General features: G+C 26.2%; 856 protein-coding genes, 6 tRNA genes, 9 pseudogenes, 1 CRISPR repeat array, 5 riboswitches and 3 other annotated features (1 of these 880 cut by a window edge). Of the genes and pseudogenes, 505 read left to right on the forward strand and 366 right to left on the reverse strand.

Going from position 1 to position 922,746, the window contains the following annotated elements:
- The 5 genes from CRIB_RS02725 to CRIB_RS02745 all read left to right on the forward strand — a co-directional run.
- A protein-coding gene (locus CRIB_RS02725) for a murein hydrolase activator EnvC family protein (protein WP_207204146.1) crosses the window boundary here: on the forward strand, positions 1 to 923 show its 3' portion. The gene continues 130 nt to the left of window position 1, outside the view; the window shows 923 of its 1,053 coding nt (coding positions 131-1,053); its start codon lies beyond the left edge, outside the window; the stop codon is at positions 921 to 923.
- A gap of 256 nt (positions 924 to 1,179) precedes the next feature.
- Positions 1,180 to 1,686, forward strand: coding sequence for a 3'-5' exonuclease (locus CRIB_RS02730; RefSeq protein ID WP_180703022.1), 507 nt, complete (start codon positions 1,180 to 1,182; stop codon positions 1,684 to 1,686).
- Positions 1,687 to 1,936: 250 nt separating this feature from the next.
- Positions 1,937 to 2,227 carry a hypothetical protein gene (locus CRIB_RS02735; protein ID WP_180703023.1) on the forward strand — a complete coding sequence of 97 codons (291 nt, stop codon included), beginning with the start codon at positions 1,937 to 1,939 and terminating at the stop codon, positions 2,225 to 2,227.
- On the forward strand, positions 2,218 to 3,243 hold the full coding sequence (locus CRIB_RS02740; RefSeq protein WP_180703024.1) for a serine/threonine-protein kinase: 1,026 nt from the start codon (positions 2,218 to 2,220) through the stop codon (positions 3,241 to 3,243). The genes CRIB_RS02735 and CRIB_RS02740 overlap by 10 nt, the downstream gene beginning before the upstream one ends.
- Positions 3,244 to 3,514: 271 nt before the next feature.
- Entirely contained in the window at positions 3,515 to 3,997 is a 483-nt protein-coding gene (locus tag CRIB_RS02745; RefSeq protein WP_180703025.1) for a DUF4352 domain-containing protein, read from the forward strand.
- Positions 3,998 to 4,027: 30 nt separating this feature from the next.
- Here the strand turns inward: CRIB_RS02745 and CRIB_RS02750 are convergent, their stop codons facing one another.
- Positions 4,028 to 4,198 (reverse strand): 4Fe-4S binding protein, encoded by a 171-nt coding sequence (locus CRIB_RS02750; RefSeq protein ID WP_180703026.1) that lies wholly within the window; start codon positions 4,196 to 4,198, stop codon positions 4,028 to 4,030.
- Between the two features lie 153 nt (positions 4,199 to 4,351).
- Here CRIB_RS02750 and CRIB_RS02755 point away from each other — a divergent pair, with 153 nt between their 5' ends.
- Positions 4,352 to 5,272 carry a transglycosylase domain-containing protein gene (locus CRIB_RS02755; protein ID WP_180703027.1) on the forward strand — a complete coding sequence of 307 codons (921 nt, stop codon included), beginning with the start codon at positions 4,352 to 4,354 and terminating at the stop codon, positions 5,270 to 5,272.
- Between the two features lie 17 nt (positions 5,273 to 5,289).
- Positions 5,290 to 5,709, forward strand: a complete 420-nt coding sequence (locus tag CRIB_RS02760) for a DUF3785 domain-containing protein (RefSeq protein WP_180703028.1) — start codon at positions 5,290 to 5,292, stop codon at positions 5,707 to 5,709.
- A gap of 81 nt (positions 5,710 to 5,790) precedes the next feature.
- Here CRIB_RS02760 and CRIB_RS02765 read toward each other — a convergent pair whose 3' ends face one another.
- Entirely contained in the window at positions 5,791 to 6,444 is a 654-nt protein-coding gene (locus CRIB_RS02765) for an SIMPL domain-containing protein (RefSeq protein WP_180703029.1), read from the reverse strand.
- Between the two features lie 515 nt (positions 6,445 to 6,959).
- On the opposite strand from CRIB_RS02765, the gene CRIB_RS02770 reads away from it, so the two are divergent.
- The 4 genes from CRIB_RS02770 to buk all read left to right on the forward strand — a co-directional run bounded on the left by CRIB_RS02770 (position 6,960) and on the right by buk (position 11,929).
- A complete protein-coding gene (locus tag CRIB_RS02770; protein ID WP_180703030.1) occupies positions 6,960 to 8,225 on the forward strand; it encodes a pyridoxal phosphate-dependent aminotransferase in 1,266 nt (421 codons plus the stop codon).
- Positions 8,226 to 8,256: 31 nt separating this feature from the next.
- Entirely contained in the window at positions 8,257 to 10,041 is a 1,785-nt protein-coding gene (gene iorA / locus CRIB_RS02775; protein ID WP_180703031.1) for an indolepyruvate ferredoxin oxidoreductase subunit alpha, read from the forward strand.
- A gap of 1 nt (position 10,042) precedes the next feature.
- Positions 10,043 to 10,639 carry an indolepyruvate oxidoreductase subunit beta gene (locus tag CRIB_RS02780; RefSeq protein ID WP_180703032.1) on the forward strand — a complete coding sequence of 199 codons (597 nt, stop codon included), beginning with the start codon at positions 10,043 to 10,045 and terminating at the stop codon, positions 10,637 to 10,639.
- Positions 10,640 to 10,843: 204 nt separating this feature from the next.
- Entirely contained in the window at positions 10,844 to 11,929 is a 1,086-nt protein-coding gene (gene buk, locus CRIB_RS02785) for a butyrate kinase (RefSeq protein ID WP_180703033.1), read from the forward strand.
- Positions 11,930 to 12,270: 341 nt separating this feature from the next.
- On the opposite strand, the gene CRIB_RS02790 is transcribed toward buk, so the two are convergent.
- Together CRIB_RS02790 and CRIB_RS02795 are read right to left on the reverse strand one after the other, a co-directional pair.
- Positions 12,271 to 12,564: a DUF1540 domain-containing protein gene (locus CRIB_RS02790; RefSeq protein ID WP_180703034.1), complete on the reverse strand. Its 294-nt coding sequence runs from the start codon at positions 12,562 to 12,564 to the stop codon at positions 12,271 to 12,273.
- A 281-nt stretch (positions 12,565 to 12,845) separates the two neighbouring features.
- The gene (locus CRIB_RS02795; protein ID WP_180703035.1) at positions 12,846 to 13,277 is read right to left on the reverse strand and encodes a hypothetical protein; all 432 of its coding nucleotides are present in this window, start codon (positions 13,275 to 13,277) and stop codon (positions 12,846 to 12,848) included.
- Between the two features lie 151 nt (positions 13,278 to 13,428).
- Here CRIB_RS02795 and CRIB_RS02800 point away from each other — a divergent pair, with 151 nt between their 5' ends.
- Both CRIB_RS02800 and CRIB_RS02805 read left to right on the forward strand, forming a co-directional pair.
- Entirely contained in the window at positions 13,429 to 14,631 is a 1,203-nt protein-coding gene (locus CRIB_RS02800; RefSeq protein WP_180703036.1) for an ion channel, read from the forward strand.
- A 252-nt stretch (positions 14,632 to 14,883) separates the two neighbouring features.
- Positions 14,884 to 16,545, forward strand: a complete 1,662-nt coding sequence (locus CRIB_RS02805; protein ID WP_180703037.1) for a M28 family peptidase — start codon at positions 14,884 to 14,886, stop codon at positions 16,543 to 16,545.
- Between the two features lie 379 nt (positions 16,546 to 16,924).
- On the opposite strand, the gene CRIB_RS02810 is transcribed toward CRIB_RS02805, so the two are convergent.
- The 3 genes from CRIB_RS02810 to CRIB_RS02820 all read right to left on the reverse strand — a co-directional run bounded on the left by CRIB_RS02810 (position 16,925) and on the right by CRIB_RS02820 (position 18,901).
- Positions 16,925 to 17,245, reverse strand: a complete 321-nt coding sequence (locus CRIB_RS02810; RefSeq protein ID WP_180703038.1) for a hypothetical protein — start codon at positions 17,243 to 17,245, stop codon at positions 16,925 to 16,927.
- A 102-nt stretch (positions 17,246 to 17,347) separates the two neighbouring features.
- Positions 17,348 to 18,160, reverse strand: a complete 813-nt coding sequence (gene yidA / locus CRIB_RS02815) for a sugar-phosphatase (RefSeq protein WP_180703039.1) — start codon at positions 18,158 to 18,160, stop codon at positions 17,348 to 17,350.
- A 576-nt stretch (positions 18,161 to 18,736) separates the two neighbouring features.
- Positions 18,737 to 18,901 carry a hypothetical protein gene (locus CRIB_RS02820; RefSeq protein ID WP_180701508.1) on the reverse strand — a complete coding sequence of 55 codons (165 nt, stop codon included), beginning with the start codon at positions 18,899 to 18,901 and terminating at the stop codon, positions 18,737 to 18,739.
- Between the two features lie 290 nt (positions 18,902 to 19,191).
- On the opposite strand from CRIB_RS02820, the gene CRIB_RS02825 reads away from it, so the two are divergent.
- Both CRIB_RS02825 and fsa read left to right on the forward strand, forming a co-directional pair.
- Positions 19,192 to 20,886 (forward strand): M3 family oligoendopeptidase, encoded by a 1,695-nt coding sequence (locus CRIB_RS02825; protein ID WP_180703040.1) that lies wholly within the window; start codon positions 19,192 to 19,194, stop codon positions 20,884 to 20,886.
- A 123-nt stretch (positions 20,887 to 21,009) separates the two neighbouring features.
- Positions 21,010 to 21,660 (forward strand): fructose-6-phosphate aldolase, encoded by a 651-nt coding sequence (gene fsa / locus CRIB_RS02830; protein ID WP_180703041.1) that lies wholly within the window; start codon positions 21,010 to 21,012, stop codon positions 21,658 to 21,660.
- 53 nt (positions 21,661 to 21,713) lie between these two features.
- Here fsa and CRIB_RS02835 read toward each other — a convergent pair whose 3' ends face one another.
- Positions 21,714 to 21,926 (reverse strand): hypothetical protein, encoded by a 213-nt coding sequence (locus CRIB_RS02835; RefSeq protein ID WP_180703042.1) that lies wholly within the window; start codon positions 21,924 to 21,926, stop codon positions 21,714 to 21,716.
- Between the two features lie 592 nt (positions 21,927 to 22,518).
- On the opposite strand from CRIB_RS02835, the gene CRIB_RS02840 reads away from it, so the two are divergent.
- From CRIB_RS02840 to CRIB_RS12755, 3 genes are all read left to right on the forward strand, one after another.
- The gene (locus tag CRIB_RS02840) at positions 22,519 to 22,881 is read left to right on the forward strand and encodes a hypothetical protein (protein WP_180703043.1); all 363 of its coding nucleotides are present in this window, start codon (positions 22,519 to 22,521) and stop codon (positions 22,879 to 22,881) included.
- A gap of 289 nt (positions 22,882 to 23,170) precedes the next feature.
- The gene (locus CRIB_RS12750) at positions 23,171 to 23,470 is read left to right on the forward strand and encodes a manganese efflux pump MntP (protein ID WP_330404927.1); all 300 of its coding nucleotides are present in this window, start codon (positions 23,171 to 23,173) and stop codon (positions 23,468 to 23,470) included.
- 50 nt (positions 23,471 to 23,520) lie between these two features.
- Positions 23,521 to 23,787, forward strand: coding sequence for a manganese efflux pump (locus CRIB_RS12755; protein ID WP_334293960.1), 267 nt, complete (start codon positions 23,521 to 23,523; stop codon positions 23,785 to 23,787).
- 53 nt (positions 23,788 to 23,840) lie between these two features.
- Here CRIB_RS12755 and CRIB_RS02850 read toward each other — a convergent pair whose 3' ends face one another.
- Positions 23,841 to 24,242 carry a GtrA family protein gene (locus CRIB_RS02850; RefSeq protein ID WP_180703044.1) on the reverse strand — a complete coding sequence of 134 codons (402 nt, stop codon included), beginning with the start codon at positions 24,240 to 24,242 and terminating at the stop codon, positions 23,841 to 23,843.
- Positions 24,243 to 24,654: 412 nt separating this feature from the next.
- Between CRIB_RS02850 and CRIB_RS02855 the strand changes: the two genes are divergently transcribed.
- The 3 genes from CRIB_RS02855 (at position 24,655) to CRIB_RS02870 (ending at position 32,172) form a co-directional block, all read left to right on the forward strand.
- Entirely contained in the window at positions 24,655 to 26,652 is a 1,998-nt protein-coding gene (locus CRIB_RS02855) for a sensor histidine kinase (protein ID WP_180703045.1), read from the forward strand.
- Between the two features lie 313 nt (positions 26,653 to 26,965).
- Positions 26,966 to 29,584, forward strand: coding sequence for a cation-translocating P-type ATPase (locus CRIB_RS02860; RefSeq protein WP_180703046.1), 2,619 nt, complete (start codon positions 26,966 to 26,968; stop codon positions 29,582 to 29,584).
- Positions 29,585 to 30,969: 1,385 nt separating this feature from the next.
- Positions 30,970 to 32,172: a peptidylprolyl isomerase gene (locus CRIB_RS02870; RefSeq protein WP_180703048.1), complete on the forward strand. Its 1,203-nt coding sequence runs from the start codon at positions 30,970 to 30,972 to the stop codon at positions 32,170 to 32,172.
- A gap of 113 nt (positions 32,173 to 32,285) precedes the next feature.
- Here CRIB_RS02870 and CRIB_RS02875 read toward each other — a convergent pair whose 3' ends face one another.
- Positions 32,286 to 33,833 (reverse strand): nitrite/sulfite reductase, encoded by a 1,548-nt coding sequence (locus tag CRIB_RS02875; protein ID WP_180703049.1) that lies wholly within the window; start codon positions 33,831 to 33,833, stop codon positions 32,286 to 32,288.
- A 360-nt stretch (positions 33,834 to 34,193) separates the two neighbouring features.
- Between CRIB_RS02875 and CRIB_RS02880 the strand changes: the two genes are divergently transcribed.
- From CRIB_RS02880 to CRIB_RS02890, 3 genes are all read left to right on the forward strand, one after another.
- Entirely contained in the window at positions 34,194 to 35,729 is a 1,536-nt protein-coding gene (locus CRIB_RS02880; RefSeq protein WP_180703050.1) for a hypothetical protein, read from the forward strand.
- 138 nt (positions 35,730 to 35,867) lie between these two features.
- Positions 35,868 to 36,947, forward strand: coding sequence for a sensor histidine kinase (locus CRIB_RS02885; protein WP_180703051.1), 1,080 nt, complete (start codon positions 35,868 to 35,870; stop codon positions 36,945 to 36,947).
- A 69-nt stretch (positions 36,948 to 37,016) separates the two neighbouring features.
- Complete coding sequence (locus CRIB_RS02890; RefSeq protein WP_180703052.1) at positions 37,017 to 37,223, forward strand: hypothetical protein; 207 nt, start codon at positions 37,017 to 37,019, stop codon at positions 37,221 to 37,223.
- A 96-nt stretch (positions 37,224 to 37,319) separates the two neighbouring features.
- Here CRIB_RS02890 and CRIB_RS02895 read toward each other — a convergent pair whose 3' ends face one another.
- Positions 37,320 to 37,655: a hypothetical protein gene (locus tag CRIB_RS02895; RefSeq protein WP_180703053.1), complete on the reverse strand. Its 336-nt coding sequence runs from the start codon at positions 37,653 to 37,655 to the stop codon at positions 37,320 to 37,322.
- Between the two features lie 178 nt (positions 37,656 to 37,833).
- On the reverse strand, positions 37,834 to 38,922 hold the full coding sequence (locus tag CRIB_RS02900; RefSeq protein ID WP_180703054.1) for an AI-2E family transporter: 1,089 nt from the start codon (positions 38,920 to 38,922) through the stop codon (positions 37,834 to 37,836).
- Positions 38,923 to 39,044: 122 nt separating this feature from the next.
- Here CRIB_RS02900 and cspBA point away from each other — a divergent pair, with 122 nt between their 5' ends.
- From cspBA to CRIB_RS02925, 5 genes are all read left to right on the forward strand, one after another.
- Positions 39,045 to 42,350, forward strand: coding sequence for a bifunctional germination protease/germinant receptor pseudoprotease CspBA (gene cspBA / locus CRIB_RS02905; RefSeq protein WP_243633559.1), 3,306 nt, complete (start codon positions 39,045 to 39,047; stop codon positions 42,348 to 42,350).
- A 16-nt stretch (positions 42,351 to 42,366) separates the two neighbouring features.
- Positions 42,367 to 44,052, forward strand: a complete 1,686-nt coding sequence (cspC, locus tag CRIB_RS02910; protein WP_180703056.1) for a bile acid germinant receptor pseudoprotease CspC — start codon at positions 42,367 to 42,369, stop codon at positions 44,050 to 44,052.
- Positions 44,053 to 44,104: 52 nt separating this feature from the next.
- Complete coding sequence (locus CRIB_RS02915) at positions 44,105 to 44,308, forward strand: DUF3787 domain-containing protein (RefSeq protein ID WP_334293961.1); 204 nt, start codon at positions 44,105 to 44,107, stop codon at positions 44,306 to 44,308.
- 432 nt (positions 44,309 to 44,740) lie between these two features.
- The gene (locus CRIB_RS02920) at positions 44,741 to 46,249 is read left to right on the forward strand and encodes a helix-turn-helix domain-containing protein (RefSeq protein WP_180703058.1); all 1,509 of its coding nucleotides are present in this window, start codon (positions 44,741 to 44,743) and stop codon (positions 46,247 to 46,249) included.
- A 691-nt stretch (positions 46,250 to 46,940) separates the two neighbouring features.
- A complete protein-coding gene (locus CRIB_RS02925) occupies positions 46,941 to 48,572 on the forward strand; it encodes an amidohydrolase (protein ID WP_180703059.1) in 1,632 nt (543 codons plus the stop codon).
- A gap of 85 nt (positions 48,573 to 48,657) precedes the next feature.
- Here CRIB_RS02925 and CRIB_RS02930 read toward each other — a convergent pair whose 3' ends face one another.
- Positions 48,658 to 49,056 carry a hypothetical protein gene (locus tag CRIB_RS02930; RefSeq protein ID WP_180703060.1) on the reverse strand — a complete coding sequence of 133 codons (399 nt, stop codon included), beginning with the start codon at positions 49,054 to 49,056 and terminating at the stop codon, positions 48,658 to 48,660.
- 110 nt (positions 49,057 to 49,166) lie between these two features.
- Positions 49,167 to 49,401, forward strand: a binding site (T-box leader).
- A gap of 156 nt (positions 49,402 to 49,557) precedes the next feature.
- Between CRIB_RS02930 and asnS the strand changes: the two genes are divergently transcribed.
- The 13 genes from asnS to CRIB_RS02995 all read left to right on the forward strand — a co-directional run bounded on the left by asnS (position 49,558) and on the right by CRIB_RS02995 (position 63,554).
- Positions 49,558 to 50,958: an asparagine--tRNA ligase gene (gene asnS, locus CRIB_RS02935; protein WP_180703061.1), complete on the forward strand. Its 1,401-nt coding sequence runs from the start codon at positions 49,558 to 49,560 to the stop codon at positions 50,956 to 50,958.
- Between the two features lie 480 nt (positions 50,959 to 51,438).
- On the forward strand, positions 51,439 to 52,167 hold the full coding sequence (locus CRIB_RS02940; protein ID WP_180703062.1) for a class I SAM-dependent methyltransferase: 729 nt from the start codon (positions 51,439 to 51,441) through the stop codon (positions 52,165 to 52,167).
- Between the two features lie 174 nt (positions 52,168 to 52,341).
- The gene (gene nikA / locus CRIB_RS02945) at positions 52,342 to 53,955 is read left to right on the forward strand and encodes a nickel ABC transporter substrate-binding protein (protein ID WP_243633560.1); all 1,614 of its coding nucleotides are present in this window, start codon (positions 52,342 to 52,344) and stop codon (positions 53,953 to 53,955) included.
- A gap of 142 nt (positions 53,956 to 54,097) precedes the next feature.
- Entirely contained in the window at positions 54,098 to 55,027 is a 930-nt protein-coding gene (opp1B, locus tag CRIB_RS02950; protein ID WP_180703063.1) for a nickel/cobalt ABC transporter permease, read from the forward strand.
- A 1-nt stretch (position 55,028) separates the two neighbouring features.
- Positions 55,029 to 55,859, forward strand: coding sequence for a nickel/cobalt ABC transporter permease (opp1C, locus tag CRIB_RS02955; protein WP_180703064.1), 831 nt, complete (start codon positions 55,029 to 55,031; stop codon positions 55,857 to 55,859).
- Between the two features lie 15 nt (positions 55,860 to 55,874).
- Positions 55,875 to 56,693: an ABC transporter ATP-binding protein gene (locus CRIB_RS02960; protein WP_180703065.1), complete on the forward strand. Its 819-nt coding sequence runs from the start codon at positions 55,875 to 55,877 to the stop codon at positions 56,691 to 56,693.
- Positions 56,693 to 57,442, forward strand: coding sequence for an ABC transporter ATP-binding protein (locus CRIB_RS02965; protein WP_180703066.1), 750 nt, complete (start codon positions 56,693 to 56,695; stop codon positions 57,440 to 57,442). The genes CRIB_RS02960 and CRIB_RS02965 overlap by 1 nt, the downstream gene beginning before the upstream one ends.
- A gap of 185 nt (positions 57,443 to 57,627) precedes the next feature.
- Entirely contained in the window at positions 57,628 to 58,533 is a 906-nt protein-coding gene (locus CRIB_RS02970; protein ID WP_243633561.1) for an ABC transporter substrate-binding protein, read from the forward strand.
- Positions 58,523 to 59,539: a FecCD family ABC transporter permease gene (locus CRIB_RS02975; protein WP_180703067.1), complete on the forward strand. Its 1,017-nt coding sequence runs from the start codon at positions 58,523 to 58,525 to the stop codon at positions 59,537 to 59,539. Before CRIB_RS02970 ends, CRIB_RS02975 begins: the two co-directional genes overlap by 11 nt.
- 4 nt (positions 59,540 to 59,543) lie before the next feature.
- A complete protein-coding gene (locus CRIB_RS02980; protein WP_180703068.1) occupies positions 59,544 to 60,299 on the forward strand; it encodes an ABC transporter ATP-binding protein in 756 nt (251 codons plus the stop codon).
- A gap of 308 nt (positions 60,300 to 60,607) precedes the next feature.
- On the forward strand, positions 60,608 to 61,918 hold the full coding sequence (locus CRIB_RS02985; RefSeq protein ID WP_180703069.1) for a hypothetical protein: 1,311 nt from the start codon (positions 60,608 to 60,610) through the stop codon (positions 61,916 to 61,918).
- 23 nt (positions 61,919 to 61,941) lie between these two features.
- Positions 61,942 to 62,364, forward strand: coding sequence for a zinc ribbon domain-containing protein (locus CRIB_RS02990; protein WP_180703070.1), 423 nt, complete (start codon positions 61,942 to 61,944; stop codon positions 62,362 to 62,364).
- 326 nt (positions 62,365 to 62,690) lie between these two features.
- Positions 62,691 to 63,554, forward strand: coding sequence for an alpha/beta hydrolase (locus CRIB_RS02995; protein ID WP_180703071.1), 864 nt, complete (start codon positions 62,691 to 62,693; stop codon positions 63,552 to 63,554).
- A gap of 160 nt (positions 63,555 to 63,714) precedes the next feature.
- Here the strand turns inward: CRIB_RS02995 and CRIB_RS03000 are convergent, their stop codons facing one another.
- Complete coding sequence (locus CRIB_RS03000; protein WP_243633562.1) at positions 63,715 to 65,286, reverse strand: oligosaccharide flippase family protein; 1,572 nt, start codon at positions 65,284 to 65,286, stop codon at positions 63,715 to 63,717.
- Between the two features lie 169 nt (positions 65,287 to 65,455).
- Between CRIB_RS03000 and uvsE the strand changes: the two genes are divergently transcribed.
- The 16 genes from uvsE (at position 65,456) to CRIB_RS03080 (ending at position 85,536) form a co-directional block, all read left to right on the forward strand.
- Positions 65,456 to 66,412, forward strand: coding sequence for a UV DNA damage repair endonuclease UvsE (gene uvsE, locus CRIB_RS03005; protein WP_180703072.1), 957 nt, complete (start codon positions 65,456 to 65,458; stop codon positions 66,410 to 66,412).
- Positions 66,413 to 66,516: 104 nt separating this feature from the next.
- Positions 66,517 to 67,836, forward strand: coding sequence for an ABC transporter substrate-binding protein (locus CRIB_RS03010; RefSeq protein WP_180703073.1), 1,320 nt, complete (start codon positions 66,517 to 66,519; stop codon positions 67,834 to 67,836).
- Positions 67,837 to 67,904: 68 nt separating this feature from the next.
- Positions 67,905 to 68,840: a carbohydrate ABC transporter permease gene (locus CRIB_RS03015; protein WP_180703074.1), complete on the forward strand. Its 936-nt coding sequence runs from the start codon at positions 67,905 to 67,907 to the stop codon at positions 68,838 to 68,840.
- Positions 68,840 to 69,658 (forward strand): carbohydrate ABC transporter permease, encoded by an 819-nt coding sequence (locus CRIB_RS03020; protein ID WP_180703075.1) that lies wholly within the window; start codon positions 68,840 to 68,842, stop codon positions 69,656 to 69,658. Before CRIB_RS03015 ends, CRIB_RS03020 begins: the two co-directional genes overlap by 1 nt.
- A 130-nt stretch (positions 69,659 to 69,788) precedes the next feature.
- A complete protein-coding gene (locus tag CRIB_RS03025; RefSeq protein WP_071121056.1) occupies positions 69,789 to 70,790 on the forward strand; it encodes a LacI family DNA-binding transcriptional regulator in 1,002 nt (333 codons plus the stop codon).
- A 47-nt stretch (positions 70,791 to 70,837) separates the two neighbouring features.
- A complete protein-coding gene (gene pgmB, locus CRIB_RS03030) occupies positions 70,838 to 71,497 on the forward strand; it encodes a beta-phosphoglucomutase (RefSeq protein ID WP_180703076.1) in 660 nt (219 codons plus the stop codon).
- 21 nt (positions 71,498 to 71,518) lie between these two features.
- Positions 71,519 to 73,822, forward strand: coding sequence for a glycoside hydrolase family 65 protein (locus tag CRIB_RS03035; RefSeq protein WP_279386150.1), 2,304 nt, complete (start codon positions 71,519 to 71,521; stop codon positions 73,820 to 73,822).
- A 226-nt stretch (positions 73,823 to 74,048) separates the two neighbouring features.
- Positions 74,049 to 75,371, forward strand: a complete 1,323-nt coding sequence (locus CRIB_RS03040) for a C40 family peptidase (RefSeq protein WP_180703077.1) — start codon at positions 74,049 to 74,051, stop codon at positions 75,369 to 75,371.
- A gap of 146 nt (positions 75,372 to 75,517) precedes the next feature.
- Entirely contained in the window at positions 75,518 to 76,378 is an 861-nt protein-coding gene (locus CRIB_RS03045) for a RelA/SpoT domain-containing protein (RefSeq protein ID WP_180703078.1), read from the forward strand.
- 60 nt (positions 76,379 to 76,438) lie between these two features.
- Positions 76,439 to 77,077: a hypothetical protein gene (locus CRIB_RS03050; protein ID WP_180703079.1), complete on the forward strand. Its 639-nt coding sequence runs from the start codon at positions 76,439 to 76,441 to the stop codon at positions 77,075 to 77,077.
- A 57-nt stretch (positions 77,078 to 77,134) separates the two neighbouring features.
- On the forward strand, positions 77,135 to 80,062 hold the full coding sequence (locus CRIB_RS03055) for an insulinase family protein (RefSeq protein WP_180703080.1): 2,928 nt from the start codon (positions 77,135 to 77,137) through the stop codon (positions 80,060 to 80,062).
- A 491-nt stretch (positions 80,063 to 80,553) separates the two neighbouring features.
- Positions 80,554 to 81,114, forward strand: coding sequence for a sigma-70 family RNA polymerase sigma factor (locus tag CRIB_RS03060; protein ID WP_180703081.1), 561 nt, complete (start codon positions 80,554 to 80,556; stop codon positions 81,112 to 81,114).
- A 1-nt stretch (position 81,115) separates the two neighbouring features.
- Positions 81,116 to 82,522, forward strand: coding sequence for a hypothetical protein (locus CRIB_RS03065; RefSeq protein ID WP_180703082.1), 1,407 nt, complete (start codon positions 81,116 to 81,118; stop codon positions 82,520 to 82,522).
- Between the two features lie 83 nt (positions 82,523 to 82,605).
- Positions 82,606 to 82,800: a hypothetical protein gene (locus CRIB_RS03070; RefSeq protein ID WP_180703083.1), complete on the forward strand. Its 195-nt coding sequence runs from the start codon at positions 82,606 to 82,608 to the stop codon at positions 82,798 to 82,800.
- Between the two features lie 418 nt (positions 82,801 to 83,218).
- Entirely contained in the window at positions 83,219 to 84,640 is a 1,422-nt protein-coding gene (locus CRIB_RS03075) for an NAD(P)/FAD-dependent oxidoreductase (protein ID WP_180703084.1), read from the forward strand.
- A gap of 2 nt (positions 84,641 to 84,642) precedes the next feature.
- The gene (locus CRIB_RS03080) at positions 84,643 to 85,536 is read left to right on the forward strand and encodes an FAD-dependent oxidoreductase (RefSeq protein ID WP_180703085.1); all 894 of its coding nucleotides are present in this window, start codon (positions 84,643 to 84,645) and stop codon (positions 85,534 to 85,536) included.
- A gap of 79 nt (positions 85,537 to 85,615) precedes the next feature.
- Here the strand turns inward: CRIB_RS03080 and cax are convergent, their stop codons facing one another.
- From cax to CRIB_RS03095, 3 genes are all read right to left on the reverse strand, one after another.
- Positions 85,616 to 86,659, reverse strand: coding sequence for a calcium/proton exchanger (gene cax / locus CRIB_RS03085; RefSeq protein ID WP_180703086.1), 1,044 nt, complete (start codon positions 86,657 to 86,659; stop codon positions 85,616 to 85,618).
- Between the two features lie 211 nt (positions 86,660 to 86,870).
- Entirely contained in the window at positions 86,871 to 87,356 is a 486-nt protein-coding gene (gene tpx / locus CRIB_RS03090) for a thiol peroxidase (protein WP_180703087.1), read from the reverse strand.
- A 144-nt stretch (positions 87,357 to 87,500) separates the two neighbouring features.
- Positions 87,501 to 87,929, reverse strand: coding sequence for a DUF2871 domain-containing protein (locus tag CRIB_RS03095; protein ID WP_071121040.1), 429 nt, complete (start codon positions 87,927 to 87,929; stop codon positions 87,501 to 87,503).
- Between the two features lie 192 nt (positions 87,930 to 88,121).
- On the opposite strand from CRIB_RS03095, the gene CRIB_RS12595 reads away from it, so the two are divergent.
- Genes CRIB_RS12595 through CRIB_RS03105 form a run of 3 tightly spaced genes read left to right on the forward strand, consistent with a single transcriptional unit; the run spans position 88,122 to position 89,826 of the window.
- Positions 88,122 to 88,511 carry an ATP-binding cassette domain-containing protein gene (locus tag CRIB_RS12595; RefSeq protein WP_243633563.1) on the forward strand — a complete coding sequence of 130 codons (390 nt, stop codon included), beginning with the start codon at positions 88,122 to 88,124 and terminating at the stop codon, positions 88,509 to 88,511.
- Positions 88,499 to 89,011 carry an AAA family ATPase gene (locus tag CRIB_RS12600; protein WP_243633564.1) on the forward strand — a complete coding sequence of 171 codons (513 nt, stop codon included), beginning with the start codon at positions 88,499 to 88,501 and terminating at the stop codon, positions 89,009 to 89,011. The genes CRIB_RS12595 and CRIB_RS12600 overlap by 13 nt, the downstream gene beginning before the upstream one ends.
- A complete protein-coding gene (locus CRIB_RS03105; protein WP_180703088.1) occupies positions 89,011 to 89,826 on the forward strand; it encodes an ABC transporter permease subunit in 816 nt (271 codons plus the stop codon). Before CRIB_RS12600 ends, CRIB_RS03105 begins: the two co-directional genes overlap by 1 nt.
- Before the next feature lie 163 nt (positions 89,827 to 89,989).
- Here the strand turns inward: CRIB_RS03105 and CRIB_RS03110 are convergent, their stop codons facing one another.
- A complete protein-coding gene (locus CRIB_RS03110; RefSeq protein WP_180703089.1) occupies positions 89,990 to 91,318 on the reverse strand; it encodes an FAD-dependent oxidoreductase in 1,329 nt (442 codons plus the stop codon).
- Positions 91,319 to 91,686: 368 nt separating this feature from the next.
- Here CRIB_RS03110 and CRIB_RS03115 point away from each other — a divergent pair, with 368 nt between their 5' ends.
- From CRIB_RS03115 to CRIB_RS03145, 7 genes are all read left to right on the forward strand, one after another.
- Positions 91,687 to 92,355 (forward strand): N-acetylmannosamine-6-phosphate 2-epimerase, encoded by a 669-nt coding sequence (locus CRIB_RS03115; protein WP_180703090.1) that lies wholly within the window; start codon positions 91,687 to 91,689, stop codon positions 92,353 to 92,355.
- Positions 92,356 to 92,394: 39 nt separating this feature from the next.
- Positions 92,395 to 93,288: an N-acetylneuraminate lyase gene (locus CRIB_RS03120; RefSeq protein WP_180703091.1), complete on the forward strand. Its 894-nt coding sequence runs from the start codon at positions 92,395 to 92,397 to the stop codon at positions 93,286 to 93,288.
- A 115-nt stretch (positions 93,289 to 93,403) separates the two neighbouring features.
- Positions 93,404 to 94,909, forward strand: coding sequence for a sodium:solute symporter (locus CRIB_RS03125; RefSeq protein ID WP_180703643.1), 1,506 nt, complete (start codon positions 93,404 to 93,406; stop codon positions 94,907 to 94,909).
- A 15-nt stretch (positions 94,910 to 94,924) separates the two neighbouring features.
- Positions 94,925 to 95,377, forward strand: coding sequence for a YhcH/YjgK/YiaL family protein (locus CRIB_RS03130; RefSeq protein WP_180703092.1), 453 nt, complete (start codon positions 94,925 to 94,927; stop codon positions 95,375 to 95,377).
- Between the two features lie 74 nt (positions 95,378 to 95,451).
- Positions 95,452 to 96,255 carry a sialate O-acetylesterase gene (locus tag CRIB_RS03135; RefSeq protein ID WP_180703093.1) on the forward strand — a complete coding sequence of 268 codons (804 nt, stop codon included), beginning with the start codon at positions 95,452 to 95,454 and terminating at the stop codon, positions 96,253 to 96,255.
- 19 nt (positions 96,256 to 96,274) lie between these two features.
- Entirely contained in the window at positions 96,275 to 97,162 is an 888-nt protein-coding gene (locus CRIB_RS03140) for an ROK family protein (RefSeq protein WP_180703094.1), read from the forward strand.
- A gap of 20 nt (positions 97,163 to 97,182) precedes the next feature.
- A complete protein-coding gene (locus CRIB_RS03145) occupies positions 97,183 to 98,040 on the forward strand; it encodes a MurR/RpiR family transcriptional regulator (RefSeq protein WP_180703095.1) in 858 nt (285 codons plus the stop codon).
- A 406-nt stretch (positions 98,041 to 98,446) separates the two neighbouring features.
- Here the strand turns inward: CRIB_RS03145 and CRIB_RS03150 are convergent, their stop codons facing one another.
- Positions 98,447 to 99,385, reverse strand: a complete 939-nt coding sequence (locus CRIB_RS03150) for an AEC family transporter (RefSeq protein WP_180703096.1) — start codon at positions 99,383 to 99,385, stop codon at positions 98,447 to 98,449.
- Positions 99,386 to 99,656: 271 nt separating this feature from the next.
- On the opposite strand from CRIB_RS03150, the gene CRIB_RS03155 reads away from it, so the two are divergent.
- Both CRIB_RS03155 and CRIB_RS03160 read left to right on the forward strand, forming a co-directional pair.
- Entirely contained in the window at positions 99,657 to 100,184 is a 528-nt protein-coding gene (locus CRIB_RS03155; protein WP_180703097.1) for a GNAT family N-acetyltransferase, read from the forward strand.
- A 444-nt stretch (positions 100,185 to 100,628) separates the two neighbouring features.
- Positions 100,629 to 101,765, forward strand: coding sequence for an MFS transporter (locus tag CRIB_RS03160; RefSeq protein WP_180703098.1), 1,137 nt, complete (start codon positions 100,629 to 100,631; stop codon positions 101,763 to 101,765).
- Between the two features lie 323 nt (positions 101,766 to 102,088).
- On the opposite strand, the gene CRIB_RS03165 is transcribed toward CRIB_RS03160, so the two are convergent.
- Positions 102,089 to 102,304: a heavy-metal-associated domain-containing protein gene (locus CRIB_RS03165; protein ID WP_180703099.1), complete on the reverse strand. Its 216-nt coding sequence runs from the start codon at positions 102,302 to 102,304 to the stop codon at positions 102,089 to 102,091.
- A gap of 168 nt (positions 102,305 to 102,472) precedes the next feature.
- Here CRIB_RS03165 and CRIB_RS03170 point away from each other — a divergent pair, with 168 nt between their 5' ends.
- The 3 genes from CRIB_RS03170 to CRIB_RS12705 are packed head-to-tail and all read left to right on the forward strand — an operon-like array spanning position 102,473 to position 103,331.
- Positions 102,473 to 103,087: a DUF4397 domain-containing protein gene (locus tag CRIB_RS03170; RefSeq protein WP_180703100.1), complete on the forward strand. Its 615-nt coding sequence runs from the start codon at positions 102,473 to 102,475 to the stop codon at positions 103,085 to 103,087.
- Positions 103,075 to 103,230, forward strand: coding sequence for a hypothetical protein (locus tag CRIB_RS12700; protein WP_180703101.1), 156 nt, complete (start codon positions 103,075 to 103,077; stop codon positions 103,228 to 103,230). The genes CRIB_RS03170 and CRIB_RS12700 overlap by 13 nt, the downstream gene beginning before the upstream one ends.
- Positions 103,230 to 103,331 (forward strand): HAMP domain-containing histidine kinase, encoded by a 102-nt coding sequence (locus tag CRIB_RS12705; RefSeq protein ID WP_180703102.1) that lies wholly within the window; start codon positions 103,230 to 103,232, stop codon positions 103,329 to 103,331. Before CRIB_RS12700 ends, CRIB_RS12705 begins: the two co-directional genes overlap by 1 nt.
- Before the next feature lie 72 nt (positions 103,332 to 103,403).
- On the opposite strand, the gene CRIB_RS03185 is transcribed toward CRIB_RS12705, so the two are convergent.
- Entirely contained in the window at positions 103,404 to 104,396 is a 993-nt protein-coding gene (locus CRIB_RS03185) for a calcium/sodium antiporter (RefSeq protein WP_180703103.1), read from the reverse strand.
- A gap of 792 nt (positions 104,397 to 105,188) precedes the next feature.
- Between CRIB_RS03185 and CRIB_RS03190 the strand changes: the two genes are divergently transcribed.
- On the forward strand, positions 105,189 to 108,182 hold the full coding sequence (locus tag CRIB_RS03190) for a leucine-rich repeat domain-containing protein (RefSeq protein ID WP_180703104.1): 2,994 nt from the start codon (positions 105,189 to 105,191) through the stop codon (positions 108,180 to 108,182).
- A gap of 120 nt (positions 108,183 to 108,302) precedes the next feature.
- Here the strand turns inward: CRIB_RS03190 and CRIB_RS03195 are convergent, their stop codons facing one another.
- From CRIB_RS03195 to CRIB_RS03205, 3 genes are all read right to left on the reverse strand, one after another.
- The gene (locus CRIB_RS03195) at positions 108,303 to 109,124 is read right to left on the reverse strand and encodes a nitroreductase family protein (RefSeq protein ID WP_180703105.1); all 822 of its coding nucleotides are present in this window, start codon (positions 109,122 to 109,124) and stop codon (positions 108,303 to 108,305) included.
- An 834-nt stretch (positions 109,125 to 109,958) separates the two neighbouring features.
- Positions 109,959 to 111,272: a PTS sugar transporter subunit IIC gene (locus tag CRIB_RS03200; protein WP_180703106.1), complete on the reverse strand. Its 1,314-nt coding sequence runs from the start codon at positions 111,270 to 111,272 to the stop codon at positions 109,959 to 109,961.
- A gap of 34 nt (positions 111,273 to 111,306) precedes the next feature.
- Positions 111,307 to 111,921 carry a hypothetical protein gene (locus CRIB_RS03205; protein WP_207204147.1) on the reverse strand — a complete coding sequence of 205 codons (615 nt, stop codon included), beginning with the start codon at positions 111,919 to 111,921 and terminating at the stop codon, positions 111,307 to 111,309.
- 71 nt (positions 111,922 to 111,992) lie between these two features.
- On the opposite strand from CRIB_RS03205, the gene CRIB_RS03210 reads away from it, so the two are divergent.
- The 3 genes from CRIB_RS03210 (at position 111,993) to CRIB_RS03220 (ending at position 113,578) form a co-directional block, all read left to right on the forward strand.
- Positions 111,993 to 112,700 carry a MurR/RpiR family transcriptional regulator gene (locus CRIB_RS03210; RefSeq protein ID WP_180703107.1) on the forward strand — a complete coding sequence of 236 codons (708 nt, stop codon included), beginning with the start codon at positions 111,993 to 111,995 and terminating at the stop codon, positions 112,698 to 112,700.
- A 225-nt stretch (positions 112,701 to 112,925) separates the two neighbouring features.
- Positions 112,926 to 113,231, forward strand: coding sequence for a PTS sugar transporter subunit IIB (locus CRIB_RS03215; protein WP_276699954.1), 306 nt, complete (start codon positions 112,926 to 112,928; stop codon positions 113,229 to 113,231).
- 20 nt (positions 113,232 to 113,251) lie between these two features.
- On the forward strand, positions 113,252 to 113,578 hold the full coding sequence (locus tag CRIB_RS03220; protein WP_180703108.1) for a PTS lactose/cellobiose transporter subunit IIA: 327 nt from the start codon (positions 113,252 to 113,254) through the stop codon (positions 113,576 to 113,578).
- Positions 113,579 to 113,814: 236 nt separating this feature from the next.
- On the opposite strand, the gene CRIB_RS03225 is transcribed toward CRIB_RS03220, so the two are convergent.
- Positions 113,815 to 114,477, reverse strand: coding sequence for a YczE/YyaS/YitT family protein (locus CRIB_RS03225; protein ID WP_180703109.1), 663 nt, complete (start codon positions 114,475 to 114,477; stop codon positions 113,815 to 113,817).
- Positions 114,478 to 114,875: 398 nt separating this feature from the next.
- On the opposite strand from CRIB_RS03225, the gene CRIB_RS03230 reads away from it, so the two are divergent.
- The 8 genes from CRIB_RS03230 (at position 114,876) to CRIB_RS03265 (ending at position 122,430) form a co-directional block, all read left to right on the forward strand.
- Positions 114,876 to 115,391, forward strand: coding sequence for a hypothetical protein (locus tag CRIB_RS03230; RefSeq protein WP_180703110.1), 516 nt, complete (start codon positions 114,876 to 114,878; stop codon positions 115,389 to 115,391).
- Positions 115,392 to 115,608: 217 nt separating this feature from the next.
- Positions 115,609 to 116,352 (forward strand): Sir2 family NAD-dependent protein deacetylase, encoded by a 744-nt coding sequence (locus CRIB_RS03235; RefSeq protein ID WP_180703111.1) that lies wholly within the window; start codon positions 115,609 to 115,611, stop codon positions 116,350 to 116,352.
- Positions 116,353 to 116,628: 276 nt separating this feature from the next.
- Positions 116,629 to 117,429, forward strand: a complete 801-nt coding sequence (locus CRIB_RS03240; protein ID WP_180703112.1) for an ABC transporter ATP-binding protein — start codon at positions 116,629 to 116,631, stop codon at positions 117,427 to 117,429.
- Complete coding sequence (locus CRIB_RS03245; RefSeq protein WP_180703113.1) at positions 117,419 to 119,461, forward strand: ABC transporter permease subunit/CPBP intramembrane protease; 2,043 nt, start codon at positions 117,419 to 117,421, stop codon at positions 119,459 to 119,461. Before CRIB_RS03240 ends, CRIB_RS03245 begins: the two co-directional genes overlap by 11 nt.
- A gap of 158 nt (positions 119,462 to 119,619) precedes the next feature.
- Positions 119,620 to 119,946 carry a Fe-S cluster assembly protein HesB gene (locus CRIB_RS03250; RefSeq protein ID WP_180703114.1) on the forward strand — a complete coding sequence of 109 codons (327 nt, stop codon included), beginning with the start codon at positions 119,620 to 119,622 and terminating at the stop codon, positions 119,944 to 119,946.
- Positions 119,947 to 120,511: 565 nt separating this feature from the next.
- Complete coding sequence (locus tag CRIB_RS12710; protein ID WP_276699938.1) at positions 120,512 to 120,646, forward strand: hypothetical protein; 135 nt, start codon at positions 120,512 to 120,514, stop codon at positions 120,644 to 120,646.
- Positions 120,647 to 121,142: 496 nt separating this feature from the next.
- Positions 121,143 to 121,772 (forward strand): DUF305 domain-containing protein, encoded by a 630-nt coding sequence (locus tag CRIB_RS03260; protein WP_180703116.1) that lies wholly within the window; start codon positions 121,143 to 121,145, stop codon positions 121,770 to 121,772.
- 217 nt (positions 121,773 to 121,989) lie between these two features.
- Complete coding sequence (locus CRIB_RS03265) at positions 121,990 to 122,430, forward strand: L,D-transpeptidase (RefSeq protein ID WP_180703117.1); 441 nt, start codon at positions 121,990 to 121,992, stop codon at positions 122,428 to 122,430.
- A 566-nt stretch (positions 122,431 to 122,996) separates the two neighbouring features.
- Here CRIB_RS03265 and CRIB_RS03270 read toward each other — a convergent pair.
- Positions 122,997 to 126,167, reverse strand: coding sequence for a DEAD/DEAH box helicase (locus CRIB_RS03270; protein ID WP_243633565.1), 3,171 nt, complete (start codon positions 126,165 to 126,167; stop codon positions 122,997 to 122,999).
- 308 nt (positions 126,168 to 126,475) lie between these two features.
- Here CRIB_RS03270 and CRIB_RS03275 point away from each other — a divergent pair, with 308 nt between their 5' ends.
- The gene (locus tag CRIB_RS03275; RefSeq protein ID WP_180703118.1) at positions 126,476 to 127,375 is read left to right on the forward strand and encodes a DNA-processing protein DprA; all 900 of its coding nucleotides are present in this window, start codon (positions 126,476 to 126,478) and stop codon (positions 127,373 to 127,375) included.
- A 53-nt stretch (positions 127,376 to 127,428) separates the two neighbouring features.
- Here CRIB_RS03275 and CRIB_RS03280 read toward each other — a convergent pair whose 3' ends face one another.
- Complete coding sequence (locus CRIB_RS03280) at positions 127,429 to 127,875, reverse strand: C1q-like domain-containing protein (RefSeq protein ID WP_180703119.1); 447 nt, start codon at positions 127,873 to 127,875, stop codon at positions 127,429 to 127,431.
- Between the two features lie 315 nt (positions 127,876 to 128,190).
- On the opposite strand from CRIB_RS03280, the gene CRIB_RS03285 reads away from it, so the two are divergent.
- The 13 genes from CRIB_RS03285 (at position 128,191) to CRIB_RS03345 (ending at position 144,100) form a co-directional block, all read left to right on the forward strand.
- A complete protein-coding gene (locus CRIB_RS03285; RefSeq protein WP_180703120.1) occupies positions 128,191 to 128,718 on the forward strand; it encodes a hypothetical protein in 528 nt (175 codons plus the stop codon).
- Positions 128,719 to 129,275: 557 nt separating this feature from the next.
- Positions 129,276 to 129,977, forward strand: coding sequence for a GntR family transcriptional regulator (locus CRIB_RS03290; protein ID WP_180703121.1), 702 nt, complete (start codon positions 129,276 to 129,278; stop codon positions 129,975 to 129,977).
- A 922-nt stretch (positions 129,978 to 130,899) separates the two neighbouring features.
- Complete coding sequence (locus tag CRIB_RS03295) at positions 130,900 to 131,277, forward strand: carbohydrate kinase family protein (RefSeq protein WP_180703122.1); 378 nt, start codon at positions 130,900 to 130,902, stop codon at positions 131,275 to 131,277.
- On the forward strand, positions 131,256 to 131,393 hold the full coding sequence (locus tag CRIB_RS03300; protein ID WP_180703123.1) for a hypothetical protein: 138 nt from the start codon (positions 131,256 to 131,258) through the stop codon (positions 131,391 to 131,393). Before CRIB_RS03295 ends, CRIB_RS03300 begins: the two co-directional genes overlap by 22 nt.
- Positions 131,394 to 131,408: 15 nt before the next feature.
- Positions 131,409 to 132,902, forward strand: a complete 1,494-nt coding sequence (locus CRIB_RS03305) for a tagaturonate reductase (protein WP_180703124.1) — start codon at positions 131,409 to 131,411, stop codon at positions 132,900 to 132,902.
- On the forward strand, positions 132,887 to 134,374 hold the full coding sequence (locus CRIB_RS03310; RefSeq protein ID WP_180703125.1) for a UxaA family hydrolase: 1,488 nt from the start codon (positions 132,887 to 132,889) through the stop codon (positions 134,372 to 134,374). Before CRIB_RS03305 ends, CRIB_RS03310 begins: the two co-directional genes overlap by 16 nt.
- Positions 134,375 to 134,388: 14 nt before the next feature.
- Positions 134,389 to 135,792, forward strand: a complete 1,404-nt coding sequence (uxaC, locus tag CRIB_RS03315) for a glucuronate isomerase (protein ID WP_180703126.1) — start codon at positions 134,389 to 134,391, stop codon at positions 135,790 to 135,792.
- Between the two features lie 288 nt (positions 135,793 to 136,080).
- Positions 136,081 to 137,151 carry a TRAP transporter substrate-binding protein gene (locus CRIB_RS03320; protein WP_243633566.1) on the forward strand — a complete coding sequence of 357 codons (1,071 nt, stop codon included), beginning with the start codon at positions 136,081 to 136,083 and terminating at the stop codon, positions 137,149 to 137,151.
- Positions 137,152 to 137,189: 38 nt separating this feature from the next.
- Complete coding sequence (locus CRIB_RS03325) at positions 137,190 to 137,696, forward strand: TRAP transporter small permease (protein ID WP_180703127.1); 507 nt, start codon at positions 137,190 to 137,192, stop codon at positions 137,694 to 137,696.
- Between the two features lie 46 nt (positions 137,697 to 137,742).
- The gene (locus CRIB_RS03330; protein ID WP_180703128.1) at positions 137,743 to 139,053 is read left to right on the forward strand and encodes a TRAP transporter large permease; all 1,311 of its coding nucleotides are present in this window, start codon (positions 137,743 to 137,745) and stop codon (positions 139,051 to 139,053) included.
- 534 nt (positions 139,054 to 139,587) lie between these two features.
- Positions 139,588 to 140,799 carry a Na+/H+ antiporter NhaA gene (gene nhaA, locus CRIB_RS03335; protein ID WP_180703129.1) on the forward strand — a complete coding sequence of 404 codons (1,212 nt, stop codon included), beginning with the start codon at positions 139,588 to 139,590 and terminating at the stop codon, positions 140,797 to 140,799.
- Positions 140,800 to 141,359: 560 nt separating this feature from the next.
- Positions 141,360 to 142,532, forward strand: a complete 1,173-nt coding sequence (locus CRIB_RS03340) for a M20 metallopeptidase family protein (RefSeq protein ID WP_207204148.1) — start codon at positions 141,360 to 141,362, stop codon at positions 142,530 to 142,532.
- Positions 142,533 to 142,555: 23 nt separating this feature from the next.
- Positions 142,556 to 144,100 carry an AbgT family transporter gene (locus CRIB_RS03345; RefSeq protein WP_180703130.1) on the forward strand — a complete coding sequence of 515 codons (1,545 nt, stop codon included), beginning with the start codon at positions 142,556 to 142,558 and terminating at the stop codon, positions 144,098 to 144,100.
- Between the two features lie 107 nt (positions 144,101 to 144,207).
- Here the strand turns inward: CRIB_RS03345 and CRIB_RS03350 are convergent, their stop codons facing one another.
- Positions 144,208 to 144,816: an acetate uptake transporter gene (locus CRIB_RS03350; RefSeq protein WP_207204149.1), complete on the reverse strand. Its 609-nt coding sequence runs from the start codon at positions 144,814 to 144,816 to the stop codon at positions 144,208 to 144,210.
- Between the two features lie 185 nt (positions 144,817 to 145,001).
- Between CRIB_RS03350 and CRIB_RS03355 the strand changes: the two genes are divergently transcribed.
- Positions 145,002 to 145,199 carry a DUF1450 domain-containing protein gene (locus CRIB_RS03355; RefSeq protein ID WP_071120990.1) on the forward strand — a complete coding sequence of 66 codons (198 nt, stop codon included), beginning with the start codon at positions 145,002 to 145,004 and terminating at the stop codon, positions 145,197 to 145,199.
- 109 nt (positions 145,200 to 145,308) lie between these two features.
- On the opposite strand, the gene CRIB_RS03360 is transcribed toward CRIB_RS03355, so the two are convergent.
- The gene (locus tag CRIB_RS03360) at positions 145,309 to 145,836 is read right to left on the reverse strand and encodes a 2'-5' RNA ligase family protein (RefSeq protein WP_180703131.1); all 528 of its coding nucleotides are present in this window, start codon (positions 145,834 to 145,836) and stop codon (positions 145,309 to 145,311) included.
- A 246-nt stretch (positions 145,837 to 146,082) separates the two neighbouring features.
- Between CRIB_RS03360 and CRIB_RS03365 the strand changes: the two genes are divergently transcribed.
- The 3 genes from CRIB_RS03365 to CRIB_RS03375 all read left to right on the forward strand — a co-directional run bounded on the left by CRIB_RS03365 (position 146,083) and on the right by CRIB_RS03375 (position 148,065).
- A complete protein-coding gene (locus tag CRIB_RS03365; RefSeq protein WP_180703132.1) occupies positions 146,083 to 146,754 on the forward strand; it encodes a PspA/IM30 family protein in 672 nt (223 codons plus the stop codon).
- Between the two features lie 80 nt (positions 146,755 to 146,834).
- Positions 146,835 to 147,509, forward strand: a complete 675-nt coding sequence (locus CRIB_RS03370) for a hypothetical protein (protein ID WP_180703133.1) — start codon at positions 146,835 to 146,837, stop codon at positions 147,507 to 147,509.
- 1 nt (position 147,510) lies between these two features.
- Positions 147,511 to 148,065 carry a hypothetical protein gene (locus tag CRIB_RS03375; RefSeq protein WP_180703134.1) on the forward strand — a complete coding sequence of 185 codons (555 nt, stop codon included), beginning with the start codon at positions 147,511 to 147,513 and terminating at the stop codon, positions 148,063 to 148,065.
- An 81-nt stretch (positions 148,066 to 148,146) separates the two neighbouring features.
- On the opposite strand, the gene CRIB_RS03380 is transcribed toward CRIB_RS03375, so the two are convergent.
- Positions 148,147 to 148,947 (reverse strand): N-acetylmuramoyl-L-alanine amidase, encoded by an 801-nt coding sequence (locus CRIB_RS03380; protein WP_180703135.1) that lies wholly within the window; start codon positions 148,945 to 148,947, stop codon positions 148,147 to 148,149.
- A 237-nt stretch (positions 148,948 to 149,184) separates the two neighbouring features.
- On the opposite strand from CRIB_RS03380, the gene CRIB_RS03385 reads away from it, so the two are divergent.
- The 4 genes from CRIB_RS03385 (at position 149,185) to CRIB_RS03400 (ending at position 155,153) form a co-directional block, all read left to right on the forward strand.
- Entirely contained in the window at positions 149,185 to 151,671 is a 2,487-nt protein-coding gene (locus CRIB_RS03385) for a heavy metal translocating P-type ATPase (RefSeq protein WP_180703136.1), read from the forward strand.
- A gap of 356 nt (positions 151,672 to 152,027) precedes the next feature.
- On the forward strand, positions 152,028 to 152,969 hold the full coding sequence (locus tag CRIB_RS03390) for an IS982 family transposase (RefSeq protein ID WP_180701595.1): 942 nt from the start codon (positions 152,028 to 152,030) through the stop codon (positions 152,967 to 152,969).
- A gap of 254 nt (positions 152,970 to 153,223) precedes the next feature.
- Complete coding sequence (locus CRIB_RS03395; protein WP_180703137.1) at positions 153,224 to 153,892, forward strand: response regulator transcription factor; 669 nt, start codon at positions 153,224 to 153,226, stop codon at positions 153,890 to 153,892.
- Entirely contained in the window at positions 153,876 to 155,153 is a 1,278-nt protein-coding gene (locus tag CRIB_RS03400) for a sensor histidine kinase (protein WP_180703138.1), read from the forward strand. The genes CRIB_RS03395 and CRIB_RS03400 overlap by 17 nt, the downstream gene beginning before the upstream one ends.
- A 162-nt stretch (positions 155,154 to 155,315) precedes the next feature.
- On the opposite strand, the gene CRIB_RS03405 is transcribed toward CRIB_RS03400, so the two are convergent.
- Both CRIB_RS03405 and CRIB_RS03410 read right to left on the reverse strand, forming a co-directional pair.
- Positions 155,316 to 155,831: a permease gene (locus CRIB_RS03405; protein ID WP_180703139.1), complete on the reverse strand. Its 516-nt coding sequence runs from the start codon at positions 155,829 to 155,831 to the stop codon at positions 155,316 to 155,318.
- On the reverse strand, positions 155,828 to 156,304 hold the full coding sequence (locus CRIB_RS03410; RefSeq protein WP_180703140.1) for a permease: 477 nt from the start codon (positions 156,302 to 156,304) through the stop codon (positions 155,828 to 155,830). Before CRIB_RS03410 ends, CRIB_RS03405 begins: the two co-directional genes overlap by 4 nt.
- Before the next feature lie 122 nt (positions 156,305 to 156,426).
- Between CRIB_RS03410 and CRIB_RS03415 the strand changes: the two genes are divergently transcribed.
- Both CRIB_RS03415 and CRIB_RS03420 read left to right on the forward strand, forming a co-directional pair.
- Complete coding sequence (locus tag CRIB_RS03415) at positions 156,427 to 156,645, forward strand: hypothetical protein (RefSeq protein ID WP_180703141.1); 219 nt, start codon at positions 156,427 to 156,429, stop codon at positions 156,643 to 156,645.
- A 169-nt stretch (positions 156,646 to 156,814) separates the two neighbouring features.
- Positions 156,815 to 156,994, forward strand: a complete 180-nt coding sequence (locus CRIB_RS03420; RefSeq protein ID WP_180703142.1) for a hypothetical protein — start codon at positions 156,815 to 156,817, stop codon at positions 156,992 to 156,994.
- A 119-nt stretch (positions 156,995 to 157,113) separates the two neighbouring features.
- Here CRIB_RS03420 and CRIB_RS03425 read toward each other — a convergent pair whose 3' ends face one another.
- On the reverse strand, positions 157,114 to 158,346 hold the full coding sequence (locus CRIB_RS03425) for an LL-diaminopimelate aminotransferase (RefSeq protein ID WP_180703143.1): 1,233 nt from the start codon (positions 158,344 to 158,346) through the stop codon (positions 157,114 to 157,116).
- Between the two features lie 191 nt (positions 158,347 to 158,537).
- Between CRIB_RS03425 and CRIB_RS03430 the strand changes: the two genes are divergently transcribed.
- From CRIB_RS03430 to CRIB_RS03460, 7 genes are all read left to right on the forward strand, one after another.
- A complete protein-coding gene (locus CRIB_RS03430; protein WP_180703144.1) occupies positions 158,538 to 158,708 on the forward strand; it encodes a hypothetical protein in 171 nt (56 codons plus the stop codon).
- Between the two features lie 96 nt (positions 158,709 to 158,804).
- Entirely contained in the window at positions 158,805 to 160,127 is a 1,323-nt protein-coding gene (locus CRIB_RS03435; protein ID WP_243633567.1) for an aminotransferase class V-fold PLP-dependent enzyme, read from the forward strand.
- Positions 160,128 to 160,348: 221 nt separating this feature from the next.
- A complete protein-coding gene (locus tag CRIB_RS03440) occupies positions 160,349 to 161,512 on the forward strand; it encodes a galactokinase (protein WP_330404933.1) in 1,164 nt (387 codons plus the stop codon).
- A gap of 26 nt (positions 161,513 to 161,538) precedes the next feature.
- Entirely contained in the window at positions 161,539 to 162,528 is a 990-nt protein-coding gene (gene galE, locus CRIB_RS03445) for a UDP-glucose 4-epimerase GalE (RefSeq protein WP_180703145.1), read from the forward strand.
- Positions 162,529 to 162,537: 9 nt separating this feature from the next.
- A complete protein-coding gene (gene galT / locus CRIB_RS03450; RefSeq protein ID WP_180703146.1) occupies positions 162,538 to 164,034 on the forward strand; it encodes a UDP-glucose--hexose-1-phosphate uridylyltransferase in 1,497 nt (498 codons plus the stop codon).
- A 13-nt stretch (positions 164,035 to 164,047) separates the two neighbouring features.
- A complete protein-coding gene (locus CRIB_RS03455; protein WP_180703147.1) occupies positions 164,048 to 165,052 on the forward strand; it encodes a LacI family DNA-binding transcriptional regulator in 1,005 nt (334 codons plus the stop codon).
- Between the two features lie 270 nt (positions 165,053 to 165,322).
- On the forward strand, positions 165,323 to 165,694 hold the full coding sequence (locus CRIB_RS03460) for a hypothetical protein (RefSeq protein WP_180703148.1): 372 nt from the start codon (positions 165,323 to 165,325) through the stop codon (positions 165,692 to 165,694).
- Between the two features lie 72 nt (positions 165,695 to 165,766).
- Here the strand turns inward: CRIB_RS03460 and CRIB_RS03465 are convergent, their stop codons facing one another.
- On the reverse strand, positions 165,767 to 166,999 hold the full coding sequence (locus CRIB_RS03465) for a DEAD/DEAH box helicase (protein ID WP_180703149.1): 1,233 nt from the start codon (positions 166,997 to 166,999) through the stop codon (positions 165,767 to 165,769).
- 447 nt (positions 167,000 to 167,446) lie between these two features.
- Between CRIB_RS03465 and CRIB_RS03470 the strand changes: the two genes are divergently transcribed.
- Both CRIB_RS03470 and CRIB_RS03475 read left to right on the forward strand, forming a co-directional pair.
- Complete coding sequence (locus CRIB_RS03470) at positions 167,447 to 168,391, forward strand: L-lactate dehydrogenase (protein ID WP_180703150.1); 945 nt, start codon at positions 167,447 to 167,449, stop codon at positions 168,389 to 168,391.
- 222 nt (positions 168,392 to 168,613) lie between these two features.
- Positions 168,614 to 168,832, forward strand: coding sequence for a hypothetical protein (locus tag CRIB_RS03475; protein ID WP_180703151.1), 219 nt, complete (start codon positions 168,614 to 168,616; stop codon positions 168,830 to 168,832).
- Between the two features lie 77 nt (positions 168,833 to 168,909).
- Here CRIB_RS03475 and CRIB_RS03480 read toward each other — a convergent pair whose 3' ends face one another.
- Positions 168,910 to 169,467, reverse strand: coding sequence for a hypothetical protein (locus CRIB_RS03480; protein WP_180703152.1), 558 nt, complete (start codon positions 169,465 to 169,467; stop codon positions 168,910 to 168,912).
- Positions 169,468 to 169,658: 191 nt separating this feature from the next.
- Between CRIB_RS03480 and CRIB_RS03485 the strand changes: the two genes are divergently transcribed.
- A complete protein-coding gene (locus CRIB_RS03485) occupies positions 169,659 to 170,066 on the forward strand; it encodes a hypothetical protein (RefSeq protein ID WP_180703153.1) in 408 nt (135 codons plus the stop codon).
- 306 nt (positions 170,067 to 170,372) lie between these two features.
- Here the strand turns inward: CRIB_RS03485 and CRIB_RS03490 are convergent, their stop codons facing one another.
- Complete coding sequence (locus CRIB_RS03490; RefSeq protein ID WP_180703154.1) at positions 170,373 to 171,179, reverse strand: ZIP family metal transporter; 807 nt, start codon at positions 171,177 to 171,179, stop codon at positions 170,373 to 170,375.
- Between the two features lie 179 nt (positions 171,180 to 171,358).
- Here CRIB_RS03490 and CRIB_RS03495 point away from each other — a divergent pair.
- Together CRIB_RS03495 and CRIB_RS03500 are read left to right on the forward strand one after the other, a co-directional pair.
- Positions 171,359 to 171,442: transfer RNA gene (locus CRIB_RS03495), tRNA-Leu, on the forward strand.
- A gap of 107 nt (positions 171,443 to 171,549) precedes the next feature.
- A riboswitch (Fluoride riboswitch) is annotated at positions 171,550 to 171,608 on the forward strand.
- 44 nt (positions 171,609 to 171,652) lie between these two features.
- Positions 171,653 to 172,852, forward strand: a complete 1,200-nt coding sequence (locus CRIB_RS03500; RefSeq protein ID WP_180703155.1) for a cation:proton antiporter — start codon at positions 171,653 to 171,655, stop codon at positions 172,850 to 172,852.
- Positions 172,853 to 172,934: 82 nt separating this feature from the next.
- Here the strand turns inward: CRIB_RS03500 and CRIB_RS03505 are convergent, their stop codons facing one another.
- Entirely contained in the window at positions 172,935 to 173,273 is a 339-nt protein-coding gene (locus tag CRIB_RS03505; RefSeq protein WP_180703156.1) for a phage holin family protein, read from the reverse strand.
- A 364-nt stretch (positions 173,274 to 173,637) separates the two neighbouring features.
- Between CRIB_RS03505 and CRIB_RS03510 the strand changes: the two genes are divergently transcribed.
- From CRIB_RS03510 to glpK, 4 genes are all read left to right on the forward strand, one after another.
- Positions 173,638 to 174,693, forward strand: a complete 1,056-nt coding sequence (locus CRIB_RS03510; protein ID WP_180703157.1) for a lysylphosphatidylglycerol synthase transmembrane domain-containing protein — start codon at positions 173,638 to 173,640, stop codon at positions 174,691 to 174,693.
- 266 nt (positions 174,694 to 174,959) lie between these two features.
- A complete protein-coding gene (locus tag CRIB_RS03515) occupies positions 174,960 to 175,124 on the forward strand; it encodes a hypothetical protein (RefSeq protein WP_180703158.1) in 165 nt (54 codons plus the stop codon).
- A 27-nt stretch (positions 175,125 to 175,151) separates the two neighbouring features.
- Entirely contained in the window at positions 175,152 to 175,307 is a 156-nt protein-coding gene (locus tag CRIB_RS03520) for a hypothetical protein (RefSeq protein WP_180703159.1), read from the forward strand.
- 357 nt (positions 175,308 to 175,664) lie between these two features.
- On the forward strand, positions 175,665 to 177,203 hold the full coding sequence (gene glpK / locus CRIB_RS03525) for a glycerol kinase GlpK (RefSeq protein ID WP_180703160.1): 1,539 nt from the start codon (positions 175,665 to 175,667) through the stop codon (positions 177,201 to 177,203).
- 47 nt (positions 177,204 to 177,250) lie between these two features.
- On the opposite strand, the gene CRIB_RS03530 is transcribed toward glpK, so the two are convergent.
- Complete coding sequence (locus tag CRIB_RS03530) at positions 177,251 to 178,345, reverse strand: DUF5808 domain-containing protein (RefSeq protein ID WP_180703161.1); 1,095 nt, start codon at positions 178,343 to 178,345, stop codon at positions 177,251 to 177,253.
- Positions 178,338 to 178,727 (reverse strand): GntR family transcriptional regulator, encoded by a 390-nt coding sequence (locus CRIB_RS03535; protein ID WP_180703162.1) that lies wholly within the window; start codon positions 178,725 to 178,727, stop codon positions 178,338 to 178,340. The genes CRIB_RS03530 and CRIB_RS03535 overlap by 8 nt, the downstream gene beginning before the upstream one ends.
- A gap of 526 nt (positions 178,728 to 179,253) precedes the next feature.
- On the opposite strand from CRIB_RS03535, the gene codB reads away from it, so the two are divergent.
- From codB to CRIB_RS03550, 3 genes are all read left to right on the forward strand, one after another.
- A complete protein-coding gene (gene codB, locus CRIB_RS03540; protein WP_180703163.1) occupies positions 179,254 to 180,522 on the forward strand; it encodes a cytosine permease in 1,269 nt (422 codons plus the stop codon).
- A gap of 59 nt (positions 180,523 to 180,581) precedes the next feature.
- Positions 180,582 to 181,844 (forward strand): cytosine deaminase, encoded by a 1,263-nt coding sequence (locus CRIB_RS03545; RefSeq protein WP_180703164.1) that lies wholly within the window; start codon positions 180,582 to 180,584, stop codon positions 181,842 to 181,844.
- 282 nt (positions 181,845 to 182,126) lie between these two features.
- Positions 182,127 to 182,840, forward strand: coding sequence for a polymer-forming cytoskeletal protein (locus tag CRIB_RS03550; protein WP_180703165.1), 714 nt, complete (start codon positions 182,127 to 182,129; stop codon positions 182,838 to 182,840).
- 151 nt (positions 182,841 to 182,991) lie between these two features.
- Here CRIB_RS03550 and CRIB_RS03555 read toward each other — a convergent pair whose 3' ends face one another.
- Positions 182,992 to 183,510, reverse strand: a complete 519-nt coding sequence (locus CRIB_RS03555; protein WP_180703166.1) for an ECF transporter S component — start codon at positions 183,508 to 183,510, stop codon at positions 182,992 to 182,994.
- Positions 183,511 to 183,761: 251 nt separating this feature from the next.
- Here CRIB_RS03555 and CRIB_RS03560 point away from each other — a divergent pair, with 251 nt between their 5' ends.
- A complete protein-coding gene (locus tag CRIB_RS03560) occupies positions 183,762 to 184,574 on the forward strand; it encodes an Mrp/NBP35 family ATP-binding protein (protein WP_180703167.1) in 813 nt (270 codons plus the stop codon).
- Between the two features lie 187 nt (positions 184,575 to 184,761).
- Here CRIB_RS03560 and CRIB_RS03565 read toward each other — a convergent pair whose 3' ends face one another.
- Positions 184,762 to 184,983 carry a hypothetical protein gene (locus CRIB_RS03565; RefSeq protein WP_180703168.1) on the reverse strand — a complete coding sequence of 74 codons (222 nt, stop codon included), beginning with the start codon at positions 184,981 to 184,983 and terminating at the stop codon, positions 184,762 to 184,764.
- Between the two features lie 460 nt (positions 184,984 to 185,443).
- Between CRIB_RS03565 and CRIB_RS03570 the strand changes: the two genes are divergently transcribed.
- From CRIB_RS03570 to CRIB_RS03585, 4 genes are all read left to right on the forward strand, one after another.
- Entirely contained in the window at positions 185,444 to 186,160 is a 717-nt protein-coding gene (locus CRIB_RS03570) for a glucosaminidase domain-containing protein (RefSeq protein ID WP_180703169.1), read from the forward strand.
- A gap of 227 nt (positions 186,161 to 186,387) precedes the next feature.
- Entirely contained in the window at positions 186,388 to 186,918 is a 531-nt protein-coding gene (locus tag CRIB_RS03575) for a VanZ family protein (protein WP_180703170.1), read from the forward strand.
- 68 nt (positions 186,919 to 186,986) lie between these two features.
- Positions 186,987 to 188,012, forward strand: a complete 1,026-nt coding sequence (locus CRIB_RS03580) for an AAA family ATPase (protein ID WP_180703171.1) — start codon at positions 186,987 to 186,989, stop codon at positions 188,010 to 188,012.
- Positions 188,012 to 188,785 (forward strand): DUF3226 domain-containing protein, encoded by a 774-nt coding sequence (locus tag CRIB_RS03585; protein ID WP_180703172.1) that lies wholly within the window; start codon positions 188,012 to 188,014, stop codon positions 188,783 to 188,785. The genes CRIB_RS03580 and CRIB_RS03585 overlap by 1 nt, the downstream gene beginning before the upstream one ends.
- Positions 188,786 to 188,916: 131 nt before the next feature.
- Here the strand turns inward: CRIB_RS03585 and CRIB_RS03590 are convergent, their stop codons facing one another.
- Positions 188,917 to 190,122 (reverse strand): MalY/PatB family protein, encoded by a 1,206-nt coding sequence (locus CRIB_RS03590; RefSeq protein WP_180703173.1) that lies wholly within the window; start codon positions 190,120 to 190,122, stop codon positions 188,917 to 188,919.
- A gap of 442 nt (positions 190,123 to 190,564) precedes the next feature.
- On the opposite strand from CRIB_RS03590, the gene CRIB_RS03595 reads away from it, so the two are divergent.
- The 11 genes from CRIB_RS03595 to CRIB_RS03645 all read left to right on the forward strand — a co-directional run bounded on the left by CRIB_RS03595 (position 190,565) and on the right by CRIB_RS03645 (position 197,226).
- Positions 190,565 to 191,038 (forward strand): hypothetical protein, encoded by a 474-nt coding sequence (locus CRIB_RS03595; protein ID WP_180703174.1) that lies wholly within the window; start codon positions 190,565 to 190,567, stop codon positions 191,036 to 191,038.
- A gap of 9 nt (positions 191,039 to 191,047) precedes the next feature.
- A complete protein-coding gene (locus CRIB_RS03600) occupies positions 191,048 to 191,296 on the forward strand; it encodes a DUF1294 domain-containing protein (RefSeq protein ID WP_180703175.1) in 249 nt (82 codons plus the stop codon).
- A gap of 255 nt (positions 191,297 to 191,551) precedes the next feature.
- The gene (locus tag CRIB_RS03605; protein WP_180703176.1) at positions 191,552 to 192,415 is read left to right on the forward strand and encodes a YitT family protein; all 864 of its coding nucleotides are present in this window, start codon (positions 191,552 to 191,554) and stop codon (positions 192,413 to 192,415) included.
- Positions 192,416 to 192,668: 253 nt separating this feature from the next.
- The gene (locus CRIB_RS03610) at positions 192,669 to 193,019 is read left to right on the forward strand and encodes a hypothetical protein (RefSeq protein WP_180703177.1); all 351 of its coding nucleotides are present in this window, start codon (positions 192,669 to 192,671) and stop codon (positions 193,017 to 193,019) included.
- Positions 193,020 to 193,185: 166 nt separating this feature from the next.
- Positions 193,186 to 193,563, forward strand: a complete 378-nt coding sequence (locus CRIB_RS03615) for a putative periplasmic lipoprotein (protein WP_180703178.1) — start codon at positions 193,186 to 193,188, stop codon at positions 193,561 to 193,563.
- A gap of 286 nt (positions 193,564 to 193,849) precedes the next feature.
- Complete coding sequence (locus CRIB_RS03620) at positions 193,850 to 194,452, forward strand: DUF975 family protein (RefSeq protein WP_180703179.1); 603 nt, start codon at positions 193,850 to 193,852, stop codon at positions 194,450 to 194,452.
- A 186-nt stretch (positions 194,453 to 194,638) separates the two neighbouring features.
- Positions 194,639 to 194,938: a YjgN family protein gene (locus tag CRIB_RS03625; protein WP_180703180.1), complete on the forward strand. Its 300-nt coding sequence runs from the start codon at positions 194,639 to 194,641 to the stop codon at positions 194,936 to 194,938.
- 118 nt (positions 194,939 to 195,056) lie between these two features.
- The gene (locus tag CRIB_RS03630) at positions 195,057 to 195,299 is read left to right on the forward strand and encodes an RNA polymerase sigma factor (protein ID WP_180703181.1); all 243 of its coding nucleotides are present in this window, start codon (positions 195,057 to 195,059) and stop codon (positions 195,297 to 195,299) included.
- 88 nt (positions 195,300 to 195,387) lie between these two features.
- A complete protein-coding gene (locus tag CRIB_RS03635; RefSeq protein ID WP_180703182.1) occupies positions 195,388 to 195,888 on the forward strand; it encodes a hypothetical protein in 501 nt (166 codons plus the stop codon).
- 313 nt (positions 195,889 to 196,201) lie between these two features.
- On the forward strand, positions 196,202 to 196,678 hold the full coding sequence (locus CRIB_RS03640) for a flavodoxin family protein (RefSeq protein ID WP_180703183.1): 477 nt from the start codon (positions 196,202 to 196,204) through the stop codon (positions 196,676 to 196,678).
- A gap of 176 nt (positions 196,679 to 196,854) precedes the next feature.
- Positions 196,855 to 197,226 carry a NifB/NifX family molybdenum-iron cluster-binding protein gene (locus tag CRIB_RS03645; RefSeq protein WP_180703184.1) on the forward strand — a complete coding sequence of 124 codons (372 nt, stop codon included), beginning with the start codon at positions 196,855 to 196,857 and terminating at the stop codon, positions 197,224 to 197,226.
- 450 nt (positions 197,227 to 197,676) lie between these two features.
- Here the strand turns inward: CRIB_RS03645 and CRIB_RS03650 are convergent, their stop codons facing one another.
- The 3 genes from CRIB_RS03650 to CRIB_RS03660 form a co-directional block, all read right to left on the reverse strand.
- Positions 197,677 to 197,856: a hypothetical protein gene (locus CRIB_RS03650; RefSeq protein ID WP_180703185.1), complete on the reverse strand. Its 180-nt coding sequence runs from the start codon at positions 197,854 to 197,856 to the stop codon at positions 197,677 to 197,679.
- A gap of 170 nt (positions 197,857 to 198,026) precedes the next feature.
- On the reverse strand, positions 198,027 to 198,533 hold the full coding sequence (locus tag CRIB_RS03655; protein WP_180703652.1) for an IS630 family transposase: 507 nt from the start codon (positions 198,531 to 198,533) through the stop codon (positions 198,027 to 198,029).
- Complete coding sequence (locus CRIB_RS03660) at positions 198,530 to 198,913, reverse strand: IS630 transposase-related protein (protein WP_207204143.1); 384 nt, start codon at positions 198,911 to 198,913, stop codon at positions 198,530 to 198,532. Before CRIB_RS03660 ends, CRIB_RS03655 begins: the two co-directional genes overlap by 4 nt.
- Positions 198,914 to 199,059: 146 nt before the next feature.
- Here CRIB_RS03660 and CRIB_RS03665 point away from each other — a divergent pair.
- Positions 199,060 to 200,390, forward strand: a protein-coding gene (locus tag CRIB_RS03665; RefSeq protein WP_180703186.1) for an IS3 family transposase whose coding sequence is annotated in 2 segments (ribosomal slippage) — positions 199,060 to 199,432 and positions 199,432 to 200,390 — 1,332 coding nt in all. Because the reading frame shifts where the segments join, the coding sequence is not laid out codon by codon here.
- Between the two features lie 234 nt (positions 200,391 to 200,624).
- On the opposite strand, the gene CRIB_RS03670 is transcribed toward CRIB_RS03665, so the two are convergent.
- Positions 200,625 to 201,152 (reverse strand): hypothetical protein, encoded by a 528-nt coding sequence (locus CRIB_RS03670; protein WP_180703187.1) that lies wholly within the window; start codon positions 201,150 to 201,152, stop codon positions 200,625 to 200,627.
- Positions 201,153 to 201,481: 329 nt separating this feature from the next.
- Between CRIB_RS03670 and CRIB_RS03675 the strand changes: the two genes are divergently transcribed.
- Positions 201,482 to 202,423, forward strand: coding sequence for an IS982 family transposase (locus CRIB_RS03675; RefSeq protein ID WP_180701595.1), 942 nt, complete (start codon positions 201,482 to 201,484; stop codon positions 202,421 to 202,423).
- Positions 202,424 to 202,586: 163 nt separating this feature from the next.
- On the opposite strand, the gene CRIB_RS03680 is transcribed toward CRIB_RS03675, so the two are convergent.
- Positions 202,587 to 202,988, reverse strand: coding sequence for a hypothetical protein (locus CRIB_RS03680; protein WP_180703188.1), 402 nt, complete (start codon positions 202,986 to 202,988; stop codon positions 202,587 to 202,589).
- A 337-nt stretch (positions 202,989 to 203,325) separates the two neighbouring features.
- On the opposite strand from CRIB_RS03680, the gene CRIB_RS03685 reads away from it, so the two are divergent.
- From CRIB_RS03685 to hydF, 14 genes are all read left to right on the forward strand, one after another.
- Positions 203,326 to 203,718 (forward strand): hypothetical protein, encoded by a 393-nt coding sequence (locus CRIB_RS03685; protein ID WP_180703189.1) that lies wholly within the window; start codon positions 203,326 to 203,328, stop codon positions 203,716 to 203,718.
- A 479-nt stretch (positions 203,719 to 204,197) separates the two neighbouring features.
- A complete protein-coding gene (locus CRIB_RS03690) occupies positions 204,198 to 206,315 on the forward strand; it encodes a DNA topoisomerase III (RefSeq protein WP_180703190.1) in 2,118 nt (705 codons plus the stop codon).
- 143 nt (positions 206,316 to 206,458) lie between these two features.
- A complete protein-coding gene (locus tag CRIB_RS03695; RefSeq protein ID WP_180703191.1) occupies positions 206,459 to 207,001 on the forward strand; it encodes a hypothetical protein in 543 nt (180 codons plus the stop codon).
- Positions 207,002 to 207,522: 521 nt separating this feature from the next.
- The gene (gene arr / locus CRIB_RS03700; protein ID WP_243633568.1) at positions 207,523 to 208,212 is read left to right on the forward strand and encodes an NAD(+)--rifampin ADP-ribosyltransferase; all 690 of its coding nucleotides are present in this window, start codon (positions 207,523 to 207,525) and stop codon (positions 208,210 to 208,212) included.
- A gap of 164 nt (positions 208,213 to 208,376) precedes the next feature.
- Positions 208,377 to 208,778, forward strand: coding sequence for a hypothetical protein (locus CRIB_RS03705; protein WP_180703193.1), 402 nt, complete (start codon positions 208,377 to 208,379; stop codon positions 208,776 to 208,778).
- A 383-nt stretch (positions 208,779 to 209,161) separates the two neighbouring features.
- The gene (locus tag CRIB_RS03710; protein ID WP_180703194.1) at positions 209,162 to 209,419 is read left to right on the forward strand and encodes a hypothetical protein; all 258 of its coding nucleotides are present in this window, start codon (positions 209,162 to 209,164) and stop codon (positions 209,417 to 209,419) included.
- 499 nt (positions 209,420 to 209,918) lie between these two features.
- Positions 209,919 to 210,674 carry a 5'/3'-nucleotidase SurE gene (gene surE / locus CRIB_RS03715; protein WP_180703195.1) on the forward strand — a complete coding sequence of 252 codons (756 nt, stop codon included), beginning with the start codon at positions 209,919 to 209,921 and terminating at the stop codon, positions 210,672 to 210,674.
- A gap of 397 nt (positions 210,675 to 211,071) precedes the next feature.
- Positions 211,072 to 211,497, forward strand: coding sequence for a hypothetical protein (locus CRIB_RS03720; protein WP_180703196.1), 426 nt, complete (start codon positions 211,072 to 211,074; stop codon positions 211,495 to 211,497).
- 223 nt (positions 211,498 to 211,720) lie between these two features.
- The gene (locus CRIB_RS03725) at positions 211,721 to 212,041 is read left to right on the forward strand and encodes a heavy metal-binding domain-containing protein (protein ID WP_180703197.1); all 321 of its coding nucleotides are present in this window, start codon (positions 211,721 to 211,723) and stop codon (positions 212,039 to 212,041) included.
- A complete protein-coding gene (locus CRIB_RS03730; RefSeq protein ID WP_180703198.1) occupies positions 212,034 to 212,189 on the forward strand; it encodes a hypothetical protein in 156 nt (51 codons plus the stop codon). Before CRIB_RS03725 ends, CRIB_RS03730 begins: the two co-directional genes overlap by 8 nt.
- 130 nt (positions 212,190 to 212,319) lie before the next feature.
- Positions 212,320 to 213,438 carry a geranylgeranyl reductase family protein gene (locus tag CRIB_RS03735; RefSeq protein ID WP_180703199.1) on the forward strand — a complete coding sequence of 373 codons (1,119 nt, stop codon included), beginning with the start codon at positions 212,320 to 212,322 and terminating at the stop codon, positions 213,436 to 213,438.
- Between the two features lie 508 nt (positions 213,439 to 213,946).
- Positions 213,947 to 214,993, forward strand: coding sequence for a [FeFe] hydrogenase H-cluster radical SAM maturase HydE (hydE, locus tag CRIB_RS03740; protein ID WP_180703200.1), 1,047 nt, complete (start codon positions 213,947 to 213,949; stop codon positions 214,991 to 214,993).
- 26 nt (positions 214,994 to 215,019) lie between these two features.
- A complete protein-coding gene (gene hydG, locus CRIB_RS03745; RefSeq protein ID WP_180703201.1) occupies positions 215,020 to 216,396 on the forward strand; it encodes a [FeFe] hydrogenase H-cluster radical SAM maturase HydG in 1,377 nt (458 codons plus the stop codon).
- A gap of 9 nt (positions 216,397 to 216,405) precedes the next feature.
- On the forward strand, positions 216,406 to 217,593 hold the full coding sequence (gene hydF / locus CRIB_RS03750) for a [FeFe] hydrogenase H-cluster maturation GTPase HydF (protein WP_180703202.1): 1,188 nt from the start codon (positions 216,406 to 216,408) through the stop codon (positions 217,591 to 217,593).
- Between the two features lie 69 nt (positions 217,594 to 217,662).
- Here hydF and CRIB_RS03755 read toward each other — a convergent pair whose 3' ends face one another.
- On the reverse strand, positions 217,663 to 217,815 hold the full coding sequence (locus CRIB_RS03755) for a hypothetical protein (RefSeq protein WP_180703203.1): 153 nt from the start codon (positions 217,813 to 217,815) through the stop codon (positions 217,663 to 217,665).
- Positions 217,816 to 218,310: 495 nt separating this feature from the next.
- Between CRIB_RS03755 and CRIB_RS03760 the strand changes: the two genes are divergently transcribed.
- From CRIB_RS03760 to CRIB_RS03770, 3 genes are all read left to right on the forward strand, one after another.
- Complete coding sequence (locus tag CRIB_RS03760; RefSeq protein WP_180703204.1) at positions 218,311 to 219,216, forward strand: ROK family protein; 906 nt, start codon at positions 218,311 to 218,313, stop codon at positions 219,214 to 219,216.
- Between the two features lie 100 nt (positions 219,217 to 219,316).
- Positions 219,317 to 219,405 (forward strand) — tRNA-Ser (locus CRIB_RS03765).
- 3 nt (positions 219,406 to 219,408) lie between these two features.
- Positions 219,409 to 219,484, forward strand: a tRNA-Phe gene (locus tag CRIB_RS03770).
- A gap of 35 nt (positions 219,485 to 219,519) precedes the next feature.
- Here CRIB_RS03770 and CRIB_RS03775 read toward each other — a convergent pair.
- Both CRIB_RS03775 and CRIB_RS03780 read right to left on the reverse strand, forming a co-directional pair.
- Positions 219,520 to 219,906 carry a hypothetical protein gene (locus tag CRIB_RS03775; protein ID WP_180703205.1) on the reverse strand — a complete coding sequence of 129 codons (387 nt, stop codon included), beginning with the start codon at positions 219,904 to 219,906 and terminating at the stop codon, positions 219,520 to 219,522.
- Between the two features lie 17 nt (positions 219,907 to 219,923).
- The gene (locus tag CRIB_RS03780) at positions 219,924 to 220,715 is read right to left on the reverse strand and encodes a hypothetical protein (protein WP_180703206.1); all 792 of its coding nucleotides are present in this window, start codon (positions 220,713 to 220,715) and stop codon (positions 219,924 to 219,926) included.
- Positions 220,716 to 221,052: 337 nt separating this feature from the next.
- Here CRIB_RS03780 and trxA point away from each other — a divergent pair, with 337 nt between their 5' ends.
- Both trxA and CRIB_RS03790 read left to right on the forward strand, forming a co-directional pair.
- Positions 221,053 to 221,448 (forward strand): thioredoxin, encoded by a 396-nt coding sequence (trxA, locus tag CRIB_RS03785; RefSeq protein ID WP_330404934.1) that lies wholly within the window; start codon positions 221,053 to 221,055, stop codon positions 221,446 to 221,448.
- A 223-nt stretch (positions 221,449 to 221,671) separates the two neighbouring features.
- Positions 221,672 to 221,917, forward strand: a complete 246-nt coding sequence (locus CRIB_RS03790; protein WP_180703208.1) for a hypothetical protein — start codon at positions 221,672 to 221,674, stop codon at positions 221,915 to 221,917.
- 110 nt (positions 221,918 to 222,027) lie between these two features.
- Here the strand turns inward: CRIB_RS03790 and CRIB_RS03795 are convergent, their stop codons facing one another.
- The 3 genes and pseudogenes from CRIB_RS03795 to CRIB_RS12865 form a co-directional block, all read right to left on the reverse strand.
- On the reverse strand, positions 222,028 to 222,876 hold the full coding sequence (locus tag CRIB_RS03795; protein WP_180703209.1) for a TraX family protein: 849 nt from the start codon (positions 222,874 to 222,876) through the stop codon (positions 222,028 to 222,030).
- 155 nt (positions 222,877 to 223,031) lie between these two features.
- The gene (locus CRIB_RS03800) at positions 223,032 to 223,520 is read right to left on the reverse strand and encodes a hypothetical protein (protein ID WP_180703210.1); all 489 of its coding nucleotides are present in this window, start codon (positions 223,518 to 223,520) and stop codon (positions 223,032 to 223,034) included.
- A 254-nt stretch (positions 223,521 to 223,774) separates the two neighbouring features.
- A pseudogene (locus CRIB_RS12865) lies at positions 223,775 to 223,983 on the reverse strand (transposase); the annotation flags it as partial.
- A 413-nt stretch (positions 223,984 to 224,396) separates the two neighbouring features.
- Between CRIB_RS12865 and CRIB_RS03805 the strand changes: the two are divergent.
- From CRIB_RS03805 to CRIB_RS03835, 7 genes are all read left to right on the forward strand, one after another.
- Complete coding sequence (locus tag CRIB_RS03805) at positions 224,397 to 225,194, forward strand: coiled-coil domain-containing protein (RefSeq protein WP_180703211.1); 798 nt, start codon at positions 224,397 to 224,399, stop codon at positions 225,192 to 225,194.
- Positions 225,195 to 225,330: 136 nt separating this feature from the next.
- On the forward strand, positions 225,331 to 225,975 hold the full coding sequence (locus CRIB_RS03810; RefSeq protein WP_180703212.1) for a hypothetical protein: 645 nt from the start codon (positions 225,331 to 225,333) through the stop codon (positions 225,973 to 225,975).
- Between the two features lie 5 nt (positions 225,976 to 225,980).
- Positions 225,981 to 226,658, forward strand: a complete 678-nt coding sequence (locus tag CRIB_RS03815) for a nitrite/sulfite reductase domain-containing protein (RefSeq protein WP_180703213.1) — start codon at positions 225,981 to 225,983, stop codon at positions 226,656 to 226,658.
- 1 nt (position 226,659) lies between these two features.
- Positions 226,660 to 226,845, forward strand: a complete 186-nt coding sequence (locus CRIB_RS03820) for a DUF1858 domain-containing protein (protein WP_180703214.1) — start codon at positions 226,660 to 226,662, stop codon at positions 226,843 to 226,845.
- Positions 226,846 to 227,307: 462 nt separating this feature from the next.
- The gene (locus CRIB_RS03825; protein WP_180703215.1) at positions 227,308 to 228,504 is read left to right on the forward strand and encodes an exonuclease SbcCD subunit D; all 1,197 of its coding nucleotides are present in this window, start codon (positions 227,308 to 227,310) and stop codon (positions 228,502 to 228,504) included.
- Between the two features lie 3 nt (positions 228,505 to 228,507).
- Positions 228,508 to 231,633: an SbcC/MukB-like Walker B domain-containing protein gene (locus CRIB_RS03830; protein ID WP_180703216.1), complete on the forward strand. Its 3,126-nt coding sequence runs from the start codon at positions 228,508 to 228,510 to the stop codon at positions 231,631 to 231,633.
- Between the two features lie 187 nt (positions 231,634 to 231,820).
- Positions 231,821 to 232,237 (forward strand): hypothetical protein, encoded by a 417-nt coding sequence (locus tag CRIB_RS03835; protein WP_180703217.1) that lies wholly within the window; start codon positions 231,821 to 231,823, stop codon positions 232,235 to 232,237.
- A gap of 88 nt (positions 232,238 to 232,325) precedes the next feature.
- Here the strand turns inward: CRIB_RS03835 and CRIB_RS03840 are convergent, their stop codons facing one another.
- On the reverse strand, positions 232,326 to 232,859 hold the full coding sequence (locus CRIB_RS03840; RefSeq protein ID WP_180703218.1) for a hypothetical protein: 534 nt from the start codon (positions 232,857 to 232,859) through the stop codon (positions 232,326 to 232,328).
- Positions 232,860 to 233,110: 251 nt separating this feature from the next.
- On the opposite strand from CRIB_RS03840, the gene CRIB_RS03845 reads away from it, so the two are divergent.
- The 14 genes from CRIB_RS03845 to CRIB_RS03910 all read left to right on the forward strand — a co-directional run bounded on the left by CRIB_RS03845 (position 233,111) and on the right by CRIB_RS03910 (position 248,570).
- A complete protein-coding gene (locus tag CRIB_RS03845; RefSeq protein WP_180703219.1) occupies positions 233,111 to 233,281 on the forward strand; it encodes a hypothetical protein in 171 nt (56 codons plus the stop codon).
- A 56-nt stretch (positions 233,282 to 233,337) separates the two neighbouring features.
- Complete coding sequence (locus tag CRIB_RS03850; protein WP_180703220.1) at positions 233,338 to 233,976, forward strand: endonuclease/exonuclease/phosphatase family protein; 639 nt, start codon at positions 233,338 to 233,340, stop codon at positions 233,974 to 233,976.
- Between the two features lie 97 nt (positions 233,977 to 234,073).
- A complete protein-coding gene (locus CRIB_RS03855) occupies positions 234,074 to 235,369 on the forward strand; it encodes a VanW family protein (protein WP_180703221.1) in 1,296 nt (431 codons plus the stop codon).
- A 130-nt stretch (positions 235,370 to 235,499) separates the two neighbouring features.
- The gene (locus tag CRIB_RS03860) at positions 235,500 to 236,453 is read left to right on the forward strand and encodes a protein kinase domain-containing protein (RefSeq protein ID WP_180703222.1); all 954 of its coding nucleotides are present in this window, start codon (positions 235,500 to 235,502) and stop codon (positions 236,451 to 236,453) included.
- Positions 236,454 to 236,911: 458 nt separating this feature from the next.
- A complete protein-coding gene (locus CRIB_RS03865; RefSeq protein WP_180703223.1) occupies positions 236,912 to 237,712 on the forward strand; it encodes an NAD(+)/NADH kinase in 801 nt (266 codons plus the stop codon).
- 290 nt (positions 237,713 to 238,002) lie between these two features.
- The gene (locus CRIB_RS03870) at positions 238,003 to 238,704 is read left to right on the forward strand and encodes a response regulator transcription factor (protein WP_180703224.1); all 702 of its coding nucleotides are present in this window, start codon (positions 238,003 to 238,005) and stop codon (positions 238,702 to 238,704) included.
- Positions 238,676 to 239,932: a sensor histidine kinase gene (locus CRIB_RS03875; protein ID WP_243633569.1), complete on the forward strand. Its 1,257-nt coding sequence runs from the start codon at positions 238,676 to 238,678 to the stop codon at positions 239,930 to 239,932. The genes CRIB_RS03870 and CRIB_RS03875 overlap by 29 nt, the downstream gene beginning before the upstream one ends.
- Positions 239,933 to 240,018: 86 nt before the next feature.
- Positions 240,019 to 240,696, forward strand: coding sequence for an ABC transporter ATP-binding protein (locus CRIB_RS03880; protein ID WP_180703225.1), 678 nt, complete (start codon positions 240,019 to 240,021; stop codon positions 240,694 to 240,696).
- A complete protein-coding gene (locus CRIB_RS03885) occupies positions 240,697 to 243,303 on the forward strand; it encodes an ABC transporter permease (RefSeq protein ID WP_180703226.1) in 2,607 nt (868 codons plus the stop codon).
- Positions 243,304 to 243,660: 357 nt separating this feature from the next.
- Positions 243,661 to 244,839, forward strand: coding sequence for an SAM-dependent methyltransferase (locus CRIB_RS03890; RefSeq protein ID WP_180703227.1), 1,179 nt, complete (start codon positions 243,661 to 243,663; stop codon positions 244,837 to 244,839).
- A gap of 307 nt (positions 244,840 to 245,146) precedes the next feature.
- Positions 245,147 to 245,689: a biotin transporter BioY gene (locus CRIB_RS03895; protein ID WP_180703228.1), complete on the forward strand. Its 543-nt coding sequence runs from the start codon at positions 245,147 to 245,149 to the stop codon at positions 245,687 to 245,689.
- A gap of 361 nt (positions 245,690 to 246,050) precedes the next feature.
- Entirely contained in the window at positions 246,051 to 247,874 is a 1,824-nt protein-coding gene (locus CRIB_RS03900) for a glycoside hydrolase family 13 protein (RefSeq protein ID WP_180703229.1), read from the forward strand.
- A gap of 121 nt (positions 247,875 to 247,995) precedes the next feature.
- A complete protein-coding gene (locus tag CRIB_RS03905; protein ID WP_243633570.1) occupies positions 247,996 to 248,196 on the forward strand; it encodes a hypothetical protein in 201 nt (66 codons plus the stop codon).
- Between the two features lie 47 nt (positions 248,197 to 248,243).
- The gene (locus CRIB_RS03910) at positions 248,244 to 248,570 is read left to right on the forward strand and encodes a hypothetical protein (protein WP_180703230.1); all 327 of its coding nucleotides are present in this window, start codon (positions 248,244 to 248,246) and stop codon (positions 248,568 to 248,570) included.
- Positions 248,571 to 248,691: 121 nt separating this feature from the next.
- On the opposite strand, the gene CRIB_RS03915 is transcribed toward CRIB_RS03910, so the two are convergent.
- The 3 genes from CRIB_RS03915 to CRIB_RS03925 all read right to left on the reverse strand — a co-directional run bounded on the left by CRIB_RS03915 (position 248,692) and on the right by CRIB_RS03925 (position 250,931).
- Positions 248,692 to 249,513, reverse strand: a complete 822-nt coding sequence (locus CRIB_RS03915) for an FYVE zinc finger domain-containing protein (protein ID WP_180703231.1) — start codon at positions 249,511 to 249,513, stop codon at positions 248,692 to 248,694.
- A gap of 211 nt (positions 249,514 to 249,724) precedes the next feature.
- Positions 249,725 to 250,408: a YjjG family noncanonical pyrimidine nucleotidase gene (locus CRIB_RS03920; RefSeq protein WP_180703232.1), complete on the reverse strand. Its 684-nt coding sequence runs from the start codon at positions 250,406 to 250,408 to the stop codon at positions 249,725 to 249,727.
- Positions 250,409 to 250,646: 238 nt separating this feature from the next.
- A complete protein-coding gene (locus CRIB_RS03925) occupies positions 250,647 to 250,931 on the reverse strand; it encodes a hypothetical protein (protein WP_180703233.1) in 285 nt (94 codons plus the stop codon).
- A 146-nt stretch (positions 250,932 to 251,077) separates the two neighbouring features.
- Between CRIB_RS03925 and CRIB_RS03930 the strand changes: the two genes are divergently transcribed.
- Positions 251,078 to 251,470, forward strand: coding sequence for a lecithin retinol acyltransferase family protein (locus tag CRIB_RS03930; RefSeq protein ID WP_180703234.1), 393 nt, complete (start codon positions 251,078 to 251,080; stop codon positions 251,468 to 251,470).
- A gap of 352 nt (positions 251,471 to 251,822) precedes the next feature.
- Positions 251,823 to 253,175: a dicarboxylate/amino acid:cation symporter gene (locus CRIB_RS03935; protein ID WP_180703235.1), complete on the forward strand. Its 1,353-nt coding sequence runs from the start codon at positions 251,823 to 251,825 to the stop codon at positions 253,173 to 253,175.
- Positions 253,176 to 253,616: 441 nt separating this feature from the next.
- Here the strand turns inward: CRIB_RS03935 and CRIB_RS03940 are convergent, their stop codons facing one another.
- The 4 genes from CRIB_RS03940 to CRIB_RS03955 all read right to left on the reverse strand — a co-directional run bounded on the left by CRIB_RS03940 (position 253,617) and on the right by CRIB_RS03955 (position 256,257).
- Positions 253,617 to 253,922 (reverse strand): DUF1540 domain-containing protein, encoded by a 306-nt coding sequence (locus CRIB_RS03940; protein WP_180703236.1) that lies wholly within the window; start codon positions 253,920 to 253,922, stop codon positions 253,617 to 253,619.
- 81 nt (positions 253,923 to 254,003) lie between these two features.
- Positions 254,004 to 255,200 carry a sodium/glutamate symporter gene (gene gltS / locus CRIB_RS03945; protein WP_180703237.1) on the reverse strand — a complete coding sequence of 399 codons (1,197 nt, stop codon included), beginning with the start codon at positions 255,198 to 255,200 and terminating at the stop codon, positions 254,004 to 254,006.
- 255 nt (positions 255,201 to 255,455) lie between these two features.
- The gene (locus CRIB_RS03950; protein ID WP_180703238.1) at positions 255,456 to 255,677 is read right to left on the reverse strand and encodes a hypothetical protein; all 222 of its coding nucleotides are present in this window, start codon (positions 255,675 to 255,677) and stop codon (positions 255,456 to 255,458) included.
- Between the two features lie 79 nt (positions 255,678 to 255,756).
- Positions 255,757 to 256,257: a thioredoxin family protein gene (locus tag CRIB_RS03955; protein ID WP_180703239.1), complete on the reverse strand. Its 501-nt coding sequence runs from the start codon at positions 256,255 to 256,257 to the stop codon at positions 255,757 to 255,759.
- A 232-nt stretch (positions 256,258 to 256,489) separates the two neighbouring features.
- Here CRIB_RS03955 and CRIB_RS12715 point away from each other — a divergent pair, with 232 nt between their 5' ends.
- Genes CRIB_RS12715 through CRIB_RS03965 form a run of 3 tightly spaced genes read left to right on the forward strand, consistent with a single transcriptional unit; the run spans position 256,490 to position 257,135 of the window.
- Positions 256,490 to 256,624, forward strand: coding sequence for a hypothetical protein (locus CRIB_RS12715; RefSeq protein WP_279386151.1), 135 nt, complete (start codon positions 256,490 to 256,492; stop codon positions 256,622 to 256,624).
- Positions 256,611 to 256,874 carry a hypothetical protein gene (locus CRIB_RS03960; protein ID WP_180703240.1) on the forward strand — a complete coding sequence of 88 codons (264 nt, stop codon included), beginning with the start codon at positions 256,611 to 256,613 and terminating at the stop codon, positions 256,872 to 256,874. The genes CRIB_RS12715 and CRIB_RS03960 overlap by 14 nt, the downstream gene beginning before the upstream one ends.
- Positions 256,875 to 256,898: 24 nt before the next feature.
- Complete coding sequence (locus CRIB_RS03965; RefSeq protein ID WP_071120876.1) at positions 256,899 to 257,135, forward strand: hypothetical protein; 237 nt, start codon at positions 256,899 to 256,901, stop codon at positions 257,133 to 257,135.
- Between the two features lie 257 nt (positions 257,136 to 257,392).
- On the opposite strand, the gene CRIB_RS03970 is transcribed toward CRIB_RS03965, so the two are convergent.
- Positions 257,393 to 258,454, reverse strand: coding sequence for a hypothetical protein (locus CRIB_RS03970; protein ID WP_180703241.1), 1,062 nt, complete (start codon positions 258,452 to 258,454; stop codon positions 257,393 to 257,395).
- Positions 258,455 to 258,773: 319 nt separating this feature from the next.
- Between CRIB_RS03970 and CRIB_RS03975 the strand changes: the two genes are divergently transcribed.
- From CRIB_RS03975 to CRIB_RS03990, 4 genes are all read left to right on the forward strand, one after another.
- Positions 258,774 to 259,622, forward strand: a complete 849-nt coding sequence (locus tag CRIB_RS03975) for a hypothetical protein (protein WP_180703242.1) — start codon at positions 258,774 to 258,776, stop codon at positions 259,620 to 259,622.
- Positions 259,623 to 259,722: 100 nt separating this feature from the next.
- Entirely contained in the window at positions 259,723 to 260,217 is a 495-nt protein-coding gene (locus CRIB_RS03980; protein WP_180703243.1) for a hypothetical protein, read from the forward strand.
- Positions 260,218 to 261,293: 1,076 nt separating this feature from the next.
- Entirely contained in the window at positions 261,294 to 262,472 is a 1,179-nt protein-coding gene (locus CRIB_RS03985; RefSeq protein ID WP_180703244.1) for a cation diffusion facilitator family transporter, read from the forward strand.
- A 194-nt stretch (positions 262,473 to 262,666) separates the two neighbouring features.
- On the forward strand, positions 262,667 to 263,686 hold the full coding sequence (locus tag CRIB_RS03990; protein ID WP_180703245.1) for a M28 family metallopeptidase: 1,020 nt from the start codon (positions 262,667 to 262,669) through the stop codon (positions 263,684 to 263,686).
- Positions 263,687 to 264,001: 315 nt separating this feature from the next.
- Here the strand turns inward: CRIB_RS03990 and CRIB_RS03995 are convergent, their stop codons facing one another.
- Entirely contained in the window at positions 264,002 to 265,030 is a 1,029-nt protein-coding gene (locus CRIB_RS03995; RefSeq protein WP_180703246.1) for a DUF4179 domain-containing protein, read from the reverse strand.
- Position 265,031: 1 nt separating this feature from the next.
- A complete protein-coding gene (locus tag CRIB_RS04000; protein WP_180703247.1) occupies positions 265,032 to 265,565 on the reverse strand; it encodes a sigma-70 family RNA polymerase sigma factor in 534 nt (177 codons plus the stop codon).
- A 223-nt stretch (positions 265,566 to 265,788) separates the two neighbouring features.
- Here CRIB_RS04000 and CRIB_RS04005 point away from each other — a divergent pair, with 223 nt between their 5' ends.
- Positions 265,789 to 266,256, forward strand: a complete 468-nt coding sequence (locus CRIB_RS04005) for a hypothetical protein (RefSeq protein ID WP_180703248.1) — start codon at positions 265,789 to 265,791, stop codon at positions 266,254 to 266,256.
- A gap of 238 nt (positions 266,257 to 266,494) precedes the next feature.
- Here CRIB_RS04005 and CRIB_RS04010 read toward each other — a convergent pair whose 3' ends face one another.
- Positions 266,495 to 266,665: a hypothetical protein gene (locus CRIB_RS04010; RefSeq protein ID WP_180703249.1), complete on the reverse strand. Its 171-nt coding sequence runs from the start codon at positions 266,663 to 266,665 to the stop codon at positions 266,495 to 266,497.
- A 160-nt stretch (positions 266,666 to 266,825) separates the two neighbouring features.
- Positions 266,826 to 267,191 carry a hypothetical protein gene (locus CRIB_RS04015; RefSeq protein ID WP_180703250.1) on the reverse strand — a complete coding sequence of 122 codons (366 nt, stop codon included), beginning with the start codon at positions 267,189 to 267,191 and terminating at the stop codon, positions 266,826 to 266,828.
- 278 nt (positions 267,192 to 267,469) lie between these two features.
- Between CRIB_RS04015 and CRIB_RS04020 the strand changes: the two genes are divergently transcribed.
- The 3 genes from CRIB_RS04020 to CRIB_RS04030 are packed head-to-tail and all read left to right on the forward strand — an operon-like array spanning position 267,470 to position 269,833.
- The gene (locus tag CRIB_RS04020; RefSeq protein ID WP_243633571.1) at positions 267,470 to 268,231 is read left to right on the forward strand and encodes a conserved phage C-terminal domain-containing protein; all 762 of its coding nucleotides are present in this window, start codon (positions 267,470 to 267,472) and stop codon (positions 268,229 to 268,231) included.
- 30 nt (positions 268,232 to 268,261) lie between these two features.
- Complete coding sequence (locus tag CRIB_RS04025; protein ID WP_180703251.1) at positions 268,262 to 269,563, forward strand: replicative DNA helicase; 1,302 nt, start codon at positions 268,262 to 268,264, stop codon at positions 269,561 to 269,563.
- Positions 269,564 to 269,572: 9 nt separating this feature from the next.
- The gene (locus CRIB_RS04030) at positions 269,573 to 269,833 is read left to right on the forward strand and encodes a Mor transcription activator family protein (protein WP_180703252.1); all 261 of its coding nucleotides are present in this window, start codon (positions 269,573 to 269,575) and stop codon (positions 269,831 to 269,833) included.
- Between the two features lie 110 nt (positions 269,834 to 269,943).
- Here CRIB_RS04030 and CRIB_RS12795 read toward each other — a convergent pair whose 3' ends face one another.
- From CRIB_RS12795 to CRIB_RS04045, 3 genes are all read right to left on the reverse strand, one after another.
- Positions 269,944 to 270,096 (reverse strand): YvrJ family protein, encoded by a 153-nt coding sequence (locus CRIB_RS12795; protein WP_180703253.1) that lies wholly within the window; start codon positions 270,094 to 270,096, stop codon positions 269,944 to 269,946.
- 8 nt (positions 270,097 to 270,104) lie between these two features.
- Entirely contained in the window at positions 270,105 to 270,332 is a 228-nt protein-coding gene (locus tag CRIB_RS04040; RefSeq protein WP_180703254.1) for a DUF2922 domain-containing protein, read from the reverse strand.
- Positions 270,333 to 270,463: 131 nt separating this feature from the next.
- Positions 270,464 to 270,685 carry a DUF1659 domain-containing protein gene (locus CRIB_RS04045; protein WP_180703255.1) on the reverse strand — a complete coding sequence of 74 codons (222 nt, stop codon included), beginning with the start codon at positions 270,683 to 270,685 and terminating at the stop codon, positions 270,464 to 270,466.
- Between the two features lie 240 nt (positions 270,686 to 270,925).
- Between CRIB_RS04045 and CRIB_RS04050 the strand changes: the two genes are divergently transcribed.
- Positions 270,926 to 271,177 (forward strand): Mor transcription activator family protein, encoded by a 252-nt coding sequence (locus CRIB_RS04050; protein WP_180703256.1) that lies wholly within the window; start codon positions 270,926 to 270,928, stop codon positions 271,175 to 271,177.
- Positions 271,178 to 271,311: 134 nt separating this feature from the next.
- Here the strand turns inward: CRIB_RS04050 and CRIB_RS04055 are convergent, their stop codons facing one another.
- Positions 271,312 to 272,493: a M56 family metallopeptidase gene (locus tag CRIB_RS04055; protein WP_180703257.1), complete on the reverse strand. Its 1,182-nt coding sequence runs from the start codon at positions 272,491 to 272,493 to the stop codon at positions 271,312 to 271,314.
- Positions 272,494 to 272,496: 3 nt separating this feature from the next.
- Entirely contained in the window at positions 272,497 to 272,865 is a 369-nt protein-coding gene (locus CRIB_RS04060; RefSeq protein ID WP_180703258.1) for a BlaI/MecI/CopY family transcriptional regulator, read from the reverse strand.
- A gap of 642 nt (positions 272,866 to 273,507) precedes the next feature.
- Between CRIB_RS04060 and CRIB_RS04065 the strand changes: the two genes are divergently transcribed.
- The 14 genes from CRIB_RS04065 to CRIB_RS04130 all read left to right on the forward strand — a co-directional run bounded on the left by CRIB_RS04065 (position 273,508) and on the right by CRIB_RS04130 (position 286,034).
- Positions 273,508 to 274,440 (forward strand): LCP family protein, encoded by a 933-nt coding sequence (locus CRIB_RS04065; protein WP_180703259.1) that lies wholly within the window; start codon positions 273,508 to 273,510, stop codon positions 274,438 to 274,440.
- Positions 274,441 to 274,646: 206 nt separating this feature from the next.
- A complete protein-coding gene (locus tag CRIB_RS04070) occupies positions 274,647 to 275,198 on the forward strand; it encodes a chromate transporter (protein WP_180703260.1) in 552 nt (183 codons plus the stop codon).
- On the forward strand, positions 275,195 to 275,761 hold the full coding sequence (locus CRIB_RS04075; protein WP_180703261.1) for a chromate transporter: 567 nt from the start codon (positions 275,195 to 275,197) through the stop codon (positions 275,759 to 275,761). The genes CRIB_RS04070 and CRIB_RS04075 overlap by 4 nt, the downstream gene beginning before the upstream one ends.
- A 233-nt stretch (positions 275,762 to 275,994) precedes the next feature.
- Positions 275,995 to 277,896, forward strand: a complete 1,902-nt coding sequence (locus CRIB_RS04080; protein ID WP_180703262.1) for a BglG family transcription antiterminator — start codon at positions 275,995 to 275,997, stop codon at positions 277,894 to 277,896.
- Between the two features lie 110 nt (positions 277,897 to 278,006).
- The gene (locus CRIB_RS04085) at positions 278,007 to 279,311 is read left to right on the forward strand and encodes a 6-phospho-beta-glucosidase (protein ID WP_180703263.1); all 1,305 of its coding nucleotides are present in this window, start codon (positions 278,007 to 278,009) and stop codon (positions 279,309 to 279,311) included.
- 11 nt (positions 279,312 to 279,322) lie between these two features.
- Positions 279,323 to 280,066, forward strand: a complete 744-nt coding sequence (gene chbG, locus CRIB_RS04090) for a chitin disaccharide deacetylase (protein ID WP_243633572.1) — start codon at positions 279,323 to 279,325, stop codon at positions 280,064 to 280,066.
- A gap of 20 nt (positions 280,067 to 280,086) precedes the next feature.
- Positions 280,087 to 280,395: a PTS lactose/cellobiose transporter subunit IIA gene (locus CRIB_RS04095; protein WP_180703265.1), complete on the forward strand. Its 309-nt coding sequence runs from the start codon at positions 280,087 to 280,089 to the stop codon at positions 280,393 to 280,395.
- 33 nt (positions 280,396 to 280,428) lie between these two features.
- On the forward strand, positions 280,429 to 280,764 hold the full coding sequence (locus tag CRIB_RS04100) for a PTS sugar transporter subunit IIB (protein ID WP_180703266.1): 336 nt from the start codon (positions 280,429 to 280,431) through the stop codon (positions 280,762 to 280,764).
- A gap of 35 nt (positions 280,765 to 280,799) precedes the next feature.
- On the forward strand, positions 280,800 to 282,149 hold the full coding sequence (gene celB / locus CRIB_RS04105) for a PTS cellobiose transporter subunit IIC (RefSeq protein WP_180703267.1): 1,350 nt from the start codon (positions 280,800 to 280,802) through the stop codon (positions 282,147 to 282,149).
- A gap of 10 nt (positions 282,150 to 282,159) precedes the next feature.
- A complete protein-coding gene (locus CRIB_RS04110; protein WP_180703268.1) occupies positions 282,160 to 282,678 on the forward strand; it encodes a GrdB-related putative oxidoreductase in 519 nt (172 codons plus the stop codon).
- A 59-nt stretch (positions 282,679 to 282,737) separates the two neighbouring features.
- Entirely contained in the window at positions 282,738 to 283,694 is a 957-nt protein-coding gene (locus tag CRIB_RS04115) for a N(4)-(beta-N-acetylglucosaminyl)-L-asparaginase (RefSeq protein WP_180703269.1), read from the forward strand.
- A gap of 17 nt (positions 283,695 to 283,711) precedes the next feature.
- Positions 283,712 to 284,767: a Sapep family Mn(2+)-dependent dipeptidase gene (locus tag CRIB_RS04120; RefSeq protein ID WP_180703270.1), complete on the forward strand. Its 1,056-nt coding sequence runs from the start codon at positions 283,712 to 283,714 to the stop codon at positions 284,765 to 284,767.
- Positions 284,768 to 285,439 carry a copper homeostasis protein CutC gene (locus CRIB_RS04125; protein ID WP_180703271.1) on the forward strand — a complete coding sequence of 224 codons (672 nt, stop codon included), beginning with the start codon at positions 284,768 to 284,770 and terminating at the stop codon, positions 285,437 to 285,439. It begins immediately after the preceding gene.
- Positions 285,440 to 285,734: 295 nt separating this feature from the next.
- Complete coding sequence (locus CRIB_RS04130) at positions 285,735 to 286,034, forward strand: DUF3892 domain-containing protein (RefSeq protein ID WP_180703272.1); 300 nt, start codon at positions 285,735 to 285,737, stop codon at positions 286,032 to 286,034.
- A gap of 235 nt (positions 286,035 to 286,269) precedes the next feature.
- Here CRIB_RS04130 and CRIB_RS04135 read toward each other — a convergent pair whose 3' ends face one another.
- The gene (locus CRIB_RS04135) at positions 286,270 to 286,872 is read right to left on the reverse strand and encodes a hypothetical protein (RefSeq protein ID WP_180703273.1); all 603 of its coding nucleotides are present in this window, start codon (positions 286,870 to 286,872) and stop codon (positions 286,270 to 286,272) included.
- Positions 286,873 to 287,036: 164 nt separating this feature from the next.
- Between CRIB_RS04135 and CRIB_RS04140 the strand changes: the two genes are divergently transcribed.
- From CRIB_RS04140 to CRIB_RS04165, 6 genes are all read left to right on the forward strand, one after another.
- Positions 287,037 to 287,618, forward strand: coding sequence for a hypothetical protein (locus tag CRIB_RS04140; protein ID WP_207204150.1), 582 nt, complete (start codon positions 287,037 to 287,039; stop codon positions 287,616 to 287,618).
- A 519-nt stretch (positions 287,619 to 288,137) separates the two neighbouring features.
- A complete protein-coding gene (locus CRIB_RS04145; protein ID WP_180703274.1) occupies positions 288,138 to 288,815 on the forward strand; it encodes an ABC transporter ATP-binding protein in 678 nt (225 codons plus the stop codon).
- Positions 288,815 to 291,334: an ABC transporter permease gene (locus CRIB_RS04150; RefSeq protein WP_180703275.1), complete on the forward strand. Its 2,520-nt coding sequence runs from the start codon at positions 288,815 to 288,817 to the stop codon at positions 291,332 to 291,334. The genes CRIB_RS04145 and CRIB_RS04150 overlap by 1 nt, the downstream gene beginning before the upstream one ends.
- 104 nt (positions 291,335 to 291,438) lie before the next feature.
- A complete protein-coding gene (locus CRIB_RS04155) occupies positions 291,439 to 292,110 on the forward strand; it encodes a response regulator transcription factor (RefSeq protein ID WP_180703276.1) in 672 nt (223 codons plus the stop codon).
- Positions 292,111 to 292,113: 3 nt separating this feature from the next.
- Positions 292,114 to 293,142 carry a sensor histidine kinase gene (locus CRIB_RS04160; RefSeq protein ID WP_180703277.1) on the forward strand — a complete coding sequence of 343 codons (1,029 nt, stop codon included), beginning with the start codon at positions 292,114 to 292,116 and terminating at the stop codon, positions 293,140 to 293,142.
- Positions 293,143 to 293,272: 130 nt separating this feature from the next.
- On the forward strand, positions 293,273 to 294,100 hold the full coding sequence (locus CRIB_RS04165) for an NAD(P)H-dependent oxidoreductase (protein ID WP_180703278.1): 828 nt from the start codon (positions 293,273 to 293,275) through the stop codon (positions 294,098 to 294,100).
- A 196-nt stretch (positions 294,101 to 294,296) separates the two neighbouring features.
- On the opposite strand, the gene CRIB_RS04170 is transcribed toward CRIB_RS04165, so the two are convergent.
- Entirely contained in the window at positions 294,297 to 294,812 is a 516-nt protein-coding gene (locus tag CRIB_RS04170) for a PadR family transcriptional regulator (protein ID WP_334293962.1), read from the reverse strand.
- Positions 294,813 to 294,863: 51 nt separating this feature from the next.
- Positions 294,864 to 295,712, reverse strand: a complete 849-nt coding sequence (locus CRIB_RS04175) for a sialate O-acetylesterase (RefSeq protein ID WP_180703280.1) — start codon at positions 295,710 to 295,712, stop codon at positions 294,864 to 294,866.
- A 650-nt stretch (positions 295,713 to 296,362) separates the two neighbouring features.
- On the opposite strand from CRIB_RS04175, the gene CRIB_RS04180 reads away from it, so the two are divergent.
- The 11 genes from CRIB_RS04180 (at position 296,363) to CRIB_RS04230 (ending at position 310,031) form a co-directional block, all read left to right on the forward strand.
- A complete protein-coding gene (locus tag CRIB_RS04180) occupies positions 296,363 to 298,516 on the forward strand; it encodes an adenosylcobalamin-dependent ribonucleoside-diphosphate reductase (RefSeq protein WP_330404937.1) in 2,154 nt (717 codons plus the stop codon).
- Positions 298,517 to 298,754: 238 nt separating this feature from the next.
- Complete coding sequence (locus CRIB_RS04185; protein WP_180703281.1) at positions 298,755 to 299,411, forward strand: hypothetical protein; 657 nt, start codon at positions 298,755 to 298,757, stop codon at positions 299,409 to 299,411.
- Between the two features lie 427 nt (positions 299,412 to 299,838).
- Entirely contained in the window at positions 299,839 to 301,233 is a 1,395-nt protein-coding gene (locus CRIB_RS04190) for an oxaloacetate decarboxylase subunit alpha (protein WP_180703282.1), read from the forward strand.
- Positions 301,234 to 301,248: 15 nt separating this feature from the next.
- Positions 301,249 to 301,569 (forward strand): OadG family protein, encoded by a 321-nt coding sequence (locus CRIB_RS04195; protein WP_180703283.1) that lies wholly within the window; start codon positions 301,249 to 301,251, stop codon positions 301,567 to 301,569.
- 84 nt (positions 301,570 to 301,653) lie between these two features.
- Positions 301,654 to 302,019 carry a biotin/lipoyl-containing protein gene (locus CRIB_RS04200; RefSeq protein ID WP_180703284.1) on the forward strand — a complete coding sequence of 122 codons (366 nt, stop codon included), beginning with the start codon at positions 301,654 to 301,656 and terminating at the stop codon, positions 302,017 to 302,019.
- 25 nt (positions 302,020 to 302,044) lie between these two features.
- The gene (locus CRIB_RS04205; RefSeq protein WP_180703285.1) at positions 302,045 to 303,175 is read left to right on the forward strand and encodes a sodium ion-translocating decarboxylase subunit beta; all 1,131 of its coding nucleotides are present in this window, start codon (positions 302,045 to 302,047) and stop codon (positions 303,173 to 303,175) included.
- 198 nt (positions 303,176 to 303,373) lie between these two features.
- Positions 303,374 to 306,511 carry a sensor histidine kinase gene (locus tag CRIB_RS04210; protein WP_180703286.1) on the forward strand — a complete coding sequence of 1,046 codons (3,138 nt, stop codon included), beginning with the start codon at positions 303,374 to 303,376 and terminating at the stop codon, positions 306,509 to 306,511.
- Positions 306,512 to 306,594: 83 nt separating this feature from the next.
- Entirely contained in the window at positions 306,595 to 307,227 is a 633-nt protein-coding gene (locus CRIB_RS04215; RefSeq protein ID WP_243633573.1) for a DNA-3-methyladenine glycosylase, read from the forward strand.
- Positions 307,228 to 307,665: 438 nt separating this feature from the next.
- Positions 307,666 to 308,613 (forward strand): aldo/keto reductase, encoded by a 948-nt coding sequence (locus CRIB_RS04220; protein WP_180703288.1) that lies wholly within the window; start codon positions 307,666 to 307,668, stop codon positions 308,611 to 308,613.
- A 109-nt stretch (positions 308,614 to 308,722) separates the two neighbouring features.
- Positions 308,723 to 309,247: a hypothetical protein gene (locus CRIB_RS04225; protein ID WP_180703289.1), complete on the forward strand. Its 525-nt coding sequence runs from the start codon at positions 308,723 to 308,725 to the stop codon at positions 309,245 to 309,247.
- 211 nt (positions 309,248 to 309,458) lie between these two features.
- A complete protein-coding gene (locus tag CRIB_RS04230) occupies positions 309,459 to 310,031 on the forward strand; it encodes a hypothetical protein (protein WP_180703290.1) in 573 nt (190 codons plus the stop codon).
- A gap of 302 nt (positions 310,032 to 310,333) precedes the next feature.
- On the opposite strand, the gene CRIB_RS04235 is transcribed toward CRIB_RS04230, so the two are convergent.
- Complete coding sequence (locus CRIB_RS04235; protein WP_334293964.1) at positions 310,334 to 310,753, reverse strand: cytidine deaminase; 420 nt, start codon at positions 310,751 to 310,753, stop codon at positions 310,334 to 310,336.
- Between the two features lie 583 nt (positions 310,754 to 311,336).
- Between CRIB_RS04235 and CRIB_RS04240 the strand changes: the two genes are divergently transcribed.
- From CRIB_RS04240 to CRIB_RS04250, 3 genes are all read left to right on the forward strand, one after another.
- The gene (locus tag CRIB_RS04240; protein WP_180703292.1) at positions 311,337 to 312,191 is read left to right on the forward strand and encodes a DUF4438 domain-containing protein; all 855 of its coding nucleotides are present in this window, start codon (positions 311,337 to 311,339) and stop codon (positions 312,189 to 312,191) included.
- Between the two features lie 115 nt (positions 312,192 to 312,306).
- Positions 312,307 to 312,660 carry a hypothetical protein gene (locus tag CRIB_RS04245; RefSeq protein WP_180703293.1) on the forward strand — a complete coding sequence of 118 codons (354 nt, stop codon included), beginning with the start codon at positions 312,307 to 312,309 and terminating at the stop codon, positions 312,658 to 312,660.
- Between the two features lie 584 nt (positions 312,661 to 313,244).
- Positions 313,245 to 313,631 (forward strand): coiled-coil domain-containing protein, encoded by a 387-nt coding sequence (locus tag CRIB_RS04250; RefSeq protein WP_243633574.1) that lies wholly within the window; start codon positions 313,245 to 313,247, stop codon positions 313,629 to 313,631.
- Positions 313,632 to 313,829: 198 nt separating this feature from the next.
- On the opposite strand, the gene CRIB_RS04255 is transcribed toward CRIB_RS04250, so the two are convergent.
- Positions 313,830 to 315,005 (reverse strand): M20 metallopeptidase family protein, encoded by a 1,176-nt coding sequence (locus CRIB_RS04255; protein ID WP_180703294.1) that lies wholly within the window; start codon positions 315,003 to 315,005, stop codon positions 313,830 to 313,832.
- Positions 315,006 to 315,211: 206 nt separating this feature from the next.
- Between CRIB_RS04255 and alr the strand changes: the two genes are divergently transcribed.
- From alr to CRIB_RS04275, 4 genes are read left to right on the forward strand one after another with little or no spacing between them, the layout of a single operon-like run.
- Positions 315,212 to 316,339 carry an alanine racemase gene (alr, locus tag CRIB_RS04260; protein WP_180703295.1) on the forward strand — a complete coding sequence of 376 codons (1,128 nt, stop codon included), beginning with the start codon at positions 315,212 to 315,214 and terminating at the stop codon, positions 316,337 to 316,339.
- A gap of 28 nt (positions 316,340 to 316,367) precedes the next feature.
- Positions 316,368 to 317,000, forward strand: coding sequence for a nucleoside recognition domain-containing protein (locus CRIB_RS04265; protein WP_180703296.1), 633 nt, complete (start codon positions 316,368 to 316,370; stop codon positions 316,998 to 317,000).
- 2 nt (positions 317,001 to 317,002) lie between these two features.
- The gene (locus CRIB_RS04270) at positions 317,003 to 317,536 is read left to right on the forward strand and encodes a spore maturation protein (protein ID WP_180703297.1); all 534 of its coding nucleotides are present in this window, start codon (positions 317,003 to 317,005) and stop codon (positions 317,534 to 317,536) included.
- A gap of 16 nt (positions 317,537 to 317,552) precedes the next feature.
- Complete coding sequence (locus CRIB_RS04275; RefSeq protein WP_180703298.1) at positions 317,553 to 318,458, forward strand: S66 peptidase family protein; 906 nt, start codon at positions 317,553 to 317,555, stop codon at positions 318,456 to 318,458.
- A gap of 27 nt (positions 318,459 to 318,485) precedes the next feature.
- Here CRIB_RS04275 and CRIB_RS04280 read toward each other — a convergent pair whose 3' ends face one another.
- Positions 318,486 to 318,662, reverse strand: a complete 177-nt coding sequence (locus CRIB_RS04280) for a LexA family protein (RefSeq protein WP_180703299.1) — start codon at positions 318,660 to 318,662, stop codon at positions 318,486 to 318,488.
- 365 nt (positions 318,663 to 319,027) lie between these two features.
- Here CRIB_RS04280 and CRIB_RS04285 point away from each other — a divergent pair, with 365 nt between their 5' ends.
- From CRIB_RS04285 to CRIB_RS04310, 6 genes are all read left to right on the forward strand, one after another.
- Positions 319,028 to 322,174: a DEAD/DEAH box helicase gene (locus tag CRIB_RS04285; protein ID WP_180703300.1), complete on the forward strand. Its 3,147-nt coding sequence runs from the start codon at positions 319,028 to 319,030 to the stop codon at positions 322,172 to 322,174.
- Positions 322,175 to 322,265: 91 nt separating this feature from the next.
- Complete coding sequence (locus CRIB_RS04290) at positions 322,266 to 322,973, forward strand: beta/alpha barrel domain-containing protein (RefSeq protein WP_180703301.1); 708 nt, start codon at positions 322,266 to 322,268, stop codon at positions 322,971 to 322,973.
- 304 nt (positions 322,974 to 323,277) lie between these two features.
- Positions 323,278 to 323,625 (forward strand): hypothetical protein, encoded by a 348-nt coding sequence (locus CRIB_RS04295; protein WP_180703302.1) that lies wholly within the window; start codon positions 323,278 to 323,280, stop codon positions 323,623 to 323,625.
- A 20-nt stretch (positions 323,626 to 323,645) separates the two neighbouring features.
- A complete protein-coding gene (locus CRIB_RS04300; RefSeq protein WP_243633575.1) occupies positions 323,646 to 323,978 on the forward strand; it encodes a hypothetical protein in 333 nt (110 codons plus the stop codon).
- Between the two features lie 47 nt (positions 323,979 to 324,025).
- Positions 324,026 to 326,263, forward strand: a complete 2,238-nt coding sequence (locus tag CRIB_RS04305) for an McrB family protein (protein ID WP_180703303.1) — start codon at positions 324,026 to 324,028, stop codon at positions 326,261 to 326,263.
- Positions 326,235 to 328,580: a DUF2357 domain-containing protein gene (locus tag CRIB_RS04310; protein ID WP_180703304.1), complete on the forward strand. Its 2,346-nt coding sequence runs from the start codon at positions 326,235 to 326,237 to the stop codon at positions 328,578 to 328,580. Before CRIB_RS04305 ends, CRIB_RS04310 begins: the two co-directional genes overlap by 29 nt.
- Positions 328,581 to 328,784: 204 nt before the next feature.
- Here the strand turns inward: CRIB_RS04310 and CRIB_RS12720 are convergent, their stop codons facing one another.
- From CRIB_RS12720 to CRIB_RS04320, 3 genes are all read right to left on the reverse strand, one after another.
- A complete protein-coding gene (locus CRIB_RS12720) occupies positions 328,785 to 328,907 on the reverse strand; it encodes a hypothetical protein (RefSeq protein WP_279386152.1) in 123 nt (40 codons plus the stop codon).
- Positions 328,908 to 328,977: 70 nt separating this feature from the next.
- Positions 328,978 to 329,220 (reverse strand): sigma factor, encoded by a 243-nt coding sequence (locus tag CRIB_RS04315; RefSeq protein WP_180703305.1) that lies wholly within the window; start codon positions 329,218 to 329,220, stop codon positions 328,978 to 328,980.
- A 153-nt stretch (positions 329,221 to 329,373) separates the two neighbouring features.
- Complete coding sequence (locus CRIB_RS04320) at positions 329,374 to 330,987, reverse strand: amidohydrolase (protein WP_180703306.1); 1,614 nt, start codon at positions 330,985 to 330,987, stop codon at positions 329,374 to 329,376.
- A 193-nt stretch (positions 330,988 to 331,180) separates the two neighbouring features.
- Here CRIB_RS04320 and CRIB_RS04325 point away from each other — a divergent pair, with 193 nt between their 5' ends.
- Together CRIB_RS04325 and bsh are read left to right on the forward strand one after the other, a co-directional pair.
- Entirely contained in the window at positions 331,181 to 333,094 is a 1,914-nt protein-coding gene (locus CRIB_RS04325) for a glycosyltransferase (RefSeq protein WP_180703307.1), read from the forward strand.
- Positions 333,095 to 333,377: 283 nt separating this feature from the next.
- Entirely contained in the window at positions 333,378 to 334,367 is a 990-nt protein-coding gene (bsh, locus tag CRIB_RS04330; RefSeq protein WP_180703308.1) for a choloylglycine hydrolase, read from the forward strand.
- A 258-nt stretch (positions 334,368 to 334,625) separates the two neighbouring features.
- Here the strand turns inward: bsh and CRIB_RS04335 are convergent, their stop codons facing one another.
- Positions 334,626 to 335,045 (reverse strand): cytidine deaminase, encoded by a 420-nt coding sequence (locus CRIB_RS04335; protein WP_334293965.1) that lies wholly within the window; start codon positions 335,043 to 335,045, stop codon positions 334,626 to 334,628.
- 14 nt (positions 335,046 to 335,059) lie between these two features.
- Positions 335,060 to 335,728: a Crp/Fnr family transcriptional regulator gene (locus CRIB_RS04340; protein ID WP_180703310.1), complete on the reverse strand. Its 669-nt coding sequence runs from the start codon at positions 335,726 to 335,728 to the stop codon at positions 335,060 to 335,062.
- A 904-nt stretch (positions 335,729 to 336,632) separates the two neighbouring features.
- Between CRIB_RS04340 and CRIB_RS04345 the strand changes: the two genes are divergently transcribed.
- From CRIB_RS04345 to CRIB_RS04365, 5 genes are all read left to right on the forward strand, one after another.
- A complete protein-coding gene (locus CRIB_RS04345) occupies positions 336,633 to 339,881 on the forward strand; it encodes a sensor histidine kinase (protein ID WP_180703311.1) in 3,249 nt (1,082 codons plus the stop codon).
- A 524-nt stretch (positions 339,882 to 340,405) separates the two neighbouring features.
- The gene (locus tag CRIB_RS04350; protein ID WP_180703312.1) at positions 340,406 to 341,662 is read left to right on the forward strand and encodes a conjugated bile salt MFS transporter; all 1,257 of its coding nucleotides are present in this window, start codon (positions 340,406 to 340,408) and stop codon (positions 341,660 to 341,662) included.
- Between the two features lie 606 nt (positions 341,663 to 342,268).
- A complete protein-coding gene (locus CRIB_RS04355) occupies positions 342,269 to 343,453 on the forward strand; it encodes a M20 metallopeptidase family protein (RefSeq protein ID WP_180703313.1) in 1,185 nt (394 codons plus the stop codon).
- A 45-nt stretch (positions 343,454 to 343,498) separates the two neighbouring features.
- Complete coding sequence (locus CRIB_RS04360; RefSeq protein ID WP_180703314.1) at positions 343,499 to 344,149, forward strand: helix-turn-helix transcriptional regulator; 651 nt, start codon at positions 343,499 to 343,501, stop codon at positions 344,147 to 344,149.
- 439 nt (positions 344,150 to 344,588) lie between these two features.
- On the forward strand, positions 344,589 to 346,988 hold the full coding sequence (locus CRIB_RS04365; RefSeq protein WP_180703315.1) for a PAS domain S-box protein: 2,400 nt from the start codon (positions 344,589 to 344,591) through the stop codon (positions 346,986 to 346,988).
- Positions 346,989 to 347,072: 84 nt separating this feature from the next.
- Here CRIB_RS04365 and CRIB_RS04370 read toward each other — a convergent pair whose 3' ends face one another.
- Positions 347,073 to 347,282 (reverse strand): zinc ribbon domain-containing protein, encoded by a 210-nt coding sequence (locus tag CRIB_RS04370; protein WP_180703316.1) that lies wholly within the window; start codon positions 347,280 to 347,282, stop codon positions 347,073 to 347,075.
- A 344-nt stretch (positions 347,283 to 347,626) separates the two neighbouring features.
- On the opposite strand from CRIB_RS04370, the gene CRIB_RS04375 reads away from it, so the two are divergent.
- Positions 347,627 to 348,874 carry an NAD(P)-dependent oxidoreductase gene (locus tag CRIB_RS04375; RefSeq protein WP_180703317.1) on the forward strand — a complete coding sequence of 416 codons (1,248 nt, stop codon included), beginning with the start codon at positions 347,627 to 347,629 and terminating at the stop codon, positions 348,872 to 348,874.
- A gap of 87 nt (positions 348,875 to 348,961) precedes the next feature.
- On the opposite strand, the gene CRIB_RS04380 is transcribed toward CRIB_RS04375, so the two are convergent.
- Positions 348,962 to 349,123: a hypothetical protein gene (locus CRIB_RS04380; RefSeq protein ID WP_180703318.1), complete on the reverse strand. Its 162-nt coding sequence runs from the start codon at positions 349,121 to 349,123 to the stop codon at positions 348,962 to 348,964.
- Positions 349,124 to 349,485: 362 nt separating this feature from the next.
- On the opposite strand from CRIB_RS04380, the gene CRIB_RS04385 reads away from it, so the two are divergent.
- The gene (locus CRIB_RS04385) at positions 349,486 to 350,436 is read left to right on the forward strand and encodes a leucine-rich repeat domain-containing protein (protein ID WP_180703319.1); all 951 of its coding nucleotides are present in this window, start codon (positions 349,486 to 349,488) and stop codon (positions 350,434 to 350,436) included.
- A 145-nt stretch (positions 350,437 to 350,581) separates the two neighbouring features.
- Complete coding sequence (locus CRIB_RS04390; RefSeq protein ID WP_180703320.1) at positions 350,582 to 350,782, forward strand: cold-shock protein; 201 nt, start codon at positions 350,582 to 350,584, stop codon at positions 350,780 to 350,782.
- A 280-nt stretch (positions 350,783 to 351,062) separates the two neighbouring features.
- Here the strand turns inward: CRIB_RS04390 and CRIB_RS04395 are convergent, their stop codons facing one another.
- Positions 351,063 to 355,283: a 2-hydroxyacyl-CoA dehydratase gene (locus CRIB_RS04395; protein WP_180703321.1), complete on the reverse strand. Its 4,221-nt coding sequence runs from the start codon at positions 355,281 to 355,283 to the stop codon at positions 351,063 to 351,065.
- A 169-nt stretch (positions 355,284 to 355,452) separates the two neighbouring features.
- Here CRIB_RS04395 and CRIB_RS04400 point away from each other — a divergent pair, with 169 nt between their 5' ends.
- The gene (locus CRIB_RS04400; RefSeq protein ID WP_180703322.1) at positions 355,453 to 355,887 is read left to right on the forward strand and encodes a hypothetical protein; all 435 of its coding nucleotides are present in this window, start codon (positions 355,453 to 355,455) and stop codon (positions 355,885 to 355,887) included.
- A gap of 58 nt (positions 355,888 to 355,945) precedes the next feature.
- Here the strand turns inward: CRIB_RS04400 and CRIB_RS04405 are convergent, their stop codons facing one another.
- Positions 355,946 to 356,953: a LacI family DNA-binding transcriptional regulator gene (locus tag CRIB_RS04405; RefSeq protein WP_180703323.1), complete on the reverse strand. Its 1,008-nt coding sequence runs from the start codon at positions 356,951 to 356,953 to the stop codon at positions 355,946 to 355,948.
- A 260-nt stretch (positions 356,954 to 357,213) separates the two neighbouring features.
- Here CRIB_RS04405 and deoC point away from each other — a divergent pair, with 260 nt between their 5' ends.
- On the forward strand, positions 357,214 to 357,891 hold the full coding sequence (gene deoC, locus CRIB_RS04410) for a deoxyribose-phosphate aldolase (protein WP_180703324.1): 678 nt from the start codon (positions 357,214 to 357,216) through the stop codon (positions 357,889 to 357,891).
- A 220-nt stretch (positions 357,892 to 358,111) separates the two neighbouring features.
- On the forward strand, positions 358,112 to 358,609 hold the full coding sequence (locus CRIB_RS04415; RefSeq protein WP_180703325.1) for a CarD family transcriptional regulator: 498 nt from the start codon (positions 358,112 to 358,114) through the stop codon (positions 358,607 to 358,609).
- A gap of 141 nt (positions 358,610 to 358,750) precedes the next feature.
- On the opposite strand, the gene CRIB_RS04420 is transcribed toward CRIB_RS04415, so the two are convergent.
- Together CRIB_RS04420 and CRIB_RS04425 are read right to left on the reverse strand one after the other, a co-directional pair.
- On the reverse strand, positions 358,751 to 360,118 hold the full coding sequence (locus CRIB_RS04420; RefSeq protein WP_180703326.1) for an MATE family efflux transporter: 1,368 nt from the start codon (positions 360,116 to 360,118) through the stop codon (positions 358,751 to 358,753).
- Positions 360,119 to 360,594: 476 nt separating this feature from the next.
- Positions 360,595 to 361,569, reverse strand: coding sequence for an aromatic acid exporter family protein (locus CRIB_RS04425; protein ID WP_243633576.1), 975 nt, complete (start codon positions 361,567 to 361,569; stop codon positions 360,595 to 360,597).
- 227 nt (positions 361,570 to 361,796) lie between these two features.
- Positions 361,797 to 361,879: riboswitch (cyclic di-GMP riboswitch) on the forward strand.
- 169 nt (positions 361,880 to 362,048) lie between these two features.
- Between CRIB_RS04425 and CRIB_RS04430 the strand changes: the two genes are divergently transcribed.
- Positions 362,049 to 367,823: an NPCBM/NEW2 domain-containing protein gene (locus CRIB_RS04430; RefSeq protein ID WP_180703328.1), complete on the forward strand. Its 5,775-nt coding sequence runs from the start codon at positions 362,049 to 362,051 to the stop codon at positions 367,821 to 367,823.
- Positions 367,824 to 367,916: 93 nt separating this feature from the next.
- On the opposite strand, the gene CRIB_RS04435 is transcribed toward CRIB_RS04430, so the two are convergent.
- Positions 367,917 to 368,543, reverse strand: coding sequence for a hypothetical protein (locus CRIB_RS04435; protein ID WP_180703329.1), 627 nt, complete (start codon positions 368,541 to 368,543; stop codon positions 367,917 to 367,919).
- Between the two features lie 306 nt (positions 368,544 to 368,849).
- Between CRIB_RS04435 and CRIB_RS04440 the strand changes: the two genes are divergently transcribed.
- The 5 genes from CRIB_RS04440 (at position 368,850) to CRIB_RS04460 (ending at position 373,163) form a co-directional block, all read left to right on the forward strand.
- Positions 368,850 to 369,353, forward strand: a complete 504-nt coding sequence (locus tag CRIB_RS04440) for an RNA polymerase sigma factor (RefSeq protein WP_180703330.1) — start codon at positions 368,850 to 368,852, stop codon at positions 369,351 to 369,353.
- Positions 369,350 to 370,219 (forward strand): DUF3298 and DUF4163 domain-containing protein, encoded by an 870-nt coding sequence (locus tag CRIB_RS04445; RefSeq protein WP_408638558.1) that lies wholly within the window; start codon positions 369,350 to 369,352, stop codon positions 370,217 to 370,219. The genes CRIB_RS04440 and CRIB_RS04445 overlap by 4 nt, the downstream gene beginning before the upstream one ends.
- Positions 370,220 to 370,248: 29 nt before the next feature.
- Entirely contained in the window at positions 370,249 to 371,124 is an 876-nt protein-coding gene (locus CRIB_RS04450) for a DUF4300 family protein (protein WP_180703331.1), read from the forward strand.
- Positions 371,125 to 371,222: 98 nt separating this feature from the next.
- Positions 371,223 to 372,119 (forward strand): polysaccharide deacetylase family protein, encoded by an 897-nt coding sequence (locus tag CRIB_RS04455; RefSeq protein ID WP_180703332.1) that lies wholly within the window; start codon positions 371,223 to 371,225, stop codon positions 372,117 to 372,119.
- Between the two features lie 183 nt (positions 372,120 to 372,302).
- On the forward strand, positions 372,303 to 373,163 hold the full coding sequence (locus CRIB_RS04460; RefSeq protein WP_180703333.1) for an EamA family transporter: 861 nt from the start codon (positions 372,303 to 372,305) through the stop codon (positions 373,161 to 373,163).
- A gap of 205 nt (positions 373,164 to 373,368) precedes the next feature.
- Here the strand turns inward: CRIB_RS04460 and CRIB_RS04465 are convergent, their stop codons facing one another.
- Positions 373,369 to 374,217, reverse strand: coding sequence for a patatin-like phospholipase family protein (locus CRIB_RS04465; RefSeq protein WP_180703334.1), 849 nt, complete (start codon positions 374,215 to 374,217; stop codon positions 373,369 to 373,371).
- Between the two features lie 304 nt (positions 374,218 to 374,521).
- Here CRIB_RS04465 and CRIB_RS04470 point away from each other — a divergent pair, with 304 nt between their 5' ends.
- Positions 374,522 to 375,631: a DUF362 domain-containing protein gene (locus CRIB_RS04470; RefSeq protein ID WP_180703335.1), complete on the forward strand. Its 1,110-nt coding sequence runs from the start codon at positions 374,522 to 374,524 to the stop codon at positions 375,629 to 375,631.
- A gap of 195 nt (positions 375,632 to 375,826) precedes the next feature.
- On the opposite strand, the gene CRIB_RS04475 is transcribed toward CRIB_RS04470, so the two are convergent.
- On the reverse strand, positions 375,827 to 376,456 hold the full coding sequence (locus CRIB_RS04475) for a peptidylprolyl isomerase (RefSeq protein WP_180703336.1): 630 nt from the start codon (positions 376,454 to 376,456) through the stop codon (positions 375,827 to 375,829).
- A gap of 266 nt (positions 376,457 to 376,722) precedes the next feature.
- Between CRIB_RS04475 and msrA the strand changes: the two genes are divergently transcribed.
- Positions 376,723 to 377,679, forward strand: coding sequence for a peptide-methionine (S)-S-oxide reductase MsrA (msrA, locus tag CRIB_RS04480; protein WP_180703337.1), 957 nt, complete (start codon positions 376,723 to 376,725; stop codon positions 377,677 to 377,679).
- Positions 377,680 to 377,792: 113 nt separating this feature from the next.
- Positions 377,793 to 377,966: a hypothetical protein gene (locus CRIB_RS04485; protein ID WP_180703338.1), complete on the forward strand. Its 174-nt coding sequence runs from the start codon at positions 377,793 to 377,795 to the stop codon at positions 377,964 to 377,966.
- 26 nt (positions 377,967 to 377,992) lie between these two features.
- Here the strand turns inward: CRIB_RS04485 and CRIB_RS04490 are convergent, their stop codons facing one another.
- Complete coding sequence (locus tag CRIB_RS04490) at positions 377,993 to 378,586, reverse strand: DUF3793 family protein (protein WP_180703339.1); 594 nt, start codon at positions 378,584 to 378,586, stop codon at positions 377,993 to 377,995.
- A gap of 199 nt (positions 378,587 to 378,785) precedes the next feature.
- On the opposite strand from CRIB_RS04490, the gene CRIB_RS04495 reads away from it, so the two are divergent.
- The 6 genes from CRIB_RS04495 to CRIB_RS04520 all read left to right on the forward strand — a co-directional run bounded on the left by CRIB_RS04495 (position 378,786) and on the right by CRIB_RS04520 (position 383,665).
- Positions 378,786 to 379,109 (forward strand): DUF2325 domain-containing protein, encoded by a 324-nt coding sequence (locus CRIB_RS04495; protein WP_180703340.1) that lies wholly within the window; start codon positions 378,786 to 378,788, stop codon positions 379,107 to 379,109.
- Between the two features lie 147 nt (positions 379,110 to 379,256).
- Entirely contained in the window at positions 379,257 to 380,216 is a 960-nt protein-coding gene (locus tag CRIB_RS04500) for an ABC transporter permease (RefSeq protein ID WP_180703341.1), read from the forward strand.
- The gene (locus CRIB_RS04505) at positions 380,200 to 381,222 is read left to right on the forward strand and encodes an iron chelate uptake ABC transporter family permease subunit (RefSeq protein ID WP_180703342.1); all 1,023 of its coding nucleotides are present in this window, start codon (positions 380,200 to 380,202) and stop codon (positions 381,220 to 381,222) included. Before CRIB_RS04500 ends, CRIB_RS04505 begins: the two co-directional genes overlap by 17 nt.
- On the forward strand, positions 381,219 to 381,974 hold the full coding sequence (locus CRIB_RS04510; protein WP_180703343.1) for an iron ABC transporter ATP-binding protein: 756 nt from the start codon (positions 381,219 to 381,221) through the stop codon (positions 381,972 to 381,974). Before CRIB_RS04505 ends, CRIB_RS04510 begins: the two co-directional genes overlap by 4 nt.
- 64 nt (positions 381,975 to 382,038) lie before the next feature.
- Positions 382,039 to 382,983 carry a siderophore ABC transporter substrate-binding protein gene (locus tag CRIB_RS04515; RefSeq protein ID WP_180703344.1) on the forward strand — a complete coding sequence of 315 codons (945 nt, stop codon included), beginning with the start codon at positions 382,039 to 382,041 and terminating at the stop codon, positions 382,981 to 382,983.
- Positions 382,984 to 383,332: 349 nt separating this feature from the next.
- Entirely contained in the window at positions 383,333 to 383,665 is a 333-nt protein-coding gene (locus CRIB_RS04520) for a hypothetical protein (protein WP_180703345.1), read from the forward strand.
- A 47-nt stretch (positions 383,666 to 383,712) separates the two neighbouring features.
- Here the strand turns inward: CRIB_RS04520 and CRIB_RS04525 are convergent, their stop codons facing one another.
- Both CRIB_RS04525 and CRIB_RS04530 read right to left on the reverse strand, forming a co-directional pair.
- Positions 383,713 to 384,147 (reverse strand): hypothetical protein, encoded by a 435-nt coding sequence (locus CRIB_RS04525; RefSeq protein ID WP_180703346.1) that lies wholly within the window; start codon positions 384,145 to 384,147, stop codon positions 383,713 to 383,715.
- Between the two features lie 80 nt (positions 384,148 to 384,227).
- The gene (locus CRIB_RS04530) at positions 384,228 to 384,947 is read right to left on the reverse strand and encodes a helix-turn-helix transcriptional regulator (protein WP_180703347.1); all 720 of its coding nucleotides are present in this window, start codon (positions 384,945 to 384,947) and stop codon (positions 384,228 to 384,230) included.
- Positions 384,948 to 385,174: 227 nt separating this feature from the next.
- On the opposite strand from CRIB_RS04530, the gene CRIB_RS04535 reads away from it, so the two are divergent.
- The 17 genes from CRIB_RS04535 to CRIB_RS04615 all read left to right on the forward strand — a co-directional run bounded on the left by CRIB_RS04535 (position 385,175) and on the right by CRIB_RS04615 (position 400,960).
- A complete protein-coding gene (locus tag CRIB_RS04535) occupies positions 385,175 to 385,816 on the forward strand; it encodes an NEAT domain-containing protein (protein WP_180703348.1) in 642 nt (213 codons plus the stop codon).
- A 3-nt stretch (positions 385,817 to 385,819) separates the two neighbouring features.
- Entirely contained in the window at positions 385,820 to 386,404 is a 585-nt protein-coding gene (locus CRIB_RS04540; RefSeq protein WP_180703349.1) for a class D sortase, read from the forward strand.
- Between the two features lie 10 nt (positions 386,405 to 386,414).
- On the forward strand, positions 386,415 to 387,296 hold the full coding sequence (gene isdE, locus CRIB_RS04545) for a heme ABC transporter substrate-binding protein IsdE (protein ID WP_180703350.1): 882 nt from the start codon (positions 386,415 to 386,417) through the stop codon (positions 387,294 to 387,296).
- Positions 387,286 to 388,287 carry a FecCD family ABC transporter permease gene (locus CRIB_RS04550; RefSeq protein WP_180703351.1) on the forward strand — a complete coding sequence of 334 codons (1,002 nt, stop codon included), beginning with the start codon at positions 387,286 to 387,288 and terminating at the stop codon, positions 388,285 to 388,287. The genes isdE and CRIB_RS04550 overlap by 11 nt, the downstream gene beginning before the upstream one ends.
- Positions 388,287 to 389,048: an ABC transporter ATP-binding protein gene (locus CRIB_RS04555; RefSeq protein ID WP_180703352.1), complete on the forward strand. Its 762-nt coding sequence runs from the start codon at positions 388,287 to 388,289 to the stop codon at positions 389,046 to 389,048. The genes CRIB_RS04550 and CRIB_RS04555 overlap by 1 nt, the downstream gene beginning before the upstream one ends.
- A 12-nt stretch (positions 389,049 to 389,060) precedes the next feature.
- Positions 389,061 to 389,462 (forward strand): YbaN family protein, encoded by a 402-nt coding sequence (locus CRIB_RS04560; protein ID WP_180703353.1) that lies wholly within the window; start codon positions 389,061 to 389,063, stop codon positions 389,460 to 389,462.
- Positions 389,452 to 391,224: an ABC transporter ATP-binding protein/permease gene (locus tag CRIB_RS04565; protein ID WP_180703354.1), complete on the forward strand. Its 1,773-nt coding sequence runs from the start codon at positions 389,452 to 389,454 to the stop codon at positions 391,222 to 391,224. The genes CRIB_RS04560 and CRIB_RS04565 overlap by 11 nt, the downstream gene beginning before the upstream one ends.
- Positions 391,217 to 392,890, forward strand: coding sequence for a thiol reductant ABC exporter subunit CydC (gene cydC / locus CRIB_RS04570; RefSeq protein WP_330404945.1), 1,674 nt, complete (start codon positions 391,217 to 391,219; stop codon positions 392,888 to 392,890). Before CRIB_RS04565 ends, cydC begins: the two co-directional genes overlap by 8 nt.
- A gap of 10 nt (positions 392,891 to 392,900) precedes the next feature.
- Complete coding sequence (locus CRIB_RS04575; protein WP_180703355.1) at positions 392,901 to 393,194, forward strand: nitrous oxide-stimulated promoter family protein; 294 nt, start codon at positions 392,901 to 392,903, stop codon at positions 393,192 to 393,194.
- A gap of 350 nt (positions 393,195 to 393,544) precedes the next feature.
- A complete protein-coding gene (locus tag CRIB_RS04580) occupies positions 393,545 to 394,756 on the forward strand; it encodes a cation:proton antiporter (RefSeq protein ID WP_180703356.1) in 1,212 nt (403 codons plus the stop codon).
- 333 nt (positions 394,757 to 395,089) lie between these two features.
- Complete coding sequence (locus CRIB_RS12800) at positions 395,090 to 395,191, forward strand: hypothetical protein (protein WP_243633578.1); 102 nt, start codon at positions 395,090 to 395,092, stop codon at positions 395,189 to 395,191.
- 76 nt (positions 395,192 to 395,267) lie between these two features.
- Positions 395,268 to 396,725, forward strand: a complete 1,458-nt coding sequence (gene pdxR, locus CRIB_RS04590; RefSeq protein ID WP_180703357.1) for a MocR-like pyridoxine biosynthesis transcription factor PdxR — start codon at positions 395,268 to 395,270, stop codon at positions 396,723 to 396,725.
- Between the two features lie 235 nt (positions 396,726 to 396,960).
- Positions 396,961 to 397,413, forward strand: a complete 453-nt coding sequence (locus CRIB_RS04595) for a MarR family winged helix-turn-helix transcriptional regulator (protein WP_180703358.1) — start codon at positions 396,961 to 396,963, stop codon at positions 397,411 to 397,413.
- A 297-nt stretch (positions 397,414 to 397,710) separates the two neighbouring features.
- Positions 397,711 to 398,832, forward strand: coding sequence for a DUF1648 domain-containing protein (locus CRIB_RS04600; RefSeq protein WP_180703359.1), 1,122 nt, complete (start codon positions 397,711 to 397,713; stop codon positions 398,830 to 398,832).
- 236 nt (positions 398,833 to 399,068) lie between these two features.
- Positions 399,069 to 399,443, forward strand: coding sequence for a GntR family transcriptional regulator (locus CRIB_RS04605; protein ID WP_180703360.1), 375 nt, complete (start codon positions 399,069 to 399,071; stop codon positions 399,441 to 399,443).
- Positions 399,444 to 399,454: 11 nt separating this feature from the next.
- Positions 399,455 to 400,306 (forward strand): ABC transporter ATP-binding protein, encoded by an 852-nt coding sequence (locus CRIB_RS04610; protein WP_180703361.1) that lies wholly within the window; start codon positions 399,455 to 399,457, stop codon positions 400,304 to 400,306.
- Positions 400,307 to 400,309: 3 nt separating this feature from the next.
- Positions 400,310 to 400,960, forward strand: coding sequence for an ABC-2 transporter permease (locus CRIB_RS04615; protein ID WP_180703362.1), 651 nt, complete (start codon positions 400,310 to 400,312; stop codon positions 400,958 to 400,960).
- A gap of 80 nt (positions 400,961 to 401,040) precedes the next feature.
- On the opposite strand, the gene CRIB_RS04620 is transcribed toward CRIB_RS04615, so the two are convergent.
- Positions 401,041 to 401,268 carry a hypothetical protein gene (locus CRIB_RS04620; protein ID WP_180703363.1) on the reverse strand — a complete coding sequence of 76 codons (228 nt, stop codon included), beginning with the start codon at positions 401,266 to 401,268 and terminating at the stop codon, positions 401,041 to 401,043.
- A gap of 138 nt (positions 401,269 to 401,406) precedes the next feature.
- Between CRIB_RS04620 and larE the strand changes: the two genes are divergently transcribed.
- The 8 genes from larE to truA all read left to right on the forward strand — a co-directional run bounded on the left by larE (position 401,407) and on the right by truA (position 409,366).
- Positions 401,407 to 402,204: an ATP-dependent sacrificial sulfur transferase LarE gene (gene larE / locus CRIB_RS04625; RefSeq protein WP_180703364.1), complete on the forward strand. Its 798-nt coding sequence runs from the start codon at positions 401,407 to 401,409 to the stop codon at positions 402,202 to 402,204.
- An 18-nt stretch (positions 402,205 to 402,222) separates the two neighbouring features.
- Positions 402,223 to 403,368: a THUMP domain-containing class I SAM-dependent RNA methyltransferase gene (locus CRIB_RS04630; RefSeq protein ID WP_180703365.1), complete on the forward strand. Its 1,146-nt coding sequence runs from the start codon at positions 402,223 to 402,225 to the stop codon at positions 403,366 to 403,368.
- Positions 403,369 to 403,430: 62 nt separating this feature from the next.
- Positions 403,431 to 404,366, forward strand: a complete 936-nt coding sequence (locus CRIB_RS04635) for a hypothetical protein (RefSeq protein ID WP_180703366.1) — start codon at positions 403,431 to 403,433, stop codon at positions 404,364 to 404,366.
- A gap of 83 nt (positions 404,367 to 404,449) precedes the next feature.
- Positions 404,450 to 405,061 carry an HD domain-containing protein gene (locus CRIB_RS04640; protein WP_180703367.1) on the forward strand — a complete coding sequence of 204 codons (612 nt, stop codon included), beginning with the start codon at positions 404,450 to 404,452 and terminating at the stop codon, positions 405,059 to 405,061.
- Between the two features lie 19 nt (positions 405,062 to 405,080).
- Positions 405,081 to 406,448 (forward strand): hypothetical protein, encoded by a 1,368-nt coding sequence (locus CRIB_RS04645; RefSeq protein WP_180703368.1) that lies wholly within the window; start codon positions 405,081 to 405,083, stop codon positions 406,446 to 406,448.
- Positions 406,449 to 406,469: 21 nt separating this feature from the next.
- Entirely contained in the window at positions 406,470 to 407,168 is a 699-nt protein-coding gene (gene walR, locus CRIB_RS04650) for a cell wall metabolism DNA-binding response regulator WalR (RefSeq protein ID WP_180703369.1), read from the forward strand.
- Positions 407,168 to 408,604 (forward strand): sensor histidine kinase, encoded by a 1,437-nt coding sequence (locus tag CRIB_RS04655; protein WP_180703370.1) that lies wholly within the window; start codon positions 407,168 to 407,170, stop codon positions 408,602 to 408,604. Before walR ends, CRIB_RS04655 begins: the two co-directional genes overlap by 1 nt.
- Positions 408,605 to 408,628: 24 nt before the next feature.
- Positions 408,629 to 409,366: a tRNA pseudouridine(38-40) synthase TruA gene (gene truA / locus CRIB_RS04660; protein ID WP_180703371.1), complete on the forward strand. Its 738-nt coding sequence runs from the start codon at positions 408,629 to 408,631 to the stop codon at positions 409,364 to 409,366.
- Between the two features lie 28 nt (positions 409,367 to 409,394).
- Here truA and CRIB_RS04665 read toward each other — a convergent pair whose 3' ends face one another.
- Entirely contained in the window at positions 409,395 to 409,775 is a 381-nt protein-coding gene (locus CRIB_RS04665; RefSeq protein WP_180703372.1) for a DUF4363 family protein, read from the reverse strand.
- A 16-nt stretch (positions 409,776 to 409,791) separates the two neighbouring features.
- Positions 409,792 to 410,448, reverse strand: a complete 657-nt coding sequence (locus CRIB_RS04670) for a DUF421 domain-containing protein (protein WP_180703373.1) — start codon at positions 410,446 to 410,448, stop codon at positions 409,792 to 409,794.
- Between the two features lie 139 nt (positions 410,449 to 410,587).
- Between CRIB_RS04670 and miaB the strand changes: the two genes are divergently transcribed.
- Positions 410,588 to 412,021, forward strand: a complete 1,434-nt coding sequence (miaB, locus tag CRIB_RS04675; protein ID WP_180703374.1) for a tRNA (N6-isopentenyl adenosine(37)-C2)-methylthiotransferase MiaB — start codon at positions 410,588 to 410,590, stop codon at positions 412,019 to 412,021.
- A gap of 148 nt (positions 412,022 to 412,169) precedes the next feature.
- Here miaB and CRIB_RS04680 read toward each other — a convergent pair whose 3' ends face one another.
- Positions 412,170 to 412,781, reverse strand: a complete 612-nt coding sequence (locus CRIB_RS04680; protein WP_180703375.1) for an NUDIX hydrolase — start codon at positions 412,779 to 412,781, stop codon at positions 412,170 to 412,172.
- Between the two features lie 144 nt (positions 412,782 to 412,925).
- On the opposite strand from CRIB_RS04680, the gene CRIB_RS04685 reads away from it, so the two are divergent.
- From CRIB_RS04685 to CRIB_RS04730, 10 genes are all read left to right on the forward strand, one after another.
- Positions 412,926 to 413,957: a hypothetical protein gene (locus CRIB_RS04685; protein WP_180703376.1), complete on the forward strand. Its 1,032-nt coding sequence runs from the start codon at positions 412,926 to 412,928 to the stop codon at positions 413,955 to 413,957.
- A gap of 211 nt (positions 413,958 to 414,168) precedes the next feature.
- A complete protein-coding gene (locus CRIB_RS04690) occupies positions 414,169 to 414,672 on the forward strand; it encodes a GNAT family N-acetyltransferase (RefSeq protein ID WP_180703377.1) in 504 nt (167 codons plus the stop codon).
- Positions 414,673 to 414,817: 145 nt separating this feature from the next.
- Entirely contained in the window at positions 414,818 to 417,673 is a 2,856-nt protein-coding gene (gene mutS, locus CRIB_RS04695) for a DNA mismatch repair protein MutS (RefSeq protein ID WP_180703378.1), read from the forward strand.
- 77 nt (positions 417,674 to 417,750) lie between these two features.
- Positions 417,751 to 419,862, forward strand: a complete 2,112-nt coding sequence (gene mutL / locus CRIB_RS04700) for a DNA mismatch repair endonuclease MutL (protein ID WP_180703379.1) — start codon at positions 417,751 to 417,753, stop codon at positions 419,860 to 419,862.
- 16 nt (positions 419,863 to 419,878) lie between these two features.
- Positions 419,879 to 420,811: a tRNA (adenosine(37)-N6)-dimethylallyltransferase MiaA gene (miaA, locus tag CRIB_RS04705; RefSeq protein ID WP_180703380.1), complete on the forward strand. Its 933-nt coding sequence runs from the start codon at positions 419,879 to 419,881 to the stop codon at positions 420,809 to 420,811.
- Between the two features lie 72 nt (positions 420,812 to 420,883).
- A complete protein-coding gene (gene hfq, locus CRIB_RS04710; RefSeq protein ID WP_180703381.1) occupies positions 420,884 to 421,144 on the forward strand; it encodes an RNA chaperone Hfq in 261 nt (86 codons plus the stop codon).
- 528 nt (positions 421,145 to 421,672) lie between these two features.
- Positions 421,673 to 422,389 (forward strand): rhodanese-like domain-containing protein, encoded by a 717-nt coding sequence (locus CRIB_RS04715; protein WP_180703382.1) that lies wholly within the window; start codon positions 421,673 to 421,675, stop codon positions 422,387 to 422,389.
- Positions 422,390 to 422,577: 188 nt separating this feature from the next.
- Positions 422,578 to 423,171 carry a TVP38/TMEM64 family protein gene (locus CRIB_RS04720; protein WP_180703383.1) on the forward strand — a complete coding sequence of 198 codons (594 nt, stop codon included), beginning with the start codon at positions 422,578 to 422,580 and terminating at the stop codon, positions 423,169 to 423,171.
- A gap of 282 nt (positions 423,172 to 423,453) precedes the next feature.
- Positions 423,454 to 424,287 carry an AIM24 family protein gene (locus tag CRIB_RS04725; protein WP_180703384.1) on the forward strand — a complete coding sequence of 278 codons (834 nt, stop codon included), beginning with the start codon at positions 423,454 to 423,456 and terminating at the stop codon, positions 424,285 to 424,287.
- Between the two features lie 135 nt (positions 424,288 to 424,422).
- Positions 424,423 to 424,638, forward strand: coding sequence for an ABC transporter substrate-binding protein (locus CRIB_RS04730; RefSeq protein ID WP_243633594.1), 216 nt, complete (start codon positions 424,423 to 424,425; stop codon positions 424,636 to 424,638).
- Between the two features lie 208 nt (positions 424,639 to 424,846).
- Here the strand turns inward: CRIB_RS04730 and CRIB_RS04735 are convergent, their stop codons facing one another.
- Positions 424,847 to 425,152: a DUF1540 domain-containing protein gene (locus CRIB_RS04735; protein ID WP_180703385.1), complete on the reverse strand. Its 306-nt coding sequence runs from the start codon at positions 425,150 to 425,152 to the stop codon at positions 424,847 to 424,849.
- Between the two features lie 294 nt (positions 425,153 to 425,446).
- On the opposite strand from CRIB_RS04735, the gene CRIB_RS04740 reads away from it, so the two are divergent.
- From CRIB_RS04740 to CRIB_RS04800, 13 genes are all read left to right on the forward strand, one after another.
- On the forward strand, positions 425,447 to 426,388 hold the full coding sequence (locus tag CRIB_RS04740) for an IS982 family transposase (RefSeq protein ID WP_180701595.1): 942 nt from the start codon (positions 425,447 to 425,449) through the stop codon (positions 426,386 to 426,388).
- Positions 426,389 to 426,551: 163 nt separating this feature from the next.
- The gene (locus tag CRIB_RS04745; protein WP_180703386.1) at positions 426,552 to 427,454 is read left to right on the forward strand and encodes a CPBP family intramembrane glutamic endopeptidase; all 903 of its coding nucleotides are present in this window, start codon (positions 426,552 to 426,554) and stop codon (positions 427,452 to 427,454) included.
- Positions 427,455 to 427,627: 173 nt separating this feature from the next.
- The gene (locus CRIB_RS04750; RefSeq protein ID WP_180703387.1) at positions 427,628 to 428,383 is read left to right on the forward strand and encodes an acyl-[acyl-carrier-protein] thioesterase; all 756 of its coding nucleotides are present in this window, start codon (positions 427,628 to 427,630) and stop codon (positions 428,381 to 428,383) included.
- A gap of 188 nt (positions 428,384 to 428,571) precedes the next feature.
- Positions 428,572 to 429,111: a hypothetical protein gene (locus CRIB_RS04755; RefSeq protein ID WP_180703388.1), complete on the forward strand. Its 540-nt coding sequence runs from the start codon at positions 428,572 to 428,574 to the stop codon at positions 429,109 to 429,111.
- Between the two features lie 313 nt (positions 429,112 to 429,424).
- Positions 429,425 to 430,552 (forward strand): (Fe-S)-binding protein, encoded by a 1,128-nt coding sequence (locus tag CRIB_RS04760; RefSeq protein WP_180703389.1) that lies wholly within the window; start codon positions 429,425 to 429,427, stop codon positions 430,550 to 430,552.
- A gap of 59 nt (positions 430,553 to 430,611) precedes the next feature.
- Positions 430,612 to 431,277 (forward strand): TVP38/TMEM64 family protein, encoded by a 666-nt coding sequence (locus CRIB_RS04765; protein WP_243633579.1) that lies wholly within the window; start codon positions 430,612 to 430,614, stop codon positions 431,275 to 431,277.
- 15 nt (positions 431,278 to 431,292) lie between these two features.
- Positions 431,293 to 431,877 (forward strand): CDP-alcohol phosphatidyltransferase family protein, encoded by a 585-nt coding sequence (locus CRIB_RS04770; RefSeq protein ID WP_180703390.1) that lies wholly within the window; start codon positions 431,293 to 431,295, stop codon positions 431,875 to 431,877.
- Positions 431,878 to 431,899: 22 nt separating this feature from the next.
- A complete protein-coding gene (locus CRIB_RS04775) occupies positions 431,900 to 433,123 on the forward strand; it encodes an ABC transporter substrate-binding protein (RefSeq protein ID WP_180703391.1) in 1,224 nt (407 codons plus the stop codon).
- Positions 433,113 to 433,973, forward strand: a complete 861-nt coding sequence (locus CRIB_RS04780; protein WP_180703392.1) for an ABC transporter permease — start codon at positions 433,113 to 433,115, stop codon at positions 433,971 to 433,973. The genes CRIB_RS04775 and CRIB_RS04780 overlap by 11 nt, the downstream gene beginning before the upstream one ends.
- 14 nt (positions 433,974 to 433,987) lie before the next feature.
- A complete protein-coding gene (locus CRIB_RS04785) occupies positions 433,988 to 434,779 on the forward strand; it encodes an ABC transporter permease (protein ID WP_180703393.1) in 792 nt (263 codons plus the stop codon).
- Positions 434,780 to 434,799: 20 nt separating this feature from the next.
- Positions 434,800 to 435,825: an ABC transporter ATP-binding protein gene (locus CRIB_RS04790; protein WP_180703394.1), complete on the forward strand. Its 1,026-nt coding sequence runs from the start codon at positions 434,800 to 434,802 to the stop codon at positions 435,823 to 435,825.
- A 523-nt stretch (positions 435,826 to 436,348) separates the two neighbouring features.
- Entirely contained in the window at positions 436,349 to 436,822 is a 474-nt protein-coding gene (gene tnpA, locus CRIB_RS04795; protein WP_180701971.1) for an IS200/IS605 family transposase, read from the forward strand.
- A gap of 686 nt (positions 436,823 to 437,508) precedes the next feature.
- Positions 437,509 to 438,903 carry a YfcC family protein gene (locus CRIB_RS04800; RefSeq protein ID WP_180703395.1) on the forward strand — a complete coding sequence of 465 codons (1,395 nt, stop codon included), beginning with the start codon at positions 437,509 to 437,511 and terminating at the stop codon, positions 438,901 to 438,903.
- A gap of 70 nt (positions 438,904 to 438,973) precedes the next feature.
- Here the strand turns inward: CRIB_RS04800 and CRIB_RS04805 are convergent, their stop codons facing one another.
- The 5 genes from CRIB_RS04805 to CRIB_RS04825 all read right to left on the reverse strand — a co-directional run bounded on the left by CRIB_RS04805 (position 438,974) and on the right by CRIB_RS04825 (position 443,362).
- The gene (locus CRIB_RS04805; RefSeq protein ID WP_180703396.1) at positions 438,974 to 439,156 is read right to left on the reverse strand and encodes a hypothetical protein; all 183 of its coding nucleotides are present in this window, start codon (positions 439,154 to 439,156) and stop codon (positions 438,974 to 438,976) included.
- A gap of 95 nt (positions 439,157 to 439,251) precedes the next feature.
- Positions 439,252 to 439,596 carry a hypothetical protein gene (locus tag CRIB_RS04810; RefSeq protein ID WP_180703397.1) on the reverse strand — a complete coding sequence of 115 codons (345 nt, stop codon included), beginning with the start codon at positions 439,594 to 439,596 and terminating at the stop codon, positions 439,252 to 439,254.
- Between the two features lies 1 nt (position 439,597).
- Entirely contained in the window at positions 439,598 to 439,948 is a 351-nt protein-coding gene (locus CRIB_RS04815) for a PqqD family protein (protein ID WP_180703398.1), read from the reverse strand.
- A 70-nt stretch (positions 439,949 to 440,018) separates the two neighbouring features.
- Positions 440,019 to 441,935: an OPT family oligopeptide transporter gene (locus CRIB_RS04820; protein WP_180703399.1), complete on the reverse strand. Its 1,917-nt coding sequence runs from the start codon at positions 441,933 to 441,935 to the stop codon at positions 440,019 to 440,021.
- 674 nt (positions 441,936 to 442,609) lie between these two features.
- Positions 442,610 to 443,362: a DUF6873 family GME fold protein gene (locus CRIB_RS04825; RefSeq protein WP_180703400.1), complete on the reverse strand. Its 753-nt coding sequence runs from the start codon at positions 443,360 to 443,362 to the stop codon at positions 442,610 to 442,612.
- Positions 443,363 to 444,022: 660 nt separating this feature from the next.
- Here CRIB_RS04825 and CRIB_RS04830 point away from each other — a divergent pair.
- From CRIB_RS04830 to CRIB_RS04840, 3 genes are all read left to right on the forward strand, one after another.
- Positions 444,023 to 444,871 (forward strand): DegV family protein, encoded by an 849-nt coding sequence (locus CRIB_RS04830; protein ID WP_180703401.1) that lies wholly within the window; start codon positions 444,023 to 444,025, stop codon positions 444,869 to 444,871.
- A 425-nt stretch (positions 444,872 to 445,296) separates the two neighbouring features.
- Positions 445,297 to 445,662, forward strand: coding sequence for an ArsR/SmtB family transcription factor (locus CRIB_RS04835; RefSeq protein ID WP_180703402.1), 366 nt, complete (start codon positions 445,297 to 445,299; stop codon positions 445,660 to 445,662).
- A gap of 11 nt (positions 445,663 to 445,673) precedes the next feature.
- Positions 445,674 to 448,052, forward strand: a complete 2,379-nt coding sequence (locus CRIB_RS04840) for a heavy metal translocating P-type ATPase (protein ID WP_180703403.1) — start codon at positions 445,674 to 445,676, stop codon at positions 448,050 to 448,052.
- Positions 448,053 to 448,127: 75 nt separating this feature from the next.
- On the opposite strand, the gene CRIB_RS04845 is transcribed toward CRIB_RS04840, so the two are convergent.
- On the reverse strand, positions 448,128 to 449,192 hold the full coding sequence (locus CRIB_RS04845; protein ID WP_330404948.1) for an NAD(P)H-dependent flavin oxidoreductase: 1,065 nt from the start codon (positions 449,190 to 449,192) through the stop codon (positions 448,128 to 448,130).
- Between the two features lie 440 nt (positions 449,193 to 449,632).
- Between CRIB_RS04845 and CRIB_RS04850 the strand changes: the two genes are divergently transcribed.
- The 15 genes from CRIB_RS04850 to CRIB_RS04920 all read left to right on the forward strand — a co-directional run bounded on the left by CRIB_RS04850 (position 449,633) and on the right by CRIB_RS04920 (position 462,670).
- Positions 449,633 to 450,610 (forward strand): beta-ketoacyl-ACP synthase III, encoded by a 978-nt coding sequence (locus tag CRIB_RS04850; RefSeq protein WP_180703404.1) that lies wholly within the window; start codon positions 449,633 to 449,635, stop codon positions 450,608 to 450,610.
- Between the two features lie 117 nt (positions 450,611 to 450,727).
- Positions 450,728 to 450,958, forward strand: a complete 231-nt coding sequence (locus CRIB_RS04855; RefSeq protein ID WP_180703405.1) for an acyl carrier protein — start codon at positions 450,728 to 450,730, stop codon at positions 450,956 to 450,958.
- Positions 450,959 to 450,973: 15 nt separating this feature from the next.
- Positions 450,974 to 451,915, forward strand: coding sequence for an enoyl-[acyl-carrier-protein] reductase FabK (gene fabK, locus CRIB_RS04860; protein ID WP_180703406.1), 942 nt, complete (start codon positions 450,974 to 450,976; stop codon positions 451,913 to 451,915).
- The gene (gene fabD, locus CRIB_RS04865; protein ID WP_180703407.1) at positions 451,908 to 452,858 is read left to right on the forward strand and encodes an ACP S-malonyltransferase; all 951 of its coding nucleotides are present in this window, start codon (positions 451,908 to 451,910) and stop codon (positions 452,856 to 452,858) included. The genes fabK and fabD overlap by 8 nt, the downstream gene beginning before the upstream one ends.
- Positions 452,859 to 452,875: 17 nt before the next feature.
- On the forward strand, positions 452,876 to 453,622 hold the full coding sequence (gene fabG, locus CRIB_RS04870) for a 3-oxoacyl-[acyl-carrier-protein] reductase (RefSeq protein ID WP_180703408.1): 747 nt from the start codon (positions 452,876 to 452,878) through the stop codon (positions 453,620 to 453,622).
- Positions 453,623 to 453,634: 12 nt separating this feature from the next.
- Entirely contained in the window at positions 453,635 to 454,876 is a 1,242-nt protein-coding gene (fabF, locus tag CRIB_RS04875; protein WP_180703409.1) for a beta-ketoacyl-ACP synthase II, read from the forward strand.
- 5 nt (positions 454,877 to 454,881) lie between these two features.
- Complete coding sequence (gene accB / locus CRIB_RS04880) at positions 454,882 to 455,364, forward strand: acetyl-CoA carboxylase biotin carboxyl carrier protein (RefSeq protein ID WP_243633580.1); 483 nt, start codon at positions 454,882 to 454,884, stop codon at positions 455,362 to 455,364.
- Between the two features lies 1 nt (position 455,365).
- The gene (fabZ, locus tag CRIB_RS04885) at positions 455,366 to 455,788 is read left to right on the forward strand and encodes a 3-hydroxyacyl-ACP dehydratase FabZ (protein WP_180703410.1); all 423 of its coding nucleotides are present in this window, start codon (positions 455,366 to 455,368) and stop codon (positions 455,786 to 455,788) included.
- A gap of 8 nt (positions 455,789 to 455,796) precedes the next feature.
- Positions 455,797 to 457,122, forward strand: a complete 1,326-nt coding sequence (locus CRIB_RS04890; protein ID WP_180703411.1) for an acetyl-CoA carboxylase biotin carboxylase subunit — start codon at positions 455,797 to 455,799, stop codon at positions 457,120 to 457,122.
- Between the two features lie 159 nt (positions 457,123 to 457,281).
- Positions 457,282 to 458,154: an acetyl-CoA carboxylase, carboxyltransferase subunit beta gene (accD, locus tag CRIB_RS04895; RefSeq protein ID WP_180703412.1), complete on the forward strand. Its 873-nt coding sequence runs from the start codon at positions 457,282 to 457,284 to the stop codon at positions 458,152 to 458,154.
- On the forward strand, positions 458,147 to 458,962 hold the full coding sequence (locus tag CRIB_RS04900) for an acetyl-CoA carboxylase carboxyltransferase subunit alpha (protein ID WP_180703413.1): 816 nt from the start codon (positions 458,147 to 458,149) through the stop codon (positions 458,960 to 458,962). The genes accD and CRIB_RS04900 overlap by 8 nt, the downstream gene beginning before the upstream one ends.
- Positions 458,963 to 459,060: 98 nt before the next feature.
- Positions 459,061 to 459,513, forward strand: a complete 453-nt coding sequence (locus CRIB_RS04905) for a MarR family winged helix-turn-helix transcriptional regulator (RefSeq protein ID WP_180703414.1) — start codon at positions 459,061 to 459,063, stop codon at positions 459,511 to 459,513.
- Between the two features lie 256 nt (positions 459,514 to 459,769).
- Entirely contained in the window at positions 459,770 to 460,225 is a 456-nt protein-coding gene (locus CRIB_RS04910; protein ID WP_180703415.1) for a VanZ family protein, read from the forward strand.
- A 490-nt stretch (positions 460,226 to 460,715) separates the two neighbouring features.
- On the forward strand, positions 460,716 to 461,756 hold the full coding sequence (locus CRIB_RS04915; RefSeq protein WP_180703416.1) for an aldose epimerase family protein: 1,041 nt from the start codon (positions 460,716 to 460,718) through the stop codon (positions 461,754 to 461,756).
- 173 nt (positions 461,757 to 461,929) lie between these two features.
- Positions 461,930 to 462,670 (forward strand): uracil-DNA glycosylase family protein, encoded by a 741-nt coding sequence (locus tag CRIB_RS04920; RefSeq protein ID WP_180703417.1) that lies wholly within the window; start codon positions 461,930 to 461,932, stop codon positions 462,668 to 462,670.
- Between the two features lie 64 nt (positions 462,671 to 462,734).
- Here CRIB_RS04920 and CRIB_RS04925 read toward each other — a convergent pair.
- Together CRIB_RS04925 and CRIB_RS04930 are read right to left on the reverse strand one after the other, a co-directional pair.
- A pseudogene (locus tag CRIB_RS04925) lies at positions 462,735 to 464,065 on the reverse strand (IS3 family transposase).
- 137 nt (positions 464,066 to 464,202) lie between these two features.
- Positions 464,203 to 464,403, reverse strand: a complete 201-nt coding sequence (locus CRIB_RS04930; RefSeq protein WP_180703418.1) for a nucleic acid-binding protein — start codon at positions 464,401 to 464,403, stop codon at positions 464,203 to 464,205.
- A 327-nt stretch (positions 464,404 to 464,730) separates the two neighbouring features.
- Between CRIB_RS04930 and CRIB_RS04935 the strand changes: the two genes are divergently transcribed.
- The 4 genes from CRIB_RS04935 (at position 464,731) to CRIB_RS04950 (ending at position 470,770) form a co-directional block, all read left to right on the forward strand.
- Entirely contained in the window at positions 464,731 to 465,651 is a 921-nt protein-coding gene (locus tag CRIB_RS04935; protein ID WP_180703419.1) for a SpoIVB peptidase S55 domain-containing protein, read from the forward strand.
- 112 nt (positions 465,652 to 465,763) lie between these two features.
- A complete protein-coding gene (locus CRIB_RS04940) occupies positions 465,764 to 466,468 on the forward strand; it encodes a hypothetical protein (RefSeq protein ID WP_180703420.1) in 705 nt (234 codons plus the stop codon).
- Positions 466,469 to 466,622: 154 nt separating this feature from the next.
- Complete coding sequence (locus CRIB_RS04945; protein WP_180703421.1) at positions 466,623 to 469,259, forward strand: calcium-translocating P-type ATPase, PMCA-type; 2,637 nt, start codon at positions 466,623 to 466,625, stop codon at positions 469,257 to 469,259.
- Between the two features lie 236 nt (positions 469,260 to 469,495).
- A complete protein-coding gene (locus tag CRIB_RS04950) occupies positions 469,496 to 470,770 on the forward strand; it encodes a dihydroorotase (RefSeq protein WP_180703422.1) in 1,275 nt (424 codons plus the stop codon).
- A gap of 58 nt (positions 470,771 to 470,828) precedes the next feature.
- Here the strand turns inward: CRIB_RS04950 and CRIB_RS04955 are convergent, their stop codons facing one another.
- From CRIB_RS04955 to CRIB_RS04975, 5 genes are all read right to left on the reverse strand, one after another.
- Positions 470,829 to 472,061 carry an ABC transporter permease gene (locus tag CRIB_RS04955; protein ID WP_180703423.1) on the reverse strand — a complete coding sequence of 411 codons (1,233 nt, stop codon included), beginning with the start codon at positions 472,059 to 472,061 and terminating at the stop codon, positions 470,829 to 470,831.
- Entirely contained in the window at positions 472,048 to 472,743 is a 696-nt protein-coding gene (locus CRIB_RS04960) for an ABC transporter ATP-binding protein (protein ID WP_180703424.1), read from the reverse strand. Before CRIB_RS04960 ends, CRIB_RS04955 begins: the two co-directional genes overlap by 14 nt.
- Positions 472,736 to 473,785: an efflux RND transporter periplasmic adaptor subunit gene (locus CRIB_RS04965; protein WP_180703425.1), complete on the reverse strand. Its 1,050-nt coding sequence runs from the start codon at positions 473,783 to 473,785 to the stop codon at positions 472,736 to 472,738. Before CRIB_RS04965 ends, CRIB_RS04960 begins: the two co-directional genes overlap by 8 nt.
- A gap of 242 nt (positions 473,786 to 474,027) precedes the next feature.
- A complete protein-coding gene (locus CRIB_RS04970; RefSeq protein WP_180703426.1) occupies positions 474,028 to 474,621 on the reverse strand; it encodes a GNAT family N-acetyltransferase in 594 nt (197 codons plus the stop codon).
- 722 nt (positions 474,622 to 475,343) lie between these two features.
- On the reverse strand, positions 475,344 to 475,547 hold the full coding sequence (locus CRIB_RS04975; protein ID WP_180703427.1) for a hypothetical protein: 204 nt from the start codon (positions 475,545 to 475,547) through the stop codon (positions 475,344 to 475,346).
- Between the two features lie 156 nt (positions 475,548 to 475,703).
- Here CRIB_RS04975 and CRIB_RS04980 point away from each other — a divergent pair, with 156 nt between their 5' ends.
- From CRIB_RS04980 to CRIB_RS05025, 10 genes are all read left to right on the forward strand, one after another.
- Positions 475,704 to 476,939 (forward strand): VanW family protein, encoded by a 1,236-nt coding sequence (locus tag CRIB_RS04980; protein ID WP_243633581.1) that lies wholly within the window; start codon positions 475,704 to 475,706, stop codon positions 476,937 to 476,939.
- Positions 476,940 to 477,059: 120 nt separating this feature from the next.
- On the forward strand, positions 477,060 to 478,715 hold the full coding sequence (locus CRIB_RS04985) for a glycoside hydrolase family 13 protein (RefSeq protein WP_180703428.1): 1,656 nt from the start codon (positions 477,060 to 477,062) through the stop codon (positions 478,713 to 478,715).
- A 351-nt stretch (positions 478,716 to 479,066) separates the two neighbouring features.
- The gene (locus tag CRIB_RS04990; protein ID WP_180703429.1) at positions 479,067 to 479,825 is read left to right on the forward strand and encodes a polysaccharide deacetylase family protein; all 759 of its coding nucleotides are present in this window, start codon (positions 479,067 to 479,069) and stop codon (positions 479,823 to 479,825) included.
- Between the two features lie 249 nt (positions 479,826 to 480,074).
- Positions 480,075 to 480,524: a MarR family winged helix-turn-helix transcriptional regulator gene (locus CRIB_RS04995; protein ID WP_180703430.1), complete on the forward strand. Its 450-nt coding sequence runs from the start codon at positions 480,075 to 480,077 to the stop codon at positions 480,522 to 480,524.
- The gene (locus CRIB_RS05000; protein WP_180703431.1) at positions 480,524 to 481,606 is read left to right on the forward strand and encodes an FUSC family protein; all 1,083 of its coding nucleotides are present in this window, start codon (positions 480,524 to 480,526) and stop codon (positions 481,604 to 481,606) included. The genes CRIB_RS04995 and CRIB_RS05000 overlap by 1 nt, the downstream gene beginning before the upstream one ends.
- Before the next feature lie 229 nt (positions 481,607 to 481,835).
- The gene (locus CRIB_RS05005; protein WP_180703432.1) at positions 481,836 to 482,768 is read left to right on the forward strand and encodes a M14 family zinc carboxypeptidase; all 933 of its coding nucleotides are present in this window, start codon (positions 481,836 to 481,838) and stop codon (positions 482,766 to 482,768) included.
- A 436-nt stretch (positions 482,769 to 483,204) separates the two neighbouring features.
- On the forward strand, positions 483,205 to 484,878 hold the full coding sequence (hcp, locus tag CRIB_RS05010) for a hydroxylamine reductase (RefSeq protein WP_180703433.1): 1,674 nt from the start codon (positions 483,205 to 483,207) through the stop codon (positions 484,876 to 484,878).
- A gap of 261 nt (positions 484,879 to 485,139) precedes the next feature.
- Positions 485,140 to 486,657 carry a hypothetical protein gene (locus CRIB_RS05015; protein ID WP_180703434.1) on the forward strand — a complete coding sequence of 506 codons (1,518 nt, stop codon included), beginning with the start codon at positions 485,140 to 485,142 and terminating at the stop codon, positions 486,655 to 486,657.
- Positions 486,658 to 486,660: 3 nt separating this feature from the next.
- Positions 486,661 to 487,392, forward strand: a complete 732-nt coding sequence (locus tag CRIB_RS05020) for an OmpA/MotB family protein (RefSeq protein WP_180703435.1) — start codon at positions 486,661 to 486,663, stop codon at positions 487,390 to 487,392.
- Positions 487,393 to 487,644: 252 nt separating this feature from the next.
- Positions 487,645 to 487,935 (forward strand): DUF2700 domain-containing protein, encoded by a 291-nt coding sequence (locus CRIB_RS05025; RefSeq protein ID WP_180703436.1) that lies wholly within the window; start codon positions 487,645 to 487,647, stop codon positions 487,933 to 487,935.
- Positions 487,936 to 488,080: 145 nt separating this feature from the next.
- Here CRIB_RS05025 and CRIB_RS05030 read toward each other — a convergent pair whose 3' ends face one another.
- A complete protein-coding gene (locus CRIB_RS05030) occupies positions 488,081 to 488,764 on the reverse strand; it encodes an MBL fold metallo-hydrolase (protein WP_180703437.1) in 684 nt (227 codons plus the stop codon).
- Positions 488,765 to 489,301: 537 nt separating this feature from the next.
- Between CRIB_RS05030 and CRIB_RS05035 the strand changes: the two genes are divergently transcribed.
- Positions 489,302 to 489,667 (forward strand): hypothetical protein, encoded by a 366-nt coding sequence (locus tag CRIB_RS05035; protein ID WP_180703438.1) that lies wholly within the window; start codon positions 489,302 to 489,304, stop codon positions 489,665 to 489,667.
- A gap of 132 nt (positions 489,668 to 489,799) precedes the next feature.
- Here the strand turns inward: CRIB_RS05035 and CRIB_RS05040 are convergent, their stop codons facing one another.
- Positions 489,800 to 490,804 (reverse strand): permease, encoded by a 1,005-nt coding sequence (locus CRIB_RS05040; RefSeq protein ID WP_243633582.1) that lies wholly within the window; start codon positions 490,802 to 490,804, stop codon positions 489,800 to 489,802.
- Between the two features lie 145 nt (positions 490,805 to 490,949).
- Complete coding sequence (locus CRIB_RS05045) at positions 490,950 to 491,222, reverse strand: ArsR/SmtB family transcription factor (protein ID WP_180703440.1); 273 nt, start codon at positions 491,220 to 491,222, stop codon at positions 490,950 to 490,952.
- 270 nt (positions 491,223 to 491,492) lie between these two features.
- Between CRIB_RS05045 and CRIB_RS05050 the strand changes: the two genes are divergently transcribed.
- The 6 genes from CRIB_RS05050 (at position 491,493) to CRIB_RS05075 (ending at position 499,767) form a co-directional block, all read left to right on the forward strand.
- Positions 491,493 to 492,212 (forward strand): metallophosphoesterase family protein, encoded by a 720-nt coding sequence (locus tag CRIB_RS05050; RefSeq protein ID WP_180703441.1) that lies wholly within the window; start codon positions 491,493 to 491,495, stop codon positions 492,210 to 492,212.
- Positions 492,213 to 492,281: 69 nt separating this feature from the next.
- Positions 492,282 to 493,148 carry a methionyl aminopeptidase gene (locus CRIB_RS05055; RefSeq protein ID WP_180703442.1) on the forward strand — a complete coding sequence of 289 codons (867 nt, stop codon included), beginning with the start codon at positions 492,282 to 492,284 and terminating at the stop codon, positions 493,146 to 493,148.
- Positions 493,149 to 493,369: 221 nt separating this feature from the next.
- Complete coding sequence (locus CRIB_RS05060) at positions 493,370 to 493,816, forward strand: MarR family winged helix-turn-helix transcriptional regulator (protein WP_180703443.1); 447 nt, start codon at positions 493,370 to 493,372, stop codon at positions 493,814 to 493,816.
- Positions 493,817 to 493,903: 87 nt separating this feature from the next.
- The gene (locus tag CRIB_RS05065; protein WP_180703444.1) at positions 493,904 to 495,649 is read left to right on the forward strand and encodes an ABC transporter ATP-binding protein; all 1,746 of its coding nucleotides are present in this window, start codon (positions 493,904 to 493,906) and stop codon (positions 495,647 to 495,649) included.
- Positions 495,633 to 497,543, forward strand: a complete 1,911-nt coding sequence (locus tag CRIB_RS05070; protein WP_180703445.1) for an ABC transporter ATP-binding protein — start codon at positions 495,633 to 495,635, stop codon at positions 497,541 to 497,543. Before CRIB_RS05065 ends, CRIB_RS05070 begins: the two co-directional genes overlap by 17 nt.
- A 334-nt stretch (positions 497,544 to 497,877) precedes the next feature.
- Positions 497,878 to 499,767, forward strand: a complete 1,890-nt coding sequence (locus CRIB_RS05075) for a sensor histidine kinase (protein ID WP_180703446.1) — start codon at positions 497,878 to 497,880, stop codon at positions 499,765 to 499,767.
- Positions 499,768 to 499,839: 72 nt separating this feature from the next.
- Here CRIB_RS05075 and CRIB_RS05080 read toward each other — a convergent pair whose 3' ends face one another.
- From CRIB_RS05080 to CRIB_RS05095, 4 genes are all read right to left on the reverse strand, one after another.
- Positions 499,840 to 500,715: a thermonuclease family protein gene (locus CRIB_RS05080; protein WP_180703447.1), complete on the reverse strand. Its 876-nt coding sequence runs from the start codon at positions 500,713 to 500,715 to the stop codon at positions 499,840 to 499,842.
- Between the two features lie 323 nt (positions 500,716 to 501,038).
- The gene (locus tag CRIB_RS05085) at positions 501,039 to 501,611 is read right to left on the reverse strand and encodes a hypothetical protein (protein ID WP_180703448.1); all 573 of its coding nucleotides are present in this window, start codon (positions 501,609 to 501,611) and stop codon (positions 501,039 to 501,041) included.
- A 393-nt stretch (positions 501,612 to 502,004) separates the two neighbouring features.
- On the reverse strand, positions 502,005 to 502,508 hold the full coding sequence (locus tag CRIB_RS05090; protein WP_180703449.1) for an ImmA/IrrE family metallo-endopeptidase: 504 nt from the start codon (positions 502,506 to 502,508) through the stop codon (positions 502,005 to 502,007).
- A 12-nt stretch (positions 502,509 to 502,520) separates the two neighbouring features.
- Complete coding sequence (locus tag CRIB_RS05095; RefSeq protein WP_180703450.1) at positions 502,521 to 502,943, reverse strand: helix-turn-helix domain-containing protein; 423 nt, start codon at positions 502,941 to 502,943, stop codon at positions 502,521 to 502,523.
- A 431-nt stretch (positions 502,944 to 503,374) separates the two neighbouring features.
- On the opposite strand from CRIB_RS05095, the gene CRIB_RS05100 reads away from it, so the two are divergent.
- The 6 genes from CRIB_RS05100 (at position 503,375) to CRIB_RS05125 (ending at position 507,945) form a co-directional block, all read left to right on the forward strand.
- Positions 503,375 to 503,587, forward strand: coding sequence for a helix-turn-helix transcriptional regulator (locus tag CRIB_RS05100; RefSeq protein ID WP_180703451.1), 213 nt, complete (start codon positions 503,375 to 503,377; stop codon positions 503,585 to 503,587).
- A 61-nt stretch (positions 503,588 to 503,648) separates the two neighbouring features.
- Positions 503,649 to 504,461 (forward strand): phage antirepressor KilAC domain-containing protein, encoded by an 813-nt coding sequence (locus CRIB_RS05105; protein ID WP_180703452.1) that lies wholly within the window; start codon positions 503,649 to 503,651, stop codon positions 504,459 to 504,461.
- 73 nt (positions 504,462 to 504,534) lie between these two features.
- Complete coding sequence (locus CRIB_RS05110) at positions 504,535 to 504,957, forward strand: hypothetical protein (protein WP_180703453.1); 423 nt, start codon at positions 504,535 to 504,537, stop codon at positions 504,955 to 504,957.
- A gap of 9 nt (positions 504,958 to 504,966) precedes the next feature.
- Positions 504,967 to 505,500: a hypothetical protein gene (locus CRIB_RS05115; RefSeq protein ID WP_180703454.1), complete on the forward strand. Its 534-nt coding sequence runs from the start codon at positions 504,967 to 504,969 to the stop codon at positions 505,498 to 505,500.
- On the forward strand, positions 505,466 to 506,176 hold the full coding sequence (locus tag CRIB_RS05120) for an ATP-binding protein (RefSeq protein WP_243633595.1): 711 nt from the start codon (positions 505,466 to 505,468) through the stop codon (positions 506,174 to 506,176). Before CRIB_RS05115 ends, CRIB_RS05120 begins: the two co-directional genes overlap by 35 nt.
- Positions 506,177 to 506,547: 371 nt before the next feature.
- Positions 506,548 to 507,945: a GH25 family lysozyme gene (locus CRIB_RS05125; protein WP_180703455.1), complete on the forward strand. Its 1,398-nt coding sequence runs from the start codon at positions 506,548 to 506,550 to the stop codon at positions 507,943 to 507,945.
- A 174-nt stretch (positions 507,946 to 508,119) separates the two neighbouring features.
- Here CRIB_RS05125 and CRIB_RS12805 read toward each other — a convergent pair whose 3' ends face one another.
- The 4 genes from CRIB_RS12805 to CRIB_RS05145 all read right to left on the reverse strand — a co-directional run bounded on the left by CRIB_RS12805 (position 508,120) and on the right by CRIB_RS05145 (position 509,457).
- Positions 508,120 to 508,278: a YvrJ family protein gene (locus tag CRIB_RS12805; protein WP_408638562.1), complete on the reverse strand. Its 159-nt coding sequence runs from the start codon at positions 508,276 to 508,278 to the stop codon at positions 508,120 to 508,122.
- A gap of 63 nt (positions 508,279 to 508,341) precedes the next feature.
- The gene (locus CRIB_RS05135; protein WP_180703456.1) at positions 508,342 to 508,569 is read right to left on the reverse strand and encodes a DUF2922 domain-containing protein; all 228 of its coding nucleotides are present in this window, start codon (positions 508,567 to 508,569) and stop codon (positions 508,342 to 508,344) included.
- 33 nt (positions 508,570 to 508,602) lie between these two features.
- Positions 508,603 to 508,818 carry a DUF1659 domain-containing protein gene (locus tag CRIB_RS05140; RefSeq protein ID WP_180703457.1) on the reverse strand — a complete coding sequence of 72 codons (216 nt, stop codon included), beginning with the start codon at positions 508,816 to 508,818 and terminating at the stop codon, positions 508,603 to 508,605.
- A 99-nt stretch (positions 508,819 to 508,917) separates the two neighbouring features.
- Complete coding sequence (locus CRIB_RS05145) at positions 508,918 to 509,457, reverse strand: N-acetylmuramoyl-L-alanine amidase family protein (protein ID WP_180703458.1); 540 nt, start codon at positions 509,455 to 509,457, stop codon at positions 508,918 to 508,920.
- A gap of 154 nt (positions 509,458 to 509,611) precedes the next feature.
- Between CRIB_RS05145 and CRIB_RS05150 the strand changes: the two genes are divergently transcribed.
- The gene (locus CRIB_RS05150; protein ID WP_180703459.1) at positions 509,612 to 509,866 is read left to right on the forward strand and encodes a Mor transcription activator family protein; all 255 of its coding nucleotides are present in this window, start codon (positions 509,612 to 509,614) and stop codon (positions 509,864 to 509,866) included.
- 404 nt (positions 509,867 to 510,270) lie between these two features.
- Here the strand turns inward: CRIB_RS05150 and CRIB_RS05155 are convergent, their stop codons facing one another.
- Entirely contained in the window at positions 510,271 to 510,927 is a 657-nt protein-coding gene (locus tag CRIB_RS05155) for an HD domain-containing protein (protein WP_180703460.1), read from the reverse strand.
- Between the two features lie 250 nt (positions 510,928 to 511,177).
- Between CRIB_RS05155 and CRIB_RS05160 the strand changes: the two genes are divergently transcribed.
- The 7 genes from CRIB_RS05160 (at position 511,178) to CRIB_RS05190 (ending at position 522,040) form a co-directional block, all read left to right on the forward strand.
- Positions 511,178 to 512,671 carry a class I SAM-dependent DNA methyltransferase gene (locus CRIB_RS05160; protein ID WP_180703461.1) on the forward strand — a complete coding sequence of 498 codons (1,494 nt, stop codon included), beginning with the start codon at positions 511,178 to 511,180 and terminating at the stop codon, positions 512,669 to 512,671.
- A complete protein-coding gene (locus CRIB_RS05165) occupies positions 512,661 to 513,947 on the forward strand; it encodes a restriction endonuclease subunit S (RefSeq protein ID WP_180703462.1) in 1,287 nt (428 codons plus the stop codon). Before CRIB_RS05160 ends, CRIB_RS05165 begins: the two co-directional genes overlap by 11 nt.
- A 341-nt stretch (positions 513,948 to 514,288) precedes the next feature.
- Positions 514,289 to 514,531: a hypothetical protein gene (locus CRIB_RS05170; RefSeq protein WP_330404951.1), complete on the forward strand. Its 243-nt coding sequence runs from the start codon at positions 514,289 to 514,291 to the stop codon at positions 514,529 to 514,531.
- A gap of 11 nt (positions 514,532 to 514,542) precedes the next feature.
- Positions 514,543 to 515,565 carry a type II TA system antitoxin MqsA family protein gene (locus CRIB_RS05175; RefSeq protein ID WP_180703463.1) on the forward strand — a complete coding sequence of 341 codons (1,023 nt, stop codon included), beginning with the start codon at positions 514,543 to 514,545 and terminating at the stop codon, positions 515,563 to 515,565.
- Between the two features lie 80 nt (positions 515,566 to 515,645).
- Positions 515,646 to 516,590 (forward strand): Panacea domain-containing protein, encoded by a 945-nt coding sequence (locus CRIB_RS05180; protein ID WP_180703464.1) that lies wholly within the window; start codon positions 515,646 to 515,648, stop codon positions 516,588 to 516,590.
- A 956-nt stretch (positions 516,591 to 517,546) separates the two neighbouring features.
- The gene (locus tag CRIB_RS05185) at positions 517,547 to 518,929 is read left to right on the forward strand and encodes a Fic family protein (RefSeq protein ID WP_180703465.1); all 1,383 of its coding nucleotides are present in this window, start codon (positions 517,547 to 517,549) and stop codon (positions 518,927 to 518,929) included.
- An 81-nt stretch (positions 518,930 to 519,010) separates the two neighbouring features.
- On the forward strand, positions 519,011 to 522,040 hold the full coding sequence (locus CRIB_RS05190) for a type I restriction endonuclease subunit R (protein WP_180703466.1): 3,030 nt from the start codon (positions 519,011 to 519,013) through the stop codon (positions 522,038 to 522,040).
- 160 nt (positions 522,041 to 522,200) lie between these two features.
- On the opposite strand, the gene CRIB_RS05195 is transcribed toward CRIB_RS05190, so the two are convergent.
- Both CRIB_RS05195 and CRIB_RS05200 read right to left on the reverse strand, forming a co-directional pair.
- A complete protein-coding gene (locus CRIB_RS05195; protein WP_180703467.1) occupies positions 522,201 to 523,157 on the reverse strand; it encodes a SpoIVB peptidase S55 domain-containing protein in 957 nt (318 codons plus the stop codon).
- Positions 523,158 to 523,277: 120 nt separating this feature from the next.
- Positions 523,278 to 523,577 carry a hypothetical protein gene (locus CRIB_RS05200; RefSeq protein WP_180703468.1) on the reverse strand — a complete coding sequence of 100 codons (300 nt, stop codon included), beginning with the start codon at positions 523,575 to 523,577 and terminating at the stop codon, positions 523,278 to 523,280.
- 215 nt (positions 523,578 to 523,792) lie between these two features.
- On the opposite strand from CRIB_RS05200, the gene CRIB_RS05205 reads away from it, so the two are divergent.
- The 15 genes from CRIB_RS05205 (at position 523,793) to CRIB_RS05280 (ending at position 536,373) form a co-directional block, all read left to right on the forward strand.
- A complete protein-coding gene (locus tag CRIB_RS05205; RefSeq protein WP_180703469.1) occupies positions 523,793 to 524,629 on the forward strand; it encodes an aldo/keto reductase in 837 nt (278 codons plus the stop codon).
- Positions 524,630 to 525,084: 455 nt separating this feature from the next.
- Entirely contained in the window at positions 525,085 to 525,471 is a 387-nt protein-coding gene (locus tag CRIB_RS05215) for a hypothetical protein (RefSeq protein WP_180703470.1), read from the forward strand.
- Positions 525,472 to 525,737: 266 nt separating this feature from the next.
- Positions 525,738 to 525,989 (forward strand): hypothetical protein, encoded by a 252-nt coding sequence (locus CRIB_RS05220; RefSeq protein ID WP_180703471.1) that lies wholly within the window; start codon positions 525,738 to 525,740, stop codon positions 525,987 to 525,989.
- Between the two features lie 123 nt (positions 525,990 to 526,112).
- The gene (locus CRIB_RS05225) at positions 526,113 to 526,337 is read left to right on the forward strand and encodes a hypothetical protein (protein WP_180703472.1); all 225 of its coding nucleotides are present in this window, start codon (positions 526,113 to 526,115) and stop codon (positions 526,335 to 526,337) included.
- A 91-nt stretch (positions 526,338 to 526,428) separates the two neighbouring features.
- Positions 526,429 to 526,722 carry a nucleotidyltransferase domain-containing protein gene (locus tag CRIB_RS05230; protein ID WP_071120636.1) on the forward strand — a complete coding sequence of 98 codons (294 nt, stop codon included), beginning with the start codon at positions 526,429 to 526,431 and terminating at the stop codon, positions 526,720 to 526,722.
- Positions 526,715 to 527,104: a nucleotidyltransferase substrate binding protein gene (locus CRIB_RS05235; protein WP_180703473.1), complete on the forward strand. Its 390-nt coding sequence runs from the start codon at positions 526,715 to 526,717 to the stop codon at positions 527,102 to 527,104. Before CRIB_RS05230 ends, CRIB_RS05235 begins: the two co-directional genes overlap by 8 nt.
- A 210-nt stretch (positions 527,105 to 527,314) precedes the next feature.
- Positions 527,315 to 527,461, forward strand: coding sequence for an aldo/keto reductase (locus tag CRIB_RS12825; protein WP_408638566.1), 147 nt, complete (start codon positions 527,315 to 527,317; stop codon positions 527,459 to 527,461).
- Between the two features lie 180 nt (positions 527,462 to 527,641).
- Positions 527,642 to 527,932 (forward strand): hypothetical protein, encoded by a 291-nt coding sequence (locus CRIB_RS05245; RefSeq protein WP_180703474.1) that lies wholly within the window; start codon positions 527,642 to 527,644, stop codon positions 527,930 to 527,932.
- Positions 527,933 to 528,174: 242 nt separating this feature from the next.
- A complete protein-coding gene (locus tag CRIB_RS05250) occupies positions 528,175 to 528,705 on the forward strand; it encodes a sigma-70 family RNA polymerase sigma factor (protein WP_180703475.1) in 531 nt (176 codons plus the stop codon).
- 3 nt (positions 528,706 to 528,708) lie between these two features.
- Positions 528,709 to 529,884, forward strand: a complete 1,176-nt coding sequence (locus CRIB_RS05255) for a DUF4179 domain-containing protein (protein WP_180703476.1) — start codon at positions 528,709 to 528,711, stop codon at positions 529,882 to 529,884.
- Positions 529,885 to 530,132: 248 nt separating this feature from the next.
- Positions 530,133 to 531,509 (forward strand): 5'-3' exonuclease, encoded by a 1,377-nt coding sequence (locus CRIB_RS05260; RefSeq protein ID WP_180703477.1) that lies wholly within the window; start codon positions 530,133 to 530,135, stop codon positions 531,507 to 531,509.
- Between the two features lie 29 nt (positions 531,510 to 531,538).
- Positions 531,539 to 531,997, forward strand: a complete 459-nt coding sequence (locus tag CRIB_RS05265) for a YdeI/OmpD-associated family protein (RefSeq protein ID WP_180703478.1) — start codon at positions 531,539 to 531,541, stop codon at positions 531,995 to 531,997.
- A 333-nt stretch (positions 531,998 to 532,330) separates the two neighbouring features.
- Positions 532,331 to 533,347: a BMP family lipoprotein gene (locus CRIB_RS05270; protein ID WP_180703479.1), complete on the forward strand. Its 1,017-nt coding sequence runs from the start codon at positions 532,331 to 532,333 to the stop codon at positions 533,345 to 533,347.
- A 296-nt stretch (positions 533,348 to 533,643) separates the two neighbouring features.
- Positions 533,644 to 534,078, forward strand: coding sequence for a flavodoxin (locus tag CRIB_RS05275; protein ID WP_180703480.1), 435 nt, complete (start codon positions 533,644 to 533,646; stop codon positions 534,076 to 534,078).
- A 201-nt stretch (positions 534,079 to 534,279) separates the two neighbouring features.
- The gene (locus CRIB_RS05280) at positions 534,280 to 536,373 is read left to right on the forward strand and encodes a DEAD/DEAH box helicase (protein ID WP_180703481.1); all 2,094 of its coding nucleotides are present in this window, start codon (positions 534,280 to 534,282) and stop codon (positions 536,371 to 536,373) included.
- Positions 536,374 to 536,443: 70 nt separating this feature from the next.
- On the opposite strand, the gene CRIB_RS05285 is transcribed toward CRIB_RS05280, so the two are convergent.
- The 3 genes from CRIB_RS05285 to CRIB_RS05295 are packed head-to-tail and all read right to left on the reverse strand — an operon-like array spanning position 536,444 to position 538,310.
- Positions 536,444 to 537,250 carry an ABC transporter permease gene (locus CRIB_RS05285; RefSeq protein WP_180703482.1) on the reverse strand — a complete coding sequence of 269 codons (807 nt, stop codon included), beginning with the start codon at positions 537,248 to 537,250 and terminating at the stop codon, positions 536,444 to 536,446.
- Entirely contained in the window at positions 537,244 to 537,942 is a 699-nt protein-coding gene (locus tag CRIB_RS05290) for an ABC transporter ATP-binding protein (RefSeq protein ID WP_180703483.1), read from the reverse strand. Before CRIB_RS05290 ends, CRIB_RS05285 begins: the two co-directional genes overlap by 7 nt.
- Positions 537,942 to 538,310: a GntR family transcriptional regulator gene (locus tag CRIB_RS05295; RefSeq protein ID WP_180703484.1), complete on the reverse strand. Its 369-nt coding sequence runs from the start codon at positions 538,308 to 538,310 to the stop codon at positions 537,942 to 537,944. Before CRIB_RS05295 ends, CRIB_RS05290 begins: the two co-directional genes overlap by 1 nt.
- Before the next feature lie 323 nt (positions 538,311 to 538,633).
- Here CRIB_RS05295 and CRIB_RS05300 point away from each other — a divergent pair, with 323 nt between their 5' ends.
- Positions 538,634 to 539,077, forward strand: coding sequence for a GNAT family N-acetyltransferase (locus CRIB_RS05300; RefSeq protein ID WP_180703485.1), 444 nt, complete (start codon positions 538,634 to 538,636; stop codon positions 539,075 to 539,077).
- A 244-nt stretch (positions 539,078 to 539,321) separates the two neighbouring features.
- On the opposite strand, the gene CRIB_RS05305 is transcribed toward CRIB_RS05300, so the two are convergent.
- Positions 539,322 to 539,600: a hypothetical protein gene (locus CRIB_RS05305; RefSeq protein ID WP_180703486.1), complete on the reverse strand. Its 279-nt coding sequence runs from the start codon at positions 539,598 to 539,600 to the stop codon at positions 539,322 to 539,324.
- Positions 539,601 to 539,783: 183 nt separating this feature from the next.
- Between CRIB_RS05305 and CRIB_RS05310 the strand changes: the two genes are divergently transcribed.
- From CRIB_RS05310 to CRIB_RS05340, 7 genes are all read left to right on the forward strand, one after another.
- Positions 539,784 to 540,305 carry a cob(I)yrinic acid a,c-diamide adenosyltransferase gene (locus CRIB_RS05310; RefSeq protein ID WP_180703487.1) on the forward strand — a complete coding sequence of 174 codons (522 nt, stop codon included), beginning with the start codon at positions 539,784 to 539,786 and terminating at the stop codon, positions 540,303 to 540,305.
- Between the two features lie 105 nt (positions 540,306 to 540,410).
- Positions 540,411 to 541,025: a DUF4397 domain-containing protein gene (locus CRIB_RS05315; protein ID WP_180703488.1), complete on the forward strand. Its 615-nt coding sequence runs from the start codon at positions 540,411 to 540,413 to the stop codon at positions 541,023 to 541,025.
- Between the two features lie 224 nt (positions 541,026 to 541,249).
- Positions 541,250 to 543,205 (forward strand): [FeFe] hydrogenase, group A, encoded by a 1,956-nt coding sequence (locus CRIB_RS05320; protein WP_180703489.1) that lies wholly within the window; start codon positions 541,250 to 541,252, stop codon positions 543,203 to 543,205.
- 330 nt (positions 543,206 to 543,535) lie between these two features.
- Complete coding sequence (locus CRIB_RS05325) at positions 543,536 to 544,933, forward strand: MATE family efflux transporter (RefSeq protein WP_180703490.1); 1,398 nt, start codon at positions 543,536 to 543,538, stop codon at positions 544,931 to 544,933.
- A 93-nt stretch (positions 544,934 to 545,026) separates the two neighbouring features.
- Positions 545,027 to 545,326, forward strand: coding sequence for a hypothetical protein (locus CRIB_RS05330; RefSeq protein WP_071120371.1), 300 nt, complete (start codon positions 545,027 to 545,029; stop codon positions 545,324 to 545,326).
- A gap of 210 nt (positions 545,327 to 545,536) precedes the next feature.
- Entirely contained in the window at positions 545,537 to 546,778 is a 1,242-nt protein-coding gene (locus tag CRIB_RS05335) for a peptidase U32 family protein (RefSeq protein ID WP_180703491.1), read from the forward strand.
- Positions 546,779 to 546,946: 168 nt separating this feature from the next.
- The gene (locus CRIB_RS05340; RefSeq protein ID WP_180703492.1) at positions 546,947 to 548,218 is read left to right on the forward strand and encodes a sensor histidine kinase; all 1,272 of its coding nucleotides are present in this window, start codon (positions 546,947 to 546,949) and stop codon (positions 548,216 to 548,218) included.
- Between the two features lie 60 nt (positions 548,219 to 548,278).
- On the opposite strand, the gene ymfI is transcribed toward CRIB_RS05340, so the two are convergent.
- The 3 genes from ymfI to rluF form a co-directional block, all read right to left on the reverse strand.
- Positions 548,279 to 549,016, reverse strand: a complete 738-nt coding sequence (gene ymfI / locus CRIB_RS05345) for an elongation factor P 5-aminopentanone reductase (protein WP_180703493.1) — start codon at positions 549,014 to 549,016, stop codon at positions 548,279 to 548,281.
- 147 nt (positions 549,017 to 549,163) lie between these two features.
- Positions 549,164 to 550,120, reverse strand: a complete 957-nt coding sequence (locus CRIB_RS05350) for a calcium/sodium antiporter (RefSeq protein ID WP_180703494.1) — start codon at positions 550,118 to 550,120, stop codon at positions 549,164 to 549,166.
- Between the two features lie 85 nt (positions 550,121 to 550,205).
- Positions 550,206 to 550,904 carry a 23S rRNA pseudouridine(2604) synthase RluF gene (rluF, locus tag CRIB_RS05355; protein ID WP_180703495.1) on the reverse strand — a complete coding sequence of 233 codons (699 nt, stop codon included), beginning with the start codon at positions 550,902 to 550,904 and terminating at the stop codon, positions 550,206 to 550,208.
- Between the two features lie 497 nt (positions 550,905 to 551,401).
- On the opposite strand from rluF, the gene CRIB_RS05360 reads away from it, so the two are divergent.
- From CRIB_RS05360 to CRIB_RS05420, 14 genes and pseudogenes are all read left to right on the forward strand, one after another.
- Complete coding sequence (locus CRIB_RS05360; RefSeq protein WP_243633583.1) at positions 551,402 to 552,352, forward strand: helix-turn-helix transcriptional regulator; 951 nt, start codon at positions 551,402 to 551,404, stop codon at positions 552,350 to 552,352.
- Between the two features lie 69 nt (positions 552,353 to 552,421).
- On the forward strand, positions 552,422 to 553,153 hold the full coding sequence (gene cas6 / locus CRIB_RS05365; protein ID WP_180703496.1) for a CRISPR-associated endoribonuclease Cas6: 732 nt from the start codon (positions 552,422 to 552,424) through the stop codon (positions 553,151 to 553,153).
- Positions 553,154 to 553,165: 12 nt separating this feature from the next.
- On the forward strand, positions 553,166 to 554,995 hold the full coding sequence (gene cas8a1 / locus CRIB_RS05370) for a type I-B CRISPR-associated protein Cas8b1/Cst1 (protein WP_180703497.1): 1,830 nt from the start codon (positions 553,166 to 553,168) through the stop codon (positions 554,993 to 554,995).
- Positions 554,996 to 555,008: 13 nt separating this feature from the next.
- A complete protein-coding gene (gene cas7i / locus CRIB_RS05375; RefSeq protein WP_180703498.1) occupies positions 555,009 to 555,920 on the forward strand; it encodes a type I-B CRISPR-associated protein Cas7/Cst2/DevR in 912 nt (303 codons plus the stop codon).
- Position 555,921: 1 nt separating this feature from the next.
- Positions 555,922 to 556,626 carry a type I-B CRISPR-associated protein Cas5b gene (gene cas5b, locus CRIB_RS05380; protein WP_180703499.1) on the forward strand — a complete coding sequence of 235 codons (705 nt, stop codon included), beginning with the start codon at positions 555,922 to 555,924 and terminating at the stop codon, positions 556,624 to 556,626.
- Between the two features lie 21 nt (positions 556,627 to 556,647).
- Positions 556,648 to 558,960 (forward strand): CRISPR-associated helicase Cas3', encoded by a 2,313-nt coding sequence (cas3, locus tag CRIB_RS05385; protein ID WP_180703500.1) that lies wholly within the window; start codon positions 556,648 to 556,650, stop codon positions 558,958 to 558,960.
- Between the two features lie 68 nt (positions 558,961 to 559,028).
- Positions 559,029 to 559,550, forward strand: coding sequence for a CRISPR-associated protein Cas4 (gene cas4 / locus CRIB_RS05390; protein ID WP_180703501.1), 522 nt, complete (start codon positions 559,029 to 559,031; stop codon positions 559,548 to 559,550).
- Complete coding sequence (gene cas1b, locus CRIB_RS05395) at positions 559,550 to 560,527, forward strand: type I-B CRISPR-associated endonuclease Cas1b (protein ID WP_330404954.1); 978 nt, start codon at positions 559,550 to 559,552, stop codon at positions 560,525 to 560,527. The genes cas4 and cas1b overlap by 1 nt, the downstream gene beginning before the upstream one ends.
- 1 nt (position 560,528) lies before the next feature.
- Positions 560,529 to 560,795, forward strand: a complete 267-nt coding sequence (cas2, locus tag CRIB_RS05400; protein WP_180703502.1) for a CRISPR-associated endonuclease Cas2 — start codon at positions 560,529 to 560,531, stop codon at positions 560,793 to 560,795.
- Positions 560,796 to 560,977: 182 nt separating this feature from the next.
- Positions 560,978 to 565,569: direct repeats of the CRISPR family, unit length 29 nt; unit sequence GTTTTATATTAACTATGTGGTATGTAAAT.
- A gap of 378 nt (positions 565,570 to 565,947) precedes the next feature.
- A pseudogene (locus CRIB_RS12870) lies at positions 565,948 to 566,206 on the forward strand (IS982 family transposase); the annotation flags it as partial.
- A gap of 162 nt (positions 566,207 to 566,368) precedes the next feature.
- Positions 566,369 to 566,791 carry a DUF3783 domain-containing protein gene (locus CRIB_RS05405; protein ID WP_180703503.1) on the forward strand — a complete coding sequence of 141 codons (423 nt, stop codon included), beginning with the start codon at positions 566,369 to 566,371 and terminating at the stop codon, positions 566,789 to 566,791.
- Positions 566,792 to 566,856: 65 nt separating this feature from the next.
- Positions 566,857 to 567,204 carry a DUF134 domain-containing protein gene (locus CRIB_RS05410; protein ID WP_180703504.1) on the forward strand — a complete coding sequence of 116 codons (348 nt, stop codon included), beginning with the start codon at positions 566,857 to 566,859 and terminating at the stop codon, positions 567,202 to 567,204.
- Between the two features lie 424 nt (positions 567,205 to 567,628).
- A complete protein-coding gene (locus tag CRIB_RS05415) occupies positions 567,629 to 567,940 on the forward strand; it encodes a PLAT/LH2 domain-containing protein (RefSeq protein ID WP_180703505.1) in 312 nt (103 codons plus the stop codon).
- A 1-nt stretch (position 567,941) separates the two neighbouring features.
- Positions 567,942 to 568,373: a hypothetical protein gene (locus CRIB_RS05420; RefSeq protein WP_180703506.1), complete on the forward strand. Its 432-nt coding sequence runs from the start codon at positions 567,942 to 567,944 to the stop codon at positions 568,371 to 568,373.
- Between the two features lie 231 nt (positions 568,374 to 568,604).
- Here the strand turns inward: CRIB_RS05420 and CRIB_RS05425 are convergent, their stop codons facing one another.
- On the reverse strand, positions 568,605 to 568,814 hold the full coding sequence (locus CRIB_RS05425) for a cold-shock protein (RefSeq protein ID WP_180703507.1): 210 nt from the start codon (positions 568,812 to 568,814) through the stop codon (positions 568,605 to 568,607).
- Between the two features lie 135 nt (positions 568,815 to 568,949).
- Here CRIB_RS05425 and CRIB_RS05430 point away from each other — a divergent pair, with 135 nt between their 5' ends.
- On the forward strand, positions 568,950 to 569,252 hold the full coding sequence (locus tag CRIB_RS05430) for a rhodanese-like domain-containing protein (RefSeq protein WP_180703508.1): 303 nt from the start codon (positions 568,950 to 568,952) through the stop codon (positions 569,250 to 569,252).
- A gap of 184 nt (positions 569,253 to 569,436) precedes the next feature.
- Here the strand turns inward: CRIB_RS05430 and ytaF are convergent, their stop codons facing one another.
- Positions 569,437 to 570,060, reverse strand: a complete 624-nt coding sequence (gene ytaF, locus CRIB_RS05435; protein ID WP_180703509.1) for a sporulation membrane protein YtaF — start codon at positions 570,058 to 570,060, stop codon at positions 569,437 to 569,439.
- 191 nt (positions 570,061 to 570,251) lie between these two features.
- Here ytaF and hypB point away from each other — a divergent pair, with 191 nt between their 5' ends.
- Positions 570,252 to 570,920 carry a hydrogenase nickel incorporation protein HypB gene (gene hypB / locus CRIB_RS05440; RefSeq protein WP_180703510.1) on the forward strand — a complete coding sequence of 223 codons (669 nt, stop codon included), beginning with the start codon at positions 570,252 to 570,254 and terminating at the stop codon, positions 570,918 to 570,920.
- A 184-nt stretch (positions 570,921 to 571,104) separates the two neighbouring features.
- Positions 571,105 to 572,286 (forward strand): CD0519/CD1768 family membrane protein, encoded by a 1,182-nt coding sequence (locus CRIB_RS05445; protein WP_180703511.1) that lies wholly within the window; start codon positions 571,105 to 571,107, stop codon positions 572,284 to 572,286.
- 52 nt (positions 572,287 to 572,338) lie between these two features.
- Here CRIB_RS05445 and CRIB_RS05450 read toward each other — a convergent pair whose 3' ends face one another.
- Positions 572,339 to 572,515 (reverse strand): hypothetical protein, encoded by a 177-nt coding sequence (locus tag CRIB_RS05450; RefSeq protein ID WP_180703512.1) that lies wholly within the window; start codon positions 572,513 to 572,515, stop codon positions 572,339 to 572,341.
- Between the two features lie 329 nt (positions 572,516 to 572,844).
- Here CRIB_RS05450 and clpB point away from each other — a divergent pair, with 329 nt between their 5' ends.
- The 11 genes from clpB to CRIB_RS05505 all read left to right on the forward strand — a co-directional run bounded on the left by clpB (position 572,845) and on the right by CRIB_RS05505 (position 584,599).
- A complete protein-coding gene (gene clpB, locus CRIB_RS05455) occupies positions 572,845 to 575,439 on the forward strand; it encodes an ATP-dependent chaperone ClpB (RefSeq protein ID WP_180703513.1) in 2,595 nt (864 codons plus the stop codon).
- 350 nt (positions 575,440 to 575,789) lie between these two features.
- Positions 575,790 to 576,431 carry a histidine phosphatase family protein gene (locus CRIB_RS05460; RefSeq protein WP_180703514.1) on the forward strand — a complete coding sequence of 214 codons (642 nt, stop codon included), beginning with the start codon at positions 575,790 to 575,792 and terminating at the stop codon, positions 576,429 to 576,431.
- 10 nt (positions 576,432 to 576,441) lie between these two features.
- The gene (locus CRIB_RS05465; RefSeq protein WP_180703515.1) at positions 576,442 to 577,656 is read left to right on the forward strand and encodes a BaiN/RdsA family NAD(P)/FAD-dependent oxidoreductase; all 1,215 of its coding nucleotides are present in this window, start codon (positions 576,442 to 576,444) and stop codon (positions 577,654 to 577,656) included.
- A gap of 9 nt (positions 577,657 to 577,665) precedes the next feature.
- Entirely contained in the window at positions 577,666 to 578,034 is a 369-nt protein-coding gene (gene aroH / locus CRIB_RS05470) for a chorismate mutase (protein WP_180703516.1), read from the forward strand.
- A 13-nt stretch (positions 578,035 to 578,047) separates the two neighbouring features.
- Positions 578,048 to 578,698, forward strand: a complete 651-nt coding sequence (cmk, locus tag CRIB_RS05475; protein WP_180703517.1) for a (d)CMP kinase — start codon at positions 578,048 to 578,050, stop codon at positions 578,696 to 578,698.
- Positions 578,699 to 578,761: 63 nt separating this feature from the next.
- Positions 578,762 to 579,358 carry a lysophospholipid acyltransferase family protein gene (locus CRIB_RS05480; protein ID WP_180703518.1) on the forward strand — a complete coding sequence of 199 codons (597 nt, stop codon included), beginning with the start codon at positions 578,762 to 578,764 and terminating at the stop codon, positions 579,356 to 579,358.
- A 30-nt stretch (positions 579,359 to 579,388) separates the two neighbouring features.
- Positions 579,389 to 580,225 carry a 4-hydroxy-3-methylbut-2-enyl diphosphate reductase gene (locus CRIB_RS05485; RefSeq protein ID WP_180703519.1) on the forward strand — a complete coding sequence of 279 codons (837 nt, stop codon included), beginning with the start codon at positions 579,389 to 579,391 and terminating at the stop codon, positions 580,223 to 580,225.
- A gap of 111 nt (positions 580,226 to 580,336) precedes the next feature.
- On the forward strand, positions 580,337 to 581,134 hold the full coding sequence (locus CRIB_RS05490; RefSeq protein ID WP_180703520.1) for an alpha/beta hydrolase: 798 nt from the start codon (positions 580,337 to 580,339) through the stop codon (positions 581,132 to 581,134).
- A 14-nt stretch (positions 581,135 to 581,148) separates the two neighbouring features.
- On the forward strand, positions 581,149 to 582,123 hold the full coding sequence (locus tag CRIB_RS05495; RefSeq protein ID WP_180703521.1) for an acyltransferase family protein: 975 nt from the start codon (positions 581,149 to 581,151) through the stop codon (positions 582,121 to 582,123).
- Between the two features lie 84 nt (positions 582,124 to 582,207).
- Complete coding sequence (locus tag CRIB_RS05500; protein ID WP_180703522.1) at positions 582,208 to 583,167, forward strand: magnesium transporter CorA family protein; 960 nt, start codon at positions 582,208 to 582,210, stop codon at positions 583,165 to 583,167.
- Between the two features lie 232 nt (positions 583,168 to 583,399).
- Positions 583,400 to 584,599 (forward strand): alanyl-tRNA editing protein, encoded by a 1,200-nt coding sequence (locus tag CRIB_RS05505; protein WP_180703523.1) that lies wholly within the window; start codon positions 583,400 to 583,402, stop codon positions 584,597 to 584,599.
- An 888-nt stretch (positions 584,600 to 585,487) separates the two neighbouring features.
- Here the strand turns inward: CRIB_RS05505 and CRIB_RS05510 are convergent.
- A complete protein-coding gene (locus CRIB_RS05510; RefSeq protein WP_180703524.1) occupies positions 585,488 to 586,603 on the reverse strand; it encodes a tyrosine-type recombinase/integrase in 1,116 nt (371 codons plus the stop codon).
- Positions 586,604 to 587,090: 487 nt separating this feature from the next.
- Between CRIB_RS05510 and trmB the strand changes: the two genes are divergently transcribed.
- A complete protein-coding gene (gene trmB / locus CRIB_RS05515; RefSeq protein ID WP_180703525.1) occupies positions 587,091 to 587,729 on the forward strand; it encodes a tRNA (guanosine(46)-N7)-methyltransferase TrmB in 639 nt (212 codons plus the stop codon).
- Positions 587,730 to 587,765: 36 nt separating this feature from the next.
- On the opposite strand, the gene CRIB_RS05520 is transcribed toward trmB, so the two are convergent.
- The gene (locus tag CRIB_RS05520; protein ID WP_180703526.1) at positions 587,766 to 588,044 is read right to left on the reverse strand and encodes a hypothetical protein; all 279 of its coding nucleotides are present in this window, start codon (positions 588,042 to 588,044) and stop codon (positions 587,766 to 587,768) included.
- 258 nt (positions 588,045 to 588,302) lie between these two features.
- On the opposite strand from CRIB_RS05520, the gene CRIB_RS05525 reads away from it, so the two are divergent.
- The 8 genes from CRIB_RS05525 (at position 588,303) to lexA (ending at position 602,014) form a co-directional block, all read left to right on the forward strand.
- Positions 588,303 to 588,974, forward strand: a complete 672-nt coding sequence (locus CRIB_RS05525) for a hypothetical protein (protein WP_180703527.1) — start codon at positions 588,303 to 588,305, stop codon at positions 588,972 to 588,974.
- 351 nt (positions 588,975 to 589,325) lie between these two features.
- On the forward strand, positions 589,326 to 592,415 hold the full coding sequence (locus tag CRIB_RS05530; protein ID WP_180703528.1) for a DUF499 domain-containing protein: 3,090 nt from the start codon (positions 589,326 to 589,328) through the stop codon (positions 592,413 to 592,415).
- Positions 592,415 to 592,978, forward strand: a complete 564-nt coding sequence (locus tag CRIB_RS05535) for a DUF3780 domain-containing protein (protein WP_180703529.1) — start codon at positions 592,415 to 592,417, stop codon at positions 592,976 to 592,978. The genes CRIB_RS05530 and CRIB_RS05535 overlap by 1 nt, the downstream gene beginning before the upstream one ends.
- 21 nt (positions 592,979 to 592,999) lie before the next feature.
- Positions 593,000 to 595,900 (forward strand): anti-phage-associated DUF1156 domain-containing protein, encoded by a 2,901-nt coding sequence (locus CRIB_RS05540; RefSeq protein ID WP_180703530.1) that lies wholly within the window; start codon positions 593,000 to 593,002, stop codon positions 595,898 to 595,900.
- Between the two features lie 17 nt (positions 595,901 to 595,917).
- A complete protein-coding gene (locus CRIB_RS05545) occupies positions 595,918 to 598,620 on the forward strand; it encodes a phospholipase D-like domain-containing anti-phage protein (RefSeq protein ID WP_180703531.1) in 2,703 nt (900 codons plus the stop codon).
- Positions 598,621 to 598,687: 67 nt separating this feature from the next.
- A complete protein-coding gene (locus CRIB_RS05550) occupies positions 598,688 to 599,107 on the forward strand; it encodes a restriction endonuclease (RefSeq protein WP_180703532.1) in 420 nt (139 codons plus the stop codon).
- 1,023 nt (positions 599,108 to 600,130) lie between these two features.
- Positions 600,131 to 601,285 (forward strand): tyrosine-type recombinase/integrase, encoded by a 1,155-nt coding sequence (locus tag CRIB_RS05555; protein ID WP_180703533.1) that lies wholly within the window; start codon positions 600,131 to 600,133, stop codon positions 601,283 to 601,285.
- Between the two features lie 102 nt (positions 601,286 to 601,387).
- Complete coding sequence (gene lexA / locus CRIB_RS05560) at positions 601,388 to 602,014, forward strand: transcriptional repressor LexA (protein ID WP_180703534.1); 627 nt, start codon at positions 601,388 to 601,390, stop codon at positions 602,012 to 602,014.
- 79 nt (positions 602,015 to 602,093) lie between these two features.
- Here lexA and deoD read toward each other — a convergent pair whose 3' ends face one another.
- Positions 602,094 to 602,804: a purine-nucleoside phosphorylase gene (gene deoD / locus CRIB_RS05565; RefSeq protein ID WP_180703535.1), complete on the reverse strand. Its 711-nt coding sequence runs from the start codon at positions 602,802 to 602,804 to the stop codon at positions 602,094 to 602,096.
- A 198-nt stretch (positions 602,805 to 603,002) separates the two neighbouring features.
- On the opposite strand from deoD, the gene CRIB_RS05570 reads away from it, so the two are divergent.
- Together CRIB_RS05570 and nhaA (CRIB_RS05575) are read left to right on the forward strand one after the other, a co-directional pair.
- Complete coding sequence (locus CRIB_RS05570) at positions 603,003 to 603,407, forward strand: DUF4829 domain-containing protein (protein WP_180703536.1); 405 nt, start codon at positions 603,003 to 603,005, stop codon at positions 603,405 to 603,407.
- Between the two features lie 135 nt (positions 603,408 to 603,542).
- Positions 603,543 to 604,742: a Na+/H+ antiporter NhaA gene (gene nhaA, locus CRIB_RS05575; protein WP_180703537.1), complete on the forward strand. Its 1,200-nt coding sequence runs from the start codon at positions 603,543 to 603,545 to the stop codon at positions 604,740 to 604,742.
- Between the two features lie 201 nt (positions 604,743 to 604,943).
- Here the strand turns inward: nhaA (CRIB_RS05575) and CRIB_RS05580 are convergent.
- Positions 604,944 to 605,255, reverse strand: a pseudogene (locus CRIB_RS05580) (Spx/MgsR family RNA polymerase-binding regulatory protein); the annotation flags it as partial.
- Between the two features lie 90 nt (positions 605,256 to 605,345).
- A complete protein-coding gene (locus CRIB_RS05585) occupies positions 605,346 to 606,656 on the reverse strand; it encodes a hypothetical protein (protein WP_180703539.1) in 1,311 nt (436 codons plus the stop codon).
- Between the two features lie 129 nt (positions 606,657 to 606,785).
- Between CRIB_RS05585 and yaaA the strand changes: the two genes are divergently transcribed.
- Positions 606,786 to 607,565 carry a peroxide stress protein YaaA gene (gene yaaA, locus CRIB_RS05590; RefSeq protein WP_180703540.1) on the forward strand — a complete coding sequence of 260 codons (780 nt, stop codon included), beginning with the start codon at positions 606,786 to 606,788 and terminating at the stop codon, positions 607,563 to 607,565.
- A 34-nt stretch (positions 607,566 to 607,599) separates the two neighbouring features.
- On the opposite strand, the gene CRIB_RS05595 is transcribed toward yaaA, so the two are convergent.
- The 9 genes from CRIB_RS05595 to CRIB_RS05635 form a co-directional block, all read right to left on the reverse strand.
- Positions 607,600 to 608,442: a YihY/virulence factor BrkB family protein gene (locus CRIB_RS05595; protein ID WP_180703541.1), complete on the reverse strand. Its 843-nt coding sequence runs from the start codon at positions 608,440 to 608,442 to the stop codon at positions 607,600 to 607,602.
- Between the two features lie 176 nt (positions 608,443 to 608,618).
- On the reverse strand, positions 608,619 to 610,355 hold the full coding sequence (locus CRIB_RS05600; RefSeq protein ID WP_180703542.1) for a phospho-sugar mutase: 1,737 nt from the start codon (positions 610,353 to 610,355) through the stop codon (positions 608,619 to 608,621).
- A gap of 117 nt (positions 610,356 to 610,472) precedes the next feature.
- Positions 610,473 to 611,264, reverse strand: a complete 792-nt coding sequence (locus CRIB_RS05605; protein WP_180703543.1) for a 3D domain-containing protein — start codon at positions 611,262 to 611,264, stop codon at positions 610,473 to 610,475.
- 197 nt (positions 611,265 to 611,461) lie between these two features.
- Complete coding sequence (locus CRIB_RS05610) at positions 611,462 to 612,862, reverse strand: cation:dicarboxylate symporter family transporter (protein ID WP_243633584.1); 1,401 nt, start codon at positions 612,860 to 612,862, stop codon at positions 611,462 to 611,464.
- Between the two features lie 145 nt (positions 612,863 to 613,007).
- Positions 613,008 to 613,436: a hypothetical protein gene (locus tag CRIB_RS05615; RefSeq protein WP_180703544.1), complete on the reverse strand. Its 429-nt coding sequence runs from the start codon at positions 613,434 to 613,436 to the stop codon at positions 613,008 to 613,010.
- Between the two features lie 101 nt (positions 613,437 to 613,537).
- Entirely contained in the window at positions 613,538 to 614,956 is a 1,419-nt protein-coding gene (locus CRIB_RS05620; RefSeq protein ID WP_180703545.1) for a potassium/proton antiporter, read from the reverse strand.
- 324 nt (positions 614,957 to 615,280) lie between these two features.
- On the reverse strand, positions 615,281 to 616,249 hold the full coding sequence (locus tag CRIB_RS05625) for a TIM barrel protein (RefSeq protein WP_180703546.1): 969 nt from the start codon (positions 616,247 to 616,249) through the stop codon (positions 615,281 to 615,283).
- Between the two features lie 219 nt (positions 616,250 to 616,468).
- Positions 616,469 to 616,924, reverse strand: coding sequence for a thioredoxin-dependent thiol peroxidase (gene bcp, locus CRIB_RS05630; RefSeq protein WP_180703547.1), 456 nt, complete (start codon positions 616,922 to 616,924; stop codon positions 616,469 to 616,471).
- A gap of 135 nt (positions 616,925 to 617,059) precedes the next feature.
- A complete protein-coding gene (locus tag CRIB_RS05635; RefSeq protein ID WP_180703548.1) occupies positions 617,060 to 620,236 on the reverse strand; it encodes a ligand-binding sensor domain-containing protein in 3,177 nt (1,058 codons plus the stop codon).
- A gap of 430 nt (positions 620,237 to 620,666) precedes the next feature.
- Here CRIB_RS05635 and CRIB_RS05640 point away from each other — a divergent pair, with 430 nt between their 5' ends.
- The gene (locus tag CRIB_RS05640; protein WP_180703549.1) at positions 620,667 to 621,443 is read left to right on the forward strand and encodes a sulfite exporter TauE/SafE family protein; all 777 of its coding nucleotides are present in this window, start codon (positions 620,667 to 620,669) and stop codon (positions 621,441 to 621,443) included.
- A 74-nt stretch (positions 621,444 to 621,517) separates the two neighbouring features.
- Here CRIB_RS05640 and CRIB_RS05645 read toward each other — a convergent pair whose 3' ends face one another.
- The 4 genes from CRIB_RS05645 to CRIB_RS05660 all read right to left on the reverse strand — a co-directional run bounded on the left by CRIB_RS05645 (position 621,518) and on the right by CRIB_RS05660 (position 627,769).
- Positions 621,518 to 622,810, reverse strand: coding sequence for a sensor histidine kinase (locus CRIB_RS05645; protein ID WP_180703550.1), 1,293 nt, complete (start codon positions 622,808 to 622,810; stop codon positions 621,518 to 621,520).
- Positions 622,807 to 623,496, reverse strand: coding sequence for a response regulator transcription factor (locus CRIB_RS05650; protein WP_180703551.1), 690 nt, complete (start codon positions 623,494 to 623,496; stop codon positions 622,807 to 622,809). Before CRIB_RS05650 ends, CRIB_RS05645 begins: the two co-directional genes overlap by 4 nt.
- A gap of 123 nt (positions 623,497 to 623,619) precedes the next feature.
- Entirely contained in the window at positions 623,620 to 625,698 is a 2,079-nt protein-coding gene (locus tag CRIB_RS05655) for an autotransporter outer membrane beta-barrel domain-containing protein (protein WP_180703552.1), read from the reverse strand.
- Positions 625,676 to 627,769 carry an efflux RND transporter permease subunit gene (locus CRIB_RS05660; protein ID WP_180703553.1) on the reverse strand — a complete coding sequence of 698 codons (2,094 nt, stop codon included), beginning with the start codon at positions 627,767 to 627,769 and terminating at the stop codon, positions 625,676 to 625,678. Before CRIB_RS05660 ends, CRIB_RS05655 begins: the two co-directional genes overlap by 23 nt.
- A 230-nt stretch (positions 627,770 to 627,999) precedes the next feature.
- On the opposite strand from CRIB_RS05660, the gene CRIB_RS05665 reads away from it, so the two are divergent.
- Positions 628,000 to 628,593, forward strand: a complete 594-nt coding sequence (locus CRIB_RS05665; protein WP_180703554.1) for a DUF1638 domain-containing protein — start codon at positions 628,000 to 628,002, stop codon at positions 628,591 to 628,593.
- Positions 628,594 to 628,728: 135 nt separating this feature from the next.
- Here CRIB_RS05665 and CRIB_RS05670 read toward each other — a convergent pair whose 3' ends face one another.
- The 16 genes from CRIB_RS05670 to CRIB_RS05745 form a co-directional block, all read right to left on the reverse strand.
- Positions 628,729 to 630,081, reverse strand: a complete 1,353-nt coding sequence (locus tag CRIB_RS05670) for an MATE family efflux transporter (RefSeq protein ID WP_180703555.1) — start codon at positions 630,079 to 630,081, stop codon at positions 628,729 to 628,731.
- A 157-nt stretch (positions 630,082 to 630,238) separates the two neighbouring features.
- Complete coding sequence (locus CRIB_RS05675) at positions 630,239 to 631,570, reverse strand: MATE family efflux transporter (protein WP_180703556.1); 1,332 nt, start codon at positions 631,568 to 631,570, stop codon at positions 630,239 to 630,241.
- Between the two features lie 73 nt (positions 631,571 to 631,643).
- Positions 631,644 to 632,453 carry a MerR family transcriptional regulator gene (locus CRIB_RS05680; RefSeq protein ID WP_180703557.1) on the reverse strand — a complete coding sequence of 270 codons (810 nt, stop codon included), beginning with the start codon at positions 632,451 to 632,453 and terminating at the stop codon, positions 631,644 to 631,646.
- Entirely contained in the window at positions 632,419 to 632,727 is a 309-nt protein-coding gene (locus tag CRIB_RS05685) for a 5'-nucleotidase C-terminal domain-containing protein (RefSeq protein WP_207204151.1), read from the reverse strand. Before CRIB_RS05685 ends, CRIB_RS05680 begins: the two co-directional genes overlap by 35 nt.
- A gap of 525 nt (positions 632,728 to 633,252) precedes the next feature.
- Positions 633,253 to 633,849 (reverse strand): hypothetical protein, encoded by a 597-nt coding sequence (locus CRIB_RS05690; RefSeq protein WP_180703558.1) that lies wholly within the window; start codon positions 633,847 to 633,849, stop codon positions 633,253 to 633,255.
- Between the two features lie 209 nt (positions 633,850 to 634,058).
- Positions 634,059 to 634,199, reverse strand: a complete 141-nt coding sequence (locus CRIB_RS12760) for a hypothetical protein (RefSeq protein ID WP_180703559.1) — start codon at positions 634,197 to 634,199, stop codon at positions 634,059 to 634,061.
- 850 nt (positions 634,200 to 635,049) lie between these two features.
- Entirely contained in the window at positions 635,050 to 636,792 is a 1,743-nt protein-coding gene (locus tag CRIB_RS05700; RefSeq protein ID WP_180703560.1) for an ABC-F family ATP-binding cassette domain-containing protein, read from the reverse strand.
- Between the two features lie 236 nt (positions 636,793 to 637,028).
- Positions 637,029 to 638,390, reverse strand: a complete 1,362-nt coding sequence (locus CRIB_RS05705; RefSeq protein WP_180703561.1) for a hypothetical protein — start codon at positions 638,388 to 638,390, stop codon at positions 637,029 to 637,031.
- 1 nt (position 638,391) lies between these two features.
- Complete coding sequence (locus CRIB_RS05710; RefSeq protein ID WP_243633585.1) at positions 638,392 to 638,907, reverse strand: sigma-70 family RNA polymerase sigma factor; 516 nt, start codon at positions 638,905 to 638,907, stop codon at positions 638,392 to 638,394.
- Positions 638,908 to 639,086: 179 nt separating this feature from the next.
- Positions 639,087 to 639,983: an Rpn family recombination-promoting nuclease/putative transposase gene (locus tag CRIB_RS05715; RefSeq protein ID WP_180703563.1), complete on the reverse strand. Its 897-nt coding sequence runs from the start codon at positions 639,981 to 639,983 to the stop codon at positions 639,087 to 639,089.
- A gap of 177 nt (positions 639,984 to 640,160) precedes the next feature.
- Positions 640,161 to 640,910 carry a glucosamine-6-phosphate deaminase gene (gene nagB / locus CRIB_RS05720; protein WP_180703564.1) on the reverse strand — a complete coding sequence of 250 codons (750 nt, stop codon included), beginning with the start codon at positions 640,908 to 640,910 and terminating at the stop codon, positions 640,161 to 640,163.
- 15 nt (positions 640,911 to 640,925) lie between these two features.
- Entirely contained in the window at positions 640,926 to 642,062 is a 1,137-nt protein-coding gene (gene nagA / locus CRIB_RS05725; protein WP_180703565.1) for an N-acetylglucosamine-6-phosphate deacetylase, read from the reverse strand.
- Positions 642,063 to 642,075: 13 nt separating this feature from the next.
- Complete coding sequence (locus tag CRIB_RS05730; protein WP_180703566.1) at positions 642,076 to 642,810, reverse strand: GntR family transcriptional regulator; 735 nt, start codon at positions 642,808 to 642,810, stop codon at positions 642,076 to 642,078.
- A 214-nt stretch (positions 642,811 to 643,024) separates the two neighbouring features.
- Complete coding sequence (locus CRIB_RS05735; RefSeq protein WP_180703567.1) at positions 643,025 to 644,356, reverse strand: MATE family efflux transporter; 1,332 nt, start codon at positions 644,354 to 644,356, stop codon at positions 643,025 to 643,027.
- A 519-nt stretch (positions 644,357 to 644,875) separates the two neighbouring features.
- Complete coding sequence (locus CRIB_RS05740) at positions 644,876 to 646,189, reverse strand: Na+/H+ antiporter NhaC family protein (protein WP_180703568.1); 1,314 nt, start codon at positions 646,187 to 646,189, stop codon at positions 644,876 to 644,878.
- 248 nt (positions 646,190 to 646,437) lie between these two features.
- Positions 646,438 to 646,689: a binding site (T-box leader), on the reverse strand.
- A gap of 120 nt (positions 646,690 to 646,809) precedes the next feature.
- Positions 646,810 to 647,601, reverse strand: coding sequence for a PIG-L family deacetylase (locus CRIB_RS05745; RefSeq protein ID WP_243633586.1), 792 nt, complete (start codon positions 647,599 to 647,601; stop codon positions 646,810 to 646,812).
- Positions 647,602 to 648,033: 432 nt separating this feature from the next.
- On the opposite strand from CRIB_RS05745, the gene CRIB_RS05750 reads away from it, so the two are divergent.
- Entirely contained in the window at positions 648,034 to 648,804 is a 771-nt protein-coding gene (locus CRIB_RS05750) for an EcsC family protein (RefSeq protein WP_180703569.1), read from the forward strand.
- Between the two features lie 97 nt (positions 648,805 to 648,901).
- Here the strand turns inward: CRIB_RS05750 and CRIB_RS05755 are convergent, their stop codons facing one another.
- The 9 genes from CRIB_RS05755 to CRIB_RS05795 form a co-directional block, all read right to left on the reverse strand.
- Complete coding sequence (locus CRIB_RS05755) at positions 648,902 to 649,705, reverse strand: formate/nitrite transporter family protein (RefSeq protein ID WP_180703570.1); 804 nt, start codon at positions 649,703 to 649,705, stop codon at positions 648,902 to 648,904.
- 20 nt (positions 649,706 to 649,725) lie between these two features.
- The gene (asrC, locus tag CRIB_RS05760; protein WP_180703571.1) at positions 649,726 to 650,694 is read right to left on the reverse strand and encodes a sulfite reductase subunit C; all 969 of its coding nucleotides are present in this window, start codon (positions 650,692 to 650,694) and stop codon (positions 649,726 to 649,728) included.
- 13 nt (positions 650,695 to 650,707) lie between these two features.
- A complete protein-coding gene (asrB, locus tag CRIB_RS05765; protein WP_071121594.1) occupies positions 650,708 to 651,499 on the reverse strand; it encodes an anaerobic sulfite reductase subunit AsrB in 792 nt (263 codons plus the stop codon).
- Positions 651,500 to 652,510, reverse strand: coding sequence for an anaerobic sulfite reductase subunit AsrA (gene asrA / locus CRIB_RS05770; protein WP_071121596.1), 1,011 nt, complete (start codon positions 652,508 to 652,510; stop codon positions 651,500 to 651,502).
- A 144-nt stretch (positions 652,511 to 652,654) separates the two neighbouring features.
- Entirely contained in the window at positions 652,655 to 653,320 is a 666-nt protein-coding gene (locus CRIB_RS05775; protein WP_180703572.1) for a Crp/Fnr family transcriptional regulator, read from the reverse strand.
- 10 nt (positions 653,321 to 653,330) lie between these two features.
- Positions 653,331 to 653,840, reverse strand: a complete 510-nt coding sequence (locus tag CRIB_RS05780; RefSeq protein ID WP_071121599.1) for a nitroreductase family protein — start codon at positions 653,838 to 653,840, stop codon at positions 653,331 to 653,333.
- Between the two features lie 204 nt (positions 653,841 to 654,044).
- Positions 654,045 to 654,120 (reverse strand) — tRNA-Met (locus tag CRIB_RS05785).
- A gap of 319 nt (positions 654,121 to 654,439) precedes the next feature.
- Positions 654,440 to 655,969, reverse strand: coding sequence for a phosphoenolpyruvate carboxykinase (ATP) (locus tag CRIB_RS05790; protein ID WP_180703573.1), 1,530 nt, complete (start codon positions 655,967 to 655,969; stop codon positions 654,440 to 654,442).
- 444 nt (positions 655,970 to 656,413) lie between these two features.
- Positions 656,414 to 657,127, reverse strand: coding sequence for an acyl-[acyl-carrier-protein] thioesterase (locus CRIB_RS05795; RefSeq protein WP_180703574.1), 714 nt, complete (start codon positions 657,125 to 657,127; stop codon positions 656,414 to 656,416).
- A 269-nt stretch (positions 657,128 to 657,396) separates the two neighbouring features.
- On the opposite strand from CRIB_RS05795, the gene CRIB_RS05800 reads away from it, so the two are divergent.
- Positions 657,397 to 658,605 carry an MFS transporter gene (locus tag CRIB_RS05800; RefSeq protein WP_180703575.1) on the forward strand — a complete coding sequence of 403 codons (1,209 nt, stop codon included), beginning with the start codon at positions 657,397 to 657,399 and terminating at the stop codon, positions 658,603 to 658,605.
- 573 nt (positions 658,606 to 659,178) lie between these two features.
- Here the strand turns inward: CRIB_RS05800 and CRIB_RS05805 are convergent.
- The 7 genes from CRIB_RS05805 to CRIB_RS05835 all read right to left on the reverse strand — a co-directional run bounded on the left by CRIB_RS05805 (position 659,179) and on the right by CRIB_RS05835 (position 668,669).
- Positions 659,179 to 661,515, reverse strand: coding sequence for an ATP-dependent DNA helicase (locus CRIB_RS05805; RefSeq protein ID WP_180703576.1), 2,337 nt, complete (start codon positions 661,513 to 661,515; stop codon positions 659,179 to 659,181).
- A 241-nt stretch (positions 661,516 to 661,756) separates the two neighbouring features.
- Complete coding sequence (locus CRIB_RS05810) at positions 661,757 to 662,662, reverse strand: DUF2156 domain-containing protein (RefSeq protein WP_312258159.1); 906 nt, start codon at positions 662,660 to 662,662, stop codon at positions 661,757 to 661,759.
- A 159-nt stretch (positions 662,663 to 662,821) separates the two neighbouring features.
- Positions 662,822 to 664,156, reverse strand: coding sequence for an L-fucose:H+ symporter permease (fucP, locus tag CRIB_RS05815; protein ID WP_071121585.1), 1,335 nt, complete (start codon positions 664,154 to 664,156; stop codon positions 662,822 to 662,824).
- 35 nt (positions 664,157 to 664,191) lie between these two features.
- Positions 664,192 to 664,890, reverse strand: coding sequence for a class II aldolase/adducin family protein (locus tag CRIB_RS05820; protein WP_071121584.1), 699 nt, complete (start codon positions 664,888 to 664,890; stop codon positions 664,192 to 664,194).
- 26 nt (positions 664,891 to 664,916) lie between these two features.
- Positions 664,917 to 665,357: an RbsD/FucU family protein gene (locus CRIB_RS05825; protein WP_180703577.1), complete on the reverse strand. Its 441-nt coding sequence runs from the start codon at positions 665,355 to 665,357 to the stop codon at positions 664,917 to 664,919.
- On the reverse strand, positions 665,351 to 666,853 hold the full coding sequence (locus CRIB_RS05830) for a rhamnulokinase (RefSeq protein ID WP_180703578.1): 1,503 nt from the start codon (positions 666,851 to 666,853) through the stop codon (positions 665,351 to 665,353). The genes CRIB_RS05825 and CRIB_RS05830 overlap by 7 nt, the downstream gene beginning before the upstream one ends.
- 22 nt (positions 666,854 to 666,875) lie before the next feature.
- Entirely contained in the window at positions 666,876 to 668,669 is a 1,794-nt protein-coding gene (locus tag CRIB_RS05835) for an L-fucose isomerase (RefSeq protein ID WP_180703579.1), read from the reverse strand.
- Positions 668,670 to 668,855: 186 nt separating this feature from the next.
- On the opposite strand from CRIB_RS05835, the gene CRIB_RS05840 reads away from it, so the two are divergent.
- The gene (locus tag CRIB_RS05840) at positions 668,856 to 669,722 is read left to right on the forward strand and encodes an AraC family transcriptional regulator (RefSeq protein ID WP_071120541.1); all 867 of its coding nucleotides are present in this window, start codon (positions 668,856 to 668,858) and stop codon (positions 669,720 to 669,722) included.
- A gap of 56 nt (positions 669,723 to 669,778) precedes the next feature.
- Here the strand turns inward: CRIB_RS05840 and fucO are convergent, their stop codons facing one another.
- The 3 genes from fucO to CRIB_RS05855 all read right to left on the reverse strand — a co-directional run bounded on the left by fucO (position 669,779) and on the right by CRIB_RS05855 (position 673,188).
- The gene (gene fucO, locus CRIB_RS05845; protein ID WP_180703580.1) at positions 669,779 to 670,927 is read right to left on the reverse strand and encodes a lactaldehyde reductase; all 1,149 of its coding nucleotides are present in this window, start codon (positions 670,925 to 670,927) and stop codon (positions 669,779 to 669,781) included.
- 200 nt (positions 670,928 to 671,127) lie between these two features.
- A complete protein-coding gene (locus CRIB_RS05850) occupies positions 671,128 to 672,750 on the reverse strand; it encodes a Na/Pi cotransporter family protein (protein ID WP_180703581.1) in 1,623 nt (540 codons plus the stop codon).
- Positions 672,751 to 672,957: 207 nt separating this feature from the next.
- Positions 672,958 to 673,188: a hypothetical protein gene (locus tag CRIB_RS05855; protein WP_243633587.1), complete on the reverse strand. Its 231-nt coding sequence runs from the start codon at positions 673,186 to 673,188 to the stop codon at positions 672,958 to 672,960.
- A gap of 130 nt (positions 673,189 to 673,318) precedes the next feature.
- Between CRIB_RS05855 and CRIB_RS05860 the strand changes: the two genes are divergently transcribed.
- Entirely contained in the window at positions 673,319 to 674,458 is a 1,140-nt protein-coding gene (locus CRIB_RS05860) for an SLC13 family permease (protein ID WP_180703582.1), read from the forward strand.
- Between the two features lie 184 nt (positions 674,459 to 674,642).
- On the opposite strand, the gene CRIB_RS05865 is transcribed toward CRIB_RS05860, so the two are convergent.
- The 3 genes from CRIB_RS05865 to CRIB_RS05875 form a co-directional block, all read right to left on the reverse strand.
- Positions 674,643 to 675,524: an FUSC family protein gene (locus tag CRIB_RS05865; RefSeq protein WP_180703583.1), complete on the reverse strand. Its 882-nt coding sequence runs from the start codon at positions 675,522 to 675,524 to the stop codon at positions 674,643 to 674,645.
- Positions 675,525 to 675,723: 199 nt separating this feature from the next.
- Positions 675,724 to 676,392, reverse strand: a complete 669-nt coding sequence (locus tag CRIB_RS05870; RefSeq protein WP_180703584.1) for a metal-dependent hydrolase — start codon at positions 676,390 to 676,392, stop codon at positions 675,724 to 675,726.
- 160 nt (positions 676,393 to 676,552) lie between these two features.
- Positions 676,553 to 677,653, reverse strand: coding sequence for a glycoside hydrolase family 10 protein (locus CRIB_RS05875; protein ID WP_180703585.1), 1,101 nt, complete (start codon positions 677,651 to 677,653; stop codon positions 676,553 to 676,555).
- Positions 677,654 to 677,946: 293 nt separating this feature from the next.
- Here CRIB_RS05875 and CRIB_RS12725 point away from each other — a divergent pair, with 293 nt between their 5' ends.
- On the forward strand, positions 677,947 to 678,075 hold the full coding sequence (locus CRIB_RS12725; RefSeq protein WP_276700480.1) for a hypothetical protein: 129 nt from the start codon (positions 677,947 to 677,949) through the stop codon (positions 678,073 to 678,075).
- 347 nt (positions 678,076 to 678,422) lie between these two features.
- On the opposite strand, the gene CRIB_RS05885 is transcribed toward CRIB_RS12725, so the two are convergent.
- The 5 genes from CRIB_RS05885 to CRIB_RS05905 form a co-directional block, all read right to left on the reverse strand.
- Entirely contained in the window at positions 678,423 to 679,091 is a 669-nt protein-coding gene (locus tag CRIB_RS05885) for a YkgJ family cysteine cluster protein (protein WP_180703586.1), read from the reverse strand.
- A 90-nt stretch (positions 679,092 to 679,181) separates the two neighbouring features.
- Positions 679,182 to 680,642 (reverse strand): restriction endonuclease, encoded by a 1,461-nt coding sequence (locus CRIB_RS05890; protein ID WP_180703587.1) that lies wholly within the window; start codon positions 680,640 to 680,642, stop codon positions 679,182 to 679,184.
- A 130-nt stretch (positions 680,643 to 680,772) separates the two neighbouring features.
- Positions 680,773 to 681,579: a YjjW family glycine radical enzyme activase gene (locus CRIB_RS05895; protein WP_180703588.1), complete on the reverse strand. Its 807-nt coding sequence runs from the start codon at positions 681,577 to 681,579 to the stop codon at positions 680,773 to 680,775.
- 2 nt (positions 681,580 to 681,581) lie between these two features.
- Complete coding sequence (locus CRIB_RS05900) at positions 681,582 to 683,075, reverse strand: YjjI family glycine radical enzyme (protein WP_180703589.1); 1,494 nt, start codon at positions 683,073 to 683,075, stop codon at positions 681,582 to 681,584.
- A gap of 18 nt (positions 683,076 to 683,093) precedes the next feature.
- On the reverse strand, positions 683,094 to 683,783 hold the full coding sequence (locus CRIB_RS05905) for a Crp/Fnr family transcriptional regulator (RefSeq protein ID WP_180703590.1): 690 nt from the start codon (positions 683,781 to 683,783) through the stop codon (positions 683,094 to 683,096).
- A gap of 414 nt (positions 683,784 to 684,197) precedes the next feature.
- Between CRIB_RS05905 and CRIB_RS05910 the strand changes: the two genes are divergently transcribed.
- The 3 genes from CRIB_RS05910 to CRIB_RS05920 all read left to right on the forward strand — a co-directional run bounded on the left by CRIB_RS05910 (position 684,198) and on the right by CRIB_RS05920 (position 686,084).
- The gene (locus tag CRIB_RS05910; protein WP_180703591.1) at positions 684,198 to 685,610 is read left to right on the forward strand and encodes an MFS transporter; all 1,413 of its coding nucleotides are present in this window, start codon (positions 684,198 to 684,200) and stop codon (positions 685,608 to 685,610) included.
- A gap of 93 nt (positions 685,611 to 685,703) precedes the next feature.
- On the forward strand, positions 685,704 to 685,904 hold the full coding sequence (locus CRIB_RS05915; RefSeq protein ID WP_180703592.1) for a hypothetical protein: 201 nt from the start codon (positions 685,704 to 685,706) through the stop codon (positions 685,902 to 685,904).
- Entirely contained in the window at positions 685,905 to 686,084 is a 180-nt protein-coding gene (locus CRIB_RS05920; RefSeq protein WP_180703593.1) for a hypothetical protein, read from the forward strand. It abuts the gene before it with no gap.
- 93 nt (positions 686,085 to 686,177) lie between these two features.
- On the opposite strand, the gene CRIB_RS05925 is transcribed toward CRIB_RS05920, so the two are convergent.
- Positions 686,178 to 688,454 carry a glycoside hydrolase family 2 protein gene (locus CRIB_RS05925; protein WP_180703594.1) on the reverse strand — a complete coding sequence of 759 codons (2,277 nt, stop codon included), beginning with the start codon at positions 688,452 to 688,454 and terminating at the stop codon, positions 686,178 to 686,180.
- 208 nt (positions 688,455 to 688,662) lie between these two features.
- Between CRIB_RS05925 and CRIB_RS05930 the strand changes: the two genes are divergently transcribed.
- The gene (locus CRIB_RS05930) at positions 688,663 to 689,886 is read left to right on the forward strand and encodes a helix-turn-helix transcriptional regulator (protein WP_180703595.1); all 1,224 of its coding nucleotides are present in this window, start codon (positions 688,663 to 688,665) and stop codon (positions 689,884 to 689,886) included.
- Between the two features lie 88 nt (positions 689,887 to 689,974).
- Here the strand turns inward: CRIB_RS05930 and CRIB_RS05935 are convergent, their stop codons facing one another.
- On the reverse strand, positions 689,975 to 690,340 hold the full coding sequence (locus tag CRIB_RS05935) for a hypothetical protein (RefSeq protein WP_180703596.1): 366 nt from the start codon (positions 690,338 to 690,340) through the stop codon (positions 689,975 to 689,977).
- Positions 690,341 to 691,360: 1,020 nt separating this feature from the next.
- On the opposite strand from CRIB_RS05935, the gene CRIB_RS05940 reads away from it, so the two are divergent.
- Positions 691,361 to 691,951 (forward strand): SPOCS domain-containing protein, encoded by a 591-nt coding sequence (locus tag CRIB_RS05940; protein WP_180703597.1) that lies wholly within the window; start codon positions 691,361 to 691,363, stop codon positions 691,949 to 691,951.
- A gap of 164 nt (positions 691,952 to 692,115) precedes the next feature.
- On the opposite strand, the gene CRIB_RS05945 is transcribed toward CRIB_RS05940, so the two are convergent.
- The 24 genes from CRIB_RS05945 to CRIB_RS06060 form a co-directional block, all read right to left on the reverse strand.
- A complete protein-coding gene (locus CRIB_RS05945; RefSeq protein WP_180703598.1) occupies positions 692,116 to 693,363 on the reverse strand; it encodes a DUF3794 domain-containing protein in 1,248 nt (415 codons plus the stop codon).
- A 20-nt stretch (positions 693,364 to 693,383) separates the two neighbouring features.
- Entirely contained in the window at positions 693,384 to 693,980 is a 597-nt protein-coding gene (locus tag CRIB_RS05950) for a DUF3794 domain-containing protein (RefSeq protein ID WP_180703599.1), read from the reverse strand.
- A gap of 19 nt (positions 693,981 to 693,999) precedes the next feature.
- Complete coding sequence (locus CRIB_RS05955) at positions 694,000 to 694,560, reverse strand: DUF3794 domain-containing protein (protein WP_180703600.1); 561 nt, start codon at positions 694,558 to 694,560, stop codon at positions 694,000 to 694,002.
- A gap of 324 nt (positions 694,561 to 694,884) precedes the next feature.
- On the reverse strand, positions 694,885 to 696,807 hold the full coding sequence (locus CRIB_RS05960) for a sensor histidine kinase (protein WP_180703601.1): 1,923 nt from the start codon (positions 696,805 to 696,807) through the stop codon (positions 694,885 to 694,887).
- A complete protein-coding gene (locus CRIB_RS05965) occupies positions 696,782 to 697,480 on the reverse strand; it encodes a response regulator transcription factor (protein WP_180703602.1) in 699 nt (232 codons plus the stop codon). The genes CRIB_RS05960 and CRIB_RS05965 overlap by 26 nt, the downstream gene beginning before the upstream one ends.
- A 413-nt stretch (positions 697,481 to 697,893) precedes the next feature.
- A complete protein-coding gene (locus CRIB_RS05970) occupies positions 697,894 to 698,250 on the reverse strand; it encodes a hypothetical protein (protein ID WP_180703603.1) in 357 nt (118 codons plus the stop codon).
- Between the two features lie 340 nt (positions 698,251 to 698,590).
- Entirely contained in the window at positions 698,591 to 699,787 is a 1,197-nt protein-coding gene (locus CRIB_RS05975) for a DUF4179 domain-containing protein (RefSeq protein ID WP_180703604.1), read from the reverse strand.
- Positions 699,788 to 699,799: 12 nt separating this feature from the next.
- Entirely contained in the window at positions 699,800 to 700,321 is a 522-nt protein-coding gene (locus CRIB_RS05980) for a sigma-70 family RNA polymerase sigma factor (RefSeq protein ID WP_180703605.1), read from the reverse strand.
- Between the two features lie 398 nt (positions 700,322 to 700,719).
- Positions 700,720 to 701,589, reverse strand: coding sequence for an Rpn family recombination-promoting nuclease/putative transposase (locus tag CRIB_RS05985; protein ID WP_180703606.1), 870 nt, complete (start codon positions 701,587 to 701,589; stop codon positions 700,720 to 700,722).
- 410 nt (positions 701,590 to 701,999) lie between these two features.
- The gene (locus CRIB_RS05990; protein WP_180703607.1) at positions 702,000 to 704,447 is read right to left on the reverse strand and encodes a virulence-associated E family protein; all 2,448 of its coding nucleotides are present in this window, start codon (positions 704,445 to 704,447) and stop codon (positions 702,000 to 702,002) included.
- Positions 704,448 to 704,466: 19 nt separating this feature from the next.
- Positions 704,467 to 706,476: a DNA polymerase gene (locus CRIB_RS05995; RefSeq protein ID WP_180703608.1), complete on the reverse strand. Its 2,010-nt coding sequence runs from the start codon at positions 706,474 to 706,476 to the stop codon at positions 704,467 to 704,469.
- Positions 706,476 to 707,006: a DUF2815 family protein gene (locus CRIB_RS06000; protein ID WP_180703609.1), complete on the reverse strand. Its 531-nt coding sequence runs from the start codon at positions 707,004 to 707,006 to the stop codon at positions 706,476 to 706,478. The genes CRIB_RS05995 and CRIB_RS06000 overlap by 1 nt, the downstream gene beginning before the upstream one ends.
- Positions 707,007 to 707,025: 19 nt before the next feature.
- A complete protein-coding gene (locus CRIB_RS06005; RefSeq protein ID WP_180703610.1) occupies positions 707,026 to 707,217 on the reverse strand; it encodes a helix-turn-helix transcriptional regulator in 192 nt (63 codons plus the stop codon).
- A 314-nt stretch (positions 707,218 to 707,531) separates the two neighbouring features.
- Complete coding sequence (locus CRIB_RS06010) at positions 707,532 to 708,074, reverse strand: DUF6512 family protein (RefSeq protein ID WP_180703611.1); 543 nt, start codon at positions 708,072 to 708,074, stop codon at positions 707,532 to 707,534.
- A gap of 118 nt (positions 708,075 to 708,192) precedes the next feature.
- Positions 708,193 to 709,386, reverse strand: a complete 1,194-nt coding sequence (locus CRIB_RS06015) for a PDDEXK-like family protein (RefSeq protein WP_180703612.1) — start codon at positions 709,384 to 709,386, stop codon at positions 708,193 to 708,195.
- A gap of 66 nt (positions 709,387 to 709,452) precedes the next feature.
- Positions 709,453 to 710,634: a restriction endonuclease subunit S gene (locus tag CRIB_RS06020; protein ID WP_180703613.1), complete on the reverse strand. Its 1,182-nt coding sequence runs from the start codon at positions 710,632 to 710,634 to the stop codon at positions 709,453 to 709,455.
- A gap of 15 nt (positions 710,635 to 710,649) precedes the next feature.
- Positions 710,650 to 712,191 carry a type I restriction-modification system subunit M gene (locus CRIB_RS06025; protein WP_180703614.1) on the reverse strand — a complete coding sequence of 514 codons (1,542 nt, stop codon included), beginning with the start codon at positions 712,189 to 712,191 and terminating at the stop codon, positions 710,650 to 710,652.
- 50 nt (positions 712,192 to 712,241) lie between these two features.
- A complete protein-coding gene (locus CRIB_RS06030) occupies positions 712,242 to 712,832 on the reverse strand; it encodes a retron system putative HNH endonuclease (protein ID WP_180703615.1) in 591 nt (196 codons plus the stop codon).
- Positions 712,816 to 714,039, reverse strand: coding sequence for an AAA family ATPase (locus tag CRIB_RS06035; protein WP_180703616.1), 1,224 nt, complete (start codon positions 714,037 to 714,039; stop codon positions 712,816 to 712,818). Before CRIB_RS06035 ends, CRIB_RS06030 begins: the two co-directional genes overlap by 17 nt.
- A gap of 94 nt (positions 714,040 to 714,133) precedes the next feature.
- Positions 714,134 to 716,896 carry a type I restriction endonuclease subunit R gene (locus CRIB_RS06040; protein ID WP_180703617.1) on the reverse strand — a complete coding sequence of 921 codons (2,763 nt, stop codon included), beginning with the start codon at positions 716,894 to 716,896 and terminating at the stop codon, positions 714,134 to 714,136.
- A 398-nt stretch (positions 716,897 to 717,294) separates the two neighbouring features.
- On the reverse strand, positions 717,295 to 718,221 hold the full coding sequence (locus tag CRIB_RS06045; RefSeq protein ID WP_180701509.1) for an Abi family protein: 927 nt from the start codon (positions 718,219 to 718,221) through the stop codon (positions 717,295 to 717,297).
- A gap of 138 nt (positions 718,222 to 718,359) precedes the next feature.
- Positions 718,360 to 718,524 carry a hypothetical protein gene (locus CRIB_RS06050; protein ID WP_180701510.1) on the reverse strand — a complete coding sequence of 55 codons (165 nt, stop codon included), beginning with the start codon at positions 718,522 to 718,524 and terminating at the stop codon, positions 718,360 to 718,362.
- A complete protein-coding gene (locus tag CRIB_RS06055; RefSeq protein ID WP_180701511.1) occupies positions 718,457 to 718,606 on the reverse strand; it encodes an HNH endonuclease in 150 nt (49 codons plus the stop codon). Before CRIB_RS06055 ends, CRIB_RS06050 begins: the two co-directional genes overlap by 68 nt.
- 115 nt (positions 718,607 to 718,721) lie before the next feature.
- Positions 718,722 to 718,976 carry a Mor transcription activator family protein gene (locus CRIB_RS06060; protein ID WP_180701512.1) on the reverse strand — a complete coding sequence of 85 codons (255 nt, stop codon included), beginning with the start codon at positions 718,974 to 718,976 and terminating at the stop codon, positions 718,722 to 718,724.
- Positions 718,977 to 719,122: 146 nt separating this feature from the next.
- Between CRIB_RS06060 and CRIB_RS06065 the strand changes: the two genes are divergently transcribed.
- The 3 genes from CRIB_RS06065 (at position 719,123) to CRIB_RS06075 (ending at position 719,793) form a co-directional block, all read left to right on the forward strand.
- Positions 719,123 to 719,251 carry an N-acetylmuramoyl-L-alanine amidase gene (locus CRIB_RS06065; RefSeq protein ID WP_180701513.1) on the forward strand — a complete coding sequence of 43 codons (129 nt, stop codon included), beginning with the start codon at positions 719,123 to 719,125 and terminating at the stop codon, positions 719,249 to 719,251.
- A gap of 77 nt (positions 719,252 to 719,328) precedes the next feature.
- On the forward strand, positions 719,329 to 719,541 hold the full coding sequence (locus tag CRIB_RS06070; RefSeq protein ID WP_180701514.1) for a DUF1659 domain-containing protein: 213 nt from the start codon (positions 719,329 to 719,331) through the stop codon (positions 719,539 to 719,541).
- Between the two features lie 24 nt (positions 719,542 to 719,565).
- Entirely contained in the window at positions 719,566 to 719,793 is a 228-nt protein-coding gene (locus CRIB_RS06075; protein ID WP_180701515.1) for a DUF2922 domain-containing protein, read from the forward strand.
- 127 nt (positions 719,794 to 719,920) lie between these two features.
- Here the strand turns inward: CRIB_RS06075 and CRIB_RS06080 are convergent, their stop codons facing one another.
- The 4 genes from CRIB_RS06080 to CRIB_RS06095 form a co-directional block, all read right to left on the reverse strand.
- Positions 719,921 to 720,697, reverse strand: a complete 777-nt coding sequence (locus tag CRIB_RS06080; protein ID WP_330404807.1) for a sensor histidine kinase — start codon at positions 720,695 to 720,697, stop codon at positions 719,921 to 719,923.
- Positions 720,698 to 720,927: 230 nt separating this feature from the next.
- On the reverse strand, positions 720,928 to 721,599 hold the full coding sequence (locus tag CRIB_RS06085; protein WP_180701517.1) for a response regulator transcription factor: 672 nt from the start codon (positions 721,597 to 721,599) through the stop codon (positions 720,928 to 720,930).
- A 317-nt stretch (positions 721,600 to 721,916) separates the two neighbouring features.
- The gene (locus CRIB_RS06090; protein WP_180701518.1) at positions 721,917 to 723,917 is read right to left on the reverse strand and encodes an FtsX-like permease family protein; all 2,001 of its coding nucleotides are present in this window, start codon (positions 723,915 to 723,917) and stop codon (positions 721,917 to 721,919) included.
- Positions 723,907 to 724,674, reverse strand: coding sequence for an ABC transporter ATP-binding protein (locus CRIB_RS06095; RefSeq protein WP_180701519.1), 768 nt, complete (start codon positions 724,672 to 724,674; stop codon positions 723,907 to 723,909). Before CRIB_RS06095 ends, CRIB_RS06090 begins: the two co-directional genes overlap by 11 nt.
- A 296-nt stretch (positions 724,675 to 724,970) precedes the next feature.
- Between CRIB_RS06095 and CRIB_RS06100 the strand changes: the two genes are divergently transcribed.
- A complete protein-coding gene (locus CRIB_RS06100) occupies positions 724,971 to 725,117 on the forward strand; it encodes a YvrJ family protein (protein ID WP_180701520.1) in 147 nt (48 codons plus the stop codon).
- 10 nt (positions 725,118 to 725,127) lie between these two features.
- Here CRIB_RS06100 and CRIB_RS06105 read toward each other — a convergent pair whose 3' ends face one another.
- From CRIB_RS06105 to CRIB_RS06120, 4 genes are all read right to left on the reverse strand, one after another.
- Positions 725,128 to 725,478: a hypothetical protein gene (locus CRIB_RS06105; protein ID WP_180701521.1), complete on the reverse strand. Its 351-nt coding sequence runs from the start codon at positions 725,476 to 725,478 to the stop codon at positions 725,128 to 725,130.
- Between the two features lie 311 nt (positions 725,479 to 725,789).
- Positions 725,790 to 726,479, reverse strand: coding sequence for a radical SAM protein (locus CRIB_RS06110; protein ID WP_180701522.1), 690 nt, complete (start codon positions 726,477 to 726,479; stop codon positions 725,790 to 725,792).
- A gap of 9 nt (positions 726,480 to 726,488) precedes the next feature.
- Positions 726,489 to 727,052 carry an ECF transporter S component gene (locus CRIB_RS06115; protein ID WP_180701523.1) on the reverse strand — a complete coding sequence of 188 codons (564 nt, stop codon included), beginning with the start codon at positions 727,050 to 727,052 and terminating at the stop codon, positions 726,489 to 726,491.
- A gap of 2 nt (positions 727,053 to 727,054) precedes the next feature.
- Entirely contained in the window at positions 727,055 to 728,020 is a 966-nt protein-coding gene (locus CRIB_RS06120) for a nucleoside hydrolase (RefSeq protein ID WP_180701524.1), read from the reverse strand.
- A gap of 97 nt (positions 728,021 to 728,117) precedes the next feature.
- A riboswitch (PreQ1 riboswitch) is annotated at positions 728,118 to 728,162 on the reverse strand.
- A gap of 642 nt (positions 728,163 to 728,804) precedes the next feature.
- Here CRIB_RS06120 and CRIB_RS06125 point away from each other — a divergent pair.
- On the forward strand, positions 728,805 to 730,403 hold the full coding sequence (locus CRIB_RS06125; RefSeq protein ID WP_180701525.1) for a peptide chain release factor 3: 1,599 nt from the start codon (positions 728,805 to 728,807) through the stop codon (positions 730,401 to 730,403).
- Between the two features lie 277 nt (positions 730,404 to 730,680).
- Positions 730,681 to 731,310 (forward strand): hypothetical protein, encoded by a 630-nt coding sequence (locus tag CRIB_RS06130; protein WP_180701526.1) that lies wholly within the window; start codon positions 730,681 to 730,683, stop codon positions 731,308 to 731,310.
- Positions 731,311 to 731,570: 260 nt separating this feature from the next.
- Here the strand turns inward: CRIB_RS06130 and CRIB_RS06135 are convergent, their stop codons facing one another.
- The 10 genes from CRIB_RS06135 to CRIB_RS06180 all read right to left on the reverse strand — a co-directional run bounded on the left by CRIB_RS06135 (position 731,571) and on the right by CRIB_RS06180 (position 743,760).
- Positions 731,571 to 732,818, reverse strand: coding sequence for an SH3 domain-containing protein (locus CRIB_RS06135; protein ID WP_180701527.1), 1,248 nt, complete (start codon positions 732,816 to 732,818; stop codon positions 731,571 to 731,573).
- Positions 732,819 to 733,295: 477 nt separating this feature from the next.
- A complete protein-coding gene (locus CRIB_RS06140) occupies positions 733,296 to 734,195 on the reverse strand; it encodes an MYG1 family protein (RefSeq protein WP_180701528.1) in 900 nt (299 codons plus the stop codon).
- Positions 734,196 to 734,823: 628 nt separating this feature from the next.
- Positions 734,824 to 735,027 carry a hypothetical protein gene (locus CRIB_RS06145; protein ID WP_180701529.1) on the reverse strand — a complete coding sequence of 68 codons (204 nt, stop codon included), beginning with the start codon at positions 735,025 to 735,027 and terminating at the stop codon, positions 734,824 to 734,826.
- A 157-nt stretch (positions 735,028 to 735,184) separates the two neighbouring features.
- Positions 735,185 to 736,204, reverse strand: coding sequence for a bacteriochlorophyll 4-vinyl reductase (locus CRIB_RS06150; RefSeq protein WP_180701530.1), 1,020 nt, complete (start codon positions 736,202 to 736,204; stop codon positions 735,185 to 735,187).
- 314 nt (positions 736,205 to 736,518) lie between these two features.
- Positions 736,519 to 740,166: an efflux RND transporter permease subunit gene (locus tag CRIB_RS06155; protein ID WP_180701531.1), complete on the reverse strand. Its 3,648-nt coding sequence runs from the start codon at positions 740,164 to 740,166 to the stop codon at positions 736,519 to 736,521.
- A 249-nt stretch (positions 740,167 to 740,415) separates the two neighbouring features.
- Positions 740,416 to 740,799: a VOC family protein gene (locus CRIB_RS06160; RefSeq protein ID WP_180701532.1), complete on the reverse strand. Its 384-nt coding sequence runs from the start codon at positions 740,797 to 740,799 to the stop codon at positions 740,416 to 740,418.
- Positions 740,800 to 740,895: 96 nt separating this feature from the next.
- On the reverse strand, positions 740,896 to 741,123 hold the full coding sequence (locus CRIB_RS06165; RefSeq protein WP_180701533.1) for an alpha/beta-type small acid-soluble spore protein: 228 nt from the start codon (positions 741,121 to 741,123) through the stop codon (positions 740,896 to 740,898).
- Between the two features lie 248 nt (positions 741,124 to 741,371).
- Complete coding sequence (locus CRIB_RS06170; protein ID WP_180701534.1) at positions 741,372 to 741,839, reverse strand: globin domain-containing protein; 468 nt, start codon at positions 741,837 to 741,839, stop codon at positions 741,372 to 741,374.
- Between the two features lie 132 nt (positions 741,840 to 741,971).
- Entirely contained in the window at positions 741,972 to 743,081 is a 1,110-nt protein-coding gene (locus CRIB_RS06175) for a sensor histidine kinase (RefSeq protein ID WP_180701535.1), read from the reverse strand.
- The gene (locus CRIB_RS06180; RefSeq protein WP_180701536.1) at positions 743,071 to 743,760 is read right to left on the reverse strand and encodes a response regulator transcription factor; all 690 of its coding nucleotides are present in this window, start codon (positions 743,758 to 743,760) and stop codon (positions 743,071 to 743,073) included. Before CRIB_RS06180 ends, CRIB_RS06175 begins: the two co-directional genes overlap by 11 nt.
- Before the next feature lie 302 nt (positions 743,761 to 744,062).
- Between CRIB_RS06180 and CRIB_RS06185 the strand changes: the two genes are divergently transcribed.
- Positions 744,063 to 744,905 carry a C39 family peptidase gene (locus CRIB_RS06185; RefSeq protein WP_180701537.1) on the forward strand — a complete coding sequence of 281 codons (843 nt, stop codon included), beginning with the start codon at positions 744,063 to 744,065 and terminating at the stop codon, positions 744,903 to 744,905.
- Between the two features lie 351 nt (positions 744,906 to 745,256).
- Here the strand turns inward: CRIB_RS06185 and CRIB_RS06190 are convergent, their stop codons facing one another.
- The gene (locus CRIB_RS06190; protein WP_180701538.1) at positions 745,257 to 745,424 is read right to left on the reverse strand and encodes a hypothetical protein; all 168 of its coding nucleotides are present in this window, start codon (positions 745,422 to 745,424) and stop codon (positions 745,257 to 745,259) included.
- 854 nt (positions 745,425 to 746,278) lie between these two features.
- Entirely contained in the window at positions 746,279 to 746,869 is a 591-nt protein-coding gene (locus tag CRIB_RS06195) for a sugar O-acetyltransferase (protein ID WP_180701539.1), read from the reverse strand.
- Positions 746,870 to 747,188: 319 nt separating this feature from the next.
- Between CRIB_RS06195 and CRIB_RS06200 the strand changes: the two genes are divergently transcribed.
- Together CRIB_RS06200 and CRIB_RS06205 are read left to right on the forward strand one after the other, a co-directional pair.
- Positions 747,189 to 747,277, forward strand: a tRNA-Ser gene (locus CRIB_RS06200).
- 5 nt (positions 747,278 to 747,282) lie between these two features.
- Positions 747,283 to 747,358, forward strand: a tRNA-Asn gene (locus CRIB_RS06205).
- 198 nt (positions 747,359 to 747,556) lie between these two features.
- On the opposite strand, the gene CRIB_RS06210 is transcribed toward CRIB_RS06205, so the two are convergent.
- From CRIB_RS06210 to CRIB_RS06235, 6 genes are all read right to left on the reverse strand, one after another.
- Positions 747,557 to 748,372: an HAD family hydrolase gene (locus tag CRIB_RS06210; protein WP_180701540.1), complete on the reverse strand. Its 816-nt coding sequence runs from the start codon at positions 748,370 to 748,372 to the stop codon at positions 747,557 to 747,559.
- 64 nt (positions 748,373 to 748,436) lie between these two features.
- Positions 748,437 to 750,497, reverse strand: coding sequence for an ATP-dependent DNA helicase (locus CRIB_RS06215; RefSeq protein ID WP_180701541.1), 2,061 nt, complete (start codon positions 750,495 to 750,497; stop codon positions 748,437 to 748,439).
- Positions 750,498 to 750,985: 488 nt separating this feature from the next.
- A complete protein-coding gene (epsC, locus tag CRIB_RS06220) occupies positions 750,986 to 751,507 on the reverse strand; it encodes a serine O-acetyltransferase EpsC (protein WP_180701542.1) in 522 nt (173 codons plus the stop codon).
- A 58-nt stretch (positions 751,508 to 751,565) separates the two neighbouring features.
- Positions 751,566 to 752,462: a cysteine synthase A gene (cysK, locus tag CRIB_RS06225; RefSeq protein ID WP_180701543.1), complete on the reverse strand. Its 897-nt coding sequence runs from the start codon at positions 752,460 to 752,462 to the stop codon at positions 751,566 to 751,568.
- 541 nt (positions 752,463 to 753,003) lie between these two features.
- Complete coding sequence (locus tag CRIB_RS06230; RefSeq protein WP_180701544.1) at positions 753,004 to 753,717, reverse strand: CPBP family intramembrane glutamic endopeptidase; 714 nt, start codon at positions 753,715 to 753,717, stop codon at positions 753,004 to 753,006.
- A 196-nt stretch (positions 753,718 to 753,913) separates the two neighbouring features.
- Positions 753,914 to 755,107, reverse strand: coding sequence for a DUF819 family protein (locus CRIB_RS06235; protein ID WP_180701545.1), 1,194 nt, complete (start codon positions 755,105 to 755,107; stop codon positions 753,914 to 753,916).
- A gap of 333 nt (positions 755,108 to 755,440) precedes the next feature.
- Between CRIB_RS06235 and CRIB_RS06240 the strand changes: the two genes are divergently transcribed.
- On the forward strand, positions 755,441 to 755,992 hold the full coding sequence (locus CRIB_RS06240; RefSeq protein ID WP_180701546.1) for a hypothetical protein: 552 nt from the start codon (positions 755,441 to 755,443) through the stop codon (positions 755,990 to 755,992).
- Between the two features lie 184 nt (positions 755,993 to 756,176).
- Positions 756,177 to 757,004 carry a DegV family protein gene (locus CRIB_RS06245; protein WP_180701547.1) on the forward strand — a complete coding sequence of 276 codons (828 nt, stop codon included), beginning with the start codon at positions 756,177 to 756,179 and terminating at the stop codon, positions 757,002 to 757,004.
- 148 nt (positions 757,005 to 757,152) lie between these two features.
- Here the strand turns inward: CRIB_RS06245 and CRIB_RS06250 are convergent, their stop codons facing one another.
- The 10 genes from CRIB_RS06250 to ureA form a co-directional block, all read right to left on the reverse strand.
- The gene (locus CRIB_RS06250) at positions 757,153 to 757,773 is read right to left on the reverse strand and encodes a 3D domain-containing protein (RefSeq protein WP_243633469.1); all 621 of its coding nucleotides are present in this window, start codon (positions 757,771 to 757,773) and stop codon (positions 757,153 to 757,155) included.
- Between the two features lie 472 nt (positions 757,774 to 758,245).
- Complete coding sequence (locus CRIB_RS06260) at positions 758,246 to 758,878, reverse strand: PglD-related sugar-binding protein (RefSeq protein ID WP_180701548.1); 633 nt, start codon at positions 758,876 to 758,878, stop codon at positions 758,246 to 758,248.
- 301 nt (positions 758,879 to 759,179) lie between these two features.
- Entirely contained in the window at positions 759,180 to 759,980 is an 801-nt protein-coding gene (locus CRIB_RS06265; protein ID WP_180701549.1) for an urease accessory protein UreD, read from the reverse strand.
- On the reverse strand, positions 759,973 to 760,599 hold the full coding sequence (gene ureG, locus CRIB_RS06270) for an urease accessory protein UreG (protein ID WP_330404968.1): 627 nt from the start codon (positions 760,597 to 760,599) through the stop codon (positions 759,973 to 759,975). The genes CRIB_RS06265 and ureG overlap by 8 nt, the downstream gene beginning before the upstream one ends.
- Before the next feature lie 12 nt (positions 760,600 to 760,611).
- Positions 760,612 to 761,313 carry an urease accessory protein UreF gene (locus CRIB_RS06275; RefSeq protein WP_180701550.1) on the reverse strand — a complete coding sequence of 234 codons (702 nt, stop codon included), beginning with the start codon at positions 761,311 to 761,313 and terminating at the stop codon, positions 760,612 to 760,614.
- 23 nt (positions 761,314 to 761,336) lie between these two features.
- Positions 761,337 to 761,807, reverse strand: a complete 471-nt coding sequence (locus tag CRIB_RS06280) for an urease accessory protein UreE (protein WP_180701551.1) — start codon at positions 761,805 to 761,807, stop codon at positions 761,337 to 761,339.
- 16 nt (positions 761,808 to 761,823) lie between these two features.
- On the reverse strand, positions 761,824 to 762,333 hold the full coding sequence (locus CRIB_RS06285; RefSeq protein WP_180701552.1) for an AmiS/UreI family transporter: 510 nt from the start codon (positions 762,331 to 762,333) through the stop codon (positions 761,824 to 761,826).
- Between the two features lie 18 nt (positions 762,334 to 762,351).
- The gene (gene ureC, locus CRIB_RS06290; protein WP_180701553.1) at positions 762,352 to 764,070 is read right to left on the reverse strand and encodes an urease subunit alpha; all 1,719 of its coding nucleotides are present in this window, start codon (positions 764,068 to 764,070) and stop codon (positions 762,352 to 762,354) included.
- Between the two features lie 17 nt (positions 764,071 to 764,087).
- The gene (gene ureB / locus CRIB_RS12625; protein ID WP_243633470.1) at positions 764,088 to 764,450 is read right to left on the reverse strand and encodes an urease subunit beta; all 363 of its coding nucleotides are present in this window, start codon (positions 764,448 to 764,450) and stop codon (positions 764,088 to 764,090) included.
- A 15-nt stretch (positions 764,451 to 764,465) separates the two neighbouring features.
- Positions 764,466 to 764,768 (reverse strand): urease subunit gamma, encoded by a 303-nt coding sequence (gene ureA / locus CRIB_RS12630; protein ID WP_243633471.1) that lies wholly within the window; start codon positions 764,766 to 764,768, stop codon positions 764,466 to 764,468.
- 486 nt (positions 764,769 to 765,254) lie between these two features.
- Here ureA and CRIB_RS12635 point away from each other — a divergent pair, with 486 nt between their 5' ends.
- Positions 765,255 to 765,656, forward strand: coding sequence for an ammonium transporter (locus tag CRIB_RS12635; protein ID WP_180701554.1), 402 nt, complete (start codon positions 765,255 to 765,257; stop codon positions 765,654 to 765,656).
- 144 nt (positions 765,657 to 765,800) lie between these two features.
- Here CRIB_RS12635 and CRIB_RS06305 read toward each other — a convergent pair whose 3' ends face one another.
- From CRIB_RS06305 to CRIB_RS06335, 7 genes are all read right to left on the reverse strand, one after another.
- On the reverse strand, positions 765,801 to 766,346 hold the full coding sequence (locus tag CRIB_RS06305; RefSeq protein WP_180701555.1) for an NADH peroxidase: 546 nt from the start codon (positions 766,344 to 766,346) through the stop codon (positions 765,801 to 765,803).
- Positions 766,347 to 766,576: 230 nt separating this feature from the next.
- Positions 766,577 to 767,149, reverse strand: a complete 573-nt coding sequence (locus tag CRIB_RS06310) for a phosphohydrolase (RefSeq protein ID WP_180701556.1) — start codon at positions 767,147 to 767,149, stop codon at positions 766,577 to 766,579.
- Positions 767,150 to 767,391: 242 nt separating this feature from the next.
- Positions 767,392 to 767,488, reverse strand: a riboswitch (purine riboswitch).
- A 23-nt stretch (positions 767,489 to 767,511) separates the two neighbouring features.
- Positions 767,512 to 768,069 carry a DUF624 domain-containing protein gene (locus CRIB_RS06315; RefSeq protein WP_180701557.1) on the reverse strand — a complete coding sequence of 186 codons (558 nt, stop codon included), beginning with the start codon at positions 768,067 to 768,069 and terminating at the stop codon, positions 767,512 to 767,514.
- Positions 768,070 to 768,077: 8 nt separating this feature from the next.
- Entirely contained in the window at positions 768,078 to 768,893 is an 816-nt protein-coding gene (locus CRIB_RS06320; protein WP_243633472.1) for a carbohydrate ABC transporter permease, read from the reverse strand.
- A 1-nt stretch (position 768,894) separates the two neighbouring features.
- The gene (locus CRIB_RS06325; protein WP_180701558.1) at positions 768,895 to 769,833 is read right to left on the reverse strand and encodes a carbohydrate ABC transporter permease; all 939 of its coding nucleotides are present in this window, start codon (positions 769,831 to 769,833) and stop codon (positions 768,895 to 768,897) included.
- A 27-nt stretch (positions 769,834 to 769,860) separates the two neighbouring features.
- A complete protein-coding gene (locus tag CRIB_RS06330; protein ID WP_180701559.1) occupies positions 769,861 to 771,129 on the reverse strand; it encodes an ABC transporter substrate-binding protein in 1,269 nt (422 codons plus the stop codon).
- A gap of 21 nt (positions 771,130 to 771,150) precedes the next feature.
- Positions 771,151 to 773,340 carry an alpha-galactosidase gene (locus tag CRIB_RS06335; RefSeq protein WP_180701560.1) on the reverse strand — a complete coding sequence of 730 codons (2,190 nt, stop codon included), beginning with the start codon at positions 773,338 to 773,340 and terminating at the stop codon, positions 771,151 to 771,153.
- 142 nt (positions 773,341 to 773,482) lie between these two features.
- Between CRIB_RS06335 and CRIB_RS06340 the strand changes: the two genes are divergently transcribed.
- Positions 773,483 to 774,346, forward strand: coding sequence for an AraC family transcriptional regulator (locus tag CRIB_RS06340; RefSeq protein WP_180701561.1), 864 nt, complete (start codon positions 773,483 to 773,485; stop codon positions 774,344 to 774,346).
- Positions 774,347 to 774,446: 100 nt separating this feature from the next.
- Here the strand turns inward: CRIB_RS06340 and melB are convergent, their stop codons facing one another.
- The gene (melB, locus tag CRIB_RS06345) at positions 774,447 to 775,820 is read right to left on the reverse strand and encodes a melibiose:sodium transporter MelB (protein WP_180701562.1); all 1,374 of its coding nucleotides are present in this window, start codon (positions 775,818 to 775,820) and stop codon (positions 774,447 to 774,449) included.
- A 389-nt stretch (positions 775,821 to 776,209) separates the two neighbouring features.
- Here melB and CRIB_RS06350 point away from each other — a divergent pair, with 389 nt between their 5' ends.
- From CRIB_RS06350 to CRIB_RS06370, 5 genes and pseudogenes are all read left to right on the forward strand, one after another.
- The gene (locus tag CRIB_RS06350) at positions 776,210 to 777,166 is read left to right on the forward strand and encodes a carbohydrate kinase family protein (protein WP_180701563.1); all 957 of its coding nucleotides are present in this window, start codon (positions 776,210 to 776,212) and stop codon (positions 777,164 to 777,166) included.
- Positions 777,167 to 777,184: 18 nt separating this feature from the next.
- The gene (gtfA, locus tag CRIB_RS06355; RefSeq protein ID WP_180701564.1) at positions 777,185 to 778,654 is read left to right on the forward strand and encodes a sucrose phosphorylase; all 1,470 of its coding nucleotides are present in this window, start codon (positions 777,185 to 777,187) and stop codon (positions 778,652 to 778,654) included.
- Positions 778,655 to 778,944: 290 nt separating this feature from the next.
- Positions 778,945 to 779,190 carry a LacI family DNA-binding transcriptional regulator gene (locus CRIB_RS06360; protein ID WP_180701565.1) on the forward strand — a complete coding sequence of 82 codons (246 nt, stop codon included), beginning with the start codon at positions 778,945 to 778,947 and terminating at the stop codon, positions 779,188 to 779,190.
- Positions 779,191 to 779,214: 24 nt separating this feature from the next.
- Positions 779,215 to 779,919: pseudogene (locus CRIB_RS06365) on the forward strand (substrate-binding domain-containing protein); the annotation flags it as partial.
- 116 nt (positions 779,920 to 780,035) lie between these two features.
- Positions 780,036 to 780,302, forward strand: a complete 267-nt coding sequence (locus CRIB_RS06370; RefSeq protein ID WP_180701567.1) for a hypothetical protein — start codon at positions 780,036 to 780,038, stop codon at positions 780,300 to 780,302.
- 97 nt (positions 780,303 to 780,399) lie between these two features.
- Here CRIB_RS06370 and CRIB_RS06375 read toward each other — a convergent pair whose 3' ends face one another.
- From CRIB_RS06375 to CRIB_RS06400, 6 genes are all read right to left on the reverse strand, one after another.
- Positions 780,400 to 780,945, reverse strand: a complete 546-nt coding sequence (locus tag CRIB_RS06375) for an NADH peroxidase (RefSeq protein ID WP_180701568.1) — start codon at positions 780,943 to 780,945, stop codon at positions 780,400 to 780,402.
- A gap of 213 nt (positions 780,946 to 781,158) precedes the next feature.
- Positions 781,159 to 782,979 carry an ABC transporter ATP-binding protein gene (locus CRIB_RS06380; protein WP_243633474.1) on the reverse strand — a complete coding sequence of 607 codons (1,821 nt, stop codon included), beginning with the start codon at positions 782,977 to 782,979 and terminating at the stop codon, positions 781,159 to 781,161.
- Positions 782,969 to 784,702 carry an ABC transporter ATP-binding protein gene (locus CRIB_RS06385; protein WP_180701569.1) on the reverse strand — a complete coding sequence of 578 codons (1,734 nt, stop codon included), beginning with the start codon at positions 784,700 to 784,702 and terminating at the stop codon, positions 782,969 to 782,971. Before CRIB_RS06385 ends, CRIB_RS06380 begins: the two co-directional genes overlap by 11 nt.
- Before the next feature lie 24 nt (positions 784,703 to 784,726).
- Positions 784,727 to 785,179, reverse strand: coding sequence for a MarR family winged helix-turn-helix transcriptional regulator (locus CRIB_RS06390; RefSeq protein ID WP_180701570.1), 453 nt, complete (start codon positions 785,177 to 785,179; stop codon positions 784,727 to 784,729).
- Positions 785,180 to 785,430: 251 nt separating this feature from the next.
- Positions 785,431 to 786,369, reverse strand: coding sequence for a hemolysin family protein (locus tag CRIB_RS06395; RefSeq protein WP_180701571.1), 939 nt, complete (start codon positions 786,367 to 786,369; stop codon positions 785,431 to 785,433).
- Between the two features lie 328 nt (positions 786,370 to 786,697).
- Entirely contained in the window at positions 786,698 to 787,537 is an 840-nt protein-coding gene (locus CRIB_RS06400) for a DegV family protein (protein ID WP_180701572.1), read from the reverse strand.
- Positions 787,538 to 787,748: 211 nt separating this feature from the next.
- Between CRIB_RS06400 and CRIB_RS06405 the strand changes: the two genes are divergently transcribed.
- Positions 787,749 to 788,303 (forward strand): TetR/AcrR family transcriptional regulator, encoded by a 555-nt coding sequence (locus CRIB_RS06405; protein WP_180701573.1) that lies wholly within the window; start codon positions 787,749 to 787,751, stop codon positions 788,301 to 788,303.
- Positions 788,304 to 788,608: 305 nt separating this feature from the next.
- Here CRIB_RS06405 and CRIB_RS06410 read toward each other — a convergent pair whose 3' ends face one another.
- Both CRIB_RS06410 and CRIB_RS06415 read right to left on the reverse strand, forming a co-directional pair.
- Positions 788,609 to 789,163, reverse strand: coding sequence for a sugar O-acetyltransferase (locus CRIB_RS06410; RefSeq protein ID WP_180701574.1), 555 nt, complete (start codon positions 789,161 to 789,163; stop codon positions 788,609 to 788,611).
- Between the two features lie 22 nt (positions 789,164 to 789,185).
- Entirely contained in the window at positions 789,186 to 790,826 is a 1,641-nt protein-coding gene (locus CRIB_RS06415; RefSeq protein WP_180701575.1) for a glycoside hydrolase family 13 protein, read from the reverse strand.
- A gap of 125 nt (positions 790,827 to 790,951) precedes the next feature.
- Here CRIB_RS06415 and CRIB_RS06420 point away from each other — a divergent pair, with 125 nt between their 5' ends.
- Complete coding sequence (locus tag CRIB_RS06420) at positions 790,952 to 791,842, forward strand: AraC family transcriptional regulator (RefSeq protein WP_180701576.1); 891 nt, start codon at positions 790,952 to 790,954, stop codon at positions 791,840 to 791,842.
- 107 nt (positions 791,843 to 791,949) lie between these two features.
- Here CRIB_RS06420 and tyrS read toward each other — a convergent pair whose 3' ends face one another.
- The 3 genes from tyrS to CRIB_RS06435 form a co-directional block, all read right to left on the reverse strand.
- A complete protein-coding gene (tyrS, locus tag CRIB_RS06425) occupies positions 791,950 to 793,173 on the reverse strand; it encodes a tyrosine--tRNA ligase (RefSeq protein WP_180703681.1) in 1,224 nt (407 codons plus the stop codon).
- Positions 793,174 to 793,232: 59 nt separating this feature from the next.
- Positions 793,233 to 793,489, reverse strand: a binding site (T-box leader).
- A 64-nt stretch (positions 793,490 to 793,553) separates the two neighbouring features.
- Entirely contained in the window at positions 793,554 to 794,387 is an 834-nt protein-coding gene (locus CRIB_RS06430) for a glycerophosphodiester phosphodiesterase family protein (RefSeq protein ID WP_180701577.1), read from the reverse strand.
- A gap of 20 nt (positions 794,388 to 794,407) precedes the next feature.
- Positions 794,408 to 795,370: a DUF2232 domain-containing protein gene (locus CRIB_RS06435; protein WP_243633476.1), complete on the reverse strand. Its 963-nt coding sequence runs from the start codon at positions 795,368 to 795,370 to the stop codon at positions 794,408 to 794,410.
- A 425-nt stretch (positions 795,371 to 795,795) separates the two neighbouring features.
- Here CRIB_RS06435 and CRIB_RS06440 point away from each other — a divergent pair, with 425 nt between their 5' ends.
- Positions 795,796 to 796,236 (forward strand): GNAT family N-acetyltransferase, encoded by a 441-nt coding sequence (locus tag CRIB_RS06440; protein ID WP_180701579.1) that lies wholly within the window; start codon positions 795,796 to 795,798, stop codon positions 796,234 to 796,236.
- Between the two features lie 171 nt (positions 796,237 to 796,407).
- On the opposite strand, the gene CRIB_RS06445 is transcribed toward CRIB_RS06440, so the two are convergent.
- From CRIB_RS06445 to CRIB_RS06475, 7 genes are all read right to left on the reverse strand, one after another.
- Positions 796,408 to 797,586, reverse strand: coding sequence for an MFS transporter (locus CRIB_RS06445; protein WP_180701580.1), 1,179 nt, complete (start codon positions 797,584 to 797,586; stop codon positions 796,408 to 796,410).
- Positions 797,587 to 797,769: 183 nt separating this feature from the next.
- Positions 797,770 to 798,360 carry an ATP-dependent Clp protease proteolytic subunit gene (locus CRIB_RS06450; RefSeq protein WP_180701581.1) on the reverse strand — a complete coding sequence of 197 codons (591 nt, stop codon included), beginning with the start codon at positions 798,358 to 798,360 and terminating at the stop codon, positions 797,770 to 797,772.
- 147 nt (positions 798,361 to 798,507) lie between these two features.
- Positions 798,508 to 798,795, reverse strand: coding sequence for a hypothetical protein (locus tag CRIB_RS06455; RefSeq protein ID WP_180701582.1), 288 nt, complete (start codon positions 798,793 to 798,795; stop codon positions 798,508 to 798,510).
- Between the two features lie 53 nt (positions 798,796 to 798,848).
- Complete coding sequence (locus tag CRIB_RS06460; RefSeq protein WP_180701583.1) at positions 798,849 to 799,925, reverse strand: M24 family metallopeptidase; 1,077 nt, start codon at positions 799,923 to 799,925, stop codon at positions 798,849 to 798,851.
- A gap of 251 nt (positions 799,926 to 800,176) precedes the next feature.
- Positions 800,177 to 801,070 carry a cation diffusion facilitator family transporter gene (locus CRIB_RS06465; RefSeq protein ID WP_180701584.1) on the reverse strand — a complete coding sequence of 298 codons (894 nt, stop codon included), beginning with the start codon at positions 801,068 to 801,070 and terminating at the stop codon, positions 800,177 to 800,179.
- Between the two features lie 191 nt (positions 801,071 to 801,261).
- Positions 801,262 to 802,302 (reverse strand): ABC transporter substrate-binding protein, encoded by a 1,041-nt coding sequence (locus CRIB_RS06470; RefSeq protein WP_180701585.1) that lies wholly within the window; start codon positions 802,300 to 802,302, stop codon positions 801,262 to 801,264.
- Positions 802,303 to 802,472: 170 nt separating this feature from the next.
- A complete protein-coding gene (locus CRIB_RS06475; RefSeq protein WP_180701586.1) occupies positions 802,473 to 803,897 on the reverse strand; it encodes an amino acid permease in 1,425 nt (474 codons plus the stop codon).
- A 229-nt stretch (positions 803,898 to 804,126) separates the two neighbouring features.
- Between CRIB_RS06475 and CRIB_RS12830 the strand changes: the two are divergent.
- A pseudogene (locus CRIB_RS12830) lies at positions 804,127 to 804,380 on the forward strand (ATP-binding cassette domain-containing protein); the annotation flags it as partial.
- A 164-nt stretch (positions 804,381 to 804,544) separates the two neighbouring features.
- Here CRIB_RS12830 and CRIB_RS06485 read toward each other — a convergent pair.
- The 4 genes from CRIB_RS06485 to CRIB_RS06500 all read right to left on the reverse strand — a co-directional run bounded on the left by CRIB_RS06485 (position 804,545) and on the right by CRIB_RS06500 (position 806,243).
- Complete coding sequence (locus tag CRIB_RS06485; RefSeq protein WP_180701587.1) at positions 804,545 to 805,075, reverse strand: DUF5986 family protein; 531 nt, start codon at positions 805,073 to 805,075, stop codon at positions 804,545 to 804,547.
- Between the two features lie 138 nt (positions 805,076 to 805,213).
- Positions 805,214 to 805,435 (reverse strand): restriction endonuclease, encoded by a 222-nt coding sequence (locus CRIB_RS06490; protein ID WP_180703682.1) that lies wholly within the window; start codon positions 805,433 to 805,435, stop codon positions 805,214 to 805,216.
- A gap of 3 nt (positions 805,436 to 805,438) precedes the next feature.
- The gene (locus CRIB_RS06495) at positions 805,439 to 805,873 is read right to left on the reverse strand and encodes a hypothetical protein (protein ID WP_180701588.1); all 435 of its coding nucleotides are present in this window, start codon (positions 805,871 to 805,873) and stop codon (positions 805,439 to 805,441) included.
- A complete protein-coding gene (locus CRIB_RS06500) occupies positions 805,863 to 806,243 on the reverse strand; it encodes a nucleotidyltransferase domain-containing protein (protein WP_180701589.1) in 381 nt (126 codons plus the stop codon). Before CRIB_RS06500 ends, CRIB_RS06495 begins: the two co-directional genes overlap by 11 nt.
- 317 nt (positions 806,244 to 806,560) lie before the next feature.
- Here CRIB_RS06500 and CRIB_RS06505 point away from each other — a divergent pair.
- From CRIB_RS06505 to CRIB_RS06515, 3 genes and pseudogenes are all read left to right on the forward strand, one after another.
- Positions 806,561 to 807,126 (forward strand): annotated as a pseudogene (locus CRIB_RS06505) (hypothetical protein).
- Between the two features lie 520 nt (positions 807,127 to 807,646).
- Positions 807,647 to 808,258: an ABC transporter ATP-binding protein gene (locus tag CRIB_RS06510; RefSeq protein WP_180701590.1), complete on the forward strand. Its 612-nt coding sequence runs from the start codon at positions 807,647 to 807,649 to the stop codon at positions 808,256 to 808,258.
- Positions 808,222 to 808,728: a helix-turn-helix transcriptional regulator gene (locus tag CRIB_RS06515; protein ID WP_180701591.1), complete on the forward strand. Its 507-nt coding sequence runs from the start codon at positions 808,222 to 808,224 to the stop codon at positions 808,726 to 808,728. Before CRIB_RS06510 ends, CRIB_RS06515 begins: the two co-directional genes overlap by 37 nt.
- Positions 808,729 to 809,315: 587 nt before the next feature.
- Here CRIB_RS06515 and CRIB_RS06520 read toward each other — a convergent pair.
- The 3 genes from CRIB_RS06520 to CRIB_RS06530 form a co-directional block, all read right to left on the reverse strand.
- Positions 809,316 to 809,519, reverse strand: a complete 204-nt coding sequence (locus CRIB_RS06520) for a hypothetical protein (protein ID WP_180701592.1) — start codon at positions 809,517 to 809,519, stop codon at positions 809,316 to 809,318.
- Between the two features lie 69 nt (positions 809,520 to 809,588).
- Positions 809,589 to 811,295 carry a LeoA/HP0731 family dynamin-like GTPase gene (locus tag CRIB_RS06525; protein ID WP_180701593.1) on the reverse strand — a complete coding sequence of 569 codons (1,707 nt, stop codon included), beginning with the start codon at positions 811,293 to 811,295 and terminating at the stop codon, positions 809,589 to 809,591.
- Entirely contained in the window at positions 811,285 to 812,997 is a 1,713-nt protein-coding gene (locus tag CRIB_RS06530; RefSeq protein WP_180701594.1) for a GTPase, read from the reverse strand. Before CRIB_RS06530 ends, CRIB_RS06525 begins: the two co-directional genes overlap by 11 nt.
- 404 nt (positions 812,998 to 813,401) lie before the next feature.
- On the opposite strand from CRIB_RS06530, the gene CRIB_RS06535 reads away from it, so the two are divergent.
- A complete protein-coding gene (locus CRIB_RS06535; protein ID WP_180701595.1) occupies positions 813,402 to 814,343 on the forward strand; it encodes an IS982 family transposase in 942 nt (313 codons plus the stop codon).
- 72 nt (positions 814,344 to 814,415) lie between these two features.
- Here the strand turns inward: CRIB_RS06535 and CRIB_RS06540 are convergent, their stop codons facing one another.
- From CRIB_RS06540 to CRIB_RS06550, 3 genes are all read right to left on the reverse strand, one after another.
- Positions 814,416 to 814,901 (reverse strand): TerB family tellurite resistance protein, encoded by a 486-nt coding sequence (locus CRIB_RS06540; RefSeq protein ID WP_180701596.1) that lies wholly within the window; start codon positions 814,899 to 814,901, stop codon positions 814,416 to 814,418.
- A gap of 350 nt (positions 814,902 to 815,251) precedes the next feature.
- Positions 815,252 to 816,829, reverse strand: coding sequence for a B12-binding domain-containing radical SAM protein (locus CRIB_RS06545; protein WP_180701597.1), 1,578 nt, complete (start codon positions 816,827 to 816,829; stop codon positions 815,252 to 815,254).
- On the reverse strand, positions 816,822 to 818,021 hold the full coding sequence (locus tag CRIB_RS06550) for a radical SAM/SPASM domain-containing protein (RefSeq protein WP_180701598.1): 1,200 nt from the start codon (positions 818,019 to 818,021) through the stop codon (positions 816,822 to 816,824). Before CRIB_RS06550 ends, CRIB_RS06545 begins: the two co-directional genes overlap by 8 nt.
- A 483-nt stretch (positions 818,022 to 818,504) precedes the next feature.
- On the opposite strand from CRIB_RS06550, the gene CRIB_RS06555 reads away from it, so the two are divergent.
- Together CRIB_RS06555 and CRIB_RS06560 are read left to right on the forward strand one after the other, a co-directional pair.
- Positions 818,505 to 819,575, forward strand: coding sequence for a hypothetical protein (locus tag CRIB_RS06555; RefSeq protein WP_243633477.1), 1,071 nt, complete (start codon positions 818,505 to 818,507; stop codon positions 819,573 to 819,575).
- 5 nt (positions 819,576 to 819,580) lie between these two features.
- Positions 819,581 to 820,792 carry an amidohydrolase family protein gene (locus CRIB_RS06560; RefSeq protein ID WP_180701600.1) on the forward strand — a complete coding sequence of 404 codons (1,212 nt, stop codon included), beginning with the start codon at positions 819,581 to 819,583 and terminating at the stop codon, positions 820,790 to 820,792.
- 463 nt (positions 820,793 to 821,255) lie between these two features.
- On the opposite strand, the gene CRIB_RS06565 is transcribed toward CRIB_RS06560, so the two are convergent.
- The 5 genes from CRIB_RS06565 to CRIB_RS06585 form a co-directional block, all read right to left on the reverse strand.
- The gene (locus CRIB_RS06565; RefSeq protein WP_180701601.1) at positions 821,256 to 823,358 is read right to left on the reverse strand and encodes an LAGLIDADG family homing endonuclease; all 2,103 of its coding nucleotides are present in this window, start codon (positions 823,356 to 823,358) and stop codon (positions 821,256 to 821,258) included.
- Between the two features lie 83 nt (positions 823,359 to 823,441).
- The gene (locus CRIB_RS06570) at positions 823,442 to 824,014 is read right to left on the reverse strand and encodes a tyrosine-type recombinase/integrase (RefSeq protein WP_153971769.1); all 573 of its coding nucleotides are present in this window, start codon (positions 824,012 to 824,014) and stop codon (positions 823,442 to 823,444) included.
- Positions 824,015 to 824,228: 214 nt separating this feature from the next.
- The gene (locus CRIB_RS06575) at positions 824,229 to 826,163 is read right to left on the reverse strand and encodes a hypothetical protein (protein WP_180701602.1); all 1,935 of its coding nucleotides are present in this window, start codon (positions 826,161 to 826,163) and stop codon (positions 824,229 to 824,231) included.
- A gap of 6 nt (positions 826,164 to 826,169) precedes the next feature.
- Complete coding sequence (locus CRIB_RS06580) at positions 826,170 to 828,095, reverse strand: AAA family ATPase (RefSeq protein ID WP_180701603.1); 1,926 nt, start codon at positions 828,093 to 828,095, stop codon at positions 826,170 to 826,172.
- A 244-nt stretch (positions 828,096 to 828,339) separates the two neighbouring features.
- Entirely contained in the window at positions 828,340 to 828,924 is a 585-nt protein-coding gene (locus CRIB_RS06585) for a 3'-5' exonuclease (RefSeq protein ID WP_180701604.1), read from the reverse strand.
- A 254-nt stretch (positions 828,925 to 829,178) separates the two neighbouring features.
- On the opposite strand from CRIB_RS06585, the gene CRIB_RS06590 reads away from it, so the two are divergent.
- A complete protein-coding gene (locus CRIB_RS06590; protein WP_180701605.1) occupies positions 829,179 to 829,934 on the forward strand; it encodes an ABC transporter ATP-binding protein in 756 nt (251 codons plus the stop codon).
- A complete protein-coding gene (locus CRIB_RS06595; RefSeq protein WP_180701606.1) occupies positions 829,918 to 830,724 on the forward strand; it encodes an ABC transporter permease in 807 nt (268 codons plus the stop codon). Before CRIB_RS06590 ends, CRIB_RS06595 begins: the two co-directional genes overlap by 17 nt.
- 52 nt (positions 830,725 to 830,776) lie before the next feature.
- On the opposite strand, the gene CRIB_RS06600 is transcribed toward CRIB_RS06595, so the two are convergent.
- Positions 830,777 to 831,124, reverse strand: a complete 348-nt coding sequence (locus CRIB_RS06600; protein WP_180701607.1) for a hypothetical protein — start codon at positions 831,122 to 831,124, stop codon at positions 830,777 to 830,779.
- 227 nt (positions 831,125 to 831,351) lie between these two features.
- Here CRIB_RS06600 and CRIB_RS06605 point away from each other — a divergent pair, with 227 nt between their 5' ends.
- A complete protein-coding gene (locus CRIB_RS06605; protein WP_180701608.1) occupies positions 831,352 to 831,573 on the forward strand; it encodes a hypothetical protein in 222 nt (73 codons plus the stop codon).
- 61 nt (positions 831,574 to 831,634) lie between these two features.
- On the opposite strand, the gene CRIB_RS06610 is transcribed toward CRIB_RS06605, so the two are convergent.
- From CRIB_RS06610 to CRIB_RS06640, 7 genes are all read right to left on the reverse strand, one after another.
- The gene (locus CRIB_RS06610) at positions 831,635 to 832,501 is read right to left on the reverse strand and encodes a kinase (protein WP_180701609.1); all 867 of its coding nucleotides are present in this window, start codon (positions 832,499 to 832,501) and stop codon (positions 831,635 to 831,637) included.
- A 140-nt stretch (positions 832,502 to 832,641) separates the two neighbouring features.
- Positions 832,642 to 833,724 (reverse strand): SIR2 family protein, encoded by a 1,083-nt coding sequence (locus tag CRIB_RS06615; RefSeq protein ID WP_180701610.1) that lies wholly within the window; start codon positions 833,722 to 833,724, stop codon positions 832,642 to 832,644.
- Positions 833,725 to 833,891: 167 nt separating this feature from the next.
- Positions 833,892 to 834,032: a DUF4177 domain-containing protein gene (locus CRIB_RS06620; protein ID WP_180701611.1), complete on the reverse strand. Its 141-nt coding sequence runs from the start codon at positions 834,030 to 834,032 to the stop codon at positions 833,892 to 833,894.
- Between the two features lie 233 nt (positions 834,033 to 834,265).
- On the reverse strand, positions 834,266 to 836,164 hold the full coding sequence (locus CRIB_RS06625) for a glutamine synthetase (protein ID WP_334293966.1): 1,899 nt from the start codon (positions 836,162 to 836,164) through the stop codon (positions 834,266 to 834,268).
- A 13-nt stretch (positions 836,165 to 836,177) separates the two neighbouring features.
- A complete protein-coding gene (gene asnB, locus CRIB_RS06630; protein WP_180701613.1) occupies positions 836,178 to 838,019 on the reverse strand; it encodes an asparagine synthase (glutamine-hydrolyzing) in 1,842 nt (613 codons plus the stop codon).
- A gap of 164 nt (positions 838,020 to 838,183) precedes the next feature.
- Entirely contained in the window at positions 838,184 to 838,531 is a 348-nt protein-coding gene (locus tag CRIB_RS06635) for a DUF4870 domain-containing protein (protein WP_180701614.1), read from the reverse strand.
- Positions 838,532 to 839,086: 555 nt separating this feature from the next.
- The gene (locus CRIB_RS06640; RefSeq protein ID WP_180701615.1) at positions 839,087 to 840,448 is read right to left on the reverse strand and encodes an alanine:cation symporter family protein; all 1,362 of its coding nucleotides are present in this window, start codon (positions 840,446 to 840,448) and stop codon (positions 839,087 to 839,089) included.
- Between the two features lie 309 nt (positions 840,449 to 840,757).
- Here CRIB_RS06640 and CRIB_RS12835 point away from each other — a divergent pair, with 309 nt between their 5' ends.
- Positions 840,758 to 841,027, forward strand: coding sequence for an IS630 transposase-related protein (locus tag CRIB_RS12835; RefSeq protein ID WP_180703683.1), 270 nt, complete (start codon positions 840,758 to 840,760; stop codon positions 841,025 to 841,027).
- Positions 841,028 to 841,134: 107 nt separating this feature from the next.
- Here the strand turns inward: CRIB_RS12835 and CRIB_RS06650 are convergent, their stop codons facing one another.
- The 10 genes from CRIB_RS06650 to CRIB_RS06695 all read right to left on the reverse strand — a co-directional run bounded on the left by CRIB_RS06650 (position 841,135) and on the right by CRIB_RS06695 (position 853,317).
- Positions 841,135 to 842,106 (reverse strand): carbohydrate kinase family protein, encoded by a 972-nt coding sequence (locus CRIB_RS06650; protein WP_180701616.1) that lies wholly within the window; start codon positions 842,104 to 842,106, stop codon positions 841,135 to 841,137.
- A 45-nt stretch (positions 842,107 to 842,151) separates the two neighbouring features.
- Positions 842,152 to 842,547, reverse strand: coding sequence for an RDD family protein (locus CRIB_RS06655; protein WP_180701617.1), 396 nt, complete (start codon positions 842,545 to 842,547; stop codon positions 842,152 to 842,154).
- Positions 842,537 to 843,985: a glycoside hydrolase family 32 protein gene (locus CRIB_RS06660; RefSeq protein ID WP_180701618.1), complete on the reverse strand. Its 1,449-nt coding sequence runs from the start codon at positions 843,983 to 843,985 to the stop codon at positions 842,537 to 842,539. The genes CRIB_RS06655 and CRIB_RS06660 overlap by 11 nt, the downstream gene beginning before the upstream one ends.
- A 78-nt stretch (positions 843,986 to 844,063) precedes the next feature.
- Positions 844,064 to 845,473 (reverse strand): PTS transporter subunit EIIC, encoded by a 1,410-nt coding sequence (locus CRIB_RS06665; protein ID WP_180701619.1) that lies wholly within the window; start codon positions 845,471 to 845,473, stop codon positions 844,064 to 844,066.
- A gap of 132 nt (positions 845,474 to 845,605) precedes the next feature.
- Positions 845,606 to 846,589, reverse strand: a complete 984-nt coding sequence (locus CRIB_RS06670; protein WP_180701620.1) for a LacI family DNA-binding transcriptional regulator — start codon at positions 846,587 to 846,589, stop codon at positions 845,606 to 845,608.
- Positions 846,590 to 846,656: 67 nt separating this feature from the next.
- Complete coding sequence (locus CRIB_RS06675; RefSeq protein WP_180701621.1) at positions 846,657 to 847,214, reverse strand: NUDIX hydrolase; 558 nt, start codon at positions 847,212 to 847,214, stop codon at positions 846,657 to 846,659.
- Positions 847,215 to 847,499: 285 nt separating this feature from the next.
- Positions 847,500 to 848,777, reverse strand: a complete 1,278-nt coding sequence (locus CRIB_RS06680) for a methionine gamma-lyase family protein (protein ID WP_180701622.1) — start codon at positions 848,775 to 848,777, stop codon at positions 847,500 to 847,502.
- An 89-nt stretch (positions 848,778 to 848,866) separates the two neighbouring features.
- Positions 848,867 to 849,532, reverse strand: a complete 666-nt coding sequence (locus CRIB_RS06685) for a B3/B4 domain-containing protein (protein ID WP_180701623.1) — start codon at positions 849,530 to 849,532, stop codon at positions 848,867 to 848,869.
- Between the two features lie 244 nt (positions 849,533 to 849,776).
- Complete coding sequence (locus CRIB_RS06690) at positions 849,777 to 851,555, reverse strand: ABC transporter ATP-binding protein (RefSeq protein ID WP_330404818.1); 1,779 nt, start codon at positions 851,553 to 851,555, stop codon at positions 849,777 to 849,779.
- Entirely contained in the window at positions 851,548 to 853,317 is a 1,770-nt protein-coding gene (locus CRIB_RS06695) for an ABC transporter ATP-binding protein (protein WP_180701624.1), read from the reverse strand. The genes CRIB_RS06690 and CRIB_RS06695 overlap by 8 nt, the downstream gene beginning before the upstream one ends.
- Before the next feature lie 171 nt (positions 853,318 to 853,488).
- On the opposite strand from CRIB_RS06695, the gene CRIB_RS06700 reads away from it, so the two are divergent.
- Both CRIB_RS06700 and CRIB_RS06705 read left to right on the forward strand, forming a co-directional pair.
- Positions 853,489 to 854,166 (forward strand): response regulator transcription factor, encoded by a 678-nt coding sequence (locus tag CRIB_RS06700; RefSeq protein WP_180701625.1) that lies wholly within the window; start codon positions 853,489 to 853,491, stop codon positions 854,164 to 854,166.
- On the forward strand, positions 854,156 to 855,223 hold the full coding sequence (locus CRIB_RS06705; protein WP_243633479.1) for a HAMP domain-containing sensor histidine kinase: 1,068 nt from the start codon (positions 854,156 to 854,158) through the stop codon (positions 855,221 to 855,223). Before CRIB_RS06700 ends, CRIB_RS06705 begins: the two co-directional genes overlap by 11 nt.
- Positions 855,224 to 855,251: 28 nt before the next feature.
- Here the strand turns inward: CRIB_RS06705 and CRIB_RS06710 are convergent, their stop codons facing one another.
- The 3 genes from CRIB_RS06710 to CRIB_RS06720 all read right to left on the reverse strand — a co-directional run bounded on the left by CRIB_RS06710 (position 855,252) and on the right by CRIB_RS06720 (position 858,422).
- Positions 855,252 to 855,434, reverse strand: coding sequence for a hypothetical protein (locus tag CRIB_RS06710; protein WP_180701626.1), 183 nt, complete (start codon positions 855,432 to 855,434; stop codon positions 855,252 to 855,254).
- Between the two features lie 562 nt (positions 855,435 to 855,996).
- Complete coding sequence (locus CRIB_RS06715) at positions 855,997 to 856,359, reverse strand: C-GCAxxG-C-C family (seleno)protein (RefSeq protein ID WP_180701627.1); 363 nt, start codon at positions 856,357 to 856,359, stop codon at positions 855,997 to 855,999.
- Positions 856,360 to 856,520: 161 nt separating this feature from the next.
- Positions 856,521 to 858,422, reverse strand: a complete 1,902-nt coding sequence (locus tag CRIB_RS06720; RefSeq protein ID WP_180701628.1) for an endonuclease MutS2 — start codon at positions 858,420 to 858,422, stop codon at positions 856,521 to 856,523.
- Positions 858,423 to 858,831: 409 nt separating this feature from the next.
- Here CRIB_RS06720 and CRIB_RS06725 point away from each other — a divergent pair, with 409 nt between their 5' ends.
- The 4 genes from CRIB_RS06725 (at position 858,832) to CRIB_RS06740 (ending at position 862,554) form a co-directional block, all read left to right on the forward strand.
- Positions 858,832 to 859,584 (forward strand): polyphosphate polymerase domain-containing protein, encoded by a 753-nt coding sequence (locus CRIB_RS06725; protein ID WP_180701629.1) that lies wholly within the window; start codon positions 858,832 to 858,834, stop codon positions 859,582 to 859,584.
- On the forward strand, positions 859,578 to 860,267 hold the full coding sequence (locus CRIB_RS06730; RefSeq protein WP_180701630.1) for a DUF4956 domain-containing protein: 690 nt from the start codon (positions 859,578 to 859,580) through the stop codon (positions 860,265 to 860,267). Before CRIB_RS06725 ends, CRIB_RS06730 begins: the two co-directional genes overlap by 7 nt.
- A 401-nt stretch (positions 860,268 to 860,668) precedes the next feature.
- A complete protein-coding gene (locus tag CRIB_RS06735) occupies positions 860,669 to 861,337 on the forward strand; it encodes a response regulator transcription factor (protein ID WP_180701631.1) in 669 nt (222 codons plus the stop codon).
- A gap of 5 nt (positions 861,338 to 861,342) precedes the next feature.
- The gene (locus tag CRIB_RS06740) at positions 861,343 to 862,554 is read left to right on the forward strand and encodes a sensor histidine kinase (protein WP_180701632.1); all 1,212 of its coding nucleotides are present in this window, start codon (positions 861,343 to 861,345) and stop codon (positions 862,552 to 862,554) included.
- A gap of 49 nt (positions 862,555 to 862,603) precedes the next feature.
- Here CRIB_RS06740 and ilvA read toward each other — a convergent pair whose 3' ends face one another.
- From ilvA to hisJ, 10 genes are all read right to left on the reverse strand, one after another.
- Positions 862,604 to 863,815, reverse strand: a complete 1,212-nt coding sequence (ilvA, locus tag CRIB_RS06745; RefSeq protein ID WP_180701633.1) for a threonine ammonia-lyase — start codon at positions 863,813 to 863,815, stop codon at positions 862,604 to 862,606.
- 412 nt (positions 863,816 to 864,227) lie between these two features.
- The gene (locus tag CRIB_RS06750) at positions 864,228 to 866,264 is read right to left on the reverse strand and encodes a carbohydrate-binding domain-containing protein (RefSeq protein WP_180701634.1); all 2,037 of its coding nucleotides are present in this window, start codon (positions 866,262 to 866,264) and stop codon (positions 864,228 to 864,230) included.
- A gap of 148 nt (positions 866,265 to 866,412) precedes the next feature.
- Positions 866,413 to 867,141: an alpha/beta fold hydrolase gene (locus CRIB_RS06755; protein ID WP_180701635.1), complete on the reverse strand. Its 729-nt coding sequence runs from the start codon at positions 867,139 to 867,141 to the stop codon at positions 866,413 to 866,415.
- Between the two features lie 100 nt (positions 867,142 to 867,241).
- Positions 867,242 to 868,210 carry a hypothetical protein gene (locus CRIB_RS06760; RefSeq protein ID WP_180701636.1) on the reverse strand — a complete coding sequence of 323 codons (969 nt, stop codon included), beginning with the start codon at positions 868,208 to 868,210 and terminating at the stop codon, positions 867,242 to 867,244.
- A gap of 486 nt (positions 868,211 to 868,696) precedes the next feature.
- Positions 868,697 to 869,428 (reverse strand): ABC transporter ATP-binding protein, encoded by a 732-nt coding sequence (locus CRIB_RS06765; RefSeq protein ID WP_243633598.1) that lies wholly within the window; start codon positions 869,426 to 869,428, stop codon positions 868,697 to 868,699.
- A complete protein-coding gene (locus CRIB_RS06770; protein WP_180701637.1) occupies positions 869,397 to 870,398 on the reverse strand; it encodes an ABC transporter substrate-binding protein in 1,002 nt (333 codons plus the stop codon). The genes CRIB_RS06765 and CRIB_RS06770 overlap by 32 nt, the downstream gene beginning before the upstream one ends.
- Before the next feature lie 10 nt (positions 870,399 to 870,408).
- Complete coding sequence (locus CRIB_RS06775; RefSeq protein WP_180701638.1) at positions 870,409 to 871,170, reverse strand: ABC transporter permease; 762 nt, start codon at positions 871,168 to 871,170, stop codon at positions 870,409 to 870,411.
- Positions 871,139 to 871,435: an MTH1187 family thiamine-binding protein gene (locus CRIB_RS06780; RefSeq protein WP_180701639.1), complete on the reverse strand. Its 297-nt coding sequence runs from the start codon at positions 871,433 to 871,435 to the stop codon at positions 871,139 to 871,141. The genes CRIB_RS06775 and CRIB_RS06780 overlap by 32 nt, the downstream gene beginning before the upstream one ends.
- A gap of 171 nt (positions 871,436 to 871,606) precedes the next feature.
- Positions 871,607 to 871,708: riboswitch (TPP riboswitch) on the reverse strand.
- 56 nt (positions 871,709 to 871,764) lie between these two features.
- A complete protein-coding gene (locus CRIB_RS06785) occupies positions 871,765 to 872,508 on the reverse strand; it encodes a TatD family hydrolase (protein ID WP_180701640.1) in 744 nt (247 codons plus the stop codon).
- A gap of 413 nt (positions 872,509 to 872,921) precedes the next feature.
- On the reverse strand, positions 872,922 to 873,731 hold the full coding sequence (gene hisJ / locus CRIB_RS06790) for a histidinol-phosphatase HisJ (protein ID WP_180701641.1): 810 nt from the start codon (positions 873,729 to 873,731) through the stop codon (positions 872,922 to 872,924).
- Positions 873,732 to 874,186: 455 nt separating this feature from the next.
- On the opposite strand from hisJ, the gene CRIB_RS06795 reads away from it, so the two are divergent.
- Positions 874,187 to 874,426 (forward strand): hypothetical protein, encoded by a 240-nt coding sequence (locus CRIB_RS06795; protein WP_180701642.1) that lies wholly within the window; start codon positions 874,187 to 874,189, stop codon positions 874,424 to 874,426.
- 59 nt (positions 874,427 to 874,485) lie between these two features.
- On the opposite strand, the pseudogene CRIB_RS12840 reads toward CRIB_RS06795, so the two are convergent.
- Together CRIB_RS12840 and CRIB_RS06800 are read right to left on the reverse strand one after the other, a co-directional pair.
- Positions 874,486 to 874,563 (reverse strand): annotated as a pseudogene (locus tag CRIB_RS12840) (hypothetical protein); the annotation flags it as partial.
- A gap of 29 nt (positions 874,564 to 874,592) precedes the next feature.
- A complete protein-coding gene (locus tag CRIB_RS06800) occupies positions 874,593 to 874,817 on the reverse strand; it encodes a (Fe-S)-binding protein (RefSeq protein ID WP_180701643.1) in 225 nt (74 codons plus the stop codon).
- Positions 874,818 to 875,264: 447 nt separating this feature from the next.
- Between CRIB_RS06800 and CRIB_RS06805 the strand changes: the two genes are divergently transcribed.
- Positions 875,265 to 876,656, forward strand: coding sequence for an MATE family efflux transporter (locus tag CRIB_RS06805; protein ID WP_180701644.1), 1,392 nt, complete (start codon positions 875,265 to 875,267; stop codon positions 876,654 to 876,656).
- Positions 876,657 to 876,762: 106 nt separating this feature from the next.
- On the opposite strand, the gene CRIB_RS06810 is transcribed toward CRIB_RS06805, so the two are convergent.
- From CRIB_RS06810 to CRIB_RS06835, 6 genes are all read right to left on the reverse strand, one after another.
- Positions 876,763 to 877,809 carry a glycosyltransferase family 2 protein gene (locus CRIB_RS06810; protein WP_330404826.1) on the reverse strand — a complete coding sequence of 349 codons (1,047 nt, stop codon included), beginning with the start codon at positions 877,807 to 877,809 and terminating at the stop codon, positions 876,763 to 876,765.
- Between the two features lie 142 nt (positions 877,810 to 877,951).
- The gene (locus CRIB_RS06815) at positions 877,952 to 878,488 is read right to left on the reverse strand and encodes a (Fe-S)-binding protein (RefSeq protein ID WP_180701645.1); all 537 of its coding nucleotides are present in this window, start codon (positions 878,486 to 878,488) and stop codon (positions 877,952 to 877,954) included.
- A 12-nt stretch (positions 878,489 to 878,500) separates the two neighbouring features.
- Positions 878,501 to 879,646 carry an aminotransferase class V-fold PLP-dependent enzyme gene (locus CRIB_RS06820; protein ID WP_180701646.1) on the reverse strand — a complete coding sequence of 382 codons (1,146 nt, stop codon included), beginning with the start codon at positions 879,644 to 879,646 and terminating at the stop codon, positions 878,501 to 878,503.
- A gap of 166 nt (positions 879,647 to 879,812) precedes the next feature.
- A complete protein-coding gene (locus CRIB_RS06825) occupies positions 879,813 to 880,187 on the reverse strand; it encodes a hypothetical protein (protein WP_180701647.1) in 375 nt (124 codons plus the stop codon).
- 399 nt (positions 880,188 to 880,586) lie between these two features.
- The gene (locus CRIB_RS06830; RefSeq protein WP_180701648.1) at positions 880,587 to 881,231 is read right to left on the reverse strand and encodes a pentapeptide repeat-containing protein; all 645 of its coding nucleotides are present in this window, start codon (positions 881,229 to 881,231) and stop codon (positions 880,587 to 880,589) included.
- A 249-nt stretch (positions 881,232 to 881,480) separates the two neighbouring features.
- Positions 881,481 to 881,900 (reverse strand): hypothetical protein, encoded by a 420-nt coding sequence (locus CRIB_RS06835; RefSeq protein WP_180701649.1) that lies wholly within the window; start codon positions 881,898 to 881,900, stop codon positions 881,481 to 881,483.
- A gap of 151 nt (positions 881,901 to 882,051) precedes the next feature.
- Between CRIB_RS06835 and CRIB_RS06840 the strand changes: the two genes are divergently transcribed.
- Positions 882,052 to 882,936 carry a CPBP family intramembrane glutamic endopeptidase gene (locus CRIB_RS06840; RefSeq protein WP_180701650.1) on the forward strand — a complete coding sequence of 295 codons (885 nt, stop codon included), beginning with the start codon at positions 882,052 to 882,054 and terminating at the stop codon, positions 882,934 to 882,936.
- Between the two features lie 123 nt (positions 882,937 to 883,059).
- Positions 883,060 to 883,788 (forward strand): M48 family metallopeptidase, encoded by a 729-nt coding sequence (locus CRIB_RS06845; RefSeq protein WP_180701651.1) that lies wholly within the window; start codon positions 883,060 to 883,062, stop codon positions 883,786 to 883,788.
- Between the two features lie 258 nt (positions 883,789 to 884,046).
- On the opposite strand, the gene CRIB_RS06850 is transcribed toward CRIB_RS06845, so the two are convergent.
- Both CRIB_RS06850 and CRIB_RS06855 read right to left on the reverse strand, forming a co-directional pair.
- The gene (locus CRIB_RS06850) at positions 884,047 to 884,853 is read right to left on the reverse strand and encodes an HAD family hydrolase (protein ID WP_180701652.1); all 807 of its coding nucleotides are present in this window, start codon (positions 884,851 to 884,853) and stop codon (positions 884,047 to 884,049) included.
- A gap of 48 nt (positions 884,854 to 884,901) precedes the next feature.
- Complete coding sequence (locus CRIB_RS06855) at positions 884,902 to 885,588, reverse strand: DUF3298 and DUF4163 domain-containing protein (RefSeq protein WP_180701653.1); 687 nt, start codon at positions 885,586 to 885,588, stop codon at positions 884,902 to 884,904.
- 427 nt (positions 885,589 to 886,015) lie between these two features.
- On the opposite strand from CRIB_RS06855, the gene CRIB_RS12735 reads away from it, so the two are divergent.
- The gene (locus CRIB_RS12735; protein ID WP_279386146.1) at positions 886,016 to 886,879 is read left to right on the forward strand and encodes a hypothetical protein; all 864 of its coding nucleotides are present in this window, start codon (positions 886,016 to 886,018) and stop codon (positions 886,877 to 886,879) included.
- Between the two features lie 122 nt (positions 886,880 to 887,001).
- Here the strand turns inward: CRIB_RS12735 and CRIB_RS06865 are convergent.
- Positions 887,002 to 887,124 (reverse strand): annotated as a pseudogene (locus tag CRIB_RS06865) (IS982 family transposase); the annotation flags it as partial.
- A gap of 87 nt (positions 887,125 to 887,211) precedes the next feature.
- Between CRIB_RS06865 and CRIB_RS12845 the strand changes: the two are divergent.
- The gene (locus CRIB_RS12845; RefSeq protein WP_180703689.1) at positions 887,212 to 887,283 is read left to right on the forward strand and encodes an IS3 family transposase; all 72 of its coding nucleotides are present in this window, start codon (positions 887,212 to 887,214) and stop codon (positions 887,281 to 887,283) included.
- Between the two features lie 76 nt (positions 887,284 to 887,359).
- Here the strand turns inward: CRIB_RS12845 and CRIB_RS06875 are convergent, their stop codons facing one another.
- Positions 887,360 to 888,844, reverse strand: a complete 1,485-nt coding sequence (locus tag CRIB_RS06875) for an aldehyde dehydrogenase family protein (RefSeq protein WP_330404828.1) — start codon at positions 888,842 to 888,844, stop codon at positions 887,360 to 887,362.
- A 529-nt stretch (positions 888,845 to 889,373) separates the two neighbouring features.
- On the opposite strand from CRIB_RS06875, the gene CRIB_RS06880 reads away from it, so the two are divergent.
- Positions 889,374 to 889,622: a hypothetical protein gene (locus tag CRIB_RS06880; protein ID WP_180701655.1), complete on the forward strand. Its 249-nt coding sequence runs from the start codon at positions 889,374 to 889,376 to the stop codon at positions 889,620 to 889,622.
- 1 nt (position 889,623) lies between these two features.
- Here CRIB_RS06880 and CRIB_RS06885 read toward each other — a convergent pair whose 3' ends face one another.
- From CRIB_RS06885 to CRIB_RS06920, 9 genes are all read right to left on the reverse strand, one after another.
- Positions 889,624 to 890,703: a glycosyltransferase gene (locus tag CRIB_RS06885; protein WP_180701656.1), complete on the reverse strand. Its 1,080-nt coding sequence runs from the start codon at positions 890,701 to 890,703 to the stop codon at positions 889,624 to 889,626.
- Positions 890,704 to 890,729: 26 nt separating this feature from the next.
- The gene (locus tag CRIB_RS06890; protein WP_180701657.1) at positions 890,730 to 892,433 is read right to left on the reverse strand and encodes a GTP-binding protein; all 1,704 of its coding nucleotides are present in this window, start codon (positions 892,431 to 892,433) and stop codon (positions 890,730 to 890,732) included.
- A gap of 4 nt (positions 892,434 to 892,437) precedes the next feature.
- The gene (locus CRIB_RS06895; RefSeq protein WP_180701658.1) at positions 892,438 to 894,111 is read right to left on the reverse strand and encodes a dynamin family protein; all 1,674 of its coding nucleotides are present in this window, start codon (positions 894,109 to 894,111) and stop codon (positions 892,438 to 892,440) included.
- Positions 894,112 to 894,294: 183 nt separating this feature from the next.
- Positions 894,295 to 895,125, reverse strand: a complete 831-nt coding sequence (locus CRIB_RS06900; RefSeq protein ID WP_180701659.1) for a hypothetical protein — start codon at positions 895,123 to 895,125, stop codon at positions 894,295 to 894,297.
- A complete protein-coding gene (locus tag CRIB_RS06905; RefSeq protein ID WP_180701660.1) occupies positions 895,122 to 896,000 on the reverse strand; it encodes an ATP-binding cassette domain-containing protein in 879 nt (292 codons plus the stop codon). The genes CRIB_RS06900 and CRIB_RS06905 overlap by 4 nt, the downstream gene beginning before the upstream one ends.
- Positions 896,001 to 896,372: a GntR family transcriptional regulator gene (locus CRIB_RS06910; protein WP_180701661.1), complete on the reverse strand. Its 372-nt coding sequence runs from the start codon at positions 896,370 to 896,372 to the stop codon at positions 896,001 to 896,003.
- 558 nt (positions 896,373 to 896,930) lie between these two features.
- Positions 896,931 to 897,086: a sigma factor-like helix-turn-helix DNA-binding protein gene (locus CRIB_RS12650; RefSeq protein WP_408638521.1), complete on the reverse strand. Its 156-nt coding sequence runs from the start codon at positions 897,084 to 897,086 to the stop codon at positions 896,931 to 896,933.
- A gap of 59 nt (positions 897,087 to 897,145) precedes the next feature.
- A complete protein-coding gene (locus CRIB_RS06915) occupies positions 897,146 to 897,820 on the reverse strand; it encodes a sigma-70 family RNA polymerase sigma factor (protein ID WP_243633480.1) in 675 nt (224 codons plus the stop codon).
- Between the two features lie 406 nt (positions 897,821 to 898,226).
- Positions 898,227 to 898,790, reverse strand: coding sequence for a type I restriction enzyme HsdR N-terminal domain-containing protein (locus CRIB_RS06920; RefSeq protein WP_180701662.1), 564 nt, complete (start codon positions 898,788 to 898,790; stop codon positions 898,227 to 898,229).
- Positions 898,791 to 899,272: 482 nt separating this feature from the next.
- Between CRIB_RS06920 and CRIB_RS06925 the strand changes: the two genes are divergently transcribed.
- The 4 genes from CRIB_RS06925 to CRIB_RS06940 all read left to right on the forward strand — a co-directional run bounded on the left by CRIB_RS06925 (position 899,273) and on the right by CRIB_RS06940 (position 903,914).
- Positions 899,273 to 900,046: a CAP domain-containing protein gene (locus tag CRIB_RS06925; protein ID WP_180701663.1), complete on the forward strand. Its 774-nt coding sequence runs from the start codon at positions 899,273 to 899,275 to the stop codon at positions 900,044 to 900,046.
- Positions 900,047 to 900,489: 443 nt separating this feature from the next.
- Positions 900,490 to 901,761 (forward strand): DUF1002 domain-containing protein, encoded by a 1,272-nt coding sequence (locus tag CRIB_RS06930; protein WP_180701664.1) that lies wholly within the window; start codon positions 900,490 to 900,492, stop codon positions 901,759 to 901,761.
- A gap of 255 nt (positions 901,762 to 902,016) precedes the next feature.
- The gene (locus CRIB_RS06935) at positions 902,017 to 902,460 is read left to right on the forward strand and encodes a MarR family winged helix-turn-helix transcriptional regulator (protein WP_243633482.1); all 444 of its coding nucleotides are present in this window, start codon (positions 902,017 to 902,019) and stop codon (positions 902,458 to 902,460) included.
- A 74-nt stretch (positions 902,461 to 902,534) separates the two neighbouring features.
- Positions 902,535 to 903,914, forward strand: coding sequence for an MATE family efflux transporter (locus CRIB_RS06940; protein ID WP_180701665.1), 1,380 nt, complete (start codon positions 902,535 to 902,537; stop codon positions 903,912 to 903,914).
- A 371-nt stretch (positions 903,915 to 904,285) separates the two neighbouring features.
- Here CRIB_RS06940 and CRIB_RS06945 read toward each other — a convergent pair whose 3' ends face one another.
- Complete coding sequence (locus tag CRIB_RS06945; protein WP_180701666.1) at positions 904,286 to 905,824, reverse strand: ClC family H(+)/Cl(-) exchange transporter; 1,539 nt, start codon at positions 905,822 to 905,824, stop codon at positions 904,286 to 904,288.
- Positions 905,825 to 906,010: 186 nt separating this feature from the next.
- Here CRIB_RS06945 and CRIB_RS06950 point away from each other — a divergent pair, with 186 nt between their 5' ends.
- On the forward strand, positions 906,011 to 906,685 hold the full coding sequence (locus CRIB_RS06950; RefSeq protein ID WP_180701667.1) for an HAD family hydrolase: 675 nt from the start codon (positions 906,011 to 906,013) through the stop codon (positions 906,683 to 906,685).
- A gap of 389 nt (positions 906,686 to 907,074) precedes the next feature.
- Here CRIB_RS06950 and CRIB_RS06955 read toward each other — a convergent pair whose 3' ends face one another.
- The 3 genes from CRIB_RS06955 to CRIB_RS06965 all read right to left on the reverse strand — a co-directional run bounded on the left by CRIB_RS06955 (position 907,075) and on the right by CRIB_RS06965 (position 910,743).
- A complete protein-coding gene (locus tag CRIB_RS06955) occupies positions 907,075 to 907,998 on the reverse strand; it encodes an alpha/beta fold hydrolase (protein ID WP_180701668.1) in 924 nt (307 codons plus the stop codon).
- Between the two features lie 352 nt (positions 907,999 to 908,350).
- A complete protein-coding gene (locus CRIB_RS06960) occupies positions 908,351 to 910,336 on the reverse strand; it encodes a sensor histidine kinase (protein ID WP_180701669.1) in 1,986 nt (661 codons plus the stop codon).
- A gap of 149 nt (positions 910,337 to 910,485) precedes the next feature.
- Complete coding sequence (locus CRIB_RS06965; RefSeq protein WP_180701670.1) at positions 910,486 to 910,743, reverse strand: Mor transcription activator family protein; 258 nt, start codon at positions 910,741 to 910,743, stop codon at positions 910,486 to 910,488.
- A 158-nt stretch (positions 910,744 to 910,901) separates the two neighbouring features.
- Between CRIB_RS06965 and CRIB_RS06970 the strand changes: the two genes are divergently transcribed.
- The 4 genes from CRIB_RS06970 to CRIB_RS06985 are packed head-to-tail and all read left to right on the forward strand — an operon-like array spanning position 910,902 to position 912,106.
- On the forward strand, positions 910,902 to 911,117 hold the full coding sequence (locus CRIB_RS06970; RefSeq protein WP_180701671.1) for a DUF1659 domain-containing protein: 216 nt from the start codon (positions 910,902 to 910,904) through the stop codon (positions 911,115 to 911,117).
- A gap of 20 nt (positions 911,118 to 911,137) precedes the next feature.
- A complete protein-coding gene (locus CRIB_RS06975; RefSeq protein ID WP_180701672.1) occupies positions 911,138 to 911,371 on the forward strand; it encodes a DUF2922 domain-containing protein in 234 nt (77 codons plus the stop codon).
- A 54-nt stretch (positions 911,372 to 911,425) separates the two neighbouring features.
- Entirely contained in the window at positions 911,426 to 911,572 is a 147-nt protein-coding gene (locus tag CRIB_RS06980) for a YvrJ family protein (RefSeq protein ID WP_180701673.1), read from the forward strand.
- 6 nt (positions 911,573 to 911,578) lie between these two features.
- Complete coding sequence (locus tag CRIB_RS06985) at positions 911,579 to 912,106, forward strand: N-acetylmuramoyl-L-alanine amidase family protein (protein WP_180701674.1); 528 nt, start codon at positions 911,579 to 911,581, stop codon at positions 912,104 to 912,106.
- 199 nt (positions 912,107 to 912,305) lie between these two features.
- Here CRIB_RS06985 and CRIB_RS06990 read toward each other — a convergent pair whose 3' ends face one another.
- The 6 genes from CRIB_RS06990 to CRIB_RS07015 all read right to left on the reverse strand — a co-directional run bounded on the left by CRIB_RS06990 (position 912,306) and on the right by CRIB_RS07015 (position 917,105).
- A complete protein-coding gene (locus tag CRIB_RS06990) occupies positions 912,306 to 912,470 on the reverse strand; it encodes a hypothetical protein (protein ID WP_180701675.1) in 165 nt (54 codons plus the stop codon).
- A gap of 249 nt (positions 912,471 to 912,719) precedes the next feature.
- The gene (locus CRIB_RS06995; protein ID WP_243633483.1) at positions 912,720 to 913,559 is read right to left on the reverse strand and encodes an ATP-binding protein; all 840 of its coding nucleotides are present in this window, start codon (positions 913,557 to 913,559) and stop codon (positions 912,720 to 912,722) included.
- Positions 913,447 to 914,400: a DnaD domain protein gene (locus tag CRIB_RS07000; RefSeq protein WP_180701676.1), complete on the reverse strand. Its 954-nt coding sequence runs from the start codon at positions 914,398 to 914,400 to the stop codon at positions 913,447 to 913,449. The genes CRIB_RS06995 and CRIB_RS07000 overlap by 113 nt, the downstream gene beginning before the upstream one ends.
- A 44-nt stretch (positions 914,401 to 914,444) precedes the next feature.
- The gene (locus CRIB_RS07005; protein WP_180701677.1) at positions 914,445 to 915,380 is read right to left on the reverse strand and encodes a YqaJ viral recombinase family nuclease; all 936 of its coding nucleotides are present in this window, start codon (positions 915,378 to 915,380) and stop codon (positions 914,445 to 914,447) included.
- A gap of 578 nt (positions 915,381 to 915,958) precedes the next feature.
- Entirely contained in the window at positions 915,959 to 916,756 is a 798-nt protein-coding gene (locus tag CRIB_RS07010; protein WP_180701678.1) for a phage antirepressor KilAC domain-containing protein, read from the reverse strand.
- A gap of 163 nt (positions 916,757 to 916,919) precedes the next feature.
- Positions 916,920 to 917,105, reverse strand: a complete 186-nt coding sequence (locus CRIB_RS07015; RefSeq protein ID WP_180701679.1) for a helix-turn-helix transcriptional regulator — start codon at positions 917,103 to 917,105, stop codon at positions 916,920 to 916,922.
- A 375-nt stretch (positions 917,106 to 917,480) separates the two neighbouring features.
- On the opposite strand from CRIB_RS07015, the gene CRIB_RS07020 reads away from it, so the two are divergent.
- Together CRIB_RS07020 and CRIB_RS07025 are read left to right on the forward strand one after the other, a co-directional pair.
- The gene (locus tag CRIB_RS07020; RefSeq protein WP_180701680.1) at positions 917,481 to 917,882 is read left to right on the forward strand and encodes a helix-turn-helix domain-containing protein; all 402 of its coding nucleotides are present in this window, start codon (positions 917,481 to 917,483) and stop codon (positions 917,880 to 917,882) included.
- A 29-nt stretch (positions 917,883 to 917,911) separates the two neighbouring features.
- Positions 917,912 to 918,352 (forward strand): ImmA/IrrE family metallo-endopeptidase, encoded by a 441-nt coding sequence (locus CRIB_RS07025; RefSeq protein WP_180701681.1) that lies wholly within the window; start codon positions 917,912 to 917,914, stop codon positions 918,350 to 918,352.
- 225 nt (positions 918,353 to 918,577) lie between these two features.
- Here CRIB_RS07025 and CRIB_RS07030 read toward each other — a convergent pair whose 3' ends face one another.
- The 4 genes from CRIB_RS07030 to CRIB_RS07045 all read right to left on the reverse strand — a co-directional run bounded on the left by CRIB_RS07030 (position 918,578) and on the right by CRIB_RS07045 (position 922,491).
- Positions 918,578 to 919,399, reverse strand: a complete 822-nt coding sequence (locus CRIB_RS07030; protein WP_180701682.1) for a delta-lactam-biosynthetic de-N-acetylase — start codon at positions 919,397 to 919,399, stop codon at positions 918,578 to 918,580.
- A gap of 253 nt (positions 919,400 to 919,652) precedes the next feature.
- Entirely contained in the window at positions 919,653 to 920,399 is a 747-nt protein-coding gene (locus CRIB_RS07035) for an FAD-binding oxidoreductase (RefSeq protein ID WP_180701683.1), read from the reverse strand.
- A 243-nt stretch (positions 920,400 to 920,642) separates the two neighbouring features.
- Positions 920,643 to 922,049 carry an MATE family efflux transporter gene (locus CRIB_RS07040; RefSeq protein ID WP_180701684.1) on the reverse strand — a complete coding sequence of 469 codons (1,407 nt, stop codon included), beginning with the start codon at positions 922,047 to 922,049 and terminating at the stop codon, positions 920,643 to 920,645.
- Between the two features lie 10 nt (positions 922,050 to 922,059).
- Positions 922,060 to 922,491, reverse strand: a complete 432-nt coding sequence (locus CRIB_RS07045; RefSeq protein ID WP_180701685.1) for a MarR family winged helix-turn-helix transcriptional regulator — start codon at positions 922,489 to 922,491, stop codon at positions 922,060 to 922,062.
- Positions 922,492 to 922,746: the final 255 nt, after the last annotated feature.

Below are 922,746 nucleotides of genomic sequence, written 5' to 3' on the forward strand. Positions count from 1 at the left end.
ATGAACAAATAATAGAATTAAATTCTAAGATAAAAGAAGTTGAAGAAAAAATAGCATCTACTAATGAAGAAATAAATGAACTTGATTTACAGATAAATGATATAAAATCTGAAATAAATGATTTAGAAAATAATATAAAAAATAATAAAGATCAATTATCTAAAAGAATCAAAGTAATAAATAGTAATTACTCTATGAGTTATATAAAAATTCTATTAAATAGTTCATCTATATCTGATTTTTTTAATAATATGTATATAGTAAAGAAAATTGTAAAGCAAGATAAGGAAATTTTAACAGAACTTGATGAAAATAAACAAAAGATAGAAGATAAAAAGAATCAAATAGAAAAGAAAAAAGTTGAGCAAGAAGATTTAAAGTTATTATTAGAAAAAGATAATGAATCTTTAAATAATGATAAAATAGAAGTAGAAAAATTAAAAGATGAATTAGAAAAAGAAGAAAATGCATTGGAGTTAGAGATAGAAAAAATATCATCACAAAGTGTAGTTAGTGAAGATTCACAAGTTATATCTAGTGGTTCTTGGCCAGTACCAGGGTATTCTAGAATAAGCTCTCCTTATGGGTACAGAATACATCCAATTTTTAACACTAAGAAGATGCATACTGGAATAGATATACCGGCTCCAACAGGAACTCCTGCAGTATCTATAGATCAAGGAAAAGTTATATTCTCAGGAACTAAAGGTGGATATGGTAAAACTATTATGATACAACATGATGATGGAAAGGTAACTCTTTATGCACATAATAGTGAATTAATAGTATCAGTAGGGCAAAGGGTACAAAAAGGTCAGGTAGTATCTAAAATAGGATCAACAGGTAATTCTACTGGTCCTCACCTTCATTTTGAAGTAAGAATAAATGGAAAACATGTAAATCCAGTTCCATATATAAAATAAGTATTAAAAAATAAGCACCTAATATATAATATATAGGTGCTTGTTTTTACATATAAGATAATTATAGAATGAAAAGCTTTGTGGATAATCCATGAATATAAGTAATATTAATAACTTTATAAATGTAAAAAAATGATATTTTTGAAAAATAGATTTATCCGTAAAGGGATTAAAGATATATCATTGGTAAAATGAAGTATTTCAATGATATGTCGCTTTATGGAAGTGAAATTTTAATCATAAAAGGAGATTAACTATGAAAGAGTATGTAGTTGTGGATTTAGAAACAACAGGCCTTGATCCATATAAAGGCTGTGAAATAATAGAGATTGGTATAACAGAGATAAATCAAGATAAAATAGGAAGAAATTATTCAAGATTAATAAAACCTAAAAATCATATACCTTATTTTATAACAGAGATAACTAATATAAGTGATGATATGGTGGAAAATGAAGAAGGTATAGAAAAAGTTTTACCTAGATTTAGACAATACTTAGGAGATAAAACAATGATAGCTCATAATGCAAAGTTTGATTTGAAATTTTTAAATTACTATTTAGAATCTTTAAACTTAGAACCTATAACAAACTATATTTGTACATTAGAGATGTTAAAACAAGTAAAATCATATAAGGGTAAGAATAAAAAGTTAGAAACTGCTTGTAGTTATTATAATATAGAAAACAAAAATGCACATAGAGCTGATAGTGATACATTAGCTACAGCAAAATTATTTTTAACAATAAAAGATGAAGTATAAAAAGAAGCTAATAAGCTTCTTTTTTACGCTTAAGGACATTATAATACTTAAAAAAATGTGTATAAATTCTGAATGTAAGTAATATCAATAAATTGGTTTTGAGCGTAAAAAAGATTTTGAAATACTTCGCCCACACATCGCTCAAGCGAAGCGAATTTTTTATATTTATTGAAATTTTTATAAATAGTGTTTAATCTCAAATTAAATTCATAGTATATAAAGACGAATTTGTTTTATAGGGGGTAATATTATGAATTTAATATCTATAAATATATATATAGATAGAATTCAATTTGAAGTATTTTCTATAGATAATGGTAAGAGAAATAATGTCCTCCAAAATGAAATAAAAATACCGATATCATTTAGTATGGGAGATAAGTTAGAATATATAAGAAAATTTATGAGTATGATAATAAATCGAAATAAAGTAAAAAAGGCATACTTAAATATAAATGATAAGTTAGAAGTATATACTATAAAAATTGAGGGAATTATCGAGGAAGTACTATCAAGTTATGGGGTGGAGATATGCAATTAAGTACTCAGTTTGACTTTGAAATAATAAATAATGTAAAGTCAGAAGGTGTTAATTCATCTTTATATATGGTAAAAGACCTACAAGTAGGATCTAAATTTATACTAAAACAAATAGATAAAAAAGGTTTAAGGGAACCTGAAAGATATTTTGAAGAATCAAAAAAAATATATAAATTAAAACATCCAAATATAATGGAGATACACTCAGCATCTTATGATGATGAGTATATATATATCACAATGCCTTATTTAAAAAAGGGTTCACTTCAGCATCTAATAGAAAATCAAAACCTTACACTAAGACAAATAATAAAATATTCATTAGATTTTCTTTCAGCTATATATTATGTTCATGAAAATAATATTGTACATTGTGATATAAAACCTAATAACATATTAATAAGTAATGAAGGAAATGCAATACTTACAGATTTCGGTTCTGCTTTATATTTAAATAAACTAGGTAATGCAAGATTAAAAAATGTATATTATAAGCATATAGCGCCAGAGCAATGTACAAATTCAATCATAAATAAAAAAATAGATATATATCAGATAGGAACTACACTATACAGATTATGTAATGGTAATGAAGAGTATAATAAACAAGCAAGACGATATAAGGATTTAAATAGCCTAAAGATAGCCTGTGCAAAAGGAAAATTTCCAATTAGAAAAAAATATTTACCACATATACCAAAAGATATGATAAATATAATTGAAAAATGTATTAATATTAATACTTATGATAGATATGATAATGTTTTACAAATTATGAATGATATATCGTCTATAAATACACATCTAGATTGGTATTATAATAAAGAGAATGAAGAAAAATTTACATGGACTTTAAATACAGATGATAACTATATAAATATAATGCTACTTAAAGTTGGAACGGTGTGGGAAATTATAGATGACCATAGAGAAAGTTTATATGTTGAAACGAAAGCAAAAGGCTATAGAGCTATAAGAGAGATAATAAAAAAATATGAAAAAATAGCCTTACTTTAATCCGATCAAGTAAGGCTATAAAAGGGGTAAAATATATTATAAAAAGGGGTTTATTAGGGAATATATTTTATTTGGGGAGTAAAATAATCGGTTATTAGGGGAATAACCTTGAATTAATAATAACAAACTTCGACAAAAAAAGCAAGAGAAATGTCGAAAAAAGTTTTAAAAATAATAAAAAAATTTATATCTAAAATTTATTTAAATTTAACTAATGATGAATGAAAATTTTTCCTATGCACATAATAATAAAAATTATTAGGAGGAAAATATGAAGACTAAATTTTTAAAAAGTATAGCTACTGTATTTTTTTTGCTATGCTCATCTACAGTGGCGATTTGTTTGGAAAAAGAATCTATAACTGAGGAACAAATATGGATAAGCAATATGGATAATAAAGCTTTACATATAAAGGTAACAGATATTGCTGTAAATAATGCATCTATAGAATTAGATGAAGTTTATAATGCATCTGCAATAATAACTATGAACGTAAAAAATAAGGGTTTAAATGATATAGAGCTAGCCAATTTAGATGTATATCCATATCAAGGGACTTTAGCTACTAAGTATTTTGTAAGTACATATAAAGATGAAATAAATGGATTTATAGGAAACTTAAAAAGTGGAGAAAGTAAAACTTTAAAAATGGGGGTAACGCTACATAATACTAAAGATCCTATAACATTAGAATTTTCTGATATAGAGGATATTGGAAATAATGCGATAGTAAAAACTATAAATATAAAATAAAAAAGAAAAGCAAATGCTTTTCTTTTTTTATTACTCTGGTTGAGGAGCATCAACTGGACATACACTATTGCATGTACCACATTCTATGCATACATTTTCATCTATTATGTATTTGTCATCTCCTGCAGATATGCAGTTAACTGGACACTCTGGCTCGCAAGCTCCACAGCTTATGCAAGCATCTGTTATAAAATAAGCCATTTATAACTACCTCCTTAAATAAATAATACAAATATTATAATTCCCCAAATTTATAATTTTAATCACTAATATTATAAATATCTTACAAATTTGTACTTTGATTTATTTTATATAACAAGGTATAATTAAATTTATAATATTTAGGAGGAACGTATGAATTATAATGATGATGATAATAGAATAAGAAGAAGAAAAGTAAGCTCAAATGATTACAATTATAAATCTAAACAACATCAAAGATATTATGAAGAAAAAGTAAGACTAGAAAATGCAAGTTATGAAAGAAAAATAGACAATAATAGAATAAAAAAATATAATACAACTAAGAATACTAGAACTAATAAAAGAAAGAAGGCTAATAAAAAAATTAGACTTAAACTAGCAAAGGTATTTTTAATAATTGCATTGGTTATATCTGTTGGAGTAGCAGCAGTGGGATCAGTATTTGCAATATCGTCTTTAAAAGATACTAAAGTTATAAATAAAGAGATATTGAAGGAAAGTTATATAAGTAGTGAGGTAGTTCCTGATAATGAAATACCAAAATATTTAAAAGATGCATTAGTTTCTATAGAAGATGAAAGATTTTATGAACACAAAGGTATAGATATTATATCTTTAACAAGGTCATTACTTCATAATATATTTTCAGATACTACTCAAGGTGGAAGTACTATAGAAATGCAAATATCTAAAAATCTTTTAACCAGTGATGATAGGAATATGAAAAGAAAGATAAAAGATATATATTATGCGACTCAAATGGACAAATTTATGACTAAAGATGAGATACTATGCACTTATTTAAATAATGTTTACTTTGGGAAATCAGCTTATGGAGTAGGAAAAGCTTCAAAAGTATACTTTGGAAAAAATGTACAAGATTTAACCCTAGCTCAAAGTGCTATGTTAGTAGGAATAACTAATAGTCCAGCTAAATATAAAGAGCATAGAGAAGCTAAAAAAAGGCAAGAAGTTATATTATATAAGATGAAAGAACTTGGTTATATAGATGAAGAGGAATATTCACAGGCAATAAGTGAAAATGTTCCATTTAAATCAGAAATAGAATAAAGTAAAGAGGTGTTAATATGAGTGAATATAAGTTTAATTATGAAGATACAGAGTATGTATTAAGTGCAAATAATTGTAGCGAATTAATTAATGATGAAGAAAAACCAGTTAAAGGTATAACAGTTGATAGTATATTAAATATGTTAAATGAAGCAGATGATGTTGATTTTGATATAGAATATTATCAAGAGGCATGTCCTGAGTGTTTAGCAGGTGTAAAAGAAAAACAAAAGTTTTTTGGATTTTTAGAGTATCATTTTTATATACTTACTAAAAATGGAGAGTATGTAATAAGTGATATAAGTAAAGAGTATAAAGGATTATCATTTAATAAATTATCTAGACAAGGTAAAGTTGATGATAGTTATATAGTAAGTATAATAATTTGTGAGAAATGCCAAGATTATATAATTCAAATAGAAAATTGTGTAATATAAAAAGTCTACTTTAATGTAGATTCAGATTGTAGACAAAATAGCCATTTTTAATTTATGTAAAATGGCTATTTTATTTTTTATTTAGCATAAAATAGTAGTAAATATTGCTTCAATTTCTGCAGTAATTTTAACTATGCCAGATGATAGGTCTTGCTGAGAAGCTCCAAATGATTTAGAAGAGGAATAAGCAATAGAGTATAAAGAAGAACTTTTCTCAATTATTTTAAATGGAGCTGGGTTGAATCTAACATTAAAACTACTAGCTAGTAAGGATGCTTTATTAAGTGCGTCTTTACTAGCTTTTTTTAGTGCTTTACTGTAATAATAACCTGGATTAGATAGTAAGAAGTCTACACTTATATTATCGTTAGCGCCGTTTTCTATAGCTAATGAATAAATATCTCTTAAATTTGATATATTATGTATCATAACAGTAACTAAGTTAGTTACAACAAAAGATAAATTTTGATTATCACATCCTATATAATTTCTATTAACTAATATGTCTTTAGTATTTATATCTTTTTCAGGAATTCCATAGTCAACCAGACTAGTAGTTAAGCGTTCTAATATTTTTAAATTTGTATCTTTAGCTTTTTCAGCGCTATCACTATTACTTGTTATTCCTAGATTTAATCTAATTAAATCAGATTCTACCTCTAAATAACCTACTCCATTTACAGATAAAGAACCTTTATCAGTTGGAATATACATTTTACCATTTCTAAACTGCATAAAAATAGTACCTCCATACCATAAATTATATCTATTAATAAATATATGAATGGTATAGATATATATACTAAATTTAAAAAGAGTATATCTAATTATTTAGCTTTGTTTAAGTTTATATATATACATATTAATTTTTTTCAAATATTGAATATAGTACTATGGATGCTAATTCTAATTGATATATATAGATTTATAAAAAACAAAATAAATAAAGCCTTAATAAACAGTAAAATTAATAATCTAGAGAAAAGAGTTAATGACTTAGAGAGTAGATAATTTATAATTTTAATATATTTAGAATTTTTATTTTTAACTTACTATATATCACAAAATTGTATAACAGAGACAAATGTAATTACATTAATAAGTATTTCATTTACTTCGAAAATCGATATAATATGATACTTTAACAGGCCTATTTATTATATAAAATAGTTTTAAAAATAAAAAGTATAGAATAAAATATACAACAGTATTATATTTTATTAATTATAAATATAAAAGGGGGATTTTTTATGCCAGAAACAATGGTTGCAAAACATGCACAGTGGCCAAGGGTTGCTGACCCAATTTTTAATATATCAGAAAAAGCTCAAGCAGCTATAAAAAGTTTAGGTAAAGAAAATGTAATAAATGCTACTATTGGAGCATTAACAGATGATGATGGAAATATCATAACTTTAAACACTGTATTTGATGAATATAAGTCATTACCAAACTCTGAAATAGCAGCATATGCATCAATTGCAGGACAAAAGGATTATTTAGAAGCAGTAAAAAAAGCTTGTTTTAAAGATTCTATGCCAGATGCACATATAAGAGCAGTTGCAACTCCAGGTGGAAGTGGAGCTATAAAACTTGCAGTATGGAATTACACTAATGAAGGTGATGAAATATTAACATCAGATTGGTTTTGGAGTCCATATGTAAGTATAAGTGAAGAAGTAGGAAGAAAAGTAACAACATATCAACTATTTAATGAATATAATAATTTTAATTTTAATTCTTTTAGAGAAAGATTTTTAAATATAGCATCTAAACAAGAAAGAATATTTACTATATTAAACACACCAGCTCATAATCCAACAGGGTATAGCGTTCCAGATAATGATTGGGATAAAATATTAAACTTATCAAAAGAAGTAGCCCAAAATCCAGAGAAAAAAATAATACTATTTGTAGACGTTGCATACATCGACTTTGTAAAAGATGATGATGGATGCAGAAAATTCTTTGAAAAATTTACAAACCTTCCAGAAAATATATTAGTTATAGTTGGATTTAGTATGTCAAAAGGATTTACTGCTTATGGAATGAGGATGGGAGCAGCTATTTGTATATCATCTAGCGAGGATGTAGCAGAGCAATTCTATTATTCTTGTGTTCATTCTTGTAGAGCTAACTGGTCAAATTGTAATAGAGGTCCTATGAAGGTTCTTACTAATATAATTAATAACCCTGAAAAATATAAAGAATATATGGATGAAAAGAAAATATATAAAGAGATGTTAAGTAAAAGAGCGGAAGTATTTGTTGAGGAAGCTAAAAAGTGTGAGCTTGATATTCTTCCATATATAGATGGATTCTTTATAAGTATACCATGTGAAGATCCAAAAGCTGTTAGTGAAGAACTAACAAAAGATAATGTATTTGTAGTACCACTTAAAAGAGGACTTAGATTTGCAGTATGTGCAGTATCAGAAGAAAAATGTGCTATTGCACCAAGCATTATAAAAAATGCACTAGAACGTGTTAGGGGTCAAATGTTAGCTAGGGATTAAAAATATAAATATTTGTGGGGGAAACCATGTTATGAAATTATTAATGACTGGTAATGAAGCTATTGCACGTGGAGCATATGAAGCAGGTGTAAAGTTTGCATCTGCATACCCGGGAACGCCAAGTACGGAGATTCTTGAAAATGTAGCTATATATAAAGAAAATATAGTAGCAGAATGGGCAACAAATGAAAAAGTAGCATTAGAAGCGGCTATAGGAGGATCAATTGCAGGAGCTAGAACTATGGCATCTATGAAGCATGTTGGAGTTAATGTTGCAGCTGATCCATTATTTACATTTTCATATATTGGAGTTAATGGAGGAATGGTTTTAATAACGGCAGATGAACCTGGAATGCACTCTTCACAAAATGAACAAGACAATAGAAACTATGCTAAGTTTGCTAAAATAGCTATGTTTGAACCAGCAACAAGTCAAGAGGCTAAAGACATGTTTAAAGAAGCATTTGAAATAAGTGAAAAGTATGATACACCTGTTTTATTTAGAGTAACAACAAGGCTTTGTCATTCTAAAGGAATAGTTGAGTGTAGTGATAGAGTAGAAGTTCCTATAAAAGAGTACATTAAGAATCCTCAAAAGAACTTAACAGTACCAGCTCATGCTAGAGTAAGAAGAGTTGATATTGAAGAAAGAATGAAAAAATTATTAGATTATTCTAATAATACACATTTAAATAATTATGAAATGAATGATACTAAAATAGGTATAGTTGCATCGGGTATATGTTATACATATGCCAAAGAAGTATTTAAAGATGATGCATCATATATGAAACTAGGATTTACAAATCCTATGCCTATAGATAAAATAAAAGAATTTGCTTCTAAAGTAGATGAAATTTATGTAATAGAAGAAAATGACCCATTTATAGAAGAACAATTAAAAGCTAATAATATAAAATGTCATGGTAAAGATATCTTTCCTTCATATGGAGAAATGACTCCAGATGTAATAAGAAAAGCATTATTTGGGAAAACAAATGATACTATAGAATACAACAAAGAACTAGTAGTTAATAGACCACCAGGATTATGTGCAGGATGTCCTCATAGAGGTTTCTTCTATGAACTAGGAAAAAGAAAAAATGTTATGGTTACAGGTGATATAGGATGCTATACTTTAGGATTTGCACCTCCATATAATGCTATGGATACTACTATTTGTATGGGTGCAAGTTTAAGTAGTGCTCATGGGGCTCAAAAAGTATTTAATATGAAAAAAAATAACAAGATGAGAGTTGTTGGAGTTTTAGGAGACTCAACATTTTTCCATACAGGAATAAATTCATTATTAGATGTTGTTTATAACAAAGGAAATTCTATATCAGTAATATTAGATAATAGAATAACTGGAATGACAGGGCATCAACAAAATCCAGGTACTGGATATACATTACAAGGTGATGTAACTAGTGAAGTGAATATAGAAGAATTAGTTAAGGCTTGTGGAGTTAAGCACATAAGAACTATAAACCCAAATAATTTATCTCAAGTAAAAGAAACACTAGATTGGGCATTTAATTTAGAAGAACCATCAGTAATAATAACTAGATGGCCATGTGTTCTTAAAAAGTTCTCAAAACAAGATATAGAAGAGTTTAATAATCCATTTACTTCTAAATGCAGTGTTGATACTGATAAATGCATAGGGTGTAAGCTATGTATGAAAACAGGATGCCCTGCTATATCATTTAAATCAGAGGAAAAATTAGTATGTATAGATAAAAATCAATGTGTAGGTTGTGAGGTATGTAGTCAAGTATGTCCAAAAGATGCTATATCTAAGGAGGGAAAATAATATGACAAAAAGTATTATTTTAGTAGGCGTAGGAGGTCAAGGGACTATACTTTCAAGTAAATTATTAACTACAGGTCTTATGAATGCTGGATATGATGTAAAAATGAGTGAAATACATGGAATGAGCCAAAGAGGAGGTTCGGTATCTTCGCAAGTTAGATATGGAGAAAAAGTTTATTCACCAGTTATTGAAATAGGTGGTGCAGATATATTAGTATCATTTGAAAAAATGGAAGCTTTAAGATGGCTAGAATATTTAAAGCCAGAGGGAAAAATAGTAGTAAATAATTATAGAATAGATTCTATGCCAATTCTAAATGGTAAGGCTACTTATTATGAAAAAGAAATAGAAGATGAGCTTAATAGATTAAATGCTACTATAATAAATGCAGAGAATAAAGCTAAAGAAATGGGCAATACAAAAGTAATGAATATAATACTTTTAGGTGCCTTAGTAAAATCTATGAAACTTGAATATATAGATTGGGAAAGTATAATAAGAGAAAATATTAAAGAAAAATTTATTGATATAAATTTACAAGCATTTAAAAAAGGAATGGAAATGGTTTCAGAAGCATTAGATTTAGAATCTAATTAATATATTGATGCTATCTCAAAATATAAGAATTTTATAGGGAACTAATAAATTCTATTTTGAGGTAGCAATTTTTATATACTAAAATATATTAAGATGTATATGTATAATTTATGATTTTAATTTAAAATTATATGTTTAAAAGAGATAGTTCATATGTTATTTAAATAAATAATAAATCTTAATTATATTTTAAGGGGGAAATATATGATTTATAGAATATTAGCTATTAACCCAGGCTCTACTTCCACTAAAATAGCTGTATATGATAATGAAAAACAGCTATTAGTAAAATCTATAGAACATAAAGTAAAAGAGCTAGAAAAGTACGATACAGTGCAGGAACAATTTGAAATGCGAAAAGAAGGAGTATTAAAAGTACTAAAGGAAAATGATATAGAGTTAGACTCTTTAAGTGCTATAGTTGGAAGAGGTGGGTTATTACCTCCAGTTAAATCAGGAGCATACTTAGTGAATGATGAAATGATAGAGAGGCTAATAAATAGACCTGTTTTAGAACATGCATCAAATTTAGGTGCAATAATATCGTATGAAATATCTAAAAATTTAGGGATTAATGCATACATATATGACTCTGTATCAGTTGATGAACTAACTGATGTAGCGAGGTTATCTGGAGTTAATGGAATGGATAGAGAATGTTTAAGTCATGCATTAAATTCTAGAGCTATGGCTATAAAGTATGCTAAAGATAATAATAAAAGATATGATGAGTTAAATTTAATAGTAGCTCATTTAGGTGGAGGAATAACCCTAAGTATACATGAAAATGGTAAAATGGTAGATATAGTATCTGATGATGAGGGGCCTTTTTCTCCAGACAGATCGGGAAAAGTTCCTTGTAAAAAGTTAATTGATAGGTGTTTTTCAGGAAACTATACACACAAAGAGATGCTAAAAATTATTAGGGGAAATGGAGGAATTTATTCATACTTAGGTACTGTTGATGTAAGAGAAGTTGAAAAAATGATAAATGAAGGAAATAAAAATGCAAAATTAGTTCATGAAGCTATGACTTATCAAATAGCAAAAGGTATAGGAGAATTAGCAACAGTAGTATTAGGAAAAGTAGATGCAATAATATTAACTGGAGGGATAGCTTATTCTAGTCTTATTACTGAAAATATAAGAAAAAGAGTAGAATTTATAAGTGATGTTTGTGTTATGCCAGGGGAAAATGAATTAGAAGCTTTATCTAAAGGTATACTTAGAGTATTAAATAAAGAAGAAGAGGCAAGCGTATATAGAGAAAGTATATTAACAAAATCATAAAATAAAGGGATATGTTAGTTTTTTACGCTTAAAGATATTATAATGTTTTAAAAAATGTGGATAAATTCTGAATGTAAGTAATATCAATAAATTGTTTTTGAGCGTAAAAAAGATTTTGAAATACTTCGCCCACGCAGTGGCTCAAGCAACGGATAAAGTCGTTGGCGGCATGAAGTGATTCGCCGACACGTCGCTCAAGCGAAGCGAATTTTTTATGATTAAATTGTATTTTCTAATAAATTTTAAATATCTAATATTATTAAAATTGATAGATTGTCAAAATAAGTATAACACAAATATAAAGTGTTATACTTATTTTGACAATCTATCACATACAGGTTCTAATTATTTATAAAAGTATCACAACATGCATTAGATGCATTTATACTCACACTACTTGCAGTACATGTATATCCCGCATTATAACTACAATGTGTTGCTTTACAAGTTATATCGTTAGATGTAGTAAAGTCATTGCTAGTTAGATTAGATAAACTTCCGTTACTTTCTGAAAAAGTAGAACAATGTGTTTTTACTGAACTAGATGCATTTGCTCCAGTTATAGTTATGTTGCCAGCATAACAAGCACCATTTTTATTATAAGCACAGTTATAAGCAAAACAATTTAAAGTCATATGTATATACCTCCATAATATAATATATAAAGTATTATTTACAGGGATATTATTTTTATAACTAGTAATTAAATTATTTATACATAGTAAATTATATAAATAATAAATCATATATATGTTTTAATTAAAATACTACATTATATGAAAATATTATTTTGAATTTTTCAAAGCTATAATAAATAATAAAAGTATTTATAATGTAGAATGATTCTTAAAACATATATATATTAAATTAGTCATGATAAAAAATAAATATAGCTATAGAGATTAATGTAAATTTTTTATAAGCCATAAGTACAATTAAAGCACATAACAGCTACATCATTTAATGTTTCTCTTCCTAAATTTTTATTTATATGAACCACATCTAGGTTTTCTTTATTACCGCACTTACAACATTTATTATCTAGGTTATTTAAAGCATAATCTTTAAATAATTTCCAATGTATAGATTTTTTATATTCATAATAAGGTGCCCTTAAGCAAGAATCTAAAAATTTAATATATAAATCATCTAAGTCATGAGTATTTATTCCACTATATTCTGATTCAAAGTATTCACAATTATCCTTACATTTAGGTAGAGTATCAAATATAATACATTTAACATTGTATTTAAAGTTTTCATCAGGACCATCTAAAGAAAGATGTGTGCAAAAAGAGCAATTTTCTTTAGGTAAGTTTTTCTTAAGTTCATTAATTTTATTATCCATTGTATCCCCCTTTAAATTTTATAAATAAATTTCTATATTATAGTTATATTAATTAAGTTAGACAAGTATTCTATAAAGTGGAAAAATTTATTACTTTTATAGAATATAAATTTTTATAGATTACATTACCTAAATAAAAGGGGGGAAGAAAATGCAATTTAGAAATAGTGAGAAACTAAAGAAAAATATAAATATAGAATTAGAAAATAGAATTAATAATCATAAAAAAAATTACTATTTACAGTTAAATGCATATAACCGTAAATTTTTAAAATATGAAAATCATATAAAAGGAAAATCAACTTTAGATAAAGAAGATAATTATAATATATGTGATAAAGGGACGCTATTATTTAACCATATAGAAGATAAGAGTATAAAAGGAAATATAAGTAAAGATTTAAATATAATCTCTTATGTAAAATTAGAATATAATGATTTTAAGAGATGCAAATTCAAAGATGTAATATTTAAAGATTGTATATTTAATGGAAATATATTTTCAAAATGTATATTTGAAAATGTGCTATTTGAAAATTGTGGATTTTATAAATTAGATAATATCAATATATTTTCAGATGATTGTATATTCATAAAAACTATATTTAAAAATTGTAATTTGGAAAATAGCGTATTTAAAGAGTGTAGAATTAATGATTTAAAATTTATAGAATCTAATTTAGAAAATACTATTTTTAGTAATATGATTATAAATAATAATCAAATAAGTGATTGTGATTGTAGAGGTATAAAAATCATAAACTCATCTATTGAAAAATTAAAATTTGAAGATAAAAATATAACTAGACTAGATGAATATGTTTTTATAGATAACATTAGAATAGATAAGAAATACAAAAAGTCTTATGAAGAGGTTGCAAAAGTATATAAGAACATAGCTAAAAAATTAGAGGAGAATAATTTAATAAATTGTGCTTCAGAGTATTATTACCTATCTAAGTGTATTGAAAATAGATCCCTTACAGGAATAGATAAAATAAAATCAACTATATATTGGTTATTATGTGGATATGGAGAAAGGCCTACGTATGCACTTATAACATCATTAGAAATAATATTTGTATTTGCTGTTATATATATGTTTACAGGTCTTAGTATAAATGGAGCTACTGTAAATTATATGGAGGCTTTTTCATATGGATTAGCAGAAAGAAATGTGATAACAGATTTTATGAGTTCTTTATACTTTAGTATGGTTACATTTACAACTGTAGGATATGGAGATATAACACCTCTAAATTTGAGTATATTTTTATCTGGTGTTGAAATGTTTTTGGGATTGACTATGATGGGTATATGGACGGCGACACTTGCAAGAAAGATAATAAGATAAATATGGACTGTAAGTAGGTTTGTGTAAATATAGACTTATTTACAGTCTTTTTATTAATTAACTAGCACAACGAGTTACTTTAAGTATTTATTTAATTTGGAATGTAAAATATTATATTTCTAAAATATTTTGATTTACAAAATAAAAATATTTTGATACTCTAAATATATATTAATAATTAGTTATAGTTTTAAATATTAATATTTATTTAAAACAAAGTCTAATAATTAAACATATAAGTGGAGGGAAAACATGAGTTTAAAGAAAAAAATAACGTCCTTGGCATTAATAGCTTTGATTGGAATTTCTGGTGTAATTGGATATAATTCTATAAATCCATCTAAACCTAATTACACTGATGATAGCAAAACAAATGTTAATTATCAAATGGAGCATATAAAAAATATATCTAAAGCTCCTCATACAATATTTGATGAAGATAAAAAAGCGAAAAGTGAAGTTAGAGAATATTTACTTTCTGAGCTTGAAAAATTAGGAGTAGAAACTAAAACATACAAATATGATGATGTTCATTTAAAAAATTATGCTGCATATGGAGATAATGCTCATGAAAACGTAGATTTAGAAAATATCTATGGAGAAATAAAGGGCAAATCTGATTCATATATACTTTTAGCTACTCATTATGATAGTGCAAAAGCTAAAGAAGGACGATATTCACAACAAGAAGGTTCTTTAGGTTCAGCAGATGCTGGGTATGCATTATCAACAATACTAGAAACTCTTAGAGTAATAAAAGAATCTAATACTGAACTTGAAAATGGAATAAAAATACTTTTTACTGATGGTGAAGAATGTGGACTTTTAGGAGCTAAAGAAGCAGTTAAAGAAAAAGAAATATTAGAAGGTGTTAATTATGTTATAAATATAGAGGCAAGAGGTACATCAGGACCTGCTATAATGTTTGAAACTAGTCAAGACAATAATGCAGTAATGGACTTATATGAAGCTAGTGAAAAACCATTTTCTTATTCTATAACTCCAGAAATATATAGATTATTACCTAATGGAACTGACTTTACAGTATTTTTAGAAAATGGATTAAATGGAATTAATATAAGTGTTCTTGATGAACTAGAAAACTATCATACTCCTAATGATAATCCTGAAAACCTTAGTGATGAATCTATGCAGCATTATGGAGATCAGGTATTACCTATTGTTAAAGAATTTGTTTCTAACGAAAAATATTCGAACCCAGATGCTTTAAAAGGAACGGATGATTCAATATTTTTTAATTTAGGAAGCGCATTTATAAGATATTCAAAGACAGTTAATATATTCTTGCTAGCAGTAATACTAATTGGACTAATAGTAATAATTAAAAAGTTAAATGTAAATAAACCAAAGAAAGTAATTAAATATGTGATTGCTAATTTAATATTTACAATTGCTTCTATTGGGATTGGTTATGGAATAAGTAGATTATTAGCAGTATTAAATGGTAGAAAATTTGAACTTACTTATTTACCATTAGTAAAGTTTGAAGATATAATTTTTATTTTTGTTATGATAACTTTATTTGTAGGATATTTCTTTACATCTAAAAGGATTACTAATAATTTTGAAGATAAAAATGAATTTACGATAGGTTCTATGATACTATTATTAATTCTTTCATTAATATTTACAATAGCATTACCTGGGGCTAGTTATTTAACAGTGTTCCCATTAGTATTGTTAGTAGTATCAATGTTAATAAAACTATTTTTACAAAATGTTAGATTTATTTCATACATATTATTAATACCAATAGCTTTAACAGTTATGTTATATGTTCCTACAATATATTTATTTAACTGTGCTTTAACAATAGGTGCACTTTGTGTATGTGTATTCTTTGCTATGATAGCTTATATTTCAGTATTAAATGGGATAATAAATTTAGATTAATAAAAAGGGCTACTAAAAAGATTTTGAGCAACGGACGAAGTCGTTGGCGATATGAGCGAAGCGAATTTTTTACATTAAAATTATTTAAAAGGAATTTTATGAATCCAAACTACACTCAAAAAAGTAAGAGGAGATATTAATTATATCAAAATTAAATAACAATAATTATTTATTTTGAAAGGCTATAATTATAAAGTTATAGCCTTTTTAAATTTTTATTTTAATATTATATTTCGTATAAGCTTATTTAAAATTTAATTTTTGTGTAACTAAAAAAATGTGCATCTTCATTGAGATAATATAATTTAACTATCGTACTTTTTTGAAGAATACACACTTTATTTTACATACCTTGTAATATATTAGATTTGTTAATAGATTATCTTTTCGATATCATACAATACTTATATCCACTAATAAATAAATTTATAAGATATGAAGTGAAAACTAAAACTGTTACAAGTACCATAAATAAACCAAATGTATTATAAAATAATACTCCAACTATACTAGCAATTAATAACTGTTTTCCATATTTTAAGTTGATTTTTGCTAATAATTCTGATTCCATATAACGCATAAGTTTATCTATAAATTCTAAATTATTAGATTCATTAATAGTTTTATTTCTTCTAAGTGCTAATTTACCTAAAAATATTAATGATATGCCTGTAATGCCTAGATTTATAAAAAAATCCATATACACCTTCCCCTAATGTTTTAAATTTACATTTATATATTTTGTAGTATATAACAATTATTAGTTTATTTTTACAAAAACTAATTTACGTTGTAATTAACATTAGTTATTTAATATAAACTTATCTATAACTTTAGCCACACCATGCTCATTATTACTACAAGTCACATAATTAGCTATTTCCTTAATACTATCCCTAGCATTACCCATAGCAATACCAAGACCAGCCATTTTTATCATATGTTGGTCATTTTCCTCATCTCCAACAGCGATTGACTTACTTATAGGTATATTTATAGTGTTACACAGTGCTTGAAGTGCAGTTCCTTTATTAGCATTCTTATTTAAAAACTCTAAGAAAAATGGAGCAGACCTAACTATAGTATACTTATCAAATAAATCTTTAGGTATATTTTCTAAAACTTCTTCTAACTTTTCAGGTTCATCTATAATCATTATCTTACAGAATGTTATATCATCATTTATATCTTCTTCATTCATAGAAACAATATCGATATTATTAAGAGTAGCTTCATGTATTGTATACTTGCTTGGAGTTTCTTCTGGTATTATAAGGTTAGTTGGTGTATTTATATGTACATGAGTATTGTTTTCTTTAGCTAAATTATTTATTAAAACAAAGTCATCATGACACATTTCAATATTAGATAAAACTTTTTTACTTTTAACCTCTTGAACTACAGCACCATTAAAGCATATAACATAATCCCCATCATCAGTTAAATTTAATTCATCAAGTAAAGGTGTAACCCCGGGTAATGGTCTACCAGTAGATAAAACTACTTTAGCACCAGCTTTTTTTGCCTCTTGAATAGAATTAAAAACTTCACTTGTTATCTTTTTTTCACTATTTAATAGTGTACCATCAATATCTAAAGCTATTAATTTATACATATTTCCCTCCCGAGTATATATTTAAAACTTAAAATAATTATATCAATGTTTATTAATTTTATAAATAATAAATCAGAATAAACAGTGCTTAAAGTAAATATATATCAAATTTTAAGTGGCTAAGAATATTTGAAACTGATATAGAGAATATTTTAAATAATAATATGTGTAGTATATTTAATTCAATACGAAAAGAATTAGATAAATTAACTAATAAAACTAGATACATTTTGAATTTTTCGGGTTTTCTTTTAATGATATTTATAACGTTTTTTTGAAGATAGTGTTAGATATTAGTTCTTTTGAATCAGGATTAGTTTTAGTTTTTTTACTATTGGTAAAAGATACTTGTTTTAACTCTAATATAGTATAAAATAAGTAAGTAAAAAATACTATATTGGGAGTTAATTGAAATTTGTATATTAAATTTGATGAACAAATTTAATATAATGTGAGTATAATAGTATATTTAAATTTTTTGTTTATTTTTTTGTGTAATGTAGTATAATATGAATATAGATTAAATAAAAAAGAAACTACAATCTAGTTGGATAGAGTAGTGGTTTCTAGCATAAATTACTTTTTAGTAAATTTGAATTTAAGTTTAAATTCAAATTCTAAACCACTTTTTCTACGGCCAATAGATAAGTGGTTTTTTATTTTATCATATATGTAACTAGATATTAATCCAGTACAAATAGAACTTATAGTTCCTATAATAAAATTTATCATTAGTTCCATATAGAATACACCTCCTTCCTACTTACTGTAGGAACTAGGACTATATGAAACCACCACTCATAGATTGAAGTTTCTCATATTGTATTATATCATACACCGGTTAATAGATGTAATAAATATTAAAGTTGATTCTAATATCAACACTATATTAAAACATAGCTCTATAGTTAAAATTTTACATAGCAATTTCAATATATTTACTAAAATAACTAACACAATAGAGTGATTAAACTAATTATATATAAAAAAATACCTAAATTAGGATATAATTAATATGAAGGAGTGATATTATGAAATTTTCAGATTATAAATATGAAAGACCAATATATGAAGAAGTTAAAAAAGAATTTATAAGTATAATTGATAATATAAATAATTCTTGTACATATGAAGAACAAAAAGAAAATATAAAAAATCTTAATATACTTAGAAATAATGTAGAAACTATGTCTACATTATCATCTATAAGACATAGCATAAATACTTTAGATGAATTTTATGAAAAAGAAAGAGAGTATTGGGATGAGTACTCTCCATTATATGAGGAATTAAATTCATTGTTTTATAAGTCAGTTATAAATTCTAAATTCAAAGAGAATATAGCACAAGATTTTGGCAAGCAATTTATAGATATAGCAGATTATTCTTTAAAATCTTTTTCATCAGAGATAATAAAGGATTTACAAGAAGAAAATAAATTATGTTCTAAATACACTAAACTATTAGCAACTGCAAAAATAGATTTTGAAGGAGAAGAAAGAAACCTATCTGGTATGGGAAAATTCATGTCATCAACAGATAGAGATGTTAGAATAAAAGCATCAAACGCATATTATAACTTTTTTGAAGAAAATGAAGATAAATTTGATGATATTTTTGATCAATTAGTAAAGATAAGAACTACAATAGCTAAGAAATTAAATTTTGATAGCTTCGTTGAATTAGGATATATAAGAATGATGAGAACTGATTACAATGCCAAAATGGTTAAAAATTTCAGATCTCAAGTTTTAAAATATATAGTACCTGTTGCTAGTAAGCTTTATAAAAGACAAGAAGAAAGATTAGGCTTAGACAAACTTACATATGTAGATGAAGGATTTGAATTTTTAAGTGGAAATGCAACTCCAAAGGGAAGCTCTGAATATATAATGGAAAGTGGTAAAAAAATGTATTCAGAACTGTCAAAGGAAACTAAAGAGTTTTTTGATTTTATGATGGAAAATGAGCTTATGGACTTAGTAACTAAAAAAGGAAAAGCAGCAGGAGGGTATTGTACATATATACCAAACTACAAGGCACCATTTATATTTTCAAACTTTAATCAAACTTCAGATGACATAGATGTATTAACTCATGAAGCAGGTCATGCATTTCAATTATATATGTCAACTTGGATTGATATGCCAGAAATAAATTTCCCAACATTTGAAAGTTGCGAAATACACTCTATGAGTATGGAATTTATAACATGGCCTTGGATGGATTTATTCTTTAAAGAAGACACTGAAAAATATAAGTTTATACACTTAGGTTCAGCTATTAAATTTATACCTTATGGAATAGTTGTAGATGAATTCCAACACTATATATATGAAAATCCAAATATGACGAAAGAAGAACGAAAAAATATTTGGAGAGAATTAGAAAAAAAATACTTGCCTCATAAAAATTATGAAGGATGTGATTTTTTAGAAAAAGGAACATGGTGGTTTAAGCAAGGTCATATATTTAAAAATCCATTTTATTATATAGACTACACATTAGCTCAAATATGTTCATTACAATTTTGGAAGAAAATAAGAGAAGATAAAGAGAATGGATGGAAAGATTATTTAGATATATGTAAGGTTGGAGGAACTAAATCATTCTTAGAAATTGTTAAAATAGGTAACTTAATATCTCCATTTGAAGATGGATGTGTTGAAAGTGTAATAGGAACTATAGAAAATTGGTTAGATAATGTTGATGATAAGTCTCTTTAAAAAGTTAAATAATAAACTAACATGAAAAAAGTAATTAACTATGATATATTAATAGTCTATTAGTCAATAATAGATAGTATATAAATCTAAAGATAGTTAATATAAAACTTATGGAGGTTTTTAATGAGATTTTTTATAGATACAGCAAACATAGAAGAAATAAAAGAAGCTAATGAGTTAGGTGTTATATGTGGAGTTACTACAAATCCATCTCTTATAGCTAAAGAAGGAAGAGACTTTATAGAAGTAGTAAAAGAAATAAGTACTATAGTAGATGGTCCTATAAGTGCAGAAGTAATAAGCTTAGACCATAAAGGTATGGTTGAAGAAGCAGATAAATTATCTAAAATACATAAGAATATAGTTATAAAATTACCTATGACATTAGAAGGTTTAAAGGCAACTAAAATATTATCTCAAAAGGGAATAAAAACAAATGTAACATTAATATTCTCAGCAACTCAAGCATTATTAGCTGCTAGAGCTGGAGCAACTTATGTAAGTCCATTTGTAGGAAGACTTGATGATATAGGTCAAGATGGACTTTCATTAATAGAAGAAATAGTTGATATATTTAATGTTAATGCTATAGAAACAGAAATAATAGTTGCAAGTGTTAGAAATTCAATACACGTAGCACAAGCTGCTAGAATGGGAGCAGATATAGCTACAGTTCCATACAAAGTTATAACTCAAATGACTAAACATCCTTTAACAGATAAAGGAATAGAGAACTTCCTTAAAGACTGGGAAGGGGCATCATTAAAATTATAATAGAAAATACCTTGATTTTTATCAAGGTATTTTTTTACGTTTAAGTAAAACTATCATGAAATCATAGATTGAATCTTTGGAGTTATACCAAATATTCGCTGCCAATCATAAGTTAAGACAGAATTTTCTACTAAAACATCTTTTTTACCTTGGAAGATAAAGATGATTTCCTTTTCATAATATTGCTTCATTTGTTCTTGTGATTTTATAATACCTTCATCAGGCAATATTGTATTAATTAGATTATATATTTCTTTGATTTTCATATAGGTTTTCCTTTTTATTATAGTAGTATTATATCTTAAAATAGTCTTTAAAGATCTAAGATATTATAAATATATTATGTACTGCTGGAAGAGGATATTATCAATAATGGGGAAAAGAAACTATAAAGATTAACCCAGGAGATGCAATTCATATACTTCTAGGTGTTAAACATTGGCATAATGCTGCAAAAGATAGCTGGTTCTAACATTTAGCAATAGAGGTACCAGGAGTAGATACTAAGAATGAATGGTGTGAAGAAGTAAGTGATAAATAGTATAGTAAGTTAAAATAAATTTCATAGAACTTTAAGATAGCACATAATATTACGAATAGTTTATATAAAATTATAAAATAACCATATATTATAATTCAAATTATAAAGTATGGTTATTTTTATTATAGTATTATAACAAAATCGCTAAAATATATACTTTTTCTACAATAAATAGTTACACCACTGTAAATAAGTTTACGAAGTTGTAATCTAAAGTAACAAGTGTGTAACTGTTATTTAACAATATTTAGTGATATTATTAAATCATAAAAGAAATAATAAATTACGTAAATAATACATAAGAGGAAGTGATTTATATGAAAAAAGCAATTATAACATTATCATTAATATGTACAGGGTTATTAGCAACGAGTAATATAGGAGATATAGTTTTTGCACAAGACTCACAGGAAGATATAAATAAAAACAACAATGTAGAAGTACAGATTATAAATAAATTAAATAAAGATGAAGCTGAAGAATTATTATCAATGTATAATCCTAATGTTAAATACATATACCAAGGAACTGAAAATGATTTTACAGCGTTAAAAGAAAAAGGTTTAAAAGGATATGTATTTTTAATGGATGCAGATGGAGATTTAGGAATGTTTGTAAATAAAGATGATGCTAAAATATACTACTTCCATCCAAGTGGATATCTTGAATTAGCTCAATAAAAAATGATATAGAATAAAAAGAGAGATTTTAATGTATCTCTCTTTTTTACATAATAGAAACTTAATTTAAAAATTAATGATTGTAATTATTTAAAATTAGCATTATACTATTTAAATATATAATATTTTATAGTTTTGCTGAGGGAGTAGTTTGCACTACTAGTGTTACTAGGTCAACATAATGACTTTAAGTCTGGTCTAGTATTAAAAAACGAGACTCATGCATGTTTATTTAGCATGCATAAGTCTCGTTTTTTGCGTTTATAAAATAAATTTTAGGAGGAGAAGTATGAGTTTTATAGCACTTATATTTACAGCATTTGCATTATCTATGGATGCATTTGCGGTGTCAATTACAAAGGGTATGACAATTAAAAATTTAAAAAAGAACACATCATTAAAGATGGCTTTAGCATTTGGAATATTTCAAGGAGCGATGCCGTTACTTGGATGGGCTTTAGGTATAAGTTTTGAAAGCTACATAAAATCTATAGATCATTGGGTATCATTTATGGTACTTGGATTTATAGGATTTAACATGATAAAAGGATTTTTTAATAATAGAAAAAAGAGGATGAATCTGAGTTAGAATTTAGTGCTACAGTAGATGAAGATGACTTATCTAATAAGGAAATAATAATGCTTGCAGTAGCTACTAGTATAGATGCTTTAGCAGTAGGAATAAGTTTTGCATTTTTAAATGTTAGTATAATACCCGCAGCTTCAATAATATGTATTATAACATTCTTAGTATGTGTTGTTGGAGTATTTGTAGGAAATAAAGCAGGTGATATATTCAACGGATATGCAGAATTAGCGGGTGGAATTATACTTATATTAATAGGATTTAATATATTTAATGAGCATACTCATGTATTAAACAATATATTAAATTTATTATTTTAAATATAAAAACCTATGAATATAGAAATCTATTCTAAATTCATAGGTTTTATTTATTATTTATTTTTTATAATAGTTCTCATTAAGAAGAATACAGGTAAAGTAGAGAATACAGGTGCAATTAAAGGTGATATTATTTCATTTATACCAAGTATATTAACTAAAAAAATTATAATTCCCATATTTAGAATATATTCAAAAATATAAACTAAAACTGATAAGGAAAATTTTTTAGTCGAATAATTGTCACTTTTAAAAGTAAATTTGGAATTCAAAAAATAAGAAGCTAAAATGCTAAGTATGCTAGTTATTGTGTAAGCTATAATATAATTTAATTTAAATATCTTAAAAAGTGTAATATAAAAAACTTGAGATATTGTAAAATTACTAATACCTATAATATTAAACTTTATATATTCTTTAACTTTTCCTTCTAAAAATTTTAATTTATTTATCATAACAAAAATCTCCTAATTATAGATTTAGATATATTGTATATTATTTGGACAATGTATAATAATATTTAATAATATTTTACAAAATAGTATGAATTTATATATTATATTAAAAGTATCTTATTAATTTGAAAGTATTTATAAAAATTATGATGATAGTTGAGAAAAGTTGAAAAAATATAGAAAAAAATGTATAATAAAATTTTGTAAGATAAAATATATAAGTTTTAATTTTAAATTTTAGTTAGGGGAATATTAATTTAAATACTTCATTAAGTAAAATTATTATTTTGAGTTTTTTTAAAATACCATAAATAATAGAAGTATTTTATTAATGTAAAATTATTATTAGAACATATATAATCTAAATAAAAAGGATTAAGTGAAATAAAGATAGGGGAGATACTGTATATAAATGTATAATATAAAAAGTGTAAAACAAGGATCTGCAAAAGTACAAAACAATTTATTTACATGGATCATAATATCATTAACTTTAATAATCGGTATATTATATATAGAAAGATTATTTAATATATTAAAAATAAAAGAATTACAGAAACTAAATGTAATAGATTTTATACAAATATTTAATTCAATTTTAGCTGCACTTGCAATTGGTAGTAGTTTAGTGTGTTATATTAGTTCAAAAAAAGAAGAGCTTTTCATTATATCTCTTATGTATATTATATTTTTTATAGATATAATTTTTGGAAATTTAGACAATATAAATTTACAAAGCCAAACTAAATATATGGATGGATATATCACGATAGGGACATCATTAATTAGAATAATTATATTATTGATAAGTATTTTACCGTGTAAAAAGATAAAAGATATAATAATATCTAATAAGGGTATCTCTATATTAATAGTAACTATAATGAGTATTTTTATAGGAACATTAGAATCTAAATATTTGAATTTTAGAAATAAAGAAAATTACATTATCCTATATAATATATTTTTAATAATAGTATACTTAGTGGTAGCTATAACTTACTTAGTAAAGAGTATAAGGCAAAAAGAATATATATACTCTGTCATAAGTTCAAGTATATTTTTATTTGGGGTAAAAGCTTTTTATGCTACAGTAGCAACTAGAATCCCTATACTTGCTATACGATTAACATGTATATCAATAACATATATGGGATTTATTATATTTATAGGTGGATTATTTTTAGAACTCATATTAAATATAAAAAGAAATAAAGAATTAGAAAATGAACTTAGTGTTTTTTATCACTTAGTAGATGAAAATAAATATAGTTGTGTAGTCATATATAATGAAAATGGAAAAGTAGAATTTGCGAATAAAACAGTTAAAAAATTTATATTTGAAAATCCATGTGTAAAAAATGAAAAAGTTGAATCTGTTATAGTTAATATAATGAAAGAATTAGATGAAAATATAATTTTAGAAATTAAGGATTTTACAAGAAAGTATAAAGCATGGGATGGTAATATATATATACCATCATTAGATATGACTTTAGAGTGTAATATTCAAAATACATATACTAAATTTGGAGAAAATAAATATACACTTATATTTAAAGATATATCATCGAGAGTAAGGACAGAAAAATATTTGATAGAATATGAAAAAATGAAAAAGCATGAAGAAGTTAAAAATGAATTTTTTGCTAATATATCACATGAATTAAGAACACCATTAAATATTTTTTATTCAACACTTCAGCTTTTAGATCTTAAAAATAATGATATGTCAATTTGCTTTAGAGAAGTGTATGGAAATCATAAACAGTGTTTAGAAATAAATTGTAAACGTATGTTAAGGCTTATAAATAATATAGTTGATATAACAAAAATAGATGTAGGATTTACGCAAGCTAAATTTGTAAATTGTGATATAGTTAGAGCTATTGAAGATATAACCCTTTCTGTAATAAATTATGCAGAAAATAAAAATATAAATATAGTATTTGATACTGAAATTGAAGAACATATAATAAAATGTGATTTATCTATGATAGAACGAGCGATGCTTAATTTATTATCAAATGCTATAAAGTTTACAAAAGAAAATGGTAATATAGCCGTTAATTTATATAAAGATGAACAGTGGGTACATATACTTGTAAAAGATGATGGCATAGGTATACCGATAGATATACAAGATATGATATTTGAAAGATTTGTTCAAGGAGATAAATCATTAACTAGATTAAATGAAGGTAGCGGAATAGGTCTTAGTATAGTTAAATCTATTGTTGAATTGAATAAGGGTGAAATATACTTAGATAGTGATGGAGAAAATGGAACTGAATTTGAAATACTGTTACCAAATGAAAAATTAGAAGATTATGAGTATGACAATAACTATAAAGTAAACCTAGACAAAATAGAATTAGAATTTTCTGATATATATGAATTATATAATTAAAAATAAAATATAGAATTTTATTTTTAATATCAAAGGATAAATTTACAAGAGTTTTAAATTTAGATAAATTAAATAGAAGTTTTTATTTTTAAAAATAGTTGCAATTTTAAAACAATGTGAATATAATAAAATTATAAATGAATAAGTTCCCGATAAAGGGGAGTAGCTTTCACATTAGTGATAATCAATCGTCACTTCGGATAATATCCCGGTTGATTAGCGAGTATATACTTGTTAGCAAGACCTTTAACGTATATTAAATATACGCTAAGGGTCTTTTTTATTTTCCAAAAATTTAAGGAGGAAGAAATATATGTTTTACAAGAAAAATACTCAAGAAGTAATAAAATTATTAAATAGTAGTTTAAATGGACTATCTAAAGAAGAGGCAGAAGAAAGAATTAAAAAGTACGGATATAATGAGCTAAAGGAAAAAGAAAAAAGTAGCGTTATAAAACTTTTTTTAGAAACATTTAAAGACCCTTTAGTAATAATTCTTTTGATAGCAGCATTAGTTCAAGTATTTTTAGGAGAAGTAATAGAATCAGGTATAATACTTGCAGTTGTTACTTTAAATGCAATACTTAGTGTTGTTCAGAGTAAAAAAGCAGAGGGATCACTTGATAGTTTAAAGAAATTATCAATTCCATATACGAAAGTAATAAGAGATAATGAAAAAATAACAATTTCATCTAGAGAATTGGTAGTAGGTGATATTGTACTTTTAGAGGCAGGAGATTATGTACCTGCAGATGGTAGAGTTATAGAATCTCAAAGTTTAAAGATAGTAGAAGGGATGATTACTGGAGAATCAGAACCAATCTTAAAAACTGAGGAAGAAATACCTTTAGATAGCCCTCTAGGCGATCAAAAGAATATGGTATTTAGTGGTTCTATGGTAGTTTACGGTAGAGGTATATTTATTGTAACGAATACGGGAATGAATACTGAAGTTGGTAAAATTGCAGATTTGCTTGATAATGCAGAAGGAAAGCAAACACCACTTCAACAAAAGTTAGATGAATTTAGTAAAAAATTAGGAATAGGTATATGCCTACTATCTGCTATGATATTTGCGGTTCAGGTAATAAGAGGTGGAGACTTAGCAAGTTCATTTATGTTTGCAATAGCTATAGCAGTTGCAGCTATTCCTGAAGCATTATCTTCAATAGTAACAATAGTTTTAGCTGTAGGAACAAATACAATGGCTAAGAAACAAGCAATAGTAAGAAAATTACCAGCAGTTGAAACTTTAGGATCAACTAGTGTAATATGTACAGATAAAACTGGTACATTAACACAAAATAAGATGACAGTTGTTGAAGTATATACTTACGAAAATAAAAATATTAGTTTAGCAGATAATGTAGAGGGGAATGAAGTGGCAGCAACAAAGAATTCTATACAAGATAGATGTCTTAATTTAGCATCGATTTTATGTAACGATTCTGATGTAAATAATGAAGGTATAGAAATTGGAGATCCAACTGAAATTGCATTAATAAATTATGCAGCATTAAATAAAATAGATTATAAAATATTAAGAGATAAATATATTAGAATAGGTGAAATACCTTTTGATAGTGATAGAAAATTAATGTCTACAGTAAATAAAGTAGATGATGAAACTATAATGTTTACTAAAGGTGCTCCAGATGTTATTTTTAGTAGATGTAAATATGCTTTAAGTAATGGAGAAGTAGTAGAATTTGATGATGAAATATTAAGGGAATATAAACAAATTAATGAAGATTTTTCTAACCAAGCATTAAGGGTATTAGCATTTGCTACTAAAAAGGTAGAGGATGATTTTATACCTTCTATAGAAGATGAAAATGAATTAACATTAATAGGTCTTATGGCTATGATTGACCCTCCAAGAGAGGAAGTATATGATGCAGTTAAAAATGCTAAAAACTCTGGTATAAAAACTATAATGATAACAGGGGACCATAAAACAACGGCAATGGCAATAGCCAAGGATATAGGAATAATGGAAAGTGATGACTTAGCTCTTACAGGAGCAGAATTAGATGAATTAAGTGATTCTAAATTAGATAAAATATTAGAAAAAGTATCTGTATATGCAAGGGTATCACCTGAAAATAAAATAAGAATAGTAAGAGCATGGCAAAGAAAAGACAAAGTATGTGCCATGACTGGAGATGGAGTAAATGATGCACCTGCACTAAAACAAGCAGATATCGGTATAGGAATGGGAAGTGGAACTGAAGTAGCTAAAGATTCATCTGATATGGTTTTAATGGATGATAACTTTGCTACTATAGTTAAAGCTGTTGAATCAGGAAGAACAATTTACGATAATATAAAAAAATCAATAACTTATTTATTCTCAGGTAACTTAGGTGGAATAATTGCTATAGTATTTGCTTTATTTGCTAACTTACCAAATCCATTTACAACTATACAATTATTATTTATAAATTTAGTAACAGATTCACTACCAGCTATAGCACTTGGGCTAGAAAAGCCAGAAAAAGGTGTAATGAATATGCCAGTAAGAGATTCTAAAGAATCAATATTAGATAAAGAAACATTAAAAACTATAGGAATAAGAGGTAGTATAATAGGTATAGTAACTATAATAGCTCAGTATATAGGTATGAAAAGTTCGCCAGAATTAGGTTGTGCAATGGCATTTTTAACACTTACTTTATCTAGAATACTACAAACATTCCCATCAAGATCTAATACACAAACTGCGCTTAAATTAGGATTTAACACTAATAAATACGCACTAGGTGCAGTAGGAGTTTGTTTAGTAATGTTATTTACAACACTTTTACCTTTTATGAGAGGAATATTTGCAATTCCAGTATCATTTGGCTTAGATAGTTTTGTAATTTGTGCTGTTTTAGCTTTAATATCAAGTTTAATGATGGAAGTTGTTAAGCTTATAAAAATAAAATAGAGTAGTTATATAAAAAAGATGTATATATAATTAATAATATATACATCTTTTTTTGAGCAATAAATGTATTTGCAGTAATCGAAATTATATATCGTCAGTAAAATGAAATGTTTTGCTGATATATATCTAAAGTGAAGTAAATTTTTATTTTAAATAAAATTACATAATACTTTGGTTTACTAACAACACATATTTTAGTAATATATAATATGACATTATAAATAAGTAATAACTAGTTTTGGGAGGAATAATAAGTTGTTAAAAAAGTTTTTTAACCGTTTTAAGAAAAAATCAGAGGAGAGTAAAGTTTTAGAAAGTCAAGAAGAAGCAATAAATAAAGCGGAAGAAATAGTAGATATTTCAGATGAACTTGAAATAGAAAAAGAAGATGAATCAGAGATTGAGGATGAAGAAAAAGAAATAAATATTACTGAAAATGTTGACAATATAGAGCAAATAATCAACAATGCCCCAGAAGCAGAAGCAGAAGCAGAAGCAGAAGCAGAAGCAGAAGCAGAAGCAGAAGCAGAAGCAGAAGCAGAAGCAGAAGCAGAAGCAGAAGCAGAAGCAGAAGCAGAAGCAGAAGCAGAAGCAGAAGCAGTTATATTAGTTCNTAAATATAAAAATATATTAGAAGCAGAAGCAGAAGCAGAAGCAGAAGAGAATCTTGATGAGGAAGACAAACTATACATAATAGATGCAAAGATAAGAAGAGGAAAATCTATAAAGGCAATTGATGTATATACAAATGAAGAGCAAGTATTTGATACTCATAAGCAATGTAGTAAAGCTTTAAAAGTACCTGTAGAATATATAGCAGAAAACCTAAGACATGGTCATACCGACTATCTAGGAGAAGCGATAAAATACTTAAGTAAAGAATTAAGATTAAGTGAATCTAATAATGACTACATACATAATAATAAAAGCCCATTAGAAATATATAATGATTTAAATAATAAAATATTTACATTAAATATATCTGACTCTAAAAGAGATGATATATTATCAAACAATAAGATAGATCCAATAAAAATGCATTATAAATTTGAGTGTTTAGATGATGAGTATGATAAATATTATAAAAAATATAAATCAATAATTAAAAGGGGAGGAAAGAAGAAAGTAGAATTATTAAATAATAAAGGGGAGGTAATAGAAGTATTTAAGTCTTTAGATGATTGTTCTAAGTACTTAAATAAAAGCAAATCTGAAATAACTAATATGTTAAAGTACAAAGAAAATAAAGTTGGTAGATACAAAATAAGATATAGCTTAAGAAATATTTAACTTCATCTTAAATTCATAATACATTCAAGCTTTTTTCACACATATTAAATTAATATAGTGTAATATAAAATTATATTAACGTTTAGGAGGCAAAGATGTCTGAGGATAAAAAAATAATAAATGACAATGAAGAAATAAAAGCAGAAGATACTATAAATGAAGAAATAAATAATAAGGGTGTATTAGATGTATCAACTGAAGAAGCAGTAGAAGATAACGAGGGCGAAAGTGAATTAGTAGAGGAAAATAAAAGCGAAAATGAAGAAATAGTAAAAAATGAAGTTGTAGAAGAAAAGACTGCTAAAACAAAATTAAAAAAGATTAAAAATACTAAATCTATAATAGCAATGGCTATCGTAGGATGTATTTGTTTAGGAGCAGGATTTACATATGGAAAATCTGTAGGTAGAACTTTACCTGCAACATCAAGAAAATATAGCTCTAGTAAAATTGTAGCAACTGTTGGAGATACTAAATTTACAGGGGAACAACTTAGACAAAAAATGGATCCATTATTTTACATAAATGGAAAAACTAAATTAAGTGACGAAGAAATAGATGCATATGAATCAAGTTTTATAGATTATATGACTACAACAGAGGTATTATATTTAGAAGGTAAAGCAGAAGGTATAACAGTTGAAAAAGAAGATGTAGAAAATGAATATTCTACATTAATATCAAGTCTACAACAAACTTATAATTTAACAGAAGATGATTTAATAAATAAATTAAATATATCTAAAGAAGATATAGAAAAAGAATTAGAAAAAGAATTAATCGCTGTTGAGTATATAGGGAAAGCATCAGAAGTAACTGAAGAAGAAGCTGAAAAGTATTACAATAACAATAAGGATGAGTTTTTAAAAGTTAGAGCATCTCATATATTAATTAGTAATACAGATGATGAAGGAAATACTGTAAGTGATGAACAAAAAGCAAAGAATAAAGAAGAAGCAGAGAAAATATTAAAACAAGCTCAACAAGGAGTAGATTTTGCTCAATTAGCTAAAGAATATTCATCAGATAGTAGTAGTGAAAATGGTGGAGACTTAGATTTCTTTAGTAAGGGTCAAATGGTAGAGCCTTTTGAAAATGCTGCATTTTCATTAAAAAATGGGGAGATATATCCGGAAGTAGTAGAAACTGACTATGGATATCACATAATTAAAAAGACAGATGAAAAGTATGATGAATTTAGCACAGTTAAGGAAGATTTAGTGTATTATTTAGGATATGAAAAACAAAGTAATATATTAGATAATCTACTTGAAAAATATAATGTAGAAGTTAAATAGATATAAAATATCTCAAAGTATTAAGTTTTATTAGTACTTTGAGATATTTTTTATAAAAAACTATAAATTTAAGTATTAAAAAATTACAGGAAATATAACTAAAAAGTAAAATCTTATAACTTATATTTAGAAGCTATTTCTAGAACTTTTTCAGTATTGTTAGTAGCAAATTCAAAGAAATCTCCTTCTATAATTTTACCTAATTCATGTAAAAATTCTGGTATATCACTAGCCTTAAAGTCGCCTATAGATGTACCAAGTCTTGATTTACCAACCTCAAAGCAACCACATATATATATTTCAAATACATCAGTAGGCGTACCATCTATATTTTTCATTTTTCCAGTTAATCCAATACTACCAATTTGATGAACTCCACAAGAGTTAGGGCAACCTGATATATATAATCTTGGAAGTTTTTGCATAATTTCTTTATCTACATTTTCTCTGAAGTAATCTATTATAGTATTTAGCATTTTTTGACTGTTTTGTATACCCATTTGACATATAGGAATACCTATACAACAAATACTTTCTTCAAGATTTGAATCTCCACTTATTGTTTTACTTACTTCTAATATTTTTTGAGCTTCTTTACCATTTAAGTTTAGTATATACATTCCTTCAGTCATACCTATTCTTATCATAGGATTTTTTATTTTGTCTAACTCATTAAGTAGAGCTTTTAAATCTTTAAGATATAATTGACCTCCAATTGGATGGATATAAACTGTATATAGACCATTTTGCTTTTGCTTTCTTATTCTATGGTCACATATATCTACTTCGATACCTTCCTTTGAATAGTCTAGAGGCTCTGGAGTTAAATCGAGTCCTCCTTTTTCCTTTTCTTTTAAAGAATACTCTTTGAATTTTTGTAAGAAAGCTTCTTCGCCAAGTTCTTCAACTAAGTATCTTACTCTAGCTTTATGTTTGTTTTCATAGTTACCATAATCTACAAATAATTTAGTTAAACCTTCTACATAATATAGAGCATCTTTAGCTTCTATAGGTTCATCTAATTTTAATCCTACCCTAGGGTTTTTACCTAATCCACCACCAACATATACATTAAAGTAAGGCTTTCCATCTTTAATCGTTGCTATAAATCCTAAATCTTGAACTGTACAATGAGCATCATCATGATTACAACTAGAGTATGAAACCTTTAGCTTTCTAGGTAGATGATAAGTTGTTATTTTGTTTATAAAATGTTTATCTGTTGCAACAGCATATGGTGTAACATCAAAAGCTTCATCAGGATCGACACCTGATAATGGAGATAAGCCTACATTTCTAGGAAAGTTACCTCCGCCACCTCTTGTAAAGATATCTTTATTTATACCTTCTTCCATTATATTGCATATTTGATCTACTGTAAGTCCATGTAATTGAACGGCTTGTCTAGTTGTTATATGTATTTTTTCTAATTTATTTTCATAAGCCATATTATATATAGTATGAAGTTGAGATTTTGAAATTACGCCAGCAGAAGTTCTAAGTCTTATCATAAAAGATTTTTTATCTCTTTGAGCATATACACCATAACCACCAGAAAAACCTTTATATTCAAGTTTAGACATTTCTCCATTTATAAACTTAAGAGAGTTTTCTTTAAATTTAGGTAATTCACTTAATAATATTTCTTTTAAATTGTTCATTTAATCACCTCACGATTATTTATATAGGTTTAGTATTTGCAAAAAAGGTATAAATATTTATATTTTTATATTATTTAAGATGGACATTTAAAAAGGTATAAAAATATAAATTTATGGGTTATAATTGAATTAGAAAAATGTGTTAAAAAATATATATCTTTTTTTAAAGGATAATGGATAGATATAATAAATATATATTAATTAACTCCTTGTGCGAGTTGAATATAATCGTTGAAAATATTAGGTACTATCAAGTGATATTTTGATAGTTAAAAAACTGTATATAGTAATTTTAATATATTAGTAAAGAACTAGCATAACAGATTAGTTAAGTATTGTATTCCTAAAGGAAGGGTTTATATGAAACGTGTAAAGTATATAAATTATAAAATAGCTATAATAATTATTATACCAATACTATTAATAGCACAATATTATTTATTTAAATTTGGTGTTATTACACCTATGGTAAAAGGTATAGAAGTTGAGATGGAAGATGGTGATTATGTTAAGGACATTGATAAGTTTGTTATGAAATTAAATGATACAGTAACATTATCCACTGGAGAGTATGTAATTATACCATCTTATGCGAAAAATCCACATATATATTTTAAGATTTTAGATGATTCTAATATACTGAGTATAAATGGAAATGAAGTTACAGCGAATCAAGAAGGGACTACAACTATAGGCGTGATGAAGAACTCAAGGGTATTAAAAAAAATAAATATTAAAGTTGTAGATATAAATGTTGAAAGTTTAATAGTTACATTAGATAATGACATAAAATATGTAGGTGAATCAGCTAAAATAAATAGCGAAGTAGAAGTAGATTATGACAAGTTTAAAGAAAAACAACCAGTTACATACGAAAGCAGTGATGAGAATATTCTAAAGGTTGAAGGAAATACTGTAGAAGCAGTAGGTGTAGGTAAGGCTAGCTTATATATAAAAGCTGGAAATAAAGAAACCGTGTTTGATTATAATATTCAAGCTAAAATAGCAAAGATAAGTATACCTAATACTATTAAAATAGCTAAAAATGAAACTAAAAAATTAAATCCTAAAATTACAACTTCGCCTTCTGGATTAAAACATGGAGAAATTAAATATGAATTAGTTGATAGAAAAGTGTCAATAGACTATTCAATAAGCCTTGGAAAGGATGGAACTATAACAGGTTTAAAAGAAGGTACTGAGAAAGTAAGGATAACTTGCGGAGATAAGCAAAAAATAGTAACTATAGAAGTAGAAAAAGAATCTGTAATAGATAAAATTATTGAAAATATACGAGTAAATTATGAAATTATTAATGGAAAGTTATTAATGGATATTTCATGGGATTATATAAAAGATATAAATAATTATGAAGTATTTTTAAAAAATAATTCTCTAGGAGATTTAGAGTATAAACTTTTTGATTCTTTTAAATTAGATGAAAGTAAAATAACTGATAGTAGAGTAAATACTCAAATAGAACTAGATCTATTTGAGGACAATATTCCAAGTTTAAGTTTATATGTTATAGGTAAAGATGATAAAGTAATTACCAAACCAAGTAATATAGTAAATATATTGCCTAAAATAGAAAACATAGAAGAGGAAGTTATCAAAAATTTAGTTGAAAAAATTGATGATGAAAATAATGTAGTAACTCTTACATGGGATAAGCTTGACATTAAAGATGTGATATATAGTGTATATGTAAAAGATAACAAAAATGGTGAAAATGGATTTAAATTATATGAAAATAGTTTACAAGAAAATTATATAAGTATACCTATAAAAGAAGATTTTGATATAGAGGTTTATGTCATAGGAAGTAAAAATGGAAAATCCTCTAAGCCGAGTAATATAATAAACGTAAAAAAAATAGAAATAAAAGGAGATTAGTGACATTACTAATCTCCTTTTGTCAATATAAAAATAAATTAAAGGATGAATATTAAGTAATGTTGTGATACAATTCAATTATATGGAGATTTTATAATAAATATTTGGTTATGAATTTTATATGGGGGGAAATAGAACGTGGATAAATATAAAAATATATTATTTGAAAATCCTCGTCCTTTTATTATTGCACATTTAGACAATGATAGATTAATTATAAATGAAACTAATATTAATCGTGAAAAGAACATAGATATTAGTCTTGGGGATATAAAAGAGAATATTGAGATAAAAGGATTAGTAAAAAGCACCTTAGAAAAAAACACAGATAATATAACTATTAGTTGTATAAAAAATAGGTTTAATCTTAATAGTAAAAAAATTGCAGAGAATGAAGTTATAATATGGTTTGATATAGAAGATAATCTATATGATTTATCTAAGGCAAATTTTTTGTCTAATTTAACTCATGAGTTTAAGACACCTCTAAACCTTATATTCAGCTCAGTGCAATTATTGAATAAAAAAATAAAATGTAATAAAGCGTTTTCGTATGATGATATAGAAAAGTATTTAAAGATAATAAATCAGAATTCATATAGAATGCTAAAACTTGTTAATAATATATCAGAAGATAATAAAATAGATTTAGGTCATAGTAACTATAGCCCTATAAATGCTAATATAATATACTTTATAGAAGATATATGTGAATCTATAGAACCATTTGTTAATTCTAATAATATGAGTATAGTTTTTGATACAGATGTAGAGGAACTTATTATTTCATTTGATATGGAAAAAATGGAGAGAATAATATTAAATCTAATATCAAATTCTGTTAAATTTAGAAAAAATAATAAAGGAAAAATTATATTATCAATAACTCATAATGATGAATTTGTAAATATAAGCGTTAGAGATAATGGAATAGGAATATCTAAAGATGATATAGGTAAAATATTTGAAAAATATGTAAGATTAAATGATGAAAGAAGTATAATAAAAGAAGGAACTGGAATTGGATTATCTTTGGTTAAATCACTTGTAAAATTACATGATGGCGAAGTAACGGTAGATAGTGAAATAGGACAATGGACAGAATTTAATATAAAAATACCTAATAAAACATCTGTGAAAGAATTAATTGACACATATGAAAAGGATTTAGATAGAGTAGAAAAAATAAGAATAGAGTTTTCTGATATATATGCCTAGGCATTTAGAATAAACATAAATATATAAACATATATATTTATATATTCTAATATCAAAGGGGCGATAAGATTGAGAAGACGATATGAAAGAATAAGTAAAGCGTGTAAAGATTTATCAGAAGAAGCATTTAAATCTTATACTGGAAAAAGAGATTATAAGAGAGCGTTAGAAATTTATAGTTTACTTGCAACAAGCGATTGCGTTCCAAGTGATATATCTAATTTTTCAAAAAATATGCTAGGAAGACTAAATAAAAAGATAGAAGAAAATACCTAAGAAATTATAATAAAAATAACTAATAAATAAAAATTGATTATTTATAAATATAGCTTAGACTAAAATTATATATTGTAGTCTAAGCTATATTATTTATTATTTTGCTAATTCTAAATATCCACTTGGATGGAAGAAGTATATATTTGAATTTTGTTTATCTACAAAATAGCCTATATCAGTATCTACATCTGGTAAAAAAACATATCCTTGAAGTTTTTTAGACTTTAGATACTCAAAGTTACTTGCATCTCCTTGATATATATAATCAACCTTATTATTATATTTTAAAAGAAGTTCTTTAGCTTGTTCTACGGTTAATTCATTTTGTTGATTTATTTTATTATTATCATTAGCATATGTTAGTTTTTTTATTGGATTTATAAAGAATAAAGAACTACATAAAATACATAAAACTATAATTAATTTTCTCATAAAATCACCAACTTTTATAATTTAGTATATATATTTATATTAACATTAATACAAATATATATACTAAATTATAAAAAATATATTACTGATTTATAATTAAAAAATATAGAGATTAAAAAAGGAACAAACTCAAATGATAAAATCATATATAAAAAGAGATTGTTCCTTTTAATTTTAATTATTTAATATTTTTATATTTATATTCTACAAATTTAATTATATACATTTTTATAACACCTATTGTAGGAACAGATAAAATCATACCAGGAATTCCGAAGAATCCTCCACCAACAGTAACAGCCAGTATAGTTAAAAATGGACTAAGACCTAGCTGGCCACCAACAATTTTAGGTTCTATAATTGCAACTTCTATTTGTTGGATTAGTAATAAGTAAATAAGAGATAAAATAGCTATAGTTGGATTATAAAACAAATTGATTAGAACAACAGGGGTCATTCCAATAACAGGACCAAAATAAGGAATTAAGTTCATAAATCCTATTAATATCCCAAAGAGTAAGGCATATTGAGATTTTATAAAATAAAGTCCAATACCAGATAAAACACCTACTATAAATGAATCAAGTAGTTTACCAGAAAAATATTTACCTATATTAGAATTTAAGGTAGAGCATACCTCTAAAGTAAAGTCTCCATATTTTTTTCCAAATATAACGTAGATAGTTTTTTTTGTAAATAATAAAAATTCTTCTTTTTCAAGAAGTATATAAAAGCATATTATAAATGCTAATACAAATTGAACTATAAACTTACCAACTGAAAATGTAGTATTAAATATTTGACCTAAATACCCTGCAAATAAAGTACTTAATCGAGGCAGTGCTGCCATAATATTATCTCCTATATCTTTTAAAGTGTTAGGATCTACATTTTTTAAGCTTTTTCCAATTTCTATAAAAAATACTTGAGTTTTATCCATATATGAAGGTATTTGATTTACTATATCAATTATATTGTTTATGATAACTGGCACAGTAAAAATTATAGATGTAACTATTAATACTAGTAATATCCCATATGTAAATAAAAGTGATTGTATCCTTTTGAATCTTAGTTTTTTTTCTAGAAAAATTACTAGTGGATTAAATATATAAGCTAAAATAAAAGCTATTACAAATGGTGTTAAAAGTGATAAAAGTAAATTGATTACATCGAAGAAGTATTGATAATTATCAATAAATTTAATTAATATATATGACACAACTACGGTGAGAACTATATTTAAGTAAAATTTTTTTTCTTTCAAAATAACACATCCTTTAAAGAGAAATTTTAAAATTTAACTAACATATGTATTATACAATAAAAATATTATTAATACATATATATATTAAAATATTTTTAATATATTATATGGAGGTGAGATATGTGGATTATGAAGTAATAGTTAAATATAACGGTGACATAACATTTTTAGAACAGGAATTAGGTGTATCTGTAGAGCTTCTTGGATATAATTATGCAATCATAACGGCAGATACTCCGCAAAAGGTTGATAACTTATTAAATTATACTCAGATAGAATACGTAGAAAAACCATTCATATTAGAAACACAAGATACTCAAAGTTTATCTAGTACAGGTATAACAGAATTTAAAGAACGTACAAAATTAACTGGAAAAGGAACATTATTAGGTCTTATAGATTCTGGAATAGATTACAATATACCTATATTCAAAGATAAAGATGGCAATTCTAAAATACTTTACTATTGGGACCAATCTATTGATGGAAATCCACCAAATGGGTTTAAAGAAGGAACATTATATACTAATGAAGATATAAATAAAGCTATAAATGGAGAAATACAAATTCCTATATCATCAACTAGTACTCATGGAACTCACACAGCAGGCATTGCTTGTTCAGTAGCAAATGAAGCCGATATGATAGTTGTAAGAGTAGGAAGAAGACAGACAGATACTTTTTCTAAGAGTACTGAATTTATGAGAGCTATAAAATTTGTTTTAGATAGAGCTTTGGAATTACAAAGACCAATTGCTATAAATATAAGCTATGGAAGTAATGAAGGCTCTCATAGAGGGGAATCTTTATTTGAACAATATATAGATCAAATGTGCTCGTTTTGGAAAAATAATATAGTTGTTGCAGCTGGTAATAATGCAACAAAGGCAGGGCATAAGAGAATAAATATAAAAAATGATGAAAATAATGACACTTTAGTTGAAATGGAAGTTGGCCAAAATGAGAAAATACTTAATATAAATATATGGCCATCATTTGTGGATAATTTTAATCTATATTTAGTTAGTCCGACAGGTAAAAGTACTCAACCTATATCACAAGATTCTGGCCTAATAAAAAATATTATCGGAAATACTAGGATAAATGGAGTTTTTTATCCAATAGCTCCATATTCATTAAGTAGAAGAATAACTATTGAACTAAAATCAGATACTGAAATAATTCCAGGAATATGGACCCTATTATTCACTCCTATTAAATTAGTAGATGGGAATGTAGATATATATTTACCCACATCAGAGGGGATAACAATAGATACAAGATTTTTAGAACCGAGTAAGGTTCTTACTGTAACAGTTCCTGGTACTGCTAGCAAAGTTATAACTGTTGGTAGCTTCAATTCTAGAACAGATGTAGTTTCTACGTTCTCGGGAGAAGGCGATATAGATGGAGGAATAATTAAGCCAGATTTATTAGCTCCTGGAGAAGAGATAGTTTCATATTTACCTGGAGGCTCAACAGGAGCTCTTACAGGAACTAGTATGGCAACCCCACATGTAACAGGAGTATGTTCTTTATTAATGCAGTGGGGAATTGTAGAAGGAAATGACTTATTTTTATATTCTCAAAAAGTCAAATCAGTGCTTATAGAATATGCAAGAAGAAATCCACAATATACTTATCCAAATAATTCTAGAGGGTATGGATTTTTAGATTTGTCTAGATTAAATTTATTGAGCATATCTCAAAATAACCAAGACTATGGACTTTATCGAAGTAAGAAAAAAATAAAAAAAAAGAAAAATTTAAGGCAAGAAAATTTGATTCCCATAATAGCGGTATTATTTGAGAATCAACAGTTTGAAGAAGATTTAAAAAAATTAAATATTAATTATAGGTTAGAAAAACTCTCTGATGATTTTGGAGTTTTATATATTTCACCTAAAGATATAGATAAAGCAGGAAGTATAGCGAATATATTATCAGCTCAAACGATAGAGTCTATTATTAGGTTAGCTTCTCTATCTCAAATAAGTCAAGGTACAACAGGTGGTGTTGTTGGAAATGAAATTATAGGAGCTAATTTTTTTAAAGAAAATCCAAATATAAATGTTACTGGTAGAGGTGTCATTATTGGCATTGCTGACTCTGGAATAGACTATTTGCATCCAGATTTTATATATCCAGATGGAACTTCGAAAATTCTTTATTTATGGGATCAAACAAAAGACGGTAACCCACCAGAAGGATACCATATTGGTACTGAGTATACTAATGAAGATATCAATAGAGCAATAAGAGAAAAAGATGATACATTATCAATAGATGAAGAAGGTAGTGGAACAATGCTAAGCGGAATATGTGCAGGACTTGGAAATCTAAATCCTAATTATGCAGGCGTTGCAGGTGAAGCATCATTAATTGTAATTAAATTAAAAAAATATAATGGGAATTATACAAATGCTGCATTATATGTAGCAACAGAATATGCAATAAAAAGAGCATTAGAGCTTAATATGCCTATAGTATTTAACACATCATATGGAAGTAATGAATCAGTTGCAATAACTACATTAAGTTTAAGAAATACTCTATTTTTTGAAAGAGGTATTTGTATGGTTTCAGGAGTAGGGAATGAGGGTAATACACAAACTCATACATCAGGAGTTATAGAATTTAATGGTAGTGAAGGGTATATAGAACTAGAATTATCAGAGGATGATCCGAATGTGCAAATACAAGTATGGATGGATAGACCAGATAGAGTAAATTGTGAAGTAATATCTCCAACTGGAGAGAGTAGCAAATTATTGCAAGTATCTTCTTATGCCTTAGTAACTGGATTATATGACTTTGAGCAAACTGAATACCTCCTAGAAACTAATTATCCAACAACTTTTTCAGGTCAACAGCAAATCAATATAAATTTAACTAATGCTAAAAAAGGTATTTGGAAGATTAAGCTTATAGGTATTGATATAAACAGCGGAATATACAATGCATACTTATCAAATAGAGTATTCTTGAAACCAGGAACTAGGTTTAGAGAAAGTAACCCCGAAAAAACTATAAACTATCCTGCAACATATGAAGATATTATTAGTGTAGGTGCATATGATACTATAAATGATAGCATATGGCCGACTTCATCTAGAGGTCCAACTATAGACTATATACAAGTGCCTGATATAGTAGCACCTGGAGTAAATATAGTAGCACCTTATCCAGGTGAAAAGTATGCAAGAATAAGCGGTACAGCACCAGCTGCTGCATATGTTTCTGGTTCACTTGCTTTATTTCTTCAGTATGTGTTAGTTGAAAAGAGATATCCTGAAAAAGCTTTTACTCAAGCGATGATAACTTATTTAAAAGCTGGAGCAGTAAGATCTAATAATATATCTTATCCTAATAGTGCTTTAGGATATGGATTATTAAATATAAGGAATGTATTTGATCAGCTAAAATAGAGGTGATATAAAATATATGGAAAAATCTTACATTGTAATATACAACACGTCCGTTAATCGGTTAGAAGAAGATTTAAAAAATAATAACATTACTAGATATATTATATTAAATAATACAATAGCAGCTATTTATGTAGATGATTCTTTCGATGAAAAAATATTAAATAGGATAGATAGTATAACTTGGGTGGAACCATCGGGTGTGATGAGTTCATTAATAGAATTAACAAATGATTTATCAGATGGAGAAACTGTAAGAACAGCCGCAGGTACTGAATATATATATAAAAATCCATATATAACACCAACAGGAGAAGGAGTTATTATTGCAATAATAGACTCTGGAATAAATTACTTACATCCAGATTTTATAAAGTCAGATAATACTACAAAGATTATATCTATATGGGATCAAGAGAGCACTTTAAAGCAACCTCCTGAAGGATATTTATTTGGAAGTGAATTTGCTAGAGATGAAATAAATGAATATATAAATAGAAATGATTCTAGCTTAAGTGTAGATGATATTGGAACTGGAACTATAGCGGCAGGGATAGCGGCAGGTTTAGGTCATGGAAATTTTAATTATGAAGGTGTTGCAATAGATGCTGAGTTAGTAGTAATAAAATTAAAATCTTATAAAGATACATTTGTTAAGGGGAAAATAAATTATGAAGAATCTGATTTTTTAGCTGCTATAAAATATGCTTTGGAAGTAGCTAATAGAGAAAATAAACGTATGGTAATAAACTTAACTGTAGGACTTCAATCAAGAGCAGCTATAGAGATGGCTATGCTAGATTCTTTTAATGATTTATCAAGAACAGGAAGAATATTAGTTGGCGGTGCTGGAAATGAAGGTAATACAGATATACATTATAGCGGCAGCATACAGATGACTGATAAAAGTCAAGATATAATAATTCAAGTTGGAGAACAACTTAATTTAGATATAACTCTTTGTCCAATAGATCCTGATAAAATAGGAGCAGCTATAATATCTCCTGGAGGAGAAATGAGTTACATTATAAATTATTCACCAGATCCATTTGTATATAGAGGTAGATTTAGCTTAGAAGACACATCTTATGAAATGAGATATGTATATCCATGGATAAAATCGGGAAATGAAGAGTTAGTTATAAGTCTTAAAAATATAAAACCTGGCATATGGACTTTAAGGCTATTTCCAGAATTTATTATAAATGGAAACTACAGTGTTTATTTACCGAATAAAAATTTAATATCTCCTCAAACTAGATTTACAGATTCAGCATCAGAATCTACAATCACACTACTTGGAGTTATAAAAAAAGTAATAACTGTAGGTGCATATAATGATAGAACAGATAGTATATGGATAGGTTCATCAAAAGGGTCTGTAGTAAAAAGACCCATAAAGCCAGATATAGTAGCACCGGGTGTTGATATAATAGGTCCGTATCAAAATGATACTTATAATACAGCCACAGGAACTGGAGTAAGTTCATCAATTGTATCAGGTGTTGTAGCCATAATGATGAGCTATATAACTTCACAAGAAGAAGAAAGTAGAAATTTATTATTTTCAGAACCTTTAAAAACATTTTTAATGTTAGGTGCAACTAGAAAAGATATATATACTTATCCTAATGTATCACAAGGATATGGAATATTAAATCTAAGAGATACATTAATAGCAATTTCAAATAATATAGAATAACTGGTATTTAAAAATAAATAATGGTTAAAAATAATATAAACATAAGAAAGAGGTGAAGAGATTGCAAAGTAAAAAAGCACAACCGTTAAGTGGAGAGAATAACAAAAGACTAAAAAAATATAGACCTACAAATAGTGCACAGACAGCAGCTTGGGCTGATATAGACGAGTTAAAGCCAGAAAGCAAGGTATCTGTACCTTCTCTTAGTAATGTAAAAGAAGCTAAAGATTGGGTTGATAATGGTAGCAGATTATAAAAATAAAAGGGTGTCTATAGACACCCTTTTATTTTTATAATCTACCTATAATGTATTAGTATCGAATGAATAATCAATTATTTTATAAGTACAGATTCTACAATAATATACTAATCTATTGAAAATCTATTTTGAGATTTATATTTTAAATATTAAGATTTATAAATTTATTATAAAAATGTTATTTTGAATAGTTAGAACTATATAAAATGTTGAAAAATGGAGAATTAAGATATATAATTATGAATACATTGAAGTAAAACATCAAAAAAAGTCAAATAATTCAAAAAAAAATCAAATTTAAATAGTTTATACTTAATAAATTAAATTATTTTATAAAAAATATAATAAATGAAAATATTAGGATAGGATTTTAATTATTATAAATAATATATAAATAAAAATAAGCTTTAAATATGGAGGTTGAAGTAATTGAAGAATATTACATTCGGGAAATTATTAGAAAAATTATTGCATTTATCTAACCAGAAAAAAAGTTCACTAGCTAAGGCATTAGGATATGATGTTTCATATATAAGTAAATGGATAACTGGAAAGAATTTACCTACTCAAAAGAATATATCCGATGTTTGTAAAATAACTTCTGAGTTTATAGTTGATTCATTGAATATGTCACATATGCAAGAATTGAAAGATTATTTTGAAATAGATAAAGATCTAGAAAGCAATACTGTTCTAGCTCAGTACTTAGAAAGGAGTTTAAAAGAATCCTATATGCATACAGCTGAAAAGAGTGTACCTAACTTATACAAAAAGACACATTCAGAAGATAGCTATAATAGTATGACACATATAAATCCAAGGCTGAGAAAACAATATTTATCAAAAGATGCAAGTTTATTTATGAATAGCTCTAATAAATTAGACTTAATAATAAGTGCAGATTTGTACAAATTAAATGATAGTGATAAAATGGCAATATATGATATGAAGAAAGATTTAATGTCAATAAATACATCACATGATATTAGGGTTAGACTTTTAATGGAATTTGATAAACGGGACTCAGATGAATTATTAAATACTATAATGATTATTAATATGATAACTACATATCCTGAAATTAATTTTGAAATATTTAATTGTGAAGTTGATTCTAATGTAGTTATATCGGTAATAAAAGATAGGATATTTCATGCAGCAATTTATACAAAAGATAGACGATGTTTATTTACAAATATGTCAAAAGATAAAGATATAGTGGATGAAGTTTATTATAGTTTAGAAGATATATTAAAAAATAGAGCAAAACCGATACTTGAGGTAAAATCGACACTAGATATAATAAGAAAGAGAACATATCTTCAGTATATTATGGGACAAGATTTAAGATGGATAATAGGTCGCATGAATGAACTTTTTATGCCTTATGACTTATTTGAAGAATTAGCAGAATCTATATTTGGGGATAATAAAGAAATCTTAGATGAATTAAAAAAGATAAATATGCTACTGCAAAATGTTATATATAAATCTAAGTTAAAGGTATTAATTTATGAAAAGGAAATAAGAAAGTATATTTCAGTTGGAATGCTTAACTTCTTTAATATACCTATAAAACTGACTTTTGAACAAAGAGAAAGGCATATAAATTATATTAAAAAAGTAATAAAAGAATCTGATAACGTTGAAATTAAATTAATAGATGGAGATTTTATAGACACATTTAAAGAGACTCAAGATTATTCTATATATTTATCAAAAACTTTGACAATGATGAGCATTAACCCTACAGAAAATCATAATGATTATGCAATTTTAAAAAATAGTGAATTTAAAAATATATGTGACAAGGTATTTAAAATTCTTTGGAATAAAGAAGCTGATATATTAGTAAGCAATAAAATTGAAATATTAGAGAGAATCGAAAAAACACTAACGTGTACAAAAATTATAAATGAAAATTTAAAATCTGAATAAAATGGTTTAAAATCGGAATAATAACAATAAAAATTTGAACAAGAATAATACAAAAAAATATTGAATTTTTCAAAAAAAATAGAAATTATTGAAATTTAGAAAAAATGTGAGAAAATGAGCATTGACTTAAGTTACAAAAATTTGATAATCTTATTATCGTCGTACTAATACATAAAACATTTCAAAACATACTAATGGAGTAGAAGTTGGAACTTTAGCATTATTAAATGCAGATGGAACAGCAGCGGATACTGTAACTAGATTAGGTGGATACTTTAAGACTGCTGAACATGTAGTAGGAATATTTGGATTAATAGTTTTAAGTGCATTTACAGTTTTATCAGCTTTAACTACAATACTTGGATCTTTCTACTATACAACAAAATTATTTAAAAATAACTCTGCAAATAAAAATATAGCAATATACTTAGTTTTAATAATAGCTGCAGGAACATTAGCTGTATTTGGAGCAAATGTAGTATTTGAAGCAGTTGACTTATTATTATTTGTACTTTCTGGTATAAATGTAACTGCATTAGCAGTATTTACATTTAAACATTGGGAAGTTTATAAGATAAATAATAATAAAGAAGACAAAACTGCTGTATAATAAAATATAGTTTTTAAATTTAAGAATTCTTAAATTAAAATATTATTAAAGATTATTTATCTGAAATGGAGATGATTTAAAATGGCTAAAAAGCTTTATTTTAATGGTAATGTGATAACTGTTAATGAAAAAGAAGAAGTAGTAGAAGCAGTTGCTATCGAAAATGGTAAAATTATAAAGGTAGGAACTAACGAAGAAATACTTGCATTAAAGGATAATGATGCTGAGGTTGTAGACTTAGAAGGTAAAACTGTAATGCCTGGTCTTATAGACCCTCATGGACATATAGTTCCAGTTGCACAAACTTTAATGATAGTTACATTAGGAGATGTTACTTCTAAAGAGGAATTATTAGAAAAATTAAAGAAAGAATTAGAAGAAAATCCACCAACTGGAGATAACTGGTTAATAGGATTTGGTTATGACAATACGAAGTTTGAAGATGGACAACATCCAACTAAATTTGAATTAGATACTGTAAGTAAAGATATACCTATATCAGTATCTCATGCTTCTGGCCATTTAGCAGCTGTAAACTCTAAAGCATTAGAGCTATACGGATATGTAGGAGAAGATTATGAAGTTCCAGAGGGTGGAGTTGTAAGAACTGTATCTCCTGACTCTAAAGAACCAAATGGTGTATTAGAGGAAAATGCCATTTTAGATAGTGAAAAGAAAAAAGTTGTAAAAGCGCCAGGATTTGAAGAAATATTAAAAGCTATGGTAAGAGCACAAAAAGTATATGCATCATTAGGGATAACAACAACTCAAGATGCTTCAGTAGAAGAAGCTAATGGATATAACCACATATTAGGAGCTTGTGCTAAAAATAATATGTTAATAATAGATGTAGTAGGACTTGCTACTCAACCATCAACTAAAAACTTAATGAAAGATGAAAAAACTCCAAAGAGAGAATACTTCAATCATTACAAATTAGCAGGAGCTAAAACTTGGTTAGATGGTTCTCCACAAGGATTTACTGCTTGGTTAAGTAAGCCATACCACAAAGTACCTCAAGGACAACCAGAAGATTACTGTGGATATGGAACACAAACTGATGAAGTTGTAACTCAATATTTCGTTGATTGTATAAATATGAATATTCAAGTTCATGTACACGTTAACGGAGATGAAGCTTGTGAGCAATTCTTAAGATGCTATGAAAAAGCTGTTGAAATAACAGGACATGGTACTGAATTAAGACCAGTTATGGTTCATTGCCAAGCTTTAAGATATGACCAATTAGATAGAGTTAAAGCATTAGGTGCAATACCTACATTCTTTAATGATCACGTAAGATTCTGGGGAGATTTACATCATGATGAAGTATTTGGACCTGAAAGAGCTCAAAACATATCTCCAATGGGATGGGCATTAGAAAAAGGAATAAGATTTACAATACATCAAGATCCACCGGTAAAAATGCCTAATCAAATATTAGCAATACACAATGCTGTTAATAGAAAAACTGAATCTGGTAGAGTATTAGGAGAACATCAAAGAATACCAGTAATGGAAGCTATAAAAGCTGTTACTATAAATGGAGCTTATCAATACTTTGAAGAAGATACAAAAGGATCTATAGAAGAAGGAAAAGTTGCGGATTTAGTAATACTTGATAAAAACCCATTAACAATAGATAAAGAAGATATAGAGAATATAAAAGTTCTAGAAACAATAAAAGACGGAAATACAATATTTAAAGCATAAGTAAAAGTTAATTTTTATAATTCTTTATAATCAATATACTACAAACGTAATGCCTCAAATGATTTATATTATTTGAGGCATTAATTTATTTATCGCTAGGAACAAGTATATATTCGCCAGCTTTAACATCATATGAACTTGATATAATTTCTTGGTTTTCTTTATATACTATTTTTCTAAATGCTTCTATATCATTAATATTGTTATTATATAATTGGATTATAGAATCTAAAGTTTCTCCAGATTGTATTAGATGTGATTGAAATACTCTATCCTTCATTATAGAGTTGTATGAAGCTTTATACGATTTTTCTGATATATTAGAAAATAAGGATACATTATCAACTAAATAACTAACAGTATTATCTACGGAAGTTATATAGTTATAGATACTATTATTTACAATATCGCCTATAGATTTACTGTCATCTACAGCAGGACCAATAAAAGATAATATGATAAGAAATAATAAAAAATATTTCATAAAATCACCTCCTATAAAAGATTATTAATATATAGGATATTTTTTAAACAAATATTGACTTAAAATTTGCAAGTTGGTATAATATTTTTAATAATTGAAATAATATTAAAATAAAGGCTATGAAAAGAAGAGTAGATATATTATGTAGTAACAGCGAGTTAGGGAAGGTGTGAGCCTAATACGAAGATTATATTGAAGAACATCTTGGAGCCTCTAACCGAAATCATAAGAGAGTAGGCCTAGACGGTAAGTCCCGTTATAGACTATAAGCAATGCTTACTAAGAGGTCAATTTTTATTGGCAATTAGGGTGGTACCGCGAGAGTAACAGTCTTTCGTCCCTTTGTATTATATGGGATGAAGGGCTTTTTTTATACAAAAAAGTTAGTAATACTTTAGCTTATATACATTTTAATGTATTATTAGTGAAAAGTATGAATCGAATTTCCATATAAGAATTATCAAATTATATAAATTAAAATAACAAAAGGAGGAAAATAATATGCAAAAACAATTTGTAACAATCAAAGAATTATACAGAAATAAAGAAGAGTATATAGGGAAAACTGTAAAAGTAGCTGGATGGATAAGAACATCTAGAGCTTCTAAAAACTTCGGATTTGTAGAATTAAACGACGGAAGTTTCTTTAAAAATATGCAAATAGTTTTATCTGATGAAAAATTAGAAAACTTCAAAGAAATAACTAAACTTCCAATAAGTTCATCAATACTTGTTGAAGGGGAATTAGTATCTACAGAAGGTGCTAAGCAACCAGTTGAAATACAAGCTACTAACATAATATTAGAAGGTGAGTCAGATAGCTCATATCCGTTACAAAAGAAAAGACATACATTAGAATACTTAAGAACAATAGCTCATTTAAGACCAAGAAGTAACACTTTCTCTGCTGTATTTAGAGTAAGATCTTTAACAGCGTATGCTATACACAAGTTCTTCCAAGATAGAAACTTCGTGTATTCTCACTCTCCAATAATAACAGGAAGTGACTGTGAAGGTGCAGGGGAAATGTTTAGATTAACTACTATGGATTTAAATAACATTCCTAAAACTGAAGAAGGACATGTAGATTACTCTAAAGACTTCTTTGGAAAAGAAGCTAACTTAACAGTTAGTGGTCAGTTAAATGCTGAAATAATGGCACTTGCATTTAGAAATGTTTATACATTTGGACCAACATTTAGAGCAGAAAATTCTAACACAGTTAAACATGCATCTGAGTTCTGGATGGTAGAGCCAGAAATAGCTTTTGCAGATTTAGAAGACAACATGGAATTAGCTGAAGATATGATAAAATATATCATAAACTATGTAATGGAAAATGCTCCAGAAGAAATGGAATTCTTCAACAACTTTGTTGACAAAGGATTAATAGAAAGATTAACAAACGTTGTAAATTCTGAATTCAAGAGATTACCATACACAGAAGCTATAGAATTATTACAAAAATCAGGACATAAGTTTGAATTCCCGGTGGAGTGGGGATGTGACTTACAAACTGAGCACGAAAGATACTTAACAGAAGAAATAATAAAAGGACCAGTTTTCGTAACTGATTATCCAAAAGATATAAAAGCTTTCTATATGAGATTAAATCCAGATGGAAAAACTGTTAGAGCTACAGACTTATTAGTTCCTGGTATAGGAGAAATAATAGGTGGATCTCAAAGAGAAGAAAGATATGACGTATTATTAGATAGAATAAAAGAATTAGGATTAAACGAAGAAGATTACTGGTGGTATTTAGAACTTAGAAAGTTCGGTACTGCTACACATTCTGGTTTCGGTTTAGGATTTGAAAGAATGTTAATGTACTTAACAGGAATGCAAAACATAAGAGATGTTATACCATTCCCAAGAACTCCTAAGAATGCTGAATTCTAATAATTAAATAGATTTATAAAGTAACTTTATGAATATAAGATTTACTTTTAAAATAAAAACACATTGATGAAATAGTCAATGTGTTTTTATTTTATATAAAGTTATTCATTATAGATTTAATAAAAAGAAGATTAATATGCCTTTACATTTTGTTGACTTTTATCTTAAATAAATATACTCTATTAATAGAGTCAGTCGATTAGATGATAAAATGTTAATAAAAAATCATAGGGGGAGTTTTATAAGAATCTATGTTAGAGAGCCTATAAATAGATTTACCAACCTATATGGTATAAATTTTTCTTTTATAGGCTTTTTGGGCATTACTCATAAAGACATCATTAGTTAGTTCTACTATTATAAATATAGCATTAGTTATTATATTTGGGGTTAGTTTAATATTATACTGATATAATATTGGTAGATTAAGGTACAAAAGAAAACTTATTTATAGTTTTATAGTTTTTTTAGGGAGGGTATATGGAGTTAAGTAAGAGAATTAAAGAATATTGGAATAAAAGAAGTGATGAATTTTGTACATTACGTATATCGGAGCTAAATAGTATAAAAAAAGATTTATGGCTAAATGAGATAAAGAGAAATATAGAAGATATAGATGATAAGAAATTTAAAATATTAGACATCGGAACTGGAACTGGTTTTTTTGCAATTATATTATCGTCTTTAGGGCATGAAGTTGTAGGCATAGATTTATGTGAAAATATGATTGATAACGCAAATAAAACAGCTAAATTGTTAGGATATGATATTAATTTTAAGGTAATGGATGCTCAAAATTTAGATTTTGAAGATAATTTTTTTGATATTATAATTTCACGAAATTTAACATGGACTCTACCAGATGCTGAAGAAGCTTATAAAGAGTGGTACAGAGTGCTTAAAAAGGATGGCAGATTAGTAAATTTTGATGCTGATTATGGTAAAGTATCTTTTTCAGAAGAAGCTAAAACATTAGATTCTAATCATGCTCATAATAAAATAAAAAATGAAGTTTTAAAAGAGTGCGATATGATAAAAGATAATTTAAATATAAGCAAAAAAATAAGACCAAATTGGGATCTTACTACATTAGATAAAATTGGTTTTTTAAATTGCAAAAGTGATATAAATGTAAGTGATCGTATCTATGCTGATAAAGATGAACTATGTAATCCTACAAAAATGTTTAGTATAAATGCTAGTAAATAAATTCAATCATTATATATAATAAGATTTTATAAAACAGATTAATATAATACTATACGAAAATGTGTCAAGATAATAAATGATTGACACATTTTTATCATTTTTGTGATACAATTATTACATAATTTTATATTTGTATAAGTAAATAGCCAAATAAAAAGGGAGAAACAATTATAAATGAGGGAAGATAAAATGGGGTTTAAAAAATTAAGAGTTACAGCATTAAGTGCCATAATGTGTTTTTCACTAGTTGGATGTAGTTCAAAAACACAAGACACACAAGTAAAAGGGGTTAAAGATGAAATAGTATATGCTAGTACAAAAGATATTAGGGATATAAATCCACATCTTTATAGTGGTGAAATGGCAGCACAAAATATGGTATTTGAGTCTCTTGTAAAAAATACCGATAATGGTGTGGAACCTTGGTTAGCTAAATCATGGGATATATCAGATAATGGATGTGAGTATACTTTTTATTTAAGGGATGATGTAAAATTTACAGATGGAGAGGTATTTAATGCTGAAGTAGTAAAAATGAACTTTGATGCAATTATAGAAAATGTTGAGCGACATAATTGGCTAGATTTAGTAAATGAAATAAAGTCCACAGAAGTAGTTGATGAATATGTTTTTAAATTAACTTTAGCTCATCCATATTATCCCACATTAGAGGAATTAGCTTTAACCAGACCATTTAGAATGTTATCACCAAACTGTTTTATAAATGGAAGCACTAAAGATGGTATAAATGGATATATAGGAACTGGTCCATGGATATTATCTGAGCATAAAGAGAATCAATATGCAATATTTACAGCTAATAAAGACTACTATGGTGAAAAATCAAAAACAAGTTCTATAAAGTGGAAGGTTATGACAGATCATCAAACGATATTATTAGCTTTAGAAAAAGGTGAAATAGATTTAATATTTGGTTCTGATGGAGATATGATAGACTTAGATTCATTTAAAGCTTTAGAAGAACAAGGTAAATATATAACTGAAATGAGTGACCCAGTGGCATCTAGAGCAATATTGTTAAACTCTAATAAAGAGATAACCAGTGATTTAAAAGTTAGAGAAGCTTTACAATATGCTGTAGATAAAGAAACTATAGCACAAGGTGTATTAAATGGAACAGAAACTGTTGCAGATACATTAATGTCTAAAACAGTACCATATTGTGACTTAAATTTAGAAGCGCGTAGATATAATGTAGAAAAAGCAAATGAATTACTTGAGAAATCAGGATGGAAAATGAGTTCTGATGGATATAGATATAAAAATGATAAAAAATGTTCTATAGAACTTTACTACAACTGTGATAATGCACAAGAAGGAACTATAAGTGAATACTTACAAAGTGACTTTAAGGCAGTAGGTGTAGAATTAAAAGTAATAGGTGAAGAAAAACAATCTTTCCTTGATAGACAAAAATCAGGTGAATTTGATGTTCAATATTCATTATCTTGGGGAACTCCTTATGATCCACAATCTTATGTATCATCTTTTAGAACACCAGCACATGGTGATTATCAAGCACAATCTGGTTTAGAAAATAAAGCGTGGCTAGATGAAACTATAACTAATCTTATGATAGAAGTAGATGAATCTATTCGTACTCAAATGTACAGTGATATATTTACATATATACATGAGCAAGCAATATATATACCGCTTACATACTCAAGAACAAAAGCAGTACATGTTCCTAATTTAAAAGGAGTTGAGTTTAATCCTTCCCAATATGAAATACCATTTGAAAAAATGTATTTTGAAGAAAATTAAGAGATTAATACATTAATAAACTGAGATATTTATATCTCAGTTTTTACTTATAGATATAATAATAAGTGGTTTTGAGATGAGATTATAGTTTTATAATTGTATATTTAAAATGTATTTAGATAGATACAGAAAGGAAGATAATATGAGAGGCTTTATTATTAAAAGATTAATAAGTATGATCCCGATTTTAATAGGTATATCATTTTTATCATTTGTAATCATAAACTTAAGCCCAAGTGACCCAGCTGAGGTTGCTCTTCGTGTTAATGAAATAGTTCCAACAGAAACAGCGATACAACAAATGAGAGAAGAATTAAATTTAAATGCACCATTTTTTGAAAGGTATATAACATGGTTAAAAGATAGTTTACAAGGGAATTTTGGAAATAGTTATGTAAATAAAAAGCCAGTGGCAGATGAAATAGGGCAAGCTCTACCAGCGACAATTAAACTATCAGTAGTGGCTTTAGCTATTACTATATCAGTTAGTGTGAGTGTAGGTGTACTATGTGCTGTATATGAGGGAAGTATAATAGATAAAATGATTAGATCTTTTGTATTTTTAGGAACAGCAATGCCTAGTTTCTGGATTGGATTATTATTAATGTGGTTATTTGCAGTTAAGTTAGATTTATTACCAACTAGTGGTATGGAAACTGCAAGCTCTATTATATTACCTGCAATTACTTTATCACTAACATATATCTCAACATATATAAGACTTATAAGAAACAATATGATAAAAAATAAAAAAGAAAATTATGTGCTTTATGCCAGAGCTAGAGGTCTTAAAGAAAGTACAATAATGAAACATATATTTAAGAATTCTCTACAATCTTCATTAACTGCATTAGGTATGTCTGTGCCAAAGCTAATAGCAGGTACTGTGGTAGTAGAAAATATCTTTGCATGGCCTGGAGTAGGTAGATTATGTGTAGATGCTATTTATAATCGAGATTTTCCAGTTATACAAGCGTATATATTAATTATGGCAGTAATGTTTGTAGTATGTAATCTATTAGTAGACATAGTATCGGTAATAATAGACCCAAGAATGAGAGGTGCAGCATAGGATGAAGTTTTTTGATAGATTTAAAAAAGATAAGTTGGGCGTATTAAGCTTGATAGTTATACTATCTGTATGTTTAGCAGGAATTCTAGCACCATTAATTGCACCGCATGATCCAACCGCTGTAGATATTAAGTCTAAGCTTTTAGGCATGAGTTTAGCTTATCCATTTGGTACAGATCAATTAGGCAGGTGCGTATTTTCAAGATTATTATACGGAATTAGGACTACTGTATTTTTGTCATTAATCGCTATGGTGGCTACTATAGTTATAGGTACGGTATTAGGTATGATAGCAGGATTATTTAGAGGTTGGGTAGATGAATTAATTATGAGAATCTGTGACATCATGCTTTCATTCCCAAGTGAAGTTATGATATTAGCTATAGTAGGTATACTTGGTAGTGGTATATCGAATATAGTTATTGCCAATATAATTGCAAAATGGGCATGGTACACTCGTATGATTAGATCCATAGTTATTCAATATGTGGATAAAAATTATATAAAATTTGCAAAGGTATCTGGATGTAGTAATTTACATATAATTAGAAAACATTTAATTCCAGGGACTATAGGCGAGATAGTAGTATTAGCTACTTTAGATACAGGATGGGTTATATTGAATATTTCTGCTTTATCATTTTTAGGTTTGGGAGTACAAGCTCCAACTCCTGAGTGGGGAATGATGCTTAGTGAAGCTAAAAATATTATGACAATTTATCCACAACAAATGTTACCAGCTGGACTTGCTATTTTAGTTATAGTTGCTGCTTTTAATTTCTTAGGAGATAGCTTACAAGAAGCGCTAAATCCTAAAAAGAGTATGAATTAAAGGAAGGTAGAAGCTATGAATTTATTAGAAGTTAAAAATCTTAAGGTTATAGATAAAGAGGATAAAAAAGAGATTGTAAAAGGGGTTAGTTTTAAAGTAGAAAAGAATATGTGTCTAGGTATTGTTGGAGAAAGTGGAAGTGGTAAATCTATGACTGCCAAAGCCATAGTAGGATTAATTAGTTCAAATTTAAAAATAGAAGGTTATGCTGTATTTGATGAAAATATAGATTTATTCAATATAAAAAAAGATAAATTACGCAAAATAAGAGGTCAAAGAATCTGTATGATATTACAAGATGCAATGTCAGTCTTTGATCCTCTATACACAGTAGGCTATCAGATGATAGAGACTTTAGTAGAAAATAAAAATTTATCTAAAAAAGAAGCAAAGAAAGTTTCTATAAAGACTTTAGAAAAGATGAATATAAATGACCCACAAGAAGTAGTAAAAAAATATCCTCATCAGTTGTCTGGAGGTATGTTACAAAGATGTATGATAGCATTATCACTATCTATGGAGCCGGATATCATTATTGCAGATGAACCAACTACTGCTCTAGATTCTATAAATCAACGTGAAGTAGTAGAAGTATTTAAAAGACTTAGAAATACTACAGGTACATCACTTATATTTATATCTCATGACCTTGGTATAGTAAAATATTTGGCTCAAGATATATTAGTAATGAATAATGGAGAACAAGTAGAGTATGGTAGTGCAAAGGATATATTTACTAATCCTAAGAGTCACTATACAAAGTATTTAATAAATGCAAGGTTAGAATTAACAGAGACATTTAATAAGTCTGTAAATAAGGGAGAAGCAGTTTAATGTTTTTACAAGTAAAAGATATAAATAAAAGTTACAGAAAGTATGGAAAAATAGAAAAACAGCAAGTACTAAAGGACGTAAATTTTACAATTAAAGAAGGAGAATGTGTAGGCTTAGTAGGCGAAAGTGGAAGTGGAAAAAGTACTTTAAGTAGATTAATATTAGGTTTAGAAAAGCCTGATAGTGGAAGGATTCTAATAGAAGATTTGAATGTAAAAAAGTGGATAAAGGAAAATCAAGGTAAGATGAGTGTAGTGTTTCAAGATTATACATCATCAGCAAATCCTAATTTTACTGTAAAAGAAATTATACTTGAACCTTTAAAGGTTTTAGGTAAAAAAGAAAATTTAGATAAAATAACTGAAGATTTACTAGATAAAGTTGGTTTAACGATAGATTTACTAGATAGATATCCTCATGAATTAAGTGGAGGACAGTTACAAAGAGTTTGTATAGCTAGATCAATTTCCACAAAACCTAAGTTTATTGTACTTGATGAAGCAATTAGCTCACTAGACGTATCTATACAAGCACAAATATTAGAGCTACTTAAAGACTTAAAAGATGAATTAAATATAACCTACTTATTTATAGCGCACGACTTACAGGTAGTTACATATTTATGTGACAGGATTATATTTTTATATAGAGGTGAAGTAGTAGAAAATATTCATAGCTTAAATTTAGCATATGTAAAAAATTCTTATGCAAAAAGGTTACTTAACTCAGTTATACCTTTTAGTATTTAATAAGGCTATAGACATCTCAAGTTGAATATTGTAAAATTTTGATTTGAGATATTTTACTTTTAAAATCTAGTTTTGACGTAATTTTGACATAGTTTTGACACAATTTTAAATTATAATATTGTTAGCTTAAGATACTAAGTTAACGAATAGATAATAATAATTATACAAGATTATAGGAGGTTAAAATGAAAAAAATACTAGCATTAATTATAGCATTATCAATGTTTATAATATCAGGATGTAGCTCTCAACAAGATAGAACGGTTACAGATAGAGAAGGAACAGAGGTAAACATACCGAAAAAAATAGAAAAAATAATATCAACAGCACCTTCAAATACAGAAGTATTAATGGCATTAGGTTTAGGAGATAAACTAGTGGCTATAGATAAATATTCTACTGATATAGAAGGTGTAAATACAGAATTACCACAAATAGATTTCTCAAATCCAGATGCAGAAACTATAATAGGTTTAGAACCAGATATTGTTATAGCATCAGGTCACAATAAAACTGGCTCTACAGAAGATCCATTTAAAGCAATAAGTGAAGCAGGTATACCAGTAGTTTATATACCAAGTAGTGATAGTATAGATGGAATATATAAAGATATAGAGTTTATTGCTGAGGTTGTAAATGAAAAGTCAAAAGGTAAAGAAATAATAGATGATATGAAAGCACAAGTAGATGAAATAAAAGCTATAGGTGATACAATAGCTGATAAGAAATCAGTGTATTTCGAAATATCACCAGTACCATACTTATCTAGTTTTGGAAAATCTACTTTCTTAAATGAAATGATAGAAATAATTGGAGCAGAAAATATATTTGCAAATGAAGATGGATGGATATCTCCAACTGCTGAAGCTATAATAGATGCAAATCCAGATGTAATAATAACTAATGCAGAATATATGGAAAACCCTACAGGTGAAATAAAATCTAGAAATGCTTGGGAAAATATAAATGCAATTAAGAATAATGAAGTTTACTTAGTAGATAAAAATGCATCTTCACGTCCATCTCAAAATGTAGTAAAAGCTTTAAAGCAAATGGCTGAGGCTGTATATCCGGAGCATTATGAAAAATAAACATAAGGCAATAATTAGTATTTTAATAGCAATAATAATAATATGTATTGGAATTTCTATAGGAAGTTCCAATATTAATTTTTTAGATACATTATCTATATTAGCAAATAAAATATTAAATATTCCATTAAGAGATGGATTAGAACTTAAAAATATTGGGATTGTTTGGAAACTTAGGTTACCTAGAGTATTGCTTGCATTTTTTGTTGGAGGATGTTTGGCTACGAGTGGTGCAGTGGTTCAGTCGATTTTAAAAAATCAATTAGCATCACCATATACTTTAGGGGTATCATCAGGTGCATCTTTAGGAGCTGGATTAATTATAGTAACTGGGGTATCTTTACCTATAATCGGAAGTTTTACTCTTCCATTAATAGGTTTTCTATTTGGTTTAGCAACTGTATATTCAGTTATAACTTTTTCTTCTGTAATAGATAAGACTATGTCAAATAATACAATTATATTATCTGGAATGGTATTTTCATTATTTGTAAATGCAATACTTACAACACTTACTGCACTATTTTCAGAAGATATGAAAAGTATAACTCTTTGGCAAATGGGAAGTTTTTCTATGAAGGGATGGAGTTATGTATATCTTATACTTCCATTTTTAATAATAGGTATGTTAGGGGTAATAAGATTTACTAGAGAAATGGATATAATGACATTTGGTGAAGAGCAAGCAAAAGCGACAGGTGTAGAGGTAGAAAGAATAAAACGAAATCTTTTTATTTTTTCTACAGTATTAACTGGTGGGGCAATATCTTTAAGTGGAACTATAGGATTTATAGATTTAATTGCACCTCATGTTGTTAGAAGGGTATTTGGATCAAAGCATAAATATGTAATACCAATGTCTTTTGTATTTGGAGGATGTTTAATGGTTACATCTGATTTAATTGCTAGAACTGTAGTTGTACCATCAGAACTTCCAGTAGGTGCAGTGACAGCATTAATTGGAGCTCCATTCTTTGCATATATCTATTTTAAAAATAAAAGGTGACAGGATGTTAAAAATAAAAGAACTTTATAGTGGTTATAATGGCGTAGATATAATAAAAAATATAAATTTACAGGTAAATAGAGGCGAAATTTTATTTATAATAGGTCCTAATGGATGCGGTAAAAGTACATTATTAAAATCCATTGCAAATTTAATAGAATATAGAGGTACAATAAAATTTGAGGGTGTAGACTCTAATATACATGTAAGAAAAATTTTTGCACAAAAAGTAGGTTTAATGAGTCAATTATCAGAGATTCATTTTCCTTATACAGTTTATGAAACTGTATCTCTTGGTAGATATCCATATTTAAAAGGAACTTTTAGTTCATTATCTAAAGAAGATATTAAAATAATTTTAGAGAGTATAGAGAAAGTTGGATTAATGGATTATAGAGATAAAATGATAACGGAGTTATCTGGAGGTCAAATACAAAGAGTATTTTTAGCTAAGCTATTTGCTCAAAATCCAGAGATAATACTTCTTGATGAGCCAACTAATCATCTAGATTTTAAATATCAAGTAGAATTATTAGATCATGTAAAAAGATGGGCTAAAACTAATAAAAAAATAGTTATAGGAGTTTTGCATGATTTAAATCTAGTACATTACTTTGCTGATAAAGTTATTATGTTAGATAATGGAGAAATTGTATCTGAAGGAACATCTATGGAAGTACTTAATAATGATAAATTAAAAGATGTATATGATATAGATATAAAAAGCTTTATGAAAAATATATTAAATAAATGGGAATAAATAATAAAGGTTATAAATTATAAAATGGAATTTTATAGTTTATAACCTTTATTTTGTAAATAGCAATAATGTTAAGATATAAACCATATATAATAGAAAATTTTATTTTAAAATTAAATTTATATTTAAATACAAATTCTATTAATATACTTTAAGTTTTGAATTAGAAATTAATATGAAGATATAGGCTAGTTTTGAACTTAAAAATGAATTTTATGTGAAATTTTTTTTATATATCATTTATACTATGGATAACTTTTATATATTAATATATAATTTTTTTATACAAATTTATGAAAGGGCGGAAAATGAAAAAATTGGATCATAAAGATAAAACATATTTTAATTATTCTACAGAGGATGGAAAAAATGCACAAGACATTTTAAGAGACAGAATAACGCTTGGGGAAAAATCAATATGTGACTATTGTGAAACTGAGAATAATAAAGGTTTATATTGTAAATCTTGTGGTGCATCATTAGATGAGGCAAAAATTGTAGAAAAAAAACGAAGTATAAAAGCTTTCAAGGTAGATATAAAACCTATATTATTAACATCTGTAACCTCGGTTGCAACACTATTTTTAATCTCTTTAGGATTAAAATTATTAATGAGTTTTAATCTTGGAGAATTAATAAATTTTATAAATTCACTACATATAATACTGGGGATAAATTTAGGCACTATAAATTTAAATTTATCAACTATGATGAATTCAGGAAGTGTTATTATGCATCTAGGAGTATTAGTAATTGCTTTAATTCCTTTACTTGTGCTTTCGTTATATAACGTAATATTTATAAAAAATAAAAATACTCAAGATCTTTTATATAATTCAGTAGGTGTTGGTGCAACATATGGACTTATGTTAGTAATAATAAGTATATTTTCATCTACATCATCTAGTATTTCTCAGATGATGAATTATGGGATATCAGTTGCATATAGCTATAAAATATTGGAGTTATTTTCAAATGGATTTATTTTAGGATTTATATCTACTTACTTAATTGGATATAAGAAAAAATATTTTGGGCAAAACATTTATTTAGATATACTTAAGAAGGCTATAAATAGTATATTAATTTTATATGTAGTAATATTTATAATTCTTTTAGGTCTTTCTATAGTTGATAATAGCTATTTATATGAACTTGGAGTATACAACTACAGTAGAAATAATGCTTTTATACTGAGCCAGTTAGCATCATATATACTAACATTTGCAAATATTGTACCAACAACAATAGGTAGCAATAAACTATCAATTTTAAGTATAATAAATGGAAATTTATTATTTGACACAAAGTTAATGCTTATAGCTATAATATTATTATCATTGTTAGTGCTTATACTTACAGGATATAATTTAAAAAAGAAATTTAAAAATAGCTCGGCTAATATAGTGTTGATTTTTAGTATTTGTTATTCTATAATTATTGCTATTTTATCATCATTTAGTTCTATATATATAGGAGGAAATATATCCTTATTACAAATGAATAACTATTCAGGAAATACATTTATGGGGTCAGGTATATTTACTACATTGATAATATCTATTATATATAGCTATATAATAGTAAAAATAGGATACACATTAAGTGATTTTGAATAATCAGAAATGGAGAAGATACTACAATGAAAAATATAAGTGATAAGTTTTTAAGAAATAAAATAGAAAATGAAAAAAATGATATATATATGGAAATAGAAAATGCAAAAATTAAAAAGGCTAACTTATTATTAGATATGGGAATAATGATATATGAAAAAATAAGAAGCGAAATTATAATAGATGATAGTTTTGATAATATATGTAATGAAATTTTAGAAATAGATAAGTTAATATATAATAATAATCTAAGAATAAAAACTTTAGAAGAAAAGCCACAGGAGATAGTATGTGAGTGTGGAAGTGTAATAAATTTTGAAAATAGATTTTGTGGAACTTGCGGTAAGAAAGTAGAAATAGAAGAGGATTATTTAACTGAATGTACAAGATGTGATTCATTAAATGAAGAAGACTCTGTTTATTGTGCTTGTTGTGGAATTAAATTATAATTATATTTTATAAGATAATAATTATATTAACCAAAGAAAAAATAGCTATGTGTAAAATTTGCATATAGCTATTTTCATGCTTAAACAGATTATAATACCTTAAAAATATGGATAACTTCAAAATGTAAGTAATATCAATAAATTAGTTTTGAGTGTAAACAGATTTTAAATTACGTATGAAGTCGTTGGCATCATGAAGTGTTTCGCCGACACGTCGCTCAAGCGAAGCGAATTGTTTGTAATGAATTTTATACTTAATTTTAATGAAAAAAATTTTTATATATGATAAACTATAATATAGGATTTTAGATTTATGGAGGGAGAGTATGGCAGAAAAAGTAGAGAAAAAATATACTAACTTAGAGGATACATTTAGTATAACTATGGAACTTCAAAGACCTCTATTAAAAGATGAAGATGATGAAAATAAAGAAAAAATTAAACATAGAGAATATAGATTTAAGAAAAATATAAAATTTGGTTTATGTGTATTAGTTGTAATTTTTTTAATGGGGATTATTAATTGGATAGGGACAGCTTATAAACCAGGTCAATTAGCACTAGACTCATTAGTTAGTGATGATAAGGTAGAAATAACTGTAGATGGAAATATAACTTTTACACCGAAAGGAATAGAAGCAACTAAGGGATTCATATTATATCCTGGAGCAAAGGTAGATGCAAAAGCATATGCACCGTTATGTAGAAAAATAGCAGAAAATGGATATAAAGTAGTTATACTTGATATGTATTTAAACTTTGCTATGTTATCACCTAATAAAGCTGAGAAAATTATAAAAGAACATGAGAATATAAAATCTTGGGTTGTAGGAGGTCACTCGCTAGGTGGTGTTGTTGCCTCTAGATTTGCAGTAAATAATACAAATGTAGATGGAGTAGTTCTTCTTGCATCGTATCCATCAAATGATGATCTTAAACAATTAGGAAAAGATGTAGTTTCTATATGGGGAAGTAAAGATGGGGTTATAAATTTTGCTAATCTTATAGAATCAAAAGAAAAATTACCAAAAGACACAACGTATGTAGAAATAGAAGGTGCAAACCATTCTCAATTTGGTGATTATGGAAAGCAAAAAGGGGACTATGATGCATTAATAAGTGAAGAAAAGCAATTAGAGATAACATCAAATAGTATAGTTAAATTACTTGAAAATATAGGAAATAAATAAGCTGCCAAAAGGCAGCTTATTTAATATACTAAAGATATATTATTGATAACCGATAATATAATATTTATTTTGAGTAACGGATGTATCCCTAGCGACAGCAAGGATATATAGTTGGCGAAATGAAATGTTTCGCCGACACGTCGTTCAAGCGAAGCGAATTTTAAAATCTTTTATATATACTTAAATCATTCCATTCTACACATATTGGTTCGGCTTTAAAGTCTTCAATAAACCATAATATATCTTTTTTAGTTATACAGCCAGATATTATAAGTAATACTAAATATAATGCCATAGTTAATATTATTTGAATAGAAATATGTAAATTAAAATTAATGTAAGGTAGACTATATTTTATACAATAGCTAGCTAGAGTTATACAAAATGCAGGCTTTATAATCCAATCAAATAGTCTAAAGTGTATATTAGTAGCCTTTAATAACTTATGTATACTTAAAGAAGCATTGAGAAGAGTTCCAGCAAATAAAACTATAATAAAACCTTCTATACCTTTTTTAGGTATTAAGTATAGTATTAAAAATATTCTTACAGCCATATCAATTAAGTTAAACTTTAATGTACTCATTTGATAATCTAGTGCATTTAAGCTTCCATCGACTATTCGATCTAGATACATAAAAGGTATAAGAGGTGCTAATATTTTCATCATTAATCCAACTTGAGTATCATTATATATTGCTAATCCTAATTCATTATAAAATATCATAAATAAGCCTGAGGCAAATACGGCAATTAATAATGTGAATTTAAATACTTTAGATATCATATATATAACTCTTTTATGTTGATTAAGTGCATTTGCTTCAGCAATTTCAGGTATTATAAGAGTTGAAAATGATGCCAAAAATATTGATGGAAAATTTAAAATAGGAAGAGCCATTCCCTTTATCATACCAAATATAGATAATGATGAAGCTGTCGAAGAACCGTATTTTCTAAGTGCATCTGGTATTAGCAAGTCTTCAACGGTTTTAAGCCCTGTTTGTATGTAAGAGCTACATGCTATAGGGAAAGATATAGAGAAAATTTTAAAAAAGCTATATTTGTTATTTCTGCTATATCCGCTTTTATACCCAGATTTTTTTTCAAATAAAAATAATATGCAAAAATAAATAGCAGAAGCTATATTACCAAGACTAGTTCCAACTGCAATTAAAGTACAAGTAAAGTTTAGACCTTTAGGTAAGCATATTCCCATAAATGAAACAATAATTATCATCATTGTTCCAACTTCAACTATGTCAGAAGAGATGCTTTTTATTATTTTTCTCATTCCATAAAAATAACCATGGAAGCAAGCGCTAATTCCTATAAATGGTAAACTACAAGATAAAATTTTTATAGGTATTATAGCTCTAGAATCACCTATCCATTTGAGCGCTATTATATCTGCGAAATTATAAAATAGTAAAAATGTTGTAGTACTAAAAAGTAAGCTATAAAATATTGCTTTTGCTAAAATAGATTTGATATTTTTTATATTAGATCTTCCAAGTTCCTCAGCTATAAGACGAGTGGTTGTGACTCTAATTCCGGATATAGCTAATGTGGTTGTCATTATATGTATGCTCATTATAAGTTGATAAAGTCCCATACCTTCTGAACCTATTTTATTAGATAGATATACTCTAAATGACGTACTTACAAATCCTATCATCATTGTTGTAAATGTCAGAATAAATGCATTCATTATTAATTTTTTTCTCTTCATAGTTTTTCTCCTAATATAAATTGTTTAAAATAGCATGTTCATATATATGAAAAAAAGTTACTAAATATTATTTAAATAAGGATTTTTAACATTGAAGAAAAAATCATATAAATATGAATATTAGATAACACTAAAAATACTAATGATTAAACAATAAGGAGAATTTAAAATGATAATAAGATTAGGATATGTAGCAATAGCATTGAATTTAGGTAAAGTTACATCATCATCTACATTGACATATACAAGATATTTAAAACTAAATAAAGAAGATAGATTAAAAAAGCTTAAGGAAGTAACTTACTCTAATATAGAAGCACTTGAAAAAATACTTAGATACAATATAGACAATAATATACATTTTTATAGAATGACATCAAATTTTATACCTTTAGCAACTCATCCTGATGTAATGTGGGATTATTTAAAATATTTTAAAAAAGATTTAGAATATATCGGAAAGCTAATAAAAGATAACAACTTAAGAGTGGATGCACATCCAGATCAATTTAATGTTATAAATAGCGATAGAGAAAGTGTAGTTGAAAATACTTTAAGAACTCTTAATATGCAGGTTGATTTATTTGAAGCTATGAATTATGAACAGGGAAAATTGGTAATACATATAGGTGGTGCTGAAGGAGGAAAGGATATTGCATTAGATAGATTTATAAATAATTTAAAAAATTTTCCTAAAAGAATAACTGATAGATTAATACTTGAAAATGATGATAAAACCTTTAATGCAAAAGAAGTACTACAGATTTGTGAAAAGACAAATTTACCAATGGTATTTGATATACATCATCATAATTGCAATAATTGTGAAGAAGATATTAAAAGCTTGTTACCACAAATATTTAAGACTTGGGAAGATGAAGAGTTAGTACCTAAGATACATTTTTCAAGTCCTAGAGAATTTGAAAAAGATAGAAAACATGCAGATTATATAGATGCAAATAGATTTTTAGAATTCATATATAAGGCTAAAGAAAGTGTAAATAAAGATTTTGATATTATGATTGAAGCTAAGAAAAAAGATATAACTCTTAATATATTAGTTAAAGATTTAAAAAAACTTACTAAAGATATAAAATTTATAGATAGCGCTACCTTAGAAATATAGTAAAAATATTTTAGAAAAACGATTGCATAAATAAGTTTAACTGTGCTACTATAAAAATATAAACAGTGCAATCGATTGCTCTGTAAAGAATAGGGGGATTGTAAATGGGGTTAAAAAGAATATTAAGTTTATTAACTGTAACAGTATTAGTAGGAACAAGTATCGTGGGATGTAGTAGCTCAAATGGAAAAGATAGCTCAGGGGATGCTTCAGGCGACAAGGTCATAGTAGATATATTCCAATTTAAAGTAGAAGCTAAAGATGCATTAGAAAAAGCGGCAAAAGTTTATGAGGAAAAAAATCCTAATATAGATATAAATATAGAAACTGTAGGAGGAGGAAACGATTACGGTGCGGCATTAAGATCTAAATTCCAATCAGGTCAAGAGCCTACTATATTTAATATTGGTGGACCACAAGATGTAGAAGATTGGGCATCAAAATTAGAGGATTTATCAGATCAGCCTTGGGTTGATGATGCATTTGAGGGGACATTAGGATCAGTAACAGCTGATGAAGGTATATTTGGTATGCCTTTTAATCAAGAAGGATATGGATTTATATATAACAAAGAAATATTTGAAAAAGCAGGTATTGACCCAGCGACTATAACTTCTTATGAAGCATTAGAAAATGCTGTAAAGACATTAGATTCTAAAAAGGATGAATTAGGGATTGAAGCAGTATTTGCAGTTCCAGGAAAAGAAAAATGGGTAACAGGACTTCACTTACTAAATGTTGCATTAGGAAATGAATTTGAAAGTGGAAAGCAAGCTTATGAAGCTAAGAGTTTAAACTTTACATACAATAAAGAATTAAAAGAATTATTAGATTTACAAACTGACTATGCATTTATGCCAGATGGTAAAAAGGGATCTATAAACTCTGTTGATTACGCTATGCAAGTAGAGCAAAAATATTCAACTGGTAAAGTAGCTATGGTTCAAATGGGGAACTGGGCATACGGAGGAATAGAAGGCGTAAATGCAGATATAGCAGCTAACTCAGGAATATTACCAATGCCTCTTAAGGGAGTTAAAGAAGACTCTATACCAGTAGGTGTTCCGATGTATTGGTCTATAAATAAAGATGAATCGGATGCAGAAAAAGATGCAGCTAAAGATTTCTTAAACTGGTTATACACTTCTGATGAAGGTAAAGAAATGATAATAAATGACTTTAACTTCATACCAGCATTTAAAGGATATGAAAGTGATGAATTACAACCAAAAGATCCATTATCAGCGGATGTGTTAAATTATGCTAACAATGGAAAGACTGCACCGTGGGTATTTATGGGATATCCAAGTGGATGGGGAGAAAATATTGTTGGTGCTGATATACAAAAATATTTAGATGGAAGTATGAGCTGGGAAGACTTAGTTAAAAATGCTCAAAAAACATGGGCTGAAGAAAGAGAATAATATAATTAATATTTAAAATAGGAAAGTGCACTTGTACTTTCCTATAATTTTAAAGGGGGGAGTCACTTATGTCACAAGCCAAGGTTGAAGTTAAAAACTCAAAAACAAAACTTGAAACTAAAAAGTCAAAGAAAAAATCTAAAGGACAACATGGTCTAGCTTATTGGACATTTGTTGGACCAAGTTTATTTGCATTTTCATTAGTTGTGCTTATTCCATTAATATTAGGAATTTATTATTCATTTACAAATTGGAATGGTATAGGTTCTAATATAGAATGGGTTGGATTTAAAAATTATATAAAAGTATTTAATGACGAAGGATTTAGAAGTTCACTTTGGTTTACTGTTAAATTTACTATAGTATCAGTTATTTCTATAAATGTAATAGCATTTTTCTTAGCATTATTAGTAACTAGAGAATCGAAAATAAGTAATTTACTTAGAACAATATTTTTTATGCCAAACTTAATTGGGGGATTAATATTAGGTTTTATATGGCAATTTATATTTGTTAATGTATTTAATGCTGTAGGTCAATCTTTAGGTCAAGAATGGATGATGGGATGGTTATCAAATTCAACTACAGGATTTTGGGGAATGGTAATTATTATGGCTTGGCAAATGGCAGGATACGTTATGGTTATATATATAGCAGGTCTTCAAAATGTTCCACCTGAATTAAATGAGGCTGCAAAAATCGATGGAGCAAATGCATGGCAAAGAATAAAACTTATCACTTTCCCAATGATAAGACCATCATTTACAATAAGTTTATTCTTAACACTTTCGAACTCATTTAAGTTATTTGATCAAAACTTAGCATTAACTAATGGAGGGCCAGGTAATGCAACTCAAATGCTAGCATTTGAGTTGTACCAAACAGCATTTTCATATAACAAAATGAATTTAGCTCAAGCTAAAGCTGTAATATTCTTTGTATTTGTTTGTATTATAACATTAGTTCAAGTTTATATGACTAAGAAAGATGAGGTGGAAGCATAATGAATAAAAAATTAAGTAAGATAGCACTAGATATATTAGGTATAATACTGGCATTAATATGTTTATCGCCATTTTATATAATAATAGTAAATTCATTTAAGACAAAAGGGGAATTATTTGAAAGTACACTAGCTTTACCAGAAAAGTTTAATCTTGATAACTATACTAGAGCATGGGAGCAATTAGATTTTATAAAAGTATTAGGAAACTCTTTATTTATAACAGTTATAAGTATAGTATTTATAGTACTATTTGCATCTATGGCAGCGTGGATGTTACAAAGAACAAACTCTAAAATAAGTAATATGATATTATTTATATTTATATCTTCAATGTTAGTTACATTCCAATCTATAATGTTGCCTCTTATAAATATAATGGGGAAATTAAATTTACTTAATGTACCAGGAATTATATTTATGTATATAGGATTTGGTTCTGCATCTGCAATATTCTTATATCATGGATTTGTAAAGAGTATACCAAAAGAATTAGATGAAGCTGCATTAATAGATGGATGCAGTAAGTGGCAAACATTTAGATATATAATATTTCCGCTTTTAAAGCCAATATCAATAACAGTTGCAATACTTAATACAGTTTGGATATGGAATGATTTCTTATTACCATCATTAGTTATAAATCAAGCAGGTACTAGAACAATACCACTTTCAATGTTTTTCTTCTTTGGACAATACACAAAGCAATGGGATTTAGCACTTGCAGGTCTTGTACTTACAATAATACCAGTTTTAATATTCTATTTCTTTGCTCAAAAACACATTATAAAGAGTGTAACAGCAGGAAGTATAAAATAAATATAGGATTAAGATACAACATTTAAAAGTATACAAGTCAAATTGATATAATATTAGAGTTTAAATATATGCTTATATTTAAACTCTAATATTAAGATAATTATAGAAAGCATTATATAGAGGTGACGCCATGAAAGTAACAATAAAGGATGTAGCAAAAGAGGCAAATGTTGCAACATCTACAGTGTCTAGGGTTTTATCTAATAGCCCTAAAATAAGTGAAAAAACTAAAGAAAATGTACATGAAGCTATAAAAAAACTAAATTATAAACCAAATGCAATAGCTAGAAGTTTAGCAAATAATAAAACTAGAATACTTGGTGTAGTTCTTCCTGAGGATGCGGATGATATATTAAATAATCCATTTTTCATAAATGCTATGAAGGGAATGAGTATGTATGCTCAAAAGAAAAACTACTATATAACTTATACATTTAGTAAGACTCAGCAGATAGAAAGAAAGCATTTAAAAGATATAATAAATAGTAATTTAGTTGATGGAGTTATACTTCTTAGAGTAAGTGAAGACGATAAAAATACAGCTTATTTAAGAAGCATAGATTTTCCATTTGTTGTAGTTGGAAGACCTGATAATCCAGAGGAAGTTTTATGGGTTAATAATGATAATATTAGTGCAATGTATAATGTTGTAGAGAAGTTGATTAAAAAAGGTCATAGAAAAATAGGTTTTGTAGGGGCTATTGAAAATCTTAATATGTCTAAAGATAGATTTATAGGATATAAGAATGCACTTTTTGATAACAAAATAAGCTATGATGAAAGTATTGTTGTACATAAAGATGAATTCATAGAAAATGAAGGACAAAGTGCATGCAATGAGCTTTTACAAAATAAAGATATAACTGCGATTGTTACAACTGATGATCTTATAGCTTTTGGTATTATGAAAGAATTAAAATTAAAAAATATAGATAATATATCAATAGTAGGATTTAATAATACACCTTTATCAGCATATCAAAATCCACCACTTGCTACAGTTGATATAAATGCCTATGAGTTAGGATATAGTGCTGCAAAATTACTTATAAATAATTTAGAAGGTAAAGAGCATGCAAAAAGACACTATATAGTAGATACAGAATTTATAGAGAGAGAATCCTTTATATAATGATATAAACTCTAAATAAAAAGTTAAATTTAAGGGGAATTGGGAGTATGATAGATGCATTTATATTTGATTTAGATGGAGTGATAACTGACACAGCAGAGTATCACTATCTTGCATGGAAAGAATTAGCAAACAAAATAGGTATAGAAATAGATAGAGAATTTAATGAAACATTAAAAGGTGTAAGTAGAATGGAATCTTTAGAGAGGATACTTGTACATGGAAATAAGCAAAATGATTTTACTATTGAAGAAAAAGAAAAAATGGCAAATGATAAAAATATGTACTATGTATCCTTAATAGAAAATATAACACCTAAAGATATATTACCAGGAATAAGTAAATTATTGGAAAATATAAAATCAAATAATATAAAAATAGGATTAGCATCAGCAAGTAAAAATGCTAATATGGTACTTAATAATTTGAAACTTGTTAATTATTTTGATTTTATAGCAGATGCATCTAAATGTAAAAATAGTAAGCCTGCACCGGATATATTCCTTATGGCTTTAAAGGGTTTAAATGTTGAAGCTAAAAATTGTATAGGGATAGAAGATGCATATTCTGGAATTGAAGCAATAAATACATCAGGAATGTATTCTGTTGGAGTTGGAGATAAAAAAACATTAAAAAATGCAAATTTAGTAGTAGAAGATACAACATATTTAGAATTTGATACATTAATGGATATATTTAATAAATAAAAAGTTAACAGGGGGATATTTATGAAGCGTTTATTTAACACTATTGATGAGTGGAAGATAATTCAAGATAAAATAGAGTTTGAAGAAAATAGATTAGCTGAATCCATAATGAGTATAGGTAATGGATATATGGGTATGAGGGGTAATTATGAAGAATATTATAGTAAGGACTCTCATAGAGGATCTTATATAGGAGGGGTTTGGTATCCTGATAAAACACGTGTTGGATGGTGGAAAAATGGATATCCTAATTATTTTGGTAAGGTGCCAAATAGTGTAAACTTTATAGGTATTGATGTATATATAAATGGAAAAATATTAGATTTAGGAAAAGCCGAGGTAAAAGATTTTTATAGAGAGTTAGATATGAAAAATGGGACTCTAACTAGAAAATTTATAGCTAACATAGATGGATATGAAATAGAAGCTAAAGTTACAAGATTCTTAAGTATAGTAGCTAAAGAATTAGGAGTTATAAAGTATGAGATAAAATCATTAAATTTTGATGGAGAAATAATGTTTTGTCCATATTTAGACTCAAATGTAAAAAATGAAGATTCAAATTATGATGAAACATTCTGGGTTAATGTTAGTACAGATTCTAAAAATAACTATGGTAATGTAGTAGCTAAGACTAAAGATAATCCATTTAATACAGAAGTATTTACGATAGCATCAGTTATGAATATTAGATTCAATAAGGAAACTAAATTAAATACTTATTCAAATAGAGAATACTATAGTGATAATACCTTAATATTTGACATTAAAGAGAGTGAGACTGTAGCTATTGAAAAATATATTGCTATAACAACTACAAGGGATTATGAAGAAAATAAGCTTGTAGAAAAAGCTGAATATATATTAAATAAAGAAATAAATAAAGGTTATGAAACAGTTTTACAAGAACAAATTAAAGCATGGAATAAAAGATGGGAAACATCAGATATAAAAATAGATGGTGATGATTTAGCACAACAAGGTATAAGATACAATCTATTCCAATTATTCTCAACATATTATGGTGATGACTCAAGGCTTAATATAGGTCCAAAAGGATTTACAGGAGAAAAATATGGTGGAGCAACTTATTGGGATACAGAAGCGTATTGTTTACCTGTTTATCTTGGAACTACTTCTAAAGAGGTATCAAAAAATTTATTACTATATAGATATAACCAATTAGAAAAAGCTAAAGAAAATGCCCAAAAGCTAGGTTTAGAAGGAGCTTTATATCCAATGGTTACATTTAATGGTGAGGAGTGTCACAATGAATGGGAAATAACTTTTGAAGAAATACATAGAAATGGTTCTATTATTTACGCAATATACAACTACACTAATTATACTGGAGATTATGAATATATAAAAGAATATGGTATAGATGTAATAGTTGAAGTTGCAAGATTTTGGGCAAGTAGGGTTCATTTAAATAAAAGAAAAGGTTTATATATGATTCATGGAGTAACAGGCCCTAATGAATATGATAATAATGTAAATAATAATTGGTATACTAATTATCTAGCTAAATGGTGCCTAGAATATGCAGCAGAAAATATATTTAAGTTAGAAAAAGAGTGCATAGAATCAGTAAATAGAAATAATGTATCTAAAGAAGAGGTTAAAATGTGGTTAAATATAGCGGATAAAATGTATTTACCATATGATGAAGAACTAGATATAATAGTTCAACATGATGACTTTTTGGATAAAGAGTTTATAAAGGTAAATGATTTACCAAAGAATAATTTACCTTTAAATCAAAATTGGTCATGGGACAAAATACTTAGATCGTGCTTTATAAAACAAGCAGACGTACTTCAAGGAATTTATTATTTTAATGATAAATTTACTTTTAAAGAAAAGAAAAGAAATTTTGAATTTTATGAATCGTATACTGTTCATGAGTCGTCTTTATCTCCTTCAATTTATTCTATAATTGCTTGTGAAATAGACAATCTTGATAAAGCTTATGAGTTATATTCAAGAACAGCTAGACTTGATTTAGATAATTATAATAATGATACTGAAGATGGACTCCATATTACATCTATGTCAGGTGCATGGTTATCTATAATTCAAGGCTTTGCAGGTATGAGAACAAATAATCAAACCTTATCATTTAATCCAAAGCTTCCTAATAAATGGAATAGCTACAGTTTTAATATAAACTATAGAGAAAATAAACTTAAAATAGAAGTAAACAAAGACGGTATAAATATAACTAATTTAGAAGGTAATGATATAGAAGTTAATGTTTATGATAAAAAGTATATAGTAAAAAATAATGAATATATAGCTTATAGATATGTTGCATTAAGTTAAAATATGACGCCTTAACACATAAGGCGTCATATTTTTTTTTGCATACAAAATAAAAAATTAAATTTTATTATAATATGATTAATACATACTAATATTTTCATAAATCAACAAAATACCTTGAATAAATAATCATAGATGTTATATAATGGATGTATATGAATAAAAATATATACAAAAGGTTACAAAAAAAATACATTATCTGTTAATTTAAAAAAGGAGATTGATTATGTTAAATAGAAAAATTGCGATAGGAGTAAGCGTACCTGCTATGGCCCTTGCATTATCAGCTACAGTTTCATTTGCAAACTCAAATGAGGGTACAGTAACTGCTGATGCATTAAATGTAAGAAGTGGACCAAGTACAAGTTATAGTATTACAACTAAGATATATAAAGGAAATAAAGTAGAAATATTAGAAACATCAAATGGATGGCATAAAATAAAAACATCAAATGGAACAATAGGATGGGTAAGTGGAAGTTACATAAGTGTTTCTTCAGGAAGTACATCACAAACATCATATAAAGCAACAGTAAATGCAACATCATTAAATGTAAGAAGTGGAGCAGGAACAAGCTACTCAGTGATAACAAAGTTATCAAAAGGAACAGTAGTAGATGTAATAGAAAGTGCATCAAATGGATGGAAAAAGATAAAAACATCAAGTGGAACAACAGGATGGGTGAGTGGAGAATACCTAACAAAAGGTGTAGTAGAAAACTCTACATCACAAACATCATATAAAGCAACAGTAAATGCAACATCATTAAATGTAAGAAGTGGAGCAGGAACAAGCTACTCAGTGATAACAAAGTTATCAAAAGGAACAGTAGTAGATGTAATAGAAAGTGCATCAAATGGATGGAAAAAGATAAAAACATCAAGTGGAACAACAGGATGGGTGAGTGGAGACTACTTAACAAAAGGTGTAGTAGAAAATTCTACATCACAAACATCATATAAAGCAACAGTAAATGCAACATCATTAAATGTAAGAAGTGGAGCAGGAACAAGCTACTCAGTAATAACAAAGTTATCAAAAGGAACAGTAGTAGATGTAATAGAAAGTGCATCAAATGGATGGAAAAAGATAAAAACATCAAGTGGAACAACAGGATGGGTAAGTGGAGACTATTTAACAAAAGGTGTAGTAGAAAACTCTACATCATCTACTAATAAAGTACAAGCAGTACTAGATTTAGCGGAAAAGCAATTAGGTAAGCCTTATGTATGGGGAGCTGAAGGTCCAAATAGTTTCGACTGTTCAGGACTTATATACTATGTATATAAAAATGCAGCGGGTATAACATTACCTAGAACTTCAGCAGCTCAATATAGCGCAGGAGTAGCTGTAAGTAAATCAAACTTAAAAGCAGGGGATTTAATATTCTCAAGTACTGATGGAACAGGTAATATAACACATGTTGCTATATATGCAGGAAATGGAAAAATGATACATGCACCAAGAAGTGGTAAAAATGTTGAGAAAGTTGACATGAATACTAATTACTGGAATAAGGCATATGTAGGTGCAAGAAGAGTTTTATAGTATAAATTAAATACTTTATATAAATACCTCAAAATATAAATATACTATTTTGAGGTATTTTTGTATAAAAATCTTTAATTTTATTTATTATATGAGTGTATAGAAAAGTATTTTAAATATCATAATTTTTGATTAAGGAGATTGTTATGGAACTTAATAAAAATGAATTTTTAAAAGAGTATAATATAGATGAAAAGTTTTTAATAGATAATAATATAGATTGGAATGAATTAGAGAAAATTTATAATGATTATAGTATGTATAGAAAAAGTTATGAAACTCAAGCAAATTTAATTGCAAATATACTTAGAGAACATAAAAAAGTGCACTCTGTTAAAGCTCGTGTTAAGGATGAAAATCATTTAATAGAGAAAATTATAAGAAAAACAGAAAATAGAAGAAGAAAATATGGACAAGATTTCAACTTTACAGTAGAAAATTATAAAGATGAAATAACAGATTTAGTAGGAATAAGAGTAATACATATATTTAAAGAAGATTGGGAAGAAATTCATAATTTTATAACTAAGATGTGGAATGTAAATGAGATAGTTGCAAACATTAGAAAAGGAGATAATACTAAAACTTTTGAGGATTTAGGAATTGAGGTTTGTTCCAGATTATCAGGATATCGTTCAGTTCATTATTTGGTAGAATCATATCCAACTACAGAAAAAGTTATAACAGAAGTACAAGTTAGAACTATATTTGAAGAAGGATATGGTGAAATAGATCATCAACTTAGGTATTCACTAAATGAAATACCAGAAATACTTGAACAAAATTTAATGCTACTTAATAGAATAGCTGGAAGTTCTGATGAAATGGCATCCTTAATAAATTTATTAAGTAAAAATTTTAAAGATATAGAAAGTGAATACAATAAAAAAATAGAAGAAAAAAATAAAAAGATATTAGAACTTAAAGAAAATATATTAAAAAATGAAGCTTTAGATGAAAAAGATAAAAAGTTATTTATAAAAAATATAGAAAGCATAATAAACTAGTTATAATTCATAACCCTCATATATAAGATTTATTAAATAATACTTATATGTGGGGGTTTTATGATAGATTTAGAAAGTAGGATAGAAGAAATCAAATCTAACTTAGTATCTAAAAATTTTAAATATATAATAAAATGTAAATATAAAACTATACCTGCAAAAGAAAAAGATATATATGACGAAGAAAAAGTTAAAGATTATAACTATTATGTTAAACTAATAAAAAAGTTGAAGAAACATATAAAGGATTCAAATGATATACAATTTTATACAAGGTATGATAAATTTAATAATTTAGTTTGTTTAGTAAGCAAGTTTGATATAAATGAAATAGATATAAATTTAAATATTGATATAAGAATAATAATAGGCGATAAATATGATACTTATATGAAAGCTACATACTATCAGGAAAAATGTGGTATATTATATTTAGAAGAATTTGTATCTGGAAATAGAAAAAATGGATATGGTTCTATGTTACTAGATAATTTGAACTTTATTATAGATAACATAAATAGTAGATTAAAAAACTATAATAACTATAGTGAAACCTATAATTTTAAACCTATAAAAATCCTAAAGGGAAGAGCAATACCTTTTAAAAGTGTTATAAGTCAGGAAGACTTAAATAAATTATACACAAAATATGGATTTAAAATAGATAATAACAATTATTTATTAAAAAATAGGGAATAAATATATATATCATAGTAAATATAAATAGATAAATAAAACTATGTTAAGGAGGCTAAAATGGAATATAAAATAGGCAAAAATTATAATGGATTTGTACTTGTAAGAGAAGAAAATATAAAAGAAGTAAATTCTATAGCTAGAATATTTGAACATGAAAAAACAGGTGCAAGACTTTTACATATGGAAAATGATGATACTAATAAAGTATTTTCAATAGGATTTAAAACACCTCCAGAAGATAGCACAGGTGTTATGCATATACTAGAACACAGTGTATTATGTGGTTCTAGAAAATTCCCAACTAAAGAGCCATTTGTCGAGCTTGTAAAAGGTTCTTTAAATACATTTTTAAATGCAATGACATTTAGCGATAAAACAATATATCCTATAGCAAGTCAAAATGAAAAAGATTTCTTTAATTTAATGGATGTGTACTTAGATGCAGTATTTTATCCAAACATATATAAAACTAAAGAAATACTTATGCAAGAAGGATGGCATTATGACCTTGAGAAAAAAGAAGATGAATTAACATATAAAGGTGTTGTATATAATGAAATGAAAGGAGCTTTCTCATCTCCTGAAGGAATACTAATGAGAAAGATACAAGAAACATTATTCCCAGATAATACTTACTCAAATGAATCAGGAGGGGACCCGAAATATATTCCTGATTTAACATATGAACAATTTATAGATACGCATAAAAAATACTATCATCCATCTAATAGTTATATATTCTTATATGGAGATGTAAATTTAGAAAAATGTTTAAAATTCATAAATGAAGAATACTTAGCTAATTTTGATAAAAAAGAAATAGATGCAGAAATCAAGCCACAAGAAAAATATAATAGCATAAAAGATGTAGAGTATACTTACTCAATATCTGAAGAAGATGATGAAAAAGAAAAAACGTTCTTAGCTTTAAACTATGTAACAGGAAAATCGACTGATGAAGAAGTATATATGGACTTAAACTTATTAGAATATATACTTCTTGAAGCAGAAGGTGCACCACTTAAAAAAGCTTTACTTGATGCAGAAATAGGAAAAGATGTTTTTGGTAGCTTTGATGGAGGAATACTTCAACCTGTATTTAGTATAATAGCTAAAAATAGTGAAGCTGATAAAAAAGAAGAATTCAAAAAAGTAGTTTATGATACACTTAACGATATTGTTAAAAATGGAATAGATAAAAAGCTTATAGAAGGATGTATAAATGCATTTGAATTTAGATTAAGAGAGGCAGATACTGGAGGATATCCAAAAGGATTAGTATACTATATGAATGCTATGGATAGTTGGCTATATGGTGGGGATCCACTTATGCATATAAAATATGAACACGCTATAGAAAATGTTAAGAAGTCTCTTAATACTAATCACTTTGAAGAGCTTATTAAAAAATATATGCTAGACAATACCCATGCATCTTTACTTACATTAAAACCAGAAAAAGGATTAGCACAAAGAGAAGAAGATGAGTTAAAAGAAAAATTAGAAAACTATAAAAATAGTTTAAGTGAAGAAGAATTAAATAAAATAGTTGAAGAAACTAACAACTTGATACTTCGTCAAAGTACACCAGATTCACCAGAACTTTTAGAAACTATACCACTACTTAGTTTAGACGATATAGGAAAAGAAGTTGAAGATTTACCTATAAATAAAGAAAAACATAATGATATAGAAATACTTCATTGTAATACATTTACAAGCAATATTGCTTACTTAAACTTTATGTTCTATGGAAAATGCATAAAAGAAGAAGATATACCATACTTTAGTTTATTAGGTAATTTACTTGCAAAAGTTGATACTAAAACTTATGACTATAAAGAACTATCTAATGAAATACTTATAAATACTGGTGATATGTATTTTAGAAATAACGTATATGGAAATGATAAAGATGAAAATAAATACTATCCATTCTTAGAAGTACGCACTAAGGTTATGGATGATAAGATATACAAATCTATGGAAATAATGGCTGATATAGTCAATAATTCTTTATTTGAAGATAACAAGAGAATAAGAGAAGTAATAAGAGAGCTTATTTCAAGAATAGAAATGATGCTTATGCAAGCAGGTCACCAAGTTGCAGTTGGAAGAGTTGCTTCATACTTCTCACCTGCAGCATCATATATGGAAAAAATATCAGGATATGATTATTATAAATTCTTAAAAGATATAGAAAATGATTTTGATAATAAAATAGAAAATTTAAAATCTAAATTATACGAATTACAAAATACTATATTTAATAAAAATAATTTAATGGTATTTATAACTGGTGAAGATAAGGAATTAAACTTATTAAAAGAAAATATGAACAAAGTTGTTGATGTATTATCTACTGAACCTTTAAATAATAATGATTATACATTTAGTGAAGAACAAAAAAATGAAGGATTAATGACTCCTGCTAATGTAGATTATGTATGTAAAGGATACAACTTTAAAAAGCTTGGATATGACTATAACGGAAGTTTATTAGTACTAAAAACTATCCTTGGATATGATTATTTATGGAATAGAGTAAGGGTTAAAGGTGGAGCATATGGATGTATGTCAACTATTGCAAGAACTGGTAATATGGCCTTTGTATCTTATAGAGACCCTAACTTAACTGAAACTCTTAAAGCTTTTAATGAAGCTCCAGATTTTATAAAATCATTTGATGTTTCAGACAGAGAAATGACAAAATATATTATAGGTACTATAAGTAATTTAGATATGCCACTAACTCCAGCATCTAAGGGTGAAAAAGCTCTTGGTATGTATATGAGGGGTATAACTAAGGAAGACAGACAAAGAGAAAGAGATGAAGTCTTAGCTACAAATGTTGAAACTATAAAAGAATATAATAAGCTTATAGAAGATGTAATGAATAAAGATTTTATATGTGTTGTTGGTGATGAAAAGAAAATTAAAGCTGACAAAGATGTATTTAAAAATTTAATAAATGTATTTAATTAATGTATAAAAGTGTCTTAATTAATTTTAAGGCACTTTTTATACTGTATATAAATAATAAACCTATATATAAATATTTTTTAATGGTATTATTAAGTTACTATCAATACTGTTATCATTAAAATATAAAAATAAAGTAAAATCTCTTATCATCATATCAACTTCACTCAAGATACATGTACGATTTGATATGATGATAAGCAGTATAAAAATAGCTTTAGGGATAATTAAAGATGAAGACACATTAACTAAATACGCTTATAATGCATTGAGTGTTGATAGAAGTTCATTAGTAACTATGAGGAGGAACTAAAGAAAACATTAAAATCATTTGAAATATTTTTAGAAGGCACAATAAGTTAAATTTAACTTATTGTGCTTATTTAATGTTATAGGGTTATTTAAACTATTAGATATTATTTTTTATAAATTGAAATAAATTTTAAGAGTTTTATAGAAAATTATACGTAGTATAATGTGAAAGGAGGTTAGATATGGAAAATAAAATAATAAAACTTATAAAAAAGAAAGACCATAGAGGGATTGATTATATTGTAGATTTATATTCAGATAAAATATCTTATATAGTAAATTCAATTTTAAATGGATATTCAAATAAAGAAGATATTGAAGAATGTATAAGTGATGTATTTATATCTGTTTATAATGATATACATACTTATGATAATAAAAAAGGAAAATTTGAAACATTCGTTTTTATAAAAGCAAAATATATAGCACTTGATTACAAGCGAAAAATAATAAAGAAAAAAGAATATGAAAAAATAAAAGAAGATAGATTATTAAAAATAAATGAAAATATAGTTTATGAAAGCGCCGAAAAAGAAGTTATTAAAAAAGAAAAGTTAAAAGATATAGCCAATTTTATAAATAACTTTAAAGAACCAGATAAAACATACTTTTATTTAAAGTACTTTATTAATATGGAGTCTAAGGAAATAGCTAAAAGATATAATACCACCGTAAGTTCAGTAGAAAATAGACTTTATAGATGTAGATTAGCTCTTAAAAAGATTATAGGTGGAGGTGTATAAAGTGGAAGATAAAGATCTTTATGAAGTTATTGATGAACTTATAAAGAATGAATTAGAAAAAGATATTAACATAAGGGAAGATGAAATATTCAATAAAGAATTAGATAATAATTTTAAATTAGATGACGAATTTAAAAATAGAATAAAATCAAAAGTAAAAAAATCTATAAGTAATAACAAAAACGATAAATATTTAAGGCTTAAAAAGCTTACTATTATAGCATCTATTGCATGTATTTTAACAGTATTTCCACTTGTAGTTAAGGCTATAGTTGATAAAGTATACAATTATGTAGATACAACTGGGCAAGTTATAAAAAGTGATTCAGCAGTGTACAAACTAGATAATCCTATAACAAAAAATAAGAATAACAATACAATAACTTTAGAGAGTTTTGTACTAAATACTAAGGATAAAACTGTTAATATGAAGATATCAGGTATTGGTAAAATTCCTAAAAAAGATTATACAACTATAAAAATAGGTGATGAAAATATAGATACAACTTCTTATGGAATAGGTAGTTCGGGAAATGAATGGAAATATGAAATTAGCAGTAATTATAACCTTAATTATAGTAATGAAAATATAGAAGTTAGTTTAGATCTTGGTGACAAAACCAATTTTAAACTTAACTTTTCATTAATAAAATCTGATGCAGTTTCTAGCTATAAGGATTTAGGTCCTTCAGATACTAAAGACAATATAGAAATAGTTTCTGTAGTAAAAGAAGAAGGTGACTTATTAGATGTTAACTTCATAAGTTCAATAGAAGAAAAAAACTTGCAAGTAATGTATTATGGAAATCCATATAATTACAATGAAAAAACTAATACTTATGATTATGAAATTATTCTTAGAGATAAAAAAGGAAAAGAAGTTGAAGGTAAGATAGTACAACATGGCGATAGAAGTAATAATTTTACTTTTGATACTTCTAATATGGAAAAACCATATAAGATAATAATACCTAAAATAACATTAGCCCCGTATGGTGTAGTTCAAAGTAGTAAAGCAATAAAACTACCAATACCTAAGAATGGAGAAACTATTAATATTAATAAGGAAGTAACTATAGAGAATAATAGAGATTATGGATTTAATAATGAAAATAATTCTTTTAAAATAAAAAAAATAAAAAGATATGATGAAAATATAAGAGTTTATCTAGATTTTAATAAAAATAACAAAGCGATTAAAAGAAGAACTCTGAATATAGAAATTCAAGGAGGATTATTTGGAGGATCATCTGAGGGTTGTAGTATGACATTTACACAGAAAAATGAAGATGCTATTTTAGATATAATTGATGTAACACCTAAAAATATTAATAAACGAAATATAAAAATTAAATTTAGTGATGGTGAGTTTGTACTATATGGACCTTGGGAGATGGAAATTAAATAGGGATATAAAGTTATTTATATAATTCTTAAGTATTGTTATAATTAATATTAATAAAATTTGTACAATGTAATGGGGGATTTTTTATGGAATGTTTAAGATGTAATACAGAGCTTAAGTTTTTAAAGGAGTATAGATTTGATTCACAAGATAATAATAGAGGTATACTAAAATCTTTATTTGATGTTGAAGAGCATTTAATTTTTAAGGTATATGTATGTCCAGAGTGTAAACATAGTGAGTTTGTATATAATGGAAGCCATACTTGGATTGATTGTTAAAATAATATATATTTTATTTGTAATTAAATTATAAGTTGTTTCAAAATAATAATTATTTGAGGCAACTTTTTTTGTGAAAATAAATTAATAATGTCGAAAAAGATTTTGAAATACTTCGCCCACGCAGTGGTTCAAGCAACGGACGAAGTCGTTGGCGACATGAAATGTTTCGCCGACACGTCGCTCAAGCGAAGCGAGTTTTTTATAAAAGCTAAAAAAAATTACAAAAATTAAGTATATATATATTCAAATAATTTTAAAATAGAAATAAGAATAAATATAGTCTTATAAGAAAAATTAATAGTAATTATAAAAATTATAAATTTTACTTATAAATTAATTCATTATATAATATAAGGATATATTAGTTAAAAATTTACAGTTTATTATATAAGCCCGTTACAAAGGAGGAAATTATATGAAAGACATTATAGTAATAGGTGCTGGAGTAGTTGGATGCGCTGTAGCAAGAGAACTATCAAAATATAAATTAGATGTATTAGTTATAGATAAAAATGAAGATGTGGCAGAAGGAATATCAAAGGCAAATAGTGGTATAATCCACGGTGGATACAATGAGAAAAAAGGAACTTTAAAAGCTAAATTAAATTTACAAGGAAATAAAATGATGGATGAGTTAGCCGACAAATTACAATTTCCTTTTAAAAGAAATGGAGCATTAGTATTAGCATTTAATGAAGATGAATTAGAGAGAATAAAACTTTTAAAATCTAATGGTGAAAACTTAGGTGTTGAAGGGTTAGAACTTTTAAATAAAGAAGAAATATTAGCTTTAGAAGGTAATATAAATCAAGATGTAGTTGGTGCATTACATGTTAAAAGTTCAGGAATAGTAAGTCCATATGAAATGACTTTAGCATTTGGAGAAAATGCTGTTGAAAATGGTGTTGAATTTAGATTAGGACTAGCTGTTACAGATATAAAAAGAGAAGATAAAGGATATAAATTAACTTTAAGTAATGGAGAAAACCTAGAAGCTAAGATGGTTATAAATGCAAGTGGATTAGGTGGAGCGTATTTAAATAATTTAATAAGTGAAGTTAAATATGAAATAAATCCTGTAAGAGGAGAATATTGTTTATTTGATAAAGTTGCAGGAGCTATGTGCAAAAAAACATTATTCCAAGTACCTACTAAATTAAGTAAAGGAGTTTTAGTAACTCCAACAGTTGATGGTAACTTATTACTTGGACCAAATGCAAAATCAGATAATAGTGTATCTACTTCAAGAAGTGGTATAGATGAAATAATGGAAACAAGTAAGAAAACAATGAAGGAATTACCATTTAATAGAGTATTAAATACCTTTAGTGGATTAAGACCTAAAGTTGAAAGTGAAGACTTTATAATAGAAGAAGCTAAAGATAATCCTAATTTTATAAACGTAATAGGAATAGACTCGCCAGGTCTTACTGCAGCACCTGCTATATCGACTTATGTTGTAGATTTAATAAGTGACAAAATACAATTAACTAAAAAAGATAACTTTAAATCAACTAGAGAAAAGATGATAAGAATGGCTGATTTAAGTATAGAAGAAAAAAATAAACTTATAAAAGAAAATCCAGCATACGGAAAAATGGTATGTAAGTGTGAATTTGTTACAGAAGGTGAGATTATAGATTCTATAAAAAGACCTTTAGGTGCAACAACATTAGATGGTATAAAAAGAAGAACTCGTGCAATGATGGGTGGATGTCAAGGAACAGGATGTATGATACCTATAAGTATGATTCTAAGTAAAACATTAAATATAGACATAAGTGATGTTAATAAGAATTCTAAATCTTCTACAGTTGTTGGATTTAAGGAGGACTAATTATGAAAGAGTATAATTTAATTATAGTTGGCGGTGGAGCAGCAGGTATACTATGCGCAATAGAAGCTAATAAACAAGGAATGGATAATATATTATTAATAGAAAAAGACCCTGTTTTAGGTGGAGCTTTAAATTTAGGAAATTATAATATAAGTAGAGAAAATACTATAAATGGACAAGAGTATAAAAAGTCATTAATGAAATGTTTTGATGAGTGTAAAGTAGATGTAAAGCTAAATACAATGGTTTTAAAAATAGAAGAAAATAATGAAGTGCTTTGCACAAGTTCAGAATGTGGTATAGAAAAAATAAAAGGAAAAAATATAATCTTGGCTAATGGCGGCAAAGAAGGTTCAAGAGAAGCTATAAGTATGGTTGGAGATAGATGTTCTGGAATATTAACTGTAGGTATGGCTAAAAAGATATTTAGTATAGGGAATATGATACCTGGTAAAAACATTCTTATAGATGGTTTTGAAACTTTATATATGATACAAGAACAACTTAAAGATAAAAATATAAATGTTGTTGGTATAATATCTGAAAATAATGATGTTAAGACTTATGGACTTACAGATAAAATATACAAAAATTATAAGATAGCATCTATTCAAGGTGCAGGTAGAGTAACTAGTGTCACTTTAGAGAAGGATGGAAAAGAAGAAGTTATAGAGTGTGATACTTTAATGTTTGCAAGACCTATGCTTTCTGATGGATTAGTTGCTATGAGAAGTAATATAAAGCTAAATCCTACTACAACAGGGCCTGAAGTCGATGATGAATTTATGACTTCAAGAGAAAATATATATGCTTGCGGAAATGGAATATATATTCATAAATTTATAGAAGATATAGAAGAGGAATGCAGTAAATTAATAAAAGGACTTAATAATTAAATAAGTTGTTTATGTTAAAAATACCCAATAAAAAGCTACATAAAATAAGTGTTAAAAACTTACTTTATGTAGTTTTTTACTATAATATGAAAAATGATGCGGCTATAATTAAATAAACTGCAAGTAATTGAACACCTTCAAGCCAGTTAGATTCTCCATCATGAGAAACCCTATTAGCTATAAGTACAGATGCAATAAGTGCAATTAACTCAAATGGATTAAATACTATACTCATAGGTGTGAAAAATAAACTTATGAATATTAAAACTGGTGCAACAAATAAAATTATTTGTAAACTAGAACCTACAGCTATTTCAAGAGCAACATCCATTTTATCTTTTCTAGCCATAATAACTGCAGTACTATGTTCTGCGGCATTACCTATTATAGGAATTAATATTATTCCTACAAAGAATTGACTCCAACCTAAACTTTCAGTTATTGGCTCTATACCATTTACTAAAAATTCACTTTCTATAGCTATTAAAATAGTAGAAATAACTAATATGAATATAGCTTTTTTTAATGACCATTTAGCATTTCCTTCATGTTCATCATTATTATTGTAGATATGTTTATGAGTACTAAATGAGAAAAATAAACTAAGTGCATATATAACAATCATTACTACAGCCACAAAAATACTTAATCCTTCATATCTAGTATTAAGAAGTTTAGGATCTACCGTATGAGTAAATAAGGCTGGGATACATAATCCTAATACTGCAAATAATAGCATACTTGAAGAAACTTCAGATACTTTTTGATTAAACTTTTGAGTTTTATACTTAAGTCCTCCAGCTAACATACTTGCACCCACAACAAGTAATATATTTCCTATAACAGCACCTGCAATAGATGATTTTACAACATCAAATAAACCTTCTTTAAGAGCAAAAAATGATATTATAAGTTCTGTTGCATTTCCAAATGTACCATTTAAAAATCCACCGATTTTAGGTCCAGAATAAAAAGAAATTTCTTCAGTACCCTCACCCATAAGTCCAGCTAGTGGTATTATTGATAAACAGGATAGTATAAACATAACACTATCAGAAGCATTTAAAAATTTAGCTATAAAACTTATAGGTATGAATATAAGCATATATTTTAATATCTTCATTATTAAATAAGCCTCCTTATAAAGTTGCTATAGTTATGTTGCCCTTAATATAAGGAAATTATATTAATTACTTAAATATAGATAAATAAAATTATTATATAAAAATACAAATAGCCATTTTATTCAAAATAAAAATGGCTATTTGTCTATAATCTAAGAGCATATTATATTCTATTTTTTATTACAAGTAAGTATATTTTTGATAATTATATTATTTTAAAGCATCTAATGCTTTGTCATAATCTGGTTCTTCAGTTACTTCATTTAAGTATTCTACATAAACTATTTTGTTGTTCTCATCAATAACAAATACAGCTCTAGATAAAAGTCCTAGCTCCTTTATGTAAACACCATAATTTTTACCAAATTCTCTATCTTTGTAATCAGAAACTGTTTTTACTTTGTCAATTCCTGCTCCTCCACACCATCTACCTTGTGCAAATGGTAAGTCCATAGATATTGTATATATAGTTACATCACCTAATTTTGCTGCTTCTTGGTTAAAACGTCTTACCTCTGTATCACATACTGGTGTGTCTAATGATGGCACTGTTAAAAATACTCTTTTACCTTTAGTATCACTTAATTTAAATGGATTTAAATCATTATCTACAACTGTAAAGTCAGGTGCAGTATCTCCAACTTTCACTTGAGTTCCTTCTAATGTTAATGGATTTCCTTGAAATGTTACTTTCATTGCATTAGCCTCCTAATATAAATTTAAAGTCATAATTATTTTGATTTCTTGTTAATATATTTATACTTAAATTTAAGTTATAGTAAAATTTACATTTATAACTATATAAAACTTTTTTAATAATATGTTTTTATAATTTAAACTCTATTTATTTTTAGACAGTATATTTGAATCGTATACTTTTAGCTCTTTATTAACTATTGCCAAAAACCATACTAAAGATACTCCTAATATAGCATGTCCAAGCCCTGCAATATGGCTAAGACCCACAAAGTCAGAACCTATAACTTGTAAAATACCTCTGATTGATAATGTTATTATTAAGTACAATAGTCCTAAATTATACAGCACTATCCATTTATTAAAACTTTTATTATTAGAAATAGTAAAGTTTTTTTCTAGTAGTAAAACTATTATAAAAAATAAAAATCCTAGAACTAAAGTATGAGTATGAACTGATTTAAGCACAGTATATCCAGAAAAGTTATTAAGCTTTGTAAACTCTCTTGAAAAGATTCCCATAACTAGTCCAAATAATAAATAAAATGATGAAATTTTAAAATATTTTTGCATTGTATCCCCTCCAAATAGATATATAATAGCTTATACCTTATATTTAACTATTTAAACACTAAGTATAAATGAATACTTGAAATTAAAATTAATCAATTTAATTTATATATTAGAGTACATATACTTATGTTATAAATAATATTAGATAAATTTAGTAATTATAATATATTAAAATGTATTGGGGGAGATTGAGTGAATGCAATAGAAATAAAAAACTTAACTAAAGTTTATGGTAAAAATAGAGGAATACAAGATATTAATATATCTGTCAAAGAAGGAGAGATATATGGATTTATAGGCCCTAATGGAGCAGGTAAATCAACAACTATAAAAACTCTTTTAAATTTTATATACTCAACTAGTGGAGAAGCATTAATATTTGGGATGGATAGTGTAAAAGAAAGTGAGAAGATAAAAGAGTATATAGGTTACGTTCCTAGTGAAGTAAGATATTATGATGATGTTAAAGTAAAGGACATTATAAAATATGCTCAAAGTTTTTACCCTAAATCAAATAAGGAATATGTAGATAGAATATGTAATGAATTGGAATTAGATATGAATAAAAAATGGGTGAATTAAGTTTAGGAAATAAAAAGAAAGTAGCTATAGCTCAAAGTTTAATAAACAATCCGAAACTTTTAATATTAGATGAGCCAACTAATGGATTAGATCCTTTAATGCAAAAGAAATTATTTAATATATTGATAGAAGAAAAGGAAAAAGGAAATACTGTTTTCCTATCATCTCATAATTTGGTAGAGGTTCAAAATTTGTGTGATAGAGTTTGTGTAATAAAGGAAGGGAAGATTGTAGATATAATAGAAATAGAGAAGTCTAAAACAGAACTTAAATTAAAGGTAACTTTAAGTAGTAGTGACATAACCGATGATATAGTTTTAAATTTAAGTGATAAAATATTAGATAAAAATGGAAAATTATATACTTTTATATATTCAAAAAATATAGACTCTCTTGTAAAAGAGCTTGCGAACTACAAGATAGATGAATTACTAATAGAAAAAGAAAATCTTGAAGATGCATTTTTAAATTATTATGAAAATAATAAGGAGGAAGTTTAATGAATATATTTAAGTTTGAATTTAAAAGGTTATTAAAGTCTTGCATAATATGGTCACTAGTTTGTGGGGCATTAATTACTTTATTTATGAGTCTATTTCCAACAATGGAAGATATGGGAATGAAACAAATTGTAAATGATAAAATGGGAGGCATGCCTGTTGAAATACTAAAGGCTTTCAATATAGATTCTAGTATGGATTTTACAGATATATTTAATTACTTAGGTTATGCTATTCAATATATTGCTATGGCAAGTGCTGTTTATGGTGCTATATTAGGTGTTAATTCTCTTATAAGAGAGGAAAGTCAAGGTACTATAGAGTTTTTATATTCAAAGCCTATAAATAGATTAAAAATAGTTACATCAAAGCTATGTGCTATAGTTGCTATATTCTATGTTTATATCTTGATAATTGGTGCAATTACTATGGGAGTATGTTATATGGTAAAGCCTGAAGATGTTGAAGTTATGAATTTAATTATGAATATAAAAGTAGTATTTATAGGAATATTATTACTTGGACTTATATTTATATCGTTAGGAACTTTAATATCTTCAATTGTAAAATCTGATAAAGGAGCAATTCCTATATCAATAGGAATATTTTTTGTTTCTTATTTTTTAGGAATAATAGGTAAACTTAAGGATAGCTTTAATTGGTTAAAGTATTTTTCACCTTTTGATTACTATGCTCCTAGTGAAATTTTAAAAGATGGGTTTGAAGTTAAATTTATTATAATTGGAATTTGTGTAATAATTATTTCGATAATAAGTAGCTATTTTATTTATAGTAAAAAAGATATGAATATATAGTAAAAAACTTTATTATAAATTGGACTAATTTTTTATTATTGTATTATGAATATGATAAGTATAACTTGTGGTTTAGAGTGTAAACTTTGTATAAAAAATGACCTATTTAAATAATTTTAAACAGGTCATTTTAAGATATAAAGGAATTTATATAAAATAGTATCTATAGTGCTTTTAAAGCAACAGCATTTAATAAACTCCAAGGTTTATTAAAGTGTGGTTGGAAGAAGAAATCAGTCATAGCTAACTCTTCAATTGTCATTTCATTTTGTATAACTACAGATAAAGTATTCATATATTGAGTTAAATCTATATTAGATATTATTTGACCACCTAGTATTTTTCTAGAGTCTTTATCAAATACTAACTTAACTTTAGCTTCTTCAAATGTAGGCATAAATTCGGGTCTATAGTTTTCATCTATTGTTACACTACCTACATTATAATTTGTTGTGTTTTTAGCAACTTCTTCAGTAAGTCCAGTAGAAGCTATACACTTATTGTAGATTTTTATTCCAGAAGTACCTTGAGTCCCCATATATTTAAGAGTTGGTTTTATTAGGTTTTTACCAACTAAAGTACCCATTCTAACTGCATTAGTAGCAAGAGGTATATATCTAGTGTCTTTTGCAGGATTGTATTTAACTACACAGCAATCTCCAGCAGCAAAAACATCTTCTTCACTAGTTCTCATATATTCATCTATTATTATTGCTCCATTAGGTAGAGTTTCTAATTTTCCTTGAACAAGTTTTGTATTAGGAGTAAATCCTATACATAAAACTACTAAATCAGCATTATATTCACCTTTGTCTGTAATAACTTTTTCTACAGTATTAGTTCCTTCAAATTTTTGAACTTTTTGTCCTAGAACTATATTAACACCTTTATTTTTAAATTCAGTTTCTGCTATATCTGTAAATTCTTTATCTAGATATTTAGCCATAATTCTATTTTCGGCATCTATAAGTGTAGTGTTTTTACCTTGCATTTCAAATGCTTCAGCAAGTTCAACACCTATGTATCCTGCACCTATAACAACAACATTTTTAGCAACTTTACTTTTTTCTATTATATTTAAAGCATGGTTATAGTTTTTGCATAAAACTATATTATCTAAAGTACCACCTTCAAATTTAGGAACGATAGGCCAAGAACCTAAAGTTAAAACTAATTTATCATAATTATCTTCAAATACTTCGTTAGTTAATAAATTTTTTACCGATAATTTTTTATTTTTAAAATCTATATTTAAAACCTCATGTTGCATTTTAGTTTGAGCACCTAAACAGTTTAAAGCTTCAGGTGAGCTATAAAACAGCTTTTCAGTTGTGTCTATAACTTTACCTATATTTAATGCTATACCACATGATAAAAATGATACATTATTATTTTTTTCGTAAATAACAACTTCACTATTAGGATAATTTTCTTTTATATTAACAACTGCAGCAGTACCTGCATGTGTACATCCAATAACTACAACTTTCATTTTATTATACCTCCTACGAATTTTATTATTTATATTATATTTATACCTTGATTGATAAATTTAAAACAAAAAAAGTTATAAATTTATACCTCAAAAATATCAAATTTTATTAACTATATCAGTTTGGTAAAAATATATGATTAATAATTAGAATTTACAATGATTTTAAGTAGTAATAGGTTATGGTAATTAAGCTAGTTATAAAAAAACTATGTGAAATAATTGGCTATGTATTAGAAAAAAATATATATAAGTTACATTATAAAAAATAGAAAATGAAAAAAAATTTAAAAAATATTGCAGGAAAAGGATTTTGATGATAATATCTAATTATAAAAAGAAAATAAATTTCAAAAGAGGGGGAAGAAATGTTAGATATTATAAAAAATAAGCTGATAGTATCTTGCCAGGCTTTAGAAGATGAGCCATTACATAGTTCATTTATAATGGGTAGAATGGCAAATGCAGCTAAAGAAGGTGGAGCTGTAGCGATTCGAGCTCAAGGGGTAGATGATATAATAGAAATAAAAAAAGTAACATCACTTCCAGTTATTGGGATTATAAAAAGAAATTATGATGATTCAGAAATCTATATAACACCAACAAAAAAAGAAATAGATGAACTTTTAGAATCAGGGTGTGAAATGATAGCATTAGACGCAACGAATAGAAAAAGACCTAATGATGAAAGTTTACAAGAACTTATCTCTTACATAAAATCAAAAGGGATATTAGTTATGGCAGATATATCAAATTATGAAGAAGCTATAATTTCAGCTAAATTAGGTGTAGATTGTGTATCTACAACATTAGCAGGATATACATCTTATACAGAATGTTTAGAAGGTCCTAATTTAGAACTTATAAAAATGCTTGTTAAAGATTTGGATATACCGGTTATTGCCGAAGGTAAAATAAATACACCAGAAGATTTAAAGAACGTTTATGAGGCTGGAGTATATTCAGCAGTAGTAGGTTCTGCTATAACAAGACCACAATTGATAACAAAAAAGTTTGTAAATGCAATAGAAATATAAAATATAAAATTAAAATAAAATTTAGAGGAGATTGAAAAAATGAAAGGAATTTATTCAGCTTTATTAGTATCATTTGATAAGGAAGGTAATATAAATGAAAAGGGATTAAGACAAATAGTAAGACATAACATCGATGTTAATAAGGTAGATGGACTTTATGTAGGTGGATCTACAGGAGAAAATTTTATGTTATCTACCGATGAAAAGAAAAGAATATTTGAAGTAGTCAAAGATGAAGTTAAAGATCAAATAAAATTAATAGCTCAAGTAGGATCAGTTAATTTAAAAGAAGCTGTAGAACTTGCTAAGTTTGCTACAGACTTAGGATATGATGCATTAAGTGCAGTAACTCCATTTTACTATAAGTTTGATTTCAAAGAAATAAAGCATTACTATGAAACAATAATAAACTCGGTAGATAACAAAATGATAATATATTCAATACCATTTTTAACAGGGGTAAATATGAATTTAGATCAATTTGCTGAGTTATTTGAAAATGATAAAATCATAGGAGTTAAGTTTACAGCAGCAGATTTTTACTTATTAGAAAGAATGAGAAAACGATTCCCGGAAAAGTTAATATATGCTGGATTTGATGAAATGATGTTATCAGCTACAGTATTAGGAGTAGATGGAGCAATAGGTTCAACATTTAACGTAAATGGCATAAGAGCTAGACAAATATTTGAATTAGCTCAAGAAGGTAAAATAGCAGAAGCATTAGAGATACAACATGTAACTAATGACTTAATAACTGATATATTAGAAAATGGATTGTATCAGACAATAAAAGCCATACTTGAGGAACAAGGTATAGACGCAGGATTCTGTAGACAACCAATGAAAGAATCTACTCCAGAAATGAGGGCTAATGCAAAAGCAATGTATGAAAAATATTTTCAAAATCAAGACAGTATGTTAAACGTATAATAACTATATAAATCATAATTAAAACCGGGATTATATACTATAAACTTTTAGGGTTTATAATCTAAAAAGTTATTATAGTTATAAGATTTAAGGGGGAAATAAAACTATGAATAACATGGTTGGTTTTACAAAGATAGATTTTGCAATATTAGTATTATATTTAGTTGCAGTTCTATTTGCAGGACTTTTCTTTTCTAAAAAAGAGATGAAGGGAAAAGAGTTTTTTAAGGGAGATGGAACTATACCTTGGTGGGTTACATCAGTTTCAATATTTGCAACATTACTAAGTCCGATATCTTTCTTATCATTAGCAGGTAACTCTTATGGGGGAACTTGGATATTATGGTTTGCTCAATTAGGTATGTTTATAGCAGTACCTTTAACAATAAAGTTTTTCTTACCACTTTATAGTAGGTTGGATTTAGATACAGCTTATCAATATTTAGAGATAAGATTTGATAGTAAGGGCTTAAGAATTCTTGGAGCTTTAATGTTTATTATATACCAAATAGGACGTATGTCTATAATAATGTATTTACCTTCAGTAGTATTAGCAGAACTTACTGGAATTTCAGTAAACATTCTTATAATAGTAATGGGTATAATAGCAATCATTTATTCATATACAGGTGGACTAAAATCGGTTTTATGGACAGACTTTATACAAGGTGTGGTACTTATAGTGGGGGTAATAGGAACATTATTCTTCTTAATAGCTAATATAAATGGCGGTGTAGGTACTATTATGGAAACTTTAACAAGTGGCCAAAAGTTCATTTCGTCTAATGAAGTAATATTTGATATTAATATATTAAAATCAAGTGTATTCATAATATTTGTAGGTGCAGGACTTAATACGTTCTCATCTTATGTATCAAGTCAGGATATAGTACAAAGATTTACGACAACAACAAACTTAAAAGAATTAAAGAAAATGACTTATGGTAATGGTTTATTATCAATAACAGTTGCTACAGTATTTTATTTAATAGGCACTTGTTTATTTATATTCTATACACAAAATCCAGAGTTAGCTCAAACAGCTAAGCAAGACCAAATATTTGCTTCATATATAGCATATCAATTACCAGTAGGTATAACTGGTATATTATTGGCTGCAATATATGCAGCGAGTCAGTCTACTTTATCAACGGGTCTTAACTCAGTTGCAACAAGTTGGACTTTAGATATACAAACAATGATAAGTAAGGATATGAGTTTTGAAAGACAAACTAAGATAGCACAATATATATCTTTAGGAGTAGGTATAGTTGCAATAGGAGTTTCGGTGGTACTTGCAAATGGAGAAATAAAATCAGCGTATGAGTGGTTTAATAGTTTTATGGGATTAGTACTAGGAGTTTTAGCTGGAATATTTGTACTTGGGGCATTCTGCAAAAGTGCAACAAAATTTGGAGCTTATATAGGGTTTGTAGTATCTGCTATATTAGTTGTATATTTAAAATATAATGTACCAGATGTAACTTCTTGGTCATATTCATTAATAACTATAACAACTTCAGTTATAGTTGGTCAAATAGTAAGTATGATACAATTACATATTACTAAAAGAAAAAATAACGTAAGAGAAGACTCGACTATTTATTATGAAGTTAATTAACTGGAGGAACTTAGTATGATATTTGGGAATATAAATCATGAAAAAACTTATGCTAAATTAGATAAAGATTTATTTAATTGTCTTGAATATACAAAGAATAATAATTTAGTTAAGCTTGAAAAAGGAAGTTATGAAATCGATGGTAAGAATATATTCGTAAACATAGTTGAATATGATACTTGTGAAAAAGAAGACAGATTTTGGGAAGCGCATAAAAAGTATATAGATATACATTTTATGATTAAAGGAAGAGAAAGGATAGAGTTGAATTTTATAGAAAATTTAACTAAAAAAGAGTACGAAGAAGAAGGTGACTTTTTATCATTAGATGGAGAATCTAATTCTTATGTAGAGCTTTGTGAAGGTGATTTCTTAATTTGCTATCCAGAAGATGCACATATGACATCTTTAAAAGTCGATGAAAAAGAGAATATAAAGAAAGCCATATTTAAGGTTATAATTAGATAATGATTATCCAAAATATTGATATAAAGGGAGAGTAGTTTTCTGCTCTCCTTTTAAGTGTATGAAGGAGAGATACTATGGAAAAAATAGATGTATTTTTATTAATAGGACAAAGTAATGCAAGAGGTGTAGGTAATCCAAAAGAAAGTGAGATACCAAATGAAAATTGCTTTGAATACTTAAAAAATGGTGAAATTATAAATATGACAACTACTTTAGAAAGTTCTGAAGGGGATGGAACAATAGCTCCGGCTTTTTCTAATAGATGGAATAAGCTTACAGGTAATAAAGTTTGTTTTATACATGAAGCTAAAGATGGATCTAGAATAAAAAATTGGAATCATGATGCCAATCAATTTTTGAATGATGCTATAGATAAGTTTAATAAAGGAATAGAAAAAATAAGTAAAAATTATGAAATAGTAAATAAATATGTTATATGGATTCAAGGTGAAAGTGACGCTAAATATGGAAGTGATATTATATATTATAAAGAAAACTTAAAATCCATAGCAAATAGATTAAAATATGAATGTAACATTGATAAAATGTTTGTAAGTTTAACTGGATATTGGTTAGGACATAAAGATTATTTGATAAGGACTAGAAGAATAGCAGCAGCACAAGAAGCAGCGTGTAATGAATGTGATATATTATGTGTTGGGAGTAAAAGAGCTATGACTTATCATGAAGAAAAACTAGTTATAGATGATGTCCATTACTCTCAAGAAGGATTAAATATATTAGGAAAGGATTTAAGCAATAATATATTTAAATATCAAAGTATTAAAGAAGATTTACAAATAGAAGATACTATAAATTTAGAAAAGGAAAGAGAATATATAAAATTTTTAGAAGAAATAAATAATAAATATTCTTAAAATAAAAGGGGGATAAATAATGAATAGATTTATATGCATAGATGTAGGCGGGACTTCTATAAAGTATGGATTGTCGAATGAAATAGGAGAGTTTATAGATAAAGGTAGTGTAGATACAGAAGCATTAGAAAAAGGCGGACCTGGTATCTTAGAAAAGATTAAAACTATATCTAAAAAGTATATAGAAGATAATGATATAGACGGAATATGTATATCAACAGCAGGTATGGTTGACTCAAAAAAAGGAAAAGTTGTATATGCTTTAGAGCATTTGATACCAGAATATACAGGTATGGAAATAAAAAGGGAAGTAGAAAAGGAATTTAATATAAGATGTGAAGTAGAAAATGATGTTAATTGTGCTGGTTTAGGAGAAACATGGTTAGGAGCAGGTAAAAATGCTAAGTCATCTGTATGTTTGACTGTTGGAACAGGAATAGGGGGATGTGTAATATTAGATAATAAATTAATTCATGGATTCTCAAATAGTGCAGGTGAGATAGGATATATGAATATAAATGGAAAAAGTCTTCAAGATTTAGCATCTACAAGTAGTTTAGTAAGAAAAATTGCTAAAATAAAAAATATATCTCAACAGGATATTGATGGAAAAATTATTTTTGATATGGCAAAAAATAATGATAAAGATTGTTTAAATGAAATCGATAATATGGTAAAATCATTAGCGATTGGTATAGCAAATATATGTTATTTAATAAACCCAGAAGTATTAATACTTGGTGGAGGGATAATGGCGCAAGAAGAATTTTTAAAGCCAAGAATAGATAAGGCATTAAAAGAAATACTTGTACCTAGGATATATGAAAATACGAAAATAGAATTTGCTAAAAGACAAAATGATGCAGGAATGATAGGTGCACTGTATAATTTTTTAAGTCAAATATAAAATAGATAGAGGGTTTTGTTATGGGAATTATAGACGAATTGAAAACGCCTAGCTTCAAAGTTACTAAGTCTGATAAAATACTTATGAAGTATATAAAAGAGAATATAGAATATGTATCGTATATGCCTATTTCTCAAATTGCAAAAGAAAGTAATATTGGAGAAGCAACTATTACAAGATTTTCAAAAAAGATGGGATTTAGCAGTTTACAAGATTTTAAAGTTACATTAGCTCAAGAAATTTCTATAAACAATAAATCAAAAACTATAATAAATAGCAATATAGAAAATGATGAACCAGCTATTGATACAGCAAAAAAATTATTAAGTTCTAATATAACTACTTTAGAAAAAACAGTGGATTTAATTAATAATCAAGATATACATAATTGTGCAAATATGATTATTAATGCTAGAAGAATATATTTTGTAGGGATTGGATATTCGGGCATAATAGCGCAAGATTCTAATTATAAGTTTATGAGAATAGGTTTAAATTGTATGAGCTTTGATAGCAGCCACACTATGATAATGATGGCATCTATAATGGAAGCAGAAGATTTATTAATAGCAATATCGCATACTGGTGAGACTGATGCCATTATAAAAACTGTGGAACTTGCTAAACAAAATAATGTTAATATAATTTCGATTACTCAAAACCAAGAATCTAAGTTAAAAGATAGATCAGATATCAATCTTGCTTATGTATCAGAAGAAACTATCCTAGAGACTGGATCTATATCTTCAAAATTAGCTCAAATATTTTTACTGGATCTTATATATACTCAAGTAGTAAAAGAAAAATCAAGCGAAGCGATTGATCGAAAGATAAAGACTACAGATGCAATAAAGTCTTTAAAAAATAATTATATATAAATAATATTTGATTAGTAGGGTAATAATATTAAACTTATTGCTCTATTTTTATATAAATGAATAAATATTATTTATAGGTAAATCTTAAATTTTTTTAATTTGAATATTCTCATTTTATAACAAAAATACCACTAGATTATATAAATATCAAATAACAAACTATAGAATAATAATTATCATTTTATAGTTTTTTTATGCTTAATGATATTGGTACTATAATACCTAAAAAATGCAGATAAATTTTGAATGTAAGTAATATAAATAAACTGTTTTTTAGCATAAAATGATTTTGAACGATGTATCAGCAACATGAAGTGTTTCGCTGATACGTCGCTCAAGTAAAGATAACTCTTTATTTAATAATGTAATCAGTGATTTTAAGTTTAAAATTAATATTGTATTTGTATTAAATTAAATAGAATTGTTTCAATATAAATATCCACATAAATACTGTAATAACACAAAAAGCAGATGTAAATACAACTATTTGACTTGCAAGATCACTATCTGAATCCATTTGTTTAGCCATAGTAAAAGATGAAATTGCAGTTGGAGCAGCAAATATAATCATAAGTGTAGAAAGTTCGACATCTCTATATCCAAACATAATACATATTGGAAGAATAATACATGGGATCAATATAGTTTTTCCGATAACAGCTATAGTTGTCTGTTTTAGATACTTCTTTATATTATCGAATTTAAAAGATGCTCCAAGTAGTATAAGTGAAAGTGGAGTAGCTATTTTTGAGACATCACTTATTGTTTTTTCTATTGCTGTAGGAATTTTAATTTTAAGAAGTAAAGTAAGTACACCTAAGCAAGATGCAATTATAAGTGGATTTTTTATTATTCCTATAAATATTTTTTTAAAATTAAGTTTGCCACCTCTGAAAGTTTCTAGTGCAAGTACTGATAGCATATTGAAAAGAGGAACAATAACTGCAATTAAAAGAGCAGCAACACCAACTTTTTCACTTCCAAATAAGGACTCTGTTATAGGAAGACCAAATATTACAAAGTTACTTCTAAATAATCCTTGGAGTAGAGCGCCTCGCTTTTTATTATCTTTTTCTATTAATGGAACTAATAAATATAAAATTAAATATAAAACTATTACACAAGTTACTGAAAATATTATTAGCTTTAAATTGAATGTGTCATGTAAATCAGTTTTATATATGTTGTAAAATAATAACATTGGTAAAAATGATTTAAATGTAATATTGTTCATTCTATCCAATGTACTATTATCAAACAAATTAAGATATTTAAGAAAATATCCTAATGACATTGTAAGAAATAATGGCAAGACAACATTAAGCGATAATATAAGATTTTCCATAGTAAATCCCCCCAAATTATAATAATTGTTAATATACACAATTATAGATTTAATAATTTCAAAAATCAAATATAAGCATTTTTTTAGTATTTACTAGATTTTAATACTATTTATATAATATTATAGATAAATTTAAATCTAGCTTGATTTATAGCCTAATAATATTTAAATAATCTAATTTTATTGATAATTTAATTGAAAAATATAAATCTATATGAGATAATAAATAAAATTTGAAAAGATATAATAGGCAATAGAGAGGATACATAATATGATAAATATAAGAGTTGAACAGGAATTAGATTATAAAATAGTTGAAGATGTTATAGAAAATGCATTTTTAAATGCAGAATTTACAGACAACCAAGAGCATAATTTAGTTAATAGACTTAGAAAGAGTAGTGAATTTATACCAGAGTTATCTTTAGTTGCAGAGATTGATAATAAAATAGTTGGTCATATACTTTTTACTAAAATAAATATAGAAAGTAATAAAGAATCTTTTGAATCACTAGCCTTAGCTCCACTCTCCGTATTGCTAGATTATCAGAATAAAGGTATAGGTAAAGCTCTTATGAATTATGGATTAGAAGTTGCGAAAAATTTAGGGTATGAATCTGTAGTTGTTTTAGGTCATGAAAATTATTATCCTAAGTTTGGATTTAAAAAAGCAAGTGAGTTTGATATAAAACCTCCATTTGAAGTGCCGGATGAGGCATTTATGGCATTAGAACTAAATAAAAATGGGCTAAAGAATGTAAGCGGAATAGTTAAATACTCAAATGCTTTCTTTGAATAAATAAGTAAAATATTTGAAATTAATTAAATATAAATAAAAAAGGGCTGAATATAATTTTAAAATTATATTCAGCTTTTTACGTTTAATGATATTATAATACTTAAAAAAATATGGACAATTTTTAAATGTAAGTAATATCATTAAACTAGTTTTGATTGTAAAAAAATTTTGAAATGTTACGCCCACACAGGGGCTCAAGTAACAGATGAATCTGTTGATGAAATAAAAAATAGTATTCAGCGTGCATTGAAGTGTTTAGCTGATAAGTCGCTCAATCTAAGCGTATTTTTTTGAAAATTTTTTTATAATTTATAATTCTTTTGGACAATTTATAATAGTACTGTATAAATTTGAAGTGAGCTGTTTGGACAATGCAAATTTTCAATAATATAAAAAATTTAAATGTAGATACTAATATTAAATAATCTGTTATGGAGGATGAGTATGAGAGCATTATTATTTAGAATCATTTATTTTTTTATATTCTTTGGAACCTCTACTATAGCTGGAATGTTGATTCCATTTTTACAATACAAAGGATTTTATCCCATACAAACAGGAAGTTTAATTAGCTTGTTTACTTTAAGCGGTTTAATAGGTCTTTTTTCCGTTGGATATTTTTGTGATAAGCTTAAAACTATAAAAAAAGTATTATTTCCATCACTTATAATAACGACTATTACAGGAACTATAGCAATTTTATTTAATAAAGGTATAGCATTTTACTTAGGATTTTTTTTAATGGGATTATTTAATGCTATGTTAGGGCCACTTTGCGATAGTTGGATTATGGAGAGTAGTGATGATATAAAATCCAAGTTTGGCCAACTAAGAGCTTTTGGTTCTGTAGGCTGGGCATTTGGAGTTTTAATCGTAGGTTTTGTTATTTCAAATTTAGGATATAAATATGTAGTATATATATATATGGGAGCACTTCTAGTTGGAATAATTTGCGCATTTAGATTAAAGGATGTAGCCAAAAGTTATGAAGGAAGTATGAGTTTTAAACTTTTATTAACAAATAAAGACTATATATTTATAGTAGTTACACTTTTAATTATATGTATAGGATTTAGAGGATATTTACAATTACTACCTTACGGGATAGAGAGAATTGGAGGGGATACATCAAACTTGGGTATATATAATTTTATATGTTCAGTAAGTGAAATAGTTATGCTAATACTTTGTAGTAAGATAATGCATAAACTAAGTCCAGATAAATTGATTATATTATCTCCTATAGCAGTATTTATACAAATGTCAGTACTTTATTTCATACCCAATATTTATGCTATATATTTAAGTGGATTACTTCAAATATTTACATATCCAATTATTCTTATGGTAGGAAGAACTATGATAGATAGAGTGTGTCCTGCAAATTTAAAAACAACTTCTCAGCTTATGGGATTTGCTATGTTTAATAGCTTAGGAGTTATTATTGGTTCTTTTGTAGTTGGTTTTTTAATAGAATATTTAAAAATTGATAGAGCTATTCTTGTTATGATGGGAGTAGCACTTTTAGGAGTTTTATGCGCCATATTTTATGATAGAAAAACAAAGGATAAGACTATATAATAGTATAGATGTAAGATATAAACTAATAATAAAAAATATTTATATATAATTTTAGAAATTTTCTAGAATAATATATAAATATGGTTATACAAGAATAATTATCGTTATTAATATAAATAATAACCTCCTAAAACTTACTAAGTAAGAAGCTTTAGGAGGTTATATTATGTTATTTGAAAATATTAAATTAAAAATAGAATATATAGAAGAATGCATAGATAATGATGTTAATAGAAGTTTTGTATTTACTGTAAATATAAAAGATTTTGACACACTTCTATTGAACTTAGTTTATGATTTAGAAGAAGATATTATAGTTAAAATTATTCTATTGATGTTGCTGTGTATCCTAAATCTGCGATTACAGCTTTTATTTGCTCATCAGATATGCTATCATCAACTTCAATTGTAGCATACTTATTTTCTAGGTTGACTTCTATTACTTTAATTCCTTGTATATCTTCAGTTAGAGCATCTTTAATATGTTTTACACAATTTCCACAACTCATTCCTTCTATTTTAAATTTTTTTCTAGTCATATACAAATCCTCCTTATATAAGATATAAATATTATTCCATTTTATAAGAAATTTATATATACAAAATGTTTAATGATGATATTACTTAAGTTGATTTTAAAGGTAACAATATAAAATAGATGACATAATATATAAAAATAGTATATTTAAATGGGGAGGATAATTTATATGGATTGTTTTAAGATAGAGGAAAACAAAGGATTAATTAGATATTTGAATGTTTTACCTTCACAACAAGCAGTTGATGTATATGTTGATAATAAGCTTTTATATTCAGATATAAAATATAAAGATTTTACACCATATGTATATATGGAAAATAGACCATATAAAATTGACATAAATGAAGCTGGTACAAAAAATATCTTAATAAGAACAACATTTAGATTACCGGATGAAGATTTATTTACATTAGCAATTACAGGAAATATTGGTCAAGAATCTTTAATAATTATAGATGAAGATATAGAACAAAAAATATCAAATACTCAAGCTATACAGAGATTTGTAAATCTATCACCAGGCTTACCAATAGCAGATGTTTTCTATGATGATAAGCCTGTAGTAGATAATATAGATTATAGAGATCAAACACTATATGAATATTTAAATCCAGGACAATATACTGTATCAGTAAGAGGTAACTTAACTGGAGAGAACATAGTAAAATCAAATATTCAATTTAAGGCAGATAGAATATACTCAATATATATAATTGGAAATCCGCCTAATGTAGAACTTTTACAATCAGTAGACGGAAATACCTATGCATGTCCACAATAGATAATATATATGTAAAAGTTCATAAAGATAATATAAAAATTCATGTGAAAGATAATGGTTTAAATTATATATTTGAAAGATTTTATAGAGTAGATAAATCTAGAAGTAAAAAGACTGGTGGTATAGGGGAGGTATTACTATAGTGAAGTCTATAGTAGATTTGCATAATGGAAATATAGAGGTTAAAAGTAAACTAAATGAAGGAAGCGAGTTTATAGTGACACTTCCAAAGTTAAATTTATAAGATGCACACAAAAATAATCCTACAAATAGGATTATTTTTGTGTATTAGAAAATTATATGAATAAAAGTGATTTTAAGCTATAAATATTAAATATCCCATATATCCAAAGTATAGTAATGATAAAGTTATACTTTCAAACTTGCTAATATCATTTTTTCTATATGCGTAAAAATAAACTAATATCGTAGATAAAATCATTATAGCTCCATTTATTATTAATTTAGGATCTACTGTCATTGGGGAAATTAAAGCTGAAGCACCAATAACAAATAGTATGTTAAATATATTAGAACCGAGGACATTACCTAAAGCTAAATCACTTTCACCCTTAGTAGCAGCTATAATTGATGTTACAAATTCAGGAAGGGAAGTACCTATTGAAACAATTGTAAGACCTATTAATTGATCATTAACACCAAAGCTGCTGGCAATATTTGATGCTGAATCTACAACTAAATTTCCACCAAAGATTATTGCAGCTATACCAATTACTGAGATTAATATAGATTTAATCATAGTGTTACTTTTTTCTATAGATTTAATATTACTCATATCAAGATCAGCAGAAGTTTCTGTATCATATAAGCTTTCTTTTCTATTTTTCATAGCAGAATTTATTAAGTAATATAAGAAAACTATAAATAAAATTAATAAAATTATACCATCTATACGATTGATAGTATTAATAGATGAATTGAAAAGTAATATATCAGAAGATAATATAATTAAGATTATAGATATTAAAAGAGTAAATGGAAATTCTCTAGATAATATTGATTTTTCAACCAGTAAAGGCTTGATAATACCAGATGCACCGATAACCATTAATAAATTAAATATATTAGAACCTATAACATTACCTATTGCCATACCATTTTGACCATTTATAGAAGCTGTAATGCTTACAGCAGCTTCTGGTGCACTGGTTCCGAATGCAACTATTGTAAGTCCTATAATAAGCGATGGTATTCTTAGTTTTTTTGCTATATTTGAAGAGCCATCAACGAAGTAATCTGCACCTTTAACAAGTAGAACAAAACCAATTAACAATAAAATATAATTCAAAATTCATACCTCCAAAATTATTTTTATAATTAAAAAAGACCTCCTAAAATAGAAAGATATAAAATATCTAACTATTTTGAAGGTCTTGCTATCAAGTACAAAAACTTGTTAATCAACCGAGTGTTTTTAAACACTGAATTGACGACTGATTAACACTAAAAGTGTAAGCTACTCCCCTTCAGGGATTTAATTAATTATATAATCATTATATGATTAAGGTTACAAAAAGATAATAAAAATTTGAATTTAAAAATAATTTATTTTTGTTTTAGCATTTAGTATTTATTTCATAAAATAAGCTGTATTTGGATCGATGTCAATATTTTAGACACGTCCTTTTTAATCTACCTATATTATAATTAGTTCGATTAATTGTGTCTATATACTTATACTAACATCAGTCCTGCAATTAAAAATCTTATAAATGAATAATTTAAGTAATGTTTATTAAAACCGTATCAAAGTAAATGATACGGTTTTATAATATTTCCATCAAAGGAGACTACAAAAAAATTATTAATTACACTTGATAATAATATGACAAAAATACAGATTTTAAATAAATTTTATTATATTTTTTTAAAATAAGAAACAATAAGAAACAATTTGGCGATATAATCATAAATATAAAATAAGGTAAACAATATCAACTTAATATGTAAAGTTAAGTCTATTATACTTAATAATTTTTTAATATATAAATAGCTATGATAAAAAATTATTCTATAAATATTAATAAAGATAAATAATACCAAATTAAGCTTATAAATATATGCATGGAGATGGTATAACATGACAGCTATAAATGAAGTTATAACTATACCAGATAAAGGTTTAGAAGAGGCTATAAAATATGAATTAAATCTAAACAAAAATTGTGAAATTACAAAAGAGAATATTAAATCACTTCGATGGTTAGATGCTTTTAATAAGGAAATTTTAGATTTAACTGGATTAGACAATGCACTAAATTTAGAAGAATTATATTTAGGATCTAATCAAATAGAAGATATAAGTATACTATCACAACTAACTAATTTAAAAAAATTGAATTTAAGCAATAATAAAATAAAAGATATAAAAGTATTATCAGGTTTAACTAAATTGCAGAAATTGTATTTAAATAATAACGAAATAGAAGATATAAGTTTATTATCAAATTTAACTAATTTGCAATGTATAGATTTAAGTGATAATAAAATAGAAAATATAGATGGATTGTCGAATTTAACTAATTTACAAAGATTATACGTAAGTAATAATAAAATAGAAAATATAGATTTATTATCAGAATTAAATAATTTGAAATGGTTAAATTTAAATAATAATCGAATAAAAGATATATCTAGGTTATCAAAGCTAACCAATTTAAAGAGATTATATTTAAGCACTAATGAAATAAAAAATATAGAAGTATTATCAGAACTAAATAATTTACAATGGCTAGATTTAAGTTGTAATCCAATAGATAATATAGCAACATTAGAAAATTTAACTGCATTAAACGAATTAAATTTAAATGATACTAAAATAGATGATATATTAGTAATAAATAAATTAAAAAATTTGAAAATATTAGAGTTAAGTAATACTAAAGTAAAAGATTTATCAATATTAAATAAACTAAAAAACTTAAAGATATTAAATTTAAGTAACAATCAAATAGAGTCTATAGAGTATTTAAAAGGATTAGAACAATTAATATGGTTGGACTTAAATAATAATCTATTAAAATTTATAGATGAATTAAAAGGATTATATAGATTAACATGGTTAGATTTAAGTAATAATCAAATAGAATGCATAGATATGTTAAAAGAACTAATAAACTTAAATGATTTAAATTTATCAAATAATAAAATAAGAGATATGAAAGGGATAGATGGCCTAGTAGGATTATTTAATTTAAACTTATCAAATAATATAGTAAGGGAGATAAAACAATTAGATATTTTAGATAATTTAAATGATTTAAATTTATCAAATAACAGAATAGAAGAAATAAAAGGATTAGATAAGCTAAATAGATTACGTGATTTAAATCTTTCTAATAATGAAATAAGGGAGATAAAGGGATTAGATGGATTAGAAGAGCTACGTAATTTAAATTTATCTTTTAATGAAATAAGAGAGATAAAAGGGATAGATAGGTTAAAAGAACTACGCGAATTAAATTTATCAGACAATAAAATAGTGGATATATATGGATTAAATAGTCTAAGAAAATTAAATTCTTTAGATTTATCTTATAATAAAATAACGGAAATAGAAGGATTAGACACTTTAGAAAGATTGTATAATTTAAATTTATCTTCTAATGGAATAAAAGAAATAAAAGGATTAGATTCATTAGATGAATTACGCAAATTAAATTTATCAAATAACAAAATAGTAGATATACAGGGGCTAAAACAACTAAAAAGACTTACAAATTTAAATTTATCTTCTAATGAAATTTTTAAGATAAAAGGATTAGAAAATATAAAAAGGTTAAATAACTTAGATTTATCTTTCAACTTAATAAGAAAAATAGAAGGCTTAGATCAGTTAGTTGATTTAGTAGAGTTAAATTTATATGATAATAAAATAGATGAAATAAAAGGATTGGATAAATTACGTAAGTTAATATGTTTAAATTTAGGTAAGTTATCTGAAAATAGCAAAATAACAGAAATAAAAGGATTAGAGAAATTAATCAAATTAGAAAATTTAAATTTAAGTAAAAATAAAATAGGAAATATAATAAATTTGAAGCATAACTTAAAGTTAAAGTATTTAAATTTATCGAAAAATGAAAATATATCGATAGAAGGAATAAAGTATTTAACTAATTTAGAAGTATTAGACTTAGGATATACAAATAGAAAAGAATTAGAAGAAGAGATACAGTTAATAACTAATTTAAAAGGATTATATTTGCGTAGTAATGAGAAAATATCAATAGAAGGAATAAAGGCGTTAACTAACTTAGAAGTATTAGACTTAGGATATACCAATATAACAGAATTAGGAGAAGTAAAAAATCTAGTTAACTTAAAAGAATTATATTTGTATAATAATAAGTTAGTATCAATAGAAGGTATAGAAAATCTAAATAAATTAGAAATATTAGATTTAAGTAGTAATCAAATTGAAAAATTAGAAGATATAAAAGGATTGGATAACTTAAAATGCATAGATAAGTTAAAAGGTTTAGATTTAAGCTACAATAAAATAATATCAATAGAAGGTATAAAAGGGTTATATAAGTTAGAAAACTTATATTTAAGAAATAATCAGATAGAAAAAATAGATAATATAAAAGATTTATGTAACTTAAAAATTCTAGATTTAAGTAATAATAAAATAACATCAATGAATGGAATTGAAAGTTTGCATAAATTAAATGAATTGTATTTGATGAATAATCAAATAAATAAATTATGTAACTTAAATGACTTATTAAATCTAGAATACTTGATATTATATAAAAATAAGATAAGTGATATATCTAAAATCCCTATGAAAATAAAATATATAGATTTAGGAGAACAAGAAATAAATTTAAAATACTATAAAAATGATGAAAATAAATATTCTTTAAATCTAAGTTTTATAAAATTACGAGATAATGATGAGTTAGATATAGATTATATATTACAAAATGGAGAATATGATAATTATACAAAAATAATGACTTGGGAAAATTTATCTACAGATAAATTACAATTTGAATTTAATAATATTGAAGATGAGTGGATAAACTTTAGTGGAATAGTTAACATACGTTTAGTAGATGAAATATAATTATTAGTATATAGAGCAAAAAACGTATCACAAATGAGTGATACGTTTTTTATATTAGTTATTATAAAGCAGAGGAAATATAGAAAATTCAACAAAAAATAATTATACAAATTTTTAGTATTATATCCAATTTATCTCTGCATCTTTTCTAGGAACAGTTCTTTTGTATTTAACATTAGGATATCCAATTACCATACAAGCAACAACCTTCTTCTTATTATTAATCTTTAAAAGATCTAAAATCTCATTATTACCATCAGTAGCTATTTGTAAAAATCCACTATAGAAAGTACCAAGACCTAAAGCATCAACCATAAGATCCATTTTAGAAGCAGCTAGTGCACCATTTAGTTCATTATTAGCTGTTACAATTATAACTGCTGGAGCATTAAATAATAATTTATCATTTTTAATAGGATCTTCCTTATACATTTTATAAAAATATGTCCATAAAGTAGCATATCTTTTAAGATACTCTGTCTCTGGAGTTAAATTATTAAGAATATATTCTCCTTTCTTATTTAAAGCCTTAAAAGCTAAATCTTTTAATTCATCTAACTTATTTATAACAACCGTATAGCTTACATCTTGACTGTTAGTTGATGTCTGAGTAAATCTACCAGCTTCTATAATTTTTTCTATCTTTTCTTTTTCGATTTTCTTATTCTTAAAGTTTCTAACACTTCTTCTAAATTTTATAAAGTTTAATAAGTTATCAGAATCAATTGCAAAATCTTTCTTTTCATATTCAATAACATCATCCATATTATAATCATTTGTAGAAACTGCTTTAGTTGGGCATATTGCAACACAGTGACCACATTTTAGACAAGATTCATTTTTTACACAAGCTTTATTATCTTTTAAAACTATATCATTTACTGGGCAATCATTTATACATTGTTTACAAGTGATGCACTTTTCTTTATTTATATTAAACATACTATAACCTCCGAAAATTTTAATATATAATTTATATAATTTGCATAACTTATACTTTTTATATACTAAGGTATTATGAAATATACAATCTATTATAAATTATAATCTAATAACTATTTTTTAACGAAACAAATTTTTTTATTAGCATACAAAATATATAAAAATAATTTATATAGATTTAATTTGAATACATTTGTTATTATAACACTATAAATTAAAGAAGGTCTAATTGTGGTTATTCATATAATAATAACTTTTAGTTATAGATTGACAATGTTTATTACAAGGAGAATATATATGGATCTGCAACACTTAGAATATTTTATAACTGTTGTAAAAACTAAAAATTTTACAACAGCTTCAAATATACTGTTAGTAACTTAACCTGCACTTAGCAAGGCTATATCTAAATTAGAAGAAGCGTTAGAAGTCCCACTTTTCAAAAAAGTGGTAGAAATATTCAATTAACCAGATTTGGAGAAGTATTTTTAAATCATGCACAGCTAGCTATAAATAACATAGAAAAAGGAATTGAAGAATTGCAATATATGAAAAGTGATAATGAAAAAAATATATCAATTGCATATACTGGATGTATAGGAAATATATTTATTCCATTTATAGTAAATGAGTTTAGAAATTATATAAACTCTATATTTAAGTAGATTTAAATAGGGGGATTATTTAAATATTCTAATATTTATAATATAGCTATTTAGAATCTATTTACGAATTTTTTTAAGTTCTATTACTATAATAGAAAAAATAATGAATGAAAAGCTATAGATATATATAAATAAAACCATGTCAATTAAATGACATGGTTTTTATTAATTAAGCAACAGAATCGCTACATACTCCTTCTTGATCTAACATATTCTTTTCGTAAACCTTAAAGAATGGATAGTATATAACAACACTTAAAAGAACAAGTCCAAATGCAAACACTACATTTCTCCAGTCCATAGAAGAGAAGTATGCTTGAGCAAAGAATGGTGTAAATGATGGATCAACTAAATATCCAGGAGTTATAAGTCCTATAATTTGTGCTAAATATGCAAGGGCTACAGTAACAATAGGAGTAACTATAAACGGTATAGCTAATATCGGATTAAATACTATAGGACCACCGAATATAATAGGTTCATTTATACCGCATATTCCAGGAACAATACCAAGTCTACCTAAAGATTTTAAGTGAGTAGATTTGCTCTTCATCATAAGTAAAGTAAGGCCTAAAGTATTTCCAGCACCTCCAAGAATAGCAAATCTAAACATTTGAAGATTCATTATTACACTAGGATCTTGACCTTGAGCAACTAAATCAGCATTAATTCCAGTATTTTGGACACCTAAAGTAAATACTATAGGGAATATTATACTTGTACCATTTACACCTAATAACCATAATATATTACCAAATGTTATTACAGCTAAGTATCCCCATATATTATCAACTATAGATAAAGCAGGAGTTAAAATTTTCGTTATAGCTTCTGGTATACCAACACCCATACTTATCATTATTAATATATTGATTCCATATAAGACAATTATATTTAAGAATAATGGAAGTAATGAGTTTACAAAAGCAGTAACAGCTGGTGGTACGGTATCAGGGAATTTAAATTGCCATCCGCGAGATTCAATAAACCTAGTTATTTCAACTGATAATAATCCTATAATTATAGCAATAAATAAACCGTCTGCTCCTAAGAAGTTTGTAGCAATAGCTCCATCAACACTAGGTGCACATATCATAAGAAACATTGAAGTTGATATAAGACCAGATATAGCAGCTTTCATTTTATATTCACTTGCTAAGCAATAAGCTATAGCGAAAGCAGACATCATACCAATCATACCCATCGTCATATTATATGGGGTAGTTAAAGTTTGATAATTATTTACTGCAAACTCCTTCCAAGATAACATAAATTTCATAAAAATATTAGCTGTTTCAGGATTAACTAAATCTGGATTTACTGGTGGATTAGCAATTATTAAAAATAGTGATCCAACAACTATAAGTGGTAAAGTCATCATCATACCATTAGATATAGATTTTAGATGTATTTGATTTCCAACCTTAGCACCGATAGGAGATAAAAATCTGTCTAATTTCTCAAGTAATGTATTTGAATTCATAAAAAGTCTCTCCCTTTTTTATAATTTAATTTTATTATTCTTGCCATGGATTGAACTTAAATGCAGTTTCAACAGCTTCTTCAGGTTTGTAAGTTTCTAATATTTTACCATAACGTTCTTTGTAGTCATTATCTACTTCCATTTGTGGTATAACCTTACTAGCTTCATTTAAGAAGTGGAATGAATCTCTTCCCATTTCAGCTCCTCTTACAGTATGCTTATCAAGTGCAAAATCTGGTATTTCAGGAACAAATCCCATAGCAAAACTCTTCATCATTATATTTTTTAATAAGTCACTTGAACGATCCTTTTGACATGCGCATAAGTATCTTATAGCGTGTATGAAATATATTGGTCTATCTCCATCAGCATAAGAAAAGTTCTTACGAAGTTCATTTAAAGTATTAACAAGTATAGGTGCATTAACATCCCCCATTCCGATGTCTTCAACTGTTATAGTTAATAATCTTCTCCATAATTTTTCTTCCATTTGAGGAGAAGTTATATACATTTCGTATGCAAATTGGCAAGCTTCTTCAACCATACCTCTTCTTATACATTTTTGAAGAGAAGATATAACTTCATCTCCAGCTAGGCCATTACGAGTAGTTATTCTAGCCCATGGGTCTTGAACAAATTTCTTTTTCATAATATACAATGTCCTTTCTTTTATTTACCTTTATATTTTTTTCATATATAATACCTTAAGGGGTGATACATATGGATTTTAAATATTTGTGTGATAAATACCAATTAAATGATACAGAAGCATCTATTTTAAAATACTTACAAGAAAATATTTCTGATTTGAAGAAAATTGGTATTCGTAAAGTTGCAAAAGATAATTATACCTCAACAACAACTGTTTACAAGTTATGTAAGAAGTTAAATTTTGAAGGATATTCTGATATGATATATCACTTTACATATTCTTCTCAAATAGATGATATCAAAACTAATGTAGATATATATACTAATACAAACAAACAAATAGATAACAATCTTGAAACATTTAATAACATTTTGAAAAAATATAAAAATAAACTTATAATGTTTGTAAGTACTGGTATATCTCAAACTATAGCAAATTATATGAATGAGAGATTGTCAGTTAATGGATATAGAAGTATAGCAAATGCTCATACTCAACTTTTATCTAAAGAATATAAGGATGAGGTTTTAGTATTTGCAATATCTCGTTCTGGAGAAACTAAAAGTCTTATTGATATATTAGAACAAGCAAGAGATAATGGCATAGAAGTAATAAGTTTTGTTGGAAATTCTAATTCAAAGATTACGAAACTTTCAACGCTACCTATTATCATTCAAGGCCAAGATGATTTTGCAAAACTTAAAAATCCACCAAGTACATTTTTTTCAGAATTATTATTGATATTTGAATGTTTTATCAGTAATTTACTCGATTAGTTCGTGTTTATTATAAGTATAATATAAAATATATAATTTGAAATAGTTTTCATTCTGAAAAAAACATGTTTTTTTACTAGGAAACATGTTTTTTACGAATATTTTAACCATAAAAATATTGTTTAACGTAAATCTTTGTTGTATTATTAATATAAAATTTAAAATAAAAAATATTGTGTTAAAAATTAAGTAATTTATTATTAATAATTATGGGAGGATTTTATTATGATAAAAATAATGTTAGCGTGTTCAGCAGGTATGTCAACTAGTTTATTAGTTACTAAAATGGAGGCGGCTGCTAAAGAGGAACAGATAGAGGCACAGATATGGGCAATACCAGAAGCAAATCTATCTGAAGAAATAACTAAGTGTGATGTAGTTTTATTAGGTCCTCAAGTAAGATATGTATTAAACAAAGCTTTAGAAATTGCTAAGCCTTATGATGTACCTGTAGAAGTAATAAACATGATGCACTATGGAACATGTAATGGTAAAGCCGTTTTAGATAGAGCAATAGAACTTGCAAAGTAATTACTAGGAGAGTTATACATATGGATGAGAAGATATTTGAATTATCATTTGAAATAATAGGATATGCAGGAAATGCAAAAGGTATGGCTTTTGAAGCAATAGCTAAAGCTAAAGAAGGAAATATAGAAGAAGCGAGAATATTATTAAAAGAGTCTAAAGAAGAAGTAAATAAGGCTCATAGATGTCAAACAGAACTTATTCAACAAGAAGCTTGTGGAAAGAAAACTGATGTAAGTGTTGTTTTAATTCATGCACAAGATCACCTTATGAATACGATGAATTACCAAATGCTAGCAGATGAAATAATTGATATACATGAAAGATTCAAAAAATTGGAGAGTAGATAGTAAAAAAGGCGTAAATAAGTAAAATTATTTACGCCTTTTTTATGTACAAGGAAATTATATTATAAAAAGACATATGTATAAATTCTATATAATAGATATTCACTTAGGAATATCCCTGAATGAGCTTAAATTATGTATACATTCAAAAATAAAAAGAGATGTCAATCTTAATGATCTAAATAGCATTTATAGACAACTCTTCTTTAGATTTCTTTTTATTTATGAATTATAAAATTTTATGCTTCATTTAAGTCCAATTTACTAATAAGTATAGAATCTGTAAATTTCTGACCGTATGGTAAGCATAGTTGTATAAAAGGACCTGTCGTGGCCATAGCTATAATAGTTCCTACACCTACAGTACCTCCTAATATAAAACCACCTATTAATAAAACTGCATCCAATAAAATTCTAATCCATTTATATTCCCAGTTGATTCTTTCTTTAATTATAAAAGGTATTATATCATTTGGTGCTACTCCAACTTTAGTAGCAGAAAGTATTGAAAATCCTATAGCAATTATAAAACAACCTAATGCTATTAAAAGCATCTTTACTACGTAACTATATGATTCTATTGGAAGAATAGAAACTATACTAATTCCCAGGTCTATAATAGGTCCAACTCCAATAACACATATTAATGTACCTATTTTTATATGACTTTTATTCAATAATAATATTATGCTAAATAATATTATCAAAATTATTCTATTTGCTGTCCCTGTCGTTACATTTATGCCAAGGTTATTTAACGTATTAGCTAATCCCTGTGTAAAAACTGTAAATGGATCTGAACCTATATTCATTCTTAAAAATAAGGCAACTCCAAATTGTATAATACTCATTCCTATAAAAAATATTATTATTCTTTTTATTGTATCAGATAACTTTTTCATAAAATTCACCACCTTATCCCTAATTTAAATCAATTATATATAAAATAACTTATAATATGTATATTTATAAGGATAGTATACTTTATCTGTAATGTCAATAATGTAGTTATTTTTTTAACAATTATAAAATATCAATTTCCTATATAATTTGATTTTAAGAAAGATCTTATTTTATATAATTAATTTAGTGTGTTAGTTAAATTGTACAATAGTTGATTAAGTATATAATGGTATTATACCTGTAAGTATTAAAAATAGGTGTAATATTAAGTGCAATTGTGGAAATTTAAATTATTGATTCAAAAAAATATTCTTTAGTTTATTGAGATGAGGACATAAAAAATTACTAGAAAATAAAAATTATTTAGGCACAAAATTATTTATCGAGAATAGAATAAGTGAAGAAGGAGCTAAATATATTAAATTTAGTTTGTGGGGTGATTATTATACAGTTAAAAAGAAAAACAGGATTAATTATAGCAGGAATAATAACATTGTCCGTGGTATCAATAATAGAAGAAAAATACATTTATGCTAATGAAAATAAGAGATCAAATATACAAATAGAAGAAGAATATGAAATAAAAGATTTAGCAAATTTAATTGGAAAAAGCAAAATAGATGTAGAAAATGTACTTGGTAAAGGTTGTGAGAAAGAAATTTTAGAACAAGAAAGCAGTGTGTATATCAGTTTTGATGAAGATAGTGAAGTAGTTTCATTAATAAATGTTTCTTTCAAGGAAGATGATGAATCTACATATAGAAAAGTATCTGAAAGGCTATGGAATGAATTAGGAAAATCATCTTCAAAATTTATATCATCAGATAATAAAGTAATAGAGACGTGGAATAAAGGAGATTTAGAAATAAATTTTAATAAAATAAAAGATTGTATATCAATAAAAATAAACTAAATAATAAATTAGATCAATTATAAGAGGAATCATATGATAGTATGTATATAAAGCTGTAAAGTAAGTTAAACTTTATAGCTTTTAATTATTTATAGAAAATATAAAGTTTATTAATTTATAAAATCTTAAGAATCTAAGTAAAAGTGAACATTTAAAAATTTAATTCATAGAATAAAATATTGCACTATTTATATAAAGCTATATTGGAGGTACAAATATGTATGAAATAATAGCTAATTTAATAAAAGAGTCTAAAAAGACAACTGTGATAACAGGAGATGGGATTAGTGTAGGTTTGCAAACCATAAATCATAAGAGAAAAGTTGACAATCAAATTTATAATGGTATTCATTTGACAAAATTATGTAATAAGGATTTTGATAAATCAGATAATGATTTTATATCTTACTATAGAGATATATATAAACAAATATCATTAAATAAACCAAATAGAGCACACTATATAATAGAAGAGTGGAAAAATAAAAAAATAATAGATCTAGTAATAACTCAAAATATAGATGGATATCATGGAATAAAAAATGTCATAGAATTATATGGTAATATAAATAATTTTTACTGTACAAATTGTAAAAAGAAATTTAATAGTAAATATTATCAAAAGTCGTATAAATGTAATAATGGAAAAGATAATTTTAAAAATAAGTATACAAAGTGCAATGGAACATTAAGACCAAATATAGTACTATATGGAGAAAGTCCGAATCACTTGGAACTAGCATTATTTAATATATATAAAAGTGATATAGTGTTAATAATTGGAACAGAAATGAGTATCTCGCCTATAAATAAATTACCTGTAATGGCAAAAGAGGTAGGAGCTAAATTAATTGCTATAAACAAAGAACCAATTGAAAGTATCTCAAATTATATTGACTATTATATTTATGGAGAAGATGTAATAGACGTATTAGAAAAGCTTAACAATTTAATAGCATAAATTATAAAAAGATATCTATAATTATAAATTATAGGTATCTTTTTGAAATCTTGAAATATTATTATAAATTTTGATTTATTTTTAACATAACTAATATGAGCTGTACAGAATAACACAAAGAATTTTTTTAGATTAAAATTTAAGTGTAAATAGATTATACAAATAGAGTTATATAGTTAATGATCAGTTATGTAAAATTTATTGAAGTCAAATATATAAAATGCTACCATAAAGCAAGGGCAATATATTAAGAAGATTTATTATGGAGGGAACTAGATGATTGAAGTTGAAAACTTGTGCAAGTCATTTATAAGAACAGTAAAAGATGACACCGATAAAAAGAAACAATTTAAAAAATTTAAAACTAAAAAAGAAGAATTTTTAGCGGTGAATAATGTAAGTTTTAAGGCTGAAAAAGGAGAAATAGTAGGGATACTTGGGCCAAATGGAGCAGGTAAAACTACACTACTTAGAATGTTAGGTGGAATATTAACGCCAACATCAGGAAACATAAAAATAGCAGGAAATGATTATTTAATAGACAAAAATATAGTTAAAAAAGAAATAGGATATTTATCGGGAAATACAAAGCTATATAACAGGATTTCGCCAAGAGAACTTCTAACAATCTTTGGAAATCTTTATGAAATGTCAAAAGAAAATATAGAAAAATCAATAGAAGAAATATCTGAAATAATGAATATGGGAGAATTTATAGATAACCGTATAGAAAACTTATCAACAGGTCAAACTCAACGTACTTCAATAGCTCGTTGTCTTATTCACTCACCACAAATTTATATATTCGATGAACCAACACTAGGTTTAGATGTTATAAGTAGCAAATCAATTATAGACTTTATGAAAAGAGAAAAAGAAAGAGGAAAAACAGTTCTTTATTCAACTCACTATATGGAAGAAGCAGAAACACTATGTGACAGAATAATAATGATACATAGAGGTAGCGTGATAGCATATGGAACTAGCCAAGAATTAAAAGAGAAATATGAAGCTGACAACTTAAGAGATTTATTTATACAATTGGCTAGTGAAAGGGGGTCTTTAGTTGAGAACTAAAATTGTTAAACAGATATTTAAAAAAGAAATGATAGATATACTAAGAGATAAAAAGACTATTTTTATGATGATTATATTGCCACTTCTTTTATATCCAATACTAATGGTTGGTGCAAGTAGTATAATGTCTATGTCTATTAATAAAATGGAACAAACTACTGTTAATATAGCATTCAACAATAATCCAAGTGATAATTTGATAAATATATTAAATAAAACAAATGAATATGATGAAGCAAAGGTTAATATAATTAAAGTGGATGATTATAAAGAAGCACTAGATAATGAAACTTTAGATGCTTATGTAGAGATAAATGAAAATAATGATATTCAAAGTTATAAAATATACACAAACTCTTCTAAAAATAATTCATACACGGCAGAAAAGAGAATAAAAGAAGCTTTAGAGAAATATAAAGAAGAAATAGTAGAGATGAATTTAGCTCAAGAAGGTTTAGATGCTCAAAAAACTTTAGAGCCAATAACCTGTGAAACATTAGATATAGCTAAAAATGAGGAAATAGCAGGAAATATTCTAGGGCAAATACTTCCCTTTATACTTATAATAGGAGTATTATTAGGGTCAATATATCCAGCGATAGATGTTATGGCAGGTGAAAAAGAAAGAGGAACTTTAGAAACATTATTTACCCTTCCTATATCAAACTTAGAATTAGTTATGGGAAAATATATGGCAGTGTCATTTTGTGCTGTGGTTACTGCATTTTTAAATATAATTTCAATACTTATATCAATAGGTTTTATGACATTAACAGCAGGCATTGCAAATGAGATGGGTATACCTAAGTTTGATTTTACACAAATGATATTCCCTGGAATTATAACGATGATATGTATAGGCTTATTTGCAATGGTAGTTTCAGCAATAAGTATGTGTGTATGTTCATTAGCTAAAAGCTTTAAAGATGCACAAAATTATATAACACCTGTAATGTTAATAATTATGATACCTTCATATGTATCGATGATACCAAATATAGAATTAGATGGATTCACATCTACAATACCAGTTGTTAATATATCATTACTTATAAAAAGTGTATTATCATTTAAGTTTGATTTGAATTTAATAGCGATAGTTTTTGTATCTAATTTTGCATTTATGATATTATCTGTGCTTTTATTATCTAAGATGTTTAACTCTGAAGAAATATTATTTGGAAATAATAGAAGTTTTTCTTTCTTAGAAAAAAGAAGTAATATTAAAAAAGGAACTATGCCAACAATAAGTGATGGAGCTATATTATATGCAGTAGGTCTTGTGCTTTTAATATATGTAGGCTCACTTGTTCAACTTAAATTTAAAATGGCAGGACTTGCTATTACTCAAGTGATGATAATATGCCTTCCTTTCTTATTTGCATATTATATTAAAACTGATTTTAAAAAGACCTTTAGTTTACAAAAAGTAAATTTAAAACAAATATTAGGTGGAATATTAATTTGGATGGGTGGATTTGTTTTAATAAATCTAATAACTCAAATAACACTTTATTTATTTCCACAAAATATGGAGGTTGCAGAGGCTTTAACTGATGCTATAATCATTAAAGATAATTTAGTTTTAAATTTAGCAATAGTAGCTTTAATGCCTGCTATATGTGAAGAAATATTCTTTAGAGGATTTATATTTACATCATTTAAAGGAAAAAGTTCAAGTAAAATAGCTATTATAACTAGTGGCATATTATTTGGATTTATGCATATGGACTTTTTAAGAATTATACCAACATCTATATTAGGAATAATATTTGCTTATACTGTTTATAAATCAGAATCTATATTTATAGCTATGATTCTTCATTTTATAAATAATAGTATAGCAGTATTAGTAAGTCATTATCCAAATAGTGAACTAGTTAAAATGAGTTCATTTATAGAATTAGATTTTAAAAGCCTTAATATAGGAAAGTTTATTATATTAATTTGTATAAGTACTGTATTTATAATTATTGGTATGAGATTATTTAAAAATAAGTCAGCAAAAGAAGTATCAGTTAGAAACTATTAAGTAAAGATAATTTTTAAATTAAAAAATAGCTGAATACACATAAAAAAAGTGGGTAATCATTATAGTATTAAGTAAAGAATTTATATGAGTATATATTGATTATTAGATAAAATAAGCCTATAATCTATATATATAAAATTTGTAAAAGGAGTTATTTTATGAAAGTTACTTTACCAGAATCAGCGATAAAAACATTAAAAGATATATTAAAGGATAATCAAGAAAGACCTCAAAATATAAGAGTATACTTTGCAGGCATGGGTTGTTCAGGAGCATCATTTGGAATAGCACTAGACGAAGAAAGAGAAGATGATATGTGCTATGATATAGAAGGTTTACATTTTATAATGAGCGAAGTCGAATACAGCAAGTATGGAGATGTAATTATAGAAGATACTGGATACGGTTTTAGAGTTGTAGTTGAAAATATGCCAGAAAATACAAGCAGTGGATGTGGTGGAGGATGCTCTGGTTGTGGACACTAAGATATATAAGTTACCTTAAATTTTAAGGTAACTTTTTTACGCTTAAAGATAGTATAATACTTTAAAAAATAGGGATAACTTCAAGAGGTAAGTAATATCAATAAAATGATTTTGAAGTGCTTCGGACACATAGTGGCTCAAGTAATAGATAAAGCTGTTTATGACGTGAAATGTTTATCTGACATATACTTCAAGCTAAGTAAATTTTTTATTTAGCATATTGATTATAAAAAGTTAAGAGTAATATTATATTAAATGGGTATAAATGTAATAAATAGAAAATATGCTTTTACACGTATTGATTATTTATAGGGAAAATGTATATAATATGTATGTACTATGTACATATATATAAATAAGAAAGGATAGGATTTAAATGAAGATAACTTTACCAGAATCAGCAGTGAAGACATTAAAAGATATCTTACAAGACAATCAAGATAGGCCACAAACTATAAGAGTTTATTTTGCAGGCATAGGCTGAGGTGGTCCATCATTTGGTATTGCTCTGGATGAGCAAAAGGATAGCGATGTAGCTTATGAAATAGAGGGGTTACAATTTATAATGGATAAAAATGAATATGAACAACATGGTGATATTGTTATAGAAGATACAGGATTCGGATTTAGAGTAATTTCTGAAAGTATGAAAAATGATGAAGGTGGATGCGGTGGAGGATGTTCTGGCTGCGGACACTAAAATAATTAAAGGAGTGTATTATATGCACTTCTTTTTTTTACGCTTAAGGATATTATAATACTTAAAAAAATGTGGATAAATTCTGAATGTAAGTAATATCAACAAATTGGTTTTGAGTGTAAAAAACATTTTGAAATACTTCGCCCACGCAGTGGCTCAAGCAACGGACGAAGTCGTTGGCGACATGAGTGAGGCGAATTTTTTATGTTATCTATCTTTATTTATCATATTTTTAGATATATTTATTATAAAATTATTAGAATTAGGTTTAGATTTTAATAAAATTTTACCTAATTTTATACAATTATAGATATATAAGTTATTTTGATTTCAATAAATTCGATATGAAACTTAGATATAAATTTTGCAAGAAAATAAGAACGTATAATAGCAAAAAAATACAGTAATAAAAGAGAATATATAATGCAAATTTTGAGAAAAATTTATTCAAGAAATTAAATAAAGCGGATTATTTAGTTAAATTTAGGAGGATATAATGAAGAATTTTTTAAAAAAAATATCTGTATTAACGACAATATGTATTAGTATAACATCTAATAGCTTTATATTTGCAGAAAGTAATGAAGAGATATATTTAAAAGAGGAGAAAGTGATAATTGAAAGTTTAGAGAGCAATATGAGTTATGCACCTCACACAGGTAATGTAAATCTCGATTACTTATACCAAATGATACAACATCATAAATGTGCTCTCGATATGGCGAAAAATTTATTGAATAATGGAGGAGAAAATGAAGAGGTATTACAAATAGCTAAAAATATAATAAAAAATCAAACAATAAGTATAGCTAGTATGGAAAATCTAATGAAAAATTTAATAGAGAATTTAACGCAAGATAAAGCAAGAGAAGAAAAATATTTAAAAGAGTATGAGAAAATTGTAAAAGTAATGATGTGTGGTTTTGAAAATCTTAAGCCAACAGGTAATGTAGATCAAGATTTTTTACAATCAATGATAGTTCATCATCAAGGGGCTATAGACATAGTAAATTCAATAATTAAGTATACTGAAAATGATGAAATTAAAAAAATAGCACAAGAAGAATTAAAAAACCAACAACTAGAAATCGATAATATGAAAAAAATTTTTGATAGTATAAAATAAAAATAAGTAGCCAATAAATTATTATAAAAATATTGGCTACTTATTTTTATTCTCATATTCTAACTTTAATAATATTTCTTTAATATTTATCCTAGCATTATCATATACAATCATATTCATAATATCATACTAAATATAATTATATTTAGTATATCAAATAAATAAATATTTATATATTATATTATATTATAATTAAATATTTAAAGGAAGGGATAGTATGGCTTATAATTATGACAAATTTGATATAAATATGACCGAGTTTGTAAGAGATAATAATATACAAAGTAGTACAGGTTATTTATTAATAACTTCACTTAAAGACAAATTCACCTATGTTTATGAGTATAAAAATAAATGGGAGTTAGAATACAAATGGAGTTCTACAGTTGGAAAAACATCAACACCAACTATAAAAGGTGTATTTAGTGTAGGAACAAAATATCCGGATATAGGTGGAGATACAAGCTCGGTAAAATATGCAACAAATATAGTTGATGATTATTACTATCATTCTATAATATACGATGCTCAAGGACTTACTATAAAAGATGACAGGCTAGGTGTAGAAATAAGTCATGGATGCATAAGACTTGCAACCAGTAGTGCAAAATGGATATATGATAATATTCCAGAAAGAACTCCGATAATTATTAATTAATTTATTGTGTTGGTTAAAACTATACTCTAAATAAAGTAAATTATTTTATATCCTGAAGATCAAAGGTGATAATCTTAGATTATTATATTTGTATTAAGGATTAATATGTAAAATTATAAATTTATAAAAATAAGATGATAATATAAACTCTTTAAATAAATGTTAAAAATAATACTATAGTAGTATAATAGATAGTGGGGAAAAATAAAAGTATATATGAGGTGAGTTTATGACCAATAAATATTATTGTCCGTATTGTAAAGGGAAGCTAGATGTCTTAGATGGCTGAGGAACAATAAATTATTATTGCATGGAGTGCAATATGTTAATTTCAAGAAATAAAATATTAACTGAAGAAGAAGTTGAAGAAAATGAAGATAAAAAATAACCGAATGTAATATAAAAAGTTGATGTTTAAATTTAAACACCAACTTTTTTATGCTTAAAGATGCTAAACTATTTAAAAAAAGTGGATAATTTCTAAATGCAAGTAACATCAATATATATTTTTTTTAGTATTTCTTTGTGAAGATTTAATGAATATAATTTACAATTAAAAATTGAAACTAAGAGAATAAATTTATTATATCTTTATCTGATAAGCTCTTAAGTAATCCACTATTAGATAAATCATCATTTATAAAATCATTTATAAGCTTATCTTTGTTTTCTTGAAGTTTTATTATATTTTCCTCGATGGTTCCTTTTGCAATGAGCTTGATAACATGTACTATATTTTTTTGTCCAAACCTATGAGCTCTATCGCTAGCTTGATTTTCAACCGCTGGATTCCACCAAGGATCAAAGTGAATTACAACATCAGCACTAGTTAAATTAAGACCACTTCCACCGGCTTTTAAAGATATTAAAAATACTTTAACGTCTTTACCTTTGTTGAATTTATTAACAAGATTTAATCTTTCTAAAGCATCAGTTTGACCATCTATATAATAATAATCTATATTATTTTTAGAAAGTTCCGAGCCTATATTTTTTAAAACAGAAGTAAATTGAGAAAATAAAAGTATTTTATGATTATCCTCTATATAATCTTTTAATATTTCAAGTGCAGCCTCAGTTTTTGAACTTTTTTTATCATATCCTTCTATTAAAATACTAGGATCTAAGCATAATTGTCTAAGCTTAGTTAAATAAGAAAACATAGTTATCTTATCTGTTTTCATATCTTTATTATTTATTTTTTCTTTAATTTCTTCTACATAAGCACTATATACTTTTCGTTGGTCTTTATTAAGTTCAACGAAAAACTTATTTTCTATTTTAGCAGGCAATTCGGTCATAACTTGTGATTTAGTTCTTCTAAGTATAAATGGTCTTATCAGCTTTCTAAGATTATTAGCATTATATTCATCATATATAAATAAATCTTGGAATTTATTTCTGCTGTATAAATATCCAGGCATTACAAAATCAAATATAGACCAAAGCTCAAGTAGATTATTTTCAATAGGAGTACCGGTAAGCGCAAATCTTACCTTAGAGTTTATACTTTTTACTGCATTTGTACTTAAAGATATAGGATTTTTTATATTCTGAGCCTCATCAATTATAAAATAATCAAATACTTGAGTTTCGTAAAAGTCTAAATCATTTCTAAGAGTAGCATAAGTAGTTATAACGACATCATATTCATCAATAGTTTTTAATAGCTTTTCTCGTTCTTTTTTATTTCCATGAATTAAAAGTACGTTAATATCAGGTGCAAAATTTTCAAATTCACTTTTCCAGTTATATATTAAAGATGTAGGAGTAACTATTAAATTTTTAGTATTTGCATCTTTTTCTTTTTTATAAAGTAAAAAAGATATAGTTTGAAGCGTTTTACCAAGACCCATTTCGTCGGCAAGTATTCCTCCAAACTTATAGTGATCTAAAGTTTTAAAATAGTTAAGACCTGATATTTGATAGTCTCGAAGATTAGCTTTTAGATTCTTAGGAATACTTAAATCTAAGTTTTCTATATTATCAAAATCATCACAAATACGATTTACAAGTTGTTGGCCTTCTATAAAGTTTAAATTTTTATTTTTTAACATATCATTGATATATAAAGCTTTACTAAGATGAATTTTAGAACTGTTAAAATTTGATACATTCAAGTTTTCTACAAGCTCAAATAAATTTTTAGTCGCACTATCTTCTAAATCTAAAAAGCTTCCATTTTTTAATTTATAAAATCTTTTTCTTTCTTTAAATGCAAGAAAAACATCTTTATATTCGTTTTGATTTATATCATCTATATTAAATGAAAAATTTAAATAACCATCTAAGCTATCTCTTATAGACGCATGTATAGAGGTAGATTTTATAATTTTTTTATTTTTAAATTTATCAGAATAATAGACATCGCCTAAACTTTTAAGGTTCATTATATCTATATCTAAGAAATTAAATAATTCTGTATCGTTACCATTAAATATATAATATGAATCATTACTTATAAAGTTAAGAGATAAAAGTTTATCTCTAAAGACTTTTTCTTTTTCTAAATTTCTAACAATATACTTAGTTTTATTTTCATCATTATACTCAAACTTAAGCTCACATACTACATTGCTATTTTTTAAATCAAAGTAAAACTTAGTATTAAAATCATTTACTATATTATCTTTTATTTTATCATCAATATTTACATTTTCTGAGAAATTATTAACTTTAGGAACTAAGTTAGTTAAAAGAGGATCTATTTCCTCTTTAGTAAATATTATATTATTATGATCTTTTAATATAGAGTACAATGTTTTGTAGTTTTTAGCATCTTCATTAGATAATAAATATATATTTTCTTCATATAAAACTACATCCCCTTTATGAGTAAGGGGCATAGGTAAATTATTATTACATTTTAGTGCTATATTTTCATCACATTTTTCTAAATCTAAATTTATAGGTAATTTTTCATCTACAACTTTAGGAAGGTGAACTTCGTTATTATAAGTAAGTGTAAATTCTTTATCTCCTAAGGTTTTTAAAAATCTTTTTAATCCACTACTTCCAACATCTAAAAGTTTAGCGTTAAAACTATTTAAAGCCATAGTATTTTTACGACCAAAGTCTTCTATTATATCAATTAATTCTTCATCTACACCTTCAAAATAATGAATATTAGGATTATATATAAAGTTTTTTCCATACTCTAATAAATCATTATTAATTCGAGCAAATGAAAAGTCTTTTAAATTTTTAAGGACGTACATTTTATCTGTTCCTATTTTAAAATCTGCAAATACACCAGTATTATTTATATCTATATTTACATCTAAATTAACTTTTTCTTTTTTATTATTAAAGTAAGAAAGAAGTTTTTTATTAGGTGTAGTAGGAGTATTACAAATATTTACATTATCATTTTTAGTTAATATATTATTAACTAGCTTTAAAGACGCTTCTTTTTTTAACTGTTGAATACCAGTTATACTAGTTGCAGCTATGTGTTTACAAATAAATATATTGCTTTGATTATGCCTTGAGAGATAGTCTTCGCAAGTACAACTACAACCAATTATTTTATTATTTATTGTATCTATAGAAATTGATGTAGTATAAACATCATTAAAAAACTCAGATTCAGCTATTGCATCAAAAGTAACTACACCATCGTTTATATTTATTGTTATATGATCTACTAGTTTTCTATTAAAATATTTAATCCCTCTATTCCATCTAGAGGGTATAGTATTATTTATCACTAAATTTTGCATATTATTAAAGTCCAAAATATCACCTTACTCTCTTTTGTATATAAAATATTATAGTCTAAATTTAATGAAATGACACAAAAAATATTATAAATTTAATTCGGATTTTAGCTTATAGTGGTAAATTGTCTTATAAAATTAATGATATAAAGTTATATATACTATAAGTTCAATAAAAAATTATATTGATAATACAAATAATCTTAAGCTATTTAGGTAAATAAAATTTTTACAAGTATGAAAAGAATAAAAAAGGCTAATTTAAATATATATTGTCATAAACTAATTGTAGTTGGGAAAGCTTATATTATAAGGAGAAATGTCATATGAAAAATATAATATTAACTTTACTATCTATACCTAAAGTAGGGAGAAAAAGCGTCGATTATTTTATAAAATACATGAAAGAAGTTCCTAAAAATGAAAATGATATAGTAGATATATTTATAGATATTAAAAATGATAATAATAAAATAAAAGTACCAACTTTAGAAGAAGTTAAAGTAGCTTATGAAAATGCTAATGAAATAGTAAATTTATCAAAAAAACAAAATATTGAAACTATAGATATATTACATAAAAACTTTCCTAAAAAGGTAAAACTTATAGAAAATGCACCACAAGTATTATTTTATAAAGGAAACTATAATGCAATAATAAATGAAAATACTTTAGCTATAATAGGTAGCAGAGATGCTAGCAAGGAAGGCCAAGAAAATGCATATAAAATGGCGTACTTATTTGCAAAAGAAAATTATTCAATAATAAGTGGATTAGCCATAGGTTGTGATACTTATGCACATCAGGGATGCCTAGATGCTAATGGTATGACTGTAGCAGTATTATCTAGTGGATTAAATACAATATACCCAATTAAAAATATAGAATTAGCAGAACGAATAGTAGATAACAATGGTTGTTTATTAAGTGAATATCCAATTGGAGTTGCATCGTTTAAAAATAACTTTGTAGAAAGAGACAGAATAGAAAGTGGACTTAGTTTAGGAACTATAGTAATAGAGGCAAATATTAAATCCGGTAGTATGCATACTGCAAATTTTACATTAAAACAAAAAAGAGCATTAGCTTGTTTGAATATTAATAAAAGTGGAAATAAATTTCTTTTAAAAAATAATGAGGTTATATCTATAAATGGAAAAGAAGATGTTACTAAAATAAAATTTCAACTAGAAAAAGTTAAAGAAATCTTAGAAAATAAAAAATGAGATATTAAAAAATTTTAAATATCTCATTTTTTATTATAAATATAATTAAATATCTATAGATTAATAGACCTTTTAAATAATAGATTGTCATCTCTAAAATAAGAATTAGATATTTTAAATATAGATAGGTTAGCCTTTATATTAGTATAAGGAGATAAGCTTACACTTGAACTTGAATTATTATTTAATGAAAAATTTAAATGTGAATCATAGACAGATACAATTGCATCTCCGCAAAGTTGTTCTTTTTTAGTAGTGCAACTTTCTATATTATGTCCTTTACAAGACTTAATAGAAAAAGACACATAATCACTATCATTACAACTATGTATATTAGCCCACCATCTTATATAATAAATTCCATTAGAATTTATAGTAAAATGACCATTGTTATAATTATAAGTTATATTTTGATTAGCATTTATTATACATTTATTAAATATAATAGGTTGATCTTTATCTATTATATTATTTAAAGTACTTTGTATTTGTAAGCACATTTAATTACCTCCGAAATATATTAATTACACTTTTATAATAAACTTACTAACTACTTATAGATATTTTATAAAATAAAGTTTTATGATAAAATTACTATAAATATATAATAATAGTAAACATGAAGATGGAAACCTAATTTTAGTTAGATATATGATTAGATAAAAATATTAAAAAAATAACTATTGATGATGAATTATTTTTGTTTAATGTAATTAGAATATTTTAAAAGTAAAAATTACCAAGTAACTATAAGTTAGAAAGATAGCTTTTATGAGCACAACAGATTATAATATATAATTTAAAAGGAGAGAAATATGGATAGATTAATAACTAAAGAAAAAGTTTTTGTACAAACTAATCAATTATCAGAAATACTTATAAATAGCAACGGGTATGGAGAATTTCATGATAATATAGTAAAAAATAATATAGTATGTGAAGAAAGTAAAAATTATGAAATAACAGGTGCTGGATTTATAGATTTTAATCAACATTTATATGAAGATATAAATCATATGAATTCTATCAGTAGTGGATTATATTTAGATATGACCCTAGTTATGTATAAAATATATATATGGGGATCAAAAGGTGAAGGTTTTGAAGTGTTTAGACATGTTTTAAGAGGAGAGGAAATAGCAAATTTAAAATCTGTAGAAGATATAAAAAATTATATATACAAAGGATTATCTGAATTAGAAGATGGAATAATTAACACATACAATAAGGAAACAAAAGCGGCATTTGAAGAATTTGGAAGTGGAATAGAATCAAGGCAATTACCTCTTCAAAATATACTTAAATATATAAACTTAGAAAATAATATAAATGATTTTAGATAAATTAAAAAGCTATCTTAAGTTATAAAATACTATAACCTAAGATAGCTATATTTTTGTTTTGATTTAATTAGTTATGTAAATTTTAAAAATATTATTACTTTATAAATATAATACAAAAAATCTAACTTAATCTGTTGTGCTAGTTATTTTATTAAACATATTGAAATTACTATATAAAGTTTTTGAACTATAAAAATATAGTTTACTAGGCTTTAGTGCTTTCAATAATCATATTTAATTAGCACAACGAGTTAACTTATATAGATTTTAAGTTAGATTTTTGTGATTAAGGAAGTATAGTAATTAAATTAGTGTTTATAATCACTATTAATAAGTAATAATAATTAATTTATGTGATAAAAACCATTGAATAATACATTAAGTAGTTGATATATAAGCGAAGCGAATTTATTATATATAATAATTTTTATAAAAAATTAAAGATACGGTAAAATTAAAATCGTAAAAATAGATATTGAATAATAAAAAACATTTAGTATACTGTTAATATAAATATACGATAGAATAGAAAAATGAGTAAAGGGGGATGAGTAAATTTGATATTATATGAAAAAAAAGAAGAAGAATCGAAAAAAGAATATGCATATAGGATATTAAAAGAAAATATAATGTCATTGGAATTAAAGCCAGGTGAATTATTAAGTGAAGTAGAATTATCTGAGAAGTTAAATATATCAAGAACGCCAATTAGAGAAGTTATAATGAGATTAAAAAATGAACACCTAATAGAAGTGAAGCCACAATCAGGAACGTATGTATCTTTAATAGATTTAAATTTAATTGAAGAAGCAATTTTTATGAGATTTGCTTTAGAAGAGAAAGTTTTAAAAGAAGCTTGTAATTACTTCCCTGAAGATAAAATGATAGAACTTGAAAAAAACCTATTTGCTCAAAATATAATTGCTAGTATGGAAGGCGGAGAACATGAATTTCATAAATTAGATACTAGCTTTCATGAAACTTTATTTTTGGGTGTAAAAAAGAAAGCCATATGGGAAAGTATATTAAAAATAAGTACTCATTATAATAGGATAAGATTATTATCTCAAAAGAAAGATTCAAAAGTATTAGTAGTTAAACAACATAAAGAAATTTTAAATGCTATAAAAAATAAAGAGAAAGAAAAAGTTGAAGATATAATAAATTATCATATGAATGATTCTATGAAAAGTTGGGAATATCTAATTAAGTTAGATGAAGAAAACTCTAAGTATTTCAAAATAAGTGAAGAAAAATAAAAATCACTAAAATCAATATTGTAATATTGATTTTAGTGATTTTTATTTTTTTTTACACTTAAGAGTACTATAAATAGTAAAAAAATGTGAAATAACTTTTGAATATAAGTAATATTAATAAACTGATTTTGAGAGTATTCGTTTTCATAGTGGCTAAAGGAAAGGACAAAGTCATTGTCGGAATAAAATAACACCTATATGTTGCTAAAGTAAAGTAAATTTTTTTCATATATATAGATTAACATACAAAATTATAGATTGTAATATTAAATAAATAAAATAAGTTATCGCATTGTTTGAAATAGATTGTATTAATAAAGTTTATAAAAAAGAAATATGATGTACTAAAAAGAAATATAATACACTATAAATACAAAAGGCTTGAAAAAAGAAGAAAAATGATATATTATATAATGGAAATCTGGTTAAATAATGTATCGTATTTATATAAAAGTAAGTATTATTTAGATTAATCTTAGAAGAAATCAAAACATATAATAAGCATGTCTGTCCTTATAAAACAAGATACCGATATATATGACTATACAGTCATAACATTTTATGATTTGATAGCAAATATATAAATAAATGATAAAAATAAAGCTTATATATAATGAAGTAAAGTAACAAAATAAATAAAAATTAGTATACAAGATTATTTTGATACACAGTTAATTTGAATTAAATGAAATGTATTGAAAATGATATCCTGTTATGATAATATACAAATTAACAAAAGTTTCATTAAAAAAAATAAAAAAATTAGTATACAAGAGAGGGGGAGAAGAAAAATTTGTATGCTAATTCTAACTTTATTAGGAAGGAATAATTAGTAAATTGTACTAACAAAATTAAAGGAAGAAGGAATAGTAACTGTAATAAGAGCTAATAGCCATGAAGAAGCATTAGGTTATATAAAGGTATGTATTTCAGGTGGGATAAAAGCTATAGAACTTACACACACAATACCAAATTTAGTAGAGCTTATAAAGTATGTATCAGAAATGAATTTGATATAGATAAAATACTTAATGATGTAAAATTAGTTCATATATATGGAATAACTTTAACACTTAGTAAAGACTTATACGAATTTAGTTTAAATCTTGCAAAAGAAGCTAAAAAGAGAAATATAATTGTTTCTTATGATTCAAATTATAGATCAAAGCTATGGAGCTTGGATGAAGCTAGTAAGTTTATAAAAGAAATTTTACCATTTGTTGATATAGCTTTTTTAGGAATATTAGATTTTAAAAATATATCGGTCTTATATCAGATATGCAATGTAGTGATGTTATAGAATTTGCAACTTGTGCGAGTGTATTAAAACACAGCATCATAGGGGAAATAAATATGGTTGATGAAAAAGATGTAATTATTCTTATGAAAGCTGGAGTAGGGAGTATAAATAGATAAATAAAGGAGTAAAAGATGAGCAAAGAATTAAGAAATTTAAATATAGAGTGTTTAAATGAAGAACAAAGAAAGATATATGACAAAGTTAGTAATAGTCCTATAAAGATAATGCAAGTAGGGGAAGGAAACTTTTTAATGTCATTTTTTGATTGGATGGTTTACCAAGCTATAAAAGTAGGAAAATATGATGGTTCGATAGCTTTAACTTGTCCTTTAGATTATGACAAAAAAATAGATTTATTAAAAGAACAAGATATGCTATATACAGTAATTCAAAGGGGATTTAAAGGAGATACTGAAGTTTATGAAAATGACATAGTATCAGTATTTTCAAAAGTATTTAATTATAACAAAGAGTGGGATATATTCATGAATATAGCTGAACAAGAAAGCTTAGAAGTTGTAATATCTAATACAACTGAAGCTGGTTTAGCATATAAAGAAGTTAAATTAGAAGAGGTTTCAACTGAAGGATTATACCCTGCAAAGTTAACAGCATTTTTAATGCACAGATTTAATGTCCTTGGAAATATATCTAAAAAATTACTTATATTCCCTTGTGAGTTAGTCGCTGAAAATGGAAAAGTGTTAAAAACATTTGTTGAAAAACACTCAAATGACTTTGGTGCATCTGAAGAATTTAAAGCTTGGGTAAATGAAAATTGTGTATTCTTAAATAACTTAGTTGATAGAATAGTACCAGGATTCCCATCAGCAAATGCAGATGAATACTTTGAAAACTTAGGATATAAAGATGGCGCACTTTCTATGTGTGAGCCATACTTCTTATGGGCAATAGAAGGAGATAAAGAATTAGACAATATATTACCACTTAATGCGTCAGGACTTAATGTTCAGTGGCTAGAATCACTTAAAGATACTCAATTATTAAAGGTTAGAATATTAAATGGATCTCATACATTAATAACTCCTTTAAGTATATTAAAAGGATTTAAGCAAGTTGATGAAGTTATTGAAAATGATGAAATGAAGGCATTTTTAAATGAAACTTTAGAAAATGAAATACTGCCTTCGCTAAAAAATAAAACAGGGAATAAAGAAGAATTTGCAAGTACAGTTCTATCTAGATTTAGAAATCCACATATAATGCATAAATTAGAATCTATATCTATGAATTCTGTATCTAAATTTGCAAATAGATTATGGCCGACAGTTAAAACTTACATAGAAGATAACAATAAAGCACCTAAAAATATAATGGTAGGTTTAGCAGGTCTTATAAGATTTTATCAAATTGAAAAAACCGAAAGTGGGTATGCAGGAAAAGACTTTAATGGATCTGAATACAAGGTATTTGATACTCCAGAAGTATTAGAATTTATGTATAACGTAAATAAAAAATACGAAGTTAAAAATGAAGAGTATGTGAGAGAAATTCTATCAGAAACAAAGCTTTGGGGAGAAGATTTATCAGTATATAATGGTATGGTAGATGGAGTATGCCAAAACTTAAAGAATATGGGGAATATAGTATGTGTGAATTTATAAAAATAAATGTTAAAGATGATGTAGTAGTATTACTAGAAGATAGTAAAATGGGAGATACAATAAAAGTTGATGATAAAGAAATTCAAATTTTACAAGATACTCCTAAAGGACATAAAATAGCTATTAAAAATATAGATAGAGATAATGAAGTATTAAAGTACGGATACAGCATAGGAAAAGCTAAAGAAGATATAAAAGCAGGGCAGTGGGTACATAGTCACAATATAAAAACGGGCTTAGATGGTATATTAGAGTATAAATTTGAATCAAAGAAGTTAGAAAATACAGTAAAAGAAAATAATATATATTTCAAAGGATATGTTCGTGAAAATGGAGATGTTGGTATAAGAAATGAAATATGGATAGTAAATACTGTTGGTTGCATAAATAAGACTTGTGCAATATTAGCAAGAGAAGGTAATAAATTAATAAATGATAAGATAGATGGAGTACATCATTTTGAGCATCCTCATGGATGCTCTCAATTAGGGGATGATTTAGAAAATACGAGAAAAATATTATCTGGATTAGTAAATCATCCTAATGCGGCTGGAGTTTTAGTTGTAGGTTTAGGTTGTGAAAATAACACGTTAGAAAGTTTTAAAACTGTACTTGAACCAATAAATCATAATAGAGTGAAGTTTTTAAACATACAAGATGTTGAAGATGAAATAGAAGAAGGTAAAAAGCTAATAAAAGAATTAGTAGATTATTCATCAAAATTTGAAAGAGAAGATGTACATATATCTAAATTAAAAATAGGTCTTAAATGTGGAGGATCAGATGCATTTTCTGGAATAACAGCAAATCCACTATTAGGAAGGGTATCAGATAATTTAGTATCATTAGGAGCAACAAGCATACAAACAGAAGTACCAGAAATGTTTGGAGCAGAAACAATATTATTTGAAAGATCATTAACTGAAGATGTATTTAATAACAGTGTTGATTTAATAAATGATTTTAAAAAATACTTTATAAGATATGATCAAGTTATATATGAAAATCCATCTCCAGGAAATAAAAAGGGTGGAATAACGACACTAGAAGAAAAATCGCTAGGATGTGTTCAAAAAGGTGGAAGTGCCATAGTTACAGATGTATTAAAGTATGGAGAAAAATCTACTAAAAATGGCCTTAACTTAATATCAGGTCCAGGAAATGACCAAATAGCAGTTACAGTACTTGCTGCATCAGGAGCACATATGGTTTTATTCACAACTGGTAGAGGAACTCCGTTTGGAGGAGTGGTACCTACTTTAAAAATATCAACTAACTCTGATTTATATAACAATAAAAAACATTGGATAGACTTTAATGCAGGTCAAATATTAGAAAATAAAGACATTAGAAAAGTTGATGAAGAGTTTTTTGACTTAATAGTAAATACTGCATCAGGAGAGTATATGGCTCACAATGAAGTAAACGGATACAAAGAAATAGCAATATTAAAAGATGGAGTTACATTATAGAGGGGGAATATAAAATGAAAAAGTTTATGTGTGAAGATTTTTTATTAAGTAATGAAACAGCAAAGGTTTTATACCATAATCATGCTAAAAATATGCCTATATTTGATTATCACTGCCACTTAATACCAAGTGAAATAGCAGAAGATAAAAAATACAACAATATAACTGAAATATGGTTATATGGAGACCACTATAAGTGGAGAGCTATGAGAAGTTTTGGTATAGATGAATACTATATAACAGGTGAATCAACTGACTTTGAAAAATTCCAAGCATTTGCAAAAGCTATGCCTTATTTAATAGGAAATCCAATATATCATTGGTCTCATTTAGAACTTAAAAGATACTTTGGAGTAGATGAAACTTTAAATGAAAATAATGCAGAAGAAATATGGAATAAATGTAATGAAGTAATACAAAAAACGGATTTCAGTGCAAGATCTATTATAACAAAATCAAATGTTAAATACATAGCAACTACTGATGACCCAGCTGATAATTTAGAGTATCATATAAAGATAGCTAAAGATGAAAGTTTTGACTGTGAAGTTAGACCTACTTTAAGACCTGATAAAGCTATAAAAATAGGAAATGAAGGTTTTGCAGAATATATAAAAGTTTTAGGTCAAACAGAAAATACAAATATAACTAACTATAAAGAACTTATGGAAGTTTTAGAAAAAAGAGTAGAATTCTTTGTTGAAAATGGATGTACAATAACAGACCATGCTTTAGACAGAGTTTACTTCAAAAATACAAATGAAGAAGAAGTTAATGAAATATTTATAAAGGCTATAAATGGAGAAACATTAACTCAAGATGAAATAGAAAAGTATGCAACTTTAACAATGATAAACTTAGGAAGAATATATCATAAGCACAACATGGTTATGCAATTACATATAGGAGCTCTTAGAAATAATAATACTAGAATGCTTAAAAAGTTAGGTCCAGATGTAGGATTTGATAGTATAGATGATGGTGAAGTAGCAAGGCCATTGTCTAGATTATTAGACACTTTAGATGGAGAAGATAAACTTCCAAAAACTATATTATATTGTTTAAATCCAAAGGACAATGAGGTACTAGCAACTATGCTTGGAAACTTCCAAGGTGGAGGTGTAGCTGGTAAAATTCAATTTGGTTCTGGATGGTGGTTTAACGATCAAAAAGATGGAATGGAAAGACAAATGATGGCTTTATCTCAATTAGGATTATTAAGTCAATTTGTTGGAATGCTAACAGATTCAAGAAGTTTCTTATCTTACACAAGACATGAATACTTTAGAAGAATATTATGTAATTACATAGGTAGTTTAGTAGAAAATGGAGAATACCCAGCGGATATGAAGATATTAGGAGAGATTATAGAAAATATATGCTATAATAATGCTGATAAATATTGTAAAGGTCAGTAAAATATAATAAAAAACATTGCTTATTAAGAAAAAAGTTGTTAAAATAAAAACATGACAAAAAAGGTAGAAAAAATAAGAGGGTAAAATAATAATATTTAGGTTATGTATATATTAAGGTAAAAAATAAATATATACATAATCTGAATATTGATAGATATTTATAATAGTTAATGAATAGCAATAGCTATTTATAAAATAAAAAGTTTTATTATTAAAATAATATAGTTAAGTGAATTGCAACTTGTATACTAGAATTCGCTTGTATGCTATATTGAAAGGGGAATTTTAATGAAAATAGGAAAACGTATAACTACTTTGATATTAATAGCGACAATGTCATTTGTAGGTGTAGGTTGTAGTAGTGCTAATGGAGAAGAAAAATCTGTAAGAGTTATAAGAGTTGCTCATGGTCAAAATGAAGATCATCCTCAACATAAAGCGTTACTTGAATTTGAAAAATATGTTGAAGAAAAAACTAACAATGAACTTGATGTTCAAATATTTCCAAATGAGCTATTAGGAGCAACATCTCAAGCAGTTGAGTTATGTCAAACAGGAGCTATAGATTTAGTTGTTGCAGGTCTTGGGAACTTAGAAGCTTTTGAAGATTCATATACAGTTCTTAACTTACCATACATAATGGACAGTAAAGAACATTACCATGAGGTAATGAATGATGAAGAAATAATGGGTCCTATATATGAGTCAACTAGAGAAAGTGGATTTATAGGATTAACATGGTTTGATGCAGGTATAAGAAATATATATACTACAAAAAAAGTAATAAATACACCAGATGATTTAAAGGGTCTAAAAATAAGAGTTCAAACGAGTCCTACAAATGTAAAAATGCTTCAAGCATTAGGTGCGTCTGCAACACCAATGTCATTTGGTGAAGTTTATACAGGGTTACAGCAAAGTGTCATAGATGGTGCAGAAAATAATGAATTAGCACTTGTAAACAATAAACATGGTGAAGTTGCAAAGAACTATTCTTATAATATGCACGCAATGTTACCAGATTTATTAATAGTTAATGCAAGATTATTAGATGAATTAACGCCAGATCAATCTCAAGCAATAGTAGACGGAGCTAAGCTTGCAAATGAATTTGAAGTAGAAGCGTGGGAAGAAGCAGCAGCAGAAGCTAAGGCAAAAGCTGAAGAAATGGGAGTTAATTTCTACTATCCAGATATAAAACCATTCCAAGAAAAAATGAAAGATTTACACGCTGAATATACTCAAGATCCTGATATGAAGGCTATTTTCGATAAGATAAGAGCAAAAGGTGATGAAATATTAGCGAGAAATGAAAATAAAGAGCATTCTAAAGAAAGTTCTGAAACGGGAGTTAATTAATTATAAACGTAATAAAATATTATAAAGGGAGAATATAAATGGAAACTCTTAGAAAAGGTTTGGATAAAGTATTAGAATTTATATGCTGTACACTATTAGCATTAATGACTATATTGGTGACATGGCAAGTTGTATCAAGATATGTACTTAATAATCCAAGTACGATAACAGAAGAATTAGTATTATTTTCTTTTGTATGGATGGGATTATTAGGAGGTGCCTATTTATTTGGAAAGAACGAGCATATGGCGATGACATTTTTATTTGATAAATTAAGTGAAAAAAATCAAATTAAAGTAAGAATATTTTTTGAATTAGTAATAATGGCATTTGCAGTATTTATATTAATTTTCGGTGGATATAATATGTCAAAATTATCAATGGGACAATTATCTTCATCTTTACAAATACCAATGGGATATATATACCTAGCATTACCTTTATCAGGTATTACAACAGTAATATACAATATTTTAAATATATATGATATTATTAATGAATTGTCAATACATAAAAATAAAAAAGGATCAAGCATAGCTCAATAATAAACGAAGGGGAATAAAAAGTTTATATTTTAAAGGAGGAAATTTAATGGAACTAGCATTACAAACGGGATTAACTTTATTAATTGTATTTCCAATATTACTATTAATAGGTATACCAATAGCTGTTACAATAGGGATATCTTCAGTTTTAGCAATACTACCTGCATTACCATGGGAAAATGCAGTTTTTACAGCTGCACAACGTATATTTACAGGGATTAACTCATTCTCATTATTAGCAATACCATTTTTCATATTAGCTGGTATTATAATGAACAATGGTGGTATAGCAATAAAATTAGTAAACTTTGCAAATTTATTAGCTGGTAAATTACCAGGATCATTAGCTCACACAAATGTTATCGGTAATATGTTATTTGGTTCAATAAGTGGATCAGGAACAGCAGCTGCTGCTGCTATGGGTGGAATTATGACACCATTACAAGAAGAAGCAGGTTATGATAAAGACTTTAGTGCGGCAGTAAATGTAGCGTCAGCACCTACTGGATTGTTAATACCTCCAAGTAACTCATTAATAATATATTCATTAGTTAGTGGTGGTACATCAGTAACAGCATTATTTATGGCAGGATATATACCAGGAATACTTTGGGGATTAGGTGTTATGATAGTGGCATTTTTTATAGCTAAGAAAAAAGCTTATAAAACAACGAAAGAAAAAATAACATTCTCTCAAGCTTTAAAAGTAGTTTTAGATGCAATACCAAGTTTATCATTAATAGTAATAATAATAGGTGGTATAACAGGTGGTATATTTACAGCGACAGAGGGTGCAGCTATAGCAGTTGTATACTCTTTATTATTGTCAATGTTTTTATATAAATCAATAAAATTGAAAGATTTACCAAGGATATTATTAGAAGCTGTAAATATGACAGCGATGATAGTATTTTTAATAGGGGCATCATCTATAATGTCTTGGATATTAGCTTTTACAAATGTTCCAACGTATATAACTAATTTAATATTAGGTTTATCTGACAATCCAATAGTGATATTATTAATAATGAATATATTATTATTAGTAGTTGGTACATTTATGGATGCAACTCCAGCAATATTAATATTTACACCAATATTTTTACCAATAGCACAAAGTTTAGGCATGGATTCTATACAATTTGGGATAATGTTAGTATTTAACTTATGTATAGGTACAATAACACCTCCAGTTGGAAATACATTGTTTGTAGGTTGTAGAGTTGCAAAAACTAAGGTAGAAGGTGTTATAAAATCTATATTACCATTTTATATTGCAATATTTATTGTTCTTATGTTAGTTACATTTATACCTCAATTAAGTTTATTTATACCAAAACTTATGGGGCTAGTATAATATAAAATTATAAAAATAGACTCTAATGATAGAGTCTATTTTTATGTATATATGTTTTAAGAATCATTCTACATTATAAATACTTTTATTATTTATTATAGCTTTGAAAAATTCAAAATAATATTTTCATATAATGTAGTATTTTAATTAAAACCTATATATAAAGAAATTAATATATAAAATTTTTATGGATAATCACTCATATTGTTGGAGATATGAAGTGTTTCGCCGACACGTCGCTCAAGCGAATCGAATTTCTTATTAAATATTAAAAGTATATAGTGATTAATTTAATTTCTTAATATATTTTATGCATATTAAAAATATAAAGTTTTTCAAAAATAAAAAGGAAAAGGATTTTGAAATGAGTTTATATTATTATTATGTTAAAATTTTAATATAAATGAAATATTAATAAAGTAAAATTTTAAAAAAGTTAGTTTATATATTCTACAATCTGATTCAAGAAATTGCTAATTTTTGTAACTAAGACAATAATATATTATGTACATAAAATGAATGGAGGAGATTTAAATGAAGTTAGAAGAAAAAGTTATCGGGGGTAGATCAAACAAAGTTAATCCAGAAATATTAACAAGTATATTATTAATAAGCGCCACAATATTAGCTTTGATAATGTCAAATACAGATTTAAGAGAAGTATATCATAGTATATTTAATGATATTAAAATATTTGGTGAATTTAACTTACATTTACTAATAAACGATTTTTTTATGGCAATATTTTTCTTAGTAGTAGGATGTGAGATAAAGCATGAGATATTAAAAGGTCATTTATCTAGTGTAAAAAAAGCTGCATTTCCAGTTATAGCGGCATGCGGTGGAGTAGCAGTACCCGCATTAATATTTTTAATGTTAAATTATAACACAAGATTTGCTAATGGTATAGGAATACCAATATCTACAGATATAGCCTTTGCTGTAGGAGTATTTATGGTATTAAAAAATAAACTAGATCCTAGTTTAAAGGTGTTTTTATTATCTCTTGCGGTAGTAGATGATTTAATATCAATATTAGTTATAGGTATAGCCTATTCTTCGGATATAAATTTATTTGGGATAATGGGAGCTATAGGAGTATTGTGTATCTTGATTTATATGAACAAAATATTAAAGGTAAAAAAAGCAATACCATATATGATTGTAGGAATAGCACTTTGGTTTTTTGTTTATATAAGTAAGATACACTCAACGATAAGCGGTGTATTATTAGCAATTTGTTTACCATCAAACAGTGAAAATGGCAATAAAAGTTTACTAGAGAATGTAAATGAAAGTTTATCACCAATATGTAATTATTTGATACTTCCTTTATTTGCATTTTCAAATACTGGAATAAACTTAGCAGCAAATATAAACTATGCAGAACTTAAAACACTTATAGAGGGGATAATGGGTGGCCTTATAATAGGAAAGCCACTTGGAATAATACTTTTTAGCTATATAGGAGTAAAATTACATTTAATAGAAAAACCAAAAGATACTACATGGGCATCTCTTCTTCAAGTCGCAACACTTGCAGGGATAGGATTTACAATGTCTATATTTGTTACAGAAATAGCATTTTCAGGCAATCAAGATATAGTTGATGCAAGTAAGATATGCATATTAATAGCAGGTATTTTATCATCAACTTTAACTTGTACAACAATATTTTTAAAACCATATTTAAATAGAAAGTATATAATATCTCATCTACATTTTGGACTTAGAAAACAAAATTAAAAAATATATTAAAAAGAGGTTATTTCATAGATATATGGGATAACCTCTTTTTTACGCTTAAGGATATTATAATACTTAAAAAAATGTGGAGAAATTCTGAATGTAAGTAATAGCAACAAATTGGTTTTGAGCGCAAAAAAGATTTTGAAATACTTCGCCCACGCAGTGGCTCAAGCAACGGACGAAGTCGTTGGCGACATGAAGTGTTTCGCCGACACGTCGCTCAAGCGAAGCGAATTTTTTATGTATTCTAGTATTAGTTTATAATTCCTAGTAGAGTATAATGTTTAAATAAATATTAACTTTGAACATAAGATGTATAAGATAATCAATATATAAGAAATTGCTCGGAAGAAATGCATGAATAAAAAATAGATAAGAATATATTCACACATTAAAGAATTTAATAGCTGTATTTAGCTTTGTTAATTGCTTAGCAAATAAACATATAACAAGGTATAAATTTATATTTCATAAAAATGAAATTATATAAGTGATATTGTACAAGATAAGCTTCATATTAATTATATAATTCATAAATAAATTCAGGAGGAGTTAAAGTGAATCATGTAAAAAATTTATGTGAAAAGTATTTAGAAGAAATGATAGCATTAAGAGAAACTATACACATGTATCCAGAAGAAGACTTTAAAGAATTTAAAACAGCAAAAATAATAATTGATGAACTAGAAAAACTAGGAATCAAGGTGCAAAAAAATGTAGCTAAAACAGGAGTAGTTGGATTAATTGAAGGGAAATATCCAGGAAAAACAGTTTTACTTAGAGCTGACATGGACGCATTAAAGATACAAGAGCAGGCAGATGTAGAGTATAAATCAAAGGTAGATGGTATGATGCATGCTTGTGGTCATGATGGTCATGTTGCAGGTCTTTTAGGTGCAGCTATGATACTTAATGAGCTAAAAGATAAATTACATGGTAATGTTAAATTAGTATTTCAACCAGCAGAAGAAATAGAAGGCGGTGCCCTTCCTATGATTGAAGAGGGAGTGCTTGAAAATCCAAAGGTAGATGTAGCTTTTGGAGCACATTTATGGGGGTACTTAAAAGAAGGTGAAGTACATTTAAAAGAAGGCCCTATGATGGCTGCACCAGATATATTTAACATAAAGATTATAGGAAAGGGTGGTCATGGAGCAATTCCTCAAGAAACAATAGACCCAATAGTAATAACTTGTCAAATTGTAAATGCATTACAAACTATAGTAAGTAGAAGAACCAGTCCAGTAGATCCAGTAGTTGTAACTTGTGGAAAAATACAAGGTGGAGATAGCTATAATGTGATACCTAATGAAGTTGAATTAGAAGGTACTATAAGAACTTTTAAAGAAGAAACGAGAAAACTTGTACCAAGTATTATAGAAGATTTAGTAAGAGGTATAACCACTTCTCAAGGAGCAACTTATGAATTTAAATATAAGGCCAACTATCCAGCATTAATAAATGATAAATATATGACTAGCTTTGCTAAGGAATCATTAAAAAAAGTAGTTGGAGAAGAAAATGTATTTGATTTAAAAGAACCTAATATGGGTGGAGAAGATTTTGCTTACTTTGCACAAAAAGTTCCGTCAGCATTTATGTTTATAGGAATAGCAAATAATGAAAGTGAGCCAGTTATTCATCATAACCCATACTTTAAATGGGATAGTAAAAATGTAGGCATATTAGCACAAAGCTTATCTCAAATAGCAATTGATTATTTAAAGTAAATTCTATTAAGGGGGTGTCATAGTTGGGTAAAGTAAAAGAAAATAAAAAGGTTGGTTTATTAGATAGAGTATTAAATTCAGTAGAAATAGTAGGAAATAAACTACCAGATCCAGTTACAATATTTTTTATATTATGTGGAGTAATATTTGTATTATCAGCAATTATATCAAGTCAAGGTGTTAGCGCTGTACATCCATCAACAGGAGAAGAAATAGTAGCTATAAATTTATTAAATAAAGAACAGCTTAAGATATTCTTAGGTAGCATAGTTTCAAATTTCCAATCATTTGCACCATTAGGACTTGTACTAGTTACAATGCTTGGTGCTGGGATTGCAGAAAAAACAGGTCTTATGGAAGTATTAATGAAACAAAGTATAAACAAAGTTCCTAAAAAATTAGTTACTGGAACTATAATATTTGTTGGGATAGTAGCAAATGCAGCAGCTGATGCAGGGTTTATAGTGCTTCCACCTCTTGCGGCACTTGTATTTATAGGTATAGGAAGACATCCACTGATAGGTATGTTTGCAGGGTATGCAGGAGTTGCAGCGGGATTTTCTGCAAATATAATAGTTAGTATGATAGATGTATTATTGGCAGGATTTACAGGTCAATCTGCACAAATGGTAGATCCAAATTATGTAGTAAATCCAGCAATGAATATGTATTTCTTAGCTGTATCTGCAGTAGTATTAACTATACTTGGTGCGATTGTAACTGAAAAATATGTAGCTCCTCGTTTTGGAAAATATGAAGGCTTAGCAGCAGATACATCAACATCAAAAGAAGTTACACCACTTCAAGCTAAAGGTCTTAAATATGCACTATATTCATTATTATTAGTAGTAATTATAATAGTTGGGTTATCTATAGGTAATGATGCATTCTTAAGAGATAGCGAAACAGGGTCATTACTTTCTAATGGTTCAACTTTAATGAAAGGTATAGTTCCGATAATAACAGCAGTATTTCTAGTTCCGGGATTTGTATATGGTAAAGTTACTAAGAGTATAAAAAATGATAAAGACTTAGTTTCTATGATGGGTAGTTCTATGAGTGATATGGGAATGTATATAGTTTTAGCATTTGCAGCAGGACAATTTTTATACTTATTTAATGCAAGTAATTTAGGTACTATATTATCTATAAAAGGAGCAGAGTGGCTTCAAAATGCAGGTATGACAGGTAAAGGACTTATAGTAGCATTTGTATTATTTGCAGCATTTATAAATATATTTGTAGGAAGTGCATCTGCAAAATGGGCTATAATGGGACCTATATTTGTACCAATGTTTTTATTATTAGGATATGATCCAGCACTAACTCAAGTTGCTTATCGTATAGGGGACTCTATAACTAATCCATTAAGCCCACTTTTCCCATACTTTCCAGTGATATTAGCATTTGCTAAAAAATATGATAAAAATATAGGTATGGGTACTATAATAGCTAATATGCTTCCATACTCAATAGTTTTTGCTATTGCTTGGATAATACTTCTTTTAGCATTTATGATATTTAATATACCTCTAGGACCAGGAGGAGCAATATATTATATAATGTAGTTTTAAAAATAGGAGAATAAATATATAAGGCACTGAATTTAAGGTTAAAATCTTAAATTCAGTGCCTTTATAATTATTAAAAATAATTCTATTTGAGAACTTGAATTTTATTTTTTAAATATTCCAAATGGTTTACCTACTGGTAAGAATGTTCTACCAAAATGAGTATTAAGGACAGCTGCACCACATCCATAGAATGAAAATACAGCTATTAATAATTCTGAATAAGCAGCTATATTGTGTGTAACATGTTCTGCTATACCAAATGTACTTAAAGTAAGACCTAAGAATAGGAAGTCTATAAGAACAAATATTATAAATAATACTTTATGAGTTTCCATAGCTCCTATAGTCATGAATATAGTAAATATTAAATAACCAAGGTAAGCAAATGCTAATTGCTTAGGATCTATAGCAGCTGCTAAAGTAGGTCCAAATACTCCATTTTGTATTAACCAAGCAAATCCAACTGAATACCAGAAGAATGCATAAGCACCGAATGCAGTAGCTCCAAATGTATTATTATGTTTAAAATCATGTATAGATGCCATAAGCTGAGCTGAAGCACCTAAAAATATTGCCCAAGGAATTACAAATGATACCCCAGATGTTAATCCAAGTTTTTGAGAAGATGCAACTAATGTTATTATTGCAAGACCGAATAGCCCAAGAGCTGAAGGATCAGCAGTAACTATTTTTACTTTGTTTTCGTTCATAATTTTCCTCCATAATATATTAAATAAATTCACAAAAAAATATAATATATTAAAATAGGTTATATGTCAATAAAAAGAAAAATGTAAAAATGTCGATAGGTGTAAAGATTGATTACGTTTATTATTTCATATAAAGGGTATAAATTAATAAAAAGTATATAATAAAATTAAAGGAGACTAAAGCAATGATAAGAGTATGCCCATATTGTTCAAATATAAATGTAGACAAGTTAAAAAAGACTATAGGAGAAGAAAATGTTAAAACTGGATGTATAGGTGCATGTAGATCATTTTCTAAGGAAGCTGTTGGAAAAATAAACGGAGAACTTGTTATAAAGCAAACAGAAGATGAATTTTTAGAAGCTGCAAAAAATAATAAATAAAAAAAGAATTTAACCAAAGTATTTAATTTCATATATAAAGATGAGGTGAATCTGATTTATAGATGATAGCCATAGTTTTATACGCATAAAAGTAGTAGTAATTTTGCTACTACTTTTTTAATAGGTATTCTTTATGAAGTAACCAAGTATTATTTTCCCATTTGTATATACAAATATTATCAAAGTTACAATTAAAATCACAAGGTATATAACTTACATAGTTTAATAAATCATTAAATATATTTTTTATTTTTTTTGAACTTATAGTAATATGAAATATTTTATTTTTACCATCTAGTTTATCAAAGTTTATATAATCAATACTACTCATAGAATCTATTAGATTATCATGAAGAATTTTGCCTTCTTTACTCATAATGACTTTCATAAATATAACCCTATCATCAAAATGGTCGTATCCTTTTATTTTATAAGGTGCAGAATAGTTTTCTTTGCTAAATTTATCTAAAGTATTTTCTAATTGTATTATATTATCGGTTTCAAATGGAGATTTAATAGTAAAATGCGCAGGAAGTTTAGATGATTTAGCATTGAATTTCTCATAGACTTCTTTTCTTAAATTATTATTAAAATTACCTGCTTCTCCTTTAACTACACTTACAACAACATATCTCATAAACTACTCCTTTGTATCTAAATTTATGTACATAGTATAAATTATCATATTAAAATTTATAACATATACATAAATATTATATACTTATAATATGATATAAATAAGTGAAAATATGAAGATTTTACAAATACAAAAAGTAAAATATAATTAAATATAAATTATTTAGTAATAAAATAGTAATCAAAATTTAGGAAAATTAGTGTATAATTATCTTAAAATTAATTTAAATATTTTGGAGATGATAAAATGAGCTTTATTAAAAGATTAAAAAATGTTATAGAAGCAAAAGCTAATAAGGTATTAGATAAACATGAAGATCCAATAGAAATGTTAGAACTTTCTATAAAGAAAAAAGAAGAATTACTTACAAATGCTAAAAAGCAATGTGCAAACTTTATAGCTACAGTAGATAGTATAAGAGATGAGAAAAAAGCGCTAGAAGAAAAAATAAATAAATATGAAGAAGCTACTAAAGCAGCTATATTAAAAGAAGATACTGAAAAAGCACAATCATTTGTTAAGCAAAAGCTAGATTTACAAGAAAAGTTAAATCAAACTAATTCTAGAATAAAAGAACAAGACGATAAAATATCTTCTATAAAAGTTAAGATAGAAGAGTTAGAAATAGAAATATCTAAAATGAAGTCTAAAAAACAAGAGTTAGCAACAAGACTTGATGTTGCTGAGATAAATAATGAAATAAATGAAACATTATCAGGTCTTAATGATGACCATGGTATAAATTTAGATGAACTTGAAAAGAAAGTTTCTCAAAAAGAAAACTATGGAAAGGCTTTAGATGAGTTAAAACCTAAAAATGAAGATGAGTTATTAGATGAATATATAAAAAGTTCACCATCAGTTGATTCTAAAGTAGCTGAAGAATTAGAAAGAATAAAAGAACAAATGAAAAAATAGTATATTAAAGGTAGATGGTTTAAAGCTATCTACCTTTAATAATGTATAGAATGAATAGTTTGGTTTTAGAGGTGGTAAATATGGAAGATATAATATTAAATGAAAAAAATAAATACAATAAAGTATATACTGAATTAATGTTTTGTGTAGATGATTTAAGAAAAATGTTAGATACAGAGGAACTAGAAAAAAGAAGTTTTATAAGTAAAGTTGATACACTAAAAGATTATATTGAGTTTTTAGATAACTTAGAAAAAGAAAGTAAAAAAGATAAGGGACTATTTAAAAAACTATTTAAAATAGAAAATGATCCAAGTCAAAAAATAAATAAGTATCTTACACTTGATAAGCGTAGAGATTTAGAAAAGATTGATAAATGCAGTAAGTGTGCATGTAGAAACTGTGTAAGTATTTGTAATATGAATCATTGCTTTAACTGTAGGGAAAAAGAGTATACAGCAAAATGTGATAAAGATACTACATTACTTACAAAAACTACTGATACAGTAGAGCTTTATCAAGGTGATGAGAAGTTTGTATTCAATGTAGCAGGTTATTTAGTAGAAAAAGATGATAATGGAAACTTTAGTAGATATGTATATTTAATAGATAGCAAAGATTATGATAATCAGCATATATTAAAGTACTCGAAATTTAAAGGAGAAGAATCATATGATTCAGTTATAACTGATGGTACTCAAGATGAGTTAATTAGAATAAATGATAAATTTATAGAAATGGGGTTAAGAGTATAATATGAGAAATAAGAAAATAAAGATAGCTTATCTTTTAACGACATTTATATTTTTATTTACTTACATAGGGGGATTATTAGGAAATATAAAATCTTATGCATATGATGATACTTATGTAGCATTAGTTTCTACAACTAAACCTAGTTCTGGAAGTTTTAAAAGTTCAACAAAAAGCTCAACGAAAAATTATTCCACAAAGCCCAAAAGCACAATAAAGCCAGATTCGGGAAGTTTTTCTATAAAGCCAAATACTAGTAGTAACAATTCAGGTTCATCAAGTACAATAAAACCAGATTCAGGAAGTTTTTCTACGACACCTAAAAATAATAATAGTAGTAATAATAATACTAACGCTAATAATGATTATGGTGATTATGGAGGAAGTAGATCTAAGAAATCTATATTTGGAGGAAGTTACTACGGAGGATATAGTCCATTTAGAAGAGTCTTTTTTGGATATGGAGTAAGTTCATGGATTATGAAACTGGTAATGATTATAACTGTAATAGTAGTTATATACATTGTAATTGATTATATAAGAAGTAAGAGAGATTAAAACTTAATATTTATATAATAAAAAATAAGTAGGATAATTAATATAAAATTATATCTACTTATTTTTTATAAAATTTAAAGTTTATTTTACGTAAACACCGGAAACATATCCGTATCTACCATTGTATTCTATTTTATGCCAATCAAATTTTGTATCTATGACCTTAACTTTAGTTCCCTTTGGTAATTTACCTATAACTTTAAAGTTTTTTCCTCTATTACTCATGATATTTACAGTATTTAAAACGGTAGCATATTTAGATGAACCAGAGATATTGAAATATTTTTTTATACCATCAACTATACCATTAACTACTTTATCTTGATATTCATCAGTACTTAATTTATATCCTTCAGATGAATTTGATATAAAACCACATTCTAAAAGAATAGATGGTTTTTGGTTATCTCTTAATACTTGTAAGTTTTTTGTTTTTATATTTCGATCATTTGCATTTGTATAATTTACAACGCTTTTATGGATAGTAGTTGCTAAATCTTTATTTTTAGCACCCATATAATAAGTTTCTATACCATTTGCATTTTTATTTAAAGATGCATTTTGATGTATTGAAATAAACATATCTGCATCAGAATTATTTGATTTTATTGCTCGTTTTGATAATGATATATATGAGTCATCATCTCTACTCATTTCAACCTTTATACCTTCATCTATTAATTTATCTTCTAACTTTTGCGCAATTTGCAAGTTAATAGCATCTTCGAAATACCCATTATGAGTACTTCCATTATCTTTACCCCCATGACCTGCATCTATAAATACTTTGTAGCTTGCTGCATTTGATATTATAAAATTTGATGCAAGTATTGTTGTTAATATAGATGCTGATGCAATTTTTTTTAATGTCTTATTTATCAAAATATACCTCCTATATATGTAAATTATTTCATATATATTATATATATGAACAAGGTATATTTCAACATTTTATGTTTAATGATTAAAGTAAATATAATTTTAGGTATAAAGGAAAAACTAAGATATAAATAAGTTAATTTAATAAATTTATAAAAAGTTATTGAAAATATAAAATAAATACTTTAATATACCTATATAGGGTATGTGGGATATCAAAATAATTAAAGGAGATACGATATGCTAAATAATAAAGAAACGTATAAAATAGGTGGTATGACATGTGCATCTTGTGCAAAAGCTGTAGAAAGAGTAACTAAAAAATTAGATGGCGTAGAAAATGTAAGTGTAAATATTGCAACTGAAAAGCTTAATATAGAATATGATAAGCAAAAAGTAAGTTTTGATGATATAAAATCAGCAATAGAAAAAGCCGGATATTCAATAATTGAAGACCACAAAAATACTTTAGAAATCAAAATAGGAGGCATGACATGTGCATCTTGTGCCAAGGCTGTAGAAAGAGCTACAAAAAAATTAGATGGAGTAGAAAATGCAAGTGTAAATATTGCAACGGAAAAAGCAAATATAGAGTACGATTCATCTAAGGTTAAGTTATCACAGATAAAATCAGCAATAGAAAAAGCAGGGTATTCTATAATTGAAGAAAAGAAAGAAGCACTAGTAGATGAAGATAAAATAAGAAAAGAAAAAGAGATGAAAACTTTATTTACTAAATTTATAATAGCGGTAGGATTTTCTATTCCACTATTTTACATAGCAATGGGACCTATGATATCAAAGCCTTTTGGTCCTTGGCCAGTTCCAAGTATTATAGATCCGATGATGAATCCATTAAATTATGCACTTATACAAATGATATTAGTAATTCCAGTAATGATGGCGGGTTATAAGTTTTACATAAATGGATTTAAATCACTTATCAATAAAAATCCAAATATGGATACACTCGTTGCAATAGGAACATCAGCAGCATTTTTATATAGTGTGTATACAACATTTAAAATAGCAACTACTACTAGGGAAGTGGGACATGGACATCATCAATTATACTTTGAAAGTGCAGGTATAATAATTGCTTTAATATTACTTGGGAAATATTTAGAATCAAGATCTAAAGGAAAAACAGGAGAAGCTATAAAAAAACTTATGGGACTTCAACCTAAAACTGCATTAATTATAAAAGGAAATCAAGAAGTAGAAATACCAATAGATGAAGTTGAAGTAGGAGATATAATAATAGTAAAACCAGGTAGTAAAATACCAGTTGATGGTATTGTTGTAGAAGGACATACATCAGTTGATGAATCTATGCTTACTGGTGAGAGTATACCAGTTGAAAAAAATGTTGGAGATAATGTAACTGGAGCAAGTATAAATAAAAATGGTGTTATTAAATTTAGAGCAGAAAAAGTAGGTTCAGATACTGCACTTGCCCAAATCATAAAGCTTGTTGAAGATGCTCAAGGTAAAAAAGCTCCAATAGCAGCACTTGCAGATACTGTATCTGGATACTTTGTACCAGCAGTTATAATAATATCTTTGGTGTCAGCAGCACTTTGGTTTATAGTTGGAAATAAGGATTTAGAATTCGTTCTTACAATATTTATATCAGTGCTTGTAATAGCATGCCCTTGTGCACTGGGTCTTGCTACACCAACAGCAATAATGGTTGGAACTGGTAAAGGTGCAGAAAATGGAATACTTATAAAAGGTGGAGAAGCTTTAGAATTGGCACATAAAGTAGATACTGTAATATTTGACAAAACAGGTACAATAACAGAAGGAAAACCAACTGTTACAGATATAATAACAACTAATAATGTAGATGAGAGATACTTACTTCAATTAGCGTCAAGTGCTGAAAAAGGTTCAGAACATCCACTTGGAGAAGCTATAGTAAAATACGGAGAAGAAAGTAATATTGAATTTAAGAAAGTAGAAAATTTCAAAGCTATACCAGGGCACGGTATAGAGGTTACAATAGATGGCGATATAGTATTACTTGGAAATAAAAAACTTATGAATGATAAAAATATAGATTTAGGAGACTTAGAATTAAAATCTGATGAATTAGCATCACTTGGAAAAACTCCTATGTATATAGTAGTAGATAATACTTTATGTGGAATAATAGCAGTGGCAGATACTGTTAAAGAAAATAGTAAAAAAGCTATAGAAAAGCTTCATGAAATGGGAATAAAAGTAGCTATGGTTACAGGTGACAACCAAAAAACGGCAGATGCTATAGCAAAAGAAGTTGGAATAGATATAGTAGTTTCAGAAGTTTTACCAAAAGATAAATCTAATGAAGTTAAAAAACTTCAAGAAAAAGGTAAATTTGTTGCAATGGTTGGAGACGGCATAAATGATGCTCCTGCGCTAGCTCAAGCAGATATTGGTATAGCTATAGGAAGTGGTACAGATGTTGCAATGGAATCAGCAGACATTGTACTAATGAAGAGTGACTTAATGGATGTACCAACGGCTATAAAGCTAAGTCATGAAACTATAAAAAATATTAAGCAAAATTTATTCTGGGCATTTGGATATAACACTATAGGTATACCTATAGCAGCAGGAGTTTTATATATATTTGGTGGACCTCTTTTAAACCCAATGTTTGCAGCAGCTGCTATGAGTTTAAGTTCTGTGTCGGTTGTTACTAATGCACTTAGGCTTAAAAATTTTAAAGGATATAGGTAATAAGAGATAGATATAAATTTTAATGATTAAGATACAAGAATAGGTATTATCAGAGTTTTATGGTAATATCTATTTTTTATTATAAACAGTTTACACTGTTAAAAAATTCATATATATAAGAATATATTTATATGATTAAAAAATTTTATATATGGGATAAAAATTAGAAGATATAAAGGAAAGAGTTGAAAAATTAGTAGAATTAAATCATATTCAAAATTCAAATTTAATATATCCAGATTAAGTACTAAAAATATATTAATTAACTCGTTGTGCTAGTTAAATTTTTCAATAATAAAACTCCAACAAATATAGTATCCTAAGATTATCTCTACTATTCTAAAGGAGGATTATATATGCTAGAGTTTAATAATTATTATATCCAAGATCAAAAAAATTTAACTGATTTATTTACAAATATATTTGTAATTATAGATGATATATATAATGAGATTATACCTATAACTGTAAGTAATAGACGTAATATAAAAGATAGCAAACTTTCTGATAGTGAGATAATCACTATTAGCATAGTTGGTGAACTTTTAACTATTGATTCTGAAAAAGCATTCTTTAGTTTGCTTAAAAGGGAATATAAAAATCTATTTCCAAAGATAGGAGATAGAACGAGATTCAACAGAACTAAAAGAAACTTATATTGGGTAATATCTAAAATAAGAGAGCATATTTCTTTATTTATGCAATCTTATTCTAACAATATAAGAATTGTAGATAGTATGCCTATTCCAGTATGTGAATTTGGTAGAGCACATTTTAGTAAATGCTTTAAAGGCGAAGCCTCTTATGGTAGATGTCCTTCAAAAAAACAAACTTATTTTGGATTTAAATTTCATGCTCTTACTACAATAGATGGATTTTTATCTGATTATATTATAACTCCAGCTAATGTAGATGATAGAAATGCAGTATGGGATTTATGTGATAAATATAAATCTATTTCTATTATTGGTGATAAAGGGTATGTAAATAAAAGGCTAACGCCTGAACTGAAAGTTGAAAAGGATATAAATCTATTATTTTTAAAGCGCGGAAATAGTAAAGATAATTATCCCAAAGATATAAGACAATTGATATTTAAAGCTAGAAGAAGGATAGAAACTAGTTTTTCTCAGTTGGCAGAACAATTAAATTTGAATAAAGTAAAAAGTAAATCAATGTTAGGATTTATAACTAGAACTTCAATAAAAGTTTTAGCTCATAATATATCATTTCTAATAAACAAATTAATGGGAAATGAAGATTCTATATCTAAAATAAAAAGATTAGTATTTGGATAAAAATTACAAATACTAATCTTTCATAGGATATTCTTTTTTGCACAATTTAAATTCCTTTATTTGGAAAAATAATTAACTAGCACAACAGATTAATTATTATTGAAATTTAAAGCTATAAAAATATTATTAAAAAATAAAAAAGTTTTATAATAAGGTATTATCAGAATAAATTTGCTATATATTATTAGTTCACACTAAATTCATAAAAGTAGGATAAAATATTTATATTAGCTAAAGAAAAAGGAGATAAAAAAATGAATGCATCGATATTAGTTATAGAAGATGATAGTAGTATACAAGAACTTATAGTAGAATTTTTAGGATCGCAAGGATATAATGTGGATTTTGCAAGTGATGGATTAGAAGGAATATCTAAATTTAAGCAAGGAAATTACGACTTAATAATATTAGATATAATGATGCCGAATTTAGATGGATATTCAGTTTGTAAAATGATTAGACAAAATTCTAAAGTACCGATAATATTTTTAAGCGCACTAAATGAAGAAGAAAATCAAGTAAAAGGATTTGAATTAGAATGCGATGATTACATAACTAAACCATTTTCATTTAATATTTTAATAAAAAGGGTAGAAGCTGTTTTAAGGAGAAGTTTAAAAATAACTAGTGAAGAATCATTATGTTTTGAAGATTTAAAACTTAATTTAAATACATATACAGTTGAAGTAGAAGGGGAGACCATAGAACTTACATTAAAAGAATTTAATATATTAAAGACATTAATAGAAAAGTATCCTCAAGTTATAACGAGAGAAGGACTGCTTGATTCGATATGGGGATATGATTACTATGGAGATACAAGAATAGTTGATGCTCATATAAAAAACTTAAGAAAGAAAATTAAGTTACAATATATAAAAACTGTAAAGGGTATAGGGTATACACTTGAAAAGATTATTTAATAGATTAGAAAATATAAATATAAAGTATAAGTTATTTTTAATAACAACAGGGCTTTTAGTAGTGCTTGCTATGATAATATATATGATATTATATTTTTTACTGCCTACATATTATCATAAGTATAAAATAGACCTTTTAGATAAAAGTGTAAGTGAAGTATGTGAAAATTCACCTAGACATAATACAAATTATTTACAAGAAAGATTATATTATATGTCTAAAAATCAAAATTTATCGATTGTATTAAAAAATCGTAATGGCAAAATATTATATGGGAAAAATGAAATTGTAATATCAAGATATAGTAAATATATACTAGGAAAAACTCCAGATGATGAATATCATGTAACCGTTCCTATATATACTAATGACTCTATAGCTCCTTATACGCTGGATATAGTAATGCCTCTACAACCTATAGATGAGGCTAATCAAGTTATAAGAAAATTAATGCCATTTATATTAATAGTTGCACTTTTAATAGGGGCAATAGGGGCATATATTTATTCAAAGGTAATAACAAAGCCACTTATACAAATTATAGAAAGTGAGAGAGAGGCCGAAAATAGAAGGAAAGACTTTGTAGCGACAATATCTCATGAACTAAAAACTCCTATAACTATAATTAGCGGTCAACTTGAAGGTATGATGTATAATATTGGAAAATATAAAGATAGAGATACATATCTAAAAAAATCATATGAATCAACACAAGAATTAAGAGATTTAGTTAATGAAATGATAGAAGTGTCAAAGCATGAAATATTAGAATCAGACTTAGCATTAACGAAAGTTAATTTAAGCAGTCTTTTAGAAAAACTTATAAAAAAACATCAGTTTTTGATAGAAGAAAAGAATATGAATGTAATACTTAAAATAGAAAATGACGTTTATATAAAGTGTGATGAATCAAGAATTGAGAAAGCTATAAATAATATAATAATAAATGGAATAAAGTACTCTCCAAAAGATGAAAATTTAATAGTAAGACTTTATAAGAAGAACTATAAAAATAGTAGAAAAAATAACCAATATAGAGCATATTTGGAAATAGAGAATACTGGTGTTACTATAGATAAAAAATACTTAAGTCAGATATTTAATCCATTTTTTAGAATAGAAAAATCTAGATCAAGAAAAACTGGAGGAAGTGGTTTAGGATTATATCTAGTAAGTCAAATACTTAAATCTCATGGATATTATCATAGTTTAAAGAATAAAGAAAATTCTGTAGTATTTACTATTGAGTTTAAAAATTAGATTTCAAGAACTATTCACAAAAAACTCATATTAAATTCATAAAAAAGAGTTATTATATAACTAAAGAAAGAACTAACTTAAAAACTATAATATAATACCCTATTGTAAAATAAACCCCACGAACATCCTCCACAATGTTTATTTTGCAAAAAAAACCCATAATTAAATTTTATGGGTTTTTTTACTTACTAAATAATCAACTATATATCCCATAATAATAATACCAGGTATATTTATAATTAATCGATAGAATGTAAACTCATATCCAAGAGCTCCAATTTCAAATAGTAGTGTAGAAAATTTAGTTACACACCATGCATTTAAAAATATAATTATATTTGAAAATTTGACTCCCTTTTTTATCAAAACTGCAGCAAATGGAAAGCCAGCATACATAGGTCCAGCAGCAAAAAATGCAAGCATAAATGATAAAAATATTCCTAGAAGTTTAGATTTATCTCCCATATATTTCATAAAATATTCTCGAGGAATCCATTCATCCATAAGTCCTAGCAATATCATAGTTGGAGGTAAAACTGATAACATTTGAATTAAATTCGACTTAATGTTTTTAAATGCAGAAAGTCCAATTTCATTATTGAATATGGAAATTAGTATAAGAATAAAGAAAAATATTAAAAAATATTTATATCTTTTAATTATTTTTGATATACTCAATTAAATACACCTCCTATAAAAATAGCAACAATAAATGAAAATAAAAAAGCTAAGAAATTTCGATAAAACGCAGCTTTTTTACCTATATATTCAGCCTCTAATGGGAAAGTTAGCATACCAACCATGGTAAGTGTAGTAATTAAAGCAGAGACTTGAGCATATCCAGCGCCATTTTGAAGTAAAGTATTACCTGTTGAAAATGCAACAAAAGTTGGCATCATAGTAATAGCTCCAATTATAGAAGATAGTAGTATACCAAAACTTCCAGACTCTTTACCTATAAGTTTTGATATCATTTCTGGATTTAAAATAGCTAATATTATAGCTATAATTATTACAATAGATAAAAATTGAGGCATTATATTTTCTAAAGATTTAAGTCCGTTAATAATTGCTTTTTTAGTTTTTTCTTTGTTTTTAAGAAAAGATACTAAAGTAAGTATTATACATAGTCCGTAAAGAGTATAAGTCATTAAAAATATCCCCTCCTTTTTATACTTATAGTATGAAGAATTATAAATAATCGTTAAAGATTTATGTTATCAAATAAAATTATTTATTTTGGGAACAATAAAAATTAAAAGGAGGGTTTGATATGAGCCATATAAATGATATGAATGATATGAAAAGAGAAGTTAAAAAAACAGCTACTAAAGCTAAGTACATGGCAAAAGAAGTAGCAGAAGATGTAAAAGATGATCTGGAAGGTGCAATGAATATAATGGAGTCTAAAAAAGATGAATTAGTGGATATGTATGAACAAAAGAAATTTGCACACGATATAAAAAAACAAATGAAAAACGAAATGAAGTAATAATAAGAGGTGTATCAATATGATACGCCTTTTATTTTAAATCTAAAAAACTTATTATTTAATTTAAAAGAAAATTTAGTATAAAATAAAATAATTTAGCCTAATATATAACATTTTGATAGAAATTTTCATATTCTATTATAAACCAAAAATTAATGGGGGTTTAGATATGGCTAATAAAAAAAGAAAAAGACCTAATGAAACATCTAACCAAAATAATAAAAATAAGCCAAATAACAAATTTAAAAATAATAAGAATAATAACAGTAAACCAATTAATAATAAAAATGAAATAAATGAAAAATTAAAACAAGTATTATTAGAAAAATTAATAGAAAAGCTTAAATAATAAAAATTAAAGTTGAATATATTATTATTTAAATATAGAAAATAAGTTATTTTAAACTTATAAAAAATGAGGGAAATTTCCCTCATTTTTAACTTATATAAATTTTAGTTAAAGTAACTTTAAAATTCTAAATTTAAAGAAAGTAACCTATTTTTTAATTCATTCATTATATTAATTTCATCTTCAAGTGTATCCGCATCATAAGTTACAGAAAATCTTAAGAAAGCTCCGCAATCATCCCAAGGAACAGTAGATACTAATGCATTTGATAAAAGGTATAAGGTAACATCTTCAGCTGTTGTAAATTTAACTCCTTCTTTTATACCTTTAGGAATAGGAACATAAATATAAAATCCAGCTTTAGGTTTTGTAGCTTCAAAGCCAACTTCTTTCAATGCTTCAGTTAAAAGGTCAAGTCTTCTAGAATATCTTTCTCTATTAATATCTACTAAATGATAATTATCAAGTGCAAATACACCTGCTTTTTGTATAGCTCTAAATTGACCAGAATCTGTATTAGATTTTATTACAGAGAAAAGTTTTATAAATTTATCAGACCCAACTATAAAAGCAAGTCTCCAACCAGTCATATTGAAGGACTTAGACAGAGAATGGATTTCTACACAAACATCTAAAGCACCATCAACAGATAATATGCTAAGAGGTTTATATCCATCATAAGTTAGGTGTCCATATGCTAAATCTGATACAACTAAAATATTATTTTCCTTAGCGAAATCTACAATATCTTTATAAAATTCATAAGTTGCGACCTGACCTGTAGGGTTGTTCGGATAGTTTATATACATCATTTTAGCTCTTTTTAAAATATCGTTAGGAATATTTTTTAAATCCATATAAAAATTATTTTCTTTGGAAAGTTCAAGATTATATATTTCTCCACCTAAAAGCTTTGTATAAGTTGCTAGGGTTGGGTAATTAGGCGATGGCATTATACATACATCGCCAGGATTTATAAAGCATATCGGTATCATAGCAAGTATAGATTTAGATCCTATCCCGTGCATTACATTAGATGTAGTAAGATTATCTATACCATATACATTGTTTAAATATCTACAAGCAGCTTCTTGAAATTCTTCAATTCCATTATCGGCATAGTACCTGTTTTCAGGCTTTCTACATTCATTATTTAATACATCACATATAAGTTTATCAGCCATTTTATCAGGCTCTCCTACACCCATATCAATAAGTTTAATATCAGGATTATTCTTTATAGTTTCATGAGTTAATTGTTTGATTTTCTCAAATTTATAAAGTTTTTTAGGAGCATTAAAGAAAGAAGATCCTCCTAGTGAGTCAGCAATTAAATGGTCCAAAAATCCCATTGTTATACCTCCAAAATAAATAGTATAATATATAATATTTATCGGTTACATATTTAAGCACTGAATCTAGAAAATTAATATAAAATGGATATAAGTGTAAGAATTTTAAAATGTGTTATAAAGTAATTATTTACAAGTTTAAAAAAATATATAGGAAAAACTATATTTATACATAAGAAAGGGTGATAATTTTGGATAAATCAAAAGTAAGAAGAGATAATAAAAATCAATCAATACAAAATATAGTGAATCATTCTCAAGGAGATAAAGATCTTGTATCAAATCTTGAACAAGTTCAAGTTGTAAATAGTGAAGGAAATAGTAAAAAGGATAATAATCTCCCTAAAAATAATATGATTTAAATATATAAAGTAAAGCAAGAACTTTCTACAAAAAAAATCATATAATTATACGAGAAAGGTATTGTCTACTTTTCTTTTAAAAAGGAGGTTTTTGTATTGCAAAATTTAAACAATAAAAAGTATACAAGAGCTGAAAAGAACTCAGACTATAGAAAGATGTTTTTAGGGGTAGATATTAAATTTAAACTAGAAAATGGTAAGAAGGTTATACCTATTGGATTTGACAATGGTGCAACAACACCAGCTCTAAAATGTGTATTTGACGAAGTATACAATGATTTATTAGTATATGGCTCGATAGGTAGAGGTCAAGGCCCAAAAGGAGAATTATCAACTAGAAAATATGAAGAGTCTAGAGAGAGAGTATTAAAATTTTTTAACTTACAAGACAATGATACTCATACAGTTGTATATACAAAGACAACAACAGAGTCTTTAAATATATTAGCTAACATACTAATAAAAAATAAAAATGATAAAGTACTAACAACTAGAATGGAACATCATGCAAATGACCTTCCTTGGAGAAAAAATGCTATAGTTGAATATATAGACGTAGATGAATTAGGAAGGATAAATATAGAAGATATAGAAAATAAATTAAAAAAAGAAAATGGAAATATAAAAATAGTAAGCGTAACTGGTGCATCTAATGTAACAGGATATATAAATCCTATACATGAAATAGCAAGACTTGCTCATAAATATGGTGCAATAATAGTAGTAGATGGAGCACAATTAGTTGCACATAAAGAAGTTGATATGAAAGGAAAGGATCCTACAGAGCAAATAGACTTTTTAGTATTTTCAGGTCATAAAACATATGCACCATTTGGAAGTGGTGTAATAGTTGGTCTGGTAAAAGATTTAGATGTTGAAGAACCTTTTGTAAAAGGTGGAGGATGTGTAGATTACGTATTTGATGATAAAGTAATTTGGAGTGAACCGCCAAGTTTACATGAAGCTGGAAGTCCAAATTTTATAGGAACTATGGCAATGGTTAGAGCATTAGAAGAGTTAAAAAATATAGGTTTTGAAAATATATATAATCATGAAAGAAAAATCAAGGATTACTTGATGGAAGAAATGAAAAAAATTGATAATGTAATAATATATGGAGATACTGAAAATACTGAAGATAGATTGGGTGTTATATCTTTTAATATAAAGAACAAAGATTGTTATGAAGTAGCTGATAAATTTGCAAAAGAAAATGCAGTATCACTAAGAGCAGGTAAGTTTTGTGCACATCCATATGTAGCAAGATTACTGAAAGTAAGTAATAATTACGAGGAATATAAGAAAAATCTTGATGATGCTGATTTTGGGATGATTAGGCTAAGTATAGGATTGTATAATACAATGGAGGAAGCAAAGATATTTATAGATGAATTAAAGAAAATTGCAGTAGATGCATAATGAAAAAAGTAGCCAATTTATTTGGCTATTTTTTTTATCAAAATAAAAATAAAAAAGTTATAGGAAATTGTTTACAGAATTACAGTAATCGTTTACTATATAGATATAAAGTTATAGTAATCGTTTACTGTGAATGATTATTAAGAATATATAAGATAAAAAAAGGAGTTATTTACTCTTATAAATTTAATAAAAATATATTTAATCAAAGGAGTATTGAGATGATAAATAAGTTAAAATCAGATTTTAAAAGAATATTTGAAATAGAAAGTGAAGAAGTATTTTTCTCACCAGGTAGAGTTAATTTAATAGGAGAGCATACAGACTATAATGGAGGTCATGTATTCCCTTGTGCACTATCGTTTGGTACTTACGGAGTAGTATCAAAAAGAAATGATAAAAAGATTAGAATGTATTCATTAAATTTTGAAGATATAGGAGTAGTAGAGTTTAACTTAGATTCTATAGAATATGATAAAGCACATGATTGGGTTAATTATCCAAAGGGGGTAGCAAAAGTTATACAAGATAAAGGCAATAACATAGAACATGGTCTTGATATATTAGTATATGGAAATATACCAAATGGAGCGGGTCTTTCATCTTCGGCATCGCTTGAATTATTAATGGCAGTTATATTAAATGATACATTTAATCTTGGAATAGATATGGTAGATATGGTTAAATACGCTCAAGAAGCTGAAAATAAGTTTATAGGTGTTAACTGTGGTATAATGGATCAATTTGCAATAGGTATGGGGAACGATAGATGTGCAATATTACTTGACTGTAATACATTAAAGTATAGATATAGTGAAATAAATATGGAAGGATACTCTATAGTTATAGGAAATACTAATAAAAGAAGAGGTTTAGCAGACTCTAAATACAATGAAAGAAGAAGTGAATGTGAAAGAGCATTATCTAATCTTCAAACTAAATTAAATGTAAAAGCATTAGGAGAGTTAACAGAAGAAGAATTTGAAGCTAATAAAGAATTAATAGAAAATGAAGTAGATAGAAAAAGAGCAAAGCATGCAGTATATGAAAATCAAAGAACATTAAAAGCTGTTAAAGCATTAGAAGAAAATAACCTAGAATTATTTGGACAATTAATGGTTGGTTCTCACGTTTCTTTAAGAGATGATTACGAAGTTACAGGAATAGAATTAGATACATTAGTTAGTTTAGCACTTAAGCAAGATGGTGTAATAGGTGCTCGTATGACAGGTGCAGGATTTGGTGGATGTACAGTAAGTATAGTTAGAAACGAAAATGTAGGAAACTTCATAGAAAATGTAACTAAAGGATATGAAGAAGAAATAGGATATGCACCAACATTCTATGTTGCTAATATATCAAGTGGTACTAGAAAAATAGGGTAAATATAACTTATTAGGAGGAGATAGAAATGTCAGTATTAGTTTGCGGTGGAGCAGGATACATAGGAAGCCATACAGTACATCAACTTATAAAAAATGGTGAAGATGTTATTATAGTAGATAATTTACAAACAGGTCATATGGATGCAGTTCATAAAGATGCAAAGTTTTGTAAAGGTGATATAAGAGATAAGGAATTTTTAAGAAGTGTATTTAAAGAAAATAACATAGAATCAGTTATACATTTTGCAGCGAACTCTTTAGTTGGGGTAAGTATGAGTGATCCTTTAAGTTACTTTGATAATAACGTATATGGAACACAGGTACTACTTGAAGTTATGGTTGAATTTGACGTTAAAAAAATAGTATTTTCATCAACAGCAGCAGTATATGGTGAGCCAAAGCAAATACCAATACTTGAAACAGATATTACTAATCCAACTAACACTTACGGTGAAACTAAGTTAGCTATGGAAAAAATGATGAAATGGACTGATTTCGCTCATGGGATTAAGTATGTATCACTTAGATACTTTAATGTTGCTGGAGCATTAGAAGATGGAGCTATAGGAGAGGACCATACTCCAGAAACGCATCTTATACCACTTATACTTCAAGTACCTCTTAAGAAAAGAGAGTACATAACTGTATTTGGAGATGACTATGATACTCATGATGGTACTTGTATAAGAGACTATATACATGTCATAGACCTAGCTAATGCTCATATAAAAGCACTTAACTATTTAAGAGAAGGAAATGAAAGTAATATATTTAACTTGGGTAGTGGAAATGGATTTACTGTAAAAGAGATGATAGAAGCTGCTAAAGAAGCTACAGGAGAAGAAATAAAGGTCGTTATAGGAGAAAGACGTTTAGGAGATCCAGCAAAACTTGTTGCATCAAGCCAAAAGGCAAAAGAAATACTTGGATGGACTCCAGAATTTGATGATGTTAAGAAAATGATAGGGGATGCTTGGAATTGGCACAAAAACCATCCAAATGGATTTAATAACTAGGGGGATATTATGAATATAAATTACGAAGTTAATAGATTAATAAATTTTGCGATTCAAAATAATTTAATAGATAAGTTAGATGCAGTTTATGCATCTAACTTATTATTAGAAGTATTAAACTTAGATGAATTTGAAGAAGTTGAAGTTGATGAAAAACTTCAAACAGCAACACCTATACTTGAAAATATGTTAGACTATGCAGTTGAAAAAGGTATGATAGAAGATACAACAACTGAAAGAGATTTATTTGATACAAAAATAATGAATGCTTTAATGCCTAGACCATCAGAAGTCATAAAAACTTTTAATGAAAAGTATGAAAATAACAAAGAAGAAGCAACTGATTACTACTATAAAATGAGTATAGCTTCAAATTATATAAGAAAAGATAGAACTGATAAAAATATAGTTTGGAAAACTACAACAGAATATGGTGATTTAGATATAACTATAAACTTATCTAAGCCTGAAAAAGATCCAAGAGATATAGCGAAAGCGAAACTTATGAAATCTACTTCATATCCTAAATGTTTATTATGTAAACAAAATGAAGGATTTAGAGGAAATATAAATCATCCGGCTAGACAGAACCATAGAATAATACCAATGGAATTTGCAGGAGAAAATTGGTTTTTACAATACTCTCCATATGTATATTACAATGAACATTGTATAATACTTAATGCAAAACATACTCCTATGAAAATATATAGAAAGACATTTGAAAATTTATTAGGATTTGTAGAAAAATTACCACACTACTTCGCAGGTTCTAATGCGGATTTACCAATAGTTGGTGGATCAATACTTTCTCATGATCATTACCAAGGTGGACACTACACATTTGCAATGGAAGTTGCTCCAATTGAAGAAACTTTCGAAGTTAAAGGATATGAAAATACTAAAGTTTATCGTGTTAAATGGCCAATGTCTGTTATAAGACTTAATGGAGAAAATAAAGAAGAAATCATAAATTTAGCAGAACATGTATTAAATACATGGAAAAATTACTCTGATGAAAGTGTTGAAATACTACATGAAACAGATGGAGAGCTACATAATACTATAACTCCTATAGCAAGAATAAAAAATGGTAAATATGAACTTGATTTAGTACTTAGAAATAATCGTACAAATGAAGCTCATCCTATGGGAATATTCCATCCACATAATGAAGTTCATCATATAAAGAAAGAAAATATAGGTTTAATAGAAGTTATGGGATTAGCTGTACTTCCTGCGAGACTTAAAAATGAGATAAATAGCTTAGGAGAACTTTTAGTATCAGGTATTAAGAATATAGATGATAATGAAAGTTTAAATCACCATGGAAGTTGGTATAAGTATATAGTAGGAAATTATAGTAATATAAATAAAGAAAATGTAGATCAAATACTTATAGATGAAGTTGGTAAAAAATTCTCTACAGTACTTGAACATGCTGGAGTATTTAAGCGTGATGAAGAAGGTATAAAAGCATTTAATAAATTTATAAATTCATTATAAGGAAAATTTAATTATGAAAACAACTATAGTAGATGTAGCAAAAGCTTGCAATGTTTCTGTAGCCACTGTGTCGAGGGTTATAAATGGGAATTATCCTGTAAAAGAAGAAACAAAAGAAAAAGTATTAAAAGTAATAGAAGAACTACAATATAAACCTAACACACAAGCTAGGGACTTAATAAAGAAGCAGTCTAGTACTATAGGTGTAGTAGTTCCAAGTATAAGTAATATGTTCTTTACTAACGTTATAAATGGTATAGAAAGTTATTTTGAAAAATCAGAGTACTCAATTTTTTTATGTATAACTGAACATGATAAAGACAAAGAGATATCAAGAATAAATGAGCTTATATCCAGAAACGTAGCTGGTATAATAGTTGTTGACCCGGGAATAGATAACGTGGAATCAAAATATTTTGATCAAGTAGCAAAATATCTACCGATGGTATTTGTAAATAGATACTCAGAAAGTTCACATATATCATCAGTATATAATGACCAAGAAAATGGAGCAAGGCTTGCTATTAATTACCTCTTATCTAAAAATCATAAAAATATAGCATTTATTCGTGGAGATAATAGTTATTCTTATGATATAAAAGAAAAGGTATACAAAGAAATGATGAAAGATATAAATAATTTCAAAGAAGAGTTTATAGTAAATATAGGCCATGGAAATAGTATACAAACAGTTAATAAAACAATGAAAGAGGGAATAAAGTTATTAAGTTTAAATAAAGATGTAACGGGAGTATTTGCTTGTAATGATCTTATGGCTATAGGTATTATGAATGCATGTAAGAAGCTTAATATAAAGATTCCAAATGATTTGTCCATAGTTGGATATGATAATATTGAACTTAGTGAAATGGTAGAGCCAAAATTAACAACAATAGATCAAAATATGTTTTTACTAGGTAAAAACTCAGCTATATTATTAAATGAAAAAATAGAAAATAATAATAAATATAGCAAAAGTATAGTACTGAATAATCATCTAATTAAAAGAGATACTTAAAACCTATGGGAAAAATTTACCCCATAGGTTTTTTACGTACAAGGAAATTATATTATAAAAATACATATGGATAATCTCTGTATAATAGACAGAGCAATAGTTTTATAAGTGCAAAAAATTATATTTTAAGCAATGGATTTATCTAAAATTATTTGCTAACGCATCGCTTAATCTAAGCGTATTTTGTATTTATAAAAAAATATAAAAGTTAAGGTTAAGTTAAGGTTAAAGCTAATACTAATATAAACAAAATAATTTAAGGAGGACAATATGAAACTAAATAAGAAAAACATAATATTAGCATCAATATTAGGATTAACATTAATGAGCTCTAATTTTAATTTATCAAATGCACAAGAATTAATTACACAACCACAAAATTCATGTGAGCAACAACATCCAAATTGTAAGATGATGCATAGAAAGAGCATATTTAAGGAAAGTGTAGAAAAATTAGAAGTAGAAGGTGTTCTTACTCAAGATGATATAAAAAGTATAAAAGAGTATTGTAAAGAACAGATGATTAAGAAAGAAAAAGAAAAATCTATTGAACAAGTTGAACAAATGGTTAAAGATAATGTAATAACTAAAGAAAAAGGTGAAAAACTTAAACAAGCTATAACAAATAGTAAAGGAGAATAATAAGAAAAGGAACTCTTGATAATAATTCATGAGTTCCTTTCTATATATTAATGTATCACTAGATTTTTAACATTATTTATTATTAGATTTTTTAGTAGATTTATTTTTTATATTTTTCTTAACAGATTTACTCTCTTTAGAATCTTTAGGTTTTCTAGTTTGTTTAAACGCAGCATCAACAAGTTTACCTTCTTTTAAATCTTTTTTCTTTATATCTATATTAAAGTTTCTCTTGTAGTCTCTTATAGTAGATAGATTTTGATTAGTAACTATTGATATAGCATCACCTTTTCTATTTCCTCTAGCAGTTCTACCACATCTGTGTACATACTCATTTTTTCCTGGTGGGAAATCTAAGTTAAATACATGAGTAACATCAACTATATCAAGACCACGAGCAGATAAGTCTGAAGATACTAGTATTTTAGATTTGCCTATTTTAAAGCTATTTAAAGCATTTTTTCTATCTTCTTTTGTCATTCTACCGTATATACCAACAGCCTTATAACTATGATAGTTTAATTTTGCAGTTATAACTTCTATACTATCTTCGTCATTAACAAATACTATAGCACGTTTTGGATTAGTTGCAGCGATAGCTTTTCTAAGCAAGGTAAACTTATCACGTCTATCTCCATGTAAATACATATGATTTATATTTGGATTTATAGGTTCTTCATCTATTTTTATAACTTCAGGCTCTTTCATTACATTGTTTAATATATCTAGAGCAGTTTCATTTAAACTAGCTGAAAATCCTAGAAGTTGTCTATCTCTTAATGTAGTTTTAATTATATCCTTTACAACTGATACATTATTTCCACTAAGTAAACTATCAACTTCATCAAGTATTATAGTTTTTATAGTATGTGCTTTTAATTTCTTTTGCTTTATTAAATCTAAAACTCTACCAGAAGTCCCAACTACTATATGAGGCTTTATAGCTTTTATATTTTTTATTTGTTTTTGAATATTTACTTCTCCTATTAAAGAAAAAGCAGTAACATCGAAATTAGAATTAGATGATAAAAGCTTTGCTTGATCTGTTATTTGCATAACCAATTCATGAGTTGGAGCAAGTATTAAAACTTGAGTTTCTCTTTTTGTAGAATCTATTTTTTCAAACATTGGAAGTAAATATGATAGGGTTTTACCGCTTCCTGTTTGTGCATTTACTATTAAATCTTTGTTATCAAGTATTTTATTTATAGTAAGGCTTTGAACCTTAGTAGGCTCGGTTATATTTTGTTTTTTTAAGCCATCAATTAAATTCTTATTTAAGTTTAATTCATTAAATGTAGTCATATATTTCTCCTTCGTTATTTATATATATCTAATTATACACATATTATATAAAAAATTACACTAAATAAAATATAAAATAATATTTTATATAATCTGTTGCGATAGTTATTTTATTAAGTATATTGAAATTATTATATAAGTTTTTTTATTATTAAAATATAGATTGATATAATCCAGTATTTTAAATGATTATATTTAACTAGCGCAACAAGTTAATGTAGAAAAGGAGATTTAAGATTAATTATAGCATTTTGTATATATTTAATATTAATAATTAAATCTAAAATTGCACAAAATATATAAAAGAGAAATAACATTAGATATAATTAAATATCAAATAAAATTTAATTAAAAATATCACAAAGTATAATAAAAAAGCATAAAATATGGTAAAATGTACAATGTATACAATTGATAAATTAAATACACTTTATAGGGAGGACAATAATGAAGAAGAATAAAGTTGTAATAGTTGGAACAGGTATGGTAGGTATGAGTTACGCTTACTCTATGGTAAATCAAGGGACATGTGAAGAATTAGTTTTAATAGATTTAGATAAAAAGCGTGCAGAAGGAGAAGCAATAGATTTAAATCATGGTCTTAGTTTTGCACCTAGAAAAATGAATATATATGCTGGTGATTATAGTGATTGTAAAGATGCATATCTAATATGTATAACAGCAGGTGCTATACAGTTAGAAGGTGAAACTAGACTAGATTTACTTCATAAAAATACTAAGATAATGAAGTCTATTGTAAATGAGATAAAAAAGTCAGGATTTGATGGTATAATATTAGTTGCTGCAAATCCAGTTGATATAATGACTTATGTTTGTTGGAAATTATCAGGATATGATAAATCAAAAGTAATTGGATCAGGAACAACATTAGACTCAGCTAGACTTATGTACACATTAGGTGAAAGGTTAGATGTAAATCCAAAAGATATAAACGCATATGTTATAGGAGAGCATGGTGATTCTCAATTTGTGGCATGGAGTTACGCACTATGTGGAGTTCAACCAATATATCAAATCGCGTCAAGAAAAGATAGCAAGATAAGATTTGAGGATTTAGAGAAAATAGAAGATGAAGTTAGAAATATAGCGTATAAGATAATAGAATGCAAAAAATCAACATATTATGGTATAGGCATGGCTTTAACAAGAATAACTAAGGCAATACTTGAAAATGAAAATAGTGTGCTTACAGTATCTTCATATTTAAATGGGGAGTATGGTCATGACGATGTATATATTGCTGTGCCAAGTATAGTTAATGAAAATGGTGTAAGAGAAGTTATTCATCTTCCATTAGATAATGAAGAAAAGGAAAAGTTAGACAAATCTGTCGAAATAATGAAAGAAAATATAAATAAGCTAGATATATAAAAAAATAAGAAGTTGAGAGATTCTCAACTTCTTATTTTTTTACAAAATTATAAAACTGTTTAATTTTAGGACATGAGTAATTAAAAGTAGATATTATTAATGTATTATTTTAATGTCGAAAATATATTTTTTACAAAAATGATATGATAATTGTATATACTTTCAAATTTTGTTATACTAATTAAAGTAGAGTATACAATAATAAAAGGTGGGGACCTAAAAATGATAGGAAATAAGGATAGCTTAATAGGATCATTGTTAAATGGTGGAAATGTGTACAGATTAAAATGTCAAAATTGTGAAGCTGTATCAGTTCAAATAACAGAAAATAATGGACCAGATTATACATGTCTTGATTGTGGAGGTAGATGTGTTATATTTAAGGAATTTTTAGCAGACAAGGAAGACGTTATCTTTTCGATGAAGGGGATAAGAGATTAGAATATAAAGTTATAATTATAGAATACCCTATATAGATATGAGTTTTACATATAAGCTATATAGGGTTTATTGTATGTTTATATTTTTTTTATATAATATATAATCATGATAATACTTCCAAATAAAGCATCTATCATATCATGCATAGTGTCGGTAAGTCCTCCTTGTTGCGTATTCATTTTGAATAGCGTATCTAAGGAATATTCAATAATTTCACAAACAGAGGCAAATCCCATTGCAAAAAAGAAGAGTAGTATAACTATTAATAATTTATTAGTAAAATTACTTATTTCAACAATTTTAATAATATTAAAACCAATCTTAATAGTTATAAAACCAGACCAAAAGTGTAAAAAATCATCATAGTGTTTTATACTATCATAAAGTCTAAATGAAGATCCAAAAACTAAACAAAATAGTATAAATAAACTTCCAACTATATATAGACTACTATCTAATATAAGAAAATTTTTAGAATAGACCCATCTAAGAATTAAATTGATGATAAATGCAATTGTAGGTAGACCTACATTTTTATAATCTTTGTTAAATAAAAAATATCCTATAGAAATTATATATATTATACAAATAACTGTATCAAAATAATTTATTTTTTTAGTTTCATAATATACCAACCTCTTTATTTATTTAAATATATTTTATGCAATAAATTAAAAAATTATAAAAATAAAATTATATGCCGCTATTTAAAATAGTCAAATTATCTATAATTCTTATAATTAATATTCAAAAAATCTATTTTAGAAATTATTAAGTAATCTTAACAATATAAATATATATATTTATATTGTTATAGGGGGAGATTATGGATGATAAAATATTAAAAAATGATTTAAGTCTAGATAAAAGAAAACTTCTAGATAAATATAACTTAACTTGCTCAGAAGATTATATCTGGGAGTTTAGGCATAGTAAATATCATACAGTAAAATATTTTTCTCATAAGTTTGCGAAAAATCATTCTACATTGGCTTTAGTCTTTTATATAAATAGATTGTGCTATGCGAAAATTAAGTATTTTGAAGAGAACCTTTATAAATATGAATCATATAAATATATATTTAAAAAGGGATTTTCTAAATGTGAAATGTATGATATGGAATTTTTATTTCATAAGCCAAGTGAAAGATTTATTGATATTAGAAGTTTAAGAGAAATAAAGAGTATTGAAGAGTTTAAGAGATTTTGTAAGATATTAGAAGAACTAGAATGAAGTAATATAATAAGAACATATTAACCATATTACTTTTTTACGCTTAAGGATATTATAATACTTAAAAAATGTGGATAAATTCTGAATGTAAGTAATATTAATAAATTGGTTTTGAGCGTAAAAAAGATTTTGAAATACTTCGTCCACGCAGTGGCTCAAGCAACGGACGAAGTCGTTGGCGATATGAAGTGTTTCGCCGACACGTCGCTCAAGCGAAGCGAATTTTTTATTTAATTTGAGATATAAAATTACTTAAATCGGATAAATAATAATAATGGCATAAGTATATTTATGCCATTATTTATTTTATCCAAGAGCAACATCTAAAATCATCATAAGTGTAAATCCTATTATTATACCTACTGTTGTTAAATTTTTATTTTCTAAGCAGGCTTCAGGTATTAGCTCAGATGAAACAACGCCAATCATAGCACCAGCAGAAAATGATAAAAGTATAGGTAATATACTTCTCATGGAGATAGCCATAAAAACACCTAAAACACCTGCTATAGGCTCAACAAGCCCAGATGCCTGACCATACAAGAAACTTTTTCCGACTGAAAAACCTTCACGTCTTAAAGGTAGAGATACAGCAGCACCTTCAGGAAAGTTTTGAAGACCTATACCTATAGCTAAAAGGATTGCACTAGCAACAGTACATCCTGGTATTCCAAGTGCAGAACCACCAAAAGCGACTCCAACAGCTAATCCTTCTGGTATATTATGAAGTGTAACTGCTAAAACTAATAAAATACTTTTTTTATAAGATTTAAACCTCATTCCATCGTCCACTTTTAAATCTTTAAAAGTAAACTTATCTAAAAATTTATCTGATAAAACTATAAAAAGTCCACCTAAAATGAACCCTAATGAAGGTATGAACCAAGAATTATATCCTAAATCATCGCAAAGGGATATTGCAGGACTAAGCAAAGACCAAAAGCTAGCTGCAATCATAACTCCTGCACCAAATCCTAACATAGTATTTAATATACTTTTATTTACATCTTTAAAGAAAAATACAATGCTAGCACCTAATGCAGTAATAGACCAAGTAAATAAAGTTGCTAAAAGACCTTGCAGTATAGGATTAAGAGATAAAAACCAAGTCATTATATTGTCACCTCATAAAAAATTTATAATAGAACTACTATTTTTATAATATGAAAAATAGTGATGGGTGTTACAATAAGAAAATGTAAGTAAAAATATTTATGCATAAAATATTAATAAAAATAGTTGACACTCTAATACTAAACTACTACTATTTAAGTATAACATATTTAATATATGCGGATGTGGCGGAATTGGCAGACGCACCAGACTTAGGATCTGGCGCCTATGGCGTGGGGGTTCGACTCCCTTCATCCGCACCAATTACATAGAAAATCAATTTGATTTGACTATAAATTCAAATAAATAGACTTCTACTGTTAAATTTTTAGTTTACAAAATATCTTAGTAAGTGGTAATATATAAATAAAAATAAAAAGGTGATGGAGTTCACCATTAAGTGCGAAAGCTAATGACTCCTACTCTTAAGTTTAAGGGTAGGAGTCTATTTGTTTGCAAAAAAGGAGGAAATCATGACTTTAGTATTAAGCTTATTAACAATAGGCATCATAGCCACATATAGCGGAAAAATAGTAGAGAAGTTTAAGCTACCAGCACTTATAGGTATGATGATAGTTGGAATGATTATGGGGCCTTCATTTTTAAATATAGTTCCTAGTAATATTTTAGAAATAGCTCCAATTATAAAAGATATGGCATTAGTTATTGTTTTATTTATAGGAGGACTTGGCATAAGTTTATCTCAGATAAAGCAAATAGGAAGACCTGCAGTACTTTTGAGCATAATACCAGCTACTTTAGAAGGATTTACAATAGCATTTTTATCTATGAAGTTTTTAGGATTTACATTTGTCCAAGGAACTATATTAGGATTTATAATAGCAGCAGTATCGCCAGCAGTTCTTATACCATCAATGATATCTTTAATAGAAAGAAAAATTGGCCAGGATAAGGCAATACCACAAATGTTATTAGTCGGAGCAAGTGCTGACGATACAATTGCTATAACTTTATTTACAACATTTTTAGGAATATATATGCAAAATAATAGTGGACAGAATATATCATTTATGAAAAATCTTATATCAATACCAATAACTCTTGTGATAAGCATATTAGGAGGATTTATAGTATTTAAATTAAGCAAGAATGTAATAGAAAATATTAATAAGAAATATTTAAAGCCAATTATAGCGTTTATTATTTGTTTAGCTATGAGAGCTGTAGAGAAAAATTTGCATATAGAAATATTTAATTCATTGATTGCTATTATGGTTTATGGATTTTTTATAAGAAATTATATAAAAGAAGATGCTAAATATATATTAGATAGTATGAATAAGGTATGGAAATATGGAAAATTATATTTATTTACATTTGTTGGAATGGCAATTAATCCTATATTAGTAGGAAAATACTTCTTTATAGGCGTAATGATACTAATATGTTCTTTATTTATACGTTCTGTAGGAGTAATGATATCCTTAGTTGGTACTAACTTAAGCAAAAAAGAAAAAATATTTTGTGTTATAGCATATCTTCCAAAGGCAACAGTTCAATCTGCAAAAGCATCAATACCGCTTCAGATGGGGGTATTAGGTGGAGATATAATGCAAGCCATTGCTATACTTAGTGTATTAATTACAGCGCCTATAGGAGCTATAGGTATAAATTTAACCTGTGAAAAATTACTTCATACAGAAATTGAATAAAATAATAAATATACAGGGAAATTTAGTATAACAATAGGATAAAAGACTGGCTTAAAAAGTATCATTTGAGCCAGTCTTTTTATTAATCTAGTATGCTATATAAAACTGCATTAACTATTGATAGTAATATAGATGCCCATATAGCGCTAAAGAATCCATAAAGGGCTACGTTAGAAACAATCATAAAAGATAATTTTAAAACTAATGCATTAATAACTAAAGAAAATAATCCTAAAGTTAAAAATGTTATAGGGAAAGATAAGAATTTAAGTATTGGTTTAATTGTTGAGTTAAGTAAGCCTAATATTATTGTAAGAATCAATAGTGACTTAAGAGATCCTATATACATACTATCCATTAAGTTTGATACTAAATACAGAGATATAGCATTAATAACTATAAATAGTGATATTTTTTTCATCTTTAACATCCTTTCTTTTTAAAACTATATATAATTTTTTAGTATAAAATACATTATATATTTAATGTATTATAGAATAACGTTTATAAAAATAGTTATATTCTATATTATGGAAAATATTAAATTACTATGTATAATTTTTTAGATTAGATATAGAAATAAAATAAATAAGTATATTTTATTAAGAATAAATATTACTAGAAAAAATCTTTTAAAATTATTAAATATAGTTAAATGAATTACATAGCTGTAATATAAATAACACATCCATATTATAAAATATTACAACTTAGTAAATCTATTGCACAAAGCTAGCAATTTAGTATATTATGGTTAGTATCTAATAAATAATAGGAGAAAGAGTATGCTAAATTTAACTAAAACTAAAAAAACGTGTTTACAGTATAGTTTCTTACTACTTTTAATATGTATAACTGTTTATTTAGTATCGACAACACTAGATATTACATTAATACCCACGATTATAAAATTAGTTAATAAAAAATTTATATTTATTGGCTTTTTATTAATGATAATTTATATGCTATTGGAATCTATAATAATAAATATATTAATAAAATCTATACAAAAAACAGAAGTAAGATTTTTATCTTTTAAGATAGCTATGATGGGATTTTATTATAATTTAGTAACACCATTTGCTTCAGGTAGTCAACCTATGCAAATTTATACATTAAATAAATATGATATAAATCTTAGTAAATCTACAGCTATAGTTACAAATAAGACAGTATTATTTCAAATTGTAGTAACAATATATACTGCAGTTATAATATTTTTTAATATAGACTTACTTAAAAATGAATTGCCGTCTATATTGCTATTAATGAGTATAGGTATGGTAATGAATATAGTTTCGTTATTTGGAGGTATGCTAATAGTACTAAGTCCTAATACTATGAAAATGATAATTAAAATAGTAATTAATATACTGTATAGATTAAAAATATTTAAATCATTAAATAACAAAATATATACTATAAATAAATTTATTGATGAATATAGCTATTCAATAAAATTATTTATTAAAAATAAAAAAGCATTATTTTTAAGTATTATACTTACAATAATACAACTTACAATATATTTTATTATATCTTATTGTATTTATAAAGCATTTAATTTAAGTGGATTAAGTATTTTTAAAATTTTAGCACTTCAAGTATTTTTATACATGTCAGTTTCTCCTATTCCAACACCTGGAAATGTTGGAGCAAATGAAATAGCATTTTTTACTATATTTGCTAATGTATTTCCTGAAAATATAATAGGATATTCTGTAGTTTTGTATAGTATGTATGTTTATTATTTTTTAGTCGTATTTTGCGGATTCTTTACAATACATACACATTATCATATGAATAAACGAAAAAATAAAAATCTAAATTATAATTTATAGAGGCTTTTAAAGCCTCTTTTTGCATTTAAGGATATTATAATACTTTAAAAAATGTGGCTAGCTTTTGAATTTAAGTAATATCGATAAAGGGGATTTGAAGGTAAAAAATTTTTATATGAAAAATTATAATTTATTTTAGTGATGGCTAAAATATAAATGCTAGCATTAATGAAAATTTAGCCAAAACATAAAAAAAATAATAGTAGTAAAACTATTAGATATGGGCAACGTAAAGATATATAAAATATAAAAGAAAGGAAGATATTATGACAAATAAAAAAGAAAAATTAGATAACAATAAAGAAATCAATAAATTACTAAAAGATAATTCAACTAAAATGGAAATAGCTAAAGAAATACAATCCAATAAAAAAATCGCTGAAATAGTTGGAGATAGATTAGCGAGAAAAAGACATTTTCCTCCATGTTAAAAATAATTAGTTAGAGGAGTGAATAAATTGAGCGATAACAGATTTTATAATGGTCATTATAGTGACGCTCTACAATATACTAAAGATATATTAAAGGGTAGTTCCTCTATAGATGAAATAATAATAAATGTAGATAACAATAAAGATAACAATGAAAATAAAGATAATAAGGAAGAAAATTAAACGTGGTATATTTTTACCACGTTTTTTTATAGTATATAAAAATGTTTACTAGTTATGTATAATATAATTTGAGGATTGTTTGTTATAATGGCAATAAATATAACTTTAGAAGTATCTGCTAATCAAATAAATTTATAGTAGTATTAGAAATTTAAGAAGTTATAGATTCTAATAGAGCAGGATTAAATTTAGTATCAATAATGATAGGTTTAACAATAGCTATAATAAATGGTGGATTTATATTTGAGAAATATGTAAAACAATATATGATTAAATAAGAATCTACAGGTTAGTTAAATATAGAGTATTAAATTGTGAGAATATAAAATTTAAAATTTTAGTAGGAGGAATACATATATGAGTAAGAAATATATAATGGCATTAGATCAAGGAACAACCAGCTCAAGAGCTATTTTATTTGATAAAGAAGGAAATGTAGTTGCAACTTCTCAAAAAGAATTTACTCAATTTTATCCAAAGATTGGATGGGTTGAACATAATCCTATGGAAATATGGGGAAGTCAAAGTGGAGTAATGAGAGAGGTTTTAGAAACTAATTCTATAAGGCCAGAAGAAGTTTGTGCAATTGGTATAACAAATCAAAGAGAAACTACAATAGTTTGGGATAAAAATACAGGAAAGCCAATATACAATGCTATAGTATGGCAATGTAGAAGAACATCTGAAATATGTGATGAACTAAAAGAAAAAGGATATGAAAAATTAATAAAGGATAAAACGGGTCTAATTCTTGATGCATATTTTTCGGCTACTAAAATAAAATGGATACTAGATAATGTTGAAGGTGCAAGAGAAAAGGCAGAAAGTGGAGAACTATTATTTGGTACGGTAGATACTTGGTTAATATGGAATTTAACTCGTGGAAAGATTCATGTAACAGATTATACAAATGCAGCAAGAACGATGCTTTATAATATAAAAGAATTAAAATGGGATGATAAAATATTAGAAATACTAGATATTCCAAAATCTATGTTACCAGAAGTTAAACCATCAAGTTATGTATATGGCTATACTGATGAAGGGATGTTATCTGGTGCTCAGATACCAATAGCAGGATGTGCAGGAGATCAACAAGCAGCTTTATTTGGACAAACTTGTTTTGAAGAAGGAAGTGCTAAAAATACTTATGGAACAGGATGTTTCATGCTTATGAACACTGGAGAAAATATAGTTGAATCAAAGCATGGATTATTAACAACTATAGCTTGGGGTGTTGATGGTAAAGTAAAATATGCTCTGGAAGGAAGTATATTTATAGGTGGAGCAGCTATACAATGGTTAAGAGATGAACTTAGAGTTCTATATGACGCAAAGCAAAGTGAATTTTATGCAAATAGTGTATCTGATACTAATGGAGTATATGTGGTACCAGCATTTGCAGGACTGGGAGCACCATATTGGGATATGTATGCAAGGGGAGCTATAATGGGTCTTACTAGAGGTGCTAATAGAGCCCATCTAGTAAGAGCAACGCTTGAATCAATAGCATATCAAGTTAAGGATGTATTAAATGCAATGCAGGAAGACTCAGGTCTTAAGCTAAAAGATCTTAGAGTTGATGGAGGAGCAAGTAGCAATAATTTTTTAATGCAATTTCAATCTGATATATTGGATGTAAATATCGACAGGCCAAAAGTTGTAGAAACTACAGCATTAGGAGCTGCATATTTAGCAGGTCTTGCAGTAGAGTTTTACAATAATAAGGATGAAATAAAAAAATCTTGGATTATAGATAGAGAGTTTATACCTAATATGAGTGATGATAAACGAAATTTATTATATAAAGGATGGAAAAAGGCAGTAAATAGATCTCTTTTATGGGCTAAAGAAGATGAAGCATTTAGAGACGAGTTATCTCGTATAGATAATTAGAACAATATGATATATAACATATAAAAAGTCGCTAATTTAGCGACTTTTTATATTAAAGCAAGTGAAAATAAAACTATTATAAATGGTAATATAAAGAATATCTTTCCTTTAGTAGTACCAATATTTACGGTCCATCCAGCACCAAATCTTTTATTAACAAAAAGTGATGGGTCATTTGGATTATTATAAATACAACCAAATATCCATAAAGAATCATCGTCATCTATAGAGTAAGATGCACTTTTACTTTTATTAGGAGATTTATAATATAGATACGTTTGATAAATACAAACTAAAATAATTATAATTGTAGCTGGCCATAAAATTAAAGGATTTACACTGCTTGCATTCCTAGTAGCAATAAGTATATCTATAAATAAAATATCCATACAGATATTTAAAAGTAAAAAAGTAATGCCAAACATATTCAAACAATATAATTGAGTCTTTTTACTCTTATCTATAAAATTAAAATCTAATTTAAATCTAGATTTTAAAGAATATATAGATGCTAGATATATAATAACTGAAAGACCAACCATCATACCTATAGTAGCAAGTATTTTTATAAATGATTTATCAGAAAATGCATCGGCCTTTCCACTAGGCCCCCAATGAGTAGGTATAACATCTGGTATAGAATTATAACTAGCTAAAACATATACACCTACTATAGTAACTACTATTAAAGGTATTAAGTGTAGTAATGAATATCTTTTTACTATTATATTTTTCTCTTGAATAAACTCTGTATCTAACATAACATTATTTTTTTCTAAATCTAAATCGGATATATTAAAAGATAACTTAGATTTTAACTCTTTTACGTTATTATGAATATTTATATATACAAAAAAATTATATAAACAAAAAACTAACATTGGCAAAATTGAAGAAGCTACATATGCCTTAAATATATAAATTGATGATAATTCAAGTATTAAAGATATTATAAAACCAATAGTTGTAAATAGTTTATACTTTTTATCTAAAACTTTAAATTCTTTTTTATTAAAGTAATCATAATTCAAGCTAATTCCATAGAATTGTCTTTTACCACTTAAGGCTTGAGTAAAATAAGTTAATACGTAAAGTAAAAATAAAATAGGGACATTAATAATTAAAGCTAAAGTACTATTCATAATATTTCACCTCATATTTATCAAATAATTTATTACTATAATCTAAAAATTCTTCACGAGATATTCCGAAAAGGTAACTTTGAGCGACTAAAAGATCTAACATAGATTCAATTTTATTAATATTAAGATCAGTTTTAGCTAGTGGAAGATTATTTACAATTGCACCTTTTCTTCTATCTATATTTATATATCCCTCATCTTTAAGTAAGTTATAAGATTTATTAACTGTATGGAGATTTACTCCTATTTCTTCAGCCATATTTCTTACTGATGGTAAAGATTCATTTATTTTTAAATCTCCATGAGCAATAGATTTAATTATTTGCTCTCTAATTTGAGTATAAATGGGAATATCACTATTAAAATCTAAATTTAAAATCATTTTTAAACCTCCATAATATTTACAATAATTGTTATATATATTATATAACAATTATTGTAAATGTTACAACTATTAATTATGAATAAATATAATAAAATTTTCCTAAAAATTTTGATGATTTATAGGTTAAGGCAAAATAAAATTAAAAGAAATGCTATAAATACTAAACAGGTGATATAGTAAGTTATTAAGAGCATATAAGTGACTTTGAAAAAGAAATATTAGCTTAAAGCATATAAAGCGTGTAAGAGAAAAATAATAAAAAATAAAGTTAATTTATAAAATATATTTACACTATTCGACAGATATGTTAATATAAACTTAATAAAATAAATAGTACCTTTAATCCAGTTCAGAGAAGCTGGCAAGGTTTTCGGATATGAAAATTTATAGTATTTTAATAAAATATACAAAATGTATAAAATATAATATAGAAATACATTTGAAATATTTATTAAAATCATAAGAAAACCTCTTGCATAGCAAGAGGTTTTTTGTTTAGGTACTTATAAAAAGGAGAACATTTATGAGTAAAAAACATCAAGATCATGATTATTCACTAGAAGCAATACCAAATAGTGATAAAAAAGGATTTATATCAATGTTGGTTGTAATGTTAGGGTTTACATTCTTCTCGGCGAGTATGTTAGCAGGAGGAAACTTAGGTACAAGCCTTAGTATGGAGAAGTTTATAACTGCAGTAATTATAGGTAATATAATACTTTGTATATATACAGGACTTTTAGCTTATATGGCAGGAGATACAGGACTTTCAACGCACTTACTTGCAAGATATTCATTTGGCGAAAAAGGTTCATATCTTGTATCATTTTTGGTATCAGCAACACAAGTAGGCTGGTTTGGTGTAGGAGTTGCAATGTTTGCAATACCAGTATCAAAGGTTACAGGAATTAACGTAGGTATATTAGTTTTAGTATCAGGTTTATTAATGACAGCTACAGCTTTCTTTGGAATGAAGTCATTAACAATATTAAGTATGATAGCAGTTCCCTCAATAGCAATACTAGGTAGTATATCAGCAGGGAAAGCTATAGGTGATGTAGGAGGAATTGCAGGATTATTATCAATAGAACCAACAGGAACTATGACAATGAGTGCAGCACTTGCATCAGTAGTAGGTACATTTATAAGTGGTGGAACATTAACAGCGGACTTTACAAGATTTTCTAAAGATAAAAAGACAGCTGTAAGCACTACTGTAATAGCCTTCTTAATAGGAAATTCATTAATGTTAGCATTTGGAGCTATAGGAGCAATGGCTACAGGCCAATCTGATATAGCTGAAGTAATGTTTATGCAAGGTCTTATTATACCAGCGATAATAATACTTGGTCTTAATATTTGGACGACTAATGATAATGCGCTTTATGGATCAGGGCTTGGATTTTCAAATATAACAAAGCAACCAAAAAGTAGAATGGTTATAATAAATGGTATAGTAGGGACATTACTAGCATTATTTTTATATAACAACTTTATGGAATGGTTAAATTTATTAAATTCATTTATACCAGCAACAGGAGCAGTAATAATAGCTGACTACTTTATATTAAATAAAAGAAGTTATACAGAGTTTAAATATGCAAAATTTAAAACAGTTAATATAAATGCAATAATAGCTTGGATAGCAGGTGTTATAGGATCGTATACATTAAAAGGAATAACACCTTTAAATTCAGTAATAGTTGCAATAGTAGTTTATGTAGTATTAAGTAAATTAAATACAAAAAGTAAATTAAATGATATAAATAATAGTACGGAGAAAATAGCTTAAAATTGTTTTGTTAGCTAACTAGTAGTTAAATATAGCTTTAGTATTTTAGGAGGGAAAAGATGTTAATCAAAAATGCGAAATTAAGAAATAATGACAACTTAGTAGATATATTAATAGAAGATGGAATAATAACTAAAATAGACTCAAATATAGAAGTAAATAATGATGAAATAATAGATGCAAAAGGATTTTTAGTTGTACCACCATTTATAGAGCCTCATATTCATTTAGATACTACATTGACTGCTGGGGAACCTAAATGGAATGAAAGTGGTACACTATTTGAAGGAATAGAGCGTTGGTCAGAAAGAAAAGAATTCTTAACAATAGAAGATGTAAAAACTAGAGCAAGAAAAGCTATAAGTTGGCAAGTAGCAAATGGGATACAATTTATAAGAACTCATGTTGATACGACAGATCCAAGCTTGACAGCGATAAAAGCTATGGTAGAACTAAGAGAAGAGTTAAAAGATTATGTAACTATTCAAATAGTTGCATTCCCTCAAGAAGGAATATTATCATATCCTAATGGACTTGAGTTGCTTGAAGAAGCTTTAAAATTAGGTGCTGATGTAATAGGAGCTATACCTCATTTTGAGTTTACTAGAGAGTATGGAGTAGAGTCTATTGATAAAATGTTTGAGTTAGCTAAAAAATATGATGTATTAATAGATGTTCACTGTGACGAAATTGATGATGAACAATCAAGATTTGTAGAAGTACTTGCAACAAGAGCATATGAAAATAATATGGGGCATAAAGTTACGGCAAGTCATACAACAGCAATGCACTCATATAATGGAGCTTATGCATATAAATTATTTAGATTATTAAAAATGAGTGGTATAAACTTTATAGCAAATCCTCTTGTTAATATACATCTTCAAGGTAGATTTGACACATATCCAAAAAGAAGGGGAATTACAAGAGTTAAAGAAATGGTTGAATCTAATATAAATGTATGTTTTGGTCATGATGATATAATGGATCCATGGAATCCACTTGGTACAGGAAATATGTTACAAGTTCTTCATATGGGGCTTCATGTATGTCAAATGATGGGATACAGTCAAATAAATGAATCAATAGATTTAATAACTAATAACAGTGCAAGAACTCTTAATATATGTGATAAATATGGTATAGAAGTTGGAAAGCCAGGGAATATGATAATACTTCCCGCTGAAAATGGATATGATGCAATAAGAAGACAAGTACCTGTTTATTACTCAATAAGAGAAGGTAGAGTTATAGCACATACTACATTAAGTGAAACTAATGTAATGTTAGGTGAAAAAGAAGTTATAGATTTTAAAAAATAAATTAAGTTTAACCTACTGATAATATCAGTAGGTTTTTATATTATACATAAAAAATATTACTAGAAATAGAGGAGTTTAAATATATATTGTATAATATGTAATTTATATGAATTTTAAATCGCTTATATAAATAAATAGAATAATTAAAAAAGGTATAGGTATAATTATATATTCTATACCTTTTTTAGATAAATATTTATTATGTTATGAGTATAATTTTAATAATAAATTAGTTATTTAATAATCAGATTATAACTATAAGGATTATGAAAGGAGGAAAATATGAAAAAGAGTATAAAGATTTCAGGAGATGGATTTATTAGTAAAGGGGAATATGATGTAGTAAAAATTATGGGAGATGCATCATCTATTGGAGATGTATATGCAAGAGAAGTAAAAATAAATGGAGATGCTGAATTTAGAGGAAATTTAGATTTTGGAAAATTAAATATACGTGGTAATACATATATAAATGGAGATATTAAAGTAAGTAAATCTAAGATAAATGGGGATTTTTTAGTAGATGGAAATACTGATATAGATGAATTTGTTTTAACAGGAAATTGTAAATTTAGTTTTGATATAAGGTGCGATATTATTAATATAACTGGCGATATATATGTAGAAAATAATATATACGCAAAAGAAATAAATATAAATGGATTAGTTAAAGTAAAAGGTAACATAGAGTGTGAAAATATAACTATAAAAGGATCTATACAATGTGAGGGAACATTAAAAGCTCAAAGTGCAAGTATTTATCCATATAGTGAGTCAGATTGCAATGAAATAAAATCATCGAAAATAGAGATACTTAAATATAAGCGCAGAAATATTCTAAATTTATGCAAAGAAAAGTATGGAAGGTTTAGTTGCAAATTAATGAAGGGTGATGATATAAAACTAGAAAATACTGATGTAGAATATATAGAATATACAAAAAATCTTAATATATCTGAAGATTGTAAAATTGAAAAAAGTTTAAAAATAATTTAAGGAGTATATTGTGACTACTTTTAAGGTAAATAGACATTTATATAATAAGTTAGTAGAGAAAGTGTGCTAAGTTAATTATAACTTAGATTTAAAAGTTTGATTATTTTAGCACACTTTTTAATTACAAGTAATCTATATATTAAATTTTGTTTTAATTGCTATATGTTTGTTTAAATGATTTTACATATTTTACAGTAATAAGATATGAAGCTATTGGTATACCAATTATCATACTAATTATACCTTGAAGCATATTAGATAAAACTGAGCCTAATGCAATTATAAAGCTACCTTGTAAAAATGTACCTGCTAATAAATATCCAACGACCATAATTACTACACCAAATAATGTAGCTAATATATTTTTTACTAAATTTGCATTTTTCTTAACTATAGTACCAACTATATATCCTTCAAATCCCTTTATTAGTAGTGTGAATAAAGCCCAATGTGAATATCCAGTTAAAATGTCAGCTGAAGCAGATCCTAATCCTCCAGCTATCATACCTGATATAGGTCCAAATAAAATTGATGTTACAAAAATAATGCTGTCGCCTATATTTACATACCCATCTGTCATAGGTATTGGTATTTGTATTACCATAGTGGCTATACAAACAAGAGCTATCATAAGCCCATTTAGAACAAGTAATTTAGTTTTGTTATTCATCTCTATATCCTCCAATTTATGATCATGTGTTATCTAAATTATACCAACCGCAGTAATTAGATACAATAAAAATTGTACCCATACAATTTTTAAAATTATAATGAAGAAACAATCTATTATAATAGTATTTCTTAAGGGTGTATAAAAAATTAATGATTTTTCAATAATATCAATAAAATATAACTTTATGGGTATATAATATATTATAAAATGAAAATATTATAAATTAGCATAAATTGGAGGAATAATAGATGACAAATTGTAACTCATGTCCGTCAAAAAATAGTTGTAAAACTCAAGCAACTTGTAATATAAAGAATAATCCAAATAATAATATAAAAAAAATAATTGCTGTTATGAGTGGGAAAGGTGGAGTTGGAAAATCAACTGTAACTGCATTGATAGCTAAAAAATTAAATAAAATGGGATATAAAGTAGGAATACTTGATTCAGATATAACGGGTCCGAGTATTCCAAGACTTATGAATCTTCAAAATCAAAGGGCTATGTCCAATGGAAAAGATATATATCCTATAGAAAGTAAAGAAGGTATAAAAACAATGTCTATAAACTATATGGTAGATAATGAAAATCAGCCAATAGTTTGGAAAGGACCAATGGTAGGGAATGCTGTAAAGCAATTTTATAGTGATGTAATATGGGGAGAGCTAGATTATTTATTAATAGATATGCCTCCTGGAACTGGAGATGTCGCACTTACAGTAATGCAATCAATTCCTATAAGTGGAGTAGTTATGGTATCTGTACCCCAAGATATGATATCTATGATAGTTGCAAAGGCTGTTAATATGGCAAAAATGCTAAATATAAAAGTATTAGGTGTTGTAGAGAATATGAGCTATATACAATGCCCGGATTGTGATAAAAAAATAAAATTATTTGAAGGGGAAGAAACTGAAAAATTCTTAAGTGAGATGGATTTGAAACTTTTAGGAGAACTTCCTATGACAAAAGAAATAGTTAATATAACTCATAATGGAGTATCAGAAATTAGTGAGAGCTTAGACGGAATACTAACTGGTATTGTAGATAATATAAAATAATTAAGGGTCATATCTAAACAACACTTAGAAGTGATTTTGTATATAGATATGATTGGTGCTGAATTCATAAAAATATTAATTATTATTAATTTCTTTATGAAAATATAGTGAATATGTTAGGTAAAGATAAAAATATAAGTTAATATATATTCGTACATAAGTATAAGCTGATAGTTAAACTATCAGCTTATTTATTTATAAATTCTATGCTTTTTACATTATTTTTATTTATAGCTATAGCACTGCCTAAATCTCTTCCTGACATGGTAAGAAAAGGAACTTCTTCTCCTTTGTTAAATTTTTCTAGCCAATCGACTAGAGAATTAAAGTTTCGAATATTATCTCTTTCTATAATTCTTACAAAACCATTTTTAAATGTTATTTTTATTTTATTATTTATTTTAATCACCGTCCTCCAATATTATTTACTTAATATATCTATCACAAACTAAATTTATATATGATATGTTTGTAAAGAATTATATTTTAAGCATACATATATATTTTAATTAAAATGCTTCATTAAGTAAAATTATTATTTTGTATTGTTCAAAAATAATATAAATAATAGAAGTATTTTATAATGTCTAATTATTATTAGAAGATATATAAATGAATTTGGTAATACGGATAAAGTTTTGTAGGAAATATTAATATATACATTTTTATGTTTATAAAGAAAAAATATTACATACAAAATTATTGATTAATTGATATTAAAAGTGGAATTATTAATAAAATAATAAATAATATAAGCGTAAAACCTAAAAATAATAGAAAAGATATCATGTTATACACTTTCTTATCAAAATTTGCTAAAAGGGTAATAAAAGTAAGTTATTGAATTTATATATAAGGAGAGTGATAATGTGAATTTTAAAAAGCACCTTATGATTTGTATATGTTTATTATTTATGGTATTTAGTTTTAGTATATTATCAAAAAATCTTACAATTTCAGGGGAAGACTTATCATCAAATAATATAGAAAATGAAATAGCAAAGAATGAAGAAGTTGAAAAACTTAAAATAGAATATGAAGAATTAGAAGCTAGAAGAAGAGAAGAAGATATTGTTGAAGCAAATAGAGTACAAGGGGTTTCTTATTTAAGAGAAAATGTTACGGTAATTAGTGAAATAACTGAAGAAGAAATGAAGGAAGTACTTATAAATACTACAGGTTCAAAGACTATGGTCCATCTTGCAGGTGCTTTTGTTGAATGCGAAAAAAAGTATGGTGTAAATGCATTTTTTATGGCAGGAATAGTAGCACTTGAAAGTGGATTTGCAACATCTAGAAGGGCAATAGAGGATAATAACCTAACTGGGTATGAAGTTTATAGTGACAGTTCAGAGGGAAGATTATTTAGTAGTCATCAAGAATCAGTACTTCATACTGCAAGGCATTTAAGTAATAATTATTTAAAAGAAGATGCTATGTATTATAAAGGTTTATCTGTTGATGCTATCCAGTTAAATTATTGTCCAGATGAGGGAGAAGATAAGAGATGGGAAGAGAAGGTTGATTACTTGGCAAGTAATTTTTTAAAGACTTATGATAATTTATTTAGAGCTGATAAATCGTAAATAAAAAAGGTATAATATTAGTATATGATGTTATACCTTTTTTCTATTATTTAATTTTAAGTAAACATAGTATATTTATATAAATAAAAGTTAATAAAAAATATATATAATATAAAATAAGCAATAAAAAAATTACTTAAAATATAAATTAAAGCCTATATATTTTTTTATAAATCAAAATGCTTAATTAATTATAAAACAAAACTAATAAATAAAGAGGATAAAAAATGAAGAAACTTATAGTAATTATATTAGTTGTGTTTAGTTTGGGTGGAATGTATTATTTTTCAAGCCAAAATGCACAAATGTCAGGAAATCAATCACAGGAAGTAGTAAGAATTATAGATAAAATAAGAGATAAAGTTACCTTACAAGATGAAAAGCTTATAAAAATCCAGACTAATATATATGATAAATTAAAAAGATTTGGAAGTAAAAGCTATATTGTTAGAAAGATGGCTCATTTTAGTATATATGCATTAATAGGAACATCTTTATTATTATTTATATATGAGTTTTCTAAAAAGCTTGTACTATCATCATTAATAGCATTTTTACTTTCTATAACGTATGCATGTTATGATGAATATAGGCAATTATCTGTACCGGGAAGATCAGGAAGTATAAAAGATGTATTCATAGATTCATCAGGTGCTTTAACTGGTATAATTTTAACTTTTATAATAATATCAATAATAAAAATAATAGTATCTTTATTAAATAAGAAAGACTTATCGGAAGAAGAATTTAATAATTAATTAAAATATGTTATATTACTTCTTTCTACTTTATATAATTATTATATAAAGTAGAAAGAAGTGATAAAATGAGCTATTTAACTTATTTAAAAATACATCATTTTAAAAGTATAGAAGACTTAGAATTAAAAAAACTATCTAATATAAACATAATAGTAGGAGCAAATAACAGCGGAAAAACATCATTACTTGAAGCTGTGTCAATACTTGGAAATAAAGATAGTATAAAAAGTATCTTAAATAATGTATTCAAAAGAAGTTCTGATTACCCTTCAAGTTTTGAATTATTCTTAGACATATTCCCAAGAGAGCAAGATATAAACAAAAGTATAAAAATTGAATCAACTATAAAAGGATTAACTAGAGAGATTAATATAAATGGAAATATAGTAAAAGATATTGGTATAAATAGTGATATGGATAAGGCATTTTTAGGTAATATTAATGTGAAGGTAGAAGATGAAACAGTCATAGATAAAAATATATCTATAGAAGAAAATAAAGATATAAAATACCTTAATGACTATGACATTATAAAAATAGTATATGTTACACCATATGATTATTATAGAAGTGACTTGATAGAAAGTACTTTAGAAAATATAAATGATAGAGATAAAGAAAATATAATAAATCTACTTAGTATATTCGATCCAGATATAGAGGATTTTAAAGTAGTAAAAAAATTTAACGAAGGTAGATGTTGTGTATATATAGATCATAAGATATATGGTACTGCACCTTTATTTAGCTTTGGAGATAGTATAAAAAAGATATTTATACTTGGAGTTGCTATGGTAAGTGCAAAATGTGGAATACTACTAGTTGATGAAATAGAAAGTGCAATACACAAAAATCATATAAATAAAGTATTTGACAGCATTATAAAAATATGTAAGGAATACAAGATTCAACTAATATGTACGACTCATAGCTTAGAGGTTATAGATGGAATTATACTTTCACTTGGAAATCAAATAGACTTATTATCTTGTTATAGAATAGAGGTATACGATAATAAAACATATTATACAAAGTTTTCTGGCGATAGGTTAAAAGATATTAGAAACTTGCTAGGTCAGGATGTGAGATAATGAGAAGCTTTTTATTTTTTGTAGAGGGAGTTCATGATATAAATTGTGTAGCTAGAATATTATTAATAAATGGATTTAAAGAAGCTAGCAATATAAACGATATTCCAGAAATATGGAGGAGTAGAGTTCCAAGAACTTATCCCTTTGTAGATAATCGATTGGATAGATTTATACCAATACCTTCCTATTTTATAAAAAATAATCTATGTATAGCAATGGTATCAGCTAATGGAGTAGGTAATATTATCAGAGATATAGATTTATACCTTAGCAATATGACTAAGGCTGAATTAAAGCAAATAAATGGAGTATGTGCCATATTTGATGCTGATCAAAAATCTGCAAAAGAGGCTTTTGATGAAAGATTTAAAAAGTATAACAAAGATATGGTTATTAAGAAAAAGGATTTTCTAAGTGGTTCCTGTAGAATACGAGGAGAAAGTATAAATATGTATTATTATTTTTTCCCAGATAACTACTCACAAGGAACATTAGAAAACTTTTTACTTGAAGGTGCTAAGGTTGTTTATAGTGATTTATTAGATAATGTAAATGAATATTTAGAAAAGGTTAATGATAGATATAAAGAAAATTGGAGCAAATCTAGTGAGAATAAAGTTAAGGTAGGATGTATAGCAAATATATTTCAACCTGGAAGTGCTAATCAGATATCAATACGATATGATGATTGGATAAGTGAAGAAAGTATAATGTATAGCTCTGTTATAAAAAAATTTTATGATTTTATAATAGATATATTGGAGCTTAATTAAAAAGTTAAAAATCAACAAAAGGGCTAAATTAAATTAGCCCTTTTTAAATTAAAAAATATATAAATAATTATTAAAATAAATTTTTGAAAATGTATAATTGTATATTATTTGTAATATGAATGGAGTGAATGTTAACAACCAGAAATTAATTCATATTTATCCAAAATATAGTTTTCAACTGCATTCTTTAATTGATATAGAGCTTTTTCTAAAATTTTTCTAGGACAAGCTATATTTATTCTCATATAACCGTCTCCACCTTCTCCAAATATACGACCATCATTAAGTGCAAGTTGAGCTTTATTAACGAAGAAGTCAACTAAGTCATCTCCCTCAAGATTTAAATTTCTACAATCTAGCCATAGTAAGTATGTACTATCAGGAATACTTACTTTTATTTGAGGTATATTATTATTTATATAATCTACAGCATATTTTATATTTTCTTCTATATAAGTAGTGGCTTCTAAAAACCATTCTTTTCCTTCAGTAAAAGCAACTGTATTAGCAACTATACTAAATGCATTGTTTCTATATGTTTCTATTTTCTTTAATATAGTATCATATTGATTTTTCATATCTACATTAGGGAATATTACTGTAGCAACTTGAAGTCCAGCTAAGTTAAATGTTTTAGTTGAAGAAGTACAAGTTATAGTATGTTTTCTTATTTCTTCACTTATAGATGCCATTGGAGTATGTTTATTTCCCCATAACATTATATCAGAGTAAATTTCATCAGATATAATAGTTATGTTATTTTCTATACAAATATTTGCTATAGTTTCTAATTCTTCTTTTGACCAAACCCTTCCAACTGGATTATGAGGATTACACACTATCATAAATTTAGCACCTTGCTTAGCTTTATTTCTTAAATCATCAAAATCTATAAAATATTTACCGTTATCCTCTATAAGTTGATTTATAACGACTTCACCATCCCAAGCTTCTATAACGTTTTTAAATTCATGAAATACTGGTGGCTGTATTATAACCTTATCTCCTTTTTCTAAAAACGTATGCATTAAGTTTGCAAGCATTGGTAAAACACCTAAAGCATGTGACATAAGCGATGTATCTACTTCCCAGTTATTCTTTTCTAGTTGCCATTTTTTTATAGCTTCAAAATATTCAATAGGTCTAGAAGTATATCCATAGATACCTTGCATTGCTCTTTCTTGAAGTGCATTTATTATAGGATCTGCAGCCTTAAAGTCCATGTCAGCTATCCATAATGGTATTAAATCATCTCTACCAAACTTTTCTTTAGTTTCGTCATACTTAACTGCATAATTATTAGAACGGTCTATTATTTCATCAAAGTTGTATTTCATTTTAAAAACCTCCAAAGTTTAAATTAGTATTTTATGTAGAATCTAAAAAATTAGTTGTTTGCTTTATTACTATATTTATATAGTATCACGCAATATATGAGTATAAAATATGAAAAAGTGCTATTTATATTGCAAAAAATGCTATAAAGATGATTGGACACAAGTTAATTGTTTTTTTATTTGTCACTGGTGATAATAGGAGTAGCAATACTATCTTTTATTGAATATCTTTATATAACTTAAAAGCAATAAAATATACTGCAGTAAGTATTTACAACGATTAAATTTAAATAGCACAATGAGTTATATTAGGGGGGAGAGATATATCTTAAGCAAAGAAAATTATTTAATTTATCAAATTGGATATTATATAAAATTTGTGTATAATAATGAGATAAGCAAAGGTTTCAAATAACTAATTTTATAATAAGGAGAGGATAATTTGATAAATAAATTAAATGAATTGGATTTAGATATAAAAAGATGTGACACTTTATTAATAGAAAATAATTATTTAGAAATTGTAATAGCAATAGAAGAGCTTCATGATAAATATAAAAATAATATAGATTCTGTATCTAATATAAGTAATGATGTAGTTTGGAACTACAGTAAAAAAGATATAGAAAATATACAAAATTATTTAAAGGATTATAAAGAGGAATTAATTTTTAAGGAAAAACAAAAAAATATACATGATAAACTTACAGATTTAAAGGAATACATAGATTATAACGATATTTTAGAAAAAGATAAGTTAGTAGAAGTTATTAATCTTATAGAAAATATAGAGAAGAATAATTTAAATTTAGATGAAAAATGGAATAAATTAAAAGAATGTTTAGAGTTAATAAAAAATCAAGAAAGAGAAATAGGCGTACAATTATTAGAGATACTACTATTTGTTGCTAAATAGGTAAAGAACATGATTTATTATTTAATATTTATAAATATAGTTGGCTTATTATCAATGTATTTGGATAAATACTTTGCTAAAAATAATATGTATAGAATTTCTGAAAAGACTCTATTTTTTATAGCAATTATAGGGGGGAGTATAGGCAGTATTATAGGGATGTATCAATTTAGGCATAAGACTAAACATAGGCAATTTACTACTGGATTACCTGCTATACTATTTATTCAAATAATTATACTAATTTACTATAAATAAATCATAAATTAATAATAGCTTAACTCGTTGTGATGGTTAAATGTGATTGATAAAAATACTAGAGTATAATAAATTATATTTTGATACTTAAAAAACTTTATATAGTAAATTTAATATTCTTAGTAGCGTAATTAGTATAATATATTTTAATTTATTTGTTTTGAATATTCTAAAATAATTATATAAATAAGTAAAAGCATAGCTAAAAATGCTAAAAGTTGGTATAATAGCTTTTAACTGGAGGGATTATATAATATGAAAAAATCAACAAATAATATTATAATAGAATTTTTAGGACTAATAATAGGGTGTATATTTATGGGTGTTGGGCTTAATATGTTCTTTAAGCCATATACTATAGCACCGGGTGGATTAAGTGGGTTATCACTTGTAATAAGTAAATTTACAGGATTGTCTGTATCAATAATAATGCTTATTATAGGTATCCCTCTTTTAGTATTTTCTATAAAAATATTGGGGAAAAAAGATGCAATAAAAACATTTATAGGTATGATAATATTATCTGCAGTATTGAAAATTACAGAGCCATTATCAACAATATCGGCTACACAAGATGTATTATTATCAGCAATATCAGGGGCTATATTACTAGGAACTGGTTTAGGAATTGTATTTAGTGTAGACGGTTCAACTGGAGGAACAGATCTTATAGCATTAATGGTAAACAGAGCAATTCCAAGTTTACCTGTATCTAAATGTTTAACAATTATAGATGGTATGGTTGTTTTGTCAGCTGGTATAGCTAATAAAGATATAGAAACAGGATTATATTCTGCTATAGCACTTTATATAATAGTTAAGGTAATAGATGCTATTATATCTGGATTTAATTATTCCAAGGCATTTATGATTATAACAGAAAATCGAGATGAACTAAAAGAAGCTATAGTTAATGATGTAAACAGAGGTGTTACTATTATTGATGGTAAAGGTGGATATACTAATAATGATAAGAGTATCTTGTTAGTTGTTGTGAATAATAAAAAGCAAGAAGTTCACTTAAAGAAGTTTATCAAAAAAGTTGACCCTAACGCATTTATAATAGTAAGTGATGTTCATGAAGTATTAGGTGAAGGATTTAAGTCAATAGCGGCGTAAAGAAGAAGGGGGTAACCTCTTTTTTTTACGCTTAAGGATATTATAATACTTAAAAAATGTGGATAAATTCTGAATGTAAGTAATATCAACAAATTGGTTTTGAGCGTAAAAAAGATTTTGAAATGCTTAGCCCACGCAGTGGCTCAAGCAACGGACGAAGTCGTTGGCGACATGAAGTGTTTCGCCGACACGTCGCTCAAGCGAAGCGAATTTTTTATAAAAGATATATTATCATAAATAGAAAGGAAATCAAATGAATAGGAATAAAAATAATATAATATCAGCGTTAGTATTCTCTATGCTTGCAATAATAGGATATTTAGTTACGTATAATAATAAGATATTATTTTTTCTAGTTTTTGTATGTGAGAGAATGTATTCTTTTGGTGCAAAAGAAGATCTTGATAGTAGTTTAGATGAATTTAATTTAGAAGAAGGCAAAAAAACAATAGGATTAATTATATTTCTTATTTTAGTAATAGTATGTATATATCTATATTTTAGTTTTAAGTATCCATATATTTTAATTATTTTAATACTAGGAGATATATTAGACTATTCGATTTATAGAGCATATAAAAAGCATAAAGTAAAAAAAGATTAATTATAATACCTTTTGTCCTTATACTATTTTCACTATCTTATTATAGCATAATAAATTAATTAGCATGATATAAGGAATAAAATTTCCTACTAGATAATATAATTTATAGATTATGTGTGTAATTTAACACGAATAAAATATATTAAATATTACTAGGGAGGAACGTATGAAAAAAATAATTACTATAGTATTAAGTGTTATGCTTTTAGTAGGATGTAGCTTAACTAAAGAACAAGAGATAGATAAGGACCAAAAATCTAATTTAGTTAATAATATAGAAAATAACTTAGAAAGTGTAAATATAGATTCTAATTGGAACATACCAGTTAAAGGAGAGTTAAGTGGTATATTTTGTGGGTTTATAGATAATCACTCATTTGAGTTATTAGGTGAAGATGGAAATTATTATGCAGTTAGTATTTTAAAATTAATAGATGAAGATTTTAGTGAGTTAGAGAATAATAAGACAAAGATTACTATAGAGTATATTATAGAAGATGAGGGAAGTCAGCTAACATTAGTAAAAATAATTGATAAAAATTAGATAGTAAAATATAAAAAGTATATCCTTAAATTTTAGAAATATTAAGGGTATACTTTTTATATTTTGTTTTTGTATTAAGTTTATTTTATGAAAATATGATTATATCTAATAAGTTAGTAGGTTAACTAAATAGTTTTAGAAGAAATAGATGGTAAGAATATATAAAGTTAGATATAAGGAGAATATATATTTTATATACAACATATTTTATATTGACTGATATAATTATAGTAATAGGAACAAGTAAAGTAAAAATGCATAATATTATATTATAGGAGGGGGTATTATGATTTTACGAAGTGAGCTAAAGCAAAATGCTAAGGATCAATTAAAAAATAATTGGGGATTAGCTATAGGTATCATTATAGTATGCACATTAATATCTGGTATACCAAATCTTTTAGCTGAGATTGATAGTGAATCATTTGCTATATCTATTATAATTCCAATTATAACATTAGTTATAACTGGACCATTGACTATAGGTCAATGTAAATTTTTTATCAACTTAGCAAATAGATCAAATCCTAAGTTTTCAGATTTGTGGTATGGATTTAATAATATGCTAAGAGCTATTGGAGTTACATTATTAGTTGGGGTTATAGTTTTTATAGGAAGTATATTATTTATAATTCCAGGTATAATACTAGCTTTTATGTACTCTCAAGTATATTATATAATGGCTGAAAATCCAGAAATGTCTATAATGAATTGTTTGAAAGAAAGTTCTAGAATTATGAAAGGACATAAAATGGATCTTTTTATATTAGAATTAAGTTTTCTAGGATGGGGAATATTAATGGTAATAACTCTTGGTATTGCGGGATTATATGTATTACCTTATTACAATGCAACTTTAACTAATTTCTATCTAGAAATTAAAGACTAAAGTTAACATAGCTATAAAAATAGTTAATTATTAAATTAATTATTTTTATAGCTATTTATATTTTATTTTGATATTTGTTGCTAGAAGGAAATATTATTTTAGAGATAAGATATCAATAATTAAAAATAGACACAAAAAGTTTATTAATATATAATATGAAAAGATATCAACGAGGAGGATGACATAATGAATTCAAGATTTGAAGGTAGTCTGTTAGGATTAATAGGCGTTAATATATTAGCTTGGGGAATAAGTGCACTAACATTTGGCATAGCAACGCCATGGGCTATGTGTATAAAATATAAGTGGCAAATAAATAATACAGTAATAGAAGGTAGAAAACTTAAGTTTGTTGGAACTGGATCAAGCTTATTTATGAACTATATAAAATGGTGGATATTAACTATAATAACTTTTGGAATATATGGATTCTGGTTATATATAAAAATGTTACAATGGAAAATTGAAAATACTATATTTGAATAATAAAATAAAATCACCTTGATAAGTAAATCAGGGTGATTTTTATTTTATATTAATATAAAATACATTTTGGGAACTTTTACAAAGGTTTATCAGTCTTATACATGTAGGAGGTGATGAGGTGTTAAGTATTGGCGCCAATATAAGTAGAAAAATAATAAACATAAATAAAAATGAAATCAGTAAAGAAGAGTTTGTTGATTTAGTTGAAGTACATAAATTATCTTTATATAGATTTGCAAAAAGTAGATTAAAAAATGATATAGAAGTAGAAGATGCAATAAGTGAATCAATATTAAAGAAGTCCTGGATGATGAGAATAGTATCAAATGAATGTTATGACTTAATAAAAAGAAAAATTTGATGCTGATTTTACTAAATTAGATGCTATATCACCGATTTTTTTAGATAGTGAATTTGCACTAGTTGATGAAAATAATAATTATTTAGATATGGTAGGAAAAGGGGTTATAGGACATGATTCAACTACTAATGGTGTAACTAATTCTTTTGAATTTAAATTAAGAGATAAAGATATTAAATCATTAAGACTTATTCCTATAAAATATATTGGTGAAGAAAATAAGATATTAGATATTTATGATATAGATAAATTACCTATAACATTTGAGATTAATGAGTATGGAAAAGTAATAATAGAAGATATACAAATAAACGATAGTAAAATAATCTATACATACTATATGGAAGGATTTGTACCATATGAATCAGGTTTAGTATTCTTTGATGAGAATGAAAAAGAAATTGGATTTAGTTGTAGCGGTAGTGAAAATAAAAATAAAAAAACTGGTAGAATTACTACAACAATTAATTTAGAAGGATATGGAAATGATTTAAATGCAATTTCTAAAATAAAAAAGGTTTCAACTTATAATAATACTAAAATGAGATTGCTATATGATGAGGCTATAGAAATAAATTTAAGTAATTAAATTGCAAAGTTAAACACTATTATATACTAGATTATTATGAGTATTATAAAGATATATTAAAATATACGTATATATGAATATAAATAATAAAGAGTGTTTAGATACAACTAAAGGTGATAGAATTTATAATTGAAAATAAGTTCTATATAGATTTATAAGAACTTGATAAATGGTATATAATTTATTATATAAGTTAAAAAATGGGAGGATTAATATCCTCCTTTTTTAATTTGTATAATATTAAGTACATAGCAATATAATTCAAATATAAGTATATTAATATATTTATATTTGAAAAAGAGAGGAGGAGAATATGAAGAGTTTAGTTATATATTATTCATTAGAAGGGGACACAAAACTAATTGCAAACATCATAAAAAATGAATTAAATTCAGATGTTTTAGAATTAAGAACTAAAAAACAATATCCTAATAAAGGATTTAAGAAGTACTTATGGGGTGGAAAAAGTGTAATTTTCAAAGAAAAGCCAAAACTTTTAAATAAATATATAGATATAAGTATATACGATAAAATATTTATAGGCACACCTATATGGGCGGGAACATATGCAGCTCCATTTAATACATTTTTTAATGAATATAAAATAAAAAATAAAGAAATTGGATTATTTGTATGCCATGGAGGTGGTAGATCAAATAAGTGCTTTGATAATTTAAAAAAAGAGTTAAAAGGAAATAAAATTATAGGTGAGATAGAATATACAAACCCATTAAAAAATAACAAAGAAGAAAATATACAAAAAACTTTAAACTGGATAAAAAATTTATAAAAAAAATAGATATTGAATTATACAATTAAGAGTACTACACTTTATTTAAATAAGTACTTAATCAATTCGATAAGTGATACAGAAAATATATTAAATTATATTAGCGCTAGTTCAATAGGTTGTATCAATAATTTTAAATCAGCGCAAAAGTGCTTAAAAAGAAAGGGGTTATTATAATGAAAATATGTGTACCTGTAGAAGTTAATAATGGATTAGATAGTAGACCTTTTGGCCATTTTGGTTCAGCTCCAATGTTTGTAGTATGTGATTTAGAAAGCGGTGATCTAAGTACTATAAATAATGGTGACTTAGGACATGAACATGGCATGTGCCAACCTATAAAAGCATTAGCAGGAAATGTAGTTGATGCAGTTATAGTTGGAGGGATAGGCCAAGGAGCTATATCAAAATTAAATTCAATGGGAATAAGAGTTTATAAAGCAAAAGGTGAAACTATAAAAGATAACTTAGAGTTATATAAAGAAAATAAACTTCAAGAGTTTCCAAGAAATCATACTTGCTCGCATGATGGTTGCGGACACCATTAAAATTAATTAAAATATGTTTTAGATTTAAAAGGGCTAATCTTAATTTAAGATAGTCCTTTTATTATTAATAAATGATAAATTTTTATTTTAATATAAATACCTACTTACTTTCTATAATCAGAAAATATATATTCTAAAAGTGGCTGAAAAACTATAAAGGTACTAAATAAAAAAGCACCGCTAAGAGTACTTAAACTAATTTTATTTATCATATTCATTTAAAAAGTTTTCTAAAGCTGTGCTAATTATATCACTTATCTTATATTGATTATTTTTAGAACAGTATTCTTTAAATCTTTGTTGTACTTCTGTATCAACTCTATATGCTCTTACTACATTTTCATTTTTATAGAACCTTATTTCTTTATAATTATTTTGTTTCTGTTATGTATTTGTTGCATCGTTGTTGCTTAAAGTATGTAATTTCTTTTCTATATTTTTTATACGCTTTTATAAGCCGTTATATTGATTTATATTATTAGTATTCTCTACAGAGTTAGAATTGCTATCATTAGCTTTTTTAGTATCTGTAGCTATATACTGATTATCAACTAATGTATATCCATTACCTTTAAATCTCTTCATTACTGTTGCTCTATCTATTCCAATCGTTGCACATACTGTTGTCAAACTGTTGCTTTATAATTGTTTATTTATGTATTGTATTTGTTCTGTTATTTCTAAGTTATTGAATTGTTGTTTATTCATTAGAATAACCCATTTGTAAAAGTTTTATATATCAATTATACAACAAATATACAACAAATGTGCAATCATGAATATATAATTGTATAATATAGTCAATTAACTTTAAAAAGTTGGTAAATAGTTTCTTCTAAACTTATGTTATTTTTAACTATTTTTTTCAACTTCTTTTTTAATACTGCCCAGTACTTTTCTATTGGATTTAAATCTGGAGAATATGGTGGTAAAAATATTAATTTTAGATTTTTGTTAGCATTCTTGCATAATTCATATAGTCTACTTTTACAATGAAATGTTGCATTATCCATTACAATAACTTTGTTTTCTTCTACTTCTTTTAAAAACATTTCTTTGAACCATTTTTCAAAAAACTCACTATCCATTATTTTATCGTATACTAAAGGAGAGATTATCTTATCTACACATTTTCCTGCTACTATATTTATTCTTTTATACTTTTTGCCAGGTATTTTGTCATAAACCTTTTTACCTCTTACGGCTCTAGCATATTCTCTATAAATATATCCTTGTATCCCTGTTTCATCAATGTATACTATATCTTCTTCTTTAAAATATTTTATTTCATTTAAATATTTTTTTATTTTTTCTTTGCATTGCTCCTTGTATAAAGTTGTCTTTTTTTTCGTGTTATATTTAGTTTCTTAAGTGCTTTAAATATAGCCACATCACTACAATTGAATTCTTCTGCTATCTCATATAAGTATGCATCTGGATACTGTTCTATATATTTAACTAATTGTTCTGGACAAATCTTTTTTGGTTTTCTAACTCTTATTTTTACTTCGCCTAATTTCCCTTCCTTTTTTTTGTTTATCCATCTTATTAGTGTTGTTTCAGATATTTTAAATACTTTACAAGTTTCCTTGAAAGTGTGTCCTTCTTCTCTATATTCAATTACTCGTTGTTTAAATTTTATATCATAACTCATATTAGTTTTATTAACTTTTTTGATATATTGCATACTATTATTTAAAAGTTAGGTTACTATAAAAGGCTATAAATATTTAAAATGTACCCTATAGAGTAGACAATTAATAAAAAGGTCTACCCTATAGGGTATTTTTGTATATAATTAAATAAATAATAAATAGAGATGGAGAAATTTTAATGAGTATAAATTTATTTACAGAGGAAGAAATAATTGAATTAAGAAAAAATAAATATGTTAAAAAAGTTAGCTCGAAGGGGATTACTTATACAGATGAATTTAAAAAAATATTCATAGATGAGAACTGCAATGGTAAATTACCTAGGATAATATTTGAAGAATGTGGATTTAATATTGATATTATAGGTATGCAAAGAGTTAAATCTTCGGCAAATAGATGGCGTACAGCCTTTAAAAACGGCGGAGCTGCAAAACTTACAGATACTCGTAAATATAATAATGGTAGACCTGTTGAGAAGAATATGACATTAGAAGAAAAGTATAAAAAACTAGAAGCTAAAATAAAATTACTTCAAGCTGAAAATGAATTACTAAAAAAGTTAGACATGATAGAAAGGAGAGTGTTAAGGAAGAAATAAATGTATTATCTTGGGAAAAATATGAACTTATTAAAGCTACAATAAAAAAGTATAATTTAAAAAATATGATAAGTTACTTATGTAAAGTTGCCGATGTATCTCGATCTGGATACTACAAATATTTTTTAGTAGAAAATGAAAAATTAAGAAACTTTAAGGAAAAACAGGATCTCTTAGCTAAAGAAAATGTGTTGAAAGCATTTAACTACAAAGGCCGCAAAAAAGGTGCAAGGCAAATAAAAATGGTTTTAAAGGATAAATTTAATATAATATATAATTTAAAACGTATTAGAAGAATAATGAATAAATATGATATAATTTGTCCGTTTAGAAGAGCTAATCCTTATAGACGTATGATGAAAGCAACTAAAGAACATACTATCGTTCCTAATTTACTAAATAGAGAATTTAAACAAGGTATACCAGGTAAAGTATTGTTAACGGATATCACATACTTAAGATACAAAAATGGGAAAAAAGCATATTTATCAACAATAAAAGATTCATCTACAAATGAAATATTAGCTCATTATGTTTCAGATAACCTACGGTTAAATATTGTCTTAAATACACTAAAAAAACTTACATTAAATAAAACTTTAAAACTTCACAGCGAAGCTATTTTACACTCGGATCAAGGCGTACACTATACAAGCCCTAAATTTCAAAGTATAGTAAAAAAACTTGGATTAAAACAATCTATGTCTAGGAGAGGTAATTGTTGGGATAATGCTCCGCAGGAATCATTCTTTGGCCATTTCAAAGATGAAGTTATTCTTAATAATTGTAGCACTTTAGAGCAAGTAAGGAATGAAATAGATGATTATATGGATTACTATAATAATGATAGATATCAATGGAATTTAAACAAGATGACTCCTGTACAATACAGAAATCATCTTGCTTTTTAAAGATCCCTTTTTTTAAATTGTCCTTTACATAGGGTACATTTTAATTAGTTATAGCCTTTATATTTCTTTATCATCATATTGTTTTACTAACTTATAGAAAGTAGTTCTTTTAAGTCATAAGATAAACCAGTTATTAAGTTTTCTTGAAGTATGCACCTTCCTTCGGATAATCTAATTTAATTATCGAACTTGTTAGAAGAATACACACTTTAATTTTACATACCCAGATTCATATTACATATTATAAACTCTAAATTTATCAACAACTGTTTTTCCATCATTATCATAAACATTTATCTCTCTATATTCTCCATATTTACGAATACGTTCTTCTTGTAATCTAAGTGCTTCCTCTGGAGAACTTGGATTCTCATATACTCCCATATCTTCCAAAGATATATAGCCATAATTTCCATTCATACCTTCTGCAGCTATCATATCTTTAGTTTCATACATTGTTATACGTTCTTTTAACTCTTCATTTGATATATTAAGATTCATACTTTTATATGATATATATCCACTTGGATTTAAACTTGTACCTATATATGTACCATTACTTTCATCATATGATTTCATTGTGCCTTTAGCTCTATAGTTACCTGCGACTGGAGATTGTTTTGAAACACTCACAGTATGAATTTTCTTAGCAGCATTATTGTATGACCAAGAAGAGCTAACTATAGCCTCACCAGTTCCTTCTTTGTATAAAGCAGTATGTGCACCTATACGTCCAGAAGAAACTATATTATTAGTCTCCACAATTGTACTTGCTGTTGCTTTTTTAGAAATAGTATTAGTTTCTATTTTTGTTTTTCCAGTATATTTAACCCCGCTAACAGTTTTAGAAATTCCAGTACTCTGTGATACAGCACGTGTATTTAAATCACTTTTAAGATTATAATTATTATTTTCTTTTATATTATTATTAGCATGCGATATTATATTCCCAAATACTGATATTGATGCTATCGCTATCGCTAATGAAGTTGTTAATTTAACTCGTTGTGCTAGTTAAATTTTTCAATAATAAAACTCCAACAAATATAGTATCCTAAGATTATCTCTACTATTCTAAAGGAGGATTATATATGCTAGAGTTTAATAATTATTATATCCAAGATCAAAAAAATTTAACTGATTTATTTACAAATATATTTGTAATTATAGATGATATATATAATGAGATTATACCTATAACTGTAAGTAATAGACGTAATATAAAAGATAGCAAACTTTCTGATAGTGAGATAATCACTATTAGCATAGTTGGTGAACTTTTAACTATTGATTCTGAAAAAGCATTCTTTAGTTTGCTTAAAAGGGAATATAAAAATCTATTTCCAAAGATAGGAGATAGAACGAGATTCAACAGAACTAAAAGAAACTTATATTGGGTAATATCTAAAATAAGAGAGCATATTTCTTTATTTATGCAATCTTATTCTAACAATATAAGAATTGTAGATAGTATGCCTATTCCAGTATGTGAATTTGGTAGAGCACATTTTAGTAAATGCTTTAAAGGCGAAGCCTCTTATGGTAGATGTCCTTCAAAAAAACAAACTTATTTTGGATTTAAATTTCATGCTCTTACTACAATAGATGGATTTTTATCTGATTATATTATAACTCCAGCTAATGTAGATGATAGAAATGCAGTATGGGATTTATGTGATAAATATAAATCTATTTCTATTATTGGTGATAAAGGGTATGTAAATAAAAGGCTAACGCCTGAACTGAAAGTTGAAAAGGATATAAATCTATTATTTTTAAAGCGCGGAAATAGTAAAGATAATTATCCCAAAGATATAAGACAATTGATATTTAAAGCTAGAAGAAGGATAGAAACTAGTTTTTCTCAGTTGGCAGAACAATTAAATTTGAATAAAGTAAAAAGTAAATCAATGTTAGGATTTATAACTAGAACTTCAATAAAAGTTTTAGCTCATAATATATCATTTCTAATAAACAAATTAATGGGAAATGAAGATTCTATATCTAAAATAAAAAGATTAGTATTTGGATAAAAATTACAAATACTAATCTTTCATAGGATATTCTTTTTTGCACAATTTAAATTCCTTTATTTGGAAAAATAATTAACTAGCACAACAGATTAATTTATTTCTTTTTATCATAATTTTTCTCCCCTACAATAATTAATATTTTTTATTTATTGCATAATCTAGTTTATTTTGATCCTATCTTATATGATCCTATAACATTTTTACCATCTTTTTTATAAACAGATATAACTCTATCTCCGCTTTTTTCAAGTTTTTCCATATATGCAACGGCTTCTTCTGGATTTTTAGGTTGATTAGATATATCATAAAAATCTTCTTTATATACATAACCAGTTTTTCCATTATCAGCCTCTACTAAAATTAAATCTAAATCGTCTGGATTACCATTTTCATCCATGCTATGACTTTCTATTGCTAAATTACTACCATATGTTTGACCATTTTCATTAGTTCTAACTGTTAAATCATCTAAATTTGTCATAGTTGTTTTTGGATCTTTTATGGATAATATACTTATGATTCCTAATATAGGAATTATTGCTAGATATCTTTTTTTTAAACCCATAATAATACTACTCCTTTCATTAAAATTAATATTATTTTATTATAAGTTATATTATAATGAAATATATTTTTTGATTTTGTAAACTTTTGTAACAAAAATTTAGATTATTTTGTAATATTACATTGAAAAACAATCTTTTATTTAAAATATTATTTTAATAAAATTAAAATAATTATTATTTTTATTAAGTTTTAAATACTTAGCATCATACAAAATTGATAAGTATACATTATTTTAATTATAATAAATTGGTACAATATATGGTATATTTGTATATTCTATTAATAAGACGATATAAACATATCCAAAAATGAATATAAATTGTGGAGGATATGATATGAAAAAAATAGATAATAATTTTGATGAAAAATTAAAAAAATACTCAGATGAAATAAAGAGTATGGAAATTATATACCATAATGGAAGAGTCAAATGTATAAATAAGGAAAGTATGAGAAATTTAAATGATAGTAATATACAAGATAAACCTATAGATATAAAAAGAGAGAATCAGAAGAAGGATTTTGCTACAAATGAAAAAAATCATTCAATTTTAAAAAATGTATGTAGTTTAATATTAAAGCTTATTTTGACATGCATTGTATTTATTAGTATACCTATTGTATTTGAAAAAATTGCTAATATCGGCGTTAACGCATTTATTTCAGGGATTGGAACTATTTTTATATCTTATTTTATAATAAATATAATATGGGTATTTTTAGAATGAAGTATTGTGTACTATTAGAAATATCTAAATATATTTTAGATATGCCTACCTAAAATATATCTATTTTAAATGATCGGTTGCATGCATATATGTATATAAAAATTATAATATTATAAAAATATGATGTATGGATTAAAAGAATAACTCTTTTTGAAAGAGTTATTTTTTTGTAATTAGATGTTATAATACTTAAAAATATGTGGATAAATTCTGAATGTAAGTAATATCAATAAATTGGTTTTGAGCGTAAAAAAGATTTTGAAATACTTCGCTCACCCAGTGGATCAAGCAACGGACGAAGTCGTTGGTGACATGAAGTGTTTCGCCGACACGCCGCTCAAGCGAAGCGAATTTTTTATCTAATTTTTGTGATTGAACTTAATATGATAATTTATCAAATTAAAAAACTAAAAGATATTATGTACAAGTGGTATACTATATACTATAAAAAGAAAATGATAATTAAGGAAGGAAATTTTATGAAAAAAACATTAGTATTAGCAGAGAAGCCTTCGGTAGGTAGAGATATAGCTAGAGTGTTAGAATGTAAAAATGAGAAAAATGGATATATAGAGGGTAGCAAGTATATAGTAACATGGGCACTAGGGCATTTAGTTACATTAGCAGATCCAGAAAATTATGATCAAAAGTATAAGGTATGGAATATAGAAGAATTACCAATATTACCAAAACATCTAAAAACTGTAGTAATAAAGAAAACTAGTAAGCAATTTAATACTGTAAAATCTCAGATAAATAGAGATGATGTAGGAGAAATAGTAATAGCAACTGATGCAGGTCGTGAAGGTGAATTAGTTGCAAGATGGATATTACAAAAAAGCAACACAAATAAGCCACTAAAACGTCTTTGGATATCATCAAGTACAGATAAAGCAATAAAAGATGGATTTAAAAATTTAAAAGAAGCATCTAAATATGAAAATTTATACAATTCAGCAATAGCAAGAGCTGAAGCTGATTGGATTGTTGGAATAAATGCAACTCGTGCTCTTACAACTAAGTTTAATGCACAACTTTCTTGTGGAAGAGTACAAACTCCAACACTTGCAATGATACATAAAAGAGAAGAAGAGATAAGAAATTTTACGCCAAGAGAATATTATACATTAGATGTAAAGGCTAAAATATCAAATGAAACTATAAAGTTTACTTGGCAGGATAAGAAAAATCTAACATCTACATTTAATAAAGATAAGATAGATGCTATATCTAATAAAATAAAAAATAAAGATTTAGAAATTATAGAGGTTAATAAAGTAGATAAGAAAAAATATTCACCTTCATTATATGATTTAACTGAATTACAAAGAGATGCAAATAAAATATATGGATTTTCAGCAAAGGAAACATTATCGATAATGCAAAAACTATATGAACATCATAAAGTGCTTACATATCCAAGAACAGATTCAAGATACTTAACAAGTGATATAGTTGATACATTAAAGGATAGAATCAAAGCAGTGAATGTAAGCGATTATTCTAAAGTTTGTAATAAATTACTTAAATCAAATATTAAAGCAAATAAATCATTTGTTGATGATTCAAAGGTAAGTGACCATCATGCAATAATACCTACAGAAGAAAGAGTATTTATAGGCAATTTAAGTGAGAAAGAAAGAAAAATATTTGATCTTGTTGTTAAAAGATTCTTAAGTGTATTATGTCCACCTTTTGAATATACAGAGACAAAAGTTAAAGGTAATGTAGAAGGTGAAATATTTATAGCTAAAGGCAATAAAATCAATAGTTTAGGGTGGAAGGAAACTTATAAAGATTTAGATGATGAAGAAAATTATGAGAGTATGCCAAATATAAGTAAAAATTCTACATTAAAAATAGATGATGTTAAAGTGAAAGTAGGCAAAACTAATCCGCCATCATATTTAAATGAAGGGACTCTTTTAACATCTATGGAAAAAAATAATTTAGGTACAGTTGCAACTAGAGCAGACATAATAGAAAAATTATTTAATTCCTTTTTAATAGAGCAAAAAGGAAAAGATATAGTAATAACTTCTAAAGGAAAGCAATTATTAGACCTTGTGCCTACAGAGCTTAAAACACCAGAACTTACATCAAGTTGGGAAAAGAAATTACAAGATATATCTACAGGAAAGTTAAATAAAAATATATTTATAAAAGAAATGAAAGAGTATTCAAAAGATATAGTTAAAGATATTAAAAATAGTGATAGTAAGTTTAAACATGATAATTTAACTAAAAATAGATGTCCGGAGTGTGGCAAGTATATGCTTGAAGTTAAGGGAAAAAGAGGGAAAATGTTAGTTTGTGAGGATAGGGAATGTAACACCAGAAAAACAGTATCTCAAATAACTAACTCTAGATGTCCTATTTGTCATAAAAAGCTAGAACTTCGTGGTGAAGGAGAAGCAAAAACATTTATATGTTCTTGTGGACATAGAGAAAAATTATCATCATATAATAAAAGAAAACAAGAAGATAAAAATAAAGCGTCTAAAAAAGACATAAATAAATATTTAAAAAGTCAAAGTAAAGATGTAGAAAATTTTAATAATCCATTTGCAGAAGCTTTAGCTAAGTTAAAAAAATAATATGAATTTTATAAAATTAATTTAAAAAATTTACATATATAATTTCTATATTGTTAATAAGACTCAGTGTATGATATAGTATATTTTATCATTTGTCAAAATATAAGTTATTTTGTAAAAATAATAAAGAGAGGAAATATACTATGGAGTCTGTGAGAATTAATCCGACTGAATTCAAATTGGAAAATTTTATAAATTATTATAATGATAATGTTGGAGAATTACTATCTGAATATCCTAATTATGTATCAAGAATTTGTTTAATAGATAGAGATTATATGGATGTAGTAATTTTTGATGAAGATTATGAAGGATTAGACGATGCAAGTGATTATAAAGAACTTTTATTAAATGGAGAGTATGCACTTCATTTTGCTATAGGTAAGACATATGAAGGTGCAGAGAAAGTAGAATTTATAGATGGAAAAAAATATGGACTTAATCATTATTTAGAAGATATATATGAAGATGATAGCACTATAAAAGATATAGGTGAATTAAGTTTAAATGTTGATAATCTAATTGGATTACTATTTGATTTTGAAGATGAAGACGAAGAAATTGTAATATCTGTTGTGGATTTTGAACATGGCGGAGGACTATCTAATCCTAGAATAAGAGAAGTTGATGATAGCGGAGATATAGGAAATATATTAAAAGAATTAATAGAAAAGTTTAGTGAATAATAAAATAAAAGATAAGTTTATTAGAAAAATAAGCTTATCTTTTATTTTTATGAAATATAAAACTTAGATAATTATAGATATGATTATTTATAATATATATGTTTTAATTATTTAAAATTATTATTTTATATTATTCAAAATTACCATAAATAATAAACATATTTTGTTATGTTTTAAATGAATGCTGAAATTTATATAATATAAATTAATTGAGTCGTAATTATTATATAATAAGAATTAAATAGGAGTTAGATTACCGTACACACCTAGAAAAAAGGACTATTACTTTATGAGCTAATTTAGCAAAGTAACCATAAAAAATAGAGAATATTTTTATTTAATAAAACTACCTCTCTCCACTTTAATTATACCATGTATAAAATGAAAATATAAGTATATGTTTATTGTTATATATATATTAAAATAATGTAACTATAATAAATAAGAAGAGAGGATATTAAATGAGCAATAAATTTGACCCAAAGAATAAAATTATTAGACTATGTATGTTGGGAATGGGTATGGAAGAGCAAGGCAACTCTGAAGAAGCAAGTGAAGTATTTCTTCAAGCTTGGAATGAAGCCATAAATGACTTTGAAAGATTTATTGCAGCTTATCATGTGGCTAAATATAAAAAAGATATTTCAGAGAGATTAAAATGGATGGAAACATCTTTACAGTATGCCATAAAATCAAAAGATGATAGTGTTAAGAGCGCTTTTCCCACAATATATTTAAGTATCTCAAAATGCTATGAAGAATTAGGTGATTATAATAAGGCAAAAACAAATTATGAATTATCAAATTCATACAATACTGAACCTTATGATAAAGGACCTTTTTATCATGGAACTAGAGCGGATTTAAAAGTTGGAGATTTACTTGTAGCAGGTCGAAATTCAAATTATAATTGTGAACTTAAGATGAATCACATTTATTTCACATCTAATATTAATGGAGCGGGACTTGCAGCTGCGTTAGCAAAAGGAGAAGGTAGAGAACGCGTTTATGTTGTAGAACCAACAGGAACTTTTGAAAATGATCCAAATGTAACTGATAAGAAATTTCCAGGAAACTTGACATGTTCTTATCGCTCGCAATACCCTTTAAGGATTGTAGGTGAAAAAACAGACTGGGTGAAACAGACTCCTAAAGAAGTTAACCAATGGCGTAAAAAATTAGCTAATAACAAAGGAGAAATTATTAATTAACTCGTTGTGCTAGTTAAATATGATTATTGAAAACACTAAAGCATTGTAAACTATATTTTTATAGTTCAAGAACTTTATATAGTAATTTCAATATGTTTAGTAAAATAACTAGCACAACAGATTAATATTAATAAATTGTAAATAATTACTTAAGGGGGAGCTATATGAAAAAAATTATTTTAGTATTAATTTGCGTATTTACATTCTCTATTTTTTTAATAAGGTTTAATTGTAAAAATGTAGATAATAATACAACTATTAATGTAAATTATTTTAATAAACAAAATGTAAATGGTATGGGTCTAGATTATAATATAAAAAATATATCTAAAGGAAAATATAAAATTAATTTATATTCAAAAGAGTTTAAAAAAGGTAAATTTATCAAAGAAGAAAGTTTGTATAGCACAATTTTAAACATTAAAGATAATAAAAATGGGTTTGATATAAGTATATATCAAGAAAATGAAGAATTTAAAATTTCAATAGGAGAATCTACATATTATGAAGTCTCATCCGATTTTTTTAAATCTGGATACTCTGGAATAGCTTTATTTGGAATTTAATCAGAAAATAAAGTAACATTTAATAAAGATTTTCCAATTCAAGGATATATAATAGGTGATAATGTAAAAAATATAGATAATACAAATATTGATGATATTTTTAATCATAATTCTGACAATGAAATTATAATATATTTAAATATAAGTAATATAGAGTAAGATGAAATTTAATTTATAACCTTAATATAATACGAACAAAAGGTAGGGATATGTAAAGTCGATATACTCATACTTTTGTTATTCAAATTGATTTTAATATCGACACTGTATTAAAACAAAACCAAATATTTAAATGATAAATAATATTTTAAATTAAATCTATTGAAAAAATAATAAATTATTGGTAGGATTAAATTTAGTTAATATAGAAAGAAGGTATTACTATGGAAGAAATATACAGACTAATAGAAGAAAAAATAAAAGCTTCAGGATACTTAGGATATTTAAGTGGTGAAGAAATATATGATGAGATCTGTGATGAAATAGAAGAGAAAGAAAATGGAAGTTATATATTTATGTCTAAAAAGGAAGATGATATATTTTTTGAATTTAAGATAGATGTTATGGATGAGAATTTTAATTTATCTTATATAGATATAAACACTCCTGAAAAAAAATATCATGTAGATTTTGATGCATAATAAAAAGCCATATTATAAGCTTTAAGTTTATAATATGGCTTTTATTTTAATGTATATAAATCAAATTTATTATATTTAAATCATCTACTTAAGTATAATATGTAAATTACAATAAGTGTTTTTATAGTATTATTTTTTTCAACATAGTCTATAATTGGTCTTAAATTCATATTAAATTTTATTAAAAGGGTAATACTGGGTATAAAACTAAGGCTAGGTATAAATGAATTATTATTTTTAGTAAATTTAATAGTAAGGTCTTTTTTACTATCTAAAAAGTAATTTATACACTTTAAATTATTAAAACTAATTATAAAGTCCTTTTGAATACAATATAACTATATTATCTTAAAATTAGTAAATTATGATATATTGATATAGTAAATATAAATTTTTATTTATACTAATAAGGAACTATTTAGAATATTATAATTATAAGAATATATAATATTTTAGAATTATAATTAAAAAATAATATGTAATAAAAAGGAGAATAAATATGAATATACTAATTACTAATGACGATGGAATAAGAGCTGACGGAATTATAGAACTTGCAAAAGAACTTGCAAAAACTCATAAAGTATATGTAGTTGCACCGGATACTCAAAGAAGTGCAACAGGACATGCAATAACAATACATGAACCTATAATGGTAAATAAAGAATATATAGATGATAATATATGTGCATATTCAATATCAGGAACACCAGCAGATTGTGTAAAAATAGGAATAGAGGCTTTATTCAAAGATATAAACATAGACATGGTTTTAAGTGGTATAAATAATGGACCAAATTTAGGAACTGATGTAATATACTCTGGAACTGTATCTGCTGCAATAGAAGGGTTTATCCAAAATAAACCATCAATAGCATTTTCATTAAACGAGTTTAATGTCTCAAAAGAAATTTATAGTCAAGTTTCTAAATATGCATCAAAAATAGTAAATGATATTAAAGATAAGTTAAATATATTAAATGATTGTATATTAAATGTAAATATACCAAATGGAGAAGTTAAGGGAACTAAAATAACAAGACTTGGAGAAAGAAAATATGAAAATGTACTAGAAGAAAGAATTAGCCCACATGGAAAAAGATATTTTTGGATAGGTGGTCAAGTGAAAGAGCTTGAACAAGAAAATGACAGTGATATAGCTGCAATTGAAGAAGGTTACATAACAATAACTCCAGTAAATATAGATATGACAAATAATAAAAAAATAGATATATTAAAGAATGAATTATTATAGTTAAGCAAAAAAGTTATAAGATATATAAACTTTATATCATATAACTTTTTTTACGCTTAAGGATATTATAATATTTTAAAAAATGTGGATAACTTCTGAATGTAAGTAATATCAATAAATTGTTTTTGAGCGTAAAAAAGATTTTGAAATACTTCGCCCACGCAGTGGCTCAAGCAACGGACAAAGTCGTTGGCGACATGAAGTGATTCGCCGACACGTCGCTTAAGCGAAGCGAATTTTTTAATATGCTTATAAAAATACTTTTAATATAGCAATTTCCTTTGGATTTTTAAGTTCATTTGCATTAAAATTATCTGTATTTATAGTATTTTTAATTATTATAAAAAAATGAAAGCATATACTTATAAAAATACTATTAAAAGCTAGGGGTGAGAATATGAATAATACTCTTATACTATATGAAAACGATTCTGTAGAAATAAATAATGTATTAAATAAAATAAATGAAGTAATATCAAATTCAAAATTACATCAAGTAAATGATGAACTTGTAGATGTAGATAATTATTCAAATATAGCGATAACTATTTCTATGGAAGATGAAAATAATTTTAATTTATATAAAAGTTTAAGAGATTACAATATAGATTTTACAAATAAGAAATTAGTAATAATATGTATAGGAAGTACTAAACAAGATGTAATTAAACATATAACTGAAATCAAAAAAATAACTAGTAAATCAGATTTATATTATCGTTTTATAAATACAAAATATGAAAAATTAGAAAATATAATAAATGCAGCAATTAATATAAAAAGATATATAGAAGAGCCTAAAAAGTATAAAAAGAATCATTAAATGATTAGATAGGTAAATATTTAAAGAATAAAATAATATTCAATAGTTGGAGAATTATAGATATTAATAATAATTTCAATAAAGTAAATACATCAATAAAGTATATTAAAATTAATATAATTTAAAAGAATAGATATTGAAAATATTAGATATTTATATATAAATTTTAATATAATTAAAATAAGACTTAGTAAATAGGAATTATTAAATTAGGGGGATGGATATGTTAATATTAACTATTGAAAGTGTACCAGGTAAAAAGATTAAAGAGGTAGTAGGATTAGTAAAGGGGAGTACTATAAGAGCAAAGCATATAGGAAAAGATATAGGAGCAGGATTTAAGCAATTAGTTGGTGGAGAGTTAACTGGATATGATGAAATGCTTACAGAAGCTAGAAAAATAGCTATAGCTAGAATGGTTGATGATGCAAAGAGTCAAGGAGCTAATGCTATTATAGGATTTAGATTGACTTCGGCTGCAGTTATGCAAGGTGCTGCTGAAATGTTAGCTTATGGTACAGGAGTTATATTAGAAGATGAGTAATAATGGAGTTTTTATTATAAGTGCTATATTAGGTTTAGGTATTCCTGCTATAGCTGTAATTTCTAGTGTAATACTGCTTATAGTGAAAATCATAGAACGAATAAAAGAAAAGAAAAATGAGGATTTCGATAAATACGATAAATATTAAAATAAAAAATAGTATAGGAAATTTATATTTCTTATACTATTTTTTGCGCTATATAATTATGTTTTAAATTTTTATAATATGGAAATCATAATTATATTAAATATAACTTATATTAAAGGAGATTATAAGAATGAATTATGATGTTGTAATTATAGGCGCAGGTCCATCAGGAATTGCAGCAGGACACAATATTATAAATAACAACTTATCTTGTTGTATAATTGATAAACAAGTGTTTCCAAGAAATAAACTTTGTGCAGGTGGAGTAACTCAAAAGACATTTGAATTATTAAAAAGTTTAAATTTAGGTCAAGAATTTAAGGGTGAAAATACTATAGTTAGTAAGGGCGTAAGTATATATTTAAAGGATAAGTACATAACAGATATAGCATGCAAAGGAAATACATATTTAGTAGATAGATTCGAATTTGATGAATACTTAGTAAGAGCTTATGAAAAAAAAGGAGGAAAGCTATTAGAAAATACTAAAATAAAAAATATTGATACAGAAAATAATATTATAACCCTAGCAGACAATCAAAATATAAAATTTAAATATATAATAGGAGCAGATGGAGCAGTAGGGATTACACGTTCTTTAGTAGATAAAGATATAAAGGCTAATGGTTTTTGCCTGCAAGTAGATATAGATAAAATAAATACAAACTATAATAGTGATAATATGTCTATGTATTATGGAGTACTTCCTTATGGTTATGGCTGGATATTTCCTAAAAAGAATCATCTAAGTGTTGGATTTATAGGAGAATATGATAAAAAGATAGACTATAAATGTGAGTTTGAAAACTTTTTAAATAATATAGGAATTAATTGTGATAGAAGTGAGTTTAAAGGAGCATTTATACCATTTGGACAATATCTAAATAAACCTATAAATAAAGAAAAAAACTTATTATTAGTAGGTGATGCAGCTGGATTTGTAGATCCGATAACAGGAGAAGGAATATATTTTGCTGTTTTATCTGGAATAAAGGCTTCAGAAACTATTATTAAAGCTATAAAAAATAAAGATATAAATATTATAGATGAATATATTTATGAAATTCACAATATTACTAATAGTATAAAAAAGGGAAGTAAACTCAAAAAAGTAATATATAACTATAAAAAGCCACTATTTAATTCTATGAAAAATAAAAAAATAGGAAGTTTTATGTTTAATGACTGTGTGTACAATTCTAATTATGATATATTAAAAACTTTAAATAATAAAAAAAACTGTAGATAAAAATACTATCTACAGTTTTTTTATTACCAGTTACAAGGTTATGTAAAACTATCACTTTAAATAATAGACAAAGATAATAATTATTATATGGAATTAATGAACGTATAAAATCATTGTTAAAATAACTTTATTTATAATAATTTAATTAGTATAATAAATTATAAGCAATACTCATAAATTTACAGAAATATTATAACGGATAAAAATACTAAATAAATATTAATTTTTATTATGGATGATATTACAATACTTAAAAAAACGGATAACTTCTAAATATAAGTAATACTAATAAATTGGTTTTAAGTTTGAAAAATATTTCAATAAACAGATGAAGTTGTTAGCGAAATAAAAAATAACATGATATATGACTTAAAGTGTTTCGCTTACACTTTACTCAAGAGAATCTAATTTCATATCTAAAATAGTTAAAAAAATAACTATATTAAGATATGAATTTTAATTTATAGATGGGGTATTAATTAAATATTAATGAAATAGAGGTGAATAGATGGATACTATAAGCATTATAAATAAATTATATAATGAAAATAATGCATCAAGAGAAGAGTTATTATATTTATTAGATAATATAGACTCTAAATCTAAAGAGCTTCTTATAGAAAAAGCTCATAAAACAAGACTAAAATACTTTAAAAATAAAGTATATATAAGGGGGTTAATAGAATTTACAAGTTTTTGTAAGAAAGATTGTTTATATTGTGGTTTAAGAAGAACAAATAAAAATGCACAAAGATATAGATTAAGTAAAGAAGATGTTTTAGAGTGTGCAAGAGTAGGAGATAAATTAGGATATAAGACTATTGTATTACAAGGTGGAGAAGACGCATATTTTAACGATGAAGTAATGGTAGATATTATTAAATCTATAAAAAGGGAGTTTCCAAATAATGCAATAACACTATCTCTTGGAGAACGAAGTTATGAATCTTATAAAAAAATGTATGATGCAGGTGCTGATAGATATCTTTTAAGACATGAAAGTGCATCTAAAAAATTATATGAAGATATACATCCAGGGGAACAATTTGAAGCTAGAAGAAGGTGTTTAAAGGATTTAAAAGAGATAGGGTATCAAGCTGGTGCTGGATTTATGGTTGGGATACCTAACCAAACTAATGAAGATTTAGTTAAGGATTTATTATTTGTAAAAGAATTTGAACCAGCTATGTGTGGAATAGGACCATTTATACCACATAAAGATACGCCTTTTAAAGATTATGAACATGGAAGTTTAGAAAAGACTATTATATGTTTAGCGATAGTTAGATTATTACTTCCAAAGGTTTTACTTCCTGCTACAACAGCTTTATCAAGTATTTGTGAAAATGGAAGAGAAGAGGGATTAAAGGCTGGAGGGAATGTTGTAATGCCTAATCTATCACCAATGAGTGTTAGAAAAAAATATTCTTTATATGATAACAAAGCATATATATTAGACGAAGATGCTCAATATAAAAATATGATAGAGGAAAAGTTAAAAAATGTAGGGTTTGAGATAGAAATAACTAGAGGAGATAATCCAGATTTTAAATAAAATTTATCAAAAAGGGGGAAATATTTATGTTGATAAATCATGAATATATATACAAAATTCTTGAAGAAACTAAAAATCCAAGTAATGAGCAAATAAAGGATGTTCTTAAAAGAGCTAAGAATAGAGAGGGATTAGATTACAAAGATATAGCAATACTTCTTCAAGCAGAAGATGAAAATGACTTAAAAGAAATATATTCTTTAGCAGGAGAAATAAAAAAAGATATATATGGAAAGAGAGTAGTTGTATTTGCACCTCTTTATGTAAGTGACTATTGTGTAAATAATTGTGTTTATTGTGGCTATAAAAGAGATAATAGCTTTAATAGAAGAAGACTTACAATGGATGAAGTAGCACAAGAAGTAAAAATATTAGAACAAATGGGTCATAAAAGATTAGCACTTGAACTTGGAGAAGACCCAGTTAATGCACCTATAGAGTATGTACTAGAATGTTTAGATACAATATATAAAACACAAAATAACAATGGAGAAATAAGAAGAGTAAATGTAAACATTGCAGCTACAACTGTAGAAAATTATAAGTTACTTAAAGAAAAGGGTATAGGAACTTATATATTATTCCAAGAAACATATCATAAACCAACTTATGATAAAATGCATCCAAAGTCATTAAAGGGAGATTATAATTATCATTTAACTGCATTTGATAGAGCTATAAAAGCAGGTATTGATGATGTTGGAGCAGGGGTTTTATTTGGATTAGCAGATCCTAGATTTGAAGTATTAGGTCTTATGATGCATAATGCTCATTTAGAAGAAAAGTTTGGAGTAGGATTTCATACAATATCAGTTCCAAGACTTCAGCCAGCAAAAGGGGTTACATTAGAAAACTACCCACATTTATTAGATGATAAGATGTTTAAAAAGATTGTTGCTATACTTAGAATAGCAGTTCCTTTTACAGGTCTTATACTTTCAACTAGAGAAACTCCAGCAATGAGAAAAGAATTATTAAAATATGGTGTATCTCAAATATCTGCAGGTTCTTCAACAGGAGTTGGTGGATATAAGGAAAGAGAAAAAGGTAAAGAAACAAAGCAATTTGAAACAAACGATGAAAGAAGTCCAATAGAAATATTAAAAGAACTACTAAGTGATGGATATATACCAAGTTATTGTACAGCCTGTTATAGAAAGGGAAGAACTGGGGATAGATTTATGAGCCTAGCAAAATCAGGTAACATAAAATATGTCTGTGAACCGAATGCTTTAATGACTTTACTTGAGTTTACACTAGATTATGGAGATGAAGAGTTATATAAAAAATCTCTAGAAATAATAGATAAAGAAGTTGAAAATATAGAAAGAGAAGATATAAAGACATTAACAAAAGAAAGTATGGAAAAAATGAAAAAAGGACAAAGAGATTTTTATCTTTAGGAGGCAAAAATGAATACAACTCCAAATGCAAATAGAAAACATATAGGAATATACGGAAATACTAATAGTGGAAAATCTTCACTAATGAATAAAATATTAGGTCAAGATATTTCGCTAGTATCAAATGTAGAAGGAACAACAACAGACCCTGTTCAAAAGGCTATGGAACTTATTCCATTTGGACCGGTACTTTTAATAGATACAGCAGGACTTGAAGATAAAACTGAGTTAGGTGAAATAAGAGTTAAAAAAAGTTTTGAATTTTTAAAGCGATTAGACTTTGCTATATATGTAGTTGATGGAAAAAATTTAGATATAGATACTTATAAAAAGTGGAAAAGAGAAGCTAATAAATATAATATAAATTACATAGTTGTTGTAAATAAATTAGATAGGTTAAATAATGATGAAATAAATAATATAAATAATATATTTGATAATCCATTATTTATATCCGCTAAGAAAAATGAAAATATAGATAAGTTAAAAGATGAACTTGTAAAATATTTAGAGCAAGATGAAGAAGACAAACCTATAGTAGGAGATTTACTTCCTTATGGATCAAATGTAGTTTTAGTTGTACCAATAGATTCTGAAGCTCCAAAGGGAAGAATTATACTTCCACAAGTTCAAGTTATAAGAGATTGTTTAGATCATGGAATAAAAACTTATGTTGTAAGAGATACAGAACTTGAAGAAGCTTTAAAAGAAATTAAAAATGTAGATTTAGTTATAACTGATTCACAAGCTTTTAAAGAAGTAGATAAGATAGTTCCTAAAGAAATAAATTTAACTAGCTTTTCTATATTATTTGCAAGACAAAAAGGAGAGCTTAGTTATCTTTTAGAAGGAGCAAATAAATTAAAGGATTTAAAGTCTGGAGATAAAATATTAATATGCGAAAGTTGTACTCATAATATATCTCATGAAGATATAGGTAGAGTAAAAATACCTAGGATGTTAAATAAAATTGCTGGTGGAGAATTAAATTTAGAGTACAAAGTAGGTTATGATTTCAATGAGGATGTAGAAACGTATGACATGGTAATACACTGTGGTGCATGTATGGTAAATCGAAAAAGTGTAATAAATAAAATTAATCTATGCAAAGAAAAGAATGTTCCTATAACTAATTATGGTTTAGTTATAGCATATTTTACAGGTATCTTAGATAGAAGTATAGAGATTTTTAATTAATAAATTAAATAATAAAAAGAGTCTCTTAATTTAGTTAAGAGACTCTTTTTTATTTTAAATTATTAATTTTTAGTTAAATTGATTAGTATATTTTTTATTTTTATCTTCTTTGCACCCGCAATCATTTTTAAATTCTGGGCAAGTTCCTTCTAGTCTTTTCTTAGTAGTACAAGACATTTTTACATCACTATTGCTATTAAATTTAGGCTGTTTATTTTTCATTATGTTAACCCTCCAAATAATATATCTGTAATATTTATTATTAGGAAAAATACAAAAATTATTTAAGTAATAATAGGCATAAATACCAACTCAAGTATTAAATTTAAAAAAATAAATAACAATATATAATGTATAAAATAAATTTAAAATTATGTTGAGTTTATTAAAACATAAAGAATATAAAACTTATATAAAAATAGAAGGATATTATAAAGAAGAGTTATAATATAAATATAAAAGTTATTTTTTACGTATAAAGTTAACTATAATATGAAAAATATGGAGAATTTATTAATGGAGGTAATATAAACTACTTTAGATCTTCAAAAATAATGCTTTGAAATGCTTCGACAACGCAGTGGCTCAAGCAATGGATGTGATAAATGCTTCATAGATACATTGTTTTAAGCGGTAGAGGGTGTCATATAGTTGTTGACATGAGTAAAGCGAATTTTTATAAGATAACATAGAAGTTAGAGGTGAAAAATATATAATATGGAAAAATATTTAGGTATAGATATAGGGGGAACCTTTATAAAATATGGAGTATTTAATAAAGATGGAATGGAATTAAGTAGTGGTAAAGTAAAAACTACTATGATAACGCTAGATAGATTTATTAATACATTATTAAATATTATAAATGAAAATGAAGACGTAGATGGAATAGGGATTAGCATGCCTGGATTTATTGATACTAATACAGGATATATACTAGATGCAGGGTCTATATATCCTCTTCATAATAAAAATTTAAAAGAAATAATTTATGAAAAGTGTGGAAAACATATTGAAATAGAAAATGATGCCAATTGTGTAGCATTAGCAGAAAAATGGATGGGAAATGGTAAGGGGTATTCAGACTTCTTAGTTATGACGATAGGAACAGGTATTGGTGGAGGTATAATAATAGATAATAAATTATACAAGGGTAATAGATTTATGGCTGGAGAGTTTGGATATATGATTGTAGATGGAGTAGGACATAATACGCCGAAATATACATCAAATAAAAATGCATCTATGAAAGCATTAGTTAATAGTGTAGCGAGGGCTAAATTTATGCCAAGAGAAATGTTAGATGGTAAAAAGATATTTGATATGATTGAAAATAATGACGAAAAGGTTATAGACGTATATAATAAATGGATTAATCATTTAGCTTTGACTATATATAATTTAGTATATTCATTTAATCCAGAAGCTATATTAATAGGAGGGGGAGTTAGTAAACAGATAAGGTTGATTGATGATATAAAAATTAGATTGTATGAAATAGATAAAAGAATTATTGAATTTGTTAATATAGAAACTTGCAAGTTTTATAATGATTCAGGTAAGATAGGTGCAGTTTATAATTACTTATTTAAAAATAATAAGATAGATGATATTTTTTTTTAAAATTCTAGTGGATAGATATTATTATGTAATAAAATTTTTATAAAAATATATTGAAAAGTAAAAAAATATATGATATAGTATTATTTGTAAAAACATGTATGGAGAGGTGTCCGAGTGGTTTAAGGAGCTGGTCTTGAAAACCAGTGATGCGGTATCGCACCGTGGGTTCGAATCCCACCCTCTCCGCCATAAGCCCAGATAGCTCAGTCGGTAGAGCAGGGGACTGAAAATCCCCGTGTCGGTGGTTCGATTCCGCCTCTGGGCACCAGTTAAAGCACTTACATAAGTAAGTGCTTTTTTTTATTATTTATTTTCTTCGTTTGATTCTATTATCTTTATCAATTCTTTAGTTTTATTTTTTAAATCTTCTAAGTATTTAGTTCTATATTCGTATTGAGCATATCCTAAGATTGATATTTGTTTAGGATCATATATTATTGAAGAGTTTTGAAATTCTTCAAAACTTTCAATTTTTATATCAATTTTATTAACTTTAATATATTCGATTATTTCTGTTGTATATAGTTGGATTTTTGCAAAATGTCTCCGATGTATTTTTTTAAAAGGAAGTCTTATAAAATACCCTATAACCCCTGCATCACCAAAACCATCAATATCCATGGCATTACAACATTTTTTTATATGAATTAATAATTTTTCACAATCATTAATTATATTACTAGAACTCATTTTATTTTAAATCTTTCTTATAACAGAGAACTTTTTAATGTTATTTTATCGTTACCTACATATATCCCGAACTCAAAATCATTGAATATAGAACTACTTGCTCCACTATATGTTCTTCCTTTATACCTATATTTTACATATGCTGACCCTGATGAATTTTCACTTAACTTTGCTCCATATTTATATGCATCCTGTGTTCCAAGCAGATTAGGTCCTAATGCATATTTTGTTATTTTATCATATCCACCATTAACAAGACTATATGAAAATGTAACCTGTATAGTATGACCCTGTAGTGTATTTTGAGTAGCTGTAGCATATAAATTAGAGTATGCAATTCTATTCGTTCCATTAACATAACCACTGCCTGATGTCGTACTTCCACCTGTAATTCCAGTAACTGCACGTGAAATAGAATCATCTTCTTCTAATACTTCCTCAACAACGCCTCCATATATTCCTTCTTGCTTATAAACACCATTAGGATATACTGTAAGTTTATAAAATTCACCATCTATAGTTTTTTCACTTTCTATAATTGGCTCACTATCCTTAGCTTCAGATATTAATTTTGATTCAGATTTTAATAATAAATTCATTTTATTTCTAGCTTGAATATCTCTTAATTCATCCATTTCTATTTTAAAAATCTCTTCAAATTCTTTATGTTTTTTTGCTCTAAAATCACTATCTTCTTTAGATTCAGTTGAAATATTATCCTTAACTGTATCTGCAAATACTTGTCCTAAATTAGAAAAAACCATTAAAGAACTTAATGTAACCACTAACATTTTATTATATTTCCCCATAAAATCCCCCTTATATTTTACATTTTAATTAAAGTATAGTCTGATAAAATAATGTTTGTCAATATAAAATACTATTTTTAAAAAAGTATCACAAAATAGTATTTTATATTGAAATATTTAGAAGTAAATATACTCTTATTCTATTGGTCTATTTTTTATAAAACTTTTTAGAGATAGGAAAAGATTCATTAGAGCTATAGAAAAGACAAAGGATTAGAGATGCAACACTAAGCTTATCTAGACAATTTATATCATTAGAACCTTTAGTTATTTTTTATGTTTAAAGATATTATATACTTTAAAATAGGAGAGGCAAAAAATTCATATTTAAATAAATATGAATATATATATAAGACTGGAAATAATAAATAGTAAAAATATAAATAATAAAAATAAAGTTAAGGAGAATGATAATATGGCACAAGTTATAAGTAGTGAAGAGTTTAATAACCTTGTACAAAATACAGAAGGAATAGCAGTAGTTGACTTTTTTGCAACTTGGTGTGGACCATGTAAAATGTTAGCACCAGTATTTCAAGAAGTAGCAAATGATCTTGAAGGAAAAGCAGATTTTTACAAAATAGATATAGATGCAAGTCTTGATATAGCAAGACAATTTAGTGTAAGTACAGTACCTACAGTAATAGTATTTAGAAATGGTGAACCTATAGAAAGATTAGTAGGATTTATGCCTAAAGAAAATCTATTATCTAAAATAAAAGAATATATTTAAACGATACAAAAACTCTACAAGGTTAATATTAATTTTGTAGAGTTTTTTACGTTTAAAGATATTAACAAAGATTTTAGATATTTTCAGATTATATATATATTTTAGTAAGATAATTGCACACAGTAACAATTAGTCAAATAGCATCATAAAGTATATAAAGGATATCTCAAATACATTTTATATAATGAGATAAATCCTTATTGTGACTTAATGAGGTGTAATTATGAGAGGAAAAAATAAAAACGTTGAAAAAGTTGAAAAAGTAGTAAAAAAAGTAACTGATCCTATAGAAAAAGTAGGAAAAGAAGTTGTAAATGGAGTAGGTAACGTTGCCAAAGAAACAGTACAGGGAACTTTAAATGTAGGAAAAGAAGCTATAAAAACAGGTGCTAATGTAGGAAAAGAAACTATAAATACAGGTAAAAAAGTTGGAAAAGCTGTAAAAGATTCAGTTAAAAAAGGTAAATAATTAAAGAAAAGGAGTATACATAATATTTGTATACTCTTTTTTATTAAAAATTTAAATATTTTTTTATAACTTTTAATTATATAATTTATAAATATTGTTTTTTTAAAATATTAGCTAAATAAAATAGATAATTTATACAAAACAGCAATATGTAATGGGTAGAAGATATAAAATAAATGTTTAAATCCTTTCCCCCTTCTTCCATTATATAATGAAATAAAAAACAATGAAAAAATCATCATCCATTGAGGATTTCCAAATAATAAATCAGATGTGATAATTATTAAATCAGCTCCAAATATTCCAGTAAAACATACTGAAAATAGAAATTCCAATAAATCGTTATTAATTAAATAATTTATTCTTAAAAGAAAAGAAGAATTAAATAAAATAACGTAAATAAAAGTTAATACAATAAAAGAAATTGAAATTTTAAGTTTATTATTTCTAAAAATAAACATAGAAACTCCAATTAAAACAAATATTATCCCTCCATCTAAGAAGAAAATACTATTTGTAATGCTAAGTATTAAATGTAATACATTGTCTGTAATTTCGGTAAATGAACTTAGATAAATTGAAGCTATACTAATTATAGTTTGATATATTATAAATAAAAATAAATACAACTTAGCATTTTTATTCTTCTCTTTAAATTTATCAATTATAAATATAATAGTGAGAGTTAATAATATAGTTCTTATAAAATTCACTCTAATGTCATTTGATTCCAGAACTAAATTCATAAGCTCCATAAATACACTTAAAGAATAAATCTTTATAAAAAATTTCTTTTTATTTGAAGTATGAATATAACCTTCCACACAACAGAATAAGAATATTGGTGCTGCTAATCTGCCTATCCAGTGAAAAAAATAAGGTAAGTTAGGTAAAAATAGCCACATATGATCTAATATCATAGCAATCATGGCTAAGAGCTTTAATTCTGTAACAGTCATAATACTTCTCCTTTTAAGTAATGATTTAGTTATAAAACATTAGCTTTGATTTGTAAAATAAAAAAAGCTATAAATTTCATAGCTTTTTCTTATTAATTTAATCTATAAACAGAGCTTTGTGTATTAATAAACAAGTTGTGTTAAAAAAACTTATTTTATTTTTTTCTTATTATATATCCATAAAAATCTGTTCCGTTGTCATTTCCACCTGAAAATTTAAAGTAATATTTACTACTAGATGTTAAGTTAATAAATCCACCTGCAGCACTATTAGCTGGTACAGTAATAGTTGATACCTTTGATAAACTACCTTTTTTGTATAATGTAACTGTTAATTTTTTATTTAATTGATTGTCGAAGCGATACTCAATTTGTGATGCACCTGTAAATAAATTGCTAGAATATAAGTAAGACCAAGAAGATGAGCCACTAAAGTTCATTTTCGAACCTACAGAGCTTAAAGTCACTGTATTAGTTGGAATGTCAACTCCTTGTGCTTCAATTAAAAAATCATCAATTACTATTGGATTATCCCCTGCTATTACTTCTTCATTTTGAGTAGCATAAACATTATTAATTCCATAAGTACTGATTGATATAGCCACAACCATAGTTGTAGATAAAAGTTTTAAAATGTTTTTCATAGTATTCTTTTTACTCCTTACTACTTTGTTTTTATTATAACAAATATAATCGTTTAATGTTATAATTTTACATAAATTAATTTCGCATTTTGTATATATATGTAAAAATATATGGTATATTTCGAATTTTTAAAATTTAAAAAAGATATAGAAATTAATCTATATCTCAAAAAAAGTTTAAAACTCAATGGATTATGTTATTATACCATATATATGTTAGTACTACTACTTCTTGGAATACTTATACAAACTTATCCAAAATCAGATCGAACTTTCTTACTTCTATGTTCATTTATTAAGTTTGCAGTATTTTTGTTTTTAATCATCATATATGTCATATCCTAGGTGTTCATCAAGCTCCGCTTCTAATGTTTCTTGAAATGTTTGCAAATAAATCTTTTGACATTTCTTGTATATCTCTTGTTGTGTTAAGAGCAGATTCTTGTATAAGTTTATTTAAAATTTAACTTTTGTTTAATATAAAAAGTGTGTACCTTTATTTTGATAATCTAATTTAATTATCGCACTTTTGGAAGAATATACACTTTATTTTACAGACCTAGATTTATATAGTAAAGTAACCAATTAGACCTTAAAGTCATATATATTGAGTACATATATTTTAAAGTAGAATATTAGCTGCATAAATTGTACAAACTGTGAAAATTGCATAAAATGTATAGAGTGTAGAGACTGTCTTGATTGGATAGACAATCAAGAGTATACAGATTATGAAATATATGATTATGATGAATCAGAAGATGAATAACTAAACTATATAAATAAGAATGATATACGATAATGTAATAATTTTGTAATTAGCTATTAAAATCCTTTAAGCATATTATAAAGTAACATGGTTAAAGGAGGCATAGAATGAATAAAAAACTAAATATAGCGGCAGTAATATGTCTAATGTTGTCTATAGGATTAGTAAGTATAGGAGTAAAATATACATCAATTAAAGATGATTTAAAATATACTATAAAAGAACTAGAATCTACATCTGAAAAATTAAACTCATTAAAAATACAAAATGAACAATTAGAAGAAAATATAGAAAATAAAAATAAAAAACTAGATAAATACAATTATCTTATAACATTAAACCATGAAGATTTAGAAAAACTATATACAGAAATTAACTTAAAAAATCAACAAATTGAGGAATTAAATACATCAATTAAGAATCAAAAAGATGAAATAAGTAAATTAAATAAAGATATAATAAATAATGAAAATAAAATAAAAAACTTAAATGAAACTATAAAAATAAAAGATAATGAAATAATAGAATTAAAAGCTAAGTTAGAAAAGCAAAATCAAGAACCTAATGATTTACAAGCTTTAATAAAAGAAAAGGATAGTACTATAGAAAATCTAAATAAGTTGTTAAAAGAAAAAGAGGAATATATTAATAGTTTAACTAAAACTATTAAAGAAAAAGACAATATGATACTAAAGTTAAATCAAGATATTAGTAAGTTAAAAGAAATAGAAAAGAATTTAACTGATGAAGTAGATAATTTTAAAAAAGAAATAAGTACAGTAAATGAGAATGGTAAAAAGGAATTAGAAAATAAAGATAATACTATACAAGAATTATTAAGTAAGAACAAAGAACTTGAAGATAAATTAAATAAATTAGAAAATACTTCTGAAGAGATAGATTAAATAAGCTAAAATTTCATAATATATAAAAAAGAATCTAAAATCTTAGATTCTTTTTATTGCGTAACAAATGTTACGACTTTTGATTAAGAAAAGATGTATAATAATTTTATAAACTTTAATATAAGGAGAAAAATAAATGAGCGCATTTTTAGCACCAATACACACATGGTTATTTAATAAAATAAAATTAGCACAAGATTTAGAAAAAGATATAGTAAACTTACACATTGATAAATTTAAAGAAAGTGCTATAAAAATAGAAAAGGAAGCAAATGATATATATGGTCAATATATAGAAGATAAACCATTAGAAGATTTAATTGATGTAAGTAATATACACGGATGGTTACAAGATAGAATAAAAGAAGTAGAAAGTAAAAGTGCATATATAATAACTAAATACTATGATATGTACAACGAAGAAAGTAAGGTATTAACAGAAAGTGCATACATTTCTCAGGCAATAAAGTGTGCACAAAATGAAAATAATAAATCAAATTCACCTGAAAATGCTTATATATCATTAAATAATTATATATTATCAGGTATGCCTTGTGATAGAGCAAACTCTGTAATTGAAAAAAATGAAGATTATATAATTTATGAACAAAATGGATGTATTCATAGAACAAATTATGAAAATGGACAAGGGAATTTAAACTACTTATATGAACTTAGAGACTTATGGGTAAAAACATTTATGGAAAGTTTAAGTACAAAGTATTTATATGAAAAAGAAAATTTAGATGATAAAACTATAAACAAAATAAGAAAGGCATAGTTTATATGAATCATTATGGAAATCTTCAAAAAATTAAAAATGGTAAAAGAACTTATGGGATAACTCCTCATATACCTGGAGGATTTATACTACCAGAAACTCTTATAAAAATAGGTGAAGTAGCTAAAAAATATAATGGAGTATTAAAGATAACATCAGGACAAAGGATACTTATAACTAATCTTAAAGAAGAAGACCTAAAGAATATATGGGAAGACTTAGGTATGGAGCCTGCTGTTAGAAATCAATACTCGGTAAAAAATGTTGAAATATGCCCAGCAAACTTTTGTAAACGTTCTAAGTACCCAACTATTGGTATAGGTATGAAAATAAGCAAAAACTTTCATGGAATGCCTCTACCTAATAGAACTAAAATAGGTGTAGCAGGATGTAGAAATGCATGTTCGAGTGTATATTCAAAAGATGTAGGGGTATTAGTAGATATAGATGGAAAGTTTTTTGTAACTGCAGGAGGAAGTGCTGGATTTTATCCTAGAATGTCGGATATAATAACTAAAGGACTATCGGAAAAGGAAGCTTATGAACTTGTAAAATCTATATTAGAATATTACAATGAACATGGTCAAATGGGTGAAAAGCTAGGCGATTTTATAGATCGAATAGGTATAAATACATTTAGAAAAGATGTACTTGAAAAATCAAATTTAAAGGAGAATTTATAATATGATAACTAAAGATACTATAATAGGTGATGTAATAAAAGAAAATGAAAATGCAGTAGGAATACTAATGAGCTTTGGTATGGGATGTGTAGGTTGTCCATCATCTCAAATGGAAACTATAGAACAAGCTTGTTCAATACATGGATTAGATTTAGAAGAAGTGTTAGCTAAATTAAATGAAAAATAAAAAGTAATGTAATTTTTACTTGAAAGGTATTATGAGATAATATAAGGATTAATATAATTAAAAATTTATATTATTTATCGTACATAAATTAGGTAAAAATGCATATATACTCCGTCATATTTATATAGGGCGGAGTTTTTTATGTTTATAATAACTATATAAGTAGTAAAATTATTCGATTACTTGCAAAGACTATACTTTATATACTCAGAAAACTATTGGAGTTTATATTAGGTGTGTAATATGATGTGAAGTTACCGGTGAAATAATATTAAAAAGAAAGACCTAAAGTTTACTAGAGTATAAAAGTTAACATAATAAAATTAAATATCTTTTATAAGAAATTAAATCTATGTATTATAAATATCTTAAAATATTTAAGATATTGAAATTTATAGTATAATAAAAAAGGTAAATAAAAAGTTATAATTTGAGCTATTTATTATATAAGGAGGGTGATTTATGAAAATTATTCACACAAGTGATTGGCATATAGGAAAAATAGTAAATGAATATTCAATGATAGATGATCAAAAATACATTTTAAATAAATTAATAGAACTTATAGATGAAGAAAATGCAGATGTACTTATGATAGCAGGTGATGTATATGACAGATCTATACCACCAGTAGAAGCAGTAGAATTGTTAAATGAAACTTTAAGCTCTTTAGTAATAGATAGAAATGTATCTGTATTAATAATATCAGGGAACCACGATAGTGGAGAACGATTAAGTTTTGGTAGTAAAATATTAGAAAAGCAAGGGTTATACATAGCAGGTAGTGATGAAGAACTATATAGAAAAGTAGTTTTATGTGACAGTAATCAAAATGTAAACTTCTATTTAGTACCTTACAAAGATCCAGCACTTACTAAAAAACTCCTTGATAACAAAGAAATAAGAAGCCACAATGATGCAATGGTAGCTGTTATAGATAAAATAAAAGAAGAGTTAAATAAAGATGAAGTAAATATTCTTATAGGTCATGGATATATAACTATGAAAAGAGAAGAAGCAATAGATGTAAGTGACCATAAATATGAAGTGGCAGAACTAGAAACTTCAGAGTCAGAAAGACCACTATCTATAGGTGGAACAGATCTTATAGATGGTAATATATTTAAAGATTTTGATTATGTGGCTTTAGGTCATTTGCATGGTAGGCAAAAAATTGGACGAGAAACTATGAGATATTCAGGATCTTTACTTAAATACTCATTTTCAGAGGTTAAACAAAAAAAGAGTATTGCAGTATTAGAGTTAAAAGATAAAGATATAAATATTGAACTAAGGGAATTAAATCCACTTAGAGATTTAAGAATTATAAAAGGGAATATAGACGATTTAATATGTGAAGGTAGAGATATAGAAGAAGGTAAAGAAGATTATATACAAGCTATACTTACTGATGATGGAGAACTTATGAATCCTATGGAAAAGCTAAAATCAGTTTATCCAAATACAATGCTAATAACTAGAGAAAGAAAAAGAAATGTATCACAGGAGTCTATTTTAGCAAAAGGTGAATTTAGAAAGAAAAGTAAAATAGATTTATTTAAAGATTTCTATGAAGCTTATGGTAGTGGTGATTATACCGATAAAAAGGAAGGTGTACTAATAGATACTATAAAAGAAGTACTTAAAGAGGAGGTGTAGTAGGTGAGACCAATAAAATTAACAATAAGTGCATTTGGACCTTATGCATCTAAGCAAGTTATAGATTTTGAAGAATTAAAAGGTAGAAATATATTTGTTATATCGGGAAAAACTGGAGCGGGAAAGACAACTATATTTGATGCTATAAGCTATGCTTTATATGGAGAAGCAAGTGGAGAAAGTAGAGAAACTGATTCTTTAAGAAGTCACTTTGCTGATGATAATACAGAAACTTATGTAGAATTAGAATTTGAACTTAGAGGTCAAAGGTATATAGTAAACAGAGTACCTAAGCAAAAGAAGAAAAAAGCTAGAGGTGAGGGTTATACGGAAAAGTCAGCTGATGCTACTTTAACCTTACCAGATGGAAAGGTAATAACTAAGGTAAAGAATGTTACTGATAAAATAATAGAAATATTAGGTATAACTAGAGATCAATTTAAACAAATTGTGATGCTTGCACAAGGTGAATTTAAAAAGCTATTATTAGCTGATTCTGTAGAGAGAGAAGGAATATTTAGAAAAATATTTAATACTTATGACTTTGAAAAAATACAAATAGAGCTTAAAGATAAAGCAGCAAATCTTAGTAAAAATAGAACTAAAAGCAAACATGAAATGGAAATTAATTTAAAAAATATAAAAGGGGAACATGATATAGTAATAGGAGAATATGTAGATTTCCCTTTAGTTATAGAAAATTTAAAAGATTTATTAGAAAGAGATAATAATATTTATAAAACTCTTAATGAAGAAGGAAAAGAAGTAGACAATAAGCTACAAGTTAAAAATCAAGAGAAAGCTATTATAGAAACTAATAATAATTTGCTTAAAGAAAAAGATATTATTGCAAAAGATTTAGAAGAACATCTATCAAAGGAAGATGAATATAAAAATAAAGCAAAAACTATAATAGATGGAAAAAATGCAAAAGAAGTAAAATACATAGAAGACAAGCTTATAGAAAATAATAAAAAATTAGCTAAAAGAGAAGAAGATTATAATATAAGTTTAAGAAATATAGATTTCCTAAAATTAAAACAAGAAGAAGCAAATAAGCTTTTGCAAATAGAAGAAAGTAAAGCATATGAGAGAGAAAAGTTAAGTGTAGAGATAAATAATCTTAATAAATTAGAAGAAAAGATTATAGAACTAGATAGCCTTAATAATAAGGTGATACAGTTAAAACAAAATGTAGAAAATAGTAAGTTGCAAATAATAAATAATAAAAAGGCAACTGAGGAACTAAAAAAATCTAAAGAGGAAAAAGAACTTCAGTTAAAAGATATAGATACTTTGGGAACTAAAAAAGTAGAACTAGAAAGTGATATAAAATCAAAAACAAAAACTTTAGATGAAGTAAGGGAATTATTTAAAGTTATTATAAGTTTTCAAAATACTTATATAGAACATAATAATAAAGTTAATGAATATAAAGCATTTGAACTTGAGTATAAAAAAGTAAAAGAAAATTATGAAGCAATGGATGACTTATACAAAAAAGAACAGGCGGGAATACTTGCAAGTAAGTTACAAGAAAATGAGCCATGCCCTGTATGTGGGTCCACAAATCATCCAAATAAAGCCACTATAAAAAATGGCTTAAAAATACCGACTAAAGAAGATTTAGATCTAGTTAAAGAAAACTTAGACAAACTGGAAAAAGAAAATCAAGAAAAAATAAATAATCTTACAGTTTTAAACTCAAATAAAACAAATTACTTAGAACAAGTTAATAAGCATTTAAGCATGTTATCATCTAATTTAAATATAGATAAAAACTTTAACTTAGAAACTGCTCAAGTAGTTAAAAATTTAGGTACAGAGTTAAAAAGTGTAATAGATAACTTAAAAGAAGAATTATTAAAAGTTATAGATAAAATATCTTTAAAAGAAAAAATAGAAAAAGAAGTATCGGCTATAATAGCTACAATTAATGAAAACGAACAAAGCTTAATAAAACTTGAAGAAAGTGAAAAAAATTGTACAACAGAACTTACACAAAATTCTACTAAAATAGATGAGTATAAAAAAGAAATACCAGAAAATATAACTGATGTAAAAACTTTAAATAATTTAATAGAAACTAAGACTAAGGAACTAAATATAAGTAAAGAAAAATTAGCAAAACTAAGACTTGAAAATGAAGACTTAGTTAAAAAATTAGAAGGTGAAAATTCTACTTCTAAAGAGATAAAAAAATCAATAGAAGAATTAAAGTTAGAAATAGCTAACAATCAAGCTAACTTTAATGAAGCTATAGAGAAACAAGGATTTGATAATATACAAACTTATGAAAATGCTAAGCTACAAATATCAATGGTAGAAAGCTTAGAAAAAGAAGTTGAAAATTACAACTCGGAGCTTAAATTAACAAAGGCTAAGCATGAAGATATAATAAATAAAACTAAAGATATAGTATTTATGGATATATCTACAATAGATGAAGAAATAAAATCTATACAAAATAATAAAAGAGAACTAGAAAGTAAACTAAGAGATTTACATTCTATAATAGATAACAATAAAACAATACTTAAAAATGTTGAAAATCTTAATATAGAGTTTAAAGAAATAGAAGAAGAATATAAAGTAGTAGGAGAGTTAGCAGATTTAGCTAATGGTAAAAAGGCTCCATATATATCATTTGAAAGATATATACTAGCATCTTACTTTGAAGATATAATAGAAGCTGCTAATATAAGGCTAGAAAAAATGACAGGAGATAGATTCTCATTAATAAGAAAAACATCTAAGAGTAAAGGTGCAGGTCAAAAAGGACTAGAGCTTGAAATATATGATAATTATACTGATAGCTCAAGAGATGTAAGCTCACTATCTGGAGGAGAAAGTTTTAAAGCATCATTATCATTAGCATTAGGTCTTTCTGATATAGTACAATCAAATGCAGGAGGAGTATCTCTTGATACTATGTTTGTAGATGAAGGGTTTGGTACACTAGATCCACAATCTTTAGACAATGCAATTGATAGTTTACTTGAATTGCAAAGGGGAGGACGATTAGTTGGTATAATCTCTCATGTTGAAGAGCTTAAAGAAAGAATTGATGCTAAACTTGAAGTTATATCTACTTCAAAAGGAAGTAAGGTAAAATTTAATATATTATAAAAAATAATAGTTATACAAATAATATCCTATAGATTGGACAATATAAAGTTCATCTTTAGGATATTTTTACGTTTAAGGATATTGTAATACTTTAAAAAATATAGATAACTTCTGAGCGTAAGTAATATCAATGAACTATTTTTGATAGTAAAATATATTAAATATAACATCGAAAGGATGATAGATTATGAAGGTAATTATTGCAATAGTAATAAGTACATTACTTACTACAGGAGAAATATATTCAAGTTTTAATGAAAGTATAAAAGAGAGTAATCTAGCTATTTTCAATAAAGAATATGAAAAAGTAGATGAGATGTTTAACTTAGAACTAAGAGAAAATAATCTTATAAAAGAATATAATGTTAGGACGGAACAACAACCTGTAACTATATCAGAAAGTAAGGCAATATTACTTGTAAAAGATATGCTCAAAACTTATGGATATGTACCTAGAGTAATAGAAGTTGACCATAGAGAAGGTAATAATTATGTAGTTCATGCATACGAAATAATACAAGATGATGAAAAAACTTGGCATACTGCCACTATAGGATGGTACTATGTAGATATGTATACAGGTAAAATAGAAAGTATATTTTGATTAAATTACCAAAATAATTTAATTAGTTAAATAAATTATGCATATAACGTAAATATATAAAAAGATAGGTTATCTAATGTGAGATAACCTATCTTTTTATATACTCAGTATCGTTAACAATGAGAGAGTAAGATTTATCATTTTTTAAAATTATATCAAAATACAAATTATTATTTTTTCTTGATGATATAACTCCTTGAGCATACAAGTATGAACCATTTTTATGCATTGCTTTAGTCTCTATATTATGTTCAGAATTTAATGGAATTAATATATTTATTTGAGATTCTATAATTTTAGAATAGGTATTAAAATCATCACTAGATACTATACTATTATTTGATGTAGATATAGAATTAGCCTCTTTTTTTTCTATTAAGTAAGAAAGACGTTTATTAGTTATAAGAAAATAAAAAGAAGCTATTAATATAATTAATAAAATTATAAATAGATTTTTAACTTTTATAAATTTACGTCCTTTTCTTAATACTTTTTTATATTTTGGGTAAGGAATAACTTTAAAATCTATTTTTCCATATTCATTGGCTTTAAAATTATACTTTGAAATGTGATGTTCTTCTCTTTGTTTAAATACAATTGTTTTACCATTGTTTTTTTTCAAAAATTATTCCCCCTTTTATAAGTTAATAGGATTAAGGCTGTTATATTAGAATATATTCAGTACAAGTATAAAAAATGCAAAAAAGTTAATATCTATATTTACACAAATATGCGTTTGATATATAATATAAAATATCGAACAAGTGTTTAGATAAGAAAGAAAAATTTAAAAAAATTTTTATTATAAATTAGTAATATTTTGAATTTATGGATAATATAATAAAGTATAAATCTTAAGAGGAGTGATAACCAATGATAATAAAAACAAATAGTTTAAAAGATATAAATGAAATAACTCTAACAAACTTAAAAAATGGAGAAGTAACATTAGAACAGTTAAATGAAATATATAATAAAATGGGATTTGTATTTGTTGCAAGTAAGGGTAGATTCACTAAAATAAAAAAAGAAATAAAACATTAATAATATATATAAGACCTAGCCTATGGCTAGGTTTTAAAATTTAGGGTGTGATTTAGTTGAAAATAGTAAGTTACAATATTCATAAGGGTATGAATGCTAATAATGTATTTACATTAAATAAAATTATAAAATATTTAAAAGAATTAGATGCAGATATAATATGCCTTCAAGAGATTCTTTACAATCAATTTGCAATTTTAAAACAAAGTCTAAAATTAGATGGAGTATTTGCAGCAAATATCAATAAGCCTACCTTAATGTATGGAATAGCTACACTTTCAAAAAATGAAATTTTAGATAAGAAACATATGCTTTTAAAAAGTAAGGGAGAACAAAGAGGTTTTTTACATACAAACATATTTTCTAAGATATATTCTGTAGATGTAATAAATACTCATTTAGGTCTTGATAAAGATGAAAGAAAAGAACAACTAAACCAAATAGTAGATTATACAAATAGATTACGAAAAGCTAAAGTAATCTGTGGAGATTTTAACGAAAAAAATATATTCATAAACAGATTTAATGATAGTGCTATATATACAAACAATCAAAGTATAGCAACATTTGAAAAGAGTAATGCAAGGATTGATTATATATTAGTAGACAAATCACTAGGAATATATAAATACAAAGTAGATAAAATAAATTTATCAGATCATTATCCAATTATAACAGAGATAAAATTAAATTAGACAATATGTAACAATAAAGTTACACATTTCGATTAAATATTGTATAACATTAATGCTTAAAATATAATTTATATGATATTTAAAATGAGGTGGAGAAATGGGCAAAAATAACATAGGAGTAAGTCAGACTAGTACTTTAGATGAAAGCTTTTATAAAAGTGGAAAATCGAATGTTAAAAAGTATAAGATTGTAGGACTGATGGCTATTATTTGTGTATTAGGGGTTTCAATTAATTATTTTAATAAAAAGTATATATACACAAATGTAATAGCTAAAAACATATTTGTAGAAGGTATAGATGTATCGAACCTGACAAAAGAAGAAGCAATTAATTATTTAAATGAAAATGTAATTTTAGGTGAGTTACAACTTAATTATAATGGAGAAACAAATGTAATATCACCAGATGAAATTGACTTAAAGTATAATACTAGTGAAGTTGTAGAGAAAGCTTATAATTATACTAAAACGGACTCATATTTTGAAAATGTAAAAAGATTTTTCAACCTTAATAAAAATAGCAAGAATTTAGAAATAAAATCTTTATATAATGAAAATAAGTTAAGTGAAAAAATACAAAATATATCGGACTCAATAAATGTGGATATGAAAAATGCAACGGTCTATATATCTGATTCTGGAAATATTAGTACATCTAGTGCAAAAATAGGTAAAGAATTAGATATAGCATCAACTAGAGAATCTATTTATGATGCTATAAAAAATAAAGATTATAAATCTATAGATTTAAAAGTAAACATAAAAGAGCCAAAAATAAGTACAGAAGCGGCTAAAAGTGTAAATACATTACTAGCAGAATTTAGTACAAAATTTTCAACAAAGGATTCAAATAGAGTCACAAATGTAGTACTATCTGCAAAAGCAACAAGTGATGTATTACTAATGCCAGGAGAAGAATTTTCATATAATAATCTAACCGGTAAAAGAACTGCATCAAATGGATACAAAGATGCTCCTGTTATAATAAATGGAAAATTAGAACAAGATGTAGGTGGAGGAGTGTGTCAAGTATCTAGTACTTTATTTAATTCAGTATTATATTCTGGTCTTGATGTAACATCAAGAAGAAATCACTCATTAAAGTCAAGTTATGTATCAATAGGAAGAGATGCAATGGTTAGTGATGGTGGTAGTGATTTTAGATTTAAAAACCCATACTCTCATCCAGTATATATAAAAAATACAGTAAGTAACGGTGTAATAACTTCTAAAATATATGGAAATATATCTGATAAGAAAAATATAAGTATAAAAGTAGAGCCATATACAACAGAAGGATTAGATGCTGCAAAAACATACATAGAATATAAAGATTCAAATGGAAAAGTAATAAAAACTCAATACATATCCAATAGTGTATATAAAAACTAAAAATAGTTAAAAAATATAGCTAATATTTATATTAGCTATATTTTTTTGTTGTTTTTATTGGAAAAACATATCAAAAATGATATTATAATTATATTAGAAAGAAAAAAATGTAAAAAAGTGAGGGAGGAACTTGAACTTTATAGGAAATAGGTACTCTATTTTAAATATAGAAGAGAATATAGAGTTTAATAAACTTTATAAAGCAAGAGACTTATACGAAAATAAAACTATTTTATTAAAAGTAATAGATCATAATGAGCATATATGTGAAGATTTTGTAGCAAATCTAATTGATGAATCTACCATAATAAGAGATATAAATTCACCCTACATATTAAATATGATTGATGTAGGTGTTGATTATAGAGAATATGGTATATGGTATTATATGGTATATGACTATGAAAAGGGTATTAGTTTAAATAATATAATAGAGGGGAATTACCTTCACTTAGAAGCTATAATATCAATAGCAACTCAAATACTAAAAGGATTAGAAACGGCTAAAGAGCATGGAATATATCATGGGGACTTAAATCCAAGTAATATTTTAGTAGATAAATGGTACAATATAAAAATATTAAATTTTGGAGTTACTAAAGCCAATGAGGGTGTAAACATAAGAGCTGGGAACAATATAAAATATTTATCCCCACATCAATTATGTATTGACTATACAGATATAGAGAGTGACTTTTTTGCTTTAGGATTAATTTTATTTGAATGTATATTTAAAAAATTACCATTTGGCGAAAGTAATGATGAGAAAGAAATGTTAAAGTTTATAGATAAAGGTATAAATTTTAATGATTTAAGGGCTATAAATGGAAATGAAGAATTAATATATATAATAAGAAAGCTTTTAAATCGAACAAATAAGTATAGTGAATTTAAAGAAGTTATATTAGATTTAAGTTCTATAATGTATGAAAAAGCAGATATAAAAGAATCATTACTAATAGAAGATGAATTAGATTATAAACATGAAGATAAAGCTAAAGTTATGAAAAATAGAAATAAACTATTGTTAATATCCGCAATTATAATTATTATACTTTCAACACTAACGACATTAATAATATAGTAAATAGCAATAGATACATATAAAAATGTTTAAATGTATCTATTTTTTACGCTTAAGGATATTATAATACTTAAAAATGTGGATAAATTCTAAATGTAAGTAATATCAATAAATTGGCTTTGAGCGTAAAAAAGATTTTGAAATGCTTCGCCCACGCAGTGGCTCAAGCAACGGACGAAGTCGTTGGCGACATGAAGTGTTTCGCCAACACGTCGCTCAAGCGAAGCGAATTTTTTATATAGAAGGAAACGATTATATAAAATTTTTGTATATAACCTCTCAATATAATCAATATCAATAATTTTATAAATTTTTAAGCAATGGATGTATTCAAAGTGTTGACGAGGGTATAACGTTGGCGAAATAAAGGAAATGAATTTTAAGATTTGAATATAATTTAAATAAAATGTAAAGTATAATGAAAATAGGATAATTATTAAAGTTAGGGAAGATTAAATATGAAAAGAGTTATAACTATAAACTCAAATAACTTAGAAAAATCATTAGAGACAAAAGAATTACTAACTAAAAAGCTTATGGAGAATAATTTTTTAGTTAGTTCCAAATTAGAAGAAAATACAGAACTTATAATATCTATAGGTGGGGATGGATCTTTTTTAAAAACTATTCAAGATTTTAAATTTCCAAGTGTACCTATGGTAGTAATAAATACAGGTCATTTAGGATTTTTTGCAGAGTTTGATCCAGAGGAAATTGATAAATTTATAGATTTGTATAAAAACAATGATTTTATTATACAAGAAGTATACCCTTTAAAAGGTAGTATATGTACTAAAGACAGCAGTAAAGATATCTATGCAGTTAATGAAATAGTAATTAAAAGTGTTTGTTCAAGAACGCTTCATTTAGATTTAAGAGTTAACGAAAATAAAATTCAAAACTTTAGTGGAGATGGGATGCTTATATCAACGCCTATTGGTTCTACTGCATATAATTATTCAGCAGGTGGAAGCATCATAGATCCAAGCTTAGATACATTACAGCTTACACCACTTGCACCAATGAACACTATTGCATATAGATCATTTACGTCAAGTATAGTTTTATCTGCAAAATCAACGATAAATATAGTACCAGAATATAGATTTGAAAATTCTATATTAGTAGTTGTAGATGGAAATGAATATAGATTTAATGATATTACAGATATTAATATTGTAAGAGCTGATTTAAAATTAAAGCTTCTTAGACGTTCTGATTTTGAATTTTGGAAAAGAGTATCCGAGAAATTTTTATAGATTAAAAAGTAGTGAATTATGTTCACTACTTTTTTAATATAGTTAATAATTTAATCTATTGTGCTAGTTATTTTACTACAAATATTGAAATTGCTACATAAAGTTTTTTACAAAGAATATAAATTATTCTAAACTCTAGTATTTTCAATAATTAAATCTAACTAGCACAACGAGTTAATTTAGGTATTTTTAAATTATAATGTGACTATTTAGTAATTTTATTGACCTTATTATATTAATTTAGTTAATGTATAATAATTATATTATGATAAATAAGATTGGAGAAATTTATGATAAATATACTTATGATTGAAGATGATAGTACAATAGCCTTTGGAGTAAAATATGCACTAGAGCAAGAAGGCTTTAATATTGATATATGTAAAGATTTAGAAAGTGCTAGAAATAATATAAAAGAAAAGGAATATAGCATTATATTATTAGATGTTATGCTTCCAGATGGAAATGGATATGATTTTTGTAAAGAAATAAGGGAAAATAATGAAACACCTATAATATTTTTGACTGCTTGTGATGAAGAAGTAAATATTGTAATGGGTCTAGATATTGGAGGAGATGATTATATGACAAAACCTTTTCGAGTAAGGGAGCTTATATCTAGAATAAAGGCTGTACTTAGAAGAAAAGGTATTTATAATGAAAGTAAAAAAGTGCTTAAATTTGGAGATTTAAGTATACATACTTTAGAAGCAAGAGTATTTAAAAATGGAGAAGAAGTGTTTTTAACTTCTATTGAATATAAGTTATTATTAATTTTAATACAAAATAACAACACAGTATTAAGTAGGTCTAAAATATTAGAAAAGCTTTGGGATGTTACCTATGATTTTGTAAATGATAACACACTTACTGTTTATATAAAACGTCTTAGAGAAAAAATTGAAGACAACTCAGCTGATCCTAAATACATTCTTACTGTAAGAGGTATGGGATATAAGTGGAATGGAAGTGAAAATAATGTTTCTATCTAATGTTGAGGTAAAAGGATTTATAAGAAATTATTTAATATTGTTTACAATTACGATAGTTTTTTCTATAGGAATTAGTTTTGTAAGTATAAATATAATTAAAAATAAAGTAGTAGAAAATAATCAAGCCATAATTGGTAGTATAGTTGCGGCTAATCCTAGCTTTGAAAAGGAAATAATTAATGTAATAACCCAAGGAAAATCAACGAAAAACTTAAATTTAGGAAAAGATATTTTAAATAAGTATAACTATAATAAAAATATTAGTTTAAATAATGAACCTATTATTAAATCAAGTTTACCAAAAATAATTAGATTAAATGCTTTATTTATAGTAGTTATTTTTCTTGTAATTATATTAATGGTTATGGTTTATTTTAAAAATTTCTACAATGATATTAAGGATATGACTGATTATGTATATCATAGCTCAGAAGGAAGAGATTTTGAAATGAAAAAAAGAAACCAAGAAGGACAAATTGGTTTACTTAAAACTGAATTACTAAAAATGACTAATATATTAAAGGAAAAAGTGGACCTTTTAAATAAAGAAAAAGTATTTTTAAATGATACTATTTCAGATATATCACATCAGCTAAAAACTCCTATGACTTCTCTTATAATTTTAAATGATTTAATGTATGGAGATATTTCAAAAGAAACTAAGCATGAATTTTTAAATAAGATAAAGTCACAGTTAACTAGGATGGAATGGCTTATAAAGAGTATATTAAAGCTTTCAAAAATAGAAGCTAAGGTTATTGATTTTAATAAAGAAAAAGTAAATGTAAAAGAATTAATAACTAGAGCGATACAACCAAGTATTATTCCAATAGAACTTAAAAATATTAATATTAGTATAAGCGGAGAAGAAGATATTACATATATTGGAGATATAAATTGGTCAACAGAGGCTTTAGTAAATGTAATTAAAAACTGTGTAGAACATACACCAACAGGTGGGAATTTAGACATTAAATATGAGCAAAACCCACTTTACTTAGAAATTATAATAAAAGATGATGGAGAAGGAATTGATAAAAAAGATTTACCACATATATTCAAAAGGTTTTATAAAGGCAAAAGTAATTCTAAAGAAGATAGTGTTGGAATTGGACTAGCAATGGCAAAGTCTATAATAGAGAGTCAAAATGGTGATATTTATGTAAAAAGTGAAAAAAATAAAGGTACAGAGTTTCATATAGTCATCCATAAAACTTATAGTGACTAAAATGTAATAATTAAATTCACTTTAGAGTAAGAATGAAGTTTTAAACTAATAAGTGTAAGATTACTAAATGATTTATGGAGGAAAACATGGAAATTTTAAAAGTAGAAAACTTAACTAAAAGTTACGGCAAAGGTGAAGCTAAAGTTGATGCTTTAAAAAATATAAATTTATCAATAAATAAAGGTGAATTTGTAGCAATTGTAGGTCCAAGTGGTAGTGGTAAAAGTACTTTATTACACTTACTAGGAGGAGTAGACAAGCCAACTAGCGGTAAGGTTTATATAAATGATGTAGATATATATAATTTAAAAGAAAAAGATTTATCTATATTTAGAAGAAGAAACGTAGGACTTATATATCAGTTTTATAACTTAATACCAGTCCTTAGTGTAAAAGAAAATATACTATTACCGGCAGAACTTGACAATAGAAAAATAGATAAAGATTACTTAGATGATTTATTAAAAACATTAGGATTAAAAGAAAGAGCAAATCATCTTCCTAATGAATTAAGTGGAGGGCAGCAACAAAGAACTTCTATAGGACGAGCTTTAATAAATAGACCATCTATAGTTTTAGCAGATGAGCCAACTGGAAACTTAGATAGCAAAAATTCTAAAGAAGTATTAGAATTATTAAAATTATCTGTTAGAAAATATAATCAGACATTAATAATGATAACTCACGATACAAGTATTGCACTTCAAGCAGATAGAGTTATAACTATAGAAGATGGTACTATAAAGCAAGATGAGGTGATATAAATGAATTTATATACATCACTTACATTAAGATATTTAAAAGAAAACAAAAGAAGAACTGTTGTTACTATAATAGGAATAATACTTTCTACAGCACTTATTTGTGGTATAGGAAATATATTTGTAAGTCTTATGGATCATCAAATTAGAGGAACTATAGCTAGTGATGGGGAATTTCACGCGACTTTTTATGATATAAAAAAGAATGACATAAATACAATAACAAATAGTGTAGGAATTTCAAAATCAGCACTAAGTGAAAATTTAGGTTATGCTAAATTAGATAAAGATGATAAATATATGATTCAAATAAAAGAGTACGATGAAAATGCTTTTAAAGGATATCAAATTAAATTAAAAGATGGAAGATTTCCAAGTAACGATAAGGAAATAGTACTTAGTGAAGAATATTTAAAAAAATCTAGCAAAAAAATAGGGGATAGTATAAGTTTTAATATCGGAAAAAGGGTAGATGAAGATGGAAATAGTACAGAAGGAAACCGATGGGCATACGAAAATGAAAAAATAATCAATGCCGATAAAAAAGATTTTAAAATTGTTGGGGCTATTGAAAAGCCTGGATTTGAAAGCAGTGGAACTGATGCTGTTGTTACGGGCATCACTTATTTAGATATAAATAATATAGATAAAAGTACAAATGTAAATGTATCAATATCTGTAAATAAACCAACAGAAATTTATGAAATTGCTCCAAAGATAGCTAAAAATTTAGGATTAAAAGTAAAAGAAATATCGGGAGATGATTATAATAATGACCAAGGAACACTTTATGAAAATTTATCATTTAATGAGCATTTATTAAGACTTCAAGGTGCTAGTGCTTATTCACATATAAATAATAGTATATATATGATAATAACTATAGTTACAGCTTTAGTTGTAATTTGTACAATAGCAACTGTTTACAATGCATTTAGTATTTCAATTAGTGAACGAAAAAAACAATTTGGAATATTAAATTCTATCGGAGCTACAAAATCTCAAATTATAAAACTGGTCTTTATAGAAGCTTTTATAGTAAGTGTTATAGCTATACCAATAGGAATAGTTTGTGGGACTATATCTATAGATTTAGTGTTTAGATTTATACAAAGATATTTTGAAAATTCTTTTATAGCAGATATGAATTTAAGAGTGGTTTATAATCTGTATATAATTATAGGTAGTATATTAATAGTATTAATTACAATAGGTATATCAGCAATATTACCAGCAATAACTGCGGCAAAAATATCACCACTTGAAGCTATAAAAAACAGTAGCAATTTAAAAATAGGAAAAGTTAAGGATTCAAAAATAGTTAGATTTATATTTAAAACTGAAGGTGTTCTTGCTTATAAAAATCTAAGAAGAAATAAGAAAAAATTTAGAATAACATTATTCTCATTAATCATAAGTGTAGTAATATTTATATCATTTAGTGGATTTATGGAACTTTTCATAAAAGCTAATAAAGTGCAAAGTGGGCAAATGAACTATGATTTGTATTTATATAAAAACGGATTTGTAGAAGATGATAAGATTATAAATGAACTAAAAAAATTAAATGGTATAGAAAACTTTAGTATCAATAATGAATATTCTATAGGTACAAATGTAGAAGAAAATAATATAAATAAAAGTTATAAAGAGTTAATAGAAAAATATTTTACTAAAGAAAATAAAAATGATGAAGTTATATATGATTTTTCAAATAACTTATTTTTCTTTCCAGGAGATGAAGCTATAAGCAAGTTAAAATTAAAAACTGGAAAATTTGATAAAGAAACAGCAATAAAAGAAAATGGTATAATACTTAGAAATAAAAGTTACTACGAAGAACCAGGAAAAAAAGGTGATGTATCTTTAACTAATTATAAAGTAGGAGATACAATAGATGCTTATAAGATAGAATATGATGAAAAAAATGATAAAGAAATAAGAATACCTGTTAAGCTAAAAGTATTAGCTACTACGGAAGATTTACTTCCAGGACATTTATCATCATCTTATATGGGACTTGATTTTATAACTTATGATGAAGTAGGACAAAAGTTAGGTTTTGATGTAAATAAAGATAGAATATATATTTCTACAAATAAAGAAGATGATACTAGAAAAGTTATAAAAGAAATAGCTGAAAAATATGGATATAACATTACTGATGAGATTGAATATGCTAGAGAAAATGAACAATCTATGATGGCAATGAAAGTATTTGTATATGGTTTTGTTGTTGTTATATCATTAGTAAGTATAACAAATATAGTAAATACAATAAGTACAAATATAAACCTAAGAAAAAGAGAACTTGCTATAATTAAGTCAATTGGTGTAACACCTAGTGGATTTAATAAAATGATATATTTAGAAAGTTTATTATACGGAGCTTTATCATTAATTTATGGGATACCAATAGGAATGGGGATAACTATTCTTATGAATAAAACTCTTGGAGATGTTATAAATCTTGGTATGGTTATACCATGGAATGCTATAATGATATCTTTTGTAGGAATATTTATTATAACTTTTATTGCATCTTATATACCTATGAAAAAGATAAATAAAGAAAATATAATAGAAAATATAAGGCAAGAAAGTATATAAATTTAAATCTTTATAATATAAATTATCTGATATATAAAAAGTAGTGAGGAGAGCTCCTCACTACTTTTTTACGCTTAAGGATATTATAATACTTAAAAAATGTTGATAAATTCTGAATGTAAGTAATATCAATAAATTGGCTTTGAGCGTAAAAAAGATTTTGAAATGCTTCGCCCACGCAGTGGCTCAAGCAACGGACGAAGTCGTTGGCGACATGAAGTATTTCGCCGACACGTCGCTCAAGCGAAGCGAATTTTTTAATGTAAACTCAGGAATAAATAGTAATTATTTGGAAATAATGTATATAGTTTATAAATGATATTTTAGTATAAGAAATAAGTTCAAGGAGTAGTTAATATGAGTGTTGATAAAATATTTATAAAATCTTTTTTAAATAATTTTGAAGAAGAATCATTTTCAGTTAAGTTATGGGACGAAGAAGAGATTAAAGTTGGACAAGGGGAGCCTTTATTTAAGGTTACTTTAAATAAACCAATACCTAAAAAAGAATTATTATCAAGTGCAACTTTAGCATTTGGAGAAGCATATATGGATGGTAATTTAGAAGTTGAAGGAGATTTTTTAACTATGCTAAATACAGTATTAAAGTATAAAAGTAAATTTCCTACAGACTTTAAGGGATTACCAAAAATATTTTCTAATTTAACATCTCAAAAAAAGCAAAAAGAAGAAGTATCATATCATTATGATTTAGGAAATGATTTTTATAGTTTATGGTTAGATGAAACGATGAGTTATTCATGCGGATATTTTAAAAATGAAAATGACTCTTTATACGATGCACAAATGAACAAAATCCATCATTTACTTAAAAAATTAAATCTAAATGAAGGTCAAAGTTTATTAGATATAGGTTGTGGTTGGGGATCGCTTCTTATAGAAGCTGCTAAAAATTATAAAGTAAAAGGATTAGGAATTACTTTAAGTGAAGAACAATATAAAAAGTTTAAAAGTAGAATTAAAGAAGAAAATTTACAAGATTATTTAGATGTAAAGCTTATGGATTATAGAGAACTTGAAAAATCAGGTTTATCATTTGATAGAGTTGTAAGTGTTGGTATGCTTGAGCATGTAGGTAGACCTAATTACGACTTGTTCATGAGAAATGTATCGAAAGTACTTAAAAAAGAAGGTATATTTGTACTTCATTACATAAGTGGATTAATTGAATCAGAAGGAGATGCTTGGATGAGAAAATATATATTCCCTGGAGGAGTTATACCAAGCTTAAGAGAAATAATATCTTTATCTGCAGATTATAAATTCTACACTATTGATATTGAAAGTTTAAGAATGCATTATATGAAAACTTTACTTAAATGGGCTGAAAACTTTGAAAATAATATAGATAAAGTTAGAGAAATGTTTGATGAAAGGTTTGTTAGAATGTGGACTATGTATTTATATTCGTGTGCAGCTTGTTTTAATACAGGTGTTATAGATCTTCATCAAATAGTATTTACTAATGGAGTTAATAATTCTAATCCTTTAACAAGAGATTATTTATATAAATAAAGACATATTTATTAAATGTATATGAATTTAAATTTAATTGACTTTATATAAATAAAGACTACAATTAAATTGTAAACTAAAAATAAAAAATTCGCTTCGCTTGAGCGACGTGTCGGCGAAATACTTCATGTCGCCAACGACTTCGTCCGTTGCTTGAGCCACTGCGTGGGCGAAGCATTTCAAAATCTTTTTTACGCTCAAAGCCAATTTATTGATATTACTTACATTCAGAATTTATCCACATTTTTTAAGTATTATAATATCCTTAAGCGTAAAAAATAGGTTTACGAAAAAGGGGGGAATGTATATGAAATTGAAAACGAGTGAATTGGTGATATGTTCATTATTTGCTAGTTTAACAGCGATACTAACTCAAATATCTATACCACTTCCAGCAGTACCACTTACTATGCAAATATTTGCAGTGGCTTTATGTGGCTTAGTTTTAGGTAAAAGATTAGGATTTATATCTCAAATTATATATGTATTATTAGGCGCTATAGGATTGCCTGTATTTGCACAGTTTAGTGGTGGAATAGGTATAATATTAGGACCTACGGGTGGATTTATATTATCATTTCCTATAATAGCATTTGTGGTAGGATATTTTTCTGAAAAATTTATGTCTACAATAGGAATTATGTTTGGAATGATATGTTCTTTATTAATAAGTTATATAATAGGTACACTTCAATTTTGTATAGTTACTAATTCAGATATTGTAAAAGGTCTTACAATATGTGTAATACCATTTATAATTGTAGACATTATAAAACTAAGTCTTGCTATTGTAGTTGGAAAAAGTATATTAAAAAGAGTCAATTTAGGATATAGTATAAAAACAAGCTAGGTATATTCCGAGCTTGTTTTTTACGTATAAGGAAATTATATAATTTGTAAGTAATAAATAACATAAATTTGATATTAAGATAACTTTAAACATAAATATAATAGGGCTATAAATATTTATTTAATCTGTTGTGCTAGTTATTTTACTACAAATATTTAAATTGCTACATAAAGTTTTTTACAAAGAATATAAACTATTCTAAACTCTAGTATTTTCAATAATTAAATCTAACTAGCACAACGAGTTATTTAAATAGAGAATAATAAAAAACAAATTGTGAAATGATTATCAAAAACGATACCATATACAATAAAATTAGTATATAATTTATTTTATAATGGATAGATAGGGGAGATTTTTTATGAGAAAAATAACAAGAGAAGCATTACTTCATATACCAAGAAGTAACTATTGTTATGGATATGATGAAAATACACTTCATATAAGACTTAGAGCTAAAAAGGGAGAAGTCAAAAGTGTATTTTTAAGAATAGGAGATCAGTATATTTGGGATGAATTAGAAGGTGGTGGAGGAAACCTAGGTGCTGGTGGAAAAGTGTGGATTTCAAGTTGCGATATAAAAATGGAAAAAGAATTAGAAACAGAGTATTTTGATTATTTTATAGCTAAATACAATCCACCAACAAAGCGTTCAAGATATTCGTTTATAATAAATGGTATAGATGAAAAGCTTTTATATACTGAAAAATATATAATAGAATTAGTAAATAAAGACGATGAAAAAAAATTAAATGACATATCATCATTTTTTGCTTATTCATACTTAAATAAAATAGATGTGCTTAAAATACCAAGTTGGGTGAAAGATACTGTTTGGTATCAAATATTTCCTGATAGATTTGCAAATGGAGATGAAAGCATAAATCCTAAAGATACAAAACCTTGGGCAACACCTCCAACTAATGATAATTTCATGGGTGGAGATTTACAAGGGGTTATAGATAAATTAGATTATCTAAAAGATTTAGGAGTAACTGGATTATATTTTTGTCCTATAACTATGGGGCATACAAATCATAGATATGATACAATAGACTATATGAAAATAGATCCTCATTTGGGAGATAAAAAAACACTAAAAAGATTAGTTAAAGAAGCCCATAAAAGAGGGATGAAGGTAATGTTAGATGCAGTGTTCAATCATATAGGATACTACTCTAAACAATGGCAAGATGTTATAAAAAATAAAGAAAAATCAAAATATAAAAATTGGTTTTATATAAAGGATATTGATAAGGTAGACACACCACTTAATAAAATTGATTCAAAAAACATTCCTTATGAGACATTTTCATGTGTGGCTGAAATGCCAAAATTAAATACAGAAAATGAAGAGGTTATAGAGTATCTATTAGAAGTAGGAAAATACTTTATAAAAGAGTTTGATATAGATGCATGGAGATTAGATGTATCAAATGAAGTTGACCATAGTTTTTGGAGACAATTTAGAAAAGAAGTAAAAAATATAAAGCCTGATGTATATATATTAGGTGAAATATGGCACAATAGCCTACCTTGGCTAATGGGGGACCAATTTGATGCTGTAATGAATTATCCATTTGCAGATGCTTTAATAAAGTTTTTCTGTACAAATGAAATAGATGAAATTGAATTTAAATATAGATTAAATGATATAATATCAAATTATCAAATGCAAACTATTGAATCTGGATTTAATTTACTTGGAAGTCACGATACAACTAGGGTACTTTCATACTGTAATAACAATAAGGATAAATTTAAGTTAGCATATTTATTTATGTTTACTCAATTAGGTGCTCCTTGTATATATTATGGAGATGAGGTTGGCATGACTGGAGTACAAACTAAGGACTGTGAAGGTCAACGTGAATGTATGGTGTGGGATGAAGAGAAGCAAGATAAAGAAATACTTACATTTATGAAAAAGATTATAAGTTTAAGAAAAAAATATAGTGAATTTAAGCTAGTAAATAATGAATGGGTATTAGCAAAAGATAATGTTATAATAGTTAAAAAAGAAAATATAAGTATAATTATTAATAATAATGATTTTGAAAAAACTATAGATCTTCCTGATTACTTAAAAGATAAGAAAGTATATGATCTATTTAATGAAGATTATATAAACCTAGAATCAAAGCTTACATTAAATCCATATAAATATTTAATAATAAAAGATTAAATTGTAGTTTAATACTATATAGTCTAATAAGCTATATTTTTATAATTAAAAAATTTTATATGGGAAATTTAATCTATTTAGTGAAATAACTAAAACAACAGATTATTTAAGTAAAAGATAGGTGATATATATTAAAAGATTAAGAGAATTATTAGATAGAAAGTTTTTAAAAGATGTAGAGTTATTAGAGTTAGAAGATAATGAATATGTAATAGAGTGTAAATTTACACAACCATATAATGCCCATTATAATGAGTACAAAGTAGTTGTAAGAGAAGATGATGAAATAAAAATATATAAAGTATATTTAAAGCATAGATAAAACTAATATTAAAAAAGATAATAAAGATATGAAAAAGGGGAATTAACTTGAGAAAAAATATTATTGGAGGCCTTGTATTAATTGTAATTGCTATGTTTTTAGGAGCTATATCTTATTCTTCTAAAATAGCTAATCCATTTGTTGGACTAAAAGGATTAGCACAAATAGCTATTAGTGAAAGAAAAGTCGAAAAAATTTCAGATAAACCATTAAGATATATAAGTAAATCCGATGAAGATTTTACAAATTATATGGAATCAGAAGGTTATACTGTTGAGCAATTTGGTAGAGGATTTCAATTACAAAAAGGTAATGAAAGTAAGTTATTAGTATCCGAAGGTTTTATGGGGATGTACGAAATATTTAGTGAATAAAAAGATGGCTAATCTAGCCATCTTTTTATTACTCAAACAGTATTAAATTTCAACATTGTATTAAAATATATCCTATGCTAAAAGAGCAAACTATAAGAAGCCTACTATGAGATTACATGGTTTAGTACTCCTCATAATCAGGATAAATTGATTGATTAGTAGTAGAATCATTATTATTTTTACTAGAATTTTTAGGTCTAGATTTTTTAGATGCTTTAGTAGAATTTTTAACCTTAGTATTAGTATCTGTAGATTCATCATCTAATTCATTGATATCAGGTTTGTGCTTATTAGATTTCTTAGTAGATGATTTTGTCTTTTTAGATTCTTTTTTAGACTCTTTAATTTTAGTAGTAGGTTTAGCTTTTTCATTAGAATCTTCTATATCATCATGTTTCTTAGATTTTTTCTTAGAACGTTTAGTTCTAGGGTTATTTTTATTATCTTTTTTACTAGATTTTTTATTTTTTAATTTTTTACTCGTAGAACTTAAATCTTCAGATTCTAAGTTAGTAGTAGGTAAACTATCAATATTTGTAGATGAACTATTAACATTTAAAGTAGCTTCATCTAAAGTAGCATTGCTTACAATTGTGCTGTAAGTAGTGCTAGATGGTTTGTCATATATACAAATACTTTTATAATTTAGTTTAGGATTATTATCTAAAGTAGTATTATTAGTTATATTTGTATCATTATTGATTATATTATAATTAATAGTGGTACTCTTTGGTATAGAATTTTTTGTACTTTGAGATTTTGAGCAACAGCAAGGATAATGATTACATTTATCACAAACTTTAAATTCTTTATAATTTAAATAACTATGGTTTAATCGTTTTCTATTATTAGAAGTATTTGAATGATTGCAATAGCAAATTTGTTTACCACAATGTTTACAAATGCTAAGTTTTTTACCTCTATAACCCTTATATTTGAACAAAATATAATCCCCCTTTGGTTTGATAAAATATACATTTTAGTAAATAATATGACTTTAATATTTAAAAAGTTACAAAATGCACTGTAAAAATAAACAATTGATTACAAATTGATAAAATATATTTTGATAATAAAAGATTATAAGAAATAATAGAAAAATAAAAGGATATAAATAAGTTAAATTGTAAATAAACATATTTATATCCATAATTTTATAGTATATTTTTTAAATCTAGTAAATTATTAATTTCATATTTAGGAACTATATCAGTATTATTAACCTTATTAGCTAAGTTACACCAACAAGTATCTATTGAAGCATTTAATCCGCCTTTAATATCAGAAGATAAACTATCTCCAACCATTAAAACAGAAGATTTATCATCGTGGTTTAAAGATTTAAGTGCATACTCAAAAATCTCAGGATTAGGTTTTGCAATTTTAATTTCACCAGATATAATAATATCATCAAAATAGTGACTTACATCAGATTCTCTAATTCTTTTGTGTTGAACATCAGCAAGTCCATTAGTTATTATACCTAATTTGTAGTTTTTAGATAAATATTCTAAAAGATCTTTTGTATCTTCATATAAAAATGATCCTTGGCTTAAAAATTTAACATATAACTCACTAAGCCTTGTAGCATCATCAGATAAATTAAGTGTATTTATAAGTCTTTGGAATCTTTCAACTTTTAAGTTATCTGCGGTAATTTTTCCTTCCTCAAATTCTTTCCATATTTTAGTGTTTATTTCCTTGTAAATATTTATACAATAATCCTTATCATAATCTGTATCTAAATTAGACATTAAATTTTCTAAGGCATAATTTTCTGTCTTTTTAAAATCAAATAAAGTATCATCTGCATCAAATAAAATAACTTTATATTCCATATCAATCTCCTTTTGAATAAATAATATAATATTAAATTTGATTATAACATAAAAATAGCTACTTTAAAGTATAAGAATTTTATATAAAAAATTATACTTTAAGGTAGCTAAATTTTTATTAATAAAGTGGCTAAAGGGGTTTATTAACATACTATTAAAAAAATAAATCGTTGGCGTTATGAGTGAAACGAATTTTAAGCAACGGACGAAGTCGTTGGCGTTATGAGTGAAACGAATTTTATAAGAAAAATACTAAAAATAATAAAGGCCAAAGTCCACAACAAGATTTCTTATGACAATTGCAGTTATTTATATGGCAGTTACAATTGTTAAAACATTTATTAGGATGACTAATATTAGAATTAGATTTACAATTGACCCTTTTATTATTTGCAAAATTTTTGTTATTACAATTTCTTCTAGGGGATGAGTTACAAGTTTTTAAAGTAGCAGTATTTTTATTACAGTTATTTATTTTACACTTATTGCAATTTTTTAATTCTTTAGAGGATTTATTACTCAAAGGGAACACCTCCTTTAAAAATTACAGATTAATAAATAATATGACAACAATGCAAAAAAAGTTACAAAATATATTAAGAATAACCGTAACAAAGACTTTTTTAATAACATAATCTATAGTATAGCTATTTACAAGGGGGATAGTTTATGGCAAAGGCAGAATATGGAGACATAATATATACTAAGAATAATCTATATAGGCATTATGGAATATATATAAATGAAAATTGTGTAATTCATTATGATGGTAAATTAGATGACATGTTTTTAAGAAAAATGTATATAAGGGAAACTACCATGGATAGATTCTTAGGTGGGAAAACATGTTATTATATAGATAAAAGAAAAGCAAAATTTAATAATGAGGAAGTAGTTAAAAGAGCAAGAGAGTTTATAGGAGAAGATAAATTTAATTTAGTTGCACATAATTGTGAACATTTTGCGATGTGGTGTAAAACAGGTGAGCCAAGATCAAAACAAGTATATTTAACACTTTTATTAGCTATAACTATAAAATCATGTCTAAATAATAAAGGTTAGGATAAAATAAAATGATTCTCTTTTAGCTTTTTAAAATCAAATAAAGTTTTATCTGAATCAAATATTATAGATTTGTATTTCATAATTAATTAGTCCTCTGTAGTTTATTATAATTTTTTATAAATAATCAAATTATATTATACAAATTTTGACCATATATTACCAAATATATACTTTAATGTATTTTTTTGTTGACACATACTTTTTTACATTGTATATTAAAAAATATAGGATACCTTTAAGATAGTCCCGTGAGACTAATAAGGAATTGTACGTAATGTAGTATTTTTGCCTTAATATCTATTGGTATTAAGGCTTTTTTTGGTATCCTAAAAAATTTTAGGAGGATACTATGAATAAAACTCAAACTTCAACAAATCATGCTAATAAATTAGCTATCAAAATGGCAACTGCCTTAATAATCGGATTAATAGCTGGAACATCATTTATTTTTTTAAGGGAAAATTTAATCTCAAGTGGAAATAGTGATACTTGGACTATGATAAATAATTTATTATTCCAAGATATAACTAATAAAGAAGCAAGTAATGCAATTGGAATCTTTTATATAGTTGGTCAACTATTTATAAACTCATTACAATTAGTAATAGTACCTATGGTATTTACATCAATAACTCTTGCTATGTGCAATATAAGTGATACAAAAAAATTAGGTCGTATATCTTATAAAACAATATTAGGATTTTTAGGGACATCTTTATTTGCACTAATACTAGCTGGTATATTTGGACTGACTGCTAATAAACTTGGTTTATTTAATGTAAGTATAGATAATATAGCTTCAAGTGAAGGAAGTATTGCTAGCAATCCACTTTTAGTATTTGTACAAGCTATACCAAATAATATAACATCAGTATTTGGTGAAAATGGACGTGTTTTATCTATAGTTTTCTTAGCTAGTGTTACTGGAATTTGTATTAATTCTTTAGGTGATGAAATTTTAGTATTAAAGAAGTTATTACAAGATATAAATAAAATAATAACTACTTTCTTAACATTTGTTATAACTAAATTTGGACCAATAGCTATATTTGTTTTAATAACAAGAACTTTTGCAATTTATGGTGTTGATCATTTAAAACCAGCTCTTGCATATGTTGGTACTGCTACAATAGCTTTACTGATATTTTTAAGCTTTGGATACGCTTTATTTATTTACTTTACTACTGGATTAAATCCAATGATATTTGTAAAGAAAATTTCAAAAGTAGCTTTATTTGGTTTCTCTACATCTTCATCTGCTGCTACACTTCCTTTAAATACTAAAACGGTTGTTGAAGAGTTAGGTGTAAGTGAAGAAATAGCATCTTTTACATTACCACTTGGTATGACTATTAATATGAACGGAACTGCTATAATGCAAGTTATCGCAGCAATATTTATAGCATCTAGTTCTGGATATGAGGTTACTGTAGGAAATATATTAATAATATCATTATTAGCTTTAATAGCATCAATTGGTACACCGGCTGCTCCTGGTGCTGGGGCTATAATATTATTTACTGTTTTAACAGGTATGGGATATCAAAATGATGCAGCAGTACTTGCTTATTCATTGATACTTGCAATAAACAGACCAATAGAAATGCTTGTTACTTCATTGAATGTAGTTGGAGATGCTGCAACTTGTGTTTATGTGTCTAAATCAGAAAATAACTTAAATGAAGAAATTTATAATGGATAATAAATAATATCTTAATTTAATAATATAAAATGGATCCTATATAGTTGACACGAGAAAAAGTGTGTGTATCTATATGGGATTTTTTTGTATTTTATTAACTAAGGAATGATTATAAGATGAGTAAAAAGATGTTTTAGATTTAGAAGATAGTAGGAGTTTAAATTTAAGAATAACACTTAATAGGGAGTTAACTATTGAAGAAATTCTTGCTAAGGAAGATGAAGTTGACTATAAAAACTGCAGAGCAATAGAAGAGCTTAAAATATTTATAAATGATTATATGTATTATTATAATAATGACTGTTGTCAGTAAAATTTTAAAAAGCTGACTCCTATACAAAATACAGAAATCAGCTTTTAGTAACTTCTTAATAGCCTTTTTTAGTGTCATTGATAAAGGGTTCATTTAAAAAATGACAACACCTTTATTATTTAAAAAGATTATCTAGCAACGAATGTTTCACAGCTACTATTTTCAAAATTTATATCTACATGACTTGCATTACAAGCCCCATAACTATTATATGTACACTTATTAGCACTACAAGATATATTTTGAGTACTAGTTAAACTTGTATCACCATGATAATTAGTCATGTTAAAGTTATCTTTATCTTTAAATGTATCACAATAAGTTTCAGGTGTTATAACTGCATCAAATCCTTCAACTTTTATTTGTGATGCATAACAGCCTCCAGTTTGATTAAATGCACAGTTTGTAGCTGAACAATGTAAATTACTTCCCATAAAATACCTCCTAAATAAAATTCTATTATTATTATGTCAAAGATAAATTATTTTAATCATTTACATCTGAAAATAAATATATTAACTTAATATATTTATAAATAAGATTATACAAGGCATTGTAAACAAATCAAGCAAAAAGGCAGCAACTAAAGGGACTACTAAAAAAGCTTTTTTAGAATAACCATATTTATCGCTTATAGATGTCATATTAGCTAAAGCTGTAGGAGTAGCACCTAAACCATGACCAATAAGACCACTTATCATAACTGCGGAATCGAAGTTTTTACCAAGAATTTTAAAACAAATAAAAATAGAGTAGATAACTATAAAAATAGCTTGGCATATAACAATAATAAGTATTGGACCAAATAAACTTGATAACTTAAATAAATCAATGCTCATAAGGGCCATAGTCAAAAATATTCCAAGAGATAAATCACTTAAAAAATCAATAATTTTAAAATCTAAATTTATAATATTAACTTTATCATTTACATTTCTAAATAACACAGATATTAACATACAACCAGTTATAGCTGGAATTATTATACCTGTTATGTTGAAAAATATATTTGCTATTAATTTTCCTAAAGATATACAAAGAAGAATAGTTAATAATTGTTCTAAAAATGAAAAAATATCAAGGTTTATTCTATTATCAATATTTTTTGATGTAGACACCTTTTTATATTTTAAGCCTGGTTTTAATTTATACTTGTCAATTAAAAACTTTGCAAGAGGAGATCCTATAAGCCCTGCTAATATTAGACCAAGTGTTGATGCTGCTATACCAACACTTATAGCATTTTGTACACCTAAATTTTCTATAGTAGCACCATAGGCAGCAGAAGAACCATGTCCACCTTCCATTGAAATCGTACCACACATAAGCCCAAGTAATGGATTTATGCCTATAACTTTAGATAAAATAACAGCAATTATATTTTGGCAAAATGATAAAACTCCGCATAAAATCCAATATTTTATAAGTGCTTTTCCACCTTTTTTTACTAAGGACATGCTCATACCAACACCAACTGTGGTAAAGAAAAAACATATTAGATAATCCATTAAAGAAGTATCCATAGAAATATCACAAATGTTAAAAAACTTTAAAAGAAGAGTTAGTAGACAAAATAATAATCCACCAATAACTGGTGAAGGAATACAAAATCTATTGAATATATTGACTCTGTTTTTTATAAAATTACCTATAATAAATAAAATTATAGATAAAATCAAAGTCGAGGTAATATCCAAATTTAAAGAATGCAAAATACCACCTACCTTATATATTTTAACTTGTACGTATAAAAATATATTAGATAAGCTATAAAATAATGCATATAAAATATGAGTTGCTTGAGTGAAGGATGTGGCTAAATCGAATTTTGAATTTATAATTTTTTTATTTGAATCTGTTTTAATATAATGTTGATTTTATAAACTATTTTGCAAATAAAAAAAGAAGATATGTACTTTCAAATGATGTATCTTCTTTTTAAAGTTTGTAATATATTAATATTATGATTATTTAATATTGTTAAGTATTAATTTTAAAGATGTAATTACAAATATGACAACTCCTACAAAAGAAAGTATGTTTATTAACCAGAATGTTACCGATGGTAAATATGGTATCGGTAATATATTTATAAGTGATATAGCTAGCTGAAAAACATCACTTTGTAAAAATATAAGCATCAATGAACCTAAAGCTATATAAAGTAGTTTTAAATTCCTATCATTCATATTTATCCTCCCTATTAACTCATATTATATAACATATGATCTAAATTATGTTGCATCATTTTCAAAATCAATTTAAAATCTAGCCTAATATTTTTATGAAATCATTAACAGTATCTAAAAGGTATTTACCTTTATAATATTCAAGTTTTATATCATCAAAACTAGGCATATCACGAACTACCTTAGGTCTTTCTTCAAATAATCCTAAAACATTAAAATCCTTATCTAAAACTGCTATACTAGGACCCTTAAAAGATTCTTTATCAATACCTAAAGCAGGAGCCATAAACTTTTTACCACGAGCCATAGTTATAACTGACATGTTAAAGTTAGGATTAAGATCTAAAAATCTTTTTAAAACTGTAGCATTTAATTGAAAATCAGGACACCATATTTCACCTGAAACTAAGAAATTCACTTCATAGTCTATACTTTCTATAAATGATATCATTTCATCAGTTAAATTTAATCTAGAATTATTTTTGAAAATTCTAGCTCTTTCCCCTTTAGTTCCTTCTCCTACAGAACTTTCAAAGCTTTGACCAATTTCAAATAGCTCTTTAAGACTCATTTCAACCATAACAAACCTCCAAAATTATTATTTATATACATATACTACCATAAATAATATAGAGTATGTAAATTTTACTTTATAATACAAATAAAATTATATAATTAGTAATGAGTATAATAAGTAAAAAATGTTAACCGTATATGTATAAATATTTTAATATACCTGATACAAATATAATATAATATAATTAAATTTATATTAAAAATTAGAAGTAAGGAAGTATGAGATCTAAGAAAGAATGGATAAAAGAGTATCAAGAAGAACATATAATAATAAAGATATAGAAAGTAGTAAAATAACATCTATAATAGAGATGATAAATGTTCGTAATTGTGGAAGTTATTACAATATAATTATAAATGGAAAAAGCTAAAAAACTAATATTTATTTCATGTGTTATTACATTAATAATTTCTACAATTAATGTGCTAGATACAGAATTATTAACAAGTACAATAGATTTTATTATAACAATTACGGTATTTTTAACTGCGATATTAAAACAAATTAATTTATTAAAATATAATAAATTAAATAAAAGTATATGTCAAATAATAAAAGAATCATGTATTATATGGATAGTTGCAATTAGCTTTTGTATAGTTGCAATAACTATGATTTAAAAGATAATAAGAAAGGAGTAAAGAATGAAAAAATCTTTAATATATGGAGTTAGTACAGCTGTAATCTTTTATATAACTACATCATATATACTTGAACCTTTTGGTATGTTTATAACATACGGTGGTGATAGTTATACACTATCATACCATATGTTTTCATATATGGGTTTAGTATTGTTAAGTGGAATAATTGTATTTTGTACAAGTATAATTATTCAAAAAATTAACTATCTTATAGAGAAACTCGATAATAAAAATTAAAATAATAATAGGTTATTTATGGATAATGTAATTTAGGGGGAAATTACAAAATGGAATGTTTGAGATATAATGTAGTATAAGGAATAAACATACTATATTTTAAGTTTGTAAATTTAATGTATTACTAATTAAAGCAACAAAAATAGCTAGATAATAATATGCTCCCTTTTGGTAGATAGTTAAAATAATAAAACTGTCTACCATAAAGGGAGTATTTTTATTACTTATTTATAACATTTTAATAAAGATAATTTTAATTAAGACTCTAGACAAAGAGTATAAAAGTCTATACAAACATCTTTTAAATTGACTTTATCAGGATTAAAATTAATCTTTCTTAAATAATTATAAAAATCTAAATCATAAACAAAATTACTAAAATCATATTCATACTGAGAATACCTGTAATCTAAATACTTAGAAAATCCTTCAATTAAATTTTCCTCACACCACTCATTAAAATGATAAGCATCACGACCATATTCATTATATACAGAAACTAATTCATCATCAGATTCTAATTCATTACAAATATCTAAAAACTCAGGAGTATCAGTAAAAGAATCAAATAAAGAATGTGAATATTTATGAAAAGGAACTCTAAGAAGGTCTTTAACTGATGTATTAGGTTCAATAGTAGATACTATATTATTATCAAACTCAAAACTTTGAGAAGATATAGGGTTTAAACTGTAGTAAAAAGTACAAACGTAATCGTTACTTAAAGTTACTCCACATACATTTTCAATAAATTTTTTTACATCTACATCATTTGAAGATAATAATTCATTTAACTTAGAAGCCTTTTTATTTAAAGATGATTTTTCTTTATTAAAATAAGATTTGAAATAATCATTATAAAAATAATTAAAAAAAACATCTATATCATTTTGCAAATCAGAAGATAAACTTAAATTTTTACTAGAAATTAAAGTATCCACTATATCAGATACACTAGCGTTATCATCTAAATTAATAACAGAGTTTGTATAGCTCCAAGATGAATTAGAGTCAAATATATTTTTTAGTTTAAACTTCATATCATCATCCATAGAATTATAAGTTTTTGTAAGCCATTTATAATGTTTTTTTGCAGCCCTTGAAGTGTTATTATATAAATCTTCATAAGTAGAATTATTACTTAAGTTTTCTATGTTTGTAGTATATATTTCATAAGCAGTTTGAATTAATGAAATTTTTAATGAGGGACCATTAACTTTAATGTCTGAATTGTAATTTATATCTTTAGTGTTTTTGCATCCTGTAAGTATGAATATTGATAATATATTTAAAATAACAATAAGTCTTTTTATATTCACAATATCACTCCTTACATAATAAAATTTAACCTATAAATTAAAATACCTTTTAAAATCATTCAACAAGAAATCCTTATAAAATATGGTGAGATTAATAAAAAAATAGCAAAAAAATAAAAATGTAAAACTTATATATTTATAGTTGAAACTTTTAGAAATCAAAAGTTGTCATAAAAAATAGAATAAAAAGAAGTTAAGGAGATAAGAATTATTAAAATATTTTATTTGAATTAATTGTCTTATTAAAGAGAATAGATGATATAATAATTTTGGAGTAGTTACTTATTTCACAAAATACAAATAAAATAAGGGGAAGATTATGAAAAGGACAATTTTAGGGTTATTATCTTTAGGATGTATACTTTTAATGGGGTGTACTCAACAAAAAGTAGACAAAGTAGAATCATTAAGAGATGCATATTTTCAAATTGCAGAGAAAATAGTTAATAAAGAAGAAATAAGCAGTAAATATATCAAAAAACTACTAAATGGATATAACTATAAAAAAGATGAAGAATTTAAGATAGAAGGTCAAAATATAGACGGAAGTGATTATATACAACAACCATATATCTTTACAAATGGAAATGAAAGTTTAAATATAACTTATTCTAATTTTAACAATGAAGAACAAATATCCCCATTATATAGTTTAAAGGATGAAAAAGGGGAAACTAATTTATCTATTTTACTTCCTGAAATAGACGATACAAAAATGAGATATATGTATATTGCAAATCGAGATAACTTAAAAGACCATAAGAAGCTATTAGAAAAATTAGATAATAATGAAGGAAAATGGCGTGATGTATATATAAAAGTTATAGATAATGTATGTTCTACTAATGACATGGATATAGAAGATATAAAGAATCTTTTAGGTGTAGAGTATAGTGTTAGTGAATATCCATATGATGAAAAATCAAGTCTAGGTTTGAATGTTGTACAATACATTTTTGAAGCTGATGATGAGATGTTTATGGTTCAGTATATAAAAGAGAAAGATAAGATTTTTAATGTATTTTACAATGATAAAAATACTAACACTATAAATACTGTGGTAGATAACAAACTTATAGATGAAAAAAAGAATTTACATACTGGTATACTTACTTATGTTGAAGATTTTGATAAGCAAAGAGAGTTATTAGATTATGAAAATAATTAGTTGTTTATAAATATATAATCAAATTTTTAATATTAATATATTGCATATTTATTTTAATAAAGATTAGATTAAAAAGTACAATGGGGGAGAACGGTATAAAATGAATAAGTATAAAAAGTTAATAGTATTATTATTAATAATTGTAGTAGGAGTAATCTTATTTATATATCCTAAATCATTTAAGCAAACGTATAAAGATGTACAAGTTTTTGAAAATGGTAAAAAAGTAAGAACAGTCGATATTAAACTAGATGGTAAAATACATAAAGCTCACTGGGTTTGGCAAAGACTTAAATTCAGTGAAGAGTTAAATGGAAGTATTACTATAGATGGTGAAAAATACTTCTTACATCCGTATGATTTATATATGTTTCCAGATGAAAATGGTAACTTTACTGATAATGGTATTTATGAGTGTTCATTGAACAAAGATAAAAATGAATCTTTAGAAGATAAAAATATTTATTTTTTTATAACACATGATAAAAGTACACTTTATATAATAATGGAGAACAAGGAATTTATTTATCCATATAATACAGATGAGGATTATCAAAAAGTAAGAGAAAGAATGGATAGCTGGTTACAATTTTAATATAATGCGAACAAAACAGTAGGAGTACATCAATATAGAGATACACCTACTTTTTTGATATCAAAATTGATTATATAGTAGTTTAACTTTAAAAAGTTAGTATATATATTGTTTATATATGGTTATATAAATAAAATTATAATAAATTAGATACTACCATTTATAAGTTAATTTACTATAATATCAATAATATATTAGAATATATCAAAATAAAAAATACAATATTAAATAAGAAAACTTAATCTTAAAGTAAAGAATACAAATAATGACATTGGTTTATTAAAAAGCTTATCTCATAAATAAGATATAATACTATTTTAACTTACTATAAAATGAAATATTTTGATGATATTTAATTTAAATCAATTAAACTTTATAATTTTTTTATATAAATTATAGAATTTAGGGGTATATATAAAGTGTAGTTTTTATTAGAGGCTTTATCTATATGCCTTCTAAGTAATATTATTTCATAAGGGGTAGCGGCTATGATTTCTCCATATAACTTATCCTGAGTTAAATAAGTGTATATTTCTACATATTGGTTTAAAAGTGAGATAGCTAATTCATGCATAATATCAGCTCCTTAGCAGATATATCTTATTATAATATGTCAATAACTCACCACTTAGCTTCGCTTGAAGTGGGAGCTTGTAACTCTAGTACACGAAGTGCCAACGATACTATGTATCTCCTTCCTCAAACCTAGATTACGATAGGCAAATTGACAATTGCCCAAACATTGGAGTTTACTCTAACGCCTCTAAGAGTGCCTTTTACGCAACGGTTATCTCTTAGTTAATATAATTATTATATCATATTTAAGAAAGGAATGGTATGGCTAGTTTAGAGGTGTAAAACCCCTTCGGATTCGGCAAATTCCTCTCCTCCCTACTACGTTGAGGAAGGAGTATCCTTTACCTAAAACAGATGAAATTATGTATAAATTTGACATTAAAATATTAGTAATATTCCAAAAAAAGTAATTATATGATAGTATTATTGGAGAAAAAATATCCACATATAAATAAGTAAGCATAGAGAAATAATAGATAATAAAATAGAAAGGAGCGAATATGTTTTCAAATTTATTAGTAAAAACTTTTATAAAAGACAGTGAAAATATTGAAAATGAAGATGTAAGAAATAAATATGGTTATCTAGCGGGAATAGTTGGAATAATAGCAAACTTTATATTATTTGCAGTAAAATTATCAGTAGGATTATTAACATCAAGTATAGCTATAATGGCAGATGCATTTAATAACTTATCGGATATGGCATCTTCAGTTATAACAATAGTTGGATTTAAATTAGCAAGTATACCACCTGATAAAGAACATCCTTTTGGACACGGTAGACTTGAATATATATCTGCACTTATAGTTGCATTTATGGTAATGCTTGTAGGATTTCAATTTGTAAAATCATCAATAGATAGAATACTAAATCCTGTACCTATAAAATTTGAAATAATACCATTTATATTACTTTTCATATCAATACTTGTTAAGATATGGCTAAGTAGCTTTAATAAGTTTATGGGGGGCAAAATAAACTCATCTGCACTAAAGGCAGCATCAGTTGATGCAATGGGGGATGTATTTACATCAAGTACTGTTTTAGTATCATTTTTAGCAGCTAAATTTACAAACCTTCCAATAGACGGATATGCAGGTATAATAGTATCAGTAGCAATACTTTATGCAGGGTACTCATTAGTTAAAGAAACTATAAGTCCATTACTTGGAGAAGCACCAGACCCTGAATTAGTAAGAGGAATAAATCAAGCTATACTTTCATATGAGCATATACAAGGAGTACATGATTTAATAATTCATAATTATGGAGTTGGAAAATCAATAGCATCTGTTCATGCAGAAATACCAGCAGATATAGATATAATGACAATACACGATATAATAGACACTGCTGAAAGAGAGATATCAGAAAAGTTTAAAACTCACTTAGTGATACATATGGATCCTATATGTATTGAGACTGAGGAAGTAGCATATACAAAAAGTGAAGTAGAAAAGATAATAAAGTATAATCCAGTTATAAAATCCATGCATGATTTTAGGATTGTTGGTCATGGAGAACATCAAAGTATAATATTTGATGTTGTAGTTGATAATGACAAGATGGTTAAAATTATGACTGAAGAAGAGTTAAAAGAAGATATAATTAATGCGATAAAGGATGTTCATCCAGAGTATAATTGTATAATAACTATAGATAGGGATTTTCATTAAAATTTGATAAAAGGTATGATGTAAAGCTCATACTTTTGCATGGGGAGATTATAAAATAACCACACCTTAGTATTTTAAATTATTAAATTATAAGGTGTGGTTATTTTTATAACTTATACAAACTATTAAAAAAATCAATTAAAAATGTATTATTCCTTTATTTTTTGAATATAACTCTTTTAGGAGGTGTTTTCGTGTCTAAGAAAACTTTTATGAAACTATCTTTATGTTTTAGTTTGATATTAATATCTTTTAGCTTGAATGGTTGTTCTACTTTAAAAGATAGGTCAATATCAAAAGAGGAAATAAAGATTGAGGATGAAAAAGTTGAAACTCAAATTATGGTGGATGAAGAAGAAATTTTAAGCACTATAGAAGATCTCGCTCTTCAAGTTAGAAAATTTGGAACAGAAGGAGAGAAAATTTCGGCAGATAAACTAAAATCAAAATTAGAATCATATGGGTATGATGTGGATTTTCAAGATTTTGAGGTATTTGATATGGGTGATAATATTAGAGAGTATATTCATTCTGAGGATGTGAATATTTTTTTTAATTTAAACCCTACAAATAGTACAAGTTCAATAGGAACTGCAAGAAATATAATTGCTAAATCTAAGGATTTTGATGTAAATAAAAAAACACTTTATTTATCAGCTCATTATGATACTACAAGTGGTACTACAGGTGTATATGATAATGCTACAGGAGTAAGTGCTGTTGTAGAAATTGCTAGAAATCTTCAAAATTATAAAAATGATGAAATTAATATAGTATATACTATTTTTAGTGCTGAAGAATATTTTAAATCAGGTTCTAGATATTATCTTAGTCAATTAAGTAATGCAGAAAAAGATAATATAATAGGAGCTATAAATATAGATATGATAGGATATGAAGGTTTTGAATATCCAGAATTAAAAACAGTTGGACCAATAGAAATTATTTTAATGCAAGAAGATAATAACACTTTAAGTGATGCATTTAATAATCAATTTAATGAAAAATATAATATTAATAGTGAACTAGGTGGAATGTCTGATGATTTATCATTTTCTAAGTTAGGTATACCTACAATATATTTTGCAGATGAGAATTTTATGACCGGATTTAATATTGAACAAGAAAGTACAAATATACAGTTAGAACCTGTAAAAGTAAATGCTATTTATAGTTTTTGTGAGGATATTGTTGAGTTTGTAAAAAATTTATAATAAATGTTAAGATTTTATTCTTAAGTTATGTTATCTATCTTCGTGATAAATATAGCATAAAAATAACCACATCTTAGATTTTTCAATATATTGAATTCTAAGATGTGGTTACTTCTATAACTTACTATAAATTGTTTGTAATATAAAATATCTAAATATTTTATTATATACTTATATTACTTATACATCACTGATAATAATAAGTAACACCAAGTTTTATAGCTATAATTTCTAGTATGGTACTTGGTGTTTTTTACATAATATCGTTAATAAGTTGTTATATCGTTATTTAAACTATTTTTTTATAAAATTAATTTATTGAATATTAACTTTAAATTCCGCAATAGGTGTCTTATCTTTTTGATAATCCCCATATACTGTAACTACAATATACTCTGGAACAACTCCTATATCACTAAGGTATGAAATTGATTCATAACTATTTTCATCATACAGTGCAGATCCATTATTTAGTATATTGCCTTTATCATCTTGTACTTGAACATATCCAATAGTATTATTTTTATTTGATTTTAAATCTATATTTAAAGATGTTTGATTAATTTTAATGTCTTTTATTGTTACTCCATTTTTATTTTCATTAACTCTTATTTTTTTATACATTTTTTTATTAGATTTAACATCAAAGTCCATTTTCCACTCAGTATCTAAAGTACTTTTTAGATACTCACCTAGTTTAAATGAAAATTTTACATTAGCTGTATTTCCAAATTCTAACCCTTCAGGCATAAAATCAATTAAAATATTAGATTTCATAGTATATTCATTAATAAAATTTGCCATTGGGTATTCAAAAGAATAATTACCAATTTCATTGTCATCTATGTATAAATCCCATTCACTAAATAAAAGGTATGGAATTGGATTGTTGTTTATATAGTTAATATCACTAAGTGCATCCACATACTTAGTATCTTTAAATGGTTCCTCTGACTTTAATGTAAAGTCTATATAAATTTGATTTCCAGTAAACCATGATTTATTTACTGTAAATGTTAATCCATCATTTGAAAATGATTTATTTATATTTGTTACACTATCTTCCATACTTTCATTTTGAATAGCATCTTGTATTAGATACATCATATCACTTAAGACTGGAATTTTTTCTGCAAATGAAGGGTACTTTATACTTATTCCTATTGCTCCAGAAAATATTGTTAATATAGATATTGATGCAATTAATAGATTTTTATTTTTTTGTTTTCTTGATTTCAACTTTGATTTCATTATATTTTTCATTTTTTCATTATCTGTTTTGGCTTCATTATATCTATCAAATTGAATTACTTCGTTATTTAGTACTTTATATTTATCTATCATATTATTTACCACCCTCTTTTAATAAAGACTTTCTTATCTTCGCTTTTCCCCTAGATAATTTACTATGTACGCTAGAAATAGCCAATTTCTTATTATGTGCTATTTCTACTATACTTTCATCTTCTAGATAATATCGCCTAAATATTTCTTCATCATCTTTAGATAAGAAGTTTAATGTCTCATTTAATTCTTCTTGTATTTCTATGTGTAATAAATTTTTATCTATATATGGTGTTTCTTCATCTAATATAGACGATTCTATCTTATTTAGATATTTTCTTTTATAATCAATTGATTTATATTTAGCTATTGCACATATCCAATTTTTAAAAGAATTTTTATCTTTTTCAAATCCATCTATATTATCCCAAATGGCTAGTAAAGTATCGCTAACGCATTCTTCTTCATAGTTAATAAGTGTACCTAAATGATATCTAACTACAGAAGTAATAAGGGAATTATACTGGTCTATTAAAATTTCCATACCTTTTTCATTTCTCTTCTTTATGTATTTAATAATTAATTTATCTTGCAAGTTACTTCCTCCTCACTGTAAAAGCTTTTACACTAATTAATTCGTAAATTAATATCAAAAACTTGCACATTTAAATAAATATTTTTATATTTAATATTTTATAAATTGTTTTAAAACTGAAGTTATATTATTATATAGTATATATATTTTTAGTTCTGTAATATAATCAAGTTCAGAATTGTTATATATTATGAATTAGGGAATAAAAAAATAGGGGTGTTTTATGAGAAAGTATATTTTAATATCATGTATTTGTGCGTGTATATTATCATTAATAGTAGGTTGTGAAAATATTGATTCTAATAAATCAGATGTAGATGAATCAACTAAAGTAGAGGCACAGAATGAGAATGCAATTGATTTTTATGAAAATCCAATTTTAGTTGATAATGAAGATTTAAAAATAAGTGCTGTAAACCTTCAATATAAGGATAATGCTGGTATGATTGAACTAATCATAGAAAATAAATCTGATGAATTAATTTCTGTAAGTTTAGATAAACTATTTTTTAGCGATAAAGAAAGAGATGCACACCTTTCATGCAATATAAATTCAAACTCTAGTGCTAATGAATACATATATATAGAAAGTATTACTTCAATAAATGATTTTCATGACAAAATAGAAGGAACTTTAAATGTTTTAATAAATGAAAATAATAACCAATATGACTTTATATTTAAAGGATAATTGACTTTATTAATATGCTGGTAATTATTTATAGTAAATTATAAAGATAACCAGATTTTAGGCTTTAATATATTAGAAATACTAAGGTATGGTTATCTTTATATCATATTTATAACAAAGAAAGCTAACATAGCCATTAAATTTATGCAATAAAATTCACATTATATTAATATTATTCACTAAATATGCTATAAAAATTGAAGTTTATTTACTATATAAATTTACTGATATCATAATCTTATAAAAACATCATTCCTAATAAGCCTGATACAATCACTAATATAAATGTTATAGAAAGATATTTTTTTTTCTTTTTATATTCATCCTTATTATTAGTATTCATAAAAAACTTAGCTTTTGTTTCTAAAAACATAGCAATAGATTCTATTATATCTATGAAAAAATCCATTTCTCGTTTCTTCCCCTTATCTAAATAATACAATAATTATATAATATCAAAATTGTAGTTATTTCGCATTAATAATAATTGCTAACTTGATTGTATTATATAAAATATTCAATTATTTTCTAATTATAAAATAATTTCATTAATTTAATCACGAAGTTAGCTAAAATAGCTTAATAAATATATTAAGTATGTATAACATCATTAATATAAATAATAAAGCAAATATTAAGGATTTTTCCATTTTAATTATAGAATTAATAATTTGGATATTTGCAAAATCATTTCTCTTATACTTTTCATTATTATAATATTTACAGTAGTACTTTTTAAACCTTGAAATAAGAAATACTATTATAAATATATAAAATACAGTAACTAATAACATAGTAGCAAGACCTGTTAAATAAACGAAAACACGAGCTATACAAAGTATAAGTTTATGACATAAAAACATTAAAAATACTACAAGAGACCCTAAAACTATAGAGGTTAATAGTGCAAGATTAGAATCATTATTTTTATTCATTATGATATCTCCTTTAACTTTTATTGCTATATTATATTAAACAAATAACATCTGTTAGAACTTTATAATAACTGTAAATATAAGATGAAATAGATATTATAAAATTATAGATTAAATAATGTATTTGAATTTAATATAAAAAAATAAATATTATTAATATAATTGTTAAATAAATATTCATATAAGTATTGAAAATAATTGTAAAATATATTACTATAAAAATATAGAACGAATGTTTCGAAAAGGGAACGAAAATAAAACGTAATGAGGGGAATAAAATGAAATCACAAATAGGATACTTTAAAACTAATATACAAGTGCTAAAATTTGATAATATAAAAGACATAGATAAAATAATATTTAATCACTACATAACTAAAAAAGTAAACTACAACAACATGAATGGAAATTTACCAAAAGGCCAATTTTACATAAGTAATGGTACAGTTTCCAAGGATTTAAACATATCAATAGGAAAAGCCAAAAGACTTATAAAAAACTTCAAAGAACTAAACATAATACAATTAGTTCAATTAGGAAACACTGACAATAAGCCATCAGTATACGAATACAGCAATAATATTGACCTAGGCTATGACCTAGGACACAACCTAGGTAATGATATTAAAGAAGCTAGTAATAGCAATAATTTATGCTTATTAGACGAACATACATACGATATAGGTGACGATATAGAGAACTGCCACTCTAAAAAGAATAATATAAATAATAATAAAATAGTTTCTTGTGTAGTTGATTATTTAAACAAAAAAACTGGTAAGAGATTTAAAAAAACATCAGTTAAAACAAAGAGCCTTATAAATGCAAGGCTTAATGAAGGATTTGATGAAGAGGACTTTTACAGGGTAATAAATATAAAATCAAAACAATGGTTATACACTGAAATGGAAAAATACTTAAGACCAGAAACATTGTTTAGCAATAAGTTTGAAGGATATTTAAACGAAGAAGTTGATATAAATGAGGATATAGATGATTTAAATGATATAAAACCATTTGATATAGAATTTGATTTTTAAAATAATTTTATTTAACTAGGGGGAAGAAACATGGCACCATTAGAAGCTATAAATATAGAAAATTCAATACTTGGAAGTATTATATTAGACAATACCTTAGCATATAAGCTAGATGAATTAACAAAAGATATGTTTTCAGTATCATACAACAAAGAAATATTTGAAATAATGAAAAATTTACATAAAAACAATTACACATTAGATATACCAACAATAAAAACTAAATTAGATGAAAGAAAAGTAGATGTGATGATTTCTTACATAAGTAAATTATCATCAATAGGTGAGACTTATGCAATAGATACACATATAAACATATTAAAGGATAAGTTTAAAAGAAAATGTATAAAATTAAGTTGCATGAATTTAATAACTGAAATACTTGAAAACAAAGATATAGATTCATCTCTTTTTAAATTTGAAAATGATATAAAAAATACAATAGATCAAGATATAGACGATAAAGATGATATGAGTTCTATTTGTGAAAGAATACTAGATTTTCTTGAAAATGATAAAGAAACTGGTCTTAAATTTGGAGTTAAGTTATTAGATGAAGTTATAGGAGGTCTTTTTAAAGGAGAGCTTACAACTATTGCTGCTAGAAGTGGAGTTGGTAAAACTGCATTAGCACTTCAAATAATGTTAAACTGTGCAAATCAAGGTAAAAAGGTATTATTTATAAGTAGGGAAATGAGTAATGAGCAAATAGTTATGAGAAATATAAGTAAAAAAACAGGAATAAGTGCTAAAAGTTTAAAGTACAAAAACTTAAAAGAAATAGATTGGAAAAATATAATAGATGTAATGCATGAGTTTAGTAAGGATAACTTAATATACATAAATGATAGAATAAGCACAATACCTCAGTTAAAAAGAAGAATAAGACAAGTTAAGCCTGATTTGGTAATAGTGGATTATTTACAGCTTTTAACTATAGAACAAAACTTACAAAATAGGGAAAGAGAAGTTGCAACTTTATCTAGGGAACTTAAAAACATAACTTTAGATTTTCATATACCAGTTATACAGTTAAGTCAATTAAATGATGAAATGAAGGATTTAAGACCTTGGGGAGAGCGTCCAATGAGAGATAGTAAGGCAATATTTCATGATAGTAATAATGTTGTATACATACATGAGCCAGTACTTTCTGACTTTGAAGAAGCGGTTATAAATATTAAAAGAGACAAAAAAAGTATACTTAAAGCAAGGGAAGAGGGAATAAAAATAGTAGATTTAATAGTTGCTAAATGTAGAGATGGAGAAACTAAGTTTAGACATTATTGCTACAATGGGCCAAGGCTACATTTTCAACATATAGATTATTAGGAGGATAATATGAATTATATAAAAGTGGAAGATATTCCAGAGGAATTTGTGGGACTTGCTAACTTTATGGGGATTGATAAGTTTATTGAGTTTTGTAATGAATACGGAGGGATAGCTATTTATTTTCCAAGTAAGAAAACCCTTCTTAGAAATGGAAGAAATAGAGAGATTATAAATATGTATAATGGAAAAAATATAAAAGATCTTGCAAGGGCATTTGAAATAAGTGAGGTTCAAGTTAGAAATATTATTAAAAGCTCGAAGTGCTAACTTCGTCAATGAGATATACATACTTACGTTATGGATATCTTTGTTGCTCAAAATTTGTGTCGTTAATAGCTAAAACTAGATATTTCTAAAGAATAAAGGGGTAGCAGTTGCTACCCCTTGTTCATGCTTAAAATGTTTTTAGATAGTTCATTTATACTATCTGTTAAAATGGTAAGTTTTCCTTCGATTCTAATAAGTAAGTACATACTTATAGCAATTGGAAAGCCTACATTTGCAATCAGAACTTCTAAATTACCATCCATATATTATATTAAAATACTAAGTCGTAGTTAGTAGTATCAGTTTCAACAACTTTTGCAGAAACTAATGATGCTAAATCAGATCCACCTGGTGCAAATATGTTTTTCTCTTTTATAAGTTCCATACAAGTTTTTACTTCTTCTTCTGTTAAATCCTCTTTTGGGTTATCCACTGTTAATGATACCTTTTTATCATCTGTAGTTTTAAAAGTCATAATTAATTTTTTATTTAATTCCATAATAAAATCCTCCTAATAATATTAATTTTAATAATATAAAGTACTTCAAAAGTTAAAACCTTAATTGATAGCTATTTCAAAATGATATTTTTGAAATGTTTCGCTGACACATCGCTCAAGCGAAGTAAATTTTATGCTAAAGTTGTGTTGTCTATTTTAGCAACTTCTAAAACTGGGTACTCTTGAAGTGATTCGATAGCACTTGCTACTTCGTATACATCTTCATTAGAAGCGTTGTATTTAACATTTGAAAATGTTTTGCTTTTTACTTTAGTTTTACCTGTTAAATCATCTTTTCCTAAATCAAATTTTAATCTAAGTCCTGCTGGATTATTTAATACTGTAACTGCCATATAAGTTACCTCCTAAATTTTATTTAAGCTATTTGTAAAGCTTATATTTATATATTAACTAAAAAGTTGTAAGTATAATTTCAATGTAGTTTTCTAAAGTATATTTAAAAGTATTTTCCTAGAAAGTTTTTATATTAAAAACTACAATTATATTAAAGTAAGATATTGTTGTACTTAGACATTAAAATTACAAAATATTATGGCATAGATAGTTTAAATTTAAATTTTGGAGGGGTTAAAATGAAGTTAAGAAAAGAAGATGTATATGAACATTTAGAAATGTTGTATGAAATTGTTGGGGAGGAGAAATATTTAGAAATAGTTAGGATGTATGGAGGAAGTAATCTTTATATACCAACTTATAAAGCTACTATTAGAAATGGTAGGAATAGGGAAATTAAGAAGAGGTACAATGGAGTTAATGCAAGTTATCTTGCTGCTGAGTACGGTATGAGTGTTAATAATCTGAGAAATATTATTAAAGAGAACTAAATAGAAAACAACTAAAAAGGCTATGAATTTATAGTCATAGCCTTTTAAAATAAATAATTATTGTTCTTTAATTTTGGTATAGAATACATAAGATTATCTACATACTTGTCAATGTTTTAACTATTTTTGTTTAATTAATCTATTCTATATTCACCTATAATATTTTTTCCACTCTCATCATAAAGAGGTATCATTCTAATAGGATTCTTTTCTTTTTCTTTAATATAGGCTTCAACTTCTTCTAGTGTATTTAAAGGTTGTGGGTTATATAAATCATTTTTTTTAACATAGCCTATCTTATTGTTAGTACCAACTGCCTTTATAAATTCATTTAAATCTACATTTTCTGCATGTACTTCATCTGTAGCATTAGAATATTGAAATAAAAATGCGGTAGATGTTACTATCGTACATAAAACAATACATAAAGTTATTCCTCTTTTTTTATTTTTTAGCAGAAACATATTATTAATTCTCCTTTTAACCTTATTTGACTTCTTAGTCTTAAGTTGAGATATGTATAGGGGAATTTCTATTTGATTATTAGATTTTATTGTGTCAAGCAACATTAATGAATATTCCTTTATTTCAAATAAAGAGTAGTTGTCTATTACAGTCTCATCACAAGATAGTTCACACTGTTCATAAAAAAAGTTCCTTAATATGTATATAATAGGATTAAACCAGTATATTATATTAACCATCGTCATCAAGCACTTAAAAAAATTATCTTTCCTTTTATAATGAATTAGTTCATGTTTAAGTATAAAGTTTAATTCAGATTCAGTATATTTTTTATCAGGTAATATTATCTTTGATTTAAAAATTCCAGTAATTATAGGTGTATATAATCCATCTAACTTATATATATCTACATTTTGTTTTATCTTTAAATCATTTTGCTGATTTATTAGCACATTGATTATTAAATTATCATTTATACTTTGCCTAGCTCTAGACAAAGCTAGGTTAAATTTTATATATTTGTATAATAGGTATATACTTATAAATACTATAATAATTAGCCATATATAAAATAATAAATTAAAAAGATTAAATCCATTATTTATAAATTTAGAATAAGGATTTATATTTATAGATTTAGAAGATAGATTATTACTAGTATATAGCTGTTTTGGTAGATAAATTTTAATTTTAAAAATAAACAGCATTCTTATAGCTATTATTATAGATAGATTGTACTTAAATTTAGAGTTATATTTAAAGTTATCATTATTAGATAAATAAATAAATATAGCTATAGGGATAAAAGAATAGAAACTTAATTTTATAATCTCAATAAATATTTTATCCATCGATTATTTCCTATCTTTTATCCAGGCTTCTAAATCTTTCAATTCTTTTTCCGAGATGTCTTCTTCTTCTCCAAGAGCAGATATAAAGCTAAATATAGATTTGTCATGAACTAATTCAAGAAATTCTTTAGTTTCAAATTTAATATATTCATTATTAGATATTAAAACTTCATAAATTGTGTTTCTACCTTGTTTTTTTGCCTTCAAAAATCCTTTGTCTACTAACCTTGATAATACCTTACCTGTTGTACCTTTTAACCAAAGAAATTCTTTTAACATATAGTCTGCAATATCCTTTGATGCTATATGGTCCATATTTTGGCTCCATATAAATTTCATAATTCTTAATTCTGTAACTGGAAGTTTTTTCATTAATTATACCTCTACTTTCTTAAGACAAATGTCTAATAAGATTATATTAGACATTTGTCTTATAGTCAATTGATTTATATTTGCCTAAATACACTTTTTTTATTTGATGAATTATTATATTAAATGCAACACTTAAAAATAGTTTAAGAGTTTATACTCATGTTACAGTAAGGTATAAAAAATACACCTACTTTAAAATTAATGATAGTAATAATGCTGATATAATTTTAATATAATAAGTTAAACAAATCTGTAATAAAGTATATTAAACAATTAGTTAAGTCGGCTAAACAACTTGATATTTTATGGGGGGATAAATGTGTAAATTATTGTAAATTCAAAATCATTAATTGAGAAAAAGTAGAATTGAAATTTTATCTAAAGAAAATTGTATAGACAATGTTAAACAAAGTCATAGATACACTTATATATAGGAAGATGAATATGATTTATTAGTAATTGGCTTAAACAAAAATAACAAGCAGTATTTATATAATATATAAATACTAAAAAGAGAAAAAATGTAAAGGTTATGGTTTTAGACTTTTATGAAAATAGCGTTTTATTTTAAAAGTTCTACACAATTATGTGGAGCTTAATTTTGCAATGAAAAATATAAAAATATAATGGATAAGTGATAATATGAAAAATATAAAAAATATAAAAGAGTTTAATGCAATATTGATTTCAATTGCAATAATAATACCACTATTAGGAATTGGGTATTTATATTTTCAATTAAATTCCATGTACGACAAAGAAGAAGCGAAGGAAATAAGTACAACGCAAGAATCAGAAAAAAATAAAAAAAATGGTATAACTAATATACTTTTAGTTGGGGTAGATGGTAACAATATAGAAAAAGGTAACAGATCAGATTCCATGATGATTCTTACTATAGATGAAAAAAATCAAGATATAAGACTTACATCATTAGCAAGAGATACTTATGTTGATATAGAAGGATATGGTAGTGAAAAATTAACACATGCATATGCTTATGAAGGAGCAAGTTTATTAATTCAAACAATAAAGAACAACTTTGGAATAGATGTAGACAAATATGTAGCAGTTAGTTTTGAATCCTTTGAAAAAATAATAGATATATTAGATGGAATTGAAATTAATGTATCTAAAAAAGAAGTTAGCCAAATAAATGGGATAAAAAAATCAGGAACTCAAACTTTAAATGGTTCACAAGCGCTAGAATATAGTAGAATAAGATATATAGATAGCGCCTATGAAAGAGATAACAGACAAAGAAAGGTTATAGAAGCCCTATACAATAAGCTTGTAAATGACTCTAATGGTAATCTTATGAGTGTATTAAACGAAGTACTTAGATATACTAAAACTAATATGTTACCACTTGAAATAGTATCTATTGCAAATAAAGCTATAAAGATAAATGATACTGAATTTGATCAAGTTGAATTTCCTTTTAAAGAAGCAAGAAAAGACAATAATATAAAGGAAAAAGGTTGGATAATAGAGTGGGATAAAGATTATAACAAAAATAAACTTGATAAATTTATATATGATTATGCTAATTATGACAAATCAGATAGTAATTGATGATAAAATATTAAGTTAAAAATATAAGGCTAAGAATGTAAATTATATTATTTATATTCTTAGCCTTTTTATATTTTAAGCGATAGTAAATTGCTGAAGCTGTAAACAAAGTAAATTTTATGTATAAAAATACCTTAAAATCATAGACTAATAGCTAGGTAAGTAGTAAAATTTAACAGTAGAATAAAATTTTGGGAGAGTTAAAATTGAAAGAATTAATGGATTTATTTTGGACATTTTGTAGAATAGGTGGCCTTACATTTGGTGGAGGTTATGCAATGTTACCTATGCTGCAAAAAGAAGTTGTAGAAAATCATAAATGGGCAACTGAAGAAGAGTTATTAGACTATTATGCAGTAGGTCAGGCAACGCCTGGAATAATAGCAGTAAATACTGCAACTTTTGTAGGATATAAAGAAAAGGGAGTAATAGGGTCAATATTTGCAACTTCTGGGGTTGTATTTCCTTCATTAGTTATAATAATGTCTATAGCAGGATTTATAGACAATTTTTCAGACTTAAATATAGTACAACATGCATTTTCTGGAATAAGAATAGCAGTTGGTGTACTTATACTTAATGCACTTATAAAACTTGTAAAAGGATCGGTTAAGGATATACTTGGAATAATATTATTTGTAGCTACATTTATAACATCATCATTTTTAAATATATCTGTAGTTTATATTGTTATATCTGCAGCATTAATTGGAATTATAAGTGATTTTGTTAATAGAAAAAGAGGTAGTGAAAAATGATTTATATAACGTTATTTTTAGAGTTTTTTAAAGTTGGGTTATTTACTATAGGGGGAGGTTTGGCTTCTCTTCCATTTTTATATGAGTTAGCAGAAAAATATACTTGGATTACCAATTCTATGATTGCTGATATGATTGCAATATCTCAATCAACACCAGGACCGATAGGTATAAATATGGCTACATATTCAGGGTTTAAGGCAGGAGGAATACTTGGAGGAATTGTTGCTACATTTGGTACAGTGCTTCCTTCATTTATTATAATAATTATTATTGCAAACTTTTTAAATAAATTTAAAAGTAGTAAATTAGTTGATAGTGCATTTAAAGGTTTAAGACCTGCTGTTACTGGGCTTATTGCTGTTGCTTGGTTTGAAATTATAAAAATATCTATAATAAATGTAAGTAAGTTTTTACAAACTAATAATTTATTTGATATAGTTATAAACGTTAAGGCCTTAATAATATTTTTAGTTATATTTTTCTTAACTAAAAAGTTTGATAAACATCCTATAGTTTTTATAGGGATAGGCGCTTTAGTAGGTATAGTATTAAAATTATAACTTTAAAAACAAATACTTATTATCAAGTAAAGAGGATCCTGTATAGTGATACGAGAAAATATGTATCTATGCATAAGGGATCTTTTTTACGTACAAGGAAATTATTATATGAAATTTTTGATTGATAACTTATAAATATAAATAATATAATAACTTCAGAAACGTAAAAAATGACATTTTGAAATGCTTCGCCCATGCAGTGGATCAAATGTTCAAATAATTGGAGGGGTAAAATGAACAAAAAACAAGAGGAATTATTAACAATACTAATAGCTGAGGATGATTATATTAATGTTGAAGACATAACAAATAGATTAAAATGCTCAGAAAGAACTATAAGAAATTACACCAAATATATAAATAATTGGCTTAACACATTTTCTAATATATATATAACGAGAAAATCAAACCTAGGAATAAAACTAATTGATGAGAAAAAAGAAAAAAATATATTAAATCAAAAGTTAAGAATGGAAATAAAAAGAGTAAACAGTAATATACACACTCAAATAGAAATTTTAAATTTATTATTAATATCTAATAAGACTAAAGTAACTATATCAGATATTTGTAATGTTTTATATATAAATAAGAATATAGCGAGAGAAGAAATAAATAAATTAGCTAATAATCTTAAAGAATATAATTTAGATTTAACTATAAAGAAAAACTCTGGGATAGTAATTAGTGGGGATGAAAAAAATATAAGAATAATGTTAGTAGATCATATTTGTAAATATATAGAAAAATTTAGATTGAATATGGAAGATTTAGATATTTTTCATATAGTAGATATAGTAGTAAGCAAAAATATAATGAATATGATAGAAGAAAAATTAAACTTTAGATTTACAGACACATCATTTAGACAACTTATGGTATTTTTTATAATTAATATTATAAGAATAAGACAAGGTAATTTACTACCTTTATCCGAAGAATATAATTATGATAAAGATAATAACATCATTGAAATAATAGAAGAAATTGATTGCAAGTTGAATACAAATTTAGCAATAAGTTTAAATAAAAGTGAAAAAATATTTTTAGTCTCTTTAATATACAGTATGAATAAAGAAGGGATTGATAAAGACAGATTGTATATAGATAAAGAAACAGAGTATTATACTAAAAATATTATATATTTAGTATCTAAAGAATCTGGAATAAACTTTTATGAAGATGTATTACTTTATGACCAATTAGCATTTCATATAAATACGACCTTAAACCAGTTAAAAAATAATGTTAATATAAAAAACCCTATACTTGAAGAGATAAAAGGAAAATATTATTTCTTATTTAATATAGTATTAGATGTAATTAAAAATAATAAATATAAAAATATTACAGAAGATGAAGTGGGATATATTACCTTATATTTTCAAGTTTCCCTTGAAAGAAGGAGTAGAAAAAGAGAAGATATAAAAAGAATATCTATAGTATGTCCTCATAGTTTTGGAGTAAGTACATTATTAAAAGTTAAAATAGAAAAAAGATTTCCAAATTTAACTATTGTAGAAACTATACGAGAAGAAGATTTAAATAATAATAAATTTAATGAAAATATAGATTTTTTAGTAGCATTAAGAGATTATATAAATATTGATATACCTACATTTATAACAACACCGTTATTTACTAAAGAAGATGAAAATAAATTAACAGATTTTATATCTAATATAAAAGTTAAAGAAACTTCTTATAATGTCTTAAATAAACTTATGATTTCAGATTATTTTATACAAGAGATTGATTTTGATGATATTTTTGAAGCTATAAAATACTTGGCAACATCTTTACATAAAAAGCATTATGTTAAACAAGAGTATATACAATCTATAATTGATAGGGAAAAAATATGTCCAACCTGTATAGGAAATGGTATATTATTACCTCACGGAGATATAAAATTTGTTAAGCAATCAATATTTTGTTTCGCAAGACTAAAAAAACCTATACAATTAGAAAATGGTCAAGTGATAAGTATAATAATTATGCTGCCTTATAAAAATGATGATAGAGAAGAGTTTAGGGAGTTATTTAAAGAAATTGATTTGCTAATAGATGATAATGAAATGATAAAACAATTAAATGGATGTAATATAAAAGATATAAAGCACATATTGATTTAAATTTTAAGAAAAATAAATTTTTTCCGAATAAGCGGAAAAAATTGTGCTTTTTTATATTTATATTATAAATATAATTAAATTAACACAGTAAATCTATGAGGGGGAAGTATATGAAAGAGGGAATTAAGATAGTAACTATAGGTGGGGGGTCTAGCTATACACCAGAGCTTATAGAAGGATTTATAAAAAGATATGATGAACTTCCAGTTAAAGAATTATGGTTAGTTGATATTGAAAAAGGAAGAGAAAAATTAGAAATAGTATCAAATTTAGCTAGAAGAATGGTAAAAAAAGCTAATATAGATATGAAAATATATTCAACATTAGATAGAAGAGAAGCCTTAAAAGATGCTGATTTTGTAACTACACAATTTAGAGTAGGTCAATTAGATGCTAGAATAAAAGATGAAAAAATACCTCTATCTCATGGATTAATTGGTCAAGAAACCAATGGTGCTGGGGGATTGTTTAAAGCATTAAGAACAATTCCAGTAATACTAGACATAATAAAAGATATTCAAGAATTATGTAGTGATGCATGGCTTATAAACTTTACAAATCCAGCAGGTATTGTTAGTGAAGCTGTTTTTAGATATACGAATTTTAAAAGATACATAGGTTTATGTAATGTACCAATAGGCATGAAAAATAATTTAGCTAAGTTATTAGAAGTTGATCCTAGTAGAATAGATATGGATTTTGCGGGATTAAATCATATGGTTTATGGACTTAATGTAAAACTTGATGGTGAAGATATAACTGGTGAATCTATAGTTAAGTATATAGAAGGCAATATTACAATGAAAAATATAAAAGATATAGAATTTAACAAGGAATTTATAAAAGCTTTAGGTGTTATACCTTGTCCATATCACAGATATTATTATAAGTCAGCTGATATGCTTAAAAGTGAATTAGAAGAATTTAAGGAAGGAACGATTAGAGGTCAAGTAGTTAAAAAGTTAGAGGAAGAACTATTTGAACTTTATAAAGATGAAACTCTTGATATAAAACCACCTCAATTAGAAAAAAGAGGAGGAGCTTATTATAGTGATGCAGCATGTAATTTAATAAACTCTATTTATAATAATAAAAAAGATATACAAGTAGTTAATACATTAAATAATGGAGCTATAAGTGATTTTAAAGATGATGAAGTTGTTGAAGTAAGCTGTGTTATAACTAAGGAAGGTCCAAGACCAATTTCTATGGGATATTTACCAACAGCTATAAGTGGTTTAGTAAGGCAAATAAAATCATTTGAACTTTTAGCAGCAAAAGCGGCTGTTACAGGCGATTATGATACTGCATACTTAGCACTTTGTATAAATCCATTAACATCATCTGATGATGTTGCGAAGATAGTGTTTGATGAATTAATAGATGCTCATAGTGAATATCTTATAAAAAAATAAGAATAGAAAAGGTGAAAATATTGAGTAAATTAATAGTTAATGCAGATGATTTTGGATACAGCGAGGCTGTAAATTATGGGATTATATCTGCACATAGAAATGGAATAGTAACTTCGACAACAATGATGGCTAATATGCCTGGGTTTGATCATGCTGTAAACTTATTAAAAGAAAACAAAGACCTTGGATGTGGAGTTCATATGACATTAAGTTGTAATAAACCACTAAATGATAATTTAAAAAGTTTAGTTGATGAAAATGGGATGTTTTATAGAAGAATAAATGAAGAAGTTTTAAATAAAATTGATTTAGATGAACTATATTATGAATTTTGTTCTCAGATAGATAAAGTAAAAAATGCAGGTATTGAAATAACGCACTTAGATAGTCATCATCATGTTCATACAATTTTATATTTTAAAGAAGTTATAAAAGCTATAATGGATAAATATAATTTAAAAATAAGAGGTGGATTTGAGTATGAATCTGACTATAAGGAAAACGTTATTCCTTGTGTAGATTTATTTTATGATAAAAATGTTGATATAGAGTTTTTTAATAATAATATGGCAAAAATAAAGTCTTATGATATATGTGATTTAATGACTCATCCAGCATTTATAGATAATTACTTATTAAATTCAACTTCATACGCTATAAATAGAGCAAAAGAGTATGAAATATTGACTAGTAAAAAAGTAAAAACAATATTAAATGAAAATGAAATAATTTTAACTAATTATAAAAATCTATAACAGATAATTTGGAGGGGAAAATGGAAGAGATAGTTTTAAATATTATAATACATTCAGGAAATGCAAAAGCAAAACTTTATGAAGCGCTTCACGCTTCAAAAGAAAATGATTTTGATAAAGCAGATAAGTTTTTAAAAGAAGCGGATGAAGAAGTATTAAACGCTCATAAAATACAAACTAAATTAATCCAAGATGAAGCATCAGGAAATAAAAGTGAGATATCAATGTTATTAATACATTCTCAAGATCACTTAATGACTTGTATGAGTGAAAAAAATCTTATAAGAGAAATTATTGAACTAAGAAAAGAGCTAAAAAATAAAAATTAAATTATAAAAAAAATATATAAGGGGGAATAAAAAATGAAAAAGAAAATTTATTTATTTTGTAGCGCAGGTATGTCAACAAGCTTATTAGCAAGTAAAATGCAAAAGGTAGCAGATGAACATAATTTACCAATAGAGGTAGAAGCTTTTCCATATTTAGAAATAGATAAAATCGTGGAAGAAAAAAATCCAGATTGTATATTATTAGGACCTCAAGTTAAGTACATGTACAATGAAATAAAAGCAAAATTTGAAACAGAATCGTTACCAGTAGCAGTAATAGACATGACTGATTATGGAACTATGAATGGAGAAAAAGTTTTAAAGACAGCAATAAAGTTAATAAAGGCTAGCAAAAAATCAAATGCATAAAATAGATTAAAAATTATGTGGGAGGGGGATAAAAAATGAATAGATTTATGTCAGGTCTTGAAAAAGTACTTATGCCTTTGGCTGAAAAGATAGGGCAAAACAAATTGCTTATAGCAATAAGAGATGGTTTCTTAGTATCATCTCCACTATTAATAATAGGTTCAATATTTTTATTAATAGCTAACTTCCCAATTCCAGGATGGGAAGAATTCTGGGCACAATTCTTTGGTGCAGATTGGACAGCAAAATTATCACATCCAGTTGCTGCAACATTTGATGTAATGACATTACTTGCAGTATTTGGAATAGGTTATTCATATGCAAAGCAAACCGATGTTGATCCAATAGCATCAGCTGCAGTAGCAATGGTTGCATTTTTCATATTAACTCCATTTAGTATAGGATATACTCCAGAAGGTGCAACTGAAGCAGTATCAATTACTGGTATACCTTTAGGATGGATGGGATCTAAAGGTATGTTTGTTGGTATGATAACAGCAATAACTTCTGTTAAATTATTTGGTGCAGTTACTAAAAAAGGTTGGGTAATAAAGATGCCAGAAGGCGTTCCTCCAACTGTTGCAAAATCATTTGCAGCACTTATACCAAGTGCAGTTGTAATGGTAGTATATTTTATAATTAATACATTATTTGGATTAACTCCTTATGGGAATGTACACGAATTCATATATAAATTTTTACAAATGCCATTATTACATTTAGGAAATAGTTTAGGAGCTATGGTAGTAGCTTACATATTCTTACATTTCTTCTGGTTCTTTGGAATAAATGGAGGAAGTGTTGTAGGAGCAGTATATAATCCAATATTAAAAATATTATCAGCTGAAAACTTAGAAGCATTTAAAGCTGGAATTGAAATACCAAACATAATAACTGGTCAATTTCAAGATATGTTTGCTACTTTCGGAGGAGCAGGAAGTACATTATCTCTTTTAATAGCTATGATATTAATATGTAAGAGTAAACGTATTAAATCATTAGGTAAATTATCAGTATTACCAGGTATATTTGGTATAAATGAACCAATAATATTTGGTTTACCAATAATGTTAAATCCAATATTATTAGTACCATTTGTATTAGTTCCTACTGTAAATATAATAATAACTTACTTCTGTATGTCAGCAGGATTAGTTCCTTTAACTAATGGTGTACAATTACCATGGACGACACCAATAATTTTCTCAGGATTTTTAACAACAGGATGGCAAGGAGCGGTATTACAAGTAATATTATTAATATTAGGTGTATTTATGTATATGCCATTTATAAAAATGCTTGACAATCAATACTTAAAAGAAGAAAAAGAACATGAAGAAGATGATTTAGATGAAGATTTATCATTTGATGACTTAACATTCTAGGAGGTAGAAAATGAGTAAGGTTTTAATGATACTTGATCAAATTCAAGCAGGGGCTGGAGGAAAGGAAAAGGCAGATTTACCACCAGCAGGAAAATCACTTCCATTAGGTCCAGGTGTTATGATGGAGCCATTTTTAAATGATTTAAAAATAGTAGCAACACTTTATTGTGGAGATGAATATTTTATAAATAATTCTGAAGAAGTAAGTAATAAAATGTGTGCTATGGTTAAAAAGTTAAATCCAGATGTAGTAATATGTGGACCAAGTTTTAATTTTGAAAACTTTTCTAAAATGAGTTGTATTTTAGCTCAGAAAATAAAAGAAGAAACTAATATAGAAGCATTTGTTGCAATGTCTGAGGAAAATAGTGAATTGATTAATGAATATAAAAATAATTTATATATAGTAAAAACACCAAAAAAGGGTGGAATAGGTCTTAATGATAGTTTAAAAAATATATGTAAACTAGCTAAATCATTATCAAATAAAGAAGATGTGAGTGCTTTAACTAAAGAAATCTGTTATTAAAATCATAAAGCCCTGAATAATTCAGGGCTTTAAAGTTAAGTTAAATGGAGGAAAAGATTATGTGGGCAATGATAGCTACATGGAGAATGGCGATAGAAGGAGTAACAAAAGCATGTAATGAACTTGAAAAAGGTATGGATGCAGGAGATGCAGTAGAGTTAGCAGTAAGAGAAGTAGAAGATTATCCATTTTATAAATCAGTTGGATATGGAGGACTTCCAAATGAAAACTGTGAAGTTGAATTAGATGCAGCATATATGGATGGAGATACTCTTAGTATAGGTGCAGTAGCAGGAATAAAGGATTTTGCAAATCCAGTAAGTATAGCTAGAAAATTAAGTGATGATAAAGTGAATAATTTCCTAGTTGGATTAGGAGCTGAAGAATATGCTCATAAAAATGGATTTGAAAGAAAAAATATGTTAACAGATAGAGCAAAATTACACTATGCAAAAAGAAAAAAAGAGACATTAGATAAAGGTCTTAGTCCTTATGCAGGACATGACACGGTTGGTATGATATCTTTAGATGAAAAAGGAAAAATGTGCGCTGCAACATCAACAAGTGGATTATTTATGAAAAAAAGAGGAAGAATAGGAGATTCTGCTCTTTCAGGGTCAGGTTTTTATGTAGATAGTGAAGTAGGAGGAGCAACTGCAACAGGACTTGGCGAGGACTTAATGAAAGGATGTATATCTTATGAGATTGTAAGGCTTATGAAGGAAGGTAAGCATCCACAAGAAGCTTGCGATATAGCGGTTAGTCAACTTGATGCAGAACTTAAAAGAAGAAGAGGAAAAGCTGGAGATTTATCTTTAGTAGCATTAAATAATAAAGGAGAATGGGGAGTAGCAACTAATATTGAAGGTTTTTCATTCTCAGTAGCAACAAAAGATGAAGCTCCAACTGTTTACGTATCAAAAGTTGTTAATGGAAAAACTATACATGAAGTTGCATCACAAGAATGGCTAGATGCATATGCAAAAAGAATAAAAGCACCAATTGATATAGATTAATAAAGGGGTGTATTTTTATGGATATCTTAAATAATAAGGTTGATAATCTTAAAGATTTATTAATAGATGATATTTTAGATATAGTAAAAATACCTAGCGTTAAAGGGAAAGCTACAAATAGCTTTCCCTTTGGTGAAAATGTAGCTAAAGCTTTAAATAAGGCATTAGAAATATCTGAAAAGCTAGGATTTAAAACTAAAAATTTAGATAATTACATAGGATATGCTGACTATGGAGAAGGTGAAGATTATATATGCATAATTGGACATATAGATGTAGTTAAAGAAGGAAGTGGATGGACATATCCACCATATAGTGGTCATATAGAAAATGGAAATATATATGCAAGAGGAGTATTAGATAATAAAGGACCAATAATAAGTGCATTATATGGACTTTATGCAATAAAAGAGTTAGGTATTAAATTAGATAAAAAAGTTAGAGTAATATTTGGAACTGATGAAGAAAGTGGATTTGGTGATATACCATATTATTTAGAAAATGAAAAAGAACCTATAATGGGATTTACTCCTGACTGTAAGTATCCAGTTGTTTATGGTGAAAAAGGTATGGCAAGGTTTAAAGTTACAACTACTAATAATATAGATGAAGATACTTTTGTTAGTTTATTAGATAATTTATCTAGCAATATAATGATCACCTATAAAGAACTATCTAGATTTGGTGATGATCTGGTATTAGACTTTAAAGTAAAATATGACTTTAGTTATACTTTAGAAGATGTAATAGATGAAATTAAAAAAAGTATATCAAATGATCTTAATATAGAAATTGTATTAAACTTTAACCCTGTTTATTTTGATAAAGAAAGTAAGTTAGTAAAATCTTTACAAGTTGCATATGAAAGGGTTACTAATTTAGATGGTACACCAGTAACAACAAATGGTGGAACTTATGCTAAAGTTATGCCTAATATAGTTCCTTTTGGACCATCATTTCCAGGGCAAAAAGGAATTGCACATAATGAAAATGAATATATGAGTATAGACGATATTATATTAAATACAAAAATATTTGCAAATGCTATATATGAACTAGCTAAGGAGGATTAAGTGTTAGAGATTATAGGAATGAGTGTTGAAGATGCCAAGGCAATTGAATATTGTGGGGCTAATAGGATAGAACTTGTAAGTGCACTTACAGAAGGTGGACTTACACCGAGTTTTTCAATGATAGAAAAAGTTATAAATAGTGTGAATATACCTGTTAATGTAATGATTAGAAATCATGCAAAAAGCTTTAGATATAGTGAGTATGATTTAGAAGTAATGCAAAAAGATATAGAAATAGTAAAGTCTTTAGGAGCCAATGGAGTTGTACTTGGTTTATTAGATGATAATAAGAAAATAGATACGGATGGATTAGAGAAACTTTTAGAAGCTGTATCTGATATAGATGTAACTTTTCATAAAGCAATAGATGAGACTAATGTATTAGAAAGTGTTAATGTACTTAATAAATATGATAAGATAACAAATATATTAACAGCAGGGGGAGTTAAGAATATTTTAGAGAATACTAATGATATTAAATCTATGATAAAAAACTCAAAAGCTAATATATTATTAGGCGGCGGATTAAATTTTGACAATATAGAAAATATTAAAAAATTAACACATGCAACAGATTTTCATTTTGGAACAGCTGTTAGAATTAATAAAAGTCCATTTGGAGAAATTGATACAAATAAATTAAGTCAATTAGTAAAGCTTTTAGAAGTATAATTTTATACTTCTAAAAGCTTTATTGATAAAGATATAAGGACAGATTTATAAAGGATAATATTTACATTGGAATATAAAAAAAGTAAAATGTGATTATAGATATATAATTATAAAAAGGTGGATTTTATAAATAGTAAGTTTTAAATTCCAAAGAAATTATAAAATTATGTAATTTGTATTTTCTATACAAGCTCTTAATAAAGTTAAAAAAGAATCTAATGAGTTTGCATAATTTTTTATTATCTCCTAAAAATAATTGTAGGCTAAACGATAGATTATTTATAGGAGGCATAAAATGGATTTTAGAAATGATGGAGTAATAGGAAATTTACCTAAAAATATAAACAAAGAAGTTCCAACTCCAAATGCTGATGCAAAAACAATAACAAAGCTTGTAAAGCATGATGGAGATGTTGTTGGATATGAATTATCAAATGGTCAAAGAATAACTAAGGATGAAGGAATACAAATGGCTAAAATGGGAGAAATAGCAGGTGTTGCTGTCGCTACTAATAAAGGCAATGAGTATTTAAGAAGTTTACCAGATGATAATGAAAATAACAATTTAGGCAATTTACCTAGTATAACTGACTAATATAAAAAGGTCTAAGATAATCATGATTATCTTAGACCTTTTTTACGCTTAAGGATATTATAATACTTAAAAAAATATGGATAAATTCTGAATGTAAGTAATATCAACAAATTGGTTTTGAGCGTAAAAAAGATTTTGAAATACTTCGCCCACGCAGTGGCTCAAGCAACGGACGAAGTCGTTGGCGACATGAAGTGTTTCGCCGACACGTCGCTCAAGCGAAGCGAATTTTTTACTAATCATTTTTAATTTGCATCAATAAAAATGGAATTAATCCCCATGGAAAATTAGGAGAATTAGCTTGAGTTAAACATTCAACATTAAGGATTAAAGATGCATCTAATACTATATATTCAGGCGTTCTACCTTCTCTTATTCTATAACCTTTAATATTATTGTTTTTTCTATCTATTTCAGTAACTAAGAAAGGAAATGAAATTCTGTTTACACATTTACCGTTTTCAAGTTTTGTACATTGAGTTATTTTAACTATTCCATTACAAGATTTTATTATATCAAATATTGTAGGATTTTCATTTGGTTTATTATCTGGATTATTTGATTTTATACATTCTACTTTTAGTATTTGCTCTGCTTTTAACACTATATCTTCATAGGGCTTATCATCTCTTAATATAGTCCCTTCTATAAAATCACAAGTTTTATATAATCTTTTTATTTGTATAACATTTGTCTTAGTATTCATACATTGTCCTTCTATTCTTAAAGAGCAGTAAGTTATTTTTAATACTTTACTGTTACATTGTTCAATTGCTTGATAAATATCATAAGGACTTAATGTTTTTAAATTAAAGTCAGGTCTTACATAATAGCTCAAAATAATACCTCCCCTTAATAAATATAAAAGTTGTCTATATTATACTATGGTAAAGACTTATAAGAGTTACTTCTATATATCAATATTTATTATATTGACATTGGAATATAAAGGAAGTAAAATGTGATTACAACTGTATATACAGCAGAAAAAAGGGGGATTTTATGAATAGTAAGCTAAATACAAAAGAAATTATTATGTCAGCACTACTTTGTGCTATAGGAATTATGATACCAATGATTTCTCCAATAAAGATAGTGCTTGAACCTGCATCATTTACATTAGCAAGTCATGTTGCAATATTTATAGCTATGTTTATATCAACAAAAGTGGCATTACTTGTTACAGTAGGAACTGCTATAGGATTTTTTATAGGAGGTTTTCCAATAGTTGTAGTGGCTAGAGCTTTAAGTCATTTAGTATTTGTAATTCTTGGAATGAGTTTAATTAAAAATAAGGCAAGTATTACTATTAAAGGATCTTTAGGAAGTTCGTTTATTATAGGGGTGATTCATGGTATTTGTGAAGTTTTAGTTGTTATACCATTTTACTTTAATTCATCATTATCACCAGCATATTATGATAAAGGATTTTTACAAGGAGTTATATTATTAGTAGGGGTTGGAACAGTTATACATAGTATGTTAGATTTTACTTTATCCGTATACATATGGAACTTACTTCCTAAAGGATTTGTAAATAAAATAGGTAAAGAAGAGAAATTAGGGAAAGTGCAAAAAGTCTAGGATATCCTAGACTTTTTTACGCTTAAGGATATTATAATACTTAAAAAAATGTGGATAAATTCTGAATGTAAGTAATATCAATAAATTGGTTTTGAGCATAAAAAAGATTTTGAAATACTTCGCCCACGTAGTGGCTCAAGCAACGGACGAAGTCGTTGGCGACATGAAGTGTTTCATCGACACGTCGCTCAAGCGAAGCGAATTTTTTATTAGCGTATTTGACAGAAGTGGCAACTAGTGTTATATCGTTGATGCTATGAAGTGATTTGCCGACACGTCGCTAAAGCGAATTAAATTTTAACTTTATTAATTAATGTCATAAGATTGTAATAAGTTTCTCCTATAATATAATCTGTTGTGCTAGTTATTTTGCCAGACGCATTGAAATTACTATATAAATTTATTTAGTTATCAAAATATATTTTTTAGAATCTAGCATTTTCAATAGTTATAATTAACTAGCACAACGAGTTAATATAATAAGTGGTATAGCAAATAAGAAATATTAGGAGGGAAAATATGAGTATATTAAAAACTAAAAAATTAGTAAAAATATATGGAGAAGAACCAAATTTAGTAAAAGCATTAGATAATATAAGTATAGAAATAAATGAAGGTGAATTTGTAGCAATAATAGGTACTTCAGGTAGTGGAAAATCAACACTACTTAATATGTTAGGAGGACTTGATAAACCAACTAGTGGAGAAATAATTATTTCTAATAAGCTACTTAGTAAATTAAGTGATGAAGAACTTACTATATTTAGAAGAAGAAATATAGGATTTATATTTCAAAATTACAACTTAGTTCCGATACTAAATGTATATGAAAATATAGTATTACCAATTGAATTAGATGGTTCAAAAATAGATACAAACTATGTAGATTCAATAATTAATACTTTAGGATTAAAAGAAAAACTAACTAATATGCCAAATAATTTATCAGGTGGTCAGCAACAAAGAGTAGCAATAGCAAGAGCATTAGCAACAAAGCCTGCAATAATTTTAGCTGATGAACCAACAGGAAATTTAGATAGTAAAACTAGTATGGATGTTATAGGATTATTAAAAATAACTAGTAAAAAGTTTAATCAAACTATTGTTATGATTACTCATAACGAAGAAATTGCCCAACTTGCAGACAAAATTATAAGAATAGAGGATGGCAAGGTAGTAGTAAGAGGTGATAAGTAATGAGGTTTGAAAATAATAATAAAGAAGTTATAAAAAAGATTACTAATCGTTCTTTAAAATCTAATAAAACTAGGAATACATTTGCTATTTTAGCTATAATTCTAACAACTTTTATGATTTCATCAGTATTTAGTATAGGAATTAGTTTTGCCAAAAATTATAGAACAATGAATTTAAGAATACAAGGAACTACTGCTACAATAGCTTTACCAAATCCAACAAATAGCCAAATTAATAATCTAAAGTCTACAGACATGTTTAATAGTATAGGAAAAGAGATAAGAGTAGGTAAGGTATCGCTAGATAGCTTAAAAAAAAATAGAACAAAAATAATTATAAAATATATTGATAAAGAAAATTATGAAAAGCAAATAATCCCTTGTATTAGTGATATAAAAGGAAGTTATCCTAAAAAAGAAAATGAAGTTATGATGTCAAAAAAGACTTTAGAGCTTCTTGGACAAAGTAGTGCTAAGATAGGAGATAAAATAAAGGTTCGCTACAAAATAAATTCAAAAGTAGTTGATAAAGAATTTACTTTAAGTGGATATTACACTGATTATGCAATAATTGAAGATACAGGATATATATTAGTTTCTGAGAAATTCGTAAAAGTAAATAACTTAAGCTTAGAAAAAAATGGGACAGTATACATGGATGTAAAATCTAAAGAAAGAAATAATGCACAAGATATATTAAGTAAAGAAATCAAGCTTAATAAAAATCAAAAAATATCCTATGCTTATGACCGAACAGATGATTTATCAGATACAGTATTATCAACTACTTTAATAGTTGTAATAATAGCCTTATTTATAATACTTAATGGCTACCTTCTTATTTACAATGTATTATATATAGCGGTTAACAAAGATATTAATTTCTATGGATTATTAAAAACTATAGGTACATCACCTAAGCAAATAAAGAAAATAGTGAAAGGTCAGGCATTAAGACTTTCATTAATAGGAATTCCTATTGGTTTAATATTAGGATTAGTTGTATCTTTTAAAATAGTACCAATTACAATGTCTACATTATTTGCAGGATATCAAGCTAGTGCTATGCCAAGTGATGTATCTTTTAATCCTATAATATTTATATTATCTGCATTATTCTCATTATTTACAGTTATGATGAGTTGTAAAAAGCCAGCAAAAATAGCAGGAAATATTTCACCTACAGAAGCTCTTAGATATAGTGGAAGTACTCCTAAAAAATCAAAGAAAAACAGAAAAACTACAAAGGGTGGAAAGCTTTATAAAATGGCTTGGTACAATATATTTAGAGAAAAGAAAAGAGCATTTGTGGTGTTTTTATCATTATTTATGGGAATTATAACTTTCCTAAGTGTTAATACTTTTTTAAGCAGTGTAAGTGTTGATAATTATATAGATAGACATGTGAAAAATGATTTTGAAATAGAAAATATGGATATGAAAGAGAATAAGATAGATGATAATCTTGTAAACAAAATAAAAAATATAAATGGAATAGAAAATATAAACATAGTAAAAGAAAGTTCTCTACAAGTAGACATGAATAATGAAGTAATACTTCCTGCATTAAAAACTATATACCAAAGATTTGGAGTTAGTGATAAAGAGTTAAATACTTATTTAGAAAATGTTAAAAAAGATCCAAGTTTACTTAGTGCATCAGTTGTTGGAATAGATGATAATCTTATAGAGAGATTTAATGATGAGTTAAAAGAAAAAATAGATGTAGAAAGCTTTAAAAAAGGAGAATTAGCATTAGTAGATTCTTGGTACTATGATACTGATATTTATAAAAATATAAGTGGAAAAGTAACTATAAGAAATATTAAAGACAATATTTCATCTACCTTTAATATAAAAATGATAAATGATAGTACTATAGGATTATTACCATCGGGTCAAGCTGCTCCTGTAGGTGTACCAACTATTTTTATAAGTAGTAATTCTTTAGAAAAAATAGATAAAAATTCAATAACAAGTTTATTGTATATAAATGTAGATAAAAAATATGAAGAAAAAATTAAATTAGAGTTAAAGAAAATGAGTAATACTCGTGGATTATGGTTTGAGTCTAAAAGTGAATCTACAGAAAGCTTTAATAAATCCCAAATGGTTATGAATATATTAGGAGGAGGTATTGCAATTATCTTAATACTAATTGGAATACTAAACTTTATAAATATTATGATAACAGGAATAAATTCAAGACTAAAAGAGCTAGCAGTGCTTGAAAGTATTGGTATGACTAAAAAACAAATTAAAAAGATGCTAACATTTGAAGGTTTATATTATGGCTTAATTACAATAGGGTTTATATTAACAATAGGTGTTGGAATTATTTATGGTGTAGTAGAACTTACGAAAAATATTGCTGATTATGCAGTATTTGTATTCCCAACAGTACCGCTAATATTTCTAATAATAGTAATACTATTAATATGTATAATTACACCTAGCTTTGTATTTAAAATTTCAACAAAACAAAGTGTAACAGAAAGAATTAGAGAAATAGACAAGTAAATTTTAAAAGGTGGTAGATATTATCAAATCTACCACTTTTGTTATAATATTTTAATGTATAATTATCGTATAAATAAAATTCCAAGAATTTGAGAGAGGGAAAAATGAAAAAAATTTTAATAGTAGAAGATGATAAAATTCTTAACCGTGGTGTAGCATTTGCCTTGAAAAAAGAAGAATATGAAGTTATATCAGCATATTCTAAGATAGAAGGATTAGAAGCTATTTTAAATAATAAAATTGATTTTTTACTTTTAGATATTAATTTACCTGATGGAGATGGATTAGATTTATGTAAGGAAGTTAGAGAAAAAGGTAATTTTAAAATAGTATTTTTTACAGCAAATGATACAGAAGAAGATATGGTAAAAGGATTTGAAAGTGGATGTGATGACTATATATCAAAGCCTTTTTCAGTAGAAGTATTAAAGCATAAAGTAAATGCTATGCTTAGATATAAAAAAAGAGATGAAAATATATTTGAATATGAAAATTTAAAAATAAATTTTGATAAAATGGCAGTATATATAAACGATGAAGAAGTGAGTTTAAGTGTAACTGAATATAGACTATTAGAACTACTTGCTAAAAATAAAGGTAAAGTAATTACAAAAGAAATAATTTTAGATAAAATATGGGATAGTAGAGGAAGCTTTGTTGATGAAAATACATTAACAGTAACCATAAGAAGGCTTAGAAAAAAGATAGAAAGTGATTTAAAAAACTGTAAATATATAATAACTGTATTTGGAATTGGTTATACCTTTGGAGAATAAATTATGAAAATGTGTTTTAATAAAATAAACAATATATATAAATTTATAATTATATTAATAACAATTATTTTAAATATATGGATATATTTGAATTTGAAAAACTTAAATATTTCATTATTATTATTAGTTTTTTCAATGTTTATATTAGTGATGTTTTTTATACAAGAAAGAAGATATGAAAATTACATAAAATGCTCGTTACTAGATTTATCTGACATGCTTCAAACTATTATAGATATGAAGGATAAAGCAATATTTTCTACAATGGAAGATACTATATTCTCAAAATTACAATATCAAACTATAAAACTTACAAATATATTAAATGCGAAAAATAAACAAATGGAAACGGAAAGAAATGAAATAAAGGCATTAGTATCTGATATTGCCCATCAACTGAAAACACCTTTGACTAACTTAAAAATATATGGAGAGTTTTTTAAAGATGAAAGTTTAACTGTTGAAGAAAGAAAAGAATTTAGTGAAATTATGACAATCTCTTTAGATAGACTTACTTTTTTAGTTGAAAGTATGATTAAAATGTCTAGGTTAGAAGGTAATGTAATTAATTTAAGAATAGAAAAAAATGATTTAAATGATACAGTAATACTTGCAATAAGCCAAGTACAAAAAAAGGCTAGAGAAAAAAATATAAATATTGAACTTATTCAAATAGATAAAGTTGAAATTATACATGATAAGAACTGGATTAGTGAAGCTATATTTAATATTTTAGAAAATGGAGTAAAGTATACAAAGGAAAATGGAGAAATAAAGGTAACTATACAAAGTTACGAAATGTTTGTAAGGATAGATATTGAAGATAATGGTATCGGTATAAAAGAAGAAGAAATCCCTAAAATTTTTATGAGATTTTATAGAGGAAAAAATGTAGGAAGTACAGAAGGTATAGGAATAGGTCTTTATTTGACAAGAACTATAATATCTAAACATGGAGGATATATTCAAGTTAGTTCAAATAAAAATGGGTCTATATTTTCTGTATTTCTACCAAATAAGTTAGACACTTAGTTAATATATTAAAAGGTTAATAAGTAACTTAAATTTTGTGATAATTAAAATATATGAAATAATAGGTATAATTAATAAAATATATTCATATCAATATATCTGTAAACTCAAGTAAAAAAGAGGTGCTAATTTGAATATATTAATTATACATGGAAGCCCAAGAAGGGGAAACACTTGGAACATAGTAAATAGAGTTAGAGAAAAAATAAATGAAAAAATAGATGTAGATTATGAAATAATAGAACTTAGCAAAATGAAAATACCAATGTGTACAGGATGCTTTAACTGTATATTAAAAACTGAAAAAAAATGTCCACACTATGAAAGCATAAAATATATAAATAATAAAATTGATTGGTGTGATGCAATGATAATAACATCTCCAGTATATTCACTTCAAGTATCAGGTCAACTTAAAAACTTTATAGACCATATGTCATACAATTTTCATAGACCTAAATACTTTAATAAAAAAGCACTTATAATAACTACAACAGCAGGAGTTAATGCGAAAGAAATTTCTAATTACATAAAGGAAGTACTTACATTTTGGGGAATAAACACTACTTATAAATTGCCGATAGTATATAGAAATGCTAAATTAGAAATATATGATAAGCAAATTGATAAGGTATTAAATGAATTTATAGATACCTTAAAAAATAATACTTTTAAATCACCTACTTTTAAAACTATTGCAAGTTATAATGTTTTTAGGAGTATGTCAACAAATCTTTATACTAAAGGAAATCCAGACTATGATTATTGGAAAAACAGTGAACTTTATAAATATCCATATCATCCAGATATAAAGATAGGAATGATAAAGAGTATATTTGGTAATACACTTTATAAAGTTGTTTCAAAACGAATGAAAAATAATAAGGATATGAAATATAATGAACGAAAAATTAGAATAATTAAACGATTGCCTAAAGAAGAAGGAATTAACTTGTAATAAATCTATGATAAAAATAACCATACCTTAGTATTTTAAATAATTTGAAGTATAAGGTATGGTTATTTTTATCATTTGATATATATATCGTTTGTAATATATTAAAATTATGAACTAATAAAAAATATTCTCTAAGGAGTACTCTTCCTTCTTTTTTTATTAAACTTTTCTATTAATTTATTTCTTTAAAGAGCTTCTACATGTTTTTTAGTAAATCTTCAAACCACTGAACATTTACTAAATGGTGTGAAAGTGAATTTTCCATCATTTTTTTAAAATAAATAGAAACAGTATTATCTTCTTTAATAGATTTTTCTAATAAAAAAATTCTTTCTTTAGTTTGTTCTATTTGTGTTTCTATTAATTTTTTTAATTCCTCTGTTTTATACTCATCAGCAAATAACATAGCTCCATAAAAAGATAAATTTATATATTCTGTTTTAGAACCATATTTGTGCATCAATCTTTCAAATTCTTTATCACCAAGTTCAGTTATAACATAATTTTGAGTTTCTCTAACATTGTCTAACTTATTAACTCTTTTAATATATTTTTTTTCTTCTAGTTGTTGAAGATTATAATAAAACGATCCTTTGGTAAAATTCACTACATATTTATAGTGTCTTTCTTCCATTAACGATAACAATTCATATCCATAAGAACCTGGATTTTGTTTTATTAAGCCTAAAATTAATAATGGTATCAAAATCATATCTCCTTTATATCTAAAAATTATAATATGATTATCTCATAACTATATTATTTAATCATTATTAATTTTTGTAACTTGAGATATAAATTCATCATATGATATTTTACCTAAAGCAAAATCCATACTTTGCATATATATTTTTTCTGACTTAGTATGAGCTCTTGAACAAATTAAATCTACTAACTCATTTTCATTAGCCAATGGTTTTAATATATGATCTTTATTAGAAAAAGCTTCAAAATATCTTAACCCAAATTTTCTTTGAGAAATTGCATCAATATGAATTCCATCAGGATTAGAAGTTAAACCTTCTGCACTAACAAAATAACAATTATCTTGCTCAAAAGCAAATTTTTTTAATTCCTTATTGATAAGAGTATATTCTGTACAACTTTTTCCAAATCCTTCTTTACCTAAAAAATCTCCTAATCCACCAATAATAATTGGAATGTCTGGAGCATTTAATTCTTTTCTAAGAGCTTCAATAATTACAAGTAACTTTTTATAATATACTTTATAATTTCCATTATTACTATCATTTTCTCCTTGATGCCACAAAATACCAACTAGTTCACTGCTTTCTTTAGCAAATTTAGCTTCATTTACTGCATGTCTAAAAAGTTCTTTATCTACAGCCCACTCATCCAATGAACTTCCACCTTCTGCACAAGGAATTAAGCCAATAATATCATCTTTATTCTTGCAAGACCACGCCTCTGCAAATGAACCAGCTAAACTTATTCCTGAAACAGGTCTGTCATAATTAATAGGTTCAGTCATCATTTGCCATCTTCCATTACGTAGCATATATATTCTTTCATTATAAATAGGAGGTACTTCATTAATAAAACCTCTTCCAGCCATATTTGACTGCCCTAACATCAAAAATGATTTAATCACTTTTATCATCCTTTCCTTTATTCGATGTAAAACATTATAATATATAATTAGTCTAATTAGACTATTTATATATTATAGTCTAATTAGACTAATTGTCAAGTATGTTCTTCTAATTATTATTTCTATTTGTTGTATCAAATGTATGATTATTTCGTATTATATAACAATTATGAATCTTAATTATATTATAACCACAAAGAAAGCTAACATAGCCGAATAATTAAATAAAAGATATAGTAAAAATAAACTTAGGAAATTTACAATTTAATGTAGAAGTTCTAAGTTTATTTTTTACGTATAAGGAAATTATATCATAATTATATTTGAGGATAATCTATGAATACAAGTAATATCAATAACTTTATAAACGTAAAAAATGACATTTTGAGCAACGGATGTGACAAAAATGTTTCGCCGACACGTCGCTTAAGCGAAGCGAATTTTTTATGTAGATAAATCCTTGATGATATATTTGATAATATGCATTAAAGTAGTTGATTTTATCATAATTTAAAATTATTCCTAATTATATCTTTTTTATTTGAATACTATATATAGTATTTGGGTATAAAAATACAAAATGAAAACACAATATATTGTGTCAGGTTGAATTTTAAAAGAATATAATAATATGGGGGAATTTAACAAAAATGATGATAAGAGGTGTATTTATGATAAAACTTGAAAAAAGAGATGGCACTTATGAAGTTTTTGATAAAAATAAAATAATAAATGCCATTTACAAGTCAACTATAAACAGCAAATATGGAATAGACAAAAATTTAGGAAAAAAAATAGCTGATAATATAGAAAATATGATTAATGAAAATAAGATAAACCTTACAGTTGAAGACATACAAGACAATATTGAGGTTTTACTTATGGAATCTAATAGAAAAGATGTAGCTAAAAATTACATTTTATATAGAGAAAAAAGGTCAGATTTAAGAAAATCTAAATGGCAAATGGACGAACTTCAAAAATCTATTTGGGCTAATAAATATCAATACAACAATGAAAGTTTTAATGAATGGATAGAGAGAGTATCTGGAGGAAATAAAAAAATAGCAAAACTAATAAGAGAGAGAAAATTTTTATTTGCAGGAAGAATTCTTGCGAATAGAGGTTTACCTAAAGACGGAATAAAAGTAACTTATTCAAACTGCTATGTATTAAGTCCCCCACAAGATAACTTAGAAAGTATATTTGATACAGCAAAATATTTGGCAAGAACATTTAGTTATGGTGGAGGAGTAGGCATTGATATATCTAATTTAAGACCAAAAGGAGCAATAGTTCACAACTCTGCAAAAACTACAACAGGTTCTGTATCATTTATGGATCTTTATTCTATGACAACAGGACTTATAGGGCAAAGAGGAAGACGTGGAGCTTTAATGATATCTATGGATGTAAATCACCCGGATATAGAAGAATTTATAGATGTAAAAACTGATTTAGAAAAAGTAACTAAGGCTAACATATCAGTTAGAATAAATGATGAGTTTATGAAAGCTGTTTTAAATAAATCTATGTATGAATGCAAGTTTAAAGTAGAAGCTGATGGAGAAGAAATAGTAAAAGAAGTTGATGCATATAAGCTATTTATGAAACTTATAACTAACAACTGGGATTTTGCAGAACCTGGAATACTATTTTGGGACAACATAGAAAAAAATCATTTATTAAGTGAAGATAAAGACTTTAAATATGCTGGAGTTAATCCGTGTGCAGAAGAACCACTTCCAGCAGGTGGAAGTTGTTTACTTGGATCAATAAATTTATCAGAATTTGTAATTGCCCCATTTACAAAACATGCTATGTTTGACAAAACTAAATTTAAATCATGTGTTAGAGATTGTGTAGTTGGATTAAATGAAGTATTAGAAGAAGGATTAGACCTTCACCCATTAAAAGAGCAAAGAGAAAGTGCATCAAAATATAGACAAATAGGCCTTGGTGTTATGGGAATTTCTGATATGCTTATAAAGCTTAATATAAGATATGGAAGTGATGAATCTATTAAATTATGTGAAGAACTTTCAAATATGATGTTAAATGAAGCAGTAACACAATCAGCACTTCTAGCTAAAGAATATGGTTCTTATGAAAAATATAATGAAAATGCTTTATTTAAATCAAGTTTCTTTATAAATAATATAAGAGAAGATGTAAAAGATTTAGTAAAAAAATATGGACTTAGAAATTCACAACTTCTTACAATACCACCAACAGGGTCAATATCAACAATGCTTGGGATAAGTGGTGGAATAGAGCCAATGTTTAATTTATCTTACTTTAGAAAAACAGAAAGTTTACACGATGAAGATGTAATTTATAAAGTTTATACTCCTATAGTAAAAGAGTATATGGATATAAATGAAATAACTAATGAAGAAGATTTAGGAGATATATTTGTAACTGCTATGAATCTAAAGCCTGAAGAAAGAATAAAAATGCAAAAGGCATGGCAAATAAATATAGACGCTTCAATATCATCAACAATAAATCTTCCATATGAAGCAACAGTTGAAGATGTTTACAATATATATGTAAGTGCATGGGAGAATAATTTAAAAGGAATAACAATATATCGTGATGGATGTAAGAGAAGTGGTGTACTTTTAAATGAAAAACCTAAAGAAAATAAAAAGGATAATTCATATGAAGAAATAGAAAAAGAAGATAAGTTAAAAGAAGAAGAAACAGAAAAGTTTGTATGTCCAGAGTGTGGAAATGAATCTATAATACCTACTGGTGGATGTGGAATATGTCTACAATGTGGATATAGTAAATGTAATTAAAAAGGTATTTCTAATATATATATAAAGTAAATAAAGTGTATTGGGGGTACGTATATGAGATTTATATATATATTTTTTAAGTACTTTCTTAAAGGTCAAATTATAAGATATAATAGATAATTTAAATAAAAAAATGAACTCTATATACTTGAATACTAGAGTTCATTTTTGTTTATTAAGAATATATTTATTAAATTTACAAATACTATTGGTGATAAATTTAGATAGGAGGAAAGTTATGAAAGCAAACAAAATCATAGTTGCAGGATTATCATTAGCACTATCATTATCAATGGTAGCTTGTAATAATAAAGAAACTACACCAAAAAATGATGCAAATACTACAACAGAACAAAATACTGCAGACACTACAAATAATGCCAACAATGACTATGTTGAAAAATACTCTGGATTCTATGAAGACAATCTTGGCAATTTAAGTATGTACAGCATATATGAGACACCAGAAACTGTAACTGAATATTACAAAACTAACAAATATCCAGGAAACGAAAAATACGTAGAAGAATTAAAATCAGCGTATAAAGAATCAAGAGATAAAATACAAAAATTTGTTGATAGTCTAAAAAATGATGCAAAAACAGAAGATACAAAAATAAAAGACTTAAACGAAAAGTTAATAGCTGAAGGTGAAAAAACTATATCAAATATAGATGCTAGATTAAATAATTTAGACAATCTACCTAAGGATATATATGATAAGACACAAGATGAATTTGTAAAAGCAGTAGATGAAGCTATAAAAGCAAAGGATGAAACAAAATCTGATTTCAATAACGTATTACAAGAAATGAATAAAGCTTTAGGTGTATATCCAAATGCACTGGAAAGTCCGGGTACAATTAACAATACAAATACAAATACTAATAAATAGATATAATTTGTAGTTTTATTGAAAATAAATACATAAAAAGCCTATAAAAATTTTATTTTTATAGGCTTTTTTACGCTTAAGGATATTATAATACTTAAAAAAATGTGGATAAATTCTGAATGTAAGTAATATCAACAAATTGGTTTTGAGCGTAAAAAAGATTTTGAAATATTTCGCCCACGCAGTGGCTCAAGCAACGGACGAAGTCGTTGGCGACATGAAATGTTTCGCCGACACGTCGCTCAAGCGAAGCGAATTTTTTACGCTTAAATACATTATGTATCAAACAACAGCTATATTAAATAACTTGTCTAAAAATATAGAAAACTAAATTTTTAATCACATCATAATCATAACATTTAACTTAAATTAATACATTTATAATATAATTTAAAAACATAAACTTGATAGGGGGTAGAATCAATTTATGGAAAAATTAAAGATAACAGAAACATCATTAAGGGATGGACATCAATCATTAATAGCAACAAGGCTAAAAACTAATGAGATAATACCAATACTTGAGACTATGGACCAAGTCGGATATTATGCAATGGAAGTTTGGGGTGGGGCTACATTTGATGCATGTATACGATTTTTAAATGAAGACCCATGGGAAAGATTAAGACTAATAAGAAAGCACGTTAAAAATACAAAGCTTCAAATGCTTTTAAGAGGTCAAAACTTATTAGGATATAGAAATTATGCAGATGATACTGTAGAAAAGTTTATTGAATTATCTATAAAAAATGGTATTGATATAATAAGAGTATTTGATGCGTTAAATGATGTTAGAAATTTAGAAGCATCAATTAAAGCTATAAAAAAATACAATGGCCACTGCCAATGTGCAATATCATATACAACAAGTCCTATACATACACCAGAGTATTATTTAGAATTAATAAAAACTATGGAATCTATGGGTGCAGACTCTATATGCATAAAAGATATGGCAGGGGTTTTAACTCCATATAAAGCATATGATTTAGTTAAACGTATAAAAGAAATGACAGACATTCCTATAGATCTTCATACTCACTGTACAGGTGGAATCGCAGATATGATATATATGAAGGCTGTTGAAGCAGGTGTTGATATAATAGACACAGCAATATCCCCATTTAGTGGTGGAACAAGTCAACCTCCAACAGAATCACTTTCTTTAACATTTTCTGAAATGGAAAGAAATCCAGGCCTTGATATGGAAAAATTATTACAAGTCGCAGAATATTTCAAACCAATAAGAGATAAATATATGGCTGATGGAATATTAAATCCAAAAGTACTATTAACAGAACCACAAACCTTAAAATACCAGGTACCAGGAGGTATGCTATCCAATCTTTTATCACAATTAAAGGGGCAAAATGCAGAAGATAAGTATGAAGATGTTTTAAAAGAAGTTCCAAGAGTTAGAAAAGACTTAGGATATCCACCACTTGTTACACCAATGAGTCAAATGGTTGGTACTCAAGCTTTATTTAATGTATTAACAGGTGAAAGATATAAATTAGTTCCAAAAGAAATAAAAGACTATGTAAAAGGTAATTATGGTAAATCTCCAGCACCAATAAGTGATGAATTTAGAAAAAAAATAATAGGAGATGAAAAAGTGATAACTGTAAGACCAGCAGATTTAATAGCTCCTGAGTTTGAAAAAATGAAAAAAGAAGCAGGAAACTTAGCTAAAAATGATGAAGACGTATTAGCAGTTGCACTATTTCCACAAGTTGCTCCTAAGTTTTTAGAAAATAAATATAATAAAAAGCCAGCAGAAAAAGAAGATAATAAAATTAAATTTATAAATGTAACTATGTAGAAAATAGGTGATAATATGGGTGAAAATTTAAATTTAATTCAAGCTTTATATATAACAATATCAAGCATGGCAATGGTATTTATAATATTATTAGTAATTTCAGGTGTACTTAGTTTATTTAAATATATCTTTAAAAAGGAAAATGCTGTAAAAGCATCTAATGTTAAGGACATATCTAAAGGTACTGTTAATAATATTAAAAATGATTCAGTACAAGAAAATATTAATATTGATGAAGATGAAAAAATAGTAGTAGCATTAGCCGCATCTATAATGGCTGGAGATGGGATACCTAATCCAAATCTTCATATAAAGAGAATCACAAGAATATCATAGTAAATTTTAAATATTAAAATCAAAACTAAGATGATAGATATTTTAAAAATTGAAATAAATTTTAAAACATAGGGGGATTTTAAAATGAGTTCTAAAACATATCATATAAAATTAAATGGAAAAGTATACGAAGTAGAAATAGAAGAAGTAAAAGAAGGTCAAAATGTATCATTTACACAAAAAGTTGAAACTAAGGCAGAAGTTAAAAAAGAAGATTTAAAACCAGTAGGTGATAGCACTGAAAATATAACTGCTCCAATGCCAGGAACAATAACAAATATATTAGTAAAAGATGGAGATAGCGTTAAAAAAGGTCAGGTTTTAGCTATACTTGAAGCTATGAAGATGGAAAATGAAATAGTGGCACCTCGTGATGGAGCTATAACAGTTATATCTGTAGATAAAGGTCAAAATGTAAATCCAGGTGATACATTACTTAAAATGGCTTAGTCTATAGGTAAAGGGGGAGTTTACTATGGGAGATATGTTAAGCAATTTCATATTAGAGTCAGGTTTTGCTAATATGGGCATTAAGAGTATATTAATGATATTAATAGCTTGTGTATTTTTATACTTAGCTATAAAAAAAGGATACGAACCATATTTATTAATACCAATTTCAATTGGTATGTTACTTGCAAATATGCCGGGAGCAGATTTAATGAAAGCTCCAACAGATGGAGAATTAGGCGGACTTTTATATTATTTATATCAAGGTGTCCATCTATGTATTTTCCCACCATTAATTTTCTTATGTATAGGTGCAAGTACAGACTTTGGACCAATGATTGCAAATCCTAAGACAATGTTACTTGGAGCAGCAGCTCAATTTGGTATATTCTTTGCTTTCTTAGGAGCAATACTTCTTGGATTTAATGGACTTGAAGCAGCTTCAATAGGCATAATAGGTGGAGCTGATGGACCAACTGCAATACAGTTAACATCAAAATTAGCACCACATATGCTAGGAACTATAGCACTTGCAGCATATTCATATATGGCTTTAGTTCCAGTTATACAACCACCAATAATAAGAGCACTTACAACTAAGGAAGAAAGAGCTATAAAAATGGAACAATTAAGACCAGTTTCAAAAACTGAAAAAATAGTATTTCCTATAGTTTCAATGATAATAGTTATAGGACTTTTACCAACAGCAGCACCACTTATAGGAATGCTAATGTTTGGTAATCTATTGAAAGAAAGTGGAGTAGTTCCAAAGCTAGTTGAAACAGCACAAAATTCATTAATGTATATAGTAACAATATTTTTAGGTCTTACAGTAGGAGCTACTGCTAATGCAGAGACATTTTTAACACTTCAAACTTTAGGCGTAACAGCTATGGGTCTTGTAGCATTCTCTGTAGGTACTGCATCAGGAGTATTGTTTGGTAAACTTATGTGCAAAGCAACTGGTGGTAAGATAAATCCAATGATAGGTGCCGCAGGAGTTTCTGCAGTTCCTATGGCAGCTAGAGTTGTTCAAAAGGTTGGGCAAGAAGAAAATCCATCAAACTTCTTACTTATGCATGCAATGGGACCTAATGTTTCTGGAGTTATAGGATCTGCAATAGTTGCAGGAATACTTTTAAAATTCTTTATATAAAAATGAATAAATAAAAAGCTATCCAACTGGATAGCTTTTTTATGTTTAAGTGAATTATCTAAATTAGAAAAATATGGTAAAAAAGTAAACGTAAGTAATATCAATAAATTGACCATAAGTACGACAAATTGACAATTTAAAGTAAAATTAATAAAATTATGGTTATAAAGATAAATTTAGAAGGAGAATTGTATATTTATGACAAGGTGTAAAATTATAACATTTATGACGTTATTTTTAATATTTGTATGCACTGTTACTAATATTGATGCATCTGAACTTATATTTTGCAATCTAACAAATTCAGATGGTTTATCACAAACATCAATAAATACCATATATCAAGATAGTTTAGATTATATATGGATAGGAACTAAAAATGGACTAAATAAATATAATGGTTTTGAATTTGATATTTATAATAAAGGATTGAGTGAGAAAAGAAATATTATTGATGGCAACATTACATCTATAATAGAAGATTTAAATAATAATTTATGGGTGGGAACATATGATGGTATAAGTAAAATTAATTTAAAAACTGATAAAATTACAAACTATACTACAAATAATAGTATGTTATCATCAAATAAAATTATGGATATTAATATTAATAATAAAGGTGATATTGTAATAGCTACAACAAACGGATTAAATCTCTATGATTTTAATAATGACAAATTTATTCCTTTAAGAGATCAATCTTTAAATGCTTCAGATACAAAAATATTATCTGTAGAATTTTATAATGATAATGAAATTTATATGATATCTAAAAATTATTTTTTTAAATATGATATGATAAATAAAAAATATAGTGTTATTAATAATAAAACTATTGATTCTATACTCCAAAACACTACTTTAACAACTATGTCAATATATGAAGATTTTATATGTTTAGGAACTATATCTGATGGCATTTATATGTATAATATTAAAACTGGAAAAATAGAACAACACTATAAATTAAAAATTAGCAAAAATAATGATAATTCATATACTGTTCAATCTATCTATCATGATGGCACAGGAATTTATGTAGGATCAACTAATGGATTATATGTATTTGAAAAAAATGGAGCACAAAAGCATTTTATAAATAATCCTTTTGATGAAAGTTCATTAATTGACAATAATATTTCCTATATTACAAGAGATGGTAGCGGACTTTTATGGATAGGTACTTTTTCTGGAATAAGTAAAGTTGATTATAACTTAGGAATAAGTAATTACGATGATTTTACTTCAGAACAAAATACAAAAAATAATATTATAATGGGTGTATATGAAGATATTGATGAAAAATTATGGCTTGGAGTTTATAACCATGGAATTAGTATATGGGATAGAATAAATAATAAAGTTACACAACTAAATACTAAAACTGATAATAAATTAAATTCAGATAATATATGGGATATAAAAGGAAATGAAAAATATATATTTGCAACATCATCAGTTGGATTAAACATAATTAATAGAGAAACTTTAGAAGTACAAAATTTATTAAATAATAAATATTGCCATACACTATATTTAGATGGAGATTATTTGTGGATAGGGACTATAGGTGGTTTTGATATTATCAATTTAAATGACTTTAGTATAAAGAGTATTAATAAATTACTTAAGGAAAATAACATAACTATAAGTTTAGGTGGAGCAATTTTTAAAGATTCAAAAGGTATTTATTGGCTTGGAGGAGCAAATAAAGATGGGTTAATTGAATTTAATCCTAAAAATAATTCCGTAAATATATTTAAATATAATGAGGCTAAAAATAGTATTTCTGATAATACTATCTTATCTATAGCGGAAGATTCTAAAGGTAATTTATGGTTTGGTACTGAAGGTAATTTAAATAAATATGATAGATTAACTAAACAATTCAAATCTTATTCAACTGAAGATGGACTTTCTAATAATAGTATTTATAGTATTATTCCACGAAATGATAAAATATGGATAAGTACAAATTCAGGCATAAATTGTTTAGAATTTAAAAATGATAAAATAATAAATGTCAAAAAATATTTAAATAATATAGAGTTTTCTTCAAATTCATATCTTAAAACAAAAAATGGAGAATATGCTTTAGGATCTAATAATGGTTTGTATATTTTAAAACCTAATGTTATAGAAAATAATATAATTTCTCCTAAAATACATTTTAACTCAATCTATGTAAATGGAGAAAAAGTAGATGATTTAAATAATAAATCTATAAATTATAAAGAAAATTTTATTACTATAGATTTATATACTAATATTTATAGTGATATGCAAACTGTAGATTTTTACTATCGAATAAATAATGATGATTGGAAATTAATGAGTAATAATGAAATTACACTCTCAAATTTAGCTGATAAAAAATATACTATAGATTTTGTAGCTAAAAATTTTAATGGAAAACATAGTGAACCTAAAACTATTTCTTTTTATGTAAATCCTCCATTTTGGAGAGGTAAAATGGCTAAATTTATTTATTTTGCACTATTTTTTACAACGATATTATATATTATTTTTAAAATAGCTAATTTAAAAAATGCTATTACTTTAAAAAATAAATTATTAGCAAAAGAGATGGAAGAAAAAAATGAGCTTCTTAAGAAAAATATTGAATTAGAAAAACGTAAAAACAATTACTTAATCAATATGTCTCATGAACTTAGAACTCCATTAAATGTTATAGGAGCAACTCAGCAACTAATATCTAACCTTAATAAAACAGGTAATATTTCTTCAAATGAATTGGCAAGATATATGAAAATAAGTGATAATAATTTAAAAAGACTTTTAAATATTATTAATGACTTAATCGATTCAACTAAAATGAATGAAGGAATTTATAATCTACTTTTAGAAGAAAAAAATATAATTTATATAATTGAAGATATTACTTTATCATTAAAAAGTTTAGCTGAAGAAAAAGAAATAGACCTTATTTTTGATACAAATATAGAAGATTGTATTATGAATTTTGACCAGGATGCAATTGAAAGATGTATTATAAATATTGTTGGTAATGCTATAAAATTTACAAATAAAAATGGTCAAATAGTTGTTAACTTGATTGATTCTAATAATACATTAACTATAGAAATTAGTGATACAGGTAGCGGTATTCCACCAGAAAAAATAGACAGTATATTTGATCGTTTTAGCCAAGTTGTAAACTCAAAAAGAGAATTTACAAAAGGTAGTGGTTTAGGGTTAACAATTACAAAAGGATTAATAGAGCTTCATGGTGGAACTATTACAGTTACAAGTGAATTAAATAAAGGATCGACATTTACAATAATATTACCTAAAAACACAAACAAAGCTTAAAAGATATTTTAAATAGTATAATGCCTTATTTAGGGCACAATAGTTTATATACAAATAATATAGCATTGGTTAGAGGTGATAATTTGGACAAGTGTTTTTTTCAAAATGATGGACTCTATGTAGCTAAAAATATACTTGGAAAGTTTTTAATAAGAAAATACGATAATATGCAAATTGTAACTAAAATAGTTGAAACAGAAGGATATATGGGTATAAAAGATAAAGCAGCGCATGTATATAATGATAAAAAAACCGACAGAACAAAGCCACTATACTTAGAAGGTGGTCATATATATGTATACTTAATATACGGGATGTACCATTGTTTAAATATATCAGCAAATGTTGAAAATATACCAGAATGTGTATTAATAAGAGCAGTAGAGCCTATAATAGGATTTGATAAAATAGCATTTAATAGATATAAAAAGTCATATGATGATTTAACTAATTACCAAAAGAAAAATATAACAAATGGCCCAGGTAAGCTTTGTATGGCACTACAAATAGATAGAAGTTTAAATTCTCAGTATATATTAGATAGTGATCTTTATATAAGTGATTTCTACATAGATAAAAATGGAGAAAAAGTATTTGCTGACAATGATTTTGATGTGGTTGAAGCTAAAAGAATAAATATAGATTACGCTGAAGAAGCGAAAGATTATTTATGGAGATTTTATATAAAAGATAATAAATATGTATCTGTAAAATAAATAATTTTATCGTATACTTTATAAATTATTGATTAAATTAGTTAAGTTTACAATATTAATATAAAATCTATATTTGAATATTTAACTAAAAATGAATTAAGAAACTTTATATATTATAGAACTTGTAAACTGATATATATTATGATTATAAAAATATAAATTCACAATTGTTATATATTGGGAAAATTTAATGTAGAAGGATAAGTACATAGATACGGTATGGGGATGATTTGCGGACAGGGGTTCGATTCCTTTCGTCTCCACCATTTAAATCCACAAATACTCATATCAATTAGATATGAGTATTTTGCTATATAAAATTAAAAAGTAATACTAGCCAATATTATGATAAAATAAATAACATACAACAGAAAACTATTCTAACTATCACAATATGATAGCTAACGAATTTATATAAGATAAGAAGGGTGGAGAAAGATGTCAAATAGTATAAAAATAAAAAATACTGATTTAGTATTAAGTAAAATAGGATTTGGAACAGTAAATGCTGGACTTGCATGGGATAATGAAGATGCATTTGAAATATTAGAAAGATATATTAACCTAGGTGGAAATGTTATAGATTGTGCAAGAATTTACTCTGATTGGGTTGAACCAGAGATAGGTCGTGCAGAAAGAGTTATAGGTGATTGGATAAAACATAGAGGTAAAAGAGATGATTTAGTTATAATGACTAAAGGTGGTCATCCTAAAATGGATACTATGAATATAAGTAGAATGAGTAAAGATGATATGGAGTATGATTTAAACTTAAGCTTAAAAACATTAGGAATAGATTGTATAGACATATACTTTTATCATAGAGATGACTTGAGTCAACCTGTAAGCGACTTGATAGAGCTTATGGAGTCATTTGTTAAACAAGGTAAAATAAGATATTATGGATGTTCAAACTGGACAACTAAAAGAATGATAGAAGCAGATAAGTATTGCAAGGAAATGGGATATAGAGGATTTGTGGCTAATCAAATGTTATTTAATATTGCATCTGACAATATGAAGCCATTCCCGGATGAAACTATGGTAACTATGGATAAAGAAATGATGAAGTATCATAAAAATTCTAATAATTTGGCTATGCCATACTTTGGATTATGTAGTGGTTTCTTCCAAAAGCTTGAAGCTAAAGGAAAAGAAGCTGTTATAGATAGCCCTTACTACACTGAATCTAACTTAGAAATAGCAGAAAAGATAAAAGCTTTAGAAAAAAGATATAATTGCACAACATCTCAAATTCTTTTGGGATACATTTTAAATCAAGATCTTGAAATACTACCGTTAGCTGGTGCAAGTAAAATAGAACAATTAGAAGATTTTATGAAAACAATACATATTAATTTTGATAAAGCTGATTTTCAATTTTAATTAACTTTTACATATATGAAAATGTCCATTTTAGCCTAATCCAACTTCATGGTATTTTATGGAAATTAATGTTATAATAAGTTTAAGCTTTAATACACGGAGGGGAAATATGATAAGACGTAAATTAACTGCACTAATTATGTGCATAATGAGCTTAAACTTAGTTGCTTGTTCAAATATAGATAATACACAAATAAGTAAAGAACAAATTGATGAAAATACAGTATCTTCAGAAATCAATAAAGGAAAAGATTTATTTGATGAAGTAGAAATCAATAAAGAAAAAGAACTATTTGATAAAGCAGTAATTATAGCCGATGATGATATTGTAAGAGTTAAAATAACAGGAAAAGAGAAAGTTACACCTGGAAATTCTATAGGTTATATTTTTTCAATCTCAAATAAATCTAATAAAAAAATAGCCTTTTATATGAAAAATATAACTATAAATGGTAATGAACAAAAAACAAGTTTAGATGAAAATTTTAAAATGACATTAGAGCCAATTACTGATTTTAGTACTCAACTTAAAGTTTTAAACATAGAATCTTTAGATGAATTAAAAAATGTGAAAGGAACTTTTTGCATTGAAGTAAATGATAATATAAATGAGTATAAATTTGAAATAGAATAAGATATGTAAAATAATAAATAGGGGAGTGTTGACAATGACACCATTAATAGGTATATCATGGAGCAATTTATTATTATCTGCTTTTATTATAGTTTTAGTAGTATATGTAGGAATTAAAATAGTAAGATTTATATTAAAATAAATTTTAATTTAGTAAATAAACTTAATAAAGAAATTCATGTTATATAAATAAAAATTATAGGGGGAAATAATGATAATCTTTGATTTAATGCTAGTAGGGTTAGTTATAACTACTATAACTTTATTAAGTGGGGCAAAAATAATGTACAATCAAAGATACTTACAAGTAATAACGTTTATAGTTATAATGTATACGCCACTTTCAAATTTAGTAGAAGGATATAAACTAGGAGAGATTGGAATTAGTAGTATAATAGCATTTTGTATCGTAATGTTATTAATTTTTATTTGGGGATATAGAAAAAATAAATATAGATGCTCTATACATAATGTAAAAGAAAAAGATGTAATAAATATAATAGAAAGTTATTTAGAACGAAAAAATCTAAAATATGAAGTAAAAAATGACGAAATATACTTATTAGATATAGATAATAATATTTATGTTCACAGTTTAATGGAAATAACTTTAGATTGTAGAGAAATAAAGAATACTGATTATTGCAATGAGATAATAGATGAAGTTAAAATGGGAATTAAAGAAATAAAGCAAAGATATTTTTCAATAGAGGGTATGTTTTATTTAGTTTTGACTTTATTTTTATTTTGGATTAGATTTAATTTTCTAATGATAAAATATTAATAGATAATATATGAAAAAGTAACAATTTTAATATATTGTTAATTAATCTGTTGTGCTAGTTATTTTACTAAATATATTGAATTTACTATATAAAGGTTTTGAGCTATAAAAGTATAGTTTACTAGGCTCTAGTATTTTCAATAATCATATTTAGCTAGTACAACGAGTTAATTAAAATCAATAAATAGTATAGTATAACTTTATTAATGTTAAATATCATAAATATATAGCTTAAAAAATAAACTATCCAATATAAATAGTTTTATAACTATAATATATAAGATAGTTTATTTTTTATAATATTATTCAAGGTTTTTTCCATTAAATCCTAGAGGTAAAATTTCTTCTAACGTATACTCAAGATAATCATCTTCACTTTTTGCTACAAATACCTTAAAAGTTTTAGGATCACAAAACTCTGCCATAACTTGTCTACAAACTCCACAAGGTGCACAGTATTCTCCTTCACCAGATTTAACATCATGTTTATTTCCAACAATAGCTATTGCGCTAAATTCTTTTTGACCCTCAGAAACAGCTTTAAAAAAAGCAGTTCTTTCAGCACAGTTTGTAGGAGTAAACGCTGCATTTTCAATGTTACATCCTTGATATATTTTACCATTAGTTCCTAATAAAGCTGCTCCCACTTTAAATCCTGAATAAGGAGAATAAGAAAGTTGTTGTGCTTCAAATGCTTTTTTTATTAGTAATTTTTCATTAATCATAATTAATCACCATATCCTTTTGTATAATAACCAACATAACTATTATTAAGTATAATAGTTTACCTCTATTTAATTATAAGGGATTATATTCTATCATTATAGTATGAACTTGTAAATAAAAAAATATATAAGATTTATAATTATTTCTATAAAGTTAAGTATTTAAATTAAATATTATAGTAATTGTAAATAACATAATTAGTTAATATGATATAATCATAATATAGTATACTAAATGAAATAGAAATAATATATATCCATCATCTAATTAAATCGTTGTGCTAGTTAATTATAATTATTGAAAATGCTAGAGTCTAAAAAAATATATTTTGATAACTAAAAAACTTATATAGTAATTTCAATGTATTTATAAAAATAACTATAACAACAGATTAATTAAATATTTCCTATAATGACTAATTAAGTTATATAAAAATTAGAAGTATGTTATAAGGTTAATATAAAAATAAAATTAGATGAAAATAAAAAAAGCTATAAGATTAATTATATCTTTAGAGTTTTTAGAGATAGAAGTAGATGAATTTATAAATGATATAAAATAATTAGAGGGAGAGAAAGAATGTTAAAAACAAACAAAGAAAATTTAGTAAAGTGGTCAGTACAAGGCAAAATACATCATCCACTAGGTGGAAATTATAGAATAACTTTTGATGGAAAACCAATGGTACTACCAGCTACAGGAGGTATATCATACAACGTTAAAATAGGGGATAGTGCTTTTAATTGGGTAGGAGACCATGTTGAGCCAGGTGTTTCTATAAGAAATGAAAATACTACTGAAAATGCAGCACTAACTACATTTGCATGTATTGGTAATGAAGCTAAAGTTGTATCAGGAGATGCTAAAGGTAAAAAAGGTTATGTAACAGGAATGCATGGTGGTATAGAACATGTTATGATTTACTTTGATGAAGAAACTTTAGAAGATTTAGCTATAGATGATAAAATATTAGTTAAAGCTTATGGTCAAGGTTTGGCGATAGAAGGTTATGAAGATGTAGCAGTTATGAGTATAGACCCTAATTTATTTGAAAAACTAGGAATAACTGAAAAGGATGGAAAACTACAAGTCCCAGTTGTTGCTAAAGTTCCAGCATATTTAATGGGTTCAGGTACAGGTTCAAGTAATGCTTATAGTGGGGATTATGATATAATGACTGCTGATAAAGAAGAAATAAAAAGATTAGGACTTGATAAATTAAGATTTGGAGACTTAGTATTACTTCAAGACCATGATAATACTTATGGAACAGGATACTTAGGTGGAGCCATTTCAATAGGTGTTATAGTACATAGTGACTGTGTAAAATCAGGTCATGGTCCAGGTGTTACAGTTATAATGAGTTCATCAAAAGGAAATATAGAAGGTGTAATAGATATTAATGCAAATATAGGATATTATATGAATAAATAAGAAAATTCATTATAAGGTTAATATTTATAAGGATAAAATGTGACAAGTGCTGTTATAAAGGGAATAGCCTTTTGGATAGAAAAATTTATTGAAATGAGCAAATAAGGAGATAGACATGAAGGACACAACGAAGTATTATGATTATATAGATAAACTTATAAACGATACGCCAGATTTCATGATTATAAATGATGATGAAAGCTATGTATTACTTGATAGGTTAGTAGTTGATTTAAGCGAAAATGCTATGCCTTGGTTATTTAAAGTTTATTTAGATCAAAATTATAATATTTTAAAGGAAGATAATCTTACAGATTATATAAAAGATAAGTATAAAGATATTAACTTAAAAGTTAAAAATGAAAATGGAAATGTATTTTTAAATAAAGAGGTTATATATGTAATACTTAAAGAACTTGAAGAAAATAATCAAGTCGTATATGAAAATGAAAAGTTTAATTTAAGATAATTTTAAATGGCTACTTTTATATTATAAATATAAGGTAGTCATTTTTTACGCTTAAGGATATTATAATATTTAAAAAATGTGGATAAATTCTGAATGTAAGTGATATCAATAAATTGGTTTTGAGCGTAAAAAAAGATTTTGAGCAACGGACGAAGTCGTTGGCGACATGAGCGAAGCGAATTTTTTATGTACAAGGAAATTATGATATGAAATTTTTTGTGGATAACTTATAAATATAAATAATATCAATAACTTCAGAAACGTAAAAAATGATATTTAGAGAATATGTTAAAAGATGTGTTTGGAGTAGATAGTATAGTAGTTTTAGATCCGATTACAAGTAGACCTATGTGTATTCCTAAATAAAGAGATTTTATAAATTTTTAAATGATGTATTTGGTATAGGTCTTACTGAAGAAGATAGAATTATGATAGATAAATATGAAGAAATGTTCAAAAGTGATAAAAACATTATAGAATTACATTGGAAAAATAATCCCAATAAAATACAATAATAATTAGTTTATAAATAGACAAAAATAGACTATAATATAAATATTAGTAAAACCAAAGGAGGAGATTTTGTGGAAAGTAAAATACTAGAAATTTTGCAGTCATTACAAGATGGCCAAAAAAGAATGGAAAGTAGATTAGACTCAATGGAAAATAAAATGGGTTTAATGGAAAATAAAATGGATTCAATGGAAAACAAAATAGGTTCAATGGAAAACAAAATAGGTTCGATAGAAACTAGGATAGATTCAATGGAAAGTCAAATAAATGAGAACACTCAAATACTAAAGGCTTTAGAACATAAAGTAGATGTAATAAAAGCAGAACAAGAAAATATAAAACATGATATAGCACATATAAAAGGTGATGTTGAAGCAGTAAAAAAAGATATAACAAATGTGGAAGTAATAACAGCAAGCAACTGGGCGGATATAGCGAAATTAAAAGCGGTTAAATAAATTAAAGCCCTGACAATTTGTCAGGGTGAATTACTTTAAAGGAGACTATTTTCTCTACCAAGCTATAAGGATAAAGTCTTTTTCTGTTTCTGCTATTAATGAATGTTTAGCTTTTTATATTGCTTCTTTTTCACTTTCTTTTACATTGGCTATTTCAAATGATGTATTTTACTTTAGCGGACCATCTATTAAGAATTACTATAGCTTTGCAAAAGACAATGTATTCAACACATGAAGCATAACCCCTATCTCTAAACAATCCTCATCTATATCAAAATCAGCAGTATGCAGAGGAGATAAAATATTTTTATCTTCATTTCTACACCCTAAATTATAAAAAGCTCCTTTTGAATGTTCTAAGAAAAATGAAAAATCTTCTGCACCTAAGGAAGGATTTTTTCTAAATACTACATTATCCTTTCCTAATAGATTTATTGCATTTTCTTTTATTATATCTACAACAAAGTTATCATTAACAAGTGGTGCATATCCTTCTTCTATATCAACACTACCTAAAGCACCAAGACCCTTACAAGTAAAGTCTACAATTTCTTTAATTCTTTCTTTAGCATATTTTCTAGTATCTGAATTTAAAGCTCTTAAAGTACCCGAAATTGTTACTTTTGGACATATAACATTTTCTTTTATACCACCATTTATAAGTCCAAGAGACAATACTACAGAGTCAGTAGGGTCTATATTTCTACTAACAATGCTTTGAAGAGCACATATAACATGACCAGCAACTACTATTGAATCGATTCCTTGATGAGGATAAGCTCCATGACATTGTTTACCTTCTATAGTTATATTAACTGTGTCAGTTGAAGCACTCATAGAATCATATTGAAGTTCAACCATACCTGTATTTATATGCGGCATAACATGAAGTCCTATAGTATAGTCAACTTTAGGATTTTCCATGCAACAATCTTTTATTAAAAGCTTAGCCCCTCCAACTGTTTCTTCTGCTGGCTGGAATAAAAATTTTACATTAACATCTAACTCATCTCTCATATCATATAATACTTTACAACTTCCAATAAGAATTGCTGTATGTGCATCATGACCACAAGCATGCATTTTTCCATTATGTATAGATTTATAACTTTTATTATTAGTTTCTATAATAGGTAGGGCATCTATATCGGCTCTAATAGCAACTGTAGTTTTAGCATTTTTATTAATATAGGCCATAACCCCTGTATGATTAGGATAAGTCGTATAATCTATACCTATTTCTTCTAAATATTTTATAATTTTTTCTTTAGTTAAAAATTCTTCAAGACCAAGTTCTGGAGTTTTATGCAAATCACGTCTAATATCTATTATCCAAGATTTTAAATTTTTTACTTTATCTATTACATTATTCATAGAATCACCTCTATTTTTATAATAAGTTAATTATACCAATTTTGTATTTATAAAAATGGCACAAATTGTATGTGGCATTTTTTGCAATGTTATAAGCATTATTTTCAAAAAAAATAACTAAAAATGATATATAATAAAATGAGTAAAGGAAGTAAATAAAATATTTGGGGTTAATAGAAAATTAAGCATAATTAGGGGGATATCGTATGAGACTATTAAGACCTACATACGTTGAGATTGATTTAGATATTATAAAGCATAATATAAATGAAATAAAAAAAATTATAGCTAAAAATACTAAGCTAGGAGCTGTTATAAAAGCTAATGCTTATGGTCATGGAGCAATTGAAGTTGCAAGAGTATTAGAAGAAGAAAATATTGACTATATATGTGTTGCTGGACTTAATGAAGCTATAGAACTTAGAAATAATAATATAAAACTACCAATATTAGTAATGGGATACACTCCAGATGATTGTTTAGATATAGCCATTCAAAATAATATAACATTGACCATATTTTCAAAAGAGCAAGCTGAAATTTTATCAAACAAATCTAAAAGAATAACCTCAAAAGCAAATATACACATAAAAATAGATACAGGATTTAATAGATTAGGATTTAAGATAAATGAAAGTTTACCGTCTACAATTTATTACATATATAATCTACCGAATATAAATGTAGAAGGAATATTTTCACATCTAGCACTAAAAGATATAGAAAGTGATTATGAACAATTTAATAAATTTATTAAATTATTAGATAAAATAAAATGTATTGACATACCTATAAAGCATATATGCGATAGTATAGGAATGGTTTCGTATAAAGATTTTCATATGGATATGGTTAGAGTTGGAGCAAGTTTATATGGATATAACAGTAGAAAATCTATAATGAATTTAAAACCTGCTATGACTTTTAAATCTAAGTTTGCACAAATTAAAACTATTAAAAAGGGTGAAGGAATAAGTTATGATTATTCATATATAGCTGATAAAGAAATGAAGATAGGAACTGTTTTATGCGGATATTCAGATGGAATACCTAGGTCATTATCAAATAAAGGGTATGTATACGTAAATGGAAAAAGAGCAAACATACTAGGCAAAATCTGTATGGATCAATGTATAGTTGATTTAACCGATATTAAAGATGTTAGTATGGACAGTGAAGTTATTTTTTATGGAAATGGTGGACCTAAATTACTTGATGTAGCTAATTTAGCAGATACAAATAGAAATGAGTTATTAAGCATAGTATCAAGAAGAGTTGCCAGAGTATATATAAAAGATAAAAAAATATATAAAATATTAGATTATTTAAGCTAATATAATATCTAAAAAAGGGGGAGATATAATGATTAATATTATATGGATGGTATTATTAGTTGGAGGAATAATTATAGGAGTTTTCACTGGTAATACACAAGCAGTTACAGATGCGTTAATGAGTAACGCAGACACAGCAGTAGAATTATCAATGGGTCTAATAGGTATGATGGCTTTATGGTTAGGACTTATGAAAATTGCTGAAGAAGCAGGATTAGTTAAATTAATAGGAAATGCTTTAAAACCAGTAATGAAGTTTTTATTCCCAGATGTTCCAAAGGATCATCCTGCTATGGGTTCTATGGTTATGAATATAGCAGCAAATATATTAGGGCTTGGTAATGCAGCAACACCATTAGGTATAAAAGCTATGAAAGAACTTCAAGACTTAAATGAAGAAAAAGATACAGCATCAAATGCAATGTGTATGTTCTTAGCAATAAATACTTCATCAGTAACATTAGTTGCATCAAGTGTTATAGCATACAGACTAGCAGCAGGTTCTAAAAACCCTGCAGAAATAATTGGACCAACATTAGTTGCTACAATAGCATCTACATTAGCTGCCATAGTAGCAGTAAAAATATTTGAAAAGTTTTCAAAAAATAAAAAAACGAAAGTAGTAGCTAATGATACATTAGTAACTAGTAAGGAGGACTAATTATGTTTGAAAATATAGTAAATGCAATATCACTTTATGCAATACCTTTTATAGTGGTATCAATAGTATTATTTGGAGTATTTAAAAAAGTTAACGTATATGAGACATTTACAGATGGAGCAAAAGATGGTTTTAAAACAGCAGTAACAATCATACCATTTTTAGTAGGTATGTTAGTTGCCATAGGAGTTTTTAGAGCATCTGGAGCACTTGATTTAATAACAAATGCATTATCACCAATAACTAATAAAATAGGAATGCCAGGAGAGGTTTTACCAATGGCACTTATAAGACCTTTATCAGGTGGAGGAGCATCTGGGGTTATGAATGATTTATTTACAACTTATGGACCAGACTCATTAATAGGTAGAATGGCATCTGTAATGAATGGTTCAACAGAAACTACTTTCTATGTATTAGCAGTTTATTTTGGAGCAGTAGGAATTAAAAAGACTCGTCATGCACTTCCAGCTGGACTTATAGCAGATGCTGTAGGATTAATAACTGCTGTTGTTGTGACAAACATGATGTTTTAATTAAAGGGGAGATAATATGATATATCCAAAAGGAATAAAAAAGGGGGATACTATAGGTATAGTAGCACCATCTGGACCATTTAGAGCTGCAACTTTAGGAGAAATAGAAAATGCCTTAAATAATTTAGGATATAATGTTAAGTTTGGAGACAGTTGCTATGGTTCTTATAAAGGATATTTATCAAGTGAAGATAAAATAAGAGCAAAAGATATTGAAGATATGTTTTTAGATAAAACTGTAGATGGAATAATTTGTTTAAGAGGTGGATATGGAACACCTAGAATATTGGACTTAATAGATTATGATATTATAAAAAATAATCCTAAATTCTTTGTTGGATTTTCTGATATAACAGGGCTACATATAGCTTTTAATAAATACACTGATTTAGTAACATTTCACGGTCCAATGGCAGGAACATCTCATAAATGGGATGAATTTACTTACAATTCTTTAATAAATGCTTTAAATAACAATGTTAATAAGTTTGAAAATCCTAATGATGAACCTATATACACAGTTGTAAAAGGGCAGTGTGAAGGAGAGTTAATAGGTGGAAATTTAGCATTAATAGTAGCAGGTATTGGAACTAAGTATGAAATAGATACAAAGGGGAAAATATTATTTATAGAAGATGTTGGAGAAGCTATTTATAGATTAGATAGAATGTTAACTCAACTATCACTAGCAGGTAAGTTTGATGATTGTGTTGGAATTGTATTTGGTGATTTCTGTGATTGCAACAAGGATAATGATGATGATTTTGAAATTTTAGAACTTATACAAGATAGAGTAGCTAAGTATAATAAGCCTTGTATATTCAACTTAAAATCAGGTCATTGCACTCCAATGATAACACTTCCTTTTGGATGTAAGTATAAGTTAAATGCTACAGAAAAAACTTTAGAATTAATAAAATAAATTTTAAAAATGAATCTAAATTTAGATTCATTTTTTTATATATTCCAATTGTTCAAGTTTGTTTAAATGAGAATGAACTGTTGATATTGATTTTAATCCTACATGTTCGCATATTTCTCGAACGCTAGGAATGTATCCTTTTTCTGATGATTCTGATTTTAAGAAATCAAGTATAAGCTTTTGTTTTTGTGATAAGTTAAGCATGTTATTCCCATTTTGAATAAATAATATGATAAGTTAATTATAGCATAAAAATATAAAATGTAAACATATGTTCTTAGAAGTCATAATTTATAATATCAAAATATATTTTAGTTTTCTGAATATCTACTAAGAGAATGAGTCACAAATTCACTCAGATATTACTGGGAGAAAAATTTTTAGTCATTTTATATAACTTGAAAATGATTACTAGATATACAGTAAATATAAACATAAAAGAAATAACGATAATTATAGATGGTTTAGACTTTCTAACACAATTAGAAATATTGAAAGTAAAATAAGAGTATAGTAAAATCAAGTTATTAGTATATGAAGAAATAATATTCAAGGTAAGAGGTATAAAAATGAAACTAAAAGAAGGTATATACGAACAAGTAATATCTAATAAAATACATGAAGAAATAAAAAATAGAGAAAATGAAATAAATATACAAAAAGAAGAAATAGAAAAAGAAGAAGCAAAAATAGTACTATCAAAATACCTACAAGAAGTAACTAAGAAAAGCTTAAACCTAATGAAAAATAAAGACATAAACAAACAAATACAACTGTGCAACCAAATAATAAACTACCTATCAGAACAAGTAGAAGACGAAGAAATAAAAGAAAACAACATACATAAAAATGGAGAAATATTACTATCAATAGAAGAAAAACTTAACAAATCAAAAATTAAAAATAATAACATAAGACCTATAACACCAATATCACAAAGTTACCTATTTACAAATTCAAACAATGAACCAGATTTAATAAGTGAATTAAAAAGAGAAATAGCAAGCAGTGACAGTATAGATATATTAGTATCATTCATAAGATGGAGCGGACTAAGGCTAATAAAAGATGAACTAATAGAACATACAAAAACAAAAAAATTAAGAATAATAACAACATCATATATGGGAGCTAGTGAATTTAGAGCTATAAAGTTTTTATCACAACTTCCTAATACTGAAATAAAAATATCTTATGACACACAAAGAACAAGATTACATGCTAAAAGCTATATGTTTAATAGAAATACAGGATTCACAACAGCATACATAGGATCATCAAATATATCAAAAGATGCAATGACTACAGGACTTGAATGGAATATGAAAGTAAGTGAAAAAGACTCAAAAAATATCGTGGACAAATTCAAAGCAACCTTTGAAAGCTACTTTAACGATGAAGAATTTAAAACATTTACAGAAGCGGATGAAGAAAAACTAAAAATAGAATTAAAAAAAGCTAGAGGCAATGATTATAAATCAGAAAATGAAGACATAGCTAATATAGATGTTAGACCATATCACTATCAACAAGAAATACTAGATACACTAGCAGTTGAAAGAGAAGTACTAGGGCATAATAAAAATTTAGTAGTAGCAGCTACAGGAGTAGGAAAAACTGTAATATCAGCATTTGATTATAAAAACTTCAGAAATAATAATAAAGGAAAAGTAAATAGATTATTATTTATTGCTCATAGAGAAGATATATTAATGCAAAGTATGAAAACTTTTAGAACTATACTTAGAGATAGAAACTTTGGTGGATTATACACAGGAAATTTTACTCCAGATAATATAGACCATGTATTTATGACAATACAAACGTTCAACTCTAAAAAGTTTGATGAAAATATAAGTAAAGACTTTTATGACTTTATAATAGTTGATGAGTTTCATCATGCTAGTGCTTTAAGCTATCAAAAGCTACTTTCACATTTTACACCTAAAGTACTTTTAGGACTTACAGCAACACCAGAAAGAATGGATGGAAAAGATGTACTAGAATACTTTGATGGAAGAATAAGTAGTGAAATGAGATTAGGAGAAGCAATAGATAAAAAATTACTTACACCTTTTCAATACTTCTGCGTAAGTGATGAACTAGATTTAAGTAAAATAAAATGGTCAAAAGGTAGATATGACAATAAAGAACTTACAAATCTACTTACAGTAGATAAATTAAATGCTAAGAAAAGAGCAGATTTAATTCTAAAAAGTATAGATGACTATATAGCAGATATAGATGAAGTAGTTGGACTTGGATTTTGTGTAAGTATAGATCATGCAAACTTTATGGCAAACTATTTTAATGAAAAAGGTATACCATCAGTAGCTATAAGTTCTAAATGTAGTATAGATGAAAGAGATAAAGCAAAATTTGGACTTGTAAATGGTAAATATAAATTTGCCTTTGTAGTTGATTTATATAATGAAGGTGTAGATATACCAGAAATAAACACAATACTATTTTTAAGACCAACTGATAGTTTAACAGTATTTTTACAGCAATTAGGAAGAGGGCTAAGACTTAGTGATAACAAAGAGTGCCTAACAGTACTTGATTATGTAGGACAAGCACACAAAAATTATAACTTTTATGAAAAGTTTTCAGCAATAGCAAAGAAAAAAGGCAAAGCATTAAAAGAAGAAATAGAAAGTGGATTTATAACACTTCCAAAAGGTTGCCATTTACATATGGAAAAGCAAGCTAAGGAATATATACTAAGAAATATAAATTCATTTATAAATAATAAAACAACAATAACTAATAAAATCAAAACTTTTGAAATAGAAAGTGGCAAAAAGTTAAGCCTTACAAACTTTATAGAATTTTATAACATAACATTAAAAGAAATATACAAAACTAAAAATAGCTTTTATAGACTTTGTGCAAATGCAAAAGTAAAAGAAGATTTTAATGATATAGATGAACAAAGTTTAGCAGGTGGCATGTTAAGACTTATAAATACAGATTCAATAAGACTTCTTAAATTTTGGATAAATACATTAGAAAATTATAAAGAAGATAAAACAATAAGCTTTAATGATAGCGAAGAAAAAATGCTACTTATGCTACATTACACTTTATATACAAAATCACCTAAAGACTTAGGCATAAATAGTATAAATGAGTTTTTACAAAGGCTTTATAGCAATAAAGTTATTTATGAAGAAATTATAGAAATACTTAAATATAATCTAAGTCATATAAAAGTAAAAACATTTAATGATAATTTAAGTTTTGATACTAATTTAGAAGTACATGCGACTTACACTATGGAACAGATTTTAGCATCACTTGGAAAACATACTTTAGAATATAAATATCCACTAAGAGAAGGTGTACTATATATTGAAGATAAGAAAACAGATGTATTTTTAATAACCTTAAACAAGGTTGAAAAGCATTTTTCTCCTTCAACTATGTATGAAGACTACGCTATAAATGATGAACTATTTAACTGGCAAAGTCAAAGTAGGACAAGCATAGATTCACCAACAGGTAAAAGGTATATAAATCATAGAGATAGTGGTAATAATATATTGTTGTTTGTTAGGGAAAATAAAAGTGAAGATGGTGTAACAAGTCCATATACTTACTTAGGTCCTGCTGATATTGTAAGTCATAGTGGAAGCAAACCAATAAGTATAGTGTGGAAATTAAGAAATAAATTACCTGCAAGTATAGCAGTAAAAGCAGAAAAGGCATTATAAGTCATACGCATATATTTATTTTAGGGTATAATAGATAGAGAACTTATTAAGGATTTTATTATAGACTTATGAAAAGGAGACAGAAGACAAGATGATTGAAAATAATAAATCTAAGTATGTACCTGAATTAACATCAAACTTAAGAAATAATTATGTATCAATTCCAAGTATAATATCTAAAGCATCAGGAATAAGAATCTTTGGAAAAAGACTTAAGTCATTCATTTTTACTACTGATGTTGCAATAATAAAAAACACTAACGCTGATGCTGTAATAGCAGTATACCCATTTACACCTCAGCCAACAATTACCCAGGCAATACTATCAGTATCAGATATACCTGTTTTATGTGGTGTTGGTGGAGGATTAACACATGGAACAAGATCTGCAAATATAGCTTTACATGCAGAGTTTCAAGGGGCAATAGGTGCAATACTAAACTCACCAGCACCTGATGAAACTATTAGATATGTAAAAGAATCAATAGATATTCCAGTAGTTGTGACTATAGTATCAGAGTTAACAGATGTACAAAGTAAGATTGATGCAGGAGCAGATATCTTAAATGTAAGCGGAGGAGCTAATACGCCTAAGATTATTCGTAAGATTAGAGAAAAGTTTCCATATATCCCTATTATTGCAACTGGAGGGACAACTGAAGAATCAATCCTAGAAACAATTGAAGCTGGTGCAAATGCTATTACTTATACGCCACCAACAAATGCACAATTATTCAAACATAAAATGCAAGAATATAGAGATATTGAAAATAAAAAGTATAATAAAGAATTTGAGTAATTTAAATTTATAAAGTACTTTATTTGTAAATTCATATATGCAAATATATGAATTATTTTTTTTAGAAGGTCAAATACATAGTAGATTTAAGATAGTTAGAATTATCTGATAAAAGTTTAATAGCTTCATTTTTAGAGGAAAAGTATTTATAGCTAAATTTACTGACTTAGGATAAAAGCTTATCAATGAAAAATACCCTGTCGAGATATTCGACAGGGTATTTTGTTAGAATTTATTTTTTTTATTAAAAATATGTATTTATATGGTAAGATAAATATATATAACAGAAATTAGGAGTGTAGAAATGTTAAAAGGTGAATATACAAGGTCAGAATTAGGAGTAAAACGTGGAAATATACAATGGAAAGTAAAAGTAAATGATGAAACTTTATTATTTGTAAATGAGGGAATGAATAATAAGTTAGAGTCAAATTACATATACAGTAATCACTTAGACAGAGAAAATAATGTACTATATATGTGTAGAAATTGTGGAGGGGAGTGGGTAAAAAAGCTATTAAAAGATATAAGTGATACTAATGTAAGAATCTTTTATAGGGATAATAAAAAGCCTATATGGAGTGAATTTATATATGATAATATAATAGAATTGGAAAATGGATTCAAAGCTATAGGTAATAATATTAAATAATAAATATTAGGGAGAGAAATATGAAGATATTACAAAGAGGATTAAAAAAAGAAGAAATAGCGCAAGCAAAAAGATATATGAGATGGTATAGAGTAATTGATAATGAAATGAGACTATTTGTAAATTTAGGACTTGTAACAGATAAGGGAGAAATAGCTAATACAATAGATTACAAAAATGATAAAGCATATTTATGTATGGCAGATTTAGAGTATAGCAAGAAGTTTTATAATAAAAATAAACACTATAAAGTAAGATTATATGCTAAAACTGATGCAAGTAGCTTATATAATGAATATGAAGTAAAAGGTTGGTATTTAAGTGAAAAAGGATTAGAGCTAGATTTAGCATAAAAATTCACAACTTTTTACATACAAAACGAATTTTAAGGAGAATAAAAATGAAAAAAAGTTGGGAACCGATAGAAACAGACTTTATAAACACAATAAAATCAACAAGTATGAGCAAAAGCTACAAAATACCACTACTATGGGCATTTTATAATAATGGAAATATAAAACTAAAAATAGATGAAGATGATATATATAATGCATTTAAGGAATTCTATGAAAAAGAAGAAAATGCAAAAGACTTAGAAAATCAAAAGAGTACACAAAATTATAAAAATTGGAGTAAAAAAGAATACATAAAACTAGCAAAAGATAACCCTATAAAACACCTAGCAGATAAAACATCAAAGTATTTCTATAAAGAAAATAATCTATTCTGCATATCGGGAATATTAGAACCTTATATACATAAAAAAGAATTCATACAAGAATACAAAGATACAATACAAAGCCTAGAAAATAGATACTTTAAAAGAGAAACAAATAATATAAAAGAAAGTGATAATAAATACATGGAACTAAAAGATTTAATATTATCATTTGAAGAAAATTACAATGAAAATAATACTCAAGATGAAAAACTTAGACAAGAATTTACAAATAAATTTCCGCTAGATAAATTATCAACACTTGAAATAGAAAGATATGCACTAGGAAAACAACCAGACAATCTATGTTGGTGGTTAGAATTTAACACAGTACCATTAGGGAGCATAAAGGGTGGAACTGCGAAAAAATTTAAAATATATTATTCAAATAAAGATAATAAGTGGATATATCCATCAGAATTTTCAAACGTAGAAGATGCATGGATACAGTTAAGAAAAAGTATATATGATTTTATTGAAAACTTTAAATATGAAAAATACGAATTACTAAATAGCTATAGCTTAATATCATCTATGAATATGTTTAAAACGAAACTTTTATACATGTATTTCCCTGAAAAATTATTACCTATATATAGTTTAGATCATATACAAAAGTTATTATCTTACTTTGGATGCTTAGATGAAGAAATCAAAGATTTGAATATAATAGAAGCTAATATGAAATTAAAAGAAATACAAGATAGAAGTATTGAGTTTAAGTCATGGGATGGTTTAAAATTTATGAGATTTTTATACTCATATGTATTTCCAACCTTTAATAAAGAGGAAAATATTAATGATGAAGACATAGTGGAAATGGATGGAGAAATAATTGTAATAGATATTATAAATAAAGTTTCAGATTATATAAAAAATCAAGGATACAACTATACATACAACCAACTATCAAACCTGTACCTATCACTAAAAACAAAACCATTTACAATACTAGCAGGAATAAGTGGAACAGGAAAATCAAAAATAATAAGACTACTTGCAGATGCAATACAAGCAGACTACACACTAATAAGTGTAAGACCTGATTGGAACGATGCAACTGACCTAATAGGCTATAAAAACCTAGACGATAAATTTATAAAAGGTCAACTAACAAAAGCAATATTAAAAGCACAACAAAACAAAAATAAATCACACTTAATATGTCTAGACGAAATGAATTTAGCGAGAGTAGAATACTACCTAAGTGATTACCTAAGCATAATAGAAAGTCGTAAAAAAGTAGGACAAGATATAATAACTGATAACATAGTAGAATATCAAGAAAATGGTGAAAATATAAAATTACATATACCAGACAACATCTACATAATCGGAACAGTAAACATGGATGACACAACATTCCAATTTAGTAGAAAAGTATTAGATAGAGCAAATACAATAGAATTTTCAGACGTAGACTTAGACAACTTATTCTTTGAAGTAAATGAAAAAGTAGAAAGCTTAAATGTATCTAATGACTTTTTAAAAACAACATACTTAAAAACTATGGATATAGAACCAGAGTATAGAGAATATGCAAAAGAAGTAAACAAAAAAATAATAGAAATAAATGAAATACTTAAAAAATCACAAAAGCAATTTGCATATAGAGTAAGAGATGAAATACTATTTTACCTGGTAGAAAATAAGAAAGCTAATTTACTACATGAAGATACAGCATTTGACTATCAAATAATGCAAAAAATACTTCCTGCAATAAGTGGAAGTGAAGAAAGTATATATCAAGTTTTAATAGATTTATTAAACTTTGTATGTGAAACAAACACTATAGACAATATAGAAGAAGCAACGAACTATTTAAAAGAAACAAAAGTAAGATATGAAAATAGTGCAAATAAAATTATATATATGCTAAAAGGATATCAAAATGATGGGTATGTTAGTTACTGGTACTAATAAAGATATATTAAAAGTATCTACAGAGGATTTTACACTATACATATCTGGTAGTAGTGAAAATAAAAAGTTTAAAGCCACAAACAATAATAAAAATATAAATGCTCATTTAGGCATAATAACAAATTATGATTATATTACAGAAACTATAAATAGTTTTAATGAATTAGAAATAAACAATACTAATACAATGTATCCAAGCTTTTTTGAAGATGGAATATATAATATATATTTAGAAAATAACACTAATGATAAAATTGATATATATCATGAACACAAGGAAATAAGAGAAAACATAATAACTAGAGGTAAAAATATATTTGGATCTTTTAAGTTTAATTCAGATATAGGATATTCTACATTTAAAATTATAAAAAATTCTAGCGAAGTGTTATCTTTAACAATACAAGTATTTCCATCAAAACTTGATTATATGGATGACTATAATGAAATTTTAAAAGATATAAATGAAGAGATAACTTCATTGGTATTCGATTTTTTAAACAAGACTTTTTCAAGTGTAAATATATGTGATAACAAAAATCAAACGGGACTTGAGTTTATAGTTATAATTAATAACATATATGAAAAGCTAGAAAAAGCAATAAAGAGGATTGAAAGATTTCCAAAGCATAGTGTTATAAATGAATACAACTTAAAAAATAAAAATAAATGTAAAGTAGTAGGAGTAAAAGAAAGTATAAAGCATTTAAGAAAAAATCATACATCAAAAAATGTAGTTGAGGTTAGAAAAAATACAACTTTAGATATATTTGAAAATCAATATGTAAAATATATTATAAAAAGAATATTAAGCAAAATAAAGAGTGTTAAATTAACACTTGAAAAAGAGAATAAAGTTGATACTAATTATTATAATAAATTAAATGAATATGAAAAAAGGCTAACTCATCATCTTAATACATTTTTTAAAAATATAAGTGATGTAAACAATAATAAATTAATGACATTAGCCTTTAAAATGACAAGTGGATACAAAGAATGTTACTATTACTATTTACTTTTATCAAAAAGTTTAGATATAAGTAGTGGACTTTATGAAATTAGTAATAAAAAATTATGGAACCTATATGAAATATGGTGCTATATAAAAATACATAGCATTATAAAAGAGCTAAGATATGAAGCGAAAGAAAATTCCATAATACAATCAACATCGAATGGATTAACACTATCACTTATGCAAAACAAAGAAGCTAAATGTATATACGAAAATAAAGAAGGTAAAAAAATAGAACTATTTTACAATAAACAATACAACAAACTACCTACAACAAATCAAAGACCAGATACAGTACTTTGTCTAAAGGGTGTCGGGAAAACCGACAGGGTATATATATTTGATGCAAAGTATAGAATTTATGTTGATAAGAATGAAAAAATATGTCCTATGGAATATGATATAAATGTTATGCATAGATATAGAGATTCCATAGTAAGCAAAAGTAGCATAAACAATCATTTTAAATATGAATCAGTTGGAGCTTATGTAATGTTTCCTTGTAGTGATGAAAAAACATTTGAGGAAAATAAATATTACAAAAGTATAGAGAAAGTTAATATAGGGGCGATTCCTATGCTTCCAGGTTCAACTTCTCTTATGAAAAAACATTTATGTAAAATTATAAATGAATCATATATGGAAGCTATAAATAATAATCCTGTATTTGATGAAGAAGATGATTATTATAAGTTTAAGAATAAAAATGTAATGATAGTAAATACAAAGGATAAAAATCACTTTGATATTTATAAAGAAAATAGATTTTATCATATACCTAAAAAATCATTATCAAAGCTAAATATTGGAGTAGAGTATTTGGCATTTTATCAGCCAATTGATAATTCAAGTTCAAATAATAAGTTTAACAATGACTTTAGTATAGAGTACTATGCAAAAATAAAAGACTATTATGAGTATGAAAGAGGAAGTTGTAAAGAAATTAAATGTAAAAATGGTAAAGAAAAAGACATTTATTTAAGATTTGAACTTGAAGAATTTAAGAGTATAGGACCTATTAATAGAGTTGAATACGGAACAAGAACTTTAAATTATACCACTTTGTACTTGTTAAAAATAGCTACTACTATGCATGAGCTTTATTTAAATAGTAGAAGAGAAATAGATGTTTATAAGATACTAAAAAAGATTAGTAAAGATAAAGATATAACTCTTAAAAAAGAAAATAACGGATATTATCTAGAAAATGATTTTATTAAAATATTAGATAATGGTGATATAAAACTAAATGGAAATAAAGTAAATATAACTGAATTAATTTATTTATTAAAGTAAATAATACCCTGTCGTATTTTTGACCGGGTATTATTTTTTCACATTGAAGTAAGAAAATTATAGTAAGAAAAAATGTGGATAACCTATGAATGCAAGTATTATCAATAACCTTATTAAATTCAACACTTGTATATCCCTTTAAAAAAGATGAAGAAGATGAATTATTAAATTCATTAGCATCATAAACCGTACCATCTTTCATAGTTATCTTAGAATATAAAAATTATCATAACTAATTCTTTGTTTTTCATCATAGCTAAGATTTTTTTCATTATCTAACAAATCATCATTACTACTTTTATTAATTATTTCATGTATTTTACTCATATATAATTCCTCCTTCTATTAGGGCCTTTTTAACTTATCTTTTTGACGATAAAGGCAATTTTCAACCTTTTTAGGAGATAAACCTAGACGACTTGATATATCTTTTATCTTGTTCAAAATTATCAATATTTTGCCATAGTTTAAAGAATGTATCAGATATAGCTTCTTCTATATCTTCATTTTTATAATCAGATAATATATTTTTACAAATTGTTTTAACAGCTCCACCATAAATATCTAAGGCCAGGCTAAGTCCATTCTCGGGTGATTTTTTCAACAGAGAGATGATTTTTTTATCTTTAAACTTATTCATTGATTGTCTCCTTGGTTAATTCATTTATTATATATCAATACGCATAAAAATCATTTTTCACTCAATTAATTATAAATTATTTTTATTTATAGTATTTATAAAAGATGATATGACATAAAAATACCCTGTCAAAAAACTCGACAGGGTATTTTATTAACTTAAACTATAAACACATCTTCCATCTAAGAAAGTCTTTAAAACTTTTACATCTTTTATTTTATCAACATCAATATCTAAAAGATTATCACTTAACAATACAAAATCAGCAGCCTTACCAACAGCTATATCACCCTTTAAATTCTCCTCAAAAGAAGCATAAGCACCATTTCTTGTAAAAGAAAGTATTGCATCTTTAACACTAAGTGCTTGATTAGGTAAAAATGGACCTTTACCATTTAAAGTTTTTCTAGTAACAGCGCAGTAAATTCCATTAAGTACATTAGGCAACTCAACAGGGCAGTCAGAGCCATTACTCATAGTAGTTTCCTTAAACAAAGTATTAAAGTTATAGCTAGTTTTAGCTCTATCAACTCCAATTCTATCCTCAACTATATTAATATCATAATCTAAAAATATAGACTGAATATAAGCATGAAGTTTTAAATCTCTAAACCTATTTAGTAAATCACTATTTGTTAATTGACAATGAACAACACCATGTCTGTGATTATCTCTTGGATATTTATCTAAAGCCTTTTCTATTGAGTTAACAACCATATCCATAGCCTTATCTCCTATGGCATGTATTGCCACTTGCATATTGTTTTTATGAGCAAGTTCAACCATATCATCAAATTGTTCTTGAGTATAAGTACACATTCCAAAAGTGCTATTATCATCAGCATAAGGTTCATTTAAATAAGCAGTTCTAGCCCCTAATGATCCATCACCTAATAATTTAAGAGGACCTATTTTAAAATAATCATTACCAACACCTGTAGTGTATCCTTTAGATAAAAAATTTTCTAATTCTTCTTTATGAGGAAGTTGAGCTTGTTCATATATTTTAACAGTAAGCCTTCCTTCGTTTGCAAGTTCTTTGTATGCATTTATTATTACTTCATAATCAATTTCTGGAAATACTATAAAGTCATCAGTTTGAGCAGAAGTAACTCCGTAAGAGTTTAAACTTTCACAGGCTTTTAATATCATATTTTTTATATCTTCTTTATCTGGATTTTGTATTTTATTATAGATTAAATTAAGAGCATTTTCTTTAAATATACCATTAGGCTCATTATTTTCATCTATATCAAATTGGCCACCTTCAATTTGTAAGGTATTTTTATTTATACCTGATAATTCTAGTGCTTTTGAGTTTACAATACAAATATGACCGCAAGTTCTTATTATACATATTGGATATTCTGTTGAAATTTCATCTAAATCATCTTTAGTTGGAAATCTATTAACATCATTAAAATAGTCGTGGTTCCAACCTCTACCATATACCCATTCATTTTCTCTTAAATTATTAGAGTTTATATATTCTTTTATTGCATTTTTCATTTCTTCTAAAGAAGAAGTTGTTTTAGTTAAATCTATCATGTTTAAAGAATATCCATAGCCTAAAACATGCATATGAGAATCATTAAATCCAGCACATACAAACTTTTCTTTTAAATTAGTTAAAGTCGAGTTTTCATTTTTATATTTAAGAGCATTTTTATTATTTCCTACATATATAAATTTACTATTTTCAACTACAAATGCTTGTTGTAGTTCTTTATCTCCTGTAAATACTTTTCCATTATAATAAATATCCATAATTTTTCCCCCCTTTATATACTAATAGAATAACTTTATATTTTTATTTAAACATACAAAAAATAAAATGTAAATTTAAATTCAACTAAAAAATTCCAATAAACACATATAATACCATGTCGTAATTTGTAGAAAAAATAATTTACATATGGTATATTAAATCATAAAACAAATTAATATAAGGAGCTAACAGATGTATGCATTAATTATGGTAATTACTTTATTATTAAGTTATATAGTTTCAAAACAAAAAGTAGAATACAGAAAAATTTTAATATTTATAAATGCAGTTGTATGTTGTATATATATAATTTGGAGAATAACAGTAATACCAATTCATAGTGGAATAATAAGTTTTTTATTGGGAATTACACTTTTTTTAGCAGAAGCACTAGGATTGATATCATTTTTGAATTTTAAATATTTATTTACAAAAAAATATAAACTAGAACTTAAAACTTTAGATGATTTTCAATATGGAAATATACCGTATGTAGATGTTTTAATATGCACATACAATGAACCTTTATATCTATTAGAAAAGACAATAGCAGCATCTACTAACTTAGATTATCCAACACATAAATTTAAAATTCATGTATGCGATGATGGAAGAAGAGATTCATTGAAGTTATTATGTAAAAAGTATAATGTAAATTATATTTCAAGAGATAATAATGAAGGAGCAAAAGCAGGTAATATAAATAATGCACTTAAATATTTAAAAGGCGATTTATTTGCAGTATTAGATGCAGATATGATACCTAAAAAAGAATTTTTAAGCAGAACAGTAGGCTATTTTACTAATGAAAATTTAGCATTTGTTCAAGTGCCACAGGTTTATTATAATAAAGATACTTATCAATATAATCTAATGAAAAATATACCGAATGAACAAGATTTCTTTATGAGAGATATTCAAGAAGCAAGAGCTTCGATAAATGCGGTGCTACATGTTGGAACTAATGCCTTATTTAAAAGGGAATATGTTAATGAAATCGGTGGATATCCTACATGTTCGATTACTGAAGATATGGCAGTAGGAATGTTATTACAATCTAGAGGATATGATTCAGTATTTATAAATGAGGAGTTAGTACTAGGTCTTAGTGCAACTACATTTACTGAATTAGTAAAGCAAAGGGATAGATGGTGTAGAGGAAATATACAAGTATTAAAACACTTTAATCCAATATTTACGAAAGGATTGACATTGCCACAAAAGATTGCATACTTTGATGGGGGAGTATACTGGTTTTCTAATTTACAAAAAATTGTTTTTATACTTTTCCCGATTATATATTTATTAACGAGAAAACTTATAATAGACTCATCAATATTAACTTTATTAAATATGTATATACCATTTATATTAGGACAAATTTTAATATTTAATACACTTTCACCAGGAAATAGAAAGTTAACATGGGCACATTTTTATGAGATAGCAATGGCACCTCATTTAACATTGTCTATATTAAAAGAAATGTTATTTTTAAAAACTAAGTTTAATGTTACATTAAAAGAAATTCAGCAAGATAAAAAACAATTTCAATTTAGAGTTGCACTTCCTCATATAGTTATAGTAATTGTTACAATTATTGCATGGATAGTATCTACACGATTACTTATAGAAAAGAATATTCATGTACAAGCTTATTTATTAAATATGATTTGGAGTATTTATAACTTTATAGGTGCAATTATTTGTATAAAAGTATCATATCAAAAGCCAATATTTAGAACCAGTGAAAGAATAAATATAAATGAAGATATAACGGTAGAATGTGATTATAAACAAAATAAATTTAAGGCAAAGATATTAAATTTATCAGAAAAAGGAATTGGATTGAAATTAAATGAAGAGTTAGATTTGCAATGTGAAGAAACTATTAAATTAGATTTAAAAGGAAGTATATTTATTTGTAAAATATCTAGGATAAATAAAGATTTACTTGGTCTTAGTTTTAATAAAGTAACGCCGTATCAAATGAAATTAATTATGAGTATATTTACAGAAAATATGCAGCCATATTATAAAATTGCAAAATCACAAGAATATATAGTTAATAAAAAAGAAGTAGCTGAAGTAGCTATGGTTTCTTAATATAAATATTTATATAAAAATACACATTAATGTAATAGTTAATGTGTATTTTTTATTAGATTTAAAAATATATTAATCTGTTGTTTTAGTTATTTTACTAAACATATTGAAATTATTATATAAAGTTTTTGAACTATAAAAATATAGTTTACGAGGATTAAGTATTTTCAATAATCATATTTAGCTGGCACAACAAGTTTCATTATTAAATTAATGGTGAATATTTAAGTAAAAAAATATAAATACTAAATAATATATATAAATATAAATATGAGGTGAAAATATGTGTACATCATTAAGTATAAAATCAAATAAAGGTCATAATTTCTTTGGAAGAAATATGGACTTAGCTTATGATTTTAATCAATCAGTATTAATAATTCCTAGAAATTATCAAATTCCAAACAAAGTAACTGGAGATATGGCAAAAAATAAATATGCAATTATTGGAATGGGTACAATAATTGATAACCATCCAACACTAGCTGATGGGATGAATGAAAAAGGACTAGCTTGTGCCGGATTAAATTTTGATGGATATTCTTATGTAGAGGAGAATATAGTGCCAGGTAAAAAAAATATTGCACCATATGATTTTATATATTGGGTAGTAGCTAATCATGAAACCGTAGATGAAGTTAAACAAACTATAGAAAATTTAGAACTAGTAAAAGTACCTATAAATGAAAGAACACCATTACCAACGCTTCATTGGATGATTGTTGATAAAACTGGTAAATCAATAGTTGTAGAAAAAACTAAAGACAAATTTGCAGTTTATGATAACCCTGTAGGAGTAATGACTAATAATCCAACATTTGATTGGCATCTTACAAATTTAAATGAATACATGAAGATAACTCCGAATCATCCCCAAAATGTTAAATGGAGTGATAGAGAATTAACTCCTCTAGGAGTTGGAGCAGGTACATTAGGTATTCCTGGAGACTTTGAATCAGTTTCAAGATTTGTAAGAATAGCATATATTAGAGCTCATATGCCGTCTATAGAAGATGATACAACTGCTGTTACTCAATTTTTACACATGCTTGATTATGTAATAATGGTAAAGGGTGGAGTTATAACAAAAGAGGGACTAGAAGATATAACTAGATATTCTTCTTGTATGGATCAAGAAAGAGGTATTTATTATTACAGAAATTATAATAATAACAGAATAAATGCTATCGATATGCACAAAGAAGACTTAGATTCAACAGAAATAAAATTATTCCCTTACTTAGAAACTCAAGATATAAACTACCAAAATTAACGTGTAAAGAATATCTTAAAATATTTATTAAAAAGTAACTTTTAATTTAAGGACAGAATAACTTACTTTATAAAATAAAAAGTAGTTATTAGTAATATTACTAATAACTACTTTTTTACGCTTAAGGATATTATAATACTTCAAAAAATGTGGATAAATTCTGAATGTAAGTAATATCAATAAATTGGTTTTGAGCGTAAAAAAGATTTTGAGCAACGGACGAAGTCGTTGGCGACATGAGCGAAGCGAATTTTTTATTTAATCTAAATCTTTACCTGTAAATGCTAATGGTAAAAGTTCTTCTAATGTATATTCTAAGTATTCTTCTGTACTTTTTGCGATAATTACTTTAAATGTTTTTAAATCACAAAATTCAGCCATAACTTGTCTACATACAGCACAAGGTGCACAGAAATCTCCTTCTCCTTGTTTTATACCTTCTTTATTTCCTACAATGGCAATAGCAGTAAATTCGTTTTGACCTTCAGAAATTGCTTTGAAGAAAGCTGTTCTTTCAGCACAATTTGTTGGAGTATATGCAGCATTCTCTATATTACATCCTTGATAAATTTTACCGTTAGTACCAAGTAAAGCTGCACCTACATTGAATTTTGAGTATGGCGTATAGCAAAATTTTTGAGCCTCAAATGCTTTTTCTATTAATAATTTTGTATCTATCATAGTGTACCTCCTTATTTTTCATTAACAATACCTAATAAATTATTATCATTAGAGGAGAAAATTATATCAACAAGCTTATTCATGTCCACTACTTTAATGAATCCTTTGTTATATTCAATAAAATTTTCATCTATTAACTCTTTAATAATTCGATTAACACTTCTAATATTTGAACCAACACCTTCTACTAGTATGTCTTTTGATACAGTATCTAAATTATGTTCATTTAAAAACGTCCATAAAAAGAATAGTAGCCTATATTTTAAAGAATAAGCAATATTTGTTTTATTATTAATAGAAGCCAGATACATTTTTTTAGAAAGCTGAACATGTATATATAAAGAAAATTCACTGTCAGATTTAATCCATTCTAAAAAATATTTTTTAGAAATTTTAATTGCATCACAAGGTTCAAGTGCCTCTACATAGTTTAATATTGCTTTATCAGCAAATACTTCTAATTCACCAAATAAATCATTTTCACAATAAATTCTTTCTAAATATTTAACTCCAGTTGGTGCAAGTGAATAGACTTTTACTTTTCCTTTTCTTATTATATACACATACCTTGCAAGCTCATTTTGTATAAGAATTTTATCAAATGTATTAAAAGTTATATTTATAAAATTATTTTTTATATAATCGGGACAAGTATCTAAAAAATAAGATAAGTTGTTCATTTTAGATCTCCTTATTATTAAGATATTTAAATAAAGTATAATAATTATACCATATTAATTTTTATAAACAAGTTAGGAAACTAAAGTTAAGGACAAATGTCCGAAAATACAAAGTTAATTATTTTAAAGGGACAATAATTTAAAATTAAAAAATTACGTAAAAAGTACATTGATTATTAAATCAATGTCTTTTTTATAGTTAAATACATAATAATTCTTTTAAAAATATTTTATGACATAATTATACAATTTAAACAATAAATACTTTAATTTATTTTAACTATAAGTTATAATGAAAAGGATATTATAAATAAATTTAGTTTTAAATAAATTTAATGCATTTGATTGAAATACTAATTCAGTAGTGATAGTAATTAGAAAATAAAGGAAAAAAGCTAAAAAGTAATTAATAAATATTTAAAATATAAGGAGGTAAGGAGTAATAAAAGTAGCAATATATGAAAATCAAACTATATAAATTAACCTATTTACTAATTAAATTAAAAATTAGGTTGAGTAAAATGATATAGATATATTGACTGAAAAATTTTCATAGTAGAAGCATTTTTATTTTAATAGCGAGAATATGATATTATATTTTTCTGATAAATTAAGTAAAGTGTCGTAAATTGAGTTATCAAGTATAATTAGTACAATAAGTAAAATTATGTAGATAGCATTTATAACATGATTTTTAAAAATGCACTATATGACAATATGATTTGAGCATTGTTTTATTTAGTTAATAAAGATGTAAACTTATATTTTGTTAAAATATCCCATTAAATAGAATAATTTATGAGAGTAAATACGAAGATAATGCATCTAGATTTATTATAAAAACAACAAAAAATATAATTTAACGATAATATATTAGATTTAATAATGTGAGGATAAAAAATACATGAGATTAAAAATATTAATAATATTTATTTTAATTAATATGTTAATTCCGATAAAAGCATCAGCAGAAATATTAAATACTGTAGGATTTGAAAATATATCTACTGATGAAGGGCTTTCAAATGAATATATTACATCAATATTTCAAGATAGTAAAGGATATATGTGGATAGGAACAAAAGATGGACTTAATAGATATGATGGTGAAAGAATAAAAATATATAACTGCAATTTTAAAGATAAAAATACTTTGAGTTCAACATATATAACTGATATAGAAGAAGATTCATACGGTAACATATGGATAGCTACAGATCATGGATTAGATTTTTTAATTCGTGATACAGACACTGTTATAAGAATACGAGATACAGAAGATAAATATAATTTAGGTAATTTAAAAATAACATCATTATTAAAGAGTAGCTATGAAAAAAATATTATGTGGGTAGGAACAGAAAAAGGACTTTTCAAAATAAATATTGAAAATAAGACTATTGAAGCTTTTTATCATGAACAAAATAATTTGAATTCATTGACTAGTTCAGCTATAACTTGTTTAGCAGAAAGTGGAAATGATTTATTATGGGTAGGAACTCCACAAGGTATAAATATAATAGATAAAAATTCTAATATAACTAGTAATAATAAAGATAATTTATTTATTTCTTATTTATCAAAAGATAATTTTGAAACTATGTGGATATCAACTAAGAAAGGTATCTTTACCTATAATCTAAATAAAAATCAAAATGATTTTGTATTTATGGTTAATAAAGATAAAATTATAAAATATAATATAAATGATAAAAGTATAGCTGATACTTATACTTTTAAAGATAATAAAATAAAACTTTATAATAATTTTATATTCAATGATAGTGAAAATAATACATGGATATCTAGTAGTAATGGTGTAATTAAGTACTCTAGAGATAAAAATAAATTTGATATAATTAAAAAAAATATAAATTTAAAAAATCCAATTAGTAGTAATATTATAACCTGTTTTTATGAAGATTTTAATGGAATAATATGGATAGGGACAGATAAAGGAATTAATATATTAAATACTAATACTATGTTTAATTATATTAACAAAGATGAAGAAAAAAATATTGTATCTGTATTGCAGCATAATAATTATATATGGCTAGCTACTAAATTTAAGGGAATAGAAATATATGATGAAAAAAGCGGCGATTTAGTAAGAAAAATATATGATGAGAAATATTTTAGTTTAAGTGAAGTATATATAAAGAATATGTTTAAAATAGATGATCAGTATATTCTTATAGTAACTAATAAGGAATTAGTAGCTTTGGATACGAAAAATCATTCATATATAGAAAAGTTTTTTGAAGATGATTACTATCCAGAGTTAAGATATTTTTATAGTGATGGAAAAAATATATGGATAGCAAGTACATCTAATTTTTTGAGCTATAATATAAATTCTGGGAAAAAAACATACTATACTGAAGATATGAGAAAGCTTGGAATAAATCCAGGAGGAATAAATTATATACTACAAGACAATAAAGATGAAGATATTATTTGGTTAGGTGGAATAGATACGGGGTTAGTTAAATTTCATAAGCAAAAAGGAATTATAAAAAAATATACTTACAATATGCATACTGACGGTCATTTAATGAATCTTTATATAAACTGTATGAAATTTGATAATTCAGATAATTTATGGATAGGTACAAATGTAGGTCTTACTAAATTTGATTTAGAAACAAATAAATTTGCTTCCTATACTACAGCTGAAGGATTAAGCAATAATTTTATAAATTCAATTATAATTGATGATAATGGTGATATTTGGATAAGTACAAACAAAGGATTAAATAAATTTGATATAGAAAAAGAGAGTTTTATGAATTTTACGAAATGGGATGGGGTATATGAATGTCAATTTAATTTAAATGCAAGTTTGAAAGTTAAAAATGGAACCATTATATTTGGTAGTACAGATGGATGTATATTTTTTAATCCAGATGACATAACAGATTACAAAGTAAATAAAAATGATGTTGTAATTGATGAAATTTATATTGGAGAAAATAAGGTTGTTTACGATGGAAAAGAGCTTGTCTTAGATTATAATTATAAGAATTTATCTATTAATTGTTTTTTACCTAATTATGAAAGTTTGAATAATATAACCTATGAATACATGCTTGAGGGAATTGATAAAGACTGGATATACATTGATTCTAGAAGTAATATAGAGTTTAAATCATTAACCTCAGGAAAATATACTCTAAAAGTAAGAGCTAGGGATGGACATGGCGAATTAACCAAAGAAACAAAGATTAATATAAGAGTAAAACGTCCGATTTGGAAAACACCTTTAGCGTATATAATATACCTATCTATAATAGTAGCATTATTTATATACATATTTAATTACGTAAAAATATTACAACGCTTAGTAAATCAAAAGACAATTAACTTGAATAAGCAATTACAAGAGAATGAAAGATTAAATAAAGAAATAATAAATAATGAAAAGTTTAAAAATAATTATTTTGTAAATTTATCTCATGAATTGAGAACACCAATAAATGTTATAACATCAACAATTCAGTTGATAAAATTACGTAGTAAAGATAGTACATATGAAAACTTTAATCAGTATATGGAAATCATAAATAAAAGTTGTGACAATTTATTAAAAATTATAAATGATATTATAGATAGCTCTAAGATAGAGACTGGTAAGTATAAAATTAATAAAAAAAATAATGACATAGTATATATAGTTGAAGAAACTGCACTTAATATGAGTAAATTTATAGAAGATAAAGGAATCTCCTTGATAATTGATCCAGATATGGAAGAACAAATTATATCTTGTGATGAAGTTGAAATAGAAAGATGCATAATTAATTTATTAGCTAATGCAGTTAAATTTACTCAAGAGGGTGGAGAAATTCGAATATACATTAAAAAAGTTAAAAACAATATTGAGATAACTATAGAAGATACAGGAATCGGAATATCAAAAGAAGATCAAGAATTTATATTCAAACGATTTTCACAAGTTGATGGTACAAAAGCCGTGAAAACAAGTAGTAGTGGTATTGGACTTACACTTGTTAAGTATATAGTAGAACTTCATGGGGGATATATTAAACTTGAAAGTGAACTTAATGTAGGAAGTAGGTTTACGATAGGTATTCCAGATACGGTAGATATTATAGATGATAAAAATGAAAGTGTAGCTTCTGAGCTATAAAAATTTAAATTTTAAATAAATTAATAAGCGTATAATTTATTTAAAAACATAAAAAATAAGAAAGATGCTAATATAAAATAGCATCTTTTTTACTTTCAGTGGTTCAAGCAGCTTAGGAAGTTGTTTGAAATATAAGAGATAGATTATATGGGGAAGTTAAAATACTTTATCGAAATGTTATTTAAATAAAGTAAAAATTTTATTTATAATATATTTATCGAATTTATTTAAAAAATATGATTTTTTTTGGCGTTTTTTGTTGACTTATATACTTAAAGATATTATACTAATTAAGTAGTATAAAATAACATTTAGTAGTTAAAACTATATTTGTCTATTAAGATAAGTATAGTTTTAAAAAGCAGAACAATTACAATTGTTAATTATGTTGCTTAATAATAAAGCATCTTAATTATATACATATTTTAATAGAGGTTATATTAGTATCGTTTTTAATAGAGACTATGTTAGTATGGTTTGTATTAAAATATAGAATTAAAACTAAATAAGGAGAAATTATAAAAATGAGCAATTCTAACAACAAAAAAAGATTTGCAACTGCATGGGTAATAGTAGTTGCATGTATGCTTATTCAAGCAATACCATTTGGTGTAGCATCTAACATACAACCACAATTTGTTAGTTACGTTGTAGAAGAAAGAGGATTTACACTTGCTGGATTCTCATTAATCTTCACATTAGGTACAATTGTATCTGCTGTAGCATCACCATTTATAGGTACTTTATTTAATAAAGTAAACGTTAAGGTAATGTACATCGTAGGATGTATACTTTCTGGTGGAGGATTCTTAGCATTCTCTATGTGTCAAGAATTATGGCAATTCTATATTGTTGCTGGTATAGTTCAAGTTGGTACAGCGGCTATATCTTCAATAGGGGTACCTCTTTTAATAAACAGATGGTTTGATGAAGAAACTAAAGGAAAAGCTATGGGTCTAGCATTTGCTGGTAGTGGATTAGGTAATATATTCTTACAACAATTAGTTGTATCATCTCTTGCAACTAACGGTGCTAGTAAGTCTTATATGTTATTTGGGGCATTATCTTTAATAGTTGGTATACCAGTTTCTATATTCTTATTAAGAATGCCTAAGAATGAAGATGAAGTTGTAAGAGGTAAAAGTAGCTTATCAGAAGCTGCTGCTACTACTGCTGATTTTGGATATACATTTAAAGAAGCTAGTAAACTTAAATATTTCTGGATATTGGGAATAGGGTTATTCGCATTAGGTATGTATGTATCAGCTTTAGCAGTTCAATACCCAGCTTATTTAACATCTGATGTAAAATTAAGTCCAACTATGGTTGCTAGTGTAGGTTCTGTATTTGCATTATTCTGTTTATTTGGAAACTTAGTTGGTGGTGTAATATTTGATAAATTAGGTGTAACTAAAGGACTTGTAGTTGCATTTGCATTAGCTGCAATAGCATGTTTATCTTTAATATTCTGTAAACAATTAGCATTCCTTGCATTCATATTTGCAGCATTAAAAGGTTTATCAGTATTTGCATATATGATAGGACCTTCTATGTTAACAGGTTCATTCTTTGGACAAAAGGATTTCGGAACTATATTAGGTGTGGTTCAAATATTCTTTGCTGTAGGATTTGCTGCAGGTTCAACAGTATTTGGATTATTAGTTGATAATTTTGGATATACTCCTGCATGGTATGTTATATTAGGATTTATAGTTGTATCATATGGATTATTAATATTCACATCTATAGGTATGAAGAAATTAAACGAAAAAAACAACTAATATCGATTCTAATAAAGTAAAAAATATATTTAAAATATAATTATAGAATAATAAAAAGGCGTAGATAATATCTACGTCTTTTTTACGCTTAAGGATATTATAATACTTAAAAAAATCTGGATAAATTTTAAATGTAAGTAATATCAATAAATTGGTTTTGAGCGTAAAAAGATTTTGAAATACTTCACCCACGCAGTGGCTCAAGCAACGGACGAAGTCGTTGGCGACATGAAGTGTTTCACCGACACGTCGCTCAAGCGAAGCGAATTTTTTATTATTTTTAATAACTAATAATATATATTTCTCTAATGAATTTGAGATATTAATAAGTATTATGACAAAGGATCAGATGGATTAGTAACTAAGTGTAAAGAAGTATAAAAATGTAGAAATTTACTGTAATATATATAAATTTAATATTTTTAAAATAATAATAATAAAGTGGACTATATATGTCCATTTTATTTGTTATTATTTTAATATAGCTCATATGAATATGCTCAAATAAGTATAAAATCTATGAAATATGGGTAATACTTTAAGTAGGATTTATGTGTGGCTATAAGTCAAACATTACATAAAATCAACATGGAAAGAGGTACAATTATGAACAAAATGATGGAGCAAGCACTAGCTATAAAAGATGAATTAGTATCATACAGAAGAACAATACATGCTAATCCAGAAGTAGGTACTCATTTACCAATGACAACTAAGTTTGTTATGGACAAATTAAGAGAGTTTGGTTATGAACCAAAAGAAATATGTGATAGTGGAATAGTTGCTACTATATCTGGACCAAAACCAGGAAAAGTATTTTTACTAAGAGCTGATATGGATGCTTTACCAATGGCTGAAAAAGCTGAAGTAGAATTTAAAGCAACTAATGGATGCATGCATTCTTGTGGACATGATATGCATACTGCAATGTTACTTGGAGCTGCTAAATTACTTAAAGAAAACCAAGATGAAATAGAAGGTACAGTTAAATTAGTATTCCAACCAGACGAAGAAGGATTTACAGGAGCTAAGAAAATGATAGAAGCTGGAGTTCTTCAAAATCCTAAAGTTGATGCAGCTATGGCTGCACACGTTCACTCAGGAACACCATCAAATGTGATAGTTTGTGGTCTTGGAACAAGTATAGGTGGATGTTATAGATTTAGAATAGTTGTAAATGGTACAGGTTGTCATGGAGCAATGCCTGAAACTGGTGTAGATCCAATAAATATAGCAGTTAAAATATATGAAAGCTTACAAACTATATTAACAAGAGAAATAGCTGCTACTAATCCAGCAGTTATAACTATAGGTAAATTTGTTGGAGGAGAAGCTCCAAACATAATACCAGGTGAAGTTGTTATGGAAGGTACATTTAGATACTTAGATAAAGAAATGGGAGAATTCGTAATCAATAGAATGGATGAAATAGTTACTTCTACTGCTAAATTGCTTAGAGGAGAAGCTAAACTTATAGAATTATCGTCTGTACCACCATTAACTAACGAAAAAGGTTTCGCCAATGAAATCACTGGATATATGAAAGATATAGTTGGAGAACAAGCTATAGTAATGTTTGAAGGTGGAGGAATGGGATCTGAAGATTTCGCATCATTCTCACATGAAGTACCAAGTTTATATTATATAATAGGAGCTGGAGCTAAGAATGAAAATCCTTTATACGGACTTCCAACTCACAATGAAAATGTAGTATTTAATGAAGATATATTACCAACAGGTGCTGCATTACATGCATACAGTGCAATAAGCTGGTTAAAAAATAACAAGTAAGGACACATTAGTACAATATAGTCATCAACTTGAAAGGAAACAAATATGAGATTATTAGATATTTTATTTTATCTATTACGAATTAATTCAAAAGTTACTGTTAAAGAATTAGCTGAAATTTTTAATGTATCTACGAAAACAATACGAAGAGATTTAGATAAATTATCAATACTTGGAATACCTATAATTTTTTATAGAGGTGTAAATGGCGGTTTAGAAATTGATAAAAACTATGTAATCGCAAAACATTTGCTTAGAGATAGTGATTATAAGAATTTAATACTTGCACTATATATAGGTGAAAATATAAGCAAAAGTATAAGTGACTCTTTTTTAATTGATAAATTCAAATCAGTTGATAAAGAGAGATGCTCTAAAATCTTAAGTAATATTGAAGAACGATTCGTAATAGATTTGTACGAAGATAAATTTGATAATAAGAATACAATATACGAAGATATTGATATAGCTTTTGATAAGAAATCTTTTATTCAATTAGAAATAGAAGATAAAAAACTTGAAGTATACCCTATATCTTTTGTATTAAAAAAAGAAGGGTTATGCTTATATTGCTATAAAGAAGAGTATATGATTATTTCAATTAGTAAAATATCTGATGTTATTATTTGTGATAAGAGTTATGATGGTCCTATAATTAGCTATGAAAAAAATAAAGATAAAATTAAAGTTATATAACTATTATTTTATAAAATATTTAGAGAAGAATAATATATAATTATTATAATAAAATAAAAATCCTAAAGATTCATTTTAAATCTTTAGGATTTTTTTACGTTTAATGATATTATAATACTTAAAAAATGTGGATAAATTCTGAATGTAAGTAATATCAATAAATTGGTTTTGAGCGTAAAAAATTTTGAAATGCTTCGCCCACGCAGTGGCTCAAGCAACGGACGAAGTCGTTGGCGACATGAGCGAAGCGAATTTTTTATTTATTATTTAATATACCTTACAAAAGTATTTTTATTTATTAAAAGATGTAGTTTAAATCCTAATAATAATTGTTTGCAAAAAATATAAATAAATTTTAAAAATATATTTTAATTTTATTTTATAAAATATGGAAAAAGTGGTATAATTTTAATTATAGATGTAGCATTGGGGAGGATAAATGGAAGCTTTATTAGAAAAAGTAGACGAATATATTTTAACAGCTGATTATGACGGAAAAATAAACTTTGCTAATAGTAAATTTTTAGATAAATTCAAATATAAAGAATGTGAATTATATAAACTAAATATAAATGAAATTCTAACTAATAATTCTTTAGAAATAGATAAAATACCAATTGATAAAAATGGAATAAATAAAGAGTTGGAATTTATAACAAAAAACGATAAAAAAATAAAATTAGATAGTAAGCTATTTATAGATGAGTTTAAAAGTAAAAAATGTTTATTTATTGTGTCAAAAGATATAAATGACTCCATTCTTACAAAAGAATATATGGAGTTATTATTAGATAATTTATATTTAGGAACTTATATTAAAGATGATTCTGGAAAATATATATATGCAAATAAAACTTTAGCAAATTTTTTAGGTAAGACTCAAGAAGAGATGATAGGTAGATATGATCATGAGATTTTTCCGTCAAATATTTCAGATTCATTTATAAAAATGGATAAGGTTGTAAAAGAGAGTAAAGTAGCTAAGTTATATGATGAGGAAATAAATATAAATGGTAAAGATAGGTGGTATGAACATTATAAATCACCTATATATGATGAAAATAATAATTTAAAATATATAATGGGGATATCTAAAGATATCCAGCTACAAAAAATAGTTAAGGATAATATATTTAAAAAATATAGTAAAGTTATTGATGAAAATAATAATAGTAATTTTGATATATACAATACATTAAATGATATATCAAATAACATAATAGAGAGCACAAATGCTAAAGGATTAAATATAAATCTTTATAATAAAGATACTTTAGAGTTTGAAACATCTATAAAGTTAAAAAATGCAGCTAAAGTGCTTGCTAGAGTTGATAAAATAAAGATTAGTAAAGATAACGAAAAAGCAATTTTAGATGGCAAGACGTTTAGGGGACTTAAAGGTATAAATAAACTAATAACAAAGACTGATATAGAAGAAATAGATGTGGATATGGAGTCTAGAGATGGCATAAAATATGCTTGCGTATATCCTATGATAGTAAAGAATGAATTAATAGGTACATTAGCTATGAGTTATAGTGAAAAAGAAGCACCTAAATATAATCAAGATACTTTATTTGAAGAAATTGCAGAAAGACTTGCAATGCTTATAAAAAATTATAGACTATCTACAGAATTAAAATTAGAAAATCAAAAGCGTAAAGAATTAGAAGAGGAATTAAGTCTTTATTTAGATGTATCAGTAGATTTAAAATCAATAGCAAATATAGATGGTTATGCGATTAAAGTTAATGATTCTTGGGAAAGAATACTTGGTTGGAGTGAAGAAGAAATAAAAACTATGCATTATAGTGATTTTATACATCCTGATGATATTGATATATTAGAAAATTTATATGACCCAGATTGTATAGAAGAAGAAATAAAACATTTAGCTATCAGATTCTTATGCAAAGATAGTAGTTATAGATGGATAGAACTAAGTTCGAAATATGTCAAAGATAAAAATATATTTATATTTACAGGCATAGATATTACAAAAAGAAAAGAAGTAGAAGAAGAAAAGAAAAAATTAGAAGAAGCTATTCAATTAGAAAGTATAAGAAATGAATTTTTGGGAAATATATCTCACGAATTTAAAACACCGTTAAATATAATACTTGGAATTGTTCAATTAATAAATAAAAATATAGATTTAGATAATATAAATAAAGAAAATTTAATACGACATGTAGGTATAATGAAACAGAACTCATATAGATTATTAAGATTAGTAAATAATTTAATAGATATAAGTAGAATTGACATAGGATATTATAATTTACAGCTTTCTAATTATGATATGGTGAAAGTAATAAAAGATATAACTTTATCTATATCAGAATATGTTAAGCATAAAAAAATAAATTTATCATTTAATACAGATTTAGAAGAAGTAATATTAGCTTGTGATGCAGATAAAATGGAAAGGGTAATGTTAAATTTATTATCAAATGCAATTAAGTATACGGATGATAATGGAGATATACATGTATCTTTAAATAAAGTAAATGAAGATATAGTTGTATCTGTAAAAGATAATGGAGTAGGGATACCAAAAGATAAATTAAAAATAATATTTGATAGATTTGGACAAGTAAATGATATTCTATCTAGAAGGTGTGAAGGTAGTGGAATAGGTTTATCTATTGTAAAATCCATTGTAGAAATGCATGGAGGTAAAATAGAAGTATTTAGTGAAATAGGTAAAGGAACTGAATTTGTATTTAATATACCTATTAAAATTTTAAAAGAAGAAAATGTTATATTAAAATGTGAAAATAGAGATTATCACGTTGAAAAATGTAATATAGAATTTTCTGATATATATAGTATATAAAGTTATGGGATAACCCATAACTTTTTTACGCTTAAGGATATTATAATACTTAAAAGAATATATATAAATTCTTAAAGTAATCAATTAGCCCATAAGGAAATCTAATATGTTCCATCCATCAGATGTAGTGCCCTTATATAATTCTGTATACCCACATTTTTTACAGCTTATAGTAATAAATCTTTTGTTTTGGATATCGAATATTTTGGCGAAATTTCCACCTGTTGCTTGAAATTCATCACTTTCATAAGATGTATTTTCGCACTTAGGACAAACATATTGCTTTTTTTCCATTTAAATAACCTCTTTTCTTAAAAATAATATTGAAATAATTATAGCAGATGAATATGGTAATATGATATATATATTATAATAAATATAAAATTATTATTACAATATATGTATAAATTAAAGACTTTTAATAGAATTGATAGTATAATAAATAATATTAGAATTTTTCATTAAATTATAAAATAATACTTAATATGAAATAAAGTATATTGGATTAAGTGAAATAAAAAGTAATTAAATCTTTATAAATATATAAATATAAATTTATAATTGGGTAAATGTAAAAAAGTAAAATAATAATTAAAAAGGATAAACCTAATTTTACTTTTGAGTTATGGGAGGTAATTATGAAAGTAATAGATATTAATGAATTAAGGGAAGAAGCTAATAAATGTTTTACATGTAAAGTTCCAAAATGTAAAAAAAATTGTCCAATTGATACACCAATACCAGAAATAATAAAGTTATTTAAAGAAAATAAAATAGAAGAAGCTGGAGAAATATTATTTAATAATAACCCTTTATCAGCAATTTGTGGAGTGGTTTGCCCACATGAAGATCAATGTTTAGGAAATTGTATAAGGGGAATAAAAGATAAACCAGTAGATTTTTATGAAATAGAGCGTTTTATATCTAGTAATTACTTAAAAAATGTTAAATTAAAACAAGAAGATAACTTAAATGAAAGAATAGCTATAATAGGTTCAGGTCCAGCTGGAATATCATTAGCTTTAATATTAGCTAAAAAGGGATATAAGGTAACTATATTTGAGAAAAGATCACATATAGGTGGGGTTTTAAGATATGGAATTCCAAAGTTTAGATTACCAGAAGGCGTTTTAGATGATATAGAAAATATATTATTAGATTTAAATGTAAAAATAAGATATAATGCCTTAGTAGGTCCGGTAATAACAATAGATAAATTATTTGAAGACGGATATGATGCAATATTCATAGGTACTGGTGTATGGAATCCAAAACCTTTAAATATAAAGGGAGAGACATTTGGACATGTACATTATGCAATTGACTATTTAAAATCACCTAATTCATATAGACTAGGAGATGATGTTATTATAATTGGGGCAGGAAATGTTGCAATGGACGCTGCAAGAACTGCAAAGTATCATGGTGTAAAAAATGTAACTGTAGTATATAGAAAAGACTTTGAAGATATGACTGCTACTAAAGCAGAGATAAATGATGCAAAAAAAGAAGGGGTAAACTTTGAATTATTTAAATCTCCAGTTGAAATAACTGATGAGGGTGCTATATTTATAGACACTAAAAAATTAGATGATGAAAGAAAAACTATGGTTAATATAGAAGGATCTGAGAAACTAATAAAGGCTGATTCAGTTATAATTGCAATTAGCCAAAGTCCTAAAAATAATATAGTATCAAATACTAAGAATTTAGATACCAATAAATATGGGCTTTTAGTTACAGATGATAAAGGGCATACGACAAGAGAAGGTGTATTTGCATCAGGAGATGTTGTTACGGGAGCTAAAACTGTAGTTGAAGCAGTTGCAAATGCTAAAGAAGTTGCAAATTCAATACAAGAATACTTAAAATTAAAGAAAATGTAATTTTTATTAGTATCAGATTAATAAATCTATATTAATTAAAATTATAAAATAAAAAATAAGGTGTCGGGATTTCTGACACCTTATTTTTTAATAAATATCATCTTCATCTATATCTACTAGTCCATAAGAAGCTAAAAATTCTTCTTGTATATCAAGTATCATAGCTATAGTATCTTTATCTACTGATTCATCACATCTTTTAAATATAAAATTTATCATTTCTTCAACTGAAATAGTTATATCTTCCATATTAAATCACTCCACTAATTATAAATATTATATATTACTATATTACAATAAGTTAAAATAAAATAAAAGAAGATAATAAATTGACGATTATCTGAAACTTCTGGCTTATAATGTTTTTAATAAATTACACCTTATGACAAATAAGAAGTCTTAAAATATATACTATAATAAAAATCTAATACTATTTTATTTATAAAATCATATACATAGTACATAGGCGCAAAAACAAATATAAATATTCATAATCATAAAAATACAATAATATATATTATTTATTATAGGTAACTTTAAAGATGGATTAACATACTCTAATTAATAAAAAAACTTTCACTTAATGATAGAAATTGCAATGAGGTGATACCGTGAAATATATAAATATACCAGATATTAGTTTAAAAAAAGCTATAAATGAATCGTTAGTTAAATATATAGGAAAAAGAGAAGATCTTCAAGATATAACAGAAGAAGAAATATCAATGATAACAATATTATATGTAGATAGCCGGGGAATAAGTGATTTAACTGGATTAAGATATGCGAAAAATTTAATTTATGTAAATCTTCCTTATAACAATATAAAAGATATAGATGAAATAGGTTACTTAGCTAAATTAGAAAAATTAATATTATGGCACAATAAAATAGAAGATATAACTCCATTAAGTAATTTGAAGAACTTAAAACATTTAGAAATTGATGATAATCAAATAACAAGTATAGAGCCCCTAAAAAATCTAAAGCAATTAATTACACTTTGGAGTAGTTATAATAACATAAATAATATAAAAGTTTTAGAAAATTTAACAAATCTAAAGTATTTATATCTAAATAATAATGAAATAGAAGACATAAGCCCATTAAAGAATTTAGTGAGTATAGAGTATTTAGGGCTTCACTATAATAAAATAAAAGATGTAGAAGTACTCAAAAACCTAATTAATTTAAAAGTGCTTGGAATTAGTAAAAATAAGATAAATGATTTATCTAAATTATCGAATTTAAGTTTAGAAAGTGGATTTTTTGCTTGGGATCAATCTATAACTGTTAATGCTATAGCAACATCAGAAAATACTTATAAATTAGATTTAAATTTATTAAAAGATAGAAACAATAAAGTTATAAATATAATAAATTTAGATAGCGGTAGTTATGATAAAGAAAATAATATTATAAGTTGGAGTAATTTAAATTTACCACACCACACAACTTTTCAATTTAATAATGGTATGTTAGTTTATGAAAATAATAGTTTCTATGGAACAGTAACAATGAAAATTGTAGCAAATGATAAAGATAATTTATTTAATGAATGAAGAACATTTTCTTTATATAAAAATAAATTATAAAAATTAAATAAAAAAAGTATCTTTTTTTTGTATAATAGTGTATAATTGTATTATGCTAATAAAGCATGAAATATTAAAGAAAGCCTTATATTAAGGTATGGAGAATTTTAAAATGACTAACGGAATAGTAAAATGGTTTAACAGTGAAAAAGGATTTGGATTTATATCAGTTGAAGGTGGAGATGATGTATTCGCTCATTTCTCAGCTATAAACGTTGATGGATTCAAAACTTTAGAAGAAGGACAAAAAGTAAGTTTTGATATAGTTGAAGGTGCTAGAGGACCTCAAGCAGCTAACATAACTATATTATAATTATAGACAGTTTAGACTTCATAAAGGCTCTCGTAAGAGAGTCTTTTATTTATAAAAAATACCCCGTCGTATTTTCCGACGGGGTATTTTTTACGCTTAAGGATATTATAATACTTAAAAAAATGTGGATAAATTCTGAATGTAAGTAATATCAACAAATTGGTTTTGAGTGTAAAAAAGATTTTGAAATGCTTCGCCCACGCAGTGGCTCAAGTAACGGACGAAGTCGTTGGCGACATGAAGTGTTTCGCCGACACGTCGCTCAAGCGAAGCGAATTTTTTACATATTTTCAAATGCAGTTGAAAGCATTAATTTTATTCTATTTAATTGATTAGTTTCACTAGCTGATGGATCATAATCAATTGGGATTATATTAGCATCTTTATAAACTCTTTTTAGTTCTTTAATTTGTCCTTTTCCAGTTATGTGATTAGGTAAACATCCAAAAGGTTGCATACATACAATATTTTTAACTCCATCCTCAATAAGTTCTATCATCTCACCAGTTAATAACCAACCTTCACCAGTTTGGTTACAAGGCGAAATGATTTGTTTAGTGTTTTGAGCTAAAATATCTATGTTTTTAGGTGAACTAAATCGATTACTTTTATCAAGATATTTTTTATAAGTCTTTTGATAAGTTTCCATAATCCATATAGCAGATTTTCCAACTTCCTTATTTATCCATTTGCCTTCTAGATATTTATATTTATATAAAGTATTAAAGCAACAACTATAGAAGAAGTTTATAAGTTCTGGAACAACAGCTTCTCCACCTTCTTTTTCTATAATATCAACTAAAGAGTTATTAGCAAGTGGATGAAATTTAACTAATATTTCACCAACTAATCCAACCTTAGGTTTTATTTCATCTGTTATTTCTAATGTATCAAAATCATGTATTATCTCTTTTATATTATTATTAAAAGTAAATATATTAGCTTTATCTAAAGAATCTAAACATATTTTTACCCATTTATTATAAAGTTCGTTACTACTTCCTTTAACTTTTTCATATGGTCTTACTCTATATAATACCTTCATCAATAAATCTCCGTAAATTATACTCATAAATAATCTATTTATAAGTTTTATACTGACATTTTTCATAAGTCCATTTTTTTCTATACCGTTAACGCTTAAAGATATTACGGGTATATCTTTAAATCCAGCATCATACATTGCTTTCCTTAAAAATCCTATATAGTTTGTAGCTCTACACCCACCACCTGTTTGAGTTATTACAACGGAGGTATTTTCTAAATCATAATTTCCAGACTGAAGAGCATTTATAATTTGACCTACAACGATTATTGCAGGGTAGCAAGCATCATTATTTACATATCTAAGCCCTGTATCTATAACATCTTTTCCGGTATTATCCAAAACTTTTAATTTAAAATCACTTAAATTTATAGCTTTTTCAAAAAATTGAAAGTGTATAGGAGACATTTGAGGTGCTAAGATAGTATGATTTTTATTTAAAGTACCTTTTTTATATTCTATTTTTTCATTATTAATATTTTCAGCTTTATTATTTAGATCTCTTTCTAGTATTGCTGCCTTCAAAGAACGAAGTCTAATTTTAGCTGCACCTAAATTATTTCCTTCATCTATTTTTATAACAGTATATATCTTTGAACTTTGGTTTAATATTTCTTGAACTTGATCAACTGTAATTGCGTCTATACCGCAACCGAAAGAGTTTAGTTGAACTAGTTCTAAATTAGGTTGATCTTTAACAAAATTTGCAGCATTATAAAGTCTGGTATGATATACCCATTGATCAACCACTCTAAGAGGTCTTTCAATATTTCCTAGATGAGATATAGAATCTTCTGTAAGAACCTCCATATCTAAAGAGTTTATAACCTCAGGAATTCCATGATTTATTTCCGGATCAAGGTGATATGGTCTACCGCATAGAACAATAGCTTTTAATCCGTTTTCATTTATTTTTTCTAATGCTTTCTCTCCTTGAATTTGAATATCTTTTTTGAAGTTTTCTTGCTCTATATATGCTTTATCAACAGCATTGTTAATGCTTGATTTTGAGATGTTAAAATATTGTGAAAGCTCATCATATACTCTAGATTTTAATTTTTCTTTATTATTTAAACTTAAAAATGGATTTATGTATGTTATATTATTTTTCCTTACTCCATCAACATTATTTTTTATAACCTCAGAATAAGATATTACAACAGGGCAGTTATAATTATTATTAGCATATATATCCTCTTTTTTCTCATTTACAATACAAGGATAGAAAATATATTTTATACCTTTTTCTATTAAGTTTTCTATGTGTCCATGAACGAGTTTAGCAGGGTAGCATACAGTTTCTGATGCTATAGAAGTTATTCCGCTTTCATATAGCTTTTTAGAAGTTCTATCTGATAATACAACTCTAAATCCAAGTTCGGTAAATAGTGTGTGCCAAAATGGATAATCCTCATACATATTTAAAGCTCTTGGAACACCTATTTCACCCATTATAGCTTTTTCTTTAGATAATGGTTTATATTTAAATAATCTATTATATTTATATTTAAATAAATTTATATGATTGGCTATCTTTTTTTCTTTATTATAAATCATTTCACCTTTTTCGCATCTGTTTCCAGATACAAATATTTCATTTTCTGAAAATTTATTTATTGTTAATAAGCAATTATTAGAACAACCACGGCATCTATCTACTTCTACATTTAAGTTTATATTATTTAATTGATTTTTATTTAATAAAGTAGTTTTATATCCTTTGCTATATTTTTCTAAAGATATTAAAGCTGCTCCAAAAGCCCCCATAATACCAGCTATAGAAGGTCTTATTACTTCTTTTTTAGTTAATTTTTCAAAGCTTCTTAAAACTAAATCATTATAGAAAGTTCCACCTTGAACTACTATATTATTTCCTAAATCATTTATATCTCTTATCTTTATAACTTTGAATAAAGCATTTTTTATTACAGAATAAGAAAGTCCTGCTGAAATATCAGAAACATTGGCACCTTCTTTTTGAGCTTGCTTTACTTTAGAATTCATAAATACGGTGCATCTAGAGCCTAAATCTACTGGAGACTTAGAGTAAATACCTATATGTGAAAATTCTTTAATATCCATAGATAGAGAAGTGGCAAATGTTTCTAAAAAAGAACCACATCCAGAAGAACATGCTTCATTTAAAACTATGCTATCAATAACGCCATTTTTTATCTTTAGACATTTCATATCTTGACCGCCAATGTCTAAAATAAAGTCTACATCTTTATTAAAGAATTTTGCAGCTTTAAAATGTGCAATTGTTTCAATTTCTCCATAGTCTATCTTTAAAGCTTTTTTTATAAGCCCTTCTCCATATCCTGTCACGGTAGAAGAAACTATTTTGCTATTAGGTGGTAAAATATTATATATTTCATTCATTATATCGATAACGACCTCTAATGGTTTACCTTCATTACTACTGTAATGAGTATATAATAAATTACCTTTATCATCTATTAGGGCCGCCTTAGTTGTAGTAGAACCAGCATCTACTCCTAAAAAGCAATTTCCATTAAATTTACTTATATCATAAGTTTTTATAGTGTCTTTATTATGTCTTTTTATAAATTCATTATAATCATTTTCATCTTTAAATAAAGGTTCTAATTTATCTACATTATCAAAGTCATTAATATCTAGACTTTGTATTTTTTTTATTAAATTTTTTAATTCAATGGCTTCTTCTTTTTTTGATAGCAAGCTAGCTCCCATAGCAACATAAAGTTGTGCATCTTCGGGGAATATTATATCTTTATCATCCAATTTTAATACGCTTTTAAAGCGGTCTCTAAGACTGGATAAAAAATTAAGTGGACCTCCTAAAAAAGCAACTTTACCTTCGATTTTTCTACCGCAAGACAAAACACTTACAGTTTGAACAACTACAGCATTAAAGATACTCATAGCAATATCACTTTTTTTAGCACCATCATTTATAAGAGGTTGAATATCGGTTTTAGCAAATACGCCGCATCTAGATGCAATAGGATAAATTATATTATAGTCTTTTGCTAATTCATTTAATCCAAATGCATCAGTTTTCAAAAGCGAAGCCATTTGGTCTATAAAGGCTCCTGTTCCACCTGCACATATTCCATTCATTCTTTGATCTATTCCACCAGTTAAATATGTAACTTTAGCATCTTCTCCACCAAGTTCTATTACAACATCTGTATCAGGGTAAAAATATTCTATGGCATGAGTAGATGCAATAACTTCTTGGATAAATTTTATATTAAGTATTTGTGATATATCAATACCACCAGAACCGGTTATAATTATAGTAACTTTTGAATCATTAAGCTCGTTATATATATTAACTAAAACTTTAATTAAAGCTTTTTTTATATCAGAAAAGTGTCTTTTATATTCTTTGTATACTATATTATTATTAGTATCAAAAACTACTGTTTTGACTGTTACTGAGCCAATATCAATACCTATATGAAACATACTATGTCACCCCACAATTCATGAATATATTAATAAATTATTTATTATTAAAACTTATGCCAAGTAAGGTGTTTATATGAAGTATACTTTTAACTAGACTTAGAAATATATTTGTGTTAAATATAGATATTTTGTAAATACTAATTTATATTAAAATTAGGAGGAAGCTATGGGAAAATATAGATTAGACTATTTTTCAAAGTACTATTTTTATGAAGAAGATAAGTTTTTACAAGAAGTAGAGGATGGAGAGTATATATTAAACCAAATAAAGAAAAGTAATAGATTTGACTATAAAGGATATTCATATAAATATACTAAATTTGGAAATATATCAAAAGGTGATACACAAAAAGATGTAGAAGTAGAAATAAAAGAGGATGATATAGATGTAATTATAAATGGTGAAAATGCACATCTTGATTTAATATATAAGTTTGAAATAAAAAATCTTGAAGATCATATAAGAATAACGACAAGAATAAGTGAAAAAAGTGATGATATATCATGTCTTTTATACATAGATTACAATCAAGGAAATGATTTTATAAAAGAGTTAGAAAATGTAAAAAAAGCACAACAAGAAAATATGAATAAAATATGAAATATACTAAAAAAAATGAAAGTAAATTTTGTAATAATAAATTTACTTTCATTTTTTTTTAAGTAGTTTTTCGCTTTATAAGCTTAATAGGAATTATAATATCCTTGTTATTATCTACAGTTTCTTCATTGATTAAGTTAAGTAATAACTCAGATGATTCAAAAGCTAAACTCTTTTTGTCTTGATAAATAGTTGTTATAGGAGGATTGCAGTATTTAGATACATAAGTACCATCATATCCGACAATCTTAACTTTATCAGGGACTGAAATGTTGTTTTGTTGTAAAGCAACTAAAGCACCATGAGCTCTCCATTCATTAGTAGCAAATATTCCATCAAATTCTATATTATTATCAATTAAGTTATTTATAGCTTGCATAGCATCTTCAAAGCTTCCATTTTTTAAATTAAGTCTTAATGTAAGCTCTTTGAAGATAGGTATATTGAACTTTTTCATAGCATTTTTAAAACCATTAATTTTATTATCAACAGAAGATGAATTTCTATTATTAGTAAGCAAAACTATACGCTTACAACCATTATTTATAAGTTCTTCAGTTGCACAGAATCCACCCTTATAGTGGTCTGATTCAATATAATAGTAACCCTTATAATCTTTATTATTTATAAATACAATCGGTATATTTCTTTTAATATATTCAGCTGGATCAATAGAAATAGCAGAAATACAAATAATACCATCTACTAGTTTAGAATCTAAACTTTTAAAATAGCTTTTTTCTTTAGCTCTATCTTGATTTGTATTACATATAAATACGGAATAACCTTTACTAAAAAAGTATTTTTCTATTTCTGAAACTAATTCAGAGAAAAATACATTATTAACATCTGGAACTATTAAACCAATAGTTTTTGACTTACTAATCCTTAGACTTTTGGCAGCCATATTAGTTGTATAATTATATTCATCTATTATTTTCATAACTTTTTTACGAGTTTCTTCTGAAAAGCGACCATTGTTATTTATAACTCTAGATACTGTAGCAACAGAAACTCCACTAAGTTGTGCGATTTGTTTTATAGAAATATTTTTATTTTGCTTCATATGTTCTCCTTTATTAGGGAAGTAATTATCTATAATCATAAAGTTATAATATCAAAGTTAAGTTATAAAGTAAATAATCATAGAGTTTGTTTGAAAAGATATTGACAGTGATAAATAATTTTGAGATAATCATTTCATAAAAGAAATGAGTAAACGATTACGCAATATTATCTTAAGATAATATTTATCTAAGTGACTTATATTTTATTTAAGAGAGTAATCGATTACTCATGTTAGACATATTGATTTGGAGGATATATATGAATAGTATACAAATAGCTAAAATGATAGATCATACAATATTAAAAGCTACAACAACTAAAGAAGATGTAGTTAAATTATGTAAGGAAGCAAAAGAATACGGATTTTTCTCAGTTTGTATAAATCCAGCAAATATAGAATTAGCAAAAGAAGAATTAAAAGGAAGCGATGTAAAAGTTTGTACAGTAATAGGTTTCCCTTTAGGAGCAAATACTTCAGCTGTTAAAGCATTTGAAACTAAAGATGCAATAGCTAAAGGTGCAGATGAAGTTGATATGGTTATAAACATAGGTGCTTTAAAAGATAAAAACTACGAATTAGTATATGAAGATATAAAAGCAGTAGTAGATGCAGCAAACAAAGAAGCTTTAGTAAAAGTTATAATAGAAACTTGTTATCTAACTGATGAAGAAAAGAAAATAGCTTGTGAACTTGCTGTTAAAGCAGGAACTGACTATGTGAAAACTTCTACAGGATTTGGAACAGGTGGCTCAACTCCAGCTGATATAAAACTTATGAGAGAAACTGTAGGAGAAAATATAGGTGTAAAAGCATCTGGTGGTGTTAGATGTGAAGATGATGCAGTTAAAGTAATAGACGCTGGGGCTAGTAGAATAGGGGCTAGTGCTTCAATTGCTATAGTAACAGGAAACAATTCATCTAAAGGTGACTATTAATATTAAATAAAATTTAATGTTTAAAGTATACTTTTATTGGTATTTAAGATATATAATCAAGTATTTTTACAAATAAAAAAATTTTTACTTACATTAAAATTTTAAAATGTAATATAATATATATACAACGTGTAGTTTTGATAACGTAAGTCCTGTTGTCAAAGCTACTTTTTTATTTTATAGCAATAAAAAACTATTCTTTTGGAGAGGAAAGATTTTAATGTTTAAAGTGAATGATTATATTATGTATGGATTGACAGGAGTGTGCCAAGTTGTAGATATAACAAAAGAAAGCTTTATAAATAACTTACAAAAGGAATACTATGTATTAAAATATATATACGATAATGATACTATAATAAAAATACCAACAGATAATGAAAAAATTCCAATGAGAAAATTACTTTCTAAAGAAGATATGGCTACATTAATAAATAGCATGCCTAATAGCGAAACTATTTGGATAGATAATGATAGACAAAGAAATGAAGAGTTTAAGTCAATACTTAAAACTGGGGATACAGAAAATTTAGTTAAATTAATAAGAAGTATATATTTAGATAAAGAACATAAACAATCAATAGGTAAAAAATTATATAAGGTAGATGATGAAATTATGCAAACGGCAGAAAGACTTTTAAATGAAGAATTTGCAACTATTTTAAATATTTCTCCTGATGAAGTTGCCACATATATATCAACTCATATACCACAATAAAATAGTAATTTAAAGCTAAATAACCTCCTATGGTTATTTAGCTTTTTTATTATATGATAAATTATCATATTAAGTGTAACACATAAAATTGGATAAAAAATAGATCATAAGTTTATGTTCATAATTTTAGTTTTATAGTATTTACTCAGAATCAATTAAGTAGCATTCTGATAATTGCGTATCATTTAGTAAAGTATTAATCTTTCTCCTATAATCAAAAGCTAATGGAATTGCAGCACTAAGCCAAGCAACCGGACTTGCTATGCATATACCTAAATATCCAATAAATGTAGGTAATGTAAAGGCAACAACTGTTCTAGCTAAAAGTTCATAAAAACCAGCCATCATTGGAATGAAGGTATAACCCATTCCCTGAAGAGCATTTCTGTAAATAAATATTAAGCTAAGAGGTATAAAGAATATTGACACTGTAGTTAAATATAATTTAGCAGTATCTATAACACTATTATCTGAATTTGAAATGAACATTTTGATAAAGAATTCGCCAAATAAAATAAGTATAAAGCCAGAAATAAGACCTATAATTATATTTATCATAGTGCATTTCTTTACGCCTTCTTTAATACGTTCAATATTTCCAGCACCAAGGTTTTGAGCACAATATGTTGCCATAGTTACACCAAATGTAATACTAGGTTGCATTACAAGTTGTTCAACCTTAGAAGCAGCTGTATGAGCAGCAACAACATTAGAACCGAAAGAATTAATTGCAGATTGAAGTATTATTACACCTATAGCAGTTATTGAAAATTGTAATGCCATAGGTAGACCTATTTTTAAATGGGTTACAAAATGTTTAGTTCCAGTTATAAAGTGCTTTTTTTCAAGTTTAAGTATTGGATATTTTTTAGCAGTATATATTAAACATAATAAACCAGCGACTCCTTGAGAAATAACTGTAGCATAAGCTGCACCAGCAACTCCTATTTTAAAATTAATGATAAATACTAAGTCTAATACTATATTTAAAATAGATGATACAATTAAAAAATATAATGGGGTTTTACTATCTCCAATAGATCTTAATATACTTGATATCATATTGTAGAAAAATGCAGCAAAAGTTCCTGCATATATTATAACAATATATGAGTATGAATTATTTATTATATCTTTTGGTGTATTCATTAAACGAAGTAAAGGCTTTGATGTAAATATACTTATAATAGTAATTATAATAGCCATTGCAATTGATAAAATAATTGAACTAGCTACAGCTTCTTTTAAACCTTCATTATCATTAGCACCAAATCTTTGAGATATTAATACAGAAAAACCAGAACAAAGTCCAAGAATAAATCCAAGTATTAAAAATGACATAGAACTCGTTGATCCAACAGCTGCAAGTGCTTTTACTCCAAGAAACTTTCCAACTATTATAGTATCGACCATACTATAAAACTGCTGGAATATATTACCAATTAATAAAGGTATAGAGAAAAATAAAATCAATTTTACAGGACTTCCTGTAGTCATGTCTTTTGTCATAAGGGCCTCCTTTTAACATTGTTGAAATATATTCATCTAATTAGAATAACATTGTCTGTATTTACAATCAACAATAAAATAAATACTTATAATTTTTATACGACATGATATATATATTAAAATTTTGTATAAGTTGATACATATATTATAAAATATAAGAAGAGAGAGTATCTTTATAAAGCTATTAGATTTGATATGAGTAATAAGGTTAGATATATAAATTTAATCTTATAAAATATAAATAACATTTTAAAACTGGATATAAGTTTGAATACTACAATTATTAAATTCATTAAGTTGTATTAAAATATCTTTGAATAAACGAGCTAAATTTACGATAATATTATTAAATAATAGACTATATAGTAGAAAAATATTATAGAAAACACTTTAATCAAGATAAGATTGGTATAAAATAAAAAGCTGTTATACGAGTAAATAATAATACAACAGCTTTTTATTTATTTCTATAAAACTTATTTATAGAAATTATTATCTCTAAGCATTTGAGCATGTTGACGATTAATTAAAAATTGTTTCAACTCAGTCAAGCATAAGAATAAGATAGCTCTATTTTCAAACTCTACTCTATCTATAGGAAGAGGTTGATTTCTCATATTTAGAACTAGCCTATTTAATTCCTCAAGAAGTAGATGCACAGTTTCTAATTCAAAAGCAGAATGACCTATTTTGTGTATAAAGGCAGAAATAATATGAGCTTGTGGGGGAGCAGAATTTAGTTGTGATGCATAGCTATATAAATTTTCTAGGATATCTCGTTGATTTTTTATAATTTCCATATGGTCTAAGAAAAATCTAGTATCACTTAACAGGTTATTATTAATATTATTATAAGCCTCAGAAATACTATTATCAATAAGTCGGTTTAATGTATTTAGATCCTGATTATACATATTTTTATTTTCAGGTGTTACAATAAAATCTGCAATATCTATAAGTACAGTGCTTACTTCTTCTTGTAGCTTTCTTTGACCTTCATATATTTTATTTATATTTGTAGGAATATACATATTTATTATGACACCTATACTAGCTCCTATTGTAAATATTCCTGCTTCATTTAAAATCCAACTAAAAGATATTTCTCCTTGTAAGAAGTAATGAGATGCAATAACTACACACATAGCAATAACATCTTGAATTTCTAATAAGAAACAAATGGATATAATTATAAATATAAATATTGAAAATGAAGTTAAATGGTATCCTAAAATATTAAAACATAAGTATGAAAAGATAGTACATAAAATAAAACCATAAATCTTTCCAATAACACCTTTAAGAGTTTCTTTTTTAGTATTTTTTACGGTAAGTAATACTATAACTCCAGCAACCATTGAATATTCTAATTTTAATAACCACGCAATAAATATAGCAAGAGAAGATCCAAGGGATAACTTTATTATTTTAAGTAAATTAATTTTAATCAAGTATAAACCTCCTGTAGATAAATATAATAAGGACAATTGTATCATAAAATTTATGTAGTTTAAAATGATGTTTACTAAATAATATAATACTTAGATATATATAATAGTAGTTTATATCAAATTTATAATAATATATCAGTTGTTATTTATATTTAATATTAACTTGAAAAAATCTAATATATAAAATATTGCAAAATATGTAAAAATATGTTAAAGTAATAAACGTAAAATTTAATAGGCAAACCTAAGGAAACTTAGGGACGCAAAGCTATAGGGACTAAGGTATATACTATGTCAGCCAGTTGCCAAAGAGTACATTATACTTTTTGTTTTAAGTTTAATTATTGTATTTAGTTATACTTATAATAAAAATATTTAATTATTAAGCTTACAAAGCTACTCTTTTTGAGTAGCTTTTTTTATATATAATACTAAAATTAATGTACTTCTGAGGTATAAAATAAATCAGGAGGTAAAAGATGCATAAGAAAAAAATTGCAGCTATGACAATGGCAATAATAATTTCTAATTTCTCAGCTACAACACTAGAAGTTTTAGCAGATGAGATATCAAATAACACTTCAGTATTAGAAATAAATGATAATAAAGAAGTGACTAAGGCGATTGTAAATAAATTTGATTTATACAATAGTGATAAATTAAATGATTACAATAGCATATTCAAAATTGACAATTCAAAAATAAAATCTATAACTAATAATGGTGGACAATATAGTGATTCATCAATTGATAAAGCTATAGATAATAATCTAAATACTCATTGGGAAACAGGAAAACAAAATAATTCTGAGTTTACAAATGAGGTAGTATTTACATTTAATGAAATAACAGATTTAAATAGAATAGTATATGCTGCAAGACAAGATAGTGCAAAAGGAAAGGGATTTGCACAAGAATTTGAAATATATTCATCTCTTACTGATGATGGAGATGATTTTATTTTAGTAAGTGAAGGAGAATATAAAGGTTCAACTGGAGATTTAGTTGAAATAAAGTTTAATTCAGCTAAGTTTAAAAGATTAAAATTTAAATTTAAAAAAGCTAATCAAAACTGGGCATCAGCATCTGAATTTATGCTTTATAAAGAAGACCAAGTATATGATAAAGTTAAAAATTTATTTACAGATTCTAATATGAATAGTATAAACGAAGAATTTAATAGTATTGAAAAAATAAATGTTTTAGAAGAAGAAGCTAAAAATCATCCGCTATATGAAGATTTTAAAGAAGATATTGATAATGCTAAATTAATTTTAGCAAATAAAGAAGTACAATATATAGAAGCGAGTGTTTCTAAATTTGAAGAGATGGATAGTGAGAATATATCTAAATATGATGAAATATATAAATTACCTTTAGATAAAATAACTAAGATAACAACAAATGGTTCTCAATATTCAGATAATGTAATACAACTAGCAATAGATGGTGATGTAAACACAAAATGGCATTCAGGAAAGAAAAATTCTAGTGATTTTACAAATGAAGTTATAATTGAGTTAGATGAACTTACTACATTAAATAGAATAACATATACATCACCTCGTGGGACAAATAGAGGATTTGCAGAAGAGTTTGAAATATACGCGTCAAGAACTTCTAAAGGAGATACTTTTGAAAGAGTATCATCAGGAACTATGACAAAGACTCAAGATACTATGGAGATAAGATTTAATCCAACAGAGTTTAAAAGAGTAAAATTTGTGTATAAAAAAGGATATGAAGATTGGGCTTGTGCAGCAGAATTTGGATTATATAAGCAAGATGAATTATCTGAAAAAATGGATAGGTTATTTACAGATTCTAGTATGAGTGAAGTAAGTGATGAATTCAATTCCTTAGATAAAATTACAGCTCTAGAAAATGAAGTGAATAACCATATAATGTCGAGTATGTATAAAGAAGATTTAGAAAACGCTAAAATTTTAATAAATCAACAAAAGGTAGAAGCTACAACTGCCGTTACGAAAAAATTTGAACATTATTCTAATGAAGAATATTCAAATTTATTTAAAATGGATAATAACAATATAAAGAGTATTAGAAACAATGCAGGTAATTATTCAAATCAAGTAATAACAAATGCTATTGATGGTAACTTAGATACATATTGGGAAACTAATAAAGCAAATACAAGTGAGTTTACAAATGAAGTAGAAGTAGAATTTAAAGAAACTGTAGAATTAGATAAAATAGTATATGGAGCAAGAAAATCTGACAATAAAGGATTTGCTAAGGACTTTGAAATTTATGGTTCTACAACATCTAAAGGGGATACATATCAACTTATAGCAACTGGAAGTCATGAAAAAGTATCAGGTTTAGTTGAGGCGAAGTTTAAACCGACTAAATTTAAGAGAGTTAAATTTAAATTTAAAAACTCAGATCAAAATTGGGCTACATTATCAGAAATCGCATTTTATAAGCAAGATAAAATAGCTGAAAAAGTGGCATCATTATTTACTAATGGATTAATGAATGAATTATCAGAAGAATTTAATACTTTAGATAAAATTCAAGCTTTAGAAAAAGAAGTAACATCACATCCTTTAAAAGAATTATTTATAGATGATATAAATCTTGCAAAGGATATAATTAATAATAAAGTAAATTTAAATAAAACTATTGAATTAGAGAGAAGAGGCAATTCAGTACAAGAAGCTAATAAAAGAAAGCTATGGGGATTTAAGGACTGGCAAGTAACTGGATTAACGGCAAGACCTGGTGATGTTTTAGAAATATATGTAGACGTAAAAGATGGAGAGCCAACTCCAAGCTTATTATATAAGCAAGCATTAAATAGACATGGTGGTTCAACTACATTTAACTTAGTAAAAGGAAAAAATACAATAGTTATACCTGAATATAATAATGAAGCAGATGATGTAATACCAGGTACTATATATGGTGGAGCTCTATATTTTACTAACTATGAAAGTGATAAACAAACTGTATCACCTAAGGTAAGAATAGAAGGTGCTAAACAATATCCTATGTATGTAGATGGTAAATCTAATGATGAACAAGTAATGAAGGATTTAGAGGAATATGTTAATAAGATAAATGAAGATCCATCAAATACAGTAGATGTATTTGATGTAAGTACAAATCAGACATTAGTAACTGTAAAGGCAACAGATGCATTACAATGGTATAAGGATAATGATAAGATGCCAAGTTTTACTGCAAATAACTGGGAAAGAGTAATGGATGATGTATATGAGTTTTGGGGATTTGACAATTCAACAGAGTTAAATTCAAGATTTAATTCAAGGATGATATTTATGCCTAAAAATTTAACTAATGGAGTATTTATGAACGCTGGAGGTGGTATTGTAGGTGTTGGAACTGGAAGTCAGGATGCTTTATTAAGTGCAAATAGAGGTTGGGGATTAATGCATGAAATAGGACATAATATGGATACAGCAGGTAGAGCCATGCCAGAACTAACTAACAATATACTTCCAATATACATGGCTACAGTAGATGGGAATGTAAGTAGGATTACAACAGATAATGTTTGGGAGCGAAAAATATATCCTAAAGTTACAAAACAAGATTACAGTGATAATTTATGGCAAGAAGAAAGTGGAGAAGATAGCTTAGCACAATTATCTCCATTATGGCAATTAAATCTTTATGACAATACGTTTTATCCTAAATTTGAGCAAGTATATAGAGCTAATGATTTTAACTTACAAAATAGACAACAAATAATAGAGTCTTGGGTAAAAGTATCTTCAGATATACTTGAGCTTAATCTATATGAGTTTTTCTCAAGACATGGAATACATGCAAGTGAAGAAATAAAAGAAGCAGTATCAAAATATCCAGAGCCAAATAAGAAATTGTGGTACTTAAATGATAATAAACTTAATTATGATGGTAATGGATTTAGTGAAGATACTAATTTAGATGTTTCGCTTAGTAGATTAGATAATGAAATAAAGTTAACATTTAATATAGATGATAATTCGAAATCAGATTTATTAGGATATGAAATATTAAAAGATGGTGAGGTAATAGGATTTACTTCAACTAATACTTTTATAGATACTGATGTAGATAAAATGAAGAATTCTAGATATGAAGTGATACCTTATGATAATAATTTAGGAACATGTGATTCTGTTATAATAAATTCATTTGCGCCTACTATAATCACTCAACAAAAAAAGATAACTTTAAAATTAAGAGAAGAATTTAATCCTATGGATTATATAAAAGTATTAGACAATGAAGGAAATGACATAACATCTAAGGTTGAAGTTGAACATAATGTAAATACTAATAATAAAGGTTTATATCAAGTTAAGTATACAGTTAACGATAAAGATTTAGTATCAGAAAAGATTATAGAGATTGAAGTAGTAAGTGATTATGATTATTTATCAGATGATGAGTGGAAATCTGTAGAAACTCAATGGGGGACTCCAAGAAGAAACTCTAATATAAAAGGTATGGTAAATCAAGGTATAAAAACATTTGAAAAAGGATTTGGGATACACGCAAATGGAAAAATTATTTATGATTTAAGCAATAAAGATTATGACACATTTGAAGCTTTAATTGGAGTGGATCCAAGTGTAGGAGAGAATAGTAACTCTAGTATAACATTTAAGGTATTAGGTGATGGAAAAACTTTAGCTACAACAAATGTTATGAAGTATTCAGATGATATGGCATATATAAGTGTTCCGGTTAAAGGTGTAAAAGAATTAATAATAGAAGTTAATGATGGTGGAAACGGAAATACATGCGATCATGGTGTTATAGCAAATCCTAAGCTAACAACAAACAATGCTAAACCAAAAATTAATGTTGGTGATAAAGCATTAAAATTAGGAGAAAAAATTGATTTAATGAATGAGGTTACTGCTATAGATGCCGAAGATGGAAATATAACATCTAAATTACAAGTTAGTGGAAAAGTAAACTTTAATAAATCAGGAAAATATCCTATAACATATAGAGTAACTGATAGTGATAGTAATGTAGTTGAAAAAACTATAACTATATCAGTAGTAAATATGGATGATTATAAATATCTAACAGAGTACGATTGGAAGAGTGCTAACTGTGGATGGGGAAGTGTAAACAAAGATAAAGCTGTAAGCGGAAATATGTTAAGACTTACAGATAAAGATAATAACGAAGTAGCATATGAAAAAGGAATAGGAACTCATGCAACATCAACAATTATTTATGATTTAAGTGATAAAGATTATTCATACTTCACATCATATATAGGCGTAGATAGAGCTATGTATGGCACTGTTGGATCTGTTGAATTTAAAGTTTATGTTGATGGAAATCTTAAATATGAAAGTGGATTAATGAATTCAAGAGATCCTCAAAAATACATAGAAGTTGATATAAACGGTGCAAAAGAATTAAAATTAGTAGCAACTGATGGTGGAAATGGAAATGGTTCGGACCATGCTACATGGGCTAATACAAAGCTTCACTTTGCTAATGAGGAAGTAGTTGATTATAAAGCATTAGAAGATATAGTTTTAAGAGTAAATGAATATGATAAACATTTATTTACACCTGAATCTTTTGAAGTGCTTGAAATAGCTTTAAATAAGGCCAATATTATGATAGAAGATAAAATAAGCTCTCAAGATGAAGTAAATTTAATGATTGAAGAATTAAACTCAGCTATTGAAAATTTAGAAGAGAATATAGATTTAAATGAAATTGTAAATATAAAAGATAAATATCTTAAATTAAGCATAAAAAAAGAACTTAATTTATCAAGTGATACTATAACAGTAGGTGATATACAAAATCTTATTAGATTAAATGTTCAAGGAGCTGAAAGTTTAGAAGGATTACAATATGCAAAAAATTTAGAATCATTAAACATAGAATATAATGAAATAAATGATTTATCACCGCTTAAAGATCTTAAAAAACTAACAGATTTAAAAGCTAATCCTCAAATAATATCAGCTGGAACAGTTTATAAGAAAGATAATAACTTAACAATAGACTATGATGTTTTAAATAGAAAAGGTGAAAAATTATTACCAACAAAGATTATAGTAAGAAATAATAAAACATTAAATGATACTACTTTAAATATAGAAGAGTGTTTAGATGAAAAAGGAATGATATCTTTTGACACTACAAACTTTGATGAGAATGTATATAGCGTATACTTAGGATATGAAGACACTAATGACAATTATTTAGCTCAAGTTTTATTTATGTTTGATAATAGATAAAATGATAAAATGGGACTTAATATATTTTATTAAGTCCCATTTTTTATAAACTATTTTGTAGTTTTTTATCATTTAAAAATATAATATTTATTTTTATTTATTAAATAGATAAGTAGTTAAATCTTTTTCATTTAAATCTATACCTAAATAGTAGACTATATTGTTTTCTAGCAAATAATAAACATATCTTGATGTATCTAATCCTATTTTATCATTACAAACAGTATACAAGTTAGTTCTGAAAATTTGAGTACTACCAAACTTTCTATAAAGTGCAAAATTTCTTTTAAATTTTTTATCAATAATAGTATTAGTATTCTTAAAAGCTTTAATAAAAGGCACTTCATTTATAACTTTGTCGTTTAAATAAATACACTTTAAGTCAAAACTTTCATTTTTACCATTTGATAAATCTTCCCATAAATCAATAAGGTTGCTATCCTTTAATAACTCTAGTCCTACTGTAGGAGGGACAACAATTAAGTTAGTAGAATCTTCAGTACCTTCAGTACCATTATTCCAATTTATGCTAAGTTCATCATCTTCAATAAAATATACTACTCCTAATTCATTTGTATTGTTTTTATGAGATACTATATCTCCTACATCAAATGAAGTTTTGTATTCATAATTTTCAGGTAATATTAAATGTCTATTTATCACAGAAAATTTAGATACAATATCTTTTTTTTCTAATTCTTCTTTTGTTATAAAGTTCATACTATTCCTCCTAAAATCTTCCTATCTAAACTATAACACGATTAAGTAAATTTATCACTATTAAATAAAAGATATATTTATATAATAACCACTGTATATGTAAAATAATTAATAATTTATATTGTTTGCAAATTTTAAATTTTAAATATTAAATGTAAAAGAATATTAACTAAAGAGGCTGATAAATATAAAGATAATAAAATATTAATAAATAATCATTTGAAAAAATTACCACATATAAAATTAAAAAAATAAAACTTTTATTTATATATATATCGTCTAGTATACGAGAGGTGAATAGATAAGATGAAATTACTAAGCTTAGGAGAAAGAAAAAAAGAAAAAGAATTAAAAAAATATATAGTTGATAATAAAGAGTCCTTATATAGATTTGCATATAGTTACGTAAAAAATCAAGATGACGCACTTGATATAGTACATGATTCTATATGTAAGTCCCTAACTAAGATAGACACTCTCAAAGATATAGGTAATATAAAACCATGGATTTACAAAATAATATCAAATTGCGCAATAGACTATATAAGAAAAAATAAAAAATATGTAATAAATAATGATTTAGATCTAGATGACTCAATAAGTTATGATACATATGAGAATATAGATTTACAAAAAGCTTTAGATGAATTGCCAGAAAAGTATAAAACAATAGTTATATTACGATATTTTGAAGATATGAAAATATCCGAGATAGCTCAAGTACTAGATGAAAATACAAATACTATAAAAACTAGATTGTATAAGGCGTTAAATAAATTAAAATTAAAGCTTAGCGATGATGAGGAGTGAAAACTTTGAATAATAAAGAATTTAAAAATTTAAAAGATACTTATATGAATATAGAAATACCAGATAATTTAGATGAAGTTGTAAATGATGCATTAAATAATAAATCTATAAAAATTAAAAGAAAAACGATAAATAGGTGGTCTTCTGTAGCAGCATCAGTATGTGTAGTTGTAGGGGCTATTAACTTAAGCCCAACTTTTGCAAATACGTTAGAAGAAATACCTGTTATAGGAAATGTAATAAAGATAATAAATTTTAGAAACTATAGAATAGATGAAAATGGATTTTATGTTTCTATAGATATACCTAAAATAGAAGGGCTAAAAAATAAAGACTTAGAATATAGGCTAAATAAAGATTTCGAAGAAGAAGGTAAAAAGTTATACCAAGAGTATTTAAAAGAAATGGAAACTCTAAAATCAGAAGGTATTGAAGGTCGAGATTTAGTAAAATCTTGGTATGAAGTTAAAACTGACAACGATGAAATTTTATCATTAGTAATATTTAATTACTATGCACAAGGTTCATCAAACACAACTAGAAAATTCTATAATATAAACAAGAAAGATCAAACAGTTTTGACTTTAGAAGGTATGTTTGCAGGAACTGATTATGTAAATATAATAAGTGAAAACATAAAAGAGCAAATGAGAGAAAAAATGAAGGAAAATCCAAATGAACATTATTGGTTAGATGAAGATATGGAAGGACTTAACTTCACAAAGATAAATAAAGATCAAGGATTTTATATAAATGATAATAATGAACTTGTTATATGCTTTGATAAATATGAAGTTGGACCAGGATCTACTGGATTAGCTGAATTTGTAATACCAAAAGAAATAACATCAAAGCTTATGAAGTAAAGAAAGTTGACAGCGAAGGGAGATTTGACATGCTAAAAAAAATTATACCAATATTATTATCTACTACACTACTATTTACAGGATGTTCAAATGGTAATATAAATCAAAATAGTGAAAAAGAAAATATAAAGCTTACTTATTCAAATTTGATAGATGATAAAACTCAAAATGATATAAAAAATATTCTAATAGAAAATAAAATAGATAAGAAAACATCTGATTATTTTATTAAATTAGTTAGAGCTTATAATGAAAAATCTGAGATAAAAAATTTATATACATCAAATAATGGATTTACATCTATAAATGTACAACAAGTACCATATGATGAAGCTGAATTAAATGAAAAATGGGACTATAAGAATAATATAAACTATATGGACTTTAACTGTAGGATAACCGCTTTTACTTTATTTAAAGATTATATTAAATCAAATAGCAAGTTTAGTGGAGATGATACAACTTTAATATTTGATATAGATGCAATAGAAAATAATCCTCTTAGTGAATTTACAAAGGAAGATAAAGATAAATTTATAAATTTATATGGAGCTATTAAAGCAGAAAATACACAAGATATACAAAAGCATGTAGATGAAATAAAAAAAGAGTGGAAAAATAGAAAAATATCATTTATAAAAAATAAAAATGTATCTATGATAAATGTATTTTTACATGATCCGGAAGATGAAATTTTATTTGTTGGACACAGTGGTATATCAGTAAAAACTAAAGATGGTTTATTATTTATTGAGAAATATGGATTCTCTTTACCATATCAAGTATCAAAATTTAAAGACAAAGCAGAATTAAAAGAATATTTAATGGATAGATTGGATGTAGATACATCTGGTAATGGAGCTGCAAAGCCAATAATTATGGAAAATGATGAATTAATGAACTAAAGATAAAATAAATCTGAGTATAAAAAGTTTAATTTTAAATATATAACTCATAAAAGCAGAAGATGAAGATAATAGACAACAATTGATAGGTGAGGAATATGAATTATAGAACAGTTAAAAATAGAAGAGTAAATAAAAAAAAGGTATTAATTGTAATATTGATAGGCATAATTATTTTAGGCGTAATAAATAGAACTTGGGCTTATGTAGATGAGCAAATAAAAATAAAAGCAGAGCAAGAAAGGCTAGCAGAAGAAAAAAGAAAAGCAGAAGAAGAAAAGAAAAAATATATGGTTGGAGTAAGTCATGAAGCTAAAAAGTACTCTTATGATGCAAAAATTGTTTCTGAGAAACTTAGTAAATATGATTACTCAAATAATGGAGAAAAAGTAGTATTTTTAACTTTTGATGATGGAACATCTACAACAGTTACTCCTAAAATATTAAAAACTTTAAAGGATGAAAACGTAAAAGCAACTTTCTTTTTAACTGGTGAAAATATAGAAAGAGGTGGAGAGAAAGCAAAGGAACTTATAAAGCAAGAATTTAATGAAGGGCATGCTATAGCTAATCATTCCTATAGCCATAATTATAAATTACTATATCCAGGTAGAACATTAGATTTAGAAGCATTTAAAGCTGATTTTGAAAAAACAGATAAAATGTTAACAGATATTTTAGGAAAATACTTTTCAACAAGGGTATTAAGATGTCCTGGGGGATATATGTCTTGGAAAGGTATGGATGAGTTAGCTGCTTATTTAGATGAAAATAATAAAGCATCTATAGATTGGAATGCATTAAGTGCAGATGCTGAAGGTGGGAAAAAAAGTGCTCAACAGCTTGTAGATTATGCAATAAAAACATCAAAAGGTAAAGAAATGGTAGTTCTTTTGATGCATGATACTTATGGTAAAGAAGAAACAGCTAAGGCTTTACCAAGTATAATAAAATATTTTAAAGACAATGGATATGAATTTAAAACACTTTCATAAAATAAATAAAAAATATGCATTAATTAAATTAATGCATATTTTTTTATTTATCATATAATTGCAAAAAGTATTTGAAAATAATTATCATTTAAAGTAGAATAGTATTAAATATACAAATAACTAGACGCAGTATAATTATTTAATATTATATTGTATAAATTAGGTAAGAAGGAGGAAGATTTAATGTGGATATTATTTGCATTTGGTGCTGCATTATTTGCGGGACTAACAGCAATTTTAGCTAAAATAGGAATTAAAAATGTTGATTCAAATGTGGCAACAGCAATACGCACTATTATTATATTAATTTTTTCATGGTTGATGGTTTTTATAGTAGGATCATTTAACACTATATCAGATATAAGCAATAAAACATTGATATTTTTAATCTTATCGGGATTAGCAACAGGAGGATCATGGTTATGTTATTTTAAAGCACTTCAACTTGGAGATGTAAACAAAGTAACACCTATAGATAAATCAAGTACAGTACTAACGATGATACTTGCATCTATAATACTAGGAGAAAGTCTTAAATTTACAAAAATACTTGGAATGATAGCTATTGGTATAGGTACATATATGATGATTATAAAAAAAGATGAAAATGAAAAATCTATAGAAAGTAACAAATGGATGTTTTATGCAATACTATCAGCAGTATTTGCTAGTTTGACTTCTATTCTTGGAAAAATAGGCATATCAGGTATTGAATCAAATCTTGGAACAGCAATTCGTACAATAGTAGTTCTTATTATGGCTTGGATAGTTGTATTTGTAAGTAAGAAACAAGGAGATATAAAGAATATAGATAAAAAGAGTTGGGTATTTATAGGTTTGTCTGGTATAACAACAGGACTTTCATGGTTGTGTTATTATAAAGCACTTCAAGATGGAGAGGCTAGTGTTGTAGTTCCTATAGATAAATTAAGTATATTGGTTACAATTGCATTCTCATATGTATTTTTAAAGGAAAAGTTAAACAAGAAGTCATTTATAGGACTTATTATGATTGTAATTGGGACGTTGATATTATTAGTATAGTAGCTTAATATTGATAAAAATGCTTAACTTGATAAATATAATTTAAATATTTCAAATTTATATCAATCAAGATAAGCATTTGAGTAACGGATTTATCCGTAGCGGTAGCAAGGATATATCGTTGGCGACATAAAAATTAGCGCCCACACGTGGCTTAAAGTGTTTCGCCGACATATTGCTTAAGCTTAGCGAATTTTTTATTTACTTATTTATTTATAAACTTTATAATTTTTTCATATGAGTCTTTAGCATCATTATAACCATCATGATATAATGCTATTAATTTATCTTTATTTTTCTCAACCTGGCTAACTTTAACTGGAGATTTAGGCCTAATAACAAAAACTTCCTCTTTTTCTTCTAAAGATTTTACTAAATTTAAGCTTTTATTATAGTTTAGATGTCTATTTTCAATAGACTTTACTAATTTGGGATATTTTTTATACTTTCTTTTCACAAGAGATAAAAACTTAACTTTACTTTTTACATAAGTCTTGTCTCTAGTTAGTATGACTATATTTTTATTGCATCCTTGATTTAATGCATATTCTATGGGAATAGAATCAGATACTCCGCCGTCTACTAGTTTATAGCCATCAATTTCTACGATATTTGCAAACATAGGTATAGAACAAGATGCTTGTAGATACATTATGTCTTTTTTCATATCTTTTAATTGAAAATATTCTGCTTTTCCTGTCTCACAGTTTGTAGCAACTACAGTAAATTTACTTTGAGACTTATTAAAAGTCTCATAATCATAAGGGTATAATTCATTAGGAATTTTATTAAACATTAAATCCATACCAAATATAGAACCGGTTTTTATTAAATTTCTAAAGCTAAGATATTCTTTATCATGTAAATAGTCAATATTAGTTCTAAAGGCTCTTTTATATTGCTTTGAAAGGTAAGAAGCTGCGTGGCATCCACCAGCAGAAACTCCAACGACTAAATCTACTTCTATATTTTTATCAATGAAAAAATCTAAAACGCCAGCAGTATAAATGCCTCTCATACCACCGCCTTCTAAAATTAATCCGATTTTATTCACAATATACCTCCTAAATATTAATATATAATATATTTTAGTACAAAATTAGATTTATGTATACATGATTAAAGAGTATTATTCAAACAAAGAATATTTGCAATATAATGATTTGATATAATGGTTATATATTTATAAAATTACAAAATATAATGTCATATATATTATTTTTAAGGGAATTATTATATATATTAAATACGTTGAAAAATAGTTTAATACCTTTATATAGATAAAATTGTTTCTTTTAATAATATAATAACTAAAGTATAATAATACTAGAGAAATAATAATAAGGGGGGAGTTAGAGATGAATAAATCTAAGGTATATTTTAGTAATTTAAGGACTAATTCTAATATGACATTATTACAAAAGTTAGATAGACTAGTTAAAAAGGCAGGGATAGAAGAAATTGATTTTAATGAGAAATTTGTAGCTATTAAAATTCATTTTGGAGAACCTGGAAATTTAGCGTACTTAAGGCCAAACTACTCTAAAGTAATTGTAGATTTAATAAAATCTAATAATGGAAAACCATTTTTAACAGATTGCAATACTCTTTATGTAGGAAGAAGGAAAAATGCAATAGAGCATATGGATGCAGCTTACGAAAATGGATATAATCCATTTGCTACAGGATGTCACATTATAATAGCTGATGGTATTAAGGGAACTGATGAAGCAATTATACCAATTGAAGGTGGAGAATATGTTAAAGAAGCTAAAATTGGTCAAGCAATAATGGATGCAGATATATTTATAAGCATGAATCACTTTAAAGGTCATGAGTCAACTGGATTTGGAGGCGCATTAAAAAATATAGGTATGGGATGTGGATCTCGTGCAGGGAAGATGGAAATGCATTGTAGTGGAAAACCAGTTGTAAAGCAAAATAAATGTGTATCTTGTGGAGCATGTAAGAAAATGTGTGCTCATAGCGCTATTAGCTTTAATGAATATAAAAAAGCAAATATAAATCATGATAAATGTGTAGGATGTGGACGTTGTATAGGAACATGTAATTTTGATGCAATAGAAAATTTTGAATATGCTGCAAATGACATATTAAATAAAAAAATAGCAGAGTATTCAAAAGCTGTACTTAGTGGAAGAGAACATTTTCATATAAGTTTTGTAGTTAATGTATCGCCAAATTGTGACTGTCATGCAGAAAATGATGCAGCAATTATTCCAGATGTAGGTATGTTTGCATCATTTGATCCAGTAGCTCTTGATATGGCATGTGTTGATGCTGCTAATAAACAAGTTGTTATAAGAGATAGTTATTTAGGTGAAAAAGAACAACATACACATGATCACTTTATAAATACTCATCCGGAAACTAATTGGGAAGTATGCATAGATCATGCTGTTAAGCTAGGACTAGGAAATAAAGAATATGAACTAATAGAAGTATAAAAATAGTATATTTTTGCAGATGGTAATACATTATCTGTAAATATAAATAGATCAAGAAAAAATTAGAAAAAATCGGATTAAAAATTATATATAAAGTAAAAGAGGACTAGGGTACATAATGGAATGAAGTTAATAGAATATGATAATTCATAATATAAATAAGGTGTCGTGATTTACGACACCTTATTTATATTATTACATTTTATCAGGATCTTTATATTCTACTCCTTTAGTATCAACTTTTATAGACTCAATTATAATATTATTAACTGGTTTATCATTAGAGTCAGTTTCAACATTTTCTATTTTATGAACAATATCCATACCTTTTATAACTTTACCAAAAGAAGCATATTCTCCATCTAAATGAGGAGCATCTTTGGTAACTATAAAGAATTGGCTACCAGCACTATTTTTATTTTGGCTTCTAGCCATAGATAATATCCCTTCAGTATGAGATAAATCATTTTTAAACTTATTATTAGTAAACTCACCATAAATACTATATCCAGGGCCACCCATACCAGTTCCTTCAGGATCTCCACCTTGTATCATAAAGTCTTTTATAACCCTATGGAAAGTTAAGCCATCATAAAAACCACTATTAGCTAAAGATATAAAGTTATTAACTGTATTTGGGGCTATATGAGGATATAACTCGGCTTCAATAGTTCCTAAATCTTTAATAACTATAGTAGCTATAGGAAGTTCTTTTGGAGGCGTTCTAGCTTCATCATTAACTGTAGCCTTAGATGAACAGCCAACTAAAGCTAGTGTAGCAACAAGTAAGCTTGCTAAAAATGTTTTTTTATTTTTCTTAGACATATTATTACCATCCTTTGTTATAATTTACGAATATATTATACCATAAATTGACTATATAATAGATTAAGTATATAAAAATAGGGAATAGATAAAATATAAAAATTATAGTTATTTTAACCTATTTATTTGAAAAATATTTTATTTAATCAATGATACCTCTTGATAATAGCAAAGATAAATATATTATCTTACATTATCTATAAATTATTTGAACTGTATAAAGTTTATAATATCTTATAAAATTAAAAGACTAAGGAGTTGATGATATGAACAAATTAGCAACATTTGCAGGAGGATGCTTTTGGTGCATGGTAAAACCTTTTGATCAATATGAAGGAGTTATGAAAGTAGTATCAGGATATACAGGAGGTCACACAAAAAATCCTACATATGAAGAGGTATGTAGTGACACAACAGGTCATATAGAAGCTATACAAATAACTTTTGATGATGAAATAATAACTTATGAAGAACTTTTAAATATATATTGGAAGCAGATAGATCCTACTGATGGTGGAGGTCAATTTAATGATAGAGGTCATAAATATAAGACTGTAATATTTTATCATGATGAAAAACAAAAAGAATTAGCAGAAAAATCTAAAAAAGAATTAGAAGATAGTAAAATTTTTAACTTACCAATAGCAACAGAAATATTGCCAGCTACAGTATTTTATGAAGCAGAAGATTACCATCAAGACTATTATAAGAAAAATCCTAATCACTATTATAGATATTATGTTGGTTCAGGTAGATACTTATTTACAAAAGAAAGTTGGGATAGAAATAACGTAGATAGAGAGTTATTAAAAGAAAAACTTACTCCGATACAATTTGAAGTAACGCAAAATGATAAAACAGAACCACCATTTAAAAATGAATACTATGATAATAAAGAAGAAGGAATATATGTTGACATAGTAAGTGGTGATTTATTGTTTTCATCTAAGGATAAATTTGATTCTGGTTGTGGATGGCCAAGTTTTACAAAGCCAGTAAAGGAAACTAGCATAATGGAAAAAAGTGATTTTACCAATGGAATGTTTAGAACTGAGGTAAGAAGTAGTAAAGCAAATTCTCATTTAGGTCATGTATTTAATGATGGACCTAAAGAATTTGGAGGTCTTAGATATTGTATAAATTCAGCATCACTTAAGTTTATACCTAAAGATAAGATGATAGAAGAAGGATATGAAAAGTATTTATATTTATTTAATGATTAAAAAATAGATATAAATAATAGTACTTAGAAATATTCAAAAGCTATAAATAGTGTATAATCTAATTATCTTAATATTATTATATATACTAAATATAATATTGTGGGAGGAATATAATGTTAAAAAATCAAAATGCTATGTGCAGTTGCAAAAATTTAAAATGTACAATACATGGAAAATGTAAAGAATGTATAGAACACCATAAAGATCATGGTTTGCCACATTGTAAAAGACCTGAAAATATAAAGGCAGTAGAAGAAATGAGAAAGCTACCATTTATAATTTGTTAAATATAAAAAGGAGCATATGCTCCTTTTTATATTACACTTTTAAGTTGACTTAGTGAGTTGCTTTCTAATAATTTTTTCATTTTACTTCTATCGTTTATAAATTTATTATAGACACTATCAGAAATAGATTCATCTCCATAAACTTTCCAATATCTAGTTTTACAGAACTTATAATTACCATATCCCATAAATCCTACAACGTCCTTTAATGGATAACCTAAGAATATACCTATTTCATGAGGGAAATCTTTAGTATGAAGTTTATCTATCAATAGTTCTATGTAGCTATCTAAATTATAATCAGATGGGTATCCGATAAATTTCAAGAAGTTTAAACATTTTTTATTATCCAATACATTAGATAGTGAACTTCTATTTATAAATATTATACGTATACCGCCATCAGATATATTAATTATATAGTAAGATAACTTGTAACAATTGCTAAAAAAGGAATTTATGTCATTTAACTTAGAATCTTTATCTTTATCTTTTGATGATATATTTAATATCTCTGAAGGTTTGGAACCAAGAATTACCGGGCCTAAAACTTCAATTAACCATTTTATATAAGATGAATTTATTTTATATTCACAACAATTTCTATTACAAATATTCATATTTACCTCCTATAATGATAATTATTATCAATTAATCATATCATAGCATATGCAAGTATAATTATCAATGATAAAAAATAATAATTGATAATTGCTCCCAATAAGACTATCATATTAATATAAAAATTATTTTCCAAATATGTAAAATTTATACTAATAAAAGTTTATTTTATAATGTTATAAAGGAGTAAGGATAGAAATGAGTATAGTAGTAATCGGGGGAAATGAAAGAATGGAAAGTTGCTATAAATCTATAGCTAAATCCTTTGGGTATAAAAGTAAAATTTATACTAAAATGTGCAGAAAGATGAGTAATTCAATAGGTACGCCAGATGCAATAATTATATTTACATCAACTGTTTCGCATAAAATGACTATGAAAGCTGAAGAAGAAGCAAAAAAACAAAATATACCAATACTTAGAAGTCATAGCAGTGGAAAAGTAGCTTTTGAAAATTGTATAAAGGAAATTAAGTATTGCATAGAAAACTGTAATCTTTGTGAATTAAAGAAAGAACAATAATATATATTTAACAAAAAATAGAAAAAATATGTTTACAAGTAAGAATTATTGGTATAAAATTAACATGAATTGAAAATGAATATCAATATATTATAATAAATATTATTAATAATGTATAAAAAGTAATTATAAAAGGCAGGAGGAAAAATGAAAAAAAGATATTTATCAATAATGTTAATTATATTGTCTTTAGTTTCTTTACTTATAGGGGCTAAAAATATTACAATTTCAGATCTTATTAGTTTTAACAATGATAGTATAAATATAATGTTAATAAGTAGAGTACCAAGAATTATAGCTATATTGCTTGCAGGAGTAGGAATGAGTATATGCGGGCTTATAATGCAACAAATTAGTAAAAATAAATTTGTATCTCCAACTACAGGAGCGACAATAGATTCAGCACAACTTGGTATAGTTGTAGCTATGATATTAATGCCAAATGCGTCTTCAATGCAAAAAGCTTTAATATCATTTGTATTTGCATTAGCAGGAACATACATATTTATGAAATTCATAAGAACTTTAAAATTTAAAGATGCAATATTTATTCCATTAGTTGGGATAATGTGTGGAAATATAATAGGTTCACTTACTAGTTTCTTAGGTTACAAATTTGAACTTATGCAAAATATAAATTCTTGGATGCAAGGTAAATTCTCAATGATACTTAGAGGTAATTATGAGTTAATTTATATAAGCATACCACTTATAATAATAGCAATTTTATATGCTAATAAATTTACTGTAGCAGGTATGGGGGAAGATTTTGCTAAGAACTTAGGCGTAGATTATGATAAAGTTGTTAATTTAGGATTAGTTATAGTAGCGTTAGTAACTGTATCTGTTGTAATAACAGCTGGTAACATACCATATATAGGTTTAATAGTTCCAAATATAGTTTCTTTATATAAAGGAGACAATGTTGGAGAAAATATAGGTCACACTGCACTGTTTGGAGCACTGTTCGTTTTAGTATGCGATATATTAAGTAGAATAATTATATATCCATATGAACTATCAGTTGGTCTTACAATTGGAGTTTTAGGAAGTGGTATATTCCTTTGTATGATATTTAGGAGGGCTGGATATGGAGCTAAAAGCTAAACCGAATGTAAAAAAAGAATTAAATAAAAATATAAATAAAAAAAGTAAAAGTGAAATTGAAGCAGGTAATAAGATTTTTATCTTAGGAATAATGATTTTAATAGTAAGTAGTCTATTTTTAGGGATAGGATTAAATGCAAATAATATGGATTATGCCTTATCTCAACGTATACCAAAATTACTATCTATAATATTAACTGGAGTATGTATATCTATATCTACTACAATATTCCAAACTATAACGGGTAATAAAATACTAACACCAAATGTTATGGGGCTTGACTCATTATATGTATTAATACAAACAGTTATAGTATTTGTATTAGGAAGTTCAAGCGTATTTATAGTAAATAAGAAATATAACTTTGTAATATGTGTAGCAGGTATGATTGTTTTATCGTCACTACTTTACAAGTTAATGTTTAAAAAAGAAAATTCAAATATATTATTCTTACTATTAGTAGGTATGATATTTGGAACATTATTTAGTAGTTTATCATCTTTTATGCAAATGGTCATAGACCCAAATGAGTTTTTAGTATTACAAAATAAACTATTTGCAAGTTTTAACAATGTTAATGTAGACATATTATTAATATCAATCATATTAATCATACTAGTAATTCCATTTATATGTGATGATTTAAAATACTTAGATGTTATAAATTTAGGTAGAGATCAATCTATAAACTTAGGTATAGATTATGATAAATTAGTTAGAAAACTATTTGTAACAGTAGCTATATTTATATCTATATCAACAGCACTAGTAGGTCCAATTACATTTTTAGGATTATTAGTAGTAAATCTTTCAAGACAAATGATAAATACTTATAAACATAAGTACCTAATAACAATGTCTGTATTATTAAGTGTATTCGTATTAGTAACTGGGCAGTTATTAGCAGAAAGAATATTTGACTTTAGTACACCAGTAAGTGTAATTATAAACTTAATAGGTGGAATATACTTTATGTACTTATTATTAAAGGAGAGCAGAATATGATTTTAGTTAAAAATATATTAAAGAAATATGGAAATAAAAAAGTTGTTAATGATGTATCTGTAAATATAGAAAAAGGAAAAATAACTTCTTTTATAGGACCTAACGGTGCTGGTAAAAGTACACTTTTATCTATGATAACAAGACTTATGCAAAAAGATTTTGGTGAAGTTTACATAGAAGGTAAAGAAATAAGTACTTGGGATAAAAAAGAGTTATCAAAAAAGATTGCTATACTTAAACAATCAAACAACTTAAATATGAGACTTACAATAAGAGAATTAGTTAGTTTTGGAAGATTCCCTTATTGTGAAGGAAGATTAACAGAAGAAGATGAAAAATTTGTAGATGATGCTATAGAATATATGAATTTAGTAGATATACAAGAAAAATACTTAGATGAACTAAGTGGAGGTCAAAGACAAAGAGCATTCATAGCAATGGTAATAGCTCAAGGAACAGATTATATATTCCTAGATGAACCTCTTAACAACCTAGATATGAAAAATGCTTCATCTATGATGAAGGTACTTAGAAATCTTTGTGATGATTTAGGAAAAACTATAATACTTGTAATGCATGATATAAATTTTACAGCTTGTTACTCTGATTATATAGTAGCACTTAAAGATGGTAAAATAGCAAAACAAGGTACAGTAGATGAAATTATAAATGAAGATACTTTAAGAGAAATTTATGAAATGGACTTTAATGTTCAAGAAATAGATGGAAATAAAATAAGTATATATTATTAATGATAATAATTATCTTTTTCGCGAAAAGAAATTAGTATAAAAATAAAATTTATGGAGGAAGCTTATGAATAAAAAAGCAGCAATTATTGCAGGTGTTGCAATAGTAGGATTAATAGGTGCATTTGCATTAAGTGGTAAAAATAAAATACAAGATACAGAAGTTAAAGGAACAGAAGTAGTTACAGTTCAAGATGAAAATGGAACTATAGAAGTTTCTAAAAATCCTGAAAGAGTAGTTACATTTGACTATGGAACATTAGATATATTAGATAATATGGGAGTTGACGTTATTGGACTTCCAAAGAAATCTGTACCAGAATACTTATCAAAGTATAAAGATGATGCTTATGGTGATGTAGGTGGATTAAAAGAGCCTGATTTTGAAGCAATAAATGAATTAAACCCAGATTTAATAATAATAAGTGGAAGACAAGCAGATATGTACGATAAATTTGCTGAAATAGCTACAACTGTATACTTATCAGTAGATGGTAGTGACTACTTAAATGATTTTTCTCGTAATTTAGATGTATTAGGTAAAATATTCGGTAAAGAAGATTTTGTAAAAGAAAACTTAGATAACTTAACTAAACAAATGGACGAAGTTAAAGCAATAGCTCAAGAAAAAAATGTAAATGCTTTAACTACTATGGTTGATGAAGGAAGTATAAGTGTATTCTCTGATAAGTCTAGATTTGGTTTAATATACAACCAATTAGGTGTTACAAATAAAGATGATAAAATAGAAGAATCAAGCCATGGACAACAAGTTACTTTTGAATACTTAGTAGAACAAAACCCAGAGTACATATTCGTTATAGATAAAGGAAGTGCTACAGGTGGAGAAGGTACAGCTAAAGCTTTATTTGATAATGATTTAATGAAATCAACAGATGCTTACAAAAACGGTAAAATAGTATACTTAGATTCAGCAGCGTGGTATGTAGTTGCAGGTGGATTAGATTCTACTCAAACTATGATAAATAATGTTAAAGATGCATTAAAATAATTTAATATGAACTGGATAAGGTTAATTACTTATCCAGTTTTTTTACGTGTAGGGAAATTATATCATAAATATATTTGTACATAACCTATGAATATAAGTAATATCAATAATTTTATAAATATAAAAAATAATGTTTTGAAATGCTTTGCCCACGCAGTGGCTCAAGCAACGGATGTATATGTAGCGGTAGCAAGGATATATCGTTGGCGAAATGAAGTGTTTCGCCGACACGTCGCTCAAGCGAAGCGAATTGTTGTTTTTAAGAAAAAATAATATATAGTTTATTTAAAAAAATAATACAAATACTATTTTTAAGAAAGTATTTTAGCTAGAAAGGAGAGACATAATTATGAATTGTTTAAAGAAAAGAGCTATGTTTATTACAGCTGGATTTTTAGGAATTGGAGGATATATACTATACCAAAATTTAAAAACTAGAGTAGATGATCTAGAAGAAGAAATATGGGGTATGGAAGATTCTGAACTTGAAGCTTGCCCATATTGTGATAGAGTTTACACAATGGAATATGAAACATATGATGATTTTGGTGATAATATAGAACAAATTAAAGTAGAAGAAGCAAAATATGAAAATCGCAATAATGAATTACATGATGAAGTACAAAACTACCTTGAACATGCTGAAGAAGAAAAAAATAAATATGATAAAGATGAAAAGTAAATAATTAAAAAATACTAAAGGAGTTGATATAATCAACTCCTTTAGTATTATAAGAATTTTCTTAAATCTAGTGCAAAGTTTTCTTCTAATTTTATAACATCAGATGCCAACTCTTTAACTTCAGGTAAAGCTGTAGGATATTTATTTAAATACTTGGCAATAGATTTAATACCCATATTACAACCATCAGTCATTAAATCGGCTATATGTTCATCTTGATTAGCCTGCATCATTGTAAAATTTATTTTTACCCAGCTCATTGCAGTAGCTATAGTACTTGGTTCTTTACCGTTATCATGAAATTTATTTAAATATTCGTGTGTTTTATTTCCTAGTCTTTCATGCTCTTTTAAATATTTGTTTAAAATATCTATAAGTTGTTTATCATCTGCATGGATAATAACTTCATTTATTCCTTGCACTCCCATTTTTATTCCTGAATTACATTCATTTAGTAGTTTTATAGTATCATCATTAGGCATATTAAAGTCTCCTTACCTTATTTAATTATATATATTATTCCGTTACTAATTAAATAATATAAGAATTTTAGATAAGAAAATTATAATTTAACTTCCTGTTTATATTCAAGAGGAGTTTTATTTGTTATTTTCTTAAAAACTGAAGAATAATAATTTTGACTATTAAAACCAACACTTACGGCTACGTCAAGAAGGCTCAGATTAGAGTTTTTTAATAATTTTTTACTTTTTTCAACTCTAAATATATTTAAAAAATTAGTGAATGTATATCCTGTTTCAGATTTAAATATTTTACAAAAATAGCTTTTATTTATATTTAGTTCATTACAAATCGAATCAATAGATATAGGTGAATCAAAGTTTTTTATAGAGTACTCAACAGCTTTTTTTACATAAGGACTAAATTGATGATTTATCCTACCTTTACTAAATTTGTCATCATTAATTGTTGTTAATAAATTATATACATATTTTATACAAGTATTAGGTAAGTAATGGATGTTTATATATGTATTATCAACAGATCTAAATGGTCCTACAATAAAAAAACCTTTATTTTTATCAAATTTAGATATAGGAACTAGTAGAAAGTTTATATTATCTTCAAAATCAATTATAGAAAATGGATAGTTTTCTTTAAGACCTTTTATTTTTTCTATAAATAGATCACTCGAAGTGAAATCTTCTAATTGTTCATTTACTCCTACGCTATAAATCAAATTATAATTTTCATCAATAGCTTTTATAGGTAACTGAAGACAATAAAAAAAGTCCTCTAGTATGTTAGCGATAGTATGCAAAAAGTTTACCTCCTTTAAATTAATATAAATATATTTATAAAAAAACAAATATATTTAAGCAAAAATAATGTATTTTAAATAAAATATTGGTTATAAATGAAAATCACTATCAATATATTATTAACTTTAAACGAAGAAAAGTCAATATAAAACAATAATAAATACTAATTAACAATGATTATCAGTAATGATAATATACAAATATAATTATATAGAGGGAGATAGATATGAAATACATAAAATCAATATTATCAGTAATGCTAGTTGCAGTATTTATGATGGCATCAGGAATAAATGCAAGTGCTTTAGAATTAAGTGAAGTTGAAAGTGGAATTTATGAAGTACAAAATGATGTAAATCATGAAAGTGAAATAGGAATGAGTATGGCAAGAAGTTACTTAGATCCAACTATGAAATTAGAGATTAAAGGTGGTAAAGTATATTATACCATTAAATTTAGTGGTGCAAATTATATGAAAGACCACAAAATTTCAATAAATGGTGAAAATGTAAATCTTGATATAATCAATGAAGATAATGAAAACCATACAATAGAATTAGGTTTTGAAACAGATACAATAGAACCAGATATGAAAGCTAGTATGTATGTAGATGCTATGGGTAGAGATGTTGAGTTTGGAATAATAACTAAAACAGATACTTTAAAATTAATAGAAAAGATAGAAGAGCCTGAAGAAGAAGTGGTTGAAGAAGAAGTGGTTGAAGAAGAAGTGGTTGAAGAAGAAGCAAACTCAACAGTTGAGGCAGCAACTGATACAACAAGTAATAATAATACTATCTTATATGTAGGTATAGGAGTTGTAGTTGTTTTAGTAGCTGCGTTTCTTATAATGAAGGGTAAAAAATAAGATATGAAATCTAAAACTTCTAAAATATTAATAATAGTGGGCCTACTAATTTGTGTAGGCTCACTATCTATAAAGGGCTATTCAAAGTATCTAGAAAATAAAGCAACTAAAAGTTTTGAAGAAAAAATAGATAAAAATACTAAAGAATCTAAAGAAGATGATTTTACAAATGTAAAAGCTGGAGATGAAATAGCAATTATAAATATACCATCTATAAAACTAAATACAGTAGTAGTTGAAAGTATTGAAAAACAATACTTAAAACATTATGTATGTCATTTTGAAAATAGTGCTATGCCAGGGCAATATGGAAATTTTTCTTTAGCAGGTCATAGTAGTTACAGATATAATGAGGTATTTAATGAACTTCATAAAATCAGTCTAGAGGATGAAATAATAATAAAAACTTTAAATAATGAATTTACATATGTAGTAAAAGATATTTTTGAAGTTGATCCAGAGGATACCTATGTATTAGATCAAGATAACGAAAAAAAAGAGCTAACAATAGTTACTTGTACTAATAATGGTAAAAACAGATTAATAGTTAAAGCTGAAATAGCTGAAGATGAAAATAATAATAAATAGGAGAGAGATTATGAAAGTTAAAAAATATATAACTTCTATAGTTATGATGACGTTATCACTAGCTTTAACTGTAGGATGTTCAAGCAGTGAAACAAATGATAAACAAACTAATGAAGTAAATTCAGGAGAAGAAGTCGTAGTTGCAACTTCAGTAGCAGTTACAGAAATATTAGATAAATTAGGTGTAAAAGTAAGTGGTGTTCCAACTACTTCTTATGATTTACCAGAAAGTGCGAAAGATGCAACCGAAGTAGGAAGTCCAATGAACCCAGATATGGAAATAATAAAATCACTAAATCCAACAGTAGTAGTATCAGTAGATACTTTAGGTGAAGACTATAAAAAGACTTTTACGCAAAATAATATACCAAGTGAGTTTGTAAACTTAACTAATGTGGATGGTTTAAAAGAAACAGTAAAAACATTAGGAGAAAGATTTGATAAAACTGATAAAGCAAATGAAATATTAAAAGAATTAGAAGATAAAGAAGCAGCTTTAAGTAATAAAGAAAAAAATGATGAAAAAGTAATGATACTTTTTGGAGCTCCAGGATCAGTGATGATAGGAACAAATAAATCTTATGTAGGTAATTTAGTTCAAATCTGTGGAGGAAATAACGTATTTAGTGAAGGAAGTTCTTCATATATACAGGTTAATATGGAAGAAATAATAAAAGCAAATCCTGATAAAATACTTGTAATGATGCACGCTTTACCAGAAGAAACTAAAAAAACTGTAGAACAAGAACTTGCAAAGGATTCTTGGAAAAGTATAAATGCAGTAAAAAATGATAAAGTAATTTATTTAGACACTGAATATTTTGGAATGAGTGCAAATCTAAAGGCTATAGAAGCTTTAGATATATTAGGAGATATATTATATGAGCAGTAAAATACTTAATTTAGAAAATAATAAAAAATTAATATATATATTAATATCTATAGTAGTCTTAGCTACTATAGTTCTTTATTCAATAAAAACTGGAAGTATAGAAATAAGCTTTAATGAATTAATAAAAGGATTAATGAGTAACGATAACAGTGGTAATATTGGAATAATTAAGGATATAAGATTACCTAGAGTCTTATCTGCCGTATTAATAGGCTCAAGTTTAGGTGTAGCGGGTACACTATTACAAGCAGTTATGAAAAATCCTTTAGCTGATCCAGGAATTACTGGGATATCATCTGGAGCTAGTTTAGTGGCTATAATAATTATGGTATTTTTCCCAGGATTAAATGAATTTAAGCCAGTAGTTTCATTTATAGGTGGAAGTGTTGCTGGTATAATGGTTTATTTAATAGCTTATGATAAAGGGTTTTCACCTATAAGAATAGTTTTAGCAGGTGTTGCTATAAATGCTTTACTTACATCTATGGCATCCATAGTTACTATGTTTAATGGTGGAGTACAAAATAGTATAGATATGTGGTTAAGTGGAAGTCTAGCAACAGTAACTAAAAGTGATGTAAATATATTAGCAATATGTACTATATTAGGTATAAGCTTAGCGTTAATGACAGGTAAAACTTGTAATTTACTATCTTTAGGGGATAAAACTTCTAAAAGTTTAGGAGTAGATACTACAAAGCAAACTATAATTATATCAGCTATAGCAGTATTTTTAGCAAGTACATCAACTGGTGTAGGTGGAGTAATATCTTTTGTAGGTCTTATAGTACCTCATATAGCAAGATTTATAATAGGCTCAAATCACAACTATCTAATACCATTTAGTTCTATATTAGGAAGTATTTTACTAGTACTTGCAGATACGTTAGGCAGAACTATGTTTAAACCTTATGAAATACCAGTTGGTCTTGTAATGTCAGTTATAGGTGCTCCATTCTTTATATATCTGCTTAAAAGGAGAAAAAGATAATGTTAAAAGGAAAAAATATAGATTTTTCATATAGCAAAGATAAGACTTTTATAAAAAATTTAAATATAGATATACCAAAAGGAAAAGTAACTACAATACTTGGTCCAAATGGAAGTGGTAAGTCAACATTACTTAGTATTCTATCTTGTTTTAATAAGCCACAAAAAGGTGATATATATTTAGATGATATAAAATTAAATAAGTTAAAGTATAAAGAAATAGCAAAACATATAGCTTGTGTACATCAGCATAATAGTGCACCAGAGGATATAGATGTAGAAACTTTAGTAAGTTATGGTAGAAGTCCTTATAAAAAAAATAAAAAGGAAGATAAAAGATTAATTGATTTTGCAATAAAGGCTACAAATCTATCAGAAATAAGACATGAAAAGGTAATGGATTTATCAGGAGGTCAAAGGCAAAGAGCTTTTATAGCTATGTCTTTAGCTCAAAATACAGAAGTTTTACTACTTGATGAACCAACAACTTATTTAGATATATACCATCAAATAGAAATACTAGAAGTTGTTAAAAAGCTTAATGAAGAGCATAACATAACTATAGTTATGGTACTTCATGATATAAATCAAGCTATAAAATATAGTCATAATATAGTAATTATGAAAAATGGATCAATTGTAAATGAAGGAAGTCCATCTAAAATAATAAATGAGAATATTATAAAAGATGTTTATCAGGTAGAAGGATTTATAGGAAAAGATGAGGATGAAATTTATTTTATTCCACGAAAAGTTTGCTAGGAGGAGAGTAGAATGAGTAAATTAAAAAAGGCAATGTACTTATTAGTTGGATTAATAGCATTTGTACTAGGTTTTATAGGAATATTTTTACCACTACTACCAACAACACCATTATTTTTATTAACATCATTTTGTTTATTAAAAAGTAGTGAAAAATTAAATGAAAAGTTTATGCAAACTAAGATGTACGAAAAATATGTAAAATCATTTGTAGAAAAAGGTGGAATGACTTTAAAAGCAAAACTTTGCTTAACAGTTCCAGTATCACTATTACTACTGTTTATGTTTTTAACTATAGAAAATACAATGATGAGAATGATAATCATAATAATGTGGTTGGCAAAAGTAATAGTATTTACAAGGATGAAGACAATAAAAGTTGAGACAAATAGGGAGGCATATGATGGTCAATAAAAGATTATTATCACTTTGTGAGGATTCAAAAAAGTGGGTAGGTATGACGGTTTTAATGAACTGGATATCTATAATATGCAATATTGCAATAGTAGTTTATATAGGGAACGTAGTAGACAAACTATATAATAATGATTTTAATATAAATATGCTAGGTTCAGCGATATTTATAATAGCAATGCTAGGAATTAGATTTGTATGTAATTTCTTATCAACAAAATTTTCTTCTAAATCTTCAACAGAAGTAAGAAAAGGATTAAGATCGAAAATATATCAAAAGTTATTAGATTTAGGTGTTAACTATAAGGATACAATATCAACTTCATCAACTGTGCAAATATCAGTAGATGGAGTAGAAGCCTTAGAAATATACTTTGGTAGATATTTACCGCAATTATTTTATAGTTTATTAGCACCACTTACATTATTTGTAGTGGTAGCGCCAATAAGCTTTAAGGCAGCCATAGTATTATTAATATGTGTACCTTTAATACCGGTATCAATAATAGCTGTAATGAAATTTGCTAAAAAACTATTAGGAAAGTATTGGGGGATATACACTAATTTAGGAGATTCTTTCTTAGAAAACTTACATGGACTTACAACATTAAAGATATATGATTTAGATGCAGAAAAAAATGAAGAAATGAATAAAGAAGCTGAAAATTTCAGAAATATAACTATGAAAGTATTATCAATGCAATTAAACTCTATAAATATTATGGACCTTATTGCTTTTGGAGGATCAGCTCTAGGGATAATAATCGCTATAAGTCAATATAGCCAAGGAAATATAACTATAGGTCAAGTACTTATAATAATATTACTTTCATCAGAATTCTTTATACCACTTAGACTTCTTGGATCATATTTCCACGTAGCTATGAATGGTATGGCTGCAAGTGATAAAATATTTAATTTATTAGATACAGAAATAGAAAAAATAGAAAATTTAACTAAAGAAGAAATGAATTTATTAAAAGATATAAATATAGAAATAAAAAATGTAGACTTTAGTTATAACAAAGAAAGAAAAGTACTTAAAAATGTAAATGTAACTATACCAAAAGGAAAAATGATTGCCTTAGTTGGAGAAAGTGGATGTGGTAAGAGTACTATAACTAACTTACTATTAAAACAAGAAAAAGTAGATAGTGGTGAAATAACACTAAATGGAATAAATTTAAATTATATACCATTTGAAGTATTAACTAAAAAGGTTGGATTTATAAACCATAGTGCATACATATTTAATGGAACAATAGAAGACAACTTAAGGATGGGTAAATTTGATGCAAATGAAAGAGAAATAAATGAAGCACTTAAAAAAGCTAATTTATATGATTTTGTACAAAGCTTACCAGAAAAGTTACAAACAAATGTTGGAGAAGGTGGAGCGTTTCTATCAGGTGGTCAAAAGCAAAGATTAGCTTTAGCTAGAACTATAATAACAAATCCAGAGATATATATATTTGATGAAGCAACCTCAAATATAGATGTAGAAAGTGAAGAAAAAATATGGAAGGCTATATATGAGTTAGCAGAAAATAAAACTGTTATAGTAATATCTCATAGATTAGCCAATGTTAAAAATGCAGATAACATTTATGTATTAGATAAAGGGAATATAGTAGAAAGTGGAAGTCATAAAGACCTTATGATGTATAATGGAAAATATGCACAATTAGTAAATCATCAAATAAGCTTAGAAAGTATATACAAGGAGAACGTAATGCAAAAGGAGGTGGCTATAAGTGAATAATAGACAATCAGGTATGAAAATTATGGCAAGGCTTATAAAAATACTTAAGCCGCTAGCACCAGTTATGATGATAACAATAAGCTTTGGAGTACTAGGATTTTTAGCTGCAATAGCAATAACAACTTTTGGAGGGGTTGCTATTGCTACAAAGCTTGGAATAGATATGTCAGTAACATTTAAAACAAGTATAACTGTAATAATAGTATGTGCAGTACTTAGAGGATTACTTAGATATATAGAACAATATTCGGGTCACTATATAGCCTTTAAGATACTTGCAATACTTAGAGATAAGGTATATAAAGCACTTAGAAAATTAGCACCATCAAAGCTAGAATCTAAGGAAAAGGGAAATTTAATTTCAGTAATAACAAGTGATATAGAATTATTAGAAGTATTTTACGCTCATACAGTAGCTCCAATAGCTATAGCGATAATTACTTCTATAATAATAGCTTTAGTTTTAGGAAGTATCAATGTATACTTTGGATTAATATCAGCAGGATTTTATATAATAGTAGGTTATGTAATACCAGTTTTATCTTCTAAATATGGAAATAAGGCTGGAGTAGAATATAGAGAAGAATTTGCTAAAACAAATAGCTTCTTATTAGAATCCTTAAAAGGTATAAAAGAAGTATTGTTATTTAATCAAGGTGAAAAAAGATTAGCTAAAATAAATGAAAATAGTGATAAACTAAATGCTAAATTAGATGATATCAAAAAACATGAAGGTATAATAAGAGCTTGTACAGATGTAACTATAATGATAGCTATATTAACTTTCTTATTTGTTGGTATACACTTAATGCAAAATAATGTATTAAATTTAGGAGAGTTAATAGTAGCAATAGTATTATTATCTAGTTCATTTGGTCCAGTTGTAGCTTTAAGTAACTTATCAAATAACTTAATACATACTTTTGCTTGTGCTCAAAGATTATTTAATATATTAGATGAAGTACCAGCAGTTGATGAAGTAGAAGGTGAAATAAGTCTTAAAACTTCAGAGATGTCTATAGAAAATATGGACTTTAACTACGGTGATAGAAATGAAAAGTTATTAAATAATATAAACCTAGATATAAGAAAAGGTGAAAAAATAGCTATACTTGGTGAAAGTGGATGCGGTAAGAGCACATTACTTAAGCTTATGATGAGATTTTGGGATGTAAACAAGGGATCTATAAATATAGATAATAATAATATAAAAAATGTTCCAACTAAGACTTTAAGAAAAACTCAAACTTTAGTTACACAAGAGACTTTCTTATTTAATGATAGTATAGAAAATAACATAAAAATAGGTAAAATAGATGCTACTGAAGAAGAAGTAATACAAGCTTGTAAAAAAGCATCAATACATGAGTTTATAACTACTTTACCACAAGGATATAAGACTAATGTTGGTGAGTTAGGAGGAAATTTATCTTCAGGAGAAAGACAAAGATTAGGTATAGCTAGAGCTTTTCTACATGATGGAGATATATTAATCCTTGATGAACCTACAAGTAACTTAGATACTTTAAATGAAGCTGAAATACTAAAGAGCTTAGAAAATCATTGTAAAGATAAAACTATTGTAATGGTATCTCATAGAAAGTCAAGTGCAGCTATATGCGATAAAAAGATTTATGTTAAAAATAATACATTAACTTATAACTAAAGGTGAAATTATGACTAGAATAGAAAAAGAAAAACAAACTATAGATCTTATGATAAATATATATTGTAAAAAGAAGCATAAGGGCAAAGATGGATTATGTGAAGAGTGCCAAGAATTATTAGAATATGCATATAAGAGACTTGATTTTTGTAAGTTTGGAAATGAAAAGAGCTTTTGTAGCAAATGTCCGATACATTGCTATAAAAAGGATATGAAGGCTAAAGTTAAGGATGTTATGAAATTTTCTGGACCTAGGCTTATGATATATAGTCCTATTCAGTTTATTAAACATATATTTGAGTAAATAAAATTGTCTTCAAGAAGACAAGATAAATAGATTAAGATACTATAAAGAATAATAAAAGATAAAATATGTCTAAAACCTATATGAAGATAATTTGATTTAATAAAAATCAGTATCTTTATATAGGTTTTTATTATATAAATATATTTTATATTTGAATCTAGATATTCAGAGGAAGATTTTTTAATAATAACTTGAAAAAGTGATAATGTATTAATTTAAGTAAAATATCAAATGAAGTGAGTTTTTATGATTAGTTTAATTTAAGGTGTAGCAAATTTATATAATTTTCATATATTAATATAATGTTATATTTATATAAATAAAGGTTATTGGAGGTATATTAGCGTATGCTATCTTATGGATACTTATTGGACTTAGCTTTAATATTATTAAGTACAAAACTTTTAGGTATAATTACTAAAAAGTTTAAAATGCCTCAAGTAGTAGGTGCATTGTTAGCAGGATTAATATTTGGTCCTGCAATGCTTAATATATTAAAAGAAACAAATTTTATAATACAATTATCAGAGTTAGGTGTTATTTTATTGATGTTTTCTGCAGGATTAGATACGGATTTAAAGGAACTAAAAAAAACTGGGAAGGCATCTTTTATAATTGCTTTATTTGGAGTATTAATTCCTCTGATTGGTGGTTTTTTAGTGGCACATTTATTTAATGATCTAGACATAATGAAAGGAGCTACTACAAATGTTTTATTACAAAATATATTTATAGGAGTTATTTTAACAGCAACTTCTGTAAGTATTACAGTAGAGGCTTTAAAAGAAATGGGAAAATTAAACACTCATGCGGGGACTGCAATATTAGGAGCTGCTATTATAGATGACATACTTGGTATTATTGCATTAACTATTATAAGTAGTATGGCAGATACTTCTGTCAATGTTGGCTTTGTATTACTAAAAATAGTTGCATACTTTATTTTTGTAATTGTAATTGGAATTATTTCGCATAAAGTATTTGATATATGGATGAAACATGAAAATAGAGACAGAAGAAGATTTATAACTGCTTCTCTTGTATTCTGTTTACTATTAGCCTATGTTTCTGAAGAGGTATTTGGTGTTGCAGATATTACTGGTGCATTTATTGCAGGATTGATATTATCTAATGTAGAGAGAAAAACATATGTAGCTAGTAGATTAGATATTTTATCTTATTCTCTATTATCACAAGTATTTTTTGCTAGTATAGGACTTAAGGTTGTATTACCTAATATGAGTACTGGAGTAGTAATATTTGCTACTTTGCTTACTGTTGTAGCCATATTGACTAAAATTATAGGTGCAGGTATAGGTGCTAAGATGTGTCATTTTTCAAATGAGGAATGTATACAAATAGGAACAGGTATGGTATCTAGAGGTGAGGTTGCACTTATAGTTGCAAGTAAGGGGGCAGCACTTGGAGTACTTTCTAATGTACTGTTAGGACCTATTGTTATAGTTGTTGTTGTCACAACTATAATTTCACCTATTTTATTAAAGTTAGCTTTTAGAGATAAAGAAAATAATATAACATTAAATCCTGATGGAAAATAACCATCAGGATTTAATGTTATATTATGGGTTATTCACAATATTATAATATATTAATAGAATAGGGAAGTTTCATTTAATAAAAGTTAAGGTTACTTTATTTAAATTATGTAAACTATACGGTGATTTTATTTTTCGTACAGTAACAAATATGTTTAAGAGTATTATTTTAATTTAAAATATATTACTTATTTATACAAATTCTGAATTATTTGATTATAATGCTAAATAGGAACAAAATAGTAAAATAGAAGAATGTTTACAAAATCAAATAAATGAAATACTAAAAGCTTGTTGGTATATTTTTTTTATTGCAAAGCTTATGTAAGAATTGATATGATAATATATGATGGTGTACCATATGTTCTTGAATTAAATACACTTTTGGGATTAACTAAAACTAGTTTGATACCAAAAGTGCAGCTGAGGTCGGTTTAAGTTTTAGCGATTTATTAGATAAAATAATAGAATATTTATTAGAACCATCAAGTAGTAATAAAATTGAGGTGGTAGTGTGTTACTTTCTAATCTTGTAATTAACAAAGATGAACCAATTTATATACAAATAAAAAGATATATAAGTAATATGATATTAAAGGGATTGATACCTAATAATAGCAAGCTACCTTCTACAAGGGAGCTTAGTCAAGTTTTAAATGTAAGCAGAAATTCTGTAACTTTAGCCTATGAAGAATTAAAAGCCGACGGGCTAATATATTCAGTATCAGGTAAGGGAACTTTTACAAAGTCAAATAGTAGTTTAAATCAAAGTAATTGGTGCATCAATTGGGAAGATAAACAAAATAGTTATTCTAAAGTGGCAAATGATATGGATATAATAAAAAACGAAATACCTTGGGAAAATAACTTAATTTCTTTTAAAAGTATATCTCCAAATGGAGATATGTTTGATATAGATGAATTAAAAAAATCATTTTTAAATAGATTATCTTTAGAGGGACATAAATTACTTAATTATGGCTATGCAAAGGGATATAAGCCTCTTATCGAGTATTTATTAGAATATATGAGTAAAAAAGGTGTGGATACATACAATAAAGATATATTAATAACTAATGGATTTACAGAAGGTTTAGACATTATTTTATCTTCTTTTACTTCATCTGGAGATTATATAATTTGTGAAAATCCAACTCATAATACATCTATAAAGATTATGAAGGCCTTAGGTTTAAAGTTGATAGGAATAGATATAAATGAAAATGGATTAGATTTTGATTTGTTAGAAGTAAAGTTAGAAAAATATAAAGATAAAATAAAGTTTGCTTATATTACACCGTCATATCATAATCCAACTGGCACAGTAATGTCACCTGAAAATAGATACAAATTTTATAATTTGATGAAAAATAATAATATACCAATTATAGAGGATGGATTTAATGAAGAACTCCTTTATTCTAGTTCTCATATATTTCCTATATGCTCATTAGATAATTTAAGTAATGGCATAATTTATATTGGTAGTTTTTCAAAAATATTATTTCCAGGTATGAGAATAGGATGGATATTAGCAGATAAAAATGCTATTTCAAAATTAGAAAGTGTAAAAAGATGTAGAAATATACATGTATCTTTTTTGGATCAAGGAATATTATATGATTATCTACAAAATGGAGCATTTGAAAAATATATTAAGAAAGTGCGTAAATTTTATGGAGATAAATTTAACTTTGCATATAAATGTGTAGAAAAATATATTCCTAATGAATATATTTTTGGAGATGGCGGACTTCATTTATTTTTAAAACTTAAAAATATAGATACTAGAGAATTATTAAATAAGTGTTATGAAAAAGGCGTTATTTTTATGCCAGGAGATATATTTTATATTAATAATGAGGTTAATAATACTTTAAGATTAGGCTTTTCTAGATTATCCTTTGAAGAAATAGAAAAGGGTATAAAGATTATTGGTGAAACTATTAAAGAACTCCCTATTAAAGATTAAAATATGGAGTTTTTTAATAGTTTTTATTAGATAAAATTATAATAGAAAATGTTATTTGGTTGTATAGTTATATATTTTTATGGATATAGAAATAATGATTAAATATAAAATATAATATTTTTATAAAAAACTTATTACCTATATATTTTTTGTTAAAATGTGTATGTAACAATTGAAGTTAAATGTAGATTTTATTATAATAATATTTGAAAATAAAACTATGGAGAGCATTACTATGAGAAAAATAGAAGAAGTGTTAAATAAATTATTAGTTCAATTATTTTATGATATCTTACACATTGAAGAAAAGTCTCTTAAGAATACAGAATTTCCTGATTTATCTATAACTGAAATACATACAATAGAGGCAATTGGATTGAATAAGTCTAGAACTATGGGAGAAATTGCACACGACTTAAGAATAACTGTAGGGACATTAACTACAGCTGTAACAAAGCTTATCAAAAAAGGTTATGTTGAAAGAAAAAGAATTGAAGAAGATAGAAGAGTAGTACTTGTGAACTTAACTTCTAAAGGAGAAGAGGTCTATAAAGTGCATCAAGTGTTTCATGAAGAGATGATATGCTCGATACTTAGCAATTTCTCAGATGAAGAAGAACTAGTTTTATCAAAGTCACTTGAAAAGTTAAATGTTTTCTTTGAAGAAAAATATAAAAGCTTCCAATAATATGGGAGCTTTTTATGGTTAATTATACTGATATTATAATGTTTTAAAAAATGTGTATAACTTATGAAGGTAAGCAATATTAACAAGCTATTTTGAGAGTAGAAAAAATTTGAAATGATTTGCTTACACAGTGACTCAAGAAAGGAACTAAGTTATTTGGACATGAATTATTTTGCCGATATATTGGTTAAGCGAAGTAAATTTTTTATTTTATTGATATAGTGTTATAATTATTAGCACTATTATATATTTATAAAAATATATAATAGTACTAATAAAATATTAGGGGATGAATTTATGAAGAATATAATTGGGGATACAGTCTTTATAATCATAATATTGTTTATTCACTTATTAGTTATAAGTACTCAATTAATAAGTAGCAAAGATTATTTTTATGGAGTATATATAAGATCTATAGAGCTAGATGATAACTTTAAAAATAAAATTGGTAAAGGATTTAAGTTTAGTTTAAATAAAGGATTACTCATAGTTATAATGATATATTTTATAGTTAAATTTTTATTTATGTTAAATACAGGTATAAATATATTATTAATTAGTTGTATATATTTATTTATAGCTTATATCAATTTAAAAAAAGCATATACAAAAGTAAAGGAATATAAGAATAAATATATAACTGAGCATAATATAGAGATAAATAAAAAATATGATAAATTCAATAATGTATATAAAGATAAAGAGTTAACTTTAATTCAAAATAAAGTAGTTAAAAAGTTTAAAGTATTATTTGGAGTATGTGTAGGACTTTCAATACTTTCATTTTTATATGTAGCTATAAATTATAAATCAATGCCCGAGACTATTATAACCCATTGGGGAGCTAATGGAGAGCCCGATGTTTTTTCACGAAAGTCAATAAAAGATGTATTTTTAATGAACTTTATAGATTTATCTATGGTTATATTATTGGTATATATATTCTTAGGTAGTTTGAGGAGTAGAATTTATATAGATAATGATAAAAAAGATGAAAAGCTAATAAAAGCTAAAAAATATTTAAATGGGATAGGATATTCATCTTTACTTCTTATACTTAGTATGCAGTCTATGACAACAGTAATACCTATATATATTGTTAAGCAAGAAAATATACCTATAGCAATTGTAATTATAGGATGTATAGTTCCAATATTTATTACAGTAGCTTTGATTTATTTTTATATAATGATTACCTCTTTAAATACAAAAGATAAATCTGTTTATAAAATGGAAAGTGATGATGAAAAATGGATATATGGATTTATATATTATAATAAGGATGATCCACAGTTTTTAGTACAGAAAAGGTTAGGTGCTGGATGGAGTGTAAATATGGCAAATCCTAAAGGTAAAATATTTACAGCACTTTTATTTATAATAACAGTAGTATCTTTGGTTTTACCATTTATTTAGATATATTTTATAAATATATAAAGAGAGATATTTGATAATTTTAATGACAAAAAATATAATTAATGAAAAAAGATAGGTACTAAATTAATTTAGTATCTATCTTTTTTGTTATATAAATACATTAATGAAGTGTATCAAAAAAAGATAGACATAAAGGAACGAAAATGTTATTATATGTATATAATTAATATATACACTTTATATACACTTTATATACACTGGAAAGAGGTGATACATTGAATATAAATATAAGTAATACTTCAACAATACCGTTATATGAACAAATACAAACACAAATAAAAAGCCAGATACTAAATGGCAACTTAAAGTCAGGAGAGGGTTTACCATCTATAAGAAATTTAGCAAAAGAGTTGAAAGTAAGTATAATAACAACGAAAAGAGCCTATGAAGAATTAGAAAAAGAAGGATTTATAGAAACTGTGACAGGAAAGGGTACATTTGTATCAAAACAAAATACTGAGAGATTAAAAGAGATTACACTATATGATATAGAAAATAAACTAGAAGAAATTATAAAACAAGCAAAAGTAGTAGGCGTTACGTTAGAAGAGGGAATTGAAATATTTAAAAGTATATATGAAGAGGTATAGGAGGTTAGATTATGAATGCTATAGAAATTAGAAATTTAAGTAAAACCCTAGATGGATTCACTTTAAGTATAGATAAACTAGATATAAAAAAAGGATTTATAACTGGGTTTATAGGTCCTAATGGTAGTGGTAAAACAACGACTATAAAATTAATAATGAATATGTTAAACAAAGATAATGGAACTATAAAGGTGTTTGATAGAGAATATAAAATAGATGACTTATATATAAAAGAAACAATAGGATATGTTGGAGATATTTCTGGATATATGAAAGAAGCAAAATTAAAGGATATTAAAAAAAATATAGCTTTATTCTATAAAAATTGGGATGAGAGTTTATATAAATACTACTTAAATAAATTTAATATAGATGAAAATAAAATATATAAAGAATTATCTAAAGGTCAACAAAAAAAGTTTGAACTTATAATGGCACTTTGCCATCATCCAAAGTTAATAATAATGGATGAACCAACGGCAAACTTAGACCCAATAGTTAGAAATGAATTTATAGAAGTTTTACAAGAACATATAGAAAAAGATGGAGTAACAGTTTTCTATTCTACACATATAACTTCTGATTTAGATAAAGTTGGAGATTATTTAGTATTTATATACAATGGGAAAATTATACTAAATGGAGATAAAGAAAGTATATTAGAAAGCCACAGAATAATAAGAGGTAGTAAAGATTTATTAGATGATGATACAAAGAAAGCTTTTATATCATACAAAGAAAGCTCTTTTGGATTTGAGGGATTAACTTCTAATCATAATGTAGCATATGAGATATTTGGAGAAGAAGTAGTCTATGATAAAGCGAATCTAGAAGATATATTAATGTATTATACTAGGGGGTAAGTTATGAATAATATTATAAATCTTACAAAAATGAGTTTTACAAATTTAAAATCAGTATATAAACAAATATGGTTTATATGGATAGTATGGATAGGAGTAGCTATTTTTAATCCATTCTTTTTAAATATGTTATTTGGACTAAGTATACTATTAACCCTATATCAAGTAATGGCATATGAAGATAATAATGGTATAAATTATTTAATATCGTTTCTTCCAGTAAAGAGAAGTGAATATGTTATATCTAGATATTTATTAGGTATTGGAAGTTTATTATTATCTATAATAGTAATATATATAGTACACCTAGTATCAACACAAATAAATCCATTAAAAGAAGTACCCATAAAAATTTTATTACCAATAAGTATAACTTCAGCTATATTAGCTATGTCTGTAATAATTCCTTTAGTTTTAAAGTTTGGCATAAATAAGGGAAGAGTATTCATGTCTATAATAATTATGGCTATAGCTATGGCGCCTATATCAATAATATCAGATATAAGTAAAAATCCTAAAATGATAGATAATATTATGAATATAATCAATAATATAGGTCTGCCTATTATAGTTAGTATTATAAATATAGTAATGATACTAATATCTATATTTATAAGTATAAAATTATATCAACATAAAGAAATAAAAGAATAGTACGTAGTTTATTGAATAATAGAGAGCACGTAGAAGAATTAAGGGTTATTTAAAATAGCCCTTAATTTATTTAAGATTTATTACTTTTGATATATTTTTGGTATAAACATTGTAACATTATCTAAGCTAGTAATAGAATTATAAATAAGCTCAGCGTTATCTTCTAGATTATTATTATCAAGTTTTAAGCTTAGTATAATAGAATTAAGTAAATATATATCTAATATATTAGAATTATCTCTGAATATTAATTTAATTCCATTATTACATCTAAGAAAGTTTTTTAAAATCTCATAATTAATTTTCATATATTACCCCCTGTTTATGATAACTTTATAATATAATAAATACCAATAAACTTCAAATTAAAACTATTAAATAAATTAAATTTGCTTTATATCAATACATTTTATATAATTAACTTATTATACCTTGGAGGTAATCTTATGGAAGTTAATATAAAATTAGACAACCTAAGAAAAAGACTATTAGAATTAGAAAGTGTAGCAATAGCTTATTCAGGAGGGGTAGACAGCAACTTTTTACTTAAGGTAGCAAAGGAAACTTTAAAAGATAAAGTAATTGCAGTAACACTTCATGCTATTATGCATTCAGATAGAGAGATAGAAGAATCTATAAATTATGCCAAAGAATTTGGTGTTAATCATATAGTTGTTAATGTTGATAATTTTAAAATTGAAAAATTTATAGAAAACAATACTGATAGATGTTATTACTGTAAAAAAGAAGTATTTAAAATCATAAAAGAAATCGCAGCTAAACATAATATAAAGTATGTACTAGATGGAACTAATTTAGATGATTTAGGTGATTTTAGGCCAGGTCTTAAAGCACTTGAAGAATTAAATATAATAAGTCCGCTTAAAGAGTGTGGATTAACGAAAGATGATATAAGATATTTATCAAAAAATATGGGACTTAATACTCATAATAAGCCTGCTTTTGCATGTCTTGCAACTAGAATACCATATGGGACAAAAATAACAAAAGAATTGCTTAAAAAAATAGAAAAAAGTGAAGAATACTTAATAAGTATAGGATTTAATCAATTTAGAGTAAGAGCACATAATGATATTGCAAGAATAGAAGTTGGTAAGGATGAAATATATAAATTTTTCAATGAAGATTTATTAAATAAAACTGATAAAAAATTAAAAGAAATAGGATTTAAATATGTAACCCTAGATATGGCAGGATATGAAATGGGAAGCATGAATAAGTAGTACATTTAGGAGGATGACATGAAAAAAAGTTATACATTAATATCACCTTGCTTTTTTGGTATGGAAAAAATGCTAGCAAGAGAGATAAAGGATTTAGGATTTGAAATAATCAAAACAGAAGATGGAAGGATTACATATAAAACTGGTGAAGATGGAATAGCTAAGGCTAATATGTGGTTAAGATGTGCAGAAAGAGTTCATCTTAAAGTAGCAGAATTTGAGGCTAGAACATTTGATGAGTTATATGAAAATACTAAAAGAATAAATTGGTCAAGATATATTCCATATGGAGCACAATTTCCAGTATCAAAAGCATCATCTATAAAATCAAAATTATATTCTACAACAGATATACAGTCTATAGTAAAAAAAGCTATAGTTGATAGCCTTAAAAAAAGTTATATGGAAACTGGTATATTAAAGGAAGATAAAGAAAAGTATCCAGTATATGTATTTTTACATAAGGATAAAGTTACGATATCAATAGATACAACTGGAGATGCACTTCATAAAAGAGGATACAGAGAAAAAGCAAATAAAGCTCCAATAAGAGAAACATTAGCAGCAGGGATCATGAGTTTAGTGCCATGGAAACCAGGAAGAATATTAGTAGACCCGATGTGTGGATCTGGAACTATGCTTATAGAAGCTGCAATGATGGGGATAAATATGGCTCCTGGTCTTAATCGTGAGTTCATATCAGAAAAATGGAGAACATTAGATAAAAAAATCTGGTGGGATACTAGAAAAGATGCTTTTGATAAAATAGATAATGATGTGGAATTTAAAATATATGGATATGATATAGATGAAGAAGCACTAGAAATTGCAAAGGAAAATGCTGAAATAGCAGGTGTAGATGAATATATAGAGTTTAAATTAGGAAATGCCATAGATTTTAAAAGTGATGAAGAATATGGATTTATAGTTACGAATCCTCCATATGGAGAAAGACTAGAAGACAAAGAAAGTGTACAAAGCTTATACAAACATTTAGGATATACATTTAGAAATTTAAAGAATTGGTCATATTATTTAATAACTTCGTACGAGGACTTTGAAAAAGAATTTGGACAAGAAGCAGATAAAAGAAGAAAGTTATACAATGGAATGCTAAAAACTAACTTGTACCAATATATAGGACCACGTCCACCTAAAAAATAATTAATAATTTCCCCCTTAAGATAATATATATAACATAAAGAATATTTTAAGGGGGTGTAATTATGTTAAGATTAAGTGGTAGAAGTCATAATAGAAATATGAAAAATAAGCACTCAAAAAAATTAGAAAAAAATACACAGGAAAAATCAAAATATGAAGAAGATTACAATGAGATAATATTAAATGATTTAGTTCCAGAGGAAAATAAGCAAGATTTTGGATTAGATAATGAATCTAATCAAAAAAAACAAGGTGGACTTAAATTAAATTTTGCTTTAGGTGGTAAAAAGCGACCTAATAAAAAGCAACATCATAATCAACATCAAAATCAAGAAACTTCAGATGTATTAGAAAATGTTCAGACAAATAAACAACAATCACAAGAAGATATTGGAGAAACTAATAAGTCTAAAAAGGCACCTAGACCTAAAAAAAGACCTAATCATAAAAAGCCGTCAAATAATGATCAAGAAGTTCAAAATAGTAAAAATTTAGAGAATAATAAATCTCAAAGTAAAAATGAACATAATAATAAAGAACAACATGGACATAATAAAGCTAGTCAAAGTGAAGAAAATCAAGGTAAATCTGGTTATGGAAAACAAGCTCATCATAAAAATGGATTAGGGAAAAATAGTAAAAAAACACATAGTAAATTGAAAAAATCTCAAAATAATGATAAGGAATCTACAAATGATTTACAAGAAAAAACTAAAAATTCAAATCAGAAGGTAATAAATCCTAAGAAAAGAAAAAGACAACATATTCATAAAGAAGAGTTAGAAGAGGAAGTAAGAATCTTAGAAGAAGTAGAACCTGAACTTAAAATAGAAGATAAAGAAGAAGATAGCCAAGATATAATCTCATTTAGAGGAGAAGAAAGTATGGAAGAAAATAATAGCCAAGAAGAATCTCAACAAAAAGCTTCAGAGATAAAAGAAGTACCAAGTAGATTTGAAAATATTGTTTGGTCAGAGGATAAATTTCCTAAAAAATAATAATAAATATATTTAAATAGTGTTAAAATATAAAAAGCTTAGTATTTATACTAAGCTTATTTTATATTTTAAAGGGTGATTTTATGAACAATAAAGAGTTATTTATAAAAATAAATGAAATTTTATTACAAAATTTGAAACCATCTGAGGAGTTAGAACGTTTGATAACAGAGGGATATTTAGATAAAGAGCCATTTAATAAAATAAAAAAGCTAAATAATATAGAACAAAATCCCAAATACCATCCAGAAGGAAGTGTTTTAAAACATGTATTTTTAGTAGTAGATCTAGCAAGTAAATATAAAAAATACTCTAATGATGAAAAAGTATTTATGTGGGCAGCACTTTTACACGATATAGGAAAGCTAACTACTACAAGAGTTAGAAAAAATAGAATAACTTCATATAATCATGATATTGAAGGTGAAGAGATAGCGATGGATATTTTAAATGAACTAACTGATGACGATTTTAAACAAAAAGTATCTAAGTTAGTAAGATGGCATATGCAACCATTATTTTACGATAAAAATCTTCCTTTTTTTCAACCACAAGATATGATAAATGATGTAGAATATAAAGAGGTAGCATTACTATCTTTATGCGATAGGCTTGGAAGAGGTAATTTAGATGAAGATAGAATAAAAGATGAAAAAGAAAGGATAGAAAATTTCAAAGCGTATTTTGAAAAATAACTAAATAGGGAGGTTTTGGATGAAGTTATTTAAGTTAACTGCTTTATCAACTTTGTTAATGATTACATTAAGTGGATGTAGCTTAAACTCTGAATCACCAGAACAACTTATAAAGGAAAAACCAGTTTACAGTGAAGAAAATTTAAATTTATATAGACAAATAGAGAATCTTTTACCGTCTCTAAATTCTTCGCTACTACTTCCACGAAACGCAAGTGAAGTTGCAAAAATAAATGAGGTTGACCTAGATAAAGATGGAGAAAAAGAGTTAGTAGTATTTGAAAAAAAAGAAGATGTAAATGCAAATAAAACTGAAGTAGGATTTATGGTACTTAAAAAGGATAAAAATGGAGAGTATCAAGAAGGAGGTAACATATTAGAAGGAGGAGAAACTATAGAATATGCGAATTTTTATGATTTGGATAAAGATAAGCATTTAGAAATAATTCTTCTTATAAAAAAACAAGATAAAACTAATATGTACATATATAAATTTAAAGATAATGAGTTAAATAAAGTGGCTACTTTAAATCCATATTGGATAAACGATAGATACAATCTTACTGATATGAAAATTAAGGTAGAGTATATTGATAATGATGATATTTTAGATATTTTGGTTTTAAACTATAATCCTAAAATAAATAAAGTTTATTCAAGCTTATTAAATTTTGATGGTAAAATTAAATTATTAGATTGTATAGAGCATGAAAATGTTAAAAACCTTAATAATTTATATATAACATATGGACAAGTCGATACTAATAAAAATGGAATTGTATTAGATATTCCAAATCTTAAAGAAAATAATTATATAACTCAAATTTTATATACTAAGGATAAAAAATTAAAAAAGGTATTTGAAGATGATGATAAAAATTTAATGAAACCATATTATATACCAGTTGAAGATATAAATAAAGACAAAGTTCTTGAAATACCAATAGTAGGGGGAAGTAGTAGTATATATACACTACAATCTTCATCTACAGTGAGTTGGTATAGATGGAATGGAAAGAATAATGAAGATGCTAGATTAGTATTTAATAGTAGAATATATTATAATTATAAATGCAATTTTAAATTAGAGATACCAAATAACTTAATAAATAAAATATATAGTGAACAAGAGTATCAAGGTGAAAATATTTTATTTAAGTTCTACTATAATGATTTAGTAGAAAATGAACCTAAAAATATTTTTACTATAGTTGTATCTCCTAAATCTGCTGTAGATGAAGGAAAAAGTATAACTAATAAATCATCTGTAATACTTACAGAAAGTTATGATAATACCTATATATTACAAAAAAATAATGAAGAATTATTAGATAAGTTTAATATAACTACAGAAGCATTAATGGAATATTTTTCATTAATCTATTAATATTTATTTGGGAGGATTTGTATGAAGGAAAAAATATTAATATTAGAAGATGAAATAGGAATAAGAAGTTTTGTAAGTATAAATTTAAAAAGAGAAGGATATGAGGTAATAGAAGCTGGATGTGGTCAAGAAGCTATAGATAAGATAAAAAATGAAAAAAATATATCTTTAGCGCTTTTAGATGTAATGTTACCAGATATGAGTGGAATAGAAGTTTGTAAATATATAAGACAAAATTTTGATCAAGTTGGGATTATAATGCTTACTGCTAAAGCACAAGAGGAAGATAAAATAGAAGGATTTATATCTGGTGCTGATGATTATATGGTAAAGCCATTTAGTATAAAGGAGCTATTATTTAGAATAAGCGCGTTACTTAGAAGAATTAAAAAAGATGATACTATAAACACTAATGAAATAACATCACCACCTTTTATTCTTAACTTAGATAAAAGAAAGCTATTTAAAGATGGTAAAGAAATAGAACTTACACCAACAGAGTTTTCGATAGTCAAATATTTAATTACTAATGCGAAAAAATCTTTAAGTAGAGATCAAATACTTGAAGAAGTTTGGGGAAGTAACTATCTTTATGATTTTAAAATAGTGGATGTAAATATAAGAAGAATAAGAAATAAAATTGAGGATGACCCATCAAAACCTAAATATATACAAACTGTTTGGGGATATGGATATTGTTTTAGAAAGGAAGAACAATAGTGCTACAATTTGAAGGGCTAAGGAAAAAAGTAATTAAAAATTATTTTATAATAATTATAATAACTGTTACTTTATTTGAAGGTTTATTTATATCTTATGTTCAGAATTATTATTATGATTCGGTAAGACAAAGTTTAAAAAGTCAAGTTGAGTATACCAATTCTGTATATAACACAAGTGTAAATAATATAGAAAATACTACTTTTGATGAAAAAATAAGTAATATACTAGATAAACAAAGAATCTGGGGAAGTTCAAAGTATGCAACTCAGGTAATAAACAAGGATAAGTATATTATAATTGATCAGTATGGAATAAAAAAACATGAGAAAATAGAAGCTGAAGATGTAGATAAGGCATTAAAGGGTGTAAAGGATTTATATCCTATAACTCATAAGATAGAATCTACTAATGAACATGTAATGAGCATAGCTGTACCTATAAAGATAAATAATGTAATAGAAGGTGCGATAAGATATACGGTATCGTTAACAGCTATAGATGTTACTATATTTAAGTTGGCACTTGGATTAATACTTGCAGGGATATTTATATTAATAATAGCTATATCTTTAAGTCTAAGGTTTGCAGAAACCATAATTCAGCCACTTATAGAGTTAAAAGAATTTGCAAATGAGTTAGCACATGGTAACTTTAGTATAAAGTTAAAAGACACTAGTATATCAGATGATGAGATAGGAGATTTAGCGAAGACATTTATGTATATGGCTTCTGAAATAGACAAAAGTGAAAAATTAAAAGAAGAGTTTATATCATCAATATCTCATGAACTTAGAACTCCTCTTACATCAATAAAGGGATGGAGTGAAACATTAGGATATGAAGGTATAACAAGAGATGAACTTGATTTAGGTCTTGGAATAATCCAAGATGAAACAGAGAGACTTATAAAACTAGTTGAAGAGTTACTTGATTTTTCAAGACTAGCATCTGATAGGATAAAGTTAAAAATAGATACAGTAGATATAAAAAGGCTAGCAATAGGAGTTGTGAATCAGCTTAAGGTAAAATCGAGCGAAAAAGATATAAGCTTAAGTGCAGAGTTTGAAAATGAAAATATTGATTTAATTCAAGGTGATAAAGACAGACTTAGACAGGTTTTAATAAATTTAATTCAAAACTCTATAAAATTTACTGATGAAGGTGGATTTATAAATGTTATAGTATCTCAAGATGAAGAGTACACAACTATGAAGGTAGTAGATAACGGAGCTGGTATAGAAAACGAAAATTTAGAAAAAGTCTTAGATAAATTCTTCCAAGAAGATTACAATGAAGCAGGTAGCGGTTTAGGACTTGCTATAAGTAATGAAATAGTAAAACTTCATGGAGGTAAGATGATACTTAACAGTAAAAAAGGAGTAGGAACTTCTATAACTGTAAAAATAAAAAACACACTTATAAAATCTATATAAGCTAAAAATAGAAAGAGGAATAATATGAGAAACATAAAGATAACTATAAAATATGATGGCTCAAGGTATAAAGGGTTTCAAAGGCTAAAAGACAATGATATGACAATACAAGGTAAGATAGAGGATGTCTTAAGCAAAATGGCTAATGAAAACATAGAAATAATTGGATCTGGAAGAACAGATATGGGGGTTCATGCATATGGACAAGTTGCTAATTTTAAAACAACTTCTAATTTATCTGTAGACAAAATGAAAACATATTTATATGAGTATTTACCAGAAGATATAGTAATAACTAACATAGAAGAAGTAGATGAAAGATTCCATAGTAGGTATAATGCAAAATCAAAAGTATACTTATATAAAATATACAATAATAAATTCCATGATCCATTTTTAAGAAAGTATACTACTCATATACATAAGAAATTAGACATAGAATTAATGAAAGAGGCAAGTAAATATTTTATAGGCGAACATGATTTTACTAGTTTTGCATCATCTAAATCTAAGAAAAAATCAAATGTAAGAATTATACATTCTATAAATATAACAGAAAATGATGGTTTAGTAGAAATATACTTTGAAGGTAATGGATTTTTATATAATATGGTAAGAATAATGACAGGTGCTTTAATAGATGTAGGACATAAAAAAATAGCACCTGAAGATATTAAAATAATGCTTGAAGAAAAAGATAGGACTAAAGCTGCAGATACTGCTTCGGCTAAAGGATTATATTTATATAAAGTAAGTTATTAAAAAATAGGCTTTTAAAGCCTATTTTTTATTAGAATATATGGTTTAAATCACATTTTTCTGACTCTAAAATATTGTTTAAATGCATTTTTATAGTTTCAATTTGTTCTAATGCAGCTAATTTATCGTTGTATTTAATGCTTTGTTCAAGTATATTAAGTGATAAACATATATCATCAAAGTACTCATGGTCTACTATTTTATACCAAATTTCTTTTTCTTTATGCCATGATTTTGACCAATCTTTTATATCAATAGCAACTTTATCAAGTTTATCATCTTCAATATTTTTTTGAATAAGTTCAATTTCATGTTTAAATTTATTAGTAAAATCATATATTTTGTTTTCAGAATAAATACCTAAAGACACAAATAATAAAGTCCATATTAAAACTGCAATAACTTGTTTCATATTATGCTCACCTCATTTAGTCCTTTTTTCTTTGTATAAGAACTTCATCATTTTCATCAACTATACAAATTAAAACATCTTTAATCCTTTTTATATGATTAGATTTTAAAATTTTTAAAATCCATCTATCATCTTTGTTTATCTCATTAAGATTATCTTTTATAACTTTACCGTCTATTATAACTGGAAGAGGTAAATGTTTAAAATCATTTGTTTTATTAGGATCATAAGATGTGGATGGAACAATACTTAAATCTCCGTCAGTTTCAAGTATTGCATATTGAACTTCTTTAAGATTAAAGTATCCTTGAGAACGTAATTCTTCCAGAAGCTCTTCAATAGTTATACGTTCTTTTTTTAATTGTCTATAATTTAATTTATTTTTACTTATAAGGACAGCAGGACTACCAGATAAAATTTTACTAACAGTTCTACTTTTTAAAGTTATATAAGAAATCAAAACTTCTATAAATACAAGCCCTGTAATTGAAGAAATTCCATAGATTATAGGAATAGCGTTATTTTGCATAGGAATAGCTGCAACTTCCGCAATAAGTAGTGTTATTACTAAGTCAAAAGCATTCATTTCAGCTATTTCACCTTTTCCCATAACCCTTAAAGCTATTAAAACTGCTATATACAGTATTATACTTCTAATTAAAACAACAAGCACTTTATCACCTCTAAAAAACAGTATATAAATTAGTATATCCAAATCAAAAAGTTAGATACTCAAATATAAAATGATGTCTTTAAAATAATGGTATAATTTGATATAATATGACTTACTTAGTAGTAAGGAGGTTACGATTATGAGTAAAAGAAAACAAGTACAAGTTCCTATAGAAAAAATACAAGAACAAGATAGATTTATAGAAGCAATAGCTGAAAAAAATTCAAGATTTTATGCAATACATCAAACAAAGCCAAAGTATATGATACAAACTTTTGGATGCCAAATGAATGAACATGACTCAGAAAAGTTATGTGCAATGCTTGATGATATGGGTTATCAAAGAACTATGCTTGCTGCCGAATGTGATCTTATAATATATAATACTTGTGCAGTAAGAGAAAATGCAGAACTTAAGGTTTATGGAAACTTAGGTCAATTAAAGTTTAATAAACGTAAAAATCCAGATTTAAAAATAGCTGTTTGTGGATGTATGATGCAGCAACCTCATGTTGTTAAAGAACTAAAGTCTAAATATAATCATGTTGATTTAGTATTTGGAACACACAACCTTTATAAATTCCCAGAATTATTAGCATCATCAATGGAATCAGAGGGTATGTTAGTAGATGTTTGGGATGTTGATGGAGAAGTAGTAGAAGGTCTTAGAAGTAGTAGAAAATTTGAACTTAAAGCCTTTGTAAATATAATGTATGGATGTAATAACTTCTGTACTTATTGTATAGTACCTTACACTAGAGGTAGAGAAAGAAGTAGAAGTGTTGAAGATATAGTTAATGAAATAAAAGAATTAGTTGCGAATGGAACTAAGGAAGTAACATTACTTGGTCAAAATGTAGATTCATATGGAAAGACTTTAGATAATCCTGTAACATTTGCTGAGCTTCTAAGAATAGTAAATGAAATAGAAGGTTTAGAGAGAATAAGATTTATGACATCTCATCCTAAAGATATATCTGATGAAGTTATATATGCTATAAGAGATTGTGATAAAGTATGTGAATTTATACACTTACCAGTACAATGTGGAAGTACAAGCTTACTTAAGAAGATGAATAGACACTATAGTAAAGAATACTATCTAGAGATAGTAGAAAAAGCTAAGAAAGAAATTCCTGATATAGCATTTTCAACTGACCTTATGATAGGATTCCCTGGTGAAACTGAGGAAGATCTACTAGATACTATAGATGTAGTTAGAAAAGTAAAATATGATGCAGCATTTACGTTTATATACTCAAAGAGAGAAGGAACTCCAGCTGCAAAGATGGAAAATCAAATACCAGAAGATGTAAAACATGAAAGATTTAATAGAGTATTAGCTGCAGTAAATGAAGAAATAGCTAAAATAAATGAAAGCTACCAAGATAAAGTTGTAGAAGTTTTAGTTGAAGGAAAGAGTAAAACTGATGATAATGTATTAACAGGTAGAACTAGACAAAATAAACTAGTAAACTTTACTGGTGGAAGTGAAGATATAGTTGGGAAATTAGTTAATGTAAAAATAACATCACCAAAAACATTCTCATTACAAGGAGAATTAGTTAAGTAATTAAAAAACGTGCCTTAGATATTTAAGGCACATTTTTTTAATTATTAGAATTTTATAACATATCAAAAACTGCTGATAACTTGTGTATGACATATCGTTGGCGAAATAAAGTACTTCGCCGACACCTCGCTCGAGCGAAGCAAATTTTTTATATTTCTAAAAACTCTAGGAAATTTTCTAGTATTTTAGCGGTTATACCCCATATCACATAATTTTCATATTTATAAAATAAAACTCTATAATTACTAGTAGCAAATTTATAATCCTTTTTATTAGGGATAATATCATAAGGAAAATTATCATTTGGAATAATTTTGACTTTATTATTATAAAGGCAAGGGTTATGTTCTAATAAGTAAGATACTGGAACTAAAAAAATATGATCTACTTCATCTTTATTTATATTAAGGCTATCTATATTATTTATATATCCAACAAAAGGATGAATTATCATATTACCAGGTGTTATAAGTAAATCTAGTTCAGAGATAATATTTACGTTTTTTACATTTGTTCCAAGCTCTTCACAAGTTTCTCTTATAACTGCATCAAGAGGACTTTCATTAATTTCTATTTTTCCTCCAGGAAAAGATATTTCATTAGGTTGGTTTTTTAAATTTTTAGACCTTACCTGAAACAATATATAATGTGTATCATTTTTCTTTACTATAGGTATTAAAACTGAAGCTCTTTTCATATTTTTATATCCATTTATATAAGGTTTATAATTTTTAAATTTATGCTTTAAATCTTCTATCATATAACTACTCCTTTAATTATTAAAGTACAGTATTATATTATATACAATTATAAATCAAAATAATACAAATAATACGATTATTATAGATTATTTCTTACCTCATATGTATAATATAAATTAGTTATATAGTAAGGAGAGACATAAATGAGATTATATACAAAGGAAGATGACATATATATAAATATACCAAGTAATATGATAAATAATATCGATGAAGATAATATTTTATTAAAAGAATATATAAGAATTTATAAGAATGTAGAGAAGCTTAAAGAATATATAACTAAATATTTATTTGAAAAAGATAGCTCAATAACTCAAAAGAATATTGGAGATTTATTACTTAATATAAAATCTGAAGAAAATTTAGATAAATTTATAAATTATATAGATGTAGATATACATTCTTTAGAAAAAAAGTTTAAAAACTTAAACATACACTTAGGTGTAAATATAGATGAGATAAATTTAGCAAAAGAAGAAATTAAAAATGAATATGTAAATAGATCTTATAATGAAGACTTTATAGTTAGTAAAGAATATATAAATGAGATAATAAATTGTATAAAAGATGAAAATATGTATTCATTAAGACAAAAATCTAGATATGGAAGTTTAAACATAGAAGGAAAACTAAAATACCTAGAGGATATAGAAGATTTCAATGAAGATGAAAAGGGTGGAATATATAGTCCTATACTTGTTATATATAGACCGGCTAAGTATTTAAGAGGAAGTTATATATTAGAAGATACTTATTATGTATACATAAAAAGACAACCACTAAATGCGCTTATTAATCAAGAAAAGCTTAATGAAAAAGGTATTGATGGTATGGGAAGTATTATATATAAAAAGCTAAAACATGACCTTACAAATGAAAATTTACAGGAAATCTTAGCTGAAATATATATATATGCAAATAAAAATAATTTAAATTTTGAAAATATAAAATTAACGGATATAAGTTCTAATAGATTATGGCTTACAAGTGAAAGACTTAAAAAAGAATTTAAAGAACTTAGATATTATCACAAAAATTTAACACAGAAAATAAAGGATATATATGATTCTACAGGAGCGTATTATACTCAAATAGGTGGGAAATATATATTTAACACAAGAGATTTTGCACATTGTTACAAAACATATAAGTCAAAAGATATAAATGGATAAATTTATTTGAAATTTTATAAAATACCTTATATAGATTTATACAGTAGAGTTCTATATAAGGTATTTTTATATGTTAAGGTAGTAAAATAAAATATATTATAAAATATTTTTAAGATAATAATTATTTTGAATAAATAAGTTTTGTTTATATAATATTATTACTTTTAAACTTAAAAAATAAAAATATATAGATAACTTAGGAGGTATTAAAATGATTAGAAAAGCCAAGTTTAGTGATATAGATACTATAATGTCTATAATAAATGAAACTGTAGAAGAAATGAAATCATACGGAAATACTCAATGGGATAATAATTATCCTAATAATAAAACCTTTATAAATGATATAAAAAATGATAGCTTGTATGTATATGAAGAGGATAATTATATAAAAGGCTTTGTATGTATTGATAATAATGAAGCAGAAGAATACAAAAATTTAAATTGGTCATTATATGAAAAATGTATGGTAACTCATAGAATGGCTATCGATAATAAATTTAGAAATAGTGGTATAGCTAGTAAGTTAATGGATTTTTGTGAAGAATTAGCATTAAAAAATGGAGTAAGATATCTTAAAGCTGATACTTATTCATTAAATATAAAAATGAACTCTTTTTTCAAAAAGCGAGGATATAAATTTATTGGTAAAGTTTTCTTTACAGGAAAAGAAAAGCCATTTTATGTTTATGAAAAAATATTAAAAGAAAAGTAAAATTAAAACTTAACTATTAAAGTATAAGTAATCTGGGTATTAAAAATACTTAGATTATTTTTTTATCCAAACTTAATAATACTTAGGAGTTATGGTATAATAATTAACTAGAAAATACAATCACTAAGACTTAAGGAGGGTGAGTATGAACATAGATAGAAATAAACTTACTCCAATGATGAAACAATACTTTGAAGTTAAAGATAGATACCCTGACTGTATATTATTCTTTAGACTTGGAGACTTTTATGAAATGTTTTTTGAAGACGCTATAATAGCTTCAAAAACACTTGAAATAGCATTAACAGGAAAATCATGTGGCCTAGAAGAAAGAGCTCCTATGTGTGGGATACCATTTCATAGTGCCAATTCATATATATCAAAATTAGTAGAAGCAGGATACAAAGTTGCAATAGGTGAACAGTTAGATGATCCACAAACAACTAAAGGAATAGTAAGAAGAGATGTTATAAGAGTTGTAACTCCAGGTACTGTACTTGAAGGAAGCTTACTTGAAAATAAGAAAAATAACTATCTTTTATCGCTATATATAAAAGAAGATTTATGTGGATTAACTTATGTTGATATAAGTACGGGAGAAGTAAATGCAACATATTTATCTACTGATAAAATAGTAGAAGAAATTGCTAAAGTTCATCCAACGGAAATAATAATAAATGACTTAAACTTTATTCCTAAATTACAAAATATAGCTACAATAAGTAATATATATATAAATGAAAGCTTTGATGAAAAATATTTAGATGAAAGTATTCTTAATGAGTACTTTAGTGATGAATATTTAAGTAATATAAAATTTGATGATAAAGATTTAATAAAATATAGTTTATCTATACTATTAAACTATATATTTAATACTCAAAAGCAAGTTACATCAAATATAAATAACATAAATATATACAACTCTAGTGAATATATGGTACTTGATATGTTTACAAGAGTTAACCTTGAACTTACAGGGACTATAAGAGGAAATAAGAAAAAAGGATCACTTTTACATGTATTAGATAAAACATCTACTGCTATGGGGGGAAGACTTCTTAGAAAATATGTAGAAGAGCCATTAGTTAATAAAGCTAAAATAGATGAAAGATTAAATGTTATACAAGAAATTAAAGATGATTTTATGCTTCGTGAAGACTTAAATGAAATCTTAAAAAATGTATACGATATAGAAAGAATATGTGGAAAAATTGCCTTTGAAAAAGTAACACCAAAAGAAATGATCCATCTTAAAAATTCTATAGAAAAATTACCAATATTAAAGGATACTATAAATTCATCAAGTGCATCTATGCTTAAAGATTATATAAAATACTTAGATGATTTAAATGATTTGTATAATCTTATTAATGAGTCTATACTTGAAGAACCGTCAATAACTTTAAAAGATGGTAATATAATAAAATCAGACTTTAATGAAGGATTAAAAGAGCTTCGTGACATCTCTAAAAACGGAGCATATATGATAAAAGAAATCGAAAATGAAGAGAGAGAAAAAACTGGTGTTAAATCTCTTAAAATAGGATTTAATAAAGTATTTGGATACTTTATTGAAATAACTAAGGTCAATTTAAATACTGCTAAGATTGATGAATCATATATAAGAAAACAAACACTAAGCAATGCAGAAAGATTTATAACTCCAAAGCTTAAGGAAATAGAAGATAAAATACTAAATGCTGAAGAAAAAATAAAATCTTTAGAGTATGAAATATTTGTAAATATAAGAAATGAAATTTACAAAAATATAGATAGAATACAAAAAGTATCTAAAACTATAGCAAATATAGATGTATTTGTATCATTAGCTACTGTAGCTTATATAAATAATTATGTAAGACCTAATATAAATGAAGATGATAAATTAGATATAAAAAATGGTCGCCATCCAGTAGTTGAAAATATAGTGGGCGAAGAAAACTTCGTTCCAAATGACACTTACCTAAATACAGGTGAAAATATAATAAATATAATAACAGGACCTAACATGGCAGGGAAGTCAACATATATGAGACAAACTGCAGTAATTGCTTTAATGGCACACATTGGTTCATTTGTACCAGCAGAATATGCAAATATACCAATACTTGATAGAATATTTACAAGAGTTGGAGCAAGTGATGATTTATCTCAAGGACAATCAACATTCATGGTTGAGATGAGTGAAGTATCTCATATACTTAAAAATGCTACAGATAAAAGTTTGGTAATACTTGATGAAATCGGAAGAGGGACAAGCACTTATGATGGAATAAGTTTAGCTTGGTCTATAGTTGAATATATTCAAAGTAAAATAAAATGTAAAACTTTATTTGCAACACATTATCATGAATTAACTGACCTTGAAAATGAATTTAGTGAAGTGAAAAACTACTCTATAGCAGTTAAAGAAGATGATGATAATATAATCTTCTTAAGAAAAATAATACCAACTGGAGCGGATAAGAGTTATGGTATATATGTTGCAAAACTTGCAAAGCTTCCAGATGAAGTTATAAATAGATCAAGAGAAATACTAAGTGATTTAGAAAAAAATCATATATATAATAGTGTAGCTATAAATAAAGATAGTGATAAGATTTTTGAAAATATTAACGCTATAGAAATACCATCAAATAATGATACAAAACTATATATTGAGAATATAAAAGAGTTAGAAAAGGAAATATTAACTTTAAAAGAAAATAGCTTTAAAGAAGAATTTGAAAGTTTAAAATTAGAACATGAATCTTTAGTTAAAAGCTATGAAGATATTAAATCTAAAAATGATAAATTAAATATAGAAAATAAAGATTTATCTAAAAAAATTAAAGATAATGAAGCAAATTCACAAATAGCAGTAACTCAAATGAGTTTCGATACTATAGGTGATAACAATTTAAAGGATGAAATATTAAACTTAGACTTGCTTAATATGACTCCACTAGATGCAATAAATGCATTATATTCATTACAAAAGAAAGCTAAAAACAATTAAGAGTTGAAGAACCCTAAAATTAATTTTAAATTAGCGAAATATATTAAGCTAATACGTTAGAAAAGGGGGAGGACAATATGAATAGAATTAATATACTAGATGATTTAACTATAAATAAAATAGCTGCAGGAGAGGTCGTTGAAAGACCTTCTTCTGTAGTTAAAGAATTAATAGAAAATTCTGTAGATGCAGGAAGTACTAAAGTAGTTATAGATATACAAGATGGTGGAAAAAAACTTATTAGAATAACTGATAATGGGTGTGGTATAGCATCTAGTGAAGTTGACAAATCATTTTTAAGACATGCTACAAGCAAGATTAAAAATATTGATGACCTGTATGATTTATATTCTCTTGGATTTAGAGGTGAAGCTTTAGCATCTATTAGTGCTGTATCAAAACTTGAAATGATAACAAAAACAAAAGATGAGCCTATAGGAACTAAAGTTATAGTTGAAGGTGGGCATATAATATCTAAAGAACCCGTAGGTGCACATAATGGTACAACTATTATAATAAAAGATATATTTTTTAATACACCAGCTCGTCAAAAGTTTTTAAAATCAACTCATGCTGAAACTATAAATATAAGTGATTTAATAAATAAACTTGCAATAGGAAATCCACATGTTCAATTTAAATATGTAAATAATAATAAATCTATGCTTACAACACCAGGAGATAATAAATTATTAAGTGTTATAAGAAGTATATATGGGAAAGAAATTTGTGAGAATTTAATAGAGGTAAATTATGAGTGTAAATATTTTAAGATAAGTGGGTATATAGGAAATAACAATATCTATAGATCTAATAAAAATTTACAACACGTATATATAAATAAAAGATTTGTAAAAAGTAAGATAGTTTTAGATGCTATAAGTGAAGCGTATAAAGGTATTATACCTATTAATAAACATTCAATATGTTTTATACAGTTGACTATAAATCCAGCTAATATAGATGTAAATATACATCCAACAAAGCTTGAAGTTAAATTTGAAAATGAAAAGGAAATGTATATTGAACTTAGAGATATACTAAGAAAAACTTTACTCTCAGTATCATTAATAGGAAAGTATGAGACATATGATAAAAAAGATACTACTAAAAATATCTTAGTAAAAGAAAATAACAGTCAAGGTAAAGACATCTATGAAAATAAAGCGTCTTATGATATAAAAGTAATTGAGAAAAATTACGAAAAGCCAATAGATTCATTTATGTCATTTAATGATATTATAAAAAGTGAAAATAACACAGAAAAAGATAAAAAAAATATATATGAGAAAAAATCAACAGCTAATATAAATGAATTAGATAATATAAAAATAATAAAAGAAGATTCTAGTTCTGAATATATAATAGAAGGTAATATTAGCTTAGAAAATTCTTTTTCTATTGAAGATATAGAAAATTTAGATAAAGAAAAAGAATATCAAGAAAGCTTATATAATCAGGATAATGAGTATGAAGAAAATAATTTAAATTATAAGTATAGTAGTGAATATATAAATAAAGATGAATATAGCAGTAAATTTACAAAAGAAATAGGAAAAATAGAGGACAATATTCAAGAACAATTTTTTAAAGATTCTCCATCTAATAAGTTTTCATTAGCAGGATATAATGTTATAGGAACAATATTTGATACCTATATAATATTATCTAAAGGAAATTCAATGTATCTACTTGATCAACATGCAGCACATGAGAAGATACTTTATGAAAGATATATGGATAAGTTCTATAAATCTAGTATAAATATGCAAATGTTACTAGATCCTATAGTACTTGAATTATCTAATATAGATATGTTACATGTTGAAAATAATTTAGATATATTCATGAAATTTGGTTTTGAAATTGAATTATTTGGTAACAATCACATAATGATAAGATGTGTACCAACTATATTCGGTGTTCCTGAATCTGAAAAATTTATACTACAAATAATAGATAATATAGAAGAAATAAAAAATAACTATGAGCTAAAAGGAGAAAAATTTGCATCTATGGCGTGTAGAGCTGCTATAAAAGCAAATGACAGAATTCAAAGTATGGAAATAAAAAGTTTACTTAATGAACTTGAAACTTGTGAAAATCCTTTTACATGTCCTCATGGTAGACCAACAATAGTAGAAATAACGAAAACTGAAATAGAAAAAATGTTCAAACGAATTATGTAGTTTAGAGAGGATTAATATGAAAAAGATTCCAATTATAATACTTACAGGACCAACAGCAGTTGGAAAAACTAACTTATCAATAGACCTTGCAAAAGAACTAAATGCTGAAATTATATCTGCAGATTCTATGCAAATATATAAATATATGGATATAGGTAGTGCTAAGGTAACAGAAGAAGAAACGCAAGGAGTAAAACACTATTTAGTAGATGAAGTAACTCCAGATTATGTATTTTCAGTTTCTGAGTTTCAAAAAAGGGCAGATGATTATATACAAAAAATAAATAAGGATAATAAAAAAGTTCTAGTGACAGGAGGAACTGGACTTTATTTAAATTCATTAATTTATGATATGGATTTTGCAAAATCTGATGCAAATAATGAGCTTCGAGAAAAATTAAGAATAGAACTTGAAGAAAATGGTATAGACTATATGCATAATAAATTAAAAGAATTAGATCCTGAAGCTGCTGATAGAATCCATAAAAATAATACTAAAAGAGTTATAAGGGCTCTTGAAGTTTGTTTAAGTGGAGAAAAAATGAATGATTTTTCTAAGGACTTAAAGTTTAATGAAAAATATAATCCTATAATAATAGTTTTAAATAGAGAAAGAAATCATCTATATGAAAGAATAAATAAGCGTGTAGACATAATGATGGACAATGGTTTAATAGATGAAGTTAAAAACTTACTTAAAATGGGATATACAAAAGATATGATATCTATGCAGGGAATAGGATATAAAGAAATAATAAAATATTTAGACGGTGAGTATACATTAGATGAGGCTATAGACATAATAAAAAGAGACTCAAGAAGGTATGCAAAGCGTCAGTTAACTTGGTTTAGAAGATATGACGATGCTAAGTGGTTTAACTTAGATGAATATAGTGATAGTCAAGTACTTAAAAATGATATAATTATGCATATTGAAAAAATGCTATAAATTATATAAAATATAATAAAAGGAATGGTAAATTTTACTACTTAAATTAAATTATCGGGAGGATATATGCAAATGAAAAATAATACAGCTATAAATTTACAGGATTTATTTTTAAATAATGCTAGAAAAGAAAGAATACCTGTTACAATATATTTAATGAATGGGGTTAAAGTAAATGGACAAGTAAAAGGTTTTGATAGCTATATAATAATGCTAGAAGATGAGAAAAGACAACAAAATATGATATACAAGCATGCAGTATCAACTATACTACCTACTAGACATATAAATATGCAAAATAATAATCAACAAAATAATAATTTTAATAAATAGATAAGGATGTGAATCAAATTGTATTTGATTCACATTTTTTACATATAAGTAAATTATGATATGAAAAATTTTGTGAATAACTTATGAATACAAGTAATTTCAATAATCTTAGAAAAGTAAAAAATGGTATCTTTAGCAACGGATATAACTGAAATGATTCGCCTACAAGTTGTTCAAGTGTATCGGATTTTTTATAATAAGATTTTATATTTATAAAAATATATGTAATATTTATATAATGAAGCTACATAAAAGTATAATAAATTTAAAAATAATATTTTATAGATATATAATAGTAGAAATAAAAGGATATCGTTTAACAGATAAAATAATATATATAGGAAGTTATATAATGAAAGTAAAAAAGAAAACTTTTGAGTGATATAATTCACATATAACATATAGATTATATCTATATGTTATATGTGAATTATATTGAATTTCTATTTAACTTTACTTTTAAAATAAATTTTATATAATATAAAATGTTGAAAAAACGAAAAAAATAAAAGAAATGGAGGGTTAGGTGTGAAATTAACCAAAAAAGCAAAAGCTTTCTTAATGAGTACAATGATAATTGCCACATTAGGCAGTATAGTTGGATGTTCATCAAATAATAGTGATTCAACTTATAATAAAGTAGATTCTGCTAAAACAGAAAAGCTAACGTCAGATAATAAAAAGACATTAGTTATAGATGTAAGAAGTTCAGATGAATATGCTAAGGGTCATTTAGTAGATGCAATAAATATACCATTTGATGATTTTAAAGAAAAAATCAATGAATTAGATGGCTATAAGGATCAAAAGATTATATTAATATGTAATACTGGAAATAAAAGTGGAAAAGGCGCTCAAATTCTAGTAGATAACGGATTTAAGAAAGTATACAATGCAGAAGATGGTATGGATGAATTTGATTATTCTACAGTAACTTACACAAATGTTACAGGAAGTGAATTTGAAAATATGATAGCAAAAAATAAGAATGCTGTTATAATAGATGTAAGAGATGCTAAGGACTATGAAAAAAGCCATATAGAAAACTCAATAAATATACCAATAGATGACTTTGAGTCAAGATTTAATGAATTAGAGGAATACAAGGGTAAAGATATATTAATATATTGCTCAATAGGAAGAAGAAGTGCTAAAGCAGCGGGAATATTAGAAAATAATGGATATACTAATGTTTACAATGCAGTAGATGGTGTAACAGAATATGACTTTAAATTAGTTAAATAATTATATAAAAAAGGTATATAAGATTTTATATGCCTTTTTAAAATACTTTAGAAAAGAGGCGAATTAAAATTAATAATCAAGAAAGAAATAAAGGACTTAATAAATCATTTTGGATTACAATTGGTATTATACTAGCTTTAGTTTTAATATATTTATTTGTTCCAACTATAAATGATATTGTAAATAATATGACATCTTATTTAGTTAAACTTGATATGGAAGGATTAAAAGAATATATATTATCTTTTGGTATTTGGGGACCGGTAGTATCTTTCTTATTAATGATACTTCAATCTGTAGCTGCACCTCTTCCAGCATTTGTAATAACTTTTGCTAATGCTGCTTTATTTGGATGGGTGTATGGTGCAATACTTTCATGGACTAGTGCCATGGCTGGAGCAGCAATATGTTTTTATATAGCTAAATTTTTAGGAAGAAATACAGTTGAGAATTTAACTAGCAAATTTGCATTAGATGAAGTAGATAAGTTTTTTGTAAAGTATGGAAAGCATACAATATTAATAGCAAGACTATTGCCATTTATGTCTTTTGACTTAGTAAGTTATGCGGCAGGATTAACATCAATGAGCTTTGCATCATTTTTTATAGCAACAGGAATAGGACAGCTTCCAGCTACAATAGTGTATTCATATGTTGGAGATATGCTAACTGGTGGGGCTAAGTTAATGATGACTGGGCTACTTACATTATTTGCATTAAGTATATTAATATATGTTATTAAGAAAATATGGGACGAAAAAATAATAAACAATTTAAAATAATAATACAAAATAGTTAAGAGTTGATTTCTATATATAATAGAAGTCAGCTTTTTTTATAAAGATAAAAAACTATATAAAGAACTTACTAAATTTAGATATGTATTTATATTAAATGTAGTTTTTTATACAATTTTCAAATTATAAATAGTAAATGATGAGAGTGAATTATTTGCTTGATTTATTTAATATAATAAAATTTATTGACAAGTATAAATATATTATATATTATTGTTTAATATTAAAATTAAGTATTTATAGACACATAAAATAAGGAGATTGATGATGAATACATTAGATGATAAAATAAGTATAATTGATAGTATATCATATGATGGAGTAGACTTTGAGATAATAGCATATAATAACTTAGAAGGAGCTCAAAATGTAGAAACAGCAATGGGTGTATTCTTTGCAAATCAGGTTGGATTGAAAATGAAGCAAGTAAGAATAAAGTTAAATAATAGTTCTGTAAAAACTGAAGCTGGAGCGCTTTATTATTATAAAGGAAATATACAATCTAAAAGTAATATTGGTGGTGTAGGAGGTCTTTTTAAAAAGGCCGTTTCAGGAAGTATAACAAATGAAAGTGCTATAAAACCTATTTATAGTGGACGTGGAGAGATTCTTTTAGAACCATCATATAAACACTATATAATAATGGAATTAAATAATGAAAGTATAATCGTTGATAAAGGAATGTTTTATTGTTGTTCAGAGGATATAACTGTTAAAGGAGTTATGCAAAAAAATATTTCATCAACATTACTTGGAGGAGAAGGATTATTCCAAATAGAATTAACTGGTTCAGGGGTAGTTGTACTTGAATGTAGTGTACCAAAGTCAGAAATAGTAGAATGTGAAATAAGTAAAGGAGAAGAATTAAAGGTAGATGGAAACTTCGCTATAGCTAGAAGTAAAGGTGTAAACTTTAGCGTTACAAAATCAGATAAAAGTTTATTTGGTTCAGCTATAAATGGTGAAGGATTCTTAAATACCTTTATTGGTGAAGGAAAAGTTTGGATAGCTCCTACTCAACCTATGTATGAAAAAATGAGATATGGCCTTCCAACTAATAATAATTCTATGAATAACCCAACACCTCGTCAAAGAGGATAATATTAAATGCCCTGTAGGATAGATTCTTATTATCTAGACTATAGGGCATTTACACTAAACATTTATATTAGAAAAACCTTCACCTAATGTCTCATAAACGTCAGATATCCTCAAAATGAAGAGTTTGTAACAAAGATTGGAGAAAGCTATGGAACTTCAAAGGATACTACTTTATATAATGGTCCTTTTGTATTAACAAAGTGGAAAACAGAAGATCAATTTACTATGGAAAAAAATCCAAACTATTGGGATCAGAAAGAGGTTAATTTATTAATTATAAACGCTAAAGTTGTAAAAGATGTTCAAGCGGGTGTTAGTTTATTTGAAGCAGGAGAAATAGATATAGTTTAGATTAATTCAGAGTACGTTGATAAATTTAAGGGTTCAAAAGATTTTAAACTATTCTCTAATGCAGCAACAATATTTTTAACTACTAATAAAGATAGAAAATAGATTTTTACAATATTGACAAAAGTAATTTATATTATAAATAAATTTATAATATAAATAAAATATATGATAATAAAAAAGCTGATCCTTAAATAGATCAGCTTTTTTATTATCTAGATACAAAAGTTTCACAACTTGTATTGTGTGCATTTATTTGAACGCTGTCAGCAACGCAATTCTTATCTTCATTGTAAGTGCAATTAACAGCATCACATTTTATTTGTTCAGGTTTAGTACAACTGCAATTAGCACAATTTGTAAAAGAAGTACTATCTTGATCTACGAAAGAAGAGCAGTAAGTACTAGAAGTTGTATTAGCATTATGACCACCTACATTTATACCACCAGCATAACATAATCCCGAGTTATTATGTCCACAATTAGTTGCAGAACAGTTTAAATTTCCATTTGACATTTTATGTACCTCCTATTTACTTATATAATCTATTATTTGATAAATTAAAAAAAATATAATAGGAAGATTTAAGGAAAATTATAGATTATAGATATTATTTAAATTTAATAGATAATAAGTGTATTTTAATAAAATGACAAATTGAAACTTTATAATAAAGTTATTAATAAGGTATTACTTAAAGTAAAAAATAATATAATTTAACTCGTTGTGCTAGTTAAATTTTTCAATAATAAAACTCCAACAAATATAGTATCCTAAGATTATCTCTACTATTCTAAAGGAGGATTATATATGCTAGAGTTTAATAATTATTATATCCAAGATCAAAAAAATTTAACTGATTTATTTACAAATATATTTGTAATTATAGATGATATATATAATGAGATTATACCTATAACTGTAAGTAATAGACGTAATATAAAAGATAGCAAACTTTCTGATAGTGAGATAATCACTATTAGCATAGTTGGTGAACTTTTAACTATTGATTCTGAAAAAGCATTCTTTAGTTTGCTTAAAAGGGAATATAAAAATCTATTTCCAAAGATAGGAGATAGAACGAGATTCAACAGAACTAAAAGAAACTTATATTGGGTAATATCTAAAATAAGAGAGCATATTTCTTTATTTATGCAATCTTATTCTAACAATATAAGAATTGTAGATAGTATGCCTATTCCAGTATGTGAATTTGGTAGAGCACATTTTAGTAAATGCTTTAAAGGCGAAGCCTCTTATGGTAGATGTCCTTCAAAAAAACAAACTTATTTTGGATTTAAATTTCATGCTCTTACTACAATAGATGGATTTTTATCTGATTATATTATAACTCCAGCTAATGTAGATGATAGAAATGCAGTATGGGATTTATGTGATAAATATAAATCTATTTCTATTATTGGTGATAAAGGGTATGTAAATAAAAGGCTAACGCCTGAACTGAAAGTTGAAAAGGATATAAATCTATTATTTTTAAAGCGCGGAAATAGTAAAGATAATTATCCCAAAGATATAAGACAATTGATATTTAAAGCTAGAAGAAGGATAGAAACTAGTTTTTCTCAGTTGGCAGAACAATTAAATTTGAATAAAGTAAAAAGTAAATCAATGTTAGGATTTATAACTAGAACTTCAATAAAAGTTTTAGCTCATAATATATCATTTCTAATAAACAAATTAATGGGAAATGAAGATTCTATATCTAAAATAAAAAGATTAGTATTTGGATAAAAATTACAAATACTAATCTTTCATAGGATATTCTTTTTTGCACAATTTAAATTCCTTTATTTGGAAAAATAATTAACTAGCACAACAGATTAATTTAATAGACGTATGAAAGATACTGTTATATTATATATATAACAAATAAAACAAAAAAGGGGGATTGATTATGAAAAAAGTTAATATTTTTTTGAGTATAAACTTTATATTTACATGGGGTGTGGCATTTTGGCTAATGAGCAATGGTGGATATCAAAATCCATTGGCTAAGATAGTACTTATGGTATGTATGATAATTCCAGCAATATCAGCAATTTTAACTAGCTTTATAACTAAGGAAAATATTAAAGATTTATGGATAAAACCAAATTTTAGAAATAATAAAAAATTTTATTTAATAGCATGGTTTTTGCCTGCAATACTTATTGTATTAGGAGCAGGAGTGTATTATTTAGTGTTTCCATCTCATTTTGATTTAAGTATGTCAACATTTATAAAATTAACACAAGACCAAATGGTAGCTATGGGTCAGCGAGCACCATCAGTAGAAGAATTAAAATCATTGCTTATAATGCAAATAATAATAGGAGTTTTACTTGCACCTATATTAAATTTTATAGCTTGTCTAGGAGAAGAATTAGGATGGAGAGGATTTTTACTTCCAATGCTTAATGAAAAATATTCATATTTAAAATCAACTATTAAAAGTGGAGTTATATGGGGAATATGGCATGCACCTATGATAGCTATGGGACATAATTATGGATTAGGTTATTTTGGTGCACCTTGGGGAGGAATACTTGCAATGATAGTATTTTGTGTAGTTGTATCTGCCTTTTTATCATATATGACATTTAAGACTAAAAGTTGTATACCGGCAGTGCTTTCACATGGTATGATAAATGGGTTTGCAAGTTTTTCAACTATATTTATAGCAGTACCTAGAGTTAATCCATTTATAGGACCAAGTCCAGTTGGGATTTTAGGTGGAGTTGGATTTATCATAGTAGGAATTATTTGTTTAATTAAAATAAATAAGATGGATAAAGAAATGGAGGAAATATCTATATAGATATTTCCTTATTTATTTAAAAAGTTTACTTTTATAATATAGACTATGTACTAAAAATATTAAGCAGTAATACAAAATTAAATTTTAGCTATTAGGGTTAGTTAAATTTTCAATATATGGTATATAATAAATATATTGAAAATTATAAATAAGGTATAAGTAGGAGTTAAATAATGTCTAAAGTATTTAAGAAAATATATGAAGTAGGATATAGAGATACAAATCCAAGAAGAGAATGTAAATTTTCATCATATATGGAATTTATGTCAGATATAGCTTTTAAGCATGATGCCAGTTTAGGCTTATCCCTATCAAATTTACTTGAAAGTAATCATACATGGGTAGTATTTAATTATAAGATTAAAGTATTTAAGCCGACGAATTATCAAGATGAATTAAGAGTTGAAACATATATAAAGACCTTTAGAAAGTACTTTGCGGTTAGAGTATTTGAAATATATAATGAAGAAAATGAACTTGTATTACAAAGTGAAAGTTTAGCATTTTTTATAGATATGTTAAAAGCAAAACCCTGCACTATTCCAGATTACTATTATAATAAGTATAATATATCAGAAGAAGATAAAAATATAAAAATAGATAAATTAAAGTTTGAAAAAACAGAAAGAGTAGATATAGAAAAGAAATTTGATATAAGATATACAGATATTGATTTTAATTTACATGTTGGAAATGTAAATTATGTTAGATGGATTATAGATTCTATGCCACTTGAAGTAGTTAAAGACTATAGGATATGTGAATTCAATATAAAATATGAAAAACAAATAAAAGATCAGGAAAGTATAATAGTAAATACAAAACTTGAATATGAACAAGATAAAGTACATGCAAATCATATTATAATAGATAAGGAAAATAATGAATTATCTTTGCTTGAAAGTTATTGGGAGAAAATTAAATCATGATAAGATGTTAAGTAATCTTATTAAAATATATACTTAAACTTATAATGTATAATGACAAAAAATTCACTTCACTTATGTCGGTATCGTTTATCTGTTGCTCAAAATGATGTATAGAAAATATGATAAACTTGTAAAATTTATAAATAAATGATATATTTTAGATAAAAATAAAATAAAAGAGGGACACTATGTATTTACCAAGTAAAATCACAAATATATTATCTAAAATAACTAAATCATATACAGTTAAATATACAAATGGTAAAATAGAATCAGTATTTATAAATGAAAAAGATGTAACAATACAAGCATCAAATAAAGGATACTGTATTTACTTAAAAGGTGGTCCTATATATTTAAATGATTTAAAGTCAATAGAGCCTCTTTTAGTAAAAATGAATGTTTTAAACAATAATGATAAAATTAAAAATAACCAGTCTATAAAAGATGAATTAATAGATATTTTTTCTAAAAATAAAGATACTTTTTCTGTAAAATACAGTGGAGCATGTATAGTATCTTTAAATCTAGAAAATCCTAAATTAGTTATAAGCAAAACTAGTGTAGGATATTCATTAAATGTGAATAATGAAAATATATCTATAAATAATGTGGTATCATTAAAAAAACTTTTAACAAGAATGAATGTTATAAAGCCATTAAAGAAGAAAAATATTAAAAAAGATGTTTATGATTGTAGATTTGAACAACTTATGTTGGATATATAGACAGATTGCCTTTAAAAAGGCTGAACTTATATAAAGTTCAGCTTTTTTTACGCTTAAGGATATTATAATACTTAAAAAAATATGGATAACTTCTGAATGTAAGTAATATCAATAAATTGGTTTTGAGCGTACAAAAGATTTTGAAATACTTCGCCCATGTAGTGGCTCAAGTAACGGATGAAGTCGTTGGTGACATGAAGTGTTTCTCCGACACGTCGCTCGAGCGAAGCGAATTTTTTAGTTTAATTTTAATATTTATAAATTATAAATAATCAAAAAGTATTTGATAATATATTTTTATAGGAGGCAAGAGATGAAAACAATAAATTTAAATGAAAAAACTCTAGAAGAGATAAAAATAAATGAAAATAATTGTATAAATTGCAAAAGATGCTATAATTCATGTACTATGATGAGTAAATATTCTTCATCTCCAAAAGAACTTATGAAAAAAATAATAACAGATAAAAGTGTAGATAAAAATATACCTTATTCTTGTTCTTCTTGCGCAGTTTGCAACTTAAAATGTCCTAAAGATATAAAAATAAAAGAAATGTTTTACGATATGAGAAAAGATATTTTTAATAATGATAAAAAAAATATGAATGATATTGGATATAATAGTGTAAAATTTCATCAGATTAATAGTTTTTCACCTGTATTTTCAAAGTCTTTTTCAAATAAAAGTACTAAGAAATTATTCTTTCCAGGATGTAGTTTATCAAGTTATAGTCCAGAAATAGTCTTAAAAACATATGAATATTTAAAAGAGAGTATAGAGGATTTATCAATAGCGTTTAAATGTTGTGGTAAGCCAACTTTATCAATGGGAGATATGGATAAATTTAAAATATATTATTCTCAGGTAGAAAATTTATTTTTAGAAAATGAAATTGAAGAAGTTATAGTAGCATGTCCAAATTGTTTTAATACCATAAAACAATATAGTAAATCAGTTAAAGTAAAAACTATATGGGAGGTTATAAATGAAAACTCAATTCCTAAAAATTTAATAAATCATTATAATGATTTAGATATTAGGTTTAGTTTACATGACCCATGTCCTATAAGATATGAATCTAAGATTCATGATACTGTTAGATTAATATTAAAATCAATGGGGATAAAAATAGTTGAATTCGATAAAAGTAGAGAAAATACAGAGTGTTGTGGATCTGGAGGTATGCTTAGAGTAACAAATCCTAAACTAGCTTTAGAACAAACTAATAAAAGAGTTAGTGAAGCTAAAACTGATACAGTTATATCTTACTGTGAATCATGTTGCGAAGCTATGATGATTGCAAATAAAAATACACTTCATATATTAGATTTTATGTTCAATGAGGCTGTTATAAATAAAAGTAAATTTACTCAAGATAAAATATCTACTATAAAAAAATGGAAAAATAGATATAAATCTATAAAGTTAATTAAAAATTAAATAATAAGATTTTAATTTTAAAATATGGTAATATATTATTTTAGAAAAGAGGTGATATTTTGACAAAAAAGTACAAAACAGCATATAAGGTAATAATATCTATAGTTATATTGATGATTATATCAATTGTTGTATATAAGGTTTATAAAATGAATTTAGGAATAGGTGATATAAAAAATTATGTTGAGTCTTTTGGAAAGTTGGGACCAATAATATATATAATAATATTCTCTCTAGTTCCTCTTACACTTTTTCCAGATTCAATACTTGCAATATCAAGTGGCCTTATATTTGGATTAGTAAATGGATATATTTATACTGCAATTGGAGCTTTAATAGGAGGAACAATATCTTTTTATATATCTAGAAAGTTAGGAAGAAATGTAGTAAAAAAACTTATCAAAGAAAAACTAGATAAAGTAGAAAATATGATAAATGAAAGAGGATTCTTTATAGTGCTTATGCTAAGGCTAATTCCTTTATTTCCATTTGATGTAATTAGTTATGGTTCTGGCTTAACAAGTATAAAATATAAAGATTTCATACTTGCGACTTTCTTTGGAACAATACCAGGAATATTTGTATTTGTAAATATTGGAGCACAATCAGTTAATATAGGAAGTAAAAGCTTTTATTTATCAATAGTAGCGTTAATATTACTTTTGGTAGTATCTATAATATTAAAAAATAGATTTATTACCAAAAACTTAGAAAATAATAAATAAAACCTAGGAGGTAAAATGTTAGATACACATGCAAGAAAATATGTAAATCCAATAATTGAATTAGGAGCTAAGTTTCTTTTAAAATTAAAATTAACTCCTAATAATGTAACTATATTAGCTTTATTATTAGGGATATCAACTTCTATATTTTTATATTTTGATATGCAAGTAGTTGCAGTTATTGTGCTTTGGATATCAGGATACTTAGATGCAGTAGATGGAGCTATGGCAAGAAGAAGTAATAGTTCATCGTCTTTTGGAACACTTCTTGACATTGTTTCAGATAGAATTGTGGAAGTAGGTATAGTGTTAGTACTTGGGATTAAATTTGTAGACTTAAGATATAATTTTATAGTATTAACTGCATGTATACTTATGTCTATGACTATATTTTTAACAGTTGGAGCATTAAGCGAAAAAAAAGGAGTGAAATCATTTTACTATCAAGCAGGAGTGGCAGAAAGAAGTGAAGGATTCATATTTTTTTCACTTATGATTTTATTTCCGAGCTATTTAAGAATAATAACTAATATATTTTCAATACTAATAATAGTAACTGCAATTCAAAGATTTTTGGAGGCAAAAAGATTACTAGATTAATAAATAATAAGGAGATATAAATATGAATAGAAAAATTTACATAGTACTATTATGTATGATGATGATTTCATCTATAGTTGGATGTTCAAAATCTCAAAAATCAAATGATATAAACAGTAATACAAATATACTAGACACTAGTTATGATGAAATTTTAAAAAGTGCAAAAGGGACTACAGTAAACTTTTATGGATATGGCGGTAATGAAGTTATGAACAAGTGGTTTGATACTTATGTAATCCCGCAAATGAAAGAAAAATATGATATAAAAGTAAAAAGGGTAGGAATGAATATTGATGATATAATGAATAAATTATTATCAGAAAAGCAAGCTAAAAGTAAAGATGGAGTTATGGATGTAGTTTGGATAAATGGTGAAAATTTTAAAACTGCAAAAGAAAATAATCTATTAGTTGGAGCATTTACTGAAAAACTTCCTAACTTTAATGATTACATAGACAAAGATTCAGAAACTATAAACACTGATTTTGGAACACCTGTAGAAGGGTTAGAAGCACCATGGGGTAAAGCAGAGTTTGTAGTAATTAAAGATACTGATAAAGTATCTCAAAATATAGAAGATACTGAAACATTAAAAGAAGCAATAATTAAAAATCCAGGCAAATTTACATACCCTGCATTACCAGATTTTGAAGGAAGTGCATTTGTAAGAAATGTAATATATGACATAGTAGGATATGAAAACTTAATTAACTTACCTGAAAATGAAGATGAAGTTAGAAAAGTTATACAACCAGCGATGGATTATTTAAATGAAATTAAACCATATTTATGGAATAAAGGAGAAACATATCCTGCTACAATAGCACAATTAGATAATATGTATTCAGATGGCGAAGTTTACTTTACAATGACTTATTCACCAAATACTGTTAAAGGAAAAATTGATAGCAATGAATATAGTAAGGATACAGAAATAATAGCATTTGATAAAGGAAATATAAGTAATACTCATTTTTTAACAATACCTGAAAATGCACCTAACAAAGAAGGAGCTATGGTACTTATAAACTTTTTAATGAGTATAGATGCTCAAGCGTTAAAAACTGATACTGCTAATTGGGGCGATATGACTGTATTAGATATGAATAAAGTGCCTAACGAAGAAAAGTATAAATTTAGTGAAACTGTGGAATTTGGAAAGACATTACCAGAGTTAAATGCTGGATTAGTACCTATAATAGAGAAAATATGGACTGAAGAGGTTTTACAAAATGGAAAATAAACTAAAACCATATATATTATTAGCACCTATAGCTATTATATTAATAAGTATAATGGGATTTGGAATAGCTAATTGTGTAATGCAAAGTTTAGGATATATGCCACATATAGGTGAAGAAAATATTAGTTTTAGATTTTATAAAGAAGTTATAAGAGATTCTATATTTTTAGAATCTCTTATATTTAGTTTAAAAACGTCATTTATATCGTCTACGGTAGCAGTTTTTATAGGAGTGATAGTGGCATATTTTTTATCACAAGAGAAATTATCTAAAATAAAAGAATCATTATTAAATTTACCTATTATAATTCCACATATAGTTGTAGTAATGTTGATGATAACTATATTTTCTCAATCAGGAATAATTTCAAGAATATTATATTCATTAAATATTATAAATGATTCATCTCAATTCATATCTTTAGTTTCTGATAAAAATGGAGTAGGAGTAATATTGGTATATTTATGGAAAGGAATACCATTCACTATTATAACAGCATATAATATTTTGAAAAATATAAGTAATAATTTAGAAAAAGTAGCCATAAATTTAGGAGCTAGTAAGTTACAATGCTTTAGACATATAATTTTACCATTAGCTTCACCAACAATAATATCTTCATTTATAATTTTGTTTGCTTTTTCTTTTGGGTCATTTGAAGTTCCATTTTTAATAGGTCCAACAACACCTAAAGCACTTTCTGTTAGTGCGTATACAAATTATATAAGCTCGGACTTATCTCAAAGGTCATATGCTATGGTTATAAATGTTATATTATCTAGCTTAAGTTTTATACTTCTTATTGTATATAATAAAATTCTAGAAAAGATAAATAAATATAAGATTTAGGAGAAGATATTAAAGTGAATTTAAAGAAAATAATAATAGAATTGGCTATTATAGCTTTTATATTTCCTCTAATAATATTGGGGATTTGGAGTGTAACAGGTTCTTGGATATATCCAAGTCTTTTACCTCAAAGTTATTCACTAAGAGGATTTCAATATATATTAAGTTTAGACAATATAGCTATATTAATAAATAGCATAGTCCTATCAATTTTAGTTGTATTTATTACAATAGTGATTAGTATTCCAGCAGCTAAGGCACTATCTTTATATAATTTTAAAGGAAAGAAATTCTTTGAATTATTAGTATTATCTCCAGTAATAATACCTACAATATCAATAGCAATGGGAGTACATATATTTTTTATAAAGCTAAAATTAGCAAATACATACCTAGGCGTAGTAATTATAAATATATTACCTTGTATACCTTATGCCGTAAGAATTATAGGTGATGTGTATAAATTAGTTGGAGATAAGTTAGAAATACAAGCAAAAATGCTTGGAGCAAGCAACACAAATGTATTTAGATATGTTACACTACCTCTATTATTACCTGGAATATTAGGAGCATCAAGTATGTGCTTTATAATAGTATTTAGTCAATATTTCTTAACTATGCTTATTGGAGGAGGAACGGTAATTACATATCCTATGATTATGTTTCCATATATACAAAGTGGAGATAGAGTAATAGGTTCTATGTATAGTATAGTATTCTTAGTTGCAAGTATAATAGTTTTAATATTAATAGAGAAAAGGATAAAAATACATTACAAAAATAGTAGCAGTTTTTTTGAAGTATAAGAAATTAAGGAGAAATAGATATGTCATCAGTTAAACTTGTTAACATAACTAAAAGTTTTGATGAAAAGATAGTATTAGAAAATATAAATATAGATATAAAAGATGGAGAACTAGTATCATTATTAGGAGTATCTGGATGTGGAAAAAGTACAACACTACAATTAATAGCAGGACTTATTAATCCAGATAGTGGAGATATAATTTTTAATGATAAATCAGTACTAAATATACCAACAGGAAAAAGAGAGGCAGTAATAGTATTTCAAGATTATTTATTATTTCCCCACATGAGTGTATATGAAAATATTGAATTTGGTTTAAAAATGAAAAATATAAATAAGAAAACTAGAAAAGACAAAGTTAACGAGTTAATAAAACTTGTAAAATTAAATGGGTACGAAAATAAATATCCATCTGAATTATCTGGAGGACAAAAACAAAGGGTTGCTATAGCTAGAACATTAGCAATAAATCCAAAGGTATTATTATTAGATGAGCCTTTTTCAAATTTAGATATAAACTTAAGAAATGAAATGAGAGAGTTTGTTTTAAATTTACAGAAGAAATTAAATATAACTACTATACTTGTTACTCATGATAAAGAAGAAGCACTTATAATGAGTGATAAAATAGCTGTTATGGTAGAGGGTAAAATAGAGCAGTTTGATAAGCCGACAACATTATATCAAAATCCTAAAACTAAATCAGTTGCTAATATATTTGGTGAAAGAAATTATATAAAAGGAAAAATAGAAAATGAAGTATTTAAAAGCAATATATTCTATATAGATGCAAAGGGGTATAATGATTTAGATATTGTTGAAGCTATGATTCCTAAAGAATGCATAAAATTATACAGTGCAAATTATAATGATGGAGTAAATGGATATATACAAAGAAAGCAGTATGCAGGAGATAAAACTTTTTATGATATTAATATAAATGGAGAAGTATTAAAATGTACATCTATATCGAATGAATATAATCAGGGTGATGATATAAAAATATGTATTGATAGAGATAATATAGTATTTTTTCCATTATAAAAACAAAATGTACAGAATAAATATGTTTATTACTGTGTTGGTATACTGTACTATTGGAAATAGAAGTGAAAAGCTGCAGTAAAGTTAGTTGATTTAATGGTTTTAAAAATGTAATGAGTAGAGAAGCTGATCTGAAATGATATCTTCTATAGTATTTATGACAATACTTATAACTATTATAAATCAAGGTAGTACGACTAAGATGATAGATAAAAAATTATGTGTATTATAAGAAATATACACAGTTATACAGTATAAAAGTCATTACGTGTAAGTTAGATAATATAGTTAAATTTAAATTTTAAAAATAATATATATATAACGAAATTTATGGTATATTATTATATAAGGTTCCAGTTTATGGGATATAGTATTGATAATAATATTATTGTATTAGGAATACCACAGGTTATACCTGTGGTTCTAAAAAGCTTTTAGCTATGAGTAGAAATAAAAAAACCTCCATAAAATTATAGTAGGTTTGCCGACCAAAACTATAAAATTTAAGGAGGTGTGTCCGATAATGGACAATAATAGTTTAGCACATAGCAAATGGAATTGTAAATATCATATAGTTTTTGCACCAAAGTATAGAAGGCAGATTATTTATGGAAAAATAAAGTCTGATATTGGTGTTATATTAAGAAAACTTTGTGATCATAAAGGTGTTGAGATAATTGAAGCAAATGCATGTAAAGATCATATACACATGCTTGTAAGTATACCACCAAAACTTAGTGTATCTCAATTTATGGGTTATCTGAAAGGAAAAAGTTCACTGATGATATTTGATAGACATGCAAATTTAAAGTATAAATATGGAAATAGACAGTTTTGGTGTAAAGGGTATTATGTTGATACAGTTGGAAGAAATAAAAAGGCAATTGAAGAATATATAAAAAATCAAATACAAGAGGATATAATTCATGAACAAATGAGTTTAAAGGAATATATTGACCCGTTTACGGGTGAGCCAGTAAATAAAGCAAAAAAATAAGCACCTTTAGGTGCAGTTAGTAATAGTATGCGGTTGGCAAACCGTTCAGTGTGCGAGTAGCACAGCCAGAAACAAAGCCTTATAGGCGTAGAGCAAACCACCCGTTTTACGGGTGGTTCTGATTAAAATTTATTAGACTGTTTATAGGTATACTTATATTATTAATGCAAACTTAGGATTATCATAATGATATGTACATAACAAAAGGTTAGGAGCTAAAATTGAAATAGCTCTTGATAGGATACAACAGGGTTAGGATTTATGGTAGTGTTATAGATATATTTTAGGTCAAAAGATAATTTATAAATTTATAGTAAATGATAGAAACTATATTAAAGTAGGACTAAGTATAGTAAACGTAAAGATTTATAAATTAATCTGTTGTGCTAGTTATTTTACTACACATATTGAAATTACTATATAAAGCTTTTGAACTATAAAAATATAATTTACTAGGCTCTAGTATTTTCAATAATCATATTTAACTAGCACAACGAGTTAAATTAATAAATAGATATTATTTTAGAATATTAACATTATATTTAAAATAATAGTATATAAAAATACTTTGGAAATAGACTAGATTTAAATTAAGGTTAGGAGAAATATATATGTTAATAAAGTGAATTATATATATTTTTTTGGATAATTTAAAACTATATAACTAAATATATGGAGGACGTAATATGAAGAAAAAAGGTTTTAAGTTACCTACAGCATATAGTATATTATTAATTATTACTATTGTAATAGCTATAATAACTCAATTTATACCTGGAGTGAAACCTGCAAAACTTTCCGATGTTATAATGGCACCTATAAATGGATTAAAAGATGCTATAGATATATCTTTATATGTACTTTTAATGGGAGGGTTCTTAGGCGTTGTAACAAAAACTGGGGCTCTAGATGCAGGTATAGGAGCAGTTGTTAAAAAATTAAATGGTAAAGAATTGTTACTGATACCTATACTTATGTTTATATTCTCTCTAGGTGGTACTAGTTATGGTATGTCAGAGGAGACATTAGCCTTTTACGCATTAGTTACTGCAACAATGATGGCTGCAGGATTTGATTCATTAACAGCAGTAGCGACGATAGCTTTAGGAGCTGGTAGTGGAGTTTTAGGTTCTACAGTAAATCCATTTTTAGTATCTACGAGTATAGACTCTTTAAAAGGAGTTGGAATAGAAACTAATCAAGCTGTAGTTATAGGAATTGGTGTGGCATTATGGATATCATCTTTACTTATATCTATATTTTTTGTAATGAATTATGCTAAAAAAGTTAAAAATAATAAAGAAGCTTCACTTTTATCTCAAAGAGAATATGATAATGCAAAAGAAGCATTTATGGATAATAATGAAGGTACAATAGAGTTTACGACTAAAAGAAAAATTGTAATATGGTTATTTGCTATATCTTTTATAGTTATGATACTAGGGGTAATACCTTGGGAGAGATTTGGTATAACTATATTTAAAGGAACTGCATTTTTAACTGGAGAGCCTCTTGGTAATTGGTGGTTTTCAGAACTTGCTGTTTGGTTTACATTAATGGCAATTATAATAGGTATAGCTTATGGATTTAATGAAAAGGAAATAGTGTCGGCTATAATAGATGGTGCAGCTGAAATGGTTGGTGTAGCACTTATAATAGGTATATCAAGAGGTGTATCATTTATTATGTCATCAACTAATCTAGATGTATATGTATTAAATAGAGCGTCTACAGCACTTACTGGAATGTCACCTATATTATTTACTAATATGGCATTTTTAATATATATAGCATTAGCATTTTTAATTCCATCAACTTCAGGACTTGCAAGCTTATCAGTACCAATATTTGGACCTCTTGCTCAAACTTTAGGATTTGTGCCTGAAATAGTTATATCTATATTAAGTGCAGGTAGTGGACTTGTAAACCTAATAACTCCAACATCAGGGGTAATTATGGGTGGACTAGCTATTTCAAAGGTTGAATATACTACATGGGTAAAATTTGTAACTAAGATAGTTGTATGTATATATATATCTTCAGCTATTATACTATCAATTGGTATGATGCTTATAAAATAAGAGAAAAATATTTTGTTTAATATATAAAAAGAGCCTTTTTAATAAAGAGGCTCTTCTTGTATATTAAATTTTATTTATTATTAGGAAGATTTCTTTGAGGATATGCATTTTTACTATTTATAACTCTAAAATTTAATATATCTGTGGTTTCACTGTCAGTGCTTTCATGAGCATCTATATTGTCTAATATTTCATGGTATTGATCATCATGATTATTTAAAAAGGCGAAGTCATCATTAGTTTTCTTTTTCATAATAAATCTCCTTTATAATGTGTTATATAAAATAGTATTTGTGAAAACTAATTTTATATGTATATCAAGCATAAAATTAGATTATTATATCTTATCTATTTAGATTTATATTTTAAAGTATATCCATTTGTAGTTTTTATGATAGTACCACTATTTAATAAATTACCTATAATTATTTTAGCTAGATGAGAAGGATTTTTAATAACTAATTTGTGCTTACTATAAAATAGAGAAGATTTAACATTAGCAAGTTCATTTTCGATATCTTTTCTAGATAAAGTTTTATTTTGTTTAAAGGAGCGAATAACAATTTTTTCACTTTTTTTATAAAGATTATCTAGCAATTCTTTTTCTCTACTTTGTTCCTTTTTTATACCCCATATGTATATTATTACAGTAGCAATAGCAAATAAAAGTATATAAAATAGAGTGCTTAACATTTTACTTGCCTCCTTTTTTAAACTTTACAAATCTATTACTTTCAAGTATTGTGATAAACTCAATTAATCTTTCAATTAAAGGTTCAGCATCATTTGCAAAATGCCCTTTAACATCTTTAGACAGTTCGTAGACTGATTTATTATTATCTATACACTTCCATACAAAGCTTCCATGTCTATCAAGCTTTACATAGCTTTTTTGAGGAACCTTAAAAGCTTTTTGAGCTATCACATCAAATAAAGTATTTCGAGTTATTTCTAAAGTAACAATACCAAAGCTATCTTCAACCCATGCTATATTTTCATTTTTTATAGGAATAAAATCTAAATAATTTTTAACTTTCGTACTCATAAAACCCTCCAATATATAAAATTAAGGGAGTGTATTTTAAGACAACTCCCTTAATTAACTATATTATTTATTAACTAGCTTTATTCTTATCTTTATACCAAATAGTGAATTTAAATAAAGTAAGTATTAATAATGCAAAGAATATTACAGAACCTATTTGACCTAGATTAACAAAATCAGATAAGTTTATTATGTCTGCTAGAGATCTTTCTCCAATTTTTATAACTGCGAATATAGCAAGTAATACACCTACTAGACCTTCACCAGCTATAAGACCTGAAGTATATAAAACACCTCTGTCAATTTGTTCTTTTTTTACTTTTTTAGGTACATTTTTTCTATTTTCAAGGAATAATCTTATAACTCCACCAAACATTATACCAGCACTTAAGTGAATTGGAAGATATAGACCAACTGCAAATGGAAGTACAGGTATACCTATTATTTCAACTGCTATAGCAATACCAGCACCTGCAAATATTAATGGCCAAGGAAGGTTTCCTTCCATAACGCCTTCAACAACTAATTTCATAAGAGTAGCTTGAGGAGCAGGTATATCTTTTGAACCAAATCCCCACGCAGCATTTAAAAGATATAAAACTGCACCTATAGTTAAAGCAGATATTAAAACTCCTATAAGCTCGCCTAATTGTTGTTTTCTAGGTGTAGCACCAACAATATAACCTGTTTTTAAATCTTGAGAAGTATCTCCTGCAATTGCAGCTATTATACATATAACAGATCCTATAGCTATAGAACCTATCATACCTTCTTGGCCAACTATACCAGTTGATTTTAAAGCTAATGTACTTATTAATAAAGTAGCTATAGCCATTCCAGAAACCGGGTTATTACTACTACCAACTAAACCAACAAGTCTTGAAGATACTGTTGCAAAGAAGAAACCAAATATAGCTATTAAAAGAGCACCAACAAAATTAACTGGAATAGAAGGTATTAACCATATAGCAATAACTACAGCTAATGAGCCTAATAAAACAACTTTCATAGACATATCTTGGTCAGTTCTTAATGTAGAATTAGATCTATCTATATTAGAATAATCTTTCATTGCTCTAGCAAAAGTATTAAATATTAGAGGAAGAGATTTAATTAAACTTATTATACCACCACATGCAACAGCACCTGCACCGATATATCTTATATAATTATCCCAAATTCCCCAAAAGTCTAATTCACTTATAGGAACAGTTCCAGGATAAAGTATTGTATCAGCGCCAAATAGTGAAAATAATGGTATTAAAGCTATCCAACCAACTATAGCACCTGCAAACATATATCCAGATATTTTATATCCACATATATAACCAACACCAAGTAGTGCAGGAAGTACATCTATACCAAATGCAGCATTAGAATATCCTGGTATTTCCCATTCTATTTCACTTGGGAACAATTTAATACCATCAGCTATAAATTTATAAACTGCTGCAATTCCAAGACCAGCAAAAACTACAGAAGCCTTAGAACCACCTTCTTCACCAGCAAGTAAAACTTCAGCACAAGCTGTTCCTTCTGGGTATGGAAGTACACCGTGTTCTTTAACTATAAGTGCTTTTCTTAGAGGTATCATAAATAAAACTCCAAGTAATCCACCACATAAAGCTATAAGTGCAATTTTTAATAAACTAGGACTTCCAATTCCCCAATCTTTCATCCATATAAACATTGCAGGTAATGTAAATATAGCACCCGCAGCTAATGATTCACCAGCTGAACCTATAGTCTGAACTAAGTTGTTTTCAAGTATAGAGTCTCTTTTTAATATGACTCTTAAAACCCCCATTGATATAACTGCAGCAGGAATAGATGCACTAACTGTCATACCAACCCTAAGGCCTAAGTAGGCATTAGCAGCACCAAATATAACTGCCAACAAACATCCTAATATTATAGATGTAGCTGTAAATTCAGGAACTATTTTATTGGCGGGTATAAAGGGCTTAAATTCTTTTTGATTATCCATAATAGTACCTCCTTTTAATATTTATATAATTCTGTTATGTAGGATTAGATAATTAATTGTATGTTTACTAAATTGTATATATACATTAAGGGCTAGTACTTATTGTAAGGCAATAAAAATAAAATTTTATATACTATAAATAAGGATAAGTATTATAAATATAGTTATATAATAAGTTAATAAAAAATACTGCATACATAAAAATAAAGGAGATTTTATGTATTATTGTGGGAAAAATAAATATTAATGTCAATATTGATGAATAAATATTACATATTTCGTTCTAAAGTTTCGCAAAGAGAGTGTTATCATCATAAAGTGAAAGTTTATGCTAAAGACGTTGGAATAACTAAGTTTAAAGATTTCCTGGGTAATAATATTTCATTATAAATATTTAGTGAAATTTAAAATATATAAATGATGTGATAAAAAAGATATATAGGTTTTATATTAGAATTATATAGAAATAAATATGAAAAAGAAGATAATCTATAAGATATAAAAATTGTTAAAGAAAAAGTAACTCCTCTTAAAGGGAAATATATAAATAGAATAGGAAATGATAAAATATAACAAGAGTAAATAAAGTACATATAGAAATTATCTTAATTTTAAACATGGGATTAATATAATTTATATATGTACTTTATTTTTAATTATATAATAGTATAAATTTAGTACTCAAGTAGAGGGATAACAGATCCTAAATCTAATAATTTATCATCACTTAAGGAAATTAAGTTTTTATTTTTGCTTTCAACAAAATTTAATATTTTATCATAATCAGGGTGTTTTTTTATATTTCCAAGGAAAACCAATTCATTATTTGAAACTAAAAAGCTAGATCCACCTATAAATCCATAATTTAACTCAAATAGGTCAATATGTCCTTTTTCTATTAATAAACAATCTATACCGTATTTTATGACTTCTTTATATATACCTTCATCTGAAGTGATCAAAGAATTATCATCAACTATACATATAGAACATTTACAATAGCCTTGGGATACATTTATTTTTTTTATATTATTTTTTTCTAGATAACGAAGTATTACTTTATCTGTATACTTAAAGTTGTGTATAGCAAAGTTTTTTAGAATTATTATATTATAATGTATATTGTATGGATACTTATTTTTTATAATAGAATTTCCAGGTATTACATTAAAATCATAAGGTTTTAAAATATTTTTATAATAATCATACACATTAGGAGCAACTACTATGTTATTATCATTTAATTTACATACACTTATGTCTGGATGATATTTAATGGCTTTATAAGTATCATTGCAACAAGTAGATTTTATTATACTTACTCCCATATTTTTTAAATTATTTTCCATGTTTTTAGGAATTCGTTTATCAACTATTGCAAGTTGTAATTTATTTTTTACTATAAATGATTCTTTTACAAATTTCATTGTCTATCTCCCTATAATTTAATATATAATTTATTATATAAAGTTTTAGTATTTTTTCAAGTTAGTTATATAAAAATGACTTTAGCACAGAAATAGTATTTAGAAGGTAGATGATTTAATATATTGACTATTTAAAATTAAAATTAATATATTAATTACATATTAAGGTTTAACTAATTATAATAGATAATTTTTTGTAAATGGAAATTTTTTGAGAACAAATGATAAAAAAGTGGTAAAATATATTTATATATAATATGTTATTTTAATGCAAAATAAATACAGACAACATTACATATAATATGACTATAAATTAAAAATACTGATATATAATATTTTATAAACTTATATAACTTAAATTTTATAGTATGAATATTTAAGTTGAATGTAGAATGTTAGTACTATATTAAGTTATAATATTAATAGAGGTATAAATATAGGATATAAATAATTAACCTATATATTAAAAAGGTTAAATAAATAGTTCCTAATATAATAAAATGTATTTAAAAAGACTTTAGTTAAAATTTATATAGATTTCAAAAATAAGCTAAAGCTAAAATAGTTAATATTAAAATATAAATTCAATAATATGCTTTAATTTTATATTGAATTTATATTTTATATGCTTTAAATAAATATTAAAGGGAGTTTTAAAAAATGAATAATATTAAAATAGTTTATGACACAATGAATGACTTACCAGAAAATATGAAGGATAAATATGATATAGATATGTTACCTACTACTATAATATTTCAAAGTGAAGAATATAAAGCTGGTGTAGATATAGATAATGACGAATTTTATAAATTACTTAGAGAGAATAAAGAGGTACCTACTACATCTCAAGTTACATATATGACTTTTAAAGAAACATTTGAAAAGTATCTAAATGAAGGTAAAAAGGTATTATATATGGCAGGTTCATCAGCAGGATCGGGAACTTACCAAAGTGCAATGCTTGCTAAAAATGATATAGAATCTGATGATATATATATAGTGGATACGTATAGTTTTTCTATAGGAGGAGGTCTATTAGTTCTTGAAGCTGCTAAAATGGTAGAAGAAGGTTTAGATATAGATACTATAATTAAGAAACTTGAAGAATATAAAGATAAAGTGCAAGTATATTTCTCAGTTGATTCACTAGATTATCTATACAAAGGTGGTAGAATATCTGGAGCTAAAGCTGTAGTTGGAACTTTACTTAATATAAAGCCGATACTTAAAATAGAAGATGGATTAGTGAAGCAAAAAACTCAAGTAAGAGGAAGTAAAAAAATAATACCAACACTTATAGAAAAGTTAAAAGAAGAAGTTGGAAATGACTTCTCAGATAAGGATGTATATGTTGGATATGGAGATGACTTAGAAAATCATGAAAAATTCGTTGAAAAGGTTAAGGAAGAATTATCACCTAAAAACGTATATACATTCCGTATAGGTTCATGTGTAGCATGTCACTCAGGTCCTACTGTTATAGGAATAGCATGTTTAAATAAATAAAAAACGTGATCATATATATGATGTAAAATCTACCCTTTATCAAGGATACTAGTAAAAATGGTTGTTAAGAGCTGATTTCTGTATTGTACAGGAGTCAGTTTTTTATATTCTATTCATAATTTTTATTAGTGTAATAATCCATATGATTCTTTGAATTTTAATTCTATTTATTATTAGAATAGATTCTATAATAAAGTTAAATACATAAATTAATAAAAATAGATGTTAGTAATAAGCTAGCATCTATTTTTATAAGTAAGTATATTTTTTAACTTATATATTGATACTACATCAATCTAAAAAGATATTAAAAAATATACTTTAAATAAATAATTAAAAAAACTTGCAATGTAGTTACAAAAGTTATAATATATGAATATATATTCATATATATAATTATTCACATATCCATGTAGGAGGAACGTATGAAAGATATAGAAGTATGTTGTAACAATGAATTGCATACAGATGTAATTGATTCTGTAAGAGCTGAAATGCCCGATACAGAAATGCTATATGAATTAGCAGAACTATTTAAAGTATTTGGAGATACAACAAGAGTAAGAATATTATACGCACTATCAGCACAAGAGATGTGTGTATGTGATATAGCAGATTTGTTAGATATGACTCATTCGTCAATATCACATCAGCTTAGAGTTTTAAAACAAGCTAGATTAGTAAAATTTAGAAAAGAAGGAAAAACAGTATTTTACTCTCTAGATGATTGCCATATAAGTCAAATATTTAATTGTGGACTTGAGCATATAGAAGAAAGGTATAAAAGATAGGAGATGAGTTTATGGGAGCTTGTAGTATGAGTAAAAAAGAGATAATACTCGGTGGTCTAAACTGTGCTCATTGTGCAGAAGTCATTAATGAAAAAGTATCTAAATTAGAAGAAATAGAATATTGTAACTTAAATTTTATAAATAAAAAACTAACTTTAGAAATAGCTTGTGATTCAAATATAGATGAAGATTTAGTTATAAAAAAAGTAATTAAAATGATAAATGATATAGAACCAGGGCTTGATATAAAAGTATTAAGAGATGAAAAAATAAACAATAAAAAAGTTGAAATAGCATTAGGTGGATTAAATTGTGCTCATTGTGGAGAAGAAATAGGAAATAAAGTATCAAAATTAGATAATGTAATACAATCTAACTTAAATTTTATAAGTAAAAAGCTTACGTTTGAAGTAGCTAAAAACGTAGATGAGAAATTAGTTACAGAGGAAATTATAAAGATAATAAATGATACAGAACCAGGACTTGATATAAAGGTTAGCTTTTCAGATACAAAAACAAAAAAGGAAAATAAAGAAGAAGTTGAAATTTCAAATAAAGGTGACTTAATAAAATTAATTATAGGTAGTATAATGTATATCTTTGGAATATTTCAAACTGCAACTGGATTTGAAAGCAAGTTTGCTAATATAGTATTTTTAATGGTTTATTTAATAGTAGGTTATGATGTATTATTAAAAGCCTTAAAAAATGCATCAAAAGGTAGAGTATTTGATGAAAACTTCTTAATGTCTATAGCAACAGTAGGAGCTGTTATAATAGGAGAAGTACCAGAAGCAGTAGGAGTTATGCTTTTTTATAAGATTGGTGAATACTTACAAGATATAGCAGTAGGAAAATCTAGAAAATCAATAACTTCACTTATGCAAATAAGACCAGATTCTGCTAACTTAAAAGTTGGATCAGAAATAAAAGTAGTTTCTCCAGAAGAAGTAAGCATTGGAGATATAATAGTTGTAAAGCCAGGTGAAAAAATACCTCTAGATGGAGTAGTAGTAGATGGTTTTTCAATGGTTGATACCTCAGCACTTACAGGAGAATCCGTTCTTAGAGAAATAGGTGTAGGAGAGTCTGCATTATCAGGATTTATAAATAAAAATGCATTATTAACAATAGAAGTAACTAAAGAGTTTGGAGAATCAACAGTTTCAAAAATACTTGACTTAGTTGAAAATGCAAGTAGTAAAAAATCTAAAACAGAAAACTTTATAAGTAAGTTTGCAAAATACTATACACCATTTGTATTAATTTCTGCTATGGTAATAGCATTTATACCACCACTAGTAGTACCTAATGCTGAATTTTTAGATTGGTTTTATAGAGGACTAGTATTTTTAGTTGTTTCTTGCCCTTGTGCCTTAGTTTTATCAATACCATTATCATTTTTTAGTGGAATTGGTAACTCATCTAAACATGGGATATTAATAAAGGGAAGTAACTATTTAGAAGCACTTAAAAATGTAGATACAGTAGTATTTGATAAAACTGGTACACTTACAAAAGGTGTATTTAAAGTAACAAAAGTATCACCTGTTGGAATAAGTGAAAAAGAATTAATAGAATATGCTGCATATGCAGAAGCAAATTCAAACCATCCAATAGCAAAATCTATAGTAAATTACTATAAAGAAAGTATAGACTTAGAAAAAATAACATACTTTGAAGAAATAGCAGCACATGGGATAAAAGTAAAATATAACGATTTACACATATTGGCTGGTAATGATAAGCTAATGAGCAGTGAAAATATATTATATTTCCCAACTGATGATATAGGAACAGTAGTTTATATAGCAGTTAATGGAGCTTATAGAGGATATATAGTAATATCTGATGAAATAAAAGAAGATAGTAAAGAAGCTATAAAAAACTTAAAATTAAGTGGCGTTAAAGAAGTTGTAATGTTAACAGGAGACAATGAAAAGGTAGCAAATAAAATTGCTAATGAACTAGGAATAGATAAAGTTTATTCAAACTTATTACCTAATGAAAAAGTTGATAGATTAGAAGACATATTTAAAGAAAAATTACCAAAAGAAAAAGTTGCATTTGTTGGAGATGGTATAAATGATGCTCCAGTACTTGCAAGAGCAGATGTTGGTATAGCAATGGGAGCATTAGGGTCAGATGCAGCAATAGAGGCAGCTGATGTAGTTTTAATGACTGATGAACCAAGTAAAATTGCTAAAGCAATAGAAATATCAAGAAAGACAAATAAAATAGTATGGCAAAATATTGTATTTGCATTAGGGGTTAAGGCGATAGTATTAATACTAAGTGCAGGTGGTGTAGCTACTATGTGGGAAGCAATATTTGCAGATGTAGGAGTTGCTTTAATAGCAGTATTAAATGCAATGAGAGTTATGAAATAAATAAAAACTATGTAGCCAAATTGGTTACATAGTTTTTTATTGATTATTATTTTCGCTAAATGATTTTATAAAGAATTATAATAAAGAAGTGAGTTCACTTATAACATCATCAACAGAACTTAGCTTATCAGCCTTGTATGCATCAGCACCACAGAATAATAGTCCATTTTCTACATCACCACTAACAGCATTTATTAAAGCCTTTGAAATGCAGTAGGGAGTATCTTTTGGGTTGCATTTAGATATACAGTTATAACATTTAGTTATAGTTGGTCTATTAGTACTGATATCATCTATAAATTTATTATGAATAGCTCTTCCAGGAAGGCCAACTGGACTTTGAACTATTTTTATATCATCAAAAGTTGAATTAATATAAGCATTTTTGTAATTTTCGTGTGCATCGCACTCATAAGTAGTAACAAATCTAGTTCCAACTTGAACGCCATCAGCACCTATATTTATGTATTTAGCAACATCTTCTGCAGTTGAAATACCGCCAGCAGCTACAACAGGTATGTGTTTATTGTATTTATCACCATAATTTTTAGCTATTTCAAGTATTTCTACGAATTCTTTGTCGTAATCTATGGATTTTATATCTTCTAAATCGTTCTTTGAAAATCCAAGATGTCCTCCTGCTTTAGGTCCTTCTACAACTATTAAATCAGCGGTAGTATTTTCTTTTTTATCCCACATTTTAAGGATTAGATTACAAGCTTTAGATGATGAAACTATAGGTGCAATTTTAACATCAGAACCTTTAGTAAAGCTTGGTAACTTACTTGGAATACCAGCTCCAGATATAATAAGATCTACATTTGAATTTACACACTCTTTTACATATTCTTCGTAATTATTCATAGCAACCATTAGGTTAACACCTATTATTCCACCATCAGAAATTTCTTTTGCTTTTGATATATGTTTTCTTAGAGATCTTAAGTTAGCATTTAAATTATTTGTCTCAAAATCAGGTTCATCATAACCTATTTGAGCTCCTGAAATTATACCAATTCCTCCTGCTTTTGCGACACTTCCAGCTAAATTAGAACGAGAAACTCCAACACCCATACCACCTTGTATTATAGGTACATTTGCAATTAAATTTCCAATAACTAAACTTTTGATAAAAATCATCTCCTTATTAAAAAAATTTAAAATTATATTACTAAAAAATTCACTTTTACGAAGTATCGTATAGATAATATTTTAAGTAACAAATATATAAATTTATAATTATGATATATTGTTTTTAATATAAAATGCTTCAACGATACATCCCTTAGGTAAAGTAAATTTTTTTGTATGAGAAGTATTGTAGCATAAAAAAATATTGAGTAAAACAAAAATTTTTACAATCAAAATAAATAAGATTTACAAAAAATATTTGTAGCTAAAATGTTGACATTAAGCCAAAGTAGTCTTAACATTATCGCATCGGTCAACCGAACGGCTGATAAAATCTAGAAAATAAATTTTAAAAAAGTGATTGACTTTTTATTTTGAATAGAATATATTTTGAGTATCAAAACAAAACTTTGGCAACAAAGATATTTGTAAGAGATAAGGAGAAAAGTATGGAAGGGATAATCATAAAAGGTATAGGTGCTTACACCCCATCTAAGATTGTTACTAATAATGATTTAAGTAAAATCGTAGAAACAAGTGATGAGTGGATAAGATCTAGAACTGGAATAAAGGAAAGACGAATATCTCAAGGTGAAGATACCTCATATATGGGAATTAAGGCAAGTGAAAAAGCTATTGAATTAGCTAATCTACAAAGAGAAGATATAGATTTAATAGTTTTTTCTACTTGCACACCAGATATGTTTATACCATCGAGTGCTTGTATAGTACAAAAAGAAATGGGGTTAAAAAATGCAGTAGCTTTTGATTTAAATGCAGCTTGCTCAGGTTTTGTATATGGTGTAGATGTGGCAAGGAGTTTAATGAAAACTAATAATTATAAAAATGCACTTGTTATAGGTAGCGAGAATTTATCAAAAGTAATTAACTGGGAAGATAGAAAAACGTGTGTACTATTTGCTGATGGTGCAGCATCAATAGTTTTATCTAAAAGTGAAAATGAGGGAATAATAGACTCTATATGCAAATCCTATGGAGATAATGGTGAGTTTTTAAGTATAGGAGGCAGAGAAATAAAAAATCCATTTATGGATGAAAGTATTTCAAAATATCAATATTTAGATATGGATGGTTCAGAAATATTTAAATTTGCAACATCATCAGTTACATCTTCTATAAAAGATATACTACAAAAAAATAATATGACAATTGATGATATAGACTATATAGTGCCACATCAAGCAAATGTAAGAATAATAGAGTATGTTGCAAAAAAATTAAAAACTTCTATGGATAAGTTTTATATGAATATTGATACATATGGAAATACATCATCTGCATCAATACCTCTTGCATTAAATGAAATGTACAATAAGGGTATTTTACAAAAAGGCCAAAACTTATTGTTAGTAGGTTTTGGTGGAGGACTTACATATGGTTCATCTCTTATAAAATGGAGTATATAAAGTCAAATTAATAAAGTTAAAATACGGTAAGATTAAATACCGTTAAAAAATAAATACCCAGGCATTGGGTAAATAAAACAATAAAATTAAAAAAATTGAAAATTGGAGGAAAAGAAAATGATATTAAACAAAGTTAAAGAAATAATGATGGAAAACTTATCAATAGAGGAGGAAAGCATAACTTTAGAAAGTACATTCGAATCTTTAGAAATAGATTCATTAGATGTATTCCAATTAGTAATGGAAGTAGAAGAAGCTTTTGAAATACAAATAGAGAACCCAGAAAATATGAAAACTATAAAGGATTTAGTAAACTACATAGAAGAAAAAACTAAAGTAAATGCTTAATTTATAGGAGGATATATGAAATATTCAAAAATAAGTCAATTACTGAATATAAAATATCCTATATTCCAAGGAGGTATGGCATGGATTGCTGACGCCTCTTTGGCAGCAGCAGTAAGTGAAGCTGGAGGATTAGGTATTATATCAGGTGTAGGTCAAACAGAAGATGTAAGAGAACAAATAAAAAAAGCTAAAACATTAACTAATAAACCTTTTGGCGTAAATATAATGCTAATGGCGCCAAATGTTGATGAAATAGCAAGTTTAATTGTTGAAGAACGAGTAGATGTTGTTACAACTGGTGCAGGAAGTCCAGGAAAATATATAGAAATGTGGAAAGAACATAATATAAAAGTAATTCCAGTAGTACCATCTGTTGCAATAGCAAGACGTATGGAAAAGTTAGGTGCAGATGCTGTTATTGTTGAAGGAATGGAAGCGGGAGGACACATAGGTCAACTAACAACAATGGCGTTAGTTCCACAGGTAGTGGATGCAGTGGATATTCCTGTAATAGCTGCTGGTGGAATAGGTGATGGAAGAGGAATTGCAGCAACTTTTATGTTAGGAGCTCAAGGAGTACAAATAGGTACTAAGTTTTTAGTTGCTAAAGAATGTAATATCCATCAAAACTACAAAGATAGAGTTATAAAGGCTAAGGATATAGATACAGAAATAACAGGCACATCAACAGGCCATCCAATAAGATCTCTAAGAAATAAATTTACAAGACAATATATAAAATTAGAAAAAGAAAGCTTAGGTAGTGAAAAATTAGAAGAGCTAGCTAGAGGATCTTTAAGAAAGGCTGCTAAAGATGGAGATGTGGAAAATGGATCTCTTATGGCAGGACAAATAGCTGGTATGGTAAGCAAAGAACAAAGCTGTGAAGAAATTATACAAGAATTAGTTAGTAAATATGAAGAATCTATAGGTATTTGTAGGAGGGCTTATGAGTAAGAAGATTGCTTTTTTATTTCCTGGTCAAGGAGCGCAATATATAAACATGGGAAGAAGCCTATATGAAAATATAAATGAGTGCAAAGAGATATTTGATAAAGGTGAAGAAATACTAGAAATGCCAATTAAAGATATTATATTTGATGGAAGTGAAGAAACTTTAAAATCTACTAAATATAATCAACCTGCAATACTTTTAACATCACTTGCCTGTCAAAAGGCATTACAACTTGAAGGAATAGAAGCTAATTATGTAGCAGGGTTGTCATTAGGAGAATATAGCGGACTTATATATTCGGGAATTGTTTCTTTTGAAGATGGAGTAAAGTTAGTAAAAAGTAGAGCTACTATAATGGATGAAGGAATAGAAGAAGGCGTAGGATCTATGGCAGCAGTTATGAAGTTAAGTAAAGAGAAAGTGGATACTTTACTTGAAGAAGCATCTAAATTTGGAGTTGTAGAGGTTGCAAATTACAACTGCCCAGGTCAAGTTGTTATAACAGGAGAAGTTGATGCAATAAGGGAAAGTATATCAATTGCAAAATCTTTAGGAGGATTATGTATACCACTTAAAGTTAGTGGACCATTTCATAGCTCACTATATGAAAAAGCAAGCTTCAAATATTATGAAAGTATAAAATATATTGAAATAAATGAACCTAAAAAAGTAATGTATTCAAATATATTAGGTAAACCATATTCAAAACAAGATGATATAAGAGATTTACTTAGAAAGCAAATAATGTCACCGGTATTATTTGAAGATAGTATAAATCATATGTTAGATCAGGGTATAGATACTTTCATTGAACTAGGCCCAGGAAAGACTTTATCTGGATTTGTTAAAAAGATAGATAAAAAAGCTAATGTTTATAATATAGAAGATTTAGATACTTTAAAATCGACAGTTGAAAAAATAAGATCAAAAGGCGAAACTTTATAAAGGCCATGGAGGAGAATATGTTAAAAGGAAAATGTGCAGTAATAACAGGTTCAACTAGAGGTATAGGAAAAGCTATAGCTATAAAATATGCAAGTTTAGGATGTAATATAGTTATAAACTATAGAAGTGAAAAAGATGAAGTTAATGCCTATAAGTTAAGTGAAGAAATAGGTAAATTAGGTGTTGATACTTTGATAGTCAAAGCAAATGTGGCTGATTTTGAAGAAGCTAAAAACATAGTAGAAAAAACCAAAGAAAAATTCGGGAAAGTTGATATTTTAGTAAACAATGCTGGAATAACTAAAGATAACTTAATTCTTAGAATGAACGAAAGTGATTTTGATAGTGTAATAAATGTAAATTTAAAAGGTTCATTTAACTGTTTAAAAGCAGTAACACCAATTATGTTAAAACAAAAGCACGGAAAAATAATAAACATGGCATCAGTAGTTGGAGTAATAGGAAATCCAGGTCAAGTAAATTATTGTGCGTCAAAAGCAGGAGTTATTGGAATGACAAAATCTCTAGCAAAAGAGCTTGGAGGTAAAAATATAAATGTAAATGCTATAGCACCTGGATTTATAGATACTGACATGACAAAAGTACTAAGTGAAGATCAAAAGAAAAACATATTATCACAAGTTCCATTAAAAAGACTAGGTTTAGTATCTGATGTTGCAAATGTAGCAGCATTTTTAGCTAGTGAAGATTCAGATTATATAACAGGTCAAGTAATACACGTTGATGGCGGAATGGCAATGTAGATGGAGGTAAATATGAATAGAATAAATAGAGTTGTTATAACAGGAATGGGAGCAGTTACTCCTATAGGAAATAATGTAGAAGATTTCTGGCAAAATAGTAAAAATGGAAATTCTGGAATAGATTTTATAAAATCTATGGATACTTCAGATCTTGAAGTAAAAGTAGGTGGAGAAGTAAAAGATTTAAAATTAGAAGGTTACTTAGATAAAAAAGAAATAAGAAGATTAGATAGATTTACACAATATGCACTTATAGCTACTGAAGAAGCAATAAAAGATTCTAATTTAGACTTAGAAAATATCGATAGTAATAGATTTGGAGTTATGGTAGGATCTGGTATTGGAGGATTCCACACACATGAAAGTGAATTTGGAAACATTCATAAAAAAGGACCTAAAAAAGTTTCACCAATGTATATACCAATGGCAATTATAAACGCAGTTGCTGCAAATGTAGCTATAAAATATAATGCAAGAGGAATATGTACATCAGCTGTAACTGCATGTGCAACAGGTACAAATAATATAGGAGATGCTTTTAGACATATAAAGCATGGTTATGCAGATATTATGTTATGTGGTGCATCGGAAGCGTCTTTTACACCAATAGCTATAGCAGGTTTTAATAATATGAGAGCATTATCTACATCTCAAAATCCTAAAAGAGCATCTATACCTTTTGATAAAGACAGAAATGGATTTGTTATGGGAGAAGGTGCAGGAATATTAGTAATTGAAAGTTTAGAACACGCAAAAAAACGTAATGCTAAAATACTTGGAGAAATAGTTGGATATGGTTCAACTTGTGATGCTTATCATATAACTTCTCCAGATCCTAAAGGAATTGGAGCATCAAAAGCTATGTTAAATGCGATAAATGAAGCTAATATAAATCCTAGTGAAGTTTCATATATAAATGCTCATGGAACATCAACACCTTACAATGACTTATTTGAAACAAATGCAATAAAAAATGTATTTAAAGAAGATGCAATAAATATTCCTATATCTTCAACTAAGTCTATGACAGGACATTTATTAGGTGCTGCAGGTGCTATAGAATCAATAGTATGTATAAAAGCTTTACAAGACGGATTTATACCACCAACAGTAGGTTATGAAAACAAAGATGAAGAACTTGATTTAGATTATGTACCAAATATCGGTAGGGAGTCAGATTTAAAATATGCAATAAGTAATTCATTAGGATTTGGTGGACATAATGCATCTTTATTATTTAAAAGATGGGAGTAAGTATTATGAAATTTGATGAAGTAAAAGAAATTATAAATATAATAAATGATTCAGAGTTGTCTTATTTTGAAGTAAATATAGATAATAACTATATAAAAATGGATAAATCTATGTCAAGAAGTTATGGTAGCTTAAACCAAAGCTATAGTAACATATCAGAGATAATAGATGAAAAATCTTTAGATACAAATTTAAATAATAATATAGAAGCAGCTATAGATAAAGATATAAATGAAGAGATTGATGATTTTGAATATATAAAAAGTCCAATGGTAGGAACTTTTTATAAAGCTATATCACCAGATGAATCTCCTTTTGTATCTGTTAATCAAAAGATATCAAAGGGAGATATAGTTTGCATAGTAGAAGCTATGAAACTTATGAATGAAATAAGTTCAGATTTTGATTGTGAAATAATAGATGTACTAGTAGAAAATGGAGTAATGGTTGAGTATGGAGAGCCACTATTTAAAATAAGGAGAAGATAATATGCTTACAGTAAAAGAGATAAAGGAAATTTTACCTCACAGATATCCTTTTTTAATGATAGATAGAGTAGAGGAAATAGTTTTAGGGCAAAGTGCTAGAGGATATAAAAATGTATCTGCAAATGAAGAGTTCTTTAATGGGCATTTTCCAGAGCATCCAGTTATGCCAGGAGTTTTAATATTAGAAGCATTAGCACAACTAGGAGCAATAGCAATACTTTCTATGGAAGAACATAAAGGAAAGCTTGGATTTTTAGTTGGCGCAGATAAAGTGAAATGGAGAAAACAAGTAGTTCCAGGGGATAAATTAGATTTACATATAGAAATAGTAAAAATGAGAGGTCCTATAGGAATTGGAAAAGGAACAGCTACTGTTGATGGAAAAGTAGTATGTGAAGGCGAAATAATGTTTTCTATTGGATAGGTGAGATTATGTTAAAAAAAGTACTTATAGCAAATAGAGGAGAAATAGCCGTAAGAATAATAAGAGCGTGTAGAGAATTAGGTATATCTACAGTTAGTATATATTCAGAGGCTGATAAGGAAGCACTTCATGCTCAACTTGCAGATTATTCAGTATGTGTTGGCCCAAATCCTTCAAAGGATAGTTATTTAAATGTAGCTAATATACTAAGTGCTTGTATATTAACAGGATGTGATGCCATACATCCTGGCTTTGGTTTTTTATCTGAGAATCCAAAGTTTGCAAAAATGTGTGAAGAATGCAATATAAAATTTATAGGCCCAGATTCTGAGACTATAAGTCTTATGGGAGATAAATCTCAGGCAAGAAAAATAATGAAAAAAGCTAATGTACCAGTAGTTCCGGGATATGAAGATAAAATAGATTCTTACGAAGAGGCTTATAAAATAGCTAAAGATATCGGCGCCCCTATAATGATAAAAGCATCTAGTGGTGGTGGTGGAAAAGGTATTAGGATAGTTAAAGATTTAGATGAGTTTAAACATAACTATGAAGCTGCAAAAAGTGAGTCTATGGCATGTTTTGGAGACGATAGAATATATATTGAAAAATACATTGAGAATCCAAGGCATATAGAGTTTCAAATTATAGCAGATGAATATGGTAATATAATACACTTAGGTGAGAGGGAATGTTCGCTTCAAAAAAATAATCAAAAAGTATTAGAAGAAGCTCCATCAACTTTTTTAAATAAAGAATTAAGAGAGAAAATGGGTAAAGTTGCAATAGATGCAGCAAAGGCAGTAAATTACAAAAATGTTGGAACGATAGAGTTTTTAGTTGATAAAGACCAGAAGTTTTATTTTATGGAGATGAATACAAGAATTCAAGTAGAACACCCTATAACCGAAATGATAACTGATGTTGATATAGTTAAAGAACAGTTAAAAATAGCTTCAGGTATTAAATTAAGTTTACATCAAGAAGATATAAAAATGCAAGGGCATGCTATAGAATGTAGAATAAATGCAAAAGATGCAGGAACTATAAGTGAACTAAACATGCCATCAGGACTAGGGGTTAGAGTAGATAGTGCAATATATTGTGGATATACTATACCTCCATTTTATGATTCTATGATAGCAAAACTTATAACATATGGAAAAGATAGAGAAGAAGCAATAATAAAGATGAAAAGATCTTTAGGAGAATTTGCAATAGGTGGAGTAAATACAAATATAGATTTCCAGTATGAAATACTAGAGCATCAAGATTTTATAGATGGGAATTACGATACATCATTTTTGAACAAAGATGTATCGATGGCGATATAATGTAATTCATTAACACGTTACTTAAGCAAAGTTTTAAATAACAAAATGTTAGTTAAAGATCTTATATGAAAAATTTGTTGAAATTCTATTTTTAAAGATAATTATTCATAGATGGATAATTCGTAATCCCTTAGTATTATAATAATATGGAGATGACATATGCTTAAGAATTTATTTAGAAAAAAAGAGTATATACAAGTAAAACCAAGGGATTTAGAAGATGATAAAAGTACATTGCCTAATATCCCAGAGGGTAAATGGATAAGATGTAATAAGTGTAAAAATATAATCTATATAGACGATTTAAACTCAAACTATAATGTTTGTATAAATTGTGGGTTTCACTTTAATATAGGTGCAAAGACAAGAATAAATCATATATTTGATGAAAATAGTTTTGTATATATGTTTGAAGATATACTAACAACAAATCCACTAGAATTTGATAATTATGAAGAAAAGATAAATCAAAATAAAGATAAATCTAATCTTAATGAAGCTGTAATAACAGGTCAAGGAAATATTCATGGTAAAAGAGTTTGTGCTGCAATTATGGATAGTAATTTTATGATGGGTAGTATGGGATGTGCTGTAGGTGAAAAAATTACTAGACTTGTAGAGTACGCTACAAAAAGAGAGTTACCACTTATAATATTTACAGCATCAGGTGGAGCTAGAATGCAAGAAGGAATATTTTCATTAATGCAAATGGCAAAAATTTCCCAAGCTATAGCAAGGCATGATAGTAAAGGCTTATTATATTTAAGTATAATAACTAATCCAACTACTGGAGGAGTAACTGCAAGCTTTGCAATGCAAGGAGATATGATAATAGCAGAACCAGGTGCAATTATTGGTTTTGCAGGAAGAAGAGTAATAGAAAATACTATTAGACAAAAACTACCAGATGAATTTCAAACTTCTGAATTTGCAGTAGAAAAAGGATTTGTAGATTCTATAGTAAAAAGACATGATATGAAAAATTATATATCAAAAACATTGAGTTTACATGGAGTGTGTGAAAATGTATAGTAGTGAAATAGTTAAAAAATCTCCTTGGGATAAGTTAAATATAGCTAGAGATAAAAATCGACCGAATGCTAGATTTTATATAGAAAATATATTTAATGACTTTCTAGAATTACATGGAGATAGATATTACAAAGATGATAGCGCTATAATTGGTGGAATAGCATCTATAAATAATATAAATGTAACTGTAATAGGTATAAATAAAGGAAAAGATACATTAGAAAATATAAAAAATAATTTTGGAATGCCCCATCCAGAAGGATATAGAAAAGCTTTAAGACTTATGAAGCAAGCAGAAAAATTTAATAGACCTATAATATGCTTTGTAGATACTCCAGGAGCATTTTGTGGAATAGAAGCAGAAGAAAGAGGGCAAGGAGAAGCTATAGCACAAAATTTATTTGTAATGAGTAAACTTAAAACACCAATAATCTCAATAATTATAGGTGAAGGTGGAAGTGGAGGAGCCTTAGCATTAGCAGTTGCTAATAAGGTATACATGTTAGAAAACTCAATATATTCAATACTGTCTCCTGAAGGATTTGCATCAATACTGTGGAAGGATGCTACAAGGGCAAAAGAAGCTAGTGAAGTTATGAAAATAACAGCTGAAGATTTAAAAAGCTTTAATATAATAGATAGTATAATAGAAGAACCAATAGGTGGTGCACATGAAGATCCAAAATTTATGTGTGATAAAATAAAAGAAAATATAATAAATGACTTAGAAAAGCTTATAAATTCTGACCTTAATGAGGTTGTTGATATGAGGTATGATAAGTTTAGAAAAATAGGTAACTTTTATTAAAAATGATTTTTCTAGCAAAATATTATGTACCAACTTAAATCAATTATAAAATTTATTATAGTAACAAGTGAAAATAAAATAAATGGAGAATATATGAAATGACAAATACTCAAGAGATATTAAATAAATTATTGGTACAGTTATTTAATGATATTTTACATATAGAAGAAAAGTCTCTTAAAAATACAGATTTGATGGATTTATCAATGACAGAAATACATACTATAGAAGCTATAGGAATAAAAGAAGCTAGAACTATGGGCGAAATTGCACATGATTTGAGAATAACAGTAGGAACACTTACTGCAGCTATAACAAGACTTATAAATAAAGGATATGTTGAGAGGAAGAGAACAGAAGAAGATAGAAGGGTGGTACTTGTAAGTTTAACGTATAAAGGAGAAACTGTTTATAAGGAACATCAAGTATTTCATGAAGACATGATTACTTCAATGCTAGGTAATTTCTCAGAAGAAGAAGAAAATATACTTGCAATAGCGCTAGAAAAACTGAATAATTTCTTTGAAGAAAAATATGAAAGCTTTAAATAGAAGAATAAAATTATAAAGACTATATATTAATTAATAGAAAAATTAATATATAGTCTTTTATATTAATAGTTAAAGACTTATATAAGAAGCCTATTAATATAATATTAATGATATCGAAGTTATTATTATCATCAATTGAAAACAATGATTTTAACTTGGATAGAGAAAAAACAATTAACTATTTTAAACTATTTTTTTTAATTACTAAAATTTATGATATAATTTTTTATAGATAAATGAAAAAGAGGGAATTACAATGAGAAAAAAATTTTTTATAGTATTAACTATAGTATGGATGGGGGTAATATTTTATATGTCTAATCAATCAGCATCAATATCATCTATGCATTCTGGAAATACAATAAATATTATAAGTAAATTGCCATTAATAGGTAATATTATGGATTACCTTACAAGTATTAATATAGGAGAATTTATAGTAAGAAAATGCGCTCATATGACTTCATATTGCATTTTAGCAATACTTTTATTTATGTCGGTATATGAAAATGATATAAAAAAAACAGTAATAATTTCATTTTTAGGAACATTTTTATATGCATGTAGTGACGAATTTCATCAATTATTCATATATGGAAGAAGCGGTGAGTTTAGAGATGTAATGATAGATTCTACTGGAGGAATTATAGGTCTATTACTTATTATTTTTATAGTAAAATATAAACAAATTAATAAGAAAATTGAAAAATAGCAATATATTGCATTGTAATAGATGCAGTGTATTGCTATTTTTTACGCTTGAGGATATTATAATACTTAAAAAAATGTGGATAAATTCTGAATGTAAGTAATATTAATAAATTGGTTTTGAGCATAAAAAAGATTTTGGAATACTTCGCCCACGCAGTGGCTCAAGCAACAGACGAAGTCGTTAGCGACATGAAGGGTTTCGCTGACACGTCGCTCAAGCGAAGCGAATTTTTTATTAAAAAGAGAAGTAATAAATAATTAAAAAACTATAGATTAAGTATTTTAACTCATTATAATAGTCAAATTTAATCATTAAAAATACTAAATCCGTGCGAGATATATATGTTTTAATAATAATTTTACATTATAAATATAATAGAAAATTATATAACTAAAATAGTAAAAATATTATAGAAATCTATAGGATGTTGTATAATATATATATGATGTGATAATATGTAATTATATAATCAATAGGGGGAGATAGAGTAATGCACTTAACAAAAACATTACTAAAAAAAATAGATAATAAAGAGATAATATCTTATAATGTAAGATTTGATAATGGATTTGAAGTAGAAATACTTAATTTAGGTGGGATAATAACTAAAATAATAACACCAGATAAAAATGGAAATTTAGAAAATGTTGTAGTAGGGTATAAAGATATAGAAAGTTATATACAAAATCCATCTTACTTTGGAGCGATAATAGGAAGAACTTCAGGTAGAATTTGTGAAGGACAAATATCGATAGATGGAGTAGATTATGAATTAGCTAAAAATTATAATCCTCATCAAGGGCATGGAGGATACAAAGGATTTAATTCTAAAATTTGGGATTTAAAAGTGTTAGAAGAAGAAAATAACATAACTTTAAAATTATATGCTAAATCTTTAGATATGGAAGAAAATTATCCAGGGAATTTAGATTTATGTGTAAGTTTTAAAATATATGAAGACTATAAAATAGAGCAAACTTATGAAGCTGTAAGTGATAAAAAAACATTAGTTAATATGACGAATCATAGCTATTTTAATTTAAGTGGAGATATAAAAAGACCGATAATAGATGAATATTTAAAAGTAGACTGTGATTATATATTAGAACTTGATAAGACTTGTGTACCAACAGGTAAAAAAATAAGTGTAGAAAACACTCCATTTGATTTTAAAAAAGAAATGAAAATAGGAGATAGAATAAATAATAATCATAAACAAATTCAAATTGGATGTGGTTATGACCATATATTTGTATTAAACAATAGTCAAAATCAAATAAAATTAAATGATAGAATATCAGGAAGAAATATGATAATTGATACAGATCAAAATTGTGTGGTTATATACAGTATGAATTTCCCTGATGAGGTAGAACTTTATAATGGTAAAAAGACTCAAAAAAGATATGGAATATGTTTTGAAACACAAGCTGCACCAATAGGAAGAGATATGTGCTTTATAGAAGATTCTTTATTAAATAAAGGGGAAAAGTATACTCAAAAAACTACTTATACGTTTTCTATAAATTAAATTGATTGTAATAGTTTTATCATATGCTATATTATTTGCAGCAAAATATTATAGACATTTACTTACAGCTGTTGATATAGTAAGTATAATAATATGTAATGAATTAATTATAATTTTATTATAGAGTATAAACAATATACAATAATAAATATCATTTAAATAAAGAGGTAAATATGAAAAAAACATTACATGACTATAAAGATATAATAAAAAAACTACCTATAAAAAATAAATATACAAAAGAAGAATTATTAATAGATGACTTTCTTATCGAGAAATCAAATAATATAGAGATATATTATGCTCCACATAATGAATATTTTAATCCAAAGGCAAAAATATTTATTGTAGGTATAACTCCAGGTTTTCAACAAATGAGTACGGCTATAGCAACAGCTAGAAAAGAATTAGAATTTACAGATGATATTAATGAAATTCAATATAGATGCAAGGTAGCAGCTAGATTTAGTGGTAGTTTAAGGAAAAATATCATTAATATGCTAGACGATATAAAGTTAAATGAAGTACTACATTTAGAAAGTGTAAGTGAAATATTTGAGGAAAAAGATTATTTACTACATACAATATCTCTTATTCCATACCCTGTATTTGTAAAGAAAGAAAACTATACAGGACATACTCCTAAGCTAAATAAAAGTGAAATTTTAATGAAATATGTATATGAACATTTTATATGTGAATTCAAAAAAATAGAGAATTATAAAGAAATATTATTAGTACCATTAGGTAAAGCTGTAGAAGATGTATTATTAAAATTGAAAGATGACGGAGTTATAGGTGAAAATCAAATTTTAATTGGATTTCCTCATCCATCAGGGGCTAATGTTAATAGATTAAAGCAATTTGAAAAAAATAAAGAAAATATGAAAAGATTTATTAAAAATAAATTTTAATACAAAAGGGCTATAACTATATAAAATGTACCCTATGTAAAGGACAATTTAAAAAAAGGTATCTTTAAAAAGCAAGATGATTTCTGTATTGTACAGGAGTCATCTTGTTTAAATTCCATTGATATCTATCATTATTATAGTAATCCATATAATCATCTATTTCATTCCTTACTTGCTCTAAAGTGCTACAATTATTAAGAATAACTTCATCTTTGAAATGGCCAAAGAATGATTCCTGCGGAGCATTATCCCAACAATTACCTCTCCTAGACATAGATTGTTTTAATCCAAGTTTTTTTACTATACTTTGAAATTTAGGGCTCGTATAGTGACGCCTTGATCCGAGTGTAAAATAGCTTCGCTGTGAAGTTTTAAAGTTTTATTTAATGTAAGTTTTTTTAGTGTATTTAAGACAATATTTAACCGTAGGTTATCTGAAACATAATGAGCTAATATTTCATTTGTAGATGAATCTTTTATTGTTGATAAATATGCTTTTTTCCCATTTTTGTATCTTAAGTATGTGATATCCGTTAACAATACTTTACCTGGTATACCTTGTTTAAATTCTCTATTTAGTAAATTAGGAACGATAGTATGTTCTTTAGTTGCTTTCATCATACGTCTATAAGGATTAGCTCTTCTAAACGGACAAATTATATCATATTTATTCATTATTCTTCTAATACGTTTTAAATTATATATTATATTAAATTTATCCTTTAAAACCATTTTTATTTGCCTTGCACCTTTTTTGCGGCCTTTGTAGTTAAATGCTTTCAACACATTTTCTTTAGCTAAGAGATCCTGTTTTTCCTTAAAGTTTCTTAATTTTTCATTTTCTACTAAAAAATATTTGTAGTATCCAGATCGAGATACATCGGCAACTTTACATAAGTAACTTATCATATTTTTTAAATTATACTTTTTTATTGTAGCTTTAATAAGTTCATATTTTTCCCCAAGATAATACATTTATTTCTTCCTTAACACTCTCCTTTCTATCATGTCTAACTTTTTTAGTAATTCATTTTCAGCTTGAAGTAATTTTATTTTAGCTTCTAGTTTTTTATACTTTTCTTCTAATGTCATATTCTTCTCAACAGGTCTACCATTATTATATTTACGAGTATCTGTAAGTTTTGCAGCTCCGCCGTTTTTAAAGGCTGTACGCCATCTATTTGCCGAAGATTTAACTCTTTGCATACCTATAATATCAATATTAAATCCACATTCTTCAAATATTATCCTAGGTAATTTACCATTGCAGTTCTCATCTATGAATATTTTTTTAAATTCATCTGTATAAGTAATCCCCTTCGAGCTAACTTTTTTAACATATTTATTTTTTCTTAATTCAATTATTTCTTCCTCTGTAAATAAATTTATACTCATTAAAATTTCTCCATCTCTATTTATTATTTATTTAATTATATACAAAAATACCCTATAGGGTAGACCTTTTTATTAATTGTCTACTCTATAGGGTACATTTTAAAATTTACTTTAATTATCCTTTATTTTAACTAACACTATTTACTTAAAATTTTCTCTAATTTTTCGATATATAAAGAGACTTCACCACATTTAGGGCAAATTGCAACTTTAGGTTTTTCTATTTTCTCTGAAAATATAGTGCTATTTTTAGTAATTTTAATACCATATCCAGCGCCATCAATTTTAATATCAAAGCCATTAATCATTTCAGAATTACATTGCTTACATATTCTCATTTTATATCACCTACCTTATGTAAAATAAATATTAAAACTTTAATATTGATTATTATAAATTATAAAATAGATATATATTATTTAAAGTATAGTTTCCCAATCGATTTTAGTTATAAGTAAAAAGAGAATAAGTGATAAAAATAATATTTCAGGAGAGATAAATAGCTGACTTTGTTCACAATTCATTAAAAATCACCTCAATAATTATTACATTATATTAGTAAAGGCTTATTTATATGCAGATTATATATTCAAATATTTGACAAAGTAAAATATGAAATATTACATATCCTAAAACTAAATCTAGACATAAAAGGAGTTGACATAATGAAATTATTTAAATCTTTAATTTTAACTTTAGTTGTAACATTGATACTAACTACATCATCAATATTTTGTCAGGATACAGTAAAGTTAGTTCCAAGTGGAGAAGTTGTTGGATTAAATATAGAATTAAAGCATCCTTATGTGTATCAAATATTAAGTGAAGATGCAAAAGATTTAGAACATGGAGATATAATATTATCAGTAAAATATAAGCTTAAAAAAGTAAAATCAATAGATAAAATAAATGAAATTATGAAATTAAAAAATCAAGATATAATAGTAGAATTCTCTAGAGAAGGCACAAATTATACACAAAAGATGACTACAGAACAACTTAGGATGTATGTATTAAAAGAAGTTATATCAGGGATAGGTACTATAACTGCAATAAATGAAAATGGAGAATTTGTTGGAATATCTCATAGTATAAAAATGGAAAACAGAGCAATAGAGTTTAATAAATGTGAAGTTTTTGAAACATCATATGTTCAAGAAATAAAATCTTATAAAGATCGAGTAGGAAGTTTAATAGCAAATATAACTGATAAAAAAATAGGTAGCGTATATTCAATGGGGGAATATGGGGTCAAAGGCAAATCTGATAGTTTTAAATATTCTAAGAAAAAATCTTTAGAAATAGCACAACCCAAAATTGGTAAAGCATATATATATTGTAAAGCTCCAGTTACAAATGAACTAAAGCTACATGAAATAGAAATAATAAAAGTTGGTAAAGAGTCATCTCAAATAAAGATAGTTGATGAAAATCTAATAAAATATAGAGGTGGAGCTGTGGTAGGTATGAGTGGATCTCCAATAATACAAGATAATAAAATAGTAGGTGGATTAAGAAGTATAGTCATAAAAAATCCTACAAGAGGTTATATTGCTAATATTCATAGTATGTTGTATGATAATTAATAGAGAGTTAATACTCTCTTTTTTACGCTTAAGGATATTATAATACTTAAAAATATAAGTAATATTAACATATACATTATAGATATGAAATTTAGACATTGGAGAGAGGGATATGAATTTAAAAAGAATAATTGTTATAATTATACTAGTGATATCAGTAATATTAGGAATATATCTATTTACATTAAGTAATGATTCTAAAAATGAAGATATAAGTTATAAACCTAATGATAAAATAGAGGCTACTGATAATAAAGAAACTGTTCCAGTAATAGACTTCCTTAAATCTATATCAGGATTAAAAGCTAAAAATATAGAATTAATAGATTCTCCGGTAGGAATTAAGGGTGAATTTTTAGCTCCCAGAGAATCTATATTAAATGGAGTAGATTATTTCTTAAAACATACTGAAAATGATAAAATGACCAACGTAAAAGTGGATATAGGAGATAGTTATATAGTTATAAGAGTGGATTATAAAATAACTAATAGTATAACTACACCAATAGAGATAAAAGTAATTCCTAGATTAAACAATAACAAAGATTTAGAACTTAAAATAAAAGAAGTTAAGTTTTTAGATTTAAAAATAGCAGATTGGATAGTTAATATAGGATTAAAGAGCTTTATAAAAGACTGGTTTCCAAATGATAAACAGATTAATATAAAGTTTAAAGAGGGTGTTGTAATAATATATAAAGATAATTTTAAAGGAATATATTTAGATACACTTAAGGTAGAATCAACAGGATTAAATATTAATATGACTATAGATTTAGATACTATAATTAAGAATATAAATTCTAAAAATAAATAATAAAGAGGTATGAATAGAAAATATTCATACCTCTTTATTATTTATAATAGTGTATTTTACGTATGTGATTTTTAAATATTCTTACATTTTAGCTAATAACTTATTAAGAATAAGAAATACTATATATATTAGATAAGAAATACAGGAGGGTAAAATGTATTATAAACAAAAATATATAGAATCTATAAAGTCCTTAAAATCAAATATAAATGGATTAAGTAGTGATGAAGCTAAAAATAGATTATCTGAATATGGATATAATGAACTTAAAGAAGGATATAAAGTTCCAGCTTGGAAGTTATTTTTAGAAAGCTTCAAAGATCCATTAGTTATAATACTCTTAATAGCAGCTATTGTACAAATATTTTTAGGTGAGGTTGTTGAATCTATAATAATATTTATAGTTATAATACTAAATTCAATATTAGGAGTAACTCAAACTAAAAAAGCAGAGGGTTCATTAGAAAGCTTAAAAAAATTATCTGCACCAAAAGCAAAAGTAATAAGAGATAATCAAAAACAAACTATAGAAGGACGAGAATTAGTTCCTGGAGATATAGTAATCCTTGAAGCCGGAGATTATATTCCAGCAGACGGAAGAATTATAGAAGCACAAACTTTAAAAATAGTAGAGGGAATGCTTACAGGTGAGTCAGAACCTGTATTAAAACATAGTGAAAAAATAGATGAAGACGTTGGTATAGGCGACCAAAAGAATATGGTATTTAGTGGTTCTTTGGTTGTGTATGGAAGAGGAACATTTGTAGTAACATCTACTGGAATGAATACTGAAATGGGAAAGGTTGCAAATTTACTTGAAACTGCTGAAAACAAACAAACTCCATTACAACAAAAACTTGATGAGTTTAGTAAAAAACTTGGTGTATTAATAGTTGCTATAGCAGCACTTATATTTATAATTCAAGTTGTAAGAAGTTTTATGAGTGGATCTGATATACCAAAAGCAAGAATTATCGCAGATTCATTTATGTTTTCAATTGCAGTAGCAGTAGCAGCTATTCCAGAAGCTTTGTCATCTATTGTAACAATAGTTTTATCTGTTGGAACTAATGATATGGCTAAAAAACAAGCAATAATTAGACAATTACCAGCAGTTGAAACGTTAGGATCGACAAGTGTTATATGTACGGATAAAACAGGGACATTAACACAAAATAAAATGACGGTAGTAGATTTTTATATGTATGAAACACCTAAAGAAGATATGAATCCAAAAAATATTAACTATTCATATCAATCTAAAATACTAACTGTAGCATCTGCTATATGTAATGATTCAAATATAAATAATGAAGGTAAAGAAATAGGGGATCCAACAGAAGTTGCATTAATAAAATTCGCTAATACTAGAAATTTAGATTACAATACATTAAGAGATAGATATAATAGATTAAATGAAATACCATTTGATAGCGATAGAAAACTTATGTCTACCGTAAATAATATTCATGGAAATGTATATATGTTCACTAAAGGAGCACCTGATGTAGTATTTAGTAGATGTAAATATGCAATGGTTGATGGAGATATTGTAGATATAAATGAAGATATACTAAATGCATATAAACGTATGAATGAAGAATTTTCGAATAAAGCATTAAGAGTATTAGCTTTTGCTATAAAAGATGTAGAAGATGATAATTTTGTTCCATTATTAGAGGATGAAGATAATATGACTTTAGTAGGTCTTATGGCAATGATAGACCCACCTAGAGAAGAAGTATATAAAGCAGTTAGAGAAGCTAAAAGTGCAGGGATAAAAACAGTTATGATAACTGGAGACCATAAAACTACAGCAGCAGCTATAGCAAAAGATATTGGTATAATGGATGAATGTGATATTGCTTTGACTGGACAAGAATTAGATTCACTTACTGATGAAGAATTAGATGAAAAGTTAGAACATATACCAGTATATGCAAGAGTCTCACCTGAAAATAAAATACGTATAGTTAAAGCATGGCAGAAAAAAGGAAAAATAACAGCAATGACAGGTGATGGTGTAAATGATGCTCCTGCTTTAAAACAAGCAGATATAGGAATAGGTATGGGTAGTGGTACAGATGTTGCTAAAGATGCAGCTGCTATGATATTAGTTGATGATAATTTTGCTACTATAGTAAACGCAGTTGAAGTAGGAAGAACTGTTTATAAAAATATTAAAAAGTCTATAACTTACTTATTTGCAGGAAACTTTGCAGGTATAATTGCTATATTATTTGCAGTATTTGCTAATTGGGAAAACCCATTTACAACATTACAATTATTATTTATAAACTTAGTAACAGATTCTCTTCCTGCTATATCTTTAGGATTTGAAAAGCCTGAAAAAAATATTATGACAAAATCACCAAGAGACCAAGATGAAAGTATATTAGCTGGAGGAACCATACAAGCAGTTTTATTTAGAGGTACAATAATAGGTATTGTAGTAATAATAGCTCAATTTATAGGAAGGCAAATATCTACGTATGTTGGAACTGCAATGGCATTTTCTACTATAACACTATGTAGAATATTACAAACATTACCAGCAAGATCAAATGAATATACATTAAAGGAAATAGGCGTATTTTCAAATATGTATGTAATATATGCAACAATAGCTTGTTTACTTATATACGGCCTTACATTACTTCCATTTATGAGACCTATATTTGATATACCATTAGAATTTGGAATTTATCAATTAGGAATATGTGTATTACTAGCTATAATATCTACATTAATAATGGAGATTATTAAATTTAGAAAATCAAATGAAAGATAAATAATAATAGGTATACTTTTTATAGTATACTTATTTTTACGCTTAAGTATATTATAATACTTAAAACGTATTATCTATAAATAAAATAGTAAAATATTCGTTATTGTATTTAATATATAACTTAAATATTGTATAATATATTAAATTAATGAAATAAATTGGGATTTTTTATTGTAAAATATATAATTATGAAGTTAAAGCTATATATTAATATCTAAAGGGAGAGAATTAGGAAGATGATACTTATAAAAAATGGTAGGGTAATAGACCCAAAATCTAAAAGGGATGAAGTAGTAGATATAGTAATAAAAGATAATAAAATATTAAAAATAGGTGAGTGCTCATTAACAGATGAATATGAAAAGATTATAGATGCTAGTGGATGTATAATAGCTCCTGGACTTATAGATGTTCATGTTCATTTTAGAGATCCAGGATTTACTCATAAAGAAGATATAAAAACGGGTTCAAAGTCAGCTGCAAAAGGTGGATTTACGACAGTTGTATGCATGGCAAATACTAATCCTATAGTTGATAATGAAGAAACTTTAAATTATATAAAAGAAAGAGCAAAAGCATCTTCTATAAATGTTTTACAAGCATGTGCTATAACTAAAGGATTTAAAGGCAAAGAGTTAGTTAATATGAAACATCTTAAAGAATGTGGAGCAGTAGGATTTACTGATGATGGGCTTCCTATAATGGATAGTGATGTTATATATAATGCTATGCTAAAAGCAAAAGAGCTTGATGTTCCTCTAAGTTTTCATGAAGAAGATCCATCTCTTATAACTGTAGCTGGTATAAATGAAGGAGAAATATCTAAAAAGTTAGGTATATCTGGGGCAAGTAATGTAGCAGAAGATGTTATGGTAGCAAGAGATTGTATGATAGCTATAAAAACAGGGGCAAAGGTAAACATACAACATATAAGTTCTGGAGTATCAGTCGAAACTGTAAGAATGGCTAAAAGATTAGGGGCTAATGTATACGCAGAAGCAACACCACATCATTTTACTTTAACAGAAGAAGATGTATTAAATTATGGTACAAATGCTAAAATGAATCCTCCTCTTAGAACTGAAAATGATAAATTAAAAATAATAGAAGGATTACAAGATGGTACGATAGAAATAATAGCAACAGATCATGCACCTCATACTTATGAAGAAAAGAGTGTTGAATTTGCAAAAGCTCCAAGTGGAATAGTAGGGCTTGAAACTGCATTAGCTCTTGGTGTAACTAATTTAGTTAAAAAAGGTTATTTAAGCATGATGGCATTACTTGAAAAAATGACTATAAATCCAGCACAACTTTACAATCTAGATTGTGGATATATAAAGGAAGGTTCTGTAGCTGATTTAGTAATATTTAATCCTGATGAAAGCTATAAAGTAAGTGAATTTGAATCAAAATCTTTTAATTCACCATTTATAGGATATGAGTTATATGGAAAGATTAATTATACTATATGTAGAGGGAAGATAGTATTTGATGGTATGAGTAAATAGATAAATTTAAAAGAGATTACTTAATTTTTAAGTAATCTCTTTTATAGTAAAGAAAACTTTATTTATAAATAGCTTTAATTGGATCTAGTTTAGATGCTTTAATAGCTGGAACAATACCGAATATAGTTCCAGTAATTACAGTAGTTACACTTGCAAATAGTAGACTATTTATATTAGGAAGAGCTTTAAATGGTAAATAATTAGATGCATAATTTACAACTATAAATCCAATTACTATACCAATTATACCTCCTAAAACCGTAATAAATATAGCTTCAACTAAAAACTGTACTAATATATCTAAAGGTTTAGCTCCTATAGCACGTCTTATACCTATTTCTCTTTGACGTTCCATTACAGACACATACATTATATTCATAACTCCAACACCGCCTACAAACATTGATATAGCAGTTATAAGTGTTACAAATTTATTTATAGTAGAAATCATAGATTCAAGTTCTTTAGTTTCCTCTGTAGGGTCATCAATATTATAAGAACCATTTATATCAGGATGTAATTCATATAGCTTATTTATAACATTACCTGAAACTTCATACATATCATATCCTTTAGATACAACTAAATCTAGAGAATATATTTCTTGAGGATAAGAAAATTGATTCATTAAATCATTGAATGCTTTTTTAGGCATATATGAATATATATAATTCATATCATCATAATACATATTTTTAATATTACTTTCAGAATTATTTTTAATTGAGTTTTCATCGATAATACCTATTACTTCATAAATATGATTATTTATAGTGATACCTTTACCTAAAGCTTCTTTCGGACTATTAAATAAATCAATGGCATTTTGCATAGTAATAATTATAACTTTTCTATTTTCATCATCATAAGAAAAATTTCTACCAAATACAGGTACTATTTTATCATCATTAAACTCTTTAATATCTAAATATGTAGTTTTTTTATCAAAGGATGCATCTGAATAATACATAGACCCCATACTGAAATCATCTTTACTAGCACTTATTCTTTCAACACCTTCTATAAATGATAACTCATCAATATCTTCTAATTTAAATGGATTTAAAAATGTTTCCATATTAGCCATATTAGAATCACTTGATTCGAAATAAATTCTAGTTTTGTTTGGATTTACACGATTAACTGAATCAGTAACTTCTTTTTTTAGCCCATTTCCTATAGAACTTACTAATATAGATGAAGTTATACCCATTATAATCCAAAGCAAGGTAACAAAAACACGAAGTTTATGACCTTTTAAATTAATTAAAGAACTCTTAATTACACTCATTTAAAGCCTCCTCATATAACACACCATCTTTAAGTCGTATAACCTTAGTGGCATACTTTATTAAGTCAGCATCATGTGTAACCATTATTATAGTTTTACCTTGTTTATTTAGTTCTTTTAATAAACTCATAATATCATCACTAGTCTCACTATCTAAAGCTCCTGTTGGCTCATCAGCAAATATAAGCTTAGGATTATTTACTAGAGAACGAGCTATAGCTACACGTTGTTGTTGTCCACCAGATAGCTGAAGTGGTAGACTTTTTATTTTATCTAAAAGACCAACTTGTTCTAATTTTTCTTTAACTATATTTTCTCTTTCAGATTTATTTAACTTTCCATCGTAAATTAGAGGCAGCTCTACATTTTGATAAATATTTAATGTTTCTATTAAATTAAATTGTTGAAAAATAAACCCAATATATTTATTCCTAAAAACTGAACGTTGATTCTCATTTAAGCTACTTACATTTTCATAATTAAAAAAATATGAACCCGTATCAAACTTATCTAAAAAAGCTAATACATTAAGCAAAGTAGTTTTACCACTACCTGATTTACCCATTATCATTACAAAGTCGCCTTCTTCTATATTAATGTTTAGTGACTTTAAAACATGAAATTTTTCTTTACCCACCTTATAATACTTATTAATATCTTTAAGCTTTATTAAACTACTCACTTTGCATACCTTCAGTATCAACGCTTAAAGTATCTACAGGAATTGCGTCGCCTTCATTCATTTCATTTGATGGGTATCTAATAATAATATCTTGCTTATCAAGTCCGCCTTTTACAACTGTGAATTCATTATTTTGACTTTGAATTTCAATTTTTTGTTTCTTTAATATTCCATCATAGCTCTTAAATACATAAGGCTTATCATTTTCATCTTTAAGTATTGATGAACTTGGTATTTTGCATAAGTTATCAGCTATTTCTATACAAGCTTGAACATGAAATCCGTTAATTAAATCTTCTTGATCTTCAAATGATATATCTATATCATAATAAGATAGAGAGGAATCAGACATATTATCAACTTTGCTAGATGTTGGTATATCAGAGATTACACTAACTCTACCTGAAACTTTTTTATTTGTAGATAAAATTGTAACAGTTACAGGATCATCTATTTGAAGTTTTGGTAAATCTTGCTCACTAGTCTGACCTTTCATATAAAATGTATTGCTTTGAAGAGTTATCATTGAAGTAGATTCAGAATCACCATTTTGATTATTTAAATATACTTTTCCATCAAAAGGAGCAGTAGTATCTGTATACGCTTTTTTATTTAATAAAGAAACTTGAGCTTCTAATTTATTTATTTCAGAGTTTATTATTGTATCATTATCTACATTCGATCCTTTTAATTCACTTATTTGGTTTTTTAAAATTTCTATTTCATTTATTATTGACTCATTTTTTATAGTAAATAAAAGGTCTCCTTTTTTTACAATCTTTCCATTTGTTACATTTAATTTACTTATTTCCCCATCGGTTGGTATACTAAACTCTTGAGATTTTGTTGGAACTATAACTCCATTTATAAATATTTTTTCATTATCTGCAATTGTATAAGTTTGTACATAGTTTTCTTCAGATTGAGCAGTATTACTTTCTTTATTATATAAATAGTAACCACCTATCAATACACTAGATACAACTGTAATGCCTACAATTATCTTAATCTTTTTATTTTTGAATTTCCCTAAAAAAGACATTTATATCCCCCTTTGTATAAAACTTAGATATGAATTATTAATGTATTGGCAAAAAATAACCATAAAACATTAATATAGATTTAATTATACGGAAAAATACGTAAATAAGTCAAGATAATATAAAATATAATGAAATTATAATGGTTTAAGTATAAAATAATATATTTTGAATGCAAAAAAGTGACTATATAAAAGCAAAAAATGTTAAGTTTACCTTTATATAGCCACTTTTTAAGAATTTATTATGCAATTATCTCTTTATCTTTAGATGAAGCTGAATCTAATTTTTTTAATAAAATATATCTATTTATACCATATTGATTTTCTCTTTGAAGTTGCATTTCAAATCCTAAACTCAAAATAGTTCTTAGACTAAATATATTTTCAGCAGCAACAGCAGTTAATATATGACTCTTACCTCTAGCTATAGATTCTTCGATTCTAGTCTCAAGTAGTATCTTGTGTAATGAATTACCACGATAAAGAGGGTCCACCATTACATATCCAGATACATAAGTTGAGTTAATTTCATCTTCGTTCATACCAATATCATAAAGATTGTTTAAATAATCTCCACTTGGAGGTTCACAAAGTGCACATGCTATTAATGTATTTTCAACGTAACATCCAACAATAAATCCGCCGTGGTGTAAAACATTTTGTAAGTAATCTATATCACGAAATTTAAGCCAGTTTTTATTTGAAATTGAGCTAATAACATTATTAAATAAAACTGTTATATCATTAAAATTAGATGCATCCATTAAAAGTACATTAGCATATAAATTTTCGCAAAGCTCTCCGTTGAATTTAGATAATTTTACAGTCTTTATCAAAATAAACACCTTGTGTTCACATAAGGTCGCTACTCTTATGCAGTTCTCTTATGAACTTCTCATACTTTCGTATGAGAGCAGACTATTTCTTCACCCTCGACATTACTCGTTAGGGGCAACCTACTTCCACTATCAATCGCTTATAGTGTACGACCTTTTAGGTCTAGTCGTTGAAGGTCTCCCTATTTGGGATTTCCCTGCATGAACATCCATTTATAATAGCACTTAGGGTTTAACCATATGCCATCCTAAGACTTTTTTCTACTTTCGTTCCATCACGCTTAAAGCTGTTCGCTTTTACGTTGTGGCACTTAGGCTTTAGGAATTACCTGCAATTCAAGTTGTGTCCTATGCAGATTTCTCTACATACGAGGCTTAAATTAACCTCTCTTCTATAGAATAAGAAGATTAAATCTTCAGTATATATTTGTAAGTAAAAATGATACTTTATAATTAATAATGATATTATAACATATAAATAAGGAATTATAGTAGTGTTTTGTTGAAAAATGTTAGATAAAACATAAAAATGTTTTGCTTAAGCGACGTGTCGATGAAATATTTTAAGTCACGTGTAGGCTAAGTATTTCAAAATCTTTTTTATCTCAAAAATAGTTTATTGATATTACGTAGCTTCAGACATTATCTATATTTTTTAAGTATTATGATATCTTTAAGCACAAAAAAGACTTAATATGAATTAAGTCTTTAATATTAGATATTTATTTTTCTCTACTATGAGAGTCTTGGTAGTTTGCAACAGTGTTTGCAGCAGCAAATACTGCTTCATTTACTAAAGATAAAGTAGATTGTATTCTTTCTTTATTATTTAACTTCTCTGAATTATCTAAAGCATGTTTTAGATTAATTTGAGCATCTTGAAGATGAGAAAAAGCATCAGTTAAATGTTGTTTAGAATTTTTCATAAATACCTCCATATATAAAATTTTATAAATATACACTAAAAGTATTTGCAAAATAAACATATTTATTCATAAAGATATACATCAATAATTAAGAATATAAAATTAATTATAGGCAAACATAAATTTATAAAAATATATCAAGGAGTACATATAATAATGGATAAATATAGATTAGTCAATAAATTTAAATTAATATCATCTTTATTTATAATACTAATTTTAACTACAGGTATGTCAAATCAAAAGGATAGTTTTAATGGTAAAATATTTAAAAATATATATATTGAACAAGTACACATTGGAAAAATGAAGTTAGATGAAGCTAAAAAAGCAGTAGATAAAAAATATTTACTTAAACCAATATACATAAAATATGAAGATAAAACATGGTGTATAAATCCACAGGATATAGACCTAAGCTATAATATTGATGATGCAATTAAAAATGCATATATTTATACTAGAAGTGATAGTAAAATAGAAAATATAAAGAGAAAATGTAATTTAGATTTAAATAAAGCATATAGTATAAAGTTAAATGCAACTTATAATGAATCTAAATTAAGCGAACAATTATCCTATATTCAAAATGATATAAATAAGAAAGTTCAACAAGCTACCTTAGAGATAAGTGATAGTGGGCAGATGATAACAACTCCATCAAAGGAAGGATTAGAAGTAGATATTGCTTCATTAAAAGAACAAATATACGATATGATAAAAAATAAAGATATAAAAAATATAAATCTTCCTGTAAAAGTTATACAACCAACAATTACTACACAACAAGTAAAATCTATAAATACTGTATTAGGTCAATTTAGTACAAGTTTTAATGAACATAGTGCAAGAGGTAGTAATATATATGTTGCGGGAAAAAGCACTAGTGATATACTTATAATGCCAGGAGATACTTTTTCATATAATAAAGCTACTGGAGCAAGAACATGGAGTAATGGATATAAAACCGCAAAGGTAATAGTAGGTGGAAAATATGTTAATGGAGAAGGTGGAGGAGTATGCCAAGTATCAACAACGATATATAATGCGGCTTTAATGTCAGGCCTTGAAATACAAGAAGTGCATAATCACACATATCCATCTCATTATGTATCAAAAGGAAGAGATGCAGCAGTATCTTATGGGTATACAGATTTTAAATTTAAAAATAATTTTGCACATCCTATATATATTAAAAATATAGTTTCAAATGGTGCAATAACTTCTAAAATATATGGTTGTAGTCAAGATAGAGAAAAGTTATATATAAGAACACAAGAAATACGTGAAAAAGATAAAATAATAGTAAAGACATATAGAGTATTTTTAGGGGAAGAAAACAATAAAATAAGAGAAGAATTAGTATCAGAAAATAAATATAAAATAAAATAAATGTGTTGAAAACATTTTTCTTTAATGATATATTTAAGTTAAGAAAAAATAAATGCCAAATTGTTTGGCATTTATTTTTAAACAAAGGAGCAAACGATTGCACAAATTAAGGGGGATATGATGAAAAAAAAGTGGTGGAAAGAAGCTGTTGCATATCAAATATATCCACGTAGTTTTATGGATTTAAATAATGATGGGATAGGGGACCTAAAGGGAATAATATCAAAATTAGATTACTTAAAGGAATTAGGTATAGATGTTATTTGGATATGTCCTATATATAAATCTCCAAATGATGATAATGGGTATGATATAAGTGATTATCAAGATATAATGAATGATTTTGGAACTATGGAGGACTTTAATGAATTATTAAGTGAAGTTCATAAAAGAAATATGAAGATTATAATAGATTTAGTAATAAACCATACAAGTGATGAACATCCTTGGTTTATAGAATCTAGATCATCTAAAGAAAATCCAAAGAGAGATTGGTACATTTGGAGAGAGGGAAAAAATAATAAAGAACCAAACAATTGGGAAAGTATATTTAAAGGATCGGCATGGGAGTATGATGAAAATACAAAAGAATACTACTTACATCTATTTAGTAAAAAACAACCAGACTTAAACTGGAAAAATAAAGACATGAGAAATGAAATATATAAGATGATAAATTGGTGGTTAGATAAAGGAATTGATGGATTTAGAATTGATGCTATAAGTCATATAAATAAAGAAGAAGGATTAGCTGATATGGATAATCCTGATAATTTAAAATATGTACCGTCTTTTGATAAACATATGAATGTTGATGGAATACATGAATATCTAAAAGAATTAAAAGAAAATACATTTAGTAAATATGACATAATGACAGTTGGAGAAGCAAATGGAGTTAAAGCAGAAGAAGCTACTGATTGGGTTGGGGAAAATAATGGAAGTTTTAATATGTTATTTCAATTTGAACATATCGATTTATGGAATAGCTCAAAGTTTAATTTGCCAAATCTAAAAAAAGTATGGAATAAATGGCAAGTTAATCTTGAAAATGATGGATGGAATGCATTATTTATAGAAAATCATGATGTAACTAGAGTAGTATCTACTTGGGGAGATGATACTAGATTTTTAAAAGAAAGTGCTAAAGCGCTAGGATTATTGTATTTTATGCATAAAGGGACACCATTTATATATCAAGGTCAAGAAATTGGTATGACAAATGTTAAGTTTAATGAGATAAGCGAATATGATGATATTAGATCTATAAATGAATATAATCAACTTATAAATCAAGGGATGAGTCAAAAAGATGCATTAAAACATATTTGGAATACATCAAGAGATAATACTCGTACGCCTATGCAGTGGGATGATAGTTTAAATGCAGGGTTTAGTAAATCTAATCCATGGATTTGTGTAAATCCTAATTATAAATTTATAAATGTTAAAAAACAACTTGAAGATTCTGATTCAATACTTAACTTCTATAAAAAAATGATACAACTTAAAAAGAGTAGTGAATGTTTAATATATGGTAAATACAATCTTATACTAGAAGATGATCCCAATATATTTGCATATGAGAGAATACTAAATGATGAAAAATTCTTAGTAATATGCAACTTAAAAAGTGAATGTGTTAACTATAAATATGAGTTATTAACATTAAAGTATAAAAATTTAATATTATCTAACTATAATATAGATAATCATAAAGATTTAAACAGTTTAGAATTAAAACCTTGGGAAGCAAGACTTTATAAAATAAATTAAATGTAAATTTTATATATAAGTAAAAATATATTAAATATTTGATACAAAGAAAAAAGATAAGAAAAAACCACAACATGATGGTTTTATTAGTTCATGTTTAAATAATAAACTGGATAAACAAATAGATAAAATATAGGAAAATAACTATAAAAAGATATCTTTCCTATATTTTTTTGTTATGTTTAAATTATCTTATATATTAAAGGAAAATGAAAGATTATATATTTCCATTTATTTATATATTTTTATTTAGTAAATCAATGATAAAAGAAGAAATTTGACTAATAATATAAATAACAGATAAATAAATCCATAAGAAGACATAAATAAATAAACATTGGAGGGATATTTATGAAAATAAAAAAAAGTAAAATTTTAATAGTTCTAAGTATAGCAATAATATTTTTTACAAATCCTAATAGTTCTTACTATTATGCGTATTCTGATAATTCTAAGACGACAACAAATATTCAAGAAAAAGAAAGTGTAAATAAATCATATAATTCTAGAAAAGTAGCTTATATAACAATTGATGATGGGCCATCAAAATATACAGAGGATATATTAAGAATATTAGATAAATATAAAGTTAAAGGAACTTTTTTCTTGATAAATCGTAATATGAATATTTATCCAGAAAAGGTAAAGAAAATAGTAGAAAGTGGAAATACTGCTGGGCTTCATAGTGTATCACACGATATTAACAAATTGTATAAAACAAGCATTTCTGCAAAAGAAGAATTTGATTTAAATAATCAAACTTTTTATGAAATAACTGGTAGATATTCAAATTTAGTCAGATTACCATATGGAAGTAAACCGTATGCATCTAAAGAGAGTTATAATAATTTAGTAAGAGCAGGATATAAGATATGGGATTGGAATATAGATACACAAGATTGGAAATCTTCATCTAGTGACATAGTAGAAAATACAAAAATATATTCTAAAAATAAAAATGAAATAATACTGTTGATACATGAAAAAAAACAAACAGTAGAAGCATTAGATTCTTTAATAAGTTATTTAATTGAAGAAGGATATGATATTTTACCAATAAATGAAAATCAAGATCCTAAAAATTTCTGGCTAAAAAATCTCTATAAATAAATATTTATAGAGATTTTTAACGTTTAAAGAGATTAATAGAATAATATTTAGTCGGAATTTAAGTATTGATTTTTTTGCAAATTAAAAGTATATAAAGCAGCACTTATATAGAAAATCTATCACATAAAATCAATTATATTCGTATAAACAAGTTGACATAATGAAAAAAAATAGATAAAATATAGTTAACAAAGTAAACTAAAATGAATATTATATAAAATCAGTCAATTCAGAAAGTGGTGTACAAATATGGATGATTTAAATTGGATATATATGATAGAAAAAATGCAAGAGATAAATTTATTTTCGAGAATGATTATACATAGAGCTACTAAAGAATATGAAATACCAACACAACATTTAGATTTATTATCACAACTTTTAACTCATAAAGAAGATTTAACACCAATGTGTCTTAGTAAAATCATGGGTGTAAATAAAACAATTATAAGTAGGATAATAGATAGTTTAAATAAAGGAGGATATATAGTTAAAATTAAAGATCCAAGAGATAAAAGAAGTTATTTTGTTTCTATTACAGAATTAGGTAGAGAAAAAGTAAATAAAATATATAACTATTATCTAAGTCCGATTTATGAACTACATAGAAAACTGGGAGAAGAAGATTTTTCAAAGTTAATATATTATATAGAAAAAGCAAATAAAAAAATGAATCAAAATAAAGGAGAGGGTGTATAATGGGATTTTATCAAGCTATGCAGTTAGGAGCGGCTAGTTTAAAACCATTAATTAAAAATGCAGAAGATAAAAAATTAAAACAAAAGTATATAATAGCCTTTGTTCTTAAAAATTTATTATGTATTTTATTTTGTATTTTTGTAATAATGTCTTTTAGTAATATTTTTGGTAGTGAAAACAGTATAGTAGGAGTTATAACAGTTCTTTCATTACAAACTTTTAGATTTTCAAATTTAGATTTTGATGTTAAACAATCAGCATTTACCTTATTTGGTATATTTGGCATACTTATGATAGGACCATATTTAGCAAGTATATCAATACCAATAGTAGGATTTGTTATAAACTTTATTTCAATAATGGTTATAGCTATTTTAGCATGTCACAATGTAGCATTGTCTAATCAATCAATATTAGTATTATCATACGTGCTTTTATATGGATACCAAATTAATGATATAAATGTATATATAAGTCGTGTATGTGCATTAGCTGTAGGTGGAATTATAGTAGCAGGTATTTTTTATATAAAGCAAAGAAAACAAAAGTTTGAAAATACGTTTAGTGATATTATAAAAGGTTTTAATTTTAGTAACGATAGAACTAAGTGGCAACTAAAGTTAACCATTGCAGTATGTTCAGGTTTATTAATAGGTGATTTATTAAATTTACCAAAAACAATATGGATAGGTCTTGCATGTATATCAGTAGTTCAACCAGATAAGAAAAGAGTTGATATTCGTTGTAAAGAAAGAATTCCATTTGCTATTGTAGGATGTATAATGTTTTATATTTTATATTGTATTTTACCAAAAGAATTTAGTTCTTTAATAGGAATATTAGGTGGAATTATGTGTGGATTCTCAGCGACATATAAATGGCAAACTGTATTTAATACATTCGGTGGTTTAACTTCAGCAGTACCAATTTTAGGATTAGAAATAGCTATAATATTCCGTATCGTAAATAATGTATTTGGTGCGATATATGGAAGATTATTTAGCAAGATATTTGATAAAATTGAAGAGAAAATCATAAGTAGAAGTATAATTGAAGAAATGAAAATAAGTGAAGAAATGTAAGGAAAGGGTCATCTACATAATTATGTAGATGACCTTTATTTTTTATCTTAAGCAAAGTGAATTTTTACATAAGCCGAATTTTATGAAATACCGTAAGGTGATTAAAAATCATTTTACGGTATTTTTGCATATTTTACTATGTATAGAAAATTAATATTAAAATGCTATGCTATTACTTTATTAAATTGTAAATCTAATAAAGTAATAGCATAGCGAAAAGGAGGATAAAGTGATAAATAGAAGTTATAAAAGTTATATAAATTTATATGAATCTAGTTATTTTTCGAAAGATATTAATAAAGCTATATACAAATTAGGTAAATATAATAAAGGATTATTATATGTAAATAAAATAGGAGAATCAGTACAAGGAACACCTATTTTATCTCTTACAATAGGTAGAGGCAGTACAAAAATATTAATTCAAGCAACCCATCATGCTAGAGAAGCAATTACAACTATATTGTTACTTGACCAAATTAATTATTTATTAAGCTTATATGAAATAGATTATAGTATAAACAATATGAGTATATGTAATCTTTTAAAATATGTAACTTTTGTTTTTGTAGTACTAGTTAATCCCGATGGTGCAGATTTAGTATTTAATGGAGGAGATTTTATACCTCAAGAATATAAAGATAAACAATATCTAAATGAAAGCTTATTTTCATGTTGGAAGGCAAATATTAATGGAGTGGATTTAAATAGAAATTATCCAACTATGTATCCATCAATAGATTCTGTAATAGCTCCAGCATATAAATCTTGTAAAGGGCCCTATTATTTTTCAGAACCAGAAACATATGCTTTAAAATGTTTAACAGAAAAATATAGATTTGATGGTACAATTTCATATCATTCATCAGGAGAAGTTATTTTTTGGCAGTATAATCAATTAAATATAGAAAGAGACTTATCTATTGCTAATACAATATCCAAAGAAACTGGGTATAATTTGGAAATAGAAAAAGAACCTGTAACAGGTAGTGGATATAAAGATTGGTTTATTGAAAATTATCAAAAACCAGGACTTACAATAGAAGTATCTCCTTATGTTGGAGAAAAAAAGGTACCGATAGAAAATTATAAAGATATTTTTGAAAGAAATAAAAATGTACCTATTTTATTTGCACAAGAAGTTTTTTATAAAACAATATAAATTAAAAAATATTAATAGTATAAATCATCTCTATTTTTTATCAAAACTAATATTTTATAAAAAATAGAGATGATTTATTTATATAAATGAATAAATACTAGTAAGATGAAAACTAAAAAAGTTTCTATATTAATAGGACTTTTTTTTACGCTTAAGGATATTATAATACTTAAAAAAGGTGGATAAATTTTGAATGTAAGTAATATCAATAAATTGGTTTTGAGCGTAAAAAAGATTTTGAAATACTTCGCCACGCAGTGGCTCAAGCAACGGACGAAGTCGTTGGCGACATAAAAATTAGCGCCCACACGTGGCTCAAGTGAATCGAATTTTTTATATATGATAATTCATCAAAAAATAAAATAAATAATTATATTTTAGATAAAAATGAGAAAAATATATGTTGATTATATAAATATCAAATGGAGGTAATACTGTGGAAAATAATATGGCGATAGAATATCCAATGTTCTGTTATCAATGTGAGCAAACAGCAGGAGGGAAAGGTTGTACTAAGATGGGGGTATGTGGAAAAACTCCAGAAGTAGCAGCACTTCAAGATTTACTTATATATCAAATAAAAGGAATAAGCTGCTATGCAAAAGAATTAGTTGAAAAAGGTGAAAATGTAGATAAAGACATAGTTAGTTTTATAGAAAATAGTCTATTTACAACATTAACAAATGTAAATTTTGATGCAGATGTTCATGTTGAAATGTTAAAGAAGTCTCAGAAAATAAAAGAAGCTTTAAGAAGCAAAGTTGGAAGTATAAAAAACAACACAGACCACGCTACATATAATTTAAGTGATACAAAAGCAGAAATGCTTAAAGATGCTAAAAAAGCAGGTATAATGTATGATCAAAATTTAGACCCAGATATTCGTTCATTAAGACAAACTATAGTATATGGCTTAAAAGGTGTTAGTGCTTATGGACACCAAGCAAGAGAGCTTGGATATTATGATGACCAAGTAGATAATTTTTATATAAGAGCGTTAGAAGCAACAACTGATGATAATCTAGGAGTAGAAGAACTAATAAGATGGACAATGAGAACTGGAGATATGAGTGTAGCAGTTATGAAAAAATTAGATGAAGCTAACACTACAGTTTATAAAAATCCATGTCCACATAAAGTAAATGTTCACGTTAAAAAAGGACCATTTATAGTTGTATCAGGACATGATTTAAAAGATTTAGATATGTTACTTAAACAAACTGAAGGAAAAGGTATAAATATATATACACATGGAGAAATGATACCTTCTCATGGTTACCCAGAACTAAAAAAATATCCTCATCTTGTAGGAAACTTTGGTGGTGCTTGGCAAGATCAACAAAAGGAATTTGATGATATACCAGGATGTATACTTATGACAACTAATTGTTTAATGAGGCCGAGAGAAACTTATAAAGATAGAATATTTACTACTAGCGTTGTAGGATGGGATGGAGTTAAATATATAGGTAAAAAGGAAGATGGAACAAAAGATTTTAGCGAAATAATTGATAAGGCACTAGAACTTGGAGGATATAAAGAAGATCAAGAGCCACATGAAATATTAGTTGGATTTGGACATCATGCTACATTAAGTCATGCAGAGACAATAGTCAATGCTGTTAAAGAAGGAAAAATTAGACACTTCTTTTTAATAGGAGGTTGTGATGGAGCTAGACCAGGTAGAAATTACTATACAGAGTTTGCTAAAAAGGTTCCAAATGACTGCGTAATACTTACATTAGCATGTGGAAAATATAGATTTAATAAATTAGAATTTGGAGAAGTGGCAGGACTTCCAAGATTATTAGATGTAGGTCAATGTAATGATGCATACTCAGCAGTTAGAATAGCAACAGCACTTGCAGATGCTTTTGATACTGATGTTAATGGATTACCGTTATCTTTAATTATATCTTGGTATGAACAAAAAGCAGTTGCTGACTTATTAGCATTATTATCATTGGGAATAAAAGGAATATACTTAGGTCCAACATTACCAGCATTTTTAAGTCCTAATGTACTTCAATATTTAGTCGATACATTTGATTTAAGAGTTATAAGTACTCCAGATGATGATTTAAAATCTTGTTTACAACAAGGAGTATAATGTATTAATAAGATTATATTTTATTTATATAAAAATGCATTTAAGCTAATAAGAATTAGCGTTTTTATAATCGTTTAAAAAAAATCTTATTGTGTATAAGCATAATGGAAGAAAGAGTGTTGCTATAGTTGCAACATTCTTTTTTTGTATTTTAATATTAAAGTTATTTAAAACTACGATATAAACGAAAAAATGATATAAATATAAAAAACTAATCATATAAATATTATTGACAAGCAAAAATAATAAGGGGTGATATATTTGGAATTAGTAGTAACAATAATATTTGGGATTTTAGTTGCTTACATATTATATTTTTTCTTAAAAGAAAAACAGTACTCAAAAGAATCTATGCTTGGAAATATAGCATCAACTATAGGTGTACTTGGTACTTTTGTAGGTATATCAATAGGACTATGGAAGTTTAATCCAAATGATATAACGTCTAGTGTACCGCTTTTATTAAGTGGTATGAAAATAGCTTTTGCAACATCCATAATAGGTATGACAGCATCAATACTTATGAAGTACATAACTTTAAAGAATGAAGATGAAGAAAATATCGACGATATTATGGAGCTATTTAATACAATGATAGCTGAAAGTAGAAATGTAAATACTACACTTATAGAAAATCAAAAGCAAACTGAAAATGTATTAAATAAAGTAAGTGAAATATGGTCTAGTCACCAAGAAAATTTAATAGTAGAATTAAAAAGCGAAATATTAAGTTTAAATAATAATACTATATCAAAACAAGAAGAGCTTATAGGTGAATTTAAAAAGCTTGGAGAATGTTTTACACTTTTAAATAGTGGAGTAAATGATTTATTAACATGGCAAGAAAATTATAAAGAAACTATAGAGATTACAACTAAAGAATTAGAAACAGTAATAAAGACTATACATAATGCAGATGAATCAATAGAAAGTATTTCTAAAAACTCATCACTTATAAAAGAAAATAATGAAAACTTAAGTGAAGTACTTAAAGAAATAAATAAAGCACAAAACGTAATAATAGAGTCAAACAAATCTATAATTGAAATATCAAATACTGCAAAAGAATCGATACCACAAATAAATGAACACTTCACAAATATAGATAATCGTACAAAAGAAAGTACAGCTTATTTACAAACTTTAATTTCTGAAAATATAAATAATATAAAATCATATCTAGAAACAATAACAGAAGATGTATTATCAAAAACTACACAATCAATATATGAAAATAATAGACAATTTAAATATGAAATATCAGAACATATAAGTCAATGTAAAATGTTAATATATAGCTTAAAAGATTTAATACCAGATATAAATGAACATTTATTAAGTACACAAAAAAGATTTAATAAAACATTGATACACTTTAATGAAGAAGTACAAAATTCATTTAAAGAAAATACTTTAGAAATAAATAAACAAATACAACTATTAAAAGAAAATACAGCAAATATAAATAACACACTAGATGATACTATATCAGAGTCTACAAAAAGATTAGAAAATATAACTGTAGCAACTTCAAATCAAATAAAAACTATGGCAGAAGAAATGGAAAAATTATGCACAAGAAAAATAGAAAAATTAGATAATACATTAATAGAAGAATTTACAGATGTCTTAAGTTGTTTAGCTGGTCAATTAGTAACTATATCAGAAGGATTTTCAGAGGATTATTATAGATTATTAGATGAATTAAAAGAAGCATTTGCTCAAAATGATGTAGTAAGTACCATAGATAATGAAGCTATCTCACAAGGAGATAAATAGAGTATGAGTAAACTAGATAAATTTAAAAGAAAAGATAAAAATAGCGATAATATATGGTCATCAATTTCTGATTTAATGTCAGGTCTTATGATAGTTTTTCTATTTACATCAGTTATATTTATGAGCAAAGTAATAGACGAAAATACAAATATAAAAAAACAACAACAAACTGTAGAAAATATAGTTACAACCTATGAGGAAAGTAAAGAAAACATTTATGAAGATTTATATAATGAATTTGAAGGGGATATGGATAACTGGCATATGGAGATTGATAAAGATGGAACGATAAGATTTAAAGAGCCAGAAGTATTCTTTAATAAGGGAGAATCAGAGATTAAAGATCAATTTAAAGATATACTTGATTCATTTTTTCCTAGGTATATAAATGTAATTTACAAAAATTATAAAGATAAAGTAACAGAAATTAGAATAGAAGGTCATACTTCTAGTGAATGGGAAGAAGGAGCAGATACTAAGACTGCTTACTTTAAAAACATGGAATTGTCTCAAGATAGAACTAGAAATGTATTAGAGTATGTTATGAATATGCAAAGCCTTAGTGAATATGAAAATTGGCTAATTGATAATATTACTGCTAATGGTATGAGTTATAGCCATAGAGTATATAAGGATAATGTAGAAGATAAAGATGCATCTAGAAGAGTTGAATTTAGAGTTATAACTAATTCTGAAGAGACTATTAACGAGATTATAGATAATTACAAAGAGTAGATAAAAATAGTAGGTTAATTATATAACCTACTATTTTTTACGCCCACGCAGTGGCTCAAGCAACGGACGAAGTCATTGGCGACATGAAATGTTTCGTGACATGTCGATCAAGCGAAGTAAATTTTTTACATAAATTTTACAATTATATTACAATTATTTCCACGATTATGAAAAATTACAAAATTTATGATATAATAAGTATATACAATTGCTATGTATTGCGGATAGAATAAGGTATGGGGGAGTAAACTTATGATTAAATTTATATTTAATATACTACCATTAATAGTTGTTAGCATTGCAGTGGTAATATTCATAAATAATGTTAAGAAGAAAAATGAAGAAAATAAAGCGTATGAAGAAAAAAATGAAGAAAAAATAAAAGAAAATTACATGACAATGGGAATGTCTTTAGGAATGTGTTTGGGAGCAGCAATAGGATTATCTTTTACAAACATATTTGGAAAAGAATTTATATCTTATGGTATATGTATTGGAACGTGTGTCGGAATGATTATAGGAATGAATATAGAGAAAAAGTAATTTTTTATAAATAGAATTTAAGATAAAAAACATATATAAATCCCCCCTGTGTCAAAATTAATTACATAGGGGGAATTTTTTACTTATAAAGAATTTATTGATAATTTATGAATAAAAGCAATATCAATTTGAGTAAAGTGAAAATTTATAACTCGAAAATTTGTCCGTCTTTATTTACTTCAATTATTTTGTCTTTGTAAGGGGATGCATACTCTGAAATTTTAAATACTTTAGAAAGAGAGCAAGGTCCAAAAAAATGCATTGGAAATGCAATTTTAGTATTAGTATTTCTCATAAAATAATCAAATCCTAAGTGATAATGATTTCCTTGTCTGGAATCTAGGGGAAGAAAAGCAACATCAATATTTTCTCCATTTATTTTATCTATGGCACTTTTAAATTTATTTTCAGCAAACTTATTTTCTTCAGGTGTATTTTCACCTTCCCAGTGCCACCAATTTAAATCCCCAGCATGATATATTGTTTTATTCTCAACTTTTACAATAAATGCAACACCTAAATCACTAGACTCAAGGGTTCTAATTTCTAAATTATCTACTACCAATCTTTCATTTGCTCCTACAAATTTAGTATTTTGTGATTTGGTAATTTTAATATCATTTGATAGTATATACTCTACATTTGGATGTATTTTTTCTAAATTAAAAATAGATTTATCAAAATGATCATGATGAGAGTGGCTAGAAAATACGTATAGTTTTTTATTTTTATCAAAGTTTGGAAGATTTCCTTTAAAGTAATCAAAAAGCAATATAGTGTTATCAAGTTCAACACTAAAGCTACTATGGTGAATATATGTTATTTTCATATTTAATCCTTTCTTAGCTATATAATTATTATAATTTAATCTGTTGTGCTAGATATTTTATTAAACATATTGAAATTGTTATATAAAGTATTATAACTATCAAAATATATATATTGTAAAATACAGTATTTACAATGATTAAATTTAATTAGCACAATAAGTTAATTTAATTAATTTTATTAATGTACTGTATAAAATATATTATAGCATTATAGCAAAAAATATTGATATAGATAAAATGTAAATACTAAAAAACTAGATAAAGATTTTGAGTAAGATATATTTAATTTATTACAAAAGTGAAAGAATAATAATAGGACGTAATAGATATATATATTACTTGTAAAAGAGAAGCTTATATATAAAGTAAAAAAAGTCTTATATGCATTTTTTTATGAAAAAGTACGTAAAAAATATTATATATTTTAAAACTTACTAATTATAAATTTTCTAGGATTAATAACAAACTTATAGTGTAGTTTAAGGAAATTTAGGGTATTAATAAATTACATAAATTTAAAATAGGAGAAATAATTAATGAATCAAAATGACAAAATTATAATAAATGAGTACAGAAATAACTTGATAATGTTAAAAGTGAACACTACTAAAGTTAATATGAGTATTAAAAGTATTGATGATATAAAGATATATGAAGAAGAATGTAAACTTAACTTAAATAAGTTAGAAACTTTAAGTAAAGATCATAAACTATATGAAAAAGATTATGATGATTTTAGAGTGTCTATGGGAAAGTTTGCAATTGGACTTAGAAAGTTTCATAAATTAAAAATAAGTGATAAGGAAAAGTTAAGATTAACTAAAGTATTTTTAGATTTTAATGAAAGCTTTGAAGATTTGATGCAAAGAAATATTATTAAAGATGCGTATATATGGAAGTAAGGTAAGCTATATACTAATATAGAAAATCCAATAGTTGACCTATTGGATTTTTTATATTATCATTCATTTTTAGTAATTACAATAGTTATAAATTTATAACTATATATATAGAATATGCGTCTATTATACAGGCTACATTAAAAATGGTCCAATTGCATTAAATAAGTATCCAGTTATAACTATACCAATAGTTACAATTCCTATAAATATAGCTAATAACTTAGGTTTTACAACCTTGCTTAGCATTATCATAGAAGGAAGAGATAGGGCTGTAACACTCATCATAAATGCAAGTACAGTTCCTATAGGAACTCCAGCCATAAATAATGCCTCTGCTATTGGTATAGTTCCAAAAATATCAGCATACATTGGGATACCAACAACTGAAGCTATAATAACAGAAAATGGATTATTATCTCCAAGTACTTTAAGTATTAAATTCTGTGGAATATAGTTGTGTATTAAAGCTCCGATACCAACACCTATTATTACATACTTATAAACATTTTTTATAATAGCTAAAGTATCTTCTTTTGCATAATTTAATCTCTGTTTTTGATTAAAGTTTTCAGATTCGGCATAAAGCTCTCTAGTATGCTCTGTGTATGTTTGTATCTCATTTTCTAAGTTAAGCTTACTTATTATAGTTCCGCCAACTACGGCAATTATAAGCCCTAAAACTACATATAAAATAGAAATATTCATACCAAAGAAACCTGCTAATAAAAGTAGTGATGCTAAATCTACCATTGGTGAAGAAATTAAAAATGAGAAAGTTACACCTAGAGGTAAACCTGCATTACTAAATCCTATGAATATAGGAATACTAGAACAAGAACAAAACGGAGTTACTGTTCCTAATAAAGCAGAAACTGTTGCACCAGATATTCCTTTAAATTTTGTAAGTATTTTTTTTGTTTTTTCAGGAGGGAAGTAACTTTGAATATATGATATTAAAAATATTAAAACACCTAATAGTATAAATATTTTTATTGTATCATATATAAAAAACTGAATACTTCCTCCAAGTTTTGAAGTTATATCAAGATTAAATACATTTTCAACTAATAATGTTGTTAAATTAGATAACCATTTCATACCTAATACTTGATCTGTAAAAAAATTAAATATACTCATAAAAACCTCCATACATCAAAAAAAATTGATATTAAAAATAAAAAAATATATCTTTAAGTTAACTAAAAATCGATATAATAAATTTAAATAACTTTGAAATATTATATTATTCATTATATCAATTTTTTTTGATATTACAACTCTTTTATAAAAATAATTTTTGAATAACTTCATAAGTTAATACTCTTGAAATCGTATCTTTATTAACAGAGTAGAAATTCCATTTTCCTTTTGATGTTTTATCTATAAGATTTGCAGATAGTAATAGCTTTAAGTGATAAGAAAGTTTTGATTGGGATATATCAAATATATCTGTTAGTTCACAGACACATACACTTTCAGCAGAATATAGCTTTTTTAATATTTTTATCCTTATAGGATCAGATAAAGCTTTGAAAATAAAATCTATATTATTCATATCAATAACCTCCAATATTATTTATATATTATAACAAATTTTTTATTTTTAATTAAGTTAAATTTACATTTAGTATTAGTTAATAATGATATATCTATTTATATAAATGATAAAAATATTAAATAGTAAATCAAATTTATTTGATTTAATCATTTACAAAAAATATTTTTTAACATATCATATGATTAAATGTTAATGTGTAAATAGCAGATATAGTTGAAATTGTATAAAGTAAGTGAAGGAAAATTAGATAATTAGGAGGAAATCTAAGTGAAAATAGCAGTAATATCAGATATACATAGTAATATATACGCACTAGATAAGGTAATAGAGGATATAAAATCAAAAAATGTAGATATGGTAGTTTGTACAGGAGATTTAGTTGGATATGGAACTCGTCCAAATGAAGTTATACATAAGATGAAGGAAGAAAATATACTTACTATAATGGGAAATTATGATGATGCTATAGGTAATTTAAAAATAGTATGTGGATGTGATTATAAAGATCCAAAGGATGCACAAAAGGCAGGTCTTTCAATGTATTTTACATCTCAAGAGACAACTGATGAAAATAAAAAATATTTAAGAAATCTTCCTAAAGAAGCAATATTTACTTTTAATAATAAGACTATAAGATTTGTTCATGGAAGTACAAGAGTTATAAATGAGTATTTAAAAGAAAACTCTAAAGAAGCAGAGGAAGTTATGAATGAATTAGTTGAGGATATATTAGTTTGTGGTCATACTCATATACCATATGCTAAATATTATGGTGAAAAATTATTAGTTAATGCAGGAAGCGTTGGAAAGCCTAAGACTAATAAACCATATGCAAACTATGTAATTATAGAGATATGTGATACAAATGTTGAAGTTGAAATAATAGAAGTAGCTTATAATTTTGAAAAAATGGCAAAAGAAATTGAAGAAAATGAGATATTACCAGATGATTTTGCTAGGCTTATAAGAGAGGGTAGTGTAAAATAAATTTATAGTTTATAATAATACAATATCATAAAATAATTATAAGTAAAAATATAATAGGAGAAATAATTTATGAAAATAAATAGAAATGATGAATGTTGGTGTAATAGTGGACTTAAATATAAAAAATGCCATATGGAATTTGATGAAAAATTAAAATCTTTAAAGGAAAGAGGATTTGAAGTTCCTTCTCATAATATAATAAAAACAAAAGATCAAATAGAAAAAATAAAAGAAAGTGCAAAAATAAACAATGCAGTACTAGACTTAGTAGCTGAAAACATAAAAGCAGGAATGACTACTGAAGAAATAGATAAATTAGTACATGACTTTACAATATCTCAAGGTGCTATACCTGCACCACTTGGATATCACGATTTCCCTAAAAGTGTATGTACATCTATAAATGATGAAATATGCCATGGTATACCAAGCCCTGAGAGAGTATTAAAAGATGGTGACATAATAAATGTAGACGTATCTACTATATATAACGGATACTACTCAGATGCATCAAGAATGTTTATGATAGGAAATGTTAGTGAAGAAGCTAAGAGATTAGTTGAAGTAACTAAAGAATGTTTATATAAAGGGATAGAAGCAGTTAAACCATGGGGACATTTAGGAGATATAGGTGCGGCAATAGAAGCTCATGCTAAAGCTAATGGATATTCTGTTGTTGAAGAATTTGGAGGACATGGAATAGGACTAGAATTTCATGAAGAACCTTTTGTTTATCATTATAAAGGAGCAAAGGGAATGGTATTAGTTCCAGGTATGATATTTACAATAGAACCTATGATAAACCAAGGTGATGCTGATTTATATATAGATGCAGATAATGGATGGACATCATATACTGATGATGGAAAGTTATCAGCTCAATGGGAGCATATGATTTTAGTTACTGAAGATGGAGTTGAAATTTTATCTAAGTAATGTATAAATTTTATGAATTTATATATGTTAAATACATAAGATAAATATTAAATAATAATAAAAAAGGTGCTAATTAATTTTAACACCTTTTTTAGTAAAAGAATACTATATAATATTTGAATCTATTTTAGTGAAATCATTATTATAAAAAAGAATATAATAATAAAACTTGACATTAGAACTATTAATCAATACAATGTTAGTGTCCTAACATAAATGAGGTGTTTAAAATAGACAAAGAAAATTTAGTTGGATTTGAAATAAAAACTGTTCATAATCTTTTAAAAAGAGATTTTGACAAATCACCTATTCATGATAAATTCAAGGGATTAACAGGTGTTCAAAAATGGGTAATAGGTTATTTGAGTGAGCATGAAGGGCAGGATGTATTTCAAAGAGACTTAGAAGAAGAATTCTCTATTAGACGTTCAACAGCTACTGGTATTTTACAATTGATGGAGAAAAATGAATTAATTATTAGACAGCCGGTATCTTATGATGCAAGGTTGAAAAAGTTAGTTTTAACTAAAAAAGCATCTGAAATTCAGCATGAAATTAATAGAGAAATTGAAAAACATGATAAGAAACTTAGAGAAGGAATTACAGAAGAAGAATTAGAACTTTTTTTTAAGGTTATGAAAAAAATAAAGAAAAATTTAGATGAATAATAGGCCTCCTAAAATGGTGGCTTTAATAAAAAATAGATTGTTAGGACACGTACAAAATTAAATATATACTTATAAGGAGGAGTCATTATGCTTAAAACTTTAGCTAGTCAAGTTAAAGAGTACAAAAAAGCATCAATAATAACACCAATATTTATTGTATGCGAAGTAATAATGGAATTGTTAATACCGCTATTAATGTCAACTTTAATTGATGATGGTATTTCAACAGGAAATATGAAACATGTATTTATAATAGGGGGAGTAATGGTTGTTATAGCTGCACTGTCGTTACTATTTGGAGTATTAAGTGGTAAATATGCAGCATTAGCTAGTACAGGATTTGCAAAAAATTTAAGAAAATCTATGTATGAAAATATACAAAGTTTTTCATTTTCAAATATAGATAAATACTCTACTGCAGGACTTGTAACGCGTATGACTACAGATGTGACAAATGTTCAAAATTCATATCAAATGATTCTACGTATGTGCTTTAGAGCACCGATGATGCTTATAGTTGCATTAATAATGTCATTTACTATAAGCAAAAAGCTTAGTTCCCTATTTTTAATAGCAATAGTATTTTTGGGAATATGTTTAGCACTAATCATATCAAATGCCCATCCAATATTTATGAAAGTGTTCAAAAAATATGATGATTTAAATGCAAGTGTACAAGAAAATGTAAATGCTATTCGTGTTGTAAAAGCTTATGTAAAAGAAGATTATGAAATTAAAAAGTTTGAAAAAGCAGCAGATAATGTTTATAAATTATTTGTAAAAGCTGAAAGTATCTTATCATGTAATATGCCAGCTATGATGTTATCAGTTTATGGATGTATATTAGGTTTATCATGGTTTGGTGCAAATATGATAGTTGCTGGTAGTTTAACTACAGGACAATTGGTAAGTTTATTTAGTTATGTTATGAATATAATGATGAGTTTAATGATGCTATCTATGGTATTTGTTATGGTTACAATGTCAAAAGCATCAGCAGAGCGTATTGCTGAAGTATTAGAGGAAAAAAGTGATTTAACTAATCCACAAAATCCAGATTTTGAAATTGAAAATGGAGATATTGATTTTAACAATGTTAATTTTGCTTATAAAAAAGGAAGTAAAAAATATGTTCTTCAAAATATAGATTTACACATAAAATCAGGTGAGACTATTGGAATAATCGGTGGAACTGGTTCTTCAAAATCAAGTTTAGTAAACTTAATATCTCGTTTATATGATGTTAGTGAAGGTTCTGTATTTGTTGGTAAAAAAGATGTAAGAAGCTATGATATAGAAACTTTAAGAAATGAAGTTTCAGTAGTTTTACAAAAGAATGTATTATTTAGTGGAACTATAAAAGAAAATCTTCGTTGGGGAGATAAAAATGCAACAGATGAAGAAATAATAAGAGCTTGTGAGCTTGCTTGTGCTAATGAGTTTATAGATACATTACCAAATGGATATGATACTTACATTGAACAAGGTGGTACAAATGTATCTGGTGGTCAAAAACAACGTTTATGTATAGCAAGAGCCTTACTTAAAAAGCCAAAGATATTAATATTAGATGATTCTACAAGTGCAGTTGATACAGCAACAGATGCTAAGATAAGAAGTGCTTTTATAAAGGAGATACCAAATACAACAAAAATTATAATTGCACAACGTATATCAAGTATTCAAGATGCAGATAAAATTATAGTTTTAGATGATGGAAAAATAAGTGGAGTAGGAACACATGCAGAACTACTTGAAAATAACGAAATTTACGCTGATGTTTATAATTCTCAAATGAAGGGAGATGAAAAAGATTATGAAATCACAAAATAAAAAGCCTATGCCTGGAAAAATGGAAAGACCTAAGGGACAAAATCCTGTAAAGACTATAAAAAGACTTATGAAAGTAGTATTAAAAAATTATACCCCTCACTGTATTGTAGTTTTATTTTGTATATTTGGTTCAGCATTTGTAAGTGTTAAGGGAACTTTATTTATGCAAACTTTAATTGATGATTATATTCTTCCTTTAATGAGTCAATCAAATCCTGATTTTAGACCTTTGTCAATGGCTATAATGAAGTTAGCTTTATTTTTCATAGCAGGTGCCTTAATGACTTATACTTACAATAGAATTATGGTTAATGTATCTCAAGGTACTATGAAAAAAATACGTATAGATCTTTTTACTCATATGGAAAGTCTACCTATAAAATATTTTGATACTCATGCTCATGGTGATATAATGAGTGTTTATACAAATGACATAGATACACTTCGTCAAATGATAAGCCAAAGTATGCCTCAGCTTGTAAACTCAGCTGCTACCATAGTGAGTGTGTTTGTAAGTATGGTAATTTTAAATATACCACTTACAATACTTACTCTTATAATGGTAGGTATAATGGTATTTACAACAGGTAGGGTTGCAGGTAAAGCAGGTTCTTACTTTATGAAACAACAAAAATCTATTGGTGAACTTAATGGATTTATAGAAGAGATGATGGAAGGTCAAAAAGTTGTTAAAGTATTCTGTCATGAAGAAGAAAGTATAAAAGATTTCAATAAACTTAATGAAGAATTATTTGATAGTGCTAATAATGCAAATGCTTTTGCTAATATACTTATGCCTATAAACGTAAATTTAGGTAACTTAAGTTATGTTGCTTGTGCAATACTTGGTTCAATTTTAGCTATATCAGGAGTTACTTCATTAACTTTAGGTGCTCTTGCATCATTTTTACAACTTAACAAAAGTTTCTCTCAACCAATAAGTCAGGTAAGTCAACAACTTAATAGTATTATAATGGCTTTAGCAGGTGCAGAGAGAGTATTTAGTTTACTAGATGAAAAGCCAGAAGTAGATGATGGATATGTTACTTTAGTAAATGCCATAGAAGATGAAGAAGGTAACATAAAAGAGTGTAAAGAACATACTGGAACTTGGGCATGGAAACATCCTCATGGTGATGGGACAGTTACACTTACTAAACTTCTTGGAGATGTTACATTCAATGATGTTGACTTTGGTTACAATGAAGAAAAAACAATACTTCACAATATAAAATTATACGCTGAGCCTGGTCAAAAGGTAGCATTCGTAGGGTCTACAGGTGCTGGAAAAACTACAATAACAAATTTAATTAACCGTTTTTATGATATACAAGACGGAAAGATTAAATATGATGGTATAAATATAAATAAAATTAAAAAAGCAGATCTTAGACGTAGTTTAGGAATAGTACTTCAAGATACACACTTATTCACAGGTACTGTGGCTGATAATATAAGATATGGAAATTTAGATGCTACAGATGAAGAAGTAGCTAAAGCTGCAAAACTTGCTAATGCTGATGGATTTATCGAAAGATTACCTCAAGGATATGATACAGTTTTAACTGGAGATGGAGCAAATTTAAGTCAAGGTCAAAGACAATTACTAGCTATAGCTCGTGCAGCCATAGCAGATCCACCAGTTCTTATACTTGATGAAGCAACAAGTAGTATAGATACTCGTACAGAACATTTAGTTCAAGATGGTATGGATAGCTTAATGCATGGTCGTACTACTTTTGTAATAGCTCATAGATTATCTACAGTTAGAAATTCAGATGCTATAATGGTACTTGAACAAGGTAGAATAATTGAAAGAGGAAGTCATGAATCACTAATAGCTAAAGCTGGTAAGTATTATCAACTTTATACTGGTGCTTTTGAATTAGAATAAAAGTCTTGCCCATTGGGTGGGACTTTTTGAGCTTAAGGATATTATAATACTTAAAAAATTACTTTGAGGTACCTTCCTTTAAAAAATGAAGGTGTGAGTAAGGTAAGTTATTTTATGACTTATTTATAATAAAAATGGATAAAAAAGCAAAATTAAAGAGAATAAAATAGATAAAAGTAGAAAGATGTCGTACGAAAAATAAATAATCTTCATAAAAATACTATAATAAATTAAAAAAGATGATAAAATTATAAAATAAGGTATAAATTGACAGCAGATTGAGAAGGAGGAGAGGCTTATAAATATAAAACGAATTTATACTTTTATAATTATCGTGTTTTTTATATTTACAAATAGTAAAAATGTATATTCATTAGAAAGAAAAGAAATTTTATTTATTAGTTCATATAATCCAAATTTTATTAGTTTTAATGATCAAATAAATGGAATTGTTGATAGTTTAGGAGAAGATATTAATCTACGTACTGAATATATGGACTCTAAGATAACAGATAATGAAAGTAATGAAAGGGACTTTTATAATTTATTAAAATATAATATAAGTACTTATGAAAAGTATGACTCTATTATTGTAGGAGATGATGAAGCGTTAGAGTTTGCAATTAAGTATAGAGATGACATATTTAAAGATATACCTATAGTATTTTTAGGTGTGGAAGATACAAAACTTATACAAGATTCGCTTAAATATAATCTAGTATCAGGAGTAAGAGAATTAGAGTCATTAGGTGCAAACATAGAATTAATTGCTAAACTTCATAAAAATGTGAAAAATATTTATATTATAACTGAAGATTTAGAGATTTTAGATAGATCAATTGAATCGTTGGAGGAAGGGTTCTATACTAAACAGGGATTAAACATTAATACAATTGTGACGAAAAATATGTGTATTGATGAATTTAAAGAAAAGTTATCTACTTTAGATGAAGATGATGGAATTATAACTTTTTATCCAAATAATTTTAAAAATAACTATTGGATTGGTCATGAAGATGTAACTAGACTAATAAAGCAATATACTAACAATGCACCTATATATAGTATACTAGGATATAATATAAATAATGGAAGTATTGGTGGAAAAGTTATTAATCATTATAATCAAGGTAAAAAGGCTGGAGAAATAGTAAAAGCTATACTAGAAGGTAAAGATGCAAAGAAATTATATATAGATAAGGATAATGCAAACGAGTACGTATTTGATTATCACACAATGAAAGAGTTTAATATAAAAAAGAGAGATTTACCTGAAGGTTCAATAATTATAAATGATCCAATAGCATATATACTTAATCATAAAGAATTAAGCTTATCTATTTTATTATTTGTGTTTGGATTAATTAGTATAATTTTTGTTTTAATATTTTATATTAGATATAAGATAAAATATCAAAAAGAACTTTTATGTGTTATAAATGAATCAAATGAAGTCAATAGATTAAAATCATATTTTATATCTAATATAACTCATGAGTTAAGAACTCCAATTACAGTTATAACATCTGTAATGCAACTTACAAAATCTAATAAGCATGATGAAGATTTTATATTAAAAGTAAACAATGCAAAGATTATAGATGATAATTGTAATAGATTATTACGACTAATAAATAATATAATAGATATAGATAAATATAAATATGGAAATATGACTTTAAACTTGGAGAAAGTAAATATAGTTGAGCTTTCAGAAAGTGTTGTAACGTCAATACTGCCATATGTAAAAGCTAGAAATTTAGAAGTAATATTTGATACTACAGACGAAGAAATTATAATGAATATAGATTGTAATAAAATTGAAAGAGTATTACTTAATTTATTATCTAATGCAATTAAGTTTTCAAATAAGGAAGGTACTATAAGAGTTAATTTAATAAAGAATAATAATATGTTAAGGATTGAAGTAGAAGATAATGGTATAGGCATTAAAGAAGATAACTTACATAAGATATTTGATAAATTTGTTCAATTAGATAGTACTATGACTAGAAAAAATGAAGGCAGTGGAATAGGTTTATCTATAGTTAAATCATTTGTAGAGTTACATAATGGAAATATAAGTGTAGAATCTAAAATAAATGAAGGAACTATATTTAAAGTTGACTTACCTATTGTAACCGAAGAGATAGAATATAAAGAATATAGTGAAGATGAGATAATTAATAAATCTAAGTTAGAACTATCTGATATATACATGTAATTAATAGTAACAAAATTATTAAAAAAAGCCAGTAAAATTAATTTTACTGGCTTTTTTTTATGTTTTAAATGTTTAATAACATAGTCCACAAGGTACATAACCTTTAGATTTAGCTTCCTTTTCAGTCATCTTAATTGCACCCTTCATATTATGTGCATTTTTAGTAGAATGGTACTTATTTGAACTAGAAGAACCACCATTAGCATAAACTGTATTACTTGATGAATTAGAATTACTTGATGAACTAGAATCACTAGAAGAAGTATTAGTATTAGAATTATAAGCCTCTACATCAAATCCTTTATCAGTTACATATCCATCAACAGACCATATATTTAACTTGTTTGATTTTGCATAGTCTTGAGCTTTATAAAGCTCATCTAAATGTCTTTTTTGAGAATAAATATATCCAACTCTAGCGTATCCTTTAGATATTAATGTTTCATTAAACATTTGCCAATTAGAAGTATCAGTAGAGTAGTACCATAAATAACCTAAATGTCTATCATATTTATCAGTTTTACTACCTTCATCATATTCAATATAAACTGTATCTCCAGTTACTAAAGTATTTTTTGCAAAGTTTGATGCTTCTATTGAGTATGGTTGAGGGTCTACACCTTTTTTTACTGACTCTGGAGTATCCACTAATAAAAGTCTTAAAGTTACAACTTCTTTAGTTTTGTCTAATTTTAGTTTCATAGTATCTCCATCTACAACTCTTTCAACACTTGCTTTAACAGAGCCTTTAGGTAATTCTTTACTAGCGCTTAAACTTTGATATGAATCATTAGATTCAATCGTTACTTGATTATTATTAGATATTGAGTTCTTAACTTGGGTTTGATTTGTAATTGTATTTTGATCGCCATTAGAACATCCAGTAAATAATATAGATATTGCTAATGCTGATGATAGAAATATTGATTTTAATTTATTAAATTTCATAAGATTCCCCCTTACTATAAGTTTATTATAAAATATTATTATAATACATTTATTATGAAATACCAATAAATAAGGTGAAAAATGTAATTTGTTGACTTGTTTTTTACGTATATATGTTTTAAATAAGAAAATCACTAACCATAAATTTCATCTATATAAATTAAAAAATAGGCTATGTTAGCCATCTTCGTGATAAATATGACATAAAAATAACCACACCTTAGACTTTTCAATACATTGAATTCTAAGATGTGGTTGATTATATAACTTACTATAAATTGTTTGTAATATATTAATATTGTGAATCAAATGATTTATAGTAATTATTCGAATATTAATTCATTATTATATATATCAAAATACCTACAATTTACATCTACCATATCTTCTAATTCCTCTTCTGATAATATATCTCTAAGATTAAGTAAAACCATAGACGGTTTACCCATTTCCAATGTGTCATTAAAGATACGGTTATTTACTGAAATCTCTACATTAGAAACATTACTTCCATTAGAAATAACTATGTAAGCCATATTTCTAAATTTTAATCCATCGCTAAGATTATATCTAACTATAAAGTTGCTTACACCTAATCCATTTGACTCAATACCTTGTGCCATATTGTCTGTCATTATATAATTTCCTTTTTTATTTTTTTCACATACAATATATCCTTGTCCTGTATTTGATAAAAAAGTTACTATTTTAGAATCATCAATTTGTATTGTATCTATAATAGATAAATTTTCTTTTCCGATACTTTCCATAAAGTCACTTTCATTGAGATATTGTAATACTTCTTCATCAGTATTTAAAACTATATCATTGTTAGTACATCCTGCTATAAATATTAATGAGAATATTACATTAATAAGTATTATGATCTTCTTCATTGTACTCCCCCTTAAATTGTTGTCTACATAAATAATTGTTAACTTATATCTTAACATATATATTATAATTTTATTTAATACACATTATATAACAATTGCTAAAGATTAGTTATATCATATATAACATTAAATTATTTTATCTAAAAAGAATTTATATCCATATTATAACTTACTTTTACCAAATAATATTATAAGTATAGATACTGTATAAATAGAGTATAGGGAAAAAGAAAAATAAAAAGAAAAATAAAAACAAAAATAAAAATAAAAAATTCGCTACGCTTGAGCGACGTGTCGGCGAAATACTTTAAGCCACGTGTGGGCGCTAATTTTTATGTCTCCAACGATATATCCTTGCTCAAAAAGAAAAAGGTTAGGAAAACCCAACCTTAATCAAAAAGCTATTTTAAAATTAGCATATACTAAATTTTTACGCTTTAAATCTACATACTTTACAGGAACACATTGTTCTTTAGCTTGATTGATATTTGTAACTCCTAAGTTAATATATTCTAAAGTAGAATCATCATCTAATAAAAACTCAGAAGCAAAAATTTCAGCCTGCATTTCAATCTTACAATCTGCTATTACTGGCTTATAGTTTTGATCTATAGTATTTACATCAGGATGAAGTATGGCATGACCTAACTCATGAGCTAAAACATAAATCCTTTTATAATAGTCTAACTTTGAATTTATAAAAATAAACTGTTTACTAATAGATACACAATTTCCAAAGTGTATATCAAACTTTCCATAAGCACCATCAACTTCTAAATCGTCAGTATAAAGGAGTATTATTTTTCTATCCCTTATAATATCTTCTAAACTACAACCCTCATACTCAAGTTTTAAATTTCTAACTATATGTCTTATGCTAGATGCTGAACGTGGCATAATAATCCCCTTTTATTTATCTTTTGATTTATTTTGTAACTCTCTTTCTTTTTCCTCTTGTATTGATAATAAAATAGCCCCTTTCATAGCAGATACTATGTTTTCTATAGTCTTATCAGATACAGGTTTTCCATAAAGTAGACAAGATGAATTTTGCAAAGTTATATTCATATCATCAAACATATCCTCTATAGCAACTAAATTATTTTCATCTTTATTAATAACCTCAATAGTATCTGTAATACCTAATATATAATCAGCAGATATACCTAAAGCCTCAGCTATTTGACTAATAGTACCAGCTTTTGGTTCTCTATATCCGTTTTCATATCTAGATAAAGTAGGTTCTGCAATATTAGCTTTTTTAGCTAGTTCTCTTTGATTTAAATTCATATACATTCTAGCTTTTGCTATTCTTTCACCCATAGTTTCCATAAAAATATTCCTCCAATTTATATAACTTTATAACTAAAAGTCTATTAATTTAAGTAAATGTAAATCTATATTAAAATAAATTTTATTTAAAATTGTTAAAAATATAGTTAATAGATTATAGTTAATAAAACTTATAAAATCCATAAAAATTATTTTTCTAATGTGATAAATTAAATATCTTTTTAGAAAGATGAATAAAAAAATTAAAAAAATTTTTATAAAAATATTATAACATAAAAGTAGTAAAATATTACAAAATACTAAATAAAATTTACAATTTGGTAATAAAATAAGTAATTTAAAAATCACAACTTGTAGAAGTTTGCCAAATGATTATTGACAATAAATATTTTTAGGAATATTATGTAATTACAGATAGGGAAAAGAAAATTATAAAAATATAATATATATTGTTTAGGAGGTAAATTTAAATGGGGCTTAAAGGACTTAAGGCAAAAAGGATGTTAATGGGGCTTACTCAACAAGATATTTCTAAAAAAATAGGGATTGCTTGCAAAACTTATAATTTTAAAGAAAATGGGAGAAATGATTTTACATTAAGTGAGGTTTCAAAAATTAGTAAGTATTTAGACTTAAGTGCACAAGAAATAAAAGATATATTTATAAATTGTAATGAAGTTTAAAGTAAAAAATTTTACAATCTTACTTACCAAATGGTACGTATAAATAAAGGAGGATAATCAAATGGAAATAAACAAGGTTTTTAGAAATAAGGAATTTGGGGAGATTAGCGTAATAGTTAAAGATAAAAAAGAGTATTTTGAAGCAATACCAGTGGCAACTATACTAGGTTATCAAAATCCAAGGGGAGCAATACTTAGACATTGTAAAAAAGAAGGGGTACTGTTTCAAGACGTAAGGGTAGTAACTGGAGTCAAAAAAGATGGAAGTAATGCACAAAAATTTGTATCTAAAAAATACATAAGTGAAGGAAACTTATACAGATTAATCATGAAGTCAAAATTGCCAAGTGCAATAAACTTTGAAAACTGGATAATGGATGAAGTACTTCCAGAAATAAGAAAATATGGTACATACTTAAATGATGATGCAATAGAAAAAACACTTAAAGATCCAGACTTTATAATACATTTAGCAATGGAGATTAAAAAAGAAAGAGAAGAAAAATTAATGGCACAAAGAAAAGCTGAAAACTTAGAAGCAATAATTACAATAGATACACCTTACACAAACTTTGGAAAAAAGGTTGCAGTAAGTTCTGATGCAATAACTATAGGTCAATTTGCAAAACTACTTAGCAATAACGATATAGTAATTGGTAGAAACAGATTGTTTACATTGCTAAGGGATAGAGGCTATCTTATAAAAAAGGGAAAAGACAAAAACATGCCAAAGCAAACATACCTAGAACAAGGATTATTTAAAATAGCTGAAAATGTAGTTAAGACTGTTGAAGGAGAAATACTATCAACTACAACTTTAGTAACAGGAAAGGGACAAATGTATTTTTTAGATTTACTAAGCAACTTAATATAAGGATATATTTATACCATTAAAGCTTATTATAAACTTAATAACAATTTTAATAAATGTAAAAGGGGAGAAAATTATGATATTTTTAAACAACAACAATTTTAAAAAAGAGTCAATGACAAACGAAGAATTTGTAGAAGCTGTAAAATATATATTAAACCATGAATTACTTTCTTTAAACGATAAAAACAATTCAAAAGAAAATCCACTAATATTAGTTGATAAAGAAGCTAGATTAAATAGATATGATGTAATATGTAGCTATATAAAAGAACTAGAAGCAGAGAAAAAGTCCATAGAAAACTTTTTTAAAAGTGAAATGGATGGATATGAAACAGCTTATATAGGCGATAGAAAGCTTACACTTAAAAATCAAAGTAGAAATACAATAGATACACAAAAATTAAGAACAGAGTTACCAGATATAGCTAATGCATATACAAAAACAACAACATCAAAAGTGTTTAAAATAAGCCAAAGAGTATTAAAGAATGTGTAGGTGAAATTTATGGCAGCATATCGTCACATACACATAGATTATTGGCAAGATAGCTTTGTACTAGATTTAACTCCAGAAGAAAAGTATTTTTATATATACTTAATGACAAACAGTAAAACAACTCAATGTGGAGTATATAGTTTACATAATAGAATTATAGAAACCGAAACGGGATACAACAGAGAAACCGTAGAAAAGCTTATACAAAGATTTATAGAATATAAAAAGATATATTACTGTGAAGAAACTAAAGAAGTATACCTGGTAAACTGGATAAAGCACAATATGTCAAACAGTCCTAAAGTACAAAAGTGTATAAAAAAAGAAATAGATAATATTAAAAATAAAGAATTTGTAAAACTTTTATATAAGTCCTTTGAAGACTTAGGATATAACATAGAAAATGGGGAAGATAATCATGGAAAATATAACAAAGAGTATAGAGAGTCTAAACATGCCAAATCACTTAAAAATGAGAATGACAAAACTTATAAAAGCACAACAGATGATGAACTTGAACAACTTAGAAAAAGATTGGGATAAGAGTAATTATAAATGTAATAAATGTAGAGACCTTACCTTTATAATAAATGATGGTGTGGCAACACCATGTGAATGTAGGATAGTTAAAGAAGCTAAAGATATTTTAAGAAAAAGTGGAATAAGCGAAGAATTTAGAAATAAAAACTTTGAAAACTTTAAAACTATAAATGATAGCCAAGCTATAAATGCCTATAACAAAGCTATAAAATATTCTAATAACTTTCATATTATAAAAAATAATACTCAAAACTCAATAATGTTTATGGGACAATCTGGATCGGGAAAAACTCATTTATCACTTAGCATTGCAAATGTATTAATGGATAATGGTGTAGGAGTTGTTTATATGGGATATAGGGACGTAATAACGCAGATAAAACAAAATATTATGGATGAGGTTTACTATAATAAAATTATGAATAGATATAAAAATGCAAAAGTGCTTTTAATAGATGATTTATTTAAGGGAAGCATTAGTAAAAGTGATATAAATATAATGTTTGAACTTATTAATCATAGGTATTTTAATAAGTTGCCAGTGATAGTTAGCACAGAACTTAGTATAGAAAACTTGGTTAATATAGATGAGGCTTTAGGTAGTAGGTTGATTGAGATGTCAAAAGATTTCCTAGTAGGAATAAGGAATAAAAAATTAAATTATAGAATCTACGGATAAGGGTAATAAAAATTCATAAATTTACCTATGTAAAAAAATTATGGAATATATATTAGAGCAAAATTAGTTGTAAAAATTTCCAGGGAAAAGATTAAATCAATTATTAAAAATGTTAATATTTTATTTGTATATTTAAAACAGACTGGTAATAAAAAGATTATTTATATAAAAATATAATAAAAAATTGTAGAAAAAAAGTGGGATGAATCATAGTATATATTGTGCGCGAATTATATTATCAGTTTGTCAGAGTACTGTACTTTGGACTAACTAGAATATATCACAGAACTTGACTTTCTTCTATGCGTGCACTGAGTATTTCAAGTTATAAATAGAACAAATTAAATGAAATAAAAGAAGGGAGCAAATAAATGAGTTATAAAGGTATTGATGTAAGTCATTATCAAGGTAATATTGATTGGAAAAAAGTAAAAGAAAATATTGATTTTGCTATATTGAGGTTAGGTTGGATAGGAAATACTAATCATACCTTAGATACAAAATTTGAAACCTATTACAAAGCTTGTAAAAGAGAAGGCATTCCAATAGGTGTATATGTATATAACTATTGTAATACACAAGAAAGGGCAGAAAGTGGTGCCAAGTGGGCTGTAAATCAATTAAAAGGCAAAAGTATTGATTTGCCTGTTTATATTGATATGGAAGATAGTAAGATTGAGCATTTAGGGAAAGTTAAATTAACTAATATTTGTATTGCATTTAATACAGTAATAGAAAATGCAGGATATTGGGCAGGTGTTTATGCAAATCTTAATTGGTACACAAATTATCTTAATAAAGATACTATAAAAGCAAGATATACAACGTGGGTTGCAAATTATGGAGTATCACAAGATAGATATAAAGGTCAATATGATATGCTTCAATATTCTGACACAGGAAAAGTACCAGGAATATCAGGAAACGTTGATATGAATATAATGTATAGAGACTTAATTAATGAAATTAAAGGATCAAATCCAGGTACAGATAAAAAAACAATTGAAGAATTAGCAAAAGAAGTAATTGCTGGTCAATGGGGTAATGGAGAAGAAAGAAAAATAAAACTTATTAACGCAGGATATGATTATGAAGCTGTCCAAGCAAAAGTAAATGAAATATTACAATCTACAGATAGAAAAACAGTTGAAGAATTAGCAAAAGAAGTAATTGCAGGTCAATGGGGTAATGGAGAAGAAAGAAAAACAAGACTTACTAACGCAGGATATGATTATGAAGCTGTTCAAGCAAAAGTAAATGAAATATTAGGATCTACAGATAGAAAAACAGTTGAAGAATTAGCAAAAGAAGTAATTGCAGGTCAATGGGGTAATGGAGAAGAAAGAAAAACAAGACTTACTAACGCAGGATATGATTATGAAGCTGTCCAAGCAAAAGTAAATGAAATATTAGAATCTACAGATAGAAAAACAATTGAAGAATTAGCAAAAGAAGTAATTGCAGGTCAATGGGGTGATGGAGAGGAAAGAAAAACAAGACTTACTAATGCAGGATATGATTATGCAGCTGTTCAAGCAAAAGTAAATGAAATGTTAGAAGAAAATACAAGTACAACAAATTATTACCCACCTGTTAGTTCAACTTATAATTCAATAGTTGAAGCTCTAAACTCTATTGGTGTTGATAGTTCCTTTAATAACAGAAAACAAATAGCTATAAAAAACGGAATAAATGACTATACAGGTACAGCAGAACAAAATATAGAGTTACTAAATAAATTAAAAGATGGTAAATTGATTGAGATATAAAGTTAGATTTTACTAAAAATAGAATATGTATTTTAGGTAAGTGTGGGTTTGAATAAGAATATAAGGTATTGATTGAAAATCAATACCTTTTTATTTAAACTATCCCAAAATGGAAATATAAATGGTTTAATATATTACAAATAAAAGAGATAGGGGAGATTAGCCCCTATTTATCTATTTTATCCTTATAATATTTTTAGATAATTCATTAATACTATCAGATAAAGTCTGTAACTTACCCTCAATCCTCACAAGTAAATACATACTAAGAGCAATAGGAAAGCCTACAGAAGCTATCAAAGTTTGTAACTCTGAATTCACCTTGAAACACATCCTTTCAATACTTTTAATTAACAAAAAAGCTATGCCAAAAATTTAGACATAGCTTTTGTAAATTTATAACTCTAAATCATAGGGTGTAGTATCAGTAACAACAACCTTAGCCTCAACTATTGATGCTATATCAGCACCATTAGGAGCAAAGATATTTTTATCTACTACTAAATCCATAGCTGATTTTATCTCAGATTCAGTAATATCCTCTCTTGGATCATCAACTGATAAAGAAACCTTCTTATCATCAGTAGTTTTAAAAGTCATAACAAGTCTTTTATTTATTTTCATATTTATTCCTCCTTAAATATAATAATTTTACTTTTAAGCTAAAGTAGTATTATCTATCTTAGCTATTTCAATTGTTGTGTATTCTTGAAGAGTCATTAAAGCCTCTGCAACCTCATACACATTTTGTGCTGATGCATCAGGTTTAACGGATGAAAATGTCTTACTTTTAACCTTTGTTTTACCATCTAACATACCTAAGTCTAGTTTTATTCTTAAGCTTGATGGGTTTTTCATTTCATTAACAGCCATATAGCCACCTCCAATTATTTTAAAAGATTATTATCTTCTTGATATTAAGTATAGAAACTATTGTGTTTGTTATATATTAAAATATTTGAAGAAAATATTTTATAAATTATTAGCAAACGATAGTAGGGTAGATGAGATACTTGATGATATATCTTTTATGTATTTTTCTAAAGATAAATTTGATTCAACACTAGGGTTAGATATAAAGTCTATCTCTATTAGTAATGCAGGCATTTTAGTTTTTCTAAGTACTGAAAACTTTTTTGACACTTTTACACCTCTGTTTAAAGTATTTATAGCCTTTGAAAGATTAGTGCATATGTTTTTAGATAATGTATAAACCTTACTTTTTTCATCATAAACCCATACCTCACAACCCTTTGCTAATTTGTTAGTTGCAGCGTTCATATGTATACTTACAAAGTAATCACATTTGTTTTCATTTGCTTTTTTACTTCTATAATCTAGGGAGTAGTATTTATCGTTTTGTCGTGTTGTTATTACTTTTTGATTATGTTTTTCTAAGTTTTCTTTTATAATCATACCTATTTTTAAAACTACATCACTTTCTTTTGTATTATAAGTTCCAACTGCTCCAGAGTCTTTTCCTCCATGTCCAAAGTCTAAGTACCATTTCATAGTTATGCCTCCTTATATTTTTAGTAATAGTTTAATATGGTTTTATTTAAGAGAAATATTAAAGTATTTGAAGAATTTAGTAGGAGGCTTTGTATTTATTAGAGAATGTATATAGTATGTGTTTTAAAAATGTGAAATTATATAGGAGGGTGTTATGTTAGATAATTTAACTATAAATGATTTACCAGATGGTGTTGTTGATGTTGTTGAGGTTATAGGTATGGATGCTTTTAAGAGTTTGGTTAAGTTTGCTGGTGGAAGTAATTTATATATACCTAATGAATCAAGTCTTGTTAAAGGGGCTAGAAATAGGATGATTAGGGAGAGTTTTGATGGTGATTATAAGAAGGTTTCTAGAAAGTTTGGAATTAGTACAGCTCAAGTTAGAAATATTGTTAATTATAAGTAATCTTTTGAAAAATATTTTGTATTGTAAAGAAACATTTGTTTGATATATAATTTTTATGTTGTAAATTTTTGATTTAATTTCGTATGAGATTTATGTCATTTTTTAATAAATTAGCAGGATACGGTAATATGAACAATAATATAGAGCATCAAATAGCTGATTACTTATTAGATGATGAAAATGTTATAATGGCATTTACATTTATCATTTAAGGTTCCTAAAAAACAAGCTGAAGAAGCTAGTGAGATTGTAAAATTAGTAAAGAAGCATTATTTATCTAGATAATTAATATAGTTTAATACGGAAGCTAAAATACCCTGTCGTAAATACCGACAGGGTATTTTTTTAGTTTATAGATTTATTTTATATCATATTTATCACAAAGAAGGCTAATATAGCCTATATTAGTACTGTTCATTAAAATTCCATTCACTATAAAACACATTTAGAAAATCTTCCATGAATTTATGTCTTTTTTGAGCTATTTCTTTTGCTGTATTTGTATTCATTAAATCCTTTAATTTTAATAACTTTTCATAAAAATGATTTATTGTATGGTTTTGTGAATTCTTAACTTCATTTAAGGACTTAAAATCTATAGGCTTTAAGTTTGGATCATATATTATTCTACTTTTACTCCCACCATAAGTAAATGCTCTAGCTATTCCTATAGCACCTATAGCATCTAGTCTATCTGCATCTTGAACTACCTTTCCTTCAATGGTATGTTGTGTTGAATCAACAACTCCACCTTTAAAAGATATAGTTTGTATTATTTTAATTATTTTCTTAAAAGATTCATTATCTATATTTATGGATTTTAAAAAGTTTTCTGTAACTGTGGTTTTTGTATCATTGGTATTTGAAAATTTCCAGTCATCAATATCATGTAATAGCGCTGACATTTCAACAATAAAAGAGTCTGCATTTTCTTTTTGTGCTATATATTTAGCTAATTTATATACTCTTTCTATATGAAACCAATCATGTCCGCTACCTTCATATTCTAGTTTATCTTTAACAAATAATTTAGTTTTTTCTATCATTAAATCTTTATTCATGTTAGTAACCTTTCTGTTTTATAATATATAACCATTGCGATTTAGTTTATATTGTATCATTTTCAATACTTATTTAAAATATAGCCAAATGCAAAGAAGCTATTCTTTAAATAAAAATAGCTTTTTCATTATTACAGTAAAACTATGTGTATTTCTAACTTTATAACATTTATGTATTTATTCTGTCATTGTTATTAATTGCTAGATAATATGATATAATGTAAAAAGATAAAAGAAGGGATGTGTAACAATGGCAACAATCGGATTCGAAGAAGAATTATGGGCAAGTGCTGATAAATTAAGAAATAATATGGATGCAGCAGAATATAAACACGTAGTACTAGGACTAATATTTTTAAAATACGTTTCAGATACATTTATGGAAAAATACAAAGAACTATTAGAAGAAGATGAAGACTTTGCAGAAGATATGGATGCATACTTAGCAGAAGGAGTATTCTGGGTGCCAGAAATAGCTCGTTGGGATTACATAGCAAAACACTCAAAACAAGCAGAAATAGGACAAATAGTAGATAGTGCATTAGATGCAATAGAAAAAGAAAATGATTCATTAAGAGGAGTACTACCTAAAAATTACTCTAGACCAGAACTAGATAAAAGAATATTAGGTGAAATAATAGACTTATTCACTAATATAAACGTAGGTGGTAAAGAAGGAAAAGAAAAAGATATACTAGGTAGAGTATACGAATATTTCTTGGGAAAATTTGCAGCCAACGAAGGTAAAGGTGGAGGAGAATTCTATACACCAAAATCTATAGTTGCACTTATGGTAGAAATGATTCAGCCTTTCAAAGGATATGTATACGACCCTGCTTGTGGAAGTGGAGGTATGTTTGTTCAATCACTTAAATTCGTAGAAGAACATAGTGGAAGTACATTTGATATAAGTGTATATGGACAAGAAAGTAACCCTACTACATGGAAACTAGCAAAAATGAACTTAGCTATAAGGGGAATAGAAAATAACTTAGGAAGTAAAAATGCAGATACTTTCCACGAAGATTTACATAAAAACTTAAAGGCAGACTATATACTAGCAAATCCACCATTTAACCAAAGCGACTGGGGACAACCATTATTAGTAGATGATGCTAGATGGAAATGGGGAACACCACCTCAAGGAAATGCTAACTATGGATGGATAGAGCATATGTTAGATAAACTAAGCCAAAAAGGTAAGGCAGGAGTAGTACTTGCCAATGGTTCATTATCTTCTAATACTTCTGGAGAAGGGGATATAAGAAGAAAAATACTAGAAGATGATTTAGTAGATTGTATAGTAGCATTACCAGATAAGCTATTCTATACTACTGGTATACCTGTATGTATATGGTTCTTTAATAGAGATAAAAAGCATAAAGGACAAACTTTATTTATAGATGCTCGTAAAATGGGTGATATGGTAAATAGAAGGTTAAGAGAATTAAGTGATGAAGATATTAAAAAGATAGCTAATACTTATATAGCTTGGCAAAATGAAGAAGGATACGAAGATGTTCAAGGATATTGTAAGGTTGCAAGTATTGATGAGATAAAGGAACATGATTATATACTTACTCCTGGTAGATATGTAGGTATTGAGGAAGTTGAAGATGATGGTGAAGACTTTGAGGAGAAGATGGAAAGGCTAACTAATACTTTGGCTAATCAGTTTAAGAAGTCTAGGGAGCTTGAGGAAGAGATAAGAAAGCAACTTGGAGGAATTGGCTATGAGTTGTAATGAGTGGAAAGAATATACTTTAGATGAAGTTTGTATAAGTATAACAGATGGTTCTCATTCTAGCCCTAAGAGTGTAGAAAATGGATATCCAATGGCATCAGTTAAGGATATGGGATATTTTGAAATAAATATAGATTCATGTAGACAAATAAGTGAAGAAGATTATCAGAAGTTAGTAAATGGAAAATGTAAGCCAGAAATAAATGATGTATTGATAGCTAAAGATGGTAGTTATATGAAGTTTGTTAATGTTGTAAAAGAAGAAAAGGACTTAGTTCTTTTATCTTCAATAGCAATACTTAAACCTAATATAGATATACTTAATCCTTTATTTTTAAAGTATTATTTATTAACTCCAAATGTAAAACATGAATTAGAGTATGGTTATGTATCAGGTTCTGCAATAAGGAGAATAGTACTTAAAGACTTTAAGAGATTTCCTATAAAATTACCACCATCAGAAGAACAAGAAAAGATAGCTAATATTTTATCTTCTTTAGATGATAAGATAGAGTTAAATAATGAGATGAACAAGACTTTAGAAGAGATGGCTCAAAGTATTTTTAAGAGATGGTTTGTTGATTTTGAGTTTCCTAATGATGAGGGTCAGCCTTATAAGAGCAGTGGTGGAGAGATGGTTGATAGTGAGTTTGGTATGATTCCTAATGGATGGGAAGTTAAGAATCTTGATGAAGTCCTAGAATTAATAATTGATTATAGAGGAAAAACACCTAAAAAACTAGGTTCAGATTGGTCTGATGAAGGTATAATGGCATTATCAGCAAAGCATATTAAAGATGGAAATTTAGTAAATCTTGAAGTAATAAAATATGTAAGTAATGAATTATATGAAAAGTGGATGAAAGATAAACTAAAAATGGGTGACATAATTATGACTTCAGAAGCACCAGTAGGAGAATTATACTATATAAACACTAATACAGAATATTGTCTAAGTCAAAGAGTATATGGGTTAAGAAGTAATAAAAATATATTAAAAAGTAGTTTATTATATTATATGTTGGATTCAAAACATGTAAAAGGTCAGATATTAAATAGATCAACTGGAACTACGGTTGTAGGAATTAGGCAAACTGAATTAAGAAAAGTTAATGTAATAGTTCCACCAATGAATATACAAGAAAGTATATCTATTTTGTTAGATAAAATACTATCTAAAAAAGAAATATTAGATAATGAAAATACGAATTTAGCTCAAATAAGAAATAGTATATTGCCAAAGCTAATGAATGGTGAGATAAAAATAGGTATATAATTTATTTTTAGAGAAAAAATTAAATATTATATCTATAAGCTTGTATAAAAATAGATAGTAATTGTCTATTTATAGAACAAAAAAATAAAAGTTAGTCAAATTGACTAGCTTTTATTTTTTTCAAAAATTACATATAACAATATAAATTTTTCTTTATTTTTGTACGTACATAATATATTATATTAGTATAAATGCCTCTAATTGATGGCAATAATATATAGCACAAGGAGGTTTTTATTATTAAAACCGTATTTATAAATAAATACCTAGAAAAAATAAAAACACATATTACAGAAAAAGGTTTTGATTTTGTAGGTAGTAGAGATAAAAATGCAAAGTTCATGCAAGAGTATGGATTTCAAATACAAGATATAGAAGATATATTATTAGATTTAAATAAAGAACATCATATAGGTGGTCCAGAAAATGACCATAATAAAACATTAAAAGGGAATATATGGAAGTTTAGATATGGGCTTGAGCTAGATAAAGATGATATCATTAATATATACATAAAAATTAGATATAATCCTCCAGAAGAATTAGTTTGTATATCATTTCATGAGGATGAATTATTTGAGTAGGAGGTAGTATTATGAGTACAGAAAAAAGAAAAGTATATTGTGAAAAATGTAATGAAAAAGTAGAATACTTAATTATAAATGAAGTAAAAGAAGAATATAAAAATGTAAAAGTTAATGTTGAACAAAATATAGGTGTTTGCTCACAATGTAAAGAAAGATTATATGTTACAGAATTAGAAGAAGCTAATTTAGATAGATTATATACGAAATATAGAGAATTAACTGGCATAGTATCGCCTAAAGATATAATAGAATTTAGAGAAAAGTATAATATATCTCAAAGAGAGCTAGTAGCAATACTTGATTGGGGCAAAATGACTATAAATAGATATGAAAGAGGAAGTTTACCTAATCAAAGTCATAGTGAAATATTAAAATTAATTATAAATAATGAAAGTTATTTTAGAGAAAAGGTAGAAGATGCATATAAAGCTGGTAGAATTACTGAAAAAACATATACTGAAATTTTTACATGTGTAGATAAAGAAGTTAATATTACACAACAATTTAGTATACAAACCCTTATAAAAGATACATTATCTCATAATCCAAGTATATATAATGGTTTTAGGAAATTTGACTTAGATAGACTAGAAAATCTTATTGGATATTTAGCATCAAGAGTTAATAATTTATATAAGACTAGTCTTAATAAATATTTATGGTATATTGATTTTGTAAACTATAAGAATAATTTAAAATCAATTACAGGACTTAGATATGCAAGGTTTACTTATGGTCCTATAATAGAAGGTAAAAACTATGGACTTATATTATATTTAGATAATAAGTTTGAAAAAGAAATTAAAGAAATTAATTATAATGAAATAGTTAAAATTAAGAGTAAAAATAATTATGATTTAAGTTTATTTTCTAAAGATGAGATAAAAGTAATAGATGAAGTTATTGAATTACTTAAAAATAAAACTGTTACTAAGATATCAGATTTATCACATGAAGAAAGAGCATGGATAGAAACTAAAGATAATGAATTAATATCATATGAATATGCACATACTTTAAAAGCAATATAAAGCTAGTCAACTACTAGCTTTTACTTTTAGTAAAAAATCATTATAATTATAATATAAACTTACAATCTGGGGGAAAGATAATGTTTACAGAAGAAAGCCTAGAAAATGTAGTCATAGAATACCTAAAAGACATTGACTACACATATATACATGGAAGTAACTTAAACAGAGATAACAAAGAAGTTCTTCTACTAGATAGATTAGAAGAACGCCTTATAAATATAAATAAAGAAATACCAAAAAGCTCAATAAAAGAAGCAATAAGAAAAATACGTGCATTTGAAACTAATGACGTATTTACAAACAATAAACTATTCCACAAATATTTTACAGAAGGAGTGGAAGTAACAGACTTTATAAATGGAGAAACAAAGTATTACACTATAAAATTAATTGATTATGACGATATAGAAAATAACGACTTTTTAGTAGTAAATCAATTAGAAATAGTGGAAGAATGTAGAAATAGAATTGAAGAGTTAAAAAAATCAGAACTTGCCATAAGTGTAGACGAATCAAATGAACATAAAATTGATAATGTAGCTATTAATATAATAAGAAAGTGTGGAGAAATAACACCGTTAGCTCTTCAAAAGCTTTTATACTACTCACAAGCTTTTTATAAGTTGTTTACTGGAGATTATTTATTTGATAATGATTGTGAAGCATGGATTCATGGACCTGTTTATAGATGTATTTATGATAGATATAAATGCTTTGGAAGAGGTCAAATAGAAATTAACGATAGCGATGAAATTTTACTAGATGAGATTGAAGATTATATAGTTGGTTGTGTAGTTAGGTACTTTGGGTGTTATAGTGGAAAAATTCTTGAAGAAATGACTCATTCAGAAATGCCTTGGATTTTAACTAGAAGAGGATTAAAAAAGGATGTTGGATGTAATAGAATAATTGAAAAAGAATTTATTGATATATATTTCAAAAACGTAAAAGATAAGTATAAATTAATTAGTATAGATGATATAAAAGAATATAGTACTACTTTATTTAACTCAATAAATTAAATTTTAATCAAAAACAAAAGCTAGTCAAATGACTAGCTTTTACTTTTGTCAAAAAATCATTATAATTAGATTATGGAACAAAGTTTGATTTAAATGTAGGGGATGAAGTATACATATATACAGGTGCTCCATATAGTGCAATATTTTTAAAGTGTTCTGTAAGAGCTATACTTAACTACGACGAAACTATAAATGATGAAGAGTTTTTATTTGATAATGAAGATAGTACAGATATAGCTAGAAAGCCTAGATATGTAAGGCTTGTACCAGTTAAAAATTATTTAAATAAAATAGATAAGGTGAATAGTAATAAATTAAAAGAGCATGGAGTAAAAGGATTTTCATTCCAAATCCAATTATCTCAAGAGACTATTGATTATTTAGATATTATATAAAAACATAAACAGGTTTACAAAATATTATAAAATATATATAATATTGGTTAATAGCGGTGGATGTCTGCGGACTACACTTAAGAGAATCAGATGAGTCTGATTCTCTTTTTATTTTCTTAAAAATAATTTAGTAAATATAGAGGATATAAAAGAATATAGTACTACTTTATTTAACTCCATAAATTAAATTTCAGACAAAACAAAAAGCTAGAATCAGAGAAATCTGATCCTTTTTTACGCTTAAGGATATTATAATACTTAAAAAAATGTGGATAAATTCTGAATGTAAGTAATATCAACAAATTGGTTTTGAGCGTAAAAAAGATTTTGAGCAACGGATGAAGTCGTTGGCGACATGAGCGAAGCGAATTTTTTATTATAACTGTTAAAATATAAATTCTAACAATTAATATGTGACACGAAATTAAATTTGATTCCTAAAATAGTTGCAAAAATACAGTAGAATCAATACATTAATACAGAATAAAAAAAATATTATAATTGACAAAACTTAAAAAAGTTAAATATAATAAAAGAAAACATATAAAAGTCGGTGATATTATGCAAAATAAACTTACAAAACGAGAACAAAGCAAACAAAATAATATATTAGCAATACAAACATTTAAAAATCAAGGGTACACAGTAGCACAAACAGCAGAACTATTAAGACTATCTAAAAGAACAGTATATCGTTATTGGGACAATACTGATTATAAAATATTTAATAATATATCAGAAGTTAAAACTGAAACAGAACAATATATAACAAAAGAAAAATATAAATATCAAATGGAAAAGGGTAAAGATTTAGATTATGAATGGGATAAGATATTATCTAAAAGAAAAGAAATAGCCACTTATACAGAACTAAAAAATGAAAAAGGAAATAAGCTATGGTTTGTAGAAACTGAAAAAATTAAATCTGCTATAGATTATATAGAAATAAAAGCAAAAGATGATTTATTAAAATATAGTAAAAGTTTATTTAAAAATTATATAAGCTCAGAAGAAATGCTTTTAGATAGTTTAGCAGATGAATCTTTTTATTCAAGTACTATAGAAGGGGCATTTTCAACTAGAAAAGTAGCAAAAGAATTAGTAACGGATAAAAGAGTTCCATCAAGTAAAAGTGAAAAAATGATATATAACAATCACATGGCTCTTAAGTATGGTCTTGAGGATAAGGAAAATCAGATTACGGAAGACCTAATGTTAAAGATTTTTGAGTTAATATCAAAAGATACATTAGATGAAGAAACTCAAATAAATAAGTATAGGGTAGAGGATGTTGTAGTAAGAGATAAAAGAGGAGAAATAATCCATGAAGGTGCTCATGTAGATAATATACAATCTATGATGGATGATTTGTTTAGATTTATGTATAGCAATGATATTAATCCTATAATAAAAAGTGCAATATTTCACTTTTATTTTGTTTTTGTACATCCATTCCCTGATGGTAATGGAAGAACTGCAAGGGCAACTTCTTATATATATTTAGTTAAAGAAGGATATGATATATTTAAGCATTTTTCTATCTCAGCATTAATTGCTCAAAAGAAAAGTAAATATTATAAGTGTATAAAAGATGTTGAAGATAATGAATTAGATATGACATATTTTATTGAATTTATTCTTGGAGTTGTGTCAGAATCTATTGATATAATATTGGATAAATATACTAGAAAGCATATTGAAAATTATATATTTATGGAACTTGTAGATAAAGGTGTAAATATAACTAATGAGCAAAAAAAGATTATAAAATATATATTAAACAAAGAAAATTACAGTGCTACTATTGAGAATTATACTAAAAAGAATAAGTCATCAGACTATAAAAAAGTGAATAAAGATATGAATTATTTAACTGATATTGGAATACTAACTAAATCTAAAGAAGGAAGACATAATCTATATTCCATTAATGTTATTAAATAAAGCTAGTCAGATGACTAGCTTTTATTTTTGCCTAAAGTTAAGTATAATTATAATATAAACTTAAACATATGGGGGAAGATGATGTTTACAGAAGAAAGCCTAGAAAATGTAGTCATAGAATACCTAAAAGACATTGACTACAAATATATACATGGAAGTAACTTAAACAGAGATAATAAAGAAGTTCTTCTACTAGATAGATTAGAAGAACGCCTTATAAATATAAATAAAGAAATACCAAAAAGTTCAATAAAAGAAGCAATAAGAAAAATACGTACATTTGAAACTAATGACGTATTTACAAACAATAAGCTATTTCACAAATACTTTACAGAAGGAGTGGAAGTAACAGACTTTATAAATGGAGAAACAAAGTATTACACTATAAAATTAATTGATTATGACGATATAGAAAATAACGACTTTTTAGTAGTAAATCAATTAGAAATAGTGGAAGATGGAAATAAAAAAATACCAGATGTAATAATATACATAAACGGTATACCAATAGTATGTATGGAACTAAAAAGTACTTCTCGTGAAGAAGTAGATATTGAAGATGCCTACAAACAATTAATGAACTACAAAGAAGTTCATATACCATCATTATTTTACTACAATGCATTTTTAGTAATAAGTGATGGTGTAAACACTAAAGCAGGTACTATTACAGCACCTATAGATAGATTTATGGCATGGAAAAAAGTTAATGGAGATGAAGAAATAAAAGATTTATTCTCTATAGATTATAGAAATTTAGATACCTTAATTTATGGCATGTTTGATAAAAATAGATTATTAGATATTATAAAAAACTTCATATTATTTACTCCAAAGGGAAAGATAATGGCTCAATATCATCAATACTATGGTATGAAAAAAGCTATAAATTCAGTAGTTAATGCAGTAAAAAATGATGGTAGAGCAGGAGTTGTTTGGCATACACAAGGAAGTGGTAAGAGTTTTTCGATGACTTTCTTAGCAGGTAACTTAGTAAAGCATAATAAGTTAAACAATCCAACTATATTAGTAATAACTGATAGAAATGATTTAGATGGTCAGTTATATGATACTTTTTGTTCAGCATATGAGTTTTTAAGACAAGAACCTATAAAATGTGAAAGTAGAGCGGATGTACGTGAAATACTAGAAGGAAGAAAAACTGGTGGTGTAATATTTTCTACTATTCAAAAATTCGTAGAAGAAACTGGATTATTAAGTGATAGAGAAAATATTGTGGTAATGGTAGATGAAGCTCACCGTACTCAATACAATATAGATGGAAAGCTAGATACTAATACTGGCGAGATAAAGTATGGTTATGCAAAATATCTAAGAGAATCTCTACCTAATGCAACATATATAGCATTTACTGGTACTCCTATAGAAACAACTGATAAATCTACTTATGGAGTATTTGGTGATTTAATAGATGTATATGATATGACACAGGCAGTAGAAGATGGAGCTACTGTTAAAATATATTATGAATCAAGACTAGCTAAAGTTAAACTAGATAGACATCAAATGGATTTAATAGATAATGAATATTATAATATGCAAGTTAATGAAGGTGTAGAGGATTATATAGTTGATCAAAGTCAAAAGCAAATGTCTCGTATGGAGCAAATTATTTGTGATGAAGATAGAATAAAACAAGTTGTAAAAGATATAATAGCTCACTATGAAGATAGAGAAAACTTAGTAGCAGGAAAAGCTATGATAGTTGCATACTCAAGAAAAGCAGCATATATGATGTATAAGGAAATTCTAGAGCAAAGACCTAGTTGGAATAATAAGGTTAAAATGGTTATGACAACAAATAATCAAGATAGTGAAGAAATGGCAAAGCTAATAGGAACTAAGAAAACTCAAAAGCAAAGGGAAGATGAATTTAGAGATTTAGAAAGTGAGTTTAAAATAGTTATAGTAGTTGATATGTGGCTAACAGGTTTTGATGTACCTTCTCTTGATACTATGTATATAGATAAGCCTATGAAAGCTCACAACTTAATGCAGGCAATAGCTCGTGTAAATAGAGTATATCCTGGTAAAAGTGGAGGTTTAGTAGTTGATTATATAGGTCTTAAAAAAGAGTTATTTGATGCACTTAAAACTTATACAACTAGAGACCAAGATAAGATACAAGAAAATGAAGAGGCTAAGATAATAGCATTAGATATATTAGAGATACTAAGAAATGAGTTTCATAAGTTTGATTATGAGCCTTTCTTTGGTGATAGTGATAAAGTAAGGTATGAATTAATTAGAGATGGAGCAGAATTTGTTCAATTTATAGAGCAAAGAAAAAATATCTTTATGGAACAAACTAAAAAATTAAAAGATGTTTATAAAATATGTACAGCTCTATTATCAAAAAGAACCAAAGATGAAATAGCATTTTTTATGGCAGTAAGGTCATTTATTATGAAAACAACAAGAACAGGAAAGCCTGATTTAAAAGAAGTAAATGCTAGAATATCAAAAATGTTAGAAGAAGCTATAATAGGTGATGAGGTAATTGTTTTAACTAGTGCAGGCTCACAAGAAACTTTTGATTTATTAAATGAAGATAATATAAATAAGCTAAGAGCGTTACCACAAAAGAATATAGCAACAAATATATTAATGAGAGCTATGAAGGATAAAGTAGAACAAGTAAAGCAAAAGAATATTATTGTAAGTAGAGCATTTAGTGAAAAACTACAAAAGATAATAGAAAAGTACAATAACCGTAATGATGAAAAAGATGTATTTGAAGTATTAGAAGCTTTAGTAGAATTTAAGCATGAGTTATTAAAAGCTATAGAATCTGGAGATGAAATAGATTTAACATACGAAGAAAAGGCATTTTTTGATGTATTAACAGCAGATCCAGAGGTAATTGCTAGTATGGAAGATGATATTTTGATAAATATTGCAAAGGATTTAACTAAAACTGTTAAAGAGAATATGTGTCCCGCTTGGCATGAAAGAAAGCAAGCACAGGCAAAGATGAGAATGCATATTAAGAAATTGTTAAAGAAATATGATTATCCACCAAATAAAAGTGAAAAGGCTATTGAGGATGTAATGGAACAAGTTAAACTTCAATGTGTAGCGGGAATGTAAATAAATATAACAAGTAAGGGAAAGCAAAAGTTCAATAGTTTAAATAGTGGTAATAAGGAAAATCCACAGTTAAAAGATAATATAATAGGTGCATTTTGTAGAGCTTATAATATATATAAAATACCATAGGTAGCAAATCACTACCTATGGTCTAAACTCATCATTTATTACAATTTTTAATCATATAATCTATATTTGTCATAACACCAATACGTTTATTAGACTTTACAACAGCACGAGCTCCACCAACAATCTTATTATCTTGAATTATAGGAGTACCACTCATACCTTGAACTATACCGCCACGGTATTTTAACAAATCTTTATCAATAATCTTTATTTGAGAAACTTCTTTCCCAACTTGAGATATCTCAATCTCATGCATCTTTAACTCATTAGTTACAGGAGACTTACAATATAAATAAGCAGTACCTACCTTTGGAGTACCTATTTCAAAAGCCAAATTAGGATTATATGTGTAGCTTTCAAATTTTCCACATATACCACCATCTCCAGTACCAGTAAATTTACCTATTTTATCACCCTCTGCACTTGTAACTAAATATCCAGTATTAAATAGAGTATTTTTCTTTGTTTGAACATAACATGTTTTATAAACAGCATTATCTAAAAAATCAAAAGGCATTTGTTCATCTTTTAAATTATGAGATAACCCTATAAAATTACCTTCAGAATCAATTGCTGTAACAGTTCCTAGATAATATGAATAATAACCAAATTCAAAATCCCTAAGATCATCAGATGTTATATCTATTGATTTAACTTTACCTTTTCTATAACAAGTAGCTTTCAAAGGTAAATTTTCAACTCTCATAGTTTTTTCTATATTTTTACGACTTGGAACAATTTCCTCATCGTTTAATTTTATAGATAATAGTATATCTGATTCTTTTAAGGTTTTATTACGATTTAGCTTACTTCTTACAATAGGATACTTTAGCTTTACACCCAATTCAATAACTTCACCAGAGGGCATAAGTTTTGTATTTTTAGATATTGGATTTTCATCACAAAATACAAAAGATGAACCTAATAAAATCATTATTAATGTGGTTGAAAGAACTTTCTTTAAAGTGCTAATTTTTTGGTCATTCATTCAATCAACTCCCTTTTTAATATTATAAGTTACTTATAGTTTTGCTTAAAGTGACATAAAATATATTGGGATATAATGACTTTTACAAAATAAAAATTTAATATTTAAAAAATAAATATATTATCTTTCTAAGTAATCATCTAAGAAGATATTGGCATTGTGTTGAAATTCATTACTGCTTTCAACTAGTAAATATTGACTTATATTAAAATCATTAACATGCACATTATAAGTAAAAATATATTTTTCTAATATATTTACAAATGCAACTCGATTTGATTCACTAGGTATTCTTATATATGTTTTTAATTTTTCTAAATCACAATTACTAATTTCAATTTTACTTTCTTTAAATTTTTTTGATAAATCAAGAAAAAAATCTTTTTGTATATCAACATATTTATGTAATAGTCGCATCATTTTTGTTACCTCCAAATTATTAAACTTAAATATTAAAATAATTATCATAGAAAGAGTATTTACCAAATTTATAAAAATAAATCAAGCTATAAATATATATGCAATTATTAAACCTATAATACTACTAAGCTAAAATAATGTATATAAAGTAATTTGAAATATATGGTAAAATATAATAAGGATATATTTAAAAAATATAAAGGGAGAAATGTTTTATGGTTGAAAAATTTATGTTATTAAGTAATGGAGTAAAAATACCATCAATAGGATTTGGAACATATAAATCAGGGAATGATGAAGAAACAGCTAAAATAGTTAAAAATGCTTTAAATCTAGGATATAAAATGATAGATACTGCTTCATTTTATAACAATGAAGTAGGAATAGGTAAAGGTATAAAAGAAAGTGGTATAGATAGAAAAGATATATTTTTAGTAACTAAACTTTGGAATGATGATCATGGTTATGATAACACTATCGAAGCTTTTAACAAATCATTAAATAACCTACAAGTAGATTACATAGATTTATATTTAATACATTGGCCAAATAAATTAAACGCTGAAACTTGGAGAGCATTTGAACATTTATATGAGACAGGAAAAATAAAAGCTATCGGAGTATGTAACTTTAAAATTGAGCATTTAGAAGAACTAAAGAAAACTGCAAAAATAATGCCAATGGTAAACCAAGTAGAAATTCATCCTTTTAGCACTAAAAATAATATTATTAACTACTGCAAAGATAATAATGTTAAAGTAGTTGCGTGGAGTCCTATAAGTAGAGGAAGAGTATTATCTAATGAATTAATGATTGATTTATCGCAAAAATATAAAAAATCAATAGTACAAATAGTATTAAGATGGCATATGCAAAAAGGAGTTATACCTATACCAAAATCATCAAACGAAAACAGAATAAAAGAGAATATAGACATATTTGACTTTGAAATTTCTAGTGAAGATATGAAAGCAATAGATTCATTAGATGAAGGGGATGATATGTCAGTAACAACACCACCATTAAATACCATATATGAAGAAGTAAGATAAAGTATAACGCTTTAAAATCTGTGTATTAAAGTAATATCAATATATTTATAAAGTTAAAAATTGATAAAATACTTTAATACAAGTATTTAGTTAGTGTTATAAGTATAATAAAGGTATTAATTGTTATATAATACGANNTCATCAAACGAAAACAGAATAAAAGAGAATATAGACATATTTGACTTTGAAATTTCTAGTGAAGATATGAAAGCAATAGATTCATTAGATGAAGGGGATGATATGTCAGTAACAACACCACCATTAAATACCATATATGAAGAAGTAAGATAAAGTATAACGCTTTAAAATCTGTGTATTAAAGTAATATCAATATATTTATAAAGTTAAAAATTGATAAAATACTTTAATACAAGTATTTAGTTAATGTTATAAGTATAATAAAGGTATTAATTGTTATATAATACGAATGAAAAAGTTTATTTGGGAGAATAGGTATGAAGTTATTAATAGAAAATTTATTTTGGATAATAATTATTATTTTTGGAAGTATATATTTAATATTTTTAGAAATTAAAAATTATAATAATAAAAACCACTTAAAATCTATAATAAAATTTACTGAAGAATATATTGTTGAAATGAAAATAATAAATAAAACATTTTCTAAAGGTACTATTATAAGAATTGGTGGAGCTATACTTCCATCAGTGCTACCGAATACATATACTATTGAATTAGAATACGAAGGTAGTAATTATGAAATAAATGATAAAGAGATATTTAATTCTTATGAAATCGGTCAATTTATAAACCTAAAACTAGTTAAGAGTTTAGATAAAGATAAAAATATAATAAAGTCTGACTTATTTAAAATAAGCTAAATATACAATTTTAATCTATTACGAACTAAATGAATAGGAGCATATACCCCTATTTTTATTGAAAAAATTTATATAGGAACAAGGAAAGGAGAATTATATTATGGTTACTATTTCAGTAGAGTTATTTTTTCAAATACTAAATACTATATTAGGGATTTTTATTATATTTATTGGATATAAAGTAATTTGCTATATTGGTAATTTTTTATCTAAAATAGTAAAGAAATAGCTATATAATAAAAAATAAAATAAATGGGGCAAAAGGAATGAATCAAACAAAAATAAAAATTAGTATTAGATGGATACTTATAGGTATATTTGCTATAATTATTGCTTTTATATCATCAAGATTATTTGTTGGATATATCAATGAATTATTAAGGTCTAATTGGCAATACCAGTTGTTTGAAAGTGAAAGTTCATATAGGGTATTTGCTAATTGTATTATGATTTCTAATATATTTTTAGAAATATTCTTAATATATATTTGTTATAAAATGAGAAAAAGGAAATCTTAATATATTACCAATTAAATGTATAGGAGCATATGCTCCTATTTTTGATTACAAAGTAACAAAAACATACTAAATAAATGTTATAATATAGATACATTCATAATTGTTATATCCTACTAAATAAGGATGTATTCAATATTATTTAATTTTAGATTACATGTAGCAGATATGGAGGATGGAAACACAAGTTTAAGTTCATCAGGAGTAAATGCAAAAACTGTGTATGAAAAAGAATTAGATGATAACAGTACAAAGGCATATACTCAAGTCTCACTTATAACGGGAGTACTTTCTCTTGTAAGTTATTTTATATTAAAGTTTAAGACTTATTCAACAAAAAATAGTATATAAAATTAATAGGATTAGTAGATAAAGTAAATACAAAAATATATAATAAAGAATGTAAATAGATATTTAGTATTCTATAGTAAGAGGTGATTAAGTGATTGAAGAAAAACTAAGATTAGAGTTAGAGAGTATATTTAAAAAATATAAAGAAATAGAACAAGTAATATTATTTGGCTCAAGAGCTAGACAAGATAATAAATATAATTCAGATATAGATTTATGTTTATTCGGAGAAAAAATAACCCATTTAATACAAGCGAAAGTAACTATGGATATAGAAGAAGTAAATACACCTCTAAGTTTTGATATACTAAATTTTAATGAATTAACGAAAGAAAAACTAATTGAAAATATAAAAAATGAAGGGATTATAATATATAATGGCTAAAAAATTAGATGAAAGAAAAGAAGACTTCTATAAGGCATTAAAAAGATTGGAAGAAGCTCTTAAAAAGGATATATCAGATGATATTATAATAGATGGGATTATACAAAGATTTGAATTTACATTTGAACAAGCTTGGAAAGTAATGAAGCTATACCTAGAAGATCAAGGTATACTAGATGAAGCACTAGCACCAAGAAGTACAATAAGATGTGCATTTAAACATAAGCTGATAAATAATGGTGATGTATGGATAGAGATGATGTTAGATAGAAATAGGACATCTCATATGTATGATGAAGAAACAGCAGTTAATATAGTAAACTTAGTAAAAGAAAAATACATAATAGAATTTAATAAACTAAAAGATTTTTTAGAGGATTAATAATATTTATTATAAATACTACAATAATATAAATTAGTTCACAATATTAATATTATTACGAACTAAATAAATAGGAGCATATACTCCTATTTTTATTGAAAAAATAAAAGAGATTAGGTGTTAAATGTCCTAGTAGAGAAAAATCTAAAAAATAAAGTAAATAACTAATAATATAGATAGAAAAGGCATATGTAAAAAGGAGTTATACCTATACCAAAGTCATCAAACGAAAACAGAATAAAAGAGAATATAGACATATTTGACTTTGAACTTTCTAGTGAAGATATGAAAGCTATAGATTCATTAGATAAAGGGGATGATATGTCAGTAACACCACCATTAAATACTATAGTATGAATAAGTAAGATAAAGTATAACGCTTTAAAATCTGTGTATTAAAGTAATATCAATATATTTAGAGATAAAAATTGATAAAATACTTTAATACAAGTATTTAGTTAGTGTTATAAGTATAATAAAGGTATTAATTGTTATATAATACGAGTAAATTAATAAAAATGAAAGGGATGACATAATATGAGAATATGCAAATCATGTGGGGAAAAATTTAATCTTAATCAAAATTTAAAATCTATATTCACAAGAGACGGTAGAATAGAATGTGAAAAATGTAATTCAATATTTGTTTTGAAAAAAGAAAATATATTTGAATGGATAGTCGATTATCTATATCTATGTATAATAATTAGTATTTCAGATATAATAGGTGGGTTTAAGGGGATTCTTTTAGGATTTGTTATCGGAATTATTGGCGTAATGATTAATTTAAATTTAGATAGTCGCTACATATTAAAAAGCAACAAATAAATATAAGTTTAAATCGTATTTGTTATATAATGTGAATTAGAAATAGCATAAATGATAGTTTTATAAAGGTGTTATAAATATAGTTATGGCATCTTTTTTTGTGCTTTTTTAATATATAATCATTAAATGAGTTACAAATAGAAAAATAATGAAAATTATTTTTTTATTTGTGTCAGATTTTATTAATTAAAATTGAATTAAATAATGTAAAAGCTTTTATAAAATATTAGGAGGAGTATAAATTGCAAAATAACCTATTAATTAAATATATAAAGAAGAAAAATCCTAAGGGAATGGATATGCTGATAGATAATTATGGTGGAATTATAGCATCAGTAGTAAGAAACCATCTGGGGACTTTAATAAATTACGAAGAAGAATGTATAAATGATGTTTTACTATCTATTTGGGAAAGTATTGATGGATATGATAGGGATAAAAACACCTTTAAAAATTGGATATGTGCCATTGCTAAATATAAATCAATTAATTACAGAAAAAAGTATTTAGCTAAATATGAACAAACAGAAATAAACAATGAAATTTACTATATAGATAAAAACTTAGTAAAATTAGAGATAAATGAAGATGTAGAAGATATTTTACGTTGTCTAAATCATAAAGATAAAGAATTATTTATTAAATATTATATTGAGGGTTATGAACTTGAGGAGATAGCTAAAACAAATAAAACAAATGTTACAAACTTATATAGTAGGTTATCTAGGGGTAGAAAGAAAATAAAAAAAACTTTAAATTATAAGGAGATATAAATTATGAAAGATAATTTTAAACTATTAAATAATATTGATATGGATTTAGATAAATACGAGGATTTAAATATTGATAAAGATAAATTAAAGAAAAAAATGAGAACACAAATTAAAACTAAAAATAAATTCAAAAAAAATAAGTTAAAAAAGTTAATTATTGCATCTAGTGTATGTGTATCAATTTCGATAGTAACATTAAGTAATGATAGAGTATGGGCAGTATTTGGAAATATAGGAAGACAGATAGAACAGTATTTTGGTAAGAAAGAAAATGAATTTAATGGTTATAAAGTGAGTATTAATGAAAGTGTAGAAGATAAGGGAATAAAGATGACACTATATGAAGTTTTATTAGATGATGGGCAGATATTACTAAGTATGAATATGGACCATTCTCAATTTGATGAAAGTAGTTTAAAGAAGGGATTGTACAAACATAAAAACTATTATTGGAATAAAGCAAGTGTATATATTGATAATAAAAAATTTATTTTAGATAGTACTAGCACAATTTTTGAAAAGGAAAAAGAAAAAAAACAAGACTTCTTATCAACAATATCATTAACTTCAATTGATAACAATGATGATGGATATGCTGATATTGAAAATTATCAATTACTTGATAATATAGATGTTAATAAAGATTATGAAATGAAAGTAGTATTTGAAGAAATAGGAATACATCAAGTTGGATTATTACCTGGAGCAAAGTATGATAATTTTATTGATATAGATGGGAAGTGGGAATTTAATTTTATTGTAAATGGACATAAGATTAAAGATGAAACTAAAACTTATGATATAAATAAAAATATAAAGCTAGAAGATGAAGGATTTAAGGCAGAATTAGATATTAAAATGTTGAGAATATCACCTGTATCTACAAAGTTAATTTATAATATAAAAATGGGAGAAGGATATGAGTTCGAAAATAGATACATAGATATTGAACTACAAGACCAAGACGGAAATATAATTGGTGGTGGAAGCAGTGGAGGAGGTAATGCTGAAGGAACATATATGAATATGGAGTTAAACGTATATCAATCAGATATAAATAAATTAAGTAGTATAAAAATAGTTCCATATCAATATTATAGAGAAAAAGATTCTACAAATCCTAAATATAACCATATTATAAAATATGAAGATAAGGCTATAAATTTAGATATTAAATAAAATAGTTTATTACTGTAGTAATCATAGATAATCTAAGTTTAAACTTGAATTCTAAACCACTTTTTCTATGGCAAATAGATAAGTGGTTTTTTATTGAAAAATGAAAGAAATTAGATATTAAATATCCTAGTAGGAAAAAAGAAAAACATAAAAAATAAAATAAATAAATAGCTAATAATATATACAAACCTACATAAATGAAATAAAATAGTATTATTATATTAAAGAAGATAACAAAAGGAGAATATATGGAAAATTTATTCGATTTTTTAGAAAATAAAAACAAAGAAGAAAATATAATATTAGAAACTAAAACTATAGATATATCTACTACACAAAATGATAAATACATCATAGATGAAGAGCACTTAAAACATATAGAAAAAGTTAAAATAAGTTTATATAATGAAGATGAAATAAAGGCATCAGGCCTAGAAAGAAGCGATTATATAAGATTAAATAGTTATGTTGGCTCTAGATTAAATACAGATTTAAGAATTAAAAACAATCCTATAAAAGAAGTAGAAGTTAAAATAGAATTAGTTGAAGAAAACTATTTAGACTCACTTGAAGAAGTTGAAATGGATGAAGATATATTTAATGAAAATGATAGTATAAAAGAAAATAAATTACTAATAGTTGATGGATCTTCACTTTTATCAACAAGTTTTTATGCAACTGCAAGAGATTTACTATTTGCAAAAACAGAAGAACAAAAAGAGTTTGCATATACAAAATTAATGAAATCTCCAGATGGAGAATATACAAATGGAATATATATGTTCTTTAAAACATTACTTCCATTAATTGAAAGTCAAAAGATAACACATTTAGCAGTGGTACTTGATAGAAGTAGAAACACATTTAGACGAGAAATAGATCCAGAATACAAAGCAAATAGAAGTGAAACACCATATCCACTTAAAAGTCAATTTAAGTTATTAACTGAATTGCTGCAAGAGATAAATATACCTGTATTTTCTCATACTAAATATGAGGCAGATGATTTTGCTGGGAGTTTAGTTAAGAAATTTGAAAAAGATATACCTATATATTTACACACGAAAGATGAAGATTATATTCAGTTAGTATCAGATAATACTAAATTATGGATGGTAACAAGTAAAGCTGATGATATGTATAAAGAAATAGGTATAGATAAAAAGAATATCAATGTTCCAAGTGGGATATTTGAATATACACCAGAGTATGTTAAACACTTTAAAGGAATAGAACCAATTCAAATTATAGATGCAAAGGCCATAGAAGGGGATAAGTCAGATAACATAAAAGGTGTTAAAAATGTAGGTCCTACTTCATCTAGACCACTTATAGCACATTATGGTTCTATAGAGGAAATATATAAGAATATAGAAAACTTAAGCAAAAATGAAGAAAAGGAACTTTTAACATTCTTTAAAGAAAGCCTAGGTATAAAAAGATCTCCTTTAAAGAACTTATTACTATATAAAGAAGATGCAATTATTAGTAAAAAATTAGCAACTATAAAAACTGATATAGAAGAAATACAAAATATGGATTTAGATAGTTTAGCCTTAAATATAGACAATGAAAAGATGCATGAAATATTTATGAATCTAGGAATGGTAAGTTTAGTTAAATAAATTTATCATAAATGATTTGGAGGAAATAAATGGCTTATAAATTTGAAGCAATAATACAACAAGTTGAAAATAAAGATGCAACATTTATAGAAATACCTTTTGATGTAGAAAAAGAATTTGGTGCAAAAAGAGTAAAGGTAAAGGCTAAATTTGACAATATAGATTATAGAGGATCTATAGTAAGAATGGGTATGCCATGCTTTATAATAGGGCTTACAAAGGAAATAAGAAAGAAAATAGGTAAAGGAATAGGTGATACTGTATCTGTAGAAATAGAAAAAGATGAAGAAGAACGTATTGTTGAAATACCTATAGAATTTAAAAGTATGCTTAATGGAAATAACAATGCTAAAGATTTTTTTAACAGTTTATCATACTCTCAAAAGAAAAAGTATATAACTTGGATAACATCAGCTAAAAAGGAAGAAACTAAAATAAAGAGAATGAATGAGGCTTTACTAAAACTAGAAGATAAAGTGAAGTTATAATATATAAATTATAAATGCCTTTATATCAGTACATTTTTATCTGGTATAAAGGCATTATCTGTATTGAAAAGAAATCGATTGTTTTGTCGATTAAACAATTTTTTACCGATATAATAAAAATTAAAAAATATTTTAAACTATATTGACAGAATTTCATAAAAATGTAATAATAATGATAAGAAAAACTTTAATTTGGTACAGAGAGACTAAAAAGATATTTGAATAGCTTTAAGTGTAAATGAACTTACTATCCTTTTATCTCTGTAGGTAAAAGGATTTTTTATTGCAAATATCTTTTAACTTTGGAAAACATAATAAGTGGAGGTTAAAAAGATGACATTTAAAAAAATAGCAACATTAGCAATGGCAACAGTGGTATCAGCATCATTATTAGTAGGATGTTCGGGAAATAATGAAAGTGCATCAGATGATAAAATAACTGTAGCAATGATAACAGACGTAGCAGGAGTAAACGACCAAAGTTTCAATCAAAGTGCATGGGAAGGACTTCAAAGGGCTGAAAAAGAATTAGGTATAGAAGTTAAGTACTTAGAATCAAAACAAGATTCAGACTATGCAACAAACATAGAAACATTAGTTGATGAAGATGTAGATTTAATACTTGGAGTAGGTATGAAATTATCTGAAGCAATAAAAGAAGGTTCTGAGTTATATCCAGACCAAAACTTCGTACTAGTAGATGAAGAAATTGATGCTAGCAACGTAAAGAGTATATTATTTAAAGCTGAAGAATCAGCATACTTAGCAGGTTTAATAGCAGGTAAAACTACTAAAACAAATAATGTAGGATTTATAGGTGGTATGGAGTTACCAGTTATAGATACTTTTAAATATGGATATATGGCAGGAGTAAAAGCAGCTAACCCAGATGCTAAAGTTCAAGCTCAATATGCAAACTCATTTACAGATCAAGCAAAAGGTAAAGCTATAGCTAACCAAATGTACACAAATGGTGCAGACATAGTGTTCACTTGTGGTGGAGACGTTGGAACAGGTGCTATAGAAGCAGCTAAAGAAAACAATAAATATGCAATAGGTGTTGATAGAGACCAAAGTGATTTAGCACCTCAAAATGTATTAACTTCAGCTATAAAAAGAGTTGATGCAGGTGTATTTGAAACAGTTAAATCATATGTAAACGGAACATTTGAAGGTGGAACAACTACAACTTATGGATTAGAAGAAAATGCAGTAGGAGTACCTGACACTACTAAAAACTTAGTTTCTCAAGATATATTAGATTTAGTTGAAGAAACAATTACAAAGTTAAAAAATAAAGAAATAACAGTTCCTAAGAACGAAGAAGAATATAACGCTATGTTTAAATAGACATATAAAATAAAAAAGCTACAGATAAGATTTATATAAAACTTATCTGTAGCTTTTTTACGTATAAGTAAATTATATCATAGCTATATTTGTTGATAATCTATGAATATAAGTAATATCAATAACTAAGGGCTTAAAGTGTTTCGCCGACACCTTGCTCAAGCGAAGCGAATTTTTTATTAAACGTAAAAATTTAGTTGACATTGATAAAAAAACAATATATTATTTAATTAACGATAATGATAATTAATATCAATTAGTTAAATGATATATATAAATAATAGGGAGGAAAAGGGATGAAAATAGTATATTGGTCAGGGTCAGGTAACACTGAAAAAATGGCAAATTTAATAGCGCAAGGGATAAAAGAAAATGGAGTAGAAGCTCAAGTAATAGACGTATCTCATGCTAATTCAGATATATTTAATGATGAAGACATAATAATATTAGGGTGCCCAGCTATGGGAGCAGAAATGCTAGAAGAATGTGAATTTGAACCATTTATAGAAAGTATATCAAGTAAGGTATCAGGCAAAAAAGCAGTACTGTTTGGCTCTTACGATTGGGGCGATGGTGAATGGATGAGAGACTGGATGAGCAGAATGGAAGAGTATGGTTGCGATGTAATGTTTGATGGTCTTATAATCCATGAAGCACTAGAGGATGATTGTACAGAGTGCTTAGAATTAGGAAAAAAAATTGCAGGTATGTTAGTTAAGTCATTTAATTAATATTACGTAAAACACTTATATTTAAAAGTAAATCTTTTATCTATAAGTGTTTTTATTTATTTAAATTTATTAACTTTATCTAAAATATCATATAGTTTAACTTTAGATTCTAAGAAGATAATTTTTATAATTTTATATCTATCTAAATATAAAAATTATGAGTATAATAGAGATTAACGCTAAAAATGAAAGGACATAAAAATGTACTCAAATTTAATAGAAGAAATAATAAGATCTCATACAGATAAAAATAAATTTAATACAGGATTTTCTTTCTTTAAAAGAAATTTAGTTATAAATGATTATTCAAAAGTAGATGGTGATAATATAACTTTTTATGCAACTGTAATAGATGAAAACCATAGAAACAACTACACCGCAATAATAAGTATAAACACAAAAACAAGAGTAATATCAAATATGAGTTGTGATTGTCATAGTTTACTATCAAATACTAAACCTCAAATATGTAGCCATATAGTAGCTACGGTATTAAATGGATTAGAGAATTTAAATAAAGAAAGTAATGATGAATATATAGACGAAAATATAACTATAAATCCTAATATAACTCTGGATATATCTCAATCAAGAAATGGATATATGAATATGAAGCTAGATATAGATGGAGTAGATTCAAATGAATACAGAGATATATTTAGCTCATATAAAAGCAATAATAGATTGTATAGAATGAAAAATGGTGCTTACTTAGACTTAAAAGATAAGGACCTAGAACAAGCATTTAAATTAATAGATATATTAAATATATACAATGACTTTGATAATATGAAAATACCAAACAACAAAGCTATATACTTAGAAAAACTTATAGAAGATGAAGATTTAAACTTTGTAAAGGGTAGTAAATATGTATCTAATGTAGTTAAGAAATTTAATAAAGTTAAAAGTAAAAATTATGAAATTCCAAAAGATTTAAATGCAACTCTTAGAGATTATCAAGTAAGTGGATTTGAGTTCTTTAAAACTTTATCAGATTATGAGTTTGGAGGAATACTAGCTGATGAAATGGGTCTAGGTAAAACTATACAAACAATAGCTTTTTTACTATCTAATAAAGATAAAAAAAGCATAGTAATAACACCAACAGCCCTTATATACAATTGGAAAAATGAATTAGAAAAATTTGCTCCAACATTAAAAGTTGGACTTTTACATGCAGCAAAAAGTGAAAGAGAAAAGATATTAGATAATATAGATAACTACGATGTTATACTAACTACTTATACAACTTATAAAAATGATATAGATAAATATAAAAATATAAACTTTGATTATTGTATTATAGATGAAGCCCAAAACATTAAAAATCCAGATGCAATTATTACAAAAGCTATAAAAAATGTAAATGCTAAAGTTAGATTTGCATTAACTGGAACACCTATAGAAAATAACTTAATGGAACTTTGGTCAATATTTGATTTTATAATGCCAGGATACTTATATAATAAATCAAAGTTTAAAAGTATATTTGTAAATAACGATAAAAATATTATAGAGCTTAAAAATCTTATAAAACCATTTATATTAAGAAGAACTAAAAAAGAAGTTATAACAGAATTACCAGATAAAATAGAGCAAAAAATTATAATAGACTTAGAAAAAGAACATAAAAGAGCATATAAAGGATATGTAAACCTTATAACTAGAAAAATAAAAGAAAATAATCAAGATAATATAACTGTATTTTCATATTTAACAAAATTAAGACAACTATGTTTATCACCAGAACTTATGGTTAAAAACTACCAAGGTAGAAACTCTAAGCTAGATGTTTTAATTAACATTATAAAAGATTCAAGTGATAAAAAAATACTAGTATTCTCTCAATTTACAAAAGTACTAGAAGTTATAGGTAAAAGATTAAATGAAGAAAATATACCATATAGCTATTTAGACGGTAAAACTAGTGCCAAAGATAGAGTAAAGCTAGTAGAGGAGTTTAATACAAATAATAACAAAGTATTCTTAATATCTTTAAAAGCTGGAGGAACAGGGTTAAACTTAACAAGTGCAAATATAGTAGTTCATTTTGACCCATGGTGGAATCCAGCTGTTGAAGACCAAGCAAGTGATAGAGCTCATAGAATAGGTCAAAAGAATGTAGTTAATGTAATAAAGCTTATAGCAAAAGATACAGCAGAGGAAAGAGTAATAAACTTACAAGAAACTAAAAAAGAGCTTATAGAAGATGTTATTAATGGAAACTTAGATAATAGCTCTACATTAAAGAATTTATCTAAAGACGATATAATAGATTTATTTATGAGTTAAAATATAACACTTATGTATTAATTTTTACATTAAAAAGGATTATAACTTATCAAAGTTATAATCCCTTTTATTATTCTAAATTCAATTTTTTATCTAATATATAAGTTGTTGCAAAGAATAATACTAATATTATAATTAGATTAATTACTATGGCTATATTAAGACCTTTAGAAACAATAGATGTTACACTACTAATTGCATAATTAATATTATCAATAGCTTCAATATTTACAGAAGCATCATTTACAAATAAACTAACTGTATTTTGAGCATAAGATATAAGTAAGTTAATAACTAAAAATCCTATAAATGAAGATATATTTCTAAACCTATTAAATATTGGTAACTGACCAATTGAAAGAGATAAATATACATTAAATATAAAGATTGTATAACTAATAACCATTAATAATATTATCTTAATAAATTGACCTAGTATATTAAGATTTAACATATTTGAAAACAATAAATTAAATTCATTTACAAAGTAACTAAAATCAAAATACTTATAAGTTGGTATTATAAATATTATATTAAATGATAAAAATGCTACAACAAAACTTAAAAATGTCCATATTAATGATGTTAAATATTTTGATAGAACAAGTGATTTAGAACTTACAGGAAGGGTAAACATTAAGTAACCTTCATCTTTAAGTAAGTTTTTATTAAATCTTTGTATAGTAACAACTATAGTAATAACAAATAATGAAATAAATAAACACATAAGTATAATAGTTGCTAAGCCTTGAATATTGAATATTTCTAAGTTTAATGATAATCCATTTACTATAGAGACAACAAGTATTGCTATATAAAGAGGTATAAATACTCTTGAAGTAGCTTTTAATTCATATTTTAATAACTTACCTAACATTTAAATTCCTCCCTAAATAAAGCATCTATAGACTTTCCTTTTTCTTCTCTGATTTCATCTACATTACCTTGTAAAATAATATTACCATTAGATATAAAAATTACATCATCACATATATTTTCTATTTCACTTATTAAGTGAGTAGCTATTAATAATGTACTATCTTCACAGTAATTTGTAATAATAGTTTTAAGTATATAAGTCCTAGCAGCAGGGTCAACACCACCAATAGGCTCATCTAATATATAAAGCTTTGCATGTCTTGACATAACAAGTATTAACTGAACTTTTTCTTTAGTTCCTTTAGACATAGTCTTAAGCTTTTCATTAATATTTATATTAAGACTTTTTACCATATCCATAGCTTTATCCATATTAAAATCATCATAAAAATCATTGAAAAAGTTTAAAATATCAGAAACCTTCATCCAATCATTAAGATAAGTTCGCTCAGGTAAATATGATACTATACGCTTAGTTTCTATAGAAGGCTTTATACCATCTATTAAAACATCACCACTATTAGGTTGAAGCAACCCATTTATAAGCTTTATTAAAGTACTTTTACCACTTCCATTAGGACCTAAAAGTCCCACAATCTTTCCTTTAGGAATATTTAAATTCATATTACTTATAACTTCTTTTTTTGAATAACTTTTATATACATTTTTAATTTCAACGATATTGTCCATTAGCTCATCTCCTTTAAATTATTTATCACTAATTCTATTAGCTCTTCTTTTTTGTAACCAAGTTTAGTAAGTATATTGTATAGAGATAATATTTCAACCTTAGCTACTTCTTCACGCAGTTGATTTATATTATCTTCATTGTCGGTTACAAACCTTCCACTTGTTCTTTGACTGTATAAAAGATTTTCTCTTTCAAGTTCAGATAATGCCCGTTGCATAGTATTAGGATTTACACCAAATTCTTGAGCCATATCTCTTACAGAACTTAACTTAGAGCCTGGTTTTAGCTCTTTAGATATTATCTTAAGTTTGATTATATCTACTAATTGAAGATATATAGGTTTATTATTATCAAATTCAAAAGACATATATCTCCCTCCTTATTGTATTAAGTGATTAATACAATAATAAACAACTATAGATTATTTGTCAATATATTTAATTATTTCTACATAGGATATATTAATAAAAAGAGAATTTTTATAGAGTAATAAAATAGAAATATTAAAATAAAAGTATGTAAAGAAGTGAAATTATAAAATTTAAATATTAGGCTATGTTTTAAACTAGTGTTGAAAATGATACAATATATTTAACTTCGCAATTGTTGTATATTGTGAACTAAATATAATTTATATATGATATAGATAAATAGAAATTTGATGATTAAATTATTTTAGGGAGTTTTAGAATGAAAATAGAAATAGTAAAAGATAATAAAAAATATTTTTTAGATTTGTTATTATTAGCAGATGAACAAGAAAATATGATTGATAAATATCTTGAAAGAGGTATTATGTTTGCAATGTATGATGATGGTTTAAAAGGAATTTGTGTAGTGACTAAAGAGGATAATAGAACCTATGAAATAAAAAATATTGCTATTTATAAAGAATTTCATGGTATGGGATATGGACAAAAATTGATTGAGTATATTTTTAAATACTTTAAAAATGATTGTGACACTATGTATGTAGGAACAGGTGATAGTCCGTTAACAGTACCTTTTTATGAAAGATGTGGATTTATAGAGTCTCATAGAATTAAAAATTTCTTTATAGATAATTATGATAATCCAATTTATGAATGTGGAAAGCAATTAACTGATATGGTTTATTTCAAGAAAGACTTATAAGTTTCAATTTATATAATAGATTTAATGAACAATATTAATATAATGCGAACTAAATCAAGAGTTTTATGAATAAGTAAATAAAGCTCTTGATTTTTTTATTATTCAAAAAGTATATAATTTCAAAATTATATTAAAATATAGCCAAATATTATTATAAAATTGAATTGATAGTCTATATTAGATAATAAACATATAAGCAATATAAAAAAAGTACTATCAATATAAAATAGCTAAATAAACTCAACTATACAATTATACTTCTTTGAATATACTTTAAAGAATCACAAATATTATCAAAACATTTCTTTGTAATCATCAATCTTTCAATATATTCAGGGTAAATTTCAGTATCAAATACTTTATCTATTTTAACTTCTACATAGTCATCTATACAGGATATATATATACATTTAGTATATTTATAAAAAGATTTAAATATAAGAATTTTATTATTTGTTACTCTAAGTAAAGTATAACCACATAAATTTAAATTATTTTTTAAGTAATTTAAGTTGTTTTTCATATAATATCTCCTTAATTAAAATTAAAAGACAGGAACTCCTGTCTTTTAACGTACGGGGTAAGAAAAAATTTATGATAATACTAGGAATCGATATCATAATTATTTCCATTAAATTAATAAGTATACTTAAAATTTGATTAATAATTAAATAATGGGTATTAATATAGATAAGGAGGTGAGAACATGCAAATATATACAAAAACAGGAGATAAAGGTCAAACATCATTGTATGATGGAACACGAATTGACAAAGATAGTATAAGAGTTGAATCATATGGAACAATAGATGAGTTAAATTCATACATAGGTTTATGTATGCACTATATAAATGAAGATGAGAAAAAAGTATTATTTAATATTCAAAGAGATTTATTTTATATAGGCTCAGAGTTAGCAACTAAAAATACAGAGAAACTAAACAAAGTAGTAACTGATAATGATATTAAAAATTTAGAAAATATAATAGATAAGTATATGGGTGAAGCTAAAGGATTAGATTCATTTATAATACCAGGTACGTCCTTAGCATCAGCCCACTTACATATAGCAAGGACAATATGTAGAAGAGCTGAAAGAATTATAATATCTCTTAGTAAAATAGAAAAAGTAAACCCTATGCTTATAAAATATATAAATAGATTATCTGATACTTTATATGCTATAGCAAGATATAGCGAAGATAAATTAATACCTATGGAATTTTAAATATTAAAAATAATTAAAACTTCAAATGCTAAAATATAAAGTAACTAAATAAATAAAACAACATATTATATAACATGTTTAAATGTGTAAATAGGGGGATATAATATGGATTGCTTTGAAATAAAAAATAATAGTTCCTTAGTAAGAATTTTTCATGCTGCACCTCAAGCACAAAATATTGATGTGTATGTTAATGATCAAATGGTTTTTAATGATTTAGCATTCGGTGATTTTACTAAATACGTATACTTAGATGAAGGTGAATATAATGTATCTGTATATGTAGCTGGACAAAAAGATAGACCAATTATAAATCAAATGGTTGATGTTTCATCACAACAAATATTTACTGTAGCGGCTACTGGAAATTTAGATAACTTAGGTTTATTAGTTATACCTGATAAAGTATCAAAATCACCTTCTCAAAGTTATAGTTCACTACGAGTAATACATTTATCACCAAACGCCCCAGGTGTAAACATATTAGTTGACGGTGATATATTATTTGAAGATATATCATTTGAAGAGGGAACAGATTACGTAGATTTAAATCCTGGAACATATAATGTAAATGTGGTATTAAATACTGATAAAAGTGTTGTATTGCCACTTAAAGTAACATTAAATCCAGATAAGATATACACTATATATATAATAGGTAACCCACCTACTTTACAAGCGGTTCAAGTTGTAGATGGAAATACTTATGCTTGTAGGTAAAATTTAAGATTAATATTTTAAGTAACTAATAAAACAAAATATAATAATTATATAAGTACTTAAAATAATGAGCCTATATGGCTTATTATTTTTTGAAATTGTCTAAAATAATGTATATATTATATGCTAAAGTATGATAAAATTATAGTTAATAAAATAACAAATGATATTCTAAATATTAAACTTACAAAAGGGATAAAAATTACAAATAAGGAGTTAAAGAGATGGTAGATAAAAAAACTACACTTATACAGAGTTCTCGTGGATCTGTATTTTCTGTGTTTGGGGAAGATGAACTAAATCAAATAACGGAAGAAGGTAAAAGAAAGGTTGCAGTATCTGGTAAAATAAATAAACCAGGAATAATAGAAGTACCTGAAAATGCAACGCTTAATGATATAATCGATATTTGCGGGGGAATATTAGACAAAAAGAAATTTAAAGCAGCGCAACTTGGAATTCCATTTGGAGGATTTTTAACTGAAGATAGTTTAGACAAAGTTTTAGATTTTGAATTATTTGATAAAAACAGCAGTAGAAATATTATAATACTATCTGAAGATGATTGTATAGTTCAATATGCAACTTTCTATGTAGATTACTTAATAGGTAAAATCGAAGATAGCAACAAAAACGAAGTATATGAAAAGTACTCAGAAGTTAAAGAAGAAGTATATAGAATATGGAGAGTATTAGATCGTATAAGCAAGGGAAGGTCTAATATGCGTGATGTATACTTATTAAGAAGATTATCAGGGGAAATAAAAGACAAATTAAATCAAGAAAATAATATAATACAAGAAATTATCGGTAATTTCTATGAAGAGATAGAAGAGCATGTAGATGAAAATATATGTAAAACATCACAATGTAACCATCTTACAAAGCTTACAATTACAGAAAAATGTATAGGATGTGGTGCTTGTAAGAGAGCATGTCCTGTAGATTGCATAGACGGAGAGCGTAAAGAACAACATTACATAGATTATACTAGATGTACGCATTGTGGCCAATGTATATCATCATGTCCAGTAAATGCTATAACTGCAGGAGATAATACATTTAAATTCTTAAGAGATTTAGCAACACCAAATAAATTAGTTATAACTCAAATGGCACCTGCTGTAAGGGTTGCTATAGGTGAAGCATTTGGATTTGAACCAGGTACAAATGTTGAGAAAAAGATAGCTTCTGGACTTAGAAAATTAGGTGTAGATTATGTATTTGATACTACATGGGCAGCGGATTTAACTATAATGGAAGAAGCAACAGAATTCCAACATAGATTAGAAAAGCATTTAGCAGGAGATAAAGATGTTAAGCTTCCGATACTTACTTCTTGTTGTCCTGCATGGGTTAAATTTATAGAACAAAACTATGCAGATATGCTAGATGTTCCATCATCAGTAAAATCACCTATGCAAATATTTGCAACTGTTGCAAAAGACTTATGGGCAAAAGATAAGGGTATACCAAGAGATAGACTTATATCTGTTGCTATAATGCCTTGTGTTGCCAAGAAGTATGAATCATCTAGACCAGAATTCTCAAGAGGTATGAACTATGATGTAGACTATGTTATAACAACTAGAGAACTTATAAAAATATTTGAAGATTCAGGAATAAACTTAAGTGAAATCGAAGATGAAGAAATAGATTCAATAATGGGAGAATATACTGGTGGAGGTATAATCTTTGGTAGAACAGGTGGAGTTATAGAAGCTGCAACTAGAATGACTGTTGAAAAAATGACAGGACAAAAATTAGAAAAAGTAGAATTTACTGAACTTAGAGGATTTGATGGATTTAGAAGTTGTGATATAGAAGTTAATGGACTTAAACTTAGAATAGGTGTTGCTCATGGCCTTAGAGAAGCTGCAAAAATGCTAGATAAAATAAGATCTGGAGAAGAATTCTACCACGCAATAGAAATAATGGCATGTACTGGTGGATGCGTAGGTGGAGGTGGACAACCTAAAGCTAAAAAGAGGGTTGAAACACTAAAACAAAGAGCAGAAGGTCTAAATAATATAGATAGTTCATTAACACTTAGAGTATCAAATGAAAACCCTCATGTTCAAGCTATATATGATAAATACCTAGATTATCCAATGAGCCATAAAGCACATGAATTACTTCATACAAAGTATTTCGTAAGAGTAAAAAATCCTAAAAAATAAATTTAAATATAATAAAACCTTAAGATATAATTCTTAAGGTTTTATTTTTATATAGATAAGGTAAAATATATTAAGTAGCAAAAAGTTTATTTCAATTGAGGGATAGGCTCTTTTTATTTAAATTAGTATTATTATTTGTTAAAATTAAAATAGAAAAAGACATTAAGAGTCGATAGGAATGAATACGAAAGATATATTACTTATATGGCTACTTTCTGCGCTTTTAAAGTAATCTAAATACATATACATTTAAGAATATATATTAAGATATATTATAGAATATAAGAATCAATTATATAGATATTTATAAATATAATAAGAGGTGAAATTATGAAAGGTAGAATTGATTTAACACAAGGAAAAATAACAGAAAAATTAGTAAAGCTATCACTTCCTATTATGGCAACTTCATTTATACAAATGGCGTATAATATGATTGATATGATATGGGTTGGAAAAGCTGGAAGTAGTGCAGTAGCAGCAGTAGGGACTGCAGGATTTTTCACTTGGCTTGCTATGGCGTTTATTACAATTTCAAAAGTAGGTGCAGAAGTAAAAGTAGCTCAGAGTATGGGTCAACATGATGTAGATGAGACAAAATTATATATAAAATCAGCAATAGAAATAAACATAATTCTTTCTATTTTATATACTATATTCCTTATAATGTTTAAAGACCAATTGATTGGATTTTTTAGATTAGGTGATGAAAATGTAATATCTATGTCAAAAGAGTATTTAGTAATAGTAGCTTTTGGGATGATATTTTATTTTATAAATCCAGTATTTACTGCTATATTCAATGGTATGGGAAATAGTAAAACTCCATTTTTAATAAATACTATAGGGTTATTAACAAATATAGTGCTAGATCCAATTTTAATACTTGGATTAGGTAAAATACCAAGTATGGGTGTAGCAGGTGCTGCAATTGCAACAGTGGTTGCACAGATAGTTGTAACAAGTTGTTTTATGTTAAAGATATTAAAAAGTAAAGAAATATATTTTAAGATTATCCCATTTAAAGATATAAAATTAAATTATTATAAAATATTGTATAATTTAGGTATACCAGTAGCATTACAAAGTGGATTATTTACATTATTTTCTATGACACTAGGAGTAGTAGTAGCATCATTTGGACCAGTAGCCGTAGCAGTTCAAAAGGTAGGGTCTCAAATAGAATCTATATCATGGATGAGTGCAGAGGGTATAGCAGCAGCACTATCTAGCTTTGTTGGTCAAAATTATGGTTCAAAAGATTATGATAGAATTCAACGTGGATGTAAAATAACCCTTTTAATAGCTATAATTATGGGAACTATAAATACAATTCTTTTAGTATTTTTAGGAAAATACATATTTAGCATATTTATAAATGAAGGCGAAGCAATATTAAAAGGAGCAGATTACCTTAAAATATTAGGATACTCTCAGTTATTTATGTGTATAGAAATAGTAATAGCAGGAGCATTTAGAGGGCTTGGAAAAACTTTAATCCCATCATTAGTTAGTATAATTTTAACTGGAAGTAGAATTCCTCTTGCATATTTAATATCAAATCCTAGCATATTAGGTCTTAATGGAGTATGGTGGAGTATAAGTATATCTAGTATATTAAAAGGTATATTACTTCTTAGTATATTTATAATACTTATAAGAACACAAAAATTATATGGATTTCCAAAATTAAAACCAAATTTTGTAGAAGATGAAAATAATATATAAAATAATTTTTAAAATAGGTGGATATAACTCTACCTATTTTTTATTAAAAATGATATTATAAAAAAAGAAATTAAACATTAGGAGAAGATGCAAATGGAAATGAGTATATTAATAACTAATGAAGCTAAAAGAGAACTAGATAAATTATTAGAAAATAGCGATAAACAATGTATAAGAATACTTACAAGAGGTATAACTATGACATCAGAAGCAAAAATAGACCTTGAACTTGATGAACCTAATGCTAATGATAACTTATACGATGTAGATGGTTATAAAATAATAATAAATAAAATTTTAGATTCACAAATGAATTATATAACTATATCTTACGGTGGTCTTTTAAGTAGAAATCAATTCTGTGTAGAAGCAGACTTTTGTTTTTATTACTAAAAAATTTGTTAGTTTAATTAAAAAAGATAGTATTGTCAAAATAGATAATACTATCTTTTTTAATGTATTAATATCTATAAAATTAATAGTATAAGGTATCTTACGCACTTGAAGGATTAAAAAACTAATGATATAATAAAAAGGTTTTATATGAATTATAATTGGGTAATATAACTTATTATAAAAGTATAAGTAGATAAAGGAGACAACATGAAAAAGATAGAATTATTAGCACCAGCAGGTGATTTAGAAAGATTAAAGATAGCTTTTACTTATGGAGCAGATGCTGTATATATAGGTGGAGAGATATTTGGTATGAGATCTGCTGCGAAAAATTTTACAATAGAAGAAATGAAAGAAGGAGTAGAGTTTGCTCATAATTTAGGAAAACAAGTTTTTGTTACTATAAATATAATACCTAGAAATGAAGAACTAGAACAACTTCCTCCATACCTTTTGCAACTTCAAGAAATAGGTGTAGATGCTGTTATAGTAAGTGATGCTGGAGTATTTTCAATAGTTAAAAAGACAATACCTAATATGGAAGTACACATAAGCACTCAAGCTAGTACAAGTAACTCTTTAGCAGCTAAGTTTTGGTATGAACAAGGTGCTCAAAGAGTAGTAACAGCTAGAGAGCTATCATTTGATGAAATAAGAGCTATAAGAGATAACGTACCAGAGGATATGGATATAGAAGCTTTCGTACATGGAGCTATGTGTATGTCTTATTCTGGAAAATGTGTAATAAGTAATTACACTACAGGAAGAGATGCAAACAGAGGAGCATGTGCTCAACCATGTAGATGGAAGTATGATTTAGTTAAAGAAAATGAAAATGGTGAATATGAAGAAGTTATAAATGGTATAGATTCATCGTTTTTCTTTAACTCAAAAGACTTATGTATGATAGAGTATATTCCACAATTAATAGAATGTGGGATAACAAGTTTTAAAATAGAAGGACGTATGAAAACGGCTTATTATGTAGCTACTACTGTTAGAGCTTATAGAATGGCCATAGATGCATATTATGAAGATCCAGAAAATTGGAAGTTCAATCCAATGTGGTTAGAAGAATTAAAAAAGGGTAGTCATAGAGATTATAGTACAGGATTCTATTTTGATAGACCAAGTGATAAAGCTCATAACTATGAAAGTGCATCATATATTAGAAACTATGACTTTGTTGGTATAGTTAGAGATTATGACGCAGAAAATGATTTATATATAGTAGAGCAAAGAAACAAAATGAATGTATTAGACAAAGTAGAAGTTATAGGACCATATAAAGAAACTATGTTTGCTACTATAGAGGAAATGTATAATGAAGATGGAGAACCTATAGAGTCAGCGCCACATGCAAGACAAATAGTTAAACTTAAATTAGATATAAAAGTAGATAAAAACTATATGCTAAGAAAGCCTATAGTAAGTATAAATACAATATAATTACCAAATACCTAAGTATAAACTGCAAATGCTTAGGTATTTTTTTATAAAAATATGTAAAAATATGCAATAATATATAAAAATATGTTATCATATATTTATTATGAAAGTAGAAGGCGGTGATTTAAGATAAGCATAATAGATTTAATATTTATTAGTATACCAGAAATGATAGTTATAAATTTATTGAGTAATATGCTATTAGGAAAGGCATTATTAAAAAAAGACATTTTAAAACTTGGTATCCTAACTGCTATAGCATGCTATGTTATTAGAAATACAGTAGAGCAAGGATTTAGTGTAATATTGTTATTTTTAGCGTGTGTATTATTATTTTGGCATTATTCTAAAATTAGTTTAAAATATTGTTTTATATCTCTTAGTATAGGTTTTGGGTTAAAATTCGCAAGTGAATTTCTTGTATTAACATTTATAAATTTAGTTGGAATTAGTACTGATGAAGTACTTAGTAATCAAGGTATGAAAATATTAGTTTCATATATGCCAACGGTTATTAGTTTATTAATATATTTAGATAATTACAAAAAAAATATAAATCTCTTAACAAAAAAAGATAAAAAAAGTAATGAAACTAATAAAAAAGTTAATAAGCATATAGTGTATGTATTAATATTTTTAAGTATCGTAAATCTACTTATAATGTCTTTTATGATTACAATAATTACTACTAGAAATGAGTTATATAAGAAAAGTGAATTAATAGTAATATTTACGATGATATCTAGCTTATTATCTGTAATATGTGTGATAATAGCTATATTGTTTTTAAATAAATGCAAAAAAATTTTTCAGATAGAAAATAACTTAATTATGAAAAATTTAGATCAAATGAAAGAAACAATAGATTTATTAAGAGTACAAAAACATGATTACATGAATCATCTACAAGTTATTTTAATGCAAATTACAAATGGAAATGTAGAAGCTGCTAAAAAATATATATTAGGAATGGCAGAATGCTCTAAAAATAGCATAGCGATATTTAATACAGGTAATAATTATATTGATGCAATATTAAATTTAAAAAATACAAAATGTCAAGAATATAATATAGATCTTACAGCATGTGTAGATAGTTTACTAGAAGATACAAACTTAGATGATACTCAATTAAGCTCTATACTATTAAATATTATAGATAATGCAATAGATGAGCTTTCAAAAAATAATAAATCTTATAAGTATATCCATTTAGATACATATAAAGAAAATAATAAACATAATATATCTATAAAAAATAATGGTCGAATGATAGATGATACACAAAAGATATTTAAAATGGGATTTTCATCTAAAGGCAACAACCGAGGATATGGTTTATTTTATATAAAACAGATATTAGAAAGTAATAATTGTAGTATAGAAGTTTATAGTGATGAATATGAAACTGAATTTAATATTCAAGTCCCAATAAAATAAAAATCAAATACATAAAAAGGATGGTCTTAAAAAGAGCATCCTTTTTATGTATTTTTAGTATTATATAACAAATCCACCATTAGGACTTATAACTTGTCCTGTTATAAAATCTGATTTATCACTAGCTAAAAATAGTGCACAATTTGCTATATCATCAACTGTTCCAATTCTCATTAAAGGTGTTTCTTCTCTTAAACTTTCTATAATGTCTTCATCTATACCATTTAACATATCTGTTTGTATAACCCCAGGAGCTATGCAGTTAACTTGAATATTAGATGGTCCAAGTTCTTTGGCTAACGCTTTAGTCATTCCTATTATTGCAGCTTTTGAAGTAGAGTAGTGTACCTCAGAAGATCCTCCAACCATACCCCATATAGATGATATATTTATTATCTTACCACTACACTCAGGTAACATATATTGAAGTGCCTTTTGAGTAGTGTAAAAAATACCATTTAAATTAGTACCCATCATTTCGTTCCAGTCATCATCTGTTATATCTGTAAAAAGTTTATTTTGACTAATTCCTGCATTATTTATAAGTACATCTATTTTACCAAACTTTCCTATGCAATGATTAATAAGTGAATTAGCTTCAAATCTATTAGATATATCTGCTTTAAATATATCTACAGAATATCCAGCTTCTTTTAAATCATTAAAAAGGTCTTCTGCTAATTTTTTTGATTTATTATAATTTATAATTACGTTATAATTATTTTTTGCAAATAATATAGCACAAGCACGTCCAATACCTCTAGACGACCCTGTTATAACTACTGTTTTTTTTGACATAATTGTATTCCTTTCAAAATTTTTAATTAAAATAGTCTTTATTTATATATTATTATACTAAAAATTTAAAATTAATAAATACTATTAACTTATAAACAATACATTCTAAATATAAAAAACCTGATAGTAAAACTATCAGGTTCTAAGTTATCTTATAATAGTGTAAGTCATATAAGCCATATATAAAACTACTAATACGATTCCTTGCTTTTTAACTAGAGAATTTCTCTTTTTCATAAACATATATAGTAGTAATGTTATTAAAACCATAAATACTATATCTATAAATGCTAACATACTCATTGATATTGGATTTATTACAGCTGCCAATCCTAAAACTAAAAGTATATTAAATAAGTTTGACCCTATAACATTACCTATAGCTATCTCTGTTTCACCCTTTTTTATAGCTACAATAGATGTTACAAATTCTGGTAAAGAAGTTCCAACTGCAACTATTGTAAGTCCTACTAAATTAGCACTCATACCAAATGACGTTGCAATAGATGTTGCAGAGTTTACAACCATATCTCCACCAATTACAATACCTATGATACCTATAATAGATACTAATATAGTTTTAAGAAGAGATATTTCACTACTAGTTTCAATTTCTATAGCTACAGCTGTTTCACCAGTTTCTAAAAATTCATTTTCTGTAGCTTTTTTAGCTGACTTTATAGTATTAACTAAGAAGTAAGTAAATAATGCTAAAAGTGCTAAACCTTCAATTCTTCCTAATTTTAAATTAACTCCAAACACTAATAAAAGTACACTAATTAATATTAAAAAAGGTGTATCTTTCTTTATAGTATCTTTTTGAACTGGAAGTTTAGCAATAATAGATGAAACTCCTAAAACCACAAGAATATTGAAAAAGTTTGATCCAACAACGTTAGCTACACTCATATCATTTTGTCCTGCTAAAGATGATGTAACACTAACAGCAGCCTCTGGTGCGCTTGTACCCATAGCTACTATAGTTAATCCTATAATCATAGACGGAACATTAAATTTCTTTGCAAGCGATGAAGCCCCTTCAACGAATACATCTGCTCCTTTTATAAGAAATGCAAATCCTATTATTAAAATTAAAAATGACAAAAATATTCCTCCCTAAAGATATATTAAGTTTTTAAACTATAGCATAGTATATCATATATACATAATTTTGAAAATTGTATAAAGTTTATTTTATTAAGTCAGATACCTCGTTCTTAGATAAGACTCTCCATTTTCCATAAGGGATACCCTTTAACGTTAAGTTCATAATTCTAACTCTTTGAAGCTTTTCAACTGAATATCCAAATACCTCACACATTCTACGTATTTGACGATTTAAACCTTGAGTTAAAACTATTTTAAATGTACGATTATTAACCTTCGTAACAAGACATTTGTTAGTAGTTACATATTTATTAGTTACAGGGTTAAATATACGAACACCCCTAGACATTCCATTTATAAATTCTTTAGTTATATTTTTATTAACAGTAACCTTATATTCTTTTTCATGTTTGTTTTCTGCTCTAAGTATCTTATTTACTATATTACCATCGTTAGTTAAAAGAATAAGACCTTCTGATGGCTTATCCAATCTTCCTATTGGGAAAATTCTTTCTGGATAATTAACATAGTCAATAATATTTCCTTTCACATGACGTTCTGTTGTACAAGTTATACCTACAGGCTTATTAAGTGCTATATAAACATTGTTATTTTTAGGTTTTATAAGCTTATTATTTACCTTAACCATAGCACCTTCTTCTACAGTTTGACCAACTTGTGCTTTTTTTCCGTTTACAGTAACTTTACCTTGTTCAATAAGCTTATCAGCTTCTCTTCTTGAACAAAGTCCAGTTGAACTTATGTAGTTATTTAATCTCATTAAAGGACCTCCTAAAACTTTAGTATAACTTATTCATTATATTATAGTTAATTTATCTAATCAATAATAAAAGCTACGTTAATTAAATACATAGTTTATAAATTAAAAAAAGTTGTATCCTTGTAAAAAAGTCCATAACTATTATATGAGGTTCAGATTGTAGACAAAATATTAAATTTTAACTTATATGAACTGCTTCATGTTAAGTAGACAGCATAGCACTTGGATTTATTTATATGGATAAGTCAAATTTATCAAATACAAGTTTATTGTTATTTTAATCTCTTAAAACATAGGAAACTATACTATTATAAAAAATTTTTAGTGTAACCGTATAATAAAAAAGCCACATTTTTACATTTATAAATATAAGAATGTGAGTTAGATAATGTTATTAAATAAATGAAAATACATAGTATTGATTTTTTTCTTGATATCTTGATAGAATGATACTATATAAAAAGTTTCTACTAATAAGGGATAAAAGGTTATAGGAGTTGATACAAATTAGTAAGATTGGTAATGCAATAAAGATGATGCTATTAATACAAAGCAGAGGAAGAATGAAATGTAGTGAGTTAGCTTCTGAATTAGAGGTTACAGAAAGACAAATACAAAAATATAAATCTGATTTAGAACAAGCAGGAATATTTATAACATCTAAATCAGGAGCTTATGGTGGATATGAAATAGACAAAGAAAATAGTATAACTAACATTAATTTATGTTTAGAAGATATTTCAGTATTAGATATGATAAATGAACAATTAAAACATAATAATGATATTTATAAAAATGAGTTTGATGATATTATCACGAAGATAAAAGCAGTTACAACTATAAAACAAGATAAAACAAATATGGATTATTTCAGTATACAAGCACAGAGCAATTATGACTATAAAAACGAAAAACAAAAAATAGAGAATATAAAATTTGCTTATATAACTAAGAAAAAATTGAAGATAAACTATTACTCTATAAAATCAGGTTATAGTGAAAGAATCGTACATCCATATGGACTTTACAACTATAAATCTGATACATATATGGTTGCATATTGTGAAAATAGAAATAGATTTATAGATTTTAAGGTATGTAGAATAAAGGACTACTATATTTTAGAGAAGCATTATAAAGTTGATAAGAGTTTTAATTGGAAAGAATACAGTCAAAATAGTATCGGAATTTATAAAGATGATGAAGTAACTTTAGAACTAAAAATAAAACATCCATTTTCAGTAATTATAAAAGAAAAAGTATGGGCTGATAACCAAGAAATAATAGAACATGAAGATGAATCTATAACTTTTAAAGCAACTATGAGAGGATATACAGAAATAAAAAGTTGGATTTTAAGTATGGGATGTAATGTATATGTAATAGAACCAAAGAAACTAAAAGACGATATTAGAAATGAAATAGAAAAAATTAAACAAAATTACTAAATATTTCTCATTGTCACATTTATAGTTCGTGGTTGGATGATATTATTATAATTAAGAGAGGTGATAACTATGAGAATGAAAGTGGAATTTAAAACAGATAAGCTACCAATAGCGTATAACACCTTATTTATGAGCGTTATAAAAGAAGCTATAAAAAAATCTAGTGAAGAATATTACAACAGCTTATATTTCTATGAAGATAAAAATAACAAAAAGACTAAAAACTTTACTTTTTCAGTGTATGTTAAAGGATATGATATTGAAAATGAAAACTTCATAGTTAAAGATAAAGTAATTTTAAATATAAGTACTCCAGATGTAGAATTAGGAATTAATTTATACAATGGGCTTATAAATTATCCTAAATTTATATATAAAGATTATGAATTAAAAAGGATAAGAGTTGATTTAGGAAAAGAGATGAATATAGATAGCGAAGAAGCTATATTTAATGCATTATCTCCAATATGTATAAAATCAAAAAATGGAAAGTTTTTAAATATAGAAGATAGTGAGTACATAAAAGAGTTTAACTACATATCTAATGAAGTGCTTAAAAATTATAGAGGATATGGACTTAAAAAAGAATTAAATTTTGAAAATATAAAGCTTAATAAAGTTGTAGTTAAAGAAGGACTTAGAGAATTTAGAAATGTCACAGGAAAACCATATCAATATATAAATGGGTATAAAGGTAAGTTTAAATTAACGGGAGATATAGAGGATTTAAATGATTTATATAAATTAGGTATTGGATTCAAAAGAGCACAAGGATTTGGATATATAGATTTAATGGGATAGAGAGGTGAAGATGTGAAATTAAGGGTTTATAAAAATGATTGGTTTTTTAATATGGGTATAGTAGGTTTTTTAAACATATTAAATAAAGCCGAAGTAAAAAATCAAGTTGCTATAAGTGAAGATTATATTGAGTTTGAGAGTTGCTTACTTCAAAATTTTCACCACTATTATTTTGATTATTTTATGGATGAGTATGATGTATATACTCGTGTAAAAAACGGCATAGAGTATAGCATTAAATATGTTAAAGCTCATCCAGATAAAATTAAAGATAGTGCAAAAAAAATAAAAGAAATTTTGAAAAAGCAAAATGATAAAGTTAAAAAAATAGATGAAAAGAACTACGAAATAATAAAAGAAAAACTCGATTTAATAGGTAAATTAAAAAAGGAAGATGAAGTAGAAGAACTAGAAAATATATCAAAAGAGTGTTTAGATATTTTCAAATTAAAACACATAAATGATAGACTAACAGTTAACTTATATAAATTTATCATAGGTGATAATTATTTTGGACAAACAAGCTTTTTCAATGTAAATAAATCTAAATATGATTTAGATGGATTAAAAAATGTTATGTACAATGACTATCTAATATCAATAGTTTATTTTGGAGAACTACAAAGTTTATTAAATGAAGGTTGTATAGAAACTTTAGAAAAATATATAACTGAAAAACTAGACTACATAAATAAAGAATTAGAATCAAAAAGAATAAGTAAACCTAGTATAAAGATTATTGAAAAGATTATGAAAGATATAAACAGTAAGTTTATAAAGAAGAAAAAGAATATTGAAGATATAAAAATGTATTTAGAGAGTCTTGAAACTTGTGAAATGTGTGGTACTTATAAAGGTCTAATAAATGACTATTCAGAGAGTAACTTTGCACCTCTAGGTGTAAGTAATGATAATGCAAAAAATATGTTTTGGAACCAGGATTCAACATATTCTATTTGTGACTTATGTAAGCTTATACTATTTTGTACACCAGCAGGGGCTACATATATACGAAAAAACTATATTACAGATGAAAATAATGAATTTTACTCTTTTGTAAATATAGATACTTCTATATTTGATATATATAACACTAATATAAACTTAAAAGACTTAAAAGACAGAGAAAATCCTTTCAATGACTTAGTTATAGATATAGTAACTGAAAATAAAGATAAAAGTATCTGGAAGTTACAAAATATATTATTTGTAGAATTTAAGGCTAGTATAGAGGCTAAAAAGTGTAAAATGAATTATTTTAATATGCCTACTTATTTAGCTAAGTTCTTTGTAAATGAAGATGGGAAAAACTCTAAACTTATACAAAGTATATATAATCAAAAATTTAAAGGTAACGTAGTAGATATATTATTAAAAAATAGAGATTTAAAGCATTTAATAAATATATCATTAAGAGAAAGAATTAAAGAAAATTTAGAAGATAGTAAAAAAATAAAAATATCAACAAGTGATTGCTATAAAGCTATAAAAGTAAGAGCACTAATAAATAGTTATAAGAAAGGGGTATATGGAATGAATGATAAAAAGCTAAAAGTAGTTAAATATGCAGGTCACGAAATACACGATTACTATGTAAATAATAATGCTAAAAATAAGATAAATGGAGTAGCTTATAAACTATTAAATTCAATAAAGGTTGGAAATAAAAAAGACTTTATGGATACAGTTTTAAGAATATTTATGTCAGCAGAAAAAAGTGTACCATCAGTATTTATAGAAATAATGGCAGAAAAAGATTTAGATTTTGAATCAATAGGACATGCATTTATAACAGGACTAATATCTGAAAAATATGAAGCTAAAAATGATGATAATAAATAGGAGGTAAAATAATATGAAAAAGGGATTAACTTTCACAGTAATAGTACAAGCTCAAAGTTTAAATTATGGAGAAGGAATAGGCAACATTGCAGAACTTAAAAAATTAACTAGAGCAGATGGTAATGTATATACTTTTGCATCACGCCAATGTTTAAGATATGACATAGTAAGACTTGCATCAGAGTTATTTAACTGGAACTTACAAGTTGTAGATAAATCAAAAGGAACAATACAATTTAAAGATGATATGACTATAAAAGATTCACAAGAGATGGATTTATTCGGATATATGAAAACAAGTAAAAAAGATGACAAAGACAAAGGTGGATCATCAACTAGAGAAGCTGTTGTAAGATTAAGTAATGCAATATCATTAGAAGCATATAGAAGTGATATGGACTTTTTAAATAATAAGGGGTTAGCTGATAGAATAGGAGAACATCCAAACCTTGCAAATGTAGAACAACATTTAAGCTACTATACATATACAGTAACAATAGATTTATCAAAAGTAGGAATAGATGGAGATATAGAATTATCAAATGAAGATAAATGTAATAGAGTAACTCAATTATTAGAAATCATAAAAATACTAAATAGAAATATAAGAGGAAGACAAGAAAACTTATCACCATTATTTGCAGTAGGAGGAATGTATGATATAGCAAATCCATTCTTCTTAGGCAGAGTTAAAGTTGAAGGAGATAAAAATGGATATAAAGTAAGTTCTGATACTATAAAAGAAGTAGTAAATAGTACTTTCTTAGGAAAAGAATTAAAACAATCAACTTATATAGGAATGGTAGAAGGATCATTTACTAACAAAGATGAGTTTAAAGATATATTAGGAGAAAACTTATTAACAGTAGATAAATTCTTTGGTCAATTAGCTAAGGGAGTAAAAGAATACTACGGGGTGAACTAATATGAAAGTCTTAAAGTTAAAGCTATTTCAAGAAACAGCATGTTATAAAAAACCTTTTGCAATGAAGATAACTGAAACATACCCACTTCCACCTTATTCAACGGTGAGTGGGTTGATACATAAGGTGTTAGGAGCAACAGAATATATACCACTTAAAATAAGTATACAAGGTAATTATGAAAGTATATTTAATAATTACCAAACTACTTATTTTTATAAAAAAGATACTATAACATCTATGCCTATGAATAGTCATATGTTACTGAATGTAAATTTAATAATTCATATAGGAGCAGAAGAAGAAATATTACAACAAATATATGAATGTTTACTTAATAGTAATGAATACTTATCTCTTGGTAGAAAAGAAGATTTACTTAGAATAGATGATATATATTTTACAGAGTTAGAAGAATTTGACGTAAATGAAGATAATGAAGAAGATGATTACGAAGAAAATGAACTAATAGAGTTTAAAATAAAAAGACCAATTTATATACCTAAAGAGAAACTACAAGATAATGATATATCAGGAATTAGTTATAGATTAAACAACCACTATACTAATAATGCATCTAAAGAGAAAAAAAGGATATGGAATAAAGTAGATACTTACTATGTTGAATGTGGTAAAAATATAAAATATGGAAAAATATTATTAGACTCAGATTCAAAAGAAAGAGATTTAGTTTACTTTAATATATAAACTTAAAAGTAGGAGGATATTATGATATACGCAAAATCTAGCCCAGTAGAAACTTTGAGAGAACATACAGACGCTCTTATTGAACAACTTAAATTATTACAAAAATACTATGGAAAAAATATAAATAACTTAGACTATATAAATAAAGATGAGTTTTGGAAACTATTAGATATAGTAGTAGAGTTTCATGATGTAGGTAAGGCATTTTCACCTTTTCAGAAGTTAATAAGATCAAATATGGATATAGAAATAGATGAGCCAAAAGTTATAACTGATTTAGAGAATAATGTAAACCATAATTATATTTCTCCTGCTTTTATAAAATATAAAGATTTAGGAATAAAGGATAGAGAACTAAGAAAAGTATTAAATCAAGCCATAGTATATCATCATGAAAGAGATAAATTTATAGATGAAGATTTTAAGAATTTAGTACAAAAAGTATTGGATGAAGATTTAATAAATAAGATTGATGAAATTAAAAATGATTTTAATATTAGATATAGTATTAAAGAAAAAAAGCTAAGTAGTTCTTACTTAGATACAGTAGAAAAAAGAATAGACAGTAAACATCCATACTATAAGTTATACATAATGTTAAAAGGACTACTTCATAAATTAGACCATAGTGCATCAGGTCATGAATTAATAGAAGTAGATTGTGATAAACATATTGGAAAATACACAGAAGAATTTATATTAAATCAATATGATGGATTGAGAGATGTTCAGCAATTTGCAAAAGAAAATACTGATAAAAATATTATGCTAATAGCATCTACTGGTATGGGAAAAACTGAAACAGCACTTATTTGGATAAATGAAGATAAAGCCTTTTTCACATTACCACTTAGAGTAAGTATAAATGCTTTATTTGATAGAGTAGGTGAAATAAAAAATAATAATGGGGATGTATATGAATATGCAGGATTGTTGCACTCAACAAGTATAGATTATTTAGAAGAAAATAACTATGAGGATTCAAAACAAATAACTGATTTATCTAAACTTATGTCTAAAAAGCTTACTTTCTCTACAATAGACCAAATATTTAAATTCCCATTTATGTATAAAGGCTATGAAAAAACATATGCAACATTATCATATTCAAAAGTAGTAATAGATGAAATACAAGCCTATTCACCAGAAATAGCAGCAGTACTTATAAAAGGTCTTGAAATGATTCATAAAATAGGTGGAAAATTTATGATTATGACAGCTACTATGCCAACTATATACATAGATGAAATGAAGGAAAGAGGATTATATGATGAAAATTTAGCAACTGCTATATTTAACACAGATAAAATAAGGCATAACATAGTAGTAAAAGATGAATCTATAAATGAAAATCTAGAAGAAATAACTAAGTTAGGATCTAATAAAAAGGTACTTATAATAGTAAACACAGTTAAAAGTGCAATTGAGAAATATGAACAAATAGAAAAAATAATAGATGGCAATAACTTAGATATAGATTTGAATTTGCTACACTCAATGTATATACAAGAAGACAGAAGTAAACTTGAAAAAGCAATAAAGAACTTTGCTAAAAGTGAGAAAAATGGAATTTGGATTACAACTCAATTAGTAGAAGCATCTTTAGATATAGACTTTGATATATTACATACTGAAATATCAACATTAGATAGTTTATTCCAAAGATTTGGTAGATGTAATAGAGCTGGTAAAAAAGAAATTGATAATCCTAATGTGTATATATACACAAAGGAAGCTCAAGGAATAGGAACTATATATGATGAAGAGATAGTTAATAAAGGTATAGAGTTATTAAAAGAATACACAAATGGAAAAGAATCACTAAAAATAAAAGAAGATGATAAAGTAAAAATGGTAGAAGTACTATACTCTAAAGAAAACTTAAAAAATACAGAGTTTTTTAAAAAATTTAGAAAAGCTTTAGATATATTGGATACTATGCCGCCGTATAATGTAAGCTCAAATGATGCTCAAAAAATACTAAGGAATATTGATACATATACAGTTATACCTAGAGAAATATACAATAAAATAGATGATACATTAATACAAGAATACAAAGATATAGGCGAAGAATTAAGTATAGCATATAAGAATAAAGATAAAGTATTGATAGCTAAATTAAAGGATAAAAGAAGAAACATAAGACAATCAATAACTAAAAAGACTGTAAGTGTATCATCATATAAAGTAAGAGATAAAAGGCTTATTACAGATATAGAAGTTAAAGGATTAGAAGATTTAAAAATATTAGAATATCAATATAATATGGATAGTGAAACACTAAAAGGTAAAGGTGTTCTTATAGGAGAAGAACTATCTCAATTTATATAGAATTTAATTAAAGTGAAATTTTTATATTAACTATGTGGCGAATTTTTACTAAAGAAAAGGGTGAAATAATGTCCATAGATATAGAGGATTTAAAGGTACAAGGTGTAAAAATAAACTATTATTATATATGTAAAAGAAAATTATGGCTATTTTCAAAAGGTATAACTATGGAACAAAATAGTTCTAGAGTAGAGTCAGGAAAAATAGTGCATGAGAATTCATATAAAAGAATGAAATCAAAAGAAGTACTAGTTGATGATATTTTGAAATTAGATATTATTCAAGGTGATTATATAAGAGAAGTTAAAATAAGCTCTAAAATGCAAGAAGCTGATGAAATGCAATTATATTATTATTTGTATTACTTAAAAAAAGTTTTTGGAATAGAGAAAAAAGGAACAATAAACTATGTAAAAGAAAAGAAACAGGATGAATTAATACTAACATCAGATATAGAAGAAAAGATAGAAAAAACTTTAATAGATATAAAGTATATATGTAAACAACTATATCCTCCAAAGTTAGAAAAATTGCCATATTGCACTAAGTGTGCATACTATGAATTTTGTTTTGCTAAGGAGGAAATATAATGAAAGACTATTACATAATAAGTAATGGAAGTATAAAAAGAAAAGATAATACAATTTATTACTATGATTTAGAAGGTGATAAAAAGGCACTACCAATAGAGCAAGTAGATGATATACATATATATGGAGAAGTTGACTTAAATACAAAGTTAATAAACTATATAAGTAGATATGGAGTAATGTTGCATTTCTATAATTATTATGGATATTATAGTGGTACTTATTATCCAAGAAAGAAAAATGTATCTGGATTTAGCTTAGTATGTCAATCAGCTTGTTATTTAGATGAAGATGAAAGAATATATTTGGCAAAGTCTTTTGTACAAAGTGCAGCTCATCATATACTTAGAAATATGAGGTACTATAAAGTTGATGAAAGTCTTATAGACACTATAAAAAGAGAAGTTGATAATTTAAATGAAGCAATAGATATACCAGATTTAATGGGAAGAGAAGGTAGGATTAGAAAGACTTATTATAAATCATTTAATCAAATATTAAAAAATGGATTTGAATTTGAAAAAAGAGAAAAAAGGCCACCAAAAGACCCAGTAAATGCACTTATGTCATTTGGTAATAGCATTATGTATTCTAATGTTTTAAGTGAAATATATAAAACACAATTAGATCCAACTATAAGTTTTTTACATGAGCCTTCAACAAAAAGATTTTCACTTAGTTTAGATATGGCTGAAATTTTTAAACCATTGATAATTGATCCCGTTATATTTAGCTTAATTAATAATAAGAGGATAAATAAAAAAGATTTTATATATGAAGATGATATATGTTATTTAAGTGAATCTGGAAAGAAGAAATTTTTACAAGATTTTGAAAAAAAGATGCAAACTACTATAAAGCATAGACATTTAAACAGAAAAGTATCATATAGGACTTTTATTAGACTTGAATGTTATAAACTTATTAAGCATTTCATAAAAGATGAAAAATATAAAGTATTAAAGGCATGGTGGTAATATGTTTGTTATAGTAACTTATGATATTGTAGAAGGAAAGCCACTTAATAGGACAAGAAAGATACTAAAAAAATACTTAACTTGGACTCAAAATTCTGTATTTGAAGGTGAGATAACAGATAGTAAATTACATAAGTGTATGAGTGAGATAGAAAGTATTATAGACAAAAAAATGGATTCTATATATGTTTATGAGATTAAGAATCCTAAAAATATTGAGAAGAAGTTATATGGTGTGCATAAGAGTTTTGATGAGATGTTTTTATAGTTTGCAGTGAGCGATATATATGATAAAATTGTATGTAAGCATTATAAATAGTGTAATTGAAGTAATATTTATATAATTATTACTTTCCTTATTGCAACTTTACTGCAAAATAAAGTGAAAAATTTAGACTATTTTAATTAAACTCTAGAGATTTCAATGTATAGAGAATTTTAAAAATTGGGGTTTTATATTAACTATGTGGTATGTAAATCATTGGCAAATACAAGACAATCTCAACATTTAAACGTGTTTTATATTAACTATGTGGTATGTAAATCGTAAATTATTCGCTCTAGCAGATATTCATAAGCAAGGTTTTATATTAACTATGTGGTATGTAAATTTTATAGTTACTGAAACATCCTTAGTTGCACTAGAACGTTTTATATTAACTATGTGGTATGTAAATAAGTTTATCCCCACACTAAGTTCTAATACGAATTTCAGTTTTATATTAACTATGTGGTATGTAAATTATTTCATCTATAACTAATTTATCAGAAGTTATAGTTGTTTTATATTAACTATGTGGTATGTAAATTCAAGGGTATAATCATCATCAGTAACTAACCCTAACTGTTTTATATTAACTATGTGGTATGTAAATGGTAATAGAACATAACAAAGTAATAGACAAGGTTTCAGGTTTTATATTAACTATGTGGTATGTAAATATAGCTTCTAATACATTAGCCATACTCATACTATAATGTTTTATATTAACTATGTGGTATGTAAATTACCACTATTAAACTTATTAACTACGTTATTTAAGAGTTTTATATTAACTATGTGGTATGTAAATTTTTCTTTTGCTTTTAAAAACTCTCTTTCTATCCTTGGTTTTATATTAACTATGTGGTATGTAAATACTATCAAGCCTTGAAGCATAAGTTACAGTATCAAAAGTTTTATATTAACTATGTGGTATGTAAATTTAGTTACATACTGGCATAAGTTTTCAACGTGTTTTCGTTTTATATTAACTATGTGGTATGTAAATAAAGTTTCAATAACCCAACTCGGCAAACTTAATTTGTGTTTTATATTAACTATGTGGTATGTAAATTTTCTTATTTTGTTAATTCGTTATATAACTCTCTGTTTGTTTTATATTAACTATGTGGTATGTAAATCAAAACGAAGAAAATTATGCAAACAATTTATTGGAAGGTTTTATATTAACTATGTGGTATGTAAATAAAAGTTCCTTATAAGCTTCATATTTGCACTCGCTACAGTTTTATATTAACTATGTGGTATGTAAATACAAAGGAAAAGATGTGTTATGACTTAGGAATAAAAAGTTTTATATTAACTATGTGGTATGTAAATATTATATTTGAAATCATTTTTACAATTAATATCATATAGTTTTATATTAACTATGTGGTATGTAAATTATAATCACCATTAATCATACAATGTTTATTACAAAAGTTTTATATTAACTATGTGGTATGTAAATGTTTTTTAACTCCTAATATATCTAAATCTGTTGCAACGTTTTATATTAACTATGTGGTATGTAAATTGATGATTTATCTTTTTGTACAAAATAGTATGACAATCGTTTTATATTAACTATGTGGTATGTAAATTTGACTTTTAAATGTAGATGTGGAAAAGAATTTAAAAGTTTTATATTAACTATGTGGTATGTAAATATTTTAACTTCATCTAATCTATTGTTCTTCATTCTATGTTTTATATTAACTATGTGGTATGTAAATTATTTTAAAACTATTGAAATTTCAAGCATTCAATGTTGTTTTATATTAACTATGTGGTATGTAAATCACTTAATAGTAAAAGTAGTATCTGATAATTTAACTAGTTTTATATTAACTATGTGGTATGTAAATCAATATGTTCACTTGTTAATGCTGAAAAATCTTGTGATGTTTTATATTAACTATGTGGTATGTAAATAGAATAGCAGGATTAATAGCAGGTACATCTTTAAAAAGTTTTATATTAACTATGTGGTATGTAAATTACATTTAACCCCCCTATCTTTAGAATTTGGATCTAAGTTTTATATTAACTATGTGGTATGTAAATCTACACACATATAAAGGAACATTAGTAGAACTTTCTTGTTTTATATTAACTATGTGGTATGTAAATATAGGGGAGAAATTAGTAACTTTTGGTGGTACTGCTAGTTTTATATTAACTATGTGGTATGTAAATAAAATTGAGTGGAGAAAAATAAACTGGAAAGATAAACGTTTTATATTAACTATGTGGTATGTAAATATATAATAAATTAACTATGTATAAATTCCTCCAAACTAGTTTTATATTAACTATGTGGTATGTAAATGTTACAGATAGAAGTCTTAAATTAACATTGAATAAAGTTTTATATTAACTATGTGGTATGTAAATTCTATTGGTTTTAGTGACGTAGGAAGAACTGACGCAAGTTTTATATTAACTATGTGGTATGTAAATTTAGGTATTTTATATCTTTATTTATTCTATCTATTATGTTTTATATTAACTATGTGGTATGTAAATGAGGATATCTTACCTACTATCATAGCACCATTAGTAGTTTTATATTAACTATGTGGTATGTAAATCTAATTTATTTAGTGCATTTCCAAAAGTCGGAGCAGGTTTTATATTAACTATGTGGTATGTAAATATGAAAGTGGGAGTGCGAGTGATGTCTACCAAAAACTGGTTTTATATTAACTATGTGGTATGTAAATCACCTTTGAGTAAGTACCTTAGAAATAGAATAAATCAAGTTTTATATTAACTATGTGGTATGTAAATCAAGTGATACTAGATAGAGATGGAAATTTAGAGAAATTGTTTTATATTAACTATGTGGTATGTAAATCTAAATATCCATCTCCAACTTGCACCTAAATCTCTTAGTTTTATATTAACTATGTGGTATGTAAATTCTTCCAACGATAAAATAGTTGATAAACTAACTGAAAGTTTTATATTAACTATGTGGTATGTAAATTATCAAGAAGATAAATTAACTATTTTATCGCCTGTACGTTTTATATTAACTATGTGGTATGTAAATAGTTGCAACTTTTGTATTTTCTTCACTTGTAAATACGTTTTATATTAACTATGTGGTATGTAAATATTATAACATGTCTGGTTCTAGTTGCTAGTATTGTAAGTTTTATATTAACTATGTGGTATGTAAATTCAATGTGTGGAATTATGTGGGTCAATGGCTATCTCGTTTTATATTAACTATGTGGTATGTAAATCGTATTAAACGTGATAGAGAGTGACGAAATAAAACAAGTTTTATATTAACTATGTGGTATGTAAATTAGTAACAGTAATATAAATGTAAACATACAAACTACACGTTTTATATTAACTATGTGGTATGTAAATAGTATATCATCAAAGCTGTTCCAATCTACAACTTGAGGTTTTATATTAACTATGTGGTATGTAAATATAAATTTTCTGTTTGTGTTCATACAAGCGACACCAGTGTTTTATATTAACTATGTGGTATGTAAATTATCATAAATACATCATCAATTATTTTCGTTTCGATTGTTTTATATTAACTATGTGGTATGTAAATGCTTATTGGAATTGGCATTTAGTAGAAGGCAAGAAAGTGTTTTATATTAACTATGTGGTATGTAAATTCTTCCATATGGTTCAAGTTAAAAGCTGATAAAGGAGGTTTTATATTAACTATGTGGTATGTAAATAACTATTAGATGAAACAAATGATGAATTAAGAACAGAGTTTTATATTAACTATGTGGTATGTAAATTGTCTATAAATGCAGAGGAGTTTGCAGATTTCTCTAAAGTTTTATATTAACTATGTGGTATGTAAATGATGCACCATTTAAAGTTGCCAGAAATGATGAAGGTAGTTTTATATTAACTATGTGGTATGTAAATGTACCAGACAATGGTGGAAATAGCGGAAATGATAATGGTTTTATATTAACTATGTGGTATGTAAATCATTTCATATCTTTCCCAAAATGTTAAAGACTTTATTTGTTTTATATTAACTATGTGGTATGTAAATGACGATATCATATCTCACATAGGATACGATTTACATAGTTTTATATTAACTATGTGGTATGTAAATGTTGCAGGCACACTTGGTATTAGTATGGAAGAAACTGGTTTTATATTAACTATGTGGTATGTAAATTTAACTTTGTATCAGTAGCCATTTGACCTGCTACTTTGTTTTATATTAACTATGTGGTATGTAAATAAAGACTGTATCTATAAATGTGCTTAAAAGTGAACATGTTTTATATTAACTATGTGGTATGTAAATTAAGGAGGGTCGCATATTATAGCATCTACTACAACACCGTTTTATATTAACTATGTGGTATGTAAATCGGTGTTAAATTACCTGCTCCGCTTTTACTAAATACAGTTTTATATTAACTATGTGGTATGTAAATCATTATTTGACATTCATTGTAGTCTTATAAGGTTTGAGTTTTATATTAACTATGTGGTATGTAAATCCGTCTATTAAAGCATCTATACAATCAGATATAACAGTTTTATATTAACTATGTGGTATGTAAATACCTAACATGCAAGTAAGAGTGATAGCAGGTGCAACTCGTTTTATATTAACTATGTGGTATGTAAATCAAGTTAACGTAGGTGGTACTGTAAGAACCTTATATCGTTTTATATTAACTATGTGGTATGTAAATAGCAATTAGAATACCTAACATTGATTTGATAGGTAAGTTTTATATTAACTATGTGGTATGTAAATTTTAAAAACTATTCATTTTGTCAGTATTCAGATTATAGTTTTATATTAACTAACTCGTTGTGATAGTTAAATATGATTATTGAAAATACTAGAGAAAAGGTGTTGATTATAATATGCCAACTCAAAAGTCTAGTTAAATATGATTATTGAAAATACTAGAGCCTAGTAAACTATAGTTTGATAGTTCAAAAACTTTATACAGTAATTTCAATATGTTTAGCAAAATAACTAGCACAACAGATTAACTAGTTATAAAACCGGATTATTAATAGCATTAAAATAAATTAACAATATAAACATATATTTTGATATCATTAGTGTAATAAATCATTTAAATATTAGAAAATTTTACTGTAAAATGATAAAATAACAGGTACAATATTCAGAAAGCACAGAAATAGTAACTATAATTATCCCAAGGATATAAGAAAATTGATATTTAAAATTAGAAGAAGGATAGAAGCTAGTTTTTATTCATTGGCATAACAATTAAATTTGAATAAAGTAAAAAGTAAATCAATGTTAGAGCTTATAACTAAAACTTCAATAAAAGTTTTAGTTATCATATACCATTTTTAATAAATTAATGGTATATGAAGATTCTATATCTAAAATAAAAAGATTAGTATTTGAATAAAAATTACAACTAGTAATCTTTCATAGGACATTCTTTTTTGCATAATTTGATTACTTTACTTAGAAAAATAATTAATTAGCACGACAAATTAAATGAATTTTAAAATATATGTTTTAAATCAAAAGATGTTAGGTAATTATAAAATGAAGGGATGTGTTTAATATGACATTTAAAAATTTAAAGGAGTTAGATACTACAGAATCTAGGAGTTGTGCATTAGTATTTAATTTTAATAATAAAGAGTTAATTAAAATAAAGAGTGTATTTAGATTAAGTGGAATAAGTGATATTATTATATTAAAAAACGACAATTTAAATACTCCTATAAAAGATATATTAAATGATAACTTATTAGAAGATAGTAAGGAAAAAATAAATAGTAGAGCTATTATATTTAATAACATAGAAAGTAGAAAGATTAGTGCTGTATCTGATAATTTAAAAAAATTAAAAGTACAAAGACCTTTATTAGCCACAGTAACAGAAACATCAATTAACTGGGACTTAAAAAATCTTTTATATAACTTACAAGAAGAAGCGATTAGTTTAAATAGCTCAAAAATATCTATACATAAAAATTCATAAGTAAATACACAATTACCCAAATTTTATACATATATTAATATATGTATAAAAGGAGGTCGTTGAGTATGAAAGTTGAATTGACAACTATTGAACTCAAGGCACTTGAGTTAAAGGATATAAATAATTTTAATGATAAAAAATGTGCAAGTATAATGAGTATAAGCGTTAAAGAATATAATGATATATTAAATAAAGCAAGAGAAAAAGTAACTAAGGCACTTATAGATAAAGATGAAATTAATATTATAGATATTAGTGTAAATGATGAGCCTAAATGTACTACTTTATGCAAATTTAGATGTGCTATATGTGGTCAAATATATGAGATAGATTATACTAAGGAAGATATAAAGTGTCCATTATGTTTATCTAGTAAAATTATGACAAATGAAGAAGCTGGTTTCTTAAAATAATTAAAAACCCTTATGATTAATACAATGAATTATTTAGAAAAACAGAAGGTAAATTATTTGATTATAAAAATATAATAGCTCAATGAAGAGAAAAAAGGCTGTTAAGGTAAAGTAGACTATAAATTGTTTAATTGGTAAGATAGTAAGGAACCTTTTTATTTAAAAAATTTAGTTAGAAGGAAATAAAAAAGGAATATTTGAATAAATCTCGAATATTTTATTATATAAATTACAATCATTATCAAAGTATATAAAAGCATATAGAACTCTAGAAATAGGGTTCTTTTTTTTATTATATCCAGAAGATTTCAATAATCAAAATGCTACACTAGAACTTTAATAAGTTTTTTATTTAGACAAGTTTCAAATTATTAACTAATTTAATAACATATAAAGATTATAATTCGAAATTGGGAGGTAATTTATGGCAACATACAACTTTACTGTTCATACGGGGGATATATATTTAGGAGGAACAGATTCTAATATATTTCTTCAATTACAAGGAGACTTAGGAAAATCTTTCATGTTTAGAACAAATGGACACATAAAAGGAAATGCATATGAAAGAGATCAAATAGATAAATTTTCTATTAACTTAGAGGGCGACTATGGGGATATACATACTATATATCTTAAAAGTGACTGTATGTATGCTGGAAGTGGATGGTTTTTAGATTATATAAAAATAAAAAAAGAAGGTAGTAATATACCCAAAGGATATATCTGCGCCTAAATTGAAAGTAGTAAATTTATCTGGGGGAAGATACACTATATCTCCCAATACTAAGGTCCAAATTAATGTGTGTAGTGAAATAAGACATGAAGTTGATTATTCTAAGGTTGAAGTATTAGATTCTACAACTAAGGCAAGTGTATCTGTTCCGGTTGACGTGGTAAAGTTAGCATTTGAACAACAAATAAATGCATCTATTTCTGAAACAATAAAACAAATATCGAGTGAATGCAATAGATTTGAAGCTATATATGAAATAGAACCTTCAAGTAAAGAAAGAGTGCTTGAAGAACTTTGGATTGAAGAAAATTATAGTTATAGTGTAGTATTAGGAAGTAAAATTTTTAACTTTGATCTTCCTAAAACTAGGCGATTTGCTGGATTTAAAGATGTATCTACAGGAAATAATGTAGATGCGAATAAAATTAAATAAAACATCTTAAAGGTTAAAAGAAACATTTCAAAAGGGGCTAGATTAATTTCTAGCTCTTTTATTTTTCAAAAGGTGGTGCGTTATAAATATATACAGTGAGAAAGTTTATAATAAAATGATAATACCAGGTAAAATATACCTGGTATTGGAGTTGTCGATAACTATATGGATAAAATTGTTAGTTATTTTTAAACTGACAATTAACTGACATTTTCAAAAAAATATTTTAATTTATAACTTAGATACATTTATAGCAGAAAGACCTTTAGGAGCATCAACTACATCAAATGATACTTCTTCACCTTCGTGTAAATCCTTATCATGTCCATTTTCTTTTACATTTGAATAATGTACAAAAACATCATTTCCATCATTTGCAGATATAAAACCATATCCTCTATCATTATCAAACCATTTTACAACACCAGTATAATTTGCCATATATAAATATCTCCTTTTTAAATTTTGATATAATATATTATTTACTGATATATTTTATTTTATTAAAAAAATTTGGGTAATTGGTATAAAAGTAGGGTATAAAGATGGTATACTAAGTTGGGCGAGGTGATTTTAGTGAGCTATAAAAATATAAGTAGCAATGAATTAAAAGAGTTAATAAAAAATAATGAAAATATATTATTAATAGATGTAAGAAGTGAAGATGAATTTGAAGAAATTAATATAGAAACATCAATAAATATACCGTTACAAGATTTACTATATAATATAGATGAACTACAAGATCATAATGATAAAGATATAGTAATTTATTGCAGAAGTGGACATAGAAGTATTACAGCATGCAACTTATTAGCTATGGAAGGATTTAATAAGTTGTATAACCTAGAATGTGGAATAATAGACTATTTAAAATAAGAGAGCTTTAATTAAGCTTTCTTATTTTTATTCACATACTATTATATCAACTTTTGATAAATCAAAATCATAAAAATAATGAACTAATTCAAAAATAATGTTTTCCATTTAATATATATTTAGTTTTAGTTGTAAATTATAGAAAAAACCTATTATACATTAATATATATAATAGGTTTAAAGTTTAAAAAGTTCTTATAAATGCTAATATAATAAGAAGTACACCAGATATCCAAGATAAGTTTACATTTATTATATTAGCAAAGCGTCTTCCTAACTGACTTCCTAATAGCAAACTAACTATACCAACTAAAAAGCAAAGAATTATAACCTGAGCATAATTTACATATCCCAATCCGCTACCAAAACCAACTGCTAAACTATCTAATGAAAGAGCAATTGCTAAATAAAAAGCTTCTTTAGCGCTAAGTAATTTAGAATTATCATAATCAGCCTTTATTTCATCTGCATAAATTTGAAGGACAAATTTAAAGTCAAAAATTTTAAAAGTAAGAGGTTTATCTTTATTGGAAAACTTTCTTATATACTTTTTACAAAATACTTCAAATACTCTATATATACCAAGTCCTAATAAAAGAAAAAAGCTAAGATAGGTAGCCACATTAATAGGTATAAAATTATTCAATAAATCTCCTAAAAACAGAGCAATACCTAGAAATGACGAACAAACTAAGTTTATTATAATTGAAGAATAAAAGGGTATTTTTATTTTATCTGTACCATAAGCAATACTAGCTACAAAAGTATCTAAGCATAAAGAAAAAACCAATAACAACGATTGTAACATGAAGTCACCCCCTATAATGTAGTACTAGTATTATATTATTCTAAAAAATAAATTTGTGTACATAATATATAAAAAGAATATTGACTTTTATTAATACATAAATATATAGAAAGAATATTGATTTTTACTTAATACATAAATATATATGAAGTATAAGTCTATTAAAGCTTTGATAAGTGAGGGAGGATATTATGAAACAAATAATAGTAGAAAAAAATATACCTGTAAATAATAATGAACTTGCAAATGAAAATAGAAAGTTATTAAACGAGAAACAAATCTTTACTATAAATTTATTGGGATCTCCTGGTTCTGGGAAAACATGTTTACTTGAAAAATTAATAGAAAACATTAAAAAACATTATAATATGGCAGTTATCCAAGGAGATTTATACACTGCAAAAGATGCAATGAGGATAGAAAAGCATAATATAGATGTAATTCAACTTAATACTGGAGGTCTATGTTACTTAGATGCTAGTATGATTTCAACATCACTTAATAACTTAGATATAAATAAATTAGATTTTTTAGCTATAGAAAACATAGGTAACTTAGCATTTCCAGAGGAATATGATTTAAGTGAAGATATGAAAATAGTAGTTATGAGCACAACTGAGGGAAATGATAAACCTTTTAAGTATCCATTAATGTTTAAAAGTGCATCTGTAGTTATACTAAATAAATTAGATATTATAGACCATACTAATTTTGATATAAATGAATTCTATAGAGATATACGTATGTTAAATAAAGATATTAAAGTATTTGAAGTATCTTGTAAGGATAATAGAGGCATTGAAGAATTAAGTGATTTTTTAAAAAACAAGATAAGAGAGAAAAAGATAATGAATTCATAATAAAAAGCCTTGTAAATTACAAGGCTTTTTATTATATGTAAATGCTTAGAAATAATAGAAAATAATATTAGTAATATATATTTTTATTTCGAAGTTATTGGTGTTTTTTGACGAATTGTAGTGTATAATATAAAATATTAAAAGCATTGAAATTTTAAAAAAATTTATAAATGGAGGATATTATATGGAAAAAAGTATATCGACTCAAAAAACAAAATCTGCTAAGATATCCTATGATATAGAAGCATTTATATTTTTAGGTATTTTAATTTTTGGATTTTGTTATGTTGCTAATATTATGGGTGCTGGTATAATGTTTAAGGTTATAATGAATACTGCTCATGATTTGCTTTTAAATACAGTATTTCTAATAATGGCAATGGCTGTCCTTGCAGGAGCATTTAGTTCACTACTTTCAGAATTTGGAGTAATCTCACTTTTAAATAAACTATTTGCTATTTTTATGAAGCCGTTATATGGATTACCTGGTGCAAGTATTGCTGGAGCAATAACTACCTACTTATCTGATAATCCAGCAATAATATCATTTAGTAAGGATAAGTCTTTTACGAAATACTTTAAAAAATATCAAATTCCTGCCTTATGTAATATCGGTACATCTTTTGGTATGGGTCTTATCGTAACAACATTTATGATATCTCAAGGTGAAAAATATGTATTACCTGCTTTAATAGGAAATTTAGGAGCTATAATTGGTAGTATAGTAAGTGTTAGGATGATGTTACATTTTACTAAAAAGTTTTATAAAAATGATGTATGTGATGATGAGTGTGATTTAAAATCAAGTACGGTTGAAGAAAATAGATCAACAAGAGAAGGGAGTATATTCCAAAGAGCATTAGATGCTATGCTTGAAGGTGGTAAAAGTGGAGTTGAACTTGGACTTGCTATAATACCTGGAGTATTAGTTGTATGTACATTGGTTATGCTTTTAACATTTGGAGCAAGCACTGATCCAACTACAGGAGAAGCTATCTATACAGGAGCTGCATACGAAGGAATTGGACTACTTCCTATACTTGGAGAAAAACTTAGATTTATATTAGAACCATTATTTGGATTTAAATCAGCTGAAGCTATAGCCTTTCCAATAACATCTTTAGGTGCAGTAGGAGCTGCAATGAGTTTAGTTCCTCAGTTTATAACAGATGGTATAATAACACCTAATGATATAGCAGTATTTACAGCTATGGGTATGTGTTGGAGTGGATATTTAAGTACTCATGTAGGTATGATGGATGCATTAAATGCAAGGGAACTTACAGGTAAAGCTATATTAGCTCATACTATAGGTGGAATTTGTGCAGGAATGTCTGCTCACTTTATATTTATGATTATTTCATAAACTATATAAATGGACTTAAGTTATATACTTAAGTCCATTTTATTTATTATTATTATTTTTTTCTAGGTTTAATAGGTCTTGATGTATTTTGGCTTACAGAACCTGTTTTAGCAGGTCTTAATCTTGGCTCTATATTTAGTTCTTCTCCTATTTCTAAACTAGACTTAGCTACATTTTTAGCTAGTTTAGGTTCTTTTCTTCCTTTATTATTTAAATTTTGTTTTGACATAATATCCTCCTATGCTTTGGTTAATTTACATTAATAATTTAACCAAAATAAGTTCTAGATATTCTTTATAAATATAAAGCTTACATTTTATATTAAAACTATCTTATAATAAGAAAAATTGTTATATATTATAAATAATTTAACTACATTTACCATAAAATAAAATTGCATATATAATTGACAAATTAATAATGGAAGTATATAGTTAATATAAAGTTATTAGCACTCGAACTTATAGAGTGATAATAATATGAAAATACTTTTATTATTTTAAATTTTTAGCATAATAAGTAATAGATTTTATATATAAATTGATGGAGGTATATTTTATGGATATAGAAAAAATGACGGTTAGAGTTCAAAAGTCATTAAATGATGCTTATAGCATAGCTGTAAAAAATCACAATCAACAGTTAGATGTAATACATCTATTTAGTGCACTTGTAAATCAAGAAGATGGGCTTATTCCTAATATATTTGATAAAATGAATGTATCGGTAGATGCTTTAAAAAGTAGTATAGATTTAGAATTAAAAAAATTACCTCAAATACATGGTGAGGGAATAAGTTCTCAAGGAGTAACAGCTACAAGAAGAATAAATGAAGTTTTAATAAAAGCAGAAGAAATATCAAAAGAATTTAAAGATAGTTATATAAGTGTAGAACATGTTATGCTTGCTATTATGGATATGGAATCTAATAATGCAGTAGGAAGAATTTTAAAACAATATAATATAAATAAAAATGACTTCTTAAAAGTATTATCTCAAGTAAGAGGTAGTCAAAGAGTTGAAACACAAGACCCAGAAGGGACTTATGAAGCATTAGCTAGATATGGAACTAATTTAGTTGAACTTGCTAAAAAGAATAAGCTAGACCCTGTTATAGGTAGAGATGAAGAAATAAGAAGAGTTATAAGAATATTATCAAGAAGAACTAAAAATAATCCAGTTCTTATAGGAGAGCCTGGTGTTGGTAAAACAGCTATAGTTGAAGGATTAGCAGAAAGAATAGTTCGTGGAGATGTTCCAGAAGGTTTAAAGGACAAAATAATATATGCATTAGATATGGGTTCTTTAATTGCTGGTGCTAAATATAGAGGGGAATTTGAAGAAAGATTAAAAGCAGTACTTAAAGAAGTTCAATCATCTGATGGAAAGATAATACTATTTATAGATGAAATACACACAATAGTAGGTGCTGGTAAAACTGATGGTGCTATGGATGCAGGAAACCTTATAAAGCCAATGCTTGCACGTGGAGAGTTAAACTGTATAGGAGCTACAACTTTTGATGAATATAGACAATATATAGAAAAAGATAAAGCACTAGAAAGACGTTTCCAACCAGTTATAGCAGAAGAACCTACTGTAGCTGATACTATATCTATATTAAGAGGACTTAAAGAGAGATTTGAAATACATCACGGAGTAAGAATACATGATAATGCAATAGTTGCAGCTGCTAAGTTATCAGATAGATATATACAAGATAGATTCTTACCAGATAAAGCAATTGACTTAATAGATGAAGCAGGGGCTATGATTAGAAGTGAAATAGATTCTCTTCCAACAGAGCTAGATACAGTAAGAAGAAAACTATTTACACTAGAAACAGAAAGAGAAGCTTTATTAAAAGAAAATGATGAAAAAAGTAAAAATAGACTAGAAAAATTAGCAAAAGAAATATCAGAACTTAAGTCTAAAAATGATGAGATGAGTGCTAAATATGAAAAAGAGAAAAAACAAATACTTGAAATAAAGAACTTAAAATCTCAACTTGATGAAGCTAAAGGAAATGTAGAAAAGTTTGAAAGAGAATATGATTTAAATAAAGCTGCTGAAATAAAATACGGTGTAATACCTAAATTAGAAGAACAAATAAAAGAACATGAATTGAAAATGCAGGAAAGTTACGATAATGCATTATTAAAAGAAGAAGTAACAGAAAATGAAATATCTCAAATAGTTGCTAAATGGACAGGAATACCTGTTACTAAATTAGTTGAAGGAGAAAGAGAAAAACTTCTTAAATTAGAAGAGGAACTTCATAAAAGAGTAATAGGTCAAGATGAAGCTGTAACAGCAGTATCAAATGCAGTAATACGTGCTCGTGCAGGTCTTAAAGATGAAAATAAACCAATCGGTTCATTTATATTCCTAGGACCTACAGGAGTTGGTAAAACAGAGCTTGCTAAAACTTTAGCTAATAACTTATTTGATAGCGAAGAGAATATAATAAGAATAGATATGTCAGAATATATGGAAAAACATGCTGTATCTAGACTTATAGGACCTCCTCCAGGATATGTAGGATATGAAGAGGGAGGACAATTAACAGAAGCTGTAAGAAGACATCCATACTCTGTAATTTTATTTGATGAAATAGAAAAAGCACATGAAGATGTGTTTAATATATTCTTACAAATACTAGACGATGGTAGACTTACAGATAATAAAGGTAAGACTGTAGACTTTAAAAATACTCTTATAATAATGACATCAAATATAGGAAGTCAGTATTTATTAGAAGCAGGAGAAAATATAACTGAATCAACTAAAGATTTAGTTATGAATGAAATGAAACATAGATTCAAACCAGAATTTTTAAATAGAGTTGATGATATAATAATGTTTAAACCTTTAGATATGGAAGGAATTAAACAAATAATAGATATATTTGTAAATGCTCTTAGAAAAAGATTAAAAGACAAAAATATAGGTATAGAAGTAACTGACTCAGCTAAAGAAGTTATGGCTAAAGAAGGTTATGACCCAGTATACGGTGCTAGACCATTAAAAAGATATATAAGTAACACACTTGAAACTATAATTGCTAAAAAGATGATAGCAGGCGAAATTTATAGTGGATGTAATATTATTATTGATGGAGAAGATGATAATATTAAAGTAGAAGTTAAATAGAAACTAAAAAGCATCTCAATAGATTTTAATAATCTAGAGATGCTTTTTTTAATTTAGTAGTAGAGTTAAGTTTTTTAAATTAATATTATAAGAAAATAAAAAACTAGATAGCATTGAAATATCAATATTTTTATTAATTTTTTCCATTAAAACTCTTAATATATATATAATTCGCTTCTCTTATTTCGCCAACGATATATCCTTACTACCACTACGGATACATCTGTTGCTCAAAAATATTATTAGATAGATTATTTTATGGGTATTCTTATATAATGCATATTTATGGTATAATAAATTTTTAGATGAAAGTTAAAAATAAATAATATACACTTGAGGAGGTCATAAAGTTGGCAAATACTTTTTACATAGTAAGACATGGACAGACAAACTGGAATATATTAGGCAAAACTCAAGGTCATGGAAATTCAGATTTAACTCAAAAAGGAGAAGAACAAGCATTTGAGTTAGCAAAAGCCATAAAAGAATATCCTATAGACTATATATATAGTAGTGATTTAGGCAGAGCAGTTCAAACTGCTGAAATTGTTGGTGATCAAATAGGTGTTAAGGTTAATCAAACTAAGTCTTTAAGAGAAATGGGATTTGGTGACTGGGAAGGTCTTTTAATAGATGAAATAAAAAAGGATCATGCAAAAACATATGAAACTTGGAGAAATCAACCTCACTTAGCAGATATACCTAATGGTGAGACTCTTCATATTATAAAAGATAGAGTAGATGCCTTTATAAAAGAATTAAATGAAAAATATGATAATAAACATATTTTACTAGTTAGCCACTCTGTTACAGTGAGAGTTATGTTACTTTCATTCTTAAACTCTGGAATGGAAAATATATATAGAATAAAACAAGATAATACCGCTCTTAATATAGTAGAGTGTAGAAATTATGGCCCAGTAATAATAAAGATGAATGATACTAGTCATATAAAAAATAATGAGAAATTAAATAACTCAGCATTAGAATAGGAGTAAATAAATGTCTAAAATTATAGTAGTTGGAGGTGGCCCATCTGGAATGATGGCTGCTCTTAATGCATCAAAGTCTAATCATGAAGTTATATTATTAGAACGAAATGGAGAGTTAGGAAGAAAGCTTTTACTTACTGGTGGTGGCAGATGTAATATAACTAACAACAGAGATATTGAAGATTTTTTTGATAAAGTTGTAAATAATAAAAAGTTTTTATATAGTAGTTTTTATAGCTTTACTAACAAAGATTTATTATCATACTTCGAAGAAAATAATTTAGAATATAAAATTGAAACTGCTAACGACCATAAAGTATATACAAAGTCAGATAAATCAGAAGAAGTAATAATAGCTCTAAAGTCAGATTTAAAAGCTAATAAAGTAAAAATACTATATAATACTAAAGTTGTTGATCTTATAATAGAAAATAATACTGTTATAGGAGTTAAAACAGAAAATAACCAAACTATACTAGCAGATAAAGTTATAATATCAACAGGTGGAAAAAGCTATCCAAACACTGGATCTGATGGTATGATGTATGAAATATTAAAAAAATATGGACATACCATAAATAAAATATATCCAGCATTAATACCACTTACAGTTAAAGAAAGCTTTATCAAAAATTTACAAGGTATTTCTATGAAAAACGTTGAAATTTCTTGTAAAATAAAAAAGAAAAAGATAAGTCAAGTTGGAGATATGTTGTTTGCCCATTTTGGATTAACAGGACCAGCAGTATTAAAGTTTTCGTCATATATAAATAAATATATAGATGAAAATGAGTTAGAAATAAGTTTAGACTTTTTACCTAGTATTAATAGCGATGAAATATCTAAACTTATAAGAGAAAATCCTAACAAAAATGTAATTAATAATCTAAAAGGATTACTACCTCAAAACTTTTTAAAGGAAATATTCAATTTATTAGATTTAACTGATAAAAAAGCTAATGAATTATCAAAGAGTGATGAATTAAAAATAGTAGAGTGTATAAAAAGTATGAAGCTAACTTGCAATGGAAGTATTGGTATAAAAGCTTCTCAAGTCACAAGTGGTGGAGTATCTGTAAAAGAAATAAACTCTTCTACTATGGAATCAAAATTAATAGAAAATCTATTTTTTACAGGGGAAGTAATAGATGTAGACGCTGAGACTGGCGGATATAATTTACAAATAGCTTTTTCAACAGGGTATCTTGCTGGAATAAGTGTATAGGTGATTAATATGAAAGTATTAGCAATAAGAGGTGCAACAACTGTAACTTCTAATAATAAAGAAGAAATATTAAAAGAAACTTCTAAACTAATAGAAACAATAATATTAAAAAATGAATTAAATAATGAAGATATTATAAGTATGTGTTTTACTATGACAAAGGATTTAGATGCTGTATATCCAGCTGTAGCTGTCAGAGAGATTTTAGACATACATGATATACCTATGTTAAATTATGAAGAAAAACATATACAAGGAAGTTTAAGTAAATGTATAAGAGTTATGATGTATATAAATACTGAGAAAACTAAAGCTGATATAAAGCATATTTACTTAAATAACGCAAAAAACTTAAGAAAAGATTTAATAGATAACTAAGAGGAGATAAAAAATGAAAAACTTAGTAATAGCAGTAGATGGACCAGCAGGAGCAGGTAAAAGTACAATAGCAAAATTAATAGCAGAGAAATTAAATATAAACTATATAGATACTGGAGCTATGTATAGAGCAATAACATACAAATGCCTTCAAAATAATATAGATATAAATAATGAAGAAGAAGTTATAAAGATAGCTAAAGATTGTGAAATAGACTTTAAAGACAATAATATATATTTAAATGGAGAAATATTAAAAGACGAAATAAGAACAATGGAAGTTAGTAATAATGTTTCTAATGTAGCAAAAATTAAAGAAGTAAGATACCTTATGGTAGATGTTCAAAGAAATATAGGAAAAATAAATTCAGTTATATTAGATGGAAGAGACATAGGTTCTTATGTATTTCCAAATGCAGATTATAAATTTTTCTTAGTAGCAACACCAGAGGAAAGAGGAAAAAGAAGATATAAAGAGTTAGTTAATAAAGGATATGATGTAAATCTTGAAGAAATAATAAATGATATAATAAAAAGAGATGAAATTGATTCAAACAGAGAATTTGCACCGCTTGTTAAGGCAGATGATGCTATAGAAATAGATACTACAGGAAAGAGTATAAATGAAGTAGTTCAATCTGTACTATCTAAAATAAACATATAATATATTAAAGTTATAAAGTGATTTATGTCACTTTATAACTTTAATAATTGAAGGGAGATAAAAGTGAGTTTTTATAAATTTGTAACAAAAGCTTTTAAATGTTTTGTGAATATATTTTACAAATATAAGGTTATAGGTGCAGAAAATATACCTGATGAAGGTAATATAATAATTGCTGCAAATCACAAATCTAATCTAGATCCTATATTTTTAGCAGCAGCAATAGAAAATAGAGAAGTTGCAGCTATTGCAAAAAAAGAACTTTTTAAGATAAAACCATTAGCATATATTTTAAAAAAATTAAATGTTATTCCTATAAATAGAGAAAAACCAGATATATCAACTATAAAAAATATTCTAAAGGCTATAAAAGATGGATATGTATTAGGTATATTTCCTGAAGGAACAAGAATTAAAGAGCCTGGATTTGGTAAAGCTAAAGCTGGACTTTCTATGTTTGCAATAAAAGGAAAAGCACAAGTTGTACCTATATCTATAATATCTAATTATAAGTTATTTAATAGAGTAACTGTATATATAGATAAACCAATTTCATTTGAAGAATATTATAAACAAAAGCTTACTTCAGAGGAAAATGAAAGATTATCACAGAATGTATTAGAAGTAATAAAAGAAAATTACTATATACACTCTAAATAATAATATTTTAATTTTAGGGAGATATGAAATATGAACGTAAAAATAGCTAAAGAGGCAGGATTTTGTTTTGGTGTTAAAAGAGCTATGAAAATGGCATGGGATGAATTAGAATTAAATTCTGATATATATGCTTTAGGTCCACTTATTCATAACAAGCAAGCTGTACAAAGGTACGAAGATAAAGGGCTTTTAACTGTAGATACTATTAATGATATTCCTAATGATAAAAGTGTAGTAATAAGATCTCATGGTGTATCTAGAGATATTTACGATAAAGCTAATTCTAATAATTTAAATATAATAGATACAACATGTCCATTCGTAAAAAAAATCCACAATATAGTAAATGAATTTTATGAAAAAGGATATAAAATAATAATAATTGGAGATAAAAACCATCCTGAAATAATAGGTATAAATGGTTGGTGTGAAAATTCAGCACTTATAGTAAAATCTATTGATGATGTAAATAGCTTAAACTTAGATAATAACAGTAAATATTGCCTTGTAGCTCAAACTACACTAAATTTAGAATTATATAATGAAATAGTAAATATACTATCTAAAAAATTAGATAATATAACTTTTAAGAATACTATCTGTTCTGCAACAAAAACAAGACAACAAGCAGCTAAAGAATTATCTGTTGATGTGGATTGTATGATAGTTATAGGTGGAAAACATAGTTCTAATACTCAAAAACTAGTAAATATATGTAAAGAACAAGTACCTACTTTTGCAATAGAAACTAAAGAAGATTTAGATATAGATAAATTAAATAAATTCAACTTAATAGGAGTTACAGCAGGAGCTTCTACACCTGATTGGATAATTGAAGATGTAATAAGTTTTATAGAATCATTGTAATTTATTTAAACAAGCATAATATATAATACGATAATATATAATAAAGACATGAGTTTTATTTAATTCATGTCTTTTATTTTAATTTATTTTATTAAGGGTGGATGATATTATATGATTAAGAGGAAAATAAAAAATGTATATAGAATGCTAAGGTATGCATATGCAAAAGATATAAATATAAAATGCACAAATGTAAATTATGGGAGTAATAAAAAGCAATACTATAAGGTATATAAACGAAATAATGATAAACCTACAATATTTTTTGTTCATGGAGGCGGTTGGTGGCAAGGTAGCCCATCTTTATATAGTGGAGTTGGAAAATACTTTTTTAAACATGGATATACAGTAGTATTGGTGGGATATAGATTAGTGCCTAATTATAGATATCCTATTCAGGTAGAAGATGCATTTAAAGCTCTTAAACATTATATAAAAAACAACGAAAATGATAATGGTATAGTAGTTGGAGGTTACTCAGCTGGTGCAGAAATATCATCTCACTTAGCTTTTGATACAAAAAGGCAAAATGATTATAAAATAGATACTTCTCTTTTAAAAGGTTTTATATCCATATCTGGAGTTTTAGATTTTAATAAGTGTAGCTCAAACAGATCTAAAAGGTTAATAAAGAGGTATGTATATAAAAGTAATACTGATAATTGTAATCCTATAAATCTAATAAATAAAAACTCCACTATAAATACTCTTTGTATACATGGTGATAGTGATACACTAATAGATATAGAAAACTCAAAATCATTTATAAATAATTTAAAAAAAGTAAACAATAATTCTTATTTAAAAATAATAAAAGATGCTGAGCATGAAGATACAATAGATATAGTAAGAGGAAATGGTAATGAATATTCAAAATACATTTTTGAATTTTTAGAAAAAATCATTTGAGATGAGGTGAACTAATGCCTATTACTAATAAAAGACATTTTATAGATAACATAAAAGTAGTACTTATATTTCTAGTTGTATTTGGTCATTTAATAGAAAGATACATCGACACTAGCGATACATTAATGGCTATATATATGTTTATATATATTTTTCATATGCCTTTGTTTATTTATATCTCTGGATACTTATCTAAAAATGTAAATAAGAGTAAGAAAATTTTTCTAAAGGATTTATTAATACCATATATTTTCCTAAATATTATATGGTACGCACTAGCATATCTATATACTGGAGAAGTTAATTTACCTATAATATATCCAGGATGGACCTTATGGTTTTTACTTAGTTTATTTTTTTGGAGAAGTTCACTTAAATACCTAATAAAAATTAAATATATACTTCCTATTAGCTTTATATTAGGAATTTTAATTGGATTTATACCAAATGGGTCTATACTATCATTTTCAAGAACTATAGTTTTTTTACCTTTTTTTTTATTAGGATATTATACAGATATAGAAAAGATAAAATATATATTTAATAAGGTTAACATAGGTATATGTATATTTGGAATACTTATATTTATAATCATTTCATTTTTTATAGCTAATAAAAATATTTTGGATTATCGATTTTTATATGGATCTCATTCTTATAAAGAGCTTGGTATCAGTATTTACATAGGTATAATATCTAGAATATTACTTTATATTAGCAGTATATTATTAAGCTTATTTATATCATATATAATACCAACTAGCAAAACATTTTTTACTCATATTGGAAAATCAACTATGTATATATATGTTTTTCACACTTATATTATACTTATAATATTCTATCTTATACCTTCATGGAATAAAAGTCTTCTTACAAACTTAATAATTATAATTAGTCCATTATTAGTTACATATATGCTTTCTTATAAATTTTTTGAGAAAACTTATAATATAGTTCTCAATCCTATACGTAAACTAATAAAATAAATGAAAGAGAGTAGAGTATACTCTCTTTTATTTATATCAGAATTTAAACTTATCATTTAGCTAATAATATAAAGGGTGATAACTATGTATATATTAAATTTAAAAACCACAGAAATAATAGAGCATTTTAAAGAAGATTTTTATAGTAAAATTTATCCATACCTTATTTTAAGTACAGCTTGTGAACTAAAATTACTTAAAGATATTTTAGATATAGATGAAATAACTTTTAATGATTGCCTTGAATTTGATGAAAATATAAAACTTGATTTATTTGATAACTATGACTTTTTAAGTCTTAATACATGTGAACTTAGTGGTAATGAAGCTAAAATTGAAGAAGTAAATATGTACTTATCAGATAATTTTATATTAGTTATATGTGAAGAGGATAATTTCTTATATGATTATATAAAAAGTATGATTCTTAATAATTCAAAGCTTCAAAAACATTATAATTCTAGTAGCCTTTATAAGATAAGTTATCTTATAATAAAAAATATAATTATACACGAATTTGAAAATTTAGAAAAGGTAGAAGATATGATATTAGATTTAGAAGATGAAATTATGGAAGGTACAGATGATGAACATATTCTAAAAATAAATTATATAAGAAGTCTAACTAGAACCTTAGTAAAAAATATAAGACCACTTCTATACTTAGGGGATAGGATACTAAAAGATAATTTTAGATATCTTAAATATAGTGATATGAAAAAATCCAATTTAGATAATTTACAAAGTATAGATTTTGGTATTGATAAATTATATAGTTTTGCACTTTCAACTAGAGAATTAGCTGATAAATTACTAGATATATATTCCTCTAAGGTTGCTGAACAAACAAATGACATAATAACAAAACTTACACTTTTAACAGCTATTTCAGCTCCACTTACTATAATTACAGGTATATATGGTATGAACTTTAAATTTATGCCAGAACTAAACTTATATTACGGATATCCTTTAACTATAGGAATTATGTTTATCATAGTATTGTGCGGAATTATAATATTTAAAATAAAAAAATTATTATAAAGTAAGGGTAATTATATATTTTTATAAAACACACTAACTTTATTTTTTTAAGTAGGTCCAGTTGAAAGAATAGCATTTTACTTTATTTTTTTAAGTAAAATAACTTTTAGAATTATAAAATAAGGTAAAGTGCTATATTTTTAATAAAATTGTCTTTTTGTAGTATAAAATATTTATATTTTTATCCAAATAGTGTAAAATACAGTTAAAACCCGAGAAAAGGAGATACTTTATGGAGAAATTATACTATATTGATCAATATATAAAAGAGTTTACAGCTGAAATTATAGAGATTTTAGAAGTAAATAATCAATTTCATGTCTTACTTGATAAAACAGCATTCTTCCCTGGTGGTGGAGGTCAGTTTTGTGATTTAGGAAAAATAGATGTTCATCCAGTTATAGATGTTTATGAAAAAGAAAATAAAGTTTATCATGTTTTAGAAAAAAAGCCTATAAAAATACATAAAGTTAAGTGTGAGATAGATTGGAGCAGAAGAGAAGATGGTATGCATCAACACTTTGCTCAGCATGTACTATCTGGATGCTTTTACACTTTATTTAAATTAAATACAGTTTCTTTTCATTTAGGAAAGGAGTCTAGTACAGTTGATATACAAGGAATATTAACTGAAGATCAAATAAGAAAAGCAGAGCAATTTGCTAATGAAATGATATCTAATGATATAAAACTTGAAGTATTAACTCCATCTAAAAAAGATTTAAAAAAGATATGGATAAGAAGAGACTTACCAGATACTACTAATGAAATAAGAATAGTAAAAATTGGAGACTTAGATTCTAATGCTTGTTGTGGTGTACATCCAAAATCTACATTAGATTTAAGATTAATAAAGATAAAAAGATGGGAAAAAAATAGAGGAAACACTAGAATAGAATTTTTTGCTGGAAAAAGAGCAATAGACTATATACTAAAAAGAGATTTAATTCTAAATGACATTTGTAAGTATTTAAAATCTGGAGAAGAAGAGGTTATTAAAGGAATAGCTAATATAAATGATAGAGTTCAAGAGATTTCAAATGAAAATAAAAGGTTAGAAGCTATTGTATCAGATTACGAAATAAAAGATATGATAAATGAAAGCACTAAAATAAATAATATCTCTATCATAAAAAACATATACACTGATAAATCTATGAAGTACATATCTAAGGTTGCATCTAAAATTATAGAAAATGATAACTTTATAGTGTTACTAGCTGTAATAAATGATGATAAGGCAAACTTAGTATATGCATCATCTAAAAATTTAGATGTTAAGATTAATAATCTATTAAAGGATTCAATAAAGTTAATTGATGGTAATGGTGGTGGAACACCTTTCATGGCTCAAGGTGGAGGAAAAAATAATGGGAATATAGAAAATACATTAAATTATGCACTTAGTAAATTAGAAAAGTCTATAGTATAAAATAAAAATGAAGCTAAACTTAAATAATTAGCTTCATTTTTTTAGCAACGGATGTGACCGAAGTAGTAGCGAGCGTCATATCTTTTTCATCATGAAAATAAACATATCTTTTTTAAGTCAAAGGATATAATCTTTAATCAATTTATATTAACATAATAACTCATATAATTCCGTCTATTAAATTAATCATCTATTATTTATATATTTAATTAAAAAATATTTGCAACTATGAATATGCTTATAAAGAGTAATAATTAAAGCTAAGTTTACATAATTTAATTATTTTAAAATTATAAAGCTATTTTTTATCATAATTACAATAAAACACATTTAATTCATTTTTAAGCGTTTTTATCATTTTTTAGATATATTATATTAAAAACTTTTTAAAACTTCTTAAAACCGAATATAATACTTCGAAATTTTAGCATATTTTTACAAATTAAAACAAAGTACTAAAACTATAAATATAAAAAGAGTAGGTAATTTATAATAAGAAACCGTAAGAATAAATTACATAAATCTTAACATTTGTGTATTATGTGTAATAAGATATAGAAGGTGAAATATTACTTTATAAAAAATATACTTTAATTGAATGCTATTTTAATTTCTTTAATTAAATAAATACAATCTAAATTAATCATTCTTATAATGATTTTAAAAACTAATTCATTTTATGTTATAAATTCTACTATAAACGGAATACATTAATTTAGTTTATATTTATTTGTGTAATTAAACTATTTTTCAAATATAATTTATAAATTTTAGCTTAATATTATTAAAATCGATTATAAGAAGTTTAACCTAAAATGAATACTATTAGTCTATAAATAAAATAAAGACCCTTTAAAATCGAATTTAAAAGGTCTTTATTTTTCACTTTTATCCTAAATTAAATAAAATTTCTGATATTTTATCACTAGCTTCAGAATCCATTTCTTTTAATGTATGAGCATATATATTAAGAGTGGTATTAATGTTTGAGTGTCCAACCCTTTCTGAAATTACTTTAATTGGTACTTTTGAATTTATAAGCAGTGTAACATGAGAGTGTCTAAGATCATGAAATCTTATATGATCCAAATTATTATCCTTAAGAAATCTATTAAACTTTTTACTTAATACGTCTTGAGCTATAGGATTTTCATTTTTATCAAAGAATAGTAAGTTTAAATGATTCTTTATCTTACCCTTTAGTTTATCCTCTAACTGATTTCTTTTATGTTCTCTTAATAGATTTATTATTTCTTTAGGAGCAGATATTGTTCTTTCGGAACTTTCTGTCTTAGGATTTTTTAGTATTACAGAATTATTATCTCTAACGGTTATTTTATTTATAGTTATTGTATTTTCGTTAAAATCTATATTATCCCAAGTTAAACCCAAAACTTCCGAGATTCTAAGGCCTAGTCCACAGGCTAAATAAATCTGTAACTCTAATGGAGTTCCTTTACAAACTTGAAGAAGTTTGAACATATTAGTTTTATTGTAGATATTATTTTTAAACTTTTTTACTTTTGGAACTTCTATACAATCAATTATGTTTTCTTTTATTAATCTTAATCTGTATGCTTTTTTTAATGCTAAGTTTAAAATATTTATATGTATCTTTATAGTTTGAGGAGCTAAGATACCTACTAAATCATCAACATAGTTTTGCACATGTATAGCTTTTAATTCTTCTAATTTATATTTTCCTAACATAGGTATTATATATTTTTTGCATATTCTAAGATAACAATTATATGTTGTAATAGATAAATTTATCTTATGTTTATCTAAGAAATCAATTAAAAAATTTTCTAAATTTAGAGCATTCGGAAGTATTAATTCATCGTTAAATATACTATCTTTTAATTCATTTAACTTTCTAGATGCATCTCTTTTCTTTTCAAAAGAACCCATATTTTTTTGTATTTTTTTACCACTGTTTTCATCTTTATATTCTAAATAAACTATATAGTTTTTACTTCTTTTTCTTATAAAAGCAAAGCTCATTTTATTCCTCCATTTTATAACAATTATGTATTTATTATAACATAATTTAAAAATAAAAAAATAAAAATATCTGACATAAAACTGACATAAAATATAAAATTAGACATATACACTTTGAAAATACTATGTTTTAATTTTTTGGCATAAAACTATATATTTTATGTCTAATAATAAAAACATTTTAATTTATAGATTTAAAACAAGTTATAAAGGTTCATTTTAACTCACTATATTATAAGTATCTATATTAAATTAATTCTATTTTTAAATAACAGATGTATCCGTATCAGGAGCAAGATTATACCGTTTATAAAATTAGAAAAGCGAATTTTTTTACATTCATCTATTAACTTCATATCATTTTTATAGTAGATTAGGGGAGTGTAAATTTATTTTAAAAACTCTATTTTGAAATTTCTAAAACCTTTATTTTTTATAAAAATTTCTGTATAATTATATATCAGTATATAATACAAGGAGATAAAACATGAGAAGAAGAAAAGTCAAAGGCGCAGATGAAAAACTATTAAGTTATAAAGACTATGTAGTTAGAGATAATATAGAAAGCTTAAAAGGAAACTGGAATAAGTTATTTAAAAATGATAATCCTATACATGCAGAGTTCGGTACTGGTAGAGGGAAATTTTTAACTACATTAGCAAAACAAAACCCTGATATAAATTACATTGCTTTTGAAATAAAGGAAGAAGTACTTTTAAAAGCTGTAGAAAAAGCAGATCGTGATAATTTAAATAATATAGTATTTGCTTGGGCAGATGTAAGCAAAGCATTAGATTATTTTGATTCAAATGAACTATCTAGAGTTTATATCAATTTCTGTGATCCATGGCCTAAGAAAAGATGGGCAAAGAGAAGATTAACTCATACTAATTTCTTAAATATGTATAGAGAGATACTTAACCCAGAAGGTGAAATACATTTTAAAACCGACAATGAAGGGTTATTTGAGTTTAGTTTAAATGAAATAGCTTCTAACAACTGGATTCTTAAAAACATATCATTAAATTTAGCTAATAGCGATTTTGAAAATGTAACAACTGAATATGAAGATAAGTTTATGTCTCAAGGATTAAAAATCTTTAGATGTGAAGCTAAATCAAAATAAAAAATAAGAGGTTATATTTTATATTAACCTCTTATTTTAAAATATGCCATTTTTTTTATTGGTAGCGTATATACCTATTACAACTATAACCAAATATATACAATATAATGTTATTTTTATATTTTGAATACTCATTCCAAGTAATTCTATTCCTTTATTTGCTGGCGGAAGTATCACTAAAAGCGAAGAAATTATGATAAGCAAAGGATTTATAACTATCTGCTTATCAGTTCTTAAAATCATTATTTTTCCAGCCCATATTATAGATAAAATAAAAAATAAAATTCTAAGCACAAACTCTAATGTATCTAACATAATCAAACTCCCCTTTACTCAGTGGATTTAATAGTAGTATTTCCGTATTAGTAGTATTTAATAAGTTAATAAATCAAATAACAAACTGTAAATATGGAAAATAAATGTTTATAGAACTATATTATATTACTTATTATATAAAAAATAAATACCAAACTACATTAACTAGTAAATTAAAATCTTTAATAACATAATAAAAGATATATTTATTCTAACAAATGCATATTAATTATATATATATTTATTAGGAGTGATACTATGAAATTTAAATTTTTAGATTGGTACACCCAAGCTCTAGGTGCAACATTTGGTATTTTAGCATGTATTTATGCGTATGTAAATGGTTATATGTTTGTATATGGTAATATAGGAGGTTACTTTGATTTCCTTGGATTTAGTGGAGTAACTTCTAGTTATTTATTATTACCACTTTGTTTACTAAGTCTATTTCTAAGTTTAATTAAGTCCTATACGATAAAAAAGGAAATATTAAATACATCTTTTGAGTCATTTAATATTTTTATATGTATTTTAACTGTTATTATAGGTTTTATGGGGGCTAAAATTTATTTTATAATTCCTGCTGCATTTATATTATTCCATATACTAGAACCTTATTTACATAATTACAAAAACTTAGAAAATCAAGAAGTAGTATCTGAAAATAAGAAAGAATATGATATTACACAAAATACTATCGAATTTGATAAAATAGATAGCCATATGCATAGTAAAGATAATGCATCTAGTGAAGCTGAGGATTTATACAAAAGTAGAAGTAATAGTCCAGATGTTATAGAGACTAAAAAAGAAATTGCTCTAGAGCTTTTAAGAAAGAATTCTAACAAGCAATTTATAGTAGAATTAACTGGATTTACCTTAGAGGAAATTAATATGTTAGAGAAAGAATCAAGAATAAATAATATTTAATCTAGGTATTGATAACAACATAGGAACTGCATATATAGAAACATTACAAGGGAATTTAAGATTTGAAGTTGACTTAGAACAATTAAGCGAAGTAGAAAAATAAATTTTATATAAAAAACACTTGGAATTAAGTTATTTCAAGTGTTTTTTATATTTGTTAGCATTTTCAATCATGATTTTAGTTGAATTTATTAACATTTTAAACGCAATTTATAATAAAACCAGTGAGTTTAACGATTATAAGTAACAACAAAAAATAAATTGATTATATACATTAAGTAATGCATTAAAAAATATAATTTTATTATGAATATAGGAACTCTTTATATAAATATCAGGGGGAGATATAGTATGAAAACATTGCAACAGGCATGCATGCCAAGGCAAAGTGTATTTGATGAAAATAAAAGGGATGACGTATTAGAACTAACAGATTTAATACAAAATAGAATAGATCCAAATGAATTCTTTAATGAAAACTTCGTAACAGAAGGTATGAAACTTTTAGTAGAAACAGCATTCAAAAGATTTCATGGAAAAAGTGCATCTGGATTAATTAAACTTACTCAGTCAATGGGTGGCGGTAAAACACATAATATGATTTCATTAGCATTACTAGCGAAATACCCAGAAGTAAGAAAAAAAGTATTAGGAGATACACTTAAAGATTCTTACTTAGGAGAAGTTAAAGTAGTAGGATTTACTGGAAGAGAAAGTGATGCAGAATTTGGTATATGGGGAGCAATAGCAGAACAGCTAGGTAAAAAAGATCAATTTAAAAATTATTACTCACCACTTCAAGCACCAGGTCAAACAGCATGGGTAAATTTACTTAAAGGGCAACCATTACTTATATTATTAGATGAACTACCACCATACTTAGTTAACGCAAAATCAAAAGCTATAGGAGATTCAAACTTATCTGTAGTTACAATAACAGCTCTTGCTAACTTATTCAATGCATTAGGTAAAGAAGAACTATCTAATGTATGCGTTGTAGTATCAGATTTAAAAGCTACTTATGAAAGTGGTAGTGAACAATTGCAATCAACATTTAAAGAATTAGAAGGAGAGGTTAATCGATCTGCTTTAAATATAGAACCAGTTGGAACAAACTCTGATGATATATATAACATACTTAAAAAACGTCTATTTGAAGAAATACTATCCGATGAAGGAATAACAGAAATAGCAAATGCCTACAAATCAAAAGTATCTGAAGCTAAACAAATGGGATATACAAATATATCACCAGAGCAAATCTTTATAGGAATAAAAGACTCCTATCCATTTCACCCATCATTAAAAGATTTATACGCAAGATTTAGAGAAAATCCAGGTTTTCAACAAACTAGAGGACTAATAAGGCTAATGCGAGTAATAGTTTCTCAAATTTATACAAATGGAAAATCTGAAAGTAAATATATTATAAATCCATATGATATGGATTTAAATGATTCTAATATGATAGCACAAATAAAAAGTATAAAACCATCATTAACAAATGCTATATCTCACGATATACAATCGAATGGAAAAGGTATAGCAGAGATTATAGACAATGAAATGAACAATACTAATATGAGTGATTTAAGTAAATTAATACTAGTATCATCACTTGCAGATGTACCACATGCAATTTTAGGATTATCTGAATCAGAAATGATAGGATATTTAGTAGAACCAAATAAAGATATAAGATCTATAAAGAAATCTTTAGGTGAATTTACTTTAAAAGCTTGGTATATATATTCTACAGATAATGGAAGAATCTTCTTTCAAAATACTAAAAATATGATAGCTGAACTTAATACTCTTATAGAATCCTATGATAATGATACAGCAAAAAAACAATTACGAGGATTTTTAGCTAGTAAATTTAAACCCTCTAAAAATACTTGTTATCAAAACGTAGAAATATTTCCTGCAATAGATGAAATAAAACTAGAACAAGATAAAGTAACTTTAGTATTATTTGAACCTAATCCAAAATCTAATGGATTAAGTAAGGAATTACAAGACTTTTATGATTATATTGAATATAAAAATAGAGTAATGTTTTTATCTGGAAATAAAGATACGATGGATAAATTAATACAGTCATCAAAAGAGTATAAAGGTATGGAAAGCATTATAGCACAAATGGATAGAGAAAGAATAGCAAAAAATAATCCTCAATACCAACAGGCTCATGATAAACTAGACAAAATAAAACTAAGTATACTACAATCTGCAAGAGAAACTTTTTGTAAAATTTATTATCCATCTAGTAGAGGTTTAATAAGTGCTGACTTTTTAATGGAATTCAAAGGCAATAATTATGATGGAGAAGAACAAATTATAAAAGTACTTACTGATAGAAAGAAATTTGAAACAGATGTAAGTGGAGATACATTTAGAAAAAAATGTGAAGATAGAATATTTACTCAAAAAGAAATGAGATTTATAGATATAAAAAGACGTGCTGCAACTGAAGGTAAATGGCAATGGCATATTCCTTCAGCACTTGAAGAGCTTAAAAATGCTATGGTAAATAAAGATATTTGGAGAGAAAATGGTGGATATATACAAAAGGGCCCATTCATTGAAAAAACAGAAGTATCCATTCAAGAAGGTTATAGAGATTCTGAAACGGGAGAAGTAACACTAAAAATAAAAATTAGGTATGGAGATAAAGTATATTATGACATTAATACTATACCTACAACACAGTCTATGGAAGTAGTAGATCTAGATAATTTCAAAACTAAAGAATTAAAAATTAACTTTTTATGTATAGACAGTACAGGAATAAACGAAACAGGAGAAGTTTATCAATGGAATAATAAAATTGACTTAAAATATAATGAATTTAATAAAAATAATAAATTATATATAGAATTAAAATCAATACCAGTAGCTACTATAAAATATACAACAGATGGCTCAAATCCAAAAGAACATGGTTATATATACGATAAAGAATTTGAAGTACCAGATGACTGTCTATATGTATTAGCAATAGCTCAAAAAGATGGTATTGAATCTAATCAATTAAATATAAAAATAGATAAAAATAAAGATGGTATTAAAATAAATAAAGATAATCCTCTAGTACTTTCAACTAATATTAGAATAAATGAAACGGCAAATGTGTATAAAGAAATTGATATGTTAAAAAAACATAATGTTAAAGTATCTGATGTATTGATTAATTTGAGTATAGACAATGAATGTGATAAATGGATAGAGCTAATGTTAGGTAAGTCTACAATAATAGAAGCATCTAAGCTAGAATCAGAAATTGAAAATCTAAGAGAAAATTTATTAAATGGAAGTAAAGTAGATATAGAACTAAACTACTGTAAAGCATATTACGAAAATGGTCAAAGTTTTTTAGATATGGTTGCAGATAAAAAAATGACGTTACAAGATTTTAATGAACAGGAGATTAAACAATAATGATACAAGTAAGAAAAGCTATTGGATTTGGTTTTATACCAGAAGAAGATGAACATCATTTTTTAGTTAAAATACCTAGAGCTACATCAAAAGATAAAAATGTAAGAATATATGAACGATTTACATGGCAAGAATATGATAATAAACAAGTTATTAATCTTATGAAAGATAAGTTAAAGGCAGAAATACCTAAAGAAAAATGGGATGTTATAAGTAAGCCACTTGAGCTTGAATTTAAAGCTAGGTTAAAAGAAAATAATATAGCTGTATATAGACAGGCAAAGTGGAAAGTCGGAGATAACCCTGTAGATAGATTATTAGGAAAAGAATTACTTTTACTTGTATGGTCTATAGAGGATTGCCAAACTAATGTTATAAATACGGCTATAAGAAATTGGTTAGGACTTGATATAGCTGAAAGATGGTGGCTATACACTATGACTAATGCAGCAACAGGTGGAGCCTATGATAGAAATGGTTGGAGAAGAGCTATAAAATATGCCCTTTCTGAAAATCCAATAGAAGAAACAGAAGATAGTCAAATGGATTGGTTCGGAGTATAGATAATAGGGGGAAAGTATATTATGGGAGAAAAATCATTTATTGAAGTACAATTTCCAGTATCTAAGATATCAAAAGAAAGCTATAAAGAAAGAAAAGCAGGTTCTGGTCAAACACTAACAGGGTTAGGAAAATGGTGGGGAAGAAAGCCTCTTATATTAGTAAGAGCTACTATATTAGGTTTATTGCTTCCAGCTAGTGATAATCCAGTTAAAGATAGAGATATATTTTTAAAATTACTGACTATGGATGATGAAGGATTATACAAAAGAAAAGTAAAGCCAATACCTACTAAAGATGTATATAGATTATTAGATGATGAAGAAAAGAATAAATACTTTATAATAGATGAAAAAGGTAACCCAAAGTATAAAAAAGGAATAAACAATAAACATAAAGAAGAACTACAAAAAATTTGTTTTAATAGATTGTCATATGATGAAAAAATAACATTATGTTGTAGACCCGAAGAAGTTGATAATGTTTTAAGTGAAGAAGAATGGTTAGATATAAATAATCATTTAAAAACTAATGCGAATAGTTTACAGTCATTAATTGAAGAGTTAGGAAAAAGGAAGTTTGGACATATACCAATAGTAGGAGATTGTTTTGCAGGTGGAGGTAGTATACCATTTGAAGCAGCTAGAATAGGATGTGAAGTTTATACATCAGACTTAAATCCTATAGCTTGTTTGCTTAATTGGGCAAATTTGAATATCCTTAGTAAATCTGACGAAGAAATAGAGAAGTTAAAGAATTTTCAACAAAAAGTATATGATGAGGTAGATAATCAAATACAAGAATGGGGAATAGAAACTAATGAAGAAGGTCATAGAGCAAACTCATATTTATACTGTAGTGAAGCTGATTGTCCAGAGTGTGGTTATACAGTACCATTATCTCCAAGTTGGATTATAGATAAAAAAATAAATACAATAGCAGTTTTAAATGATAATGGTGAAAAAGGATTTTATATAGAGATTAAGTCAGGAGTATCTAATAACGAATTAAAGCAATGTGAAAATACAGGGACCATAAAAAAGAGAAAAATGATTTGTCCTAATTGTAAATCAGAAACTGATATGACAGTTATTAGAAAAGATAAAATTGATAGTAATGGAAATAAGATATATGGAATAAGAAAATGGGATAAAGATGAGTTCATAAATAAAGAAGATGATGTTATTAGAGATAGATTATACTGTATAAAATATATTAAAAAATATATTGATAAAAATGGAAAGCTAAAAGAAGAAAGATATTATACATCTCCAAACGAGCCAGATATAGATAGAGAAAAAAAAGTAATAAAATTGCTTGAAGAAAGATTTAGTGAATATCAACAAAAAGGATATATACCATCAATGAAAATAGAAGGCGGATATAATACGGATCAGCCTATAAGAGAAAGAGGATGGACATATTGGCATCAACTATTTAATCCAAGACAATTATTAATACAAGGGTTACTATATGAATCAATAATGAATATAGCAAAAAGTAAAGAGGAATACACTATTGGATTGTTAAGTATAAATAAATGCACAGATTTTAACTCTAAACTAGCAGTTTGGGATTCTGGAGCAAGTAATGTTAAAAATACATTTTTTAACCAAGCGTTAAATACACTATTTAATTATGGAACTAGAGGATTAATAAAATTAAGTAATATTTGGAAAGATAATATTAATAGTTGTAATTTTACAACTCATATAAATACTATAGTTGCTATAGATGCAAGGGATTTGAATACAGAATGTGATTTATGGGTTACAGATCCACCTTATGCAGATGCTGTTAATTACCATGAATTATCCGAATTCTTTTTAGCATGGGATAAGAAAATTTTAGAAAAAGAATTTAAAGAATGGTATACAGACAGCAAAAAAGTATTAGCTATAAAAGGGAAAGGAAAATCATTCAATGAAAGTATGATAGAGGCATACTCTAACTTATCAAAAAATATGCCTGATAATGGAATGCAAGTAGTAATGTTTACACATCAAGATGTTAAAGTATGGGCAGAACTTGCATTAATATTATGGGCATCAAATTTACAAGTTACATCAGCTTGGAATATAGCAACAGAAACGGAATCTGGTGGATTAAAAGATGGTGGTAACTATGTTAAGGGAACTGTTATATTAGTTCTTAGAAAACAAAACTCAGATGATACAGCATATCTAGATGAATTATACCCAGAAATAGAAGATGAAGTAAAAAATCAAATAGACAGTATGAGGGATTTAGACGATAAAGATGACCCTAATTTTTCAGACCAAGATTATATATTAGCTGCATATGCAGCAGCATTAAAAATATTAACATCATATAAAAATATAGAAGATATAGATGTTCAACATGAATTATTAAAATCAGATTCTAACTCGCCGATAGTAAATATAATAAATGAAGCTAAAAAAATAGCATTTGATTATTTAACACCTAAAGGATTTGATTCGTATACTTGGAGGACATTACTTCCAGAAGAGAGATTTTATATAAAGGGACTAGATACTGAAAAAGAAGGTGTATATAAAATAAGTGCATATCAAGAACTTGGTAGAGGGTTTGGAGTAAGAGAATACTCAGATATGATGGCGAGTACAAAAGCAAATCAATCAAGATTAAAAACTGCAAGTGAATTTGCCATGAAGTATACTAATGACAACTCTAAATTTGGTCATTCTGTACTTAGAAATGTACTTATAGCATTGTATAAATCAAGTAAAGATGAAGATGCAAATAAAGGTAAAGCGTGGATAAAAAATGAAGTTGAAGGATATTGGAATGAACGAAGTAAAATAGTTGAAATACTAAATTATATATCTACCTTAGAGTATATTGAAAATATGAAGCATTGGGAAAAAGATGCTAAGTCTGCAAAAATATTATTAGAATTAGTTAAAAATGATGGAGTATAAAATAAGAGGAGTAAAAAATGATAAATAGATATTCTTCTAGAAAAGAAAAACTAAATGAGAGTTTTTTAAATTCAAAGCTTAAAGAGGCTAAGTCTTACGATAGAATAGCCGGATATTTTAGGTCTTCTATATTAGAGTTAACAGGTGAAGCATTAGAAAATATAGAAGGTAAGGTAAGAGTAGTTTGTAATTCAGATTTAAATATAGAAGATGTTAAAACTGCTACAGCTGCTCATAATGCAATGAGAAAAGATTGGTGCTCTAGCAATCCAGAAGAAGAGTATAAAAATATGCCTAATAAATTAAAAAAATTATATAATCTTCTTAAAAGTGGAAAATTAGAAGTTAGGGTTATACCTAATGAAGCTTTTGGACTTATTCATGGTAAAGCAGGAGTAATAACATTTAAAGATGGTAGTAAAACTTCATTTATGGGAAGTATAAATGAATCCTATTCGGCATTTAAAATAAATTATGAATTGATTTGGGAAGATGATTCACAAGAAGCTATAGATTGGGTTCAAGAAGAATTTAACTCTTTATGGAACAGTAGATATGCTGTTCCTTTATCTAATTTTATAATAGAAGATATAAATAGAATTTCTAAGCGTGAAAAAATAGATAGTATAGAGGCGTGGAAAAAAGAAGCTAATCCAGCTGAAATAGTTGTTGAATCATCTGTGTATAGAAAAGAGTTAGGTCTTTGGGACCATCAAAAATACTTTGTAAATTTAGCATTTAATGAACATAAAAAGAGTTATGGAGCACGATATATACTTGCTGATATGGTTGGTCTTGGTAAAACTATTCAATTAGCATTATCAGCTCAATTAATGGCTTTATATGGAGATAAGCCTATATTGGTTATAGCACCGAAAACTCTTATTTGGCAATGGCAAGAAGAAATCAATAATCTTTTAGATATGCCATCAGCAGTATGGGATGCTAAAGATTGGATAGATGAAAATGGTATAAAACATATATCAGATGGAATTAATTCTATAAAGAAATGCCCTAGACGAGTTGGAATAGTATCTCAAGGATTAATTACAGCAAACTCTCCAATTACAGAAAAATTATTAGAAGTAGAATACGAATGTATTATAGTTGATGAATGTCATAGAGCTAGGCGTAAAAATCTTGGTCAAAATAAAGAACACGAAAAAGCAAATCCTAATAATCTTATGAAATTTTTACTTCAAATATCAAAGAAAACTAAAAGTATGTTATTAGCAACAGCAACTCCAGTACAATTACATCCGATAGAAGCATATGACCTTATGAATATATTATCTCAAAAAAATGATAGTGTTTTAGGTAGTATATTTAGCAAGTGGAGAACAGAACCAAATAAAGGTTTAGATTTAGTAATGGGAAAAGAAAGCTCAATTAAAGATACTGAAATATTTGAGTGGGTTAGAGATCCATTTCCATCATCATCTGAGAATAAAGATTTTGAACTTATAAGAAGGAATCTTGAATTAAAAGATGATGACTTTATAATAACGCATAAAAGTAAAGATAAACTAAGAAAATCTGAATTAAGAAGGCTTGAAAGGCTTATTGAAGGTGATTATATTCAAAACTATAATCCTTATTTAAGGCATATTGTAAGGAGAACAAGGGATTATTTAGAAAATACTATAAATCCTGAAACGGGAGAAGTATACCTTAAACCTGTTAGGGTAAAGTTATTTGGCGAAGATGATAGAGAAGCTATAATTTTACCAGTTTATTTAAAAGAGGCATATAAATATGCAGAACAGTTCTGTACATTACTTCAAAAAAGAGTGAAAGGCGGAGGATTTTTTAAAACTTTATTATTAAAAAGGCTTGGTAGTACTATGATAGCTGGTAAAAATACGGCTGAAAAACTACTACAAGATGTTAATTACATTTTAGATGATGATGAAGATGAATTGGTAGATTTTAATAATGAGGATTTAAGTGAATTTAAAAATTTAAGTACGGAAGAAATTACTTGCTTAAATAATTTGATTTATATGCTTGAAGAAAATGAAGGAAATGATCCTAAGTACAACTTAATACACAAGTTATTATTAGAATATAAATGGTTAGAAAGAGGATGTATTATATTTTCTCAATATTATGATTCTGCATATTGGGTAGCGGAATCTTTATCAAAGGATTTAAAGAATATAAAAATTGGAATATACGCAGGTGGAGATAAATCAGGAATTATTATTAATGGTAGATATGAGAGATGTAGTAAAGAAAATATAAAAGAAATGGTTAAAAATAAGCAGATAAAGATACTCGTTGGTACAGATGCCGCTAGTGAAGGTCTAAACTTACAAACATTAGGATCACTTATAAATCTAGACTTACCTTGGAATCCAACTAGATTAGAACAAAGAAAAGGAAGAATTCAAAGGATTGGTCAAGTTTATGATGAGGTATATATTTATAACATGAGATATAAGGATTCTGTTGAAGATAAGGTACACTTTATGTTATCAGAGAGACTAGAAAGCATACATAGTTTGTTCGGACAGATTCCGGATATACTACAAGATGTTTGGATTGATGTAGCTTTAAACGAAATAGAAAAGGCTAAAGAAAGAATTGATGCAGTTCCTAAGAAGCATCCTTTTAACTTAAGATATCAAAGTTGTGTTTCATCTGTTGATTGGGAAAGCTGTTCTAGAGTATTAGATATTACAGAGAAAAGAAAACACTTGACGAATGTATGGAGATAAGTAAATAAAGAGAACTATATAGTTTGGCTACTCTAAGTTTAGAGGCGGAGATTGTTACTCTATAAAAATGTTCAATGACAACGAACTCCTTACTTATTTAAATTACAAAATAATAGAAAGTAAGAAATCTCCGTACAGCTATGCTATATGTGATTCATATGTTGAAACTAAATTTGCCAAGAAATTTGAAGAAAGAGATGAAGTTAAAGTGTATGTAAAGTTACCAAGTTGGTTTAAGATAGAGACTCCTATTGGAAGCTATAATCCTGACTGGGCTGTTGTTATTAATGAAATAGACGAAGAGAGACTTTATTTTGTAGTAGAAACTAAAGGTAAAAGTGATATCAGTCTTCTTAGAGAAGAAGAACAATCTAAAATAAAGTGTGCTAAAAAGCATTTTGAAGCTCTTGGTGAAAAAGTTGAATTTATGGCACCAGAAAGCAACCCTGATGAATTTATGGAAAAAGCTAGAGATGTATTTGCTTAAAGTGTCTAGGAAAATTAGAGCTCATATTTCTACAGAAGCTTATACGAACCATAAATTTAATTTATCTATTCAAAGTTTGACTTAATGACTTAATATCCGGGGTTTATAAAAATGGACCATTAAATTTTATACGTTTATATACGAATATTAATCCAAAACACTTAAATATATTTTAGTTGATGATTATTAAAAAGAAAATACAATAAAAATACTAAGCGTTGATAATAATATAGGAATTGCATATGTAGAAACATTATAAGGTGAGTTTTAGGTTTGAAGTTGATTTAGAATGATTAAGTGAAGAAATAGAAAAATAAATTTTATAATTAAATTACTGAAAATAATTAAAAAAATTATAATACATGTAAATATTAAAATTTATAATAAAAACAAATCTGTATATAAAATGAATATGCATGCGTATTTATTATAATATAAATTGTAATTATAAAAATAATAAATACGCATGCATATATAATAATAACGAAAGAAGAGAGCTATAGTATGCAATTTTCTATTATATAAAACTATCCTTTAAATGTATATTTAGGGTATAGTTAGTATTAAGATAAGCCACTTTCGTATAAAACCTATATTTTATAGCCAAATTACAAATTATATAAAAAATCAATTATGCATGCATATTTTATATTTTTATATTTGATTTAATAAATTATTTTTTTATAATTTATTAATCATATTTAATTAATTTAAATTAATTAAAATCATTTATCAAACCTTAAACAACGAATCTAATCAAAACTAAAATTTATTAATTAATATTCAATTTCTAAATCTTAATCCGATATCTTAAGAATCTTTTATCTATATGCATGCATATCCACTTAAATTACATTATATAAATTAAGCTTCTTATTTCATCTATAATATTTAGCTTATAGCTTTACAAATCCATCTAACTATCCCTTAAATAAATCTCAATTTCAATATTTAAGGGATAGTTGAAATGAATGTTTATATGTGTTATTTTATAAATATGAAAAATTTTAGGAGATAATTTATATGGATGATAAAAAAATTATAAAAATACATAATAAATCAGATAAACCAGATAACATCGTATTTAAAGAGAATGTGTTAATAGAAAGATGTATAAAGGTAGAAAATAAGCTGCCTAAGTTTATGAAAGATTACTTTATCTATCTAAAAGGATCTGTAGCAACCTCTACTCGACTTGCTTATTTAGAGGATATTCATTTCTTTTGTGTTTATCTAACAGAAACAAAAGATGTAACAAGTGCAGACAAACCTTTTGATATTACATTAGACGATTTTAAAAAGATAAAAGCTAGAGATATTAATTTATTTTTAGGCGATTATTGTAGTAGATATTATAAGCATACTGAGAAAAATACCCTAATATTTGAAAATAATAGTCGTGCATTAGCCAGAAAAAAATCATCACTATCTACTCTATTTAAATTTTTATATAGGAATGATCAATTAGATAACAACATAACAGATGGTTTTAACCCTATTAAGCTTCCGAAGCCTCAACCAGACGCTATAAAGCGACTTGAGATTGATGAAGTTGCAAAAATGTTAGATGCGGTTGATACTGGTTACGGTTTAACAGATAAAGAAAAAGTTTATTGGCGAAAAACTAGGCTTCGTGATAAAGCTATCTTAGCGTTATTTGTTACATATGGACTTAGATTAAATGAGCTTCGAGAATTGAATATTTCCTCTTTTAATTTTTCTAGAGGTGAATTTAAAATTTATAGAAAAAGAGGTAAAGAAGTTTTAATGCCAATTAACCATACATGTGAGTCTGTTGTAAAAGATTATATATTAAATGAAAGACCACAAAGTGAGCTTTTAAAAGAAGAATATAAAGATACCTTATTTTTATCTCTTCAAAATAAGAGAATGGATCCTAAAGCTATTAGACAACTTGTAAAGAAATATACGTCTATTTCTATGGAAACTTCAAGAGAAAGCGGTTATAGTCCTCATAAATTAAGAGCTACTGCAGCAACTTCTTTAATACAAAGCGGTTTCTCTATATACGATGTTCAAAATTTACTAGATCATGACAATGTTACAACAACACAACTTTATGCAGCTCATAAAAAGAATGTTAAAAGAGATATTGTTAACAATTTTGAATGGATTGATGAAGATGAAAAAAATGAAATTGAAGATTTAAATATTTAAAAAGTATCATTTTATACGTTCGAGAACAAATGTTTGTACAAATGTATTCATTGTGTTACAATATAATTATAAATTAAAATTAGGTTAGAAAGGATAACTTTTATGTATTTAGATTTAAGCCCAAAGCAAATATTGATACTAGAGTTTATCAAGGAACAAATTGCACTTAAAGGATATCCACCTTCAGTTAGAGAAACATGTGAAGCTGTTGGTTTAAAGTCTACATCTACTGTACACTCACATTTAAATAAACTTGAAAAATATGGATATATAAGAAGAGATGCAACAAAACCTAGAGCTATTGAAGTCTTAGATGGAAACAAAACAACATTTAATCATGAAGTACTTAATCTACCATTAGTTGGTCAAGTAACTGCTGGACAACCAATATTAGCTGAAGAGAATGTTGAAGAATATATCCCCTTCCCTGCTAACTTCGTAAAAGGTAATGACAACTTCGTGTTAAAAATTAAAGGCGATAGTATGATTAATGCAGGTATTTTAAATGGTGATTACGTAATAGTAGATAGAAAAAATACTTCATCTAATGGACAAATAGTAGTTGCTCTTATCCATAAAGAATATGCTACTGTAAAAAGATTTTTTAGTGAAGATAATAATATGATACGCCTTCAGCCAGAAAATGATTTTATGGATCCTATAATGTTAAATTATAAAGATGTTGAAGTTATAGGAATAGTTACTGGGGTATTTAGAGTTATAAAATAAAAAAGATAAGGTTTTATATTGCCTTATCTTTTTTATTTATTTTAATTTTTTAATAATCATATAGCTAAAAATGATTTAATTAAGCTAATTCTAAAGCTATCTCCATCATTTTAGTAAATGCTACTTGTCTTTCATGAGATGTTGTTTCTTCTCCTGTTAAAGGACAATCTGAAATAGTAAGTATTGCTAAAGCATTAACACCAGCTCTAGCTGCATTCATATAAAGACCTGCTGCTTCCATTTCAACACAAAGAACGCCCATCTTTTGCCATTTAGCTAAGTTATCTAATCCTGCATCACTATAAAATACGTCATTTGAAAGAACATTTCCAACTGATACCTTTGTTCCTTGCTCTTTTGCAACTTCAATAGCCTTTTGCATTAATTCATAACTAGCTATTGGAGCAAATGTTCCAGGTAAATTATATTGTGAAGCATAGTTTGAATCTGTGCATGCTCCCATACCTATAACTACATCATGTAATTTTAAATCTTTGTTTATAGCTCCAGCTGAACCTACTCTTATTAAGTTCTTAACGTTATAAAAATGTATAAGCTCATAAGAGTATATTCCTATAGATGGTATACCCATACCTGATCCTTGAACAGATATTCTTTTTCCTTTATAGTATCCTGTATATCCAAACATTCCTCTTACAGTGTTATATTGAACTACATCTTCTAAGAAAGTTTCTGCTATAAATTTAGCTCTTAATGGGTCTCCTGGCAATAAGACTGTTTCTGCTATATCGCCTAATTTTGCATTATTGTGTGGTGTTGGTGTACTCATTTATCCTGCCTCCTAATTTTGTTATTGTATGTACATATAATGTATTCCCAAATAAATGATTATTAATTCATTTTTTGGCATCTATAGTAGTATACTATAAATAAGATTATATTTTCTATACTATAAATGGAAATTTTTTATCAGGAGGGATATTTTATTAAAAATAATCAAATACTTTCTATATTAATACTAATACCCATGTTAATCCTATCATTTATACTTACTTTCAAGTCTGATTCTATTGATAATAATGCAAAAGCTACTATTTATAATTATGTTGAATGTATTAATAAAAAAGATTTAGATTCGATTTCAAAATTAGTTACAAAAGATAAAGTTTCAGATTTAAAATTACAAATTGATAATATAAAAAGTATATCTTTAATAAAAGTTGAAGAAGAAACAGATATAAATTTAATAAATGATTATCTAAAAGATAACTCTCTATATGATAAAAACTTAAAGATTTTTAAAATAAACTATAGTATTAATTATGAAAATGAAACAGAAAGCAAAATTTATGAAAGTTTATGTTCCTTAATTTCTGATCAATCAGATAGGTGGTTAATTAATAATTTTAATATCGTATTATCTAAAAAGTAGCTTAATTAATTTAAGCTGCTTTTAAATTTATATACATATTCTATTTATCATATTTATAACTCTAGTCTCATACATTTATTTATAGTTATTTTATGATAGATAACAAAATTTTTTATAATTGGTTGGTGAATTTAATTGAGATTATTGCGTACTTATAGAAAAAGTATAAAGATTGAAGCTCTTACCAGTATATTTTTACTGATTGCAACTATATCTGCTTTATTTGTTTATAATACTTCACTAAAAGATATGTACGACTATATATTAAATGACATATACATAGTAAATGAATTTTCGATACATATGTTTATAAATGAATTTTTAATGTCTATATTCTTTTTAGTTGCAGGTTTAGAAATAAAAGCTGAAATATTACATGGTAACCTATCATCTTTTAAAAAAGCTTCTTTTCCAGTTTTTGCGTCCATAGGAGGCGTAATTGTTCCTGCGTTAATATTTATATTCATAAATAGGAATAGCCCATTTTTAAGTGGATTTTGTATTCCTATATCTACAGATATTGCATTTGCAGTAGGTATATTTATTTTATTTTCTAATAAGTTTAATCCTGCACTTAAAGTGTTTTTATTGTCTTTAGCTGTTGTTGATGATTTAATATCTATAGCTTTCATAGCCATCCTATATTCTTTAGATATAAATTTTACATATTTGATAATTTCATTTGCAATTTTAATAACTTTGATTATAGCCAATAAATTATTTAAAGTTGAAAGTATTATATACTACCTTATAAGTGGGTTATGTTTATGGTATTTTGTACATTTAAGTGGAGTACATTCTACTATAAGTGGAATTATATTAGCTATTGCTATTCCATCAAAATCTTATACATGTAGAAAAAGTACCTTAGATAGATTACAATGTCTATTGGTACCTATAAATAGTTTATTTATTATACCGTTATTTGCTTTTGCAAATACTGGTATAGAACTTACATATAATATTGATATAAGTAGCGCTAAACCTCTTTATATAGGCATAATATTGGGACTTAGTGTAGGTAAACCTCTAGGTATTATGTTATTTTGCTATTTAGGAAATTTACTTAAGTTTACAGAAAAACCTAAAAATATAAGTTGGCTGGCTATATTTTTTGTATCGCTTATTGCTGGTATCGGATTTACCATGTCTATATTTGTATCAGAACTAGCATTTGTTCATAATCTAACACTTATAAATATAGCTAAAATGGCAATACTTATTTCTGCATCTATATCTATAGCCGCAAGTTTTATAACAATAAGTATTTACATATATGTATGTAAATTAAAAAACAAAACTACAAACTTAACTAGTAAATATTTAATATCTTGAAAATAATATTTTTTATAAATAATTATAATTTGCAATTAGATAAAATTAGATAAAAAAAGTTTTTATTTTGTAAGATAAAGTTTTTATTGTTTTAAATTTACTTTTTTAAGTAAAATGCTATTTCTTCAAATGGCCTGACTTAAAAAAATAAAGAAGTTATCTCTTAAAGAGGTAGCTTCTTTATTTTTTATATTAATTAAATTATAATAGCTTTTCTTTCCATTCATCTACTTTAAATCCTATAACTACATTTTTACCATCATAAGCTATAGGTCTTTTTATAAGCATTCCGTCGCTTGATAATATATCTAAAAGCTTTTCATCTGATTCGGTTTTAACGATATCTTTTAAACCAAGTTCTCTATATTTTACTCCACTAGTGTTAAAGAACTTTTTAAGCTCATATCCACTTACTTCATACATTTCTTTTAATTCTTCTTTACTTGGTGGATTTTTAACTATTTCTATATTTTCAAATTCTAAATTATTTTCCTCAAGCCAAACCTTGGCCTTTCTTACGGTAGATCATTTTGAATATCCATAAAATTTTATCATATTTATCATCCTTTCTATTATATATCTATATACCCTCAAATAAATAATCTAATCTAATTTATTCCAAGGTACAACTTCGACTTCTCCAAACCATCTTTCTTTAAGTCTATTCGAATACTCACCTTTATATCCTATAAAAGAAAGAACTATAAGCTCAATATACTTTGTACCTATTTGGATTATATTCCACATATCTTCCACTGTTAAATTAGCTCTATTGTCTTTTCTAACTGGATGAACTATTTTATTTCTAAAATATATTACAAGATCTACTCCATCATCAAATTTTCCTCTTATCCAATCATCAAATAATTCAAGTTCATCACTTCCATGAGGTATATTACAAGCATTTAAAACCAATTTAATATTTTTAGAGGCATTGTTTTGATCAAATTGCTCATCATCTAATAAACCTTCTTTTTCTACAAGGATTATATATGAAAGAGCTTCTAAGGCAATTTGAATCGATATTATATTATTTTCTAAGGTTATATCTCCAAGGGATTCTATATACCAATCTATAACATGTTTTATAGCTGGTCCATAATAACCATCCTCTAATTTATTACACATAAGTGACAAATACTTTTCTATGTTATGATGATTTGAAATAGTGTCTGTCCAAGTTGGAACAAATCTAAATGGTGTAACTATATTTTCTATCCATAGTCTATATGTATTATTATTATTTTTATATCCCTTAGCAAGACATATGCCTATATACCTACCACACATAAAACTAAGGGCTGTAGATATTCTATCTAAGAAATTTATAATATTATTAGTTTTAAAAGGTCGATTGTCTTTTCGCTTAATGCGCCCTATATGAGTTATTAAAAAACCTGATTTAGATTTTAGTTCATCATTAAGCTCTCTTCTATAATCATATCTTTTATCTATAGTAATATGAAAATCACTTATATCAAACTCTATTCTACCTGCAAATAATTTATCAACATGCTTTATCAAATCACCTGGAAACTTATCTAAATTAACTATATTAAAATCAACATAATCTACAAAAGAGTTTTTCGATTTTATATGGTTATCATTTATATAACCTTCCATATTAAAATCATTTCTAGCATTTATAGTTATTGAGATTGGTTTATATCCATAAATCTCAAGTATTGCATTGTCATAATCTAATTCTAAATCAACATCCTCGTCTTCAACGAATAGTATCTGTGCTTTAAAATTTATAGATATGGGAGGAGTCATTTTGTAATAGATTATACCACTACATCTATATTTTCTATCTAAGTAAATACAGAAACGTCCTTCATAAATGCTTATATCTTCGTCTATTTTGTACCTCAAATACTCAGAAGATATTGCATTCCTAATTACTTTAGCCATTTACCCACCCCTGTAATATTATAGTATACATTATTATATCATAATAAGTAGTTTAATATATAGATTTAAATTTTTAATATTATGGTATATAATTAATAAAATATGAAAAGAAAATAAGAGGTGAATAATTTGATAACTATAATATCTCCTGCAACCACTATGAATTTTGATAAAGATATTAATTTAGAAAACTCTTTTGACCCAGTATTTAAAGAAGACATAAATTATCTTATAAGTATACTAAAAGAACTAAATATAAAAGAAATAAGCGATTTGATGAATTTGAGTGAAGATTTGTCTAAATTAAATTATGATAGATACCAAAACTTATTAAATTCTAATAATAAAAAGCTTCAAAGCATACTTGCTTTTGATGGAGAAGTATTTAATTCTATGAATACTTCAGATTTTAATGAATATGATTTTAACTTTGCAAATGAACATCTAAGGATTTTATCTGGTTTATATGGAATATTATCCCCTTTAGATTTAATAGAGCCTTATAGGCTTGAAATGAAAGCTAAACTTGAAAATAAAAACGGAAAAGATTTATATAAGTTCTGGAAAAGTAAAATAACAGATTACATAATTAAAGAATTAGAGAATCATGAAAATAAAGTACTATTAAACTTAGCTTCATCAGAATATCTAAAATGTATTGACTTAAAACTTATAAAAAAAGATTTTAAGTTTATAGATGTGGTATTTAAAGATTATGATTTAAAGACAAATACATATAAGGTAAAAGGACTTTATGCTAAAAAAGCTCGTGGATATATGTGTAGATTTATAATAAAAAATAAAATAGATTCTGTTGATGATTTATTAAAATTTAATATTGAAGGTTATACCTATAATAATGACCTATCGTATGATGATGTAATAACATTTACAAGAAAAAATATATAAATAAAAAGAGTATCTATTATGGTATTAATCATATTTAGATACTCTTTTTTGCCTTTTTTAATTTTCTAAAGTATAATCGTACATTTACTTCTAATCCTATTAATATAGACCAACTACTTAAATAAAGCCATGTTATTAAAACTATAATTCCGCCAATACTTCCATAGACAACTTCATAATTTGAATAGTTATTAGTATAATATGAATAAAAAAATGATATAAATAACCACACTAATGTAGCTATTATAGAGCCAGGTATTACATCTTTTGTTTTTATCTTCTTATTTGGTGTGTATTTATATAAATTAACTAATATAATTATAAGGGTAGATATTCCTACTATATATCTAAGAATATTCCATATATATATAAATATACTATTAAGGCCTATAATATTAAATATAAAGTATCCTATCAATTCTCCATAAATCAATAGTATTATAGATGAGAAAATAAGAACTAAAATACTTATAGTAAAAATAAAACTAATTATACATACTTTAAGAAAAGATCTAGTTTCTTTAACTTTATAAGATTTATTCATCCATCGAATTAATGATCTGATTCCTCTTGATGAAGTCCATAAAGTAAAAACAAAACTTAATATTAAAAATCCTAAGCTTTTATTATCTATTGCTGAATTTATTATAGATAATATTATAGTAAATACACTTTCTGGAAGGATATTTCTTATTGTTAAAATAGACTTATTTAAATGAAACGTTGGTATATAAACTATAATACTTATAGTAAATATTAAAAATGGAAACATAGATAATAGTAAATAAAAAGACATTTCAGCAGCTTTAGAATTTATTTCATTATAATTAAATTTTCTAGAAATATCTCTAATATAATCTACATTTAATTTTTTCATAAATTACTCCTATAAACTTTTTGATTTATTTTATATTGTATTTTAAATTCTATATATTAATTACTTATATTTAAAATTAAATTATTTAAAATTGTAACTTATATATAATAAAAGAGCTCTATTTAGTGAAAAACAACACTATATAGAACTCTTACTATATATATTATATTAAGCTATTAACAGTAAAGCTTACTAGTAGCTTCTTTATTTTCTATAATTAGACTATTAACAGTAGTATCTATATATTTATTTATACTATCAATCTTATCAGTAGCTTCATTTTCATTTATACCTTTTACAGCTATATAGAATTTAAGTTTAGGTTCAGTTCCAGACGGTCTTATAGCAACCCAAGATCCATCCTCTAAAAAGAACTTTAATACATCAGCTTTTGGAAGATTATCTATACCCTTTGAATAGTCTTTCATATCAACCACCTTAAAGTCTCCCATAGAACTTACTTTATTTTCTCTAAAATAGCTTATGATATCTTTTATCTTAGCTAAACCTTCTATACCTTTTAATGTTATTGATATAGTTTTCTCTTTAAAGAATCCATACTTTTCATATAAAGATATTAAACCTTCATATAAGCTCATACCTTTTGAATAGTAGTAAGCAGCCATTTCAGATATTAAAACTGAAGCAACTACACCATCTTTATCTCTAGCATGAGTTCCAACTAAGTATCCATAACTTTCTTCATATCCGAATAAATAAGTCTTTTCATTATTATTTTCTTCAAATGACTTAATCTTCTCTCCTATAAATTTAAATCCAGTTAAAACATTTAATACTTCTACATTATTAGCTTTAGCAATATCTGCACCAAACTCAGAAGTAACTATAGTTTTTATAAGTGTAGAGTTTTCTTTTAACTCACCTTTTTCTTTTAATCCTTCTATTATATAGTCAGTTAAAAGTCCACCTATTTGGTTTCCAGTTAAAAGTGCATAATCTCCAGTAGTAGTCTTAACAGCTACACCAACTCTATCACAATCAGGGTCAGTTGCTATAACTAAATCAGCACCATTTCTTTTAGCTAATTCTATACCTCTACTTAGAGCTTTTTGTTCTTCTGGATTAGGATATTCTATTCCTGCAAAGTTAGGATCTGGATTTTCCTCTTCTTTAACGACTATTATATTTTCAAATCCAACTTCTGATAAAGCACGTCTTATTGGTTTATTACCAGTACCGCAAAGTGGAGTAAACACTATTTTAAATTCTTTTCCTACTTTTTCTATTAAATCTTTTCTTATAACTTGTTTTTTAACAGCTTCAATAAATTCAGTATCTGCTTTTTCATCTAATGTCACAACTAAATTTTTATTTTCCTCTGTTAATGTAGGTATTGTGCTATAATCATGTATACTGTTTATTTCTTCAGTTATAGCATTTGCAATATGTGGCATAACTTGAGCTCCATCTTCCCAGTATACTTTGTATCCATTATATTCTGGTGGATTGTGACTAGCAGTTATAACTATACCAGCTATAGTATTTAAGTTTCTAACTGCAAAAGATAATTCAGGAGTAGTTCTTAAAGAGTCAAATATATATGCTTTTATACCACAAGCCGCTAATGTATTTGCTGCTTCTATACAAAATTCTCTAGACATATGTCTATTATCGTGAGCTATTACAACACCTCTACTTTTTTCTTCTTCAGTAGTGTTCTTTATTATGTAATTAGCAAGACCAAAAGTAGCTCTTCTTACTGTATATATATTAATTCTATTAGTTCCAGCAGCTATAACACCTCTTAACCCTGCTGTACCAAACTCTAAATCCTTGTAAAATCTATCTTCAATTTCCTTTTCATTACCTTCTAAATTTAATAGTTCTTCCTTAGTTTCTTTGTCAAAGTATGGATTGTTTCTCCATTCTTTATACTTATCCATATAGTTCATTATAAAAATGCCCCCCTTAAATTACTTATATTTTGATAATATATATTTATGTATATTTTATACTGTTTTAATATTTTAGTAAAGATTACTTATATAGTCAATAATTTGTATTTGCTTTTAATTTAATATGTATATATCTATTGTTTGCCTTCCCCAGCTATATGCCTCTTTCTTACTTCCCATAAATATATCTATTTTATTCCCTTTTATAGCTCCACCGCAGTCTTCTGCAGTAAATGTCATATTAAATTTTGGAATATATACTTTTGTACCATAGGGTATTACGTTTGGATCAACAGCTATTGTTCCCCATTTAGGTTTTGTTCCTGTTGAAGTTATTGTGCCCGTTGCATAAGCTGTTGCAACAACACTCATTTGCCTAGAGTTACTTCCCCTTGAAGCTACCGTAATCTCTTCTTTTGTTCCCTTTTTTATAACTTTATCAGTTGGATTCTTTATTACTTTTTCTGATACTAAATTTTTCTCAACCAATTTCCCATCTTCATAAATTAGTTCATATGTAATTTCTTTTTCTCCATCTTTTCCTTCCTGATCTACTTTAGTTTCTCCTTTTGATAAGCTATCATCTTCATTTATAGTTATCTCAAACGGTACTTTCTCATATTCTTTTTGCTCTTTTATATCAATCTTTACTATATTTATTTGCATATAGTCTTTTAATTCATCATTTATATCAGGTGTTATCTTGTCATAATCATCGTATTCTATGCCTTTTTCATCTAATAGAGATTTTATATTTTTCTTAAATGATGATGTTATTATTTCTTTACCATTTACCGTTATTTTGATTTGTTCTTTTTTTAGTATCTGGTATGAAAACAATGATATTATCATTATTAAAACAGAAGATAAAAATACAACTATTTTATGTTTCTCCTTAATTTTCATATATCCTCCTTAAAAATCATATTATTTTCAAATTTATCTATTCAATAGCTTGTTTTTAAATATATATTAATAAATTAATAAAATATGTAATAAATTTGTAATGTATATATATGATAAAGAGAATAATAACTTTGCAATAAAATAATAAATAAATAAAAAAGCTATCTAAATATAGATAGCTTTTTTATTTATTTATTTTACTTATTTTCTGAAACTGAAGCACCATTAAATACTTCTTTATCTAACTTTTTAAGAGACTTACCAACTGTTACAGCTGTAGTGGTTGCACCATTTACATTTAACATTGTACGTCCCATATCAAGTATTGGATCTATTGCAAGTATTCCACCAGCTAGTGGGAAGTATGATCCGATACCTACCCCTGATAAAACTACTGAAACTGCCATTGTAGCTGTTCCTGGAAGTCCTGCTATACCTAACGAACTTATAGTTATAACAACTAAAAGCATAGCGTAGAAGCTCGCGTTCATTTCAATGTTAGCCATATTAGCTATTGTTACTGCCATTAATGCAGGGTATATACCAGCACATCCATTCATACCCATATTAGCGCCTAAACTTGCAGTGAAACTTGCAACACCTTCTTCAACACCTTGTTTATCAGTTAAAGCCTCTATTGTAACAGGTAATGTACCTAAACTTGATCTAGATGTAAACGCAAGAAGTAATGGTTCTGCAGCATTTTTTATATAAGTTATTGGATTTAATCCATTTATTGCTATTATTACTAAATGTACGATAAACATTATAGCAACTGATATGTATAATGCTACTACAAACTGAACAACAGATATCATAGATGCTAATCCGCGAGCTGTTATAGTATTAGCTAGTAAAGCAACTACTGCATACGGCATAAACTTAATTACTGTCATAGCAACTGAGACTATTATTTTATAGAATGCTTCTACTAAATCTATAAATGGCTTTATAATATCTAAATACTTTTTGCTTAGTCTCTTTACTGCAAGTCCTAAGAAAGTAGCAAATATTATTATAGCAACTATATTTCCATCAGCCATAGATGCAACAGGATTTGATGGTAGTAATCCTCTTAAAGTATCAACTAAAGGAGTTATTTCTCTAAGTTCTGTATCGGCTGTAGCTACTACATCCGTTCCTACCCCTAGTTTCATAACATTACCTACTACTATACCAACTATTGCAGCAAGTGCAGTTGTCATAAGTAACATTCCTAATGATTTAAATGTTAATCTTCCTAAATCATCACCTTCACCCATGTTTATGATAACTCTTAATATTGATACAAATACCATTGGAACAACTAACATCTTTAATAGATCCATAAATCCTGAACCAAATAATCCATACCATTTAGTAACTTCTTGTAACCAAGTAACCCCTGCTGGATCTTCTGGAAGTCCTGCTACTAATTGTATGATAACCCCTAATATAAGTCCTATTATTGTTGCATATATTGTTCTTGTAGAAAATTTAACTTTCTTCTTTTCGAACTGCTTAACAATAAAGAATGTTCCTATAAGTACAGCTATAAAAATAATAGTTTTTATATCTGTAATCATAAGGAATTGTGGAAAAAATGAACTCTCTCCCATTATAATATTCCTCCATGTATATGAAATTTTTACGTCAATCTTCTGACAAAACTATGATATATTATTAACATATTAAAGTCAATATATATTATATATATATTAGGTATTTTAACTAAATTTTATATGTATAATACTCATTTTTACTTTATTTTTCACTATATATTTTTTTACTTCTACTTTCTTTTTTAATCTTCTTTTTGATTTTCTTTTTTCTTATAGGTCTAGATTTTCTAATTAATGTTGACTCCACCTCTTCAGATGTTTCATCTGTACCAATATCTATACTAGCACTTTGAGCAGCTTGACTTTTAGCTAATCTTCCCTTTTTTATAAGTAATAGCGCTAGGTCACCAGATATCATTCCAAGAAAAGTTATTAGTATCTCTAAGTCTTCTACACTTACTTCTTCTGCTATTGCATATGATATTGTTGATGATAGTAAAACAAAATCTGCATAACTAAATCTGTTTAAACCTGTATTTACATTTTGAGAGGTATTATTAGAAGCGCCAGTACTAGCACTTGTGCTAGCTGTACTTGAACTAGTTTGGCGATTGTTACTATTAATATTCATAATAATCCTCCCTTCTTATTATTTACATTAGTAAATTATATGCAAGGTATTACAATACTTTCATAAAAAATTCGCTTGAGTTGATATGTGGGCGAAGCATTTTAAAACGAAATATGATCTAAATTATCTCCTGTAATAACTAATACATCTCCATCTTCTATAATTGTAACACCTTTAGGTACTATAGTTTTTCCTCTTCGCTTTATCATAAGTATTAGAATATCCTCTGATATATCTGCATCTGCAATACTTTTATTTACCAACTTACTATCAGAAGTAATATTTACTTCTATTAATTGTCTGTCTATATCACTTGCATAGTCATTAAATGTTTTTAATACTAAAGTATTATTATCAACTAAATCAAGTTTTTTAGCAAATTTAGGAAGTAATGTTCCTTGAATTGATACTGAAAATAGTGCTACGAAAAAAACAATATGAAAAATATCATAGGTCATATTAACACCATAAGTCGTTGCATATATAGCAAAAACTATAGATGCAGCTCCTCTTAACCCAACCCAAGAAATGAATAACTTTTCTTTTATTGAGTATTTAAACGGATGCAATGTTATAAATGTAGCTACTGGTCTTGCAACAAGAATCATAAATATGGAAATAGATACTGATATACTTATTATGTTAATGAACTTTGATGGAAATGATAACAGACCCAACATAAAGAATAAAACTATTTGCATAATCCAAGAAATACAATCAAAGAATTGAAACAGGATTTTTTTATAAGGTAGTTGGTTGCTATTTCCAAGAATTATCCCAGACATATAAACACTTAAGTATCCATTACCACCTAAATATTCACTTAACGAATATGATAATATTGCAATCGCTAATATAAATATTGGATAAAATCCTTTTATTTCAAACTTTAAATTTTTTATAAAAAATATAGTGCACTTTGCTAGTAATATTCCAACTAACAATCCAAATACAACTTGTTTTATTACCATAGGAAATAAAGTAGATAGTCCGTTATTGTCCATAAGTAGTAATATTGATAATGTAGCCATATAAGCAACTGGGTCATTACTCCCACTTTCAACTTCAAGTAGCGGTGCAAGTGAACCTTTTAAATTTAGTTTCTGTGAACGTAGTATTGCAAATACTGATGCTGCATCTGTAGATGCTACTACTGCACCTATAAGTAATCCTTCTAATAATGTGATTTTTAGTACAATATGTGAAAAAAATCCGGTAAGAGTTGCAGTTATTATTACTCCTAAGGTTGACATAAGTATAGATGGAAGGGCTGATGGCTTTGCCATTGACCAATTAGTTCCAAATCCACCATAAAACATTATAATAACTAATGCGATTGAACTTATCTCTTTGGTTAATTCATAATCTGAAAAATATATCCCTACAATACCATCAGATCCAAATAGCATTCCTAATGCAATAAAAATAAGTAGTATTGGAACTCCAAATTTGTATAACACTTTACTTGATGTTATTGAAATTAGTAATACTAAACTAGATATAATCATTAATTCAATCATCAAGTATAACCCCTCCCTTACTTCTATTTATTAATAAGTAACATATTATTTCTTTAAAGTAAATTCTCTTTTCTTTTTCTAAGTTTTTAGCTGTACTCGCAACTATATGCTCATAAATAATAGGTACCATAAAACTAGTTATAGTTTATAATACCTATTACAATAAAAGTGTATGAACTTGACATTATTAATATATGCATAACGATATATTTTGATGATTCCTTATAATTGCTTTTAATTTAAATAATCATTCTATAAATCCCCCCTTAGGTAGCGAAACGCTACATAAGGGGGGATTATATAAAATCATAAGTATTTAATTTTTTATAAACCTAAAACTTTATCTTGTATTTTTATAAAATCACTAAGCTCCTCTAGTGATGTAGTTATAAATTCATAAACTAAAAATTTTGGATTTATCATTTCTATTAAATTCTTTATTTTATTATTTGTAAACGGTTTATGCTCATCTATATTTAGTATATGATAAATTATCTCATTATTTGCTTCACTATAATCAGCATCTAATTTTTTATACTTTTCTATTTGTTCTTTAACATATTTTCCAGAAAGTGACTTACTTAGATGTATTCCTTTTATATAATCTTTCATATCACCTAGATTATTTATAGTTTCTATTAAATAGTCTATTCCCTCTTCTTCATTATTTATATCTAAGTTTGTATTAAGCAAATGTCCTGTATCTAACATAATACCTTTATTCTCATATTCTATATTTTCAATAAAGTATCTCACTAACTCTGGATCTGTCATTTTTAGACCTGGCCACCATAAGTTTTCAAATAGTATCGTTATATTAGTATCTAAACCTTTAAATATTTCATTTACTATCTCAATAGTTGCATCTACTACTTCTTTATCTGTATATGTAAACTCATAGTTAAAACAGTCTTTTGTTCTTACATTTGATACATGAAATACTGCATATTCAGCATTTAATTTTTCTGCTAATTTTATTTCTTCTCTATATTTATCTATTATTACTTTTTTATCAAGTTTTCCATAGTAGTTTATTATATCTTCTTTACTACTAAATTCCTCAAATAACCCCTCTTCATCTCCATTCCAAAAATCTAACCATACAGGATAATGCATTAAATGTGCTCCTATTATTTTATCCTTTGGTATTAATTCTTCGTTGTATAATTGTAAACCAAATAACTCTATTGCATTTATATTATTATCTTCTAAGAATTTGTTTACATTTTTATAGTTATTATTGTATCTGTCCATATCATATTGATATGTAGATAAATTTATAGCTTTTATCATTTAAAATTTCTCCTACCCATTTATTTTTAATTTGCTAGACCTTGTAGCTTAACTTATATCAATACTGTATAGTATTTACCATATTATTTAAATCACATAATATTTAATTTCGATTTTTAATTTAATTAAATTTAATATATAATCCATTTATATAATTATACTAAATTTTATAGTATCTAGGCATAAAAAAGAGAATCAAAATATCTGATTCTCTTTATACTATCCTAAGTACTCTAATACTTCACCTACATTTTTATCAGTTTTAACTTTATCATATACTTTTTCTATCATTCCATTTTCATCTATTATATAAGTAGTTCTAACTACTCCCATACTTACCTTTCCATATAGCTTTTTTTCTTGCCATACATCATAAGCTTTTATAGCTTCAAGCTCTGGATCTGATAATAATATAAATGGTAAGTCATGCTTTTTGGCAAAGTTTGTATGAGATTTTATACTATCCTTGCTTATTCCTATAACTACTACATCTTTAGATTTAAATTCTTCGTAATTATCTCTAAATGAACATGCTTGTTTAGTACATCCTGGTGTATTATCTCTTGGATAAAAATATAATACTATTTTTTTATTTTTAAAATCTGATAAACTTACTAAATTTCCATCTTTATCTTGTAATTTAAATTCTGGTGCTTTTACTCCTGCGTCTAACATATTTTACTCCTTTGTTTGTTTTATATTACATATTATACCAAATATACTTATATTTAAACATTAGTATATATAGTTTATATTATATTAATATAAAAAATAACCTAGGTTAAAACTAGGTTATTTTTATAATTATTTTTATTCTTTATTTGGATCTACAGGTAATATTATAACAAAATTACTACCTTCTCCTACCTTACTTTCTACGTATATTTCACCTTTATGTAGCTCTACTATTTTGCTAGTTATACTAAGACCTAATCCACTTCCACTTTTTGATTCATCATTATCTACTTGATTAAATCTATCAAATATCGTTTTATGATATTTTTCTTCAATTCCAACTCCAGTATCTAATACACTAATCATAACTTTATCATCTAAATCCTTTATAGTTATAGTTATATTTCCACCTTCTGGTGTAAACTTAGCTGCATTACTTACTAGATTTACTATACATCTTTCTATTTCATAATCATCACATAATATAACCTTTTCTTCAACCTCAGGATCTATTATAAGTTCTATAGATTTAGATTTTATATAGTCAATTAAAGTTAAAGATGTTTCTTCAACTAAGTATATTATGTCTACTTCTTTTAAATTTAATGTATACATTCTGCTTTGTAACTTAGTGTTATCTAATATATTATTAACAAGGTTTAATAATCGATTACAATTTCTTTCAGAAATATCTATATAGTAAGCTAATTTATCTGCCTTAATAGCATCCTTTTTAGATAATTCTAGTAATAATTGATTAGTACTACTTATTACATTTAGAGGAGTTCTAAGCTCATGAGATAAATTAACTAAGTATTTATTCTTATTTTCTTCGATTTTTTTATTATTATATAACTCTTCATTTTTTATCATTTGTTCTTCAAGCTCTTTAGTTCTTGACTTTACTAATCTATCTAGGTATTTTAACTTATACTTATTATTTATTATAAATAATATAGCAATAACTAAATATATAAAGCAAGCAATTGGGCTCATCCAAAATGGATATTTAATAGAAAACTCTATTGTTTTACTATCACTTATATCTCCTCTACTGTCTACTGCTCTAACTTTAAAAGTATATTTTCCTGGCAATAAGTCATTATATATAACATAATTTTCTTTAGTTGTTGCTTTAGATGAATTTGATCCTATTAACTCATATTCATAACTTATATTTTTATTACTTGAATATACCGGAGTAAAGAACTTGATTTTAATATTTTCTGTATTGTTGTCAAACTTTAATCCATTTATATCTAAGTAATCTTTATCGTTAACTTTAAATCCATCAAATATTACTTTTGATTTATTATTAATACTATTTACATCCTCTGGATAAAATGCATTTAATCCATTTATCCCACCAAAGAATAATTCTCCACTTTTACTTTTAAATGCTGCATTTCCATTAAACTCATTCCCTTGAAGTCCATCTGTAACACTTAGGTTATTTACAGTGTTATTTTTAGTATCTATTTGGCTAATACCTTTATTGGTACTTACCCAAATATTATCATTATCATCTACTAATACTCCATATATAGTATTATTAGCTATACCATCACTTGTTGTATACCTTTTAAACACTTTTGTTTTAGGATCGTATTTATTTAAACCGTAACTTGTACCGATCCATATGTTTCCTTTTGAGTCTTCATTTATATATCTTATACGATTACTACTTATACTAGTTTTATCATTAGGTATATTTTTATAGTATTTAGTTTCTTTAGAGTTAGGTTCTATAATTCCAAGTCCACCATCTCTTAAAAATCCTATATAGTAACTTCCATCTTGTCCTTGATATACATATCTAACATATGAACCTTCATCTACATAATCAGTCATATCTATGATTTTATCATTTTCTATATCAAGTAAATTTAAACCATTTGTACTTCCTATCCATAGATAATTTTTATCACATACAAAAATATCTTTAACATTTTCTCCTATTAATCCATCTTCTAGATTATAGTTTTGTATTGTATTTTCTTTTTTATTAATTTTTAATACTCCAGCATCTGTAGCTACAAATATAAAATCTTTATACCCTGTAATGTCATTTATACTATTACTTTGTATTACATTGTTATTTTCCATGCTAATAGATTTAGATGTGTTATTTTCTCTATCAATTATATTGACACCTTTAGTTCTACTACCAACCCATAAATATCCTTCATCATCTTCATAGATTCCGTGAACCATATTTTCACTTAATAAGTATCCATCATCTAAACCTGCATTGTAGTATTTTATACTACTTTCTGTATCAAATATACTTATTCCAGAATATGTACCAACCCATAAAACGCCTTCTCTATCTTCTATAATAGACCTTACATCGTTATATACTAAGCTATTTTTATCATAAACTTTATTTTTATAAACATCAAAACTGTCATTTTTTTCATTGTATCTAGCAAGTCCATTTGTAGTACCTACCCATAAATTTCCTTTGCTATCTCTTATTATCGCTCCAACTTGATTTGCAGGAAGAGAATTTAAATCTTCTATATTATTTATGTATTGTTTTACTTCTTTAGTTTTTGTATCTATTTTTAATAAACCTGAACTATCAGACCCTGCCCATACAAATCCATTTTCATCATCACAAAATATATTGTAGATTTCACTTTCACTTGTATATGTTTCTAAAACTTTAAAATCTTTAGATAGCTTATTTAAACCTAATTCCGTACCTATCCATATATTCCCGTTAATATCTTCATCTATTGAATATATACAACTACTTAAGATTCCATCTTTCTCTTCTAATATAACATCAAATCTATCTTCTTTAGCATTGTATATGTTTAATCCTTCATATGTACCTACTAAAATATTGTTATCTTTTGTTACTATAATTTCTGTAGTACTATCCTCTTTTATTTTTCCGTTAAGTTCTGTGTAGTTTGATATTTTTTCTGTCTTTTTATTTATCTTATTTACTCCACTAACTGTATTTACCCAAATGTTACCGTATTTGTCTTCAGTTATATCTGTTATTCCATTATGACTTATACTATTTTGATATTCTTCATAGTTGTAAATTTTAAATTCATATCCATTATACCTATTTAAACCATCATTTGTCCCTAGCCATATATACCCTTCACTATCTTGGAATATAGCCTCTATAGTAGATTGACTTATACCTTGTTCTATATTTATGTTATTAAATATTAAGTTTTTGGATTGGGCATAAGATAATTTATTTATAGGTGTAAGTACAGTAATTCCAACTAATGTTGTTGTTATTAATTTTTTAAAATGCCTTTTTATAACCATATTTTTGCCTTTCATAATAATTCATAATTGAATATTCCCTATATATTTTGTTAGATTATCCATTATGTACCTTATCATTATACACCCTATTATTCTATAATATTCTACATCTTTTTACAAGTTTTTCCAGTTGATATTTATTGTATTATTTAACTTTTGAATTTTAAATACTATATTCCTTTATAATGAGATGATACTATTTTGAGATAATTGTGACTATAAATTATCTTTTAGTTAGATTTAGCTATATAATGTATTCTTTTAATAAACTAATTTAATCAGAAAAATAGACTCTAATTAAAAAATAATAAAGTTAATAAAATATTAAAATTTATTAAAAGTTTATATTATATGGTTAAATCAAATAGTTTCTAATGTATAATTAAATATATAAATTGAAAAAGAAATTAGTATTATAAGATAAACTAAAGGGGGAAAATAAACTATGTTATATCTTGTTTATATTTTAGCCGGAGCTGGTGCTGGTGTTGTAACTGGGCTTGCGGGTCTTTCTGCCGCAGTAGTTATCACACCTTTACTTGTCAGTGTATGTGAATGGCAAAGTTATGATGCTGTAACAGTAGCACTTGCAGCTGATGTTCTTGCTAGTTTACTTACTGCATACACTTATTATAAAAATAAGAATATTGATTTAAAAAATGGTATGCTTGTTGCAATTACAGCTTTTATAGGAACTATTATAGGTAGCTATTGTGGATACCTTTTTTCACAGTCTCAACCAGATGGACTAGGATATATTTCTATGATAACTACAATTGGACTTGGTATAAAGTTTTTAATAAAGCCTATTGAAGAAGGTCATGATGCTGAATCTGGATTAGAACACATAAGTAAGAAAAAAATCACACAAGCAATGTTATTTGGATGTGGTATAGGTTGGATTTGTGGATTTACTGGAAGTGGCGGAGGAATTTTAATGCTTACAGTATTTACATTGCATCTTGGTTATAATTTAAAAGTGGCTGTAGGTACAAGTACTATGATTATGACTTTGGTTGCTTTAACTGGTACTGTAAGTCATATTTCTATGGGAGCTACAGTTGAAATTTTACCAACTTTATTAGTTGTAATTTGTTGTGTTATTGGTGCTTATGTTAGTGCAAAGTTTGCAAATAAGTGTGAGATTAAAAAGTTAAATAAAGTTGTAGGTACATGTCTTGGAATTCTTGGTGTAATAACTATTTTATTAAAATTAATATAGTTTCCTTGTACATAAAAAATACCCTTAGGTAGCGATTCACTACCCAAGGGTATTTTAGTATTAAAATAATTAAATTAATTATTACGCTTTAAAACTATCATTATAGTAAGACCACCATAAGAATTATTTTTTGCATATATCTTTCCACCATGTCCTTTTACTATACTCTTACAAATTGACAACCCTAATCCTGCTACATTTCTACTTTTATCAGATGTATAAAGTGCTTCAAAAATTTTCTCTATCTTATCATCATCCACTCCACATCCATTATCTTCTATAGAAATCAAAATATTTTCTTGATTCTCCTTAAAGTTAATTTCAATTTTCTTGTAGTCTTTTTTCATATTTTTCATACTATTTCCAATAATATTTCCAAAAACTCTCCTCATTTTTGACATATCTATATTTAATATAAATTCATCACAATTAGATTTTATATCAAATTGTATACCTAATTGTGTTAATTCATCTCTATACTCTTCATCAATAATTTTTGATAATTCTTTTACTGATATAGGTTTCTTTTTTATACTACTTTCTAAATTAGATCCTAAATAAATATCAAACTCATCTATTAATTCTTTAATATTTTGAGATTTAGAATATATTATTTCCATGTATCTATTTTTTCTTTCTTGAGGCATATTTTTATTTTTAATCATCTCTGAATATCCCATAATAGATGTAAGCGGTGTTTTTATATCATGTGAAATAGAAGCAATTATTCTATTTTGATTTTTCTTTTCTTCATCTAGTTTTTCCGTAAGCTCTACAAAGTTATTTTTTAACCATCCTATTTCATCGCAACTGTTAGCTCTACTTGGATTTATTCCAAACTTATAATTTTCTATATCCTTTTGTAGATACATTATTGGCTTTACTATTTTATAATAAATAATAATTAGTATAAAATAGTAAATAAGTACTCCTATAATAACTTCAGCTACTACAATCTCTTTAATAAATGGAATTTTCCTAATCTTACTTATTTGAAGAGGTTTCTCGGCCTTTATCATATATACATTTTCTTTAATATTAATTAAATCTGTAGATATTACATTTAGTAATGATTTTTTATCCGTTTTATGTTCATATAATAAGGTATTATCTTCTTTTTCTATAGTGACATTAATACTTTCAATATTATCAATGTTATTTATCCAATCTTTGATATTATCTATACCTTGTAATCTTTTTATTTGTGATGATATATAATTAACATCATTATTTAAATCAATCTGTATAGTATTAAGTGTTTCTTCTATATTATCATATAAAACTAATTCATAATAACCAAATAAAAGTAACATATTTAAAGTAAAGCATATTAAAACTATAATACTAAGTTTTCTTTTTAACGTCATATACCTTCTCCTATAGGCTTTACAAGTTTGTACCCTACACCCCATATAGTTTTTATATATTTATTTTCCTTATCAATTTTATCTCTTAAGCTTTTTATATTTACTGCTACAGTACCTATATCACCAAAATCACTTCCCCATACAGAATTAAATATTTGTTCTCTAGATAATACTTGTCCTGCATTTTCACATAAGTATAAAAACAATTGAAATTCTCTAGTTGATAAATCTATTAATTCTTTATTAAGGTATACTTCATAGCTATCTTTATGTATTTCTATTTCACCAATTTTGATTATATTATTTCCTATACTATTTCTTCTTTTTTCTCTTCTTAAATGAGCCTTTACCCTTGCAACTAATTCATCTACTATAAAAGGTTTAGTTATATAATCATCTGCTCCTATTTCTAATCCTAATACAGTATCTAATGTCCTACTTTTTGCACTTACCAATATTATTGGACAACTTACTTTTTCTCTTATTTTTCTACACACTTCCAAGCCATCTACTTTAGGCATCATAATATCAAGTATAATCATTTCTAAATCTAAATTGTTAGATACTTTCTCTAGTGCAACCTCTCCGTCATAGGCCAATAAAGTTTCATAACCTTCATCATATAAACTATCACCTATAAGTGATGCTATTTCTTTATCATCATCAACAATTAATATTTTAGACATATCAATTCTCCCCTATATTACTTAAGGGCTTACCTTAAGTAATAACTTAAGATATGCCCTTTTATTTCATTTTACTTATATATTTTACCATGTTTTGTAAATTTTTAACAAAGTTAATTTTAACTATTTACCTTTTTTAAATAAATCTGTAAATAGTTGCCACATATTTTTTTCTTCTACTTTTTCTTCTTCAACCTTCTCTTCTTCTTTTACCTTTATTGCATCAGTTCTTATAGCAAATTGTACTGATTCTACATTAATATTTTCTTCACTTGCAAAAGATACTGGATTAAAATCACTATTAGAGTATTTTGATACCATTTCATCTATTTTATCATCTATCTCATCTGGTAAATTTGATGTTTTACTATTAAGCTCATTAGTTCCTTTACTTAAAGCTGATACACCTTCTCCTATACTATCAATTCCACTTACTAATGTGCTACTTCCATTTTTTAAACTTGATGCTCCACCTTCTATTTCATTTATTCCACTTACTAATGCACTACTTCCACTTTTTAAGCTTGATGCTCCACCTTCTATTTCATTTATCCCACTTACTAATGCACTACTTCCACTTTTTAAACTTGATGCTCCACCTTCTATTTCATTTATTCCACTTACTAATGAATTACTTCCACTTTTTAAACTTGATGCTCCACCCTCTATTTCATTTATTCCACTTACTAAGGCATTACTTCCACTACTAAGTGCTTCAATACCACTGTAAAGATTACTTGAGCCTTGAGATAAAATACCTATATTACTTGCTAAGCTTCCTGCTCCATCACTTATTGAACTAGCACCAGATTTAGATTGATTTATACCTGCATCTATACTTTCATATCCTGATGCTAATCCTTGCGCACCAGATATAAGAGCATCTAAGTTTAAAGCTTGTATTTGCTCTTCTGTTAAGTTTGATTTTAATGCTGATACAACTTGATTTACTGATTGTGCATAGTTATTTACGTTTTGCTTATAACTAGCTGATCCCTGAGATAATGTATTTAACCCGGACTCTAAATTACTAGATCCTTGATTTAGCAAATTAACTCCAGATTCTAAAGCTTCTACACCACTATTTAAACTTTTAGCACCTTCTAATAACTTTTGACTATTTGTATAAAGGGAAGTAACTCCATTTTTATATCCATTTAATCCACTTTGTAAACTATTTATTCCTTTATCTAAACTATTTACACCACTTTTGTAGTTACTAACTCCCTCTTGTAATTGTGAACTACCTTTATAAAGCGTATTTACTCCATTTTTATAGCTACTGACTCCTGTTAGCAATTTTGAGCTACCTGTATAAAGTGTATTTACACCACTTTTATAGTTGCTAACTCCTTCTAACAATTTTGAACTACCAGTATAAAGTGTACTTACTCCATTTTTGTAAGTATCTACCCCATTTTTTAAATCTGAAGCTCCACCATTTAGCTCATCTATTGCATCAACTAAAGTATCAAATGAACTGGTCATATCATCAACATTTATATCTACGTTAATATCCATATTTAATCCATTAAAAGATATTGAGTCCATTTCAAAATTCTCAACATTTGAGTTTATAGTGTAGCTTGCTTCTTCTCCAGCTAATTTTATATATGTAATAGTCTTATTATTTCCTACACTAGCAATAGTTGCCCCATCAGCTATAATATTACTACATTTGTCTCCATCTAAAGTTAGAGATATTTGCAGTGCATAATTATTAAAGAAAACTTCATCTACAGTATCATTTTTCTTTATATCAAAACTTATTTCTAAGTTGCCACTTTTACCTGCTAACTCTTCTGAAGATATATTTTTACCATCAAGAGTATATCTTATATCTATATTCCAAGGTATTTCACAATCTTTCATATCTCCTTGATAATAAAACTTTTTATTTGTATCACTTATATTAGCATTAATCACGTTATTTGAATAATTCAGTTTATCACTTGTAGAAAGATTTACTACATTAGAATAGATTCCATAATCTACTAATTTTTCTCCGTTTTTTATATCAAAACTATTTACAACATATACATTGTCTACATTTCCATTGTTGTTTAATTTAACGTATACAACTTCATCTTTAGATGTATTTGTATCTGCAAATACAGGATATACATTACTCATTAATATAGATGTAGTAAGTACAAAAGTACTTGCTTTTTTTACATTCTTAGTTTTTACATAATTGTTCATTTTTTTCTCCCTCCTTATAAAAATGTGCTTTCATAGTTGTTTTTTCAATTAATTTATCACATATAATTAGTACGGTTGGTAAGAAGAATAATACGGATATCATTGAAAGCAATGCTCCTCTACCTATTAGTATTCCAAGTTGTGCTATTACTTCATTTGTAGATATTTTACCTAAAGTAAATCCAGCTAAAGCTAAAATAGCCCCAGAAGTAAGTATTGCACCTGTAGAGCTTTTTAATGTGTTAATAGCTGAGTCGTGCTTATTGTATTCTTTTCTATTTTCTAAGTATCCATTTGCAAATAATATTGCATAGTCAACTGTTGCCCCTAACTGAACCGCACTTATTACCATAAATCCAATGTAAGCTATGCTTATACCATTAAAATATGAATAAGAAAGATTTATCCATATAGAAGATTCAATTGCTATTAATAATATTATTGGTATTAATAAAGAACGATAAGTAAGCATAATTACAACTCCTATTGCTATAATTGCTCCTAAAGTTGTAATTACATTATCGCTAGTTACAGTTTCCTTAATATCATAAGCACTTGGACTTCCTCCAGCTATATAATAATTATCACCAAAGTACTTTTTACCTAAATTACTCATTTCTTTTACTGCATTAAAAGCAATATCACTTTCCTCATCTGCAGAAAGTGTTATTATCATCCTGCTATAATCGCCACTAACTAAATCTGATAATTGTTCTTTAGGTACATAGTCTTTAGGTATTTCATTTCCAACATTATTTGAGTAAGATATAATACTAGTTACACCTTCAATATTATTAATCTCTTCTCCGATTTTTTTTTCCTCTACTGGATCATCTGATGGAACTATAAATACAACTTGATTGCTTTTACCAAAGGTGTCATCTATTTTTTTAGTATCTCTACCTATTTGTGTTTTTTCACTACTTGCCATAGATGATGCACCATATGTAAATTTATTTTTACCTTGAGCTAAATAAGATGGTACAACTACAATTGCTACTATTATTACAACTATAGGACCTACCTTTAATGCCACTTTGCTAAATTTTTCAAAGCTAGGCATAAAACTTCTATGATGTGTTTTGTCTATTATTTTGTAAGTGTATATTGTTAAAACTGGAAGTAAGAACATCACAGATAAAAGACTAAATACTATTCCCTTTGCAAGCACTGTCCCTAAATCTGGCCCTATCTTAAATCTCATAAGTGTAAGAGCTAAGAATCCAAGTATAGTTGTAAGTCCACTTGACAATATAGATGTGTAAGATTTTTTCATAGCATTAACTATAGCTTCTTTTACGTCTTGCCCTTCATCTCTAAATTCAGCAAATCTGTGAAGTAAAAATATTGCATAGTCCATAGATACTGCTAGCTGTAAAATTGCAGCTGTTGCATTTGTTATAAATGAAATCTCCCCTAAAAATATATTTGTTCCTGTATTTATTAGTATTGATATCCCTACTGTAAATAAAAATAAAAATGGTTCAAACCAAGAACTAGTACTTATCATAAGAATTAATAGTATTAGTGGTATAACAAATAGCATAATCTTTTGAATTTCTTCACTTGTTGATGTTTCTGCATAGTTTTCTGTTACTGCATCTCCAGAAACTATTCCTTTATCACCTACTACTTCTTTTATATCTTCAATAGTTTGATTTAAAGTATCACCTTTATCTACTAATGCTGTAAATAATACATTATTGTCTTTGTACCAAGAGTTTAGAGTATCTGTATCTATCATGTCTAATGGCTGTTCTATATTAACACTATCATCTAGCCAGTTGATTTCCTTTACTCCCTCAACTTTTGATATTTTTTCTTTATAATCTAATGCTTGTGCTATACTTACATCCTCTAACATTATCCTTACATTTGGAGGACTTTTCTCAAATTCTTTGTTCATTAAATTTAATGATACTGTTGATTTTGAATCCTCTGGTAAATAGTCTGCCATTTGGTAATTTATACTTACATTAGGTGCTGCAAATATACTAAATACTACCATTAGTATAAAGGCTATAATTATTGTACCTTTGTACTTTATTGTTTTTTCTGCAAGCCAGTTCACTTTGTATTCCCCCTATTTATTTTGCTATTTTTAATTATATAAAATAAAATTTATTAGAAATTATTAAGAAGGTATAATATATCCATATATCTTATATTATTTGATAATAGAGTTATATATGAAAACAAAAAATATTATTTATAAAAATATACTTTGATAAAGCAACATATTGCCAAAATACTAATGGCTTTTATATAGAATTAAATTTATTATTTATACGGAGGATGTTTATGAAAGTATTTATATTATCATGTGGTGTTTTTGAACTAGAATTAAATAAAGTATTAAAGGAAATTAGAGAAGAAAAAATATTTAACAAGGATATTAATGTAAAATACTTACCTTTTGGATTGCATGCAAACTTAGATAAATTAAAATCAGAAATAATTAGTAATTTAGATAAAATTAAAGATAATAAAGTTATATTGTTATATGGTAGCAAATGTCATTATAATTTTCATGAGTTTTTAAAAGACTATAAAAATATAATTACTTTTGACGATTCAAATTGTATGGAATTAATAGTTAAGGATATTAAAAATAAAAGAAGTATTATGGATAATAAAAATTTATACATAACGCCTGGATGGGTTCTTAAATTTGATGAGTTAAATAATTTTATTAATGCCGTTGATATATATGATGTTAGACAGCAATATGGTCAATATGAAAATGTTATAGTTGGCAATACAAATGTTTTTGATATTACTGATAAAATGATATTTGACTTATTTGAAAAAATTCAAGTACCTATTGAAGTTGAAAATATAGGTATTAATAATTTTAAAAATAAAATTATTGATGCTATAAATAAATGTATATAATTATTAAGCAAGCACACCACAGTATCTAGATACCTTTAAAGTATTTTATAATATTATTGATAATATTTGTATTTATAGGTTATCTACATTTTTTTCTTACTATATTTTTCTTTAAGTTTAAAAAAGGTATTGCTATTATGTAGCAATACCTTCTTGATTTTCTGGAATTATTTTTTTAATTTTACTATAATAAGTAAACATTAGAGGAAGAGCTGCTGCTATCCATGCTATTGGATCTGCTAAACATATACCAGTAAATCCAATATACTTTGGTAGTATAAAAACAACTAAACTTCTAGCTATTAACTCATAAACACCTGCCATCATCGGTACAAAAGACTCTCCTATACCTTGTAGTACATTTCTATATACAAATATATAACCTAAGAATATCATAAATACAGCAGAATAATTTAATACTTCTTGAGTATGTCTAATTATTTCAACAGTTGGATTATCTATAAATAACATTACAAAATACTTTGTAAAGAACACTAAAATAGCCCCTGCTATTATACTAGTTACTATAGATATAATATTCATTATTTTAATTCCATATTTAATACGGTCATAGTTTTTTGCACCTAAGTTTTGACCTGCATAAGTTGCTATTGTAACACCAAATGAAACTAATGGTTGCATAACTAATTGAAGAATCTTAGATGATGCTGTATAAGATGCAATAATATCTGATCCAAATGCATTTACAGCACTTTGAACTATAATTACACCAACTGCTGTTACTGAGTTTTGTAATCCCATTGGTATACCAATTTTTAAATGTGTTTTATAGTAATCTTTTTCTACTTTAAAATCTTCTTTCTTAAGTCTTAAAACTTTAAATTTCTTATAACTATATACTAAACATAATATTGCAGAAAAACCTTGAGCTATATTTGTAGCATAAGCTGCTCCTGCAACTCCCATTTTAAAGTTAATAATAAATACTAAATCTAAAACTATGTTAAGTATTGATGATATTATTAAAAAATATAATGGCGTTTTGCTATCTCCTAAAGCCCTTAATATCCCAGCTGCCATATTATAAGCTGTTTGAGTAAATATACCTGCAAATATTATAGTTATATATATGTTTGCATCATTTAAAATATTATCTGGAGTATTCATAATAAAAAGCAATGGATTTTTTACTAATAATGAAACTACTGTAATTATTATTGTTGAAATTACTGTTAACTTTATATTACTAGCTACTGCTTTTTTTATTCCAGTTTCATCTTTTGCTCCAAATTTTTGAGAAACTAATATAGAAAACCCGCTTGTTAGTCCTAATATCATTCCATTTATTAAAAAGAATAATGATCCTGTAGAACCTACCGCTGCTAAAGCATTAACTCCTACGAATCTACCTACTATTATAGTATCTACCATACTATATAATTGTTGAAATATGTTTCCTATAAGTAGTGGTATAGAAAATAGTATAAAAATTTTTAAGGGACTTCCCTTTGTCATATCATTTGTCATAATTCACCTCTAGTCACTTTAATTTTAAATAAAAATACCTAAATATAAATTATATATTTAGGTATATATTTATGTCAATTAAATATATTAATCGTACATAATTTATTTTAATTTTGTTTATTCATTAGACTTTAATGCATCAATCATATCAACCTTTTTAATTTAATACCTTTTCAAATCTTTTATTATTTAATAATCTATAGCATAATAGTATAGTCATAATATCTGCAAAAACTATAGTTATCCATATTCCATTTATACCAAATATATACGGAAGTATAACTATTCCTATAAGTATAAATACTATACCTCTATTCATTGCTACTATTATAGAATTTTTAGGATCATCTATTGCAGTAAAGTATGAAGATATTAATATATTAGTTCCATTAAATAAAAATGCTATTCCATAAATTTTTGCACCTGTGCTAGCAATTTCAACTACATATTTTCCATCCTTTAAGAAAATCTCTATAAGTTGTTTAGAGAAAGTAGCCATAACTATAAATATTATTGCTCCAATTATTATATTTACTATAATAGATATCTTTAAAGTTTTATTTACTCTATTTTCATTTTGTGCTCCAAAGTTATAACTTATTATTGGTCTTATTCCATCTGATATTCCAAACAACACCATATAACCTACTTGAGCTATATAATTTATTATAGAAAATGCTGCTATTCCATTTTCTCCAGCTATTTTCATCAAAGCTGTATTAAATAAGAACATTGAAATAGCATTTGAAATTGATGAAACCCCTTCTGAAGATCCATTGTAAATCATTTGAAATAAAACACTTTTGTCAAATCTTCCTTTATATAAATTTATAATAGTTTTTTTACTTACAAAAGGAATAATATTTATTAAAAATGCCATAGTATAAGAAATACCAGTAGCTAAAGCTGCACCTTTTATTCCTAGATTAAATTTATTTATTAATAAATAGTCTAAAATAATATTTAAAACTACTGATATAATCATACTTACTAATGAAATATTTGGATTTCCAATAACCCTAACTATCATTTCAAATAAAAACATTATGGCAATAAAAGCTGTAAAGTAAGATATTATTTGAATATATGTTGATGAACCTTCTAAAAGCACTTCATTAGCACCTAAGATTAATGCTATTTTTTCACTAAAAAATACTCCCAAAATAGTAACTAATATAGAAATTAATATAAGTAAAATTGATGCTGTTCTAAAAATATTTTGTGCTTTTTCACTTTCACCTTTACCTAAATTTATTCCAATTATACTCTGTGCTCCTACACTTATTATAAGTGCTGCGGCCATTATTATTTGCATATATGGTTGAACTAAATTTACTGATGCTAAAGCATTACCTCCTAGCACATTCCCTACAAATAGCCCATCAATTATTCCTTGTATTCCTACAAATATCATACCAATTATGCTTGGAATAGTAAATTTAATAAATAATTTTGAAAGTTTTTCTGTACCCAATATTTTTTGATCCATACTTATCACCTCGAACTAAGTATAAACCTTTGTGTAACACAAATGTCAATAAAAAATTATAGTTTTACAATATCTATATGTTTAATGGAATATCTATTTCTACAAAATTAATTGTAGCTTTTTCATTATACACACTCCATATAAAACTTATATTTATATCTAAATCTAAGTTATCCTTATTTTTATAAAAATGCTTTACTATAGACATTATACAATCTTCTATTTCATCAAAAGTTCCAACAAATTTTGTTTTTATTAATTTTTTACTATAATTAGTTTTATAAATTTTTATTTTTTCATCTATTAATAAATTATCTGTATTCTTTTCATATATAGTCATATATTCTTTATCATCTATTATAGTGTTTTTATCTTTTACTTTATACTTTATCATCCAAGGCTCAAGGTACATTGATTTTAGCGAGCTATCTTTTTGTTTTATTTTTCCTTGAACTATTGCTTCTATAGGAATATTAAGTATTATATTATCTTCTTTTACTATTTCTAATTCTTCAAAGTTGTAATTATTTTTAAAGTTCATCATTTCATTTAAAATAGTCTTCTTTTCTTTTGCTTGCTCTTTTATTTTTAATAAATGATCTATCTTTTCATCTATTGTTTTCTCTTGCAAATCTATTAATTCTATGTAATTTTCAATACTATCATTTGATATAACATCTTTTATATTTGACAATGGAATTTCCAAATATTTTGCGTCTAATATCAAATCTAATTTTTCCATTTCTTTTATCGAATAATACCTGTATCCATTTTCTTCATCTACTATAGGCTTAAGTAATCCGATTCTATCATAATGTCTAAGCGTTTCTGCTGTAATATTAAAAAGCTTACTCATCTGACCTACTGTCATAATCCATTTCACATTTATTCTCCTTTAAGTTATTTCCACCAGCTCTATAGTTATTAGTAGCTATTAAGAATTCTTGGTCTGAGTCTATAGGTTGTCCATTATAAGTTAAGTTGTATATTCTTGAAGAATAAGGATTTATCACTTGTCCATTTTTATCATACTTAGGAACTTTAGTTACATCTATTTCATATTCAACTCCATCTAATACGTCAAAGTTGAATGTAGGGAAATCTCTGTTTATTAAATCTTGTTCTTTAGTCGAGTTAGGGTCTATTGTATTAAACATATTAGCACAGAACTATAACCATTCTTTTACATCTGAACCAGCTAATTTTATAACTGATACTGCATTATCATAAGTCTCTTATAGCAATGCCTCCTGCTTTTATATCAACATAATTGTCCGCACTGCTTCTTGCTTTAAATGGAGCTACTGCTGATAATATTGGAAGGTCATATTATAAACATATTTTTTCCAAATACAACCTACTATTTTATTGTTTTTTTGAAAATTTTTATATTTAATAAGTTATTTTATGTATATTTATGATGTTTTTTTAATTTTTTATTTTTAAAATATAATTTTATTTTATATTTAATATATATTACTTATACTTTTTATCATAATACACATTAATACGAACATTTTAATTAAATTTTCTATTTTTCAATAATCATATTTAACTATCACAATGAATTAATATCATAAGGAGTTATCTAAATAAATTAGATAAAGAGATTCTTTTATTAAAACATTAGCTGTATCCCCTAATACATTCCTACTTAATGAACAATCCTCTTCACTTGATTATTAGGTAATAATTATCATACCTCCCTTTTCATCATATCCTGTATCCCATAGATTCTTAAATGAAATCCATCTATATTTTCCATAAGTTGCTATTTTCACAAGTAAATCATCCTCTGTTTTTTCATATCCAACAATTAAAAACCAATGCCACACTAATTCATTTAGCTTTTTATTTTTATGCTTTAATAAAAGAAATGGTATTGGAATTTCTTTTTCTATTTGACTTACTACTATTTTTTCACCATCATATACTGAATTTTCCCCACTAAATGGTTCCATCTTTATTTCTTCATCATTGATATCATATAAATATGAGCTAAAACCATCTATATATAATTGTAAAGTATTTATACCCTTCATTCTTGGATGCAGATATTTTTTCATAATTTTTGAAAACTTAATATAATCCTTTTTTTGTAAATAATCTATATTAAATGGATATAAATGCTTATTTCCTCTATATAAATTTAAATAAATGCACAAATCACAAGTTGCAATTGCCGCACAGCCTCCTAATCTCATCATTGGGTCATAAAACCAATTTTGGTTTCCTCCATATTCGCCTTCTATATTAAAATATGTTAATTCTTTTTTCATACTTGATTTTTCCTTTCTAATATTATTTATATTATATTAAAACCTTTAATATAATATAAATGCTAAAAATTAATAGTTTATTATAAATATTTATCTTATTTATTCTACATAAAATTAATTTTTAAAGTATATTCAACATAATCTTAAAAAATATAATTTACTATAATAAAAAGACTATAAATATTTATAGCCTTTTATTATATAAAACATTATATTAATTTTTCTAAAGTATATAAAGCAGCACCTGTAGCACCAACTATTTCAGGTTCTTCACAAATATATAATTTACTACCTATTTTATCGTCAACAGCCTTCACAACTCCTAAATTTTTTGCAACTCCACCTGTCATCATAAACTCCTTTTCTTTTAAGTAAAGAATATGATTTAGATGTTATTAAATTATGAATACAATGAATAATATCACATTTTTCCTTGTTACTAGCAATTAAAGATATAACTTCAGACTCTGCAAAAACTGAGCACATACTAGTTATTTGAATATTTTAAATTTTGCTTTTGAGCTAAGTATCTAAAAGTATTTAAATTACCATCACAAGCAAAAGAAGTAGTTACAGCAAATTTAGGTTTAGGTATAACCTTACTATCAATAGCTCCTATAAAACCTTTATAATAGGAACAAAGCGTAGGAGCAAATACATTACACTATACAGCCTTATCTGGATTATAAAAGGCTTCTGTGCTCATTTTCATAATAAGGTGTTCTAATTTTCTATTGCCTTTAGCATATTTTTTATTAGGTATGATATTGGTCCTAAGTTTATTAGCTTAAATTCCAGTACAAATTAAGTTCCAACTTTATCATTTATATTCTTTTTTATGTAGTTTCTATAGTTTTTTATAATATCCATTTTACACCTTCCTTTATACATCCCTTTTTTATTCTTAAAAAACAGATATTATTCTTTTTGGCATAAATATAGAAGTAAATATTATTTACAGTCCTCAAGTAGTAATTCAATGTACTCTTTAATAATTGCTTAGATTTACATAAAAAATTCGCTACGCTCATGTCGCCAACGACTTCGTCCGTTGCTCAAAATCATTTTTACGCTCAAAACCAATTTATTAATATTACTTACATTCAGAAGTTATCCACAATTTTTAAAGTATTATAATATCCTTAAGCGTAAAAATAGCCCTATATTAGTGAATTCACTAATATAGGGCTATTATCTAGATTAAAGTAACTTAATCAATTCTTCTAACTCTTTAGATAAAGTTTTTGCAAGTTCAAAATTAGTATCCATTAAAGCTCTTTCTATCTTAGTTTCAACTAATTTTTTCTTTTGTTCAATTTCTAAATAATCCTTATCAAAGTAATTAGCATAAATCATCTTTCTAAACTTTCTCATGCTAACCTTTCTAATAGTCTTATCTTCAATCATTAAAACATAGTCCATACAATTAACTATAAATTGATAATCATGAGAAATCATTAAAATAGCACCATTGTAATTTTGTATAGCCTTCTCAAGTGCCATTTGAGAATAAGTATCTAAATGGCTTGTAGGTTCATCAAGAAGTAACATATTAGCACGACTTGCTGAAACTTTAGCTAATTGAAGAATATTTCTTTCCCCCCCAGATAAAGAACTTATCTTTTGTTTTAAAATATCTTCATTAAAACCATAGCTTGAAATATATCTTCTAACTTCACCATAGTTTTTAAATCCTGCCTCATAAAACTCTTCAAGAATTATACTAGACTCATTTAATCCATTTCCTTGCATTTGAGATAAATAACATAGTTCGATATTATCATTTATTTCAATACACTCATTATTGTTTTTAAATATTTCTTTCATTAAAGTAGTTTTACCAACACCATTTGTACCGATTATAGCCACTTTATCATTAGACTTAATTTCAAAATTAACATCTTTTAAAAGTACATCATCAAAAGTTATTCCAAAATTATTAACTCTTAAAGCAGTAATTTCTTCTTCGATTTCATTGTCAGTAGTTAAGTTTATATAAGGCTCTTTAATATATACAAATGGAGCTTTGATTCTACGTTCTTGTAATCTTTCTTGTATTTTAACTCTAGCTTTTAAAGCTCTTCCTCTAGAAGCTTCCGCATTATAAGTTGCTTTTTCTCTTAATATATTAATTAAAGCTTCATTTCTTGCAATCTCTTCTTCTTCAGCAATAAATATTTCTTGTGTTTCAATTTTAGTTTGAAGTAATGAGAAGTTATAATCAATAAATCTTCCATCAAACTCTTGAAGTTCAGTGTTTTCAAGGTGAATAATCTTGTTAAAGCAATTATTAAGTAGATATCTATTATGTGTAATAACTAATATTGTTTTCTTGTGAGTATTAATTAAATTTTTAAGAGCATTAAGATTTTCAAAATCTAAAAATACATCTGGTTCATCCATAATCATTAAGTCTGGATTATTAAGCATTTCCTTAATAACTTGAATAAGTTTAAATTCCCCTCCACTAAGTTCAGATATCATTTTATCTTTGTGTTTACTTAAGTTTGCAAGATTAAGTTTTTTATTAATGTTACTTTCATAATCATGCCCATCTATTGCATCAAATTTATCTGAAGCTTCTTGGTACTTTTCTAATAATACTTCAATATCTGAAGAATTTTCCATTTGTGAACAGATATGTGCTATTTCTTCTTCTAGCCTTATAAATTCTTGTGCTATATATTCAAAAACTGTTGTTTCTTTACTTTTATCACATTGTGAAAACTGGCTTACATATCCAATTTTACAATTTTGGTCCATTTCTAAGCTACCATCAAAAAGGTATCTTTCAGGATCCATTATTATATCTATTAATGTACTTTTTCCACTACCACTTGCTCCTATAAATGCACAGTGTTGACCTTCTTCTATTGTAAATGAAATATTGTTATATAGATCTTTTTGTGGAAGTGAGTAAGATAAGTTGTCAACTTTTATCATATTATTACCTCTCTTGGTCATTTAAAAAGAGCTTATAAAATAAGCTCTTTTTAGTTACATTATTTTTTAATTTACTTTTGTTAGCATAACACTTTTTTCGACTAATTTCAATCATTTTTGATGTTAGATATATAATTTCCTTTTATATATAGTATTTAATGCAAAGCACAATCTATTTCATGTAATAACAAGCTGATATGTTAAACTTGTAATTTTTAAGTCAATTGAAATAACAATTAATCTATAATTATTTTCCAAGGTCCTTTAATTTCATATTCACTTCCTAATACTTTTATAAATAACTTATCATCATTTTGCTTTGGTAATTTAAAGGTTATAGTTCTATTTCCATCTTTTGAAATATTTCCTGAAAGACCTTCCTCAAACCAATTTTCTGCTTTTGTTGTAATACTATTTCCAGCTGGTACTACTACACATTCTAACATTTTTACTTCCCTATCTTTATTATCTGGATAATGTAGTTCAATAGTATAGTACTCACCTTCTCTTTGGATACTCACTATATTTACGTGTGGATTTGCTTTCATAAACATTTCATCTTCATTATTTATCATTATGTTTTTATTAATATCTATCTTATCCTCATTAGTAGGTATCGGTAGTTCTACTATATCACTGCTATTTATCCCTTCAGGTATTACTATATTTATAGATGGTATCTCCAGGGTAAAAGGTTTCTTAAGATTTGTTATATCTATACAGTATCTATTATCAGTTAATAAGTCTGTCCCTTCTTCTAATTTTCCTTTTGATATATTTCCATCTCTATCTTTTAAAGTTATAATACCTTCTATTGTTCTATCTAAATCATAATTAGTAGGATATGGAGATACTCCATAATTTACTACCATATTTTCTTTAGGTAAGTTATCTAATAATGTTACATATAGTTTATTATTTTCTTCATCAACTATCGCCGTTATTTCTATATTTTTATTAAATGCACTATATCCTAATTCACTAATATTATTTACCTGCTTAGCTTTACTTAGCTTACAGTTAAATATTGCCTTATTTCCATTATCTAAAGTAAATTCTAGTTCTACATTTTTTTCATTGTACTTTTTATCATATTCAAAAAAATAATTTCCTCTCCAAGAGGCATAGGAGCTTGTATCATATATTTTTGTAATATTACATGTATTACTTTTTAGTTTATATTTGTTAATTTTAATTGTAGCCTCATTACTAGGTAATTGACCATTTCCTTCTACACTTACTATTATCATTTTATTTTTTACGTCATAACTAAGTTCCTTTAATGTTACTTTTCTACTTCCTATTTTTTTATTTATAGTTTTTTCTAATAGATATATAGTACTATCGGTACTTATTATATTTCCTGTACTTGGTATATAGGTATAAAACATATCTTTTAAAGCCTTTATACTAAGAGGTGTTATGCTTAGAAATATTATCACAGATGCAGCTGCAATAACTTTTTTATTGTTAATTGTTTTTTTATTACTTAAACTTTTTAAAGTTTCATCTATCCCTTTAGATATATTTCTTGGAACTACAATATCATCATTTTCTTGTAATATTTGTTTTATCTTTGTATCTGGTTTTTTATTCATATTACAGCACCTCCTCATTTATACTAAGTATTTTTTTTAGCTTTTTTCTTGCCCTTGATAATCTTGACTTTATTGTTCCTTGTGGTATATTTAAACTTTCTGATATATCTTTTATGCTCATATCTTCATAATAGTAAAGAATCACTATTATTTTTAAATCACTATCTAAATTATTTATACTCTCTTTTAAATCTAATTTGTATGATTCTTCTATTTTTAACTCTCCTGTAATTTCCATATCTAAGTTCATTATTTTTTTATTCTTTTTTAATAGGGCATTACATTTATTTATAAGTATTTTTATTAACCATGTTTTAAAATACTCTTCTTGTCTTAAATCTTTTATACTTATGTAGGATTGAAGTATAGCCTCTTGTATACAATCTAGAGCATCTTCTTCATTTTTAGTCATAGTGATAGCTACTTTATATAAATCTTTTTCATAAGCTTTAATTAATGTTGAAAAAGCTAAGTTATTTCCTTTTTTGCTTTTTCTTACAAGTTTTATTTCATCCATCTTATTCATCCCCTGCTGTGTATTCATTATTCTTATATTAGATGTAATTTAAGCCATATTGGTTCACGTAATTTTATTTTTTTATAAAATATTTAATATAAATCATATATTTTAACTTATTCATTCTGTAAATAAAAATAAGGCAAGACGATTATTTAATAAATATCTTGCCTTATAGTTTATATATTATTTTTTATGTTTAATATCTCATTTTCAGAAAGACCCGTAGCAAGTATAATTTCATTTATAGGTATCCCCATATCTAAAAGGTTTTTAGCTACTTTTTCTATTCCTTTTTCTATTCCTTTTCGTTCAGCTTCATTTAATGCACTATTTTTATCTTTTAAAGTTTTAGATCTCATTTCATAAAGTAATCGTTGCTCTTTATCATTACTAATTCTGATAAGTTCATCCTTTGCTTCCCTTATTTCTGAAATAGTTAGTTCAAGACTTCTAACTTTTTCACTTTCAGGATTTTTTAAAAACTCCATCCACGCAACAAGCATGTCTTTTTCATCACTATCCTCTGATAACTTAGGTATTTCTATAAAATGAATTTCTTGTATATTAGTTAATTCTTCATTAGTTTCAATTTCTTTTAATATATATCCATTGTGGAATCTATTATTATCTAAATATTTAAAGTTTAATATATTAATACAAATAGTTCTTTCTAGTTTAGAATAATCATCACCTTCATTTAATTGTTCTTCATACATTTTACTCCAATAGTATAAACTTCTTTTTATCATATTGTATTCATTTTTGAGTAACGGATGTTCCTGAAACGGTAGTGAAGGAATATCGTTGACGAGATGATTGAAATGAATTTTTAACTGTATTTCAATATTAATAATTTCATTTTTATTAGTTCTAGCCTTTATATCAAGTCTTGAAAATTTATCATCTAAAAATTCTTTTTCTAAGTCTGAATTTCTAATTTCTACATTGCTTATCGGATTTATAGGTTTTAGTATAGCATTTAAAAAAGATATCAATACTCTAGGATGTTTTTCTGAGCCAAATATTTTTTTAAATACAAAATCTATTTTAGGATCAAGTAGTCCTCTATTCATACATTCATCTCCTTTTATCTTGTGATTATATTTTTATTATATCATACTTATTAAATTTATACTTTATCATGCTACTATAAGAAATAATTATAATAGATATATTTATTACAAATTTATAATTTAAACACAAAAATACCCCGTCGTAGAATCCGACGGGGGGTATTTTCACTCAAATAATTATGCTATTTTATAGTCTTCTTCCTTTAAAAACTTAGCAGCTTCTTTATCTAATATTAAAACTATATCACTATGAAACTGTAATATAGATGCTGGTACTTCAGGTACTACCTTTCCATATACAGTATTGTAAATAGCTTCAGCTTTATTTTCTCCTGTTGCAACTAACATTATCTTTTTACTTTTAAATATTGATCCTACTCCCATTGTTATTGCTTTTTTAGGAACATCTTCTATATTATCAAAGAATCTTGAGTTTGCTTCTATTGTAGAGTCTTCTAACTGTACTAAATGAGTTCCCTTTTCAAAATTTATTGTTGGCTCATTAAACCCTATATGTGCATTATTTCCTATTCCTAATACTTGTATATCTACTCCACCAGCTTCTTTAATAAGTTCATCATATCTTTCACATTCAGCATCAACATCATCTGTCATACCATTTGGTATGTGTATATTTTCTGGATTTATATTTATATGGTCAAATAAATTTTTATACATAAAATAATGATAGCTTTGGTCATTTTCTTTAGGTAAGTTATAATATTCATCTAAATTAAATGTTCTCACTTCTGAAAAATCAATATCCCCTTTTTTATTAAGACTTACTAAATTTTCATACATTCCTATAGGTGTAGAACCTGTTGCAAGACCTAAAACTGAATTTGGCTTTAAAGTAACTTGACTTAATATCATTTGTGCAGCTTTTTTACTTACTTCTTCATAATTTTCACAAACTATTATTCTCATATAATTCACCCCAAATTAATTTATCTTATTGTATACTATATCGCCTTGTACTATAGTAGCTAGGCAATTCATATCTTTATTAAATATAGCTATATCTGCATCTTTACCTATTTCTAAACTTCCCTTTTTATCATCTACTTTTATTGATTTTGCTGGGTTTAAAGATGCTAAGTTTATTGCTTCATATATATTTAAGTTTGTACTTTCTTTAAAATTATATACTGCTTTATTTAAGGTTAATACACTTCCTGCTAAACTTCCATTTGATATCCTTGCTGAATTATTTTTAACGTATACAGTTTGACCACCTAACTCATACTCGCCATCAGGCATACATCCTGCTCTCATAGAGTCTGTAATTAATACTAATTTATCTTTTCCTTTATTATCAATTATAAATTGAAATAAGTCTGGATTTATATGTATTTTATCTGCTATAAGTTCACAGTACATATCTGACATTAAACCTAATCCAACAACTCCTGGATTTCTATGATTTAATGGAGTCATAGCATTAAATAAATGTGTTATATTAGTTACTCCTAAATCTTTAGCTTCTTTTCCAATACTATAGCTAGCATCACTATGACATATTGATAAAACTATATCAGTTTCTTTTTTTACTTTTTTTGTGAATTTAAAATCTTTATCCACTTCTGGGGAATATGATATTATTTTTATAATGTCTTTATAATCTTTTATAAAATCAAAGCTTGGACTATATGTATATTTAGAATCTTGTGCACCTTTATATTTTTCATTTATAAAAGGTCCTTCCATATGTGCTCCTAATACTTTTGCCCCTTTAATACTCTTATTTTTAGCTTTTATTATATTATCAAAAGCCTTGTAAATTCTTTCAGTCGACATGGTCATTGTAGTTGGTAAGAAAGATGTAACTCCTGTTTTTGCTAATCCTTTACTTATAACTTCTAACGCATTTTCATCTTCATCCATAGCATCAAAACCATTACATCCATGTATATGAATATCTATAAGTCCTGGAGATACATAGTTTCCTTGTGCATCTATAATCTTACTATTAGTTGGTACATCATCACATATATCTATTATCTTTTTATCAAATACTATTACTTTGTTTTCTAGAATACAATTTTTTAAAACAATTTTACCATTTATAATTGCTTTCATATTAATTTTCCCCCTATTCAGTCATCATAATTTGGTACTGATGCTTATCACTAGTAAAAATCGATATAGTATATTCTAATATGCTTTGGTCATTAGTATATACTTTTCTATCAAATTTTAAAGCCAATGAATTTAACTCTCTATTTAAAAGATTTGAGCTCTCTTTATTTAAAGTTATTGGTTCTATTGTTTGTATTGCTTTTTCTATTTTGTAATTATATTCTTCTCTAAATACCCTATATAAAGAATCATCTTCTTTTAGAATTTCTTTTAATCCTTCACACATTTTTTCTGGAATATATACAGTTTCTAAGGCAAAAGGTTCATTATCTATTATTCTAAGCCTTTTTATTTTATACACAAGTTCATGTTCATTTTTTATTCCTAAATTTTCTCGGACAATATCATTTTGAGTATCTATTTCAAATGCTAGTATCTTATTATTTATATTAAATCCTCTTTCACTCATAACTTCTGTAAATCCTTTTAGCTTTTGAAATCTATACTGTTGTTTTTTATATGATACAAAAGTTCCTTTTCCTTGTCTTCTTTCTAATAAACCTTCATTTACTAAGTTTATAATTGCTTTATTTACTGTCATTCTACTAATATTTTGAAGTTTACAAAGCTCTCTTTCTGGCATTAAACTTGCACCTTCTACAAGCTCTTTACTTTCTATCATATCTTTAATTATTTGATAAAGCTGAGTATGAAGTGCTATATCTAAGTTTTTATCTACTATTTTCATTTTTCACCATTTTAATTATTTTTATATTGGACTATACCATTTGGTATATACCAATATATTATACCAAACCTTTTCCTGTGTCAACTTATTTTTCATAATTATTATTTATTATTTTATCTATGTAATAGTTAAAAATATATTGCTAAAAGAACAATAAAAAAATAACCATACTTAGTTATTAAAAACTTATGTATGATTATTTTTATACTTACTATTATCTTAAAGCTAGATAACCTTGCCTTTTAGTTAAATAAATATATATTCCTAAAAAAGTTATAACTTCCGTAAGAGGTACTACAAGCCATAAGCCGTTTCCACCTAAAACAAGTGGCATTATAAGTACAAGAATAATATTTAATAAAAATCCTCTTATTATTGATATACTAACAGATATCTTTTCTTTTCCAATTGATTGGAAGTAGTTACACATTAATATATTAATATTCATAATACAAAATGCACTTAAATACATTCTTATAGATGGTATACCCATATTTATAATAGACTCATCTGCTTTTACAAATACTAATATTACTTTCTTTGTGAAAACAAATATTATAGCAAATAAAATAATACCTATAGCTATCGTAGTGTACATTGCATACTTTAATACAGTTTTTACTCTATTAACTTCATCAGCACCATGATTGGTTGCTATAACTGGCTGAGTTGCTTGAGCAATACCATTAAACAATGATGTTCCAACAATTATACAGTTTGAAATTATCCCATATACTACGATTCCATTATCTCCTATATACTTTAAAATCTGTATATTAAATATAAATATTACAAATCCACTTGCAACTTCCATTAAAAAACTTGAACTACCACATGATATTATTTTCTTTACCATGTCAAAAGATATTCCATTTATACATATTTTTATTCTATTTTTCTTTTTTATAAAATGAGTAAGTAATACTAAAGATGTTGTAATACTACCTATAACAGTTGCCATTGCAGCCCCTTTCATACCCATTTGCATTGGAAAAACAAATATATAGTCAAGTACTATATTAAGTCCTGCTCCAAGTAATACGGCTACCATACATAAATTAGGTTCTTTTCGATTTCTAACTATAGGTCCTAAGAAATTAGTACAAATAAATATTGGTGTAGAATAAACTATATATCTACCATATTCCATAACTAAGTCAATACTACTTTCATTTGCACCTAACATATAACTTATTTTTCTTAAGTTAAAACTTGAAACTAACGTTAATATAATTGCAACTAATGAAACACATAGTATACTTGTTATAAAATATTTTTTCGATTTTTCAGTATTACCAACACCATCTTCTGTCGACATTAATATACCTGCTCCTATTCCAAACATCAATCCTATTCCCATATAAATAGAATAAAAGGGTAAAAATATATTAAGAGCTGATATACCTTCTGCTCCAACTCCTTGGCCAATTATAAGTGTGTCTACTAATATATAAATTGAATTTACCAAAGTAGAGCAAATTGATGGTATTAAGTAATGATAAAAAACTTTTTTTTCGTTATCTTTTAATAAATCTAATGATGACATTATAATACCTCCTTAAAAACTTTCTGCATAAAAATTTTGATTCGCTTAAGCAGACGTATCATCAAAACACATTAAGCCATGTATGACCTATATTTTTTATATCGCCAAAGACGTTTTCCTTTGCTTAAAATATTTTTTACACTCAAAATCAGTTTATTGATATTGCTTATATTAAGAAGCTATCATCACATTTTAATGTATTATAATATATTTAAGCATAAAAAAATCCAAGTAAATACTACTAGTGTACCCACTTGGATTGTTATTTCTTATTTAAATTTAGCTAAAACCATACTCCTAATATACTATATACACTGCAATATTGCTTATAATCTATAATACGCCATAGGACATGGCTCTTTTACTAAAGACAATTATATTATAGACTTTTTATAAAGTCAATAATATTAATTAACCATTTTTTCCATTGTTGTAGATATATATCAATATTTTAATTCTATCTTTTATTTTTGCCTATTTCCATTGTAAGATAATACATATTTATATCATATTTTTTACTTATGCTACTTCATTTGATTTTATATTTTTTAATAATACATTAGAGAATGTAATTGATAATATTCCACATATAAACATTAATCCTGGATAATAAAGAAAAGGTATAATTTCTACTGGTGATATAGCCGCTACACCTGCTGCAGTTAATAATTGTGCTCCATATGGTATTATACCTTGCCAACAAGATGAGAATATATCAAGTATACTCGCAGTCTTTCTCTTATCTATGTCATACTTATCTGCAATATCTTTTGCTAATGGCCCTGCTGCAACTATTGCTATAGTATTGTTTGCTGTACATAAATCTATAATACTAACTAATGCCGCTATTCCAAATTCAGCACCTTTTTTACTGTTTATTTTACTAGTTATAAAGTATAATACATAGTCTATTCCACCATTGAATTTTATAAGTGAAACAACTCCACCAATTGTTATAGCTAATAAACTTAATTCATACATACCAGAAATACCACCTGATATAGCTTCTATAAGTCCAAATATATCAAAAGAATTAGTTAAAAGACCTACTATACTTGCAAATATTATACCACTTCCAAGTAAAGCAAATACATTTATTCCACATAATGCTCCTACTAATACTAAAAGATATGGTAAAACTTTTATTAATTCATAATTATAATTATCAGTTAATATAGTAGAATATCCTGATGTTACTACTGTCAATAATATTACTGTAATTATTGCTGCTGGTAAAACTATTAAAAAATTAACTTTAAATTTATCTTTAAGTTCGCAACCTTGAGTTCTAACTGCTGCTATTGTTGTATCCGAGATCATAGATAAGTTATCTCCAAACATTGCACCACCTACAACGGCTCCCATTACTAATGCTACTGGTATTCCTATTTTTTCTGATATCCCTAGTCCTATAGGAGCAAGTGCTGCTATTGTTCCTACTGAAGTTCCCATTGATACAGATATAAAACATCCTATTATAAATAATCCTGTTACTAAAAGATTTGATGGAAGTATAGATAAACTTAAGTTTACTGTTGAATCTACTCCACCCATTGCTTTAGCTACACTTGAAAATGCTCCTGCAAGTAAAAATATTATAACCATTAAAATTATATTAGAGTCTCCTGCTCCTTTGCAAAATATATTCATTTTTTCTTCTAAACTTACTTTTCTATTAAATAATAATGCAACTCCTCCTGCTATTAAAAATGCTACTAGCGATGGCATTTTATAAAAGTCACCTGTTATTACTCCACTTCCTACGAATAATACTAAAAATACTCCTAGTGGTAATAAAGCTAATGGATTTCCTTTTTTTACTTCTGTTTTCATATTAATTCTCCCCCTCATCTTAATTTTTATTAAATTAATTCATCATACTATTTTAAATTTGAAAATTTTATAAAGTCTAATTTAACTTATGTTTATATACTATTTTTAGTTTAAAATATTACCTTTCAATATACTATTAACGTATACGGTCGCGCGCACCTTATCACTTTAATAGATATAGCTTTTTGATATTATTAAGATGGATAAATTTAAGTAAACAAAAAAACTCTCGACCCTAAGAACTAAGTCTTAGGAACGAGAGTGTTAACTTCGTGTTACCATCCTAATTTATTTGTATCTCACAATACAAACCTCATCAAGTACGCCAAATTTTGGTTATACTTTATCACTGTAACGGGTGAACCCGTTGTAGCCTAAATCAAAGATCTCGGTACACCGCTCCAAGGCCATTTTCGCTTTAATATCCTTTGCTCCTTCTCACCAATAGGAACTCTCTGTAAAAGTATTCTTAAAGTTACTTTCCTTTTCATAGCATTTTATTTAACTTGTTGTTTATACTTATATAATATACTCTTTAGAATATTTTGTCAATATATTTTCAGAAAATTTATAAAATTATTTATAGTTTAAATTTATATTATTCAAAATAACACTTAATCTTATTTATTACTTAGTATTGATTTAAAATCCAAAGTCTTTAATAAGTTATCAAAATACCTAGGTGAAGATGTATACCCGACTCCATATCTATTATTTTCAATATCAACTCTTTTATATTCATAACAAGCTTTTTTTACTTTATTGTATTCAGATTTATTTTTTACTTTATATATCACTCTATTTTTTACTGGTATAGATTTTAAATATTGAGGCTTTATAAAATAAAGTGCATCTTTTACTTTTCCTTCGTCTTTAAGATTTTTTAAAACTTGGCCATTTTTTATATGCATAGGATGGTCATCGTACTCATAGTGGTGTGATATGTGCGTTACATTTTCAAGGCTATTTTCAAATTCAAGTATTGTTTTTTCCATTAATTCAAATATATCCTCATTTTCTTTATTTATATCTGATAATATTATTATATTTTCTTCTTTTACGCCTAATTGGCTCAAAGCTGCCTTAAATTCTTTATCCCTTATTTCTTTTTTTTCTTCATTTGTCATGTTTTTATATTCATTATTGTTAAATACATTTACTCCTAAACCGTCTGCTACTAAGACTACATATATATTATCTTGGCCACATGTTTCAATTGCTCTTAATATAGCACTTGCACCCCATAAAACTTCATCATCTTGATGTTGAGGATAAAATACAACATTTTGCTTAAATGTTTTTTCGCAAGTTTTATCTGTTAAATTTATTTTTATATATATAAGTACCTGTCCTAATAATATAATTAGTAACAATATAATTATATTATTTGTAATTATACTTTTTCTTTTCACAATACATCCCCTACCTATCAAAATCTATTTGTCAAAGTATTGTTGCTAATGGTTTAAATTTTTATTTAAATTAAAAATATATATTTTTCTTATACTAACCCATTGTGCTAGTTAAATTTAATCGTTGAAAATACTATAGTTTAACAAGATGTCTTTTTAAAGTTAGAAAACTTTATATAGCAATTTCAATATTTTTACTAAAATAACTAGCATAACAGATTATACTATTAAATAATTATTAGTATAATATATTAATATCTTTTATATTGTTTACATAATTTAATTAAAGATACTTTTTAAACTATCTTTTTATTTTCTCCAAGTATTAAATATATATATATGTTTTAATAATTTTTTTATTGTACAACTAAAAATTTATTTTCGCGTATGATATTATTATAGTAAGTAAATTAATTTTTAATAGGAGATAAAATGGAAGATTACAATTATACAAAATTAAAAGAGCTAGAAATATGGAAAGAAAAAATGAGAAAAAAGCCTTCTCTTTTAAATAAAGCTTCAAAAGGAGTTCAAAATAAATTCAATTCTATACTACCTGATAATTATCATAATATAGTTACTTCTGCTATAAAAAATATGACTAAAGTTGTTTTATTCGGATCTAAGTATACTACTAAAAAGCCATTAATAGGACTTACTTTAAAGGAAAGAGATGATTTAGCATTAGATAAAATAAAAACTTATAAAAATACTGCTATGATTGAAGGAGCAGGTACTGGAGCTGGAGGTATATTAATTGGTCTTACTGATTTGCCACTTTTACTTGGTATAAAAATTAAGCTTCTTTATGAGCTTGCTAGCATTTATGGATTTGATGTTAAAGACTATAGAGAAAGGATGTATATATTAAGTATTTTTCAATTAGCTTTTTCTAGCCAAGATCATGTTAATAAGGTTTTTGCTAAAATAGAAAATTGGGATGAATATAAAAATACTTTATCTGATGATATAAATGATTTAGATTGGCGAAGTTTTCAACAAGAATACCGAGATTATATAGATTTAGCTAAACTTTTACAGCTTGTTCCTGGTATTGGTGCTTTTGTTGGCGCTTATGTTAATAATAAGTTGGTTGATAAGCTTGGTGAATACGCTATGTATGCTTATAGAATGAGGATTTTATCTGATGAAGTTTGTGTTACTAAAAAAACTAGTTGGTTTAGCAAGATATTTATAAAGTAGAATATATTATTATAACTTATGAATATATAAAAAGCTATCTTAAAATGTAGCAAAATTTAAACCTTTTTGCATACATTTTAGATAGCTTATTAATTTATTATATAGCTTTATTATTTAAAGAATTAACTTTGCCTTTTTCACTTCCAAGTATATAAACCCCAATACCCATAACTATAGCTCCTCCTACCATATTTCCAAGTGTTACTATAGCTAAGTTGTATATAGCTCCTCCTAAAGTAGCTCCAGCTATAGCTTTAGAAAATAACACTATACCAAATATAGTCATATTAGCTATACTGTGCTCAAACCCACTAGTTATAAATGTAAATAAACATAAGAATATCATTATTAACTTGGCACTCTCATCACTAGTTCTAAAAGAACAAAGCACTGCAACACAAACTAATATATTACATAAAACTCCTCTAAAGAAAAGATGCATTGCTGGTGCTGAAGCTTTTGATATTGATGTTGTAGCAAAAAACTCCATTACAGGACCTTTATCAACTAATCCACTTCCTACAAAAAATGCTGCAACTAAAAGTGAACCTAATAAGTTTCCTATATAACTATACATCCAAACCTTAGCTACACTCTTACCACTTACACCTTTATTTAACATACCTGCACTCATTACCATGTTATTACCTGTAAATAATTCACTCCCTGTCATAACAACTAAACATAGTGCTACTGCAAAAGATAATCCCATCATTATTTTAGTCATAGGAGAATCAGCTGCACTTAAAAGTCCTCCAACTGTAAATATTAATATTATTCCAAGTCCTACATATAATCCTGCAAAAGCAGATGATACTAAATATTTTAATTTACTATTATTTAGCATGTTAATCTTATTTTTCGCAGCATTAGTTAATTTTTCTAAAGTTTCGTTATGCATAATATACCCCCTAATTTATATTAATATCTTATACCACTCCAATATATATTTTCACTAACCTTAACTATATCACCTAACTCAATACCTTCAAGTGCCCACTTTTTAAATTCCATAAATCCAGTTCTATCAACAATATAACCTATGTGTTCTTTTCCTCCTGGGGCATTTTTATCTATATATTCATTAACATATTTATAAGTATTAAGTATTATCTTAATTATAGATTCTTCATCTGCCCAAATTAAAAAATCTTCTGCTAGTCTTGGATTTTTCTTACCAGTTCTACCCATTATAGCAAGTCTATAATATTTTTTATCATCTCTAGTCCATGCACTAGTTGGACAGTTAAGAACACATTCCCCACATCCTATACACTTATCATGATCTCTTACTATTTTGTAGTTTTCCATTTTAAGTGCTCCTGTTGATAACCTTTTACACTTTTTAACACACGCTCCACAAGATACACATCTATCTCTTTCATATAAAGGAAGTGTCATACCTATTATTCCAAAGTCATGAGTTCTTGCCTTTATACAGTCATTTGGACATCCCGTTAATGCTATTTTAAAATGTAGATCATTTGGGAATACTGCTTTTTCTATTTTCTTTGCAAATTCTGTTGTATTATATTGAGCCTTTGGACAGACTTTATTACCTATACAAGCACATATATTTCTAGTTCCTGCCGCTGGATATCCAGAGTTTTTTTCACCTTGATTTATATCCATTTTTTCTATAACTGGTTGTATTAATTTATTAACCTCACCCATATCTTCCATTTTTATACCAAGTATTTCAAATCCTTGTCTAGTTGTTATATGTATATCTCCATTACCATATTCACTAGCAATTTTAGATACTATCATTAAACTTTCAGGATCTACACATCCTCCTGGTATTCTAACTCTAAGAGAAGTTTGATATTTATTTTTAGTAATTCTATAAGCATTTTTCATAGTTTTTTTAGTATTTAAATCTCTTATCATAACATGTATCCTCCTAATCTATAAGATTTTTAGCATAAGAATAATCAAACACAGGTCCATCTATACATATATAAGTGTCATCCATCTTACAGTGTCCACATTTTCCAATACCACAGCACATTTTTCTTTCATATGAAACCCATATATTATTTTCAGCTATATCTCTTTTTAAGAATTCTTCAACTGTAAACTTCATCATCATAGGAGGTCCTACAACTATTGCAGACATATTATCAAGATTTTCTATATTAAGATTTGGTATATACTTTGTAACTAATCCAACATTACCATTATAATCTTCATCAGCTTTATCCACTGTAACTAGTACATCTAGCTTTTCACTCCATCTTTTTATATCAGGTTTAAATAATATATCTTCAAGAGATCTAAATCCTGCTATTAACTTAAAACTCTTGCATTTATTAGGGTTATTATAAAAATATTCAATTATTCCTCTAACAGGAGCTAATCCACTCCCCCCTGCTACAACTACTATATCTCTTTCTTCATATAAGCTAACATCAAAACCATTTCCATAAGGTCCTCTTATAAAGAAATTATCTCCTATATTATATTTAAACAACTCACTAGTTACCTTCCCTACATTTCTTATTGTGAAATCTATATAGTCATTACCGTATCCTGAAACTGATATAGGACTTTCTCCAAATTTAGGTATTGATATTTCATAAAACTTTCCAGGAAGCACTCCATCAGTTTTACAACTTACTCTAAATGTCCATTCTATATCTGTATGTTTAACTATATCTGTTATTTTTGCTGCAACTGGTATATATTGATTCATTTATTTTGCCTCCTCTTTAACTAACACTACATCCGCTACTTTTTCTATACATTCTGAAAGTGATATATATTGAGGACATGCATCATCACATCTTCCACAACCTACACACATTTGATATCCAAATCTCTTATTAAAATCATGAATTTTATGCATGACCTTATATCTCATTCTTTCCCCTTGTTTTTTTCTGAAGGAATGTCCTCCTGCCATATCTGTATATCCATCAACTTGACATGATGCCCATACTCTTCTTCTTTCTCCAACGTTTTCATTTTCTTTGTAGTATATATCTTGCATAGTAAAGCATGTACATGTTGGACAGACAAAGTTACATTTTCCACATGCTATACATCTAGCATCATACTCATCCCACATAGGATGTTTTGAAAGTTCTACTGGGTTGATATTTTCAGGAACTTCTAAATTAATTATATTTTCTTTAACATAATCAACTTCAAAGTCACAAGCTTCTCCTTCAAATATATCTAAAGAACTATCCTTTATATCTAAATATATTTCATCATCTCTTAAGTTTATTGCCATTGAGTAATTATCACTTTTATTTGAATCCATACTTACACAAAAGCAATTTCTAAAGCTTTCCTTACATCCTATAAGTACAAATTTAACTTTTTCTCTTAATCTTTCATAGTAATAGTCTCTTTCTATTCCATTTCTAAGGTATATCTCATCTATTCTTTTTACTCCATTTAAATCACATGCTCTTAAAAATACTAAAAGCTTTTTATCATCTATATCACTTGTTTTATATTCTTTTTCCGTAAAGTAAAACAACACTTGAGTTATTGGCAGGATTGTTTCTTTTGCCGAGAAATTTGATTTTTTATTAAATTCTATTTCTTCTATAGTTCTTATTTCTTCATACTTTGTTATATCTGTATCAGAAAACGTTCCTTTAAACGGTGTAGTTTTAGGTGCTAATATTTTATACTCTGACTTTAACTTCTCTAAACCCTGGTTAAAGCTTGATTTATCTAACTTAATCTTCATATTGTCTCCCTCCTAGAATTTGTTAAATAAATATTAACATCTGATTAACTTTTTAGTCTGTGATAAATATCACACTATGTTAAATTTTTGTCTTTTTATATAACAAAAAGTACCTTATTTTAGGTACTTAGTTTTAGTTTATTATTAAGTTGATTTAAAATAACTTGAAAGTTCATCTTTCTTTATATATACTTTTTTACCTTCTATTTTTACTAAGTTCTCATCTTGAAGTATTTTCATTGCTCTTGATAAACTTTCTCTTTTACAACCTAACATATCTGCTATATATGTAATTGTTAAATTAACATTTAATAGTGTCCATTCGCCCTTACATACACCAAACTCTTTTCCAATTCTATAAAGCTTTGCTGCTAACTTTTTGTCAATCCTTATTGATATTGAGTTTTTAAGCTGTCTATATAACCTTCTATTTGTATTTTGAGTATGAACTAATATGTTCTTAGTTAAAGCAAAATCATCTTCCATAACTTTAATAAAGTCTTTTGCTCTACATTCAAGTATTATAGACTTTTCAAAAGCTTCACAAGAAACTGTAGTAGTTTTTGATTTATCAAAACTTACTTCATTTATCATTTCACCATTTCTAAGTATGAATATTGCTTTTCTTTCTCCATTCTCATTCATCTTAAAAATTGATATCTTTCCAGTTTTTAAAAAATATACTTTATCAACTATATCTCTTTCATTAAATAATATTTCTTTTCTAGAAAGCTGTCTTTCTTTAAGGATTTTTTTTAGCTCTATTTTACTACTTTCTTTTATATCCTTAAATACCTCTATATTGTTCATATGTACACCTTTACTTTTTATATAAATTTCTATGTATTTTAGATTTATCAAATCTATCTATAAATACATTTTCTTCTTCACTATATCCTATAGGTACTATTGCATATGGCACTAATTTTTCAGGTAAATTTAAAGTTTCTCTTACTTTGTTGACTACTTTATTCTTTGGAAATACTCCTACCCAGCAAGATGCTAAACCTTGATTAGTTGCTTCTAACATTAAATTTTGAGTACTTGCACCTAAATCTTGTATCCACTTACCAGGTTTTATAAATTTATCTTTGTTTCCTAATACTACTATACAAATATTTGCATATTTTATATGTCTTGCTCTATGTTGACACTTTGATAATTTTTCTAAAACTTCATTATCATCTACAACTACAAATTCCCATGGACATGCACCTTTAGATGATGGTGCTTGCATTGCTGCTCTTAGAATTTCTTCTATTTTTTCTTCTTCCACTTTTTTATTTATATAAGTTCTTATTGATCTTCTTATTTTTATAGCTTCTAACATAACATCCTCCAAATTATATACATTTGCATAGCTAATACCATATTCAATTTTCATTTTATCAAATTTTGTATTTTTTACCAATATATGTTTAGCTAATTTTTATAAGTGTAATATATATCACATTTAAAGTATTTTTATTTATAATTTTATTCTTAATATAAAAAACTCTTATACCAAAAGATATAAGAGTTATATGCTTGTAATTGGTTGCGGAGGCAGGACTCGAACCTGCGACCTTTGGGTTATGAGCCCAACGAGCTGCCAACTGCTCCACTCCGCGATGTAATATATAATATATTTAATACTGTCTTTAATATATTATATATCAACTACATTAAAAATATTCATATTTTTTATATTCTTTTTAATAATTTTAACTACTCATATTAATTTAGTTTTATTTTCAGAATACATTAATTATAATATCTTATCTAAAAACTGTTTAGTACTTAAAATTATATTAAATATAGTTTAATATATAAAAAATTCGCTACGCTCATGTCGCCAACGATATGACACTCGCTACCGCTTCGGTCAGATCCGTTGCTCAAAATGTCCCTTGGTTATAAAAACCAAGAGACGAAATTTTCAGTAATGGTCTATTTTGATTCTGATCTTGTTGATTGTGCTAATTCATATTTTGCTAACCAAGCTTTTCTTTCAGCTTTTAATCTAGATGCTAAAACCTTGTATTCCTCTTCTGTATAGTAATTTCTTGGGTTATATTTTTCTATATCTATACCATTAACTTGTACTGGCACTTCATATCCCCATTCTTCATCTTCTACCCAATTAATAGTGTCTCTTGCTATTTCTTTCATTATAGTTGTTGATACTTTTATGCTTAATTTTTCACCTTTAAAGTCACCTTTAGCGCCAACACTACCTGTATTTAATATATAACATTCCATATCAGGATTGTTTTGTAGTATTTCTTTAAGTCTTAATCCCTCTTCTATTTCAGGTCCCATTATAAATGGATTAGTTCCGACACATCTTTTTGATTGACCAGCTTTTGTTGGATCTCCTGCTGAAGTTTCTATAGATTCACCTAACATAAATGCTTCTAAAGCTTGATCTGGATTTAATTTAACTACTGGAGGTACTATATCATTTCTTCTAGTTATAAATATTATTTTATTTGCTTTTTCTAAGTCTATAGTATCATCAGTATTTGGTACTTCACTTCTTAATATTATACCTCTACCATTTGAAGTTAAGCTTACATCATCAAAATCAACTTTTCCATCATCATAAACTTTTACATTTTCAAGGATCGCTCTATCTGTTGTAGCTGCTTTATATAATACACCTTGTTGTTCTGGATTTAGTCCTTCAGTTTTTATAAAGAATCCAGTTTCTGTTCCTACACAATATCCATTTTCGTCCATAAATATAACATCATCTTGTCTAACGATAGATTTTTCTTCACCAGTTAAACCATGGTCATGTATAGTTAAAGTTGTTTTTCCTGTTCCACTAAGGCCAAACATTATAAATCCAACATCTTTTAACTCATGATTTTTGTCATAAACTCTAAGAAGCTTACTTCCTGCATGGAATCCTAGTCCTCCTTCTTCTTTAACTTTATACATAGCCATTCTTAAGAAAGATTTCTTAGCTTCACCAAAATAGTCACTTCCTAATATTAAAGTTAATCCTGTTTCAGGATAAGCTATCATTATTCTTTCTGGCCATTCAGGGATATATATACTTAAAAGATCTGGATTTTCAGGATTTGATGATGGTTGTAATGTGTTATTCCACATATATGCTATTCTAGCGTATTCTTTAGATATATATAATCTACAATTATATGAAAACTTATCTCCCATACCCATTTGACGATCTACTCTTATTACATCTTTATCTTTTACATATTCAATAACTTTTTGTAGTATTTTATCTGCATCTTCTTGACTTATTTCTTTTTGGTCAACACCAACTTCTATTTCATCAACTATATAAGTATTTTTAGCACTTCTATTTCTAACTTCAGTTACATAACTTGCACTATTAAATTCAGTTGTTTTTTCCATTGGTTTTGCTAAGTTTCTTAATTCTTGTTCTGTAGGATTTGATATTACATTTTTAAATAATTGATCATTAAATTTTTTTAATTCATGCATTGTATATTCCCCTCTCTATTTTAGATATCGTATTTATGAATAAGTAAGTACGTATAAAATATATGTGCATTTAAATCTATGTCGTGCTTTAATATAGTATACGTATGAATTTAATATTTGAGCTTGTAATATTTTTATTTTTTAATTTTGAGTTGTCCATATATTCTAATGTATTAGAAAAAACTTGTGGGTAAAAATAAGTTTAATCATTTTGAAAGGATGTGACACAATGATTTTTAATATTCATGAAAGCGGTAAGATAGCTATGGATAAAATGATTGAAAAATCTAATTCTAAGGATAAAAACTTTAAGTAAAATATAAAATTAAATAAAAAACATCCGTCCTCATTAATTTGAGGATAGATGTTTTTATTAATACTTTTCATAATGAACAACATGATAAATAATTTATTAAAATTAAAATCACTTATGTAGTTTCACTTTTATGACAATTCTATTATTGCATTTATCTTACCTTGGCTTTTTGCTGTAATAATATGCTTATTATTTTGCTCTTCATAATAACATTCAACCTTTTCACCATACAATATTTCTTTTTTATATACTATTCTTATATTATTAAAAACTTTAGTGTTATAAATATCCTCTGGTAGAATTTCATAGGCCATATCTAGATAGCTTAAATTATTCATATGTTGATTTATATCAATATCTCTTCTTTGAACACAGTAGTCCTTTTTGAAAAGGTAATCTCCACACTTAATATCTTCCATTTCTTCTAAAAATACATTTTTATCTGTTTCTGATTCATATAAATCTGCAATATCTGCTGTAAGCCTTACCGGTCTTTTTCTGTCTGTATCAACAAAGATCCATCTTGATGTTCCAATTACAATTATATTTCCTTCTTTATCCTTAATCTGAAAGTCACGGTATGCATATAGTCTTTCTACTTTTCTTGACCATGTTTCTACCTTTATATCATCATTATATTTAGGTCTTTTTATGACCTCCATTTTCCAATCTAAAAGCATCCATGCTCTCTTTTTAGCTTCTATTTCTAAAATTCCATATCCTACAGATGCACTGTGAAGACATGCTATATCTTGCATTATTGCAAGAAGTGCTTTATTAGTTGCTTCATTATTTCTTCCTATATCCTCTAAACCAATTTTATAGTTACTACAGTATATCATAAATATTCACCTTTCTATTTAATATATCTACTTTTAACTTAATATCTTATATTGTATCAAAAATATTTTTATTTCGCATTATATACCAATTACAACATTTACTATATTGTAGGTTTCATTCAATTATATTTATACAATAACACTTAAAATCTATTCAATTTCTTTTATTTCATTAAGTTACCTATTTTTTTAACATCACCTGCATTATTTTCGCTACATTTGGAATTATAATCATATACTTGTAAATTTTTAGATAAAGGAGATAAACTATGGATAAAAGTAAAAATAATTATAAATATATCATAGCAGTATCTAGCTTTATACTTATGGCTGTAGCATTTAGTATAGTAAATAGCGTAAATACAATACTTACAGCACCAGTAATAAATGCAAGAAACTTTAGTATTGGAGAGTTTTCTCTGTTATTTACAATAACAGCAATAACAATAGCAATATGCTCACCTTTAGTAGGAAACCTTCTAAATAAAGTAAACATAAAAATAATAATGTCATTATCATCAATCCTTGCTGGAGGAGGATACATGCTATACGGACTTGCAAACAATATACTATCCTTTTACCTAATAGGAGTAATTGTTGCAATAGGAATGTGTGGCCTTACAACAATACCAATATCAACAATGATATCAGACTGGTTTGAACCAGAAAAAAAGGGTTCTATAATGGGAATAGTTTTTGCAGGAATAGGTACAGGAACATTTTTTTGGATGCAAATAGCATCTAGATTTTTAGAAAGATATAACTATAGACTTGCCTATTTATTTTTAGGAGCTATCGTTGTTATAGTTTCACTTCCTATAAGCTTATTTATAGCAAAAAGACCAGACGATGTAATGGCTAAATTAAGAGATTCTAATAATAAAAATAATAAATCAAAAGATAAATCCTATACCTTTAAGGATATATCTAAAACACCTTCATTTTGGACTTTTTCAGTAGGTCTTTTACTTATGGGGATAAGCTTTGCTGGTATCAAGCAACATATACAACCCTATTTATCAGTTTTAGGATATTCAATTTCTTTTAATGCAAATATAGGGTCTACTCTTGCTCTTACAAGTTTAGTTGCAAATATTGTAGGTGGTATTTTATTTGATAAGTTTAAAACTAAAATAGTATTATATTTTATGGGAACTGTTAGTTGTATTAGTGTAGTTTTTTTAATACTTGCAGGTAATCCAGTATTTGCATATTTATTTACAATATTTTACGGTCTTACTATGTGTATGTCTTCAATTTGGCCATCTTATGGAGTTAGTAGGTTGTTTAGCAATGAGAACTACTCTGTAGTTTTTGGTTTTGTAAATATGTTCTTTATCCTTGGTACTTCAGTTGGACCATTTTTATCAGGTGTTATAGCTGATACTTCTTTTGGGTATCAGGCTTCTTGGGTAATATATTTTTTCACAACTATAATTGCATATTTCCTATTTATTAGATCTGTTAAGAATCATTAGATTTTAAATAGTCAATAGAAATAGCCAGACAATGGATATACCAATACATCTGGCTATTTTTATATAATTTAGTCCTCAATATATTAATATTATTTATCAAAAACTCGCTTTAACTTTTCAAAAACTATTCATAATCACTATCCTACAAATAAGACTATTATTAATTTAAACTTATATACCTAACATGGTAGAAATTATGATATAAATTGTAGTAATAAAAACAAATCCCTGTACAACTAAGTATAAACTTAACTTACCAGTTTCTTTATAATCATTAATTGCATTTTTTGTTTCAGGAATATTTGCAATTAATAATCCTATAAGAGCAATTGGATATTTAGTGTAAAAAAATCTGATATTATAAGAATTACTCCTATTACAAAAAAAATATTAAATTTACCTCCGCCAGAAAAAAATTTTTTCATTATGTCTCCCCCTATATTTATATGAATAATATTAAATGTATTACTTTTTCGTATTATACAACAATTATAAACTTTCTCATATTCTAAATTCTATTAAAGAATTTACCAACTAAAAATAGCTCTATTAAGAATATATCAAATTTATATATTACTTACTCCAAAACTTTTCACATAAAATTTTAACATCATCACTTTTTCTTACTCTAAAATTAGGATACCATTCATAAGGAAACAAGCTTTGATATCTTCTTTGAGAATATCTATTATCTAGTAGTAATATAACACCTTTATCATCATCTGTTCTTATACATCTACCCGCAGCTTGTAATACCTTAATCATACCAGGATATACATAAGCATAATCAAAGCCTTTATTACTATCTTTCATATGTTCTTTTATAATATCTCTTTCAATTCCAATTTGAGGCATTCCAACTCCTACTATGATAACCCCTATAAGTTTATCATTTGTTAAGTCTATTCCTTCAGAGAAATGTCCACCTAGTACACAAAATCCAACATGAGTTTCTTTGTTATCTTCATCAAACATAGATAAAAACTCTTCTTTTTCTTCTTCACTCATATTACTTTCTTGTATTGATGTATTTATATTTGGGTAATTTTCCTTCATTTTATCAAATACTAGTTCCATATACTTATATGATGGGAAAAATACCATATAATTTCCTTTTTTAGCTTGTACACAGTTTGCAATATATGATGCTATATCTTCGCTTGTTTCAAATCTTTTATTGTAAGTTGTAGCTACATTGTCCCCTATCATAAGTAGTCTATTATTTACATCAAATGGGCTTTTCAAGTTTATAATAAAGTCTTCTTCATCATAACTATACATTTTCATAAAATAATCCATAGGAATAAGTGTTGCTGAAAATATAATGTTTGATTTAGCTTTTTTCATTTTTTCTTCAATTACTTTTTGAGGGTTAACACAGTATATTTTTATAGTCATTCCATTAAATGTTTTTGTATATATTGTTGTATAGTTTTTATCATAAAAATCTGATATTGATAAAAAGCTATATACGTCAAAATATAAATCCATCAACTCTTCATTTTCTTCATTAGTTATTGCTAAGTATTCATCTACAAACTTTATAAATGAACTAAGTATTTCACATAGTTCTAGTGGTGCTTCACTTTCTACTAAATCAATTTCATCTACTGTGGTTAAGTCCTCTAGTTTATCCTCAAAGTAAGACTGTATTTCTTTTATAACTCTTGTTATACGTTTGTCTTTTTTACTTATTAGCTTTTTAACTTTAATAAATTTTTCTTCATTTAATGTTGCTGAATACATTTCTCTAGCTCTATCTACTAGGTTGTGAGCTTCATCTATTAAAAATGTATAATCAGTAGTTTTTGTATCGAAAAATCTTTTTAAGTATACCCTTGGATCAAATACATAGTTGTAATCACATATTATTACATCACTTAAATTAGTTAAATCCAAAGATAATTCAAATGGGCAAAGCATGTATTCTTCACTTATTTTTTCTATATTTTCTTTTGAGTAGTCATTATATTTTGCTAAGATATCTTTTAATGAGTTATTTATCCTATCAAAATATCCATTTGCATAAGGACAGTATTCTGGATTACAGTTTACTTCGTCCATTTTGCATATTTTTTCTTTTGCTGTTATTGTTACTGCTTTTAAATTTAAGTCCTTTTTTCTCATTAAAGAAATAGTATTTTGTGCTACTTCTCTAGTTATAGTTTTTGCTGTAAGATAAAATATTTTAGAAGTTTTATCTTCTCCCATAGCCTTTATAGCTGGGAAAATGGTTGATATAGTTTTTCCTGTTCCTGTAGGGGCTTGTGCAAAGCATTTTTTACTATCTGTTATGCTTTTATATACTCTTACAGCTAGTTCTCTTTGACCTGGTCTATAGTTTTCAAATGGGAATTTTAACTTTTTTATTGATTCATTCCTTTTATTTACCCAATCACTTTCTAATTGTGCCCAACTCTTATATTCATCTATTAACCAAAAGAAAAATTCTTCAAGCTCTTTTAGTGTATAGCTTTGTCTTAGTATTCTTGTAGATTTTGTATCTATGTTGTAATAGGTTATTTGTATATCTATGTTATCTAATTCATTTTGCATAGAGTATATATATCCATAACACTTTGCTTGTGCCCAGTGTAGTGGATTTGTATTTTCATCTATTAATAGTAAGTCTTTAGTTGTTGTTTTTATTTCATCTATTATTGTTTTATCTTCTTCTATTAGTATTCCATCTGCTCTACCTTCTACCATTATTTCTAAATCTTCATAAGTTAAGGTATATTTTAAAGGTACTTCGGCAGTATAATTATCACCATAGGATTTTTGTACTCTTTGATGACCTCTTATACCTTCTATAGCTTTTATAGAACTTGTATATCTATTGTCTATACTTCCATGTCTCATTATAAATTCCACTAGATTTCTAATGGATATTTTTATTATTTTATTCATTGTTATATCCTTATATTTTTATTTTATCTTTATAAGTATATCCTATTTTTGAATATAAAAATATACAAATTTACTTCATTTATTTAGTCTAAGAAATACACATGAAATTACTTCAAAATATCATTTTTAATTTTACTATATATTTAAGTTACTTTAGTTTCCACGTTATCAAAACATTTATAAATCATTAGCGAAGATGATAGTATATACAAATTAAAAGGAGGCTAGCTTAATCTCCTTATTATGCTTCTTTTATACTATACTTTTCTATAAACTTACATGGATGATAGGATAATTTAGCTTCTCTAAGACCATCTAATCCTAAATCTTCTTCTCTATTTACATATTTAACATTTGGAAATTCGTTTAGTAAAAATTGTTGGTTTATATATTGATATAGCCCCTTTATATTTTGATTTGCTTTTTCTATATGAATTAAGGCTATATTTTCATTAATCTTTTCACCTATTGTAAAAGCTTCAAGCTTATTATCTATATAAACTCCAGCAATTTTTACATTGTCTTTTAACTTTTCATAGTTTTCAAATACTTCTTTTATGCTTAAGATTTCTTCATCAAGTTCTTTATGTCCACTACTTTCTATATTTTCTTTATTTTGTTCCCATCTATCAATTAGCTCTAGGCATTCTTCAAAGTTTTCTTTCTCTAATAGTTTGTATTCATACCTATTTTTATATAAACTTAAGAATGTGTTTACATGATTTCTTTTTTTCTTATTTTTTCTTCCACTTAAAGTTCTCAAACTTTCTGCATCATATATATATTCAAACAAGTCTCTTTCTTTTTCATATATAAATTTTTCTTTATAATTGATTTTGATTATATCTGCTATTTCTTCATTTACGCCTTTTAATTGTATTCTTTTATACTCATTTTTTATATAATTTAGTGCAAAGTCTATAACATATAATAATTTATTCTTTTTACATAAAGGTATTATTGAAAATACATTCTTTTCGTATTCTAAAAGTATTATTGCAAAATCATTTTCTATATAATATTTTGTGTTAAATAAATGTCTCCACATATATATAGTACTAAAACAATACTCGCTAGCTTCATAATCTATTAATTTAAAATATGGCTCTAGTTCTGATTTCGAATTTATGTCAATATATTTAAACATAATCAGTCTCCTAAATTTTCTTAAAAGCTTTATATTATAATTAATATTCTTTATAGTATGCAAAAAATATAAATGGGTCACATTTTTACAATAAAATTATAAAATATGACCCATCTTGACTATTCATTATTTCTTCTTGTTTTAATATTGTGTTATTATTTAAGCTTCTTTCTTAGTTCTAAAACATAAAGAATAAACTAATACTACTGCAAAACATATTACTGGTATTAAGAATGATGAACGAACTGCTGCTTGTGCTCCTGTAAATGCTGGTACTATAGATGATAATATTCCTGTATCTATCATTTTACCCATTATAGGTGTTATAACTGCTCCACCAAGTATCGCCATTATAAGTCCTGCTGCTCCAACCTTTACTTCTTCACCTAAATCTTTAAGTGCTATACCGTAAATTGTAGGGAACATTAATGACATACACGCTGATATAGCTACTAAACACCATACTGATTGATTTGTTGGTAAATATATAGTTCCTAAACTAAATACTATACCACCTACTGCAAATATTGCCATCATTACAGATGGGTCAATGTACTTCATTAAAGCTGTACATATCCATCTACATACTATAAATGATATTATAGCTATTAAATAATATCCTGAAGCTGAAGCTTCATCTAATCCAAGGTTAGTCATTACATAGCTTATAGTCCAAGTCCATACTGATATTTGAACTCCAACATAGAAAAACTGTGCAACAACTCCAAATGCATAACGAGGTATTTTAACTAATTTCTTAATTGAACTTACTATATTAATTTCACCTGATGTATCCTTTTCTGAATCTTTGCTTTTCTTAAAGAATACCCATATTATTAGTGCTATAACTACTAATCCAACATATGGTACACATACCCATAATAATTCATTACTACGTATTGTACTTAATGCTTCTGGACTCATAGCTATACGTTCTTCATAAGTTGCAGGATTTAAGTTACTTAATATAAGATATTTAGCCATTATAATACCTGTTAATGAACCTAATGGGTTAAAAGCTTGAGCTAAGTTAAGTCTACGTACACTAGTTTCTGGTGCTCCTAATGAAATTACGTATGGATTACAAGTTGTTTCAAGTATTGATAATCCTCCTGCTAAAACGAAAACTGATGCTAAGAATAAGTTGAAATTTTGAGATATTGCAGCTGGTATATATCCCATAGCTCCTACTATGTATAAACCTAGACCTACTAATACACCAGTTCTATATGAGTATTTCTTTATAAGTATTGCTGCTGGAAGTGCTAATACTGCATATGAACCATAAAATGCAACTTGTGTTAATGAAGCATCTGCTGCCTCAAGCATAAATATTCTACCAAATGCCGGTACTAGATTATCTGTCATATTGTTTAATAATCCCCACAATACAAAGCAAGATACAAGCATAACAAAATGTACTATATATTTTTTAGGAACAATAGGTGTTGTCTCCTGTTTATTTCCTACAGAACTACTTAACTTGCCATCCATAATGTTTCCCCCCATATATTCTTTTTTATAATAGATTATTTTCTATATCTCTTAAATCCTGGATGTCTTCCGGTTACTCCGTAGCCTTTTCTCATTCCTATTAATCTATTTATATTTTTTTCAGATATTTCTTTTTCTCCACCTAATAAATGAGCTGTTAAACTTATTTTTGCATATAACTCTAAAGTTTCCATTCTGTAGTATGCAGTTATTAGATCAACCCCTACTGCAAGTGCTCCGTGATTTTCAAGTAATAATACATCATGTTCTTGTAAATATGGTGCTATTGCATCTGGAACTTCATAAGTAGATGGTGTTCCATATGGTGTTACTGGTATAGATCCTATTGCTATAACAGTTTCTATCATAGTATATCTATCCATATCTAAGTGAGCAACTGCATATCCTGTCGCTGTTGGTGGATGAGCATGTACTACAGCTCCTACATCTTCTCTTTCCTTATAACATCTTAAGTGCATTTTTATTTCTGATGATGGTTTAGCTCCTTCTGGACCATCTAAAACTTCTCCATTTTCATCTATATGAACTAATTTTTCTGGTGTTATAAAACTTTTACTTATACCTGTTGGTGTTGCTAAAAAAGTACCATCATCTAATTTTACACTTACATTTCCATCATTAGCTGCAACCCATCCTAATTGCCACATTTTATGGCATACATCACATATTTGTTCTCTTACTTCCATATATTCTAAAGTTTTTACGCATTCCATAATAACTGCCTCCAAAATTAATTTTATTATTCTACTACTACACCTTTTTGTAATATAACGTTTGCATACAATGCTTTTTCCCCTGTTGCGATTATTGCGTATGCTTTTTTAGCTTCATCATAAAATTTAAATCTTTCTATAGTTCCTACTGTTTCTGCACCACGATTATCGTGCTTTTGTATAATTTCTTTATAAGTATCCCATATTGGAGTTTCTACATCATCTCCTGGCATAACTTCCATTAAATTAACTGGCTTATCTATATAAGTATCTAATGGAAAAACTGTTAATATAGCATCTAAAAGTTCTGCTACTCCATGTCCATCACAACGAATTACTATAGAGTCTTTTCCCATACTTTCTGCTGGAAAGTTTCCATCAGATATTACTATTTGATCACTATGACCCATTTCACATAATACTTTTAAAAGTTGTGGTGATAATATTTGAGGTATATTTTTTAGCATGTTACAATCTCCTTAGATTTTATTATTTCTTTAAAAATTTCATATTTTTCATTCCATACTTTAACATTAGTAGGATAATAATGACTTATATCTTGTGAATTTCTAATTATTTTGCGAGCTTCTTTTAAATCTTTTATTTCATTTGTTGCCATTAATTGAATAGCTATATTTCCAAGTACAGTTGCTTCAACCGGTCCCGCACTAACTTCCATATTACAAGCATTAGCAGTCATTTGGCATAAAAGCTTACTTTGTATGCCTCCGCCAACCATATACATGGCTTTATAATCTTTTTTTGTACAGTCTTTTATTTCTTCTAATGAATATCGGTACTTAAATGCTAAGCTTTCATTAATACATCTAACTATTTCACCTTCTGTTTTAGGAACTTCTTGATTAGTCTTTATACAATACTCTCTAATTCTTTTAGGAATATTTCCTGCTGGAACAAATACTGGATCGTCTGGGTCTATAAAACATTTAAAAGGTTTTGAGCTTTTAGCTAACTCTTCTAATTCACTAAAACTATATGTTTTGCCCTCTCGTTCCCATTGTCTTTTACTTTCTTGTATTAACCAAAGACCTATTATATTTTTTAAAAATGAAGCTTTATTCCCATATCCACCTTCATTAGTTATATTGTAATAACTAGATTTTTCATTTATTATAGGTTCATCAATTTCAGTTCCAAGAAGTGACCAAGTTCCACAACTTAAAAATACAAAGTCATCTTCCATAGCTGGTACAGATACTAAAGCACTTTGAGTATCATGCCCTGCTACTGCAATAACATCGCTCATATCTATTTTTAATTCTTCACTTATATCTTCTGATATTTTGCCTATTATAGTTCCACTAGGAACAATTTCTGTGAATAATTTTTTAGGTATGCCTAGAGAATTAATTACTTTATCTGACCAAGTTCTATTCTTTGCATCAAATAATTGAGTTGTAGATGCTATAGAGTTTTCGGTAACCTTTTTACCTGTTAATAAATAATTAAATAAATCAGGCATTAGGAGCATCACATCTGCTCTTTCAAGCAGATGTGATCTTTTTTCTTTTAATGATAATAATTGAAATGCTGTATTTATCTCCATAAATTGGTTACCAGTTATATCATAGAACTCTTCTTTTGATATTTTTTCAAAGCTTTTTTCTAGCATTCCACTAGTTCTACCATCTCTATAATGAATAGGATTTTCAAGCAGTTGACCATACTCGTCAAGTAACGCAAAGTCAACTCCCCACGTATCTATCCCTATACTATCTATTTTCCCAAAAGGCTTTGACTTGATTAAACTTTGCTTGATTTCAAAGAACTGTCTAAGCACATCCCAATACATAGTTCCCCCAACAATTACAGGGTCATTTGAAAATCTATGGATTTCTTCAATACTTATTTTAGTTCCATCATATACTCCAAGCATTGCTCTTCCACTAGATGCTCCAAAATCAAAGGCTAATACTTGCTTTTTAAAGTTATTCGTTTCCATGATATCACCTTCTGTATTATTATTATTTGTACATTGGTCCATAAGCCTGACAAGCTCTATAATCTTGGCCTTCTTTATCCATTCCAAATGCATTCCATGCAGCTGGTCTAAATACTTTTTCTTCATCTACATTGTGCATACTTACAGGTATTCTTAACATTGAGCATAATGTGATTATATCTGCTCCTATATGCCCATAGCTTATTGCTCCATGATTAGCTCCCCAATTGTTCATTACATCATAAGCAGATTTAAATGCACCTTTTCCAGTAAGTCTTGGGGCAAACCAAGTACAAGGCCAAGTATAATCTGTTCTTTTCCATAACTTATCAGATACTTCATCAGGAAGCTTTACAGTATATCCCTCTACTAATTGAACAACTGGTCCAAGTCCTTTTACAAGATTTAAACGCATCATAGTTACAGGCATTTCAGCTTCTGTTAAAAATCTTGAAGAGTATCCTCCTCCTCTAAAATATCCATTATCAGCAGGATTCCAAGTAGTTGCTTTTAATATTGCATCTTGGTCTTGTTCTGTTACATCATACCAAGCTTTCATTACTCCATTACCATTTTCATCTTTTGCTTGACCACAAGCGTCTAAACAAGATGCTCCTGAGTTTATTAAATGTATAAATCCATTAGACTCTTTAGCTACACCTTCTAATTCATAACCTGTAGCTTTTTTAACTGCCTCTGGACTCCAGTAAGTACGAACATCTGAGAATATTTGTGGAGTATTAGTTAATAATTTTCCAAATAACATACTTATTCCATTTAATACATCATTTTCAGTTGCTAATATATAAGGTTCTCTTGCTCCATTCCAGTCAAATGAAGTGTTAAGTAATGCTTCTGGAAAATCACAGTTTGGATAGAAATCAGTCCATTGTCTTTGACCTTGGAAACCTGCAGCTATTGCATTGTGTCCTAACATTTCTTCTTCACAGCCTGCTGGTAAGTTTTCATTTCCGTTCATTAAGTCTTTTATTATACACATCATTTTAACGACAAATTCCCAATCTTTATCTTTTTGTTCTCTAGATTTCTGAACATACTCTGGGTTTTTATCAAACCCTTCTATACACTTTTCTTTAGTCCATTTTAAAGCTCTTTCAAATTCTTCTTTATCGTAAATTTCTTCACTCATTCTTCTTATTACTTCTGTTTCATCAACTGATTCAACTCTCATACCTAAGTATTCTTCTATAAATGCAGAATCTATTATAGATCCACCTATTCCCATACATATAGAACCTATTTGTAAATAAGATTTTCCTCTCATAGAAGCTGCTGCTACTGCTGCTCTACCAAATCTTAATAATTTTTCTTTAACATCTTCGGGTATTTCTGTTGCATCTACATCTTGAACATCGTGTCCGTATATACCAAATGCAGGAAGCCCTTTTTGTGCATGAGTTGCTAAAACTGATGCTAAGTAAACCGCTCCTGGTCTTTCTGTTCCATTAAATCCCCATACTCCTTTTATAGTCATTGGGTCCATATCCATTGTTTCTGAACCATAACACCAACATGGAGTTACTGTAAGAGTTATATCTACTCCTTCTCTTCTAAATTTATCTTGGCAGGCTGCTGATTCTGGAACTCTACCTATTGTAGTATCAGCTATAACAACTTTTACTGGTTCACCATTAGAGTATTTTAAATTTTCTTCAAATAATTTAGCTGCTGATTTTGCCATATTCATTGTTTGTTCTTCAAGAGAACCTCTTACATCTAAAACCCCTTTTCTTGCATCTATTGTTGGTCTTATTCCTATTACTGGATATTCTCCTATTAATCTGTTTTTTGCCATTTTTTATTCCTCCTCCAATATTATTAAAATTTTATATTTTTTCTTTCTAATCAAATTAATTATGTATTTCTTTGTCTTTCTAATTTAATTATATTTATTCTAATAAACGTTTTCTTGTGATATAATAGACTAAAAATATAATAATATTCACTTTTTTATTTTTCATAAAATACAGGGGGGAACTTTATGAAATATTTTGATTATAAAGAACAAAAACAACATGGTACTTTTGACTTTCCTATTGCCTTTTATCATGTCACGCCTGAACATCCAAGATATAATATGCCTTATCACTGGCATACAGAATGTGAAATAATAAGAATTTTAGAAGGAGAATTTTTATTGATAATTAATGATGAAAAGATTTTAGCAACTAAAGGAGATATAATTTTTATTCATGATGGTATGTTTCATGGTGGAACTCCAAATAATTGTATTTATGAATGTATTGTATTTGATATAAAAATACTACTAAAGCAAAATCATGCTTGTACAAAACAAATTCAGGATATTATAAATCAAAAGAAAATAATCGGACCTCTTCTTCCTTCAAATATTGAAGGTCTAAAACCTTGTTGTGATACTTTATTCGAGTCAATGAAATCTATGAAAATTGGATATGAATTTTTAACTCAAGGTTCTTTGTATTATTTAATAGGACTTGTCTTAAGATTTAATTTATATAAAAGCAAAAATAAAACTAACAAAAGAACACAAGAAAAAACACTTCATTTTAAAAATGTTTTATCTCTAATAGAAACTGAATATCAAAGTCCTCTTACTCTTGAGGATTTATCAAAGTCTGCTGGCATGGCTCCAAAATATTTTTGTAGATTTTTCTCTGAAATGACCAATAAAACACCTATAGAATATTTAAACTATTATAGAATAGAAAGTGCTTGTGAACAACTTCTTACTACAGATTATTCTATAACTGAAGTGGCTTTAAATTGCGGTTTTAATGATGCAAGTTATTTTATTAAAATGTTTAAAAAGCATAAAGGTATTACTCCTAAGCAATATATAAAACAACATTTAAATAATACTAAATAATAAAATAGCTACTATAAGATTTATTTCTTATAGTAGCTATTTTGTTATTTAAATTTTTATAATAATGATTTGTATAAATTAGCTATATCTTCTATGCTTGTTTCTTTTGGATTTCCTGGTCTACATGCATCATCATATGCAGATTTCGATAAGAAGTCTATATCTTCAAATTTAACTATATCTTTTAAACTTGATGGTATTCCTATATCACTTGAAAGTTTTTTAACTGCATCTACAGCTGCTTTTCTATATTCTTCAACACTCATATCCTCTACATTTTCCACACCCATAGCTTTTGCTATATATTTGTATTTATCACCAGTTACTTCTGCATTGTACTTCATAACTGTTGGAAGTATTATTGCATTGGCTATACCATGAGGAGTATCATATAAAGCCCCTAGTGGATGTGCCATTGAGTGAACTATTCCTAATCCTACATTAGAGAATCCCATACCTGCTATGTATTGACCTAATGCCATACCTTCTCTACCTTCTTTTGTATTTTCAACTGCTCCTCTTAAATGCTTTGATATTAATTCTATTGCTTTTATATGGAACATATCACTCATTTCCCATGCTCCACCTGTTATAAATCCTTCTATTGCATGAGTTAGTGCATCCATTCCAGTAGATGCTGTTAAGCCTTTTGGCATACTTTCCATCATATCTGGATCTACTATTGCTACAACTGGTATATCATTAGTATCTACACATACAAATTTTCTATTTTTCTCAGCATCTGTTATGACATAGTTTATCGTAACTTCTGCTGCTGTTCCTGCTGTTGTTGGCACTGCTATTATAGGTACACATTTATTTTTAGTTGGTGATAATCCTTCTAGACTTCTAACATCTTCAAATTCTGGATTATTTATTATTATACCAATTGCTTTAGCTGTATCTATAGATGAGCCTCCGCCTATTGCTATTATATAATCTGCATTAGATTTTTTGTACGCATTAACTCCATTTTGAACATTTTCTATTGTTGGATTTGGCTTTATATTAGAGTATATTTCATATTCAAGATTTGATTCTTCTAATATATTTGTTACTTTTGTTGTTACGTTAAATTTTATTAAATCTGGATCTGAACATACAAATGCTTTTTTCAAATTTCTTCCTTTTACTTCATTTACTATTTCTTTTATTGCACCTGAACCATGATATGAAGTTTCATTTAACACTATTCTATTCACCATATAATATCTCCCCTTTATCTTAAGCATATTTTTTAAACTTTATACTTATTATTATAGTTTTTATATTATTTATTTCTATGATTTTGATAGATTGAAAATGTAACTATTTTCACTTTTTTATTTTACATACAATAAAATTCTTTAATCATATTATTTAGATTTTATAAAAAAGCTCCAATTAAATAAATTGGAGTCTTTTACTATTCATTAATTTTTATAACTCTTTTAGCAATACTTGCACAGTGGTCTGATATTCTCTCAAGATTAGTCAACAAATCTAAGTAAATTATTCCATCATCTATACTACATGAATTATAATTTATTCTTTCCATATGCTTATTTTTATATGCTTTTTCCAACATATCTACTTCACTTTCTAGTTTTAAAACGTCTTTTGCTACATTAGTATTATTATCTTTCATTGCATTAAGAGCTAAATTATAACACTCTAAAACCTTATTATAAATTTCTACAATTTCATCTTTAGCACTGTCTGACAATTTAGCATTACTATTTATAGATAATTGACCAAGTTCTGCAATATTTTCTGATAAATCGCTAATTCTTTCTATATCATTTACTGTATGAAATAATAAATCTAAAGAAAAGCGCATTTTATTATCTAAAGTTTTATTTGACAATTTAATCAAATAATCTAAAATTTTTCTTTGTTGTTCATTTACTATTTTTTCTTTTTCAAATGTCATATTTACATCTTCTTGAGATTTTTTTAATAATCCATCCATAGAAAAAATAAGACTTTTCTTTGAATTTCTTCCCATTCTAAGAACTTCTTTTATGGTATTACCAAAAGCTATAGATGGAGTTTCTAGCATTCTTTCATCTAAGTATTTAATTACTTTTTCATCACTTTCTTTTTCTTCACCTCTATCAGGTATAATTAACATTGCTAATTTAACTATATATTTAGAAAATGGTAATAATAATACAACATTTATTAAATTAAATAATGTATGTGAGTTTGCTATTTGTCTAGATATATCAGTTGGATTTAAACGTGTAACTATCATAGTTATAGGTTTACTTAAAATAAACATAAATAATAAAGTTCCTATTAAATTAAAACATAAGTGCATTAAAGCAGCTCTTTTAGCATTTTTATTTGTTCCTATACTTGATAAAATAGATGTAGTACAACTACCTATATTATCTCCATATAAAATAGGTAATGCTCCATATAATGGCATAAGACCTTGAGAAGCTAATGCCATTAATATACCCATAGATGCACTAGAGCTTTGTAAGCAAGTAGTCATTAAAAATCCAGCAATTAGTGCTAATATTGGTTTATTTGCAATACTTGCTAATATACTTTTTATAACCGGATACTCCGATAATGGAGCTACTGCTTCTTTCATAAATCTCATACCTATAAATAATATTGCAAAACCTATTAGTATTTCTGATATATTTTTAAGGGTAGGTTTAGATTTTAATCCAATCATATATAAAACTATACCTATTCCAAGAGCTATTGATGATAATATACTAACATCAAAGGATACTAATTGAGCAGTAACTGTTGTTCCTATGTTTGCTCCCATTATAATCCCAATTGCTTGGTACAACGTCATTATTCCTGCATTAACAAATCCAACTACCATAACAGTAGTTGCACCACTGCTTTGTATAATACCTGTAACAACAGCTCCTACTAAAACTCCCATAACAACATTGCTTGTTAAAAGTTCTATGGCTTTTTCTAGCTTTGGACCTGTTGATTTTTGAAGACCTTCTCCCATTATGTTCATACCATAAAGAAATAATCCAAGGCCTCCAATAAGACTTATAAGAATGTACACTTTGTCACCACCTTAAAAGTTATTTTTATGGTATTATAATAACCAAAAGCTAATAAACTTATGTCAATACTGAATTTTATTTATAAAATTTAGTATTGACATAAGTTTATTATAAGTCAAATCATGTTTTATCCTAGATTAAGGTTTATAAAAAATAAGTAGTAACTTTAAATTTAAAGTTACTACTTATAACATCTTAAATTTTAATTATATATTTTTACTTTTTGAACTCTGAGTATCGTTACTTTTATTTTCTAGGGCTGTTGATTTTCCAAAATAATAACCTAAAACCATACTAAAAATTGGTATAAATTGATCTGTACTTATATCTCCTCTGAAACATAATATACAAAATACAAGTGTTAATAATAGAGCTATTATCTTTCTTATGCTACAAAATAAAGTACATATTAATTCATCTTTATTAATATCTATCACCCCTTATATATTTTATTTTAAAAATTTATACACTGTTACTTATATTAAGTATAATTTTAAAATTTAATTTGATATCTATTATATAATAGTGTAAAATTTTCATGATAAAATTTATTATATGGAGAGAAATATGAATCAAATTGTTCAAACAGAAGAAGTAAAAAAGAAAAGCTCATTTATTGAGTTTCTAAAAAAAGAATGTGTTCTAGTAATAGCAGTTACACTTGCTATACTTAGTTCTTTTATTTCGATACCTAAAATGTCATACATTGACTTTAAGGTGCTTATATTATTATTTAATCTTATGGTAGTAGTTGCTGCTTTTAAAGAGTTAAAGGTTTTAGATAGCATAGCCATAAGACTTTTAAAAAAATGTAATACTTACACATCTATCTCTTTAGCGTTAGTATTTATAACTTTTATATCTTCAATGATAGTTACTAATGACGTTGCACTTATTACATTTGTTCCTCTTAGTATTGTTATTGCAAAAAAAGCTAATATTAATGTTTTAAAAATAGTAATATTTCAAACATTAGCGGCAAATCTAGGAAGTAGTTTTACTCCTATGGGTAACCCTCAAAACTTATTTATATATTCTTTTTATAATTTAAATCCTATAGACTTTTTTAAGATAACTTTACCTATAGTTATTTTGGCAGTATTATTTTTAGTTTTACTTGTTTGTAAAGATAAAAAGATTAATTTAAGTTTAGATTTAGAAGATGTTAAAATTGATAATAAAAGAGATGTTTATTTATTTGGTGGGTTATTTTTAATAATATTATTATCAGTTTTCCATGTTATTGATTGCAAAGTTACTTTTTTAATAACTATTATTATGATTTTACTTTTAAATAAAAAATTATTTTCACAAGTTGATTATTCTTTATTAATTACTTTTATAGGATTTTTTATATTTGTTGGAAATATTTCAACTATGGATCTAGTAAAAAACTTTATGGAAGGTATTTTAGGTAGTCCTCAATCTACATTTTTATCATCAATACTTTCTAGTCAAGTTATTAGTAATGTTCCTGCTACTATGCTTTTATCAGGATTTACAAATCACTTTAAAGAATTACTTTTAGGTGTAAATATTGGTGGTATGGGTACATTGATAGCTTCTCTTGCTAGTGTTATATCTTATAAGATTTATACTAGTGAGTTTAAAAATGAGAATTATATGAAGTATTTTACTTTTTATAATATATTAGGTTTAGTTATATTTGTTCCACTTGCTTATATGTTTATGGTTTATAGTATATAAATATAGTTATAAGGCTATGTTAAACAAAATATTATTAAGAGTAAATTTTTATAAATATTAAAATAACTTAACTTTGATATATTATACATATAGTATGTTAAGATTAAGAAAGGGATATATCTCTATTTTGAAATATATCCCTTTCTTAGTTCGCATTATATTAAATTTTTGATTAAACATCAACTTATATATTATCATCTACCTCGATTTCATGAATTTCATTTATACGCTCTATTATCATACTTATATGGTAATTGTAAACTGGACTTACATCTTCCTTAACCTCTACATTTTTATCTAACTTATCATATAAATTCTTAGATTTAATATAGTTTTCTTTATTTAAGTAACACTTATCTTTCATGTGTTCTAATACCTGAAGATGTAAATATATTTGCTTACACTTATTTATAGTTCTATTTATCGATTTATTATCTACTTCATCGCTGCTATATTCTAATTCATCTAAAAAGTTTTTATACAAACCTTCTAATTTTGTAATTTCAGTTTTTAAAGATGATATGTCAACATGTGTTCCTTTTTCTATTTCACTCTTTAATAGCTTTATTGATGTATTTTCTATTTCTCTAATTTCATTGTATATACGATTTAAGTAATTTGGTCTGTAAATAAAGTAATTTACACATACTCCTATTACAACTCCTATTGATGTGTCTATTATTCTATGAATAGAGTATTCTAAAGGGCTATTTGTACCTATTCCTAAATATATTGAACAATATACTACACAAGCAATAGTTATAGAATTATTTATCTTTAATACATTACAAATATAGATAGTTGTAATTATACCTAAACATGACAATATTGGGCTTCCTGGATGTATAAGTACAAATATAAATCCTATTAACCCTCCAATAAATGTTCCTTTTAATCTGTTTAAACCAACTGTTAGAGATCCTTTTACAGTTGTTTGCATACATACAATACAAGCCACTGCTGCAAATAATGTGTTATCAATTATATTTAAATATCCAACTAAAACACATATCATAACACCTATACCTGTCTTTATATTTCTCATTCCAGGTTTATGTAACTTCAAATTTTCCACTCCCTTCCTATTTATGATATCATAATGTAATAAGTAAAATAAATAGGGTTATATATAATTTTTTACGATTATAAAATTATTGATATTACTTCTATTAAAAATTTTTTCACAACAATTTAATATCATAGTTTTCTGATATGTAAAAAATAAGGTAAGCCATATATTGTATAACCCACCTTAATATTATTATCTATATTTCTATACTTTCATTAAAATTAACTATTACTACCTTAGCATCACAATTTTTCTCAACTTCTACTTTAAAGTTTTGTGGTGACTGTGCTATTGGTGGCCATGTATCATAATGTATTGGTATAACTACATTTGGTTTTAACATTTTGACTGCTTCTAAAGCTTCTTCTGGCCCCATAGTAAAGTTATCTCCTATTGGAAGTAATGCATAGTCTATATTATTCATTCTACCTATTAACTCCATATCACCAAATAATGCAGTATCTCCTGCAAAGTATATAACTGTTCCATAAAAATCTATTATAAATCCACAAGCAAGACCTCCCTCTATACCTGCACTGTGTATTGCTTGAGTAACTTTTACAGAACCAAATTCAAAGTTGAATTTTCCACCTATATTCATTCCATGAGCATTTAAACCTTGACTTTCTGCCATGTTTGCTATTTCTGCTGTACTTATTATTGTTGCACCTGTTCTTTTAGCTATATCTATAGTATCTCCTATATGGTCAAAGTGAGCATGTGATACTAATATATAGTCACATTCTACTTCATTTGGATTAGTTTTATTTACTGGGTTATCTGTAAAAAATGGGTCTATTAATATAGTTACATTATCTTTTGTTAATGAAATATTAGCATGACCATTGTATTTTAATTTAATCATTTGTATTCCTCCGTTTTATTTATATTGTAAATTATACCATATAATATATTTATTAAAATAATATAATCTTGTTTCTATTTTACTTTTTATAACATTTCATTATTATATACTGTACAATATATATTATATTCAAATTATTTGTTTTTAATATATTATACATTTACTTATAATCAAATTTCGTTGGTAAAATAGCCTTACAATTGTACGCTTCTTTTAATTGCAAGACTACATTATCTGTATTATCCATTATATTATTTGCACTAAATAGTATATTCCCACTTACATTTTCATACTCTCTATTTATTTCTATCTGTCTTTCTATTTCATTTGCTATATCTAAATCACTTATATTTTGACCTATATAAAGTCTTACTCCACTGTCTTTAACTACATCATTCCACCAACTTACCATAACTTCATAATTACTATTATTGTTATCTGTTGTCCAGTAAGTTTGAGGCGCTATATAATCTACAATATGTTCATCTATCCAAGTTAAGGTATCCATATAAACATCATAATAACTTTCTAAGTTGTTTGAATCTGAACCAATTGTATCACTACTTTTATTTTTCCATATTCCAAATGGACTAACTCCAAATTGTACTGATGGTTTTGTAGATTTTATTACTTTATAAACAAGTCTTATAAGATTATTTACAGCTTCTCGTCTATTATTTGCAACTTCACCATCTCTATCCTCACCTTCTGGTAAAGGATAATTATAAGGATAAAAATAGTCATCAAAATGTATTCCATCTACATCATAATTTTTTATTATCTCATAAACTGTTACAGCAACATATTCTATAACTTCTGGATTTTCAGGGTCATAAAATAATGAATTGTCAAATTCTAATACCCACTCTGGTTTTATTCTTGCAGGATTGTTTGGTGCTAATTCATTTAAATCTGTTCCTTGTGTTGTTATTCTATATGGGTTTAACCATGCGTGAAATTCCATATTTCTTTTATGAGTTTCTTCTATCATAAATTGAAGTGGATTATATCCTGGATCTTTTCCTTGCTCTTTTGTAAGATATTTAGACCATGGATTTATATATGATTTATATAATGCATCTGAAGTTGATCTTATCTGAACAAAGATAGCATTTATATTTAATGATTTGAGTTTATCTAATATTTCTATAAATTCTTGTTTTTGAGCCTCTGGGTCATTAAGTGTTTTAGGCCAATCTATATTATACACACTTGATACCCATACCCCTCTAAATTCAACTAATGTGCATCTATTATACATTTATACCTCCCCTTATAAACTTATTTTCTACCGTATCTTTCTTTAATACTTTATATATTTCATTTTTATGTAATCCATCAATAGTATTTTCATCTTTTTTACTGTCTATAAAATATATGCTTATATCACTATATTGTTTATCTATATAGATTTGTCTTATATAATATTTTATGTTTTAAGTTTTTTAAAATTAGCTCTATTTTAAATCAATATTATATATTTGTGTTTCTATAATTATTGGATTTAGCATATTATCTATAAGTTTATTATTAAATAAAGATAATAGATATCAGATGATAAGTCCTAATGAAAATAATATAATTATATTTGATTCTAAAACAGGGGATTATTGGAGGAAATTTATAGAACCTGATGAAGGGCCAATAGATTGGTCTAAGGAGTCTTTCAACTTAAAAAAATAGAATTTATTTAAGTTAATCTGTTGTGCTAGTTAATATAAAAGCCATAGGAGTATTATAAAAATATCTCTCAGGCTTTTGTCCTTCCGTGTACGCAATAAACTGTGCGACTTCTGTCAGAACAGACTAGTTTAAACTACGGAACCCTAGAAAGCTAAAATATAAAATACATCATCTTATTAAATTTAAATCAACTATATATTTTATATTATTTAGTTTAATTTAGTTCATATGTATTTCTTGTTAGTTTTTTATGATTTAATCCCTACATATGATTTTAAGACGTAGTGATTTTTAGTTAATATTATACTATATCTATCTTATTTAATCTCTTAAATTTCTTTATTATACTAAATAATTCCCAATCTATTTTTTATATTAGGCAACTCTTTTAAAAATACAGAATAAAAACTCTCATCTTCATTTATCTTAATACGATAAAAGCTATCTAATAAAATTTGATTAATTTCCTCTATCTCTTTTTCGTCTCTTACAAACTTTAAACGGAAAGTTAATGCCTTAATGAATTTATACCACTCTAAAATAAATCTTTTATTTTCATCATAGTTTTCAATACCTATCCAGTTTTCTACCTTAACATCTTTTAGGTCTTCTTTAGGACAGTTTCCTACCTGTAAAAAGTATTTAAAATCATCATCTTGATACACTCTTCCAAGAGGGAACAAGCGACAAATATTTGGACGTTTAGAATGGATCATACATCTATTTTCCTGATTTAAAAAGCTACATCTTTTCTCTTTATCCTGCATTTTTAAATATGGTAATAAAATTTTGTTATTTTGTCTTAATTCAATCTTATCTCCTAGTAACTTATCAAATTCAACACCTAAATAATTTACCATTTCATATATATCAAAAGGTGTAAGCACCACTAGTTCTCCAACATCATGACAACAATCACTGCATCCATCACATCCACATGTGTCTGCTTTTACTATGTCTTTAATATCATATAATTTTCCATCTGATATTTCATCTAGTATGTTTATAGATTTCATTGTTTCATCCTCATTTCTTGTAACAATATTTAACCATGTATTATTATACTAATAATATTTGACTAGCACAACGAGTTAATTAATCATAAACTATTTATGTAATATATAGGAGCTTATACCATACCTATTAAAGTAATCAACCAATAAACTACCATTTATAAGACTTATATTATTATCAGATGCAAACTTTTCACACTGGGCACTAAAATTACTTGTAGATATAAATATCCCCTTCATAGCATCAGAGTTTCTAAGTACCGATTCAAATTCTCTAAGCTTTGGTATATCAATATTATTTTTATACCTCTTAACCTGCCCTATAACCTTACCACCCATTATAGGGTCATTATTATATAATATACAATCTATACCACCATCATTAGTTTTATTTGTACCTATTACCTCATATCCCATATTTCTAAATAATGTGGCTACTAAATTTTCAAGTACAAATGGATCTACCTCTAGTAAATTTATACTTTCATTATTTACAACTGACTTATTTAAATAATCACATTTACATATAGGTACAATCCCTTTTAAAAATAAACTTGAACTTATATCTATTCTTCCTTGCATAGTTTCTTTTAAGCATTTTAGTTTATCTATTCTATTCATATCAATACTATTAAATGTAATTTTATCTACCATAGCTGATATTATATACGGACTTATATCTTGTCCTGTAGCTAAGTCTATATCATTTATATATCCATTAAATACTATAGTGTCTATATTGTTATGTGTATCCTGATTAAATATATTGTTCATACTATTAAGAGCTATAGAGAATATAACTTGGTTATATATATTATTTCTATCTTTCTCATTAATAGATATAGCTTTTATCTCATCTTTTCTGTTTTTATATTCATATCCTTTTTCTTTTGGAACTATTTGCTTATCTGGTAATAGATAATCTATTACTAATCTTTTAGAGTCTTTACAGTATGCTGTATTTATACATTTTCTAAATTCAAATGGATATTCTATTTGATTTAGTATTTCTTCTTTATAAGTACTTATCATTGTTGCATCTCTATTTTTATACAACTCTTTTTTAATATTTATAGCTTCATTTCTCTTAAGCTGATGAGCTTTAATTAAAGATTCAATCTCTCTTTTTCTTTTAGCTTCATTTTCTTCATATAATTTATACTCTTTTTGATATTTATCTTTTGTTTCTTCTACATATAAATTATACTTTTGTTTTGGATTTTTAAATAGTTTCTCTATTATATTAGCTTTTCTTATATCTATTTTTGCTGGTTCTTTGTATGGTACTAGTAATTTTTCTGGTAATACTAGCTTTTCTAAGTCTTTATTTATAAATTCTTCTATAGATATTTGTCTACATGTGCTATTTATTGTATTATTTAATTTATTTATGTAAATCTCTATGTTATTTGTTCTTATTTCAGCTTCTTTATATCTATTGTTTATGTATTCTTCCTTTTGAAGCTTTTCAATTTCTTTTTGTTTTCTTTTTTGTTCTCTTATCAATTCTTTTGTTACTTGTTTTGTAAAATTTGATGCTCCCTTTGTTACCATAATCTATGCTCCTTATGTTGATTGTTATATCTACATTATTTGCATAAATTTAACTTTTTATAAATTAAAATACCCTAGGTCTGTTTTCACGACGTAGGGTATTTTGTTTAGTAATCTCTATATTTATATATTATTTTGTTTTTGTATATTCTAAATAAATCTTCATTTCTTCTTCACTAGGGCCAACTTCTCCATGTAGTTTTAAACCTTCTTCTCTAACTCCATACTTTCTATAAGCATTAAGTTTGTACTTACACTTATTATCTATAATTTTTGCTACTTCTTTTATAGTATGTTCATTATTTAAGTTAGGAGCCACTACAGTTCTTACTTCATAAAGCTTATCTTTTTCTAATAGATATTTTAAGTTCTTTAAAATAGTATGATTGTTAAGTCCTGTAATTTTTAAATGTTCTTCATTATCAATACATTTAACATCTAGCATAAACTTATCAGTTACATTTACTAAATCTTCTCTTTTGCTTAAATCTATTGTTCCATTGGTATCTACAAAACATGTAAGATTAAGCTCTTCTTTTACTTTAGTAAATAAATCAACTAAAAAGTCTGCATTAAGGGTGCACTCCCCTCCGCTAACAGTTATTCCTTGAATAAATGGTCTTATCTTCTTTATTTCTTCAAATAAGTCATCTACTGAGTAATCTTTTGTTTTTGGAGTTGATAAATGATTACAAGCTTTAATACAATTATCACACTCTACACATTTTTTATCATCCCATAATACTTTGTTATCTTTTATACTTAAAGCTTTAACTGGGCAAGTTGATACACACTTACCACAGTTTAAGCATTTATTTATAGTTTCTGGGTTATGACAATAAGTACATTTTAAATTGCATCCTTGGAAAAATATTGCCGTTCTATTTCCAGGGCCATCAATACACGAAAATGGAATTATCTTATTAACTAATGCCATAATTATTTTCTTAGCCTTCTATCGAAAGCTTTTGCTCCATTCTTTGCATTCATTCCAAATACTGTTGCATTATTTTTAACTGCTTTTCCACTTTCTAATTCTGCTACTTCTGATTTTTTAACTAAATATCCTGTAACACGTACTACATCACAACTATCACTATATACAGAAGTATATCTTATTCCACTTTCAAATGCTCCATCTATAACATTGATTATTGCTTCTAAGTTATTTTTATATGTTTCTTCAAATACAAATATATCTCCTATTCCATTGAAGAAGTACTTATGATACGGAGCTGATTGTATAATATGTTCAAATAATTCTGGCTCTTCACCTACAGGTATTCTACATCCTGGAGATATTCCTGTGTCTGTATCTATACCAACTTGAGCATGTAATACGTGATTACCATTAAAGCATTCTACATATTTTGATTTATATGAAGTTACTATATCATTAAGTGTTTCTATTATTTTTATCCCTAAGTCATTAGCTACTTTTGAATGACCAAATCTATCTTCTTGATTAGTAGCTTTTAATAAATGGTTTACTGCTTCAGCAAGACCAACCATTCCAAACATTCCTGTAAATAATTCTTTTTTTATAAATCCTTCTTTAACAAGGAAGTTTGATTTAAAGAATGCTGCTTCTTCTACTAAGAACTTTGTTCTTTCATCTATATACTCAAGCATCTTTTTAGCAGCAAATGGTAATTTATTTTCTAGGAAATCTTCAACTGATTCTGCAGTTTCTGCCAATCTACTTAAGACAAGTCTTACTAGGGTATATCCACCCCCACCTATTATAAATCCATTATAACAACTTGCTAAAGCATAATCTTCTGTACCAAAATCTTTAACATCCATTTTGTGATTAGCAAAACTAGGCTTAGCTGTAACTAATGCTGTAGATGCACATAACTTAGCAAATTCTTTTGAAGTTAAATCTTTATCGTATTTAACAGTTAAATTAGGAACTGCACATTGTAATTCTTCCATAGCTTTAAGTATTAATCTACCTGCTTTTGTATCTACTGGACCTATATTTGCATGAACAAATGAGTCTGTAAGTGATCTATCTATATGCTTTAAGTATAATTTTATAGCTTTGTATGCTTCTTCTTCATCTTTTACAAATGGCTCTAGTAAAGTATCTATATTTCCTAAGTAAACTGGATAAGATGTTATTGATGGTACATGCTTGTATAATATTAGTAAGCTATTAGTAGCTTCCCATATATCAGTTGGTGCATCAAGGTCTAAGAATTTACATCCTTTTTTCATTAATACTTCATAGTTTGGTATAATGTATCTTGGTCTATAAGGTGCATTACCTTCAAACATTGTACAGATGATTTCTTTATCAAGAAGATTTTTTGTTTCTTCATCTATGTTTAATACATTTAAAGTACTTTCAGCTTGACCTGCTAATTGAAGTACTTGTTGATTGTAAGTTAATGTTTCATTTTTTATAATGTTTAATACTTGTTCCATAAGTGTTTCCCCCATATTTTATTTAATTGATTCTAACTTATTTAGTAATTTATCAAATTGCTCTTTTGTTATTGATATACCTTTTCTGTTTACAGTTATTAAATTTTCATCTTTTAATTCTTTTAAATTTCTGTTAATTGTTCTTACTGAAAACCCTAATATTGAGCCAATTTCTTCTCTAGTTTTTTCTAAAAAAACTACATCTTTATCTTGGCTTTCAAAAACATTTATCAAATAATTTGTTAATATACATATTGCAGGATATGCTAATACTTCTCCAGTTTTTAAAGACTGCTCATACATACGACTTGATACAAAATTTAAAACTTTTAAAGTTAATTTATGATCTGTATTAATCCAATTTTTAAAATCAATCTTTTGCATTTCTAGTATTATACATTCTGTAGTAGTTTGTAGTGTTGATGAATAGGTTTGTTTATTCGCCATAATTTCCATAGCACCAATGTATGCTATTGGTTTAATATTTGCAAAACTATATACAAATCCATTTTCAAATTCATTTTTCACTTGCATTTTTCCCTGGCAATGAATGTAGATATATTCGATATTGTTTCCTTTTAGTACTAATAGTTTTCCTTTTTCTATTTTTCTAAGTTTACATTTGTTTTTTATGTTTATAGGTATTTTCTCAATAAAGTCCTTAGCATCTTGATTTTCTAAGTACTTGTAGAGTAAACTATTGTTCATTTTATATCTCCTAACAAGTAGTTTTATCTTATATTTATAATTTTAACATTTTTTCTATTTTTTAAAAGGACATATGTCCTTTTAATTGCAAAAATTCACTTCACTTAATCAGTATGCCGGCGAAATATTTAATAAAGTTGTATTATTGTTTTACTATAGAAATATTTTTAATATATATGTTTTAAGAATCATTCTACATTATAAATACTTTTATTATTTATTAGAGCTTTGAAAAATTCAAAATAATATTTTAATATAACGCAGTATTTTAATTAAAACATATATATTAAATAATTTTTTTTAAAAATTTTCAAAAAAACCGTTTACATTCGGATACAAGTATACTACAATTTGATTAGAATTTAACAATTATAGAACTACATAGAATTATTAGGGTTATTAGGGGGAAAAAAAATGAACAATTCAAAAGGGGTAAAACCATTTGGTTTCAAAGACAAATTAGGGTACTTACTTGGAGATTTAGGAAATGATTTCTCATTCATATTTTCAAGTTCATTCCTAATGTTATTCTACACTAAGGTTTGGGGAATACCAGCATCTATAGTTGGTATATTATTCTTAGTATCAAGATTTTTAGATGCTTTTACAGATATTGGTATGGGGACAATTATCGATAAATCAACACCTACAAAAGATGGTAAGTTTAGACCATGGATAAAAAGAGTCGCACTTCCAATTTCTCTTATGACTTTTTTAATGTTCCAATCAGGCTTATCAGGAGCATCAATGACTGTTAAGATAATAGTAATGTTCGTAACGTATATATTATGGGGTTCATTCTGTTATACTGCTATAAACATACCTTATGGTTCAATGGCATCAGCTATAACTGATGTTCCTGAAGAAAGAGCTGTTCTTTCAACTTGGAGAAGTATGGGAGCAAATATTGCTAGTGTTATTGTAAATAGCTTAGTACCACTATTTATTTATTATTCAGATGCTAGTGGTAACAAACTTGTAAGTGGAACTAATTTCACAATAATAGCTGGTATATTCTCACTATGTTCTTTCTTATGTTATATAGGATGTTTTAAATTAACTACTGAACGTGTTAAGTTTGAAAAGAAAGATAATAATGAGAAAAAGGAAAAGGTTTCTTTCTTTAAGAATTTTGGTTTAATCTTAAAAAATAGAGCTTTATTAGCAATGATAGCTTGTAGTATTGTATTATTACTTAGCCAATTGACAGTAGGTACTATGAATCAATATTTATTTGCAGATTACTTCAAAAATATAGGCGCATTATCAGTTTATAGTGCTGCTGCACTTCCAATAAGTTTAGTATTAGTTACTTTCCTAGCTAAATTATCAGGAAAAGTAGGTAAAAAAGAAATCGGTACAATATCAATGATATTTACAGGTGCTCTATATTTTTTAGTATTTGTGTTAAGAGTAAGAAATCCATGGGTATATGTGTCTATAACAGTTTTAGCTACAGTAGGTATTTCTGCATTTAATATGCTTATATGGGCTAATATAACAGATATAATAGACTATCAAGAAGTATTAACTGGAAAAAGAGATGATGCTACTATATATGGTGTTTATTCATTCTCTAGAAAGATAGGTCAAGCGCTAGCTGGTGGACTTGGTGGATTTATATTAACATTTATAGGTTATAATTCAGCTACTTCTACTCAAACAGTTGCTGTAACAGAATCTATATACACAGTATCAACTATATTACCAGGTATTTGTTATATAGGTATAGGTTTAATACTTGCATTTGCTTATCCTTTAAGTAGAAAAGTAGTTGAAGAAAACTCTACTAAATTAGCAAAAATTCATAAAAGTAAAGCAGTTTAATATTGAGTGGCTAATGCCACTCTTTTCTTTTGACTATTTTAGAATTATACATCAGTAATACCATTTATTACAAACACTGGCGAAATTGGTGACTTGATAGAAGATAATACATATGATGTGAATATAGATGCAAAACAAACTAATGAAGGATATGCAGTATTTAATTTAGTTAAAACAACGGTAGATGAATTAAAAAGTTTAAAAATGTGGTGGATTGTAGGGCATAACAATGGAACTGATAATTATAATGATGACTATTGTAATGATAATAAGTTTAATATAGAGTTAAAATAAATGAACTTTTCAAGATTTAGAAAATTAGACTATATATTATTCTATGTAATTATTTCAATTATATTTATAATTCAACTATATGAACTATCATTGACTGCTTTAGTAGGTATATTAATAGTATCTATAATACCTACTTTAATTTTAGGTACTGTAACTAACTTTATATTTAAAAAGAAGTAATACGTTATAAAGCCTAGTACTAAGTTTATTTAAACTTAATACTAGGCTTTATTATTATTATTATTATTATTTATTTTTACCTAAATATATATCTTATACTAAAGATTTAACTCTACACTCAATTTTATTTAATTTCTCATTTAAGTCAAGTAATTGTTCTTTTGTAACTTCTACATGACCTGCACCAAGAAGACTTGTCATTCTAAGTATAGTAAAGCTTCCCATCATTGCCATCATTGCATTTAAGTTATTTTTTGAATCGTCTTTCTTTTTTTCTCCAACTTGATCTGCACCCATCATTCCTGCCATTAATGGAGTTATAAATTCAGTAAATATTTTTCCTGCTTCTTCTGATTCCATTATTTCAGATATTTTATTGTTAAGAGAATAATATCCTTCTGGTGCATCTATATCGAACCAGTTTAATATTGCTCCTTTTTCTTTTAGACGATAATCTTCATTAAATACTTCTACTTTACGTATAAAGCTAGTATCTTTACAATCACCTGCTATTGCAACTAAATTAGTTTCTCCCATATTTGGTACTTCAAAATAGAAGAAGTGTTCTGGTGAAGATTGTTTTCCAAGACTTACACCATTTGCAAATAATTCTACTTCTGGTTGATTTGAGTAAACAGTAACTTTTGTAGTTTCCTCTACTCTATCAACATATCTCTTACCACATATGTGTACAAATGGTTCATCTGATAACCAAGCTTTGTAAGCATAGAATGAATCTTTTTTGTATTTACGGTCAAATGTAACTAAACCTTTGTGGTTTTGTCCATTTTCTCCACCTTCATTACGTGAATCTGCTCCAAAGTCAAACATATTCCATACATGTGTTGCCCACATATATTTTCTTGTGAAGAATTGTTTTATTAATTCTTCATGGTAGTATGCTTGATATTCTTCTGTGTAATCACCTTGTTCTGGATTTGAAGTATGCCAGTTTAATGCTTCACATCCGTATTCACTACAACCTATTGGTATGTTTGGATATTTTGCGTGGAACTCATCAAACCAAGGACCATTCATAGATGTGTCCCCTCCATACCATCCAAAGTAATGGTTGTATGATACTACATCAGGTATTTGTACATATGGATCATCCATGCTACACATAGATACACAAGCTATTGTTGTAAGTCTTGTTTTATCCATTTCATGTGCTAAATCATTTAATATTACATGATTTTCTCTTAAATCTTCAGTAGATTCTCCTGACATTGTTATTTCATTTGATAATCCCCATACAACTATAGATGGATGATTGTAATTTTGAGTTATTAACTCTTTCATTTGTGATATTGTATTTTCTCTACCATTTGGCATATGTGTAGATATATAAGGTATTTCTGCCCAAACAACCATACCTTTTTCATCACATAAGTCATAGAAGTATTGATCATGTTGATAGTGAGCAAGACGTATTGTAGTTGCTCCAACTTCACATATCATATCCATATCTTCTTCATGATGTTCTTTAAGTAATGCATTACCTACTCCCCATCTATCTTGATGACGAGATACACCTCTTAAAGGATATTCTTCACCATTTAATATAAATCCTAATTCTGGGTCTATTTTGAAAGTACGGCATCCAAATCTAGTGCTTACATTATCTAAAATTTCATCATTTTCTTTTAAGCAAACTTCAGCACTGTATAAATATGGATCTTTTTTACCATGCCATAAGTGAACATTTTCTATATCAAATGTAACTTTAGTTTCTGATGCACTTGTTTCTTTTTGTGCTATTACATTTCCTTCTCTATCTTTTAATATGTAGTTTAATTTTTGATTTTCTAAAGTATTTGTTGTAAATACTTCTACTTCAACTTTAGCATTATTTTCTACTATTTCTGGAGTTACTTTTATTCCTGGTCCACCGTAGTATTCTAAATCAAAATGTGAGTTGCTTACTGCTAATATATTTACATCACGGTAAAGTCCACCGTAGAAAGTAAAGTCTGCATTTTGAGGATATACTCTATCATTTTGAGAGTTATCTACTTCAACTACAAATAAGTTTTTATCTTCTAATACATCAGTTATGTTTACTCTCCATGTAGAGTAACCACCATCATGACTTGCTAATTTCTTTCCATTAACATATACTGTTGCAGAAGAATTTGCTCCATTAAATTCTAAATAGTATTTATCAGCTTTTGGTAAATCTATTTTTTCTAATTCTTTTGCATAGAAAGAAGTTCCCCTATAAAGATCATTTCCTCCATCTTGTCCATCTATATCATTCCAAGTATGAGGTAATGAAACCCAATACCATTTTTGTGGCATTTCTTTTGGTGCTTCTGAAGCGTCTTTAGAAAATGCCCATTTTGTATTAAAATTATACACTTTTCTCATATGCTCTTCCCCCTAAATATAAATCTATTATATCTTTAATTTAAGATATTAACTAAGTTATATTATCCATTGCAATCACTTTCCTAGTTAATAATTTAATTATATCAAAAAATTATATTTGTTTTATTTACATATCCGTCTATAATATTTATATATCCGTTTTTTATTTTTATTATATAGAAACTAGTTAATTATAAAGGAGAATTTTATGCAATCAGATATTATAAATTTTGCAACAAAACTATTATCAAAGTGTATTCCAATAAAAGTACAATATTTTAAAATGGCTAATTGGGATTTTTCGAATTTTGAAGAAGATTCGGATTTTTCTTCTATGATAAATCACCATCTTTTAAAATGTATAAAACCATATCTAAAACAATGTGAAACTTCTACTATCACAAATATTATAACCCCATTTCATACACACCATTATGTACTTTGTATATCAAAAGATGATAATGAACACCTTGTTGTTGGACCTTTTGTAGAAAATCCTATTACTGATGACTTGGTTTATCCTATTATTAATAATCTAAATCTTAACTTAGATTATGCTTCTAAGTTAAAACTTTACTATCAATCGCTACCATCTATTGATAGATCAACAGTATATGAAATTTTATTTACTATAAATGAATATATAACAAAAAATGAAAACCCTCCTCATTTAAATACTGTTGATTTAAGTATTTTACCAAAGCAGGATTCTAGTTATGATTTATTTGTTAAGGATTTAAATCGTACATCTATGTATAAAAAACTTGAGGAGAGATATGCTGGTGAGGATAGGTTACTATCTTACATTACAAAGGGGGATATAGTGCTTGCTCAAAAAGAATTTGCAAAAAATCCTATAAGTCATTCAGAAATTATTCGTACTAAAGATTCTCTAAGAAATGCAAAGAATTTATTATTAAGTGCTAATACCTTGTTTCGTAGAGCTGCTTATATTGGTGGAGTACCTCCTCTATACTTAGATGAGTTATCAGAAAAATGGGCAATAAAAATAGAACAAGCTCTTTCACTAGAACTACTTAATAGTTTTCCTATTCAAATGATAAATTCATATTGTCTTCTTACTAAAGAGCATTCTCTTTCTAAGTATTCACCAATTGTAAAACAAGCTCTTATGTTTATTAATTTAAATATTTCTTCTAATCTTACTGTAAAAAAAGTTGCTTTTGAAGTTGGTCTATCTCCTGATTATTTAACTCGTTTGTTTAAAAAGGAATTAGGGGTTAATATTATTACATATATTAATAGAAAACGAATTGATACTTCCCTTGAATTGTTAAAGAATGTAAACTTGTCTATAGAAGAGATTGGAGATTTGATTGGTTTAAGTAATACTTCTTATTTTTATACGATATTTAAGAGGGAAATTGGAGTTTCTCCAAAGCAATATAGAAATAGTTTAAAGTCTAAATAATATATAACCATACCTTAGTATTTTCAATAATATAAGGTATGGTTATTTGTCTAATTTTTTTAGAACTAACACTTAATCTGTATTATATTTATGCACATACTATAATATCAACTTTTGACAAATCAAATTTATAATAATCCTGAACTAATTCATGGATAGTATTTTCTAAATAATATATATCTTTTGTTGTAAAATCGTATTTAAAATCAGTTTCAAAAACTCTTATGTTATTGATTATAAGTAAAATCAAATTATTTTCTTGTTTGACTTCTATTTTTAAGTTTATCTTATTTGAAGTGTCTAAATATTTTAAAAGTCTTTTTAAAATAGAATCTATAGCTATATGTTTATAAGCTATATCAATATTATTACAATTGCTACAATAAGTATATGTAGAGTTTGTATCAGATAATAAATTTTTAATTGTTGTGCTTTTACAATAGTTACAATTCATTTGTAATAATCCCCCATTAATTATATTTTACTATTAGATAGAATTTTTTTCACTTAACTTCTACATTATAACTTTTTGGGTTTGTCGTATTTTGTATAAGTTTGTTATTTTTATTAATTCCCATTATTTACATACCTTTCTTTTAAAAATTCATTTTAACTAGCACAATAAATTCTATAAATATATAATATTTTTAAATAATTTAATCTGTTGTGCTAGTTAATTATATTTGTAAATAAATTAGTTAAATTTTCTTGATCTTGGATATAATAATTATTAAACTCTAGCATATATAATCCTACTTTAGATTAGTAGAGATAATCTTAGGATACTATATTTGTTGGAGTTTTATTATTGAAAAATTCAACTAGCACAACGAGTTAAGTTATTAATAAAGTATAAATAAATACCTTTTTTTACAAAAAAAATCAATATAAATAGTTCACAAAATGTATAAATTACATATATTTATATTAGGCACTATCAATTACTTAAGGGGTGTATATTTTATATGAATAATAAAAATGATATGAATAATAAAAAAAAAATAATGTTGTTATCTATCCTTGTGAAAATATAAAATATCTAGACTGCGTTGATACTAAATCTTATAATTCAGGTGCATGCTTAATAGTACCTGTATCAATTCATAACGTATGCGAAAATGAACATTTATTAGTCATCGTTGAAGTTTATAAGGACAATCAATTTTATTCAAGACAAATAAAAGAAATTTTCACTGGATCAAACAATGACCATTGTAATAATAATTGCTGCTGCTGTTGTTATGACAATTTAATTGATAATTTATTTGTAGATAATTTTGAATTTTACTTTTTAGATAATTGTAATCCTAAATGCATTTATGTAGAGGTAAAAACTCAATATATCTATTCATGTTAATTTTATACTTATTATTTAACATTACTAGAAAGTGTATTGTTTAATATATTTTCTAGTTACATATAATCATATATCTTAGATTTATGTTTATATAATTTTTATTAAGGGGTGGATACTTTGTTTGACAACATATCAATAACTGGCATAACTCCGCTAGATTATTATCCAGATAAATGCACTATGACAAATTGTAAACAAAATATTGAATCAATAAGCCTTTGTATTCCATGTCAAAAACCTGATATGGAGTCAATCAATGAAATAAAAGTAAGCTTTTGTATAAATAGTTGTAAACTATTAAATACAATACTTGGACCTAAGATTTTAGCAAATATAACAAGTAAAATAAAAGTTATCTATACAGCTAAAAATCCAGAACAATCTCTTCATTCTGCTCATTGGGATATAAACTTTTGTGACTTTATATTACTAGAGACACCTTATTATGATAAACGCAATTTATGTACTTCAAATTTATTTATAGGACTAGAAGATGTTTGTGTTTTAGACTACGACGAAAGATATATAGAGCTTTCTTTACTTTATATACTATGTCCAAATATTAATATGAGTAATAATACTAAAGGCTATGTTTGTAAACCAGAACCTAATACTAACTCAAAAAATCTAAAAAATACTTATTATTATCCAGTAGACTACTATGAAAATTCTTCATGCTGTTATCAAAAGCCATGTAAAAGTGATTAAAACACTTTTACATGTCTTTTTTATCTACTTATCATACTATGTATTATATTTATATCTTCTTATAAAATAAGCTTTATACTAAAAAGTAAGTCAAATGGATAAAATTTCTATCCATTTGACTTACTTTTTAGCTAATATTATATACTACAAATATGATTTTTAACTTAATTACATGAAGCACCTGGTTTAGCTTTTAAAAATACTGTTACATTTTTAAATATTCTTCTTGGATCTAGTGCGTATACATATACATCTTCTATACATTTTTCTATATTAAATTCTTCACATAAATCAACTGTTATTCCTACACTAGGATCATAAACGTATCCATTTATAAATATAGGTCCATTTGTTACAGGATCATATACTTCTATATTTTTTTGATAAGTTAATCCTTCAAACTTAGCATAAGGAATTATAAATGCCATAAATGGAACTTCATAATGTGCAGAGTGTACAGATTGAGTATCTACTTCAGCTGTATAAACTATTTTTTGTTTTAGTGTTCCTTCTATTATTAATTTTCTACCACTTAAACAAGTTCCTTCAGCATTTCCTATTAATGTAAATGCATAAGCATTGTCACAATCAACTTGAGTTAATGCACTTAATATTGAATTTATAGATTTAGTTGTAGTTGCAACTAGTGGTGGTATAGTAGTGTTAATTAATGTTGTTAAAACACCTACAAGTGCATTAACTGCTGTAATAACTGCTGTATCTTTTATTGATGCTACAGCATTATTAAGACTATTTAATATACCTGTTAATACACCTACTATTGAATTGATCAAAGTAGTAAGTTCATCTAAAGTGTCTGTAAGAGATTTTATTGCTTCACATATTGCTTGTGCAGAGAAAGGTATCCTTTTTAAAGCTGCTATTAAATTATCAGCTGCAGTGCTAACTGCAGTAACTGCTACATTTATATTATTAATTAAATCAAAAATAGTAGTTTCAAGTTTATTTACTGTCTTAATTAATTCTGGTACTCCAGGAGTTGCTGTTAAAGCACCTAATGTTGTTTCTAAAGTATTAAATGCTGCTATTAAAGTAGTTTCTAATGGGGTATTTAAAATTGCTGCTACATCTTCTGTAAGAGTTGTTATTAAGCCTGGTAATGAAGTACTTAGACCATTTACTGAAATATAAAAGGTATACAGAATATATTGTTTATAAGCAAATGGTGTTTCTATAAGTTTTACATTATCTAAAATAATCTTTGCATAAACTTGATCTATTTCTTCTATATCTGGTTTTAGTTTTGGAATACATAGTATTTCTGGAACTGATATCTCTGTCCAGTTTAAATTATCTACTTTACTTCCATCTATATTAAGTTTTGAAGCATTACATTTTCCAACTGTTTTTACATTAAAGTTACAACCACATGTTTTCTTGTTGCAAGCCATGATTAATCCTCCTTATTTTATTAGCACACTTTAGATGCTTTTATAAATATAGTCGTATTCTTAAATACACTTCTTTCAGATAATCTAGATACAAATATGTCTTCAATGTATGGAGTTATCCTAAATTGTTGTGATAATGGTGTATCTTTTTCTATTATTATAAAAGTTGAAAATGGTATTTCAAAATTAGCTGAATGAAGTGATTGTTCATCATCATCTGCAGTATATATTACTTTTTGTTTTAATAATCCTTCTATTATTAATTTTCTTCCTGTTAGGTTTGTACACTCAGCATTTGGTATATTCTCACCTGATATAAAATTTCCGGCAGTATTTGTATATCCCATTACAACTGGAGTTTTTATTACTCTTTGAGATATAATCTCTACACATGAATGAACTTCTACAATACCTTCCATATCTGGCTTTTGAGTTGGTATATCTACTATTTCAGGTAAATAAAACTCTGTCCATTTATCTTTATCTGCAAAACAAGTTAAAGCTTTTTCTATTTTATTAGCTGGATATTCTCCAACAATATTTATATCCTCAGATTCTATAATACATTTATTATAAAATTTATAACTTGTATTTCCTGTATAATCACAGTTTAACATTGATTTCACTCCTTAATGATTATGATTGTTTTGGAACTGCATATAGTAATAATGTTACTTGTTTTAATATATTTCTTTCATCTAATAACTTAACAGCAACATCTTCTACACATGCGTTAGCTTGAAATTCTACGTTTAATGAATCTACAGTAGTTCCATTAGTAAATGTTATTTCGCTTGGAACAACTATATATGATGAAAATGGTACATAAAAATGTGCAGAGTGTATAGATTGATCTAACACATTAGCTGTATATACAATTTTTTGACATAATTGACCTTCTATTATTAACTTTCTACCGGTAGAAACTTTACCTTCTAAATTTGGTATATAATCTCCATTCGCATCAACCGGCGATACTGGAACCTTTATAACTTCTGCTCTAAAAATATCAACAGATATGTTTACAGAGTTTATTTGCTCAGCATCTGGTTTTAACACAGGAATTGCAAGTGTTTCAGCAATATTCATTTGTAGCCAATAAGGATATTGACTTATAACATCTGTAACGTCCGCAGGATTACAAAGACCTGATACATCTATTAATTCAGCTCTACAATTTGCCATATTACAATTCATACACTTTTCTCCTTTTTTATTATAAATTAGGAATTATTATCCCTAATTTATACTATTTTCTACAAGCAAAAAATGTTCCTAAAAAAACAAATTAGATAATAAAATATACTGTAATTTTTTATAAAAGATTTTAAAAATTTAGACTATGTTATCCTTTTTCGTTATAGATATGACATAAAAATAACCATACCTTAGACTTTTCAATACATTGAATTCTAAGATATGGTTATTTTTATAACTTACTATAAATTGTTCGCAATATATTAAAATTACGAAGTTAATTTATTTTTTATATTAGTATCTAATAATATTATACAAAATATATTAAATATTAAAATCTATATTAACAATAAACAAATCTCCAATAATATCTACTTTTAATTCTCCACCTTGTGCCTCTATCAGTCCTTTTGCTATAGCAAGTCCAAGTCCAGAACCTTCTGTATTTCTTGATAAGTCACCTCTTGTAAACCTTTCAGTAATTTCATCTGGGTCAAAATTAAGTTGATACTTGGATATATTCTTAAAACTTATATGTACTTTTTCATCACTTTCTACTAAATCAATATATACTCTAGTTTTCTCTAAAGAGTATTTTAATATATTAGAAATTATATTTTCAAAAACTCTAAAGGTCTTTTTTCCATCAGCTAATATATATACTTCCTTATCAGGTGTATTCACTATAAAATCTAATTTAGACTTATTTATATAGTCTTCCATTTCTACTAATGTTTGAGTAAGTAACTGATTTATATCATTTTCTTCTAAATTTAGTTCTATATTATTACTTCCAATTTTAGAGGCTTCAAATAAGTCTTCTATTAATATCTTAAGCCTTTGAGACCTTTTATCTAAAACTTGTACATAATCGTTTATATGTTTAGGCTGAATATCTTCTTTTTTCATTAAACTTATATAGTTAATAATAGCTGTAAGAGGTGTTTTTAAATCGTGAGATACATTAGTTATAAGTTCATTTTTCATTCTCTCACTTTTTAATCTTTCTTCTACTGCTATATTTACAGTTTCTCCTATTTCATTTATATCCTTTACTATATCATCAAACAATATATCTTTCTTTATTTCTATTTTGTGTTCTATATTTCCATTTTTTATTTTATCTATTCCATTTCTTATTGTTTCAATTTTATTTACTTTATCTTTTATAATAAAAATTGATATTACACATAAAGCTATACTTAATAATGGAGCAGTATAAATTGAAAATTCATATAATCCATAATTAACATCATATGTAGTCATTATAATAACTTGTATTATTGTTAATGGTATAAATATCCATACATATTTAGTTATAGTGTAAATTTTTTTATTATTCATTTTTAAACTAGTCAATTTAACAATTAGATTATGTGCATAATCTTTAGGATGTATATTATTTTTTCTATTTTCCTCTAATATTTTAAAACCAAAATAATATATTAAATAAAGTAATGCTGTGTTAATAAAATAATATAATATACTCCATCCATAAATTTTAGATTGTAGTAAGGATATTATAAAAGCAAGTGATATAAGTAATATATTTTTTAAAATTTTATTTAAAATATCTTTTTTACTTAATCCTAATATAAACATAGATAAATAATAGGTTATTATAATTGTTGATGCTATTATTTTACAACCTACAAAAAAATTTGCAGCATCAGTATTTTTAATAAATTCCTTATATTTTACATATAAGGGTTCATTATGATTAATTTCTTTCATCTCTTCTATGTTTATAATAAAAGGAATTGCTATATATGTAGTAACATCTTCTTTTTTTGTTTGAGCTAGATTACCAAAATGATTTGTTGATACCCTAACTTTATTATTCTTATCATTTAATAAGTACATAGTTTTATCTTTAAAGTTAATTTCATATACATTGGGATAAGACGTTGTAACTGTTTTTAAATACTTATCAATATCAGAAATATTATTATAGTATACTTCTTTACTATCATTGTTTATTACAAATACATTTGCTGTTGTATAATTAGAAATCATATTCCTACCTTCAGCTTTATAATCAAGCATTTTTTCACTTGCATTATCTCCTACTACTGTATATACAGATTGTGTTGCTATTTCATATAAAACTTGTTCTAATTCATAACTTTTATAAAAATCTGCATTGATATATTTCATATAAAAATCATTATTAGCAGTAATTATAGTTATACAAAAACATATAACTAAAGCCACTAAGTTTTTATTTTTTATCAATTTTATATCCAACTCCCCACACCACCTTTATATATTTTGGATCTTTAGGATTTATCTCTATTTTCTCTCTTATTCTTCTTATATGTACTGCTACTGTTCTGTCACAGTTGTATCCTGGCTCTTGCCAAATACTTTCATATATTTGCCTTGATGAGAATACTCTTCCTTGATTTTTTAGTAGCATTTCTAAAATCTTATATTCTATAGGGGTTAACTTTACTACTTCTCCATCTACGCTAACTTCTTTGCTTGCATTATCAAGAACTAATGCTTCATATTTTAAGACTTCTAAGTTTTCTTGTTTAAAGTTTCCAAGGGAAATATAACGTCTTAAGTTAGACTTTACTCTTGCTACTAGTTCTAATGGATTGAATGGTTTTGTTATATAATCATCTGCACCCATGTTAAGACCTATTATTTTATCGCTATCCTCTGTTTTTGCTGATACTAGTATAATTGGTATATTTTTTTCTTCTCTAATTTTTAATGTTGCACTTAGTCCATCCATTCTTGGCATCATAATGTCCATTAAAATTAAGTGAATTTCCTTTTCAAGTAAAATTTCTAATGCTTCTATTCCATCATAAGCCTTATATACTTTTAGACCCTCATTTTTTAAATGTATTTCCATAGATTCAACTATGTCTTTATCGTCATCAACTAATAATACATTCCCTTTTATCATTAATCTCACCTCGCTTTTTATTTTACCATTTTTATACATATATTGTTTATATTTAGTAGTATAAATGTTATTTTTTAATATAAAGTGTATAATTTATTAAGATTTTATTAAGATTTATAATAAAAATAAGCATACCTTAGTATTTTCAATAATATAAGGTATGCTTATTTATATAATTTTATATAAATTGTTCGTAGTATATTAAAATTATTTACTTATTTTTAAATATAAAATTAGTTACAGTTCCTAAAATTAAAGCAGGTATTATTGCTCCTATTAATATGCCTATTATAGATATTAATGAAAACTCATACAATTAAATTATAAATAAAACTGCAATATTTAAATAGACTACTATATAATCTGATTTTCTAAATTTTGAAAATTTATATTATTCACCTTTTTAATTCGCATTATATACAATCTTTTAAAGCTTGTACTCTATCATTTAAGTTGTTTAAATAGTCTAATTTCCATTCGTATTGTTTTATTGTTAATGAAGTTAATTGAGATTGGTTATATACAACTGCATAGTTTTCTATTTCGCGAAATTCGTCAAATTTTATTTTTAAATTAGATTTTATTGAGTAATCATTTAAAACATTCACATACTCTTGAACTTTATTAAAATATCTTTTATGAGCCATAACAAAAGGTATCATAATTATAAATGTAATTCCTGCTGGTGAATACATAAATACTTCTAAAGTAGATTTAGACTTTCTTATATATTTTTGTACAGCAATACAATCATTTTTTATATCTAACACACAATTCCCCTCCTATATATCCCTTTTACTCTATTATAGCATTATCTTAAATAAAAACACTCTAATTTGCACTGTATAACAATTGTGAAGATATCTATATTGTAACATTTATTTAGTGTATTTTTGTTACTTGCTAATCAAAGACAAGCTTCATCAATATTAAGCTTAGTAGCTATTGTATCATCATCTAAAATATCTAATAAGCTTATTGAACTTTCTAGTTAATAATTTATGATAAAAATAACCATACCTTAGTATTCTCAATAATATAAGGTATGGTTATTTTTATAATTTTATATAATTTGTTCGTAATATATTAATATTGTTTATAACTTATTTTTTATTTATTAATTTCTATTTCTATAGATTTGTCTTCAAATACCAATGTCTTTCCTTTTTGATAATGAATAATAGTAGGAACTAATTTAATATATTTTGTATCTTTATACGAATTTATCAGTTTCATCTCAAAATTAGCTTTATCAGTTTTACCAATATATGAATCTGATTCAATAGATATCCATCTATACTCTTCTCCTTTATCATTAAATACTTTAAACTCTATACTATATCCATCTTCATCTATATATGAATAATCTAATCCTAAATAAATAGGAGATATACTAATATTATCTACTGATACATTTATTTTTCTATCATCTAACTCTAAATCTATATCTTTATTTATTTCATAATTAGTTGATGCATTTATTAAGTCTTCTCCTTTTATATCTACACTTATACCCCAATCACCTTCTACTACTGCACCATAACTACCCTCACTTGTTTTTGATTCTTCTTCTGTATACTCTGATTCAACTATATGTAACTTATTAATTTTTATTTTAAAGTTATACATCTTATTTACATCAATATTATTTGGAAATTGATTTTCATTTACTTTTTCTAAATAATACTCACCTTTATCACTTTCTATAGCCTCTATTGATTGTTCTATTAATACATCTGTAGTTTTATCATCGTTTTTATCCTTTGAATTTGGAGCTGAATTATTAAAATATGTTAGTTTAACTCCATCCACATAAATTTCTGTGCTATCTGCACCTAATAATACTCTAGTTTCTTTATTTCCCCATTTATCAACAGACCAATCTTTTTGTTGTTTTTGTGTAAAATCTTCAAAAGGGTTAAATTTAGTATCATCAATATTTGCATCTATTATAAGTTTCCCATCATCAAGCATAATACTTTTAAATAAAATTTTAATATTTTTATCTTCTACTGTTTTATCTATGTTATATGTATAGTCTTTAACTTCCTCTTTTTTCAAGCTAAAAACTTCATCTATTGTATACCATATAGATTGAACCTGTGCCCATACATTTTCATTTAACATAACACTACTACCTAATATTACAGCTGATACAACTGCTATTGCATTTCTATAAGAAGGCTTTCTATTTCTTAACTTTTTTTTCATCCTCTGTTTAATATTATCATTATTATCAAACTTTACTTCTTCATATTCATCTATATTTACTTTAACATCATTTAATATACTATATTTATCCTTCATAATTAAACCTCCCTATTTACACATATTTTCTCTAATTCTTTTTCTACCTCTAGATAGTCGGTTATATAAATTAGATACTTTTGTATTACTTTTTAATGCTATAGTCTCTAAATCTATATCCTCTAAATAATGCTTTACAAATAACTCTCGGTCTTTTTCATTTAAATGACTTAATATTTCTTCTACTTCTTCTTTTGTTTCTTGCTTTACTAAATCTTTATCTATATAATAGATTTCATCTGTCATGTCTAATGTTTCTACTTTAGCTAGATACTTTCTTTTATAGTCAATAGCCTTATATTTTGCTATAGCACATATCCAATTTTTAAATTGGTTTTTATTTTTATCAAAGCTTTTAATGTTATCCCATATTGATAAAAGTACATCATCTATACATTCTTCTTCATAATTTATTAACACTCCTAGATGCTTTCTAACTATAGATGTAAGTATTCCTCTGTAATTATCTATAAGAAGTTCCATTCCTACTTCTTTTTTCTTTTTTATGTATTTAATTATTAACTCGTCCTGCAAGTTTACTTCCTCCTTCTGTAAAAGCTTTTACAATTACTAATACGATAAATTATATAAATTTCTATCAATTTGTTTTAATTTTTTATTTTTTTAACAAAAAATAGGAGCACAAGCTCCTACTTTAATTCATTATTTATAATAATTTTGAATGTATATATATTGTAACATTTTTTTAGTATATTTTTGTTACTTTGTAATCAAAAAATAGAGGCATATAATTCTCTTTCTTTATTTAGTAATATATTTAAATATTATAGTAATAGAACTTAATAATAAACGTACGTAATATATCTCAAATCACTACTTATCTTAGAACTCATAAAATAGATATTGATTAAATTTACAAACTTTTATAAATTCGACTACTATAAAAATAGTCTGATGAAGTTAAACCCAGACTACTTTTTTAATGTTTCTATTCTTAATTTTTTTATTATATCTACATCCATATTAAGCTTGGTAGCTATTGTATCATCATCTAAAATATCTAATAAGCTTCTTGCACTTTCTAATTTACCTTCAAGTAACCCTTGTTTTAATCCTTCTTTTAGTCCTTTTTCTTCGGCATTTGCTAATGCACTTATTTCATCTCTTAAAGACTTTTCTCTTAGATAGTAAAGTTCTCTTTCTTTTGAGTTTCTGCTAAGTCTATATAGTTCATCTTTAGCTTCTCTAATTTCTTTATTACTCATTTCTAATTTTCTAATTACTTCACTTTCTGGATCTCTTAAAAACTCTACCCAACCCTCTAGTAAATCAACTATTTCTTCTGTACTTTCAAATCTTTTTAGCTTAGGTATTTCTATAAAGTGAATTTCTTGTAAATCTGTTAATTCTTCATTTGTTTCTATTTCTTTTAGCCTATACCCATTGTGGAATCTATCATTTTTTAAATATTTAAAATCAAGTATATTTATACAAACAGTTCTGCTAAGTTTATCATATCTATCGCCTTCTGATAATTGTTCTTCGTAAAGCTTACTCCAATAATATAAGCTTCTTTGTATCATATTGTATTCATTTTTTAATTGTATTTCTATATTTATGATTTCTTTATTGCTTGTCAATGCTTTTACATCTAATCTAGAACATTTATCTTCTATATACTCTTTTTCTAAGTCTGAGTTTTTTATTTCAACTGATACAATAGGCTTTTGCGGTTTAAGTACTGCATTTAAAAATGATATTAAAATTTCTGGGTGTTCTTCTGATCCAAAAATTTTTTTAAATACAAAATCTATTTTAGGGTTTAATAAAGTTCTTCTCATTTTTTCACTTCCTACTATTTTATATTACAATAATTATACATTATATTTTTATGGTAAACAAACTAAAATCAAAAACTATCATGTTCAATATGTAATAATTGTAAAGTTATCTATAATTGTTTTATATATCAAAAACTATCTACCGTTACCAAAAAACTTAAAGTATAAACTTTTGTCTAATTAGAGGTAATTTTTCTTTAATTTCCTCTATTTAAACAAACTCTAAGGTTTTTTCGTCTCTTTGGTAACACTAGCAATATTTATTGAAATTTAAACGTTTTACCCGTTACCAAAGGCGTTACCAGAGGTGTTACCATAAATTTTTCGGTAACACCTTTTTTAAATAACCGTTACCAAAGTCAATTCTTTGGTAACGCCTTCGGTAACGCTAAAATAGGTCTTTGGTAACGCTACTGTTTTCTTAAAAAAGCCCTTTGAGTTCCATAAAACTTACCAAACCTAAGTTTACCTTGTCCCTCTTTTAAACTTTCCCAACCTTCTAATCTTCTTAAAATTTCATTAATCTCCATTGCATTACCTCTATGAAAATTCTTTATATCCCCTCCAAATAGCTCAACCCAAACTTCAACACTACAAACTTTTTCTCTTAATATACAATCATTATCAACTCTTAAAAATTCACTTTCACTTATGTATCTTCTTCTTTCATATATGTCCATATTGTACCAGTTTTTAGGAAGTTTAATATCTAAGTACTCCTTTATCATACCTTCCTTGCTATTACCTTCTAAGTGTTTTTCTTGTTGCATGGTTGCTTGTTTTTGAATATCTCCTTCTAATATTAACTTTTCACCTTTTTTATAAAAATGCATAGCTTCTGCCCAAATCATATCTATTTCATGTTTGTTTAAATCTTCAAATAAATTCTTTTTAGGTTTATTTACTCCAACCATAAGTGGCCAATATCTTCTATTACCTGTTCTATCTTTTAAAAATTCAATTTCATTTGTAGTTCCAAAAAACACACATTGCCTTTTAAAGGTTTCAACTCGTCTTCCATAGGCTTGTCTATAGCTATCTTCTGTTTTTGATATAAAGTGCTTTACTGATTCTGCCTCTGCTTTTTTAGTTGCTGATAGTTCTGCCATTTCTAGTATCCAAGCGTTTTGTAATTGCTCATAGGCTTCTTTTCCTTGCACTGTATTTATAGAATCTGAATACCAATTTTTACCCAACAAACTTATTATATGGCTTTTACCTAATCCTTGCTTACCAACTAAAACCATCATATAATCAAATTTAGTACCAGGCTTAAATATTCTAGTAACTGCTGCAACTAACATTTTTCTAGTTATAGCTTTTGTATAATCACTATTTTCTGCTCCTAAATAATCTATCATTAAATTGTCTAATCTACTTACATTGTCCCATTTTAAAGAGTTTAAATAATCCCTTACTGGATGGTACTCATTTCTTTTTTCTATTATAGATATACCATCATATATTCTCTGTGGAGATCTTATCTTATAAACTACATCTAAATACATTCTAAGATTTGCATCATCACTATCTTGCCACACATCACCATTTTCTTTATCAACTAGCTTTTTCCATGGTAAATCACCTTTTATAATTGTTCTATTTGAAAATAAGTTGTAAGCTATTTTACCTTTTAAATTTTTATCATTTTCAAGTATTGTTACTATATTTTTAATACTAGATTTATAAAGTCCATTTTTATCTACCTCTAGCTTTAATGTCCAAGTATCATCACTTTTATTGTTTTTATCAGATTTATTAATTTTATTATCTTCATTACATAAACTTGAAAAATCATTTATAGCATTTTTCAATTTACTTTGACCAAGTTCAAGCATTACTTTTTCGTCTTTACTTATAAACTCTATCATCTTTGTATATGATGGTAGTTTGTTTATAGGAAGTTCTTTAGATAGGTTTGTATCTAAATGTGAAAACTTATGAAGTCTTACTAAGTCAAAAGAATTGCAAAGTTTATCACAACATACATCAGTACTATGATGAGAATATGCAAAGTTACCATTTTCATAGATAACCATACCATTAGAAGTACTTCCATTTATATAGGTGTATCTATCTTTAGTGTCACCTTTTTTATATACATCATATAAAAACTTGTCAATAACATCATATACATTGTAAGCTCTACAAAATGCACCTATTATATTATCTTTTAACATTGGGTTTTCTTTAATGTTATTATGTAAACTATCAAGTTTAGAATTTGATTTACTAAAGTTATCCAACGAACTTTCATCTTTACAATCATTATACTTATTTAATATATATGAAGGATCTAAAAAGTCTTTATCTATTAACTTAAATACATACTCACCATCTTTAGAAGTAGAAGGAAAGTACATAAGCCTTGACGGTGAATAGGTAGTATCATCAAAATAATCTATACCTATATCAAAAGCTATTTTTCTTGATATAGCTTCATATTGAATTGGGTCGACTTCATTTTTTAATGGAATTATTATTCTAAACCTTGGACTTTTTTTAGTATGCTTATGTGTAGTATATATACACATACCAAAATCAATATTTTTCTCAAGGTCTTCAATCATACCCTCATATCCAAAGTCTACGTCTAGGGTTATTAAACTTCTATTTATTATAGTGTCTTTTCTTCTTTTTCCATCCTTTAAGTTTCCACCTACAAATCCACCAACATCTTTTATATTGTCTTGTATATCTTTGGGAAAGTTTATATACTCCTTATAAGTTTCATTTGTATATTTTGTGTTTTTAATATATTTATCTATAAACTCTGAATAAGGCAACTTTAAGTTTACATAATTTAATTCTTTTCTACTTTTTCCTATAGCTACATTTATAATTTTGTCGTATTTCATAATATCCCCCATTTATAACCTACTTTTTATAATAATTACTTTCAAAGCCATCAGCTCTTAATTTTAATCCCTTTAAATATCTGTTTTCCTTACACATTATTTCACATACTTCTTCAACGCTTGATACTCCATTTTCTACTTCTAAAACAATTTCATCATGAACGTGCATTACAATATTAAATCCCTTGTTTCTTAGATTCATCATAGCCTCACCTAATACATCACGAGCTATTGCCTGGACAATATTTTCTACTAGTTTTCCACCATATGTAGTAAGTCTAGTATTCTTTTTAGTTGTAGAATCTACTCCTTCATAGGTTATAATACTTTTGTTAAAAGCATTGTTATAATCTATTTTTGGTCTTATATATGAAAGTCTTCTACCAGATGGTAGTTTAATAAATAGTATATTTCCTTCATATATAAAACTAATATTTTTATCTATATGGACAATACTTTTATTATTAACAGCTTCTATAAAGGCTTTTTCAACAGTGTTCCATAGCTTAACAATATTTGTATTAGAACTTCTAAAAGCCCTTACAATTTCTATAAGCTCACTTTCACATAAATTCATATTATAAGCACCCATACTAACTAAAGCTCCAACCCCTCCTTGATAGCCTAGTGCTAGTTCTGCAATCTTTCCTTTTTGTCTTAACTCACTTTCTTTAGTTATTTCATTAATATCTACTTTAAACATTTTAGATGCACTAGCTTCATAGATTTTCCCATGAGTATTAAATACATCTATTCTCCATTTTTCATCTGATAAATAAGCTATAATTCTTGCTTCTATGGCACTAAAGTCGGCTATTATAAATCTATGATTTTTCTTTGGTATAAAAGTTGTTCTTATTAACTGTGATAATATATCTGATAGGTTTTCTTGGTTGTATAAGTATGAATTTATATTGAAATCATAGTTAAAATCCTTTTTCCTACTAGGAAAATTTGTATTAATTTCATTCCTTATTTTTTCTCTAACTTCTTCTAAATTACTCATCTTATTTTGTGGAAGGTTTTGAACTTGTACAAGTCTACCTGCCCATCTACCAGTTCTATTTGCCCCATAAAACTGAAATAACCCTCTTATTCTTTCATCATCACACATACACCTTTCCATTGCTTCATACTTTTTAGTTGAAGTTTTATTTAACATTGCTCTAAGGTCTAGTACTTCTTTTATTTTTTCATAATTAGGATTATTTTGAACTTCATCACTGTTTAATAAATCGCCTACACTTTCTTTGCTAAGTGAGTTTACCTCTACTCCTAAACTTTTTAAATAGTCTTTCATTTGATTATTGCTTTTAGGATTATTTATATTAGTTATAGTTTTAAGTTTTTCTATTAAATTACTTTTAAAAATATTATCATAATAAATAGCATTTTTAAGTAAATTTGTATCTACTAAAACACCTCTATCATTTATTTCTTGATCTAGTTCCCATAGCTTTTGCTCACTTTCTGGTAACTTAACTTTTTCTAAAACCTTTCTTATACTTCGCTCAACCCTTACATCATTTATACAATACTTTTTAAACTCTTCGTATTTTTTAATTACTTCATCTTTTTTAATGCTTTCACTATTTGAAGTTAATAAATCAAGGTTTTCCTTTTTCATAAAAAACCTTATTAAACTTTTACCTTCTTCAAGTTTTTGCTCTTTTAATCTTAAACTTTTAGCCACATTATCAAGTCCATGTGGTAATCCTAAATATAGTGCGTGAACTTGTGTGCATCTAAACATCTTAGGACTTAAGTAGGTGTTAAAGTATTTTGATAAACATACTCTTTCAAAGTTAGCGTTAAATGCTGTTTTTATTACATTTTCATCTAGTATATCTTTTTTTAATTGTGGTGGTATTTTTTCGTTGTTTTTTAAGTCTATAATTTTTATTTCTTCATCATCATAAGCATAGGCAATAAGCAGTATTTCAAAGTCATTTTGGGTATATTTATAGACCCCACTTTTTGTAAGGTCTATACTTGAATAAGTTTCTATATCAATAGATAAAGTTTTCATTATACTAATATCCCATCATCTACTACGCTAAAGTCATCTACTGCACTTGCTCTGTTTACAATTTTCTCACCATCTTTTAGCTTTTGAAGATTTAATAATTCACAAGATATACCACAGTTTCCGCTATCTTTATGATTGTATGGATAAAAGTTTATACTAACTCTACCTAAACAACCATTGTATAATTCATCTGGATTTAATATTTTTAAGTCTTTATCTACAACCTGTGGTTTATATTTTGAAGTTGCATTTATATAAAAGCTATCTTCATATTCTTTCCTACCTGTTGCATCCCCATCTTTTAAGCAAGTTATTAAATTATCTGGAACTTTTCCACCCCATATATCAAGTCCATTTTTAGTAGCATTGTATATTCCTTCATAGATTTTATCCATAGTATTACTTTCTTTATGTATTATTATTGTTATGCTGTATTTAGGCTCTGAAGATAATTGGTTACTTCTTGCCTCTTTTATATTTACATAGTTTAATTTTACGCTCCCTGTTACTACTTTAGTGTTAAGTTTCATTTATTTTCCCCCTTAGATTTTATTGTTTTTCAAATATATCATCATATTGGTAGTTTAAAGCTTTTTTTATGCTTACAGCTACTTTTAGTGATGGGTTTCTTCTTCCATTTTCTATCATTGAGTAATGAGTTCTATGTATGTTTACCATTTTTGATAGATTTTCTTGAGTTAGTTTTTGTTCTTTTCTAAGTTTTTTTAGTTTTTCCCTCATAGATTCCCCTTTCTATTTATTTTTTTGGTAACCAATATTCACTCTTGGTAACCTCTATATTTTTATTATAGTTGTTGTTGATGTTAATAGCAAGATATTTTTTCCATTATGGTTAAACTTACTCTTTTTTTTTACTTTTCGGTAATATTTTATGTAAAAAAATTCCTTATGTTCATATCGCCAACAATGTACACTTGTTACCAATTTGAGCAACGTGCTGGTAAATCTTTCTGCTCACATCCGTTGCTAAAAATACCCTATCGAGTTTTTTGACAGGGTATTTTTTATTTATTACAAATTTTAACTTATTGCCTTTATCGTCTATGATATATTCCATAAGTACCTGTATTATAATCCTTGAATATAGGTATATGAGGTGGGTTAAAAGTAAATATAACAAATGATAAAATTACAAGTATTAAAACTACTACACATAAGTTAAAATATACTTTCTTCCCACTATAATGATTATAAATATGAAGTGCTAATAACTGTCCCATAGTTACAGTACATAATAGGTTTAGTATATCGACTATAAGTAAATGTACTCCAAGTCCGTATCTATAAGTATAGTATAAAAATGGCATTAAAAAGGTACTAACTAAAAGTGAAACTGTAAATGCTACAAAGTATCTTTTAAAGTCTAGTTTTAGTTTGTCTTTAAATAATAAGTAGGTTAAGCCCCACCATATTATTGTAGGTAGTAGTCCCATTTTCATATGTTCCCATATACTTGAGTTAATTGGGGCTACAAGTCCTAACGGTGTTATGCTACACCAGTCATATGCAAAGTGAGTTATTGATCCAAGTATGAATATAGGAAGGATTCCAGATAGGATTAATTTTTTTGAATTCATTTATTTATCTCCTTGATAATTATTTTTATAATATATAATATTTATAAAAATAAGTAAGGTTACTAACCTCTAACTAATATAGTTTTCCCTAAATACTCAATACTATTAACCCTATTAACTATAAAAGCCCTTTAATTATATCATCTACTTTTTTCATATCCTCATTAACAAACCTAGACACAAAAGTATCTATATCATTTCCAATAGCCTCCATATCTCCACCTTCCATAACTTCCTTTGAAATAACTGGAACGGCATATATTTGAGTATACTTAGGTGTTAGCTTATTAACTTTGCCCTTAAATATATTTTTATTCTCATTTGCTAACTCAAATATTCTTTCTCTTATATCACTATCATTATCTTTAACAGGACCTAAAATTAATTTAAGTACAATCTTTCCACCTTTATTTTGAAACTCATATAAAAGAATTCTATTTGACTTTGTCCAACTTTCTCCACATTTAGGTATAACATTATCAATAGTTTTTGTATAAAATCTTATTGATGTTTTAACACTATGGTCCATTTCTATATCATCATACTTAGCTAATATATCCTCTATGATTTTCTTTATTTGCATATCATTATCCTGTTTATACTCATAAATTAAATCTAATGCTTTTTGATGTTTATTATATATCTCTGTGCAAATAGCTACTAATTCCTCATCCATTATTATATCTCTCCTAATCATATGCTTATATTGTTCTAAAAATATTTCCACACTTGGATTTATATATTCTTTCTTTAACTCCATACTACTTTCTAACATTGAAAGCACTTCACTATAATTTACAGATATCCAATTTTCTTCATCTGAAGGCATATCACCTTCTGGAGTTAAGAATATAAAGGCTTTTTTATAATCTGGGTATCTCTTATTTACTATGTCTAAGTATTTTTTAAGTTGATGTTTTGATTCTTTACTAAAGATTTTATTTTCCAAGCAAATTACTATTTTATTGCTTGATGACACTAAAAGTACATCAATGTTGTTCCACTCTCTACTTACTAAAAAGTCATCACAGTCCATAAGTGATGCTTTAATTATATCAATTTTAAAATCATTATTTTGTGTATTATATGATTTAGCACAATGTTGTAAAAACTTTCTTAAAAATGTATCTCCTAAGCCATGTGTTTCTTTAGGGTTTAACAGCCAAGCTAACATATTGCTATGTCTTATTTCCATTTTTGAGATTTTTAATACGTCAAATACATTGAATTTATTCATATATCCATCTAGTTTGTCTAGTATGTCTATGTCTAGTAGAAATTCTTCTAGTATTTTCTTTTGTTCATTGTTCATTATATTTCTCCTTATATATAAATAGGATAGGTTAGTTAATTTACTAATCTATCCTATTTGTTGATGTTAAACAAACATTTGTTGTAATAATCCTTTTTTATATTGATTTAAAGAATCTAATTTTTCTTGTTCTTTTTCTATTTTTAAATCTATATTGTCTAAAATCTTAGCAATCTTAAGTTGTTCATCTAGTATAGGAACTTTTATCTTTATATCACCCATAACACCATTCATAAGCTTCGGGTTTCCAACATAAGATACATGCTTCGGAGTTTCTTTATTTAAAAATTCAGAAATCATCTTGTTAGCAAATCCTAAAGTTTCTTCCTTTTCAACTAAAACACCACATACATTTGTACATCTAAACTTTCCATTTCTTCTAAAAACTTTACCAGCATTAGCTCCATCAGTAGTCCACGTTAAATAATCACCTTCAAAATCATATTTAGAGTCGTATCCTAATATACCATTATTACTTGTTTGAGAAGAGTAAACTGGATATTGATTTATATTATCCCTTAAGTCAGATATTTCATTTTTAGCAATAACTACTCCTCTTGTTACAGTAAATATATCTTTTATTTTCTTCTCTTCCCACTCTGGATAATCTCTACCCTCATCATCCTTAAACCTTAACTCCCTGCTAAAAATCTTTTGCATCATTCCACGCTTATAATCCTTAAGAGCCTCAACCTTTTCACTTTGAAGAGAAATCTTCTCATCAATTAAAGAAAAGAAAGATGCTATTTTTTCTTGTTCTTCTTTTGAAGGTACACTTAATTTTATTTTTTTTAATTGCTCATTATATATATGAACAACAGATGCACCTTGCGATAATCTAGCTATCTCTCTTTTCTTTGAACTATTTAACTGATAACTTGTAAACACTCCATTTACTTTATCAGACCTAAATACATTTAAATCTCCACCTAGTATTACATTATCTTGTTGTAAACAACTAGCAGTAGCTATATCAATAGCAGTTTCCCCAGATGAAGGTATTAATACATCATTTTTCTTCCCTAAAACTAATTTATCATTTTCTAAATTAGTTTTACTTATAACATTCTTTATTACTTCACTATATTTAGTATATAATTCACCATAAAGTACACAAGGTTTACCTTCTTCACTTAAATCTGCTTTAGACAATATTGAACCTTTTAAAAATTGTCCTAATGTACCTAGTTTCTTTTCTTCCCAATCTCCACTAAACTCCTTAAATCTAAGCTTCGGTGTCTTACTCATAATTCTCACCTCCCCTTATAATCCAAGCTCTCTTAAGTAAACTGCTAACTCATCATCTAACTTAGCTATCTCTTTATCAATACTAGAAATTTTCTCACTAACAGCTACTAAATCTATGGGCTCTTCTTCCTCAAAAGTATCAACATATCTTGGTATATTTAAGTTATAATCATTTTCCTTAATCTCATCCATACTAGCAACATAACTGTACTTATCAATAGTTTCTCTATTAACATAAGTATTAACTATCTTTTCAACATTAGCATCAGTTAAGTTATTTTGATTTTTACCTTTTTCAAACTCATTAGATGCATCTATAAATAATATATCATTATTTTCTCTATTCTTTTTAAACACTAATATAACTGTTGGTATACTTGTTCCAAAGAATATATTTGCTGGAAGTCCTATAACAGCATCTAATACATTTCTTTCCTCTATTAAATACTTTCTTATAACTCCCTCTGCTGCACCTCTAAATAATACACCATGAGGAAGTACAACTGCCATTGTTCCGTTATCATCTAATTGATGTATCATATGTTGTATAAATGCAAAGTCTGCTTTACTCTTTGGTGCAAGTTTTCCATATGCACTAAATCTTTCATCATCTAAAAACTTAGCATCTGCACTCCAGTTAGCAGAGTATGGAGGGTTTGCAACTATTGCTTCAAATTTCATTCCCATATGTTGTGGATTCTCTAGTGTATTGTCATTTTTTATATCAAAGTTTGTATAATCTACATCATGAAGTAACATATTCATACGAGCTAAGTTGTAAGTTGTTGATGTAAGCTCTTGTCCGTAGAACTTTCTAACATTAGCTTCTTTTGCAACACGAAGAAGTAGTGATCCCGAACCACATGTTGGATCATATACATTTTTTAAGTTTTCTTTTCCTACTGTTACTATTTTCGCAAGTATTTTACTTACTTGTTGTGGTGTATAGAATTCACCTGCTTTTTTACCTGCATTTGCAGCAAATTGAGATATTAAATATTCATAAGCATCTCCAAGTACATCTATTTCACTATCTTCATGTGAAAAGTCAATTTCTGCTATGTTCCCCATTACTTTAGCTATAAGACTTGAACGGCTTTTTACGTCTTTTCCTAGTTTTGTTGATTTTAAGTCCATATCATCAAATAAGTGGTCAAAGTCTTCTTGGCTATCATTTCCTATTGTAGATTCTGTTATGGCATTTATTGCTCCTTGAAGCATTTCTATATCAAAGTTTCCATCTTCTATTGCTTTAAGTAATGAAGAGAATAAGTATTTAGGCTCTATAAAGTATCCTAATTGCTCTATTAACTCTTCTTGTAAGCCTTCTCTATATTCTTCGTCTTCATAGGCTTCATTGTAGCTTATATCATCTTCGCTTAATAAGTCATTTGCTCTATTTTCTACTTTTTCACTAAGGTATCTATAAAATATTAGTCCTAGTATATAGTTTTTAAATTCATTGGCTTCCATATTTCCTCTTAAGTCATTTGCTATTGCCCATAACTTTGTGTGAAGCTCTCTTTGTTGTTCTTGTTGTTTTTCACTTGTTTGCATAGTTCTCTCCTTAAATATCTATCCATCTTTTTTTACTAAATTTAAACGTTTTATCCAAATATATCTTCTTTTATAAAATCTATTAATGTTGGAAATCTTTTTGTAGCTTCTTTATAATAATCAAAATCACTCTCTTCAAAAAGATTGTTAAGTTCTATTGCAAATGATTTTCTAGCCTCACTTAATTTACTATAATTAAGATTCAATAAATCTATAGTATATCTAGCTTTTTCATATTTTTCTCCACTACTATAAATAGGGACTATATTTCCACTAGACAAATCATATTCAAGATATTCCATTGGATTTTCTATAACAGGATTTATAAATTTTTCATCATATCTATTTCCTTTAATAGATCCACAAGTGTTTTTATTCATACAACATGCTATTAAATTATCATGTGTATCAAATTCATTTGGATAAATATCCTTAGGTTTTATATGTTCTATATGGCTACTAATTTCTTTTATATATATTTCACAATATGGACAATATCCATCTTGTTCATTATCTAACATAAAATCCTTTAATTTAGACTTTATATCACCATCATTATAATCTATCCATGATTTAGGTTTTTTCCTTTTTTTAAAGTCGGTAAGAAAAGATGGTTCATCTTGCTTATCTACTTTTATCATCTTCTCTCGCCTTCTTTCTATTTCTTCTAGCTATTTCCATATCTATACTAATTAAATCTTTATCATATTCTCCTAAATAAGTTTTTAGATACCTATATGCCTCTTTGAACGCGTCTGATTCATAAGTATTAGCATCTAGTTCATTTCTTAGAATTTTAAAGTATAATTCTCCTGTATCACTTCGATTACTTTTAATACCCATAGTGTGCTTAAGTATTGACTCATAAGTCTGAAGATAGGTTTCTTCAAGATTATCTATAGGAGTGATATTTACTCCATCTTCATCTCTTTTTATCACTCTTAATTGTTCTGCTTTTATATCTGCGACTATATGAGGTGAATGTGTAGCTATTATAAGCTGATTATTTTTTCCTATATTTTCATATACCTTAATTATCTTTCTTTGCCACTCAGGGTGTAGAGATATTTCTGGCTCATCTATAAGTATTATTGAATTATTAGCATTTAAGAATTTAAGAGATAATGCTCTTATAAATAACTGTTTTTCTCCCGATGATAATCCATTTATATCAAATTCATTACCTGTAGAATCTTTAAATATAGGTCTAGTTTCTTCATCTTTTGATAGTCCGATAAATTTTACACTTAAATCCATACAATCAAATATTGAATTTATATCATTACATATTTTTTCTATACTTTTTTTAGGTGGCAATTCTTCATTTTTAAATACTTCCGTATTTATTGCATTAACAATAGCTGATGGTAAGTCTCTAGCTATATTTTGGTTTACTTCATTTAAAAATTCGTATTCATATTTAAATGTTCTGTCTACTCTATTTAATTCATTAAAATTTATTTCCGTTGGCATATAAATTATTTTTGATTTAATTTCACCTTGAAAACTATATTCGTTACCAGATTTTACTTCATCTATAAATTCATTTATGTATAGCTTAGATTTTACTCCATTCCACATTGCTGTATCACTACCACATTGTGTGTTAGCTATAAGCTTTATTTCATCTTTAGTTGCATCTAGCTCTACTTTTGCATCTATTTCCTCATATACTTTTGTATTCCAATTCATTTGATTATATATACTTTTTAATAAAGTCGTTTTTCCTGATCCATTTTCTCCAATTATAACTACTGTATCTAGTATTTCTTTATTTCTATCTAAAAAATCAACTTCTAAGTTTCCTAAAATTTTATGTTTGTTGAATTTAATATTCTTTATTTTCAATAATTTACACATCCTTTATATAAATATTATATGTTGATTATATCATAAAAACCCTCATATATTGAGGGTCTTCTTTTTCTTCTATGCTATAAATCTATGCATATTTTCTAACATGGTCATATATAAAGTTTTTAACTTGGTCTACTAATTTTCTTCTAAGTGTAAACTTTGGTTTTAACTCTACTTTTATTTCTTCACTTATTTCTTGTCTATTTATTATTCCAGAGTACTCATATTCTGAAATATAGTCTTTTATTTTATATCTATTAAGACCGATTTCTTTTGAGAATTCTTCTACATCTTCTTCTCTTTTTACTTCTTCAAATTGTTCATAGGCTACATCTATATCATCATTAGGCTCAAGTTTAGGAACTACTTTATTTAAAAACTCTTTTAATAAGTCAACTTTAAGTCTTAAATCTTCATTATCAGCTCTATCAAGTTCAGTTATTACATTTTTAATATCTCTTGCTTGTTTTTCTTTGTCTGATAAATCTATATCTCTAATTAAATTCATTATATAGCCTACGTTGATTTTATCAGTGTGCATAAGCTCTATTCCAAAGTCTATATCTGCAAGTATTGAAGTTTTTTCATCGTCTTTACGCTTTACATCATCATATATTAAAAGATACTTACTTTTAAAGTCTTGATAACTTTGTTCACTCATTCCAAGTGTATCTTTATTAAATTCAAATTTTGTAAAGGTCTTTAGCTTAGTTAATACTTTTGTTAAATCTCTAAAGGCTAATATGAACTTCTTTTTATCTTCTTCACTTTGAAGGCTATCTACATCTTCTGGATTTTCTGTTAAAGCATATAGTTTTTTTAAGTGTGTATGCCATAAACTCAAGTAATACTCATAACTTTCCATTAATACTATATCTGTGTTATCAGTTTGTGAGAACAGACATAGTGCATCATCTGTGTTTTTCTTTAAGTTTCTATAACATACTATGTTTCCATAAGGCTTAGTAGATTTTTCAACTCTGTTAGTTCTTGAGTATGCTTGAACTAAGTCATGGTATTTTAAGTTTTTATCAACGTATAGTGTGTTTAATGTTTTACTGTCAAATCCAGTTAAGAACATATTTACAACTATAAGTATGTCTATTTTTGCAGTTTTTACTTTTTTAGATACATCTGAGAAATAGCTTGAGAATGTGTCTGTTGAATAATTTGTATCAAACATTTTATTATAATCTGTTATCATTCTTTCTAAACTATCTCTTGAGTGTTCATCTTTTCCTTCGCTTTCTTCATTAGCTCCAAAACTAAATATACCTGCTATTTTTAAGTCGTGGTTTATTTCTTTAAATTTATCGTAATATTTTACAAGCATTGGTATACTTTGAACTGTAAATATAGCAGTATATTGCTTGTTTTTAGTTTTTGCATTATGAATATTTATGATGTTATTAGCAACTAAGTCTATTCTTTCATCACACATAAATACTTCTTCTTTGTCTATTGCTTTTACTTTTTCATCATCATTTTCATCAAAACCACCATCAAAGGTTTTTATATATTCAACTGAAAATCCAAGTACGTTTCCATCTTTTATTGCATCTTTTATTAAGTAAGTGTGTAAGCATTTTTCAAAAAGGTCTGCTGTAACTCTACCTTCTTGACTTCTATTTTCAAAGAATCTTGGTGTACCTGTAAATCCAAAGTATTGTGCATTTTTAAAGTGTTTATTTATGGATTTGTGCATTTGTCCAAATTGAGATCTGTGGCACTCATCTATTATAAATATAACTTTTTCTTCTTTATACTCATTCATTATATTAGAGTATTTATCATTTTTTATAGCATTAGCCATTTTTTGTATAGTTGTAACTATTAAAGGCTTATTTATATCTTTTATTTGTTTAACTAATGTATCTGTTTTATCAGTTGTATCAACACTATCTGGCTCAAATTTATTAAATTCTGCTAGTGTTTGAGAATCTAAGTCTTTTCTATCTACTAAGAAAAATACTTTTTTAATGTTAGGCTCTTTTGCTAGTATTTGACTAGCTTTAAAAGATGTTAAAGTCTTACCAGAACCTGTTGTATGCCATATAAATCCATTGTTATTAGTTTCAAAGGCACGATTTATTAAGCTTTCAACGGCATAGATTTGATATGGTCTCATAACCATTAGTAGTTTGTCAGTTTCATTAGTTATCATATATCTTGCTATAACCTTTGATACAAAAGTTTTATCTAAGAAGGTTTGAGTAAAATCTTTTAGATTGCTAATTCTTTTATTTTCTTCATCACTCCAGAAGAATGTTTGACTAAATAGTATTTCTTTATCGCTATTTGCAAAGTATTTAGTGTCTACTCCATTACTTACTACAAATATTTGAAGGTATCTATATAGTCCTTGGTAAGAATGTTTTTTATATCTATTTATTTGATTAAAGGCTTCTTTTAAATCAAGACCTCTACGTTTTAATTCTATTTGAACAAGTGGTAGTCCGTTTATAAGTATTGTTACATCATAACGATTTGTATACTTTCCTACTACTGTTGTTTGGTTAGTTACTTGGAATCTATTTTTACACCAGTTTTTACTGTCAAAGAATTCTATATAAACTTCACTACTATCTTCTCTTTCTAGTATGAATTTATCTCTTAAAATCATTGCACTTTGAAAAACTGATTTTCCTTCTACGTGTCTAAGTATTCTTTCAAATTCTTTATCTGTGAAGGGTTGGTTATTTAGTTTTGATTTATTATGTTCAAATAACTCATTTCTAAAGTTATTTTTAAGTTCTTCTTCATTAGCTATTTTAACTTTATTAAATCCTTGATTTGCAAGTTGTTTAATTAAGTTATCCTCTAATTGAGCTTCACTTTGATAGGACATTTCATTCCCCCATTTCTATCTTTCTTTTAATTCTATTTTAGCATTTTTTTACTAATACATAAATATATAAGTATATTTAGCTTATACGGAAAGTTTTACAAAATATTTAGATAATTTTGGTATAAATAACCTATTTTCATACTCTAGTAAATAATATAGTAAAAATTAATTTAAAATATAAAGTTAAGTATACAAAAAATTCGCTTCGCTCATGTCGCCAACGACTTCGTCCGTTGCTCAAAATCTTTTTACGCTCAAAACCAATTTGTTGATATTACTTACATTCAGAATTTATCCACATTTTTTTAAGTATTATAATATCCTTAAGCGCAAAAAATAAAAGCTAGTCATTTGACTAACTTTTACTTCGTACATTCATTATGTTTCATACTGATATATTACTTAATAAACATTCTCGTTTTAACTGTATATTTTGTAATACTTTCTCCTAACAACTGTTTTTTCCAATTATAAGGGAATCCCATTTCAAACTCACGCTGGAATTTATATTTATAAAATAACATATCTAATTTTCTTACAAAATCTATCCATTCATATTCATCATCTATTAACTCTCTTAATATTAATAACTGGACAAATAGTTTATTTTCTTTACCTTGTATATACTGCCCATTTAACTGTCTTGGTATTTTAGGCTTCATTAAGCTTCTATTATACAATCTACTATGATGAGCACACATATTTCTTAATATAGTTATGGTTTGTAGCCAACTCTCAATAAATTCATAGTTATATATAGTCTTATTTTTTATTATTCCTTTTTTATGAGTTATTAGTAAGTTTTTATATAGCTTAGATATAGCACCAAAGGATAAAATTTCAATTATTACCCATGTAGGTATATTTCCACTATAAATTTTATTATGATGATCTATAAAATCTTCTTTAGATTTCTTTAATTCTCCTCCTAATTGCCCCATAAGCATATAATAATCTATTTCATTTTTAAATAGTTCTTTTTCTAAATGACCTTGATTACCATAATTTTCAGAAATATAATATGCTATCCATGTTTTAAATTTAATTTCTACCTGCTCAGTTAAAGAAAATATTAAATTTCTTAGTTCTCTATCAAAGTTATATAAGTTGTATATATCATTAAATGTAGTTTTTTCTTTAAATTGTTCTGTATCTTTTATATAAAAAGGCTTATAATATCCACTAAACCTATAGTAGTTAGTATTTATCAAAAACCTTTTAGCCTTGTCTTTATTATATATAATTAATCCTCTTTTTTCTAATAAATCTATTTGCTCATCTAAACTTTTAAAGTCTTTTAGTTTTTTATCTTTATTAGTATTCATTCTGTCATCTCCGATATTTTATAAAAAAAAAGACTCACCAAGGTTCGCTTCATCAAGTAAACTTGAGATAGGCGTCGTGAGTACTGTTAATATTATTATATGCATTTTATAATATTTTGTAAACATATTTTTAGTTTTTTATATATTATTTAAATAATCAATAGTCTCCTGAGATAATTCAATTTGGAATGCAAATCCTTTTACTCCATGCTCTTTTAATTTATTACTATTTACTTTATCTAGTATATAAAGCATGTATTTGCCTATGGCAATCTGAACATATATAAGATATATGTTCTTCATTTCCACCTTCTTCTCTAGGTAATAAATGATGTTTTGTTAGTTTATCTACTTTTCTATCACATAGTTGACATATATTGTCCAATTTTTACAACTCCTTATTATCATTTAGATATATAATATTTTTTACCACTTTTAATAAGGATTATATGTAATAGATAAACAACAAAACCCCGTCGGTATTTTTGACAGGGTTTCTATCACTTATAATTAACAATATTTCTAACCTGAGCAGTACTAATCCCAAACCTCCTAGAAACCTTCCTGTAATCCCCATCAAAACTATCCCTAATCATCCGGTTTCTAACACCCTTAACAAGACTTGCCTCATTAGGAATATACAAATTGCTCCCACCAGCAAACTTAACCAAACTCTTAAAAGCATCCATACCTATAACATCAACAACATCAATAACTCCCTCAGGCAAATCACCCTTAGTTAAATAATCTAACATAAAACACCTCCATACCTTATAATCCTACAATATATATTCGATAAAACTATATCCATATCCTACTAAATTCTTTAATCTTTTTTAATATTTAATTAAAGATAAAATGCCTTAAACTATTGGTAAAACTATATTAAGAGGTAAACATTATGAAATGGTATCTAGACTTTGGGCATGGAGGAAAAGACTCTGGAGCAGTTTCTGCTAATAAAACAAAAGAAAGCGATACAGTATTAAAAATAGGAATGTTAATAAAAAATTTTCTTCAAATACTTTAATATATAAAAAAACCTTATTTTCCTATAATTAATATCAAGAAGAACAAATATTCTAATAAATAAATGGAGGTGGCTATATGGTTAATGAAATGAAAAATCCATCAAGCCTAAGAATAAAACTTGATTTAGGTATGGTAGATGGAAAAACAAAAGTAAAAAGCAAAACTTTCTCATCATTAAAACCTGATGCTTTAGCACAAAACATATATGACGTTGGTGAGGCTTTAATGGCTCTTCAAGAATATGAAGTGCTTGAAATAGCTAAGATAGATAACACTACTTTAGCTTAGTATTAAATTTAAGGAGGTATAAATATGGAACAAACCAAAAGACTTTTAATGACTTTTAAAACTACTGATAATAAAAAAGTGTCTTTATCAGTAGATAACCCAAGGGAAGATATTACAGAATCGGAAATAAAAGATGCTATGGATTTAGTAGTATCTAAAAATATATTTGCTCCAAATGGTGCTGATATAATATCTGTTGTTGAGGCTAAGGTTGTTGTTACAGATACTACATCTTATGACTTAGAATTATAAAATTTACGTTTAAAAAGCTATGCTAAGGTTCCCCCACCTTTGCATAGCTTTTACTTTATTGAAAGGATGTGTATTTATGAATTATGAATTACAAACTCTTATAGCTTCTGAATTCCATATCAGATATCTAATGTATTAAATTTTCTGTTCGAGGGAAAATTACAGTTACTTTTGTTCCTTTATTTTCTTCAGATTCAATATTTAATCCCAATCCCATCTTATCACATAGTTTTTTACATAAGTATAAACCTATACCTGTACTTTTACCAAACTTTCTACCATTTTCTCCTGTGAACCCTTTTTCAAATATACGGTTTAAATCTCTCTCAATTATTCCCACGCCATTGTCTTCTATTATTAAAGCTACTGAGTTATCCAATTTCTTTGATTCAATCTTTATTTTATCATCTTTACCTTTAGAATACTTAATGGCATTTCCAATTATTTGATTTAATATAAACTCAATCCATTTTGTATCGCTATAAATAATTTCATCAAGATTTCCTAGTTGCAGACTTATTCTCTTTCCAATAAAATCCCTTTGATTTTTCTTAACTACAGATTTAACAACTTGAGATAATTCTGTCTTCTTTATAATATAGTCTTTACCTACTTCATCACTTCTTGAATAGTACAGAACTTGTTCCACAAAATTTTCTATCTTGTCCATTTGTGTGTCTATTTTTCTTGTTATTTCATTAGTATTGTTTTCTATTAATAATTTTGTAGATGCTATGGGAGTTTTAATTTCATGAACCCATGTTTCAATATATTCTCTGTATTCTTCTTGTATATTTTTATAGTATTTTACATTCTCGTGCATATCTCTGCTTAGCACTTTAAAAATATAATTTATTTCTTCTCCTTCAATAAAGTTAGGTTCATTTAACACTTCAGGTAACAAATATTTTTTATCCAGATTTTCCAATATATTTTCCACAGTATTAAAATATTTTCTAAACTTTATATATTCTATTAACATATAGCTAAATAGTGGAAAAAACCACACACAAAATAAAAGAAAAATTATAACTAAAGCCACATTTGAAAAATACATAAGAAATGAAATAATTATAAAGCTCATTAAATTTACAGCTAAAAAAATTCCCTTGTCTCTTATATAATCAATTATTTTCATGGAATAATATACCCCAGTCCTCTTCTTGTTTCTATTACATTTTCTATTCCTATTTCGGCTAATTTTTTACGAAGTCTCGTTATGTTTACAGTTAAAGTACTATCATCCACAAAATATTCAGTACTCCATAAGTATTCCATAAGTAATTCTCTAGATACTATTTCACCTTTGTGATTTATTAAATAAGAAAGTATTTTTACTTCATTTTTAGTTAATTCAATTTCTTTTTCATTGTATGTAATAGTTGCATTGGATAAATTAAGTTGAAAATCTTTATAAGTTAAAATATTGTTAGTAGTTATGTTTAATCCACTTCTTTTTAGTAATGCTGCAATTCTTGCTAGTAGTATCTGTGTATTATATGGCTTTGTTACAAAATCATCGGCTCCTAAATTCATACTCATAAGTTCATCCATATCACTATCTCTACTTGTGACAATTATAATAGGTATGTCTGATTTCTTTCTTACTTCTCTACATATATAATATCCATCAAAAATTGGTAAATTTATATCTAATAAAACTAGGTTGGCATTTTCATTTAAAATAAACTTAACCACATTATCAAAAGATGTTGGTGCTACAATTTCATATCCATATTTGCTTAAAAAGTTTTTCAACTCCTCTCTAATTATTTCATCATCTTCAATAATTATTATTTTTTCCATCTATATTTATCACTCCTATTATTCAAATTTTATTTTCACAAAATCTATTCTTATTTTATTTATTTGCAATATTATATCAAAAAAATCTATTTAAAATAGATTTTACTATTTTAAATAGATTTTTAGTAACTAATTAAACTTAAAATCATATAACTTATGTTATGATTGAATCTAATTTAACTCGTTGTGCTAGTTGATTATGATTATTGAAAATGCTAGAGTTTAACAAGCTATATTTTGATAGTTAAAAAACTTTATATAGCAATTTCAATATGTTGAGTAAAATAACTAGCACAACAGATTAATTTATATTAGCTTTATATATTATTTTTTACTATATTTTTATATCCACCATAAGTTATATAGAAATAAATTACATATATAACAAGGAATATTCCCGCTGTTATAAGGGATGAACTTCCTATATCTGGTTGGTTAAACATTGATATAAAATCATTTGCAACTACTATTGCAACTATTGAATGAACTACAGCTAGTGCCACTGGTATGCTAAAATATACTAAAGTTTGTACAAATATTGTTTTATTTATACTCTTTGTACTTGCCCCTAGTCTTTTTAATGATTTATATCTTTCTATACTATCACTTGCTTCACTTAATTGTTGAAGAGCCAGTATTGCCATACTACTTATTAAAAATACTATTCCTATATAAATCCCAACAAATAGTATAACTGTTGTAAGACCATTATTTTCTTCATACATTTCATCTCTATTATTTGCCATCACATATCCTGTTTTATCATAATCTATATCACCAGTTTTGTATGAATATATTGCATCACTAAAATCTCTAGCTCGTTTTTCTTTATCATTTCCTACAAAATTAACATTTACATTACTTGATGATATATCCATATTATTGCATAGCTCATCATTTACCACTATTGTAAAGATATTATTTTGCATAAAGTCTGTTCTTAAATTTTCTTCTATTACTTCTTTATTTTTTATATAATAGATTTTATCATCAAATTTAATAGTATTATTATTTTTCATATACTTCTCTATTGATGGTAATACTTTAGAAAAGTTAGATGTTATTAATACTTCATTTTTATTTAAATCTATTTGATTTTTATTACTAATCTCTCTTATCTTGTTGTAATCAGATATTTTTATATAAGATATATCGTAATCTAATTTTTTAACATCATCATTTAAAGGAATTATATCTGAGATTTTTTCCCCGTCTCTATATTCATTATAATAAGCAACCTTATCATTTTTATCAAATTTAATACCTATATAATCAAGAGATTTTTTTATATCTTTAGCCGTATCTTCTGGACTTACATACATATACGCACTAGCATCGAAAGGTGTTGCATTTTCTAATCCTGATTCTAAAGCATTTTTAAAACTAAATCCTGTTGATAGAATACTTATTGTTAAAAATAACATTAAACAAATCACTGACATAGAGATAAAGTTTGTATTGACTTTACTATTTATTTGTTTAACTACAAATATGTTTAATCCTTTGAAATAAACTTTTTTATTCTTTTTCACCACATATAAAATAAAACCTGCTAAAGAGAAGAAGAATAAAATTGTTCCAAGTATTCCAAGACCTATAGACACAATGAATTTAGGATCATTTATTCCACCTATTCCCACTTCTAAAATAAATTTATATGCTATTACCAAAGAAATCACGCATATTATAAAGGTAACTAAATATATTGTCGGATTTTTAAATTTTATTTCCTCTGTTTTTCTTGCAATTGTTAATAAATCTATTATTTTATATTTTGAAATTACAAAAGAGTTAAATATAATAACAAGTATAAACATTACTCCAAAGTATAAAATAGTCTTTCCTATAGCTTTACTAGATATTGTAAAAACATATCCAGACATTTTAAAATCAAATAGCTTAGCTACAAGTACTGATAGTCCTTGTGATGCTAAAAGTCCTATAATTAATCCACCTAATAGTGAAAATACACCCACAATTAATGTTTCTAATATTAATATTTTAGAGATTTTATTTTTTGACATACCAAGAGTCATATAAATTCCCATTTCTTTATTTCTCTTTTTGATTAAAAAGTTATTTGCATAAAGAATAAGGCTTCCTAATATAAATGCCACAAAGACAGACACATAAGACATTACACTAGTTAAAACTTCCACATATTCTTTTCCTGAAGCATTCATTTCTATCATTGCTTTTTGTGATTCAATAGAGTTAAAACTATAGAATATACAAACAGCCAACGTTAGAGTTAAAAAGTATATGGTATAGTCTTTAAGACTTTTCTTAACATTTTTAAATGCTATTTTAGAATACATTGTTGTCATCCCCTCCTATTAGAGTTATAACTTCCATTATTCTATTGAAAAACTCTTTTCTTGAATCTTGACCTCTTACTAATTCTGTAAATATCTTACCGTCCTTAATAAATAAAATCCTGTGAGCATAACTTGCTGTAAAAGCATCATGAGTAACCATTAATATAGTCGCATTTAAGTCTTGATTTAGACTTTCAAATCTTTCAAGTAATAATCTTGCTGATTTTGAATCAAGTGCTCCCGTTGGCTCATCAGCAAGTATTAATGATGGATCTGTCACTATGGCTCTAGCTGATGCTACTCTTTGCTTTTGTCCTCCTGACATTTGATATGGATATTTATTTAATATTTGTTCTATTTCTAAGTATTTTGCTACTTCTTTTATTTTTCCATCTATGACAGAAGTTTTTTCACCTTTTATTGTTAAAGCAAGTGCTATGTTTTCATAAGCAGTTAATGTATCTAATAAATTAAAATCTTGGAAAATAAATCCCAATTCATTTTGTCTGAATTTATCCATATTTTTTGATTTTAATCTTGTAATATCTTTATTATTTATGATTATGCTACCTGTTGTAACTTTATCTATTGTTGAAATACAGTTAAGAAGAGTAGTTTTACCACTTCCGCTAGGACCCATTATTCCAACAAATTCTCCTTCATCAACCTTAAAACTTATATTATCTATGGCTTTTGTAACATTATCTTTATTTCCATAATATTTTTCTATTTTTTCAACACTTAATATATTTTTCATGATAAATAATTCTCCTCATTTAATATAATTTATGATTATATTATAAACATTTTTGTCATTTTTAAATATGGATGTATATTTCATTAACATTACGATTTTGTAATATAGAAAAAATATTTTTAGATTAGCTAACATTACATAAAAGTAGATATACTCCTTTTTAATGCTATAAAAGATTATAAGATTTAATATTTCCTTCAAAAACTTTAATATATCATAAACTACTCTCTTACTATACTTATATCAAGAAGAGAAAATCTCCTAATAGATAAGCGAAGGTGAAAGGATGTGTATTTATGGATTCTGAATTACAAACCCTTATAGCTTCTGTAGGATTTCCTATTGCCCTTAGTATGTATTTACTTGTAAGGATTGAAGGAAAACTTCAGACTTTATCTGATAGTATTAATGAATTATCTAAAAACATAATTGGTATGAAATAGCTAACTATTTTTACTTTATAGCATCTTGAATATATGATAATGCAATTGTCATTGCATCAATTATTTTTTTTAAACGTGTGTATGTTCCTGTTCCTTCTTTTGCATTAATCATCGCCTTTTCACTTTTACGAATAATAGATGTAACTTGATCTACTGATTTTAATAATTCTTCTTGTGTAAAATTATGTTCTTGGTTTGTAACTAAGGCTTTTGAAATGTATAAAGCTTTTATACGATTTCTAGTAAGTGAAAATTGTGGTGTTCCTTCTTTTAATTTAGGCTGTATTTTTTCACAATTTAAAATTGTAGAATCTATAAGATTTAAAGTATCTTCTATTTGTTTATCTGTATATTTATTCATTTTATTCCTCCTTGTTTAGTTTTAACTTTCAAAAGCTAATAACTTATATATCATATCAAAACTTATGGATTAAATAAATATTCATCAAAATATATGTTTTAGTAAACACAAAAGGATGTAGTGATAATTACTACATCCTTTAAAAATAAAGTCTCAATTAGATATTTATGTTCATCATCCTTTATTATAAACCTTATTGAATTCTTTACCAACTAAAAAATAACTAAATCTTAGTATAAACATCTTGAAAATACTAAGATTTAATTATTTTTATTTCTAACTTCTCATACAATTGTCTAACAAAGCCTATCTTAATCCCCAACACCAAAATCTGTGTTATTAAAAAGTACTTCTATATTAGGATTATCAACTAAATGCTTATACTTATTAGCAAACCAATTAACAAGTTCCCCATCCCTTTTAACACTTGAAGTGTTATTTACAAAAACATTTATAGTAGCATGATCAAAATTATTTAAAACAATCTCCATATCTCTATCAATCATTTCCTTAGTTTGCCCCTTAATACCTACCATAATACAAGGAGAATCAAAATATTCCTTTAACTCCTCAACAGTTTTAAACTTGGCATTTTTATTTAAATATCCATTTCTAAAATCATAATCAAAAGTTTCAACACCTATCTTAAAAGTTATAGGTATTTCAAAATAATCTCTCATTTCTTGAATTCTATTTTTATAAGCCCAATGACTTTCTAAAAATAATTTTTCTATTTTCTTTTCCTTTATTATTTCTTTTATCCTAGCTAAAGTATCCTTTGGAAGTTCAAAACAACTTCCTGAATTTATAACTTCTAAAACTTTATACTTTCCTGTTATATTTTCTAAAACTTCAAAGTTTACTTTATTTATTTCATCTTCAAAATTTGAGTTATCTAATATATAATCACAAAAGCTACACTTTCCCCATGCACATGGAAAAGCTTTTAGTAATACTATTTCACGTTGATTTTTGTTAGTTATTTCACTGTATCTATCCATATTGTCTCCTTATTTATTCGTTGTCATAGAAGTTTTTAATGCTTTAGGCATAGAATTTACTACTATACCAACTAATACAACTGCCAAAAACTTATCTGCATAATCTGTAAATACTTGTGTTACAAATACACCAACTACAACTGGAACGTTAAAATGACTTAATATTTGAACTATGTATGAAGAACCTGAAGATGTTACTCCACCAAATAAAAATGCTGCAATTGTTGCACTTATTATACTTGTTGGTAAGGTAAATATAAATGTTCCTAAAAGTGTTTTAACTCCTTTTAACATACCTTTTTTATACATAAGTCCTGCTAAGTATCCTGTAGTTATTTGAACTGGTGCAAAGTAAAGTGAGTATATATCAAAAGTCATTCCACTTACTAAACTTCCACCTACTCCTGTTATTACTGCATACTTTGGTCCAAGCATACAAGCTATTAGTATTGTTCCTATAGAATCTAAATATATTGGAAGCCTTAAATTAAGAGCAATAAATGCCCCAACTACATTTAAAGCTATCCCCATAGATATTAAGGTAATATTTTTAACATTTACAGTTTTATTCATTGTTATATAACCCCCTTTATAGAGTCTATAACACTTTCATGTTCTTTAAATATTCTCTTTAAGAACATTTTCATAAATGCTTTTTCATCAACTTCAGTTAATACATATGAATTAGGTTCATTTTTATAGAAGTTAAATGAGTCAACTATAGATTGACCTACTGCTACCCCATCGTGAACAACTTCTACATAAGAATCAAATCCTTTGCATAAACTTCTATCAATAAAGTATGCCACAGCTAAAGGATCATTTATTACACATCCTATTATTCCTTCTTGTTCCCAATGGAAATCTATATAAAATCTAGTTATTTCTGTTATATATTTTGCCATATCCTTATCAAGTCTATTAATAAACTCTATAATATTAGGCGTTAAAACTATTTTTCTAGTTACATCAAGTCCAACCATGTGAATTTTTTTAGGTAAGTTCTTGTAAACATAATCAGCCCCATGTGGGTCTACCCAGTAATTAAACTCTGCTACTGGTGAACAATTTCCATGAATTCTAAATGCTCCTCCCATAGATATAAATTCATCTAGGTTATCAAATGCTTTTTTATCTTTCATTATTGCCTTGGCAATATTTGTTAGTGGTCCTAGTGCTATTATTGATACATCTTTGTTATTTTTTAAAGTATCAATTATAAAGTCTACTCCACCGTAAAGTATTTTTGCATCTACATCTTCATAGAAGTTTTCTCCAACACCATCTTCTCCATGAGTATCCTGTGCTGTTACAAGTTCTCTTTCAAGAGGTAATTCCTCTCCTATATATACTGGTATGTCAAGTCTTTGACACATTTGAAGTGCTTTTAGAGCATTTTTTGCTCCTAATCGTGCGGGTACATTTCCGCTTGTTACTGTAAGTCCTAGTACTTCTAGTTCAGGTGAGTTTAGTGCTAGAAGTATTGCCAGAGAGTCATCTATCCCTGGGTCACAATCAATTATTACTTTTCTTTTTTCCATTTTTATCTCCTCCTCATTATTTCAAGGAGAACCTATACGCTTTTTTGCATAAAAAAAGCCGTATCTAAGGGTAAATCTTATATACTGCCACTATATAAATACCTTAGTTTTTTATACTTGGAGGTTCTCGAACAAGTTTTAATTAAATTTTAAACATCAATATTTTCAATACTTTCAAGTGTTAAAAATACTAAAATGTCAGTTTAGTGTCAGTTGTAAATTTTATCCACAACTGTAAAAGGTTAAGTTTAACTTAACTTCTTATATTTTATATTTATTTTATTATTTTGTAAATATATTTAATCTATTAATTTTATATAAAAGTAAATTTTTTCATATATACATATATTTTTTAATGTTATTTTGACTGACAATTAAAATGCTTATGAAGAAATTTGACTACTTATCTAAGACAAAACAAATGATATACTTTGGAAATTGAAAATATTTAATTTTAATTAATCTTCCTAATCTATTAGTATATAATTCTATTTAAATAATTTTATCTATAAATAAAAGACTAATTTAACTCATTGTGCTAGTTAATAAGTTCAATTATATGGATATTATTTTAGATTTGTTACTATATTTTGATTAATTTAATTATTTTTTTACATAAAAATCAACCCTGAAAGTAGTATTTTACAAATCTTTTTACTTATGGCTACTTTAAATTTACCTTTACTTTTAATATTGACAGTTTTTAAATAAAGTTATAATATCAATAAGATTATAGCTTTTTATATTTAAATAATCATAAAATTAAAATAAAGGATGATAAAAAATGACAGAACAAAATTTAAACTTGGTTGACGAGGTTAAAAGAAGAAGAACCTTTGCAATAATCTCACATCCCGATGCGGGAAAAACTACATTAACTGAAAAATTCCTATTATATGGTGGAGCTATTCGTGAAGCAGGTTCAGTTAAATCTAGAAAATCTCAAAAACATGCAGTATCTGACTGGATGGAAATTGAAAAACAAAGAGGTATATCTGTTGCATCAAGTGTTCTTCAATTTGAATATAATAACTTTTGTATAAATATACTTGATACTCCAGGACATCAAGATTTCAGTGAAGACACTTATAGAACATTAATGGCAGCTGACAGTGCTGTAATGGTTATTGACTCTGCTAAAGGAGTTGAGGACCAAACAAAAAAATTATTCCACGTTTGTAAAATGAGAGGAATTCCAATATTCACATTTATAAACAAAATGGACCGTCAAGGAAAAGATCCATTTGAATTACTTGAAGATATTGAAAATGTTTTAGGAATTCGTTCTTGTCCAGTAAACTGGCCAATAGGTTCTGGTAAAGACTTTAAAGGTGTATTTAACCGTCATAAAAACCAAATAGAACTATTTGATGATGGTAACCATGGACAATCTATAGCTAACTCTATAACTGGGGAAGTATCTGATGAAAAGTTTAATACTTTATTAGGTGATGCTCTTCACAATAAATTACTAGAGGATATTGAGCTTTTAGATATTGCTGGTGATAACTTTGATTTAGAGAAAATATTAAGTGGTGAATTAACACCTGTATTTTTCGGAAGTGCCCTTACTAACTTTGGTGTTGAGCCATTTTTAGAATCATTCCTAGAAATAACACCACCACCAACTCCTCGTAGCAGTAACTTAGGTGATATAGATCCTAACTCTAATAACTTCTCGGGATTTATATTTAAGATACAAGCTAATATGGATAAAAATCATAGAGATAGAATAGCCTTCTTAAGAATTTGCTCTGGTAAGTTCGAAAAAGGTATGTCAGTAACTCATGTACAAAGAAATAAAAAGATTAAACTTTCACAACCACAACAATTCGTGGCTCAAGACCGTGTTATAATAGATTCTGCTTACCCAGGTGATATAATAGGTATACACGATCCAGGAATATTTAATATTGGGGATACATTAAGTGAAAAACAATCAAATTTACAATATACTGGTATACCGCAATTTGCTCCTGAACACTTTGCAAGAATATCTACAAAAAATGCTCTTAAGAGAAAGCAATTTGTAAAAGGTCTTACTCAATTATCAGAAGAAGGTGCTATACAAATATTCAAAGAACCTAACTTTGGTATGGAAGAACTTATTGTAGGAGTTGTTGGAGTTTTACAATTTGAAGTTTTAGAATATCGTCTAAAGCAAGAATATGGTGTTGATATAATAATGAATCCTCTACCTTATCGTTATATACGTTGGATTGAGCATGGTTCTGTTAAGTCAGATAGAATTTCAATGCCAATGGATACTATACTTGTTGAAGATAAAAATAGAACTCAAGCAGTATTATTGCAAAATGAGTGGTCTATCAGACATTTAGTTGAAAGAAATGAAGGTATAGTTTTAAAAGAAACTTCTTTATAAAATAATTTATTAATAGTAATGTTAAAATTAATATAATAAATACTATATAAATGTAATTATATAAAAGGCTATGTTTTAAATGAATGTTGAAAATGATACAATATAATTTACTTCGCAATTGTTATTTAATACGAATTAAAAAGATATGGTATATAATTGTATGAGATAATATATAAAATTTATAAAAAATATACAAAGATATTGATATTTGATGTAATATCTATAATATACACAAACATTTATATAAATTTTGAAAAGGGGGGTAAAATCAGAAAATATGAAGATAAAAAGAAAAATTTTAATTACTATATCCATAATATCATTATTATTTGTAGGATGTAGCAATACAAATAGTAATCAAAATATGAAAGTTGAGTCTAAACAAGAACAAAATGAATTAAATAAAGCTAGTTTAGATGATATAGAGCATGATGTACCATATGCTAATTTAGATACTGGGGAAATTGATATAGAAATTATTAATGAGAGATATAATAATGTAGATAAACAAAAATTAAATTATGATGCTATAGATATAGAAGCTCTAGTAGAGGAGCATAATAATAACCCTGATAATATGAGTAAAATATATATAGCAGAACAACCAAATAGTGATACTTCATACAAAACTATATTAGAAGGCTATTCATATATATCAGAAGGAAATGTATTTAATTTTACTTATGAAGAGGCTATAGAGTTAGCGAAAAAGGTATTACCAGATGATATAGAGGAAGTTGATTATACACTAAATAAAGAACTAAATACGGAGTACAAGTATTATACATCTTCTAAAGGAAACTTTAGAGTTGATTTACGTTATGCAAATGATTTTAGTAATAAAGATATTGATGAAATACATAAGGATAGTATTATTGCTATAAGTTATAGCAAAGAGTTTAAATAATATATATTATTTGAAGATAAATAATTTTAATATAATGCGAACTAAATCAAGAGTTGTATTTGATTATTCATACAACTCTTGATTTTTTATTATTCAAAATTTATCTAATTTCAACATTGTGTTAAAACATAGCCATATAAAAAAATAGAACCTAATTTAATTAGGTTCTATTTTTTTATTTACCGTATTTAAAGTTTATTTAAAGCTCTTTCCTACTAGGTGATTTTTCAATATAAATTATATCTAACTTTATATAAAATTTATTTAAATTTATTCATTAACATTTGTATATTATTTTGATGTGCTGTATCTAATTTATTAGAACTATGAGTTTTAGAGTTTAAAAAGTGTATATCCACATGTCCATCTGCACCATTATTCTTTACAGAATCATAATTTATTCCTGGGCCATAATTGTCACTTCTATTTTTGCTTGTATATTCTCTAGCAGGTTCACTATCTAATCCTGAATGAGGCATACCAGTCATTGAAGCTCCATATACTTTTCCATTAACATGAACTAATACAGGTCTTCTAGTCCAACTAAATCCACCCCATATACTCTTCATTGTAGCTGTATCTACTGCTGTAAGAGGCTCTACATCAGCATGATTTGTTCCACCAGTTCTTATTAATTTAAATTTCTTTCCAGTATTATAATCCTCAACAGTAAAAGCATTGTTTAAATTTGATGCATAATCATCTCTTACTAATATGTTTTTTCCTTCTTTAAACCAATCTGGGAATAACACTTCTCCCTGCGTTTCGGGTTTAGTATTTTCTATTGGATTTGTAGTTGATAAATATTGACTACTCATATATCCAGTTTTTCCATTATACATTATTTTAGACCAATTACCACTACTACTTATATACTCTACTTTATCTCCTTTGTTTAATTTCATAATAGATGTATATGAAGTTGATGGCCCTGTTCTAACATTAACCGAATTACCTGTTACATATTTTGTTATATGTGTATTATCATCAGTATTTGTTTTATCTGATACATATTTACTAAATACATATCCTACAGTTCCATTATAATTAACTTTTACCCAATCATTTTCTTTTGATATAAATTCAACTTTTGTTCCTTTTTGGAAGCTTCTTATAACAGAATAATTTGTTCCTGGCCCTTTTCTAAAGTTTACTGAATTTCCTGTTATTTGTCTTATATCAGTAGATGTAGAAGTTGTTGAAACTGACTTTATATAAGTATTGCTAATATATCCCTCTTTTTCATTATATCTAACTTTAGACCAATTACCACTACTACTTATATACTCTACTTTATCTCCTTTATTTAATTTCATTATAGATGTATATGAAGTTGATGGTCCTGTTCTAACGTTAACTGAGTTACCTGTTACTTCCATATAAGTAATTGTTCTAACTATATTATTCGATTTTGTTTTTGTTTCTAATGCATTTACATTATACCCGCTACCCATTATGTGCATCGAGGCTAACGTTATTGCTAATATGTTTCTTTTTAGAAGTTTCATTTATACTGTCTCCTTATCCTTAGTTGTCCTTTTAAACATATTAGTATAAATAGATTAGAAATTCTACATTTAGCGACAAATTTACATTAATTGCATTTATTGGTTTGGTTTATTATGGTAAATTTTTTATGGAATATAAAAATAAGGCACTAAACAATTAAGTCTAGTGCCTTATTTAATAAATTTCCCGTTACGTTAGAAGAATTTGGAGGGAAATCTATTAACTGTATATTATAATATTTTTTATATTTTGTCTATATATTTTATTATATTTTTTACATTTTCTTTTTTATTTATATATATTTCTTCTTTTTCAATAATATTATATTAAAATAAGAAAGAACTCTACAAGAGAGCTCTATTAATTAAATTCATATTTATTTTTTTATAGGAGTTTCAAAAGATGGTGGATTAATATCTATTTTAGTATCATGATTATTAGGTCCTGGACTTGATAAATCAAATAATATTTAATTACTAATCTATTTTATTTTTAACAGCTACCTTTGCCATTGATATAGCTCCTTCTTTAGTCTTATTCCCACAAATAAATAAAGCTGGATGACAGAATATACAATTCTCTATCCCAGTAAGCTTAGATAAATCATCATTATTTAATCCACCCCATGTTTTTGGTAAATCTTTTCTAGCAGCAAAGCTATTAACTTCCTTTGGCACAGTTTGTGTACACCATGACCCTGTTACATCTTGATATACTACATATAATACATTTTCATTTCTATCAAGTTCAAGTACAGTATCTTTCCATGGAACTGATTTTTCTAATACTAAAATATGAGATTGTTGTACATTTTGTTTTTCAAGTTCATTTTTAATCATTCTATAGTTTTCATAACTATCTACGAATTTCTTTGTTATCTTATATAGTATTTTTTTTGCAAACTCTACTGCTTCAAAAAATCCTTTTTCTACTTCATCTTTTCCAGCACCAGTAGGTATAAAAGTATAGATAATATCACAAAGTGTCATAATTGGAACTTGACTAGTCATAACATCTACACCATTATCATCTGCATCTATTTGTTGAATAAATATAGTGTCTACTTTCTCTGCTACCTCTTGTTGCTCTTTTAAATCAACTAACTCTGGGAATTTTGCATTTATATATGATATACCAAAATCTCTCCATAATAACCCAAATCCACAGTAAGGTATTCCATTTTCTCTTCTTATTTTATCAACTTGATGGTGATCATACTTTCCATTTCCTACATCTGATATGATATCACAAGTTTTTAGTAATTCTTCATCTCTTGTTCTTATTATTTCTAAATCATTATATATAGACTGCATAAGCGCTACACCAAATACATCATCTGCATGAAAAGTTCCATCATGTACTGCCATCCTTTTCATTTTCTTTACCTCTTTTCTCAAGTTTTTGTAATATTTAATTTATATATAATTAAACTTCATTTAGTTTTTCTATTTTATATATAATATATTTTATATTACCAAAATTTTTAATTTAATATAATCATTTAATGATAAAAAATATCCATATTACTTTTTACCGTTACCATAAAACTTAAACCCTAAACTTTTTTCTAATTAGAGGTAATTTTTCTTTAATTTTGCCTACTTAGACAACCTCTAAGGTTTTTTCGTCTCTTTGGTAACACTAGCTATTTTCGTTGAAATTTACACATTTCACCCGTTACCAAAGGCGTTACCAGAGGTGTTACCATAAATTTTTCGGTAACACCTTTTTTAAATAAGCGTTACCAAAGTACTTTTTTTGGTAACGCCTTTGGTAACGCTAAAATAGGTCTTTGGTAACGCTAAATTTGTCTTAAAAAGCTATTTGAGTTTCATAATATCTACCTTAACTGACATCTAATAATTGTCAGTTTTTTATATCATCAAATATAGCTTATATAAATTCTTCTTTTTTCTAAATAAAAAACCTCTCTGTTTACACAGAAAGGTTTTACAATAATACTCTATATCTTAAGTTTTACAATAAAATTTTCCTCTTAATTATTTAGAATTTACGTTTAAACTTAGGACATGATGCCCAAGCATACATATTTGCATTTCTTAATAAGCATTTACACATTGCATTATGTTCATATTCCCAAAGACCTGCAACAGTATTAACTGGTCTTAAATTAGAATTACATGTATCGTACCAATTAATATAAAATGCACATATTTTAGTATTTTTCATACTAGCTATTTTTTTCATAATTATCACCTTAATTCAAAATATTTAAATATATATAGCTAATGATATAACAAAGAAAAACAATCTATATAAATGGATATATTTTTAATTTTAATCATTACTAAAAGATTATATTTTTATTTACTAATTTTGATTATTGGTTAAATACTGAAAAAAATTAATCTAGTTTATAATATTTTTTTAAGAGTTCATTTTTTATTTTATTAGCATCCTCTTCATTTATTAATCCTTGCTCAACAAGCTCTTTACACTTTTCTAATTCATCTTTTATGTCAATATTTTTTTCTAATGATGTTTCTTCTCTGTAACATTCATTAAGTATACTTTCAGACTTATTATTAATTGTATCTTCATCAAATGAATCCGTATATTCTACATCTATTATACCTTCATTTTCTGAAAATTTTTCTATTGTCTCGATATCTTTCTTCATAAGATTTTCATCATAATTAAATTTTGATTCCGATAAACACTCTTGTAATTTCTTTCCCATTGGTCTTAATGAAAAAAATGTCATTCCACCAGATGCAACACCACCAACTATAGGAATTACTTTAGATACACCCTTAGCAAAGCTATCCTTAGTAACTTTTACTGATAAAATCTTACCTATATTTTTTATTATTGGATAATAAAATGTTTTTGTTAAGGCTTTTTGAGGTAGTCTCTTTAACGCTGTTTTTGATAATTGTGTTGATATTATTCTTACAACTTCTGATGCACCTTGAACACCAAACATTACTCCTATATATGCTATTAATGTTTGCCTAACTCTAGAATCATCTATTTCTGTTCCATTAAATAAATCTTCTTCTCCATATATATATGCTAATTCTTGAGCTAACCTAATTGACATCCCAAAATACTGCGCTACATCAGCTGGTATACTAGCCATCATAGCAAATCCCCCTGGTAAACCTGCTGCAAATGATGCTCCAGAACTTATAGCAGTTGTTTTATTTATTGTATATTTAGCCACTTTATCTAAAGTTTTTTTATCTATTCCAGCGTCTATAGGATTTGTACTTATAGCATTAGATATCTTTTTAGAGTCATGTTCATATCTTGATAATGCATCATAAAGAAATTTATTTCTATTTACTTTAACGCCTGGAACTTGTAATGAATTTACCATTAATGTTTCAAATACTCCACTACTTTCAACTTCATTTTGCATTATATAAATCTCCCCATTCTGATAATTAATTTTTTAATATACTTCATATAAACCTAGTTTAAAAGAATTAATTTTTAAATCTCGCTAACTAATATTTTTATAACAATATGTTTAATAATTTAATATTTACTCTATTATATTAATTATTTATATTACTAATAATCTTATTAAATGTACAATTAATAAAATTTATTTTATTTGTATTTTCATAATCTATACCTATAACGAAAAGAAGTGTTTTTGTGCCACAAGTATAACCTATTCTATTCCTAATATAATAAAAACCTCTCTGTTTATACAGAAAGGTCTTTATCCTAATCCTCTATATCAATCACCCTAAACTCCTTACGTTGCATCAAATCATACAATATCGGTATAACCACAAGTGTAAGTATAGTCGAATATGCAAGTCCACCTATAGAAACTATAGCCAACCCTTGTGTCATTTCTGCACCCATACCATTACTTAATGCCATTGTAGACATAGCAAGTATTGTTGTTAAAGCAGTCATAAGTATAGGTCTTATACGACTTCTTCCAGTTTCTATTATGGCCTCTTTTTTACTCATACCTGTAGCTCTTAATTGATTAACATAATCTACAAACACTATACCATTGTTTACAACAACTCCAGATAAAACTAAGAAACCTAGCATAGAAACTACACTTAAATCATTACCTGTAATTAATAATGCTAATAGTCCTCCAGTAAATGCAAGCGGTATAGTAAACATTACTATAAATGGAGATAATAATGATTGGAACTGAGCAACCATTACTAAGTAAACAAATACCACTGCTAAAATAATCATTAATACTAAATCACCCATAGCATCTGAAATAGTTTCCATTTCTCCACCTATTTCAATAGAGTATCCATCTTTTACTTTATAATTATCTAATTTTGATTTTACTTCTTTACCTACTAAACCAACATTATAATCACTATCAATAGTTGCAGTAACTGTCATATATCTAGATTGATTTTCACGAGATATAGAAGATAAACTTTCATCATCACTAATACTTACAATACTAGAAATTTTCACATCAACTTTTTCATTATCTTTAGTTCCTGTTATAGTTAAATTCTTTAATTCATTCTTTGTTAATGAATCACCATTTGAAACTATTACAGGATAATCATTTCTACCAATAGTTAATATAGTAGATGATGTATCAGTTTTTATTTCATTTGATATAGTTTGATATATTTGAGCTGTTGTTAAACCATACTCCATAGCCTTATTTTTATCAACTATTATTCTTGTCTCTTTGCTTGGATTTTCAAGTCCTGTTGTAATTTCTTTTATACCTTTAATTGGTTTAATTTCCTTTGATATATCTATGGCCATAGATTTTAACTCATCTAAATCTTCACCTTTAATAATAACTTGTATTCCAGAGCCTGCTAAGGCACCCATATCCATATTAGATGCACTAACCTTTAACTCACAATCAAAGTCTTTTGTTCTTTCTTCTATTATCTTAGCTATTTCAGTATTTGAGCGTTTTTTATCTTCTTTTAATTTTATGAAAAATGACATTGTAGTATCTGATGCTTGACCAAGCATAGAATTAGTAGAATCTGTTGCACCTATTGTTTCAATATCATCTATTTTCATTAAATTATTTATTATTTTATCACTCATTTTAATAGTATCTTTTTTACTGCTTCCAATTGGCATTTCTAATGTTGCTGACATTTCTGTTGAGTCCATACTTGGCATAAAACTTGTCCCCATAGACCCTATCTTATATACACTAAATACTAATAAAACAACTACAGGTAAAATTACAATTACCTTATGTTTTAATGCCCATCTAAGTGCTTTTTCATAAAGGTTAATTAGTCTATCAAATAATATACTTGGCTTTTTTTCTACCTTTTCTAATAATTTAGAAGACATAGCAGGAACAACAGTTAAAGAAACTATTAAACTTGATAGTAAACTATATCCTATCGTTAGTCCCATATCAGTAAATATCTGCTTAGTAATACCATCTGCAAATACTATTGGAAGGAATACACAAATAGTTGTAAGTGTAGATGCAAATATCGCTCCTGATACTTGTTTAGCACCATATACACTTGCCTTAGCTGCACTCATTCCTTTTTCTCTCATTTTAGATATATTCTCAATAACTACTATACTATTATCTACCAACATACCTACACCTAGAGATAAACCAGATAAACTTATTATGTTTAAAGTTATATTACTAAAATACATAAGTACCATAGATACAAATAAACTAATCGGTATACTAAGTGCTATTATTATAGTTGGTCTAAAGCTCTTTAAGAATACTAATAAAACAATAATTGCTAATGCTCCACCAACTATTAAGTTATCTAAAACACTATCTATTATCATTTCTATATATATTCCCTGGTCCATTAATGTTGTTATATTAACTTTATCATTTTCTTTCATAATATCATCAATAGTTTTACCTATGTTCTTAGTTACTTCAGTAGTTGATGATACACTAGATTTTTGTAAAGATATCATAACACCATCATTGCCATTTATATTAGCATATGTTTCTTCTGAATTATCAACTTTACTTATATCAGCTACATCTTTTAAATAAATCTTTCCTACACCATTAATATCAAATAATAATAGGTTTTCAAGTTCTTCAATAGAACTTAATTTATCCCCAACTTTAACTAAATGTTTACTGTCATCACCTGAAACATATCCAGCAGGCATAGCAAAATTTTGAGCCATTACTATATTGCTTATCATCTCTGGAGTTATCTTATTTGTCATATCAGATGCTTCATAAGCCTGTTCTTTTGCAGCTTTTAGCTCATTACTAGCCTTTTTAAGCTCAGATTCACCTTGTGATAATTCAAGTGATGCTTTATTTAACTCTTCACTAACTTTATTTTGAGCTATCTTTAGTTGCTTTTCTTGTTCTTTTATATTATCTAATGAATTTAAAACTTCTAATCCTTGCTTTGCAGTAGTAATACCTTGTTTTAAGTTCTCTATAGTTGTATTTAAAACAGTTATTCGAGCTTGTATTTGCATTATGTACTCTTCATTATTTTGCGAAGGATTGTTTAATTCATTTTGAAGGTCATTTAATTTATTTTCTGCATCTTTAAGAGCTTTTGAAGTATCTTCAATAGTTTTATTTAATGTTTCTTTGTTCATTCCTTGAGAAGTTAACTGAGATGCTAATAATTCTAATTTAATCTTAGCTGATTGAAGCTCAACTTCAGCATTAACTAAATTTTCTTTTTGAATTTTTGATTGCTCCTCTAATTGACTTTTTCCATTTGCTATTTGATTTTGAGAATCTTTTAATTTCTTTTCTTGTTCTGCCATTTCATTATCAATTTTTGATTTTACTTTTTTATTTACAGAACTAATCTTATCGTTATCTAAATTAATTTGAATTTTTTCTTCTAAAAGTCCAGTTACACTAACTGATCCTACTCCGTTTGTTCTTTCAAATTTTGGAACTATGTTTTCACTAACATAATTTGATAACTCTTTTATATCCATTCCTTTAATATCAACACTTAACATCATAACAGGCATTGAATCTGGGTTTAATTTCATAACTGAACTTGAACCAACCCCATCTTCAAAACTTGATTTAACTAAATCTAATTTACTATTTACATCAAGTATTGCCGAATCCATGTTTACATTTTGGTCAAATTCTATCATAACCATACTAGCATTCTCGCTAGATGTTGATGATACATTCTTAACTCCACTTACAGTAGATACAACCTGTTCAATAGGTTTTGTAACCGACATTTCTACTTTTTCAGGACTTGCTCCTGGATACTGTGTAAGTACCATTGCATATGGAAGATCTATACTAGGTAATAAATCTGTTTTCATATCAAAAAAAGACACTATCCCTAGTATAAATACCATTACAACTGCAACTGCCACAGTAAATGGTCTTTTAACGCTATACTTAGGTATCATTTCCTCCCCCTTATAATATTGAAATTGTCTTTTTTAGACAGTTTATTATATCATTTTTTGTATAATTTCCTCAAACTTATTTTTAACAATAATATACTTTTATACATAAAAAATTCGCTTCGATTGCGCGACGTGTCGGCGAAACACTTCAAAAAAGCCTAGTACTCACTCTAATATAATTAGTGAATAGTTAGGCTTTTTAGTATATTTAATAATATTTAAATTTGATAGTTATCGACAAATTACTTATTAAAATTCATCTTCTCTTAATAAATAGTCATTTCCATCTTGGTCTTTAAATGAGAACATCTTTCCATAAGGCATTGTCATTATTTCTGAAACTTCAACACCTTTTTCTTTAAGTTCATTGTAACTTTCTTCTATGTTATCTGTACTTAATATAACATTTGGATGCTCCACGTTTGCTGATGGCTTTTGAGCTAACATCATCTTCTTATCATATAATATAAATGTAGTAAACTCACACTCACTTGGACCTACTTCTAACCATGTCATATTAGGTCCCATTGATCGTTCTAGTTTTATTACAAAGTCTAATTTCTCAATCCAAAACTCTTTAGCTTCTTCTTGATTATTTACATATATAGTTATTTTACCTATTTTCTTTATCATAGTTTACCTCCTAAAAATATGTTCTATTAATTATATACACATTTTAGAGTTTAACAATATACTTTTTAGAGTTTAACAATATACTTTTCAATATTTTTATATATCATTTTTACTATTATACTGCTTAAGTAAAGCTTGTTGACTCATTTTAACTAATCTTTTACTCATAAATCCAACAACTCTACCACCTAATTGACTATTTTCATAAGAAGTGTTATTTGAGCCATATTTATTATTAGCTTCAACACCTATTTCATTTGCTATTTCTAATTTCATTTCTTCTAAAGCTTTTTTAGCATTTGGATTTACATTTTTATTAGACATAATATCCTCCTCTTTATATAAATTATAGTTATGAAGGATGGTATGGTTATTGAGAAAGGCTCTTTGGATTATTTAATTAACCTTAAAGTCTATTTCTATAGCTTATATTACCTTCAAAATGAAGATATTTAATTAATATAATATAGATACAAAGGTATTTATTTTAGTATAAACTCTATTAGATAATTTTCTTATAAATAGTAACTACATTAATAAAGGCTCCTTTTTATAAAGGGGCCTTTAATGTATTACATTCTTTGATGTATTTGGTTATCTATGCATATTTGGTCTATATACATATCTTTTTCTATTTGTATAAATACTTTAGCTATAACTTCGTAAGCTTCTGCCCATGCATTTAATACTTCTTCTGTTGCAGCATCTTTTAATACTTCTTTTATAGCTTTTAATAAGTTTTCGCCTACTATTGGGTAATGTTCTGGTTTTACATTTGCATTAACGTGAGCTTTGCACATCTTTTGTACAGCTGGTAATATTGCTTCTAAGTTATCTATATTTTGTGCAGCTGCTAATACAGCCATTGCTAATGCCTTTGGTTGTTCTCCTGATTCTTGTTTAGCCATATTAAACATAGCTTTTATTTCAGGATTATTTTCAAACATTCTCTTATAGAAAGTTGTTGTTATTTCTACTCCATGTTCTCTTAATACTGGAACTGTACTTTTTATTATATCTATTGTATTTTGATTTAACATATTTATTTCTCCTTTTAAATATCTAACTTATCTCTATCTTTATTATATTAAATATATACCCTTAGATTTTAACTATAAACAAATTTTATAAAATAATTATGATATTTATAAAAATCGTATCACTTATTTATTTTAAAATAATGGTAGTTTAACTTCAAAAGTAGTATTATTACTATCACTACTTACTGAAATTTCTCCACCATGAGTTTCAATTATATTTTTAGTAATAGCTAGTCCCAAACCAGACCCACCGTCATAACTATTTCTTGATTTTTCAACTCTATAAAATCTATCAAATATATACGGTAAATCAACTATTGGTATTGGTTCTCCATAATTAATAAATTGTATTATTGCTTTATCTTCTTCCTTATTAACTATAATATCAATATAGTGTCCTTTATTCCCGTATCTCATTGCATTAGTTATTAAATTTTCGAAAGCTCTAACTAACATCATTGGATCAACATTTATCATTAATTTGTCTACTTCAAATTCTAATCTATATTCCATATTACACTCTTTAAATTGAATACTAAGCTGGGAAATTAATTGTTTAATTAACTCTATTAAATCTAAATTTTGCTTATTAATAGTTTGTGTTTTATTTTGCATTTTAGTTAAATCAAACAAATCGTTTATAAGAACTTTTAAATTTAAAGATTTTTCATGTGCTATATTTATATAATACATTAACTCTACTTCATCTTTATACTTTCCATCTTCAATTAAATTTAAATATCCGATTATAGAAGTAAGTGGTGTTCTCAAATCATGAGATACATTAGTTATTAAATCAGTTTTAGTTTGTTGAGCATTTCTTTCTTCTATTGTTATATTTTTTAGTTTTTTAACTATCTCATTTATATTGTCTGCAGCTTGTCCAATGTCTCCCTTTGATTTAACTTTAATACGACTATCAAGTTCACCTCTACTCATTAATTCTAAGTCATGTGATATTTGTGATAAACTACTGAATTTTTTATAAGTTATAGCTGTGTATATTAAAAGGAAAGTAATAAGACCTATAATAAAATAAATATTTCCATTAAAAACATTATAATTTAGATAAGATATAAGTTTAAATATTTTATTAAGTAGTGGTGTATGATAATTCACGTATATATAATAGATAAAATTATATATAGTAGAATATACAATCATATTTAAGATTAGGCTTATAATAACTTCAAATACACTTACTATCATATATTTAAATATTATTATTTTATTACTTTTCAATTTTATATCCAACTCCCCAAATAGTTTTTATTATACTATGTCCATCATTATACTTATCTAATTTTTCTCTTATTCTACTCATATGAACCATAACTGTGTTATTTGAATTATAATAATCTTCTTTCCAAACTTTTAAGAATATTTCTTCTGAACTAAATACCTTTCCTCTATTGCTTGCAAGTAAATATAATATATCAAATTCCCTAGATGTAAAAGGTATTTCTATATCATCAACCTTAATAGTTCTCTCATTTTTATCTATAGTTAAGTTTTCAATATTTATTATATTTTTACTTGTGTTTATATTATTAAAATAATAAGTTCTTCTAAGAATAGCTTTTACTCTTACTGATAATTCTAATGGATTAAATGGTTTTGTTAAATAATCATCTGCTCCAGTCATTATTCCTTGTATTTTATCCATATCTTCAGATTTAGCACTTAACATTAGGATTGGAATACTTAAATTTTCTCTTACTCTTTTGCATACTTCTATTCCATCTATTTTAGGCATCATTATATCTAGTATAATTAGATGAATATCTTCTTTTTCTAAAATTTCAAGTGCTTCTTCACCATCACGTGCCTTTATTACCTCATATCCTTCGTTTTTTAAATATATTTCAATTAAGTTTCTTATTTCTTTTTCATCATCTACTACTAAAATCTTATTTACCATAATAATTTACCTCTGTTTATTTTTAATATATATTCTAATAATTCTACATTATAAAATGATTTTATTATTTATTGTAGTTTTGAACAACACAAAATAATTTTACTTAATAAAATAAAGTATTTTAATTAAAACATATATAATATTATTTCCTTCATTTATCTAATATAAAAGTTTAATATTAAATATTTCATAAATGATTCTTAAGTTTTCTTAAGATTTACTTATAATTTGTGTAATATTTAAACTTTATTATTAGTACATAAACTAATTGACAATTTAATCAAATCAAAACGGAGGTTTTTATGTATTATTCTAAGAAAAGATTAACTAAAAAAAGATTAACTAGAGGTAAAATTTTAATACCATTTATTATAATTTTAGGACTTATATATATACCTTTAAAAATAACTAAAACTAAAGATATATATAGTAATTCATCAATTTCAAAATATGAATTAATTAATAAATTAAAAGAAAAGTCTAAATCTAATTATAAAGTAAGGGATATATTAAATAATATAGATAAATATCCTACTGAACTTTTAGAGTTACTAAGTAAAAATATAGAAACTGTTGATTTTGTATATGACTATCCTAAGCACAGCGGTAAAACAATTTTTAATAAAATTTCAATAAAGGACTATTATACACCTGGTAAAATACCTCTACTTTTACAATGGGATAAAAAGTGGGGATATGACTTCTATGGAAATGAATATATAGCCATTAATGGATGTGCTCCAACTTCTTTAGCTATGGTTGCTGTAGGACTTACTGGAAATACTAATATTAATCCTTTAGTTGTAAGCGATTATGCTTATGAAAATGGTTATTATGTAAATGGTGTAGGTTCTAGTTGGAACCTTATAAATGAAGGGGCTAAACATTTTGGTTTAAATAGTCAGGAGTTGCCTTTAAGTAAATCTTCTATTTTATCAACTTTAAAGGAAGGTTATCCTATAATTGCAACAGTTGGTCCTGGAACATTTACTTCAACTGGTCACTTCCTTGTATTAACAGGTTTAACTGATGATGGTAAAGTAACTATTAATGACCCAAATAGTACGATAAATTCTTCTAAATCTTGGGATATAGATGTTTTTCTAAAAGAGACTAAGAACTTATGGAAAATGAGTAAATCATAATATTAACTAAAATAGACCAGCAATAACGTAAAAAATATGAGTATACCAAAATACTCATATTTTTTAGTTCGTATTATATAACAATGGCGTAACAATAATTATTGTATTATTTTAGCATTGTTTAAAAATATAGTAATTAATCTGTTGTGCTAGTTATTTTAGTAAACATAATTGAAATTGCTATATAAAGTTTTCTAACTTTCAAAAGATATCTTGTTAAACTATAGTATTTTCAACGATTAAATTTAACTAGCACAATAGGTTAATTAAATAAATAGACTTTATTAGACAATTGTATGATAATATATAAGTAATGACCTCTATTGTTGAAATATAATCATTGCTTATATATTATTTAAAATATTTACCGTATGGCTTAAAGTGTTTCATCTCTTCGATTACTTCATCTAAAGTATTTTCACTTTTTTTAACATCATCACCAACAAGTTTAGATAAGGAATTAAATATAAATTCTCCTATTCTATCCATTGCAAAGCTATCTAAAGTCTCTCCATCCATACTTTCTAATACAATAATTATTAATTTTCCTGTACTTATTTGCTACGCGTAAGTTTAAAAGGTTTTATTAGTAAGATGTATGAGATTGTACAAATAGTATCATACATTTTATAAAACATTTATCTATTTTAACAACTCAACCAATTTAAACTAATACATCTACATTAGTTATCCAGAGTAAATTAAAAAAAATATCAGAAAAACTTCATTTGAACATATTATATATGTATAGTATGTATAAACTAAAAAAGCTCTTTTATAAATATTAATGTAATTATACAAAATATAGCTAAATCTATTATAAAATATAATTTGAGTTTTTTTGTATTCCTATATTCCTTAAAATGTCTTGGTATTCTCTGAGCAACTTGTATATATGTACCTATAAGTATATATACAATGTTCTGTTTAAATATACCTATTAGTATAATTATTAAACTTAATAAATCAAATATATTAAAACTATCTTTACTTAAAAAATTTTTCCTCATATTCCAACCAACTTTTTATTTCATATTAACTTCCATTGTGCTTTAAATTCATCTACTAAGCATTTTGAAATACTTTTTATTTTGCATTTGTTTTCTAAACCCATTATTAATCTCCCCTTTATATTTGATCTACACTTATAGCACAATCTATTGTCTTTATTTTATTATATGATACTTCTCTTTAAATAGAATGTAAATAACTTTTCCTTCGTAATATATAACAATTGCAAACTTTAATTATATTATCATAATAAATCACAACGTTTTTAAACATAGCCAATAATTAAAATAAAAAGATAGCTACATAAGCTTTTTATTTTAATTATCAAAAGTAACTACCTTTTTATTAAAAATACATCTACATTAATTATTATCCTTTAACAAAATCCTATCATCTTCAGTGATCGGTCTTAAAACCTTGCAAGGATTACCAACAGCTATAACACCTGGTGGAATATCTTTTGTAACTACACTACCTGCTCCTATCACACTACCTTGACCTATTGTTACACCTCCACAAACAGTGCAGTTTGCACCTAACCATACATCTTTTTCCAATGTAATTGGCTTAGAAGTTCCAACCCCCATACCACGTTCTTTTGCATCAATAGCATGACCCGCACAAGCTAAACAAGTTCCAGGTCCAATAAAAGCATTTTCACCGATATATATTGGTGATGTATCAAGCATAACACAGTTATAATTTATAAAAACTAAGCCCTCGGTATGAATATTAAATCCATAATCACATCTAAACATTGGCTCAATAAAAGTCAATGTACTACAAGTTCCTAATAATTCTTGCAAAATCTCACTACGTCTTTTATCATCGTCTGGTCTTGAGTTATTAAATTCCCATAGTAAATTTTTTGCTTTTGCTTTTAGTGTCTCATCTATTTCTTCATATTTAGATATATATGGTTTATTGCTAGTCATCATTTCTTTGATTGTCATTATTGTTTCTCCTTTTATTTATTTTTATATTATATTTAAACAATGCTTAAGTAATTTCCTTTTAGCATTCAAATATTTTATAATTAACAAGAAATTATATAAGTATTTTTCTAGGATATATTAAATTTTAGACATGCATGTAAAGAATTTGATTCACCTAAAAAAATAAGTTTATAAGACTTAGAAGTAAATACTATTATATTTATAGAAGTTTTTTAGTTGCTAAATTAAGTAACACATCTTTAAATTTATAATTTGTAAATTTTTTCAAAAAACTATTGACGAAAATAGATAAATTTACTAAAATAATATTTGTAACGGAGAGGTGTCCGAGTGGTTTAAGGAGCTGGTCTTGAAAACCAGTGATGCGGAAACGCACCGTGGGTTCGAATCCCACCCTCTCCGCCATATATGGGAATATGGCTCAGTTGGTAGAGCAATTGACTGTTAATCAATGGGTCACAGGTTCGAGTCCTGTTATTCCCGCCAGTAAAAAACTCTTAGTTTAGGCTAAGAGTTTTTTTGTATATAAAACTATTGTATAATAAAATTTCATCATGAAGATATTCTTTAAATAAATGTAATATCAATATTTCTAAAATCGTAAAATGAGTAAAACATTTTTTATTTTAATAAATATATAAATACACCTCTTAATAACTATTTTGTCTTGAGGTGTATTTATATTTAATCTATTGTTGCATATTCATTTTTTAAAACATATTTTTTAATAACTTCTATTACTCCATTTTCATTATTAGTAAAATCTGTTTCAAAATTTGAAACTTCTTTAATTTTTTCATGACCGTTTTTCATAGCATAGCTATAGTATGCATTTTCCATCATTTCCAAGTCATTTAAGAAATCCCCAAATACCATAGTTTCTTTTTTATCAATATTAAATTTCTTTTGAATTATATCTATCGCAGTTCCTTTGTTAGTACTACTATTATATATATCTAACCAATTAGTCCCAGATGGTCTTACTACTATACCAGCTAAATTAAACTTAGCATACTCTTTATAACTGTTAGTTTCAGTATTAACTAAATCATATATATTTACCTTAAATATTAAGTCTTTAACATTATTTAAATTATCTACCACTATTACGCTATCTTCATTTAGACACATATTTCTAATATCATTTGCAATACTTTCATCCTCTATGTAAAAACCTCTATCCCCAGATAAAGTCACATAAGAATTTGAAATGTTTCTACCTATACTTATAAGATTATCTACTGTGTCTTTGTCTAAAGTATTACAATAAATACATTCATCTCTATAATAAACACTCGAACCATTGTCACAAATAAATATTATATCATTTTTATATTTTTCAAATCGATGAACTGTTTCTCTATAATTTCTACCACTTGCAATTGCAAATTTAATATTTTTTAAATTTAGTTCTTCTATAATACTTCCAAACTCTTTTGGAATATTTCCATTATTGTCTAGTAATGTTCCATCTAAATCTGATGCAATCAATTTAATCATAATTATATCCACCCCCATAGTTTTATTTATATTAAACCTTAGCTATAACATGCATTAAAAAATATTATTTATTATTTTCTATAAAGCTTTTAACTCTATCTAAGCTTCTTGTTGCAGTTTTTTTATACTTAAAGCTACTAAGCACCTTATTTTTATAAGTAGCAGTTGATAATCTTTCATCTAAAATACATATTACACACTTATCATCAACACTTCTTACTCCCCTACCCACTGCCTGTTTTAATGTTATTATCATTTGTGGAAGCATGAACCTAGCAAAATAGTTTGGTCTCATTTTTAACTTTTGATTAACTGGATCTCCTGGTGATGTAAAAGGCAATTTATCTATAACTATACATCTAAGTGATTGCCCTGGTATATCTATGCCTGTAAAAAATGATTTAGTAGCAAGTAATGTACTATGATAATCTTCTTTAAATAATTCTGTAAGCTTATTCCTTCCCATATCCCCTTGTGCATAAATTTTATGTCCTATCTGTTTTTTTAGTAGTTCTCTTTTACATATGCTTAAATTTCTATTAGAGGTAAATAAACAAAGCACTCCTCCATCTGTAGCCTTTATTATTTTTTCTATTTGATTAGTCATAGTAACTTCAAAGTTTTCATCATTTCCTGGCACTGCATCCTTTGGAAGATACCATAATTCTTGATTTGTTAAATCAAAAGGTGATTTCCCCATAAACTCTACTACTTTATCTTTATCTATTAAGTTAAACCCTAAGTTGTTTTTTAAGTATTCAAAATTACCATCAACGCTTATAGTAGCTGAAGTTAATATACACGTTTTCTCAACACCGTCTTCCTCTTTTTCTAAGAAATATCTTTTAAAGGTTTGCGATACATCTATATTTTTTTTACCAAGTACTACTACACCTTTTTCTATCTCAACCCATATTACTATATTTTTATCCTGTAATATATCATCTACTCTATGAATCATTTCTACCATGTTTTCTATAGTAGTTATAAGGTTTTTTGTTACTACTATAGCTGATTTAAAATCTTCATTTCCATCATCGTCTTTTGGTACATCATCATTATTTTGGTTTTGACCTTCTATATCTAGTACTTGTTCTATATTAAGTTTTGCTTTTTTCAATCTTCTAATAGTATCATTTAGCATAAATACTAGATTTTCACTATCAGGTAAATCTTTTTGACTATCTATTATTTTAGCTCTTAAGTATATAGTTTTTTCATATCTTTCTTCTATACCTTTGAAAAACTCCTTAGCATAATTTGATAGTTTTTCTGTATTTTCAATCCCTAATATTTCATTTTTACGACCTAATTTGTTTTCTATTTCTTTTATCTTCTTTTCTATATACTCTACAGTACCTATACTTACTTGACTTGCATTAAACTCTCTAAGTATATCTTCTGCTTCATGAGCTTCATCAAAAACTATAAGTGATGCATCATTAAACACTGAGCTATTAGCATTCATACAACTAAATAACATATGATAATTCGTAACTACCACTTTTGCTTGTTGTGCTTTTTTTCTATGTAGAGTATAAAAGCATTTGTCTTTGTATGGACAGAAATTTGACTTACACTCTACACTGTCTACTGTAGTTAGTTTTCTCATTTCATTACTTAATAAAAAGTCGCTTTTTGTTAAGTCTCCATCTTCTGTTTTTTGATAATAACTCCATAACCTATCCATTTCATTTTTATTAGTTAAAGTTTGTTTTGCAAAGAAGTCTTCATCTTCTAACTTTTCCATACATAAAAAGTTACCAATTCCTTTTAATACTGCTGGTTTTATATTATTTGAAACTTTCTTATTTGGATATAATTCATCAAAAACATCTAGTACAAAAGGCAAATCCTTGTTATATAACTGTTCTTGAAGAGATATATTTGAAGTAACTAAAACTATCCTTCCGTCATAGTCAGTTTCTATTAAATTCTTTATACTAGGTATTAAGTAAGATATAGATTTACCAAACCCGCAAGGCCCTTCTAATATAAAGTGATTTTTATCTTTTATAGCTTTTTCAAGTAATATTGCTGCTTTTATTTGGGATACTCTTTTTTTATAGTTTTTATTTTTCTTTTTTAATATTCCGTTGTCTTTAAATATTTCCTTTATGTCCATAGTTATTACCTCGTTATATTATTTATCCTTTTATTATACCATATATAATTAATTTATCTTCTTCTACTTAACATATACTATCAATAAAAATTAATACTTATTTTTACATAACATATTTGAGTTTAATGGATAAATTAGCCTCTCTTTCTTATTTAAATTATTCTAAATTAAGCTAATTTTTATATTACTCTATTATTCAATTATTATAAAAAATTCGCTTCGCTCGAGCGACGTGTCGGCGAAACACTTCATGTCGCCAACGACTTCGTCCGTTGCTTGAGCCACTGCGTGGGCGAAGTATTTCAAAATCTTTTTTACGCTCAAAACCAATCTATTGATATTACTTACATTCAGAATTTATCCACATTTTTTTAAGTATTATAATATCCTTAAGCGTAAAAAATAAGTACTCTATCCTTTATTTTGTAGGATTAAGTACTTATTTTTCAAGTTTTGAATTTAAATGTAATAAATAATATACCATTATTTTATTTATTTATCTTAACAACTTTACCAGGTATACCAACTACAGTAGCTCCTTTAGGAACATCATTAATAACTACAGAATTAGATCCTATTTTAGAATTTGAACCTATATTTATATTACCTAATACCTTCGCTCCAGCTCCAATTACAACATTATCACCTACAGTTGGATGTCTTTTTCTTCCTTTATCTTTACCTGTCCCGCCTAATGTTGTTCCATGATATATGGTTACCCTGTTACCAATTTGTGCAGTTTCACCTATAACAACACCCATACCATGGTCAATTAATATTCCTGCTCCAAGAGTTGCACCTGGATGTATCTCTATACCTGTAAAAAACCTCGCTAGTTGGGAAATTAATCTTGCTAAAAAAAATAATTTTTTCTTATACAAAAAATGTGAAAACATGTGTGCTAATCTAGCGTGTATCGATGGATATAACAAAAATACTTCTAACTTTGTTCTAGCTGCCGGATCATTTTCCATTATATATTCTATATCTTTTTTAATTTTATAAAACATTTAAATCGACCCTTTTTTATAAAAATTTACTTTCTTCATTATATAAGCTATATTATATTTAAAATATTCCCATAGACATATATTTGTCTATTCCATCTGGTGCTACTGTAACTATCTTTTTATCAGGATACATTTTACATAATTTTAATGCAGCATATACATTGGCTCCTGATGATATTCCAACTAATATCCCTTCCTTTTCAGCCATCATCCTAACCCCTTCATAACTTTCTTCATCAGTTATTGTCATAACTTCATCTACAACATTTGCGTTGTAGTTTTTAGGTATAAATCCAGCTCCTATACCTTGTATCTTATGAGACCCTTTTTTATTTTTAGATATAACTGGTGAACCTTCAGGTTCAACTGCAACTATTTTTATATTTTGATTTTGTTCTTTAAGATATTTACCTACTCCACTTATAGTTCCACCTGTTCCAACACCACATACAAATATATCTACATCCTTAACTTGATTAAATATTTCTGCACCTGTTGTTTCATAATGTGCAAAAGGGTTATATTCATTGTCAAATTGTCTTAAGCTTCTATAATTTGAATTTTCACTTAAAAGTTTATTCATCATTTCTATAGAGCCTTTCATCCCTAAGGACCCATCTGTTAGTATAAGTTCTGCACCATAGGCTTTCATAAGAGTTCTTCTTTCTACGCTCATAGTTTCTGGCATTACTATAATCACTTTGTAGCCTTTTAAACTTCCTATCATAGATAAAGCTATACCTGTATTCCCACTAGTTGCTTCTACTAATACGTCTCCTTTTTTTAATAATCCACTTTCCTCAAGATTTTCTATCATATAATAAACTGCTCTATCTTTTATACTCCCTGCTGGATTATACTTTTCTAACTTTACATATATATTTCCTCTTCCTATATTATATAAATTAACCATAGGAGTGTTTCCAATCACATCTAATATATTTTTATTCATCATACTAACCCCCTACCACTTTATTTACTCCATCCATACATTTACGGTATTTTCATATTATTTTAATATAAATTTATGCCTATTATATTTATAGATATTCAATTTATGGAAAGTATAATATAATTTTTAATATAAAATTTAAAATTATTTAATTTAAAGTGTATAATATTTAAAATCCAGTCAATAATTTAAATATAATCCTCATTAATATTACTCGTAATATACTCATTAATTTTTATTTTTTATACTCCACAATAAAAGACAGGTTTTTAACCTGTCTTTTTTACCATGTATTTAATTTTTTAATTACATATTGTATATAAATATCTTAAAAACTACTTCTTTTCTTAACTTGTATTAGTTACACTTTTAAATCAATATAGTAAATATATAGTACCTGCTATCATTTTATAAAATTTTTAAATAAATGTATAAAATCTATATATTTGGATATAATCTAAGTACATCCTTATTATATTACTCATACTCATTTAATAAAATTTTTCATATTCTATAAAAAAGACAGAAATCGGATCTGTCTTTTTTATATTTTATCTCTTAATTTTTTACTAAATACCAATTTATTTTTAGAGAATGTACTCTTTTTATGTTTTTTTATAATAATAGTCCATAATATAATTGATATTATAATATTTATAGGATTACAAAGCAGATATACATTGGATATACTTATTTCCATAGTAGAAGATGCTATAATTATAAAATTCCATAAAGTATGAAAAATAGCCAAAGGCAATATATTATTTAATATAATAGCTAGTGGTACAAAAGAAAATCCTAAACTACTTACAATCATTGCACTTATTAAAGGTATTTTTCCCTTTAATGTATTTAGTAACATACCTCTAAACATTATCTCTTCTGAAAAACCTGCCATTACAGTTCCTATGAATATAAGAATTATACTTATTAAAGTTGTACTATTAAAGTATGATATGTTTTTTAAAATTCCTTCTATAAATTTATATAACATAGGCGTTAATATAAGTATATATGGTACAAACCATACTAACTTGTCTTTATTTATCTTTGAAAATCCTATATTCTCTAATTTATAGAATTTTTTTATAATATAAGCTAAATATCCTGATGATATAAGTTGAATTACAAAATTACTTATTAATTGAGTCAAATTATTATCACTTATTCTAATAAAACTACTCATTATTATCGTTCCAATTATCATTATAAGTTCATAAACTATTATTGATCGTATTGATATTTTTACATCTTCCAAAGTCTCATCTCCAATTCCTTTATTCTATTTTATTGTATTATAGCATATTTTTACATTTTTCTCCTCATTATATTAATATTACTTAAATTCAAAAGCAATCCACATTTTTTAAGTATTATAATATCCTTTAAGCTCAAAAAAAGGCTAGACTTTGAATACATCAATAAGTTTAACCTTTTTTGACTATTTATAACTATTATTTCAAAATAATTTGAAGTATATTTCCAACAATTATTCCAGCATAATTTCCTAAAACATATCCCCATACACCAGCTATCATTGTAGAAATTATTAAACTATTCCATCCTTTAGCTATAGCCATAGCTACAGCTGTAGTTGGACCTCCTATACAAGCATTTGATGCAAGCAATAGTTCGTCTAATTTAAACTTAAATAGTTTACCTACTACTAAAGTTACAACTAAATGTATAAATACTGCTAGTATACAGAAAATTAATATAAATGCACCATTTTTTATTATTTCTGATATAGATGCAGGAACACCAAGAACTACAAAGAATAAATAAATTAAAAATGTACCTATTTCCTCAGCTCCGTTAATTTCTTCTAACTGTTTAGAAAATACCGTGGCTACTATTAACATTAAAGTCGTCATTATTAAATACATATTTCCAAAAATAGAATTAGCCATTTTTAAGAATACATTTGAAGTAGGTATTATTGATGAGATATATTCAGATAATAAGTTAGATAAACTTGCTACTGAAAAAGCAATTGCTAAAGCCACAGCTATATCTTTTAATGATATCTCTTTTTTTGTCCAATATGTAGAACTTCCACCACTGTTTTGTTCACCTTCTGTAGCCATTCCCCATTTATTTTTGAAAAATAATATTGAAGGTATTGACATACTTACAAAGAAATATACAGCCATAACTAAATTATCAGCTACTATTGTTGCATTAGTTATATTTTCTGGAGCTTTAAAAGCATTCGTCATAGCAACAAAATTAGCCCCTCCTCCAATATATGAACCGGTCATCATTCCAGCTATTTCAGCTATATGTGGTATTATTGAACTTAGTAAAAATGCAGATATAAATGTACCTACTACTGTTCCTAAGGCTGATACATGAAATGCACCTAGCATTTTTCCACTTTCATTTTTAACCTTTTTTATATCAGCTTTTAATAATAAAAGCGGGATTGCAACTGGCACTACATATGACCAAACTGAATCATATACACTACTTTCTGTAGGTATTATTTTTAAATTTGCAAATATAATTGCTCCTAATAATGCTATAATTGCACCTGTTATTTTAGATGCCCATTTATATTTTTGTTCTAATACTATACTTATTGCAGACCAAACGACTAAGAATGTCCATAACACCCATGTATTATCGCTACTTATCAATGAGTTCACCTTATCTCCTCCTCTTTATGTTTAAGTCAAGCTATATTTTACCATATATAATATATTTTCTCATAGAACCACTTACCTTGCTTTTTTAGTATATAGTGGTCTATAAAATAATAATAGGATATCAATATTTAATTCCTAGATATTTTTATCTATTATAAAGCAACAGTTATCTAACAAAATTTTTATTTATAATATTTAAGAGTAAACTTTCAATAATAGCTTTATTAATTATTCCTTGTTATATTTTTTTATTTTTAAATCTAATACATTCCATATTTCGACATTTTATCGTATAATATACTATATTAATTATTTAAAGAAACGAGGATTTATATGAGAAAAAAACTTACATGTATAGACGCATCAAAGCTACTTGGATTAAAAAACATATTATTAAACGAAAAATTTTTAAAAATTTCAACTGTATTTTTCTTAATATTTGATCCTATATGTATATCTATATTTAACAATTATATTAATAAAGACATTAGTCAATTATATCTATTATTAAGAATTACAATGATGTTTTTCGCAATATTTAATTTATTTTTATTTACAGTAAATGAGTTCTTAAAATTTTGCTGTAATCCATTAGTTGAAAAAGATTTAAATAATTTGCATTGTATAGATATTGAAAAATATAAAAATGCATCTAAAATTTTCAAAGAAATATTTTTTACTCACGTGAAATATTTATGTTTAATAATATTATGTATAATTTGTTTATATAAAGTAAGTTTAATTATTTTTGATTCAAATTACATAGTTTCTTCTCTTTTTATAATATTACCTCATATATTAATCGGGCTTCTTGCTCTATTTATGAAGAAAAAAGCTAAAAGCATAAGCATTTCTTTTTCAAATCTTATAGATGTAATTAAATAATAAGTTAATATATAAATTTCAAATTAAAAATAGTGTGGCTTATAAAATCCTTAAGTCACACTATTTTTAATATTATTTCACACATCAATTATTTTGATTATCAAAAAATCATTTACTTTATGCCTATCTCGTGATACTATAATATTACTTATGTTATTCAAGGTATTTGGAGGAGTTGTAAATAATGATAAAAATATTATGTGATAGTATAACAGATTTACCAATTGAAATAATAAAAAAATACAATATAGATATAGTTCCACTAACAGTTATATTTAATGAAAAAGAATATTTAGACGGAGTTGATATAACTACTACAAAGTTTTATAAAATGCTTAAAGAAAATGGTACTATGCCTAAAACTTCACAAGCTACATATGCTCAATTTGTAAAATTCTTTGAAAAATATAAAGATGATGAAATTCTTTATCTTGCAGGTTCATCAGTTGCATCTGGAACTTACCAAAGTGCTGTACTTGCAAAAAATGATTTTGATGCTAATATAACTATATTTGATACTTTCAATCTTTCTATAGGTTCTGGTCAATTAGTTATAAAAGCTTGTGAAATGGTCGAAAAAGGATTATCTGTTGATGAAATAGTAAAAAACTTAGAAAACCTTAAAAACGACATAGAAGTTATATTCTCTGTTGATACATTAGAGTACTTAAAAAAGGGTGGTAGAATATCATCTACTAAGGCAGCTCTTGGAAGTTTACTTAATATAAAGCCAATACTTACTATCAAAGATGGTTTAGTTGTTCAAAAATCCCAAGTAAGAGGTAAAAAACAAATATTCACTACCTTAGTAAATTCTTTAGTTGAAAAGTATGGAGATGACTTAACTAATAGAACTATTTTCCTTGGATATGGAGATAATAAAGAAGATTTAAAAACACTAAGAGAAACTTTATTAAATCAAGCTAAAGTTAAAAATGTTTATGATGTTAATATAGGATGTGTTGTCTGTTCTCACTCTGGCCCTAGAGTAATAGGAATATCTTGTATGTAATCTAAATTTCACTTTGCTTAAACGGTGTATCGGCAAGCTATCTTTTTTCATCCGTTGCTCAAAATATTATTTATAATAAAAAGTAGCTTACAATTAATAAGCTACTTTTTATTATTTGCTAAAATATATTTTATATTAATATTCTATATTATTTTAATACATAGATAGTAATATTTTTTACTCCCCACTCGTTGCACTTTGCTTCACTAGACATAAATATATCTATTCTATTTCCTTTTATAGCACTTCCACAATCTTCAGCTGTAAACACATTATCAAACTCAGGTATATAAACTTTTGAACCATAAGGTATTACACTTGGATCAACCGCTATAGTCGTACCTTCTATAGGTACAATCCCTGTAGATGTTATAGTATCTCCCGCATAAGCTGTAGCCTTAACATCTAAGCTTATTATATTGCTTTCATCAATATTAGAAACATCTACAATTTTATTACCAGTAGTTATATATTTTGTATAGACATATCCTACTGTATCATTTATTTTTATCTTACTCCAATCATCTTCACAACTTAATATAGTTACGCTAGTGTTTTTATCTAATACTTTATATATATCTGAATTTGTTGATGCTTCTTTACGGAAGTTAACGCTGTCTGAATTTACGTATCCATTATTATATGTTAATTTTTGTTGATTACTATTTTCTGTACTACCTTTGTCACTTGTTGTATTTGCAAAGGCTAATGTATTAAAGCCTAACATAAAAGTTATAGCAAGTGTAGACATTATTAATTTTATTTTCATAATAATCCCTCCAAATCTTTTGTTACCGTTTTGTTACTTTTAGTATATCGTAAAATCTAGGTTAAGTCTTAAAAAACGTAAAATTACATTTATTTACTACTTATTACACTTATTTCTATTGTAATTTTTCTATATAAGTTTTTCCTTATGTATCAATGCCTTCCCCCTTTCTTAAATCTCTTTTTCTTTATGATTTTTAAATTCAAACTATATTTTTATAGTAAAAATAAACTAAATTTATATAATAAGTTAAAAATATCTTCCACAAAAGTAAAAAATTCCTCTTAGTTAAAAGAGAAATTTACCTTTATTTATTATTTATTTTTCATTTACATACTTTAATTATTTAAATAATTTTATCTATTGCGCTAATAATTTTACTAAGCATATTAAAATTATTATAATAAGAAATAACCTCATTTAATCATATCATAAATTTAAATTTTAATTAATTAAATGGAGCTATTATGATTTATAATTTTTTTATAATTTTAGCCGGAGTTCCTTCCATAATACAATTATCTCCTACATCTTCTATTACTATTGATGCGTTTTTAACTATACTTTTTTTACCTATTGAAATCTTTGCTATTACTAAAACATCTCTGCCTATCTTAGTTAATGAATCTACCTTTACTTGCTTACCTAAGGCAGTTGATTGTAATAAATTAACATAGTCTTCAACTATCACTTCTTCATCTATTATACATCCATGATTAACTATTACATAATTACCTATTTTAGTATTATCATTTATAACAGCTTCATCCATTATTATACTTCCTTTACCTATAGATACATTCTTACCTATTTTCGCTTTAGGATGAATAATTGTGTAATAATCAAATTCCTTAAATTTATCTGATATTTCTTGTCTAGTCTTATTATTTTTTATAGCTATTATAAAGCTAGTATCTTCATCATTATACAAACTAGCATTTTCTATTTTATCTAGTATTTTATATCCTTTTATCTCAGTTTTTTCTTCATTATTATCTACTATACCCTTTATACTTATTTCTTCACCAGATTTTATAAGAGCTTCTATACATTTAATAACTCTACGAGCATATACATCTGAGCCTATAATTACTAAATTTGTCATATACTATACCTCCTTGATGTATTTTAATTAATTACTATTTTTTTCGACTTTATAATAAAAAAATACTCAATTTTACTTTATTTTATTCTTTTAAAATATATTATGTTACTTATTATATATAAGTTCTATTCATAGTTTTTAAAGATTATAATTTTTTGCACTTATATAGTTATGAATATTCCCTCTATTCAGAGATTAACTTTCTTTTTCATATTATAGTTTTCTTATATATAAAAAAGAAGGTTATCCTTAGGCAACCTTCTTTTTTAATAATTTAATTTAACAGATTCAATTATATTATTTAATTTATATCTAAATTCATTAAGTATTCACTTATTTTATCACTAACTTGTATTAATTTATCTGAATTGTATCCAAGTATCTTAATACTTATATAATTATATTGAGTAATAGAGGCTGCTCCCTCAACATCACTATTTTTTAAAATTTCTCTAATAGTATTTAAAACTTCATTATTATTTGTAAAGTTTGCTATCAGTATATTTGCAAAATGAGTATATCCTTCGTACATTCCAAAATTCTCTATATCCATCTCTTTTGGATTATAATTAGTATTGTCTACATATACGAGCTTATTATCGTATTCAACTTCTACATATGATTTATAATATTTGTATTTAAACTTTTCACCATGTGCTACTCTTCCACAATTTATAATATCCATAAATATCAACTTAGATGATGAATCTTCAAGTTTTATATTTATATTACTTTTAAAAGCAGAGTCTTTAAAAGGAATTGTAGGAAGTAAATTATATCTAAAAAAACTATTTTTTCCTATATATATATTACATTCTCTTTTTGCCTCGTCTTCTATCATAGTGTGTATTTTTTCAAAAGACTGTGAAGTAAGCTCCATCTTAGTATTATCACCTAAAGTTATATCATACTCTTGAACATCTCCATCCATAGTACCTGCTGAAGATGACATAATTATAACCTTTATAAAATCATCACTTTTATAAAATGGTGGAGCAACCTTAAATGGTGAAGTAAAATAAACATCATCAAGTATAGTTTTACCATTTTTATTTAATGTTCTTATCTTTACCCTTGAAATTTCTGCATATTTATTACTCATACTGCTTTAACCCTTCTAATAATACATTAGATTTTATCCAATCTACAACATCATTTACTCCTTCCATTCCTCTAATATTAGTGAATATGAAAGGTTTATCGTCTCTCATTTTCTTTGAGTCTCTTTCCATTACAGAAAGATCTGCTCCAACATATGGTGCTAAATCAATCTTATTTATCACTAATAAGTCAGAACGTGTTATTCCAGGACCACCTTTTCTAGGGATTTTATCTCCTTCAGCTACATCTATTACAAATATTGTAGCATCTGACAATTCTGGACTAAATGTTGCTGATAAGTTGTCTCCTCCACTTTCTATAAATATTATATCAAGATCTGGAAATTTATTAGCTAATTCATCAACTGCTTCTAAATTCATAGAAGCATCTTCTCTAATTGCAGTATGAGGACATCCTCCAGTTTCAACACCAACTATTCGCTCTATTGGTAGTATCGAGTTTTTATGTAAAAACTCTGCATCTTCTTTTGTATATATATCATTAGTTATTACACCGATGCTATAATCCTTTGACATCACTCTTATTAATTTTTCTATTAAAGCAGTTTTACCAGAACCTACAGGTCCCGCTACTCCTATTTTTACGTAAGAAATAAAAATCCCTCCATTTCATTATGACATATAAAGTCTTGAGTAAAGATTTTCATGTTGCATACATCTTATATCAAATCCTGGTGTTGATAAACATAAATCATCTATTGTTAATTCATCTAATTTATTAATTACTTCTTCAAATATATCGTATGATTTATAAAGTAATTGCTGACCTTGAGTTTGGCTAAGAGGAATACTTTTTACACAATTTGTAATTGTTGATGAGGTATAAGAGTATAAAAATCCATCTATCGCTCTTTCTCTTTCAATCCCTACTGACTGGCAAAATACTCCATATGCAACTGTATGCGTAGGTAAATTATCTTTACTTTTACTTACATAATCTATAAAGTTATTATTTTTATAATCAATATCTGTACTCATTAATGTTTTTATAAATCTTGAGCCTAATTTTTGACTTGCTAATCTTATTTCTTTAGGTGATTTACTTGCATTTAATATATTATCTAATCTTATTAATTTATCTAAACGCTCTTTATCTGCATATTCATATGATAAATTTATAGCCAACAATTCACTATATAAGAAGTTAGATTTTAAATTACACTTTAAATATTCAAATGCTGTATCTACATTTGTAACTAACTTCTTTTGTATATATGTTTCAAGCCCATATGAATGACTATATGCTCCTATTGGAAATAAAGAATCATTTATTTGAAATAACATAAATAAATTTTTATCTATAGAACTTTTCATGTGTATATCCCTTCATTAATATTTTAATGATGATGTGAATTTATAGATGATGATATACTTTTATTAAAATCAAATTGAACTTCTTCTACTGTAACACTTGCTCCTATTTTTTCTAGCATTTCCTTCATTGGCTCACTGTATATTGTTATAAACTCATTGTGACTACTTCCTTCAAATAAAGTAGCATGTCTATTACCTATTTCATAACAAACCTTTGGAACTAAATGAGTATTATCAACTTTAACAACTAATGCTTTATCTTTAGGAATATTAACAGCTATAACATTGTCTTCATTTATAGCTAGTATGTCACCTTGACGAAGCCCTCTTGTTAATATATCATTATCTAGTTTTATACCCACCTCAATTCCACTTTGGCTAGTTTTCCTATGAAGCTTTTTAAATGCTTCATGCCACTCTATATCTACATAATCAATATTACTATTTTTAAATTGTTCATCATTTATATTTCCAATTACTTTTTCAACTAACATATACGCTCCTATTTATTTACCATAAATTTGTTAAAATTAAAAATCCTGGTATCCATGCTGTAAATATACCTTCAAATATAGCTAAGTAAGGTACAAACTTTAATTCTTTCTTTAATACATTTTCTATGAAACCTGTTAGCCATAAAATACCCCATAGTATCCAAATTATAGCCATTTTCCAGTCTCCATTTATATAAAAATCTATCCAAGCTGCTGGTATAGTATTAATTGCAACAAATAAACTATACCAACCATATAATCTATTATCTAAGTTAAATATAGAGTTTACAGCTACAAATAAATATGTAAATCCAAATAATAAGCCTGTAGCTGCTGAATAAAAATCACCTACATCATCTATTAATATAAAGTCTCCATGTACTATAGTTATAATATTAATAATTATAGACAATAAACCTACAAAAACATTCATTACTGCTGCTGATTTAGAATCAATATTAGTGATTCTTGCTATACCGTTATTTATTAATACTATTCCTACATATAATAAAACTACTCCTAGCATTTTATCTACCTTCTATCCTTAGAATAAGTTGTATCTTTGAGCTAACGGCAATTCTTTTGCTGGCTCACAAGTTAATAAAACACCATCTGCTTTAACTTCATATGTTTCTGGATTTACTGTTATTTCTGGAGTCTGATCATTTAGCACCATATCTCTTTTTCCTATATTTCTACAGTTTTTAACTGGATAAACAGTCTTTTTAAGACCTAACTTTTCGTTTATTTTATTGTCATATGATATTTTTGATACAAAAGTTAAACAGCTTTTATATTTAGCTTGTCCCTGGGCTCCAAACATAGGTCTATATATTACTGGTTGAGGAGTTGGTATTGATGCATTAGGATCTCCCATTTTAGCAGCAGTTATCATTCCACCTTTTATTATCATCTCTGGTTTTACTCCAAAGTAAGCATTATTCCATACTACTAAATCTGCAAATTTACCAACTTCAATAGAGCCTATATAATCAGAAACTCCTTGTGCTATAGCTGGATTTATAGTGTATTTTGCTATATATCTTCTAGCTCTAAAGTTATCATTGTCTCCCTTTTCTTCCTTTAATGGGCCACGTTGTACCTTCATTTTATGAGCAGTTTGCCAAGTACGAGTTATAACTTCTCCAACTCTACCCATAGCTTGAGAATCAGAACTCATTATACTAAATACTCCCATGTCGTGAAGTACGTCTTCTGCCGCTATTGTTTCTGGTCTTATTCTTGAATCTGCAAATGCAACGTCTTCCTCTATTTTTTTATCTAGATGGTGACAAACCATTAGCATATCTAAATGTTCATCTATTGTATTTACAGTGTATGGCATAGTTGGGTTTGTTGATGCTGGTAATACATTTCCAAAAGCAGCTGCTTTTATTATGTCAGGTGAATGACCTCCTCCTGCACCTTCTGTATGGAATGTATGTATAGTTCTTCCAGCGATTGCTTCTATTGTATCTTCTATATATCCAGCTTCATTTAATGTATCTGTATGTATTGCAACTTGCACATCATATTCTTCAGCTACATTTAAGCAAGTATCAATTACCGCTGGAGTTGCTCCCCAGTCTTCATGTATTTTAAGTCCAACTGCTCCTGCTAATATTTGTTCTGCTAAAGCTGAGTTTGTTGAACAGTTTCCTTTACCATAAAACCCTAAGTTCATTGGATACTCTTCTGCTGCTTCAAGCATTCTCTCCATATTCCAAGGACCAGGTGTACATGTAGTAGCATTACTACCATCTGATGGACCTACTCCACCACCTATCATAGTTGTTACACCACTATATAGTGCTGTATCTATTTGTTGTGGAGATATAAAGTGTATGTGAGTGTCTATACCTCCAGCAGTAACTATTGCACCTTCTGCAGAAAGAGCTTCTGTAGATGCCCCAACTACCATATTATGATCTACTCCATCCATAATATCAGGATTTCCTGCTTTACCTATTCCAACTATTTTTCCATCTTTTATACCAATATCAGCCTTAACAATCCCCCAGTAATCAAGTATTAATGCGTTAGTTATTACTAAGTCTAAATCTCCACCTTTACTAGTTCCTGTAGCTGATTGACCCATACCATTTCTAAGACTTTTTCCACCACCAAATTTACATTCATCTCCATAAACTGTGTAGTCTTTTTCTACTTCTATAAATAAATCTGTATCTCCAAGTCTTACTTTATCTCCAACTGTTGGACCATACATTGATATATACTTACCTGCTTCTATTTTTTGACTCATATTTATCACCTACCTTATTATTTAATAAATCCTTTTATTTTTGCATTATCTAACGATCTTTTTATAGTAGTGTCATTTATTTGTGCTTCTGTCAATCCATTAAACCCAAATACTCTTTGACTACCACCAAACATTACTAAGTTTACTTCTTTTTCTTCTCCTGGCTCAAATCTAACCGATGTTCCTGCTGCTATATCTAGATGCATACCATAGGCTTTTTCTCTATCTAATTTCAATGCTTTATTAACTTCAAAAAAATGATAATGAGATCCAACTTGTATAGCTCTATCTCCCGTATTTGCGACTTTCAAAGTTATTGAATTTCTACCTTCATTTATAGTTATTTCTTTTCTAGCTGGTTTTATTTCTCCTGGTACCATAATTTTCACCTCTTTTTATTGAATTGGATTGTGTACAGTTACTAATTTAGTTCCATCTGGAAATGTTGCTTCAATTTGAACTTCATGTAAAACTTCAGCAACTCCTTCCATAACATCCTCTTTAGTAAGCATTTTTGTTCCTAAGTTCATTAACTCTGGTACTGACTTTCCTTCTCTTGCCAATTCTAAAAGTTCAGATGATATAAGTGCAGTTGACTCTACAAAGTTTAATTTTATCCCTCTATTTTTTCTGTCTTTTGCTAATTCTCCCGCACAGTGTAATATTAATTTTTCAATTTCTTTAGGTGTTAATCTCATAAATGCCTCCTTTTATTGGAATTTTTTACAAATTAATTATTTACAATTTTCAGTTTATTTATTCTAATTTTCAACTCAATTAATTACAATAATAAAAAATTTTTTGCTTTAACAACGTGTCGTCTAATATTTAAAAATGTATTTTTTAATTTTTATTTGATAGTAAAATTTATTTAATTTGCATTACAAAATCAAAATATGAAAAGCTATTAAGTATAAATTTATATTTATAGTTTTTAAATCTGATTGAATAGAGTGAAAAAAAATGATTATTCATGGTGATATTGCATTTATGATTATATCTACCGTTCTTGTTTTGATTATGATCCCAGGGTTAGCATTATTTTATAGAGGCTTAGTTGAGAGAAAAAAATTCTTTAACTATAATGTTCTAATGCTTTATCTCAATAGGTATTGTTACAGTTTTATTGATATTTGGTGAATTTGGCATGGTATTCGAAAGTGATATCAGTGGTGTTATTCTTTATGTATCAATTAATATTCGCTATAATTACTACACCTTTTATGACAGGAGATTTTGCTAATAGAATTACTATTGTCAGATGGATAAAAGTATTAATAATACATATTACTGCAGGTTTTGGATGTGTAGCAGGCATACGCGTCTTAGGAAATAGGGCAGTAAAAAATGATAAAGAACCTTTTAACTTAGGTCTTGTTTCAGTAGGTGCTGGTATTTTACTATTTGGATGGTTTGTTTTTAATGCAGGTAGTTCATTGGCCGCAGCTGATACTTCAACTATAGTGTTTACAAATACAGGTGTTGCAGGTGTATTTGGTATGATTACATGGAGTATTTTTCACTATATAGAACATAAAAGATTTTCATTTTTAGAAATGATTTTAGGGCAGTCACTAGTCTTGTAACTATTACTCCATGTGCGAGATATGTTACACAATATAGTTCAATATTTATAGGTATTTTAGGTGCCATAGTTTGTTTCTTCTTTGATTTAACCTCATAATTTAATTATACATAAAAAATACACCCTATTTAAGGGTGTGTATATATTAGTTATTAAAATGTCTTTGTAATAATCCTAAGAATGCTTTACCATGTCTAGCTTCATCTTTACACATTTCATGAACTGTATCATGTATTGCATCAAGACCTAACTCTTTAGCTTTCTTAGCTATCTTTAATTTACCTTCAGTTGCTCCGTATTCAGCTTCAACTCTTGCTTCTAAGTTAGCCTTAGTATCAGCTACTACTACTTCACCTAATAATTCAGCAAATTTAGCAGCATGTTCTGCTTCTTCAAATGCTATTCTTTGGTAAGCTTCAGCAACTTCTGGGTATCCTTCTCTATCAGCTTGTCTAGCCATTGCTAAGTACATTCCAACTTCTGTACATTCTCCAACAAAGTTTGCTCTTAATCCTTCAAGTATTTCTTCATCTACACCTTGAGCTGCACCTATTCTGTGTTCATCAGCCCATTTTAATTCACCTTTCATTTCTTCAAACTTATCTGCCCCAACCTTACATACTGGACAAACTTCTGGAGCAGTCTCCCCTTCATGTATATATCCACATACTGTACAAACGAATTTTTTCATAATTATATTACCTCCAGCTATTAATATTTTTATTGATAGTTTATTATGTTATATATATACCTAATAATTTCATTCTTAAACATTATTTTTTATATTTTGTACACTATTTACTTTATTAATGTATACAATATACTTAATTCATATTTATTTATAAAAATATAAAGTAATATATTTATAGTATTATTTTTAGTTTTATAATGTTGAATTATTATTAAAACATATATATATTATTAAAAACAACTTTTTGCTGTATTTTCTTCTCTACATTTATTAACTAAAATATTAAATAGCTCTTTATATTTATTTTCAACTTTAGAAAATTCTATAAATTCAAAAGCAGGTTTACTTACTAAATGAGTATCTTTAGTTTGAAGTTTTTCATTCATATAATGAATAAATTCATTATAAAGCATTGCATCATCAACTAAAGATATTAATTCTTCTTCCTCTTTTGTTAACTCTCTTCCTATATATTTTTCATATATAGTATTTTGCAATACTTCTTCTATTTTTAAGTAGTTTTGTAAATTTTTCTTAACTGGTCTTGTAATATCAGCTAAATATGCTTCACTAGCATCATGTAATAAACAAGCTAATGCTACAGTATTACTATAACCTCTTTTAATCGCTTCTTCGCAACAATATATGCAATGTTGTCCGACTGAATAAAATTCTTTAAAGTGACCATTAGCCCTACACATAAGAGAAAGTGCATGAGCAATATCTTCTATTAATATATCTTTTTCTTCAGGTTCAATTGGTGCAAGATGTATTTTTGAATAGGTTGTTATATAATCTGCCATATTATTTCTCCTTTATTAAATAAAATTCGCTTCGCTTGAGCGACGTGTCTGCAAAACACTTTATGTCGCTAAAGACTTCATCCGTTGCTTAAGCCACTATATGAGCTAAGTATTTTAAAATCTTTTTTCCGCTTAAAACCGGTTTATTGATATTACTTACATTCATAAGTTATCCACATGTTTTAGAGTGTATAATATACTTTAAGCGTAAAAAATACCAACTCTATATTAAATTGTATAAACTTTCCTCAAGGAAAATATATAATCAATTAATACAGCAGTTGGTAGAAACATTCATCCATTTTATGAATTTATATATGCTTTGTTAAGCACATTTTACTATAGATTATATTTTCTGTCAATTAATATAGCTTATACACTGTTTTATATGATATTAACATACATAAAGCTATAGTTATTGGAAATAATACGGGAATATATACAGTAGCTATAAATACACATATACATAAAGCTAATGATAATAATATATTTAAAACTTTTTTATTTCCAATAATAATACTTTTTAATATTAAATCAATTGGATTTTTATCATAATTAGTAAATATTACGCCTATTGCTAATATACTTTCTATCATTATAAATATACATAACCCTGTCAAGATAAAATTCTCTCTGTAAAACATATTAATTGCAAAATTTCCAAAAGCTATTAATATCCCTAATAAGGTATTAAATCCTAACATATGACTTAAAAAATTTTCTTTAAAGTTATTTAAGTATAATATAAAAATATTATGTGAACTCCCATATTCTAATTCTTCAATGCACTTAAGACCTGCATAAGTTGCAGGCCCTAAGGTTACCAAAGGAATTGAAAATATCATCCACAGTAAATTTATAACTATTAAATCATAAAGCTTAGTTCCTATCTCCCAAATTTTACTGTCTATAATTTTCATATTTCCTCCTATTTAATTGCACTATCTACCATACCTTGAACAAATTGTTTTTGTAGTAGTAAGTATATTATAACTACAGGTATTATAGCTATTAAAGCTGATGCTGCTGCTGCATTTAAGTTTGATGAATTTTGAGAGAAAAATGATGATACAGCTAGCGTTAAGGTTTTCATCTCTGGAACCTGTAATATGTATAATGGGAATTGGAAATCATTCCATACATTCACTCCTGTTAATATTACTACTGTAGCAGTTACTGGCTTTAAAAGCGGAAGCACTACTTTATAAAAAGATTTAAATCTACTGCATCCATCTATAGATGCAGCTTCTTCTAAATCAACTGGTATAGTACTTATAAAATTACTATATAAAAATATACTAAGTGGTAATCCCATAGTTACTGTTATTACGATTATTCCCCAGTATGTATTTATTGCTCCTATTTTTGTAAGTAATGAATAAAGAGGAACTAACATACTTAAAGGAGGTATCATCATAACTGCTACAACTAAGTTTAGCACTACGGAATTCGTCTTCGTTTTTATACGAGCTAATGGGTAAGCTGTTGTTGCTCCAATTAATGCTATAATCAATACACTTATTACAGTTATTATTATACTATTATACATTGCAGTTATTAATCCACCTTTTTCAAGTGCATAAGTAAAGTTTTCTAAATGAATTTCCTTTGGAAATATCCATCTAGAAGATAGATCTGTCATTGGCTTTAAAGCTGTTGTTATTAATATATAAAATGGTATTAAGTGAAATAGTGATATAACTATTGCTACTACACTTCTTAATATATTTGATTTTTTCTTCAATTTACGCCACGTCCTTTCTATCAAGCACTTTATTAAGCACTAATGTTGTCACTAGTATTATTATAAATAGCATTATACCTATAGCAGCTGCATATCCTGCACTTTGAGAATTAAAATATGTATAATTTATTAAAGTTGATAGTGAGTGAGTAGTGTACCCTGGACCACCGTTAGTTAATGCTTTTATAGCATCAAATAATTTTAATCCACCTATTAAGTTTAAAGTAACACTAGTTACTATTGCTGGTTTTAATAAAGGTAAGGTAATATTTTTAAATTGCTGTAACTTTGTTGCTCCATCTAATCTTGCTGCTTCATAATACATTTCTGATATATTTTGAAGCCCAGCTAAGTATATTACCATTGATACCCCACAAAATTGTAGAGAGTTTATTAACACTATAATCCAAACCATTAATTTCCCATTTGCTATAAAATCTATGGGCTCTATACCTAAAGCTATTAATATATCATTTATAGCTCCACCATTATACTGTAATAAGAAATACCAAATATATCCCATGATTACTGATGCAACCATTATAGGTAGATATATTACAGTTCTTGCAAATCCTCTACATCTGAACTTATTGTTTAAAAATACTGCATAAGAAAGTCCTATTATTTGCTGTATTATAGTACTTCCAACACCATAAAGAAATGTATTTTTTAGTGCTATTATCACATTCTCATCTTTAAATAGTGATTTATAATTTGAAAATCCTATATAACTATATTCTTGTGAGTATCCATTCCAGTTTGTTAAAGATATTCTAACTCCATCTAAGAATGGATATATAACAAATATCACAAACAATACTACTGCTGGCATATACATTAAATTTATCAAATTCTTCTTAGGTGATTTTTTATTTAAGGATTTACTTTCTTTTTTTGTTTGAGTATTTTTAGTAGTTTTATGTCTTCCTACTGCTTGCATTACTATTCCCCCTTATTAAATTACACCCTATTTTAAACGTTCATAATTTGCTTTTGCTTGTTGCACTGCCTTTTCAACAGTTAATTCATTAGTTAAGATTCCTGTACCTGTTGAGCATAGAGTTTCCCACATTCCACTTGGTAAATATTCTCTATCAAAATATGGTACTGTTTCAACATCCTTATATTTATCATAAAACTCTCCTAATTTACCTAAATCACTACTTCCGTTTGTAAGACCTGCTGGAGCTATATTTGATGTCGCTAGTATTTCTATATTTTCTGGTTTCGCTAAATAATCTACATACTTTAGTACTGCTTCTTCATTTTTTGTGTCTTTCCAAACGCCTATAGCCATTTTTTCACCTGCTATTAAAGTAGGTTCATCCCCTTCGTAATATGCTGGAACTGGCATAAATCCTAAATTTGCATCTGGATTAAAGTTCCAAGCTTCACTTATAGCTTGACTTCCAACAAAAGAAAATGCTGCTTGACCTTGTGCTAATGCTTTTGAAGTATCTGCATAAGTTGAAGATACCTTGTCTACATTAAAGTATTCTTTTTCATTCATAGTTTTTAACATTTCAACTACAGGAGTCCACTTTGACCAGTCAAAACTTCCATCTTTTAATGATTCTGCTTCACTATTATTTTCATCTGTTACTAAAACTGGAGGAGCTATATATTCAAATATATTACCAACAGTCCAAGTTTCTTTACCTCCTACATGTATTGGAGATACACCTGTTGATTTTACCTTTTCACAAGCTTCATAAAAATCATCCCAAGTTTTTATGTCATCTACATTAACCTTTGCTTTATCTAATACATCTTTGTTATATGCAATACCGGCTATATCCATATCTGTAGGTAGTACAAAGAAGTTTCCTTCTTCATCTGTTATAACAGGCTTTATTTGTTCTGATACGTTTTTAGCCCATTCTCTATCATTTAATGGTCTTAAATATTCACTGTATCTATTTACAGACCATCCATGTGTAGTCCATAAATCTGGTAAGTCATTTGCTGCCATTTTAGTTTTCATCATTTCTTCAAATCCACTAGCCCCTATTAAAAGCTCTACATCTATATCTGGATTTTCTTTTTCAAATTTTTCAGTGACTTCTTCAAATGCAGCTGTTATTTTTTCTTGTGGTGCTGTTCCTATTTGAAATACTACCTTTGTTTTATCACCTTTATTTGCTGTATCATCTTTACTTGATGTACAACCTGTTAAGCTACTTACCATTAATCCCATTACTAAAGTAAGACTCATTACCCTTTTTGCATATTTCATAGAAATCATCCCCCTATAAATTTATTTAACTTTTTTTAATCTCCACATCTTAGCTTGATAGTCTCCTTTTAACTCAGGAACATTCAAACCAATATTCATTAGTTCATCTCCACCAACTATTATGTTTTCTCCCAATATTTCATATTTTGAACTTTCATCTAATCCTACAAGTTTTAAAGAAATAAACTTAGAGTTAGGTTTTGCTAATGTTCTTACAAAGCTAACTATAATTTCTTCACAATCTTTAGATATAAACATCCAAGCTACATCATTGTTTTCAAATGGACTACTTAATCTGTAACATTTACCAAATTGTATAGTCTCTCTTATTTCTTTGTATAGTTTTACTTGTTCTTTTATAATTTCTTTTTCACTTTCAGGAAGCTTAGTTATATCTAACTCATAACCAAAATTTCCACTCATAGCAACTACTCCCCTAGTTTCTATAGGTGTTATCCTATCAACTTGATGATTAGGAACAGCAGATACATGGCATCCTATAGATGCATTTGGATAAACCATACTTGTTCCAAATTGTATCTTTAATCTTTCTATAGCATCTGTGTTGTCACTAGTCCAAGTTTGTGGCATATAGTATAACATTCCTGGGTCAAACCTTCCCCCTCCACCTGAACAACTTTCAAATAATACATCAGGAAATCTTGTAGTTATTTCCTCTAAAACTTTATATAAACCTAGTATGTATCTATGTGCTACTTCTCTTTGTCTATTAGCTGGTAATTTAGCAGAACCTATCTCTGACATATTTCTGTTCATATCCCATTTTACATAAGAGATTGGAGCTGATGATAATACCTCACTTATTTTTTCTATTATATAATTACAAACATCTTCTCTTGAATAATCTAATATTAATTGTCTTCTAGCTTCAGATCTATTTCTTCCTGGAATATGAATACACCAGTCTGGATGTTTTTTGTAAAGTTCACTTATTGGTGATACCATTTCAGGTTCAAACCACAACCCAAATTGTAATCCCATTTCATTTATTTCTGTTGCCAATTTATTTAATCCACCTTTTAGCTTCTCTTCATTAACAAACCAATCACCTAAAGATGAGTTATCATCATCCCTTTTTCCAAACCATCCATCATCTAATACAAACAATTCCATTCCTAGGTTTGTAGCTTCCCTCGCAATTTCTTTTATTTTTGTTTCATTAAAATCAAAATATGTAGCTTCCCAGTTATTTATAAGTATTGGTCTTACTTCATCTCTATACTTACCTTTACATAAACGTTTTCCATAAAGACAATTATAAATATGGCTCATACCTGTTAATCCTTCATTTGAGTATACAAGCACAGCCTCTGGTGCTGTAAATTCTTCTTTTGATTTTAAAAGCCATGTAAAATCAAATGGATTTATACCTATTTGAGCTCTTGCATTTTCATACATATCAACTTCAACGTTAGCTAAAAAGTTTCCACTATAAATCAAACTAAATCCATATACTTCTCCATGTTGTTCTGTTGTATCTTTTCTAACTAAAGCCATAAAAGGATTTTGAGCATGGCTACTTGAACCTCTTCTACTTTCAATACTTTGACTACCACTTCTTATTTCTTTTCTTATTATATGTCTTTCTCTAGCCCAAGCCCCTGACAATTGTAAAAGCTCATAATCGCTATCTCTAAAATCAACATTCGCGCTTAAAACTCGATTTATATTAACATCTTCATTAGATTCATTTATAATTTTTACACTTCTTGTTATTGCATCAAACTCTTCAAAAACACTATAGCTTAATATAAGCTTTACATTTTTTAAAGAATCAACTAACGTTAACTCAAGAGTCATTGCTTCATTTTCATCTTCAACATAAGTTGCTGGTAAATTATTTAATTTATTCTTACCTGCATATATATTATGTGATTCATATCTAAAATCTGTAGCACTTGTACCATCTGAAAACTGCAATTCAACTGCTGGCGTTCTTAAATCTGTACTACCATATCCTGGATATTCTTGAGGTGTCATTTCTAACATAAAATCATCTATATTATCTGTATTTGTTAAAAAACTTCCCCAATTTTTACTTCTTAGTACATAATCTAAATTTTTAGCCTTTATTTTTTTCCCCCAGTAAACATGGGCTACATGATTAGAATCTAGCACTTTTAAAACGTAGCTAGTTTTTGATGTAGATAAATTAAAAGTCTTGCTACTTGCGTCATAAACTATTGCCATTTTATAAATTCCCCCTGTATTTTATTTACTAATTTTTTCTTTATATCTAGTATTGTATATTTTTATGTATTAAAATAATATATACATATGTTAACAAAATATGGTTTTATGTTATATTAAAATAAACAAAAGGGGTTTTTATATGTCATCATATATATATTTCGAAGACGATGGAATTAAATATTTAGAGTCAACAAAAAAAGAATATGTAGATTTATGTTTATGTTTTTGTGGAATAGAGGTTTGTAAATCTTCTCATAGTTTTGGGCCTGCAATAAGAGAACAGTATATTATACATTATATACTTGATGGAAAAGGAATCTATAAAGTTGGTGATAAAGTATATAATTTAGAAAAAAATCAAGGATTTTTAATATGCCCTGGTGACTTAACTTACTATGAAGCGGATAATGATGATCCTTGGACCTATATATGGGTTGCATTTAATGGTATAAAGTCAGAACAATATTTAAAATATGCTAATTTAAGTCACGAAAATTTAATATTTGAAAGTAATCATAAAGAATTACTTAAAGACTATGTTTTAGATATGTTAAAAATAAATAGAATGCGTAATTGTGATGAGTTAAGACTTCAAGGCTTATTATACTTATTTTTAAGTACTATATCAGATTCAGTTGATTATAATGTTTCTGAAAATAAAGATCTTTCTTATACATTATATATAGAAAAATCAATAGAATTTATAAATAATAACTTTGCTAATAATATAAAGGTAACTGATATAGCTAATTATGTTGGATTAAACAGAAGCTATTTATCTAGCTTATTTAAAAAAAGCTTAAATCTTTCTCCACAAGAATTCTTACTTAGTGTTAGAATGAATAAAGCTTATGAATTATTAAAAAAACTAGAACTATCTATAGGGGATGTTTCTAGATCAGTTGGATATATAGACCCTCTTACATTTTCTAAAACATTTAAAAAATATAGTGGCTATAGCCCTAAGCAATATAGAGAAAACCTCTATAAAAATAATTTATAATTAATAATATATTCATAAAAAAACTAGAGGTTAGTAAACACAATGATAACCTCTAGTTTTTTATCTATTTTATTTTCATTAGTTAATATAACTTATATAATTAAACTGTTTGTGTTTTATTATTTATATTATTTCTTCTTTTTTCTATTTCATTTAAAACATGATCTTTAAATTCACCATTTAATTTATAGAATTTCAAATACAATCCTAAACATGCTAACATTAATAACGATGGTATTACAAACATGATTACTTTCATTCCAATTATAGTTTGAGCACTTTGTACAGTATTTGGAACATAATTGATTATATTAAGCCCAATACCTACTATAAGACCACTAAATGCTGTAGCAAACTTAACTATAAACGTTTGCATAGAGAATATAATACTTTCACTTCTCTTACCAACTTTGTATTCTCCATAATCAACTGCATCACACAACATAACTGTTGTTGATGCTGATGAGAAAGCAAATCCTAAGTTATAAATAACTCCTGCTATGCATAATAATACTGAACTAGTAGATAAACTACTTATAAAAAGCATTGATGTAAATCCTATTACAGGCAGTAAACAAGCTAAAATATAAACTATTTTTCTTGATAGTTTGCTTACTAATTTAGGAAATATCATTAATGCACAAACTTGAGCTATTGTTGATAATCCTGTAAATACTGCATATAAACTTTCATTTTGTATTGCATATTTGAAAAAATATAATGCAAATCCTGCAACTAAAAATAATGCTATTTGATAAATTATTACTGATCCAATTATTACTAATAATTGATCATTTTTAAATAATATTTCAAATACACCTTTTAAAGTTATCTTTTCTTGATTTTCTACAATATTTCTTTCTTTTACATTAAATACTGTTATTAACGTTGATATAACAAATATTATAGCTATACCAACACCTAATCTAAAATATCCTATAGAGTTATTTCCTATTCCTAAAAATGATATTAACATTAACCCAAAAGTATTAACTGTTGAGCCGCCGATAGTTGCAAAAACTCTAGGTATAACCGACATCTTATCTCTCTCTGAAGAATCACTTGTAAATGACGGTATCATTGACCAGTATGGTATATCCATTATTGTATAAGTCATTCCCCATAATATGTAAGCAGCTGAGCAATATACATATACCATTTTCCCAGATAAAAATTTAGCTGGATTAATAAATAAAAATATAAGAACAACTGCATTTATTAATGTCCCGATTAAGAGCCATGGTCTAAATTTCCCCCACTTTGTATTAGTATTATCAACTATTTTTCCCATTATAGGATCATTAATTGCATCCCAAAATCTCGATACAAAGAACAATCCTCCTACAAAAACAGAAGATATACCTACTTCATCTGTAAAAAACATCATTAAATAAGTTGCTACAAAAGCATAAACTAAATCTTTACCAAAAGCACCTATTCCATAAGAATATTTTTCTCTAAAAGTTAGTTTCATTTTCAATTCCCCTTTTTATTTAATTTTATTCGATAAACTTTTTTAGTAGCTACATAAATATTTCAAATCCCCTAAAAATAACCTTGTTTTATACTATTTATGTAGATCCTAGATTATCCTTACTTATTGAGAGTAAATTTAACCCTTAAAATTCTCTATACTTCCCTATAGTTTACTTTATCCTCCTTTTTTTTACAATTAAAACCTTTTCCTTATATTGTAATTTTTGTTTATCTTTTTATAAATATTTTTATGTGTGCTAAATATGGTAAAATGTTAGTTTTATTAATTATTTTATTAAATTCTATATTTTTATGTCAATCGGTTGACATACTTTGTATAACTATCTATACTGAAAAAGTAAAGGAATTAATAATAGGGGGAATAAAATGTTTTCTTTTGATAACACATTAAAATTTAATAATAAGGAAATCGATGTATTTACTATTGGGGAATTATTAGTAGATATGATTTCAAATGATTATGATGATAGTTTTGATTGCAGTCAATATACTAAGCTCTTCGGTGGATCACCTGCTAACATTGCTATGAACATAAAAAGATTAGGAGGAAATTCTGCTTTGTCATCAGCAGTTGGAAATGATGGTTTAGGTGATTTTTTAATCAATCATCTAAAAAACAATAATATAGATACTAGGTATATTAGTAAGGTTGACAATTCTACTAGTATGGTTCTTGTATCAAAAAGTAAAACAACTCCAGTTCCAATATTTTATCGTGGCGCTGATTATGATCTTCAATATGATGATAATATTGAGTTTGCATTAAAAAACTGCAAAATAGTACATTTTTCTTGTTGGCCTATTTCTCAGAAAAACTCAAGGAAAACTATTGAAAAGGTAATAGATATGGCAAAAGAAAATAATATTCTTATTGGATTTGATCCAAACTATCATGAAATGATTTGGGAAAAGAATCACAATGGATTAGAGTATATAAAAAATATTATATCTAAAGTTGATATTATAAAGCCATCTGAAGTTGATGCAGAAAGAATCTTTGGATGTGATACTCCTGAAAACCAAGTTAAAAAATTTATAGATTTAGGAGCAAAACTAGTAATAATGACCCTTGGAAAAGATGGAGCTATTGTAACTAATGGAGATGAAACTCTTACATTTAAAACTTTCGCTACTGAAATAGTTGATACTACAGGAGCTGGAGATGCATTTTGGTCTGGTTTTTATACAGGATTAACAAAATCATACTCTTTAAAAGATTCTTTAAATCTTGGATTTGCAACAAGTGCTTTTAAGCTTAAACACGTAGGTGCAATCGCTAACCTACCTACTATAGAAGAAATTAAAGATATTTATAATATATAATATTGGGGGAATTTATAAATGGCAGTAAAAAATCAAGTTCAACTTATAACTTATCCAGACTCTCTAGGGGGAGATTTAAAAACACTTAATCAAGTACTTACAACATATTTTCCAAATACATTTAAGGGAGGTATTCACATACTTCCTCCATTCCCATCATCAGGAGATAGAGGATTTGCACCACTTACATATTTTGAAATTGAACCTAAATTTGGTACATGGGAAGATATAAGAAAAATAGGAGAAAAACATGATGTACTTCTTGATTTAATGGTTAATCATATATCTAGACAATCAGTATTTTTTAAAGATTTTTTAAAAAACGGAAGAAAATCTAAGTATTCTAACTTATTCCTTACACTTGATAAAATATGGAGTGATTCAAAACCAGTTCAAGAAGATATATCTAAAATGTTTTTACGTAGAACTACTCCATACTCTACTTTTACAATAGAAAGTACTGGTCAACAAGAAACTGTATGGACTACATTTGGAAAAGAAACTCCATCTGAACAAATAGATTTAGATATTAATGCTCCAGAGGTTAAACAATTGCTTACAGATTTCTTGACTAACTTTAGCAAACAAAATGTTAAAATTGTTAGATTAGATGCTGTTGGCTATGTAGTGAAAAAAATAGGTACAAGTTGTTTCTTCGTTGAACCAGAAATTTATAAATTTTTAGATTGGGTCACTGAATTAGCTACTTCCTTAGGTATAGAACTATTACCTGAAGTACATGCACATTATACAACACAATTTAAATTGGCTAAACATGGTAACTGGATTTATGACTTTATATTACCATATATGATACTTGAAACATTAATAAATAAATCAAGTAATAGACTTTATAGCTACTTAAAAGTTCGTCCTCATAAACAATTTACTATGCTAGATTGTCATGATGGTATACCAGTTAAACCTGACTTAGATGATTTAGTTGAAACTAAAGCTGCTCAAAAAATAGTTGATGTTTGTGTTGAAAGAGGATCTAACTTAAGTTTAATATACTCTGATGCTCATAAAAATAAAGATGGATTTGATGTTCATCAAATAAGATGTTCATACTACTCTGTTTTAAACTGTGATGATGATGCTTACTTAGCTGCAAGGGCTATACAATTTTTCGCGCCGGGTATACCTCAAGTATACTATGTTGGATTATTAGCCGGTAAAAATGATGATGAAATGGTAAGATTAACTGGTGAAGGTCGTGAAATAAACAGACATAACTTTACTATTTCAGAAATAGAAAAAGAAGTTCAAAAACCAGTTGTACAAAGATTACTTAAACTTATAGATTTTAGAAATGATTATTCTGCATTTAATGGTGAATTTATTATAGAAAATGCTAAAGATAATGAGATTAAACTTACTTGGAAAAATGAAGATAAGTATTGTACATTAAATATTGATTTAGATACATATAAATCAGTTATAGAATATATAGATGAAAATAAAAATGTTGTATTATACAATATATAGTTATAGTTTCATTTAAGTTTTAGTATCCTATTTATTTACAATTTTTATAAAATTATATAGCTAAAATAAAATTTAATTTTTATATAAAAGATATAGTTGTAAGATTTAAATTATAATTACAACTATATCTTTTTATGTTAAGAGATAATAATTATATTTTTATATAGAATGTGTCAAATAGTATGTATAAAAGTTTATTTATTTAAAAATAAGTTATTATGTACTTACTCAAAATCTCTAAACTATTATGGTATAATATACTAATTAAGTAAGACAAAGGAGGTACTTTTTTGGCTAATATAAAAGATGTTGCAAAGGAAGCTGGCGTATCCGTAACAACAGTATCTAGAGTTATGAACGATAGAGGATATATATCTGAAAAAACTAGAAAAAGAGTATATGATGCTATGGAGAAGATAGGATATCATCCTAATGAGTTGGCAAAAAATTTCTTTAGACAAAAAACTAATATAATCGGATTAATACTTCCAGATATAAGTATTAGCTTCTATGCTGAAGAAACTAAATATATATAAGAACATTTATATAAAAATGGATATAAGCTAATGTTATGTAATGCATATAATAGTAAAGAAAGAGAAAAAGAATATATAAATATGCTGCAAAGAAATAAAGTAGATGGAATTATAATAGGAAGCCATACCTTAGAAATTGAAGATTATTTAAAAATAGACATGCCTATAGTAGCATTAGATAGATATTTAGGAGAAAATATTCCTATAGTATCTGCTGACCACATACAAGGTGGTATTTTAGCCGCTAATCATTTAATAAATTGTGGATGTAAAAATGTAGTTCAATTTTCAGGAACAAATGTATTAAATTCTTCTGCTAATAAAAGACATATATCATTTGAAAAGGTAATGGATGATAATAAGGTGACTGTTCATACTATCGAAATGGAATTAAATACTTTTTCAAAGGAACAAAACTTACATTACATAGATTATATGTTTAATAACTATAAAGATATTGATGGTGTATTTACAACTGATAATATGGCTATTTTAGTTATAAAAGAATGTTACAAAAGAGGCATAAATATTCCTAAAGATTTAAAAATAATTGGATATGATGGTACAGAAAGTTCAGAATTATTTATTCCTACTCTAACTACTATAAAGCAACCTATTAAGGAAATTTGTATTGATGTAGTTAATAAATTGATTAAATTAATCAATAATGAAAGTGTTAGACTGGAATCAAATCATACTGTTACTCTTATAGAAGGTGAAACTACTTAGATATATTATAGTGTATATTTTTGTTTTTATACGGTATTTTTTAATTTAATCTTGACTTATCTTATCTACTTTTCTATTATAGATATATAAATATTTCATTTGAGAAGAGGACAAATATGAGAGAATTCTATATGAGACACAGAAACAGTATTATAATGTTTCTTAATATAATGATTATTTCTTTAGGTGTCTTTGCAAAAGATACTAAATTTATAATTATCGGTATACTTTTAGCAGCACTTTCTTTCTATGTTATTTCTTTAGAAAAGAAAGCTGAAGAGCAAAAAGCTAGAGAAAAGGCCGAAAGAAAGGCTTTAAGAAATGCTGAAAAGTTTAGAAATAGAGGAAAGAAAAAGAAGAAAAAATCTAAGAAAAGAAAATAATATTTAAGCTCCTATTTGATAGGAGCTTTTAATATAATATCCTTAAACGAAAAAATGCATCCTTATAAAAATAAAAGGATGCATTTTATAATCTATATTACTTTGTGAAATGTCTTTCTAATAATCCTAAGAATGCTTTACCATGTCTAGCTTCATCTTTACACATTTCATGAACTGTATCATGTATAGCATCAAGTCCTAATTCTTTAGCTCTCTTAGCTATTTTTAATTTTCCTTCAGTTGCTCCGTATTCAGCTTCAACTCTTGCTTTTAAGTTAGCTTGAGTATCTGCAACAACAACTTCTCCTAATAATTCAGCAAATTTAGCAGCATGTTCTGCTTCTTCAAATGCTATTCTCTTATAAGCTTCAGCAACTTCTGGGTAGCCTTCTCTATCTGCTTGTCTACTCATTGCTAAGTACATTCCAACTTCTGTACATTCTCCAACAAAGTTTGCTCTTAATCCTTCTAATATTTCTTCATCTACACCAGCAGCTACACCTATTCTGTGCTCATCTGCCCACTTCATTTCACCTTTCATTTCTTCAAACTTATCAGCACCAACTTTACATACTGGACATACTTCTGGAGCAGTTTCTCCTTCATGTATATATCCACATACTACACATACAAATTTCTTCATAATTTTTCTCCTCCTAATATAAAATAATCAATCTGATTTATTTTTATTGTTTATTTTCCTATATTTCATATATACCCCTTGAAATATACTTTAAACAATAAATATTAATTTTTTAATATTTACAAGCATATTTTAGCATATTTTACCTTTTTTTATCAATGATTTATTTTTACTTCTTTTATTAATTTTTAATAATCATACTATAATTTTTTATTATATACTAAGTCCACTTCTAAATTGACTATTATAAAGATTTGCATAGAACCCTTTTGCTTCTAAAAGTTCATCATGAGTTCCTTTTTCAATTATTTCTCCATCTTTTACTGCTAAAATAACATCTGCATTTCTTATAGTACTTAATCTATGGGCAATTATAAATGTAGTTTTACCTTCCATTAAATTAACCATAGCATTTTGTATGTGTACCTCTGTTCTAGTATCTATAGATGAAGTAGCCTCGTCAAGTATAAGTATTGATGATTTAGAAAGTATCGCTCTAGCTATAGCTAATAGCTGTCTTTGACCTTGCGATAAGTTACTTCCATTATCACTAAGTACAGTATCATAACCATCTTCAAGTTGCATAATAAAATGATGCGCATTTGCAAGTTTTGCTGCCTCTATTATTTCTTCATCAGTTGCATTTAAATTACCATATTTTAAGTTCTCTCTTATACTTACTGAGAATAAATAAGTATCTTGTAGTACTACTGCAACTGATTTTCTTAAACTTTCCATAGTTATATTATCTATATCTATACCATCTATAGTTATAGTTCCGCTATCTATATGATAAAACTTGTTTAGTAGATTTATTATAGTAGTTTTACCAGAACCAGTAGGACCTACTATTGCTATAGTTTGACCTTTGTGTGCAGTTAAGTTTATTTTATTTAAAACTTTCTTATTTTTATTATAAGAGAAATCAACGTTTTCTAACTTAACTTCACCATCTAAGTTTTCTACATCTACAGCATCTGATTTATCTACTTCTGATTCTTCATCCATTACTTCAAATACTCTTTCTGCACCTGCTAATGCACCTTGTATTGTATTTGATATATTAAGTATTTGATTTATAGGTTGGTTAAAGTTTCTCATATATAATATTATCGAGAATATTACCCCAACAGTTATATCCATACCTTTTAAAAGAAATACTCCACCGCAAATAGCTAATATCAGATATGTTAAGTTATTTATAAAGTTATTTATAGGTCCCATAAATCCTGATAGAGCTTCTGCTAGTATTGAATATTTAGTTATATTTTTATTTATCTCACTAAACTCTTTCTTTACCTTTTCTTCTTGAGAAAATAATAAAACAGCTTTTTGTCCTGATACCATTTCTTCTATATACCCATTAAGTTGACCTAATCCACTTTGCTTTTTAACAAACAGTGGTTGAGTACATTTTACTAAAGCTCTAGTTGCTAATATTGTAATAGGTGTTGTAATTAATCCTATTATAGTCAATGTTTTATTTAACATAAGCATTGCTATAAGCATACCTACTATATTTATAACACCTGATATTAATTGAGTTATACTTTGTGACATAGTCATATTTATATTATCTATATCATTTGTAAGTCTACTCATTAAATCCCCACTTGAGTGAGTATCAAAATATTTTAATGGTAAATGTTGCATTTTTTCATATAAATCTTTTCTTATTTCTGCTGAAGTTTTTTGGGCTATACTTACCATTAATCTATTTTGTATAAATGTAGATAATGTTGCTACTAGGTACATAAATATAAGTACTATACATATTCTAAATAAACCACTTATATCTCCTACTGATATATATTTATCTACTATCTCTCCATTTAATTTTGTACCCATTATACTTACTAATGTTGTTATTACACAAAATACAAATATAAGCATAAGAGATAATCTTTTATTTCCTATATATTTTAATATTCTAAAAGTTGTTTCTTTAGGGTTATTTAATTTTTCATTACTCTTTTCAAAATTTATTCCTGGTCCTCTTCCTATTCTTGGTTGTGGTACTGATTTAGCCGACACTCTCAAGCACCTCCTCACCTAATTGTGATATAGCTATACTTCTGTATATTTCACTAGTTTTTAATAATTCTTTATGTGTTCCTATATTGGCTATTTTTCCATCATCCATTACTATTATCTTATCTGCATCCATAACACCTGATATTCTTTGTGCAATTACTATAACAGTAGAATCTTTCATAGTTTCTTTTATAGAATTTTGAAGCTTTGCTTCTGTAGCCATATCTAATGCACTTGATGAATCATCCATTATAAATATTTTGGGATTTCTTATTAAAGTTCTAGCAATTGAAAGACGCTGTTTTTGTCCTCCTGATAAGTTTTTAGCTCTTTGTTCTACTTCACTGTCAAATTTATCTTCTTTATTGTTAATGAATTCATAGGCTTGAGCATTAACTGCGCTATCAACTATCATATCTTTAGATGCATTTTCATTACCAAATCTTATGTTACTTTCAATAGTTCCGCTAAATAGTATATTTTCTTGAAGTACTATTCCTATATTTTCTCTAAGTTGACTTAAAGATATATCTTTTATATTAGTTTTACCTATTAAAATTTCACCTGAACTTACATCGTATAGTCTTGGTATTAAATTTACAAATGAACTCTTTCCACAACCAGTTGATCCTATAATTCCTATAGTCTCTCCTTGTTTAGCCGTAAAAGATATATTTTCTAATACATTTTCACTATGTTCATTGTATCTAAATGATACATTTTTAAATTCAATATCAAAGTTTTCTATTACCTTAGTATTTTCTTTATCTTTTATACTAGTTTCAGTTTCAAATACTTCATTTATTCTTGTAGCTGATGCTTTAGCTCTTGAGTAACCTATCATTATATTTATAACCATTACTACAGAACCCATTATTTGAAGTAAGTAATTAATAAATGCTACTATTTTACCTATTTCTAAGTCTCCCGCATTTACCATATTACCACCAAACCATAATACAGAAACAACAGTTAAATTCATTATTAATGTAGCCATAGGCCATAGTATTAAGTTCATATTTTGAGATTTTATACTAGTATTAGTTAATTCTTCGTTTGCTTCTATAAATCTACTTTTTTGAGTATTTTCTATTGCAAATGCCTTTATTACCTTAACTCCTAGTATACTCTCCCTCATTACGGTATTTACATTATCTATGTTTTGTTGAACCTTAGTGAACAATGGTAATAATTTTTTTAATATAAACAATACTGAAACTGTAATTATTGGTATCGCTATTAAAAATATAGTAGATAATTTAGGACTAAGTATATAAGCCATAATTATCCCACCAATTGCAGTAAGAGGTGCCCTTACCATCATTCTAAGTGCCATATTAGTCATCATTTGTATTTGTGTTACATCATTTGTAAGTCTTGTTATTAGTGATGAGGTTTTAAGTTTATCTAACTCTATAAAAGATAGTGTTTGGATTTTATCAAATAATCCTTGTCTTACCTCTTGCCCTAAATTCATAGATGCAACTGCTGCTAAATATGAACATGCAGATCCTGCTATTAAACCAACTATTGACGCAATAACCATTTGTATACCTATATAAAGTACATAGTTTAAGTTTCCATTTGCAACACCTGTATCTATTATTTTAGATAATAATGTTGGTTGTAGTAAGTCCATTGCAACTTCTAAAAACATTGCTAATGGTGCAAGTATTGCACATACAATTGCTGATCCTTTTAAATACTTAAACAATTTTATCAAAGTCAATCTCCTCCTTGTATTTAATTAAAATTTATCTTTTTTTCTTTTTGCTAAGTTTTCATATAATCTATTTAAAGTATTTATAGCGTCAATTCTTTCTTTTTCTGAAAATCCATCAAAGCAAATTTCATCTAATTTTAAAAATACCTTTTCAACCTTTTTTTGAGCTTCTATTCCTTTTTCAGTTAAAAATACATTTAATATTCGTTTATCTTTTGGATTTCTTTCTCTATATATAAGCTTTTCTTTTTCCATAGATGATAATATACTCGTAACCGTAGCTGGCTCTATTTTACAACAAGAAGCAATCTCTCTTTGGCTACAACCAGGATGATTAATAATAAAATCTAATAATTTTGGTTTTCCCTCTGTTAAATTTACTTTTTGAAATTCTATTTTTGCCATTTTTCTATGAGTTTTATTTAATCTTATTAAACTACCATGTAATGAATTTGCCCTTATACCTTTTTTAAACATAATCTTCTCTCCACTTCAAATTCATTAGATATCTAATCATTAGATGTCTAACTATTTATATACTATCAAATCTCAAACTTTATGTAAAGGAAAAATATTATCTTTTGAAACCTATTATCATCAACAATTTAATACAATTAAGTATAGTATTTACTCGAAATACACTTTAATTATTTAAAAGTTCTATTTTTTACTCTAAAATAAAAGAGTATGTTTACTTAAATTTAGTTAACATACTCTTTATTATTAAGTTAATTAATATAACTTACTCTTACTTTTTCAATTTTTTTATTACTAACTTTTACAACTTCTATATTAATATTATCTACATTTATCACTACTTTTTCATTAGATTTTGGTATTTCCCCTAATTTGGTTATTATATAACCATTTAAGGTATTATACTCACCTTCTTCTAACTCTAAATTAAAAGCTTCATTAAATTCATCAAGCTCTATACTACAATCAACTATAAATATACTTTCATTAATTTTTACAATATTGTTATTTTCTTTATCGTACTCATCTTCAATATCGCCAACAATTTCTTCTACTAAATCTTCCATGGTAACTATACCACAAAATCCACCATACTCATCGATAAGTATAGCCATGTGTATTTTGTTACCTTGTAAAATTTTAAATAATTCATTAGTTTTTTTACTTGTTGGAACAAAATATGGTTTATGCATTATTTCTTCTAAGTTAATATTCTCAAACCCTCTATCTTTTGCATGTATAAGTATATCTCTAACATGAACTATTCCTATTATATTATCGATATTATCTTTATATACAGGTATTCTTGAATAGTTAGAGTGTAAAAGTTTATCTATATTTTCTTCAACATCGTCATCTATGTTTATTGAAAAAGTATCTTTTCTAGAAGTCATAATATCTTTTGACCTTGTATCATTGAATTTAAAAATACTTTCTATCATATCTTTTTCATAAGTCTGTATTACTCCTTCTTCTTCAGATTTACATATTAACGATTTTATATACTCTTCAGATACTTTACCATTTTCTTTTTCTGATCTATATTTTTTTAATATATTAGATTTAATAAATGTACTAATCTTTAAAAATGGTCTAAGTAATATTGATAATATTGAAATTATTTTCTTTTGAATTGTTAGTAAAAATATTAATATTGGTTGATTTGAATGCCTATGGGAATCAGATTCCATACTAATTTTTTACCTCCTTTTTCTTACTAGATAATATGATACTATCACAATAAATGTGAGATTGCAATTAATAATTTATGTTAAAATTCATTGTATTAATATATATTATTCTTATCTATTTAATTGATTATATTATTTATCTGTTACTTTATTTATTATTTAATCAATTATAAATAAAATTATTTATATTATTGTAAAATCAATTCTTAAAATTCCCCTATATAATATATTTATAAAATGAATGAAGTTTATGAGATATAAAAGTTTTATTTGTAAACATCTTAATAAATATATTGTAAAAAAAAATGTTAGCATTTGCTAACATTTTTTATAATACACTTATTAATACCGCACCTTTTGATGCATATGTACCCATAACAGCTCCTACCTCTGATATCATAATACTTTTAAAATTATGATTTTTAAGCATCATTTCTTTTACTTTAAGTGCTTTATCTAAACAATTTGCATGTGCTATAGCTAATGATTTTACTTCACCTTTTTTAATTGAAGAACATACATTTTCAACTACTTTTTTTAGTGAATTATTATCTCCTCTAGCCTTATCACAAGGCTTAACTTCACCATTTCCTATTTTTACTATAACCTTAAAGTTTAAGGCATTTATAAGTTTACCAGCTATAGGATTTATTCTTCCCCCTTTTATCGCATTTTCTAAAGTTTCTAATGATCCATAAAATACTATATCATTTTTTAGAGATTCTATAATACTTACTATTTCATCTAAACCTTTTCCTTCTTCTGCTAATTGTGCTGCTTTAACTATTAAAAGTCCTTGACCTATAGAACCTGTTTCTGTATCTATAACTGCAACTTTTTTATTTGGATATTCTTCCTCAAACATGCTTTTAGCAAGTACTGCTGTTGAATATGTTCCTGATAACTTTGAAGCTAGAGTTATAACTAATATCTCCTCTTCCTCACCTTCATAACTTCTCATAAATCTTTCTGGTGAAGGGCAAGAAGTCTTTGGAAGAACTGGTGAATCAGCCATCATTTTATAAAATTCAGCTTTTTCAATCTCTCCATCTGCATATATATCATCTCCAAAAGCTATGTTAAGAGGTACTATTTCTATATTATATTTTTCAGCTATCTCATTATTTAAATCACAAGAGCTATCTGTTACTATTCTAATCTTTTTCATATATCTCACTCCATTTAATATTCTCATATCTTTTCAGTCGGTCAGTTGACCGTTTTTTTATTTTAATTTTATACTCAATCTATATTAAAGTCAATAATTAAAATTACCAATTATATAACATAAACTATAATTACATATAATTAATTGACAATAATATTTACTATATTTATAATTTACTTAGTAAAATGCGAAATTCTAGGATGGTATTTGTATGAAACAAAATAATATGAAAGAAACAATTTTATCAGCAGCTACAGATTTAATAATAAAACAAGGGATAAAGAACACTTCTTTAGCTGATATAGCTAAAGCCACAAATATAAGCAAAGGTACATTATATTATCACTATTCTTCAAAAAATGATTTAATATGCGCCATTGCAGATATGCATTTAGAAGCTATAACAAAATCAGTACTAGATTGTGTTTATGGAATAGGAACTGATGATGATTCTGTTAATATGGTAAATTTAATAATGGAAAAAATATCATCTATAGAAGGCAGAGGAAGAATACATATGTATCTCTTATGTGAAGCTATAACGGAAAATAATACTCTAAGAGAATCAATTAAAGTTAAGTATTTTGAATGGAGAAATACTCTAAAACAAGAAATTTCTAAGGCCGTTAAGGATAATACAGACGCTGAAGCTCTTTCCTTTTTATTGGTAGCTGTAGTGGATGGTCTTGTTGTTCAAGGTATTTTAAAATCTGAAACTATTCCTTATGAAAGAATTGCTAGTTTCTTATTAAAAAGCTGGTTATAAAAATTTAATTAACTTTAGTAATTATAAAAAAAATTTATATACACCACTAGATACTTGCTAAAAAAGATGGTATATTAGACCATCTTTTTTAGTAAGTATCTAGTGATATATCCCACAATATTACTAAGTACTCTTAATTAAAATAATATTGTACATTTTATTAAACAATATTTTTATAAATAAATACTATATAATTTTATATACATCTATCTAAGTTTCATTAATAACCTATTAAAATATAGTTAACTTGATTAAATAAAAAAGCGGAGTATATCTCTACACTATTTCTTAATTCATTATTATTCTTAATCTATAGTTTTTATAACCCTACATGGATTTCCAACTGCAATAGTATTATTTGGTATATCTTTAGTTACAACACTACCAGAACCTATAATAACATTTTTACCTATCTTAACACCAGGATTTATCGTAGTCCCTCCACCTATCCAAGTACCATCTCCTATTTCTATATCCTTAGCAAATTCAAACCCTGACTTTCTAAGAGATGGTGATATAGGATGACCTGCTGTAAATATATTTACATTAGGACCTATTAATACATCATTTCCTATAGATACCTTTGCACAATCAAGTACTGTTAAATTATAGTTTGCATAAGAATTTTCGCCCCAGTGTATGTTATATCCATAATCACATCTAAAAGGTGGCTCTATATAAAATTTTTTTCCGACTGATCCAAATAATCCTCTTAATAATTTATCTCTTTTTTCTATTTCATTTGGCTTAAGCGTATTGTACTCATATAAAACTTCCTTAGCATACTGTCTTTCATCAGTTAATTCTTCACCAAAAGGTAAATACAATTCTCCCATTATCATCTTTTCTTTTTCTGTCATAATAATTATTCCCCTTATTATATTATTTTAATTTATATATTATAGCTTCATACGGTCTTAAATTTATTTTTTCTATATCTTTACTTGAATCCTTGTAGTTACTTAATAAAATTTCACAACCTTCATACTTTATAGACTTATCTAGTACAAATTCTTCGTCTTTGTCATAGAAGTTAGCTACTACTAATATTTTTTCATCATTTAATTCTCTTATATATGAAAATATTGAGTTGTGATCTTTATATAACAATTTAAAATCACCATATACAACTACATCTTCATTCTTTCTTATTTTTATAAGTTTCTTATAATGATTAAATATTGAGTTTTCATCTTCTAAATTATTCTTAACATTTATATCTACATAATTTGGATTAACCTTTAACCATGGTTTTACTTTACTAAATCCACCATTTAAGCTATCGTCCCATTGCATAGGAGTTCTTGCGTTATCTCTTCCTTTAGCATATATAGATTTCATTATATCTTCTTCTTTATAACCTTCACTTATACGCTCTTTGTACATATTTAAAAGCTCTATATCATTGTATTCATCAATACTATCAAATACCACATTAGTCATCCCTATTTCTTCCCCTTGATATATATACGGAGTTCCCTTTTGCATATGTAGTACGGTTGCTAACATTTTAGCACTTAACTCTCTGTATTCTTCGCTGTCATTTCCCCATCTTGAAACTATTCTTGGCAGGTCATGATTATTCCAAAATAAACTATTCCATCCTTCATTATCTAATTCAGTTTGCCACTTATTAAATACTTCTTTTAATTTTATAAAATTAAGAGGAGCTAAATCCCACTTAGTTTTACCTGGTATTTCATCTAAAGATATGTGTTCAAATTGGAATACCATACTAAGTTCATTTCTTATCGGGTTGCTATATAATTTAGCTATTTTAGGAGTAGCACCCCAAGTTTCACCTACTGTTAATAAGTCATATTTTCCAAAAGTGTTTATATTCATTTCATTTATGTATTCATGAAGCTTAGGACCATTAGCAGTTATTAACTTATCAGGTTCTTTTCCTACTAGGTCTATAACGTCTAATCTAAATCCACCTACTCCTTTATCTATCCAGAAATTTATCATATCGTATAACTCATTTCTAACTTCTTCATTTTCCCAATTTAAATCTGGTTGTTTTTTAGAAAATAAGTGTAAGTAGTATTCATTACTATTTTTATCTAACTCCCATGCACTTCCGCTAAATGTTGATTTCATTTCATTTGGCTCTTTACCATCTACTGGTTTTCTAAATACATAATAATCTCTATATTTACTATTTGGATTTTTCTTAGCTTCCATAAACCACTTATGTTCATCTGAAGTATGATTTAATACTAAGTCCATTAATATCTTTATTCCTCTATCATTAGCTTCTTTCAACAAATTGTCCATATCTTCCATCGTACCAAATTCATCCATTATATCCCTATAATCACTTATATCATATCCATTGTCATCATTTGGAGATTTATATACTGGTGATAACCATATTACATCTATCCCTAGTTCCTTTAAATAATCAAGTTTCGATATTATTCCTCTTAAATCCCCTATACCATCATTATTACTATCACAAAAACTCCTTGGATAAATTTGATAAACTACTGAATTATGCCACCATTTTTTCTCTAGCATATTCTCCCCCCCTATTTTTATTTAATTGTAATATATCTATAATGCTATTATAATAAAATAAAAGTATTAAATTCTATAAATATATTGATATTTAATAACATAAAACTGACTTTAAGGGGATTATTATGGTAAATGAAAAACTTGAGGAAAAAAGAAAACATGGTAATTTTTTATTACCTCTTGGAATTTATGATGTTGATTTAGGAGATAAAGAATATTCAATATCTGCCCATTGGCATAAAGAAGTCGAAATAATATTAGTAAAATCTGGTGAATTTAATTTACAAATTAATTCTGATTTTTATACTTGCAAATGTGGTGATATAGTTATTATAAATTGCGAAGAACTCCATTACTTAATTGCTAAAGAAAATGTGTATAGTGAATTTACAAGCTTAGTATTTGATGTTTCTCAACTAAATAGCTCTATACTTGACAGTTCATCAGTTAACTTTATAACACCTATTGTAAATAAAAAGTTTAAACTTCCAACAATAATAAATGAAAATTTTAGTATTTATAATAATTTAAAGGAAATAATTCTAAAAATTATTGAAGTTTATAGTCATAAATATTATGGTTTTGAACTAGAAATTAAAGCTTTAATGTTTAGTTTTTTTGCTAATATCTTTAAAGAGAACTTAGTAATAAAAAAAGATTCTACATTATCAGATGACAGTAAAATTTTTAAGATAAAAGATGTTATAAAATACATAGAAGATAACTATAGAAATGATATAAATATAAATACATTAGCTAATATTTGTCACTATAATGAATATCATTTTATGAGATTTTTTAAGAAATACACTGGTAAAACATGTATTCAATTTATAAAAAATTATAGACTTGAAAAATCATATAATTTACTTAAAACTACAGATTTATCTGTTACTCAAATCTCTTTTGATGTAGGATTTTCAAATGTATCCTATTTTATAAGAAGTTTTAAGGAAAAATATAAAGTCACACCTAAAGAACTTAGGTTAAGAGTTGATGATTCATTTAAAGTTTAACTATTGATATAATTATTGTTTATATATATCACATAGCTTTTATATTTTAAATTTATTATACGTAAAAATCCCTAGAATTTTCTCTCTAGGGATTATATAAAATAAGATTATTTTAAAACTACTTTCTTGAATTTTTTCTTTCCACGTTTTATAACCATACCGTCACCAGCTAAAGCATCTTTAGTAAATGTAGCTTTTACATCAGATACCTTTTCTCCATCTACAGTTACTCCACCTTGTTCTATGTTTCTTCTAGCTTCAGATCTAGTTGGTGCAAGTTCTGCTTTAACTAATAAAGATATTAAATCTATAGCTCCATCAGTTAAATCTGCTTCTTCTATTTCTGTTGTAGGCATATCAGCATGAGCCGCTCCTGAGAATAAAGCTCTTGAACTTTCTTGTGCTTTTATAGCTTCTTCTTCGCTATGAACAAGTTTAGTTAATTCAAATGCTAATACTTCTTTAGCTTCGTTTATTCTGTTTCCTTCCCACTTTTCTATTTCTTCTATTTCTTCAAGTGATAAGAATGTTAACATACGCATACATTTAAATACGTCAGCATCAGCAACATTTCTCCAGTATTGATAAAATTCAAATGGAGATGTTTTGTTAGGATCTAACCATACTGCACCATTTGCAGTTTTACCCATTTTATTTCCTTCTGAGTTAAGAAGTAATGTTATAGTCATTGCATATGCATTTTCACCTAATTTACGTCTTATTAAATCAGTACCAGCAAGCATGTTACTCCATTGGTCATTTCCACCTAATTGCATTTGGCATCCATATTTTTCATATAAATGATAGAAGTCGTAAGCTTGCATTATCATGTAGTTAAATTCTAAGAAGCTAAGTCCTCTTTCCATTCTGTTTTTATAACATTCAGCAGTAAGCATTCTATTAACACTAAATTGAGCTCCTACTTCTCTTAATAAGTCAACATAGTTTAAGTCTAATAACCAATCAGCATTGTTAACTAATAAAGCTTTATCTTCTCCAAAATCTATAAATTTACTCATTTGCTTTTTGAAACATTCACAGTTATGATTTATTTGTTCTGGAGTCATCATTTGTCTCATATCTGTTCTTCCTGATGGGTCACCTATCATAGTTGTTCCACCACCAACAAGTGCTATAGGCTTATTTCCTGCCATTTGTAATCTCTTCATTAAACATAAAGTCATGAAGTGACCAACGTGTAAACTGTCTGCAGTAGCGTCAAATCCTATATAAAATTTTGCTTTACCTGCATTTATAAGTTCTTTTAATTCATCTTCGTCAGTTACTTGAGCAACTAAACCTCTAGCAACTAATTCATCGTATACAGTCATAGTCATTACTATTCACTCCTTATAATTGTTTTTAGTATAAAAAAAGCTCTCGTCCCAATATAAAGGACGAAAGCATTGCTTACGTGTTACCACCTTAGTTCATCAATATCTCACAATATTGACCTTAATAAGTACGCCAAATTTTGGTTATACTTTAACACTGTAACGTGTGCCAATACGTTAATCCCTACTAGTTGTTATCTTTGGGGATTACAGCTCAAAGATGTATTCAAATTAACTTGTCTATTTCCTTTCACCAACCGGAAACTCTCTGAAAGACTACATTAATCTTACTTATTCTTTTCATAGCATTTAAAAATAATTATTATATTTACTTCATTATATTAATACGTAATAATTTTGTCAACCTATAATATAATTTATTTCGGTAAAAAATTTTCAAATATTATATTATCACTATATTTATATGCTTTTTCCATAGCTTCCTTATTTTTTACGGTCCATATAATTATAGGAACTCCTTTTTTTCTTAAATTTTCTAACTTTGACTTTGGAATACCTTCTAATTCATACCCTATATAATTAGGTTTACTTTTAAAGTTTAATAAAAGATTTTTTAAAGCAAATTTCTCAAGTGCATTTAAATTTTCACTACCTTCTGTAAAGGTACCTGATAATTGACCTCTTATAACTTCACTTGCATTATTTTTATACCACTGTAATATAAACGGATTAAATGATTGTATTGCATATTTACCTTCATATCCTTTTAATATTTTATAAGTTTTTTCTGATAGTTTTATATAGTCTTTACAATCTTTTATTTCTATTAATATAGCAACTTTATTATCTACTAATTCTAACACTTCCTCTAAAGTTGGTATTCTTTCATTAGTTTTTCCTAATCTTAAGTTTTTTAATTCATCATAATTTACATCTTCTATATTTCTAGTATCATTAGTCATTCTCTTTAGGTTTTCATCATGAAAGACTACAACTTCTTTATCTTTTGTAAATTGAACATCAAGTTCTATAGCATAATTATTTTTTACAGCATTTTCAAACGCACTTAATGAATTTTCTGGAATATCTTCAGTATATAACCCTCTATGTGCTATGGGATTTTCTTTTATCCAAGATATTTTATCTTCGCTAAGAGCTTCCCCTGCAGTTAGAAAATTATAAAAAACTGTAACTCCGCATGCAAGTGCTAAAGCTATTGATGACATAATTATTATCTTGGAATTCTCCATATCCAACACCCCCTACAAAATTAGTTCATTAAATTATCTAATATATAATTTTGCCTTACCCTTATATCCATCCTCTTATCTAATATAATATTAAATAATATTATTAGTAGTACAGCTATTTTAAATGCTAATACTAATATTAATATTGTTATTAGTAGTGCATATCTTGCATAAGATACTTTTTGATATTTAGATAGTATATAGTTTTGAATTACATTATATCCATCTCTAATAATAAAATACGCACATAAGTAGCTAGCACATGTAGATATAGTTATTAAGTATGTATTATTTATTTCTATATTCATAAATTTAAATATTTGAAAAATTAATAAGTATAATGAACATCCATAAAATACTTTCTTCGAACAAGTTATAAATCTAGAATACGCTTTAAAATTCCTAATAATGTTATACTTTTTTTTAGAATTATTCTTTAATATTTTTAATTTATTACTAAAGATTAATCCTAAGTAATATACACTAAACATCATTCCAAATGGAAACATTGCAATTAGTAAATAATACATTGTATTTGCAACTTCTTTATTATTAAAAAACTTTATATATCCCTTAAATTCCTGCATAAAGCTATAACCTATTAGTTTTGAGGCATATATATCTATAAATACCATAAGAAGTACAGATAATATAGACCCATATACTAAATCATCCATTATAGTAGTGTTCATTTGTAAAAGAACTCCACATATTATTCCTAAAATAACGCTTTGACTTGCCCAAATAGCTGTTCCAATATTACCTAATACTAAACCTGTTATTACAAGTGAAGTTACACCTGATAATATGCTATATTTAATGTCACATTTTAAGCATATTACAACAAAAAATATTGGTACTATAAAATCTAAATAAAATGTGTATCCAAGTCCAGTAGATACAAAGAATATAGTTCCTACAACAAATAAAGCTGACATAAGTGCAGCTTCTGTCATTTTTTTAGTATCATTCAAGTTAAACATCTCCAAATCTTATTAATTAATACTTATAAATATTAATTATATCACTTATTTACAATGAAATCTAATTAGAAATCTAACTATTAAATAAATTTATTAAAAACTAAAATCATATAATTTTCCTACTTTTATAACTTTAAATCAATTTTTCATAAACCATTACTGCTTTTTTATTTATCTACATATAGTTTAATTTGATGTATGACCCTTTTTATTCTTACTCCAAATGCTCATAGCTTATATTATTAGCTTATAAATTTTATATATTTAACTTTATAGTGATTGTATAAAAATATCAATTCTTTTAAAATTTCTTTATACTTTCATTATATTTACAACCGATTTAAATTATAAATTCTTAATGTATTAATATTCTTATTTTAAAATGCTATAATAACACTTATAAAAGTATAAAAGGAGGATCATCAATGTTTATAATAAAACACTTTGAGGATTTAAGCGTAGATGAATTTTTTGAAATAGCTAAAGCTAGGTATGAAATTTTTGCATGTGAACAAAAAATTACCCAGGAAAATGACTTTGATGATATTGATAAGAACTGCTATCATATTTTCTCTTTAGATAATAACACAATTATATCATATGCAAGGATAATACCTAAACAATATAGTAGCTATGAAGATACTTCTATAGGTAGAGTGCTTGTAAATAAAAATTATAGAAGGAATGGATTAGCTAAAAAGTTAATGTTAAAATCTATTGAGTTTATAAATAATAATCTTAACGAAGAACATATAACTTTATCTGCTCAATATTATATAAAAGATTTATATAAATCTTTAGGATTTAAAGAAATATCAGATGTCTATGATGAGGTAGGTATTCCTCATGTAAAAATGAGATTATAAAAATAAATCTATATTAACTCGTTGTGCTAGTTAAATTTTTCAATAATAAAACTCTAACAAATATAGTATCCTAAGATTATCTCTACTAATCTAAAGGAGGATTATATATGCTAGAGTTTAATAATTATTATATCCAAGATCAAAAAAATTTAACTGATTTAATTATACAATTCAGGTAGTAATTTTTTCAGTTTTTTCAGTAAAAGAAACTCTAAACATTAAAATACATACTATTAAACAACATATTCCACTTAATATAAACGGTAACTTATTTCCTATATCAAATATAAATCCAGAAGCTAAAGATCCTATAATCATACCTATGGCTTTATAAGAACCTTGTATTCCCATTATTTCTCCATAATTATCCTTAGCAAGTTTTGATACAATACTTTGTTGTATTGGAATAACTAAAGCACTACTTCCAACAAATATCATTATAAACATAAAGCTCAGTATTATATTATTAAATAATGAAGCTACTACCATACTTATTCCTGATATTATACAAGCAGCTACTAATGTATATTTTTCATTAAACTTTTTACTTAGATAAGGATTTATCCATAGGTTCATAATTAATGCTATAAATCCTGCAATAGCCATAACTATACCATTTACCATTGTCGGCATATTAAGAACTGATTCTAAGTAATAATTTATTGTAGAGTTATATGAAGTTGTTGCTATAGTTACTAAAGTCATAACTATCATCATTGTACTTAGTATAGGAGTTAATCTAGTATTGTTATTTCCTTTTTTCAGATGCTTTGTATAAATTTTAATCTTACCTTGTTTTTTATCTATAGTTTCATCTACTATAAAATATATAATACCTGCAACTATTAAACATAGTATAAACTGAGTTAAAAATGCAAATTTATATCCATATCCACCACAAAATCCGCCTATTAAAGCTCCTGCTGAACTAGCTATAGATGTTGTAGCTGTATGATATGACATATATTTTGTTCTTTCTTCTTTTGAAGATATATCACTTACATATGCTATACATGTAGTTATAAATGATACTGACATTGCACCGCCTGTTATTCTAAACAAAAGTATTAGTGGCGTACTTTCTATAAATCCAAATCCTAATTGACTGATTCCATATCCAATTACACCAATAACTAAAAATCTTTTTCTTCCTTTTTGATCAGACATCGATCCCCATATAGGAGACATCACAAAGTGAGCTATTGACATTGTTGAATATAACACACCAAACATATATGTTGGCATACTTAGTGCATTTATAAGCGATGGAGTTACTGGATGTGCCATATTAAAAGTAGCCATCGTTATAAAGTTTATAAACAATATCTTTTTCATTTTATTCTTGTCCATAATTTCTCCTTAGTTGTTTTATTTTTTCACTTTTAATATTATACCATAATAATTAATACATAAATTTCGTGAAATTTTTATATTTTTATAAAAATTAAGAAAATAATACATAATAAAAGCCTTATAATCATAAAACTTTAAATGATTATAAGGCTTTTTATTATTTTTTATATTATATTACTATTATAAATTAGGCAATTCGTCATAACTTGTTATAACTTTGTTTACTATACCATATTCAACAGCTTCTTCTGCATTTAACCAATAGTTTCTATCTGTATCTTTTTCTACCTTTTCTAATGGCTGACCTGTTGCATTACTTATTATATTATTAATTCTTTTACGCACTCGTACTATTTCTTTTGCCTCTATATTTATATCTGTCGCTTGCCCTTGGCATCCGCCTAGCGGTTGATGTATCATATATCTAGTGTTTGGTAATGAATATCTATCTTCTTTATCTGCTGCAAGATATATAGTTATACCTGCACTTGCAACCCATCCAGTACCTATTATAATAACACGAGGTTTTATAAACTTAATCATATCATGTATAGTATCCCCTGCTTCTACATGACCACCTTGACTGTTGATAAATAGTTTAATTGGCTCATCTCCCATTTCTTGTAGTATTAATAATTGTGTTGCTACTTTTTCAGCTAATTCTTGATTTATCTCTCCTGAAATAATTAATGATCTAGAGTTTAATAATTTTTCTACTACTGCATTAGATGTCTCTTTTGCATTTTCTTGTTTTTCCCCTTGATTATTCATGTGTTCTACCCCCATTTAATTCTTATTTTTAATATAATAACCACTTACTAATAAGTATAGCACAATTATTTTTAGTCTACGTTTATATTTTTGTTCAATTTAATATTTTATCTATTACACCAAATAATTAAAGGTCATATTTACTTATCAGTAATTATACATAAATAATTTGAGAACTTTATTTATATCATCTTTACATTCATAAAATACACCTTCATCTCTAAGTGCACATAAAAAGTTAACTGACCATAAAAGTGGTATTAAACACATATTAAATAACCAATCTAATATTCCTTGACTAGTAAGTTTATAAAAGAAGGATTCAGATGTCTCTATTTTTGCTTTTGCTTTATCATTCTTAAAACTGTCTATATCTTTATTTACTTCATTTACATCATATCCATATAACCAATTTGATGATGTAACGCTTAGCAAACAAAGTCTTGATACTTTCTATTAATTGAATTTAGAAATAAATTTTACATCAATTATTTTATTATTTTTAATTCTTTATTGTATTTGTTTAATATTTCATGACCATCTTCTGTAACTAAAACTAAATCCTCTATTCTAACTCCAAATTCACCTGGTAAATATATTCCTGGCTCTACCGAAAATATCATACCTGGCTCTAATATATCAGTATTTACAGATGATACATCTCCCATATCATGAGTTTCTATTCCTATAGAATGACCTGTTCTATGAGTAAAATATTTTCCATATCCTTTTTCAGTTATATATTCTCTAGCCGCATTATCTATATCACAGAATCTAATACCTGGCTTTACCATAGATATAGCTCTTTTATTAGCTTCAAGTACTATATTAAATACTTCTTTTGCTTTTTCAGGAGCACTTTTATAAAACACTGTTCTTGTCATATCTGAACAATAATTATCTTTAATACATCCTATATCAAGTATTACACAGTCACCTTCTTTTACCATTTCTAAACCACACTGAGCATGAGGGTCTGCTCCATTTTTTCCATAAGCTATAATTGGATTAAATGAAAAACCGTCAGCTCCTAATTCTTCATATATAGTTGCTAATCTTTGGGCCATCTGCTTTTCTGTTAATCCTTCTTTTAATAGATTTTGAAGTTTCTCCATAGCCATATCATTTATATGAGATGCATTTCTCATAAGCCTTTTTTCTTCTTCATCCTTGTACATTCTTAGTGTGTCTATTATAAAAGATGCATTTACATATTTATTTTCAGTATTTAATTCCATAAGGTGTAATAAAAATCTAGCTGGCCAATTTTTATCTACTCCTATCGTTTTACCTTTTTCTATGTATTCAGATATTATTAAAACTCCGTCCTTGGTATCATCAAACCAAACTTTTTCTACACCTAAATCTTCATGTACCGGAAATAACTCATTTATAAATAATTTATGATTTCTATTTATATTAAGGTATAAAGCTATTAGTCTTTCTCCTGGATGAATCATTTTACCCGTTAGATAAAATATAGCTTTTGGATCTGTAACTAACATTTGAGGTATATCATTCTCTTCCATTTTTATCAAAATTTTATTTAGTCTATTTAATTTCACAAAATCACCCTTTACTAGTAAATTTTATTTAATTATGCCATATAATTCAATTTATTAATCATTTTATTATAATTAAATCTTAATCACTTTTATATTATATCCAAAGAATGATAATAATTATATGTTCATAGCGTATATTAAGTGTTAATATACATTTGTATTTAATTTCGTTTTATTAATATTTTAAATATATAATATTCTATAAAGATACAAGAAACATAAACGGTAGGATTCTTGTATCTTTATATATTTTAATTTTTAGAGTTTTTAATTTCATTTAAATATGGTTCTACATGTACTGTTACACCTTTTATAAAATCAATATTTTTAAGTATTATGTTTTCTAAGTTGTTAGCTATATCATGACCCTTATATACTGTCAAATTTTTATCTACACATATTACTAAATCAACGTAGGCCATAGCTCCATATTTTCTAGTTCTCAAGTCTAATATATCTTCAACGCCTTTTGTATTTTTTACTATAGATATTATTTTATCCTCATATTCTTTACCAATAGATAGATCCATAAGCTCATTTGCAGAATTTAATAATATATTAACTCCTACCTTAGAAACAAATAATGCAACAACTATAGTTGCTAAAGGATCTAAAATCTTAAATCCTATTATTGCTCCACCTATACCTATAAATGCTGCTATAGATGATAAAGCATCAGATCTATGATGCCAAGCATCTGCTTTTAATGCAGGAGAATTTATCCCATTTGCTACTTTAATAGTTATTCTATACTGATATTCTTTTATAAGTATTGATATAACAGAAACTATTAATGGAAGTATTGTTGGAACTTTAAGTTTATCTATATTAATTAATGATATAACACCTCCATATCCTATTTTTAAAGCCACAAATATTAATACTATAGATAATAAAAGTGCTACTAAAGTTTCTGCCTTTTCATGACCATAATTATGTTCTTTATCATTTGGACTCTTTGATATCTTATTTCCAATTAAAACTCCTATTGAAGTTAAAATATCAGATGCTGAATGCAAACCATCTGCTATTATAGCATTTGAATTTCCAAGTACTCCTGCACCTATCTTTATAATAGTTAAAACTATATTCCATATAATTGATAATCTTGTTATTTTGTTTGATTCATCATATCTTGATTCCATTTTTATGCCTCCAATTTATACAAAATAATTATCAATTGATAACCAAATAGTATAAAATTATTTAATAATATCATTATCATTTATCTATATTAATTGATAATGATACTATGTATCAAAATCTATAGTAATAGAAAAAGGATTATATCAAGTATGATAAATCCTTTTTCATAAATATCTACATAAATTTTACTTTACTTGGCATTTTCTATAGCTTTATTTGCGAAATCAGTATTTACTATATCATTATAAACAGGTGCTTTATCTAATTCACCCGCTTCTTCCATTATATCAACTAAATTATTTAAACTTTCTTCAGTAAATAAAGGAGTTTCACACCAAGCGTCTACTGATTTATATCTATCAACAACACTTATTAAATCATTTAGTGATAAGTCATTAAAGAAAGGTTGCATAGCTTCTGCTATTTCTTCACTTGAAGCTGTTTTACACCATTGTTGACCTTTATATAATGCATTAGTAAATCTTTGTATTAAATCTTCATTATCTGCCATAAAGTCTTTAGTTGTTGAATATGCAGTATATGGAACTTCTCCTATTGCTTTCGTTGCTAATTCTCCTACTGATGCAACTATATACCCTGTTTTTTCTTCTTCCATTTGAGTTCCTGTAGGTTCAAATGCTGTTGTAAAGTCAGCTTCTCCACCTGCAAACGCACCAGCCATTACACCAAATTGTACATCTGTTCTTACATTAACTTCTCCTGCTTCTGTATTTGTACCTATAGTTAAACCATTTTTCTTTAATACATATTCTAATGTCATTAAAGGTACTCCACCTGCTCTTCCACCTAACATTTCTTTACCTTTTAAATCCTCAAGAGTAAAGTCTGGCATTTCTTCTCTAGCAACTATGAAACTTCCATCTGTTTTAGTAAGTTGTGCAAAGTTTACTGCATAATTTTCGCTACCTTGATTGTATACATATATAGAAGCCTCTGGCCCCATAAGTCCTATTTGAGCTTCACCTGAAATTAATGCAGACATAGTTTTATCTGCTCCTGAAGTATTTATTATATCAACTTCAATACCTTCTTCTTCAAAAAATCCCTTAGTTACAGCTGCATATTGAGGTGCATAAAAAACTGAGTGAGCAACTTCCGCTATAGTTACTTTATCTAATTTCTTATTGGTAGTTGTTGTTTGATTACATCCAGTAAGACACATTACACTTAATGCTAAGGAGCTAGTTACCGTAATAAACTTCTTAAACATGAATAAATCCCCCTTGAAATTTAATAAGATAGTATATATTATGGCTCTCTCCTTAAATTTGTTACTAAAATTAGCTTGATAGTCCTATCTTCAAATTATTTTTCTACTACTATAATATCATCTATTTATATCATATTTTTTATTAGTTAGGATTTGTTTTAAAATAGTATTTAATTGTTATATTTTGATTTTTTATTTCTTTCTCTTTGTGCTAATTTAGGCATTATAAGCCCTAATCCTACTAATACAAATGGTGTAACTATATTAAGAGTAAGTTGGAATGTATCTTCTGAGTACATACCTCCAATACAAGCAAATGCTGTAAATGCAAAGCACCATAATCCTAGCAATATACCCATAGTTTTACTCTTTGTAAATTTATATTCTGCATTAAACTTATCTCCTGCTTTTTTAAGAGCAATATATGCTACAAATACCCATAAGTAACGTAAAGGCATACAAACTGCATTTAGTTTAACTAACCATTTAACTAAAGCATCAACACTTCCTATACCAAATGCTGGTATTATAATTAATATAGACACTATAACCCCTATAAGTTTATTTCCATTTATATAAGAACCATGCTCATTTTGTTTAAACATACTTTTAGGCATATATTCTTTATCACAACTTCCAAGTAACATACGAAGTGGTGCATCTATTGAGATTATTAATGTTGATACTTGCCCAACAAAATTAGTTATAGCATATAATATAACAAAGAAGTTCCCAACATGATAATATTCTCCAAGTCTTTGGAATGCATAATATGATCCATTAGTTAATAAGTCTTGAGGTATATTATTTGAATCAAACATCATTCCTAAAGATATTGTTCCAAGTATAGCACAAACTGCTACCATTATTGCTAATGCAATCATTCCCTTTGGAAATCCCTTTGAAGGATTATCCATTTTATTTACATAAGGAGATATCTTTTCACATCCACCTACTGCAAATACAAGAATTGATATACTTGTAAAATATTTAAGATCAAATGTAGGCATAAATGTTTTTAATGACCAATCAATATCTATAAAGTTACCTTCTGTGATTGCTGGTGCTGCACTCATAAGTATTATAAATAGTATAGACATTACAAACATTGATGTCCCTGCTATTGTAGTAATTTTCTTTAAAGGATTCATACCCTTAGTAGCTATTAATAAACCTATTAAGAATACAACTAGACATGCAATTTGAAGTACTACAGGATTTATACTACTTATAACATTAGACTGAAAAATAGCCCAACTTCCTGCTATTATGGCACCTTGTGGTTTTTGAGATATATATGGAAGATGAACTACCCAATATGTCCATCCTGCATAATATGCCATTTTAGATCCTATAGTTTCTGAAATCCATGAACTTACTCCTCCACCTAATTCCTTAAATGAAGAACCTAGTTCCCCAACCATTAATGCGTATGGAATAAAATATATTGCAAATATAATTACCCATGATACTATTGCTTGTAATCCATTGAATTCAGAGAATCCATTTATTACATTACCAAATCCCCATACAGTGGAAAATGCCATAAATGCTAATGTTATCCATGTTATTCTCTTCGCTTCTTTGTTATTCATTCTTTTCCCCCTACTCTATATTATATTTCAATATTATAAATAACATATTATACTGCTTTATATTATCTATAATGTATTGACTATATTAGATTTGTTTAATTGTGAATTTTATACATATTATAAAATTATTATTTATTCTTTATAATATATATTAGTAGTTAAATCTTAAAATAACTTAAATTACATATAAACTCAACTTATATCACTTTATGAACTTGATGTTGTCGTAGATATAATAAATATGTATCCAAAAGAGCTATCTGGAGGTATGAGACAAAGAGTTGCTCTTATACGTACACTTGCAGTAGACCCTGATATACTTTTACTTGATGAACCATTTTCAGCTCTTGATTATCAACAAGAATATTAGTTAGTGATGATATTTATAGAATAATAAAAAATGAAGGCAAATCTGCAATTCTCGTAATTCACGATATCTTAGATGCGCTATCTATAAAAGTGCTACCTCTGAAAAGGATATAATAAATTCACCTAAAAAAGATATAGATTCATCCTCAGAATTAAAAGATGTTGACTCAGTAGATATCAACTATACTGATTTAACTACTCCAGAACTTAAAGAAAATACTTTTGGGCAAAGACTTCGAAAGTCTAGATTAAAATTAGCAATATCTATTAATTATAACCTATTTACCATTCCACTCATCACTCTCAATTTCAACTAAATTTGGTGTTATTCTAATAGCTTTGTATTTACCTTTCTTTAAGTTTTCATCATAATTAAATGTAATTATAATGCTCCTTTTAGGTACTTCATCTAATTTCAACAATTCATCTTTATACCTTTTAGGAATATTTTCTATATCCCCATCATTAATATTTGCAAGTGCTGCAATTAAATGTTGCTTCTTCTTCCCTTTAATAATATCAATAAAGGTATTTTCCTTCATAATAATATATAGTTCTTTTTCAAATTTATTATATAAATAAATCTGTTTCCATGAATAATTTTGAATATAGTTAACAGTAAACTTATTATTATTCCTAAATGTATGTTTTAAGTTAGAGTATATATAATTCCATACTAAATGACCTTTTCCAATCATAAGCTCAAAGTTATTTTCTTTAAATAGCCTATTATTTTTAATTTGAGATCTATTTATACATTTTGCAATATAATCTTTTTCTTTGAATTTCAACTTAGTAGGATCTTTCATAAGTAATACCATCTCCCAATAATACAAATAAACTTAATAATATATTACATTTTTATATGTATATGTTATATTATCTTGTACTTATTTAATTATTGTAAAATAAAATATGGATAGCTAAAATACATTAACTATCCATGATTAATATCTCTTATGTAAAATATATGAATTTATACCATACCTGTTAAAATAATCAACTAATAAACTACCATTTATAAGAGATATATTATTTTCAGATGCAAATTTCTCACACTCTAAACTAAAATTACTTGTAGAAATAAATATACCTTTCATAGCATCAGAATTTCTTAATACTGTCTCAAACTCTCTAAGCTTTGGTATATCAATATTACTTTTTCTAATCTATTATAAATTACTATTACAACTATTTCTTATACTAACAAATACATCTTCATTTTCTGTAAACAGCTCATACATTTCTTCAAACTCAGGTATATCATAACCATGTGAATCATCATTTCTTAACTTACGAAGTGTTTCTATAACTATTGCAGAATTTTTAGGCAATAAGTTATGATACTCACATGATAAAAGATAATCATAAAAATTCTTAGATTTTATATTTAAATCAATAGTCTTATAATATAGCATCGCTTTTGTTAATTCCAAGAAAGAAACCATATAATTTTTAAAACCTTCCTTAATATATCTCTCCCATAAAGGAGGCATATCCTCTTTGTTATATAACATTTTAAAGTTTTGTAAATCATATAAACATGATCCAAAATCTCTATTTACGGCTTCTATAGAACTCCACGCTAATTTATTTTTAACTACCATACATATCCCTCCAGTTTAATATATCTATAACATCACTATTTTCAATATAAAAATTATTTAGATAATCTTTAAACTCTTTAGATTGATATATGATATCACCTTCAAATATATTTTTTCTAAGTTCTACTGTATAATTATCTGTAACAATTTTTAAATCTACATCAATGTCTAATACATTTCTTAGAGATTGAGTTTTAACTGCAAGTTCTGTAATCGGTACTTTTTTAGTTGGTATCCATGCTATGTCTATATCACTATTATAGGTTGCTCTGTCTGTACCAAAACTACCAAATATTATGATTGCTAGAGTATTTTCTTTAGGAAATATATTTACTATTGAGTCCTTAGTTTCCTGTGATATATTTCTCATCTCTAAATCACCTCTTATATATTTATAAAATTTATAGTACTAAAAAGACTCTGGTCTTATAAAGTTTCCAGAGCTCTGAATATTTATTTTTATATAATCCCTAGTGGCAACTTCAATTATTTGCTTAGTATCTAATTTATTATACCACATTTTATATATAGTTAAAATAATTCACTATTAAAGGATTTTTATATTATCACTTAAAGTTATTTTTATTATTTTATTAACTAACTCGTTGTGCTAGTTAATAAAATAATAAAACTCCAACAAATATAGTATCCTAAGATTATCTCTACTAATCTAAAGTAGGATTATATATGCTAGAGTTTAATAATTATTATATCCAAGATCAAGAAAATTTAACTGATTTATTTACAAATATATTTGTAATTATAGATGATATATATAATGATATTATACCTATAACTGTAAGTAATAGACGTAATATAAAAGATAGCAAACTTTCTGATAGTGAGATAATCACTATTAGCATAGTTGGTGAACTTTTAACTATTGATTCTGAAAAAGCATTCTTTAGTTTGCTTAAAAGGTAATATAAAAATGCAGTATGGGATTTATGTGATAAATATAAATCTATTTCTATTATCGGTGATAAAGGGTATGTAAATAAAAGGCTAACGCCTGAACTGAAAGTTGAAAGGGATATAAATATATTATTTTTAAAGCTAGAAGAAGGATAGAAACTAGTTTTTTTCAGTTGGCAGAACAATTAAATTTGAATAAAGTAAAAAGTAAATCAATGTTAGGGTTTATAACTAGAATTTCAATAAAAGTTTTAGCTCATAATATATCATTTCTAATAAACAAATTAATGGAAAATGAAGATTCTATATCTAAAATAAAAAGATTAGTATTTGGATAAAAATTACAAATACTAATCTTTCATAAGATATTCTTTTTTTGTACAATTTAAATTCCTTTATTTGTAAAAATAATTAACTAGCACAACGAGTTAATTAACTATATTGGTTTTAATTCAAAATCAAATTTACTAAACCCTACCGATAAAATAAATCCAAAGTTGCACTTTAGAACACAAAGCAGAAGCTCTATCTTACAAAGTGCAACCTTTAATAAAAACACTATAAGTATTAATAATATTAATACTAGATCTCGCAAGTGTCTTGATTTCAAAACACCTTCACATATCTTTTCAGTATCATAAACATGAAGTGTTGCACTTAAATTGACAATTTATTATTTTTCTACCAATATATAGTAAATCCTATATTTAAAATATATTTCAAAACTACCCCATGAGTAGCGAATCAAGACCCCATATTTTAAGACATTAAAATTTATCTTTTCGTAAAAAATGGTACAAATCCTTCCACAAATTAATACAATAATATATACTAAAAAAACTTCTTGGAGGTGACTATATGAAAGATATGGTCAAAATATCAAACTTAAATCAAACTTTTTATACCAAAGACGGAGAACTTGAAGTTCTAAAAAATATAAACTTTAATCTAACTAAAGGACAAATTCTAACAATTCTTGGACCTAGTGGTTCTGGAAAATCAACTATACTAAATATACTAACTAACCTTTTAAAACCTACCAGCGGTGACGTAGTTATAAATGGTAAAGTTGGATATATGTTTCAAAAGGATCATCTATTAGAGTGGAGAAATATTATGGACAATATAACTATTGGACTTGAAATTCAAAAGAAAAAAACTGATGAAGCAATGAAAAGAGTTGAAAGACTTTTAAAAACTTATGATTTATGGGATTTTAGAAATATGTATCCTAAAGAATTATCAGGTGGTATGAGACAAAGGGTTGCACTTATACGTACACTTGCAGTAGCTCCTGATATATTACTCCTTGATGAACCATTCTCAGCGCTTGATTATCAGACAAGAATATTAGTTAGTGATGATGTTTATAGAATAATTAAGAATGAAGGTAAATCTGCAATTCTCGTGACGCACGACATTTCAGAAGCTATATGTTGCAAAGTGCAACTTTTGATAAAAATGGTGTAAGTATTGATAATACTGAACTTAAAGGTAAATCAGTAAGTGTTGATTGTAGTGAATTTATCCAAGAAAAGCTTACAGATAACACTTTTGGAGAAAGATTAAGAAAATCTAGATTAGAATTAGGGTTGTCTATTCCAGAGGTTGCCGACATGTGTAATGTAACTAAATCTATTATTAGTGGATATGAATGTAACAGATTTAATCCTACTAAAGAAGTACTTAATCTACTATCATCTAAGTTTGATATGGACTATCTTTGTATGGAAGGTTATACAAAACTTGTATATAATTTTGATGAGTTTTTGGATAAGCTTAGTTTATGGATTAAAGAAAATAATCTTACTAAAGAAGATGCTGCAAGTAAGCTTGGTATATCTCGTGGACTTTTTAGATTTTGGTTTAACGGTGGTGTTATTAGTATTAGTACATATAATAAAATTCAAGATAATCTAAAAAAATATAATCTACTATAATAAAGAAAATAGAGTTAAAATAACATAGTTATACTATAATCTATATAATCAAACTATTAAAAAGCAACAAAAAGATACTATAATCATAACAGGTTAGAGTATCTTTTTATTATTTTTATACTGAAATCAAGATATATTAGGAATAAAAAGTATAATCAATAATCAAACTATTATCTAGTAGGTACGCTATTGTAAAAGTAAACAATCTAAACAGATTTAAACTTACTTTACAGAGCTAAATAATTGGATAATAAACTTTATACCATAAAACGAAAAAAGAACTATCTGTAAGCTATTAAATGCTTATACATAGTTCTTTTTGTTATTTTTATTTGATTATAGTGTAATCAACTTTTAATTATTGAAATTTGAACAATAAATTAAATTGATTATACTTTTAGCTCCATATACTTAATATTAGCTCTATTTTCTTTATAATTTATATTATATCAAACTATTTAATAATCTCGCCTTGTAAATATGTCTTAGTTCATCATATTTCCCTTTAATAAATTTATCAATAGTATCTAGGTATCCAAATCCTCTTCTAATTTATACTATAATTGCTATTCTATAATTATCTTTTATTAAAATTTTCGTTTAAACTTAGGACATGATGCCCAAGCATACATATTTGCATTTCTTATTAAGCATTTACACATTGCATTATGTTCATATTCCCAAAGACCTGCAACAGTATTAACTGGTCTTAAATTAGAATTACATGGATCATACCAATTAACACAGAATGCACATATTTTAGCATTTTTTATACTAGCTATTTTTTTCATAATTCCCCCCCATGATACAAAATATTAGAAATATATTTTTATATAGCTAATTTTATTAAATAACATTATTTATAATATAGCATGCATATCTATCTGATTTTTTAAATCAATTAATTCTTTTTTTATATCAATCAATTCACTTACCATAGTATTTTTCTTCGCTAATTCTCTATTAACTTTATTGCTTTCATTATTTATATTATCAATCATCTTATTAAAAGTGCAATTAATAAAATCTTGAATTTGTTCTATAAATTCTTCTTCTATTTGATTTATTATCTTGTTAAATTCATTTTTTAAATTTTCTTTTTCCCTTAAAATTTCTTGCTCTCTTTTACTATCTGCTAAAGTATCTTTAATAGTAACTCCTACATCTATAAATGATATTATAGGACCTAAACATTTTGCAACATTTCCTATATTTTTACTTATATTTACAGCTTGCCATGGTTTAAATTTATATCCGAATTTATGTCCAACAAATTTAACACCTTGGTGTATAAAGCTACCTGATGCTTCTGATGCAGTTCCAAAAAACTTACTTGTTCCTTTAGTAAAAGTTTTTTGAATTATAGTATCTGCTCCTCCTTTTGTCATTTTTTTTATTTCATTATATAAATTATGCTCAGCCTTACTAATTTTACTAAAATTAAGTTTACTATTATTTAATTTTGATCCATTTTCAATATAATAAACAACAATTTCACTATTAAAAAAATCTTTTATTTCATCATCTAAATATTCTTGACTATTATAAATTACATCTTCTAAACTTGAAGTTATGCTATTATATATTTTTTCTATCATATTATTAATATAAATTTCATCATATTTTTCAATATCTTCAGTACCTATAGAATTTAATATTTGATTAACATTTATATTAAATTCTAATATTCCATTATTTAAAATTTGTTCGCATTCTCTTTTAGTTTTATTTCTATTATATATAATCTTACGTTGTAACCTATTAAGTATAGCAATTCCATTATTTCTACTATCGTTATTATATTGAGTTTCTAATATATCATCTATTGAATGTATAATTAATTCTGCTGGCGTTGTTAATTTCGCTAATTGACCCTTTCTAGTAATAAAATTATTTAACATCTCTTTAAATTCATTAAAATGGCTATATTCAATTAAATTATTATTACATTCATTAATTCCATCTACATAATCTTTTACATCTATATATGCTACATCAAATGAATCTAATGTATATGGTGATAATGATTTATTTAATGTAATTTCATAATTTTCTTTTAATTGCTCATACTCACCTGCTTCTTTTGACATTTTATTAATAACAAATAATATTTTGTTTTTGTAGTTCTGTTCAAATGCTAATTTAATAAAATTACTAAGTGTACAAGGATTAAATAAATCACTTGTAATACAAAATACTAATAAATCTGCTTTTTTTATACATTCTATTGTAATTTCATCATGTTCTTTTCGTTCTGTATATAAACCAGGAGTATCAGTTAAATAAAATCCACCCCATTCATAATTAGTAGTTTCTTCTGTAGTTATGTTACTTCCAATTTTTATACCTTTATTTCCAGTCAATGCACTTATTATACTAGACTTACCTGCTGTATACTGACCAATAAAAGCAATTTTTATTTTCTCTTCATCTTGTATGTTTTTCATGTCTGAAATTAATTTATTTCTATAATCCGTAATATCATTATCTGTTAGAAGCTTAATAACCTTATTATAATTATTATAGATCCTTTCAGATATTTCACCTGACTTAAATCTATTCTCCATAATCAATCTCCTTAAATTTTAATATATTTACATTTTCTTTTATAAGATTTTTTAACCTTTTTGTATCTTTATGTAAAGATTGTGTTGTATATATTTTAATTTCATTTTCATTTCGTTCTACCTTAGGAATTCTTATAAATAATTCATCTTGTTTTATATTTAAATCTTCATAATTATCTTCTAAAAATTCAATTATACGCCATGCATACATTTTATTTATTTTATCATTTTCTATATTTACTTTATTGTGTATTTGTATAGATTCTTTTAAAATTTTATTAAATCCATCTATTAGATTATTTAATGATTTGTAGATATGATTTTGAATTGATTCTGTATTTCCACAAATTTGATCATTTATATCTTGATAATATTTTTCTCTTTGTTCTTCTAGTTTACTTTTTAACTGTTTATGAAAATTATTTATTGATTCTCTTCTTTTTTCTTCTTTTGATTTAAATAAGTTTGATAGTATTCCACCTAGTACACTACCTATCGTAAGAATCCATCCTAATGGACCTGAAACAAAAAAACTTCCTATTAATCCTACTATAGAACTAATTATTGTTCCAATAGTTTTAAATGAAAATTCACTATTTATGTTAAAACCACTATCCATACTTATACTCTTAAATGCATAACTAATATCCTCATATAAATCATTTACTAATTGTGAAATATTCGAATTATACTCAAGAGATGCTTTCTTAATTTCATTATTTAATTCTTCCGTAAATCTAATATCTAAAATAAATTGATTCCAATTAGATTGTATTCTTTGTTCATCATTTTTATAATTTTCTTCTGCAAATATAATAGAGTCTTGCTCTATTAATTTATTAAAATTATACTGAACTATTTGTAGTACTTGTTTTTTATAGTCTTCACTGTATGTTTTAAGTGTATTTTCCATTGTAGATTTACTATTTTTTAGTTTTTCTATTTGAGTTTTCAATATATTTATTTGATTTTCAAAAGTTAAACTACATTCATTAAATAAAAATGATGTATCATTTAAAATAGTTTTACTTCTACTTATTTTCCCTGATGTTAAAATATTATCTTGTATACCATTAGTAAATTCCTCTATATTTGATGAATTGTATAATAGTTCTCTATAATGTGAAAACTTCTCTTCTTTAGACATTAATGCTGCTAATAAAAATACAGGATATATTTTCACTTCATCTTTATACCCTTTGTTATATAAATATTGATTAATTCTATTTATATAACCTTCTATTTTATCTCCTTCTTTCCATTTATTAGGTTTTTTTATAAATTCATCAAATCGTGCATTCCTAATATTCTCTTTATGATTTAATAGTATAATTATCGGTTTATTTCTTACTAATAATTTTTCTATCATTTCTAATGTATCTTGGTGTATTGTATCATCGGATGTAATAAAGCAAATTAAATCAGACTCTCCTATTACACTGTTTGCTATCTCTTCATCTACTCTTCCATTTTCTTCTGCTCCACCTATTCCTGGTGTATCTATAATTCTAATACTTTTCCATTGATATACTCTATTAAACTTTGTTGTTCTTTGCATCCCTACTCCAATACATTCTTTTCCTTCTCCAGTTAATACTGTATGTAATGTACTTTTTCCAGCTTTAGTTCTTCCTATAAGTGAAATTGTATAATTATTAATTGCATTTTGTTTTTTATATAATTCTTCATTATAACCGTCCATCTTATCACTTACATCTGTCTTTATAGTATTTAGCAGTCCTTCTATTATTCCATCTGCTTCATCATGTGTATTTTTATCTATACCTGTATTTATATTTTTAATATCTAAACTTATGCTCTCTAAATCAGCAATGTAATTAGCTAGATGATTATCTATATTTTTATATATTGGAGTAATATATTCAAAGTCATTTTCTGCTATTTTTTTACATAATTCTATAGTTTCATTGTATTTTAATTCTATTTTATCTTTGTTATAGTTAGCTCTACCAAATATTCTGTCTATTAATTTCTTTATTATATTTATTAAATTAACTCGTTGTGCTAGTTAAATTTTTCAATAATAAAACTCCAACAAATATAGTATCCTAAGATTATCTCTACTATTCTAAAGGAGGATTATATATGCTAGAGTTTAATAATTATTATATCCAAGATCAAAAAAATTTAACTGATTTATTTACAAATATATTTGTAATTATAGATGATATATATAATGAGATTATACCTATAACTGTAAGTAATAGACGTAATATAAAAGATAGCAAACTTTCTGATAGTGAGATAATCACTATTAGCATAGTTGGTGAACTTTTAACTATTGATTCTGAAAAAGCATTCTTTAGTTTGCTTAAAAGGGAATATAAAAATCTATTTCCAAAGATAGGAGATAGAACGAGATTCAACAGAACTAAAAGAAACTTATATTGGGTAATATCTAAAATAAGAGAGCATATTTCTTTATTTATGCAATCTTATTCTAACAATATAAGAATTGTAGATAGTATGCCTATTCCAGTATGTGAATTTGGTAGAGCACATTTTAGTAAATGCTTTAAAGGCGAAGCCTCTTATGGTAGATGTCCTTCAAAAAAACAAACTTATTTTGGATTTAAATTTCATGCTCTTACTACAATAGATGGATTTTTATCTGATTATATTATAACTCCAGCTAATGTAGATGATAGAAATGCAGTATGGGATTTATGTGATAAATATAAATCTATTTCTATTATTGGTGATAAAGGGTATGTAAATAAAAGGCTAACGCCTGAACTGAAAGTTGAAAAGGATATAAATCTATTATTTTTAAAGCGCGGAAATAGTAAAGATAATTATCCCAAAGATATAAGACAATTGATATTTAAAGCTAGAAGAAGGATAGAAACTAGTTTTTCTCAGTTGGCAGAACAATTAAATTTGAATAAAGTAAAAAGTAAATCAATGTTAGGATTTATAACTAGAACTTCAATAAAAGTTTTAGCTCATAATATATCATTTCTAATAAACAAATTAATGGGAAATGAAGATTCTATATCTAAAATAAAAAGATTAGTATTTGGATAAAAATTACAAATACTAATCTTTCATAGGATATTCTTTTTTGCACAATTTAAATTCCTTTATTTGGAAAAATAATTAACTAGCACAACAGATTAAATTAACTAATATATTTTTACTTTTATTCTCATTAGTATTTTTATAATTTTTATTTTCTTCATTAATATTATTAATAATATTTCTAACATCATCTTCAAAGTATTCTAAATCTAATTTACTTAAACCACAAGCATTCATACATTTTTCTATTATTTCATTTTCTTTTGGATGTTTATTATCATCAGCATTTCTAATACACATCAATAAAAAAATTATTTCTTTCTGTAATTCTTCCGATTCTTTTTCTAATGCTAATATCGCACTATTTAATGTTACCTTGTCATCATTATCATTTAGTATATTGTTTATTATATTATAAGCATCTTCCCCTAATTTTTTATCTTTTATAAATAAATCTAGTACTTTTAGCTCATAACTGTGTATATGATTATCACATACAATCATATAACCTATAATAGCTAATAAATTATAATCCTTTATTTGTATTAAATAATCAAATTTCATCTTTATTATCACCTATAATTTTAATGTTATTTTTATCTTCCTATTTCTGATATTATTATATAAATAATCTTTTAATTATTTAATCACAGCTTTACTCTCCTTTCTTATCTTTATAAAGTCAATTATATTCTAATATAATATGTATTGAAATATATCTTACTTTATTCATTTACTTTTATATGTATTTTCTAAATAATGATTAATTCAATCATATAATATAATAAAATAAAAATAAACTTAATAATTACTTTTTATTTTAAACTATTACACCTTTACATATATTATTATACTAATAAAATAGACGCCAAAATGTTAATCTAGCGTCTATTTCTATATAAAAAATGATAAATTTAAATATTAGTACAGTATTCATTATTATGTAATGAAATATAATAATCATATATTTCTTTTAAAATACTTTCTTCATTTATAAAATATTCCCAAAATTTATCTTCTACTTTTTTAAATTTTTCTAAATCAAATTCTATAAATAATATACTTAAATATTTTTTAATTACTTCAATATCTCTTTTCTTAAGTTCGGCAAGCTTATCAGAATATCTATTAATATCTTTATACCATATTTCATGCTCAAGCATACTATATGTAACCCAATCTAATTCATAATCTAATTTATTAAGTTTAGGTATCATTTTATTTCTTACGTACTCTAAGACTTCCTCTACCTCTTTATTTTTATACTTATATTTCACATCTAAATACTGTTTTTCATCATCTATTAATAGACCTTCTTTACTAGCTTTATTGTATAAATCAGTATACTTATTGATAACTACAAATGAATATAGATAATTAAAAAGATATGTACATTCTACATTACATAAAAATTCAAAGTTTTCTTTTATACTTTTTTTCGAAGAATATGGATTAAATGATATAAATCCAAGAATAGGAAATATGTTATATTTTTTTAGTAAATCAATTATTTTATAATTATCTCTTACGGTTGTATATTTATTATATAAATCTAAATCACTTTGATTTCCAGATTCAATTCCAATGAAAACTTCAACAAATCCCACTTCTCGCATAATATTTAATAATCTATGATCTAGTGGTGTATCATCTATAGAATTTGCTTTCATATAACATTGATATGCTAAATTTAGATTCTTTGATTTTAGTTTTTCACAAAGCTCAAATAGCCTTCTTTTAGCAATTTCAGTATTTGGATCTAGTATATTATCATCTGTAAAAAATATTTTTTTTACACCAAATTTTTTACTAACATATTCAATTTGCTCAACAATATCATCAATATTTTTATATACAATTTTTCCATGACGTTCATTACAAAATGAACAGTTTCCCGTGCATACATTATTTTTAGTTTGAATACAATGAACTTTCCTTGAATTTCTATTATAACTATCTCTAATATAGTAATCATACGCTGGAGTCCATGTTATATTAGTATTAAAGTAATCCTTCTTATTATCAAGATCAAAAGGAGTTACAATTGAATCATGCTTAATTTCTAAATTACACTGAAAAAATTTATTTTTTATAAGTGACTCTAATAAATATTCTGTAGGTTTTTCTCCATCACCAAGTACTATATAATCAATAAATTTATTTTCAGATACAATTTCTCTATAATATCTAGTAGGATATCCTCCTCCAAAATCAATAATTGCATCATCTTTTTTATTCTTAATTTCTTTTGCAATATTACAACACTTATTATAATTTGAACTATTAACTGAAAAAGCATATAAGTCATATTCCATACTAATAGAATCCATAATCTCTTCTAATTTTGTTTTATTACTATAATATTGGATATCTATATTAAATCCCTTATTTCTAAGATAACCTAGTAATTGATCCATACCTATATTTCCATATCTCCAAACATTATTAATAGAGATAAATAATATTCTAAATTTTTCTTTTATTTTATCCATTTTTCCACTCTCCATCATAAGGATTATACATACATCTTGGATTTTTACCATTTATTCTATTGTTTGATATAGCAAGAGGTCTACAATCTTTACATGCATATCTATATTCACAGTCCTTGCACTCTTCTACTCTTGAATAATCAAAATTCCAGCATACTTTTAATCTATTAGAATTAATAATTTCCTGAAGAGTGTTATTTCTTATATTTCCATAAGATACGTTTCTCTCAAATACACAAGGTAAAATATCACCATTTTCACAAACTACTAATTTACTATACCAACAAGTGTTACGATTAATATATTCATCAAAATCACTCTTTTTTATTGAAAAATTAGCTTTTTTTCTATATGCCATTTTCAAAATATTTTCCATTACAGGTAAATGATTAGATTGACTTCCATCAATTACTTCTCTTATAACATCAAATCTTACACCTGAAACATTTAACTGTCCTACAAATGCTTTTATTTCATCATAGTGTAACTCATTTTCTCTCATTAAAGTTACAGCTATATTAACTTTTACACCTTTCGAAACTAAAAATTTTATATTTTCTACTAGCCTATTAAAACTACCCTTTATACCTGTAATTCTGTCGTGAACATCTGAATTTTGACCATACAATGAAACTTTTACATTAATATCATTATCAATAATAATATTATTCATTTCATCATCTAAAAAATATCCATTAGTGAATAGTGTCGTAGAAATATTCTTTTTGGATAAATATAATAAGATATCTTTTATATTTTTGTGGGTACATGGTTCTCCACCTATTATAACAACTCTATCTACAGATAACTCGGCTATATCATCAATTACTTGTTTCCATTCATCAATTGATAATGAGTTATTTTTATCACTTATATGATTTTCACCCTCATAACAATGCAAGCACCTCATATTGCAAGCTTGTGTTATCTCTAGCCAAACAAGCCTTAGCCTGTCTCTCTTTTTTTCAGGAATATACTTAGAAGAAGAAAAACTTTTATTAATTAGGTTATTTGATTCAAGTAAATCTAGATATTCTTTTTCTGCTTCTATTAATTCCACTCCATCTATATATTTATTAACTATTTTACAAGCATCTTCATTAATTGAAAAAACATCACCATTATTCAAATCATAAATTGCTCCACGCTTAGCACCTTTAACATAAATTACATCATTGTTTATTTGATACATACTTCCTCCTTTTGTAGTATCTAAAAAGGACTATTTTAATTATAGCCCTTTTCATAATTTATCTATTTTTTAGTTAATTAATCATCTGGATTACATCCATCTGATGGTCCACAATCTGTCAAACAAAAATCTCTTTTATCTTCTTCATGTGTAACTTTTTCTAATGTTGGCATATAATCCACCTCCTATATACTTTTAATTTTATTAAATTTATAATACATGTAGAACCATTTTTAGTTCATTTATATTTTTATAATATATTTATACCTATATTGTCATTATATAAGCCATTCTTATAGTTTGATCTACATTAGATATAAATCTAAATTTCTTGTTTATAACATTATGCTATCCATAGTTTTGTAAATTAGATAATTTAATCTCTCTCATACACAAAAAATTCTTATTTTCATATATTAACTAATATAACCATTAATCATATACTAAAAATAATATATGATTTTAAAAGGAGGGATAATCTCAATGAAAGAAGCTAACCGTAAAAAATGGACTAATATTGAAGTTGTAGGTTTAATACTTGTTATTTCAAGCCTTTTAGCTCTTATTTTCTCACCAGATAGCTTATCTAATCTTTTTAACTCTATTACAGCTCAAGTATTCCCAATAGTTGTAGATGTCTTTCTAACAAGTGATGTTGGCATAGCTATAGTTGTAAGTGTAATTGTAGGACGTATACTAGAACGATTTGGCTTTACAGATGCTCTAATTCGCCTATTCTTACCTATAATGAAATTACTAAATATAAATCCTTCTGTTGTTATCCCAAGTATATATAACATACTAGGTGATATTAATGCATCAGGAAAAGTCGCTGGTCCTGTACTTGTTAAAGCAAATGCAACGAAAGCAGAACAAAAAATTGCAGTAGCCACTATGATACAAAACCCTCAATCTTTTGCTACATTTGTATTGGGAATAATTACTCTTAGTGTATTTAAAATCAATAGCTTACCAGTCGTTATACTATCAATATTCTTACCTCTTATAATTGTACCTTTTATATTATCTAAAACTATCTATAGAAATACTAAAGGTGTTGAATTAGAAGAACTTCCTCGATTTACTCCTGATACACCTATTATGAAGGTTCTATTTGATTCAGGAGCCGAAGGTATGCATCTATTATTATTAGTAATAATACCTGCTGTAGCTGTAGTATTTTCTATAATCGGAGTTTTAGATTTCCTTGGAATATGGAGTCAAATTCAATATTATATGGGATCTATTTTATCTGTTTTAGGAATTGAGCCATCAAGTGGTATAGTTTCTTTTTTAGTAAGTCCAACTTTAGCAATGTCACAAGTAGCTGATTTAGTTGGTCAAATTAATCCTCGTTTGGTAGTTGGAGGCTTTGTACTTGCAAACTCTGGATTACCATTATCTGTAATTGTAGGGCAAGTACCTGTTACCTGGGCTGAATCAACAGATTTAACAGAGAAAGAAGCTTTAAATGCTGCAGTATTAGGATGTTTAATTAGAGTAGTAACTGCTACTATATTAGCATATGCTCTTACTCCATTTATAGTCGGGTGATTATAATGAAAGATTATAAATTTGCATATCGTGCTAATAAAATCATTACAGTGTCTGAAAAAGGAACTGTAGAAGATGGAGTAATTATTATAAATAATGGGAAAATTGAAGATATAGGAACTTATAAAGAATTAAAAAATAAACTTGATAATATATCTATGTATGATTATGGTGAAAAAGTAATCACGCCTTCCTTAATTGACTGCCACTGCCATTTATTAGAATATGCACCTGGATCACTTTATCCGGTTACAAAAGAAACATATCTAGAAGCTGGAAGAATACTATTATTTAATGCACTTTTATCGGGAATAACATGTATAGGAGAACAAATTTGTGGAAGTCCTATATGTAATATTTCTATAGATGATTATATGCAAATAGCTAAAGATTCTCCTATAAGAGTAAAGTTTTCATTAAATACTATTACAATAGGAACAAATGATTTACCTAATTATACTTGTCTACATGAAAATGAACAAGTTAATAAAAACATATTGTCAGATATTGAAATAATCTCTGAAATAGCTAATAAAAACGAATATCCCGGTGAAAATATATTTATTAACGCTACACCTGCTAATCTACCTGCTTCTTTAGTTCCTAGAGCTGGTGAGATTATTTTTACAGAAAAAGAACTTAAGTCTATAGTAGATACTTTTCATAATAAAGATAAAAAAATCGGAGCTCATGTTGCTGGATATGAAGGAATTAATTTAGCACTTAGATGTGGTATAGATGTTCTTCATCATGCTCATGGTATTAGTGATGAACAAATAAAAATAGCAAAAGATAATAAAACTTCTATTGTCGCAACACCTTTAGGTGGTACACATCTCACACCTAATTTGCCTTCTGATATCTTAAAGTTAGTAAAAGAAGGAATAGATGTATCAATTGCAACTGATGCATATTTACCTCCAGCACCTCATCTAAATTTAGATGAGACTATTCTATATGGTTCTGATGTGTTAATGCTTATTGCTCAGCCTTCTATGAAATTATTATTTAAAAATGGATTTGATGAGAATGCATGTCTTTCTTTATTAACTACTAATCCCGCTAAGGTGTTAGGGTTAGAAAATAGTGTTGGGAAACTTGATATTGGTATGAGTGCCGATTTTTTAGTTGCTGATGGTGTTCCAGGACTAGATATTACTGATCCTAGTCAGATATCAGCTATATTTATAAATGGAAATAAATTAATTTCTAGATAATAGTTTAAAACTAATCTCTGTTAGTAAATTTATATAAATAAAGTAGATATCTTAAAATTAATAATAAGTTTTAGATATCTACTTTATTTTTAAAATCTGTTAGTTTTGAATATGATAATATTTTTTAAAATTATAGTATTTTCAATACTTCTATCACCAATTTAGCTAATATAGCATACTTTTATTATAAAATTTCTATTATTTTTTTATAGAGCCATCTATCATAATAAATTTTGTATTAATATATAGTATAAAACATAAATTATTATATTTTTATAATCACATTTATACTTATATCTATATTAATTATTTATCGATACTAGTATTTTACTTTAATATAACTTATCTAGTTTCATAACTATATTATCATAATTATATTTATCCTTATTATTTTTATTTTAATATATACATATGCTCTATAATTAATTATAGTAATTAATTTAATCTCTAGGATTAATAGTAATTATATGTTATTTATAATTAAATCTCCACTATATTTAAAGTGATTTTGCTGCTTAACTTCCTCATCCAACTTTAAAATAAGTGCTTCAACATTTTCTTGTGCTAGTATGTCTAAATTTTTTTCAAATTTATTAAACCACTTTGATACAGTGTCACTATTTAAGTTATACCTTTCCGATATTTTTTTAAAAGTTAAGTTTGTATTTAATTTTACACTACATATATCTTTCTTAAACTGTTCATTATAAATATTTCTATATCTAAATTTCTGTTTATATATAAAAAATTTATCAAACTCTTTCTTCTTTCTATCATAGTATATATTAGCATCCTTATATATTAGTTGATAAAATTCACATTTTTCTATTATATCAAATTTATAAGTATTTCTATCTGAATGATCTGAGTTATAACTTAAATTTATATTGTGTTGCTTTAAATAATCTCTTAATCCAACTATAAAGTTATTATTAACACTTGCAAAGCTTACACTTAAAGTTCCTTTGCTAAAACATGAAGTTCCATCTCCGTCAAAAAAACCTCTTATAAAATGAGGTATTAGATTTTTAGGTACTATATCCTCACTTGGAAAATCTATTTTAAAAGTTTTCCTTCCTGTAACTCCTAGTTTATTTAGATCACCTATTAATTCTTTATCATATATAAACAATCTTGCCCTTTTAAAGTACTCATCGCTATTTCTATCTACTCTAGTATAGGAATAATTAATTCTACCTGTATACTTAATTGAATTTTTAAAGCAACTTAATATAAATCTATCTTCATATTTAACAGAAAGTTCTAATGTATATCTATTACTATCATCACTAACCCCTCCATCTGCATATATAAATCCTAAATAGTATGCTTGCTCTTCGTTTGTTACTTTTTTGAAAAAACTTTTGTCAAAGCTATATTTTCTTTTACTTTTATCTTTAAACTTAGAAGTATCTATTCCATTTTTATTTAATACAAAACCTACTATATGAACATTTGTATTATATTTTTTTGCTAAGTCACGTATAGACATACGTTCAATACTTTCATCATTATATAATATTATAATTTTATCCAGATCCTTCTCTATTTCTTTTATCTTACTCTTGTATTCTAATTCTATATATTCACCATAAAAATCATACTTCAGAAAATTTACATAATTATAATATATTCCTACTTCCTTACAAATCTGTCCTACACTTTTGCATATACCCTGTCTTTTATATTTATCAAATAACTCATTATACTTTTTAATATTCTCTTTTATAGTTTCATAATCTTCTTCATTATTTCTATTATATTCTTTCATATAATTAGAGAATATCTTCCTATTTATACCAAAGTAAAATTCAATCTTACTATAAGATAGTTTATATTTATTAATATTCTCAATATAACATTTACCTGCTATTACCTTTAATTTATCTAGTATTATATCTGGTATTACCCTTACATTTAGTTTTAATATATCCGATATTTCCCGTATAGTATAATTACTTATAATTTCTATATATTCATTATTCACACTATATTTCTTATTATTGATTACAGAACTTGCTATATCTCTTAATAACTCTTCTTCATTTAATTTGTAAAATTTATGATTTATATATAGTATGTTTTTTTCAATGATGTCATTTATAGTACTATTATCATACGGATAGGTGAGTGATTTTTTTGTTTTAATATTAATATTATCATTCTTTAATCTTATTTTTAAGGGTCTTTCTTCTATTCCTGAGTCTGCTGATAATTTTTCGAGAGATTCATAGGATACATATTTAAGTAATACCTTACTTGCCTTATATCTAGAATCTGTAATCATGTCATTTAATCTTTTTATTGAAATATATTCTTTTAAAAACTCCAAATTTATTTCAAATACATTCCCTTCAAATTCGACTTCTTTTTGTTTTAGTATACTTTGAATTTGTATATATAAATCTTGTCTTATATTTAAAATTTCATCTTCAAATGCTTTACAATCTCTTTCACAAAATCCCCCTGAAAAGTTTTTTAAATTACTATTTAAAATATCTCCATCTAAAATTTCTCTAATATTGTTACAATTTTTAAATGGATATCTATTAATTCTTTTATTCATATGATACCCCCTTATATAATTTAATTATCGTTGTGCTAGCCCATTATTTTATATTTAACTAGCACAACGAGTTGATTGAATATTTATCCTCTTAAGTTTTTTAATGCCTCTTCAAATTCTTCATCAACAATGTGAGTATAAATCATCGTTGTACTTAAATCTTCATGTCCTAAAGCCTTTTGAACTAATCTTATATTTTTAGTAGATCTTAATAAATCAGATGCAAAAGTATGCCTAAAGGTATGAGGGCTTACATTCTTACTTATCCCTGCTCTTTTTGAATACTTATATACCATTCTTCGAACATTTCTATCGTCTAATTTATTTTTGCTATTAGTAGTAAATACTAAATCACATATGCCTAATTTTTCAGATTGTTTTTCTTTCCACATTCTCAACTCTTCTACCACACTATCAGAAATCCAAAGTATTCTATCCTTCGAACCTTTTCCTTCTAGTACCTTCAATTGACCAGTCATTAAATTAATCTCTTTCCACCTTAGATTAATCAGCTCTGATAATCTCAATCCAGAAGCTAAAAATAATGTAATAATAGTTCGATTTCTAATCGAATTAAAATACCTAACATTAAAAATACTCATTATCTGCTTCTGCTCTTCCTCAGTTAAAATTTCTGGAATTTTCCTTCTTGCCATAAAAATACTCCTTCTAAGTACTTTTACCCTAAAATACATATTATAGGGTATTATGCACCTATATTGTTATTATAGAATTTTCTTATTAATCTATAACTATATAAAAGGGTATTATACACAAAGTTAAATTTTTAATTTCATTTATCACACTTTGCATAAAAAAATAAGCTAAGATATTTTATAAAATATCTTAGCTTATTTTTACTTCTAATGCTTAGTATAAATCGCCTCTATATGACTTACTGCATACAGGACAATGTACATCCCACTCTAACTTACTCTCTTTATGATAATTTCCATTTATATACTTATATAGATTTCTTATATTATTAGGATGCTCTTTTTTATATCTACAAGAATTTCGAACCCAAAATGCACCACACTTATTATCACTACATTCATAATGAGTCTTATATCCTTTATCATCTAATATATTTCCAATATTTCCACACTCTGGACATATATAATCCCATCCCATATAAAAGTGTATAAGCATTTTTGCAAATATACTAATTCCATAACTATTCTTAGGGCTAGATGTAATATACCCACACCTATGAGGTTTTAAATATTCAAAGTTGCTAGTAATATTCTTATCTGGATGAATCAAAAATGCTCCAACTGAATTTTTTGATAATTGTAAGTATCTATATGCAGATATTTTTAAATCATTCTGCAATGTTTCTAATCTTTTACTATATGGTTTATACTTAGCATCTAAGAAAACTTCTCTACATTTATATTTATCAATCATAACTAAGCTCAAATCTGGTCTTTGACCTTCCAAGTTCTTCTCTGATGTTATAATTATAGATTGTCCTTCTTTTCTTCTTATTTCTATACTAAATCCTCGCAAAGTCGAGTACTCATTATAATACTCAATCATTTTTTCAACTAGATTATCTGCTCCTTCATTGAATTTTAATTCATTTATAAAATAATCTAGTACTTTAAATAAAATCCATTTTTCATATAAATCTGGTGATTTTATTAAGTCATGCTTAAATATACTTAATATCTCATTTTTTCTAACTAATTTATTTAAAGTTTCAAAAACATCAAATACTTCTTGGTATAATGGATTGAAATTAAATATATGCGTATCTTCCCATGATTGAGTTACTATATCTTTAAATATTTCTATTTCTATAATATTATTTAACTTTTGTATAAGTTGTTTCCATGTGTTTATTCTATTATTAATGTTTATACCTTTTTCTTTAATATTCTTAATTCTATTATTTGCTTTTTTAGCTATATTAGCATCTCTAGTCTTTAGCTTTTTTATTTCATTAATCTGAAATCTTAAACTTTCATTTATACTTTCTTCATATTTTATTTGATTTTCACATATATCTATTAACTCTTGTAATGCCCCTTTTAAAATCCTATGCTCTTTTAAATCTAAAGTTTTTTTAGATACATCGGTATTAAACATTTCCTTATATGGATACATCTCTTGTTCTATGTACAACTTAGCATTAAACTTTTTTATTTTATCAACTTTTACTCTTTCTCTTACTTCTATTAGTAATTCTTGTGGATTATCATTAATTTCTTCTAAAATATCACATAAGTTATCTATATATATACTAAGTGAATCAAGATTAATTAATACATTACCTGATGTACTTCCGTTATAATCTTTTTGATAATTATCTAATAAATTTTCAGTAATTATTTTTAACTGAGTTTCCATAATATCATATTCTTCTTCAGTAACTAAATCGGGTATAATTTTTATCTCTGGTGTTTCATATTTATTTCCTTTACTATCTTCACCTTTAAACTTTATTACACCACATTGATTTATACCTATAGGATAACTTATAGGTTGATACTTTTTTAATTCTTCACTCCATATATACTGCGGAGTAGAGACCCATATACCTTTTTGCGCCTCTATCAAACTTCTATTATATCCAAATTTTCCAATAGCAGATACCCTTACTAAATCTTTATTGGTTATTATACCTATATTAACATACTTACCATTTATCTTAGTGTACTCTTTACCTATATAGTGATTATCTCTATACTCTAAATTTTTTATTACCTCAACGTCCTTTACTTCACCTTCTATATGTTCTTTATTATCAACTCTAGAACTTAAATTTTTCCAAGATATATCTAACCATACTACTTCCATTATATTTTACCCCCAAAACTGGATAATCCTCTTATTCCTTAACATGTTCGTTGCTTTTTCTTTTGAATATCCATTTGGTAAACTATTTATAAAAGAATTAAAAGCACTTAGCTTCTCTTCATCTAATTTATTAAAATGTATTCTAGGTAATATTTTTGAATATATTATTTGATCATAAATTAAATCTTTATCATATATATGCGTATTTATAAATTGTTCTATATGCTTACGTCCTCTACCATTTAATCGTACATTTGGTATTATATTTAATATTTTTGACTGTTCTATAATTTCATCTGCTAAACTTTTAGCTTCTGCACTTATAACTATATCCTCAGTAATTCCTTGTATAAATTCTTCAGTGTCTATATCTATAATTCCATCTATATAATCATCTTCTAAACTCTTTCTTATTTCATCATAATTTTCTAGATGTTTTAACTCTATTATAAAACTTCTATCTATGACCTTTGGACTTAATGATTTTACTGTTTCATCCATATTTAAAGTTCCTACAAATCTTACATTTTTAGGAATTATAAACTTTGCAGGGTAATATATCACTAATTCAAAGTTATTTCTTGCTATATCTCGTTCCACTTTTTTTAATGTATTTATCTTTTCTTCTATTTTATCTATTCCTTGTTCTATTAAATCTTCTATATTTTCGCCTAAAGATTCTTCTAATTCTCTTTTCGCTTCTTTAAAGGTTCTATATGAATATAAATCTAAACATCTTTCATTTATATTTTTTTCTCTAATACTTAAAAAACTAGAGAAATAGTACTCTATATGAGCTAGGTTCATTTCATCTAAACAAATTATGTGCACTCCATTTGGATCAAGCTTCGCCTCTACTAATGCATCTAAAAAAGGTGTAGATACATATCTCTTTTGTATTGGATTAAAAAATCCTAGTATATCTTGTACATCACTCCAACTTGATTGAACCGCAATATGATGTACTTTAAATTTATTTATTATCTTTCCTAGTTGATTTACTAAGCTAGATTTACCTGTTCCTGATGGCCCAGATAATAATACAAGTTGGTCTACTTTAAGAGCTTTGAAAAAGCTACTGATTACATCATAACTATAAACTAGACCTTCATCTTCATAATGATATAGTAGTTTTTGAATTGTCAATATTATCTCTTCTATATTATCTACCTTAATTAATTCTTTAGAATCATTGTCTAAGCTATGGTCTAATTCTAACTCATATATAAAATATTTTTTTAATTTATTTATTTTTTCTTTTAGTTGATGAATATCTTCATCTAATACCTTTATTTTTCGTTCCCTAATATCTATACTCTTATCTAAGCTTTTACATTTACTTTCCTTTTCTTTGGTTTCTAAAATAATTTCATTTTGTTTATCCTTTAGTTCTTCTATATACTGTAATGTATCTTCTGCTTTTTCGGTGTATATCTCCTCAAATTTTTCATATATAATAGGTATTAATTCTTTATCACTTTCAAATTTTTCTTCCAAATACTTAGCAAATTTATTTCCATATAAATCTTTTATTTCTTGGCTTTTAGGTAGTTTCCTCACTGTTTCTGACTTTACTTTTATAAGTTTATCTAAATACTGCAATGATGTTTCAGGATAGTATTCTCCTACAACTATATCACCTCTATTAAACCCTGAATCTTGTGAGTGAAATACAACTGTTAGCTTTTCTTCATTTAATGGGTTTTTTATATATGTTAATTTATTGCTCGGGTCTAATACATCCATAAAATGTATCCATGATTGTTTTTCTTCATTATATTTTTTACCATTTATTTCACATATTACTTCATCTCCCAATATTCCTTCAGATCGTAGAATTCCTATAAGTTCTTTCACTTGATTAGATGTAATTAAATTATTCTCATAGTCAAACTTTATACTTTCTATTCCAAAAACATGTTCCTCTGTCATTAATAAATCTCCCTTATTTAAAGTAATTTTATCTAAATATCATAGTTTATATATAGATTATACAAAATATATTTTATTTTTACAAAATAATATATTACCGAAAAAAAGTAAGGATAAAATTTTAAATAAATAAAATATATCCTTACTTTTATTAACTCTATTCTTTAATTTGTATTGGTATTTTTAAATTCCAGTCTATATCATTCGTTTTCTATTTTCATACTCTTGTTAAAAATATTTCTAACTACTCTAATAACTCCGACATCTTATCATAACTACTCACAAAAACAGCCTTCTTAGCCCTAGTAGCAGCTACATATAAAAGAGATCTCTCGGCAACAATCCTTTGTTTTCTCACAACATTATCAGAAGCTGAATCAATAAACTGTTTTAAAGGAACAACTCCATCATTAATACCCACTAAAAATACATGATCAAACTCTAAACCTTTAACCCTGTGCATAGTAGCAACTCTTATACACTTATTCTGCCTATCTTCAGCTTCCTTTCTATGTATCTTATAAGTCTTAATCATTCTATCCCTTAAAAATTCTCTGTACATATCCAACTGTCTGTCAGTACGAGCAACTAAGCATATATTATTTAAATCTATACCTTGCTCTTCTAAATCTTTTATACGATTAGCTATGTAATCAACTTCTTCCTCAATATTATTAAAATTAACAACTTCAGGACTTGGTCCATGTACTAGTGATTTGTATCCTTTGTTATCTTCAGTACCCGTGTCTAAGTCGTCAAACTTTATACCATTAAGTAAATTAAATGCCCATGCTCTTGTTTCTTCAGTAGTTCTGTAGTTTATCTTCAATCTATGACTTCTACCTCTTATGTTAATTCCACATTTACCTTATTAGACTATTATTTAGTATAAAATTTATTGTTTTTCTAATAACATATGATAAATCCCATAATTAAAATATATTTCAAAACTACCCCATGAGTAGCGAATCAAGACCCCATATTTTAAGACATTAAAATTTATCTTTTCGTAAAAAATGGTACAAATCCTTCCACAAATTAATACAATAATATATACTAAAAAAACTTCTTGGAGGTGACTATATGAAAGATATGGTCAAAATATCAAACTTAAATCAAACTTTTTATACCAAAGACGGAGAACTTGAAGTTCTAAAAAATATAAACTTTAATCTAACTAAAGGACAAATTCTAACCATTCTTGGACCTAGTGGTTCTGGAAAATCAACTATATTAAATATACTAACTGACCTTTTAAAACCTACTAGCGGTGATGTAGTTATAAATGGTAAGGTTGGATATATGTTTCAAAAGGATCACCTACTAGAGTGGAGAACTATAATGGACAATATAACTATTGGACTTGAAATTCAAAAGAAAAAAACTGATGAATCAATTAAAAGAGTTGAAAGGCTTTTAAAAACTTATGATTTATGGGATTTTAGAAATATGTATCCAAAAGAGCTATCTGGAGGTATGAGACAAAGGGTGGCTCTTATACGTACACTTGCAGTAGACCCTGATATACTTTTACTTGATGAACCATTTTCAGCTCTTGATTATCAGACAAGAATATTAGTTAGTGATGATGTTTATAGAATAATAAAAAATGAAGGTAAGTCTGCAATTCTCGTAACTCACGACATATCAGAAGCCATATCGATGAGTGATAAAATAATAGTATTATCTAGAAGACCAGCTATTGTAAAAAGTGTTCATGAAATAAACCTTGTAACAGAAGGAGAAAAAACACCTCTAAAAACTCGTAAGGTACCACAATTCCAACAATACTTTGACATTCTATGGAAGGAGTTGGATTCTTATGAAATTAAACAATAACTACTCAGAAGGATATGCCAATTACCTTAAAAACATAAAAAGAGAAAAAGTAAAAGTTTTATTAATTCAAATAGCATTACTTGTTGGAATATTAGTACTATGGGAAATCCTTGCAAACGCTGGGATAATACAAACATTCTTATTTAGTAAGCCATCTGATATATATAAACTATTTATAAAGTATATATCAAACGGTGAACTTATGAAACACGTTGGTATATCTGTATATGAAACAGTACTTGGATTAGTAATAGGTACAGTTTTAGGCATACTCGTTGCAATAGCACTTTGGTGGTCTGAAAAATTATCAAAAATATTAGATCCATTCTTAGTTGTATTAAATGCTCTTCCTAAAACTGCTCTAGCTCCTATTATAATTGTTTGGGCTGGTGCTGGAATTCAAGGAATAGTAGTTACCGCAGTTACAATATCAGTTGTCGTTACTATATTATCTGCTTATAACTACTTTATAAATGTAGATGAAGAAAAAATAAAAATGTTAAAAAGCTTTGGCGCAACTAAATCTCAGATATTATTTAAACTTATAATTCCTTCAAATATAGGTAATCTTATAAATCTTACTAAAATAAACATTGGTATGGCATGGGTTGGGGTTATAGTTGGTGAATTCTTAGTATCTCGTTATGGTTTAGGATATTTAATAGTTTATGGTAGTCAAGTATTTAAATTAGACCTTGTAATGATGGGTGTATTTGTATTATCATTTTGTGCTTGGATTATGTATGAAATTTTAAACATAGCTGAAAAACTATATAACTCTAGAAAATAGCATAGAAAAATGAACTCTAATTATTAGAGTTCATTTTTCTATGCTATTTTCTTTATTTTGGAAATACTTCAAATACACCAATAGCTTTACAAAGTAGCTCAGGCGTTAATAAATATTTTTCATGCTCTCCATCTAATACCTTAAATACTTCAAATTTTATTTTTAATATTGTATCATTAAAAGCTATAATTTGACCTATTATATCTACATGATCTCCACAAACTAAAGGTTTTATAAGTTCTAGGTCTTCATATTCCTTTAATACACCTTTATGACCTTCATTTCTTATAAGCAGTTCTTCGGCTATATCATCAAATATTTCTATAATCTTATAAGTACCTATGTATTTATCATGATCTATATCCTTTTCTTTAAGCTTTATTCTCATCGTAGCTTTCATATATATCCCTCCCCTTATTACTTATTGTTAAATATATGCAATTTATTTAAAATATATTATATCTAAAATCTTCTAATATTTTCCGTATTTAAAAACTAAGTTTCGTATGATTTTAGATCGTATAAAATAAATAAGATATATAATAATTTATTTATATAGTCTATAAAATTTTGACTTTTGCATATAATAATTACTGTGGTAAAATATTATATTTTGAGGTGCTATATATGGATTTAAATTTTAAGTCACGTAGAAATAAAAATAAGAATAAATTAATGAAAAAAATTAATTTTTTTCAAGATAAAATTAACTATGACGATATAATGTCTTATGGTGATAATTCATACGAAGATAATTACGATGAAATTATATTAAATGATGATATTTTTATAGACTCTGACGATAAATTTAATGAAGATATTTACAAAGATGATACACTATTTTATTAATAATTTAAAATACATAAATACCCCTATAGTCAATTGACTATAGGGGTATTTATGTTAAAAATTATGCATTTTCAAACATCTGTATAGCATCTATTCTAGTTAAATAGATAGCCTCATTTAAAGATCCTATATATTTAGCATATTTTGCAACCTTATCTTTTATAAATTCTATATCTGTATCATTTTTCAGACAATCATCAATATATTCATCCATTAATTGATTTTTATATGGTTTTAAATCATAACCTAAGTAATCAGCTAATCTTTCTATCTCTCTATTAAAGTCCCCATCTTCTTTTATTAAGTACTCGTAAACATCCATTCTATAAGGATTTAAAGTTATAATCTGCTTTACTACCATAGTACCATCTACTCTATTTATAAATCCATCCTTATAATTATTGAATAAGGCACTTGATTTTTTTATATTATCTTCATCTACTTTTGAAGATACTATTTCTATATCATTTTTTATAAGTGCATCTATTACTGCATTATGTATATTAAAGCAGTCATTATATATATATATTGATAAATTTTCTATTAAAGGCTTAAGAGATGCTTTTGTCATGTAATTACTTTTTTTGCTTTTTGTTTTGGTTTGTTTTATAGTGTTATTAAACATTCTTTGATAATTTAAATACTTTGCACAATAACATTCTTTAAATGTGTTAATGTCTATAGTTATAAGATTATAACCTACTAATGTTTCAACACCTTTTTTTATAGTACTTTCTATATTATCCATTCCCAGTTCTAATGACTTTTCCGATAAGTCTTTTAACGTTAATATATTATCTAAACAATAATTTTTAAAATTATCACGTGCATATTCTGCTTGATTTTTAAATAGTTTCCTTATGCTATTGTAGTTATTCATTTTTTCATCGAATTCTACTATAGCACCATTTATATCAAACGTAACCATCTTTTCTCCCCCTAGTTTCTCCTTAATTTTTCCCCTATATTTATAATTTGATAACAATGCTTATTTTCCTTCTAAATTATGTTCAAAAGTGTAAAAATATCGGTGAAAATACTTTAGATAGCAATTTAGCTACCTTTATTTTATATCTTTATCCCATTTATAAATCTTAAAGGATCCTTTGCAAACTCTTCAAAAGAATTATCTTTAAATATAACTCCTTCTCCTAAGAACCTTTTATATCTATCTTCTTCCTTTCTCTTAAACTCTTCTCTTTTCCCTTTATAACTATTAAATATCATAAATTTTAAAGGAGCTTTTTTTCTACTAGTCTGAACTCTTTTTATCATATACTTTATATGTATATCAGCATCAGAAAAAGAATATCCGCAAAAAATAAGTAAATCACTTTCTCTTAAAGTTTTTTCTACTTCATTCCAAACTGTTGATACAAATACATTAGTCATATTTTTAAAATATGTTGGAGGTATTATAATAGGTATTGTAATTTCATCACATGCTAAACATTTAGCTTCATCTATATTATCTAAAAGTCTCATTATCCCACCTTCATAAGGTGTTATTGTCAAACTGTTACATACTGGACAGTATAACCAATTTAATGACCCATGTATCTTATAAAGTTTAACAGATGGAGGCTGTGGCTTTTTCCAACTGTGTCTAAAATCAAAATTTGTAAAATCAACTCCATAATCAAGCATTATAGGATTATCTTTTTTATATAGCCCTGCTATCGTATTATCTATATGTATATCATAGTTTGCACTTATAAATGTGGTATCTTTTAATAGATTTTCTTTTAATAAGTTATCTATTAATAATTTGTGGTAGTAATTATTAGTTTTCTCATTATTATGAACAGCCTTAGCCATAAGTAATATAAGGTACTGTCTTAAAATACGTATACTATCACTTTTTTTGTGTAAGTTTTCAAGTCCAAAGTTTTTAAATGATTCTCTTCTTTGTTCTGCTAAATCTATAAGACCTAGTACTTCTTCAAATGTTGGAAATGATATTTTATCTATATCATCATTTATTATATCTATATTAAACATATCTTTAAAAAACTTATGTAGTTCTATGTTCATTTCACTTTTATAATCTTTTTGTGTTAAGGATTTAAAATATTCAACAAAAAGTTGACTTTGAATAGGGCAATGTTCTGCTGCTGAAGCTCCTGCACCTAAAAATATTGCTATTTTCATTTTATCCTCCAATTCTTTGTTATTAATATTATTATTTATATTCATATATAATTATATTTTCTCCATTATATATAAAAATTACATAAAAAATATATAATAAAAAAAGTAGGATCTATACTCCTACCATTTTGCTTGTCAATATATTAAAATTACAAAGTAATCTAATTTTATATTTCTCTCTTAAAATAATGCCAAATCCAACATGTACATACTAATTCCCATCCCTGCTGTCCATATTCATTAAGTATTCTTGTTGTTCTTTCTCCATCACCTAAAATAGATACACATTTATACTCATATTTTTTCATATCAACATCCCCAATTTTATTTATCTTATATAACAATTACTACATTTATTATATTATAAAATCCACTAAATGTTCACATTTTTTCAGACTATTCTTGTTACTATTTAAATGTATTTATATTACTTTAATACACAAGTTTTACATAGATTTTAAGGTGTTATAAAATCCTTATAATAATAAAGTACCTTAAAATAACCTATAAAAGTTATTTTAAGGTACTTTATTGTTATATATTAAAAAATATTTTTCTTATATTGAATGTATTCTCTTTGAAGTAATTCCATTTTAGCTTTCATTACTAATTGAAGTTGTGATGCTAGTTCTAATTCATTATTATCTAATGCCTCTATTATTTGACTAAATAAAGACTTTCTTATTAAAGTATCTTTCATTAATTCATGTTTTATATTATCTATATCATTATATACAACCTCATCTAAAGCATCCATCTCATCTATTGTATGCATTTTTTTGCATCCTCTTATTATATCCATATTATCTTGTATAACCCTATTTTTTAACTCCATCATCCATCTTTCTATAGCACCTACTTTAAATGAATTTATAATATCATCAGTAAATACATCATTATCTTTTAATACTTCAACTTTTTCAATATATTTATCTAAATTTAACATATTTTCATAAACTGTAGCTGGTGATTTTCCAAATAATTTTTCTCTTTCATCTTGAGTATAGTATTCAAATACATTTTCTTCATCCCTATATTTTCTATCTTTTTCTAGATAAAAACTAGTTTCACCTGCTTCTTTAGATATTTCTTTTTCTAATTCTTTTGAATCTAAATTACTAACTGCTACTGCTTTTATACCATCTACTGCTGCTTGATAAATACTTGCTAAAACTAAATAAGTATTTGATAATGGATTTGGAGCTCTTAGCTCAAATCTAGTTGCTAATGGATTATCTATATCTCTTATAAGTCCTATTAATACTGATCTATTTCTTGATGGGACTTCATAAGTTTTACCAAGTGAAGTAACTATACATACCGGTGCTTCAAATCCTGGTACTAATCTATTTAAAGCATCATTTGAATCTGTTACAAATGGATTTAATACTTCATAATTTTTAAGTATTCCCATTAATGCTCCATATCCTATTTCACTCATAAAATCACTATTCATACATTTTGGTGAGAATAAATTCTTAACTGTTCCATCCTTTAATTTTGCACTTATTCCTATATGAGTATGTTCTCCACTTCCAGCTACTCTATTAAGTGGCTTAGCTTTAAAAGTTACATCAAGACCAAAACTTTTAAATACTTCTTCAACTATATCTCTTATTACTATCTCATTGTCTGCTGTTTGAATTGCACTTGAATATTTCCAGTCTATTTCTAATTGTTCCATTGCATGATTAGTTTTACCATCTATACTTATTGAACTTGCTATACCGCCAACTTCTTTATGACCCATTTCAGGTTCTACACCTAACTCTTGAAGTATTATAAGAGTTCTTTCTAGAGCACTTCTTATAGTACCTTGAGTTTTTTTCCAGTACTGCTCTTTTAAGCTTTGAGATACATATAATTTATCTAAATCTGCTTTATCTTCTGGTGTACTTACCCAAAATTCTAGCTCTGTTGCTGATGTTATATTTATCTTTTCTATATCATCCACACTATTTATATCTATATTATTTAAAAGATTAGGATATTTTTTTAACAAATCAATCAAAGTATTCTCTAAATTATTTGTTGCTCTTTGTAGTATTCCTCTTGAACATACTTTTTTATCATTGTGTATTAAGAAAGAAGGTATCTTAAGTGTCCCAACAGGTAGGTTAGTTTCATAGTCAGTTAACTCAGTATTATAATCAATATACCAATTTACATCTAAATCAGGAAGTAAATTAACTTTAGCATTATTTAATGTTGCAATTTCATGAAGTTCTACACTTGAACCATCTGTTTGTATTCCTCTATATAAAAAATCATCTATATCTTTTTTAAATAATTCTACAGGTATTTTTTCATCAGTTGCATTTCCACCTAAATCTACCCCCATAAGTGAAACAAATTTTATTTGTTTATTAGTGTTTAGTATTTGAACTATTTTTGCACTATTGTGATCTTCTTTTTTTATTACTCTTAATAATCCCATAATAATCCCTCCCTATTTATATATCTAGTTTTACATTATATTCATTTAACCAAGTTTCTAACTGAATTAAATAAGCTATTACTTGAGGTCCTGTCATAAGTTGACCAAACCAAGGTTTAGTAAAGCTTCTACCTTGAGTATTTATCATATTAATAACAGCTTCTTTATCTACTATTTGAAAAAGCTTAGCATTTGGATTTTGAGCTATATCATTTAACATTTTACACACTGCTTTAGTGTATATTGGATTGTGAGTTTTTGGATACGGACTTTTCTTTCTATCTATTATTTCATCTGGAAGTAGAGTTCTCATAGACTCTCTTAAAAGTCCTTTTTCACGACCATGTAATAATTTCATATCTGCAGGTATATTATAAGCATATTCAACTAGTGTTTTATCTGCATAAGGTACTCTTCCCTCTAAACTATTTGCCATAGTCATTCTATCTTTTCTATTTAATAAAGTTATCATAAACCATTTTAAGTTTAGATAAGTTAACTCTCTCATTCTTTCATCTCTTTTGCTTTCGCCTTTTACTTTTGGAACTTTTTTTATACTATCTTGACACATTTGTTTTGCATATTCTTCTATAGGTAAATCCTTTAAACTTTTCGCTAATATATTTTTTCTATGGTTTAATGAATCTTGCCATGGAAACATTTCTATATTTTCGTAATCTTTAGTATACCAAGGATATCCACCAAATACCTCATCCGCACATTCTCCAGATAAAGCAACTGTAGCATGTTTTCTTACTTCTTTAGAAAATAAATAAAGTGATGAATCTATATCTGCCATTAAAGGTAAATCAGATGCTAATGTAGCTTCTTTTAAATAATTTGCAAGCGTTGTATTATCTAGTATTACATTGTGGTGATTACTTTTAATATAATCAGCCATTTTTACAACCCAATAGGCATCACTATTTGGTTGGAATTCATTAGCTTTAAAATATTTTTCATTATCAGTATAATCTATTGAAAATGTATTTAATTTTTCTTTGCCATCTCTTTCAAAAGCCTTAGCTGCTATATACGATATAAAACTTGAATCAAGCCCACCAGATAAGAAAGTACAAACTGGTACATCACTAACAAGTTGTCTTTCGATTGCATCTACTAGTAATTCTCTTAAATGATTTGTAGTTTGCCCTAAATCTTCTGTGTGTTCTTTTGCTTCTAGCTCCCAATACTGTCTTAATTTTATTCCATTTTCATTGTATGTTAAACAATATGCAGGAGGTACTTCTTTTATATCTTTAAATATTCCTGATCCTAAGCTTCTTTGAGGACTTATAGCCATCATCTCTAAAATACCTTCTTTATCAACAATAGAATCAACATTTGGATGTTTTAATAATGCTTTAATTTCAGATCCAAATATTAATGAATCATCCTTAAATGAATAAAATAAAGGTTTAACCCCTAATGGATCCCTTACTAAAAATAATTCTTTTTTATAATCATCCCATATAGCAAATGCATATATACCATCGATTTTATTTACACAATCTTGACCATACTCTATATATGAAGTTAAAAGTACTTCTGTATCAGAATATGAGTTAAATGTATACCCTTTATCTAATAAATCACGCCTTACAACCTCTGTATTATATAATTCTCCATTATATACTATAGTATATTTTCTATCACCTAAATACTTATCCATAGGCTGAAATCCACCTGTTGGGTCAACTATAGCTAATCTTCTATGTCCAAGTATTGCATTATCATATACTTTTATTCCATATGAATCTGGACCTCTAAATGCTAGAGTATCTCTCATTTCTTCTACTATATTGTAATATGGCTTTATGTCTTTTTTAAGATTAGCCCATCCAACTATTCCACACATATATTCCACTCCTTTATTGATATATGCTATCATATGTTATCTAAAATAATAAAGTGTATACATTAGCCATAAAAATAAAAAAATATATATAGTAAAATTAATTTTATTAAGTTTTTTTTATAAAAAATAAAAAAAGATGAAGTTTTTTCTTCATCTTTTATCAATTACTTTATAAAATTAATTACAAATGCATAATCATAGTCTTTATATTGTCCATACTTTATCATACCAAGTACTGCTAATACAAAGTATGCTATTGAAACTATTGGAGTTAAAATCGCTCCTATTAATACAAATATTGATAATCCTGCTATTATTTCATATATTACAAAAGATATATGAAAATTTAATAGCTTTCTGCCATTTTCTCTTATATAGTCAGATTCTTTACTTAAATCCTTCCATACAAAGTATGATACTATAAATCCAACTAAGTTAAAAACAAGTATAGATCCAGCCATTATTAACATTATCAGGTTTTCTCTTGACATAGAATTTCGGTAGTTATCCATCTAAATTCCTCCAGTTAAAATTCATATAAATATAATACAAATTTGCATTACATGTTATTATATTATATTTGTATAAATAATGCTACAGAATTAATAAGAAAGAAATGATATAAAACTTCATCTCTTTTATTTATATTAACGAGGTTAATTGTTATTATAATTTTCTATTATATTTTTCACCTTAGGTACTACATGACTTCCTGCTGTTTTACCATTTAAATCTTCTATAATCATTGATATAGGTATTTGAATTTTTACTTAAAAATTTTCCAATTATTATCCCATTCCAATATTTTATTCTAACTATTAGACTCTAAAGTTTCATAAAAGGTTTTAAATATTTTTATTTTTTTATTGTAATGTTTTTATATAAAATATTTTACAATAAATACCAATATTTATATAATGATTATGAATTTCTTTAAACAAAAAAAGAACTAAGTTTCACTGATAAATAGTTAAACTTAGTTCTTTTTATTTATTATTGTACTTTTGCTAGTTCTTCAACTACAGTATTATTTTGATTGCTTTTTTATACTTAATAGTTATTGATAATTAAGCAGATTTAACTTCTTCGTTTATATCTTTAACTTCACCATTTTTAATAGCTTTGTTAGCTTGGTAAGCAAATACGCTTAATGCTATTAAGTTTATACCTGAACATACGAATAATAATAAGTCAACTGCTTCAAATACAACGTTAGCTCCAAATATAGCTAATGTTCCTGCTGATATTATTAAAGTCATGTATATTACTATGTTCTTGTTTACAGCATTGCTTTTGAATAGTTTTCTTAAGTAGTAGTATGAACCTAATATAGTAGTCATAGCTGATAAAACTGTGAATAATGCCATAACTGCTAATCCAAATGTTCCAGTAACACTAGATGCTGTGTTAAAGAATGAAGATAATCTATAAACAGCGTCATTTGGAGCACCGTAATTTATTATACCAGCGTCTATTCCGTAACTAGCTATGTAAGAAGTTATGAATATAGCTATGAATAAAGTCATTATACTTGGTATTAATGATATAGTACCAGCTTCTCTTGGTTCAGAATCAGATTGTTGAGCAGACATCGCTAAACATCCTAATCCACTTTCTACTGTTTGTAATACTTTTTGCATACCTAAAACAAATCCTATAGGTATACCCATACCAGCATTAACAGGATTCATCATACCTTTTAATAATCCAGAGAAGTATACTGGTATATGGTTTGCAGTTTTTACTATAAATATAGTAGCGAATATTAAGTAAGCAGCTAAAGCTGTTCCTATCATGTAAGTCATAGCGTTCATGAATATATCATCTTTCTTAGATAATACAACAAGAGCAACTATTAATACTACAGGTATTACTATAAACATGTATCTTTGAACTAATGAAAGTTCAACACCCATAAATTGAGAAGCTACTATTGTAAATACAGAATCTATTCCACTGAATTGGAATCCACCAAATCCGAAAACAACTAATGCAACTATTGATATTGCATAGAAGAATCCTAATTTTGGACTTATTAATTTAGAGATATACTCTCTTGGTCCTTGCTTCATTATTTTTGAGTTTACTGTTTCGCAGTAAGATACAGGTATCATTACTAAAGCACCTATCATAGCCCAAGCAACGATAGCTTCTATATTGTGTTGTCCTGCTCCATATAATTTTGAGATTGCGCCAAGCACACCTACGATAGCTCCTGTTCCAACCATAGCTCCTAGAGATATAGATGCAGGTCCTATCATATTTTTAAATTTCATTTTTGATGGTTTAGTCATTTTAGGGTGTATCTTAGTGATACTTGTAAAAGCCATATAAGCACCTAAAACTAACATAAACGGTACGAACACAGGCCATATAACTTCTGAAACTTTAGTTATCATGTGTTCTAATTGTGTTAAGAAATTAGCCATCAAATTCCCCCTCACTAATATATATTGTTAAAAATTCACTTGAAAATTATTTTAACAAGTTTTCCTTCAATTGTCAAATAATATATTCATTTGTCATTTTTTGTTAAAATTTATTTCACTTAAGAGACTACTAAGAACTTATTTAATAAATTTTCCTTTTATCTATTATAGTAAATGAACTTAATAATAAAGGTATAAAAACTATTGAATAAGTTAGCTAATATAATATGAGTTATGATATAAAGTTTAAACAAAGAGCAGTAGAATATCAAAGAGAAGGCCATACTTACAAAGAAACTTGTAAATTAAATATCTAAAACAACACTAACTAGATGGATAAATAAAGAAAATGAAAGTAAATTAGGAGAAATAGAAATACATGTTAGAAAATCAAAAAAGATTTATCCAGAAAAGTCAATTAAATATATAGAAGAACATCCAGATGCATACTTAGTTGAGATTGCAGATAAGTTTAATTGTAGTGAGTGTGCAATAAGAAAATCATTAAAGAAATTAAATGAAATGTTTCTTCGGCACGTCGCTCGCTCGAAGCGAATTTTTACTATATTAACAACGTAAAAAACTACTCATAATTGAGTAGTTTTTTTCATTTACTTATATATGTTTTAATCATTTTTATTTACAAAAAGAAATGAAGTTTTATTTTATTCATTTTTATAATAATACTACCTATTTTTAATGTATTCTTGAATTTCTTCTAAGTTTGCATATGAGGCTATAGCACCTTTTTTAGTTGTACTATATGCAGCATAATGATTAGCAAATAATAAATAATCTCTTATAGTATCACAACTTAACTTATCTATACATTCAAGATCAACTTCATTTTCTAATAACTTAAATAAAAATGCTCCAATAAATGAGTCTCCTGCGCCTGTTGTATCAATAACTTCAACTATATTACCATCTATTCTAACTACTTTATCTTTTGTATGTATTTCTGCTCCATCTTTGCCTTTTGTAAAAATAACCATTTTTACACTTCCATTAAATAGTACTTCTTTAGCATCTTCAATATTATTAAATCCTGTTATAAAATCTAATTCTTCATCTGATATTTTAACTATATGTGCAAAAGGTAAAAATTCAAGTATCGCTTTTCTACATTCATCTTCACTATTCCATAATGGTAATCTTACATTTGGGTCAAAACTTATAATGCTATTATTATCTATAGCACAATTTATTGCTTTTTTATGCGCTTGTTTCATCGGACAATCTATTAAATCTACAGAACAAAAATGTAAGCTATGACAATCATTAAACCACTCTTTATTTATTTCACTTTCATTTAACAACATATCCGCACTTGGATTTCTATAAAATGAAAAATCTCTATTTCCATCTTCTTTTAAAGAAACAAATGCAAGTCCAGTATTTGCTTTATTTGTCCTTAATACATAACTTGTATCAACATTAACTTTATTAAGTTCATCTATAATATAATCTCCAAATGCATCTTCACCTAGTTGTGAAATAAAATTAGATTTCCCTCCTAATTTACTAACTACTGCAGCCACATTAGCAGGTGCACCTCCTGCTACTCTTTCAAATCCAACTACTTCTTTTAAACTACAGCCCTTTTTATTGGGTATAAAGTCAATTAATGCTTCTCCTATAGTTATTATTTTTTTCATAATTCCCTCCGTTAATATCCCTATATTACAATATTTATTTCATTATTATACATTTATTACTTTTGTTCTTGCAATTATATCATGTAAGGCCTTACCATCTTCTCTCTTGCTCATAATATAATTTGAAACTAATACTAAAATAATACCGATAAAAGGTATAGTATAAATTACTTTACATAATTCTCTTACAATAATATGTACTAAACTTGGATTGTTGTAGTTATCTGTAACTATTTTCATTCCCATCATATATTTACCAAAATGATATCCTTTAAATATAACTGGTACTAGTATTAAATATATTGTAAATATTAAACTCCCAATCCTTAAGGCAAATGTCGAGTCTTTTCCTATATTTATAAAAATCCCTACTATCAATGCATAAATACCGACATTATCTATTAATAATGCCAATATTCTTGATGATATTTTAGTTTTCAATTTTATAGGCCTCCATTTCATAAATACAAATGCTACCTTTTAAATTTTCTCCACTAAGCTTTATTCCTACATTATCTTTAGTTGGATAGAATCTAGTAGTAAATACTTCTTCTCCATTATTAATAAATATTTCAAGAGATGATGTATCACACAGTACTCTAAAGTTGTTTAATTTATCTAAGCTAACACTTCTGTTAGTTCTTCCATAACCTCCCTGTGTAAAAGATAATGTAAATAATTGCTGTTCTCTATCATAACTTAAATTTACACAATTTTTTATAGTACTTTCAAGTTTATCACATTTTTCTAAATTAACAATCATATCAAATGTATCGTATGCATCTTCATTTATATTTGAATTTATTTCAATATATTTTTTATCTTTTCTCAGCATATTAATTTCCTCTACTGGATTTTGTATTAACTTATTATTTTTAATTTTTAGTTCTCTTGGTATAGTTAATGCATGCTGCCAACCATAATCTGTAGTTGGATTAGAATATAAATCCTCTATATCTGGAAGTCCCATCCATCCTATTAATATTCTTCTTCCTTTTGAATCTTCAAATGTTTGAGGGGCATAAAAGTCAAATCCTCTATCTAATTCTTCAAAATCCCTTAATTTATAATTATTAGTTTTATAATCTCCATCTACTATGTAGTATCCACTTTGATAAATATTATTATATTTTATACCTTCAGCATCTATTCCTTGTGGAGATATTAATAATATATTTTTTCCATCTACATTAAATAGATCTGGACATTCCCACATATAACCAAACTTACTTTCACTTTTTATAATATTTATTATATTCCAGTTTATCATATCATCGCTTTCAAATAATAATACTTGACCTATATCATCTTTGTCTCTAGCGCCTTGTACCATATAGAATTTATTATTTTCCATCCAAACTTTTGGATCTCTAACATGACAAGTCATATTTTTCGGGTAATCATCATTAGTCATTATTAATTTCTTATTTGTAAAAGTTTTTCCATCTTCACTTACTAAAAGCACTGTATTATGTCCTCTTCCAGATGAAATATAATCATGCTTTCCTAAATGTTTTACATTCCCAGTATAAAATATATTCATTTTTCCATTATGTACTATAGTTGAACCTGAATATGCTCCATGACAATCAAAAGGCTGGTCTGCAAATACTTCTGCGCCATTATTTTTATAGTTAATAAAATCTTTGCTAGTATAATGCCCCCAAAACTTTATTCCTCCATTAGCATCAAATGGAGAGTATTGATAAAAGATATGATATTCACCATTAAATTCACAAAGTCCATTTGGATCATTTAACCATCCAACTGGTGGCATTAAGTGAAACTTTAATCTCCAATAGTCTTTATTAACTCTTTCTTTTTCATTTTTTTCTATACAGTTTACTAATTTTTTTATATCTCTATTTAAAGCGTTCATTATTTCCTCCAATCATTATCTATAGCAATATTTTATATATAATAAGGTGACAATATAATTTGCCACCTTATTGTAAAATTATTTAGATTCATCCCATCCCAATAATAATGTTGTAAAGAATGCAACCCCTAACGCTATTGCAAACATTATTAGATAATTAATAGGTGAATGTAAATGTAATAGTATTCCAAATATTCCTGTAACTCCTGTTCCTGTAGCTCCAAGTCCAACTATTGATGCATATAATCCTCCTGCTGCTCCACCTAAAGCTGCCCCTATAAAAGGTTTTATATATCTTAAATTTATTCCAAATATTGCTGGCTCTGTTATACCCAACATTGCACTTAGTGCTGCTGGGAATGCTAATGATTTTATTTTCTTATTTTTAGTTTTTACACCTACTGCAAGTGTTGCACCACCTTGTGCTATATTTGCAGCTGATGCTATTGGCAACCAATATGTATATCCATAATTGGCGATTTGTCCCATATCTATTATCGAATACATATGATGAATACCTGTAACAACTGTAGTTGCATATATTCCACCAATTACAAACCCACCTATCCCAAATGGTAATTGAACTATTTGTTGAACTCCAGTCAATAAAGAATTTTCTAAGAAAACAAATACTGGTCCAACTAATGTAAGAGTTAAATATCCAGTTATAAATATTGTAACTAATGGTGTTACAAATAAATCAATCATTTCTGGAACTATCTTATGAAGTTTATTTTCTATAAAGCTCATTATATAAACTGCTATTACTATTGGTATTACATGACCTTGATAAGCTACCATAGGAATCTCGTATAGTCCAAACCATACTGATTGATTTCTAAGCACACCTTCACTAGCTACAGTCCATGCATTTTGTAAATCTGGATGTAACATAATCATAGCTATAACTGCACCTAAGAATTGATTTCCACCAAATACCTTTGCACTACTAAATCCAATAAGTATCGGTAAGAATATGTATGCTGCATTACTAAACATAGCTAAAAATACATACCATGATGCACTTGTATCTATTGCTAAATAACCATTATTTACACAGAAATTTATAGATTCCGTAAGTCCCATCATAAGACCTCCAGCTACTATTGCTGGTATGATAGGAACAAATACATCACCTAAAGTCTTTATTATCTTTTTAAACTTATTATCATTTGCACTAGCTACTTGTTTCAATTCTTCTTTTGATACTTCACCTTGACCAGTAAGTTGTGTAAATTCTTCATATACTTTATTTACTACCCCTGTACCAAATATTACTTGAAGCTGTCCAGATGCAAAGAAAACTCCCTTTACACCATCAATATTTTCTATAGCTTCTTTATTTACTTTTTCATTAGATTTAATTACTAATCTAAGTCTTGTTGCACAATGAGCTGCTGATATTAAGTTTTCACTTGTACCAATTTCATTTATTATTTGTTGTGCTATTTCTTTATAATTTGTTTTTTCTACTTTATTATTACCCACGTATATTCCCCCTTCCTAAACTATGTAATCGATTACATATATGTTAATTTAAGTATATATTATTTTCCCGTTATAAGCAATCATTTTCCTGGTTTAAATTTACAATTCAGGATATAAAAAAAGAAAATATACTTATCGTATACTTTCTCTTTTTATATATTTATATCCTAATTTTATTTTATCTACATCTTTATTTTTATATTTTATTTTGTTTATAAGAATTTTAGCAGCTTCTATACCACTTGTCTTATAATAATAATGTACAGTACTCAATTTAGGTGTTACAACTTTAGATACTTTTGAATCTCCTATAGAAACTATGCAAATCTCCTCTGGTATTTTTATTCCTTGTGACTTTAGATATTCCATTGCTCCTATAGCTATATTATCTGTTACACAAAAGATTCCATCAATATTTTTATTTTTGGAGATTAAATCCTTACAACTTTCATATCCTGACTCTGAAGAAAAATCTCCAATTCTTATATATTCATTATTAAGGTTAATTTTATTATTTTTTAATGCATCAATATATCCTTGTTTTCTTTCTTTACCAACAGCTATATCTTCTTCTCCTACACCTATAAATCCTATTTGACTACACTTACTTTTGATTAATTCATCTACAACAAAATAAGCTGCATCATAATCATCATGATATACACAAGAATAGTTTTCTATATTTTGTCCAACAATAACTATTGGAATTTTTAAATTTTCAATTATTTCTAAATGTCTATTACTAATTGTCTTAGCTAAAAATATTATTCCATCTACTTCATTATTTTTAAATATATTTAAATAATCTATTTCTTTTTCTATATCTAAATCTGTATTTCCTAAAAGTACATTATATCCATCTTTTTTTAATTCTGTACTAATACCATCTACAATTCTACTAATTGTAGATGAACTTATTTTAGGTAATATAACGCCTATTAAATTTGTTTTTTTTGTTCTTAATGTCTGTGCAAAAGATGATGGTACATAACCAGTTTCATCAATTATCTTCTGTATTTTTTTTCTATTTTTTTCGCTAACATATCCATTATTTAAATATCTAGATATTGTTGTTCTAGATACACCTGCTAACTCTGCTATTTTATTTATATTCATATATATTTATCATCCTAATATTAATTTATATATATTGATTCATATTATCTAACTACTGAGAACTTATTTAATACATTTTACTTTTATCTATTAATTTTTTATAAACAGTTTTCATATGCTCTTCACTAGTTAAGTCTAATACCTTATCAATATCAACCCACTTAACACCACTATTTTCATCTTCTTTAACAACTAACTTTTCCTTTTCATCTGCTTCTAAAATATATGCTACTGATAAATGAAGATGACTTGCTACATATTTTCCTTTTTTTATATGTGCATTTACTGGTAATATATCAATTGAGCATATATCATTTGTTATGGCTCTAGCTTCTTTTATACCTGTTTCTTCTTTAGCTTCCTTTATAGACACTTTGATTAAATCACTATCTCCATCAGCATGTCCACCAGTCCATCCCCATGAGTTATATATATTATGATGTATCATTAAAACCTTAGTTCTTGATTTATTTACTATGAATCCAGAACTTGTTATATGCGCGATTTCATTATCTCTAACTAAAACATCTTCATTTTTATTTATAAAATCTAATATAATTTCTTTATCTTTTTTCTCTTGTTCATCAACAGGATTATATTTTTCTATTTGTTTTATCCATTCCATGTTTTATCCCCCTATGTATTAAGGGACTATAACCTTATAAATGTTAAGTCATAATCCCTAGCTTATCTAAATTTAAATATTAAAGTTTTATATTTTAGTATATATAATTTTATTATTTAATCTGTTGTATCATTTAATATATTGCATATATTCAAAACACTATATATAGTTTTTTAGCCATGAAAATACTCTATCATAAAGTCTAGTATTTTCAATAACTAAGATTAACTAGCACCAAGCGTTATTTAATATGATTATATTAAAACTTGTACAATATTATTCTATTTATTTTAATTTATTCATATACTCTATAGCCTTTAATGTACCCATCTTAGAGTGATCAAAAGTAAGTCCACCTTGGAAGTATACATTGTATGGTGGCTTTATAGGAGCATCTGCACTAAGTTCTATAGAAGAACCTTGAACAAAAGCACCTGCAGCCATTATAACTTCACTGTCATATCCAGGCATTGCCCAAGGAACTGGCTTAACGTATGAATCAACAGGAGCTGCAGCTTGAGCACCTTGACAGAATGCTATAACTTCTTCAGCATTTTTAAGTCTTACTATTTGTATTATATCACTTCTTACATCATCGTATTTTGGAAGTACTTCATATCCCATTTTTTCAAACATTCTAGCACAGTATATTGCACCCATTAAAGCTTGAGAAACTACATATGGAGCCATAAAGAATCCTTGTAATACATTTCTAGTTGTACCAAATGTTAAACCACATTCTTTACCTATACCTGGAGTTGTAAGTCTGTAAGATATAAGCTCTACTAAGTCAGCTCTACCAGCTACATATCCTCCAGTTAAAGCAAGTCCACCACCTGGATTTTTGATAAGTGATCCAGCCATTATATCAACACCAACTTCTGTTGGTTCTTTAGTTTCTATAAATTCTCCATAACAGTTATCAACCATAACTATAACATCTTCTTTAACAGATTTTGCTACATCTACTATCTCTTTTATATCAGCTATTGTAAGAGATTTTCTCCAAGAATAACCCTTAGACCTTTGTATAAATACCATTTTAGTTTTATCATTTATCTTACGCTTGATTCCTTCTAAATCAACATCTCCATTTTCTAAAAAATCAACTTGATTATATGTAACACCAAATTCTTTTAAAGATCCTTTTTCTTCTCTTATTCCTATAACACCTTCTAATGTATCATATGGTTTACCTGTAACTGATAATATTTCATCACCTGGTCTTAATATCCCTTGTAAGCAAAGTGTAAGTGCATGAGTTCCATTAACTATTATAGGTCTAACTAATGCATCTTCAGCTCCAAATACATTTGCATATATTTCTTCTACTTTTTCACGACCTAAATCATTATAACCATATCCTGTTGTCCAGTTAAAATGGTTATCACTTAAATTAGCTTCTTGCATAGCTTTTAATACTTTATATTGATTATATTCTCTTATTTCTTTTATTTCATCAAATTTGTGTTTTATATCATTCATTACTTCTTCAGATAATTTAAATGTTTCGTCATCTAAACCGTAAAATCCTTTTAATAATTCTTTAGTTTCTTGTAACATAATATCCACCTGTCTTTTTAATTTTATCCTTAAAATTCTATCATAGTATGTATTTATAGTCAATTTCTAGAGAATTAACTATAATTTACTTATTTACATTTTGTTATTTTAGTATCTATAATGGTTGCATCTGCAAATCTTTCTAATAATTTTTTTGAATATTCTATGTATCTTTCTAGATTTTCATCTTCTTCAAAAGCTATTATATTCATTAATATATGAGTTGTATCATTTGTTATCATCGCTTTTATAGAATCTGATGTAGTGCTACCAAATTTACCATCTTCATCTTCAAATACAGGTAAGTTTTCTAAGTTTATACTACCTCTTCCTATTCCATCATACCTTTCATTTTCTTCACCTACTGTAAAAGTTATACTTCCTTTTACTTTATCTAAGTCGTAAGTCCCTACTGAATAACAAGTATGTAGTGATATTAGATTATTTATATCTACTATATTATTAACTATATATAAGTCATTTCCTTTAACTACTCTTTTGACTAATGATTCTGATGATAATCTATATCTACTTGGATCTTTACCTAATTTTTTATAAGCATTTCTTGATGATAATATATTCTTTAATTTTATTACTTCATCAAATTTTATATTTTCTTTTATTTCTTCACATTTTTTATTTATTAATTCTAATAGCTCTTTATCTGATTCTTTTGTTTTTACTTTAGCTTCTATTGATGCTATATGTACATTTACTTTTTCACTTAATTTTTTATCTATGTTTATATTTATCATTTGAATTCTCCTTATACACTATTTCCCCAACTTAAATATTGTATCATAAGTATATTTTTATACAAAATTTAGATATTTCTATTAAGCATAAATTGAAATAATACTTTAGATTTTTTAATCAACTATTCAAAAGTAGTTTGTATAATTCCTAATCTATCTAAAATACTACGTCTGTTACTAAAAAATACTCCTACCCTTGTTTTAAGAGTAGGAGTATTTTTTAGTATAAATTAAATATTTATTTTTAACTAGCTTTTTCAAATTGGCTATTATATAGTTCTGCGTAGAATCCATTTAATTTTAATAATTCATTATGATTTCCACTTTCAATTATATCTCCATCTTTCATAACTAATATAACATCCGCATTTTTTATAGTTGATAATCTATGAGCTATAACAAATGAAGTTTTTCCAGCTGATAATTTATCCATAGCTTCTTGAATTAATATTTCAGTACGAGTATCTACTGAACTTGTTGCTTCATCTAATATTAATAATGGCGCATCTTTTACCATTGCTCTAGCTATAGTTATTAATTGTTTTTGACCTGCTGATAAATTAGTATTATCATCAAGTACTGTATCATATCCATGAGGAAGTGTTCTTATAAAGTGATCTATTCCTACTGCTTTACAAGCTGATACTATAACAGATTCTGAAACATCCTCTTTATTATAAGTTATATTATCTCTAATAGTACCTTCAAATAACCATGTGTCTTGAAGTACCATACAGAATAAATCATGAACTTTTTCTCTACTTAAATCTTGTATAGCAACATCGTCTATTTTAATTTTACCGCTATTTACATCATAGAACTTCATAAGTAGATTTACTAAAGTAGTTTTACCAGCGCCAGTAGGACCTACTATTGCTACCTTTTGACCTGCTTTAATATCAACTGAGAAGTCTTTTATTATTAATTTATCTTCATTGTATCCAAACTTAACATTTTCAAAAGATACATTTCCTTTTACATTATCTATAGAAACTGTGTTGTTGCTTTCATCAACCATTTCTTCTTCTTCTAAGAATTCAAATACACGTTTAGATGCTGCTGAAGTAGATTGTAAACTTGTAGCTGCTTGTGCAAGTTGACCTAATGGTTGTGTGAAGAATCTAATATACATCATAAATGCTACTATTACACCAAAGCTTATTTTATTATTAAATGCTAACATAGCACCTACTACACAAACTGCAACATATCCAAAGTTTCCTACAAATGTCATTAAAGGCATCATAAGACCTGATATAAATTGTGCTTTCCATCCAGTATCACGAAGTTTATTATTTAGTTCTTTAAAATCTTTATTAGTTTTTTCTTGAGCATTATATGCTTTTATTACACTATGCCCTGTATATACTTCTTCTATATGACCATTTATTTCACCTAAAAGACGTTGTTGTCTTTCAAAATAACGTTGTGATTTTGATACTATTATTGTCATAAATCCAAAACCAATTAAAGTTGCTACTATTGCTGTAATTGTTAATGTTACATTTGTTTTAAGCATCATAAATAAAGAACCAATTAGTAAAGATATTCCACTAACTAAATTTCCCATACTCTGGTTTAATGTTTGACCTATTGTATCAACATCATTAGTAACACGACTTAATACATCACCAACAGTATTTTTATCATAATATTTTAACGGTAATCTATTTATCTTATTTGATATATCACTTCTTAATTTATTAGTTGTTTTTTGTGTTATTGTAGCCATTATAAAACTTTGTGAATAAGATAATATAATACTAATTAAATATAATCCAACTAATAATATACCTATTTCTTTTATTCTATCTATGTCAATCCCTGTCATTATGCCCTGAGTAATTAAGTCTGTTATCTCACTTAATCTATCTGGACTGTAAACTGTAATTGCAGAACCTCCTATGGCAAATAATAATGCCATAATTAAAAATACATTGTATCTTTTAAGGTATTCCATAAGGTTTACAAGTCCATCTTTAGAAAACTTTTTATCTTCTTTATTAAAACCTTGTTTACGCACTTGCTAACTCCTCCTTTGAAAGTTGAGATAATGCTATTTCTTGATACACTTTACAATTTTCTAAAAGCTCTTTATGTGTTCCCATTCCAACTATTTGACCTTCCTCTAAAACTATTATTTTATCTGCATCAATTATAGTACCTATACGTTGAGCTACTATTAAGTTTGTAGCATCTGTAGTTTCTTTCTTTAATACTGAACGAAGTTTTCTATCTGTTTTATAATCAAGAGCTGAGAAAGAATCATCAAATATATAAATTTGTGGTTTTCTACATATTGCTCTTGCTATAGATAATCTTTGTTTTTGTCCACCTGATACATTTTTACCACCTTGAGAAATTGCTGATTTATAAGTATCAGGCATTTTTTCAACAAACTCTGATCCTTGAGCTATTTCTACTGCACTTATAACATCTTCTTCAGAATAATTGCCTTTACCGTTATCACCAAATGCAACATTTGATAATATATTTCCTGTAAATAGCGCTGCCTTTTGTTGAACATATCCTAAAATATTATTAAGTTCTTTTTGTTTATATTCTTTTACATTAACTCCATTTACTAATACTTCACCTTCTGTAACATCATAAAATCTTGGTATTAAGTTTATTAATGAAGTTTTACCACTACCTGTTGATCCAATTATAGCAACTGTTTCACCTTTTTTAGCTGTAAAGCTTATATCTTGAAGTATATATTCTGAATCCTCAGAGTCAGGATATTTAAAGCTAACATTTCTAAATTCTATTTCCCCAGTTTGTGAAGTTTCTTTAATATTACCTTTACCATCTACTATACTTTCTTTTGTTTCTAATACTTCTAATATACGTTTAGCTGAAACTGATGCTCTTGGTAACATTATAAATATCATAGTTAACATTACAAATGACATTATTACTTGCATTGCATAAGATGAAAATACTATCATGTTACTAAATAAATCCATTTTATCCATCATATCCGCATTATTTATTAATACAGCACCTATCCAGTAAATAGCTAATGTTAATCCACTCATTATAAACATCATACCTGGTTGCATTATTCCCATAACTCTGTTTATAACTAAATTATTTTTTGTTAATTCATTGTTTACTTCTTCAAATTTATTACTTTGGTATTTTTCTGCATTGTATGCACGAACTACACGAATACCAGTTAAGTTTTCTCTAGTCACTAAGTTTACTCTATCTGTTAATTTTTGTATCTTTTTAAATCTAGGCATAGCAAATATCATTACTATTGATATAAGTATTAACAATCCGACTATAGCTCCACCTGTAGCTACTGTCCATTCTATTCCTTTACCTAAAATTTTACTTATAGCCCATACTGCTGTAATAGGGGCCTTTATCATTAATTGTAGACCCATAGCTACGATATTTTGAACTTGAGTTATATCATTAGTTGAACGAGTTATTAAACTTGCTGTAGAAAATTTATTTATTTCTGCTAATGAAAAACTCTCGATTTTATCATATACACTTGAACGAAGTTTCCAAGATAAGTTTGAAGCAATTCTTGCTGCAAAATATCCTACTATAAATGCTAGTGATAAACTTCCAAGTGCACAAAGTAGCATATTTCCTCCAGCACTTAATATATCTCTCATTTGACTATCTGGAGTTTGAACTAATCTTGTTATTTCCGACATATAATCTGGAAGTTTTAAATCAAGATAAACTTGACCTATTACAAAGACAAAACTAAGTAGTACAAGCATCCAGTCTTTTTTTGTTAAATATTTTAACATCTTTAACATTTCATATCTCCCTTTCTTTGCTTATTAAATTTTATACATGTATTTTATAAAATAAAGATTAACTAAACATTAATTAAAGATGAACTCAAGATGAACTTTTTTTACAAAAAATTATAATTATTGACTGATTATCATAATCTAATATAATTAAAATTAAAAAGGAGGATTATAATGATTAATATATTATTAGTTGAAGATGACCAAAAATTAAATAAATTATTTTATACTGTATTATCTAAGCAAGGATTTAATGTTCATATTGCAAATAATGGTATTGAAGCATTTAATATTTTAGAAAACAATCACATTGATTTAATAATTTCTGATATAATGATGCCTAAAATGGATGGATATGAATTTACAGAAAATGTTAGAAAAATAAATGAAGATATACCTATTTTAATGATTACTGCAAAGGATGACTTTAATTCAAAGCAAAAGAGCTTCTTAATTGGTATAGATGATTATATGGTAAAACCTATTGATGTTAATGAAATGATACTAAGGGTACATGCACTTCTTAGAAGAAGTAAGATTGTACATGATAAAAAACAAGTTGTTGGAAGTACAGTTTTAGAATATGATTCTTTAACTATAACTAGAAATGATGAATCCATAGTTTTAGCTCAAAAAGAATTTTATCTACTATATAAATTATTATCTTATCCAAACAAAGTATTTACACGAAATCAATTAATGGATGAAATATGGGGATTAGATAGCCCATCTGATTTACAAACTATAGATGTTCATATAAATAGACTAAGAAGAAGATTTGAAAATAACCCCGATTTTAAAATTGTTACTGTAAGAGGACTTGGGTATAAGGTGGTTAAAAATGAAAAATAAAAAAATATATCATTTTTGGATTCCTTTTATAATAAATATTTTTGTAACTTCATCAATTACAATGTTTATTATAAGTATAGGTTTTATTATTAGCTCTAGACTAAATATATTTAATAATGAATTTATAAATAGTTTTTATGGTATTATGATACTTTTATTAGTTAATATCACAATAGCTATCATTTTTACACTTATTATAATAACTTTAGCTAATAATGCTTGGAAGCCTATAAAAAATCTTATTAAAGCTATTAATAAGGTATCAAAAGGTGATTTTTCAGTTAAATTAGATGAAAACTTACATCCACCATTAATAAAAGAACTAAATAAGTCTTTTAATAAAATGGTTAATGAATTAAATAGTATAGAAACATTAAGAAATGATTTTGTAGTAAATGTTTCTCATGAATTTAAAACACCAATTGCAGCTATTGAAGGATATACAACCCTATTACAAGATAATACTTTAACAGAAGAAGAGAGAATGGAATATACAAAAATTATTTTAGATAGTTCTAGACAACTATCTTCTCTTTCTGGAAATATTCTCAAATTATCTAAGTTAGAAACTCAAGAAATTATACCTGATAAAAAATATTTTTCCTTAGATGAACAACTTAGACAAGCTTTATTAATGCTTGAAAATCAATGGTCTACAAAAAATATAGACATAGATATGAATCTTAAAAGTATTAATTACTACGGTAGTGAAGATCTATTGATGCAAGTTTGGTTAAATATATTTAGTAATGCTATCAAATTTACACCTGAAAATGGTTTAATTGTAACTATACTAAAAAATACAGATAAGGGGGTATGTGTTTCTATTAGCGACAATGGTATTGGTATGAGCGAAGAAGTTAAAGGAAAGATTTTTGATAAATTTTATCAAGGAGATAATTCCCGTAATTTTGAAGGTAATGGCCTTGGATTAACCTTAGTTAAGCGCATAGTTGATTTATGTGGCTGTAGTATAAAGGTTGAAAGTAAACTTAATAAAGGTTCTACTTTTACAATATTTCTTCCTATTAACAATAAAAGTGTAGATAATTTATAGATTATCTACACTTTTAATTTAAGATATTTTAAAATGCACCCTTAACTTTTTGCGTTCTTTTTCTCTTTACCATATCATCATCTATATTTAAATTTTCATTATTTTCGTCTTTCTTTCTTTTCTTCTTTAAATATTCTATAGCCTCAGCCAATAATGCAAAATTCCCTCCAGTTGAAATAACCTCATTTATATTGTCAGTTGTTTCATCCATACTAATATACCTCTCTTATTTGATATTTACTAACTTTATTTATAAAATACTAAATATAATATTTTATAATAATATTATATCTTAATAAGATTAACTCAATGTGAATTTCAAATGAATTTATTGTATTTTTTTATATTAGACTTTGTTTTAGTACAATGTTAACTTTATAAACTATTTTAAGAATAAAAATAATACATATACTTTTAAACCTTCTATTTTAAAGTTCGTAATATATTATTAAAAATATTATTTCTTTATTTAAATTCTTGTTAAAATATTTTTCTATACATATCTACTAGTATTTTCTTTTTATTTTTGTTTTTATTTTTCCACATACCCATCCTAAAATTTATTTACTATTTTAGTATAAGTATAGATACTCTATCCATAGGGTATTTATTTTTTTACAATAAATATTAAATAATTTATCTATAATTAATTTAAGAATCTTGCCAATGAAAATAGCTTTCTTAAAAATTATTAATACCCAAAATACCCCGTCGTATTTCATGACGGGGTGTAATAGCTTTATAGTGCACATCATAATTTTACTATAATTTATTTAATTATCTAATATATCCTTTAAAGCTTCATATGAGAAATCAATTATTTCTGCACAACTTACTTTATTTCTTTTAAGATCTACACATATTTCAGAGTTAAATTTTTCTCTTACTCTACTCATTAATTCTCTAGCGTAGCTTCTAGCTTCGTTTGCTTGACCATTACTTTCTCTTCCTTTTATATATCCTACTATCATAGCTGCTGCGTTTACAGCACCACATAAACTTCCTACTGCCATTCCAGTCCCCATTGCACTTCCTAGTGATACTGGTATATCTGTGTTATGTTCTTCGTTATATGATTTTATTAATGCTTCTGCACAATTATATCCTTGGCTATGATAAACTGATGGTTTTGTCATTTTAATCCCCTCTCTTAATATATATTTTTCTATTATTTATAATATATTGTTTATACAATTTCTCCTATAACTATATCACATAAACTTATAATAAAGTTATATTATGTATACATTTTTTGTAAGAAGTAAAGGATATGACATTTAATGCCATATCCTTATATCTATCTGTTATTTTTAATTTCTTTTTGAATCTTCCTTAAAGCTTTCTTAGATCCTCTAGCTATATCTTTTTCTAGTTTTCGTTTATTATAGCTTGTAAACAATGTATTAAAATCATACCCTATAGGATATAAATCTTTAGCTTTTAAACTAAGTTCTATTCTTTTAATATTTACATTTATAAATTCTTCTTTATAAAGTACTTCTACATTATTGTATTTATCAATAGTTTTATAAACTATTCCATAGTCGTCATAGTCTAATAATTTAACCTTATCTCCTATTTCTAAATTAGGTAAATCTTTTAAAGCTTCTTCATCTTCTATTAATTTTATAGGTATTTTAGAATCACTTATTAGATCAAAATTATAATTTTTCTCACTCATATAATTTCTAGCTTTCTTTAAAACTTTATCCTTAATCCCCATCTTTTTAGAAATAAATAATGCATTACTATCTTCAGATTTACCTATAGTAAGCTTATACATCGGCTCTAAAGTATCTTTATCAAACATCATACCTGCATTTTCAAAATGAGGATGATTAGTTGCAAACTTCTTTATTTCTCCATAGTGAGTAGATGCTACTATTATACATCCCATTTTATAAAACTCTTCTAATATTGCTATTGCTAAGCTTGCACCTTCATTAGGTTCTGTTCCTGAGCCTATTTCATCAAATAATACCAATGTTTTATTATTAGATCTACTCATTATATCTGCAATATTTTTTATATGAGATGAAAAAGTACTTAAGGCATTTTCTATACTTTGATTATCACCTATATCGACAAATACTTTTTCAAATACACTAATTTCTGTATCTTCACTTGCACATATATCAAAACCACATTGAGTCATAAGTGTTAATAACCCTACTGTTTTTAATGTTACAGTTTTTCCACCAGCATTAGGACCTGTGATTATTAAACTTCTATATTCTTTTCCTACTTCAAAATTAAGCGGTACTACATTTTTTGTAAGTAGTGGATGTTTTCCATTTACTATTTTTATATATCCATTGTTATTTAACTTTGGCGTTACTGCTTTATTTGCTTGACTATATTTAGCTTTTGCAAATACCATATCGTATTCTGATATTATTTCCATATTTAACTTTATATTTTGTATCTTTTCATATATAAGCTCTGTTAAATATGAAAGTATCTTATACTCTTGTATTGATTCTTCTGATTTTAAAGTAATAAGTTCTAAGCTATACTTTGATATACTACTTGGTTCTATAAATACAGTAGTTCCTTTTGATGAAGTATCTAATACTACTCCGTCTACTTCATTTTTATAAGAAGCTTTTATTGGTATTACATATCTATCATCTCTTTTACTAATGATAAATTCTTGAATATACTTTTTGTTAACACTAGATGTTATGAATTTATTTAATCTCTCTTTAATTCTTCCTTCTGTTATTTCTATACTTCTTCTGATTTTTTTTAATTCTTTACTAGCTTCCGAATCTACTTTATTATTTTTTATACAATATTTTATTTCTTCTTCTATACTTACACACTCACAAATATTTAATGCATATAAACTAAGTTTAGGTGAATAAAACTCTTTATCTATCATAAAGGATTTTATTTTTCTACAACCTCTTAAAAAATCTTCTACAGAAATAAGTTCATTTGGCTCTAGTATCATTCCTTTTTCCACTTTTTCTATAATAGGATTTATATTAAATAACCCTTCTAGTGGTATATGGTTGCTATTTTCTAATATCTTTCTTGCCTCTTTATTTTCATTTAATCTTCTTTTTACTATATTAAAATTACCACTTGGATTAGTTTTTTCTATCAGTTCTTTTCCTAGTGAACTTACACAATAATTCTTTATTAATTCTTTTACTTCATTTAATTGTAATTTTTCAAATGTATTTGTATTCATATTTTTCTCCTTCATTTATCAGTCTATTGTTGATATTAAAGACTTCTTGATAAATAAGGATTACTAACTTTAGCGACTCCTTATTTATTAAGAAGTCCTACTACGGTCTCACTATATTTAAATTTTTTCAAAAAATTCTCTCCTTCCAATTAAATATATTTCTATTTCATTATCCCATATAAATTTATTATTTTCAAATATTTATTATTTTTGAGCAACGGATGTAGCCGTAACGACAGTAAGAATATATCGTTGGCGACATGAAATGTTTCGCCGTCATGTCGCTCAAGCAAATCAAATTTTTTACTATAATTCACATTAATTACATATACATTTAAGTTTTGTTTAAGATTATTTTTTTATAATGACATCATAAAGATAATTATTAAACCGATAGGAGGAAGTATAAATGGCTATAAAAGCATTTAAACGTTTTGAAAAAAAATTTATTATATCAAAAGAGCAATATGATAGATTAATCCCTCTACTTTCAGATTATATGAACTTAGATAAGTACTGTAAACTAGGTGAAAACTACAATATTTATAATATATATTACGATACACTTAATAATGATGTAATTAGACACTCTATTTCTAAACCTTACTATAAAGAAAAGCTTAGACTTCGAAGTTACAATATTCCAACTAGCTTAAATGATAAAGTATTTTTAGAGCTAAAAAAGAAAATAAATGGAATAGTTAATAAAAGAAGAGTTGTAATGACTTTAGGCGAGGTTTATGAATTTTTAGAAAATGGTAAAAAACCATTCTTTGATGATTACGAAAATAAGCAAGTTATAAAAGAGATAGAATATTACTTAAGTAAAAATAAAGTATATCCAAATGTATACATAGGATATTCTCGTAAAGCATTCTTTGGAAAAGAAGATACAGAGTTTAGAATAACTTTTGATTCTCATATAACTGCAAGACGTGATGATTTGTATTTAAGTTCTGGTTTTTGGGGTCATGATATTTTAGGAGAAAACAAATATTTAATGGAAGTTAAATTTTTAGGTGCTATTCCTGTATGGTTTACTAAAATTCTTTCTGATTTAGAAATATACAATACTCATTATTCAAAATATGGTAATGAATATATGATGTATTGTTTAGAAAATAAAAATAACAATATAAAAAGGAGTTCAAAGGTATGTTAGAAACAATAATTTCATCAACAACAGGAGAATCATTTACTCTTGTAAATGCATTAATAGTAATTTTTGCATCAATATTATTGGGGCTAGTAATTAGCGGTGTTTATATTAAAACCAATTCAAAACAAGGATATAATTCAGGATTTTCACTTACATTAATTATGTTACCTGTAATAATATCAATTATCATACTTTTAGTAGGTAACAATGTTGCTAGAGCATTTAGTTTAGCTGGTGCATTTTCTATAATTCGTTTTAGAAGTGCACCTGGAGATCCAAAAGATATCGCTTATGTATTTTTCACTTTGGCAGTTGGATTAACTTGCGGTATGGGATACATTGGTTATGCAGTTATATTTACAGTTATTTTATCTGCTTTAATGTTTATACTAGACATAATTAATTTTGGTTCACCTAAAGGTAAATCTATGCAACTTAAGATAACAGTTCCAGAAGATTTAAACTATGAAGGTGTATTTGAAGAAGTTTTAAGTGAGTTCGCTACTTCTTATACTATTGAAAGAGTAAGAACTAGAGATTTTGGTGCATTGTTTGAATTATATTATAGAGTTCAATTAAAACCTGATGCTAATCAAAAGAAATTCTTAGATAAACTAAGATGTAGAAATGGAAATTTAAATATAAATCTTACTATGGCTGGATTTGAAGATAAAGCTTACAATTAAATTTTTTAAAGTTTTTCCCTTATTTATAAAATCTCTTAAATTTAAGGGATTTTTTACGTACAAAAAATTATATTAACTTAACAAGTTTTATTAAGTACGTTAGACTTAGTTATATAAATATATTTATTGTAAATAAAAAATTAGCTACGCTTGAGCGACGTGTCGGCGAAACACTTTAAGCCACGTGTGGGCGCTAATTTTTATGTCGCCAACGATATATCCTTGCTTTAGCCACTGCGTGGGCGAAGCATTTCAAAATGTTTTTGTATAACGGACGATGTTATTTACAACATAAGCAAAGTTAACTTTTTATTATTTACTTAATTTTAATTTAATGTTTCTATATTAATATTTAATTAGTAGTACATAATAAGATAAGTCATTTAAAAAGGAGATTAATTATGAAACTATTATTAGTAGAAGATGAAAAACAACTTTCTGAAGCTTTACAACAAATACTTATAAGAAACAAATACTCTGTAGACGCAGTATATAACGGTGATGAAGGTCTTGACTATTCCTTAACAGGTGTATATGATGTAATAATTTTAGATATAATGCTACCTAAGCTAAATGGTCTTGAAATACTAAAAATGATAAGAAGAAGAAAGATATCCACTCCAGTTATATTACTTACTGCTAAAGATAGTGTTGAAGATAAGATTTTAGGATTAGATTCTGGTGCAGATGATTATTTACCAAAACCATTCTCTCCAGATGAGCTATTAGCTAGATTAAGAGCCTTAACTAGAAGAAATGGAGATTTTATAAATGAAAATATATTAGAATTTTCTGATATAAAATTAAATTTATCTACTTATGATATGGAGGTTAATGATAATTCTATAACTCTTACACAAAAAGAGTTTGAAATATTAAAATATTTTATGCAAAGACCCAAATTAGTTGTTAGTAAAGATGATTTAATAACTAAGCTTTGGGGATTTGATTCTGATGTGGAGCATAATAATATTGAAGTTTATATTTCATTTTTAAGAAAGAAACTAGCTTATGTTGAATCAGATGTAAAAATAACTACTATACGACGAGTTGGCTATAGATTGGAGTAATATTTATGTTTGATAAATTAAAATTAAGACTTATAACTATAAATATGGCCCTACTTACTACAGTTTTTATAGCTATATTTGGAGTTATATTTATTATAACAAGTAATAGTATAAACAGAGAAATTAACGGTAATCTAAATGCCTTAATTCATAATTCAAAAAGGCCCATACCCAACTCTGTTAATGTTGTAGTAGAGTTATCAAGTGATGGAACAATAAAAAAACAATTTAAAAACTATGAAGTTAGCACTAATAATGACACTTTGCAAAGTGTTGTTAATAAAATTTTAGAAAGTGGTAAGGACTCTGGTAAAATAGATATTTCTAGTAGTACTTATTCTTATCTAAAAGGCAATAGCCGATTTGGAACTAAAATTGCTTTTATGGAAAGAAGTCAGTATGATAATATGATATTTCAACTTTTAAAGACTTTGATTCTTATTGGTTTTATTAGTTTAATAATTTTACTATTTATTAGTATTTATCTAACAAATAAATCTATAATTCCAATAAAAGAAACTTTTGAAAAACAAAAGCAGTTTATAGCTGATGCTTCACATGAATTAAAGACACCTTTAGCTATAATAAAAACTAATACTTCACTTGTTTTAAGCCATCCTGATGATACTATTAAAAATCAATCTAAATGGATTAACTATATAAATTTACAAACTGATCGTATGTCAGAACTTATAAGTGAGATGTTATCCCTTGCTAAAATGGATACTTCAGAAAATAAATTACCTCTATCACCTATAAATATAAGTAAGGTAGTTGAAAGTATGATTTTAATGTTTGATGCAGTTATCTATGAAAATAATATAGAATTAGAAACTAATATAAGTAAAAATTTATTTATAAATGGTGATAAGGAAAGTTTAAAAAAACTATTTAGTATAATAATGGATAATGCTATAAAGCATACTAATAAAAATGGTAATATCACTATTTCATTATTCTCTGAGAAAAATAAGGTTAAAATGATTATAAGAAATACTGGTGAAGGAATAGAACCTGAGCATTTAGAAAGAATTTTTGAAAGATTTTATAGAGTTGATAGCTCTAGGGATAGAGAAACTGGTGGTTATGGCTTAGATCTATCTATTGCTAGTTCTATTGTAAAACAACACAAAGGTAAAATTTATGCAAAAAGTAAGGTTGGAGAATTTACTTCATTTATTGTTGAAATCCCACAACAGTCTTTAATACAAAATTAAATACAAAGGAGCAATATTAATTATATTGCTCTTTTTATTTTATAAAATATTAATCAACTATTATAAATCCAGCTTTTATTATACTATCTCTTATTTCTTCTTTATGTTTTTCATTAAATGTTTCTATTGTTAACTCTACAGCTTGTCTACCTAAATCATATTTTGAGCTTAATTTAGACATATTCGCACTAAGTATATTTGCATTTAGATTAGTTAATATACGTGTAACTTCACTTAAACCACCTGGTTTATCTACTATATGAGTTCTAAAAGTGTATCGTCTTCCACACTTAACTAATCCTGTATCTATCACTCTATATAAAGTATTTATATCAACATTACCTCCAGATATTATACATACAACATTTTCACCTTTTTTAGGTATATATTTACCAGACCAAATTGCAGCAGTAGATACAGCTCCTGCCCCTTCAGCAGTTACTTTTTGATTTTCTAGTAAAAATAGCATAGCTTGAGCTATTTCATCTTCATCTACAACAATAATTTCATCTATAAGATCTTTAATTATGCTAAAAGTTAAATCTCCTGGAATTTTTACTGCTATTCCATCAGCTATAGTTACATCTTTAAATGCAGAAGTAACTTCTCCTTTTTCAAGAGATTCTTTCATAGATGGTATATTAGAAGTTTGAACTCCAACAATCTTTACACTAGGTTTTAAAGCCTTAGCAGCAGTTGCTATACCAGATATTATACCTCCTCCACCAATTGGACAAACTATAGTGTCTACATTTTCTAATTGTTCTAATATTTCAAGAGATATAGTTCCTTGACCCGCTATAACATACTCATCATTGAATGGATGAAGAAATGTTGCTCCAGTTTCCTTTTGGATTTCTATAGCTTTTGCATATGCATCATCATATACTAGCCCTTCTAAAACAACCTCCGCTCCATATCCTTTAGTCGCTGTAACCTTTGCTAAAGGTGCAGTTGAAGGCATTACTATAGTTACATTTATTCCATTCATTTTAGCTCCTAATGCAACTCCTTGTGCATGGTTACCTGCACTTGAGGCAATAACGCCTTTTGATTTTTCTTCATTAGTTAAATTAGCAATTTTATTACATGCCCCTCTTATTTTAAAAGATCCAGTTTTTTGGAGATTTTCACATTTTAAAAATACATTTGCCCCTGTTCTTTCACTCATTTTTACACTTTCTAATAAAGGCGTTTCTTTTATTACATCTTTTATAGTTTCTCTAGCTTCTTTAATCATATCTAAGGTAACTTTTTTCATATCTACTCTCCTTTGTTCTATAAATACATTAATAAAAATTTTTATATCTTACTTCATAGATTGTGTTTTTTAATACTAATAATAAGTTGTATCTATTATATTCTTTACAAGTTTAAACCATATTATAATTTTGAAGATATACTTTTTGTAAATATCTAATATTAAGAATAAAAAATTCGCTTCACTCAAGCGATGTATCGACGAAACATTTCATATCGCCAACGACTTCATATGTTACTTAAGCTACTAGTAGGTAAATTAATTCAAAATCATTTTTTTACTTACAGTAAATCCATTTATATAACTAAGTTTTAACTTACTTATCCACACTTTCTAAGTTAATATAACTTGCTTATACATAAAAATGCTATTGTATAAAAATTAAAACTCTTTATACAATAGCATTTTTTACTTATTGTTCAGTTATTTGACTATTTATTTGATTATTAGTTTGACCACTAGTATTAGGTTGCATTTTATGCCCTTTACCGCCTGGTCTACCTCCTTGGCCACCGTGACCTCCCATACTATTAGTTGATGCACCCTCTTGAGTAATATTTGTTATAGTACTTGATATAGTTTCACTTCCAACTTCAGTTCCTCCAGAATAATTTCCATCATAATATAATCCGTCCTTAGCTTCTCCTTTTGCAGTTCCACCTACTGATACTGTATATTTAGTATTATCTTTAATATCAGGTGTTGAAACTATTACTGATGAATAATTCTTTGACGGAGAATAAGTTAATATATTTTTTCCATCAGATGATTTAATATTAACTACAGTATTAGATTCTTGCGATGTTAAGCTTAAATTTAATATTTTTTGAGATGATGAATCACTAGGCATTTGTGCCATACCTGCACTTCCAGCAGCTACTAGTGTACCTCCACTTATATCAAAAGTTTCATCATAGTCTAAACTTCCATTACCATTATTAGTTGGACCATTTACTAATACAGTTCCACCTACCATATTTATACTCCCATTTGCATCTATTCCGTCACCACTAGCATCTACATATACGTATCCACCGTTAATATTTATTAAAGCATCACCTGATGAACTAAACTTATCATTTCCTGGCATACCTGTTTCTGTTGATACATCATTTCCACCTGCTGCATTTATTCCATCATCACTTGCTACAACATGTATATTTCCATCATTTATATTTATAGTTGTACTTTCTATACCTTCATAAGATTTAGATATATTTATAATTCCTCCATTAATATCTAATTTAGTATCTGAATGTATGCCGTCATCTCCAGAAGCTATTTCAAAAGTACCACCATTGATAATTGCATTAGCATTTGAATGAATTGAGTCATCTTCTGAATCTATATTAAAAGTACCTCCATCAATTATTATGTTAGTTGTTGCTTTTAAAGCTTTCATACTAGTATTTTCATCTGTTGATGTATTAGTACTCACATCAGTATTTGAGTTTTTATTTGTATCTTGATTACTTGATGGATGCCTAATATCTTGCGGTATCTCTGGTCTTTCACCTTGTGTTTGTCCATCTGGTATTGTTGGTCTTTCACCTTTTGGCATGCCCTCTGGCATTTTACCTGGAGCTTGATTTGACTTAGTGCTATTTTCACTTCCTCCACCTGTTTTTATTGTTATATCTCCATCAGCTATAAGTAACTCTGTTTCAGCCTGTATTCCATCTTGACTTGAAGTTATATTTATTTTTCCACCTTCAATATATATATAACCTTTTGTTTCATCTGTTGTATTATCAGCTTTCATTCCATCGCCTTTTGAATTTATAGTTATATTTCCGTCTGTTACATTAATGCAGTCTTTACCTTTTATACCATTATTTTTAGCATTTACAACTATATTACCACTTTGAATCTTTAAATCATCATTACTGGCTATACCATTGTTGTAATTTGCATTTACTGTAAGTTTACCAGTACCTATTATGGTCATATCATCTTTGCTAAATATTGCTGCATTTGGATCATTACTTGATTCATCTTCAAACACATAAGTTTCTCCATCAGTTATATTATTTTCAGTTCCATCTGCTAAAGATATTATTGCTTTTTTAGCATTTTTTACATATATAGGTGCACTATTAGAACATTTGATATCAGCTCCATTTAAGATAATATATACCTTATCTTCAGCTCCTGCATCTACTAATATCTGGCCATCTTCAATTTTTCCACTTACACTATAAGTTCCTGCTTTTGTAATAGTTACTTTGTTATTTGAAACTTCCGCTCCTTGGCCTTCAACAGTTGTTTCAGCTCCTAGTTTTATATATGTATCTGGGTCTGAAACACTTTCATTGTCTAAAGATTCTATATTAATACTAGTTTTATTTGTACTACTTTGTGATTTTGTATTCTCTTCACTTTTTGAACAAGCTGTTACTGTAACACATAATGATAGTGCTGACAGCATGGCTACTAGTTTCTTATTCATAAAAAACCTCCTTAAGTTTTGTTCTTATTAATTATGATATAGTACCATCATTACCTTAAATAAAACTTAAAGAGTACTAAATTTTCTACTATAATTGATTATAGGCTTTTAAATTTATCATTATTTTTAATTTATTAAAAACTTTTATTTAATCTATAGATATTAAAAATTCCTCAACTGATTTTGCTAGTCGTTCAAACTCTTCACTTTGTATATTATGACCTACATTATCAAACCTTTTAATAAGTATACTTTGACTGCTTAGATTATTTATATAATCTGCTATATCTTCATCACTTAATAAACTATCTTCTAGCTTACCTTTTATTATAAGCGATGGGCAAGTAATTTTTTTCAAATCTTCTCTAAAATCAACTTGTTCTGATTCATCTTCTATTTTTTTTAATACTTCATAACTTATAGAAACACAATCACAATGACAATTATAAATTTCTATAGATTCTTCTGCCCATCCATTAGACATCTCTTTATGTTGTGGTGGATATTCACTTATTATAATTCCTTTAAGTGTATCTGGCTTTAAAACTGAATAACCTAATTCATAAGATACTCCTCTTGATATACCTAAAATACAAAACTCTTTTAAATCTAATTTTTTTATTACTACCTTTATATCTTCTATATGATCTTCTAATGTATATCCAGTATTTGGAGAATCACTTATACCTCTTCCTCTAAAAGATAATGCTACACATCTTCTATCAGTTATTTTATTTATAAGCTTTATATAATCCTTTGCACACTCGGATAATCCAGGGCATATTAATAATGGTGTTTTCTTTGAATCTTTTACTCCATTATCTATATAGTATATATTTACTCCTTTATTATTAGCAAAACCTTCGATATATTCCATTACCCACACTCCCTTAAAATCTTATATATTAAACATATCTAATTATTCATGTTAATATATATGTTATTTAAATATATCCTATACATAACTTTCTTATGGATTATTTTTTATTTTCTAAGCACTTTTTAGTATCAATATATATATGTTCCCATTTTCCATCTTTATTTTTTTTATAATCTGCTATTTTTATATCTACACCATTTGTTAACTGGTAAAAAAGTACATAATGCTCGTTCTTATCTTTATCTTTGAAATATACTTTTCTTTCATAACCATCATCTTTTACAATAACCTCTCCATCTACTAATGAACACCATCCACCATATTCAATTTCAACAAGAGATTTTGCATCCCATGACCATCCATGATAAGGAGCACATAAATAGTTTTCTGGTGCATACATCATATCTTTTATTTTATATACATCATCTTCTTTTTCCAAATAAATATATCCATAATAATATGCAAACACACCTTTTGGTTTATCTGTTCCCTCTATAACTTCTAGCTCTACAAAATACTTTATATCATTAGGTCTATTTTTATCTGGTGGTACTTCATTTAATTTAATTAAGTTTATGTGTAATTGATTTTCAAAAGACATAAAGTATTCTTTGTATGGTACTTTCTCTTTATATGATTTAGATAAAAAATTATATGCTAAAGTATACGGACCACTAGCTTCACCCAATGTACCACATCCAGTTTGATTATTATACAACGGATTTGCAGCTTCTCTTAATATACTAAAATAATTTATTATAGTGTCTTTAGGAGTTTTTAATAATTCTTTGTTAATCTTAATATTAGATGAACTTTTATCATAGTCGTTAATACTTAATATATTTCTTTTAGTATTTAATATAGTCATATTTGATGGTCTAAAAAATCTTTCTAAACTATAGATATTATTTTCATTCTCAACTCTAATATCTTCTTCTATCTTAGGTTCTTCTAAGTAACTACCTCCTAATATAAGGGTATCTAGTTTATTCTCCTCTCCATTTATTACTAATATGCTACTTATTAATATTATTGTTAACAATCTCGTCAGTCTTTTTTTAAACATAAAATACCTCTTTTATATTTTTTATATTAGTAATATGTTTAACAACTTTGCCTATAATATGCTAACTTTAACATTTTTTGATTTAAGGTACATTAATTCATATAATTAATCTATTGTGCTAGTTATTTTGCCAGGCACATTGAAATTACTATATAAGTTTTTTTAGTTATCAAAATATATTTTTTAAACTCTAGCATTTTCAATAATTATAATTAACTTGCATAACGAGTTAATTAATAATTTCTTACTAATAAGTATTTAGCCATTAATTCTATAATTTACATAGTTACTTATTAAATATACCTTATCTAAGTAAGAATATTAATCATATATATTTTTTTATTTACAATATTATAGATTATATAATTTTATTATTGTAAACCTATTGAATATATAAATAGATATTTATTATATATAACAAAATAGAGATATTTAAAATACTTAAATAAGTACTTTAAACATCTCTATTATTTAATTTCCACTAGATTACAATAAACTTATTATATCCTTTTTTAATTTTATATAATCATTACTTCCAAATTCATATTTATGTTTATCTTCTAAAATAAACTCAGCCTTTATACTAGATGGCTTTTGTGAAATTAAGTATATTCTATCAGATAAAGTTATAGCTTCTTCTATATCATGAGTTATAAGAATTATAGTTGAATTAAACTTTTTTCTAACATTAAGTAACCATTTTTGCATATTAGCCTTTGTTATAGAATCAAGTGCTCCAAAAGGTTCATCAAGTAACATTAAATCATTACTATTTATAAATGTTCTTAAAAAATTAGCCCTTTGTTTCATACCACCTGAAAGTTCACTTGGATATTTATCTTCATAACCTTCAAGCCCAAATTCTTTAAAATATGGTCTAACAATTTCTTGTGCACTTTTCTTATTTTCTTTACTTAATATTAAAGGCAAACTTACATTATCTATAATAGTTTTGTATGGTATTAATAAATCTTTTTGTTGCATATAACTTATTTTACCATCTATATAAACACTTCCATTATCCTTTTGAGTAAGATTTGTGATTATATTAAATATAGTACTTTTACCACTTCCACTTGGGCCTAATATTGTTACTAATTCCCCTTCATTCACTTTTATATTTATATCTTCTAAAACTAAAGTATTATTGTAGCTTTTACTAACATTACTTAAAATTAATTTTTCTTTATTGTGGTAAGAATTCATTTGTATATGCATCACTTGCTTTTAAATCCTTTTCTATTAAATTATATTCCTTTAAGAATTGTGTATAATTGTTCCATACACTGTCCTTCATCTCTCCCCAATATTTAGCATCAGATATATATTCTTTAGCTAAATACTTTTGACTTTCTATTGCTAAGTTTTCATCTATTTCTGGTGCATGTTTAACTAATATCTTTGCTGCTTCTTCTGGATTTTTAACTGCATAATTATATCCTTTAGATGTTGCATTTAAAAACTTCTTAGCTAACTCTGGATTTTCATTTAATAACTTTTCATTAGATATTATAACTGGAGTATAGTAATCTAATCTTTCATCTAAATCTTTAAGTGGTATGTAGTTTAACTCTATTCCTCTTTGTTTAGCTTCTATTCCTGTCCATCCTTCAAATATCCACATCATATCTACATTTTTATTCATTGCTGTAAAGAAATCATCTTCTCCAACATCTAATACTTTTAATTTTGAAAAATCTTTATTTTCCTTTTTCATAACGGCATCAAGTATAGCATTCTCTGATGGTGAACCCCAACCACCGTAAGTTTTTCCTTCAAAATCTTTAGGTGAAGTTATATTTTTAGATTTAGGTGATGCAAAACCTGAAGTATTATGTTGTATTACTGTTGCTACTGCTTTTATTGGAAGTGGATCTTCACTTGTTTTAGCATATGTAACCTCTTCTTGATAACTAATACCAAAATCAGCTTTTCCTGTTGCAACTAGTGTTGCAGCTGAACCTTCTAAAGGCTGTACTATTTTTACATTTAATCCTTCATCTTTAAAATATCCATTTTCAAGTGCAACATATAATCCTGTATGGTTAGTATTTGGTGTCCAATCTAGCACCATAGTTACATCTTGTAAACCTTCACTACTTTTATCCTCTTTTTTAGAACATCCTGAAAGTATACTTAAACTAAGTGTACTTATTAACCCTAATGATACAATTTTTTTTAATTTCATCTCATTCTCCTTATTTATGTTTTATAATTATTTTTTTAGCTATATTAACAAGTCCTACAAATATTAAGCTAAGTACAACGACTATTATAGTAGATGCAAATACTTTATCTAATGCATATGCACTTTTTGCTCTTACCATATATACCCCTAGTCCCTGTGTTCCTCCTAACCACTCTGCAACTGTTGCAGCAACTACCATATATGTAACTGATATTTTAATTCCCGAAAATAATTTATCCATTGACATAGGTAATTTTAAGTGTATAAAAGTTTGTAGTTTGCTACTTTTCATAGTTTTAAATAAGTTTAAATAATCTTTATCTATATTTTCTAACCCATCCACAAAACTTATAAGTATTGGGAAAAAACAAGCTAATGCAACCATTAAAATTTTAGGTAATGCTTCAAAACCAAACCAAATAATTAAAAGTGGTGCTATAGTTATTGTTGGTATAGTTTGAGAAACAACTAATATAGGATATAAGCATTTTCTTATTACACTTACAAAATCCATGATAATTCCTAATGTAAGTGCCACTACTAAAGCTAATATAAATCCTAAAATAGTTTCATACAACGTTACCAATGTATTATCAAATAAATTTTGATAATCAGTTATAAATACTTTTATTATATCTATTGGTGTTGGAAGTATATATTGTGGAATATCTTTAATTTCAACAATAACCTGCCAAATTATTATTATAGCTAGAAAAGTTAATATTGGATAAAGAGAGTCTTTAAACTTGTCTGTGATTTTTAAGTTTGTCATTTATTGTTAACCCTCCGAACTTTTCGTCTATCCTAATAGTTGTTATAACTCTTTCACATCCTAATTCAAAAGGTAGTTTATGTACTGTTTTTATTATTTCAAATACTTCATCAAACTCCCCTTCTACGGTTGTACTCATAGCACCTATTTCATACTTTAATCCACTATTTTGTATTATTTCTATACATGCATCTACTACTTTATACATTTCATCTTCACCTTTATAAGGTCTTAATGGTACTACTGCAATATCTGCTATTATCATTTTTTATCTCCTATCTTTTTATTTTTATATAAATAAGAATAAATCTTATTTTAACCTTAGCATATTATTTTATTAAATTTATAATAAAGAAAGGAGCTTACCTCTAAATAGAATTCTTAAAATTCTAAAAATATAGAGGTAGCTCCTTTATTATAATCATATATAAATTAACAATATAATTAATACGTTCCCTACGTTGGCATTATCCAAATCAGGTTAAAGGGTCGAGACCTAATATCTCCTCTCAGCAAGCTAGCTCCCCTGCATATTATGTTTTATACTATGATTGTATCAGATATTTTTTTAATATCAAATAATTTTTTACAAATTTATTTATTCTTGATAATATTTGTCATAGTAATTTGAGAATTTAATTTAAATTCTTCAAGGTCTAATTTCTTTATTGCGCATATATTTTCATATACATTTTTTATTTCATCCGGAATTCCATAAACTCCATTTACCCACTGAAGAGCTGTTGGACCATCAGTTTCTGCAAGTAATTTATTTGCTGGTATTTCTTTTATTATCTCTTTAGAATGATTTATATATCCTAAATCAACACTTCCTGTGAAATAGCATTTTGCATCTATTAATTGTTTTAGTATATCTTTACCACCAGAATACCAATGTATTATAGTTTGAGATGATACATCATATTTTCTAAGTAGGTTCAGTATTAATTCTTCACATCCTTTAGTGTGTACGTTTATATATTTATTATATTTTTTTGCACACTGTAAGAAATATTCAAATACTTTTATTTGATACGGATATGTATCTTTATCTTCTACCCAATGAAAATCTAGTCCTATTTCCCCTATTAATGGCGTATTTTTAATATATTCTTCAAACTTATCTAAGTCTATATTATTTGTTACCCTCCATGGATGTATACCAAATATAGGCACTATGTAATCACTTTTTTTAGAAATTTCTATATTATTTAAATAGCTTTCTTCATCCATTGAACATGCTATTGTCATTATCTTATTTGAATTTATACAATTTATCACATTATCTATTTCTTCATCTTTATAAAAATCTATATGATTATGAAAGTCTATATACATATTTACCTCACTCATTATAATTGTAATTAAACTATATTCTATCTATAATATATTAAAATATTTATTTTAATGTTATTTTATATTTACATTCTATCAAATTAATAGCTATTATTTAACTATTAATGCCTCTAATTATTAAAGTACTGTTTACGGGAATGCAAAAATAACTTAATATAAACCCATACGTAGTGAAACAGTACATATGGATATAAGTTTTATAGAACAAATAATACAAACAATTAATATTTAGAGATCTATAATCTGAGGAACAAAAACAAAAGAAAGCACAATAATATAAAACATAAGGAAAACATCAAAACGAAGGAATCACAATTTATAAAGAAACTAGGCATAAAATAAAGGAGTTGTCTTTTTAAGCAACTCCTTTATTTTATATGCTCTAAAATTTGTTATTAAAATTGCAGTTCTTCCATTAATCTGTTATATTCTTTCATTTTATACCCAACAGTATCATGTGTGTGTGAGTCTGAACCAAAAATCGTTTTAACACTATAATCTCTAACAAGTTTTAATAAATAACCATCAATATAAGCTTCATCACAATATGGCTTTCTATATCCTGATACATTAAAATCTAATTCATAGTCTTTAGATTTTACAATTCTTACTATTTCCTCTAATTTTTTGTTGCCACTGTAGTCATATGGATAAATTTTATTATACTTTCTAATTAAATTTAAATGACCTATTCTTTTTGGCTTATATCTTCCTAAATCGCTATTTATAGCCATTTTAACAGTATCATAATATTTAGAGTAAACGTTTTCTATTTCACCTAACAAGTCAACCAATTCACCAAATTTTTCTGGGCTATAATCTATTAAATGATATTCATCATTTATTTTTATCATATGTACAGATAATATAGAATCATCTATATATTCACCATACTTATCAAGCATTTCTTTTATCTCTTTTTCATATTCCTCTATGTAGTCAACTTCAACACCTATGTTTATTTTAACACTATGCTTATATTTTTCCTTAATTTTTTTTAATTCATTAAAATAAGCTATTAAATGTTCTTCACTCATTGCACTATCATTTTCTGGTGAAGGATCGTTAAAATTTTTAGGAAGAGGCAAATGTTCTGTAAAAGTCATTACCTTAACTCCAACTTCTATTGCTTTTTTTATATATTGTTCAAAACTGTCACTACTCCCATGCGGACAATAAGGTGAATGGATATGTCCATCTCTCATAAAATACCTCCTATACTGCCAAGACTGACTTTTTAACCTTAGCAACTTGATTTAAATATATTATATCTTTTTTAACTACTTCTAGCATCACTTATTTACTCTTTGTAAAGCTCCACCCTTAATTATATTACCTACTATATACTATTATGTTTAATAGTGATACTTATTTTTATTAATTAAACATTACTATATTAGCTCGTTGTGCTAGTTAAATATATTTACTGAAAATACTATATTCTAGCAAGCTATATTTTTATAATTAAAATACTTTTTTATATGGTAATTTCAATCTGTTTAGTAAAATAACTATCACAACAGATTATATTAAGTTATGTATGTATCTTATATATTTTCATATAATAAAGTATGAAAACATTATATAAAAAGGATTTATATAGCTTCTAAAGAATTATATTTCTTAGGAAGTATTATATAATATAAAAGGAGTGATATCTATGGAAAGAAGTAATAAATATGACTTAACTTGTTCCCATTGCGGTGAATTTATTTCTATTAATAACATTCCAACTGATGAAAATATTATAAATGATTCTTCAGTTGGAGAAATTAAAATTAGTAATACATATACTGGATATGGTACAACTGGTTGCTATAATTCTATGGATGTTGAATTAACTTGTCCTCGTTGTCATTATACATTTAAAACTACTATAAGCAAAAACTCTGACCTATAAAAAAGTAAGTATATTAATAAAATGAACCTTTTGTCAATGGCACTAGAAAAAAGATAGATTTAAAAAATTATCAAAAGCTGATTTCTGTATTGTATAGAAGCCAGCTTTTTTAGATTCCACATACAACGTTCATTATCGTAATAATTTTTACAGACCCAGTATACCCTTAAGGCATTTTTACATAACTTTTAACTTTTTTAAAATTATATTCATTTCCTTTAAGATGTGCACATCTATTTATATTAGCCTCACCTTTTGCTAACATTATAGCAAAAGACAAGCAGCTTTGATATCTACACTTTTTACAATCTAACTTAGGTAAATATTTATAAATTTCTATTGGATCTACCTCATTATTTTCATAAAACATCTTTTTACTTTCTAAAAACATCTTCTCATCCCCCGCTTAACCAAATATTAAGTTTTTTAACTAAAAAAAGATGACTTCTTTATTATAAAAATCACCTTTTTATCTTATCTATTTTTCTTATTGCCAAATTCCCCATTAATTATAGTATATAATATTTTGGTAAAATTATCTATATAATTACCTGTAAAGATTGTATATTTTACATCGTTGTCATTACTTTATCATTATAGTGTAAACTTAATTTTTATTTTAAAATTTCACATAATTTATCTATATATTAGTTGACATATTTAAATTTTAATAATATAATGTTAAATGTTTTATTAGAAATAATTTCTACAAATTATAATTTAAACTAAATATTTCTGTATAAGCTTATCTTATACAAGTGTTGAACACCCACTAAAAAAACCTTCAAGTGGGTGTTTTTTATCATAGTATAAAAATATTTTCCTAAGGAGGTACTAAATGATAACTAACACATTGTCAAACTACAAAAAAGACAAAGAGTTTTACATTCGTTTGTTCGTAATAACATTACCAATCGCAATGCAAAGCTTAATAACATCATCACTTAATATGTTAGACACTATGATGATAGGAAAAATTGGAGAATTAGAACTTGCATCAGTAGGCATAGCAAACCAATATTATTTCTTATTTTCTCTTCTTACTAATGCTATAGCAATAGGTTCTGGAGTTTTAATAGCTCAGCTATGGGGTAAAAAAGATACTATTAATATAAAAAGGACTTTATCTAGATCACTATTTTATAGTTTAGTTTTAACTATTGTATTTATGATTTTAGGACTTATAATGCCAAATAAGATAATGGCTATATTTAATAATGATCCTACTGTTATTAAAATCGGTGTTGATTATTTAAAAATAGTTGTAATAAGTTATTTATTTACTACTATTACATTTACTTTTGCCTCTGGCCTTAGAAGTATAGGCAATACTCGTCTTCCTATGTTGGGAAGTTTTATCGGACTTATAGTTAATGGAGTTTTAAATGCAATATTAATATTTGGTTTACTAGGTGCCCCTAAGATGGGTATAAAAGGAGCTGCTCTTGCTACTTTAATAGCTAGAATAGTTGAGTTCTTAATAGTTGTTGGTGTCATTTACACTAAAGTTGATGTATTAAAATTAAGATTTAAAGATATGTTAGAATTACCTAAATCACTGTCTATAACGCTTAACAAAGTTACTTTACCTATACTTGCAAATGAAGCTTGCTGGGCATTGGGTAATATAACTTATACTGCAATATACGCAAGGATAGGTACTAGCGCTGCTGCGTCTATTCAAATATGTTCTACTGTAATGAATTTATTTATGATAGTTACATTTGGTCTAGCTAATGCTGCCGTTGTTATAATAGGTAATGAAATAGGTGCAAACAGAGAAAGTGAAGCAATATCAGCTTCTAAAAAGATTTCATCATTATCATTTAAGATTTCTATACTATTGGCTATAGTACTTGCCTTTTTATCTAAGCCCATAGTTTCATTCTTTAATGTATCAGTTGAAGTTAAAATAGCATCTGAATACATCTTGTATGTTTATGCATTTATTTTGGTATTTAAAATTTATAATGCTGTTATGATAGTTGGTATATTAAGAGGTGGTGGAGATGCTACTTATGGCTCTATACTACAAGGACTTACTTTATGGTTAATAGGTATACCTTTAGCCGCTTTTGCAGCTTTTATCATTAAGTTACCTATATACTTTGTTGTTATGTTCGCCGCAGTTGAAGAAATTATCAAAGTTTTCTTTATGATGAAAAGATTTAAATCATTTAAATGGATTAAAAATATGGTTAACGATGAACAAAATGAAGTCTTAACTTAATTTATCCATATCAATTTTACTAACAACCTTATTTTTAAATGCACATATTTGATAATAAAAAATAGCTAACAGTATTAAGTTAAATACTTAATATTGTTAGCTAAACTTATATACTGGCAAAAAATTTATTATTATATACAACCGCAGGGTCATTTGGCTTTATAAAAGCTGCTTTTTCATTGTACTCTTTAGATTTTTTTATATCTCCAATTCTAAAATAACATAAGCAAAGTTGTATATATGGAGTAAAATTATAACAATCTAATAATATAAATCCACCTGATGTTTCATTTATTTTTCTAGTTAATGCTAATTCATACCAGAATATAGCTTGATTATATTGTTCTCTATCTAAAAAATATTTACCTATATCACAACATATTTCAGCTCTTGGTTCATCAAACTCAAAGCTTCTAAAACAAGCATTAAGAGCCTTTTTACTATCACCAATAGCATAATAACAGTATGATAAATCCTGACATGCATTTACACAGTTTTCTATCCATCCTTTACCTGAATCTAAAAAGTTATTGAAAATATTTATTGCATCTTTATATCTTTTGTTATAATAAAGTTCCCTAGCATAGTAAAATTGTTGCCTAGGATCTAGTTCTTTTCCATTTGCAATCATATTTTCAAATATTCTTAAATTTCTTTTAGGATCATTATTCTTTAATTTTTTATGAGATATTGCTGCATCAGAATATATTATGTTCCCTTCAAGAGGTATTACCTCATGAATTTCTCCTATCCATCTAAAATTTTTGCTTCTTTTAAAAATCCGTTCTCTATAATATGAAAAGGTAACATTTCCATCACTATCAAATGATGTATTATATTTCATCATTACCATATCTATAGATTTATCCATATTCATTTTTAATTCTTTTATCTTTTCTTTATCTTTATCTAAAATTATATCATCTGCATCTAACCACATAATATAATCTTTTGTAGCTTTAGAAAATGCAAAATTTCTTGCAGCTGCAAAATCCTCTATCCATTTAAAATAATATAAACCTTTAGTATATTTTTTTACAATCTCTTTTGTTTTATCATCTGAACCTGTATCAACAACTATTATTTCATCAAATATATCGCGTACACATTCTAAACAACGTCCAATTACATCTTCTTCATTTTTTACAATCATACAAAGGCTTAAAGTGTTAATATATATCTCCTCCATTTTAGCATATTATATAAACTCTATTTATTATATGCTAGCTCATTTATTTTCGCATCTATCACTTCGCCTTTTTTTGATTTTTCAATGTAATTTTCTAGTATATTATTTAAGCTATAAAATTAATTCCAAGCTCTTCATAAGTTTTTAACTTTTCTAAATTTTTTTCATTTCCCTCTTCTTTTAAATGAAGGCATTTATTTATACTAATCTCGCCTTTTACAAATTTTGTAGCAAAAGCTAGACAAGTTTCACATCCACACTTTTTACAATTCAATTTTGGTAAATATGTATAAATCTCTATTGGACTTGGAAGTTTTCTAGTTTCATAATTAGGAATTATTTTGTCTCTATTTTCATCTACCTCATTTATTAAATCCTTTAAGTAGTCCAAAATTTCAAATGCCTCTGTTTCATTTAATAATTTTGCAACATTTATCCTATTTTCAAACATAGTTATAATTATATGCTCCTTATTAAAAACAAAATTATTTGCTCTTTTATTATAAATTCCTGTTTTTATATATGAGTTTAAATAAGGGAATATATCACTTATATTCTTATTTAAATTAGACCTTATCCTTATTCTTTTTGAGTCTGTTGTACATGGTTGAATAAAACTTAAATCAATACTTTCTAGATACAAACTAATTCCCCCTTAACTATTTTGTATATCATTTAATGCATAAACCAACTTATCTATATCATCAAATTCATTAAAGTATCCAATACCAATTCTTACAGCTCCTATATCTTTAGTTCCTATAAGTTCATGTGCATTTGGTGAGCAATGAAGGCCAGATCTAACCATTATATTATATCTCATATCAAGGTTATAGGCTACTTCTTCTGCATTTATATTATCTATGTTAAAAGATATAACTCCAACAATATCATTTTCATTTTGTGGACCATAAATCTTAATATTTTTTACTTCTTTTAATTTTTTTAGCGCATAAGAAGTTAATTCTTTTTCTTTTTTATGTATTTTTTCTATGTTTTCACTATTTATAAATTTTATAGCTTCCCTTAAGCCCACTATACCACTTACATTTAAAGTTCCTGTTTCTAATTTATTAGGATAATAATTAGGTTGATATTCATATTTTGAATCTCCACCTGTTCCGCCTGCTTTAAGTGGATTTATATCATAGTCACAATTTACTATTAATCCTCCTGTCCCCATAGGTCCAAATAAACTTTTATGCCCTGTAAATGCTAATAAATCTATATTATTTTCTTTTATATTTATATCTAAAACTCCTGCTGTTTGAGCTGTATCAACTAAAAATAATATATTATTTTCTTTTGCTATTTCTCCTATTTCCTTAATGGGCTGTATAGTTCCTAATACATTTGATGCATGAGTAAATACTATAAGCTTTGTATTTTCTTTTATGCTATTTTTAACATCAATTGGATTTGTATATCCATATTCATCTGCTCTTACCTTAGTTATTTTTATATTTATTTCTTTTTCTAATGTTTTTAAACATCTCCAAACTGAATTATGTTCTAAGCTACTTGTAACTACATGATCATGCTCTTTAAGAATTCCTCTTAATGCTAAGTTTATAGATTCTGTTATATTTGATGTAAATATTACATTTTTAGGATTTTTAAAATTAAATAATTCCCCTATTAATTTTCTTGTTTCATATACTAAAAAATCTGATTTCATAGCCATTTTATATGACCCTCTTCCTGAACTGGTACCATTATTTATCATAAATTCATATATAGATTTTGCTACTTGATTAGGTTTTGGATATGATGTTGCTGCATTATCTAAATAAATCCCCATTCTATCTCCCCTTTGATTTTTTAATTTTTCTTAATTTAATTATATCACAAAACTAAGCTACTCTAATTGAATAGCTTAGTTTTAATACAAATTACTTATTTCAATTTATAATAATCCAATTTTAAAATCCCTTTAAACTAAGATGTTTTTTATCTTGTATCTTAGTTTAATTTTGATTTTCTATCCGATTGAAATACATCTCTCCCTTTCCATAAATAATTACAGTATCTCCTTCTAATAAAGTTCCTCCTGTAAATAAAGAAACATCATTTTTGCCTTTATTTTCGATATTTTCAGAATTATATCGTTTAGAAAATCTCTGTATATTATTTTTATCAATAACATAAACATAAGACACAACATTAGGTGTAATTAATGAAAATTCATACTTCCCAGGTTTAAGACTTCCATTTTCTTCACTTACTAAATACAATCCTTGTGAAAATATATTTGTATAATGAGGCGGCTGTATCGCTGTCGCCGTATTACTTGAAATAAATATAATCATTAATAATAAAATAATAGAAAATACTTTTTTCATATAACTTAACTCTCCTTTAATATTAATCTTATATATTTTGCTTATAAGTTATATCAACTATACGTAAAAATAATAAATTTATATCTACTTTATTATTTTTACTCTTATTTAACTTAAATCGTTGTGATAATTAATTATAATTATTGAAAATGCTATAATCTAAAAAATATATTTTTATAACTAAAAAAACTGGAAAATATTAATTCTTCCAGTTTTATAATCTATTTCTAAGTTATATCTGCATCCTTTCTTGGAGCAGTTTTTCTATACTTAATATTATGGGCATATAGTTATTTATTTTTACTTATCTATTTTAACAGTATAATCCCTTTCTTCTTTAAGATAATATAATTTAATAATAAATATTTATAATTTATATTAATACCCTATTTTAATAAATTATTTCACAATAATACCCATTAATTTACTTAAATCTAGTGCTTGATTTACTGAAAAAGTTCCTCCAAAAATATCATTTATCTTAACTTCTATACCATCAATCTCACTATTAGTAAAATCTACATTATTTAAAGGCGTTCCACTAAATACTGATTTAGTTAAATTATTTGAATCTAATAATAGTGTTTCATTTTTTATCTCTTGGAAAACTGCAAAGCTAAAGTCTGAATTTTCAATACTTACACCTGTGAACTTTGAAAAGGCAAAATTTGAATATCTTCCTAAACAATTTTTAAATGTTACACTTTTTAGAGTAGAATCATTAAAGTTACATCCTGTTAGTTTACAATTTATAAATTCTACTCTATATAAACTACTATAGGAAAAATTTATATTTGATAAGTCACAATTTTCAAATATAACATCTGTCATATCTATTTTTATAAAATCACAATATTCAAAAATTACATTACTAAATATACATGAATTTAAAGTTACACATAAATTTTCAATTCCTTCTATCTTATCATCCTTAACTATGACTTCTTCTAATTTTTCATTATCTAATATTTCAGTTATGGCATCATTACACTCTTTAAAATTAATTGGCATTTTTGGTTTTTGTATTTTTATTTTTTTTATCATATAATAATTATTCCTTCTTAAAATTTAAGAACTGTAAAAATTTACTCTATGTTAATTTTTAATATAAAGGTCATATAATTCTTATACAGTTGCCTATTCATGATACTATTTATTTACAAATTATTCAATGCATTTATAATGAATTATTAACAATCTATCATGAAAACTTATATACAAATAAAAAGTACCTTTAGTAATTTTATCATTAATAAAGGCACCTTTATTATACTTAAGTTCAGTTAAGAGAATTTATATTTTTTTACAATCACAAAGTTCCCCTTCTTTATCACTTAATTTAATACTATCAACATATTGTTTATATAAATCGATAATTTGGTTATTGGTTTTTCTTAAGTCCGCTAAAACCATTTCTGCTTTTTTTGCATAACATAAACTTTCATCTTCATATCTTATCATTTCTTTTAATAACTCGTTTACTTCATCTATTAGATATAAGCCTTCTTGGGTGTTAAGTCCTGCACAACTTCTAACTATATATTGAACTTCTTTTGATATTTCTAGTTCCTTTGATCTATTGATCATTATTGTATTTAACTCATTTATAGCTAATATTAATCCCTCTAAAGCCGTTTCAATATTAGAATCTTTTTTACTATCTGCCTGTATTTTTAAAAGTAATTCAAATTTATCTAAACAATTATTACTCATAATAATTCTCCTTGAATAAATTTTTACTCTTTTTTATTATATTAATAAAACTTTGATAATGTTCTAATTTAATAATAAATATATATAGAATATTTTATAAACTTTATTTACAATTATCTTATAAAACAAATATTACGATTGGAGAAATAGTATGGTTTCGCAAAAAAAATACCCTAATTTTATATGGGCCATAATTTTATCATTAATATTTCTATATGGAGGATCTATTATCGGTGAAATTTTAACTATACCTTTATATATTATATTTTTAAAAATTCCCTTATTTTTTTATAATCAAAATTTATTACTCTTGTTCCTTAACTTACTTACCTTTGCTACTATATCATCATTAGTATTTTTCAGAGTAAAGGTTATAGAAAGAAGAAGTCTATCATCTATTGGATTAAATAAAAATAATTGGTTAAAAAAATATTTACTTGGTTTTTTTATAGGTTTAGTCATGATGAGTATCATAGTTTTGATACTTTTATCCTTTGGATATATAACTATAGAGAAAAATCCAATTCAACCTGTCGGAGTATCTGCTATATCTAGTGTCTTAGTTATTTTATTTGGATGGATTATTCAAGGCGCTACAGAAGAAATTGTTACAAGAGGATGGCTTCTAAATGTCTTAAGTAATAAGTACAATATAGGAGTTGGGCTATTAATATCCTCTACTTTATTTGGACTTATGCATTTATCTAATCCTAATGTAAATTACATAGCTGTTATAAATATTATACTTGTTGGACTTTTTTACGGATTTTACGTTATAAAAACTAATGATTTGTGGGCTGTTTGTGGTATGCATACTGCTTGGAACTTTGCTCAAGGAAATTTATTTGGATTTGAAGTTAGTGGTATAGATGTTTCTGTTGGAAGTTTGATAGATTTAAATTTAGTTGGAAGTGACTTTGTTACTGGTGGAATATTTGGGCCTGAGGCTGGCATTGTAGCTACATTTATATTATTAGTATCAATTGGAATATTATTATTTATTGATAAAAAAGGATATTTTCAAGTAAATCTTTAAATGTATAAATACTTCTTAATAAATTATATTTTGGTATTTTATATACTATATTTTACAAATACTTTTTAGTATAATAAACTTCATAGCTAAAAACATAATAAAGTCATTGTGGAGGACATCATTTTGTATAAAATCAATATTGAAAATAACATAATAAATTACTCTATAAATAAAAAATCAAATGTAAAAAATATAACAATAAAAGTAAAGTATCCAAATGCTGTAACTATTGTTTCACCTAAATCTGTTAATAATGAATTTATACATGATTTAGTTATATCTAAAAGTAGATGGATTTTAAATAAACTAAATGAATTTAAAAATAAAGAATCCGAGAATCCTCCTATTTTATTTGTAGACGGAGATAAAATTCCTTACCTAGGCAATTACTATACATTAAATGTATATAAGGAAAAAAACACAATAAAATGCTCCCTAATTTTTGAAGAAAATAAATTTATAGCTAAAGTTCCATTTAATATATCTAGTAATGATCAATATATTAAATTAAGAGAGCTTCTTATAAATTTGTATCTATCTGAAGGAGGCAAATTAATAAAAGAAAGGATATCTATATACTCTAAAAAGCTAAACTTATATCCTGAATCTATAACTTTAAAAGAACAAAAAACTTCTTGGGGTACTTGTTCATCTAAAGGAAACATATATATAAATTGGAAAGTATTATTAGCCCCTTTAGATATTTTAGATTACGTTTTAGTACATGAACTATGCCATCTTAAGCATATGAATCATTCAAAGGAATATTGGTCTCTTGTAGGTACTATATTTCCAGACTATAAAGAAAAGAGAAATTATCTTAAAGAAAATAGCTTAAAGCTTAATATATAAATAATTAATATAATCATTCTTTCCATTTATTAATATAATGTATTGTAAAATGGTGAGGTGATTTTTTTGAAAAAACTTAATAAATACCATTTAGCTACGATTATTTTATCCTCTGTGTATATAATTTTTACTAGATACAATGTGTTATCTAATGTTTATAATGGATTATATCTAACACTACTATTTTTATTTATATTTATTGTACTATTAAATAATAATCATAACATTTAAAAAGTCTAGACAATAATTCTAGACTTTTTAAATGCTATAACTATTTAATTCTTCTTCACAAAATGCAACTTCTTTGATTACCTTAATAACACCATCATCATCATTAGTTCCAGCTATAAATCTTGCATTTTTTTTAACCTCTTCTTCAGCATTCTCCATCGCATAGCTATAATAAGCACTACTCATCATTTCTAAATCATTCATATGATCTCCAAATACCATAGTCTCATTATATCCCACATTAAATTTCTCCTGAAGTATATTTACTCCTTGCTTTTTAGTTCCACCTAAATTGCATATATCAAAACAAGTACTTCCTGATTTAGTTATCATAAGCTTATTATTAAATCCTCTTATAGCTTCTAGCGTCCTATTTATAATCTTTTTATTGCCAAAAGTAGTTATCTTTAATATTTTATCCTCTACTTTTGCAATATCTCTAGTATACTTTACCTTAAGATTCCACTTTCTACCTACTATCGCTGGTATTAAACTCTCACTATATATAGCGTCTTTAGCACAATATATAGTGTTATGTTTAGCTTTTTTTCTTATTATTTTAGCTACTTTCTCTACCATATTATTTTCTATATAATTTTCAAATATAACTTCATTTTTATAAGTTATATAATTACCATTATTTGATGCATATACTATATCTTCTTCAACATCTTTAAATATTTCCTTAAGAGAAAATATATCTCTTCCACTTATTGCTACAAATATTATATCTTTATTCTTAAGTTTTTTTAAAACATCATGTATACTTGGACTCAAATGTTTTTTTGAATTAAGTAATGTCCCATCCATATCCGATGCTATTAATTTTATCATAATACGTACCCCTTAATATATAATTTATACATATAGTTTATCATAATTTTAATTATAATTTAAGTATTGACTAAATTCATCAAATCTCAATTTGAATTTAGGTATACCTACATAATATGGAGCTATTTCATATAATCCAAAATATATAACTATGCCATCCTCATCTATATAAAAAGGTTGATTTTCACTAATTCCCTTAAATCCTTCATCACCTTTAAAATAAATCTCTGGGTTATTATTTATTTCTGATGCTATAAAGTTATTAATTATTTCATCGTAATTAACTCCTGATTTAAACATATCCTTTAGTATCAATCTATCTCCTGTTAATAGATTATAATTATAATCATCTAAATATGTCATACCATGAGCACCACCGGTAAATTCATATTTTGTCATTACTATACTTATAATATTATCTCTGTCATACGTTACCTCATTATTTACATAAACTTCATATTGATATTTGAAGTAATCTTCATCAGTTTTTGATATTTTTTCTGTATATAGTTTTTTATATGCTATAGCTTGTTTTTTTACACTATTTTTAAATTCCATAACATCTTCACATATTTCGTTATTTATATTAATAATTATCTGTCTATCATACATATCATGATATACATATTTATCATATAACTTTAATACTGGATATGTCATATTGTATTTAAAGAATTCACTAGTTTTGCATATATTTACTTGTGCTACATAAGAATAATTTTCTCGACTGTCCAAAATATCACCCCATTTTACAATCAATTTGTTTATTTATATTAATCATATGCAACATTTATAACTTTCTTAATATAAAATCTAGCTATCACTTTTATAGCTTTAATCTATTCATTTGATAAAATTGTAGATTACTTAGATTATAATTATAAGGACAATTAATAAATATTTAGTATATTAAAATAAAGAGACTTTACTAATAAACAGGAGAATCTCTTTTATTATTTATATCTATATTCTTTAAATATAAATTGTTTAATGAAGTTTTAAGTTTATATAACAAATTCACCTACGATAACACATAATATTCTTTTTTATTCCTTTTTATTTAATTTTGTAACATTTTTCTACATAAAAGAATATATATAAGTATAGTTAATCTCACAAGTATTAACTATACTTATATATTATTTTAAAGGAGGAAACTATTTTGGCTTCTTATAAGTATGTAGATACTCGCAAAGCTAATAAATATTCTAACGATTGTTGTAAATGCAATGATCATTGCGATAACTGTTGTAAGTGTAACAATCATTGTGATGATTGTTGCGATAACCATTGTAAATGCTGTGTAGGTCCTAAAGGTGCTACTGGTCCTCAAGGTCCTGTTGGTCCTCAAGGTCCTGCTGGTCCTCAAGGTGCTGTTGGTGCTCAAGGTCCTGCTGGTGCTCAAGGTGCTACTGGTCCTCAAGGCCCTGCTGGCGCTCAAGGTGCTACTGGTCCTCAAGGTCCTGCTGGTGTTCAAGGTGCTACTGGTCCTCAAGGCCCTGCTGGTGCTCAAGGTGCTACTGGTCCTCAAGGTCCTGCTGGTGCTCAAGGTGCTACTGGTCCTCAAGGTCCTGCTGGTGCTCAAGGTGCTACTGGTCCTCAAGGTCCTGCTGGTCCAAATGTAGTTGCTGACAATGCTGATATATATAGAGTAACTAATACAGCAGTTATTAGCCAAGGCAATACAATACCATTTGATGCTAGCTTAATTAACAGCCCTTCTGGTGCTATCTCATTTACTAATGGAAACAGTACTATAAACTTAGGTGCTAATATGACATTCTTTGTTAGATTTACAGCAACATCAGAAACAGGTATTCCTTATGCTATAGGCTTAAGACTTAATGGATTAGGAATAAATGGTTCTATTGCATCTGCTCAAGTAGCTGATACTTCAATAAGTAATGGAGCAATAGTTAAAACAGGTGCAACAGGTGGACAATTAGACCTATTCGTATTCTTTGCAAATCAAACAATATCACTTTTAAGATTTGAAACTAGCTTGCAAATAATAAGATTAGCATAGCCTAATCTATTGTAATAGTTAAAACTAGCTTACAAATAAAGTAGATTATTTTATATAAAAAACAATTCTTAATAAAGATTAGCATTTGTAAATTTTAAGCAAATGCTAATTTTTTTCTTTTAGCTCATAAATCCCAGTATTGATTTATTTTTTATATTACTTAAATTTAACTGTTCTGTTAATTGAGAAAAGCTAGTTTCTATTATTCTTCTAACTTTAAATATTAGTTGTCTTATTTCTTTCGGAGAGTTATCTGGCATAATAAGCTTAGCCTTTGAAACATTTACTAAAATGGGTTCTTCCAAGAATTTACATACTATCTTTAAGATTATATAGATTATTACAATAACGAATGTTGTCAGTGTAATTTAAAAAAGCTAACTACTGTACAATACAGAAATTAGCTTTTAATAACTTCTTAACAATCATTTTTTCTAGTGTTTTTAATAAATGATTCACTTTATATTAAATTAAGTACTTTTATTTCATAACTTTCTTTATAATATTTATTCTATTTTTATATGGTGGGAATACTAGTTTAATATCTAATTTAGTATTCTTTTTAACAATACTTTTACTATGAGTAAATGTATCAAAACTATTTTTTCCATGATAACTACCTATACCAGATGAACCTATTCCTCCAAAAGGTAAGTAATTAGATGCAACATGACTTATAGTATCATTTATACATCCCCCACCAAATGAAAACCTAGTTATTACATCTTCACTAAAAGCTTTATCTTCAGAAAAAACATATAAAGCTAGTGGATTTTTATGTTTAGATATATAATTTTTTATATCTTTCATGTTCTTATACTTTATAACAGGAAGTATTGGACCAAATAGTTCTTCACTCATAACTTTATCATTTAAGTCTACATTTTTAAGTATTGTTGGAGATATAAATCTATTTTTAAGATCAACTTCTCCTCCATATACTATCTTATTCTTATCATATTCAATAATATCTTTTAGCCTATTCATATGTTTATCATTTACTATACGTCCAAATTCCTTATTATTTTTTATATCTTCACCGTAGAATTCTTTTGTTACTTTTATAAATTCTTTAATCAAATCATCATATATATCTTCATGTGCAAGTACATAGTCTGGTGCTACACAAGTTTGTCCTGCATTTATAAGTTTCCCCCACATAATTCTTTTTGCACTTATTTTTAAGTTAGCCGTATTATCAACTATTACAGGTGATTTACCTCCCAACTCTAAGGTTACTGGTATTAAGTTTTTACTTGCTTTTTCCATTACTATTTTTCCTACATTTACACTTCCTGTGAAAAATATATAATCAAATTCTAAGTCTAATAATGCACTGTTTACTTGATAATCTCCACTAACTACAGCTATGTATTCTTCATTAAATGCATCTTTTATCATTTCAATTACTACTTTTTCAAGATTTACAGTGTATTCTGATGGCTTTAAAACAACTGTATTTCCACCTGCTATAGCACCTATTAATGGTTCTATAAGTAATTGGAATGGATAATTATATGGTCCTATAATTAAAACACTTCCATAATGGCATTTATAAATATATGACTTTCCTGGAAGTTGAGCTAAATCATTTTTAACTTTTTTAACTTTTGCCCATTTTTTTATATTTTTTATAGTATGGTCTATACTACTATATACAAATCCAACTTCATTAGAATAAGATTCAAATATATGTTTTCCTAAATCTAATTCTAATGCTTTTATTATGTCATTTTCATATTTCTTTATTGTACTCTTTAATTTTTTTAAATTTTTTATTCTCTCATCTACACTTATAGTTTTTTTATCCTCTAAGTACTTTTTTTGCATACTTAAAATATTTTCATGTTTTTTTATTAGAGTCTTTAAGTTGATTAAATTGTCTATTCTCTCATCTACACTTATAGTTTTTTTATCCTCTAAGTGATCTTTTTCTACAGTTAAAATATCTTTGTATCTACTCATATTGCACCTCTTAGTTCTTATTAACTATATCGTAATATTTAATCTAATTATTTACAAATCTTATTGTAATATTTAATCTAATTATTTGCAAATCTTATTATAATATCTATCTTATATAAGTTACATTTATATACCTATACTTTATACTTAAATAACGCGTTGTACTAGTTAATTTTAGTTATTGAAAATACTAGACTTTATGATATAAGTATTTTGAATATATACAATAGATTAACTAGCTCAAAGGATTAAATCTATAAATATAAATATTCTACTATTATTAAACATCTAAAAGTAAGAGTACCATTTCAAAATTATTCTCTCTTTTACAAATATATTACTATTTTTTACATTCTTTACATTGATTTAATTATTATTTTATATATAATAATATTTTATATAATTCTTATACTTATATGTATATTAATGTCGTTTAAACAATTAATATATATATATTTGCATGATGATATATACTTCTATTTATAGTAAAATTTAAATATATAGAATTATTTTTTCAGGGGGGGTATCTATGATAATAGGCTTAATTTTTCTTGTTTTATTTATGGTAGCCATAATCTATTTTTTATCTATGGTTTGTATTCAATTTAATTATATAAATAATATTAACTTACAATTTGGAATGGATGTCACTAAATTATATTCAGATGATTATTATGAAGGATTTTTAGGATATATAAATCACTTGGTGAAATCGTTCGCTATGAGTTTATATAAAATTGGGATATTTTTCAATAAAAAAATAAAGACTAGACATTAGTCTAGACTTTATTTTTATTCATTATTAATTTAAAACAATTTTCATTGTATTTAACACATGGATTATTTGGATTTATTTTTACACAGTGTTTGTGATGATAATAAGCCTGTTTTAGGTCTCCACATTTAAAATAACAATAACATAAATTAAGATGTGGATTAAACCTTAAGCAGCATATGTTTCTACATTGATAGCAATCATCAGGTATAGGTAATCTTAATATTATCTCGTACCAACTTATAGCTATGTCATATTTTTCTTCATCTTGAAAAGAATATGCTATTTTATAAAGTACTTCGCCTTGTGGCGGTCCATATTCAAAAGTTTTATAAAAATATTTTCTACCAACTTCTTTTTCGCCTTTACATAAATAGCATTCTCCAATTTTACAGAGTGCATCAATTATTTCGTCTTTCCAAGTTCCTTTAGATACAAACTCTTCTAAAACGTCTATTGCTTCATTATAGCATCTGTTACAATATAATTCTTTTCCATAATAATATAAATCTCTCTCGCTAAATATTTGTTTTTCTTCAACTTTCTTTTTGTATATTTTTAGGTTTCTCTCACTTACAGGTTTAATTTTATCATGTATTATACAAATATCACTATCATATACATTTCCACTAGCTTCTATATATTCATGAACAAATCCAACCCATTTAAAATTATCTTCTCTTTTTACTATTCTATTTCTTACCATAGTTATTTGTGGATTATTACATTCATCTATATCCATGTAAGTATGCATAGTGACTACATCTATATCTAATGATAAAACTTGTTTTAAATTTAAAAGTTTTTCTTTATTTTTTTCATCTATTATTTCATCAGCATCTAACCATAATATATAATCTTTAGTAGCTTTTTCAAAAGAAAAATTTCTAGCAGCTGAAAAGTCATCATTCCATACATAATCATATATGTTTTTAGTATAGTTTTTGCATATATCTTTGCTATTATCAGTTGAGCCTGTGTCAACTATTATTATCTCATCAGCTACATCGTAAATACTTTTTAAACACCTATCTAAAACTAATTCTTCATCTTTTATTATCATACATAAGCTTAGGGTTATCATGTCTCTACTCCTTATTGTATTTACATTTATGCTTTATTGTATGATATTTCTACATATTTTGTTAAATATGTTATATATTTTTCTATTGATTCCATAAAATTTTCTATTTCATATTTATTTATATATATACCTTTTATATTCTTTAATATCTCAGTAGTAGTTACTACTATTTCTTGACTAAGCTTTTCATAGTCTTTATTTAATCTTTCTTTTATATCCTCTTTTAAGCTTTTTATAAAATTTTCTATATTATCAAGTATTTCTTTGTTTTTTCTCTCAGCTAAAACCTTATCATATATAACTTTCCCAACCGCTCCACTTACAGTTCCAGCTATTAAAAGAGGTGGTATATAAGTCATAATAGCTGCTCCAAGTGTAAGTGATGCTGCATAGTTTCCTAAGGTTGCACTGTAAATTGAAATAACCCCTCCTGATGTAGCACCAAGAATTGCTCCTGTGCCTATTGTTGCAAGTATTGCATTCATATCTGTTTTTTCTCCATCTAACTTAAACGTCGGCGTATCTAATAATTCATTTTTATAAGTTATATCATTTACATATCTTTTTATGTCATCATCCATTTCTTCACTTACTTCTTTTAAGCAAGTGCTCCATTCTTTAAAATATAAATCATCTAGTTCATTCTTTTTTGAATTTATCAAATCAGTTAAATATGATTCATTTATATATATATTTGCAGATTTTATATCACTTTCAATTCTTTTTATCTCATCACTTAAGAAGATTCTATCAATCCAATCATTTATTTCAAACTCCATTTTTGCTTTTATATAATCTTTTTTATTTTGTAATAGTCTTTCATATTTTTTTAATTCACCTAATAATACATCAATGCTTTTATTATAATCGCTGTGTACTATTATATCTTTTTGGATTATTCCTTCTATTGATGTTTTTATACTTTTATATTTTGTTTCATTAGAATTTTCATATATACACTCAATATAATCAGTTAGTTTTCTAAAGTTTTCTCTAAGCTCTGTATAGTTTGATACTATTAAGTCTGTACTTTTAGCTATTGTTTGTTGACTCATTTTATGCTGGTATTCAAGAGATGATGATATCATAAAAAATCTATCTATATAAATTCCATACTCACTTGTTATATAATCTAAAATCTCACTCCTATTTTCTGTTAGTAAATCACACTTATTAACTACTCCAACAATAGGTTTATTATATTCACTTATTAAGTCTAATACTTCTATTGTATCTTCTTGACCTAGATGAGTTGCATCTATAACAAATAAGACTAAATCTGCATACTTAATATAATCTATAGTTTTATTCTCATTACTTTGAGTTATGCTTTTTAGTCCTGGTGTATCTACTATATTTATTTTTTTTAAATAATCTATATCTAAGCTTATTCTTATTAAATCTGCAAATTTGCTCACATCAGTATTTTCACTATAAACAACTTCTATTACTGATGAAGTAGCTTCTAATACATCTACTTTGCTTATTTCTTTTCCTAAAAGTGCATTTAAAAGACTTGATTTTCCTGATTTAACTTCTCCTACTATAGCTATATTTAATGGTTTATATTGACTTGATTCTAATGCTTTAATATTTTCTATTTGTCCATTTAGATTTTCAAATACAATATCCTTAAAAGGTACTACTTCCTTTTGTGATAATCTTTCTCTTATTGGAGAATGAAGTAAAGTTTCTTTAATTTTGTATATATATTGATTTATATTTTCCAAAATATCACCTCAAATTTATTAATATATTTTCTATATTATCTAAATATTTAATATGATCTTTTATTAAAAAGTAATCTAAATATTTATTTTTAAATGTATCATATTTAACTTCATTTACATTATCTTTTATACAATCTAATTTATATTTTAAAGTTGTCATTATTTCATCTTCTAAGTATGTAATATTTTTATGGATATAGTTACTTAGTGCTACTTCGTCATTTACAACTTTTGTTGAGTTTTCTTTTGTGAATTGATCTATAAGATGTGATAGTTTATTGTTTCTTTTTATATTTGTAAAATTATTATAATTTATAACTAAGTATTTACTTTTAGAAAAATAAACTTTTGTGTTGATAGTATTTTTTATAATATTGCTAGAATATGCCTTTTTGATTAGTATATTATAATTTTTTTCTATTGATTTGTTACATTGTTGTTCTAAATCCTCTATTGATTTTCTTAATAACTGAAAATCATTTTTATTATATACTTTTTTTCGCTTAAATTTATTCATATGATTTAATGCATATAAATAAATATCGTCACAACTTTTATTTAATTCAATTTCAATTTCATTATAATCCGATATATCTTTATATAAATCTCTTTTATATGAATATATTTTATATAATAAATTTTCTTTCATTATAGATAAATTTTTATATTTTGAATCTATTTGCTTTTTTTCACATATCTGTTTGAAGTTTTTATCTATAGATTTATATAGACTATTTATATTACTTTTGTTTATTAAATATTTATCTTTATTTATAATACCATCTAAAGCATCGCGAGCTGATATATAAACAATATCATTAAATTTATTATTATATATTTCATTTACTTTTTCTTTAAGTCTTTCTAAATCTTTATCATTTTTTATGATATCTATTTTATTAACTACACCTATTATCTTCTTTTCATGTAAATTATCTATTTTATTTATCTCTTCAATTAATTTATTAGTCTCTTTAGATACTATATTTTGAGCATCTATTAACCATATTACGCCATCTGCTTTTTGATAATATGTATTCATACGTTTTATGGTATTTTTTAGTAATGTTTGATTAAGCCCTGGGGTATCTACTATTGTAAAATCATTAAGTATTTTTTTATTATTTAAATAATATTTTATTTGATCTATATCTGATTTATATAAGTAAAGTTTTTCTTGTTCTATTTTAAACTCTTTTAATTTATCTTTGCTAAGTTTATTCTTATAATTTAATATTTTTTTTGATATTTCTTTTTTTGATGTTTTAAATTTATCCTCTTCTTCTTTTAATATTTTTTTACCTCTGCTTAAACTTTTTACAATTTCTCTTTCATCATTATAGGTTATTTCTACTTTTTCATTATCTGATTTAATAAATAAATCTAGTTTCCATGTATTTGGTATATCACTAGTTTCTATTACTTTTTCTTGCAAAAGGGCATTTATAAGAGTTGATTTTCCATAGTTGCCTAAACCCATTATAAATAGTAAAAATGGATTTTCTAACTCCTTTATACTCTTAGTATTTTCTTTTATTTCTTGTTCCATATATGAAACTAATTCTTTTGATTTGCTTTCTTTACTGCTTATATCTTTTTTTATTAATTGTAATTCTTTATTTAATTTATTCATTAAATTCATCAATTTTTCTAACTCATTATGTCTGCTATCATACATATTATCATCCCTTTTTATTTTAACTACTTCATCTAAAGAATTCTAAATTAAACTTTATTATATTATATGACTTTTCACTATCTTAAAGAACTTATATATAAGTTGATGTTATGGTTATTCTATATATCCTCTTTTTTTGAAGTATTATAATATCCTTAAACTAAAAAGGCTGTATAATCAGCCTTATATTAAGTCATGTGCACATTCTTTTATTGGTGCATTTTTTAAAAGTAATACTGAACTAATCAAAGATATTGTTATAGTTAAAATTTTTATAATCAATCCTATATTTACATTCGTAATAAAAATTAAAATAATACCTAAATTTGTAGCTATATAGCTCATTAGTAAATCTGTATTAAATATAGAAAAAATTACTCCTAATGTTACAACTACTGTAGGTATAACTAAAAATATTATTATTAATGTTTTCTTTTTTAATCTATATAATATACTTCCAAGTAAAAATCCTATAGATGAACATGAAAGTAAAGTTAAAAACTGTCCAAATATATCTATAATAAATCTTGCTACACTTAATTTATCAAAGCTAAAAAATATTGCTACTCCCATACCTGGTAAACTATTTATAAGATCTGTTATAGTACCTATAAAATATACAGAATCCCCTACTACTAAAGCATTTTTACCTGAAACTGCTTCTACTACAAACTTTAAAATCAATGACCATAAAACTGTAAATATTGAAAATACTACACCTATACCTATCATTGAAATTATAGATGCTTTTATATAGCTTTTTCTATCTGCTTTTATATTAATTGCAACGTTAAACTTTTTATATGAAAGATATATACCATATATAAATATTAATAATACTGTTGTAGAATATATTCCACTATTAAATATTAAATGCCCATTTTCAAATACTGAATGTTTAAATCCGGTTAGTATTTCTTTACCATCATTTATTATTACTATTGAAAGTGTTATTACTATTATTAATATTATAGACTTTTTCATTAATCTAAAATACGGCATTAACTTATTCATTTGTATTCCCCCCTTTTAGTAAGATGTACAAACATATCTTGAAGATTCATAATTTCTAAATTTATATTTAAACTTTCTATAATTTTTAAATCATCTTCATTTATATCCCCATAATATTTATACACTTGTTTAGATCCAAAACTTTTATCAGGTTTTGTATCTTTTAAACATTTTAGTTTTTCCAAATCAGATTTATCTCCACTTATGTAAAATGATTTCTGACTTATATTATCTATACTATCATCAACTATTACTTTTCCTTTATGTATTATAACTACATTTTCAATTAGATTTTCTACTTCATTTATAAGATGCGTTGATAATATTATAGTTCTAGGATTTTTTATATAACTATCTAATAATATCTTATAAAACTCCTGCCTATTATCGGCATCAAGACCTATTGTAGGTTCGTCAAATATAGTTATTGAAGCATTTGAGCATATTCCTATAATATTTGATACTATACTTTTCATACCTCTTGATAATTTTCTATAGGACTTCTTAGAATCTAGCTTAAAATAATTACACAATTTTTCTTGTAGCTTTTTATCATAATATTTATAAAAGTATGAGTACATATTAAACAACTCTTTTATTGAAATATCACTTTCGGGAAACTCTCTTTCTCTTACTATGCATAACTTATCTAATACACCATCATTTTCATTTATATTTTGTCCAAATATTTCTACAGTTCCATTTTTACTAATTAATTGCTTTGTAATTATATTTAGCAAGGTAGTTTTACCTACTCCATTTTTCCCAAGTAAACCATATATCTTATTTTCATAAAAATCTATAGATATATCATCAAGTATTACGCTATCATTAAAAGACTTACTAACACTTTTTACTTTTACCGCTACACTCATTTAGTTTCCCCCTTTGTATTGTTTAATCATTTCAAGCAATTCATCTTTATCTATATCTAACTTATTTGCTTCTTCAATTAAGTTCTTTATAACCTTATTTTTAAAGCTTTCTTTTCTTAAAAGTTTTATAGTGTTTTTTGCTCCTCTATTTACAAACATACCTAAACCTCTTTTTTTATATAAGATATTCTTATCTACTAATATATTCATCCCCTTTAATACTGTAGCTGGATTTATATTATATAACCTTGATAGCTCTGTTGTTGAAGGTACCTGCTGATCTTCTTTTATGCTATCGGTTAGTATTTCATCCTCTATCGCTTTTGATATTTGAATGAATATTGGTTCATCTTCATTTAATATAAGTTTCATAAATCGCTCCTTGCATCTATCCATTATAGTTAGTTACTTAAGTAATTAACTACAATTGTATTATATATAAAATGAGAAAAAATGTAAATATATATTTATAAAAAGAGCTATTTCAAAATCATTATTTAATGATTTTGAAATAGCTCTTTTTATAAGTAAACTTCTTAACTTCTCTATACCAATTATGTATATTCATATTTTATAAACTGATGTAGTATACTATGCATATTCCTCTTTACTATAAGTATTTTTATAAAATTTGATTAAATTTTAGATGCGATACAAATTAATATGTGCTACTATTTACTTAAAGAAATCAAATTAGATTTTTTAAACGTAGATAAATAAAAAATCCGCTTCGCTTAAGCGATGTGTCGACGAAACACTTTATGCCGCCAACGACTTCATCCATTACTTTGCCACCGTGTGTACGAATCATTTCAAAATATTTTTTTATTGATATTACTTAAGTCTAGAAGTTATTAACATTTCTTAAAGTATTATAATATCTTTAAACGTAAAAAAAGCGGAAAATATTCCCGCTTTTGTACAAACTAATTAATAAAAGCTTTTAAGTAATTTAAGCCTACTTGGATGTCTTAGCTTTCTAATAGCCTTAGCTTCTATTTGTCTTATTCTCTCTCTTGTTACGCCAAATACTTTACCGATTTCTTCTAAAGTTTTAGGTGTATCATCATCAAATCCAAATCTCATTCTAAGTACTTGCTGCTCTTGATCACTAAGACCTGTTAGTACTTCATCTATTTTTTCCCTTAAGTTATTTTATTTTGTTCAACCTCATGAATGACCACATCCCCAAAGTGTGCATCAGATGGTATAAACTCAACTAAACTACTATCTTCATCTTCTTTAATAGGAGTATCAAGAGATACTATGTTTTTATCCTTTTTTAATATATCCAAAACCTTATCAACTTCAAGTTCACAAACTTCAGCAAGCTCTTCTATATTAGGTTCTCTTTGAAGTACATTTGCAAGCTCTTGTTTTTTTCTTTTTACAAAATTTATTCTTTGATGAAGATGAACAGGTATTCTAATGGTATTTTCACAATCATCTATGTATCTTGTTATACTTTGTTTTATCCACCAAGTAGCATAAGTACTAAATTTAAATCCCTTCTTATAATCATATTTTTCAACTGCTTTTATAAGTCCAATGTTGCCTGCTTGAATTAAGTCAAGCATATCTACACTTTCTTTTCTATATCTTTTAGCGATACTTACAACTAATCTATAATTAGCATTTATAAATTTCTCTTTTGCTTCCTCTGAAGAGTCAATTATAGCTTTAGCTAGTTCTACTTCCTCTTTAGCAGATAACATTGGGTATTCTTCTATCTCTTTTAAATACATTTTCATAGCATTAGATGTATTTGATGAATCAGAATAAATATAACTTTCATGATTTTGTTCTTTTTTAGCCTCCATAATATAACCCCTTTTATATATAGTTTATTAATTGAGATGTTATCTTTTCTCTAGCATCATATAAATTATCATATGATAGCTAATTCAAAAACATTCCATTCAATTAAGTTAAATGTCAATAAGTTTATTTGTGTATTATTCTACTTTAGCTATCAAATTTCCTTTTTTTATTTATAAATTTTATATATTTTCACTTACTTTAATCATATAAATGAATATTTTATATTTTTATGCATAAAAAAAGACTACAATAAAAGTAGTCTTTTTAATCGAACGACGCTATAAATCCCTATATTAATAAATCCTTTGTCTTTTGCCCCAACATTTACGGTTTTTATATAGAATTTTTAACATACTTATAATAACATTATTAAAAAGTATCGTCAAGTTCGTATATATTTATTTATTAGTGCTTACAACCACAGTTGTGATCATCTCCGTGATCGTGTCCTTTGCAACACTCGTGACCATCTTCATGATGTCCGTGACCTCCACAGCATTCATGTTCTTCTTCGTGATGATGTCCACCACATCCACATCCATGATGAGAGTGTTCATGCTCAGCAACTAATTTTTCCATTTCAAATAATTCTTTTTCCATTTGTTCATATGTTGGAAGTGCTGCTTCTGTATCATATTCTTCTCCAGTCCAGTCAGCATACATCATTTGATTTCCATTAGTTAATATTATTCTACCTGCAGTAGTTATATTATCAACATCTTCTAAGAAGTCTATTTGTTTTTGTACAACTTCGCCTTCTAATTCTACATCTTCATCTAAACAACTAACTAACATAACTGGAACTAAGTAGTCTTCTTTATCTTTAACACTTACTATTATATCTATTATACCTTCTGCACCTTCTTCAAACTCTGATAATGGTACATCAGTGTCTATCATATCATGTGGTACTAATAAGTCCTCCATTAAATACTTTATAACTCTTTCTTTTACTAATTGTTTTGACATAGTACTTATCCTTTCTAATCTTATAGATATAAATATCTATATTTTTCCTACTTCCATATTATAATACATTTCTTATTTTTTCAATATTTGAATACAGAATCCTAACTTAATTATACCCTTTTTTTACATATTTAATTACATATTTAAAATTTGATTAAACACATTCTTTTATAATGTATAGTAAAGATCAATTAAGCTATCTACTTTTGTTTTGTAAATACTCTGAAAAATCATATCAATTTTATGCAATATCCAAATAACCGCTACTCTTCAACATATTTCATTCTTATTATGTATATTTTATTTCCCTATTATATTACTCTTTTACATTTTTATGCACTTTGTTACATTACTTTACAGTTACAAACTTGTAATATTTATGTTACTATAAATGAGCAAAGGGGATACCCCCCTTAGATTACAAGTTACAATTTGGTAACAATTAAAATTTCAAACAAAATCAAAACAAAAGAGGTGTTTATATGAACAAGAAATTTAGAAATATATTATCATTAGGAGCAATAACTATGCTAACAGCATCTAGTATGCTACCAGTAAACGCTCTATCAAAAACTTGTTACAATAAAGTTATGACTATTAAATCTGTATATATATATGTAAATGGTGTTAAATTTAAATTACCGTTAACTCCAAATTGCCCGAATGTACCTTCAAAACCTAATAATACTCCAAGTAATCCAAGTACTACTCCTGAGCAAAAACCTGATAGTACTCCAAATAATCCAAATACTACTCCTGAACAAAAGCCTGATGTTACTCCAAGTAATCCAAATACTACTCCTGAACAAAAGCCTGATAGTGCTCCAAGTAATCCAAGTACTGCTCCTGAGCAAAAACCTAGTACAGATTTTTCTTCTTATCAACAACAAGTGCTTGATTTAGTAAATGCAGAAAGAGCTAAAAGAGGAATATCTGCTTTAACACTTGATTCTAGCTTATCAAGTGTAGCAACAAAGAAATCTCAAGATATGGTAAATAAAAACTACTTCGACCATACATCTCCAACTTACGGTTCTCCATTTGATATGATGAAGCAATTTGGAATATCTTATAGAACTGCAGGTGAAAATATTGCAAAAGGTCAAAAAACTCCACAGGAGGTTGTAGCCGCTTGGATGAATTCTGAAGGCCATAGAAAAAATATACTAAATCCTAATTTTACTAACTTAGGTGTTGGTATTGCAAAAGATTCTAATAAAACAACTTATTGGACTCAAATGTTTATAGGTAAATAATCTTAAATTATAAAAAAAGTAGAAATTTAAATATTTATATTTCTACTTTTTTCTTTATCTATACTATAGATTAGCAATATTTTCATTTCTTATATAATTACTATATAATCTATAAAAAATTCGCTTCGCTTGAGCGACGTGTCGACGAAACACTTCATGTCGCCAACGACTTCGTCCGTTGCTTGAGCCACTACGTGGGCGAAGTATTTCAAAATCTTTTTTACGCTCAAAACCAATTTATTGATATTACTTACATTTAGAATTTATCCACATTTTTTAAGTATTATAATATCCTTAAGCGTAAAAAATGTAATCTCTTCATATATTTCTTACATAATTATTACAAACTTGTAATTTGTTTTTTTGAATCAATAATTTATAGTATAATGTAATAGGGATATATTATAGTTTAACTTTTTTATAAGTTGAAAGGAATGAAATTTATGAACAAAAAATTAAATAATTTTAAAAAGAGATTTATAACTTTAAGCCTTACTGCAGTTTTGAGTTTATCAAGTTTAGGGCTTGTATTTGCAGACGGTGCTAGAGTTGTAACTCTAGGTTCAAACTTAACGCAAGCACAAAAAGATACTATGTTAAAATATTTCGGTGTTAACAAAGATGAAGTTGTAATACTTGAGGTTAACAACCAAGAAGAAAGAAAATACTTACAAGGAGTTGCATCTGAAGCTCAACTTGGAAAGAAAACTTATTCTTGTGCTTATGTTGAACCAACAAAATCAGGTAGTGGTATAAATGTCAAAACTGCTAATATAACTTGGGCAACTCCAGCTATGGTTGCAACTACATTATCTACTGCCGGTCTTACTGATGCTGACGTTGTAATTGCTGCCAACTTCCCAGTTTCTGGTACTGGAGCATTAACAGGTATAATGAAAGCATTTGAAGATGCTACTGGTAAGCCTTTAGAGGAAGATAAAAAAGAATTAGCTTCAGAGGAATTAATAACTACTGGAGATTTAGGTGATGATATCGGTCAAGACAAAGCTACAGGAATTGTTAATGATGTAAAGACTGAGATAATAAAAAACAATACTAAAGATACAGTTCAAATAGCTGAAACTATAAATAATGTAGTAAACAACTATAATGTTACTTTAACTGATGAGCAAATGGTAAAACTTGAAGGTTTAATGGAAAAAATATCTAAGCAAGATTATGATTACAGTGAAATGAAAAATGCACTAGAAAGTGTATCTAATGTAGTTAATGAAAACTTATCTGCTATAGGTGAAAATGTAAATACAGGATTATTTGATGGTATAAAGAACTTCTTTACAGGAATAGGGGATTGGTTTAAAGGATTATTTAGTGGAGAAAGTGATGGTTCAAGTATACTTGATAATACTAATGACAGTTTACTTGGAGAAAATGCTCAAATAGATGCTACTGATAAATCAACTATAAACCTTCCATCTAGTGAACAAGTTGAAGGATTCTTCGCTAAAATATGGCATTGGTTTACAGGATTATTTAATAATGATTCTAATAACACTGAGCAAACGGAGATAACTCCAAATGAAGAAAATAATACTACTGAAGAAACAATAAATTCTATAGATGAAAATAGCTCTACTGAGGAAACTCCTCAAGATAGTGCTGATACTCCTGCTTCTAATGAAGGTGATTCATTATTAGATGTGCAAACTCAAGATCAAGGTAGCTTTGAAACTCAAGAACAACAAAGTAATTAATTATTTATATAGTTAATTTAAACAAATAAAAAGACAGATAATTTATTATCTGTTTTTTTGTACTTAATATTCTTACAAAACTATTTATTTTATAACTCTACTTAATAGTATTATTATATTTATAATTAAATATACATATTAAATTAACTTTTTTAAATAATTTAATTCTATACCTAATTTAGATATTATAATTGACATAAATATATATATTAGTTATTATAATTTTGTGCAAAACATATTTTAGGAGGCATTTTTGTGATAGATAAAAGTAAACTTAAACTAGGACTTGATATTAACAAAATACATCATATAATTTCAAGGAAAGTTGATGCTGCTGTAATTAGTTCTATTGATAATAATTTAACTGTTCCTCAAGCCTATGTTATAGATTTTATTTACATGGAAGGCAAAGAAAAAGATATATTCCAAAAAGATTTAGAAAAAGAATTTGATTTGAAACGTTCATCTGTTAGTCTTATGTTGAATAACATGGAAAAAAGCGGCTTAATCCAAAGAGTTCCTGTTGCAGAGGATGCTCGTTTAAAAAAAATAATTTTAACAGAAAAGGCTATTATGCTTAATAAAAACATATCTAATGCAATTAATTCAATTGAAAACAAATTATCTGAGAATATAACCTTAGAAGAAATAAACGTATTTTACAAAGTACTTGATAAAATAAGAAATAATCTAGGATAACCATATTAAAATTTAATGGTTATTCTAGATATATAGTTTTGTGCAAAACTTAATTTTAAAAAGGAGGTTTATATATGACAAAAGTATCTAATTTTACAGAAGGCAAAATATTCTCGCCTTTATTAAAATTTACAATACCAATACTAATGGCATTATTTTTACAAACAATGTATGGAGCTGTAGATTTACTTATAGTTGGACAGTTTGGTAACGCGGCTGATGTATCTGCTGTTTCAACAGGAAGTCAAGTAATGACGGCTATAACATCAATGATAACTGGACTTACTATGGGAATTACCATATTAATAGGTCAAAAACTTGGTGAAGGAAATAAAAAAGATGCTGGAATTGTTGTAGGAAGTGGTATATCCATATTTGCTATTATAGCTATTGTTGTAACTATTGTTGTAGTTATTTTTTCATCATCTATTGCAACTTTAATGCACGTTCCAATAGAAGCGTTTGATAGTACAGCTTCATATTTAAAGATATGTGCTATGGGTGCTATTTTTATAGTTTCTTATAATGTTATTGGTGGAGTATTTAGAGGACTTGGAGATTCAAAAACACCACTTATTACCGTTGGTATAGCATGTGTGGTAAATATAATAGGTGATTTAATATTTGTAGGTGTATTTAAAATGGCTGCAACAGGTGCTGCTTGTGCTACTGTATTAGCCCAAGCAATTAGTGTTATTTTATCTTTAATATTAATAAGAAGACGTGGTCTTCCTTTTGAATTTTCTAGAAAAAGTATAAAATTTCACAAGAATTTAACTTCACAAATAATTAAATATGGTGCACCAATAGCACTACAAGATGTACTTGTGAACTTATCTTTCTTAGTAATTATGATGATAGGTAATTCAATGGGAGTAGTTGCATCAGCAGGTATGGGTGTAGCTCAAAAACTTGTTGGGTTTATAATGCTAATACCATTATCATTCTCTCAAGCTGTATCTGCATTTGTAGCTCAAAACTATGGTGCAAAAAAATATAATAGAGCTAAAAAAGTTCTTCTTTATTCTTTAGCAGCTTCTCTATGTTGTGGAATCGTGATGTTTTATATTACATTCTTCCACGGAAACCTACTTTCTCAAATATTTACTAAGGATGAAGCTGTTATCTTAGCATCTTGGGACTATATGAAATCTTATGGAATTGATTGCTTATTTACCGCAATAATGTTTTGTATGGTTGGATATTTTAATGGTTGTGGAAAAACAACTTTTGTTATGATACAAGGTATAGTAGGTGCATTTTGCGTAAGGATACCTGTATCTTATCTTATGAGTAAACTAGAGCCAGTATCTTTATTTAAAGTTGGTCTAGCAACACCAGCATCTACTTTTGTTCAGATTATATTATGTGTATCTTTCTTTGTATTCTTATCTAAGAAATCAGCTAAGGAAGATGAATCTATAGATAATTATGAAGAAATACAAGCTTTATAAAGTTTATAATTTAATAATATAGTTGTTTTATAAAAATAACTGTACCTTTTTGAGTTACAATATATTAAGGTACAGTTATTTATTTTAATTATATATGTTTTAATTAAAATACTTCATTAAATAAAGTTATCATTTTGTATTGTTTAAAAGTACCATAAATAATAAAAGTATTTTATAATGTAGAATTATTATTAAAGAGTATGCAATACATCTATTTATTTTTAAATCTTATACAAATTAATATATTGTATTACTTATCTTAATAATGAAATTTAATTTATTATACAGCTTTTTATTGACAAAATAATTCTCTAATATTTTCAATAATTATAATTTAAGTAATACATCAAATTAAACTATGTGTATATTATTTATATGCTATCTAATAATTCTTGATATATTTCTTCATCTATCATTATAGTTAAATAGTCACCACATATTATTTCAGTATCTCCATTAGGTATTAACTCACTATCTCCTCTTAATATGGACACAACTAAGCAATTTTTAGGCCATTTAATATCCTTTATATATTTTCCAACTAATATGCTATCCATACTAACTGCTATCTCTAATAATAATTTTTTTCCTTCTGTTAAATTATCCTTTATAGAGTATTTTTCTAGTATTCGTTCAAGTAAGCTTTCATAAATCGGACTTGATTTTAATATATCTGAAGTTAAATGAGATATGATAACAACAATTCCTAGGGCTAATAAATGATTTAATGAACCTGTCATTTCAGATATTAATATTATAGCGGTTATTGGAGCTTTTACTATAGATGCAAAATGTCCTGCCATGGCTAAGATTATAAAATTTATAAGATATGTATTGTCTATTCCAAAATAAGTTGTAAATAAAAGTCCGACTAAATTCCCTACTAATGCACCTAAAACTAAAAGCGGAAAAAATATTCCACCTGGAACCCCAGATCCAAAGCAAATAAATGTAAAAAGAAACTTTACTATTATAAAAGTACATAATACAGTTACTGTAAAGTTTTGCTCTTTAAGGGCTATAATAAGATCATGTCCTCCTCCTAATAGTATGGGAGAAATAAAAGCAACTATTCCTGTAACTACAAATGGTATTATACATTTCATTTCAGTACTTAATTTTGAGTTTTTAAATAAACTTTGAGTTTTTAAGATTCCTTTATTGAAAATTACTCCGCTTATACCTATTATTATTCCTAAAATTATAAGTGTCCAATAATTTTTAAGTGGCAGCGATTCAACTTTCCTAAAATACAAAGATGGTGTTAATCCCAAAAATTGTTCTGATACAAAATCAGCACTTACAGATGCTATCATTGCTGAAGTTAAAACTAAAGGTGAAAAATTTTTGTGTATTTCTTCTAAAGCAAACATAACCCCTGATAATGGTGCATTAAATGCAGCTGATAATCCTGCACTTGCTCCACTAGTTATTAAATATTTTTCTTCATTATCTAAGTTTTTTAATTTTTTTGATACACCTTCTCCTATACAAGCTCCCATTTGAACTGAAGGTCCTTCTCTTCCCACAGATAGCCCTGCACATAAACAAATAAGGCTTCCTACAAACTTATAAAATAATACACTAAACCAATTTATTTTTAATTTTCTAATTAATATACCTTCTACCTGAGGTATACCACTTCCACTTATCATAGGTTGCTTTTTTAAACATTTTCCAACTATATATCCTAATAATATAAGTATAAAAAATATTAATGGTATAATTATAAGATTATATCTACCTTTTTTATAAATATTTAAAAATATAGGTGACAATTTACTTATAATTATTCTGTGTGCTACAATAGTTAATCCAACTAATATACCTACTATTAAAGAGTTTACTATTAAACGGTATTTCAGATTTTGACTCCTTTTTAGCATTTTAAATACTTTATGTTTTTCCATCAATATCACCTCCTAAAATTTTTTACATTAGTTTATGATTTTACAATTTCATTTATTTTATAGTTTATGATTTATAATTTTAAATTTAACTTATAAAATACTCATTTTTTATATCAACAAGTATTTTATAATGTATAATAAAATAATAAAGTTTACTTTTAAAAATCAAATAAGGGGTGTATGAAGATGTATAAATGTTGTATTTTTGATTTAGATGGTACTTTAATAAATTCAATAAAAGCTATTGCTTATAGTTGTAATTTAACTCTAAGGAAATATAACTTAGGTCCTATTGATGAAGATACTTATAAAATACTTATCGGTGATGGGTATAAAAAATTAATTGAAAGAGCTTTAATTCATTGTGGTGATACTAATTTAGAAAATTATGAAGATGCTCTAATTACTTATATGGAGTATTTTAAAATCCATTGTATGCATGAAGTTAAAGCTTATGACGGTATCTATGATATGTTAGATTTTTTAAAGAATAATAATATTAAAATAGCAGTATTATCTAATAAACCTCATGCTCAAACAGTTGAAAATGTAGATAAGATTTTTGGATGTGGATATTTTGATCGTATAGCTGGTGAAAAGTCTAATATTAAGAGAAAGCCAAATCCTGAAGGTGCTATTATTACAGCTAATGATTTAGATGTAAATCCTTGTGAATGTCTATACATTGGCGATACTAATACAGATATGAAAACTGGTATTAGCGCTGGTATGGATTCTGTTGGTGTTACTTGGGGATATAGAGATCGTAAAGAGCTTGAGGATTTTAATCCTAAGTATGTAATTGACCATCCAAGTGAAATTGTTGATATAATTAAAAGTACTGTACTAGTTTCTAATTAAAAAATCTCTATTTAAAAGCCTCGATAAATTATTGAGGCTTTTAAATAGTACTCAAACTTATAAAAGTTTGTAAATTTAATCAATATCTATTTGATTAGTTCACTCATTGTGCTAGTTAAACATGATTATTGAAAATACTAAAGTCTAGTAAACTATACTTTTATAATTCAAAAACTTTATATAGCAATTTCAATATGTTTAGTAAAATAACTAGCACAACAGATTAGTTCTTAAACAAGTATTGATTTGATATATATTACGTATGTTTATTATTAAGTTCTATTACTATAATAAAAAATATATAAGTTATTGGTATTTTTATATATTCTAATATTTGTCTATAAATTTCTAATAGTTTTATACAATATAAATTTTTTCTACTCTTTATTTTATTTATTGTAAAATTCCAAAACTTTTTCAATATAAGGATTAAATATTTCATCTTTTTCTATGTATATTTCATGTTTTGCATCTTCAAATTTTATAAATTCGCAATTTTTAGCTACGGATAAAAATTTATTATGACCTTCAGGCTTTACAAATGTATCTTTTCCTGCTTGGAATAAAAGCACATCTGCCTTTATATTTTTTATATTTTCTGATTTTAAAAGTTCTTTAATACCTTTAAATGCTTGATTTAACCAGTTAAAAGAACCACCTGAAGTTTGTAACTCTTTGTGTTGTAATTGTTTATTAAAATATGAATCATATCTTTTTTGTGAGCTAGTTGCAGCGTTTCTAAAATCTGGCTTACAATTAAATGGCCCATGTCCAAATAAGTATTTATCACCCATACCTATTGTACAAAATACTTTTGCTACTATCTTTGAAACTATTTTAGGATACTTACCAGTATCTATTTCCATCATAGGACAGTTTAAAATTGCTTTTTCAAAATAATTATTATATTTTTCTAAAAATAAAGCTCCGATAGCACCTCCCATAGAATGTGAAAATAAATATAATTTTCTATCATTCAAATTAGGAACAACTATACTATCTAAAAATGTCTTTAAATCCTTAACATAATAGTTAAAATCTTCAACATTCACTTGACTATTATCTATTCCAAGTCTTCCTGATTTACCATGTCCTCTGTGGTCTATTATATATACAGAATAATCATTTTTATTAAATATTTTTATAAGTTCTCTATATTTTTCACTACTTTCACAAAATCCATGAGATATAACAATTACATCTTCACTATCTTCTACTTCATAGCTTTTGTAATAAATTTTTATGTCTTTTTCGCCCATAAAAAAACCATCTTCATATATTACATTGCCTTTTATACTCTTAGCTTTACTCATACTAATCTCCTATAATATAATTAATATTACTATAATTATAACTAAATTTGCTAGTATACACAATATAACTGTTTATATAGATACAAATTTACTTCATTAACTTACAAAAATGGATTAAAAAGTTTATAAAAGTTTCACTAAACCTAAGTTAAATATCATCAAAACACTTTAAATCATGTGTTATCACCATTTTTTATGTATCCAATTACTTTATACAATACTCAAACTCTTTTATACACTTAAAAATAATTTATTGATATTACTTATATTAAGAAGTTATTTACATTTTTTAAGTATTATAATATCCTTAAACATAAAAGGATACCATTTTATAGTATCCTTTTATGTAACATTAATTTTCTTTTGTATCTACATCTGACATTTCAAGTTTTACAATTTGTTGTATATCTTTTATTTGTAAGTTTTTAAAGTTTTCTTCTACCATATATATAGGTAATATAATTTCAAATTTACTACCTTTATTTACTTCACTATATACATTAATTTTTCCACCGTGAAGGTCTACTATTTCTTCAACTATACAAAGACCTATACCACTTCCTTCTTCATGTTTCTTTAATGTATCCGAAACTTGATAAAATCTATTAAAAATTTCATTTATTTTATCTTTTGGTATTCCCATTCCATTATCTTCTACGCTTATAAAAACTTTATCATTTTCCCTTTTTATATATACATAAATTGATCCACCTTTGTGTGTAAATTTTATTGCATTAGATAAAAGATTAAGTATAACCCTTTCTATTTTATCCTTATCTATTGCGGTTATTATTTCTTCTTCTTCTGTATCAAATACTAAGTCGATATTTTTATATGTTGCATAATCAACACTAGCTAAAACTATATCCTCTACAACTTCTACTATATTTATATTTTCTAAATTTATTTCATAGACTCCCTGTTCAAACTTAGTTATATCTATAAGATTATTAACTAACTTTAATAATCTGTTTGAATTTTTATTTATTTGTTCTAATTTACCTAATAGATATTTATTATCATAGTTATTAGTATTTATTTTAAGTTCTGCTACCTTGCTTGTACTTAATATAACATTTAATGGAGTTCTAAGTTCATGACTCATATTTACTATAAAGTCAGTTTTTAATTGTTCCCTTTCTTTTGCTCTTTCATAAAGTTTTTTATTTTTATTTGATTTTTTTATTTCTATTATAAATTTATATACTACATAAACTACTATTAAAATCAATAAACTAAATACTATACATACTGTTATCTTAAGTGGCTTAGGTAATAAAAGTGCATATTTTGGTTTATTTAATAATTTACTATCTTTTGGCATTTTTAAAATATCTATATTATAGTCATATATTTGTTTATAATCAAATATATACATTCCACTAGACTTTGGTAATATTCCCTCTTCTATTTTATTTCCCTCTAATATATTACATATTTCTTTAGCAACATAACTACCTTGATGTTCTCCTATATCTACAAATCCTCCTATTACACCATTAAAAACATATGCATAGTTATTTGTATATATAGGATTGTCAGTTATTGTTTTTATATCATTAACAATGTCTTTTAATTTTACATGTGATTTATTACTTTTATACATAAACGTCCCTGTAAGAACAATAGCTTGATTTTTATCATTAATTTTTTTTAACTTATTTTGTATATCTTCAATATAATTAGATTGTATAAAATTAATTTTTACAGGTCTAAAAAATAAAGATTTAGATGATTCTACTCTTTTCTTTATTACATTTGAATAAATAAATTCATCAATTATAATATTTATGGTATCAATATTAGGTTGAAGATATAATATCAAATTAAATAATTGATCTGTATTAGCTTGTAATATCCCGGTTATGTATTTTTTATATTCTCCTGTAAGTTCAACAGGATTATTTACTCCTGTAAATAATATTTGCTTATGATATAACACACTTTGTGAATTTAGTACTTTTGATTTTACAAATTCAAATGCTCCATCATCTATAGCAAATACTATATCTATATCTTTATATTGATACTTTTTATTCAATAAGTCATTAAAAGAATCTAAATAAGCTTTATCATTTCGTTTTCTTATATCTAGATATTCTAAATCTATATTTAGACTTAAGTCTTTTGGCTTTATTTCTTTCAGCTTTTCTTCAAATCCAGTAATTATATGATTTTCCCATTCATTTTTAGAATCATACGAGTTTATAATTAATATATCCAATGTTTTATCATTATTTCCTAAAATATTATATGCATATATTGAAGTTGTACTATTTAGAATAATTATCATGAGTATAATTATAATAGTTACATAGTTTAATAATCCTTTCTTCATTTTTGTCTCCCTTATATTGCTTTTTTAGATTATTTCATTATTTCTATTATAGTCAATAATTCAATTATAAACTTATGTTAAATTATGGTAAAGTACTGATTTCTAAAAATAATTGCAATAAATAAAACCGTTGGATATATCCCAACGGTTTAACTCTTTTCACCAACAATCCTCCTAACTCTAACCACACTAATACCAAACCTTCTCGCCATCTTCTTATAATCACCGCAAAAACTTTCCCTAATAACCCTATCCCTAACAGGCTTAGTTATACACCTTTCACTAGGAAGATAAATACTAGTCCCACCAGCACACTTAATAAGACTTCTAAAAGCATCAATACCAATAGCCAAAACCACACTCTTTAAATTCTCAGGCACGTCATCAATAGTCAACTTATTAATCATAAAACCACCTCCATACCTTAATATTTCAATATCTTTACTACCTTTACCTTTGTCAAAAATTTGTAAACTTCTTTACTATATTTTAATAACCCTTATCAAATATACTTAACTTAAGATTTAGCTAATAAATCTAAAAAATTTAAAAGGAGGTGGGGTAAATGGCAATTACAGAAGCTAAAAACCCTTCAAGTTTAAGAATAAAATTAGATTTAGGAATGGTTGATGGTAAAACCAAAACTAAAAGTAAAACTTTCTCAAACCTAAAACATGATGCAGCAGCTCAAGATATATATGACGTTGCCGAAAGCTTAATGGCTCTACAAGAGTATACTGTTTTAGAAACAGCAAAAATAGATAACACTACACTTTTATAAAATTTTAGGAGGAATATATTATGGATACTAATGTTAGCAAAAGATTAATTATGACTTTCAAAACTACTGATGACAAATCAGTTTCTTTATCAATAGATGACCCAAGAGAGGATATAACTGAAGAAGAAATAAAAACTGCTATGGATTTAGTAGTTTCTAAAAACATATTTGCCCCAGGTGGTTCTGATATTTTTAAATCTGTTAGTGCAAAGGTGGTTGTTACAGACACTACTGGCTACGATTTAGTTATATAAAAGATTTAAAGGTCAAGTTTATGCTTGGCCTTTTGTTATATAAGGAGGAAATTTATGAATTCAGATATACAAAATATTATAGCTTCTGTTGGTTTTCCAATTGCTCTTAGTATGTATTTACTAATTCGTATTGAGGGAAAGCTTCAGACTTTAACTGATAGTATTAATGAATTATCTAAAAATATTATAAGTATGAGGTGATAGTTGATGAAATTTTACTTAGACTTTGGCCATGGTGGTAAGGATAGTGGTGCGGTTTCATTTAATGGTACTTTTGAAAGTAATGTTGTTTTAAAGATTGGTTTAATTTTAAAATCTATGCTGGAAAGTTATGGGCATACGGTTATAACTACAAGAATTGATGATACTTATTATTCTTTAAGTTATAGAACAAATAAAGCTAATAGGTATAATTGTGATTATTTTATTAGTTTACATATGAATTCTTTTTCTAATAGAAATGCTCGTGGTTGTGAGGTTTGGGTTTATGATAAGTCTAGTAGGCTTTATAATACTTCTCAAAGTGTTTGTGATAGTTTGTCTAAGGCTTTGAATACTCCTAATAGAGGTGTTAAGGTTTCTAAGAGCTTTACTGTTTTGAAAAAAAGCAAGATGCCGGCTATGCTAGTTGAGATTGATTTTATTTCTAATTCTATTGTTGAGGATGTTTGTTCTAGTTATGATTATTGTTATGTTGTTGCTAAAAATATTTGTAATGCCTTGTTAAAGCTATAAATATACACTGTCGGTTTTCCCGACGCCTACTTTAAAAGCTAGTTTTATTAACTTACTTTTATTTTATATTTAAGATAAATAAATTATAAATTTAACTTTTTAGTTTATTTTTTTAGTTTATGTAGTATAATATAGATATAGATTAAATCAAAAAAGAAACTACAATCTAGTGGGATAGAGTAGTGGTTTCTAGTATAGACTATTTTTTAGAGAATTTGAACTTCACTTTAAATTCAAATTCTAAACCACTTTTTCTATTGGCACTAGAAGAGTGGTTTTTTATTTTATCATATATGTAATTAGTAATCAAACCAATACATACAGAGCTTATAGCTCCAATAATAAAATCAATTATCAGCTCCATATAGAATACACCTCCTTCCTACTTACTGTAGGAACTAGGACTATATGAAACCACCACTCATAGATTGTAGCTTCTTCTGTTGTATTATATCATATAAAAGTTATTAAATGTAAAGTTTTGCATAAGTTTAGTATATATTCACTAAAATTTTACTATATGATTAACATGTCAGTATATTTTTAATTTGAATAAACTGTATAAATATACCCCGTCGGTTTTCACGACACCCAAAAAAGCTAGTCAAACTGACTAGCTTTTCCCATACATCCTATAATTTAACCTCCTCCCATTAAAACCTACCACATACCCACAACTCATCTCATAAAGCCTGCTACCAATCGCCTCATCAATACTAACAATCTCATCAATACTCTTCTCACAACTAACAATAACAGGCAACCCATTTAAATACCTATAATTAATAATCTCAAATATAATATTAACATCACTCCCACTAATACTACCCTTAAACAAATCATCAATCAAAAGCACCTTAGCTCTCTTAAACTTATTCATAACCTTTCTGTAATACTCCTCATCCATCATATTTTGCTTAAGACTTATAATATTATCTCTGTAAGGCATATACAATACTCCAACTCCCTTTTCCATAAGAGAGTTGGCTATTGCCATAGACAAATGTGTTTTACCACTTCCAACTTGTCCAACAAATATTATAGACTTATTTTTACAAGACTTATCAAAGTTTTTTACATATTCCTTGGCTTTACTAAATGCTTCACATACTTCCATATTGTATGAGTAATCAAAATTATCGAAATTCTTTTTTCTAAATTCTTCGCTTATACCACTATTTAATAATATTTCCTCAGCTTCACGAACACCCTTACAAGTACATGGTATCGCTTCATTATCTTTTAATATAAATCTTAAATCTCTACACTTTAAACATTTATATTCTACTATTTCATCTTCCTCTGATTTTAATATATTCTTACTATCTAGCCCTGTATTTTTAGTTACTTTCAAGTAGCTCTCTGACCCTTCTAAGTTGTTCTTCGGTAGGCTTTTGATAAGTTGACTCATCCTCATTTTCATATTCTCTGGCATATTTAGATTTTCTATCATTTAATTGTCCCCCTTGGTTTAATTCATATGCTTTTAAATCATCATAAGTTTTTATATTGTTATTTAGCCATTGTCTTATAATTCCACCAATGTAGCCTTTGTTGCATTTTCCCTTGTCTGTTGCTATTTCTATGGCTTTTTTAAAAAGCTTTAAATCTATCTCTTCACTTATATTAATTATCCACTCATAAGCTACTCCATTTATAAGTCCAATGTTTTGTTCATATAATTTTGCATACTTACTTACATTGGATGATTTTAAATCTTTTTCTTTATCTATATCTTCTTCTTTATATTCTTCTTTATCTTTTTCTTCTTCTTGTCCTAAATTTTTAAACCTATCGGTATACGACTCGTTATACGTATCGTTATTTGTTTTATTAATTTCGCATAAATCCTCTATATCATTACTATTTTCCTTATTTAGATAACTTTTAAATATATCTTTTATATCTTCTTTTTTAATACCTTTGCTGACATATTCTATAAGAGATATATCTGAAACTTCCTCTAATTCTTTTTTAACACAATCAAGCATTGGCTTACCACTTCTATCTAAATTGTATTTTCCCCAATTTTTTAGCGCAATCTCACGAGTATAGGTATTGTACTTTATAAGTTTGTGGTGATTTTCAAATCTATCCATCAAAGAGTTTATACTTTCTATTGAATATCCAAGTTCAAAACTCATTTGCTTTTTAGTTATTTGATATATTCCAATTTGAGTTGTTGCTGGATTAGTTAATAAATATATAAAGAAAAATTTATCTTCTGGTGTTAATTCTTCTATAACCTTTGCATCTTGCCAAAAGGCGGTGTGTAGTTTTCTAAATATAGCCATAATGTCCCCCTTAATTTAACTTAAATAATATAAATTTAAACATTTTAATTCACTTTAAATACCCTAGTTTCTGTCGTTTTCATATAGTCTTTAACTATATCTGGAAAATCTTCTTTTAATCTCTTAGAATCTATTGTATTTCTACTTTGCCACTTCCAAGTTATTTTTCTATCCCCAATAAAAGCCACTTCATGATCTTTCATTTCCTGTTGTATTTCTTGTTCTATTTTACTTTTTTCTAATTTTATTTCCTTTAACATATCATTTAAAGTATCTAGCTTTGAAAGTTTCTTACTTTCTATAAATAAATTTAATGGCTTTTTTTCTATATTTTTATATCTATTTTTAAGAAATTTAGAATAATCCTCGCTTCCATCAGGAAGTGGTATATCCTCTCCTAATATGTATTTATTCCAAAACTCTTCTTCCTTTTCCATAATATAATCAATAAGCTCTTGATCTCTGTCTAATTTATATATTTTAATTTCTTCATTACCAATTAATGCACATACATAACAATGACTTGCTCCTGTTACAGCCATATAGTGATAACACTGTATTTGGTAATGTATTGGAACTTCTTCACTCCATTCTTTTTTACAATAACTATTAGTTACCACACATTCTAAAAATGCATTTTCTGAAACAACTACCTTATCTAAATTTGCTATGGCATAAGGATACTTGTGATTCCTAAGCATTCCATTTAAGTTTCTTACCTTTTTACCTGTTTGGTTACAAAATTCTTTAGCTACAAAGTCTTCTAATTTTTTACCTAAAATCATTTTCATATTAGTTTTGATTTCTATATTTTCATCTATTTTTTCCATATATACATTTACACTACTTCTATATGGATTTAAATTTAATATGCTACTTGCATCACTACCCCCAATTCCATTTTTTCTTAGTTTTAACCAAGTTTCCTTTGGCATATTTAAAGTGTTATATTCTATATTTGCATCTAAATATTTTCTCATATAATCCCCCTATTTAATCTAATATCTTAAATATTTCATATTCATTATTAATCTATTAAAAATAATAAACAAAGTTTTTAACTAATCTAACTCGTTGTGCTAGTTAAATGTGATTATTGAAAACACTAGCGCCTAGTAAACTATATTTTTATAGTTCAAAAACTTTATATAGTAATTTCAATATGTTTAGTAAAATTACCCTAGTAAAGATTAAATGTATAAGCTAAACCCACATTTGAGCAACGGATTTATCGTTGGCGCTATGAGATATCTATATCTTTATATTNAATTTTATAGATTGGCGCTATGAGCAAAGCGAATTTTAAGCAACGGATTTATCGTTGGCGCTATGAGCAAAGCGAATTTTAAGCAACGGATTTATCGTTGGCGCTATGAGCAAAGCGAATTTTAAGCAACGGATTTATCGTTGGCGCTATGAGCAAAGCGAATTTTAAGCAACGGATATATCCAAAATACTTAGCCAACACCTTGCTCAAAGTAAAAACAAGAATATATCGTTGGCGCTAATTTTTAAGCTTTGAGAAAAGCTTATACATTATCATCGAGCATACTTAAAATTAATGTAAATATCCACTTTCAAGTATTTTATCTATAAAATATTTTTGCCCTTTCCCTGTTATAAGTGGCTTTGTAGAAAGAATTTCTCCATTTTCAGTTTTAACTACTTTTTCATGTAACTTAAATAATCCACTTTCAATATAAATTTGCTTAGGAGTATTTTTATCATCACCCTTACTTATAAAATATCCATTCTCCCTAAACCATTTATACAATCTATTTCTTCCCATATTAGTTTTATTGCTTATTATTTTTGCATATTGACCTATTGTTATAGCTCCCTCTGTATCTTCTATTATTTTACCTAAATTCATATATTCTTCATTTTCAATTATTACTTTATTTAATGCATTTACTTTTAATCTTTCATTTTTTAATCTTTGAGCTAAAGATATTATTAAATCTGGATTTTCTAACATTTCATCTATAAGATTTTTTTCTATATATGCACCATGCTTTCTAATTGAAGGAATAACTTCATCACATACCCATCTTTCAAATTTACACGCACTTTTTAATTTTGACTTCATTATTAATCTGTATAAGTTTCCTTCATCAATAAACTTCTTTTTATACATTTGAGTTTTTAAACTTGCTCCATTTCTAGTTTTAGAAGTAACCCCTACTTCATGAATTATTATACCTTCTTCTTTACAATGTCTAATTATTGCATCCCTAGGATTTGAGTATCCTAATACATTAGCTATACTATTTGCATCAAAGTATTCTTTGTTATTTTTAACTATTACTAAAATATCCCCAAATAAATCATTTCTAAATAACTTTAAACTTTCCATTTTTACCTCCTATATGTGGTTACTTTTTATATTTTTATTATCTTTGGTAACTTGAATTTAAATAAAAAATCACCTTTGCTTAAGCGACATATAATCGAATCATTTTTAGCATATCCTTTGCTTGAACCAATGTGTCGACAAATCATTTCAAACGAAGTGAATTTTATTCTTTAAATAAGTAATTTATATCACTTTGTAGTATGTTAGCAACTTCTATTGCTTCATATACTTTAAAGTAATCTAAATTCTTTTCTTTTTTTATATACGTTGATGTTGACATATGAAGTAAATGTGCTAATTCTTTTTGAGTTAGTCTTCTACTTTTTCTTGTAAATTTTAAATTATTCATACTCTTCCCCCTTTTTATTAAACTTTTGGTTACTTATCTTGATTTAAGTATATAACAAATTTTGGTTACAAATCAAGAGTTTTTTATGTTTTTTGGTTACTTTTTTTAAATTTTGGTAATTTAATGGATAAAATATAACCATTTTAATACATTTTATATACTATTTATCACATTTTTAAGCTATAATTAAATTACGATTACTACAACAAAGGTTAGATTTAGTAGTCGAACTTATAAAAGTTTGTAACTTTAATCAATATCTATTTTATGAGTTCTAAGATGAGTATTGATTTGAGGTATATTACATACGTTTATTATTAAGTTCAATTACTATAATATAGGGTTAATTTAAAATATAATAAAGGTGGTGAATATATGAAAACTTTAGGTGAGAGATTAAAAGATTTAAGAAAAGAAAAGGGATACACCCTTGAACAAGTTGCCCAAAAATTAAATACAACCAAAGTAACTATATCTAGATATGAAAATAATTTAAGAGAACCAAAAAGAGAGACTATAAGTCAATTTGCTAAATTATTTAATGTATCTACTGATTATTTACATGGTCATACAAACGATAAATTTACTTTAACTAAACAAGATAAAATTGATATAAAAAATTCATTAGAAAAGATTAAATGTGATTTATCTACTGATGAAACTATTTTATTTGATGGTGAACCAATGTGTAAAGAAGCAATTGAAAGCTTACTTACAGCTATGGAGGTTGGCTTATCATTAGTTAAACAAAAACAAAAAAGGGACAATAATATATAGTTTAGCGAACTTAGGGGGATATATTTTTTATGTTTATAAGGAATAAAGTTAAGGAAGTAATATCAAAATTTGGTACTAACAATCCTTTTGAAATAATTGATATTTTAGATATTACTTTAGTTATTTATCCGCTACATAATAGTATTAACGGATTTTTTCAAGTAAAAGATAATTATCCAATAATCTATATAAATAGTAATTTATGCTATGAAGAAAAAATAATGACTGCTGCTCACGAACTTGCTCATTATTTTCTTCATAAGGGTATTAATGCTTTTGCTTGTCGTGGGTTGAGTGGTTCTTATATTAAAAATAAATATGAGCGTCAAGCTTATATTTTTGCGGCTGAACTTTTGATTGATGATAATATTTATAAAGTATATCCTGGTGAAAGTGATGCACAAATTGCATCTCGTATTGGAGTTCATCCTTGGTTATTTGATCTTAAATTTAGAGAAAAGCTTCGTTAATGATAAACTTTTAATTTTTATAATTCAAGGTAGTAAAATACCCTGTCGCGTTTTTTGACAGGGTATTTTTAATAAATATTAAATCTGTCATTATTAAAGTTTTTATAATATATATGCTTTAATAATAATACTTCATTAAGTAAAATTATTTTATTGTTTAAAAGTAGCATAAATAATAAAATAATTTTATAATCTAGAAAAATTTATTCATATTTTAAATCTTATTTAAGGCAATAAATAAAATTCATATCCAGATTTTCTTGCTTCATCTATAACTTCACCAAGTATATCTGCATTAGTTTTAGATATAGCATGTAAAAGTAATATAGAACCATCATGAAGGTGTCCTAATATGTGTTTTTTAGCTTCTTGTGGTGAAGGCTGATTACTAGGTTCATAATCTCCATAAGCAAAACTCCAAAACACAGTCTTATAACCTAAATCTTTAGTCATGGCTAAACTTTTTTCAGAATACTGCCCCATAGGAGGTCTAAAAAACTTAGGAATATCCTTTCCCGTTAGTTCTTTAAATTTATTTTCAACATCAGTAAGTTCTTTATTAAAAACATCAGTAGAATAAGTAACACTTGGCATTGAATAATGATGATTAGTATGATTAGCTACAATATGCCCTTCATCTACCATTCGCTTTACAGTATCAGGAGAATAAACAATATAATGAGAAGTAACAAAGAAAATAGCCTTTACATTCTTTTCTTTTAACACATCTAAAATTTGTTCAGTATATCCATTTTCATACCCCTCATCAAAAGTTAAATACAACGATTTAATATTTGGTGTTTTAGGACCATTATAAATGGCATCATAATCACTTAATTTAAAATTTAACTTATCATTAATCTCAGGTGTTCTAAATTCATTATTGGGTATAAAGAACCAGTTTATACAAGTATTATCTAAACTAGTCGCTTTATTTTCTAGTTTTTTATTATTTATACCATTATAAATATTTGTACTGACTTTAGAACAACCATGTAAGGAAATACATAAAGATAATATAAGTAAAATAGATATAGATTTTTTCAAAAGCAACACCTTCTTTATAAAAAAATTAAATACTTATATTAATTATGTTTCCATACAATAATTTCATTATAAGTGGAAAATTTATTAACTAATAACTAAAATTAACTCGTTGTGCTAGTTAAATTTTTCAATAATAAAACTTCGCTTCTCTTGAGCGACGCGTGGGCGAAATACTTCATTTTTGAAACACTATTTTTGTATTTATATATATTTTGACTAAATCTGATATAGTTTTTTATTATAATATCTATATTTAACTAAATAACTCATAATATATAGACTCTTCTTTAACACCTAAATCAATTAGATTACTTTTAAGAGCTTTCATAAATGCAGGTGGTCCACAGAAATAAAAATCTCCATCTAAAGGTAAATTATTTCTTATCCATTCCTTATTTATACGACCAGTAAAATCATAATCTATGCCTTCTTTATCATCTTTTAAAGGATTTGAATAAAAAACTGTATTACTTAAATTTTTATACTTACATATCATTAATACATCATTTTTAAAAGGATGTATTAATGAATTTTGAACAGCTTGAACAAAGTATATATTATCTCTTTTCTTAGATTCTTCATAAAGCATTGAAAGTAGTGGAGTAATTCCTATTCCTGCTGATATTAAAACTAATGGTCTATTTTTAGAACTTTCTTTAATAGTGAAAACTCCAGCAGGCTCCATTGCCTCTATTATATCACCTATTTCTAAATTATCATGTAGATAAGAACTTATTAATCCGTTTTCTATTTTCTTTACACTTATTCTATACATGTTTTCATTTGGAACCATTGATAAACTATAAGTTCTCATAACCCCTTTATATTTAGGCTCCTCTGTTTGTATTTGAAAAGGTAAAAATTGACCTGGCTTATGCTTTGTTAAGGCTTTGTTGTCCTTATCTTTAAAATAAAAAGAAATTATATCATCACATTCTTTTATTTTATCTACTAAAACTAATTCTCTAAAATTAATCCCATTTCTCTTTACTATACTCATACTCTTCTCCTTTATAAATCTATTTATATATATATATTCTAAAGCTATATTTTAATTATGTATTTTACTTAGTTTTACCAATAAAAATTAAATCAGATGCTTTTATAACTAAATCAACAAATATACCAATAATAAAAGTGAATACATTTTTAAGCATTATAATATCTTTAAACGCAAAAAAAGTAGGAGTAATACTCCTACTCAATTTAATATTTCAAATATATAAATTATATCATCAGCAAATTATAAATCTAACGATATAATCTCTGCTTCTATTTCATCATTTAGTTCTACTTCATCATTTGTTTCTACATTATGTGATTTAACTTCTTTAACTAATAGTATTGCAGTTACTGTAAATGATATAACGTCTGCTATTGGTTGAGCAAACCAAACACCATTTAATCCTAATAGTTTTGGTAATACTAACATCATAGGAACTAATAATATTACCTGTCTAAGTAAGCTTAAAACCATAGCATGTTTAGCTTTACCAATTGCTTGGAAATAATTTGAACCTATCATTGATACCCCTATTAACGGCATCATACTTAAATATTTTCTAATTCCATCTACTGATATACTTACAAGCTCTGCATCACTATTAAACATACTTACTATTGGCCCTGGCATTAATTGAACTATTAACCATCCAATAGATAATCCTATTGTTGCAGCTGCTACACATAATTTAAGAGTCTTATGAGCTCTATCATACTTTTTAGCACCATAGTTAAATCCTACTATCGGTTGAGCTCCTTGACTTATACCAATGATTGGCATACCTACCATCATTATTATAGAGTTTATAGTTGCCATAGCACCTATAGCTAAATCTCCTCCATATGTTCTAAGTGAATTATTACATATTACTTGAACACAACTTGCAGCTATTTGCATTGCAAATGGTGCACATCCTATTGCAAATATAGCAATTACTAAAGATTTCTTTAATTTCAAGCTAGACGTTCTAAACTGTAAGTTAGATTTACCTCTTAAATAATAAGATAATCCCCATATACTAGTTATAAATTGAGATGTTATAGTAGCAATTGCTGCACCTTGTATTCCCATATTAAAATACATTATAAATAAAGCATCTAATACTATATTTGTAAAACATCCAACAACCATTATTGTTGCAGAAAGTCTTGGGTTACCATCTCCTCTTATAAGGTTATTAAAAGTCATTCCCATTAAATTAAATACGCAACCTAATAATATTATGTTTATATAAGCTTTTGCATAAGGTAAGCTACCTTCACTAGCTCCAAATAGATGTAATATTTGATTTCCAAATATTAATCCAAGAACAGATATTAATAAACCTATTATTATAGTTAACATTATTGCATTTCCTATTAAATTTTCTGCTTCGTCTTTTTTACCTTGACCTAATTTTATAGATATATTTGTTGCAGTACCTACACCTATTAACATCCCAAATGCTAATACTATAGTCATAATAGGCGTAGTAACACCTAATCCAGCTATAGCAAGTGGTCCAACGCCTGGAATATTTCCTATAAATATTCTATCTACTACATTATATAATCCATTTACTATCATACCTATTATTGCTGGAACAGAATACTTTATTAGCAATTTTCCTATAGGTTCTGTACCTAAAATTTGTTGATTATCTTTCATTTTTAACCTCCTATTTAATATTTTGACTTATACATATCTTTTTTAATACTGTAAGTAAAACATCTACTTCTTCTTGTAAAAGTTCTTTTGAGATATTTTTTTCCCATTCATATAATACGCTTTTGATATTTTTTTCCATATCTTTTGACTTTTCAGTTAAATATAATTTATAAGCTCTTTTGTCATTTTCATCTTTAACTCTAATTAAAAATTCTTCTTCTTCAAGCTTTTTTATAGCTCTACAAGTGGTACCTTTATCTATCTTTAAATTTTCGGATAATTCTTCTTGACTAATACCATCTTTTTTATATAATTGCATCAAAAACATTATTTGTCCTGATCCAATTCCAAATTTAGAAATTTCTTTAGTTATAAAAGAGCTTCCTTTTCTATGAATTTGAGATATATATCTTCCAATAAGCTCTCTTTCGTTATTTATCATTTCTCCCTCCTTAAGTATATGCATACTTACATCCCCAAACAAAAATAGTTGTTTAGCCAACTACTTTTAGTATACTATTATTTAGTTGTTATTGCAACTATTTTTATACTTTTTAAAATTAAATAATTAACTTTATAAATATGTGTAAGTTTACTATCGTTGTATTAACAAATTTAAATCTATATGCTAAGCAGTCACCTTTTCAATAATAATAACTGTATAAATAAGAAGATATTAAAATTGAATATTAATTAA

This window comes from Romboutsia ilealis, assembly GCF_900015215.1.
Classification (GTDB): Bacteria; Bacillota; Clostridia; order Peptostreptococcales; family Peptostreptococcaceae; genus Romboutsia; species Romboutsia ilealis.

Coding starts and splice junctions, on each gene's coding strand:
- CRIB_RS02730 (WP_180703022.1), top strand. CDS start 1,180: ATGAAAGAGTATGTAGTTGTGGATTTAGAAACAACAGGCCTTGATCCA.
- CRIB_RS02735 (WP_180703023.1), top strand. CDS start 1,937: ATGAATTTAATATCTATAAATATATATATAGATAGAATTCAATTTGAA.
- CRIB_RS02740 (WP_180703024.1), top strand. CDS start 2,218: ATGCAATTAAGTACTCAGTTTGACTTTGAAATAATAAATAATGTAAAG.
- CRIB_RS02745 (WP_180703025.1), top strand. CDS start 3,515: ATGAAGACTAAATTTTTAAAAAGTATAGCTACTGTATTTTTTTTGCTA.
- CRIB_RS02750 (WP_180703026.1), bottom strand. CDS start 4,198: ATGGCTTATTTTATAACAGATGCTTGCATAAGCTGTGGAGCTTGCGAG.
- CRIB_RS02755 (WP_180703027.1), top strand. CDS start 4,352: ATGAATTATAATGATGATGATAATAGAATAAGAAGAAGAAAAGTAAGC.
- CRIB_RS02760 (WP_180703028.1), top strand. CDS start 5,290: ATGAGTGAATATAAGTTTAATTATGAAGATACAGAGTATGTATTAAGT.
- CRIB_RS02765 (WP_180703029.1), bottom strand. CDS start 6,444: ATGCAGTTTAGAAATGGTAAAATGTATATTCCAACTGATAAAGGTTCT.
- CRIB_RS02770 (WP_180703030.1), top strand. CDS start 6,960: ATGCCAGAAACAATGGTTGCAAAACATGCACAGTGGCCAAGGGTTGCT.
- iorA (WP_180703031.1), top strand. CDS start 8,257: ATGAAATTATTAATGACTGGTAATGAAGCTATTGCACGTGGAGCATAT.
- CRIB_RS02780 (WP_180703032.1), top strand. CDS start 10,043: ATGACAAAAAGTATTATTTTAGTAGGCGTAGGAGGTCAAGGGACTATA.
- buk (WP_180703033.1), top strand. CDS start 10,844: ATGATTTATAGAATATTAGCTATTAACCCAGGCTCTACTTCCACTAAA.
- CRIB_RS02790 (WP_180703034.1), bottom strand. CDS start 12,564: ATGACTTTAAATTGTTTTGCTTATAACTGTGCTTATAATAAAAATGGT.
- CRIB_RS02795 (WP_180703035.1), bottom strand. CDS start 13,277: ATGGATAATAAAATTAATGAACTTAAGAAAAACTTACCTAAAGAAAAT.
- CRIB_RS02800 (WP_180703036.1), top strand. CDS start 13,429: ATGCAATTTAGAAATAGTGAGAAACTAAAGAAAAATATAAATATAGAA.
- CRIB_RS02805 (WP_180703037.1), top strand. CDS start 14,884: ATGAGTTTAAAGAAAAAAATAACGTCCTTGGCATTAATAGCTTTGATT.
- CRIB_RS02810 (WP_180703038.1), bottom strand. CDS start 17,245: ATGGATTTTTTTATAAATCTAGGCATTACAGGCATATCATTAATATTT.
- yidA (WP_180703039.1), bottom strand. CDS start 18,160: ATGTATAAATTAATAGCTTTAGATATTGATGGTACACTATTAAATAGT.
- CRIB_RS02820 (WP_180701508.1), bottom strand. CDS start 18,901: ATGGAACTAATGATAAATTTTATTATAGGAACTATAAGTTCTATTTGT.
- CRIB_RS02825 (WP_180703040.1), top strand. CDS start 19,192: ATGAAATTTTCAGATTATAAATATGAAAGACCAATATATGAAGAAGTT.
- fsa (WP_180703041.1), top strand. CDS start 21,010: ATGAGATTTTTTATAGATACAGCAAACATAGAAGAAATAAAAGAAGCT.
- CRIB_RS02835 (WP_180703042.1), bottom strand. CDS start 21,926: ATGAAAATCAAAGAAATATATAATCTAATTAATACAATATTGCCTGAT.
- CRIB_RS02840 (WP_180703043.1), top strand. CDS start 22,519: ATGAAAAAAGCAATTATAACATTATCATTAATATGTACAGGGTTATTA.
- CRIB_RS12750 (WP_330404927.1), top strand. CDS start 23,171: ATGAGTTTTATAGCACTTATATTTACAGCATTTGCATTATCTATGGAT.
- CRIB_RS12755 (WP_334293960.1), top strand. CDS start 23,521: ATGCTTGCAGTAGCTACTAGTATAGATGCTTTAGCAGTAGGAATAAGT.
- CRIB_RS02850 (WP_180703044.1), bottom strand. CDS start 24,242: ATGATAAATAAATTAAAATTTTTAGAAGGAAAAGTTAAAGAATATATA.
- CRIB_RS02855 (WP_180703045.1), top strand. CDS start 24,655: ATGTATAATATAAAAAGTGTAAAACAAGGATCTGCAAAAGTACAAAAC.
- CRIB_RS02860 (WP_180703046.1), top strand. CDS start 26,966: ATGTTTTACAAGAAAAATACTCAAGAAGTAATAAAATTATTAAATAGT.
- CRIB_RS02870 (WP_180703048.1), top strand. CDS start 30,970: ATGTCTGAGGATAAAAAAATAATAAATGACAATGAAGAAATAAAAGCA.
- CRIB_RS02875 (WP_180703049.1), bottom strand. CDS start 33,833: ATGAACAATTTAAAAGAAATATTATTAAGTGAATTACCTAAATTTAAA.
- CRIB_RS02880 (WP_180703050.1), top strand. CDS start 34,194: ATGAAACGTGTAAAGTATATAAATTATAAAATAGCTATAATAATTATT.
- CRIB_RS02895 (WP_180703053.1), bottom strand. CDS start 37,655: ATGAGAAAATTAATTATAGTTTTATGTATTTTATGTAGTTCTTTATTC.
- cspC (WP_180703056.1), top strand. CDS start 42,367: ATGGAAAAATCTTACATTGTAATATACAACACGTCCGTTAATCGGTTA.
- CRIB_RS02925 (WP_180703059.1), top strand. CDS start 46,941: ATGGCTAAAAAGCTTTATTTTAATGGTAATGTGATAACTGTTAATGAA.
- CRIB_RS02930 (WP_180703060.1), bottom strand. CDS start 49,056: ATGAAATATTTTTTATTATTTCTTATCATATTATCTTTTATTGGTCCT.
- asnS (WP_180703061.1), top strand. CDS start 49,558: ATGCAAAAACAATTTGTAACAATCAAAGAATTATACAGAAATAAAGAA.
- CRIB_RS02940 (WP_180703062.1), top strand. CDS start 51,439: ATGGAGTTAAGTAAGAGAATTAAAGAATATTGGAATAAAAGAAGTGAT.
- nikA (WP_243633560.1), top strand. CDS start 52,342: ATGAGGGAAGATAAAATGGGGTTTAAAAAATTAAGAGTTACAGCATTA.
- opp1B (WP_180703063.1), top strand. CDS start 54,098: ATGAGAGGCTTTATTATTAAAAGATTAATAAGTATGATCCCGATTTTA.
- opp1C (WP_180703064.1), top strand. CDS start 55,029: ATGAAGTTTTTTGATAGATTTAAAAAAGATAAGTTGGGCGTATTAAGC.
- CRIB_RS02960 (WP_180703065.1), top strand. CDS start 55,875: ATGAATTTATTAGAAGTTAAAAATCTTAAGGTTATAGATAAAGAGGAT.
- CRIB_RS02965 (WP_180703066.1), top strand. CDS start 56,693: ATGTTTTTACAAGTAAAAGATATAAATAAAAGTTACAGAAAGTATGGA.
- CRIB_RS02970 (WP_243633561.1), top strand. CDS start 57,628: ATGAAAAAAATACTAGCATTAATTATAGCATTATCAATGTTTATAATA.
- CRIB_RS02975 (WP_180703067.1), top strand. CDS start 58,523: ATGAAAAATAAACATAAGGCAATAATTAGTATTTTAATAGCAATAATA.
- CRIB_RS02980 (WP_180703068.1), top strand. CDS start 59,544: ATGTTAAAAATAAAAGAACTTTATAGTGGTTATAATGGCGTAGATATA.
- CRIB_RS02985 (WP_180703069.1), top strand. CDS start 60,608: ATGAAAAAATTGGATCATAAAGATAAAACATATTTTAATTATTCTACA.
- CRIB_RS02990 (WP_180703070.1), top strand. CDS start 61,942: ATGAAAAATATAAGTGATAAGTTTTTAAGAAATAAAATAGAAAATGAA.
- CRIB_RS02995 (WP_180703071.1), top strand. CDS start 62,691: ATGGCAGAAAAAGTAGAGAAAAAATATACTAACTTAGAGGATACATTT.
- CRIB_RS03000 (WP_243633562.1), bottom strand. CDS start 65,286: ATGAAGAGAAAAAAATTAATAATGAATGCATTTATTCTGACATTTACA.
- uvsE (WP_180703072.1), top strand. CDS start 65,456: ATGATAATAAGATTAGGATATGTAGCAATAGCATTGAATTTAGGTAAA.
- CRIB_RS03010 (WP_180703073.1), top strand. CDS start 66,517: ATGGGGTTAAAAAGAATATTAAGTTTATTAACTGTAACAGTATTAGTA.
- CRIB_RS03015 (WP_180703074.1), top strand. CDS start 67,905: ATGTCACAAGCCAAGGTTGAAGTTAAAAACTCAAAAACAAAACTTGAA.
- CRIB_RS03020 (WP_180703075.1), top strand. CDS start 68,840: ATGAATAAAAAATTAAGTAAGATAGCACTAGATATATTAGGTATAATA.
- CRIB_RS03025 (WP_071121056.1), top strand. CDS start 69,789: ATGAAAGTAACAATAAAGGATGTAGCAAAAGAGGCAAATGTTGCAACA.
- pgmB (WP_180703076.1), top strand. CDS start 70,838: ATGATAGATGCATTTATATTTGATTTAGATGGAGTGATAACTGACACA.
- CRIB_RS03035 (WP_279386150.1), top strand. CDS start 71,519: ATGAAGCGTTTATTTAACACTATTGATGAGTGGAAGATAATTCAAGAT.
- CRIB_RS03040 (WP_180703077.1), top strand. CDS start 74,049: ATGTTAAATAGAAAAATTGCGATAGGAGTAAGCGTACCTGCTATGGCC.
- CRIB_RS03045 (WP_180703078.1), top strand. CDS start 75,518: ATGGAACTTAATAAAAATGAATTTTTAAAAGAGTATAATATAGATGAA.
- CRIB_RS03050 (WP_180703079.1), top strand. CDS start 76,439: ATGATAGATTTAGAAAGTAGGATAGAAGAAATCAAATCTAACTTAGTA.
- CRIB_RS03055 (WP_180703080.1), top strand. CDS start 77,135: ATGGAATATAAAATAGGCAAAAATTATAATGGATTTGTACTTGTAAGA.
- CRIB_RS03060 (WP_180703081.1), top strand. CDS start 80,554: ATGGAAAATAAAATAATAAAACTTATAAAAAAGAAAGACCATAGAGGG.
- CRIB_RS03070 (WP_180703083.1), top strand. CDS start 82,606: ATGGAATGTTTAAGATGTAATACAGAGCTTAAGTTTTTAAAGGAGTAT.
- CRIB_RS03075 (WP_180703084.1), top strand. CDS start 83,219: ATGAAAGACATTATAGTAATAGGTGCTGGAGTAGTTGGATGCGCTGTA.
- CRIB_RS03080 (WP_180703085.1), top strand. CDS start 84,643: ATGAAAGAGTATAATTTAATTATAGTTGGCGGTGGAGCAGCAGGTATA.
- cax (WP_180703086.1), bottom strand. CDS start 86,659: ATGAAGATATTAAAATATATGCTTATATTCATACCTATAAGTTTTATA.
- tpx (WP_180703087.1), bottom strand. CDS start 87,356: ATGAAAGTAACATTTCAAGGAAATCCATTAACATTAGAAGGAACTCAA.
- CRIB_RS03095 (WP_071121040.1), bottom strand. CDS start 87,929: ATGCAAAAATATTTTAAAATTTCATCATTTTATTTATTATTTGGACTA.
- CRIB_RS12600 (WP_243633564.1), top strand. CDS start 88,499: ATGGGTGAATTAAGTTTAGGAAATAAAAAGAAAGTAGCTATAGCTCAA.
- CRIB_RS03105 (WP_180703088.1), top strand. CDS start 89,011: ATGAATATATTTAAGTTTGAATTTAAAAGGTTATTAAAGTCTTGCATA.
- CRIB_RS03110 (WP_180703089.1), bottom strand. CDS start 91,318: ATGAAAGTTGTAGTTATTGGATGTACACATGCAGGTACTGCTGCAGTT.
- CRIB_RS03115 (WP_180703090.1), top strand. CDS start 91,687: ATGTTAGATATTATAAAAAATAAGCTGATAGTATCTTGCCAGGCTTTA.
- CRIB_RS03120 (WP_180703091.1), top strand. CDS start 92,395: ATGAAAGGAATTTATTCAGCTTTATTAGTATCATTTGATAAGGAAGGT.
- CRIB_RS03125 (WP_180703643.1), top strand. CDS start 93,404: ATGGTTGGTTTTACAAAGATAGATTTTGCAATATTAGTATTATATTTA.
- CRIB_RS03130 (WP_180703092.1), top strand. CDS start 94,925: ATGATATTTGGGAATATAAATCATGAAAAAACTTATGCTAAATTAGAT.
- CRIB_RS03135 (WP_180703093.1), top strand. CDS start 95,452: ATGGAAAAAATAGATGTATTTTTATTAATAGGACAAAGTAATGCAAGA.
- CRIB_RS03140 (WP_180703094.1), top strand. CDS start 96,275: ATGAATAGATTTATATGCATAGATGTAGGCGGGACTTCTATAAAGTAT.
- CRIB_RS03145 (WP_180703095.1), top strand. CDS start 97,183: ATGGGAATTATAGACGAATTGAAAACGCCTAGCTTCAAAGTTACTAAG.
- CRIB_RS03150 (WP_180703096.1), bottom strand. CDS start 99,385: ATGGAAAATCTTATATTATCGCTTAATGTTGTCTTGCCATTATTTCTT.
- CRIB_RS03155 (WP_180703097.1), top strand. CDS start 99,657: ATGATAAATATAAGAGTTGAACAGGAATTAGATTATAAAATAGTTGAA.
- CRIB_RS03160 (WP_180703098.1), top strand. CDS start 100,629: ATGAGAGCATTATTATTTAGAATCATTTATTTTTTTATATTCTTTGGA.
- CRIB_RS03165 (WP_180703099.1), bottom strand. CDS start 102,304: ATGACTAGAAAAAAATTTAAAATAGAAGGAATGAGTTGTGGAAATTGT.
- CRIB_RS03170 (WP_180703100.1), top strand. CDS start 102,473: ATGGATTGTTTTAAGATAGAGGAAAACAAAGGATTAATTAGATATTTG.
- CRIB_RS12700 (WP_180703101.1), top strand. CDS start 103,075: ATGTCCACAATAGATAATATATATGTAAAAGTTCATAAAGATAATATA.
- CRIB_RS03190 (WP_180703104.1), top strand. CDS start 105,189: ATGACAGCTATAAATGAAGTTATAACTATACCAGATAAAGGTTTAGAA.
- CRIB_RS03195 (WP_180703105.1), bottom strand. CDS start 109,124: ATGTTTAATATAAATAAAGAAAAGTGCATCACTTGTAAACAATGTATA.
- CRIB_RS03200 (WP_180703106.1), bottom strand. CDS start 111,272: ATGAATTCAAATACATTACTTGAGAAATTAGACAGATTTTTATCTCCT.
- CRIB_RS03205 (WP_207204147.1), bottom strand. CDS start 111,921: ATGAAAAAGAAATTTGTTCAAGACCCATGGGCTAGAATAACTACTCGT.
- CRIB_RS03210 (WP_180703107.1), top strand. CDS start 111,993: ATGGATTTTAAATATTTGTGTGATAAATACCAATTAAATGATACAGAA.
- CRIB_RS03215 (WP_276699954.1), top strand. CDS start 112,926: ATGATAAAAATAATGTTAGCGTGTTCAGCAGGTATGTCAACTAGTTTA.
- CRIB_RS03220 (WP_180703108.1), top strand. CDS start 113,252: ATGGATGAGAAGATATTTGAATTATCATTTGAAATAATAGGATATGCA.
- CRIB_RS03225 (WP_180703109.1), bottom strand. CDS start 114,477: ATGAAAAAGTTATCTGATACAATAAAAAGAATAATAATATTTTTTATA.
- CRIB_RS03235 (WP_180703111.1), top strand. CDS start 115,609: ATGTATGAAATAATAGCTAATTTAATAAAAGAGTCTAAAAAGACAACT.
- CRIB_RS03240 (WP_180703112.1), top strand. CDS start 116,629: ATGATTGAAGTTGAAAACTTGTGCAAGTCATTTATAAGAACAGTAAAA.
- CRIB_RS03250 (WP_180703114.1), top strand. CDS start 119,620: ATGAAAGTTACTTTACCAGAATCAGCGATAAAAACATTAAAAGATATA.
- CRIB_RS12710 (WP_276699938.1), top strand. CDS start 120,512: ATGGATAAAAATGAATATGAACAACATGGTGATATTGTTATAGAAGAT.
- CRIB_RS03260 (WP_180703116.1), top strand. CDS start 121,143: ATGAAGAATTTTTTAAAAAAAATATCTGTATTAACGACAATATGTATT.
- CRIB_RS03265 (WP_180703117.1), top strand. CDS start 121,990: ATGGCTTATAATTATGACAAATTTGATATAAATATGACCGAGTTTGTA.
- CRIB_RS03275 (WP_180703118.1), top strand. CDS start 126,476: ATGAAAAATATAATATTAACTTTACTATCTATACCTAAAGTAGGGAGA.
- CRIB_RS03280 (WP_180703119.1), bottom strand. CDS start 127,875: ATGTGCTTACAAATACAAAGTACTTTAAATAATATAATAGATAAAGAT.
- CRIB_RS03285 (WP_180703120.1), top strand. CDS start 128,191: ATGGATAGATTAATAACTAAAGAAAAAGTTTTTGTACAAACTAATCAA.
- CRIB_RS03295 (WP_180703122.1), top strand. CDS start 130,900: ATGTATTTCAGGTGGGATAAAAGCTATAGAACTTACACACACAATACC.
- CRIB_RS03300 (WP_180703123.1), top strand. CDS start 131,256: ATGCAATGTAGTGATGTTATAGAATTTGCAACTTGTGCGAGTGTATTA.
- CRIB_RS03305 (WP_180703124.1), top strand. CDS start 131,409: ATGAGCAAAGAATTAAGAAATTTAAATATAGAGTGTTTAAATGAAGAA.
- CRIB_RS03310 (WP_180703125.1), top strand. CDS start 132,887: ATGTGTGAATTTATAAAAATAAATGTTAAAGATGATGTAGTAGTATTA.
- uxaC (WP_180703126.1), top strand. CDS start 134,389: ATGAAAAAGTTTATGTGTGAAGATTTTTTATTAAGTAATGAAACAGCA.
- CRIB_RS03320 (WP_243633566.1), top strand. CDS start 136,081: ATGAAAATAGGAAAACGTATAACTACTTTGATATTAATAGCGACAATG.
- CRIB_RS03325 (WP_180703127.1), top strand. CDS start 137,190: ATGGAAACTCTTAGAAAAGGTTTGGATAAAGTATTAGAATTTATATGC.
- CRIB_RS03330 (WP_180703128.1), top strand. CDS start 137,743: ATGGAACTAGCATTACAAACGGGATTAACTTTATTAATTGTATTTCCA.
- nhaA (WP_180703129.1), top strand. CDS start 139,588: ATGAAGTTAGAAGAAAAAGTTATCGGGGGTAGATCAAACAAAGTTAAT.
- CRIB_RS03350 (WP_207204149.1), bottom strand. CDS start 144,816: ATGAACGAAAACAAAGTAAAAATAGTTACTGCTGATCCTTCAGCTCTT.
- CRIB_RS03355 (WP_071120990.1), top strand. CDS start 145,002: ATGATAAGAGTATGCCCATATTGTTCAAATATAAATGTAGACAAGTTA.
- CRIB_RS03360 (WP_180703131.1), bottom strand. CDS start 145,836: ATGAGATATGTTGTTGTAAGTGTAGTTAAAGGAGAAGCAGGTAATTTT.
- CRIB_RS03365 (WP_180703132.1), top strand. CDS start 146,083: ATGAGCTTTATTAAAAGATTAAAAAATGTTATAGAAGCAAAAGCTAAT.
- CRIB_RS03370 (WP_180703133.1), top strand. CDS start 146,835: ATGGAAGATATAATATTAAATGAAAAAAATAAATACAATAAAGTATAT.
- CRIB_RS03375 (WP_180703134.1), top strand. CDS start 147,511: ATGAGAAATAAGAAAATAAAGATAGCTTATCTTTTAACGACATTTATA.
- CRIB_RS03385 (WP_180703136.1), top strand. CDS start 149,185: ATGCTAAATAATAAAGAAACGTATAAAATAGGTGGTATGACATGTGCA.
- CRIB_RS03390 (WP_180701595.1), top strand. CDS start 152,028: ATGCTAGAGTTTAATAATTATTATATCCAAGATCAAAAAAATTTAACT.
- CRIB_RS03395 (WP_180703137.1), top strand. CDS start 153,224: ATGAATGCATCGATATTAGTTATAGAAGATGATAGTAGTATACAAGAA.
- CRIB_RS03410 (WP_180703140.1), bottom strand. CDS start 156,304: ATGACTTATACTCTTTACGGACTATGTATAATACTTACTTTAGTATCT.
- CRIB_RS03415 (WP_180703141.1), top strand. CDS start 156,427: ATGAGCCATATAAATGATATGAATGATATGAAAAGAGAAGTTAAAAAA.
- CRIB_RS03420 (WP_180703142.1), top strand. CDS start 156,815: ATGGCTAATAAAAAAAGAAAAAGACCTAATGAAACATCTAACCAAAAT.
- CRIB_RS03425 (WP_180703143.1), bottom strand. CDS start 158,346: ATGGGATTTTTGGACCATTTAATTGCTGACTCACTAGGAGGATCTTCT.
- CRIB_RS03440 (WP_330404933.1), top strand. CDS start 160,349: ATGATAAATAAGTTAAAATCAGATTTTAAAAGAATATTTGAAATAGAA.
- galE (WP_180703145.1), top strand. CDS start 161,539: ATGTCAGTATTAGTTTGCGGTGGAGCAGGATACATAGGAAGCCATACA.
- galT (WP_180703146.1), top strand. CDS start 162,538: ATGAATATAAATTACGAAGTTAATAGATTAATAAATTTTGCGATTCAA.
- CRIB_RS03455 (WP_180703147.1), top strand. CDS start 164,048: ATGAAAACAACTATAGTAGATGTAGCAAAAGCTTGCAATGTTTCTGTA.
- CRIB_RS03460 (WP_180703148.1), top strand. CDS start 165,323: ATGAAACTAAATAAGAAAAACATAATATTAGCATCAATATTAGGATTA.
- CRIB_RS03465 (WP_180703149.1), bottom strand. CDS start 166,999: ATGACTACATTTAATGAATTAAACTTAAATAAGAATTTAATTGATGGC.
- CRIB_RS03470 (WP_180703150.1), top strand. CDS start 167,447: ATGAAGAAGAATAAAGTTGTAATAGTTGGAACAGGTATGGTAGGTATG.
- CRIB_RS03475 (WP_180703151.1), top strand. CDS start 168,614: ATGATAGGAAATAAGGATAGCTTAATAGGATCATTGTTAAATGGTGGA.
- CRIB_RS03485 (WP_180703153.1), top strand. CDS start 169,659: ATGGATGATAAAATATTAAAAAATGATTTAAGTCTAGATAAAAGAAAA.
- CRIB_RS03490 (WP_180703154.1), bottom strand. CDS start 171,179: ATGACTTGGTTTTTATCTCTTAATCCTATACTGCAAGGTCTTTTAGCA.
- CRIB_RS03500 (WP_180703155.1), top strand. CDS start 171,653: ATGACTTTAGTATTAAGCTTATTAACAATAGGCATCATAGCCACATAT.
- CRIB_RS03505 (WP_180703156.1), bottom strand. CDS start 173,273: ATGAAAAAAATATCACTATTTATAGTTATTAATGCTATATCTCTGTAT.
- CRIB_RS03510 (WP_180703157.1), top strand. CDS start 173,638: ATGCTAAATTTAACTAAAACTAAAAAAACGTGTTTACAGTATAGTTTC.
- CRIB_RS03515 (WP_180703158.1), top strand. CDS start 174,960: ATGACAAATAAAAAAGAAAAATTAGATAACAATAAAGAAATCAATAAA.
- glpK (WP_180703160.1), top strand. CDS start 175,665: ATGAGTAAGAAATATATAATGGCATTAGATCAAGGAACAACCAGCTCA.
- CRIB_RS03530 (WP_180703161.1), bottom strand. CDS start 178,345: ATGAATAGTACTTTAGCTTTAATTATTAATGTCCCTATTTTATTTTTA.
- CRIB_RS03535 (WP_180703162.1), bottom strand. CDS start 178,727: ATGATTTTAAATTTAGATTTTAATAGTGATATTCCCATTTATACTCAA.
- codB (WP_180703163.1), top strand. CDS start 179,254: ATGAGTAAAAAACATCAAGATCATGATTATTCACTAGAAGCAATACCA.
- CRIB_RS03545 (WP_180703164.1), top strand. CDS start 180,582: ATGTTAATCAAAAATGCGAAATTAAGAAATAATGACAACTTAGTAGAT.
- CRIB_RS03550 (WP_180703165.1), top strand. CDS start 182,127: ATGAAAAAGAGTATAAAGATTTCAGGAGATGGATTTATTAGTAAAGGG.
- CRIB_RS03555 (WP_180703166.1), bottom strand. CDS start 183,510: ATGAATAACAAAACTAAATTACTTGTTCTAAATGGGCTTATGATAGCT.
- CRIB_RS03560 (WP_180703167.1), top strand. CDS start 183,762: ATGACAAATTGTAACTCATGTCCGTCAAAAAATAGTTGTAAAACTCAA.
- CRIB_RS03575 (WP_180703170.1), top strand. CDS start 186,388: ATGAAGAAACTTATAGTAATTATATTAGTTGTGTTTAGTTTGGGTGGA.
- CRIB_RS03580 (WP_180703171.1), top strand. CDS start 186,987: ATGAGCTATTTAACTTATTTAAAAATACATCATTTTAAAAGTATAGAA.
- CRIB_RS03585 (WP_180703172.1), top strand. CDS start 188,012: ATGAGAAGCTTTTTATTTTTTGTAGAGGGAGTTCATGATATAAATTGT.
- CRIB_RS03590 (WP_180703173.1), bottom strand. CDS start 190,122: ATGAAATACAACTTTGATGAAATAATAGACCGTTCTAATAATTATGCA.
- CRIB_RS03600 (WP_180703175.1), top strand. CDS start 191,048: ATGATTTATTATTTAATATTTATAAATATAGTTGGCTTATTATCAATG.
- CRIB_RS03605 (WP_180703176.1), top strand. CDS start 191,552: ATGAAAAAATCAACAAATAATATTATAATAGAATTTTTAGGACTAATA.
- CRIB_RS03610 (WP_180703177.1), top strand. CDS start 192,669: ATGAATAGGAATAAAAATAATATAATATCAGCGTTAGTATTCTCTATG.
- CRIB_RS03615 (WP_180703178.1), top strand. CDS start 193,186: ATGAAAAAAATAATTACTATAGTATTAAGTGTTATGCTTTTAGTAGGA.
- CRIB_RS03620 (WP_180703179.1), top strand. CDS start 193,850: ATGATTTTACGAAGTGAGCTAAAGCAAAATGCTAAGGATCAATTAAAA.
- CRIB_RS03625 (WP_180703180.1), top strand. CDS start 194,639: ATGAATTCAAGATTTGAAGGTAGTCTGTTAGGATTAATAGGCGTTAAT.
- CRIB_RS03635 (WP_180703182.1), top strand. CDS start 195,388: ATGGTAGGAAAAGGGGTTATAGGACATGATTCAACTACTAATGGTGTA.
- CRIB_RS03640 (WP_180703183.1), top strand. CDS start 196,202: ATGAAGAGTTTAGTTATATATTATTCATTAGAAGGGGACACAAAACTA.
- CRIB_RS03645 (WP_180703184.1), top strand. CDS start 196,855: ATGAAAATATGTGTACCTGTAGAAGTTAATAATGGATTAGATAGTAGA.
- CRIB_RS03660 (WP_207204143.1), bottom strand. CDS start 198,913: ATGCAATATATCAAAAAAGTTAATAAAACTAATATGAGTTATGATATA.
- CRIB_RS03675 (WP_180701595.1), top strand. CDS start 201,482: ATGCTAGAGTTTAATAATTATTATATCCAAGATCAAAAAAATTTAACT.
- CRIB_RS03680 (WP_180703188.1), bottom strand. CDS start 202,988: ATGGGTTTAAAAAAAAGATATCTAGCAATAATTCCTATATTAGGAATC.
- CRIB_RS03685 (WP_180703189.1), top strand. CDS start 203,326: ATGAAAAAAATAGATAATAATTTTGATGAAAAATTAAAAAAATACTCA.
- CRIB_RS03690 (WP_180703190.1), top strand. CDS start 204,198: ATGAAAAAAACATTAGTATTAGCAGAGAAGCCTTCGGTAGGTAGAGAT.
- CRIB_RS03695 (WP_180703191.1), top strand. CDS start 206,459: ATGGAGTCTGTGAGAATTAATCCGACTGAATTCAAATTGGAAAATTTT.
- arr (WP_243633568.1), top strand. CDS start 207,523: ATGGAAGAGCAAGGCAACTCTGAAGAAGCAAGTGAAGTATTTCTTCAA.
- CRIB_RS03705 (WP_180703193.1), top strand. CDS start 208,377: ATGAAAAAAATTATTTTAGTATTAATTTGCGTATTTACATTCTCTATT.
- CRIB_RS03710 (WP_180703194.1), top strand. CDS start 209,162: ATGGAAGAAATATACAGACTAATAGAAGAAAAAATAAAAGCTTCAGGA.
- surE (WP_180703195.1), top strand. CDS start 209,919: ATGAATATACTAATTACTAATGACGATGGAATAAGAGCTGACGGAATT.
- CRIB_RS03720 (WP_180703196.1), top strand. CDS start 211,072: ATGAATAATACTCTTATACTATATGAAAACGATTCTGTAGAAATAAAT.
- CRIB_RS03725 (WP_180703197.1), top strand. CDS start 211,721: ATGTTAATATTAACTATTGAAAGTGTACCAGGTAAAAAGATTAAAGAG.
- CRIB_RS03730 (WP_180703198.1), top strand. CDS start 212,034: ATGAGTAATAATGGAGTTTTTATTATAAGTGCTATATTAGGTTTAGGT.
- CRIB_RS03735 (WP_180703199.1), top strand. CDS start 212,320: ATGAATTATGATGTTGTAATTATAGGCGCAGGTCCATCAGGAATTGCA.
- hydE (WP_180703200.1), top strand. CDS start 213,947: ATGGATACTATAAGCATTATAAATAAATTATATAATGAAAATAATGCA.
- hydG (WP_180703201.1), top strand. CDS start 215,020: ATGTTGATAAATCATGAATATATATACAAAATTCTTGAAGAAACTAAA.
- hydF (WP_180703202.1), top strand. CDS start 216,406: ATGAATACAACTCCAAATGCAAATAGAAAACATATAGGAATATACGGA.
- CRIB_RS03755 (WP_180703203.1), bottom strand. CDS start 217,815: ATGAAAAATAAACAGCCTAAATTTAATAGCAATAGTGATGTAAAAATG.
- CRIB_RS03760 (WP_180703204.1), top strand. CDS start 218,311: ATGGAAAAATATTTAGGTATAGATATAGGGGGAACCTTTATAAAATAT.
- CRIB_RS03775 (WP_180703205.1), bottom strand. CDS start 219,906: ATGAGTTCTAGTAATATAATTAATGATTGTGAAAAATTATTAATTCAT.
- CRIB_RS03780 (WP_180703206.1), bottom strand. CDS start 220,715: ATGGGGAAATATAATAAAATGTTAGTGGTTACATTAAGTTCTTTAATG.
- trxA (WP_330404934.1), top strand. CDS start 221,053: ATGAATATATATATAAGACTGGAAATAATAAATAGTAAAAATATAAAT.
- CRIB_RS03790 (WP_180703208.1), top strand. CDS start 221,672: ATGAGAGGAAAAAATAAAAACGTTGAAAAAGTTGAAAAAGTAGTAAAA.
- CRIB_RS03795 (WP_180703209.1), bottom strand. CDS start 222,876: ATGACTGTTACAGAATTAAAGCTCTTAGCCATGATTGCTATGATATTA.
- CRIB_RS03800 (WP_180703210.1), bottom strand. CDS start 223,520: ATGAAAAACATTTTAAAACTTTTATCTACAACTATGGTTGTGGCTATA.
- CRIB_RS03805 (WP_180703211.1), top strand. CDS start 224,397: ATGAATAAAAAACTAAATATAGCGGCAGTAATATGTCTAATGTTGTCT.
- CRIB_RS03810 (WP_180703212.1), top strand. CDS start 225,331: ATGAGCGCATTTTTAGCACCAATACACACATGGTTATTTAATAAAATA.
- CRIB_RS03815 (WP_180703213.1), top strand. CDS start 225,981: ATGAATCATTATGGAAATCTTCAAAAAATTAAAAATGGTAAAAGAACT.
- CRIB_RS03820 (WP_180703214.1), top strand. CDS start 226,660: ATGATAACTAAAGATACTATAATAGGTGATGTAATAAAAGAAAATGAA.
- CRIB_RS03825 (WP_180703215.1), top strand. CDS start 227,308: ATGAAAATTATTCACACAAGTGATTGGCATATAGGAAAAATAGTAAAT.
- CRIB_RS03835 (WP_180703217.1), top strand. CDS start 231,821: ATGAAGGTAATTATTGCAATAGTAATAAGTACATTACTTACTACAGGA.
- CRIB_RS03845 (WP_180703219.1), top strand. CDS start 233,111: ATGATAATAAAAACAAATAGTTTAAAAGATATAAATGAAATAACTCTA.
- CRIB_RS03855 (WP_180703221.1), top strand. CDS start 234,074: ATGGGCAAAAATAACATAGGAGTAAGTCAGACTAGTACTTTAGATGAA.
- CRIB_RS03865 (WP_180703223.1), top strand. CDS start 236,912: ATGAAAAGAGTTATAACTATAAACTCAAATAACTTAGAAAAATCATTA.
- CRIB_RS03870 (WP_180703224.1), top strand. CDS start 238,003: ATGATAAATATACTTATGATTGAAGATGATAGTACAATAGCCTTTGGA.
- CRIB_RS03875 (WP_243633569.1), top strand. CDS start 238,676: ATGGAAGTGAAAATAATGTTTCTATCTAATGTTGAGGTAAAAGGATTT.
- CRIB_RS03880 (WP_180703225.1), top strand. CDS start 240,019: ATGGAAATTTTAAAAGTAGAAAACTTAACTAAAAGTTACGGCAAAGGT.
- CRIB_RS03885 (WP_180703226.1), top strand. CDS start 240,697: ATGAATTTATATACATCACTTACATTAAGATATTTAAAAGAAAACAAA.
- CRIB_RS03890 (WP_180703227.1), top strand. CDS start 243,661: ATGAGTGTTGATAAAATATTTATAAAATCTTTTTTAAATAATTTTGAA.
- CRIB_RS03895 (WP_180703228.1), top strand. CDS start 245,147: ATGAAATTGAAAACGAGTGAATTGGTGATATGTTCATTATTTGCTAGT.
- CRIB_RS03900 (WP_180703229.1), top strand. CDS start 246,051: ATGAGAAAAATAACAAGAGAAGCATTACTTCATATACCAAGAAGTAAC.
- CRIB_RS03920 (WP_180703232.1), bottom strand. CDS start 250,408: ATGGAATATAAAGTTATTTTATTTGATGCAGATGATACTTTATTTGAT.
- CRIB_RS03930 (WP_180703234.1), top strand. CDS start 251,078: ATGGCAAAGGCAGAATATGGAGACATAATATATACTAAGAATAATCTA.
- CRIB_RS03935 (WP_180703235.1), top strand. CDS start 251,823: ATGAATAAAACTCAAACTTCAACAAATCATGCTAATAAATTAGCTATC.
- CRIB_RS03940 (WP_180703236.1), bottom strand. CDS start 253,922: ATGGGAAGTAATTTACATTGTTCAGCTACAAACTGTGCATTTAATCAA.
- CRIB_RS03950 (WP_180703238.1), bottom strand. CDS start 255,677: ATGAATGATAGGAATTTAAAACTACTTTATATAGCTTTAGGTTCATTG.
- CRIB_RS03955 (WP_180703239.1), bottom strand. CDS start 256,257: ATGGTTGAAATGAGTCTTAAAGAGCTATTTGAAATTGGTCAAAGCTTT.
- CRIB_RS12715 (WP_279386151.1), top strand. CDS start 256,490: ATGGATAAAAGAGTATCAAGAAGAACATATAATAATAAAGATATAGAA.
- CRIB_RS03960 (WP_180703240.1), top strand. CDS start 256,611: ATGGAAAAAGCTAAAAAACTAATATTTATTTCATGTGTTATTACATTA.
- CRIB_RS03965 (WP_071120876.1), top strand. CDS start 256,899: ATGAAAAAATCTTTAATATATGGAGTTAGTACAGCTGTAATCTTTTAT.
- CRIB_RS03975 (WP_180703242.1), top strand. CDS start 258,774: ATGAAAAGGACAATTTTAGGGTTATTATCTTTAGGATGTATACTTTTA.
- CRIB_RS03980 (WP_180703243.1), top strand. CDS start 259,723: ATGAATAAGTATAAAAAGTTAATAGTATTATTATTAATAATTGTAGTA.
- CRIB_RS03985 (WP_180703244.1), top strand. CDS start 261,294: ATGTTTTCAAATTTATTAGTAAAAACTTTTATAAAAGACAGTGAAAAT.
- CRIB_RS03995 (WP_180703246.1), bottom strand. CDS start 265,030: ATGATAGATAAATATAAAGTACTAAATAACGAAGTAATTCAATTTGAT.
- CRIB_RS04005 (WP_180703248.1), top strand. CDS start 265,789: ATGAGAAAGTATATTTTAATATCATGTATTTGTGCGTGTATATTATCA.
- CRIB_RS04010 (WP_180703249.1), bottom strand. CDS start 266,665: ATGGATTTTTTCATAGATATAATAGAATCTATTGCTATGTTTTTAGAA.
- CRIB_RS04015 (WP_180703250.1), bottom strand. CDS start 267,191: ATGAATAAAAATAATGATTCTAATCTTGCACTATTAACCTCTATAGTT.
- CRIB_RS04020 (WP_243633571.1), top strand. CDS start 267,470: ATGAAATCACAAATAGGATACTTTAAAACTAATATACAAGTGCTAAAA.
- CRIB_RS04025 (WP_180703251.1), top strand. CDS start 268,262: ATGGCACCATTAGAAGCTATAAATATAGAAAATTCAATACTTGGAAGT.
- CRIB_RS04030 (WP_180703252.1), top strand. CDS start 269,573: ATGAATTATATAAAAGTGGAAGATATTCCAGAGGAATTTGTGGGACTT.
- CRIB_RS12795 (WP_180703253.1), bottom strand. CDS start 270,096: ATGGATGGTAATTTAGAAGTTCTGATTGCAAATGTAGGCTTTCCAATT.
- CRIB_RS04040 (WP_180703254.1), bottom strand. CDS start 270,332: ATGGAATTAAATAAAAAATTAATTATGACTTTTAAAACTACAGATGAT.
- CRIB_RS04045 (WP_180703255.1), bottom strand. CDS start 270,685: ATGGCAGTTACAGTATTAAATAATCCAGCAGGACTTAGATTAAAATTT.
- CRIB_RS04050 (WP_180703256.1), top strand. CDS start 270,926: ATGAAGTTAAGAAAAGAAGATGTATATGAACATTTAGAAATGTTGTAT.
- CRIB_RS04055 (WP_180703257.1), bottom strand. CDS start 272,493: ATGGATAAAATATTTATTGAGATTATAAAATTAAGTTTCTATTCTTTT.
- CRIB_RS04060 (WP_180703258.1), bottom strand. CDS start 272,865: ATGAAAAAACTTCCAGTTACAGAATTAAGAATTATGAAATTTATATGG.
- CRIB_RS04065 (WP_180703259.1), top strand. CDS start 273,508: ATGAAAAATATAAAAAATATAAAAGAGTTTAATGCAATATTGATTTCA.
- CRIB_RS04075 (WP_180703261.1), top strand. CDS start 275,195: ATGATTTATATAACGTTATTTTTAGAGTTTTTTAAAGTTGGGTTATTT.
- CRIB_RS04080 (WP_180703262.1), top strand. CDS start 275,995: ATGAACAAAAAACAAGAGGAATTATTAACAATACTAATAGCTGAGGAT.
- CRIB_RS04085 (WP_180703263.1), top strand. CDS start 278,007: ATGAAAGAGGGAATTAAGATAGTAACTATAGGTGGGGGGTCTAGCTAT.
- CRIB_RS04095 (WP_180703265.1), top strand. CDS start 280,087: ATGGAAGAGATAGTTTTAAATATTATAATACATTCAGGAAATGCAAAA.
- CRIB_RS04100 (WP_180703266.1), top strand. CDS start 280,429: ATGAAAAAGAAAATTTATTTATTTTGTAGCGCAGGTATGTCAACAAGC.
- celB (WP_180703267.1), top strand. CDS start 280,800: ATGAATAGATTTATGTCAGGTCTTGAAAAAGTACTTATGCCTTTGGCT.
- CRIB_RS04110 (WP_180703268.1), top strand. CDS start 282,160: ATGAGTAAGGTTTTAATGATACTTGATCAAATTCAAGCAGGGGCTGGA.
- CRIB_RS04115 (WP_180703269.1), top strand. CDS start 282,738: ATGTGGGCAATGATAGCTACATGGAGAATGGCGATAGAAGGAGTAACA.
- CRIB_RS04120 (WP_180703270.1), top strand. CDS start 283,712: ATGGATATCTTAAATAATAAGGTTGATAATCTTAAAGATTTATTAATA.
- CRIB_RS04130 (WP_180703272.1), top strand. CDS start 285,735: ATGGATTTTAGAAATGATGGAGTAATAGGAAATTTACCTAAAAATATA.
- CRIB_RS04140 (WP_207204150.1), top strand. CDS start 287,037: ATGAATAGTAAGCTAAATACAAAAGAAATTATTATGTCAGCACTACTT.
- CRIB_RS04145 (WP_180703274.1), top strand. CDS start 288,138: ATGAGTATATTAAAAACTAAAAAATTAGTAAAAATATATGGAGAAGAA.
- CRIB_RS04150 (WP_180703275.1), top strand. CDS start 288,815: ATGAGGTTTGAAAATAATAATAAAGAAGTTATAAAAAAGATTACTAAT.
- CRIB_RS04155 (WP_180703276.1), top strand. CDS start 291,439: ATGAAAAAAATTTTAATAGTAGAAGATGATAAAATTCTTAACCGTGGT.
- CRIB_RS04160 (WP_180703277.1), top strand. CDS start 292,114: ATGAAAATGTGTTTTAATAAAATAAACAATATATATAAATTTATAATT.
- CRIB_RS04170 (WP_334293962.1), bottom strand. CDS start 294,812: ATGATTTTGATACCATTATTAATTTTAGGCTTAATAAAACAAAATCCA.
- CRIB_RS04180 (WP_330404937.1), top strand. CDS start 296,363: ATGATGATAAGAGGTGTATTTATGATAAAACTTGAAAAAAGAGATGGC.
- CRIB_RS04185 (WP_180703281.1), top strand. CDS start 298,755: ATGAAAGCAAACAAAATCATAGTTGCAGGATTATCATTAGCACTATCA.
- CRIB_RS04190 (WP_180703282.1), top strand. CDS start 299,839: ATGGAAAAATTAAAGATAACAGAAACATCATTAAGGGATGGACATCAA.
- CRIB_RS04195 (WP_180703283.1), top strand. CDS start 301,249: ATGGGTGAAAATTTAAATTTAATTCAAGCTTTATATATAACAATATCA.
- CRIB_RS04200 (WP_180703284.1), top strand. CDS start 301,654: ATGAGTTCTAAAACATATCATATAAAATTAAATGGAAAAGTATACGAA.
- CRIB_RS04205 (WP_180703285.1), top strand. CDS start 302,045: ATGGGAGATATGTTAAGCAATTTCATATTAGAGTCAGGTTTTGCTAAT.
- CRIB_RS04210 (WP_180703286.1), top strand. CDS start 303,374: ATGACAAGGTGTAAAATTATAACATTTATGACGTTATTTTTAATATTT.
- CRIB_RS04220 (WP_180703288.1), top strand. CDS start 307,666: ATGTCAAATAGTATAAAAATAAAAAATACTGATTTAGTATTAAGTAAA.
- CRIB_RS04225 (WP_180703289.1), top strand. CDS start 308,723: ATGATAAGACGTAAATTAACTGCACTAATTATGTGCATAATGAGCTTA.
- CRIB_RS04230 (WP_180703290.1), top strand. CDS start 309,459: ATGATAATCTTTGATTTAATGCTAGTAGGGTTAGTTATAACTACTATA.
- CRIB_RS04240 (WP_180703292.1), top strand. CDS start 311,337: ATGTTAAAAACAAACAAAGAAAATTTAGTAAAGTGGTCAGTACAAGGC.
- CRIB_RS04245 (WP_180703293.1), top strand. CDS start 312,307: ATGAAGGACACAACGAAGTATTATGATTATATAGATAAACTTATAAAC.
- CRIB_RS04255 (WP_180703294.1), bottom strand. CDS start 315,005: ATGAATAATGTAATAGATAAAGTAAAAAATTTAAAATCTTGGATAATA.
- alr (WP_180703295.1), top strand. CDS start 315,212: ATGAGACTATTAAGACCTACATACGTTGAGATTGATTTAGATATTATA.
- CRIB_RS04265 (WP_180703296.1), top strand. CDS start 316,368: ATGATTAATATTATATGGATGGTATTATTAGTTGGAGGAATAATTATA.
- CRIB_RS04270 (WP_180703297.1), top strand. CDS start 317,003: ATGTTTGAAAATATAGTAAATGCAATATCACTTTATGCAATACCTTTT.
- CRIB_RS04275 (WP_180703298.1), top strand. CDS start 317,553: ATGATATATCCAAAAGGAATAAAAAAGGGGGATACTATAGGTATAGTA.
- CRIB_RS04280 (WP_180703299.1), bottom strand. CDS start 318,662: ATGCTTAACTTATCACAAAAACAAAAGCTTATACTTGATTTCTTAAAA.
- CRIB_RS04285 (WP_180703300.1), top strand. CDS start 319,028: ATGAAACTAAAAGAAGGTATATACGAACAAGTAATATCTAATAAAATA.
- CRIB_RS04290 (WP_180703301.1), top strand. CDS start 322,266: ATGATTGAAAATAATAAATCTAAGTATGTACCTGAATTAACATCAAAC.
- CRIB_RS04295 (WP_180703302.1), top strand. CDS start 323,278: ATGTTAAAAGGTGAATATACAAGGTCAGAATTAGGAGTAAAACGTGGA.
- CRIB_RS04300 (WP_243633575.1), top strand. CDS start 323,646: ATGAAGATATTACAAAGAGGATTAAAAAAAGAAGAAATAGCGCAAGCA.
- CRIB_RS04305 (WP_180703303.1), top strand. CDS start 324,026: ATGAAAAAAAGTTGGGAACCGATAGAAACAGACTTTATAAACACAATA.
- CRIB_RS04310 (WP_180703304.1), top strand. CDS start 326,235: ATGATGGGTATGTTAGTTACTGGTACTAATAAAGATATATTAAAAGTA.
- CRIB_RS12720 (WP_279386152.1), bottom strand. CDS start 328,907: ATGAGTAAAATACATGAAATAATTAATAAAAGTAGTAATGATGATTTG.
- CRIB_RS04315 (WP_180703305.1), bottom strand. CDS start 329,220: ATGAATAAGTTTAAAGATAAAAAAATCATCTCTCTGTTGAAAAAATCA.
- CRIB_RS04320 (WP_180703306.1), bottom strand. CDS start 330,987: ATGGATATTTATTATAATGGAAAAGTATTTACAGGAGATAAAGAACTA.
- CRIB_RS04325 (WP_180703307.1), top strand. CDS start 331,181: ATGTATGCATTAATTATGGTAATTACTTTATTATTAAGTTATATAGTT.
- bsh (WP_180703308.1), top strand. CDS start 333,378: ATGTGTACATCATTAAGTATAAAATCAAATAAAGGTCATAATTTCTTT.
- CRIB_RS04340 (WP_180703310.1), bottom strand. CDS start 335,728: ATGAACAACTTATCTTATTTTTTAGATACTTGTCCCGATTATATAAAA.
- CRIB_RS04345 (WP_180703311.1), top strand. CDS start 336,633: ATGAGATTAAAAATATTAATAATATTTATTTTAATTAATATGTTAATT.
- CRIB_RS04350 (WP_180703312.1), top strand. CDS start 340,406: ATGAGCAATTCTAACAACAAAAAAAGATTTGCAACTGCATGGGTAATA.
- CRIB_RS04355 (WP_180703313.1), top strand. CDS start 342,269: ATGAACAAAATGATGGAGCAAGCACTAGCTATAAAAGATGAATTAGTA.
- CRIB_RS04360 (WP_180703314.1), top strand. CDS start 343,499: ATGAGATTATTAGATATTTTATTTTATCTATTACGAATTAATTCAAAA.
- CRIB_RS04365 (WP_180703315.1), top strand. CDS start 344,589: ATGGAAGCTTTATTAGAAAAAGTAGACGAATATATTTTAACAGCTGAT.
- CRIB_RS04370 (WP_180703316.1), bottom strand. CDS start 347,282: ATGGAAAAAAAGCAATATGTTTGTCCTAAGTGCGAAAATACATCTTAT.
- CRIB_RS04375 (WP_180703317.1), top strand. CDS start 347,627: ATGAAAGTAATAGATATTAATGAATTAAGGGAAGAAGCTAATAAATGT.
- CRIB_RS04380 (WP_180703318.1), bottom strand. CDS start 349,123: ATGGAAGATATAACTATTTCAGTTGAAGAAATGATAAATTTTATATTT.
- CRIB_RS04390 (WP_180703320.1), top strand. CDS start 350,582: ATGACTAACGGAATAGTAAAATGGTTTAACAGTGAAAAAGGATTTGGA.
- CRIB_RS04395 (WP_180703321.1), bottom strand. CDS start 355,283: ATGTTTCATATAGGTATTGATATTGGCTCAGTAACAGTCAAAACAGTA.
- CRIB_RS04400 (WP_180703322.1), top strand. CDS start 355,453: ATGGGAAAATATAGATTAGACTATTTTTCAAAGTACTATTTTTATGAA.
- CRIB_RS04405 (WP_180703323.1), bottom strand. CDS start 356,953: ATGAAGCAAAATAAAAATATTTCTATAAAACAAATCGCACAACTTAGT.
- deoC (WP_180703324.1), top strand. CDS start 357,214: ATGAATAGTATACAAATAGCTAAAATGATAGATCATACAATATTAAAA.
- CRIB_RS04415 (WP_180703325.1), top strand. CDS start 358,112: ATGTTTAAAGTGAATGATTATATTATGTATGGATTGACAGGAGTGTGC.
- CRIB_RS04420 (WP_180703326.1), bottom strand. CDS start 360,118: ATGACAAAAGACATGACTACAGGAAGTCCTGTAAAATTGATTTTATTT.
- CRIB_RS04430 (WP_180703328.1), top strand. CDS start 362,049: ATGCATAAGAAAAAAATTGCAGCTATGACAATGGCAATAATAATTTCT.
- CRIB_RS04435 (WP_180703329.1), bottom strand. CDS start 368,543: ATGAACTTTATAACAAAAGAAGAATTAGAAAAAAAAGATATTGTATCT.
- CRIB_RS04440 (WP_180703330.1), top strand. CDS start 368,850: ATGAAATTACTAAGCTTAGGAGAAAGAAAAAAAGAAAAAGAATTAAAA.
- CRIB_RS04450 (WP_180703331.1), top strand. CDS start 370,249: ATGCTAAAAAAAATTATACCAATATTATTATCTACTACACTACTATTT.
- CRIB_RS04455 (WP_180703332.1), top strand. CDS start 371,223: ATGAATTATAGAACAGTTAAAAATAGAAGAGTAAATAAAAAAAAGGTA.
- CRIB_RS04460 (WP_180703333.1), top strand. CDS start 372,303: ATGTGGATATTATTTGCATTTGGTGCTGCATTATTTGCGGGACTAACA.
- CRIB_RS04470 (WP_180703335.1), top strand. CDS start 374,522: ATGAATAAATCTAAGGTATATTTTAGTAATTTAAGGACTAATTCTAAT.
- CRIB_RS04475 (WP_180703336.1), bottom strand. CDS start 376,456: ATGTCTAAGAAAAATAAAAAAACATTTTTAGCAAGCTTACTTGTTGCT.
- msrA (WP_180703337.1), top strand. CDS start 376,723: ATGAACAAATTAGCAACATTTGCAGGAGGATGCTTTTGGTGCATGGTA.
- CRIB_RS04485 (WP_180703338.1), top strand. CDS start 377,793: ATGTTAAAAAATCAAAATGCTATGTGCAGTTGCAAAAATTTAAAATGT.
- CRIB_RS04490 (WP_180703339.1), bottom strand. CDS start 378,586: ATGAATATTTGTAATAGAAATTGTTGTGAATATAAAATAAATTCATCT.
- CRIB_RS04495 (WP_180703340.1), top strand. CDS start 378,786: ATGAGTATAGTAGTAATCGGGGGAAATGAAAGAATGGAAAGTTGCTAT.
- CRIB_RS04500 (WP_180703341.1), top strand. CDS start 379,257: ATGAAAAAAAGATATTTATCAATAATGTTAATTATATTGTCTTTAGTT.
- CRIB_RS04505 (WP_180703342.1), top strand. CDS start 380,200: ATGGAGCTAAAAGCTAAACCGAATGTAAAAAAAGAATTAAATAAAAAT.
- CRIB_RS04510 (WP_180703343.1), top strand. CDS start 381,219: ATGATTTTAGTTAAAAATATATTAAAGAAATATGGAAATAAAAAAGTT.
- CRIB_RS04515 (WP_180703344.1), top strand. CDS start 382,039: ATGAATAAAAAAGCAGCAATTATTGCAGGTGTTGCAATAGTAGGATTA.
- CRIB_RS04520 (WP_180703345.1), top strand. CDS start 383,333: ATGAATTGTTTAAAGAAAAGAGCTATGTTTATTACAGCTGGATTTTTA.
- CRIB_RS04525 (WP_180703346.1), bottom strand. CDS start 384,147: ATGCCTAATGATGATACTATAAAACTACTAAATGAATGTAATTCAGGA.
- CRIB_RS04535 (WP_180703348.1), top strand. CDS start 385,175: ATGAAATACATAAAATCAATATTATCAGTAATGCTAGTTGCAGTATTT.
- CRIB_RS04540 (WP_180703349.1), top strand. CDS start 385,820: ATGAAATCTAAAACTTCTAAAATATTAATAATAGTGGGCCTACTAATT.
- isdE (WP_180703350.1), top strand. CDS start 386,415: ATGAAAGTTAAAAAATATATAACTTCTATAGTTATGATGACGTTATCA.
- CRIB_RS04550 (WP_180703351.1), top strand. CDS start 387,286: ATGAGCAGTAAAATACTTAATTTAGAAAATAATAAAAAATTAATATAT.
- CRIB_RS04555 (WP_180703352.1), top strand. CDS start 388,287: ATGTTAAAAGGAAAAAATATAGATTTTTCATATAGCAAAGATAAGACT.
- CRIB_RS04560 (WP_180703353.1), top strand. CDS start 389,061: ATGAGTAAATTAAAAAAGGCAATGTACTTATTAGTTGGATTAATAGCA.
- CRIB_RS04565 (WP_180703354.1), top strand. CDS start 389,452: ATGGTCAATAAAAGATTATTATCACTTTGTGAGGATTCAAAAAAGTGG.
- CRIB_RS04575 (WP_180703355.1), top strand. CDS start 392,901: ATGACTAGAATAGAAAAAGAAAAACAAACTATAGATCTTATGATAAAT.
- CRIB_RS04580 (WP_180703356.1), top strand. CDS start 393,545: ATGCTATCTTATGGATACTTATTGGACTTAGCTTTAATATTATTAAGT.
- CRIB_RS12800 (WP_243633578.1), top strand. CDS start 395,090: ATGATAATATATGATGGTGTACCATATGTTCTTGAATTAAATACACTT.
- CRIB_RS04595 (WP_180703358.1), top strand. CDS start 396,961: ATGAGAAAAATAGAAGAAGTGTTAAATAAATTATTAGTTCAATTATTT.
- CRIB_RS04600 (WP_180703359.1), top strand. CDS start 397,711: ATGAAGAATATAATTGGGGATACAGTCTTTATAATCATAATATTGTTT.
- CRIB_RS04610 (WP_180703361.1), top strand. CDS start 399,455: ATGAATGCTATAGAAATTAGAAATTTAAGTAAAACCCTAGATGGATTC.
- CRIB_RS04615 (WP_180703362.1), top strand. CDS start 400,310: ATGAATAATATTATAAATCTTACAAAAATGAGTTTTACAAATTTAAAA.
- CRIB_RS04620 (WP_180703363.1), bottom strand. CDS start 401,268: ATGAAAATTAATTATGAGATTTTAAAAAACTTTCTTAGATGTAATAAT.
- larE (WP_180703364.1), top strand. CDS start 401,407: ATGGAAGTTAATATAAAATTAGACAACCTAAGAAAAAGACTATTAGAA.
- CRIB_RS04630 (WP_180703365.1), top strand. CDS start 402,223: ATGAAAAAAAGTTATACATTAATATCACCTTGCTTTTTTGGTATGGAA.
- CRIB_RS04635 (WP_180703366.1), top strand. CDS start 403,431: ATGTTAAGATTAAGTGGTAGAAGTCATAATAGAAATATGAAAAATAAG.
- CRIB_RS04640 (WP_180703367.1), top strand. CDS start 404,450: ATGAACAATAAAGAGTTATTTATAAAAATAAATGAAATTTTATTACAA.
- CRIB_RS04645 (WP_180703368.1), top strand. CDS start 405,081: ATGAAGTTATTTAAGTTAACTGCTTTATCAACTTTGTTAATGATTACA.
- walR (WP_180703369.1), top strand. CDS start 406,470: ATGAAGGAAAAAATATTAATATTAGAAGATGAAATAGGAATAAGAAGT.
- truA (WP_180703371.1), top strand. CDS start 408,629: ATGAGAAACATAAAGATAACTATAAAATATGATGGCTCAAGGTATAAA.
- CRIB_RS04665 (WP_180703372.1), bottom strand. CDS start 409,775: ATGAAACAAGTTATTGCAGTTTTAATATGGACTTTATTATTTGTGTCT.
- miaB (WP_180703374.1), top strand. CDS start 410,588: ATGAGTAAAAGAAAACAAGTACAAGTTCCTATAGAAAAAATACAAGAA.
- CRIB_RS04680 (WP_180703375.1), bottom strand. CDS start 412,781: ATGATAGAAGATTTAAAGCATAAATTTAAAAATTATAAACCTTATATA.
- CRIB_RS04685 (WP_180703376.1), top strand. CDS start 412,926: ATGAGATTATATACAAAGGAAGATGACATATATATAAATATACCAAGT.
- CRIB_RS04690 (WP_180703377.1), top strand. CDS start 414,169: ATGATTAGAAAAGCCAAGTTTAGTGATATAGATACTATAATGTCTATA.
- mutS (WP_180703378.1), top strand. CDS start 414,818: ATGAACATAGATAGAAATAAACTTACTCCAATGATGAAACAATACTTT.
- mutL (WP_180703379.1), top strand. CDS start 417,751: ATGAATAGAATTAATATACTAGATGATTTAACTATAAATAAAATAGCT.
- miaA (WP_180703380.1), top strand. CDS start 419,879: ATGAAAAAGATTCCAATTATAATACTTACAGGACCAACAGCAGTTGGA.
- hfq (WP_180703381.1), top strand. CDS start 420,884: ATGAAAAATAATACAGCTATAAATTTACAGGATTTATTTTTAAATAAT.
- CRIB_RS04720 (WP_180703383.1), top strand. CDS start 422,578: ATGACATCTTATTTAGTTAAACTTGATATGGAAGGATTAAAAGAATAT.
- CRIB_RS04725 (WP_180703384.1), top strand. CDS start 423,454: ATGAATACATTAGATGATAAAATAAGTATAATTGATAGTATATCATAT.
- CRIB_RS04735 (WP_180703385.1), bottom strand. CDS start 425,152: ATGTCAAATGGAAATTTAAACTGTTCTGCAACTAATTGTGGACATAAT.
- CRIB_RS04740 (WP_180701595.1), top strand. CDS start 425,447: ATGCTAGAGTTTAATAATTATTATATCCAAGATCAAAAAAATTTAACT.
- CRIB_RS04745 (WP_180703386.1), top strand. CDS start 426,552: ATGAAAAAAGTTAATATTTTTTTGAGTATAAACTTTATATTTACATGG.
- CRIB_RS04750 (WP_180703387.1), top strand. CDS start 427,628: ATGTCTAAAGTATTTAAGAAAATATATGAAGTAGGATATAGAGATACA.
- CRIB_RS04755 (WP_180703388.1), top strand. CDS start 428,572: ATGTATTTACCAAGTAAAATCACAAATATATTATCTAAAATAACTAAA.
- CRIB_RS04760 (WP_180703389.1), top strand. CDS start 429,425: ATGAAAACAATAAATTTAAATGAAAAAACTCTAGAAGAGATAAAAATA.
- CRIB_RS04770 (WP_180703390.1), top strand. CDS start 431,293: ATGTTAGATACACATGCAAGAAAATATGTAAATCCAATAATTGAATTA.
- CRIB_RS04775 (WP_180703391.1), top strand. CDS start 431,900: ATGAATAGAAAAATTTACATAGTACTATTATGTATGATGATGATTTCA.
- CRIB_RS04780 (WP_180703392.1), top strand. CDS start 433,113: ATGGAAAATAAACTAAAACCATATATATTATTAGCACCTATAGCTATT.
- CRIB_RS04790 (WP_180703394.1), top strand. CDS start 434,800: ATGTCATCAGTTAAACTTGTTAACATAACTAAAAGTTTTGATGAAAAG.
- tnpA (WP_180701971.1), top strand. CDS start 436,349: ATGGACAATAATAGTTTAGCACATAGCAAATGGAATTGTAAATATCAT.
- CRIB_RS04800 (WP_180703395.1), top strand. CDS start 437,509: ATGAAGAAAAAAGGTTTTAAGTTACCTACAGCATATAGTATATTATTA.
- CRIB_RS04805 (WP_180703396.1), bottom strand. CDS start 439,156: ATGAAAAAGAAAACTAATGATGACTTCGCCTTTTTAAATAATCATGAT.
- CRIB_RS04810 (WP_180703397.1), bottom strand. CDS start 439,596: ATGTTAAGCACTCTATTTTATATACTTTTATTTGCTATTGCTACTGTA.
- CRIB_RS04815 (WP_180703398.1), bottom strand. CDS start 439,948: ATGAGTACGAAAGTTAAAAATTATTTAGATTTTATTCCTATAAAAAAT.
- CRIB_RS04820 (WP_180703399.1), bottom strand. CDS start 441,935: ATGGATAATCAAAAAGAATTTAAGCCCTTTATACCCGCCAATAAAATA.
- CRIB_RS04825 (WP_180703400.1), bottom strand. CDS start 443,362: ATGAAATTTGTAAAAGAATCATTTATAGTAAAAAATAAATTACAACTT.
- CRIB_RS04830 (WP_180703401.1), top strand. CDS start 444,023: ATGAATAATATTAAAATAGTTTATGACACAATGAATGACTTACCAGAA.
- CRIB_RS04835 (WP_180703402.1), top strand. CDS start 445,297: ATGAAAGATATAGAAGTATGTTGTAACAATGAATTGCATACAGATGTA.
- CRIB_RS04840 (WP_180703403.1), top strand. CDS start 445,674: ATGGGAGCTTGTAGTATGAGTAAAAAAGAGATAATACTCGGTGGTCTA.
- CRIB_RS04845 (WP_330404948.1), bottom strand. CDS start 449,192: ATGATTTTTATCAAAAGTTTAGTTATTGGAAATTTAATTGCAAATGTA.
- CRIB_RS04850 (WP_180703404.1), top strand. CDS start 449,633: ATGGAAGGGATAATCATAAAAGGTATAGGTGCTTACACCCCATCTAAG.
- CRIB_RS04855 (WP_180703405.1), top strand. CDS start 450,728: ATGATATTAAACAAAGTTAAAGAAATAATGATGGAAAACTTATCAATA.
- fabK (WP_180703406.1), top strand. CDS start 450,974: ATGAAATATTCAAAAATAAGTCAATTACTGAATATAAAATATCCTATA.
- fabD (WP_180703407.1), top strand. CDS start 451,908: ATGAGTAAGAAGATTGCTTTTTTATTTCCTGGTCAAGGAGCGCAATAT.
- fabG (WP_180703408.1), top strand. CDS start 452,876: ATGTTAAAAGGAAAATGTGCAGTAATAACAGGTTCAACTAGAGGTATA.
- fabF (WP_180703409.1), top strand. CDS start 453,635: ATGAATAGAATAAATAGAGTTGTTATAACAGGAATGGGAGCAGTTACT.
- accB (WP_243633580.1), top strand. CDS start 454,882: ATGAAATTTGATGAAGTAAAAGAAATTATAAATATAATAAATGATTCA.
- fabZ (WP_180703410.1), top strand. CDS start 455,366: ATGCTTACAGTAAAAGAGATAAAGGAAATTTTACCTCACAGATATCCT.
- CRIB_RS04890 (WP_180703411.1), top strand. CDS start 455,797: ATGTTAAAAAAAGTACTTATAGCAAATAGAGGAGAAATAGCCGTAAGA.
- accD (WP_180703412.1), top strand. CDS start 457,282: ATGCTTAAGAATTTATTTAGAAAAAAAGAGTATATACAAGTAAAACCA.
- CRIB_RS04900 (WP_180703413.1), top strand. CDS start 458,147: ATGTATAGTAGTGAAATAGTTAAAAAATCTCCTTGGGATAAGTTAAAT.
- CRIB_RS04905 (WP_180703414.1), top strand. CDS start 459,061: ATGACAAATACTCAAGAGATATTAAATAAATTATTGGTACAGTTATTT.
- CRIB_RS04910 (WP_180703415.1), top strand. CDS start 459,770: ATGAGAAAAAAATTTTTTATAGTATTAACTATAGTATGGATGGGGGTA.
- CRIB_RS04915 (WP_180703416.1), top strand. CDS start 460,716: ATGCACTTAACAAAAACATTACTAAAAAAAATAGATAATAAAGAGATA.
- CRIB_RS04920 (WP_180703417.1), top strand. CDS start 461,930: ATGAAAAAAACATTACATGACTATAAAGATATAATAAAAAAACTACCT.
- CRIB_RS04930 (WP_180703418.1), bottom strand. CDS start 464,403: ATGAGAATATGTAAGCAATGTAATTCTGAAATGATTAATGGCTTTGAT.
- CRIB_RS04935 (WP_180703419.1), top strand. CDS start 464,731: ATGAAATTATTTAAATCTTTAATTTTAACTTTAGTTGTAACATTGATA.
- CRIB_RS04940 (WP_180703420.1), top strand. CDS start 465,764: ATGAATTTAAAAAGAATAATTGTTATAATTATACTAGTGATATCAGTA.
- CRIB_RS04945 (WP_180703421.1), top strand. CDS start 466,623: ATGTATTATAAACAAAAATATATAGAATCTATAAAGTCCTTAAAATCA.
- CRIB_RS04950 (WP_180703422.1), top strand. CDS start 469,496: ATGATACTTATAAAAAATGGTAGGGTAATAGACCCAAAATCTAAAAGG.
- CRIB_RS04955 (WP_180703423.1), bottom strand. CDS start 472,061: ATGAGTGTAATTAAGAGTTCTTTAATTAATTTAAAAGGTCATAAACTT.
- CRIB_RS04965 (WP_180703425.1), bottom strand. CDS start 473,785: ATGTCTTTTTTAGGGAAATTCAAAAATAAAAAGATTAAGATAATTGTA.
- CRIB_RS04975 (WP_180703427.1), bottom strand. CDS start 475,547: ATGAAAAATTCTAAACAACATTTAACTGATGCTTTTTCTCATCTTCAA.
- CRIB_RS04980 (WP_243633581.1), top strand. CDS start 475,704: ATGGATAAATATAGATTAGTCAATAAATTTAAATTAATATCATCTTTA.
- CRIB_RS04985 (WP_180703428.1), top strand. CDS start 477,060: ATGAAAAAAAAGTGGTGGAAAGAAGCTGTTGCATATCAAATATATCCA.
- CRIB_RS04990 (WP_180703429.1), top strand. CDS start 479,067: ATGAAAATAAAAAAAAGTAAAATTTTAATAGTTCTAAGTATAGCAATA.
- CRIB_RS04995 (WP_180703430.1), top strand. CDS start 480,075: ATGGATGATTTAAATTGGATATATATGATAGAAAAAATGCAAGAGATA.
- CRIB_RS05000 (WP_180703431.1), top strand. CDS start 480,524: ATGGGATTTTATCAAGCTATGCAGTTAGGAGCGGCTAGTTTAAAACCA.
- CRIB_RS05020 (WP_180703435.1), top strand. CDS start 486,661: ATGAGTAAACTAGATAAATTTAAAAGAAAAGATAAAAATAGCGATAAT.
- CRIB_RS05025 (WP_180703436.1), top strand. CDS start 487,645: ATGATTAAATTTATATTTAATATACTACCATTAATAGTTGTTAGCATT.
- CRIB_RS05030 (WP_180703437.1), bottom strand. CDS start 488,764: ATGAAAATAACATATATTCACCATAGTAGCTTTAGTGTTGAACTTGAT.
- CRIB_RS05035 (WP_180703438.1), top strand. CDS start 489,302: ATGAATCAAAATGACAAAATTATAATAAATGAGTACAGAAATAACTTG.
- CRIB_RS05040 (WP_243633582.1), bottom strand. CDS start 490,804: ATGAGTATATTTAATTTTTTTACAGATCAAGTATTAGGTATGAAATGG.
- CRIB_RS05045 (WP_180703440.1), bottom strand. CDS start 491,222: ATGAATAATATAGATTTTATTTTCAAAGCTTTATCTGATCCTATAAGG.
- CRIB_RS05055 (WP_180703442.1), top strand. CDS start 492,282: ATGAAAATAAATAGAAATGATGAATGTTGGTGTAATAGTGGACTTAAA.
- CRIB_RS05065 (WP_180703444.1), top strand. CDS start 493,904: ATGCTTAAAACTTTAGCTAGTCAAGTTAAAGAGTACAAAAAAGCATCA.
- CRIB_RS05070 (WP_180703445.1), top strand. CDS start 495,633: ATGAAATCACAAAATAAAAAGCCTATGCCTGGAAAAATGGAAAGACCT.
- CRIB_RS05080 (WP_180703447.1), bottom strand. CDS start 500,715: ATGAAATTTAATAAATTAAAATCAATATTTCTATCATCAGCATTAGCA.
- CRIB_RS05085 (WP_180703448.1), bottom strand. CDS start 501,611: ATGAAGAAGATCATAATACTTATTAATGTAATATTCTCATTAATATTT.
- CRIB_RS05090 (WP_180703449.1), bottom strand. CDS start 502,508: ATGCCACGTTCAGCATCTAGCATAAGACATATAGTTAGAAATTTAAAA.
- CRIB_RS05095 (WP_180703450.1), bottom strand. CDS start 502,943: ATGGAAACTATGGGTGAAAGAATAGCAAAAGCTAGAATGTATATGAAT.
- CRIB_RS05100 (WP_180703451.1), top strand. CDS start 503,375: ATGGGGCTTAAAGGACTTAAGGCAAAAAGGATGTTAATGGGGCTTACT.
- CRIB_RS05105 (WP_180703452.1), top strand. CDS start 503,649: ATGGAAATAAACAAGGTTTTTAGAAATAAGGAATTTGGGGAGATTAGC.
- CRIB_RS05110 (WP_180703453.1), top strand. CDS start 504,535: ATGATATTTTTAAACAACAACAATTTTAAAAAAGAGTCAATGACAAAC.
- CRIB_RS05115 (WP_180703454.1), top strand. CDS start 504,967: ATGGCAGCATATCGTCACATACACATAGATTATTGGCAAGATAGCTTT.
- CRIB_RS05120 (WP_243633595.1), top strand. CDS start 505,466: ATGAACTTGAACAACTTAGAAAAAGATTGGGATAAGAGTAATTATAAA.
- CRIB_RS05125 (WP_180703455.1), top strand. CDS start 506,548: ATGAGTTATAAAGGTATTGATGTAAGTCATTATCAAGGTAATATTGAT.
- CRIB_RS12805 (WP_408638562.1), bottom strand. CDS start 508,278: ATGTGTTTCAAGGTGAATTCAGAGTTACAAACTTTGATAGCTTCTGTA.
- CRIB_RS05135 (WP_180703456.1), bottom strand. CDS start 508,569: ATGAAAATAAATAAAAGACTTGTTATGACTTTTAAAACTACTGATGAT.
- CRIB_RS05140 (WP_180703457.1), bottom strand. CDS start 508,818: ATGGCTGTTAATGAAATGAAAAACCCATCAAGCTTAAGAATAAAACTA.
- CRIB_RS05145 (WP_180703458.1), bottom strand. CDS start 509,457: ATGAAATGGTACTTAGACTTTGGACATGGAGGAAAAGACTCTGGAGCA.
- CRIB_RS05150 (WP_180703459.1), top strand. CDS start 509,612: ATGTTAGATAATTTAACTATAAATGATTTACCAGATGGTGTTGTTGAT.
- CRIB_RS05155 (WP_180703460.1), bottom strand. CDS start 510,927: ATGAATAAAGATTTAATGATAGAAAAAACTAAATTATTTGTTAAAGAT.
- CRIB_RS05160 (WP_180703461.1), top strand. CDS start 511,178: ATGGCAACAATCGGATTCGAAGAAGAATTATGGGCAAGTGCTGATAAA.
- CRIB_RS05165 (WP_180703462.1), top strand. CDS start 512,661: ATGAGTTGTAATGAGTGGAAAGAATATACTTTAGATGAAGTTTGTATA.
- CRIB_RS05170 (WP_330404951.1), top strand. CDS start 514,289: ATGCAAGAGTATGGATTTCAAATACAAGATATAGAAGATATATTATTA.
- CRIB_RS05175 (WP_180703463.1), top strand. CDS start 514,543: ATGAGTACAGAAAAAAGAAAAGTATATTGTGAAAAATGTAATGAAAAA.
- CRIB_RS05180 (WP_180703464.1), top strand. CDS start 515,646: ATGTTTACAGAAGAAAGCCTAGAAAATGTAGTCATAGAATACCTAAAA.
- CRIB_RS05185 (WP_180703465.1), top strand. CDS start 517,547: ATGCAAAATAAACTTACAAAACGAGAACAAAGCAAACAAAATAATATA.
- CRIB_RS05190 (WP_180703466.1), top strand. CDS start 519,011: ATGTTTACAGAAGAAAGCCTAGAAAATGTAGTCATAGAATACCTAAAA.
- CRIB_RS05195 (WP_180703467.1), bottom strand. CDS start 523,157: ATGAATGACCAAAAAATTAGCACTTTAAAGAAAGTTCTTTCAACCACA.
- CRIB_RS05200 (WP_180703468.1), bottom strand. CDS start 523,577: ATGATGCGACTATTACATAAATATGTTGATATACAAAAAGATTTTTTT.
- CRIB_RS05205 (WP_180703469.1), top strand. CDS start 523,793: ATGGTTGAAAAATTTATGTTATTAAGTAATGGAGTAAAAATACCATCA.
- CRIB_RS05215 (WP_180703470.1), top strand. CDS start 525,085: ATGAAGTTATTAATAGAAAATTTATTTTGGATAATAATTATTATTTTT.
- CRIB_RS05220 (WP_180703471.1), top strand. CDS start 525,738: ATGAATCAAACAAAAATAAAAATTAGTATTAGATGGATACTTATAGGT.
- CRIB_RS05225 (WP_180703472.1), top strand. CDS start 526,113: ATGTATTCAATATTATTTAATTTTAGATTACATGTAGCAGATATGGAG.
- CRIB_RS05235 (WP_180703473.1), top strand. CDS start 526,715: ATGGCTAAAAAATTAGATGAAAGAAAAGAAGACTTCTATAAGGCATTA.
- CRIB_RS05245 (WP_180703474.1), top strand. CDS start 527,642: ATGAGAATATGCAAATCATGTGGGGAAAAATTTAATCTTAATCAAAAT.
- CRIB_RS05255 (WP_180703476.1), top strand. CDS start 528,709: ATGAAAGATAATTTTAAACTATTAAATAATATTGATATGGATTTAGAT.
- CRIB_RS05260 (WP_180703477.1), top strand. CDS start 530,133: ATGGAAAATTTATTCGATTTTTTAGAAAATAAAAACAAAGAAGAAAAT.
- CRIB_RS05265 (WP_180703478.1), top strand. CDS start 531,539: ATGGCTTATAAATTTGAAGCAATAATACAACAAGTTGAAAATAAAGAT.
- CRIB_RS05270 (WP_180703479.1), top strand. CDS start 532,331: ATGACATTTAAAAAAATAGCAACATTAGCAATGGCAACAGTGGTATCA.
- CRIB_RS05275 (WP_180703480.1), top strand. CDS start 533,644: ATGAAAATAGTATATTGGTCAGGGTCAGGTAACACTGAAAAAATGGCA.
- CRIB_RS05280 (WP_180703481.1), top strand. CDS start 534,280: ATGTACTCAAATTTAATAGAAGAAATAATAAGATCTCATACAGATAAA.
- CRIB_RS05285 (WP_180703482.1), bottom strand. CDS start 537,250: ATGTTAGGTAAGTTATTAAAATATGAATTAAAAGCTACTTCAAGAGTA.
- CRIB_RS05290 (WP_180703483.1), bottom strand. CDS start 537,942: ATGGACAATATCGTTGAAATTAAAAATGTATATAAAAGTTATTCAAAA.
- CRIB_RS05295 (WP_180703484.1), bottom strand. CDS start 538,310: ATGTCTTTTGAATTTGATAATAATAAACCTATATATCTTCAATTAGTA.
- CRIB_RS05300 (WP_180703485.1), top strand. CDS start 538,634: ATGAAAATAGAAATAGTAAAAGATAATAAAAAATATTTTTTAGATTTG.
- CRIB_RS05305 (WP_180703486.1), bottom strand. CDS start 539,600: ATGAAAAACAACTTAAATTACTTAAAAAATAATTTAAATTTATGTGGT.
- CRIB_RS05310 (WP_180703487.1), top strand. CDS start 539,784: ATGCAAATATATACAAAAACAGGAGATAAAGGTCAAACATCATTGTAT.
- CRIB_RS05315 (WP_180703488.1), top strand. CDS start 540,411: ATGGATTGCTTTGAAATAAAAAATAATAGTTCCTTAGTAAGAATTTTT.
- CRIB_RS05320 (WP_180703489.1), top strand. CDS start 541,250: ATGGTAGATAAAAAAACTACACTTATACAGAGTTCTCGTGGATCTGTA.
- CRIB_RS05325 (WP_180703490.1), top strand. CDS start 543,536: ATGAAAGGTAGAATTGATTTAACACAAGGAAAAATAACAGAAAAATTA.
- CRIB_RS05330 (WP_071120371.1), top strand. CDS start 545,027: ATGGAAATGAGTATATTAATAACTAATGAAGCTAAAAGAGAACTAGAT.
- CRIB_RS05335 (WP_180703491.1), top strand. CDS start 545,537: ATGAAAAAGATAGAATTATTAGCACCAGCAGGTGATTTAGAAAGATTA.
- CRIB_RS05340 (WP_180703492.1), top strand. CDS start 546,947: ATGATAGTTATAAATTTATTGAGTAATATGCTATTAGGAAAGGCATTA.
- ymfI (WP_180703493.1), bottom strand. CDS start 549,016: ATGTCAAAAAAAACAGTAGTTATAACAGGGTCGTCTAGAGGTATTGGA.
- rluF (WP_180703495.1), bottom strand. CDS start 550,904: ATGAGATTAAATAACTACATAAGTTCAACTGGACTTTGTTCAAGAAGA.
- cas6 (WP_180703496.1), top strand. CDS start 552,422: ATGAGAATGAAAGTGGAATTTAAAACAGATAAGCTACCAATAGCGTAT.
- cas7i (WP_180703498.1), top strand. CDS start 555,009: ATGAAAAAGGGATTAACTTTCACAGTAATAGTACAAGCTCAAAGTTTA.
- cas5b (WP_180703499.1), top strand. CDS start 555,922: ATGAAAGTCTTAAAGTTAAAGCTATTTCAAGAAACAGCATGTTATAAA.
- cas3 (WP_180703500.1), top strand. CDS start 556,648: ATGATATACGCAAAATCTAGCCCAGTAGAAACTTTGAGAGAACATACA.
- cas4 (WP_180703501.1), top strand. CDS start 559,029: ATGTCCATAGATATAGAGGATTTAAAGGTACAAGGTGTAAAAATAAAC.
- cas1b (WP_330404954.1), top strand. CDS start 559,550: ATGAAAGACTATTACATAATAAGTAATGGAAGTATAAAAAGAAAAGAT.
- cas2 (WP_180703502.1), top strand. CDS start 560,529: ATGTTTGTTATAGTAACTTATGATATTGTAGAAGGAAAGCCACTTAAT.
- CRIB_RS05405 (WP_180703503.1), top strand. CDS start 566,369: ATGACATTTAAAAATTTAAAGGAGTTAGATACTACAGAATCTAGGAGT.
- CRIB_RS05410 (WP_180703504.1), top strand. CDS start 566,857: ATGAAAGTTGAATTGACAACTATTGAACTCAAGGCACTTGAGTTAAAG.
- CRIB_RS05415 (WP_180703505.1), top strand. CDS start 567,629: ATGGCAACATACAACTTTACTGTTCATACGGGGGATATATATTTAGGA.
- CRIB_RS05425 (WP_180703507.1), bottom strand. CDS start 568,814: ATGGCAAATTATACTGGTGTTGTAAAATGGTTTGATAATGATAGAGGA.
- ytaF (WP_180703509.1), bottom strand. CDS start 570,060: ATGTTACAATCGTTGTTATTGGTTTTTTCTTTATGCTTAGATACTTTT.
- hypB (WP_180703510.1), top strand. CDS start 570,252: ATGAAACAAATAATAGTAGAAAAAAATATACCTGTAAATAATAATGAA.
- CRIB_RS05445 (WP_180703511.1), top strand. CDS start 571,105: ATGGAAAAAAGTATATCGACTCAAAAAACAAAATCTGCTAAGATATCC.
- CRIB_RS05450 (WP_180703512.1), bottom strand. CDS start 572,515: ATGTCAAAACAAAATTTAAATAATAAAGGAAGAAAAGAACCTAAACTA.
- clpB (WP_180703513.1), top strand. CDS start 572,845: ATGGATATAGAAAAAATGACGGTTAGAGTTCAAAAGTCATTAAATGAT.
- CRIB_RS05465 (WP_180703515.1), top strand. CDS start 576,442: ATGTCTAAAATTATAGTAGTTGGAGGTGGCCCATCTGGAATGATGGCT.
- aroH (WP_180703516.1), top strand. CDS start 577,666: ATGAAAGTATTAGCAATAAGAGGTGCAACAACTGTAACTTCTAATAAT.
- cmk (WP_180703517.1), top strand. CDS start 578,048: ATGAAAAACTTAGTAATAGCAGTAGATGGACCAGCAGGAGCAGGTAAA.
- CRIB_RS05485 (WP_180703519.1), top strand. CDS start 579,389: ATGAACGTAAAAATAGCTAAAGAGGCAGGATTTTGTTTTGGTGTTAAA.
- CRIB_RS05490 (WP_180703520.1), top strand. CDS start 580,337: ATGATTAAGAGGAAAATAAAAAATGTATATAGAATGCTAAGGTATGCA.
- CRIB_RS05495 (WP_180703521.1), top strand. CDS start 581,149: ATGCCTATTACTAATAAAAGACATTTTATAGATAACATAAAAGTAGTA.
- CRIB_RS05500 (WP_180703522.1), top strand. CDS start 582,208: ATGTATATATTAAATTTAAAAACCACAGAAATAATAGAGCATTTTAAA.
- CRIB_RS05505 (WP_180703523.1), top strand. CDS start 583,400: ATGGAGAAATTATACTATATTGATCAATATATAAAAGAGTTTACAGCT.
- CRIB_RS05510 (WP_180703524.1), bottom strand. CDS start 586,603: ATGAGCTTTGCTTTTATAAGAAAAAGAAGTAAAAACTATATAGTTTAT.
- trmB (WP_180703525.1), top strand. CDS start 587,091: ATGAGAAGAAGAAAAGTCAAAGGCGCAGATGAAAAACTATTAAGTTAT.
- CRIB_RS05520 (WP_180703526.1), bottom strand. CDS start 588,044: ATGTTAGATACATTAGAGTTTGTGCTTAGAATTTTATTTTTTATTTTA.
- CRIB_RS05525 (WP_180703527.1), top strand. CDS start 588,303: ATGAAATTTAAATTTTTAGATTGGTACACCCAAGCTCTAGGTGCAACA.
- CRIB_RS05530 (WP_180703528.1), top strand. CDS start 589,326: ATGAAAACATTGCAACAGGCATGCATGCCAAGGCAAAGTGTATTTGAT.
- CRIB_RS05535 (WP_180703529.1), top strand. CDS start 592,415: ATGATACAAGTAAGAAAAGCTATTGGATTTGGTTTTATACCAGAAGAA.
- CRIB_RS05540 (WP_180703530.1), top strand. CDS start 593,000: ATGGGAGAAAAATCATTTATTGAAGTACAATTTCCAGTATCTAAGATA.
- CRIB_RS05545 (WP_180703531.1), top strand. CDS start 595,918: ATGATAAATAGATATTCTTCTAGAAAAGAAAAACTAAATGAGAGTTTT.
- CRIB_RS05550 (WP_180703532.1), top strand. CDS start 598,688: ATGTTCAATGACAACGAACTCCTTACTTATTTAAATTACAAAATAATA.
- CRIB_RS05555 (WP_180703533.1), top strand. CDS start 600,131: ATGGATGATAAAAAAATTATAAAAATACATAATAAATCAGATAAACCA.
- lexA (WP_180703534.1), top strand. CDS start 601,388: ATGTATTTAGATTTAAGCCCAAAGCAAATATTGATACTAGAGTTTATC.
- deoD (WP_180703535.1), bottom strand. CDS start 602,804: ATGAGTACACCAACACCACACAATAATGCAAAATTAGGCGATATAGCA.
- CRIB_RS05570 (WP_180703536.1), top strand. CDS start 603,003: ATGTTAATCCTATCATTTATACTTACTTTCAAGTCTGATTCTATTGAT.
- CRIB_RS05585 (WP_180703539.1), bottom strand. CDS start 606,656: ATGGCTAAAGTAATTAGGAATGCAATATCTTCTGAGTATTTGAGGTAC.
- CRIB_RS05595 (WP_180703541.1), bottom strand. CDS start 608,442: ATGAAAAAATTAAATGTAGATTATATTAGAGATATTTCTAGAAAATTT.
- CRIB_RS05600 (WP_180703542.1), bottom strand. CDS start 610,355: ATGAACTATATGGATAAGTATAAAGAATGGAGAAACAATCCATACTTT.
- CRIB_RS05605 (WP_180703543.1), bottom strand. CDS start 611,264: ATGAAAATTAAGGAGAAACATAAAATAGTTGTATTTTTATCTTCTGTT.
- CRIB_RS05610 (WP_243633584.1), bottom strand. CDS start 612,862: ATGGGAGAGAGTTCATTTTTTCCACAATTCCTTATGATTACAGATATA.
- CRIB_RS05615 (WP_180703544.1), bottom strand. CDS start 613,436: ATGAATATTAATAGTAACAATCGCCAAACTAGTTCAAGTACAGCTAGC.
- CRIB_RS05620 (WP_180703545.1), bottom strand. CDS start 614,956: ATGATTGAATTAATGATTATATCTAGTTTAGTATTACTAATTTCAATA.
- CRIB_RS05625 (WP_180703546.1), bottom strand. CDS start 616,249: ATGATAAAAGCTATAAATTTATCTACATATCAATATGATATGGACAGA.
- bcp (WP_180703547.1), bottom strand. CDS start 616,924: ATGTTAGACGCAGGAGTAAAAGCACCAGAATTTAAATTACAAGATAAA.
- CRIB_RS05635 (WP_180703548.1), bottom strand. CDS start 620,236: ATGAAAGGCAAAAATATGGTTATAAAAAGGCATTTTAAAAAATTAATA.
- CRIB_RS05640 (WP_180703549.1), top strand. CDS start 620,667: ATGTTATATCTTGTTTATATTTTAGCCGGAGCTGGTGCTGGTGTTGTA.
- CRIB_RS05645 (WP_180703550.1), bottom strand. CDS start 622,810: ATGACGTTAAAAAGAAAACTTAGTATTATAGTTTTAATATGCTTTACT.
- CRIB_RS05650 (WP_180703551.1), bottom strand. CDS start 623,496: ATGTCTAAAATATTAATTGTTGATGATGATAAAGAAATAGCATCACTT.
- CRIB_RS05655 (WP_180703552.1), bottom strand. CDS start 625,698: ATGAACAATTATGTAAAAACTAAGAATGTAAAAAAAGCAAGTACTTTT.
- CRIB_RS05665 (WP_180703554.1), top strand. CDS start 628,000: ATGAAAGTATTTATATTATCATGTGGTGTTTTTGAACTAGAATTAAAT.
- CRIB_RS05670 (WP_180703555.1), bottom strand. CDS start 630,081: ATGACAAATGATATGACAAAGGGAAGTCCCTTAAAAATTTTTATACTA.
- CRIB_RS05675 (WP_180703556.1), bottom strand. CDS start 631,570: ATGGATCAAAAAATATTGGGTACAGAAAAACTTTCAAAATTATTTATT.
- CRIB_RS05685 (WP_207204151.1), bottom strand. CDS start 632,727: ATGTTTAATACAATAGACCCTAACTCGACTAAAGAACAAGATTTAATA.
- CRIB_RS05690 (WP_180703558.1), bottom strand. CDS start 633,849: ATGAAAAAAGAATTAACATATTTTAATATAGAAGGCGAATATGGAGGA.
- CRIB_RS12760 (WP_180703559.1), bottom strand. CDS start 634,199: ATGACAGGTGGAGTTGCAAAAAATTTAGGAGTTGTGAAGGCTGTTGAC.
- CRIB_RS05700 (WP_180703560.1), bottom strand. CDS start 636,792: ATGATAAAAGTTGACAACTTATCTTACTCACTTCCACAAAAAGATCTA.
- CRIB_RS05705 (WP_180703561.1), bottom strand. CDS start 638,390: ATGAATAAAAAACCAGATACAAAGATAAAACAAATATTACAAGAAAAT.
- CRIB_RS05710 (WP_243633585.1), bottom strand. CDS start 638,907: ATGGATGAAATAAAACTTGTAAGAAAAAGCAAAAAAGGAAATAACTTA.
- CRIB_RS05715 (WP_180703563.1), bottom strand. CDS start 639,983: ATGAATAGAGGACTACTTGATCCTAAAATAGATTTTGTATTTAAAAAA.
- nagB (WP_180703564.1), bottom strand. CDS start 640,910: ATGAGAATAATAGTTTGTGAAAATTATGAAGAAGTAAGTAAAAAAGCT.
- nagA (WP_180703565.1), bottom strand. CDS start 642,062: ATGAAAGCAATTATAAATGGTAAAATTGTTTTAAAAAATTGTATTCTA.
- CRIB_RS05730 (WP_180703566.1), bottom strand. CDS start 642,810: ATGAAAATAGTAGATAAAAACTTAGATATAGCACTTCATACTCAGCTT.
- CRIB_RS05735 (WP_180703567.1), bottom strand. CDS start 644,356: ATGTCATCATTAGATTTATTAAAAGATAACGAAAAAAAAGTTTTTTAT.
- CRIB_RS05740 (WP_180703568.1), bottom strand. CDS start 646,189: ATGAAAACAGAAGTAAAAAAAGGAAATCCATTAGCTTTATTACCACTA.
- CRIB_RS05750 (WP_180703569.1), top strand. CDS start 648,034: ATGGAAGATTACAATTATACAAAATTAAAAGAGCTAGAAATATGGAAA.
- CRIB_RS05755 (WP_180703570.1), bottom strand. CDS start 649,705: ATGCATAACGAAACTTTAGAAAAATTAACTAATGCTGCGAAAAATAAG.
- asrC (WP_180703571.1), bottom strand. CDS start 650,694: ATGATAAGAGATTTAAATACTAAAAAAACTATGAAAAATGCTTATAGA.
- asrB (WP_071121594.1), bottom strand. CDS start 651,499: ATGAATCAATATATACCAGTTGCAGCAAAAATAACAGATATAGTTAAA.
- asrA (WP_071121596.1), bottom strand. CDS start 652,510: ATGAAGATTAAGTTAGATAAATCAAGCTTTAACCAGGGTTTAGAGAAG.
- CRIB_RS05775 (WP_180703572.1), bottom strand. CDS start 653,320: ATGAACAATATAGAGGTATTTAAGGATATAAAAGAAAGTAGTAAAATA.
- CRIB_RS05780 (WP_071121599.1), bottom strand. CDS start 653,840: ATGTTAGAAGCTATAAAAATAAGAAGATCAATAAGAACTTATATAAAT.
- CRIB_RS05790 (WP_180703573.1), bottom strand. CDS start 655,969: ATGCATGAATTAAAAAAATTTAATGATCAATTATTTAAAAATGTAATA.
- CRIB_RS05795 (WP_180703574.1), bottom strand. CDS start 657,127: ATGATATACTGTAGTAACTATAAAATTGGTTTAGAGGATATAGGAAGA.
- CRIB_RS05800 (WP_180703575.1), top strand. CDS start 657,397: ATGGATAAAAGTAAAAATAATTATAAATATATCATAGCAGTATCTAGC.
- CRIB_RS05805 (WP_180703576.1), bottom strand. CDS start 661,515: ATGAATAAAATAATAAAAATATCCATTAGAAATCTAGTGGAATTTATA.
- CRIB_RS05810 (WP_312258159.1), bottom strand. CDS start 662,662: ATGTTTAAATATATTGACATAAATTCGAAATCAGAACTAGAGCCATAT.
- fucP (WP_071121585.1), bottom strand. CDS start 664,156: ATGGATGGCAAGTTAAGTAGTTCTGTAGGAAATAAACAGGAGACAACA.
- CRIB_RS05820 (WP_071121584.1), bottom strand. CDS start 664,890: ATGGAATGCGTAAAAACTTTAGAATATATGGAAGTAAGAGAACAAATA.
- CRIB_RS05825 (WP_180703577.1), bottom strand. CDS start 665,357: ATGCTAAAAAATATACCTCAAATATTATCACCACAACTTTTAAAAGTA.
- CRIB_RS05830 (WP_180703578.1), bottom strand. CDS start 666,853: ATGGAAACGAATAACTTTAAAAAGCAAGTATTAGCCTTTGATTTTGGA.
- CRIB_RS05835 (WP_180703579.1), bottom strand. CDS start 668,669: ATGGCAAAAAACAGATTAATAGGAGAATATCCAGTAATAGGAATAAGA.
- CRIB_RS05840 (WP_071120541.1), top strand. CDS start 668,856: ATGAAATATTTTGATTATAAAGAACAAAAACAACATGGTACTTTTGAC.
- fucO (WP_180703580.1), bottom strand. CDS start 670,927: ATGGTGAATAGAATAGTGTTAAATGAAACTTCATATCATGGTTCAGGT.
- CRIB_RS05860 (WP_180703582.1), top strand. CDS start 673,319: ATGAATCAAATTGTTCAAACAGAAGAAGTAAAAAAGAAAAGCTCATTT.
- CRIB_RS05870 (WP_180703584.1), bottom strand. CDS start 676,392: ATGATTAAATTAAAATACAATGGTCATGCTAATATTTCATTAACAAAA.
- CRIB_RS05875 (WP_180703585.1), bottom strand. CDS start 677,653: ATGTATAATAGATGCACATTAGTTGAATTTAGAGGGGTATGGGTATCA.
- CRIB_RS12725 (WP_276700480.1), top strand. CDS start 677,947: ATGATAAGTCCTAATGAAAATAATATAATTATATTTGATTCTAAAACA.
- CRIB_RS05885 (WP_180703586.1), bottom strand. CDS start 679,091: ATGAAATCTATAAACATACTAGATGAAATATCAGATGGAAAATTATAT.
- CRIB_RS05890 (WP_180703587.1), bottom strand. CDS start 680,642: ATGGTAACAAAGGGAGCATCAAATTTTACAAAACAAGTAACAAAAGAA.
- CRIB_RS05895 (WP_180703588.1), bottom strand. CDS start 681,579: ATGGCATTAGTTAATAAGATAATTCCATTTTCGTGTATTGATGGCCCT.
- CRIB_RS05900 (WP_180703589.1), bottom strand. CDS start 683,075: ATGGAACAAGTATTAAACATTATAAAAAATGAAACATTAACTTACAAT.
- CRIB_RS05905 (WP_180703590.1), bottom strand. CDS start 683,783: ATGAACAATAGTTTACTCTACAAGTACTTAGAAAATCAAGATGCTAAG.
- CRIB_RS05910 (WP_180703591.1), top strand. CDS start 684,198: ATGAACAATTCAAAAGGGGTAAAACCATTTGGTTTCAAAGACAAATTA.
- CRIB_RS05920 (WP_180703593.1), top strand. CDS start 685,905: ATGAACTTTTCAAGATTTAGAAAATTAGACTATATATTATTCTATGTA.
- CRIB_RS05925 (WP_180703594.1), bottom strand. CDS start 688,454: ATGAGAAAAGTGTATAATTTTAATACAAAATGGGCATTTTCTAAAGAC.
- CRIB_RS05930 (WP_180703595.1), top strand. CDS start 688,663: ATGCAATCAGATATTATAAATTTTGCAACAAAACTATTATCAAAGTGT.
- CRIB_RS05935 (WP_180703596.1), bottom strand. CDS start 690,340: ATGAATTGTAACTATTGTAAAAGCACAACAATTAAAAATTTATTATCT.
- CRIB_RS05945 (WP_180703598.1), bottom strand. CDS start 693,363: ATGGCTTGCAACAAGAAAACATGTGGTTGTAACTTTAATGTAAAAACA.
- CRIB_RS05950 (WP_180703599.1), bottom strand. CDS start 693,980: ATGTTAAACTGTGATTATACAGGAAATACAAGTTATAAATTTTATAAT.
- CRIB_RS05955 (WP_180703600.1), bottom strand. CDS start 694,560: ATGAATTGTAATATGGCAAATTGTAGAGCTGAATTAATAGATGTATCA.
- CRIB_RS05965 (WP_180703602.1), bottom strand. CDS start 697,480: ATGATAAAAGGGAATGTATTATTAGTTGATGACGATAAAGACATAGTT.
- CRIB_RS05975 (WP_180703604.1), bottom strand. CDS start 699,787: ATGAAGGATAAATATAGTATATTAAATGATGTTAAAGTAAATATAGAT.
- CRIB_RS05985 (WP_180703606.1), bottom strand. CDS start 701,589: ATGAGAAGAACTTTATTAAACCCTAAAATAGATTTTGTATTTAAAAAA.
- CRIB_RS05990 (WP_180703607.1), bottom strand. CDS start 704,447: ATGAAATACGACAAAATTATAAATGTAGCTATAGGAAAAAGTAGAAAA.
- CRIB_RS05995 (WP_180703608.1), bottom strand. CDS start 706,476: ATGAAAACTTTATCTATTGATATAGAAACTTATTCAAGTATAGACCTT.
- CRIB_RS06000 (WP_180703609.1), bottom strand. CDS start 707,006: ATGAAACTTAACACTAAAGTAGTAACAGGGAGCGTAAAATTAAACTAT.
- CRIB_RS06005 (WP_180703610.1), bottom strand. CDS start 707,217: ATGAGGGAAAAACTAAAAAAACTTAGAAAAGAACAAAAACTAACTCAA.
- CRIB_RS06010 (WP_180703611.1), bottom strand. CDS start 708,074: ATGAATTCAAAAAAATTAATCCTATCTGGAATCCTTCCTATATTCATA.
- CRIB_RS06015 (WP_180703612.1), bottom strand. CDS start 709,386: ATGAACAATGAACAAAAGAAAATACTAGAAGAATTTCTACTAGACATA.
- CRIB_RS06020 (WP_180703613.1), bottom strand. CDS start 710,634: ATGAGTAAGACACCGAAGCTTAGATTTAAGGAGTTTAGTGGAGATTGG.
- CRIB_RS06025 (WP_180703614.1), bottom strand. CDS start 712,191: ATGCAAACAAGTGAAAAACAACAAGAACAACAAAGAGAGCTTCACACA.
- CRIB_RS06030 (WP_180703615.1), bottom strand. CDS start 712,832: ATGATAAAAGTAGATAAGCAAGATGAACCATCTTTTCTTACCGACTTT.
- CRIB_RS06040 (WP_180703617.1), bottom strand. CDS start 716,896: ATGTCCTATCAAAGTGAAGCTCAATTAGAGGATAACTTAATTAAACAA.
- CRIB_RS06045 (WP_180701509.1), bottom strand. CDS start 718,221: ATGAATACTAATAAAGATAAAAAACTAAAAGACTTTAAAAGTTTAGAT.
- CRIB_RS06050 (WP_180701510.1), bottom strand. CDS start 718,524: ATGAAGAACATATATCTTATATATGTTCAGATTGCCATAGGCAAATAC.
- CRIB_RS06060 (WP_180701512.1), bottom strand. CDS start 718,976: ATGTTAGATTATTTAACTAAGGGTGATTTGCCTGAGGGAGTTATTGAT.
- CRIB_RS06065 (WP_180701513.1), top strand. CDS start 719,123: ATGAAATGGTATCTAGACTTTGGGCATGGAGGAAAAGACTCTGGAGCA.
- CRIB_RS06070 (WP_180701514.1), top strand. CDS start 719,329: ATGGTTAATGAAATGAAAAATCCATCAAGCCTAAGAATAAAACTTGAT.
- CRIB_RS06075 (WP_180701515.1), top strand. CDS start 719,566: ATGGAACAAACCAAAAGACTTTTAATGACTTTTAAAACTACTGATAAT.
- CRIB_RS06085 (WP_180701517.1), bottom strand. CDS start 721,599: ATGGAAAAAATAATAATTATTGAAGATGATGAAATAATTAGAGAGGAG.
- CRIB_RS06090 (WP_180701518.1), bottom strand. CDS start 723,917: ATGTATTCTAAAATAGCATTTAAAAATGTTAAGAAAAGTCTTAAAGAC.
- CRIB_RS06095 (WP_180701519.1), bottom strand. CDS start 724,674: ATGAAAAATATATTAAGTGTTGAAAAAATAGAAAAATATTATGGAAAT.
- CRIB_RS06100 (WP_180701520.1), top strand. CDS start 724,971: ATGGATTCTGAATTACAAACCCTTATAGCTTCTGTAGGATTTCCTATT.
- CRIB_RS06105 (WP_180701521.1), bottom strand. CDS start 725,478: ATGAATAAATATACAGATAAACAAATAGAAGATACTTTAAATCTTATA.
- CRIB_RS06110 (WP_180701522.1), bottom strand. CDS start 726,479: ATGGATAGATACAGTGAAATAACTAACAAAAATCAACGTGAAATAGTA.
- CRIB_RS06115 (WP_180701523.1), bottom strand. CDS start 727,052: ATGAATAAAACTGTAAATGTTAAAAATATTACCTTAATATCTATGGGG.
- CRIB_RS06120 (WP_180701524.1), bottom strand. CDS start 728,020: ATGGAAAAAAGAAAAGTAATAATTGATTGTGACCCAGGGATAGATGAC.
- CRIB_RS06125 (WP_180701525.1), top strand. CDS start 728,805: ATGACAGAACAAAATTTAAACTTGGTTGACGAGGTTAAAAGAAGAAGA.
- CRIB_RS06130 (WP_180701526.1), top strand. CDS start 730,681: ATGAAGATAAAAAGAAAAATTTTAATTACTATATCCATAATATCATTA.
- CRIB_RS06135 (WP_180701527.1), bottom strand. CDS start 732,818: ATGAAACTTCTAAAAAGAAACATATTAGCAATAACGTTAGCCTCGATG.
- CRIB_RS06140 (WP_180701528.1), bottom strand. CDS start 734,195: ATGAAAAGGATGGCAGTACATGATGGAACTTTTCATGCAGATGATGTA.
- CRIB_RS06145 (WP_180701529.1), bottom strand. CDS start 735,027: ATGAAAAAAATAGCTAGTATGAAAAATACTAAAATATGTGCATTTTAT.
- CRIB_RS06150 (WP_180701530.1), bottom strand. CDS start 736,204: ATGCAAAATGAAGTTGAAAGTAGTGGAGTATTTGAAACATTAATGGTA.
- CRIB_RS06155 (WP_180701531.1), bottom strand. CDS start 740,166: ATGATACCTAAGTATAGCGTTAAAAGACCATTTACTGTGGCAGTTGCA.
- CRIB_RS06160 (WP_180701532.1), bottom strand. CDS start 740,799: ATGATAAAGAAAATAGGTAAAATAACTATATATGTAAATAATCAAGAA.
- CRIB_RS06165 (WP_180701533.1), bottom strand. CDS start 741,123: ATGTCTAATAAAAATGTAAATCCAAATGCTAAAAAAGCTTTAGAAGAA.
- CRIB_RS06170 (WP_180701534.1), bottom strand. CDS start 741,839: ATGTTAAATCAAAATACAATAGATATAATAAAAAGTACAGTTCCAGTA.
- CRIB_RS06180 (WP_180701536.1), bottom strand. CDS start 743,760: ATGGTAAATAAGATTTTAGTAGTAGATGATGAAAAAGAAATAAGAAAC.
- CRIB_RS06185 (WP_180701537.1), top strand. CDS start 744,063: ATGTATTATTCTAAGAAAAGATTAACTAAAAAAAGATTAACTAGAGGT.
- CRIB_RS06190 (WP_180701538.1), bottom strand. CDS start 745,424: ATGGATGGAGAGACTTTAGATAGCTTTGCAATGGATAGAATAGGAGAA.
- CRIB_RS06195 (WP_180701539.1), bottom strand. CDS start 746,869: ATGACAATCAAAGAAATGATGACTAGCAATAAACCATATATATCTAAA.
- CRIB_RS06210 (WP_180701540.1), bottom strand. CDS start 748,372: ATGATTAAATTGATTGCATCAGATTTAGATGGAACATTACTAGACAAT.
- CRIB_RS06215 (WP_180701541.1), bottom strand. CDS start 750,497: ATGGACATAAAGGAAATATTTAAAGACAACGGAATATTAAAAAAGAAA.
- epsC (WP_180701542.1), bottom strand. CDS start 751,507: ATGTTTTATAAAATTAAAAAAGATATAGAATATATAATGGAAAATGAT.
- cysK (WP_180701543.1), bottom strand. CDS start 752,462: ATGATGAATAAAAATATATTAGATGTGATTGGAAACACTCCTATGGTT.
- CRIB_RS06240 (WP_180701546.1), top strand. CDS start 755,441: ATGAGAAAAAAACTTACATGTATAGACGCATCAAAGCTACTTGGATTA.
- CRIB_RS06245 (WP_180701547.1), top strand. CDS start 756,177: ATGATAAAAATATTATGTGATAGTATAACAGATTTACCAATTGAAATA.
- CRIB_RS06250 (WP_243633469.1), bottom strand. CDS start 757,773: ATGAAAATAAAATTAATAATGTCTACACTTGCTATAACTTTTATGTTA.
- CRIB_RS06260 (WP_180701548.1), bottom strand. CDS start 758,878: ATGACAAATTTAGTAATTATAGGCTCAGATGTATATGCTCGTAGAGTT.
- CRIB_RS06265 (WP_180701549.1), bottom strand. CDS start 759,980: ATGAGTAATAAATATGCAGAAATTTCAAGGGTAAAGATAAGAACATTA.
- CRIB_RS06275 (WP_180701550.1), bottom strand. CDS start 761,313: ATGAAAAGTTCTATAGATAAAAATTTATTTATGTTATTTCAAATAAAT.
- CRIB_RS06280 (WP_180701551.1), bottom strand. CDS start 761,807: ATGTTAGTTGAAAAAGTAATTGGAAATATAAATGATGAACAATTTAAA.
- CRIB_RS06285 (WP_180701552.1), bottom strand. CDS start 762,333: ATGCTAGGAGTAGTTTTATTATATGTAGGAATAGTATTAATAAATAAC.
- ureC (WP_180701553.1), bottom strand. CDS start 764,070: ATGAGTCAAAAAATAGAAGCAGGTAAGTATATATCAATGTATGGTCCA.
- ureB (WP_243633470.1), bottom strand. CDS start 764,450: ATGGTACCAGGAGAAATAAAACCAGCTAGAAAAGAAATAACTATAAAT.
- ureA (WP_243633471.1), bottom strand. CDS start 764,768: ATGAGATTAACACCTAAAGAAATTGAAAAATTAATATTACACTGTGCG.
- CRIB_RS12635 (WP_180701554.1), top strand. CDS start 765,255: ATGTATCAATTAATATTCGCTATAATTACTACACCTTTTATGACAGGA.
- CRIB_RS06305 (WP_180701555.1), bottom strand. CDS start 766,346: ATGAAAAAATTCGTTTGTACAGTATGTGGATATATACATGAAGGGGAG.
- CRIB_RS06310 (WP_180701556.1), bottom strand. CDS start 767,149: ATGGCAGATTATATAACAACCTATTCAAAAATACATCTTGCACCAATT.
- CRIB_RS06315 (WP_180701557.1), bottom strand. CDS start 768,069: ATGAAAATTATAGACAGTAAAATTTGGGAGATAGGAACTAAGCTTTAT.
- CRIB_RS06325 (WP_180701558.1), bottom strand. CDS start 769,833: ATGCAAGCAGTAGGAAGACATAAAACTACTAAAAATACTCAAACAAAA.
- CRIB_RS06330 (WP_180701559.1), bottom strand. CDS start 771,129: ATGAAATATGCAAAAAGGGTAATGAGTCTTACTTTAGTAATGGGATTA.
- CRIB_RS06335 (WP_180701560.1), bottom strand. CDS start 773,340: ATGGCAATAGTTTATGACGCAAGTAGCAAGACTTTTAATTTATCTACA.
- CRIB_RS06340 (WP_180701561.1), top strand. CDS start 773,483: ATGTCATCATATATATATTTCGAAGACGATGGAATTAAATATTTAGAG.
- melB (WP_180701562.1), bottom strand. CDS start 775,820: ATGAAACTAACTTTTAGAGAAAAATATTCTTATGGAATAGGTGCTTTT.
- CRIB_RS06350 (WP_180701563.1), top strand. CDS start 776,210: ATGTTTTCTTTTGATAACACATTAAAATTTAATAATAAGGAAATCGAT.
- gtfA (WP_180701564.1), top strand. CDS start 777,185: ATGGCAGTAAAAAATCAAGTTCAACTTATAACTTATCCAGACTCTCTA.
- CRIB_RS06370 (WP_180701567.1), top strand. CDS start 780,036: ATGAGAGAATTCTATATGAGACACAGAAACAGTATTATAATGTTTCTT.
- CRIB_RS06375 (WP_180701568.1), bottom strand. CDS start 780,945: ATGAAGAAATTTGTATGTGTAGTATGTGGATATATACATGAAGGAGAA.
- CRIB_RS06390 (WP_180701570.1), bottom strand. CDS start 785,179: ATGTTTAAAAAAGGTATAAGGGCAAATTCATTACATGGTAGTTTAATA.
- CRIB_RS06395 (WP_180701571.1), bottom strand. CDS start 786,369: ATGGAATCTGATTCCCATAGGCATTCAAATCAACCAATATTAATATTT.
- CRIB_RS06400 (WP_180701572.1), bottom strand. CDS start 787,537: ATGAAAAAGATTAGAATAGTAACAGATAGCTCTTGTGATTTAAATAAT.
- CRIB_RS06405 (WP_180701573.1), top strand. CDS start 787,749: ATGAAACAAAATAATATGAAAGAAACAATTTTATCAGCAGCTACAGAT.
- CRIB_RS06410 (WP_180701574.1), bottom strand. CDS start 789,163: ATGACAGAAAAAGAAAAGATGATAATGGGAGAATTGTATTTACCTTTT.
- CRIB_RS06415 (WP_180701575.1), bottom strand. CDS start 790,826: ATGCTAGAGAAAAAATGGTGGCATAATTCAGTAGTTTATCAAATTTAT.
- CRIB_RS06420 (WP_180701576.1), top strand. CDS start 790,952: ATGGTAAATGAAAAACTTGAGGAAAAAAGAAAACATGGTAATTTTTTA.
- tyrS (WP_180703681.1), bottom strand. CDS start 793,173: ATGACTGTATACGATGAATTAGTTGCTAGAGGTTTAGTTGCTCAAGTA.
- CRIB_RS06430 (WP_180701577.1), bottom strand. CDS start 794,387: ATGGAGAATTCCAAGATAATAATTATGTCATCAATAGCTTTAGCACTT.
- CRIB_RS06435 (WP_243633476.1), bottom strand. CDS start 795,370: ATGTTTAACTTGAATGATACTAAAAAAATGACAGAAGCTGCACTTATG.
- CRIB_RS06440 (WP_180701579.1), top strand. CDS start 795,796: ATGTTTATAATAAAACACTTTGAGGATTTAAGCGTAGATGAATTTTTT.
- CRIB_RS06445 (WP_180701580.1), bottom strand. CDS start 797,586: ATGGACAAGAATAAAATGAAAAAGATATTGTTTATAAACTTTATAACG.
- CRIB_RS06450 (WP_180701581.1), bottom strand. CDS start 798,360: ATGAATAATCAAGGGGAAAAACAAGAAAATGCAAAAGAGACATCTAAT.
- CRIB_RS06465 (WP_180701584.1), bottom strand. CDS start 801,070: ATGGAATCAAGATATGATGAATCAAACAAAATAACAAGATTATCAATT.
- CRIB_RS06470 (WP_180701585.1), bottom strand. CDS start 802,302: ATGTTTAAGAAGTTTATTACGGTAACTAGCTCCTTAGCATTAAGTGTA.
- CRIB_RS06475 (WP_180701586.1), bottom strand. CDS start 803,897: ATGAATAACAAAGAAGCGAAGAGAATAACATGGATAACATTAGCATTT.
- CRIB_RS06485 (WP_180701587.1), bottom strand. CDS start 805,075: ATGAAAGATCCTACTAAGTTGAAATTCAAAGAAAAAGATTATATTGCA.
- CRIB_RS06495 (WP_180701588.1), bottom strand. CDS start 805,873: ATGGTAGTTAAAAATAAATTAGCGTGGAGTTCTATAGAAGCCGTAAAT.
- CRIB_RS06500 (WP_180701589.1), bottom strand. CDS start 806,243: ATGAGAAATATATCACAGGAAACTAAGGACTCAATAGTAAATATATTT.
- CRIB_RS06510 (WP_180701590.1), top strand. CDS start 807,647: ATGAAAGATATGGTCAAAATATCAAACTTAAATCAAACTTTTTATACC.
- CRIB_RS06515 (WP_180701591.1), top strand. CDS start 808,222: ATGTTGCAAAGTGCAACTTTTGATAAAAATGGTGTAAGTATTGATAAT.
- CRIB_RS06520 (WP_180701592.1), bottom strand. CDS start 809,519: ATGAAAAAAATAGCTAGTATAAAAAATGCTAAAATATGTGCATTCTGT.
- CRIB_RS06525 (WP_180701593.1), bottom strand. CDS start 811,295: ATGGAGAATAGATTTAAGTCAGGTGAAATATCTGAAAGGATCTATAAT.
- CRIB_RS06530 (WP_180701594.1), bottom strand. CDS start 812,997: ATGGACGGTTATAATGAAGAATTATATAAAAAACAAAATGCAATTAAT.
- CRIB_RS06535 (WP_180701595.1), top strand. CDS start 813,402: ATGCTAGAGTTTAATAATTATTATATCCAAGATCAAAAAAATTTAACT.
- CRIB_RS06540 (WP_180701596.1), bottom strand. CDS start 814,901: ATGAAATTTGATTATTTAATACAAATAAAGGATTATAATTTATTAGCT.
- CRIB_RS06545 (WP_180701597.1), bottom strand. CDS start 816,829: ATGGATAAAATAAAAGAAAAATTTAGAATATTATTTATCTCTATTAAT.
- CRIB_RS06550 (WP_180701598.1), bottom strand. CDS start 818,021: ATGTATCAAATAAACAATGATGTAATTTATGTTAAAGGTGCTAAGCGT.
- CRIB_RS06555 (WP_243633477.1), top strand. CDS start 818,505: ATGAAAGAAGCTAACCGTAAAAAATGGACTAATATTGAAGTTGTAGGT.
- CRIB_RS06560 (WP_180701600.1), top strand. CDS start 819,581: ATGAAAGATTATAAATTTGCATATCGTGCTAATAAAATCATTACAGTG.
- CRIB_RS06565 (WP_180701601.1), bottom strand. CDS start 823,358: ATGAATAAAAGAATTAATAGATATCCATTTAAAAATTGTAACAATATT.
- CRIB_RS06570 (WP_153971769.1), bottom strand. CDS start 824,014: ATGGCAAGAAGGAAAATTCCAGAAATTTTAACTGAGGAAGAGCAGAAG.
- CRIB_RS06575 (WP_180701602.1), bottom strand. CDS start 826,163: ATGGAAGTAGTATGGTTAGATATATCTTGGAAAAATTTAAGTTCTAGA.
- CRIB_RS06580 (WP_180701603.1), bottom strand. CDS start 828,095: ATGACAGAGGAACATGTTTTTGGAATAGAAAGTATAAAGTTTGACTAT.
- CRIB_RS06590 (WP_180701605.1), top strand. CDS start 829,179: ATGAAAGATATGGTCAAAATATCAAACTTAAATCAAACTTTTTATACC.
- CRIB_RS06595 (WP_180701606.1), top strand. CDS start 829,918: ATGAAATTAAACAATAACTACTCAGAAGGATATGCCAATTACCTTAAA.
- CRIB_RS06600 (WP_180701607.1), bottom strand. CDS start 831,124: ATGAAAGCTACGATGAGAATAAAGCTTAAAGAAAAGGATATAGATCAT.
- CRIB_RS06605 (WP_180701608.1), top strand. CDS start 831,352: ATGGATTTAAATTTTAAGTCACGTAGAAATAAAAATAAGAATAAATTA.
- CRIB_RS06610 (WP_180701609.1), bottom strand. CDS start 832,501: ATGGTTACGTTTGATATAAATGGTGCTATAGTAGAATTCGATGAAAAA.
- CRIB_RS06615 (WP_180701610.1), bottom strand. CDS start 833,724: ATGAAAATAGCAATATTTTTAGGTGCAGGAGCTTCAGCAGCAGAACAT.
- CRIB_RS06620 (WP_180701611.1), bottom strand. CDS start 834,032: ATGAAAAAATATGAGTATAAATGTGTATCTATTTTAGGTGATGGAGAA.
- asnB (WP_180701613.1), bottom strand. CDS start 838,019: ATGTGTGGAATAGTTGGATGGGCTAATCTTAAAAAAGACATAAAGCCA.
- CRIB_RS06635 (WP_180701614.1), bottom strand. CDS start 838,531: ATGGATAACTACCGAAATTCTATGTCAAGAGAAAACCTGATAATGTTA.
- CRIB_RS06640 (WP_180701615.1), bottom strand. CDS start 840,448: ATGGCTAATTTCTTAACACAATTAGAACACATGATAACTAAAGTTTCA.
- CRIB_RS06650 (WP_180701616.1), bottom strand. CDS start 842,106: ATGAAAAAAATAATAACTATAGGAGAAGCATTAATTGACTTTATACCC.
- CRIB_RS06660 (WP_180701618.1), bottom strand. CDS start 843,985: ATGAACGCTTTAAATAGAGATATAAAAAAATTAGTAAACTGTATAGAA.
- CRIB_RS06670 (WP_180701620.1), bottom strand. CDS start 846,589: ATGAATATAAATAAAATAGCAGAGTTAGCAGGTGTATCTAGAACAACA.
- CRIB_RS06675 (WP_180701621.1), bottom strand. CDS start 847,214: ATGGAATGGATAAAACAAATAGAAAAATATAATCCTGTTGATGAACAA.
- CRIB_RS06680 (WP_180701622.1), bottom strand. CDS start 848,777: ATGTTACAAGAAACTAAAGAATTATTAAAAGGATTTTACGGTTTAGAT.
- CRIB_RS06685 (WP_180701623.1), bottom strand. CDS start 849,532: ATGATAAATATAAACATAGATAAAAAATTAAGTGAAAAAGTAAATGTA.
- CRIB_RS06695 (WP_180701624.1), bottom strand. CDS start 853,317: ATGTTAAAGATGTTAAAATATTTAACAAAAAAAGACTGGATGCTTGTA.
- CRIB_RS06700 (WP_180701625.1), top strand. CDS start 853,489: ATGATTAATATATTATTAGTTGAAGATGACCAAAAATTAAATAAATTA.
- CRIB_RS06705 (WP_243633479.1), top strand. CDS start 854,156: ATGAAAAATAAAAAAATATATCATTTTTGGATTCCTTTTATAATAAAT.
- CRIB_RS06710 (WP_180701626.1), bottom strand. CDS start 855,434: ATGGATGAAACAACTGACAATATAAATGAGGTTATTTCAACTGGAGGG.
- CRIB_RS06715 (WP_180701627.1), bottom strand. CDS start 856,359: ATGACAAAACCATCAGTTTATCATAGCCAAGGATATAATTGTGCAGAA.
- CRIB_RS06720 (WP_180701628.1), bottom strand. CDS start 858,422: ATGAATACAAATACATTTGAAAAATTACAATTAAATGAAGTAAAAGAA.
- CRIB_RS06725 (WP_180701629.1), top strand. CDS start 858,832: ATGGCTATAAAAGCATTTAAACGTTTTGAAAAAAAATTTATTATATCA.
- CRIB_RS06730 (WP_180701630.1), top strand. CDS start 859,578: ATGTTAGAAACAATAATTTCATCAACAACAGGAGAATCATTTACTCTT.
- CRIB_RS06735 (WP_180701631.1), top strand. CDS start 860,669: ATGAAACTATTATTAGTAGAAGATGAAAAACAACTTTCTGAAGCTTTA.
- CRIB_RS06740 (WP_180701632.1), top strand. CDS start 861,343: ATGTTTGATAAATTAAAATTAAGACTTATAACTATAAATATGGCCCTA.
- ilvA (WP_180701633.1), bottom strand. CDS start 863,815: ATGAAAAAAGTTACCTTAGATATGATTAAAGAAGCTAGAGAAACTATA.
- CRIB_RS06750 (WP_180701634.1), bottom strand. CDS start 866,264: ATGAATAAGAAACTAGTAGCCATGCTGTCAGCACTATCATTATGTGTT.
- CRIB_RS06755 (WP_180701635.1), bottom strand. CDS start 867,141: ATGGAATATATCGAAGGTTTTGCTAATAATAAAGGAGTAAATATATAC.
- CRIB_RS06760 (WP_180701636.1), bottom strand. CDS start 868,210: ATGTTTAAAAAAAGACTGACGAGATTGTTAACAATAATATTAATAAGT.
- CRIB_RS06765 (WP_243633598.1), bottom strand. CDS start 869,428: ATGCATATACAAATGAATTCTTACCACAATAAAGAAAAATTAATTTTA.
- CRIB_RS06770 (WP_180701637.1), bottom strand. CDS start 870,398: ATGAAATTAAAAAAAATTGTATCATTAGGGTTAATAAGTACACTTAGT.
- CRIB_RS06775 (WP_180701638.1), bottom strand. CDS start 871,170: ATGACAAACTTAAAAATCACAGACAAGTTTAAAGACTCTCTTTATCCA.
- CRIB_RS06780 (WP_180701639.1), bottom strand. CDS start 871,435: ATGATAATAGCAGATATTGCAGTAGTACCATTAAGACCTTATAAAGGT.
- CRIB_RS06785 (WP_180701640.1), bottom strand. CDS start 872,508: ATGTATATAGACTTTCATAATCATATAGATTTTTATAAAGATGAAGAA.
- hisJ (WP_180701641.1), bottom strand. CDS start 873,731: ATGAGAGATGGACATATCCATTCACCTTATTGTCCGCATGGGAGTAGT.
- CRIB_RS06795 (WP_180701642.1), top strand. CDS start 874,187: ATGGAAAGAAGTAATAAATATGACTTAACTTGTTCCCATTGCGGTGAA.
- CRIB_RS06800 (WP_180701643.1), bottom strand. CDS start 874,817: ATGTTTTTAGAAAGTAAAAAGATGTTTTATGAAAATAATGAGGTAGAT.
- CRIB_RS06805 (WP_180701644.1), top strand. CDS start 875,265: ATGATAACTAACACATTGTCAAACTACAAAAAAGACAAAGAGTTTTAC.
- CRIB_RS06810 (WP_330404826.1), bottom strand. CDS start 877,809: ATGATTGTAAAAAATGAAGAAGATGTAATTGGACGTTGTTTAGAATGT.
- CRIB_RS06820 (WP_180701646.1), bottom strand. CDS start 879,646: ATGGGGATTTATTTAGATAATGCAGCAACATCATATCCAAAACCTAAT.
- CRIB_RS06825 (WP_180701647.1), bottom strand. CDS start 880,187: ATGAAAAAAGTATTTTCTATTATTTTATTATTAATGATTATATTTATT.
- CRIB_RS06830 (WP_180701648.1), bottom strand. CDS start 881,231: ATGATAAAAAAAATAAAAATACAAAAACCAAAAATGCCAATTAATTTT.
- CRIB_RS06835 (WP_180701649.1), bottom strand. CDS start 881,900: ATGAGTAATAATTGTTTAGATAAATTTGAATTACTTTTAAAAATACAG.
- CRIB_RS06840 (WP_180701650.1), top strand. CDS start 882,052: ATGGTTTCGCAAAAAAAATACCCTAATTTTATATGGGCCATAATTTTA.
- CRIB_RS06850 (WP_180701652.1), bottom strand. CDS start 884,853: ATGATAAAATTAATAGCATCGGATATGGATGGGACATTACTTAATTCA.
- CRIB_RS06875 (WP_330404828.1), bottom strand. CDS start 888,844: ATGAGTAGATACAAAGATATTTTAACTGTAGAAAAAGATCACTTAGAG.
- CRIB_RS06880 (WP_180701655.1), top strand. CDS start 889,374: ATGATAATAGGCTTAATTTTTCTTGTTTTATTTATGGTAGCCATAATC.
- CRIB_RS06885 (WP_180701656.1), bottom strand. CDS start 890,703: ATGATAACCCTAAGCTTATGTATGATAATAAAAGATGAAGAATTAGTT.
- CRIB_RS06895 (WP_180701658.1), bottom strand. CDS start 894,111: ATGTATGATAGCAGACATAATGAGTTAGAAAAATTGATGAATTTAATG.
- CRIB_RS06900 (WP_180701659.1), bottom strand. CDS start 895,125: ATGAATAAGTTAATGCCGTATTTTAGATTAATGAAAAAGTCTATAATA.
- CRIB_RS06905 (WP_180701660.1), bottom strand. CDS start 896,000: ATGAGTGTAGCGGTAAAAGTAAAAAGTGTTAGTAAGTCTTTTAATGAT.
- CRIB_RS06910 (WP_180701661.1), bottom strand. CDS start 896,372: ATGAAACTTATATTAAATGAAGATGAACCAATATTCATTCAAATATCA.
- CRIB_RS12650 (WP_408638521.1), bottom strand. CDS start 897,086: ATGAGATTTGGATTTGATGATGATACACCTAAAACTTTAGAAGAAATC.
- CRIB_RS06915 (WP_243633480.1), bottom strand. CDS start 897,820: ATGGAGGCTAAAAAAGAACAAAATCATGAAAGTTATATTTATTCTGAT.
- CRIB_RS06920 (WP_180701662.1), bottom strand. CDS start 898,790: ATGTCAAAACAATTAGTAAAAGAAAGAGTTATAAAGTATTTAATGGAG.
- CRIB_RS06925 (WP_180701663.1), top strand. CDS start 899,273: ATGAACAAGAAATTTAGAAATATATTATCATTAGGAGCAATAACTATG.
- CRIB_RS06930 (WP_180701664.1), top strand. CDS start 900,490: ATGAACAAAAAATTAAATAATTTTAAAAAGAGATTTATAACTTTAAGC.
- CRIB_RS06940 (WP_180701665.1), top strand. CDS start 902,535: ATGACAAAAGTATCTAATTTTACAGAAGGCAAAATATTCTCGCCTTTA.
- CRIB_RS06945 (WP_180701666.1), bottom strand. CDS start 905,824: ATGGAAAAACATAAAGTATTTAAAATGCTAAAAAGGAGTCAAAATCTG.
- CRIB_RS06950 (WP_180701667.1), top strand. CDS start 906,011: ATGTATAAATGTTGTATTTTTGATTTAGATGGTACTTTAATAAATTCA.
- CRIB_RS06955 (WP_180701668.1), bottom strand. CDS start 907,998: ATGAGTAAAGCTAAGAGTATAAAAGGCAATGTAATATATGAAGATGGT.
- CRIB_RS06960 (WP_180701669.1), bottom strand. CDS start 910,336: ATGAAGAAAGGATTATTAAACTATGTAACTATTATAATTATACTCATG.
- CRIB_RS06965 (WP_180701670.1), bottom strand. CDS start 910,743: ATGATTAATAAGTTGACTATTGATGACGTGCCTGAGAATTTAAAGAGT.
- CRIB_RS06970 (WP_180701671.1), top strand. CDS start 910,902: ATGGCAATTACAGAAGCTAAAAACCCTTCAAGTTTAAGAATAAAATTA.
- CRIB_RS06975 (WP_180701672.1), top strand. CDS start 911,138: ATGGATACTAATGTTAGCAAAAGATTAATTATGACTTTCAAAACTACT.
- CRIB_RS06980 (WP_180701673.1), top strand. CDS start 911,426: ATGAATTCAGATATACAAAATATTATAGCTTCTGTTGGTTTTCCAATT.
- CRIB_RS06985 (WP_180701674.1), top strand. CDS start 911,579: ATGAAATTTTACTTAGACTTTGGCCATGGTGGTAAGGATAGTGGTGCG.
- CRIB_RS06990 (WP_180701675.1), bottom strand. CDS start 912,470: ATGGAGCTGATAATTGATTTTATTATTGGAGCTATAAGCTCTGTATGT.
- CRIB_RS06995 (WP_243633483.1), bottom strand. CDS start 913,559: ATGATAGAAAATCTAAATATGCCAGAGAATATGAAAATGAGGATGAGT.
- CRIB_RS07000 (WP_180701676.1), bottom strand. CDS start 914,400: ATGGCTATATTTAGAAAACTACACACCGCCTTTTGGCAAGATGCAAAG.
- CRIB_RS07005 (WP_180701677.1), bottom strand. CDS start 915,380: ATGAGAAAATATTTAGATGCAAATATAGAATATAACACTTTAAATATG.
- CRIB_RS07010 (WP_180701678.1), bottom strand. CDS start 916,756: ATGGAAAGTTTAAAGTTATTTAGAAATGATTTATTTGGGGATATTTTA.
- CRIB_RS07015 (WP_180701679.1), bottom strand. CDS start 917,105: ATGAATAATTTAAAATTTACAAGAAAAAGTAGAAGACTAACTCAAAAA.
- CRIB_RS07020 (WP_180701680.1), top strand. CDS start 917,481: ATGAAAACTTTAGGTGAGAGATTAAAAGATTTAAGAAAAGAAAAGGGA.
- CRIB_RS07025 (WP_180701681.1), top strand. CDS start 917,912: ATGTTTATAAGGAATAAAGTTAAGGAAGTAATATCAAAATTTGGTACT.
- CRIB_RS07035 (WP_180701683.1), bottom strand. CDS start 920,399: ATGAGTATAGTAAAGAGAAATGGGATTAATTTTAGAGAATTAGTTTTA.
- CRIB_RS07040 (WP_180701684.1), bottom strand. CDS start 922,049: ATGAAAGATAATCAACAAATTTTAGGTACAGAACCTATAGGAAAATTG.
- CRIB_RS07045 (WP_180701685.1), bottom strand. CDS start 922,491: ATGATAAATAACGAAAGAGAGCTTATTGGAAGATATATATCTCAAATT.